Consider the following 842,248-nt stretch of genomic DNA (forward strand, 5'->3'; position numbering starts at 1 on the left):
TCGTTGATGAGCCGCACGGCGAGCGCGAACTCCGCATGGAAGCGGAACGAGCCGCAGATGCTCAGCTCCTTCGACACCACCATGTTCTGCGGAATGCTCACATCGCCGCCCAGGCCGAGCTGCACGACCACGCCGCGCGGGCGCATCACCTCCAGCCCGTCGCGCAATGCACGCTCGTTGCCGGAGCATTCGAGCATCACGTCGAAGGTGCCCTTGTCGGCCGAATGGCGCGCGACCCAGCCCTTGTCCTGCGCGGCGTTGATCGTCCGGTCGGCGCCCATGGCGCGTGCAATGGCTAGCGGCTCATCGACCACGTCGGTGGCGGTGATCTCCGCCGCGCCGTGCGCGCGCGCCGCCGCGATCGCCAGCACGCCGATGGGCCCGCAGCCCGACACCAGCACGCGCTTGCCCAGCAGCGGCCCGGCACGCGATACGCCGTGCAGACCGACCGAGAACGGCTCGGCCAGCGCCGCCAGCCGCAGCGGCACGTGGTCGGCCACCTTCACGCATTGCGTGGCCTCGCACAGCAGCATGTTGCGAAAGGCGCCCTGCACGTGCGGCATGCGCATGGCGCTGCCGTAGAAGCGCATGTCCAAACACTGGTTGGGCAGGCCTTCGAGGCAGAACTTGCAGGCGCCGCAAGGCCGGCTGGGGTTGACCGCCACCTTGTCTCCGATGCGCACGCTCTCGACGCCCGGCGCCACCGCGACCACGGTGCCGGCGACTTCATGGCCCAGCACCATCGGCTCCTTGATGCGCACGGTACCGAAGCCGCCGTTGTGAAAGTAGTGCAGGTCGGAGCCGCAGATGCCGCCCATGCCGACCTTCACCAGCACCTGGCCGGGGCCGATCTCGCCGGCGTCCTGTTCGTCCAGGCGCAGGTCGTCGGGCGCGTGGATCACGAGGCACATGCAACGCAAACGCATGGTGTGTCTTTCTCTTTTTTCCGGCGATCAGGCCACGGGGGTGATGAGAGGCTGGCCCGCGAAGTGGGCCGCCAGGTTGCGGCGCACCAGCTCGCCCATGGCACGGCGCGTCTGCTCGGTGCCGCTGCCATGGTGCGGGGTCAGCACCACGTTGTCGAGCGCCGCAAAGCGCGCGTCGATGTGTGGCTCGTTGAGGAACACGTCGAGCGCCGCGCCGGCGATGCTGCGCGATTCCAGCGCCTGCAGCAGCGCGCCTTCGTCGATCGTGCTGCCGCGCGACACGTTCACGAGCCAGCCCTTGGGGCCGAGCGCCTGCAGCACTTGCGCATCGACGATGCCGCGCGTGGCATCGCCGCCGGGCAACACGACGATGAGCACGTCGCACCAGTCGGCCAGCGCGACCAGGCTGCCGAAGTGGCGATGCGGGCTGTCGGGCTTCGGCGTGCGGCTGAAGTAACCCACCTCCGCATCGAACCCCGAGAACCGCCGCGCGATGGTGCCGCCGATGCGGCCGAAGCCGGCGATGCCGATGCGCTGGCCGAAGACGCGCGTCGTGAGCGGCATGCCGCCGTGGGCCCATGCACCGCTGCGCACGAATGCATCGCCCGCCGGAATGCGCCGCTGCAGCGCGAGCGTGAGCCCGACGGCGAGGTCGGCGACGTCGCCATTGAGCACGTCGGGCGTGTTGCTCACGCGAATGCCGCGTGCGCGGCAGGCGGCCAGGTCGATGCCGTCCGTGCCCACGCCGTAGCAGGCGATCAGCTCCAGCTTGGGCAAGGCTGCGATGAGTTCGGCATCGGCCCCCAGATCGCCGCGTGTGGCGATGGCGCGGATGCCCGGCCCGTGCGCGGCAATGAAGGCCTGCCGGTCCGGCGCCTCCCAGAGGCGATGCAGCGTGTAGGCCGCCTGCATCGGTGCCATGTCCCATTCCGGATAAGCGCCGGGCATCAGCACGTGCGGGGATGTGGCGGTAGCGGTCAAGCGTTTCTCCTGCTGGCGGTGTTTTGGATTGGGATGGATACCGGTAACTTTAAGTGGGCCGACCCAAGGCTGGCAACGCAGGTTTCACTGGTTGACGCTCTCGAAAGATACCGGTAACGTATTCTCGCTGTCATGCACCGGGCACGCCGCGCGCGCCTTCCCCAGGAGTCCTTCTTGAAACTGTTCGATCTTTCCGGGCGCACCGCCCTCGTCACCGGCTCCAGCAAGGGCATCGGCTTCGCGCTGGCGCAGGCGCTCGGCGCGGCCGGCGCGCGCGTGGTGCTCAATGCCCGCGATGCCGCCTCGCTCGCTGCGGCCCGCGATGCATTGCGCGCCCAGGGTGTCGCGGCCGAGGCCATGGCCTTCGACGTCACCGACGCCGCCGCGGTCGAGGCCGGCGTGGCCGCCATCGAAGCCGACATCGGCGCCATCGACATCCTCGTCAACAACGCCGGCATGCAGCACCGGGGCTCGTTCGCGGAGTTCCCCATCGATGCCTGGCACAAGATCACCACCACCAACATCGACAGCGTGTTCCTCGTGGGCCGCTTCGTGGCGCAACGCATGATCGAGCGCAAGCGCGGCAAGATCATCAACGTGTGCTCGGTGCAAAGCGAGCTGGGCCGCCCCGGCATCGCGCCCTACGCCGCCACCAAGGGCGCGGTGAAGATGCTCACCAAGGGCATGGCCATCGACCTGGGCAAATACGGCATCCAGGTCAACGGCCTCGGGCCGGGCTACTTCAAGACCGAACTGACACAGGCGCTGGTGGCCGACGAGGCCTTCACCTCGTGGCTCTCGGGCCGCACGCCGGCCGGCCGCTGGGGCGATGTGGAAGAGCTGGGCGGCGCGGCCATCTTCCTGGCCTCGGACGCATCGAGCTTCGTCAACGGCCACATCCTGTACGTGGACGGCGGCATCACCGCGAGCCTGTAGCGCCTACAGCACGTCCTTCAGCTTGGCCCGCAGCCGGCTGATCGCCTGGCTGTGCAACTGGCACACGCGCGACTGGCTCACTTCGAGCACCGCGCCGATCTCGCGCAGGTTCAGCTCTTCCTCGTAGTAGAGCTTCAGCAGCAGCTGGTCGCGGTCGGGCAGCGCCCCGATGGCGTCCACGAGCTGATGGCGAAAACCGCTCTCCAGCAGTTGCTCCAGCGGGTCGTCGCTGCTGCGGCGGTCCTTGCGCGTGTCCTGCGCATGCGTGTCGAGGAAGGGGTTGTCGGGCTCACCCTTGGCGAAGTCTTCGACATACAGGAGCTGGCAGCCCTGGATCTCCTGCAGCATCGACTGGTAGGCCTCCAGGTCGATCTTCAGTTCCTTGGCAATCTCGCCTTCGGTGGGCGAGCGACCGAGCCGGTGGCCCAGCGCCTGTATCGCTTTCTCGATGCCGCGCGCCGACTGGCGCAGGCCGCGCGAGCCCCAGTCGTTGGCGCGCAGTTCGTCGAGCATGGCGCCGCGGATACGCTGGCTGACGAAGGTCTCGAACTGGGCGCCGCGGTTGTCCTGGTAGCGGCTCGATGCGTCCAACAGGCCCAGCATGCCGGCCTGGATCAGGTCGTCCAGCTCCACGCTGGCGGGCAGCTTGGCCATCATCTGCAGCGCGATGCGGCGCACCAGCGGCTGGTGCTGCGCCAGCAGGTGGGATTTCTCGATGGTTCCCTGTGCGGTGTACACGGCCGTCCTTTTCCGGTTTCGTCCAGATGCGGCGGGGTCAGGCAGCGACCGCGTGCGACGGCTGCAGCGGTTGCTGCAGTTGCGGTGACGACGAAGACGGTGCGCGCACGCCCACCTCGCGCCATGGCCAGCGCCCCATGTCGTCGGCGACGCGGCGGAAATCGACGGCGGCCGCGCTGGCAGGAAAGGCCTCGACGGCGGTCTGCCGCAGCCGCCACGCATCGGCCAGCCGCGGATCGGACCTCACCAAGCCGGCCGGCTGCAGCGACAGCGCGAGATAACGGCTGCCCGCGTTGGCCAGGTTGCTCATGACCTTCTGCGCTGCATCGACATCGGTCACGCCATTGACCAGAAAGCGCATCTGCTGGAGCCCATGCGCGTAATGCAGGCGCTTGATGCCGGCATAGGCCGAGGTGATGCACGCGGGATGCGGCTGCAACACCAGCAGCAGTTCGTCGGCGCCTTGCGCGAGCGCCGACAACCGGCCTTCGCCATCGAAGGCCGCATCGACGATGACCACGCCGCTGGGCCACATCGAACGCGGATCGGTCGCGTCGTGCGCCACGCCGGGTGGCGCGGGCAGCACGTGCACGCCCGAACCGGCGCGCGCGGCCGCCCTTTCGATGCCCAGGCGTGCGCCGGCCAGGTTGCCCAACGGATCGATGGCCCAGCCGTCGCAGGCCGATCGCTCTTTCGGGCAATGCTCGTCCAGCAGCAGCACGTTCTTGCCCTGCTGCACCAGCGCCGCGCCCAGGTTCATGGCGGTCGTGGTCGCGCCCGCACCGGGGCCCATGCCCGCCACGGCGACGACACGCGTCGGCGTCTGCGCGAGCAGGCGCCGCAGCCCGTCTGCCTGATCCGTGACCCGCTTGCTCATGCGATGCCCCTCAACCCATCTGCACCAGTGCGCGCGGCGCCTGCGTGGGCGCGGTCGACTCGGTGCCCAGTGCTTCGAGCAGCAGGAAGAACTTGCCGACACCCGCGTACAGCGCGCTGCCGGTCATCGGCCGGCCGGCACGCACGGCGCGCCCCGTCAACTGGCCCAGCAGCATGCGGGTGCGCTCGGCCCAGTCGCCTTCGGCCTGCAGCAAGCGCCACACGGTGGTGCTCATCTGGCCGGCAATCAACAGCCGCTTCATCATGTTCGGGTCGCCCAGCTCGCCCATGCCGCCGACCAGTTGCACGCCGTCGCGCATCAGGCGCAGGCAGGGCTCGGCGTCGTTGGCCCAGCCTTGCCATTGCGCGAGCTGCTGCGGGCCGACCTCGGCACCGACGTTGGACAGCGCATAGCCCTGCGACAGCACCTTGCGGCTGCGCGCATCGATCACCTTCGTCGCCACGCAGCGCAGCGTGGGCAGCGCCTCGCGGTCGATGCCTGCGGCCATGGCGGCGGCACCGGGGCGCGGCACCACGTCGGCATGCGCTTCGCACTGCAGCGCGGGCTTGCCGCGGAAGCGCACGGGGCGCGCTTCGCCGAACTCAAAGCCGATGCGTGCCAGCGTGCAGGCCGCGCCGGTGCGCGCGTCGATCACTGCCGTCGAGCCCGGCGCGCGCGCCAGCCAGTGCTGGCCCGAGGCCTGCCACTGCATCACCACGTCGAGGCCGGGCAGCTTGCCCAGCACATGCACGAGCGCCTTGCCGAAGTCCTGCTGGCGCAGCCACTGCACCTGCCGCATGCCGGGCCTGCGCGAAGCATCGGCCGCACCGCGCGCGGCGGTAGACAGCCACTGGTTCGGCGCCGCCAGCGGCAGGCCGCTGCGGTCCGACAGCAGCAGGCTGCCATGGCATTCATAAGCGTCGCCGCTTTCGCTGGAGCGCAGGCCGACCTGCCCGCACAGCGCGAGCACATGGGTCTCGCAGCCGGCGGCGACTTCGCTGCGCGCATGTTCCGACAGATCCTGCAGCACCGCCTTTTGGCCGACCGCATCGTCGCCCGCCTGGCGCCAGAGCCCGCGTGCGCGCTCGAAGCCGATCTGCGCACCGGCCAGCGCACTCGCGGCGGTGGCCAGCTCCTGCGCGTCGTGCGCCATCGCGCGGATCAGGTTCTGGTACTTCAGGCGCAGCCGGTCGGCCTCGCCCTGTGCCTGCACCACCTGCGCCGACGGGCCCGCACCCGCGGGCTCGTCGTTCAGATCGGTCTCGGCAGGCACGAACAACGGGCTGTGCTGGCGCGGCTGGAACACGCTGTCCACCAGTTGCGCGCGGTCGGCCTTCATCAGGTTCTCGGGCACTTTCTGGCCGCTGGAGATGTAGTGCACCGGCAGGCGATGGCGGATCACGGTGTCGATCAACGCACCGGGGTGCGTGGCCTCATCGACCTTGGTGAAGATGCAGCCCGTCAGGTCGTTGCCGTTGCGATAGGCGTGCACCACTTCGTTGAGCGTGTCGCCGTGGCTGGTCGCGTTGAGCAGCAGCAGCCGCTTGACCGGCCGGTGGCTGTTGCCGAGCATGGCGATCTGCTCCGACACGGCGCGGTCGCGCTGGCTCATGCCGACGGTGTCGATCAGCACCATGTGCTTGTCGCGCAGGTCCTGCAGCACCAGGTGCAGGTCGGCCGCGTCCTTCACGGCGTACACCGGCACGTTGAGAATTTCGCCGTAGATGCGCAGCTGCTCGTAGGCGCCGATCCGGTAGCTGTCGGTGGTCACCAGCGCGAGCTTGTCGGCGCCGAAGCGCATCACGCAGCGCGCGGCCAGCTTGGCCGTGGTGGTGGTCTTGCCCACGCCCGTGGGGCCCATCAGCGCGTACACGCCGCCTTGCGCGAACAGCGCGTCTTCGTCTTCATGCACCGGCACCGCGCGGATGAGTTCGGAGCGCACGAAGGCCATGCCTTCGGCGTAGCTCCGGCCGGTGGGCAGCTTCTCGAGCATGGCCTTCGACAGGCGCGCGCTGAAGCCTGCACCGAGCAAGGTGCGCAGCAGACGGCCGCGCACCGGGTCGCGGCGCTGCTTGTCGCTCCAGACCACGCTGGCAAGCTGTTCCTCGATCATTCCGCGCATCGAATGGAGTTCGCTGAGCACCGCTGCTTCCGCCGGTGCAGCCGCAGACGCGATCGCGGCGAGCGGCATCGGTGCCGGCGCGGCAACCGGTGCCACCGGCACGACGGGCTCCACCTGGATCGCGGGCGCGGCGTTCTCCAGCGCCTCCTGCACATCGCCCTCGGCCATGGCGACGATCTCGACGCCCTCGGCCGTGGCACGGTGGGTGAGCACGATGGCTTCGGCGCCGAGCGTCTCGCGCACCAGTCGCAGGGCTTCTCGGCCGGTGGCCGCGACGAATTTGCGTGCGGTGGTGCGCACGTCGCGTGTTTCAGCTTGGGAATTCAAACGCGTCCTCCAATGGCGGCGGTGATCTTGATGGTCCGGGAGTCAGGGATCTCGGCATGCGAGAGCACCTTGAGCTGCGGCAGGCTGCGCCGCAGGAAACGGGACAACAGCACGCGCAGCGAGTGCTGCACGACCAGCACGGGCGCCAGGCCCATCTGCTCCTGCCGCACGATGGCGGCCTGCGCCTGCTGCAGCAGGTTGTCGGCAATGCCGGGCTCGATGCCGCTGCTGTTGGTCAGCGCCTGCTGCAGCACGCCGTCGAGCGAGCCGTCCAGGCCGATCACCTGCATCTCGATGTCGCCCGGGAACAGCTGCTGCGTGATGGCGCGACCCAAGGCCAGGCGCGTGAGCGTGGTCAGCTCGGTCGGGTCCTTGATGGTCGGCGCGTGCTCGGCCATCACGTCGAGGATGGTGCGCATGTCGCGGATCGGCACCTCTTCGTCGAGCAGGTTCTGCAGCACCTTGTGCAGCGTGCTGAGCGACAGCACCTTGGGCACCAGGTCTTCGGTGAGCTTGGGTGCGGTCTTGCCGATCTGGTCGAGCAGCTGCTGCACTTCCTGGCGGCCCAGCAGCTCGGCGGCGTGGGTCTGGATCAGGTGGTTCAGGTGCGTGGCCATCACGGTGCAGGCATCGACCACCGTGTAGCCGTACACCTGCGCTTGCTGCCGCTGGCTGGCGTCGATCCACGTCGCGGCAAGGCCGAAGGCCGGGTCGCGCGTGGGCGTGCCGGGCAAGGTGCCGGTGACCTGCCCCGGGTTGATCGCCATCCACTGGTTGGGGAAGGCCTCGCCCCGGCCGATCTCCACGTCCTTCAGGCTGATGATGTACGTGTTGGGCTTGATCTCCAGGTTGTCGCGGATGTGCACCACGGGCACCAGGAAGCCGATCTCCTGCGCGATCTTCTTGCGGATGCTCTTGATGCGGCCCAGCAGTTCGCCCTGCTGCGACTGGTCCACCAGCGGGATCAGGCGGTAGCCGACCTGCATGCCGAGCGGGTCGACCATGGCCACGTCGTCCCACGTGGCCTCGGCCATCTCCGCCGTGGGCGCAAGGTTCGCGGCCTCGGCTGCAGCGGCCTGTTGTGCGGCGGCTTCGCGCGGCTTGCGCAGCAGCAGGCGCCGGCCCATCCACGCCAACCCGCCCGCGATCAGCAGGAAGGCCAGGTTCGGCATGCCCGGGATCATGCCCAGCAGGCCGACGATGCCGGCCGTGAGAAACAGCACCTGCGGGTTCGAGAAGAGCTGGCCCGTGAGTTGGCTGCCCACGTCTTCGTCGGTGGTCACGCGCGAGACGATCACGCCGGCGGCGGTCGAGATCACCAGCGCCGGAATCTGCGCCACCAGGCCGTCGCCGATGGCCAGCAGCGTGTACGTGCGGCCGGCGGTCGAGAAGTCGAGGCCGTGCTGGACCATGCCCACTACCAGCCCGCCGATGATATTGATCACCATGATGAGCAGGCCCGCGATGGCGTCGCCGCGCACGAACTTGCTGGCACCGTCCATGGAGCCGTAGAAGTCGGCCTCTTGCGCGACTTCGGTGCGGCGCTTGCGGGCCACGTCCTCGCCGATCAGGCCGGCGTTCAGGTCGGCGTCGATGGCCATCTGCTTGCCGGGCATCGCGTCGAGCATGAAGCGCGCCCCCACCTCGGCGATGCGCCCCGCGCCCTTGGTGATCACCATGAAGTTGATGAGCACGAGGATGATGAACACCATCACGCCCACCGCGAAGTTGCCGCCCACCAGGAAGTGGCCGAAGGCCTCGATCACCTTGCCCGCCGCATCGGGCCCGGTGTGGCCGTGCATCAGCACCACGCGCGTGGAAGCCACGTTCAGCGACAGGCGCAGCAGCGTCGAGAACAGCAGCACCGCCGGGAAGGCCGCGAAGTCCAGCGCCTTCATCGTGTACATGCTCACCAGCAGCACCATCACCGACATGGCGATGTTGAAGGTGAACAGCAGGTCCAGCAGGAATGGCGGCAGCGGCAGCACCATCATGCTCAGGATCATGATGATGAGGATCGGCCCCGCGAGCCCCTTGAACTGCGATCCGGAGAACATCCGCGTCGGCAGGCGCAGCAGTTGAGTCATCGCGTTCATTCAATAGCCTTCATGCGCCGCGCTGCGGAGCAAACTGTCTTGGGGCGGCCCGGCACTGCGTTCATGCGGCATCCACGGCGTACTGGAGTTCTGCGGGCACCGGCAGATCGGTCGGCGTGCGCGGCGCGTCGCCGCCCTCGCTCTTCCAGCGCTTGAGCTGGTAGACCCAGGCCAGCACCTCGGCCACGGCCGTGTAGAGGCCCGCCGGAATTTCATCGCCCAGCTTCGTGTGCTTGTAGAGCGCGCGCGTGAGCGACGGCGCTTCCAGAATGGCGACCTTGTTTTCTTTCGCCAGCTCGCGGATGCGCGCGGCAACAAGCTCGGTGCCCTTGGCCACCACGCGCGGCGCGCGCATGTCGCTGTCCAGGTAGCTGAGTGCCACCGCGAAGTGCGTCGGGTTGGTGAGCACGATGTCGGCCTTGGGCACCTGGGACATCATCCGGCGCCGTGCCATCTGTTGCTGCTGCCGGCGGATCTGCGCCTTGATGTGCGGATCGCCTTCGCTTTCCTTGTGCTCCTGGCGCACGTCTTCGCGCGACATGCGCAGCTTCCGGTAGTAGCTCCACAGCTGAAACGGCACGTCGATGAGCGCGACCAGCAGCAGCGTGGCCGCGATCAACGCGCAGTGCTTGGCCACCAGCACGATCGCGTGCGGCAGCGCGTAGTGCGCGGGCTGCGCCATCAACGCCATCACGGCCTCGATGTCGTCCACGATGACCCACCACGCCACGCCGCCAATGAGCGCCGACTTGGCCAGCGCCTTGAACAGCTCGGCCAGCGACTGCGCGGAAAACATGCGGCCGATGCCGGCCAGCGGATTGAGCTTGCCGAAGTTCGGCGCGACCGCCTTGGTCGAGAACATCCAGCCGCCCAGCATCAGGGGCGCGGCCACCGCCGCCACCACCATCATCGCGAACAGCGGGCCGATGGCCATGAGCGCCTGGAACGCCATGAGCCCGCTCTGGGCCAGCATGTGCGAAGGGTCGAAGGCGCTGGCGCGGTCGAAGTGCAGGCCGCGGCGCAGCGCGCCGTTCATGCTCGCGCTGAGCGACTCCGCCGCGAACCACAGCCCGGCGCTGGCGATGCCCAGCATGACGAAGGTGGTGAGCTCGCGCGAACGGGCCACGTTGCCTTCCTCGCGCGCCTTCTCCAGGCGCCGCTCGGAGGCGGGTTCCGTTTTCTCGAGATCGCTTTCCTCAGCCATTCATGCTCCGAACCAGCACTGGCGAAGTACGCCTTGCTCAAGACCAAATTATTGAATCCGGTCGTTCGGAACAATCCGTCGATCAGGGCCGGTATCGCCCTGCAATTCGGACAATCAACAGGGCCGCGCAGGCCTAGAAACCCAGGCTCTCCAGCAGGTCGTCGACCTGCGCCTGGTCGGTCACGGCGTCGGGGTTGCCGGGCTTGATCTGCGGGCCGTTCTGCAGGCTGTGCACGGCCTCCTGGCGCTTCTCGGGTGGCGAGTTGTCGATCAGCACCTGCAGCAGTTGCGTCTCGACGTCGTTGACCACTTCCATCATCTTCTTGATGACCTGGCCGGTCAGGTCCTGGAAGTCTTGCGCCATCAAAATTTCCATCAGCTGCGAGTTGATGGCGCTCGCGCGCTGCGGCACTTCGTTGAGGTAGCCGCGCGTGTCCAGCACCAGCTCGCGCGCGTGGTCGAGCTCGATGGGGTTCTCGAACCATTCGTCCCAGCGCTGGCTCAGCCCCTTGGCATCGGTCGCCAGGGCTTCCTGCAGCGGCTGCGCCACGTCGATGGCATTGAGCGCGCGGTGCGCGGCGCGCTCGGTGGTGGCAGCCACGTAGCTCAGGCGGTCGCGTGCGTCCGGAATGGCTTGCGCGGCCTTGGCCACCTGCTTGTCGAGGCCCAGCTCGCGCAGGCCTTCGCGCAACTGGCGCGTGAGCTGGCCGATGCGGCCCAGCAGTTGTTCGGCGGTGTCTGTCGGGTCCGCGCTCCCCGCTGCATCGTGGCTCATGTCAGCTGGCTTCCTTGGCGAGCTTCTCGAAGATCTTGGTGATCTTCTCTTCGAGCGTGGCGGCGGTGAAGGGCTTCACCACGTAGCCGTTGGCGCCGGCCTGCGCGGCCGCGACGATGTTCTCTTTCTTGGCTTCGGCCGTGACCATCAGCACCGGCAGCTTCTTGAGCTCCGGGTCGGCGCGGATGGTCTGCAGCATGGTCAGGCCGTCCATGTTCGGCATGTTCCAGTCGGACACCACGAAGCCGAAGTTGCCGCCGCGCAGCTTCTCGATGCCCGCGGCGCCGTCCTCGGCCTCGTCGACGTTGAGGAACTCCAGCTCCTTCAACAGGTTGCGCACGATGCGGCGCATGGTCGGGAAGTCGTCCACAACCAGGATTTTGATGCTCTTGTCGATCACGATATTTCCAACTCCAACAGGTCGTTTTTCAAACTCGGTTCGTGCGTTCGCCGAACGTACGAAGGTGCGCCAGAACCCGGCGACTGACTTCACTCAACGGGGACACGTCGTCCACCGCGCCCAGCGCGATGGCCTCGCGCGGCATGCCGAACACCACGCAGCTGGCCTCGTCCTGCGCCAGCGTGTGGGCACCGGCGCGCTTCATGCGCAGCAGGCCCTCGGCACCGTCCTTGCCCATGCCGGTCAGGATGATCCCGATGGCGTTCTTGCCGGCATGCTTGGCGGCCGAATCGAAGAGCACGTCGATCGAGGGCCGGTGCCGGTTGACGGGCGGCTCCTGGTCCAGGTGCGCCACGTAGTTGGCGCCGCTGCGGTCCAGCGACAGGTGAAAGCCGCCGGGCGCGATGTAGGCATGGCCGGGCAGCACGCGCTCGCCGTGCACGGCCTCTTTCACGTTGATGCGGCACAGGCCGTCCAGCCGCTGCGCGAAGGAGCGCGTGAAGCCCGCGGGCATGTGCTGCGCAATCAGCACCGCGGGCGAGTCGGGCGGCAGCGGCTGCAGCACTTCGCGGATGGCCTCGGTGCCGCCGGTCGATGCGCCGATGATGATGAGCTTCTCGGTACTCAGCAGCGGGCTGCGCAGCAATGACTCCTGCGGCACGTCGGCGCTGGCGCGGGCCGTTGCGGCATGGCGGCTGGGCAGCAGGCGCGCGCTGGCGGCCGTGCGGATCTTGCCGGCGATCAGCTCGGTGTAGTTGAGCAGGCCGTCGCGCACGCCCAGGCGCGGCTTGGTCACGAAGTCGATGGCGCCCAGCTCGAGCGCGCGCAGCGCGATCTCCGAGCCGCGCTCGGTCAGCGAAGACACCATGACCACGGGCATCGGCCGCAGGCGCATCAGCTTCTCGAGAAACTCCAGCCCGTCCATGCGCGGCATTTCGACGTCCAGCGTCAGCACGTCGGGGTTCGTGACCTTGATGAGGTCGCGCGCCACCAGCGGATCGGCGGCGGTGCCGACCACGGTCATGTCGGCCTGGCTGTTGATGATCTCGGTCATCACGCTGCGGATCAGTGCCGAATCGTCGACACACAGCACCTTGATTTTTTTGACGCTCACCGGCTTCCTTTGTTTCCTGCCGCCGGCACCGTGCGGGCCGTGGCGGCATTGCCTGTTGTTGTTCTTTCCATGTCGCCTGGCACGCGCTGGCCCGACAGCCTGCGCAGCAGCTCGCCTTCTTCGCGCTGGATCAGCTGCACCTCGGTCTGCGCGCGCAGCTTGCGCACGATGGCCTTGCCGGTGGCCGGCAGGAAGCACACGCGGCGCGCATGCGGGCCGCGCAGGTCTTGCGCGGCCACCTCGATGCGCTCGGCGTTCAGGTAGCGCAGCACGAAGTCGGCATTGCGGTCGCCGATGTTCAGCGTGGTCATGTTGGCCAGCACCGCGCCGCCGCCGAACACCTTGGCGCGCAGCCGGTCGCGCCGCGCGCCCGCGCGCACCAGCTCGCGGATCAGCACGTCCATGGCGTAGGTGCCGTAGCGCATCGACTCGGCCGGGTCGCGCGTGCCGGGCTCGCTGTCGTCGGGCAGCATGAAGTGGTTCATGCCGGCCACGCCGGCGTCGGCATCGTGCAGGCAGGCGGCCACGCACGAGCCGAGCACGGTGCTCAGCACGGTGTCGTTCGCGGTCACGTAGTACTCCGACGGCAAAAGCTTGACGGCCATGAGGCCGACGTCGCGGTCGAAGTAGTGGTGGCTGGCCACCGAGCCGGGTGCCGCTGCGCTCATGGCACACCCGGGGCGCGCGTGCGCGAGAGCTCGTACACCGTCTGGCCGAGCGACCTGAAGGCCTGGTTGACCAGCGAGGCGTTCTCGGAGTGCCCCGCGAACAGCAGGCCGTTCGGCTTGAGCAGCGGCGCAAAGCGGTCGAGCACCTTCTTTTGCGTCGGCTTGTCGAAATAGATCATCACGTTGCGGCAGAAGATCGCGTCGACGGGCTCCTTCACCGGCCACGAGGTGTCGAGCAGGTTGAGCCGCGAGAACTTGACGAGCGCGGCCACCTCGGGCCGCACGCGCACCTTGCCGGCGTTGGCGCCCGTGCCCTTGTTGAAGAAGCGCCGCAGCCGCTCGGGCGACAGGCGTGCCACCTGCTCGGTGGTGAACACGCCGGTCGAGGCCTTGGCCAGCACGGCGGTGTCGATGTCTGTGGCGATCACGCGGGCCGAACCCGCGCGCTCGCCGAGCGCTTCCATCAACGTGATGGCGATCGAATAGGGCTCCTCCCCCGTCGAGGCGGCCGCGCACCACACGGTGACCGGCTGCGGCATCTTGCGCACGTGCGCGGCCAACGCCGGAAAGTGATGCGCCTCGCGAAAGAACGAGGTCAGGTTGGTGGTGAGCGAGTTGATGAACAACTGCCACTCTGCCCCATCGTGGCTGGCTTCGAGCAGGTCCAGATAGGTGGAGAACTCCGGGAGCTGAAGCTCGCGCAGGCGACGCGAGAGCCGGCTGTACACCATCTGCCGCTTCTGCTCGCCCAGGGCGATGCCGGCGCGGCGATGGATGAGGGTCCGGATTCTGGAGAAGTCGTTGTCGGTAAAAAGGAACTCGGTAGTCACAGCCAGCCTGGAAGCATGACTTTCAATGTACATAGCGGGCGCCGTTTCCAATGGGCCGATCAGACGCGCAAAAGCCCTGCACTTCCGGTGCCACCGGGCGGCCCAGCGCGTTGTTCATGCAGGCGGGCCCGCCGCGGCCGGCCCCGCGTCCAGCGACCACACGAGAGCCGCGAGCTGCGCCGCATTGACCTGCGACGCACTGAGGAACAGCGCCTCCGACAGGCGCGCCGCGCGGCCGTCGTCCAACTCGCAGCTTTCGGCCAACGCCACGAAAGGGCCATAGAGGCCGCTGCGCGACAGGATGGCCTGCTGCACCGCCTCGGTGAGCTGCACCCTGCGCAGCACGCCTTCCATCGACACGCCCAGCAACTGGTCGAGCAGCGAGAACATGCCCGCCACGAACAGGTTGTCGGCCTCGCTGGCCGGCAGCATGCCCTGCCCGATCAGCTCGACGAAGCGGCCACGCAGGATGGCTTTCTTCATCATGAAGGGCGAGCTGGCCTTGTTGCTGGTGGCCAGCAGCAGCGACAGCCAGCGGTACAGCGGTGAGTAGCCGAGCATGGCCACCGCATGCCGCAGCGAATGGATCTCCACCGCCATGCCGACCGAAGGCGAATTGATGTAGCGCAGCAGGCGGTAGGTGAGCGCGGCGTCGTGCTTGAGGGCGCTTTCGATGGCGCGCACGTCTTCGTTGCGCTGGATCATCTGCATCAGCTTGACGATCAGCAGCGACTCGGGCTGCAGCGCTTCCTCGGCCTCCTTCACCGGCGGATTGCGAAAGGCGCCGTCGACGAAGACATGCACGCGGCGCGCGGCGCAGGCGTCGAACTCCTGCCAGGTGTCCACGCGCGGCGCGATCAGCTCGATGGCCGGCTGGCCCGACTGGCCCGGTTGTGCCTCTTTCTGCAGCCGCTCCACCAGCGCCACATCGCCCACGTTCACCTCGACGTGCGTGACGATGGCGCGCAGCTCGGCGTCGTCCGGCAGCGCGGGCGCGCCGCACAGCATGAAGCCGAAGCCCTGCTCGCGCAGGAACAGCAGGATGGAGCGCATGTCCGCGTCCATCAGGTCGTCGGCGCCCATGCACAGCACCACATTCTGCGGCGGCAGCGATTGCAATTCGCTCTGAAACAGCGCATCGACCGTCACGTCGACGAACAGCATCTGCGGCCCGAGCAGCCATCCGGTGCCTTCGGGGTTCAGGTGCAGGGCCAGCGTGTCCATGAGCGCCTTGACGCCCGCGCCCGCATGCGCGCCCGGCGCCTCGCCCGCCGCGCGCCATGCCATCCGGTAGCCGGTGACGCGGCGCTGCCCGTCGAGCAGCATCGCGTAGGCCACGTGGCCATTGGCGCCGGCATCGGCCGGAGGACGCGAGGCGGCCTCGCCGGTGCCCGCGCCATCGGCGGGCGATGCGTCCCCGGACCCGGAGCGTCGGAAGAAATCGAACCTCATGCGGCGGTCTCCGTCGGCGTGCTCACAGGGCGACGGTGTCCGTTCTCCGGGCGGCACCCGCCAGGGCGGCCGCGCTGGCGGCCTGCGCGCGCTGGATGCGCGGCATCGCGCCCACGTCGATGATGAAGGCCACGCTGCCGTCGCCCAGGATGGTCGCGGCCGAGATGCCCGGCACCTTGCGGTAGTTGGTCTCCAGGTTCTTCACCACCACCTGGTGCTGTCCGAGCAGTTCGTCGACCAGCAGCGCGAAGCGGCTGTCGTCGGCCTGCACGATCACCAGGATGCCCTGCGTGGGGTGCGTCTGCGCACCGGCCACGTCGAACACGCGGTGCAGCTCGATGAGTGGCAGGTACTCGCCGCGCACGCGGATCACATGGCCGTCGGCGGTGATCGAATGCAGGTGCTCCGGCAGCGGCTGCAGCGACTCGATGACATAGCTCAGCGGCAGGATGTAGGCCTCGTCGCCCACCTTGACCGACATGCCGTTCAGGATGGCCAGCGTGAGCGGCAGCACGATGCGCGTGGTGGTGCCCTGCCCGCCGCGCGAATGGATCTCGACATGGCCGCCCATCTCCTGGATGTTGCGCTTGACCACGTCCATGCCGACGCCGCGGCCCGAGATGTCGGTGATCTGCTCGGCGGTGGAGAAGCCGGGCGCGAAGATCAGTTGCCACACCTCTTCGTCGGGCATGGTCTCGCTGACCGGCAGGCCTTGCTGCATGGCCTTGGCGAGGATGCGCTCGCGGTTCAGGCCCGCGCCGTCGTCGCTGACCTCGATCACGATGTTGCCGCCGTGGTGCTGCGCCGACAGCAGCAGCTGGCCGGTGGCGTCCTTGCCCTTGGCCAGGCGCACTTCGGGCGTCTCGATGCCGTGGTCGAGGCTGTTGCGCACCAGGTGCGTGAGCGGGTCGACGATGCGCTCGATCAGGCCCTTGTCGAGCTCGGTCTCCTTGCCGTAGGTGTCCAGGCGCACCTGCTTGCCCAGCTTGGCGCTCACGTCGCGGATCACGCGCGGGAAGCGGCTGAACACGTAGTCCATCGGCATCATGCGGATCGACATCACCGATTCCTGCAGATCGCGCGCATTGCGCTCCAGGTGGCCCAGGCCGCTCAGGAAGCGCTCGTAGGCCACCGGGTCGAGCATGGTCGCGGCCTGCGTGAGCATCGACTGGGTGATGACGAGTTCGCCCACGAGGTTGATGAGCTGGTCGACCTTCTCGACGTCGACGCGGATGGAGCTGGACTCCTTGGCACCGGGCGCTGCTGCTGCGGCCACCGGTGCGGCCACAGCGGCTGCTTGCACGGGGGCGGCTGCGACGATCGGCTTGGCGGGCTCCTCGACAACCACCTCGGGTACGGGCGCCGCCGCGGGCACTTCGGCCGCGTCTGCGCCGGCAGCTTCGCGCGTGATGTCGATCTGCGATTCGTCGATGACGAAGCAGCACACGGCGACGATGTCGTCAGGGTCGCAGGTGGTTTCGAGCATCACCGTGAACTGGTCGTTGCTGCGCGTGCGCGACAGCACCTTGCCCAGGTTGGCCAGCTCGCCGGCGAGCAGATCGCATTCGCTCTCGGACAGCCGCGCAAAGCGGATGCGCAGCACGCCGTCGCCACCGGCTGCCGCTGGCGCTTCGGCCACGACCGGTGCCGCCACGGGTGCGGGCGCCGGGGCAGGCGCTGGCGCAACTGCTGCTGCGGCGGCCGCACCGTCCACACCGCTTTCCAGCGCGAGTTGCTGAAGCACGCCACAGATGTGCGCGACCATTTCAGGGTCCGGCTCCTTGCCGGCCTGGTAGGCGGTGAGTTGTTCTTGCAAGGCGTCCTTCGTTTCCAGAAAGGCATCGATCATCGAACCGTTCAGGCGCAGCTGCCCGTGGCGGGCCCTGTCCAGAAGCGTTTCGAGCACGTGCGTGGTGTTGGTCAAGGCGGTGAAACCGAACGTCGCCGCGCCACCCTTGATGGAGTGCGCCGCGCGAAAGATGGCGTTGAGCTGCTCGCTGTCCGGTGCCTCGACGTCGAGGTCCAGCAGCAGCTGCTCCATCTCCGCGAGAAGCTCGATGGCTTCGACGAAGAAGGCCTGGGTGAATTGACTGAGGTCCATCTGGTTGCTCCGGGGCCTGCGCGCTGTGGCCGGCCGCTTGGTTTGTCGTTGTTATTCCGTCGCGGTGGTCGCCTTGGGCGGCACCGGCTTCGCGGCTTCGGCGGTGGTGGCGGTGACAGCGGCGCGAGCACCGGCGTTGGCAGCCGGCTGCAGCCCGCCGACGCGCGTGACGTCGCCGTCGTTGCTGTTCTCGCGCTCGATGCGCTCCTGCGTGCGATGGTTCAGCAGGATGATGCTGATGCGGCGGTTGATGGGGTTGCGCGGATCGGCGCGGTCCAAGTGCATGCTGTCGGCCAAGCCGATCACGCGCAGCACCTTGTCTTCGGTCATGCCGCCGATCACCAGCTCGCGCCGCGAGGCATTGGCCCGGTCGGCCGACAGCTCCCAGTTGCCGTAGGAACGGTCGTTGGTATAGACGATGGCGTCGGTGTGGCCCGACAGCGTGATCTTGTTCGGCAGCCCGTTGAGTGCGGGCGCCAGCTCGCGCAGGATGGCGCGCATGTGCGGCACCACGCGCGCGCTGGCCAACTCGAACATCGGGCGGTTCTCGCTGTCCACGATCTGCAGGCGCAGGCCCTCGGTGGTGATGTCGATCAAGATCTGCGAGCGGAACTGCTGGAACACCGGGCTCTTCTCGATCAGCTCGTCCAGCTTCTTCTTCATCTCGGCCAGGCGGCTGGCGTCGGCCTCGTCTTCGCTCGCGGTCTCGGTGTGCTTGACCTCGCCTTCGACATGCATCACGTCGGCGCCGCCGCCGGGGATCATGCTGGTGCTGAGGCTGCTTCTTTCGCCGCCGGCCATCGCCACGCGCAGCGGCATGCGGAAGTGCTCGGCGATGCCCTCGCGCTGCTTGGGGCTCGAAATCGACAGCAGCCACATGACGAGGAAGAACGCCATCATGGCCGTCATGAAGTCGGCATAGGCGATCTTCCAGCCGCCGCCGTGATGCGCGCCGCCGCCCGCCTTGTGGACGTGCTTGATGATGATCCGGGGCTTCGCTTCGCTCATGGCCGCTGGTCTTCGCATCTGCGCATCAGCGCGCCTTGACTTCCCGGACGTGGTCGTCCAGCTCGGTGAACGACGGGCGCTCGGTCGAGAACAGCACCTTGCGGCCGAACTCCACGGCCAGCTGCGGCGCGTAGCCATTCAGGCTGGCCAGCAGCGTGACCTTGGCGCACTGGTAGATCTTCATGCCCTCCTCGACCTTCTGCTCGATCAGCGAGGCCAGCGGCGACACGAAGCCATAGGCCAGCAGCACGCCCAGGAAGGTGCCGACCATGGCGTGCGCGATCAGCGCACCCATCTCGGAAGGCGGCAGGTTGGCCGAGGCCAGCGCATGCACCACGCCCATCACGGCCGCGACGATGCCCAGCGCGGGCAGCGCATCGCCCACGCGCGAGAGGCTGTGGCCGGGCACGGCGGCCTCGTGGCGGATGGTCTCGATCTCGTGGTCCATCAGGGCCTCGATCTCGTGCGCGTCGGTGTTGCCGCTGATGACCAGGCGCAGGTAGTCGCACAGGAAGACGGTGATGCCCTCGTGCGCCATGATGTTCGGGTAGCGCTGGAAGATCTCGCTCTGGGCCGGGTCCTCGACGTCGGACTCCAGCTTCATCATGCCTTCCTTGCGGGCCTTGGCGAGCAGCTCGTACAGCAGCGCCAGCAGGTCCATGTAGAGCTGGCGGTTGTGCTTGGAAGAGCGCAGCAGCAGCGGCAGCTCCTTGATGGTCGCCTTGATGGTCTTGCCGTTGTTGCCCGCGATGAACGCACCGAGCGCGGAGCCGCCGATCATGAGCAACTCCACCGGCTGGAACAGGACGCCGAAGTGCCCGCCCATGAGGCCGTAGCCACCAAAGACCGCACCGATCACCACGAGATATCCAACCAGAACCAGCACGCGCTTCCCCTATGCCCTGAGGCTTCAAATCAAAAACCCCGCACCGGGTGGCGGGGCGCTTACCTAGACAGCAGCGCCGCCGATGTCCAGCACCGGAGCCACGGCAATCAAGCCGCCCCGGCGCACTTCCACGACCTTGGGCTTGCGCGCCTTGCCCGCGCGCGAGGGCGGACGACACAGCACGCACACATAACCGTTCTTGTTGTCGTGCGCGTGGGCCACGAAGTGGCCGCCGCACCGGCTGCAGGTGCTCAGCTGCAGCATGTCGCTGTCGAAGAACCGCACCATGGTTTCGGCGCGCGTGAAGTCGAGCACGACCTCGCCGCCCTGCGACTCGACCTGCTCCGAATAGAGGCGGTAGGCCTTGATGAGCGCGGGCAACTCGCTCTCGTCGGCTTCATCGAGCATGAAGCGGTAGATGTTGTAGAACATCGACGAGTGGATGTTGGCCAGCCACGTCATGTACCAGTCGGTGGAAAACGGCAACAGGCCCTTGGGCGGAGAGACGCCCTTGAGTTCCTTGTACAGGCGGATCAGGCGTTCGCGGCTCAGCTTGACCGCGGCCTCCAGAAACTGTAGGCGGGCACCCAGCCCGATCAGTTCGACGGCAAGCTGGACTTGCCGGACTTCGCCCAAAACGCTTTTGCGTGTCATGCGGCCGCCGCACCTGCTTCGCGTATCTGCGACTGGCCCTGCGCCTGGCGCGCCGTCATCAGGATCGACATGTGCGCCTGCTGCAGCGCGGGCTCCTTGCCCTCGCCGACCACCGCGAACATCGGGCGATCGTCCAGCCGGAAGCTGCACAACAGAAAGTTGGAAGCGGCCAGCTTCACGATCTGGCTGAGCGACATGTTCGCCAGCAGATCGGCGAGCTCACGCCCCACGCCGAGCCGGAACATGGCCTCGGCCCGGTCCTGTTTCACCAGCTTCTGGGCAAGCAGCATATAGGCCAGATTAATCTCGCCGATTTCCCTCGAAATCACGCCGCTTGCGTTGACATTGCAATTTTCCATGCTCATTTCCATTTCCGATTCCATGTCCACTCCGCGTTTCAATCAATCGTGTATACATTATATACACAAAGTTTTACACTTTGAAGACTTTGTCATGCTATCGGCAAAAAAAACGTAGGATGAATCCGACACTGAGAATGCTTCTCTCCTATGAGAGCGCCATCCGAAGCCCGATACGAACGGGTCCTGTCCGCGAAATTAGTTGTTACAGATAACCTTCTCGGACGAGGAATTTATTCATCGCCAAATTTGAATTGATAAAGACTATTAACCCTTTTTACAACTCGATCAATGCGAATTGATTCAGCCCTCCGATGATTCATTACTTCGAATAGAACCACAGGTTATTTAATACGCCGGCTGGCCCGTGTCGAACGCCGGCGAGATCCCGGCCTTTTCTTCCAGCCCATAGATCCACGCCATCACTTCGGCGACCGCCCGGTAGAGCTGCGGCGGGATCTGCCGGTCCAGGTCCACCTGCATCAACAGCTTCACGAGGTCGGCGGACGCGTGCACATAAAGCCCGTTCTCGCGCGCCTCGCGCATGATCGATTCGGCGACCACGCCGTAGCCCTTGGCCACGACCACGGGTGCCTTGGTCTTGTCCGCATACGAAAGCGCCACGGCGCTGTGCCGGTTGTCGAGGGCATCGCGTGTGTCAGGTGCGTCGTTCATGCGTGCGCCTTCGCGGTGACCTGCACCTGCTGCAACTGAAGGCCGGCCGCTTCGAAGCGCTGTGCCAGTTGCCGGGCATCGCCGCGCATGCGGGCCATGGTGCTTGCCTCGCTCGCCGACAGATGCGCCTGCACGGTCGGGCCGCTGAGGTTCAGGCGCAGGTCGACTTCACCCAGCCGCGGCAGCACGAGCGACACCGTGGTCGACCAGCGGCGCTGGCTTTCTTCGTTGATGTCCGCATCGGGCTTCGCCTGTTGCTGCTGCTGTTCTTCTTCGACCGACCACGTCATCGGCACATCGGGCCAGGCATGGCCGCTCCAGCGGAAGGCCGCGCTGGCCAGCAGGTCGAGTTGCTGGTGCACGAGCGTGACGGCTTGAGGATGAATCACCTCGCCTCGCGTCGCCTGCGCGGTGGCGGCGTTGTCGGCGACACGGGTGGCCTCGCCCGCCTTGTGGGCCGGCATCGCATCGACCATGTGGGTCATCGACGTGGTTTCGGGTTGGCGATAGGCCGCTTGCACGCGCGCCGCGTCGGGTGAAGAAACCTGCTCGGCTTTCGGCGCAACGCTTGCGGATGCCGATGCGGCATTGCCCTGCACTGATGCATCGCTCGGCACACCGCGCGGCGCGCTCGCATTCGCCGCACGCGCCGCCGGACTCGCATCGGCATCGGACGATGACGATGCCAGCGATTGCTGCTGCACAGCGCCAGCCTGCAACGCATCCATCAACACACCCGAACCGAGCGCCTGCGCCATCGCCTGCGGCACCGCCCCCGCAACCTGCAGCAGCGCAACAGGCACCGCCCAGCGCGCCTGCGGCTCGCGCGCCATCTGCGCCATGCTGCGCGTCCCCGCCGCGAACTCCGCGAGGTGCGACTCGTAGAAGAGTCCACTGTCCGCCACCGTCTGCGCGAGCGCGCCCGCCAGCACCGGCGCGCTCGCGGGTTGCCGCGAAGGCCACAGCGGTGCCGTGCCACGCACCGGCCCCGGCTCCGCCTGCAGATCGGCCAGCACCGCACCGATCACCCGGGCCGCCACCGACAACTGCGTCGCCACCGAAGGCGGTGCACCCGCACCGCCTTGCGCCGCGCCGGCACCGCCGGACACCGCACCCGGTATCTGCCGGTCGAGCGCCGCGTTGGACGGCAGCCGCACGTCGTTGGCGATCCTGCCGATGCCGGCCGCCGCACCGGGCGCGCCGATGGTGGCCTCGGGCTTGATGCCCAGCACGTCGAGCCGCGGCGTGAGCCTTGCGGCCAGCAGCGCATCGATCAGTCCGGCAAGTCCACTCATGGTCGCGGCATCCGGTGGGTCGGTCAGTGCGTCGGCCCGTAGGCCTTGCCCAGGTTCTTCTGCTGGCTCAGGTGTCCCATCCGGCTCAGGAGGTCGTCAAGCTGCGGCTTGATCAGCCCCGACACCTCGGCCTGCTCCGTGCGGATGCGGTCGAGCAGGTGCAGCACCGTCTCGACCTGCGCGGCATCGAGCGTCTCCGTCGGCTCGATGACCCGCAACCTGTCGACGATGGCCGAGCACCGGGACTCGAGCCCCGGGAGCTGACCCCATTCTTTCGCGTGCGCCAGCACCAGCATCAGCGAGACGCTGGAGGCAAGCTCCTCGTAGCAATGAACGACCTCACTCCGGACTGTCATTTTTTCCTGTCTTCAATAGCGGCCGCGCGTCAGCCGCGAACCCGGCCGTCGATCTCCCGCCATGCGGAAGCAATGTTCTCGAGCAACGCATCGGCCTCGTCCAGCGCCTGCACGTCGTTGTGCAGGTTGGCGCGAAACAGCCGCTGGACGATGTAGTCGTACAGCGCCGACAGGTTGCCCACGAGTTCGGCACCGGCATCGCCGGCCGCCGTGGCGTCGAGCGCGGCCTTCAGGCCACTGTCCACGATGCCGATCGCCTTCGAGATCGCGTTGCCCTTGGCCTCGATCTCGCCGGCCGCCATGTGATGCCGCGCCATGCCGATGGCGGTCTTCGCGCCATCGAACAGCATGACGATGAGCTGGTGCGGCGATGCGCTCATCACGCTGGTCTCGACGCCGACGCGTGCATACGCGCCGGCACCGGTGCGAAGGTTGTGAGGTGTGTACATCGACGGCTCCGGTCCCCTGGCTTACTTGCCCTTGTTCGACGTCAGCGCGTTGAACTGCGTCGTGAGGTAGCTCAGCGTGTTGTTCATGCCGCTGATCACCACGTCCAGCTGGTTGAACTGCTTGCGGTAGCGCTCGACGGTGGAATCCACGTGCTCCTTCATCGCGGTGTACTGGCTGTCGAGCTGCTTGAGCGTGGTCGTCACGCCGTCCGACGCCGTCTTGAGCGCGCCGCCGATCGACGTGAGGTCGGTGATCACCGCCGTCAGCTGCTTGCCATAGCCGGCCTTGCTGTCGATCCCGGTCGCAAAGAGCCGCGTAACGCCGTCCAGGTTGGTGTTGATCGCCGCATCGAGCTTCTTCTGGTCGATCGACAGCGTGCCGTCTTTCTGCAGCGACACGCCGATCTCCGTCAGCACCTTCAGCTGCTTCGGGCCGGTGTCCTGCGGCGACACGATGGTCTGGCGCACGCGGCTGAGCAGGTTGCGCAGGGTCGAGTCGCCGGTCAGCGGCGAGGCGGTGTTGGTGTCCTTGTTGTAGGCCGTCAGCGCGCCCGCGGTGCTCTGCAGGGTGTTGTAGGCCTTCACGAAATCGCTGATGGCCGTGCTCACGTTCGCGGTGTCCGGCAGCGCCGTCACGACGCTGTCGCCGCGCTTGAGCAAGTTGAGGGTCGTGCCCTGGATGGCTTCCTTGACGGTGTTGCTCGCGCTGGTCACGGCAATGCCGTTGACGGTGAGCTTGGCGTCTTGCCCCGCCACGGTCTGGCGCAGGTTCTGCGTGCCGGCCGGGTCGTTGCCCAGCAGGTTCTGCAGCGCCGCGTCGCCGGTCACCGAGACGCGCATGGTCGACTGCTCGCCGGACTGCGCCGAGACCAGCACCAGCCGGTTGGGCGTGCCGCTGCCGTCGTTCACGATGCTGGCCTTCACGCCGGCCTTCGAGTTGTTGATCGCGTCGCGGATGCCTTCGAGCGTGTTGTTGCCCGCGCCGATGGAAATGGGCACCGCCGTGCGCGTGGTGTCCTGCGTGAAGGTCGCGCCGGTGTAGGTGCCGGTCGCGGGGTCCAGCGTGCCGCCGGTGATGGCGCCGAAGTCGATGCTGATGGTGCCCACGCCGATGGGGGTGTCCGCCTTGGCCAGGCCGCCCGAGACCAGCGACTGCGCTTGCGCGAGCTTGTCGACGTTGATGTTGTAGGTGCCGGCCGAGGCCTTGTCGGTGCTGCTCGCGGTCAGCACGTCGGTGGGCGTGGCCGTGGTCTTCACGCCGGCGAAGAAGGCCGGGTCGCTCAGCTTCTTGGCGGCGGCCTGCAGGCCGTTGAGCGCACTCTGGATCTGGCCGTAGCCCGACAGCTTGCTCGTGAAGCTGGTCTGGCGTTGCTGCAGCAGTGCCAGCGGCTGGCTTTCCACCGACTGGAGCTTGGTGAGCAAGGTGTTCAGGTCGAGATTGGCGCCGACACCCAGGCTGCTGATCGTTGGCATGTTGGTTTCCTGTTCAATTCAAAAAATTCGGTTCTTCAACAAAGAAGCGCTTCAGGCCCCGTGGCTCACCAGGAGCCCCGACGTCTGGCCGAAGACCTTCGCGATGCGGACCACTTCCTCGGACGGGATCTGCCGGATCACTTCGCCGCTGGCCCGGTCGACCACTTTCACCACGAGCTTGTCGGTGTCCTTGTCGATCTCGAAGCGCAGGCCGACCGCACGGCTTTGCAGCGATGCGTTGACTTCCTTCACCGCGTTCTCGACCTGCGTCGGCGTGGCTTCCTCCACCGCATCGGCCGGCGCATTCGCGCTGATCGACGCACGCATCGCGGCTGTCGCCTGGCCGGAGAACATCTCCGTCCACCAAGGGCCGTCCGCCGCCGGTGCCACCGGAATCGCCATGGTCCAACTCCTCTGTTGTTGTTCGCTGTCCGCTGTGGCCTGGCGCATCGGCGACAAGCCACAAGGGACAGCGCAGGCACTCCCAGGCCTCACCCGGGCGCCTGCGCACCAACCAGCCCTTCCCCGAGGGAAGGGCCTGGCGCTTCAGCGACTGCTGCCGCGAATTACTTCAGCAGCGACAGCACGCCTTGCGTGGTCTGGTTGGCCTGGGCCAGCACCGAGGTACCGGCTTGTTGCAGGATCTGCGCGCGGGTCATGTTCGACACTTCCGTTGCATAGTCGGCGTCTTCGATGCGCGAGCGCGAAGCCGACAGGTTGGTCACCGCGGTGCCCAGGTTGGCGATCACCGAGTCGAAACGGTTCTGCACCGCACCCAGCGAGCTGCGCAGGTTGTCGACCACCTTGAGGGCGGCGTCGATGGTGGCCAGGGGGCTGGCGGTGGAACCGACTTGCAGGCTGTTGACCGACAGCTTCGAGGTGTCGACCGTGAAGGCGGCGGTGGTGGCCAGCGTCGTGGTGTCGGCCGATGCCGGGTCCAGCGCCACGTAGCGGTACATCGTGGTGCCGTCGACGGCGCCGGTGAAGCCCTGGTTGATCAGCGACGAGGTTTCGCCGGCGCCCACGGGCTTGATCGCGACTTCGGCGAACAGGTTGCCGTTCTTGTCGGCAACGGCGTTGCCCGTCAGCTTGGCGCCACCGGCGGCCAGGCCGAGCTTGCTCGACAGGTCGTCGGTCGTCTTTTCCTTGACGGTCGTCAGCGTGACGGCGGTCGTGGCACCGTAGGCGGCCTTCAGCTGGGCAGCCGTGGGCGCGTCGCCGGCACCCGAAGCCACCGTGCCGTTGAAGGCCAGGGAAGCCGTAGCGGTCGGGCCAGCGAGGTTGAAGCCTTGCATGCCGAGCGTCTTGGAGCTGATTTCCTTCAGGTTGATCTGGATGGTTTCGCCGTCGTTCGCGCCGACTTGCACCGTCAGGGGCTTGGCCGTGGAGGACAGGACCTTCACGCCGTTGAAATCGGTCTGTGCCGAGGTACGGTCGATTTCAGCGAGGCGCAGGCCGATTTCGTCCTGGATCGACTTCAGGTCCGAAGGCGAGTTCGACGTGTTGCCGGCTTGCACGGCCAGTTCGCGGATGCGCTGCAGGTTGTTGTTGACTTCGGTCAACGCGCCTTCAGTGGTTTGCGCGAGCGAGATGCCGTCGTTGGCGTTGCGCGAAGCTTGCGTCAGGCCCTTGATGTTGGCGGTGAAGCGGTTGGCGATGGCCTGGCCGGCGGCATCGTCCTTGGCGCTGTTGATGCGCAGGCCCGACGACAGGCGCTGGATCGCCGTGTTCAGCGACGACTGCGACTTCGAGAGGTTGTTCTGCGTGAGCAGCGAAAGAGAATTGGTGTTAATGACTGATGCCATTTTCGACTCCTGGTTTACGAAGGTTGTGGTAACCGGCACAAGGCCGTAACGCTGGACCCGCTCCTTGTCAGACTCAAGCCATCGTTGGTTTGGTTATCGGCCGGCGTCTTCAAACATTTAGGGCGGCGTACAAAAAAGTTCCACGTACCGCCGCCCGCACCACAACCCGCACCCCATCAAGCCTGCAGGTTCATCACTTCCTGATAGGCGCCCACCAGCCGGTTGCGCACCTGCAACCCGGTCTGGAAAGCCACGTTGGCCTTCTGCAGATCCACCATCACGTCGTTCAGCGCGACGCCGGGCTTGCCCAGCTCGAACGACTCGGCCTGCGCATAGGCCTGCTGCTGCGCGCCGCTGATGTTGGCAAGCGAGCGCTTGAGCTCGGCCGCGAAGCCACCCGCCTCGACGGGCGAGCCGGACGCGGGTGCGATGCCGGTGGTGAGCGCAGTGGCGCGCATCTGCTGCAGGACCGATTCGATGGCGTTGATCGACATGAAGATTTCTTTTTCCGTGTGAACACTTCGCGTGACTTGACATGGAGGACCCGGGTCCAGGCCCTCCGGCTTGCGTGCAGCGTAACAAGGGAAGACCCCGATTCAAGCGCTCAACTGAGGGCAAAAACCCCGGCTGTTCGACCGATCGAATTCCAGGGCGACTGTTGACAATCGTTCGCGAAACGAACAGGCCGCGGACGACATCACCGGCCCCCGGAATGAACTCTCAACACCGAATCTCCTCCCCCACCATGGCGCTGGACGACTGCGGCCCGAAGGCCGCGACGAAGGTGCGCCCATGAGCACTGCAGCGCCCGCGGGCAGCCTGCCGGCGGCCAACGGCCTCCCCCCGATCCTGGACCGCATGCGCGCCCAGCCGAAGCTGCCGATGATCGTCGGCGCAGCGGCCGTGGTGGCCGCGGCGGCCGCGTTCCTGCTGTGGAGCCGCGCGCCCGACTACAAGGTGCTCTACACCAACGTGTCGGACCGCGACGGCGGCGCGATCATCGCGTCGCTGCAGCAGATGAACGTGCCCTACAAGTTCGCCGAAGGCGGCGGCGCGATCCTGATCGCGGGCGACAAGGTGGCCGAAACGCGCCTGAAGCTCGCGGCCCAGGGCCTGCCCAAGGCCGGCGGCGTCGGCTTCGAACTGATGGACAACCAGAAGTTCGGCACCAGCCAGTTCGCCGAGCAGATCAACTACCAGCGCGGGCTCGAAGGCGAGCTGGCGCGCTCCATCGAATCCATCGGCACCATCGAGTCGGCGCGCGTGCACCTGGCGCTGCCCAAGCCCTCGCTGTTCGTGCGCGACCAGAAGAAGCCCTCGGCTTCGGTGGTGCTGAGCCTGATGCGCGGGCGCAGCATCGACGAAGGCCAGGTCAGCGCCATCGTGCACATGGTCTCCAGCAGCGTGCCCGACCTGGACGCCAAGAACGTCACCGTGGTCGACCAGCGCGGCAACCTGCTGTCGTCGGCGCGCGGCACCAACCAGGGGCTGGACGTGAGCCAGCTCAAGTATGCGCAGGAGATCGAGCAGGGCTACATCCGCCGCATCGAGGCCATCCTGCAGCCCATCGTCGGCACGGCCAATGTGCGCGCGCAGGTCGCGGCCGACATCGACTTCACGGTGGTCGAGCACACCGACGAGAAGTACAAGCCCAACCAGGACCCGACGCAGTCGGCCATCCGCAGCCAGCAGACCAGCGAGTCGGCGCAGCACAACGGCGGGCCGCCCGGCGGCGTGCCGGGCGCGCTGTCGAACCAGCCGCCCGTGAACCCGAGCGCGCCCATCGTCGGCCCGCGCGCGCCCAACGCGCCGGGCACGCCGCCCGCGGGAACGCCGGGCGCACCGGGAGCACCAGGCGTGCCGGGTGCCACCACCACCGCCACGTCGGGCGCGGCCTCGGGCCCGAGCAACACGCGCAAGGACGTCACCACCAACTACGAGCTGGACCGCACCATCCGCCACGTGCAGCAAGCCGCAGGCGGCGTGAAGCGCCTGTCGGTGGCCGTGGTTGTGAACAACCGCGACGTGGCCGATGCCGCGGGCAAGGTCACCAGCCGCGCGCTGACGCCGGCCGAGCTGGAGCAGATCCGCAACCTCGCGAAGGAGGCGATGGGCTTCAGCCAGGAGCGCGGTGACTCGCTCAACGTGGTCAACAGCGCCTTCGCCCGCGACGCCGAGAGCGGCCCCGCGCCCGAAGTCCCGTTCTGGCGCGACCGCGAGAACATCGAGATAGGCAAGACCCTCGGGCAGTACCTGCTGCTTGGCCTGCTGGCGCTCTTCGCCTGGCTCGCCGTGGTGCGGCCGCTGATGCGCCGCCACCTGGCCAGCGCACCGCCGCCGGTCGCCGCTCCCGCGTTCGATCCGGTCGCCGAGCCGGGCCCGGCGGGCCCATCGCCCGCCGAGAGCCTGCGCGAACGCGAAGCCAACCGCCAGAAGGCCGACATGGACTACGCCCACCAGGTGGCGGACAAAGACCCGAAGCTGGTCGCCACCCTGATCCAGCACTGGATGAACACCGATGAGTAGCGAACTGGGAACCCGCAAGGGCGCGATCTTGCTGATGGCGCTGGGCGAAGACCGCGCCGCCGCCGCGCTGCATCAGCTGCCCACCTCCGAGGTGCAGGCGCTGGGCCTGGCCATGTCCAAGCTCAGCTCGGTCTCCAAGGACGAGCTGGCCGCCGTGCTGGCCGAGTTCCGGCAAGAGACCGAGCAGCTCTCGGCCCTGCACCTGGGCTCGACCAGCTACATCCGCGCCGTGCTGAAGAAGGCACTGGGCGACGACCGCGCCAGCAACCTGCTCGAAGACATCCTGCAGCCCGACGAGCCGCACGGCGGCATCGAGCGGCTCAATGAACTCGAGGCCGGCGAAGTGGCCGAGCTGATCCGCGACGAGCATCCTCAGATCCTTGCGACGCTGCTAGTGCACCTGGACCGCATGAAGGCATCGGAAGTGCTCGAGAAGCTGCCCGCGCGCCTGCGCCACGACGTGATCATGCGCGTGGCCACCTTCGGCGGCGTGCAGCCCTCGGCGCTGAACGAGCTGACCGACGTGCTCACCGAAATGCTCGCGGGCCAGGGCCTGCGCCGCAGCCGCCTGGGCGGCGTGCGCACCGCGGCCGAGATCGTCAACCTGATGAGCACGGCGGTGGAAGAAGAAGCCATTGCCCACGTGCGCGAACAGGACGAGGCGCTGGCCCAGCGCATCGTCGACGAGATGTTCGTGTTCGAGAACCTGCTCGGCCTGGAAGACCGCAGCATCCAGCGCCTGCTCAAGGACATCGAGAGCGACTCGCTCATCATCGCGCTCAAGGGCGCGCCGATGGAGCTGCGCGACAAGTTCCTCAACAACATGTCGCAGCGCGCGGCCGAGACCCTGCGCGAAGACATGGAGCTGCGCGGACCGGTGCGCGTGTCGCAGGTCGAGACCGAACAGAAGGCCATCCTGCAGGTGGCACGCCGCCTTGCCGAGGCCGGCGAAATCGTGATTGCGGCGCCTGGCACCGATGACTTCGTCTGACCCCAACGCCTTCGGCGGATCGCGCGAACGCCTCGCGGCCATCCATGCGGCGGCCAGCCAGGCCGCACCCGGAAAGTCCGGCAAGGCCGGCAAGCCCGCGCTCTCGGCCTGGGAGCGCTGGGAGATGGGCACGCTCGACGACAAGGCCGCGGCATCCACACTTCATGCGTCGCGCAAGGCCGCCGAGCGCAACAGCACACCGGCGGCACCGCCCGCACCGAAGGTCGATCTGGCCGACCTCGCCCGCATCCGCAAGGAAGCCCGCACCAACGGCGAAGCCGAGGGCCGCATCGCGGGCCTGGCCGAAGGCCGCAAGGTCGGCCACACCGAAGGCCTGGCCACCGGCCTTGCGGCCGCCAGCGTGCATGCCGAACGCCTGCGCGCGCTGGCCCAGTCGCTGCCCGATGCCTTGCGCCGCGCCGAAGGCGAACTGGCCGAGGCCGTGCTCGCGCTTGCGCTCGACGTGGCGCGCCAAGTGGTGCATCGCACCCTGCAGGCCGAACCCGAATGGGTGCTGCCGCTGGCGCGCGACATGCTCAACACCGAGCCCGCGCTGCGCGGCGAACCGCGCCTGCTGCTGCACCCCGACGACGTGGCGCTGGTGAAGAACAGCCTGGGCAACGAGATCGAGGCCGCCGGCTGGCAGGTGCGCTCCGACGACAGCATCGAGCGCGGCGGCTGCCGCGTACAGTCCGCCACCGGCGAACTCGACGGCAGCCTGCAGACCCGCTGGAAGCGCGTGAGCGCGGCCCTGCGCGGCGACGCCGACGGCGAGGCCGAAGCGCCCTGACCCCGATGCAGACCGCCGCCACCAACCCCCATCTGCAATCCGTGCTGGCCGCGCTCGACAAGGCGCGTGGCAACGTCGGCCGCTGCGCGACCACCACCGCCTCGGGCCGTCTCACGCGCGCCGTCGGCCTGGTGCTCGAAGCTGTGGGCCTGCAACTGCCCGTGGGCAGCGACTGCCTGATCGAGTTGCCGCCCGGCCATCCGCAACGCCATGCCGAGGCCGAGGTTGTGGGCTTCGCCGGCGACCGCCTCTTCCTCATGTCGCAGACCGAAGTGGCGGGCCTGCTGCCCGGCGCGCGCGTGTTCGCGCGGCCCGGCCTGCTGGAGCCCGGCGCGACCGGCGACGCGCACACCAAGCGCCTGCCGGTGGGCGAAGGCATGCTCGGCCGCGTGGTCGATGCGGCCGGCCGTCCGCTCGACGGGCTCGGCCCGCTCGACGTCTCGCGCAAGGTGCCGCTGGCTTCGCCGCCGATCAACCCGCTGTCGCGCGCAGCCATCGACTCGGTGCTCGACGTCGGCGTGCGCGCCATCAACGCGATGCTCACCGTCGGCCGTGGCCAGCGCATGGGCCTGTTCGCCGGCTCCGGCGTGGGCAAGAGCGTGTTGCTGGGCATGATGGCGCGCTACACCAGCGCCGAAGTGATCGTGGTCGGCCTGATCGGCGAACGCGGCCGCGAGGTGAAGGACTTCATCGAGAACACGCTGGGCGAAGAAGGCCTGGCCCGCGCCGTGGTGGTGGCTGCACCCGCCGACAACTCGCCGCTGCTGCGCCTGCAGGGCGCGGCCTATGCAACCTGCCTGGCCGAGTACTTCCGCGACCAGGGCCGCGACGTACTGCTCATCATGGATTCGCTCACCCGCTACGCGATGGCGCAGCGCGAGATCGCATTGGCCGTGGGCGAACCGCCCGCCACCAAGGGCTATCCGCCTTCGGTGTTCGCGCGCCTGCCGGCGCTGGTCGAACGCGCCGGCAACGGCGCGCGCGACGCGCAGGGCCGGGGCGGCTCGATCACCGCCTTCTACACGGTGCTGTCGGAAGGCGACGACCAGCAGGACCCGATTGCCGACGCGGCGCGCGCCATCCTGGACGGCCACGTGGTGCTGTCGCGCACGCTGGCCGAGGCGGGGCACTACCCCGCCATCGACATCGAGGCCTCGATCAGCCGCGCCATGACCGCGCTGATTTCGCCCGGGCAGTTCGACACCGTGCGCCGCTTCAAGCAGATGCTGTCGCGCTACCAGCGCAACCGCGACCTGATCAGCGTGGGCGCCTATGCGCCCGGCCACGACCTGCAGCTGGACCAGGCCATTGCGATGTATCCGCGCATCGAGGCCTTCCTGCAGCAGTCGATGCACGAGCGCACCGACTACACGGAGTCCATCGCCCACCTGGACAGCCTGTTCGAGCCCGAGCCACCACGGATGCAGATGAAGCAAGGACGCACATGAGCAGCAAGCTACCCCTGGACATGCTGATCGACCTGGCGCAGAACCAGACCGACGACGCCGCGCGCCGCCTGGGCGCGCTGCAGAGCGCGCACCTGAGCGCGCAACAGAAGCTCGACCTGCTGCTGCAGTACCGCCAGGACTATCACGACCAGCTCGATGCGCTGATGCGCGGCGGCCTGCCTTCTTCGCAGTGGCGCAACTACCGCAACTTTCTCGGCACGCTGGACGGCGCCATCGAGCAGCAGCGCGCCATCGCCACCCAGACCGAGAACCGGCTCGACCGTGGCCGCACCGACTGGCAGCAGGAAAAGCGCCGCCTCAATTCATTCGACACCCTTGCCGAGCGCGTGCGGCTGCAGGCGCTGATGGTCGAGGCCAAGCGCGAGCAGCGCGACAGCGACGAGCGCGCCGCCCGCAAGTTCTTCGACCGGGCCTCCCACCCGACCCTCTGAATTCCCAGGAATCGACATGCCTCCCATGATCACGCCTTCCGTCATTCCCAACGCCGCGGGCCAGCCGGTCGCGCAAGGCGGCACGCGCGGCCGCAGCACCGACGAGGCACAGGGCCGCAGCTTCGGCGCCGCGCTCGACCGCTCGCGCAACGGCAACGCCGCGAAAGCGCAGGACGAGAGCACCGATGTCTCCGTTGTCGACCGCAAGCCGCTGCGCAAGGCGGAGCCCGCCGAGGACACGAAAGACGCGCTGCCCACCGACCCGAACCTCGCCTTTCTCGCGCCCGCGAACACGCCGCTGCACGCGCTGACGCTCGCGGGTCGCACAGCCGCGCAGGACGGCCGCGCTGCCGATGCATCCGACGTGCCGCTCGCCGCCGGTGTGGCGACGACGGACATCCCCGTGGATGCCGCCGCGCCCGACGCGGCATCGAAGACCCCGCCCGGCACGGTGCTGACGGGCGCCGACACCGAGGCCACGCCCAAGGCCGCGTTCGCGGGCAAGGACGCCGTGGAGAAGACGGCCGCCCCAGTCGCACAGAACACCCCGGCCGATGCCAGTGCCGCGGCACCCGCGCCGCCCGCCTCGCTGCAGGACATCGTTCGCGCCGCCGTGGCCGCGCAGACGATGACCGTCGGCGGCGGCAAGCCGTCGTCCGCGCCTGCCGGGCCCAACGTCGGCACAGCCGCGGCAGGCCGCACCGGCGCATCGCGCGCCGCCGTGAGCACGACCACCGCCGAGCAACTGGCAGCCGCAGCCCAACCCAAGGCGGCCGAAGAAGCGAAGGCCGTGGCCGCATCCACCGCCGCCGTGCCGACTGCCGCCACCGGCGAGCAGCGCGCGGATACCGCCGTTGCCACCGCGCCCATTGCGGTCCCGCAGCCCGCCACCGTCGCCGCGTCGAGCGAGCGCGCGGCCGATGCATCCGCCACGCGCGGCCCGCTGCACACCATCGCGCCCGAAGTCGGCAGCGAGAAGTGGGCGCCGGCCCTGGGCCAGCAGCTCGCGCGCATGAGCATCAGCGGCCAGCACACGGCCGAGCTGAACCTCAACCCGGCCGGCCTCGGCCCGCTGAAGGTCACGCTGTCGATGGGCGAGAACCAGGCGCAGGCCATGTTCGTGTCGGCCCACGAAAGCGTGCGCAAGGCCATCGAGGCCGCGCTGCCGCAGCTGCGCACCAACCTGTCGGAGCAAGGCATCACACTGGGCCAGGCCTCGGTCGGTGCGGAAACCCGCCAGCCCTTCGGGCAGGACGCCGCGTTCGCGCAGCAGCAGCATCAACAGCAGCAGAACGCCGCGCGGCAGCAGCAAGGCCCCGCCTACCCCGGCAGCGGCCGTGCCGCCGCCAGCACGCAGGCCGTGCCGGTTGTTGCCACGCGCGCCAGTGTTGCCGGCAACGCGAGCCCCGGCGTCGACACCTTCGCCTGAGGCCTTCGCCCCCATCGCCTCCCGCCCTCGACGGCGCCGTTCGCGGCGCCCGGCAATGAACGGATATGACACGCCTTTGTGCGCTTGTTCGGCCGTTCGTTCGGGGGGGACTTCGCAAAGAATAGATCGGACACGTCAACCCGCTTCACCATGGCTTCTTCTTCTCCAGTCGCAACCGCCGCCGCCCCTCTTTCGGCCGCGTCGCCGGCCCCACGCCGCTCCTCGAAGCTGCTGATCGCCCTCGTGATCGTCGTCGGCATCGCCGCTGCCGGCGCGGCCGCGTATGTCTTCATTCCGCGCCTGACGGGCGGCGCCCCGGCCACCACCGAAGCGGCCAAGGCCCCTACGCCCGAGAAGCCGATCTTCGTGATGCTGGACCCGCTGACCGTCAACCTCCAGTCCGAAGGCCGCTCGCGCTTTCTGCAGATCGGCATGGCGCTGAAGGTGCGCGACGAGCAGACCAAGGCGCACATCGTCGAGTTCATGCCCGAGCTGCGCAGCCGCCTGCTCGTGCTGCTGTCGAACCGCCCGCCCGAGTCGCTGGTCACGCCGGAAGACAAGGCCAGGCTGGCCGAGGAAATCCGCAAGGCCCTGAACGCGCCGCTGGCCGCCGAGATGCCCGAGCTGGGCATTGCGAGCGTCTCCTTCAACACCTTCGTCGTGCAGTGACATCCCTCTCCAGACAAGCGACCCATGGCGTATGAACAGGTGCTTTCCCAGGACGAGGTCGATGCGCTGCTGCAAGGCGTCACCGGCGGCGATCTCGACCAGGCGGCCTCGCCGCCGCCACCGCCACCCGATGGCCTGCCGGCCTACGACCTCGGCGCACCCGACCGGGTGGTGCGCAACCGCATGCACACGCTGGAGGTCATCAACGACCGCTTTGCGCGTGGCCTGCGCAGCTCGCTGCTGAACTTCATGCGCCGCAGCCCCGACATCTCGGTGGGGCCGGTGCAGATCCAGCAGTTCGGCGAGTTCGTGCGGCACCTTCCGGTGCCCGCGAACATCAACATGATCCACATGAAGCCGCTGCGCGGCACCGCCCTCTTCGTGTTCGACCCGAAGCTGGTGTTTCTGGTGGTGGACAACCTCTTCGGCAGCGACGGCCGCTACCACGTGCGCGTGGAAGGCCGCGACTTCACGCGCACCGAGCAGCGCATCATCAAGCGCCTGCTCGACCTGTCGCTGCAGTGCTATGGCGATGCCTGGCAGCCGGTGTTTCCGCTCGACTTCGACTACGTGCGCGCCGAGATGCACGGCAAGCTCGCGAACATCGTGGCGCCCAACGAGGTGGTGATCAACACCACGCTGCAGATCGAGTTCGGCCCCATCGGCGGCTTTCTGCACGTGTGCCTGCCCTACTCGATGATCGAGCCGATCCGCGACCTGTTGTCGAACCCGATCCAGGACGAGGTCGAGGTCGACAAGCGCTGGGTCACGCAGATGTCGCGCCAGATGCAGGCGGCCGACGTCGAGCTCACCGCCGATTTCGTGACCATGCCCTCGACGCTCGGCGAAGTGATGAAGCTGCAGGTCGGCGACGTGATCCCCATCGAACTGCCGACGACGGTCGTTGCCAAGGTCGGCGGCGTGCCGGTGATGGAGTGCGGCTACGGCACCTCCAACGAGCGCTACGCCCTGCGCGTGCAACACATGATCTCCCACCAAGACAGCGATTTGAAGAACGACCATGACTGACAACACCCCTGCCGCCAGCGACGCGGACGACTGGGCCAGCGCGCTGGCCGAGCAGACGGCGGCCAGCGCACCGGCGCCGACACCCGCGCCCGAACCCGCCGTGGCCCCGGCCACCGCGCAGGTCTTCCAGCAGATCCAGGACACGCCGGTCGCGCCCGCTGGCAGCCCCGCGCCCGTGGACATCGCCCGCGTGCTCGACGTGCCCGTGCAGCTCACGGCCGAGATCGGCCGCACGCGCATCACCATCAAGAACCTGCTGCAGCTGTCGCAGGGCTCGGTGGTGGAGCTCGACGGCCTGGCCGGCCAGCCGCTGGACGTGCTGATCAACGGCTACCTGATCGCGCAGGGCGAGGTGGTGGTGGTGAACGAGAAGTACGGCATCCGCCTGACCGACATCGTCACGCCCTCCGAGCGCATGCAGAAGCTCGCGCGCTCATGAGCCTGGCGCGCCGCCACCTGTCTCGGGCCGCATCCCTTGTTGCGCGGGGGGCGGCGCTGCTGGCCTTTGCCACGCAAGCGGTCCACGCGGCGCTGCCCACGGTGCCGACGCCGGTGCACGAGGCCGCGCCGGTCGCGACCGGTGGCTCGGGCCTGCTGCAAGTCGGCTTCGGCATGGCGGCGGTGCTGGGCCTGATCTTTCTGTGCGCCTGGCTGGCGCGGCGCTTCGGTCTTCAGCGTCTGGGCAATGGCCAGGTGGTGAAGGTGGTGTCGAGCGCGATGGTCGGCCAGCGCGAGCGCGTGGTCGTGGTGGAAGTGGGCGACCAATGGCTGGTGCTCGGCGTCACCAGCAGCCAGGTCAACACGCTGCACACCCTGCCGGCGCAGGCCCATCTCACGACAGCTACCTCGAACGCCACGCAGGCTGCCCCGCGCAGCCCCGTCGAACTCTTTGCCCAGAAGCTGCGCGAATCCCTCTCGGGCAAGGCGCGTACCGCCCCATGACGCACCCCGCCTTGCGCCGCGGCCTGCGCGCCGCGCTGTTGCTGCTCGCCGCCACGCTGCCCGCCGCCGCCTGGACCCAGGGCCTGCCCGGCATCACCAGCACGCCCGGCCCCGGCGGCAGCCAGACATGGTCGCTGAGCGTGCAGACCATGGTGCTGCTGACCTCGCTCACCTTCCTGCCCGCGCTGCTGCTGTCGATGACCAGCTTCACGCGTATCCTGATCGTGCTGGGCCTGCTGCGCACCGCCATCGGCACGCAGACTTCGCCACCCAACCAGATCCTGGTCGGGCTTTCGCTGTTCCTCACCTTCTTCGTGATGTCGCCGGTGTTCGACAAGGCCTACACCGACGCCTACGTTCCCTTCTCCGAGAACAAGCTCAGTGCCGACAAGGCGCTGGAGCGCGGCATCGCGCCCTTCAAGACCTTCATGCTCAAGCAGACCCGCGAGACCGACCTGGCCCTGTTCGCCCGGCTCGCCAAGGTGCCCGACATGCAGGGCCCGGAAGACGTGCCGCTGCGCATCTTGCTGCCGTCCTTCGTCATCAGCGAGCTGAAGACGGCCTTCCAGATCGGCTTCACCATCTTCATTCCCTTTCTCATCATCGACCTCGTGGTGGCGAGCGTGCTGATGTCGATGGGCATGATGATGGTGCCGCCCGCATCCATCGCCCTGCCCTTCAAGCTGATGCTCTTCGTGCTGGCCGACGGCTGGCAATTGCTCATCGGCGCGCTGACGCAGAGCTTCTACCTCTAGGTACGCAGACATGACACCCGAATCCGTCATGACCATGGGCCACCGGGCCATGGAAATCTCGCTGCTGCTGGGCGCGCCGCTGCTGCTGGTGGCGCTGGTCATCGGCCTGATCGTCAGCATCTTCCAGGCCGCCACGCAGATCAACGAGGCCACGCTGTCCTTCATTCCCAAGCTGCTCGCGGTGTTCGCGACGCTGGTGATCGCCGGGCCGTGGATGCTCGACCGCATGCTCGACTACATGCGCGCACTGTTCTCGAGCATCCCGCAGATGCTGGCGTGACGCCTTCGATTTTCTCCGTCACCTCGGGCCAGCTCGAAGGCTGGATGGTGGCCTTCCTCTGGCCTTTTGTTCGCATGCTGGCGCTGGTGAGCACCGCGCCGATCTTTGCCGAGTCGTGGGTGCCGCGGCCGGTGAAAGTGGCGATCGCGGCCATGCTCACGCTCGTGATCTCGCCCACGCTGGGCGCGTTCCCGGCGGTGCCGGTGGTGTCGGCCGGCGGCTTGTGGATCATCGTGCAGCAGGTGCTGATCGGCGTGGCCATGGGCTTCACCATGCGGCTGGTGTTCACGGCCGTGCTGGCCGCGGGCGAATACATCGGCCTGCAGATGGGCTTGTCGTTTGCGTCCTTCTTCGATCCGATGAGCCACGGCAGCACCATGGTGGTGTCGCGGCTGCTGAACATGCTGGCCATGCTGATCTTTCTGGCGCTCGACGGACACCTGCTGATGGTGAACGCATTGGCCGAGAGCTTTCACACCTTGCCCATCGCCGATGCGCCGTGGGTGGCTGGTGGCTGGATGTTCCTGGTGCTGGCGGCCGGCGACATCTTCGCCAGCGGGCTGCTGCTGTCGCTGCCGCTCGTGACCGCACTGCTGACCCTCAACCTCGCCATGGGCATCCTGAACCGCGCCTCGCCGCAGTTCAGCATCTTCGCGGTGGGTTTTCCGCTGACGCTGCTGGCGGGAATCGTGATGCTGCAGTTGCTGATGCCGAACCTCGGTGCGTTTCTCGAGCCGAGGTTTGCGGAGTCGTTGGGGAACATGCTGCGGGTTACGCAGGGGTTGCGGCCGTAGAGGCTGGTTGCGTCAGCGCTCCTACCGCTATCGCGGCTTGAGACAAGCGCTTTCGTTTTTTGTCTCCGTGCAGTCCATCACGTCGCTGGTGCCGCAATGGTTGCCCGATTCTTTCCCCTGGTTTTTGCCCCCGTGAGCTTCCCATAATCCGCCGCTCAGCCCTTGGCTCCGAGGGCGGATTCAGGGAGAACACATGTCCGCACGCAGTGCTGCGCCCTCGCGCACGCTCGAGATCAGCAGCACCGCCATTCCATCGATTCTTGGGCGACCCGCGCTGGAGCCGGTGCGGCTGTCGGGACATGAAGGTGTCAACAGCTTGTTTGAATACGAGCTGCTGCTCAAGACTCCCGATGCCTTGAACCTCGGCGCCAGCGGGGCCGCCGACTTTGATCTCGACAGCTTCATCGGTCGCGAGATCACCTGCAACATCCAGCTCGACGGTGCAGGCGAATTCACTTCGGGCGCCACGGGTGCCTCGGCCGATCACGTCGGCGCGGGCGTGCGTCAGATCAGTGCGTTGATCACTGATGCCGCCATGTGGGGCGAGGAAGGCCGCCACATCCAGTACAGGCTCACACTTCGCCCCTGGCTGCACCTGGCCACGCTCACCACCGACTGCAAGATCTTCCAGAACAAGACCGTTGTCGAAGTGTTGGACGAATTGCTGGGCGGCTACGACTTCGGTGTCGACAAACGCCTGATCGAGACCTACCCGAAGCGCGATTATTCCGTCCAGTACAACGAGAGCGACTTCGCGTTCTTCAGCCGCCTGTGCCAGGAATGGGGCATCAGCTTCTTCTTCGAGCACAGCGAAGGCAAACATCGCCTCGTGCTCATTGACAACATGGGCGCCTACAAGAAGAACGACAGTGCGGCGTATCAGGAGGTCGAGTACCACGCACCAGGCTGGAAGGTTGACGCGGAGTACGTGCACAGCTTCGTGCCGCACAACCATCTGACCAGTGGCGCCCGTGACACGAGGGGGCATCAGCTGTTCGTCGGGGGGAGGAGCTTGCTCGGCTGCCACGATGCCCTATTCCACCGATGGCGGCAGGACATGGAAAAGAGTTTGGTCCCCTGGCACCACCTATGACTTGATGGTCAGCGGATCGACGGCTTATCAGTCGCACTACCGTCCCGCGTATGGAATTACCAGCACTGACGAACTCGATCTGGTCCTTCCTAAGCCGGTGAGCGGCGACTGGAAGTCGGCTCCTAATTTCGCATTCAAACCTCGTATTCCTCCCGCAGACACCAAGGTGCTATGTAAAGCCAACGACAGCGGGAGCCGCAAATGAGCCAAGACAAAGACCTGAGCTCGCTAACCCCCGTGAAGCCCGATCCCGGGACATATCAATGGGTCAAGGGCAAAGTCACCGGCATTGACGAGAAGCAGGAGGATCGTACCCACACCGTCGGCGTCCCGCCGCCGCCGAATGGTTGCGCGAGTGGTCGCTGCATGTGCGCGATGTCAGCCAGGACAGTCATTTTCCCAACGGAGTGGTGGCGCGCGGCCCGCACGGCTTTGGTGGCCTGCACGCCGAGGCTTACGACGGCGGTGCGAACTGCCGTCGTCGCCCCCTGGCATCGCACCGCGATGCCCCACACCCACACTCAGTTCAAGTAATTGAACAACGAAATATTGTTCAACTTGGCAAACGTCATCTGCGTCGCCTGCAGCGACGACTGGCGCTGATAGAACTCCGAGATCGCGCTGTACGGGTCCAGGTCTTCGATGCTCGACAGGTAGCTTTCTTCCTGCAGCTTGCGCGCGGCGCCGCCGGTGTCGAGCGCGTCGAGTTCGGTCTGGCGCGAGCCCACCGACGACAGCACGGTCAGCACGTTGTCGTGCGCGTTCGTGATCTTCACGTTGGCGGTGCTCAATGCGTTCTGCAATTGCGCCTGCGCGGCCGCGCCGCCGCCGGCCAGCGGCGTGCGCAGCGCGCTCACCAGTTGGCCGATGGCTGCGAAGATGTCGGTGCCGGCGTTCTGCGCGGTCGACACGTCGAAGCTGTCGCCGTTGGCGGGCGCGCCGCTGATCTTCACCTGCACGCCACCGAAAGAAATGGGCGTGTCCGGCGAGAAGGTGCCGCTGGCGGCCACCACCGGGGGCGTGTCCTTGGTGGTCACGGTGTAGTTGCCGCCGGCAAAGCTGATGGTGAAGTCCTTGCCGTAGTTCGGTGCCGTGGCGTTGGTGATGCCGACCGGGCCGAAGACGCCGCTGCCGGTGTTACCCGCTGCGCTCGTGGTCACATAACCCGCGCCGCCCTGCACCGACTGAAAAACGGAGCGGCCGTCGTCCGAGGTCGACATCTGCCGCGCCACGTCGATCTGCATGAGCCGCTGGCCCTGGTCGCCTACGTACTGCACGCCGCCGCCGGGGGCGGCCACGAAGGGCGCGCTGCCGCTCTTGAAACCGGCGAACAGGTACTGCCCGTTGCCGTCGTCGGAGTTGGCCACGCCCACGAGCTGGTCGAGGCCGCTCTGGATGGTGGTGGCGAGCGAGTCGCGGTCGGCGTCCGACAGCGTGCCGCCGCCGGCCTGCACCGTCAGCGTCTTGATGTTCTGCAGGATCGCGGTCACCGAGTTGAGCGCGTTCTCTTCGGTCGACAGCGCGAGCCCGGCGCGTTGGCGGCCGGTGGCGTACTGCGCGATCTCGGAGAGCGTCTGGCTCACACCGAGCGCGCGGGCCGCGCCGACCGGGTCGTCGCCGGCCGTGAGGAACTTGGAGTTGGTCGCCAGCTGCTGCTGGACCTTGAACAGCTTCTGCTGCTGCAGGCCCATGGCGTTGACGTTCTGCTCGTAGAAGGATTGGGTGCTGATGCGCATCGCGGTTCCTGGAGTCTGTGCGTGAATGGGGTCAGCCGCGGATGCCCAGGATCGTGTCGAACATGGTCGACGCGGTCTGGATCACGCGTGCATTGGCCTGGTACATCTGCTGGAACATCAGCAGGTTGGCGGTTTCCTCGTCCTGGACGACGCCCGAGATGCCTTGCTGGCTGGCCTTGATCTGGCCGGTCACGCTGTCTTGCGTGGTGCTGGCGACCTTGACCGCCATGGCCCGGTTGCCGACCTCGCTCACCAGCTGCGAGTAGGCACCGTTGAAGGTCGCGGTGCCGTTGCCCATGGTGGTCTTGCGCTGCAGCGCGCCCAGCAGCAAGGCATTGCTGCCATCGGACACGCCCGAGGTGTTCTTGTTGATGGTGAAGGTGTCGCCCTGCGCGGGCGTGCCGGTCATGCTGACGGTGATGCCGCCGAAGCTCATCTTGGCGCCGGCGGTGTACGGCACGGGCGTGCCAGCCGGGTAGCTGGTGCTGGTGCCGTTGGCCAGCGTGACCGTGACCGCCGAGGTGACCGGAAAGCCCGACAGCGTGCCGGTGCCGGCATCGAAGCTCAGCGTGACCGGTCCCGCCAGCGGCGAAGCCGGGTAGGACGCATCGACGGTGGCCGCGCCCAACGCGCCATTGCCCTTGTTGCCGGCGACGTTGCCGGTGGTGATCGGCGATGCGGCGGCCACCTTGGCCGGATCGCGCACCAGCACGTCGAGGTCGCGTGCGCCGGTGCGCGTGGGCTGCACCAGGAAAGAGTCGCCGGCCTGTGCCGTGCCGCTAGCGGCCGTAAGGCTCACGCCGTCGAAGGTGATCGGGAAAGAAGTGAAAGAGCCCATCGACGTCTTGTCGGAAAGCCGCGTGACCGAGTAGGTGAGCGTGCCCGCCACATCGGTCACGCTGACGTTGTAGTCGCTGGTCGTGAGCTTCGACGCGTCGGACAGCGTGGCGCCCAGCGTGAGGTTGCCCGCGTTGCCGGCGTTGGACATCACGCCCGGCACGGCCTGCGTGAAGAAGTTCGTGCCGAGTGCGCCGTTCAGGTCCACGCCCAGCTTGTGCTGCGCATTGACCGCATCGGCCACCGACATCGCAAGGCGGCCGATCGCGTTCTGCGTGGGAATGAGCGTCTCTTTGCGGAAGGCCATCAGGCCGCCGAGCACGCCGCCCGTGATGCTGCTGTCATCGAGTTCGCTGGTGTTGCCGGCAAAGCCCGAGAGCGCGACCACCTTGCGGGTCGGGTCGGCCGCCGACGGCACCGCGGCCATCTTGGCGGCGTAGTCGCCCACCACCAGCGACTGGCCGGTGGCGATGAACACGTTGTACTTGCCGTTGTCCTGCTGCAGCACCTTCACGTCCACCACCTGGCTGAGCTGGCTCACGAGCAGGTCGCGCTGGTCGAGCAGGTCGTTGGGCGGCTGGCCACCGGCCATGGCGCTGATCTGGCTGATCTGCTGGTTGAGGCTCGCGATCTTGGTCGCGTAGGTGTTGATCTGGTCGACGCTGCCGGTGATCTGCTCGTTGACCGAGGTGTTCAGGTCCGACAGGTACTGGTCGGTCGCGCGGAACTTGCTGGCCAGCGCCTGCGCGGAGCTGATCATCTGCTGGCGCGCCGCCGGGTCGGCCGGCGTGTTGGCCACGCCCTGCATGCTGGTGAAGAAGCTCTGCATCAGCGGCGCAATGCCGGACGTCTTGTCGGCCAGCAGCGTGTCGATGCGGTTGATCTGCGTGCCGTTGGTGGCGAGCGCCGCCGAAGCCGACTGCGCGGACGAGAGCTGCGCGGTCAGGTAGCGGTCGTAGCTGCGCGACACGGTCAGCACATTGGCACCCGAGCCGATGAAGCCCGAGCCGCTCGAAATACCGCCGGCCGAGGCGATCTCGGCCACCTGGCGGCTGTAGCCCACCGTGTACGCATTGGCTGTGTTGTGGGCGGTAGTCATCAGCGCGGTGCGGGCGACGCCGAGGCCGCTCAGACCTGTGTAGAACATGCTGGACATAGGGCTTTACCTGTCAATGGGGTGTTGGGTCTGGCATCGCGAGCGATGCCTCTGGGTGTTTATCGGCAGCGCGCGCCAAAACTTGAGGGTCGGGGCTGGGTATGCCGTCCTTCTGGTTCAGAACTCCGTCCAGTCGCCTTTGGCGTCGCTGGCCATGGCGAGTTGAGGGGCCGCCGTGCCGGTGCCGGGCTCGCGCCGGGCGGGCAGTGCCTTGGCGCGCGGCTTCGGTGTTGGCTTGGCAGGCTTGGGGATCGGCGTGATGCGGGTGAAGCCAGGGCGCGTGGTGGCGACTGCGTTGGCGTCGAGCTTGAAGACGCTGACGGCTTGTACGAGGCTGCCGGCTTGCTCTTGCAGTGATTGGGCCGCTGCCGAGGCTTCTTCTACAAGCGCGGCGTTCTGCTGCGTGACCTGGTCCATCTGCGTGATGGCCTGGTTGATCTGCTCGATGCCCGAGGTCTGCTCTTGGCTCGCCGCAGTGATCTCTCCCATGATGTCCGTCACGCGCTTGACGCTGCCCACGATCTCTTCCATCGTGCGGCCGGCTTCTGCGACCTGCTTGCTTCCTTCTTCGACCTTTTCGACCGAGTCGCCGATGAGCGTCTTGATTTCCTTGGCTGCAGCGGCCGAGCGCTGCGCGAGGCTACGAACCTCGGAGGCGACCACCGCAAAGCCACGGCCTTGCTCACCTGCGCGTGCCGCTTCCACGGCAGCGTTCAGCGCAAGGATGTTGGTCTGGAAGGCGATGCCGTCAATGACACCAATGATGTCTACGATCTTTTTGGACGACGCATTGATCGACCCCATCGTGTCCACCACCTGAGACACGACGCTGCCACCCTTCACAGCCACCTCGGAAGCAGAAACCGCCAGCTGATTCGCCTGCCGCGCATTGTCCGCGTTCTGCTTCACCGTAGAGGTCAACTCTTCCATCGAAGCCGCCGTCTGCTCCAGCGAACTCGCCTGCTGCTCGGTGCGCGAAGACAAGTCCTGATTCCCCGCCGCGATCTGCCCCGAAGCCGTCGCAATGGTGTCGCTCGAATCCTTGATCCCGCCCACGACCGAGGTCAGCGTCGCCTGCATCTGCTTGATGGAGTGCAGCAGGCTGCCGTCGTGCGCGGCATCGGCCTCGACCGCGATCGACAGGTCGCCGTTGGCGATGCGCCCGACCACGTCGGCGGCGTACTTCGGCTCGCCGCCCAGCTGACGGCCCAGTTGGCGCGCGACCAGCACGCCCAGCCCCACGCTGACCGCAATGCCGGCCAGCGCCATCACCAGCATCATCAGCCGCGAGGTCTTGTAGGTGGCGTCCGCCTGCTCGGCACGCACGCGCGCAAGCTCCTTGCTGTGTCCGACCATGCCCTTGAGCACGTCTTCCAGGGCGCGCGATTCCTGCAGCATCCGCGTGCTGTCCTCGCCCACCTGGTTTGCGAACTGCGAGCTGTCCAGCGGCTGCTTGTTGACCAGCGCCAGGAAGTCGTTCATGTGCGCCTTCAGCGGCCCCACCAGGCTTTCGAACCGGCCGTAAAGCTTGGTGCCCTCCGGGCTCTCGTCAAAGAAAGACTTGGCCTCGGCGGCACGCGACGACAGGCTTTCGAGCGACGCCTTGAGTTCGTCCGCCCCGGCCTTGCGATCGCCGAGCGTGCCCGCCGACAGCAGCGTCACCTGGGCGCGGCTCGCGTACAGCAGGTGGATGTTGGCTTCCTGCACGGCTTGCAGGGCACGCAGCTCGTTCGCGTAGAGCTGCTCGGTTGATGCGCTGATGCGCCCCATGTGAAAGATGCCGAGCGCACTGACCGCCGCACCGATCGCCGCGACCACGAGAAAGCTCAGGAGCAACCGGGCGGTCACTCGAAGATTCTGGAACCACTGCATTGTCTTTTCCCCTTTATGGCGCCAATGCGGTGAATGGCGATGGTGCGTAGCGCGGGTGCGCCACGTCGATGGCGTGGCTGCTGCTGTCCAGACGGAACACGCTGACCACTTGCGACAGGCTTCCTGCCCGCTCTTGCAGCGATTGCGCTGCGGCCGAGGCTTCCTCTACAAGCGCTGCGTTCTGCTGCGTGACCTGGTCCATCTGCGTGATGGCCTGGTTGATCTGCTCGATGCCCGAGGTCTGCTCTTGGCTCGCCGCAGTGATCTCTCCCATGATGTCCGTCACGCGCTTGACGCTGCCCACGATCTCTTCCATCGTGCGACCAGCTTCTGCGACCTGCTTGCTGCCTTCTTCGACCTTTTCGACCGAATCACCGATCAGCGTCTTGATCTCTTTCGCTGCGGCTGCCGAGCGTTGCGCGAGGCTACGAACCTCGGAGGCAACGACTGCAAAGCCACGGCCCTGCTCGCCTGCGCGTGCAGCTTCGACGGCGGCGTTCAGCGCCAGGATGTTCGTCTGGAAGGCGATGCCGTCAATGACACCAATGATGTCCACGATCTTCTTGGACGACGCATTGATCGACCCCATCGTGTCCACCACCTGAGACACGACACTGCCGCCCTTCACAGCCACTTCAGAAGCCGACACAGCCAGTTGATTGGCCTGTCGCGCGTTGTCCGCGTTCTGCTTGACCGTCGAGGTCAGCTCTTCCATCGAAGCGGCGGTCTGCTCCAGCGAACTCGCCTGCTCTTCCGTGCGCGAAGACAGATCCTGATTCCCCGAAGCAATCTGGCTCGACGCTGTCGCGATCGTGTCCGTGCCCATGCGCACCTCGCCCACCACCTTGGCCAGGCTCGCGTTCATGTCTTTCAGCGCCTGCATCAGCTGCCCCGCCTCGTCGCGGCTGTCCACGCGGATGCTCGCGCTCAGGTCGCCGGCGGCCACCGTCTCGGCGGCGGCCACGGCACGCCCCAGCGGGCGCACGATGCCCACGCTCAAACGCCACGCGAACAACGCCCCCACCAGCAGCGCGATGCCGGACAGCACCATCAGCATGGTTCGGCCGCTCGACTGGTCGGCCGCGATGCCTTGCGCCACGGCGTCGATCCGGTCGCGCTGGTGCGCCGCAAGGCTGGCCACGGCGTTCTCGTAAACGGTCAGGCCCGCCGCGAACTTGGTGTCGGCCAACTCGCTGGCCTCCGCGCCCTTGTCCTCGGACTTGAGCTTGTTGATCTTCTCGATGATCTCCAGCACGATCGCACGCGCATCGGCCACGTCGGCGTACAGCTTCTTTTCTTCCGGCGAGGTCAGCATCTCTTCGAGCTTCTTCTGCACCGGATTGATCTTGGCCGAGCTCTCGGCGCGAGCGTTCGCGAAATAGGTCACCACGGCCGGGTCGGTCGCCTTGACCATGGCGAACGAGCGCACGATCGTCGGGCCCAGCAGGTTCGACCACTGGTTGGCCAGCCGCTCCTTGACCAGCGCGTGCTTCATCATTTCGTCGGTGGCGTGGCCCACGTTCGCCAGGCGCAGCATGCCGATGCCGGCAATGACCGCCATCAACAGCAGCATGGCCGCAAAGCCGAACCCCAGGCGCGTGCCGATTTTCAGATTCTTCAAACTCATTTGTCTTTTTCTTTCAGAACTGGAACGAATCTCGCCGCGCAACACGGCGTTGTCGGTTCGTTATCGGCATCGGCGCGCCGGTGTTGAGCCCTCGCTTCTCAAAATTCGGTCCAGTCTCCCTTCGCATCGCCGGCTATGGCGAGTTGGGGTGCCGCCGCCGACGCAGCGGCCCGGCGTGCGGGCAGCGCCTTGGCGGGTGGCCTCGGTGCTGGCTTGGCAACCTTCGGAATCGGCGTCAGGTGGGTGAATCCGGGGCGCGCGGCCCTGGACTGGGTGCTGAGCTTGAAGATGCTGACGGCTTGTACGAGGCTGCCGGCTTGCTCTTGCAGTGATTGGGCCGCTGCCGAGGCTTCTTCTACAAGCGCGGCGTTCTGCTGCGTGACCTGGTCCATCTGCGTGATGGCCTGGTTGATCTGCTCGATGCCCGAGGTCTGCTCCTGGCTCGCTGCGGTGATCTCGCCCATGATGTCCGTCACGCGCTTGACGCTGCCCACGATCTCTTCCATCGTGCGGCCCGCTTCTGCTACTTGCTTGCTGCCCTCTTCGACCTTCTCGACCGAATCACCGATCAGGGTTTTTATCTCTTTCGCTGCAGCTGCGGAGCGTTGCGCAAGGCTTCGCACTTCGGATGCAACGACTGCAAAGCCACGACCTTGCTCGCCAGCGCGAGCAGCTTCAACAGCGGCATTCAGCGCCAGGATGTTGGTCTGAAACGCGATTCCATCGATCACGCCGATGATGTCCACGATCTTCTTGGACGACGCATTGATCGACCCCATCGTGTCCACCACCTGCGACACGACGCTGCCACCCTTCACAGCCACCTCGGAAGCCGACACAGCCAGCTGATTCGCCTGCCGAGCGTTGTCCGCGTTCTGCTTCACCGTCGAAGTCAGCTCTTCCATCGAAGCAGCCGTCTGCTCCAACGAACTCGCCTGCTCTTCCGTGCGCGAAGACAGATCCTGATTCCCCGAAGCAATCTGGCTCGACGCCGTCGCGATCGTGTCCGTGCCCGTTCGCACTTCACCGACGATCTTCACGAGGCTGTCGTTCATGCCCTTCAGAGCGTCCAGCAGCAAACCGGTCTCGTCCGTCGTCCGCGCCTCGATGTGGCTGGTCAGGTCGCCCGCCGCCACCGATTGCGCCACCTTCACCGCTTCCGCCAGTGGCCGCGCCACGATGCGGGCGATCCACAGCGCCAGCACCAGGCCCAGCGCCACGCTGCCCAGCAGCAGGCCCAGCACCCACAGCCTGGCTTCTTCGTACACCGTATCGGCCGTCTGGCCCGCGCTGAGCGCGCCCGCCAGGTTCACCTGCGTCAGCTTGTCCAGCGCTTCGCCCATCTCACGGCTCAGCTGCTGCGACTTGCCACGGATCAGGCCGCTCACCTGGTCGGTGTCCTGCGTGTGGGAGATGGCGATGATCTTGTTGTGTTCGAGCGCGTACTGCGCCAGCAGCTTTTCGAACACCGGGTAGGTCGCACGCTCCTCGGGCTCCGAGATGAGCGCCTCGTACTCGGTGCGCTTCTTCTGCAGTGCCTTCCACGACTCGTCCATCGACTTCTCGTAGGTCGCCATCTCGGTGAACGAACCCGACAGGGCGTGCGCCATCTCCTGCGAGCGATAGCTCGCCACCATGCCCTTCAATTCGAGCAACGAGCGCGTGGCCGGCAACCAGTTGGTCGAAAGGTCCGTGGACATCTGGTGAACCTTGCCGAGCTGCATCACCGAGATCACGCCGACACAGGCCGTCAACACAAGGACGGCAATGAACGACACAAGCAGCTTGGTCGCGATTTTGAGGTTGTAGAAAGTTTTAATGATTTTTCCTTTGGGCCGTGGGGCCCGATTCAATTCATTGCCGCGGGACGCGGTCGCCCGGCCGGGCCGGTCGGCGGCGCTCGCGGCGGTGCTTGTTCCTAGAACGCACGCCAGTCGCCGCTGTCGGCGCCGGCCGCAGCCAGTTGGGGCAGCGATGGTGCTGCCGGTTTTGCACGCACGGCGGGCAACGCCCTGGCGTGGGTGCGGGGCACGGCATGGCCATCCGTGTCGAGCTTGAAGATGCTGACGGCTTGCACGAGGCTGCCGGCTTGCTCCTGCAACGACTGAGCCGCTGCTGAAGCCTCTTCAACCAACGCTGCGTTCTGCTGCGTGACTTGGTCCATCTGCGTGATGGCCTGGTTGATCTGCTCGATGCCCGAAGTCTGCTCTCGGCTCGCAGCGGTGATCTCTCCCATGATGTCTGTCACCCGCTTGACGCTGCCCACGATCTCTTCCATCGTGCGGCCGGCTTCTGCGACCTGCTTGCTGCCCTCTTCGACTTTCTCTACAGAGTCGCCGATGAGGGTCTTGATTTCCTTGGCGGCTGCGGCCGAGCGTTGTGCAAGGCTTCGCACTTCGGAAGCAACGACCGCAAAGCCTCGGCCCTGCTCACCCGCGCGAGCAGCTTCAACAGCTGCATTCAGCGCCAGGATGTTCGTCTGGAAAGCAATGCCGTCAATGACACCAATGATGTCCACGATCTTCTTGGATGACGCATTGATCGAGCCCATCGTGTCCACAACTTGAGACACAACACTGCCGCCCTTCACAGCCACCTCGGAAGCCGACACCGCCAGCTGATTCGCTTGCCGCGCGTTGTCCGCGTTCTGCTTCACCGTCGAAGTCAGCTCTTCCATCGAAGCGGCGGTTTGCTCCAGCGAACTCGCCTGCTCTTCCGTACGCGAAGACAGATCCTGATTCCCCGAAGCAATCTGCCCCGAAGCCGTCGCAATCGTCTCCGTACCCGAACGCACCTCGCCCACCACGCGGGCCAGATTCGTGTTCATGTCCTTCAGCGCCTGCATCAGCTGCCCCGCCTCGTCGCGGCTGCCGACTTCGATGTTCGCGCTCAGGTCGCCACCCGCCACCGTCTGCGCAACCTCGACAGCCTTCGTCAGCGGCCGCACGATGCTGCGCGAAATGAAGAACGCGAAGACCGCGCCGCTGACCACCGTCAGCAACGCCAGCAGCATCTGCAGGTTGAAGCTGCGCGCGTTCGCCGCGTCGATGGCAACGCCCATGTCGTCGATGGCCTTGCGCTCCATCTGCAGCAGGTCGAGCACCCGGCCTTCATAGGCCTTCGCGGCCGGCTGGAACGACTCCTTGAACGCGCGCGTGGTGTCCACCGCGCTGCCGCTCGCCCTGGCCTTGCCCACCTCGTCCTTGGCGGCCTGGTACTTGGCGCGCAGCGCGACGATGGACTTGAACAGCGCCTTCTCTTCCTCGGTCACCAGCAGCTTCTCGACCTTCGCCATGGTCTCGCTGCCCTTCTTCACGCTGTCGGAGATGACGTCCGCGAACACCACCGGCAGCGTCTCGTCGGTGGTGCGGGCGATCATCGAGGTGCGCGCGATCGCCGAGTAGGTCAGCACGTACCAGTCGGAGATCAGCCGCTCCTTGGCCAGCGGGCTTTGCATCATCACCCGGGTGGCTTCCGCGTTGCTGCGCGCCGAAACCAGTGCGATCGCGGTCGACACCACGGTCAGGCCCAGGACGACGGCGAAGGCCACGGCCAGACGTGTCCCGATGCGGAGATTGGAAAAGAAGGTCATGGTGCAGGCGTTGAAGGTTGAAGGCGGTGATGCAGCCCCGGCCTTGCGGCCATGGCGCGGCGATCAGGCGGTGGCTGCGGCCTCGACAAGGCCCATTTCTTCGCTGGACATCAGCCGGTCGATGTCCACCAGGATCAGCATCCGCTCGTCCAGCGTGCCCAGCCCGATCAGGTAGTCCGTGTCCAGCACCGAACCCATCTCCGGCGCCGGCTTGATCTGCTCTGCCGTCAGCGTGATCACGTCCGACACGCTGTCCACCACCATCCCCACCACCCGACCCCCGATGTTCAGCACGATCACCACCGTGAACTGGTCATACGTCGGGTCGCCCAGCTCGAACTTGATGCGCATGTCGATGATCGGAACGATGATCCCGCGCAGGTTCACCACACCCTTGATGTACTCCGGTGCGTTCGCGATCCGCGTCACCGCGTCGTAGCCGCGCAGCTCCTGCACCTTCTGGATGTCGATCCCGTATTCCTCTTCCCCCAGCTTGAAGGTCACCACCTCCAGCCGCGGGCCGTTGGCGGCCGGGGACGGCGCCGAGGCGGCTTGTTTCAATGGGTCTTTTGCCTTCGTCGTCAGCATCTCGTGTCCTCCGGTTTAAAACTCGTTGCGACCGCCGGCGCCATCGCCGGCCTCGGTCCTGAAAACCCGCACGGCCCTGACCAGGCCGTCGGCTTGTTCCTGCAGCGTCTGCGCCGTGGCGAAAGCCTCTTCCACCAGCGCGGCGTTCTGCTGCGTCACCTGGTCCATCTGCGCGATGGCCTGGTTGATCTGCTCGATGCCCGAGGTCTGCTCCTGGCTCGCGGTCGTGATCTCGCCCATGATGTCGGTCACCCGCTTGACGCTGCCCACGATCTCTTCCATGGTCCGGCCGGCCTGCGCGACCTGCTTGCTGCCCGCAGCGACCTTCTCGACCGAATCGCCGATCAGCGTCTTGATTTCCTTGGCGGCCGATGCGGAGCGCTGCGCGAGGCTGCGCACCTCCGACGCGACCACGGCAAAGCCCTTGCCCTGCTCGCCCGCACGGGCTGCTTCCACAGCGGCATTCAGCGCGAGGATGTTGGTCTGGAACGCGATGCCGTCGATCACGCCGATGATGTCGACGATCTTTTTCGAGGACGCGTCGATCGAGCCCATCGTGTCCACCACCTGCGACACGACGTTGCCGCCCTTCACCGCCACCTCGGAGGCCGACACGGCCAGCTGGTTGGCCTGCCGCGCGTTGTCGGCGTTCTGCTTGACCGTCGAGGTCAGCTCTTCCATCGACGCGGCCGTCTGCTCCAGCGAGCTGGCCTGCTGCTCGGTGCGCGACGAAAGATCCTGGTTGCCCGAGGCGATCTGGCTCGACGCCGACATCACGCCGGCCACGTTGGTGCCGACGTCCGCCACGATCGCGAAGAGGTTCGCGCTCATCTGGTTCAGCGCGCGCAGCAGCCCCGTGATCTCGTCGCCGGGCCGGATCTCGAAGCGCGCAAGGTCGCCGCCCGCGATGGCCCGCGCCACGTCCAGTGCCTCGTCCAGCGGACGGAAGACCGTGCGGCCGAGGAACTGCCCCAGCCCCACCCATGCCAGCGCGGCGGCCACGCCGCCCACGGCGACGACACCGGGCAGCCAGCTGTGCGCACCCGAGGCAGCGGCCAGCTTCGACGCTTCCATCCAGCCCACGGCACCGAAGCCCAGCGACAGCAACGCAGCCAACACCGTCGCGCCGAAGACCCGGCGCCGCACCGGAACGCGCCGCAGTTGCGCCAGCGGATTCATCCAGCCACGCTGCGCCACCTCGCCCTGCACGATCTCGATGCCCTTCGCATCGCCTTCGCGGATGCGGCGATACAGCGCGTCCGCCGCCGCCACGTCGGCGCGCGCGGGCCGGCTGCGCACCGACATGTAGCCCTGCACGCGGCCGTTGCGGTTGATGGGCGTCACGTTCGCGAGCACCCAGTAGAAGTCGCCGTTCTTGCGCCGGTTCTTGATCAACCCGGTCCAGGGCAGGCCCTGCCCCAGCGTTTGCCAGAGATCGGCAAAGGCCTCGGGCGGCACGTCCGGGTGGCGCACGATGTTGTGCGCCTTGCCCATGAGCTCGCCGACGGCGTAGCCGCTGGCCTCGATGAAGGCCGGGTTGACGTAGGTGATGCGGCCCTTGAGGTCGGTACGCGACACCAGGGCCGCGTCCTGCGAAAGCTCGTATTCGATGTCGGTGATGGGCAGATTGACGCGCATGGTCGTTCGCCGTCTTCAGGCCAATGCCAGCTGGTTCGCGCCGCCGAGGCGGAACACGCCGACGACTTGCGAGAGGCTGCCGGCTTGCTCTTGCAGCGATTGCGCCGCTGCCGAGGCTTCTTCTACAAGCGCTGCGTTCTGCTGCGTGACCTGGTCCATCTGCGTGATGGCCTGGTTGATCTGCTCGATGCCCGAGGTCTGTTCCTGGCTCGCTGCGGTGATCTCGCCCATGATGTCTGTCACGCGCTTGACGCTGCCCACGATCTCTTCCATCGTGCGGCCGGCTTCCGCAACTTGCTTGCTTCCTTCTTCGACCTTTTCGACCGAATCGCCGATGAGCGTCTTGATTTCTTTCGCAGCTGCGGCCGAGCGTTGCGCGAGGCTTCGCACTTCGGAAGCAACGACTGCAAAGCCACGGCCCTGCTCGCCAGCGCGTGCGGCTTCCACGGCCGCGTTCAGCGCGAGGATGTTGGTCTGGAATGCGATGCCATCGATCACGCCGATGATGTCCACGATCTTCTTGGAGGACGCATTGATCGACCCCATCGTGTCCACCACCTGAGACACGACACTGCCACCCTTCACAGCCACCTCAGACGCCGACACAGCCAGCTGATTCGCCTGCCGCGCGTTGTCTGCGTTCTGCTTGACCGTCGAGGTCAGCTCCTCCATCGAAGCCGCTGTCTGCTCCAACGAACTCGCCTGCTGCTCGGTACGCGAAGACAGGTCCTGATTCCCCGAAGCAATCTGGCTCGATGCCGTCGCAATCGTGTCCGTGCCCATGCGCACCTCGCCCACCACCTTGGCCAGGCTCGCGTTCATGTCCTTCAGCGCCTGCATCAACTGCCCTGCCTCGTCGCGGCTGTCCACGCGGATGCTCGCGCTCAGGTCGCCAGAGGCCACCGTCTCGGCCACTTCCAGCGCATGGCCCAGCGGGCGCACGATGCCCAGCGTCAGGCGCCATGCGAACAGCGCACCCACCACCAACGCGATGGCGGACAGCGCGATCAGCGTGGTCCGGCCTTCCGTGTGGTCCACCGCGATACCCTTGGCCGCGGCGTCGATCTTCTCTCGCTGATGGTTCGCCAGCGCCTCCACCGCACCGGCGTACACGCCCAGCGCGGCCGTGAACTTGGTGTCGACCAGCACGTTGGCTTCGTCGAGCTTCTTCTCGTCCTTCAGCTTGTTGAGCATGCCCACGGTTTCGAGCACGGTCGCCCGTGCAGCGGCCACGGCGGCATAGAGCGCCTTTTCTTCCGGCGTGCTCAGCATCGCCTCGAGCTTTTTCTGCGCGGGCGTGATGCGCGCCGAGCCCGCCGCCTGGAGCTTGGCGAAGTAGGCCGCGATCTCCGGATCGGTGGTCTTGACCATCGCGAAATTGGCCACCGTGTTCGACCGCAGCAGGCTGAGCCATTCGGTCGCCAGGCGTTCCTTGACCAGCGCGCCTTCGACCATCTCGTCGGTGGCATTGCCCACGTTGGTCAGGCGCAGCACGCCGGTGCCCGCGATGAAAGCCATCAGCAACAGCATCACCGCGAAACCGAGTCCCAGGCGCGTGCCGATTTTCAGATCCTTCAAACTCATTGCTCTCTTCCTTCAATAACGGGGACGGTGTCCGCGGCGCGCGGCGGGCCACCGGCATGAAATGGATTCATGACGGGCCGCTCTGGCAACGCCGTCTCCCTGTTATCGGCAGCAGGTCGCCAGACTTGAGTCCTTTCTTCTCAAAATTCGGTCCAGTCGCCCTTGGCGTCGCTGACCATCGCGAGTTGAGGGGTTGCCGTGCCGGTGCCGGGCTCGCGCCGGGCGGGCAACGCCTTGGCGCGGGGCTTCGCTGCTGGCTTGGCGGGCTTGGGGATCGGTGTGATGCGGGTGAAGCCCGGGCGTTTGGTGGCGACTGCGTTGGCGTCGAGCTTGAAGACGCTGACGGCTTGCACGAGGCTGCCGGCTTGTTCTTGCAATGACTGGGCCGCTGCCGAGGCTTCTTCGACCAGTGCCGCGTTCTGCTGCGTGACCTGGTCCATCTGCGTGATGGCCTGGTTGATCTGCTCGATGCCTGAGGTCTGCTCTTGGCTCGCTGCGGTGATCTCGCCCATGATGTCGGTCACGCGCTTGACGCTGCCAACGATCTCTTCCATCGTGCGGCCAGCTTCTGCGACCTGCTTGCTGCCCTCTTCGACCTTCTCGACCGAATCACCGATCAGCGTCTTGATCTCTTTCGCTGCGGCTGCGGAGCGTTGAGCAAGGCTGCGAACTTCGGAAGCAACGACCGCAAAGCCACGGCCCTGCTCGCCTGCGCGTGCAGCTTCCACAGCCGCATTCAGCGCCAGAATGTTCGTCTGGAACGCGATGCCATCAATGACACCAATGATGTCCACGATCTTCTTGGATGAAGCATTGATCGACCCCATCGTGTCCACCACCTGCGACACGACGCTGCCACCCTTCACAGCCACTTCAGAAGCCGACACCGCCAGTTGATTCGCCTGCCGAGCGTTGTCCGCGTTTTGTTTGACCGTCGAGGTCAGCTCTTCCATCGAAGCCGCGGTTTGCTCCAGCGAGCTGGCCTGCTCTTCCGTCCGCGAGGACAGATCCTGATTCCCCGAAGCAATCTGCCCCGAAGCCGTCGCAATGGTGTCCGTCCCCGAACGCACCTCCCGCACGATCTTCACCAGGCTCTCGTTCATCGCCTTCAGCGCCGACATCAGCCGGCCCGTTTCGTCCTTCGACTGCACGTCGATGCGCGAGCTGATGTCGCCGGCCGCCACCTTCTCGGCCACCTGCACCGCCTCGCCGATCGGCCGCGTGATCGATCGCGTGATGAACCACGCGATCGCCGCGCCCACCAGCATCGCGATGCCGCCCAGCACGAGCATCAGGTTGCGCGCCCACGCGTAGCCCGCAATGGCCTGCGCATTGGCCTGGTTCGACAGCTCGGTCTCGTGGGCGATCATGTCGTTGAGCACATCCACCAGCACCTGAACGGCCGGCTGGAACTTCGTGACGAAGATCTGTGTCGCCTCCTCGTTCATGTTCTTCAGCCCGAGTTCGGTCAGCTGGGTGTTCAACGGCAGGAGCACCGCCACCCGCTCGTCGACCTTGGCGAGCAACGCCTTGCCCGCCGGCGTGACCAGCAGCTTGGCCAGCGTCGCGCGGCCCACCGAGAAGCGGTCGCGCGCGGCGGCGATCTTCTTGACCTCCTCGTTCATGGCGGCGTCTTCGGTCAACAGAATCAGGTTGCTGTCGAAGATGGCGATGTCGCGGATCGCGTCCACCATCGTGTTGACCGCGCCCACCTTGACGTTGTTGCCGGTCACGATGCCGTTCAGCCGCGCCTGGATGTCGGCCATCGAGCTGAGGCCGAGGCCGACCACGGAGGCCAGCAGCAGGAGCACGGCCGCAAAGCCCATGCCGAGACGGGTGCCAATCTTGAGATTGAGAAGGGAGTTCATGGCGCTTTCAGGAATCTTTGGCGTTGACATGTTGAAAGACCCGGTCCAACCGCTGGGCGACTTTCGCCGCGTCGTGGGTGGACCGGCTGATCGACCGCGTGACGAACCACGCGATGGCGATGCCGGCGAGCAATGCGGCCCCCGCCAGGGCCATCACCGCCTGGCGCGCCCAGGCGCAGCCGGCACCGGCATGAAAGCCGAGGCCGAGCACGGCCGCCAGCAACAGCAGCGAAGCAATGAAACCCGTGGCCAGGCGACGAGCGATCTTGGGGTTGAGACGAGCACGCAGCACGGGTTCGTCAGGCCGCCTGGGCTTCGTCGGCATCGAGCTTGAAGGTGCTGACCGCCTGCACGAGGCTGTCGGCCTGCTCCTGCAACGATTGCGCCGCGGCCGAAGCCTCTTCGACCAGTGCCGCGTTCTGCTGCGTGACCTGGTCCATCTGCGTGATGGCCTGGTTGATCTGCTCGATGCCCGAGGTCTGCTCCTGGCTCGCTGCGGTGATCTCGCCCATGATGTCCGTCACGCGCTTGACGCTGCCGACGATCTCTTCCATCGTGCGGCCCGCTTCGGCCACCTGCCTGCTTCCTTCCTCGACCTTTTCCACCGAATCGCCGATGAGGGTCTTGATCTCCTTGGCGGCGGCCGCCGAGCGTTGCGCGAGGTTGCGCACCTCCGAAGCCACCACCGCGAAGCCCTTGCCCTGCTCCCCTGCGCGCGCCGCCTCGACGGCCGCGTTCAACGCCAGGATGTTGGTCTGGAACGCGATGCCGTCGATCACGCCGATGATGTCGACGATCTTTCGCGACGAATCGTTGATCGACCCCATAGTGCCCACCACCTGCGACACCACGCTGCCGCCCCTGACCGCCACGGCCGACGCCGACACGGCCAGCTGGTTGGCCTGCCGCGCGTTGTCGGCGTTCTGCTTGACCGTCGAAGTCAACTCTTCCATCGACGCTGCCGTCTCCTCCAGCGAACTGGCCTGCTGCTCGGTGCGCGACGACAGGTCCTGGTTGCCCGCCGCGATCTGCCTGGACGCCACAGCGATCGAGTCGGTGGATGTCTTGATGCGGGTCACGAGGTCGGTGAGCGTGTCTTCCATCTCGCCCATGCCGCGCAGCAGCCGGCCGAAGTCGCCGCCGCGCCCGGTCTCGAACTCCTGGCTCAGGTCGCCGGCCGCCACGGTCTCGGCGATCAGCAGCGCCTCGGCAATCGGCTGGGCGATGCTGCGCGTCAGCAGCCAGGCCATCACCGAACCCAGCGCGACCGCGAACACGGCGAGCGCGATCAGGTAGACGCGGCCCGAGCGGTACTGGGCGTCGATGGCGGCCGCGGTCCGGTCGATGTCCTGCTGTTGGTAGGCCGCCATGGCGCGGATGCTCGCGTCGTAGCGGTCGAGCGCCGGCAGCAGTTGGGTGTCGGTGAGCTTCGCGGCCTCGTCCCGATGGCCTTCCGCCTTGAGCTTGAGGACCTGGCTGCGCAGCTCGACGTAGTCGCCGCGCTTTTTCTTGATGTCGGCGCTCAGCGCCAGTTCGTCCGGCGAGCTCAGCATCTCTTCGAGTTTTTTCTGCGTCTCGGAGATCACGGCGCTGGTGCTGGCGATGTTCTTCTGCAGGTAGGCCTGCACCTCGGCGTCGTCGCTCTTGAGCAATGAGAAGGTGCGCACGCTGTTGGTGCTGGTGCCCAGTTGCCAGGCCGATGCCAGGCGCTCCTTCGCCAACGCGTGGCCGGCCATCTCCTGCGTGGCGTCGCCCACGGCGCGCAAGCGCAGCACGCCGATGCCCGCCGTGACCACCAGCAGCGCCAGCACCAGCGCAAAGCCGGCGCCCAGGCGCATTCCGATCGTCCAATTCTTCATCTGGGTGTCTCCTCTCGAACCGCTGTCGTTGTTATGTGGTTTCGAGTGTTCAGGCCGCGATCTTCTCGATGAGCCCCATCTCGTCGCTGGACATCAGCCGGTCGATGTCCACCAGGATCAGCATCCGCTCGTCCAGCGTGCCCAGCCCGATCAGGTAGTCGGTGTCCAGCACCGAACCCATCTCCGGTGCCGGCTTGATCTGCTCGGCCGTCAGCGTGATCACGTCCGACACGCTGTCCACCACCATCCCCACCACGCGCCCCCCGATGTTCAGCACGATCACCACCGTGAACTGGTCGTACGTCGGGTCGCCCAGCTCGAACTTGATGCGCATGTCGATGATCGGAACGATGATCCCGCGCAGGTTCACCACACCCTTGATGTACTCCGGTGCGTTCGCGATCCGCGTCACCGCGTCGTAGCCGCGCAGCTCTTGCACCTTCTGGATGTCGATCCCGTATTCCTCTTCCCCCAGCTTGAAGGTCACCACCTCCAGCCGCGGGCCGTTGGCGGCGCTGCCTTGCAATGCAGGCTGCTGCGTTTGCTGTCTCTGGATGCCAGTGATCTCTGCCATGGTTTTCCTTTGCGTGGTGTGTCCCGCCGCGCGCATTCATGCGCGCGTGCGAACGAACGAACGAACGAACAATCGAACCGTGAGCCGCGCGCGGCTCAGCCGAACTTCTGCATGATGCGAACCAGCTTCTCGCCGTACCGCGGATCGGTGGCGTAGCCCGCGCGCTGCAGGCCATGCGCCGCCTCGTTCGCATCGTCGGTCGCCAGCACGTTCGCGTAGCGCGGGTTGCGGGTGATGAAGCGCGCGTAGTCGGTGAAGGCCTCGTCGTACGAGGCATAGGCCCTGAACCTGGCGCGCACCTTCTGCGGCTCGCCGTCGACGTACTCGGTGGTGGTGGTCTCGACCGTCGGGCCCTTCCAGCTGCGGTCGGCCTTGATCCCGAAGAGGTTGAAGCTCTGCGTGCCGTCGTCGGCGCGAATCTCGCGCTTGCCCCAGCCCGACTCGAGCGCGGCCTGCGCCAGGATCAGCGGCGCGGGCACGCCGCTCGCGGCGCTGGCCACCTGCGCCGATGCACCCATGCGGCCCACGAACTCATCGACCTGGCCCTGCAGCGATGCATTCGCGGCCGGCGCGCGGCGGTCGTTGTTGATCTGGTAGACGCCCAGGTCTGCAGCGGTCGACACGCGGCCGCTCGGCGCCGAGCCGAGGGGAATGCCCGCGCGCGGCCCGTACGGCAAGCCGCCGCGCGGTTCGAGCGACATGGGTTTGGTGCCGATCTCGGCGTCCGCCTCGGCATCGGGCGGGCCCGATGGCATGGTGCGGCGCAGCTGCGCGAGCATCGCCTCGGCCAGCCCCACGCCGCGCCCCGACAGGTTCTGCGTGAGCTGCTGGTCGAACATCGACAGATAGACCTTCCGGTCCTGGCTGTCGAGCAGGCCGCTCGAAGGCGTGGCCTCGCGCATGCTCTTGAGCACCATGTTCATGAACAGGGCCTCGAACTGGCGCGAGACCTGCTGCAGGCCTTCTTCGGGCGAGGTGCGCACGGTGCGCCGCAGGGCATCGACGCCCTGCACGTCCAGTGCGAAGCGCTGGTCGAGCGCGCCGCTGCGGCTGGCCGCATCCGCGCCGGCCCACGCGCTGTTGGAAGAGATCGTCATGGCGGCGGCCTCAGATGATCTCGAGCTCGGCGCTCAGCGCGCCGGCCGACTTCATGGCCTGCAGGATCGACACGAGGTCTTGCGGGTTCGCGCCCAGGCTGTTCAGGCCCTTGACCACATCGGAGAGCGACGCACCGCCGCGCACCATCTGGATGGCGCCGCCGCCCTGGTTGACCGAGATCTGCGAGGTCTGCGCCACCACCGTGCTGCCACCCGAGAGCGCACCCGGCTGGCTGATCACCGGCTCGGTGTTGATGACCACCGACAGGTTGCCGTGCGCCACGGCGCAGTCTTTCACGCGCACCGCCTGGTTCATGACGACCGAGCCCGTGCGCGCATTGACCACCACGCGCGCGCCGGCCTGCGTCGGCGTGATCTCCAGGTCTTGCAGCCGTGCGAGAAAGCCCACGCGCTGTTGCGGCTCGGGTGCCTGCACGCGGATCACGCGGGCGTCCATCGCCTCGGCCGTGCCGGGGCCGAACTGCCGGTTGATGGCGTCCATGGCGCGCTGCGCGGTGCCGAAATCGGAGCGGTTGAGCTCGATGGTGAACGAGCCTTCGGCCCCCACCGGGGCCTCGACCGTGCGCTCCACCAGCGCGCCGGCGGGAATGCGCCCCGAGCTGAGCTGGTTGACCTGCACCTTGCTGCCATTGGCCGCGGCACCCGCGCCGCCCACCACCATGTTGCCCTGCGCCACCGCGTAGGTCGCGCCATCGACGCCCTTCAGCGGCGTCATCAGCAACGTGCCGCCGCGCAGGCTCTTGGCATTGCCCATCGACGACACCGTGACGTCGATGTTCTGCCCCGGCCGCGCGAACGAAGGCAGCGTGGCCGTCACCATGACGGCCGCCACGTTCTTCAGCTGCATGTTCACGCCCTGCGGAATCGTGATGCCCAGCTGCTGCAGCATGTTGTTCAGGCTCTGCGTGGTGAAGGGCGTCTGCATGGTCTGGTCGCCCGTGCCGTCCAGGCCGACCATCAGGCCGTAGCCGATCAGCGGGTTGTCGCGCACGCCCTGGATGTTCGCCAGCTCCTTGAGCCGCTCCGCATGCACAGGCGTGAAGAACGCAGCGGCGCAAACAAGGGCCACGGCGATGCGCAAGCGAGCCGAAGAATTCGTGGAATGCCGCGGAACCGGCTGGGCCGGGCCGCAGGCATCGCCCCCTGCAAGGGGGTGGGAGTAGCGACACGAAGTGCGCGAAGCCTGGGGGTAAGTCATATTCAGAATGGCATCACGTTCAGGAAGAAGCGCTGCATCCAGCCCATGTTCTGCGCCTCGTCGATGTAGCCCTTGGCCGAGTACTCGATGCGCGCATCGGCCACCAGCGTCGAAGGCACGGTGTTGTTGCCCGACACGGTGCGCGGGTTCACCACGCCCGAGAAGCGGATGAACTCGGTGCCCTGGTTGATGCCCATCTGCTTCTCGCCGCTCACCAGCAGGTTGCCGTTGCCCATCACGTCGGTCACCGTGACAGTGATCACGCCGTTGAAGGTGTTGTTGGCATTGGCGCCGCCCTTGGCGTTGAGCGTGTTGGTGCCCGACAGCTTGGTGTCCTGCCCGTCGAGCAGGCCGCCCAGCAGCTTCGGAATGCCCGCGAACACGCCGGTGGTGCCACCGCTGCGGCTGGCATTGGCGCCGGAATTCTTGGTCGCGTTGACCTTCTCGCTGATGACGATGGTGAGGATGTCGCCCACGTTGCGCGGACGGCGGTCCTCGAACAGCGCATTGGCGCCGGGCCCGTCCTGGAAGATCGCGCCGGGTGCGCGCCGCACCTGGTTGGCGGCATAGGAATCGGCGCGCGCCGTCATCGGCTGGTGCACCAGCGGCTCGCGCGGCACCTGCGCGCAGCCGGCGGCCAGCACGGTGGCAAGCCCCATCAGCAGCGCCCTCAAGAAGGCACCGCGGCGATGAAGAAGACGCGCACCCTGCATCACAGCTGGGCCAGGCGCTGCAGCATCTGGTCGGAGGTCTGCACGGCCTTGCTGTTGATTTCGTACGAGCGCTGGGTCGCGATCATGTTGACCAGCTCTTCCACCACGTTGACGTTCGATGCTTCGACGTAGCCCTGGCTCAGCACGCCGGCGCCGTCGACGCCGGGGTTCACCTGGTTGGGCGCACCGGAGGCATCGGTCTCGGCGTAGAGGTTCTCGCCCTTGCTCTGCAGGCCTGTCGGGTTGACGAAGGTCGCGAGCTGCAGCTGGCCGATCTGCACGGTGTTGGTACCGCCGGCCTGCACGACCGACACGATGCCGTCGCGGCCCACGGTGATGCTGGTGGCGTTCGGCGGAATGGTGATGGCCGGCTGCACCGGGAAGCCGCTGGCCGTGACCAGCTGGCCGTCGCGGTCGGTCTGGAACGAACCATCGCGCGTGTACGAGGTGGTGCCGTCGGGCATCAGCACCTGGAAGAAGCCGCTGCCGTTGATGGCCACGTCGGTGGGCTTGTCGGTCTTGGTGAGGTTGCCTTGCGAGTGGATGCGCTCGGTCGCGACCACGTGCACGCCGGTGCCCACCTGCAGGCCCGACGGCAGGCGGGTCTGGTCGGAGCTCTGGCCGCCGACCTGCCGCAGGTTCTGGTAGACCAGGTCTTCGAACACGGCACGGCTGCGCTTGAAGCCGGTGGTGCCGACGTTGGCCAGGTTGTTGGAGACCACGTCGAGCTGCGTCTGCTGCGCGTCGAGGCCGGTCTTGGCGATGTAGAGGGAGCGAATCATTTCTTTGAGAGTCCTGCGGGTGTGTTGCGGCGTATGCCGGGACGTGTCGTGCCGGGTGGGCCGCGGCTCAGCCGTACGCCAGCAGCTTGTTGGCCGCCTGCGCATTGATGTCGGCGGTCTGCAGCGACTTCATCTGCATCTCGAAGCTGCGTGCGTTGGCGATCATGGCCACCATGGCCTCGACCGGATTGACGTTGCTGCCCTCGACCACGCCGGTGACCAGCGTGACGGCCTCGTCGGCCTCGGCGGGCGGCAGGCCTTCGCGCATGCGGAACAGGCCGTCGTCGCCGCGCACCAGGTCGGTGGTCGGCGGGTTGACCAGCTTGAGGCGGCCGACTTCGGCAATGCCGGTGAGCGTGGTCGATGCCGCATCGCGCGAACCCACCAGCCCGTTGGTGGCAATGGTCACGGTGGAGCCGGGCGGCACGGTCAGCGCGCCGTTGTCGCCCACCACCTGGCGTCCGCCCATGGTGGTGAGCTGGCCGTCGGCGCCGATCTGCAGGTTGCCGACGCGGGTGTAGGCCTCGCCGCCATCGGCGGTCTGCACCACCAGCCAGCCCTCGCCGCTCACGGCGACGTCGAGCGCGCGGCCGGTCTCGGTGAGCGGGCCGTGCGTGAAGTCGGCGCCGGGCGTGGTGGCGGCCACGAAGGCGCGCGTGGGCGCCTCCTGGCCCGCCACGGGCACTGCGCGGAAGTTGGCGATCTGCGCGCGGAAGCCCGGCGTCGAGACGTTCGCCATGTTGTTGGCGACCGAGGCCTGCTGTTCCATGGCCTGCTTGGCGCCGCTCATGGCGACATACAACATTCGATCCACTGGGTGCTCCTGATCTGTTCAGTCGTGCAGAGAGAGAAAGGCCGCGTCAGCGGATGTTCATCAGCGTCTGCATGACCTGGTCCTGCGTCTTCACGGTCTGCGCATTGGCCTGGTAGTTGCGCTGCGCGACGATCAGGTTGACCAGTTCGGAGGTCAGGTCGACGTTGGACGACTCCAGCGCGCCGGAAGCCAGCGAGCCCATCTTGGTGCCCTCGCCCGGCGTGCCGGTGAGCGCGTTGCCCGAGGCCAGCGTCTCGGCCCACACGTTGTTGCCCTTGGGCTCCAGGCCGTTGGGGTTGGCGAAGGAGGACAGCACGATCTGCCCCATCAGCTTGGTCTGTTCGTTGGAGAACTTGCCGGTGATGGTGCCGTCGGGGTTGATCGAGAACGAGGTCAGCTCGCCTGACTTGTAGCCGTCCTGGCTCAGCTTGGTCATGCCGTTGGTGGCGCCGAACTGGGTGGTGCCCGTCAGGTCGACCTTGGCGCTCAGCGCTGCCGAGCCGTTGCCGAAGTTGATCGGGCCGATGTTCAGCGAGCCGCCCGCCGGCGCGGTCATCACGCCCTTGGTGTCGAAGGTCATGCCGGTGAGCAAAGGCGCGCCGGCGTTGAGCGGTGCGCCGTCGGAGGTGCCGTACACGTTCCAGGTATTGGCGGCGGTCTTCACGAAGTAGACGGCCACGTCGTGCGGATTGCCCAGCGAGTCGTAGACCGGGCCGATGGCGTTCGAGTAGTTGAAGGTGGCGGAGTCGCCGGCCGCAAAAGGCGTCTTGGTGGGCACCGTGCTGCGCGCATCGAGATTGAACACGGCGTTGACGTTGCCGGTCGGGTTGGGCGTCATCGACGCGGTCTGGATCTGGATCGGCGACGGCGTGCCGCCGTTGATGCCGCCGCTGGCGTTGACGCCATAGCCCGTCAGGCGCAGGCCCGAGGCGTTGACGATGTAGCCGTCCTTGTCGCGCGTGAACTGGCCGTTGCGCGAGTACATGACTTCGCCGCTGGGGCTGCTCAGGCGATAGAAGCCGTCGCCGTTCAGGATGGCCACGTCCAGGGGGCGGCTGCTCGACTGCGTCACGCCCTGCGTGAAGTTCTGCGTCACGCCCGACACCGAGGCGCCCAGGCCGACGCGCGAGCCGGCGTACACGTCCTGGAAGGTCGCGGCGGCGGACTTGAAGCCCACCGTGCCGGAGTTGGCGATGTTGTTGCCGATGACGTCGAGGTTTGCCGCGGCCACGCCGAGACCGCTGATGCCCTGGGAAAAACTCATGATGGATCCTTACTTCAATGCGTTCGATGCGATGGATAAAAGACCTGCCGCGCGACGGCTGCAAAGGCCACTTGCGCGCAGGACATCTCGGAGACTCAGAGGAACAGGCGCACGTCGGCCAGGCCGATGCTGGCGCCCGAGGCCAGCTCGAGCGTGACGCCCGTGGCGCCCTGCTTGACGGCCGCCACTTGCGAGAAAGTCAGTGCGGTGGACTTGACGGCCACGCCGCCGTTGCTGGCTTCGACGGTGAAGCGGTAGGCACCCACGGGCACCACGGCGCCGGTGTCGTCCTTGCCGTCCCAGGTGACGGCGTTGACGCCTTCCTTCATGGAGCCGGCGTCGATGGTGCGCACCACCTTGCCGGTGGCATCGACGATCTTGATCTGGACGTCCGCGGCCGTGCCGGGCAGCTGCACCGCAAAGGCCTGCGTGGCCGTGTCCTTGCCGTCTTCGGGCTTCTTGGTGGTGAGCACGTCGCCGGGCGACAGCACGTTGTAGCCAATCAGCGATGCGGCCTGCAGCACCTGGTTGGAACCGGTCTGGTTCACCAGGCCTGCCAGCGTGGTGTTGAGCTTCTCGATGCCGCTCACGGTGCTCATCTGCGCCAGCTGCGAGGTCAGCTCGGCGTTCTGCATCGGGTTGAGCGGGTCCTGGTTGTTCAGCTGCGTGACCAGCAGCTTGAGAAAGCGCTGCTCGCTGTCCGCGTTCGAGACGTTGTTGCTGTTGTTCGTCGCGGTCGTGGCGTTCTGCCCGCTGATGGAAGAGGTGTCGGAGATGGCCATGGCGTGTTGCTGTGTGTCTGGAGATGGGTTTACTGGCCGATGGTCAGCGTCTTGACCATCAGCGTCTTGGCCGTGTTGAGCACTTCGACGTTGGCCTGGTAGCTGCGCGAGGCCGAGATCATGTTGGTCATCTCCTCGACCACGTTGACGTTGGGCATGGCCACATAGCCTTCGGCATTCGCGTGCGGGCTCTTGGGGTCGAACACCAGCCTGGCGGGCGACGGGTCTTCGATGACGCCGGCCACCCTCACGCCACCGATGTCGCGGTTGCCCGACGACGCCACCTCGAACACCACCTGCTTGGCGCGATAGGGCATGCCGTCGGGGCCGGCCACGCTCTCGGCGTTGGCCAGGTTGCTCGCGGTCACGTTCATGCGCTGCGATTGCGCGGTCATGGCGGAGCCCGCCACGTTGAAGATGTTCATGGAATTGCTGGTGATGGGCATGCGTGCTCCGTGCTGTCGCGTGTGGCGCGGCGGGCCGCTATTGCTGCACCGCCGACAGCAACGACTTGATCTTGGCGTTGATGATGGTGAGGTTGGACTCGTAGCGCAGCGCGTTGTCGGCGAAGGCGATGCGCTCGACATCCATCTCGACGGTGTTGCCGTCGATGCTCGACTGGTGGGGCGTGCGGTACAGCAGGTCCTTGTCGGACGCGGCCTGCGCCTGGCCGGCCAGGTGGCGCGACGAGGTGGTGGCCAGCGACACCGACTGCGACGCGCGCCCGACGGCCTCGTTCAGCCGGCTGCTGAAGTCGAAGTCGCGCGCCTTGTAGTTGGGCGTGTCGGCATGGGCGATATTGGCCGCGAGCACCTCCTGGCGTTCTGCCCGGAGGTTGAGGGCTTCGCGGTTGAAGCGAAGCGCCGCATCCAGCTTGTCGATCATCTGTTTTCCATCTCTTGAGGCGTCGCCAATGCGCGGGGCGCGGCGACCGATGGAAAGCAAGTCTATGCATGCGGCGCGTTTGCAATCGCCCGAACAAAGGGGGTTTTCGCCTGCTGCTCGCACCTTCGATTGCAGGCCGAATTTCTAGAATTCCGTAGCGCCGGACTGTGTCTTTTTCTTCTGGCGCAGCGCATTTTTCGCCCCTCCTTTCTCTCATCCGATGAACCACTTCCTGCCCTGGACCCGACTGCCGCGCACCGTGTGGATCGCGCTCGTCGCGGCCATGGGACCGGCATGCGCGTTCGCGGCGGCGCCGGCTGCCGACGCAGCTGGAGCGGCCGGAACGGCCATCGAGAAGTACCTGCAAGTGCAGAGCGCGGGTTTGCCGGGCAAGGTCACGATCAGCCTCGAAGGACGCGGAACGGCGGTGCTGCCCGAGTGCGAGGCGCCCGAGGTTTTCCTGCCGCCGGGCGTCACGCCGTGGGGTCGGATCTCGGTGGGCGTGCGCTGCCAGACGGAGCGGCCGTGGACGCGCTTCGTGCAGGCGCGCGTGTCGGTCGAAGGCAGCTACTTCGTGGCCACGCATGCGATCGACACCGGCCGGCCGCTGGGCGCCGGCGACGTCACCGAACGCACCGGCGACCTGACGCGGCTGCCGCGCTCGGTGATCACCAGCGCCGCCGAGCTGGTGGGCGTGGTGAGCGCCAACCGCATCGCGCCGGGCGCGCCGATCCGCAAGGAGCTGGTGCGCGGCGTCACCGTCATCCAGCAGGGCCAGGCCGTGAAGGTGGTGGCCCAGGGGCAGGGTTTCGTCATCAGCACCGAGGGCAAGGCCCTGAGCGGCGCAAAGGTCGGCGCCGTGGTGCAGGCCAAGACGCTGGACGGGCGGCTGATCAGTGGCGTGGCCGACGAAGAGGGACAGATCCAGCTGACGCAATAGGCCATCGCCCGCCCCTTTCGGAAGCTTCGTGCACGCAATTCCTAAAGTTCTTGCCCGCGCTGCCGATATACGGGTCAGCCCCTGAGGAATCACCTTGAAAATCGATCCACCCGCCCCCTCGGCCCCGCCCCTTCACCGAACACCGGCGACCGGCCCGGCCCCATCGCCGGCCGCCGCCGAGGCCGTCGAGCGCCCGAAGGGGGCGGCATCGGCCTCCGCGCACGTGCATTCGCTGCCCACCGCCGTGGGCCGCAGCGACTTCGACGCGGCGCGCGTGGCGGCGATCCGCGAGGACATCCGCGCCGGGCGCTACGAGATCCGCCCCGAGCGCATCGCCGACGGCCTGCTGGCCAGCGTGCGCGACCTGCTCGATCCGAAGGGTGGCGCATGAGTGCAGCGCCGGGCCGCCCCCCAGCCAGCCCGCACCGCGGTGCGGGGCACGAAGGGACTCCCATGAATTCACTGCTGGCCCATCTGCGCACGGAAGCGTCCTGCATCGCGGAATTTCTCGCCGTGCTGGACCGGGAAGCCAAGGCGATGTCGGGCGGGGCCTTCAACGACCTGGCCGCCATTGCCGGCCAGAAGACCCATCTGCTGGACCGCATGGCCGAGCTCGACCAGCAGCGCGAAGCCCTGCAGGTGGCCCTGGGCTTCGAGCCAGGCCGTGCCGGCGCGGATGCCGCGGCGGCCGCCGGGGGCCCGGCCGTGCAGAAGGCCTGGGCCGACCTGCTGGTGGTGGCCGTGGAGGCACGCAGCCACAACATGCGCAACGGCTCGATGGTCTATGCGCACCTCGATTTCACGCAGCAGGCGCTGCACTTCCTGCAGGCCAGCGCACAACTCTTCTACGGGCCCGACGGCGTTCGCAAGACGCAGGTGGGCTCGGGCACCCGCCTCGCCGCGGGCTGATTGCCCGGCTTCACGTTGCCAGCGGGTTCACCGCATTTTTTCCCTCAGCCCATGGACATGGTCACTCCACACAGCGACAGCGCGACAGGCGACGGCAAGCGCGGGCAGCCCGCGTTGCCGACACACCTGACGTGCCTGACGCGGTGCGGTGTGCTGACCGTTCTTTCGCTCGCCGCGGCGGGCCTTCAGGCCAGCGCCTTCGCAAACGAACTGGCGCCGGGCCTGCTGCCGAACGATGCGATCAACGTCGGCCAGCTGAACCAGGTGCGTGCCAACGTCAACGACGTGACGCGGATCGCCTACTCCGGCACGGCGATGGCCGTGGCCTTGTCGGCCGCTTACGTGCCCACGCTCTACCCCGGCGAGAAAACCATCGGCCTGGGTGTCGGCACCTACAAGAGCCACACCGCGACCAGCCTCGGCTTCAAGGCGCTGTCGGAAGACGGCCGGATGGCCTGGGGCATGGCCGTGGCCACCACCGGCAGCGACTGGGGCCTCAATGCCGGCATCGGCTGGAAGCTGCCGCGCGCCGGCGACCGCTGACCCGTTCGTTCCTGTGCCTTCGTTCCACAACCACCAACGCATGGATGCCATCGACATGAAGAACCCTCTTGCGAAGCCAGTGCCCCTGAACGACGTGGCCATGCCGGGCGGGTTCCGGCCATGAGCGGCGCCCAGGGCTCGCGCCAGATCGCGCTGGTCGGTTGCGACGAGGCCCAGCAGGTCACATGGGGCAACAGGCTGCGCCTGATGGGCTGCGAGCCGGCCTCGTTCGACACCAGCGCGGACTTTCTGCTGGCCGTGACCGGTGGCAGCCAGTTCGGCCTGCTGCTGATCATGCTCAAGGACGAAGGCGAGTGGCCGATCCTCACGGCCATGTGCAAGGCGCTGCGCATTCCGATCTGCCTCGTGGCCAATGCGTCGCAACGGGACCTGCTGATCGCGGTGCTCTCGGCGGCGGGCAATGAATCGCCGGGGGCGCACATCGATTTCGCGGTGCTGCCCATCGACGACTTCGAACTGGAATTGCGCGTGCGCGAGTCGCTGCGGCGCAACGAGACGCTGCTGCACCCGCAGGCCGTGAGCGCGGTCTTCGGCGATTACCAGTTCCTGGGAAGCCGGCGCGTGGTGATCCACAAGGGCGCCGAGATCCGGCTCAAGCCGCGCGAATTCGAACTCGCGCTGCTGCTGTTCCGCAATGCCGGACGGCTGCTCGAGCGCGACTGGCTGCTGGCCTCCCTGTGGGTGGACGCCCGGATCGAAAGAAAGAGCCGCGTGCTCGACTGCTGCGTGGCCAACATCCGCCGCAAGCTGTCGCTGCACAAGGAGAGCGAGTTCGTGCTGCACTCGGTGTACGGGCGGGGCTACGAGCTGCGCCATCTGGCGACGACGTCGCTGGGCGACGACGATGCGCACACGCATCACGCACACCACGGCCACGACCTCATGAATGGCCACCCTCGCACGGCGAATGCGTCCGGCTTTCCGGACACGTCGAACGAACCCGTGTGGCTTGGGGAGATGGCGCAGGCCCGCGCCTGAAGTGCCTGCGGCGGCTGCGCGGCCGGGCCATGGGCTCGGCCGCGAAGTATTCGTGACGACCTCCGGCTTCGAGGAACCACTCTTGTGAGCGGGTGCCGAAGCGACCTCTACCAGCGCCAGAAGACCGTCCACTCGAGTATCGCCAGGCAACCTTAAGCCGGGCTGAAGAACATGCACGGGCGGCGATCAGGCCTTGCCGCCGCGCCCCATTCCCATCGCGATGCCGCCGAGGATGAGCGCCAGCGCCGCCAGCAAGGCCGCGCTGAGCGGCTCGTGCAGCGCCACGGATGAACAGACGATGCCGATCACCGGCACGCCCAGGAGGCCAAGCGATGTCGTGGTTGCCGGCAGCATGCGGTTGACCGTGGTCATCGCCCACGAGGCCAGCGCGATGCCGAACAGGCCCCCGTAGAGCAGTTGCGACACCAGTGCCGGATTCCATTCAATGTGCGGAACGCCTTCGATCGCCACGGCCATCGGCAGCAGCAGGCAACTGGCCAGCAGCGCATGCCAGAACACCAGCTCGAAAGGCGGCGTCACCCACTTGTGCGCGCGCACGTAGAGGATGCTGCCGGCCCAGCAGAACGCCGCCAGCAGCACCGCCGCATTTCCCATCACCGCGCGCTGGTCATGCCAGTCGAAGGTCTGCGGATTGAAGATCAGCAACAGCCCCGCGAGACCCAGGCCCGCACCGAGCAGACGCCGGCGCGTGGGCGCTTCGCCCAGCAGCAGCCACGCACCCGGCACGACCCACAGCGGCGTCGTGTAGGCCAGCACCACCGAGCGGCCGGCCGACACGTGTGCCAGGCCCACGCTGCACAGCACCGAGAACGCCGTCATGTGCAGCCCGCCGACGCTCAGGATGACCGGGATGTCTCCGCGGCGCGGCAGCACCAGCCGCCGCGTCAGCAGGCACAGCACGAGAACGGCCAGGGCGCCCACGCCCGTTCGCAGCGCGACGGTCCAGATCGGCGGCAGGTACGCGAGCGTGGCCTTGCCGACCGGCCAGTTGATGCCCCAGACGATCGCGACGGTGCCCAGCAGCCAGATCGCGAGGCGCGAAGGCTTCGTCGATGCGCCGACGGCGGGCTCGGGCGCGCGGACTGCGGTGTCGTGTGCGGAGGGCGTGGCGGATGTGGTCATGCGATGGCGGAATCGAAGGGGCCGGACACCGCGACCTTAGACACCCCGTGGCATCATGCATAGACCCACCCAAGCCCTGATTGATGGAGCCACCATGGACTACGGCGCCCTGCTCGCCGCGTTCGCACGCGAAGGCCCGCAAGGCCCTGCCACCCGACAACATCGGCTGTACGCCTGCCTTCGGTGGGCGATCCTTGGCGGCAGGATCGCCGAAGGCGCGCGGCTTCCGTCCACGCGGACTTTGGCCGATGAACTCGGCATGGCCCGCAACTCCGTGCTCTACGCCTACGAGCATCTGACCGCGGAAGGCTTCCTGGCGGGCTCTCGCCACGGCACCCTCGTCGCGCACCTTGGGCTGACACACGGCAAGGCCACCACCGCGCACGCAGCAATGCCTCCGCCCACATCCAGGCTGGCGCGCCGTGCGATCGCGCTGCAGGGCGAACAGGACGACGCGAACCGTCCGTTGCCCTTGTGGCCGGGCACGCCCGCGCTGGACGAGTTTCCGCTGACTGCCTGGCGGCGCTGCATGGAACGGGCCTGGCGCCAGACCGATGCGCGGCAGCTGAACTACGCGCCCGTCCAAGGCCATCTGCCGCTGCGGGAGGCGATCGCGCAATACCTGCGCGTGTCACGCGGCGTGCGCTGCGCGGCAGAGCAGGTCTTCATTACCGATGGCTCCCAGGGCGGTTTGGAACTGTGCGCCCGCGCGCTGGCCGATGCAGGCGACACGGCCTGGATCGAGAACCCCGGCTACCCCGGTGCGCGCGCCGCATTCCAGGCGGCCGACCTGCGGCTGGTTCCCATCGCCGTCGACAGCGAAGGCCTGGCACCGCGTGCGGAAGACTGGCGCGCAACGCCTCCGCGACTGATCTACATCACCCCTTCGCACCAGTACCCGCTGGGCGCCATGATGAGCCTCGAACGACGGCTGGCGCTGATCCGGCAGGCGCGCGAAACCGGCGCATGGCTGATCGAAGACGATTACGACAGCGAATTCCGCAGCGATGGCGTTCCGCTGTCTGCCGTGCAGGGGCTGGACGCGCACGCGCCGGTGGTCTACGTCGGCACCTTCAGCAAGACGCTGTTTCCCGCACTTCGCCTGGGCTTCACGGTCGTGCCCGCTGCGGTGGCGCCCGCGTTGCTGGGCGCGATCGCCGCCGCCGGGATGCGCGGCCGGCTCGCCGAACAGGCCGCGCTGGCGGACTTCATCGAAAGCGGCCAGTTCATGCTGCACCTGCGCCGCATGCGGCAACTCTATGCCCGGCGCCGCGAGGCCTTGCAGGCGGCGCTGGCGCGGCACCTTCAGGGGGTCGTCACCGTGTCCGGCGGTGCGGGCGGCATGCACCTGTCGGTGCGGCTCGAAGCACCAGTGACGGACGTGGCCGTCAGCCGTGCGGCGCGGGCGCAAGGGCTGGGTCTGCGGCCGCTGAGCCCGTTCTGCCTTCCAGGCACGGGTGGGGCGCTCTACAACGGCTTTGTGCTTGGCTATGCGGGGATGCCGGTCGACCAGGCGGATGAACTTGTGCGGCACATGGGCAGGGTCATTGCGCAGGTGTCGAGAGACGTCACGGCCGGTCGGCCTTGAAATGCCCGCGCCGCCCCGAAGCCGTCGGGGGATTCGGCGCAAACAAGCAAAAAAATAGCCCCTTGCGGGGCCATTCTTGGAGGAGAGGGAGGGATTCGAACCCTCGGTACTATCGCTAGTACGCCTGATTTCGAGTCAGGTACATTCGACCACTCTGCCACCTCTCCGGTGCTGTCGAGCCTCTGATTATAGCGGATGAAATTCCGCTTTTTGAAGCTCCGGGGCTCAACCGCGCAAAACTTCGACGCCGCCGATGTACGGCCGCAACGCTGCGGGCACGTTGATCGAGCCGTCTTCGTTCTGGTGGTTTTCCAGCACGGCGACCAGCGTACGCCCCACCGCCAGGCCAGAACCATTGAGGGTGTGCACCAGTTCGTTCTTGCCCTGCGCGTTCTTGAAACGGGCCTGCAGGCGGCGCGCCTGGAAGGCCTCGCAGTTCGATACCGAGCTGATCTCGCGGTAAGTGTTCTGCGCCGGCAGCCAGACTTCGAGGTCATAGGTCTTGGTCGAACCGAAGCCCATGTCGCCAGTGCACAGCAGCACCACGCGATACGGCAGCTCCAGCGCCTGCAGCACGGCCTCGGCGTGGCCAGTCATCTGCTCGAGCGCGTCGTAGCTCTTCTCGGGGTGAACGATCTGCACCATCTCGACCTTGTCGAACTGGTGCTGGCGAATCATGCCGCGCGTGTCGCGGCCCGCGCTGCCGGCTTCGGAGCGGAAGCACGGCGTGTGGGCCGTGAGCCTGATCGGCAGTTGCGACTCGGCCACCACCTCGTCGCGCACGAAGTTGGTCAGCGGCACTTCGCTGGTCGGAATGAGGTACAGCGCCGAATGATCGGGCGCGGGTTCGCCATCTTGGCCGCCCTTTTTCGCAGCGAACAGGTCGCCCTCGAACTTGGGCAACTGGCCGGTGCCGCTGAGCGTGGCGGCATTGACGATGTAAGGCACGTAGCACTCGGCATAACCGTGCTTTTCCGTCTGGATGTCGAGCATGAACTGCGCGAGCGCGCGGTGCAGGCGGGCGATCGGCCCCTTCATCACGGTGAAGCGCGAGCCCGCGAGCTTGGCGCCCATCTCGAAGTCAAGGCCCAGCGGCGCGCCGAGGTCCACATGGTCTTTCGCAGCGAAGGCCAACGGCTTGGCGTCGGCACCTGCGCCGCCTTGCGGCGCCCAGCGGCGCATTTCGACATTGCCGGTTTCGTCTTCGCCGAGCGGCACGCTGGCGTGCGGCAGATTGGGCACCGCGAGCAGCAACGCGTGCAGTTCGGGCTGGATTTCTTCGAGGCGCTTGGACTGCGACTCCTGCTCGGCCTTGAGCGCGTTGACCTCGGCCATCAGCGCATCGACCGATTCGCCCTTGGCCTTGAGCGGGCCGATCTGCTTGTTCAGCGTGTTGCGGCGCGCCTGGATTTCTTCGGTGCGGGTTTGCAGCGTCTTGCGCTCGGCTTCGAGCGCGCTGAACGCCGACACGTCGAGGTAAGGCTGGTTCTTCTTGCGTTTTTCGAGGCCGGCCACAGCGGAGGCCAGGTCTTTGCGGAGCAGGGTGATGTCGAGCATCGGCCGATTTTAGGTGGGCGCCGAACCAACCGCGCCCCACCCTGCCCGCGCGATCAGGCGACGGTGGCCGGATCGACGTTCGCGCCGCAGACGATCAGGCACACCTTTTCGCCTTCGCGCGGCACATAGGCGCCGGTCTGCAGCGCCGCCAGCGGCAGCGCGGCGGCGGGCTCGACGGCGAGCTTCATCTCTTTCCACATCCACTGTTGCGCGGCGCGGATCGATTCGTCGGACAGCAGCAGCGCGTCTTGCACCTGCTGCTGCGTGATCTCCCAGGCGATGGCGCCGATGCGGCGCGCGCCGAGCGAGTCGGCAGCAATGCCACCCACGTCGACGTCGACCGGCTCGCCGGCCTCGCGGGCGCGGAACAAGGTGGGCGCCTTCTCGGGTTCGAGCGCGACCACGCGGGCGCGCTTCTCGAACCAGCCGGCCAGGCCGCCGATCAGGCCGCCACCGCCGACGCTCACCAGCACCAAATCGGGCAAGCCGCCCTGCGTTTCGATTTCGTGGCCCAGCGTGCCCGCGCCGGCCACCACTTCGGGCTGGTCGTAGGCGTGGGTCAGCAAGGCGCCGCTTTCCTTCTGGCGCGTCAGGCAGGCGGCCAGTGCGTCGGGGTACAGCTCGCCGACCACGACCACTTCGGCGCCCAGCGCGCGCAGGCGCGCACGCTTGGCTTCGGGCGACACGCCGGGCAAAAACACCTGGCAGCGCACGCCCAGCGCCTTGGCGGCGGCGGCGGTGGCAATGCCGGCATTGCCGCCCGAGGCCACGACCACGCCGCTTTCGGGGATGTCGTTGGCCAGCAGCCGGTTCATCATGCCGCGCGCCTTGAAGCTGCCGCTGACCTGCATGTGCTCGAGCTTGAGCCAGACCTCGACGCCCGGCACCGTGATGCCGAATGCGGCGGCCGGCAGCTTCCAGAGCGGCGTTTCACGCAAAAAATTGCCGGCACGCTCGCGCAGCCTGCGGGAGGCGCTATCTATTTCAGAGCGCCAGTTGGTTGTATTCATGGTGTTCAAGAGATGTGCCCTGGAGGCGGAATGTCGTCGAGCTTGAGGCCCTTGGGAAGCGGGAACTTAATGGTTTCCTCGATGCCGTCCATCTTGCGGACCGACACCGCGCCGAGCGCACGCACGCGGTCGATCACCTCGCGCACCAGCACCTCGGGCGCCGAAGCGCCGGCCGTGAGGCCGATGCGCGCCTTGCCCTCGAACCACTCGGGCTTGAGTTCGTCGGCCGAATCGACCATGTAGCTTTCGGTGCCCAGGCGCTGGGCCAACTCGCGCAGCCGGTTGCTGTTGGAGCTGGTGGGGCTGCCCACCACGATCACGAGGTCGACCTGCGGGCTCATGATCTTCACCGCGTCCTGGCGGTTCTGCGTGGCGTAGCAGATGTCCTGCTGCTTGGGCTCCCGCACGTTCGGAAAGCGCGTGCGCACGGCGGCGGCGATCTCGGCCGCATCGTCCACGCTGAGCGTGGTCTGCGTGACCACCGCGAGCTTGTCGGTCTGCAACGGCGACACCGTCGCCACGTCGGCCACGTCTTCCACCAGGTGGATGCCGCTGGACAGCTGGCCCATCGTGCCCTCGACCTCGGGGTGCCCCTTGTGGCCGATCATGATGAACTCGTAGCCCTCTTTCGCGAGCTTGGCCACCTCGACGTGCACCTTGGTCACCAGCGGGCAGGTGGCGTCGAAGATCTCGAAGCCGCGATCGCGCGCCTCCTGCTCCACCGCCTTGCTCACGCCATGTGCGCTGAACACCAGCGTGGCGCCGGGCGGCACGTCGGACAGTTCCTCGATGAAGATCGCGCCCTTGGCCTTGAGCTCGTTCACCACGTAGGTGTTGTGCACGATCTCGTGGCGCACGTAGATCGGCGCGCCGAACTTGGCGATGGCGCGCTCGACGATCTCGATGGCGCGGTCGACCCCGGCGCAGAAGCCGCGCGGCTCGGCCAGGAGGACTTCCGAGATGTCGGGGCTCATAGGACTCCGATCAGCTTCACTTCGAAGGTGACGGGCTGGCCGGCCAGCGGATGGTTGAAGTCGAAGCGCACCGCCGTGTCGTTCGATTCGATCACCGCGCCCGCATAGCTGCCCGTGCCGTCGGGCGTGGGGAACTGCACGACGTCGCCGGTGGCGTACTGCTCGTCGGGGTCGCCCATCTGCGCGAGCAGCTTCTTGGCCACCCATTGCTGCATATCGGGATTGCGCTCGCCGAAAGCCTCGCCGACGGGCAGCTCGAAGGTGGCGTGCGTGCCCTCTTCCAGACCCAGCAGGCGCTGCTCCATGGCAGGCGAAAGCTCGCCGGTGCCAAGCGACAGGGTCGCGGGCTTGTCGGCGAAAGTGTTGATGATGTCGCCCGCCGGACCGGCGAGCCGGTAGTGCAGGGTCAGGAAGGAGCCGGAAGTCACAACATGGGACATGGAGGCATCAGAGGTGGGCAAAGACAAGGTGGGTGTCCCGATAAACTGGGCCTCATTTTAAGGATCGGGGCTTCGACCCGCGTCCACCAAGGTTTCAGCAGGGTTTCATGGCATTCAAGGATCTCCCAATCGACGCCCGCCCGCGCGAAAAGCTCATCGCGCGGGGCGCCACCGCGCTGGCCGACGCCGAGCTGCTGGCACTGCTGCTGCGCACCGGCGTGGCAGGCAAGAACGTGCTGCAGCTCGCACAGCACCTGCTCGAACGCTTCGGCGGTCTTTCGGGGCTGCTGCATACCCGTGCAGACGACCTCAAGACCATCAAGGGCATGGGCGGCGACGCCAAGCGCTCCCAACTGATCGCGGTGCTCGAACTGGCACGCCGCGCCATGGGCGAAAAGCTCCGGCAGCGCACGGTGTTCGACTCGCCCGAGGCGGTCAAGCAATACCTGCAGCTGCACATCGGCTCGCGTCCGCACGAGGTGTTCGCGGTAGTGTTCCTCGACGTGCAGCACCGCCTGATCGCGCTCGAAGAAATGTTCCGCGGCACGCTCACGCAGACCAGCGTCTACCCGCGCGAGGTGGTCACGCGCGCCCTGCACCACCAGGCCGCGGCCGTGGTGCTCTCGCACAACCATCCGAGTGGCAGCATCGAGCCTTCGCGCGCCGACGAATCGCTCACGCAGACGCTGCGGGCCGCGCTGGGGCTGGTCGATGTCCGCGTGCTCGATCACATCATCGTGGGCCCGGGCCAGAGCTTCTCGATGGCGGAAAGGGGGCTGCTCTGATGGCTTCGCGTGCGCCCTCATTGAAGAATCTCGCCGACCTCAAGCAGGTGCAGCGCGTGCTGGCCGAAACCCGCGAGCGCGAAGCGGCGGAGGCGACGGCAAAGGCGGCGGCCGAACGCAAGCGCGCCGCCGAGAAAGACCTGTTCACCCGTGCCATCGGCGCCACCGAGCCGCTGCGACGCAAGGCCGCCGTGCCGCTCTCGCCCGAGCCGCCCGCGCCGATCCCGGTGCAGCACCAGCTCGACGAGCAGCGCGTGCTGCGCGAGTCGCTGTCGGACGAATTCGACGTGACCACGTTGCTCGACGTCGACGACGCCATGAGCTTTCGCCGCCCCGGCATCGGCACCGACATCACCGCGCGTTTGCGCAAGGGCGACTGGTCAATCCAGGCGCAGGTCGACCTGCACGGCATGCGCAGCGACGAGGCGCGCGAAGCCCTCGGCGGCTTCATCCGCACGTCTCACAAGCAGGGGTTGCGCTGCGTGCGCGTGGTGCACGGCAAGGGCCTGGGCTCGCCCGGCAAGCAGCCGGTGCTCAAGACCAAGACGCAACGCTGGCTGATCCAGAAGAACGAGGTGATTGCGTTCGTGCAGGCCAAGCCGGCGGAAGGCGGCGCGGGAGCCCTCGTGGTGCTTCTGGCGCCCGTGCGTCGCTGAGTCTTGCTCCTTCCCCCTTTGGGGGAAGGTTGGGATGGGGGCAGGCCTTCGAACAGGCGCCGCGCATGCGGCAAGGCCGACGTGCCCCCCACCCCCGCCCTCCCCCGAAGGGGAGGGAGTCAAGCGGGTTACTTGCTCAGGTCGAGCTTGTAGACCGAGCGGCCCTTGCCGCTGCCGTCATCGGCGGTCAGCACCGAGATGTTGTTCAGCCCGGCATCCGTCGCCGCGCTCAACTGCCCCTGCCCCGACGTGAACACCACGTTGCCCGCCGTCGTCACCTGCGTGAAGCGCCAGCTGCGTGCCGCGCCGTTGGTCGCGCGCGTGATGGTCTTCTTGGCCTTGATGTATTCGATCAACACATCACGGTTCGCATCGGGCGAGGCATAGATCGTCGCGCGTCCGTCCAGCGCGGGAATGAAGCTCGCACCGCTCGTCGCACGGTAGTTGTTCGTCGCGATGACGAACTCCTTCGCCGGGTCGATGGCCGCGCCCTTGTACATCAGGTTCTTGATGCGGCTTCCCACGTCCTGCGTCACGTCGATCTCGTACTGCACGTCCGGCGTGGTGAACATGTCGAAGTTGTAGCCCGGGAAGGTGCTGATGAGCTGCTGGTCTGCCGTCGCGGACGTGCTGATCTTGTTGAAGCGCTTGGCTGCCGCTTCGAGCCAGCCCTTGATCTCGGCGCCCGTGACCTTCACCGCATACACCGTGTTCGGGTACAGGTACAGGTCGGCCGCGTTGAAGATCGCCAGGTTGCCCACGGCCACGTCGGTGTAGTCGCGTCCGCCTTCATAGCCCGACTTGAAGGGCGCGCTCACCGACAGCACCGGCAGGCTCGCGTACTGCGGCAGGTTGGCCTGGATGTAGGCCGCCACGTAGTCGGCCTGTGCCTGGTTCACGATCTGGATCGCGCCCGGGTCGCCCACGTCCGCGAAGTAGGTGTTCATGCGGAAGTCGGTGCTGCCGATCGGCGTCTTCACGTAGGTGATCGCAGCCTGGTGCTGGGTTTCGATCAGCGGTGCGACGCTCGGGTCGGCATCGACGTAGATCGCCTTGCCGGCGCTGTCCTTGCCGGTCTGCGTGGAACGCAGCTCGACGTTGGTCTTGGTCTTGTCCACGCTCCAGGCCTTGCCGTCGTACACGAGGTCGAGCCGGATCAGGCCGAGCGCCTTGCCCCACGAGCTGGCCATCACGGCCGGCACGCCGTTGACGGTGCCGGCCTTGTTGTCCACGCCGGCCTGCTTGTAGCCCGGGTTGGTGCCGCGATCGGGGAAGGTGCCGTGCTGGTGGCCCATCATCAGCGCGTCGATGCCCGGCACCTTCGACAGGTAGAGGCCGGGGCTTTCCATCGTCGGCGAATAGGGCGAGGCATCGAGGCCGCCGTGCTGCAGCGCCACCACGATGTCCGCGCCCTTGGCGCGCAGTTCGGGGATGTACTTGTTGGCCGCTTCCACCGCGCCCTGGGTGCTCACCTTGCCTTCGAGGAAGCGCTTGTCCCAGTTCAGGATGCCGGGCGTGGTGAAGCCGATCACGCCGACCTTGATCGGCACCGTCACGGCCTTGCCGTCGGGGTCGGTCGCGGTGAACTGCTTGGTGACGATGGTGTAGGGCGCAATCAGCGGCTTGCCGCTCTTGATGCTCTGCACGTTGGCCAGCACCATCGGGAAGGTCGGGCCGGCGCACTTCTTGGAGCCATCGACGCCGTCGACGTCGAGGCCGCCGCCCAGCACCTGGTTGAGGAAGTCCAGCCCGTAGTTGAACTCGTGGTTGCCCAGCGTGCCGGCGTCGAAGCCCGAGGCGTTCATGACCTTGTAGATCGACAGCGGCTGCGTGCAGGGAATGCGGCTCACCAGCGCTTCGTAGTCGGCCAGCGCCGTGCCCTGGATGGTGTCGCCGTTGTCCAGCAGCACCGTGTTCGGAAACTCCTTGCGCGCCGCGTTGATCAGCGTGGCGGTGCGCTCGTAGCCGTACGACTTGTCTTCAGCGAGCTTGAAGTAGTCATAGCTGCGCACGTTGAAGTGCAGGTCGGTGGTCTCCAGCAATGCGACCGTCGTGCGCGTGCCTGCGGCCACCGGTGCTGGCGCGGGCGGCGCCGGGGGGTTCGGTGCCGGTGCGACCGGCGGAAAGATCGGGCCGCTGCTGCCCCCGCCACCACAGGCGGTGAGCGCGGCGGCCAGGATTGCGACACAGGCGGACATGGGGGCTAGGCGCCAAGGCGACGCGGCCACTGCTTTCTTCATCGAGGGATCTCCCTGCAAATTTGAGGAAGACGAAGTCTCTGAAAGCCGAGTGACAGGATGGTGAACTGGTCCTGACCTGAGGCGTGCCTACGACAGATGGTTCTTCAGGGGTATTGACGCATCGGCAATGGCCACCGGGTCGGGGCTGCGGCCGGCTTCGAGCAGCTTGCGGCTCATCATGTGGTCGACCGGCGCATTCACGGATTCGACACACACGAGCTGCCCGTCGACGTAATGGAACAGCGAGAACGCATCGGGCTTGGGCCCCGGACGGCGCACGCTGGTCAGGCCCGGCGTGCCTTCGGCAGGCATCAGCCCGACCATCTGCAGGCGCATGCTGCCCTGGTCGGACCAGAACCACGCGACGGCATCGTGCGTGCGCGCCGCGCCGGTGAGCGTGGCCACGGCCGTGCGTGCCTGGTCGTTGGCGTTTTGCACCGATTCGAGCCGCAGCGCACGGCCCGCGCGGCGATCGGGGAAGCGCGTGCAATCGCCCACCGCGAGCACGTCGGCCGCGCTGGTCTGCATGTGGCCGTCGACCACGATGCCGTCGGCGCATTCGAGGCCGGCCGCCTGCGCCAGCGCCGTCTCGGGCACCGCGCCGATGCCCAGCAGCAGCAGGTCCACCGGCTGCTTCGCGCCGTTGACCTGGATCGATGCGAGCCGGTCGCCTTCCACCTCGAACGCACCGGTCTGCGCGCCCAGCACGATGTCGATGCCGGCCGCGCGGTGCGTGGCGAGCACGTGCGCCGAGAGTTCGGGCGACACGGCACGGCCCAGCAGGCGCGGCGCGCTTTCGATCACCTGCACCGACTTGCCGAGCGCCTTGGCGGTGGCCGCCACTTCGAGCCCGATGAAGCCGCCGCCGAGCACCGTGACCCGTTCAGCCGAAGCGAGCCGCGTGCGCAGGCGATGCGCCTCGTCGGCGGCGCGCAGGCTGGCGACGTTCTCCAGCCCCGGCTTCAGCTCGGGCATCTGCCGTGCGCGCGTGCCGGTGGCCAGCACCAGCCGCTCCCAGGGCAGCACAGCGCCGGAACGCAGCGTGACGGTGCGGGCCTCGCGGTCGATGGCCACGGCCGCGTCGCCCAGGTGCAGCGTGATGCCGGCTTCGCGGTACCAGTCGGCGGCCTTGTGCGGTTGCGTCGCTTCCTCGGCGCTCTTCAGGAACGCCTTGGACAGCGGCGGCCGGTGGTAAGGCTCGCAAGCCTCCTCGCAGACCAGGTGCACGCGCGCGCCCTGCCCGGCTTCGGCAAGCCCCGCGCAAAGCTGGGCAGCGGCGTGGCCGCCGCCGATGATGACGATGGAACTCATGGAGAACAGTCTTTCGAAGTCGTTGTCTGGTTGTGCCTGCTTATTCGCCGCGATTGCGCATCCAGTCGGCCGTCTGGAAGAACGAGCCGCGCAGGCGCTCGCGCAATGCATCGGGCACTTCGGTCTCGCCCATGGCCTGGTCCATGCAGGCCAGCCATTGGTCGCGCTCCTTGATGCCGATGGTGTGGCCGCCGATGGCCTGCGGCATGTGGCGCGCACGCAGCATCGGATGGCCGAAGCGGTCGGTGTAATGCTGCGGGCCGCCGAGCCAGCCGCACAGGAACCAGAACAGCCGCTGGCGTGCGTTGTCGAGGCTGGTGCCGTGTACCGCGCGCAGTTGCGCGTAGGCCGGCTCGAGGTCCATCAGGTCGTAGAAGCGCTCGACCAGTGCCTCTACCTTGGGTTCGCCGCCGATCCACTCGAAAGGGGTTCCGGCGGGCGGTTTTTCTTGAATCTGCATGGCAGGGAGTATCCCAGCGCAGGCTTGCTAGACCTGGATGAGGCCTGGAATGCCCACGTCGGGGTTCACGTCGGCCTCGTAGTCCACGCCCTCGACGGCAAAGCCGAAGAGCCGCAAAAACTCGGTCTTGTAGCCGGCAAAGTCCGTCAGCTCGTACAGGTTCTCGTTGGTCACCTGGCCCCAGAGTTCCTGCACGCGGGCCTGCACCTGCGGCGCCAGTTCCTTGTAGTCCGCGCGCAGGCGGCCTTCGTCGTCGATGTGCGGTGCGGTGCCGTACAGGCTTTCGGCATAGAGCCCGTGCACCTGCTCGATGCAGCCTTCGTGCGTGCCCTCTGCCTTCATCACCTTGAACAGCAGCGACAGGTACAGCGGCATCATCGGGATGGCCGAGCTGGCCTGCGTGACCACCGCCTTCAGCACCGACACACGCGCGTCGCCGCCCTTCGCGGCCAGCGTCTGGCGAAGGCCGAGCACCTTCTGGTCGAGGTCTTTCTTGGCGGCGCCGATGGAGCCGTTCCAGTAGATGTCGTGCGTGATCTGCTCGCCCAGGTAGGTGAAGGCCGTGGTCTTGGCGCCATCGGCCAGCACGCCGGCCTGCTGCAGCGCGTCGATCCACATCTGCCAGTCTTCACCGCCCATCACGGCCACGGTGTTGTCGATCTCTTCCTGCGTGGCGGGCTGCAGCACCGAGTCTTTGACGACCTCGTTGTCGGTGTCCAGGCCGCGCAGGTTGACGGCTTTGCCGATGGGCTTGAGCGTCGAGTTGAAGACCTGCCCGGTCTTCGGATGCGTGCGCCGTGGCGCAGCCAGGCTGTAGACGACAAGATCAACCTGCCCGAGGTCGGCCCGGATCGTGTCGATGGTCTGCTGCTTCACCGCATCGGAAAAACCATCACCGTTGATGCTCTTCGCGTAGCGCCCTTCGGCCGTGGCCGCCTTATGGAAGGCGGCCGTGTTGTACCAGCCGGGCGATGCAGGCTTGGTCTCGCTGCCGGCACGCTCGAAGAACACGCCCAGCGTGTCGGCACCGCAGCCGAAGGCCGAGGTGATGCGCGCGGCCAGGCCGTAGCCGGTCGATGCGCCGATCACCAGCACGCGCTTCGGCCCGCCCGCGATGGGGCCCTGGGCCTTGACGTAGTCGATCTGTTGCTTGACGTTGGCTTCGCAACCCGTGGGGTGGGTCGTAATGCAGATGAAGCCGCGCACGCGCGGTTTGATGATCATGAAGAGCTCGCTAGATAAGACGCGGAACAGCAGCCGCGGGGAACGGCCGGAGCGCGTTTTGCGCCGCGAATTTAACCTAGGCCAGCAACGGCGCCTTCAGCAGCCACACAGGCAAAATGCCTGCGGCGCGGCTGCCAAGCGCGCGGACCACATCATTTCCTGAATCAGCCTGCAAAGGGGAGACGCAGCCATGGGGAGCTATTCGGAGCTGTATTTCTCGGATGCCACAACCAAGCCTGGGCAAGGAGAGCTTTCCGAAAGCTCTCCATACCTGCTGTCCAGAGACCATCTGCCCCTCCTCTGGCTCGCCCTCTATCGACGCGAGCACATCACCGAAGTGCCCGAGCCGAATGAGCCCGACAGCCTGTGGCCCTATCTGGTAGCGCCCCGGACGCAGGCCTTGGCAATACTTGCCGCGAGGCGCGAACTGTTGACTTCGCGCTTTCCCTCCATGAAGCCACTGTGGCTGGACCAGTTCACAACGATGCTCGAGCAGACCCCGTTTGCATTCGTTCATCTCGACACGATGGATATCGGCGCGATGCTCTACGCCGCGCCACAGTGGAGGCAAGTGCTTGAGGCACTGCTCGGCATATTCGAAACCGATGTATTCCAGGCCGAAGCGGGCTGGCAGCAGTTCCACGATGGCTACAGCGGCGCCTACGAAGGAGAGCGCGCTACAAAGCCGTGGACCTATTGCGGCGGCGGTGGCGCGGGATCACCCATGCCATGGGACCCACCTGAGTGAGCCGTGCGCCGCTCATAGCCGCACATGCATGTCGATATATGAATTGACCATTTAATGGTCTGAAGTTTTATTGATATGGTCTCGCCCTGCTTTCCATGAAGGAGAAGAACATGCGCTTGAACCTCATTGCCGCGGCAATCGCCGCCTCCACCCTGCTGCTCGGCACCGTCGCCCACGCCGACCAACTGGCCGACATCAAGAAGAAGGGCGAACTCGTGGTCGGCGTGCTCGGCACCGACGAGCCCGCCACCTTCATCGACCCGAAGACGCGCCAGATCGTCGGCTACGAAGTCGACCTGGCCAATGCCATCGCCAAGAAGATCGGCGTGAAGCCGGTGCTCAAGCAGATCGCCGTGGCCGCGCGCATTCCCGAGCTGCAGCAGGGCCACGTCGACCTGGTGGCCGCCGGCCTCACGCACAACAAGGAGCGCGAGGCGCAGATCGACTTTTCTCTCACCACCTTCGTGACCGGCCAGAAGGCCATCGTGAAGAAGGACAGCGGCATCACCGAAGTGCCGCAGCTCGGCGGCAAGAAGGTGCTGACCATCCGCGGCGGCACGCAAGAGCCGAACATCCGCAAGGCCGTGCCCACCGCCGAGGTCGTGACCTTCGACACGAGCCAGCAGGCCTTCCAGGCGCTGCAGCAGGGCAAGGGCGTGGGCTATGTGGACGACGAGGCCGCGCTGCTGCGCAGCTACGCCAAGCTCGGCCCGCAGAAGGCGCAGTACGTGGTGCTCAAGCAGAACCTGAGCACCGAGTCGCTGGCCATCGGCATCAAGAAGGGCGAAGCCGGCCTGAAGGCCGTGGTGGACGACACGCTGCGCGAACTCGAGAAGTCGGGCGAAGCGCAGAAGATCTTCATCAAGTGGTACGGCCCGGACACGGCCTCCGGCTTCCAGACGCGCGACTTCAAGCTCGAGACCGACAAGATCGACTGACGACCTCCCGGTATTTCTCCTTCCCCTTCCGGGGGAAGGCCGGGATGGGGACAAGCGGCCTGTGCACATGTCGCAGGCTGCGGCGCATTGATCGCCGCTGTGCCCCCACCCCCACCCTCCCCCAACGGGGGAGGGAGAAGATTCCCTCGCGACGGTGATACTGTCGCCCCCCATGCCCCTGTTCGACTATTCCTTGCTGCTGACCGGCAAGTACCACGACATGCTGGTCGCGGGCTTGCTGCTTTCGCTGCAACTGCTCGCCGCCGCGCTGGTGCTCGCGCTGCCCATCGCGCTGGTGGTGGCGCTGCTGCGGCTTTCGCCCTTCGCGCCGTTGCGCTGGCTCGGCTTTGCGTATGTCGAATCGATCCGCAACATCCCGTTGCTCGCGCACATGCTGTTCTGGTATTTCGGCGCGCCCGAGCTGCTGCCGGAGGGCATCAAGCGGTGGCTCTATGCCGGCCATATCGAGGCCTTCAGCGCGGTGATCGCGCTTGCGCTCTACACCGCCGCGTTCATGGCGGAAGACATCCGCAGCGGCATCCGCGCGATTCCCACGGTGCAGTTCGAGGCCGGGCGCGCGATGGGCTTCAGCTACCTGGCCACCATGCGCCGCGTGGTGCTGCCGCAGGCGCTGCGCGTGACCATTCCGCCGCTGATCTCGCAGACGCTGAGCCTGTGGAAAAACACCTCCATCGCCACCGTGATCGGCGTGGCCGAGCTGATGTACCAGGCGGGCCAGGTGGAGAGCGCGACCTTCCGCAGCTTCGAGTCCTTCGCGTTCGCGAGCGCGGCGTACCTCACGGTGTCGCTGGTTATCACCGGGCTGGCGACCTGGTATCAGCACCGCTTCCCGGTGCGGACCATCTGACGGAACAGCCGGCATGCTGCAGATCATCAACGACTACTGGGTCTACTTCCTCATCGGGCAGTACCCGAACGGGCCGCTCGGCGGCCTCGTGCTCACGCTGCTGCTGGCCTCGTGCGGGCTGATCCTGGCGCTGCCCCTGGGCATCGCGCTCGGCCTGGCGCGCGTGAGCCCGTGGCGCTGGCTGCGCTGGCCGGTGACGGGTTTCGTGTTCGTGGTGCGCGGCCTGCCGCTGCTGATGGTGATCTTCTGGGCCTACTTCTTCCTGCCCAGCGTGACCGGCATCAAGACCGACCAGTTCACCACCATGCTGATCGCGCTCGTGGTGTTCGACGCCGCCTACCTGGCCGAGATCGTGCGCGCCGGCATCCAGGGCCTGCCGCGCGGCCAGATGGAAAGCGCCCGCGCACTGGGCCTGAGCTATGGCCGCGCGATGCGCCTCGTGGTGCTGCCGCAGGCGCTGCGCAGCATGCTGCCTTCGCTGGTGAACCAGTTCGTCTCGACCATCAAGGAGACCTCGCTGGGCTACATCATCGGGTTGGCCGAGGTGTCGTTCATCGCGACGCAGATCAACACGCAGGTGTTCACCAAGCCGGCGCAGATCTACCTGATCCTGGGCCTGACCTACTTCATCCTGTGCTTCGGCCTGTCACGCTTCGCCTACTGGCTGGAGCGCCGGCTCGCGCGCCGCGGCCTCTCGGCCGCCGCTTCTACCGCCAAGGTGCCCGCATGATCGAACTCGAAAAAGTCAACAAGTGGTACGGCAGCTACCACGCCCTAGTCGACGTGACCGAGACCATCCACAAGGGCGAGGTGGTGGTCGTGTGCGGGCCGTCGGGCTCGGGCAAGTCGACATTGATCCGCACCTTCAACCGGCTGGAGCCGATCCAGTCGGGCCGCATCCTGCTCGAGGGCAAGGACATCCACGCGCCGGGTACTGATGTGAATGCCTTCCGCTCGCGCATCGGCTTCGTGTTCCAGCAGTTCAACTTGTTCCCGCACCTCACGGTGCTGCAGAACTGCACGATGGCGCCGATGCAATTGCGTGGCCTGTCGCGCAAGGAAGCCGAAGACCGTGCGATGGCGTTGCTGCAGCGCGTGGGCCTGTCGAACAAGGCTGACGCCTGGCCGAGCGAGCTGTCGGGCGGCCAGCAGCAGCGCGTGGCCATCGCGCGTGCGCTCGCGATGCAACCGCCGCTGATGCTGTTCGACGAACCCACCAGTGCGCTCGACCCCGAGATGGTCGGCGAGGTGCTGCTGGTGATGCGCGACCTCACGCGCGACGGCATGACCATGGTGTGCGTCACGCACGAGATGGGCTTTGCGCGCGAGGTGGCCGACCGCGTGCTCTTCATGGACGAAGGCAAGGTGCTGGAGCGCGCCACGCCCGACGATTTCTTCAACCGCCCGCAGCATCCCCGCGCGCAGCAGTTCCTTTCGGACATCCGCTCGCCGTTCGCGCACGGCGCATGACATGCTTTCCACGACGACCATGACCACCACTTCTTCCGACCTCCTCTCGCTGCCCGTGATCGACGTCGCCCCGCTCGTGGCCGGGACAGCGGCACGCGATGGCGTGGCCGCGCAGATCGGCGCGGCCTGCCGGGCACACGGCTTCTTCTATGTCACGGGCCATGGCGTCGACGCGGCGCTGGTGCAGCGGCTCGAAGACCTGAGCCACCAGTTCTTCGACCTGCCCGAAGAAACCAAGATGCAGTGGCGCATGGCGCTGGGCGGCCGTGCATGGCGCGGCTTCTTCCCGCTCGGCGGCGAGCTGACCTCGGGCCGGCCCGACTGGAAGGAAGGCCTGTACCTCGGCACCGAGCTGCCCGCCTCGCACCCGCTGGTGCAGGCAAAGACGCCGGTGCACGGGCCCAACCTGTTCCCCGACGTGCCGGATTTTCGCGAGACCATCCTTGGCTACATGGCGGCCGTCACGCAGCTCGGCCACCGGCTGATGGAAGGCATCGCGCTCAGCCTCGGGCTGCCGGCAACGTACTTCGCCGAGCGCTACACGGCCGATCCGCTGATCCTGTTCCGCCTCTTCAACTACCCCTCGCAGCCCGTGCCCGAAGGGCTCGATGTGCAATGGGGCGTGGGCGAGCACACCGACTACGGCCTGCTCACCATCCTTCACCAGGACAACGTGGGCGGCCTTGCCGTGCACACGCCGGGCGGCTGGATCGACGCGCCGCCGATTGCTGGCTCGTTCATCTGCAACATCGGCGACATGCTCGACCGCATGACCGGCGGGCTCTACAAGTCGACGCCGCACCGCGTCAAGCGCAACACCTCGGGCCGCGACCGGCTGTCGTTCCCGCTGTTCTTCGATCCGAATTTCGAGGCGCGCGTGCAGCGAATCGATGGACTTGCAGGCGCCGAGGCACTGGACGACAGCGCCGAGCGCTGGGACCGCGCCAACGTGCACGCCTTCAGTGGCCGCTATGGCGACTACCTGCTCGCGAAGGTGTCGAAGGTGTTCCCGCAGTTGCGCGACGAAGTGCTCTGAGCGGCCCCGCTCAGACCGGAGCGAAGGTCGACGCGGCGCGCATTTCCGGCGCCTCGTCGAGCGTGGGCAGCAGGGCCAGCAGCGCCTTCACGAGCGGCGACTCGTCCGTCTTGCGCCAGACCACCAGCGTGTCGACGGAAGTCTTCTCGCCCTTGAGCGGGCGGAACACCACGCCCTCGCGGTGCAATGCCTTCACGCAGGCCGGCACCAGGGCCACGCCCACGCCGCCCGACACCAGGCTGACGATGGTGTTCATCTGCCGCGCCGGAAACATGAGCGGGCTGAAGCCGCGCCGCATGCAGGTGGTGACGATGGCATCGAACATCTGCGGCCCGATGTGGCGCTCGAAGCCCAGGAAGCGCTCGCCGGAGAAGTTCTCCAGCGCCACGTTGCCGGGTCGCGCCAGCGGATGCGCCTCGGGCAGCGCGAGGATCAGCACGTCTTTCTGCACCAGCCGCGAGCCCAGCGTGGCGGGCATTTCCGCGGGTTGGAGCACCAGCCCCACGTCGAGGCGGCCGGATTCGACGTCCGCCACGATCTGCTCGGTGATGCCCTCGCGCAGCGCGACGGTGGCCTTGGGGTGATGCTCGGTGAACTGCCGCAAGGTGGGCGGCAGGAAGGTGTAGGCCGGCAGGCTGATGAAGCCGACGGCAATCGACCCCATGACGCCGGCGGCCGCGTCCTGGGCGCGCCGGCGCAGGGTTTCCAGCCCGCCCAGCACCGCGCGCGCGTCGCGCAGCGCCTCTTCGCCGGCCTGGGTGATGGCGATGCGGCGCGAGGTGCGCTCGAACAGCACCACGCCCAGCTCGTCTTCCATCTCCTTGATCGCCAGGCTCACCGGCGGCTGCGACAGGTTCAGCCGCTCGGCGGCGCGGCCGAAGTGCAGTTCCTCGGCCACGGCCACCAGGCAGCGCAGATGACGCAACTCCATCGATCTGAATCCTGTATTGATCTATATGAATTGTAGATTTGTTGCTATGGATTTCCACTCCTAGACTTTGTCCCGCTGCGTCGGCGTTACCCCTGTCGGCGCGCAAGGAGACAACGTGACGATTCAGAAAACGACGGGCCTGCCACGAGCACGCACCGTGGTTCACCCTGGCCCGTACGGGCCCGTGCGGATCAACCACATGCACGCCGACAAGGGCCGGCACTTTCGCCTTTCGCTGCCTGCGGGAGACACGCTGCACGACAGCCTCGTGCGGGCACTGGCCGCCGAGAACGTGGCCAGTGCGTCGATGACGCTGCTGGGCGGCGAACTCGACCGGCTGAGCTTCTGCATGGCGCTGCCCGACCCCACCGGCCGCGTGCTCGCCACCTACGGCGCCCCCGAGCAGTTGCGCCATGCGCGGCTGATCTTCGGCAACGCCACCTTGGGCCGCTCCGCCGGCGGCGCCGCTATCGTCCATTGCCACGGCGCATTCAGCGAAGCGCAGGGCCGGGTGCGCGGCGGCCACATCCTGACGGAGCGCACTGTGGTCGGGCCTGCGCCCGTGACCGTGGTGGTCACCGCGCTGGACAGCTTCGACCTGCGCGTGGCCTACGACGAAGAAACACGCATGCCCCTGATGCGGCCCGAAGCAAGGGCCGCCCATGTCTGATGTCCGCCTGATCGAACGCGGCCGCATGGGCCGCGTGGCCTACGCACGCATCGGCCCCAATGAAGACCTGATGCAGAGCGTCGAAAAGCTCTGCGTGGCCGAGGGCTTCGGCAACGCCTTCGTGCGCGGCGCGCTGGGCAGCCTGATCGACGCCTGCCTGGAGCGGCCCGACGGCTCCTGCCAGGTGATCCGCGGCCCCGCCGTGGAGGTCGTCAGCCTGGCCGGCGAGGTGCGGCGCCAGCCCGACGGCACGCTGCGCGCGGCGCTGACCGGCGTGGTGGCCGACACCCGGGGCCGTGTCTACGGCGGGCCCTTCGTGGCCGGCGCCAACACCGTGTGCGTCACCTTCGAGATCACGCTCGAGGAGTGGCTTCCTTCCGACGATTCCTGAACCCGCAACACCGAAGACATCCATGACAGATCTTTCCTCCTCTCGCGTCGCAGTCGTCACCGGCGGCGCACGCGGCATTGGCCTGGCCATCGGGCAATGGTTCCTCGCACACGGCCATCGGGTCGCGCTGCTGGACAACGACCACGCCACGCTCGACCTCACCGTGAGCAAGCTCGCGCAACCCGAACGCGTGCTCGGCGTGCACTGCGACGTGTCGGACCCATCGCAGGTCGAGGCCGCCGCCAAGGCCGTGATCGACCGCTTCGCCCGCGTGGACGCGCTCGTCAACAACGCCGGCGTGGCGGTGTTCAAGCGCGTTGCCGAAACCACCTTCGCCGATTGGCGCACGGTGCTGGGCACCAACCTGGACGGCGCCTTCCTGTGCACCCAAGCCTTCGGCGCGCTGATGGTCAAGGCCGGCAGCGGCGCGGTGGTGAACGTGGCGTCGATTTCCGGGCTGCGGGCCAGCACGCTGCGCGTGGCCTACGGCACCAGCAAGGCGGCGCTGATCCACCTGACGAAGCAGTACGCGGTCGAACTCGGCAATGCGGGCGTGCGCGTGAACGTGATCGCGCCCGGTCCGGTCGACACCGAGATGGCCAAGCTGGTCCACAGCGTGGCCATCCGCTCCGACTACTACGACGCCATTCCGCTGGGCCGCTACGGCAGCGTGGAGGAAATGGCCAACACGGTGGGCTTTCTGTGCAGCGACGAAGCCAGCTTCATCAACGGCCAGGTGCTGGCGGTGGACGGCGGCTTCGATGCCGCAGGCGTGGGCCTGCCGACGCTGCGCCGCGGCGCACCTGCGGCACCTGCCGACCACGCATGAGGAGCGGCCAATCATGCGCAACGACACCTTCATCACAGGCTGGGGCCACACGCCCTTCGGCAAGCTCGACGCGGCCGACAGCGAGCAGCTGATCCGCGACGCGGTCGAGCCCGCGCTGGCGACGGCGGGGCTGGAAGCCGGCGACATCGACGGCATCTTCGTGGGCCACTTCAACAGCGGCTTCGTACCGCAGGACTTCAGCGCCTCGCTGGTGGCGCTGGCAGTGCCGGGGCTGCGCCATGTGCCTGCGGTGCGACTGGAAAACGCCTGCGCCACGGGCTCGGCCGCGATCTGGGCCGCACTGGACGCGGTGGCCAGCGGCCGCGTGCGGCATGCGCTGGTGGTGGGCTTCGAAATCATGAACGCGGTGCCCGGCCCGGTCATCGCGCAGACGCTGCTGCGCTGCTCCTACGTGAAGGAAGAAGGCGCCACGCCCTCGGGCTTCGCGGGTGTGTTCGGCAACATCGCCGGCGGTTATTTCGAACGCTTCGGCGACCAGAGCGACGCGCTGGCCGCCATCGCGGCCAAGAACCACGCCAACGGCACGCACAACCCCTATGCGCACATGCGCCGCGACCTGGGCTTCGACTTCTGCCGCAACCCCTCCGACAAGAACCCGTTCGTCGCCGGGCCGCTGAAGCGCTCGGACTGCTCGCTGGTCTCCGACGGCGCGGCGGCGCTGGTCATCTCGGCCGCACCGCTGGCATCGGCGAAGGTGCCCGTGGTGCGCTGGCGCTCGCGCACGCAGGTCAACGACTACCTGCCGCTGTCGCGGCGCGACCCCACGCGCTTCGAGGGTGCGGCGCTCGCGTGGCACCGGGGCCTCGAAGCCGCGCGCCTCACGCTGGACGACCTGGGCTTCGTGGAAACGCACGACTGCTTCACCATCGCCGAACTGCTGGAATACGAGGCGATGGGGCTGGCGCCGCACGGCCAGGGCGCGCGCGCGATCCTCGACGGCGTCACGCGCAAGGACGGCAGGCTGCCGGTGAACCCCTCGGGGGGCCTCAAGTCGCGCGGCCATCCGATCGGCGCGACGGGCGTCTCGCAGCACGTGATGGCCGCCATGCAACTCACCGGGCTGGCCGGCGACATGCAGGTGGGCACGGGCAAGCCGGGCGCGGTCTTCAACATGGGTGGGGCGGCCGTCGCCAACTACCTCAGCGTGCTGGAGGCGGCGTGAGCCAGGCCCATGCGGCGAACCTGTCGGTGCTGCTGTCGCAGACGGCGGCATTGTTTGCGCAGCGCCCCGGCCTGATCCTCGAAGAGCGCAGCTGGACCTGGCGCGAGATCGACGAGCGCGTCGACGCACTGGCGCAGGCGCTGCACGCACTGGGCATGCGGCCGGGCCACAAGCTGCTGGTGCAGTCGCGCAACAACCTCGCGCTGTTCGAAAGCTGCTGGGCCGCGTTCCGGCTGGGTGTGGTCTGGGTGCCGGTCAATTTCCGGCTCACGCCGCCCGAGGTGGCCTACCTGGGCAGCGCCAGCGAAGCGACGGTGATGCTGGCCGAAGACTGCTTCGCGGCCCATGTGGATGCGGTGCGTGGCGCCAGCGCGCACCTTGCGCAGGTCGTCACCATCGGCACGCCGCGACAGGGTGAGCACGGCTACGAGCCGCTGCTGGCCGCGCATGCCGGCGCGCCCAAGGCCGTGGCCGATGTCCAGGCCGATACGCCGGCCTGGTACTTCTACACCTCGGGCACCACCGGCAAGCCCAAGGCGGCCGTGCTCACGCACGGGCAGCTCGCCTTCGTGGTCACCAACCACCTGGCCGACCTGATTCCCGGCACCACGGAGAAAGACTGCTCCATCGCCGTGGCGCCGCTGTCGCACGGCGCGGGCATCCATGCGCTGCTGAACGTGGCGCGCGGCGCGGCCACGGTGCTGCCGCCGTCGGACCGGCTGGAGCCGCGCACCTTCTGGGCGCTGGTCGAGCGGCACCGCGTGAGCAACGTGTTCACCGTGCCGACCATCGTCAAGATGCTGGTGGAAGACGCCTCGGTCGACGAGTTCGACCACCGCTCGCTGCGCTACCTGATCTACGCCGGCGCGCCGATGTACCGCGCCGACCAGAAGCGCGCGCTGCAGAAGCTCGGGCCGGTGCTGGTGCAGTACTTCGGCCTGGGCGAGGTGACCGGCTGCATCACCGTGCTGCCGCCGTCGATGCACTCGCCCGACGATGCAGACGCCAACGCGCACGTCGGTTCGTGCGGCCGGCCGCGCACCGGCATGGAAGTGGCCATCCTCGATGCGCGAATGCAGCGCCTGCCCGCCGGCGAAGTGGGCGAGATCTGCTGCCGGGGCCCGGCCGTGTTCGCGGGCTACTTCAACAACCCCGAGGCCACCGCCAAGGCGTTGCGCGGCGGCTGGTTCCACACCGGCGACCTGGGGCGCATGGACGCACAGGGGCTGCTCTACATCACCGGCCGCGAGTCGGACATGTACATCTCGGGCGGCTCCAACGTCTATCCGCGCGAGGTGGAAGAGATCCTGCTGACCCACCCCGCGGTGCGCGAGGCGGCCGTGCTGGGCGTGCCCGACGCCAAGTGGGGCGAGGTGGGCGTGGCCGTGCTGGTGTGCGGGCACGAGGCGCCGACGCCCGAGGACATCCTGGCCCACCTCGACGGGCGCTGCGCCAGGTACCGCTGGCCGCGGCACGTCTTTTTCTGGGATTCGCTGCCGAAGTCAGGCTACGGCAAGGTCACGAAGAACGAAATACGACGGCTCCTCGCGGAGCGCGGAGAGATCGGGGAGGTCGCCACGCACTGAACCAAGCCCTCCTTTTCCCCCGGACGATCGAATTCAACACAACTACGACATAGAGACAAAGAATGAACATCAACCGCCGTACCGTCCTGCGCACCGCAGCCGCCGCTTCCACCCTCGCGCTCCCGTTGCGCCAGGCCTTGGCCCAGAAGAACGCGTTCAACTACAAGTACGCCAACAACCTGCCCGTCTCGCACCCGATGAACCTGCGGGCCAAGGAGATGGCCGACGCGATCCGCGCCGAGACCCACGGCCAAGTCGACATCCAGATTTTTCCGAACAACCAGCTGGGCTCCGACACCGACGTGCTGAGCCAGCTGCGCTCGGGTGGGGTGGAGTTCTTCACGCTGTCGGGGCTGATTCTGTCGACGCTGGTGCCCTCGGCTTCCATCAGCGGCGTGGGCTTCGCGTTTCCCGACTACGCCAGCGTGTGGAAGGCGATGGACGGCGACCTGGGCAGCCACATCCGCACGCAGATCGCCAAGGCCAACATCGTGGCCATGGACAAGATCTGGGACAACGGCTTTCGGCAGATCACCTCGTCGAGCAAGCCGATCGCGTCGCCGGCCGACCTGAAGGGCTTCAAGATCCGCGTGCCTGTGTCGCCGCTGTGGACGTCGATGTTCAAGGCGCTGGAGGCGGCCCCCACGTCGATCAACTTCGCCGAGGTTTATTCGGCGCTGCAGACCAAGATCGTCGACGGGCAGGAGAACCCGTTGGCCATCATCTCCACCGCCAAGCTGTACGAGGTGCAGAAATATTGCTCCATGAGCAACCACATGTGGGACGGCTTCTGGTTCCTGGCCAACCGCCGCGCCTGGGACAAGATGCCGGCCGACCTGCAGACCATCGTGGCCAAGCACATCAACGCCGCCGGCATGCGGGAGCGCACCGACGTGGCCGAGCTCAATGCCAACCTGCAAAAGGAATTGAGCGCCAAGGGCATGCAGATCAACCAGCCCGACCCCACCGCCTTCCGCGACCAGCTTCGCAAGGCCGGCTTCTACGCCGAGTGGAAGTCGAAATACGGCGATGAAGCCTGGGCACTCCTGGAGCGCAGCACGGGCAAGCTGGCATGAGCGCGCCGCGCCCGGCGGCGCGGCCGCCTGAGCCCCCGACGGGCGGCGCGAGCGGCAACACCCCACCCGTGGGCCCGCACGGCCACGGCGATGCGGCCAACGAGGCGAACCCGGCGTCCTTCACCTCGCGCACGGAGCACGTGCTCGGGGCGCTGGTGGACGGCCTGGCCGCCGCGCTGGTGCTGGCCGACGTGGTCGTGCTGCTGGCCGGCGTGGTCGCCCGCTTCGTGCTGCACCAACCGCTGATCTGGTCGGACGAGCTGGCCTCCATGCTCTTCATCTGGCTGGCGATGCTGGGCGCCGTGGTCGCCCTGCGGCGCGGCGAGCACATGCGCATGACCGCGATGGTGTCCAAGCTGCCGCCGCAGCGCCGCCGGCTGGCGGAGGCCATTGCGCTGTACGCCGCGCTGGCCTTCCTGGCGATGGTGGCGTGGCCGGCCTGGGAATACGCATCGGACGAACGCTTCATCACCACCCCGGCGCTCGACATCTCCAACGCCTGGCGCGCCGCGGCGCTGCCCGTGGGCGTGGTGCTGATGGGCATGTTCGCGGTGCTGCGGCTGTTTCGCGACTTCGACTGGAAGACCTCGACCAAGGCCTTTGCCGTGGTCGCCACGCTGATCGTCGCCTTCACGCTGGGCCGCGCGGTGTTCGAAGACCTGGGCCGACTGAACCTGCTGGTCTTCTTCGTGGGCGTGGTGCTGGTCTGCGTGCTCTGCGGCATTCCGATCGCATTCGCGTTTGGCCTGGGCACCTTCGGCTACCTGGCGCTGACCACCGACACCGCGCTGCCCGTGATCATCGGGCGCATGGACGAGGGCATGTCGCACCTCATCCTGCTGGCGGTGCCGCTGTTCGTGTTTCTCGGGCTGCTGATCGAGATGACGGGCATGGCGAAGGCGATGGTCGCGTTCCTGGCCAGCCTGCTGGGGCATGTGAAGGGCGGCCTGTCTTATGTGCTGGTCGGCGCGATGTACCTGGTGTCGGGCATCTCGGGCTCGAAGGCGGCGGACATGGCCGCCATTGCGCCTGCGCTGTTTCCGGAGATGAAGAAGCGCGGCGCCGACGAAGGCGAACTGGTGGCGTTGCTCGCGGCCACCGGTGCGCAGACGGAAACCGTGCCGCCGAGCCTGGTGCTCATCACCATCGGCTCGGTCACGGGCGTGTCGATCGCGGCGCTGTTCACCGGCGGGCTGCTGCCGGCGGTGATCCTGGGGCTGATGCTGTGCGTGGTGGTGTTCATGCGCAACCGCCATGAGGACCTCAGCCAGGTCGCGCGGCCGCCGTGGAAACAGGTGATGCGGCTGGCCCTGGTGGCGCTGCCGGCGCTGGCGCTGCCCTTCGTCATCCGCGCGGCCGTGGTCGAGGGCGTGGCCACGGCGACGGAGGTGTCGACCATCGGCATCGTCTACGCGGTGGTGGCGGGGCTGGTGGTGTACCGGCAGTTCGACTGGCGGCGGCTGGGGCCGATGCTGGTGGCCACCGCGTCGCTCTCGGGCGCCATTCTGCTGATCATCGGCACCGCCACGGCCATGGCCTGGGGGCTGACGCAATCGGGCTTCTCGCGCTGGCTGGCCGAAGCCATGGCCAGCCTGCCGGGCGGCGCGCCGATGTTCCTGGCGGTGTCGCTGGTCACCTTCGTGGTGCTGGGTTCAGTGCTCGAGGGCATACCTGCCATCGTGCTGTTCGGACCGCTGCTGTTTCCCATCGCGCGCCAGTTGGGCATCCACGAGGTGCACTACGCGATGGTGGTGGTGCTGTCGATGGGGCTGGGCCTGTTCGCGCCGCCGCTGGGCGTGGGCTACTACGCGGCCTGCGCCATCGGGCGGGTACGGCCGGACGCGGGCATCCGGCCCATCGTCGGCTACATGCTGGCGTTGCTGGTCGGCACCATCGCGGTGGCGGCCATTCCGTGGCTGTCGATCGGGTTCCTCTGATTCGAAGCCCGGCCGGGATTGCTCAGGCGAGCTTCCCGGTCGGTGCCGGCGGGAACCAATGCGGCAGGTGCGGCACCGCGTCGTGCAGCGACTCGAGCACATGGAACGCCTGGCCGGTGATCGCCTCGGGCGGATGCTTGAGGTCGGGCACCACCACGACCCGCAGGCCCGCCGCGAGCGCCGACTTGGCGCCGTTCTCGCTGTCCTCGAAGGCGATGCAGTCGGCCGGGGCCACGCCCAGCCGCTCGGCCGCGAGCAGATAGAGCGCTGGGTCGGGCTTGGCGCGCGCCACTTCGTCGCCGCCCGCGAAGGCCGAGAAATGGTGCAGCAGGCCCAGGCTGCCGAGGCAGGCTTCGATCTGCTTTCGCGTGGACGACGAGGCCACGGCGCAGCGGATGCCGCGCTCGCGCAGGGCGCTCAGGAATTCGGCCGCGCCGGGCTTGATCGGAAAAAGCGGCGAGCCGTCCGCGCGCTCGAGCTGCAGATACCGGCGCACATGCTCGATGGCGTGGCGGTAGGCCTCGGGGCCGCCCAGCAGCGACGCGAGGATCTGCTCGGACTCCACGGTGGAGAGCCCCACGACCTGCAGGTACTGGCTGTGCGAAAGCTCGATGTCGAGCGTGCGGGCCGCCTCGATCCAGGCGGCCATGATGGGGCGCTCCGAATCGATGAGCAGCCCGTCCATGTCGAAGATGGCGGCGGCAAACATCGGCGAATCCTAAGCCAGTGCGCCAACCGTTGCGCCAGAAATGGGAAAGGGGCCCGCAGGCCCCTTTTCGGAAAGAACGGCGAAGAGCGCCGGTCCGCCGGTCAGTCGCGCGCCAGCGCCCGGTTCAGGCCCAGCGCGGCCAGGGTGGCAACGGCACCCGACAGCAGGTAGACGCTGACGTAGGCCAGGCCGAAGTGGGCCGACAGGCCCAGGGCGACCAGCGGTGCGAACGCCGCGCCGATCAGCCAGGCCACGTCGGCCGTCAGCGCTGCACCAACGTAGCGGTACTTGGGCGCGAAGTTCGAGGTCACGGCGCCGGCCGCCTGGCCGTACGACAGGCCCAGGATCACGAAGCCCACCAGGATGAAGATGTCCTGGCCCACGCGGCCACCGTCGAGCAGCGTGGGGGCAAAGCCGCTGAACGCCGCGATCACGGCGGCCAGGCCGCCCAGCGTGAAGCGGCGGCCGATGCGGTCGGCCAGCAGACCCGAGGCCACGATGCCGGCGGCGCCAAGCACCGCGCCGACCATCTGCACCACCAGGAATTCGGTGACCGACTGGTCCGAGTACAGCGTGATCCACGACAGCGGGAACACGGTGATCAGGTGGAACAGCGCGTAGCTGGCCAGCGCGGCGAACGCGCCGATCAGGATGTTGGTGCCCTGCGAGCCGACCAGTTCGGTCACGCTCGTGGGTTCCAGTTCGCGCTCTTCGAGCAGGCGCGAGTATTCGTCGGTGGCCACGAGGCGCAGGCGGGCGAACAGCGCCACCACGTTGATCGCGAAGGCCACGTAGAAGCTGTAGCGCCAGCCCCAGTCGAGGAAGTCTTCGCTCGGCAGGCTCGAGTACAGGTAGGCGAACAGTGCGCTGGCAATGAAGAAGCCGATGGGCGCGCCCAACTGACCCAGCATGGCGTACCAGCCGCGGCGGTTGGCCGGCGCGTTCAGCGCCAGCAGCGACGGCAGGCCGTCCCACGAACCGCCCAGCGCCAAGCCCTGGCCGAAGCGGAACACCGACAGCAGCACGATGGCCGTGAAGCCAAGGCTGGCGTAGCCCGGCAGGAAGGCGATGCCGGCGGTGGACGTGCCGAGCACGAAAAGCGCCAGGGTCAGCTTGGCTTCTCGCCCGAAACGTCGCTGGATGGCCATCGAGATGACAGTTCCGAACGGACGCGCGATGAAGGCGAACGAGAAAATCAGGAAAGAGTAGAGAACACCTTCAAGATGTTGCTCGAACGGGAAGAAAACCGCAGGAAACACCAGCACCGAGGCGATGCCGTAGACGAAAAAGTCAAAATATTCGGATGCGCGGCCGATGACCACGCCGACCGCGATTTCGCCGGGGGCGATGTGCGAGTGGTCGTCACCCTGCCGGGCGCCGATTTCGGGCGAGTTCGGCAGCGGCTGGGCGCCTTGCGGACTGATGCTGGACGTCGTCATTGCTTCTGTAATTCGGGTGTCACCTCGGGAAGTGACACATAGGATCATGGACAGCCTATAGGGTCTCACCGAAACACATTTACCGCCATAGGACAAAACGTCCAATAGGCGAAACCCGTCTTCGAGCGTAGATTGTGGGGTCTTTTTGCGTCGCCCCCGCACCTCTTTTCCCCCGGCATGCACATCCTCAAGAACCTTCGCCGATCGCTCCTGCTGCTCCCCGCCATCCTCCTGGCGGGCTGTAACACGGTGCTGATGAACCCTTCCGGCGACATCGCCAATCAGCAAGGACGCCTGATCGTCGTCTCGACCGTGCTGATGCTGATCATCATCATCCCGGTGATCGCGCTGACCATCTTCTTCGCCTGGCGCTACCGCCAGTCGAACAAGGAAGCGACCTACAGCCCCGACTGGGACCACTCGACCCAGCTCGAACTGGCGATCTGGGCGGCGCCGCTGCTGATCATCATTGCGTTGGGCGCGATCACCTGGATCAGCACCCACGTGCTCGACCCCTACCAGCCGCTGCGTCGCCTCGACGCGCAGCGCCCGATTCCCGCGGACACCAAGCCGCTGGTGGTCGAAGTGGTGGCGCTCGACTGGAAGTGGCTCTTCATCTACCCCGAGCAGGGCATCGCCACGGTGAACGAGCTGGCCGCCCCGGTGGACCGCCCGATCAGCTTCAAGATCACGGCCTCCTCGGTCATGAACTCCTTCTTCATCCCCGCGCTGGCCGGCCAGATCTACGCCATGCCGGGCATGGAGACCAAGCTGCACGCGGTCATCAACAAGCCGGGCGAGTTCGAAGGCTTCTCCGCCAACTACAGCGGCGCCGGCTTCTCGGGCATGCGCTTCAAGTTCCACGGCCTGAGCGACGGCGACTTCGACCAGTGGGTCCAGAAGGTCAAGGCCGGCAAGGACGGCGAACTCACCCGCGACCTCTACAAGAAGCTCGAAGCGCCGAGCGAACGCGAGCCCGTGCGCCACTACGCCGCCGTGGACCCCGCCCTGTACGACGCCATCCTGAACCTGTGCGTGGACCGCAACAAGATGTGCATGAAGGAAATGATGGCCATCGACGCCGACGGCGGCATGGGCAAGCCCGGCGCATTCAACGTTGCCACCAAGCAGGCCTGGCTGACCGATTCCCTCGACACGCCCAAGCGCAAGTACGTCACCGCGATGTGCACCACCGAAGAATAAGATGTTGCAGAACCTAGACCTGACGAAGCTCGTCTTCGGCCGCCTCACCTGGGAGGCGATTCCCTACCACGAGCCGATCCTGCTCGCGACCTTTGCGGGCGTGATCCTGGGCGGCATCGCCGTCCTCGGCGCCATCACCTACTTCAAGCTGTGGGGCATGCTGTGGCGCGACTGGATCACCAGCATCGACCACAAGAAGATCGGCATCATGTACATCATCCTGGGCCTGGTGATGCTGCTGCGCGGCTTCGCCGACGCCCTGATGATGCGGGCCCAGCAGGCCTTCGCCTTCGGCGACAACGCGGGCTTTCTGCCGCCGCACCACTACGACCAGATCTTCACCGCCCACGGCGTGATCATGATCTTCTTCGTGGCGATGCCGCTGGTCACGGGCCTCATGAACTTCGTGGTGCCGTTGCAGATCGGCGCACGCGACGTGGCCTTCCCGTTCCTGAACAACTTCAGCTTCTGGATGACCACCTTCGGCGCCGGCCTCGTGATGGCGTCGCTGTTCGTCGGCGAATTCGCCAAGACCGGCTGGCTGGCCTACCCGCCGCTGTCGGGCATTCTCTACAGCCCCGACGTGGGGGTCGACTACTACATATGGTCATTGCAGATAGCGGGGGTAGGTACCTTGCTCTCTGGCGTGAACCTGCTGGCGACCATCGTGAAGATGCGCGCCCCGGGCATGACCATGATGAAGATGCCCGTCTTCACCTGGACCGCCCTGTGCACCAACGTGCTGATCGTCGCTGCCTTCCCGGTGCTGACCGCCGTGCTGGCCCTGCTGTCGCTCGACCGCTACGCAGGCACCAACTTCTTCACGAACGACATGGGCGGCAACGCCATGATGTACGTGAACCTGATCTGGATCTGGGGCCACCCCGAGGTGTACATCCTGATCCTGCCGGCCTTCGGCATCTTCTCGGAAGTGGTCTCCACCTTCTCCGGCAAGCGCCTCTTCGGCTACGCCTCGATGGTGTACGCCACGGTCGTGATCACCATCCTGTCGTACCTCGTCTGGCTGCACCACTTCTTCACCATGGGCTCCGGCGCCAGCGTGAACTCGTTCTTCGGCATCACGACGATGATCATCTCGATCCCGACAGGGGCGAAGATCTTCAACTGGCTCTTCACCATGTACCGCGGCCGCATCCGTTTCGAGCTGCCCATGATGTGGACCATCGGCTTCATGATCACCTTCGTGATCGGCGGCATGACCGGCGTGCTGCTGGCCGTTCCCCCGGCCGACTTCGTGCTGCACAACAGCCTGTTCCTGATCGCCCACTTCCACAACGTGATCATCGGCGGCGTGCTGTTCGGCATGCTGGCAGGCATCACCTACTGGTTCCCGAAGGCCTTCGGCTACAAGCTCGATCCGTTCTGGGGCAAGTGCTCGTTCTGGTTCTGGATCGTCGGCTTCTGGTTCGCCTTCATGCCGCTGTACATCCTGGGCCTGATGGGCGTGACCCGCCGCATGAGCCACTTCCAGGACATGTCGCTGCAGATCTGGTTCCAGGTCGCCGCCTTCGGCGCCGTGCTGATCGCGCTGGGCATCGCCTCGTTCATCATCCAGCTGGTGGTGAGCTTCATCCGCCGCGAATCGCTGCGCGACACCACGGGCGACCCGTGGAACGGCCGCACGCTCGAGTGGTCGACCTCGTCGCCCCCGCCTGCCTACAACTTCGCGTTCACGCCGCGCGTGCATGACAACGACGCATGGTCCGACATGAAGGCCCGCGGCTACCAGCGTCCGCTGGACGGCTTCAGCCCCATCCACATGCCCAAGAACACGGCGGCCGGCTTCATCATCGCGGCGCTGGCTGCGGGTTGCGGCTTCGCCCTGATCTGGCAGATGTGGCTCGTGGCAGGCCTCGGCTTCGCGGCCATGCTCGCCGCCGTGATCATCCATACCTTCAATTACAAGCGCGACTATCACATCCCCACGGAAGAAGTCGTTAGCACCGAAGACGCGCGCACGCGCCTCCTGGCTGCCCATGTCTAATACCACCGCTCTTTCCGCCGGCACCGCCGGCCACACCGGGAACGCTCCGGCGTTCGAGGTCTTCAACGTCCGCAACGAAGACCACCACCCCGAAAACGGCACGCTGCTCGGGTTCTGGCTCTACCTGATGAGCGACTGCCTCATCTTCGCCTGCCTGTTCGCGGTGTACGGCGTGCTGGGCCGCAGCTACGCGGCCGGCCCCTCGGGCGCCGACCTGTTCGACCTGCCGCTGGTGGCGATCAACACCTCGCTGCTGCTGCTGTCGTCCATCACCTACGGCTTTGCCGTGCTCGAGATGCAGAAGCGCCGCATGCGCACCATGCTCGTGTGGCTGGCCATCACCGGCCTGCTGGGCGCGGGCTTCATCGGCCTGGAGCTGTACGAGTTCGCGCACCTGATCCATGAAGGCGCGGGCCCGCAACGCAGCGCCTTCCTGTCGTCGTTCTTCGCGCTGGTGGGCACCCACGGCCTGCACGTGACCTTCGGCATCGTCTGGCTCATCGTGCTGATGATCCAGCTGCCCAAGCATGGCTTCACCGCTGCCAACCGCCGCCGCCTGATGTGCCTGTCGATGTTCTGGCACTTTCTGGACGTGGTCTGGATCGGCGTCTTCACCTTCGTGTACCTGATGGGATCGCTGCAATGAGCGCGCACACCGAAACCGCCGGCCACGGCGCCCACGGCCATGACGACCACGACGATGGTCCCGTGAGCCACAGCACCTTCAAGGGCTACATGACCGGCTTCGTGCTGGCCGTGATCCTCACCGCCCTTCCGTTCTGGCTCGTGATGGGCAAGGTCTTCGACAAGCCCAACACCACCGCCCTCGTCATCCTGGCCTTCGCCGTGGTGCAGATCGTGGTGCACATGGTGTACTTCCTGCACATGGACGCCAAGTCCGAAGGCGGCTGGAACATGCTGGCGCTGATCTTCACGCTCGTGCTCGTGGTCATCACGCTGGCCGGTTCGCTGTGGGTCATGTACCACATGAACACCAACATGATGCCGGTGATGATGCACGACATGAAGAACATGCCTTGACGCCCTCGCCGCCAGACCGCACCCACAGCCCACTCCCCCCCACAGCCACAGGCCGCCGGCGCTCCGCGGCCGGGCTGGTGGCACTGGCGGTCTTCGCGGCGGCGGCCTTTGCCGGGTTCTTCGCACTCGGCACCTGGCAGGTCGAGCGCAGGGCCTGGAAGCTCGATCTCATTGCCCGCGTCGACCAGCGGGTGCATGCCCCGGCCGCCACGGCCCCCGGGCGGGACAGCTGGCCGCAGATCAATGCGGCCGACGACGAATACCGGCAACTGCGCATCGCCGGCACCTTCCTCAACGACAAAGAGACCCTGGTCCAGGCCAGCACCCGGCTCGGTGCCGGCTTCTGGGTGCTGACGCCGCTGCAGGCCGACGACGGCACCGTCGTGCTGGTCAACCGCGGCTTCGTGCCGCCCGAGGCGCGCGACCGCACAGCCCGCACCGCGCCCGAACCGAAGGGCGAGACCACCGTCACCGGCCTGCTGCGCATCACCGAACCCAAGGGCGGCTTCCTGCGCAAGAACGACCCGACGGCCGACCGCTGGTTCTCGCGCGATGTGCAGGCGATTGCCTCGGCACGCGGCCTGCGCGACGTGGCGCCCTACTTCATCGACGCCGCGGCTGCCCCTTCACCTTCATCGAACAACGGCGATGCCGCCCCCGCCTGGCCCGCCGGCGGGCTGACGGTCATCGCCTTCCCCAACAGCCACCTCGTCTACGCCCTGACCTGGTACGGGCTGGCGCTGATGGTGCTGGGCGCGAGTTGGTTCGTGTGGCGCGACGAGCGGCGCCGGCGGGGCCCGAACGGCGGCAATGGCGGCAGCGACGAAAATGCAGCCCATGCCGACGCCAGCCGCCCCACCCAAGATGCCCGCCGCGACTGAGGCCGTCGCGATCGCGGGGGAACTGCACGCGCCCCGCGCCGGGGTCGCGAGCCTGGACAACGCCACCGGCCACAAGAACATGCAGCAGCTGATCCAGCTGCGCTGGTTCGCGGTGGTCGGGCAGGTCGTCACCATCCTGGTCGTGCACTACGGCTTCGGCATCCGCCTGCCGCTGGACCACATGCTGCAGGTGCTGACCTGCCTGGCGCTCTTCAACGTGGTGAGCCTGCTGCGCTCGCGCACCCACCGCCGCGTGACCAATGGCGAGCTGTTCCTCGCGCTGCTGGTCGACGTGGCCATGCTCACGGCCCAGCTCTACCTGAGCGGCGGCGCCACCAACCCCTTCGTGTTTCTCTACCTGCTGCAGGTGATCCTGGGCGCGGTGCTGCTGAAGGCCTGGTCGACCTGGACCATCGTGGTGGTCACCAGCTTCTGCTTTGCGCTGCTGGCGCTGTTCTCGCGCCCGCTCGCGCTGCCGCTGGACCACGACCGCGGCCTCTGGAGCCCCTATATCCAGGGCATGCTGATCTGCTTTGCGCTCAATGCGGCGCTGCTGGTCATCTTCATCACCCGCATCAGCGGCAACCTGCGCGCGCGCGACGCACGGCTGGCCGACCTGCGCCAGCGCGCCTCCGAAGAAGAACACATCGTGCGCATGGGCCTGCTGGCCTCGGGCGCTGCACATGAACTGGGCACGCCGCTCGCCACGCTGGCAGTGATCCTGGGCGACTGGCGCCGGCTGCCGCACTTCAGCTCCGACCCCGAGTTGCTGACCGAGGTGGCCGAGATGGAACTGCAGATCCAGCGCTGCAAGAGCATCGTGAGCGGCATCCTGCTGTCGGCCGGCGAAGCGCGCGGCGAGTCGTCCGAAGAAACCACGGTCAGCACCTTCCTGGACGACCTCGTCGAAGAATGGCGCACCACGCGCCCGGTCGAAGACTTCGACTACGAGAACCGCTTCGGCCACGACCTGCCCATGGTGTCCGACTCGGCGCTCAAGCAGATGATCTGCAACGTGCTGGACAATGCCCTGGAGGCTTCGCCGCACTGGCTGCGCCTCGAAGCGGCACATGACGGCGACGCGCTGACCATCACCGTGAGCGACGCCGGCCCCGGCTTCCTGCCGGGCATCCTCAAGGAATTCGGCAAGCCCTACCAGTCGAGCAAGGGCCGCCCCGGTGGCGGGCTCGGCCTGTTCCTGGTCGTCAATGTGGCGCGCACCGTGGGTGGCCGCGTGGCCGCGGGCAACCGGCCCGAAGGCGGCGCCATCGTGAAGATCACGCTGCCACTGGCGGCCATCGTGCTTGAAGAGGAAGAGGACGAAGAAGAGGAAGAAGACGGGGACGTGGAAAGCGAGACCATCGAAGTGGAAGGCCATGACCGAAACCGAAGCTGAGCGCCAGTTGCTGATCGTCGAGGACGACGACGCCTTCGCGCGCACGCTCGGCCGCTCCTTCGAGCGCCGGGGCTACACGGTCACGCATGCGAGCAACCTCGAAGAGGTCGAGACGCTGCTCGAAACCCGTTCCCCAGGCTATGCCGTGGTCGACCTCAAGCTCAACGGCGAGGCCTCGGGCCTGGCCTGCGTGCAGATGCTGCACCGTCACAACCCCAAGACGCTGATCGTGGTGCTGACCGGCTTCGCCAGCATCGCCACCGCCGTCGAGGCCATCAAGCTCGGCGCCTGCCACTACCTGGCCAAGCCCTCGAACACCGACGACATCGAGGCCGCCTTCGGCCGCGCCATCGGCACCACCGAGGTCGAGCTGACCAACCGCTCGACCTCGATCAAGACGCTCGAATGGGAGCGCATCCACGAGACGCTGGCCGAGACCGGCTTCAACATTTCCGAAACCGCGCGCAGGCTCGGCATGCACCGGCGCACGCTGGCGCGCAAGCTGGGCAAGCAGCAGGTCAAGTAAGCAGGCTTGTTTATCGGCAGCAATGACCCGCAAGTCCTTGATCGCAGGCTGGTCAAGCACGCAGAACGCGTGGCACGGTTCTGGCAAGCTTGTCGCCGCAATCCATTTTTCATGAGGTTCCTCTCCTGATGACTGCACCTTCACAGACGCACCCTTCGCCCCGCGCGCCCGTCCTGGCGGCCCGCGACCAGACGGCGATGGAAGAACTCTTCAATGCACTGAGCCACGGGCTGGGCCTGCTGCTCGCCATTGCCTCGCTGCCCATCCTGGTCTACAGCGCTTCGCAAAAAGGCCAGGCCGCGGGCATCGTCGGCGCCTGCCTGTTCGCGGGCACGGCCATCGTGCTGTACCTGATCTCCACGCTGTACCACGCGCTGCCCATGGGCCGCGCCAAGGCCTGGTTCAACCGGCTCGATCACGCGGCCATCTACCTGTTCATCGCGGGCAGCTACATGCCCTTCCTGTTCGGTGTGCTGCGCGGGCCGCTGGGCTGGACCCTGTTCGGCGCGATCTGCGCCGCGGCCGTGCTGGGCGTGAGCGCCAAGCTGTTCAACCGTCTGCAGCATCCGCTGTGGTCGACCGGGCTCTATGTGGCGATGGGCTGGATGGCACTGATGGCGGCGGTGCCGCTGTACGAGCGCATGTCGGCGTCGGGCCTGGGCTGGCTCGTGGCCGGCGGCCTGTTCTACACGGCCGGCGCAGTCGTCTTCCTGTTCGACAACAAGGTGCGCTATGCGCACTCGGTGTGGCACCTTTTCGTGCTGGCCGGCAGCACCTGCCACTTCTTCGCCGTGCTCTGGCACGCGCACGGCTGATCGTCTTCTCTTTCTCAGTAGTGCGGCGGCAGCTCGTCACGCGGGTTGCTGGCCGGGCCGTCCTGTGACGCGTTCTGGCTCTGCTCCCTGAGCTGCGTGACCTGCAGGATCAGCCGGTCGATCTGCTGCTGTTGGCGGTAGATCGTCATGTTCAGCTGGTCCAGCAGGTCTTCGGCGTAGCTCGACTTGATTTCGAGCTCGGTCACGCGCTGTGCGAGTTCGTTCGGTTGGTTTTCCATGCCGCTATTGGACAGGAAGACCGTTCGCAGTTTTGTGATGCCTCGGTTATGACGCCCCGCTCAGCGCCTGACCTTGGCCTCGAGCAGGTCGCCCATGCCGATGGGCTTTGACAGCATCGAGGCGCTGGCCACGCACCGCACCGCCAACTGCATCTCGAGCGGCACGGGCAGAGGCCGCCCTCAGCCGGTCGAGGACTCCATCGCCACGAGCCCGATCTCGGGTTCGGTCGCCCCGCGCAGAAACGCGAACACCACCAGCGCCGTCAACACCGTCACCCCCGCCAGCACGCACAGCAGCGTGCCGAACGCCGCGCCATACGCGTGCAGCAGCGCCGCGCGGTCCAGGCCCGGCAGCAAGACCAGCGCCTGCGACAGGTCACCCGTCGTCACGCGTTGCGCCGCCTGCGCGGCCGCTGCCGACGACCCCAGGTGCAGCGTCACCAATGCCGTCAGCCCGGCCCCCACCAGCGCCAGCGCGATTCCCTCGCCCGCCACCCGCACGGTGTTGAAGATGCCCGAGGCCATGCCCGCACGCTCGCGCGGCACCACGCTCACCGCGAGGCCATCCATCAGCCCCCAAGGCAGCCCGATGCCCGCGCCGATCAGCAACAGCGCCCACACGATGTCGTGCAGCGGCGTGCCCGGCGCACAGCGGCTGAGCCAGAACAGCCCCACCGCGCACACCAGCAGGCCCACCGCCGAGATCGCACCCGCCGAGTAGCGATGCGCGAGCCATGCCGCCAGCGTCGGCACCACGAGGATCGGCCCCGACAGCGCGAACATGAAGCTGCCCGCCTCCAGCGCGCTGCGCCCTTCGAGCCCGATGAAGCGAATCGGCAGCAGCACCAGCAGCACGACGAAGCCATAGGCCGGCGCCGCCGCCAGCAGCTGCACGCCGACGAAGCGCGGAAAGCGGAACAGCGACAGGTCGAGCATCGGGTGCGCCACGCGCCGCTCGATGGCGATGAAGGCCGCGCCCATCAGCAACGCGCCCGCCAATGCGCCGATCACCCACGGGCTGCCCCAGCCGCTGTCGGGCGCCTGCAGCACGCCCAGCGTGAGCAGGCTCAACGCGGCGGTGAAGCTGAGCGTGCCCGGCATGTCGAGCCCCATCGCATCCGGGTTGCGCGACTCGCGCATGCTCATCGAGGCCATGCACAGCGCGACAAGGCTGACCCCGCCGGGGCTGAGCATCACCGCCTGCCATCCGAAGGACTCGGCGAGCCAGCCCGAAAGAATCGAGCCGCACGACAGGCCCACACCGAACGAGGTGCCGATCAGGCTGAAGGCCCGCGTGCGGGCCGCGCCGTCGAACACCTGCGCGAGCGCCGCGGTACCGGCCGCGAAGGCCGCCGCCGAGCCCAGCCCCTGCAGCGCGCGTGCGAGGTCGAACGCAACGATGCCCGGTGCGAGCGTCAACAGCGAACTGCTCAACGCGACCACGGCCAAGCCCAGCAGGAAGATGCGCTTGCGCCCGTACGCATCGGCCAGTGCGCCGGCCGCCATCAGCGTGGCGCCGAAGCTCAGCATGAAAGCGTTGGTCACCCAGTTGAGCTGCACCGGGCTACCGCCCAGTGCATCGCGGATCGCGGGCAGCACCACCGCAGGCCCCGTGAAGCTCAGCGGCATGCCCAGCGCCGCGAGGCAGACGGCGGCCAGCAGCCAGTTCTTGTGGGTGGAAGACGAAGACATCGCAGGAAGGCTTTCACGCAGAGGGGAGAAACAGGTCGGCCACAGCGGCCGGGCGTGAAGAGAAGATAGAAAGGATTCAATGGAATGAAAATGGCGCCATTGATCCTCACACCCCCAACCCAAGGTTGCTAATCAGGCCTTCCATGGACAGCTTCAGCGGACTCGAATCCTTCGTGCGGGCGGCCGACCTGCTCAGCTTTGCCAAGGCCGGCCGGCTGCTGGGCATTTCGGCATCGGCGGTCGGCAAGAACGTGGCGCGGCTCGAACAGCAGCTCGGCCTGCGGCTCTTCAACCGCACCACGCGGCATGTGCGCCTGACCCAGGAAGGCGCGATGTTCCACGAGCGCTGCCGCCGCATCCTCGACGAGTTGGACGATGCGCGCGCGATGATGCAAGACGCCGTCGCGGCGCCGCGTGGCCGCTTGCGCGTGAGCCTTCCGACCATCGGCTACCGCTTTCTGCTGCCGATGCTGCCGGCCTTCAAGGCACGCTACCCCGAGATCGAACTCGACCTCGACTTCAACGACCGGCTGGTCGACGTGATCGCCGAGGGTGTGGACGTGGCGATCCGCAGCGGTGAACTGGTCGACTCGCAGCTCGTGGCGCGCCGGCTCGGTCCGTTCAGCTTCGTGCTCGTGGCCTCGCCCGGCTACCTCGCGCGCCACGGCGTGCCGCAGGTGCCGGCCGATCTCGCGCAGCACAGCTGCCTGCGCTACAAGTTCGTGACCGGCGGAAAGATCGAAGACTGGGACTTGCCGGGGTTGCCCGCGCAGCTGCCGCCCGGCCTGATCTGCAACAACATGGAAGCCATGCTCGGCGCGGCCGTGGCCGGCCTCGGCGTGGCCTACATGCCGGACTTTCTGGCGCGCGATTCGCTCTGTCGCGGCGAGCTGCAACGCGTGCTGGCCACGCACCTCGTGCGCAACGGGCAGTTCTCGGCACTGTGGCCTTCGAGCCGCCAGCTGTCGCCGAAGGTCAGGGCCTTCGTGGACTTTGCGAGCGAGCACATGTTCAACGACGCGGGTGCGGCACCGACCGGCGCCGCATGAGTCCGGTGGATCGCTGACCTTGCCTTTATGCGGGCTGCGTGAGTTCGCTGTCCGCCTGCTCGCTCATGGCGCTGGCTGGTGCCTCGGTAGGCGTGGTGCTTTCCGCGACCACCACTGGCTTCACGGGTTCCGGTTGTGCAGCGACCACGGCTTCGGCAGCCGCAACGACTGGCATGGCCACGGCAACAGGTGTCGCCTCGGCGGCAGGCTTTGCGGTCTCCACAACTACGGGCTTCGCAGGCTCCTGCTTCGCGGGCAGCGGCGCAGCAGCAACAGGCGCTGAAACAGGAGCGACGACCGGTGCCGTCTCGGCAACAGCCACCGCCTCAACGGGCTTCACCACCTCAACGGGCTTCACTGCTTCAACAGGCTTCGCCGCCTTGGCAGGCTTCACCCCCTCCCCAGCAACAGCCTTTGCAGGCGCAGCCTTCGCCACCTCCGCCTTCGCAGCCACCGCTTTCACAGGCTCCGGCTTCACCGGCTCGCCCGCGATCCGGCTCAAAGCCAGCGCGGCCTTCAGCGGGAACAGCGTGCGCTCGTCGCCTTCCGCCGTGTTGCTCACCGTGGTGCCGCGCGCCTCGTCGAGGCTCGCCGTGCGCACCGCGTCGACCCGGTGCGTCGGCACCATGAACGGCGAGTGCGTGGTGTAGATGATCTGGTTGCCGAAGTCCTTCTCGAAATGCGCCAGCAGGTCGGCCTGCGAATGCGGGTGCAGGTGCAGGCCCGGTTCGTCCAGCAGCAGGATGGCGTCTTCGGCCTCGCCGCCCTTCGTGTCCGCAAAGAAGGCGATGTAGAACGAGAAGAACCACTGGAAGCCGCGGCTGCGTTCGTCCAGATTCACTTCCACCTCGTAGCTACCGTTCGGGTCCGAGACCATCGTGTCCAGGTGCTGCCCGTCGAGGTTGAAGCGGACCTTGAGCGGGCGGTCCTTCCAGAGCCGGCGGATCTCGGCCGTGACCACCGAGCCAGCACGGTTGGCAAGCTGGTTGCGCGTGGCCTGGTCGTTCTTTTCCTGCAGGTCCTGCAGTTGCTGCGGGTCGAGCCCCGCCACCTTGCACAGCTTCTCGAAGCTCTGCTGGCCGGGCGTCGTCTGCCCCCAGCTCTTGCGTGCGAGGTAGTCGGCCAGGTTCTGGCGGCCGGGCAGCGCCGGGTATTCGTCGACGTAGATGAAGCGTGGCAGCTTCTCGATGACCCAGGCCCGCGCCTGGTCGAGGGCCGGCTTGTCGTTGGCGATGGACAGCGACAGCTCCTCGAGCTCGACCAGCATCTGCTCCTGCTTGTCGCTGAGCTCGGCATCCACGGAGGCCAGGGCCTTGCGCAGGGCCTGCGTGGCCTTCACCGCGCCGGCCGACCACTTGATGAAGTCGGGGCTGGCGATCATGGCGGCGTCGAAGGCGTCGGCCTCCTGTTCGAGCATCGCCTTGGCTTCTTCGCCGACCTTCTCGGCGGCGGCCTTGATGGCCGGCACGATCTTGCGGACCTTGCCCTTGATGTCGCTCACGTCGATGGACAGCTCGGCCAGCCCTTCGAAGCCGGCCCAGCGCGCCGTGCCGTAGCCCCGGCTCGCGGTGACGTGGCTCACGCCCGTGGCGCGCGGAAAGATGGCGGCCAGCGCGGCCCGTTCGCCGTCGTCCAGTGCCCAGCGCGTGTGCACGACGGGCGTGTCGCCGGTGCACTCTTCCAGGCGCCGGTGCCTCGGAAAGTCCTTGATCGGGCTGAGGGGTGCCAGGCCCTCTGTCGGGTTCAGGCTGTGAAGCGCGCGCAGCAGGTTCGATTTGCCGCTGTCATTTCTACCGAGGATCGCTGTGATCTGTGATGAATCGATGGAGCCGCTGTCGTTGATCGAGCGAAAGTTGGTGATCTGGAATGACGCCAAGCGCATGTAAAGGGGTTCTCTTCGAATGAATGCAGGGTCGGGGAATGTATTGCATTCCCCACCCCTTCCCCGCCCGCGCCGGAAGAAAAATTTATTATTTATTCGGCCGCGCGGCGCAGCGTGTCGACCACCGGCCGGCGCAGCACGTCGCGCAGGCCCCACCAGCCCGCGCCCAGCGCCAGCACCGCGCCGGCGATCGCACCCGCCACCGGCACGATCGGCGAGGCGGTCCAGGTGAACTCGAACACGTAGCGCGCCAGCGCCCAGCCGATCACCGAGGCCACGATGCTCGCGAGAAAGCCCGCGAGCAGGCCGACGCCCGCCAGCTCGGCGCGCTGCACCTGTCGAAGCAGGCTGGCGCGCGCCCCCACCGCGCGCATCACGGCGAACTCGCGCGCCCGTTCCTCGCGCGTGGCCGTCACCGCGGCGAACAGCACCACCAGCCCCGCCGCGAGCGTGAAGCCGAACAGAAACTCGACCGCGCGGATCACCTGGTCGAGCACGCGCTGCACCTGGTTGATGGTCGCGCTCATGTCCACGTTGGTCACGTTCGGGTAGCTGCGCACCAATGCGTTGTCGAAGCCGCGCGTCTCGGGCGCGCGGAAGGCGCCCATGTAGGTCACGGGCACATCGGGCAGCGCGGCCACGGTGTACATGACGAAGAAATTGGCATGCAGCGAGCCCCAGTCGACCTTGCGCAGCGAGGTGATGCGCGCGTCGTTCTGCATGCCGCCGATGTCGAAGCGCAGGCTGTCGCCGAGCTTCAGGCCCAATGTTTCGGCCAGGCCCTCTTCCACGCTCACCTCGCCTGCCGCGCCGGGCGTCCACTTGCCGGCGGTGATGCTGTTGTGCTCGGGCGCCTGCACGGCGTTGCTGAGGTTGAACTCGCGGTCGACCAGCCGCTTGGCGCGGTCTTCCGCGTAATCGTCGGGCGTGACGGGCTTGTCGTTGATGGCGACCAGCCGGCCGCGGATCATCGGGTACCAGTCGAACTTGCCCACGCCCGCATCGCGCAGCGACTTCTGGAACGCATCGCTCTGGTCGGGCATCACGTTGATGACGAAGCGGTTCGGCGCATCGGGCGGCGTGGCCTTGCGCCAGCTCGCGACGAGGTCGGTGCGCAGCAGCACGAGCAGCACCAGCGCGAGCAGGCCGACCGCCAGCGCGCTGACCTGCACCACCGCGTAAGCCGGCCGCGCCGAAATCTGCCGCGTGGCCAGCACCAGCCAGCGCGGCGCCGTGGTCTCGTTGACGCTGCGGCGCAGCACCTTCACCGCGAGCCAGCTCAGCAATGCGAACACAGCCACCGCACCCGCGAAGCCGCCGACCGCGATCAGGCCCAGCTTGATGTCGCTGCTGGCCGCCATGAGCAGGGCCGCGAAACCCGCCACGCCGATGCCGAGCACCGCGAGCGACGCTGGCTTGAGCCCGCCCACGTCGCGCCGGATCACGCGCAGCGGTGGCACGCGGGCCAGTTGCAGCACCGGCGGCAGGCCGAAGGCGAACAGTAGCGTCAGGCCCATGCCGAGGCCGAAGGCCACGGGCCACAACGTGGCGGCCGGCAGCGCGGTTTCGACCAGCCCGGCCAGCAGCAGCACGAAGATGTAGTGCACCGCGAAACCGATGGCCACGCCCAGCGCGCTGGCCACGAGGCCGATCACCGCGAACTCGAAGGCATAGGCCATCGCGATGGTGCGCTGGCTCTGGCCGAGCACGCGCAGCATCGCGCAGTCGTCGAGATGGCTGGCCGCGAAGCCGCGCGCGGCCAGTGCCACGGCCACGGCCGACAGCAGCGCCGCGAGCAGCGCGACGAGGCTCAAAAATTTCTCGGCACGGTCCAGCGTCTGGCGCATCTCGGGCCGGCCGCCTTCGAAGGAATCGAGCCGCACGCCGCGCAGGTCGCCCTTCTTGATGGCGGCATCGGACCAGTCGGTGAAGCGCTTCACCGCGGCATCGTCGCCCGCCACCGCGAAACGATAACCCACGCGGCTGGCCGGTTGCACGAGCGCGGTGCGCGCCACGTCGGCCTGGTTGAGCATCACGCGCGGCGAGAAGCTCATGAAGCCGGCCCCACGGTCCGGTTCGAGCGTGATCACGCGGCCGACGCGCAGGCTGGTGTCGCCCAGCAGCAGCGGGTCGCCGACCTTGAGCCCGAGCGAATCGAGCAGCGAGGCATCGACCCACACCTCGCCCGCCGGCGGGATCTCGCGCGTGACGGTGCCCGGCCCGTCGATGGTGGTCGAGGTCTGCAGGCTGCCGCGCAAGGGGTAGCCCGTGGTCACGGCCTTCAACGCCACCAGCTTGCTGGCGCCGCCCTGCGCGTCTTCGGCACGCGCCATGGTCGGAAAGCCGTAGGTGCCAGTCCCTTCGAGGCCCAGCGACTTCGCCTGCGCCACGAAGGATTCGGGCGTCGGGTTGTCGCTGACGATCACCGCGTCGCCACCCAGCAGTTGCCGCGCGTCGCGCTGCAGGCCGCCCTGCAACCGGTCGGCGAAGAAGCCGACCGCCGTGAGCGCGGCCACGGCCAGCAACACGGCGACGATCAACAGGCGCAGCTCGCCGGCGCGCAGATCGCGCCAGAGCGTGCGCCAACCCAGGCGGAGGGAGGCATTCATGGCGCGAACGATAGCCGACGGGCCCGGCCACCGACCGGTTCGAGGGTTATTGCGCCCCCATGGCCCTTGATCGCGGCCGGATGCTGTCGCATGATGCGACAAACGCCTCCTCTTTGTCGCAAACCGGGCACGTCCGGCCAGCGCCAAGCGGTGCAAGAAAAACAGCCCGTAGTCAGACCGTCCTTCCCCAAGGAGTCTCGATGCCACGATGTCAGCGCTTGCAAGCCATGGGCCTTTTGCCGGGCCCCGGGCACGCTGTCGAGCGCCTGCTGCGATGCCAGGCCGCCGCCCACGCCGGCGACGAATGCATCAGCCACCGGCACGGCGCTCCACCAGGGGCCGCCGGCCCGCTTCGCTGATTCACGATTTCCACGCCAAGAAGAAGACCCCGATGAAACAACCCACTTCAGCCGTGCAGGAGGTGATGTCATGGACATAAGCCGCCGCCAATTCTTCCGCGTCAGCAGCGCCGGGCTGGTCGGCTCCAGCATCGTCGCGCTCGGCTTCTCGCCGACCGCCGCGCTGGCCGAGGCCCGCAACTTCAAGCTCGCGCGCACCACCGAGACCCGCAACACCTGCCCGTACTGCTCGGTGGGCTGCGGGCTCATCATGTACAGCCTGGGCGACAAGGCCAAGAACGTGGTGTCCGACATCCTCCACATCGAGGGCGATGCCGACCACCCCGTGAACCGCGGCACGCTGTGCCCCAAGGGCGCGGGCCTGCTCGACTTCGTGCACAGCCCCAACCGCTTGAAGTACCCCGAGGTGCGCGAGGCCGGCAGCACCGAGTGGAAGCGCATCGGCTGGGACGACGCGCTCGACCGCATCGCCAAGCTGCTCAAGGCCGACCGCGACGCCAACTTCCAGACCACCAACGCCGACGGCAAGACCGTCAACCGCTGGACCAGTTCGGGCATGCTCTGCGCCTCGGCCTCGTCCAACGAAACCGGATACATCACGCACAAGGCATTCCGCTCGACCGGAATGCTGGTGTTCGACAACCAGGCACGCGTTTGACACGGACCTACGGTGGCCAGTCTGGCCCCGACGTTCGGACGCGGTGCGATGACCAACCACTGGCAGGACATCCAGAACGCGGATGTCGTGCTGATCATGGGCGGCAATGCCGCGGAGGCGCATCCGTGCGGCTTCAAGTGGGTCATCGAGGCCAAGAAGCAGAACAAGGCGCGCCTTGTCGTGGTCGATCCGCGCTTCACGCGCTCGGCCGCCATGGCCGACTACTACGCACCGATACGCGCGGGCTCCGACATCGCGTTTCTTGCCGGGGTGCTCAACTACCTGCTGAGCAACGACAAGATCCAGACCGAGTACGTGCGCAACTACACCAACGCGCCGTTCATCGTCGGGCCTGACTACAAGTTCGAGGACGGCCTGTTCAGCGGCTACAACGCCGACAAGCGCAGCTACGACCCCAAGTCGTGGAACTACGCGCTCGACGAGCAGGGCATGGCCAAGGTCGACATGACCATGCAAGACCCGCAGTGCGTGCTGCAGGTCATGAAGCGCCATTACGCGCGCTACACGCCCGAGATGGTGAGCCGCATCACCGGCACGCCGCAGGACAAGTTCCTGAAGGTGTGCGAGTACATCGCGAGCACCAGCACCAGCGGCCGCACGATGACGGTGATGTATGCGCTCGGCTGGACGCAGCACAGCCAGGGCTCGCAGATGATCCGCACCGGCGCCATCATGCAGCTGCTGCTGGGCAACATCGGCGTGGCGGGCGGCGGCATGAATGCGCTGCGCGGCCACAGCAACATCCAGGGCCTGACCGACCTGGGGCTGCTGTCGAACTCGCTGCCCGGCTACATGTCGCTCGCGCGGGACAGCGAGCAGAACCTGCCCGACTACTACAAGACCCGTGCGCTGAAGGCGCTGCGTCCCAACCAGATGAGCTACTGGCAGAACTACCCGAAGTTCTTCGTCAGCATGCAGAAGTCGTGGTGGGGCGACGCGGCCACGGCCGACAACGAATGGGCCTTTCACTACCTGCCCAAGATCGACAAGCTCTACGACGTGCTGCAGGCCTTCGAGCTGATGAACCAGGGCAAGCTCAACGGCTACATCTGCCAGGGCTTCAACCCGGTGGGCTCGTTCCCCGACAAGAAGAAGATCGTCGACGGGCTCTCAAAGCTCAAGTTCCTCGTCACCATCGACCCGCTGATCACCGAGACCAGCGAGTTCTGGCGCAACTTCGGCGAGTTCAACGACGTCAAGACAACCGACATCCAGACCACGGTGTTCCGCCTGCCCTCGACCTGCTTCGCGGAGGAAGACGGCTCGCTCACCAACTCCAGCCGCTGGCTGCAGTGGCACTGGAAGGGCGCGGAGCCTCCAGGCGAAGCCAAGGGCGACATCGAGATCGTGGCGGGCATCTTCAACCGCATCCGCCAGGCCTACATGAAGGACGGCGGCGCCTTCCCCGACCCGATCGTCAAGCTGACCTGGCCCTACAAGATTCCGCACTCGCCTTCGGCGCAAGAGCTGGCGATGGAATACAACGGCCGCGCCATCACCGACCTGCTCGATCCGAAGGACCCGAGCAAGCCGCCGCTGGCCAAGGCCGGCGAACAGCTCTCGGGCTTCGGCCTGCTGCGCGACGATGGCTCGACCGCTTCCGGCTGCTGGATCTACAGCGGCGCATGGACGCAGGCCGGCAACCAGATGGCGCGGCGCGACAACGCCGACCCGTACGGCATCGGCATGGTGCAGAACTGGGCGTGGGCCTGGCCGGCGAACCGGCGCATTCTCTACAACGGCGCCTCGACCGATCCGGCCACCGGCAAGCCGTGGATTGCCAAGCGCCGGCTGGTCGCGTGGGACGGCACCAAGTGGGCCGGCTCCGACGTGCCCGACATCCGGCCCGATGCGAACCCGATGGAAGCCGAGGCGGTGCGCCCGTTCATCATGACGGCCGAAGGCGTGGCGCGGCTCTTCGCGCCCACCGGCATGGCCGAAGGCCCGCTGCCCGAGCACTACGAGCCCTTCGAGTCGCCGCTGGTCAACAACCTGATGCACCCGAACAACCAGAAGGCGCGCGCCAACCCCGCGGCACGCATCTTCAAGGGCGACCTCGAGCGCCTCGGTGTGCCAAAGGACTTTCCGTACGTGGCGACCAGCTACCGCCTGACCGAGCACTTCCACTACTGGACCAAGAACGTGCGCACCTCGGCCATCATCCAGCCGCAGCAGTTCGTCGAGATCGGCGAAGAGCTGGCGAAGGAGAAAGGCATCGCCAACGGCGACACGGTGAAGGTGTCGAGCAAGCGCGGCTACATCAAGGCCGTGGCGCTGGTCACCAAGCGCATCGTCGGGCTGCAGGTCGATGGCCGCACGGTGCACACGGTGGGGCTGCCGAACCACTGGGGCTTCGTCGGCATCGCGAAGCCGGGGTACCTGGTGAACACGCTGACGCCTTTTGTCGGCGATGCGAACACGCAGACGCCGGAGTACAAGTCGTTCACGGTGAATATCGAGAAGGCATGAGATGAATCAAGCTTTCAACGCCCTCGATGCCTTTGACTTTCTCCCTCCCCTTCCGGGGGAGGGCCGGGGTGGGGGCACAGCGGCCTCCACAACAACGCGGCGCCTCATCGAAGGCCTGCCCCCATCCCAACCTCCCCCCGGAAGGGGAAGGGGCAAGACAGACAACCGGAGCCGCTGATGTCCTCCCTCCAAACCCTCGACATCGCCGCTCGCTCGGCCACGACCACGCCGTCGCCCGAGATCCGCAGCCGCCCGCAAGTGCAGCAGGTGGCCAAGCTGATCGACGTGTCGACCTGCATCGGCTGCAAGGCCTGCCAGGTCGCGTGCATGCAGTGGAACGACCTGCGCGACGAGGTCGGCACCACGCACGGCACCTACGACAACCCGAACGACCTCACGCCTTCGTCATGGACGGTGATGAAGTTCTCCGAAGTCGAACCCGAAGCCGGCAAGCTCGAATGGCTGATCCGCAAGGACGGCTGCATGCATTGCGACGACCCCGGCTGCCTGAAGTCGTGCCCCTCGCCGGGCGCGATCATCAAGTACGCCAACGGCATCGTCGACTTCATCAGCGAGCATTGCGTGGGCTGCGGCAACTGCGTCACCGGCTGCCCCTTCGACGTGCCGCGCATCAGCAAGGCCGACAACAAGGCCTACAAGTGCTCGCTGTGCTCCGACCGCGTGGGCGTGGGCCTGGAGCCCGCTTGCGTCAAGGCCTGCCCCACCGGCGCATTGCACTTCGGCACCAAGGAAGACATGCACGAGTACGCCTCGGAACGCATCGTCGACCTGAAGGACCGGGGCTTTGCCAACGCCGGCGTGTACGACCCGGCCGGCGTCGGCGGCACGCACGTCATGTACGTGCTGCAGCATGCCGACCGCCCCGGCCTGTACGCCAACCTGCCCAAAGACCCGCACATCAGCCCGCTGGTGTCGCTGTGGAAGGGCGTGGCCAAGCCGCTCGCCATGGTCGCGATGATCGGCGCGGTGGTCGGCAGCTTCTTCCACTACATGAAGGTCGGTCCGATCGAGCCGAAGGACGACCACCCCGATGCCGACCTCGACGGCAAGCCGGACGACGTGGTGGTGATCGAAGTGCCGCCCACCACGGCATCCAGGCCCGCCGAACCCGTGCGCGAAGAACCCCGCGCCTGAGGAGACCGCGATGACACGCTACTACCTTCGCCGCTACCGCGATGCCACGCGCATGAACCACTGGTTCGTTGCGATCATGTTCTTCGCGGCCGCCCTCTCGGGCCTGGCCTTCTTCCACCCCAGCCTGTTCTTCCTGAGCACGCTGTTCGGCGGCGGGCCGTGGACGCGCATCCTGCATCCCTTCATGGGCCTCCTGATGGTGCTGGGCTTCGTGTTTCTGTTCTTCACGATGTGGCGCGAGAACATCCTGGACAAGGTCGACCGCGAGTGGATCGCCAACGCGCCGAAGATGCTCAAGGGCGACAAGTCGAGCATGCCGCCGGTGGGCAAGTACAACGCCGGCCAGAAGCTCGTGTTCTGGGCCTTCGGCATCAGCCTGCTGCTGTTGCTGGTGACGGGCTTCATGTTCTGGAGCCCGTGGTTCGTCGGCTTCTTCCCGATCCTCGTGCGGCGCATCGCGGTGGTCGTGCATTCGGTCTCTGCGGTGGTGCTGATCCTGTCGGTCATCACGCACATCTATGCCGCGATCTGGGTCAAGGGCACGCTGCGCGCGATGACGCGCGGCACCGTCACCGAGGGCTGGGCCAAGCTGAACCATCCCCTTTGGCATCGCAAAATGACGCGCGGTGAGTGATACTGCGCCGATGACGAGTTCCACCGGCACCCCACCGCCGATCCGGACCACGCGCGTTCTCGATCCCGAGCAGATCGCGATGCAGGCCGGGCGGCAGATGCCGTTCCTGCGCTTGCCGGTTCGGTCTCTCGTGTTCTCCGACCGGCAGTTGCGCCTGCGCCAGCTCGCAGCTTCGCACCCGATGCGCGAGTACCTGATCTTCATTGCGGACCTTGCGCAAGCGCAGCATCAGTTGCTGCAGGACTACCCGAAGGTCGCCCTGCCCGCATCCGATGCGCTCGAAGCTGCAGCCAAGGCACTCAAGCCGCCGATGCCCGCCTTCGGCTGGTCGCGCGATGCCATGTGGCGCCAGGAGCTTCGGCGCCTGCTGGGCCTCTTTCGCGTGCGCCTGCCCGAAGGCCCGGCGCGCGACACGCTCGACCGCGTGGTCGCCGCCGACGATGCATGGCTCGACCAGCAGGCCGACCTGCTCTCGCGCCGCATCATGTTCGGGCTCGACCTTGCTGCGGCCCCGCTGATCGCCGCCGGCCTGCAGGCCTACTGGACGCAGCTCGTGCTGCAGGTGGCCGAGCGCGATGGCGAGAACATCTTCGGCCGCACCGACCCCGGCAATGAATGCCCCTGCTGCGGCAGCGTGCCGACCGTGAGCATCACGCGCATCGGCGCCGACGAGGCGGGTTTTCGCTACCTGCATTGCTCGCTGTGCAGCACCGAGTGGCACTACGTGCGCATCAAGTGCACGCACTGCGAAAGCACCAAGGGCATTCACTTCGAATCGCTGTCGCCGCAACCGGGCATCGAACTGCCAGCGACCGGCGCGCGCGAAGGCGCGGTCAAGGCCGAGTGCTGCGACAGCTGCGGCCACTACCTGAAACAGATCGCGATGGAGAAAGACCCCGAGGTCGAGCCCGTGGCCGACGACCTCGCCAGCGTCACGCTCGACCTGCTGGTGTCCGAAGCCGGCCACCAGCGCAGCGGCCACAACCTGATGCTGCTGTTCGGCGACCCCGAAGAAATTCAAGACGACGGCGGGGGCGGCTGATGGCAGCGCCCGAAGAGTCCGTGGTCCACGGCTCGACGGCAAGGCCCCAGGATCTGCCTTCTGTCGATCAACTGCTGCGCGCCGATGCGCCGCGCGCCCTGCTGGCCGCGCATGGCCACACCCTTGTTGTCGGCGAGGCGCGTGCGCTGCTCGAAGGGCTCCGTGCTCGTGCCGTCGCGGGCAAGCTACCCACCGCTGAAGTACAGGCCGAAGCGTTGGCCGATGCACTCGCCGCCCGCGTGCAAGGCCGCCTCGCACCGCGCATGCGCGCCGTGCTGAACCTCACCGGCACCGTCATCCACACCAACCTCGGCCGCGCGCTGCTGGCCGATGCGGCGCTGCAGCGACTGCTGGCGGTGATGACCTCACCCAACAACCTCGAGTACGACCTGGCCACCGGCAGCCGTGGCGACCGCGACTCGCTGGTCGAAGAGCTGCTGTGCAGCATCACCGGCGCCGAAGCTGCGACGGTGGTCAACAACAACGCGGCGGCCGTGCTGCTGACCATCGCGGCATTGGCACGCGAGCGTGAAGTCATCGTCTCGCGCGGCGAGCTGGTCGAGATCGGCGGCGCCTTCCGCATGCCCGACGTGATGGCCAGCGCGGGCGCGCGCATGGTCGAGGTCGGCACCACCAACCGCACGCATCCGCAGGACTACGAACGCGCCATCAATGAACGCACCGCGCTCGTGATGAAGGTGCACACCAGCAACTACGCCGTGCAGGGCTTCACCGCCGCCGTCGACGAGGCCACGCTCGCCGGCATCGCGCATGCGCGCGGCGTGCCGCTGGCGACCGACCTGGGCAGCGGCTCGCTGGTTGATCTGGCCCACTACGGCCTGCCGCGCGAACCGCTGCCGCAGGAGATGCTCGCGGCCGGCTGCGACATCGTCACCTTCTCGGGCGACAAGCTGCTGGGCGGCCCGCAGGCCGGGCTCATTGTCGGCAGCAAGGAAGCCGTGGGCCGCATCCGCAAGTTTCCGATGAAGCGCGCGCTGCGCATGAGCAAGCTGCCGTTGGCTGCGCTCGAAGCGACGCTGTCGCTTTATCTGCGGCCCGAACGGCTCGCGAAAGACCTGCCGACACTGCGTCTGCTGACGCGGCCCGCCGACGCGATCCGCGAGATGGCCGAAGCACTTCAACCCGCTGTGCAAGCGGCCGTAGTGCCCCGCTTCACCGTCGAGGTGGTATCGCTGCTGGGCCAGATCGGCTCGGGCTCGCTGCCGGTGGAACGCCTGCCCTCAGCGGGCCTTGCGCTCTCACCGGCCGGCACCTCGAAGAAAGGCACCGGTACAGCGCTCGATGCGCTCGCCACCGCCTTGCGCAGCCTGCCACTGCCGGTGATCGGCCGCATCGCGGAAGACCGCCTTCTGCTCGACCTGCGCTGCCTGGAGGACAGCACCGCCTTCGTCACGCAGTTGCCCTTGCTGAAGGAGCATCTGTCGTGACGACTCCCCGCATTCCTCCCTCCCCTCCCGGGGGAGGGTCGGGGTGGGGGCACGACGGCCCTCAGACAATCGCGGCGCCTCATCGAAGACCTGCCCCCATCCCAACCTTCCCCCAAAGGGGGAAGGAGCGAGACAGCACGCCGCCATGATCATCGGCACCGCAGGCCACATCGACCACGGCAAGACCTCGCTGGTGCGCGCGCTCACCGGCGTCGACACCGACAGGTTGCCCGAAGAGAAGCGGCGCGGCATTTCCATCGAACTCGGCTACGCGTACCTGCATGCACCCGATGGCGTGTCGCTCGGCTTTGTCGATGTGCCGGGGCACGAGCGCCTGCTGCACACCATGCTGGCCGGCGCCACCGGCATCGACCACGCCTTGCTGGTGGTGGCGGCCGACGATGGCGTGATGCCGCAGACGCGCGAGCACCTGGCCGTGGTCGCGCTGCTGGGTGTGCGCGCGGCCACGGTGGCCGTCACCAAGATCGATCGCATCGACGCGGCCACGCGCGCGGCGCGGCTCGACGAGGTGCGCGCGGAAATCAACGCTTTGCTCGCACCCACGCCGCTGGCCAACGCGCCGGTGCTCGCGGTGTCCGCCACCACGGGTGAAGGCATCGATGCGCTGCGCGCGCGGCTGCTCGATGTTGCGCGCGAAGAAAGCGCGCGAGAAGACGACCTCGCCTTCCGCCTCGCGGTGGACCGCGCCTTCACTCTGGCGGGCGTCGGCACCGTCGTGACCGGCACGGTCTTCAGCGGCACCGTGCGCATCGGCGACGAACTGCAGCTCGCGCCCGGCAAGCGCACGGTGCGGGTGCGCGGCATCCATGCGCAAAACAGGCAGGCCGACGCGGCGCATGCGGGGCAGCGCTGCGCGCTCGCGCTGGCCGGCGTGACGAAGGACGAAGTGCACCGCGGCGACTGGGTCTGCACCCCGGCCATCGCGCTGGCGACGGCACGCATCGACGTGCTGCTCACACTGTGGCCCGACGAAGCCCGCCCCCTGCGCTCAGGCGCCACAGTGCACGCGCACCTGGGGGCTAGCGACGTGATGGCCTCGGTGGCCCTGCTCGACCGCGATGCGCTCGCGCCCGGCGAAACCGCACTGGCCCAGCTGGTCTTGCGCGACGAGGTCGGCGCATGGCACGGCGACCACGGCGTGCTGCGCGATGCCTCGGCCACGCGCACCGTGGCCGGCGTGCGCGTCCTCGATCCCTTTGCGCCCGTGCGCTATCGGCGCACGCCCGAGCGGCTGCGCACGCTGGCGGCCTGGGCCATCGACGACCGGCCCGCGCGCGTGGCGGCGCTGCTGCACAACGCGCCGCTCGGCATAGACACGGCGCGGCTGGCCCGCGCGCTGTCGCTGGCGAACGAAGACGCACTGGCGCTGCCCGACGATGCGGTGCGCATCGCGCAGACGGCCATCGCGCGGCAGCACCTCGATGCCTTGCAGGCGCAGATCGTCGAGCGGCTGGCCGACTTCCACCGCGCGGCGCCCGACGAGGTCGGCCCCGATGCGCGCCGGCTCAAGCGGCTGGCCGCGCCGCGCACCGACGATGCGTTGTGGCGCCATGCACTCGATGCGCTGGCCACCGGTGGCGCACTGGTGCGCAGCGGCACGTGGCTGCACCTGCCGGACCACGCGGCACGTTTGAACGAAGCCGAGCAGAAGCTCGTGCAGAAGCTGCTGCCCAAGCTGGCCGATGGCGGCTTCGATCCGCCGTGGGTGCGCGACCTCGCCAAGGACTGTGCGGCGAGCGAGCCGATGGTGCGGCAGACCCTGGCGAGCCTCGCGCGGCAAGGCGAGGCCTTCCAGGTGGTGAAGGACTTGTACTATCCGCTGGCGACCATCGAGCAGTTGGCGGGCCTTGTCCGCGATTGCATCGCGGGGCCTGAAGGCCTGCAGGCCGCGAGCTTTCGGGATGCGACCGGGTTGGGGCGCAAGCGCGCGATCCAGTTGCTGGAATTCTTTGACCGTGTGGGCTACACGCGGCGCGTGAAAGACACACACCTGCTGCGGCCCGATACGTCGTTGTTCGGAGCGAGCCCGTGACCGGGCCGCATGGGAGGGGATCGTCCCTGGTGGGGCGGCTGGGCTTCAAACCCAGTGGGTGGCGCCAGTCGTCGCCGGGAAGGTTCGACTCCTTCCCCCTTCCGCCGTTGCGCGGGCATTCGCCTGCTGCGCGATTCGATCTCGCGCCTGCGATGCTCGACGTACCCATGTACGTCTGCGCTTCTCGGCGCAAGCTCGAACCGCTCGCGACGGCGACTGCCCACCCAACGCGCTGGCGTAGGACGGTCCGTGACTCAGGGCACGACGCGCAATGCGGACTTGCCGGCCTCGACGCGACCGATGGCAGCCGCTTGCGCAAAGCCTTCCTTGCGGAAAATCTCCAGCACCGCGTCGACAGCCTCGGGTGCGCAACTCACGAGCAAACCTCCCGAGGTCTGCGGATCACTCAGCAGGTTCTGCGCAGTAGCAGGCAGGCCTTCGGCCAGTTCGACATCAGCCCCATAGCCCACCCAGTTGCGCCCCGATGCCCCAGTGACAAAGCCTTCCGCAGCCATCGCTTCCACGTTGTCGAGCAACGGCACCTTCGACCACTCGACCACCGCCGTCAGCTTGGCCCCACGCGCCAGCTCCAGCGTGTGGCCGGCCAGGCCAAAGCCGGTCACGTCGGTCAGCGCATGCACGCCATCAAGCGCCGACAGCGCGATGCCCGGCGTATTGAGCTTGGTCGTGTTCTCGATCAGTTGCCGGTAGCCTGCTTCGGACAACTGCTCCTTCTTGAGCGCCGCCGACAGCACGCCCACGCCCAGCGGCTTGCCCAGCACCAGCACGTCGCCGGCTTTCGCATCGGCATTGCGGCGCACGCGCTCGGGGTGCACGAGGCCCATTGCGACGAGGCCGTAGATGGGCTCGACCGAATCGATGGTGTGGCCGCCCGCGATCGGAATGCCGGCCGCGCGGCACACGTCCTGCCCGCCGCGCACGATCTCGGCGATCACTTCCACCGGCAGCTGGTTGATCGGCATGGCGACCAGCGCCAGCGCCATGATCGGACGGCCACCCATGGCGTACACGTCGCTGATGGCGTTGGTGGCCGCGATGCGCCCGAACTCGTAGGGGTCGTCCACGATGGGCATGAAGAAGTCGGTGGTGGCGATCAGCGCCTGCGCGTCGTTGAGCCTGTAGACTGCCGCGTCGTCGGCGGTCTCGATGCCCACCATGAGTTCAGGCGGGATCATTCCCCCCGCATGGTTCTTCAGGATCTGTGACAGCACGCCGGGTGCGATCTTGCAGCCACAGCCACCACCGTGCGAGAAGCTGGTAAGCCGCAGCGGCGCCAGCGGATTCAGGAGCTTGGAAGATGCGGCATCGGTCATGGCGGCGGCTCGGTCGAATGAAACAAGCCGCGATTATCGAAGCCCCGCCCATCCCCTGCCGACGAACCGGCCACAACCCTTTTTCACCACAGCCAGAGGCACCCTCATGAAGACGCTTCCCCGCTTGGCGCTTGCGCTGACCTTTTCCTCCCTCACGGCCTTCGGCGCCTTTGCCCAGGGCGTGCTGCGCGTCTCGGCCATTCCCGACGAGGCACCCACCGAACTGCAGCGCAAGTTCACGCCGCTGGGCGACTACCTGAAGAAGGAAACCGGCATGGACGTGCAGTTCACGCCCGTGACCGACTACGCCGCCGTGGTCGAAGGCCTGGCCACCAACAAGATCGACCTGGCGTGGCTGGGCGGCTTCACCTTCGTGCAGGCGCGCATCCGCACCCACGGCGGCGCGGTGCCGATCGTGCAGCGCGCGGAAGACGAGGTGTTCACCAGCAAGTTCATCGTGCCGATCGACAGCACCGCCAAGACGCTGGCCGACCTGAAGGGCAAGACCTTCGCGTTCGGTGCGCCGTCTTCCACGTCGGGCAGCCTGATGCCGCGCTACTTTTTGCTGCAGGCGGGCATCAACCCCGAGAAGGACTTCAAGACCGTCGCATTCTCGGGCGCGCACGACGCCACGGTGGCCTTCGTGGCCGCATCGCGCGCCGAAGCGGGTGTGCTCAATGCGTCGGTGTGGGACAAGCTGGTCGAGTCGAAGAACCCCAACGCCGCCAAGGTGCGCGTGCTCGCGACCACGCCGACCTACTACGACTACAACTGGACGGTGCGCCCCGGCATGGACCCGGCGCTGCAGAAGAAGCTGACGGATGCGTTCCTGAAGCTCGACCCGGCCAACCCGGCGCACAAGGAAATCATGGCGCTGCAGCGGGCGAGCAAGTTCATTCCGACGAAGTCGTCGAACTATGACGGGATCGAGACGGCGGGGAAGTCGGCGGGTTTGATCAAGTGATCTGCGGGGAAGCGGGGGCACCCTCACCCCAACCCTCTCCCGCACGCGGGAGAGGGAGTAAATCGGGACCCGGCTGTTGGCTCCCTCTCCCGCTTGCGGGAGAGGGCTGGGGTGAGGGAACAGCGCGAGAAAGGCCCACCGCGTGAGCTTCTCCCTCGCCGCCATCGGTGTCGTCCACCCCAACGGCCATCGCGCGCTGGCCGGCGTGACGCTGTCCGCGCGCGACGGCGAGCGCATCGCCGTCATCGGCCCCTCGGGCGCCGGCAAGACCACGCTGCTGCGTGTGCTCGGCGCCGCGCTGCGCCCCGGTGAAGGCCAAGTCCAGGCACTGGGCGAAAACCCCTGGCAATTGCCTGCCGGCGCATTGAAGAAACTGCGCGCACGCATCGGCACCGTGCATCAGGCGCCCCCGATCGCACCGCGCCTGCGGGTGGTCACTGCCGTGCTGGCCGGGCGCCTGGGCGAGTGGTCGGCGGCACGCGCGCTGGGCTCGCTCTTCTATCCCTCCGACATCGCCGGCGCGCACGAGGTGCTGTCGCGGCTCGCTTTGGAAGACCGCCTGTTCGACCGCTGCGACCGCCTCTCCGGCGGCCAGCTGCAGCGCGTGGGCATCGCGCGTGCGCTGTACCAGCGCCCCGCCCTGCTGCTGGCCGACGAGCCCGTGTCCGCGCTCGACCCGACGCTGGCCGACGCGGCCATCGGCCAACTGGTCGCGCAGAGCGAATCGACCGGCGCCACGCTGGTGGCGTCGCTGCATGCAGTGGACCTCGCGCTGCGCTGGTTTCCGCGCATCGTCGGCATGCGCAACGGACAGGTGATGTTCGACCTGCCCGCCACGCAGGTCACGGCCGCGATGCTCGACACGCTCTATGCCAGCGAAGGCGGCGTGACCACGCAAGGGCCTGTGCCGCTCGGCACCGCTGCAACGGAGCCGGCATTCCAGCGACCGGACTGCCCGTGAGCAACGCCGCATCGCCACAAGTGCCCACGCGCTCCGACCTTGCGCTGCGCGATCCGCGGGCATGGCCCCGGCTGGCCGGCTGGGCCGCCGCGCTCGTCATCGCGTGGCCGATGCTGGCGCTGTCGGAATTCAAGCCATGGGCGCTGTTCGGCAGCGGCAACCTCGCCGTCATCGGCGGCTTTCTCGCGGGCTTCTTTCCGCCCGAAGGCTCGCCCGACTTCCTCGCATTGCTCGCCAAGGCCACGCTCGAAACGCTGGCCATGGCCACGGCGGGCACCGCGCTCGCGCTGCTGATCGGCGCACCGCTGGGCTTCGTGACGACGCGTGCGCTGTCGATCTCGCGCATTGGCCCGGGGCCGGGCCGTGTGCAGGCCGCAGTGGTGCGGCAGGCCGCGCGCTGGCTGCTGATGGTGCTGCGCGCCATTCCCGAGATCGTGTGGGCGCTGCTCTTCGTGCGCGCGCTCGGCCTTGGCCCGGCGGCCGGCGTGCTGGCGCTGGCCATCACCTACGGCGGCATGCTGGGCAAGGTTTACGCCGAGATCCTTGAATCGACCGACACGCGCCCCGCACGCGCGCTGCTCGAAGGCGGCAGCGGCCGGCTGGCGGCGCTGTGCTACGGCCTGCTGCCGCACACAGCGCAGGAGCTGGCCTCGTACACCGTGTACCGCTGGGAATGCGCGGTGCGCGCCTCGGTGGTGATGGGTTTCGTCGGCGCGGGCGGGCTGGGGCAGCTGATGGACCAGTCGATGAAGATGCTCAATGGCGGCGAGGCCAGCAGCATCCTGCTGGTGTTCCTGGCGCTCGTGCTGCTGGCCGACGTGCTGAGCAACGCACTGCGAAGGCTGCTCGCATGAGCATGAACCTGCCGCCGCGTCCGCGCCCCTGCCTGCGCTGCTGGTTCGCCGTGGGGCTGATCGCGGCGGCGGTGATCGCGAGCTTCGTCTACCTCGGCATCGACTACAGCGCGCTGGGGTCGGCCGAGTCGCTGCGGCTGATGGGCAAGTTCATCGCCGAGTTCTTCCCACCCGACATGTCGCCCGACTTCCTCGCGAAGGTGGGCAACGGTGCGTTGCAGACGCTGGCCGTGTCGGCACTCGGGACCGTGCTCGCGGCGCTGGCAGGCGCGGTGCTCGCGCTGCCCGCCTCCGGCCGCGCGGGTGGGCTGCCGCGCCATGTGGCGCGCTTCATCCTCAACTTTTTGCGCAGCGTTCCCGAGCTGGTCTGGGCCGCGCTGATGGTGCTGGCCGCCGGCATCGGCCCGTTCGCCGGTGCGCTGGCGCTGGCGCTGCACACCACGGGCGTGCTGGGGCGGCTGTTCGCCGAAGCGCTGGAGAACGCGCCACGCGAGCCCGAACATGCCCTGATGCTGGCAGGCGCCGGCCCGGTCACGGCCTTCAGCTACGCCAGCCTGCCGATCGTGCTGCCGCAATGGGTGGCCTACACGCTCTACCGCTGGGAAATGAACATCCGCATGGCGGCCGTGCTGGGCTTCGTGGGCGGCGGCGGGCTGGGCCAGTTGCTGTACTTCCACCTGTCGATCTTCCAGCAGCAGCAGGCGATGACGGTGCTGATCGCGATGTTCGTGCTGGTGACGTTGGTGGACTTTGCGAGCGCTCGCTTGCGCCGCGGCCTGGGGCCTGCCTACGCCTGAGGCCCAAAGGCGACAATCGGGGCATGAGGTTCCTGCCATGAGTCATCGCCAGCCCGTGCGGGTCGGCGACCGCCACGCCTTCGACACGCTGATCGACGCCCGCTCGCCGGCCGAGTTCGCGCTCGACCACATTCCCGGCGCCATCAACTGCCCGGTGCTCGACGACGAGGAACGCCGCATCGTCGGCACGGTCTACGTGCAGACCGGTGCCTTCGAGGCACGGCGCATCGGCGGCGCAATGGTGGCCGCCAACATCGCCAGGCATCTGCGCGACACGCTGGCCGACCGGCCCGAGAACTGGAAGCCGCTGGTCTACTGCTGGCGCGGCGGCATGCGCAGCGGCTCGATGGTGACGTGGCTGCGCCTCGTCGGCTGGGACGCGCAGCAGCTCGCAGGCGGCTACAAGAGCTTTCGCCGCCACGTCATTTCGCAGATCGACACGCTGACCCCGCAGCTCGACCTGCGCGTGGTCTGCGGTGCCACCGGCAGCGCCAAGACGCGTGTGCTGCACGCACTGGCCGAACGTGGTGCACAGGTGCTCGACCTGGAAGACTTCGCCAGCCACAAGGGCTCGCTGCTCGGTTCGCTGCCGGGCGTGCCGCAGCCGTCGCAGAAGCACTTCGAGACGCGCATTGCCGCCGTGCTCGAAGCCATCGACCTGAAGCGCCCGCTGTATGTCGAGGGCGAGAGCGTTCGCATCGGGCGGCTGTCGCTGCCCTTGTCGCTGGTGGCGCGCATGCGTGCGGCGCCGTGCATCGAGGTGCACGCCACGCCCGAGGCACGGCTGGCCTACCTGCTGCGCGACTACGCCTACCTGGGCGACGACCGCGAGGCGCTCGCCGACAAGATGGGCGTGCTCAAGGAAATGCAGGGCAAGGAAACGGTCACGCGCTGGCAGCAATGGGCCCGCGAAGCCGACCTGCCCCATCTGTTCGGCGAGCTGATGGCGCTGCACTACGACCCGCACTACGAGAAGTCGCAGGAGCTGCACTTCAAGGCCTGGGCCCAACGCCGGAGCGTGTCGGCGACCGACCTGTCGGATCAGGGCATCGAGGCGGTGGCCGATGCGGTGCTGGCGCTCGACGGGCGCGAGAGCCCGTCGGCATAGAGCACGCCGCGCGGCGCGCGGCACAGCCCCCAGAAGCGCAGGCCGCTCAGCTCGGCCATGCGCACGCCCATCGAGGTCGGCGCGGAGATGGTCGCCATCGCCGCGATGCCCAGGCGCGCGCACTTGCGCACGAGCTCATGGCTGCCGCGGCTGGACATCAGCACGAAGCCCGGCTCCGCCAGGCGCCCCGCCTGCGCGAGCTTGCCGAGCAGCTTGTCGAGCGCGTTGTGGCGGCCCACGTCTTCCATCAGGTCGGTGAGTTCGCCGTCCACCGTGGCCCATGCGGCTGCGTGGATCGCGCCGGCTTCGGCGTTGAGGGTCTGGCGCGGCGGCATGGCGGCGAAGGCGCGCAGCACGGTGGGCAGGTCGATGCGTTCGATCCAGTCGCGTGGCGGCACGCGCTGCGGCGAAAGGTCCAGCCCCGCGAAGCTCTCGACGCCGCACACGCCGCACCCGGTGCGGCCCGCGAGGCTGCGGCGGCGGTCTTTCAGGCGCTCGAAGCTGCGCGTGGAAACCTCGAGCTGCACTTCGATGCCCGGCATGCCTTCGGGCAGGCCCGCGTCGAGGGCGTCGACCGTGCGCACGTCGATGCCGCGGCAATCGGCGGCGGTGTCGAGGATGCCTTCGCTCAATGCAAAGCCGAGCGCGAAGGCGTCGAGGTCTTGCGGCGTGGCCATCATCACCGCGTGCGAGACGCCGTTGAAGACCAGCGCCACCGGCACCTCGGCCGCCAGCGTGTCGTCGCGAACCACGCCTTCGGGCGCAATGCCGCGCTCGCCGAACACATGCACGGCGTGCCGCGAAAGCGGCGGCAGGGTGTCGTCGGATTCAGGGGTGTCTTGCATGGCCTCGGCCATTCTCCGCTCAGCCGGGGTTTTCGTCAGCCGGCAAGGCTTCGATCCACGCGCGCCCGGCGTCGGTGAGGTGCGCGACCCAGCGGTCGTCGAGCTGCACCACGCGCACCCAGCCGGGGCCGCGCACGCCGCCGATGGCGGCATCGCCCATCAGCGTGAGCTGGCGCATGACCACGCTGGCGCCCTGCCCGAGCCGCTTGCCCAGGCGCGGCAGCGACATGCCGCCATCGCCCGGCGCCTCGGCGAGCGCGCGCAGGATGGCGATGGAAAAGGAATCGGCGTCGAAGGCGCCTGCGGTCATGCCGCGACGGCGTCGATGTCCACCAGCGCAGGCGCCGGTGCGACATGCAGCGACAGCACCACCGGAATGGACTTCGAAGTCGGCGTGCCCGCGTTCTCGGCCACCGACGACAGCGGCACCAGCGGATTGGTCTCGGGGTAGTAGGCCGCGAGATTGCCGCGCGGGATGTCGTACGCCACGAGCTTGAACCGGTCGGCGCGCCGCTCCTGCCCATCGCTCCACACGGTCTGGATATCGACCCAATCGCCGTCCTTCATGCCCAGCGCGCGGATGTCTTCCTTGTGGATGAACACCACGCGGCGCTGGCCGAACACGCCGCGGTAGCGGTCGTCCATGCCGTAGATGGTGGTGTTGTACTGGTCGTGCGAGCGTGTAGTCAGCAGCGTGAAGACGATGGTGTCGCCCTTCTTCGCAAAGCGCGCGCGGGCCCGGTGCGAGGGCGTGTCCAGCGGCACGGCGTGCGTGAAGAACACGGCCTTCTTCGACGCGGTGGCCCACACCCGTTCGCTCGCGGTGTTGCGCAGGCGAAAGCCGCCGGGGTGCGCCACGCGGGCGTTGAAGTCCTTGAAGTCGTCGAACACCGCTTCGATCTTGTCGCGGATGCGCGCGTAGTCTTCGACGAGCCACAGCCACGGCGTCTTGCTGCGCGCACCGATGGTGGCGGCCGCGAGCCGCGCCACGATGGCGGGCTCGGACAGCAGGTGCTCCGATGCCGGCGGGTTGATGCCCATCGAGATGTGGACCATGCTCATCGAGTCTTCCACCGTCACGCCCTGCGGGCCGTTGGCCTGCATGTCGATCTCGGTGCGGCCCAGGCAGGGCAGGATCAGCGCCTCGCGCCCATGCACGATGTGGCTGCGATTGAGCTTGGTGGTCACGTGCACCGTCAGGTCGCACTGCTGCAGGCCCTTCCAGGTCTGGTAGGTGTCGGGCGTGGCGGCCGCGAAGTTGCCGCCGAGCGCGAAGAACACCTTGCCCTTGCCGTCGAGCATCAGCTGGATGGCCTCGACCGTGTCCACGCCGTTCTGGCGCGGCGGCTCGAAGCCGAACACCTGCTGCAGCCGGTCGAGCAGCGCCACCGGCGGCTTTTCCCAGATGCCCATGGTGCGGTCGCCCTGCACGTTGCTGTGGCCGCGCACCGGGCAGGCACCCGCGCCTTCGCGCCCCATGTGGCCGCACAGCATGAGCCAGTTGAGGATCATCTGGATGGTCGCCACCGAATGCTGGTGCTGCGTGATGCCCATGCCCCAGCAGGCGATGACCTTCTTGGCGCCAAGGTACACATCGGCCGCGGCGCGGATCTGCGCTTGCGCAAGGCCCGACTCCCGCACCAGCACGTCCCACGATTCGGCGCGCAGGTCGTCGGCCAGCGTCTCGAAGCCGGTGGTGTGCGTGGCGATGAAGGCGTGGTCGAGCACCGAGGCTTCGCCGCGCGCCACGGCCGCGTCTTCGCGCTCGATGACGTGCTTCATCATCCCCTTGACCGCCGCAAAGTCGCCGCCCACGCGCAGCTGGAAGTAGTGCGTGCTGATCGGCGTGGAACCCATCGTCGCCATCTCCAGCTTGTCCTGCGGATCGGCAAAGCGCTCCAGGCCGCGCTCGCGCAGCGGGTTGAAGCTCACGATGCGCGCGCCGCGCTTGGACGCCGCACGCAGCTCGCCCAGCATGCGCGGATGGTTGGTGCCCGGGTTCTGGCCGAAGATGAAGATCGCATCGGCCTTCTCGAAGTCGTCGAGCGTGACCGTGCCCTTGCCCACGCCGATCTGCGGGCGCATGCCGCTGCCGCTGGGCTCGTGGCACATGTTCGAGCAGTCGGGGAAGTTGTTGGTGCCGTACTCGCGCACGAAGAGCTGGTACAGAAAGGCGGCCTCGTTGCTCGCCCGGCCCGAGGTGTAGAACATGGCCTGGTTCGCATCGGGCAGTGCGTTCAGGTGGCGCGCGACGAGCGCGAAGGCGTCGTCCCATCCGATGGGCACGTACTTGTCGCTGACCGCGTCGTAGACCATCGGGTGCGTGAGCCGGCCCTGGTCTTCGAGCCAGAAGTCGCTTTGCGCGGCCAGCTCGGCCACGGTGTGTTTCGCGAACAACTCCGGGCCGGCGCGGCGCGCGGTGGCCTCGGCGGCCACGGCCTTCACGCCGTTCTCGCAGAACTCGAAGGTCGATGCGTGGTTGCGGTCGGGCCACGCGCAGCCGGGGCAGTCGAAGCCGTCGGGCTGGTTGGCCGAGAGCAGCGTTTTCGCGCCCTTGATGGGAATGTCCTGCCGCAGCAGCGCATTCGTCACGCTGCGCAATGCGCCCCAGCCGCCGGCGGGGCCCTTGTAAAACTCGATCTTCTGCTCGCTCATGGCGGCAGTGTTGGCCTGCGGGGGGCCGGGCGTCAAATTGAATCGGGATATGCGGTGATTCAATTCGGAAATGAACCGCGCCCACCACCCGATGGACCTTCGTCGCTCAGTGGTAGTCGTCTTCCCGTTGATGCCTGACAGCGGCCACGACGATCGAATCGTTCGCCTCTATTTCGAACAACGCGACGTAGCCGCTGCCGCCGAACGGAATCACGAGCTCACGGATGAACGGGCTGTCGCCTGCCTTGCGACAGGTGAACGGAGAAAAGCCGAGTGTGGCGATGCCGTGTTCGATCGCATCGAGGGCTCGCGAGGCCAGTTCCAGATCTCCGCCTATTGCGAGTTCCCTCTCGAGGACGAAGTCGTACAGCCGCTCCAGGTCTTCCGCCGCCTGTTGGGTGAACCGGACGGTGTAGCTCACCGGCGCGCTGCGTTTGCGTTCTGCCGCTTCTTCGCCGATTCGAGTTTGCTCTTGAGACGATGCATCACTTCGCCTGCATCGACATACTCGCCACTGCGGCGCGCATCGGCCAGCGACGCCATGCCGCGTGCCACAAATTCGGCTTGGCTTTTTCGCTGCAGAACGCAGGCGCGTACCGCGGCCTCGACGAATTGAGACAAGGATTCGCCCTCGCCGAGCACCTGTTCGACTTCATCCCGAAACTCGGGCTCGACGCGCACGGAGGGGATGGTGGCGGTTTTCATCGCCAAATTGTATCGCTTATGCGATACAAAATTGCCCGTCAGCCGCGCGCGTCCTGCATCAGCAACCCGCGCAGCTTGCTGCGCAGCGGCGTGTCTTCGACCTCCGGCACACCGGCAATGTCCCGCAGGGCGAAGTCGCGGCTTTGTGCGTTGTGCAGGTCGATCTCGCGCACCACCTGGCCGTCCTTGTAGACGAAGGCCACGTCGGCCAAGGCGAGCACGTCCTCGATGTCGTGCGTGATCATCAACACCGGAATGCCCCACTGCTTGCGCACCTGCGCCAGCTCGTTGCGCAGTTCGCTGCGCAGCATGGGGTTCAGGGCGGCAAAGGGTTCGTCGAGCAGCAGCACTTGCGGCTCGCAGGCCAGCGCGCGCGCCAGGGCCACGCGCTGCTGCTGCCCGCCCGACAGCTTTTGCGGCCGGCTGTCGGCCAGCGCGGCAAGGCCGAAGCTTTCGAGCAAGGCTTGTACGCGTTCGGCGTCCTTGGCCGGCAGGCTGCGGCGGTGCCACGCGGTCAGCCCGAAGGCCACGTTCTCGCGCACCGTGAGATGCGGAAACAGCGCGTAGTTCTGGAACAGGTAGCCGATGCGGCGCGCTGGCGCGGGCACGTCGATGCGCCGGGCCGAGTCGTACAGCGTGCGGCCATCCAGCCGCACGTGGCCGGCCGAAGGATGCAGCAGGCCGGCAATGGCCTGCAGGGTCAGCGACTTGCCCGCGCCCGAGGGACCGTAGAGCGCGGCAAACGGAACGTCGGTCTGAAAGCGCACGGCCAGGTCGAAGCGCCGGGCTCCGTCCTTCACCGTCAGTTTCAGATCGACGTCGATCATGGCTTGCCGAAGCCGTAGCGCGTGAGCACTTCCTGCGCGGCAGGCGTCGAGAGGAAGGCGATGAAGTCGCCGGCCAGCGCCTTCTGCTTGCTCTCGGCCACCACGGCGATGGGGTAGGTCACGGGCGTGTGGCCGGTGGGGGTGAAGGCGATCTTGACCTTGTCGCCGGCCACGGCCGCGTCGGTGCGGTAGACGAAGCCAGCCTCGACCTCGCCACGGCTCACGTAGTCGAGCACCTGGCGCACGCTGTCGGCCTGCACGAATTTGGGCTCGAGCACGGTCCAGAGGTTGGCGCCGTCGAGCACCTGCTTGGTGTAGCGGCCGACCGGCACGGTGGCGGTCTTGCCGACGGCGATCTTCTTCACGCCGGCGCCGGTCAGGTCTTGCAGGGTCTTCACGCCGACGGCGTCTTTGGTGGGCTCGATGAGCACGAGGCTGTTGGTCACGAAGTCCTTGCGCGTGGCGGCGTCGATCGCCTTCTGCTCGACGCCGCGGTTCATGGTCTCCTGGTCGGCGCTGGCGAACACGTCGACGGGCGCGCCCTGCCCGATCTGCTGCAGCAGCACGCCCGAGGCGGCGAAGTTGAAGCGCACCGTGGCGCCCGACTTGGCGGCCTCGAACTTCGGCCCGATCTCCTTGAACGCGTCGGTCAGGCTGGCGGCGGCCGACACGGTGATCTGCTGCGCGGCGGCGGCCAGCGGCAGTGCAAGGGCAACGACGAGGGACAAGAGACGGAACGGACGCATGGCAACTCCTTATAAGAATGAATGATGAAGCACGAAATCAGCGAAGCGAGAAGAAGCGGTTCGACAGCACCAGCACGGTGATCGACAGCACCGAGGTCACGATCACCAGCAGCAGCGCGAGGTCGTCATGCCCGGCCTGCACCGCGTCGTAGATGGCCATCGAGAGCGTCTGGGTCTGCTTGGGGATCGAGCCGGCCACCATCAGCGAGGCACCGAACTCGCCCATGGCCCGCGCAAAGGCCAGCAGCGTGCCGGCCAGGATCCCCGGCCACGCCAGTGGCAGCGTGACGCGCAGGAACACCGAGAACGGCGATTGGCGCAGCGTGCTGGCCGCCGCTTCGAGCGAACGGTCGACGCCCGCGAAAGCCGCGCTGGCCGACTTGAGAACCAGCGGCAGCGCCACCACGGCCGAGGCCACCACCGCGCCGTGCCAGCTGAAGATGATGGTGTAGTCGAGGTGCTCGCGCAGCCACGCGCCCAGCGGGCTGCGCCGGCCGGCCGCCACCAGGATGGCGTAGCCGATCACCGTGGGCGGCAGCACCAGCGGCAGCATGAAGATGGCCTCCAGCACGCTGTGCCCGAAGAAGCGCTTGCGCGCGAACACCCAGCCGAGCGCCACGCCCACGACCAGCGCCAGCAGGGTCGCGACGGCGGCGACCTTGAGCGACAGGGCCAGCGGAAACCAGTCCGTCGAGGCGATGAGCGATTGCGTCGTGTTCATGAAAATACGGCGGGATTGTTACACGGTGAGCCCTAAGGTTCTCACGGGGATGCGCAAACCGATGAGTCTTCATATACTGAGGGATACAGCGTTCGCCAACCCCATGCGCCCCTTAGCCCACGACACCGTTGTCCGCTCGATCTCCGGCAGGCCGGAGCTTCGCCACGCGACGCAGGTGCAGGAGTGGCGCATCGAGCAAGCCATGGATGCCAACGGCTTCGTTCTTTCCATCACCGGCCCCGGCGGCGAAAGCCAGTCTTTCTTCGTCGCACAGGCCGACGCCAACGACATCGGGGAAGTCCTGCGCCGCCGGGCGGTGTGGGTCGACCACAGGGAGCAGTGACGCGCATGTGGCGGCACATGACGGGTGCGGAACGCATCCTTGAAGTCCTGCTGACGCGGCGCTCGGTGTCGCCGCGGCGGCTGCAGCAGCCCGGGCCGCATCCCGACGAACTCGACGCCATCCTCCAGGCCGGCCTGCGCGCGCCCGACCATGGCGGCCTGCATCCGTGGCGCGTGATCGAGTTCCGTCCGCAGAACCGCGAGGCGCTGGCATGGTGCTTCGAGCAGGAAAAACTGCGACGCGACCCGCTCGCCAGCCCCACCGACCTGAAGCGGGCGCGCGAGCACGCCACGCGACCGCCCCTGCTGCTGGGCTTCGTGGTGTCGCCGCGCGAGCGCAGCAAGGTGCCGGCGCGCGAGCAGTGGCTGAGCGCCGGCGCGGCGCTGGGCAACATCCTGAGCGCGGCGCACCAGCTGGGCTACGGCGCCATCGTGCTGAGCGGCGAGCGCTGCTACGACGAGACGCTGGCGCGGCAGGTGGGCGTGCTGCCCGGCGAATACCTGGCGGGGTTCATCAGCGTCGGCACCATCCGGGAGGCCCCGCCGCAGGCGCGCGAAACGCTGTCGCAAAGCGTGTGGTCGTGCTGGCAGGGCGAGGCGCTGCCCACCTCATCGGCCGACCCGGTCGATTCGGCCGATCAACCCATCCTGTCGTCGGAACGGATGCCCGGCAACTGATCGAGCCGGGCGCCGAACCAGCCCACGCGTTCGGTCTCGCGCACGTCGAAGCGCGGCACGTAGGGCTTGATGTCGAGCACGGGCGTGCCGTCCATCATGTCGTTGCCGCTGAAATGCAGCGTTGTGCCGGCCACCGCCGTGAGCTTCACGATCGACAGGCCCAGCCGGTTGGGCCGCGCGGGCGCCCGCGTGGCAAAGACGCCGTGCGATGCGTTGTCCAGGAAGGGCACCACCTCCAGTCGCTCGTGCGCGCACTGGTGCAAATGGGTGATGAGGATCAGGTAGTCGAAGCCCTCGATGTCGCGCAGGCCCGGCGCGAACTCGGCGAACACTTCGAGCCGGCCCGTTTCTTCGGGCGCGCCCGCCGTCTGGATCGGCATGCCGGTGGCTTCGGTGAAGCGGCTGCGCACGATGCCGACCGGGCGGCACACGACGCTGGCGGTTGCCTCGCCGTTCATGGCGCCAGCAGCCGCGTGAGCGCACGGATGTCGGCCGCCGTGGCGAGCCGCGCCGCGTTCTCGATCGCGCGGTAGTGCTTGACGATGTCTTCGCCCACCGGCGTGAGCGCTGTGCCGCCGCCGCGCGAGCCGCCTGCCGCCGTGTTCACCGCGGGCGAAGCCAGCGACTGGTTCATCTCATCGATCAGCATCCAGGCCCGCCGGTACGACATGCCCAGCAGCCGGGCCGCCGCGGAAATCGAACCGGTCTCGGCCACGGCTTCGAGCACGGCGATCTTGCCGGGGCCGATGGCGATGGTGTCGTCCCGATAGACGCGCAGGCGGAACTGGACTTTGGATTTCATGGTGGCGCGAAGCGTAAACCAATGCGGGACGCCATTGTCCGCCCGCAACCGGCCGCGAGCGTCATGCAAGAATGAATACGACGCACCCGCTCCGGGGAAACGAGGAGTCCATGTGAAAGACCGAAGCCATTTCCTGCCCTCGCGCTGGCTGTGCCGCGCCGCTGCAACCTCCGTGATGCTGGCTGTGCTTGCTGGCTGTGCGGGCACCGCTCCGATGGCCACCGCGACGGCCCCAGCGGCAACCGCCGCTACCGCCAACGAAGGCAGCTCGCCACGCTTCACGGTGTCGGGCGCCGTCGCCAAGCGCGCCACCTTCGACATCGCGGCACTCCAGGCCCTGCCCGCCACCACGCAGACGGTCAGCAGCAACAGCTACACCGGCGTGAGCCTCTGGACCTTGCTGAACGACAGCACGGTCGGCCTCAAGCCGGACACCGGCGTGCGCAACCCCTTGCTCTCGATGTACGTGGTGCTGGTCGGCAGCGACGGCTACCGCGCGGTGGTTTCGCTCGCCGAGATCGCACCCGAATCCGGCAACCGCACGGCATTGGTCGCCTACAGCCTGAACGGCGCACCGCTGGGCCGCAACGGCATGGCCCGGCTGGTGATGGCCGGCGACGTGAAGCCGGGCCGGTCGGTGGCAAGGCTGGCCGCGATCGAAGTGTTCGCGGCCCAACCCTCATCCAGCCGCTAGCCGGGCGCCTGGGCTTCGTCCAGGGTGCCGCTGTGTTGTCGCACCTGGGCCTGCCATTCGGGCGTCTGCAGAAAGGCCAGCGCGGCGCCGAGCGCGCGTGAGGGCCGCACGCCAGCCTGCGTCATGAAGCCGATCGGTGTGCGCACTTCGGGCGCCACCAGCGGCAGTGCTTCGAGTTCGCGGTGGCTGCGCACGGCCGCCACCATGCCGCCCGGCAGCACGCTGCTGACGGTGCCCGCGCTCACGGCCAGCGCCAGCGTGAGCACCGAATTGGTTTCGATGGCTGGCGCCACCGGCACGCCAGCCTCGCGCAAGGCCTGGTCGACGATGGCGCGGTTGTGCATGTCGGGCGTGAGCAGGCACAGCGGCAGCTTGCCCGCTTCCGCCCAGGCGATGGGCTTGCCGATACGCAGCCGGTCGGCCGAGGCCTTCTTCGCGCGACGCAGCAGAAAGTAATGCTCGATGCTCTGCGGCCATGCCGTGAGCTTGATGCCCGGCAGGTGCATGCGCTCGGTGTAGCCAAGCGCGAGGTCAACGGAGAGGCTTTCGAGCCCCGTCTCCAGCTCCTGCGAACTCATCGACAGCACGGCCGGCACGATGCCCGGGTGCCGCTGCTGCAGCATCGCGGCGAAGCGCGACAGCATGGGAATGGCCGTGGGCACGGCCGCCATGCGCAAGCGCCCGTGCGGGTCGTTTGCTTCGCTGTGCAGCTCCTGCAGCAGGACCTCGTTGTCGCGCAGCATGCGCTGCGCCGTGGCCAGCACGCGCTCGCCTTCGTGCGTGAGGCCGACGTAGACCCGTGCCCGCCTGACGATCACCACGCCGAACTCCGCCTCGAGCGCGCGCAGCGCGTTCGACAAGGCCGGCTGTGTGATGTGGCAGGCCTGCGCCGCACGGCCGAAGTGCTTGTGCTCGTTCAGCGCCACCAGGTAGCGCATCGAGGCGAGCAGGTTCATGGGCCGGGGCTCAGGTGTTCTTGCTGATCGAGATGGTCGGGAACTTGGACGAGAAGTCCTTGGCCTTCTCGGCAATGCCCACGGCCACGCGGCGGGCTACGTCCTTGTAGAGAGCGGCCACCTCGCCGTCGGGGTCGGACACCACCGTGGGCGCGCCGCTGTCGGCCTGCAGGCGGATCTTGATGTCCAGCGGCAGCGCGCCGAGGTATTCCATCTGGTATTCGGCCGCCATCTTCTTGCCTCCGTCGGCGCCGAAGATGTGCTCGGCATGGCCGCAGTTCGAGCAGATGTGCACCGCCATGTTCTCGACGATGCCCAGGATCGGCACGCCGACCTTCTCGAACATCTTGATGCCCTTCTTGGCGTCGAGCAGCGCGATGTCCTGCGGCGTGGTGACGATCACCGCGCCCGTCATCGGCACGCGCTGGCTCAGCGTGAGCTGGATGTCGCCGGTGCCCGGCGGCATGTCGACGATGAGGTAGTCGAGGTCTTTCCAGTTGGTCTGGCGCAGCAGCTGCTCCAGCGCCTGCGTGGCCATGGGGCCGCGCCAGATCATGGCCTGGTCCTGGTCGACCAGGAAACCGATCGACATGACCTGCACGCCATGGCGCTCCATCGGCTCCATGGTCTTGCCATCGGCGCTGTCGGGGCGGCCTTCGATGCCCATCATCATGGGCTGGCTCGGGCCGTAGATGTCGGCATCGAGCAGGCCCACGGTGGCACCCTCGGCCGCCAGCGCGAGCGCCAGGTTGGCGGCCGTGGTGCTCTTGCCCACGCCGCCCTTGCCCGAGGCCACCGCGATGATGTTCTTGACGTTGGGCATCAGCTGCACGCCGCGCTGCACCGCGTGGCTGATGACCTTGGTGACGATGTTGACCGACACGTTCTCCACGCCCGGCACCGCCTTGGCGGCCGCCACCAGCGACTTGCGGATGGCCGCGTGCTGGCTCTTGGCCGGGTAGCCGAGTTCGAGGTCGAACGAGACATCGCCCTCGGCGACCTGCAGGTTTTTGAGCGACCGGCTCGCCACGAATTCTTTGCCGGTGTTAGGGTCTGCGACGGCCTTGAGCGCGTCCATGAGCCCTTCTGGGGTGAGTGCCATTGATCTAACTCCTGAATGGCCGGTAGTCTAGGGCCTGTTCGCCCTACGCAAGGGGTCGCGTTACTTCGCAAAGGGGCTGGCTGCAAGGCGCCCGGGCGCAGCAAGGCTGAAGCCTTGCAAGCGCGGGCAACGCCGCAGACGGCCCCTTTGCGAAGTAACCCGGAGGGAAGCTCTCCACAGCCCGCCCCTCGGCGTTGCGCTCCTTGTGCGTGCGAAAGCACGCACGGCGTCACGCGCCTTGATGGGCGGGCTGTGGAGAGCTTCGCGACCCCTTGCGTAGGGTGAACAGACCCTAGCGCGCTCTCCAGGCGCGCACCGGGCGGCCTTTCAATAACCAAGAACAACCGACACATGCCAGAGACAAGCCCCGTCACCGGCCTCCTGCTCACCGGAGGCGGCGCGCGGGCCGCCTACCAGGTCGGCGTGCTCGAAGCCATCGCCGAGATTCGGCGTGCCGCCGGGCCCGCCGCCGGCACCAGCAACCCCTTTCCCGTCATCACCGGCACCTCGGCCGGCGCCATCAACGCGGCAGCACTGGCCTGCGGGGCGGACAACTTCGACCACGTGGTGGCGCACATCGCCGAGGTGTGGAGCCAGTTCCGGGCCGAGCAGGTGTACCGGGCCGATTCGCTGTCGGTGCTCGGCAGCGGCGCGCGCTGGCGCATGCTGCTGGGGCTCGGGCGCTTTGCCGCCAACTGGATGCGCATCAAGCCGAAGTCGCTGCTCGACAACACGCCTTTGGCCGAACTGCTGCAGCGCATGGTGCTGCTGGACCGCCTGCCGCAGCTCATGCAGCAGGGCCATGTGAAGGCGCTGGCCGTGACGGCATCGAGCTACAGCTCGGGCGAGCACGTCACCTTCTTCGAGGCGGCCGTGCCGATGGAACCCTGGGTGCGTTCGCAGCGGCTGTCGGTGCGCGACCGCATCACGCATGACCACCTGCTGGCGTCTTCCGCCATTCCCTTCGTGTTTCCGGCGACGGCGCTGCCGATGCAAAGTCACACCGAGTACTTCGGCGACGGCTCGATGCGGCAGTCCGCGCCCATCGCGGCGGCGATCCACCTGGGCGCAGAGCGCATCCTCGTGATCGGCGCAGGCCGCATGCACGAGCCGCGCGAAACGCCCGCGCCCAACACGCACAGCGGCTATCCGACGATGGCGCAGATCGCGGGCCATGCACTGTCGAGCATCTTTCTCGATGCGCTGGCGGTCGACATCGAGCGCCTGCACCGCGTCAACCACACGCTGGGCCTCATTCCGGAAGAAGCGCGCGAGGCCAGCGGGCTGCGCCCGGTCGACCTGCTGGTGATCTCGCCCTCGGAGCGCCTGGACGTGATCGCGGCGCGCCATGTCGATGCCCTGCCCGGCGCGGTGCGCCACCTGCTGGGCGGCTCGAAGGTCGCGGCCGACGTGAAGGGCGGCGCGCTCGCCAGCTACCTGCTGTTCGAGTCGAGCTACACCTGCGAGCTGATGGCGCTCGGGCGTTCGGATGCGATGGCGCAGCGCGACGAGGTGCTGCGCTTCTTCGGATGGAACCCGGTGTAAGGCGGCCTTCAGCCCGCTGAACCCGCCTGCCCGTTCGTGCGCGCCGTGCCAAGACGCAGGCGCACGATTTCCGCGAAGTAGCGCGCGCCCGTCGCGAGCACCGCGTCGTTGAAGTCGTAGCTGCCGTTGTGCAGCGGCGTGCCGCCGGGCTCGCCTTCGGCCCCGTTGCCCAGGAACACGAAGGCGCCCGGTACGACCTTCAGGAACGCGCCGAAGTCTTCCGACGCCATCATCGGCATCACGTTCGCATCGACGTTCTGCGCGCCCACGATGGCCGTCGCGGCGGCCACCGCGGTCGGCACGCATTCGGCCCAGTTCACGGTGGGCTCGAACTCGTGGGTGTAGCTGAACTCGCATTCGGCGCCATGCATGCGGCAGATGCCTTCGCTGATCTCGCGCATGCGCGTGGCCAGCATCTTCTGCACCTCGGGGTCGTAGCTGCGCGTGTCGCCCTTGATGACGACATTCGACGGAATCGCGTTGCGGATGCCGTCGGTGATGAACTCCGTGCACGAAACCACCGCCTGCGCGCCAGGGTCGAGCGTGCGCGACACGATGGTCTGCAGCGCCAGCACGACCTGCGCGCCGATGACGATGGGGTCGATGCCCATGTGCGGCCGCGCGGCATGCGTGCCCCGGCCCTTGATGTGGATGACGAAGTTGTCCTCGCTCGCCATCAGGCCGCCCACGCGCGTGGCGATCGTGCCCGCGCGCAGGCCGGGCATGTTGTGCAGGCCGTAGATTTCGTCAACGGGGAAGCGCTCGAACAGGCCGTCGTCCATCATCGCCCTGGCGCCGCGGCCGTGCTCTTCGGCGGGCTGAAAGATGAAGCGAACGGTCCCGTCGAAATCCTTGCGCTCGCGCAGCAGTTGCGCCGCGCCGAGGATGATCGTCATGTGGCCATCGTGGCCGCAGGCGTGCATCTTGCCCGGCGTGCCCGAGGCGTAGGCGCGGCCCGCGGCCACCTCGGTGATGTTCAGCGCGTCCATCTCGGCGCGCAGGCCGATCACGCCCTTGCCCTGGCCGACCTTGAGGTTCGCCACCAGCCCGGTACCGCCGATGCCCGTGTGCACTTCGAGCCCCAGCGCCTTCAGCACAGCGATCACGAAGGCCGAGGTCTTCACCTCCTCGAAGCCGGTCTCGGGCATGGCATGCAGTTGTCGCCGCCAGCCGGTGAGCTGGCCTCGCAAGGGTTCGTCAAGGAGTGTCATGGCGCCATGCTATTGACAATGCAGTGGTACGGGCGCGCAAAATCGGCCTCCGCAACGCAACGTTTTTGCGTGTGCCCACCCTCTTCCGACCGCCGGCCCGCATGTCGCGCCGGCAACGCCGAAAGCGCCACCGCGATGTACCCCAAGAACCGCCTCGACGCGCTCACCGACGGCATCTTCGCCGTGGGCATGACGATCCTCGTGCTGGACCTGCGCATTCCCGACGACGCGGCGGTGGGCGCTGACGAGATGTCGCTGCTGCGTGCCCTCTGGGCGCTGAGCCCGAAGTTCCTGCCGTACCTGCTGAGCTTCTATGTGCTGGGTGCGAGCTGGCTGTCGCTCATCAAGGCCCGCTCGCGCGGCGAAACGGTGGGCCACGGCTATGCCAAGTGGAGCCTCGTCTACCTGTTGCTGGTGACGCTGATTCCGTTCTCGACGGTGCTGATGGGGCGCTTTACCTCGCACATCGCGGCGACGGTGATCTATGCCGCCAACATCGGCGCGGTCGCGTTGACCGCGTTCCTGCTCATGTCGCTGCTGCCCGACCCGGTGCGCGATGCGCACTGGCTGGAACGGCGCGTGTCGCTGCTGGTGCTGCTCGCGTCCTGCCTGCTCACGATGGCGTTGAGCTTCGTGATCCCGGGACGGGCGCTGTGGGCCTTCGCGCTCAATTTCGCGTCGGGACTGGTGGTACGGGTCTACCGGCGCTTCGCACCTGCGGGCTGAGCGCCCGCCCGGTTCAACGGCCTTGCGACGAAGAAAGGCCGGCGCCCGCCGGTATCAGCATCGAACGCAGCAGCAACGCAACCCCGCAGACGATGGGCGCCAGCGCCAACAGCCGGCCGGGCTCGAACGCCAGCCCCGCGGCCGTGCCGACCGCGCAGCCGATCTTGATCCAGGCCGGCACCGCGTCCCACCCACGGCGATGCATGAAGGCGAACCCGGTCAGCGCGGCCCAGCCGAACAGTCCGCCGAACACCGAGAAGACCCAGCTCAGCAGGTAATAGACCGTGTCCATGTCCCGGAACGCGAGCGCCGTGCCCAGGCCGAGCCACGTGTTGCGGTAGCCGTCGAACAGGAAGAACCCGGTGGCCGACGCGGCCCACCAGAACAGGGCATAGAGGCTCGCGATGCCGGCCAATGCGGCCAGCCCCGCGAGCAGGCGCCGGGAGATGTCGTCGAAGGGCATGTGGTCGCGCCACGCCGCGATGTGTCCGTTGTCCATGGCCAGTGCTCCATTGATGGTGTCTGCAATGGGGTCCGACCTTAGGGACGGCGTGTGCGGTCAGCGTGAAGCCTGTGTGAAGTGCCACGCGCCGATGTTCATGTCTGTTGCTCGAGCGCCTGCTGGATCGCTGCTTCGACCGGGCTGAGCGCGGACGCCGCACGGCCCGGGTCGAACGACCCCGTGGGGAGCAGCGGCGGCTGCGCCATGAAGCGGGGCCGCGTGCCGCGATGCGGCTGGGCCGAATGCACGAGAAACGGGTGGCAGAGATAGACCGTGCCAGTGAGCCCCGTCGCCAACACCTCGGGCCGCCCGGCCGATTCGGCAAAACCGTTGCGCGCCAGCGTCCCGAGCGACAGGCCCTCCTCGCCGGCGGGCGCGAGCATTCGCGCAATGTCGAAGTGAGAGCCGACGCGGATGCGCGTCGGCGCGTCGTCGTCACCCACATCCGAGAACAGGAACAGCATCAGCAGCGCCCGGCCTTTTGAATGGATGTTGGCCCTCCATGCCATGAAGTCGGGGTTCTCCAGCCCGAAGCTCACGTCGATGTGCCAGCCGGCGTCGCCCGGGTCTTCGGCCGAGGGAAAGCGCACGGGGAAAGTCCCCATGCCGCGGCACGGCTGCCACCGCCCTGCCCCCACGAGCAGGTCGAAGGCCCGGTGCAGCAGCGGCGTGTTGGCGGCGGCGACAAAGGGCGGCTGCGGATACATGCCCAGGCGCACGACCGGCTTTGTCCATGTCGACGGTTCGTGCGGGTCGCAGCCGGTGTCGCGCCAGAGGATCGCCCGGGCCTGATCGGCCAGTTCCCGAGGGAACGCGTTGTCGATGCGCAGGAAGCCGTCGCGGATGAAGGCATCCGCATGCGCTTCATTCAGAACCACGTTGCCAGACATCGCTTATGCAAGGAACCTGAAGCGCAGCATTTCAGCCCGCTTCGGAAATCCCCAGCTCCGAACACACGCGCCCCAGCAAGGCCTTCAGCGATGCCACTTCGGTTTCGAGCCGCGCCACGTTGGCTTTGAGCGCCGCCATCTCGCCGAGCGACACGTCATGCGCCGCATATCCCGCATAGGGTGCATCGGACGACGCACCCGTGGGCCCTGCAACCTCTTCCGCCGGCGCACCGCTGAGCAGGTGCGCCCAGCGGCTCTCGCGCGCGCCGGGCAGGCGGGCCAGCTTCACCGCCAGCGCACCAGCCGGGCGCTCCGCCAGTTCGTTCAGGAAGCCTTCGACCGACGAGATGTCGGCGAAGTTGTGCATGCGGTCGCAGGCAATGCGCAGCTCGCCGGCCGTCTGCGGGCCGCGCAGCATCAGCACGGTGAGCAGGATGACCGACTGCGACGGGATGCGCAGCACACGGTCAATGTTGTGTTCGTAGCGGAACGCGCGGCCGCCGCTGGTCTCGGCGACAAGGCTGTAGCCCTTCAGGCTGTCGATGGCGGCCTGCACCTGCGACTCGGTGAGTTCGAGCACGGGGTTGCGGCTGGTCTTCTGGTTGCAGCCCGACACCAGCGAATTGAGCGTGAGCGGGTAGCTGTCGGGCACGGTGCGCTGCTTTTCCGCCAGCACGCCGAGGACACGGGTTTCGAGAAGGGACAGGATGGGCAGCGGGGTGGACATGGCTCGACGACGATCGAAATTGAAAACGCTAAAAGTGCAGAAGAAGGCCTGACGGATTCAGGGCGACACCACGGCCAGTATCGGCCCGAGCTCGCGCACGAAATCGCTGCGATGCAACGCGGGCGAATGCAGGGCCGAGACGGTGCCGTCCAGGTACAGGGCATCGCGGCAATGGAGCACATCGCGAAAGTAGAGCGCGAACTCGTAAAAGTTCACCGGCGTCTCGCTGATGACGAAGACCGCGGTATGCCCCAGGATGCCCACGCCATTGCGAATCTTGCGCGAATCCGACTTCGGGATGAGCGCCGGATGCAGCACGCCGTGGCGCAGCAGCAGCGGGCCCGATTGCGTGGCCAGCCGCACGCCCCTGGCCATCGCCGGGTACTCCGACGACTCGACCACGCGCGGCCCTGCATCCGAGACGAAGAACACGCCGTTGGGCTTGAGGAAGAAATTGCCGGTGCCGCTGTCCAGGTTGAGCGGCGCCTCTTCGCGGCCATCGCGCACCAGCAGGCCGACGGGCGAAAAGTCGGCGTGGTACATGCCGGCGTTCATGGCAAAGCCGAGCTGCCGGTGCTGTGCCTTCAGCCAGGCGTCGAGCCGGTCGAAGCGCTTGAACGCGACGCCGGCCTCGTCGTTCAGGAACAGCTCGAGCTTCTCGGTGCGAAGGTCGACCTTCACCACCGTGTAGCGCGGGTCCGCCGCGGCAGACGAGAGGCTCGCGAAGAGAACGGCCAGCGCGAGCAGCAGCTTTCTCATGAAGCGTGTGCGAGCCCCGCGCCTCTTCGTCTCTTCGTATCAGCCGCCGTTGATGCGGCTGACCAGCGCCTTGGTGAATGCCGCCGTGCCCGCCGTGCCGCCCAGGTCGCCGGTGCGGACCTTGTCGATGTTCAGCGTTTCGTCGATGGCCGTGCGCAGGCGCGTGGCCAGCTCGGGCAGCTTGACGTGATCGAGCATGAGCGCGGCGGCCAGCAGCAGCGCGGTCGGGTTGGCGATGCCCTTGCCGGCGATGTCGGGCGCCGAGCCGTGCACGGCCTCGAAGATCGCCGCGTCGGTGCCGATGTTGGCGCCGGGCGCCATGCCCAGGCCACCGACCAGGCCTGCCACGAGGTCGGACAGGATGTCGCCGAACAGGTTAGTGGTGACCAGCATGTCGAACTGCCAGGGGTTGAGCACCAGCTTCATCGCGCAGGCGTCGATGATGACCGTGTCGAGCTCGAACTTGCCCTTGTACTTCTTCTCGTAGAGGTCGAGGCCGGTCTCCAGGAAGATGCCCGTGAGCGCCTTCATGATGTTCGCCTTGTGCACGATCGTGACCTTCTTGCGGCCCGTGGCCACGGCCGTCTCGAAGGCGTATTCGAGCAGGCGACGGCTGCCCTGGCGGGTGTTGATGCCGGTGGCCATGGCCACGGCGTGCGGGTCGCCGTCGATGGGCACGTAGTGCTCGTGGCCGATGTAGAGGCCTTCGAGGTTTTCGCGCACGACCACGAGGTCGATCTTGTCGAAGCGGCCGCCCGGAATGATGGTGCGCGCGGGGCGCAGGTTGGCGTACAGCTGGAACTCTTCGCGCAGGCGCACGTTCGACGAGCGGTAGCCGCCGCCCGAAGGCGTTTCCAGCGGGCCCTTCAGGGCCAGGCGGGTGCGGCGGATGCTGTCGAGCGTGGCGGCGGGCAGCGGATCACCCGCAGCGACCACGCCGCCAAGGCCGGCGATCTGCCGGTCCCACTCGAAGGGCGCCTTCAGCGCGTCGAGCGCGGCCAGGGTGGCGTCGACGATTTCAGGGCCGATGCCATCGCCTGGAATCAGGGTTGCGGGAATGGGGGTGGTCATGGAAGGGCGCCCTTGTCGTCAGATGGAGGAGGTGTCGCGGCCGGTCCGGCGCGAAGGCTGGAGAATAACGCCGGCCTCTGACGCTCAGCAGATGCCGCGACCACGCCAAAGGGTCATTCCTGCGCCAGCCAGGCCAGGGCTTCTTCGCGCGAAGAGAAGAAGCGGCAAAAGCGCCCGCGCCGGGCTTCCCGCAGGTATTCGTCGAAGCGCTCGCCGTGGTCTGCATCGGGCGGCAGCACGACGGCGGTCTGCAGCCTATAGGTCTGCAGCTTTTCGAGAAACTCGCCTGCGAAGCGCGTGCGCAGCACGAAGAAGGCCGGCGGCAGCACGGCGGCATCGAGCAGCAGCCGGTCGGTGTCGTGTTCTATCGCGGCGCTCACGAGGTCCGTGGCCTCGCGCACATCCTGCAGCGGCGAGGTCCATTCGACGACGGTGACGGGTCCGAGTTGGAGAAGTGAATGGTTCATGGTGCGATGTTGCCGGCCCGCGTCCCTTGCGCGTCTTGTTGTTCCTGGTCGAGTAGCGCCGCGCGGCCCACGACATGCCCCGGCACCAGCAGCGCGCCGGGCGCGATGACCGCATTGGCGCCGACGCGCACGCCGTCGCCCATCAGCGCGCCGAATTTCTCGCAGCCCGTGGGCTGCAGCGTGCCGCCCTCGCCGCTTCGCACCTGAATGATCTTGTCGGCCCGTTCGTTGCGGTGGTTGCAGACGATGCTGCCGGCTTCGAGATTGACGCCGGCGCCCAGCACCGAATCGCCCACGAAATTGAAATGCGCGAGTGCCGTGCCCGCGAACACGAAGGACGACTTCAGCTCCACACCCGGCCCGATGCTGCAGTTTGCATCGACCCAGTTGCCGCCACGCAGGTAGGCGCCCGAGGCCACGAAACAGCCGGCACCGAGGATCAACGGCCCCTTGAGCACGGCGCCGGGCTCGATGCGGGCGCTGCGGTGGATGGCGATGTCGCCTTCGATGGCGTACTCATCGGCGGGCAGTGCGGCCAGCAGTTCGCGCACGATCGCACCCGCCTGCGCGGGCAGTTCCCAGGGGAGGCAATGCCCCCAGCGCGCCAGCGGCGACGCGGCGAATCCGGCGATGTAGTCAGAAAGCTCGATGGCATGGGGCAGTGAGGACATGGGGGCTGATGCTGCCACCAAACCCACGGACGAACGCGGCCACCTAAAATGCCCGGTTCTCCCGTCCGTCACTCCCGAAAGCGCCCTCCCCGATGTCCGCCCCGCGCAAGCTCTTCGTTACCACCGCCCTGCCGTATGCCAACGGCAAGTTCCATATCGGCCACATGATGGAATACATCCAGGCCGACATCTGGGTGCGGAACCAGCGAATGAATGGCGCCGACGTCAACTTCGTGTGCGCCGACGACGCGCACGGCGCGGCCATCACCATCGCGGCCGACAAGGCCGGCGTGACGCCGCAGGCCTTCGTGGCCGAGATCGCGGCAGGCCGCAAGCCGTATCTGGACGGCTACTACATCTCGTTCGACAACTGGCACTCGACCGACGCGCCAGAAAACCACCAGCTCGCGCAGGACATCTACCGCGACCTGCGTGCCAACGGGCTCATCAGCACCAAGAGCGTCGAGCAGTTCTACGACCCTGAAAAGGGCATGTTCCTGGCCGACCGCTTCATCAAGGGCGAGTGCCCCAACTGCCACTCGAAGGACCAGTACGGCGACAACTGCGAGGTGTGCGGCGCCGTGTACGCGCCCACCGAGCTGATCAACCCCTACTCGGCCCTCTCGGGCGCCAAGCCCGAACTGCGCAGCTCGGAGCACTTCTTCTTCAAGCTCTCTGACCCGCGCTGCGAGGCCTACCTGAAGGAATGGACCGCCGCGCCCGGCCACGTTCAATCGGAAGTACAGAACAAGATCCGCGAATGGCTCTACAAGGACGACGAAGGCAAGGGCGGCCTGGGCGACTGGGACATCAGCCGCGACGCGCCCTACTTCGGCATCGAGATCCCCGACGCACCGGGCAAGTACTTCTACGTGTGGCTCGACGCGCCCGTGGGCTACCTCGCCTCGCTGAAGAACCTGCTGGACAAGCGCTGCATCGAACTGGGCGGCGACGGCATCTCGTACACCGAGTACATGGCCGACCCCGACCTGGAGCAGGTGCACTTCATCGGCAAGGACATCATCACCTTCCACACGCTCTTCTGGCCCGCGATGCTGCACTTCAGTGGCCGCAAGGCGCCCGATGCGGTGTACGTGCACGGCCACCTGACGGTGAGCGGCGAGAAGATGAGCAAGAGCCGCGGCACCGGCATCGACCCGCTCAAGTACCTGTCGATCGGCCTCGACCCTGAATGGCTGCGCTACTACATCGCCGCCAAGCTCAACGGCCGCAACGAAGACATCGACTTCAACCCCGAGGACTTCGTCGCGCGCGTCAACAGCGACCTCGTGGGCAAGTACATCAACATCGCCAGCCGCGCGGCGGGCTTCATCGGCAAGCGCTTCGGCGGCCAGCTGGGCGAAGTGTCGGCCGACGGCGATGCGCTGCTGTTCGCGCTGCGCGACGCATCGTCGCAACTGCATTCGCTGTACGACGGCCGCGACTACGCCCGCGCATTGCGCGAGGTGATGGCGCTGGCCGACAAGGTGAACGAATACGTCGACCAGAACAAGCCCTGGGAGCTGGCCAAGAAGGAAGGCGCCGAGGCGCGCCTGCACGACGTGTGCACCGTGTGCATCGAGGCCTTCCGCCTGCTCACGCTGTACCTGAAGCCGGTGCTGCCGGCGCTGGCGGTGAACGTCGAGGCCTTCCTGAAGATTTCGCCCCTGGCCTGGGCCGACGCCGCGCAGTCGCTGCCGGCCGGCCATGCCATCGGCGAGTACAAGCACCTGATGCAGCGCGCCGACCCCAAGCAGGTCGACAAGCTGTTCGACGCGCCCGAACCGGTGGCGGCCGCCGCTGCCGTGGAAGCCGCGACGGATGCGCTGCCGGGCGGCGAAGCCATCGCGCCCACCATCACCATCGACGACTTCACGAAGATCGACCTGCGCATCGCGAAGATCGTGGCCTGCGAGAAGGTCGAAGGCTCGACCAAGCTGCTGCGCCTGACGCTCGATGCCGGCGAAGGCAAGACCCGCAACGTGTTCAGCGGCATCGCCTCGGCCTACCAGCCCGAGCAGCTCGTGGGCAAGCTCACGGTGCTGGTCGCCAACCTCGCGCCACGCAAGATGAAGTTCGGCGTCAGCGAAGGCATGGTGCTGGCCGCAAGCCATGGCGACGAAAAAGCCAACCCGGGCATCCACGTGCTCGAACCGTGGCCGGGCGCAACGCCGGGCATGCGGGTTCGCTGAGCATCACGCCATGCAACGCCGCTCGCTCCTGTCGATGGCCGCGATCCTGTCGCTCGCGGCGGCCATGCTTGGCGGCTGCGCGGTGGTGACCGTCGCGACCACCGCCGTGGACGTGGGCGCCGGCGCGGTCGGGCTGGCGGCCGATGCGGCCATCGGCACCGCGCGCATCACCGGCAAGGCCGTGGGCGCAGCGGCCGATGCGGTGATTCCCGACAGCCACTGAGCACAGGCCTGCCGGCCGGCACGCCGTCGGTCAGTCGCTCATTCGCCGAGGTCCAGTCCCAACCGGGCGACGTGCGGCGGCGTGTGCAGCGCCTTCTCCTTGCGCACGAACGCGGACCGCAACACGCGGTGCGGCTCGCTCGCGTCGAAGAAATTGCGGCGCATGTGCGCCAGTTCTTCATCGCGGTACTGCTGCAGCGGCTTCACCGATTCGTCCTGCGCGCGTGCCGCCTTCTTTTTTTCGATGCGCGCGGCCAGGTTGGGCGAGGCGGCCAGTTGCGCGGCCAGCCGGGCGACTTCATCACCCAGCTCTTCCGGCGCGACCTGCAGCACGCGTTCGGCCATGCCGAGTTCGACGGCGCGCTTCGCGCTCACGGGCAGGGCCGACTGGGTGAGGCGCTGCGCCTCGCTTTCGCCCACGCGGCGTGGCAGCGTGTAGGTCCAGTATTCGGAGCCGTGCAGGCCCATCAGCGTGTAGTGCGGGTTGAGCACCGCGCCATCGCGGCACCAGACCTCGTCGGCCGCCAGCGCAAGCATCACGCCACCCGCCGCGGCATTGCCGCCGAGCGCCGCCACGGTGAGCCGGTCGGTGGTGGTGAGCACCGCCTCGACCAGGTCGTTCATGGCGTGGATGTTGGCCCACGACTCCTCGGCCGGATCGTCGGCCGCCTCGATCACGTTCAGGTGGATGCCGTTGGAAAAGAAATCGCGCACACCGCCCAGCACCAGCACCGAGGTCGGCCTTGTCTTCGCGAAGCGGTAGGCCTCCAGCAGGCGCCGGCATTGCACGGTGCTCATCGCGCCGCCGGGAAAAGAGAAGTTCAACACGCCGACGGCGCCGTTCTCGCTGTAGCGGATGTCGGTCCAGGTGCGCCGGCCGGCGGGCAACTGCAGGGGCACCGGCACTTCGGGCACCTCGAAGGGCAGCAGGTCGCCGAGCGCTTCGACGGCCGACAGCTTGTAGCTGGGCAGTGCCGAGCCGGGCTCGCGCCACGGGCGCAGTTGGGGAATCCACACCGCGCCGTCGACGGTGGCACGGCAGATGGCGCCGGCGCGGCAGGCGATCAGTTCACCGGGCGCGCCGCGCAATTCGTCTTCGAGGTGGCCGCCGTGCAGGTACCACTTCTCGCCCAGCAGCTCGTCGAGCACGCCGGGTTGCGAATCGGCCGCGCGCAACTGGCGCAGCACCGACTTGGTCGATTGCGTGGCCCAGTCGATGCGGCGCTCGGCCTGTTTCAGGAAGGGGCGCCAGCCGGCGGCGAGGTCGGCCGCCTTCTGCCGCTTGGGCTTGTACTTGCCGGAGGCGAAGCGCTCGACGGCAAGCAGCACGGCGTCGATGGCGGCATCGGCCACTTCGCCACGGTAGAGATCGCTCTTGCCCGCCATCGGCGGCACCTTCAGCGGCGACCAGGCCCAGACGTCGCCCGCGTCCATCTCGGCGACGGCTTCAAGCACCGTCACGCCCCAGCTCTCGACGCCGCCCTGCAGCGTCCAGTCGAGCGAGGAAGGGCCCCGGTCGCCCGGCGGGCCGGGATGCACGATCAGGCAGGTGTGGGCAGTCCAGATGTCCTCGGGGATGGCGGTGGTCAGCATCGGCGCCACGATGAGCCGGGGCGAATGCCGGCGCACCGCTTCGCGCAAGGCATCGTCGTTGCCCAGGGCCAGTTCCACGCCGACCGTGTGGCCGCGGTCCTGGAGTTCGGCCAGCACCCGTTGCGTCAGGCTGTTGAACGCGCTTGCGACAAGCAGGATGTGCATCGGGACGCCCTCGGTAATGTTGGTGTCTAAATGTCAATTAATGTGAAAAATGTATCTGTATCCACCCTTTCGGATAAGTCGGGCGAAAGTTCACATGAAGGGTTCCTGAGAGAGGCGCCGAGGTGCTCGGGCCACAATGGCCGCCCATGCAGTCGCCGCTGAACATCACCCGCTTTCGCCCACGGCTGATGAACGCGCTCGCGGGTTACAACCGCGAACGCTTTTTCAAGGACCTGGGGGCGGGCGCCACGGTCGGCATCGTGGCGCTGCCGCTGGCGATGGCCTTTGCCATCGCGTCGGGGCTCAAGCCCGAGGCCGGCATCTGGACGGCGATCATCGCGGGCTTCCTGATCTCGCTGCTGGGCGGCTCGGCGGTACAGATCGGCGGGCCGGCCGGCGCCTTCATCGTGATCGTCTACGGCATCGTCGAGCGCTATGGTGTGGCGAACCTGCTGATCTCGACCGCCTGCGCGGGCGTGCTGCTGTTCGCATCGGGGCTGTTCGGGCTGGGGCGGCTGGTGCGCTTCGTGCCGCTGTCGATCGTGGTGGGTTTCACCAACGGCATCGCGGTGCTGATCCTGCTGTCGCAGCTCAAGGACCTGCTGGGGCTGTCGGTGGCGAAGATGCCGGCCGACGTGTTCTCGCAGCTGCACGCCATGGCGCTGCAGATCGGCACCTTCAACCCGTATGCCTTCGCACTCGGCGTGGCCTGCGTAGCCGGGTTGATGCTATGGCGGCGGCTGCCTCGCATGAAAGCCCCGTTTTTGCGGGCGCGCGTGGTGCAGATGGGCATGCGCGTGCCGGGCCCGATCGTCGCGCTGGTCACGCTCACGCTGGTGTCGTACGGTTTCGCGCTGCCGGTGGAAACCATCGGCACGCGCTTCGGCGGCATTCCCGAAGGCGCGCCGGCCTTTGCGCTGCCCGATTTTTCCTGGGAGACGGTCAAGCAGCTCGTGACGCCGACGCTGACCCTCGCGCTGCTCGGCGCCATCGAGTCGCTGCTGTGCGCGCGCGTGTCGGACCAGATCAGCGGCCAGCCGCGCCACGACCCGAACCAGGAGCTGATGGCACAGGGCATCGCGAACATCGTCACACCCTTCTTCGGCGGCATGCCGGCCACCGGCACCATCGCGCGCACCGTGACCAACATCCGCTCGGGCGGCAACTCGCCGATCGCGGGCATCGTGCATGCGCTCACGCTGCTGGTCGTGGTGTTGCTGGCGGCGCCGCTCGCGCGCCACGTGCCGCTGGCGGTGCTGGCCGGCATCCTGGTGTTCGTGGGGCTGAACATGGGCGAGTGGCGCGAGCTCACGCCGGGGCATCTGCGCCACTTCAGCCGGCACTACCGGCTGCTGATGCTGGGCACTTTCTTCCTGACCGTGGTGTTCGACCTGACGGTGGCGGTGCAGGCGGGCATCGTGCTGGCATGCGTGCTGTTCATCCGGCGCATGAGCGGCCTCTTCAGCGTCGAGCTGGTGACGCTGCAGCCGCCGGTGCTGACCTACCGCATCTACGGCGCGCTGTTCTTCGGTGCGGCCGCCAAGCTCGACGAGGCGGTGAATGCAGCCGAGCGCGCACCACGCGGCATGACGGTGGTGCTGGACGCCACGCACCTCATCTACCTCGACGCCACCGGCATCGACGCGCTGCGGCAGTTGCACCGGGCGGTGCTGGCACGCGACGGGCTGCTGCGCATCGAGTCGCTGCAGCCACAGCCGCGCGAGGTGATCGAGCGCTCGGGCTTTGCCGAGGAGCTGACCTCGGGCCGGCCGGCAACGACTCCCTAGGCGGGGCTCGTCAGGCCTGCGCGGCCTCGCCGCACACGAGCCGCGCCATCTGCACCTTGCTCGTGACGCCGAGCTTGGCGTACACCTGCCGCAGGTGGTGACGCACCGTCGCCGGGGAACTGTCGAGCCTGCGGGCCACCATCTTGTAGCTGTGGCCCTCGCCGAACAGGCGGGCCACCTCGGCCTCGCGACGGCTCAGCACCGCCAGGGCCGATACGCCGGGCGCCGGCGCCTCCCGCAGCCGCAGCGCCTGCGCCGAAACCAGGTGAGGCATCAGCAACTCCAGCAGCGCGTGTTCGCGCGCGCCGAAGCTCGCGGCTTCGCGGCCGTACAGCGACAGGTGCGTCCACCACGGCGAATCGGGCGCATGCAGCATCACGCTGAGCACCCGGTCGAGGCGATGGTCCGAAGCGAAGGCGCGCAGCGCCCCCATCGGCGGCAGCTCGTGCGACGCCATCGCCATGCCATGGCCCGGTCGTGCCATCACCGCGGCCACCATCGGATCGAGGTGGCGTACACGGCACCAGTCGGCCACGAAATCCGGCGCCAGCCCGCGGGTGTGGCCGTCTCGCGGCTCGAGCCGTCCGGCGGCGAACACCGAGCGGCCGAACCAGGCGGCGTCGAACGCAATGTGGCCGGCCAGCCAGTCCAGCAACCCGCCGGCGGCCGATGCCTCGGGCGCGGCGGCCCGTGGATACAGATCGAGCAGCAACGCGCCGAGCTGTGCGGCCGGAATGCACGACTCCGAAGAAGAACTGCTGTGCGCCATGCGGCGCGATCTTAGGGGCCGCCCGCTCGCGAGGATTGCGGAGATTCCCGCATCGTTCATCTGAACGACTGCCGTTGCCGGACACCCCACCCTACGCTGCACGGCGTTCCCACATCACACACGAACAGGACACCGTTGCCATGAACCTCGCCGACTACAGCCGCCTCGACGCCACCGGGCTGGCCGAATGCATCCGCCGCAAGGACATCAGCGCCGCCGAAGCGCAGCAGTGCGCGCGCCAGGCGGCGACCGCGCTCAACCCGCGCATCAACGCCATGGCCGAGCTTTTCGACGCCCCTCTGTCGCACGACGCACAGGGTCCGCTGGGCGGCGTGCCCTTCCTCATCAAGGACCTGGTGCTGCAGGCCGAGGGCGTGCGCTGCCAGGCCGGCAGCCGGCTGTTCGGCGACGGGCTGCCGGCTGCCGCAGACAGCGCGTTGATGGCGCGCTTTCGCCGCGCCGGCCTGGCCACGCTGGGGCGCACCTGGACCCCGGAACTCGGCTTCAACGCCACCACCGAGAGCGCCCTCGGCGGCGCGACGCGCAACCCGTGGAACCTGGCGTACAGCGCGGGCGGCTCCAGCGGGGGCTCGGCCGCGGCGGTTGCCGCCGGCATCGTGCCCATGGCGCACGCCAACGACGGCGGCGGTTCGATCCGCGTGCCCGCCGCTGCCTGTGGCCTGATCGGGCTGAAGTCCAGCCGCGGCCGCATCAGTGCCGGCCCGGGCTACGGCCAGCCACTGATGGGCCTGGGCATGGAGGGCGTGGTCTGCCGCACCGTGCGCGACGCCGCCGCCGCGCTCGACCTCATGCACGGCCCCGAGCTGGGCGATCCGTTCCTGACGGCCGCGCCCGCGCAGCCCTACGCACAGGCCATCCGGTCGGCACCGCGCCGGCTGCGCATCGCGGTGAGCACGCAGTTCCCGGGCACGCAGCCGGCGGCGCAACCCTGCGTCGACGCGGTGGAGGCGACGGCGCGCACGCTCGCCGGTCTCGGGCATGTCGTGGAATGGGCGACGCCGTCGTATGCGCACGAGGCCTTCTTCTCGGCCACGCGCACCTTCTGGTCTTCGTTGCTGGCGGCCGGCGTGGCGGGCGTGGCGCAGGCGCTGCAGATGCCGCTGGAGAAGGCGCTGGGCCAGGTGCAGGCCTGCACCCGCGCCACCGCCGAGCACGGGCTGCGCCTGAGCGCGCTCGACCTGGAACTGGCGCTCGCGCAGATGAATGCGGTCTCGCGCGAAGTGGCGCCCTTCTTCGCGCAGTACGACGTCCTGCTCACGCCGACGATGCGCACCCCACCCGTGGCGCTGGGCTACCTCGACCAGGACGACCCCGCGCGCGATGCACAGGGTTACTTCGACCACCTGTTCGACTACGCGACCTTCACGCCGCTGGCCAACCTCACCGGCCAGCCGGCGATCTCGCTGCCCCTGGGGATGGCCGGCGACCTGCCGATCGGCGTGCAATGCATGGCGCCCATGGGCGACGAGGCCACGCTGCTGCAGCTCGCCGCGCAGCTCGAGCAGGCCATGCCCTGGGCCGCGCGGCGCCCGGCGCTGCACGCGGCGGCGCTGTAGGCACCGCGCTCAGGGCGCTTCGGTGCCCCGGTCGGGCGACGACCCGCTGCGCAGCACGTGCTGGTCGTCGTTCAGCGTGGCGGTGAACACCATCGGCGAATTCGGCGGCTGCACCCAGCGCCATTCCCATTCGGTCTCGCGCTTGAGCGCGTAAGGCGTGACCTTCGCCGGCTTGCCGAGCAGCTTGCGCAGGCTTTCCATCGGCATGCCGGGCTGCACCTTGGCGAAGTTCTCGGGCGTAAGCACCTGGCGCAGCGCGGCCATCTTGCCGTCGGCGCCGATGGTGATCATGTAGTTCTTCTGGCCCTGGGGCTGGCGGTTGTACTCGAAGATGCGGCCGCTGTTCGGGGCGTCCCAGACGTTCTCGGGTTCGCCGAACCGGGCACGCACATCGGCCTCGGTCGACACGCCTTCCTCCAGCTCGCTGATGTTCTGGCGGTCGCAGCCCGCGAGGCCGATCGCCCCCGCCAAAAGCCCCATTGCCATGCCGATCTGCCACAGTCGCCGTTGCCTCATGCCGTCCCCGGTAAAATTCGCGCCATAAAGGTCCAGTCTATGTCCATCTTCCGCCGCCCCCACTACTCTTCCGAGATCACCAATTTCATCGAGGAGATGAAAGAAAAGAAGCCGACGCTGGAAGCCGAACAGCGCGCCGGCCGCGCCCTGCTGTGGGACAAGCACCTCGACCGCAGCCTGCTCGAGGAATACAGCGAAGCCCGCGTGCCGCAGCAGCCGTACGTCTACCAGACCCAAGCCAAGTAATCCGGCAATGCCGAATCGGCATCTGACGCCCGCCCGCATTGCGCAAGTCGCTATTTAAATGATAGCGACCGCCCGATGATCGGAGACGAGGACAACGGCGCATTGGTGGTCGACATGCCCGATGTGGTCGACCAGGTCGCGCTCGCGAGGCTCTATGGCGAGCCGCTGTTCGCGATGCCGAAGGACCTGTACATCCCGCCCGAGGCGTTGCAGGTGTTCCTGGAGGCCTTCGAAGGCCCGCTGGACTTGCTGCTCTACCTGATCCGCAAGCAGAACTTCAACATCCTCGACATCCCGATGGCGGGGCTCACGCGCCAGTACCTGAGCTACGTCGACGAGATCCGCCAGACGAACCTCGAACTGGCGGCCGAGTACCTGCTGATGGCCGCGATGCTGATCGAGATCAAGTCGCGCATGCTGCTGCCGCCCAAGAAGGTGGCCGACGGCGAAGAAGCCGAAGACCCGCGCGCCGAACTCGTTCGCCGCCTGCTCGAATACGAGCAGACCAAGCTGCAGGCCGCCGCCATCAGCGCCATGCCGACCTACGGCCGCGACTTCTGGAAGGGGCAGGTCTACATCGAGCAGTCGCTCAAGCCGCGCTTTCCCGACGTGAACGTGATCGAGCTGCGCGACGCCTGGGCCGACATCATGAAGCGCGCCAAGCTCGTGCAGCACCACAAGATCTCGCGCGAAGAGCTCAACGTGCGCGAGCACATGAGCATCGTGCTGCGCCACCTTCAGGGGCAGCGCTTCGTGGAGTTCGAGAAGCTGTTCGACGTGTCGCGCGGCGCGCCGGTGCTGATCGTCACCTTCATCGCGATGCTCGAATTGGCCAAGGAAACGCTGATCGACATCACGCAGGCGGAAGCCTTCGCGCCGATCTACGTGCGGCTGGCGTACTCGCCGGCCTGACCACCCCCATTCAGAGAATTCCGCCGTGCACGACTTCGACGTCCTCATCGTCGGCAGCGGCCTCGCCGGCCTCTCCGCCGCGCTGCACCTGGCCCCCACGCACCGCGTGGCGGTGCTGACCAAGCGCGCGCTGAACGACGGCTCCAGCGCCTGGGCGCAGGGCGGCATTGCCGCGGTGCTGGCGGCGGGCGACAGCTTCGACGCCCACGTCGAAGACACGCTGGTGGCCGGTGCGGGCCTGTGCGATCCCGAGGCCACGCGCTTCGTGGTCGAGCATGCGCCCGAAGCCATCGGCTGGCTGCGCGAGCTGGGCGTGCCGTTTTCCGAAGAAGGCGGCGATCTGCACCTGACGCGCGAAGGCGGCCACAGCCAGCGCCGCATCGTGCACGTGACCGACGCCACCGGCGCGGCCGTGCAGCAGGTGCTGATCGAGCGCGTGCGCCGCACGCCGAACATCACGCTCTTCGAGCACCACACGCTGGTCGACCTGGTCACCGGCACCAAGCTCGGCCTTCATGACCCGGCCTGCCTGGGCCTCTACGCGCTGGACGATGCCACCGACGAGGTGCAGGCCTTCCGCGCACCGCACACCATCCTGGCAACGGGCGGCGCGGGCAAGGTGTACCTGTACACCACCAACCCCGACACGGCCACTGGCGACGGCATTGCCGCGGCATGGCGCGCGGGCTGCCGGGTGTCGAACATGGAGTTCATCCAGTTCCACCCGACCTGCCTGTACCACCCGCATGCCAAGTCCTTCCTGATCAGCGAAGCGGTGCGCGGTGAAGGCGGCCTGTTGAAGCTCCCCGATGGGACCCGCTTCATGCCGAAGCACGACGAGCGCGCCGAACTCGCGCCGCGCGACGTGGTGGCGCGCGCCATCGACTTCGAGATGAAGAAGCACGGCCTCGATTGCGTGTACCTCGACATCTCGCACCAGCCCGCCGCGTTCCTGAAAGAGCACTTTCCCAACATCCTGGCGCGCTGCGCCGAGCTGGGCATCGACATCACGCGCGAGCCGATTCCCGTGGTGCCTGCCGCGCACTACACCTGCGGCGGCGTGCTCAGCGACCTCGCCGGCCGCACCGACGTGCCGGGCCTCTACGCCATCGGCGAAACCGCCTGTACCGGCCTGCACGGCGCCAACCGGCTGGCCAGCAATTCGCTGGTCGAGTGCATGGTGTTCGCGCGCGCAGCCGCAACGGCCATTGCCGAAGCGCCCGCACATCGCACCGTCACGCTGCCCGCATGGGACGACAGCCGCGTCACCGATGCCGACGAGTCCGTCGTCATCTCGCACAACTGGGACGAGCTGCGCCGCTTCATGTGGGACTACGTCGGCATCGTGCGCACCAACAAGCGGCTGGAGCGCGCGAGCCATCGCATTGCGCTGCTGCAGGCCGAGATCCAGGAGTTCTATGCGAACTTCCACGTCACGCGCGACCTGCTGGAGTTGCGCAACCTCGTGCAGGTGGCCGAGCTGATCGTGCGCTCGGCCCAGGCACGCCACGAAAGCCGCGGGCTGCATTTCAGCCGCGACTACCCTTCGCTCGCCGAGCCCACCGCACCGACCGTCCTGGTGCCTCCGGCCGGCTGACGACCCACCCGCTTTCATCTTCTGTCACTCAAGGATGCCCGGCCACCGACGCCCGCAGGGAGAAACCCAACCATGTCGACCACCACCCCAACCCCATCGGCCCAGACCGCCTCGCCCTACGGCACCCTGCCGCCGGCCTCGGCGCCCGCCTCGCGCAAGCCCGTGAGCCTGCCGCGCCTGGCCGACATGCATGCGCGCGGCGAGAAGATCGCGATGCTGACCGCCTACGACGCCACCTTCGCGGCCATGGCCGACGCGGCGGGCATCGACTGCCTGCTGGTCGGCGATTCGCTCGGCATGGTCTGCCAGGGCCTGCACAGCACCGTGGGCGTGAGCCTGGACACCATGCGCTATCACACCGACAGCGTCTCGCGTGGCCTGCGCCGCGTGCAAGGCACGGCCTGGCTGATTGCCGACCTGCCCTTCGGCAGCTACCAGGAATCGCGCGAGCAGGCGCTGCGCAGCGCCACGGTGCTGATGCAGGCCGGCGCCCACATGGTCAAGCTCGAAGGCGGCGGCTGGACCACCGAGACGGTTCGCTTCCTGGTCGAGCGCGGCATCCCGGTGTGCGCCCACCTGGGCCTGACACCGCAGACGGTGCATGCGCTGGGCGGCTACCGCGTGCAGGGCAAGGGCGATGAAGCCGCCGCCCTGCTCAAGCAGCAGGCCCATGCGCTGCAGGATGCGGGCGCGACGATGCTGGTGCTCGAGATGGTGCCCGCCGCGCTGGCCGCCGAACTCACGACCGAGCTGACGCACTGCGCCACCATCGGCATCGGTGCCGGCAAGGCCACCGCCGGCCAGGTGCTGGTGTTGCACGACATGCTGGGCATCAACCTCGGCCGCATGCCGAAGTTCGTGCGCAACTTCATGGCCGATTCCTCGAGCATCGCGCAGGCCCTGGCGGCCTATGTGCATGCGGTGAAGGACGGCAGCTTTCCCGACGATCAACTCCACGCCTGGTAAGGACTGTTCATGTACATCGCACACACCATCGCCGACCTGCGCAACCACCTGGCGGCCTTCAAGCGCCCGGCCTTCGTGCCGACCATGGGCAACCTGCACGACGGCCACCTGGCGCTCGTGAAGCAGGCCAAGCCGCTGGGCGACGTGACGGTGGCGAGCATCTTCGTCAACCGCCTGCAGTTTTTGCCGCACGAAGACTTCGACACCTACCCGCGCACCTGGAACAGCGACTGCGAGAAGCTGCGCGCCGCAGGCTGCGACGTGCTGTTCGCGCCCGACGAGAAAGCGCTCTACCCCGAGCCGCAGACCTGCAAGGTGCACCCCGATCCGGCGCTGGCCGACATCCTCGAAGGCCACTTCCGGCCCGGCTTCTTCACCGGCGTGTGCACGGTGGTGATGAAGCTCTTTCAGTGCGTGCAGCCGCGCGTGGCCGTGTTCGGCAAGAAGGACTACCAGCAGCTGATGATGATTCGCCATATGGTGCGGCAGTTCGCGCTGCCCATTGAGATCGTCGGCGGCGAGACCTTCCGCGCCGCCGACGGGCTGGCACTGTCGTCGCGCAACGGCTACCTGAGCGAAGCCGAGCGCGCCGAAGCCGTGCAGCTGTCGCAAGCGCTCAAGGCGATGGCTGCGGCCGTACACGCCGGCGAACGCGATTTGGCCGCGATCGAAGCGCGGGCAATGCAGGCGCTCTCGCAGCGCGGCTGGCAACCGGACTATCTTGTGCTGCGGCGCCGCTCGGACCTGCAGGCCCCGTCTGCCGGCGAACCACTGGTGGCACTGGCCGCGGCACGGCTGGGCACCACGCGGCTGATCGACAACCTGGAGATCGAGGCCTTCGCAACGCCATGAGCTACAGCGTCAAGGAAATCTTCTACACCCTGCAAGGCGAAGGCGGCCAGGCCGGCATGCCGGCCGTGTTCTGCCGCTTTGCGGGCTGCAACCTCTGGAGCGGCCGCGAGGAAGACCGCGCCAGTGCCGTCTGCCGTTTCTGCGACACCGACTTCGTGGGCACCGACGGCACGCTGGGCGGCAAGTTCAAGACCGCCGACCTGCTCGCCGACACCATCGCCGCGCAATGGCCGGCCGGCGACGCCGATCACCGGCTGGTGGTGCTGACGGGCGGCGAGCCGCTGCTGCAGGTCGATGCGGCACTGGTCGATGCGCTGCATGCACGGCGCTTTCGAATCGCGGTCGAGAGCAACGGCACGGTGGTCGCGCCCGAGGGCATCGACTGGCTGTGCATCAGCCCCAAGGCCGGTGCGCCGTGGGTGCAGCAGCGTGGACAGGAGCTGAAACTGGTATGGCCGCAGACCGAATTCGACCTCGACACGATGGCGCGCACCGGCGAGTTCACGCACCGCTTTTTGCAACCGATGGACGGGCCCGACCGGGTCGCGAACACCGAGCTGTGCATTGCCGAATGCATGCGCCAGCCGGCATGGCGGCTCAGCGTGCAGACGCACAAGATCACCGGCATCCGCTGAGTGACGGTTTTTATTTTCGAGTTTCTTTTTTGACGATGCGCTTCACCATCAGCCAACGCTTTTTCTTCGACGCCGCTCACACGCTGAAGCGCGAGATCGAAGTCGAAGGCAGCCGCCGTATCCACGGCCATACGTACCACGCCGAAGTCTGGCTCGCGGGCGAGCGCGATCCGGTGACGGGGATGGTGATCGACCTGGGGTTGCTGCGTCGGCGGCTGGAGGATGTGCGCGAGCAGCTTGACCATCACCTGCTGGACGATGTGGCGGGGTTGCATCCGCCGACGTTGGAGAACCTTTGCGTGTTCATTGCGGGTGCGCTGCCGGATTTGCGGGCTTCGCTGGCGCGGGTGAAGGTCTGGCGTGAGGCGCTGGGCGATTCCTGCACCGTGGACTTCTAGGTTTTTCTTTCTCCCTCCCCTTCCGGGGGAGGGCTGGGGTGGGGGTAAGCGGCGTATCCATCGAGCGCTCTGCCTGCCCCCATCCCAACCTTCCCCCAAAGGGGGAAGGAGCAAGACAACAGGCTCTCAGGCAGCGCCGATGCCGGCGACGAGGCTGCCGGGCGCCTGCCCGTTCTTCAACCCTGCCGTGAACGCCAGCATCCGATCGATCGGCACCCGCGCCCGCAGCCCCAGCGCCGGGTCGACGTGAATCTCGCCCGCGCCCGTCTCCAGCGCATTCGCCAGTTCCACCAGTCCGTTCATCGCCATCCACGGGCAATGCGCGCAGCTCTTGCAGGTGCCGCCATTGCCGGCGGTGGGCGCTTCGATGAAAGTCTTGCCCGGGTTCAGCGTGCGCAGCTTGTGCAGCATCCCGGTGTCGGTAGCCACAATGAATTCGGTCGCGTCCATGCGCTGCGCCGCGTTCAGGATGGCCGAGGTCGAGCCGACCGCGTCCGCCAGCGCAATCACGTCGGATGGCGATTCGGGATGCACCAGCACCTTCGCCTTCGGGTGCTCCTTCATGAGCAACTCGAGTTCGAGTGCCTTGAACTCGTCATGCACGATGCAGGCGCCGTTCCAGCTGACCATGTCGGCGCCGGTCTGGCGCTGGATGTAGTCGCCCAGGTGGCGGTCAGGGCCCCAGAGGATCTTCTGGCCCGCCGCATGCAGCGCGTTCACCACGTCGAGCGCGCAGCTTGAGGTAACCAGCCAGTCGGCGCGCGCCTTCACGGCCGCACTGGTGTTGGCGTAGACGACCACGGTGCGGTCAGGGTGCTGGTCGCAGAAGGCGCTGAACTGCTCGACGGGGCAGCCCAGGTCGAGCGAGCAATTCGCGTCCAGGTCGGGCATCAGCACGCGCTTTTCGGGCGAAAGGATCTTCGAGGTCTCGCCCATGAAGCGCACGCCCGACACCACCAGCGTCTGCGCGGCATGGTCGCGGCCGAAGCGCGCCATTTCAAGCGAATCACTCACGATGCCGCCGGTTTCCTCGGCCAGGTCCTGCAGGTCGGGATGCACGTAGAAGTGCGACACCATCACCGCATTGCGCTCGCGCAGCAGGCGGCGAATGCGCGCCTTGAGCGCAACGCGTTCGTCCGGCGACGGCTCGGGCGGCACGCGCGCCCAGGCATGGCGCGTGTCGCAGGCCGCGCCCTGCAGCGCCGTGGGCTGCTCGTAGTCGACATCGATGACGAGAGAGGACGCCATGCGGGGGTCAGCCTTCCTGGAAGCGCATCGAGAAATCGATGGCTTTCACATCCTTGGTCAACGCGCCGACCGAGATGCGATCAACGCCGGTCTCGGCCAGGGCGCGCAGGCCGTCGAGTGTCACGCCGCCCGAAATCTCGAGCACGGCCTTGCGGTCATGGCCCGCTTCGTCGTTGATGCGAACCGCCTCGCGCAGCGTAGGCAGGTCCATGTTGTCGAGCAGCACCATGCGCGCGCCGGCTTCCAGCGCCTCTTGCAACTGGGCAAGCGTTTCGACCTCGACCTCGACGAAGGCCGCGCGTTCGGCCACTGGCGCCACCGCGCGCAGGGCTGCGGCCACGCCGCCGGCTGCGGCGATGTGGTTCTCTTTGATGAGCACCGCGTCGTAAAGGCCGATGCGGTGGTTCAGGCCGCCGCCGGTACGCACCGCGTACTTCTGCGCCAGGCGCAGGCCCGGCAGGGTCTTGCGGGTGTCGACGATGCGGGCCCGGGTGCCCTTGACGGCATCGGCATACACGGCGGTCTTGGTAGCGACAGCGCTCAGTAACTGCAGGAAGTTGAGCGAGGTGCGCTCGGCCGTCAGCAGCGCGCGAGCAGCGCCTTCGATCTCCAGCACGGTCTGGTCGGCGGCGCAGCGCTCGCCTTCGCCGCACAGCCAGGTGATGCGGGCCTGCGGATCGAGCTGCCGCAACGTGGCCTCGACCCAGGGTGCGCCGCACAGCACGGCGGATTCGCGCGCCAGCACGCGGGCGCGGGCACGGCGGTCGGGGGCTACCAGCGAGGCGGTGAGGTCGCCATCGGCGACGTCTTCCTGCAATGCACGCGTGGCATCGGCCAGGGCCAGCGTGGCCACGGCCGACGCAGAAAAATCAAAGCGAGGGCTCATGGCTCTTGTTTGTCTTCAACAGTCTTGTCAGGGGGAATGGCGGGGGTTCGCCGCGGCTGCGCCGGGCTGAACCGATTCGGGCACCGGGTCGCGCCCGGTCAGTGCGGCCACGGCGTCCTTCGGGCTCACGCGGCCGTCCAGCAGCGCCACCACGCCTTCGGCAATGGGCATTTCGATGCCCAGGCCGCGAGCGCGTTGCACCACGGTGCGCGCGCAGTAAACGCCTTCGGCCACGTGGCCGAGCGAATCGACGGCCTGCGCCAGCGTGCGGCCCTGGGCCAGCAGCAGCCCGACCTTGCGGTTGCGCGACAGGTCGCCGGTGGAGGTGAGCACGAGGTCGCCGAGGCCCGAGAGGCCCATGAAGGTCTCGGCCCGCGCACCGAGCGCAAGGCCGAAGCGCGTCATTTCGGCCAAGCCGCGCGTGATGAGCGCCGCGCGGGCGTTGAGCCCCAGCGCAAGGCCGTCGCACAGGCCGGTGGCAATGGCGAACACGTTCTTGACCGCGCCGCCGACCTCGACGCCCACGATGTCGTCGTTGGCGTAGACGCGCAGCGCCGGGCCGTGGAAGGCGTCGACCAGCGCGTCGCGCACCGCCGCATGCGGGCTGGCGGCCACCAGCGCGGTCGGACGCCCTTCGGCGACCTCTTGCGCAAAGCTGGGGCCGCTGAGAACGCCCGCTCTTAAATCAGGAGCAACCTGCGCCCATATTTCGTGGGCGAGCAGGCCGAAGGATGTGGGGGATGTGTCGAGCGCGGGCTCGACGCCCTTGCACAGCCACGCCACCGGCGCGGTCGTGCCGCGCAGTGCGATGAGCTGTTCGCGCAGGGCGGCCATGGGCGTGGCCACGATGACGAGGTCGGCGCCGGCCTGCGCCTGACGGATGTCGCCTGCACGAACGGCGAGCGAGGCCGGCAGAGCCAGCCCCGGCAGGTAGCGGGTGTTTTCGCGCGCCTTCGAAATGACGTCGGCCTGGGCCGCATCGCGCGCCCAGAGCGTGACCTCGTGGCGAGCCGCCGCATTGACGGCGACTGCCGTGCCCCAGGCACCGGCGCCATGAACGCAGATCTTCATCGGCGTTGGCGGCGTTGTGCCCGGTTTACTGAGCCAGGGTCGGCGAGGCTTGGCCGGCGGCCTGTGCCTGCTGCTGCTCGTACATCGCCTGGAAGTTGATTTCGGCGAGGTGTACGGGCGGGAAGCCGCCGCGCTGGATCACGTCGGCGACGTTGCCGCGCAGGTACGGGTAGACGATCTGCGGGCAGGCGATGCCCAGGATCGCGCCCATCTGTTCTTCGGGCAGGTTGCGGATTTCAAAGATGCCGGCTTGCTTGGCTTCGACCAGGAACACGGTCTTCTCGCCGATCTTGGTCTGCACGGTGGCCGACACGGTGATCTCGAAGATGCCGTCGGTCACGGGCTGGGCGTCCACGCCGAGCTGGATGTCGACGGTGGGTTGTTCCTGCTCCAGCAGGATCGCGGGCGAATTGGGTTGTTCGAGCGACAGGTCCTTGAGGTAGACGCGCTGGATCTGGAAAACGGGATCTTGGGCTTGCTGGTCGGCCATGGCTGAACTTTCGAGGATCAAAACAATGCCCGCCGGGGAGAGGTTCCCGCAGCGGGCTGCAGATGAATGAGCAAACGATTATCGCCCCACGATGAGGCTCATTCGTGAAACACCGCGGAACCGGCTTTGCCGGGCCGCTGGTGTTGCCCCCGGCGAGGGGGTTGGAGGAGCGACACGAAGTGCGCGGAGCCTGGGGGAGAGCCTATTCATGCGCCCTGAAGAAGGGGCACCAGACCGCCACGGCCGTCGAGCGCCATCAGGTCGTCGCAGCCACCCACGTGGGTGTCGCCGATGAAGATCTGCGGCACCGTGCGGCGCTGGGTGATCTCCATCATGGTGCTGCGGGCCTGAGGGTCGGTGTCGATGCGGATCTCTTCGATCTGCTCGACGCCCTTGGACTTGAGGATTTGCTTCGCACGCGTGCAGTAGGGGCAAACGGCGGTGGTGTACATCTTGACTGCTTGCATACGCTGTATCTCGGGGAGGTTTCAGGCCTTTTCAACGGGCAGGTTAGCCTCTTTCCAGGCCTTCAGCCCGCCGGCCACGGCTTGGGCCTGCTCGTAACCCAGCTTCTTGGCCATGGCCACGCCGCGCTGGGCGCGGGCGCCGGTGGCGCAGACCAGCAGCAGCGGCACGGTCTTGTTCTTGACCGTGGCGGCCAGCTTTTCTTCGAGCTGGTTCAGGGGGACGTTCTTCGCGCCGATCATGTGGCCGGTGGCGAATTCTTCCGGTTCGCGCACGTCGACCAGCACGGCGCGCTCGCGGTTGATGAGCTGCACGGCGCCCTGGGCCGTGAGCGTTCCGCCGCCCGCTCCCCGCACCAGCGGCCACGCCAGCATGGCACCCGAGCTGAGCGCGATCAGGATCAGCATCCAGTTCGCGGTGACGAATTCGATCAATTTCACGGGGGTTCCTTGAATGGCAAACCGGGGATTTTAGAATGCGAGGTTTCGCAAGCGCAGCCAAAGGCCTCCCACATGCACAAACTGGTATTGATCCGTCACGGCGAATCGACCTGGAATCTCGAAAACCGCTTCACCGGATGGACGGACGTCGACCTGACCGAGACCGGCGTGGCCCAGGCCAAGCAGGCCGGCCGGCTGCTCAAGGCCGAGGGGTACGACTTCGACGTCGCCTACACCAGCGTGCTCAAGCGCGCCACCCGCACCCTGTGGCACACGCTCGACGAGCTCGACCGCACCTGGCTGCCGGTGGTGCACTCCTGGCGCCTGAACGAGCGCCACTACGGCGGCCTGCAGGGCCTGAACAAGGCCGAAACCGCCAAGAAGTACGGCGACGAGCAGGTGCTGGTCTGGCGCCGCAGCTACGGCACCCCGCCGCCGCCGCTGGAAGCCGACGATCCGCGCAGCGAGCGCGGCGACGTGCGCTACGCCAAGCTGTCGCCCGAGCAGATTCCGCTCACCGAATGCCTGAAGGACACGGTGGCGCGTGTGCTGCCGTTCTGGAACGAATCGATGGCGCCGGCCATCCGCACCGGGCGCCGCCTGGTGGTGGCGGCCCACGGCAATTCGATCCGGGCGCTGGTGAAATACCTGGACGGCATCTCGGACGACGCCATCGTCGGCCTGAACATCCCGAACGGCATCCCGCTGGTCTACGAGCTCGACGACGACCTCAAACCCCTGCGGCACTACTACCTCGGCGACGCCGCCGCAGCCGAACAGGCCGCCGCCGCGGTGGCCTCGCAAGGCAAAGGCTGAAGAAAACCCCGCGTGCCGCTTCCCCCGTGGAACCCCGGCAAACAATTTGCTTCCAAGCTGTGTATATTGGTTCGACAGCCGCCGACAAGGACAATCACTCATGATGGGCCAGAAACTGAAGATCACCGGCTGGGTCGCCGCCGGCGCCGTAGCAGGCGTCTTGACCACCGTCTCGTTGCAGACGGTCGCACGCGGTTCGCTTGCGCCGCTTCCCCTCGAAGAATTGCAGCAGCTCGCTGCCGTCTTCGGCATGGTCAAGAGCGACTACGTCGAACCGGTCGACGAGAAGAAGCTCATTTCCGATGCAATTTCCGGCATGGTCGCCGGGCTCGACCCGCATTCCCAGTACTTCGACAAGAAGTCCTTCAAGGAATTCCGGGAAGGCACCACGGGCCGATTCGTCGGCGTGGGCATCGAGATTTCGCAGGAAGACGGCCTCATCAAGGTCGTCTCGCCCATCGAAGGCTCCCCGGCCTTCCGCGCCGGCCTCAAGCCCAATGACCTGATCACCAAGATCGACGACACCGCCGTGCGCGGCCTGTCGCTGAACGAGGCGGTCAAGCGCATGCGCGGCGAAGCCAACACCAAGGTGCTGCTGACCATCTTCCGCAAGGACGAGAGCCGCACCTTCCCGGTCACGATCACGCGCGAGGAAATCCGCACGCAATCGGTCCGCGGCAAGATCATGGAACCCGGCTACGGCTGGATCCGCCTGTCGCAATTCCAGGAACGCACCGTCGACGACTTCGTCAAGAAGATCGACGAGATGTACAAGGAAGACCCGAACCTCAAGGGCCTGGTGCTCGACCTGCGCAACGACCCGGGCGGCCTGCTCGACGCGGCCGTGGCCGTGTCCTCGGCCTTCCTGCCCGAGAACGTCACGGTGGTGACCACCGACGGCCAGCTTGCCGAGAGCAAGTCGGTCTACAAGGCGGCCCCCGAGTACTACCAGCGCCGCTCCGGCAGCGACCCGCTGCGCAGCCTGCCTGCGGCCCTGAAGACCGTGCCGCTGGTGGTGCTGGTGAACGAAGGCTCGGCCTCCGCCAGCGAAATCGTGGCCGGCGCGCTGCAGGACCACAAGCGCGCGACCATCATGGGCAGCCAGACCTTCGGCAAGGGCTCGGTGCAGACCGTGCGCCCGCTCGGACCGGACACCGGCCTGAAGATCACCACGGCGCGCTACTACACGCCGAGCGGCACCTCGATCCAGGCCAAGGGCATCGTGCCCAACGTGCTGGTCGACGAAAGCGCCGAAGGCAGCCCGTTCGCAGCCCTGCGCATGCGCGAGGCCGACCTCGAAAAGCACCTGGCCAGCGGCCAGGGCCCCGAGACCAAGGACCCGGAACGCGAAAAAGCCCGCGACGAGGCACGCAAGCGCCTCGAAGAAGAAGCCAAGAAGCCGCCGCAAGACCGCAAGGTGCCCGAGTTCGGCACCGACAAGGACTTCCCGCTGGTGCAGGCGCTCAACCGCCTGAAGGGCCAGCCGGTGCTGGTCAGCAAGACGCAGGTGATCGTCGACAACAAGGAAGAGAAGAAGGAAAACTGAAGCCGGTGACCGGACCGCACGCACAGTGCGGTTCGCGCCGTCGACGGTTTCGCTTCCTCATTCGCGAGAACCGAAGCGCGCATGGACGATCGTGACCTGCTGCGCTACTCGCGCCACATCCTGCTTGAAGAGTTCGGCATCGACGGGCAGGCGCGCGTCAGCGCCGGGCGCGCCCTGGTGATCGGCGCAGGCGGGCTGGGCTCTCCGGTCGCGCTTTACCTTGCCGCCGCCGGTGTCGGCCACATCACCCTGGTGGACGACGACGACGTCGACCTCACCAATCTGCAGCGGCAGGTGGCCCACACCAATGCCCGCGTCGGCAGTCCCAAGGTCGAATCGGCCGCACAGGCCATGCGCGACATCAACCCCGACATCGCCATCGAAACGCACGCCCTGCGTGCCGATGAGGCGCTGCTGTCGCGCCTCGTGGCGGAGGCCGACGTGGTGGTCGACTGCTGCGACAACTTCGCCACCCGCCATGCCGTCAACCGCGCCTGCGTGGCGCATGCCAAGCCGCTGGTGGCGGGCGCGGCGATCCGCTTCGACGGCCAGTTGAGCGTATACGACACGCGCGATGCGGCCTCCCCCTGCTACGCCTGCCTGTTCCCGCCCGACGCGGCCTTTGAAGAAACGCGCTGCGCGGTGCTCGGTGTGTTCGGCCCCGTGGTCGGCACCATCGGCACGCTGCAGGCCAGCGAAGCGCTCAAGCTGCTCGCCGGCATCGGCCCGTCGCTGGCGGGCAAGCTGCTGATGTTCGATGGCCGCAGCACGGCGTTCGACACGCTGCGCGTGGCGCGCGACCCGCACTGCAGCGTCTGCGCGCAGCGCCCCGGCGCCGCCTGATCTTTTCGACCCTGGCGGCGCGGGCCGGCATCAGGGCTGCCGGGCGCCCTTCGCCCTCGCGGCGCCATTGGCCGCGGCCCCGGCCGTCGGCCGGTTCGCTCCCGCCAGCACGCCCTTGCAATCCGAATCTTCGCCAGGCCCGGTCTCGATGGTCGCGGCCAGCGCCAGCAGCGGATTGATGGCGCCGAGCGCCAGCGCGGCAAGGCCCCGCCCCGCCAGCGGCGCGATCTCGAGGCCGCCCTTCGGGTCACCGAAGGTGCCGCTGACGACCAGCGGCGTGCGGATCGAAAGAATGCTCTTGCTCTTGGGCTCCGGGTGGACCACGAAATCGAGCGTCTCCTTGGCCAGGTTGGCCTGCCCGCTGGCGGTGAACACGGCATTGGTCGTGTCCACCACGAGCGTGCGCCCGGTCATCAGCCCCTTGTTGACGTCGAAGGCGATGGCCGCGCAGCGCAGCTCGACATTGCGGTCGCCACGCAGCAAGAACTTGATGATGTCGCCCCCCACGAGCGTCGCGAACACGGGCAGCAGGTTGCCGAACTGCCCGCGCCCCGACAGCACCGCCACGTCGCCCGACACACCGCCGAGCCAGTTGGCCACCGAGCTGCCCGGCCCCGAGAGGTTGAGTCGGCCGTCGAGCCGGCCCACGCTGTTGCCCGTGGTTTCCAGCTTGGGGAACAGGCGGGCCAGCTGCATGCCGCGCAGATCGAGCGAGGCGCGGATGTCGGCCGGATTCTTCGCCGCATCGATGCGGATGGCCCCCACCAGCTTGCCGCCGCCCACGCCCAGGTCGAGCGGGTCGAGTGCGAGCACGCCGTCGTTCAGCTTCACCTGCACGCTGCCGCTGTCCAGCGGCATCTCGCGCACGTTGCGGATGCGCTCGGCCGTGTACTTCACGTCGGCGTTCATGGCGCGCAGGCGCTCGAAATCGAGCGGCGCCGTGGGCAACACCTTGCCGCCCGCCGGGCGCTTGACCTGCGTGATCGTCGGCGGGGGCGCCACGCCCTCCACCGCGTTGGCCGTGCGTGCCGTGGGCGGCAGACCAACGAGCGGCCCGAGGTCGTCCATGTCCATCACCTTCGAGCGCAGGTCGCCCGCCAGGTGCGGCAGGCTGCCGGCCTGGTCGAAGCGCATGTCGCCGGCAATGTCGGACAGGCCCAGCTTGCCCTTGAGGCCGGCCACCGACCACAGCTTGCCGCGCTTGCTCAGGTCACCGCTCAGCGCATAGGGCGAGGTCTGCGGCAGCGCAATGCCGAGCAGCGGGAACAGCGCGCCCAGTGTCTGCCCCTTGAGCTCGAACCTGGCGTCGATGCCATCGAGCCCCGCCAGCTTGGCGACGGTGCCGCTGGCCTTGAGCTGCGTCTGCCCGGCCGCGGCGTTGATCTCCACCGGAAAGGGCGGCGCGCCGGCGGCGTTGATCTGCAGCACGTTGCCCGTGCGGCCGTTGGCCGTCAGCGGCTGGCCCTTGTAGCGGCCCTTGATGCGGTAGCTGAGCGGCAACGCGCCACGGCTGGAGTCGTAGCTCAGGTCGGCATGCAGGTCGACGCCCAGGTGCTTGGCCAGGAAGTCGATCGCCCCGGTGTCGACCTGGATGAGCCCGATGCTGGGCACGGTGCCCGAGTCGGAGGTGTCCTTGCCGAGCGCCCAGGTGCGGCGCCCGTCCTGCTCCATCTGCAGCCCGACCGTGGGCGAGAAAAGCGCCAGCCGCGGAATGTCGATCTTGCGGGCGACCAGCGGCCAGATGCGGATGTCGAACTCCGCGCGATCGGCCTTCACGAGGTAGGGGTCGCGCGCCCACTCGGGGTTGGCGAACGCCAGGCCGTCGAGCTTGACGGTGGCCGTGCGCCAGCCCAGGTCGACATCGAGCCGCCGCGTGATCTCGAACTTGCGCCCCGTCTTCTCGCTCACGTAGCGGTTGACCGGTTCGCGCAGCGCATCCCACGGAAAGAAGACCAGCGCGACCAGCAAGGCGGCGAGCAGCAGCACGAGCGACACCAGCAGCTTCAGCCAGATCGGCCACGGCCGGGTGCGAAGAATGTGCGTTGCCATGTTCAAGTGAATACCTCAATGGTTGCGGGTGCCGGGTCGGCGATGGGCCTCACGAACCGTGCGGCATCGCCTACGGATGCGCCCCCGCCGGCGCGCGTCGGAACGCGCCTACAACACTCGGCCCACGAACCCTTCATGATGCGCGACGGGAAAGCCTCAATGTCCACGTGCAGGCATTCCCTCAGCGGGGCGCTTCGGATGCACCTGCCAACGTCAGAGGAAGCGTGGTTCGGCATGGATTCCAGATTGCAGACATACGTCGTCGAAGACAACCTCACGATCCGCGAAAACCTCATTGGCACGCTGGAAGAGCTCACCTGTACCACGGTCGTCGGCTTCGCCGAAACCGAAGACCACGCGCGCGAATGGCTGCTCGGCCACGGCGCCGAATGGGACCTGGCGATCGTCGATCTCTTCCTCAAGCAGGGCAGCGGCCTGGGTGTCCTGCAGGCCTGCCAGGCGCGCGGGCCGGACCAGAAGGTGGTGGTGCTCAGCAACTATGCGACGCCCGACATCCGGCGGCGTTGCGCCGAGTTCGGTGTCGATGCGGTGTTCGACAAATCGAACGAGATCGATGCGCTGGTCGAGTTCTGCCTGGCACAGGCCAAGGCATTGCGCGCTTCGCCCGAGGCGGGATGAAGAAGCCGCACCGGGCCTCTTCTCCACCCTTATGCAACGGTCAGTCGATCAGCTTGTTCTTCAGCGCGTAGTACGTCAGGTCGCTGTTGGACGAGAGATTCATCTTTTCCATCAGGCGCGTGCGGTACGTGCTCACCGTCTTCACCGACAGCGACAGCGTCTTGGCGATGTCGCCCGCCGTCTCGCCCTTGGCCAGCTTCAGGAACACTTGGAACTCGCGCTCCGACAGCTGCTCGTGCGGTGCCGCGTCGTCCTTGCGGTCGAGTTGGCGCGCCAGCAGTTCGGCCACGGCGGGCGTGATGTAGCGGCGGCCCAGCGAGATGGTGCGGATGGCGTTGACGATCTCGATCGGATCGCACTCCTTGTTCAGGTAGCCGCTCGCGCCCTGACGGATCAGGTTCATCGCGTAGTGCTCTTCCGGATAGCCGCTCAGGATCAGGATGCCGACATCCGGCGCCTTGGCGCGGATCATGGCCAGCGCGTCGATTCCGCTCTGCCCCGGCATCGAAAGGTCCATGACCAGCACATCCAGCTCCGTGGTGCGCACCAGTTCGATGGCCTCGCGGCCGCTGGCTGCCTCACCCGCCACGCGCAGGTCCACGTGCTCGGAGAAGAACTGCCGGAGGCCCGATCGCACGATGGCGTGGTCGTCCACAATTCCAATTTTGATCATCTGTTACTTTCGTCGTTGTGTTGCGCGCATGCTCGCCGCAACATGCCGGTCCCTGATTGTTATCAATTATTCACGAACTTGCGTCGCAAGCGGATTTGAAAGTTTCATGCACTGGTTAGCCCCTCCAAGAATGGCCGTGAGCCTCCTGCTCGCGGCGCTGGCTGCGCTGGCCCTCGTCGGCATCAACGAGGCCGGCTACCGGCAGTCGAGCCGTGCCCTGGCCGACATCAACGAGGCCCAGCTGGTACGCGGCACGCTCAACCAGATCCTGCAGAACATGCTCGACGCCGAAACCGGCCAGCGCGGCTACCTGCTGACCGGCGAAGCCAGCTACCGGCAACCCTACGACACGGCGGTCAAGCAGGTCGACGGCCAGCTCACGAACCTGCGCCAGCTGTATGCCGACCGGCCGGCCGAACTCGCCCAGCTGGCCGAGCTGTCGAAGCACGTGCTGCGCAAGATCGCCGAGATGGACATGAGCGTGCGGCTGCGCCAGGACGGCAAGGAAGACGCCTGGAAGTTCGTCATCACCACCGACGTCGGCCGCGAAGAGATGGACGCCATCCGCGCCACGGCGGGCGAGCTGGTCAAGATCAGCAACGAGACCCTGCACCAGAGCCAGGTGCAGGTGCTCAAGTCGCTGCAGCTGGCCCGCATCGGCACGGCCATCGTGGCGCTGGCCGCGCTGCTCGCCTTCTTTCTCTATCTGCGCCAGACCCACGCGCTGCGCTCCATCGGCGAGCGGCAGCAGGAGGCCCTGCAACGCGAGCGCAATGCCCTCGAAGACGAAGTGCGCGAGCGCACCGCCTCGCTGGCCGAACTGGCCACCCACCTGCAGGACGTGCGCGAAACCGAGCGCGGCTACCTGGCGCGCGAACTGCACGACGAGCTGGGCTCGCTGCTGACCGCGGCCAAGCTCGACGTGGCGCGCCTCAAGTCGCGGCTGGCGGATTCGCCCGACGCCATCCAGCGCCTGCAGCATCTGACCGAGCTGCTCAACAGCGGCATCGCGCTCAAGCGCCGCATCATCGAAGACCTGCGGCCCTCCTCGCTGTCGAACCTCGGGCTGGTCGCGTCGCTGGAAATCCTGGGCCGCGAGTTCGCCGAGCGCTCGGGCCTGGAGATCGAGATGGCGCTGGAACCGGTGACCATGGACGAGTCGCGCCAGCTCACGATCTACCGCATGGTGCAGGAAAGCCTGACCAACATCGGCAAATACGCCGAGGCCAGCGAAGCCACCATAGTGATGAAGAACTACGAGAACCACGTGATCGTGGAAGTGGCGGACAACGGCAAGGGCTTCGACGCCCAGCGCATGCGGCCCTCGACGCACGGCCTGGCAGGCATGCGCCACCGGGTGGAAGCGGCCAGGGGCAAGCTCACCGTCACGTCGACGCCGGGCCGTGGCACGCGACTGAGCGCGATGCTGCCCGTCGTCAAGCCAAGCGCCTGAAGGCCCGCGCGCGCCTCGCACGGGGCCACGCGAAGTGACTCGGCCATCTCCTACGCACCGCGTCCCCGGCCGCTGACAGGTCCCGCACGGGGCGCCAATTAAGGTTGCACCAAGCCATCCGCTTCCTCGTTCCAAGGGGGCGGATCGCCGTTCATCAAAACAACGAGGGCATCCTCGAAGGAGTTCCGCAATGTTGCATTACGCAGTGGTGTTTCTGGTCATCGCGCTGATCGCCGCGCTGTTCGGCTTCGGCGGCATTGCCGCCAGCGCGGTCGGTATCGCCAAGATCCTTTTCGTGATCTTCGCCGTCCTTGCCATCGCCAGCTTCCTGGCCGGCTTGCTACGACGCAAGTAGCGTAGTTACGATCCACAGGCTCCCGCATTTCATCTTCCCGAAAAGGACTTTCACATGAACACGACCAAGACCCCCTCGCAGCTTGCTGATGACGCGCGCCAGACCGCCAACGACGCCGTCGAATCGACCCGCGCCTATGCACAGAACGCGGTGAATGCGGCGGGCGAAAAGGTCCGCGACCTGCGCCGCGACACCGAGCCGGCGGTCGAGCAGCTGGCAGCCCGCGTGCAGCAGGCCGTGCAGCGCGGCCTGGACGCCGCATCGACCACCAGCGCCCGCGCGCAGCGCCGCATCGAGAAGGCCGCCGACGTGACCGGCCGCTACATCTCCGACCAGCCGGTGCGCTCGGTGCTGATCGCCGCCGCTGCTGGCGCCGCCATCACCGCACTCATCGTGCTGGCCAGCCGCCGCGGCCGGGACGACTACTGATCCGCTGACAGCCCGTTCCACCGTTCCCCCGCACCATGCTTCATCCGATCTTCTCCACGGTGCTCGGGCATCCGGAACTCGTCGCTGAACACGTCGCCAACTACGCCGCCCTCGTCAAGCAGGAAACCGCCCAGGCGGGGCGCGGCCTTGCCGCCCGCCTTGTCGCGGGCGTGCTGGCAGCGGCGAGCGCCATGCTGGCGCTCGGGCTGATCGGCGTGGCGGTGCTGCTCGGCGTGCTGCATGGCAGCTTTCACTGGGTGCTGGTCATCGTGCCGGGCGTCGCCGTGCTGATCGCGGCCGCCTGCACCTGGTACGCGACGCGCCCCAACCCGGGCCACGATTTCGAAGACCTGCGCGCGCAGCTCGACGCCGACCTGCAGGCCCTTCGCAACGCCGGAGCCCACCATGGCCGGTACTGAGCGTTCTCCCCTGCCCCCGCAGCAGCGCCTGGCCATTTCGCGCCGTGCGCTGGTGCGGCAATTGAATGGCGGCGAAGACGAGGCCTACCGCCCGGTGCGCGAGGCCGACGACGATCTGGAATATGCGCACCACGACGACAGCCCGGCAGCAGCGGCCTACGACGAAGCGCCTGCGCAGCGCCGTGGCAGCAACGTCTGGAGCTCGGTCGCGCGCGGCGTGGTCCAGCGCTGGTGGCGCCGCCACCCCGCGCACGCGGCGGGCCAATTGGCCCGCCCCCTGCTCGAGCACTACGCGCGCACGGAGCCGGTCAAGCTGATGGCGGTCGCGGCGGCCACCGGGGCGGTGCTGGTGCTCACCAGGCCATGGCGGCTGCTGTCCGTCACGGCGGTGCTGGCTGCGGTGCTGAAAACATCCGACGTGGCCGATGTCGTCAACACGTTGATGCAGAAGACCGCCAACCCGCCACGCAAAGACCCGCCCTGACGGCGCCCCCGATCCGTCGAGACGCCCAGCAAAAAGCCCGGTCGATGACCGGGCTTTTTGCTGTCTACAGCGAGGACGGGGCGATCAGCTCTTCACATCGAGCTGGTTGTCCACCGAGGTCACGCCCTGCACGCCCTTGGCGATCTCTTCGGCGCGCGCCTTGGCGGCGGCCGATGGTGCGGGGCCCTTCAGGCTCACGGCGCCGCCCTTGGTGTCGACGTCGATCTTGAGTGCGCTCAGGTCCGGGTCCTTTGCCAGGCCCGCGGTCACGGAGGCGGTGATGGCGGCATCGTCGACCGTGGCGCTCACGGCCGCGCCCGCGTTCCTGGCGGCTTCCTTTGCGTTGGCCATGCCTTCCTTCACATCGGCGGTGACGCCGGAGGTATCGGCCTTGGCCTTGGCGTCCTTGAGCGCCTGCTCCGTCTTGGCGGCGGCGGTGTCGGCGGCCTGCTCGGTCTTGGCGACCGCGCTGTCGAGCTTTTCACCGGCGGTGCGGTTGTCCGACTTGTCGCAGGCAGCCAGCGTCAGCGCGGCGCCGGCCACGAGCACGGCGAGCCATGCGCGCGAATGCGGCATGGCGATGTAGGGGTTTGATTTGTTCACAGGGTCCTCCGTCGCTCACGAAATACGGGAAATGGAAAAGAGGCCGCGCGCACCGGGCGCGCGACCCCGTTCGGTCAGAGGTCAGAGCTTGTCGGCGCCCGACTTGATCGCGTCCTTGGCCTTTTCCTTGACGTCGCCGTAGGTCTTCTGCACCTTGCCGGCCGCCTGGTCCGCCAGGCCCTCGCCTTCGAGCTTTTCATTGCCGACGACCTTGCCGGCGACTTCCTTCAGCTTGCCCTTGGCCTCTTCGACGCGGCCTGCCACTTGGTCCTTGTTCATCTCGATTCCTTCCTGCTTGGGGGGGGTAAAACACGTGGGCCGGTATGACCCACTGCTTTCAATCTAGGTGCAGGCCGGTTGCCGCGAATGCCGCCGGAAGCCCGAAGCGGTGTAGGACAAGAAGGCTCAAGCCGTGACGATCCATCCTTCAAGCGGATCGAAGCCGGCGGGCAGACCATGACCGGGCCCGGGGCTTTCGGCGCGCTGGAAGCCCCAGGCGGCCTGCACGAGGCACAGCACGGCATCGATGTCGTCGCCTCGCGCGTCGGCCAGCAGCTCGGCGCGCTGGCTTGCGGTAACGCCGAGCCGCAGGCCGAGACGGGTGGTGCCGGCCTCGAGGGCCGCCAGCAGATCGCTGCGTGCCACGAGGCGCTCCGGCGTCTGCCTGGCAAAGTCGTCGCTCTTGTAGCTGCGCCGCCCGATCAATTCGCGCGCCAGCAGGCCCGGATAGGCTTCCAGAGCCACGCGGCGACGAGCGTGATGGCCGCGACGACCGTCATCGTGCAGGCCCGGAATGCGCGCACCGGCCGCCAGCAGGCGCGGCACGCCGGCATGGAGCATGTAGGCCACCGGCGGGTTGACCCACTTCATCGACGGACTGGAGCCGGCGGGCAGGTCGGTCGCACGGTGCGCAAACTTGCCGCCGACCGGGCGCGCAGCGCAGAACGCGGCGAAGGTGTCGCGAATCTCGGCGCGACTCAGGCTGGCGTAGTGGGTGATCAGCGCATGCCACGTCGTAGGCCAGCGCAGGTACTCGACCAGCTCGCGCGGCAGGCCGAACGGAAAGTCGAAGCCACCGACCCAATCGGGCGTGGCCCGCAGCCATTCGCCCCATGCGTCGAGCGTTGCAAAACGCTGGAGGCCCGTCAGCACGACACGGTGCGGGTCGGCCAGATCGCCGGTCGCCACCACGATGGGCTTGCGCGCCGTGGGCGCGCTCGAAAAGTCGCACCCGAAAAGCATGGCCTCAGCCCAGCGCGAGCGCCACCACGCCCGCGGCGATGAACAGCGCACCCAACAGGCGCAGCAGCCGGTCGCCCTCGCGCAGCAGATGGCCGCCGATCAGCGCGGCGAACAGCATCGACACCTCGCGCGCCGGCGCCACGTGCGAGATCGGCGCCTGTTGCACCGCATAGAGCACAAGCACATAAGACACGGGGCTGATCGCCGCCACCAGCAGCGCGTACTTCCATTGCTCGCGCCACATGCGCGCGGTGGTCGCGCGGTCTTGCAACGCCGCAGGCAACAGCAGCACGAGCCGCACGAAGTTGCCCATGTAGTCGAGCAGGATCGGCGACATCGCCAGGAACTTCACCGCGTAGCTGTCTGCCACCGTGTAGGCCGCGATGAAGGCACCGGTCAGCACGCCATAGCGAATGCCCTTCTGCACCCGCTCGCGCTGGGCCGGGTCATGGTTCTTGTGAAACAGGCGCGGGCCACCGGCCACAAGGAACACGCCGAGCACCACGCCAAAGATGCCTGCCACCCCGACGAGGCTGATCTTCTCGCCCAGGAACAGGATCGCGACCAGCGACGACAGTAGCGGCCCCGAACCCCGTGCCAGCGGGTAGACCACGGTGAGGTCGGACTTGCGGTAGCCGCGCAGCAGGACCACGTAGTAGAAGACGTGCAGCACGCCGCTCAGCGTGATGAAGCCCCACTCTTTCAGGCCCCAGGTCGGCACGACGCTCCAGCCCAGCGCGATGCCCACCGGCGCCCACACGACAGCCATGAACACGCCGCTCTGGAACGCGAAGCGTGCATCGCCATTCGCCTTCTTGGCGGCGATGTTCCAGCTGGCATGAATGACCCCGGCAAGCAGGATCAGCGCAAAGGCGGAAAGCGGCACCCCGACGAAAACAGGACTAGTGGCGGCCGACGATCGCGGCGGTGGCCATCAGCTCTTCGAGCAGCGCCAGCGAAACCTTGCCGGAGACCTTGTAGGGGTCCAGCTCAGGCTTCTCGGAATACTTCAGCAACGTCGAGGCGTTGAGCTTCGAGAGGTTGACCTGCCCCATCGTCCAGCCGCCAAAACGGCGCTCGGAGATTTCTTCGTAGTGCAGCAGCACCACGTCTTTATGGCGCGCATCGCGCTGGATGTGGCCGTAGAGATCGCTGATGGCGTCGCGCCCGCCTTCGATGGCCTGCAGGAAGGTGCCGGCACCGTAGCAGAGGATGCCGGTGATGCCGCAGGCCGGGTTGTGCGTGCGCGATTTCGTGAGGATCGCCTCGATGGCCGCGGGGCTGGTGTCGACGGCGCGGCTGGCGTAGAGAAGTCGGACCAGCATGGCTTTAGCTCTTTCTTGGCAGGAGAGACAGGAATTCGCGACGCAGGCTCGGGTCTTTGAGGAACACGCCGCGCATGACGGAGTTGATCATCTTGCTGTCCATTTCCTTCACGCCCCGCCAGGCCATGCAGAAATGCTCGGCTTCCATGACGAGCGCAAGGCCGTCGGGCTGGGTCTTTTCCTGGATCAGGTCGGCCAGCTGCACCACGGCCTCTTCCTGGATCTGCGGACGGCCCATCACCCATTCGGCCAGGCGCGCGTACTTCGACAGGCCGATCACGTTGGTGTGCTCGTTGGGCATCACGCCGATCCAGAGCTTGCCGATGATCGGGCAGAAGTGGTGCGAGCAGGCGCTGCGCACGGTGATCGGGCCGACGATCATCAGCTCGTTCAGGTGCTCGGCATTGGGGAATTCAGTAAGCGAGGGCGGTGCCACGTAGCGGCCGCGAAACACCTCGTTCAGGTACATCTTGGCGACGCGGCGGGCGGTGTTGCCGGTGTTGTGGTCGTTCTCGACGTCGATGACGAGGCTGTCGAGCACGCCCTTCATCTTGACCTCGACCTCGTCGAGCAGCGCCTCCAGCTCGCCGGGCTCGATGAACTCGGCGATGTTGTCGTTGGCATTGAAGCGCTTGTGCGCCGCATTCAGGCGCTCGCGGATCTTCACGGAGACGGGCGTGCCCTCGTCATCGTTTTTTCGATCGGGGAGCGGTTCGACGTCGGTTTTCCTCAGCATCCGCGCATCGTATCAGTGATCTTTTTTGCCCGTCCGCCCAAGGGAACACCGCGGAACCGGCTTCGCCGGGCCGCAGGTGTTGCCCCCGGTAGGGGGTTGGAGAAGCGACACGCAGTGCGCGAAGCCTGGGGGCGAGCTTAGACCAGGGAGAAATCCGCCACCAGCGGCAGGTGGTCAGACATGCGGGCCCAGATCGGGCCGCGCGGCACCGCACAGGCCAGCGGCTCCAGCTTGCGCCCGTAGACGAAGTCGAGCTGCGCCACCGGCAGGCGCGAGGGGTAGGTGAGCGTGCGCGGGCCGCGCAGGTCGCTGGTGTCGCGCAGGCCCATGGCGTTCATGGCGTAGCGCATGCGCGCGCCCCAGTCGTTGAAATCGCCCGCCACCACCACGGCCTCGTCGGGCGGCACCTCACGGTCGATGAACTCGCGCAGGCGGGCGATCTGCCGCACGCGGCTGCCCTTGATGAGGCCCAGGTGCACCACGATGGCATGCACCGGCAGCCCCTCGACCTCGATCACCGCATGCAGCAGCCCGCGCTGCTCGAAACGATGGTCTGAAATGTCCTGGTGGCTCGTGCGGATCACCGGCCAGCGCGTGAGCAGCGCATTGCCATGCTCCCCGTGGCGGGTGACGGCATTGGTCTCGTAGACGGCGGTGTAGCCCTCGGGCGCCAGGAAATCGGCCTGCGGCAACTCGGGCCAGCGCGCGAAACGGGCGGCGGCCTGGCGGTTCATCTTGCGCACTTCCTGCAGGCAGACGATGTCGGCGTCGAGCTGCTCGATGGCGTGGCCGAGGTTATGGATTTCGAGCCGCCGCGCGGGCCCGATGCCTTGCACACCCTTGTGGATGTTGTAGGTCGCGACCCGGAGGTTGTGTGCTGCCGGCTGGTTCATCGCGCAAATTCTGGCAGCAACAGAATGGCTTCGGCGTTCGACGGGGAAAAGCAGGCGTCGGCCGCTTCGCGGTACGGCAGCCACTGCCAGTCGGTGTGCTCGCGCGGATCGAGCGTGGGCTCGAGCCGTTCAGGCACGCACAGGCCGAACAGGTGCTCGGTGTTGTGCGTGACGCCCGGCGCGTAGCGGACACGCCAGCGCGGGTAGATCTCGTAGATGTTGCTCAGCTGCCAGTCGACCAGTTGCGACGCGAGCGCACTGCCCTCGCCGCACTGGATGCCGGTTTCTTCAGCCACCTCGCGCGCCGCCGTGAGCGCGAAGGGTTCGTCGGCGGTGTCCCTGCTGCCGGTGACCGACTGCCAGAACCCGGCGGCGTCGGCGCGCCGGATCAGCAGCACGTCGAGCGCCGGCGTGTGGATTACGACAAGCACCGACTCCGGGATCTTCCAGGGCCGGGCGCCTGTCGTCATGACGGCATCAGGCGGCAGCTTGAGGCGTGTTGCGCAGCTTGATGTGCAGTTCGCGCAGCTGCTTCTCGTCGACCGGGCTCGGCGCCTGCGTCAGCAGGTCTTGCGCGCGCTGGGTCTTGGGGAAGGCGATCACGTCGCGGATCGACTCGGCGCCGGTCATGAGCATGACGAGGCGGTCCAGGCCGATGGCGATGCCGCCGTGCGGCGGTGCACCGTACTGCAGCGCGTCCAGCAAAAAGCCGAACTTGAGCTGTGCGTCTTCGGCGCTGATCTTCAGCGCGCGGAACACCTTGCTCTGCACTTCCTCGCGGTGGATACGCACCGAGCCGCCACCCATCTCGATGCCGTTGAGCACCATGTCGTAGGCCTTGGCGATGCACTTCTCGGGCGCGGTGTCCATGAGGTCTTCATGGCCGTCCTTCGGTGCGGTGAACGGGTGGTGCACGGCGCTCCAGCGCTGGCCTTCCTCGTCGAACTCGAACATCGGGAAGTCGACCACCCACAGCGGCGCCCAGCGGTCGTCGAACAGGCCGCTCTTCTTGCCGAAGGGGCTGTGGCCGATCTTGATGCGCAGCGCGCCGATGGCGTCGTTGACGATCTTTTCCTTGTCGGCGCCGAAGAACAGGATGTCGCCGTTGCGGGCACCCGTGCGGGCGATGATCTCGGCCAACGTGTTGTCGTCCAGGTTCTTGACGATCGGGCTTTGCAGGCCTTCGCGGCCGGCAGCGGCGTCGTTGACCTTGATGTAGGCCAGGCCCTTGGCACCGTAGATCTTGACGAACTCTTGATAAGCGTCGATTTCGCCGCGCGACAGGCCGCCTTCGGCACCGCCGCCAGGCACGCGCAGCGCCACGACGCGGCCGCCGACCATGGTGGCGGCGTTCGAGAACACCTTGAACTCGACGCGCTTCATCAGCTCGGTCAGTTCGGTGAATTCAAGCTTCACGCGCAGGTCGGGCTTGTCGGAGCCGTACTTGAACATGGCGTCGCCGTACGTCATCGTCGGGAACACCGGTAGGTCGATGCCCGCGGCGTTACGGAAGACGTTGCGGATCATGCCTTCGAACATCTCGCGGATTTCTTCTTCGGCGAGGAACGAGGTCTCGATGTCGATCTGCGTGAATTCAGGCTGGCGGTCGGCGCGCAAGTCTTCGTCGCGGAAGCACTTCACGATCTGGTAGTAGCGGTCGTAGCCGGCCACCATCAGCAGCTGCTTGAAGAGCTGGGGCGACTGCGGCAGCGCGAAGAAGCTGCCGTCGTGCACGCGGCTGGGCACGAGGTAGTCGCGCGCGCCTTCGGGCGTGGACTTGCCCAGCATCGGCGTCTCGATGTCGATGAAACCATTGGCATCGAGGAACTTGCGCGTCTCCATCGTCACCTTGTAGCGCAGCATCATGTTGCGCTGCATGGCCGGGCGGCGCAGATCGAGCACGCGGTGCGTGAGGCGGGTGGTTTCCGACAGGTTGTCGTCGTCCAGTAGGAACGGGGGTGTGACCGAGGGGTTCAGCACCTTCAGTTCGTGGCACAGCACTTCGATCTTGCCGCTCTTGAGGCTGTCGTTGGTCGTGCCTTCGGGGCGCGCGCGCACCAGGCCCGTGATCTGCACGCAGAACTCGTTGCGCAGGTTTTCGGCCACGCCGAAGGTGGAGGCGCGATCGGGGTCGCACACCACCTGCACATAACCTTCGCGGTCACGCACGTCGATGAAGATCACGCCGCCGTGGTCGCGGCGACGGTTGACCCAGCCGCAGAGGGTAACGGTCTGGCCCAACAGGGCTTCGGTCACAAGACCGCAATAGTGAGTACGCATGGCCATAGGGATCAATTCCGGCGCCGTTCGGGCGCGTTCGTTTTTATGAGTTGGATGGCTTGGTTGCCACCGTGGTGGGGCCGCCCGGAACGACCACCCCCATCGAGACGATGTACTTGAGCGCTTCGTCCACGCTCATCTTCAGTTCGATGCAGTCGCTGCGCTTGAGCATCACGAAGTAGCCGCCCGTGGGATTGGGCGTGGTCGGCACGTAGACACTGAGGAACTCTTCGCCACCGAGGTGTTCCGCGACTTCATTGCCGGGCGCGCCGGTCACGAAGGCGATGGTCCAGACGTTTTCGCGTGGCCATTGGATCAGCACCGCGGTGCGGAAGGCATTGCCGTTCTCGGAGAACAGCGTGTCCGACACCTGCTTGACGCTGGAGTAGATCGAGCGCACGACGGGAATGCGCCGCACCACCGCATCGCCCCAGCCGAGCAGGCGCTTGCCGACGAAATTGCTGGCGGTGGCGCCCACCACCAGCAGGATGGCCAGCGTGAGCAGCACGCCCAGGCCGCGCACCCGGTGGTCGCTGAGCCAGACCTGCCACTGCTCGGGCAGCAGCCACAGCGTCTGGTCGAGCGTACCGATGATCCAGTTCAGCACGCCGAGCGTGATGACCAGCGGCACGATGACCAGCAAGCCGGACAGCAACCATTTGCGCAGGGCGAGCATGGCGGTCGATCAGTCGCCGCTCTTGGCGGCAGCGGCCGGCGCGGGAGCCGGTGCCGCGGGCGCCGGAGCGGGGCTCGGCGCGGCGGCGGAAGAAGAAGAGGAAGACTCGGCGGACTTGGCGCCGTCGCTCGCAACGGGTGCCGTGGCGGTCTCGGCCTTCTTGCCGCCGCCTTCACGGAAGTCGGTCACGTACCAGCCCGAGCCCTTGAGCTGGAAGCCGGCGGCCGTGACCTGTTTTTCGAACGCGCTCGCGCCACACGCCGGACACACCGTCAGGGGCGCATCGGACATCTTTTGCAAGGCGTCTTTGGCAAAGCCGCAGGCGCTGCACTTGTAGGCGTAGATGGGCATGGAGATTGGGATCAAAAAAGCGGCGCAGCTGCCGCTCGCAAAGCCCTCGATTATAGGCGCGAGAGGCCCTAGCCTGCGCCCAGAGCCGCCTGCCCCTCCCTGTACCGGCGCCGCTCCCGCGCGGCGATCAGGTAGCTGGAGGCCACCACGAAGATCGCCGCCAGCACGATCACCACCGTGGCCAGGGCATTGACCGTCGGGTCGAGCCCCAGCCGGGCGCGCGAGAAGATGACGAGCGGCAGGGTGGTCGAACCGGGCCCCGACAGGAAGGCCGACATCACCACGTCGTCGAGCGAAAGCGTGAAGCTCAGCAGCCAGGCCGCCAGCAAAGACTCCGCGATCATCGGCAGCGTCACCAAAAAGAACACCTGCAGCGGACGGGCGCCCAGGTCTTGCGCCGCCTCTTCGTACTGCGGGTTGAGGTCGCGCAGGCGGGCGCCGATCACCACCGTGGCATAGGCCATGCCGACCAGCATGTGCCCGAGCCAGATGGTTGTGAGCCCTCGCTCCGGGAAGCCGAACACGCGCTGGGCCGACACCAGCATCAGCAGCAGCGACAGCCCGACGATGACTTCGGGCATCACCAATGGCGCGTTGACCATGCCTGCAAAGGCCGTGCGCCCCCGGAACCGGGGAAAGCGCTCCAGCGCGAAGGCGGCCAGGGTTCCCAGCAGGACGGCGCCTGTGGCGGTGCCCGCCGCGATGCGCAGCGACACGAACAGGCCCTCGCGGATCTCGTCGTCGCCGACCAGCTTGTGGTACCAGCGCAGGCTGAAACCGGCCCAGACGTTGGGCACCGGCGAATCGGTGAAGCTGAAGACGATCAGCGCGACGATCGGCAGGTAAAGGAACGCAAAGCCCAGCAACAGCCAGATCCGGCTGGTCCAGCGGGCGGCAGGCGTGGCGATCATGCGGCCTCCCCTTTCGACCTGGCCTTGGCTTTTGCCTGGCTGCTGTTGAGCAGCGCCAGCGGCACGATGATGAGCAGCACCATCACCACGGCCACGCTGGAGGCCATCGGCCAGTCGTTGTTGGAGAAGAACTCGTCCCACAGCACGCGGCCGATCATCAGCGTCTGCGGGCCGCCCAGCAGTTCGGGAATGACGTACTCGCCCACGCAGGGAATGAAGACCAGCATGGCGCCCGCGACGATGCCGCTGCGCGACAGCGGCACGGTGACGCGCCAGAAGGCCTGCCAGGCCGTCGCGCCGAGATCCTGCGCCGCCTCGAGCAGCCGCAGGTCCATCTTGGAAAGCGTGGCGTACAGCGGCAACACCATGAACGGCAGGTAGGTGTAGACCATGCCCAGCACCAGCGAGAACGGGCTGTACATGAACTGCCCGGCCGAGGGAATGAGGCCCAGCGGCAGCAGCACCCGGTCGACATGCAGGTACGCCAGCGCCTGCCCGACCCAGCCGGTCTGCGCATCGAGCAAGCCCTTCCAGGCGTAGACGCGCAGCAGGAAGCTGGTCCAGAACGGCAGCATCACGCCCATCAGCAGCAGCGGTTGCAGGCTCGCCCTGGCGCGGGCCATGAAGTAGGCAAACGGGTAGCCGATGCACAGGCAGATCAGCGTCGTGACCGCCGCGTAGATCAGCGAGTAGCCGTAGGTCGCGAAGTACAGGTCGTCCTGGAACAGCGTGATGTAGTTCTGCAGCTTCAGCGTGAGCGTCAGCTGCTGGTCGGCCCAGCCGATCAGGTCGCTGATCTTCGCGCCGTCCATCTCCGAGAAGCTGATGCGCAGGACGATCAGGAAAGGCAGCAGGAAGAAGACCAGCAGCCACAGGTAGGGCACGCCGATCACGAGCTGCCGGCCCTGCAGGCGACGGGGCCGGTTCTGGCCGGCGGTGGCGGAAGCCACGGGCGCCCCCTTGCTCACTGCGTCAGCACGACCTGCGAGGTCGGCAGCCAATGGGCCCAGACGGCATCGCCCTGCTCGGGCAAGCCGTCGCGGTGGCGGGTCTCGTTCTCGACGTTGACCTTCAGCACGCCACCGCTTGCCAGCCGCAGGTGGTAGACGGTGTAGAGGCCGAAATAGGACGAGGCCTCGACGGTGCCCCGCACCTTGTTGTGCGTGCCCTCGGGTTCATCGGGACTCAGGTGGATCTTCTCGGGCCGCACCGCCACCGTGACGGTCTGCCCTTCGTAGCCGGTGATCCCATGGCCGACGCGGTGCAGCACGTCAGCGCACTGGATGTCGACGTGGTCTGCCTCGTCCGCCACCACGCTGCCCTCCATGAGGTTGACGTTGCCGATGAAGTCGGCAACGAAGCGCGTGGCCGGGGTTTCGTACACGTCGGCCGGCGCACCGACCTGCAGGAAGCGGCCTTCGCTCATGACCGCGATGCGCGAGGCCATGGTCATGGCCTCTTCCTGGTCGTGCGTGACCATCACGCAGGTCACGCCGACCTGCCGGATGATGTTGACCAGCTCGATCTGCGTGGCTTCGCGCAGCTTCTTGTCGAGCGCACCCAGCGGCTCGTCGAGCAGCAGCAGCTTGGGTCGCTTGGCCAGGCTGCGCGCCAGCGCCACGCGCTGCTGCTGCCCGCCCGAGAGCTGGTGCGGCTTGCGCTTGGCGAAAGTGGTGAGCTGCACCAGGCGCAGCATCTCGTCGACGCGGGCGGCGATCTCGGCCTTGGGCAGCTTGTCGCGGCGCAGGCCGAAGGCGATGTTGTCCCAGACCGTGAGATGCGGAAACAGCGCGTACGACTGGAACATCATGTTCACCGGCCGCTTGTACGGCGGCAGGCCCGCGAGGTCGTTGCCGTCGAGCACCACGCGCCCCGACGAAGGCAGCTCGAAGCCCGCCAGCATGCGCAGCAAGGTGCTCTTGCCGCAGCCCGACGAACCGAGCAAGGCGAAGATCTCGCCGCGCGCCACGTCCAGGCTGACTTCGTTGACGGCGCGAAAGTCACCGAAATCCTTGGTGACGGCCTCGATGCGCAGGAAGGCGCCTGCCTCGTTGGGAACACTCATAGCGACTCTGTCGGTGCGGTCAGCGATTGGCCTTGAAGTTGGTGAAGGTGCGCGTGATCAGCCGCAGCGTGGCCTGGTCGGGCGTGTCCGGCGAAATCATTCCGGCGAGCGCGGCCTCGGGCGGGAACACCGCCTTGTCCTTGGCCAGCGCCGGGTTGACGAACTTCATCGCCGCCTTGTTGGGGTTGGCATAGAACACCTTGTTGGTGAGCGATGCATGCACCTCGGGCCGCAGGATGTAGTTGATCCACTTGTAGGCGTTCTCCGGGTGCTTGGCATCCTTGGGAATGGCCATGGTGTCGAAGAACAGAAGGCCGCCGCTCTTGGGCACCAGTGCCTCGAGGTTCTGCGGATTCTTCGCCTTGGCCGACTTGTCCTTGGCAATCATGATGTCGCCCGACCAGCCGATCACCGCGCAGAGCTGGCCCTTGGCCATCTGGTCGATGTAGTCGGAGCCCGAGCCGGAAAAGCGCGTCACGCTGGGCCGCACGGCCTTGAGCATGTCGCCCGCGGCCTTGTAGTCGGCCGGGTCCTTGCTGCGCGGGTCCTTGCCGATGTACTTCAGCGCGATCGGCAGGATCTCGGAAGCCGTATCGAGGAAAGAGATGCCGCAGCCCTTGAGCTTGGAGGCGTACTCGGGCTTGAAGACCAGGTCCCAGGCGTTGTCGGGCATGGGCATGCTGCCCAGCGCGGCCTTGACCTTGTCGGCGTTGATGCCCACCGTGGTGTAGCCCCAGAGCCAGTCGACGATGTAGTCGTTGCCCGGGTCCATCTTGGCCAACTGGGCCTGGATCGCCGGATCGAGGTTGGCGAGGTTCGGGATCTTCGACTTGTCCAGCTTCTGCAGCAGGCCGGCCTGGATCTGCATCTTGGCGAAGTGCGAGCCGGGCACGACGATGTCGTAGCCGCTCATGCCCGCGACCAGCTTGGCGTGCAGCGCCTCGTTGCTGTCGAACAGGTCGTAGCGGACCTTGATGCCCGTTTCTTTCTCGAAGTTCGCGACGGTGTCGGCGGCGATGTAGTCGCCCCAGTTGTAGATGTTGAGGACCTTCTCTTCCTCGGCACGGACAGCGGTCGTGCCCAGCACGGCGGCGGCAACGGCAAGCGCACCGAGAACCCGGCCGGGACGCAGCGACATCGATTTCATGGGACTTATCCTCCGGAAAAAATGGGGCGCAAGGGGTTGGCTGGCAGTCAGAAGAGGCGCACGCGCACCAGCAACTGCATGGCGAGCAACCCCAATACAAAACCTATGCCACCGTAGACGATGGCCTGCAGCAGCCGGTTGGTGCGTTTTTGCTCGGCCAGCAGTTCGAGCAATTCGCGGCGGTTGTCCGCGGGGCGATTTTCAAGGAAATCGTGCAACAGGCGCGGCAATTGCGGCAGCAGCTTGGCGTAGCGCGGCGCCTCGGCCTTGAGCTGCTGGAACAGCTTCTTGGGACCGATCTGGTCGACCATCCACTTCTCGAGGAAGGGCTTGGCCGTGGCCCAGAGATCGAGCTCGGGGTCGATGTTGCGGCCCAGGCCCTCGATGTTGAGCAGGGTCTTCTGCAGCAACACCAGCTGCGGCTGGATCTCGACGTGGAAACGGCGCGAGGTCTGGAAGAGGCGCATCAGCACCATGCCGAGCGAAATTTCCTTCAGCGGCCGGTCGAAGTACGGCTCGCAGACGGTGCGGATCGCGGCCTCCAGCTCGTCGATGCGCGTGCCCACGGGCACCCAGCCGCTTTCGAGGTGCAGCTCTGCCACGCGCTTGTAGTCGCGCCGGAAGAAGGCCACGAAGTTCTGCGCGAGGTACTCCTTGTCCGACTCGGTCAGCGTGCCGATGATGCCGAAGTCCAGCGAGATGTAGCGCCCGAAGGTCTCGGGCTCCAGGCTCACCTGGATGTTGCCGGGGTGCATGTCGGCGTGGAAGAAGCCGTCGCGGAACACCTGCGTGAAGAAGATCGTGACGCCGTCGCGCGCCAGCTTGGGAATGTCGACGCCGGCGGCACGCAGGCGGTCCATCTGCGCGATGGGCACGCCGTTCATGCGCTCCATCACGATGACTTCGGGGTGGCAGAAGTCCCAGAACATCTCGGGAATGAGCACCAGGTCGAGCGACGCCATGTTTCGGCGCAGTTGCGCCGCGTTGGCCGCCTCGCGCACGAGGTCGAGTTCGTCGTGCAGGTACTTGTCGAACTCGCCGACCACCTCGCGCGGCTTCAGGCGCTTGCCGTCGGCCGACAGGTTCTCGAGCCAGCCGGCCATCATGGCCATCAGTGCCAGGTCTTTCTCGATCACGCCGCGCATGTTGGGCCGCAGCACCTTGACCGCGACGTCGCGCAACTCGCCCTGGTTGGTGCGGATGGTGGCGAAGTGCACCTGCGCAATCGATGCGCTGGCAATCGGGGTTTCGTCGAACTGCACGAAGACGTCGCCCACCGGACGGCGGAATGCACGTTCGATGGTCGCAATGGCCACCGACGACGGGAACGGCGGCACGCGGTCCTGCAGGAAGGCAAGCTCGTCGGCGATGTCGGGCGGCAGCAGGTCGCGCCGGGTCGACAGCACCTGGCCGAACTTCACGAAGATGGGGCCGAGCCGTTCGAGGGCTTCGCGCAGCCGCTGGCCGCGTGGTGCATCGAGGTTGCGCCCGAACGAGACGACGCGCGTGACCACGCGCAGCCAGGGCTTCTGGAAGCTCGAGAGCACCAGCTCGTCGAGGCCGTAGCGCAGCGCGACCCAGACGATGAACAGGCCGCGGTAGAAGCGCCTCATTCGGCGTTGCCCGCCGAACCGCCGGCGCGCGCCGTACGGTCGCCGACAAACTGCCGCAGCGCGCCCACGACGCGCCGCACGCCGTTGCCGATGGTGTGCGCGGGCACATCGCCGATCAGGCGCGCAAGGTCGTCCTCGACATCCCAGCGCACGTGATCGACCAGCCAGTTGACCTCGGCGGCCAATTGCACGTCGCCGACGATCTGCACGGAAGGCTTGTCGCCGCGCAGCGTGGCGCGGGCCAGGTCGAAGGGGGATTCGTCGGTCACGGTCAGGGTGAGTTCGGGGACCGAACCTTCAGGGGCCAGGTCGAGCAGGCCGGCTGGCGTGGCCACCAGCTCCATCGTCACGAAGCGCCACTGAAAGCGAACCACCCGCCCCTGCTGGCGCAGCAGCCGCTGCTGGGCCTCGGGCTCCTGCTGCAGCACGTGGTTCAGGAACAGGACCGCGCGGTGCTGGATCTCGTGGACCGCCCAGCCCGGAGGCTGGAGACGTTCGCCGATGCGATTGAAAAGGTCGCCGAGAAAAGAAAAAGGGGACGATGGTGTAGCCATGGTCCCCATTATCCCGTCACTGTCGCGGCCCTGTGACGGCCGCGCTTCAGCTTTTTGTTTACTGCAGAGCCTGCACGCCGGCCACCAGCCAGCCGCTGTTGCCGCTGGTCGGCTTGGTCATGTTCCAGACTTCGCGGAACGGACCCGGGCCTGCCGAGGCGTCTTCGCGGATCATGCCGGAGAACTCCACGCTGGCCATGTACGCATCGGGCAGCTCTTCGATGCCGAGCAGCTTGGCGTCGAGCATCACGACTTCGGTCTTGTTCGAGGCACCACCCGTGTGGCTGGCGCGATCGGCCAGTTGCGTGCGGATCTCGTCGACCATGCTGTCGGTCATCATCGAACGCAGCGTCGACACATCGGCGCGGTCCCATGCATCTTGCAGCGTCACGAAGTTGCGCTTGGCGGCGCCGAGGAAGCCTTCCACGTCGAAGCCGGCGGGCGTGCCCCAGGCTTGCGAGCCTGCCAGAGCCGAACCGATCATGCTGCCACCGGCCGCAGCGCCTGCCGCGGAGAGGCTGCTGCCATGACGATCCGCATCCGTTGCGGGCGTGCTGTCGAAGGCCGTGGCATTGCGTTCCCACGGACGGGCCGATGCGTCGTTGCCCACGTTGGCCGGGCTGTACTGCACGGGTGCGGTGGCGTTGCTCGGGCTGCCGCCTGCGCCCTGGAACGCGAAGCCGCCCTGGCGATTGGCGCCCGAAGCTTGCTGCGAGCGTGCCTTGATCATGCGCCACACCACCACACCGGCCAACACGAGCAGGCCGATCAGCAGGATGTTGCCGAAGCCGGCGCCGAGGCCGAGCGAATGCGCGAGCCATGCGAGGCCCAGGCCTGCGGCGAGGCCGCCGAGCATGGCACCCCATGGGCGCTTCGGTGCGGCAGCCGCGGCCGGCGTTGCGGGCTTGGCTGCTGCGGCATTGGTGGCGTTCTGTTGCGCGGGTGCGCCGGGCGCTGCCGGCGGCGTGGCCTGGCGTTGCGTCACGTTGGACGACTGGCGCCCCATGGACTTGCCACCGCCCATGCGAGCGGCTTCAGCCTGGACACTGCCCAGCACCATTGCAGCCGCCAAAAACAAAGTACCCAAACTCTTCATGTCGTCTCCTCTTGAGCGAAAGATTCGCCTCATCAACACTTGATTCCAACATGGAGGGCAGCCACGCCACCCGTCATGTTGTGATAGTCCACATGTCCGAAACCGCCCTCTTTCATGAGGGTCTTGAGCTCCTCTTGCGCGGGATGCATCCGGATCGATTCGGCGAGATAGCGGTAGCTCGCATCGTCACCGGCCACGAGCTTGCCAAGGCGCGGCAGCACGTTGAAGGAGTACCAGTCGTAGGCCTTGGCCAGCGGCTTCGCGACCTTCGAGAACTCGAGCACCAGCAACTTGCCGCGCGGCTTGAGCACGCGGTTCATTTCCTTGAGCGCGATGTCCTTGTGCGTCATGTTGCGCAGGCCGAAGGCCACCGTGACCACGTCGAAGTGGTTGTCGGGAAAGGGCAGCTTCTCGGCGTCGCAGACCATGGTGGGCAGCGACACGCCGGCGTCGAGCAGACGGTCGCGGCCGGTGCGCAGCATGGCTTCGTTGATGTCGGTGTGAACCACCTCGCCGGTGGCGCCGACCTTCTTGGCGAAGGCCATGGCCAGGTCGCCGGTGCCGCCCGCGATGTCGAGCACGCGCGAGCCTTCGCCCACGTTCGCCACCATCACGGTGTAGGCCTTCCAGGCGCGATGCAGGCCGACCGACATCAGGTCGTTCATGACGTCGTAGCGCGAGGCTACCGAGTCGAAGACGCCGCGAACGCGTTTCGCCTTCTCGCTTTCGTCGACCTTCTCGAAGCCGAAGTGTGTGGTGCTCATGCAACCGATGTTAGGCCGGAAGCACGCACATCAAGCTGACGACCCCGCACGCACGGCGGACATTTGTTGCTTTTTTATTCAAACACGGGCGTGCCGAAACGCGCGCCCTTCCTGCCTGTAGGGCTATCTTTTCAATAGCACGGCGACCCGAAGGCGGACCTCAGTGGCTGCTGCAGGCGTGGCCGCTCTTGTCGATCATCGGCGTGTCGCGATCGACACCCGCCGCGGCAAGGCGCCGCTCGTATTCGGCCCACAACTCGGCCTGCTTCGCACCGAGTTCGTAGAGCAGGTCCCACGAGTAGATGCCGGTGTTGTGCCCATCGCTGAAGGTCGGCTGCACCGCGTAGTTGCCGACCGGCTCCAGGTTGGCCAGCTCGACTTCGCGCTTGCCGGTCTGCAGGATCTCCTGCCCCGGGCCATGGCCCTGCACTTCGGCGGACGGCGAATAGATGCGCATCAGCTCGAAGGGAATGCGGAAGGTCGCGCCATCGGAAAAACCGACTTCGAGCACGCGCGACTGGCCGTGCACGGTGATCGATTGCGGCGTCGGTGCGCCCGGTTTCAAACCTGCCATCAGAAGCTCCTCGTGACCAGACGCTCGATCATCGCAGCCTCGATGGCCGGCAGGCGCGCGGCCACCTGCGCCTGCTGCGCCGCATTCACTTCGCGCTGCACCGGCGCCCAGATCGAGCCGGGGAAATGGCTGTCGTCCGCAAAGCGCGCGATCACGTGCCAGTGCAGGTGCGGCACCATGTTGCCGAGCGCGGCCAGGTTGATCTTGGCGGGCTTCAGGTGCTCGCGCAGGCATTGCTCGACCACCGTCACGGCCTCCATGCACAGCACGCGGTCGGACGCTTCGAGATCGGAAAACTCCGCCGCATGCGAGCGCCAGACCACGCGATAGAACGCCGGGAACCCGGCCTCTTCCGCATGGATGACGCGCAGCTTCGCGCCCTCGAACACGACACGGCCACCCGCGCCTTCGCACAAGGGGCAGCCCTGCACCTTCATACCAGCACCCGTTCGATGCCACCCTGATTGGCAGCGGCCACGTATTGCGGCATCCAGTCGTTGCCGAGAATCTTGTTGGCCATCTCGACCACGATGTAGTCGGCTTCGAGCAGGCCGTTGTTCAGGTCGTTGCCGTAGCGCGAGAGGCCTTGCAGGCAGCTCGGGCAGCTGGTGAGGATCTTCACGTTGTCGGTCGCGCCGACGTTGCCGCTCTCGCGCAATGCGGCCTCGCCCTTCTTCAACTCTTCTTCCTTGCGGAAGCGGATCTGCGTCGAGATGTCCGGCCGCGACACACCGAGCGTGCCCGATTCGCCGCAGCAGCGGTCGTTCTTGAGCACGTTGTCGCCGACCAGTGCCTTCACCGTCTTCATCGGGTCCTGCTGCTTCATCGGCGAATGGCAGGGGTCGTGGTACAGGTAGCCACCACCGCCCGCGTCGGCCAGCGTGATGCCCTTTTCGAGCAGGTACTCGTGGATGTCGATGATCCGGCAGCCCGGGAAGATCTTGTCGAACTGGTAGCCCTGCAGCTGGTCGTAGCAGGTGCCGCAGCTCACCACCACGGTCTTGATGTCGAGGTAGTTGAGCGTGTTCGCGACGCGGTGGAAGAGCACACGGTTGTCCGTGATCATCTTCTCGGCCTTGTCGAACTGGCCGCTGCCGCGCTGCGGATAGCCGCAGCACAGATACCCCGGCGGCAGCACCGTCTGCACGCCCGCATGCCAGAGCATCGCCTGCGTGGCCAAGCCCACTTGCGAGAACAGCCGCTCCGATCCGCACCCCGGGAAGTAGAAGACCGCCTCGGTTTCGGACGTGGTCGACTTCGGGTTGCGGATGATCGGCACGTAGTCGGCATCCTCGATGTCGAGCAGCGCGCGTGCCGTCTTCTTCGGCAGGTTGCCCGGCATCTTCTTGTTGATGAAGTGGATCACCTGCTCCTTGATCGGCGCAGGCCCCAGCGTGGCCGGCGGCGCGCCGGTCTGCTTCTTCGCAAGGCCGCGCAGCAGGTCGTTGGCCAGGCGCTGCGCCTTGAAGCCGACACCCACCATGCCCGCGCGCACCGTCTTGATGGTCTGCGGGTTGGTCGCGTTGAGGAAGAACATCGCGGCCGCGTTGCCGGGACGGAAGCTCTTCTGCCCCATTTTGCGCAACAGGTTGCGCATGTTCATCGACACGTCGCCGAAGTCGATCTTCACCGGGCACGGCGTCAGGCACTTGTGGCACACGGTGCAGTGGTCGGCCACATCCTCGAACTCTTCCCAGTGCTTGATGCTGATGCCGCGCCGCGTCTGCTCTTCGTAGAGGAAGGCCTCCACCAGCAGCGAGGTCGCAAGGATCTTGTTGCGCGGGCTGTACAGCAGGTTGGCGCGCGGCACGTGCGTGGCGCACACCGGCTTGCACTTGCCGCAGCGCAGGCAGTCCTTCACGCTGTCGGCAATGGCGCCGATGTCGCTCTGCTGCATGATCAGCGACTCGTGCCCCATGAGGCCGAAGCTCGGCGTGTAGGCGTTGGTCAGGTCGGCATGCAGCGCGACGGCTTCGCCCGCGGGCGCACGCAGCAGCTTGCCCTTGTTGAAGCGGCCTTCGGGGTCGACCCGCTTCTTGTAGTCGGTGAAGGGCTTCAGTTCTTCATCGCTCAGGAACTCGAGCTTGGTGATGCCGATGCCATGCTCGCCCGAGATCACGCCGTCGAGGCTGCGCGCCAGCGCCATGATGCGCACCACCGCGGCATGCGCGGTCTGCAGCATGTCGTAGTTGTCGCTGTTCACGGGAATGTTGGTGTGCACGTTGCCGTCGCCCGCGTGCATGTGCAGCGCGACCCACACGCGGCCCTTGAGCACGCGCTTGTGGATGGCCGTGCACTCGGCCAGGATCGGCGCGAACTCGGCACCCGGAAAGATGTCCTGCAGCGGCTGGCGCAACTGCGCCTTCCAGCTGGCGCGCAGGCTGTGGTCCTGCAGCTGCGGGAACAGCGCATCGACGTTCTGCAGCCAGCCGGCCCACAGCGCGCGCGTCTCCTGCACCAGCGCCACGGCCTGTGCCACGCGGTCTTCGAGCAGCTCGGCCGCCGGGATCTCGTGCGCGTCGTCGGTCTTGCCCAGCGGCAGGTTGCCGCGCGTGAGGAAGGTTTCGAGCTCGTCGGTCAGCGCGAGCTTGTTCTGCAGCGACAGCTCGATGTTGATGCGCTCGATGCCGTCGCTGTACTCGGCCATGCGCGGCAGCGGGATCACCACGTCTTCATTGATCTTGAAGGCGTTGGTGTGCTTGCTGATGGCCGCCGTGCGCTTGCGGTCGAGCCAGAATTTCTTGCGCGCCTCGGGGCTGATGGCGATGAAGCCCTCGCCGCTGCGCGAGTTGGCGATACGCACCACTTCCGAGGTGACACGGGCCACCGCATCGGCGTCGTCGCCCGCGATGTCGCCGAACAGCACCATCTTCGGCAGGCCGCCGTGCTTCTTCGACTTGGTGGCGTAGCCCACGGCCTTCAGATAGCGGTCGTCCAGGTGTTCGAGGCCAGCCAGCAGCACGCCCGAACGCTTCTGCTCGGCGAACATGAAGTCCTTGATCTCGACGATGCTGGGCACCGCGTCCTTCGCGTTGCCGAAGAACTCGAGGCACACCGTGCGCGTGTGGGCGGGCATGCGGTGCACGACCCAGCGGCAGCTGGTGATGAGGCCGTCGCAGCCTTCTTTCTGGATGCCCGGCAGGCCCGAGAGGAACTTGTCGGTCACGTCCTTGCCGAGGCCTTCCTTGCGGAAGGTCTTGCCGGGGATGTCGAGGTGCTCGGTGCGCAGCTTCGTCTTGCCATCAGCCGCGTAGTACTGCAGCTCGAACACGGCGCGCTCGGCGTCGTGGATCTTGCCGAGGTTGTGGCCGATGCGGGTCACTTCGAGCCACTCGGCCTGCGGCGTGACCATGCGCCACGAGGCGAGGTTGTCGAGCGCGGTGCCCCACAGCACGGCCTTCTTGCCGCCGGCGTTCATCGCCACGTTGCCGCCGACGCACGAGGCCTCAGCCGAGGTCGGATCGACCGCGAACACGAAGCCCGCGCGCTCGGCCGCATCGGCCACGCGCTGCGTGACCACGCCGGCTTCGGTCCAGATGGTCGGCACGGGCTGCTCGAGGCCGGGTAGCGGAACGTGCTCGACCTCCGTCATCGCCTCGAGCTTCTCGGTGTTGATGACGACACTGTTCCAGGTGAGCGGAATCGCGCCGCCGGTGTAGCCGGTGCCGCCGCCGCGCGGAATGATGGTCAGGCCGAGTTCGATGCAGCCCTTCACCAGCAGCGCCATCTCGGTCTCGGTGTCGGGGCACAGCACGACGAAGGGGTACTCGACGCGCCAGTCGGTCGCGTCGGTCACATGAGACACGCGCGAGAGGCCGTCGAACTTGATGTTGTCCTTGGCCGTGAGCCGGCGCAGCACGCGCGTGGCCTTGCGGCGCAGGGCGGCGACGTCGCGGAACATGGTGTCGAAGGTGGACACCGCGTTGCCCACGAGGTGCGTCAGCTCGCCCACGAGCTGGTCGCGCGGCAGGTCGCTGTCGGGGGTGCGGCGCTTCTGGACTTCGGTCAGGCGATGCTTGAGCGCATCGACCAGTTGGCCCCGGCGGCGCGGGTTGTCGAGCAGGTCGTCGACAAGATAGGGGTTGCGCTGCACGACCCAGATGTCGCCCAGCACCTCGTAGAGCATGCGCGCCGATCGGCCGGTGCGGCGCTCGGCACGCAGTGTCTGCAGCAGGTCCCAGCCGCGTTCGCCCAGCAGGCGAATCACGATCTCTCGATCGGAGAAGCTGGTGTAGTTGTACGGGATCTCGCGCAGTCGGACAGGCTCTGCGGCCTGTGCCAACAGCGTGTTCAACGCGGTCGGAGCATTCATCGGGTGGGGCCCTTGGCCAGGCGCTGCGCGCCCATGTAGCCGGGGGGGTGGATTTTAGGGCAGGGCTTGGGGGCTTTGCCTGTGGGCTTGTGGTTGCCCTTGTGCTATGGCGACCGCGCGGAGCGGATGCCGGGCGCGTGTCGTGGCTTTGATGCCGGCGCCTTTACCCCAACTCTCTCCCGGAGGGCGAGGGAGTCATATGGAGGCCGGCGCCCATCGCCAAGCCCCGCGAAAAAACCCGGAACCTTAGAACAGCACGCGGCTGCGGATCGTCCCGTTCACCTTCGCCAGCTTCTCCAGCGCCAGGTCCGACGAGGCCGCGTCGATGTCCATCACCACATAGCCGACCTTCTCGTTGGTCTGCAGGAACTGCGAGGAGATGTTGATGTTGTTGTCCGAAAAGATCTTGTTGATCTCGGACAGCACGCCCGGCACGTTCCGGTGGATGTGCAGCAGCCGGTGCTTGCCGGGGTGCGCGGGCAGCGCCACCTCGGGGAAATTGACCGACGAAGTCGAGGTTCCGTTGTCGCTGTACTTGACCAGCTTCTCGGCCACTTCCAACCCGATGTTGGCCTGCGCCTCCATCGTCGAGCCACCGATGTGCGGGGTCAGGATCACGTTGTCCAGCCCTCGCAGCGGCGACTGGAACTCGTCCTTGTTGCTGCGCGGCTCCACCGGGAACACGTCGATGGCGGCGCCCAGCAGCTTCTTTTCTTTCAATGCGCCAGCCAGCGCCTCGATCTCGACCACGGTGCCGCGCGAGGCATTGATGAGGATCGCGCCCGGCTTCATGGCGGCGAACTCGGCCTCGCCGATCATCCATTGCGTGGCCTGCGTCTCGGGCACGTGCAGCGTCACGATGTCGCTCTGCGCCAGCAGCTGGTGCAGCTCACGCACCTGGCGCGCGTTGCCCAGCGGCAGCTTGGTGACCACGTCGAAGAAGGCGACGTGCATGCCCAGCGCTTCGGCCAGCACCGACAGCTGCGCGCCGATCGAGCCGTAGCCCACGATGCCCAGCGTCTTGCCGCGAATTTCGAAGGCGTTCTCGGCCGACTTGAGCCAGCCGCCGCGATGCGCCACCGCGCTCTTCTCGGGCACGCCGCGCAGCAGCAGGATGGCTTCGGCCAGCACCAGTTCGGCCACCGAACGGGTGTTGGAGAAAGGTGCGTTGAACACCGCCACGCCATGCTCGCGGGCAGCTTCGAGGTCGACCTGGTTCGTGCCGATGCAGAAGCATCCGGCCGCCACCAGCTTGTGCGCGGCCGCGAAGACTTCGGCCGTCAGCTGGGTCCGCGAACGGATGCCCACGAAATGCACGTCGGCGATCTTGGCCTTGAGTTCGGCGTCGGGCAGGGCACCCGGCAGCGACTCGATGTTGGTGTAGCCGGCGGCGCGCAGCACCTCCACGGCCGAAGGGTGGATGCCCTCGAGCAAAAGGAACTTGATCCTGCTTTTGTCGAGGGAGGTTTTGCTGCTCATGAGGTACTCAAGGAAGCCCCGGCCATGGCGACAAGCTAGGCCAAAAAAGGGAGGGCGATGCTAGCATGGTGCAGCGCACCATGAGGGTGCCCCGACCGATGGCGCCACGCCGTCCAAGGGGGTTTACCCGGGTTTCATGCGCTGTGGACTCCGTGAGACAAAGCCGCAAAACCGTCACGTATGTAACCTAACATCATCGGTTTACTTTTTCTCTACAGGAGTCCTATGCGCTTCAAGACGCTTGCCATCGCTTCCGCGCTGGCCACCCTGCTGGCCGCGCCAGCCCTTGCCCAGGCCCAGACCGAAATTCAGTGGTGGCATTCGATGGACGGCGCACTGAACGACTGGGTCAACGACCTCGCCAAGCAGTTCAACGAGAGCCAGAAGGAATACAAGGTCGTGCCGACCTTCAAGGGCGAATACGACCAGTCGATGGCCGCCGGCATCGCCGCCTTCCGCTCTGGCAATGCGCCCGACATCCTGCAGGTCTTCGAAGTGGGCACGGCCACCATGATGTATTCCAAGGGCGCCATCAAGCCCGTGGCCGAAGTCATGAAGGAAGGCGGCCAGAAGTTCGACCCCAAGGCGTACATCCCCGCTGTGGCCGGCTACTACACGGCCCCCAACGGCCAGATGCTGTCGTTCCCGTTCAACAGCTCGACGACGGTTTTCTACTACAACAAGGACGCCTTCAAGGCCGCCGGCCTGGACCCCGAAAAGGCTCCCGCCACCTGGCCTGAAGTCGTGGCCGCCGCCGCCAAGCTCAAGGCCGCCGGCAACCAGTGCCCGTTCACCACCTCGTGGATGAGCTGGGCCCAGCTCGAGAGCTTCTCGACCTGGCACAACACCTCGTACGCCACCAAGGGCAACGGCTTCGGCGGCCTCGACGCGCGCCTGGAGTTCAACTCGCCGCTGCACGTTCGCCACTTCGAGAACCTGGCCAACATGTCCAAGCAAGGCCTCTTCGTCTACAAGGGCCGCGCCAGCAAGCCGATCACCTCGTTCACCTCGGGTGAATGCGCGATGTTCATCGGCTCGTCGGGCAGCTACGCCAGCGTGAAGCGCGACGCCAAGTTCAAGTTCGCCGAATCGGCGCTGCCCTACTACCCGGACGTGCAGGGCGCACCGCAGAACACCATCGTCGGTGGTGCCAGCCTGTGGGTGATGTCGGGCAAGCCGGCCGCCAACTACAAGGGCGTGGCCGCGTTCTTCACCTTCCTGTCGAGCCCCAAGGTCCAGTCCGAAAGCCACATGCGCACCGGCTACCTGCCGATCACGACCGCGGCCTATGAGCTGACCCAGCAGTCGGGCTTCTACAAGGAGAACCCGGGTACCGACGTGGCCGTGAACCAGATGATCAAGAAGACGACCGACAAGTCGCGTGGCGTGCGCCTGGGCAACATGCCCCAGATCCGCGCCATCGAGGACGAAGAAACCGAACTGATCTGGACCGGCAAGAAGACCCCGAAAGAAGCCCTGGACAGCGCTGTCAAGCGCGGAAACGAACTTTTGGTGAAATTCCAGGCCGCAAACAAGTAAGCTCTGCACCCGGCGAATCGGCGCGAACGAATGTTCGTTTCGGTTCGTTTTATCCTCTACAAGCCAGCCTGCTCCCCCGTGCAGTGCTGGCTGTTTGCTTATTAGTGTGTCTGTGACCTGAGCTGCTCCTCATGGAAAAACGCGTTCTCTTTCGCTCGAATTGGTTGCCCTGGGCCTTGCTCGCCCCGCAGCTGATCGTCGTCGCCGTCTTCTTCTTCTGGCCCGCCGGCCAGGCGCTGGTGCAGTCGCTGCAGCAGCAGGATGCCTTCGGCAACTCGGTCACCTGGGTCGGCTTCGACAACTTCGTGGCGCTGTGGAACGACAGCACCTACATGGCCTCGGTCCAGACCACGCTGGTCTTCTCGACGCTGGTCACGGTGCTGGGCCTGGGCATTGCGCTGGTGCTGGCCGTCTTCGCCGACCGCGTGGTGCGCGGCTCGCGCTTCTATCGCAGCGTGCTGATCCTGCCGTATGCGGTGGCGCCGGTGGTCACCGGCCTCCTGTGGTCGTTCATGTTCTCGTCGTCGGTCGGCATCGTCACCTACTGGCTCAGGAAAATGGGCTTCAGCTGGAACCACCTGCTCAACGGCAACGACGCCATGGCGCTGGTCGTGATGGCGGCGGTGTGGAAGCAGATCTCCTACAACTTCCTGTTCTTCCTCGCGGGCCTGCAGTCGATCCCGAAGTCGCTGATCGAGGCCGCCGCCATCGACGGCGCGCGCCCGATGCGCCGCTTCTGGACCATCCAGTTCCCGCTGCTCACGCCCACCACCTTCTTCCTGCTGGTGATCAACATGGTGTACGCCTTCTTCGACACCTTCGCGATCATCGACGCCACCACGCAGGGCGGCCCCGGCAAGGACACCGCGACGCTGGTCTACCGTGTGTACTTCGACGGCTTCCGCGGCATGGACTTCGGCGGCGCGGCCGCGCAGTCGGTGGTGCTGATGGTCATCGTTATCGGACTGACCGTGCTGCAGTTCCGCTACGTCGAGAAAAAGGTGCAGTACTGATGGCCACCCCGATGCAACAACGCCACGCCTGCGTTTCTCTTCGCGCCACGGAGGCCCGCCATGGTTGAGCGCCGCCCTTCCCTCGGCATCCTCGCGCACGCGATCATGATCTTCGGCGTGCTGCTGGTGGTCTTCCCGATCTACCTGGCCTTCGTCGCCTCGACGCACACGCCGCAGGAAATCATGCAGGTGCCGATGCCCATCGTGCCCGGCAACTACTTCTGGGAAACCTACAAGACGGCCCTGGTCGGCGGCAGCGGCGCCAGCGCCAACGTGTCGGTGGCCCGCATGATCTGGGTCAGCTCGGTCATCACCTTCGTCATCACCTTCGGCAAGATCAGCATCTCGCTGCTGTCGGCCTTCGCGGTGGTGTACTTCCGCTTCCCGCTGCGCAGCCTGTGCTTCTGGCTGATCTTCATCACGCTGATGCTGCCGGTCGAAGTGCGCATCGGCCCGACCTACCAGGTGGTGGCCAGCCTGGGCATGATCAACACCTTTGCCGGGCTCTCGGTGCCGCTGATCGCCTCGGCCACGGCCACCTTCCTGTTCCGCCAGTTCTTCCTGACAGTGCCCGACGAGCTGGTCGAAGCCGCGCGCGTCGACGGCGCGGGCGCCATGCGCTTCTTCAAGGACATCCTGCTGCCGCTGTCGAAGACCAGCATCGCGGCGCTGTTCGTGATCCAGTTCATCTACGGATGGAACCAGTACCTCTGGCCGCTGATCGCCGCGACCAGCGAGAACATGTACCCGATCGTGGTCGGCATCAAGGCCATGATCGGCAACGGCGAATCGCCGACCGACTGGAACGTGGTGATGGCCACCGCCGTGCTGGCCATGCTGCCGCCCGCCGTGGTGGTGGTCCTCATGCAGAAATGGTTCGTCAAGGGCCTGGTCGATACCGACAAATAAAACGCTGAACCAAAAATGGCTGCTCTCTCTCTACGCAACGTCATCAAGCGCTACGGCCACGGGCCCAAAGCCAACCAGGTCATCCACGGCGTGAGCGCCGAGATCGCCGACCATGAATTCATCGTGATCGTCGGGCCCTCGGGCTGCGGCAAGTCGACACTGCTGCGCATGGTCGCCGGCCTCGAGGAAATCTCGGCCGGCGAGATCGCCATCGGCAACCGCGTGGTGAACAACCTCGAGCCCTCCGAGCGCGACATCGCGATGGTGTTCCAGAACTACGCGCTCTATCCGCACATGACGGTGTTCGACAACATGGCCTATGGCCTGAAGATCCTCAAGGTGCCGGTGCCCGAGATCAAGGCGCGCGTCGACAAGGCCGCGAAGATCCTCGAACTCGGCCACCTGCTGGCACGCAAGCCGCGCGAACTGTCCGGCGGCCAGCGCCAGCGCGTGGCCATGGGCCGCGCGATCGTGCGCCAGCCGCAGGTCTTTCTGTTCGACGAACCGCTGTCGAACCTCGACGCCAAGCTGCGCGCGCAGACCCGCCTCGAAATCCAGAAGCTGCACCGCGAGCTGGGCATCACCTCGCTGTTCGTCACGCACGACCAGGTCGAGGCCATGACGCTGGCGCAACGCATCATCGTGATGAACGGCGGCGTGATGGACCAGTTCGCGACGCCGGAAGAGGTCTACAACCGCCCCGCCACCACCTTCGTGGCCAGCTTCATCGGCTCGCCGCCGATGAATCTGCTGAAACACGCGCCGGGTGTGCGCCCGGGCCAGATCCTGGGCATTCGCCCCGAGCACATGAGCCTCGACGAAAACGGCTGGACGGTGCAGGTCGAGCAGGTCGAGCTGCTGGGCGCCGAGCGCCTGGTTTACGGCCGCATCGGCGACGAGCAGATCATCATGCGCACCGACGAAGGCGACCATCCACCGGTGGCCGGCGACACGGTGAAGATCGCCGCGCGCGAAGACAAGCTGCACTGGTTCGACGCCGGTTCCGGCAAGCGCGCCGACTGAGCGATGACAGCGCTGAAACCCTGGCCCTACCCCCGCTGGGTCGCGCATCGCGGCGCCGGCAAGCTCGCGCCTGAAAACACGCTCGCTGCTTTCAAGCTCGGCGCCTCGCACGGCTACCGCATGTTCGAGTGCGATGCCAAGCTCAGCGCCGACGGCGTGCCCTTTTTGATGCACGACGCCACGCTCGACCGCACCACCAGCGGCCGCGGCATCGGCGGCGCGCAGCCCTGGAGCGCGCTGTCGCAGCTCGATGCGGGCGGCTGGCATTCGCGCAGCTTCGCGGGTGAACCGCTGCCCACGCTGGAGAACGTCGCGCGCTTCTGCCGGGCCAACGGATACCTGCTCAACATCGAGATCAAGCCGACGCCGGGCACCGAGCGCGAGACCGGCGAAGTGGTGGCGCGGGAAGCCGCGCGCCTGTGGCAGGGCGCGGCCATTCCCCCGCTGCTCACGTCCTTCCAGGTCGAGTCGCTGAAAGGCGCGCTCGCCGCGCAGCCCGAACTGCCGCGTGGCCTGCTGTTCGACACCTTGCGCGGCAACTGGCTCCAGACCGCACAAGACCTCGGCTGCGTGGCTGTCGTCTGCAACCACGCGCTGTGGGATGCGGCCGTGGTCGCGCAGGTGCATGGCGCCGGCATGCGCGCGCTGAGCTACACCGTCAACGACGAATGGGCCGCGCACCGCCTGATCGACCTGGGCACCGACGGCATCATCACCGACAGGGTGGACCTGTTCAGTCCGGCCGGCTGACACCGCATTTCTTACCAACCCTTACGACATGGCGGCTTCTATGATGCGGCCATGAGTTGGACCCTACGCCTCGCGACTTTCTGCCTCGCCGCCCTTCTGACGTGCGGCGGCGCGATGGCGCAACCGGACAGCAGCAACAACAGCGGCACCACGACGGCCGCGCCGGCCCCCACCGTGGCCGAGTTGCGCGCGCAGTTCACCAAGCTCACGGCCTCTGCCGAAACCGATGAAGACGCGCGCAAGCTGCTCGCGCAGATCAACGACATCGGGGTGCAGGCCGACAAGTTCGTCACCGCGCGCACCGGCGAGCTGGCCGACCTGAACGCGCGGCTCGGCGAACTCGGCAACCCACCCGCCGCGGGCGCCACCGAAGACCCCGACATCACACGGCAGCGCGCGCGCCTGACCAAGGAACGCAATGCGCTCGACGCCGACATCCGCCTGGCGCGCCTGTTGTCCGTCGACGTGCGGCAGCGCGGCACCGATCTGGTCAGCCAGCGCCGGGCGCTGTTCGAAGCGCAGCTCACCGAGCGGGCGGCCTCGCCGCTCACGGGCGAGTTCTGGAGCGACCTGAAGGAGGCCTGGCCCGACGATCTCGAGCGCCTGAAAGCCATGGCCTCCGCGGTCAACGACGGCCTGCTGACGGCCACCCAGCCCGAAACACGGCTGCAGGTGATCGCCGCCCTGATCGCCGCGCTGCTGCTCGCGGTGCTCGGCAACTGGGCTGCCGAACATGCGCTCACCCGCCTCGCCGCGCGCTTTCTGCCGGCGGGGCGCCTGCGCCGCTCGGTGCTGGTGATCAGCATCGTGGCGAGCCACGTGCTGCTGGTCGCCGTGGCCGCGCACGGCTTCGTCCAGGTGCTGAAGGAATACGCCACCTGGGAGCCGCAGGCGCGCAGGGTGCTGCAGTCGACGGCACAGGCGATGGTGTTCATGGCCTTCGTGATCGGGTTGGGGCGCGGGCTGCTGGCCACGCGCCGGCCTTCGTGGCGCTTGCCGCCGATTCCCGATGCGATGGCCACGCGCCTGGCCGCCCTGCCCTGGCTGGTCGCGCTGGTGGCGGCGCTGGCGTGGACACCGGCCGAGGTCAATGCGCTGATCGACGCCAGCTTTGCGGCAGTGGTCGCCACGCACGTGCTCACGGCGCTGATGCTCACGGCCCTTGTTGCCTCGGTGCTCTACCTGGTGAAGCCGCTGCGCGCCGATGCACAGGAAGCCGGACTGCCCGAGCGGCCGATGTGGGTCGGCCTGCTGGTGGCGCTGATCGGCGCACTGATGATCGCGATCTGGGTGCTGGTGGCGCTCGGCTACGTGGCGCTGGCGAGCTTCCTGGCCTCGCAGCTCACCTGGAGCGGCATCGTGGCCGCAGCCTTCTACGTGCTGTTCAAGTTCGCGGACGACGTGTTCATGGCCACCGTGTCGTCGCGCAGCGCCTTCGGCCAGCGGCTGCAGAAGAGCTTCAACCTCGCGCCGCAGACGCTGGACCAGGCCGCCACGGTGCTTTCCGCGCTGAGCCGGGTCGCGCTGTTCTTCTACATGCTGATCGCGCTGGCCGCGCCGCTGGGCACAGGCCCCGGCGAGGTGTTCCAGCGCAGCGGCAAGTTCGGCACCGGCGTGAAGGTGGGCGAGTTCCAGCTGGTGCCGGGCGCGATCCTCAGCGCGGTCGGGGTGGCGGTGATCGGCTTCATCGTGCTGCGTGTTTTCAAGCGCTGGCTCGAGCGCAGCTACTTGCCCAACACGCAGCTCGAACCGGGCATGCAGAGCTCGATCACCACGCTGCTGGGCTACGTGGGCGGCATCCTGGTGATCGCGTTCACGCTGTCGGCGCTGGGCATCGGCATCGAGCGCATTGCGTGGGTGGCGAGTGCGCTGTCGGTGGGTATCGGCTTCGGCTTGCAGGCCATCGTGCAGAACTTCATCTCGGGGCTGATCCTGCTGGCCGAGCAGCCGGTGAAGGTGGGCGACTGGGTGGTGCTGGGCACGGCCGAAGGCGACGTGCGGCGCATCAACGTTCGCGCCACCGAGATCCAGTTGGGCGACCGCTCGACGCTGATCGTGCCGAACTCGGAGTTCATCACCAAGACCGTGCGCAACATGACGCTGGCCAATGCCGAAGGCCGCGTGCTGATCCGCCTGCCCATGCCGCTGACCACCGACGCGCAGCGCGTGCGCGAGCTGATCCTTGCGGCCTGCCGCTCGCACGAAGGCGTGCTCGAAACGCCCGCGCCGTCGCTCACGCTCGAGGGCATCGAGAACGGGCTGCTGATCTTCCAGGCGATCGCCTACGTGGCGAGCCCCCGCCTGGCGGGCGGCGTGCGCAGCGACCTGCTGTTCGTGATCCTCGATGAGCTCCAGAAGGCCTCGCTGCCGATGGCGACGCCGACCACCTTCATGATGGCGCCCTCGCCCGCCGGGCCGGCCGCAGCCGCGCCGGGGCCCGCCACTTCCAGCTCGCCGATCCCCGGCATGCCGACCTGAGCCCTACGCCAACGGCAGGGCCGTGGTGAACTTGATCTCGTTGAGGCACACGCTGGAGCGCACCGCCGACACGCCGGGCATGTGCATCAGCGTGTGCATCAGGAACTGCGAGAGCGACTCCAGGTCTTGCGCGACGACCTTGAGCACGTAGTCGAAGTCGCCCGTCACCGAGTAGCACTCCAGGATCTGCTTCAGGTCGGCGATCAGGTCCTGGAACTTGGGCAACTCGTCGACATGGCCGCGGGCCATGGTCACGTGAATGAAGGCGATCACGCCCAGCCCCACGTGGCGCGCGTTCAGCCGCGCCGCGTAGCCGCTGATGAGGCCCAGCTCTTCCAGCCGCCGGTGCCGCCGCAGGCACTGCGCGGGCGAGAGATTGGCCACTTCCGACAGCTCCAGGTTCGATGCGCGGCCATGCGCCTGCAGGTGCTCGAGAATCTTCCGGTCGATTCTGTCGAGTTCAATCTCATGCAATTTCATCTCTCACCATCTCCAATCGATGAAATTGTATTTCTCAAAGCGGGGTAAGCCCGAGGGGTTCATGCACCTTAATTGTGCAAAGTACGATCTAGACTCCGAAGCTGCCGGAATTGCATGCCGCGATTCCAGGCCGCTGAATTCCTGGCCCCGGCCTGCGCCGGCAGCCTCATCAGACGCATCCACCCCCATCCGGAGACCTCTCTCGTGAAAAACGCTTTGCTTCGCACACCCTTCAGCGCAGTGGCCCTGGCCCTCGGCATCCTGGCTGCCGCGCCGTCCTTCGCGGCCGACACCAAGTCGGTGGCCGTGACGGCCATCGTCGAACACCCGGCACTCGACGCCGTGCGCGACGGCGTGAAGGCCGAACTCAAGGCCGCCGGCTATGAAGAGGGCAAGAACCTCAAGTTCAGCTACCAGAGCGCCCAAGGCAACGTGGGCACCGCCGCCCAGATCGCCCGCAAGTACATCGGCGACGCGCCCGACGTGATCGTCGCCATCGCCACGCCGTCGGCACAGGCCGTGGTGGCCGCCACCAAGACCATTCCGGTCGTGTACTCGGCCATCACCGACCCGGTCGCCGCCAAGCTGGTGAAGAACTGGGACGCCACCGGCACCAACGTGACGGGCGTGTCGGACCTGTCGCCGCTCGAAAAGCACATCGGCCTGATCAAGCAGGTGGTGCCGAACGCCAAGCGCATCGGCGTGATCTACAGCCCCGGCGAAGCCAACTCGGTGGCCATCGTCGCCGCGCTGAAGAAGGCCGCCGCCGACGCCGGCATGACCGTGGTCGAAGCCGCCGCCGCTCGCACCGTGGACGTGCCGACCGCCGCGCAGAGCCTGGTGGGCAAGGCCGACGTGATCTACACGCCGACCGACAACAACGTGGTCTCGGCCTTCGAGGGCATCGTGAAGGTGGCGCAACAGGCCAAGCTGCCCGTGGTGGCCGCCGACACCGCCACCGTCGAGCGCGGCGCCGTGGCCGCCCTGGGCCTGAACTACAGCGACATCGGCCGCCAGACCGGCAAGATCGTGGTGCGCATCCTCAAGGGCGAGAAGCCCGGCACGATCGCCTCGCAGACCAGCACCAACTTCGAGCTGGTGGTGAACCCCGACGCAGCCAAGCTGCAGGGCGTGACGCTGTCCGACGCGCTGCTGAAGACGGCAAAGGTCGTGAGCACCAAGTAAGCCCTCTACAGGCCGGCCGCCCTCTTTTCAACGAGGGCGGTGCGCCTGTTCCTGCCTCGCCGGAAGCCCCCACATGTCCCTCATTGCATCGCTGGGCGCCATCGAGATCGGTCTGATATTCGGACTGGTCGCGTTGGGCGTCTTCATGTCGTTTCGCATCATCAATTTTCCCGACCTCACGGTGGACGGCAGCTTTCCTCTGGGCGCCGCCGTGGCCGCGACGCTGATCGTCGCCGGCTGGAACCCGGTCGCCGCGACCGCCGTGGCCTGCGTGGCCGGTGCCGTCTCGGGCTGGGTCACCGCCTGGCTCAACGTCAAGCTCAAGATCATGCAGTTGCTCGCGAGCATCCTGGTGATGATCGCGCTGTACTCCATCAACCTGCGCGTGATGGGCAAGCCCAACGTGGCGCTCATCACCGAACCCACCGTGTTCAGCATGGTCAGCTTCGGCGGCATGCCCGAGCAATGGGCCAAACCGTTGTTGCTGCTGCTGATCGTGATCGCGGCCAAGATCCTCGTCGACATGTTCTTCGCCTCCGAGGCTGGCCTCGCGATGCGCGCCACCGGCGGCAACGCCCGCATGGCGCGGGCCCAGGGCATTTCGACCGACTTCCACACGATGGCGGGCCTGGCCCTGTCGAACGCGCTGGTGGCGCTGGCCGGCGCGCTGTTCGCGCAGAGCCAGGGCACGGCTGACATCTCGATGGGCGTGGGCACGATCGTGATCGGCCTGGCCGCGGTGATCATCGGCGAGACGCTGCTGCCCGCGCGCAGCATGGTCATCACCACGCTGGCCTGCGTGCTGGGCGCGCTGCTGTACCGCTTCTTCATTGCGATGGCACTCAATACCGACTTCATGGGCCTGCAGGCGCAAGACCTGAACCTGGTCACCGCCGTGCTGGTGGCGTTCGCGCTGCTGGTGCCCGCCTACAAGCGCAAGCTGGGCGCCCTCTTCAAGGGGAAGAACTGATGTTGCGCGCCCAACAACTCGAGATGACTTTCAACCCGGGCACGCCGATCGAGAACCGCGTGCTGCGCGGCCTCAGCCTGGAGATTCCCACCGGCCAGTTCGTCACCGTGATCGGCTCGAACGGCGCGGGCAAGTCGACCTTTTTGAATGCGGTGAGCGGCGACCTGATCGTCGACAAGGGCAACATCGAGATCGACGGCAAGGACGTGACCCGCATGAACGCGTGGCAGCGCTCGGGCATGGTGGCCCGCGTGTTCCAGGACCCGATGGCCGGCACCTGCGAGGCGCTGACCATCGAGGAGAACATGGCGCTGGCGTGGAAGCGCGGCGAGCGGCGCGGCTTCGGCTTTTCACTCAACCGCAACCTGCGCGAGCTGTTCCGCGAGAAGCTGTCGATCCTGAAGCTGGGGCTCGAAAACCGGCTGGCCGATCGCATCGGCCTGCTGTCGGGCGGGCAGCGACAGGCGGTGAGCCTCTTGATGGCATCGCTCAAGCCGTCGCGCATCCTGCTGCTCGACGAGCACACGGCCGCGCTCGACCCGAAGACGGCAGCCTTCGTGCTGGAGCTGACCGCGAAGATCGTCGAAGGCAGCCAGCTGACCGCGATGATGGTCACGCACAGCATGCGGCAGGCGCTGGACTACGGTTCGCGCACGGTGATGCTGCACGAGGGCCAGGTGATCCTCGACGTGGCCGGACCACAGCGCGCGGGCCTGGACGTGCCCGACCTGCTGCGCATGTTCGAGCAGACGCGCGGCGAAAAGCTCGACGACGACAAGCTGCTGCTGGCCTGATGGCACCGGCACCAGACGCGGCACGGGTGCGCGCGATGCGCGCCGACGACCTCGACGCCGTGCTTGCGATCCAGCTCGCCTGCTACGGCGCGGGCTTCGTGGAAGACGGCGTGCTGATCGCACGGCGGCTCGCGACTGCGCCTCACACGGGCTGGGTCGCCGAGCACGGGGGCGGCGTGCGGGCCTATCTGGCGGGCTACCCCTCCGTGATCGGCAAGCTCACGCCGCTGCACGGCGAGTTCGAGGTCGCGCCGGATGCCGACTCGCTGTACCTGCACGATCTGGCGGTGCACCCCGAGGCTTCGGGGCTGGGCCTGGGGCCAGGGCTGGTGCGCCACGCCTGGGCCCATGCCACGCAGGCAGGCTGGCTGCATTCGACGCTGGTGTCCGTGCAGGCCTCGGTGGGTTTCTGGGAACGACAGGGCTATGTGGCGACGCAGCCTGCGGGCACCGACCAGCAGGCCCGCCTCGCGACCTACCCCGGCGCCTCGGTCTACATGGCCCGGCGGCTGGACTGACCGGGTTTCAGCGGCGCCAGCCGCGCATCGCCAGCCATTGGACGGTGCCGCAAACCACCACCAGCGCCGCATAGGTCGCCATCATCCCGTCGCGACCGAACACAACCAGACCGATCAGCAACACCCCCACGCCGGCCGCGAAGGTCAGCGCCCACTGCACCCACCAGCGCGGAACGCCGGCGCGCCGCCCGCCCAGATACCGGCCGGTAAAGGCCAACACAAGGGCGATGAAGGCCGCAGGTGCGACGAAATTGAGGAGGTGGTTGAGGAGGTCCAGCAGGTCCATCGGGTGGGCCGCACGCGGGCGTCAGGTCATGCTGCGAAGGTTATGGCTGTCATAGGGAATGCCATTTGTCCCCCGGCAACCCTGGAGCGGCTGCTGATTTTATAATCACGGCCATGTCAGTCTGGGCCCTTGGCTTGAACCACACGACCGCGCCGCTCGATCTGCGCGGTCGTTTTGCGTTCGCGCTCGATCAGATCGCCCCCACGCTGCAGAGCCTGCGCAGTTCCTTCGCCACCGGCCGCCACCCCCAGGTCGAGGCCGCGATCATCTCCACCTGCAACCGCACCGAGATCTACTGCGCCTCCGAGCACATCGCGCTCGACCACACCTTCGGCTGGCTGGCCCAGAGCGGCGGCGTGGCCCCTGCCCTGCTGCGCTCGCATGCCTACACGCTGCACGACGACGAAGCCGCCCGCCATGCGTTTCGCGTGGCCAGCGGGCTCGACTCGATGGTGCTCGGCGAAGCCCAGATCCTCGGCCAGATGAAAGACGCGGTGCGCGCGGCCGAAACCGCCGGCGCGCTGGGCACCACGCTCAACCAGTTGTTTCAGCGCTCGTTCGCGGTTGCCAAGGAAGTCCGTACCGCCACCGAGATCGGCGCGCATTCGATCAGCATGGCCGCCGCGGCGGTCCGGCTGGCCGGCCAACTCTTCGAAGACCTGCACAAGACGCGCGTGCTGTTCGTCGGCGCGGGCGAAATGATCGACCTGGCCGCGACGCACTTTGCCGCCAAGGACCCGAAGTCCATCGCCATTGCCAATCGCACGCTCGAACGCGGCGAGAAGCTGGCCTCGCGCTTCGGCGGCGAGGCGATGCGCCTGGCCGACCTGCCGGCGCGGCTCGCCGAATTCGACATCGTCGTGAGCTGCACCGCGAGCACGCTGCCGATCATCGGCCTGGGTGCCGTCGAGCGCGCGCTCAAGGCGCGCAAGCATCGCCCGATGTTCATGGTCGACCTGGCCGTGCCGCGCGACATCGAACCCGAAGTGAAGGCGCTGGAAGACGTCTACCTCTACACCGTCGACGACCTCGCGCAGGTGGTGCAACAGGGCCAAGCCAACCGGCAAGCTGCCGTGGCGCAGGCCGAGGTCATCATCGATGCCGGCGTGCAAAGCTTCATGCACTGGCTGGGCCAACGCGGCACGGTGCCGCTGATCCAGCAGCTCAATGCGCAGGCCGATGAATGGCGCGCCGCCGAAATGGCGCGTGCGCGCAAGCTGCTCGCCAAGGGCGAATCGGTCGAGGCGGTGCTCGAAGCCATGTCGCGCGGGCTCACGCAGAAGATGATGCACGGCGCCATGGCCGAGCTGCATTCGGGCGACGCCACCTCGCGCGAGCAGACGGCGCAAACCATCTCGCGCCTGTTCCTGCGCAAAGAGCGTTAGCGACGCTCGTCAGCAGCCCGGCCTGGCCCTGTGCCGTGCGCCGCGGCCTTCATGCGCCCTGCCTTCGTCGCACCGTTGCGGCACTCCTTCCCCATTTTTTCGAGCCCCTTTCGCTGTGAAATCCTTTCTGCGCCACCAACTCGAACGCTACGCCCAGCGCCTGGGCGAACTCGACTTCCTGCTTTCGCGCGAAGACATCATGAGCGACATGGCGCAGTACCGCACCATCTCGCGCGAGCATGCCGAAGTCACGCAGATCGCCGGCCGCTATGAGCGCTACAGGCAGCGCGAGGCCGACATCGCCGGTGCGAAGGACATGCTCGACGACCCCGACATGGCCGAGATGGCGCGCGAAGAAATCGCCGGCGCCGAAGCCGAACTGGTCCAGCTCGAAGAAGAGCTGCAGCGCCTGCTGCTGCCCAAGGACCCCGACGACACGCGCAACGCCTTTCTCGAAATCCGCGCCGGCACGGGCGGCGACGAATCCGCCCTGTTCGCGGGCGATCTGCTGCGCATGTACACGCGCTACTGCGAGCGCGCCGGCTGGCGCTGCGAGGTCGTGAGCGAAAGCGAGAGCGAGCTCGGCGGCTACAAGGAAGTGGTGATCCGCATCGTCGGCGACGAGGTGTTCGGCCACCTGCGCTTCGAGTCGGGCGGCCACCGCGTGCAGCGCGTGCCGGCCACCGAGACGCAGGGCCGCATCCACACGAGCGCCTGCACGGTCGCCGTGCTGGCCGAGCCCGACGAAGCCGTGGCGGTGCAGATCAACCCGGCCGACCTGCGCATCGACACCTACCGCGCGAGCGGCGCCGGCGGCCAGCACATCAACAAGACCGACTCGGCCGTGCGCATCACGCACATCCCGACCGGCATCGTGGCCGAGTGCCAGGACGACCGCAGCCAGCACCGCAACAAGGCCAAGGCGCTGCAGGTGCTGTCGGCGCGCATCCAGGAAAAAGACCGCAGCGAGCGTGCTGCCAAGGATGCGGCGATGCGCAAGGGCCTGATCGGCAGCGGCGACCGCTCGGACCGCATCCGCACCTACAACTTTCCGCAGGGCCGGCTCACCGACCACCGGATCAACCTCACGCTCTACAAGCTGCTGGCCATCATGGAAGGCGACCTCGGCGACGTGCTCGACGCCCTGCGCGCCGCGCGCGAGGCCGAGCAGCTGGCCGAGCTGGAATCGAGCTTGCCGGCGTGATGACGGCCATCGCCACGCCGTCTACCGTGACGCAGGCGCTGGGCGCGGCGGTCGCGCTGGGCATCGACCGGCTCGATGCGCAGTTGCTGCTGCTGCATGCGCTCGGCCGCGCGCCGCACGACCGGGCCTGGCTGCTGGCCCATGACACCGATGTGCTGCCAGAGGCGGCGTGGCCCGCCCTCTCGGCGCAGCTGTCGCGCAGGCTGGCTGGCGAACCGGTCGCCTACCTGCTGGGCGAGAAGGAGTTTCATGGCCTCAGCCTGCAGGTGGACGCACGCGTGCTGGTGCCGCGACCAGACACCGAGACGCTGGTCGAATGGGCCTTGCAGTGCCTGGAAGGCCATGCAGCCCCGCACGCGCTCGACCTCGGCACGGGCAGCGGCGCGATCGCGCTGGCTCTACAACACGCTCGCCCCGATGCGCAGGTCGATGCGGTCGATGCCAGCGCCGATGCGCTCGCGGTCGCCGAGGCCAATGCGCGGCGCCTGGGCCTGCCGGTGCGCTTTGCCCATGCCCACTGGCTCGACGGCGCCGCAGATGGCTACACGGTCATCGCCAGCAATCCGCCGTACATCGCCGCAAATGACCCGCATCTGCCCGCGCTGCGCCACGAGCCCTCTTCGGCGCTGGTTGCCGGCGCCGACGGGCTCGACGACATCCGCCAGATCGTCCGCACAGCCCCCGATCACCTCGCGCCAGGCGGCTGGCTGCTGCTCGAGCACGGCCATGACCAGGCCGTGACCGTGCGCCAGTTGCTCGCCGAACGCGGTTTCACCGAAGTCCAAAGCCGGGAAGACCTGGCCGGCATCCAGCGCTGCTCCGGCGGAATCTGGCGCACGGTGAAATAATCCCCCCAGCCCACTTTTCAGGAGTCCCCATGTCCGACGCCCAACAACGCATCGACGATCTCGTCAAAACCAACGACCTCGTGCTCTTCATGAAGGGCAATGCGAGCTTTCCGATGTGCGGCTTCTCGGGCCGCGCCATCCAGATCCTCAAGGCGGTCGGCGTCGACACCAGGACGCTCAAGACCGTCAACGTGCTCGAAGACGACGGCATCCGTCAGGGCATCAAGGAATACAGCAACTGGCCCACGATCCCGCAGCTCTACGTGAAGGGCGAATTCGTCGGCGGCTCGGACATCATGATGGAGATGTACGAGTCGGGCGAGCTGCAGCAGGTGCTCAACGGCAACCCCGCCTGATTTCAAGGCAAGCGCAATGAGCCACGATCACGCAGATCACGGCCATTCGCATGACGGCGAAGCCGGCCCCGCCTGGAAGCACGATGGCGTGCGCGTGATCGCAGCCAATCAGCTCGACGCCAACACCGCACAGACGCCCGGCATGAACCGGGCCGCGGCCATCAACTTCGCCCGCGTGGGTGCGCAGAAGCTCTGGGCCGGCACGGTGACCATCCATGCCGACGCCAAGACCGGCGCCCATCACCACGGGCATCTTGAATCGGTGATCTACGTCGTGCGCGGCCGGGCCCGCATGCGATGGGGCGACAAGCTCGAGTTCACGGCCGAGGCCGGCCCGGGCGACTTCATCTACGTGCCGCCCTTCGTGCCGCACCAGGAAATCAACGCCAGCGCGACCGAGACGCTCGAATGCGTGCTGTGCCGCAGCGACGGCGAAGCGGTGGCGGTGAACCTCGACATCGAGCCCGTGGAGAAACCCGAATCGGTGCTCTGGGTCGACCCGACCCACCCCCACGGCGGCGTCTGACCGTTTTGCCGGGGCCGAGTCATGGCACCATGGCACTCTTCACAGTGCCACCATGACCCTTACCCAAAGCCTGCTCATCATCGTTCTGCTGATTGCGATGAGCGCGTTCTTTTCCCTCGCCGAAATCACGCTGGCCGCCTCGCGCCGCCTGCGCCTGCGCCAGATGGCCGACGAAGGCGACCCGCGCGCGGAGAAAGTGCTGCGCGTGCAGGAGCAGCCCGGCCACTACTTCACCGTGGTGCAGATCGGGCTCAATGCGGTGGCGATTCTTGGCGGTGTCGTGGGCGAAGGCTCGCTGAGCCCGTACTTCGCGATGTTCTTCGAGCGGTGGCTGAGCGTCGAGGCTTCGGCCAACATCGCCTTTCTTTGCTCCTTCGTGATCGTCATCGCGGTGTTCCTGGTGTTCGCCGACCTGTTCCCCAAGCGGCTCGGCATGAGCAACCCTGAACAGCTGGCGGTGCGGCTGGTCGGGCCGATGCAGTTGCTGATCACCACCTTCAAGCCGCTGGTGTGGTTCTTCACGCGCTGCACCGACCTGCTCTTCAAGGCGCTCGGCATGCCGATGGCGCGCGACGACAAGATCACCTCGGCCGACATCCTGGCCATGACCGAGGCCGGCGCACGGGCCGGCGTGCTCGCGGTGCGCGAGCAGCAGGTGATCGCCAACGTGTTCGAGCTCGAGACACGGCTGGTGAGCAGCGTGATGACCGCGCGCGACAGCATCGCGTGGTTCCTGCACGACGACCCGGAATCGGTGCTGCGCGCGCGCATCGTGGCAGAGCCTTTTTCGGCCTATCCGGTGTGCGACGGCGACATCGATCATGTGCTGGGCTACGTGGACGCCAAGGACATGTTCCAGCGCGTGCTGAGCGGCCAGCCACTGGCCTTCGACCAGGGCCTGACGCTGCACAAGGCGCTGGTGATTCCCGACCGGCTCTCGCTCACCGAAGTGCTGGAGCAGTTCCGGCAGGCGCACGAAGACTTCGCGATCATCGTCAACGAATACAGCCTCGTGGTGGGCGTGATCACGCTCAACGACGTGATGAGCACGGTGATGGGCGACCTGGTGTCGACACCCGACGAAGAGCAGATCGTGAAGCGCGACGAGAACTCGTGGCTGATCGACGGCATCACGCCCATCCAGGACGTGCAGCGCGCGCTCCACATCGACGAACTGCCGCACGCCGAGGAGTACGAAACGCTGGCCGGCTTCCTGATGGTGATGCTGCGCCGCGTGCCCAAGCGCACGGACAGCGTGGCCTGGGGCGGCTATACCTTCGAAGTGATGGACGTGGACAGCTACCGCATCGACCAGGTCATGGTGACCAGGACTTGACTCGCCCGCAGGTTGCGCCGCTTCGCCCCGCCTTTAGCGAGGGTCCGGCGCAGCCGGTTACCCGGTATTCCTGACACTCAGATTCAAGCTGCCGAACGATCCTTGTCGCGCTCGCGTTCGCGCGCCTTGTCGTCGTAGGCCCAGAGCCGCTGGTTCGAGAACACGGCGTTCGGGTACGGCGACTTGCCACGGCTGCCGTTGTAGCGGCCCAGCGTCATGTACAGGTCGCCGTTCTCGCGATCGAGGTAGTGGCGCAGGATCACGCAGCCGAAACGCAGGTTGGTCTGCATGTGGAACAGCTTGCCCGGATCGCTGTCGCCAATCACACGCGTCCAGAACGGCATGACCTGCATGTAGCCGCGCGCGCCGGCGCTCGACACCGCGAACTTGCGGAAGTTGCTCTCGACCTGCACCAGCCCCAGCACCAGGCTCACGTCGAGCCCCGAGCGCTTGGCTTCGTACCAGGCGGTCTGCAGGAACTCGATGCGCGAGGGCGCGTCGGCGATCTTCTTCTTGAGACGTTCGCTCATCTCGCCGAGCCAGCGCAAGTAGGCCAGGCGGGCTTCGGTGTTCGCGAACTGCGGCACCGGTGGCGCCTTGTTGTGAATGGCCGAACTGAGCGCGGTACGCACCGAGTCGATCAGCGGCTCCTCGATCTGGGCGCCGGCAAAGGCGATGCGCGGCACCGAAACCAGCGAGAGAGCACCGGCAACTGCGGCGCCGGTGATGCACCGCCGGCGGCTGATGCCATCGCCCTGCGCGGCCGTCACCGCGAGATCGTCGGGACGGCCCGGCAGGCTCATGCGGCGAGTTTGCCGGCGATGAAGTCGGCGATGCCGGCCGCGGGCACCTTGGTTGCGGCGGTGTCGCGGCGATGCTGGTATTCGAGCTGGCCTTCCTTGAGGCCACGGTCGGAGATCACCACGCGGTGGGGCACGCCGATCAGTTCCCAGTCGGCAAACATCGCGCCGGGGCGTTCGCCGCGGTCGTCGAGCAGCACGTCGACGCCCTTGGCGAGCAGTTCTTCGTAGAGCGCTTCGGCCGCCACCTTGACTTCGGGGCTGCGGTCCATGCCGATCGGGCAGACCACCACGGTGAACGGGGCCAGCGCGTCGGGCCAGATGATGCCGCGCTCGTCGTGATTCTGCTCGATGGCCGCAGCGGGCAGGCGCGTGATGCCGATGCCGTAGCAACCCATCTCGAGGAACTGCGGCTTGCCACCTTCGTCGAGGTAGGTGGCGTTCATGTCCTTGCTGTACTTCGTGCCGAGCACGAAGACGTGGCCGACTTCGATGCCGCGCTCGATGGCCAGCAGGCCCTTGCCGTCGGGCGAGGCGTCGCCAGCGACCACGTTGCGGATGTCAGCCACCAGGTCGGGCTCGGGCAGGTCGCGGCCCCAGTTGACGCCGGTCATGTGGAAGTCGACTTCGTTGGCGCCGGTGATCCAGTCGGCCAGCACAGCGGCTTCGCGGTCGGCCACGAGCTTGACCGGCTTCTTGAGGTTCAGCGGGCCCAGGTAGCCGGGCTTGCAGCCGAAGTGGTCTTCGATCTCAGCCAGGGTCGCAAAGCGGAAGCCCTGGTTCAGGCCCGGGAGCTTGCTGACCTTGATCTCGTTCATGTCGTGGTCGCCGCGCAGCAGCAGCAGCCAGACCTGCGAGCCCTTCGGGTTGCCAGCGTCATCGACGATGTCGGTGGCCAGCACCAGCGACTTGATGGTGGTCGACAGCGGCACGCCGAGCAGTTCGGCCACGTCGGCGCAGGTGCTCTTGCCGGGGGTCGGCGTCTTCTCGAGCGCGTTGGCGGGTGCGGGGCGCGGACCGGCCGGGGCGAGCGCCTCGGCCTTTTCCATGTTGGCGGCGTAGTTGCTGTCGGGGCAGTAGACGATGGCGTCTTCGCCGGTGGCGGCGATCACCTGGAACTCTTCGCTCAGGTCACCGCCGATGGCGCCGCTGTCGGCCGCCACAGCGCGGTAGCGCAGGCCGAAGCGGTCGAAGATGTTGCGGTAGGCCTGTGCCATGACCTGGTAGCTGGCCTTGGCCGCATCCAGGTCGCGGTCGAAGCTGTAGGCGTCCTTCATGATGAATTCGCGCCCGCGCATCAGGCCGAAGCGCGGACGGCGCTCGTCGCGGAACTTGGTCTGGATCTGGTAGAAATTCTTCGGCAGCTGCTTGTAGCTGCGGATTTCCTGGCGGGCGATGTCGGTCACCACCTCTTCGCTGGTGGGCTGGATCACGAAGTCGCGGTCATGCCGGTCCTTGATGCGCAGCAGCTCGGGGCCCATCTTGTCGAAGCGGCCGGTCTCTTGCCAGAACTCGGCTGGCTGCACCACAGGCATCGTCATTTCGACGGCGCCCGCCCGGTTCATCTCTTCGCGCACGATCGCCTCGACCTTGCGGATCACGCGCAAACCCATGGGCATGTACGTGTAGATGCCCGTGCCGAGCTTCTTGATCATGCCGGCCCGCATCATCAGCCGGTGGCTTGCCACCTCGGCATCGGCGGGCGCTTCCTTGAGGGTGGAGACAAAAAATCGGGAAGCTTTCATCGGGATCGCGGTGATGGAAACGGAATGGAAGTGGGGGACTGCTCCCCCGGAGAGACCCTGAGAGCCTGCATCGCAGCTTGCCGAGGGCAACCCGGCATGCATAATCGACTCAGTTCAAAAATTGGGGTTTGATTATGCTCGACCGGGACGGCTTCAGGCCCAACGTCGGCATCATCCTGCTCAACCAGAGAAACCAGGTTTTCTGGGGCAAACGCATACGCACGCATTCCTGGCAGTTTCCGCAAGGCGGCATAGACCGTGGCGAAAGTCCCGAGCAAGCCATGTTCCGGGAACTGCATGAGGAAGTGGGGCTCCATCCGGAGCATGTGCGCATCGTGGCCCGTACCCGCGACTGGTTGCGCTACGAGGTGCCGGATCGGTTCATCCGCCGTGACGCACGGGGCCACTACAAGGGCCAGAAACAAATCTGGTATTTGCTGCAACTCGTCGGCCACGATTGGGATCTCAACCTGCGTGCCACCGACCATCCCGAATTCGACGCTTGGCGCTGGCACGACTACTGGGTGCCGCTCGACGTTGTCGTCGAGTTCAAGCGCGGCGTCTACGAGATGGCGCTGACCGAGCTTGCTCGCTACCTGCCACGGCAGGATTTCCGCAATCGCTTCCTGCGCAGCAATGTGCGCGCTCGAGAGTTCGAGCGCCATCCTGCCGCGCCAGGCCATGAACCCAATTTCGAGCTGCCCCCGGGTGCAAGCTTCGACCCGGACCCCAATGCCAAACTCGCGAACGACGCTCCTCCCCCGCCCAACGGCTCCCACCATGCGCCGCGTTGAACGCGCGCTGATCCTTGTTGGCCTGTGCGCGCTCGTTGCCGCGTGCAGCTCGAAGGGCTACAACACCGACAACCCCGACTGGGCCCAGGGCGGCATGCCCTTGCCGCCGAAGGTCACGAGCGCGGATGGCGAATGGAAGGAAAGCGAGGCCCCGCCTCCACCGAAGTTCGATGTGAAGCGCCTCGAGCCGATCGCGATGCCGCCGTACATGACCCTGAAGTTCGGCGTCGATCCAGGCACCATCACGATCACCGACGACGGGATCGCACGTTATGTGGTCGTGGCCAGCAGCACGCACAACACGGGTGGCGCGCTCACGGCCTACTACGAGGCCGTGCGCTGCTCGACCGCCGAGATGAAGAGCTATGCGCGCTTCACCGATGGCGCCTGGACGGAAACGCAGAAGCCTGAATGGAAGAGTTTCAGGGACCTGAACTCGAGCTACGCCCGGCAGCTCGCGATCCAGGGCCTGTGCCGCGGCGACGCACCCCGCGCTTCGGTGAAGGACATTGTCCAGAACCTCCGCGATCCCGCTCGCAAGCTGCAGTGATCTCGCTGGCAGGGGCGGGCAACGCCCCTTGCCTTCTTTCGCCCGCCGATCAGCTGGGCATCAGCACCATGTTGTCCCGGTGCACCATCTCCGGCTCTGCCGCGTAACCGAGCAGCCGTTCGAACTCGGCAGAAGGCTTGCGGCACAGCAGCCGCGCCTCCACACTCGAATAGTTGGCCAGGCCACGGGCCAGCTCGATGCCATCGGCATCCCGAACCGCGATCACGTCGCCGCGAGAGAACTCGCCCGACACGCCGGTCATGCCGATCGGCAACAAGCTCTTGCCTTCAGCGCGCACCTTGGCCGCAGCCCCTGCATCGACGACGACCGAGCCCCGCAGCTGCAGGTGATCGGCCATCCAGCGCTTGCGCGCCTGGTGCTTGGCCGTTTGCGCGACGAGCAAGGTCCCGATGGATTCGCCACGGACCAGCCGCAGCAGGGCGTCGGATTCGCGCCCCCACGCAATCACGGTCGATGCGCCCGATCCGGCCGCACGCTTGGCCGCAAGGATCTTGGTGATCATGCCGCCACGGCCGATGCTGGAGCCAGCGCCACCCGCCATCGCTTCGAGTGCCGGGTCGCCGGCGGCGGCTTCGTGCACGAATTTCGCGTCCGGGTCCTTGCGTGGATCGGCGGTGTAAAGGCCCTTTTGGTCCGTCAGAATGACCAGCGCGTCGGCCTCGACGAGGTTGGCCACGAGCGCGCCGAGCGTGTCGTTGTCACCGAACTTGATCTCGTCGTTGACGACCGTGTCGTTCTCGTTGATGACCGGCACCACGCCCAGGCGGAGCAGCGTGACGAGCGTCGAACGTGCATTGAGGTAGCGCTCGCGGTCGGCAAGGTCGGCGTGGGTCAGCAGCACCTGGGCGCTGCCGATCTGGTTCTCGCGCAGCTTGGTCTCGTACATCTGGGCCAGGCCCATCTGCCCGACGGCCGCCGCGGCCTGGAGTTCATGGATCTCGTGCGGTCGGGTACGCCAGCCCAGGCGCTTCATGCCTTCGGCAATCGCCCCGCTCGACACCATCACGACCTCGCGCCCGTCACGCACCAACTCCGCCAACTGTCGGCACCACTCGCCGATGGCGCTTTCATCCAGACCGCGCCCCTCGTTGGTCACGAGGCTGGAACCCACCTTGACGACGATACGGCGGGCATCCCGCAAGGCAGTGGATCCGGAGTTCGAGGTCATTTTCGGCAGTAACGGGCGTGGATGGGGCGCGATGGGCTGTGTGTGAATCGAGTGGCACCGGGTTCGATGCCACGCTGCCGTCAGGACGGGTCTGGTGGCAACTCGACGAAGCGCGGATCGATCTCGACCGGCACCTGTTCGGCCACCTGCTGGGCCTTGACCTGCTGATAGACCGCCTGCACCAGATGCTCGCAGCCTTCGCGCGTGAGTGCCGATATCTCGAACACCGGCCCCTTGAAGCGCAGACGCTTCACGAAGTCCTTGACGCGGGCCGCACGCTCGTCGGCGGGCACCATGTCCAGCTTGTTGAGCACGAGCCAGCGCGGCTTTTCGTAAAGGGCGGCGTCGTATTTCTTCAGCTCGCCCACGATGGCCTTGGCCTGTGCGACCGGATCGATCGTGTCGTCGAACGGCGCCATGTCGACGACGTGCAGCAGCAGCCGCGTGCGCTGCAGATGGCGCAGGAAGAGATGGCCCAGGCCAGCGCCTTCAGAGGCCCCTTCGATCAAGCCAGGCAGGTCGGCCACCACGAAGCTCTGCTCCGGACCGACGCGTACGACACCGAGATTCGGATGCAGCGTGGTGAAAGGATAGTCCGCGATGCGCGGGCGGGCGTTCGAGATCGCGCTGATCAGCGTCGACTTGCCGGCATTCGGCATGCCGAGCAAGCCGACATCGGCCAGCACCTTGAGCTCGAGCTTGAGGCTCTTTTTCTCGCCAGGCCAACCCGGCGTCTTCTGACGCGGGGCTCGGTTGATGGCGCTCTTGAAACGCATGTTGCCAAAGCCGCCGTCACCACCCTTGGCGATGGTGACGACTTCGCCTTCCGTCAGCAGCTCGTACAGCACCTCGCCCGTTTCGGCATCGGAGACGATCGTGCCGACCGGCATCCTGAGCGTGATGTCGTCGCCGGCGGCGCCGAACATGTCGGAACCCATGCCGTGCTCGCCGCGCTTGGCCTCGTGGCGGCGCGAGTAGCGGAAGTCGACCAGCGTGTTGAGGTTCGAGTCGGCCACCGCATAGACGTGGCCGCCCCGGCCACCATCGCCGCCGTTGGGGCCGCCAAACTCCTTGTACTTCTCATGACGGAACGACACGCAGCCGTTGCCGCCATCGCCGGCGGCGATGTCGATGAAGGCTTCGTCGACGAACTTCATGGGATGTCCAGTTTACAAATGAAGAAGCCCCGGCAAAGCGGGGCCTCGGGCAGATCGAAGTGACTCGGGCTTACGCCGCGGGGGTCACGTTGACCGTGTGCTTGTTGAGTGCACCCTTGGTAGCGAACGACACATGGCCGTCGACCAGGGCAAACAGCGTGTGGTCCTTGCCCACGCCGACGTTGACGCCGGGGTGGAACTGGGTGCCGCGCTGGCGCACGATGATCGAGCCTGCGCTGATCAGTTCACCGCCGAAAGCCTTCACGCCGAGCATCTTGGGCTTGGAATCGCGCCCGTTTCGCGTTGAGCCGCCGCCTTTTTTCTGTGCCATGGAATGTACTCCTTAGCCGGCGATCGCGCCGATTTGCAGTTCGGTGAACTGCTGGCGATGGCCTTGACGTTTCTGATAGTGCTTGCGACGGCGCATCTTGAAGATGCGAACCTTGTCGTGCTTGCCGTGCGACAGCACCGTGACTGTCACCGTTGCGCCGGACACCAGGGGCGTGCCGACCTTGATTTCAGCGCCGTTTCCGACGGCCAGAACCTGGTCGATCACGATTTCCTGGCCTACGTCCGCAGCAATCTGTTCTACTTTAATTTTTTCGCCGGAAGCAACGCGATACTGCTTGCCGCCGGTTTTTATGACCGCGTACATGTAAACCTCTTAGAAATGAGTCTCCGCAGCGAATTCCGCAGAGCCCAAGATTATAGCGCGGTTTGCGTCTACCGGCCACCTTGGCCCCTCCCACCAGCGACAACCGAAGGCTGCTCCCTATAATTTGCGCCTTCCGACCCTTGGGTCATTCTCATTCCCAGCAGCGCTCTGCGCCTTCGCTTTGCCAGTTCCCGCCGCCGACACCTCCCCCACCGCCACCGTGCTGGACCTGATTGCCGGCGACATGGTCGAAGTCGACCGTGTGATTGCCCGCCGCCTCGACACGGGCGTGCCGCTGGTCAGCCAGGTTTCCAAATACATCATCTCCGCCGGCGGCAAGCGCCTGCGGCCGGCTCTCTTGCTGCTGATGTCCGGCGCATTGGGCTACACGGGTGAGCAGCGTTTCAATCTGGCTGCCGTCGTCGAATTCATCCACACGGCCACCCTGCTGCACGACGACGTGGTCGATGAGTCGACACTGCGGCGCGGCCGGGCAACGGCCAACGAATCGTTCGGCAACCCGGCCAGCGTGCTGGTCGGCGACTTTCTGTATTCGCGCGCATTCCAGATGATGTTGGATGCAAACAACATGCGCGTCATGCAGATCCTGGCCGAGGCGACCAACGTGATCGCGGAAGGCGAGGTCCTCCAGCTGATGAACATGCACGACGCCTCACTCGACGAGGCTGCATACCTGCGCGTCATTCGCTCGAAAACCGCCAAGCTCTTCGAGGCCAGCACGCGGCTCGCCGCCGTGCTCGCAGGCGCCACGCCCGAGACCGAAGAAGCATGCGCCACCTACGGCCAGGCGCTTGGCACGGCATTCCAGGTGATCGACGATGTGCTCGATTACGCAGGCGACGCCCACGAAACAGGAAAAAACGTGGGCGATGACCTGCGTGAAGGCAAGACCACGCTGCCGCTCATCTTTGCAATGCAACGAGGCACATCAGCGCAAAGCGCGCTGGTACGCGCAGCCATAGAGGCCGGCGACACCGCGCAGCTGGGCAAAGTCGTTGAAATTGTTCGCGAAACCGGCGCACTGGACGCATCCCGGGCCGCCGCCGCCGCAGAAGCGCAACGCGCAATTCATGCACTTAGTGGCTTCGCAACCAATTCTCACGCTTCCGGTTTGCTACAATTGGCGGCTCAGTTGCTTGAGCGACGTGCCTGAACACCTCTTTTGAGTTGGCATCTAGGACGATTTCTTTTTTTCTTGCAACCATCGGGGTGTAGCTTAGCCTGGTAGAGCGCTACGTTCGGGACGTAGAGGCCGGAGGTTCGAATCCTCTCACCCCGACCAGCTTTTGGCTGGAACAAATAAATGCCCATGCCTGTTGCTGCGTAGCGATTTACAGCACAGGGGTGTTCAGCGATGATCGTGAAGCATTTTTTCACATCTCTTGCATTCGCTGAATGGCCGCTGCCGAACTTCCTGTTAAAGAACCTACGCAGATCGCCCTACCGGGGCTTGCGCGCGCCCTGGTTTCGGCCGGCAAGCTTCCCGCAAAGATCGCCGAGGACATCTACCAGAAGTCGCTGAGCGGCCGCACCAGTTTCATCGCGGAACTGACTGGCACCGGCGCCGTATCGGCCGCCGACCTTGCCCACACGCTCTCCAGTGCCTTCGGTGCACCACTGCTCGACCTGGACGCCATCGATCACCAGCGCCTGCCCAAGGACCTGCTCGATCCGAAGCTGTGTCACGCGTACCGCATCGTCGTCCTCAGCAAACGCAACAACCGCCTGATCGTTGCAACGGCCGACCCGTCCGACCAGCAGGCGGCGGAGAAGATCAAGTTCGCCTCGCAGATGGGCGTGGACTGGGTCATCGCGGAGTACGACAAGCTCTCCCGGATGATCGAAGCCGCCGCCGTCAGCGCAGCGGAGACGATCAACAGCATCGTCGGCAGCGAGTTCGAGTTCGACGACGTATCCGCCGACACCTCGGGTGACGCCAACGAGCAGGCCATCGCCGAGGTCGAGGATGCGCCAGTCGTTCGCTTCCTCCACAAGATGCTGCTCGATGCCGTCGGCATGCGCGCTTCGGACATTCATTTCGAGCCCTACGAGCACCACTACCGCGTGCGCTTTCGCGTCGACGGCGAATTGCGCGAGATCGCCAGTCCGCCGACGGTCATCAAGGACAAGCTGGCGTCGCGGATCAAGGTCATTTCCCGCCTAGATATCTCCGAGAAGCGCGTGCCGCAAGACGGCCGCATGAAGCTCAAGATCGGGCCCGATCGAGTGATCGACTTTCGCGTGAGCACCCTGCCCACGCTGTTCGGCGAGAAGATCGTCGTTCGTATTCTTGACCCCAGCAGCGCCCGTCTGGGCATCGATGCCCTGGGCTACGACGCGGACGAGAAGGAGCGCCTGCTCCATGCCATCGGCCGTCCCTACGGCATGGTGCTGGTGACCGGTCCCACCGGTTCGGGCAAGACGGTGTCGCTGTACACCTGCCTGAACCTGCTGAACCAACCGGGCGTCAACATTGCGACGGCGGAAGACCCGTCCGAAATCAACTTGCCCGGCGTCAACCAGGTCAATGTCAACGAGCGCGCGGGCCTGACCTTCGCGACCGCGTTGCGCGCCTTCCTGCGGCAGGATCCGGACATCATCATGGTCGGCGAAATCCGCGACCTCGAAACTGCCGACATCTCGATCAAGGCTGCGCAAACCGGCCACCTGGTGCTGTCGACGCTGCACACGAACGACGCGCCGACGACGCTCACGCGGATGCGCAACATGGGCATCGCGCCCTTCAACATTGCGTCCAGCGTGATCCTGATCACCGCGCAGCGCCTGGCACGCCGCCTGTGCACCGTCTGCCGCGTGCCCGCCGACGTTCCGCGCGAGGCGCTGCTCGACGCAGGCTTCAGGGAAGAAGACCTGGACGGCACCTGGAAGCCCTACAAGCCCGTTGGCTGCTCGGCGTGCAGCGGCGGCTACAAGGGCCGGGTCGGCATCTACCAGGTGATGCCGATCTCCGAGGCGATCCAGGAAATCATCCTGCGCGATGGCAGCGCGCTCGACATCGCACAACAGTCCGAGGCCGAGGGGGTGCGCTCGCTGCGCCAGTCGGGCCTTCGAAAAGTCATGCAGGGCCTCACTTCGCTCGAAGAAGTGGTGGCGTGCACCAACGAATAACGAACACTGCACATCGGAGATCGAATGGCAACAGTGGCATCTTCCCGCTCCCAGGTCACCCACAAGGAATTTGTCTTCGAATGGGAAGGCAAGGACCGCAACGGCAAGCTGGTGCGCGGCGAACTCCGGGCCGCCGGCGAAAACCAGGTACAGGCTGCATTGCGCCGCCAGGGCGTGCTCGCATCCAAGATCAAGAAGCGCCGCATGCGCTCGGGCAAGGCGATCAAGCCGAAGGACATCGCGATCTTCACGCGCCAGCTCGCCACCATGATGAAGGCCGGCGTGCCCCTGATGCAGTCCTTCGACATCGTCGGGCGCGGCAATGCCAACGCCAGCGTGTCCAAGCTCCTGAACGACATCCGCAGCGACGTGGAAACCGGTACTTCCCTCTCGGCTGCGTTCCGCAAGTTTCCGAAGTACTTCGACAACCTCTACTGCAACCTGGTGGAGGCGGGTGAAGCGGCCGGTATCCTCGAAGAACTGCTCGACCGCCTGGCCACCTACATGGAGAAAACCGAGGCGATCAAGTCCAAGATCAAATCAGCGCTGATGTACCCGACTTCGGTGGTTGTCGTGGCCTTCGTGGTGGTGGCGATCATCATGATCTTCGTGATCCCGGCCTTCAAGCAGGTGTTCACCTCGTTCGGTGCCGACCTGCCCGCACCGACATTGTTCGTGATGGCGATGAGCGAATTCTTCGTCTCTTACTGGTGGCTGATCTTCGGCGGCATCGGAGGCGGCATCTACTTCTTCCTGCAGGCGTGGAAGCGCAACGAGCGCGTGCAAAGGACCATGGATCGCTTGCTGCTCCGCATCCCCATCTTCGGCACCCTGATCGACAAATCCTGCGTGGCCCGCTGGACTCGTACGCTGGCCACCATGTTCGCAGCCGGCGTACCGCTGGTCGAGGCCCTGGACTCCGTGGGCGGCGCTTCGGGCAACACCGTCTACGGCGACGCGACCGCCAAGATCCAGCAGGAAGTGTCGACCGGTACCAGCCTCACCGCGGCCATGACCAACGCGAACCTGTTCCCGTCCATGGTGATCCAGATGACCTCCATTGGCGAAGAGTCCGGCTCCATCGACCACATGCTCGGCAAGGCAGCCGACTTCTACGAGTCCGAGGTGGACGACATGGTGGCAGGCCTCTCGAGCCTGATGGAACCCATCATCATCGTGTTCCTCGGCACGATCATCGGTGGCATCGTGGTGTCGATGTACCTGCCCATCTTCAAGCTCGGCCAGGTCGTTTGATGCTGGTTTCGAGGGAATTCGACACCGCTTTCGCCGGTGTGCTTGGACTATTGATCGGCAGCTTCCTGAACGTGGTGATCTACCGTGTGCCGGTGATGATGTACCGGACCTGGCTGGCCGATGCCGTCGACAACCTCAGGCCCTTGAAGGATGTCCCTTCCCTCTGGTCGCTGGTCTTCGGCCCGAAGGCTGCGCCCCCCGAGGGACTGGAAGCCGCGGCCGACAAGGCCGCGGTGGCAATCGATGGCCTGTCCCCCTTCGATCTCACGCGCCCCGCGTCGCGTTGTGGCGCCTGCGGCCACAAGATCCGCTGGTACCAGAACATCCCCGTGCTGAGTTACCTGCTGCTGCGCGGCCGCTGTGCGGCCTGCAAGACGCCGATCAGCCTGCGCTATCCGCTGGTCGAAGTGGTCACGGGTGCCCTCTTCGCGCTTTGCGCCTACCGTTTCGGCCTCACGCCCACCGGCGTGCTGTGGGCGGCTTTCGGTGCACTGTTGATCTGCCAGTTCCTGATCGATTTCGATACCCAGTTCCTGCCCGATTCACTCAACTACCCCCTGCTCTGGCTCGGCCTCATCGGCGCGGCCATGGGCTGGACGGGCGTCTCGCTGAGTTCGGCCGTCTGGGGTGCGGTCTTCGGCTACCTGAGCCTCTGGCTTGTGTACCATGGCTTTCGCCTCGTCACTGGCAAGGAAGGCATGGGCTATGGAGACTTCAAGTTGCTCGCCGCACTGGGCGCATGGCTCGGCGCCGACTACCTCATTGCGATCATCCTCGTCTCTTCGCTGGTGGGCGCCGTGATCGGCCTGACGCTGCGCTTTGCCGGCAAGCTCGCCCACAAAGACATCCCCATCGCATTCGGCCCCTTCCTGGCCGGCGCGGGCCTCGTGTGCCTGGTGGCCGGCCCCGAACTCGTGAGGCAGTGGATTCCGTTCGCGTTCCCGCTCGGCGCGCTGATCCATTGACACAAGGCATGGTCCGGCGCATCGGCCTGACGGGCGGCATCGGCAGCGGCAAGAGCACCGTGGCCGCGCTGCTGGTCGCCCAGGGCGCCGTACTGGTCGACACCGATGCCATTGCGCGCGCCATTGCACAGCCGGGTGGCGCAGCCATGCCGGCCATCGAGGCCGCCTTTGGCCGCAGCGTCATCGCACCCGATGGCGGGCTGGACCGGGCCGGCATGCGCCAGATCGTGTTCACCGATGCAAGCGCCAAGGTCCGTCTCGAATCCATCCTGCACCCCCTGATCGGCGCCGAAACCCAGCGGCAGGCCGCAGCGGCCGGCGAAGACGCCGTCGTGGTGTTCGACGTGCCGCTCCTGGTCGAATCCGGACGCTGGCGCGCCATCGTGGAACGGGTGCTGGTGGTCGACGCCACAGAAGAAACACAGCTGAAACGTGTTGTTGCACGCTCGGCCTGGACGCCCGAAGCGGTCCGGGCAGTCATTGCCCAGCAGGCCCCGCGCAAGGCGCGGCGGGCGGCGGCCGACGCCGTCATCTTCAATGAGTCGCTCACGCTGGCGGAACTAGAAATCGAAGTGCAGGGTCTCTGGAAGCAGTGGCCAGTGGCCACCACGCGATAATCCAAGACCGCCGCCCTCGCGGCGGCACAACGACTACGACAAAAAGGCACTCGCTGAAGTGTCCTCCCCGAGATGCTGTTCAACTCGTATCCCTTTATTTTTGTCTACTTCCCGCTGGTCCTGATCGGGTTCTTTCTGATCGGCAAGCGCAACGCCCGGGCCGCCGCTGGCTTCCTTGCCCTGGCCTCGCTCTTCTTCTATGGCTGGTGGAGCGTCAAGGCCCTGCCCCTGCTGCTGGGCTCCATCTGCGTCAACTACTGGTTCGGGCTGCGGCTGTCGCCCGCGCCCGGCCGCGACGACCGCAAGCGCAAGACCCTGCTGGTGATCGCGCTGGCGATCAACCTGGGCGTGCTGGCGATCTTCAAGTACGCCAACTTCTTCGTCGCGAACGTGAACGACGGCCTTGCCGCGGCTGGCCTCTCGCAGATCCCGATGCTGCACATCGTGCTGCCGATCGGCATCTCGTTCTATACCTTCACGCAGATCGCCTTCCTGGTCGATTGCTGGCAGGGCAAGGTGCATGAACGCAGCTTCATCCACTACGTCCTGTTCGTGACCTACTTCCCGCATCTGATCGCAGGCCCCGTGCTGCATCACGCGCAAATGATGCCGCAGTTCGCCAATCCGGCGACCTACCGCATCAGCCCCGACAAGCTGGCGCTGGGCCTTGCGATCTTCACCTTCGGCCTTGCCAAGAAGCTGCTCATCGCAGACCCGATGGGGCAATACGCCGACCTGATGTTCAATGGCGTGCACCAGGGACTGGAGCCCACGCTCTACACCGCATGGTTCGGAGCGCTGGCCTACACGCTGCAGATCTATTTCGACTTCTCGGGCTACTCCGACATGGCCGTGGGCCTTTCCATGTGCCTGGGCGTGCAGCTGCCACTGAATTTCCGCTCGCCCTACAAGTCGACGAACATCATCGAGTTCTGGCGCCGCTGGCACATCTCGCTGTCGACCTTCCTGCGCGACTACCTCTACGTGCCGCTGGGCGGCAACCGCAAGGGCCCGGCCCGCCGCTACCTGAACCTCTTCCTCACGATGCTGCTGGGCGGTCTGTGGCACGGTGCCGCCTGGACCTTCGTGATCTGGGGCGCCCTGCACGGCATCTTCCTGATGATCAACCATCTCTGGAACGCCAAGATCAGGCCCCATGCGACGCCCGGCCGCCTGGGCCGCTTCCTGGGCTGGCTGCTCACCTTCCTGTGCGTCATCATTGCCTGGATCGTCTTCCGCGCCGAAAGCATGCAGGCCGCCATCGCGATCTACAAGGGCATGCTCGGCATGCACGGCGCGCCGGTCTCGGTGTTCCATGAAATGGGTGCCATCCCTTTCCGCAAGCCCAAGTTCTTCCAGACCATGCTGATCGCACTGATCATCTGCCTGGCGTTCCCGCCCACGATCACGCTCGAACGCTGGGTGCCGCGCGTGCAGATGCTCGCCGGCCGCGCACGCCTGGCCTGGCTCTCGACCGCCCTGATGGCGCTCTTCACGGTGGTCTTGCTGGGCTTCTGCATCTCGCGACTCGGCAGCTACAGCCCGTTCCTCTATTTCCAGTTCTGAGATGGCTCGCATCACGACACCAGCCAAAGTCTGGCTGCTGACTTTCCTGGCGGGCTTCATCGTCATCTCGGCGATGCTCGCCGTCACCCTGGCAACGCCCATTCCCTACGGCGACCTGTCGCGCATCGGGCGCCTGTCCGACCAGCAGTTCGGCTGGCTCGCGCCACCGCCCAAAGTCGACCCCGAGCTGCTGCGCGGCACCCCCATCGACCAGGCCGACATCGTCGTGATCGGCGACAGCTTCTCCATGACCTACCGGTGGCAGTCCGCGCTGGTCAAGGCCGGCTACCGCGTCTCGACCACCTACTGGCTCCAGTTCGGCGAGGCCCTGTGCGGCGACGTGGACGACTGGCTGGCCAAGGCCGGCTTTCGCGGCAAGCTGGTCATCGTCGAAAGCGTCGAGCGGCTGCTCAACGAGCGGCTGCGCACAAGTGCCCAATGTCCGAACATGGTGAGGCCCTACGAAGCGAAGCTGGTGCCCTTCTCGTCTCCGTTCGAAGAAGTGCCGGGCTTCGCCCTCAATTGGAACGCCCAGCTCACCTCGGGCCTGATCACCTACCGCAACACCCAGCGCGCCATGAAGACGCCGGGCGACACCGTCTTCAACGTCGAGACCATGGCGCGCCCGGTTCAAGACGGCTGCAAGTTCTTCAGCAACCGCCTGTGCGACAAGGCCCTGTTCCTGTCGGAAGACATCCGCAATGGCGAACTCACCCCGGCGAACGTGGAGGCCATGAAGACCTTCACAGCGGCCCGCCGCACGCCGCTGCTGTGGATGGTGATTCCCAACAAGACCACCGTCTACATCGATCACGACCACTCGAAGGACTTCGTCACTGCGTTCCGGGGTTCCAACCTCGGCCCGGACCTGTTCGGCTGGGCCGAGACGCGGCATGCGCTGACTCGCGACTTCTTTTTTCCGAACGATACTCACCTCTCGATGCACGGACAGCTCGAGCTGGGCGAGTTGATGCTGAACGAAGTCCGCAAGAAACTGCCCGAACCGCCCTCGCGTCACCCGTGAGCTCATTCGATTCGACGACAGGAACCCGCCCGTGATCCTCTACGAATACCCCTTCAACGAGCGCATCCGGACCTACCTGAGGCTGGAGCACCTGTTTCGCCGCCTCGGCGAGCTGGTGCCCTCGGAATCGCCGCTCTCCCACCACTACGCCCTGATCACGATCTTCGAGATCATGGACGTTGCCGCGCGCGCCGACCTCAAGGCCGACGTGCTGCGCGACCTGGACAAGCACAAGAACGTCTTCAACAGCTACCGGGGCAATCCGGCCATCGCCGAAGCCGTGCTCGACCAGGTCGTCGGCCAGCTGGAACGCAATTTCACCGCGCTCAACAGCGTGACCGGCAAGGCCGGCCAGGCCCTGACCGAGAACGAGTGGCTCATGAGCGTCCGCAGCCGCGCCGGCATTCCGGGCGGCACCTGCGAGTTCGACCTGCCCGCCTACTACGCCTGGCAGCATCACAGCGCCCCGAGCCGCCGCGCGGACCTCGAGCGCTGGTCCAACACGCTGTCGCCGCTGGCCTCGTCGATCTACCTGCTGCTGAAACTGCTGCGCGATGCCGACGTGCCCTACAAGGTGATCGCCACCCACGGCCAGTTCCAGCAGAACCTGCCGCAGGGTCGCAGCTTTCAGTTGCTGCGCCTGCGCATCGACCCCAAGCTCGGGCTGGTTCCCGAAATCAGCGGCAACCGCCTGATGGTGTCGGTGCGGCTTATGCGGCATGAGGCCGACGACCGGCTGCACCAGAGCACGGAAGACGCGCCCTTCGAGCTGACCCTTTGCGCGTGAGCGCCGCGCCGGGCCGCCCCAAGCCGGCTCGAACCGCGGTGCACGGCACGGAGCCTATCCAATGAGCAAGTTGAACGACAAAGGCGAGCGGATCGTTCGTTGCCCCGCGTGCGGCGGCGACAGCATCTACGCGCCCAGCAACCCCTACCGCCCCTTCTGCAGCCCGCGTTGCAAGGGCATCGACCTCGGTGCCTGGGCGAACGAAGAGTTCCGAATGCCGGCCGAGACGCCGCCCGACGACGAGCCTTTCGGCGATCCCAAGATCCAGTAGCAACGGCCACCGGCCCTGCGACTTTCCTGCTGCGGCGTCCCTCTATCGGCCGGCCGGCGACGGCCCGCCGTGGCCATCGCCCAGGAACAGCTTGTCCACGTAGCTTGCGTTCTGCCGCGTGTAGTACGGGCGCAGATGCTCCTTGTCCTTGTAGATCGGGTTGCCGTCGGGCATGGCCCGCAGGCATTCGCCGGCCTTGCAGAGCTGCGCGATCACGTCGACAGGCTCGGCACCGCTGGCCTCGGCGATCCGCAGTAGCCGCTCGTTGAGTTGCGCCTCCGCTGGCGGCAACGCAGCAGTCGGCGTGCTTCGCGAGGCGGTCATCGTGCCAAGACGGCTGCCCTCGATCAGCCGCAGCGGCTCGAAGGCCGGGCCGCTCGGGTTGTCCAGCAACAGGTACACCTTCTTCTTGCGATGGACCAGATCCGTCAGCAGCGCCTGGAGCGCATCGAGCGAGCGCCCGATGCCCGGCCCTCCGTTGTTCACTGGATACGACGACACGCCATCGCGGAACTCAAAGTCCAACGGGAAATTCCCGGTGAAGTAGCAGTTCCAGCAAGCCCCGACCACGACCGTGTCGAACCGCGGATCGCGCGCCAGTTCGAGCATCCGGTTGCGCTGCCTTTCGCAGTCGGGATTGCCCTCGGCGATCAAGCCGGGAATGGGCGGACACGCCCCGTAGGTCGAGAAAACCGCCGTCGCCATGCGCTCGGGCGAAGTGCGCGCCAGTTCCGCCGCGCGCGGCCCGTACTGCTGCGTGTGGCTGTCGCCGATCAGCAGCACCTGCCCGCGCCCGTTGCCCACGCGATTCACGAAACGCGAGCCCAGCTTCTCGCGGGGAACGTCGTCGTAGTAGCCGCCGTCGACCGTGGCATCGGACACCATGCGGAGCATCTCGCCGCCGTTGCGTGGTGACATGCCACCGAAAGCGAGCAGGCCCACGACCGCGACGACGACACCAGCCCCCAGCAACGCGCGCAGCATGCCCACGCCCGTTTTTGCACGCGTGTAGCGCTCGACAAACCGATAGGTGCCCCAGGCCAGCACCACGCTGGCGACCACCGCAGCCACGCGCACGCCCGCCGACGGCGTGCCCTGCTCGACGATGCGCGCATACACCAGCAACGGCCAGTGCCACAGGTACAGCGGATAGCTGATGAGGCCGATCCACACCATCACCCGGTTCGACAACACATAGCGATTGAGCAACCCGTTCGGCCCCGCCGCAATGCAGCTCACCGCGCCCAGCGTCGGCAGCAGCGCCCACCAGCCGGGGAACGCCTTGTACGCACGGATCGACACCAGCCCGTACACGATCAGCCCCACGCCGAGCACCGACTGCGCATGGCTGCGCCATGCGGAAGGCGCCGCCGGCTTCAGCCGCATGCAGGCCAGGATGCCGCCCACCATCAGTTCCCAGAAGCGCGAGCCCGGCGAATAGAAAGCGGCCTCGCGGTACGGATGCACCATCAGCACATTGGCAACGAACGACACCGCCGCCAGCACCCAGAGCATCCGCACGATCGGCCAGCGCATGCGCCACGCGAACCCGAGCAGCAGCGGCCAGAAAATATAGAACTGCTCCTCGATGCCGAGCGACCACAGGTGCAGCAGCGGCTTGGTCTCGGCAATCGTGTCGAAGTAGCCCGACTCGCCCCAGAAGATGAAGTTGGCCACGAAGGCCATGCCGCCCGCGGCCTGCTTGCCGAGCTCCGAGAACTCCCTGGGCAGCAGCACATACCAGCCCAGCGCCAGCGCAGTGGCCAGCACCAGCGTCAGCGCCGGAAAGATCCGCCGGATGCGCCGCGCATAGAAGTCGCTGTAGCTGAAATCGCTCGCAGCGTGGCTCTGCATGATGATCGTCGTGATCAGGAAGCCCGAGATCACGAAGAAGATGTCGACCCCGATGAACCCGCCGGGCAACGCATCGGGAAACGCGTGATAGGCCAGGACCGATGCCACGGCCACGGCGCGCAGGCCATCGATGTCGGGACGGTACTTGGGGTGCATCGGTGCGTTGTTCAGGCGTGCGGCAACCGCTTATCGCGGCCCGGCGCGCTCGCCGGCGCCAAGGAAGATCGGGTCGAGATAGTTCGCGGAGTGGCGGGTGTAGGTCGCCCGCAGGTGATTGTCGTCCGCGTAGACGGGGGTCTTGTCGGGCATGGCCCGCAGGCACTGGCCGTCCTGGCACAGGTGAGACGTTGCATCGACGATCTCGACGCCGCTCGATGCGGCGATGCGCCGAAGCTGCAGGTCGAGGCTGGCCTGGTCGGGCGGCAGCGCAGCGGTCCGCACGTCGGTCACGGCCGGTTTGCCCAACCGGCTCCCTTCGATCAGGCTGTCGGGCGCGAACTGCGTGCCCGTCGGATTGTCCAGCAGCAGGTAGACCTTCTTGCCGCGCCCTGCCAGCCCCTTCAGAACGGCTTCGAGCGCATCCAGCGAACGCGGGATGCCGGGGCCGCCGTTGTTCAGCGGGTAGGCCACGCCGCCGGTTCGAAACTCGTAGGTCACGGGCAGGTTGCCGGTGAAGTAGCAGTTCCAGCAGCCACCGATCACGACCGCGTCGAACTTCGGATCGAGAGCGTGCTGGAGAACCTTGTCGAGCCCTTCACCGCATTCGGGGATGCCTCGGCCAAGCACGCCGCGAATGGGCGGGCAGGCAAAAAAGGTGGCGAAGTCGACTGTCGCCATCTGCCCCGGTGAAGACCTGGCCAGCTCCGCGGCACGCGGTGCGTACTGCATGACATGGCTGTCGCCGATCAGCAGCACCTTGCGGGCGCCCTCGCCAAAGCGCCGGATCGGGAACCCGTCCAGGTTGACCAGCTTGAAGCCCTCGTAGTAGTCGCGGTCCGATCCGGCATCGACCACCTTCTGCAGCAGTGCGCTGTCGTTGCGCGCGGGCGCGCCGGCCAGGACGACCAAACCTGCCATCAACACCACGATGCCGCTTTGCCAGAGCACGCGCAGCGTGCCTGTGTCCGAGCGCACCCGCACGAAGCGCTCCACATACCGGTAGGTCAGCCACGCCAGCGCAATGCTTGCCACCACCATCGCCGCACGCACGCCAAGCGGCGGCTCTGCGCCTTCGACGATGCGCGCGAACGCCAGCAGCGGCCAGTGCCACAGATAGAGCGGGTAGCTGATGAGGCCCAGCCACACCATTGCGCGGTTCGACAGGACGTATTTGTTCAGCACCCCGAGCGGCCCGGCCGCGATGCAGCTCGCCGCGCCAAGCACGGGCAGCAGCGCCCACCAGCCCGGAAACGCCTTGTCGCTGCGGACCGCCACGAGCCCCAGCACGATCAGCCCCACGCCCAGCACCGACTGCGCATGGCTGCGCCACGGCTTCGGCGCCGACGCGGGGGCCAGCCGCATGCCGGCCAGGATCGCACCCGCCATCAGCTCCCAGAAGCGCGAAGCCGGCGAGTAGAAAGCAGCCGTGCGAAACGGGTGGATCGTCAGCACGTTGACGAGAAACGACAGCGCCGCCAGCGCCCACAGCACCCGCACGATCGGCCAGCGCCTGCGCCACGCGATGCCCAGCAGCAGTGGCCAGAAAATGTAGAACTGCTCCTCGATGCCCAGCGACCACAGGTGCAGCAGCGGCTTGACCTCGGACGCCGTGTCGAAGTAACCCGCCTCGCTCCAGAAGACGAAATTGGCCACGAAAGAGGCACCGCCCGCGACCTGCTTTCCGAGCTCCGCAAACTCCCGGCTCAGCAGCACGTACCAGCCGAAGGCCAGCGTTGCGGCCAGCACCAGCATCAACGCCGGAAAGATCCGCCGGATGCGTCGCGCATAGAACTCGCGGTAGCTGAAATCGGCCGCGGCGTGGCTCTGCAGAATGATCGTCGTGATCAGGAAGCCCGAGATCACGAAGAAGATGTCGACGCCGATGAAGCCGCCCGGCAGCAGCCCCGGGAAGGCGTGGTAGACCACCACCGACGCGACGGCGACCGCACGCAGGCCGTCGATGTCAGCGCGGTACTTGGGATGCATGTATCTGTTGTCTGCGGGCCCGCGGCTTCTTACCGCGAACCGCTACGCGAGCGTCGAAACGGCCTGCGCCGCGGACGCGGGCAGACCGCGCTCCTGGACCAGCCACTCCAGCACCGGCAGGGCGCCGGGCAGCACGGGCGCGACGTCGAGCGGCAGGTGCTGCCACGCCATCGCCTGGCCTTCGCGCATCTCGAACTCGCCGGTCCAGGCCGTGACCTTGCACCAGTGCAGGCGCACCAGCGCGTGCGGGTAGTCGTGCTCCGTGACCTTCCAGACCTCGGCGTCTTCGATGGTGATGCCGAGTTCTTCCTGCAGCTCGCGCCGCAAGGCCTGCTCGACCGTCTCGCCCGCTTCGATCTTGCCGCCGGGAAACTCCCAGTAGCCCGCGTAGGCCTTGCCTTCGGGCCGGGTCGAGAGCAGCAGCGCGTCGTCGGCCAGGCGGATCAGCACGCCGACCGCGACCTCGGTGTGCTTGCGGCCTTGCGCTTCCTGCGGCTCGCTCACGCGGTGGCCCGCCCTGCGTAGTCGCGTGCGAACTGGTAGGCCACGCGGCCGCTGCGCGAGCCGCGCTCGAGTGCCCAGACCAGCGCCTCGGGCCGCGCCGCCGCGATGGCGGCCGCATCGACGCCGAACGACGAGAGCCACTGGCCCACGATCGTCAGGTATTCGTTCTGGCTGAAGGGATAGAAGCTCACCCAGAGGCCGAAGCGCTCCGACAGCGAGATCTTTTCCTCGATCACCTCACCCGGGTGCACTTCGCCATCGTCGGTGTGCTTGTACGTGAGGTTGTCCTTCATGTACTCGGGCAGCAGGTGGCGCCGGTTGCTGGTCGCGTAGATCAGCACGTTGGGCGTCGATGCGGCAATCGATCCGTCGAGGATCGACTTGAGCGCCTTGTAGCCCGGCTCGCCCTCGTCGAAGCTCAGGTCGTCGCTGAAGACGATGAACTTCTCGGGGCGCTGCGAGACCACTTCGACGATGTCCGGCAGGTCGGTCAGCTCGGCCTTGTCGACTTCGATCAGGCGCAGGCCCTGCGGCGCATAAGCCTGCAGGCAAGCGCGGATCAACGATGACTTGCCCGTGCCGCGTGCACCCGTCAGCAGCACGTTGTTGGCCGGCTTGCCTTCGACGAACTGGCGCGTGTTGCGCTCGATCTTTTCCTTCTGGACGTCGATTTCCTTGAGCGAATCGAGCGCCATCACGGCCACGTGCTTCACGGGCTCCAGCACGCCGTGGCCCGAGTTGCGGCGGCGGTAACGCCACGCGATGGATGCGTTCCAGTCGGCCGGCGCCACCAGGGGCTGCGGCAGGATCGATTCGATGCGGGTAATGAGCTGTTCGGCGCGCTCGATCAGCTTCTGGAACTGCTCGTTCATGACCTGTAATCGGCGTTGATGGTCACGTAGTCGTGGCTCAGGTCGCAGGTCCACACCGTTTCGCTGGCCTTGCCGCGGCCCAGGCCGATGCGCACCGTGATTTCGCTCTGCTTCATCACGCGCTGGCCGTCTTCCTCGCGGTACGACGGGTTGCGCCCACCCTTGACGGCCACATGAACGTCGTCGAGGAACAGGTCGATGCCGGTCTGGTCGAGGTCGGCGATGCCGGCATAGCCGACGGCCGCCAGGATGCGTCCCAGGTTCGGGTCGCTGGCGAAGAACGCGGTCTTGACCAGCGGCGAATGCGCCACGGCATAAGCCACCTGCTTGCACTCGGCCGCATCGCGGCCGCCTTCGACCTGGATGGTGATGAACTTGGTCGCGCCTTCGCCATCACGCACGATGGCTTGCGCCAGTTGACGGGCCACGTTCTGCATGGCCGCCACGAGCGCCTGGCCGTCGGCCGAGTCGAGCGAGGTGATGGTGGCGTGCGCCGCCTTCTGCGTCGCGATGACCACGAACGAATCGTTGGTCGAGGTGTCGCCGTCGATGGTCACACGGTTGAACGAGGCATCGGCCAGCAGCTTGACCAGCGGCTGGATCAGCGACGGATCGATCTTCGCGTCGGTCGCCATGAAGCCGAGCATGGTCGCCATGTTCGGGCGGATCATGCCGGCGCCCTTGCTGATGCCGGTGATGGTGACGGTGGCACCGCCGACCTTCGCCTGCTGGCTGAACGCCTTCGGGATCGTGTCGGTGGTCATGATGCCTTCGGCGGCACGGGCCCAATGATTTTCCGAGGCGTCGGCCAGCGCGGCCGGCAGGCCGGCTTCGATGCGATCGACAGGTAGCGGCTCCATGATCACGCCAGTCGAGAACGGCAGGATCTGCTCGGGCGCGATCTCCAGCTTGCGCGCCAGTGCGATGCAGGTGGAACGCGTGCGCATCAGCCCGTCTTCGCCCGTGCCGGCATTCGCATTGCCGGTGTTGATGACCATCGCGCGAATGCCGAAGTTGGCCGCCAGATGGTCGCGGCACACCTGCACCGGTGCCGCGCAGAAACGGTTCTGCGTGAACACGCCGCCGACCGCCGAGCCTTCATCGATCAGCACGACCGTCAGGTCCTTGCGATTGGCCTTGCGCACGCCCGCTTCGGCCACGCCGATGCGGACGCCGGGCACCGCGAACAAGGCGGCGGGATCGGGGGCGGACAGGTTCACGGGCATGGAATTTCTCTCAATGAAAGGTTCTGGACTTCAGCTCAACTTGCCGTGGCATTGCTTGTACTTCTTGCCGCTGCCGCAGGGGCAGGGGTCGTTGCGGCCCACGCGCGCGAAGGCCAGGGCCTCGGCACTCAGCGCGCCCGCACCGGCGCCCGCGAGGCGACGCTGGCTTTCTTCGTCGACACGCACTTCGACCTCGCCCGTTTCGGTGGGCGCCGTGTAGGTGATGTTGGCGACGTTCTCGCCGCGGCTCTCGAGGGCTTCGGCGGCTTCTTCGAGCTGCTCGCCCGACTGCACGCGCACCGTCATGAGCTGGCGCGTGACTTCGTTCTTGACCGAGTCGAGCAACTGGCCGAACAGCTCGAAGGCTTCGCGCTTGTATTCCTGCTTGGGCTGCTTCTGCGCATAGCCGCGCAGGTGGATGCCCTGGCGCAGGTAGTCGAGCGAGGCCAGGTGTTCGCGCCAGTGCGTGTCGATGCTCTGCAGCAGGACCATGCGCTCGAACTGCGTGAAGTTTTCCTGGCCGATCAGCGCCAGCTTGGCGTCGAAGGTCTCGTTGGCGGCCTTGACCACCTTCTCGAGCACGTCCTCGTCGGAGATGGCGTCGGAGGCCTCGACCTCCTTCTTGAGCGGCATGTCCAGGCCCCACTCGGCAAAGAGGCTCTTCTCGAGGCCGTTCAGGTCCCACTGCTCTTCGACCGATTCGGCCGGCACGTACTGGCGCACCAGGTCCATGAAGCAGCCTTCGCGCAGCGCCGCGATCTGCGCCGTGAGGTCGGCCGCGTCGAGGATGTCGTTGCGCTGCTGGTAGATCACCTTGCGCTGGTCGTTCGACACGTCGTCGTATTCGAGCAGCTGCTTGCGGATGTCGAAGTTGCGCGCCTCGACCTTCCGCTGCGCGCTCTCGATGCTGCGCGTGACGATGCCGGCTTCGATGGCCTCGCCATCGGGCATCTTCAGGCGGTCCATGATCGCCTTCACGCGGTCGCCGGCGAAGATGCGCATCAGCGGATCGTCCAGGCTCAGGTAGAAGCGCGAGGAGCCCGGGTCGCCCTGGCGGCCCGAACGGCCGCGCAGCTGGTTGTCGATGCGGCGCGATTCGTGGCGTTCGGTGGCGATGATGCGCAGGCCGCCGAGCGACTTGACGAATTCATGGTCCTTGGTCCACTCGGCGCGGATGCGCGCGATCTCGGCCTCTTTGGCCGCGGCGTCGAGCGATTCGTCGGCTTCGATCGCCTCCATCACCTTCTCGATGTTGCCGCCCAGCACGATGTCGGTACCGCGACCGGCCATGTTGGTCGCGATGGTGATCATCTTGGTCCGGCCGGCCTGCGCCACGATATCGGCTTCGCGTGCGTGCTGCTTGGCGTTGAGCACCTGGTGCGGCAGGCCCGCCTGCGTCAGCAGGCCGTCGATGATTTCGGAGTTCTCGATGGACGAAGTGCCCACCAGCACCGGCTGGCCGCGCTCGTAGCACTCGCGGATGTCTTGAATGGCCGCTTCGTACTTCTCGCGCGTCGTCTTGTAGACGCGGTCGAGCTGGTCTTCGCGCTTGCTGATGCGGTTCGGCGGAATGATCGTGGTCTCGAGACCGTAGATTTCCTGGAATTCGTAGGCCTCGGTGTCGGCCGTGCCGGTCATGCCGGCCAGCTTGGCGTAAAGGCGGAAGTAGTTCTGGAAGGTGATCGAGGCCAGCGTCTGGTTCTCGGCCTGAATTTCCACGCCTTCCTTGGCTTCCACGGCCTGGTGCAGGCCATCGCTCCAGCGACGGCCACTCATCAGGCGGCCGGTGAATTCGTCGACGATCACCACTTCGCCCTGCTGCACCACGTAGTGCTGGTCGCGGTGGTACAGGTGGCGGGCACGCAGCGCTGCATTCAGGTGATGCATCAGCGTGATGTTGGCCGGGTCGTAGAGCGAGGCGCCTTCGGGCAGCAGCTTGAACTCGCCCAGGATGCGCTCGGCGTTCTCGTGGCCGTCTTCGGTCAGAAACACCTGGTGCGTCTTCTCGTCGACCGTGAAGTCGCCGGGCACCGTGACGCCTTCGCCCGTGCGCGGGTCGGCTTCGCCTTCCTGCTTGGTCAGCAGCGGCACCACCTTGTTGATGGCCAGGTAGAGGTCGGTGTGGTCTTCGGCCTGGCCGCTGATGATCAGCGGCGTGCGGGCCTCGTCGATCAGGATCGAGTCCACTTCGTCGACGATGGCGAAGTTCAGGCCGCGCTGAACCCGGTCGCCGGGCTCGTAGACCATGTTGTCGCGCAGGTAGTCGAAGCCGTATTCGTTGTTCGTGCCGTAGGTGATGTCGCTGCCGTAGGCTTCCTGCTTTTCTTCGCGCGGCATCTGCGGCAGGTTGATGCCCACCGACAGGCCCAGGAAGTTGTACAGCCGGCCCATCCAGCGGGCATCGCGGCTGGCGAGGTAGTCGTTCACCGTGACCACGTGCACGCCCTTGCCGGACAGCGCATTCAGGTACACCGGCAGCGTGGCGGTCAGCGTCTTGCCTTCGCCGGTGCGCATTTCGGAGATCTTGCCGTTGTGCAGCGCCATGCCGCCGAGCATCTGTACGTCGAAATGACGCATCTTCATGACGCGCTTGGAACCCTCGCGCACCGTTGCAAAGGCTTCCGGCAACAGGGCGTCGAGCGATTCGCCCTTGGCCACGCGGTCCTTGAACTCCTGCGTCTTGGCGCGCAGTGCGTCGTCGCTGAGCTTCTCGAACTCGGGTTCGAGCGCATTGATGCGTTCCACCGTCTTGCGATACTGCTTGAGCAGCCGATCGTTGCGACTGCCGAAAATCTGGGTCAGGAAGTTGGTTGCCATGGGTGGAGATGGGCGGGCACCTGACGCGACAGGCACTTCGACCGGATTCCCTAAGATATGGTGAAAGCAGTTGGGCGCGCCACCTTTGAAATCAAGTTTTGAAATCAAATCCGCAGGCGAGCGGCCCATTTTTCCGGCGCGAACGCCGGCAAACCGGGCATTTTAGCTGTCTTGTTTCTAACCCCTGGATTACCCATGTATCGCCGCACGCCCCCGCCCATCTCGCTGCAGCAAGCTGCCGAAGGCTCGCCCACCCTGGGAAGCCTGATGGCGCGCGCACGCGATGCCTCGGACCGGCTGAAGGCGGTGGAAGGACTGATTCCGCCCGCCATGCGTGCCGCCATCCAGGCCGGACCGGCCGAGGGCGACGTCTGGTGCCTGCTGGTCAAGGGCAGCGCCGCGGCCGCCAAGCTGCGCCAGCTCACGCCGATGCTGGTGACGCGGCTCAAGAACAAGGGCTGGGACGTGTCGACCATCCGGATCAAGGTGCACACGGGGCGTTGAGGCCTGCGGCATCGGCCGCCAGAAATTGATGATTCGTCTGAAGATGGATAATATTTCCAGATGACATCTCTCACGGCACCCGCCGACGCCCAACTCCTGATGCTCGACAAGCACCAGGTCGACACCCTCCTTTCCCCCGACGACGTGCTCCAGGCCGTGCGCGAGGCTTTCGTGCTGCACAGCGAGCGCGAGGGCCGCGTCTTCCCGGTGGTGCGAGAGCCGCTGTCCACCGGCGGCGTGTTCGGCATCAAGTCGGGCGACGTGCAGGCGCAGGGGCTGCTCGGCTTCAAGGCCGCCGGCTTCTGGCCCGCCAACCGGCAGCGCGGTGGCGAGCCGCACCAGGCGACGATCCTGCTGATCGACCCCGCCACCGGCCGGCCGCTGTGCGTGATCGATGGCAACACGGTCACCACCGTGCGCACCGGTGCGGCGGGCGGGCTCGGCCTTCAGCAGCTCGCGCGGCCGGACAGCACGCGGCTGTGCATCTTCGGCACCGGCGTGCAGGCGCGCATCCAGCTCGACTTCGTGCTGCGCCTGCTCCCATCGCTGCGCGAGGTTCTTTATGTCGGCACGAGCGGCCAGCGCAACGCCGCCTTCGAGGCCCACTTCGCGCAGCGCTGCCACATCGCGCCCGCCAGCGACCGCAACGCGGCCGTCGCGCAAAGCGACATCGTGATCACCGCCACCCCGGGCGGCGGCGCACTGTTCGACCTGCAGGCCGTGCAACCGGGCACGCACCTGAACTGCGTCGGCGCCGACACCCGGGGCAAGCGCGAGCTGCCCGAAGGCCTGCTGCCACGCGTTCGCCTTGTCGTCGATGACCGCCCCCAGGCGCAGCAGATCGGCGAGACCCAATGGGCGCCCGACACGCCGTCCATCGAACTGGGCGACCTGCTGACCGGCAAGACGCCCTTCGAGCGCGCGCCTGCCGACATCACCGTGTTCGACATGACCGGCCTCGCGCTGCAGGACTTGACCGTCGCGCGCCTGCTGCACGAGCGCGCCGCCGCCACCGGCACGGGCACCCGCATCGCGTGGCCCTGGTAGGGCCCGAGCCGTTCAGGCGGGCGTGCCGCCGAACAGCTCGGTCATGAACTGCGTCGACTTCAGCCCGGTGCCCGTCAGCAACGCCACCGTGGTTTCGCTCGACCGGATATCGCCGCGCTGCGCCAGCACCTCGATGGCGGCCGCCGCGGTGGCGGAGGTCGGTTCGGCATAGAGGCCGGTGGCCGCCAGCCTGCGCACGGCGGCTGCGATCTGTTCTTCGGTCAGTGCCACCGTCCGGCCGTTCGTCTCGCGCAGCGCCTGAAGTATTTCCCGCAGGCGCACGGGCCGCTTGATGGCCGTGCCTTCGGCGATCGTCGGCTTCACAGCCCGCTCCACCAGCGCGTCGACGCCCGCGATGAAGCTGGCATCGATCGGCGAGCAGTTCAGCGGCTGCGCCACGAAGATGCGCGGCAGCTTCGCGATCTGCCCCGCCGCCAGCAGCTCGTTGAAGCCGATGTGGCAGCCCAGCACATTGCTGCCCGCGCCCGCCGGAATGACCACGTTGTCGGGCGCGGCGAAGCCCAGGTCTTCCCACAGTTCGTACGCCAGCGTCTTCGTGCCCTGCAGGAAGAACGGATGCCAGTTGTGGCTGGCGTAGAAGATCGATTCCGACTGGCGCACCGCCTCGTATTCCGACTCCTCGCGCGGCCCCGGCACCAATTGCACCTCGGCACCGAACGCGCGGATCTGCGCCACCTTGGGCGCCGGCGTGTAGCTGGGCGCAAGCACCTTGACCCGCATGCCGGCCGCCGCGCCGGCTGCAGCGATGGCGGCACCGCCGTTGCCCGAGCTGTCTTCCAGCACCGCATCGACGCCGATCTGGCGCAAGAAAGACATCATCACGGCCGCGCCGCGGTCCTTGAAGCTGCAGGTCGGGTTGAACCATTCGAGCTTGAAGTAAGGCGACAACTCGCCCCAGCGCTTCTGCACGAGCGGCGTGCAGCCCTCGCCCAGGCTCGACGGCCGCTCGATCACCACCGGCAGCGCCGCCCGGTAGCGCCACACCGAGCGCTCGCGCGTGTCGATGTCGTCCCGCGTGATGCCGGGCAGCGGCGTCACCATCATCGGGTTGCCGTCGTCCGAGCGCCAGCGGCGTTCAGAGAGTTCGTGATGCCGGCTGGTGAGCGGGTCGACATAGCGTGCGCGTTCTTTCGTGGTCATTCGCGGCTCCATGGAATTTGGACAATACGTCCGATATTGTACGTTTTGTACAAATTGGATGCTTCGTCCAGAGCTGGATACATTCCGGGCATGAAAAAGAAGTCGAACAAGCAGCTGCTGGAAATGCTCGGCCACGTGGCCGAAGGCCTGGGCGAAACCTTCGCGCCGTTCTGCGAAGTCGTGGTGCACGATCTGAGCAATCCGAAGAACGCGATCTACGCGATCGAGAACAGCCTGAGCGGACGCGAGGTGGGCCAGTCGGTGACCGAGCTCGGGCTGGCGCGCATCCGCGACCCCGAATTCCCGGCGGTGATCGCGAACTACGCCAACACCTTTCCCGACGGGCGCAAGGTCAAGAGCACCTCCATCGGCATCAAGGACGAGAACGGCGAGTACGTGGCCGCGCTGTGCCTCAACGTCGACCTGACGCTGTTCCAGAGCTTCCAGGGGGCGATCTCGCAGTTCACGCGCATCGACGACAAGGAAGTGCACGAGCACCTCGATGCGGGCGGCAACCCCTCGGACCGCATCCATGCGCGCATCGACGAATTCGCGGCTGCGCGCGCGACCACGCCGCGCTCGCTCAAGCCCGTCGACCGCAAGCAGTTGGTGCAGGAGCTGAAGAAGGCCGGCCTGCTGGAAGTGCGGCGCGGCGCCGAGATTGCCGCGGCGCACATGGGCGTGTCGCGCGCCACGGTCTACAGCGACGCCAAGTAGACGTCCGCGCCTCTGCGCCTCTTCTTGCGGCGGCGCCCGCTACTGGGGCTGCAGCCCGATCTCGTGCGCGGCCTTCTGCCAGCGCTCGGCCTCCGAGCGCAGGAAGGCGCGCAGTTCGCCCGGCGTCGAGCCCTTCATCTGCACGCCCAGCACCGACAGGCGCTCCTTCACCTGCGGATGGTCCAGCGCGGCGATGGCCTCGCGGCGCAGCTTCTCGATCACGTCGAGCGGCGTGGTGGCCGGCGCGACCATGGCCCACCACTGGTCGATCTCCAGTCCCTTGAGCCCGTTCTCGGCGAGCGCGGGCACGTTCTGCAGGCCGGGAATGTTCGTCACGCGCTGCGTGCTCGTCACCAGCAGCGGCCGGATGCGGTTGGCGCCCAGCAGGCTCGAGCCGCTGGCCAGCGTCGCGAAGTGCCCCGCCACCGTGCCCGCCGCCACATCGGTGAGTGCCGGCGCCGAGCCCCGGTACGGGACCATGTTGAAGCGGATCTTCGTGCGGCTCGCCAGCAGCTCGGCCGCGAGGTGGCTCACGGTGCCTGCGCCGCTGTGGGCGATGGCGGGCGGCGCCGACTTCGTGGCGGCGGTCTTGATGAAGGTCTTGAAGTCCTTGCTGTCGTCGTCCATGCCCGCGAAGAACACCAGCGGCGAAGTGCCGATCATGGTCACCGGCGTGAAGTCGCGCAGCAAGTCGTAGGGCAGCTTGGCGGTCACGGCCGGCGCAATCGCGTGCGGCAGTTCGACGATGGCGATGGTGTAGCCATCGGGCGCGGCCTTGGCGGCGGCGTCGGTGCCGATCATGCCGGCGGCGCCGGGCCGGTTGTCCACGATCACCGGGCTGCCGATGGTCTGGCTCATGCGTTGCGCCATTGCCCGCGCAATCGCGTCGGTGCTGCCGCCCGCGGCCCAGGGCACGACGAGCTTGATGGGCCGGTCGGGGTAGGCCGCCCATGCGGTTCCGGTTGCAGTGAGCAGGGCTGTAGAGCCGGCGGCCAGAAAGGCCCGGCGATGCATCGTCGGCATGGAAGATTCCTGGAGGTTTAAACGGGGCGGTCGGGCCAGCTCGGATCGCTCGACGCATTGGCGGTCAGCATCAGCACCACGTGCGCATCGGCCGCGATGGCGCTGCTGTCGCGCAGCTGCTGCAGCGCGGCCAGCCCGGCCGCCGCGCACAGTTCGGCACTGACGCCTGCACCGGCAAGCACCTGCCGGGCCGCGCGGGCTTCGTCGTCGCCCACGACCACCGCACCGCCGCCCGTGGCGGTGGCGGCCTGCCATTGCAGGTACGTCACGGTGGCACCTGCCGTCGAAAACTGCGCCGTGTGGCCCGGGTAGCTGCCATTGAGCGCGCCGCCCGCCAGCACGCGCGACAGGCGCGCGAAGGGCTCCACCAGCCAGAGCCTGGGCAGGCGCGCGATGCGCCCCGCGGCCAGCAGGTCGCGAAAGCCCGCATAGATGCCCCAGGCGAGGTCGCCGCGCGCGGTCGGGATCACGATGTGGTCCGGCAGCCCGCCGTCGTTCAGGCATTCAAGTGCGATGGGCTTGTAGCCCTCGATCGCGAGTGGCGCACTGCCCAGCGCGGGCAGGCGGTAGTTGGTCAGCGCGAAATAGCCGGGGTACTGCGAGCGCTCGCGCACGAAGGCCCAGCGGCCTGCGTTGTCGGCGAAGACATAGCGCCGAGCGCCGAGCGCATCGAGCTGCCGCGCATAGGTGGCGGGCATGCCTTCATAGGTGGCCACCTCGCAACCCAGGCCAGCGGCCCACGCGTAGTGCGCCGCCGACACCGCCGCGTTGCCCGACGAGGCGAGCACCAGCGTGTGGGCATCGAAGTCCAGCGCCTGCGCCACGCCCACGGCGGTCATGCGGTCCTTGTGGGAGCCGGTGGGGTTGCACGATTCGTCCTTCAGGCCCAGGCGCGCCACGCCGAAGCGCTGCGCCAGCGCGGGCATGTCCTGCAGCGGTGTGTGGCCCTCCCCGAGCGTGAAGCCGGGCCCGTAGGGCATCGGCATCGCATCGGGGGCATCGGGCAGATAGCTGGCGCGCAGCGCAACATGAAAGCCCGCGCGCTTGCAGGCCGGGCAGCCGTCGTGCGTCAGCGTGATCGGATAGAGCGCATCGCATCGCAGGCACTGCAGGCCGCGCAGATGCGGGTTGCGCGGGGGCTTCGGCGTTCGGTCGCGGACGATGGCCATGTGATTGCCAGAAGAAGAATGAGCCAAAGAATCCGCGGGCGGCGCGGTGAACTTGAAGTCCAGGACTGGCGATGTCATCACAAGGTCATGCGTTGAAAGTTGTTGCCTAAATCTTATGCATTCGGAAATAAAATTACGCAGCCCCAGATACTCAACCGATAAATAAGCTTATCGATGCGGTTCACAGAAATCGAGACTTTCCGCGCCCTCATGCGCGGCAGTTCCACCCGCAAGGCCGCGGCGTTGCTGCATGTGACGCAACCCGCCATCAGCCAGTCGCTCAAGCGCCTCGAAGCGCAGGCCGGCATGCTGCTGTTCCAGCGCACCGGCGGGCGGCTGGTGCCTACGCCCGAGGCGCGCGCGCTGTGGATCGAGGTCGAGCGCGTGTTCATCGGCATGGACGCCATCGAGCACCGCGTGCGCAGCCTGCGCGACTTCGGCGTCAGCCAGCTGGAGCTGAGCTGCTTTCCGGCCTATGGCCTGGGCTTCATGCCGCGCGCACTGGCAAGGCTCAAGGCGCACCGCGGCGCGAGCCCCTGGCCGCAGGTGTCGCTGCAGGTGCTCAGCTCGAAAGACGTGCGCGACCGCGTGGCCATGGGCATTTCAGACTTCGGGCTGATGGCCGACGAGCTGTCGCTCGAAGGCATCGACCACTCGACCTTCTCGCGCTTTCCGGGGGTGGTCGTCATGCCCGAGGGCCATGCGCTGGCGCGCTTCAAGACCATCAAGCCGGAGCAGCTGGCAGAAGCGCCCTTTCTTTCGCTCAACCCCGAAGACCCTTCGCACCAGCGGCTGGAGGCCGCGCTCGCCCCGTACGGCGTGGCGTTGCGCGTGCTGGTGCAGACGCCCTACGCGGCCAGCGTGTGCGAGATGGCGTTGCGCGGGCTCGGTGTGGGCCTGGTCAACCCCATCACCGCACTCGACTACGCCGAGCGTGGGCTCGTGGTGCGCCGCTTCTCGATCGACGTGTCCTTCACCTGCCTGCTGGCCCTGCCGGCGGGCAAGGTGCTGTCGGCCACGGCGCGCGACTTCATCTCGCTCATGCGGCAGCAGCTGGCCGAGGACGAGAAGCGGATACAGCGCTACCTGCGCTGAAGGCCCCACCGCCCTTCGCTGTTTTCACTTCCACGTGAATTCGTGATTCAGCCCGATCACGAAGCCCCGCACGCCCCGTGGCCCGCTGTGCGATGCGCTGACATCCACGCTGATCAGCGGCGTGATGCTGAAGCGGCCGCCGATGCGCGAAGTCCACACGCCCGCCGCCTTGCTGCGTTCCGCGATCAGCGACACGGTGTCGTTCCACGCCCACTCGACGGCGACGCCCCCGCGCGGCGTGCGCACGCCGGTGCCCAGCGCCCAGTCGGCACCGACGTTGGCATGCACCTGCAGGCTGCTGGTCGGGCGCCATGTCAGCGGCACGACGAACTGCCCGCCCATGCGGCCGCCGCGCCGCAGGTCGGACACGGTGCTCATCGACACGGCCGCGCTGAAGGGCGCGTCCGCCGCCTGCCCCAGGAAATTCCATTTGATCTGCGGGCCGCCGGTGACCGTGTGAACACCCTCGACCGAGAGCCGGTCGAAGTTCAGGCCCAGCTCGACCGGCCCGACCCGGCAGGCCGGCCCGATGTGAAAACCCGTGACCGGCTCGGTGCCCGTGCGGCCCCACCAGGTTTCGTACTGGCACTGGCCGGGGTCGAGCGTGCCGGCATCGTCGACGTCGAAATGCCCCGCCGCCTGCGCACCCAGGCTGGCGAGCGAGCAGGAAGCGGCAAGCATCCAGCCGAGGCATGGCGGTCGGGTTGTTGTTCTGTGCCTGCTCTTCATCTCGTGCGTCCCAAAGGCCCTCGAACCATTCTAGGGATGCGGAAAGTCGGCGCCGTGACGCCGCGCCGGCACTGAAAAGCGAGCGAAGCGGGCTCAGATCTCGAACTGGGGCTGCAGCTCGCGGATGCGCTTGATGGCCACGCCCGCCGCCGCCGTGCGCGTCTCGACACCCAGCTTCACGTACACCCGCTCCAGGTGCTTCTTGGCGGTGGCCGGGCTGCTGCCCAGGATCTCGCCGATGTCCTTGTTGGTCTTGCCCTTGACCACCCAGTACAGCACCTCGGCCTCGCGCGCCGTGAGCTTCAGGCTCAGGCTCATGGCCTCGATCACGCCGGTGTCGGACACCTCGCGCATGATGATCATCCACTCGTCGCCGTCGTCGTCGCTGCTGGTCTGCTGGTGCAGCCGCAAGGTGAGGCTGCTGGCGCCCTGCGCGATCGACAGTGCAGGCGGCTCGATGCCGCGCTGCCGCGCATCGGGTGTGTGGCTGCGCAACCAGTCGAGCACGGCCGGCGGCGTTTCGGGTGCGCGCGTTTCGCAGTAGCGCTGCAGCAGGTCGCGCGCCAGCGCCGTCTGCCAGATCAGCCGCCCCTCGGGCAGCCGCACGGTGATGCTCGCGTAGCCGAAGGCGTCGAGCGCGTTGCGGGCCTGGCCGGCCTGCTGCGCGTCTTGCCGCGCACGGCGCGCGCCCTGCAGGTGCACGTTCATGCGCGCCAGCACTTCCTTCGGCTTGATGGGCTTGGTGACGTAGTCAACGCCGCCTGCCTCCAGCGCGGCCACGAGGTGCTCGGTCTCGGTCAGGCCGGTCATGAACACGATGGGAATGTGCGCCGTCGCGGCATCGGCCTTGAGCCGGCGCGCGACCTCGAAGCCGTCGATGCCCGGCATCATCGCGTCGAGCAGCACGATGTCGAGGCGGGCCTGCGCGGCGCGCTGCAGCGCCTGTTCGCCGCTGGTGGCAATGAGCACGGTGTAGCCCGATTCGTCGAGCGCGTCGTGCAGCACCGCGAGGTTGTCGGGCACGTCGTCGACGATCAGCACGAGGTCGCTGTTGGCGCCCTGCTCACGCAACGTTCGGGCAAGCGGCGATGTTTCCATGGTCGGGGGTGTCGTGGGGTTCATGGCGCGCTCACGGCTTCGGCGAGCGCGCGGCTCATGGCTTCGAACTGGAACTGGCGGGCCAGCACGCGCTGGGCTTCGGTCCACGCCACGCACTCGGGTTGCGCGGCGTCGATGTCGTCGAGCTGGTTCATGATGCCGCGGAAGTAGCCGAGGCTCACCGCCTCTTCGAGCGCGCGCAGCCGGGGCAGCGAAGGCGCCCGCATGGCACGCGGCGCCACGACAGCAGGTGCGGGCTTGGCGGCGGCCTCGGTCCATTGAAGGCCCAGCCGGCGTTCGAGCCAGTCGAGCAGCTCGCTGTGGCGCACCGGCTTGACGAAGAAGTCTTCGGGCACGATGCCCACGTCGTTGTCGAGCCCCTTGTCGAAGGCGTTGGCCGAGACGATGGCCACCGCGGCATCGCCCAGCCCCAGCTTGCGTGCGCGGCGGATGGTTTCCCAGCCATCGATGCCCGGCATGGCGAGGTCGACGAACATCGCGTCGGGCCGGTAGCCGGCGGCGATGAGGTCGAGCGCATCGTGCCCGCTGGCCGCGCTGCGCAGCTCGAAGCCCAGCGGCGCGAGCACATGGCCGAGCAGGTCGCGATCGGCCTCTTCGTTGTCGACCACCAGTAGACGTCGGCGCACGCCTTCGTAGCCGCGTCGCGCGCGCTGCACCGGCGCAGGCCGGTTGGCGGCGACGGCGATGTCATGCACGCGCGGCAGGAACAGGCGCACGCAGAAGAGCGAGCCCACGCCCGGCGTGCTGCGTACCTTCATCTCGCCGCCCATCAGGTCGGTCAGCATCTTGGCGATGGTGAGCCCGAGCCCCGCGCCCGGCGCCGCCGATGCGCCGGGCGCCCCCGCCGCATTGCCGCGCGCGAAGGGCTCGAAGATGCGCTCGATGTCTTCCGCCGGCATGCCAGGGCCGGTGTCTTCGATCTCCACCGAGGCGAACTCGCGCGCATAGGCCAGCCGCAGCGTGACCTGCCCCGCCGCCGTGAACTTGATCGCGTTGCCCAGCAGGTTGATGAGGATCTGGCACACGCGCTTTTCGTCGGCGCGCACCACCTCGGGCAACGGCCCCGCGGCCTCGAAGCGGAACTGCAGGCCTTTTTCGGCCGCCTGCAGCTCGAACATGTCGGCCAGCTCGCGCAGCGTGTCGGCAAAGCGCATCGGCTGCGCGTGCAGCGTGAGCTTGCCAGCCTCGATGTGCGCAATGGCTAGCGTGCCTTCGATGAGCGACAGCAGATGCTCGCCGCCGCGCTTGATGACGGCCACCGCCTGCTGGCGATGCGGCGGCACGGAATGGTCTTCGCCCATCAGTTGCGCATAGCCCAGGATGCTGTTGAGCGGCGTGCGCAGCTCGTGGCTGATGGCGCTGATGTAGCGGCTCTTGGCCTGGTTGGCCTGGTCGGCGGCTTGCTTGGCCTGCTCCGCCGCGAGCTTGGCGTGTTCCGCGATCTCGCGGGCTTCGTCGGCGGTCTGCTTGGCCGCCTGCAGCGCGCGGTCGGTCTCGCGGTGCAGCTCGATCTCGCGCACCAGCAGGTGGGTCTGGCGGTTCGATTCTTCCTGCGCCACCTTGCGGCTCTGGTGCGCCAGCACCAGCCACCAGGCCACGATGCCCGCGATGACCAGCAGCGCCATGTAGGCCTTCATGAAACCCGAGCGCAGCGACGACTGCTGCACGTTCGCCCAGGCTTCGGACGCGCCCGTCTGCGACGCGAGCGTCAGCGCGCTTTCGGCCAGCGCGCGCAGCTCCTGCTGGTAGAGCACGCCGAACACCACGGCCAGCAGTGGCACGATGACCAGCATCAGCAGCAGGAAGTGCCCGAGCCCGGTGTCGAGGTAGCGCCAGCTGCGGCGCGGCAGCAGCCAGCGCAGCACGGCCGACCATTGTGCCGACAGGCTCGCGTGCGGCTTGCACAGGTCGCCGCAGCGCGCATCGAGCGTGCAGCACAGCGAGCAGATCGCGCCCTGGTAGGCCGGGCAATGCGCCATGTCGGGCCCTTCGTACTCGCGCTCGCAGATCACGCAGTGCTGCACTTTGAGGCGCCGATAGCTGCCTTCTTCGCTGTCCCTGTCGTCACTGCCGACGCCCTCATCGCGCTCGACCCGCGCCCACCGTACCGCGCGCGAGCCGGCGGCCGGCGCGAACAGCACGGCACCGCTCGGCCCCGACGAGGTGCGCGCCAGGTAGTACTTGCCACCGGTCGCCCACGCCAGCAGCGGCGACGCCACCAGCGCCGTGCCGAGCGCGATCAGCGCCGAGAAAGACTGCGCCAGCGGCCCGAATACGCCCAGGTGCGCGGTGATCGACAGCACCGAGGCCAGCGCCATCGCGCCCACGCCCACCGGGTTGATGTCCCACAGGTGCGCGCGCTTGAACTCGATGCCCGGCGGCGACAGCCCCAGCGGCTTGTTGATGACCAGATCGGCCACCACGGCCATCATCCAGGCGATGGCGATGTTGGCGAACAGGCCGAGCACGTCGCCCAGCGCCTCGAACACGTTCATCTCCATCAGCATGAAGGCGATCAGCGCGTTGAACACCACCCACACCACGCGCCCCGGATGGCTGTGCGCCACGCGCGAGAAGAAATTGCTCCAGGCCAGCGAGCCCGCGTAGGCATTCGTCACGTTGATCTTCAGCTGCGAGATCACCACGAACAGCGCGGTGGCCGCCACCGCCCAGCCGTAGTTCGGGAACACGTACTCGTAGGCCGCCAGGTACATCTGGTTCGGGTCGACCGCGCGCTCGGCCGGCACCATGTGCGAGATCGCCAGGTAAGCCAGCAGCGCGCCACCCAGCATCTTGAACACGCCCAGCACCACCCACCCCGGCCCGCCGGCCAGCACACCGGCCCACCAGCGACGCGCCGTGGCGGCCGTGCGCGCGGGCATGAAACGCAGGTAGTCGGCCTGCTCGCCCATCTGGGTGATCAGCGCGATGCCGACCGTCAGGGCGGCGCCAAACAGGTGCAGATCGAACCCCTTCGTGCCCGGCTTGACCCCGTTGTAGTGCGCGATGCCCGCAAATGCACCAGGATCGCGCACCAACACATAGATGAAAGGCACCACCAGCATCAGCAACCACAGCGGCTGCGTCCACAACTGCAACCGGCTGATGACCGACACCCCGTGCGTGACCAGCGGAATCACCACCAGCGCGCACACCAGATAGCCCCAGACCGGCGGAATGCCCAGCGCCAGCTCCAGCGCATAGGCCATCACCGCGGCTTCGAGCGCGAAGAAGATGAAGGTGAAGCTCGCGTAGATCAGCGAGGTGAGCGTCGAGCCGATGTAGCCGAAGCCGGCGCCGCGCGTGAGCAGGTCCATGTCGACGCCGTAGCGCGCCGCGTACACGCTGATCGGCAGCCCCGCCAGGAAGATAATGAGCCCCGTCGCGAGGATCGCCCAGAAGGCGTTCGCAAAGCCGTACTGCACCAGCAGCGTGGCGCCCACCGCCTCCAGCACGAGGAACGAAGCCGCCCCGAAAGCCGTGTTGGCCACCCGCCATTCGGACCATTTGCGAAAGCGCTGCGGCGTGTAGCGCAGGGCATAGTCTTCGAGCGTTTCGCTGGCGACCCAGCTGTTGTAGTCGCGGCGCACCTTGACGATGCGCTGGGGCGCGTCGTCGGGGGTGGCGGAGGTGTCAGCGGGATTCACACCGTTTCGGTGCATCTTTCGTGCCATCCGTACGACTTTTGGCGAACAGGGCACGACTGTTGCAAAGAAGCCTGCTTGCCCATAATGCCCGTCTCCCTCCGCCACCCGATGCCGATCCCATGGAACTGACCCCGCGCGAAAAAGACAAGCTGCTGATCTTCACCGCGGCGCTGCTGGCGGAACGCCGCAAGGCGCGCGGCCTGAAGCTCAACTACCCCGAAGCCATCGCCCTGATTTCCGCCGCCGTGATGGAAGGCGCCCGCGACGGCAAGAGCGTCGCCGAACTCATGAGCGACGGGCGCTCGGTGTTGACCCGCGCCGACGTGATGGACGGCATCGCCGAGATGATCCCGGACATCCAGATCGAAGCCACCTTTCCCGACGGGACCAAGCTGGTCACCGTCCACCAGCCCATCGTCTGACACGCCAGAACAATCAAGAGAGACCTCCCATGCGCCACACCGCTGCTTCCAAGACCCTTGCACTGCTTGCCATGCTGCTGCCGCTCGCGGCCAGCGCCCACACCGGCGTCGATGGCGGCCTGCACCACGGCTTCACCACCGGCTTCCTGCATCCACTGACCGGCGCCGATCACCTCGCGGCCATGGTCGCGGTCGGTCTCTGGAGCGCACTGGCCGCGCGCCGCGCGTGGCCCGATCTTCTGTGGGCACCGCTGGCCTTCGCCGGCATGCTGCTCGCGGGCGCGCTGATGGGCCTGGCCGGCGTGCAGCTGCCAGCCGTCGAGCCGATGATCGCGGCCTCGCTGCTGGTGCTGGGCCTGCTGGTGGCCACGCGCATTCATCTGCCGGCCGTCGTCGCGATGGCGATCGTCGGCGTGTTCGCGGTGTTCCACGGCGTGGCACACGGCCACGAACTTGCGAGCGAGGAAGGCGCTGGCCTCACGCTGGCCGGCATGGTCTGCGCCACCGTGCTGCTGCACGCCGCGGGCATCGCCATCGGCTGGGCGCTGCGCCATGCCAACGCATGGCTGCCGCGCATTGCCGGTGCCGCCGTGGTCGGCCTGGGCGCCACGCTGCTGGCACAGGCCATCTGAGGCGGCCATGACGCCCGGCGAACTCTTCACCGACGACGGCGAGCACATGCTCAACCCCGGCCGCCGCACCCTCACGCTGGTGGTGCAGAACACCGCCGACCGGCCGATCCAGGTCGGCTCGCACTATCACTTCGCCGAGACCAACGGTGCCCTCGGCTTCGACCGCGAGGCCGCGCGCGGCATGCGGCTGAACATCGCATCGGGCGCCGCCGTGCGCTTCGAGCCGGGCCAGCAGCGCACGGTCGAGCTGGTCGATTTTTCAGGCGATCGCATCGTGTACGGCTTTCGCGGCCTCGTTCAAGGAAAGCTCTAAAGCATGGCCACCATCGGGCGACGCGCCTACGCAGAAATCTTCGGCCCCACGGTGGGCGACCGCATCCGTCTTGCGGACACCGAACTGCTGATCGAAGTGGAGGCCGACTACACGCTGCGCGCAGGCGGCTACGGCGAAGAAGTGAAGTTCGGCGGCGGCAAGACCATCCGCGACGGCATGGCGCAGTCGCAGCAAACGCGTGCGCAAGGCGCCGTCGACACGGTGCTGACCAACGCACTCATCCTCGATCACTGGGGCATCGTCAAGGCCGACATCGGCCTGAAGGACGGCCGCATCGCCGCCATCGGCAAGGCCGGCAACCCCGATGTGCAACCGGGCGTGGACATCGTCATCGGCCCCGGCACCGAGATCATCAGCTGCGAAGGCAACATCGTCACCGCGGGCGGCATCGACAGCCACATCCACTTCATCTGCCCGCAGCAGATCGAAGAGGCGTTGTCGTCCGGCGTCACCACCATGCTCGGCGGCGGCACCGGCCCCGCCACCGGCACCTTCGCGACCACATCGACGCCTGGCCCCTGGCACATCGAGCGCATGCTGCAGGCGGCCGATGCGTTTCCGATGAACCTGGGTTTTCTCGGCAAGGGCAACGCCAGCCTGCCGCACGCGCTGCACGAGCAGATCGAGGCCGGCGTCATCGGCCTGAAGCTGCACGAAGACTGGGGCACCACGCCCGCGGCCATCAGCAACTGCCTGGACGTGGCGGACGCCACCGACACGCAGGTGGCCATTCACAGCGACACGCTCAACGAATCGGGCTTCGTCGAGAACACCATCGCCGCCGTGGGCGGCCGCTCGATCTGTGCGTTCCACACCGAAGGCGCGGGTGGCGGCCATGCGCCCGACATCCTGCGCGTGGTGGGCGAGGCGAACTTCCTGCCCTCTTCCACCAACCCCACGATGCCCTACACCGTGAACACGCTCGACGAGCACGTCGACATGCTCATGGTGTGCCACCACCTGGACGCCGGCATCGCCGAAGACCTGGCCTTTGCCGAGTCGCGCATCCGCAAGGAAACCATCGCCGCCGAAGACGTGCTGCACGACCTGGGCGCGATCAGCATGTTCAGCTCCGATAGCCAGGCCATGGGCCGCGTGGGCGAGGTCATCATCCGCACCTGGCAGACCGCGCACAAGATGAAGCTGCAGCGCGGCAAGCTGCCGGAAGACAACGAGCGCAACGACAACTTCCGCGCCAAGCGCTTCGTCGCCAAGTACACGATCAACCCCGCCATCGCGCACGGCATCGCACATGAAGTAGGCTCGCTCGAAGTCGGCAAGTGGGCCGACATCGTGATCTGGAAGCCGGCCTTCTTCGGCGTGAAGCCCTTCACCATCCTCAAGGGCGGCACCATCGCGATGGCCGCGATGGGCGACCCGAACGCGTCGATCCCGACGCCGCAGCCGGTGCACTTCCGCCCGATGTTCGGTGCCTACGGCGGCTCGCTCGCCAGGAGCTCGCTGACCTTCGTCTCGCAGGCCGGGCTGGCGTCGGGCATCAAGGAGCGCTACGGTTTAGCCAAGCACCTCAGCGCGGTAAAGAACATCCGCAACGTGCGCAAGAAAGACCTGATCTACAACGGCTACACGCCGAAGATGGAGATCGATGCGCAGACCTATGCGGTGCGTGCCGACGGGCATTTGCTGACCTGCGAGCCGGCGAAGCTGCTGCCGATGGCGCAGCGCTACTTCCTGTTCTGAAGAAAGCCGCGCCGGCCACAGCAGCGATTCACACCGCGGGATGCCGGCGATGCCAGTCGGTCGCCCGCTGGAACGCCCAGCCCGCGCGCACCAGCAGGTCTTCGCCGAAGTGCGGGGCCACGAACTGGAAGGCCACCGGCACGCCGGCCTCGGTGGCGCCGCCCGGCAAGGTGAGCGTGGGGCTGCCCGTGAGATCGAATGGGCAGGTGTAGCGCAGCATGCCGGCCAGCAGCTCCGGGTCTACGCCGAGCTGGCCGGCGCGCTCGAGTGTCGGCGCCGCGAAGGGAATGGCCGGAATCAGCAGCAGGTCGACCTGCTCGAAAAACGCGCGCACGCGACCGCTGAAATCGGCGCGGCGCAGCAGCAGCTTCTGGTAGTCGGTGGCGCTTTGCGACAGGCCGAGGTCGATCAGCCCCGACAAGCCCGGGCCGTACTCGGCACGCCGCGCCGGGTACGTGGCCTCGTGGGCCACAGCCGTCTCGACAGCGCACAGCGGCGACCAGTCGAGCACCGCCTGCGTCGTGTCGGGAAACACCACCTCGCGCACCGAGGCGCCCAGCGATTCGACCGTGCGGATCGCAGCCGCCAGCGTGGCGCGCGTCGGTGCGTCCACACGGTCCAGCGTCCAGCCGGGGTCGATGCCGACGCGCAGGCCGGCCAGGCCGCGCGTCATCGTCGCGAGGTAGTCGGGCACCGGCTGCGTGCTGGCCGTCGGGTCGCGCGGATCGGCGCCGGCGATGGCTGCCAGCATCGCGCCCGCGTCAGCCGCGCTGCGCGTCATCGGGCCGATGTGGTCGAGCGAGGCCGCCAGCTCGAAGGCACCGTGCCGGCTCACCCGCCCCCACGTCGGCTTGAGGCCGGTGATGCCATTGGCCGCCGATGGAAAGCGGATCGACCCGCCGGTGTCGGTGCCCAGCGCGCCGAAGCACAGGCCCGCCGCGGTGGCCACGCCCGAGCCACTGGACGACACGCCGGGCCAGAGCGCGGCATCCCACGGGTTGACCGGCGACGCGATCTGCGGATGGTGATCGGCAAAGGCGCCTTCGGTCTGCTGCAGCTTGCCAAGGATTACCGCGCCGGCCTCGCGCAGGCGGCGAACCACGGTCGCGTCTTCCGTCGGGCGGAAGGACTGATGGATCGTCGTGCCATGCGCGCTCGGCACGCCTTCGGTCCAGAGCAGGTCTTTCACGGCCAGCGGCACGCCGTGCAGCGGACCGCGCGCGCGGCCGGCCGCGATCTCGGTGTCGGCGCGGCGCGCATCGTCGAGCGCCTGCGCGTCCATGCGCGTCGCGTAGCTGTGCAGCCGGCCGTCGACGGCCTCGATGCGCGCGAGCATCGCGCGCGTGACTTCCTCCGACGATCGCTCGCGCGACTGGATCTGCCGGCCGACGTCCAGCAGTTCGAGATGATGCAATTCCTTGTCCGCCATGACTGACTCCCGGGGCGCAATGCACCCGCATGCGTTGGGTTGAGAAAAAAAGGCCGAATCACGGTGGCGGAAAGAAGCCGCCACCCCGGGCGAACCTTATCCACGCAGGTCGATCCACGCTGGTCTCTCCCGGACATGCACCTGTGCTGGGGCGGACAGCCCCCGCCGGTCAGCGCGCTTTCAGGAGCGTGTGCGGCGCGCAGCCATAGGCCTTGCGGAAGACCCGGCTGAAATGCGACAGGTCGGAAAACCCGTGCTGGAACGCAACGTCGGTCACGCTGCGCGCGCGCCCGCCTGCCAGCACATCGCGGCTGGCCGCAAGGCGCGCCTGCCAGACCGCGCCCATGGCCGTCTCGCCGTGTCGCGCAAACGCCCGGGTCACGGTGCGAGCCGAGACACGGTGCGCCTGCGCCAAACCTTCGAGCGAGAGCGCCGGGTCGTCCAGGTTGCGCTCGATGTAGGCCTTCATGCGCGCATGCAGGCCAAGCTCGGCGCCGGCATTGCCGGTGGCGTCCTGCTGGAGTTCGAGCGTCACGGCCAGCAGGTCGATGAGAGCGCCGCCGAAGCGCTCGGCCGCAGCGGCGCGTGGGTACGCAAACGCCGGGTTCGCTGTTTCCCGCAGCATCGCATGCAGCGGCGTCGCACCGGGATGGTCCGCAGCAATGACGCGCGCGGTGAAGTCCTCGGCCTTCGCGAAGCGCTGCAACAGCAGCCGGCGCGGCATGCGCGCCAGGTAGACCGAGCGCGCGTCCATCGTGCATTCGAACGGCCGGCCGGCGTCGTAGAGCAGCATGTCGCCACTGCGCAGCCGCCCCTGCCGCCCGCCTTGCTCGAAGGCGCCTTCACCCGCCTGGACGAACGCCAGCCACAAGTCGTCCAGCGGATGCCGGCGCAGGTGGTGCGCGTCGCGCGACCAATAGTGCAGCGGCGCCGACATGCGGTTGACGCTGACCGCGCCCACATCGCACACGTCGAGCCGCCCTTCGAACGGTCCGGGCGTCATCGCGCGGCTGGCCGCGGGAATGCAGTGGCGGCACACGACGTCGTGCCAGTAGTCGAAACGCAGCGCGGTGGCGACGTCGGTCGTCAGGTAGGCCAGGCTGTTCATGGCGCAGATGCTGGGGCGGATGGAGCGTGGAGGCAAGCCCTCGGCGGGGCCCGGTACTTGCTACGGAGAAAGAAGCTTTGGCGCATCGCGCCTATCGTCCATTCCCACGTTGTCCCTCGACCGCGCCGCGCGGCCCGTATCAGCAAAAGTTATATTGCGCGCACTCATCTGGAGTTGCAACCCGCCATGCTCACCGCCAACAAACTCATGCCCCAGGGCCGCGGCCTTGCGCCCGTTCTGCTCAAGCGCGCCGCCACGATCGAACTCGACTGGGACGTCCGCCAGAAAAGCCGCTTCGACGCCACCGACTCGCAGGGCCGGCAGATCGGCATCTTCCTGCCGCGCGGCACGGCGGTGCGTGGCGGCGACGTGCTGGTGGCCGAAGACGGCTCGCTGATCCGCGTCATCGCGGCACCGCAGCCGGTGCTTCGCATCACGCATTGCACGGCCCACGGCACGCCCTTCGACCTGACGCGCGCGGCCTATCACCTGGGCAACCGGCATGTGCCGATCGAGCTGAAGCCCGACCACCTGAAGATCGAACCCGACCATGTGCTGGCCGACATGCTGCGCTCGATGCACCTGATCGTGGTGGCGGTCGAGGAGGCCTTCGAGCCCGAAGGCGGCGCCTATGGATCGCATGAGCATTCGCATGGTGGTGGCGGCCACAGCCATGACCACTCGCACGACCATGGCCACGCGCATGCCAGCAGCAAGGGACCGAAGCCGCTCGTGCTTGCACCGGAGCTGCTCGACGCGCATGAGCATTCGCATGGTCATGACCACGATCACGACCACCACGGGCACTCTCACTGAGCACTGAGATGAGGCCTTGCCTTTCGGTTCGCCGCGTTGTGCCTGGATGGGGTCGTTCGGGGCTCGACCACGCCGACGGGGTACCTTGCTCCGCGAATGTCCCCCGGCCTGCGGCCTCCTCCTTTATTTCGCTGCGCAAGGCACCCCGCCAGCGTGATCGTTGGGCAGTGCAGTTGTTGATCGGCCAGCGCAACGACAGCGCCTCTTGTGCGCAGGGCACCGGGTGCTCCCCGCAGCGAAATAAAGGAGGAGGCGGAGCCGGGGGACATTCGCGGAGGGGAGTACCCGGTGTCCTGTGCACTCGCCCCGAACAAGAGCACCCCGCCACACAACGCATGGCAAAGAGCTGACATGGCCGACCCAGCCAACGCACACAGCGCCAGCAGCCTGCTTCAACTCATCTGGCTCGCCTCCCCCGCCCTGCCCGTCGGCGGCTTCTCGTACTCCGAAGGCGTAGAGGCCGCAGTCGAATGGGCCGGCATCGATTCGGAAGCCAAGGCCACCGAATGGCTGACCGACCAACTGCACCTGAGCTTCGCGCGCGGCGACCTCGCCCTGGTGGCGCAGGCCATCGCCGCCTGGCGCGCCAGCGACATAGCGCGCGTCCGCGCACTCAACGAATGGGTGATGGTCACGCGCGAGTCTGCCGAGTTCTTCCTGCAGACCGAACAGATGGGCCGCTCCTTCGTCGAGTGGCTCAAGCTGCACCATGCCGACACGGCCGAGGTCTTCGCGAACCTGCCCGCGACCTATCCCGTGGCCTTCGCCTTCGCCGTCAGCCGCACCGGCGCGACGGTGCACGATGGCTGCCTGGCCTTTGCCTTCGGCTGGGCCGAGAACATGATCGCAGCCGCCGTCAAAGCCGTGCCGCTCGGCCAGAGCGCGGGCCAGCGCATCCTCGGCCAACTGGCGCACGACATCCCCGCCGCCGTGACGCGCGCCATGAACCTCGGCGACGACGAACGCCAGGCCTTCGCGCCCCTGCTGGCCGTGTTGTCGGCCCGCCATGAAACACAATATTCCCGCCTCTTCCGAAGCTGAACCGGACACTTCTCCATGACCTCCGCACTGCACCACATCCCCCGCCGTACCAAGAGGCTTCCTCCCCTTCGCGTGGGTATCGGCGGCCCGGTCGGCTCGGGCAAGACCACGCTGCTCGAAATGCTCTGCAAGGCGATGCGCGACAAGTACGACCTGGTCGCGATCACCAACGACATCTACACCAAGGAAGACCAGCGCCTGCTGACCGTGGCCGGCGCATTGCCCGCCGAACGCATCATGGGCGTGGAAACCGGCGGCTGCCCGCACACCGCGATCCGCGAAGACGCCTCGATCAACCTCGAGGCCATCGACCGCATGCTCGAAGACTTTCCCGATGCCGACGTCGTGTTCGTCGAGTCGGGTGGCGACAACCTCGCGGCCACCTTCAGCCCCGAGCTGTCGGACCTCACGATCTACGTGATCGACGTGGCCGCCGGCGAGAAGATTCCGCGCAAGGGCGGCCCCGGCATCACCAAGAGCGACCTGTTCGTCATCAACAAGACCGACCTCGCACCCTACGTGGGCGCCAACCTCGACGTGATGGAACAGGACACGCAGCGCATGCGGCGCCAGCGCCCCTATGTGATGACGAACCTCAAGACGCACACGGGCGTGGCCGAGGTGGTGGCGTTCATCGAGCAGCGGGGCATGCTCACCGCTGGCTGAGGCCGGGGCTTCAGCAGGCGCAGAAACAGGCGCTCAGAGCTCGCTGCCGTCCCGCAGCTGCCGCGCCTTGTAGACCAGCCGAACGCTCGCGTGGCGCGGGTCGCTGACCTGCTGCACGTAGACATCGGTGTCGTTGCTGACCCAGGCCGCATAGGCGCTGCCCGGATCGCGTGACGCCAGTTCGTTGCCGAACACGCCGCGCCCCCATTGCACGATCGCCGCGAAGGCTGCGGCGCCGCTGTCGGGCAACGCCTGCGCGGTCGCCACGTACTCCACGCGCCGCAGCTCGGAAGCCGCAAAGAAGAAGGTCGGCTCGAACACCAGCCCGGCCATCGTGACCGGCGCCGCGCGCCAGCTGCCGAGCAGGCCACCGGACAGGCGCTGCGGCCGTTGCACGTGTTCCGCCGCGGGCAACACGGCCCGCAGCTCATCGGCCGTCATGCCCAGGCGCACGCCCGGTGGCAGGGCCTGCGCATGCAATGCACCAGCGGCAAGAACGGCGACGCTGGCGGCAAGCGCCCGCGGAAGGGTCAGGAAGGCTATGAATCGCACGTGAGGCATCGGGAGATAGGCAGCGGCACCGTGGGACCGCGAGTATGACGCGGAGTTCCACGATGCCGCCACCACCCCGTGCCGGCCCACCAGAGCGTTCAGAGCACCCGGCGCGCTCAGTGCGCCTGCATCTGCCCGAAGCGGCCGCTGCCGAAGTCCTTCATGGCCTGCACGATCTCGTCGCGCGTGTTCATCACGAACGGCCCGTGCCCGACGATGGGCTCGTCGATCGGCTCGCCGCTCAGCAGCAGCACCACGGCGTCGTTGTTCGCCTCCAGCGTCAGCGCATCGCCGGCGCGGTCGAGCAGCACCATCTGCGCATCGCGCGCCACTTCGTCGCCGTTCACCATCACCGTGCCGCGCAGCACGACGATGGCGGCCACGCGGCCTTCGGGCACGGGCAGCGTCACGCTTGCGCCCTGGTTCAGGCGCACGTCCCACACGTCGATGGGCGTGAAGGTGTGGGCCGGCCCCTTGTGGCCGAGGTAGTCGCCTGCGATCACGCGCACGCGGCCTGCGCCGTCGCCCAGTTCCACCGATGGAATCTGCGCATCGGTGATGCCCTGGTAACCCGGTGCGGCCATCTTGTCCTTGGCGGGCAGGTTGACCCAGAGCTGCACCATCTCCAGCTCGCCACCGTCGCGGGTGAAGGCGTCGGAATGGAACTCTTCATGCAGGATGCCCGCGCCCGCGGTCATCCATTGCACGTCGCCGGGGCCGATGGTGCCGCCCTGCCCGGTCGAGTCGCGGTGCGACACCTCGCCCTTGTAGACGATGGTCACGGTCTCGAAGCCACGGTGCGGGTGCTGGCCCACGCCGCGCGGCTGCACGGTCGGCTCGAACTTCGCCGGGCCGGCGTAGTCGAGCAGCAAAAACGGGCTGGTATGGCGGCCCAGCGTGTCGTAGCTGAACAGCGAGCGCACGGGAAACCCGTCGCCCACCCAATGCGGGCGCGGTGCGCTGTAGGTGCCGAGGATCTTCTTCATGGGGTGCTCCTTCTGTGGGCCCTCCCGATGCGGGAAGGCCATGTACAGAGGATGCGGCCGCAACGATGCTTTGAGTAGATGCCAAAATTCGCCCTCATCGTTCCATCTGGCGAACGATCAAGGGCAACGGAGGCACCGGCAAATCATGCGCGACCTGAACGATCTCTACTTCTACGCCCAGGTCGTCGACCACGGCGGCTTCGCCCCGGCCGGCCGGGCGCTGGGCGTGCCCAAGTCCAGCCTGAGCCGGCGCATCGCGCTGCTCGAAGAACGGCTGGGCGTGCGGCTGATCCAGCGCTCCACGCGCCGCTTCATCGTCACCGACATCGGGCGGCAGTACTACGAGCACTGCGTCGCGATGCTGGTCGAGGCCGATGCGGCGCAGGAGGCCATCGACCGCATCCACGCCGACCCGCAAGGGCTGGTGCGGCTGGCCTGCCCGTCGGCGCTGGTGTACTACCAAGTCGGCGAGATGATCGCGAAGTTCATGACCGAGTGCCCGCGCGTGCAGGTGCACATGGACAGCACCAACCGCCGCGTCGACGTGATCCGCGAAGGCTTCGACCTTGCGTTGCGCGTGCGCTTTCCGCCGCTCGAAGACACCGACCTCGTGATGAAGGTGCTGGGCCAGAGCGCCCAGCGTCTGGTGGCCCACCCCCGCCTGCTCGAAGGCCTGGCGGCACCCGCCGGCCCGGCGGACCTGGGCACCTTGCCCAGCCTCGACCTGGGCCCTTCGCAGCCACAGCACACCTGGAGCCTCGAAGGCCCCGACGGCGCCACCGCCGAGGTGCGCCACCAGCCCCGGCTGGTGACCGACGACATGGTCGCCTTGCGCTTTGCTGCCCTGCAGGGCGTGGGTGTCGCCAAGCTGCCGACCATGATGGTCCATGAAGACCTGAAGGCCGGCCGCCTCGTCGACGTGCTGCCGCGATGGGCGCCGCGCGCCGGCATCGTCCACGCGGTGTTTCCGTCGCGCCGCGGGCTGCTGCCCTCGGTGCGCAAGCTGGTGGACTTTCTTGCGGGTGAGTTCGAGGCGCTGGAGGCCGATCAAGCCCCCGCGCCCTGAATCAGATCAACCCGCTCACTCTTCGACGAACGCCTCTTCCCGCTTGGCCTTCACCGAAGGCAGCAGCACGACGATCAGCAGCAGCGCAGCAGCCGCCAGCAGGCCCGCCGACAGCGGCCGCGTGACGAACACGCTCCAGTCGCCACGCGACAGCAGCAGTGCGCGCCGCAGGTTCTCTTCCATCATCGGCCCGAGGATGAAGCCCAGCAGCAGCGGCGCAGGCTCGCACTTGAGCTTCAGGAAGGCATAGCCCACGATGCCGAAGATCGCGACCATCCACACGTCGAAGGTGTTGTTGTTCTCCGAATAGACACCCACCGCGCAGAACAGCACGATCGACGGAAACAGCCACTTGTAGGGAATGGTCAGCAGCTTGATCCAGATGCCGATCATCGGCAGGTTCAGCACGATCAGCATCAGGTTGCCGATCCACATCGAGGCGATCAGGCCCCAGAACAGTTCGGGGTTGCTGGTCATCACCTGCGGGCCCGGCTGGATGTTGTGGATGGTCATGGCACCCACCATCAGCGCCATCACCGCGTTGGGCGGAATGCCCAGCGTCAACAGCGGAATGAAGGAGGTCTGCGCACCGGCGTTGTTGGCCGACTCGGGGCCCGCCACGCCGCGGATGTTGCCCTTGCCGAAAGGCACTTCGCCTTGCTTGAGCTTGATCTTCTTCTCGATCGTGTAGGCCGCGAAGGCCGACAGCAGCGCGCCACCGCCCGGCAGGATGCCCAGCGCCGAACCCAGCGCCGTGCCGCGCAGCACGGCCGGCGTCATGTCCTTGAAGTCCTGCTTGGTGGGCCACAGGCCCTTCACCTTGGCGGTGAACACTTCGCGCTCGTGCTCCGGCACCGCGAGGTTGGCAATGATTTCGCCGTAGCCGAACACACCCATCGCGATGGCGATGAAGCCGATGCCGTCGGTGAGCTCAGGAATGTCGAAGCTGTAGCGCGCCACGCCCGAGTTCACGTCGGTGCCCACGAGGCCCAGCGCAAGACCCAGAAGAATCATCGTGATGGCCTTCAGCAGCGAGCCCGAGGCCAGCACCACCGCGCCGATCAGGCCCAGGATCATCAGCGAGAAATATTCGGCCGGGCCGAACTTGAAGGCCAGCTCGGTCAGCGGCGGCGCGAACGCGGCCAGGATCAGCGTGCCCACGCAACCCGCGAAGAACGAGCCCAGGCCCGCTGCGGCGAGCGCCGGCCCGGCCCTTCCCTTGCGCGCCATCTGGTAGCCGTCGATCACGGTCACCACCGACGACGACTCGCCCGGCAGGTTGACCAGAATCGCGGTGGTGGAGCCGCCGTATTGCGCGCCGTAGTAGATGCCGGCCAGCATGATGAGCGCGGCCACCGGCGGCAGTGCGTACGTCGCGGGCAGCAGCATCGCGATGGTCGCGACCGGACCGATGCCCGGCAGCACGCCGATCAGCGTGCCAAGCAGACAGCCCACGAAGGCATAGACAAGGTTCTGCGCGGTGAAGGCCACGCCGAAGCCGATCGAGAGATTGGTAATCAGGTCCATTTTTCTTGTCGTGTTCTTGTTGTTCTGCGCGGATCAGCCGGCGATGAAGGTGGGCCACACCTGGAACTGCAGCTTGAGCGCGACCACGAAGGCCAGGTAGCTGCCCAGCGCCAGGATGCTCGCGAGCACGGTCACGCCCTTCCAGCCGAAGTTGTCGCCCGCCAGGCTCGCGATGAAGGTCAGCGCATAGATCGCGACGATCAGCCCCATCGACGGCAGGCCGATGCTGGGCAGGCCGCCGAGCAGCACGCCGAACATCAGGTTCGCGCCGATGATGAACACCAGCGGCTTCCACGCGATGCGGCCGATGGGCTCGCCGTCTTCGGTCTCCACCGTCAATGCCTTGAGCGTGATCATCACGCCCATGAGCGCAATGAGGATGCCCACGATCAGCGGGAAGTAACCGGGGCCCATGCGGGCGCCGCTGCCGACGTTGTAAGTCGTGGCACCCCATGCGAAGGCCACGCCGAAGGCGCTGAAAAGGACGCCCGAGCAGAAATCTCTCTGACTCTTGATTCTCACCGTTGATGTCTCCTGGAACTCGGCACAAGACGTGCGCAGCCGATCCTAGGAATTCAGGTGCCCGGTGTGTATGAACAGAACATTGCCGTTTGGCAATGTGGGAAGCGCAGAAGGACTTCTCAGCCAGTTCATCGATGCGTCCAGCGACCATAGATTGGCAATTGAATACTGCACGGCACTTGCCCGAGGAATCGATTTCGGAGTGGCGCCACATAATGTTTCGAGTCATGTTGCTCGCGCCTACCAGCCGGCCGCAGTAAATGACTACCGAATACAGCAGCTAAGACACTATCTTGGGGGAAAAAAGCATGGGACTCGTTGATCGACTGAAGGCCAAACACTCAACCCGCCTCGATGAACTCATCGAAGCAGGAAAAACCATCCCGATGGAGCAACAGTCGCGACAAACTAGCTACAACAGCATTTCGGGTCGGGGAACTTCTCAACAGTACCAAACCGCAAACTGGCCCTCATTCGTGGAATGGCGGACATCGTGTATCGCAGTCCTAGATCAAATCGTTCCCGAACAGAGCTTGCTTCGCAAGACGGTGTCTGAATTAACTTCTTTGGCAAACAGCCCATCAAAAGTCCAATTTCTGATCGGTTTCCTGAGGTCAGTTAGAACTGAGCTGAATTCAGGTTCTTTCGACGAACTGGCCCTGCAGATTGAAGCGGAGATTCTTTCCGACTATCTCACTCAGGCATCTGAACTTCTGGCCGGCTCAAAAACAGAGCCAAACCATATTGCCGCGGCGGTTGTATGCGGTGCAGCTTTGGAGCGAACCCTCCGATCAATTTGCGCCGCGCAAATACCAGAGGAGCCCACGACTACAGACAAGGGGGCGCCGATCGGCATGAACGGAATGATCGAGGCGCTAAAGAAGCGCAAGGTCTTCAATGAGCTTGGTGCCAAGGAACTGCGATCGTGGGCCGCACTTCGTAACCTTGCAGCTCACGGCGACTTCGAAGCATTCAACCGCCAGCAGGTAGAGGCGATGGCGTCTGGTATCAGCCGCTTTGTGACGCAGCACGCGCATTGACCAATCGAAGTCAAAGTATCGAAACCAAAGCTCCTGCTCGAACGGTGAGATTCAGAGTGTTGGCGCCGGAGTTTGTTGGAAAGCACTCCTTTTCTGCCAGACCGCCCCCCTCGCCAAATTTCAAAAAACCATTTGTTTTGAGCCCGAAGAAAAGTCACACGGAATCAGGAAGCGCTGCTCAAACGAAGTTCTCGCCTAAGTTGTCAGTCAACTTGGGTTGCAAGGAAACATTCCGCCGTCAGTCGCCCGCCGGCAGGTCGATGCATACGCGCAGGCCCGGCGCCGCGTCGTGCAGCTGCAGCCGCCCACCGTGCAACGCCACCACGGCCTGCACGCTGGCCAGCCCCAGCCCGTGCCCCGGCGTGCTGCGGTCCAACCTGTGGAAGCGCACGCCGATACGCTCGAACTCGGCCGCCGGAATGCCCGGCCCGTTGTCCTGCACGAAGAGCTGCGCGCGGCCGTCCACCGTGTGCGTGCCGATGCGCACCGTGGCACCGGTGCCCGCGTACTTGAGCGCGTTGTCGAGCAGGTTGGCCGCCGCGCCCGCGAGCAGGTCGCGGTCGCCCAGCGCCACCGCGATGTCGACCGGCTCGCGCAGCAGCGTGATGCCCTGCACCTCGGCCACTGCCTCGTACAGCTCGGCCACGTCGTCGGCAATCACATGCAGTGCCACCGGCGCGAACTGCTGGCGCCGCGCACCGGCCTCGACCTCGGCGATCTGCAGCAGCTTCTCGAACACCACCGCCAGTTCGTCGAGTTCGCGGATCGCGGTGGCCACGGCCTGGCGCTGCACGTCGTTGGCACCCAGCTCCTGCTCGACCGCGCGCAGCCGCACCAGCACGCGCGTGAGCGGCGTGCGCAGGTTGTGCGCGATGGTGTTAGACACATGGCGCACGCCGTCCATCAGCGACTGGATGCGGTCCAGCATCGCGTTGATGTCGTTCTCGAGCAGCGCGAACTCGTCTTCCTGGCCCGACGGCGCCACCCGCTCCTGCAGCTCGCCCGCCGCGATGCGCGCGGCCGTGCGCCGCACCGCGCCCACGCTGCGTTCGAGCTCTTGCCTGAAGACGAAGGTGCCGCCGATCAGCAGCAGCACCGCCACGATGCCCGCCGCCGCGCTTGCGCTCGCCACCAGCGATTCGATGGACTCCTGGTCGCGCAGGTCGTGTCCCACCACCAGCAGGGCGCCATCGGGCAGGTGCCGCATCACGAGGTAGCCGATGGCGCTCTGGCCCGAGCGCACCACGCGCCGGTGCACGCCGTCGCCCGCATCGGGCGCCAGCGACGGCGTCTGGTCGAGGTTGCCCGCGAGCTTGCGGCCTTCGCGGTCGGTGAGCAGGTAGATCTCGTTGTCGGAGTTGCGCCCATCTGACAGCGCAAAGCCGATCTCGCCCGCCACGCCGTCCAGGCCGCGCGCGTCGTAGCGCACCATCAGCTGCTGCACGCTGGCCGACACCTGCCGCACCATGCGCTGCTGCAGCACGCCGACGGTCTGCATGTAGACGATGGCCAGCGCGGCGAGCATCGTGATCGCCACGAGCAGGCCGTAATAGAACGCGAGCCGGAACCCGACCGAGCGCCACAGCTGGCGCAAGGTCTTGATCATGGCGGCGCTTCCCGGGTGTCGGGCGCATCGCCATTGCCATCGCCATCGCCATGACCCAGCGCCAGCCGGTAGCCCACGCCGCGCAGGGTGTGGATCAGCGTCGGCGCGCCACCGGCATCGAGCTTGCGGCGCAGGCGGCTCACCTGCACGTCGATCACGTTGGTCTGCGGGTCGAACTGGTAGTCCCACACGGCTTCGAGCAGCATGGTGCGCGTGACCACCTGCCCCGGATGCATCATCAGATAGGCCAGCAGGCGGAACTCGCGCGGCTGCAACGCAATGGGCCGGCCGGCCCGCTCCACATGTCGCCGCGCCAGGTCGAGCGTGAGGTCGGCCAGCTGCAGCATGCGGATCTCGGGCCCCGTGCGCGAGCGCCGCACCAGCGCTTCGGCCCGCGCCGCCAGCTCGGAAAAGGCGAAGGGCTTGGCCAGGTAGTCGTCGCCACCGGCCTTGAGCCCGCGCACGCGTTCGTCGAGCGCGCTCAATGCGCTGAGCACCAGCACCGGCGTTTTCTTTCCGAGGGCGCGCATCGTCGACAGGATCGACAGACCATCGACCTCGTTGGGCAGCATGCGGTCGAGGATCACCAGGTCCCACGACTCGCCCGTCGCGCGCGCCAGCGCGTCGGCACCGTCACGGCTTATGACGGCCACGTGGCCGAGCGAACGGAAACCGTCGGCAATGTAGCGGGCGTTGTCGGCGTCGTCCTCCACGATGAGGCAGCGCCACATGGCGGTCGGCCCGATCACCTCGGCGCGACCGACGCGGCGCCTTCGTGCGGCGCGGCAAGGCGGTTCGTGGAAAGAGAAAGATCGGGGAGTGGCTGCGTTCTGGTGCTCATGGCGATGGAGTCGGTCGGCCGGCCCTTCGCTCGCAGGCCGCCGCCGGAGGCCATCCTAGCCGCGATTCAACCAGAGAAAGCGCCGCTGCTTCATTACCGTTTGTCCATGTTCGCCGGCCCGGAGGGGCGGAACTCCAGCGCACCCGAAGGCCCGCGCTCGCAGGTGCCGGTGAGTGCATCCGCGCGCGGACCCGGCAGCGCGGGGCGCGCGCCCTCGGCTTGCCCGTCGCACATGTCCCATGCGGGCATCGGTGGCGGTGGCGGCCGGCCTGCACCGAAGAAGGGCCCTGGTGGCCCTTCCCCGCGAAAACCGGGCGGTGGCCCATAAGGCATGGGCGGCGGCAGCACGATGCAGCCCGTCAGGCTGGTGGCGGCGAGCACGGCCGCAAGGTGTCGGATTCTGTCGATCATTTTTTGAAATCTCCTCACGCCTTGCACGGCCACGCGCAGCCGGCGGAGCAGGTGCCCCGCCGACCGCACCGGCCGCGCAATGCGCCCCGTCGGTCAGAAGGCGTGGCGGATGCCGAAGTCGTAGCCCGTCGACGAACGCGGCAGGCCCGTGTAGCCCACGCCGGTGCTGCCATAGCCCGTGGTGCTGGCAGCGGTCAGGTCGCCGGTGTAGGCCGCGTCGTTGCGGTTGTTCACGCGCGCGACGGTGGCATAGAGCGCCGTGCGCTTCGAAAGGTTGTGCACATACCCCAGCGCGAACTTGTTGACGCGCGGGCTCTCGCCGGTGATGCCGAGGGCGCCTTCGTGGTAGCGCACCGTGGAGTACGACGCGCGGATCAGGCCCGCGCCCACCGGCACGCTGGCGCCCAGCAGGTAGCCCTTGTAGCTGTCGTGGCTGTTGCCCACCGCGGCGATGTCGAACTTGTTCTGCACGTTCGAGATTTCGCCGAACAGCTTGACGGGCCCGAAGTCATACGACGCACCGAGGTTGATGGTCTGCACCTTCTGCGTGAGCGATGTGGTGTCGACCGCCACGTTCTGACCCACGGCCAATGCCACGTCGAGCGGCCCGTTCGCGTAGCCGAAGCGCCCGCCGATGTAGCGGCCGGCATTGCTGCTGGTGGCCGCCGTGAGGTCGGTGCCGCTGGTGCGCACGTTCTCGTTGAAGCTGTACTGCACCTGCCCGTAGAAGCCACCGAGATTGGCCGGCAGGAAGTAGCCGACCATGTTGCTGGCACGCGCGTAGTTGGTGTTGCCGATGCCGCTGCTGGCGCCCACCGTGCTGATGACGTTGGTGCCCGACCCGTTGGTGCCGAAGGGGTCGAAGACGGTGTCGTTCCAGAAGGTCGAGGTGTAGTCGCGACCCAGCCGCACTTCACCGAAGCCACCGGAGAGGCTGACCGTCGAGCGGCGATTGAAACTCGAGATGCCGTTGGCACCGTCGTCGTTGCTGATCGGCGCTTCGAGCCAGAAGCTCGCGGCCAGCCCGCCGCCCAGGTCTTCGGTGCCACGGAAGCCGATGCGGCTGGAGTTGTAGCCCGAGTTGGCCAGGCTCCATTGGCTCTGCTTGCTGGTGGCGCCCGTGAGGGGGTCGCGCGAAGTGGCGGATTGATAGCTCACACCCGCATCGACGACACCGAACAAGGTAACGGACGATTGGGCAGAGGCCAGGCCGGTAACGGCCAGCGCGGCGAGTGCCGTGAGGGATTTCTTCATTCAGGTTTCTCCGGTTTGAGCAGCTCTTCATCGAGCAGCTGGAACGGATGGTCTCGTTCAAATTTGGAGGAATCTGGTGGGCAGGCCGTACTGTTGTTTTTGCGCCGACCCGCTTTGGTTACCGCAGGTTTCGGGCAGCAGCATCAACGCCACGACAAGCGCCCAAACAAACACCTCGAACAAAAATGCAAAGACACCCCACATCCCAAAAGTCTCCCAAAAGCCAAGCAATGCTCGGCCCCTCGAAGGAGCCCAACATGACCATTGCATTGCAAAGCACCATCGCCGCGTCCCTGGGTGTGCAGCAGCTCGCCAGCGCATTCAGCCCCGCCTTCTCTCATCTGCGCATTCTTCGCAACCTCGTCATTCCCATGCCCGAAGGTTGCGCGGTACGAACCGCCAGGATCGACGCCGTGCTCGTCTGCGAAACCGGCATCTACCTGTTCGAGATCAAGGCCTGGCGCAACGCCTTCGTCTACCGCAAGAAATCCGACCAGGCCCCGCCGCGCTGGTTTCTTCGCCTCAACGGCTGCAGCAGCGCACGCGAAGTGAAAGACCCTGCCTGGCAAGGCGGCCGCAAGACCACGCAACTGCGCAGCCTGCTGCCCGAAGACCTTCGCCTGCAGTACTTCGTGCTGCTGCCCTGCGAAGGCGTCGAACTCGAAGGCGTGATGCCCGCGGCCGTCATCACCCAGCAAGACCTGCCCTACATCGCACGGCTGGTGCGCAACAACGGCCGCACCGCGCGCACCTACCCCTTGCTCGATGCCGATGCCATCGACCGCACGGTGCAGCGCCTGCTCGACATCCAGGGCAACCTGTCGGTCGCGCATCACATGCAGAACTGCCGCGAAAGAAGCCTGCTCGCCGCCACCGGATGGAACAGCGCAACCGCCATCGGATTGCAATAAACAGAAACACCCCGCGAGAGGCGGGCATGGGCAAGGTCCCAAATTTCTCCGACATTGGCAGGGACCATGCGGCGATGAATCTTCCCAAGTCCCTTGCGACCCTCGCCGCGCTGCTCGCCTCTCTCGCTGCGCTTCCTGCCTGGGCCACCGATCCGTTCACCGTCAAGGACATCCGGCTCGAAGGCCTGCAGCGCGTCGAGCCCGGCACCGTCTTCGCGACCCTCGGCATCAAGGCCGGCGACACCTACAGCGACGAGCGCGGCAGCGCTGCCATTCGCGCGCTCTTCGGGCTGGGCCTCTTCAAGGACGTGCGCATCGACGTCAACGGCAACGTGGTCGTCGTGATCGTGGAAGAGCGCCCCTCCATCGCCGACGTCGACTTCGTCGGCACCAAGGAGTTCGACAAGGCCGCGCTCCAGAAGGCCCTGCGCGAGGTCGGCCTGGCCGAAGGCCAGCCCTACGACAAGGCCCTGGCCGATCGCGCCGAGCAGGAACTCAAGCAGCAGTACATCGGCCGCAGCCTCTACAACGCCCAGGTCATCACCACCGTCACGCCGGTCGAGCGCAACCACGTCAACCTCACGTTCACCGTGACCGAAGGCGAAGCGGCACGCATCAAGGAAGTGCACGTGGTCGGCAACAAGGACTTCAGCGAAAGCACGCTGCTCGACCTGTTCGACCAGGACAGCGGCACCTGGCTTGCCTGGTACACCAAATCGAACCAGTACGCGCGCAGCAAGCTCAACGCCGACCTGGAGACGCTGCGCTCGTACTACCTCACGCGCGGTTATCTCGAGTTCCGCATCGACTCCACGCAGGTCGCCATCTCGCCGGACCGGCAGGCGATCACGCTCACCATCAACATCACCGAAGGCCAGAAGTTCGCGATGGCCGGCGTCAGGCTCGCGGGCAACTACCTGGGCCGCGAGGACGAGTTCAAGTCGCTCGTCACCATCCGCCCCGGTGCGCCCTACAACGGCGAAGACGTCACCGCCACCACCAAGGCCTTCACCGACTACTTCGGCACCTTCGGCTATGCGTTCGCGCGCGTGCAGGCCGAGCCCGAGATCGACCGCGCCAACAACCGCGTCGTGATGGTGCTGAAGGCAGAGCCCTCGCGGCGCGTCTACGTGCGGCGGCTCAACATCGGCGGCAACTCGAAGACGCGCGACGAAGTCATCCGCCGCGAGTTCCGCCAGTACGAAGGCGCCTGGTACGACGGCAACAAGATCAAGCTCTCGCGCGACCGCGTCGACCGACTGGGCTTCTTCACCGACGTGAACGTCGAGACCACCGAGGTCGCCGGCTCGCCCGACCAGGTCGACCTGTCGATCAACGTGACCGAAAAACCCACGGGCTCGCTGCAACTGGGCGCGGGCTATTCGTCGACCGACAAGATCTCGCTGACCTTCGGCATCACGCAGGAGAACGTGTTCGGCAGCGGCAACTACCTTGGCGTGCAGGTCAACACCAGCTCGTACAACCGCACGGTCTCGCTCACCGCCACCGACCCGTACTTCACGAAGGACGGCATCTCGCGCACGCTGAACCTCTTTCACACCACCACCCGCCCCTACTACGAAGCCGACGGCAACTACAAGCTCGCAAGCGACGGCGGCTCGGTGCGCTTCGGGTTGCCGGTGGGCGAGCTGGACACGGTCTATCTGGGCATCGGCGTCGAGCGCTATGCCTTCACGCCGGGCAGCAACGGCACCTACACGCTGGTCAATGGCTCCTACGTCTACACCGCGACGCCGCAGGCCTACCTCAACTACTTCCAGTGCACGGGCACCGCGCCGAGCGTGGTGTGCGCGAGCGACACCAAGCTGGCCATTCCCGCAACCGTCGGCTGGTCGCGCGACGACCGCGACAGCGCGCTGGTGCCCACGCGCGGCCGCCTGCAAAGCGCCAACCTCGAACTGGGCGTGGGCAGCGAGCTGCGCTACCTGAAGACCACCTACCAGTACCAGCAGTACTTTCCGCTGTCCAAGCAGTACACGCTGGCCGTCAATGGCCAGCTCGGCTATGCCAAGGGACTGGGCGGCACCACGTTCCCGATCTTCAAGAATTTCTATGCCGGCGGGCTCGGCTCGATCCGTGGCTTCGAGCAGAACTCGCTCGGGCCGACCGACTCCGTCACCGCCGGCGCGCTCGGCGGCACGCGCAAGGCGATCTTCAACATGGAGTTCAGCACGCCCTTTCCGGGCGCGGGCAACGACCGTTCGCTGCGGCTGTACACCTTCCTCGATGCGGGCAACGTGTTTGCCGACCGCACCACGGGCATGACCGATGCGCAATGGAAGGCGCAGAACCGCCTGCGCGCATCGACGGGCATCGGCATCAGCTGGATCTCGCCGCTGGGCCCGCTGCGGCTGGCCTATGCGGTGCCGCTGATGTACCAGAAGGCCGACACGGCCAACGGCATCGCGGCCGACCGCATCCAGCGCTTCCAGTTCCAGATCGGAACCTCTTTCTGACCGGCGCCGAAGGAGACACCACCGCATGAGCCGCATCCTTCTGGTCGAGAACGGGCACGACAGCAGCGCCCGGTTGCTGCTGCCTCCGCTGCGCGACGCGGGCCACGAGTTCGAGCAGATCGAGGACGGCGCGGCGGCGCTCGACCGCATCCTCAGCGCGCCGCCCGCGCTCACGCTGCTCGACGTGGCACTGCCGCGCATCGACGGCCTGCGCGTGCTGGAGAAGGTGCGCTCGCACAGCGACCATCCGATCATCATGCTGACGGCACGCACGCGCGAGGCCGACCGGCTGCGCGGCTTCGACATGGGCGCCGACGACTACGTGTGCAAGCCCTTCTCGCCCCGCGAGGTGGTGGCCCGCGTCAACACCGTGCTGCGCCGCCGCGCGCAGCGCCCGTATGCGGCAAAGCCTTCGGCCGCGGTGAGCTTCACCGATCCGCGTGCCAGCCTGGAAGGCCATGCGCTGGACCTCACGCGCCGCGAGCTGCTGTTGCTGCGCGCGCTGTCGCGCGACCCCGGCCGCGTGTTCACGCGCTCGAACCTGCTCGAGGCCGCATTCCCTGAAGCGCTCGACGTGAACGAGCGCGCGGTCGACGGGCACATCAAGAACCTGCGCAAGAAGATGGCCTGCGTCGTGCCCTCGCACGACTGGATTCGCTCGATCTACGGCGTGGGCTTCAGCTTTGCCGAACGGCCAGCCTGAGCCGCCGGGCCGGTCTGGTACCGGCAGGCCGTCGACCCTGCAACCGGCGCATCGGGGGTGGCGGGCACCGCCGGGCTGAACAGGTCGCCGGCCGCCGTGCGCCCGCTGTCCGCCGGCGCCCCTCGCGCACCCGGGCCGTTGCCCATGATCGGCGCCAGCGTCGACAGGTTCGACCGCCGTGCCTGCGTATGCACGCGCTCGGGGCATTCATCGCGCCCGGCAATGAAGGCGCTGATCGCCAGGCCGCCGAAGGCCAGGTAGCCCGCCAGGCGCTGCATCAGCGCGGCGATGCCGCCGCCGAGGCCGTCTTGAAACTGCATCGTGATCCGCACGATGCTTCAGCCCGCTGCCGCCGCCGTGCCGGGCGGCCGCGATGGTTCGTTGTGTGTCATGAGGTTTTCTTCCCGACCGGCGCGGGGCCGGGCACGGCCGGCCGCGTGGCGCGGGCCTCGGCCCAGCGCACCAGCAACACCCACGCATGGGCCACCAGCCAGAAGCGCAGCGCGAGCGACAGCAGCAACCACAGCGGCAGGTCCATGTCCGGGTTCATGGGCTGCATCCTGCGTCTTGAATCGGGAGAAATATGGGAGAACACTTCTCCCAGATTCCTCCTCATTTCGACCCGAAGATCGGCCGCTTGCCTATGACGACCGCCCGCCCGAAACGCATGTCGCAGAATGCGGCCATGCCTGCCCCGAGCCCATGCCGCGTCTGACCCTTTCCCGCAAGATCTTCCTGGCGCTGGCCGCCTTGCTGATCGTGCTGCTGCTCAGCTTCGCCGGCCTCTCGATCCTTGCGCTGCAGCGTGGGCTGGGCTCCTACGTGGCCGAGATCGAGATCCGCCGCATGGACTGGCTCGCGCAGCTGGTGCTCAAGCACTACGTTGCCAACGGCGACTGGAAGAGCCTGCGCGACAACGACGACACCTGGCACCGCCTGCAGATGGGCCGGCTGGCGGCCGCGACCGACGGGCCCGGTGGCGCCGACGAGCGGCGGCTGCCGCCCTGGTACAGGTACCGCGCGCTGCGCGAAGCCCAGGCGCAGGAACAGCAAGGCCAGCCGCCGGGCACATCCGACAGCGGGCCGCCGATTCCGCCGCCTTCATCGCCGTCGTCGTCACCCCCTTCGTCGCCGCAACTCGACCTGCTGCCCCGCCGGCTGCCGGCGATGCCGCCGCCGTGGTTCTTTCCCGATCCGCGCGAGATGGCCGATTCGATCTTCCAACGGCTGGCCGTGCTCGACGCGCAGGGCGTGCGCGTGGTCGGTGCGAGCGTCGACCTGGAGAACGCGGCGCGCCTGCCGATCCGCCGCGGCCGCTCGGTCATCGGCTATCTCGCGCTCACGCCCATGCAGGGCCTCGAAAGCGAGGCCGACCGTGCCTTCCTCGCGCGGCAGTCGGGCGTGATCGTGCTGACCGGGCTGTGCGGCCTGGCCTTCGCGCTGGTGCTTTCATGGCTGCTGGCACGCCGCTGGTTCAAGCCCATCGACGAACTCACGCAGGCCGCGCAAGAGGTGGCACGCGGGCGGCTTTCCACGCGCGTCGCGGTGCACGGCTCCGACGAACTCGCACTGCTCGGCAAGACCTTCAACGACATGGCGCAGCGCCTGGACACCGTCGAGGCCTCGCGCCGCGCGTGGCTGGCCGATGCGGCGCACGAGCTGCGCACACCGCTGGCCGCCATGCGCGCCGAGATCGAGGCGCTGCAGGACGGCGTGCGCAGCTTCGACGAGCGCACCGCGCTGCGGCTGCACCGGCAGGTGATCCGGCTGGGCCAGCTGGTGGACGACCTGCGCAGCAGCATGCGCGAACCGCAAAGCGACCTGCTGACCACCACGGTGTTTCCGCTGTCGCTGTTGAAAGAGGCGCTGGACCACACGCGCGACCGCTTCGCCAAGCGCGAGATCGCGGTGGACCGGCACGCCATCGACTTGATCGCGGCGTCGGCGCAGCCGGTGGTCGAAGGCGATGCGCACCGGCTGCACCAGGTGTTCATGAACCTGCTCGAGAACACGCTGGCCTACACCGACCCGGGCGGCGAGCTGCGCATCGGCGTCACGGTCGAAGGCGCATGGAGCGGCAACCGCCTCACGCTGGTGTTCGACGACAGCGCGCCGGGACTGCCCGAGCATGAACTGCCACGGCTGTTCGACCGCCTGTTCAGGGGCGAGACCTCGCGCAGCCGCGAGTTCGGCGGCTCCGGGCTCGGCCTCTCGATCTGCCGCGCGACCATCGAGGCGCACGGCGGCACCATCGACGCATCGGCCTCGCCGCTCGGCGGGCTGCGCCTGACACTCACACTTCCACTGGCGGCATCGTCATGACACGCATCGTCATCGTCGAAGACGAGATCGACATCGCCTCGGTGGTGCAGGACTACCTGCGCCATGCGGGCTACGAAACGGAGCACTTCGCCGACGGACGAAGCGCGCTCGACAGCATCGTGGCGTCGCCGCCCGACCTGACGCTGCTCGACATCATGCTGCCGCGCCTGGACGGCATCGAGGTGCTGCGCCGCGCGCGCGAACACACGGCGCACCCGATCATCATGCTCACCGCGCGCATCGAGGAGGTCGACCGCCTGCTCGGCCTCGAGCTGGGCGCCGACGACTACGTGTGCAAGCCCTTCTCGCCGCGCGAGCTGGTGGCGCGCGTGCGTGCGGTGTTGCGGCGCACCGCGCCGGGCCCGGCGGCAGGTGCATCGGGCGATGCGCCGGGGCTGGTGCTCGACGACGTGCACTGGCGCGCCTCGCTCGAGGGCACGCCGCTGAACCTCACGCGGCGCGAGTTCGGGCTGCTGCAGGTGCTGTCGCGGCACCCGGGCCGCATCTTCTCGCGGGCCCGCCTGCTCGAGCTGGCCTACGACGACACGGTGGACGTGACCGAGCGCGCCATCGACAGCCACGTGAAGAACCTGCGCCGCAAGCTCGGCGCGGTGACGCCTGGGCACGACTGGATACGGTCGGTGTATGGCGTGGGCTTCGCGTGGGAGGCGCCTGCCTGAACCCCTCCCGCGCCGCTGCTTTTACTGCCAGCCGAAGCGCCGGATGTAGTAGCGCTTCATGAGCGTCGTCAGCACCGCATAGCCCAGCAGGATGGCCACCAGCCACGGGAAGTAGCCCAGCGGCAGCGCCTGCAGCTTGAAGTAGCCGGCCAGCGGCCCCATCGGCAGGAAGATGCCGGCCGCCATGATGAGCAGCGTCATGGCCGTGAGCGGCCACGCCGCGCGGCTTCCGATGAAGGGCAGCTTGGGCGTGCGGATCATGTGCACGATCAGCGTCTGCGTCAGCAGCCCCACCACGAACCAGCCCGACTGGAACAGCGCCTGCTGCCCTTCGCTGTTCGCGCCGAACACATGCCACATGAGCACGAAGGTCGTGATGTCGAACACCGAGCTGATCGGCCCGAAGAAGACCATGAAGCGGCCGATGTCGCCGGGGTTCCAGGTCAGCGGCTTCTTCACCAGTTCCTCGTCGACGTTGTCGAAGGGAATGGCGATCTGCGAGATGTCGTACAGCAGGTTCTGCACCAGCAGCTGCAGCGGCAGCATCGGCAAAAAGGGCAGGAACGCGCTGGCCACCAGCACCGAGAACACGTTGCCGAAGTTGGAGCTGGCCGTCATGCGGATGTACTTCAGCATGTTGCTGAAGGTCTTGCGCCCTTCGATCACGCCGGCTTCCAGCACCATCAGGCTCTTTTCGAGCAGGATGATGTCGGCCGCCTCCTTGGCGATGTCGACCGCGCTGTCGACCGAGATGCCGATGTCGGCCGCGCGCAGCGCCGGCGCGTCGTTGATGCCGTCGCCCATGAAGCCGACCACGTGGCCGTTGTCACGCATGGCGCGCACCAGCCGCTCCTTGTTCAGCGGCGACAGCTTGGCGAAGACGTTGTTGACCTCCACCGCGTGCGCCAGCGCCTTGTCGCTCATGCGGTCGATGTGCTGGCCCAGCAGGATGCCTTCGACCTTCAGGCCGACCTGCTGGCAGACCTTGCCGGTCACCAGTTCGTTGTCGCCGGTCAGCACCTTCACCGTCACGCCGTGCTCGGCCAGGGCCTTGAGCGCGGGCGCGGTCGATTCCTTCGGCGGATCGAGAAAGGCCACGTAGCCGACCAGCGTGAGGTCGGCCTCGTCGGCCACCGAGTACGCGGCCGCGCGCGACGGCGTTTCCTTCATGGCCACGGCCACCACGCGCAGGCCCTCGTGGTTCAGCTCGCGGGTGATCTGGCGCACGCGCTCCAGCATCGCTTCGTCCAGCGGCACGTCGCGGCCGTTGTCGTGCACGCGCGTGCACACGCTGAGCATTTCCTCGACCGCGCCCTTGCAGATCAGCTCGTGGTGGTCTTCGCGCTCCGACACCACCACCGACATGCGCCGGCGCTGGAAGTCGAAGGGAATCTCGTCGACCTTGCCGTAGTCCTGCCCCAGCTTGAGTTCGGACTGCAGCTCCACGTGCTCCAGCACCGCGCGATCGAGCAGGTTCTTCAGGCCCGTCTGGTAGTAGCTGTTGAGGTAGGCGAACTTGAGCACCTCGGTGGACTCGTTGCCGAACACATCGGTGTGGCGCTCCAGGAAGATCTTGTCTTGCGTGAGCGTGCCGGTCTTGTCGGTGCACAGCACGTCCATGGCGCCGAAGTTCTGGATCGCGTCCAGCCGCTTGACGATCACCTTCTTGCGCGACAGCAGCACGGCGCCCTTGGCCAGCGTCGAGGTCACGATCATCGGCAGCATCTCGGGCGTGAGGCCCACGGCCACCGACAGCGCGAAAAGAAAGGCCTCGGTCCAGTCGCCCTTGGTGAAGCCGTTGACCAGCAGCACGATGGGCACCATCACCAGCGCGAAGCGGATCAGCAGCCAGCTCACGCTGTTGACGCCGGCCTGGAACGCGGTGGGCGTGCGGTCGGTGGCGGTGACGCGTGTGGCCAGCGTGCCGAAGTAGGTCCGGTTGCCGGTGGCGATCACCAGCGCAATGGCCGAGCCCGACACCACGTTGGTGCCCATGAACACGATGTTGGCCTGCTCCAGCGGGCTGTGCGCGCCGCTTTGCCGCTCGACGAACTTTTCCACCGGCAGCGATTCGCCGGTCATGGCCGACTGGCTGACGAACAGGTCCTTGGCAGCGAGGATGCGGCAGTCGGCCGGGATCATGTCGCCGGCCGACAGCACGATGTGGTCGCCGGGCACCAGGTCCTTGATGGGCAGCTCGACGCGGCTGGGCGCATGGCGCGCGAGCGGCCGGGCCTCGAAGTAGCGCTCGGCGACTTCGGCCGCCTCGGTGCGCAGGTCGCGCCGGATCACGGTGGCCGTGTTGCTGACCAGTGCCTTGAGGTTTTCGGCCGCGCGGTTGGAGCGGCCTTCCTGCACGAAGCGGATCAGCGTCGACAGCAGCACCATGGTGCCGATGACGACGGTGGCCTTGGTGTCTTCGGTGACGTAGGACACGACGGCGAGCAGCGTCAGCAGCAGGTTGAACGGGTTCTTGTAGCAGTGCCACAGGTGCATCCACCAGGGCAGCGGCTTTTCGTGCGCCACCTCGTTGGTGCCGACGGTTTCCAGCCGGCGCTGGGCCTCGGCGTCGCTCAGGCCGTCTTCGTGGGAGTCGAGCCGCACCAGCAGCGAGGGCACGTCGTCGTCCGCCGCACGGAACAGGTCGCGCGCCAGGCGGTCGGAGATCGGCTGCGAGGCGCCGCGGCCGCCGGCCACGGTTTCCAGCATCTCTCCCCGGCCGAAAAGCCGCGAGGTCCGGCGGCTGTTGAGGAAGGCGACGAACCAGGTCTGAAGAAAATTCATCCGAGCGCTCCAGCAAAGGAATGGTTGGGCCTGTCGGGCAAGGAACTCGCGGGCCGGGGATTGCTGCCTGCATCGACTGCCGCATCATCCCCCCAGAATGTGGCAGGCGGATTGTGCGTTGCCGCGCCGCCCAGGGTTTCCAGGCGCAGCAGCACCACGGGCAGCGCCTGCAGATGCAGGGCCAGGCACTGCACCAGCCGGGTCGCACCGCCGAGTTGCCCCTGGAACTCGCCGCTGAGCGCCCACTTCACGGGCGGCATGCCCAGCGGCTGCTCCTGCGCGCGGCGCCAGTACAGGCGCGCGTCGAAGAAGCTGCAGCGCAGCGCCTCGCGCGCGGCGTCCAGCGCGTCGGCATGGACGATCAGCGTCAGGCGGTGATGGAGCCAGCGGGCTCCGCGTCCGGAATCGAATTCGGCCATGGCGAAATTCCTTTCTCTTGGTCTTCGGGACTCAGAGCGCGGGATGCAGCCCGACGCTCAGTTGAAGCTGCACGGTGGCAGCGGCCAGGTCGGCCCGCGCCTGCAGGTACGCGAGGTACGCGTCGTCGGCCGAACGCTGCGCCGCCAGGAACTCCAGCAGCGAGGCCTGCCCGTTGCGGTACGACAGGCGAATGCCCGCAAGCACCTTGTCGGAGTCCGCGAGCACGGACTCGCGGTAGCGCCGCAGGTTCTCGCGCGCGGCAACAAACTGGGTGTAGCTGGTGCGCACATCGGCATCGGTCTTCAGCTCGGCGGCGCGCAGGCCCAGCATCGCCTGCGTGACGGCCGACTCGGCCTGGATCACCTCGCCCTTCTGCAGGCGCGAGAACGGGAGCGGCATCGACACTTCCACCGCCAGCGTGCGCGAGACCGGCGAGCCGGGTGTCTCCTTGCCCTCGCCGTCGAAGGTGCTGCGGCCCATGGGCGTGCGGCCGGCCGTGAGCTTCACGGTGGGGCCGACATAGCGGTTGGCCTGCACGAGCTCGGCATTCGCGCGTGCGCTGTCGAGGGTCGCGCGGGCGATCAGCACCTCGTCGCGCGCATCGAGCGCCTGGCGGATCAGGGCGTCGACGTCGTCGCCCGGCGCGTACGCTGCAAAGTCGCAGTTCAACCCGAGCGGCCCGAACAGTTCGCCGAAGCGCTGCCCCAGCGGCACCGACAGGTTCAGCAGCGCGGCCTGCGCATCGGCACGCCCCTTGACCACGCCGGCCTGGAACTGGTCGCGCTCGGTGCGCGATTGGAGCAGCTCCAGCCCGCCCGCATCGCCCGCCTTGCGGCGCACTTCGTTGGCACGCACGACGTCGGACAGCGACTTGAGCGACGACTCCTGCCGCACCAGCGCCTCGCGCGTGCGGCAGGCTTCCGCGAAGGCGGTGGCCGAATCGCTGTAGAGCTGGTGCTTGAAGCCTTCGACGTTGGCTTCGGTCAGCTTGACGTTGCTCTTTGCGGCCTTGATGCGCTTGTCGCGCTTGCCGCCGGTCTCGATCTCCCATTCGAGGGCGACCGTGCGGCTGACCGGCGGCTTCAGCGCGACGGTTCGGCTGAACTCCTTCGGGCCGTAGCCGAGGGTGAGCTTCGGGTCGGGCATGACGCCCGCGATCGACACGCCGGCCTCGGCGGCGGTGATCGACTCGCGCTGCGATGCGAGGTCGAGGCTGTGCTTTTCGACGGCGGCGAGGTAGCTCGCGAAATCGACTGCCGTGGTACCGGCGGCCACGGCCGAAGCCGGTGCCGCGCCTTGCGCGCAGGCGATGCCCGTGCACAGCGACAGCAGCGCCATGCCGACGCCGTGCCAATGGATGTTCTTGTTCTTCATGCGTGCTCCAGGAGGCCCGCGTCCGGCGCGGCCGTTTCGGCTTCGGCGCGCCGTCTGGCGGCGACCTCGGCCCGTGTTTCGACAAGGTGGTAGAGCGCCGGCAGAAGCACCAGCGTCAACAGGGTGGCGGTGACGAGGCCGCCCACGACGACGGTGGCCAGCGGCCGCTGCACGTCGCTGCCCAGCCCCATCGCCAGCATCGCGGGCGTGAGGCCGAAGGCGGCCACGGTGGCGGTCACGAGCACGGGGCGGATGCGGCTGCGCGCGCCCTCGATCACGGCCTCGCGCAACGGCAGGCCGTCTTCGCGCCGCAGCCGGTTGATCTGCGAGATCATCAGCACGCCGTTGAGCACGGCCACGCCGAACAGCGCGATGAAGCCGACCGCGCTCGACACGTTCAGCGTCATGCCGCGCAGGTGCAGCGCCGCGAGGCCGCCGAGTATGGCGAGCGGCACCACCAGCAGCACCATCGCCGGCTGGCGCAGGTTGCCGAACTCGGCGAACAGCAGCAGGAACATGATGGCCAGCGTCATCGGCAGGATCACCATGAGCCGGGCCTGCGCGCGTTCGAGGTTCTCGAACTGGCCGCCCCAGGCGACCTGGTAGCGCAGGTGGTCGTAGTGCACGTCGCGCTCGATGGCCGACTGCGCCTCGGCCAGGAAGCTCGACAGGTCGCGGTTGCGCGCATTGAGCTTCACCGTGAGGTGCCGGCGCGACGCTTCGCGCGTGATGGTGGTCTCGCCCGACACGGTGCGAACCTTCGCCACCTGTCCGAGCGGCACCTTCGCGCCGCCGGGTGCCGTGAGCATCAGGCCGGCGATGGCGCCCGGGTCGTTGCGGGTGGCTTCTGGAAAGCGCACCGTCATGCCGTAGTTCTTCTCGCCCACGTAGACCTGCCCGATGGCCGTGCCGCCCATGCCGGTAGAGATCAGGTCGCTCACGTCGGCCACGTTGATGCCGTAGCGCGCGGCGGCCGCGCGGTCGATGTCGATCTTCAGGTTGGGCAGCGGCGGCTCCTGGTCGATGGCCACGTCGACGGCGCCGGGTACTTTTTCGAGCACGCCCACCACATCGCCCGCGATGCGGCGCATCTCGTCCAGGCTGTCGCCGTAGATCTTCACCACCAGGTCGCTGTGCGCGCCCGAGAGTTTGTCCTGCACGCCGTCGATCATGGGTTGCATGAAGCCGACCGAGAAGCCGGGCAGCTGCTTGTAGCGCTCCGCCAGCTTGGCGATCAGCTCCTGCTTGCTCCGGCCCGACTTCCATGTGTCGTACGGATGCAGGCCGACGCTGGCCTCGATGTGCGAGACGGTCCATGGGTCGGTGCCGTCGTCGTTGCGGCCGGTCTGCGTCACGATGTACGAGACCTCCGAAAACTCGCGCGTGGCGCGGCGCAACTCGTTCGCAAGGCCCGTTGCCTTCTCGAGCGTGATGCCCGGCGGCATCGTCACCTGCAGCCAGAGCGAGCCTTCGTCCAGGTAGGGAAGAAAGTCGCGGCCGATGGTGCTGCCCAGGCCGAGCACACCCAGCAGTGCCACTGCGCAGCTCACCACCACCCAGCGCCCCTTGCCCAGCGCACGCGACAGGAAGGCCTCGTAGCGCACCGTCAGCCATTCCATCGGCCGGTTGTGGAAGATGCGGCGCGGCTTGCGGAACGCGAGGTACGCCAGCCCCGGAATGAGCGTGAGCGCCACCAGCAGCGCGCCGACCAGTGCCGAGCCCACCGCGAAGGCCATCGGCGAGAACAGCTTGTATTCGATGCGCTGGAAGGCGAACAGCGGCAGGTAGGCCGCGATGATGACCAGCATGCCGAAGAAGATCGGCCGCGCCACCTGCACCGTGGCGGCGATGGCGTCGGCAGGGGTCAATGGCTTGTCTTGCGCCTGCTCGCGCCGCCGCAGGATGCCTTCGACAAGCACCACCGCGCCGTCGACCAATATGCCGAAGTCGATCGCGCCCAGCGACAGCAGGTTGGCCGGCACGTTCAGGTGCCGCATGAAGATGAAGGCGATCAGCATCGACAGCGGAATGGTCAGCGCCACGATGGCCGCCGCGCGCGGGCTGCCGAGCGACAGCAGCAGCACCAGCGTGACCAGCACGATGCCCTCGATCAGCGTCTTGCCGACCGTGTGCGTGGTGGCGTCGATGAGCGAGGCGCGGTCGAGGTAGGGCACGACCTTCACGTCCTTGGGCAGCAGGTTGTCGTTCAGGTCCTGCACGGCGGCGTGCACGCTCTGGATGACCTGAGAAGCCTGCGCGTCTTTCAGCAGCAGCGTGATGCCGGAGATGGTGTCGGGGTTGTCGTTCTTGCCGAGAATGCCGCGCCGCTCGACGTTGCCGTAGCTGAGCGTGCCCAGGTCCTTCACCAGCACCGGCGTGCCCGACTTGGCCGTGACCACCACGTTGCCCATGTCCTGCAACGAGCCGATGAGCCCCGAGCCGCGCACCACGTAGGCCTGCTCGCCACGGTTCATGAGGCTGCCGCCGGCGCTGCCGTTGTTGGCGTTGATGGCGTCCTTGATCTGCTGCAACGTGACGCCGTACTGCACCAGCTTCGCCGGATCGAGCGCGAGCATGAACTGCGTGGTCAGCCCGCCGAAGTTGGCCACGTCGATCACGCCGCTGACTTTCTTCAGGCGCGGGATGACGGTCCAGAACTGCAGCTCCGACAGCTCGCGCAGGTCGCGCGTCTTCGACTCCAGCGTGTAGCGGTAGATCTCGCCGATGGGCGAGGTGTAGGCGTCGAGCCCCGGCGTGGCGCCGTAGGGCAGCGTCACGCGGGCGATGCGCTCCTGCAGGCGCTGGCGCGACCAGTAGCCGTCCACGCCGTCCTTGAACACCACGACGATCAGCGACAGGCCGAAGGTGCTCTTGGAGCGCAGCACGTGCAGGCCCGGCGTGCTGAGCAGTTCGCGCTCCAGCGGCACGGTGATCTGCTGCTCGACCTCTTCGGCCGCAAGGCCCGGCACCTGGGTGACGACCTGCGAGGTGACGTCGGCGATGTCGGGATAGGCCTCGATGGGCAACTGCTTCCAGCAGGTCCAGCCGTAGAGCGCGACGAAGGCGAACACGATCCACGCGATGCCGCGCCGGCGAAAGCACAGGGTGACGAGGCGCTCAATCATTGAGGAGCACCCCTTCCTTCACGGCGATGCGCTCGCCGGCCTTGAGCCCCGAAAGAATCTCGACGCGGTCGCCGATGACCGGCCCCACCGTCACGTTGCGCGCCTCGTAGGTGAAGGCGCCCTTCTCCACGAAGACCTTGGTGTAGAGGCCGCTCTGCACCAGCGCGGACGCAGGCACGACCACCGCGGGATGCGCCTCGCCCGAGAACACCACCTTGGCGAACATGCCGGGGCGAAAGCGGCCGTGGCGGTTGTCGATGGCCACGCGGACCTTCACCGTGCGCGTGTCGGTGTCGAGCACCTCGCCGATGTACTTGACGGTGCCGTCGAAGGCTTGGTCGGGGTAGGCGTTCAGGTCGATGCGCGCCTTCTGGCCGACGCGCAGCGCGGCGATGTCTTTCTCGGACACGTTGGCGGTGAGGAACACGGTCGACAGATCGGCCACGGTCATGATCGGCGCGTTGATGTCGTTCCAGTAGCCGCCCTGCGCGCCGGTCATCTCGATCACGCGGCCGCTGATGGGCGAGCGCAGCACGTATTCGCGGTGCGAGCCCGCACCCGCCGAAGCACCGAGCTGTGCCAGGCGGTTCTTCGCGACCTGCGCATCGCTGGTGGCGGCGCCGTAGGCGAGTTCGGCCGCTTCGTAATCTTTGCGGGCGGTGATCTCGGCTTCGAACAGCAGCTTCTGGCGCTCGAAGTCGCGGCGCGACTGGCGCAGCGCGGCCTCGGCCTTGGTGGCATCGCCGAAGGCGTTGCTCAGGTCGGCCGAGTCGAGCGTGAAGAGCGCATCGCCGGCCTTGACCGAGTCGCCCAGCGCGCGTTGCAGCTTGACGATGCGGCCCGCCACCGGCGAAGTGACCTTGACGAGTTTTTCGGGTGCGGCCTCGATGCTGCCGGGCGCGCCGATCGGCCGCTCCACCGAGCGCGATTCCGCCGCGGCCACCTGGATCGATGCGCGCAGCGGGGAGTTTTCGGGCACGGCGACGAGTGCGCCGTCGTGCACCACGGCGCGCGCGGCCGGCACCGGCTGCGCCACGGCGGACGACGTGAACATCTTGCCCACGTCGCAGCCGGCCAGCACGATGCTGGCGGCCACTGCGACGAGGGTGGCGATGAAGGTTCTTTTTCTCATGGTTCTTCTCCTGGGGATCGAGAGATCCGGATCTGTTGTTGTGGGATGGACCGCAGTCACAGCCGCGCCCCTCGCAGCGGCAGGCAGAAAGCCAGCAGGCGCGCGAAGAAGCCCATCGACAGACGGGCATCGAACGCGCGGCCGCCGACCTGCGCGCAGCGGCGGCGGGCCGCGCGGGTCAGGTGGCGGAAGACTTCGTTGCGCTGCGGCGCAGGCAAGGTCGAGAGCGCGTCGGCGATGACGCGGCCCGAGCAGGGCGAGAGGGTGGCGGCGAAAGCGGCGGCGCCGTGGCTGTACAGCAGAGCCTGCAAGGCCTGGGGCCGGCGCTGCGCGAGCGCGGCATGCAGCGCGCGGCGCAAGGTCTCACGGCGATGAGCGAGAGCGAACATGGCGGGGACTCCTGCGGCATCGGCGCGCAGGAGTCCTCACGCCTGTGTTCAGGCGAGTCGAGGCCTCCGGGGCAATGCCGGATGCGGGTTCAATGAAGGGGGCGAAGGATGGGCAGGCGCGCGCAAGCGCCAACTAGGGTCTGGGTCCACGGTCTTCTCCTCGGCCCTTTCGGGCTGGTTGATGCAACGAAGCTCCGCTGCATGGACGCACGCGCACAGACCGCCCGGTGGGAGGCCGAAAGATCGCGAACGCGATCGGGCCACCCCGGGCGGAGGATCAATGAATTGGGCGTGAGGAGATGGGCGCGAAGCCTGGGCTCCGAAGGGAGCCGGGGCATCGGCAAGGGCTGCGGTCGGCTCGGCGACCTCAACCCGGAGAGCGGGTGTTCAGGAGGCCGGGCAGGCAACAGCGGCCATCAAGGCACGCTTTGCATCACTGCTACTACAACTGGCACTGTCCACGCGCGGCGCTCCAAAAAACAAGATGCGCGGATTATTGCGATGCAGCAATGCGAGCGTCAACAAAAATTCACACTACGTGCGATTTATCCGACGCCGGTCCTGCTGGCTCGTGACGACCGCTGAAGTGGCGGGCCGCGCAAGACCCAGCGCCCCCTCGAGCATGCGGATGATGGTCTCGCGCGCGAGGTCGAAATCGGCCGGCTCCAGCGCCTTCTTGCCCAGCAGCATGCGCATCTGCCATGCGAAGTCGGCATAGGTCTGCGTCATGGCCCACAGCGTGAACAGCAGGTGCGCCACGGGCAGCGGCGCCACGTCGCCATTCGCCATCCAGCGGTTCAGCACGGCGGCCTCGGCGCGGAAGGCGGGCACGAGCTTGGCCTCGATGTCGTCGGCGCATTGCGGCGCCTGCGAAATGATCTCCTGCGCGAACAGGCGCGAGCCTGAGGGGTGGTCGTAGGAGAACTGCAGCTTCTGCGTGACGTAGCGCTCCAGCGCGGCATGCGGATCGAGGTCGGCATCCGCGAGGCTGTTGAGATTGGAGAGCCATGAATCGAGCACGTCGTTGAAGACGCGGCTGTACAAGGCCTTCTTCGAGGGGAAGTAGTACAGCAGGCTCTGCTTGGAGATGCCCGCATCGGCCGCGATGTCGTCGACCGAAACGCCGCCGTAGCCGTGCAGCGCGAAGCGTTCCTGCGCCACAGCGAGGATGGCGCTCTCGATGTTCTGGCGGCGGGCCTGCCGCTTCACGGCCGGTGGGCGTGCGGTGGTGCTCATGGGTTCTTCATCCGTGCAAGGAAACGCACGAGCCGTTCGTCGCCGCAATGCGCGACGTTGAAGCGATACCACGCGAAGGGCTGCGGCGTGCTGCCGAAATCCGCAGCGGCCGCGAGCGGCAGGCCCTGCTTGCGCGCCTCCTGCAGCACCGCATCGCTGGTGGGTCGCGGCTCGCTGCCGGGCGGCCAGCCGGCGCAGAGAAAGGGACCGCCGTCGGGCACGTACAGCGCCTGCAGGCCCGCGCCGGTGAGCAGCGACAAGGTACGCTCGCCAGCGATCTTCAGCGCCGTGTTGAGCTTCTGCAGGAAGCGCGGATAGCTGGCATCGGCCAGCACCTCGCAGGCCACGCGCTCTTCGAACTCGCTCGGCCCGAGCGTGGTGTGCAGGCAGCGCAGCGCAGGGTCGTCGACCCAGCGCTGCGGCAGCAGCACATGCGCGAGCCGCAGCTTGGCCGACAGCGTGGTCGACACGCCACCGACCTGCGCCACGCGCTGCAGGCCGTCCATCGCCGCGAGGCTGGGTGCCTGCAGCGGCGAGAGTCCGCGCCAGGTGTCGAGTTCGATCACGCGCAGGTCGTGGTGCTCGGCGGCTTGCAGCGCCTGGTGCGCGCCCTGCGGGCTCATGCAGATGCCCAGCGGATTGGAGACGGCCGTCGAGAGCAACAGCAGGCGCTGCCCGCTCGCTGCAGGCAACTGTGCAGCGAGGCCGTCGAGCGTGCCGATGTCCAGGCAGCCGCCGCGCCGTGGCACTTCGAGCATGCGTCGGCCCAGCGTGTGGATCAGGCGACGCAACTGGCGCGGCGCGGGCGATTCGACCAGCACCGCATCGCCGGGCCCGGTCCATGCCTGCAGCAGGCACATCACGGCGCCGAGGCTGCCTGCGGCGGTCATCACCTGCAGCGGGCCCATCGCGGGCAACTCGGCGCGATGGCGCGTGGCGATCAGTTCGCGCAGCCGTGGCAGGCCGAAGCTGGGGCGCGTGCCGCTGTCCCAGTCGGGCGCGGCGCGGGCCACGCGGCGCATGGCTTCGCGAACGAGGTCGTCGCCGCGGTACTCAGCGGGTGGTGGCCTGTCTTCGCCTGTCGTCTGTTCGGCCACGGGCTGCATCGTTGAACCGCTGTCATCGAGCGTCGAACGTGACGGCCGATGCAGCACGTAGTAGCCACTGCCCGGCCGCGAGGCCAGCACGGAGCGTGCGCGCAAGGCGCTGTACGACTCGGTGACCGTGAAGGTGCTGATGCCCAGCTTGCCGGCCAGCGCGCGCACCGAAGGCATCTTGGTGCCGGGTGCGAGGCGCCCGTCGATGACGCGCAACTCGACGCCCACCACCAGCCGTTGCGCCAGCCCGAGGCCGGGGCCGGCGTCGTCCATCTCGCCCATCAGGCCCTGCATCCATCCGGCACCGGCCTGCGCCGGTGAAAGCAGCGCCGGGGCGTTGCGTGAACTCTGCATCGCTGTGTCTCCTTCGAAACCCGTGTGGCCGGTCGAGACAGGGTTTGCCCTTGGGAACTGTGCTGGACAGTGCACCAAACAGCACGGTCCGCCGCGGCAAACACTTTCTCGCATGCCGCTTCAACTGTGTATGGGCGGCACCCCTCGTTTGCTGAATCATCGCGACATTCGACCACTTGGTCAAACTTCATGAGGGCTAGCTCCCTCGTGTCGAAACAGATCCCCACCACGATCCTGGAGCCTGAACGCCCATGAGCAGCACGATGAATCCCGTCGCTCCCACCGCACACCTTGCATCGGATGTGCGCGCGGGCCGCCTCAACCCCGAGCAGTACGCAAAGAACTTCTGCGACGCCCATCCGCCGCTGAACGTGGTGCAGGCCAACATCGAGGCCGAACGTTGCTACTACTGCTTCGATGCGCCCTGCCAGACGGCCTGCCCCACGGGCATCGACATCCCGACCTTCATCCGCCGCATCGCCGACGGCAACCTGCGCGGCGCGGCACGCACCATCCTCGAAGAGAACCCGCTGGGCGGCATGTGCGCCCGCGTGTGCCCGACCGAGGTGCTGTGCGAGCAGGCCTGCGTGCGCAACAGCAACGAGAGCAAGCCGGTCGAGATCGGCCTGCTGCAGCGCCACGCGACCGATGCCTTCTTCGATGCGCCCGGCGCACCGCTTTTCGTGCGCGGGGCCGACACCGGCAAGCGCGTGGCCATCGTCGGCGCCGGTCCGGCCGGCCTGGCCTGCGCGCACCGCCTCGCGGTGCTGGGCCACCAGGTGACGCTGTTCGACGCGCGCCCCAAGCTCGGCGGCCTGAACGAATACGGACTGGCCAGCTACAAGACGGTGAACGACTTCGCGCAACGCGAGATCGAGTGGCTGCTGTCGGTCGGCGGCATCGAGGTGCGCAACAACCAGGCGCTGGGCCGCGATCTGCACCTGGATGCGCTCGCCGCCGAATACGACGCGGTGTTCCTCGGCCTGGGCCTGGCCGGCGTGAACACGCTGGGCCTAGGCGAGCAGACCGGCGTGCGCGACGCGGTGGACTTCATCGCCGAGCTGCGCCAGGCCGCATCGCCGGCCGACGTGGCCATCGGTCGGCACGTGGTGGTGATCGGCGGCGGCATGACCGCCGTGGACGCGGCCGTGCAGTCGCGCAAGCTCGGCGCGGAAGACGTGAGCATCGTCTACCGGCGCGGCACCGAAGGCATGGGCGCATCGCCCGACGAACAGAGCTGGGCCAAGGACAACGGCGTGCGCATCATCCATTGGGCCGCGCCGAAGGCCTTGCGTGCCAAGGGCGGCGTGCTGCGCGGCATCGACTTCGCGCGCACCGCGCTGGTCGACGGCAAGCTGGTCGAGACCGGCGAAGGCCTTGCGCTGCAGGCCGACATGGTGCTGTGCGCCATCGGCCAGAGCTTTGTCGCGACCGCGCTGGAAGACAGCGGCGTGCAACTGCAGGGCGGCCGCATCAGCACCGATGCGGAATGCCGCAGCTCGCGCCCGAAGGTCTGGGCCGGCGGCGACGCGCGCTTCGGCGGGCGCGACCTCACGGTCGAGGCGGTGGAAGACGGCAAGCAGGCCGCGCTGTCCATCGACCGCCACCTGCGCGCCGCGTGACGCGGCTGCACCGACCTTCCCTTTCTCTCATTCCATCCGTGCGCGCCTTGCCGCGACAGGAGCAATTCACATGGCAGACCTGAGCATCGACTTCGTGGGCATCCGCAGCCCCAACCCCTTCTGGCTGGCTTCCGCACCGCCGACCGACAAGGAGATCAACGTGGTCCGCGCCTTCGAAGCCGGCTGGGGCGGCGTGGTCTGGAAGACCGTGGGCGAAGACCCGAACGTGGTCAACGTGCACGGCCCGCGCTATGCCGTGTCGTACGCGGCCGACCGCCGCGTGACGGGCTTCAACAACATCGAGCTGATCTCCGACCGCCCGCTGCGCACCAACCTGGAAGAGATGACGCGCGTCAAGCGCAACTGGCCCGACCGCGCGCTGGTGGCCTCGGTGATGGTGCCGTGCACCGAGGCATCGTGGAAGAACATCCTGCCGATGGTCGAAGACACCGGCTGCGACGGCCTGGAGCTGAACTTCGGCTGCCCGCACGGCATGAGCGAGCGCGGCATGGGCGCAGCCGTGGGCCAGGTGCCCGAGTACATCCAGATGGTGGCCGAGTGGTGCAAGCACTACTCGAAGCTGCCGGTGATCGTGAAGCTCACGCCCAACGTGGCCGACATCCGCCCCGCCGCGCGCGCGGCCAAGAAGGGCGGCGCCGATGCGGTGAGCCTCATCAACACCATCAATTCGATCATGGGCGTGGACCTGGACGCGATGGCGATGTTTCCGCACACCGACGGCAAGGGCTCGCACGGCGGCTACTGCGGCCCCGGCGCCAAGCCGATCGCGCTGCACATGGTGGCCGAGATCGCGCGCGACCCGCAAACCGCGGGCCTGCCGATCTCTGGCATCGGCGGCGTCTCGACCTGGCGCGATGCGGCCGAGTTCATCGCACTGGGCAGCGGCTCGGTGCAGGTGTGCACGGCCGCCATGGTCTACGGCTTCAAGATCGTGCAGGACCTGTGCGATGGCCTCTCGAACTTCATGGACCAGAAGGGCTACGCCAACCTCGAGCAGATGCGCGGCCGCGCGGTCGGCAGCATCACCGACTGGCAGCAGCTCAACCTGAACCACGTCGACAAGGCGGTGATCCACCAGGACCTGTGCATCCAGTGCGGCCGCTGCCACGTGGTGTGCGAAGACACCTCGCACCAGGCCATCAGCGCAACGAAGGACGGCATGCGCTTCTTCGAGGTGAAGGAAGAAGAGTGCGTCGGCTGCAACCTGTGCGTGTCGATCTGCCCGGTGCCCGGCGCGCTGTCGATGCGCACGCTGAAGGCCGGCGAGGTGGACGCGCGCACCGGCCGCCCGGTGGTCGGCCAGTACGCCAACTGGACCACGCACCCGAACAACCCGATGCGCGCCGAAACCCACGCCTGAGCCGATCGGATGAACGAATGAGTGAATGAATGAGTGAAGAAGCCCGGCGCAGACCGGGCGGCGGCAGGAGGGGAACGACAACACAGTCAAGAAAACAGCCCACACGCAGGAGACATCCCACATGACGACCCCATCGCAGAGCGGCGCACCCGCCGCAAACCTCTGGAACGAGGACCTGGCGCCCACCACACTGGCGCAGCGAACGTGGCGCTGGTACCACTTCGCCGCGCTGTGGGTGGGCATGGTGATGTGCATCCCCGCCTACACGTTGTCGGCCAGCCTGATCGAAGGCGGCATGTCGTGGGGGCAGGCGGTGCTGACCGTGTTCCTGGGCAACGCCATCGTGCTGGTGCCGATGCTGCTCATCGGGCACGCGGGCGCGAAGTACGGCATTCCGTACGCGGTGATGGCGCGCGCCTCGTTCGGCACGCGCGGGGCGCGGCTGCCGGCGCTGCTGCGCGCGGTCGTGGCCTGCGGCTGGTACGGCATCCAGACCTGGTTCGGCGGCGAGATGATCTACACGCTGGTCGGCGTTCTCATGGGCCAGCCGTTGGGTGGCGACAAGCTGCCGGTGCTCGGCATCAACGGCGCGCAGCTGGTGTGCTTCCTGATCTTCTGGGCCATCCAGCTTTACTTCGTGGTGCACGGCATCGAATCGATCCGCCGGCTCGAGACCTACACCGCGCCGCTCAAGATCATCGTGTGCATCGCCCTGCTCTACTGGGCCGTGCAGCGCGCGGGCGGCCTCGGCCCGATCTTCGACCAGCCTTCGCAGTTCGAGCCGGGCGGCAAGAAGGCCGGCATGTTCTGGGCGGTGTTCTGGCCCTCGCTCACGGCCATGGTGGGCTTCTGGGCCACGCTGGCGCTGAACATTCCCGACTTCACGCGCTTTTCGCGCTCGCAGCGCGACCAGGTGGTGGGCCAGGTAATCGGCCTGCCCGCACCGATGGGCTTGCTCGCGATGATGGCGGTGATGGTCACCTCGGCCACCGTGGTGATCTACGGCAAGGCGCTGTGGGACCCGGTGGACCTGGCCAGCCGCATGACCGGCGCGGCCGTGCTGATCGCGCTCATCATCCTGTTGATCGACACGGTGAGCGTGAACCTTGCGGCCAACCTGGTCGGCCCGGCGTATGACTTCTCTGCCCTCAACCCCGAGAAGATTTCGTACCGCAAGGGCGGCTACATCACCGCCGGCATCGCCATCGTGATGATGCCGTGGAAGGTGCTCGAGACCACGCAGGGCTACATCTTCACCTGGCTCATCGGCTACTCGGCGCTGCTCGGCCCGGTGGCCGGCATTCTGATTGCCGACTACTACCTCGTGCGCCGCAAGGAGCTGGACGTCGACGCGCTCTACCGCGGCAGCGGCCAGTACAGCTACAGCAACGGCTGGAACATGGCGGCGGTCATCGCCTTCATCGTCGGCGTGCTGCCCAACATTCCGGGCTTTCTGAATGCGGCCTTTCCGTCGGCCGTGCCGTCGATGCCCGACTTCTTCAAGACGATCTACACCTACGCGTGGTTCGTCGGCGTGGTGCTGTCGGCCATCGTGTACCTGGGCCTGATGAAGGCACGGGCGCCGCAATTGCAGGGCCTGTCCGCGCCCCTGAAGAACCCCACCTGAAACACACACAGAAGGAACTCACGCCATGACCGTACTCATTCGCGGTGGCACGGTGGTCAACGCCGATGCCGAGCACCGTGCCGACGTGCTCTGCCAGGGGGACAAGATCCTCCATGTCGGCACCGACCTGCAGGTGCCGGGTGGCGCCGAGGTGATCGATGCCGGCGGCGCCTACGTCATGCCCGGCGGCATCGATCCGCACACCCACATGCAGCTGCCCTTCATGGGCACGGTCGCGGCCGACGACTTCTTCAGCGGCACGGCGGCGGGCCTGGCCGGCGGCACCACCAGCATCATCGACTTCGTGATTCCCGATCCGCAGCAGTCGCTGATGGACGCCTTTCGCATGTGGCGCGGCTGGGCCGAAAAATCCGCCGGCGACTACAGCTTTCACGTGGCCGTGACCTGGTGGAACGACAGCGTGCATGCCGACATGGGCACGCTGGTGCACGAGCATGGCGTGAACAGCTTCAAGCACTTCATGGCCTACAAGAACGCGATCATGGCCGACGACGAGATCCTGGTGAAGAGCTTCCAGCGCTCGCTCGAACTCGGCGCCATGCCCACGGTGCATGCGGAAAACGGCGAGCTGGTCGCGATGCTGCAGCAGCAACTGCTGGCGCAGGGCATTCGCGGACCCGAGGGCCATCCGCTGTCGCGACCGCCGATGGTCGAGGCCGAGGCGGCCAACCGCGCCATTGCCATCGCCGATGTGCTGGGCGTGCCGATCTACGTCGTGCACGTGTCGTGCGGCGAGGCACTCGAAGCCATCACCCGCGCCCGCGCGCGCGGCCAGCGCGTGTACGGCGAAGTGCTGGCCGGCCACCTCGTGGTCGACGAGAGCGCCTACCGCGACCCCGACTTCGCACGCGCCGCCGCCCACGTGATGAGCCCGCCCTTCCGCTCGCGCGAGAACCAGGCCATGCTGTGGCGCGGCCTGCAGGGCGGCAACCTGCACACCACGGCCACCGACCACTGCACCTTCTGCGCCGAGCAGAAAGCCGCCGGCCGCAACGACTTCACGAAGATTCCCAACGGCTGCGGCGGCGTCGAAGAACGCATGGCGGTGCTGTGGGATGCCGGTGTCAACGCGGGCCGCTTCACACCCTCGGAGTTCGTGCGCGTCACCTCGACCAACGCGGCGCAGCTTTTCAACCTGTACCCGCGCAAGGGCGTCATTCAGGCCGGTGCCGATGCCGACATCGTGGTGTGGGACCCGAAGGCCACCAAGACGCTGTCGGTAAAGACGCAGCACTCCAAGAGCGACTTCAACATCTTCGAAGGCCGCGAAGTCATGGGCGTGCCCAAGCACACCGTGAGCGCTGGCCGCTGGGTCTATCGCAACGGCGACCTGCGCGCCGAGCCGGGCACCGGCCGCTACCTCAAGCGCCCGCCCTTCGCGCCGATGTTCACCGCGCTGGAGCGCTTCAAGCAGCAGCACGCGCCCACGGCCGTGGCGCGCTGAATTCTCAAGGAGTCATACATGAATGCAGTAGTGGACAAACAGGTGCTGACGATCAACGGCGAGCGCCTGTGGAACTCGCTGATGGAGCTGGCACGCATCGGCGGCACGGCCAAGGGCGGCGTCAAGCGGCTGGCGCTGACCGACCTCGACAAGCAGGGCCGCGACCTCGTGGTGTCGTGGGGCAAGGAGGCCGGCCTGAGCATCACGGTCGACAAGATCGGCAACGTCTTCATGCGCCGCGAAGGCACCAACCCCGCGCTGCCGCCCATCGTGTCGGGCAGCCACATCGACACCCAGCCGACCGGCGGCAAGTTCGACGGCAACTACGGCGTGCTGTCGGCGCTGGAAGTGGTGCGCACGCTGAACGACCAGGGCATTCGCACCGAGGCGCCCATCGAAGTCGCGTTCTGGACGAACGAAGAGGGCTCGCGCTTCGTGCCGGTGATGATGGGCTCGGGCGTGTTCTGCGGCGCCTTCAGCCTCGAACACGCCTACGCCGCGAAAGACACCGAAGGCAAGACGGTGCGCGAAGAGCTGGAGCGCATCGGCTACGTCGGTGCGCAGACGCCGGGGGACCACCCCATCGGCGCCTACTTCGAGGCCCACATCGAACAGGGTCCGGTGCTGGAAGACGCGGGCAAGGTGATCGGCGTGGTGCCTGCCGTTCTCGGCCTCTCGTGGTACGACTGCGTGGTGACCGGCATGGAAGCGCATGCGGGCCCGACGCCGATGCACCTGCGTCGCGATGCGCTGCAGGTGGCGACGCGGATCATGCAGGAGGTGGTGGCCATTGCGCTGCGCTACCAGCCCTACGGGCGCGGCACGGTCGGCATGGTGCAGGTGCACCCGAACAGCCGCAACGTGATTCCGGGGCAGGTGAAGTTCTCGGTCGACCTGCGCAACGTGAACGACGAACTGCTCGACCGCATGCACGCCGAGATCCTCGCCTTCGTCGAGCGCACCGGCCGCGAGACCGGGCTGGGCGTGACGATCGAGCGCGTGTCGTACATCCCGCCCTGCCCCTTCCACCCCGACTGCGTGGACGCCGTGCGCCGCGCGACCGAAAAGCTCGGCTACTCGGCCATGGACGTGGTCTCGGGCGCGGGGCACGACGCGATCTATGCGGCGCGGCTCGCACCGGCCGGCATGATTTTCGTGCCGTGCAAGGACGGCATCAGCCACAACGAGATCGAGGACGCGCAGCCCGACCACCTGACGGCGGGCTGCAACGTGCTCTTGCACGCGATGCTCGAACGCGCGAAGCGCGTCGACTGAAGCCGTCGCGGCGTTTACTGGTACGCCGCCAGCTCCTGCCTGGCGATCGCGTTGCGATGCACCTCGTCGGGGCCGTCGGCCACGCGCAGGTGGCGCTCGTAGGCGTAGAAGTGCGTGAGCAGCGTGTCCTGGCTCAGGCCCATCGCGCCGAAGGCCTGCATCGCCCAGTCGATCACCTTCACGCAGTTGTTGGGAGTGAGCACCTTGATCATCGCGATCTCTTTCGCGGCGACCTTGTTGCCCACCGTGTCCATGCGGTAGGCGGCGTTGAGCACCATCCAGCGCGACTGTTCGATCAGCATGCGCGACTCGGCAATGCGCTCGCGCCACACGCCCTGCTCCGACAGCAGCTTGTGGAAGGCGGTGCGCGACACCAGCCGCTCGCACATCATCTCCAGCGCGGCTTCGGCCATGCCGATGGCGCGCATGCAGTGGTGGATGCGGCCGGGGCCGAGGCGGCCCTGCGCGATCTCGAAGCCGCGGCCTTCGCCGAGCAGGATGTTCTCGACCGGCACGCGCACGTTGTCGAACACGATCTCGGGGTGGCCGAAGGGCGGGTCGTACATGCCGAGCAATTGCATGTCGCGCACGATGCTCACGCCGGGCGTGTTCTTGGGCACCAGCACCATCGACTGCTGCCTGTGGCGGTCGGCGTTGTCGGGGTCGGTCTTGCCCATCAGCACGAAGATTTCGCAGCGCTCGTTCATGGCGCCGGTGATGTACCACTTGCGGCCGTTGATGACGTACTCGTCGCCTTCGCGGCGGATGCTGCAGCGGATGTTGGTGGCGTCGCTCGAAGCCACCTCGGGCTCGGTCATCGCGAACGACGAGCGGATCTCGCCCGCCAGCAACGGCGTGAGCCAGCGCTCCTGCTGGGCCTTGGTGCCGTAGCGCGCCAGCACTTCCATGTTGCCGGTGTCGGGGGCGGAGCAGTTGAAGATCTCGGCGCACCAGTAGCGCCGGCCCATGATCTCGCACAGCGGCGCGTACTCGACGTTGGTCAGGCCCGGCCCGTGTTCCGACTCGGGCAGGAACAGGTTCCACAGCCCACGCTCGCGCGCCTTGGCCTTCAGGCCGGCCATCATCGGCAGCTCGGCGTAGGGGCGGCCGGCGCGCGCGTTGGCGGCCAGCTCTTCTTCGCGGCGCTTCTCGTTCGGGTAGACGTACTCGTCCATGAACTTCAACAACTCGTCGCGCAGCGCGATCACCTTGGGTGTGAATTCGAAATGCATCAGGCGTCCTTCAACAACAAAGTGCGTTGAAGTTAAGGCGCGCGGGCGGATTTGGACGGTCCTTCGCGCGACAGGCACCCGGTGCGGCTGTCACCTTCGCAGCAGCGCTCCGACGGCCAGGCGGCGCGAGAATGCCTTCCCATGAACACAACAACACCGGAGACCCCGCAGAAACCCGCAGCGCCGCGCCCCGTGCGCGCCGCGGCCACGCTCATCGTGCTGCGCGACGAAGGCCGCGGGCTCGAAGTGCTGATGCTGCGCCGGGCCGAAAAGGCCAACGACCAGAACAGCGGCGCGAGCGTGTTTCCCGGCGGCGTGATCGATGCGCACGACCGCAGCCTGCACGCGCAATGCAGCGGGCTGGACGACGACGCCGCGAGCGCGCGCCTTGCCGTGCCCGAAGGCGGCCTCGATTACTACGCGGCCGCGATCCGCGAATGCTTCGAAGAAGCCGGCCTGCTGTTCGCCACCGATCCATCAGGCGCGCTGGTGAAGCTCGACGGCCTGCCGTCCGACCGGCTCGCGGCCATGCGCGATGCGGCCGTGCAGGGCACCGATGCGCTGCTCGCGCTGTGCGCGGAACACGGCTGGCGACTCGCGGTCGACCGGCTGACCTACTTCACCCACTGGCTCACGCCGCCCGGCATGCCGCGCCGCTTCGACACCCGCTTCTTTCTTGCGCTGATGCCGGCGGGGCAGAGCGTGCGGCCTGATGGCAGCGAGACCGTCGAGCACATGTGGCTGAAGCCCGCCGAGGCGGTGGACCCGGCGCGCGGCCTCAAGCTGATGAACGTGACGCGTCGCATCCTGGAGCAGCTTGCGCAGTTCGTGAGCGCGAACGAGGTCATCGCGCATGCGCGCGGCCTGCGGCACATCCCCCGCGTCATGCCGCGGCTGGCGAACGGGCCCAAAGGTCGGCGGCCGGTGAACATGGAAGAGCCGGCATACGACGAGGTCGGCCTCGTCGATCCGGACGGTGAAGGCCACGGCCGGTATGCGCATGAAGCCGGGCTTGTCATGCGGCTGTCCACTCGAGTCGTGCGGGTCACCGCCAGTGACGCCAGCGACGACGGTGCACAAGGCAAGCTCGCCCACAGCTATTTCGTCGGCACTTCGAACGGCGATTGCGCACTGATCGACCCGTTGCCCCTGACACCAGCACACCTCGCGGCGCTCGTCGCGGCGGCACCGGGGCGGGTACGCCACATCCTGTCGACGCAGGCCCTGACGGCGGAATCCACGCACGCGCTCGCAAGCCTGCGGGCGACCTGGCCCGATGCCTCCATCGACCCACCCGCACCGGGCGAGAAACTCGCGCTCGGAGAAGCCACGCTGCAAGCCTGCGCAGGCATGGACGGCGCGAGTTCACGCCAGTTCCTGCTGATCGAAGACCAGACGCTGTTCATCGGCCTTTCGCCCGCGAACACGGCCGACAGCGCCGGGCAGCTCCAGTGGATCGCGCCCCGCCACGGCTTCATGCGCCGCCCGATCGCGACATAGCCACAACGCCACGAAACCGTGGCATGCATCGTGCAAGATCGCACCATGCTTCCCCCGTCCTCCGACGCGCTGCGCCAGCGGCTGCGGTCTTTTGCCTCTCGCGCGCAGCCGCTGCGCATCCTGCTCACGCTCGGCAGCCTGATGGCCGCGTGCGGCTACACCGGCCACCCCGATGCGGTGATCCCGCTGTTCCTTGGCGCCATCGCCAGCGCGCTTGCCGAAACCGACGACAGCTGGCGCGGCCGGCTTCGCGCGCAACTGGTCACGCTGGCCTGCTTCGCGGCGATGGCGTTCGCGGTCGAGGCGCTGTTCGGCCTGCCGCTGCTGTTCATCACCGGGCTCGCGCTCGCGGCCTTCAGCCTCACGATGCTGGGCGCGGTGGAGGCGCGCTACAAGGCGATTGCCTATGCCACGCTGATCCTGGGGATGTACGCCACGCTCGGCATCCAGAACATGACGTCCTCGCACGGCACTGCGGCCGTTCGCGGCCGCGAGCCGCTGTTGCTGCTGGCGGGCGCGGCGTGGTACGGCGTGTTCTCGGTGCTCTGGTGCGCGGCCTTTCCGGCGCAGCCGGTGCAGGCGCGGCTGGTCACGCTGTTCGGTGTGCTGGGCAACTTCGTGCGCTTCAAGGCGTCGCTGTTCGAGCCGCTGCGCGGCATCGACATCGAGCGCAAGCGGCTGTCGCTCGCGCAGCTCAACGCGGAGGTGGTGACCGAGCTGAACGCCGCCAAGGAAAGCATCTTCCGCCGCATCGGCGCACGGGCGCCGACGGGCCGCATCTCGCGCTACCGCGGCCTGTACCTCATCGCGCAGGACGTGCACGAACGCGCCAGCTCTTCGCACGACGACTACAACGCGCTGGCCGACGCCTTCTTCCACAGCGACCTGCTGTACCGCTGCCAGCGCGTGCTCGACCTGCAGGGCATCGCCTGCCAGCGCCTTGCGGTGTCGATCGAGCGGCGCGAACCCTTCGAGGTGGGCACCGAGACCGTCCAGGCGCTGGCCGACCTGCGCAGCGCCATCGCGCATGAACGCGCACGCGCGTCCACGCCCGAGCGGCTGGTGCTGCTGGCTTCGGTCGAGGCGCTCGCGCGCAACCTTGCGCAACTCGACGGGCAGCTCACGGGCGCAAGCCAGCCGTCGGCGCGCGCCGGCCGGACCGAGATGGGTCTGTTCGACCGCTCGCCGCGTTCATGGCGCGATGCGGTCGAACGCGTGCGGCGGCAACTCACGCCGCGCTCGCCGCTGTTTCGGCATGCGTTGCGGCTGTCGATCGCGCTGATCGCGGGCTATGGCGTGATGCACCTGATCCATCCGGCGCAGGGCTACTGGATCCTGCTGACCACGCTGTTCGTGTGCCAGCAGACCTACGGCGACACCATCTCGCGCATGGGCCAGCGCATTGCGGGCACGGCGCTGGGCGTGGTGGCGGGCTGGGCGCTGCTGCAGCTGTTTCCACAACCGCTGGTGCAGTCGGTGATCGCGGTGGTGGCGGGCGTGCTGTTCTTCGCGACACGCACCACGCGCTACCTGCTGGCAACGGCCTCGATGACGCTGCTGGTGCTGATGTGCTTCAACCAGGTCGGCGACAGTGGCGTGCTGCTGGTGCCGCGGCTGGTCGACACCGCCATCGGCAGCGCGATCGCCGGGCTTGCCGTGCTGCTGGTGCTGCCGCACTGGCAGGCGCGCCGCATCAACGAACTGGCGGCGGCCGCCTTGCGTGGGCATGCGGGCTACCTGCGGCAGATCGTCGCGCAGTACCGCACGGGCGCACGCGATCACCTCGATTACCGGCTGGCGCGCCGCAACGACCACAACGCCGATGCGGCCCTGTCGACCGCCGTGTCCGACATGTTCCGCGAGCCCGGCTATGTGCGGCCGCGCGCGGGCGTGGCGCTGCGCTTTCTGATCCGCTCGCACACGTTGTTGAGTTATCTGTCGGCACTGGGCGCACACCGCGCAGCGCTGCCCGATTCGGCGCAGATGGCGGTGCTGCGCACTGCGGCGGAAGGCGCGATCGCGGCGCTCGACGCGCTGGCGGCCGGACTCGAGAGCGGCTCGGTCGATGGCCCGCGCGACACCGCCTCGGAATCGGCGGCGCGCGCCGCGTTGGCAGAAGCGACGGCCGCCAGCGGCGAGGCCGATCCGCAGGCGCGCACCTTTCATACGGAGCTGGGTTTGATCTGGCTACAGATCGATGCGCTGCGCGGCCATGCGCGCGAATGGCTGCAGCCGGAAGGCACCGAGCCTCCGACGACCACAGCCGCGTAGCAAGCCAGCGAGCCTTCAGGCTTCAGGCGCGTTGCGAATCCAGCTGCTCGCTGTTCTTCACGACCTCCTGCGCCTTCACATCGCTCTCGATCAGCAACTGGTACGGCGGGAACACCGCGCTGTAGGCCTCGGCCCATTGCAGCGCGTCTTCGCGGTTCCAGGTCTTCTGGATCTCGGAGCAGACGGCCGCGGTATCGGCATGGCGGCGTCGTCGGCGTCGATCACAGGCCTGGCGCCGTTGAAGTTGGCGATGTTGTCGGAGGTGGCCATGAAAGGTTCTCCTGGAAGTTGGGGTGAATGCCCGGCAGGCAGAGGGCGCCGATGCATGTCCAGAAGGCTAAAAGCGAGGCCAAAACTCCGGTAGTCGGCCAAATTTTTCATGAGCGTCTCATCTGATGGACGATGAAGAACACCTGAACATCCGTGCGCCCCGGTCGGAGAAAGCGCCGTCTTTGCGGCCGGGTGGGCCGGCGGCAGGTAAAATTACCCCTTCATGTCCCGCTGGTTTGCCGCTACTGTCCTTGCCATCATGTTGTCCTGCTACGGCTTTGCCGTGCTTGCCCACAACCTGATCGGTGCCGGCCATACGTACGGCAACCACCCAACCGTCTCGCAGGCCAGCCAGGTCGAGCAGACGGTGGTCACCAGCGTTTCGCTCGCCGATGCCACCACGGTCGGCGATGCCGATTCGGCATCGGACGATGCCACCAACCTCGACGAAGCAGGCTCCGAACACGCCGAGCTGGTCGATGCCCGCAACGACGTGCGCCTGCCGCAGCGTCTGTCGGAACAGCTGCCGAAACTCGGCCTGACCACCACGATCTCGCCGTTCCTCGAACGGCCCAAGCGGCCTCCTCGCGCCGCTTCCTTCGTCGCCTAGGCCTCACGGCCCTGCGCGACCGGGAGCCCTGCGCGGGCTCCTGCCCCTCCGATACGGCCTGCCGGCCTTCCGGCACACCCGCATCGCAACGACACATCTTCCCTTCCGGCCGTTCGCCCGCTGCACGTGCCATTTCGTCCAGTCCGGCATCGGTCCACCTCCCTTCAAGGAAATCAGGAAATCACAATGAACAACAGCCCAACCACTTACCACCCCGGCTTCGACGCGCCGATCGCCTCGGTGCAGGAACGCAACCGCGTCCTGCGCAACACCTACTGGCTGCTCGCGCTGTCGATGGTGCCCACGGTGCTCGGCGCCTGGATCGGCGTCTCCACCGGCTTCTCGCGCGCCATGTCGCCCGGCATCGGCCTGATGGTCTTCCTCGGCGGCGCCTTCGGCTTCATGTACGCCATCGAGAAGACCAAGGAATCGGCCGCCGGCGTGCCGGTGCTGCTGGCCTTCACCTTCTTCATGGGCCTGATGCTGTCGCGCCTGGTCGGCACCGTGCTCGGCCTGGCCAACGGCGCCAGCCTCGTGATGACGGCGTTCGCCGGCACCGGCGCGATCTTCCTGGGCATGGCCTCGCTGTCGTCGGTCATCAAGCGCGACCTGTCGGCCATGGGCAAGTGGCTCTTCATCGGCGCCATCCTGCTGCTGGTGGCGGGCATCGCCAACTTCTTCATCAAGTCGAGCGCACTGATGATGACGCTGTCGGTCGCGGCCATCGGCATCTTCTCGGCCTTCATCCTGCACGACCTCAAGCGCGTGAAGGACGGCCTGGAAACCAACTACATCTCGGCCACGCTGGGCGTGTACCTCAGCATCTACAACGTCTTCCAGTCGCTGCTGGCCCTGTTGGGCATCGCCGGCGGCCGCGACGAGTAATCCACCGCAAAGGAGAACTGACATGCGCCTCACCACCAAGGGCCGCTTCGCGGTCACCGCGATGATCGACATCGCCCTGCACGGCCGCTCGGGCCCGGTCACGCTGGCGTCGATCAGCATGCGCCAGCGGGTTTCGCTCTCGTACCTGGAACTGCTGTTCGGCAAGCTGCGCCGCAACGAGCTGGTCGAATCGACCCGGGGTCCGGGCGGCGGCTATTCGCTCAGCCGCAAGGCAGCCGACATCTCGGTGGCCGACATCGTCCTCTCGATCGAGGAACACGATGCCGAGTCCACCCGCCGACGCGGCAACGGCGCGCCTGGCGACGCCGGCCGCTGCGAGATCGACGAGCTCTGGGCCACCGTGAATCTTCGCGCGGTCGAGTTCCTCAAGTCGATCTCGCTGCAGAGCCTGGTCGACGAGCAGAAGGCCAAGGGCGTGCAGCCCGCGGCACGGCAGGACGCCCGGCGCACGCCGGTCGGCCAGCCGGCCGCGCGCAAGCCCTTCGTCGTCGATGCGCCCAACTCGGTGTTCGCACTGGGCCGACGCCACCAGCAAAGCGCCAGTTAGGTCCGCCGCCCCCGCCGTCTGAAGACGGCAACCGCAGCGAGCCACAGACCGACCGCTTTTCGCGGCCCATGCAGCCAGCTCCCGCCACGGATCGACGTGGCGGCGGGCTGGCATCTGCATGGGCCTTTTTTCGTTGGCGACGGGATGTTCTCCCGCCGCACCAAGGCCGCTGCTTCTCCCTGTCGCGGTCTTGGGATTCCTTCATGTTGCATCGCAACACCAAAGGCACAATGCACCGTTAAGGTGCAGACGCGCAACGCCGGGCATTCCCCCGCGCGCGCGACACCGCGATTCCAGATGGCCATGACCACCTTCAAGCTCCTGCTTCCCTTCTCCCTGCTCGCGCTCGCCGCATGCGGCGCCAAGCAGCCACCCGCCACCGATGCCGCGCCTCCCGAAGTCGGCATCGTGTCGCTGCACGCCGGCGACGTGGCCGTGCACACCGAACTCTCCGGCCGCACCGCCGCCTACCGCGTCTCCGAGGTCCGGCCGCAGGTCAACGGCATCGTGCGCAAGCGCCTGTTCGAAGAAGGCAGCATGGTCCGCGCGGGCCAGGTGCTGTACGAGATCGAGCCCGGCCCCTTCGAGGCCGCCCACGAGCAGGCGCAAGCCACGCTGGCCACGACGCAGGCCACCATCGCCAGCCTGCGCGGCAAGGCCGAACGCTTCGGCGAACTGGTCAAGGCCAATGCCGTGAGCAGGCAGGAGCACGAAGAGGCACAGGCCGCGCTCGTGCAAGCCCAAGCCAGCGTGAAGGCCGCGCAGGCGGCGGTGAAGGCTGCGCGCATCAACCTCGAATTCACGCGCATCACCGCGCCCATCGCGGGACGCATCGGCCGCTCGGGCGTGACCGAGGGCGCGCTCGTGGCGCCGGGCCAGGCGATGGCGCTGGCCACGATCCAGCGGCTCGACCCGATCTACGTCGACGTGGTGCAGTCGAGCCTGGAGCTGACGAAACTCAAGCGCCGATTCATCTCGGGCGACATGGCACCGGCCAGCACCCAGGTCCGCCTGCGCATGGAAGACGGCCTGCCCTACCCGCATGCCGGCACGCTGAAGTTTTCCGAAGTGGGCGTCGATGCGGCGACTGGCTCGGTCACGCTGCGCGCCGAGTTCCCGAACCCGCAAGGCCTGCTGCTGCCCGGCATGTACGTGCGCGCGCAGGTCGAGTCGGGCGTGGAGCGGCAGGCGATCCTCGCGCCGCAGCGCGGCGTGGCCCGCAATGAAAAGGGCGAGCCCACCGCGCTGGTGGTCGGTGCCGGCGACAAGGTCGAGCTGCGTCCGATCGAAGTGCGCAGCACCGAAGGCGAGCACTGGGTCGTGACCAAGGGCCTGCGCGAAGGCGACCGCCTCGTGGTCGAGGGCCTGCAGCGCGCGCACCCCGGCGAAAAGGTGAAGCCGGTGCCGGTGTCTGCCAACGCAGCCGCGGCCGCTTCTGGCGCCGCCGAGTAAGAAGAATCCAAGAATCCAGTGATCGCCAATTTCTTCATCCAGCGGCCCGTCTTCGCCTGGGTCATCGCCATCCTCATCATGCTGGCCGGCGGCGTGGCCATTCGCACGCTGCCGGTGTCGCAGCACCCGGACATCGCGCCGCCGACCGTGGTCGTCTACGCCAACTACCCCGGCGCCTCGGCGCAGGCGCTCGAAAGCAGCGTCACGCAGGTCATCGAGCAGCAGCTGAAGGGCATCGACGGCCTGATGTACTTCAAGTCGACGAGCAGTTCGGCCGGCTACGCCGAGATCAGCGTCACCTTCCGCCAGGGCATCGACCCCGACACCGCGCAGGTGCAGGTGCAGAACAAGGTCAGCCAGGCCACCAGCCGGCTGCCGCAGGCGGTGCAGCAACAGGGCGTGACGGTCGCGAAGTCGCAGAACAACTTCCTGCTCATCGTCGCGCTCTACGACGAGACCGACCGGCGCACCGACACCGACATCTCCGACTGGATGGCCAGCAACCTGCGCGACCCGATCAGCCGGGTCGACGGCGTGGGCTCGGTGCAGGCCTTCGGTGCCGCCTACGCCATGCGCATCTGGCTCGACCCGCACCGGCTGGCCAGCTACCAGCTGATGCCGTCCGACGTCACCGCCGCCATCACCGCGCAGAACACGCAGGTGTCGGTGGGCGAGATCGGCGCGCGGCCTTCAGCGCCGACGCAGCACCTGAACGCCACCGTCACCGCGCTCTCGCGCCTGCAGACGCCCGCGCAGTTCCGCGACATCGTGCTCAAGACGCAGGCCGACGGCGCCGTGGTGCGCCTGGGCGACGTCGCGCGCGTCGAGATCGGCAGCGAGTCGTATGCGGAAACCACGCGCCTGAACGGCCACCCAGCCTCGGGCTCGGCCATCATGCTGGCGCCCGGCGCCAACGCGCTGACCACCGCCAACGCGGTGAAGGCGCGCATCGCCGAGCTCGAACCGTCGCTGCCCCCGGGCCTGCGCGTGGCCTATGCCGAAGACAGCACGCGCTTCGTCAAGATCTCGATCAAGTCGGTCATCAAGACGCTGCTGGAAGCCATCGCGCTGGTGGTGGTCGTGATGTTCCTGTTCCTGCAGAACTGGCGCGCCACGGTGATCCCGGCCATCACCGTGCCGGTGGTGCTGCTGGGCACCTTCGGCGTGCTCGCGGCCTTCGGCTATTCGATCAACGTGCTGACGCTGTTCGGCATGGTGCTGGCCATCGGCCTGCTGGTGGACGACGCCATCGTGGTGGTGGAAAACGTCGAGCGCGTCATGCACGAAGAAGGACTCGACGCCAAGGCCGCCACCATCAAGTCGATGAAGGAAATCACCGGCGCGCTGGTGGGCATCGCGGTGGTGGTGTCGGCGGTGTTCCTGCCGATGACCTTCTTCGGCGGCTCGGTGGGCGTGATCTACCGGCAGTTCTCGGTGACCATCATCGCGTCGATGGCGCTGTCGGTGGTGGTGGCCATCGTGCTGATCCCGGCGCTGTGCGCGCGCTTCCTGAAGGCCGGCGTGCCGCCGCGCACGCGCGGCTTTCTGGGCGCGTTCAATCGCCGCTTCGATGCCGCGCAGGGCCGTTATGTGAGCGTACTCGGCCGCATCCTGCGCAAGCCGCTGCGCTTCACGGCCGTGTATGTCGCCATCGTGGCCGGCATGGGCCTGCTGTACGTCAGCCTGCCCGGCGGCTTCCTGCCGGAAGAAGACCAGGGCAGCGTGATGGTGCAGCTCACGCTGCCGGCCGGCGCCACCTCGGGCCGCACGGACGAAGTGAACCGCGCCGTCGAAAAGCACTTCCTCGAAACCGAGAAGGACACCACCGACACCATCTTCACGCTCACCGGCTGGAGCTACGGCGGCTCGGGGCAGAACATGGGCATGGCCTTCGTCTCGCTGAAGGACTGGTCGGAGCGCCCCGGCGCCGACAAACGCGCGCACGCCATCGCGGAACGCGCCGGCGTGGCGCTGGCCAAGCAGCAGCGCGATGCCGAGGTCTACGGCATGGTGCCGCCGCCCATCGAAGGGCTGGGCCAATCCAACGGCTTCGAGTTCTGGCTGCAGGACACCTCGGGCATGGGCGCCGATCGGCTGGTGCAGGCGCGCGAACAGTTGGTGCGCGAAGCCGACAAGGACAAGCGCCTGCAATCCGTGCGTGCCAACAGCGTGGCCGGCACGCCGCAGCTGCAGATCGACATCGACCAGCTGAAGGCATCGGCCCTGCGGCTGTCGCTCGAAGACGTGAACACCACGCTGAGCATTGCCTGGGGCGGCAGCTACGTCAACGACTTCATCGACCGCGGCCGCGTCAAGCGCGTGTACGTGCAGGCCGATGCGCCCTACCGCTCGGCACCGGACGACATCCGCCAATGGTTCGTGCGCGGCAGCACCGGTGCGATGACGCCGTTCTCGGCCTTCGCGACCACGCGCTGGTCGCAGGGCGCCTCGCAGCTGGAGCGCTACAACGGCCTGCCCGCGGTGCAGATCCAGGGCGCGGCTTCGCAGGGCACCAGCTCGGGCACGGCCATGGCCGCGGTCGAGACCATCGCGAAGAAGCAGAGCGGCACGGGCCAGGCCTGGAGCGGCCTGTCTTACCAGGAACGGCTGTCCGGCGGGCAGGCACCGCTGCTGTTCGCGCTGTCGATCCTCGTGGTGTTCCTGTGCCTGGCCGCGCTGTACGAGAGCTGGTCGGTGCCGTTCTCGGTGATGCTGGTCATTCCGCTGGGCGTGCTCGGCGCGGTGATCGCGGCGGCATTGCGCGGCTTGTCGAACGACATCTACTTCCAGGTCGGCCTGCTCGCGACCATCGGCCTGTCGGCCAAGAACGCGATCCTCATCATCGAGTTCGCCGAAGCGGCGCTGCGGCGCGGCGTGCCGCTGCTCGAAGCGGTGGCCGAAGGCGCGCGCCTGCGGTTGCGGCCGATCCTGATGACCTCGCTGGCCTTCCTGGCGGGCGTGATCCCGCTGGCCGTCGCCACCGGCGCGGGCTCGGGCAGCCAGACGGCCATCGGCACCGGCGTATTCGGCGGCGTGCTCGCGGCGACGGCGCTGGGCATCTTCTTCGTGCCGCTGTTCTACCTGCTGGTGAAGCGCCTGGCCGCGAGGGTGATGGGGCGCGAGGCAAGCGAAGAGCAAGCCGCCTGACACTCACCACGGCCATCGGGCCTGGTGCGTGTCTGTCGGTCGCGGCCCGCGCTCAACCCTTCTGCGGCGCGGCCCGCCTTCGCGACAGGCCGGGCAAGGTCCATCCGAAGGTCATGCCGGCCGCCGCGATCAGGATGGCCGCCGCGCCGACGATCTGGGCCGGCGTCAGGCGCTGGCCAAAGACCACGTAGTCGATACCGATCGCCACCAGCGGATAGATGAACGACAGCGCACCGGCCACCGTGGTGGGCAGCTTCTGGATCGCGCCGTACAGCAGGATGAACACCAGCCCCGTGTAGATCACGCCCATGGTGAGGTGGATGCCCCACGTTCCCGCATCGGTCGGCAGCGCCTTCAGGTTGGCGAAGGGCGCGAGCATGACGATGCCCACGCAGAACTGGATCAGCGCGATCAGGTGCGGCGCCATGCCGTCGAGCTTCTTCGCGACGATGGCAGCCACCGCGTAGCAGAAGGCCGCGCCCAATGCCATCAGCACGCCGATGACGTAAGCCCCGTCGTCGGCGCCGCCACCCTGCTTGGCCTGCGCCACCAGCACGAGGCCGGCGAACGCGATGCAGAGCCAGCCGATCTTCGTGGCGGTGAGCCGCTCCGACAGCATCAGCGCGCCGAGCGCGACCAGCATGAAGGGCTGCGTGTTGTAGACCGCCGTGGCAATCGAGATGGACGCGTGCGTGAAAGACGCGAAGATCAGCAGCCAGTTGACGACCAGTGCCACGCCGCCCAGCGCCGCCAGGGCGAAGGTCCGGGGCGTGAGGCCCCGGCGCAGCACGCCCAAGGCGGCGCATGCGATCCACAGCGTGGCCGCACCGAACACGCAGCGCCAGAAAAGCAGGTCGACCAGCGGCTGCGCGGCCCGCACGACGAACCATCCGATGGTTCCGGAGATCACCATGGCCGCGCTCATTTCGAGCGCGCCGCGAAGCTTCATCTGCATGAGAACCCGATGTGTGAAGGGAACACCGAGCGTGCCACCTTTTGCGGCAAATGGACATGCTTTTAGAAAGGCGAAACCGCCCGATTGCCATGGAAAATCAGGCACACCGACGAATCAACCGAGACTCAAGCCATGCTGGACGCGATCGATCAGGACATCTTGAAGGCGCTCGGCGCCAACGCCCGCATGTCGCTCAAGGAACTCGCGCTGCAGGTGGGCCTGTCTTCGCCCAGCGTCGCGGAGCGGCTGCGGCGCCTTGAAGAACGCGATGTGATCCGCGGCTATACCGTGCAGATCAACCCCCGGGCCCTCGGCTACCAGTTCCAGGCCATCGTGCGCATCCGGCCCTTGCCGGGCCAACTGCAGGCGGTGCAGAAGCTGATCGAGAACACGCCGGAGTTCTGCGAGTGCGACAAGGTCACGGGCGAAGACTGTTTTGTGGCGCGGCTGTACCTGCAATCGCTCGAACAGCTCGACCGGATTCTTGACCGCATCGCCAGCAAGGCCGAGACGAACACCTCGATCGTGAAGGCGCAGACCATCATGCAGCGGCTGCCTCCGCTGGGAACCCTTCAGGCCTAGGGCCAGAGCTGCCGCAATATCTCCGGCAGCATCCCGCCCACGAAGTCTTTCGTGCACTCCGTGCCGGCCAGCTCGCCGAACTTCTCGTCCAGCGCGAGATGCGCAAAGCCATGCACCGATGACCATGCCGCCAGCAGCGTGGCCTGCGTCGCGCGGTTCAGCGGCTTCTTGTGGCCCCAGCCGGTGTAGTCGCGCACCGCCAGCTCAAGTTCGCCGAGGGCCGCGTCGCCGGCCACCTTGAGCCTTTCGTCCTGCACCAGCCGGTCTTTGCGGAACATCAGGTGAAAGCGCCCGGGGTAGGTCAACGCGAAATGCACATAGCCCATGCCCTGGCCGCGCAGCCTTGCGGCCGGGTCGCTGCCGCCCGTGGCGGTGCCCTCGCGCAGGCAGCGCGTGAGTTCCTCGAACCCCAGGATGGACACCTCGGTCAGCAGGCCTGCCGCACTGCCGAAGTGATGCAGCGGCGCGGCCGGCGACACGCCCGCGCGGCGCGCCACCTCGCGCAGCGTGAAGCCTTCGACACCGCGTTCGGCCAGCAGGACTTCGGTAGCCGCGATCAGCGCCGCGCGCAGGTCGCCGTGGTGATAGGGCGCCGGAGCGCTCGCCGTTTTTCGTGCCGTCATGACTGCTGGTTTTCGGGGGTCTGCATCGGTAGAACTTTACACCGTTCAAATTCTTCTGGATTTTTCATCTAAACACCGTCAAGATATCGCCAGTTTCATCCGACCCGATCTTCTTTTCCGCACGCGAGGCCACCATGTTCGATTCACTTTTCAGCGCGGGCAGCACTGTCGCCCTCCCCGCCTGGGCCGCCCTTGGCGCCGCGCCCTGGCTCGGTCGCGCCAAGCCCGCCATCTGGGCGCTGACCGGCATCGTCATTCCCGTGGGACTGGGGCTGGCGTACTGGTGGCTCATGGCCACCTACTGGTCTTCCGCGCCGGGTGGCGGCTACGGCTCGCTGTCGGCGGTGCATGCGCTGTTCCAGCAACCGGCACTGCTCACGGCGGGGTGGTTCCACTACCTTGCCTTCGATCTGTTCGTGGGCACCTGGATCGCGCGCGAAGGCGAGCGCGCGGGCATCGCGCCGCTTCTTCTCCTTCCCTGCTTCGTGCTGACCTTCCTGTTCGGCCCGGTGGGCCTGCTGGCCTTCCTGGCGCTGCGGGTGGCGCCCTGGTGTGCGTGGCTGGCGCGCGAGCTGCACCGACGACAGCCGCAGCTGGCCTGGTTCGGCGGCATCCTGCTGGCGGCGATGGTGCCCGCGCTGCTGGCGGCGTGGCTCGATCCGCGCACGCTCCCCGGCGTGGGCACGGGCGTGTGGGTCAAGCCGCTGAAGTTCATGGCGTCGGTGAGCCTCTATGCGCTGACGACGGCATGGCTGCTCGGCGACCTGCCGCGCATGCATCGCGGATCGCGCACCGAACGCGCGATTGTTGCGATCGTGATCGCGACGGGCCTCTTCGAGGTCGCCTACATCACGCTGCAGGGTGCGCTGGGGCAGGCCTCGCACTTCAACGAAGACTCGACCTTCCACGCCGTCATGTTCACCCTGATGGGCATTGGTGCGCTGTCGCTCACCGCCACGGCATTGCCGCTCGCACGGCTGGTGGCGCGGCACGGCGATACGCTCGCACCGGCCTACAGGCTGGCGGTCGTGCTGGGCCTGGTGCTGACCTTCGTGGGCGGTGCCGGTGGTGGCATTGCCATCAGCCTGCACCACGGCTCAACCATCGGCGCGATCGCTGGCGGCGCCGTGCTGCCTCTGGTGGGATGGTCGGCCACCGGCGGCGATCTGCGCGTGGCGCACTTCCTTGGCGTGCACGCGCAGCAGATACTGCCGCTGGCCGGCGCGCTGATCGCCATGCTGCGCCTGCCGTTCGGCCGCGTCGCCGTGTGGCTGGCGGCGGGCGGCTACGTCGCGTTGATCCTTCTTGCGTTCAGGCTCGCCTACGCAGGCGTGCCGCTCATGTCGTTCGGGGCGTGACGCCGACGGCGCGCACGCCCCGGCACATCATCAGAACTTCCAGTCGAGGCTGGCGCGGACCGACTGGTCTTTCATCTTCGAGGCGAACTGCCCGCTGTAGGCCACGCGAAGCGTCGCACGCGGCGCCACGCGCAGGTCGAGTTCGAGCTCGGCCAGCGTCGCATTCCTGGCCACCGGCACGCCGGTCACCGTGAATGCAGCGCTGCCCAGCAGCGCCGACGTCATCTGCGGCGTGAGGTCGCCGAAGCCGCGCCGCCAGCCCAGCGAAGCCCGGGCCGTGGCACTCATCCCGCCGAGATCGAAGTCCATCGACGTCCGCGCACCGAGCGTGCTGAAGGTCACGTTGGTGTTGGCGCCCTGACCGTACAGCGCCGCGAGGCCACCCCGCTCGCGCAGCTTGCTGCTCGACAGGTTCACATGCGCGAGATTGGCGAAGGGCTCGACATCCACGCTGCCCGCCTTCAGCTTGTAGGCCAGCTCTCCGAATGCCTGCGCCGTGCGCGCATGGGAGCTGCCCTGCAGGCTGTCGGCAAAGCCCGGGAACGCCACCGACCGGCGGGTCGACAGCTCGTTCCACGTAAGGGCCAATCCGCCACGCACGGCCAGCGGCCCCTGCTCGGTGCCGCCATAGACGCCCAGGTGGTAGTTGTCGCTCGACCCCGAGGCCTGCCGGTCCTGCACATCGAAGCTGGTGTGGCTCACGCCGGCCACGACACCGATGCGTCCTTCGTCGAACAACGGGCCGTCGACACCGCCCATGAAGCCGCTCGCGGAGCGCGAGAGCCTGCCGGTATTGCCGTCGCCGCCCGCATGCCCCCAGGAGCCGAAGGCCTGGCCCCACACGCCATAGCGGCCGGGCACGCTCGCCAGCGTCTGCGCATCCTTGCCACGTGCCTGCGACGCGTCGCCATTGGCCTCGGACGCGAACCGCAGGCGGCGCAGCACGGCTTCGCGCACGAAGCGGCTGTCTTCGATCAATGCAGTCTTGGCCGAGGCATGCAGCTCGCCCCCGAGCTGGTCGAAGGCCGCGCGCGCCTGCGCGCCGGTCTGCAGGTTCAGCACTGCCAGCTTGAGGCTGCTGGCGTCAGGCAGGGTGTCCGCCCCCATCGCGGCGGCGGCCTGGTTGCGCGTGCCGGCTGCCGCGGCGAACGGCGCCACCTGGGCGATGTCCAGGTAGGCACCGGCGGTGTCGTAGCTCAGCTTCGGGCCGACGAACAACGAGATGGGCGCCACATCGCCCGACAGGCCGGCGTAGGTACCGACGATGCCGCCTGTGGCCGTCAGCAGGTTGTAGCGCTGGCCGAAGACGAAGGGCGCGTCGCTGGTGCGCACGATCTGCACCGTGCCGCCTTGCAGGATGGCCTTGCCACCCACCACGATGCGGTCGCTCGCACCGCCGGGCGCCACTTCGGCCTGATAGAACGATCCGGCCGCCTGCAGGAAGTCGCCGCGCACCGTCAGCGTGCCGATGGAGTTGCCCGGTGCCACGGTGCCGCCCGCGGCGATGGTGGCTGTGCCCACCGAGCCCGTGCCGCGCAATGTGCCGCCGGCGTTGACGGTGGCATCGCCCGCGGTGCCGTTCACCGTGAGCAGGCCCGTGTTGTTGACGACCGATGCCGAGACGATGGAGGCGGCCTTGTCGATCACCAGTTCGCCGCCATTGACGCGCGTCTCGCCCGTGTAGGTGTTGTTGCCCTGCAGGGTGAGCTGGCCGGCGCCGCTCTTGGTGAGGCCTGCTTCGTAGGCGGTGGGGTCGGCCAGCTTCTTCGTGAGGTAGGCCACGCGGTCGGCCGCGACCTTGTAGGCGAACTTGGTCTGATCGTCCGCCGTGGCTGCCGGCGCCGGAGTCTTGCCCGCCTGCCATGCATCGACCTCGGCCTGCTCCTCCACCCTTCTCTGGACGATGGCCTCCTGGGAAATGTCGTTGCTCCAGACGTCCTTCTGCCCGCCCGGCAGGTTGTAGTCGAAGCGGCCGAGAAATTGGGCCGGACCGTTCATGGCCTTCTGCAGATCCACGAGGCCCCAGCCGACGACAGCATTGGGCACCTTGCTGCTGCTGATCTTCAGCGGCGTGATGTCGCCGAACACCACGGGGTCGCCCTTGATGATCGGCTTGCTCGTGTCCACCTCCATGTTCTGGGACGTGGTGAACAGCACTGTCAGCGCCTGTTCGTTCGTCATGAAGGGGTAGCGCTCCATGATCAGCGCCAGCGCCGCCGACGCATGCGGTGCCGCAGCCGACGTTCCGTTGAAACTCGCGTAGGTGGGGTTCGGCTTGGTCGCACTCCCGGAGTAGCTGGTGGACGACGTTCCCGTGGGCGCAGCCACGCACCAGTACTTTGCGATACCGCACTTGTTGTAGACCTGCCCCTGCTGCCTGGCGTAGCCGGTGGTCGTCATCCAGTTGCCTTCCAGCTCGGGGTGGAAGTACGGCAGCGAGCCGCGCAGGCTGGCGTTGTCGTAGCCGGTGTTGCCAGCACTGAAGTTGTTGACGACACCGTTCCTCGATACCTTCATCGCCGCGTCCAGCCAGGTGCCCTGGCCGTTGTTGGCGATGCGATATTTCTCGTGCAGCCAGTAGGCGCCGATGATGTTGTTCAGGGTGCTGTAGTCCTCGCGATTCGGGCCCCTTGTGGGCTGCGAGCCCCAGCTGTTGCTGATGATGCGCACGCCCTTGGCCGCCAGCGCGTCGTAGGCGGCAGAGAAGTACTTGGCATCGGACTTCGGAAAGCTGGGATCGGACACGCCGAACAGAAACCCGTCCGTGGCGTTCGTGTTGGCCTCGTAGACAGTCGCATTGAACGCGACGCCGTGCATGTCCTTCCCATCGCGCGCGGCGCCGATGGTGCCGCTGACCATCGTGCCGTGGTTGTTGTTCTTCGCATTCAGCACACCCGAGATCCCGTCGCTCGTGACCGGAATGAAGCGGCTGGACGGCAGCCCCGGATGCTTGTCGTAGTAACCCGAATCGAGAACGCCGATGGTGATGTTCTTGCCCGTGTACCCGGCCGCGTAGGCGTACTGCGCCTTCATCGCGGCCAGCCCCCATTCCGCATTGAACTCGCCGGTGCGCCAGCTTTCGGGGTCCCCGATCTTTCCTGGGTCCTGGTAGCTGGCCGGCTGCGCGTTCGCACACGAGATCGACAGCAGCATCAGGCACGAACAAAAGACATTTCTGCGAAACGGAGGCACCTTCATTTCTTGTTCCCTGTTGGAGTTGGAGGCCGACGAAAAACCGCCCGTCGGATGGCGGAACAAAATGAAACGGCGGTTCGCCACGGATGGCCGCCCGCCATTTCGCGCGCGTCCACTCAGAGGACGAGGCGCGTCTTGAACATCAGGGTGATGCGCATCGCGGGGCAGGTGCGCGAGACGCCGCGGGCCACGTGAAACACGAAGCCGGGAAAGATCAGCAGCCGGTTCGGCTTCGGATAGATGGCGGCCAGGATGTCGCTCTTGTCCTTGTTGAAGATCAGGGTCTCGCCGCCCCAATCCGGGTCCCACTGCGCGTGCGGGTAATAGACGGCGGTGCAGGCGCCCCGTTCCAGGGAGTCGGTGTGCGTGGCGCCGTCGCAGCCGTAAGGCAGCCCGTTGGCGTAGCAGCGCTCCAGTGCATGGCCCGCGAGGCTCGATCGCTTCAGCCGCTGCCAGAGCGCATCGGCCGGGGGTGCGTTGCGCGCCAGCTCGGCCTCGACATCGGGCGACGCGCTGGCCTCGGCCGCGTCGAGGCTTCCTGCGAAGTGCCTGTGCCAGAAGCCCTGGACGGCATCGCCGTCGTGCGAGCGCCAGCCGTGCGACCAGTTGCCCGAAGAAAGAAAGGTGTGAAGGTTTCGCTGTTCCTCGAGGGGCAACAGGTCGTCGACCACGACGATGTCTTGCCAGGGCCTCGCGCCCTCGCTGGTTGCTTCTTTCACGAACCCTCCCTGCTCTTCTCGTTTTTTGAAGTGCGCGGGATCGACGGATCGGATGCGGCACGCGCCCCACCAAAGGCAGCGATGCCGAGCGAACCGGCTGTTTCCGGAAACCCACGCGGTACGGTTTGAAGCAACGGCTGTGCCAACCCATGGGCACGCGGCCTGTGGATGTCGGGCGCACGACGGAACACTTTCGTCTGCCATCGCCCGCGCCACGTCGTCCTCCGGGCCGACGGTGTATACCTTTGCCGTATCTATTGCAACATTGTTGCATAAGATCGGGTAGAAGCGTCTTGGTGGAATCCCGGGCCGCACCCGTCCATGCGCCTAGGCCGACTGGCCAGTTGCCCTTCTTCTGGAGCGAACCTACAGTGGCCTTCCGGCCCCTTCATCGGCATGCACGTGCCACTGATACGGAGGTTCCCAGCGATGCAGTCTCTCGTTTCCTGCTACGCCTGCGTCGGCGCCTGGGGCGTGGGGTTGGTCGCTCTGCCGCTGCTGTGGCCGGCGAGGCTGAATGCGGAGTCCCGGATGCGCGCCCGGATCTTTGCGCTCGGCGCCCCGGCGGACCCGCCGGGCACCGTGTTCAGCGACGACGACGGCAACGACGCGCAGCCCGCCGCAAGGCACGAGCCCGCGCGATGTCGACCCGAAGCGGCCTGACTTCCGCTTCGCACGCCGCGCGCCTCGTGCATGCGGTTCGTCAGGCCGTCGCCCTATCGCGCCATTGGCTCAGAACTTGCCCAGCACGTTGAGGAACCACCCCTTGCTGCGATAGCTCATGTCGGTGAGGTTGTCGGAGTAGTCGGTGAAGTTGTAGCCCACGCCCACCTTCAGGTTCTCGTTGACGTGGTAGTACGCGGCCGTGACCCAGCCGTTCTTGCGGTCCTTCAGTTCCTTCGCGCGCAGCGAGCGCCATTCGAGCATCCAGTCCCAGTTGCGCACCAGCTTCCAGTCGACGCGCAGCACGGTCAGCTGCGCCGAGCTCTTGAACCACGGCGCCGAGCTGTCGCGGCTGGCGCGCAGCTCGCCGAGCCGCCAGGCGTACTTGCCGCCGATGGTCCAGCGCGGGTCGATGTCGTAGGTGGCGTCGATGGCAAAGACGTGGCTGCGCTGCTGGTAGTCGATGCCGGTGGTCGACACGGTGGTGCCCAGGTTCGCATCGAGCCCGCCGCCCGACACCACCTGGCCCGGCGACGACAGGTCGTACAGGTACGTGTACTTGAAGAGCAGGTTCAGCCGGTCGTCCAGCGCGGGGCGCAGCGCGTAGCCGAGCATGGCTTCGGTGTACTTGGCCGCGGCCAGGTTGCCGGTGGTGCTGTCGCTGTCGGCCCAGTTGAGCTTGCCGATCCAGCGCGCGTCGTCGTCCACCTTCCAGGTGAAGGAGTTCTTCAGCAGCCAGCTGGTGCGCGACTCGGCCGAGGTGCGGTCCCTGCGGTATTCGAGGCCGCCGCTGTACTTCAGGCGCTCGCTCGAATAGCCCGTCGTGAAGGCGATGGCCTGGCGGCGGGTGGCGCCGAGCGTTTCGGCGCCGACCCAGCCGTTCTCGAAGTTGACGCCGAAGGTCCAGCGCGTGTCGGGCGCGTACTGCACGCCGTAGGCATGCGTGAGGCCCGGCTGCGCACCGGTGGCGTGGCGATGCTCGGTGAACATCGTCAGGCCGTCGCCCACGCGCGAGCGCACGCCGGTCACGAGGCTGCCGCCACGGCCGATGAGGTTCTCGTCGGTGCGGCCGGTGTCGGCCACGTAGGTCATGTAGACGCTGGAGCGGTCGTCGTACTGGTAGTCGACGCCGGCCTTGCCCGCGAGCCCGCCGTCGCCGGTCGAAAGCTCGCCGCGCAGCGCCAGCTTGTCGGTGAAGCGGTAGCGCCCGCCCAGGCCGATGCGGTCGTTGTCCAGCCGCGTGCCGGTGCGCCGCAATGTCTTCTGCGCGAAGCCGTAGACGCTCCAGCGGTCGTTGCCGGTGTATTCGAGCTGCACGGCCGCGTCGGCGCGCTCGCCCGACACGGCCTGCGTGCTGGGCAGCGAAGGGCTGGTGATGAGCGCGTCGCCGGTCTTGTCGTCGTAGCGCAGGCCCAGGCCCAGCTTCCATTCGGGCGACAGGGCCAGGCCGTACTGCGCGTCGATCACGCTGCTGTTGTAGCCGTTGCGTTCGTCGCGCCGGTCGACCTTCAGGCGCAGCTCACCGTTCTCGCCCTTCTCTCCGAAGGGCACGGTGCCCGACAGCCCGACCTGCCGCGTGGCGTTGCTCGCGTACTGGCCCGGCGCCGAGAAGCCGGCATCGCGCGACTGCGCATAGGCGCTGATGCGTCCGCCGCCCCGGATGTCGAAGTCGGCCAGGTCGGCCTGCCCCTCCAGCCGCCACGCGTTGGCGTTGCCGGTGGGGCCGTTGCCCAGGCGGGTGTTGCCGGTGCCCACGGCGCCGTTGCGCCCGCTGAAGTTGAAGCCGCCGTCGAGCGAGTCGAGCTGGCCGGTGCCCGGCCCCTTGCTGCGCGCGAACTCGCCCTTGACGTAGGTGGTCTCGGTCTTGCGCACCGTGACGTCGACGCCGGCCAGCCGCTGGTCGGCGCCGATCTGGTCCTGGCGCGAGGCGGTCACGCCCACGCCCACGTGGTCGTTGGCCCACCACGACACGCGCCCGCCCACGGCAAGCGTGCTCAGCGAGGTGGTCAGCGGCGTGTATTCGTAGTCCACCACCAGGTAGGTCGGCATGCCGGTGAAGCCGCCGGCGCGCACCAGCGAGCCGTCGTCCGACAGGCTGGGCAGTGGTGCCGACAACAGCACGCGGCCCTGCAGGTAGTCGATCTCGTAGTCCGAACTCGGCACGAGCTGCGTGCGCTTGAGCACGAAGCCGGAGTCCTTGTCGCGGATCTCCAGCGTCACGCGCTCGGCACCGCGCGTGATGTCCTGGTTACGCAGGTAGTAGAGCGAACCGCCGGTGCCGCGGAACTCTTCGCGCGCGGCCAGCGTGCCGGGCTCGGCCGCATAGGCATCGACCTTCAGGCGCGCCTCGCCGAACGACGTCGACTCCTCGCCCAGGTAGCGGCCATAGAAGCCGTACAGGCCGCGGCTCACGCGGGTCAGCTCGGTGTCGCCGAAGTTGAGCTTGAAGTTGCCCCACATGGCCTGCGAGCGGCCGTCGTCCACGCGCAGGTAGAAGCGGCCCTGCGTGGGCGCGTCCTCGATGGTGGTGGAGTCGTCGCCGAAGGTGCTCCACGAATCCTCGGGGTCGAAGCGGCGGAACAGCGAGGTCGGGTCCTTGCGGTCGAGGTTGCGGAACAGCTCCTTGAGCGGCCGCTCCTCGGTGTCGACGCTGGCCGTGAGCGTCCAGCGGTCGTTGAGCTGGCCCTTGGCATAGCCCGCGATGCGGCCTTCGCTCCAGCCGCCACCACCATAGCGGTTCTTGTCGTTGGTCATGATCGCGGCCGGGCCGCTCACGCTGTTGGTGCCCACGGTCAGGTCGGCCTGGCCCACGAAGAACCAGTCGCTCTTCGGTAGGTCGAAGTCGCGGCGGTAGGCACGCGTGGCGCCCTGCGCATCGGTGACGGCGATCTCGCCGGTCTGCACGCGGCGCGGCACCAGTTGCTGGAACACGAAGCGCCCGCTTTCGTCCACCGGCACGGCGAAGCCGAGCGCGCGCACCGTCTCGCCGGGGCGGATGGCGGCACCGCTCGCGGTGACCGTGCCCGCGCTCAACGGAATGTTGGCGATGGCGATGTTGTTCTGGCCGTAGGCGCGCAGCAGCTCGCGCGCCACGTCGGGCGTGGTCGCGTCGGGCACGTGGCGCTCGGCCACCGACAGCGAGAGGTCGTCGGTTTCGTCGAAGCGGCCCTGCCGGTCGTACACGCGCACGCGGTAGAACAGCTTGCCGGCCGCACCGGCGGCCAGCCGGTCGCGCAGCCCCTCGGGCACCTGCCATTCGCCGCGCAGCGCGGCATCGAGCGGCACGGTGGCCAGCAGGCGGCGCTGCATCACGTCGTTGGCGGTGAAGATGCGCAGCTCGGCCTTGCTGGTGAACAGCAGGTAGTTGCTGTAGCCGGCAAAGCGCACGGTGTCGCCGGCCACCACGGTGGTGGGCCATGCGGTCGCGCTCAGGCGGCGCGGCTGCGAGAGGTTGTCGTACTGCAGGCGAAGCTGGTTGCGTTCGAGCTGCACGTCGACACAGCGCTGGCGATCGGCGCTGGTGGCACCCTCTCCCGCTGCGGTGGACGGGCCCTTGCCGTCGGCCGTGAGCAACTGGCCATCGACGCTCAGGCGCAGCGGCGCGTCGTCGGTGCCGATGGCCGTGAAGGTGCGGCACACGCCCGGGTCGGCCGCCGGTGCGGGCGCGGCCACCGCCACGGGCGCATCGCGCCAGTACACGCGCACTTCGACGCGCCGGTTGGCCGCCCAGTTGGCCGGGTCGGTGGCCGGCGTGGCCACGGGCACGTCGGGGCCGCGCGAGGTGGCGGCGGCTGCGCCATCGGGCAGGCCGAGGCGCTGCGTGAGGTAGCGCCCGACCTGCTGCGCGCGGGCCTGGCCCAGCGCGCGGTTGTCGGCGAAGCGTTCGCGCGAACGGGCGCTCAGGGCCTGTGTGTCGGTGTGGCCGACGATCTCGAAGCGCAGGCCGTCGCGGCCCTTGACCTGATCAGCGATGCGGTCGAGTTGCGCGCGATCGGCCGGGGCAAGGCCGTCCGCGCCGGACTCGAAGTGCGGCGTGCCGGTGTCGCTGCGTTCGATGGGCGATGTGGTCGCCGCAACGGGCGCGGCAGCGGGCGCTGCGGGTTCGCGCGCGTCGCCGAGCACGAAGGTGGCCTTGGGCAATTCGCGCTCGCTGCTGCGCGGCAGGTGGCGCGTGCCGTCGATGTCCACGGCACGCGGATCGGCGGCGGCGTGGTCGACCATACGGCCGCGCACGGCGCTCTCTTGCGCCAGGGCGAGCCCCATGCTCATGCAGGCGGCGGTGACGGCGCCCGCGAGGGCCACGCGCTTAGGAAGCTGTCTTCTTCTCATGTCGGCTCGCTGGAACGTGTTCGATGTGGAGGGGCGGTTCATGGCGTTCGTGTGGCCTCGCGTCATGGCTTTGCCGCCTCCGCGGTGGCGGGCGTCAGCTCGACCTCGACGTCCAGGTTGAAGAGCGGCTCTTCCTTGCGCTGCGCGCGCTGCTCGCCCAACTGCTTCCAGCGCGCGAGCACGGCGGCCTTCACCGCATCGACGCGCTGGCGGCCCAGGGCTTCGGCCTCGCCGGGCGCGGCCTTGTAGGCCAGGCGCAGCACCGAGGTCTTCTCGGCCAGCACGTTCACCGTGCGGTCGAGTTCGGGCACGAAGCCGGCGCGCAGCTCGGCGCTGCCGTCGTCGAAGGCCGTGCCCTGCAGCGCGAGCCGCACGACGCGGTGCACCGTGGCGCCGAAGTTGATCTTCAGCACCTTGCCGCGCGTGGCGCGCTCGGCGGCCGGGTTCTCGCTGGTGGTGCGGAAACCCGAAGGCAGCGTGCGTTCGTCCAGCTTCAGCACCAGGTTGCTGCCGGTGCCTTCCTTCGGAATGGCGGCGCAGGCGATGTGGTAGCGGCCTTGCGCATCGGTCGTCGCCAGCACGCCGTTGACGGTGGCGATGCGCACGTTGGCAATGCCGGGCTCGCCCTCGTCCTGGTAGCCGTTGGCGTTCTTGTCGTCGTAGACCTTGCCGATCACGTCGGTGCAGTCGAACAGCGCATCGGGCACCACGCGCACAGTGGCGGTGGCCAGGTTCGACAGCACGCGGCCGCCCACGCCCTGCGTGGCGATGACCTGGTTGACGAACTCGCCCTCGCCCACGCCGACCCCCACGCCCGCGACCATCAGGTATTCGCGCGTTTCGTTGGGCGCGAAGTTCTGGCCCGGCACGATGAGCTGGCGCCCGTTGACCTGCGGCACCACCGGCAGCGCGACGCCGCCCGGCAGGATGCGCACGCTCATCGAGCCCTGGATGTAGCGGAAGCCCGGTGGCAGCGTGTCGACCACGGCCACGCCCGGCACGGGGTTGCCGCGCGTGTTGCGCGCCGTGATGCGGTAGGGCAGCAGCTCGCCCTTCTTCACGGTGAGCTTCGAGGTGGTCTTGCGCAGCTCGATGAGCGTGGCGTCCGACGGGTCGAGCGGAATGTTGTTGGCCACCACGTGCTGGCCGCCGCCGGCCGGCCGCAGGAACAGCAGGTAGTAGCCGGCGCCTGGCACCAGCGCCGCGCCGGGGCTCACCACGCAGGGGTTGGTCTGCGCGGGCACGGGTCCGTTGGCGGGTGCCGAGCACGACTGCGTGCCGAGCGCGCCCACGGCGGCCGGGTAGATCGACGACGGCAGGTAGTTGCCCGGCGGCGTGATCGCCAGCTTGTACTCGCCGGCCGGTGCGCCCGGCAGCACGAAGAAGTCGTAGTAGCCACCGGGGCCGGTGGTGTAGCTGTCGCGGCCGTCGAACAGGTGCTGCGCCGGATCGAAGCCGGGCGGGCCCACCAGCCGCACCACCGCGCCGGGCACGGGCGTGCCGCTCACGCTGTCGTACACCACGCCACCCGGGTCGTACGGCAAGTCCTGCTTCTGCACGTTGGCGCCGGGGTTCACGCGCACCTTGATGGTGAAGCGCGGGTCGCTCGCAGGCGGCGTCGGGTACGGGCCGTTGGCGCCGTTCTGCGCCGCGTCGGTCGGCCACACGCCACCGACCACGCGGCCGTCGGGCGAGCGGAAGCGCACGCGGTATTCACCGGGCGTGAGGTCGCCGAAGCGGTAGCCGCCATCGGCGCCGGTGGTCACGCTGTAGAGCACCGTGGCTGCGGTTTCGGCGCAGGCGTTGCCGCCGTCGCCGCAGCGCATCAGCTCGACCGTCCAGCCTTCGCCGCCGCCCTCGCCGCTGTCGCGGTTGCGGTTGTGGTTCTGGTCGAACCACACGTTGCCGGTGAGCGAGGCGGGCTGGTTGCTGTGCTCGGTGAAATCGTAGCCGGTGCCGTTGGCGTTCAGCGAGTTGAAGCTCACGTGGATCTGGTTCGGCCCCTGCGCGGTGCCGCCCAGCGTGCCCGGCACGGCGATGCCTTCGTCGTAGCCCGCGGGCTGCGTCTCGGTGAGGGTGTAGCCGCCGGGGCCGGGCAACGGCAGGCCGGGCAGCTCGTAGCGGCCATCGGCGCCGGTGACGGCCGTGCGCGTGACCGGTTGGCCCGCGGCATCGGTGCCGGTCAGCGTGATGGTCACGCCGGCGATCGGCAAGTCCTGCGGCTCGCGGGTGCCGTTGCGGTTGGCGTCGTTGTAGACGGTGCCCGCCAGCGATGCGCCGCGCTCGCCGAAGTTGTAGTTGTCGCCATTGCCGCCGCGGTAGGCGATGGCGCTGATGACGTCGTTGCCCAGCGTGCCGCTGGGCACGCCGTCGAGCGTGCCGACCGCGTCGAGGCCATCGGCATAGGTCACGGGCTGCGTCTCGCGCACGGTGTAGCCCGCCGCGTCGGCCGGCAGCAGGCCGGTGAAGGCGTAGCGGCCGTTGGCGTCGGTGACCACCGTGGCATTGACCGGCAGGCCACCCGAGGTGCGGCCGGTGAGCGTGAGCGTGACGCCGGGAATGCCCGGCTCGCCCGCCTGGCGGATGCCGTCGTTGTTGGTGTCGACGTAGACCCAGCCGCCGATCTGGCCGCCGCGCTCGCCGAAGTTGTAGTCGATGCCCGCGTCTTCCGACACCAGCGCGAGCCCGCCGAAACGGTCGTTCACGTTGCCGGGGTTGGCGGTGCCGCGCGGCGCGCCGCCCACGGTGCCGAGCGACTCGGGGCCATCGGCCATGCCGGCGGGTTGCGTCTCGTCGATCTGGTAGATGCCGGGCGTCAGCGCGTCGACCAGGTAGCGGCCGTCGGCGGCGGTCTGCACGGTGCGGTCGACCGCGTTGCCCAGGAAGTCGGTGCCGGTCACGCGGATGGTGGTGCCGCCGATGCCGGGCTCGCCGCTGTCGCGCACGCCGTTGGGCGGTGCCACGTCGGCATACACGTAGCCCGAAAGGCTGACGGGCTTCACGGCCGAGAAGTTGTTGCCGGCCGAGCCCGCGCCGGCGGCGCCGAGCACGATGTTCTGGATGGCGTTGGCGTTCGAGCCGTTGGGGCCGTTGGTCACGCCGCTGCCGCCGGTGGGCACGGAGCCCGCGGCGCTGCCCGCGCCGCTGACGTTGCCGGCATGCGTGATGCCGGGCAGGTAGCCCTGCGGCCGCGTCTCGGTCACGGTGTAGTTGCCGGGCGCGAGGTTCGGAAAGCTGTAGTCGCCGTTGCCGTCGGTGGTGGTGGTGCGCGAGACGGACTGGCCGTTCACGTCCGTGCCCGTGAGCGTGATGGTCACGCCCGCGATGCCCGGTTCGGTGGCGGGTGCGCCTTGCACGCCGTTGCCGTCGCGGTCGTAGTACACGCGGCCCGAGATGCCGCCAGGCAGCAGCTCGCCGAAGTAATAGTCGCCCTGCGTCAGCGGCACGTTGCTGCCGCCGGCCACGGTCACGCCGGTGATGACGTTGCCGCCGCCCTGCGGCGTGCCGGGGTGGCCGTTGGCGTTGGCCTTGCCCGGTGCGTAGTTGACCGGCTGCGTCTCGGTGATGGTGTAGCCACCCGCTCCCGAAGGCGGCACGTTGCGGAACTCGTAGCTGCCCGCGGCGCCCGAGGGCACGGCCAGGATGCTGACCGCATTGCCCGCGGCGTCGGTGCCCGTCAGGCGCAGCTCCATATTCGGGATGCCGGTGTCGCCGGCCTGCGGAATGCCGTCGTTGTTGGCGTCCACGAACACACGGACCGAAACGCGGGTGAGCAGTTCGCCGAAGTCGTAGCCGGTGCCATTGACGTTCGAGCGCAAGGCGATGGCGCTCACGACATCGTTGGCCACGGTGCCGCCGGCGGTGCCGGCCGCGTCGCTGCCATCGGCGAAGCCCGCGGGCTGCGTTTCGGTCAGCGTGTAGTTGCCGGGCGTGAGGTTGTTGAAGGCGTAGTTGCCGGTGCCTGCCGCCGTCGTGGTGGTCAGCGACACCGGGTTGCCGTACATGTCGGTGCCCGTGAGCGTGACGGTCACGCCGGCAATGCCGGGGTCGCCCGCGCTGGAAGCGCCGTTGTAGTCGGCGTCCTGGTAGACGCGGCCGGCCAGGCTCGATGCGCGCACCTCGCCGAAGTTGTTGGCCGTGGAGGTGCCGCCCGTGCCGAGCACGATGTTGTTGATGATGTTGGCGTTGGAACCATTCGGCCCGTTCGACGCGCCCGCCGGCACGGTGCCGGGCGTGCTGCCGGTACCGGTGACGGTGCCCGCCTTCGTGATGCCGGGCAGATAGGCCGCGGGCTGGTCTTCGGCCACGCTGTAGGTGCCCGCTGGCACCGTGAAGCTCCAGTTGCCGTTGGCGTCGGTGGTGGTCGTGAGGGCGATGGCGTTGCCCCCGCTGTCGGTGCCGCTCAGGCGGAGGGTCACGCCGGCGATGCCGGGCTCGCCACCGTCGATCAGGCCGTTGCCGTTCAGGTCTTCGTACACGCGGCCCGAGAGCGCGCTGTTCTGCACAGTCACGCTGCCATCGCTGAAGTTGTTGCCGCCGTTCGGATCGGTGCCGCCATTGGTGTCGCCCGAGCCGGTGGTGACGATGTGCGCGCGGTTGGTCAGCACGGTGCCGTTGGCCGGCGGCGTGCCGCTGAAGCGCACGGGAATGCGCACGGTGGCCGTGCCGTTGGCCGGCATCGAGGTGATGGCGCAGCTCACTGCGGTGCCACCGGCCACGCCGGTACAGGTGGGCGCGACGGGCGTGAAGCTGCCGCCCGTGACGGTGAACACCGGCGTGCCGGCCAGCACCAGCGATGCGGGCAGCGTGTCGGTGAAGCTGGTGGTCTCGGCGCTGTCGGGGCCGTTGTTGCGCAGTTGCACGAGCCAGTCGAAGGGCACGGCCGACGACGCGGTGGTCACTGGCGTGGCGGTGTTGGCCATAACGGCGGTCTTGGAGACCACCTGCACGTCGGCCTTGAAGCGGAAGGTGGTGTTCTCGGCCACCGCGTTGTTGCCCTGCACGGGGTCGAAGGCATTGCGCGCGGCGTCGAAGAAGTCGACCCTGGCGTTGTTCTGGAAGGTGCCGCGCGACACGCCGCGCAGCACCACGCGGAACTGCAGCGTGTTGGGCTCGCCGGTGGAGGTGGCGCCCGAACCGCCGAGCGTCGGGATGGTGAACACGATCTGGCCGCCGGCCGAGCCGATGGCCGCGCCGTTGGCCAGCGCGAAGGTGGTGCCGCTCGGAGAGGTCACCGACACCAGCGTGGGCGGCGCCTCGCCGTTCGGGCCGGGCAGCGGCAGCAGGTCGACCATGCGCACGTCTTCCGCCGTCGAGGCGCTGTTGTTCGACACCGTGATGGTGTAGCCCACGTCGTCGCCCACGTTCACCGGGTCGACGTCATCGCGCTTGGTGACCACCAGGTCGTACGACGGCGCGGTGATCGTCGCCGGGACGGCGGCGTTGTTGTTGGCGATGTTGGTCTCGGGCGTTGCCGTGCTGATCTGCACGGCGTTGGTCACCGTGACGCCGTTCAACACGTACAGCGGACGCGCACGCACCGTCACCGTCTGCTGCACGTTGGGGTCGAGCGAGGTCCAAGCGCACTCGAGCCTGTTGTTGGTGGTGCCGGTGCCCGTGGGCTGCGTGGTGCTCGGCTGCGTGGTGCAACTGCCGCCGCCCGAGGCGGTGGCCGAGATGAACATCAGGTTGGCCGGTAGCGTGTCGACCACGTGCACGTCGTAGGCGCGGCCGAGGCTGCCCTCCGTGAGGCTCAGGTTGCGCGCCGTGAGCGTGTAGACGAGCAGCTGTCCCACCGGCACCGAGGTCTGGCTGACCGACTTGGTGACCGTCACGTCGCTGCGCGCGAAGAGGTAGGCCGTGGCGTTGCCGTCGTTGTTGGCCAGGTTCGGATCGGCCGGCGTGGTCGCCAGCGCATTGGCCGTGTTGTTGATCTGGAAACCGTGATCGGCGGCCGAGGCGCCGTCGCCATAGTGCTTGGCGACGACCTGGATGACCGGGCACAGCGGCAAGGCGCTCGCAGGGTCGGTGCTGGCGCGGCAGACCGGCAGGGTCGACAGCGTGCAGTTGGAGAGCGAGGCGCTGCCGAAGCCGCCGCCGTTGGCCGGCAGCGCGCAGGTGCCGGCGAAGGTGCCGCCGTTGGCCGTCTGCGAGACGCTGCCGGCGCCGATCACCTGCGCGAAGGTGTCGGTGACGACCACGTTCTGCGCCTCGGAGGGGCCGGCGTTGACCACCTCGATCTGCCACGTGATGTTCTGGCCCGCGATCTGGCGGTTGCCGGCGCTGTCGCCGATGCCCACCACGCGCTTGAGCACCTTCACGTCGGCGGCGGTGGAGTTGTCGTTCACGCCGGTGCCCAGGCTCGCGCAGTCGTTGTTGGTATTGGCGTCGGGGTCGGCACCGAGCGTGGGTGCCGCGGCGGGCAGCGCCACGTTCACGCACATCTTGTTGACGATCTGGCCACCGCCCGGGGGCAGTGCCGGAATGGTGGCGTTCACGATGATGTAGCCGCCGTTGCGCGCGCCGTTGGCGCCCGACGTGTCCACGCCGATGTCGGCCGTGAGCGTGCGCGTGCAGGTCACCGTGGCGGGGCCGGGCACCGGGGTGGCGGGCGTCGGGACCACGGTGGCGCCGCCCTTGGTCACCGTGCAGGTGTAGCCGTCGCGCTGCGTGACGCTGTTGATCTGCACGCCGGACGGCAGGTCGTCCACCAGCTGGATCGTGCTGCCCGTCAGCAGGCGCGTGCCGCCAAGGTTGGTGCTGCCGACCTCGTAGTCGAAGGCCTGGCCCAGCGGCACGTTGTTCTGCGGCCAGCTGCGGCGCTTGTCGGCGCGGAAGTCGGTGGCCGAGACCGCCACGTCGGCCGGCACGCTGCCGGTGGCCGAGCTGGCGACGGGGCCGGTCGCACTCACGGTGGCCTCGTTCACGACGCCGGTGCCAGCCGTCATGGCGATGACCGGGATCACGATGTTGCCGAGCGCCACGTTGGCGCCGTTGTTGCCGCCGATGTTGCTGCGCGTGCAGCTCACCGTCTGGCCGCTGACGGAGCAGGTCCAGCCGGCGGACGCATTGATCGGCAACTGGATCGCGAAGTTGGCGGGGATGGTGTCGCTCAGCGTCACGCCGGTGGGCGGGCTGCCGCTGAAACTCGGCCTCAACCGGAAGTCGAAGCGCTGGCCCACCAGCAGCTGGCCGCCGTTGTGGCTCTTCGCGAGCGCGAGCACGTAGCCGGCCGTCACGGTGGTGTTGGCGGTGATGGTGTTGTTGGTGGAAACGCCGTCGCCGATCGCACCCCTCGGCGCCACGGCCGGCTGGTGTGTGATGGTCGAGCCCGCGCCCGCGGTGACCGTGCCGTTGATGCTGAAGGTGCGCGTGTTGCCGCCCGCGGTGGCCGGCATGGCCGGCACGGTGCAGGTCAGCAGGCTGCCGCCGATCGCGCAGCCCGAGGGCAGGCCCGTGCCCGAGACTGTCAAACCCGTGGGAATGGGGTAGGTCAGCGTCGATCCCGTGCTGGTGTCGGGGCCGTTGTTGGTGAGCGTGAAGACGATCGGTACCGTCGCGCCGCTCGCCGCGTTGACCGGGGCGTTGATGGTCACCGCGACGTCGGCACCCTGGTTCACGGTGATGGTCTTGGTTTCGCTCGCGCCGCCGTCGCTGGGCGTGGCGGTCACGCTCAGCGTGCCCTGCGTGCGCGTGCGCAGCAGCACCTCGAAGGCGCGCAGCTGGTTGGCCGCGAGCGTGATGCCCGAGCAGGTCAGCGTGCCGGGGCCGGCGCTGCCCACCGGCACGTCGGCCGTGCAGCTGCCCACCGGCACCGCGCCGGTGCCCATGTAGATCGCGTTCGCGGGAATCGTGTAGGTGAACGACATGCCCGGCGCGCCGATCGGCAGGCTGTCGGTTTCGGCGACGGTCACGGTGCTGGTCACCGTGCCGCCGGCGGGCAGGATGTCCGGTGCGTGGACCAGGCTGGAGATCTGCGGCGCCGCATGCGCCGCCACCGCGAACAGCAGCCCCGCCAGCGACATCGCCGCCCGTGCCAGTGAGAAGGTGCGACGTTGTGCGTGCGCGCCCGACAAGCTTTTTGTATTCCTGAACATCCCCGTCCCTCGTGATGCGTCGACCGGCCGGATGCGTTCCAAAACACCGCTGCGTGCGGGGTGGCCGTCCGGAGAAAGGGGGGATTCTTGAAAGGGGGTGCCTGCCCGGTTTTTGCGCGCCGGTGCGAAGCTTTTGCCCCAGCTGACACTTATTTACTATTGCAAACAAATGTGAACTTAGTCACATCGGGTTTCCGCGGAACACCCCTACGCTCGGCCGCATGTCCTACTGGTCGTCCACTCCCACCAAGCGCGCGCACATCCTGCTCATCGACGACAACATCGATGAGTTACAGGTGCTGCTGGGAACGTTGCGCGGCGCGGATCACCGGATCAGCTTCGCGTTCGATGCGATGCAGGGCTACCGCCGCGCCACGGCGCTGCTGCCCGACCTGATCCTGCTCGACGTGCGCATGGGCGCCATCGACGGCTACGCCACCTGCCGGCTGCTCAAGGCCGACCGAGCGACGGCGCGCATCCCGGTGATCTTCGTGACCGCCTCCGGCTCGGTCGAAGAGCGGCTGACGGGCCTGCGCGAAGGCGCGGTCGACTACATCCTCAAGCCCTACGAAGCCACCGAGGTGCTGGCGCGCGTGGCGATTCACCTGAGCCTGGCCGATAGCAAGCGAACAATCGACACGACCGACGAGACCGAGGTGGTCTACGTCGATGCCGAGGGTGCCGACGCCGGCAGTGCCGGCCGCGACAAGGCCGACCGCGTGATCGCGCAGGCGGCCGAGCGCGTGCTGCTGTCGAACCTGTCGCGCGCGCCGTCGCTGGCCGAGATCGCGGTGCGCGTGGGCACGCATGAAAAGCGGCTGTCGCGCGCGTTCCGCGAACGCACCGGCCAGAGCGTCTTCGAGTTCCTGCGCGAAGCCCGGCTGCAGCAGGCGCAGCGCCTGCTGCTGTCGTCCGCACTGAGCATCGACGAAGTGGCGCTCGAGGTCGGCTTCTCGGGCGCCGCCAATTTCTCGACCGCCTTCCGCGAGCGCTTCGACGCCACGCCCGCCGCTTTCCGCAACGCGCGCTTTCGCGTCGCGGAGACCGACGCGGCACCCCGCGCCTGAACGCCGCGATGGCCGCGCGACATTGGGTCGCGGCGCTGCTGTGCGCCGCCTGCGGGTGGTGCCTGCTGCCAGCCGCCCAGGCGGCCGCCCTTCGCCTGGGCACCATGCAGACCCTGCCGGCCATGCTCGACAACGACGTCGAATGGCTCGAAGACCCGACGACCCGGCTGACGCGCGAATCGGTCGATGCACTCGCAGGCGACGGCCCCGGCGGCTTCCTGCCCGGCACGCCCGCGCGCATGCGGCCCGGCTTCTCGAACTCGGCTTTCTGGCTGCGCTTCACGTTGGCCAATGACAGCCGCGCGGTCCGGGCGATGCGCTTCGTGATGGATGCCACCTGGCTGCAGCGCGTCGACTTCCACGTGCTGCGGCAAGGGCCGGGCGCAGACGACGGGCAGCCGCAAACCTGGACTCATACGGCAGCCGGCCTGGCCGTGCCGCAGGACGCCCCATCCGACCGCGTGCCCACGCTCGACCTCGACCTGCAGCCCGGCGAAAGCGCGCGCGTGCTGGTGCGCGTGCAAAGCCTCAACAGCGTCAAGCTCAGCCCCTGGCTGCACACGGCCGACAGCTGGCGCGAATCCGAAAGCCGCCATGCGCTGCTCGACGGCCTGCTGATCGGCGGGCTGCTGGTGCTCGCGGTGTATTCGCTCGCGTTGTGGTGCCAGACCCGCACCTTCCCGATGGCGGCACAGAGCCTGGGCTTCACGCTGGTCGCACTCTACGAAGGCACCTACCGCGGCCACACTCATCTGGCGCTGTGGCCCCACAGCCCCGAGTGGAGCTACCGCGCGGCGGGCGTGCTGGCCGGCTGCTGCGTGCTGACCATGGCGGTGTACCTGTACGCCCTCGCACGGCGCGGCCCCGTACGCCCGCCCGGCCTGCGCGTGCTGGTCCTGCTGACCGGCGTGCAATGCGTGGTGGTGTTCGGCACATCGTTCGGCACCTATGCCCCGTTCGCACGGATCGGCGTGCTGAACGCGCTGCTGCTGGTGTTCGCGCTCGGCGTGAGCAGCTTTCTCTACATGCGGCGCGCGGGGCCCGGCGGCAAGCTGGCTTTTCCGGTGATGGCCGTCGTCGCCTTCGGCACCTGCCTGCGGCTGGCCGAACTGTCACTGCCAGCCAGTGCGCTGCCGGGCCTCGATGCCTACGCGCTCGGCTTTCCGGGCCTGCTGGTCGGGCTGGTGGCACTCGCCTCTTGGACCCATCGTCTCTCGCACCAGCGCAGCGACGCGCAACGCACGCTGATGCACTGGCAGACGCACGAGCAGCAGCGCCTGCACGAAGAAGTGACGCGCAAGACGCATGCGCTGAATGCCGCGCTTGAACAGGCCGAGCACCACGCGCGCGAGCAGAGCCGGCTCATGGCCTACATCGGCCACGACCTGCGCGCGCCGCTCGCCACCATCGTCGGCCATGCGCGGATGCTGCGCAGCGAAGCCGGCTCGAAGCCCGAGCAGCTGCAGGCCATCGAGCGCAGCGCCGGCTACCAGCTCTCGCTGATCGACGACCTGCTCGAATACGCCAAGGGCGAGCTGCTGCCCTTCAGCTTCGAGCCCCGGCCGGTGCGGCTGCCGGCACTGATCGAAGACATCGCGCAATACGCCGCCGCGCTCGCGCAGCGCCAGGACAACCGCTTCGTGCTCGAACGCCCCGGCACGCTGCCGCCGGTGGTGGCCCTCGACAGCAAGCGCTTTCAGCAGTTGCTGCTGAACCTGCTGTCGAACGCCGCCAAGTTCACGCGCAATGGGCAGATGGGCCTGCGCGTGGAGGCCCACGCCACGACGTCATCGTCGCCACCATTGCAATGGCGGCTGGACGTCGAGGTCTGGGACAGCGGCGTCGGCATCGACCCCGAGAACCAGCAGCGCGTGTTCCAGGCCTTCGAGCGGGCCGGCGCCAAGGCCGACGGCCACGGGCTCGGCCTGGCCATCGCGCGGCGCATCGTCACGCGGATGGGAGGCGAGTTGCAGCTCGACAGCCAGCGCCACCTGGGCACGCGCCTGCGCTTCTCAGTGGTGGTCGACGCGGCCCCCGAGACCGCGGTGCCCACCGCCTCCAGGTCCGCGCCGCTGCCGGCCCTGACCCCATTGGCAACGGCGGGCTCGCGGCGGCGCACGCGCCCCATCGCCGGCATCGCGCCGCTGCCCGATGCGATGCGCGCCGAACTCGAAACGCTCGCGCGCGAAGGCCGCTGGACCGACCTGCACGAGTGGGCCGACCGGATTGCACACGACGCGCACCATGCGGCGCTGGTCGCTGCCGTGCGGCAGGCGCTCGATGCGCTGGACTTCGAGCACATCCGCCACCTGGCACGCGCCACGCCCAGCGGGCCGCCCGGCTGAGCGCCAGCGCGCTGATCAGGCGCCTGCGTCGGGTGCCGCAACACCGCTGCGAAACTGCCGTGGCGTGACGCCGAGCTGCTGCCGGAAGCGGCGGCTGAAATAGTCGGCATCGGTGAAGCCGCATTGCCGCGCGATGTCGACGATGCGCGCGTTCGATGTCAGCAGCAATTCTTTCGCGCGGTCGAGCCGGCGCTCGGTGACCAGCTCGGTGAAGGTGCGGTCGGTCTGCTTCTTCAGCAGATGGGCCAGGTAGTTAGGCGACAGCATCGCCGCCGCGGCCGCGTCGTTGAGCGACATCTCTTCGCTCAGGTGCTCGCGCACATAACGCATCACGCGCTGCAGTGCATCGCGCCGCGAGCTGCGTCCGCTGCTGTGGCGTTGTGCCTGCTCGATCAGTTGCGCCTCGTGCCGCTGGCATGCGAACGCGATCAGCTGCAGCAGGATGCCGCGGATCGCGCCCGCTGCCGCGAAACCGCGTGTGCGGTTCAGCGCGGAGAGTTCGTCGAGCCAGCCCAGGATGCGCGCGAAGTCGGCCTCATCGAAGCCGAAGTCGACGTACTCCTGGAACAGGAACGGTGCCAGCTCGGGCACGCGCGCCACCGGCACTTCTTCCAGGTCGAGCGGCGCGACCGCCAGCTCCGGCCACAGAAAGCCCTGGTCGAAGTTCACGATGGCATAGCGCGCGCCCTCGGGGTGCGGCACCACGTGCACGCGGTACGGCAGCACGAAGCTCAGGTGCCCTGCCCGGAACGGCCGCACCGCGCCACCGATGAGCTGCTGCGCGCCGCCCTCGATGCTCACCTGGATCTGGAAATACTCGTGGCGGTGCGGACTCGCGAGCACGTCGCGCGCGCCTTCGAAGCGGATGTCGAAGTCGAGATGGTTCGCACGCTCCTGCATGCCGTAGAGGCGGGAGCTGGAAGAACGGGCCGAGGGCATCGCGCGATGGTAAGGCCGGCCCCCGGCGTGGTGGTTGCGTCCTGTTTTTGCGTAGATGCGTGCGGCCTTGCGGATGTGCAGCGTTCCAGAATCGACGGGCGATGCCGCTCACGGCCACGCCTTCGAGAAACCCAAGGAGCACAAAGATCATGTCCAGTTCACGTCGCGGCCTGCTGGCCGGTTCGGCCGCCATGGCCACGGGCGCCATCGCCGGTTGCGCATTGCCCGCCGGCGCCGCGCGCACATCACCATCGACGCCCTTCGACGTCGCCGCCTCGACCATCCCCATCGTCGGCAGCGAGCAGGTGTACCCGGTGCGCCGCATCTATTGCATCGGCCGCAACTACGCCGCGCATGCGCGCGAGATGGGCTCGGACCCGACCCGCGAGCCGCCCTTCTTCTTCCAGAAGCCGGCCGATGCCATCCAGGTCGTGACACCCGGCGTGGTCGCCGACCACCCCTACCCCTCGCTCACCAAGAACTACCACTACGAAGTGGAGCTGGTGGTGGCACTGGCCAAGGGCGGGCGCGACATCGCCACGGCCGATGCACTCGACCACGTGTACGGCTACTCGCTCGGCCTGGACATGACGCGCCGCGACCTGCAGCGCGAAATGGGCGACCAGAAGAAGCCCTGGGAAATCGGCAAGAGCTTCGACCACGCCGCACCCGTCGGCCCGATCCATCCCGTCGCGAAGGTCGGCCACTTCACCGATGGCGCGATCTGGCTCAAGGTGAACGGACAGATCAAGCAGAGCGCAACGCTCAAGTACATGATCTGGTCGGTCGCCGAACAGATCAGCCGCCTGTCGCAGGCCTTCGAGCTGATGCCCGGCGACATCATCTATTCGGGCACGCCGGAGAACGTCGGCCCGGTGGTGCGCGGCGACCTGATCGAGATTCACATCGATGGGTTGCCGGAGCTGTCTGTGCGGATTGTCTGAAGCGGCGCATCGCCTTCCGGCCTTTCTTCTTGCGTGCGGTGTGGTGGCCGGGTGAATGACGCCCGGCCCACTGATCTCTTTTGCATCGTGCATCGGCTGCGATGCGGCCAGTGGCCAAGGTCTACAGTCGGCCTGTAGAAGCCTTTCGCCCGACGTCAACGCCGCAGACACGCATGGAGATCGACGATGCAATCACAGGACATCCGCGCAGCCATCGACCGCCATTGGGCCGCATCCGCTGCAGGCGATCAGGTCGCCGAGCACGAGATCTATCACGACGATGCGGTGTGCGCGTACCCGCAGTCGGGCGAGGTCATCCACGGCCGGCACAACCTGCAGGCGCTTCGCAGTCATCACCCGGGCAAGCCCTCCGGGTTCGCGATCCGGCGGATCGTGGGAGAAGGCTCGCTCTGGGTCACCGAGTACGTCATCGACTACCAGGGCAAGAGCGCCTTCACCGTGAGCATCATGGAGTTTCGGGACGGCAAGGTCGCGCGCGAGACCCAGTACTTTGCAGACCCTTTCGACGCCCCCGCCTGGCGCTCGCAATGGGTCGAGCTGACCTCGGGTTGAGGCCTGCGCGCTACGCGCGAGGCAGTCGCCTCTTCAGCATGCGGATCGTTGCGCACTGACGAACCACCATGATGAAAAGAACCAGCGTCACGATCGGCCAGATCACGCAGAAGACGTAGACGTTGATCTCGTTGTAGGTGATGCCCAGAACCTTGGCCCAGTGCACCAGGAATTGGACGCACCAGTCAAAGACCTGGTCGACGGGCGTTTGTTTTGTCATGCGTTTTTCTTGATTGAAAGATGCCGCGAGCCGCGCGGATTCTGCCGGACGCCATGAAGGTTCAGCCACGCGCTCGTTCATGAATCGATCGACGTTGCGTGGCCGACTGTAGCCGCGCGCGCGGCCATTCAACGCCTTCTCTTCGATCTGTTTGCCGACCTTTTCGATCGCGCCGATGCACGTCGATGCACGTCGTTGGCCTCGTGACTTTCGGCACTGGTGAGCCCCATTCAAGGCTCCTACATTCCCGCAGCGGCCTCGACATCCTTCGACACAACCGACCAAAGGGAATCATGACAACATCGAAGATCAAGCGCTTCCAGCAACTCTCCATCATCGCGGCTGCCGCGACACTCGCTGCCTGCGGCGGCGGTGGCGACGGCGGCGGCGGTGCAGGCCTTCTGCCCATCACCGCCACGACGCCGACGGCACCACCTGCACCGCCGCCTCCGCCACCCGCACCACCTGCTCCTGCACCAGCACCCGCAACTGCAGACTCATCGGCCTGCACCAACGCGGCCGATTACGACGAAGGCACTCAGCTGACGTACGACCTGCAGATGACGACGCCCAACCAGCCGACGACCTCGACGCACAACAGCGTCACGACGGGCAAGCGCCAACCGTTCGCGGGCGCCACGCCGGTGACCTTCGAACAGACGCTCTTCGACGCGAACAACACGCCGTTTACCACGCTGCCCTACTACCGCGACCTCGTCGGCGGCAACGTGATTCGCTATGGCGACACGACCGGCAGCGGCAGCACGCAGGTGGACAGCGTCTTCACGCCACCACCCTCGACCCCCGTCGCGATGCAGCCGGGCCAGACCGTGAACGTCGCTTACCGCGCGGACGCCGTGAGCGGCAACGCAACGATCAAGGTGAACGTCACCGAAGCCCTGACCTACCAGGCCCAGGAGACGCTGGCGACGCCGGTCGGCACCTTCAACACCTGCCGGTTCTTGCTCGTCACGACCACGGGCACGAACAATGCGCCCGGCGTCACGGTCACCGTCACGTCGTGGATCGCAGCCGAGGGGCCGTATCGCGGCCAGCGCCTGAAGTCCTTCGTCGCTCCCACCGACAAGGTGCCTGAAAGCACGAGCGTGGTAACCCAGATGACCTACACACCGAAGTAGGCCGCATGCGCAGGGTCATGCCGATGAAAGTTTGCTTGCGGCCTTCGACCGGCCGCGGGTTAAATTGCCGAAGCCACATCTGGATGACCCTGCAACTTCTGCCCGGCCCGCGTTGAACAATCCCGCCATCGACACATCCAGCAGCCAGCGCGTGCTGCGCGAGCACCTGGCCTCGGTCTATGCATCGCGCAAGGTCGGTGTCTGGGCCCATCTCGGCTTCACGTTCCTGGGTGGGGCGCTCGGCTACTTTCACCTGAAGCTGCCCACCGTGCTGCCGCTGGTGGCCATGCTCGTCTGCGTGGACCTGTACGTGCTGTCGACGCCGCGCTGGCACCCCGGCGTGCCGGTGGCCGACAGCCCCCGCTGGGCGCGCCGGCACATGCTGCAGATGATCCTGACCGGCGTGGCCACCGCACCCGTGCCCTGGTTCTTCATCTCCACGCACGACCCCGAGGTAACGGCGCTGATGGCCATCCTCATCATGGTTGGCTCGGGGCTGGCCATGCAGGCGCTCTGGCCCATGAAGGCTTCGCTGTTCGGCTACGGCATTCCGATGATGGGCGGCCTGATCGGCGCGCTGATCTGGCACAGCGATGGCGTGAATCTTTTTCTGGCCGCCATCGGCATCGCCTACCTGGTGCTGGCGCTGCGCCGGGGCGTCCGGCAGAACAAGCAGCTGACCGATGCGCTGGTGCTGCGCTTCGAGAACGAATCGCTGGTCTCGCGCCTGGGAGAACAGATCGCCGCGACCGAACGCGCGAGCGAAGAAAAGACCCGTTTCCTTGCCACCGCCAGCCACGACCTGCGCCAACCGCTGCACGCCATCGCGCTCTTTGGCGCCGCGCTGCAGAACGAACTGCACGACCGCCCCGAGCGCAAGAACGCCGAGCGGCTCATGCGCGCGGTCAATGCGCTGGGCAATTCGCTGGACACCATGCTCGACGTCTCGCGCCTCGATGCGGGCGTGATCACGCCCGACGTGCGGCTCATTCCGCTCGATGCGCTGCTGGTGTCGCTCAACCACGTCTTCCTGGCGCGCGCCGAGCAGGCCGGGCTACAGCTGCGCGTGCAGGCCAGCGGCGTGTGGGTGCGCAGCGACCCGCAGCTGCTGCAGCGCATGCTTTCGAACCTTGTCGACAACGCGCTCAAGTACACGGTGCGCGGCGGCGTGATCGTCAGGGTGCGCACGCGTGGCGAGAACGTGTGGATCGAAGTGCGCGACACCGGCATCGGCATCGCACCCGAGCAACTGGGCCGCATCTTCGAGGAGTTCTATCAGATCGGAAACTCTGGCCGCGACCGTTCGCGCGGCCTCGGCATCGGCCTGTCGATCGTGCAGCGGCTGTCGCGCCTTCTCGATCATCCGGTGCAGGTGCAATCGCGCGTCGATCGCGGCACGCGTTTTCGCGTGCAGCTGCCATCGGCCAGCGCCCCGGCCGACATGCCGTTCAACTGGCGCCCGGGCACGAACACCTGGCGCGAACATCAGCGCCCCGCCCCGATGCCGACCCCGGCTGTCTCGCCGGCCCTGCCGCGTCGCGTGCTGCTCATCGACGATGAGGCCGAGATCCGCCAGGGCATGAGCGAGCTGCTGCGCTCGTACGCCATCGACGTCGAGGCCGTGGCCGACGAGGCCACAGCGGCCACCGCGCTGTCGCAGGCCGACGTCGACGGCCGCCCGTTCGAGCTGCTGCTGTGCGACTACCGCCTGGCCGACGGCGGCAGCGGTCTCGATGCCGGCCTGCGCCTGCGCTGGCGCGGCGGAAGGCGGATTCCGCTGCTGCTGATCACCGGCGAAACGGCGCCTGATCGCCTTCAGCGCGTGCGGGAGTCTGGCGTGCCGGTGCTTTTCAAGCCTGTGGATACGGAGAAGCTGCTGCAAGTCATTGGGATGACGCTGGGGGCGGCGGTGGCTGGTGTGTCGTGAGTTGCGAGGGACGGCTTTGTTGTCCGGCTTGTGGCTTCGCTCTGGTTTCGTGCGGTGTGCGCTCGCAGCCTGAATGCCGGTGGCTCATTTGGCTGCAGGGAGTTAAGGTCTGTCTGCGTCGCGGCTTTTCGCGCAAACCGTTTCGCCGCGAAAAATGACAACGGGTTATTTCAGTCGGCCACAAGCAGTCATACGATTTCAACGCTCAAGATCTATCAAGCATGCTGACAGACATCCTGATTGCCTCGACTGGCGATGCACCCGAAATACTTTCTGCCACTCCAGGTAGCTGGCCTCGCTTGCAGTTCAACTCTTTGGACAACATGGCGCTAGCCGGACTTTGGTCCGCTCTCGGCGGAGCTAGCCATGCGGATTTCGAGGGTGAGAAGTACCTCCTTGCGTACACGCAGGAGCGATGGGTCTTTGAAATTCCGCAGGATTTCGTGCGTAGGCTCTCTGCGGTGCAGCCCGGCGCCGCCGCGGAAGTCGCAATGTCCTGGGCCAAGCACGAGGAGCTGGTGCACATGGGCGCCGACGGCCCTGGCGTTGAGCCGGTCGTGGAGGCGATGAGCGGATTTGCTCGGCAGGCGATTGACCAGGGCAAGAGCCTCCTCCTGTTTATGTGCCTCTAGCGGCAAGCCTGCTCACGGCCAGAAGCGGCCCCTCATCCCGGCCTTTCAACAAGAGGGCATTCGCGATCTTCACTCTCATCCGATTGCATCTAACGGAATCCACCTCATGAAGTCACATCGCCTAGAACTCTTCGCGGACTACCACCAGTTTTATCTTCAGGACGAGACCGCGGAAGGAAACCTGTCGGACGCTTGGGATGAGGCGGCAACGCGTCGCATGCTTGCGGTCTCGGCGGGTGTGGTCGGCATCGGAACCGCCCGCAACACGAATGTGCCGGTGACGCTCGAGTTTCTTGAGTCCGAGCCGCCTGGCGACTTCGCCAACTTCGACCATGTTGTTGAAGGCTCACTGGTGGTTGCGACTGGCCCTCTCGTGGTCGCAGGCTGCACCGATTATTTTCCCGATGCCCTCCGTTTCGACGTGGAGCCGGGCGCGTTCAGGGTCAGGCTATCGGCCTCTGGCTTGGATTCACTGTCGGCGGATGGGCTGGACGGCGAAGACCATTACCTCGTGCAGCTCTGGCCAGGACATCCCATTGAACCTACTGTGTTGAAGCAGCGTTCCGTCTGACCTGGCGAGCCCGCCGATGTGGCAGAGTTCGGCCAGGAACGGACATACACGGTTCAGCGTCGACTGTCTTCTCGTGTTCGGCACGGGCATGTTCTTCGCCATCAAGTGGCACTATGAGCAAGGGAAGAAGGGGAAGGAGAAGCAGAGCGCGGTGCTACGCACGAGCGGCAAGGTGGCCGCAGTCTTCGTGCTGTCGCTCCTGGGCCTCTCGCTGCTCGCCTTCGGCCTTGGCAGAATGCTCGATCTGGACTTGGGCTTCCCATGATGGCAAAGAATGGTTGGCCGATAGTCCAATTCTCAACAGCGGACATTCGCTCAAACGGACCTCCAACGGCTTGACGGCCGCTCAGCTGAAACGTTAAGGCAGTCATGACCAGTAAGCACTCCATCCCACTCGGTCTCCAGATCGCATTCGGTTTCGGCGCTTTCATGGCATTGGCGGCAGCTATCGCATACGGCGTCAGTTTTCTGCCATCACCTGAGCAACGTTGTATCGAGCACTGCGCCACACAGGGGAAGAACGGATCGATGGTCAGCATCTACCGCTGGGAGCAAACGGCCGGCATGCGCGGTAAAGGGCCGATGGAATGCAGGTGCTCGTAGTTCTCTCGATCAAAGTGAAATCGGCTTCATGCCGGCTGTCGTTCGACTACAGCTGGCCAGAACCGGACCTTCACTCAGGCTGCTCGATGCTATGAGGCGCGCCATTGAGGGGCCTGTGCCGCTAGTTTTTCCAAACCGCCCCCACTGGTAAGTCTGGCCATATCGGCTCGAGGCGATGGGGTCAGTAGGGCCGGGTCCGTATCAACCGGCTACAAACCCAAACAGCTTCAGGGAGACTGCGATGCTTTCGGGCTTTGCGTGGCCGCCCACCGCCTCGGTCAGCGAAACCTTTTCCTCGGCCCGCAGTGGAGAGTCTGCATGCAACAGCAGGCTTTCGGGGTTGGCGAATTTTCGGAACCAAGGCTCACCCTGCTCTCTTAAAAAGCGCTCCAGATCGTCGACGCAGCGCTCGTAGGTGCTGCCCGTTTCGGCATTGAAGCGCAGGTGATAGCGTCCTTCACGCAGCTTGTCAGAATCGCTGAAGGGGCCGTTCAGCGCTGCAGCAGCAAATGTGTCGTTGAGCACGCGAATGCCGAAGTGGACTTGGATTTCGACTGTCGCACCGATGGCTGGATACGAACTACCCGAACGTTGAAAGTGAACGAAGTCCACCGTGTGTGAATGGCGGCGCGTCCAGAACATCTTCTTGGTTCTAGCAAATCCCAAGCCCTGCGCGGATACGGAAAATGCCTTGCAGGCCTTCTCAAGGCCAATGCGAATTAGGGGAGTGAGGGATGCCATTTCGGAATGGTACCGATCGAATGGCTAGACCGACCAAACCCTGGAGCTGGAAACCATCTCCCGCGCCTCACAAGAGCAGTCGGTGCGGGCGCCGACAAGATTGAGTGGGCGAACCAGGCTTCTGAAACGCGACCGCACTGGTTAGGTCTTCGACAACAATCGGGCCAACGCCGGACCTTCGTCGCAGGCTCACAACGATGTCATCGGAAGCGTGTGCGAACTGGCCATGCGGCAGTCAAGAAGCGGCCACAAGCAGCCACTCGGCGGGCTCATCGAATATGAAAATCGAAGATTGCTACATCGAGTTCCGGCGCCGCCTCAAGGCTTCTGGCAAGAAGGTAACCGGCCTGATGCCTGGCACCAACGCAGGTTGGCGCAGGAGCAGAGACGATGCAGCCGAAAAATCACTTCACATGAATTCTGGGCGAGAACTTTACCGTCGGCGAGCTCGTGCCTCGCACGTCGGCATGCCAGCCAAATACCGCGCCGTCGTGTCGAGGTCCGTCTCTGAAAGGGTCGTGCCGTCAGTCGCATCGTATCCGGGCTATCGACCGAAAACTTCCAATCACCGCATGGCCAGGTCCAGACCCATCCAATTGCAAACTTCGAAGGTGAGGAAGAGCACGAGGAACGCAGAAGCGACGAACGCCGCGCCCACCTTGACGGATGTCAGTACCACTGCAACTGTCTTTTGATTCTTGTCCTTCTGTCCCCGTTCGTAATGCCACTTGACGGCTAAATACATGCCCACGCTGAGCACGAGGATCTTGAAAATAACAAAAGAGATAGGGATTGAATTCATGATTGAAAGGACATTGGGTGACAGACGGCGAAGTGCCCGAGTGCGGCGAGTAGCTCAATAGACCGATGAAGAAACGGTCAATCAATCAATCTAACGAAACGGTAGCGGTCAGCTAAATGAGCGTCCGCAAGACGCGTCGAAAGGCGGAGCAGTCTGCCTGCACCACAGAAGCACTCTCATCGTGCTGTCGAGTGTTCATCTTCCAGACTGATACGTACAGAACCAGATCGGCTGAAAATTTTCGTATCAGATGCAAGGAGGTCGGTAGTCGCGCCGGGGCAGGCCGACGTCTGATATGACAATCTCGGGAGCGGTCCAGAACGACCGTATCAGAAAGAGATGCCCGTGAACCGCTACGAGAAGCTTGCCGACAACATCGCTCAGCGTATCCGCGCGGGTAGCCTGAAGGCGAACGATCGCCTTCCCTCCGTGCGCGAACTGAAGTCGCAAATGGGCATCAGCGCGTCCACCGTGTTCTCTGCTTACTACCTGCTGGAGGCGCAAGGGCTTGTCGAAGCGCGGCAGCGGTCGGGATACTTCGTTCGAGCGGGCGCGGAAATGCCGACCAACGAACTCGCCGCCAGCGAGCCTGTCCTCCGGTCCATGTCGGTCGACGTCTCGTCGCTTGTCTTTCAGGTCCTTGCGCAGGCTCGCGAGCGCGATATGGTCCCGCTCGGCTCGGCCTTTCCGTCGCCAGAGCTGTTTCCCTTCGAACAACTTGCCGCCGGCCTGACGCGAGCGCTCAAGCGGATGGATCCTTGGCAGACCGTCGAAGATTTGTCACCAGGAAACGCCCTATTACGCCATCAGATCTCCCTCCGCTACGGCAGCGTCGGGATGGATGTTCCAGCGTCTGAACTGGTCATCACCAGCGGGGCGATGGAAGCCCTCAATCTTGCACTCGAATCGGTGACGCAGCCAGGCGACGTCGTGGCGATCGAAACGCCAACCTTTTATGGTGCGTTGCAGGCACTGGAGCGGCGCGGTCTTCGCGCGGTCGAGGTTGAGACCCACCCGCGTACAGGCGTAGATCTCAGCTCTCTTGCTCGCGTGCTCGACCAGCATCCGGTGAAGGCCTGCTGGTTCATGCCGACCTTCCAGAATCCGATGGGCTGCACCATGAGCGACGCAGCCAAAGAGCAACTGGTCAGCATGCTCGCCGCCCGCGCCATACCGCTGATCGAAGACGACGTGTACGGCGAGCTCGCGCATGGGGCTCGGAGACCGCCACCAGCCAAGGCCTGGGACCGGGCTGGCGGGGTGCTGCACTGCAGTTCTTTCTCGAAATCCCTGGCACCCGGATATCGCATCGGTTGGGTAGCGGGCGGTCGCTTTGCAGCCACTTTGAGTCGGAACAAGTTGATGAGCTCGCTGGCGACGGCACTCCCCTCGCAACTGGCGTTGCAGGAGTACCTCCAACACAAGAGTTTCGATCGCCACCTGCGCGCCCTGCGGCATTCGCTCAGCCGCCAGCAGGCTGCATGCTTGCGACTCATCGATCGATACTTTCCGACTGGAACGCGGGTCACGCGTCCCGAGGGTGGCTATTTCCTGTGGCTCGCGCTGCCAGAAGGTGTCGACTCGCTCGCACTGCACCAGGACGCTCTTCGGCTCGGCATAGGCGTAGCGCCGGGCCATTTGTTTTCAGCCGACCGCCGATACACCCGGCACCTGCGCATCAACTACGGGCATCTCGGCGACCCGCGCCTGGAAGGGGCTATCAGGAATCTTGGAGATCTCGCCAACGCGCAGCTTAAATCTACAACTGGAAAATCGAGGCAATCTTCGAGGAACGTTCGTCGAGACCCTAGTTAGTGTCAATGCAGATCGAGGTCCGCCGCCTTCGACTGACTCTCAACGTCATGCGCGCCGCCTCTGTTCAGTCGTCGACGCTTCACCGCAAGATGGCACAAAGGCCTAAAGCGGTAGCCCCGACTTCTTGGCGACATGATTGAGGGCGTCGTGGACGACTGCGCTTTAACGTTGCCGAGTGGCCAGTTGAGAATTCCTTGACTCATCGAGACTCGTCCACCTTCGCTGGCAGCGACTGTTTTTTTCAGACTTTGACGGCCTCCTCAGGGCCCATTTCAGCCATCCAGTCTTCCCCATAACCGCTATTTAAGAAACTCGAGCCAATCGAAATGTCTGGCCGGAGCGCTGCATTGAACCCCACCCCCAAGCCACCATCACCGCTGATGCGCGCCTTGCTGTACTGCTTTGCCGTGCTGTGCCTTGTCCTGGGCCTGATCGGCGTCGTGCTGCCGGGCATGCCGACGACGGTATTCATCCTGCTGGCTGCATGGGCAGCTGCGCGCAGCTCGCCGCGCCTGCACGGCTGGCTGCTCGGGCACCGGCTGTTCGGCCCGCTGCTGCACAACTGGCAGAACGGCCGCACCGTGAGCCGCCGTGCCAAGTGGAGCGCGACGATCACCATGGCTGCCTGCGCCGTGATCGTGTCGCTGACCGCGCACAGGTGGTGGCTGGCCGCGCTGGCCATCGGTTGCATGGCCATCGTGCTGGCGTGGCTGTGGTCGCGCCCGGTGCCGCAGTAGTTGCGACGACGCGCAGCGGCTGATGCAATCGCTGCAGAATCGACCTTCTCCCCCACCAAAGAGACCCAGGCCATGCGCTTCTTCCATCTGCCCGCGATGCGCGGCGGCCTGTTGGCCCTGCTGGCGGCCGTGCTGTTCGGCATCAGCACACCGCTGGTCCAGCTGGCGGGCGCCGGGCTGGGCGCCTTCACCACCGCCGCCCTGCTCTATGCCGGCGCCGCGCTCATGGGCGCATGGCTGCGGCAACCGGTCGAACGCGAAGCGGCCCTGCGCCGTGCCGATCTGAAGCGGCTGTCGTGGATGGCGCTCTTCGGCGCGGTGGTCGGCCCCGTGGGCCTTGCCTGGGGCCTGCAGCACACCAGCGGCACCAGCGCATCGCTCATGCTCGCCCTTGAGGCCCTGTGCACCGCCGTGCTGGCCCGCATGCTCTATCGCGAGGTGATGGACCGCCGCGTCTGGACCGCGATGCTGCTGTTGCTCGCGGGCGGCATGGTGCTGGTGGTCGATCGCGGCCTGAACGGCGGCGCGCAGCTGCTGGGCCTGCTCGCCGTGCTGGCGGCCACGCTCGCCTGGGGCATCGACAACACCTTGTCGCGCGCGCTGGCCGAACGCGATCCGGGCCAGGTGGTGCTGGGCAAGTCGCTGCTCGGCGTGGGCGCCACGGTGCTGCTCGCGGTCGCTGCCGGCGAGCCCCGGCCTGAATGGTCCGCCGCACTGGCGTTGCTCGCCATCGGTGCCAGCGGCTACGGTCTGAGCCTGCGGCTGTACCTGTTGGCGCAACGGGCGTTCGGCGCGGCGCGCACCGGCTCGGTGTTCGCGTTCGCGCCCTTCATCGGCGCACTGGTCGCCATTGCGCTGGGCGACCGGAGCCTGAGCTGGGGCATGGCCACCGGCGGCGTGCTGATGCTCGCGGGGGTCGCCCTGCATCTGGCGGAATCGCACGGCCATGCGCACGACCACGAATGGCTCGACCACGAACACGCGCACCGGCATGACGATGGCCACCACGACCATGTGCACGAGCCGATGCCGGTGGGCGAGCACAGCCATCCGCACCAGCACACGCCCCTGCGCCACACGCATCCGCACGTGCCGGACGTGCACCACGCGCATCCGCATTGAAGCTTCAAGGGACAACAGCAAGGTCCGCCGTCGCTTCGACGTTCTTCTGGACAGGCAAGCGCCTTCAGCGCATCGGTACGGCGCCGCAGAAAACCGGGCCGATCCAGCCCTGTCGAACCCCGGCCCTCAGTGCCCGCCGAACGACGCAACGCTGCGAACGCCCTTGGAAATGCGCCACAACGAGACGCACCAGCCGTCGCAGTCTTCCTCGACGAGGATGGCGGGCAGGTCGCCACCATCAAGGTCGAAGTACCCCGTGGGCTTGGCCGGAAGCATTCCCCGGTACGCATACGCCCCGTCCTCCTTCACGAAGACATAGTGGCGTTGCGCGTAGTACTGGCCAGGTTCATCCCGCACCTCATTGCCCGGCACGACGAGAGTGGTGCGCCCTTCGTCCGAGGCAGACACCGCCGTGGCCGCGGCCAGCTTCAACTGCTTCGCGGGCAGGCGCGGGCGTGGCTTGTTCGCATCGATCAGGGCTTTCAGCGCCGCCTGCTCGTCAGGCGTGACTGCCCGCGTGTTCCAGCGCGTGGTCCGCGTGGGCTTCAATGAAAACATGCCGAACCGTTGCGCGCCTGACTTGGGTGCCGGCCCCCTCACGATGACTTCGGCCGCCTTCCATGCGTCCGGACTGTCGGCCTCATGCGGCTGCGCCTCGCAGGTGAACCGCGCGTTCTGCCCGAAGCTGTAGACAGGGAGCCCGCTGCCGCAATGCGCGGTCAACGCGCGGGAGTCCGCTTGCCTGGCGAAATTGACGACCACCGGCTCATCGCTGTCCTTGGACGAGAACCATGCAAAGAACAGGTCCGGACGGGTGCTCGTGCTCTCCATCGCCCCTCCGGCCATGGACGATGCGGACGCAAGACAAAGTGCCGCGCAAACGGCGTAGCGAACAAGGGGCTTCATCGCGGTGCTCTCCAGGATTCGCGCCCGACTGTAGCCGGACACGGCACCGTCGCGATGACAGATCAGAGCTTCCTGTCCTTCGCCACCGGCACGCTCTTCGGCGATGCCATTCCAGGCGGCGCGATGAGCACCATCGCGCCGTCCTGCCCGCGTCGGATGTGCAGGCGGGTGCCGTCGAGCAGGCGGTCCAGCGCGGCATCGGGGGCGATCTTTCCCTGGACGCCCCGCGTCGACAGGTCCTTGACGTCTTCCACCTTGTAGATGAGCTGCACGCCCGACTGCGCGATGTAGGCGTCGAGCGCGGGCTTCAGCTCGCCGCCGGGCACGTCGAACTCCCGGATGGTGGCGAACGACAGGCCCGCCGTCAGCACGCACGCCGCCGCAACGGCCATGCGCCGGCCCGTTCCGGCCTGGAGGATGGGGCTCTGCCTCCCGATTCGATTCATGTAGGTGTGTTTCCAGCGAGATGAGATGGTTTTTCTTGTTACCCCCATGAGACGAGTGCGGGCGCGCTTTCCGGTAACGGGCGCGCCCCAATTGGGTGCCACCTAGAATTTCGTGGTGCTCCTCACCGTGCGTTACCGGAAATCTTCGGGCCGTTCGTCTCAGTGTCTGTCGCCAATCCCGGCGACGAGCCGTCCGCCCATCCGGCCATTCCCAGGAGCGCTTTTTTGGTTCTCAGTGACTTGGACAACTGGTTTGTCAGGGAAGTGCTGCCCATGGAGGCGGCGCTCACGCGGTTCCTTCGCCGCAACTGGCGCGACGAAGCCGAAATACCCGACCTGCGCCAGGACGTCTACATGCGCATCTATGAGTCCGCGGCCAAGGCCGTGCCCGATCTGGTCAAACCCTTCGTGTTTGCCATTGCACGCAACCTGCTGATCGACCGCGCGCGGCGGGCGCAGATCGTGTCGATCGAAATCATTGCCGACCTCGACGCGCTCGATTTCTCGGCCGACGAACTCACGCCCGAGCGCCATGCCGCCGGCCGCGGCGAACTGCGGCTGCTGCAGACGGCGCTCGATGCCCTGCCGTCCAAGTGCCGGCGCGTCATCGAGATGCGCAAGATCGAAGGCCTGTCGCAGCGCGAGGTCGCCACGCAGCTCGGCATCACCGAAGACACGGTCGAGCGGCAGGTGTCCCGTGGCGTGCGGGCGCTGGCCGATGCGCTGCTGTCCGACGGCGTGCAGCTGGCCACCAAGGCCTTCGGCCGGGCGCAGAACGAAAAGAGGCTTTCGACATGACTGAAGCCGAACGCATCGAATCCGCGGCGGCCGACTGGCTGGCGCGCCGCGACAGCGGCACATGGACCGACGCCGACCAGCAGAAGCTGGACGCCTGGATCGCCGAGTCGATCGCGCACCGCGTGGCATGGCTGCGGCTGGCCAGCGTGTGGCAGCGCAGCGACCGGCTGAGCGTCTTGCGGGCGCCGCCGTTCCTGGCGGGCGCATCGACGAATACGTCGAACACACCAGATACGCCGCCGCCTGCGCCCATCCGCATCCCCCTGCCCGATCCCGCATCCACCACCGAGCCACGCACGGCACCGCCGCAACGCCTGTCGCGCTTTTCCACGCAGCGCATCGCGGCCGGCCTGCTGGTCGCTGCCGCCGCCTGCAGCTGGCTGGGCTGGCGCTACACGCAGGACTGGCAGAGCGAGCACTACGCCACCGCCGTGGGCGCGCGCCAGTCGGTGGCGCTGCCCGACGGCTCCGTGCTCACGCTGAACACCGCCACGCACGTGCGTGCGGTGGTGAACGGCAGCGGGCGCAAGGTCTGGCTCGAAGACGGCGAGGCCTACTTCGACATCGCACACGACAAGGCCCATCCCTTCGTCGTGATCGCGGGCGACCGCCGCATCACCGTGCTGGGCACGCGCTTCCTGGTTCGCCGCCAGGGCGAGCAGGTGAACGTGACGGTGGAAGAAGGACGCGTGCAGATCGCCTCGGCACAGGCCGCCAAAGAGGTCGCGCCAACGATCATCACGCGCAACCAGGCCGCGGTTGCCAGCCCGAACAGCGTGCTGGTGATGTCGAAGGCGCCCAAGCAGATCGACGACGAACTGAGCTGGCGCCAAGGCCGGCTCGTGTTCGACCAGACGACGCTGGGCGACGCGGCCGCGCAGTTCAACCGCTACAACACACGCAAGCTGGTGATCGCCGATCCGGCCGTCGCGCACATTCGCATCGGCGGCAGCTTCGAGGCCAACAACATGAGCGGCTTCGTGGCCTTGCTCAAGCAGGGCTTCGGCCTCGCGGTGCAGGACGGTGGCAACGAAATACGAATTTCAAACTAGCTTATTACCGGAATGTGACCGGGCATTCGTCTCAGTGGATACCAAAACAAATACCACTCTGGAGACACCCATGAATCGAATCGCGCAAGGCCTGGGCCAGCCCGCCAGGAAGAAGAAACAGAAGAACAAACGCACGCCGGTGACGATCCCCGTGGCCATTCGCCACTGGGTCATCGGCGGCACGTGGGCACTGATGAGCGGACTGCCGGTGCTGGTGCATGCACAGGCGCAAGTGCAGGCACAGCAGGTGTTCGACGTCAGCGGCGGCGACCTGAAGACCGCGCTCGACGCCTACATCGCGCAGGGCGGCGTGCAGCTGCTCTACAAGGTCGACGACGTGAAGGGCATGGTCACGCGCGGCGTGAAGGGCGCGCTGTCGCCGCAGGAAGCGCTGTCGCGCATTCTCGAAGGCACGCCGCTGCTCACGCGCCGCGGCGACGACGGCGCGATCGTGGTCTATGCCGCCGCGGCCGCTGCTGCCGCCGCAAAGCCTTCGGCCGATGAGCCGCAGTCGCTCGACAGCGTCACCGTCACGGCCACGCGCCGCCGCGAGCCGGTGCGCGAAATCCCAATGCAGGTCAACGTGATGAAGGCCGAGACGCTGGAACGCGCCGGCGCCAAGAACCTGGCCGACTACGTGGCCGAGCAGCCGGGCGTGAGCCTCACGAGCAGCGGCAGCGTAGGCGGCATCCTCACCATGCGCGGGCTGACCACCGGCCCGGTGCAGGGCATCGCGACCGTCGGCGTGTATGTCGACGACGTGGCCACGGGGCAAAGCTCGTCGGGCGCGCTCGCCGGCTTCACGCCGCTGGACATGGGCATGCTCGACCTGAACCACATCGAGGTGCTGCGCGGCCCGCAGGGCACGCTGTACGGCGCCGGCGCCATGAGCGGCGTGCTCAAGTACGTGACCAACCAGCCCGACACGATGGAGTTCGCGGGCTCGGTGAAATTCGGCACCACGTGGACGCAGGGCGGCGGCCAGGGCTACTCGACCAACGCGGTGCTCAACGTGCCGATCAAGGAAGACGTGGCCGCCGTGCGCATCGCGGCCTTCACCGACCAGGTCGGCGGCAGCTACAACGCCATCGGCCCGGCCTGGGGCCGCAACATCGATCGCGGCCACACCGATGGCGGCCGCGTCTCGCTGCTGCTCACGCCCACGAAGGAACTCACGGTGCGCCTGACGGGCACCGTGCAGGACGTGAAACGCAAGGGCCTGGGCTTCGAGGACATCGACAAGCGGACCCTGCGCCCCTGGTCGCTCGACCGCACGCGCCAGCTGTCGTCCAGCGAGCCTTATGAAAACAAGACGCAGCTGTTCGGCCTGGACGTGGAGTACGACTTCGGCTGGGCCCGCCTGAACTCGATCACCTCCGCGCAGGACGTGAAGATCACCAACTCCGTCGACCTCACGGCCCTGTACGGGCCGGTGGTGACCGCGATGCGCCTGCCGGTGCTCTCGGTGCCGCTGGCCAGCACCGTGGAGCAGCATCGCATCAGCCAGGAGTTCCGGCTGACCTCGCGCTCGGGCACCACCATCGAGTGGCTGGCCGGCGTGTACCTGAACCGCGAACGCGGCAGCAACGACGGCACGGTCGGTGCGAACCTGGGCGGCGGGCTGGGCAACAAGAGCTTTCTGACGTCGACACAGTTCTCGCGCTACCGCGAAGAGGCCATCTACGGCGACGTCACCTGGAACGTGACGCCCGCGCTGTCGTTCACCGGCGGCGTGCGGCTGGCGCGCAACAACCAGCGCTACGGCAGCAAGCAGTCCGGCTCGCTGATCGGCCCGGTCGATTCCGTCGCCAGCGGCACCTCGTCGGAAAGCCCCACCACCTACCTGGCCGCGGCCAAGTACACGCTGTCGGACACCAGCAACGTGTACTTCCGCGCGGCGAGCGGCTACCGCCCCGGCGGCCCGAACGTGCTGAAGGCCGACACCGACCGCAACATCGTGCAGCCGATGTTCAAGTCCGACTCGCTGTGGAGCTACGAGCTCGGCTACAAGGCCGACCTGCTCGACCGCAAGCTGTCGCTGGAAGCCGCGCTCTATGACATCGAATGGCGCGACGTGCAGCAGCCCACGCGCAGCGGCGGCTTCGTGTTCGTCACCAACGCCGGGGGCGCACGCATCAAGGGCGGCGAACTCACGCTCAACTGGAAGCCCAGCAAGGAGTGGCGCTTCACCGCCAACGCCGCGCTCATCGACGCGCGCCTGACCGAAGACGCCAAGGGCCTGGACGCCAGGGCCGGCACCCGCCTGCCCCAGACGCCGCGCTTCGCGACCACGCTGGGCGTGATGCGCAACTTCAGCGTCGCCGATCACCCGGCGTACTTCGGCGTCAGCGCGCGCTACACCGGCAAGCGCGACGCGGGCTACCCCGGCAGCGCGGTCATCCCGAGCATCAAGATGCCGGCCTACACGATGGTCGACCTGCAGGCGGGCATCGACTTCCAGCGCTTCAGCCTCGCGGCCTATGTGCGCAACCTGGCCAACAAGCGCGGCATCGTGTCGATCGACACCGGGCTGGTGGCGAACCCGAACCTGGTGCAGGCGGCGCTGGCGCCCTCGCGCACCGTCGGCCTGACCGTCAACGTTCCTTTCTGAGATGTCGAGCGTCAATCCGCTGGCGGCCGCGTTGCCGCCGGATGCGGCGAGCCCCGCCGCACAGGAAACGGCACGCAAGGCCCCGTCCAGCGCGTGGTATGCGCTGGCGGTTCTGGTCATCGCGACGGTGCTGGGCTCGATCGACAAGGTCATCCTCACGCTGCTGACGGAGCCGATGCGCATCACGCTGTCGCTCTCCGACACGCAGCTGGGGCTGCTGCAGGGCGCGGGCATCGTGCTGTTCACCGGCATCGCCACGCTGCCGCTGGGCTGGCTCAGCGACCGCTACGACCGGCGCGTGGTGCTGGCGGCCTGCGTGGTGCTGTGGAGCGCCGCCACCGCCATGCGCGGCACCGCCATGGACTACGGCGTGCTGTTCATCGCCTCCATCGGCCTGGGCGTGGGCGAAGCGGGCCTCGGCCCCATCACCAACAGCATGATTCCCGACCTGTTCCCACGTACGCAGCGGGTGCTGGCCAACGCGGTGTTCGCGCTGTCGGCCATCTTCGGCAGCGCGCTCGGCGCACTGCTGGGCGGCACTGTCGTGCACCTGACCGACGACCTGCGGCACTGGCTGCCCGCGTCGATGCAGCACCTGGAGCCGTGGCGGTTGACCTTCTTCGTGATGGCGTCGGCGGGCCTGCCGGTGGCGCTGCTGGTGCTGTCGATTCGCCGCACGCGGCGCGGGGGCGCGCAGCCCGTTGCCCCAACGACTTCCACGACGCACGATGCCGCGCCTGCAGCATCTGTTGTGGATCAAGCCAACGCGGCCGATGCCGACGACGCGGCCAGCACCATCAGCTTTCGCGACCATCTGCGCCAGCACTGGCGCACCTTCGCGGGCCTCGTGGTCGGCGCGGGCCTGGCAAGCATCGGCATGAGCTCGATCGGCACCTGGCTGCCGATCATGGCGGCGCGCCAATACGGCGTCACGCCGGCCCAGATGGGGCAAGGCATGGGGATCGCCTTTCTCTGCGGCACGGTGATCGGCGGCCTGCTGGGCGTGGTGGCGATGCGCTACGTGCAACCCCGCATGGGGCCGGCCGCCGCGCTGCGCATCATCATGCTGGGCAACCTCACGGCCGCGCTGCTGTCGTCGCTGCTGCTGTTCACGCGCTCGGCGACCGATGCGTTCACCTTGCTGGCGCTGCTGGTCATTCCGCTCATCAGCGGCGCGGTGCTGCTGCCCAACGTGCTGCAGGACGCGGCACCGCCGCACCTGCGCGCCCGCACCATCGCACTGCTCTCCGTGGGCGGCCTGCCGTTCGCCGTGCTGGGCCCGCTGGTGGTCGGCATGTTGTCGGACGCACTCAAGTCGGTGCCCAACGGGCTGGCGATGGCCATCGTCGCCACGACGCTGATCGGCGGCCTCATGGGCGCCATGGTGCTGCGCGCCACCGAAGGCCCGTTCGTGCGCCTGATGCGCGCGGCAAGGCCCACCTGACCGCCCCTCTCTCTCGTTTCTTCCTCGCTCTTCCCTCCCCTTCGTTGTCCTTCCATGTCACAACAACCTTCGTCGTCCTTACCTGACTCCCCCTCTTCGCCCGCTGCCGCGGAAGCGGCCGCGCTGGCCGCCATCGATGCACTGGTGACGCCCCTCAACCGCAGCGACGCACCCGGCATGGTGATCGGCATCGCGCGCCATGGCCGCCTGCTGTACCGGCGCGCCGTCGGCATGGCCAGCCTGGAGATGGGCGTGGCCAACACGCCGACCACGCGCATGCGCATCGCCTCCACCAGCAAGCACTTCACCGCGATGGCCGTGCTGCTGCTGGCCGAAGACGGCCTGCTCGACGTCGACGACGCAGTGCAGAAGCACCTGCCCGAGATGCCGCAACTGAGCGCCAACGGCCCCACGCTGCGCCACCTGCTGACCCACACGAGCGGCTGGCGCGGCCACGACGAGCTGTGGGCCATCGCGCACGGCCTCACCTTCACCCGGCCGGGCCCGGGGCTGCCTTCGATGGCGCGCCAGAGCGAACTGAACTTCGAGCCCGGCACGCAGATGGTCTACAGCAACGGCGGCTACTTCCTGCTGGCGAAGATCGTCGAGCGCGTGAGCGGCCAGAGCTTCAACGACTTCCTGAAGGCGCGCCTCTTCGGTCCGCTGGGCATGCCCGATACCGCATCGGTGGTGTCCGACCTCGACGTGGTCCCCGGCCTGGCCGGCCAGTACCTGCCCGCGCCCGGCGGTGGATGGCAACGCGGCGTGTACCCGTGCGAGCTCGACGGCGGCGGCTCGCTGGTGTCGACGGTGGACGACATGCTGCGCTGGCAGGCGCACATGCGCAGCAGCGAGAAGATCGTGGGCAGCGCAAGAAGCTGGGCCCTGCTGAGCGAGCCCACCACGCTGTCTTCGGGCTCGAAGGTGACCTACGGCTTCGGGCTGGCGCGCCACCCCTACCGCGGGGTCGAGATCGTGCATCACGCGGGCGCGGTGCTCGGTGCCCAGTCGCAAATGCTCAGCGTGCCGGCCCACGGGCTGGACATCATCGTCATGGTGAACGGCGCGCCGGTGGCCCCGTCGCCGCTGGCCCTCAAGGTGGTCGAGCTGCTGCTGGGCGACGCGCTCGAGCCGCATGAAGTGCGGCCCCTGGCCAGTGCCTTCCCCACGCTGATCGGCCAGCGCTACCACGCGCCGTCCACCGGCAGCCTGATCGGTTTCGCCGACGTCGGCGGCAAGCTGGGCATGTCGTGGCAGGCCGGTGCGCCGAAGCCGATGCACCAGGGCGAAGGCAAGCTGTGGCTGGGCCTGCAGGACCTGCCGGTGAACGACCTCGTGCTCGACGCCGGCGACATCGACCCGCAGCGCGCGCCCGACACGCTGGTGCTGCACGAAGGCGGCCAGCCGCGCCGCTTCGAGCGCATGGGCGAGACCGTGCCCGATGTCGCCACGCTGGCCGAACAGCTGTGCGGCGACTACACCAGCGCCGACCTCGACGCCACCGCGCAGATGGCGCTGGTCGACGGCAGGTTGCTGCTCACGGTGCAGGGCCGCCACGGCCAGCACGCCTGCGCGCTGACGCCCGTGTCGGCCGACGTGATGACGCTCACCTCGACCGATCCGGTGCTCAGCCAGATGGGCAACTCGCTCCTCAACGTCGAACGCAAGGCGGGCCGGGTCGTCGGACTCCGGCTCGACACCCTGCGCACCCGAAACATCCACCTCGTCCGTCAGGAGCCACGCGCATGAAGTTCTTCACCACACTCCTTGCCACCGAAACCAACACCTTCGTCTCCGCCCCCACGGGGCAGGGCAGCTTCGAGGAATACGGCATCTTCCACGGCGACTCCAGCACGCGCGACGCATCCGGCTATGGCATGTTCGCGGTGGAGCTGCGCAAGCAGCTGGCCGCCGAAGGCCACGAGATGATCGAGAGCCTGCTGGCCTTCGCGCAACCGCTGGGCCGCACCGTGCGCCCGGTGTACGAAAGCCTGCGCGACGAGATCCTGGCCGACCTGCGCGACGCCGGCCCGGTGGACGGCGTGATCCTGGTGCTGCACGGCGCCATGGTGGCCGACGGCTACGACGACTGCGAAGGCGACCTGATCTCTCGCGTGCGCGCCATCGTCGGCCCGAAGGTGCCTGTCGGCGTGTCGCTCGACCTGCACTGCCACTTCACGCAGCAGATGCTGAGCGAGTCTGACGTGATCATTTGCTACAAGGAATATCCGCACACCGACGCGCTGGACCGCCTGCGCGAACTGGCCCGCATCGTGATGGACACCGCGCAGGGCCGCGTGCAGCCGGTGACGGCCGTGCACGACTGCCGCATGGTGGGCAAGTGGCACACCACGCGCGAACCGATGGCCAGCTTCGTGCGCCGCATGGAAGCCTGCGAGAAGCTGCCGGGCGTGCTCTCGGTGTCGCTGGGCCATGGCTTCCCGTGGGCCGACGTGCCCGAGTCGGGCGCCAAGCTCTGGGTGGTGACCGACAACGACCCCGCGCTGGCCGCGCAGCTCGCCGATGAATTGGGCCGCGCGTTCTGGGACCTGCGCCACCAGACCGGCGTGCCCTCGCTCTCGATCGACGAGACGCTGGAGCGGGCCATGGCCACGCCGGGCGGCCCGGTGGTCATCGCCGACACGGCCGACAACGCTGGCGGCGGCGCCACCAGCGACAGCACCTTCGTGCTGCGCGCGATCGTCGAGCGCGGCATCGCCGATGTGGCCTTCGGCGGCGTCTGGGACCTGGGCGCGGTGCAGCTGTGCCGCGACGCGGGCGTCGGCGCCAGCTTCGAGCTGCGGCTGGGCGGCAAGTGCGGCCCGGCCTCGGGCGACCCGATCGACCTGCACGTGACCGTGAAGGCCGTGCGCGAAGCGCATTCGCAGCGCGGCCTCGTGGCCGGCAACCACACGCCCATGGGCCCCTGCGTGTGGGTGCAGGCGGCGAACGGCGTGGACATCGTGCTCATCAGCAAGCGCAACCAGGTGATCGGCAGCGACCTCTTCACGGGGCTGGGCATCGACCTGTCGGCCAAGAAGCTGGTCGTGGTGAAGTCGGCGCAGCACTTCCATGCGGAATTCGGCCCCATTGCCAAGTCGGTGCTGTACGTGTCGACGCCGGCCGCGCTGAGCACCGACTTCGCCAACCTGCCCTACCGCGTGCGCGACCTGGACTACTGGCCGCGCGTGGAAGAACCGAAGCGTGCCGGGCGTTCGTTGCCGTCGTCGCCTTCATCGCCTTCATCGTCTTCATCGCCATCGTCGGCAGACGGGCGCGGCATGCCCGCGCCCGGCGAGCTCTACACCGTCGACGGCCGCAAGATGCACCTGCAGCGCAGCGGCCCCGTGCCGGCCAGCGCGCAGCAGCCCACGCTGGTGATCGAAGCCGGTGGCGGCTGCGCTTCGCCGATCTACGCGCGCCTGCAGCAGATGCTGTCGGCCAGGTACCCGGTCATCAGCTACGACCGCGCCGGCATGGGCTGGAGCGAGGCCGACGACGCGCCCTTCGACGGAAAGCGCAACGCGCAGCAACTGCATGCGCTGCTGGCCGCGGCCGAGGTCACCGGCCCGATCGTGCTGATCGGCCATTCACTCGGCGGCCTGCTCAACCGCATCTACACCGGCCTGTACCCCGAGCAGGTGGTCGGCGCCGTCATGCTCGACGCCAGCCACTGGGACCAGTTCGAGGTATTCAAGGGCCTGCCGCCCGAACACCTGGCGACCGAGCGCAACAAGCGCGCCGAGTTCCAGGCCGGTGGCCCGCCGCCGCCGGAGTTCGCGCCGGTACAGGCCCTCTTTGCCGACATGCCGCATGTGCTGCGGCAGATGGCCGCCAACTACACGCCGCAATCCATCGACACGATGGCCAGGGAGGTCGTGGCCCTGCCGCATGTCGCCCGGCAGGCCGGCGCGTCGCCCGACCTGGGCGCTCGTCCGCTCGCGGTGCTGTCGGCCACGGTCATGCAGAAGTTGCCGCCCGGTGCCGAGGAAGGTGCCGAAGTGCAGCGGCGCTGGCCCGAGTACCAGCAGGCCTATGCGGCGCTGTCGACGCGAAGCCACCTGTGCCCTGTCGAAGGTGCCGAGCACATGACGCTGGTGCTGCTGCCGCCCTTCGTGAACCGCATCGCCGCGGAAGTCGACTGGATCATGTCGGAGCTCGGATGCGCCCGATGACGCCGCTTGCACACACGGCGCTGGCCGAGCTGACCACGCCCGCGCTGCTGCTCGACCGCACCGTGCTGGAGCGCAACTGCGACGCGATGGCGCAGCGCGCCGCGCGGCACGGCGTGGCGCTGCGCCCGCACCTGAAGACGTCCAAGTCGGCCGAGGTGGCACGCGTGGCCACGCGCGGGCACAGCGGCGCGATCACGGTGTCCACCGTGGCCGAGGCCGACTACTTCGCGCGCTACGGCTTTCTCGACCTGACCTACGCGGTGGGCATCAGCGCGAGCAAGGTCGATGCGCTGCACCGCGTCCAGCGCCTGCACGGTGCCCGCGTGAACCTGCTCGCGGACTGCGTCGAGGCGGTGCGTGCCGTGGCCGCGCGTGCGCGCGCGCTGGGCGCAAGCTTCGGCCTGCTGATCGAGATCGACACCGGCGGTGGCCGTGGCGGCGTCGCGCCCGACGACGAAGAGGCGCTGCGCGCCATCGCGGCCGAAGTGCAGCGCAGCGGATCGCTGACGCTGGCCGGCGTGCTCACCCATGCCGGCCACAGCTACCACGCCGATGGACTGGAGTCGATCCGCGCCATCGCCGAAGCCGAGCGTGCCGGTGCGGTGCGCGCGGCCGAGTGCCTGCGCGCAGCCGGCTTCACGGTGGACGTTGTGAGCGTGGGCGCCACGCCCACGGCGGTGTGTGCCGAGCGGCTCGACGGCGTCACCGAGATGCGCCCCGGCGTCTACACCTTCTTCGACCTCGACCAGGCCGCGCGCGGCATCTGCGGCATCGAGGACATCGCGCTGTCGGTGCTGGCCACCGTGATCGGCCACAACCCGCGCTCGCGCCGCGTGCTCATCGATGCGGGTGCGCTCGCGCTGTCGAAAGATGAATCGGCCGCCGAGTTTCGCGACGGGCTGGGCTTCGGGCTGGTCTGCCGCGTGGACGGCACGGCACCGCTGCCCGGATTGCGCGTGGCCGAGTTGCACCAGGAGCACGGCCTCGTTGCCTCCGGAGGCGACGGCCACGGCGACAGCGACGACGACCTGCGGGCCATGTTCGAGGCACTGCCCATCGGCAGCCGCGTGCGCATCCTGCCGCACCACGCCTGCATGACCGCGGCCCCCTACGACCGCTACCACGTGGTGCAGGGCACCGATGCGAGCGTGCACGCCGTCTGGGGCAAGGCCCTCGGCTGGCGCCCGGCCTGACCGGGCGCATGAACCACAGCGCCCTTTGCTTTTTTTGGAGACATACATGATGAAGACCTTTTTCGCGAAGCTGATGGCCGCGGCCGCTCCGCTCGTTCTGGCGCTTTCCCTCACCGCCGCACCGAACGCCGCCAACGCCCAGGCCACGCCCGAAGCCGCGCCCGCCGTTGCACCCACCGCCGCACCGGCAACGGACCCGTCGGCCGGCAGCGCCGCAGCACCGGCTTCCACAACACCGGCCGCTGTGCCTGCAGCCGCAGCCACCACCAAGGTCGACAACCCCTACGGCATCGGCGCGCTCTGGGCGCAGAGCGACCTGGTGGCCAAGGCCGTGCTGGCCATCCTGGCGATCATGTCGATGGGCAGCTGGTACGTGATCGTCACCAAGCTGCTCGAACAGATGCGCATGGGCCGGCAGGCGAAGGAGGTGGACAACGAGTTCTGGAACGAGCGCACCGTGCAGGACGGCACCGCCAAGCTCGCCGAGGGCAGCCCCTTCCGCTTCATCGCCGATGCGGGCGTGCATGCCACGCGCAAGCACGACGGCCTGCGCGGCAAGGTCGACTTCGCCGACTTCGTGGACCTGTGCATCCACCGCGCCACCGAGCGCGTGCAGCGGCGTTTGAGCAACGGCATGTCGCTGCTTGCCACGGTGGGTTCCACCGCGCCTTTCGTCGGCCTGTTCGGCACCGTCTGGGGCATCTACCACGCGCTCACCGCCATCGGCATCGCCGGCCAGGCATCGATCGACAAGGTGGCCGGCCCGGTGGGCGAATCGCTCATCATGACCGCCATCGGCCTGGCCGTGGCCGTTCCCGCGGTGCTGGGCTACAACTGGCTCCTGCGCCGCAACATCACCGTGATGGACGATGTGCGCGAGTTCAGCGGCGAGCTGCACTCGGTGATCCTGGCCGGCAGCGCCGCGGCCTGAGCCGCCGCGCCGCCGCACGGAACCGGGCCACATCATGGCGATGAACATTCCATCCGCCGGAGGCGACGAGGAGCAGGTCATTGCCGCCATCAACACGACACCGCTGGTGGACGTGATGCTGGTGCTGCTGATCATCTTCCTCATCACCATTCCGGTGGTCAATTATTCGGTTCCGGTGGAGGTCCCGAAGGAGCGCAACGAGGTGCGCGAAAGCAAGCCCGACACCGTCGTGCTGTCGGTCGATGCCTCGGGCCGGACCTACTGGTTCGACACCCCCGTGCGCGACACGAACGCGCTGGCCGACAAGCTCAAGAAGGTGGCGGCGATGAACCCGCAGCCCGAGGTGCACATCCGCGGGGACTGGCACTCCGACTACGAGCCGGTGGGAAAGATCATCTATGCGTGCCAGTCGGCCGGCATCGTCAAGGTCGGCTTCATCACCGAGCCGCCCGCGCGCAACTGAGAAGACACAGCCATGCCTAGAGAAAAACAGGGGCGTCGCCGAAGTGCGCCGTCCGACGAGCCGATGATGGACATCAACACCACGCCGCTGATCGACGTGATGCTGGTGCTGCTGATCATGCTCATCATCACCATCCCGATCCAGCTGCATGCGGTCAACCTGAACATGCCCACGGGCAACCCGCCGCCGAACGACATCAAGCCCGAGGTGCTGCGCATCGACATCGACGAACGCAGCACCGTGCTGTGGAACGGCGAGGCCATTGCCGACCTGCCCGAAGTCGAGCGGCGCTTCGAGCAGATCGCAACGCAGGCGGTGCAGCCTGAGGTGCACCTGCGCCCCGACAGGCGCGCCAGGTACAGCATCGTGGCCGGCGTGATGGCCTCGGCGCAGCGCTCGGGCCTGACCAAGCTGGGCATCGTGGGTTCGGAGCAGTTCATCCCATGAGCCGCGCCAACGACTTCGACCCCAAGTCCCGCTTCGGCCCGGTCGGCATCGGCGTGATGATCCTGTTCCACGTGCTGGTCGGCTATGCGCTCGTGTCGGGCCTTGCCCGCAAGACGATCGAGATGATCAAGAAGCCGATGGACGCGACGATCATCGCGGAGATCAAGCCGCCCCCGCCGCCTCCACCGCCGCCGCCCCCACCCAAGAAGATCGTCAAGCTGGAAACGCCGAAGGCGCCGCCGCCACCGCGGCCCGCCTACGTGCCGCCGCCGGCAGTGACACCGCCCGCGACCGCCGCGCCAACGATCACCGCGGTGCAGAGCGTGGAGCCGGTGGCACCGCCGCCGGCCGCACCGCCTGCCCCGCCCGCGCCACCGGCACCGCCGAAGGCGACCTCTTCGGACATCGCGGTGGCCTGCCCCAAGCAGGTCAAGCCCGAGATGCCGCGCAAGGCGCTGGACGAAGGCACCAGCGGCGTGGTCAAGGCCGAGGTGCGCATCAAGGGCAGCCACGTGACGGAGGTGCGCTTCCTGTCGGGGCCGCGCGTGTACTACGGTGCCGTGCGCTCGGCCATGATGCGCTACGAGTGCCAGACCACGGGCGACGCGGAGATCCTGGCCACGCAGGAGTTCGTCTTCAAGATCGAATAGGCAAGCCGCGCGCGGCCGCTCACTTGTCGACCGCGATGCGGGCCGTCTTGATGAGGCGGCCCCACTTCTCGCGTTCGGCCTGCATGAAGTCGCCGAAGCGCTGCGCGCTTCCACCGCCGTCTTCGGCGCCGAACTGGTCCAGCCGGGCGATCACGTCCGGCATGGCCAGCACGGTGTTCACGTCCTTGTTCATGCGGGCGACCATCGCCTGCGGCATCTTCGCCGGGCCGACCAGCCCGAACCAGATGCTGGCCTCGTAGCCTTCGTACCCCGACTCCGCGAGCGTCGGCACGGCGGGAAAATTCCTGGAGCGCTTGGCGCGTGTCTGCGCGATGGCCGTCATCTTGCCGCCGCCCAGGTATTGCGTGGCGGTGGTCATGCCTTCGAAGCTGTACTGCACGTGCCCGCCGAGCATGTCGCTCACCAGCGGCGCCGAGCCCTTGTACGGCACGTGCAGCACGTCGATGTTGGCGCGCGCCTTGAAAAGCTCCAGCGCCAGGTGCTGCGCCGACCCGTTGCCGGCCGAGCCGAAGATGACTTCTCCGGGCCGGCTGCGGCACAGCTCGACCAGCCCCTTGAGCGTCTTGATCGGCTGGTTGCTCGCGCAGATGAGCATCTGCGGCGTGGCGCCGACCAGCGCGATGGGCGTGAAGTCGCGCTCGGCGGAATAGCCCAGCCCCGGCTGCAGGCCGGGCGCGATGCCGTGGCTGTTGATGTGCGCCATCAGCAAGGTGCTGCCATCGGGTTCGGCGCGCGCCACCTGCTCGGCCGCGATGATCCCGGCCGCGCCCGCCCTGTTCTCGACGACGACCGGAATGCCCCACATCACGCCCAGCTTCTGCGCCAGCAGCCGGGCCAACACGTCGGTGCCGCCGCCCGCCGGGAACCCGACGACCAGCCGCGTCACGCTCTTGGGCATGGTCTGGGCGAACACGCCCGTTGCGGCCAGGGTGGCCGCGACGGCGCCCCCGGCAAATAGCCTGCGTTTCATTGTCTTTGTCTCCTGTTTTTTCTTCGGTATCAGGCGGCCAGTGCCGAGGCATTCGGCATGTGGAAGCCGCAGGCATCGAGGCCGGCCGCCAGCGCGGCGCGCTGCGCGGGTTCGATCTCGACCAGCGGTGGCCGCACCGCCGCCCAGCCGTTGTCGCCAGTCTGCCGCGCGATGGTCGCCTTCATGGCCGCGATCATCGGCAGCGCCTGGAAGACGGCGCGCGTTTCGTTGAGGGCTTTCTGCCTGTCGTCGGCATCCGCATCGCGCCAGTGCTTGTAGAGATGAACGATGGGCGCGGGATTCACATTGCCGGTGGCCGTGATGCAGCCCGCGCCACCGCCGCGCAGCGTGGGCAGCAAGACCGTCTCGGTGCCGGCGAACACGTCGAAGCCCTCGGGCTGGAATTCGCGCAGCAGGGCGGCCGTGTTGTTCCAGTCGCCCGAGCTGTCCTTGATGCCGGCCACCGCGCGCGGATAGGCCTTGAGCAGCCGCTCGATCAGCGCCAGGCTGATGCCGACCAGCGAGACCGGAGGGATGTGATACAGGTAGAGGCGCAGCCGCTCGTCGGCCACCGCATCGATCACCCGCGCGAAGCTGCGGAAGAGCCCTTCGTCGGAAATGCCCTTGTAGAAGAACGGCGGCAGCATGAGCACGCCGGCGCAGCCCGCGGCCACCGCATGCCGCGTGAGTTCGATGGTGTCGCCGAGCGCGCAGGCGCCGGTGCCGGGCATCAGGCGATCGGGCGGAATGCCGTGCGCCAGCAGCGCATCGAGCAGGCCGCGCTTTTCCTGGAGGGTCAGCGAGTTGGCCTCGGAGTTGGTGCCGAACACCGACAGGCCCACGCCCTGATCGAGCAGCCAGCGGCAATGCCTGACGAAGCGCGGCACCGACGGGGAAAGGTCGGCATCGAAGGGCGTGAGCACCGGCGACAGCACGCCGCGCAGCTTGGGTGCGCTCATTGCACGACGCCCCAGCGGCCGTACTGCTGCACGGCCTTCTCGTCGAAGCCGAAGCCCAGCCCCGGGGTCTGGTGCAGGATCACGCGGCCGTTCTTGTGCGCGAGCTGGCGATCGACGAGGCGGCGGAAGTTCAGCACCTGGTCGTCCCAGAAGAACTCCACGTAGCGCGCGTTGGGCGTGGCGGCAACCAGCGGCGCGTGCACGTCGTGGAACCAGTGCGGGCACATCACCACGCCGTAGCTCGCCGCCGTCGCGGCAATGCGCTTCCATTCGGAGATGCCGCCGCACACGAGCGCATCGGTCTGCAGGATCGATGCGGCGCCCTTGTCGAGCAGCTCCTTGTGGTACCAGCGGCCATAGCCGATCTCCGCCGTGGCCACGGGGATGCGCGTCAGCCGGGCCAGCTTCGCGTGGCTCTCGATGTCGTCGGGGCCGAAGGGCTCTTCGATGAAGTAGGGGTCGTAGGCCTCGAAGCGGCGGATGTACTGCATGGCCTGGGTGGTGTCGACCCAGCCGTTGTTGCAGTCCATCATCAGCTCGACGTCGGGGCCGACGGCATCGCGCGCGGCCTTCAGCCGTGCTTCTTCTTCCTTGGGCGAGAGGCGGCCGGTCTTCATCTTCACGGCCTTGAAGCCCTTGTCGACGTAGCTGGCCATTTCGTGGCCGAGCATCGCGGGCGTCTTGCCGTCGAGGTAGTAGCCGCCGCTGGCATAGGCGGGCACCGATTCGAGTTCGACCGCGCCCAGGTACTTGTGCAGCGGCAACCCCTGCGTGCGTGCGTTCAGGTCCCAGAGCGCCGTGTCGAGCGCGCTGATGGCACGCATGACCGTGCCCGAACGGCCCTGCAGCAGCGACTCCTGGTACATGGCCGACCACAGCCCTTCGACGGCATGGGAGTCCTTGCCGATCAGCACGGGGGCGAGCAGTTGCTCGACCGCCGCGGCAAACAGGCTGCCGCCGGCGCTGCCCACGTAGCAGAAGCCGATGCCTTCCACGCCGTCGTCGGAGCGGACCTTGACGAGCCCGTAGTGGCGCGTACTGACGGTGCGGTTGGAAAACGAAGTGACGCGGTCGAGCGGAACGGCGGCGGCACAGAAATGAATGGATTGAATCTTCGGCAATGCGGTCTCCTGTTGATGTTGCAGGAGATTCTGGGAGGCATCAAAGCAAAGAAAAATGGTTGTTCCATATCTTCTGAAGAAGTAAATTATTTCTTCCCGTGCGGGCACGATCGGCCCGCGCACCCGGCATCTACCGCACCCCGCACACCATGGACTCACGATTCCTGCAGAGCTTCGTCTCGGTCGTCGAACTCGGATCGATCGCCGAGGCGGCGCGCCATCTCGACATGACGCCCGCCACCATCGCGCAGCGCGTGCGGGCGCTGGAGGCGGACATCGGCAGCCAGCTCATCGTGCGCTCGGGGCGCACCGTGCGGCCCACGGTGTCGGGCACACGCATCCTCGCGCGGGCGCGCAACGTGCTGCGGGAGCTGAGGGACCTGCAGTCCGCGGCCTCGGACACGGAACTGCCGGCGGGGCCCTTGCGGCTCGGCGCCATTCCGACGGGGCTCATGGGCATCATCCCGCTCATCCTGAAAGACTGGGTCCGGCGGCATCCCCACATCGGGATCTACATCGAACCCGGCTCGACCACCGCGCTGTACGGCCGCGTCATGGCGGGCGAGCTCGATGCGGCGATCCTCGTGCACCCGACCTTCGAGCTGCCCAAGACGAGCAACTGGCACACCCTGCGCCGTGAACCGCTGGTCTTGTTGACGCCCGCGCGCATGAAGGTCGCGTCGGTGCCGGCCACGATCGCGCGCGAGCCGTTCATCCGCTACGACCGGCAGGTGGTCGGCGGCAAGATGGCCGACGACTACCTGCGGCAGCTCGGCATACGCCCCAACGTGCGCGTCGAGCTCGATGGCATCGAGTACATCGCCAAGCTGGTGGCCGAGGGGCTGGGGGTGTCGGTGCTGCCCGACTGGGCGGTGGTCGGCCCGCCCAACCGCGCGCTCAAAAAGTGGGCCTTGCCCGCGCCCTGCCCTGCGAGAACGGTGGGCGTGCTTTGGCAGCGTTCGACTGTCAGAGCGCCGCTGGTCGAAGCCCTCGTGCAGATTGCGCAGACGCATTTTCCGCAGGCGGCAGGCTGAACAACGCGGGCGCGCCTGCACCCGCGCCTTCTTCGCTCAGAGCGACCCTACGGCCCTTTCGGCCTCGACCTTGCGCTCGAGCGGCAACCAGAGCGTGAAGCGCGTTCCGCCGCTGTCGGATTCCCAGTTCACGGTGCCGCCGATGGCCTGCGCGCGCTGTTGCTGGTTGCGCATCCCGCGGCCGCTCCGGCGCAGCGCCTCGTCGACCGCGAAGCCGGCGCCGTTGTCTTCGATCACCACGCACACGCCCTGCCCCACCGTCGCGGTGCTGAAGCCGATGGTGGTGGCCCGCGTGTGGCGCAGCACGTTGGCCACGCACTCCTGCATGATGCGCAGGATGTGCAGCGCACTGCCCGGGTCGAGCCAGGGCAACGCGGGCACGGGCTGCACCTCCCAGCGCAATGCGACACCGGCGCTCTCGATGCGCGGCGCGAGGCGAAAGCGCAAGGTCGCCAGCAACAGCAGCAGGTCGGCGTCCACGCTTTCCATGGAATCGATCGCCAGCTTCAGGTCGTCCATACAGCCCTTGAGCACGCCGGAGATCTCGGCGTCGTTCATGGCGCCGCGCTCCACCGAACGGATGGCGCCGATCAGCGACGAACCCAGCCCGTCGTGCATGTCCTGCATGAGGCGCCTGCGCTCGGCGTTGAGCATCTGCTGGTTCTCGATCACGCGCAGCCGCCGGTAGCTTTGCTCCAGTTCGGCCTCGCGCTCCTGCAGCCGCTGCGCCAGGCCCGTGTTCAGCCGACCCACCTCGGCGAACGCGCCCGTGTAGCGCTGGAACATGATGTACGAGAAGACGAAGAACAGGCCGATGATCGCGTAGGGCGAGGTGTACACGCTCTCGGGGCTGACGAGGTTGTTCTGCAGCAGCCCGTCGTAGGACGTGAACCCGACCGCGAAAACGGTCCACCCCGCCACCAGCCGCCCTTCGGGCAATTGCGCGCGCAAGGCCTTGCGCAGGTTCACCGAGAAGATCAGCACCGCGACGGGCAGCACCGCCAGGTTGAGCAAGGGCGTGAGCAGGTAGAGGCTGACCGACACATGCGGCAGCGTGCCCACGCTGCAGGCCAGCGCCAGCCCGACCGACGTGCGTGTGAGCCACGGCGAGGGCTGCTGGTGCAGGCGCTGCAGGAACAGGTGAATGAGGATGATGAGCCACAGCAGCGAGGCCACGGTCATCCACTCGAACCACTCGTCGGACATAGGCAGGTAGCTGCCGCCCGCGTAGTAGTGAAGCATCCGCAGGAAGGCCAGCGCCGAGATGGCGGCGAACAGCAGGTAGAGCGATTCGCGCCGCTTGCCCAGCCACACCGCGAACGCGAAGGCGCCCACCGCCAGGAAGGCGGCGCTGCCCATGAACGGCAACTGCACCTGCAACAACTGGCGCGCCTGGTAGCGCCAGCTCAGCGAATCCTGGTCGCCCACCCACACGGTCGAGAACCCGCTCCCGCTGCTGCGCAGGCGGTTGACGCGGATCAGCACGGACGACGGCGACAACGCATCGGCCGTCGCGTTCAGCGGCAGCAGCAACGGATGGTTGTAGCCGTTGTGCACCGGGCTGCCGATCGACTGATAGAGCAACACGCCGTCGCCATACACCGCGATGTGGCCGAGGGTCTTCCAGCGCGGCAGGTACAGAAGGCGCGGCCGCTGCGATGGCGGCAGGCCCGCCAGGTCGAGGCGGTACCAGTCGGAGACCGTTCGCACGCCGCCCGCTTCGGTGGGGACCAGTTCGCGCGGGGCGGTGTACGGAAGGGCGACGACTTTCCAACCGTCCTTCGGCAACCCGGCGTCTTCGATGCGCCGCGGCGGGGACGAATAGCCGATGCCGGGAACGGACAGCAGTTCGGCCTGGGTGAAGTGAACGACGATGTCGTGTTGCGGCGGCGCCTTCGCGGCCGGTGGCTCACTGGCGTAGGCGCAAGGCACCACGACGGCCAGCCACGACAGCCACAGCAACCGTGCGAGCCAGTGGCCCACCAGCCACCCGCGTTGGCCGTCGTCGGGTTTCATGAAACGCTGATGTCCTGGAAGCCGAACTTGGCCAATTGCCGCGGATGCACCGCACGAATGCCCGCTTCGTGTGAAGTACCGCGCCCATGAGGCCGGCGATCTCGTCGACCGTGTTGCCTCATCGGAAGTCGCTCAACGCCCCGCGCTGGTGGCGAAACCGGTCGCCGCCGCGACGGTATTCCGCAATTCGGGAGCGCCGTCCGCCTGCGCAGTGCGAAGGGTGTGGCGGTCAAGGGCAACGGCGGGCGCGTTCATCAGGCCGCGATTATGTCCTTGGCCTACTGTTCCGGCCAACCGGGCGGAACACGGCAGGTCAGGCAGCACGCCCGACGACGACCGGCGCGTGCTCCGCCATCAGCGCGACGACCCAGTCGATGAACACGCGCAGCTTGGCACTGACATGCCGGTTCGGCGAAAACGCCAGGTACAGCGGCATCGGGTCGAGCCGCCATGCCTCGAACACGGGCACCAGCTCGCCGCGCGCCACGTGCGCCCTGGCCATGTAGTCCGGCAGCCAGAGAATGCCCAGCCCCGCCACGCCGGCTGCAAGGTAGGCATTGCCGTCGTCGACCGAGAACACGTGGCGGCCCTGCACCTCGATGCGCTCGCCCTCGCGGTGCATGGCATACGGAAAGGCCTTGCCGGTGCGCGACCACAGGAAGCCGACGATGCGGTGGTGCGTGTCTTCCAGCTCGCGCGGGTGCGAGGGCGTTCCGGCACGTTCGAGATAACCCGGCGCCGCATAGACCCCGAGCTGCAGGTCGCCCACGCGGCGCGCCATCAGCGAGGGGTCGGTGAGTTCGCCGCCGCGCACCACGCAATCGACGTTCTCGCCGATCACGTCCACCATGCGATCGCTCACGCCCATGTCGATCTGGATGTCGGGGTAGCGCGCATGGAAGGCCGGCAATGCCGGCACCAGGATCAGGCGCGCAAGCGGGCTGGGCACGTCCACGCGCAGCCGGCCCCTGGGCAGCGCCGCGGCGCTCGACAGGCTGGTCTCGGCATCGTCCATGTCGGCCAGCAGGCGCACCACGCGCTCGTAATAAGCCGCGCCGTCGGCGGTGACGTTCACCTTCCGCGTGGTGCGGTTGAGCAGCTTGACGCGCAGCCGCGCCTCGAGCTGCTGCACCAGCTGCGTCACGCTGGTCTTGCTCATGTGCAGCGTCTCAGCCGCGCGGGTGAAGCTGCCGGCCTCCACCACGCGGGCAAACGCCTGCATCGCATCGAAACGGTCCATCTCCTAAGGGCTCCTGCGGGTGCGACGATTGTTTGGGTTCTGCAAACAGTGATTGTTGGCTTTGCCCGTTTATCCGGCAGGCGGGGCTCCCTAAAGTCCCTTCGTCGTGATCAGCGGGCCGGCTTCGGCCCCGTCAACCCAGAAAGCAATCCATGGCCAGACGTGATGTCGTTTTTCCACCCGGGCGCCAGGCGCTCTATGAAAAGAACCGCTACTCGCCGGCGGTCCGCGCCAACGGCTTCCTGTTCGTTTCGGGGCAGGTCGGCAGCCGCGAAGACGGCTCGCCCGAGCCCGAGCTCGAAGCCCAGGTGCGGCGCGCGTTCGAGAACCTGAACGCGGTCCTGAAGGCGGCCGGCTGCACCTTCGACGACGTGGTCGACGTGACCGTCTTCATCGTCGACCCGGAAACGAACTTCGAGAAGATCTGGAAGCTGGTGCCGGCGTATTGGGGCGACGCGCCGCACCCCACGCTGACCGGCATCGGCGTGACGTGGCTCTATGGCTTCCAGTTCGAGATCAAGGTGATCGCGAAGCTCCCCGAGGCCTGAACGCCTCAGGCATCGCTTCAGGCACCGCTTCAGCCGCCCGCCGCGGGCATCAGGGTGTTCGACGGCAGCGTCTCGTCCAGCAGCTTGCGCGCCGTCTCGATGCCCGCCACCGGCAGCAGCTTCGCGTCGAGCAGGCCGACCTGCACCAGCACGCTGGCCTGGTCCCAGTAGATGTGCTCGTGATAGAGCTTGTCGCCACGGAACTTGATGACCGCCAGCAAGGGAATCTCCACGCGCTTGCCGGTGGGCGGCACGCCCGGCAGCATCCACGGGATCTCGGTGGTGTGCGTGAAGCAAAAGAGCATTTCGTCGACCACCTGCGACGCACCCACCGTGCGCGAGATCGGGATCAGCGAGGTGTCGGGCGGGTTGCTGTTGACGAAGTGGTGCGTGTAGAAATGGTGCAGGTCCTTGTAGCCCACGCCGCCGGTCATGGTGGGGATGTGGTTGACGTAGGGCTCGGCCACCATGGTGGCCATGGTGTCGTCGACATTGCGCGTGCCGAACTCGTACTCGCAGTGCTTGTCCCACAGCGCGGCCAGGTCGTAGTGCGGCCCGATGGCCGACTTGAGCGAGGCGATGCTGCGCTCGTGCGCCGTCAGCGCCGAGGCCCGGTGGAAGTGCTCGCCGCCCACCCGCGCGAACGCGTGATCGACGCCGGGGTACACATGCACCTGCACGTTCTTGCGGCCGCGCAGCGTCTGCACGATGCGCTCGCGCGCCTCGGGCGGGCAGAAGCCGTCGAGCTCCGCCACATGCAGGGTGAGCGGGCAGCGGATGCCATCGGCCTCGTCCAGCGCCGCGTCGATGCCCACGCCGTAGTAGCCGACGGCAACGTCGGCATCGGTGCGGCAGGCCGCCAGGTAGGCCAGCTTGCCGCCCAGGCAGAAGCCGAGCACGCCCACCTTGGCGTCCTGCACTTCGGGCCGCTGGCGCAGCGCGGTGATGGCCGCCTGCATGTCGGCCATGCCACGGGCTTCGTCGAAGCCCTTGTAGAACGCGAACGCGCGCTGCCAGTCGTCCGGCGAATAGCCCAGCTCGACATCGGGCTGCTGGCGCCAGAACAAATCGGGCACAAGCACGACGTAGCCCTCTTCGGCGTAGTAGTCGGCCACCTCGCGCATCGTCGCGTTCACGCCGAAGATCTCCTGCGCGAGCACCAGGCCGGGGCCACTGCCCGAGCGCGGCACGGCGAGGTATCCGCTGAAGCTGCCGCTGCCATCGGTGGCCTGGATGCGGATGCGTTGCGCGGAGGCAGCGCGAGAGATCGAATTTTTTTCTTGCATGTGGGCTTCTCCATTCCAAGGTTTGTGGGGTGCGGGCCGCGCGCTCACTGCGTGCATTCCGGGTGGCGTGTGGTCACCTGGTAGTAGCCCGAATGAAAGACCAGCGGCTCGCCATCGAAGCGGTCGTAGCGCTCGACCTCGCCGATGAAGATGAGGTGGTCGCCGCCGTCGTACTGCCTCACGTTGCGACAGACGAAGCGCGCAATGACACCGTCCAGCAGCGGCACGCCGGCCGTGCCTTCGCAGCAGTCCACGCCGGCGAACTTGTCGGCCTGCGGCGTGGAGAACTGTCGCGACAGGTGATGCTGGTGCGCCGCCAGCACGTTGATCGCGAAATGGCTCGCGCCGGTGAAGTCGGCCACGCTCGGCGCCTGCCGGGCCAGGCTCCACAGCACCAGCGGCGGATCGAGCGAGACCGACGAGAACGAATTGGCGGTCATGCCCACGCGGCGGCCGTCGATGGCGCGGGTGGTGATGACAGTCACGCCGGTGGTGAACTGTCCGAGCGCCTTGCGGAAATCGCGCCGGTCGAAACGGTCGACCACGGCTTCGCGCGCTCGGGCCTCCAGAAAGCGATCTGTCTCCACCGGATCGAACCACCACGGCGCAAAGGCACGCGGATCGTCGAAGCCGTTGACGATGGTGCTGGCAACGGCGGGCATGTGGGTCGCGCTCTGCAACAGCTTCTGCAGGTGCGGCTTCGGCGGTGCGAGCAGGCTGTGGGTCCAGTCGGTGGCCCAGCGGGCGTAGCCTTCCCAGTAGCGGTCGAAGGTCTGCTGCATCCATTCGGCGTCGAACGGCGTGTCGCCGCGTTCGAGGATTCGCTTCAGGTAGATGTCGGCGCTCTTGGCCGCGTTGTTGGAGCCCTGCCCGGTGATCGGGTCGTTGAGCACCACCGCGTCGGCCAGGCCCAGCACCTGGCGCCCCGAAGGCAAGGTGGCCACCGGCTTGCGCACCGTCGGTGTGAAGCGGCCCGCGAGGACGCCGTTGTCGTCGGTCAGCTCGATGTGCCTGCAGCGCTCGGCCTCCCAGGGCAGGAAGGTCTCGAGAATCTGCTTGCTGCGCGCCAGGTGTTCCTGCGGTGTCTTCACGTCCGCCCAGCAGTCCATCGGACCACCGGGCACGCCCTCGAACACCATGATCTCGCATGGTCCGCTTGTCGTCAGCGCCGGGAAGACGAAGTACTCGCCCACGCCGGGAATCAGGTTGAAGCACACCGCGGCGAACGGCTCGCGCGACGTCATCCCCTTCACGTAGGTCAGCGCCAATGCGCGCTGGGGTTGCTCGAAGGGCGAGCGCTCCGGGTCGCGCTCGAACAGTTGCGAGATCTCGCCCTTGCCGCTCGCAACGACCACGAGGTCGTGTTCCGCAGCGCAGGCCTCCAGCGCATCGAGCCCCACGTCCTGCAACACCAACCGGCCGCCGCGCTTCTCGAACTCGGCCATCCATGCGGGGATCTTGAGCCGCTGGTCGACCGACCGCGCGGGCCCGTCGAGCCTGGCGCTCCATTCGATGGCCTTGCCGCCTTCCGGGTTGCGCACCGTCATGCCGATGCCCTCTACGCGGGGGCACGCGTCCGCCCACGCATCCAGCCCCAGTTCGCGTTCGGTCTGCAGCGCGGTCTCGAACATGCACTGGCTGGACATCACCGGCCCTTCGAAGATCTCCGATGCCGTGCGGTTCGAGTAAACCGTCACCTCGTGCCCCGCGCCCAGCAGGCCCAGCGCGAGTTGCATGCCGGACTGTCCGGCGCCGACGATGGCCACGCGTCGCTTCATGCGTTCGCTCCGGCTACGCGGCGGCGGCAGCGCAGGTGTCGATGTAGCGGTCCGCCTCGACGGGGTCGGCAAACCACGGGAAGAAGGTGCGCGGATCGTCGAACCCGTTGGCGAAGGCACTGGCCAGTGGCGGCACCGCGCCTGCGGTACCCAGCAACTTGAGCACGTGGGGTGGCGGCGGTGCAAGCAGCATGTTGGTCCACTGCGTGACCCATTGCGCGTAGCCGTACCAGTAGCGGTCGAAGGTCTGCTGCATCCACGCCGCATCGGCCGCGCCGTCGCCGCGCGCAAGAATGCTCTGGAGGTAGGTGTCTGCGCACTTGGCTGCGTTGTTGGAGCCCTGGCCAGTGATCGGGTCGTTGAGCACCACCACGTCGGCCAGGCCCAGCACCTTGCGCCCCGAAGGCAGCGTTGCCACCGGCTTGCGCACGGTCGGTGCGAAGCGGCCCGCGAGGATGCCGTTGTCGTCGGTCAGCTCGATGTCTTTGCAGCGCTCGGCCTCCCACGGTGTGAAGGTGTCGAGAATCCACTTGCTGCGCGCCAGGTGCTCCTGCGGTGTCTTCACATCGGCCCAGCAGTCCATCGGGCCGCCGGGCACGCCTTCGAACACCATGATCTCGCAAGGCCCCGTCGTCGTCAGCGCAGGGAACACGAAGTACTCGCCCACGCCAGGAATCAGGTTGAAGCACACGGCGGAGTGCGGCTTGCGCGGCGTCATGCCCTTCACGTAGGTCAACGCCAGTGCGCGCTGCGGCTTGTCGTAGGTGGACTTGTGCGCATCGCGCTCGAAGAGCTTCGAGATCTCGCCCTTGCCACTGGCGACCAGCGTGAGGTCGTGGCTCTTCGTGCAGGCTTCCAGCTCGTCGATGCCCGCGTCTTTGAAGATGAGTTCGCCGCCCTTCTTCTGGAACTCGTCCATCCACGCCGGAACCTTCACGCGCTGATCGACCGACTGTGCGCTCGAGTTCAGCCGCCCGATCCAGTCGATGGCCTTGGCCCCTTTCTGCTCGGGGTGCGGCACGGCCAGCCCGATCCCGTCCACCGTGGGGCAATCGCTCGCCCAGTGGTCCAGCCCGAGGTCGCGCTCGATCTGCAGCGAGGTGTGGAACATGCACTGGCTCGACATGACCTTGCCGTGGCGGATGTCGTCGCCGGTGCGGTTGCTGAACATGGTGACCTCGTAGCCTGCGGCCAGCAGGCCCAGGCCCAGTTGCAGGCCCGACTGGCCCGCGCCGACGATGGCGATTCGCTTCATTGCTTGCTCCTTGCTTGTGATGCTCCGGGCCGGAGCTAGTCCATCAACTTGGGAATGGCGGGCACGGCCTGCTCGGGGCCCATGGCGGAATAGCCGCCGTCGACCGCGTAGTCGGCACCGGTCACGAAGCTCGCGTGGTCGGAGCACAGGAACAGCACCACCTGCGCCACTTCGTCCGGATCGCCGACGCGCCCGAGCAGGTGGAAAGGCGCTGCCACGCGATCGGTCTTGGCGCGGTCGCCGCCCGAGAGCTGGTTCATCACCGCCGACCACGTCCAGCCCGGCGACACGCTGTTCACGCGGATGCGGTCCGGTGCCAGGTCCATCGCCATGTTGCGGGTGAGCTGCGCCATCGCGGCCTTGCTCACCGGATAGAGCCAACGCCCCGTCTGCGCCACGCGCGACGAGATGCTCGTGAAATTGACCACCGCCCCGCCGCCGGCCGCGACCATGTGCGGATGCGCGGCCTGCAGCATCGCCACCGCGCTCGCGACGTTCACGTTGAACGAGGTGAGCCAGTCGGCGCGCGGCGACTTGAAGCCGTCGTCCACATACGAGCACGCGAGGTTGACGAGAAAGTGCACGCCGCCGTGTCGCGCGGCCGCCTCCGCCACGCAGGCTTTCACCTGCGCGTCGTCGGTGATGTCGGTGCGAACGAAGCGCGCGCCGGCGCCGAGCGAATCGGCCAGCGCCTGGCCGTTGGCGGCGTCGATGTCTGCCACCACGACCTTCACCCCGGCCCCGTGCAGCGCGCGCACCACGCCGGCGCCTATCAGTGTGGCGCCGCCGGTGACGATGGCGCTCTTGCCTTCGAGTCCCTTGAACATGACGTTTGCTCTCCTGTGCTGATCGAACGGGCCGGAATGGCCTGTGCCGTGGAGCGAACGTTATGAGGCGGCGGGCCGCGGGCGAATCCCGCAAACGCAGGGCCTGTCCCTGGCGCGCAGGTTTTTGCATTCTTTGCGTGAGGGCCGGCCCGAATTGTGGGCAGGGACGGTTTTTGCTACGGTGACCCCGCCCCATGGAAACCGCCACGACTCCCCTGCTGCCGCTGCAGCGCTACCGGCTTTTCGAGAGCCACGACATGGACGAGGCCCGCGAAAGCGTGGCGCGCGTTTTCTGTCCGCACGGCCTGGTCATGCTGCGGCCGCGCACCGAACTCGATGCCTGTCACCACAGCGCGCGGCTGCACCGGAACGTGAGCCTCAACTACGTGCAGTACGGCCCCGGCGTGCAGATCGACCCCGGCTACCTGCAGGACTTCTATTTGCTGCAGATCCCGTTGCGCGGCGGGGCCGACATCCGCTGCGGTGCCCAGCATGTCGACGCGACGCCGCGCCTGGCCTCGCTGCCCTCGCCCACCGAACCGCTGTCGATGCGCTGGGCCGACGACAGCCCGCACCTGATCGTGCGGCTGGCCCGCCCGGCACTTCTCTCGCGGCTCGAAGCGCTGCTGCAGGCGCCTGTCAACCAGCCGCTGGTGTTCAACCTCGGCGTGCCGCTCGACAACCCCGCGCTGTCGCCGCTGGTTCACTTCATCGATTACCTGCGGCTCACGCTCGATGCCGGCAACGCGCTGCAGGCAGGCGGCCCGCTGGCCGAGCATGCCGAGGAGTACCTGATGTCGTGCCTGCTGATGTCGGCGGGGCACAACCACTCACGGGCGCTGGCGGGCGACACGCGGCGCAACCTGCTGCCGCGCGTGGTCCGCAGGGCGCAGGAGTACATGGCCGCCCATGCCGACCAGCCCTTGTCGCTGGCCGACATTTGCGGCGAGGTCGGCTGCAGTGCGCGCGCCCTGCAGCTGGCGTTTCGCCAGCATGCGGGACAGGGGCCGATGGAGTTCCTGCGCGAGCTGCGGCTCGACAGGGTGCGGGCCGAGCTCCAGGCTTCGCCCGGCGCAGGAGTGCGCGAGGTGGCGCAGAAGTACGGCTTTCTTCACCTGGGGCACTTCGCGGCGCAGTACCGCGTTCGCTTCGGCGAGCGGCCGTCGGAGACGACGGCCCGGCGCGTTTGAGCCTTTCTTCAGGCCGGGCGCCGATCTTCAAAGCCTGTCGTCGCAAAGCCCTTGGTTGAGGGCATCGCCTGTCGACGCGGCGTTGTGCAGTTGCACCTCGATGAGCTGGTAGCCCTGCCCGTACACGGCCCGCAGCAGGAACCCGTTCTCGCCGTTCAGCTCGAGCCGCTTGCGCACGTTCGAGGCACAGGCATCCAGCGCCCGCTTGCCTTCGCGCTGGGCCGGCATTCGCCACAGCTCCCGCCACAGCCGATCTCGTCCCATCACATGGCCGAGATTGCGAAAGAGCTGCAACGCAAAGCCGAACTGGCGCGGTTGCAGCCTGATCTCCTGCCCCTTGAACTGCACGCTGCGACTGCTCTCGTAGAAGTGGTAGTCGCCCCATACCTCGGCGCTGTCGGGCCAGTCGATGGCGGGGGCCGCGCTGGTGCGCTGAATCAGCGCACGGACCAGCCAGTCCAGTTCCGCATCCGCCATCCGCGACACATCGGCGCCCAGCGTGCCGCTGGACTCGAAGCCTCCGCCCGTCGATGCAAGAGGCCCCCACTGCCCACCGGAGACCACCACGAGAACGGGCATGCCGAGGATCAGACAGGCTGCGGGCAGGCCGCCGAGCGATGCGTCTTCTTGCGGGACCGACAGCAGCAATCCGAACCGGCGCCCGCGACTCAGCGTCAGGATCAGCTCGCTCGCGCTGGCGAACACGGCGCATTCATGCCCCAGTTGCTGGAGCCTTGCACGAAGGGCCGTCCGCCGAGGCTCCTCGTTGTCGAGAAGCGCCAGGGACAGCGCATCTCTCGAAGGGGTCGTCATGATCGCTTTCGGAATGAAACGCGGCGCCGAGGCCGCAATGGCAGGAATGGATTGCATCGTTGTCGCGGGGGTGAAACCTGAAGGACGACCAACCTTCGCGGGACGGCAATTGAAAGAGAAGCGAATCGTTACCGAGACGGGAAATCCATGGGAGCCGATTGCGAGATTTCGTGAACATTCACTGGTGCGGCACACACATTTCGTGAAATTCTTGTGGCGGTGTTCACACTTCTGCGGCGGTCTTGCGGCGCAGCATCCCTGCGGCGCCGAGCTCCGTCAGCCGCGCGGCAGCGAAATCCAGAAGGTGCAGCCAAGCCCCGGGGCGGCGTGCCCGTCGATCGTCCCGCCATGGCGGGCCACCACGGTGCGGACGAACTCCAGGCCGAGGCCATGGGAGCGGCCACCGGGTTCGCCGGATGATCGACCGACCGAGGTCTCGTGCGGTGCCGAAAGCAAACGCTGAAGAAAGGGCTCGCTCATTCCCTCGCCCTGGTCGACCACGGCAATCGCCACCTCATGTGCGTCGGCCCCCATGCACAACTCGACGGTGCCCCGGTCGGGGCTGTGCCGTATGGCGTTGTTGAGCAGGTTGATGATGGCGCGCGCCAGCAGGGCCGCATCGACGTTCAGCTCGATCTCTTCGTCGTTCTCGCCGACCCGCAGCACCAGCGTCACATCCTTGCGCGTGGCGTAGGCCAGCACCTGGTCGTGCACATCGAGCAGCAGCGCGCCCATGTGCGTGGGCGCGAACCGGTAGTTGCCCGTCCAGGCATGCGAGACGTCGAGGAAGTCTTCCGCCAGCTCCAGCGTGCGCATCGCCTCGCGCTGGATGGCGGATGAAAGCGGCGAAAGGCTCTCGCCCGTGTTGATCTTTTCGAGTTCGATCAGCGCCAGGATGTTGGCCTGCGGGTTGCGCAGATCGTGCGACAGGAAGCGGTGCCATTGCTCGCGCTGCTGCTGTGCGCGGCGTTCGGACGTCAGGTCCGTCAGCGCGACAAGATAGCCCGAGGGCGCCCGGCTCGCGGGCGGCGTCACCGAAGCCACGAGCAACTGCACATGGCGATGGTTCTTCGTCATGTACTCCGCATGGATCTGCCCGATCCATGCCGGCGGGGTTCCGCTGAATTGCGCGAGCGCGCGCGACTGCGGCTGCATCGGCCGCAGCAGCTCGGGCAGAAACTGCTGCGTCGGCACCGGGCGGGCCGGGTCGCCCTGCTCCAGCGGTGCGGCGTCCGGCAGCAGTTGGCGGGCGGCGCTGTTGCTGCCGACGATGCGGCCCTGCACGTCGCACAGCAGAACGCCGACCGGCATGGACTGGATGGTGGCATCGGCGAGCACCTGCATTCCGACCATGCGCGAGATCGCGAGGTCCAGCGCCCTTTTGGAAGGCGCTGCGTGCCGCGGCTGTTGCAACGGGGCGAGGGGAAGCTCGAAGGCCCCCGACGGCAGCGCCCTCAGGTGCTCGGCCCGCTGCTGCAGGTAGCGCAACTGGCTGCGCTGGCGCCGCCAGCTCCAGGCCAGGTAGAGCGCCAGCAGCCCCACCACCGGCGTGGCCGGCGCAAGCCACCAGTGCAACGCATAGAGCGATGCCATGCTGACCAGAATCCACCCGACCGCGACAGCCGAGACCACGGCAAGGCCTGCACCCTCCCGCCGCCAGAGGAGCCACGCGGCAAGCCACATGGGCAGCCCGATCCAGAGGTAGGTGCCCGCCCACCACTCGGGCGTCTTGACGGCGCGGTGGTGCATCAGCTGGTCGATGGCATTGGCATGGACTTCCACGCCGGCCAGCGACTCGGGGCGGCCCGCCAGTGGCGCCACGACCCGGTCTCCGAGGCCTGCCGTGGTGCTGCCCACGAGAACGATCTTGTCGCGCAGAAAAACATCCGGCACTTCGTCGCGCAGCACGTGGACATACGGAACCGTGCGATAGCTGCCTTGCGGGCCGGCGAAGGGAATGCGCAGGCGGCCCGTATAGCTCCAGCCCGTGGCGTCGGAGAGGGGCGGCGCCTGCGGTGGCGCGCGCCCCGCCATCAGCAGGCCGATGTAGGGCTCGATATCTCCGGGCGGGCCCAGGCCCATGAAGAGGCTGCGCGCCACCCCGTCCGCATCGAGGATCAGTTCGACATGCCCCACGCCCTTGGCACGCTCCCTGAGAAGCGGGAGTGGGGAAAGGAATTCGTCTTGCGCGATGTCCGCTTGCGGCGCACGGTTGGCCTGCAGCGGCAGGTAGACCGGCAGGCGGGTCATGGCCTGTGCGAGGCGGCGGTCCTGCGAAGGGTCCGCGCTGGGCTCCATCAGGAGCAGGTCGAGCATCACGGAGCGTGCGCCCGCGACGGCAAGCCGGTCGAGCAGCCTGGCGTGCGTTTCGCGCGGCCACGGCCACTTGCCCAGTTCCGCCAGGCTGTACTCGTCGATGGCCACGATGAGGATGTCGGAGGACGCAGGTTGGGCAACCAGCGGAAGTGCGTGGTCGTAGGCCAGCATGTCAAGCTGCGCCAGACCGGGCCGATGCGCAAGCCATGCCAGCACCGCAGGAAACAGGAGCAACGCAACGAGTGCCGGTGCCAGGATTCGCAGTCGCATGAAACCCCGGCGCAAGATCATCGGGCGGGCACGTCGATGCTGCCGCTGGCAATAGGTTGCCCGTAGTGCTCGCCATCCTGTGCTTCGCTCACGCGCCAGTAGTAGAGCCCGCTCACGGCGAACGGGCCGACGATCGTGCTGCTGGCCTGCATCCCCTTCCGGTCGATCACCAGGACGGCGAAGCCGGGATCGCGCGAAAGCTCGAGCCGGTAGTGCCGCGCCGAAGAGCCGGCCCATTGCAGCTCGACGCGGCCATCGTCCTTCCAGACCGACGTGCCACCGGGCCGCGGCATGTAGAACAGCAGGCTCCCAGGCATGCCTTCCAGGCGCGTGTCGTCCACGGCGGCCACCTGCAGGTGATAGAAGCCGGGATCGAGTTCCCTCGGGAGCGCCAGCGAAGTGCCCGCGCTGGCGCCTTCCGCGAGCGGCGCAAGAAACATGTCGTCCTGCGCGATGCGCCACCGGTAGCCTTGCGCGCCGGGAACCTGCGTGATCTCGACGCTGGGCGACGCCGCGGACGGCGTGCGGCTCGCGAACTGCGGGGCGGCCAGCAAGGCACGGACCGTGGGGTGAATAACACCGTCTTCAAGGACGGCCCCCTGGCCGGCCTCGATCGACAGCTCGGACGCGCTGCCCGCCTGGCTTGCGGCAACGCGGCCTTCGAGCACCTCGCTCACCACCCGCTCGTCTTCCACGCTCACACGAAAGCGCGTACCCCGCACGCTGAGCACCACCGAGCGCGAGCGGACCTTGAACTCCTGGTCGGCGTGCTGCTTGCGGACCTGCGATTCGATACCGCCATCGAGCAGCCTGAAGCCGATGTGGCGGCGGTCGACGACCTGAAGCTCGACCGTGCTGTTGGATGGAATCACCGAACGGCTGCCGTCGGGCAATCCCAACGTCAGGAACGAACCCGCCGCGGTCGACAGCGTGTCGCCGGCCTTCACGGCGCCGCCCTGCACCACGGGCACATCGGGCTCGCCGGGCCGGCGTAGCCACACCTGCCCCATCACCGCCAGTGCCATGGCTTCGTCTTCGCCCAGGGCCCGGCCGTCCGCGAAGTACAGCACCGTGCCGGGCTGCAGCCGCCTGGGTTCCCCCACGCCGTTGCGCCGCTGTATTTCGGGCCATCGGCCCGGCTGCTGATAGTGCTCGCCCGAGATGCCCCACAAGGTGTCGCCGGGGCGAACGACATGCGACGGCTGGGCTGCAAGATACCCCGAGGGCGCAAGCAGCCCCGATGCCACCGCGAAGAAGGCCCAGCAGAGGCTGAACTTCGTCTTCTTCACTGGCCGTCTTCCTCTGCCCAGCCCAACTGATAACCCTGCCCGTAGACCGTTCGCAAGGCCATGCCGCGCCGCGCATCGAGAAAGAGCTTCTTGCGCAGCCGGTAGATGTGGCTGTCGAGCGTGCGCGAAGGGGCCTCGTCGGTCTCGTAGCCCGCCGTTTCGAGCAGGTGGCCCCGCGAGACCGTCTGGCCCAGGCGGCTGAACAGGAGAAGGATCAGGCTGAACTCCCGGCTCGTCAGCGTGTAGCGCTCGGGTTCGGCTTCGGGCGACTCGCGGTAGGACACGAGGTGGCCGACCGGGTCGAGTGTCCAGCGGCCGATGTTCAGGGGGCCGCCGTCCGGCGACTGCGGCTTGCTGCGCTTCAGGAGCCGGAGCACGCGGGCCCGAAGCTCGACGGGGCGGAATGGCTTGGTGATGTAGTCGTCGGCACCGGAGTTCAGTGCCTCGGCGACGTCTTCCTCGGAGCCCTTGGAACTGATCATCAGCACCGGCACGGAGCTGCCCTTCCAGAGGCGCAGCCAACGCAGCAGTTCGAGGCCGTCCATGCTCGGGATCGACCAGTCAAGGATCACCAGGTCGAAGGACTCGCGCCGCAACACGCTCTGCAGCGCCATGCCATCGAAGAACGCCTCGCACTGCACCGATCCGTCGCGCCGCAACTGCTCCTCCAGCGTCCGGACCAGCAGGGTCTGTTGGGAAAGTTCGTCTTCGACGATCGCGATGCGCATTGACTGCCTTGCTGTCTCGAAAACGCTGGATTCTGGTGGAAGGCAAGCCCAGGAATCTGACGAATTTACCTTTGCCAATACATATGAAGTATTAGGAAAACGTTCACATTCTGACGCAAAAAAACACGCGCTTTCTCGCGAAATCTCGCAATCGACTAGGTGGACTCGACGGCAGCACGAATCATCCGCTCCCTTCGATGCCCCGGGTCCGAGTCGCTGCAACGCGCGGATGACCAGAGGGCCGCCGACTGGCAAAAGCATCGACCGCCGCAAACCGGTCGATCCGCTCCAACTGGATCTTCGTTATGAACAAAATCTACCGCTCCATCTGGAGCGAATCCCTTGGCGCGTGGGTAGCCGCCGCCGAAACGACCCGCGCACGCGGTGGGCGCGGCGCGGTGCGCGCGACGATCGTGGCCGTGGCCACCTTGCTGGGTGGGGCCAATGCGGCCTGGGCCAGCCTGAGCATCAACGACGGGTCGCTGTGCATGTCCCAGAGCGGGCCGGGCCAGACATGGACCTGCCATGTGCCCAACGGCAAGGGCGGCTTTGCCGTGATCACGGGCCTGCCCGACGTCGGAAACGGCTCGTCGCCGGACTGGACCGCCGTCGCGAGTGCCGCTGCAGCCAACCTCGGGACCGGTGCACTCCTGCTCGGCAACACGACCACGGTCGCGACCGGCACCAACAGCATCGCCGTCGGCAATGGCGCCAAGGCAACGATCGACAACGCGATCGCGATGGGCACCAGCGCCAACGCCAGCGGTGCCGGGTCTGTCGCGATAGGCTACAGGGCGAACACGGACCAGGCCAATGGCATCGCGATCGGCACGGGTGCCGTCGCGACCGGCGTGTCCGGTTCGGCGCAGGGAACGGGTGGCAACCCCATGGCGATCGGTGTGAACGCCAAAGCCAATGGATATGAAGCCACGGCGTTGGGCTACAAAGCCAATGCGACGGGCTACGCCACGACGGCCATCGGCGTGACCGCGACGGCAACGAGCTTCAACGCGCTGGCGCTCGGCAATTTCACTTTTGCCTCGGGCTACAACAGCGCCGCGCTCGGTTCCAACGCGACCGCGTCGAACACGAACGCGACGGCGGTAGGCAACGGATCGACCGCGAGCGGGGTCAATGCAACAGCGCTTGGCAGTGGCGCGATCTTCACGACGCAAGGTCCCATTGCAAGTGGAGACAACGCCGTGGCGATTGCCACCGGCGCCAAGGCCGCCGGCAACTCCGCAATCGCCATCGGCACGAGCGCGCAGGCCACCGGCGCGCAGTCGATCAGCATCGGCATGGGCAACGTCGTGAGCGGCGCGCGCTCGGGGGCCATCGGCGATCCGACCTACATCACGGGCGACGACAGCTACGCCATCGGCAACAACAACAGCATCAGTGCGGCCAAGGCCTTCGTGCTAGGCAACAACGTGTCGATCGCCACGGGTGTGGACGGCGCCGTGGCGCTGGGCGACAGCAGTGGCGTGACGCAGGCCGGCGGCGTGGCGCTGGGCAACCGGTCGCAGGCAACGACGGCCGCTGGTGTCGTGGGCTACGACCCGAGCACGGGCACCGCGGCGGCCGCCGGCACGGCCATCGCCAACACCACGAGCACGCTGGCCGCGGTGAGCGTGGGCGGCAACGGGCAGTACCGGCAGATCACCAACGTGGCGGCCGGCTACACGGACAGCGATGCGGTCAACGTGAGCCAGCTGAAGGCCGTGAGCGCCGCGGCGGCTGCGGGCGCGGTGCATTACTACAGCGTCAATTCGACCGACCAGAGCGTCGGCAGCAACTACGCCAACGACGGCGCCACGGGTGCGGGTGCCCTCGCCGCGGGCTACGGCGCACGCGCAGCCGGGCAGGGCGCCGCGGCCGTCGGCCCCAGTGCGAACGCCGCGGGCCAGGGTTCGCTGGCGGCTGGCGACGGCGCCGCGGCAGGCGACGCGGGCTCGGTGGCGCTCGGCTTGCGCGCGACCGCCAAGGGCGCCTTCACGACGGCGATCGGTGTCGATGCCGGCAATGGCTCCACCGTCAGCAGCGGCGTCCTGATCGGCGATGGCGCCGGTACCAATTCGTCGGGCGACCACAACTCCTACGTCGGTTCGGGTGCAGGCACGCAGGCTTCGGGCAGCAACAACAGCGCCTTCGGCGCGGTGGCTGGCTCCGTGGTCAAGGGCAACGGCAACACGGCCTTCGGCTTCGCGGCCGGCGAATTCGTCACCGGCGATTCCAACATTGCGTTCGGCAATGCGGCGGCATGGCTGGTGACGGGCAACCAGAACACGGGCATCGGAAGCTATGCCGGCTTTGCTACCAGCGGCAACGACAACTACGCCTCCGGCAGCTACGCCGGCATCGGCACCAGCGGCAACAACAACGTCGCGATCGGAACGTCGGCTGGCACGGGCTACTCGGTCGATCCGGCCACGGGGAATTTCCTCGACCGCAACGGCGCCGTCGCCACCGCCCTGCCCTCGATCGCCCTCAACGACACCGTGGCGATCGGCAACAAGGCCATCGTCGATGCGGACCGGACGGTGGTGATCGGCGCCAACGCGCAGGCGACGCTGGCCAACAACGTGGTGCTGGGCAACGGCAGTGTCGACAAGGCTGCCGTGCAAGTGAGCAGCGCCACGGTTCCGGGGGTGATCGCCACGCTCAACCCTGATGGCACCGTCACCTACAGCGCCGGGCCTGCCATTACCTATGGCCCCTTCGCCGGTACTGCCACAGGCGTGGTCAGCGTGGGTGCTAAGAATGCCGAGCGTCAGATCGTCAACGTAGCGCCCGGCGCCATCACCGCCGATAGCACAGATGCCGTCAATGGCAGCCAGTTGTACCAGGTGGCGAGCACCGTCAACACTTTGGGCGGCAGCATCACCACCATCGTCAACAACGCGCAAACGCACTACTACAGCGTGAACGACGGCGGTTCGCAGCAGGCCAACTACAACAACGCAGGCGCCAGCGGGGCCAACAGCGTGGCCTCGGGCCCCGGCGCTTCGACCAGCACGGCGGCGACCAACTCCGTCGCGGTGGGCGCCAATGCGAGCACGACCGCAGCCAACTCGGTGGCCGTGGGCTCGGGCGCAACCGCCAGCACCAACAACAGCGTGGCCCTGGGCAACGGCTCGACCACCACTGCCGCCACGCCAACGGCCAGCACCACGATCCAGGGCCAGACCTACAACTTCGCCGGTGCCAATCCCACCGGCGTGGTGAGCGTCGGCGCACCGGGCGCCGAGCGGCAGATCCAGAACGTCGCGGCCGGCCAGCTCAGCGCCACCAGTACCGATGCAGTCAACGGCAGCCAGCTGTACGCGACCAACCAGGCGATCAACAACATCCAGGTCGGCGGCGCGGGCATCAAGTACTTCCACGCCAACTCGCAGGCCGCGGACTCGCAGGCCAGCGGCGCGAACAGCGTGGCGATCGGGCCGCAGTCGATCGCGCTGGGCACCAACAGCTTCGCGGGCGGCAATGGCGCGCAGGCCAACGGTGCGGGCAGCATCGCGCTGGGCACGAACGCCATCGCCACGAGCGGCAACGGCGTGGCGCTGGGCAACGGCGCCTCGGCCGACCGCGCGGGCATGAACGGGCAGCAGGAGATGTTCTCCAGCGTCTCGGTGCTGTCCACGCAGGGCGCGGTGTCGGTGGGGTCCGCCGGCAACGAGCGGCAGATCACCAACGTCGCCGGCGGCACGCAGGCCACCGACGCGGTGAACGTGCGCCAGCTGCAGGCGGTGCAGCAGAGCACGGTGCGCTACGACACCAACCCCGATGGCAGCGTCAACTACAACAGCGTGACGATGGGCAACGGTGGCTCGAGCGGGCCAGTGGCGGTGCACAACGTGGCGTCGGGCGTTGCGCCCACCGACGCGGTGAACGTGCAGCAGCTGCAAGGCAGCGTGGCGAACAGCGCCGCGTACACGGATGCGCGGGTCAACCAGATGGGCCAGTCGATCGACGAGATCGGCAAGAAGGCGTTCGCGGGGGTCGCCGCAGCGATGGCGATGGAGAGTGCGCCCTACGTCCCCGGCAAGGTGACCTACGCGGCCGGGATGGGCTACTACGAGCGGCAAAGCGCGGTGGGCGTTTCGCTGCGCAAGACCGCCGACAACGGCCGCTGGAGCATCACCGGCGGCGCATCGGCTTCCACGCGCGGAACTGTCGGTTTCCGCGTCGGCATCGGTGGTGTTTGGGACTGAGCCAGTCCGGCACCGACTGACCGATCGATCGAACCATCCATTCATGACCAGACCCATGCCAAAGAAAAACACTCTCCTTGCAGCCGTTGCAGTATTGCTCTGCGTCGGCGCCTTCCCAGCCGCCTTCGCGAATGACGATATCCACTTTCCGGCGCTGCAGAGCTCGTACCTGAAAACCGGCGATTTCATCGGACCCGATCACGTGCGGCGTGTCAGGCCGGGGCTGAACAAGGACCAGGTCCGGCTGGAGCTGGGCAACCCTCATTTCAGCGAAGGGGTCTTCGGCGTGTCGGAGTGGGACTATGCGTTCAACTTCTACTCGGGCAAGGGCGACGCCTACGTGACCTGCCAGCTGAAGGTGAAGTTCAAGTCTGTCGAGGGCGAATACCGCGTGGACAGCACGCACTGGAAAGACCCCGATTGCGCGCTCTTTGTACAGCCGCCGGAGGTCGTTCCCGTGCGCAACGTGCCTACCTTGCTGCCACCCCAGAAGGTGACGCTGAATGCAGACGGGCTATTTCGCTTCGACGGCTCGGGGCCGGCCGACCTTTTGCCCGAAGGCAAGGAACGCATCGTGCGGATGGCCGCCGACATCCAGGCGAACTTCAAGGTGCTGCACTACGTGACCGTCACCGGGCACACGGACCGCCTGGGCATGGATGCGTACAACCTCGCGTTGTCCCAGGCCAGGGCGAACACCGTCCGGGACCTGTTCGTGCAGGCCGGCATCGACCGCGCCAAGGTGCGTGCATCGGGCATGGGCAAGCGCCAGCCCCTGGTCAGCGACTGCGAAGGGACGCGCGCCACGCCGGAGCTCGTGAAATGCCTGCAGCCCAATCGACGCGTCGAGATCGAGGTGGTCGGTGGCACCTGACACCGCCTGGCCGCGCGTGAAGTCGCTCCGCTTCGACGCCCACGCCGGCGAGGCTGGCACGCCGCCTTGCGCAATGCCCGAAGCGGGCACATTTCTGTACCTCTTCAAGATCCCGATCCTGCTGGACGAAACCCGGCATCGGTACGTTCCGGTCATCGGGGTGTTTCGCCGCATGCCGCCCGACCGGCTCGACCAATGGGTGATGCGCCCGGATGGCCGGCCGCGCACCGATCACGAACTGGCGAGCGAAGTTCTCGTCGCGCTGCATCGACCGCTCGGGACCGCGGGCAAAGCAGCGCCAGGGCAATTCAACGTGAGCAAGCTCATCGAATTCGACCGCGCCGCGGCGATCGTCGTCGCAACGTTTCTGGCGGAGCTTCCTCGCGAAGCAACGCGCGACGAAGGCGTCGAACTGGCGCGCGTGGCGTAGGGCATCTTCAGTGCTGCAAGAAATCTCTCACGAGAGACTTTCTTGCGAGCCGGTCCACGAGCTGCTTGCCAGCGGGCCTTTGTGCAGGCGCCCGCTCTTCACCGCGCCGCTTTTTTCCCGTCGCCGCGCGGATCCTGAAAATCGTTGATGCACCGGTCGTGGCTCTCCCCGGTTTGCTGGCGGCAGGTTTCCAACTGCGCACTCCGCGCCGTGAAGGCAGCGAGCACGCAGGCGCGCGCGGCGGGCGACGGAGTGCCACCGACCGCTCCCAGGGGGCAGGTGCGGCTGACGAATTTCAGCCAGTTGTTCTGACTGGCGACGAGGCCCGACCTGGCACTTCCGCCCTTCTCCAGTCCCTTGAGTGCCGAGGTATAGCGCTCGGCAAGCACCAGGTCTGCACGCCCCACTTCCGGGTCGGCGCAGATGGTCTTTTCGAGGGGTGTCCTGGCCTTCGCGCAATCGAAGCTCGCCTGGCCGGACGGGGCTTCGACACGCTCCTGCTTGGCGGCGAACCGGGTGGCGACATCGGCCTGGCAGATCGCGGTGGCCGAGATGTACATGGTGCCGTCCCGATGCGCGTAGCGATCGGCGCAGAGCTTCATCTGACGGTCGTAGGCACGCCGGTCTGGCGGCGTCAACTTGCCGAGAAACTCCTGTTCGCACTTGCTCACGACGGTGGCGCCGAACGTCGTGTCCATGCTGGAGCCCCAGGCGCATTGGCGCAGCATCGCCATGGCCGCCTTGCAGGTTGGCGTGCTGGCCAGCGCCGCATCGAGGGCATCGGGCCCCTTCGGGCCAGGTCCTGCGCAGGAGTTTTCGTCAGCGAATGCCTGCGTCGACGCCAGAATTGACAAGGCCGACAGGATGAGAGCGCATGTAAGACGACGCATGGAGCCTCCGCCAAAAAGAGAAAATTCTATGGCTGTCGCCACAGGAATGGCCTCGGCACACATCGGTTCTTCGCACATTGAGTTGGCGACCCATGCCACCCCCTTGCGCAACCGCCAGCGTGAAGCGGTTGTGCATGCCACCTCCGGTTTCGCAGGCATCGGCCCCGATCCATGCTCACTGCCAAGGTCTGTTCTTTCGGCTCAGCCGTGCGCAGAGCCCAGTTCGCGCGCGTAGTCCGCCGGGGTCTTGCCGACCAGCTTGCGAAAGTCACTGATGAAATGCGCTTGGTCGAAGTAGCCCAGCTCCTGCGCGAGCGCCACCCAGGACACGGGCTGACCCGCCTGCACGCGGGCAATCGCCTCATGCATGCGGTAGCGGTTGATGACCCACTTCGGACCGATGCCGACGTACTCGTTGAACAGCCGCTGCAATGCGCGCAGGCTCATCCCGAAACGCTCGGCGAGTTCGCCGGCGCCTTTGAGCTCACGGTCGTCCACGATGCTGTCGACGATGCGTCCGGCCAGCAGCGCGTTCGGATCGACGGCCGGCAGGCGAGCGAGCAGAAAGTGCGACACCTGTTCAATCACGCCGGTGTCTTCGCTCGTTTCGCCGCTGCTGTCGACGATGTCGTTCAGCTCGTGCGCGTCAGTCCCCCATAGCGCCTCCATCGGCAGCGAAGAATCTTTCAGCCCCGAGACGGCACTGCCCAGGAAAGGGCGGAACGCCCCCGGCCGAAACTTGATGCCGAAGGCCGAAGAGCGGCCTTCGAGCACGCGCGTCCATCGCCGGGTGTGGATGCCGAACGCCTGTGCCGAGCCGCGCTCTATGACGATGTGCACGTTCGGGTGAGGCAGCGTTTCCTGCATTTGCGGCGGCAGCCCTTCGAGGTTCCACCGCACGCGCCAGAAATGCTCGACCCAGTCTTCGAGAGCAGGTGGCGGAGCATCGCGGTAATGCGCGAATTCGCCGGCCGCCAGCGTGTGCAGAACTCCGCGCGCCTCGCGGGCAACCGGTCGTCGTGTTTTTCCAATCGCCGTCATGCGTCTTGCTGCTTCAATGCACTCCCACCTTGAACGATCACGTCACTCCACGATGCCAAAGATGATTCCTCATTCCGCCAACGGTCCATTCGACGTCCAGATTGCGCCGCAGCCATTGAGCAGCGTGGCTGGCGAAAGCGGCCTCCTGCGCATGTCGATCGACAAGCGCTTCCACGGCGCGCTGGACGCGACGAGCACGGGCGAGATGCTAGCTTTTCGCAGCGCGACCGACGGCTCGGCCGGCTACGTCGCGATGGAAACGGTGCGCGGCACGCTCGACGGCCGGCGCGGCAGCTTCGTGCTGCAGCACAGCTCGACAAGAACACGCGGCGAGGCGGCGCAGTCCATCACGGTGGTTCCGGATTCAGGCACCGAAGCACTGACCGGCCTGGCGGGCCGGATGACCATCGACATCGCCGCGGATGGCGCGCACACCTACCGGTTCGAATTCACGCTGCCAGACGGCACCGATTGACGCAGGAAGGCATCGCGAAACAGGACGGCGGGTATCGTTTCACAGAACTCCCGCACAGACTTCACTGCGACTTCACCTGCGTCGTGGACACTGCCTCTCGACAGCGGTTCGGCGCTGGTAGAGGCCAGGGGGAAGACTGTGAAGGGACCGCCTCGATGCCGACCACTGTCGCCTTTTTCATGGCCTGCAGCGCCGTCTTCGTGCTGATGGCCTCGCTGCTGTAGCGTGATGCCGATGCGGCGGCGCTAACCAACGCTCTCTCTCGACGTTCGTCCGCCTTTTGCGCGACGCCTATTGAAGGCGACCCCAATGAAGAAAGCAGCCGGCGACGGATTCAACAGGTCGAGGCAACAGATTCGCCGAACATTTCGGTAAGCCTCAGCGCGAATCCAATCACGGCACCCTTTCCTGCTCGTTCAGCGGCCGGCAAACCTCCAGCACCATCCCACGCAGCCACCGATGCGCAGGGTCCCGATCAAGACGCGGGTGCCACATCTGCGACACGGTGATCTGCTCCGTAGGCATGGGCAGCGGAAACGAGCGCAGCGTGCCTCGCGCCCTCAGGTGTTCGAAGTACGACGACGGTATCAGTGCCACCAGATCGGTCGCAGCCGCTATCGACAAGGCGGTGTTGAAGCTGGGCACGACGACCGCGGCATTGCGCACCAGGCCCATGGCCGCGAGCGCATCGTCCACCGGCCCTTCAGTCCTGCCATGGCGCGAGGTAATCACGTGGTCGCAGGCAGCGTAGCGCTCGGCGGTGATCTCGGGCTCGGCGAGCAGAGGATGATCCTGGTGCACGACCGCGATGAATCGGTCGCGAAAGAGCGCCTGAAGGCGCACCTCCGGGCCCGACTCGCCGAGCACGCCGACATCCAGATCGAGCAATCCCTCGCGCAGCGGGCGAACGTCCTTGTCGGGCTTGGGCGCGAACCGCAGGCGAACGCCGGGCGCTTCGCGTGCGACGCGAGCCACCAACCGAGGCGCAAGGGCCTCGATGAAGCCGTCGTTGGCCCGTATGGTGAACAGGTGGCGGAGCGCGCGAGGGTCCATGCTCGCGCCGGCGGGCTGGAGCACCGCACTGGACTCCTGCACCAGCCCCCTGACGCGGTCGCGCAGTGCCAGCGCATGCGGCGTGAGCACCATGGCGCGGCCCGCGCGCACGAGGAGTTGGTCCCCGGTCGATTCCCGCAACCGCGCGAGCGCCCGGCTCATCGCTGATTCGCTCAGGCCCAGGCGCTCGGCAGCCTTTGCGACGCTGCCCTCGGAAAGAAGTGCGTTCAACGCGAACAGCAGGTTCAGGTCGGCTTCTGTTGGCATGCCCGAACCTAGCACGGCCGCGCGGATTTCGACAGGCGCCGCACGCAGGGACAAGTTGCGCGCCGCGCGCTGTGCAAGCCGTATGCGCAGTCCTAAGCTGACCTGGCGCGATACAGCGTGCCTCCTCCAGTCGTCCCATCATGTTGTCACCAACGCTTCAACCGAACCCTTCTTCTCTCATTGCGCGCGCTGTCGAACCCCAAGCGGTGAACGACGCAAACGCAGTGCAAGAAACCGATGGCCTGCCCTTGCCGCGACGCTACGCAGCCGTCGCCGCGATTTTGGGCGCGGGCGTGCTGGTGGTGCTCGATGGCGCCATCGCCAACATCGCGCTGCCAAGCATTGCCCAGCAGTTGCAAGCGACACCCGCCGATGCCGTCTGGATCATCACCGCCTACCAGTTGGCCGTGGTCATGTTCCTGTTGCCGGCCTCTGCTGTCGGAGAGAGGTTCGGGTACAGGCGCGTTTTCGCAGGTGGCGTTGCGCTGTTCACTGCCGCGTCGGTGTTATGCGCGTTGGCCCCATCGCTGCCATGGCTCGTGGCCGCGAGGTGCCTTCAGGGCCTGGGCAGTGCGGCCGTGATGCCCCTCGGGCTCGCACTCTTGCGCTTCACCTATCCGCGCCGATTGCTGGCGCGCTCGATCGCCTGGAATGCACTCGCCGTCGCGGCCGCATCCGCATCGGGCCCCACCCTTGGCGCTTTCATACTCTCCGCGGCGAGTTGGCCGTGGCTCTTTGCGGTGAACCTGCCAATCGGCCTCCTTGTGCTCGCCGCCTGCGCGGGGTTGCCGAGCCCACCGCGCTCGGCGCGGCCTATCGACGTGTGGAGCATCGCGCTCAACGCGGTCATGTTCGCCGCCTTCGTGCTCGGGAGTGACCGGCTGATGGTGCATCCGTTGCACGGCGGCGCGTTGCTCACCATGTCGGCCGTTTGCATGGTCCTCTTGGTGCGGCGCGAGATGCCGAAGGCGGCGCCGTTGATCCCGCTCGACCTGCTGCGCGTGCATTCCTTTCGGGTCTCGGTCATCGCCTCCGTGTGCTGCTTCACCGGCCAGATGGCCAGCCTTGTGGCACTGCCGTTCTACATCCAGCACGAACTCGGCCAGAGCGCGGTGACCGCCGGCCTGTTGATGACCCCGTGGCCGCTGGCGGTGATGCTGGCTGCACCGCTCTCGGCACGCCTGGCCCAACGCGTGCCTAGCGCCTGGCTGTGCGCAGCCGGAAGCGCGTGTTTCGCGAGTGGCCTGGCCCTGTGTGCCCTGTGGCCGCTGCACGGCAACGCGACCTTGCCGATCGCGCTGTTCACCGGCCTCGCCGGCCTGGGCTTCGGCTTCTTTCAGACGCCGAACAACCAGAACATGCTGCTTTCCGCACCCAAGGAACGCAGCGGCGCGGCCGGTGGCGCGCAAGGCACCGCCCGACTCACTGGGTTGACGCTGGGCAGCCTGTTGATGAGTTTGATATTCGGGCTGCTGCCGTCGCACAGCGCTGTGCACTGGGGGCTGGCAATGGCGGCTTTGGCCGTGTTGGCGGGGAGTGTGGTGAGTTTGCTTAGAAGCCCGGTGAGGGTTACTCGCGCTGCGTGATCGAAGATACGTGAGGGGTGGTGATGTGCAACTGAAGCCCTAAGGACGACTCCAGCCTCCAGCCCGGAAACCCGTATGAGTACTGGGCCGCTGGCGGAGAGTGTGAGATTCGAACTCACGGACGCTTTCACGTCGGCAGTTTTCAAGACTGCTGGTTTAAACCACTCACCCAACTCTCCGGAGCCGTCGATTCTAAGCCGCCGGCAAAACCTCAATCCTCATCGGGCAGGAAGAGCGTCTGCAGGTCACTCAGAAAATCCAGCCCGCGCTCGGTGGGCCAGACGCGGAACAGGTCTCGCGCCACGAGCCCCTTGCGCTCGGCTTCTTCCAGGCCACGCTGGATCGATGTCATCGCCAGCCCGGTGCGCTCGCTGAACTGCGGCAGCGTAAAGCCCGCCTTCAGCCGCAGCGCATTGAGCATGAACTCGAACGGCAGGTCGGCCAACGCAACTTCGTCGCTCTGCGACACCGCTGCACCCGCGCGCGCGTTCTCCATGTACAGGCGCGGCTCGCGATAGCGCACCTGCCGCACGATGCGGTGCGCAAAGCTCAGCTTGCTGTGTGCGCCGGCGCCAATGCCCAGGTAGTCGCCGAACTGCCAGTAGTTGAGGTTGTGTGCGCAACCGTGGCCCTCGCGCGCATAGGCCGACACCTCGTAGCGCGACATGCCGTTGGCGCCAGTGCGCTCGGTGATGCGGTCGAGCATCGCGTAGGCGATGTCGTCTTCAGGCAGCGTCGGCGGAAACTTCGCGAACCAGGTGTTGGGCTCGATGGTGAGGTGATAGACCGAGATGTGCGGCGGCGCGAGCGCCAGCGCCTGCGAAAGGTCGGCGTCGAGGTCTTCGAGCGTCTGCCCCGGCAAGGCGTACATCAGGTCGAGGTTGAAGGTGTCGAAGGTGCTGGCAGCTTCTTCCAGGGCCGCGATGGCCTGCGCGCGATCGTGCACGCGGCCCAGGGCTTTCAGGTGCTCGTCGTTGAAGCTCTGCACGCCCACCGACAGGCGCGTGACGCCTGCGGCGCGGTACGCGCGGAAGCGGTTGCGCTCGAAGGTGCCGGGGTTGGCCTCGAGCGTGATCTCGCAGTCGGGCGCGAGCTTGAGCCGCGCGCGTACGTCGCCCAGCAGGCGGTCGATGGCTTGCGGCGAGAACAGGCTGGGCGTGCCGCCGCCGATGAAGATGGTGTGGACGGTGCGGCCCCAGATGAGCGGCAACGCGGCATCGAGATCGGCCACCAGCGCATCGAGGTACGCCGCCTCGGGAATGCCATCGACTTCGGCGGCGCTGGCAGCGCGCCACTCGTGCGAGTTGAAGTCGCAATACGGGCACTTGCGCAGGCACCACGGCAGGTGGATGTAGAGCGACAGCGGAGGCAGCGCCGACAGTTGCAGCGGGCCAGGCCGCATCCAGTGCAGCACGTCGTTGGCCTGCGGCGCGCCCGTGGACTGCGCCGGCTGGATCGGGAAGACAGTGGCCATTACAGCCAGCGCTCGCGCATCAACGCCAGCATCGCCTGCGCGGCACGGCCGCGATGGCTGTTGGCGTTTTTCACCTCGGGCGGCAGCTGGGCAAAGGTCTTGCCAAAGGCCGGCAGGTACATCACGGGGTCGAAGCCGAAGCCGTTGTCGCCGACCGGCGCTCGCGCGATCTCGCCGACCACGCGGCCGACGGCGATGAGCGGCTCGGGGTCGTCGTGGCTGCGCAGCGCGACCAGCGTGCTCACGAGTGCGGCGCGGCGGTTGACGACGCCGTCGAGCTGTTCGAGCAGCGCCTTGACGTTGTTGGCATCGCCCTTGGCATAGCCGAACTGCGTGGCATAGAACGCAGTGTCTACACCCGGCAGGCCGCCGAAGGCATCGACGCACAGGCCGGCGTCGTCGGCCATCGCCGGCAGGCCGGTGGCCGCGCTGGCATGGCGCGCCTTGGTCAGCGCGTTCTCTACAAAGGTACGGAAAGGTTCTTCAGCCTCGCCCACGCCCAGCGCCGATTGCGGCACCAGCGTGACGGCCAGCTCCGCAAACAGTTGCTGGAGTTCGGCGAGCTTGCCCGCATTGTTGGAAGCCAGAACCAGTTTCATAAGTCAAAGTGGCTGTGACGCACATCGGGCGTGCGTCAGTAGCTATTAATTCGAGAGCAATGCCTGCTGCTGCAGGGTCACGAGCTCGCCAATGCCCTTTTCGGCCAGGCCGAGCAGGATGTTCATTTCATCGCGCGTGAAGGCGACGCCTTCGGCGGTGCCCTGCACTTCGACGAAGTGACCGGCACCGGTCATGACGACGTTCATGTCGGTGTCGCAGGCCGAGTCCTCGGTGTATTCGAGATCGAGCAGCGGCGTGCCTTCGACGATGCCCACCGAGATGGCAGCCACATGGCCCTTGATGGGCGATGCCTTGAGGGTGCCGGCGGCAATCAGCTTGTTGACGGCGTCCTGCGCGGCGACGAAGGCGCCGGTGATGGCCGCCGTGCGGGTGCCGCCGTCGGCCTGCAGCACGTCGCAGTCGAGGTGGATGGTGCGTTCGCCCAGGGCCGCCAGGTCGAACACGGCGCGCATCGAACGGCCGATGAGGCGCTGGATTTCTTGCGTGCGGCCAGTCTGCTTGCCCTTGGCCGCCTCACGGCTGCTGCGGGTGTGGGTGGCGCGCGGCAGCATGCCGTATTCGGCCGTTACCCAGCCTTCGCCGCTGCCCTTCTTGTGCGGTGGCACCTTCTCTTCGACCGAAGCGGTGCACAGCACGCGGGTCTGGCCGAACTCGATCAACACCGAGCCTTCGGCGTGGATGGTGAAACCGCGGGTGATGCGCACGGGGCGCAACTGGTCGGCGGCACGGCCGCCGCTTCGGGTGAAAGCAGTCATTTTTTGGAAACTGGAAAGAAAAGAAAGAACGAAAGGCGCGCTCAGGTCTTGCGCGCGGCTGAACGGCGAATGGCTTCGTTGATCTCGGCGATGGAACGCTCGATGGCGTCTTCATCGAGATCGTCGATCTCGCTGTCCGAGGGCATGCCGGCCTGGATGGTCGAGGCGAACACGCCGTCGGTGATGGTTTCGGTGGAAATGCCGTGGTCTTCGCCTGCGCTGTCGGGCATTTCCCATTCGAGCGCGATCAGCGTCACGTTGTCGCTGTGGGCGCCGCCCTTGCGCAGCGCCATTTCGGCGAGGTCGGGAGCAGCGTCTGACACGGGCTTGCCCGAGGAGAGCGTGTGCACGATCAGCGCATCGTCGAGCACGCCCCAGACGCCGTCGGAGCACAGCATGATGCGGTCGCCGCGCTGCAATTGCAGCGGCGCCGAAACATCGAACAGCGGCGTGGTCGGCGAGCCGAGGCAGGTCAGCAGCAGGTTGCGATTGACCGGCGCATCGGAGCCGTGCGGCTTGGGGCGCTCGGCGTGCGAGTGGTCGCGCGTGCGGGTCAGCAGGCGACCGTCGCGCACCACGTAAAGGCGCGAATCGCCGCAGTGCATCCACGTGGCGGTCGTGCCCTGGAGCACGGCAGCAACGACGGTGGTGCGCGGCGTGTCGAGCATGGCCTTGTGGCTGGCGTAACGCATGATCTGCTGGTGCGCGGCCATGGCCGATTCAGCCAGGAAGGCCTTCACGTCCTTCACGGTCGGGCGGGCTTCGCGCTGGTAGAGCGCGGCGATGGTTTGCAGGGCCAGCTGGGCCGCGACTTCGCCTTCCGGGTGGCCGCCCATGCCGTCGGCCAGCACGAACAGTCCCGACTCCCGCGTGTAGCAATAGCCCATGCGGTCTTCGTTCTTGAGACGGCCGCCCTTGCGGCTGACCTGGAAGACGGAAAATTTCATGTCGTCGTCATGCGGGGCGGGTTGTGGGCGCGGCAGCCTTGGGCAGGCTCTTCTTGTCGAAGGACCGGATGTTGTCGATCGACAGGCGCACCTTCTCGCCGACCGTGAGCTTGGTGTAGCGGCGTTCGCCTTCGCGGCTCAGTTCCTTTTGCAGCGCAAAGACCGATTGCGGGCGCGACAGCGGGTCGAGCGACATGCACCACTCGACCACTTCGATCAGGTTGTCGGAGTACACGCCGCGCAGGCGCGAGAGCGAGAGGCTCAGGCGATCTTTCTCGATGCGGCGCGGGGCATCGTTGGGCGGATAGCCCTGCATGCAGGCGTAGATGCAGGCGCCGATGGCGTAGATGTCGGTCCAGGGGCCCATCGACGAATCGCGGCGGTACATCTCGGGGGCCGCGAAGCCGGGGGTGTACATCGGGCGGATGAAGATGCCTTCTTTGCTGAGCACTTCGCGCGCGGCGCCGAAGTCGATCAGCACGGCACGGTCGTCGTCGGTGACGAAGATGTTGGCCGGCTTGATGTCCAGGTGCAGCATCTTGTACTGGTGGACGATGCGCAGGCCGCGCAGGATTTCGTCGAACAGCGAACGGATGGTCGATTCGCGGAACACCTTCTGCCGCTTCAGGTCGCGCGCCGTGACCACGAAATCCTGCAGGGTCGCGCCCTCCAGGTAGTTCATGACCATGTAGACGGTTTCGTTCTCGCGAAAGAAATTGAGCACGCTGACGACCGAGGCGTGCGAGATCTGTGCGAGCGAGCGGCCTTCCTCGAAGAAGCTCTTGAGCCCCAGCCGGTAGAGGGAAAGCTTCTCGGGCGGGACCTGCGGATTCAGTTCGCCGGGCCCACGGGTGGCCAGCGAAGAAGGAAGATATTCCTTGATGGCGACCTGCTGTCCACTGGGGTCGATGGCGAGGTAGACCACACCAAAACCGCCCGCGGAAAGCCGGCGAACAACGCGGTAACCGCCAATGACCGTATCGGGCAACAGGGGCGAAGGCTTGACCTTTGACATAATCCGGGAGTTTCGCCCGAAGGCGATGGTGCGGCAAGCGAACGCCGTGCCGACGCCTCGGTGCATGCAAGCAAAACCACAGTGAGGCGCAATGCCAGTTTACAGCATGACCGGCTACGCCAGCGGCCAGAACGGGTCCGCAGGCAGCCACTCCGAAGCCGAAGCGCGGCCTGCCGCCGGAGGCCGACTCGGGGTCGAAATCCGCTCGGTCAACAGCCGCTTCCTCGACCTGACTTTCAAGTTGCCGGAGGAACTGCGCCAGCATGAAACCGCGCTGCGCGAGTTGCTCACGGGCAAGCTCAAACGCGGCAAGGTCGAAGTGCGCGCCGCCATCGAGAACACCGCCCAGGCGGGTGTGGTCGAGCCCTCCGTCAAGCTGCTCCAGCGCCTCAACGGCGTGCAGGACAGTATCAAGGCTTGGCTGCCCGGCGCCCGCGACCTGAGCGTGGCCGACGTGCTGCGCCTGGCTGGCGGCGACAGTGCCGCCCGCGGCGATTGGGGCGCTGACCTGATCGACGTCGCCGGCAAGGCGCTCGAAGGCCTGATGTCGGCCCGCCAGCGCGAAGGCGCCCGGCTGGCCAAGATGCTCGAAGCCCACCTGGGCCAGTTGCGCACCCTGGTGCAGCAGGCCGGGCCGCTGGTGCCACAGCTGGTCGAACAGCAGCGCACGCGCTTCCTGGAACGCTGGCAGGAGGCCATGGGCCTGACTTCCGGTACGGGCGGCACGCTGCCCGAGGCGGCGCAAGACCGTGCGCTGACCGAAGCCACCGCCTTCGCGATCCGCATCGACGTGGCCGAGGAGTTGACCCGCCTGAATTCGCACCTCGACGAGATCGAACGGCTGCTCAAGAAGGGCGGCGAGATCGGCAAGCGCCTCGATTTCCTGATCCAGGAGCTGCACCGCGAAGCCAACACCCTGGGCTCCAAGTCGGCAGCCCTGGAACTCACGCGCATCGGCGTGGACATGAAGGTCTTGATCGAGCAGATGCGCGAACAGGTCCAGAACATCGAATGACGAGCGAAAGAATGGATTACCCCGGCAATATCTTCGTGGTCGCCGCGCCCAGCGGCGCGGGCAAGTCGAGCCTGGTCAAGGCGCTCATGGAGCTCGACTCGGCCGTTCAGCCCTCGGTTTCCCACACCACGCGGTCACCCCGCGGGCAGGAAAAGCACGGTCGCGAGTACTTTTTCGCCTCTCCCACCGAGTTCGACGCAATGATCGCGGCGGACGGTTTCGTGGAATGGGCGCATGTGCACGGCCACCGCTACGGAACCTCCAAAAAGGCCATCGAGGAACGGATTGCCCAGGGGGCGGACGTGATCCTCGAGATCGACTTCCAGGGCGCGCTGCAGATCCGCAAGACCTTCGCCAACGCGGTCATGATCTTCATCCTGCCGCCAAGCTGGGAAGAATTGCGCTCCCGGCTCGAACGGCGCGGCGAAGACAGTGCTTCGGTGATCGAACTGCGCCTCAAAAACGCCGCGGAAGAGATGGCCAGGGCCGGGGAATTCGACTTCGTTATAATCAACGAGTTATTTGAGCGCGCGCTTTTCGATCTCAAGGCGATCGTCCACGCTCAGCGGCTTCGGTACTCCGCACAGCGCCGTGCACGTGCCGACACTTTCGCCGCACTGAACATCCCCTGATTTCCCGCTCACCGACCGAAAGATTCTCATCATGGCCCGCATCACCGTCGAAGATTGTCTGCTTCAGATCCCGAACCGCTTCCAGCTCGTTCTGGCCGCCACGTACCGTGCGCGCATGCTGAGCCAAGGCCACGCGCCCAAGATCGAAAGCAAGAACAAGCCCGCCGTGACCGCCCTGCGCGAAATCGCCGAAGGCAAGATCGGCATCGAAATGCTCAAGAAGGTGCCGGGCTGATCTGACGCAGCCCTGCAACGAAAAGGCACCGCAAAGCGGTGCTTTTTTTATGCTTGGACGCGTCCATGGAACGGTCACGCTAAAGTGGTAGCCATGAGCGCGGTCGCCAAACATCAGTCCCATGCCCCCTCGGGCACGCCGAAGCCAAGTCCGGCGGCGCTGAACGCGGCTGCCGCAAGCTTTGCCGCCTTGACGGCGCGCCTCGACTACCTGAGCCCCGAAGACACCGAGCTGGTCCGCCGCGCCTACCGCTTTGCCGACGAAGCCCACCTGGGCCAGTTGCGCAACAGTGGCGAGCCCTACATCACGCACCCCATCGCCGTGGCGGCGCAATGCGCCGAATGGAAGCTCGATGCACAGGCGCTGATGGCCGCCCTGCTCCACGACGCAATCGAAGACTGCGGCGTCACCAAACCCGAGCTGATCGAACGCTTTGGCGCCCCGGTCGCCGAACTGGTCGACGGGCTCACCAAGCTCGACAAGCTGCAGTTCAACACCCGAGAAGAAAACCAGGCCGAATCCTTCCGCAAGATGCTGCTGGCCATGGCGCGCGACGTGCGCGTCATTCTGGTCAAACTGGCCGATCGCACGCACAACATGCGCACGCTGGCCGACGCGCCACGTGAAAAATGGGCCCGTATCTCCCGCGAAACGCTCGAGATCTATGCGCCCATCGCGCATCGACTCGGGTTGAATCAAACGTACCGCGAGCTGCAGGAGCTGTCGTTCCGGCATCTCAAGCCGTGGCGTTACGCCACCCTCTCCAAGGCCGTGGCCAAGGCGCGCGGGCGACGCCGCGACCTAATCCAGAAGGTGCAGAAAGAGGTCGAAACCGCCTTTTCTGCCGCCGGCATGACGCTGCGGATCGCAGGGCGTGAGAAAACGCTCTATTCCATCTACCGCAAGATGGAAGAAAAGCACCTGAGCTTTGCCCAGGTGACCGACATCTACGGTTTTCGCCTGATCGTGCCGAACGTGATCGCCTGCTACACCGGGCTTGGCATCCTTCACCAGATGTACAAGCCGCTGCCAGGCAAGTTCAAGGACCACATCGCGATCGCCAAGCTCAACGGCTACCAGTCGCTGCACACCACGCTGGTCGGCCCCGCCGGCGTGAGCGTCGAGTTCCAGCTGCGGACCGAGGCAATGCACGTGGTCGCCGAATCCGGCGTGGCGGCGCACTGGCTCTACAAGGCCGCCGAGCCGAACGCGGCAAGCAACGACAGGCTGGGCACCAAGTGGCTGCAGTCGCTGCTCGATATCCAGGACGAGACACGCGACGCCGCCGAGTTCTGGGACCACGTCAAGGTCGACCTGTTTCCCGACGCGGTGTACGTCTTCACGCCCAAGAGCCAGATCATGGCGCTGCCGCGCGGCGCCACGGTGGTCGACTTCGCCTATGCGATCCACAGCAACATCGGCGATCACACCTCGGCCGCGCGCATCAATGGCGACCAGGTTCCGTTGCGCACCGAGCTGAAGAACGGCGACGTGGTCGAAGTGATCACGGCGCCGGTGTCGACGCCCAATCCTGCCTGGCTCGGGTTCGTTCGCACCGGCCGCGCGCGCTCCAAGATCCGTCATTACCTGAAGACCCTGGCCCATGCGGAATCCGAAGGCCTGGGCGAAAAACTGCTGGCTCAGGCGCTGCGCGCCGAAGGCCTCGGCAAGCTGCCGGAGGAAGACGAAGAGCACCAGGCACTGTGGGAAAAGCTGCTGCGCTTCACCGGCAACCGCACCCGCTCCGAATTGCTGACCGACATCGGCCTGGGCAAGCGCATCGCGAGCATCGTGGCCAAGCGGCTGATGGCGCTGCTTTCCGAACTGGGTGAACGGCCCGATGCGCTGCTGCTGAGCCGCGAACGCTTCATCTCGCACGAGACCGTGTCGCAAGGCGCGGTCACGCTCGATGGCAGCGAGAACTCGTCGGTCCGCTTTGCACTGTGCTGCCGCCCCATTCCGGGCGACCAGATCGTCGGCTACCTCGGACACGGCGAAGGCCTGGTGGTGCACACCGAAGATTGCGGCGTGGGCCAGCGCCTGCGAAACAAGGACAGCGAGCGCTTCTTCGCCGTCGAGTGGGCGGACGAGCCCACGCGTGCCTTCGAAACCGGTGTGGTGATCACCGTGCGCAACGACAAGGGCGTGCTGGCACGGGTTGCTGCCACGCTGGCCGATGCGGAAGCCGACATCACGCATGTCGAGATGGCGGACGAGACCCCGCAGGATTCGACCGACCTGCGCTTCGTGATCGCCGTGCGCGACCGTGCGCATCTCGATGCCGTGCTGCGGGCCGCGCGGCGAACCACGTCGGTGCTGACCGCCGCAAGGACCGTTCCCGCCCCTTGAGATGGCAGGGCCGCGGCGCGCTCGCTGCTAGGCGGCGGCCGGACGCGGCGCCGGATAGCTCACCGAAAGAATCTCGACTTCGTGCGCCCCGCCCGGGGTCACCAGCTTGACCACATCACCTTCGCGCGACTTGAGCAGTGCCCGGGCGATGGGCGAAATCCAGCTGACCTGCGACTTGGCGCTCTGCGCCTCGTCGATGCCAAGGATCGTGACGCTTCGCTCGTCGCCACTTTCATCGATGTAGCGAACGGTGGCGCCGAAGAAAACCTGGTCGCGGCCGTGATGCACCGAGGGATCCGTGACCTCGGCAATCTCGAGCCGCTTGGTGAGAAATCGGATGCGCCGGTCGATTTCTCGCAGGCGTTTCTTGCCGTAGAGGTAGTCGCCGTTTTCAGAGCGGTCCCCGTTCTTGGCCGCCCAGTGAACCGCCTCGACCACTTTCGGGCGTTCTTCATCCATCAACTGCAGCAATTCGTCGCGCAGTCGCGCGTAACCGTCTGGCGTGATGTAGTTCTTGCTGCCTGCGGGCAACGCGGGCACGGCACCGCCGGAGCCGTCGTCGTCATCTCCGTCGGTGTCGGTTTCCTTGGTGAATGCCTTGCTCAACGCAGAACCCTCCTCCAAATGAAAAAAGCCCGCAACTTTCGTTGCGGGCTTTCCTTGTAGTGGTGCGGCTGGCAGGAATTGAACCCACGACCCCTTGGTTCGTAGCCAAGTACTCTATCCAACTGAGCTACAGCCGCACAGCTTGCAATTATAGCCTGTTTTTTCTACCCTTTCGGATTTGCGTGATCCGGGGCGAAAAAGCGCCTTGGCAGCAGACTCCGCTGCCGCAGCGCCACGTGCCTCGCGCAACACGCCCGATTTCCCTGTATCGGCACCGCATTCAAGCCGTGCGCCACACAAGATCCGAGCGTACTGATCGGTAGCGAGGAGGCACATGGAGCCGCCATGAAAGTCAACGCGTTCGATGAAAGATTGGAACACCGCCACATCCTGCCTTACGACCCCGCGTACGCCCGCGTGTTCGCGCAAGTGCAGCGGTACGTTCACGAAAATCTCGAGAGCGTGGAGCTCGTTCACATCGGGAGCACCGCCATTCATGGGCTGCGGGGCAAGCCCATGGTTGACATTGCCGCCATCACGGGCGAACAGAACCTGCGCGCAACGCAAACGGAATTCGAGAGACTTGGATTTCACCGACGTGCCGTCTGGGTCGACAGGGATGAGAAGCCCTATGTCTGCGGCTGCGTTCAACACAACGGACGCAACTACAACATCAATATCCACATCTGCCATCACGGCGATCCGGTCCACAAGGACTCGCTGGCGTTCATGGACATCCTCCAGCGACGCCCAGACCTGCGCAGGAGGTACGAGGAAGCCAAGGACCGCGCGCACATGATCGACCCGGTCAATCCGGAGGTCTACAACCGGGAAAAAGAGGCCGTGATCAAGGAGATACACGCGCAGATTGGACTGAGCTGACGGAGCGAAAGCGCAGGGGCCGCCCCACAGGGCAGACCGTCGCCTCGTGCATACGAGCACCTCGAAGTCGACGATGGCTGTGGCCCTCGAGCCCCCGGCCCGACGCCCGCAAGATGCCAAAAGGCGAGCCCAAAAGAAAAAGGACCAGAAGGCATCAACCTTCTGGTCCATTCGAGAGTGGTGCGGCTGGCAGGAATTGAACCCACGACCCCTTGGTTCGTAGCCAAGTACTCTATCCAACTGAGCTACAGCCGCGAAGCCTTCGATTATAGCCTGCTTGTCAGCGTGAATCTGCCATCACCCCGAGAACTCCGATTGACCCTGCCGTATTCGGCCCGACCAACTGCGTCAATCCCGATCGATTGATGCCCAAGCTGCAGCGCAGCAAAAAGCCCACTACCAATCTTGGTAGCGGGCTTTCTCTATAGGGACATGGTAGGCCGTGATGGGCTTGAACCATCGACCAACGGATTATGAGTCCGCTGCTCTAACCAACTGAGCTAACGGCCCACGCGGGCACGATTCTATTCGTGCCGCACCACCCGCTCGCTTACTTGCGATGGCTCAGCGCATTGCCGATCAGCCGCGATGTGATGTCGACGATCTGAATCATGCGCTCGTAAGGCATCCGCGTCGGCCCGATCACCCCGAGGGTGCCGACCACCTGCCCATCGACCTCGTAGTTGGCACTGACGATGGAAAGTTCTTCGAACGGCACCACCTGGCTCTCGCCACCAATGAAGATGCGCACGCCTTCGGCCTTGCTCGACACATCGAGCAGGCGCATGAGCTGCGCCTTCTGCTCGAAGAGCTCGAAAGCACGGCGCAACTGCCCCATGTCGCTGGAAAAATCGCTCACCGAGAGCAGGTTGCGCTCGCCGGAAATCACGACGTCGTCTTCCTGCGCCTCCGTCAAAACCTCGGAACTGACCTGCACCGCCGCCTGCATGAGCGCAGCGATCTCGCCGCGCAGCTTCTCGACCTCGGACTGCAGCCGGTCGCGCACCTGCTCGATGGTCAGGCCCGCATAGTGGGCATTGATGTAGTTCGAAGCCTCGACGAGCTGTGACTGCGAATAGTCGGCCTCCGGGAAGATCACCCGGTTCTGCACGTCGCCGTCAGGCGAGACGATGATCACCAGCAGCCGGTTTTCCGACAACCGCAAAAATTCGATCTGCTTGAACACCGATGCGCGCCGCGGCGCCATCACCACACCCACGAACTGCGAGAGGTTCGACAGCAGATGCGCCGCATTGGCAATCACCTTCTGCGGCTGGTCGGGCGCCAGGCTCGGCGCGCTCATCTGCTCGCGCTCCGCGGTCAGCATGGTGTCGACAAAAAGGCGGTAGCCGCGATGCGTCGGGATGCGGCCCGCCGAGGTGTGCGGGCTGGCGATCAGCCCCAGCGCCTCGAGGTCCGACATGACGTTGCGGATGGTCGCCGGCGACAGGTCCAGCCCCGACGAACGCGACAACGTGCGCGATCCGACGGGCTGCCCGTCGGCGATGTAGCGCTCGACGAGCGTCTTGAGCAGCAACTTGGCACGGTCGTCCAGCATTGCAAGATTTTAGTGTTGTAATTTGTGAGATATGACCTCTCGCTTCCGTCACGTCGCCCTGATCGGCAAATACCAGGCTTCCGGCGCCCGCGCGCAGGCGGATGCGCGCGACGGCGTGATGGAGAGCATCGGCGCCTTCCTCGAATCGCAGGGTTGCAAGGTATTCGTCGAGCGCTCGACCTGCGAGGAAGAAGCCGATGACGGCGCCCCGGCCCATCCCCGCTACGAAGCCCTGTCGGTCGAGGAAATCGGCCAGCGCTGCGACCTCGGCCTGGTGGTCGGCGGCGACGGCACCATGCTCGGCATCGGCCGGCAGCTCGCCAGCTACGGCATCCCGCTGATCGGCATCAACCGCGGCCGGCTCGGCTTCATCACCGACATTCCGCTCGACAACTACCAGGCCACGCTGATCCCGATGCTGGCCGGCGAGTACGAGGAAGACCATCGCAGCCTGATGCACGCCCAGGTCATGCGCGATGGCGTCTCGGTGTTCGACGCCCTCGCCATGAATGACGTGGTGGTCAATCGCGGCGCCACCTCCGGCATGGTCGAGCTGCGCGTTTCGGTGGGCCGCCACTTCGTGGCCAACCAGCGCGCCGACGGCCTGATCATCGCCACACCCACGGGCTCGACCGCTTATGCGCTGTCCGCCGGCGGGCCCTTGCTTCATCCGGCGGTGCCCGGCTGGGTGCTGGTGCCGATCGCGCCGCACACGCTGTCGAACCGCCCGGTGCTGCTGCCCGACGCCGACGAGATCGTGATCGAGCTGGTGGGCGGGCGCGACGCCAGCGCCAATTTCGACATGCAATCGCTGGCTTCGCTCGTGATCGGCGACCGCGTGGTGGTGCGCCGCTCCGATTTCCGCGTGCGCTTCCTGCATCCGCGCGGCTGGAGCTATTTCGACACGCTGCGCAAGAAACTTCATTGGAACGAAGGGGGCTCCTGACATGGCGCTGCGACGCATCGCACTGCGCGACTTCGTGATCGTGCGATCACTCGAACTCGACCTGTCCACCGGCTTCACGGTATTGACCGGTGAAACCGGTGCCGGCAAATCCATCCTGATCGACGCGCTGCAGCTGGCGCTCGGCAACCGCGCCGACGCAGGCGCGGTGCGCGAAGGGGCCGAACGGCTCGACGTGAGCGCCGAATTCGACGCCGACCCTGCCCTTGCCGCCTGGCTCGACGAAGGCGGCTTCGAAGCCGGCGACGCCCTGCTGCTGCGCCGCACGGTCGACCTGCAGGGCCGCAGCCGCGGCTGGATCAATGGCAGCCCCGCCACTGCCACCCAACTGCGCGAGCTGGGCGACAGACTGCTCGACATTCACGGCCAACACGCCTGGCAGAGCCTGACGCGGCCCGAGGCCGTGCGCGGCCTGCTCGACGCCTACGCGGGTGTGCGCACCGATGCGCTCGATGCCGCCTGGCAAGCCTGGCGACAAGCGCTATCCGCCCTGGAGCACACACGCTCGGCACAAGACTCTCTGCAGCGCGAACGCGAGCGGCTTCAATGGCAGATCGCCGAAGTCGCAAAGCTCGCGCCAGGCGTCGACGAGTGGGAAGAGCTGTCGACCAACCATTCGCGCATCTCGAACGCGCAAGCGCTCATCGACGCAGCGCAGGGTGCCAGCCAGGCGCTGGAAGACGACGACAACGGCGCGCTGTCTGCGCTCTCACGCGCGGCCACGCTGCTGCAGAACTGCGAACACATCGAACCCGAATTTCGAACACTGGGCGAGGTGCTCGCCTCTTGCGTGGCGCAGGCCTCGGACGCGGCCCATTCGCTGCATGGCTACCTGCGCAACGCCGAAGCCGACCCACAAAGCCTGGCCGAACTGGACGAGCGCATGGGCCTGTGGATGTCGCTTGCGCGCCGCTACAAGCGCACGCCCGCCGATCTGCCGGCGCTGCTGGCTGGCTGGCAGGCCGAGCTACAGGCCCTCGACGCGCAGAGTGACCTCGAAGGCCTGGAGCGCGCCGAGCAGAACGCGCAGCAGGCCTACATGAAAGAAGCCAAGGCGCTCGGCAAGGCCCGCAAGCAAGCCGCCCCGCGTCTCGGCCAGGCCGTCACGGACGCGATGCAGGGCCTTGGCATGCAGGGCGGGCGCTTCGAGGTCGAGCTGCAGCCGCTGGCACAGCCCGGCCGCGCCGGCCTGGAAGACGTGGCCTTCCTCGTGGCCGGCCACACCGGCAGCACGCCGCGCGCCATCGGCAAGGTGGCATCGGGCGGCGAGCTTTCGCGCATCGCACTGGCCATCGCGGTGACGACCAGCCAGCTCGGCGCCGCGCAGACACTGATCTTCGACGAGGTCGATGCCGGCGTCGGCGGGGCCGTGGCCGAAACCGTGGGCAGCCTGATGAAGCAACTGGGCCGCGACCGGCAAGTGCTTGCCGTGACCCACCTGCCCCAGGTGGCCGCCTGCGCCGACCATCACCTCGTGGTGGCCAAGCGCCAGACGGCTGCAGCCGGCAAGGACGGCCCGCGCACCGAAAGCGGCGTCTCGCGGCTCGACAACGACAACCGCGCCAAGGAAATCGCCCGCATGCTGGGCGGCGAAAAGGTCTCGCAGACCTCGCTCGCACACGCCCGCGAAATGCTGGGCCACAAGACATCGGCGACCGCGCCATGAACCTCGACCTCGTGCTCATCACCGGCATGTCCGGCTCCGGCAAATCGGTGGCCCTGCATGCGCTGGAAGACGCGGGCTACTACTGCGTCGACAACCTGCCGCCCGAGCTGTTGACCTCGTTCATCGCGCTGCAGCACGAGCAGCAGGCCACGCGCGTGGCCATCGCGATGGACGTGCGCAGCGGCGTGTCGCTGCCGATCGTTCCGCAACAACTCGAGGCGCTGCGGCGCGATGGCGTCTCGCTGCGCTCGCTGTTCCTCGACGCGACCACCGACGCCCTGCTGCGCCGCTATTCGGAAACCCGCCGCCGCCACCCGCTCTCGCGCCAGGAAGGCCGCACCGACGTGCCCGAGCAGCACCGCGTGCTCATCCAGGCCATCGAGCTCGAACGCGAGCTGCTGGCCGATCTGCGCGACGGTGCCGACGTGATCGACACCAGCCTGATTCGGCCGGCGCAGTTGCAGAGCTACATCAAGGCCCTGATCTCGGCACCGCAAAGCGCGCTGACGCTGGTGTTCGAGTCATTCGCCTTCAAGCGCGGCGTGCCGCTCGACGCGGACTACGTGTTCGACGTGCGCATGCTGCCCAACCCGCACTACGTACCGGCACTGCGCCCGCTCACGGGCCGCGACGAGCCGGTGATCGAGTGGCTGCGCGAGCACGACGACGTGGCGCGCATGTACGACGACATCGAGCAGTTCCTGTCGCACTGGCTCGACGCGCTGGCGCGCGACCATCGCAGCTATGTCACGGTGGCCATCGGCTGCACTGGCGGGCAGCACCGGTCGGTGTTCCTGGTCGAGCAACTGGCGCGTTTGTTTGGCGCACGCTGGGGCGCGCTCAAGCGCCACCGCGAACTCGACGCGAGCTGATCGATCAGTCCGCGCCGTTTTCCAGCAGCTTGCGCACCGGTGCAGGCAAGCCCAACCGGCCCCATTCCTCGGCATCGACCCAACGCGCCGCCTCGCCTTGCGGCTGGTGGCCCTGGAGTTGCACGGGATGCAGGTGCAAGTCCTTGTGGGTCAGCACATGCACGAAGGGCGGCAGGTCGTGCGCGCCATGCTGCGCCGAGGGCGGCAGCGCAGCGAGCAAGTCTTCGCGGCTGTCGAACACCGGCGGGCAATACAGGCCAGCCCAGATGCCCTTCGCCGGCCGCTTCTCGAGCCACACACGCTCCGCTTCATCGCGCGCCAGCAGCACCCAGAGCGACTGGGCACTGCGCTTGAGCTTGCGGGTCTTGACGGGATAGCGCTCCGGCGCGCCTTCGCGCAGAGCCACGCAGGTCTTGTTGACCGGGCAGATCATGCAGCTCGGCTTGCGCGGCAGGCAGACCGTGGCGCCCAGATCCATGAGGCCCTGGGTGTAGTGCGCGATCGCCTCGCGCTGTTCGGCAGGCGGAAGCAGTTGCGTCGCCAGGTCCCACAGCGCACGCTCCTGCGCCGACGAAGACATGTCGCCGCCGAAGCCGAGCACGCGCGTCAGCACGCGCTTCACGTTGCCGTCGAGGATCGCGACCCGCTCGCCGAAGCAGAAGGCGGCAATGGCCGCGGCGGTCGAACGGCCAATGCCGGGCAGAGTCACCAGCTCGACGGCGGTGCGCGGAAACTCGCCGCCGAATCGTTCGACGACGTCCTGCGCGCAGCGATGCATGTTGCGCGCACGGCTGTAGTAGCCCAGGCCACTCCAGAGGCCGAACACCTCGTCTTCCGTGCCTGCAGCCAGCGCCTTCACGTCCGGAAAGCGGTCGAGAAAGCGCGCGAAATAACCGAGCACTGTCGAGACCTGCGTCTGCTGCAGCATCACTTCCGAAAGCCACACCCGGTACGGGTCGCGGGTGTTCTGCCAAGGCAGCTCACTGCGTCCGTGGCTGCGCTGCCAGCTCACGATCTGGGCAGCGAAGCCGGGTGGCAACGTCGAAGAAGTGGCAACCGCCGCGGGGGCGGAACGCTCAGGCCGCACGCAACTCGCCGACAGCGGCCGCCGCGCCCTGCTGCGGCTTTCCATGCTGCGAGATCAGCGACGTGAAATCGCGCAGGCGCAGATGAAGCTCGGCCAGGTTGCTTTCCTGTGCGGCAAGTTCGATCAGCCGTTCGTCCAGATTGCCTGCCGCACTCTGGATGCGCTCGATGGCTTCGATGCGCTTGCTGAAGTTGCGGCGGCGCTCCTTGAGCTGCGCATCGATCTGCGCGCTCGCGCCCTTGCTCCAGCGCTCGACCTCGGTCATGGCGGCTTCATTGACCAGCCGCAGCCGGCTGGCCAGCGCACGCACCAGCTTGTCGCAGAAGTCGGCCTGCGCGAGCTTCAGCAGGTTGCCCACGCCCAGGTAATGGATGTGGCTGCGCTCGATCTGGCTGAGCTCCTGCTCGAAGCCCGTGAGGTCGGGCTCGGCCGGCGCCTGCAGGGTGAAGCCCTGCTCGGCGTTGAGCTGGCGGAAGGTGGCGTGCAGCATCGACTGAATCTCAGCCGTGGTCGCCTGCACTTCGCGCAGGTTGTTGCGCAGCGAATCGAAGGTCTCCGAATACACCTTGCGGACATTGAACTTGACGCCGGGGCGCTTGAGCGCGGTCGACAGGCGCACCATGTCGGCCTTGAGCGCGGTGCGGCCCAGCACCGCGTACACCTCGCGCAGCAGCTTGCCCTGCACCGAACGCAGCGCCAGGATGCGGGTGTTGCTGCCCTCGAACTCGGCATGCTCCTGATCGATGCGCGCACGCATGTGGCGGATCACCGAAACGTTCTTGCCACGCAGCCCCTGCAGTTCGAGCGCCTGCTCGGACAGGTCGCGCTGGCGCACCTTGAGGATGCGTTCGGCTTCGATGCGCAACGCAGTCATGCCGGCATCGACAGCGAGCCGCAGCATGGTTTCACGCTTGCCGAGCACGCCTTCGCCCAGCAGGGCCTCGAGCGCCGGCAGCCGGCTGGCTTCGAGCAGCGGACCGTCGCGCTGGATCTTGGCCTGCAACCCCTTTTGCGCGGAAACCGGCAGCACCTGCGCGAGCGGCACTTCGAGCAGGCGGGCCGCGCCGTCGCGCTGGCGCTCGATCTGCTGTTCGATCTGCGCAGGCGTGCTCAGCGTGTCCCACATGGTGTCGATCTTGTTGAGCACCACGAAGCGCGTGTTGTTGCCTTCGTCCTCGGTGATGAGGTGCTCGCGCCAGATCGACAGATCGGAGCGCGTCACGCCGGTTTCGGCGCCGAGGATGAAGACGACGGCGTGCGCCTGCGGGATCAGGCTCACCGTGAGTTCGGGCTCGGCACCGATCGCGTTCAAGCCCGGTGTGTCGAGAATCACCAGCCCCTGCTCCAGCAGCGGATGCGGCATGTTCAGCACGGCGTGGCGCCAACGCGGAATTTCGACACGGCCCTGGGCGTTCTGCACCGGGTTGTCGTCGGGCGTGTCGTCGTTCCAGAAGCCCAGCGTGCGCGCTTCTTCCTTGTCGACCCACAGCACCTCGGCCACCTTGCCCATGGCCTGCGCCAGTTGTTCGGCGTTGCCGACGTCGATGGCGATTTCGGTCCAGCGCGTGGGCTTCTCGCGCCAATGGGCCAGCGAATGCGGCTCCAGGCGCGTCTCGATGGGCAACAGGCGCAGCTTGGGCGCGAGCGCGGCGTCGTAGCCAAGCTCGGTCGGGCACATCGTGGTCCGCCCCGCGCTCGCGGGCATGATGCGCCGCCCATAGCCGGCAAAGAAGATCGCGTTGATCAGCTCCGACTTGCCGCGCGAGAACTCGGCCACGAACGCAACCATGACCTTGCTGGTGCGGATCTGCGTCTCGAGCCCGCGCAATCGCTCGGCCACGGACTGGTCGAGCAGCTCGTTCTCGGTCAGCCAGCGGGACAGCCACTGCAGCCGGTGCGCGAAATTGCTTCGCCAGGCACCGTGCTGATCGAGTTGTTGATTGAAAGAGCGGCTCAAGGGGAATATGTAAAAAACTACTTACAAATATAGCATCGCAAGTCGTGGAGCAACCGTTTGCGGGGCATTCAGTCGGAGGCGCCCGAAGCTACTTTTGACAATTGGGGCAGTAGTAGGTGGAGCGCTGCCCCTGGCGCAGCTGCCGGATCGGCGTTGCACAAACCCGACAGGGCTCTCCGGCCCGGCCGTAAACGGTTGCTTCCAGTTGGAAATAACCGTTCTGCCCGTCCACATTGGAAAAGTCGCGCAGGGTGCTGCCGCCCTTCTCCACCGCCCGGGCCAGTATTTCGCGCACCGCCGCATGGAGCTTCGCGGCCCGCGGCCGGCTGATGCGCGCGGCCGAAAGTGTCGGCCGTATGCCGGCCATGAACAGCGCCTCGGAGGCATAGATGTTGCCCACGCCCACCACCACGTCGCCGGCCAGCAGCACCTGCTTGATGGCCGTCTTGCGCTTCTTGAGCCCGGCATGGAACGCATCGAGGTCGAAGGCATCGCCCAGCGGCTCCATGCCGAGCCCCCCGAGCAACTTGATGGCCCAGGGAGCGGTTTCGTCCTCCACGTAGACCACGGCGCCGAAGCGGCGCGGATCGTTCAGGCGCAAGGTGCCACGGTCGGTGACCAGATCGAAATGATCGTGTGCGCCCGGTGGCGGCAGCGCGGCATCGAAGCGCAGGCTGCCCGACATGCCCAGGTGCAGCAGCAGGATGCCGCGATCCAGGTCGATCAGCAGGTACTTGCCGCGACGTCGCACTTCGCGCACCTGCCGTCCGACCAACGTTTCGGGCAACACCATCAACGCCCAGCGCAACGGTTTGCCAATGCGCACGGCATCGATGCGCGCGCCGGCAATGCGGTCGGCAATGCCGCGCCGGGTGACTTCGACTTCGGGTAATTCGGGCATGAAAAGTAAAGCTCTGCCGATCTGCAGCGTTGACGAAGCCCCACGCGGCGCTCGTTCAAATGGCTGGATTATTATGACCAGATGAATCTATCGCTCCGCCGACACCGCCTTGCGGCGGCCGCGTCTCTTGCTCTTCTGGCCTGCGCAACTCATGCGCAATCTGCTTCGGATCCCGCCGCCTCGGGCAGCCCTGCGCCCGTCATCGAGCGCCCTGCGCCGACGAAGCCGGCGGTGCGGGCCAAGGCGACGGCCGCCAAGCAGGCCGCCGACCCCACGCCTCAACAATCGGCGCTGACGGCCGACCTGTTCTACGAAATCCTGATGGGCGAGATGACGGCCCGCTCGGGCGATCCGGGTTCCGGTTATGCCCTGGTGCTCGACGCCGCTCGGCGGCTGCGCGACGGCAAGCTGTTCCAGCGCGCCGTCGAGATCGCGCTGCAATCGCGCTCCGGCGATGCAGCGCTCGCCGCGGCCCGCGCCTGGCAAGAAACGCTGCCCAGCTCGCGCGAGGCACGCCGCATCGAACTGCAGATCCTGATCGCACTGAACCGCATCAGCGAGACGGTCGAGCCCCTGCGCGCCGAAGTGGCGGCCACCTCGCAGATCGAACGCCCATTGCTGATGGCCGTGATCGCGCGCAACTACTCGCGCGCCTCGGACAAGAAGCTGGCAGCCTCGGTGGTCGAACAAGCCTTGGTCGATGAGCTCAAGAGCCCCACCGCCGGTGGGCTCGCGTGGGCCACCGTCGGCCGGCTACGCCTCAACGCGGGCGATGTTTCCGGCGCGCTGGACGCCGCGCGCAAGGGCCAGGACATCGACCCGAGTTCCGATGCGCCGGCCACGCTGGCGCTCGAAATGATCGACCCCGGCCAGCCGCTCGCCGAGCCGATCGTGACGCGCTACCTCAACAACAACGCCAAGGCCTCGCCCGACCTGCGCATCGCCTATGCCCGCGTGCTGGTCGAAAACCGGCGTTTCAACGAAGCCACCACGCAGCTCCAGGCCGTGACCACATCGCGGCCCGAGCTGGCCGAGCCGTGGCTGCTGCTCGGCAGCCTGCAGATGCAGGCCAAGCAGGACGCGGCAGCCGAGACGTCGATCAAGCGCTTCGTCGAACTGTCGGGAACCCCGGGCAAGGACGGGCTCGATGCCTCCGACCGCAAGCGCACCGTCTCGCAGGCCTACCTTGCCCTCGCCCAATTGGCCGAGCGGCGCAAGGACTTCGCCGCCGCCGAGCGCTGGCTGGCGCGTGTCGACGGCCCCGATGAAGTGGTGGCCGCGCAGAGCCGCCGTGCGGGCCTGCTGGCGCGCCAGGGCAAGCTGGCGCAGGCGCGGGAAGTCATTCGCAACCTGCCCGAGCGCTCGCCTGACGACAAGAAGCAGAAGTTCCTCGCCGAAGTGCAGTTGCTGCGCGACGCAAAGCAGTACCAGGCCGCCTACGACATGCTGGCCCGAGCTTCGGCGGCCGAACCGGATGACGGCGATCTGGTCTACGACCAGGCCATGATCGCGGAGAAGCTCAATCGCCTGGACGACATGGAGCGGCTGCTGCGCCGACTGATCCAGCTCAAGCCAGACAACCAGAACGCGTACAACGCGCTGGGCTATTCGTTCGCCGATCGCAAGATCCGGCTCGACGAGGCACGCACGCTGATCCAGAAGGCGGTGCAGCTTGCGCCCGAAGATCCGTTCATTGCCGACAGCCTGGGCTGGGTCGAGTTCCGGCTCGGCAACACGGCGGAGGCCATCCGCATCCTCGAGGCCGCCTACAAGACGCGCCCCGATCCGGAGATCGGCGCGCATTTCGGTGAAGTCCTGTGGAGCACCGGCCAGAAAGACCGCGCGGTCACGATCTGGAAGGAAGCCCTGCTGAGCGACGCCGAGAACGAGACCCTGCAGGAAACGCTCAAGCGCTTGCGGGTCAAGCCATGACTCTCGCTGACGGGGCGCTGAACGGCCGTCGTGCCGCGCTGTCTCTCGGGGGCGCAGCCCTGCTCTGGATGACGGGCTGCGCCCAGTTGTCGGGCGGCTCGTCGGCCCCGAGGACATCGGACAGCTGGAGCGGCCGCATGTCGCTGCGCATCGAGAGCGAACCGGTGCAGACCTTCGCCGCGCTGTTCGAGCTGCGCGGCTCGCCCGAGACGGGCGACCTCACCCTCACGACACCCATCGGCAGCACGCTTGCGCAACTGCATTGGGCACCGGGCGAAGCCCTGCTCAAGGACGGCAGCAACACGCGGCGTTTCGACTCCGTCGATGCCCTGATCGAAGCGGCCACCGGCGCGGTCATTCCGGTCGGTGCGCTGTTCGGTTGGCTGGAAGGCCGCAACGAGCCCGTGCCTGGCTGGAAACCCGACCTGGCGCAACTGGGCAACGGGCGCCTGCAGGCCGTGCGTGAATCGCCGAGCCCCAGGGCCGACCTGCGCATCGTGTTCGAGCGGTCATGAAGGCGATCTACGACCTTCCCGCACCGGCCAAGCTCAACCTCTTCCTGCACATCACCGGCCGGCGGGATGACGGCTACCACCTGCTGCAATCGGTCTTCATGCTGATCGACTGGTGCGACACGCTGCATGTCGAGCTTCGTCGCGATGGCCAGCTGAGCCGCGAAGACCTCACGACCGAATTGCCCGCCGACGACCTGATCCTGCGCGCCGCGCGTGCGCTGCAAGCGTTCGCCGCACCCGGCCAGGGTGCGCACATTTCGGTCGCCAAGCATGTGCCGGCGCAGGCAGGCATGGGCGGAGGCTCTTCCGATGCCGCCACCTGCCTGCTGGCGCTGAACCGCCTGTGGGGCCTGAACCTGCCGCTCGCGCGTCTGGCCCACATCGGGTTGAAGCTGGGGGCCGACGTGCCCTTCTTCCTCGCGGGCCGAAATGCGTGGGTCGAAGGCATCGGAGAGGACATCCGTCCGGTTACACTCCCTCCCGCGCACTTCGCGGTGGTCAAACCACCCGAAGGACTCGATACCCGATTAATTTTTTCTGCGCCCGATCTTGAACGTGCAACTCCTGTTGCTATAATCTCGGGCTTTGCTGCAGATAGCGAACAGCTTGAAGCTCCAAACTTGGGAAACCAGGTTTTCGACTTCGGCCACAACGATCTACAGCCGGTTGCTCAGCGGCTTTGCCCCGCGGTCACCGACGCCATCGAATGGCTCGGCGCCCAAGGATTGAAGGCCCGGATGACCGGCTCCGGAAGTTCGGTGTTCGCAAAGATGCCGCAAGCGCCGCAGGACGCGGAACTGCTCGAAGCCCCCGAGGGCTGGCAGGTTCGTCAATGCAGCAATTTGGCTGTTCATCCTCTCTGGGGGTGGGCAACCTGAAGATAATCGGATCGGTTTTCGATTCGATGCGACATATATCGGTTGGTGGTGAAAACCATCGACCCGTGTAGGGGAGTCGCCAAGCTGGTTAAGGCACTGGATTTTGATTCCAGCATGCAAAGGTTCGAATCCTTTCTCCCCTGCCAAATCTTCAAGAACTGCGGCCCAACGGCCGCAGTCTTCTTTTGCAGCCCACCCGCTGCAATAATCGGCGGCTCACCGGCCGCCACGCATCAGAAACCTTTTGGCGGCTTCCTAAGCCAATTCGCACTGCCGGGACGCGCTCATGCAGGCTAATCACCCTGATTTCATGGTTTTCACCGGTAACGCCAATCCTGGCCTTGCCGCAGAAATCGCGCACAACCTCGGCACCTCGCTGGGCGCCGCACGCGTCGGTCGCTTCTCCGATGGCGAAGTCACCGTCGAGATCAACCAGAACGTCCGGGCGCGCGACGTGTTCGTGGTGCAGTCGACCTGCGCACCGACCAACGAAAACCTGATGGAACTGCTGATCATGGTCGACGCGCTCAAGCGCGCTTCGGCCGAACGGATCAGCGCCGTGATTCCCTACTTCGGCTATGCCCGCCAAGACCGCCGCCCGCGTTCGAGCCGCGTGCCGATTTCGGCCAAGGTCGTGGCCAACCTGCTGGAAACCGTCGGCGTCGAGCGCGTGCTCACGATGGACCTGCACGCCGACCAGATCCAGGGTTTCTTCGACATCCCGGTCGACAACATCTATGCGTCCCCGGTGCTGCTGGGCGACCTGCGGGCCAAGAACTACGAAGACCTGATCGTGGTCTCGCCCGACGTCGGCGGCGTGGTTCGTGCCCGTGCGCTGGCCAAGCAACTGAACTGCGACCTCGCCATCATCGACAAGCGCCGTCCGAAGGCCAACGTCAGCGAAGTCATGAACGTGATCGGCGAGATCGACGGCCGCAACTGCGTGATCATGGACGACATGATCGATACGGCCGGCACGCTGGTCAAAGCGGCCGAAGTGCTGAAAGAGCGCGGCGCCAAGAGCGTCTACGCCTACTGCACGCACCCGATCTTCTCGGGCCCGGCCATCGAGCGCATCACGCAGGGCTCGGCCCTCGATGAAGTGGTCGTGACCAACACCATTCCTCTTTCCGATGCGGCCCTCGCCTGCGGAAAGATCCGCCAGCTCTCCGTGGCACCGCTGATCGCCGAAACGATCCAGCGCATTGCCAAGGGCGAGTCGGTGATGAGTTTGTTCTCGGACCAGGACAACCTGTTCTGATCTGAGCAAAAAGCGGGCTCCTCTCCCTTTCCAGGACAGGAGCCCTTGTTGAACCGGAGTCGCACTGGTCGCGGTGGACTCTTACAGGAGCTAGTTATGAAATTCGTCGCTTTTGAGCGCGCAAAGCAGGGCACGGGTGCGAGCCGCCGTCTCCGCGTTTCGGGCAAGACCCCCGGCATCGTCTACGGTGGCGACACCCAGCCGCAACTGATCGAGATCGATCACAACGCGCTGTGGCACGCCCTCAAGAAGGAAGCCTTCCATTCGACCGTGCTCGAAATGGAACTCGGCGGCAACGTCAGCAAGGTGCTGCTGCGCGACGTGCAGTACCACCCGTTCCGCCAGCTGGTGCAACACATCGACTTCCAGCGCGTCGATGCCAAGACCCGCCTGACCATGAAGGTGCCCGTGCACTTCAAGGGTGAAGAAGAATCCGAAGCCGTCAAGATCGACCTGAACCTGGTCAACCACGTGACGACCGAACTCGAACTGAACTGCCTGCCGAGCGATCTGCCCGAGTTCATCGAAGTCGACCTGTCGGGCCTGAAGAAGAACGGCACCGTCACGCTGAAGGACATCAAGCTGCCCAAGGGCGTGAAGTGGGTCAGCCACGGCAAGGTCAACCCGGTGCTGGCTTCGGCCGTGTCGCCGGCGGCTGAAGAAGTCGACGCTCCCGCTGAAGGCGCTGCCGATGCAGCCGCCGCAGCAGCGCCGGCCGGCAAGGGTGGCAAGGCTGCGCCTGCAGCCAAGACCCCCGCTGCCAAGACGCCTGCCAAGAAGTAATCTCTTCTTCGCAAGCGCGCGAAAGCGCCAAAAGGCCCGCCTCGTGCGGGCCTTTTGCTTTTTCGGGGCGGGATAATCCCGGCCATGATCAAGCTGTTCGTCGGCCTCGGAAACCCGGGCCCTGAGTACGAAGCCACGCGGCACAACGCGGGCTTCTGGTGGATCGACGCCCTTGCGCGCGACTGGAAACTCAACCTCGTGCCCGAGCGCGGCTACCACGGCCTCGCGGCGCGCGCCAACATCGGCGGCCAGAGCATCTGGCTGCTGGAGCCGCAGACCTTCATGAACCTGTCGGGCAAGTCGGTGGCCGCGCTCGCGCGCTTCTTCAAGATCGCACCCGAAGAAATCCTTGTGGTGCACGACGAACTCGACGTGGTGCCCGGCCAGGTCAAGCTCAAGTTCGGCGGCAGCCATGCGGGCCACAACGGCCTGCGCGACATCCACGCGCAACTCGGCACCGGCGACTACTGGCGGCTGCGCCTGGGCATCGGCCACCCCGGCGTGAAGTCGGAGGTCGTCAACTGGGTGCTCAAGAAGCCGCTGAAAGAACAACGTGAACTGATCGAGGACGCCATCGTCCGCACGCTGCACGCCACGCCGGCGCTCGTGGCTGGCGAGATGGAAAAAGCAACCTTGCTGATTCACACGAGCAAACCGCCGCGGCCCAAACCGCCGCGACGGGAGCCCGGCGAAGGGGGCACGCCTGCCGCCACCTAGCCGGCCACGGGAGTGCAGGGAGGGAGAGAAATAAAAATGAGGAAGAGAAGAACAAGAGCAGGAAAGGCCTGGGTCGCTATATTTTCAATAGCGTCCTGCCTCTGTTCCCTGGGCGTTTCCGCCCAGACATGGCGATGCGGCAACGCCTACTCCGATCGCCCCTGCGAAGGCGGCAAGACGGTGAAGGTGGAAGACAACCGCAGCGACCAGGACCGCCGGTCCGCCGACGCCGGCACGCGCAGTGCCCGAACCCAGGCCGACCAGCTGGAGCGCAACCGGTTGTCCCAGGAGAAGGCAGCACACGACCGCGATCAACAAGCCGCGCGGGAAGCCAGAAGCGCGGCCATGGCCGACAGGCGACTGGCATTGGTCGAGCAGAAATCCCGGGAGCGCGCGAGCAAGGCGGCCAGCGAGCCGCGCAAGTCCAGCCTGAGCTTCACCGGCGCGCCGGGTGCCAAGGCGGCCGGCGATGCGCCGGCGCACAAGAAAAAGAAGCGGAAGTCCGCCGGCTCAGACGCCGGCTGAAGCCGCCGTCACCTTGATCGCCGTGAGGCGCTGGTACTTCTGCATCAGCGTCTCGCGGCTTTCCACGTGCTCGGGGTTCAGGGGAATGCACGCCACCGGGCAGATCTGCACGCACTGCGGCTCGTCGAAGTGACCCACGCACTCGGTGCACTTGTGCGGATCGATTTCATAGAAATCGGCGCCCATGTAGATCGCATCGTTCGGGCACTCGGGCTCGCAGACATCGCAGTTGATGCATTCGTCGGTGATCATGAGGGCCATCCCCCGATTATCGACGCGTCGGGCGCCGGGCCTCTTCGGGCCGTCCGGAGCCCCCGACCGCGTCAGGGCGGCATGCCGGTTAGTGACAAAGGTCTCATAAGCGGCACGCTTGTTGCGGGAGTCAGTTATGCTGCGCCCCGCCCCATGAGTCTGTTTTTATTCAAGCGCCTCGCCACGTTGATCGGCACGCTGATCGGCGCCTCCGTCATCGTTTTCCTGGTCCTGGAGATCCTGCCCGGCAACGCCGCGCAGATGCTCATGGGCCCGGACGCATCGCCTGAAGCCGTTGCGGCACTGGCGACCAAGCTCGGCCTCGACCAACCCGCGTGGACCCGCTACTGGCACTGGATCGGCGGCCTGCTCACCGGCAACCTGGGCGACAGCTACGCCTACAGCTCGCCCGTGCTCGACCTGATCCTCGAACGCCTGGCGCTGACCGTGCCGCTCGCGCTGCTGGCCATGACGCTCACCATCGTGATCGCCCTGCTGGTGGGCGTGACCGCCGCCGCACGCCACAACAAGCTCGGCGACGTCGGCCTGATGGGGCTGGCGCAGGTCGGTGTCGCCATTCCCAATTTCTGGTTCGCGATTCTTCTGATCCTCGTGTTCTCGGTGCAGCTGCAGTGGTTCTCCGCTGGTGGCTTCGAGGGCTGGGGTGAAGGCTTCTTCGCGGGCATCAAGTCGCTGCTGCTGCCAGCCCTGTCGCTGGCCGTGGTGCAGGCGGCGATTCTTGCGCGCATCACACGCTCAGCCGTGCTCGAAGTGATGCGCGAAGACTTCGTGCGCACCGCACGCGCCAAAGGTGTATCGCAGCGCGCCGTGCTGTGGACGCACGTGCTGCGCAACGCGATGATCCCGGTCATCACGGTGATGGGCATGCAGTTCTCCGAGCTGCTGGCCGGCACCATCGTGGTGGAGAACGTGTTCTACCTGCCGGGCCTGGGCCGGCTGATCTTCCAGGCCATCAGCAACCGCGACCTGATCGTGGTGCGCAACTGCGTGATGCTGCTCGCGGCACTGGTGGTCATCGTGAACTTCGTGGTCGACGTGCTGTATGCCGTGATCGATCCGCGCATCAAGGCCAGCGACATATGAGCGCCATCACAGCCCCGAGCGCTGCCGCGCTCAAGGTCCCCGGTTTCTGGCGCCGTGCGCTGCAGCACCGCAGCTTCGTCATCGGCGGCGTGCTCACGCTGCTCCTGTTGCTTGCAGCAGCCGTCTCGCTGGTCTGGACACCGTGGTCACCCTACGAGATGGACATGGCCAACAAGCTCAAGCCGCCGACCGGCGCGCACTGGCTGGGCACCGACACCTATGGGCGCGACGTCGCCTCGCTGCTGCTCGTGGGCGCGCGTGCATCGATTCTCGTCGGCGTGATCGCGGTCGGCATCGGCCTCGTCGTCGGCACAGCACTGGGCCTGCTGGCGGCCGCAAAGCGCGGCTGGGTTGAAGAAGCCATCATGCGGCTCACCGACTTCTCGCTGGCCTTCCCCGCCATCCTCTCGGCGATCATGCTCACGGCGGTGTTCGGCGCCGGCATCGTCAACGCCATCATCGCCATCGGCATCTACAACATCCCAACCTTTGCGCGCATCACGCGCGCCTCGGCCAATGCCATCTGGTCGCGCGAGTACGTGGCTGCGTCGCGCGCCTGCGGCAAGGGCCCGTTCGCGATCACGATGCAGCACGTGCTGCCCAACATCTCGGCGGTGCTGATCGTGCAGATCACGATCCGCTTCGCCATCGCCATCCTGGCCGAGGCCGCCCTCTCCTATCTGGGCCTGGGCACGCAGCCGCCGCAACCCTCGTGGGGCCGCATGCTCAGCGAGGCGCAGACCATGATGTTCCAGGCGCCCTTGCTCGCCGTGTTCCCCGGCATGGCCATCGCAATGGCCGTGCTGGGCCTGAACCTGCTGGGCGATGGCTTGCGCGACCTGCTCGACCCTCGCCTCGCCCGCGCCCGCTGAGCGCCATGCCTCTTCTCGAAGTCAACAACCTCCATATCGGCCTGCAGACGCAGCGTGGCCCGGCGCAGGCCGTGCGCGGCGTTTCGTTCTCGCTGGAGCGCGGCGAAACGCTGGGCATCGTCGGCGAATCGGGCTGCGGCAAGTCGATCACCGTGATGTCGCTGATGGGCTTGCTGCCCTCCACCGCCGACGTCACCGGCAGCATCAGGTTCGACGGCACCGAGCTTGTGGGCCGCGATGAAAAATCCATGTGCCAGATCCGCGGCAACCGCATCGGCATGATCTTCCAGGAGCCGATGACGGCACTGAATCCGGTGCACACCATCGCGCGCCAGGTCGGTGAGCCACTGCGGCTGCATCGCGGCCTGTCCAAGGCGGAAGCACGCAAGGAAGTGCTCGCGCTGCTCGACCGCGTGGGCATTCCCGATGCAGCTTCGCGCCTGGACGCGTACCCGCACCAGTTCTCGGGCGGCCAGCGCCAGCGCATCGGCATCGCGATGGCGCTCGCCTGCGGCCCCGACCTGCTGATCGCCGACGAGCCGACCACCGCGCTCGACGTCACGATCCAGAAGCAGATCCTCGAACTCATCCAGAGCCTCGTCGCGGAGCGCGGCATGGCGCTGATCCTGATCTCGCACGACCTCGGCGTGATCGCGCAGACCGTCTCGAAGATGCTCGTGATGTACGGCGGCAGCGTGGTCGAGAGCGGCCCGACCGAGGCCGTGTTCGCGCGTCGCGCCCATCCCTACACCCAAGGCCTGTTCGCCGCGCGCCCCGCCATCGGCGCACCGCGCGGCCTGCGCCTGGCCACCATCAAGGGAAGCGTGCCCGAGCTGGTCGACCTGCCGCCGGGCTGCCCCTTCGCGGGCCGCTGCAGCTACACCATCGACGCCTGCCAGACCACGCGGCCGCCGGCCACGATGCTGCCACAGGACCATGCGGTGCGCTGCATCCGCCTCGAAGAAATCGCGGCCAAAGGCCTTGCCCTCGCACCATGAGCGAATCCATTTCTTCTTCCACGCCGCTGCTGGCCGTGACCGACCTCGTTCGGCACTACGCGATGCCGCGTGAAAAGCTCTTCGGCCCACCGCCGACCGTGAAGGCGCTCAACGGCGTGAGCTTCGATGTGCAGGCCGGCAAGAGCGTCGGCATCGTCGGCGAATCAGGCTCCGGCAAATCGACCATCGCACGCCTCGTGATGGCACTGGACACACCGACCTCGGGCACCGTCTCGCTCGAAGGCCGCAACCTGCATGCGCTGTCGAAGGCCGAGCTGCGCACCGCGCGGCGCGACTTCCAGATGGTGTTTCAAGACCCGTACGGTTCGCTCGACCCGCGCCAGACCGTGGCACGCATCGTGGCCGAGCCGCTCGAAGCACTGGCCGAAACCAGCCGCGCGGTTCAACGCGAACGCGCAGCAGAAGCACTCGCTGCTGTCGGCCTTCGCACCACCGACATGGACAAGTACCCGCACGAGTTCTCCGGCGGCCAGCGCCAGCGCATTGCCATCGCACGCGCCCTCATCACGCGGCCCAAACTCATCGTGGCTGACGAACCCGTGAGCGCGCTCGACGTGTCGGTGCAAGCCCAGGTGCTCAACCTCATGCAGGACCTGCAGCAGCAGTTCGGCATCAGCTACCTGCTCATCAGCCACGACCTCGCGGTGGTCAACCACCTGTGCGACGACGTGTGCGTGGTGTGGCAAGGCAAGATCGTCGAGCAGGGCCCGCCCGGCGAGTTGTTCCGGCACGCGCAGCACCCCTACACGCGCACGCTGCTCGATGCGGTGCCGCGCACGCCCACGGGCGGCACCTTGCTCGCGGCATGAACGCGGCCTGAATCGCGGCATGAAGCCGGCCTGACACCGGGGCGTCGCCCGCCTCGCCTAGGATGAGTGGGTCATAAGCATCTGGTTGCGCAAAGCCCCCCGCCTCGCGGATGATGCTTGCCCCTTGTTTGGAGGACACCGCTTCATCATGCTCAAACGACGCACCCTGCTTGCCACCGCCGCCGCCCTGACACCGCTCGTGCTGCCCACCCTGGCGCTGGCACAAAGAAAAAAAGACGCGCTGGTGCTCGGGCTCACGCTGGAGCCCACGGGCCTCGACCCCACGGCCAAGGCTGGCGCCGAGATTTCCGAAGTGGTGCTCTACAACGTCTTCGAGACACTCACCAAGATCAACTCCGACGGCAACGTCACGCCGCTGCTGGCCGAGAGCTGGGAAGTCTCGCCCGACCTCAAGACCTATACCTTCAAGCTCAAGCGCGGCGTGAAGTTCCAGAACGGCGAGCCCTTCAGCGCCAGCACCGTCAAGTTCTCGTTCGATCGCGCGGCCGCAGCCGACAGCACCAACAAGGACAAGCGCACCTTCACCAACATCGCGACACAGGTGATCGACGAGCACACGGTGGTGCTGATCAGCAAGGAGATCGAGCCCGACCTGCTGTTCCTGCTCGGTCAGTCTTCCGCCATCCTGGTCGACCCCAAGACGGTCGAGACCAACGCCACCAAGCCGATCGGCACCGGCCCCTACCGGCTCGACAGCTGGTCCAAGGGCTCGGGCATCGTGCTTGCCAAGTGGGACGGTTTTCGCAACGCCGAAGCCGTGCAGATCCGCAAGGCCAGCTTCCGCTTCATCTCGGAGCCGGCCGCGCAGACCACCGCGCTGCTGTCCGGCGACATCGACCTGTTTCCGCATGCCTCGGTCTCGCGCAGCCTTGCGCAGTTCCAGAACGACAAGCGCTTCCAGGTGGTGTTCAATGCCTCGCGCGGCAAGGCCATCCTTGCGATCAACAACAAGCGCAAGCCGCTCGACGACGTGCGCGTGCGCCGCGCCATCTCCGCGGCCATCGACCGCAAGGCCGTGATCGAAGCCGCCATGGACGGCCGTGGCGTGGCCATCGGCAGCCACTACGTGCCGGGTGCGCCGGGCTACATCGACACCACTGGCATCAACCCCTACAACGTCGAGAAGGCGAAGCAGTTGCTGGCCGAAGCCGGCGTGAAGACCCCGCTCGAACTCGAGCTCGTGCTGCCGCCTCCGCCCTACGCGCGGCAAGGCGGTGAACTCATCGCCGCGCAACTGGCCAAGGTGGGCATCGTCGCGAAGATCCAGAACGTCGAATGGGCGCAATGGATGAGCGGCACCTATGGCAACAAGAACTACGACCTCTCGCTGATCCTGCATGTCGAGCCCTTCGACCTCGTGAACTACACCAAGCCCGAGTACTACTGGGGCTACCAGTCGGCGAAGTTCAACGACGCGTTCAACAAGGCACGCAACAGCGCGCGCAGCGCGGACCGCCTGCGCTACCTCGGCGATGCGCAGCGCATCCTGGCCGAGGACGCGGCCAACGTCTTCCTGTTCCAGCCGCAGTTCATCACGGTGGCGGCGCGCAACCTGCGCGGCCTCTGGAAGGACGCACCGATCTTCGTGAACGACATCGCCGCGTTGTCCTGGGCCTGACAGGGCTCCGAGCAGGGCCAGATCGGACCGCGCCCTACGGGAACGTCCCGAGGAAAAACCGCCTTCGCGAGCGCACGCCGGCATGCCTGCTGCGAGAGAATGACCGGCTGCGCACGTGGCATCTTTCGTGCTGCGTGTCCGTTCTTTCGCGGTGTCGCGCCTCCCTTCGGGGCATGGCGCACGCCGAAGCAGTCATTCGACCCTGGCTTGTTTTTCCGGAGATCACACGTATGTTGAACCGCCGCACCCTCCTTACCACCGCTGGCGCCACCGTCGCGCTGGCCACCCCGCTCGCCGGCATGGCGCAGGGCAGGAAGGACGCCATCGTGATCGGCATGGCGCTCGAACCGCCGGGGCTCGACCCGACCACGGGTGCAGCGGCCGCGATCGCCGAGGTCGTGCAGTACAACATCCTGGAGACGCTCACCAAGATCAACGCCGACGGCAACGTCACGCCGCTGCTGGCCGAGAGTTGGGAAGTCTCGCCCGACCTCAAGACCTACACCTTCAAGCTCAAGCGCGGCGTGAAGTTCCAGAACGGCGAGCCCTTCAATGCGGCGGCCGTCAAGTTCTCGTTCGACCGCGCCGGCGGCGAGAAGAGCACCAACAAGGACAAGCGCACCTTCGCCAACCTCGCGACGCAGGTGATCGACGACTACACCGTCGTCATCATCAACAAGGAGATCGACCCCGACCTGCCCTTCGTGCTGGGCCAGGCCACGGCCGTGATCGTCGAGCCGAAGAGCGCCGAGACCAACGCCAACAAGCCGGTCGGCACCGGCCCCTACAAGCTCGACAGCTGGGCCAAGGGCTCGTCGCTCACGCTGAGCAAGTGGGATGGCTTCCGCAGCCCCGCCACCGCGAAGATCAACAAGGTCACCTTCCGCTTCATCTCCGACACGGCCGCGCAGGCCGCCGCGCTGATGGCGGGCGACGTGGACGTGTTCACGCGCATCGGCACGCGCGTGGTGCCGCAGTTCAAGATGAACCCGCAGTTCCAGGTGATCCTGGCGGGCTCGCGCGCCAAGACCATCCTGTCGATCAACAACCGCAAGAAGCCGCTGGACGACGTGCGCGTGCGCCGCGCGATCCTTGCGGCCATCGACCGCAAGGCCGTGATCGAAGGCGCGGCCGACGGCTTCGGCGTGCCCATCGGCAGCCACTACGTGCCGGGCGCGGCGGGCTATGTCGACACCACCGGCATCAACCCCTTCGACGTCGAGAAGGCCAAGAAGCTGCTCGCCGAAGCCGGCGTGAAGACACCGCTCGAACTCACGATGACGCTGCCGCCGCCACCTTACGCACGCCAGGGCGGTGAAGTGATCGTGGCCGAGCTTGCCAAGATCGGCATCGTCGTGAAGGTGCAGAACGTCGAATGGGCGCAGTGGCTCAGCGGCACCTACGGCAACAAGGACTATGACCTGTCGATCGTGTCGCACGTCGAACCCTTCGACCTCGGCAACTACGCCAAGTCGGACTACTACTGGGGCTACCAGTCGAAGGCCTTCAACACGCTGTTCGACAAGATCAAGACCACGGGCAACGCCGCCGAGCGCAACAAGCTGCTGGGCGACGCACAGAAAATGCTGGCCACCGACGCGGCCAACGGCTTCCTGTACCAGCCGCAGTTCCCGACCATCGCGAAGAAGAACGTCAAGGGCCTCTGGAAAGAGAACCCGATCTTCGTGAACGATCTGTCGGCGCTGTCCTGGGGATGAACGCCGCAGTGTCCGATGCACATCTGCTGAGCGACCTGTCCGCGCAGGAACTCGCCGCCGCCTACCGCGAAAAGAAGCTCTCGCCGGTCGAGGTCGCGCAGGCCGTGATCGCGCAGATCGAACGCTGGGAGCCGCACCTGCAGGCCACGTGGCTCTTCCGGCCCGAGGCAGCGCTCGCGCAGGCACGCGCGTCGGAAGCACGCTGGCAGCGCGGCGATGCGCTCGGCCCGCTCGACGGCGTGCCGACCACCATCAAGGAAAACATCGCCACGCGCGGCGACCCGCTGCCCGCGGGCACGGCCGCCGTCGACCTGAAGCCCGCCGCGGCCGATGCACCGCCGGCCGCGCGCCTGAAGGAAGCCGGCGCGGTGATCGTGAGCAAGACCACCATGCCCGACTACGGCATGTTGTCGTCGGGCCTGTCGAGCTTTCACACGCTGGCGCGCAACCCGTGGGACCTGAGCCGAACACCGGGCGGCTCCAGCGCGGGTGCCGGTGCGGCAGCTGCCGCAGGCTACGGTCCGCTGCACCTGGGCACCGACATCGGCGGCTCGTTGCGGCTGCCTGCCAGCTGGTGCGGCATCTTCACGCTCAAGCCGAGCCTGGGCCGCATTCCGATCGATCCACCGTACATGGGCCGCGCGGCGGGTCCGATGACGCGAAGCGTCGGCGATGCCGCGCTGATGATGCAGGCGCTGGCCAAGCCCGATGCGCGGGACAGCATGAGCCTGCCGGTGCAGGACATCGACTGGGCCGGCTTCGACGTATCGCCCGATCACCTGCGCGGCCTGCGCATCGGGCTGCTGCTCGACGCGGGTTGCGGCCTGGCAGTCGAGCCCGAGATACAGACGGCCGTCGAACACGCGGCGCGCCTGTTCGAAAAAGCCGGCGCCATCGTCGAGACGATGCAGCCCTTCATGTCGCAGGCCATGCTCGACGGCATGGACCACCTGTGGCGCATGCGCTCGCTGGTCGACATGAAGGCCCTGCGCCCCGACCAGCGCGCGAAGGTGCTGCCCTACATCCGCGAGTGGGCCGAGAGCGCGGCCGAGTTCAGCGGCGAGCACGTGTTCCGTGGGTTCAGCCAGTTCCACGCCACGCGCGTGGCAGCCGTCCAGGCATGCGCACGCTTCGACTACGTGATCTCGCCGGTGTCGCCCAACATGCCCGCCGCGGCAGAGGCGCCTTCGCCGACCAACGACCCGCTGCGGCCACTGGAGCACATCGGCTTCACGGTGCCCTTCAACATGTCGGAGCAGCCCGCGTCTTCGGTCAACTGCGGCTACTCGGCCGGTGGGCTGCCCATCGGCCTGCAGATCGCGGGGCAGCGCTTCGACGATCTCGGCGTGCTGCGCGTGTCGCGTGCGTTCGAGCAGATCCGGGAAGTGCAACGCCCCTGGCCGCAAGTGCCCGGGCGCTGAAAGAACACCGGGCCCTCGGGCGCGGCGGCCTCACACCAGGTGCGAGGCCAGCAGCTCCCGGGCCCGCGTGACGAATGCGGTCTCTCCTCGCCGCGCCGGCAGAAACTGGAAGGCCACACGCGGCAACGCGGGCAGCCCGTGCGGTGGCGTCAACCTCGCCACCCCCTCGGAAATGGCGGATTCGTTGAGGCACGCCACCCCCAAGCCCGCAGCCAGCGCCGACTGCAACCCCGCCACGCCAGAGGCCACATGCGCCAGCACATAGGGCACATGCCGCCGCCGCAACAGCGCCACGGTGAACTGGTGCAGCGAACAGGTGTCGGGCAGCACCAGCAACCGCACAGGCTCGCCGCGCGTCGGCCGCACGCCGGTCGCTGCCAGCCACACCAGCGATTCACGACGGATCACGGCGGCACGCGCCTGCGCCGGGGAAGCGCCGGCGATGTCCATCGCCAGCCCGACGTCGAAATCTCCTCGCGCATACGCCGCCCGCAGTTCGTCGCTCTTCAGGATGCTCACGTGCAGCCGGACCTGCGGATAGCTTTCTCCGAGGCGGCCTAGCAGCCGCGTGAGATCGCCGGGACGGAAGTAGTCGGTCACCGCGAGCCGCAGTTCGCCCTGCAGCGTCTCGCCATGCAGATCGCGGAATGCCTCGTCGCTGAGCGCGAGGATGCGCCGCGCATACGCCAGCAGCCGCGTGCCCGCCTCCGTCGGTGCGACGCCCGCCTTGCTGCGCGTGAGCAGCGACTGCCCCGCCCGCTCTTCGAGCTTGCGGATCTGCTCGCTGACCGACGACTGCGACAGGAACACGCGCGGCGCGGCCGCCGTGAGGCTGCCCGCGTCGACGACGGCGGCCAGGGTGCGAAGCTGCTCCAGGTCGAATCCTTGCATTGCCTATCCATCCGCTTATCCGATGGATTCGATCATATCTTCCCGCTTTTCCGATGGCGCTGGAATTCTCACAATCACCCCATCGTTCATTCATTTCCTCACTGCCACCGAAGGAGTTCACCATGCCTCACATCGTCATCCACCTTTCCGGCGAACCCGATGCCGACCTCACCCGCAAGGCCGTCAACGCGGTCGGAGAACTCACCCAGAGCGTGCTCGGAAAGCAGCTGCCGGTGATCGCCACCACGGTGCAGTACATCGCCGCCGACGCCTGGTTCATCGGCGGCCAGTCGCTGGCCTCGCTCGGCAAGTCGGCCTTTCACCTGGACATCAGCATCACCGACGAAACCAACACCAAGGCCGAGAAGGCGCGTTACCTGCGCGAAGTGCATGCGGCCATGGCGAAGCTGCGGCCGAACCTGCACGAGGTGTCGTACATCCACGTGATCGACGCGCGCGGCGCGGCCTACGGCTACGGCGGCAAGACGCAGGAGTACCGCCACCAGCAAGCCGGGGTTTGAAGCATCGCCGGGGGCATGGCACCATGCGCCATGCCCTCCGGAAACCCCACGAACATCGCTGTGCCAGCCGCCGACAGCCTCGGCAATCCACTCACCCTCGACGACATCTCCAGCCTGCCGCTGGTCGACGACTTCGTCATGGGATTCATCTCGACCGAGGCGCGGGCCGTCAACCTGCTGGCGGTGGCGCAAGCCGATGCCAGCCCGATCGTGCAGGCCTACTGCGCCACGCTGCACCTGTTCGCCGAGTCGCGCGAAGCCGTCGCCAACGCACGGCCGTTTCTCGACAAGGCCAGGGCCGGCGCCGCGCGCGCCACACCGCGCGAGCAGCGCTACATCGCGGCCATCGAGGCCTGGGCCGATGGCGACATCGCACGTGCGATCGCGCTGCATGCCGAGCAGGCCCGCGAGCATCCGCGCGACCTGGTGTCGGTCAAGCTCGGCCAGTACCACTGCTTCAACACCGGCGACTGTCCGGGCATGCTGCGGCTGGCGCTGGCCGTGCTGCCCTCGGCGGCCGACGTGCCCTACGTGCACGGCATGACGGCCTTCGGCTACGAGCAATGCCACCTGATGCGCGAGGCCGAAGCCAGCGCCCGCCGCGCGATCTCGATGTGCCGCAAGGAACCGTGGGCACACCACGCATTGGCGCACGTGATGCTCACCGAGGGCCGGCTCGCCGAAGGGCTGGCGTTCATGCAAAGCGTGAGCGACACCTGGACCGGGCTCAACTCCTTCATGGTCACGCACAACTGGTGGCACGTGGCGCTGTTCCTCATCGACCTGGGCCGCGATGCCGAGGCGCTCGCGGTGTACGACGAACACGCCTGGGGCGTGGTGAAGGACTATTCGCAGGACCAGATCGGCGCGGTGTCGCTGCTCGCGCGCCTGGAGCTGGCGGGCATCGACGTGGGCACGCGCTGGAACGACGTGGCGGGCTACCTGCTGCAGCGCCAGGCCGACCACGTGCTGCCTTTTCTCGATCTGCAATACCTCTACGGACTCGCACGCGCCGGTCGGCCCGAGGCCGGCACGCTGCTGCGCAACATCGAAGCCTTCGCACCCGGCGCACCGCCGTCGACGCGGGCGGCATGGCAACGCGTCTGCGTGCCTGCGGCGCATGGGCTCGTGGCGCACGCGCGTGGCGACTTCGCGGGGGCCATCGAAGGCCTGGGCGTGGCCTTGCCGCGTCTGATCGAGATCGGCGGCAGCCACGCGCAACGCGATCTGTTCGAGCAGCTGTACCTCGATGCGCTGGTGCGCATCGGCACCGAATCGACGCTCGCTGCGGCGCAGGGCATCCTGCAGCAGCAGGTCAACGGCCAGCCCGAGTCGCTGCGCCTGCGCCGGCAGGCGGGTGCGGTCTATGCGCGGCTGGGGCTCGGCCAGCTTCCTCGAGGCTGAGGAAGCACGCCGCTCACTTGTTCTTCAGGTGCCGCGTCTGGTCGTAGGTCGGCTGGGGCGGCAGGTCGGCCAGGTGCCGGGTGTCGGCCCAGTCGACGATCTCGATCACTTCCGGCTTGGCCGGGTCGGCGATGCGGATGCGGTTGAAGCCCGCATTGGGAATGTCGCTCCGGCGCGGCCCGCTCAGGCTCAGCCCCTTGGCGGTGCGCCACACCATGTCGAGCACGCCGCCGTGGGTGACCACGATCAGGTGCTGCCCCGTGTGCGCGGTGGCGATGCCACCCAGCGCCGCGATGATGCGCGCATGGAACTCGCGCGGCGTCTCGCCTTCGGGCATGGCGTGGTCTTCGCGGAACTCCAGCCACTCTTCCCAGGCGCGCGGATGCAGGCTCTGGATTTCGTCGGAGCGCATGCCCTCGACAACACCGAAGAACTGCTCGCGCAGCGCCGCCGAGGTCACCACCGGCAGCGACAGCTGCAGCGCGGCGGGCGCTGCGGTCTGCTGCGCGCGCATCAGGTCGCTGCTGATGAGGTGCTGTACTGCGGTCTCGCCGGCGAGCCGCAAGCCGATGCGGCGTGCCTGCTCGTGGCCGATGTCGTTGAGCGGTACATCGGCATGGCCCTGGAAGCGCAGCTCGCGGTTCCAGGCGGTCTCGCCGTGGCGGATGAGGATGATGTCGGTGGTGGTGTCGGGTTTGGGCGTTGGCATTGCCGCCCATTTTCCACCCTGCACATGACGCTCAGGCGGTGGCACTCACGCTTTGTTGCATGGCCACCACCGCATCGACCGGCAGCAGGCCCACGCCCAGGCGCACCGGCGAAGGCGTGAGCAGCGCCAGCACCCACGAAATGATGAAGCCGCCGACGATGGCGCAGACCACGACCACGGCCGTGTACGCAATGGCCTTGTCGGGCGGGCACTTCATCAGCACCGGCAGCCCGGTGTAGAGCAGGTAGACGCCATACAGCGCCACCAGCGCACCGATGATCGCCAGCGAAGGCAGCAGGCTGAAGACACCGCCGACGAAGGCCGCGGTGCTCGCGTAGGCCGAAAGCTTGAGCGCGCCGATCTGGCTCTTGGTGCCATCGAAGGTCGGCGCCATCGCATCGATGATCAGCGCGAGCACGAACACCATCACCAGCGACAGCACATAGCCCACGACCATGTTCGCGAGCCCCGCGCCGAGCGGCACGCGAAAGCTCACGCCGAAGGCGCCGATGCCGATCAGCGACAGGCCGATGAAGCCCGCCACCGCCGGGATCAGCGCAAGGATCATCACGTAGTTCTTGTAGAGCGAGGCGGCGTCGGCCGGCTCGGCATCGATCTCGGGCCAGGTGGCCTTGGGCTTGAGCAGGATCGCCTGCACGCGTTCAACCAGGTTCATGTTCTTGTCCTCGACATGGATCGCAAAGGCTCGCGCGACAGGCCGCGCAGCGCCCGAAAGTATGTCGATGGCGACCCGCGCTGGCTGCTGGTCATGAAGCCTATGCCGTTACGCCGATGGCCACGATCGCGCAGAATCCGTCTCCATGCCAAATCTTGTCCTGCTGCCCGGCCTCGCCTGCGACGAGCGCCTCTGGGAAGCCCAGCTCCCCGCCCTTCCCTCCGTCTTCCAGCCCCGCGTGAGCAACGCCCAGACGCGCAACGACAGCATCGAAGGCATGGCCGCCGCCGTGCTGCGCGAGCACGACGGCCCGCTGGTGCTGTGCGGCGCGTCGATGGGCGGCATGGTCGCGATGGAAGCGGCCCGGCAGGCGCCCGAACGCATCGCCGGCCTGGCACTGCTGGGCACCAGCGCGCGGCCCGAGACGCCCGACATGTTCACGCTGCGCGAGGGCGCCATCGAATACTTCGAGCGCGGCGAACTGCGCGACGTGATCGAGCCGAACGTGTACTTCGCCTTTCACCCCACGCAGGCGGCCGACCCGGTGCTCGTGCAGCGCTACCTGGACATCGTGCTCGGTGCCGGCGCGGCCCAGCTCATCAGCCAGAACCGCGCGGTGATGCGGCGGCCCGACGCGCGCCTGCACCTGCCCTCGCTGCGCGCGCCGGTGCTGCTGATGTGCGGCGACGACGACCGCCTGGCCCCGCCCGAATGCACGCGCGAGATGGCCGCGCTGCTGCCGCAGGCCGAGGTCGTGTGGGTGCCGCAATGCGGCCACATGCTGACGATGGAAAAGCCCGACCTCGTCAACGCGGCGCTGAACGGCTGGCTGGCGAAGCAGTTCCCTTCTTCGGTCGCCTGATACGGCTCATCAGTGCAGCTGGCCGCCGGTCTCGGCGATGTCCTGCCTGACCTTGAGCGCGGTGGTCACCGCGATCCGCAGCGCCTGCACCATGGTGTCGAGCGACATGCTCGGCGCGCCCGGGAAGCGGGCCGCCTGATCGGGCAGGTAGGGAATGTGGATGAAGCCGCCCCGCAACCCCGCCACCGGGTGCGTGGCGATGCGATGCATCAGGCCGTAGAAGATGTGGTTGCACACGAAGGTGCCCGCGGTGTTCGACACCGAGGCCGGCACGCCGGCGGCGCGCAGGTCGCGCACGATGGCCTTGATGGGCAGCGTCGAAAAATACGCAGCGGGCGCGCCCGGCACCACGGGCACGTCGATCGGCTGGCGACCCACGTTGTCGGCCACGCGCCCGTCGTCGATGTTGATGGCGATGCGCTCGACCCCGACCTCCGCGCGGCCACCGGCCTGGCCGATGCACAACACGAGACGCGGCTTCAGTTCGTCCATGGCGCGCAGCAGCGTGTCGATGGCATCGCCGAACACACAGGGCACCTGCCGCGCGTGCACGATGGCGCGGCCGACCTTCCAGCCATCGAGCGCGCGAACCGCCTCCCATGACGGATTGACCACCTCCTGCTCGAATGGGTCAAAACCGGTGAGCAGGACGCGTACGGGTGGAGAAGAAGACGACGACTTGGGCTGGGTCATGGGCAACCTTCGGCGGGATGTGCCGAAGGTACCGCAATGAGGCCCGCGGCGGCAGCCCCTACTGCCCCTACTTCTTGGGCGCTAGGTCGAGCGGGCTGGCCGGCAGGTCGGTGCGCACGGGCTCGGGTTTCTGCTCGATCTTGCAGTCCTGATCCTTGAACGGTCCGGCCTGCTTGATCCAGTCGGGGCTGATCTCGTTCTGCGAACACGCGACCTTGCCGCTGTCCTTGTTCTTGAACAGGTAGAAGCCACCGCTGGGCTGGGCCATGGCTGCGCCGCACAGCGTGATGCCGAGGGCGAATGCGAGGAATCGGAATTTCATGGTCATGCTCCTCGGGGATTACAGCGAGCCCGCTGCCAGGGTGTTGGCCAATGCGACCACAAGGTTGCGGGCCTGCGCCACGATGGCGTCACGGCGGCCTTCGAAGGTCGCGTCGGTGATCTTGCCGTCGCTGCCGGTACCAAATTTTGTCATGATGGGTGTATGAATGTGCCCGGCCGGGATCTGTAGTTTGAAGGTGTCTCGCAGCAGGGTGTTGCGGTAAGCGCTCGCGTTGGACAGGTAGTTCCCGCCGCCGCCAGTGTTCGCGCAGTTCTTGTCGTAAGGCCCGATGGCACCCTTGATGCAATCCCGGGGTGTCCACGTGTCGCGGCGCACGACAGTCCACCCGGTCGTCGGCTTGAGCGGGTCGTCCCAGTTGACGACACCCGCGCCCGTCTTCGCATCGATCATCTGCTGGAAGGGCAGCGTCGAGCCGGTGAACTGCGGCGGCGACTCCCTGACCCAGGGCCGGGACGCATAACCCAGCCAACGCTCCGGCGGATGGATGTCGCAATCCAGCGAGGCGGGATATCCGCCCGCATCGGAACACGCTGGCCAGACGTTGTCGTTGCCCGGGATGCTCGCGAGGTGGTAGCGGCCGTTGAAGTGCTCCAGGTCGAATTCACCGCCGCCCTGGCTCATGCTGACGGAGGCATCGACGCGCTTGGTACCGGACTTGAACCACGGCCCCAGCGTGTCTTCCTGCATGCCCTGAATGAAGGGCCCATAGTTCACGGGAAGGATGAAGGTGTGGATGACGGCCGTGGTGCCGTCGGCAAGCGCCACGGTATTGCCGTCCAGCGACAGAATGGTCGCACCCGATGGGTTGCCGATCCGGATGTTGGGATCGGTACTGCCCGGCTGGCCCAGCGTGAACGGATCGAAGCCACTCACCAGGATGCGCTTGTACTTCGGCCCTTCAGGAAAGTCGATCGCGTACTGGCCCCGCGAAGCGCGCTCGAACTCGTTCTGCAGTGCCGCGCGCTGGTCGTCCGTCAATGGAAAGTCGGGCTTCCACTGGCGCAGCGCCAGCGTCATGGTGAGGCGCGCCCAGTACAGCATGCGATCGTCGCTCTTCGGCAGCGTGCCTTGCACGGTACGGCCCTGCACGCGGTCCAATGCGGCCTGCCAGAGCTTCTGGCCTTCGGCATGAAGCAGCGTCACGGTGTCGTCGTAGGTGGAAGCGCCCGCGAGACCGTTGCTGCACAGCTTGTTGGCGAAGTCGGGGCCGAACTTGTCGAAGCCGCTGGCCTGCAGCAGTTGCTGCGAGAAGCTCAGCGCGTCGCTGCTCGACAGCTTGTTGGGCAAACGTTGCTCTTCGTAAGACGCGGCCACCGTCGTGTCCATCGCGCACTTGGCCTGGATCGCGGGAGGCGCAGGCGGTGCTGGTGGCGCTGGAGGTGCCGGCGGTGCAGGCGGGTTCACGGCAGGCGGTGGCGCAGGCGGCGGTGGCGGCGTCGCCCCCCCTGCCGCTGCAGCGGCTGCCGCATTCGCCGCCGCAATGGCCGCGAGCGCGGCCGCGTCGTTCCCGTTCCCGCCTCCCCCTCCGCAGCTCGCAAGGACCAGCGCGCCAACGCCGAGTGCGACCGCTGTTTTCAGCCGCCTGGCAATGATCGTACGTTTCATCTTTTCCATTCCCTCTGATGGATCGTGTGAAGGCCGTGCAGCGTCCCTGGCACGACTTCTGCAGGCGTCGAAGCCAATCGACGTCTGCAGAAACCGGCTTCGCAAGGGGGCGGGTTGCACCTCTGTGTCTGTGTGACGGCTTTATGAAAACATGTCGCCTCGGGTGCTGTCGAACGAGTTTTTGTTGATGAGCCGATAACAAAAATTCGCCAGACGCCTGAACGCAGGGAGAACTTCACCAGTGAACACACGATTCCTCGAGACGCTCGTCATGCTCGATCGGCTCAAGAGCTTTCGCGAGACGGCACAGATGCTGTGCACCACCCAGGCGGCCGTGTCCAAGCGCATCGAAGCGCTGGAAGAAGAGTTGGGCGTGCAGCTTGTCGACCGCACGCAGCGCGCGCTCAAGCTCACGATCATCGGAGAGCAGGTGGTGTGCCAGGCCGAGCAAATGCTCGCGTTGGAGAAGCAGCTGAAACTGTCCGTCCACCCCGACGCGCCGCCTTCGGGCCGGGTGCGCATCGGCGTGATCGAAACGGTGGTGCACACCTGGCTCACGCCGCTGATCCACACACTGAGCGAGCGGCTGCCGGCCATCGAGCCCGACATCACGGTCGACACCGCCTACAACCTGCGCGAGCAGTTCAGGCACCGCAAGTTCGACATGCTGATCCAGAACGACGACATCGCGGACGTGGCCTGCAACGAAGGCGCGACCGTCACGCCGCTGTGCCGCTTTCCGATGCTGTGGATCGCACGCCCCGCGGTGCTGCCGAAGGCACGGACCCTGCGGCTCGAAGACCTGGAGCGGGTGCCGGTGCTCACCTTTTCCCGCACCTCGGGGCCGCGCGCGCATGTCAGGGCGCTGTTCGCGGGCCGCGCCACGGAGCCGCGCGTGTGCAGCTTTCCGTCTGTGCAGTCGATCATCCAGCTCACGAAAGGCGGCTTCGGCGTGGCGGCGATTCCGCCGATCTTCGTGCGCGAGGAGCTGGCCGAGGGCTATCTCGAAATCCGCGAAGGGCCTGCGCTGCCACCGATGGTGATCACGGTGGCCCATGCGCGCGACACGGCGCCTGCCGTGCATGCGGTCGCCAAGCTCACGCGGGCCATCGTGGCCGACTACTGCGCCGAAGCGGGAGAAGAATGGGTCAGTGCGCTGTCGCCCGCGCCGCTGTCATGAGCGAACGCATGAGCGGCGCCGACGGCACAACCGTTCAGGCGCGAACCGCGATGCCCTCGGCCTGCAGCCGCTCGCGGATGCGGCGCGCAAAGGCCAGCGCATGAGCACCATCGCCATGCAGGCACACGGTCTGCGCATTGACGGCCACGGTGCTGCCATCGATGGCGGTTACGCGGTGGTCGCGCACGAGTGAAATCGTCTGCGCGATCGATTGCTCTTCGCTCTCGATGAGCGCACCGGGCTGGCTGCGCGGCACCAGGCTGCCGTCGGGCATGTAGCCGCGGTCGGCGAACACTTCCTCGACGGGCGTGAGACCGGCGCGGCGCGCGGCGTCGATCATGTGGCTGCCGGCCAGGCCGAAGAACTTGAGCGAGGGGTCGAAGCGACGCACCGCCTCGCACAGCGCATCGGCGAGTTCGGGCTCTTTCACCGCCTGGTTGTAGAGCTGGCCATGCGCCTTCACGTGCGAGAGCGTGCCGCCCTCGGCCTTGACGATCGCGGCCAGCGCGCCGACCTGGTAGAGCACGTTGGCCACGATCTCTTCGGGTGGCAGGTGCATGGTGCTGCGGCCGAAGTTCTCGCGGTCCGGAAAGCTCGGATGCGCGCCGATGGCCACGCCGTGCTGAATGGCCCAGCGCACGCATTGCTGCATGGTTCTGGCGTCGCCCGCGTGCCAGCCGCAGGCGATGTTGGCGGAGCTCACGAGGCCGAGCAATGCTTCGTCGCTGCCGGCGCCTTCGCCGAGGTCGGCGTTGAGGTCGATGTGCATGGGGAGGTTCCTTCTTCTGCGGCGGGGATCGGCGTTGCGCCGGCCCTCGCGCCGTCTGCTCGCACAGTCTATGCCGCGACCGGCCAGCCTGCAGTCGCCAGCCCCTGCGCCACCTGCCGCAGGTAGCGCTGCTGGTCGGCCCATGCGGCCAGCGATTGCGCCATGTCGACCTGCACCAGCCGCAGCTTGCCGTTGAGCGGCGCCTGCGCCAGCTTCCAGAGATCGGCGCGGATCACCACGCCGATGCGCGGATAGCCGCCGGTGGTCTGCGCATCGCCCATCAGGATGATCGGCAGGCCCGAGGGCGGCACCTGGATCGTGCCGGGGATCACGCCCGACGAGAGCATGTCGCCCCCGCGCCTGCGCTTGAGTTCTGCACCGGCAAGGCGGCTGCCCATGCGGTTGCTTTGCGGTGTGATGCGCCAGCGTTCGCCCCAGAGCAGCTCGCGCGCGGCGAGCGTGAACTGTTCGAACTCGGGGCCGGGCAGCACGCGCAGGGTGATGGCCGCGTCGTCTTCTTCGGGGCCCCAGTCGGGTCCGCGCAGGCCCAAAGGTCGGCGGGTGCGCTGCGCTTCGTCGAGCCGCGACGGGCCCAGCGCGAGCCGGTCGCCCTTGCGCAGCGCACGGCCTTGATGGCCGCCGAAGCTGGCTTTCAGGTCGGTGCTGCGCGAGCCGAGGATCGGGGGCACGTCGATGCCGCCCGCCACCGCGAGCCAGCTGCGAAGGCCGGCTTTCTTGCGGCCCGCCGCATTGGCGCCGCCGAGCTTGAGCGTCTGCCCAGCAGCCACGGACACGCTCCAGCAGGGCCAGAGCGGCACGCCGTCGAGCGTGGCGCTGAAGTCGTCACCGGTCAGCGCGATGCGCGTGTCGGCCTCGAAGCGCAGTTCGCAGCCGCCCATCGTGAGTTCGAGGCCGGCCGCGCCGTCCGCGTTGCCCACGAGCCGGTTGGCCAATGTGAGGGAGAGCACGTCGAGCGCGCCGCCTGGGCAGATGCCGAGCTGCCGGTGACCGTGCCGCCCCAGGTCTTGCACCGACGCGAGCACGCCGGGTTTCTGGATGACGATCATGTCTCTACGCTCTCGACGACGAAGCGCACCCGGTCGCCGGGCCGCAGCAGGGTGGGCGATTCAGCCGTCGGGTCGAACAGCGCCAGCGGCGTGCGGCCGATCAGCTGCCATCCGCCCGGCGACACCAGCGGGTAGATGCCGGTCTGCTCGCCGCCGATGCCGACCGAGCTTGCGGGCACGGCCGTGCGCGGTTCTGCGCGGCGCGGCGTGGCAAGTTCGGGCGCCAGGCCACCCATGAAGGCAAAGCCGGGCAGGAAGCCCAGCAGGTAGACCACGTACTCGCCCGCGCTGTGGCGTCGCACGACTTCTTCTGCCGTGAGGCCGGTGTGGGCCGCGACGTCGGCCAGGTCGGGGCCGTACTCGCCGCCGTAGGCCACGGGAATTTCGATTCGCCGGCCTTCCACCGCACCCTCGCCAAGTTTCGGCCAGGCATCGAGCACCTGTGCCGTGAGCGTGTCGAGATCGATCGCGGTCGGGTCGAAGGTCAGCGTGAGGTTGTTCATGCCCGGCAGCACTTCGCCGACACCCGGCCAGCGTTGCACCTGCGTGGCCAGGGCCCAGATCTTCTGCTGTTGCGCCAGCGTGGCGGGCGCGGGCAGCTCGCACAACAGCGCTGCATCGCCCAGAAGATGCAGTCGGGGCGGGGGCGAGCCGCTCATCGCGGCTTATTCACGGCCGAGGCTGCGGACCTTGGCCGCGAGCTGCTGCTCCACGTTCGGCGAGACGAACTTGTGGACCTCGCCGCCAAGCATCGCGATCTCGCGCACGAAGGTGCTGGAGATGAACTGGTACTTGTCGCTGGGCGTGAGAAACACGGTCTCGACATCGGGCATCAGCGAGCGGTTCATGCCCGCGAGCTGGAACTCGTAGTCGAAGTCGGTCACGGCGCGCAGGCCGCGCACCATGGCCTTGCCGCCGCGCGCCACGACGAAGTCGCGCAGCAGGCCGGAAAAGCTCTCGACCGTGACCTGGTCGCTGTACGGCTTGACCGCCTCGCGTGCCATGTCCATGCGTTCGGACAGCGTGAAGAGCGCCTTCTTGTGGTGGCCCGCCGCGACGGCGACGATCACCTTGGAGAAAAGCTGGGTTGCGCGCCGCACCACGTCCTCGTGACCGAGGGTGATGGGGTCGAATGTGCCGGGATAAACCGCGATCACGTTGCTGGCCATGGTTGCTTCTTCCTCATGCAGCCGATGCGGCTTGTTCGGCGGATTATGCAGTCACGTCCACTGCAAGCCGCAGCAGGTGGGCATGCACGGCGCCGGCCTTCAGGTAGCGGAAACCGACGAGGCCCAAAGGCGCGAGTTCTTCGTCGGTCCAGCGGCCGGGCGCTTCCAGGTACACGGCGCCACCGGCACGCAATGCGCGCACGGCTGCGCGCAGGGCCGGTTCATAGAGCGCGGTGCTCTCGAAGGGCGGGTCGAGAAAAACCGCATGCAGGCTGCCGGCCGTGACGCGCTCGAGCGCCGTCACGCCATTGCCGCGCTCGACGCGCACGGCCTCGGCCGACAGCTTGGTCTTTGCGGCCTGCAGTTGCGCGACCAGTGCGGCGTCCTGCTCGCAGAGCACCACGCTGACGGCGCCGCGCGACGCGGCTTCCAGCCCGAGCGCGCCGGTGCCCGCGAAGGCGTCGAGGCAATGCCAGCCCGGCAGTTCGCCGCCACCCGCGCCGGCCAGGCTCGCCAGCCAGTTGAACAGGGTTTCGCGCACGCGGTCGGGCGTGGGGCGCAGGCCGGGCTTGTCGGCCACCGCGAGGCGGGTGCGCTTCCATTGGCCCCCGATGATGCGCACCTCGCTGGGCGGCTTCGACGGCCGCCGGACGGGCGAGGGACGGGAGGGAACTGCGGCTTTCTTCTGGGGCATGCGGCGAGCTTAACGCCGCCGTGCGCCGGCCTTCAAAGCCCCGTGAAGGCGCGCCGGGCCAGCATGGCGGCCAGCACGAGCATGGTGCCGCCGATCAGCGCGTCGAGCATCTGCCAGGCCCGCGGACGGGCGAACACCGGGGCCAGCAGCCGCGCGCCATAGCCCAGCGCGGTGAACCACAGCGCACTCGCCAGCGACGCACCCGCCACGAACCAGACCTTGAGCGAGCCCGCGTATTGCGCCCCCGCGCTGCCCACCAGCAGCACCGTGTCGAGGTAGACGTGCGGATTCAGCAGCGTGAAACCGGCGGCCTGCGCCACGACGGCCGCGCGCGAAAGCGATGTGCCCTGCGCCGTCGCCTGCAACGCGCCGGGCTGGCGCGAGCGCCACAGCGCCTTCAGGCCGTAGGCGCACAGGAACGCGGCACCGAACCCCGCGAGCACCGTGGCGAGCATCGGGCGGCCCTTGAGCGCCTGCGCCATGCCGGCCACGCCGGCGCCGATCAGCACGGCGTCGCTGGCCGCGCAGAACAGCACCACGGCGCTGACATGCTCGCGCCGCAACCCCTGGCGCAGCACATAGGCGTTCTGGGCGCCAATGGCGACGATGAGCACCAGGCTCATGAAGAGTCCGTTGAGGAAGGCGGCGGAGACGATTTCGGCAGGCATGGCGCGAGCTTGCCGCCTGCATCCGATTCAATCAAACTAAACTTTCTAACTTCAATTCAGTTTTGCTTCATTTCATGCTCGACTACGCCGCCCTCAATGCCCTGGCCGCCGTGGTGCGCGAAGGCAGCTTCGAGCGCGCAGCCCGCGCGCTGCACGTCACGCCCTCGGCGGTGTCGCAGCGCGTGAAGGCGCTCGAAGAACGCACCGGCGGCGCGCTGCTGGTGCGCGGCCAGCCCTGCGTCGCGACCGAGGCGGGGCTGCAGCTATGCCGGCACGTCGAGCGCGTGGGCATGCTGGAACACGAACTGCACGAGGCCTTGCCCGCCCTCGGCATGGGGGGCGGCGAGGCGGGCGAACGCGTCACGGTGCGGGTGGCGGTCAATGCCGACAGCCTCGCGACGTGGTTCATCGCCGCCGCAGCAGCCTTTGCGTCGCAGGAAGAAGGCGCCCTGCTCGACCTCACCGTCGACGACCAGGACCACACGGCCGAGCGGCTGCGCAGCGGCGCAGTGCTGGCCGCCGTGACCGCGCTGGCCCAGCCGGTGGCCGGCTGCAACAGCGAGGCATTGGGCACGACGCACTACGTGGCGGCCGCGAGCCCCGGCTTCGTGCGGCGGTATTTCAAGAAAGGCGTGGGCGCCCGCACGCTGGCGAACGCGCCCAGCCTCGTGTTCGACCGCAAGGACCGCCTGCAGACGCGCTGGGTGCGCCGCATCTGCCATCGCAATGTCGAGACGCCCCGGCACTGGGTGCCCTCGTCGACGGCGTTCGTCGACGCGGCGTGCGCGGGCATGGGCTGGGGCATGCATCCGGCCAGCATGGTGGCCGATGCGATACGGGAAGGAAGGCTGGTGGAGCTGGTGCCCGGCTCGACGCTGCCGGTGCCGCTCTACTGGCAGCAGGCGCGCGCGGCGCCGCAGTTGCTCAAGAAGCTGGGGGCGGCGGTGCGTGCCGCCGCCACCAGCGGGCCGCACGCACTGGCCTGACGGCCATTCGTGCGCTTACACGGCGTGAAGAAACCGTAGCGAGCGCCCCGAGCTTGCACCGAGGACCGGAGCCGTACTCCGTACGGTGAGGACCGCAGGTGCGAGATCGGGGCGCACAGCAGGTCTATTCATGCCTTGTTACTTGCCGCCCACCACCACCGTCACCATGCGCGCAGGCTGCAGCTTGCGCTCGAAGGCGGCCTTGACTTCAGCCGCCGTGACCGCGTTCATGCGCGCGGTCCAGGTGTCAAGGTAGTCCAGCGGCAGGTCGTGCCAGGCGATGTTGGCGACATTGCCGATCAGCTTGCGGTTGCTGTCGAGCAGCAGCGGGAAGCCGCCGATCAGGTTGTCCTTCGCGGCCTTCAGCTCGCTGGCGGTCGGGCCTTCGGCGACGAACTTCGCCAGCACCTCGCGCGACACCTTGATCGCCTGCTCGGCCTGGTCGGGCCGGGTCTGGAAGCCGATGCGGAACGCGCCCGCATCGAGCCCCGGCGCAAAGCCGCTGTAGATGCTGTAGGTCAGGCCACGCTTCTCGCGCACTTCGTTGGTCAGGCGCGAGACGAAACCGCCGCCGCCGAGCACGTAGTTGCCGAGCGTCAGCGCGAAGTGGTCCGGGTCCTTGCGCGGGTAGCCGGGCTGGCCAATGAAGACGTGGGCCTGCGCCGAATCGAACGGAATGCGCTCGTCCTTCGGTGCCGTCAGCTCGGCCACCGGCGCGATCGTCGGCAGCGCCGGGCAGCTCTCGGCGCTGGGCAGGCGCGACAGCAGCGCGGTGGCCATGGTCTCGGCCTCGGCGCGCGTGACCGCGCCCACGATGCTGAGCTTGGCGCGGCACGGCAGCATCAGCTGCTGGTAGCGCTGGCGCATGGTGGCCGTGTCGATGCGCGCGAGCGTGGCCTCGGTGACTTCCTGGCCATAGGGGTGCACGCCATACACCGCTTGGCCGAACGCGCGGCCCGCGACGGTCGCGGGCTTGGTGTTGGCTTCCTTGATGGCGGCGTTGATGCGCTCGCGCTCGCGCTGCCACACGTCGTCGGGAAAGGCCGGCTCGCCGATCTCGCGCGAGGCCAGCGCCACCGCCTTGTTCAGCAGTGCCGGGTCGGACAGCGTGCGCAGCGAATAGCTGGTGCGGTCGGTGCCGGCGCTCACGTCGAAGCTGGCGCCCAGATCGGCCCAGGCTTCGCCCAGGGCGTTCTGGTCGAGCGCGGGCTCGCCGTTCTTGCCGGCGCGCACGCCCTTCTCGACCATGGCTGCCGTGGTGCTGGCCAGGCCCGCCTGCGGCGCGGGGTCGCGGCGGCTGCCGGCGTCGAAGTCGACCTGCACGTCGACGATCGGCAGCGCGTTGGTCGACACCAGGTAGATCTTGGCGCCGTTGGCCAGCGTCCAGTGCTGGATGGGCAGCGCGGCCTGCGCGCTGGTCATGCCGACGATGGCCGTCACGCCCGTGAACAGGGCGCACTGCGCTATCTTTTTAAGAGTTTTCATGAGATCGGGACCTTTCAGCGCAGCTCGCCTGCGGGCGCCGCGAAGCCACGGCCCCGCTTGGGTTCGGGTGGCAGGGGACGCAGCGTGGCGACCGTGAGCTGGTCGTCGCCGAAATACTTGGCGGCCACGGCCTGCACCTGGGCAGCCGTGACGGATTGCAGCCGGGCGACGATGCGCTCGCTGGCGTCGAGCGGCAGGCCCTGGATCCAGTTGCTGCCGAGTTCGCGCGCCTGCGCCATCACCGAATCGCGCTTGTAGGTTTCGCTCGCCACCCACTGGGTCTTGACGCGGGCCAGTTCGGCTTCGCCCACGCCGTCCTTGGCGACACGCGCCACCTGGGCGCGCAGCGCGGCTTCGACCGCTTCGGCGGTCTTGCCGGCGGCAGGCACGCCTTCGAGCATGAAAAGCTGCGGCCCGCGGCCGATGAAGCCCGAATAGGCACCGGCCGAGTCGGCGACGCGGTCGGGGCCCTGGGTGAGCGCGCGGTCCAGGCGCGCACCGGCGTAGCCGTCGAGCACGGCGGACAGCACCACCAGCGCCCAGGCGTCGCTGTTGGTGTCGTCGATGTTCGCGAGCTGCGGCACGCGGTAGGCCAGCGACACATAGGCCTGCTCGGCCGGCGCCTTGAACTCGATGCGGCGGATGCCGCGCTGCGCGGGCTCGATGCGTGGCTTGCGCGTGGGCACCGCGCGCGAGGGAATATGGCCGTAGTACTTCTCGGCCATCGCACGCACCTGGGCCACGTCGACGTCGCCGGCCACCACCAGCACGGCGTTGGCGGGCACGTACCAGCGCTTGAAGAACTCGCGTGCATCGTCGGGCGTCATGGCGTCCAGGTCGCTCATCCAGCCGACCACCGGGCGGTGATAGGGCGAGGCGGTGAAGACGGCGGCGTTCTGCTGCTCGCCGAGCAGCGCGCGCGGCTGGTCTTCGGTGCGCAGGCGGCGTTCTTCCTTGACCACCTCGATCTCGCGCTTGAACTCGTCGTCGGGCCACTGGTTGTTGGCGAAGCGGTCCGATTCGAGCTTCATCACCGCCTCGAGGCTGCCGACCGGGATCTGCTGGTAGTAGCCGGTGTAGTCGCGCGTGGTGAAGGCGTTTTCCTGGCCACCGAGCTGCGCCACGCGGCGCGAGAACTCGCCGGGCTTGATGTCCTTGGTGCCCTTGAACATCATGTGTTCGAGCGCATGTGCCACGCCGGAGGTGCCGTCGACCTCGTCCATGGAACCGACGCGGACCCAGACCATCTGCACCGCGGTCGGCGCGCGCCGGTCGGGCTGGACGATCAGCGTCATGCCGTTCGCAAGGGTGAATTGCTGAGGGCCCGGCGCGGCCGCCGTGGCGGCGGATGATGCGGCGGGAGCCGGTGTGGTCTGGGCCTGCGCAGGCATGGCCCAGGACGCCGAAAGCGCCACTGCCAGCACCGCACCAGACGCAGCACTGCGTGGCGAGAGGTGTTTCATAGAATGGGTCGGATTGTAAAAAGCTCCTGATGTTCAGTTTCTTCAAGAAAAAACCGCCTGCCGAAACCCCGGTCGCGCCGGCGCCCCCACCGCCAGCTGCACCTGCCGCCGAGCCCGCGCCTGCGCGCTCGGTGTTCTCGCCTTCGAGCTGGTTCGGCACGAAGCCGGCGGCTGAAGCAGCGCCGTCGCCCGCGCCCACGCCTGCCCCGGCACCTGTCGAGCCCGCATCGCCGCCTCCGGTGGTGGCTGCGCCGCCGACACCCGCGCCTGTCGCCGCACCGACACCTACTCCGGCGCCTGCCCCCACCTTCGTTCAGCCCCCTCCTCCCGCACCGGCCCCGGTGCCCGCACCTGCGCCGGCGCCCGTTCCGGCCCCCGTTGCCGTCCAGGCGCCTGCCGCCCCCGAGCGCAAGAGCTGGCTCGACAAGCTCAAGACCGGCCTGCGCAAGACCGGCACCGGCATCCAGGCCGTCTTCGTCAACGCGCAGATCGACGACGCGCTGTACGAAGAACTCGAATCGGCCCTGCTGATGGCCGACACCGGCGTCAAGGCCACCGAGTACCTGCTCGACGACCTGAAGGTTCGCGTCAAGCGCCAGATGGCCACCGATGCCGCACAGGTCAAGCTGCTGCTGGCCGATGCCGTCGCCGACCTGCTCAGGCCGCTCGAAAAGCCGCTCGTCATCGGCGAGTTCACGCCGACCGTGATCATGGTGGCCGGCGTCAACGGTGCGGGCAAGACCACCTCCATCGGCAAGCTCACCAAGCACCTGGCCACCGAAGGCGCTTCGGTGCTGCTGGCCGCGGCCGACACCTTCCGGGCGGCGGCGCGCGAGCAGCTGCTGGTCTGGGCCGACCGCAACACGGTCGAGATCGTGAGCAACGAAGGCGGCGACCCTTCCGCCGTGAGCTTCGACGCGGTGAACGCCGGCAAGGCGCGCGGCAAGGACGTGGTGCTGGTCGACACCGCCGGCCGCCTGCCCACGCAGCTGCACCTGATGGACGAGCTGAAGAAGATCAAGCGCGTCGTCACCAAGGCCGACGCCACCGCACCGCACGAAGTGCTGCTGGTGATCGACGGCAACACCGGGCAGAACGCGCTCGCGCAGGTCAAGGCCTTCGACGAGACGCTGGGCCTCACGGGCCTGATCGTGACCAAGCTCGACGGCACGGCCAAGGGCGGCGTGCTGTGCGCCATCGCGCGCGAGCGGCCGATCCCGGTGTACTTCATCGGCGTGGGCGAAAAACTCGAAGACCTCGAGACCTTCAACGCACGCGAATTCGCGCAAGCCCTGCTCGGATAAGAAAAGAAAATGGCCCCTGCTTGCGCCGGGGCCGTTCCTTGCTTTTTTATCGCTCCCTGTTCCCAGGCGTCACAGGTGTCGGGCGCCTGAAACCTGATGAACCCGTCAGGGGCCGAATGGCCCCGTGGGCATGCACAGTGCCGGACCCGTGCAGTTGACCGGCTTGTAGTAGTAGATCTTCGAGACGCCACCCGTGCCGAGCTGCCCGACGAAGCCATAGCCGTTGGCACCCTGGGCATTGGCCTGTTGAAGAAGGTCCGCGATGGCGGCCTCTGGTACCTGCGTCTGGTAGCTGAAGGTGGACGACTGCGAGGCGTCCCGGGCATAGATGTTCCCGTAGCTGTACGGCCCACGGAAGCGGAAGCCGCGGCCGCCCTTTTCGTCGAGCTGGGCCAGGAACCCGGCCTCGTCGCTGGCGGCATCCGCCACTTCGTAGGTGAAGGTCGAATTGCCGAGCGAACTCTTCTCGAAGATGGCCTGCAACGCCGTGCCGAAGGAGTAGGCAGGCGCGACGTTGTAGAAGCCTTCCGACCCCTGCGCATTGCCGCGCGCGATGTAGCCGGCCCGATCGGCTGCAGCCGCTTCGAGCCTGTAGGTAAACGTGGCCGAGGTGTCGCTGTCCTTGCGGTACATGAAGAGGTTGCTGCCGCCGGCGCTCATCGTGCCGACCCAGCGGAATCCCCTGGCGCCGGCTGCGTTGGCGTCGTTCAGGAACGTGTTCGCATCGGTGGGTGCCGGCGTCAGTTCGTAGACATAGGTCGCATCGCCGGGCTTCACGTAGACGTTGGCGCTTCCCGGTGGCTGGTTGTTCGACAGCGGCGCCAGAAAGCGGAAGCCGCGCGCGCCCTCGGCGTTGAGGTCCGCGAGGAAGCCCGCGCGATCGCCGGCTGGCGGCAGCTGCTCGTACATGAACGTGCTGGTGGCCGGCGCTGGAGCAGGCGCGGGTGCCGGCGGTGCGGGTGGTGGTGGCGGCGGGGGTGCAGGCGGAGGCGGCGGCGGCGCCACGGCGATGGGCGGGATGAATCCACTGCTGCCACCACCGCCACCACAAGCCGCCAGAGCCATGGTCGCCGCCACTGCGGCAGCCACGGCTGCGAGTTTGAACTTCATCGAGAGAAACCTCCGGGTCGTTTTGTTTGAGGACAACGCGGGCGAAGGTAAGGCGCGGGAAAGATGCTCGCCAGTGTCGAAAGTCACGACACCTGCCGACTGCATCGAAGATGGGTGCGCAGTGAATACCAATGCCTTCAGGCATCGGCTGCGCAATGGCTAGCGGGCGCCGGCCACCTCGGCCATGGCCTGCAGCAGCACATCGGCAACGACCGGCTTGAAGAGCACCGGCACCTTCGATTCGCGCACTCGCTGAAGGCGTTCGGGCGCGGTTTCGCCGGTGATCAGCAGCAAGGGCGTGGTGGTGCCCTGCCACTGGCTGAGGCGCAGGCCCGTATCGAGGCCATCGGCGCCGTCGGCCAGCCGGTAGTCGCACACCAGCAGGTCGAAGGGGCGCCCTTCGCTGCCCGCCTGCCGCAGGGCCGCGACGGCAGCGGCTTCGTCGGCCACGGCGTGCGCGTCGATGGCATGCGAACGCAGCAGGCCAGTCATGGCCTCGCGGATTTCCAGTTCGTCGTCGAGCAGCAGCACGCGGCCCGGCAGTGCGGGGCGGCGACGCCATGGCGTGTCGGCGGCCGCCTGCGAAAGCGATCCGGCCAGCCTGCGGGCCTGCACGTCGACAGCCGGCAGCACGACGCGAAAGTGCGTGCCCCGCCCCGGCCGCGAATGCATCTGCACCGGATGCCCGAGCAGGCGCGACAGCCGCTGCACGATCGACAGGCCAATGCCCAGGCCCCTCGAACGGTCGCGGCCCGGATTGTCGATCTGATAGAACTCCTCGAAGATCCGGCTCGACTGTTCGGGCGCGATGCCGATGCCGCTGTCGCGCACCTCGATCCACACCGCGTCGCCGCGGTCGCGCGCAGTCACCGTCACGCCGCCGCGCGCGGTGTACTTGAGCGCGTTGTCCATCAGGTTCGACAGCATGCGGTGCAGCAGTTGCGGGTCGCTGCGCACCCACAGGCCGCTGGCGCGCACGCGCAGCTGCAGCTGCTTCTGTTCGGCGCGGGCCGCGAAGGTGTGGTTGAGCGGCAGGAAGAGCGCGTCGAGTTGCACGGGCTGTGGCACCGGCGTGATCACGCCGGCGTCCAGGCGCGACACATCGAGCATGGTGTCGAGCGACGCCCCCAGCGCATTCACCGCGCGCATCAGGCGCTCGGCGTTGCGGCTCTCGGGGCGGTCGCGCAGCTCGTTCTCGAGCGCGGCACCGAACAGCGCGATGGCATGCAGCGGTTGGCGCAGGTCGTGGCTGGCGGTGCCGAGAAAGCGCGTCTTTTCTTCGCTCGCGCGTTCGGTGGCGGCGATCTGTTCGCCGAGGCGCGCGGCAAGCGCCTCGTTCTCGAAGCGCAGCAGGAGCGATTCGGTCAACAGCCTGTGCTGGCCGACGCCCGCGTGCAGGGTCAGCAACAGGTAGGCCGCGCTGGCAACCGCCAGAAAGAGATGCAGGCCGTCGCCCTGCCAGGCCAGCGCGGTGATCATGCCCAGCGACATGGGCATCGTGTAGCCGAACAGCGCCGCCTTCAGCGGCCACAGCGACTGCGCCGCCCGCGCGCAGCTGCCCACGATGACGGCCATCAGCAGCGAGGTCATGGGCAGGTTGTCGTGCGGCACGATGAGCCACGGCACCACGGCCGAGACCATGCTGACCAGCGTGACCATGCGCGAGATCTTCCGGGCCCAGTACGCGCTTTCGCGCGCGGGCCTGGAAGGGTTCCAGCGCGGCGTGAAGAACACGTAGATGTCGGCCATCAGCAGGCCCGCCATCCAGAACAGCAGGCTCGGCTCTTTCAGCTGCGAATAGATGATGGAACCGAACACCACCACGAAAGCCATGTGGGTCAGCGTCGAGATGCCGTAGGTGCTGTAGACCGAGGCAACGTGCTCGCGCAGCACCCGCTGGCCGAGCACGGCGTCGGCGGACGGATCGTTCGGCGCCACGACCGGTCCGCTCAATGCAGGGTGCTGATCAACTGGGCGCGCGAGCGCATGCCGAACAGCAGCAGGATGGTCGAGACATGGTTCTTCACGGTGCCTTCGCTCAGGTTGGCAAGCTGGGCGATTTCCTTGTTGGCCTTGCCTTCGAGCACCCACTGCAGCACCTGCATCTGGCGCGGCGTGAGTTCCTGCCAGGCGCTGGCGTGGGCGAATTCCGCATAGCCGCTGAGCGACTTGGGCAGCGCCGGCGGCAGTTCCGCCGTGTCGGGATCGAGCAGGCCGCAGGCGCGGATGAAGCTCACCACCTCCTTCAGATCGGCCGACTTGGGAAGGAACGCGGCGGCCCCGAGCGCGAGCACGCCCTGCGCCAGCGTGCTGCTGCCGGTGCCCGAAAGCACCACGATGCGCGCCGCCGGAAAGCGCCGGCGGAACTCGGCCACGCCGCTCAGGCCGTGCGTGTCGGGCAGCGCCAGGTCGAGCAGCACGAGGCCGATGCTGGCCTGGTGGGTTTCGTACAGGGCCAGCGCGTCGGCGACGTTGCCGGCCTCGAAGACCTCGATCCGGGCACCGGAGGACGTGGCCTGCGCCTGGACCAACGCGCAGACGCCAAGACGCAGCAGGTCGTGGTCGTCGACGACGAGGATCGCGTTCGCCGCGCGGGTGGGCGTGCCGCTCCCGGCAGCGGGAGGGACGGGCGTGGGGGAAGAGTCGTAGGGAGCCACGCGTTTGATCTTAGCGGCGCGACGGACGGGCGACAGTGCCCTAAGTCACGACGGTACAGCGGTGGTACCGCCCTTTGGCGCTCTCGGGCGGCGCTTGCCACGGCGCCCCGCAATGGGCACCATCGCCACCGTCACATGCATCGCGCCGCATCGAACGGCGAACCGGAGACCTGTCATGACGCACACCGCCGCCGCCCCGCTGGCTTCGAGCGACCGCAAGGTCGACCGCCTGCTCGCCCACTACGAGGAGAGCCACCGCAACCCGAGCAACGAGCTGATCCACTTCATCGCCATCCCGGCGATCATGCTGAGCATCGTCGGCCTGCTGTTCGCGATCCACCCGTGGGTGGCCTACGTTTTCGTGGCGGCCAGCCTCGTTTATTACGCGCTGCTGCGCGCGCCGGCGTTCCTCGTGACCATGCTGGTGCTGACTGCGCTGGCCCTGGTGGTAGTGCATGCGATGGGCGGGCTGGTGCTTCCCGTGTCGGCGGCCATCTTCGTGGTGGCGTGGATCTTCCAGTTCATCGGGCACAAGCTCGAAGGCAAGAAGCCATCGTTCTTCGAGGACCTCCAGTACCTCTGGGTCGGCCCGCTCTTCGTGCTGTCGAAGCTGTTCCTGAAGCTTGGCATTCGCTGGTAGCTTGCGCCGGTCGGCCGGGCCGAAACGCGCAATTCGCTCGGTCATGGGGAACGCATTGGTCACCCGATGGCGCTCGACGGTGCCGGCAAGCTGGGCCAGATGCGTCTGCGATACGCGACAAATATGTGACTCAATGCAAAATTGAGCACTGCCTGCCGCCCGCCGGCAACTGAAGCGGTCGAGCGGGGTCGTAGGGAAAAGGCGGCCAAGCGCCTCCCAAGCCTGAGGCTATCGCCGCGATAGAAACTCAAGGGAACCCTTGGTTTAGCACTCCCTCTAACCGAGTGCTAATATGGCCAACACTAAGGAGTTTCCCCTGATGACAACGCTGTCTGGAGTCTCTGCCAACCAGCTGGCCGTCGCCAATCCATGGTCGATGGTCCCCCCGCTGGGTAACCTGGATGCCTACATTTCGGCCGCCAACCGCCTGCCGCTGCTCACGCTCGAAGAAGAGCAGGGCTTCGCACGCAAGTTGCGCGACCAGAACGACCTCGACGCCGCCGGCGCGCTGATCCTGTCGCACCTGCGCCTCGTGGTCTCCATTTCCCGCCAGTACCTGGGCTACGGGCTGCCGCACGGCGACCTGATCCAGGAAGGCAACGTGGGCCTCATGAAGGCCGTGAAGCGTTTCGACCCCGACCAGGGCGTGCGGCTGGTGAGCTATGCCATGCACTGGATCAAGGCCGAGATCCACGAGTACATCCTGAAGAACTGGCGCATGGTCAAGGTCGCGACGACCAAGGCCCAGCGCAAGCTGTTCTTCAACCTGCGGTCCATGAAGCAGGGTTTCAAGGCCGACTCGGCCGCGGCCGACAACGGCACGCACCGCGAGACGCTGAGCCCCGACGAGGTGTCGCAGATGGCGACCCGGCTCAACGTCAAGCCTGAAGAAGTGCTCGAGATGGAAACCCGCCTGTCGGGCGGCGACGTGCTGCTCGATCCGGGTCCGTCGGACGACGGCGACGAAGGCTTCGGCCCGATCGCCTACCTGGCCGACGCCACGCAGGAGCCGACCGCCCTGCTCGAATCGCAGCAGCGCGATCGCCTGTCGAGCGACGGCATCGCCACCGCGCTCGAAGCGCTGGACGACCGCAGCCGCCGCATCGTGGAAGAGCGCTGGCTCAAGGTCAACGACGACGGTTCGGGCGGCATGACGCTGCACGACCTGGCCGCCGTGTACGGCGTGAGCGCCGAGCGCATTCGCCAGATCGAAGTCGCTGCCATGAAGAAGATGAAGAAGGCGCTTGCCGACTACGCATGAGCGGCGTTTTTCGCCCTCTTCCCGAACGAGCCCGGCCGCAAGCCGGGCTTTTTCATTTGGAGAGCGTGCGCAGGGCCCGCTTGGCGATGTAGCGGGTCTCGGCCGTGTCCGATTCCGCGACCCAACGCGCGCACAGCCTGTCGACCCATTCGCCCTGGGTCTTGCTGGCGTCGTTGAGCCAGTTCGCGACCGAGTTCTGCACGTAGCGGCTCGGGTCGGCGCGCAGCGGCTCGATCAGCGGCAAAGCACGCCAAGGCTCCATCTTGAGCGCCTCGATCTGCGCGCACCACACGCCGCGCGGCCGCGTGAGTTCGCTGGCGAAGCGGCGGATGTTCGGGTCGGCATCGAAGACCCATGGCTGCAGCAGCGCCAGCGCCTCGTCCAGCGAGGCGATGACCGCATCGCGCACCGCCATCCAGGCGATTTCGCGCACGCCGAAGTGCGGGTCGGCGGCAAAGCGGCGCACCGCCTCCAGTTGCGCCGGCAACGAGAGGCCCGAGAGCGTGACCCACTGCGCAGCCCAGCAGCGCGCGACATCGCTCGCATGCGTGGCCAGCCTGTGGGCAACGGCGTCACGCTCGGCGTGCAGGGCCGTCAGGTCATAGAGCGCGCGTGCGATGTGGCTGTGCCGCTGCATCGGCTTGAAGGCACCGAGCATGGCCAGCGTGTCGACCAGCCGCTCGCTCGCCGCGTCGAGGCCGATGTGCCCCGCCACGCTGCGCGCGAGCTGCGGCAGCTCCAGCGCCAAAAATTCGTTGAGGTTGACGGTTTCGAGCAGGCCGTCGTTGAGCGCACGCAGCACCTCGGGCGGAATGAGCGCGATGCGAAAGGCGCCCTTGCGCCCTTTCAGATGATCGACCGAACCGGCCACGGCCACTGCGGCGTCCATGTGCAACGGGCCTCTCAGGACGCGAGCAATGCCTTCACGTCCGCCACCATGGTCGGCACGCCCGCGCCATAGCGCGCATACAGCCGCAGCCTGCCCTGCGTGTCGTAGACGTAGCTGGCGGCCGAGTGGTCCATCGAGTAGCTGGTCGGCGTCTTGCCGTCGACCTTCTTGTAATAGACCTTGAAATCCTTCGCGACTGCGGCGAGTTCTTCGGGCGTGGGAATGAGCGCCACGAAGCTCGGGTCGAACGCGCCCATGTAGGCCTTCAGCACCTCGGGCGTGTCGCGCGCCGGATCGACGGTGAGAAACAGCACCTGCAGCTTGTCGCCGTCCTTGCCGAGCTGCTGCTTGACCTGCGCCATCTCGGTCATCGTGGTCGGGCACACGTCGGGGCATTGCGCGTAGCCGAAGAACAGCACGACCACCTTGCCCTTGAAGTCGGCCAGGGTGCGGACCTTGCCGTCGGCGTCCTTCAGCGAGAAGCCCTTGGCGTAGTCGGCCCCGGTGATGTCGACGGCATTGAAGTTCTGCTTGGTCTCGCCACAGGCCGAGAGCCCCACGCCCACAGCCGCCACGCCCACGCTGGCGGCAATCAGTTTGAGAGCGTTTCGCTTGTTCATGGGAGCAGTATTCAATTCAGTGGAGGTAATGGTCGACGAGCAGCGCGAGGAACAGCACGCTCAGGTGAATCAGCGAAAACCGGAAGGTCTTGCGCGCCAGCGTGTCGGAGTAGTTGCGCCAGAGCGCGAAGGCATAGCCGGTGAAGCCCACGCTGACGACGACGGCAACCGCAAGGTACAGCCAGCCGCTCATGCCGTAGATGAAGGGCATGAGGCAGGCCGCGAACAAAATGAAGGTGTACAGCAGCACCTGCAGCCGCGTGAACTCGTTGCCGTGCGTGACGGGCAACATCGGCAGGCCGGCCTTGCGGTAGTCCTCGACGCGGTAGAGCGCCAGTGCCCAGAAGTGCGGCGGCGTCCACAGGAAGATGATGAGAAACAGGATCAGCGCCTCGGGGCCGACATCGCCCGTCATCGCGGCCCAGCCCAGCACCGGCGGCATCGCGCCAGAAGCACCGCCGATCACGATGTTCTGCGGCGTCAGCGGCTTGAGGATCACCGTGTAGATGACCGCGTAGCCGACGAAGGTGGCGAACGTGAGCCACATGGTGAGCGGATTGACCGTGAACCACAGCAGCGCCGAGCCGACCGCACACAGCAGCGCCGAGAACAGCAGCGCCTGCATGTCGCTGAGCTGGCCGCGCGCCGTGGGGCGCCAGGCGGTGCGCTTCATCTTCGCGTCGATGCCCTTTTCGACCAGGCAGTTGAACGCCGCTGCCGCACCCGCCACCAGCCAGATGCCGATACAGGCCAGCACGCCGCGCTGCACATCGGCCCACGAAGGCAGCCCGGGGACGGCCAGCACCATGCCGATCAGCGCGCAGAACACGATCAGCTGCACCACGCGCGGCTTGGTCAGCGCGTAGAACTGGCGCAGCACGTTCACGGTGCTGGTGTGCTGAACGGGGATCGGGGTGCTCACGCGGTGGCTTTCTTCGGGTTGGGGGTCGCGCGTGCATTGTCGTCGGCACGCAGGGCCACGGTGGATGCCGCTTCGCGGCGGCTTTCGCACAGCGCCCAGGTCAGCACCACGGCGAGCGCCGCGGCGCCGCCGGTGTGCAGCACGGCGGCGGCCAGCGGCCAACCGAGCAGCACGTTGCCCAGGCCCGTGGCGAGTTGCAGGAGAGCAAGCCCGGCAAGCCAGCGCGCCTGCGGGCGCAATGGCTCGATGCGGCGCATGCGCCACGCCAGCACGCCGAGCGCCACGAACACTGCATAGGCCATCAGCCGGTGCGCATAGTGGATGGCCGTGAGCGCGGAAAAGTCGAGCGGCTGGCCGTCGCCAGTCACGCCCAGGTGGCGCCAGATCTCGAAGCCCTGCGCGAAATTCATCGGCGGCCACCAGCTGTTCTGGCAAGTCGGGAATTGCGTGCAAGCGAGCACCGCATAGTTGGTGCTGACCCAGCCGCCGAGGGCGATCTGCAGCACGAGCAGGACGGTGGTTGCGATCAGTCCGTTGCGCAGCGCGGGCGACACAGCCGTGGGCAGCCGCTGCATCGCGCTCTGCTTGTAGCGCACCGCCTGGATGCACAGCAGCGCCAACAGCACGATGGCGCCCATCAAATGCGTGGTGACGATGGCCGGGAACAGTTTCCAGGTGACGGTCAGCGCGCCGAATGCGCCCTGCAGACTCACGCCCACAAGCGTCGCCGTCGGCCACCAGGGGTTCAACACGGCTTGTGCGATGGAAGGTGGAGGCTGCGGTGCGTTTCCGGCCTTGGGCCCGATCGAAGGCCACCAGCGCACCAGCCACGTGGCCACGGCCAGCACAAGGATCAAGACGCCAACACCCGTTGCCAGGTAGCGATGAACCATCTCGACCCACGCCTTGCCGTGCGTGACCGGACCGGTCGGCTGGGCGCTCTGCGCCATCGCGATCTCGTGCCGCGCTCCGTGCGGGCTGGCGTTGCCATAGCAGCCGGGCCAGTCGGGGCAGCCAAGACCGGAATCGGTGAGCCGGGTGAAGGCGCCGAACAGCGTGAGGTCGAACGTAAGGAACAGCGTGAGCACGGTCAGTGCGTGCAGCCGGCGCGCCGGGCCTGCACCCGCGTTGCGCCGCCAGACCCACAGCAACGGGCCAAGCGCGATCAGCACGCCCGCGGCCATGAGCCACGCGATCGGCGTGAGGTCGTAGAGCGAGCTCGTCGTGTCCATGCGGTACTGCTTGTCTGCCTGTCTATCGATCTATCTGTCTGTCTGTCGGCCTGTCAGCGGTCCGGCTTGTCCCACGAGGCCGACGCGCGCAGCAGGCGGTCGATGTCGCGCTTGGCGCGGCTCGCGCCCGCGGCGTCCATGCGGGCCGGGAAACGCATCATCCAGTTGCCCATCGGGTCGATCACGAAGAGGTGCTCGGCAAGGCTGTGGCCGGACGCCGGTGCCAGCCACTTGGCCAGCTGCTCGGCCGGCACGCGCAGCACGGTCGCGCCATGCAGGCCGTTGTTCAGGCGCTCGGGCACGGGCGCGGCGTCGCTCACGAGCCAGACGCGGTCCATGCGGTCTTTTTCGCGGCCCAGGCTTTCGCGCAACTGCCGCTGCAGGTACAGCTGCTGCTCGCACAGCGCATCGCAGGCCGCATCGGCCACCGCGACCAGAAGCCACTGGCCCTTGAGCGTGGCGATGTCGACCGGCGCCCCGTTGCGATCGGTGGCGATCAGCTTCGGCAGTTCGCGCTGCGGGTCGATCAGCTCGCCGTACACGCTGCGGCCTTCGGGCCGGATCACGTAGTAGGTGAAGTACGAGGCGATGACAGGTGCCGCGCACATCAGCATCACGGCGACCATCTTCCAGCGCCCGCTCACCGTGCGGCGCCCCTCCGCACCGTCGAGCGCCTGGCTGGGCGACGGCATCGAATGCACCGTCAGGCCCAGCGGCTCGTCAGAAGCGGCCATCGCGTGCGCGGCGCCTTGAACGGCGGAAGGGGGTGATGAATTGGAACCAGACATAGAGGATGACGACGAGGGCCGAGAGGCCGAACCACTGGAATGCATAACCGTAGTGCCTCTCCAAGCCCAGCGCCGGGGCCGGCCAGTCGCGCTGCAGGCCCTCGGAGGCCGGCCCGGTCTGCTGCAGCGACACATCGGTTCGCAGCGGCAGCTTGGTCTCGGCGCGGAAGGCCTCCAGGTCGAGATTTTGCCGGATGGACGAAGCCCCTTCGGCGGCTGGTGCCGAGGCTGCCCCGGCGGGTGCCGACGCAGCAGCGGCCGGAGCTGATGCCGATGCCGGCGTTCCCAGTTCGAGCAGATGGCTCGGCGGCGGCTCAATCAGGCCGGTGACCTCGACAATGCCCGCCGGCGTCTCGACCTCGCCCAGCTTCGTGCGGTCGACGAAATTGCGCTGCACCCAGCCGCGCTGCACCATCACCGCCTGTTCGCTGCCTTCGAGGGCGAACGGCGTCAGCACATAGAAGCCGGGCACGCCGTGCATCTGGCGGTTGTCCAGGTAGACGGTCTGCGTCGGCAGCCACAGGCCGCGCAGGCGCACCGGTCGGTGCAGCGCGTCGGAAGCCTTTTCGAGCGCGAGGAATTCGGCCTGGGCCAGCGCAGGCTTCTGCTTCTGGGCGTCGATGTCGGCCTGCAGCGCTTCTTTTTGCGCGGCGCGCGACAGCTGCCAGCGGCCGAGCGAAACAGTAGCGGCCAGCGTCAGCACGGCCGCGATGGTGATGAGCCAGAAACGGCCAGGGCGGCGGCGTTCTTCGGGGTACAGGGGTTCGGGAGTCACTGGAGAGAAAGGGGCGTGCGGCCGATAATGCGGGTCATGAAATATTTCGTCGCCCTCGTGTTCGTGGGCATCTTCGCGAGCCTCGCTTTTGCACTGTTCTTCATGCTGAAGGACGGTCGCAACGGGCGCGCCAAGAGCGGCGGCATGGCGCGCGCGCTCACCGTTCGGATCGGCCTCTCGGTGTTTTTGTTCCTCTGCATGCTGCTCGCCTGGAAACTCGGCTACATCCAGCCCACCGGGCTCCCGCTCGGCAAGTAGGTGGTGCTCGTTCCAGGAGAACCATGAAAAAGGCGCCTTGCGGCGCCTTTTTTGTGGAATGCCGAGAGGTTCGTCGCTCAAAGCCAATAGACCAGCATATAGAGGCCGAGCCAGACCACGTCCACGAAGTGCCAGTACCAGGCCGCGCCCTCGAAGCCGAAGTGGCGCTCGGGCGTGAAGTGGCCCTTCTGCAGCCGCAGCGTGATGAACAGCAGCATCAGCATGCCGATGAACACGTGCAGGCCGTGGAAGCCGGTCAGCATGAAGAAGGTCGAACCGTAGGTGCCCGAGCTGAGCTTGAGGTTCAGTTCGGTGTACAGGTGGTGGTATTCATAACCCTGCACGCCCAGGAAGAGGATACCCAGCAGCACGGTGAGCCACATGAAGCGGATCGTCTGTGCACGATGGCCCGCACGCAATGCGTGGTGGGCAATGGTGAGCGTCACGCCCGAGCTGAGCAGCAGCGCGGTGTTGATCGTGGGCAGCCAGAACGGGCCGACAGTCTGGAAGGGCTCGACGATGCCGGCCGGCGAACCGGTAGCGCCGGCGGCCACGCTGGGCCACACGGCCTTGAAGTCGGGCCAGAGGATCGCGTTGTCCAGGCTGCCGAGCGTCGGCAGCGCGTGGGTGCGGGCCCACCACAGCGCCGTGAAGAAGGCGCCGAAGAACATCACTTCCGAGAAGATGAACCAGCTCATGCTCCAACGGAACGAGAGGTCGACCTTGTGGCCGTACTGCCCGCCTTCGCTTTCGCCGATGGCTGCGCGGAACCACACGAAGAGCGTGCCGAGCCAGATCACCATGCCGGCCAGCAGGGACCACGAGCCCCATGCGTGCCCGTTGATCCATTGCGCGGCGCCGAGGATGACGAAGAACAGGCCGGTCGCGGCCATGACCGGATAGGCCGATGGTCCGGGCACGAAGTAGTAGGGCGTGGTGCCGTGGGTGGTTGAACTCATATCAGCTCCTGGCTTTCTTTCTTCTCTCGATTCAATGGATTCTGGTTGTCGTGGGCATCTTCGTCATCAGGCCGCCACCACATAGCGCACCAGCAGCACCAGCCCGACCACGAAGACGATCACGGCCGCGAATGCCACCGCAATGATGTGCAGCGGATTCAGCTTGCCCAGGTCTTCCTGGTAGGCGCTGTTCTTGCGAACGCCGAAGAACGACCAACCCACCGCCTTCACGGTGTCCCACAGCGAAGCCTTCGGCTTGCGCGAAAGATCGGCCGTCACGAGCGCGGCTCATTCGCTGCATTCGAAACAGCCGCCACCGGCGCCGGCGGCGTCTTGCCGCCCACCTCGAAGAAGGTGTACGACAGGGTGATGGTCTTCACGTCCTTGGAAATCTTGGGGTCGATCACGAACGCGACCGGCCACTGCTTCTTCTCGCCCGGATCGAGCGTGTACTGGTTGAAGCAGAAGCACTCGAGCTTGTTGAAGTACGGCGCGGCCTGCTGCGGTGCGTAGCTCGGAATGGCCTGCGCGGCCATGCGGCGGTTCTGCACGTTCTGGAACTCGTACATCACCGTGTTGAGCTGGCCCGGATGCACTTCGATGGTCCGCTCCGCGGGCTTGAAGTCCCAGAGGCCGCCGCGCACGTTCGAGTCGAACTCGACCGTGATGGTGCGGCTCATGTCGACCTGCGTGTTGTCGGGCAGGCGCACGTTCTTGCCGCCGCTGGCGCCGCCGGGCACCTCGAGCTCGGAGAGCGCGAGGATGTTGATGCCCGTCATCTCGCAGATGGCGCGGTACATCGGCACCAGCGCATAACCGAAGGCGAACATGCCGCAGGCCACGACGGCCAGCTTGCCGACCATGCGGACATTGGCGCGCCGGATGCGTTGACCGAGACTCATGCTGCTGCTCCCGTTCGGTTGCCGGCGGTCAGCGACCGCCGAAGAAGGCCATGCGGACGATGAAACCGATGAAGAAGATCACCGCGATGGAGGCCAGCGTGAGCCCCATGCGCCGATTGTTCTTTCTTTGCTCAGGCGTGGTCATCGTTGTCGTGCGGTCGCGTGGCTTGTTGCTGGCTGCCGATCGATCAACCGATCACCTTGGTGGCGGTGATGTCGAGCTTGGGCGGGTTCTCGAAGGTATGGAACGGTGCGGGCGAAGGCACTTCCCATTCGAGGCCTTCGGCGCCTTCCCATGGCTTTTGTGGAGCCTTCTCGCCCTTGCCGCGCATGGTCGGCAGCACGACGAACAGGAAGAAGTAGACCTGCGCGAAACCGAAGAAGAAGGCACCGACCGACGCCACGGCGTTGAAGTCGGCAAACTGCATCGGGTAGTCGGCATAGCGTCGCGGCATGCCGGCCAGGCCCAGGAAGTGCATCGGGAAGAAGGTGACGTTGAACGAGATCAGCGACCACCAGAAGTGCACCTTGCCGCGCGTTTCGTTGTACATCACGCCGGTCCACTTGGGCACCCAGTAGTAGAAGCCCGAGAACATGGCGAACAGCGAGCCGGCCACCAGCACGTAGTGGAAGTGAGCCACCACGTAATAGGTGTCCTGTAGTTGCGTGTCGATGGGCGCGACCGCGAGGATCAGGCCGGTGAAGCCGCCCATCGTGAACACGAAGATGAAGCCGACCGCGAACAGCATGGGCGTCTCGAAGGTCATCGAGCCCTGCCACATGGTGGCGATCCAGTTGAAGATCTTCACGGCCGTGGGCACCGCGATCAGCATGGTCGCGTACATGAAGAACAGCTGGCCGGTGAGCGGCATGCCGGTCGTGAACATGTGGTGCGCCCACACGATGAACGACAGGATGGCAATCGACGAGGTGGCGTACACCATCGAGGCATAGCCGAAGAGCTTCTTGCGGGCAAAGGCCGGCACCACCTGGCTGATGATGCCGAAGGCCGGCAAGATCATGATGTACACCTCGGGGTGGCCGAAGAACCAGAAGATGTGCTGGTACATCACTGGGTCGCCGCCGCCGGCGGGGTTGAAGAAGCTGGTGCCGAAGTGGCGGTCGGTCAGCGTCATCGTGATGGCGCCTGCGAGCACGGGCATCACGGCGATCAGCAGGTAGGCGGTGATGAGCCAGGTCCAGCAGAACATCGGCATCTTCATCAGCGTCATGCCGGGGGCGCGCATGTTGAGGATGGTCACGATGATGTTGATCGAGCCCATGATCGACGAAGCGCCCATGATGTGCATCGCGAAGATGCCGGCGTCCATCGAGGGGCCCATCTGCAGCGTGAGCGGCGCGTAGAGCGTCCAGCCCGCGGCGGGTGCGCCACCGGGCATGAAGAACGAACCGACCAGCATCAGCGCCGCGGGAATCAGCAGCCAGAAGCTGAAGTTGTTCATGCGCGCGAACGCCATGTCGGAGGCGCCCACCTGCAGCGGGATCATCCAGTTCGCGAAGCCCACGAAGGCCGGCATGATGGCGCCGAACACCATGATCAGGCCGTGCATGGTGGTGAACTGGTTGAAGAGCTCCGGGTTCACCAGTTGCAGGCCGGGCTGGAACAGCTCGGCGCGGATCAGCAGGGCCAGGATGCCGCCCACCATCAGCATCGTGAAGCTGAACAGCAGGTAGAGCGTGCCGATGTCCTTGTGGTTGGTCGCGAACACCCAGCGGCGCCAGCCGGTGGGCGCGTGGTGATCGTGATGCTCGTCGTGTGCGTGGTCGCCGGGGACTGCGTGACCGTGGGGGTCGAGGACTGCACTCATTTCGTTGTTCCTTGCAATTTCTTCTTCGCGGGGCGCTGCCGGATCACTTGCCGCGCAGGGCCAGCACTTCGGCCGGCTGCACCAGCTGGCCCGTCTTGTTCGACCAGCTGTTCTTGGTGTAGGTGGCCACTGCCGCGAGATCGGTGTCGCTCAGTTGTTTCCAGGAGGGCATCGCGCCGTTGTTCTGGCCGTTGAGCAGCACATGCAGCTGCACCGAGTGGTCGGCGTCGAGCACCTTCGGATCGCCGTCGAGCGCCTTGATCGGGCCCGCGCCCTTGCCGTTGGCCTGATGGCAGGCGGCGCAGTTGGCGGCGTAGACCTTCTCGCCGCGAACCAGCATGTCGGGCAGCGTCCAGACCTTGGTCGGGTCGTCGAGCTTGGCGGCGGCGATCTTGCGCTGGTCAGCCACCCAGGCGGTGTAGTCGGCGGCCGAGACCACCTTCACCTGGATCGGCATGAAGGCGTGTTCCTTGCCGCACAGTTCCTGGCACTGGCCGTAGTAGGTGCCGATGGTCTCGGCACGGAACCAGGTGTCGCGCACGAAGCCGGGAATCGCGTCTTGCTTGAGGCCCAGCTGCGGCACGGCGAACGCGTGGATCACGTCGTTGGCGGTGGTGATGATGCGGATCTTCTTGTTGACCGGCACGACCAGCGGGTAGTCGACCTTGAGCAGGTAGTCGTCGGGCATCGCGCCCTTGGCGCCGGCATCGGACATGGCGCGCTGCGAGCTGTCGAGCGTGGAAATGAAGGCCAGGCCCTCGCCTTCGCCGTTCAGGTAGTCGTAGCCCCACTTCCACTGGTAGCCCGTGGTCTTGATCGTGAGGTCTGCGTTGGTGGTGTCCTTCTGGGCCACCAGCACCTTGGTGGCGGGCAGCGCCATGACGATCACGATGAGGAAGGGCACGATGGTCCAGATGACCTCGACCACCACCGACTCATGGAAGTTGGCCGCCTTGTGGCCGACCGACTTGCGGTGCTTCCAGATCGAATAGAACATGACCGCGAACACGGCGACGAAGATGACCGTGCACAGAATCATCATGATCGTGTGGAGCAGATGCTGCTCCTGCGCGATCTTGGTCACACCGACCGGAAGATTCAACTGGCGCACCGAAGGGCCGCCGGGCAGATCGTTGACTGCGTGCGCCGCGCTGCTGAAAGCCGCGCCGGCCGCCAGCAACAGATTCGCCGGCCTGTACTTATTGCGCCAAATGCTCTTCATCGTGTTCACGTTTCTTCAATTTTTTCGACAAACCCAACCGTGCAGCACTGCGCGAGCCCCCTCAGGCGCCACGCAACGCCATGCGAATCTCGCGGGCCAACGCGGCACGCAACTCCGGGCGTACATAGCGCCCCACCCTGACTGATCGACCCTGTCCCGAGACCTCGATCAGCGAGCGATCGCCGGTCTGCGGTTCGATCCGCACCTGGTGCGGAAGAAATTCAGTGCGTTCGTAGTGCCCTCCGTTCTCGAGCTCCACGACGAGTCGTCCACCCTGCAACGCGATCTTTTCGCCGTCGGTCGCGTGCCGTGCGTAGACCATGAACGCAAACCCGACCGCGGCCAGTTCGAGCCAGGCAAATGGCAGCACCAGCGGCGCACCGTGCAGCCAGAACAGGGTGCCGATGCCGAGCGATACCACGCACAGCGAGGCGTAGAGCCAGCCCAGCTGGCTCGGCGTCACCGAGCAGTTCCGCTTCAGGAACCAGTGGATGCTCTGGCCTGAAACGGTGGCAAATCGAAACACGGAATTCGACACGGGCGAGTTCAGCAAATCGGTGCGTCGATGGCTGCCAAAACCTCTCGTACAAGCCTCGTACAAACAGGATCCGACACCCCTCGATCGCGGGACAATACCCGCGAGTTTCACGCAACGGCGGATTGTAGCGGGTAGATACCTGCGCCCGAGTGCCCTGTGGGACGCCTACGGGTCACTACTAGTAGGCAAGAAACAGCCTGTGCGTCAGGCGTTTTTGCCGCACAAATCAACAGACGATCACGCGCCCGGACGGCCTCGTTGCAGCATCGATCGCATCTCGCGCAACGACACCGCGCTCTCTGCCGACAGCGACACGCGCGGCGTGGGCTTGAAGGCATGGCCGTAGATGACCTCGAAGGTCAGCGCGATGTGGCCGTCGTTGCCCTCGGCGGGCGCCAGTTCAGGCAGCGCCTTCTTCAGCGACTGGTGCCAGGCCTTGCCACGCAGCGCACCGAAACGCGCCGGATGCAGGTTGCGCCCCAGCGTGCGCAGCTCGGCCAACGCCGCCTCGGGCGTGGCCCAGGTCAGCACGATGCGCTCCATGTCCATCACCGGCTCGGCAAAGCCGGCGTGCACCAGCATGTCGCCCCAGTCGTGCATGTCGGTGTACTCGTGGCCGGCGGCGGGCCAGCCCAGCCGGGCATGCAGCGCGCGCAGCTCGCGGACCGTGTCGGGCCCGAGGCAGGAGAACATCAGAAAACCGTCGGTTGCGACCAGCTGGTGCCACTGCGAGATCAGCGCCTCCGGGTCGGCCGCCATGTGCAGCGACATGTTGGCCCAGAGCAGATCAACGCCGTCTTCCGGCGGCGCATCGAAGCGCGCCTTGCCGCCTTGCCAGCGGCGCGCGCTCCACCAGGGCGCGGCCAGCGCTTCGCTGGTCGCGGTGGCCAGCGCCGGCTCGGGCTCGATCACGAAAGAGGCGGCATCGCGATAGCGCTTGGCGACCAGTTCATGCGCCTCGAGCCCGCCACGCAACGGCGCCCAGTCGGCCCAGGTGCGGGGCTGGGCCTTGATCCATTGCAGCCGGTCTTCCATCCGGCGGCCGATTTCCTCGTGCAGCCAGGGCGAGCCCTCGGCGGGCGCCAGCCGACGCCAGCGCGCAGCCGCCGTGGGGTCGATGGTCGGCGGTCTTCTTGCGGGGTCGGTGGCCATGGGGCCGTGAGTATATTGAGCCCATGCTCAGCCACCGAACCCTGAGGCCTTTCACCTCGCTGCTCGCCCGGCTGCCCAGCCAGTGCGAGGTCTGCCACGCCTGGCCCTCGCAGCCCGTCTGCGATGCCTGCGTCGCGCGCTTCGCCCCGCCGGTGGCACGTTGCGGCGCCTGCGCCCTGCCGGTGCCCGAGGGCGTGGCCCGATGCGGCGAATGCCTGCGCCACCCGCCGCCACTGGACGCCTGCCTGGCCGCCTGCACCTATGCGTGGCCCTGGCCCGACTGCATCGCCCGCTTCAAGTTCAACGGCGACGCGGGCTGGGCCGGACCGCTCGCCACGCTGCTGCGCAGCGCGCCCTGGGTGGAGCCCGCGCTGGAGCAGTGCGACATCGTCCTGCCGATGCCGCTGGCCCCCGGCCGGCTGCGCGAGCGCGGCTTCAACCAGGCCCACGAGCTGGCGCGGCGCCTGTCGCCCGCCAAGACCGATGCGACCCTGCTGCTGCGCACGCGCGAGACGCCGGCCCAGAGCGGCCTGGCGCGCGCCGAGCGCCTGCGCAACCTGCGCGGCGCCTTTGCCGTGGAGCCCCTGCGCGCGGACAAGGTACGCGGCCGCCGCATCGTGCTGGTCGACGACGTGATGACCAGCGGCGCCTCGCTCTTCTCGGCCGCCGAAGCCCTGCGGCTGGCCGGTGCGGCCCACATCACGGCCATCGCGCTGGCCCGCACCGACCCGCCGCACTGACAGGCCGCGGATCATCACAGCCTCGGCCCACCGACAATCGGCGCATGTTCCATATCGTCCTGGTCCACCCCGAAATTCCGCCGAACACCGGCAACGTGATCCGGCTGGCCGCCAACACCGGTTGCACCCTGCACCTGGTCGAACCGCTCGGCTTTTCGATGGACGACCGCCTGCTGCGCCGCGCCGGGCTCGACTATCACGAATACGCCGAGGTCAAGCGCCACGTCGACTGGCAGGCACTACTCGACGCCGAAGCACCGCCCGCCGACCGCATGTTCGCCCTCACCACGCGGGGCACGCGCGCCGTGCACGATGTGCGCTTCCAGCCCGGCGACTGGTTGGTCTTCGGCTCGGAGACCAGCGGCCTGCCTCCGGCGGTACGCGATGGCTTCGCCGAACCGCAGCGCCTGCGGCTGCCGATGCGCGAGGGCCAGCGCAGCCTGAATCTCTCGAACGCCGTGGCGGTGACGGTGTTCGAAGCCTGGCGCCAGAACGGCTTCGGCTGACACAAAGAAACAAAGAAGCCGCCCCTTGCGGCGACCGGGGCACATCCGATCGACAAGGCACGCCGTATGGAAGACATGCAGGCACGCGATGCGATCAGCGCATCGGGTCCGGCATCCGGCCTCTCAACGCTTCAGCCCAAGGAGTTCCACATGAACGCCAAGTCGATTGCCCTCGCAACCTTCGCCACCCTCGCCCTCAGCACGGGCGCCCAGGCCTTCCAGGGTGAACAGAATCCGTTGCCGCCCGCACCCTTCCAGTCGACGCTCTCGCGCGCCCAGGTGCAGGCCGATGCGCGCCAACCGCTGCAGATCAGCAATGGCGGCACCGGCGTGGCCCGCGCGACCGCAGGCAATGTCGATCGCGCCGCCGTGCGCACCGGGGCGCTCGGCATCACGCGTGCCGGCGCAGCCACCTACGGCGACGTGACCGACCGCCGGATGTAGGAACGTTCGGGGAAAGCGCCCGCCGCCTCAGGGGTAGCGCCGCGCCACCGACTCGGCCACGCAGGCCGGCTTGGTGGCACCTTCGAGCTCGATGGTGGTTTCCCAGGTCATCTGGAAGCCATTGTCGGCAATCGGCTCCGAACTCAGCAGCTTCATGCGCGCCCGCAGCCGCTTGCCCACCGGCACCGGCGACATGAAGCGCACCCGGTTCATGCCGTAGTTCACGCCCATGCGCGACTCGACCACCTCGATGGCGGCCTCGAAGAAGCGCGGCAGCAGCGACAGCGTCAGAAAGCCATGGGCGATCGGTGCGCCGAAGGGGCCGGCCTTGGCCCGCTCGACATCGACATGGATCCACTGGTGGTCGCCCGTCGCCTCGGCGAACTGGTTGACCTGCTCCTGCGTGATGGTGATCCAGTCGCTCACGGCGACTTCCTGGCCGACGCAGGCGGAGAGATCCTGAAGGGTCTGGAATGTCTTTTTTGTCATGCGGGGCATTCTGGTGCCAAGGGTGTCCGGCCGGCTGTCGGACTTGCGACAACCGGGGTCAGGGAAAACGGCAAGCTTGCGGGCGCCGCCGGGCCGCCCCAAGACGACCGCGCCTCCCCCACGGGGGGTGGCGAATTACACGCAGCGAAGCGGAGTGAAAAGCCGGGGGGCCTCAGTTCTCGAGCCAGTCGCAGATCGGCTGCCACTGCTCCAGGTCGCGCTGGACGCGGCCCGGCGCGATGTCGAACAGCGTGAGCCCGCGCGCCGCCAGTTGCACGTAGTTCTGGGTGTCGCGCAGCTCGCCCAGCACCGGCACGCCGAGTCCGGCGATGAACTCGTTCAGCCGGTCGGCCGCCAGGGTGCGCGCATTCACGCGCATGCCCACGAGGCCGATCTTCGTTTTCTCGGCCTTGCGCTGCTCCAGCAGGCGGTCGAGAAAATCGCGCGTGGCGTAGATGTCGAAGATGCTCGGCTGCAGCGGCACGATCACCCGGTCGGCCAGCGCCAGCACTTCCTTGAAGCGCCAGCCATGCAGGCCGGCCGGCGTGTCGAGCACCGCGTGCGTGGTGCCGCGCGGCGGGCGCACCACGGTGCTTTCGCCCGTCGCCTCCCAAGTGGAAATGGGCCGCGCCATCGGCGGGCGCAGGCCCAGCCAGAGCCGCGAAGACTGCTGGCGATCCACGTCGCCCAGCATCACGGCATGGCCGCGGCTTGCAAAGTAACCCGCGATGTTCGTCGCGATCGTCGACTTGCCAACGCCACCCTTGGGGTTGGCGACCAGAACCACCGGCATGGGGATCTCCTCCAGAGCTGGGACTGCCGGCATGTTAGCCGCCCCGGGTTTTGCGCACTTTTCGCCGCTTTCTCCTCCCGCGTCGGCAACCCTGCAAAGACGGCGGCACGGTGTGGTGCAAAGGGGCTGCGACCGCCTCCAGACTACGTTATGTTCGCGGCATGACGACAACAATATCCATGGGAAACCCCGCCGGCGACGCCGGCGGCATCTACGTGCTGGCGGCCCATCCGCACTGGCGCGATTCACGCGTCAACCGGCGAATGCTGGCTGCCGCACGCGGCGTGCCGGGGGTCGATGTCAACGACCTCTACGGCAGCTACCCCGACTTCGCCATCGACATCGAGGCCGAGCAGGCCCGGCTCGCGCGGGCCAGCCTGGTCGTGCTGCTGCACCCGATCCAGTGGTATTCGATGCCGGCGCTGCAGAAGCTCTGGCTCGACGACGTGCTCGCCTACGGCTGGGCCTACGGCCCCGGCGGCACCGCCTTGCAGGGCAAGGACTTCTGGCTGGTCGCCACCACCGGCAGCCCCGAGCCCAGCTATCACCCGCAGAGCTATCACCGCTACTTCTTCGACGCCTTCCTGCCGCCCTACGAACAGACCGCCGCGCTGTGCGGCATGCGCTTCCTGCCGCCGCTGGTCTTCTACGGCGCGCGCAGCGCCAGCGAAGCCGACGTGCAGGCGCATGTCGAGGTGTTCGCGCAGCGGCTCGGCAGCTACCCCGCGTGGCCCGAACTGGATGAGCTCGAAGCCTGCATCGCCTGCCCCGTGCCCGAAGCCGACCGCCCCGCCGACACCGACGACATCGGCAAGGTGGTGGCCGGCGCCTTCCATTCCGCGATGAGCCAGGGCCTGGCCTCGGTCATCGCCGCCAACGAGGCGAAGAACCCCAAGGAAGGCACGGCCTGAGCATGGAACACGCACCCGCCTGGCTGATCAACAGCCTGATCTACCTGAGCGCCGCCGTGCTGGTGGTGCCGCTTTCCAAGGCCCTGGGCCTGGGCTCGATCATCGGCTACCTCGTGGCCGGCATCGCCATCGGCCCCTGGGGACTGGGCCTGGTGTCCAGCGTCGAAGACGTGCTGCATTTCGCCGAGTTCGGCGTGGTGCTGATGCTGTTCCTCGTCGGCCTCGAACTCGAACCCAAGCGCCTGTGGAACCTGCGCCGGCCCATCTTCGGCTGGGGCGCCGCGCAGGTGCTCAGTTGCGCCGTCGTGCTCTTTGCCATCGGCTGGGCACTGGGCGCCGAATGGCGCGTGGCGCTGGTGGCCTCGCTCGGCCTGGCGCTGTCGTCCACCGCCATCGCGCTGCAGGTGTTCGGCGAACGCAACCTGCTCAAGACGCCCAGCGGGCAGGCCGGCTTTTCGATCCTGCTGTTCCAGGACGTGGCGGCCATTCCCATTCTTGCGCTGCTGCCGCTGCTGGCTGGTGCCACGGCCGCCGAGCAATCGATCAGCGGGCTCGACCGCGCATTCGAGGCGCTGAAGATCGTCGGCGTGATCGCCGGCATCATCCTCGGCGGCCGCCTGCTGCTGCGGCCGATCCTGCGCTGGATCGCGCGCAGCGACACGCCTGAGATCTTCACCGCCGCGGCGCTGCTGCTGGTGGTGGCCATCGCGGCGTTGATGCAGCTGGTGGGCCTGTCGATGGCGCTCGGAGCCTTCCTTGCCGGCGTGCTGCTGGCGGAAAGCGAATACCGGCGCGAACTCGAAACCGACATCGAACCCTTCAAGGGGCTGCTGCTCGGCCTGTTCTTCATCGCGGTGGGCATGTCGATCAACTTCGGCGTGCTGATCGCGAGCCCCTGGCTGATGGCCGCGCTGGTGGTCGGCTTCATGGTCATCAAGCTGGTCGTGATCTATGCGCTCGCCAAGGCGATGGGCCTGGCCTACCAGGAGCGGCCGGTGTTCACGCTGCTGCTGGCGCAGGGCGGCGAATTCGCGTTCGTGGTGTTCCAGGCCGCCGGGCCCGACGTGCTGCCGCCCGAAGTCACCTCGCTGCTGATCGGCGCGGTCGCGCTGTCGATGCTGCTGTCGCCGCTGCTGCTGGTGCTGCTCGACAAGTTCGTACTGCCGCGCTACAGCCGCAACCAGGGCCCGCAGCTCGAAGAAATCTCGGAGCAGCAAGACGCCAAGGTGCTGATCTGCGGCTTCGGCCGCTACGGCCAGATCGTCGGTCGCATGCTGATGTCGCAAGGCCTGCGCGTGACGGTGCTCGACCATGACGCCGACACCGTCGAAGGCCTGCGCCAGTTCGGCTTTCGCGTGTTCTACGGCGACGCGACGCGGCTCGACCTGCTGCGCACCGCCGGTGCCGGTTCGGCCAAAGCCATCGTGGTGGCGGTGGATGACATCGAGCAGTCGCTGGAGATCGTCGACTTGGTGAAGGAAAACTTTCCGAAGGCCCGCATCATCGCGCGTGCACGCAACGTGACCCACCTGTTCCAGTTGCGCGACCGGGGCGTAACGGACGTCGAGCGCGAGGTGTTCGAGTCGTCGCTGCGCAGCGCGCGCTCGACGCTCGAAGCGCTGGGCTGGCCCGCGCACGAGGCGCGCGAATCGAGCATGCGTTTTCGCCGCCGGAACATCAAGCTGAGCGACGAGATCTATCCGCACTACAAGGACCGCGCAAAACTGATCGCGGCCAACAAGGCGGGCCGCCAGCAGTTCGAGGAACAGATGGCACGCGAGCGCGAAGAGCGACAGCGGCGCTCGGGCCGCGACTGGGACCGGCTGGAGGAAGAGGAAGAAGCCCGGGCCGAGCAGGCCCCCTGAAGCGCCTGCGCCGCCTTCGTGGCGCCGCGCGCTGGGAGTTCGCGGACAAGACCTCTAGATCGTCTGCTTGCCAGTGCTGGCCGCCATCCCTGCACGCGGCAGGCGGACCCGGATCTCCGTGCCGCCACCGGCGCGTGCCGCGGCAGTCGCGTGCCCGCCATGCGCCTTGCAGATCGCATGGACGACCGACAAGCCAAGCCCCGTTCCGCCTGCGTGCCGCGAGCGGGATTTTTCGCCGCGCCAGAAGCGCTCGAAGAAACGCGAGAGGTCTTTGTCATCGGGCAGGATGCTCGCGCCTCGGTCCCTCACGATCAGTTCGACGCTCAGGTCTCCCGCCTCGAAGTCGACCTCCACGATGCCTCCGTCGCTTGCATGGCGCACCACGTTGTCGATGAGCGCCGACAGGACCTGACCGAGCCGGCTCCTGTCCCCGCGCAGCGTCTGCACCGAATCGACGTGATTGACGGCCTGCAAGCCGCACTTGCGCAGGGCGGGGCCGGCCCACGAGATCCGTTCATCGACGAACTCGCGCACGGCGAACTCGGTGATCTCCAGCTGAAGCCTGTCGCCCTGCGCGAGCGACAGGACCTGCAGGTCGCCGATGATGTGCTGGATCTGCACGAGCTGGTCCAGCACCGTAGCGATCTGCGCCTCTTCCAATGGAAATACCTGGTCCATGATGCCCTGCAACCGCCCCATCGCCGCGGTCAGGGGTGTCCGAAGCTCATGCGCGATGGCAGCGCTTGAATCGTGCAGCTCCCTGTCGTACGACTCCAGCTGCTGAGCCATCTTGTTGAAATGGGTGGCAAGACGTTGAAGCTCGGCCGGAGCGCTCTTTGGAACGGGTGCACGGGTCGAAAACTGCCCGACCGAAACCGACTCGGCGGCCACGACCACATGGGAGAGCGGCTGCGCGATGCGACGCGCCAGGATAAGAGCAAACACCACCACGAACGGGATGATGGCCAGGCTCAACAGCGCCTGGACGAGCAGATCCTCGGTATCGGTGGGGGAAACGAAGAGATCGGAATACTGTGTGTAGATTTCGTGGAGTCGCTTCGTATTCTCTTTCGGCGCATCTTCAAGCCGCCCCAACTCTGCCGCGATCTCCGGGGGCAACTGGGAGTTGATTCTGTCCGACCAGATTTCGTAGCGAATCCACATCCCGACCTGCACGGCGGCCGTCGCGGCGACGGCCAGGGCGACCATGCGCAAAGTGAGCCACGCCCACAGCGATCTTCTCGACGGCATGGCTAGGCGCTGCTCAGGCGATAGCCGACACCTCGGACCGCCAGGGGAATGCCGGTGACCCCCCGCTCCTCCAGCTTGCGGCGCAGGTTATGCACATGCGTATCGACAACACGCTCGAGCGCATCGCTCTCGGGCAGGGATGCCTGCAGCAGTTCGAACCGGCTGAAGGCCTTGCGTGGGTTTTGCATCATGACCGACAGAAGCTTGAACTCGGTGATCGTCAGATCGAGCGGAGTTGCGTCGCCCGCTGCTTGCACAGTCACGGCGTCGAGATCGAGTTCGAGCGCGCCCCAGGACAGCCGGGCCGGCGGCGCGAGAGGAGGCGTCCGGGTACGTCGCAGGACAACCCGCACGCGCGCAACGACTTCCTTCGGATTGAAGGGCTTGACCACGTAGTCGTCCGCGCCATAGCGAAGCGCGCCAAGCTTTTCGGCTTCCTCATTGACGGCCGTGACCATGATGACCGGGACATCGCCCGCGCGCCGGATGGCGGCAAGCACGTCGCTGCCGCTCAGCCGCGGCAGCATGTAGTCCAGGAGCACCAAGGCCGGTTGCCACTGCCTGAACACACGCAACGCCTCTTCTCCATCGAGGCAATGCGCCGTCTGGTAGCCCTCGTGCCGCAAATAGGCGGAGAGCACATCGGCGATCTGAGGATCGTCTTCGACAATCAGGATGCGTTCGTCGGTCATAGAACTGTCATGTGCGGAACCGACACATCGACGCCCCGGCGCTCGCGCCGCCAGAACATCGCCAAAGCCCCGCGTGTGCCACTGCGCTCGCGCGGCGCGCAAGCCATATCCGTCGCACCCGCGGAATCTTAACGCGCCAGAATTTTCCGCGAGTAAGGCAAGACACACGGCAGCACATGCGGCTTGACTCAATCTTGATGAAAGTTGCAGAGCTTCTGAACATGAGCGCGCGAGCATCGGGTCTCTGACCATCTTTCCCCAGCAGTCCAACCGGACCCGGGCATCTTCGAATGTTGTTCCCGCCAGCAAACACCGCTTCAGATCCCACAGCCATCCAGCCCTTCGCTGTTTCGCCTCGCTCCCTGTCGCACATCGAGCGCTTCTTCTTGCTGCCTTTTCTTGGCGCTGCGCGGCTGCGCTGCAGGTCCCACACCATCCTTCTACTCACGACCCTCGGGGTCCTTGCCATATGGCTCTTTTATTGGTTCGGCCCCTGAATCACGCGCACCGGGACTTCATGCGCGCGGATCAACCTACAACCGAGTCACAACCATGCAGAAGCAACACTTTCTTCGCCGTCCATTCCCAGGCATGCGCCGCCTCGCAACCGTCCTCTCGATGGTGATCCTCACCGCCTGTGGTGGTGGCGGCGGTTCGGATTCGGGCGCACTCCCGCCACCACGTCCCATCTCCGCGCCTTCCATGAATGACGCACCACAGACCGCCGTCACATTCACCGCAACCGACGCCGATCTCCCCAATCCCGAGCGCGGCTTCTACCGCTGGAGCTGGACCGACCTGGACACGGTCACCCGCGACGACGCGGACGACGCCTACAAGAACGGGTACCGCCTGCTGTACTCCAAGCTGAACCTGTCGGCCTACCGCAATGCAGAGCTGCCCCCGACTCTGCTTGCCCAAGTGGAGACCGCCCTTGGCAACTCACGCGCCGCCGGGATGAAACTGGTCGTGCGCGTCGTCTACAACTATCCGAAAACGGAAGTCGACTACCGCAACGCACAGGACGCGCCGCTGTCCCGCGTGCTTGCCCACATCGAGCAGCTCAAGCCGGTACTGCAACGCAATGCCGACGTCATCGCGTTCATGCAGGCCGGCTTCATCGGCGCCTGGGGCGAGTGGCATACCTCTTCCAACAACCTGACCGAAGCGGCCCCTCGCAACAAGATCCGCGATGCCTTGCTCGCGGCGCTGCCGACGAGCCGCTTCATCCAGCTGCGCTATCCCTCGTACGTCATGGAAGGCACGCCGCAGCTGCCGACATGGAGTGCCGCGCACACAGGCACGCAGCGCATCGGCGTGCACAACGACTGCTTCCTCGCGAGCAAGACCGATGTCGGCACCTACGACGAAGACGCCACGATCGCGGCGAAGCAACGCGACTACGTTGACCGTCTAGGGAACTTCGCTCCTTTCGGTGGCGAGACCTGCAAACCGGATGACGAGGTGAACGCCGAGCTTCGCACCCAATGCGCCGACATTCTTGGCGAGGGCGCAAGGTACAAACTGACTTACCTCAACGACGAGTACTTTCGCACCAAGTTCCATGACAAGTGGGAGGAAAACGGCTGCATGGCCGAGGTGCGCCGCAGGATGGGTTACCGGCTGGTGCTGTCGAAGGCCTCCCACGCCAGCGCTGTCGTGCGTGGCCAGACGCTGAGCGTCCAGCTTTCACTGCGCAACGGGGGCTGGGCGCGTATCTTCAATCCGCGTGGGGTGCAGTTGGTGCTCAAGCATGCCGTGACCAGCGACGTCCGCCGGCTGGACGCGACCGGCGCCGATCCGCGCACGTGGGTGCCTGGCACCAGCGATCAGGCCGCGACACTCACCGCCACGCTGCCGGCCGATCTCCCAACTGGCAGCTATCAGCTGTGGCTCGCGCTGCCCGATGCCGACGCGCGCCTGGCCGCCGATGCCCGCTTCGCAATCCGCTGGGCCAATGCGGACAACACGGCAGCCGGCCAGCGTTGGGACGCACAACTTGGCGCGTTTGCCCTTGGCTCAAGCGTCGAGGTGAAGTGACTCGCGACAAAGCCGCTGGCCAGGTGGGTCCGCAGCTTTGACGGCTTGGCAGCAGCCGCCAATGGGTCGGCGAGCAGGGCGTGCTGCTGGCCGTCACCTCCCGGCGCCATTCGCCCGCCAACAAGAAGCCGTCAGCCTCCTGAAGCCGCCGCGTCGAGCTTCAGCAGCCGCACCGCGTTGCCCTTCAGGATGCCGGGCATCACCTCGGGCTTGAAGCCCGCCGCCTCGAAGTCCTTCATCCAGCGGTCGGGCGTGATCAGCGGGTAGTCGCTGCCGAACAGCACGCGGTCTTTCAGCAGCGTGTTGGCGTACTGCACCAGCTGCTTGGGAAAGTACTTGGGGCTCCAGCCCGACAGGTCGATCCACACGTTGGGCTTGTGCGTGGCCACGCTCAGTGCCTCGTCCTGCCACGGAAAGCTGGGGTGGGCCATGACGATCTGCATGTCGGGGAAGTCGATGGCCACGTCGTCCAGGTGCATCGGGTTGCTGTATTCGAGCCGCAGGCCGCCACCGCAGCGCATGCCCGAGCCGATGCCGCTGTGGCCGGTGTGGAAGATCGCCGGCAGCTTGTACTCGGCAATCACCTCGTAGAGCGGCCAGGCCATCTTGTCGTACGGGTGGAAGGCCTGCACCGTCGGGTGGAACTTGAAGCCCTTCACGCCGTGCGACTCGATGAGCCGCCGCGCCTCGCGCGCGCCCATCTTTCCCTTGTGCGGATCGATGCTGGCGAAGGCAATCATCATGTCGCTGTTCTGCTGCGCGGCCTCGGCGATCTCTTCGTTGGGGATGCGGCGGCGGCCCATGTTCGATTCGGCATCGACCATGAACATCACCAGGCCGATCTTTCTCTCGCGGTAGTAAGCCACGCTCTCGGCGATGGTCGGGCGGCCGCTCGACCCGAAGTACTTGTCGGCGGCGCGGTCGTATTCCTCGCCGTAGTTGTCGAACGGGTTCCAGCAGCTCACTTCGGCGTGGGTGTGGATGTCGATGGCGATCAGGTTCTGGTGGTCCATGTCGTTGTCTCCGGTACGGGTAAGTCCCTAGGATTCTGGAGGCTCAAGCGCCTTGAATTGATTATTTCTCATAACCATAATCCAACGCAACCCCGAACATCACCATGACCCATCCAGACCTGCACCTCGACATCCGCGACGAAGTCGCCATCGTTCGCCTGACGCGCGGCGCCAAGCGCAACGCGCTGTCGGACGGCCTCATCCTCGCGCTGCGCGACACCTTCGAGCAACTGCCGTCCACCGTGCGCGCCGCCGTGATCGACGGCGAAGGCCCGCACTTCTGCGCCGGCCTCGACCTGAGCGAGCTGAAAGAACGCGACGCCGGCCAGGGCCTGCAGCACTCGCGCATGTGGCATGCGGCGCTCGACCTGATCCAGCACGGCCCGGTGCCGGTGATCGCGGCGCTGCACGGCGCGGTGGTCGGCGGCGGGCTCGAGCTGGCCAGCGCCTGCCACATCCGCGTGGCCGACCGGAGCACCTTCTACGCACTGCCCGAAGGCTCGCGCGGCATCTTCGTGGGTGGCGGCGGCTCGGTGCGCATCCCCAAGCTGATCGGCGTGGCGCGCATGACCGACATGATGATGACCGGCCGCGTCTACAACGCGGAAGACGGCGAGCGCGCCAACTTCGCGCAGTACCTCGTCGACGAAGGCACGGCCTTCGACAAGGCCTTCGAACTCGCCAAGCGCGTGGCCACCAACGCACCGCTGACCAACTACGCGCTGATGCACGCGCTGCCGCGCATTGCCGAACAGTCGGCCGACCACGGCTTCTTCACCGAGGCGTTGATCTCCGGCATCGTGCAGGCCGCACCCGAAGCCAAGGCACGCGTGCGCGACTTCCTCGAAGGCCGGGGCGCCAAGGTGAGCAAGGAATGACCGCCATCCGATACCGCCCGCTGGCCTTCGGCGTCACCCGCGCGATCCTGCGCGACGGCGCGCCAGGCACGCAGTACCTGCAAGCCGAGACGCAACTCGGGGCCTACCGCGAGCGCATGACCGACCGGCTCCAGCACTGGGCCGAAGCCACGCCCGAGCGCACCTTCATCGCACGCCGCGAACGGCTGGCCGACGGCAGCACCGGCGACTGGCTGCGCGTGAGCTACGCGCAGGCGCTGCAAGAGGCGCGCGGTATCGGACAGGCGCTGCTCGAGCGCGGCCTGAACGCGGAACGACCGGTCGCGATCCTCAGCGAGAACGGCATCGAGCACGCATTGCTCGCCCTGGGCTGCCTCTACGCCGGCGTGCCCTACTGCCCGGTGTCGCCGCCCTACTCGCTCGTGAGCCAGGACTTCGAGAAGCTGCGCCACGTCTTCGACACGCTGACACCTGGCCTCGTGTTCGCCGCCGACGCCGCGCGCTACGGCCGCGCCATCCAGGCGACCGTGCCGGCCGGCATCGAAGTCGTGCTGGCCGAAGGCACGCTCGAAGGCCGCGCGACCACCGCGTTCAACGCCTTCGCCGCCACGCCGGCCACGCCCGCCATCGACGCCGCGATGCGCGCGACCGGGCCCGACACCATCACCAAGTTTCTCTTCACCTCGGGCTCGACCAAGATGCCCAAGGCGGTGATCAACACGCACCGCATGTGGTGCGCCAACCAGCAGCAGCTGCGCCAGTCGATTCCCGCGCTGGGCGACGAACCGCCGGTGCTGGTCGACTGGCTGCCCTGGAACCACACCTTCGGCGGCAACCACAACGTGGGCATCGTGCTGGACAACGGCGGCACGCTCTACATCGACGACGGCAAGCCCACGCCCGCCGGCATGGCCGAGACGCTGCGCAACCTGCGCGAGATCGCGCCCACCATCTACTTCAACGTGCCCACCGGCTTCGAGGCCATCGCGCAGGCGATGGAAACCGATGCGGTGCTGCGCCGCAACCTGCTGTCGCGCGTGAAGATGTTCTTCTACTCGGGCGCCGCACTGTCGCAGCCCGTGTGGGACAGCCTGCACAAGACGCAGGAGGCCGAAGTCGGCGAGCGCATCGTCATGGGCACGGGCCTGGGCATGACCGAGTCGGGCCCCTTCGCGCTGTATGTGACCGGCCCCGAGGTGAAGTCGGGCGACGTGGGCCTGCCCGCGCCCGGCATCGAGCTCAAGCTGATCGAGGTCGACGGCAAGACCGAGGTGCGCTACCGCGGCCCCAACATCACGCCCGGCTACTGGCGCGCGACCGAAGCCACGGCCGAGGCCTTCGACGACGAAGGCTTCTTCTCGACCGGCGATGCGGTGAAGTGGATCGACGAGGGCAACATCCATCGCGGCCTGCGTTTCGACGGCCGCATCGCCGAAGACTTCAAACTTGCGACCGGCACCTTCGTGAGCGTGGGCCCGCTGCGCGCGAAGATCATCGCGGCCGGCGCGCCCTATGTGCAGGACGCGGTGCTGACCGGCATCAACCTGAAGGAAGTCGGCGCGCTGATCTTTCCGACGCAGAAGGTGCGGCAGCTTGCCGGGCTCGATGCAAATGCAACGATGCAGCAGGTGCTCGAAAGCGCACCCGTGCAGGCGCACTTCCAGCAGGTGGCCAACGCGCTGGCCGCGGCCGGCACCGGCAGCGCCAACCGCATCGCGCGGCTTCACCTGATGGCCGAGCCGCCTTCCATCGACAAGGGCGAGGTGACCGACAAGGGCTCCATCAACCAGCGCGCCGTGCTCAAGCACCGCGCGGCACTGGCCGATGCGATGCACGCCGGCACCCTGCCCTTCACCCTCACGCCCCGCTAACCCCATCCAGGAGACACAAGAATGAAGATCGAAGGACAAGCCGCACTCGTCACCGGCGGCGCATCGGGCCTCGGCGAAGCCACCGCGCGCGAACTCGCGCGCCTGGGCGCCAAGGTTGCGGTGCTCGACCGCAATGCCGCACTGGCGGAGAAGGTGGCAGCGGAGATCGGCGGCGTTGCATGCGTCTGCGACATCACCGACACCGACAGCGTGAACGCCGCGCTCGACAAGGCCGCCGCCGCACACGGCCCCGCGCGCATCCTGATGAACGTGGCCGGCATCGGCAGCGCCAAGCGCATCGTCGGCAAGGACGGCAACCCGGCACCGCTCGAAGACTTCGTGCGCGTGGTCAACATCAACCTGATCGGCGGCTACAACATGGCGCGCCTGTTCGCGGCCCGCTGCGCGAAGCTCGAAGCGCTCGACAACGGCGAGAAGGGTGTGATGCTCTTCACCGCCTCGGTCGCGGCCTTCGACGGCCAGGTCGGCCAGCAGGCCTACAGCGCCTCGAAGGGCGGCCTCGTCGGCATGACGCTGCCGATGGCGCGCGACCTCGCACAGCACGCCATCCGCGTGTGCACCGTGGCGCCGGGCCTGTTCGCCACGCCGCTGCTGCTGGAGCTGCCCGAGGCGGTGCAGCACTCGCTGGCCGCATCGATTCCCTTCCCGCCGCGCCTGGGCAAGCCTTCGGAATTCGCCGAGCTGGCCTGCCACATCGTCACCAACGGCCACCTCAACGGCGAGGTGATCCGCCTCGACGGCGCCCTGCGCATGGCGCCGCGCTGAGCTTTCGTCAGTCCGCCCGTCCGCTTCGCTTCACTACCTACACATCAGGAGACACCGATGACCTTCAAGAAGACCACCCTCGCCGCCGTGCTGGCGCTCATGGCCATGGGCATGGCCCACGCCGACATCACCGTGGGCGTGGTGCAGCCGCTCACCGGCCCGGCCTCGGGGCTGGGCATTCCGGTGAAGAACGGCATCGCGATCTGGCCCAAGACCATCGCGGGTGAAACACTGAAGGTCGTCGTGCTCGACGATGCCACCGACCCGACCACCGGCGTGAAGGACGCGCAGCGCCTGGTCACCGAAGACAAGGTCGACGTGATCGTCGGCTCCAGCGCCACGCCGGTCGCCATCCCGATGGCCGACGTGACCGCCGAGTCGGGCACGCCGCAGTTGTCGACCGCACCGGCCGGCCTGCCGCCGGGCAAGGACAAGTGGTTCTTCCGTCTGCCGCAGTCGAACGACGTGATGGCCTACGCGGTGGTCGCGCACATGAAGAAGCAGAACGTGAAGACGGTCGGCTTCCTCGGCTACACCGATGCCTACGGCGAGCTGTGGCTCAAGGCACTGACCGCCGAGGCCGCCAAGAACGGCATCAAGATCGTGGCCACCGAACGCTTCGCGCGCGCCGACACCAGCGTGACCGGCCAGGTGCTCAAGCTCACGTCGGCCAACCCCGACGCGATCCTGATCGTGGCCTCGGGCAGCGGCGCGGGCATGCCGCAAAAGGCCGTGATGGAGCGCGGCTACAAAGGCAAGGTCTACCAGACGCATGCCGCCGCCACGCAAGACCTGATGCGCACCGCCGGCAAGGACGCCGAGGGCACCTTCGTCGTGTCGGGCCCCGCCACCGTGGCCGAGCAACTGCCCGACAGCCATCCATCGAAGGCGGCGGCCGTGGCCTTCGTGCAGGGCTATGAAAAGGCCTACGGCCCCGGCTCGCGCAACCAGTTCGCCGGCCACGCGGCCGACGCGCTCACGGTGCTCGAGAAGGCCGTGCCGGTCGCGCTCAAGAAAGCCAAGCCGGGCACACCCGAGTTCCGCGCCGCGCTGCGCGACGCGCTCGAAGGCATGGGCCGCACAGTGCTCGCGCACGGCGTGCTGAACTGGACCGCGCAAGACCACTGGGGCTACACGACCGAGACGGGCGTGATGCTCAAGGTGGTCAACGGCGCCTTCAAGGTCGAGCAGTAATCCCCACGCCCCACCACCACAAGCCCCGCGCCGCGAACCCACGCCATGGATCTTTCAATCGCCAGCATCCTCACGCTGGACGGACTCACCAATGGCGCGATCTATGCCCTGCTGGGCATGGGCATCGTGCTCGTCTTCACGGTGACCCGCGTCATCTTCATTCCGCAGGGCGAATTCGTGGCGTACGGCGCGCTGACGCTGGCGATCTTCCAGACCGGCAAGACGCCGGGCACGGTGTGGCTGCTGCTGATATTGGCCAGCGTTGCCGCGCTGATGGACCTGGTCACGGTCTGGCGCCATCGCGGCAGCGCGGCGGCGGGGTTGATGGCGGCGCTGCGCACCTTCGCGGCGCCCGCCGTGATCTGCGCAGTGTCGGCCTGGGCCGGGCCGCGCAACCTGCCGCTGGGCGTGCAGGCGCTGCTGACCGTATTCATCGTCACGGCCTTCGGGCCGCTGGTGTACCGGGTGGCATATCAATCGCTGGCCGGTGCCAGTTCGCTGGTGCTGCTGATCGTCTCGGTCGGCGTGCACTTCGCGATGACCGGGCTGGGCCTGCTGTTCTTCGGCGCGGAAGGCTTTCGCAATCCGCCGTTCTGGGACGAGCGCATGGCGCTGGGGCCGCTCAACGTGAGCGGGCAGGCGCTGATCATCTTCGCGATGTCGGCGGCGCTGATCGTGCTGCTGTGGCTGTTCTTCGAGCGCAGCCTGTACGGCAAGGCGCTGCGCGCCACGGCGGTGAACCGATTGGGCGCGCGGCTCATGGGCATCTCGACACAGGCGGCCGGGCAGCTCACCTTTGCAATGACCGCGCTCATCGGTGCGCTGTCGGGCCTGCTGATCGGGCCGACGACCACGATCTTTTACGACTCGGGTTTTCTCATCGGCCTGAAGGGCTTCGTCGCTGGTGTGATCGGCGGGCTTGCGAGCTATCCGGGTGCGCTGCTGGGCGCACTGGCCGTGGGTGTGATCGAGGCCTTCGGTTCGTTCTGGGCCAGCTCGTTCAAGGAAGTGATCGTGTTCACCATCATCTTGCCGGTGCTGCTTTGGCGTTCGCTGCGCAGCGGTCATTCGGACGAGGAGCACTGACATGGAAGCCCTTCTCAACCCCGTCGTTCCCGCCCCTGACAAGAGCGCGCTGCGCACCTGGGGCCCGCTCGCGCTGATCCTGCTGCTGGTCGCGCTGCCGCTTCTTCCGCTGCCCGACTTCTGGATCATCCAGCTCAACTACATCGGCATCTACACGCTGCCGGTGCTGGGCCTCGTGCTGCTCACCGGCGTGGGCGGCCTCACCTCCTTCGGGCAGGCGGCCTTCGTGGGCATCGGTGCCTACACCACGGCCTACCTGACGGTGAACACCGGCCTGTCGCCGTGGGTCACGCTGTTCATCGGACTCGCGCTCACCGGCATCAGCGCGGCGATCATCGGCGCGATCACGCTGCGCATGTCGGGCCACTACCTGCCGCTGGCCACCATCGCGTGGGCGCTGTCGCTGTACTACCTGATGGGCAATCTCGATGCGCTGGGCAAGTACGACGGCATCCTGGGCGTGAAGGGCCTGTCGCTGTTCGGCTTCGAGTTCGGCCAGCAGCGCTTGTTCTACGGCGTGGTCTGGGCCTTTGCGATCCTCGCGGCCTTCGCGGTGATCCGCCTGCTCGACTCGCGCAGCGGCCGCGCCATCCGCTCGCTGGCAGGCGGCTCGCAGATGGCCGAGGCCATGGGCGTGAACACGCTGCGCTTCAAGGTCGGCATCTTCGTGCTGGCCGCCCTGCTGGCGTCGGTCTCGGGCTGGCTGTTCGCGCACTTCCAGCGCACGGTGAACCCCTCGCCCTTCGGGCTGAAGATGGGCATCGAGTACCTCTTCATGGCGGTGCTCGGCGGCGCGGCCCATGTGTGGGGCGCGATCGCCGGCGCGGGCGTGGTCAAGCTGCTCGAAGACCAGTTGCAGGTGCTGCTGCCCAAGCTCATCGGCACCAGCGGCAGCTACGAGCTGATCGTGTTCGGCATCATGATCGTGCTGGTGCTCAAGTACCTGCCCGAGGGCCTGTGGGCCTTCATCGACCGGCGCCTGCCGCGTCCACGCCGCAGCGTCGACTGGCAAGGCGCGAAAGACCTGCCCGCACGCGCCAAGCCGGCCGCCGGCGAAGTGGTGCTCGACGTACAGGCCATCCGCAAGACCTTCGGCGGGCTGGTGGCGGTGAACGACATCAGCTTCCAGACACGCGCTGGCCAGATCGTCGGCCTGATCGGGCCGAACGGCGCGGGCAAGTCGACCACCTTCAACCTCGTGACCGGCGTGCTCGGCCTGTCGGGCGGCACGGTACGGTTTCGCGGCGAAGCCATCGGCGGACTGGGCGCGCGGCAGATCGCGCAGCGCGGCGTGTCGCGCACCTTCCAGCACGTGAAGATGGTGGCCGACATGACGGTGCTGGAGAACGTGGCACTGGGCGCGCACCTGCGCGGCCACAAGGGCGCCATCGCCGCGATGCTGCGCATCGACCGCACCGAAGAACGTGCGCTGTTCCGCGAAGCCGAGCGCCAGTTGCAGCGCGTGGGCATGGGCGATTACCTGCACGAGTTGGCGGGCAACCTCGCGATGGGCCAGCAGCGCCTGCTTGAAATTGCACGCGCGCTGTGCGCCGACCCGGCCCTGCTGCTGCTCGACGAACCTGCTGCAGGCCTGCGCCACAAGGAGAAGGAAGCGCTGGGCCAGGTGCTGCGGCAACTGCGCGGCGAAGGCATGAGCATCCTGCTGGTCGAGCACGACATGGGGTTGGTGATGGACATCTGCGACCACATCGTGGTGATGGAGTTCGGCACGCACCTGATGGAGGGCACGCCCGCCGAGGTGCAGAACAGCGACAAGGTGCGTGCCGCGTACCTGGGCACGGAGCATTGAGAAGACGATGACGAACGACAACACGCCATTGCTCCGCATCCGCGACCTGCATGCCGGCTACGGCCGCGCCGAAGTGCTGCATGGCATCGACCTGAAGGCCGACCAGGGCAGCGTCGTCACCGTGATCGGCCCGAACGGTGCGGGCAAGTCCACGCTGCTCAATGCGCTGATGGGTGTGCTGCCCGCCAAGGGCGTCATCGAGTTCAAGGGCCAACCCATCTCGGCGATGACGCTCGAAGAGCGCGTGATGCTCGGCATTGCGCTGGTGCCCGAGAAGCGCGAGCTGTTCGCCACCATGCCGGTCGAAGACAACCTCGTGCTCGGCGCGTTCCGCCAGGTGCGGCTGCGCAACAAGCAATGGCGCGACCGCATCGACGAGGTCTACACGCTGTTCCCGCGCCTGAAGGAGCGCCGCGCGCAACTGGCCGGCACGCTGTCGGGCGGCGAGCGGCAGATGCTCGCGGTGGGTCGCGCGCTGATGTCGCGCCCCACGCTGCTGATGCTCGACGAGCCCAGCCTCGGCCTCGCGCCGCTGGTGGTGCAGGAGATTTTCCGCACCGTCGATGCACTGCGCGCCACCGGCGTGACCATCCTGCTGGTGGAGCAGAACGCGCGCGCCGCGCTCGAAGTGGCGGACCACGGCTATGTGCTCGAGATGGGCAGCGTGAGCCTCGAGGGCGAGGCGAAAAAGCTGGCCGTCGATTCGCGCGTGATCGACACCTACCTGGGCGCGGCACGCAAGGCGGCCTGAAGCAAGAAGCCGCGGCATCCGCGGCAAGGAGACGACATGACCCGACAGCGCCACCTTCACCTCGGCCTGTGCGCGACCGCGCTCGGCGTTGCCGCATTGCTTGCAGCGTGCGCCAGTCGTACTCCTGCACCGCATGCACCCCTTGCCGCCGCGCGCCCTGGCACGCTGCAAAGCTGCACCAACCTCGCCGCGCGTGCCGCGTTGCCGGGCACCATCTACACCTCCGTCACCGATGTGCCTGCCGGCACCGTCACGGTCGGTGGGGTGGCAATGGCCGCGCCGGCGCATTGCCTCGTGCAGGGCCGCATGAACGAACGCACGAGCCCCGTCGACAACCAGCGCTACGCCATCGGCTTCGAGATGCGCCTGCCCGTCGCATGGAACGGCCGCTTCTTCTACCAGGCCAACGGCGGGCTCGACGGCGTGGTGGTGCCGGCGCTGGGCGGCATCGGTGGTGGCGGTCCGCGCAGCAGCGCGTTGCAGATGGGCTTCGCCGTCATTAGCGCCGATGTGGGCCATGCGGGTTTGATGGGTCCGCGCTTCGGGCTCGATCCGCAGGCGCGGCTCGACTATGGCTACAACGCGGTCGCACAGCTCACGCCGATGGCGAAGAACCTGATCGCCAAGGCCTACGGCCGCGAACCGGACCGCTCGTACTTCGGCGGCTGCTCGAATGGCGGACGGCATGCGATGGTGGCGGCGGTGCGCTCGGCGGGACAGTACGACGGCATCCTCGCGGGCGACCCCGGCTTCAATCTGCCGAAGGCAGCGGTGGCGCAGCTCTACGGCGCGCAGCAATACGCGGCCGTCGCCAGTGCGAAGACGCCTGCCGGCCAACCCGACCTGCAGAGCGCCTTCACGCCGGCCGAGCTGAAGCTCGTGGCCGACAAGGTGCTGGCGAAGTGCGATGCGCTCGACGGCCTGGCCGACGGCATCGTGTCGGACGTCAACGCCTGCAGGGCGCGCTTCGACATCCAGGCCGCCGTGCCGACATGCAGCGCCAGCACGCGCAACGGCAGCTGCCTCAGCGCACCGCAGAAGAATGCGCTCGACAAGGTCTTCAAGGGCGCACGCAACAGCGCAGGCCAGCCGATCTACAGCAGCTTTCCGTTCGACGCGGGCATCAGCGGCAGCAACTGGCGCGAGTGGAAGTTCGCGAGCCCACCGACGCGCGATGCGGGGGCCGTGGCCTTCATCTTCAGCACGCCGCCGCTGGCCAACCGGCCGCAGGGCCTGCCCTTCGCGCTGGGCTTCGACATGGACCGCGACGCACCGCGCATCGCGGCGACCGATGGCGTGTTCCGCGAATCGGCGCTGTCCTTCATGACGCCGCCCGATGCCGCGAACCTGAGCGCGTTGCGCGAGCGTGGCGGCCGGATGATCGTGTACCACGGCACCAGCGATCCGGTGTTCTCTTCGGACGACACGGCCGCCTGGTACGAGCGCGTGCAAGCGGCGAATGGCGGCGATGCCTCTTCGTTCGCACGCTACTTCCCGGTGCCCGGCATGAACCACTGCGCGGGTGGCCCGGCCACCGACCAGTTCGACATGCTGGGCGCGCTGGTCGACTGGGTCGAGCAGGGAAAGGCGCCCGCGTCCATCACCGCTTCCGCGCGCGGCGCGGGCTCGCCGGTGCTCAACACCGAAGTGCCGGCCAACTGGTCGCCGCAGCGCACACGGCCGTTGTGCCCGTATCCACAAGTCGCCACCTACACAGGCGGTGACACCGAGCGCGCCAGCAGCTTCGCCTGCAAGAGCCCCGCACCCTAGATTTTTCAAGAGCCCCGATGGACTACAAGCCCCGCCCCGAAGACGTCCGCTTTCTGCTGAACGCCGTGCTCGATGCGCCAGCGCGCCTCGGTGCGCTCGCGCCCTTTGCCGAGGTCGACGAAGCCCTGCAGTCTCAGGTGCTCGAAGAGGCCGCGCGCTTCGTCGGCGAGGTCGTGGCGCCGATCAACCGCGAGGGCGATGAAACCGGCTGCCGCTTCGCCGATGGTGAGGTGGTCTCGCCACCAGGCTTTCGCGCGGCCTACCAGGCCTTTGTCGATGGCGGCTGGCCGGCGCTTTCGGCTGCCACCGAAGATGGCGGACAGGGCCTGCCCGCCGTGCTCGAAGCGGTGCTCTATGAATGGCTCGCCGCGGCCAACCATGGCCTCACGATGGCGCCGGGCCTGCTGCATGGCGCGTACGCCTGTCTCAAGCACCACGGCAGCGAGGAACTGAAGCAGCGCTATCTGCAGAAGATCGCGACCGGCGAATGGCTGGCCACCATGTGCCTGACGGAAGCGCACGCGGGCAGCGACCTGGGGCAGGTGCGCACGCGCGCCGTGCCACAGGCCGATGGCAGCCTGCTCGTGAGCGGCAGCAAGATTTTCATTTCGGGCGGCGAGCACGACCTGACGCCGAACATCGTGCACCTCGTGCTGTGCCGGCTGCCGGATGCGCCGGCCGGGCCCAAGGGCCTGTCGCTGGTGCTCGTGCCCAAGCTGCTGCCCGACGGCACGCGCAATGCGGTGCACTGCGAACGCATCGAGGAAAAGATGGGCCTGCATGGCAGCCCGACCTGCACGATGCGCTTCGACGAAGCCACCGGCTGGCTGGTCGGCGAACCGGGCCGGGGCCTGGCCGCGATGTTCGTGATGATGAATTCGGCGCGCCTGCATGTGGCACTGCAGGGCATCGGCCTGCTCGATGCCGCCTGGCAGAAGGCCGACGCCTATGCGGCCGAGCGCCGCCAGATGCGCGCGCCCGGCCCCGTGCCCGCGAGCCGGGGCGGCGAGCCCGCCGACCTGATCGCCGAGCATCCGGCGATCCGCCGCATCCTCGACACGCAGCGCGCCTGGATCGATGGTGCGCGCACCCTCGCCTACCGCAGCGCGCTGATGCTCGACATTGCCGCGCACGACGCCGACCCCAAGGCCCGCGAGCGCGCGCAGCGCTGGTGTTCACTGGTCACGCCGGTGCTGAAGGCGGCGTGCACGCAGCAGGCCTTTCAGGGCGCGAGCGAATGCCTGCAGGTGTTCGGCGGCCACGGCTACGTGCGCGAATGGGGCATCGAGCAGGTGGTGCGCGATGCGCGCGTGACCATGATCTACGAGGGCACCAACGAGATCCAGGCCATCGACCTGCTGGTGCGCAAGGTGCTGCCCGATGGCGGCGCCGCCATGTCGGCGGTGCTGCTCGAGTTGCGCGACACGCTCGATGCGTCGCGCGAGGCCGACGCCGACGTGCAGCGACGGCTGGCGCAGTTGCGCTACCTGGGCACCACCGTCGCGATGGCCGCGCATGCCAACCCCGTGCTGCCGCACGAGGTGGCCGACGACTACCTGCGCGTGGTGGCGCTCACGATGCTGGCCTGGGCGTGGGCGCGCATCGAGGCGGCGGATGAGGCGGTCGCCTCAAGCGACCCGGGCCGCATCGCGCGCGTCCGGGCGGCGGCCGCCTTCCGGCGCTGGGTGCTGCCCGAATTCGAGATGCGGCTCGGCATCGTCAAGCGGGCCTGCGAGACGGTGGCGCTCGTGCACTCGGCGGGGACAACGGCAGCGAAGGCCGCGGATGTCGCGCAGTAGGCATACGCCAGCCGCGCGGGCGGTTACGCTCTTGCCATGCGCCCTTCACCGAAACCCGTCCCCGCGAAAGGCGAGCTGACCGCGGCGCCGCAAGGCAAGTCCGACCGGCTCGACGCGCGCATGCTCGAAACCCTGGTCGGCTACAACGCCCGCCGTGCATGGCTGGTCGTCAGCGACCTTTTTGCGGAGCGCATGGCGCCCTACGGGCTCAAGCAGATCGATTTTTCGGTGCTGTCACTGCTGGCGCACAACCCGGGCGCGACGTCGCGGCAGCTGTGCAACACGCTCGACATATTGCCGCCGAACCTCGTGAGCCTGGTGGCCACGCTGGACAGCCGGGGCTTGATCGAGCGCAGGCCGCATCCGCATGACGGCCGCGCCGTGGGACTGCACCTGACGGCGGCCGGCGAGACGCTGGTGCGCGAGGCCGAGCAGGCCGTGGTGCAGCTCGAAGCCGATGCCAGTGCCAAGCTCACGGCACGCGAGCGCGAAGCGCTCATCAGGCTGCTGCAGAAGATCTACCTGTAGCTCAACCGCTCAGAGGCCGCGCTCGACCATGTCGATCAGGCGCTGGCCGAGCGAATGGACGGCGGCGGCATCGGTGCCGCGCAAGGGCCCGTCGATGACCAGCAGCGCCAGGCCGTGCACGGCCGACCACGCGAAGTATTCGGCGTCGGGGCGGCGTGCCGGATCGAGCACGCCCGCCTCCACCAGCCGGTCGATGGCAGCGCTGAGCAACTGGAAGGAATCGAGCCCGCTGGCACCGGCCCTTGCCGGACCCAACTCGCCGTTGCCCTCGTCGGAAATCACGAACGCAGTGCGGAACAGGCCGGGCTCGGCCTGCGCGAACCGCAGGTAGGCGGTGCCGATGGCACGCACCTGCGCCCGCGCGAAGTCGGCAGGCGGCTGGTCGCAGGGCAGCACGGCCAGTTCTTTTTCCATCGCGCTGGCCGCCGCCGACAGGGCCGCTTCGCGCACCGCCAGCAGCAGCTCCTGCCGGCTGCCGAAGTGGCGGTAGGCCGCATTCGGCACCACGCCCACGCGCCGCGTGGCCTCGCGCAACACCACCGCATCGGGGCCGCCATCGCGGGCCAACTCGATGCCCGCGTCCAGCAGCGCGCGGCGCAGATCGCCATGGCGATAGGTGCTGCGGGCGGCGGGCAGGCCGGCGGGGACGTTGTTGAGCTTCATTGCTTCTCCATGTGGACACTGTCCATTATCTCTGCTATTCTTTGTGGACGGTGTACACAAACTAATCCAATCGTTTGCGGCCTGAGACACCGGAGGCCCACCCCCACACCTTTTCGCCAAAGGAACTGTCATGAAAGTCCAGTCTTACCTCTCGTTCGAGGGCCGTTGCGACGAAGCCCTCGGCTTCTACAAGAAGGCGCTCGGCGCCGAAGTTCTCCAGCTGCTGCGCTACAGCGAAGCGCCGGCACCCGCGCCTTCGGACAACGCCGACGCCAGCTGCGGCGGCGCCATGCCCGCCGGCGACAAGGTGATGCACTCGGTCGTGCGCATCGGCGAAACCGAACTGATGGCCTCCGACGGCCGCTGCTCGGGCCAGGCCGAATTCAAGGGCGTCATGCTGGCGCTCACCGCCAACAGCGATGCCGACGCGCACAAGTGGTTCGACGCGCTGGCCGACGGCGGCCAGGTGATGCAGCCGCTGATCCCGACCTTCTTCACCTCCAGCTTCGGCATGCTCACCGACCGCTTCGGCGTGGGCTGGCTGCTGGTCGTCAAGCAGCCGGGCTGACCGGCATTTCTTCTTCTCCACCACTCACACCGGGACTCAGGAACACCCCATGCTCAAGACCATTGCCCTTGTCGTCGTCGCCGCCATCGCCGCGCTGCTGATCTTCGCGGCCACGCGCCCCGACACCTTCCGGGTGGAACGCACCGCGCGCATCCAGGCACCGGCCGAGAAGATCTTTCCGCTCATCGACGACTTTCACCGCTGGGGCACATGGTCGCCCTACGAAAAGCTCGATCCCGAGATGAAGCGCACCTTCGGCGGCAGCGCCAGCGGCAAGGGCGCCACCTATGCCTGGGACAGCAAGGGCAAGGCGGGCGCGGGCCGCATGGAAATCGTCGAGTCCTCGCCTTCTTCCAAGATCGCGATCAACCTCGACTTCACGAGCCCCATGGAAGGCCACAACCTGGCGGAGTTCACGCTGCAGCCGCAAGGCGATGCCACCATGGTCACCTGGTCGATGCAGGGCAAGAGCCCCTACGTCGCCAAGCTGATGGGCATCTTCTTCAACATGGACCAGATGATCGGCAAGGATTTCGAGGCCGGCCTTGCCAACCTCAAGACAGCGACAGAAAAGTAAACCGGCCCATTCGACGCGCATCCATTCACCCACACCGGCTCACCTCACCACACCTCGAAGGAAACCTCACCATGTCTCCCATTCACGCTTACCTCACGTTCGACGGCAACGCTGCAGAGGCCATGCGCTTCTACGAGAAAACACTCGGCGGCAAGATGCAGATGATGATGACCATGGGCGAAGCGCCCGGTGCCGAGCAGTTCCCGCCCGGCGCGGCGAATCGCATCATGCATGCGGCGCTGACCTACGGCGACGGCATGCTGATGGCCTCCGACAGCATGCCCGGCATGCCCTATGAAGGCATGAAGGGCTTCGGCGTTGCGCTGACCATCGAGTCCGTTGCCGACGCACAGCGCGTGTTCAACGCCTTCGCCGACGGCGGCCACGTCACCATGCCCTTTGCCAAGACCTTCTGGGTCGAGGCCTTCGGCATGGTCACCGACCGCTTCGGCACCCCCTGGCTGATCAACGGCGGCAAGCCGATGCTCTGACCCTTCCCTTCCTTTTTTTCCGCGTTTCCTGGAGATCACCTCCCATGACCGACACACTCGACAGCCGCAAGCGCTGGCTCGCATTGATGGTTCTGTGCCTTGGCGTCCTGATGATCGTGCTCGACACCACCATCGTGAACGTCGCACTGCCTTCGATCCGCACCGACCTGGGCTTCACCGAAACCTCGCTGGTCTGGGTGGTGAACGCCTACATGCTGACCTTCGGCGGCTTCCTGCTGCTGGGCGGGCGGCTCGGTGACCTCTATGGCCACCGCAAGCTCTTCCTGATCGGCCTCGTTCTCTTCACGCTCGCCTCGCTGACCTGCGGCATCGCCAACTCGCAGGTGCTGCTGGTCGCCGCGCGTGCGGTGCAGGGGCTGGGCGGCGCGGTGGTCTCCGCCGTGTCGCTCTCGCTGATCATGAATCTCTTCACCGAACCGGCCGAGCGCGCCAAGGCCATGGGCGTCTACGGCTTCGTCTGCGCGGGCGGCGGCAGCATCGGCGTGCTGCTCGGCGGCCTGCTCACCAGTTCGTTGAGCTGGCACTGGATCTTTCTGGTGAACCTGCCCATCGGCATTGCCGTGTACGCGTTGTGCGTGGCGCTGCTGCCCAATGCGCGCGGCCAGGCGCACGGCGAAAAGCTCGACGTGGCCGGCGCGGTCACCGTCACGCTGTCGCTCATGCTCGCGGTGTATGGCGTGGTCAATGGCAACGAGGCCGGCTGGGGCTCCACGCAAACGGTGGGCCTGCTCGGTGCCGCCGTGGTGCTGCTGGCCGTGTTCATCACCATCGAGGCGCGCGTGCAGCATCCGCTGATGCCGCTGGGCCTGTTCCGCCTGCGCAGCGTGTCGGTGGCGAACGTGGTGGGCGTGCTGTGGGCGGCGGCGATGTTCGCGTGGTTCTTCATCTCGGCGCTGTACATGCAGCTGGTGCTGAACTACACGCCGATGCAGATCGGGCTGGCCTTCCTGCCGGCCAACGTGATCATGGCGGTGTTCTCGCTGGGCCTGTCGGCCAAACTGGTGATGCGCTTCGGCATCCGCAAGCCGCTCGCGGCCGGGCTGTGGCTCGCGGCCATCGGCCTGGCGCTGTTTGCGCGTGCACCGGTCAACGGCAACTTCGTGGTCGACGTGCTGCCCGGCATGATGCTGCTGGGCCTGGGCGCCGGCATGGCCTTCAACCCGGTGCTGCTGGCGGCCATGAGCGAGGTCAGCCCGGCCGATTCGGGCCTGGCCTCGGGCGTGGTCAACACCGCCTTCATGATGGGCGGCGCACTGGGCCTGGCCGTGCTGGCCAGCGCCGCGGCGGCACGCACCAGCGCGATGGACGCGGCCGGCGCGCAGATGCCGCTGGCGCTCACCGGTGGCTACAACCTTGCGTTTCTTGTCGGCGCCGTGTTCGCGGCGGCGGCGGGTCTGATCGGGGTCTTGCTGCTTCGCACCGCTTCGCCGGCGCAAATGCAGAACAACGAAGAAACGGCAACCCCAGGCACGGCAGGCGGAACGGCGTCGTCTTGAACACGACGCCATGCAAGCGCCCGTCTTTTTTCTTCAACGCTTCTATTCCTTGTTCAGGAGAACATCCATGGCTCGTTATGTGGACGGATTCATCGTTGCCATTCCCACCAAAAACGTCGAGGCCTATCGCAAGCTTGCGCGCAAGGCCGGCAAGGTCTGGATGGAGTACGGCGCACTCGAATACGTGGAGTGCATTGCCGACGACGTGAAGCCCGGCAAGCTCACGTCGTTCCCGCAGAGCGTGAAGCAGAAGGCCGACGAAACGGTGGCCTTCTCGTGGATCACCTACAAGTCGCGCAAGCACCGCGACACGGTGAATGCCAAGGTCATGGCCGACCCGCGCATCGCCTCGATGGACCCGAAGACCATGCCCTTCGATGCCAAGCGCATGATCTTCGGCGGCTTCAAATCCATCGTCGAACTCTGAGCTTGCGCAACACCGGCCTCAAGCTCAGGCGACGAACCCGTCGTAGACGAGCTTGAGGCCCGTGAGCAGCATGCCCAGGTACACGAAGCGGTAGAACCACGTCGCGTCGATGCGGCGTGCGATGCGAGTGCCGACCCACACGCCGAACGGCGCGATCGGCATCAGCACCAGCGAAGTGGCCAGCGTGCGAAAGTCGAGCAGGCCGAGCCACGCATAGGGAATCCACTTGCTGAGATTCACCACGAAGAAAAAGTAGGCCATCGTCGCGGTGAACACCACCGGCGTGAGCCGAAGCGGAATCACGTAGGCATTGATCGGCGGCCCACCCGCATGGGCGATGAAGCTGGTGAAACCCGACACCGTCGTCAGCACCGCACCCACGCCGCGCGAAGGCAACGGGTCATCGGGCTTGGGCGGGAACAGCAGGCGCTGCGCAAGAAACAGCAGCGTGAACACCCCGACGATGCCCGCCACCGTGTGCGGCGAGAGCATGCGGAACAGCAGCGTGCCGATCACCGTGCCCAGCAGCCCGAACGGAATCAGGAACTTCAGCAGCGTGCTGTCGAAGTCGCGCCGGAATGCGGCCAGGCCCAGCAGGTCCATCAGCAGCAACAGCGGCATGAGGATCGCGGCGGCCTGCGGCACGGTGACCGCCAGCGCCATCATCGGCACCGCGAGCGAACCGAAGCCGGCGCCGAAGCCGCTCTTGCTGATGCCGAGCAGCAGCACGGCGGGAATGGCGACCGCATAGAAATGCGGATCGGTGATGAGGGGAAAGACCATGGGAGTGAAGAGCGCAGAAAAAAGCCCGCCGTGGCGGCAGGCTTGGCGAGCGTAGCAGGACAGGCGCGATCTTGCTGGCGAGATGGGCCGTCGTTCAGGCCAGCGCCCACGCCCGGCGGTGCGCGCGTTTTCAGCGCACCGGTTGGTCAGCGCAAATCGGCAGCGTGCCCAGGTGCCTCCGGGTTGAGCACGAAGTCGAAATCGAGCCGCCAGCGGCCGTTGTCCTGCAGCTTCCACGGCGCCACCAGCGACTGGCGCACCGCGAACACCGCGTCGGAGTCGAGCCACTGGTCGCCCTCGCGAAACACGTGGGTGATGAGCCGCTCGTAGCCCGGCGCCTCGATCTTGAAGTGCAGGTGCGCCGGCCGCCACGGATGGCGTTCGGTCGCGCGCAGCAGGTCGCCCACCGGCCCGTCGACCGGGATCGGGTAGGCCTCGGCCAGCACGCTGCGAAAGTGCAGCGAACCATCGGCATCGGTGCGCAGGCGGCCACGGTTCTCGGCATGGTCCAGCCCCTCGTGCTGCACGTCGTAGTGCCCGCCCTCGTCGGCCTGCCACACGTCGACCACCGCACCGGGCACGGGCTCGCCACCGAGGCCGCGCACCGTCGCATGCACGTCGCAGGGGGCACCGCTGGCACCGTTGGCCACGTCGGCGCCGTTTTCGTATTCGGGTGCGCCCTCGAAATAGAACGGGCCGAACACGGTGGCCTCGGTGCAGCCGGCCGGCTTGTCGTTGTTCATCGCGATGGTGAGCATCGACAGGCCCAGCACGTCCGACAGCAGGATGAACTCCTGGCGCTTGTCGTCGCACTTCTGGCCGGTGGCCGTCAGGAACTGGATGCCCTGGAACCATTCGGCCTCGGTGAGCTTCACCTCGCGCGCGAAGGCGTGCAGGTGCTGCACCAGGCTCGTCAGGATCTCGTGCAGGCGCGGATCGGGCGTGTCGGCAAGGCGTGCGAGCACGGCCTGCGTGATGTTGTCCTGGTTGAGGTTGCGCATCGTGGTGTCTCCGGTTGTCTCGTCGATACGGCGCACTGTAGGCCGCACCTCGTTGCACTGAAAGCACCAGGGGCGCAAATGATTTTTCCGGCCAGCGGAACGGTCGCGGATGGGCGTGTCTGCAAAGAGGGGCCAAGGCACGAAAGGTTGTCGTGCCGCGAGGTCGCGCCCCGGTCGACTCAACTGCTCTGCCGCACCATCAGCTCGAAGCCCAGGTCCACCGTGCGCTCGGCCACCGCTTCCGCGCGCATCAGCGCCAGCAGCATGGTGGCCGCGCGCTCGCCGATCGCCTGGCGCGGCGTGCGCACCGTGGTCAGCGGCGGCAGCATCTGGTCGCTGCCGCCGAGGTCGTTGAAGCCGGCGATCGCCACGCGCTCCGGCACCGGCACGCCGCCACGCAGCGCGGCGAGCAACGCCCCCTGGGCAAGGTCGTCGTTGCAATAGAAGATGGCGTCCACGTCGGGATGGCGCGCGAGCAGGTCTTCGAACTGCCGGCCGCCCAACGCGATGGAGGTCGGCCCCGGCACGAGCAGCTCGAGCGCCGGATCGTGGCAGCCGGCCGCGCGCAGCGCCTCGCGATAGCCCTCCAGCCGCAGCATCACGCGCGGATCGAGCTGGCCCGCGGCATAGGCGATGCGCCGGCGGCCGCGCTGCAGCAGGTGCTGCACGATGGCGCGGCCCGCGTCCTGCTGCGAGAACCCCACGCTGTGGATGCCGGGCGCGGTCGAGGTTTCCATCAGGTACACGCAGGGCGCATCGCTGCGCTCGAGCATCCGCAAGGCCGCGGCGCTGCGGTCGAAGCCGGTGAGCAGCACGCCCGCCGGCCGCTGCGAGAGGTAGCTGCGCAGCAGCGCTTCTTCTTGCGCCGGATCGTAGTGGGTCACGCCGATGAGCGACTGGAAGCCGTGCGGCGCCAGCGCGTCCTGCACCGCCTCGAGCAATTCCACGAAGAGCTGGTTGGTCAGCGACGGGATCAGCACCGCCACGTGCGAGCTGCGGGCCGAAGCCAGCGCGCGCGCCGCCACGTTGGGCACGTAGCCGAGCTGGTCGACCGCCGCCTGCACGCGGGCCTGCAGGTCGGGCGACACATTGCGCGCGCCGCGCAGGGCGCGCGACACCGTGATCGGGCTGACGCCTGACACGCGGGCCACGTCATCGAGCGTAACGTGGCTGGAGGAACGGGAGCGAGGGCGCTCGGGGGCGTCGGCCATGGGCGATGAGGTCTAAGGGTTAGTACCAAGATTGGATCGGACAGCGCTGTCCTAGGATAGCGCTGTCCAGCCCTCTGGCCGATTCGGAAAAACCCGAGCGCGCCAAAGAGCTGGTTTTTTTGGATTGTGCGGGATAGCGCTATCCCATTCATCAATCACCAGCCGCCTTCGCAGCGCCTGGATTCAGGAGACACACATGTTCGGAATGAGCAAAGAGGTTTTTCTGCTCGTCGACGCCCTGGTGGCGATCCTCGGGCTGATCCTTCTGATCACGCGCTGGCGCGTGCACCCCTTCATCGCGCTGACGCTGGCCGCGGGCTTCCTGGGCCTCACCTCGGGCATGCCGGTGGAGCTGGTGATGAAGTCCTTCCAGGACGGCTTCGGCGGCGTGCTGGGCTTCGTAGGCATCGTGCTCGGCCTGGGCACCATGCTCGGCAAGATGATGGCCGAGTCGGGCGGCGCCGACCGCATCGCGCGCACGCTGATCGACGCCTTCGGCAAGGAGCGCGTGCACTGGGCCATGATGTTCGCGGCCTTCCTGGTCGGTATTCCGCTGTTCTTCGAGATCGGCTTCGTGCTGCTCATTCCGCTGGTGTTCATCGTGGCGCGGCGCACCGGCGTGTCGCTGATCCGCATCGGCATTCCGCTGCTGGCGGGCCTGTCGGTGGTGCACGGCCTCGTGCCGCCGCACCCGGGGCCGCTGCTGGCCATCGGCGTGTTCGGTGCCGACATCGGCAAGACCATCTTCTACGGCCTCATCGTCGGCCTGCCCACCGCGATGATCGCGGGTCCGATCTTCGGCAAGTTCATCTCGAAGTACGTGCCGGGCGAGGCCTCGCCCGAACTGCTGGAGCAACTGGCGCGCGAACCCGAGGCGCGCGAGCTGCCGGGCTTCGGCATCACGCTCGTCACGGTGCTGCTGCCGGTGGCGCTGATGCTCTTGAAGACCTTCGCCGACGTGGCGCTCGACGACAAGAACATCGTGCGCCAGTGGATGGACTTCATCGGCCATCCGATCACCGCGCTGCTGGCGGCGCTGCTGCTGTCGCTCTACACCTTCGGCATCGCGCGCGGCTTCAGCAACAAGCAGATCATGAAGTTCGTCGACGACAGCCTGGCTCCCACCGCGGCCATCGTGCTGATCATCGGCGCGGGCGGCGGCTTCAAGCAGATGCTGGTGGCCAGCGGCGTGGGCAACGCGATCGGGCAGATGGCGCTGCATGCGCAGGTCTCGCCGATCCTGCTGGCTTGGCTGGTGGCGGGGGTGATCCGCATCGCCACGGGTTCTGCCACGGTCGCCACCATCACCGGCGCGGGCATCGTCGCGCCGCTCGCCACCATGGTGCCGGGCGTGAACCGCGAGCTGCTGGTGCTGGCCACCGGTGCCGGGTCGCTGATCCTCTCGCACGTGAACGACGCGGGCTTCTGGCTGGTCAAGCAATACTTCAACATGACGGTGGCCGAGACCTTCAAGACCTGGACGGTGATGGAAACGCTGATCTCGGTCGTGGCCATCGTGCTCATCATGCTGCTGAGCATGGTCGTCTGAAGGTGACCGCATGAACAAGATCGCATAAGCGAAGGAGACCGAAGCCATGGGCCGCATCGTCATCGGGGTCGATATCGGAACCACCAGCACCAAGGCGGTGGCTTTCACGCCGGCCGGGCGCGTGCTGGCGCACGACACCGTCGAATACCCGCTGCTGCAGCCCGAGGCCGGCGCCGCCGAGCAAGACCCGGAGCTGATCTTCCAGGCGGTGCTCACCACCATCGCCGGCTGCGTGAAGCAAAGCAAGGCAGCGCCTGCCGACGCGCTCGCCGTGTCGTTCAGCGCGGCGATGCACAGCCTGATCCTGATCGACGCCGCGGGCAAGCCGCTCACGCGCAGCATCACCTGGGCCGACCACCGCGCGTCGGCGTGGGCCGAGCGCATCCGCGACGAATGGGACGGCGATGCGATCTACCGCCGCACCGGCACGCCGATCCATCCGATGTCGCCGCTGGCCAAGCTCGTGTGGCTGCGCCACGAGCGCGCCGAACTCTTCGCCAGCGCGGCACGCTTCGTCGGCATCAAGGAATACGTGTTCTTCCGGCTCTTCGGCCAGTGGCAGGTCGACCATTCGATCGCCTCGGCCACGGGGCTCTTCAACATCGAGCGGCTCGACTGGGACGAAGGCGCGCTCGCGCTCGCCGGCGTGCGCGCCGAGCAACTGCCGCGCCCGGTGCCGACCACCTGGCACATCGAAGGCCTGCCGAGCGACGTCGCCGCGCAGCTGGGCCTTGCAACCGACACGCCCTTCGTGATCGGCGCCAACGACGGCGTGCTCTCCAACCTCGGCGTGAACGCGGTGGCGCCAGGCGAAGTGGCCGTGACCATCGGCACCAGCGGCGCGATGCGCACCGTGGTCGACCACCCGATGACCGACCCCGAAGGCCGCACCTTCTGCTACGCACTCGCCGAACGGCGTTGGGTCGTGGGCGGGCCGGTGAACAACGGCGGCATCATCCTGCGCTGGGTGCGCGACGAGTTCGCCTCGGCCGAGGCCGAGACCGCCAAGCGCCTGGGCATCGACACCTATGAGGTGCTCACGCGCATCGCCGAGCGCGTGTCGGCCGGCTCCGAGGGGCTGGTGTTCCACCCCTTCCTCACCGGCGAACGCGCGCCCTACTGGAACGCCGACCTGCGCGGCTCCTTCTTCGGGCTGGGCATCCACCACCGCAAGGAGCACATGATCCGCGCGGTGCTCGAGGGCGTGATCTTCAACCTGTACAGCATCCTGCCGGCGGTCGAGTCGATCGCGGGGCGCAGCGCACACATCAAGGCCACCGGCGGCTTCGCGCGCTCGGGCATGTGGCGCCAGATGATGGCCGACGTGTTCGACCGCGAGGTGGTCGTGCCCGAGAGCTTCGAGAGCTCCTGCCTCGGCGCCGCGGTGCTCGGGCTCTATGCGCTGGGCCATGTCGATTCGCTCGACGTGGTCGCACGCATGGTCGGCGCCACGCACCGCCACACGCCCAACGCCAAGAACGCCGCGCTCTACCGGCAACTGCTGCCGGTGTACCTCTCGCTGCCGCGAAAGCTCAGTGAGGAATACCGGCTGCTCGCCGCGTTCCAGCAGCAGACGGCGGTGCCGCAACCGCCCCGCCAAAGCTGATGCCCTCCCCTTCCTTCGACTGATTGAAGTTGATGCCCGCTGGAGAACTGGTCTTGCTGAACACGATGCCGCTGGCCTCCATGCCCATCTCCAGCCCGCATGCGAAGGCTGCATTGCGCACGCCGCGCGGTCCGCACGGCATCGACCCGACCGCATGGCGCGGCGGCCCCATGCCTGCCGCGACCGTCCAGGCCGACGCGCTCGATTCCAGCGCCACAGTCCACTGCGAAGCGGCCGCCGTGTTCTCGGCCCGCAGGCACGATCCCGCGAGTTGCCTGCACGACCATGAGCTGCATCTGATCGGCGCCATGCCCGCGCGCCTGAGACTGGGCAGCGGCGCGGACGAAGAAACGTACAGCTTCGCGCCCGGCACCGTCGTTCTTCTAGGCCCCCGGTTGCCCCGCAGCCTTGCCTTCGAGCACCGCGTGCCGCCCATCATCGGCACCCCGGACGGCCTCGTGCTGCGCTTCAGCGACGAACCGCTGCGCCGCGGCATGGCGCTCTTTCCGGAACTCGGCGATGTCGGGCCGCTGCTGGCTCGCGCACGGCAAGGTGTGCAGTTCGTCGGGCTGGGTGCGGACACGCGCGCACGGCTGCGACGCATCGAGACGCTGAACGGCCTCGCGCGCTTCGCCGAATTCACCGCGCTGCTGAACGAGCTTGCGCAATGGACCGACTATCACCTGCTCGCTGGTGCCGTCCTTGCCGATGAAACCTTCGACGAAAGCGGTCGTGCGCTGCGCATCCACAAGGCCTTGGACCACATCCGCGACAACTACGCTGACGAACTCTCGCTCGCCGAAGTCGGCGCGATCATCGGCATGCGCGAGAACGCCTTTTCACGCTGCTTTCGCCGCACCACCGGCCAGACCTTCACCGACTTCGTGATCGGCCTGCGCGTGGCAAAGGCCTGCCGCCTGCTGGCGTCGACGCGTCAGCAGGTGAGCAGCATCTGCTACGAGGTGGGGTTCAACAACATCTCGAATTTCAACCGGCATTTTCGAAGGATCAAGGGGATGACGCCGGGGGAGTTTCGGGCGGGGTGCTTGCGGGGTGTTGGGTGAGGGAGCGCGAACCGCACGAACGCATGCGTGGCCGATGCGCTCGCCGAACGCCGCACGCTGGCTGAGCAGCTTGATGCGGGGGAAGGACGGACGAGGCGCCGTCCTTCTTGCGCGGGCTCGCTGTGCTGCGCGCGCCCCTTGAATTCCCCCTGCGCCGCTATTGCAGCCAGGATGGAGTCCGAGGAGAGTTTCAGAAGCTCGCGTTGAGGTTGAAACCCAACGTGACCTTCGCCGTGCGATAGCCCTCGGGCTTGCGGATGGGCGCTCCGACAAAGAAGTCGTAGCTCAACTTGGACCACAGGCCCCGCACACCGATGACAGCACCCGCCAGGCTTCGCCCCAGAAGATCGACGGTGGAGCGACCGCCCACGCGGCCGTAGTCCATGCCCACATATAGCTCTGCGCCGCTCTGGCCCATCGCCCAGCCGATGTCGTTGCGCAGCAGCCAGCCACGCTCACCCAACAGGCTCGTTTCGCCATCGAAGCCACGCACCGTATAGCGCCCGCCGATGGCAAAGCGGTCTTGCGGTGTCAGCGGCGTGCGGTTCCACTGCGCCCGGATCAGGCCCGAGTAGCGCAGCTTCTGCTCACCGAGCTTGAATGGCGTATTCAAACTGATGTCGGCGGTGTAGAGCTTCAGGCGCGAGGTACCGCCGAGCGGCTCGCGGAGGTCCGCGCGGTTGCGGAAAGCGATCTGCTCCGGCGCTTCCCTGGCGCCGAATGCGCCGGTACCGCGCTTATAGGCCAGCGTGCCTTCGAGCGTGGCCTCGCCGATGAACTCCTTGTGGTTCAGGCTCAGTTCCCAGCCGCCGACCACCCGGCGCTGCACATCGAGTTCTTGGTCCTCGACAAAGCTGCGTGACTCGCGGCGCCAGCCCTTGATCGCCGCCGTGGTCTTGCGGCTTTGGTCGCGGTAGAGCAGGCGCGAGAGCTTGATCTCGGCGTTGTTGCTCTTGCCTGCGTAGACGTAACCCTGGTTCAGGCCGGCCACGCTCTGGCGGTACCGGCTGTTGGAAGCAGTGAAGCCCAGGAGCCAGTAGCCATAGGGCAGCGAGTAGTGGACGGTCTGGCCTTCGGTGCCCTTGCCCGGGTCGCCGAACAGATGACCGCTGATGCTGTGGTTGGCGCTGATGTAAAGCAGGTCGTTCAGGCCGAAGGGGTTGTCCAGCGAAACGGTGGCGCCGGATTGGTAGCGGCCCGTGGCCTCGGTGCCGCTGTCGTCCAGGCTCAGGTTGACGCGCCACTTCTTGGATTGGACGTACTTGACGACAAGGTCGCTGTCGCCGGGCTTGGCGTTTGCGGCTGTCGAGGGTTCGATCTGGATGTCGGCTTCGGCGGTGGGGGAACGCTTGAGGTTTTCCAGGCCTTGCTCGATGTCGCGCAGGTTCAGCAGGTCGCCGGGGCGTGCGGGAATGGCTGTGGCAAGCAAGGCTGAGCTGCCGAGCAAGGTCGACGAGGAGTCTGCGGTCGTGCGGATGGCTGCGATGCGGCCTGGCACGAGGGACAGCGTCAAGGTGCCGGTCGACAGATCCTGCGGTGCGGCGAGAACGCGGGTCGTGACGTAACCGCGAGCGATGGCGGCTTGCTGGGCACGGGCGAGGACTACGTTGACCCCGGCGGTGCCGAGGCATCGGCCGATGGGGGAATCGTTGCCATCGGGGCCGGAGAGATCGGCGACGGCCCATTGGAAGGACTCGGACTGTTCGCCGACCAGCAGCACCCGGTCGATGCGAAAGCACGGCGACTCGGCCCCGGGGATGCGCTGGTTTGGCGCAGGAGGCGCAGCCTGTAGACGCTGATCAATAGTGCGCTCGTTCTGCTCGCGCAGTGCTCGCTCACGCTCTTGCTGGCGTTGCTGTTCAACGAAGGGTTGCGGTGTCGTTGGAGACTGCTGCGCTGAGGCGAACAACGGCAAGCAAGCGATAGCGCCAGCGAGACTGCAGGGTTGAAGCCGAATCACAAACAGGCCAAGGCGCCAACGACTACTGATGCCCGTCAACATCTGCCTTTTTTATCGGAGCACCAAAATTCCCTTGATCTCTTCTGGTGAGAGAGATCAAATAGGTTTTGATTTTTTCAATACTCTCTCTTTTCTTCTCAGGCAACGATTGAGAAAGATCAATCAATACGCTCCATTCATTTTCTCCAAAATTATCAATGCTTTCAGATGGGGGCTTATTCACCTCATTGCAGGCATTTAAAGCAGCGAGGCCAATTGAAAGAAAAGCAACAGCCATCGCATGGCTTGCCACTGTTTCCGGCTCATATAGAGTGGATCTAAAAGGTAAATTTATCTCACCGTCAATGTATTGGCAGATTTGATAGGGATCAACCTCATACCCTTCCACCCATTTCCAAGATAATTCTATACCTCGCATTGACAACGCATAATCTTCGTCGGATAAATTGGCGCCATCGAGAAAAAGCTCAGCGATTGAGAGGCCAAGAGCCGTACTTCCTCTTAGAGAGAGATTATAATTCATGATTAAATTTTCTTGCGGTTACGGGGATACAAGGCGACCGTTAATTACCGTTATTGTTTTATTCGGAATCCCTGCGGTTTCAAAAACAAATTTCACATTTGGAACCAATTGGCTTAACTGCTGGACGACACCTTGCATGCCATTTGGAGATGGATTTCTTAAATTCAGCATGCATTGATTGCAAACACCAAATTCAGACGCATTCATATAAAATCTGGCAACACCTGAAGCCGTATTAAAAACACCATTGCTATCTGCTGTGTAGCCTGCATCCTTCAATGATTGAATGTACTGATTTCCAAATTCTTCTTCGGCGTGCCGTATAAAGGCCGCATACTGCGGTTTACTATAGTCGTATGGGGCTTTAATTGGACCCGGCGTCGGGTCTACACCCAGATTCCTTCGAGCAATTGTAGAGCCCGCTTCAAATATTTGGTCCGTCATTCCTGGAACGTCTGTTATTCCAACGCCAACAGTTCTGATTCCACCTGCTTGATCAACCAGAGAATTCAGCGCCGTGGTCAGATCAGTGTTTAATACTCTTTGAGTCGTAACTGGGTTGCCGGGAATAAGATTGCGCGGCGGAACGATGACGGTGCCGCTTGGTCCTGGCAAGCGAGGGGCGCTCGTGCCGGTGCTGTTTCCAAGCGAACCTGCGCTGCCATTCAGCACAAGCTCGCCGGTGACAGGGTCGATATCGCCAATGACCGCTCCCTTGCCCCCAGAGCCTCGGCTGAACCCCGGTGGAAGGTCATCCCCAGTTGAATTTGAAGCCCCGCCCGGACGAGTCGCGGTCGTGCCACTGCCCCCGAACGAACCAGTCACTGCACCAGCCAGATGCAGGCCAGCACCTGCGATGTCAGCAGGAGTTACCGAGCCCATGATCTGGGCCATCTCTGGCGACATGCCGCGGTCGATCATGTCCTGGATGCGCTTGGCTGCCGGCACTGAAACGGCTCGTCCGTTTGCCGTGATCGAGTCGTTGGAGTTCGTCCGCGCAAGCGACTGTGTGAACGTGATGCAGGTGGGCTCTCCCTGGCACAGATCGGCGGTCTGCTTCTGCGTGAAGCCGGTACCGGTCCACGCCTCCTTGGCAACCGTCGCACACACCATCCCGGTGACGCAGTTCTCCGCATCGGCCGTTTGCTGGCGGTCCACCACCTGCCATTTGGCGGTCGCAGCCCGGACACAGTCCGTGTCCCCCGGCGCACAGGCCGCCAGCGCCTTCTTGAAGGCATCCTCCTGCGGATGACTCAGGTAGTTGTTCTCGGCTGCGTTTCCGCCCGCCTGGGCGCCGATGGTGGCGCCACTGCCATCGGGGCTACCAACCACGGCTCCCGCGATACCACCCATCAGATTGGCAATGGCGATGGTCTGGCTCGCCAGGCTTTGATCGTTGTTCGGATTGAACGCACCCGCCACAAGGTGACCGACCACCGCTCCCAGGGCCCCCGCGCTGCACCCGTCGCCGCCGCTGCCTCCAGAAACACCCGCTCTGGCCGCGCCCGCGACACAACCCGCAATCGCATGAGCAACATTGGCTGCAAACGCATTGAGCGTCGGACTGTCGCTCAAGGACGGCGTCAACGCTCCGATCTGGCCAGCTGCAAGGGCGGCACCCGTGTTGATGAAGCCGGTCTTGATCGCCGCTTCCAGGCTGTCACTCAGACTTCCGCCATAAATGGCGTTATTCACCACCGCGCCAGCCACCGCCTGGCTCACGTAGCGGCCCAACAACTGCGTGGGAGATGACCCAGCCGCAATGCTCGCGTTTGCCACGCCTTCCGGCAGGAGGGTGCCGACACCTTGAATGGCACCAGCCGTCAGCATGCCCGACAGGATGCTCTTGACCGACGCACTCGATCCCAGCTCCTTGAGCACCTTGCCGATGTTGCCGTCGTTTTCCACCAAGGACACGCTGGCCGTGCTGATTATGGACACCAGACCGGCCTCCATCACGGTGCCCATGGACCCGATGCCCAGTGAGTTCGCCAAAACCTGCCCCAGGCTGCTGGTGGCCGCGCCCGTACCGGCCACGGCTGTCCCAGTGGTCCCCGAGGTCGCCGTCAACCCGGTCCCTCCGGTGGCGACTGTCACGACCAGGGCGACGATCACCTTGGACGCCGGCCCCAACGTCACATAGGTGTTGTCCCACTGCTCGTGGACCTCTTTCACGCGCTGCCAATCGACCTTGCCGGCAAGGCTGGGATCGTTCTGCAACTGGCCGATCCAGGCCATGCCAGGCTGCTGCGCCAATGCACCGGTGGTGTCGAGCCCGCCGAGCTGCGCATTGATGCTGCCAGCGCTCAGGTTGACGTTTTTCGCATTGAGCTGGTTGTAGCGCGTGACGTCATTCTTCTGCCCCGAGTCTCCACCCGTCACGAACCAAGCATCGTTGTCGATGCCGCTCTGGCTCACGCTCACGTTGTCCTTGGCGGTAAGCAGGTTCAACTGCCCCGGCGTGGTCACGTTCAGCGTGTTCGCATTGACCTCGGTCGCCTGGCTGTTGATGTCTCTCTTGGCCTGGATGTTGACGGTGCCGCCGCTGAGCTGGGTGCCGCTGGACACGGTTGCGCTCGCATCCCGTTTGGCATTGCGGCTGCTGCCGTCTTCGTTCTTGTTGTTCACCGACAGTTCGTTCTGGCTGGCCAGCAGGTTGATGTCGCCACCCGCCTCCAGCGTGAGCGTGCCGCGAGTCGGCACGGAAGGCCCGGCGATGTTCGAGTTGTCGTGGTTCAGGCGCTGCTTGCCGTCATCGCCCACGGCTACGACGCTACTGGTCCCGCTGAGTCGGGGGTCTACGGGCTGGGTGGCGTTGTTGATGGTCTGCTGCGTCTTCGCATCCGCACCGGCCGCAAGCACGCCGCCCTCGATGGTCAGGTCGCGGCCCGAGCGCAGCGTGACGTCACCTGCCCCCATCACCACGCTGGCCTGGGCGTTGCCCATCTGGATCTGGTTCTTGACGTAGTACGGGCTCTTGTCGTCACCCAACTGGTTGTCGAACGCTGTCTGCTGGCTGCCCGAGACGATAGTGAGATCGCGCTTGGCCTCCAGCGCAACATTGCCTTGACTGCTGGCGATGTGCACGGCCTGAGCATTCAGATCACGGCCGGCCTGCATCTGGATGTCGCCCACAGCGACGATCTGTGAGCCGACTTGCTGCTGGCGAGACTCGTTGCGGCTGTAGCCGGCGACCTGCGCGCTCTCGCTGCTGGCCGTGGTCACGGTGCCCAGCAAGATGTCGCGGCCTGCCTGCAAGGTGGTGCTGGCCTGCTCGCCCGTGCCCTGGTTGGAGACGATGGCGCCTCCAAGCACGAGGTCGCGGCCCGCATTGATCGAGAGCGTGGCGCCGGGCTGGCCTCCATTACCGACGTAGACACCGGCCACGCGGTCGAGCACGGTGTCGCTACGGCCGCTTTCAGCGTTGGTGCTGGTGCGCGTAGTGCTGGTAATGGTGATGTCGCGCTTGGCCTGCAGATCGACAGCACTTTGCCCATCGATCATGCCGCCGATGTTCATCAGATCGGTGTTGGCCTTGGCGGTGACGCTGTCGCCGCTGATACGCCCGCCCAGATTGGCGATGTTGTCGGCACTCAGGCTCACAGCCTGGCGCCCGGCAATGGCTCCATTGATATTGAGCAGGTCACCGCTGATGTTCAGGTCAATGCTCTTGCCCGCAAGCAGAGCACCCGAGCCATCGATGTCGCCGGGGCGCGCACGCACGTAGACCTGGGGCACGAGTACCTGCTGCGTGCTGCCATCGGGCAGCGTGACGGTCTGCTTGACCAGCCAGACGATGTCGCTGGTCAGCTGCGCCATCTGGGCGTCCGTCAGGGCAACGCCGACTGTCAGGTTGTACTTCTGGGCGAAGATCGCGCCCGAGTTCATCAGCGCCGTGTACTGGGACTGATCATCCCCGTAACCATCGAGATAGCGTGCGCCGGTGAGCTGGGCCACCTGCTCACGAATCAGTTGCTGCTCGTAGAAGCCATCGCCCAGGCGCTTGAGCGTGTTGTTGGGGTCCTGCCCCAGGTTGTTTAGGAGGTAGTCGCTGCTGAGCCAGACGCGGTATTGCGCAAAGGCCGGGTCGGTGGCGATCAGGTAGCGACTGCCCGCATCGGGCTGCGTGCGAAACAGGCTCGCACTGGGCACGCCGAGGTTCGGTGTGGTGGTGCGCACCACGGTGGGAGTGGCTCCACTGGCAGTACCTGTACCGCTCGCGCCATTGGCGGTGCCAGCGGCATTGGCCTGGATGCCCGTGGCGCTTCCTGAGCCGGCCACAGCGAGGGGCACTTGCACGATGGGCGAGACGCGCGTATTGGCGTTGAGAGCGCCGCTGCCTTGGGCGACTGCACCAGAATTGCCACCGGCGTTCAGGCCCCCGATGGATGTGCCGTTGGCGCCCACCGCCGTGTTGCCCTGCTGCACGCCTGCGGCCAGCACCACGGTGGTGTTGATGGTCTGGTTGTAGGGCGTGACCACCGGCGCGGCGTTGTCACCCGCGCCAACCATCGTGCCAGTAGTGCCGACCTGCTTCAACTGGGCGTCAGCGGTCAGCCCCTGGTTGACGATGGTGCCACCGTGCACGTTGAGCGCACCACCGGCGATGATCTGGCTCATGTCGTTCAGGCCGCTCGCGACATTGAGGTTCATCGCGCCGCCCGAGAGGATCTTGCCTGGCGCGGAGCTTTGCAACACGGGAGTGCTGCTGGTCTCGGTGTAGTCCCAGTAGGTGTAGGCGTTGGTCAGCCCTCCGGGGCCGGGCAAGTACTGGATATTCATCGACGGCGGCTTGCCGACGATGGCGGCCATGAACTTCGAGGTCTGGGCATCCAGGGCCTCGTGCGCGGCGATGAAGCTGGGCAGGGCGTCGTACTCGGCCTGGGTGAGCGGGTGATCGAACTTGACGGTCCCGTTTGCCAGGAAGTGGCTTTCCATGTTGCCCACCGTGACCTGGTCCTGTGTGAGCCCATGCAGATAGGCGGGCAGTTCGACGGGAGGAGGCGTCACGCCGAACGCGGCCCAGATGGGATCTGTGGCGGGATACCAATAACCCGGGCTGCTCTCGGGGCCGCACTGCCGGCCCTGGCCGCTGCCCGAACAGGTGGCCAGCGGGTTGATGCGATCCGCGCTGTGCCGCGGCGGGTTCAGGTAGTAGGGGCCGAACTTGTCGATGGGGTACCCGGTCAACTGCGGGATGATGACGTTGCGGTACGCCGTCTTGCCGAACTCGCTGCCCGAGACGGCCTTGAAGGTGGGCCATACCAGGGGGTTTTGGCCCGAGGAACCCCAATCCTTCAGGCTGCAAAGAGCCAGCCCAGCGCAGGGGTTGTCGAGTACGGCCAAGTACACCTGCGAGGCGTCGTAGCGTTGCAGCGGGGATTCCTGCAGGGCGAACTGCACGACATGCTTGCTGGCGCCGCTGTCCACCATCGTGTAGGTCACGCCACCGTTGGTGTTCGCCAAGGTGTTCGTGTTGATGTTCACCTGGCCCTGAGCCTGGATGGTCGCGGCGTGGTTGTTAATAGCGCTTGCTCGACCGCTGGCTTGGCTGTTCGCGTCCAAGGTACCGCCGATGTTCACATCGCCCAGACTCAGGATCAGGGCGCCATCGCTGTTGTTCAGGGTGCCGACGCCCAGGTCCAGACGTTGACGTGCGGCGATAGTGCCGGCCGAGGTGGAGCCATTGACGGTCTCCGAGACGTTGTTGAGGGTGCCGGCCTGAATTGAGAGCTGGTCGCCGTAGATGCGGCCGGTGCCGATGTTGGTGACGGCGCTGTTGCCCATAACGAGCGTTGTGGTTCCGTCGATGAGGCCGCGGTTGGTCAGCGTGTCGTGGGCAATCGCGGTGGTGGTCCCCAGCGAGGTGATCTGGCCGGTGGCGGCGATGTCCAGGTTGTTGGCTTCCACCCAGGTCGACTTACCAGAGGTGATCTTGCCGGCGTTAGAGATGTTTCCGTTGCTGGTCAGGGTCAGGTTGCCGATGGCCGCCAGGGCGCCGTCCTGAGCGACAGTGATGTCTTTGCTGGCGTTGATGGTGAGATCGGCGCCCGACTGGATCTTGCCGCCCAGGGTGCCCTGATCCAGGCGCAGTTCGACGCCCTTGTTGGCAACCAGCGTACCGCCGGTGTTCAGGAGATTGAGCGTCCTGGGGGCCGCCGCAGTGGTTGCCGCTGCCGCATTGGGATCAACAATGCGCAGCGTCCCCATGGCCGAGACAAATCCGTTGGTGTTGTCCGCCGTACCACCGCTCGTGATGGTGACATCCTGGTCGCTTCGAATGGAGCCCTTGTTGTTGTTCAGGCCGCCGACATTGAGCGCGACATTCTTGCCCTCGATGCCTTGATCCTGGGCTTGGGTGTTTGCGTTAGTGACCGAGGCGGCATTCAGGGTGGTCGTGCCAAGCGAACGGATCAGGGCGCCGGTGTTGTCGATGGTGCCGCCGCCCGTCGCGATGGTGAGATCGCCCACGGCCTGGGTTTGGCCACCGCCGCTGTTGTCATAGTTGGCGCCGTTGGTATTGAGGGTGACCGTGGATTGGCCGAGAACAACGCCTTTGCCCGTATTCGTGAATGCCTGCGTGCTCGCATTCAGCGCGTTTTTGGCGCCGATGTAGCCGCTCCCATTGTTCACCGCGCCTGCGGTGAGCGTCAGGGTGTCCGCACTGGTGATGCCGCCCAAGCCCGTCGCGAAGCCGGCTGCGTTCGAGTTGATGAGTGCCTGGCCGTGGGTGTCGATGGTCATCGCACCACCGCTCTGAATCAGGCCCGCGTCATTGGACAATGCGCCGGTTTGCAGGTTGGCGGTGGTTGTTGCAGCCAACACGCCGGTGTTGTTCACGAGCTGCTGGCCGTTGGTGTTCACCGACAGGGCCGTGCCCGAGACGGTGCCGCCAGTGTTTGTCAGGCCGCCATTGATCAGCGTGGTATTGCCGCCCGCCGTTATCAAGCCCTTGGCATTGATGGTTGTGCCGGAGGTCATGATGGCAAGGTTCGCCTTCACAGAGGCAACCGTGCCTTGGGTGTTGTCCAGACTTGCGGCCGTGAGCGTGGTACTGCCATTGGCGGCGATGGAGCCGCTCGCGTTGGTGGCGGCGCCGGCGACGGTCACCGCAAGGTCGCCGACGGCCGTGATGCTGCCTGCATCGTTCGTGAGGGCCCCGGCCTTCACGACTGCATTGCCGCCAGCGGTGATTGCGCCCTTGGCGCTGTTATCCAGGGCTGCCGTTGTGGTCACCGACAGGTCGGCCTTGTTAGCCGTGCGCAGCACGCCGTTCTTGTTCGCCAGGCTGCCTGCGGCGACAGTGATGGCGCCGTTGCTGACGATTCCACCACCCTTGTTCTCAAGCGTTCCCCCAACGGTGAGGGTGGTGGCCTGGGCGCCAGTCTGAAGAATCTGGCCGCCGTTGTTGCTCAGGGACGCGGCGGCAATGGTGATCTGCTCGGCGTTGGTGACGCCGCCGTCCTGGACGAAGCCGCCTGACATCGCGACGTTGAGTACACCATTGCCGATAATCCGGCCGTTAGCACCGCTGTAGCTACCACCCGCAATGCTCAACGTGCCCGCCCCGGCATGCTCAACCTTGCCCACCGCATTCGTGATCGCATTCGCCCGAAGCGTCAGGTCTTGCCCATTGCTGGCAATGCGTCCGCCGTCGTTGTTCAAGGTGCCAGAAGTGGCAATGGTGGTCACGCCAGTGCCGGTCTGCACGATCTCGCCGCCATTCGTGTTGGCGATATTCGAAGCGCTCAGCTTCAGTTGCCCGGCATTGAGCTGACCGGCATCGTTCACCAAAGTCTGGCCCGGCTGGGCGTTGGCCGTGACGCTCAATGTGCCGGGCGTCACGACCGTGGCCTTGCTGCCGGTGACCACGTTGCCCTGGGTCGCGGTGATCGCGATGTTGGCCGCGCTGGTCTGGCCGGCCGAAAGATCGACGCTCGCGCCTTGCAACGTGGCGTTGCCGGCTGCGAGGTTCGCCCCGTTGGCAGTCAGCGCGCCGGAAGCCGTGACGCGCAGATCGCCCACGCCGCCGAGCTTGCCGTCGCCCTGCACGCCAGCACCGAGCACGCCGGTCTTGCTGCCTTGCAGGCTGCCTGTCGTGATCGTCGTGTTTCGGCCAGCAGTGATGCTGCTGCTGTTGGCGAGCGCACCGGAGACGTTGAGCGTCGTATCGTTGGCGCCGCGAATGGCGCCGCTGTTGCTCAGCGAGCCGGCCTGGACATTCAGGTCCGCGGCCGCACCGATGCTGCCGCCGCTGCCATTGACCAATGTGCCGTTCGTCGCAACCTGCACGCCGGCCTGTGCCGACTGGATGCTGCCCTTGCCGTTGTCCAGCGATGCGGCCGTGAGCGCGACATTGTTGTTGGCGATCAGGGTGCCCGACGTGTTGTTCACGGCCCCTGCAACGCCTGCAGTCAACGCACCCGTGGCCGAGATCACGCCGCGCGTGTTGTCGGTCTTGCCGCCGACGGTGAGGTTCGCATCGGTGGCGCTGGTCAGCGTGCCGTCGACATTGATCAGGTCGCCACTGGTGACGATGTTCAGGTTGCCTGCATTCAGCTTGCCGCCGCTGTTGTCCAGTTGGCCCACGTTGGCGCTGAAGCTGTTGCTGGCGCTCAAGGTCCCGCCCGCGTTGCTGAAGCCCGGACCCGAGACGGCCATGTTGGCCACCGACAGCGTGCCGCCTGCGTTGTTGACCTGCGGCGTATTCAGCGTGATGGGGCCGCCTGCGTAGATGCGTCCACCGTCGTTGGAGAGGGTGCCGCCCGCGGTGATGACGCCGGGCGCGGGTGGCGTGTACGTGGCGGGCGTGGATGTGCCGCTCGTACTGGCGCTGCTGCCGTTCGTGGCAGATGGCGTCGTCGCGCCGCCACCGCTGGTTGGCGTCGTGCCTCCCGGGTTCGTCGCACCATTGCTGCCGCCAGTGCCCGAGCTGCCTGCCGCGGTACTCGCAGGTTCGGCGCCGATCACGCCGCCTTGGGTATTGCTCAAGACCGGCGCGGTGATGGTCAGGCCGGCCGTGCTGGTCTGGCGGATCGTGCCGCCGCGGTTGTCGATGTCTCCGGGCGTGGTCAGTTCAACGCGCTGGCCCTCCAGGGTGCCGATGTTCTCGAGACGACCGGCGGCCGTGACCACAAGCCCGCCGACACCGGCGCCGATGTTGCCGGCGTTGCGCACGCCCAGGCCGGCCTCCGTGCCGATCAGGTTGATCTTGTTCGCGTACATGCCGCCCAACGCGGCGACGTCGAGCGCAAAGGTCGGCGCGGCACCGGTGCCCGATGTGGGCGTGATCTGGCCGTGGTCGGCGCTGATCTGGTTCGCACCGGTCACCACCTTGAGTTCACTCGCCCAGATGCCGGCATTGGCCTGCACGGCCCGCGCCAGGATGGCCGCGTAATCGGTCGTGCGAGCATCGAGGCCCGCGCCGTCGATGGTGACGGTGCCGCCGCGCACCAGGAAGCTGTCGAGCCCCCCGATCGCATTGAACTGCGGCGTGCCCGTGGTCAGCGTGGCGCGCGAGGCATTGATGAAGCCGCCGCCGTCCACGCTGATGCCGGCCGGATTTGCGATGATCACTTCCGCGCGCTGGCCGCCCACCTCGATGTAGCCGCGAAGCTGGCTCGGCGAGCCGCCATTGACCTCGTTCAGGATGATCCGGGCCGGGCCCGTGGCCAGGAACGGATTGCCCTGCACATACCCGCCCAGTTGCGTCTGGACGTTCGCGCGGCTGTTGTTGAGGATCGCTCCGTTGGGCGCGACGTTGAACTGGTTGTAGACGTTGCGCGAGACACCCGCCGCGCTCGGCGTCGCGATGTTGATCAGCGGCACACCGTTGGGCGCCACCAGCACGGTGGGACGCAGGCCGGGCGATACGTTGGGCGCTCCGACGATCTGCGCATGCACCGATGCCGGCGTCAGCATTCCGGCCAGTACCGCCCCCGCCAGCATGGGCGCCAGCGCCGCGGCGCCGGCCAGCAGCGCACCACCCACCGCCGTCGTCGTCGCCCTGTTCGCCCCTTTGCCCGTGCTCGTGGCCGTTTCCTGAACCACCATGCGCATGCCTCTGGCGGCATTGAAGACGATGCGATGCAAATGGCGATTCATGCCCTGAACTCCCTGAGAATTTTTTTACTACGTGCGACGGTTCTGTATCAAAACGCGTCGGGGTCAAGATTGTCAGGGAACGTGGCGTCTGAATTAAGGGGTGCCTGATGTCAGCCTGCGCACAAGGTCACAAATATGCGGCAGCGGCAAAAGTTATTAACTCCTTCAGTAATGCTTTGGTACTATAGTTCGATCAGCCTCAAGTCCCGCGATCGAAGCTTGCCCTGCCCGAGAAAGAGCATCGGGTCATCGAGGCATCGACTCTCGACGGGCTCATGCGCAAACGCATCGCCAACGACCCGCCCCATAAAATCAAGCGCCCGCGAACGTCGGGGTGCGGCGGTTCACCCCAACGTCGGCACGACAGAAGAAAAGCCCCAGAGACATCACCATGGACCGCTGGACCGAAATCGCACTGCTGGTGCAGATCGCCGATGCCGGCAGCCTGAGCCGTGCGGCCGAGGCGTTGGGGCTGTCGAACGCGGCCGCGAGCCGCCACCTGAGCGCGCTTGAAGCCCGACTGGGCGCGCGGCTGGTCGAGCGCAACACGCGCCGCCTGTACCTGACCGACACCGGCCGCGAGTTCTGCGGCCGCGCGCGCACCATCCTGGCCGACCTGTCCGTTGCCGAATCGACGGTGAACGCGACCGCGCTCAACCCCACGGGCACGCTGCGCATCACGGCGTCGCTGTCGTTCTCGATCCACCACATCGCGCCGCTGCTGCGCGAGTACACGCAGCGCTACCCGGGCGTGACGGTGCACGTGGAGGCGGCCAACCGCTACTTCGACCTGATCGACAACAACATCGACGTGGCGATCCGCACGCGCGAGTTCGAGCCCGATTCGAACGTGACGATCCGCCGGCTGGGCGAGACGCGGCGCATTCTCGCGGCCTCGCCGCGCTACTTTGCGCAGCACGGCTTTCCGAAGACGCCGGACGAACTCAGGCAGCACAAGCTGCTGATCTATACCCACGCCAACAACCCGAACGAGCTGCGCTTCAGCCGCAAGGGCGAGACCCACACGGTGTCGGTCAGCGGCCTGCTCGAATCGAACGACGGCCAGGTGCTGCGCGCCGCCGCGCTCGACGGCATGGGCATCCTGGTGCAGCCCACCTACATCGTCTACGAGGACATCGTGGCCGGCCGCCTCGTGCCCACGCTGGACGACTGGGACCTGCCGCACCTGACGATCAACCTGGCCTACCCGAGCCGCAAGCACCTGTCGGCCAAGGTGCGCAGCTTCATCGACTTCATGGCGGCGCATTTCCAGAAGATGGACTACGAGCGCAAGTGGACCGGCCACTTCGGCACGCACTGACCGACTGACGACCGACCGGGCCTTTCGCTAAAAAAGGTGCGTAAACGCACATCCCGGATTTCGGCGGCTCCGCACACTGGAACCGCAACCGCTGCATTTCGCGGCGGCCCAGCGTTGTCAATCAAGTTTCCAAGGATCCGCCATGAACACCCAGGCCGTAGCCGCCAACACCGCGCGTGCGCCGATCGCATCGCCGCTGTCCACCCTCTCCCCGGCCAACACCGATGACGCGGGCAAGCTGCTGCTTCGCGTGAGCGTCGGCTTCCTGGTGCTGCTGCACGGTGTCTTCAAGCTGTCGGCGGGCGTGGGCTTCATCGGCGGCATGCTGGCCAAGGCGGGGCTACCGAGCGGGCTGGCCTACCTGGTGTTCGTCGGTGAAATCATCGCCCCGCTGCTGATGATGGCGGGCCTGTTCACCCGCGCGGCCGCCGGCGTGGTGGTCATCAACATGATCGTGGCCCTGGGCCTCGTGCACATGGCCGACCTGTTTGCGCTGACCAAGCAAGGCGGCTGGGCGCTCGAACTGCAGGGCCTGTACCTGTTCGGCGCGTTGACGGTGGTGCTGCTCGGCGCCGGCCGCTTCAGCATCGGCGGGCGCAACGGCCGCTGGAACTGATCCCGGCCTTCCGGCTCAGCCGGCGTCGCCCCGCACCTGCGAGACCATCTGCTCCAGGCGGGCGACGTCGGCCACCAGCAGGGCCTTGCCGTCCTTGCGCAGCACGCCGCTGCGCACCAGCACATTCAGCTCGCGCGTGACCTGCTCGCGGTTGGTGCTGATCTGGCTGGCCAGGGCCGCATGCTTGGGCGCCGGCTCCAGCCGGGCCTGGTTGCCTTCGCCGCCGGCGGTGCGCGCCAGCCGCAGCAGTTCGGCATGCAGCCGGTTCTGCACGCCCAGGGTGCTGAGGTCGATCACGCGCTCGGAGAGCTGTCGCACCAGCGATGCCAGGCGCTGCATCACGCGCTCGGCCACCAGCGGTTCGTCGCGCAGCAGCGCCATGAAGGCGGGCCGGTCGAGGCTGGCGACCACGCTGGATTCAAGCGTGACCACGTCGGCGGAGCGCGGGCCGCCGTCGATGGCGGCGATGTCGCCGAAATGCTCGCCAGCTTCGGAATCGCGGAAGGTGACCTGCCGGCCGTTGGCCGAATAGGTCGTCACCCGCACGCGGCCCGAGACCAGCAGGAACACCTCGCCCTGCTGCTCGGCGCGCAGCAGCAGCGGCTTGCCGGCTTCCACGCTGTGCCACAGGCATTGCCGGGCCAGCAGGTCGAGGCGCTGGTCGGAGAGGCCTTCGAGCAGCGCGATCTGGCGCAGCGCGAGGCTGGAGCGAGGAGAGTCAGGAGGTGGGGCCATGCCGGTCGGTAGGGGGCGCGCGCATTATGCTCGGGTGCCGTTTCGAACCCGTTCATGGACAGACGTTCCCCCCTTCCGCCTTCTTTTCCGCTGAGAGCGCCGACACGGCGCAACCTGCGCTGGGCGAGCGGGCTGGTGCTCATGGCCTATGTGACGGCCCACCTGCTGAACCATTCGCTCGGCATCTATTCCTTTGCCGCGGCCGAAACCGTGCTGCGGGGCGTGCAGATGTTCTGGCACAGCCTGCCGGGCACCCTGCTGTTGTACGGCGCGGCCGCCACGCACCTCGCCCTGGCCGTAATCGCGCTGTGGGAACGCCGCACCCTGCGCATGCCACCGCTCGAAGGCCTGCGCGTGCTGCTGGGCTTCGCGCTGCCGCTGCTGCTGGCCAAGCACCTGACGGCCATGCGCGGCGCCTACCTGGCCTACGGCATCGACGGCTCGTATGTGCGCGTCGTCTGGGGCCTGTGGGACTGGCCGGGCGCCACCGCGCAATTGGGGATGATGCTCGCGGCCTGGACGCATGGCTGCCTGGGCCTGCACTTCGCGCTGCGCGCACAGCCGGCCTACCGGCGCTTTTCTTATGTGCTGCTGGCCGTGGCGGTGCTGCTGCCGGTGACGGCCGCGATGGGCTTCGTTTCCATGGGCCGCGAGTTCCAGTGGACCGGCGTGCCGCAGGTGGCCGTGCCGACAGCCGCCCAAAGCAAGGCGCTCGGCACAGTGGAAGACGGCATCAAGTGGTTCTACGGGCTGGCGCTTTTCACCCTGCTGGCGGCCCGATGGGGCCGGAACTGGTTTGCGCGCCTGTCGCGCCAGCCCTCGGTGGCCCTGCGCTACCCGGACCGCACGGTGCACGTGCCGCTCGGCTGGAGCGTGCTCGAAGCGAGCCGCTCGCATGGCATCGACCATGTGTCGATCTGCGGCGGACGGGCGCGCTGCTCGACCTGCCGCGTGCGCGTGGTCGGCCCCGCGGATCACATCGGCATGCCGGGCCGCGACGAGCAGCGCACGCTCGAACGCGTGCGCGCACCGGACGACGTGCGGCTGGCCTGCCAGCTGCGCCCGCGCGGTGACATCGAGGTCACGCCGCTGTTCGCGCCGCTGCCCAACGAAGGCCGGCCCGCACCGGTCGGCAGCTTCGGGCGCGAGCGCGACGTGGCGATTTTGTTCGTCGACCTGCGCCGCTGGTCGGGCCTGTCGGAGCGGCAGTGGCCCTTCGACCTGGCCTATGTGCTCGACCGCTACTTCGCGACCGTCGGCGCGGCCGTGCGCGAGAGCGGCGGCGTGCCGAACCAGTTCATCGGCGACAGCGTGATGGCGATCTTCGGACTGGAAACCGACCTCCCCACCGCATGCAAGCAGGCATTGCACGCCACCACGCTCATCGCCCGGCGCATGGACGCATGGAGCGAAGGCTTCGAGGCCCAGTTCGGCCAGCGGCTGGACTTCGGCATGGGCCTGCATGCAGGCCGCGCGGCAGTGGGCGAAGTGGGCTACATGGAGACCACGACCTTCACCGCCATCGGCGAAGTGGTCAACACCGCGAGCCGCCTGCAGGACCATTCGAAGACGGCCGCGTCGCGCCTTGTGGTCTCGCTGTTCGCGGCCGAACAGGCGGGCATGGCGGACACGATGGGCCGGGCCGAAACGCTCACCGTGCGCGGACGTTCCGAGCCCCTGCAAGTGCTGTATCCGCAGCCTGCGACCCTTCCCGCGTAATCGACGAAAGCGGTGCGCAAACGCACATCGCCGATCGCGCTGCGGTTTCACACTGCATGCGTGGCAACGACGAATGTCCGCCGCCCACACCGTCATTCGAAGGGACTTTCATCATGAACACCAAGCAACTCATCGCCCTGTCCGCAGCCGCATTCGCCATGCTGGGCGCAGCAGGTGCCGCACACGCCGAGACCTACGAAGGCGTGCAATCGATCACCTCGCAGGCCAGTCGCGCCGACGTGCGCGCCCAGGCCGTGGCGGCCACACGCAGCGACAACCCTTATGCAGAGGGCGCCAACGCCGGCCCGGCCCCGACCCTCGTTTCGTCCACCAGCCGCGCCGCTGTCCGCGCCGAAGCCGTGGCCGCCGCGCACAGCGACAACCCTTACGCCGAAGCCGCTTCGTCGGGCGTCGCGCCCGTGGTGGCCAGCACCATCGACCGTGCCACGGTGCGTGCCGCCGCCCGCGCTGCCGCCCGTGGCGACGCACTGCCGCTGTAATCGGTTCGCGGCGCCCAGCCCGCTTCGGCGGGTCCGCACACCGGAGCCGGCCCTTGCGAAAGCGGGGCCGGCTTTTTCATGCGTTGCCGGGGAATAGCCTTCGCCCGTCGGCCGGGCGCCAGGAAGCAGCGGCTCAGGGCCGCACACCCTCCCAGGCGTTTTGCAGCAAGGCACGGATCGCATCGCGCGCCAGCGGACGCGGATTGGGGTACTGGTTCGTGAGCGCATGCGCGCAGGCCAGGTCGAGGTCCGACTCTTTCATGCCGATGTCGCGCAGCGCGACCGGTGCGCCGTTGTCGCGCGCCAGGTCGAACACCGCCTGCGCCGCGTTGCCCGCGCCCAGCGCCTTCGCGATGCGTGCCATCGCCTCGGGCGCGGCGACCGCGTTGTAGGCCAGCGCGTACGGCAGCACGATGGTGTGGGTCTCGGCATGCGGCAGGTTGAAGCTGCCGCCCAGCGTGTGGCACAGCTTGTGGTGCAGCGCCATGCCGACATTGCCGAGCACGGTGCCGCAGAGCCAGGCGCCATAGAGCGCGTCACTGCGCGCGCCCGGGTCCTTGGCCGATGCGCGGATCGCCGGCAGGGCGCGGCCCAGCGCGGCAATGCCCTCTTGCGCCATCAGGTCCATGATCGGATTCGCATCGGTGGCATAGAGCCCTTCGGCTGCATGCGCGATGGCGTTGATGCCGCTGGTCACGCTCATGCCCACGGGCAGGCTGGCCGACAGCTCGGGGTCGTAGATCACGGTGCGCGGCAGCACCCTGAAGTCTTTGCCGGTCTTCTTCATGCCGGCTTCGGTGATGCCGTAGATCGGCGTCATCTCGGAGCCCGCGTAGGTGGTGGGAATCGCAAGGATCGGCAGGCCCGAGTCGAGCGCGATGGCCTTGCCCAGCCCGGTGGTCGAACCACCACCGATGGCCACGGCGCAATCGGCGCCCAGGCGTTGCGCCACCTCACGCGCTTCGCGTGCGGTCTCGATCGGCACGTGCATCACGGCCCGGTCGAACACACCGGCCGCGTGCGCGCCCAGCATGTCGGCGATGCGTTCGGCCTGCGGGCGCTGCTCGGGCGTGGACAGCACCAGCGCGCGCTTTGCGCCCAGTGCATCGATCTCGCGCGCCAGGTGCTGTAGCGAACCCGCACCGAAAACCACCCGCTGGGGCACGCTGCTGTAGACGAAGGGTTGGACGGACATCGCTTGATCTTTCCTCAGGGACTCGCAGCCAGGGAACGCCTGCGCCGCAGGATACGACGGGCGCGAGTGTCCCAGCGGCCCGCCGGCCGTTCAACAACACCAGCGGAAAGGAGTTTTCCGCTGTCAGGCCGGAGCGACCCGCACCGTCGAGGCCTGGCGGCTTTCGGCGATCGTGAAGCGCACCGGTAGAAAGCGCTCGATCACCGCGCAGTTGGTGCGCGTGTGCTCCGTCACTTCGCTGCAGGTGAAGGCACCGGCCTTCTTGCCCTGCCACGCCGCGAGCGCCAGCAGCAACGCGAGCTGGTCGGCCAGATGCGGGCCGACGGCGGCCTCGCTCTTCTGGAACTCCCGCACCTCCTTCACCAGGCCGTGCGCCACCTGCTCGGCGCTGAGCGACTTCTCGCCGAAGGCCGTGAAGACCTCGGTGACGTGCTCATACGCCAGCGTGGCAAGCAGCGCATTGCCCGGGCCTTCGTTCTGGCGCACCGCCCCCAAGCGAAGCTGCTCGCCCGACCAACCCATCGCCCCACCGAGCGTTTCGAGTTCGCGCGTCGGCACGTGGCGCGGCAGGCCCGGTGCCAGGCACTCCGCATAGGCCGACTGCTGCGCGCCCCGCGCCATCAGGTCGAAGGCCTGCAGCGCGCCCACCGCCGGCACGATGGTCGCTTCAACCTCGCCACCGCCAGCCGGGTAGAAGCCGCATCGGCGCAGCGACAGTTGCAGGTCGGCGCCCAGCCGGCGCACGAGCGGCACAAACGCCCGCTCCAGGAAATGGAAAGGCGGCGCCATCGGGTTGTGCGTGCCGCCGCTCAGATGCACGCGGCTCTGCGCACCGGCCAGCAGCAGCGGCGGCAGCACCGTCTGCAGCACCAGCATGCAGCTGCCCGCGCCGGCAATCGCGAAGCGGTAGTCGCCCGAGCGCACCGGCCCCGGCGCGAAGCGCAGCGACTGCGAGCCCAGCTCGGCGCCGTCGACCTGCGCACCGCTGATCTCCGTGGCCGCCTTCACGCACGCCAGGTGCTGGCGCATCAGGCCCGGCTTGGCCCTACCCGCGCGAATCTTCTCGATGGACAGGGGCTGGCCCGTGACCACCGACAGCGCAAGGCTCGTACGCAGGATCTGGCCGCCGCCCTCGCCTTGCGAGCCGTCGAGTTCGATCATGCGCGGCCTCCTTCCTGGGCGTGCGATGCCGCCGCGTCGAAGCGCAGCACCGTCTCGCAAAGAAACGCATCGAGCCCCGCGCCTTCGGCTTGCGGCAGCGGCGTGATCGGCTCGGCCGCGTTGGCCGCCAGCTCGGCTTCGATGAATGCGTGGATGCCGGGCCAGCGCGGGCTGGTCGCGGCCTCACCGGCGCGCATCTTCACTTCGAGCAGCGCGTTGATCTCTTCGATGAGCGCGGCGTCGCGCACGGCGTCGAGCGTGTGCTGCGCCAGGCTGGCGAAGCGCATCGGCGGCACGCCGGGCTGCGTGCGGATCCAGCGCGCGGCCAGCAGCGGACGCAGCACGTAGAGGTACTTCTTGTAGCGCACCTCGTCGGCCTGCAGGTGCTCGCGGAAGTTCTTCTTTGCCATCGAGGTGTAGTGATGCCAAGCGCGCGCGTTGGAGAACACCGCCTCCGACAGCGCACGAAAACGCGGCATGGCCAGTGCGTCGTCGCGGTACACGATGGGCGAACGCAGCCATTCGAGCAGCGTCGGGTTCGACTCGCGCATCAGGCCGAGTGCCTTGCGCAGGTCCCAGCCGTTGACGTCAAGGTCGCCACTGATCGGCAGTTCGATCACGTCGCGGCGCGGCGCGACCGTGAGGTACCACGGCAGGCGGTTCACGTAGACGAAGCGCACGTCGTAGTCGCTGTCGGGCGAGGCAAAGCCCCAGCCGCGGCTGCCGGATTCGCAGGCGAACAGCACGGTCACGTCGTGCGTTGCTTCGATGTCGCGCAGGGCCTCCATGATCTGCGCGCGCATGACGGGCTCGATGGGATGGGCGGAGCGCAGGAGTTCCTGGGTGCTCATGAAAATCTCTTCTTCCTCATTGTTTTTCTACTGCCTGATCTTCTTCCATGCGATCAGGCGCGGGTGACGGTCACATGGCCTGCACTGTCGAGCTCGAACACGTCGAGGTCATTGGCCAGGAAGGCGTTGCCGCGGTAGTGAGCCTGGGTCTCGGCCATCAGTTGCGTCATGCCTTCTTCGTTCTGGTGGCGCGCGCTGAAGTGCGTCAACACAAGGTTGGGTATTTCCACGGACTGCGCGAACTCGGCCAGCAAGCGCGCCGAGCTGTGCATCGGGCCGGGGCCGACCCTGTCGAGCACATCCTGCGTGTAGGTGGCTTCGTGCACCAGCAACTGCGCACCCTGGCAGGCGTCGCGCAGCAGCGCGGGCTCGGCGTTGTCACCGCCCATCACCGCACTCGCCGTGTCGATCTGCGTTTCCGCGAAATCGGCACTGCGCAGCACCGCGCCGTTGAAGGGCACGTCTTCGCCGGTCTGCAGTGCGCGCCATGCCGGTCCGGGCGGCAGGCCCGTGGCCTTGAGTGCATCGGTCTTGAGCCGCGTGCGCCGGGTTTGCACCTGCACGCGATAGGCATGGCTGGGCACGCGATGGCGAAGCACGTGGCGCTCGATGCGCAGGCCCGGTGCCTCGTACACCAGCGGCTGCGTTTCGACATCCACGTGCTCGACCTCGTAGGGCAGGTGCAAGTCGGTCAACTGGCGCGTGGCCTGGAACCATTCCCACACCGGCAACGGCGCGACCAGCTTCAGCGGCTTCGTGCGCTTGCCCATGCCGGCGCTCGCGAGCAGGCCCGGCAAGCCATAGCAATGGTCGCCGTGGACATGCGTGATGCAGACGGCGGCCATGTCGTGCAGCGACAGCGGCGTCTGCAGCAGGCGGTGCTGCGTGCCTTCGCCGCAGTCGATCAGGAACCAGTCGGCGCCGAGCACCGTCTGCACGGCGAGACCGGAGACGTTGCGCTGGCGCGTGGGGGTGCCTGAAGAGGTTCCCAGAAAAGTCAGTTTCATCATCACTTCGATCACTCCCTGCGGATCAACGCGCACATCGCGGCATCGGCGGCGACGCGCTCCCAGCACCAGTATCGACGCCCACCCGCCGGGCGCGCCGCCACCATCGCCTTGAGCCTCTCGACCTGTTCAGCGTCACCCCAACGGGCCATCGTCTGGATCGCGACCACGCGCAGGCTCCACCATTTGCTTTGCAGCGCCGCTTCGACTTCGGCCACGGCCTTCTCGTTCGGCCTGGCTTGACCCAGCGCCCGAAGACGGTTCGTTTGCTCACCCAGAAGGTTCGCGCCCGGCCCGGTCGACCGCAACCGCTCCCGACGCACCCGACGGCATGCCAGGCAACGCACGGCACTGCTATCGATATGCCCGTGAGCAACCTCATACCACCACTTCTGCTGCTTCGCGGTCCACACTTCCTGGGCGCCGCAATCGCGGCACACGAAGGGCCGTGCGACATAGAAAACGGGCAGCGGCCCGTAGGTGTTGTGGTAGCGCAGGAGCACCGCCCGATCGGCCCGCTCCTGGTCCGGCAGATACGCCACGACCCTCGGCAACCGGGCGTCCGGCTCGAACGAACGTGTAGCCAGCGCCGCGGCGCGCTGGCGACGATGTGCCTTGATCTCGGCACGGCGTTGCTTGTTGCTCTTCATTTTTTTCAACCTTCGCAATGCGTTGCTACGAAGGCGGGCCGGATCTTCCGATGGCCTTCTATAGCTATAGCTCTTCCACTGTCACGACACCTTCGCCCGCAGCGAGTTGAACGATGCTGCCCAACACCTGTCGTGCAAAGCCGCTGTTCGCAAGCAGGCAGACCACAAAGCCATCGGCATCGATGCTGACCGAGGCCTGCGCCCATTCCGAAGACGTCGATGGCGGCGCCGGATAGAAATCCGCACGCTCGCCCTCGACGTTCAGATGGCCGCCGATGCCGGCCTTCCTGCAGATGCCTTGCGCGACATCGCGCGACGGCAAGGCGACCTTGACGCGGTACTCGATACCCATCGCGTCAACCCTTCACGCAGACGACCTGCTTGAGCGTGTAGACCACTTCCACCAGGTCCTTCTGCGCATCCATCACCGCGTCGATGTCCTTGTAGGCCATCGGGATCTCGTCGATCACGTCGGCGTCTTTTCGGCATTCGACGCCTTCGGTCGCCGCAATCTGGTCGGCGATGGTGAAGAGCTTCTTCGCCTTGGTACGGCTCATCTTTCGACCGGCGCCGTGGCTGCAGCTCATGAAGCTCTCGGGGTTGCCCTTTCCGCGCACGATGTAGCTCTTGGCGCCCATGCTGCCGGGGATGATCCCCAGCTCGCCGGCTTTGGCGCTCACCGCGCCCTTGCGGGTCACGAGCACGTCTTCGCCGAAGTGCGTCTCGCGGCTCACGTAGTTGTGGTGGCAGTTCACCGCTTCCACATGCGCCTCGAAAGGCTTGGTGATGACCTTGCGCGCGGCCGCGACCACGCGCTGCATCATCACTTCGCGGTTGGCACGCGCGAACTTCTGGGCCCAGCCCACCGCGCGCACGTAGTCGCCGAAGTACTTGGCGCCTTCCTCGAAGTACGCCAGGTCCTGATCGGGCAGGTTGCGCTGGTGCAGCTCGGCGTCTTTCTTCGCGAGTTCGATGAAGTGCGTACCGATGGCATTGCCCACGCCACGCGAACCCGAGTGCAGCATGAACCACACGGCGCCCGCTTCGTCGAGGCACACCTCGATGAAGTGGTTGCCCGTACCCAGCGTTCCCAGGTGCTTGTGGTTGTTCGTGTTCTTCAGGCGCGGGTAGTCCTCGCAGATCGCATCGAATTCATCCACCAGCGCAGACCAGGCCACGTCGGTTTCGTTCGGCGGCGTTTCCCACGAACCCTTGTCGCGGCCCATGCGCTTGGGGTTGCTTCCGTGCGGCACGGCCTTCTCGATCGCGGAACGCAGCGGGCCCAGGTTATCGGGCAGGTCGCGCGCGTTGAGCGTGGTCTTGCACGCCATCATTCCGCAGCCGATGTCCACGCCCACCGCAGCGGGAATGATCGCCTTGAAGGTCGGGATCACCGAGCCCACGGTCGCACCGATGCCGTAGTGCACGTCGGGCATGGCCGCGATGTGCTTGAACACGATGGGCAGGCGCGCGGCGTTCTCGAGCTGCTTCTGCGCTTCGTCTTCGACGGGCACGCCGTTCGTCCACATCTTCACGGGGACGCCGTTGGCCACTTCATGGAGCTTGTAGTTCGTCATTTTTCTTTCCTTCTCTCTGTCTCTCTGTTCAATCTCTGCTTACTTGCAAGAGGCCCAGGAGGCCCAGGGCCACTTCTTGAATGCCGCGATGAGTCCCTCGTACGTGCGGAGCGGAAAATCGTGCTCCACCCAAAGCTCGCGGTACTTCGCAAGCCCCACGTCCGCATAGATGCGCTCCAGGATCGCGTGGATGTTGCGCACCAGGTCCACGCGCCGGATGGTGCCGTGGTCCAGAACCTCGAAGTCGTCCATCGCGGTGATGCCCCAGCTTGCCCAATCGCGATAGCGGCGCAGCTCGAAAGCCAGGTCTTCCTTGTCGCCCGTCACAACGAGGTGGACTTCTCCGGGCTCGTCCATGAAGACCGCCGAGGCTTGCTGTGCACCCTTCACCAGATCGAGCCCCATGCGCGCCAGGTCGCCCAGCGAATCGTGCAGGTACGACACGGCAAAGTCCATCGGACCGGCATCGGCGCGAAAGCTCAGCGTGGCCCAGCCGGTACCGCTCAGTACGTAGGCGATCCGTTCGTGGGGGCGATCTTCTTCCAACATATCTTCTTTCTTCCGTTCAACGACAACAACGTTCGTTCATTGATTGATTGATTCATTCATTCGCAGATGGTGGACACGGCGGGATTCGAACCCGCATCAATACGGCGACCATGGTTCTTGAGTCCGATGGCCCAGTCGACGATTGGAAACGCGCGCCAGTGACAGACCCGTCATCGGAGCCAGCACCTGCATCCTCAACCTTGCTCGTCAACCGACTTTCCCGCCGTACCTGGTCTTACCCAGGCTGCCGGCAATTTCAAACATTTTTGGCAGTGGCGCTCCCTTCTGTGCCTGCGTGCCCTTGTCTCTTTCACTCAGGACTCAAGAACCGTTCGGCCGAAGCGTCACCAGTCCGTTGAGCACCTGGTCCAGACCGCCGACCACCGAGATCTTGTCGATCCGCTCAGCCACGCGCTCCAGCGTTTCCAGTTCCTTCATCCGCAATGCGACGGGGTTTCCCTCCATCACCTTGGCGGTGTTCAGCAGCGAGCGCGTGGCCGCGGTTTCCTCACGGCGACGGATCACGTTGGCCTGGGCCGACTTCTCGGCCTCGACCACCTGCGCGAGGATGGTCTTCATCTCGCCCGGCAGGATGATGTCCTTCACACCCACGCTCTCCAGTGCAATGCCCGAACCTTCCAGACGCTCGCGCACCTGCGCCAGCACCGTCTGGTCGATCGCCGCCTTGTTCTCCAGCAACGCGTCCAGCGTCTGCTCACCCACGGCCGCACGCAGCCCAAATTGCAGTTCGCGATACACATGCTCCGCCGGCTTCGGCATCTGCGCCATGGCCTGCCGCACATCAAGGAAGCGCCACACCGCCGACAAGTTCAGCCGCAGCCCCACCTTGTCGCGGGTCAGGATTTCCTGGCCGCTCACCTCGGCGATCTGCGCGCGCAGATCCACGCTGGTCACCGCCACCTGGCGGTTGAAGCGCCAGAAACCATGGTTCCCCGGCGGCAGCATCGCCTGCATCTGACCCTCGAGCATCAGCACGCCGGCATGAAATTCGGGCACCTGCACCAGCAGCACGCCGTCAAGTCCCTGCACCGCACGCGGACGCAGGGCCACGCTCTGCAGCTTCGCCAGCAGTTCGGCCGGCAGGCGCGCGTCGGCCGACACATCGATCACGTCGATGCGCTGCTCGCGCAGCCCACGCCAGTACAGCTTGCGCGTGGCGGGCGGCAGGATCTGCACCAGCACGCCGTCTTCATGGCGCAGGCCAACCTGCGTCTCGCCGAGCGACACCTGCACGAACTCGCGCTCGACCAGTTCGGGCTCGCGTGCCAGGAAGTAGTCGACCAGTTCGTGTTCGAACACTGGATCGGCAAGCGAGAAACGCTCCAGCTGCACGGTATCGAAGCCCGTGAACACGCGGTGCTTTCCCGGGCCAAGCAGTTGCTCGAAGTCGCCGTTGCGCAGCAGCAGCGCGCGTTCGTTCTTCTTGATGTTGATTTGTTGGAAGCCCAGCATTTTTGTTCTCTCCTCGTTGTGCGGTTTCGCTGTTCGTTTCGTTCGTTCGGTCAGTCAACAGACATTCATTCGTCATTCAATCCAGGCCCACAAAGGGCAGGCGGCGGACACTGCGGGAGTCAAGGCCTGTCGTGCAGCGGTCGCGCGGCTCGGGGAGTGCCTCCTGTCGTTGCATGTGCAACGTCCCCACTTCCCACGCCGTCGATGGCTGCACGCAGTTCCTTGCCACACACACGGTGCGCAAGCCGCCTGCGCTTGGCACGGTGTCGCGCGCTGCAGGGCCTCTTTGCCCTGCCCCACACGCTCCGGTGTGCCGGGGCGGGGAGCTTTCGCTCCATCAGATGGCGGTGCAAGCACCGCCGGGGTTTTTCGCGGGAATCGAACCCGCAACGCCGCGTGGTTAGCACGGTGCTCAACCTTGAGCGGAACTGAATCAAGTTCAGTTGCCCGACAGTTCAACAGCGACACACCGCGAACCCAAGACAGGATCTGATCTGCGGCGCCGGGCCGCTTTCATGCGGCACCTGTGAGCGGATGAACTGCATCCGGACGGGTTATCCATTGCAGCAGGCGTGCCAGCTCGCGCGGATGCATGCCAGAAAGCAGCTCGGATTAACCCAAGTCATTGATGTGCATTGGAAATTTCTTTTCCCAGCCATCTTTCGCTCTTGCTTCCATCTGCTAGCATTTCTTGAATTTTTATAAATTGAGCTAGTTTTATATCCATGAAACCCATCGTCGTCATCGGCTTCCTCGGCACCCAGCTCGATGCTGGCCAGGGCGCTGGCCGCTGGAACAAGTGGCGCCCCACGGTCTCGCTGGCCCAGCACGAGGACATGGTCGTCTCGCGCATGGAGCTGCTCTACACCTGGCGGCACAAGGCGCTGGCCGAAGTGGTCAAGGCCGACATCGTTTCCGTCTCGCCCGAGACCACCGTCAATCTCGTGCCGCTCGACCTTGCCGACCCGTGGGATTTCGGCGAGGTCTACACGCGCCTGTACGACTGGGCGCGTGCCTACACCTTCGACACCGAGCACGAGCAGTACTGGACGCACATCACCACCGGCACGCACGTCGCGCAGATCTGCATGTTCCTGTTGTCCGAATCGCGCGTGGTGCCCGGCGTGCTGGCGCAGACCTCGCCGCCCAAGCGGCAGCGCGAAGGCGAGGCCGGCAAGTGCACGCTGATCGACCTCGACCTGTCACGCTACGACGTGATCGCGCGGCGTTTCGGCGCCGAGCAGCGCGACGCGGTCGCTTTTCTCAAGAGCGGCATCGCCACGCGCAACGCGCGCTTCAACGCACTCATCGACGAGATCGAACGCGTGGCCGTGCGCTCGCGCGCGCCGATCCTGCTGGTCGGGCCGACGGGCGCGGGCAAGTCGTTCCTGGCGCGGCGCATGTTCGAGCTGAAGCAGGCGCGGCACCAGATGACGGGGCCGTTCGTCGAGGTGAACTGCGCCACGCTGCGCGGCGACGGCGCCGCGTCCACGCTGTTCGGGCACAAGAAAGGCTCTTTCACCGGTGCGGCGAGCGACCGGCCCGGGCTGCTGCGCACCGCACACCAGGGCGCGTTGTTCCTCGACGAGATCGGCGAACTGGGTCTCGACGAGCAGGCCATGCTGCTCAAGGCCATCGAAGAAAAGCGCTTCTTCCCCGTGGGGGCGGACAAGGAAGTGGAGAGCGACTTCCAGCTCATCGCCGGCACCAACCGCGATCTGCGCAGCGATGTGGCGCAAGGCCGCTTTCGCGAAGACCTGTTCGCGCGCATCAACCTCTGGACGTACGACCTGCCCGGCCTTGCGCAGCGGCCCGAAGACATCGAGCCCAACATCGACCACCTGCTGGCCATTCACGCCACCGAGAACCACCGCGTTGTGCGCTTCAACGCCGAGGCGCGCGCGGCCTACCTGCGCTTTGCGCAAAGCAGCGAAGCGGTCTGGAGCGGCAACTTCCGCGACCTCTCGGCCAGCGTGACGCGGCTGGCCACGTTGGCGGATGGCGGGCGCATTCCGGTGGCGCTGGTCGATGCGGAAATCGCGCGGCTGCGGTGGCTGTGGAAGCACGCGGGGCCGGTGGTGGCCGCGAGTCATGGCGACATCATCGACCTCGACGCATTGCTCGGCGACGAGCGCGCGGCTGCGCTCGATCTGTTCGACAGGTTGCAGCTCGAAGCCGTGGTGCGCGTCTGCCGGCAGTCGCGCAGCCTGTCGGATGCGGGCCGGCAACTCTTCCAGGCCTCGCGTGCGCAGCGCAGCGTGGTGAACGATGCGGACCGCCTTCGCAAGTACCTGGCGAAGTTCGGCGTCGAGTGGAGCCGCATCGCCGACGCCTGAGCTATCCTCCGCGCCGATGGCCATCTCCGCATTCGCAGTCAAGGTCCCGGCAGCCGAAGCGCTCGTGGGAGACCTGCGCCGCAGGTACGACGCCACCGTGGCGCTCGGCGTGCCGGCACACATCACCGTGCTCGTTCCATTCATGGACCCGGCGCTGATCACACCGGACGTGCTGGCGCTCGCACAGCGTGTGCTGGACCGCACGACTTCGTTCACGTTCTCATTGAGCGAGGTCGGGCGCTTTCCGGAAACGGCCTACCTCGCGCCGGAACCAGCCGAGCCATTCGTCGCGATGACCTTGGCGATGGCAGATGCCTTCCCCGGCTTCCCACCTTACGAAGGTGCGTTCGAAGGCGTGATCCCGCATTTGTCCGTGGCGCATGGCAACGCGCTCGATGCGGACGCGGCGGCCATCGAATTGCAGGCACGGCTTCTTGCGTCGGGCCCTGTGCATGCGACGTGCACAGAGGTCACACTGATCGAAAACTCTTCCGGTCGCTGGCAAGACCTGCATGTCTTCCAGCTTCCTCCTGCAGGAGCCCGAGCGATGCGCAACGTTCTCTTCATCTGCAGCCGCAACCAGTGGCGCAGCCCGACGGCCGAGCAACTCTGGCGCCGGCATCCGCTGATCTCGGCCCGCTCGGCCGGCACCAGCCCGAATGCGCGGCACCGCGTGTCCATCGACGACATCGAATGGGCCGATCTCATCCTCGTGATGGAAGAAAAGCACAAGTCGCGGCTGGTGGCCGAGTTCAAACGGACACTGGAACACAAGCCGATCCACGTGCTCGACATACCCGACGAATACAAATACATGGACCCGGCGCTGATCGAGGAACTCGAACGCTCGGTGCCATCGATTCTTGGAATCGACTGACAACATCAACAACACATGACAGAAACCTACATCAGCACAGACGTCGAATCCGACGGCCCCATCCCTGGGCCGCATTCGATGCTGAGCTTCGGCTCGGCCGCCTACACGGCGGACAAGCAACTCCTTTCCACGTTCAGCGCCAACCTGCACACCTTGCCCGGCGCCGAAGCCGACCCCAGAACCGCCGCATGGTGGAAGACGCAACCCGAGGCATGGGCCGCGTGCCGCTCGGACCTGCAGGACCCGGCGCACGCCATGAAGAACTACGTGAGCTGGCTCAAGGGCCTGCCCGGCCGGCCGGTGTTCGTGGCCTACCCTGCGGGCTTCGACTTCATGTTCGTCTACTGGTACCTCATCCGCTTCGCGGGCGAGAGCCCATTCAGCCACTCGGCGCTCGACATGAAGACGTTCGCGATGGCGATGCTGAAGATCGGCTACCGCGACAGCACCAAGCGCGCGATGCCGCGGCGCTGGTTCGACAAGCTGCCGCACACGCACGTGGCGCTCGACGACGCCATCGAGCAAGGTGCGCTCTTTTGCAACATGCTCGCGGAAAACCACGCGGCGAAGGCACAGCAGCCATGAGCATCGGCCACATCGTTCGCCGCTGGTGCAGGCTCGCGCTGTGCGCGGTGCCGTTCATGCTGGCCGGCTGTGTGCAGTCGATGTTCTATTACCCCGACAGCGTGCGCTACGAAACGCCCGATGTGCTGGGCCTGCGCTACGAGCCCGTGCAGTTCAACAGCGCCGACGGCACCCGCCTGAGCGGCTGGTTTCTTCCGGCGGCGGATCGCAAGAACCCGAAGGAGGCCAAGGGCACGGTGGTTCACTTCCACGGCAATGCGCAGAACATGAGCACGCACTGGCGCTTCGTGGCCTGGCTGCCGAAGCAGGACTACAACGTCTTCGTTTTCGACTACCGCGGCTACGGTGAATCGGCGGGCAAGCCAGAGCCCAAGGGCGTGTTCGAAGATTCCAATGCCGCGCTGAACTACGTGCGCTCGCGCAGCGACGTCGACCCCGAGCGGCTGTTCGTCTTCGGGCAAAGCCTGGGCGGCACCAACGCGATCGCGGTGGTGGGCTCGGGCAACCGCGCGGGCGTGAAGGCCGTGGCCATCGAGTCGACCTTCTATTCGTATTCGGCGATTGCCAACGACAAGCTGTCGGGCGCGGGCCTGCTGGTCAGCGACACCTACGCGGCGTCGAAGTTCGTCGCGGCGATCTCGCCGATTCCGCTGCTGCTGATCCACGGCACGGCGGACCATGTGATTCCATCCACGCATTCGCAACGCCTGCTGGCCGATGCGCGCGAGCCCAAGCGCCTGATCGAAGTACCGGGCGCCGGCCACCTCGAGCCGATGACGGCGCTGAGGTTCGGCCACACCTACCGGCAGGCACTGACCGATTTCTTCGAGGCCTCGATGCAACCGGCCTCGCAACAATGACGGCGACGACGCTGATGAAGCACTTCGATGAAGCCGCGACCCGCGCACCGCTGGACTTCGAACGGCTGGTGCCCGCATTGCGCGAGGCCTTCGCAGCCGAGGCACAGGTGCCGCCGCGCCACGTGCACAGCATCGAGACGACGGGCGCCGACCCGGGCGGCAAGGGCACCGTGCTCATCATGCCGGCGTGGAGCGACGCGGGCTTTCTCGGCATCAAGACCATCAACATCTTTCCCGGCAACAGCGCGCGCGGCCTGCCTGGGCTGCATGCGACCTATGTGCTGTACGACGCGCGCACCGGTGTGCCGCTGGCGATGATGGATGGCAACGAGATCACCGCGCGCCGTACGGCGGCCGCATCGGCGCTCGGCGCCTCTTTTCTTGCGCGCAAGGATGCGCGCCGCCTGCTGGTGCTGGGCACCGGCCGCATCGCGCGCATGCTGCCCGCCGCACATGCGAGCGTGCGGCCCATCGACGAGGTGTGGGTGTGGAACCACCGCACCGAAGGCGCCGAGGCGCTGGCCGCGCAATGGCGCGCCGAAGGCTGGAATGCGCGGGCTGCCCCGGATCTCGAAGCAGCTGTGCGCGAGCACGCCGACATCGTGAGCTGCGCCACGCTGGCCACCGCGCCCCTGGTGCGCGGCGAATGGCTCGCGCCGGGCTCGCACCTCGACCTGATCGGCAGCTTCACGCCCGCGATGCGCGAGGCCGATGCGCAGTGCTTCGTTGGCGCACGCACCTATGTCGACACGAACGAGGCCCTGCAGAAATCGGGCGACCTGCTCGACGCGATGGCTGCCGGCACCCTGCACGCGCAAGACGTTCAGGGCACGCTGGCCGAACTGTGCCGCGGCGAACGCGCGGGCCGCGCGGACGATGAAGAGCGCACCGTGTTCAAGGCGGTGGGCAGCGCGCTCGAAGACCTGACGGCCGCCACGCTGGTGTGGAAAAGCGCGGACCCGACCTGAGCGTGGCCAGTGCCGCCCGTGCACCTCTTGAGGGTTAGTCCCAATCGTTGTTTCACCTAGGCAGCCCGATTTACGGACCATGCACAGGGGAAACTCGACGCATGGCGCCCGCCACCGAAGAGCGGCCCTGGTTTGTTCATGGCACGGAACTTGAAAGCCACGAACCAGGAACCGACTTCAGGCGAGAGACGCATACGTCATACGGCGGATAGCGCTGCTCCCCCGACTGCCAGTAACCTGCAAACGCGATGAATACCGAGGGCCAGCCGCATGCTCACCATCCTTCAAAAAGCCAGCATCCTCAGCAAGGTGGGATTCGACGTACCGGCCCGCCCGGACGACGATCTCTCGACCAATGCCGTCATCGGCTCTTCCGTGAAACCCGAGGGCATTTCCCAGAAGGCGCATGACTGGGCCAAGGCCATCGAGACCCTGTACGTGGCCTACGTCGCGACCCGCGCCGCCAAGAGCCTGCGAGACGCCGAGGAAGTACGACAAACCGCCATGCTGCAACGGCTTTCGTCCCAGGCCTACGCCGCCTGAGCCCTTCTTTGCTGTGGCCGCCCTTCGGCAGCGAGTGGGCGCGGCGCTAGCGGCTCGCGCTCACCAGCAGCATCATCGGCCGCTCGCGCTCTTCGGCCAGCGACGGCACCGCCGCAACCTGCGCGTCGGTCGGGCCCCACTCCTGCACGTGATCGATGTGAAAGCCCGCGCGCACCAGCGTGTTCAGCAAGGTGCCCATGGTGCGGTGCTGCTTGATGACGCCTTCGGCCAGCCAGTTCGTGGTGCGTGGCCCTTCCATCTGGTAGCTGTCGAGCGGCCATGACTTGCGCCCCTGGGCGTCGGTGTGCCAGCCCGGGTTGCGGGGTGCCATGAAGATCGGGTGCTCGATCGAAAACACCAGCCGGCTTCCGGGCACCAGCGCGGCATGCACCGTGTCCAGCAATGTGCCGAGGTCTTCGATGTAGTGAAAGGCGAGCGAGCTGTAGGCGAAGTCGATCGACTGCGGTGGCAGCGCCAACGCATCGAGATCCGCACGCACATAGGAAATGGCGCTGTCCGCGCCGAAGGCCTGGGCCTTTTCGAGCATGCGTTGCGACACATCGAGCCCGAGCACCGAGGCCGCCCCTTGCGTGCGCGCCCATCGGCAGAACCAGCCAAGGCCACAGCCCAGGTCGGCCACCCGCAGGCCTTGCAGGCGCGGCACCAGCGCACGCAGCGCGGGCCATTCGGGCGCGCCGTCGAGCCCATGCACGGAGCGCGGCAGTTGCTGGTAGCCCTCGAAGAAAGCGGGCGTGTCGTAGATGTTCTGGGCCATGGGGAGTCCTTGCTGTGCAGCAGCTCCATTATTTCCCTGGCCCGGGCGACGACGCGCCCTTCTCAGCACCGGAAGAGCGGCCTGCGCAGCCGCTCACGCCCCGGTGTTGATTTGCTTGCTTACTTGCCTTGGGCGGCGGTCAGCGCCGGGTTCTGCATGGTCGAGATCACCTTGCTGTTCACGCGCGAGCCGCTGGTCACGTTCTGGTCGGGTGCGGCGGCGGTGGCCACGGCTTCCTGGTAGACCTGTGCCGGATCGCGGCTGGACGTGAACGGATCGGCACCGCGCGAGCCGCGCGTCACGTTCTGGTTGGGGGCGTGCGCCGTCTCGACGGCCTGCTTGTAGACGGCTTCCGGATCGGCCGTGGAGGTGAACGGATCGGCACCGCGCGAGCCGCGGGTGACGTTCTGGTTCGGTGCGTGGGCAGCGGCAACGGCTTCGGCCTGGACGGCTTCGCGGGTGCGGCCGACGGACTGCTGGGCCTGGGCGGAAGCGACGGCCAGAACGGCGAATGCGGCGGCGAGGGCGAGCTTGGAGGTCTTCATGTTCGTGTCTTTGAGAGTTGTCTGGAGGGTTCGTCCGAGGATGCGGGAAAACCCTTAGCGAGGTTAGTGACCGCAAAAGGCAGTTCTGTGACGGCCCTCAGCGGCACTGGGCTGCCGCTGCATGTATCAACGCCCCGCATCCGCTTCTGTTAGGGCGACCACGCGCCCGTCTCTCCCGTCTCTCAAAGGTCCGCGCGCGCGATTCCGGGGCTCAGGCCTTGGCCGCGGCCGGGGTCACGCGAAACGAGATCCCGAACCGGTTGAAGGCATTCATCAGGCCGATGGCATAGGTGAGATCGGCAAGCTCCTTGTCGCCGAACTCTGCGGTGGCAGCCGCGTAGTCCGCATCGGGAACGCCCGTTTCCGCCACACGGGTGACGGTTTCGGCCCAGGCGAGCGCGGCGCGTTCGCGGCGGCTGAAGAGTTCGCCGGCCTCGCGCCACACGGGCACCAGCACGAGCTTATCCACCGCGAGGCCGGCCTTGAGCAGATCGCGCGAATGCATGTCGATGCAATAGGCGCAGCCATTGATCTGCGAAACCCGCAGGTACACGAGATCGACCAGCTGCTTGGGAAGGCCGCTTTTCTGGAGGGCGACGTACACCCCGCCGAAAGCCTTGTAGACCTCGGGAGACGCCTGGGTGTAGTCGATGCGATGGCTCATGAAAAATCCTTTTTCTACGTGGAGCGTGCCGATTGGAAAGGACCTCATCGTGCAGGATCCTCGTCCCATGCAGAAGAGCCAAGATCGTTGTTTTGCTCTGGGCCATGTTCTTTCCGCACCGGTTCTCGCCGCCACGCTCGTCCTCGACAGCCCACAGTCACAGCCGGCTGCTACCCACTGCATGCCCGCGCTTCGAATAATGCAAACACGGTCGGCGCATGCCTCGACGCACTCCCAATCGCGCACGAACCGGCTTTCAACTTCACTCCGAAGGAGACAAACGAAATGGCTCGCAAGATCCTGATGCTCTGCGGCGACTATGGCGAAGACTACGAAACCATGGTGCCCTTTCAAACCCTGCTCGCCGTGGGCCACACGGTGCACGCCGTGGCACCCGACAAGAAGGCCGGCGACTGGGTGCACACCGCCATCCACGACTTCGAAGGCGCGCAGACCTACAGCGAGAAACCGGGCCACCGCTTCACGCTGAACGCCAACTTCGCCGACGTGCGCCCCGAGGCGTATGACGCGCTCGTCATTCCCGGCGGACGTGCACCCGAGTACCTGCGCATGCACAGCCGCATGGTCGAGATCACACGGCACTTTCTCTCGGCCGACAAGCCCGTGGCGGCCGTCTGCCACGGCGCGCAACTGCTCGCGGCCACGGGGCTGCTCAAGGGCCGCAAGGTCTCTGCATATCCGGCCTGCCAGGTCGAGGTCGAGCTGGCGGGTGCCGAGTACATGGGCATTCCGGTCGACCAGGCCGTGACCGATCGCAACCTCGTCACCGCGCCGGCATGGCCCGCGCATCCGGCGTGGCTCGCGCAGTTCCTGGTGGTGCTGGGCACGCGCATCGCGCACTGACCGAGCCCCACGGCTCGACGGGCGGCGCTACAGTGCGTGCGTCGCCCATCTCACCCCGAAAGAAGGAGGCCGCCCATGTGCGAAGTCTTCATCAGTGCCGACCCGCAAAGCTACGACGCGCGCACGCGCTCGGTGCGGTTGCACGGCGTCGTGACCAGCATCCGGCTCGAGAACCTGTTCTGGCAGGTGCTGGAAGAGATCGCGCAGCGCGACGGCATGGTCGTGGTGCAGCTCATCGAGCGGCTCTACGACGAGCTGGTCGCGGCACGCGGCGAGGTCGGCAACTTCGCGTCGTTTCTTCGGGTGTGCGCCTTGCGCTACGAGGCGATGGTGGCGCAGGGGCGGATTCCGGCCGATACGTCGGTGGCGATCCGCTCGCTGGATGCGAAGGCGGTGCTGCACGAACTCCCCGAAGGCTGGGGACGGTCGCAGCAGCAATTGCCGTCCACCAAGAACAGCGTGCGCCCGTTCCGCACCGCGGCGCAGCGGCAGGCGTGAAGAAGGCCTGAGGGCCGATCCGGCTCGACGGCCTCGCGCCCTGCCGCCGCCGATCGCGCTCAGTCCAGCGAAACGTTCGCCTTGCGGATCACGTCGGTGAACCGCGTCGTCTCGCTCGCCACGAACTGGTCGAACTGCGGCCGAGTGGTCGGGAACGGCTCATACCCGAAGCTCTTGAACTTCTCCAGCACGTCGGGTTCGGCCAGGCCCTTCTCGATGTCGCGCTTGATCTTCTCGGTGACCGATGCGGGCAGGCCCTTCGGCACGGCGATGGCGTTCCAGCCGATCACCTCGAAGCCCTTGGGGCCACCCGATTCGCCGACGGTCGGCACGTCGGGGAATGCGGCCACGCGCTGCGGTGCCGCGGCCGCCAGAAAGCGCAACTTGTTCGCGCGCTGCAGCGGGCCGGCCGTGGCGCTGGTACCCAGTGCAAAGGCCAGCTCGCCGGTTGCGACCGAGGTGTAGAGCTGCGTGGTTTCCTTGTAGACGATGTGCTCCATCTGCGTGCCGGTGGCCGACTCGAAAAGCTCCGAGCCCAGGTGCACCGGGTTGCCGACCGACCATGAGCCGTAGTCGAGCTTGCCGGGGTTGGCCTTGGCGTCGGCGATCAGGTCGCCGATGGTCTTGTACTTGCTGTTCGTGGCAACGGTGAAGAAGAAGTAGGTCTTGAAGAGCGGCAGCAGCGCGTCGAAGTCCTTGCCGGTGTCGTAGGGCAGCTTCTTGAACAGCGCGGGGTAGGCGGCCAGGTGCACGTTGTCGAGCACGATGATGTCGTGGCCGTCTTTCGCACCGCGCTTGAAGGCGTCGATGGCGATGAAGCCGTTGCCGCCCGGACGGTTCTCGACCACCACGGGCTGGCCCCAGGCGCGCGAGAGCTTGTCGGCCACGAGGCGAGCCACGCCATCAGGGCCGCCACCCACCGGGAACGGCGTGATGATGCGCACCGGCTTGGTAGGAAAGGCTTGTTGCGCCGATGCGGTGGCAGGCACCAGCGCGGCGGCGGCAAGCGCCAGCGCGGCCAGGCCGACACCGCGGCGCGTTGTCTTGGTCTTCTTCATTCTCTGATCCTCTTCTTTCGATCCTCTTGTTTGAAAAAAAGCCATCGGGCCGCTGTATGCGCGGCTTCCGATGGCTTGTTTGCTGGCTTCTTTTTGTTGTCGTGTGTGGGTGCTGCGGCGTCAGACGCGTTCGAGAATCACCGCGATGCCTTGGCCCACGCCGATGCACATGGTGCACAGCGCGTAGCGGCCGCCGCCCTTGTGCAGCTGGTTGACGGCCGTGGTGGCCAGTCGGGCACCGCTGGCGCCGAGCGGGTGGCCCAGCGCGATGGCGCCGCCGTTGATGTTCACGCGCGCGTCGTCGTCCTTCAGGCCCAGCAGGCGCAGCACGGCAAGGCCTTGCGCCGCGAAGGCTTCGTTGAGTTCGATGACGTCGATCTGGTCGATGGTGAGGCCCGTGAGCGCCAGCACCTTCTGCGTGGCGGGCGCGGGGCCGATGCCCATGATGCGCGGCGCAACGCCGGCGGTGGCCATGCCGACCACGCGGGCGCGCGGCGTGAGGCCATGCTTGGCGGCGCTGGCTTCGTCGGCCAGCAGCAGCGCGCAAGCGCCGTCGTTCACGCCGCTGGCATTGCCGGCCGTCACGGTGCCGTCGGGGCGCACCACGCCCTTGAGCTTGGCCAGCGACTCCATGCTCGTCTCGCGCGGATGCTCGTCCTTGTTGACGATGATCGCGTCACCCTTCTTCTGCGGCACGCTCACGGGCACGATCTCGGCGTCGAAGAAGCCCGACTTCTGCGAGGCCACTGCGCGCAGCTGCGAATTCAGCGCCATCAGGTCTTGCGCTTCGCGCTCGATCTTGTAGTCGGTGGCGACGTTCTCGGCCGTTTCGGGCATGGAGTCGACGCCGTACTGCGCCTTCATGAGCTTGTTGACGAAGCGCCAGCCGATGGTGGTGTCGTACACCGCGTTGTTGCGGCTGAAGGCGCTCTCGGCCTTGGGCATGACGAAGGGTGCGCGGCTCATGCTTTCGACACCGCCGGCGATCATCAGGCCCGCTTCACCAGCGCGAATCGCGCGTGCCGCCGTGCCGACCGCGTCGAGGCCCGAACCGCACAGGCGGTTGATGGTGGCGCCGCCGAGTTCGATCGGCAGGCCCGCCAGCAGCGCCGACATGCGCGCGACGTTGCGGTTGTCTTCGCCAGCCTGGTTGGCGCAGCCGTAGAGCACGTCGCTCACGGCCTGCCAGTCGACGTTCTTGTTGCGTTCCATCAGCGCGCGCAGGGGCACGGCGCCGAGGTCGTCGGTGCGCACGCTGCTGAGCGAACCGCCGTAGCGGCCGAAGGGAGTGCGAACGGCGTCGCAGATGAAGGCTTGCTTGGTCATGGTGTGTCTCTTCTTGGTGGCTTGGATGGAGTCAATCAGGCGGCGATGGGCAGGCCGACGAGCTTTTCGAGTTCTTCGCGGGTCAGGCCCTCGACGAGGTCGACCAGCTTCAGGCCCTGCGGCGTGCATTCGAGCGTGGCGAGGTCGGAGTACACGCGCTTGACGCAGCCGATGCCGGTCAGCGGATAGGTGCATTCCTGCACCAGCTTGCTGGCGCCCTGCTTGGTGAGCAGGTCCATCATCACCCAGGTCTGCTTGGCGCCGATGGCCAGGTCCATTGCACCGCCGACGGCGGGAATGGCGTCTTTCTCGCCGGTGTGCCAGTTGGCAAGGTCGCCGGTGGCCGACACCTGGAAGGCGCCGAGCACGCAGATGTCGAGGTGGCCGCCGCGCATCATCGCGAAGCTGTCGGCGTGGTGGAAGAACGCGCCGCCCGGCAGCAGCGTGACGGGCTGCTTGCCGGCGTTGATGAGGTCGTAGTCTTCTTCGCCGGCCTCGGGCGCGGGGCCCATGCCGAGAATGCCGTTCTCGCTTTGCAGGATGACCTCGCGGCCCTGCGGCAGGTGGTTGGCCACCAGCGTGGGCTGGCCGATGCCGAGGTTGACGACGGCGCCGTCGAAGATGTCCTGCGCCACGCGGGCGGCGAGCTGGTCCTTGGTGCGACGTGTGTACGTGGTGGTCATGGTCATGCTGCCTTCTTGAAGCCACCCGCTTGCGTGGCGACACGTTCGATGCGCACCACCTGGTGCACGAAGATGCCCGGGGTCACGATGGTCTCGGGGTCGAGGGTGCCGAGTTCGGCGATGTCGTGCACGGTGGCGACGGTCTTCTTCGCGGCCATGGCCATCACCGGGCCGAAGTTGCGCGCGGCCTTGCGGTAGACCAGGTTGCCCCAGCGGTCGCCACGCTCGGCCTTGATGAGCGCCACGTCGCCGTGGATGGGGTACTCGAGCACGTACTGCTTGCCGTCGATCTCGCGGGTTTCGCGGTTGCCTGCGAGCTGCGTGCCGTAGCCGGTGGGGCAGAAGAAGGCACCGATGCCGGCGCCCGCCGCGCGGATGCGCTCGGCCAGGTTGCCCTGGGGCACGAGTTCGAGTTCGATCTTGCCGCTGCGATAGAGCCCGTCGAACACCTGGCTGTCGGCCTGGCGCGGAAAGCTGCAGATGATCTTGCGCACGCGGCCGGCCTTGAGCAGCGCCGCAAGCCCGGTCTCGCCGTTGCCCGCGTTGTTGTTGACGACGGTGAGGTCTTTGGCGCCCTGCTCGACGAGGCCGTCGATGAGTTCGCCGGGAATGCCGGCGGTGCCGAAACCGCCGATGAGAACCGTGGCGCCGTCTTGGATGCCTGCGAGGGCATCGGCGACCGAGCGCGCGATCTTGTTGATCATGAAGCTTGTCTCCGGAAGTGAAGAAAGAAACCGAACTGTCGAGCCACCCGATTGCCTGTGGCACGCGTGAGCAAACGGTCTGTCTGTCCGAGCCATCGGGTCGATTCTGCGAATCGCCAAATTGTTCGTCTAAAGAACATTTGTTCGTATAATGAATTTTAAAGAGGATCGCTCACCATGGCAACCCAGACGACATCACCCGACACACCCGCCCCCGGCGACAGCTACGTGCAGTCCTTTGCACGGGGGTTGCAGGTGATCCGTTCGTTCAGCGCGAGCGCACCGCGCCAAACGCTGAGCGAAGTGGCGGCCGGCAGCGGGCTCACGCGGGCGGGCGCGCGGCGCATCCTGCTCACGCTGCAGACGCTGGGCTATGTGGTGACCGACGGCAAGCTCTTCACGCTCACGCCGCGCATCCTCGACCTGGGCTTTGCCTACCTGTCGTCGATGCCCATCTGGAACCGCGCCGAGCCGGTGATGGAAGCGCTGGTGCAGCAGGTGCAGGAGTCGTGCTCGGCGGCCGTGCTCGACGCGACCGACATCGTCTACGTGCTGCGCGTGCCGACGCATAAGATCATGCGCATCAGCCTGGGCGTGGGCTCGCGCCTGCCCGCTTACTGCACCTCGCTCGGGCGACTGCTGCTGGCCGACCTGGAAGACGACGAAGTGCGCGCGCGGCTCGAAGCCTCGAACATCGAGGCGCTGACCAAGCACACGGTGACCGACATCGATGCGTTGATGGCCAAGGTGGCCCAGGCGCGCAAGCAGCAGTGGTGCCTGGTGAACCAGGAACTCGAAGAAGGGCTGATCTCGGTGGCCGCGCCGATCATCAATGGCCAGGGGCGCATGGTGGCCGCGCTCAACATCAGCGGGCAGGCCAATCGCACGAATGCGAAGGTGATGCAGGAGACGATGCTGCCGGCGCTGATCGATGCAGCCAGGCAGGTGTCGCGGCTGCTTTAAACCATCCCGTCAGGCCTCCGAGTGAATGCCCTTCATGATGATCACGCCACCCAGGCGCGTCGTGTCGGCGCGCATGCGCCTGGCGAGCGCGTCGGGCGATCCCGGTTGTGCCTGCCAGCCGGTCTTCAGCAAGGCCTCGGCCACTTCCGGTGAACTGATCACCTCGACCAGCGCGCCATTGAGCCGTGCCACCGCGGCCGGCTTCATGCTCGCGGGCGCGGCCAATGCGGTCCATATCTCGAGGTCGGCACCGCGCACGTCGGCGTCGCGGATGGTGGCCAGTTCGCCGGCCAGTGGGCTGCGCTCGGGCGAGGTCACGCCGATGGCCTTGAGCTTGCCCGACTTGAGGTGCGGCAGCGCCAGGCCCGGCGGCAGCAGCGCGAGCTGGATCTCACCCGCCAGGAGGCCCGCGATCACCTGCGGGTTGCCGGTGTAGGGCTTGTGCTGCGCGGTGATGGCCGCGCGGCTCTTGATGAGCTCCATGCCCAGGTGACCCACCGTGCCCACGCCCGGCGTGCCGTACCTGGCACCGCTGCCGAGGTTGCGCACCCACAGCAGCAGGTCGGCCGCGCTCTTGCCTTCGGCGTTGCCCGCCACCGCGAGCACCAGCGGCGCGGTGCCGATGAGGCCGACCGGCGCGAAGTCTTTCTCGGGGTCGAAGGGAATGGCGGGGTTGAGCAGCTTGGCAATCGTGAGGTTGCCGTTGATCAGCGCGCCGATGGTGTGATCGTCGGTGGCCTTGGCAACCTGGTCGGCCACGAGGTTGCCGCTGGCACCGGGCTTGTTCTCGACCGTCACCGGCTGACGCAGGATCTTCGAGAGCGGCTCGGCGATGGCGCGGGCCGCAAGGTCGGGCGATGCCCCGGCGGGAAAGCCCACCAGGATGCGAACGGGCTTGGTCGGCCATGCGGCGTCGCCACCGGTGCGCTGCGCCCATGAGGCCTTTGCAAACAGCGAAGCGGCAACGGCTGCCGCGCCGCCTTCGAGCAAGCGGCGTTTGGTGATCGTCAAGATGACTCCAGGGAGGATGAAGAACTAGGGAAATCGCTTACCCATAGCTTACACAACGTTACAGGAGGGCGCTGTATCAGGCAAGCCCGAAGGGCCACCGCGCAAGGGCTTTGGCATGCGCCGCGAAGGCACATCGATCCCGATGCCGCCACCCGTTCCCAAGGGAAAACGTGCGCCGACGGGCGCGGTTTCTACCTCGAGGACCGCACGAAGATCGCGTGTGGCTCAACCCCGTGAAGAAGCCGCAGCCCCGGCCGCTGCGTGCAACAGCTTGCGCTGCGTGGGAAACAGCGACCAGCCCCAGCGCTGCTGCGCATAACCCCACAGCCCCTGCTTGAAGAACAGCGTGACCAGGATCGCGAGCAGCCCGAGACCCAGCAGGTACCACGTGCCGTAGTCGCTCAGGAACTTGTTGAGCGCCCAGAAGATGAGCGCGCCCACCAGCGGCCCTTCGATGCGCCCGATGCCACCGATCACCACCATGAAGATCGCGAAGGCGGTCCAGTTGACGCTGAAGGCCGCATCGGGGCTGATGCGCAGATTGCCCACGAAGTACAACGCCCCCGCCAGCCCCGCACCGAAGGCCGCGACCACGTACACCGCGAGCTTCATGCGCGCCACCGGAATGCCCTGCGACTCGGCCGCCACTTCGTTGTCGCGAATGGCCAGCAGCGCCAGGCCGCGCTTGCTGCGAAGGAACAGGTACACCAGCGCGATCGCCGCGACCACGCAGGCCAGCGCCATCCAATAGGTGGTGCTTTCGCGCGTGGCCTTCTCGATGCCGCGCAGTGCCGTCAGCGTGGTGCCCGAGCCGCCACCGACCGCCGACACATTCGCGAAGCTCAGGCGGAACACCTCGGCGATGACCCAGGTGCCGATGGCGAAGTAGCCGCCCGACAGGCGGAACGCAACGAAGGACACCGGGATCGCAACGAGCCCCGCGGCCAACGCGCCCAGCGGTATCGCCACGAAGGGGTTGATGCCCGCGAAGTTGCCCAGCATCAGCATCACGTAGCCACCGAAGCCGAAGAAGGCCTGCTGCCCGATGCTCACCATGCCGCCGTAGCCGGCGAGCAGGTTCCACATCATCGCGAAGATGAAGTAGCAGGCAATCTCGACGAACTCGCGCATCCAGCTCGACTCACCCCAGAACGGCAGGCTCGCCGCGAGCAGCACGAGGGCGATGGCAATCACGAGTGCGGTGCGGCTCGCGGCGGTTGCGCGCTCGACGGCAAAGGCTTGTTCGGAAGGCATGGTTCTGTTCATCCGCGTGTCTTGGGAAAAAGCCCCTGCGGCCGCAGCACCAGCACGACCAGGAACACGATGTGCCCGGCCCAGATGCCCCAGCCCGGGTCGAGCCGAAAGCCGATCTGCTGCGTGATTCCCAGGATCATCGCGCCGGCCAGCGTGCCCCAGAAGGAGCCCATGCCGCCGATGATCACGGCCTCGAAGGCGAAGAGCAGCAGCAATGGCCCATCCGATGGCGACACCGTCGTGCGCATGCCTTGCAGCGCGCCCGCGATGGCGATGAGCACGAAGGCAATGGCGGTTGCGAAGGCATAGACCTTCTTCGCGTTCAGCCCCATCAGCTCGGCGATCTCGCGGTCGTCCGACACGGCGCGAAACGAGCGACCCAGCGCCGTGCGCGCGAACAGCCATTGCAGCGCGCCGGTCGCCGCAACCGCCAGGGCCAGCACGACCAGCGGCAGCACGCCGAGTGACAGCGAATCGCCGAGCGCCACGCCCTGCGTGTTGAGCCCCCCGGTTTCGATGGAACGCGGATCGGCCGAGAACAGTTCGAGCAACAGGTTCTGGATGACGATCGACAGGCCGAAGGTGACGACCAGCGAAGGCAGCGGGTCTTTGCCCAGCGTGCCGTTGAGCACGTAGCGTTGCAGCGCATAGCCGAAGGCGAAGGCCACGGGCAGCACCGCGAGCGCGATCACCGCCACCAGCCAGGGCGCGGCATCGCCACCCGACATCGACACACCCGCAATGACCGCGAACGCGCCGAGGATGATGAAGTCGCCCTGCGCCGTGTTGGTGAGCCGCATCACGCCGAACATCAGCGACTGGCCCAGCGCGAACAGCGTGTAGAGGCCGCCGAGCAGCACGCCTTGAACGATCGTCTCAAGCATGGCCCGCCTCCATGCCGAAGTAAGCCTGCGAGATCTGCTCGCGCGTGAGATCGCACGACCTTCCTTCGAGCGACACGCGGCCTTCCTGCAGGCAGTAGATACGCTGCGACACCTGGCGCGCCATCGTCACGTCTTGCTCGACGATGACGACGGTCATGCCCTCGCCGGTGATGGTGGGCATGGCGGCATAGATCTCGCGGATGACGATGGGCGCCAGGCCCAGCGAGAGTTCGTCGCACAGCAGCAGCTCGGGGTTGCTCATGAGCGCACGGCCCAGCGCCACCATCTGCTGCTGGCCGCCCGAGAGCGAAGTGCCGGGCTGCTGGCGCTTCTCGGCAAGGATGGGGAACAGCGCGTACAGGCGCGGCAGGTTCCACGGGCCCTTGCGACCGGCGGTGGCGCCCATCAGCAGGTTCTCTTCGACGCTGAGGCTGGGGAAGAGGCGCCGGCCTTCGGGGACCATGGCGAGGCCACGCCGCACGATCTCGCCGGGTGGCAGCCCGCCGATGGCCTCGCCCTTGAAATGGATCGCTTCGCGCGGAGCGCGGACGAGGCCGGTGAGGCTCTTGAGGAATGTCGATTTGCCTGCGCCGTTGGCGCCGATGATGGCGACGAGTTCGCCTTGGGTGAGGGAGAAGTCGACGCCGAAGAGGGCCTGGGCGTCGCCATAGAAGGCCTTCAGTGCGTGGGTGGTCAGCAGAGCGGTCATGGTCTTTGCTCCCTCCCCTTCCGGGGGAGGGCTGGGGTGGGGGCAAGCGGCGTCCGATAGAGCACCCCGACGAAACCAGCGCCGTCGTGCCCCCATCCCAACCTTCCCCCAAAGGGGGAAGGAGCAATGCGAAGACATGGCGCGCTCATGCTTCCATCCCCATATACACCCGCCGCACCTCCGCATCACTCATCACCACCCGCGGCTCGCCTTCCGCCAGCTTCTGCCCAAAGTTGATGACGAACAACCGGTCCGCCAGCGACAGCAGCGCATGCACCACATGCTCAATCCAGATCATCGTCACGCCGCGCGCCTTGATGCGCTTGAGTTCTCCCACCAGCACTGCGGCCTCGGGCTCCGTCAATCCGCCGGCGATCTCATCGAGCAGCAGCAGTTGCGGCTTTGTCGCCAACGCACGCGCCAGTTCGAGCCGCTTGCGGTCGAGCAGCGTGAGCCCTCCGGCCGGCTTGTTGGCATGCGGCATCAGGCCCGTCTGCGCCAGCACTTCGTGCGCGGTCTGCCACGCCTCACGCTCGGTCTGCTGGCCGCCGAAGCAGGCAGCGGTCACGAGGTTCTCGAACACGCTCATGTTGCCGAAGGGCTGTGGCACCTGGTAGCTGCGGCCGATGCCCGCATGGCAGCGCTGGTGCGGGCGCAGCCGCGTCACGTCGCGGCCCGCGTATTCGACGCGCCCCGCATCCACGCGCACATCGCCTGAGATGAGGTTGAACAGCGTGGTCTTCCCCGCGCCGTTGGGCCCGAGGATGCCCAGCGTCTCGCCCTCGGCCACCGACAGCGTGATGTCGTCGGTGACCTTGAGCGCGCCGTAGGACTTGCTCACGGCATGCAGTGCCAGCAGCGCCATGTCAGAGCAGCCGCAGCGTGCCGCCAGTCGGAATGCTCTTGGTCGCCTCGTTGTTCACGATAGTCAGCTCGACCTTGTATTTCTTGCCCTTGCCCCACTGCCCCAGCACCAGCGGCGTCTTGCTGACGTTCTTGAACGGCCCCTGCCCGCCCCACTTCACGGGGCCGACCACCGAGTTGATCGAGGTCGAAGCGACAGCGTCGCGCACGTCACCCGCCTTCAGCGACTTGGAGCGCGACAGCGCATTCGCCGCCACTTCGAACAGCGCATGCGCAAAGCCGATGGGCTGCGTCCACTGCTTCTTCGCACCGGCTTCGTAAGCATCGGCCAGTGCCTTCGCGCTCTGCTGCGTGAGGCTCGACGTGAACGGATGCGAGGGGCTCCACCACACCTCGGTCGACAGGCCATCGCCCAGGTCGCCCAGCGCCTCGATCGCACCGGGGAACAGCAGCGCCTTGCCCAGCGTGATGACCTTCGGCTTGAAGCCTTGTTGCCGCGCCTGCGTGAGGAAGGTCTTGGCATCGGGCGGAATCACCACGCCGGTGACGATCTCGACGCCCGCGCTCTTGAAGGCCGCGATCTGCGCGCTGAAGTCCTGCGTGCCGTTCTGAAAGCGGCCGGGGTCGGTGAGCGTGAAGCCCATCTGCGCGAGCGGCTTGGGAAAGCCCAGCTCCTTGTCGCCCCATGCGTTGCCGTCGCCGTCGTTCGGGAACAGCCCGCCGACCTTCTTGTTGGTGGCGACCGTCTTCCAGCCGTTGGTGAAATTGGCGATGACGTCCTCGAGGCCCCAGAACAGGTGGTACGTCCAGTTGAAGCCTTTCGCCGGATCGCCCTTGCGGCCGAAGAACCACGGCTGCCACGGCACCACGCTGGAGACGCAGGGCACCTCGTTGAGTTCGCACGCATCGCTCACCGGGTTGGCGGTTTCGGGTGTACCGGCCGTGAGCACCAGCGCGACCTTGTCCTTCAGGATCAGGTCGTTCGCCACCTCGCCCGCGCGGTTGGGGTTCGACTGGCTGTCCTTCAGCACGATCTGCACCGCGTACTTCTTGCCGCCGACGCTGATGCCGTCCTTGAACGCGGTCTTCATCTGCTCGATGACCCATTTGTCCGCCTCGCCGAAGGGCGCGAGCGGACCGGTCTGCGGCGAGACATAACCGATCTTGAGCGTGTCGGCCGCGAACACCAGCGGTGCCGCGCCCGAGGCCACGAGTGCGGCCGTGGCCTGCGTGAACTGTCTGCGATTGAATGTCATGGTTGTCTCCGTCTTTTATGTTTGCTTTGCCGCAGTGGCCGAGGTCAGCGCGCGAAGTGCGGCGGTATCTGCGCGTCGACGTTCACCCACACACTTTTGACCTGCGTGTATTCGCGCATCGCGTCGAAGCCCATCTCGCGGCCATAGCCGCTCTGGCCCACGCCACCGAAGGGCGAGCCGGGGTTCACGCGCTTGTAGCTGTTGATCCAGACCATGCCGGCGTGCAGGTCGCGCGCCACCTTGTGGGCGCGCTGCAGGTTGTTGGTCCACAGGCCGCTGCCCAGGCCGTAGTCGGTGCCGTTGGCGATCTGCATCGCCTCTTCGTCGTTCTTGAACGTGAGCACGGTGACGAAGGGGCCGAACACTTCTTCCTGCGCAACACGGTCCTTGTAGGACTTCGCGCGCATCACGGTCGGCTCGACATAGCAACCCTTGGCCAGGTCGCCGCCGGGCGACTTGCCACCCGCGAGCAGTTCACCGCCCTCGCCTTGTGCCACATCGACATAGCTCAGCACACGCTCGCGATGCTGCGCGCTGGTGAGCGGGCCCATCTCGGTGTTCTCGTCGAGCGGGTTGCCCAGGCGAATCGATTGCGCCAACGGAATGAACTGCTCGAGGAACGCATCGGCGATCTTCTCGTGGAGCATCAGCCGCGAACCCGCAATGCAGGCCTGCCCCTGGTTGTGGAAGATGGCCCATGCACTGCCGTTGACGGCGGCCTGCAGGTTCGCGTCTTCGAACACGATGTTCGGCCCCTTGCCGCCGAGTTCGAGCTGCACCTTCTTCAGGTTGCCCGCGCTGGCCTGCACGATGCGCCGGCCCGTGGCAGTGCTGCCGGTGAAGGCGATCTTCGCGATCTCCGGATGCTCGGCGATGTACTGGCCCGCCACGCTGCCCAGGCCCGGCAGCATGTTGACCACGCCGGGCGGCAAGCCCGCCTCGGCCATCAGCTCGGCGATGCGCAGCGACGACAGCGGTGTGATCTCGGCCGGCTTCATCACGATGCAATTGCCGGCCGCGAGCGCGGGCGCCATCTTCCAGCTCGTGAACATCAGCGGGAAGTTCCACGGCACGACCTGCCCGACGATGCCGACGGGCTCGCGCAGCGTGTAGTTGAGAAATCCTTCTTCGACCGGAATGGTCTCGCCCTGGAACTTGTCAGCCATGCCGCCGAAGTAGCGAAAGCACGCGGCGGTGCGCGGCACGTCGAGCCGGCGCGAATCGCGGATAGGGTGGCCGGTGTCGAGCGATTCGAGGCGCGCGAGTTCTTCGCCGTTGGCTTCGATCAGGTCGGCGAGCTTGAGCAGGATGCGGCCGCGGTCGGCGGCGGCCATGCGGCTCCACTTCGGGAACGCGCGCTTGGCGGCGGCCACGGCCTTGTCGACGTCGGCCTGGCCAGCGAGTGCGACATTGACGATGGGCGTGTTGTCGTGCGGGTTCAGCGTGGCGAGGGTCTCGCCGGATTCGGCGTCGACGAAGCGGCCGTCGATGAAGAGTTGGTGGCGGATGGACAGTGACATGGTCGTTCCTCTCCCTTCCCCGTTGGGGAGGGTTGCGGTGGGGGCTTCTTCAAGGAGGGCGCGGGCTTGGAGAGCCCCCACCCCTGCCCTCCCCCCAGAGGGGGAGGGAGCAATGCATCAGAACTGCACGGGAATCTCGGGCGACTCGCCCTTCTGGATCTCGTAGACCAGGCTCGGCGAGCCGTTCTCCCACACCAGCAGCATCGAACGCTTGGGGCTGAAGCCCTGGTGCCGGCAGTAGGCAGGCATGGCGGCCATGTCGCCCGCCTTCATGATCACGCGGGCCATGGGCCTGCCGGTGTTCTTGTCGCCGCAGTCCCAGTGGATCTCGTCGGTCATCTGGAAGAACCATTCGACACGATCGTTGCCGTGGATGATCGGCAGGATGTGCTCTTCGGTCGTCGGGCACATGTAGCTGTGCTTCACCACCGAGGTGAAGCTCGGGTTCCACGTCACCTGCGAACGGCTCAGGAAGCCGAAGAGATTGAAGGCGTGCACATCGTTCTCGAAGCCGGGCTCGGGGTGCAGCTCGGGCTGGCCCTGCGGCACGTCGGCGAAGGCGCGGTTGACGGGTGCACCGCGTTCGTCACTGCGCAGGTCGAGGTCGCCCTTCAGGCCCACGCAGCGCTTGGCGAGTTCGCGCGCCCTCGTGATCTTGGCGGTGTTGTTGCCCTTCTTTCGGCCGTAGGGCGAGCCGGTTTCCTGCGGCGCGGCGAAGGGGTCGAAGGCCTCGTTGGTCCAGTCGTCGAGCATGGCCTCGAAGGTGGCGCGGATCTGCGCGGTCGGGAAGTTCTCGAGCAGGTCGATGCCGGCATCTTTCATCGTGCCGTTGAAGCTGCCGGCGTAGAGGTCGACCGACTCGTAGTGGTTGACGGTGCCGAACACGTCGTCGAAGTTGACCCAGCCGTAGAAGAAGCCCCAAGCCACGTCGCGCATCAGCGCACGCAGGTAGCTGCCGGCGTCCATGGTGTGGCTCATGGGGCGGCCGTCGCGGGTCTTCCAGCCGATGTGCACGAAGTATTCGTCGCGGCGGAAGCTGAAGCTGCCGAGCGAGAAATTCTTGTAGCCGAGCGTGGCGTCGGGCTGCGACGCGATCACCTTGGCGAGTTCTGCGGGTGCGTTCATGGTGTGTGGCTCCTGGGTGTTCGATGCAGTCGGTGCAATCAATGGGACTGACAGATGTCGGCCCACTTTTCGACGGACAGGTCGCCCTTGCAGCTCTGCAGGACGATCACGCCCGGTTCGCCGGCGCTGCGGAACTGGTAGGCGGTGTTCTTGGGCAGCAGGCCCTGGTGGCCGCGCGAGAGCTTCATCCAGCCCATCTTCTTGCCCTGGGGTTCGCCCTTGACGAGCACGGCGCCGTTCTTCTCCTTGTCGGCCACGGTCTGCGCGGCGTCGAGCTGCACGAGGTGCACTTCGACATCGCCGTCCATCACCAGCGCGAACTCGTCGTGCGCGCAGGTGTACCAGGGCGAGGTGCCTTCGGCGCGCAGCGTCTCCAGCACGTAGATCTGGTTCTGGCCGAACACCACCTTCTCGTAGGGTTGGCTGATGCTCGCGATTTCGAAGCAGTTGGAAAACGCGTAATGGCGAACGTCGTCGTCGATCGGCTCGACGTGGCCCTTCTCGAAGTGCTTGAGGGAACCGAAGCGGGTCTGGTAGGCGGTCGAAGTGGTGGCTGTCATGGCTTGTCTCCTTGGATGAGCGAACTCTAGGAGTCAACCGCCACGCGCGGTAGGGACCAGATTGGAAGAGGATTATTCGGAGACTCCGAACAATCGCAGGGGTTTACCCCGGTTCGGGCGCTACCCGCTCGAACGGCTGAATTCGATGAGTTCCGCAGGGATCATTCCGCGCTCGATCAGCGTGGCGTCCCAGGGCGGCACGCGGGTAAAGCGCGTGGCGATGTGCTCGATGAACAGGCGCAGCTTGAGCGCGTTGCGCGAGGTGCCCGCATACACCGCGCTCAGCGAGAACGACGACAGCTGGTGCTCGGCCAGCACCACGCGCAGGTCGCCGCGCGCAATGGCATCGCCCGCCACCAGCGTGGGCAGGCAGACGATGCCTGCGTGCTCCAGCGCGTACTCGCGCAGCAGGTGCACGCTGTTGGTCAGCAGCGCGGCAGACAGGTAGATGGTGGTCTGCTCGCCGTTGTGATGAAAGGTCCAGCGGTCGCGCGTGGGGTAGCCCGAGTACAGGCCGAGCTTGTGGCGGTGCAGGTCGCGCGGCGCGGCGGGCGTGCCGTGCGCCTCCAGGTAGGCCGGCGTGGCGCACAGCAGCCGCCGCACCGGGAAGAGCGGACGCGACACGAGCTCTTGCGACGCGGCGGGAAAGATCTGCAGCGCGCAATCGACACCGGCCTTGACCGGATCGGCCACAGCGTCGCTCACGATCAGTTCGAGGTGGATGTCGGGGTAGGTAGTCTGGAACTCGCGCAGCAGCGAGGCGAAGCGGCCCAGCACCATGCCCGTCAGCGCGTGCACGCGCAAGGTGCCGGAGGGCGTGCCGCGCGCGTCGCGCATTTGGTCGACGATGCTGTCGGCGCGCACGACCAGCTCGGTGCAGTCGCGCAGGAAGGCCTGGCCCATGTCGCTGAGCCGCACCACGCGCGTGCTGCGGTGGAACAGCGGCGCGCCAAGAAACTCCTCGAGCTGCTTGACGCGCGTGGTGACCACCGAATTGGCCACGCGCAACTGGCGCGCGGCCTCCGCGAAGCTCTGGGTCTGCGCGACACGAACGAAAGTTTCAATGCTCTGGAGGCGGTCCACGGCGGCACTGTACTGCGCAGGCCGGTTTTGCGCGCCCCACCGGCACGGGCCCCACGCCCGATGCGGGAAAGCCCGGAGCCCTTGCGTTGCGGGCAAGACGAAAGACCGTCATCCCTGTATCGGGGGGTTACCAGCCCCACTTACAATCCCTGCCGCATCACCCACCCCCACACGAGGTCTTGTCCGCAATGCCCAAGAGCCACCAGCCGCGCACCCGTTTCAGCTTCTCCCCTACCGTGCGTGCCCTGTTCCTGGCCGCTGCGGCCTGTGGCGTGGCGCTTCCCGCACTGGCCGCCATCGAGCATGAAGAGGTCGACAAGCTCATGCAGGCCGGCAAGCTCGACGAGGCCATGACCAAGGCCGATGCCTTCCTCAAGGACAAACCGCGCGACCCGCAGATGCGCTTTCTCAAAGGCGTGATCCAGCTCGACACCGGCAAGCGCGCCGAGGCCATTGCCGCCTTCACGCAGCTGACGCAAGACTCCCCCGAGCTGCCCGAGCCCTACAACAACCTGGCCGTGATCTACGCGGGCCAGAACCAGTTCGACAAGGCACGCAGCGCGCTCGAAAGCGCGATCCGCACCAACCCCAGCTATGCCACCGCCCAGGAAAACCTCGGCGACGTGTATGCACGGCTGGCCAGCCAGGCCTACAGCAAGGCCCTGCAGCTCGACCAGAACAACACCGCCGTGCAGCCCAAGCTGGCGGTGATCCGCACGCTCTTCACGCCGACGCCACCGGGCGGCAAGCCGACGGTGGTCGCGGCGGCATCGCCCGCACCGGCTCCTGCCGCCAAGGCACCGGCGCCCGCGCCTGTCGCCGCGCCGGCCCCTGCACCTGCCGCACCGGCGAAGGTTGCGGCGGCACCCGCGCCCGTGGCTGCGCCGGCCAAGACTCCCGAGGCAGCGCCTGCGCCAGCCCCGGCACCCGCACCGGCAGCAGCCTCCGCGTCCAACGCCGAGGTCGAATCGGCCGTGCGCGCCTGGGCTTCGGCATGGGCCAGCCAGGACATGGACCGCTACCTCGCGGCCTACGGCAGCGACTTCACCCCCGCCGGCGGCCAGGGCCGCAAGGCCTGGGAAGAAGACCGCCGCGCCCGCATCGTCGGCAAGTCGCGCATCAGCGTGAACATCGAGAACCTCGTCATCAAGGTCGATGGCGCGTCCGCGACCGCCAAGTTCCGGCAGATCTATCGCGCCGACAACCTCAACGTCTCGAGCCGGAAAACGCTGGAAATGCAGCGCGCCGGCAATCAGTGGCACATTCGCAAGGAAAGCGTCGGCGGCTAGTGGCAGACATCGTCCGGCACGGCCGGCTTCAGAATCCTCCGTTCCGTTTGCGCAGCGGGAACCTGCTCGCAGCGCTGATGACCGCATCGGCACTGATGCTCGCGGCACCCGGTGCCGCGCTGGCATCGAACAACAAGCCGGGCAGCACCAAGAGCAGCAACGCCAAGGCCGCAAGCGGCAACAGCAGCCGTTCTGCCGCGCATGGCGCCGGCACCCGCGTGTCCGCCCGGGAAGCCCGGGAAGCCAAGGGCGGCAAGGTGCAGGCCAAGGGCAAGAAAGCCTCCGTCGCGGAAAGCAGAAAAGCCGCCGCCTCGGAAGCCCGGACCGCCTCGGCCGCCAAGCCTGCACGCCGGTCCGCGCCTGCGGCCGCCTCCATCCAGGAAGCCAGCAACGCCGAAGCCCGGCTGATCGCGGTCTACGAGATGTTCGGCCGCGGACAGGCCCGCCCTGCGCTGGCCAAGGCACGCGACCTCGTGCGCGACTACCCGAACTTCCAGCTCGCACAGCTCGTCTACGGCGACCTGCTCGCGGCGCAGGTGCCTCCGTCGAATGCACTGCCCGACACTGCCAGCATCGCGAAGATGCGCGGCAACCCGGCCATGGCCGACCTGCATGAGGAATCGCGCCGCCGCCTGCAGGCCCTGCGCGAAAGACCGCCCGCGGGCACCGTGCCCTCGCAGTTCCTGACGCTCTCGACCCGCAGCCGCTACGCCATTGCCGTCGATGCCTCGCGCTCGCGCCTGTACCTGTTCGAGAACTCCGACAAGGGCCTGAAGCTTGCGGCCGACTACTACATCTCGGTCGGCAAGTCGGGCACCGACAAGGCCACCGAGGGCGACGCCCGCACCCCGCTGGGCGTGTACTACATCACCAGCAGCCTCGACCCGAAATCGCTCAAGGACTTCTACGGCGCCGGCGCCCTGCCCATCAACTACCCCAACCCGTACGACGTGCGGCGCGGCAAGACCGGTGGCGGCATCTGGCTGCACGGCACCCCGCCCCAGCAGTTCGCGCGGGCCCCGCTGGCAAGCGACGGCTGCGTGGTCATGGCCAACCCCGACCTGAAGCAGCTTTTGCGAAAAGTGCAAATTGGCGCCACCCCGGTGGTCACCGCGCGCAGCCTGCAATGGATTTCGCCGCCGCAGGCTGAAAAAGAGGCTCAATCATTTACCAGCGCAATTACGGCCTGGAAAGATGCAAGGGCCAGCGGCAATGAAGCGCAATTGAAGAAATTCTATTTGCCGGACTTCCAGCGCAACAATAAAAAGACCACCGAGGGAATTTCCGCCCTCCACGACGAGGTGGAATACGCCCAGGGCAAGCGTGTCCAGTTCAAGGACATGTCGTACCTGCACTGGCGTGACGGCGACGACACCATGGTCGCCACCTTCGGCGAAGTGTTCGAAGGCGAGAAGAGCGGGCGCACCCGGCGCCAATACTGGCTGCGCCAAGGCAGCGAGTGGAAGCTCTTCCACGAAGAAATCCTGGGCTGAGGCCCTGTCGGCGGCGGGGTCACCCCCACAACTCGTGACTTTTTGCTCACGCGTTTAGGCTATTTTCAGTGTTACATCTGCCCCTTTGGGGCCCCGTGCTACGTAACGCGTAACGCCTTTGTTCCCGTAACACCCCCGTTCCGCGCGTTCCCGGCGCCGTAACGTCCCATCCCCTCTTCATGGGAGGCGGCATGGCGTTCACAGAGGGAAAAATAGGTTTCCAAAATGTTAACGAGCCCGCCGACCTCTATCCGGCCAGGCTGACGGGAAGCTGGCCGCCATCCTGCTTTACACCTTTCGGCTAGCACACCTAGGGCTGAAGTCTTGCGGGTTTCTCTTGTTGATACACGGAGTTACGCTGTATAACATCCACCTCGCCAGCTTTTGTTAACACTTCCTGAAAGGGTAAATCATGCTCAGCTCAATTACTCGTTTTCTGCGCGACGAAGAAGGCGCAACCGCAATTGAATATGGAATTATTGCGGGCCTGATGGCGACGATTCTTATCGCCGTATTCGGTACAGGCACCGGAAGCGGTCTTGGTCAAATTCTGAATGGAATTTTTGTCGCCATCGGAAACAAGGTCACCCCTGCAGCCGGCGGCTGAAATCGAAATTCGATGCCTCACTTGTGGCTGATATGGCTGCTATTTGTCACGGTCTATGACATCCGGCAACGCCGCGTTCCCAACTGGTTGGTGCTTGTGGGCGCGGCGTTTGCCATTGGTGTTCTCGCCATGAACGCGCAGCCCTTTGGCGTCAAGTGGACGGAGGCATTGATGGGCTCCGCATTGGGCTTTGGGTTTCTTCTGCTCTTCTACGTCGTCGGCCTCATGGGTGCCGGAGACGTGAAGTTTGCGGGTGCACTCGGCCTCTGGGTCGGCTGGCATCCGTTGCTGCCCATCTGGGCAATGGCAAGCCTGCTCGCTCTGGTTCACGGCGCACTCTGGCTCTTTCTGCATCGCTGGCCCTGGTTTCCACAGCTCGCGTTGCTGCTGTCGGGCAAGCCCCGCGGCGATGACACCACGGGATTGCACAAGCGAGCCCGCCCCATTCCCTACGCGGCCTATCTCGCACTGGCCGCAGCGGTTTGGATGGTTTGGGGGCGACAGAGTTAGGCCTCGCGCCACTCGTCGCCGCAGGCCACCTCTCAATCATCGATCGCCTGCCCCACTTTCCTCATCCGCCGCTCATGATCCACCTTACAAAAATCATTGCAGCCATCCTGGTGCTCCTGGCCATTGCTTTGGGCGGCTACGCATGGGTTCTCAGCAGGCAACCCGTTCCGCCGCCCCCTGTCGCGTCGACGCCAGCGGCAGGCAACCCTTCCAAGACACAAGCACCAACCTTTGCCGTTGTCGTGACGGCAAAACCAGTGCTTGCCGGACATCCGATAACCATCGACGCGTTGCGTGTGGAGCAATTGCCGATCAACCCTTCAGGGGCTTTCAAGGACACCGCGCCGCTGGTCGGTCGAGTCCCGGTCTTCGATCTGGGTGAAGGCACTCCACTGCTCGAAGGCCAACTCGCCTCGGGCTTGGCAATGCGCGTCGAAGAGGGTGAACGCGCCGTTGCGGTCAAGGCCGACGAAATCATGGGCGTTGGCAACAAGGTCCAGCCGGGCGACTTTGTCGACGTATTCGTGATCCTCAAGTCTGACGGCAAGGATGTCGACAGGAGCCAAGCGCGCCTTCTGCTGCCCCGCAAGCGCGTGCTCGCATTCGGCAACGCCTCGGTCGATGGCCTGCCCTCCAAGTCTGTGGACGGCAATGGCAACCCCGCAGCCCAGCAACAGCAGCGCAACGATGCTCCTCGTACCGCCGTGCTTGCCGTGCCGGTCGCGGACATCAATCGCCTGTCGCTCGGTGAATCCGCAGGTCGGCTGCTGCTGGCCCTGCGCAACCCGCTCGACACGACGTTGCCGGATCCCACACTGCTGGCCGCGTTGCCTGCGGCACTGCAGCCCCCGCCATCCAAGCGCGGAGAGCAGCCACGTCCCCCGCTGGAAGGCCTCGACAGCGCACAAGGCGGTCTCACCACGATCGACTTGGTCACAGGCGGTACTGCAGCTGGCCGTCGCTTGGCAGCTGAGAACCGTGCCAACCCTGTCCCAACGACGCGCTCGTCCGGTAATGGCGTGCGATCAGGATTTGAAGTCGAAATGATCCGTGGCGACAAGAGCGAAACCCTTCGCTACTGAGCGCTCGATCTCCCAGTCATGACTGTCTCCGTCCAAGAAAGAAAATCCATGCCGGATCAGCCTTGCGCCTCCATAACGACAGCGCCTCCAGCCCCCGCCCATTCGAGGATGCGCCTGCTGCCTCCCTTCGTGCTGGCAATGGGCCTCATGACGTTTGGCGCATGGCCGGCTGCGTCCCTCGCGGCTGGCGCGGCGCAACAGTTGCAGGCCCCCTTCGTGGTAGCCGCAGGAACCCAGCGCGAGTTGCTGATCGAGAAGGGCGTAGATCGCATCGCTATCGCTGATGAGGCAGTGGCCGGCGTAACGATCACGCGCAAGGCGTCGGGTTCGCCCGCAGCCCGGCTCATCGTGACGGGCAAGTCGCCTGGTCGCACGACGATGATGATCTGGGAGAAAGGACAGACGGCAGCCACCACCTACACGGTAGCCGTGCAACGCCGGACGGCCACTGTATCCGGCAACATGGACAGCCTGCCTGCCTACCAAGATGCGCGGGACGCCGCACTCTCGTCACAAGCCGACAAGGCGCCAGTGAGTGATTCCGCTATCGTGAACGTGCGCAGTCACACGGTTCAGGTCGCCGTGAAAGTCGTCGAATTCAACCGAAGTGTGCTCAAGCAAGCAGGCCTGAACATCTTCAGCACGCGCGCCAACTCCAGTGGCTTCAGCTTTGGCGTCTTCTCGCCCACGACGATCAAGACCGCCACCTTTGCCTCGAACGGCTCCATCGCCGTTGATGCCAACCAGCCGCTGGCAGAGGCCTTCGGCCTCCTTTTGAACTTCGGCAAGGCGGGTATCGGTCTGAACGTTGGCTTTCTCGAAGGCAACGGGATGGCCCGCGTGCTCGCGGAGCCCACACTGGTGGCCATGTCAGGGCAGAGCGCAAGCTTCCTCTCGGGGGGTGAACTGCCCGTGCCGGTACCGCAAGGCCTGGGATCAACCGCAATCGACTACAAACCTTTTGGTATCGGCCTTACGGTAACGCCTACGGTGCTCTCCAACGAACGCATCGTTCTCAAAGTTGCGCCAGAGGCAAGCGATCTGGACTACACGAACTCGCTGAGCCTTTCCGGCGTCGCCGTGCCCGCCATCACCACCCGCCGAGCCGACACCACGGTCGAACTCGGCGACGGTGAAAGCTTCATCATCGGCGGCCTCGTGAGCCGCACCACGACCTCGAATGCCGACAAGGTTCCTCTGCTCGGCGACCTGCCGATCCTCGGCACCTTCTTCAAGCAGAGCAAGTACCAGATGAACGAGAAGGAGCTTGTGATCATCGTCACACCGCATCTGGTGAAGCCAATCGCCCGTGACACCGATCTCTCACCCTATCTACCCGGTGGTGCCGAACAACGCGATGGCGCGGTGTGGCGCTCGATCTTCTTGGGTGGTGCAGCCAACACAGCGCTCCCTGGATTCTCGCGCTGATGAACAAGACAGAGCGGACGGCCGGAACCATGAACGCTCCTCGCGACAGCATCCCCGAAATGGGCGCCGAGACTTATCTTTTCGCGTCGACCAACGGCGGCCATATCACCTGGCTGACCGATGCACTCGGCCGCCTCGGTTCGGTCGTGGTGCTCGCACCGACCACCCAATCGATCGACGAGCGCATCGCGTTGCTGGGCCCGGTGGCCATATTCGTCGACTTCTCGCCCGACCAGAGCGTTGCGGCGGCTCAGCTTCACCAGCGCCTCAAGCGTGACTGGCCCACGTTGCCGGTACTGGCCACCGGCGTCTCCGCCGAACCGGCAGCGATGCTCGCCGCATTGCGCGCAGGCGTCGATGATTTCATCGACATGGCGGCACCTCCCAGCGATGCGGTAAGCACATTGCGAACCTTGCTAGAGCGGCGCAGCACGTTGCAAGGTGGCACACGCGGCAGCACGCTCGCGCTGCTTGGTGCGCGCGGCGGATTGGGCGTGACCACACTGGCCACCAGCCTCGCGCTCACGCTCAACGACCAACTGACGCAAGCCCCCGCGCGACCGCCCGCCCGAGCCTCTCGGCACGGCGTTGCGCTGCTCGATCTGGGTCTTCCGGCACGGGATGGCCTTCTCTATCTCGATACACAAAGCGGCTTCAGCTTCGTCGATGGTGTGCGCAATTTGCGTCGACTCGACCAGACGCTGCTGCACACAGCACTTGCACATCACACCAGCGGTGTCGCGATCCTTCCCCTGCCAGCCAGCTTGGCGCAGGTGCGCGAAATCTCGCACGCCGACTCGGTAGCGCTCATCAAGCGACTCGCCGATTTCTTCGACTTCCAGATCGCCGACCTGGGAGGCTTCTCGACGGTCGACTTCATCGCGCAAACGGTGCGCGAAGCACAGCGCACCTGGGTGGTATGTGACCAAAGCATCGGTGCCATCGTCTCGACAGCGAACCTGCTCAAAGAGTTGCGCACCCGCAGCGTGGAGACCGAGCGCTTTGCGCTTGTCGTCAACAAATTCGACAGCCACGTCGGACTCTCCGCCAAGGACATCGCCGAGCGCCTGGAGCTACCGCTGCATCACGTCCTTCCCGCGCGCAGCGCCCCCCTGCTTGCCGCGGCGAGCCGTGGCGAGATGCTGGTGCGCACCGCCCGCAACGACCCCTACTCCCAAGCGGTCACGGGGCTGGCACGCACCCTCCATCAGGAATACATGTCCGCCTCGGGCCAACCGCCAGCGAAGGATCCGCGCTGGGTTGCACTCATGTCGCAAGTCACAGGGCTCTGGAAGAGTTCAAACGAGGGTTGAGCCAATGTCCACCGATATCGAATTTGCCGACGACGACCAGGCATTCATCAACTCGCAGCAGTTCCAGGACATCAAGAGCTGGACGCACGATCATCTGCTCAGCCGCATCGAAGAACTCGGTGCGGAGTTCGGCCGCTGGTCGCGCGCGTCCATCCAGCAGTTCGTCGAACTCGAAGTCGACAGCTTCGTGCGCCTTCGCCGCGTGCCGATCAACGACCGTGAGATGCAGCTCATCGCCGATGCGCTGACCAAGGAGCTTGCGGGCTTCGGGCCGCTCGAAGATCTGCTCAACGACCCGGCCGTCGAAGACATCCTGATCAACGGCCACACGAACGTGTACGTGTCGCGCAACGGCATCCTGGAGCGCGAGACCCTGCGCTTCGCCGACACCGAGCACGTGATGCGCATCGTGCGGCGCATCCTCGCGCCGCTGGGTCGCCGGCTCGACGAAGCCAATCCGATGGTCGATGCGCGCCTGCCCGATGGCGGCCGCATCAATGTCATCATCGAACCGCTGGCCATCGACGGCCTCTCGGTGTCGATCCGAAAGTTTCGCAAGGAGCCGCTCACGCCGGCCGACCTGGTCAAGCTCGGCACTTTCGACGCGGGCATGGCTCAGCTGCTCGAGATCGCCGTGCGCGCGCGCTGCAACATCCTGGTCAGCGGCGGTACGAGCTCGGGCAAGACATCGCTGCTCAACGCGCTCGCCAGCTTCATTCCGCATGCCGAGCGCGTGATCACCATCGAGGACACCGCCGAACTGTCGCTCGGCCACACACACGTGGTGCGGCTGGAAAGCCGGCCCGGCGGCTTCGACGGCCAGGGGGTGGTGTCGATCCGCGACCTGCTGCGCAACAGCCTGCGCATGCGGCCCGACCGCATCATCGTCGGCGAAGTGCGCGGTGCCGAGGTCATCGAGATGATGCAGGCCATGAACACGGGCCATGAAGGCTCCATGGGCACCATCCACGCAAGCTCGCCGCGCGAGTGCCTGTATCGCCTTGAGATGCTGGCGGGCTTCGCGGGCTACCAGGGCAGCGAGACCAGCCTGCGCCGGCAGATCGCCAACGCGATCGACTTCATCGTGCAGATCGGCCGCCTGTCGGGCGGACAGCGGCGCATTCTCTCCCTGAGCGAAGTCACGGGCGTCAACGACAACGTGGTCGCCATGCAGGAGCTGTACCGCTACGAGCCCGTGGTGGCGCCGGACGGCGAGGAACGCGATCGCTGGGTGTCGCTCGGCATTGCGCCGCACTCGCCGAAGATCACGCGCTTCCGTCAGACTCTTGCACGCCCTGCGGGAGATCGCCGTGGCTGAAGGCTTGCTCGTCGTCGGCTGTATCGCCTTGCTGCTGGCCGCGGCGGGACTGATGCTGTGGCAATGGGCGACTGCGCGTCAGATACGGCACGCCACGGGTCTGCACCTGCAGCAGCAGATACATGCGAGCTTCACCCCCGAAACGCCAGCACTCTCGCCGATGCGCGATGCATCGACGCCTGGCGCGGGCGGCGCCACACCGCTGTCCGACCCCTGGACCGATGCAGCCGCAGCCGAATCCGCCAACGCACCTCGCAAAAGCCGCATCGAAGCACTCATCCCGGCCTGGCTCGAAGGCGCGGTAGGGGTCCCGATGGTCGCCCTTGGCATCGCTGCCATCGTCCTGCTGACGGCGCTGGCCGCATCGCTCGGCGGGTGGCCTGCTGCGGCCGGTTCGCTGCTGCTGCTGCTTTTGCTCGCTTCGTTCGCAGTGTGGTTTCGCCTGCAGAAGTTTCGCCGCCAGTTGGTGAGCCAACTCCCCGCCTTCATCGATGCGATGGTGCGTCTGATCACTATCGGAAACTCCACGCAGGCGGCGTTCCAGCTGGCGATTCCATCGTCGCGCGCCCCCTTGCGCGGCTACCTCGACCGTGCCGGCGGCCTCGTACGTGCCGGTGTGGACTTGGACCGTGCGTTGCACCAGATGGCTTCGCGTGTGCACATCGAAGAGATGTTCCTGCTGGCGTCGATCCTTGGCCTGGGCGTGCGTTACGGAGGACGAGCGGATCTTCTGCTCGAGCGTGTGGGCAACTTCATGCGCGATCGCGAGCAGGCCGAGCACGAACTCGTGGCGCTCTCCGCAGAAACTCGTCTGTCCGCCTGGATCCTGGGTTTGCTGCCGGTCGGCGTGGGGGCCGTGATCATCACGCTGAATCCAGCTTACTTTCTGCGAATGTGGCATGACAGCACAGGCCAATACTTGGTGTTCGGTGCCGTGGGCCTGCAGATCCTGGGGGCCTTCCTTCTCTATCGGCTGGCGAGGTTCGCATGACAACTCTCGCGCCCTCCCAACTCACGACCCTCAGCCTCGTTCTGCTGGCGCTGGGACTTCTGGTAGCAGCCGGACTGCTCATCGGCAGCGAATTGCGGCGCGCGCGCCGAGGCGAGGTTCTTGGCCGCGCGATCCGCCGCGGACTAGAAACACCCGCGATCCCCGCGAACGAAGAGCCCTTGCCGTCGGATGCGCAGGCACGCACCGAAGTCGAGCTGCCTTTCCACTGGCTGAACACCCGCCTTGGACGCATGCTCGTGGCCGACGAGGACCGCCGACTGATTGACCAGTGCGGTTTTTCTTCGCGGCGCGCTCAACTGATTTTCCTGGTCGTTCGCATCCTGATGGCGGTGCTGGTTCCGGTGCTCGTCTACATCGTTTGGGACGGCGACCATCCCAATCGCCAGGTCATCCCTGTGCTGACCGCTGCATTCGTGATTGGCTTCATGGCGCCCAAGTGGCTGCTCGGCCGGCAAGCGGCCGCGCGGCGGGACCGCGTCGGCCACGAGCTGCCACTGTTCATCGACCTGCTGCGACTGCTTCAAGGCGTGGGGCTCAGCCTCGACCAGAGCCTGCAGATCATGGCGACCGATTTCTCCCACGTGCTGCGCGTGCTCGGATACGAACTCACTCTGGCCAACCGGCAATACAGCCAAGGGCGCACTCGCGAACACTCGCTGCAACGCCTCGGCACCTTGCACAACAACGACAACCTGGCTGGGCTTGTCTCCCTGCTCGTGCAAGTCGATCGGCACGGTGGCGCCGTGCAGGAACCGCTTCGCCAGTTCAGCGATCGCCTGCGCGAGCACAGGCGCGCCGAGATGAAGGAGCGCATCGGGAAGATCACCGTGAAGATGACCGGCGTGATGGTCGTCACCCTGTTGCCCGCGCTGGTGATCGTCACGGCCGGTCCTGGCTTCCTCGCTGTCGTTCGCTCACTGGGAGCTCTTAGCAAATGACTGAATACACCTCCCCTATGCCCCGACTCCTGCTCGGCGGTATCGCGCTCGTCGTTGCCCTCGCGACTGCAGGCTGCGCCGGCCTCAAGGATGCCTATCCCGCGGCTGCAGAAGCGCAGCAGCGCCAGGCCGCCGAAGAGAGCGCGAGCATGAAGGCCGGCGCCAACATCGACACGCAGGCCACCTACCTCCAGTTGGTTGCTCAGATGCAGCAAGAGGGTCTGTGGTTCGCATCCCTCGCACACATCGACGCTCTGGAGCAGCGCTGGGGCGTTTCACCCGAATCGACACGCACCCGCGCTGAAGCATTGCGTCATGCGGGCCAGCCATTGCAGAGCGAGGCGGCATACCGGCGCCTGCTCGACACACCGCTTGCAGCAGCGGGTTATCGCGGGCTCGGACTGCTGGCTGGTGCTCGCGGCGACTACCCGGAAGCCGTGCGCAAATTGAAGGAGGCCCAGCAACGCAACCCGACCGATGCGCTGCTCCTGAGCGACCTGGGCTACGCCAGCCTGCGTGCCGGGCTGATCACCGAAGCCCGCCTGCCCTTGATGCAGGCGCTGCAACTCAAGCCTGACAACCTGCAGGCGCAAGCCAACCTCGCGATGTACCTTGAGGTCACCCAGCAACGCGAGGAAGCAACGGCGCTGATGGACGCGAAGAAGATCCCGGCGGCCACTCGCGTCGCCATCCAGGAAGCAGCGCGTCAAATTGCCGTGTCGGCCCCCGCAGCCCAGCCCGCCACTGACGGTGTGCTTGTCGTTGGCGACGTCTCGGCACCGCTCGCACTCAAGGCCTCGCGCTCCACCACCATGCCGCCTTCCGGCCAGATATCAAGAGGTACCCCATGAAGCACAGTCCATCCAGCTGCCGCATCGCGCGGTTCGCAAAGCCCTCCACATTGCTGTCGCTTCAAGCCATCGGTCTCGCCATCGCATGCCTGATGGCTTCGCACGCAGCCCGGGCACAAGGGGCGGCTATGCAACCTTCGCCCAGTGCAGCAACAGTACCCACGGCCGAGAAGGCGCTCCCGGCGCACTCCGCACCGGATGCGAACGCTGCGGCACCTTCGGGAGGCGCAGCGATGGAAGAACCTGAATACGCGCCGCCGCTCCAAGTGGGCGATGCCACGCAAGACCTCCTCACCTGGCAGCGCTCAGGCGTGATCGCATCGCAGACGCCTCGGCCGATTCCCGGTGCCATTGCCTATCGGAGTTACGAGCGCTACCTGAAAAGCTTCGAGTTCCCGATTCCCGAGCATCTCAACTCGTCGGTGAAGTCCTCGTCGAGCAAGTAGCAGAAACGACCGGCACCCGCGCACCTCGCGATCCAGGTTCACCATGAAAAACCTTCGCCACAACGCTTCGGCCCGCCGTCAACGCGGATCGTATGCGGTCGAGTTTTCCATCGTGTTCATCTTCTCGTTCACGATGCTCTACGCGCTGATCTGCTACGGCATCATGTTCGCGCTGAGATTCGGCCTTCAGAACGCAGCGGAAGACGGCGCGCGAGCGGCTCTGCGCTATCAGACAAGCTGGGCAGATCGCAAGAGCACCGCCGAGGCGGTTGCAAGGGCACAACTCCCCGACCTCACACTGCCTGTGACGCCGGACGTCAGCGCACAACGCTGCCAGGTTCTTCCGGGCGGCGCGAACAACTGCACCACGCCAACGTGCGGCACGAGCTGGGACTACCGGTGCCAGGTCGTTGTGACGGTCACGGCCACGGGCATCCGGACGGCACTCCCTCCCCTGCCGCTTTTTGCGGTACCCGATACGTTGGTCGGCCAGGCCAGCATGATGCTCGACGGGAAGTCGCCATGAAGACCATTGCCCACCCGTCGCGTGCATCGATGCCCCATCACGCGAATCGGCAGCGCGGCATCGCTGCGATCGAGTTCTCGTTTGTTTTCATGGCGCTCTTCTTCGTCGTCTATGGCATCGCGACCTTCGGTGCCGTTTTCTATACACAGCAGGTGGTGTCGCGCGCGGCTGAAGACGGAGCGCGCGCCGTACCAATGATGCTGGCTCCGCCGCTGACCGCCGACGACCCCCGAATCAAGGCCACGGTTTACGACTCCTTGACAGCCGCGCTGGTCGTTCCGTCCTCGGAGTCCAACAAGTACAACTGGATCGCTGCGAACACGACGGTAACCGTTGCACTCAGTGGCAGCGCACCCAGCGCAACGGCCGTAGTGACGGTGACCTATCCGTACAGCGCGAACCGCCTGCTCCCCACATTGCCCGTACTCGATACCAGCCGCTGGATGCCGGACATGCTGCAAAGCCGTGCGACGGCTGCGATCCCGTCCTAGAGGAGCGACGACATGATCCAGACACATGGTCCAGCGCTTCGCCCATCCGGTGCCCGGCGCACTCGTGCGCGCCGCTCGAAGCTGCGTGGCTCCGTGGTCCTCAATGCCGTCATTGCGCTGTCCCTCGTTCTGATTGTCCTGATCGGCACCGAACTGGGCTACCTCTTCTACATGAAGCGCGAATTGCAGAAGGCTGCCGATCTGTCCGCGCTCGCAGGCACGCAGATTCTCCAACCGACAAACTGTGCTGCTGCGCAAGCCGCAGCCTCGGCGAGTGCGGCTCAAAACCTTCCGTTCATGGCCTCGCAATACGTACTGACGGCGACCTGTGGCGTATGGGATCCGACGGTGGCCGCTCTCAAACCCACCTATTTCAGCAGCACGGGATCCGGAAAGATCAATGCGCTCTACGTACGGATCGTGGGCACGCCCTCGCTGATCTTTCCTTCCCTCCCAGGAAACTCCGCGCGCACCGTCGTCGTCGAAGCCTACGCCGCCAAGGATGCCGCCGTGGCTGCGTTCAGCGTGGGATCGAAACTCATCGACATCAATTCCAATGCGCCTCTCATTTCCGTTCTGAAGCTTGTCGGGGCCGACATCTCCGGCACCTGCGTCGGTTGCTACACGGGATTGGCGGGCGTCAAGATCACCCCTGGCGGGCTGCTCAGCCAGCTCGGCATTCCCATCACCACCGATCTGACTGTCGCGGGCCTCAACGCTTTGTTGGCAGCCAAGAAGGTGACGCTCGGCCAGTTGCTCGACGCCATCGCAACGGTGGCCGGCCAGTCGGGGCTTCTCGCGGTCAATGCGAATCTCATCAACTCACTCGTCAGTGCGGGCATCAATGTGGACACGCTGCTCGTGCAACTGGGGACCGACGCGACAAGCGGTGTTCGTGGCCTGTTTGCCCAGATCACGGCACCGACGAGTGGTTCCGCCCTTGACGTGAAGCTCGATGCACTCAACGTGCTGACAACGGCCGTCGGCATCGGAACGAACAACCACGCAGTCGAACTCGCCACGGGCATCAATCTGCTGGGACTTTCATTGTCGGTTCAATCCCGTGTCATCGAACCGCCGTCCATCGGCATCGGCGGCGTGGGCACCACGGCCTACAACTCCCAGGTCCGGGTCTACATCGTTCTCATGACCAAGCCAGGCGAACTGCTCGGCGACCTGCTTGGTGCTCTGGGCACCCAGATCAATCTTCCGATCTCCATCGACGTGGTCAACGCGTTGGGAACACTCAATGCCCTGAACTGCGATACGACGCCGCCACAGGCAACGATCCATGTGGAGGCGCCTATCTTGAGCGCCTGCATCGGCAGGATCGACCCGCTCGCGCTTTGGTCGAAGACGGATGTTTGTTCCACGGATCTGACCGGGATGACCCTCGTCCAACTCCTCGGCATCAACCTGCTGCAAGGAAAGGCCTATATCCCCGCCCTTCAGAACCCGAGCGACGTGACGCTCAAGGTTGGCGAGACCCAGACGACGGGCGCCAATTCGCTGCCCATCGGCGATACCGTTTCCACATTGCTGAATCAACTGCTCACCCTGCTCCTGGGTGGCAACGGCACGGGAGGTGCCACGCCAGCGGATCGGGCCTCGAACGCCACCATCGCCGCGAGCATGGCGGACTACTACCTCAGCAAGACCAATCAGGTCTCCACGCTCAGAAGCATGATGGAAGCCAACAACCTGACATGGAGCCGGCCGGTGTTGCTGGGGCTGCTGTCGACGACGATGCCCCAGGAGTGGGAAGCCGAGGTGAACACGGCCAAACTCCTTGGAGGTTGCGGGGGCAGCCTCAGTGGTACGTGCGCCCGGAATTTTCTGATTCAGTCGCTGCAATCCCCCAACCAGGATGGCCTTGTCACCGGGCTCCTCAAGGGTCTCATCAGCCTGGTGACCGGCTTGCTGGGTCTGAATCCCAACGCGGGCGGCACACCGCTGTTGTCGGCCTTGCTCGGCCCGCTGATTCAGCTTCTTCAACCCATCCTCAATACCGTCGGCGGACTGATTTCCAACCTGCTGAGCAATACGCTGGGGTTGGAACTCGGCCGCACCGATGTCTTCCTGCAGTCCGTGAGTTGCCAGAATGCCAAGTTGGTGTACTGACGTCGCTTCTCGCCGGACCCGTTCAAGTTTCCAGCCTCCTCGATGAATCCCGCCTCCAACTTCGACGAACTCGACCTCTTTGTCTGGGAAGGCAAAGCCGACATCCTCGACCGCATCGCGCGGTGCATGGCGAGCTTCGACGTGGAAGTGATCCGGGCCGATGGCCTGCCGCCTCCGCAGTCGGACCGCGGTGCTGTGCTGCGTCCTTCCGTCGCGATCATCAGCGTCACCGTCATCGACAGTGGCGGCCTGGCACACGCCACCGAGCTGCTGCAGGGCATGCCGGTGATCTGGGTTGCCGCGGGTTCGCGCGAGCGCGATTCGCGCACGTATCCGCCCGAGTACCTGCACGTGCTGCCCTACGACTTCACCTGCGCAGAGTTGCGCACGATGGTCGCGAAGCTGGTGCGGCAGCTGCGTGCGCGCGATGTGGCGCCGCAGGCGCCCGATGTGCTGGTGGCGCATTCGGAAGCGATGAAGGCGCTGCTGGCCGAGGTGGGCGCATTCGCCGACTGCAACCACAGCGTGCTGGTGCGCGGCGAGACGGGTGTCGGCAAGGAGCGCATCGCGCAGCAGCTGCACCTGGGGCACCAGACGTACGGCAAAGGCGCCTTCGTGGCGGTGAACTGCGGTGCGATTCCCGACGGATTGTTCGAGTCGCTGTTCTTCGGCCACACCAAGGGTTCGTTCACGGGCGCGGTGCATGCGCATCGCGGCTACTTCGAGCAGGCCACGGGCGGCACGCTGTTCCTCGACGAAATCGGCGACCTGCCGCGCTACCAGCAGGTGAAGCTGCTGCGGGTGCTCGAAGACAACACGGTCACGCGGCTGGGCGCAACGTCGCCGGTGCGGGTCGACTTCCGCCTGGTGGCGGCGACCAACCGCAACCTGCGCGAGATGGTGGCAAGCGGCGAGTTTCGCGCCGACCTGTTCTACCGGCTCGCGGTGATCGAGCTGCACGTGCCCAGTCTCGAAGAACGTGGCGAGGTCGACAAGATCGCGATCTTCAAGGCGCTGTTGAGCAATGTGCTGGGCGACGAGCTGGAAGCACTCGGCGAAACGCCGCACTGGCTGAGCGATGCGGTGGCCGAAACCTATTTCCCCGGCAACGTGCGGCAGTTGCGCAACCTCGCGGAGCGCGTGGGCGTGATCGCGCGGCAGTTGCACGGCTGGGACCAGAACCTGATCCAGCGCGCGATCGCGCTCACGCGCGGCACGCCGGCGCCGGCGATGTCGGCCGACCGCAATGGCGGAAACGGCGGAGGCGTGGCGCTCGACAGCAATGGCGACCGCAAGGGCTGGAACAGCAGCGAGCGCAACCGAATCATCGCGGCGCTGGAGATCAACGACTGGAAGCGCCAGGACACGGCGCAGCACCTGGGCATCAGCCGCAAGGTGCTGTGGGAAAAGATGCGCAAGTACCAGATCCTCGATGGCGAGCCCGGCATTCCAGAAGATGCCTGAATAAGGCTCGCCCCCAGGCTTCGCGCACTTCGTGTCGCTGCTCCTCCCCCCCACCGGGGGCAACACCTGAGGCCCGGCGAAGCCGGTTCCTCGGTGTTTCCCGAACTCACGGGGCTTTGCTTCGCTCGCCCCTCTTTTTCTTCTTCAGGGAGTTGAGAGTCGGGGGGCTTTGCGCAGCGATGGGTTGGCGCCTGCCGCACCTGCAGTGCGCTCCACGACCGGTTCGCTCGCGCAAGCTGTATTGCTCGAAATGCACAGCGCGCCGAGCAAGCCGTCTTCAGTCAGCACGGGGCGGCCGGGTGCGCCGAAGAGGCTGTCGATCCACGTGTTGGGCATGGTGGGGTCGATGCGCAGTTCGCCTGTGGTGCGCGCAAGGCGCAGTTCGGAAATGCGCAGGTCGAACACGCCGTCGATGTAGTCGAACAGCAGCGTGTAGTAGTCGAGCTGTGCATCGAGCACCTTGGGCAAGGTCTCGCGGCCGAACTCCATCAGGCGGCGGCGGCCGCGGAAGGCCTGGCCGGAGGTGCTGACGGCTTCCATCAGTTGCTTTTCGCGCTCGCGTCCCGAGACGGTGCGGGCCCATGACGCGGAGGTGAGCTCGAACAGGTTGAGCCGCACGCCTTCGAGCTTGGCTTCCTGGTTGGCGACTTCGGCGAGCGCCGACTTCAGGCGCAGTTGCCGGTCGAAGCCGTTGCCGAAGTTCCAGTTGAGTTCCAGGCCCGCGCGTGTCGGGTTCTGCGTCACGTCGTTCGGGTCCTTGGTCTTGACGACGACGGCATCGATCGTCGGGTAGAGGCTCGCGTCCTGCTGGTCGGCCAGCGCCTTGGCGCGGTCGATGCGCCCCTGGGCTTCGGCGATCTCGGTGCTTCGCGCCTCGGCACGGCGCAGCGCCTCTTCCTGCGAGCCGATGCGCCATTGCAGCGGCGCGGCAAGCACGGGCAGCGAATCGGTGTTGGGCGAGAACTTGAAGTAGTTGCGAAACTTGGCAAGCGCTTCGTCGCGCTGGGCTTCGAAGTCGGATTCGCGCGCGGCCACCAGAGCCCGGCGCGACGCCGCCATGTTGAGGTCGTTGTCGCCGGTGACGCCGAGCGCCACGCGGCGGGCCTCGGCCTTCGAGAGTTCGGCCACCACTTCGGTGGCCCGGTGCGCGATCTGCTTCTTGAGGTCGAAGCGCTGCACCTGCAGGTAGGCGGTGAGCGCGTCCAGCACCACCTTCTGCGAGGTGGTGACGACGGCCTCATCGTCGGCCAGGTTGGCCGCCTCGGCGGCGCGTTGCGCGGCGCTCATCGCACCGCCGTCGAGCAGGCTCATGCGCACCTGGGCGCTGAGCACCGTGTAGTTCTGCGTCTTGGCCTTGGCCACGCCGCTGTTGTAGCTGCCGGACGATGTGCTGAAGTTCAGGCGTGGATAGCGCGCCTGCTTGGCGGCATCCACGCCGTAGCTGCTGGTGTTGGCGGCGGCCTGGGCCGTCTGCACCTCGGGGTACTCCTGCGACAGCGCGATCAGGGCCTGCTTGACCTGCTGCGTGTAGTTCGCGGCACCGAGCGACGGCGCGGAAAGCCGGCGTGCAAGCAACAACCCCGGGATCGCTTCCTGCCCCTCGGGTTGCGGCGCCTCCTGCGCAAGGGCCACCGGCGGCAGCGTGAAGCTCACGCACAGCGCTGCGCAGACAACACCGGGGCCCATGCGGCGCCGGCCAGCCGAAGTTCTGTCCATCATGGTTCGCGGAAGGCTTCGCGCCGCAGCTTGAGCACAGGTCGGAGGATGTACCAGATGAACGGGTCGGTGCCGACACGCAGGTCCACTTCGGACTCCATGCCGGCGGTGATGCGGTTCTCGTCGCGCCCCACGTGCGACTGCGACATGCTGATGAGCAGCCGGTAGTACGGCGCGCCGTTGGAGATGGCCGGATCGCGGTCGGCATCGGCCGCGACCAGCTTCACCTTGCCGTCGACGGCGCCGTAGCGCAGGTAGTCGTACGCGGTGATCTTCACGCGCGCGGTCTGTCCCACTTCGATGAAGCCGCGGTCGTTGGGGTTGAGCCGCGCCTCGACCATGATCTCGTCCTGGTCGGGCACGATTTCCATGATGGCTTCGCCGGGCTTCACGACCCAGCCGGGACTGGAGTTGCGTAGGCCCTTCACGATGCCTTCCGATGGCGCCTTGACCACCGTGCGCGAGCGCTGCGTGCGGGCGCGCGCGAGGTCTTCGCTCAGGCTCGCGAACTGGCGCTCGACGGTGGCCAGCTCGTCCGATGCGCGGCGGCGAAAGCTTCCTTCGGCCTGGGCCATCTTGGCCTGCGCCTCGGTGATGGCGGCATCGGCGGAGATCACGCCCTGGCGCGCCACCGCGAGTTCGCTGCGCACGCTTTCGGCCTGCCGGCGCTTTTCGAGCACCTCGACCTGCCCGACCAGTTTCTCACTGAGCAATTGCTCGGAAATCTCGAGCTCTTTCTGCATCAGCTCGAGCCGATCGCTCAGGCCTTTGACCTTGGCCTGCTGCTCCAGCTTCTTGCTGCGCGCCTGCTCCAGGCCCGACACGGCGCCGGCCATCACGCCGCGCTGTTCGAGCGCGCGCGCCTGGTAGGCGCCGGTCTCGCCCTCGAACACGCCTTCATCGATGTCGGCCGCAAAGGATTCGCGCTTGAGCGGCTGGCCACGGCTCTCGGCCATGAGCCGCACGCGGGTGGCCTGCGTGGCCGCATAGCGGGCCGTCAGTTCTTCGAGGTTGAGGCCGCTGCCGCCCAGGTCGATCTCGACGAGCGACTGGCCCTGCTTGACCTTGTCGCCTTCCTTCACCAGCACGGCGCTGACGATGCCGCCTTCCAGATGCTGGATGGACTTCACGCGGTCGGAGGGGATCACGCGGCCGGGTGCCACGACGACGGTTTCCATCGGAAAGCCCAGGCCGATCAGTGCCAGCACCGCGACGGCACCGCCGATGATCCACTGTCGCCGTCGCCCTTCCGGCGAAGTCTGTGCGGCCCGCCTGTCGTTCTCGTCCTGCAATACCTGCGGCAGATCAGATTTCAAGATGGGCTCTCCCCCAGGCTTCGCGCACTTCGTGTCGCTTCTCCAACCCCCTCACCGGGGGCAACGCCAGCGGCCCGGCAAAGCCGGTTCCGCGACGTTCCTCGACTTGACACCTTCGATTGCGTGATTCGTGAATAGCTCATCAGTTCGGTTCTTAGGCCATGGAGCGGGAGGCCTCGGCCCCCGCGCCGTTGTCTTCCGCGTTGCCGACGGCCACCAGCGGCGTCCTGACGCCGAACAGCTTCGGCACCATCACCGCGGCGGTGCCCTGCTCGACGTTGCCCTGCCCGGTCACGTGGTAGACCACGCTGGCCGCCGAGACGATGCGCAGCGAATGCGTGACCACCACCACGGTGCGCACCTTGGCGACCGCGAGCATGGTGGCGAGCAGGTTGCGCTCGCTCTGGAAATCGAGGTCGTTGCTGGGCTCGTCGAGCACCAGCACCGAGGGCTTGCGCAGGAAGCTCATGGCCAGCGCGAGCTTGCGTCGCTCGCCCACCGAGAAACCCGTGCCGCCTTCGCCGACCACGGTGCGGTAGCCATCGGGCAGGCGCGAGATGAAGTCGTGCGCGCCCGAGAGCCTGCAGGCCGCGACGATCTGCTCGTCGCTCTGGCCCGGGGCGCCGCGCCGCATCACGTCGACCAGCGCACCGCCGAACCAGTAGACCTCTTGCGACAGGTAGCTGATCCAGCGCGAGAGTTCCTCGCGGCCGAATTGCGAGAGGTCGTATTCGCCGATGTTGACGGTGCCGCGCGTGGGCGTGTACAGGCCCGAGATGAGCTTGACCAGCGTGGACTTGCCCGCGCCGTTGCGCCCGACGATCACATGCAGGCCGCCGGGGCCGATGTCGAGGTCGACGTTTTCCAGCACCGGCTTCTGCGCGGATTCGGTGAAGCTGAAGCTCACGTCCTTCAGCGTGACGCGGCCCAGCGGCTGCGGCAGCGTCATGCCAGTGGACGGCTTTTCGACCGGTTCGCGCAGCACGGTTTCGAGCCGCTTGGCCGCTTCCTTCGCGGTGGCCAGCGAGCGCCAGTTCGACACCAGCCCGGCCACCGGCTGCAGCGCCTTCAGCGCGAGCATGTTCGAGGCGACGAGGCCGCCCACCGTCATCCATTGCTCCATCACCGAGATGGCGCCGACGGTGACGACGATGACCGAGAACACGGTGAGCAGCACCGTGGTGCCGTCGCGCGCGGTTTCGATCTGGCCGTTCTTGGTGAAGCTTTCGGTGAGCCAGGCGTTGTAGGTCTGGCGCCACATCTCGATGGTGGGGCCGTCGTTGGCCTGCGTCTTCAGCGTCTCGCGCGCATGGCAGATCTCGGAGGTGATGCGGTCCAGCCCGCGGCCGCGCTGCACTTCCTCCACGCGCCCCGCGCGCACTTCATCGGCCCACCACCATGCAAGAAAAGACATGATCGCGAGAAAGAGCGCCACCACCGGCAGCACGGGCAACGCGACGATGCCGATGACCACGAGCGCGAAGACCGCCATCGGCAGATCGAAGACCGATTGCGCGAGCCCGCCGGTGACGGTGCCGCGCACCGAACCCACGTCGCGAAAGTACAGCTGCCACGACGACGCGGGCCGCGCTTCGAGCGCGCGCAGCGGGCGCGCCAGCATCGAGTTGAGCAAGGCCCCCGACACACCGTGGTCGATGATCGCGCCCGCATTGCGCAAGAGGCGCGAGCGCCGCGTGCGCAGCCAGAACTCGATGCAGAGAAAGAAGAAGATGCCGCTTACGAGTGCGGCGAGCGTCGATGTGCCGCTGCGCGACAGCACGCGGTCATACACCTGCAGCAGAAAGATGGAAGGCAGCAGCCCGAACAGGCTGATGGGCAGCGAGCGCCACGCCGCACCCTTGACCAGCGGATAGGCCTCGCGGAAGGCTTCATGCATCGCCCCCGCAAAAGGACTGGCACCCGGCTCGTCTGTCGTGTCGGCAACCAACTGACTGGGCAAGAGGAACTTGATCATGGAGAAAAGCCGATCCGTCGTGCAATGACGCCTGTGTCATTATCAACTGTTACCCGGCTGTTACAAGGCAAAAATTCACTCTCCGTGCAGGTCAGCACGGAAGCATTCGCCTCTTCATCGGATCGGCTTGCGCGTCATGAATCGAAGCCCCCGTGCCGGACCGCGTGGCCGTTCCTTCGACCATGCAGCCGACCGGTTTTCCCACGGTCATTTCCTTTGCCTCTTGGGGCAAACCCTGTGCGAGTACCAATGCGATGTTGGCGCACAGCAGCATGCACAGCACCCACGCGCACAGCAGCTGAAGCCAGCCCAGCCACCAGCGTCGTTGCGGCGGCGGTGCCTCGCGTTCGAAGGGCGAGTGCAGGAGGGCGTTCCATCTCATGGTCATGGCAGTGCTTTCAAAACCCGGGCCAGCCGGGACAGGCCGACGCCCGCCGAGCTTTTTGCCAGCACCCAGTCACCTGGTTGCAGCAATCCGCCCAGCGCGGTCGACAGGTCCGACACATCGACGAACCAATGCGAGCGAACCTTTGTACGAATGCGCGCATGCAAGGCGCGCATCAGCGGACCGCACAACAGCACGCGGTCCGGTTGAGAGGCCAGCAGCTCCGCCTCGAGATCGAGGTGGTGCCGCTGGGCGGCGGGCCCCAGTTCCTGCATATCGCCAAGAATGGCGACGCGCCGCGCGGGTTCGCAGGGGGCCTGTGACAGCAATTCGAGCGCCGCCCGCATCGAGCTGGGGTTGGCGTCATAGGTTTCATCGATCAGCTTGAAGCTTCCGCCGCCGATGTGAATCGTGTGCAGCGCACCGCGGCCGCCTGGCGGCTCGAAGTGCGCGAAGGGTTCGACCGCCGCGGCCAGCGGCAGGCGCAACGCCTGCAGCGCCGCGAGCGCGGCGATGGCGCTCGCGCCCATGTGGCGGCCCGGTGCATTCAGGCGCAGCTGGAAGGGCTCGCCCGCCACCATCGCCTGCACCTCGCCGTGGTCGAAGGCGAGCAGGCGCACGTCGGCGTCCTTGTGCTCGCCGCAGGTCACGATCTGCAGTTGCTGCGCCATCGCGGCTTCGGCGAAGGTCGCGAACTCGGGCATGTCGCGGTTCAGCACCACGCTGTCGCCGGGTGCCATGCCCTGGAACATGCGGCTGTCGAGTCGCGCGGCGGCTTCCGAAGGGCCACGGTGTTTCTGCGATGCGGCCGAGAGCCCCGTCACCACCACCAGCGAAGGCCGCACGAGCTGCGCCGAGGCCGGCATGTGCGAGCTGCCCATCTCCATCACCCAGTAAGCCGCATGGCGCGGCATGCAGGTCATGTTCCAGGCGATGCCCGAAGGCAGGCTGATGTTGCCTTCGGGCTGGCCGACCTCGCCCCACACGGTCAGCGCCCCGGCCAGCATCGCGGCCACGGTGCTGCTGCCCGCGCCGCTGCCGAGCACGCCGCACACGCGGCCCGTGAACTCGGTGCGCGCATGGTCGCCCAGTTGCAGCACGGCCTGCAGCACGTTCTGCACCTTGAGCACGGGCACGCGCTTGTCCAGGTGCGGCTTGGGGTCGGTGCACAGCACGGCGGCGGCTGGCTGCAGCACGCCCTTGAGCGTGACGGCCGCGAGCGGCGTCTTCGACGGCCGCGTCTGGTGATCGAACACGACGCGGCCCTTGCGCATGAAAGAGCGCTGCGTCACGCCGCTGGCGCGCCAGCCGTCTTCGGGCTTGACGACCCATTCGCCGCCGGTCACGCGGGCCATTTCGCTCGCGGTCCACGCGGGGCCATCGTCCCTTGGCGCGGTGCCGCCCGAGCCGCCACCGGCAGCGGACAGGGCACGGCGTTCCAGCAGGTAGCGGTGGTACGCGGCAAAGCCCGACACGTACTGCTCGACGTCGTCGATGCGCACGCGGAACGAGTGATGCCGGATGAAGAACGAACCGACGACGGTCGAAGGCCGCCGGAAGTACATCGCCATCTCGGGCCAGAAGAAGCCGTTGAGCAGGTAGTGCGCGCGGTAGTCGAGCGCGCGATAGAACTTCTCGGTGTCCAGCTCGTCGAGCAGGTGCCGCATCGCGGGCATGCCTTCGAGCCGCTGCAGCATCTGCTGCGCGGCCAGCATGAGTTCGAGCAGCGTCGGAAAGGTGGTCTTGCGGTCGAGCACGAAGTCCAGATAGCCCGCCACGTTCTGCAGCCCGAAGCGAAAGTACTTCTCTTGCGGGCTCCAATGCGTGAGCTCGTTCACGCAGCAGCTCAGCCAGTGGTCGTGTGCCTGCCAGTGCTGGCTGGCGATGAAGTGGTCGAAGGCTTTCTCGACCACGGCCAGCCACTGCGGATCGCGCGTCAGGCCATACAGGCGCATGAGGCCGTAGGCCGCTTCGCCGTCGTAATAGATGATGCGCGAGGCCTGCTTGAGCGTGAGGTCGGTCGCATGCAGCACGTGGTTGAAGCGGCCGCTGGCCGGGTCTTGCAGCGACACGATGCCCAGCGCGAGCTTCTCCAGCAGCGGCAGCCAGCGGCGCGTGTCCATCAGCTCGCAGTACTTCACCAGCGCGAGCACGCAGGCCGCGTTGCCGCCGAGCTTGATCTCGCCGCCCGTGTCGACCAGGAACGCGACCTCGCGCCCGTCGGGCAGCGTGTAGTCGCGGATCAGCCAGGTGGTGAGGTGGTCGAGCGCGCGGTCGATGGCCGAGCGCAGGGTTTCGTCGCGCGTGAGCTCCCACGCTTCGAGCATGGCGTAGACCGCGCTCGCATGGCGCATCGCGTCGTAGGTCGGAATGCGGCGATCGAAGCACGGGAAGTAGCCGTAGACGAAGAGCCCGTCGGCCTGCACCTGCCGCGCCAGATACGACGAGCCGCTGCGCACCAGCTCCAGCACCGACTGCGGGTTCAGCGCCGGCATCTGCCGGCGGCCCGCATCGAGCCCCGTGCCGACGAGCTTGTGCACCACGCCGTCAGGCTGGCAGAACACGCCCACCATGGCCAGCAGGTACACCGGCTGGTCGGTCGGCATGTCCAGCGATGGCGTGCGTTCGAAGCGGGCCTGCGCGTAGACCTCGAAGTTGCGCTGGTTCACCACCGAATGCGCGATGGTCGAGTCGCCGCACAGCATCGCGTTGGCGTTCAGCTCCTGCTCGGTGAAGGCGATCTCGAAGTCCTGGTCGAAGGCCAGGCCGAGGCGGAAGTAGTTGCGCTTGACGGCCGTGAGCTGGGTCTTGAACTGCACCCAGTCCATCGGGCTCGCGCCCTCGACCCAGTCGATGCGCAGCCACGGCGAGACGATGCCGCGCTCGCGCACCCAGCGCTCGACGATGCCGGCGCCTTCGCGCCATGCCGTCTCGAAGTCGGCGGCCCGCGCATGCACGACGTGCGCGCGCTGCGAACCATCGCTGACCGAGAAGAACAGCGTGAAGGCCGGATAGGGGGCAGGCAACGCCGCGCACACCGACACCAGGCGTTCGTGGCAGGCGTGGAGTTGGTCTGGGAAGGACATCATTCGGCCCCGATCGAATGCGGGAGACCGGTCGCGTCCGTCATCAGCTTTCGCCTCGATGTGAACGTTGACCGGAGACTGCCGTCGAAGTCATCGCGGTGATCCGGCTTCAGCGGTAGCTGAATTCGGCTCGGCGATTGAGCTGATAGCCCTCCTCTGTGGTTTCGAGAGACGCGGGCTTCTCCGTGCCCCAGCTGATGGCTTCGATGCGTTCGGCCGGCACGCCCAGTTGCGTGAGCGCGCGTTGCACGGCGTCGGCGCGGCGCTGGCCCAGTGCCAGGTTGTATTCGCGGCCGCCGCGCTGGTCGGTGTTGCCTTCGATCACGACCCGGCTCGACGGCCGGTTGCGCATGAAGCTCGCATGGGCCTCGACGATGTTGCGGTCACCGGGCCGGATGTTGTATTTGTCGAAGTCGAAGTAGACGATCTTCGACACGCCCGCCGGGCCGTTCTGCACCGGCGGCGGCGGTGGCGGTTCCACCTTCGCCACGGCGCTCGCGCCCTTGTTCGAGTAGTAGTAGGTCGCATCGTCGCGGCCGGTCTTGGGTGGGACGCAGGCCGCAAGGCTTGCGCTGAGCGCGACGAGGGCGAGTATCCGGAAATTCTTTTTCATATCGATCCTTTCGAGGGACAGGCCGGTGATGGCCTGTCCCTGGTGCTGCAGCAGCTCCCTCACCCTCTCCTTGCGTTGTTCTTGTTCAACCCAGCAGGCCGTGCAGGATGTTCGTCACGGGAGACAGCGCGGTACCGGCGGGCGAGTGCTCGACCAGGCTGGTGATCGGGGTCAGCACGTCGTTCACCAGCGGGGTGACCGCATGCTCGACACCGTTCACCACGCTGCTGACCGCATCGGTCACCGGTGCCGTGGCGTGGCCCGCGCCGGCCAGGATGTCGGTCACCGGCGCCGTGGCGCTCGATGCCGCGCTGGTCACGGTGGAGACCACCGGGGCCACCGCGCTCGTCGCGTGGCTCACCACGTCGGTCACCGGCTGCAGGATGTTGGCGGCCGGGCCGCTGCCACCCAGCAGGCCGCCGAGCAGGCCACCCACCAGACCGTCGTTGCCGAGCAGACCGCCGACCAGGCCGTGATCGCCCAGCACGCCGTTGAGGATGCCGCCAGCGGTGCCACCCGTGGTGCCGCCAGTCACGCCGCCAAGCAGGCCGCCCACGAGGCCGTCGCTGCCGAGGAGGCCGCCGACCAGGCCGTGGTCACCCAGCACGCCGTCGAGGATGCCGCCGGTGGTACCACCCGTGGTACCGCCAGTCACGCCGCCGAGCAGGCCACCAACGAGGCCATCGCTGCCGAGCAGGCCGCCGACCAGACCATGGTCGCCGAGCACGCCATTGAGGATGCCGCCGGCGGTACCGCCTGTGGTGCCACCGGTCACGCCGCCGAGCAAGCCGCCGACGAGACCATCGCTGCCGAGCAAGCCACCGACCAGACCGTGATCGCCCAGCACGCCGTCGAGCAGACCACCCGTGGTGCCGCCGGTCACGCCGCCGAGCAGGCCACCCACGAGGCCATCGCTACCAAGCAGGCCGCCGACCAGACCATGGTCGCCCAGCACGCCGTCGAGGATGCCGCCGGTGGTGCCGCCAGTCACGCCGCCGAGCAAGCCACCCACGAGGCCGTCGCTGCCGAGCAGGCCGCCGACCAGACCGTGGTCGCCCAGCACGCCGTCGAGGATGCCGCCGGTGGTGCCGCCAGTCACGCCGCCGAGCAGACCGCCAACCAGGCCGTGCTCACCGAGCACGCCATCCAGCAGGCCACCAGTGGTGCCACCAGTCACGCCGCCGAGCAAGCCGCCAACCAGACCGTGCTCGCCGAGCACGCCATCCAGCAGGCCACCAGTGGTGCCACCAGTCACACCGCCGAGCAAGCCGCCAACCAGACCGTGCTCGCCGAGTACGCCATCCAGCAGGCCGCCAGTGGTGCCGCCGGTCACGCCGCCAAGCAAGCCGCCAACGAGGCCGTGTTCGCCGAGCACGCCATCCAGCAGACCGCCAGTGGTGCCGCCAGTCACGCCGCCAAGCAAGCCACCCACGAGGCCGTCGCTACCAAGCAGGCCGCCAACCAGGCCATGGTCACCCAGCACGCCGTCGAGCAGACCACCGGTGGTGCCACCCGTCACGCCGCCGAGCAGACCGCCAACCAGGCCGTGCTCACCGAGCACGCCATCGAGCAGGCCGCCGGTGGTGCCACCGGTCACACCGCCGAGCACGCCACCAAGCAGACCATGCTCGCCCAGCACACCGTCGAGCAGGCCACCCGTGGTGCCACCAGTCACGCCGCCGAGCAAGCCACCCACGAGGCCGTCGCTACCGAGCAGGCCGCCGACCAGACCGTGATCGCCCAGCACGCCATCGAGCAGGCCACCCGTGGTGCCACCAGTCACGCCGCCAAGCAAACCACCCACGAGGCCGTCGCTGCCGAGCAGGCCACCGACCAGGCCGTGATCGCCCAGCACGCCGTCGAGCAGGCCGCCAGAGGTACCGCCACCCAGCACACCGCCGAGCGCGCCACCCAGCAGGCCGCCGTTCAACACGTGCGCCACGCCGTCGGTGAGGAAGTCGACTTGCGTGTCGACTGCGTTCAGCAGGGCGTGCGTCGTGCCGGTGCCGAGCAGTTGATCGGTCAGCGGGCTCAGCAGGCCGCTCACGCCGTCCGTCACGTTCTTCACCACGCTGTCGACCGGGTCGAGGATGTTGGGGCTGTTCGGCGTGAAGGTGGTGCCGAGGATCGGGCCCAGCAGGCCGTCGACCGTGTGGGTCACGCTGTCGGTAAGGCCGACCACCGGGGTCAGCACGTTGCCCAGGCCGAGGCCTCCGAGCACACCGTGGTTCAGGCCGTTGGCCACGCCGCTGACGATGCTGTCGACCGGGTCGAGCAGCGCCGTGCCGGGTGCGCCCGTGCCCCCGCCGCCGATGCCGCCCAGCACACCGCCGAGCACGCCACCCAGGAGGCCGTCGTTGCCCAGGAGGCCGCCGACCAGGCCATGGTCGCCCAGCAGGCCGCCCACGACGCCGTTCGGTCCGAGCAGGCCGCCGCCGATGCCGGTCACGCCGCCCAGCAGGCCGTCGCTGCCCAGGAGGCCGCCGACGAGGCCATGGTCGCCGAGCAGGCCACCCACCAGGCCGTCGCTGCCGAGCAGGCCGCCGACCAGACCGTGGTCACCCAGCAGGCCACCGACCAGGCCATCGTTGCCCAGCAGACCACCCACCAGACCGTCGTTGCCCAGCACACCGCCGAGCAGGCCGTCGCCACCCAGCAGGCCGCCGACGATGCCGTTGTCGCCCAGCAGACCGCCAAGCAGGCCGTCGTTGCTGACCAGGCCGCCCAGCAGGCCGTGGTCACCCAGCAGGCCGCCAACCAGGCCGTCGTTGCCGAGCAGGCCACCCAGCGTGCCGCCCACCAGGCCGCCGACCAGACCGTGATCGCCGAGCAGGCCGCCCAGCGGGCTGTCGGTGATCAGGCCTGAGACCACGCCGTGCTCGCCGAGCAGGCTGTCGACCAGGCCACCGTGGCCCAGCAGTCCGTCGGTGAGGCCGCCGACGCCGAGCAGGTCCGACAGGCCGCCGTTGAAGCCGAGCAGACCACCGACCACGCCGTCGTCGCCAAGCAGGCCACCGAGGGCGCTGCCTTCGCCGAGCAGGCCACCGAGCAGGCCGTGTTCACCCAGGAGGCCGCCGGTCAGGCCGCCCACCGCGCCATTGCTGCCGAGCAGGCCACCGATCAGGCCGTCATGGCCGAGCACGTTGCCCAGCAGGCCGCCGACCGCGCCGTCTTCGCCCAGCAGGCCACCCACGAGGCCATCGCTGCCGAGCAGGCCGCCGACCAGACCGTGGTCGCTCAGCAGGCCGCTCACAAGGCTGTTCGGGCCGAGCACGGTGCCCAGCACGTTGCCGACCACGCCGTGGGTGCCCAGGAGCTGGTCGGTGACGCCACCGAGGCCGAGCGCACCGGTCACGCCGCTCAGGATGCCGTGGTCGCCGATCAGGTTCTGCAGGCCGTTGTGCACCGCGTCGGTCAGGTAGTCGACCTGGCCCACCACCGTGCCGAGGATCGCGTTGGTGGCGCCGGCGCCCAACAGGCCGTCGAGCGCGGGGCTCAGCGAGCCGCCCAGCAGGTGGGCCACCTGGCCGACGGTGTTGTCGACCGGATCGAACTCGTTCGGGTTGTTCGGCGTGAAGGTGGCGCCGAGCAGCGGGGCCAGCACGTTGTCGACCACGCCGGTGACACCGTCGACCACATGGGTGACCGGGGTGAGCGCGGTACCGAGTCCGAGTGCGCCGCTCAGGCCATCGACCACGTGATGGACGAGGCTGTCGCCCGGATCGAGGAGGTGGTCGCCATCCGCGTCGGAGTCCGCATCGGCGTCTGCGTCAGAGTCGGCATCAGCATCGGCGTCTGCGTCTGAATCGGCGTCGGCGTCGGCATCGGCATCGGCATCGGCATCGGCATCGGCATCTGCATCTGCATCTGCATCTGCATCTGCATCTGCATCTGCATCTGCATCTGCATCGGCATCTGCGTCCGCATCGGCATCAGCGTCCGCATCCGCGTCAGCGTCGGCATCTGCATCTGCATCTGCATCCGCATCAGCATCAGCGTCGGCGTCGGCGTCGGCGTCGGCGTCGGCGTCCGCATCAGCATCAGCATCAGCATCAGCATCTCCATCAGCATCCGCGTCCGCATCGGCGTCAGCATCGGCATCCGCATCGGAGCCATTGGGGTTGGTCGGTGTCGTGGGGTTACCCGAGGACACGAGGAGGGGAATGCCGGTATCGCCGCCACCGCCACCACCGCTGAGCGCCGCGCCCAGTGCCGCGGCACCCAGCGCGCCCAGTGCGAATTCACCCAGGCCGATGCCGCTGCCGGCTGCGAGCTTCTTGGTCACGGCCAAGGCGGCTGCGTCGGCATCGCTGTCGGGCGGGGTCACTTGCAGGTCGCCCGAGGCGACATCCACATTCACTTGTTCGAGGCCGCCCGGCAGCTTGGTCGAGCCGATGGTCGCATCGGTGCCGCCGGTGAAGACGCCGGCCAGCGGCGCCTTGTTGGTGGCCGAGCCGGGGAAGAGCACGTTGGCGTGGCCGTCCTGCGGAACGATCACGCGGTCACCGGCAACCAGCGTCTGATTGCCATCGACGGGAATGCGGACACCGTCGCGCATCACCGCGACGCCGGGCGTCGCATTCGATAATGTGCCGATGCTGGCGGGGCCAGCTGCGGCAGCGGGTGCCGCCGAACTCATCGCGGCGGGAGCGCCGAGCGGAGTGACGGTGGCCTGGGCGATGACCACTGGAGCAGCGCCGGCGGCGGCAAGTCCTTCGGTCGAATTGGTCGATGCTTGTTGAGCGGTCATGGCAGCCTCTGTGACAAAAGATGCCTCTACAGGGGCAACTTGCGTGCCGCTTTTTCCGCGCTCCGTGCCAGATGGGTTGCAGGCCGTGCAACCTGTTGATTCGTATGAATATTTTTCTCAAAATCGACTTACCGACGGCGTGTAGAAACAGCTCGTAAGAAGGTCATTTCGCGATTCGTTACGTTACGAGGTAACGCGATGTACCCGGAACGCCGGGCACATCCAGCCACTCAAGAAGCGGCCTTTTCTCCTCATCTTTCCCACCTCTTTTTCTGTCCTCTATCTATATATGTTCAATCCCTCCCAGGAAGACGTGCGCCGCTTCTTCTGCGACGTGTACGCCAAGCACCGGCAGGGCCTGCCGATGGAAGCGCTCGAAACCATTGCCGCCGGCTGGATCGACGAACATCCCGAATACCACGAGGACCTGGCCGATGCGGATGCTGCGGTCGCGCGGGTCTATGACGGATCGAACGGCCGCGAGAACCCGTTCCTGCATCTGTCGATGCACCTGTCGATCAGCGAGCAATGCTCGATCGACCAGCCGCGCGGCATCCGCCAGGCGGTCGAATTGCTGGCCGCGCGCCGCGGCTCGCTGCTGCATGCGCATCACGAGGCGATGGATTGCCTGGGCCAGATGATGTGGGAGAGCCAGCGCGCGGGCCGCCCGCCGGACGGCGAAGGCTATGTGGCCTGCGTGCAGCGCCGGGCAACCAAAGACTAAGGGCTGCGCCGGGCTTTTCTTTTTGGCGGCAGCGCGCCCTGCTGCTTCGCGGCTTCGCGCAACAGCGCGGCCATGGCGCCGCGCAGCGCCGACGGCTCGGCATCGCTGCGCTGCAGCAGGCCGACCGGCTCTTCGGTGCCGGCCGTGTCGATGCGCAGCCGCACCAGCCGGCCGTCCGACAGCTCGCCGCGCGCGGCACCGAGCGGCGTGATCCACACCGCATCGGACACCGCCACCAACGCGCGCGCCACGGCCACGTCGAGTGTCTGCAGCGCGTTGGTCGGCAACACGAGGCCGCGCGCCGACAGAAAGCTTTCGGTGTTGTGGCGCGGAATCGTGCCCTCGCCGTACACCACGAGCGGGTAGGCCAGCACCGCCTGCACCGTCGCCGCCTTCAGCGCGGCCAGCGCGAGCGGGTGGCCGGCACGCACGGCAAACACCAGCGGCTCGGTGTGCAGCAACTCGAAGCTCAGGCCGCCCATCAGGCGCGGATCGCTCATGCGGCCCACCACGAGGTCGAGCTCGCCGGCGCGCAGCTCGTCGAGCAGCACGGCGTTGGCGGCGCTCTTGACCGTGATCTGCACGGACGGCCAGCCGTCGCGCAGCCGCGCCAGTGCCGCCGGCAGCAGGGCCGGCGCGACGCTCGGCAGCGCCCCGATGCGCAGGCGCTCGACGCGCTCACCCGACGCCGGCGCCACCGCCTGCGCGCTGGCATCGAGCGCCTCGAGCACGCGCAGCGCGTGCGTGAGCAACTGCTCGCCGGCGGGTGTCAGCCCCTGTACGCCACGGCGGCCGGCCTTGCTGCGTTCGACCAGGCGCGTGCCCACGATCGACTCCAGCTCCGAGAGCGTCTTCGACACCGCGGGCTGGCTCAACGCCAGCCGCCCGGCCGCGCGCGCCAGGTGGCGCTCCTGCGCCACGGCGACGAGGCAGCGCAGATGGCGCAACTGCACGTTGCGCAAGAAATCCTGGCGAAGTTCGGTAGGGTTTTTCAATGCCTGCTGGTTATTGAAACTGGATCAATCTTCAATTTACATCATCGAATGGCACTTCTAAAGTCTGGGCTTCCGGATTCGTCCCACGACAGGAGACAACGCACATGTTGACCAAGACCAAGGCCCCGCAGGGCCCGCACGCCACCCTCACCCCGCGCGACTGGGAAGCCCACCCCAGCTACGTCTACCCGGGCTACAAGTCCACCGCCAAGCGCGGCCCGCTGAAGCCGCTGATTCCGCTGAAGGCCTCGCTGGGCGAGCTGCAGCAGCCGGTGTACGGCCACGACAGCATCGGCGAGTTCGACCACGACCTCACGCGCAACGCGCGCAAGAACGGCGAGCCGCTGGGCGAACGCATGATCCTTACCGGCCAGGTGCTCGACGAGCACCGCCGCCCGGTGGCCAACACGCTGGTCGAGCTGTGGCAGGCCAACGCCTCGGGCCGCTACGTGCACAAGGTCGACCAGCACGACGCGCCGCTCGACCCCAACTTCCTCGGCGCGGGCCGCTGCCTGACCGACAGCGAAGGCCGCTACCGCTTCCTCACGATCAAGCCGGGCGCCTACCCCTGGGGCAACCACCCGAACGCATGGCGTCCGCAGCACATCCACCTGTCGCTGTTCGGCCAGAGCTTTGCCAGCCGCCTCGTCACGCAGATGTACTTCCCCGGCGACCCGCTGCTGCAGTACGACCCGATGGTCACCGGCACGCCCGAGCGCTATCGCAACCGGCTGGTTGCCGACTTCAGCCTCGACATCACCGAAGAAGGCTACGCACTGGGCTACCAGTTCGACATGGTGCTGCGCGGCGCCGATGAAACGCCGTTCGAGAACCGCTGAACCGAAGGAGACACACACCATGTTGATGAGCGCACAGGAAGCCGACTTCGGCCAGACCCCTTCCCAGACCGTGGGCCCCTACTTCGCCTATGGCCTCACCGCCACGCAGTACGGCTACGACTTCAACCAGCCCTTCGATGCCGTCGTGGCGCTGGACAACGCCACCGGTGAACGCATCCGCCTCGAAGGCCGCGTGATCGACGGCGACGGCAACCCGATCAACGACGCACTGGTCGAGATCAGCCAACCCGATGGCGAAGGCCGCTATCCGCAAACGCCCGACGAGGCACGCGCCATGGGCTTCCGGGCCTTCGGCCGCGTCGGCACCGGCACCGCCGAGGGCAACCGCTTCGTGTTCCACACCGTGAAGCCCGGCGCCGAAGCACCCGGCGAGGCACCGCACATCAACGTGATCGTGTTGATGCGCGGCATGCTGCTGCATGCGTTCACGCGCGTGTACTTCAGCGACGAGGCCGAGGCCAACGCGAAGGATGCGGTGCTCGGCAGCGTGCCCGCGGACCGCCGCCACACGCTGATCGCAGAGCGCGTGGAACACGGCGGCGCGGTGACCTACCGCTTCGACATCCGCATGCAAGGTGCGGACGAGACGGCCTTCTTCGACATCTGACCGCCATGTAGAGCGGCCCGATCGCCGGACTCTTTTTTCTTTCTCTTTCCGCGAAGCGCGGCAGCCAGGGGCTGCCGCGCTTTTTCTTCATCGCGCCACTCAAAAAACCATTCCTACATCGGAGCAACGCATGCAACAGACAACCGGCTCGCTGGATGTCCAGGCCTTCCTGGACCGGCACCCCTTCTCGGCTTTCCAGTGGCGCATCTTCGCGCTGACATTTCTCGTGGTGCTGCTGGACGGGTTCGACACCTCGGCCATCGGCTACATCGCGCCGTCGCTGGCCGGCGAATGGGGCGCCAGCAAGATGGCGCTCGCGCCGGTGCTGAGCGCGGCGCTGTTCGGCCTTGCGTTCGGCGCGCTGGCGGCCGGTCCGCTGGCCGACCGGCTGGGCCGCAAGCGCGTGCTGGTGGGTGCGGTGCTGGTGTTCGGCCTGGGCTGCCTGGCCTCGGCGTTCTCGGGCAGCCTGTCGGAGCTGGTGGGCCTGCGCTTCGTGACCGGCCTTGGCCTGGGCGCGGCCATGCCCAATGCGGTGACGCTGACCAGCGAGTACTGCCCCGAGCATCGCCGCGCGACCATCACCAACACCATGTTCTGCGGTTTCCCGCTGGGCGCGGCCTGCGGCGGCTTCCTGGCGGCATGGATGATCCCGCACCTGGGCTGGCGCAGCGTGCTGGTGCTGGGCGGCGTCGCCCCGCTGGTGCTGGTGGCGCTCATGCTGTGGCTGCTGCCCGAGTCGGTGCGCTACATGGTCGCGAAGAAATTCAGCCCCGAGCGCATCCGCGCGGTGCTGGTCCGCATCGCCGACGGCGCGTCGCGGGCCACCACGTTCACCATGAGCGAGAAGAACCCGCAAGGCCCCGCGCCAGAGGCCACCAGTGGCATCGGCGTGGTGCTGTCGCCCGCGTACATCGTGGGCTCGGTGATGCTGTGGATCGCCTACTTCATGGGGCTGGTGATCTTCTACGCCATGATCAACTGGATGCCGATCCTGTTCCGCGAGGCCAACGTGCCACCGCAGACGGCCACGGTCATCTCGGCCCTGTTCTCGCTGGGCGGCGTGGGCGCCATCGCCTTCGGCTGGCTCATGGACCGCTACAACGCCAACAAGATCATCGCGACCGGTTATGCGCTGACCGCCGTCACCGTGTACTTCATCGGCCAGTCGCTGGGCAACGTGGGCGCGCTGGTGGTCACGGTGTTCCTGGGTGGAACGCTGATGAACACGGCCCAGTCGTCGATGCCCGCGCTGGCCGCGGCCTTCTACCCGACCCAGGGGCGCGCGACCGGCATCGCCTGGATGCTCGGCCTGGGCCGCTTCGGCGGCATCGCGGGCTCTTACCTCGTTGCCGAACTGGCGACGCGGCATCTGGGCTTCGGCCAGATCTTCGCGGTGCTGGCGGTGCCGGCGCTCATTGCGGCGGTGGCGCTGGTGGTCAAGCAGATGGTGCATCCGCACAGCGGACAGGCCGTGGTCCGCGGTGGAGTGACGGGCCACTGAGGCCGACCAGTCAGTCGGTCGGTCGATCGGTTGCGCCAAAGAAAAAGCCCGCATGCGCGGGCTTTTTTTCTAAGGGTATGCAGGGCTTGCTTTATTCAGCGCCGTGGTGAATACGGGACTCCGGCACCGTCTTCAGTTCGCCGGGCAGCGAGCTGATGTAGGTGGCGAGCGTCTTCAGTTCTGCGTTGGTGAACTTCTTCGGCTCGACCTGCTGGCCCATCACCGCGTTCGAGCGGCCCAGGTGCGGGTTGTTCTTGACGCGGTACGACTTGAGCGCGACGAAGAGGTAGTCGGCATGCTGGCCGGCCAGCTTGGGCACGGTGCCGTCGTTCGGCGTGTTGAAATTGGCGCCGTGGCACTTGGTGCAGCTGTTGTCCTTGTCCTTCGTGACCAGGGCCAGGATGTTGTCGGGCGTGGCCTGGGCGAGGGCGGCCGGCGGTGCGTCGCCTTCCTTCAGGCCGAGCTGGCTGTAGTAGGCGGCGAGATCGGCGATGTCCTGCTCGGTGAGCGTGTCGGCGATGGCGCGCATGGTGGGGTGCTTGCGGTCACCGCCCTTGTAGGCCGTGAGGGCCGACGTGATGTACGCCGCGCTCTGCCCCGCGATCTTGGGCACCTTGTGGATCTCTGGGAAGCTGGCCTGGTAGCCGATGATGCCGTGGCAGCCCACGCACATCGCAACCTTCTTGGCGCCGTCCTGGGCCTTGCCAGTGACTTGCTGGGCCTGTGCCGAGAGCGTCACGCAAGCGACAGCAAGGGCAAACATCGTGGTCAACAACTTGTTCATTTTGCGCGCACAATCTCGTGGAGAGTACAGTTTTTCGAATCAACATTCGATTATATGCAGGGGTCTTCCAGATCCCTGTGCAGGCCAACCCTGAGGCTGCACAACGCGTGTCGAGTGTGTTCTTTTCTCCACCCCCAGCCTCCGTCTCATTCATGAAATTCCAGGGCTCAGACAACTACGTCGCCACACAGGACCTGATGCTCGCGGTCAATGCCGCGATCACCCTCAAGCGCCCGCTGCTCGTCAAGGGCGAGCCCGGCACCGGCAAGACCATGCTGGCCGAGGAAGTGGCGCAATCGCTCGGGCTGCCGCTGCTGCAGTGGCACATCAAGTCGACCACCAAGGCGCAGCAGGGCCTGTATGAATACGACGCCGTGAGCCGCCTGCGCGACTCGCAGCTCAAGGACCTGGACGGCGGCGAGCGCGTCAGCGACATCAACAACTACATCGTCAAGGGCGTGCTCTGGCAGGCCTTCACGGCCGACCAGCCGGTGGCGCTGCTGATCGACGAGATCGACAAGGCCGACATCGAATTCCCGAACGACCTGCTGCGCGAAATCGACCGCATGGAGTTCTACTGCTACGAGACGCGCGAGCTCATCCGCGCCAAGCACCGGCCGGTGGTGTTCATCACCTCCAACAATGAGAAGGAACTGCCCGACGCATTCCTTCGCCGCTGCTTCTTCCACTACATCAAGTTCCCCGATGCCGAGACGATGAAGCACATCGTCGCCGTGCACTTCCCCGGCCTCAAGCAGGAGCTGCTCACGGCCGCGATGAAGACCTTCTACGACGTGCGCAATCTGCCGGGCCTGAAGAAGAAGCCCTCGACCTCCGAGCTGCTCGACTGGCTCAAGCTGCTGGTGGCCGAAGACATTCCGCTCGAAGCGCTGCAGAGCAAGGACGACAAGGTCGCCGTGCCGCCGCTGGTGGGCGCGCTCCTGAAGAACGAACAAGACGTGACGCTCTTTGAGAAGCTCGTCTTCATGCAACGCAACAACCGCTGAGCCCATGAGCCGGCAACCCCACTCCACCAAGCAGCTCATGAAGCTGGGCATTGCCCAGGCCGTCCTGTTCGTGGTGGGCGCGATGCTCGGCCGCGGGCTCGGGCTGCTGCTGGGCCTCGACGCGTTCGGCGGCAGCGAATACGGCAAGCGCGAGATCTTCGGCATCGCGCTGGTCGGCCTGGGTGGTGGCGCCGGAGCACAGGCGGCGCGCGCCTGGTACGTGCACAAGTACGGCGACCCGCGCGGCTGAAGCCCGCACCACAAGCTCGAAGAGAGTCGGAGAAAAAATGGCGTTCGTCGAACCCGTCACGCTGAAGGCCCGCGACATCGCGCTGGTGCCGCTGTCGCTCGACCATGAAGAAGGCCTGCGCGCCGCGGCCGCCGATGGCGAGCTGTGGAAGCTGCGCGTCACCTCGGTGCCCGAGCCCGAGAACACCCGCGCCTACATCGAGACTGCGCAGAAGACCGCCGACCGCTTCGCCTTCGCCGTCACCAACGCAGCCACGGGCACCGTGCTCGGCAGCACCAGCTTCCACGACATCCTGCCGGCCGTGAAGCGCGTGGAGATCGGCTACACGTGGTACGCCGCGCACTGCCATCGCACGCACGTCAACACCACCTGCAAGCTGCTGATGCTCAGCCACGCCTTCGACACGCTCGGCTGCAACGTGGTGGGCTGGCGCACCGACAACTTCAACTTCACCTCGCAGCGCGCCATCGAGCGCCTGGGCGCCAAGAAAGACGGCGTGATCCGCGGGAACGTCATGCGCCGCGACGGCACCATCCGCGACACCGTCATGTACAGCCTGCGCGCGGGCGAATGGCCCGAAGTGAAGGCACAGCTGCTGTACCTGCTCGACAAGCCGCGCGGCTGACGCAAACACAAGGAGCGCAACGCATGCTCATCGACTTCTTCTACACCCTGCGTTCGGCCAAGCTGCCGGTGTCGGTCAAGGAATACCTCACGCTGCTCGAAGCCCTGCAGGCCGACGTGGTGGGCCCCAACTCCGACGGCGCCTACGGCATCGACGACTTCTACTACCTCTCGCGCACCGCGCTGGTGAAGGACGAGAAGCACTACGACAAGTTCGACCGTGCCTTCGCCGCCTACTTCAAGGGCGTCGAGATGCTCACCGACTTCACGAAAGAAGTGCCGCTCGACTGGCTCAAGAAGACGCTCGAGCGCGAATTCACCGCCGAAGAAAAAGCCAAGATCGAGAAGATGGGCTGGGACGAGCTCATGGAAACGCTCAAGAAGCGCTTCGAGGAGCAGAAGGAACGCCACGAGGGCGGCAGCAAGTGGATCGGCACCGGCGGCACCTCGCCGTTCGGCAACGGCGGCTACAACCCGCAGGGCATCCGCATCGGCGGCGCGGGCAAGAACAAGAGCGCCGTGAAGGTGTGGGACCAGCGCGCCTACAAGGACTACGACGACACCCAGGAGCTGGGCACGCGCAACATCAAGGTCGCGCTGCGCCGGCTGCGCAAGTTCGCGCGCGAAGGCCACGACGAAGAGCTGGACCTGGACGACACCATCCACTCGACCGCGGCCAACGCCGGCTACCTCGACATCAAGATGCGGCCCGAGCGCCACAACAACGTCAAGGTGCTGCTGCTGATGGACGTGGGCGGCACGATGGACGAGCACATCCAGCGCGTCGAAGAACTGTTCTCGGCCGTGAAGACCGAATTCAAGCACCTGGAGTTCTTCTACTTCCACAATTGCGTGTACGACTTCATGTGGAAGAACAACAAGCGCCGCTTCTCCGAGAAGTTCGCGACCTGGGACATCCTGCGCAAGTACAACAAGGACTACAAGCTCATCTTCGTCGGCGACGCGACCATGAGCCCCTACGAGATCCTGCAGCCCGGTGGCAGCGTCGAGTACAACAACGAAGAGGCCGGCGCCGAGTGGATCCAGCGGCTCACGCACACCTTCCCCAAGTTCGCGTGGATCAACCCCGAGCCCCAGGGCGTGTGGCAATACCGCCAGAGCATCGCGGTGATGCAGCAGCTGATGTCCAACCGCATGTACCCCCTGACCTTGCGGGGTCTTGAAGAAGCGATGCGCATGCTGTCCAAGTAGGACGGGGGCGAAGCCGGCGATGCGGCCCGGGCCTTCAGGAAGCGGCCGGGCTTGCTGTCAGAATCCGCCCATGGTCAGGGTGGTTTCCGTTTTTGCGCCGGCGTGGTTGCCGGCTTTGCTTTTTTCAGGCGTCCTGCTTTTGCAAGGCTGCAGCTTGCTGCCGAAAAAAGACGACACCGAAGGCAAGCCCGTGGCCGGACTCGTGCGTGCCGGCGATGCCGACAGCACTGCCAAGGATGGCAAGGGCAACAAAGACGGCAAGGACGACGACAAGGCCAAGGCCGAGCGCCGCGATGCCTTCACCGTCGACGTGCGCGGCCCGCAGGACGTGCGCGACTACCTCGCGCTGCATCTCGAAATCCAGCGCTACCGCGAACTCGACGACCTGGGTGCCACCGAGATCTCGCGCCTCATGGTGGCCGCCGAGGCCAACGCCCGCGAGCTGCTCGGCACCCTCGGCTACTTCACGCCCACGCTGACGCTCGAACTCAACGAGACGCCCGACAGCACCAAGGCCCCGCGCGAGATCGTCATCACGGTCTCGCCCGGCGAGATCACCAAGGTGAGCAACGTGCAGATCAGCTACGCCGGCGCCATTGCCGACGATGCCGCCGCCGAGTCCCAGCGCGACTCGATCCGCACCGGCTGGGCGTTGCGCGCCGGACAGCCCTTCACCCAGCAGGCCTGGGACGAGGCCAAGACCACCGCGCTGCGCAGCCTGACGGCCAAGCGCTTCCCCACGGGCAACATCGAGATCAGCCGCGCCGAGGTCGATGCCGACCGCCATGAAGCCCGCCTGAACGTCACCTACCAGTCGGGGCCCGCCTACAAGTTCGGCCCGCTGGTGCTGCGCGGCCTGCAGCGCTACGACCCCGACGGCGCGCGCCGCATCGCCCGCCTGCCCACCGGCGCCGACTACGACCAGCAGAAGCTGCTCGACGCGCAGCAGCGGCTGGCCAGCAGCGGCTACTACGACTCGGTGTTCCTCACGCTCGACACCGAAAGCGGCAACCCGCAGTTCGCGCCCGTCATCGCGCAGCTGCGCGAGGCGCCACTACAGAAGGTGGTGCTGGGCGCCGGCTTCACCACCGACAACGGCCCGCGCCTGTCGATCGACCACATCCACAACCAGATCCCGTGGCTCGGCTGGCGCGCCGTCTCGCGGCTGTCGGTCGACCGCGACATCAAGTCGCTCGGCACCGAGTGGAACGCGATCCCCAACGACGACGGCTGGCGCTGGTTCGCCGGCAGCGAGATCAAGCGCGAGGAATCGGGCAGCTACATCGTCGACAGCGGCCGGCTGCGCGGCGGGCGCAACAAGTCGAGCGACCACATCGACCGCAGCTACTTCCTGCAATACGACTACGCCCAGAACCGCGGCACCAACGCGCCGCCCTCGGCCTCGGCCGTGACCGCCAACTGGGGCTGGACCGGGCGCTATTTCGACAGCAACTCGGCGCCCTCGCGCGGCTACGGCCTGGCACTGGAACTGGCCGCGGGCTACACGCTGACCGGCCAGCGCACGCCTTTCACGCGCACTTACGTGCGCTGGCTCGGCGTGCTGCCGCTGGGCTCGGCCGACGACAAGGAAACGCGCGCCCGCCGCAGCCGCCTGCAACTGCGCGCCGAGGCCGGCGCCGTGTCGGCGAAAGACAGTGCGCAGATCCCTTCGACACTGATGTTCCTGACCGGCGGCGACACCACGGTGCGCGGCTACAGCTACAAGCAGATCGGCACCGTGCGCTCGGACGGCCAGACCGTCGCCGGCCGCTACCTGGGCGTGCTCAGTGCCGAATGGCAGCGCCCCTTCGTCTACAAGGACAAGCTCACCGATTGGGAGAGCGTCGTGTTCGTCGATGCCGGCGCCGTGGCCGACAAGCCCGGCGATCTCAAGCCCAAGGTGGGCGTGGGCGTCGGCGCGCGATGGCGCAGCCCGGTCGGGCCGGTGCAGGCCGACCTGGCCTACGGCGTGGACTCGAAGAAGTTCCGCCTGCACCTGCGCCTCGGCTTCACCTTCTGACCCGGCGCCTTTGCGATGACGACCGAATCCGATCCTTCCGCCACGCCGCCCGTCGCCAGGCGCTCGCGCACGCGCCGGGTGCTGCGCGGGCTGGCCTGGACAGTGCTCGGCCTGTTCGTGGCGGTGCTGTTGCTGGCGGCAGGCGCGTGGTGGTGGCTGGGCTCGAACCAGTCGCTGGCCTTCGCACTGGCACAGGCGGCGCAACGGCTGCCTGCCGGCCAGTCACTCGAAAGCCGCGACGTGACCGGCTCGCTGCGCACCGGCGGGCACATCGGCTGGCTCAAGTACCAGAGCGAGAGCATCGCCGTCGAAGTCGACGACGCCACCATCGGCTGGCAGCTCGCGCCGCTCTTCAAGCGCAAGCTGCAACTGGGCGAGGTGCATGCGAAGCAGGTGCTGATCGAACGCCGCGGCCCGCCGAGCGACAAGCCCACGGAGCCGCTCGAGCAGATCACGCTGCCCGTCGAGGTGGAACTGCCCTTTCGCATCGACACGCTGCGCTGGGCCGGCCCGCCCGCGCTGCAGGCCACCAACCTTGCGGGCAGCTACAGCTACAAGGCCGCCGAGCACGCGCTCGAAGTCAAGGGCGTGGACATTGCCGACGGCCACTACAGCGCGCGCGTCAAGCTCCAGGGCCCCGCGCCGATGGCGATCGATGCCGCGCTCGATGGCCGCGTGAAGGCGCCGCTGGCCGAAGACCAGAGCATCGAGGTGCTGGCCGACGCCACGGTCAAGGGCACGCTGTCCGGCAAGGCCGCGCGCCTGCAGGTTGCGGCCGAGCTCAAGCCCGCCGAAGAAAACGCCGAAGCACCGATGGAAGCCAGGCTGCAGGCGCAGATCGCGCCCTGGCTGCCGCAGCCGGTGATCGACGCCAAGGCCGACCTGCGCAACGTCGATGCCTCCAGCCTGTGGCCCGGCGCGCCGGAAACGCGGCTGACCGGCACCGTCGCGCTCGAGCCCGATGCCGACACCGGCCCGGCCGCGTGGAAGGCATCGGCCGACATCCGCAACGCCGTGTCCGGCCCGTGGGACCAGGAGAAGCTGCCGGTCGAACAGGTGCAGGCGCGCGTCGGTTTCGACGGCACGAACTGGACCATTCCCGAAGCCACCGTGCGCGCCGGCGGCGGCCGCATCGATGCCGCAGGCAGCTGGAGCCCGGCGCCCGCGCCCTGGAAGGCACAGGCCACGGTGCGCGGCGTGCGGCCCGCCGCGCTGTACAGCGAACTCTCGGGCGCGCCCGTCAGCGGCCAGCTCAAGGCGGAACAGCGCGAAGACACCATCACCTTCGACGCCGCCCTGCGCGCCGAAGGCGGCGGTGCCGGCAGCAAGGCGTTGCCGGGCTTCGCGCTCGACCGTGCGCTGGCCCAGGGCCAGTGGAAAGACCAGGTGCTCGACCTGCGCACACTGCGCATCGAAGCCCAGCGCGCCAGCCTCGACGGCAAGCTGCAGGTGCGCGTGGCCGAGCAGGCCGGCAGCGGCAAGCTGAACCTCACGCTGCCGGGTGGCGGCGCGCAGCTCGAAGGCCGCATCGCGCCGACCACGGGCGGCGGCGAGATCAAGGCCAGCATCGACGATGCCGACACCCTGCAGCGCTGGGTGCAAGGCCTGCCGGGGCTTTCAGGCGTGTTCGCCAACGCCAGTGCCAAGGGCTCCGCGAAGCTCGATGCCAGTTGGCAAGGCGGCTGGCAGACCATCCAGCGCCGGCTGCAGAACGCGAACGCACCGGCGCAGCGCGGCATCACCGAACCTACGCTCAAGGCCGCGCTCGGCGTGCCCCGCCTCGAACTGCACCTGCCGGCCACGGCGTCCGGCGGCACCGCCACCACGGTGCAACTGCGCGAGCTGCGCGCCGACCTCGCGGGCAGCCTGGCGCAAGCCGCGCTCACGTTGCAGGGCGAGGCCACCACCGGCACGCAGAAGTTCACCATCGACACGCGCGCCAGCGGCGGCATCGCCGGCAATGACCAATGGCGCGCGGCGCTGGCCAGCCTGCGCCTGCAGGCGCAAGACAGTGCCCGCCCCGGCAATCCGTGGGTGGTCGAGCTGAGCCGCGAAGTCACCGCCACCATCCGCACCGGCAGCGGCTCGAACGCGGGCCGCCTCGACGTCGAAGCCTCCGCCGCGGCCGCCACGCTGCGCGGCCCGATACCGGGCACCGTGCGCATCGATTGGCAGCCGCTGCGCTTCAGCCAGAGCGGCACGGCACCCAACCGCGTGTTCCGCCTGCAGTCCAAGGGCCAGATGCAAGGCCTGCCGATGGCCTGGGCCGGCGCGCTGGGCGCCAGCTCGACACTGAGCGACCTGGGCATCAGCGGCGACCTGATGTTCGATGGCGACTGGGACATCGATGCCGGCGACACGCTGCGCGCCAAGGCAAGGCTCGCACGCCAGAGCGGCGACATCCGCGTGCAGGCCGGCGAGGCCGCGCTGGTCACCCGCATCACGAGCACCGGCACGGGCACCGCGAGCGAACGCACGATGAATTCCGCCACGGCCCCCAACGGCGCCGAGGCTCCCAGCACCCCGGCGGGCCTACGCAAGGCCGAGCTGCAGCTCGACGCGCAAGGCGACGCGGTGCACGCCACCCTCGCCTGGGACAGCGAACGCGCCGGCCAGATCAATGCCGACATCAACACCCGCGTGCAGCAGCGCGCCGGTGGCTGGCAATGGGCCGCCGATGCGCCATTGGGCGGCACCATCAAGGCCACGCTGCCGAACCTCGGCGTGTGGTCGATGCTCGCGCCGCCGGGCTGGCGCATCGCCGGCACGCTCGACGCCAGCGCCGCGCTCTCTGGCAGCCGCACCGCGCCGCGCTGGAACGGCACCCTCGGCGCCGACAAGCTCGCGCTGCGCGCACCCGTCGAAGGCCTCGACCTGCGCGACGGCCGCCTGCGCGCCACGCTGACCGGCGAACGCGTCGAGATCACCGAGTTCACCCTCAAGGGCGGCGCCGGCAGTTCGGCGCGCATCGGCGGCCAGAGCGGCAACCGCAGCACCGCGGCCAGCGAGGCCCGCACCGACGGCGGCTCGCTCTCGGCCAGCGGCGAGCTGAGCTGGGGCCCCACGAGCGGCGCCGCATCGGGCATTCGCATGGCCCTGCAAGGCCAGTTGCGCGCATTGCGCGTGCTGGTGCGCACCGACCGGCAGGTCACGCTCTCGGGCGACCTGCAGGCCAAGCTCGACAGCGGCCAGTTCACCGTGCGCGGCAGGCTCAAGACCGACCGCGCCGTCATCATCCTGCCCGACGAGACCGCGCCCAGCCTGGGCAGCGACGTGGTCGTGCGCTCGGCCGCCAAGGACCGCGAAGCCGCGGAAGAGGCCAAGCGCGAGTCCGCCCGCGCCGATGCCCAGGCTGCCAAGCCGCAGACCGCCAAGCCCCCGGACATCGTCGTCAACTTCGACCTGGGCGACGACTTCGCGGTGCAGGGCCGCGGCATCACCACGCGGCTCGAAGGCGACCTGGAGATCCGCAGCACCAAGCTGAATGCGCCGCCGCGCATCACCGGCGAAGTCAAGACCGTGAAGGGCCAGTACCGCGCCTACGGCCAGCAGCTCGACGTGGAAACCGGCGTGGCCCGCTTCAATGGCCCTTACGACAACCCGGCGCTCGACATCCTCGCGATCCGGCCGAACATCTCGCAGCGCGCCGGCGTGCAGATCAGCGGCAGCGCGCAGTCACCGCGCGTCAAGCTGTATTCAGAGCCCGCGCTGTCCGACGCCGAAACGCTGTCCTGGGTGATCCTGGGCCGCGCCTCGGCCACCAGCGGCGGCGAGTCGGCCCTGCTGCAGCAGGCCGCGCTGTCGCTGTTGGGCAAGATCGGCGGCAGCGGCTCCGGCGGCAGCCTCGCCAGCCGCTTCGGCCTGGACGAACTCGGCTTCAAGGGCCCCGGCAGCGGCGGCGACCTGCGCGAGTCGGCCGTGACCCTGGGCAAGCGGCTGTCGAAGGACTTCTACGTCACCTACGAACGCAGCCTGGGCGGCACCTTCGGCACCATCTTCATCTTCTACGACCTGACGACGAAGCTCACGCTGCGCGGGCAGGCGGGGCAAACCAGCGGGCTGGACCTGATCTACACGGTGAAGTACGACTGACAGAACCGAACTGGTAAAGTCTCGCCCTGCCTTCGGTCCTCGTAGTTCAATGGATAGAACGGGGTCCTCCTAAGACTCAGATACAGGTTCGATTCCTGTCGAGGGCACCAACAACCCACGATGACACTCCCCGCACAAGGCAAGTTCGCCTTCGCCAACCAGTTGCGCGGCTTGGCCGTTCTCCTCGTCGTCATCGCCCACTACTCCGGTACCTACTGGGGTGCGCGTGAACTTGTTTCGATGTTCATCTTCGCGCCGCCTGCCGAAGGTCCTGCGTCGATCGTGGGGCAGTACATCATGCCGCCCACCGTCAACTATGGCGCGTTCGGTGTCGCCATCTTCTTCCTGATCAGCGGGTTCGTGATCCCGTTCTCGCTCGAGAAGCTGGGTGCGAGGCGCTTTCTTGTCGCGCGCCTGCTGCGGATCTATCCGACATACTGGGTCGCCAGCGCTGCCGTGCTGTTCGTTGTGTGGCTCTCCAGCAAATACTGGGGGCAGGCATTCCACATCGAAACAGGCCGGCTGATCGCGAACATGCTGCTGGTCCATATCGAGACGGGCCAGATGACGACGGACCTTGTCAACTGGACGCTCGCGATCGAGGTCAAGTTCTACCTCGTCGCCATGCTGCTGTGGCCCTTGATCCGGCGCCGGCCAGTGCTGGTCATCATCGGCTTCGCGTTGCTCATGCTGGTGTACTTCCGGTGCGTCCCGAAGGCCTGGAACGTCGTGCCCATGGGCACGCTGCAGGTGGCCCTCACCTCGACCAACACCCAACTGCTGTTTCTTCCGTTCCTGTTCATCGGCACCCTCTTTCATCTCGAGCTGACGAAGAAGATCTCACCGAAGGTGCTCGCAGGCTCGGCCATCGTGGTGTTGCTCATCTTCCTGGCGATGTGGAAAAGAACGCCCTGGTACGCCCAAGCCGCCAGCTCGGCGATGAATTACAGCTACGCACTCGCGCTATTCAGTCTCTGCTATGTGCTCCGTAGCCGGTTTCGGGCGAATCGTGTGCTGGATTTTTTCGCCGACGTCAGCTACCCCCTGTACATCGTGCACTCGCTCATCGGCTATACGGCCATCCGATTCCTGATGGCGAATGGCATGAGCTTCGTGCCTGCGGCGCTGCTCGCATTCAGCGCGGCCGTTGCGGTCGCCTATCTGATCCATCGGACGGTGGAATTACCGACCGCAGCACTGGGCAAGCGATTGGGGCGACGCCACATCGCGTCAATACTCCCGGCCGCGACCGAAGACGTGAAGGTCGGTGCGTGAACGGAACATCGCCAGCGCATCGAAGCGACCGCCGTCGAGCCGGGCTCCATGCCCGACTCCAAACAGTCAATGAGCGGTAACAAGGCCCCGGTCTAATCCAGCGCGGGAACCCTCCCCTGCCCTCATCGTCCCGCGCCGATCCCGGCACGGGCACCTGCCCGTGACCACCGACCTGCGCGCTCCCCGACCCCACACCACCAACGTTCTTGGCCGACGCCTCCTGGCCACCTTCAGCGTCGTGCTGCTGCTGACCCTTGCGGGTTCGGGCATCGGCATCTGGTCGCTTGCGAAGGTGAACGAGGCCACGCACGAAGCCATCCAGCAGCACGGCGTGTCGGAGCGCCTGGTGGTGGACGCCTACCGCCACCAGGCCATCAATGCCGAGCGCTACAAGGCGATGGCGTTGAGCTCCGAGCCTGAGGTTGGCGAGATCCTGGCCGCCGACATCCAGGCGACTGAAAGCCGGTACGGCGAGTTGCTGCAGCAGGTGTCGGAGCGACTTCACACAGCATCCGACCGCGCATTGTTGGCGCAAACACAGGCCACCGGCGAAGACTTCAAGAAGGCCGTGAAAGAGCTGATCGCCGCGCGCGACTCGGGCCTGACGGAGCGCATCCGCAACGTCTACGCGCAGCGCTTTCAGCCCGGCGCCGCCGCGTTGCTGGAGTCCCTCGGCAAGCTCGCACAATCGCAACGCGAGGCCATCGATGCGGCCGGTGTTCGCATCGAAGACCTGAGCGCATCGGCCCGGCTGGCGCTGGTGCTGTTCAGTGCAACGGCGCTGCTGCTGGGCATCGTGCTGGCGCAGTGGCTGGTGCGCAGCATCAGCCGGCCGATCCGCGTGGCGGGCGAAACAGCCGGCCGCGTGGCCAGCCTCGACCTGCGCCAGGACATCGAAGGCCATGCGCGCGATGAAGCCGGCCAGATGCTGCTGGCGTTGGGTGCGATGCAGGGCGCGCTGCGCGAACTGGTGCTGCGCGTGCGGGAGTCGGTGCAGAGCGTGCACATGGCGGCCGGAGAAATCGCCCATGGCAATTCGGACCTGTCGACGCGCACCGAGAACGCCGCGTCCAGCCTGCAGCAGACGGCTGCGGCGCTCGAGCAGGTGATGCGCAACGTGCAGCAGTCGAGCGAGGCCGCGGGCAAGGCCGAGCAGATGGCCGGTGCCGCCGCCACCGTGGCGGCACAAGGCGGCGAGGTCGTGTCGCAGGTGGTCGGCACCATGCAGGACATTCATCGCGCCTCGCACAAGATGGCCGACATCATCGGCGTGATCGACGGCATCGCCTTCCAGACGAACATCCTCGCGCTCAATGCCGCCGTCGAAGCGGCGCGCGCTGGCGAGTCGGGCCGGGGCTTCGCGGTGGTGGCGGCGGAAGTGCGGCAGCTCGCCACGCGATCGGCCGCGGCCGCGCGCGAGATCAAGGGCCTGATCGAAAACTCGGTGCACCGCATCGAGGCTGGCACGACGCTGGCCGACAGCGCGGGGCAAACCATGGGCCGCATCATGGATTCGATCCGTCAGGTGGCCGACACCGTGAGCGCGATCACCGCCGCAACGCATGCGCAGACGCAAGACATCGGGCAGATCAACACCGCCGTCTCGCATCTCGACCGCATGACGCAGCAAAACTCTGCGTTGGTGGAAGAGTCGGCCGCGGCATCGGAAGGCCTGCGCGACCAGGCACGTCATCTCGATGCGCTCATCAGCCAGTTCGTGCTGCCAGGCGACGGCAAAGCGGCGCCACAGGACGCGGAGTGGACGCCGGCCCGGCCGGTGCAGCTGGCAGCGGCGCCGAAAGACCGCCTGCTGCCGGCTTGAGCGCGGCCCGTCGTTCGCCCGTCGTTCGGTTCGCCTCAGCGAATCAGGTCCATCGGCACGACTTCCGATGAGACCTTGGCCTCGGTTGCAGTCAGCAACTGGCCGTTCAATTCCTTCCAGCACATGATGCGGGTCATGCCCGATCCCGCCGGGCCCGGGGCCTGGATCGACACCGCCTTCCATCCCTTGCATGCACCGCCCACGGTGGTGGGCCGGTCGAGAAACACGTAGTCGGTGCCGGCGTCGATGTGCAGCACGCCGACCACGCCGGGCGGCAACGGCTTGCGCGCCTGCGCGAGTGCCGTGCACGCGACGGTGGCCATGACGATGCCCACGAAGAAGATGCGCGCCATGCCTGCTGCTCCGGTGTTGCCGAGGGCCGATCTTACTTTTGCGCTTGCGGCCACGAGTACCGCCACAGCGGCGTCGCGCGACGGCAGCGTCAATCGCGCAAACGGACTACACGCCACGCGCCTTTCTACCCAGTTTCGGTGATGGTCCGAAGACATCGAAGCCGCTTCAATCGGCGCCTCACGGCCGCCATCGGCGCGCCGCTTTGGAACTGTCTTCAGAAGAATCACGAGGAGATCGATCATGGACCGGAGAAGGTTTGCGCTCAGCGCGGTAGGCATCGCGGTGTTGAGCGGGTGCGGTGGTGGCGGGGGCGGTGGTGGGTTCGCCTTTCCACCGGTCGGCGTGCCGCCGGCACCCGCCCCGGGCGAGCCTCCTGCGCCGATGCCACCGGCGCCGCAACCACCGGTCCCGCCCGTACCGCCGGCACCGCCCGCCCCCAATCCACCGGCACCGCCTGCCAGCCCCGAGCTTGCAACGCCGACCTTGCTGCCTGCATCGACGATCCTTGCGCAGAGCATCGTCAACCACGACAACGACCTCTACCCCAGCGTCGGCCCCGGCCAGGCGAACTTCTGGGACCTGACGCCCGACTTTTCCATCGGAAACGGGTGGAACGACCAGTTCGCGGGTTCGGGTGTGGGCATAGGTTCGGGCGCGCTTGCATTGAGCGTGAAAGTGGGCAACCGCTCGAAAGGCTTCGACAGCGATCAGACCTTCAAGGATCTGACGCCGCTGGGCCCCGAGATGACGGCAGCCGACGGCATGAAAGTCGTGTCGACCACGACCGACCCGCAGTTCCAGTCGAACGGCGTTGCCGCGTTCCTGCATCCGGTGCCCGATGCGCGGCTGCAGCAGACCCTGGACCTGAGGAAGGCCGTCGGCCGCGTGAACCTCGGATGGAGCGGCAAGCCTGGCGTGTTGCGCGGCAACTTCAATGACGAGCCGGCCTTCATGCAGGTGGTACTGCGCGACACCAGCGACAGACTGCTCAAGACGCTCTACAAGACCGACAGCAGCGGCCCGTCGGGCACGTGGGGGTTCGCGTGGCTCACGGCCTATGTCGGCCAGGTGGTCGTGCTGTCGTTCGAGCAGTGCAATCGCGGCCAGGGCACGTCGATCGAGATGGTGTCGGTGGACGACAGCGCGCCCCGCTCCCAGAGCTTCATCGTCAACGGCGACTTCAGCGCCGGCCTGTCGGGCTGGACCGTGTCGCAGACACGGGGCGTCCAGAACATCCGCTCCGCCACCAGGACGCTGAACGACCTCGACGTGCAGCGCACCTTCTACGCGCAACCCAACCAGTCGTGGGGACGCATGACCGACACCTTCCACAACCCCACGGCATCGTCCATCACGGCGAAGGTGACCTACACCAGCATCCTCGGCTCCTACGGCGCGGGCGTGATCTACGCACCGGTGGGCGCACCGCAGAAGGCGCTGACGGTGTGGGACGGCCTGGGCAAGGGCCGCGACGCGGGCTTCGTCTTCGGCGCGGCGGACCACGTGGACTACGCATCCACCTCGGCGCTCAACGCATCGGACGGCAGCAACATCGTGACGATGCACTTCGACATCACGGTGCCGGACGGCGGCACGGTCACGCTGGTGAATTTCCTGATCCTCACGGGCACGAACACCTGGATCGGTGCCACGAGCACTGCTGCGCGCGCCACAGAGGTGGACACGCAGGCCGCAGCGATCGCCGCGAACTTCCGCTCCGACGTGCTGTACCAGCGCGGCCTGACACAGCTGCAGATCGACACCTTGAAGAACTTCTGAGCGCGACGCGATGCGGGTGCGCCCAGGGCACTCACACCACCCGATGCTCCTCAACCACGAAGGCCGTGATCTCCGCCAGGAAGGTGAGCGCATGCGCCATCGTCACCTGCCCTTGCGGCGATGCGAACGCGGCGTTCAGCGTGTCGGTGTTCTCGAACCACAGCTCGACGATGCCGTCGATCGGCAGCTCGGGGTAGCCGCAGGGCGTGCCCTTCACGAACTCGCGCGCGGTCACCACGTTCTGGCGGTAGGCGCTCACGCCGGGCATGCGGCGCACGTGGTCGGCGTGCACTCGCCATTCGCGGCGAAAGTCTTCTTCGGACTGCGCGGCTGGCCGGCGCAGCAGCGAGATGCGCTTGAGCAGGCCCTCGGGCTTCGGCGGCAACGCGATGACTTCGGTCTGCGCGACGGTCACGATGTGCAGCCCGCCAAGAAAGTGCCGTTCATCCGCGCGGATCGCCGAAGCGAGATCGCCGTGCATGAAGGCCTCGTTCGCCCGCTTCGCTTCATCGAAGCGCAGCTGCGAAAAACCGTCGAAGTCCCAAGGCCCGCGCGCAAAGTCGATGCCGCGTTGCAGCCGGTCGACCACGAGGTTCTGCCGATAGGCGCGCAACGCGGGCAGCTGCGCCACCAGTGGGCCGTGCTTGTCGCGCCAGTGGGTGCGGAAGGCTTCGTCGGTCCAATCGGGCTTCTTGCGGATCAGGCCCATGCGCAGGGTGGCGGTGATGTTCGTCGACGGTTCGGTCATTGCGTGCTTGTCTCCTGGTTGTCGGATGCCGCCGCCGCTTCGGCGCGCGCACGCGCCAGGCCCGGTGCGCGCTTGGCGAGCCACACGCCGTGGCGCACGGGCCAGCGTTCGTAGCCTGGGTCGGCGCCCAGCGTGGCGGCCGCGTGATGCGGCCAGTAGGGGTCGAACAGCGCCTCGCGGCCGAGCGCGATCAGGTCGGCTTCACCGGCGGCGAGCACCGCCTCGGCCTGCTGCGCATCGACGATCATGCCGACCGCCTGCGTCACGACTTGCGCATCGCGCCGGATGCGCTCGGAGAACGGCACCTGGAAGCCCAGGCCGCGCGGCACGGGCAAGGCGCGTGTCTCTTCGGTCAAACCGCCCGACGAGCAATCGATCACGTCGACACCGCAGCGCTTCAATTCGCGCGCCAGGACCACCGAGTCGTCGAGGTTCCAGCCATCGAGCGTGCCGTCGACCGCCGAGAGCCGGCAGAACAGCGGCTTGCCTGCGGGCCACACCGCGCGCACGCGCTGCGCGATCTCCAGCGCGAGCCACATGCGGTTCTCGCGGCTGCCGCCGAGCGCATCGCCGCGATGGTTGGCGTTGGGCGACAGAAAACTCGCCACCAGGTAGCCATGGCCGAAGTGCAGCTCGACCACATCGAAGCCGGCCTTGTCGGCCCGCACCGTCGCATCGACAAAATGCTTCACGACCGAGGCGACGCCGTTCGCATCGAGCGCACGCGGCGCCGACCAACCGGGGCCCGCCGCGAGCGCACTCGGGCCGAGGCGCTCCCATGGCTCTTCGTCGGCGGCCATGCGTTCGGCACTCAATGCCGCGCCGCCTTCCCACAGCGGCTCACTGCCGGCCTTGCGCCCCGCATGCGCGAGTTGCACGCCGATGGCGCTGCCTTGCGCGTGCACGAAGTCGACCACCGCTTTCAGCGGCGCGATCTGGCTGTCTTTCCACAGGCCGAGGTCGGCGGTGCCGATCCGGCCACGCGGATCGACCGCCGTGCTTTCGGTCAGGATCAGGCCCGCACCGCCGAGCGCGAACTTGCCCAGGTGCACCAGGTGCCAGGGCGTGGCATGGCCGCGGTCGGCCGCGTGCTGGCACATCGGCGAGATGACGACGCGGTTGGCCAGCGTGAGGTCGCGCAGCTTCAATGGCTGGAACAGCAAGGGAGAAGAATCGGACATGGACAACAGCAAAGAAACGGCGCTCAGAGCGCGCGAGGTGGCGGCACCACCGCGACGGCGGGCCGCGTGCCGAGATACGTTCCGCCCATCACCGCGGCAAAGCCGGCCAGGTGCCACCAGGTGAGCACCTCGCCGAGCAGCAGCGCCGCGAACGCGACGCCGAACACCGGCACCCAATAAAGAAAGACGGCCGTGCGCGCCATGCCGATGATCGAGATGGCGCGGTTCCAGATCAGGTTGCCGGCCGCGGTGGCCGCCACGCCGGAGAACAGCACCAGCATCCAAGGCCACACGCCCGGGAACAGTTGGGCGGTGCCCAACCGCGACGGACCGAGCACGGTGTGCACGACCAGCATGCCGGTGCCGATCATGTAGATGACCCAGCTGATCGACAGCGGATCGATCTGCCGCGCGAGGCGCTGCACGCCCGCGCCGCCGACCGCGAAACTCACCACGGCCAGCGCGAGCATCAGGTCGCCGATGCCGGCGCTCGACAGCCCCGCGCCGGGGTGGCTCAACACCACCGCAGCCACGCCGGCAAAGCCCAGCGCCACGCCGAGCATGCGTCGTGGCGTGAAGCGCTCGCTGAACACCAGCGCGGCCGTCAGCGCCGACACCAGCGGGCTCAGCGCCATGATGAGCGCGCCATTGGTGGCGGTGGAGCGCAGCAGCCCCTGCGCGAACAGGATCTGGTTCGCATAGACCATGAGGAACGCGCAGCCCGTCATGCCCGCAAGCTGCCTGGCGCCCAGCACGGGCAGCCCGCCGCGCCGCCACAGCACGATGGCCGTGAGCGCCACGCAGGCCATCACCATGCGCAGTGCCGCGAGCGGCAACGACTCGAAGGACGTGGTGAGCGCCTTCACGGCGGACACGTTCACGCCCCACAACAGCATGGCCAGCAGCATCCAGCCTTGCACCGATGCGGGCGTGGCGCCCGTGGGGCGCGCCGGGGCGGTCACATCAGCCTTCGAGGGCGTTCCACATTTCGATGTCGCGCTCCGCCGTCCAGATGCGCGGGTGCACGTATCCGGTGGCCTCGTCGTAGGCGCGGGTCACGTCGAAGGGCATGCAGTGGTCGAAGATCACCCAGTGGCCATAGGTCGGGCGCAGCGCGGCCACGGTTTCCTTGTAGATGACGTTGAGCGACTTGCCCAGCGCCACGCCGTTGTTGACCAGCGTGTACACGTCGGAGATGAAGGCGCGCGTGGAGGCGATGGCCTTGCGCACGTCGGCCGCGTTCTCCAGCGCGGCGCCACGGCCGGGCACCAGCTTCTCGAAGCCGAAGCCCGCCAGGCGGTCGAGCGTGGTGGGCCAGTCGCGGAAGTAGCAGTCGCCCGCATAGGCGGTGCTCTGGTACTCGACGAGGTCGCCGGCAAAGCAGATCTTCTGGTCTTCGAGGTAGGCGATGGTGTCGCCCTTGGTGTGGCCGCGGCCCACTTGCGCGATCTTCACTTCGAGCTTCTTGCCCAGCCACACGCTCATGGTGCCGTCGAAGGTCATGGTGGGCCAGGTGAGGCCCGCCGGCACCGACTCGACGTTGCGGAACAGGCGCGGAAAGCGGCCGATCTCGCTGGCCTTGTCCTGCTCGCCGCGCTCGACGATCAGGTCGTAGGTGTCGCGGCTGGCAATGATCTGCTCGGCACCTTCCTTGAAGTACGCCGACGCGCCCAGCACGCGCACCGCGTGGTAGTGGCTCAGCAGCACGTACTTGATGGGCAGCGGCGTGACTTCGCGGATGCGGCGGATCACGTCCTGCGCCATCGCGGGCGTGGCCTGCGTGTCGACCACCATCACGGCTTCGTCGCCGATGAAGATGCCGGTGTTCGGGTCGCCTTCGGCGGTGTAGGCGTAGGCGTTCTCCGAGAGGCGGGTGAACGAGACCTTCTTTTCTTCGAGGTCGGCCTGGCTGGCGAAGACTTTGGTGGGTGCGGTCATGAGGATTCCTTCGTCTGTTTCAGTGATGAATGAATGGAAGTGAAGAGGCTGGCGCGCTCAGTGCGAGCCGAGGTACGCCGACTTCACCTTGGGGTTGTCGAGCAGCTCGCGGCCGGAGCCTTCGAGCGTGATGCAGCCGGTTTCCAGCACATAGGCGCGGTCGGCCACGCCCAGCGCCTGCTTGGCCATCTGCTCGACCAGCAGGATCGTCAGGCCCGAGCTGCGCAGCTGGCGGATGGCGTCGAAGATGTCCTTGATGATGAGCGGCGCCAGGCCCAGCGAAGGCTCGTCGAGCAGCAGCAGGCGCGGCTCGCTCATCAGCGCGCGCGCAATGGCCAGCATCTGCTGCTCGCCGCCCGAGAGCGTGCCCGAGGGCTGGTCCTGCCGCTCCTTGAGGCGCGGGAAGCGCGCGAACTCGCGTGCCAGGGCGGCCTCGATGAAGGCCTTGTCGTTGCGCCGCGAGTAGGCGCCCAGCAGCAGGTTCTCGCGCACCGTCTGGTCGGGGAACACGCCGCGGCCTTCGGGCGACAACGCCACACCCAGGCCCACGCGCTTGTGCGCGGGCACGTGCGTGCAGTCGTTGCCGTCGATCAGCACGCGGCCCTCGGCCACGGGCTCCAGCCCGACGATGCTCTTCAGCAGCGTGCTCTTGCCCGCGCCGTTGGCACCGATGATGGTGACCACCTCGCCCGCGTGCACTTCCAGGCTCACGCTCTTGACGGCCTCGATGGCGCCGTACGAGACCTTCACCGATTCGATTTTCAACATGATGGGTCCGGTCTTTCTGCTCAGGCGGGCATGGCCGTGGCCAGTGCCTCTTCTTCTTCGTCGTCGACGCCCAGGTAGGCCTCGACCACGCGCGGATTGGCCTGCACCTCGGCGGGCTTGCCCTCGGCGATCTTGATGCCGTAGTCGAGCACGATCACGTGGTCCGAGATCGACATCACCAGGTCCATGTGGTGCTCCACCATGAGGATCGACACGCCGCACTTGCCGATGCGCAGCAGCAGCTCGCCGAGTTCGGCCGTCTCCTGCGGGTTGAGGCCGGCGGCGGGTTCGTCGAGCAGCAGCAGTTGCGGCTCGGTGGCCAGCGCGCGCGCCAGCTCCACGCGGCGCTGCAGGCCGTAAGGCAGGCTGCCCGCGGGCCAGTGCGCGAAGTGGCCCAGGTCCACCAGGTCGAGCAGCTGCAATGCGCGGTCGCGCGTCGCCTGCTCCTGCTTGCCGGCAGAGGGCCATGCGACCAGCGACGACAGGAAGCCGTTGCTCATGCGGCTGTGCCGGCCCAGCATCACGTTGTCGAGCACCGAGAGGTCCGCGAACAGCCGCAGGTTCTGGAAGGTGCGGCCCATGCCCAGGCAGCAGATGGTGTGCGCCGGCTGGCCCACGATGTTCTGGCCCAGGAAGCGGATCGATCCGGCATCGGGCTCGATCACGCCGGTGAGCATGTTGATCATGGTGCTCTTGCCCGCGCCGTTCGGCCCGATCAGCGCATGGATGTGGCCGCGCTGCAGGCGGAACGACACGTCCTGCGCGGGCTTCACGCCGCCATACGACTTGGTGACGCCCTGCACCACCAGCAGTTCGCCTTCGCCGCCGGGGCCGATCTGCCCGGGCACGCCGCTGTCGCCCGTGCCTTCGCCGCGATGGCGCGGCTTCATGAACCACTTGTTGAACAGGCCCACCACGCCGCCCGGCATGACGTACAGCGCGAACAGCAGCAAAAAGCCGTACAGGAAGTGCTGCGCCGAGGGCCAGCGCGCCAGCAGCGCGTCGGTCAGCGTGAGCAGCACCGCGCCCACCAGCGGGCCGTACATCGAGCCCGCGCCACCGAACAGCACCAGCAGCAGGATGAAGATCGACAGGTGGAAGGTGATGAAGTCGGAGTTGATGTACTGGTTCTGCTGCGCGACCAGCGCCCCCGCGATCCCGCAGGTGACGGCCGCGACCACGAAGGCCATGACCTTGGCGCGGTACACGCGCACGCCCACGGAAGACGACGCGATCTCGTCCGCCTGCAGCGACAGCAGCGCGCGGCCGAAACGCCCGTTCAACAGGTTGCGCAGCAGCAGGTGCAATGCGGCGCACAGCACGATGCCGAGAATGACCCACTGCGTGGTGTCCAGCGGCGCGCCCTTCCAGGTGAGAGGGCGAATGCCGTAGATGCCTTGCGCGCCGCCGAACACGTCGGTCCATTCGCCCACGAGCTTCTCGACCACGATGCCGAAGGCCAGCGTGACCATCGCCAGGTAAGGCCCCTTCACGCGCAGCGACGGCAGCGCGATGAGCACGCCGCACAGGCCCGAGATGACGGCGGCCAGCGCGAGCGCGAGCCACGGGTCCATGTCGGTGCGCGAGGTCAGCAGCGCGACGCCATAGGCACCGGCCGCGAACAGCCCGGCCTGCCCGAGCGATTTCTGCCCCGCGTAGCCGACCAGCACATTCATGCCGGCCGCGCACAGGTAATAGACGCACATCATGAAGGCGATGCGCAGGTAGTAGTCGTTGCCGAGCATCGAGACGATGCCGATCAGGACGGCAGCCGCCAGCACCACGCCGGCGGGATGGGCGAAGCGCTTCATACCTTCTCCACCGTCTTGCGGCCGAACAGGCCGGTGGGCCGGAAGGCCAGCACCAGGATCACGAGCGCGAACACCGCCACCTCGCGCCACTGCGCCTGCCAGAGATTGACCATCGACTCCAGCACGCCAAGCAGGAAGCCGCCGATCACGCAGCCGCGCGGATTGCTCAGGCCACCGATCATCGCACCCGAAAAACCCTTGAGCCCCACGGTCAGCCCCATGAACAGCGAGGCCTGTGCGATGGGCGCGAGCAAAAAGCCCGAGAGCCCGGCCAGCGCCGAACTGACGACGAAGGCGCCGATCATCATGGCGTTGGTGTTGATGCCCATGAGGCTGGCCACGTTGCCGTTCTGCGCCACCGCGCGCATCGCCTTGCCGACCATGGTGCGATTCATCACGCGGTCGAAGCCGAACATCACGACCACGGCCACGCCCAGCGTCAGCAGTTCCTGCGGGCGCACGCCCACGCCGAACATGCGGATCACGGTGTCGCCCACGGGCGCGGGCACCACCACCGGCTTCGGGCCCCAGATGGCCAGGCCCACGCTCTGCAGGATCACGCCGAAGCCCAGCGTGCTCATCACCCAGGCCATGCCGGGACGGCCCGCGAACGGACGCACGCCCAGCACATAGAGCAGCCAGCCCAGCAGCCCCATCACGCCGAGCGCGGCCACGAGCGCGAAGAGCTGCGCGCCCGCGCCGGGGATGGCGTCGCCGAAGGTCGTGGAATCGAAAGGCTTGCCCAGCACCAGGAACAGCGCGCTCATGCCGATGAAGGCACCGGCCGAGACGAACTCGCCGTGCGAGAAGTTCAGCGTCTTGGTGGTGGTGAACGTGATGCTGAATCCGAGTGCCACCAGCGCATAGGCGCCGCCGACGGCGAGCCCGCTGATGAGCGCCTGCAGGAGGGCTTCAACCATGGTGTGTATCTCCGTTGCGGGACGGGGCGGGGCCGCGCGAAGGCAGACCCGCCCTGTCTCCTTTTTCTTTTCTTACTGCTTGAAGTCGGCCGGCTTGAGCGTGCCGATCAGCGCGTCGCTGTAGGGCAGCAGCTTGCCGTCCTTCCAGCGGATCCAGACCAGGTCCTTGGCGGTCAGGGCTTCATGGTTGGTCTTGCTGAAGGGCTTGTCGTAGGTCTTCAGCACGCCCTGCACCGGCGTCTTCAGGTCTTCGAGCGCGGCACGCACGGCGGCGCCGTCGGTGCTGTTGGCCTGCTTCATGGCCTGCGCCAGCAGCTGCATCGAGTCATAGCCATGCAGCGCGAACGAGAACGAGCCCGGTGCCTTCAGCTTGGTGCCGATGCGGTCGAACAGTTTTTGCTGCGCGGGCGTGCGGGTTTCGCTCACGGTGCGCATGAAGATCGGCTTCTCGGCCAGCGCCTTGCCGGCCGCGTCGTAGAAGGTGATGTTGTCGGCGGCCCACGAGGTGAGCGTCAGCGGGAAGTAGTTGATCTTCTCCATGCTGCGCACCAGCTGCGCGATGGGCGTGCCCTGTGCCCACACCACCACGGTGTCGACGTTCGCGGCCTTCATCTTGCTGAGCTGCGAGGTCATGTCGGTGTCGCCGACGCCGAAGCGCTCGGTGGCCGCGATCTTGATGTCCTGCAGCTTGGCGATTTCTTCCATGTCCTTCAGGCCGCCCTGGCCGTAGCCGGTGGTCTCGGCCATCAGGCCCACGACCTTGGAGCCGGCGGTGTTTTTCTTCACGTAGGCCATGAGCGCGGCCACCTGCTCGCGGTCAACCATCGAGACGCGGAACATGTAGTTGTCGGCGCCGGGGCTCATCGGCTTGGTGATGTCGGTGCCCGAGCCCACGTTGCCCAGCACGGGGATCTTCTTCTGGTTGGCGATGTGCTTCCACGCCATCGCGTTGCCCGAGTTGGTGGGGCCGAACACCGCGACCACCTTCTCGTTGTCGATCAGGTCGCTCATGTTCTGGATCGACTTGGGCGGTGCCGACACGTCGTCGCGCGTGACCAGCGCGAGCTTCTTGCCGAGCACGCCGCCGGCGGCGTTGATGTCGGCAATGGCCGCTTCCATGCCGAGCACCGCGGCCTGGCCGCTCTGCGCCGAGGGCGAGGCCGAGAGGTCGCCGTTGTAGCCGAGCTTGATGTCCTGCGCCGATGCGGTGGCGGCGAAGGCCGCGAACGCGGCGGTCGCGAGCAAGGTCTTGTACAGACGGATGGTTTTCATTTTTGTCTCCTGATGGATGTGACGGACGAGGAAGCGGAAAGGAAAAGCGGAAGCGGGAACGGCTCAGACCGCGAGGAAGCCGCCGTCCACCGGCAGCGTGATGCCGGTGACGTAGCGCGACATGTCGCTGGCCAGGAAGATCACCGGGCCCACGAGGTCTTCCGTCTGGCCGACGCGGCCCATGGGGATGCGCGTCATGAACGATTCGAGGCGGCCCGGGTTGTCGCGCGTGGCGGCGGTCATCGGCGTTTCGATCACGCCCGGTGCGAGCGCATTCACGCGCACGCCGGCCGGTGCCAGCTCCTGCGCCAGCGACTGCGTGAGCATCTTGATGGCGCCCTTGGAAGGCGAGTAGCCCAGGCTCGCCCCCTGCCCCGCATACGCGGCGATCGAGGCGATGTTGATGATCGAGCCCTTGGTCTGCTTGATCGCGGGAATGAAGGCCAGCGTGGTGTTGAAGGTGCCGTGCACGTTCACGTCGATGGTCTTCTTCCAGTTGGCCGCTGCGTGCGGGCTGGCGGTGGTCTCGCGAATGATGATGCCGGCGTTGTTGACCAGCAGGTCGATCGTGCCGACCTCTTCGCCGACCTTCGCGGCCAGCGCGTTGCAGGCCTCGGGCGAGGTGACGTCGAGCACGAAGGACCACGCCTGCCCGCCTGCGTCGCGCACCAGCTGCGCGGTCTCGCGCACGGTGGCGTCGTTCATGTCGGTCACGACCACGCGGGCACCGGCTTGCGCCAGGCCGAGTGCGAGCGCGCGGCCGTTGCCCTGGCCCGCGCCGGTGATGAAGGCCAGGCGGCCTTCGAGCAGGCGCGGGGCGACGTTGGAGGGAAAGGCCATCGGTGTCTCCTTCTTCTATGGACGGAATGCGGATGCGTTGACTGGAAAGAAAAGCTCAGGCCTTGCGGCTCACGGGCACGGCTTCGCGCTGCTCGACCTTCAGCGGCACGGCCGCGGTGGCCTCGGCCTGCGCGAGCTGCAGGCCCGCCACGTAGCCGAAAGTCAGTGCCGGGCCGAGCGTGATGCCCGCGCCGGGGTAGTTGCCGCCCATCACGCTGGCGGCGTCGTTGCCGACCGCGTAGAGGCCCTTGATGGGCTGGCGGTTGGCGTCGAGCACGCGGGTCTTCTCGTCGGTGACGAGGCCGGCGAAGGTGCCGATGTCGCCGATCACCAGCCGGATGGCGTAGTACGGGCCGTTTTCCAGCGGCGCGACGCAGGGGTTGGGCGTGACGTTGGCGTCGCCCTGGTAGCGGTTGTAGGCCTTGCTGCCCTTGCCGAAGGCGGGGTCGTCGCCGGTGCGCGCGCCCTTGTTGAACTCCTGCACGGTGGCTTCGAGCGTGGCCGGTGCAATGCCGATTTCTTTCGCCAGCTCGCCGATGCTTGCGCCGCGCTTGAGGTAGCCGCTCTTCAGGTGGCGGCCGATGGGCAGCGGCGACGGTGCGACGCAGCCCAGGCCGTAGTTGCGAAGTGCCTTGTGGTCGCACAGCAGCCAGGCCGAGACCTCGGGCTCGCCTTCGCAGGCCTTGACCATCGCCTGCACGAAGTCGTGGTACGAGTTGCCTTCGTTGGCAAAGCGCTTGCCCTTGGGGGTGACCGCGATCACGCCGGGCTTGGCGCGGTCGATGAAGTGGGGCATCACGCCCTTGGTGCCGTCGGGGCGCGTGGTGACCGATGCGGGCACCCAGGCCGCCGCATGCGGAATGGTGCCGTCGACGCGGCCACCCACGGCTTCGGCCAGGCGCAGGCCGTCGCCGGTGTTGGTGGAAGGCGATGGCGAGTAGTGCTCCTTGCCGGTGGGCGCGTGCGGAAACAGCTGCTTGCGGCGCTCCACATCAAAAGGAAAACCGCCGCAGGCCAGCACCACGCCACGCTTGGCGACGACGCGCACGCTCTTGCCTTCGTGCTGCACCACCGCGCCCGAGACGCCGTCGTACTCGACCACGAGCTTCTTCACGGGCGACGACAGCCACACGGGGATGTCCAGGTCCATCGCGGCCTTGGCGAGGCGGCCGGCCAGCGCATTGCCGTTGGTCAGCGTCATGCCGCGCCCGTGGCCGAGCACGTCGAGGAAGTGGCGGGTCAGCCGCTTGGTCACGTACCAGAACGAGGTCGGCGACTTGAAGGCCCGCATGAAGTGTTTGATCTCGGGGCCCGAGCCCAACATCATCCCGAACACGGTGAGCTCGGGCAGCGGCGGCGCCAGCAGCTTCACGCGCTTGCCGAGTTCGCGGCCATCGAACGGCCGCGTGACCATCGAGCGGCCGCCCTGCTGGCCGCCGGGCGCTTCGGCGTGGTAGTCGGGAAACACCGCCGGCATGTCGAACTGCACGCAGGTCTTGCGCGTGAAGAAATCGATGGCCTTGGGGCCCATGTCCAGGAAGGCACCGACGCGCGCCGCGTCGAAGTGCGTGGTGGTCTCGTGCTGCATGTAGGCGAGCGCGGCGCCTTCGGGTTCGTGGATGCCCTGCTCCGTGGCCAGGCGCGTGCCCGGAATCCACAGCCAGCCGCCCGAGCGCGCGGTGGTGCCGCCAAAACGCGGCTCCTTGTCGACCACCAGCACCTTCAACCCCTGCGAAGCCGCCGTGATGGCGGTGGACATGCCCGAGGCGCCGCTGCCGACGACCAGCACATCGCATTCAAAAGTGTTCTGTTCCATCTCTGCCTGTCTTGCCTCTGTGTGTACGACTTAAGTTGCGGCGGAGTTTAGGCAGCGACATTGATATGGTCAAGTCGTTTAGTTACTATCAGATGATCAATCATCGTCGATTGATCATGACAATATCAGTGGAAACCCTGATGGCTATACTCGCCCCCACTCTCAACCCCCACGCCGGGCGCCCCATGGAAAAGCCAAGACGTGGCATTCAGTCAGTCGAAATCGGAACGCAGCTGCTGGTCGCGCTCGGCCGGCATGTCGCGCCCATGGCGCTGCGCGATCTCGGCAAGTCGGCGGGCGTTCCTGTCGGCAAGGCGCACCCTTACCTCGTCAGTTTTCTGAAAGTCGGCTTCGTCGTGCAAGACAGCGCGGGCCGCTACGAGCTGGGCCCGCTGGCCCTGCAACTGGGCCTGGCCAAGCTGCAGCGGTTGGACCCGATCAAGGAAGCCTCGCCGCTGATCGAGGCGCTCGCGTCCGAGACCGAGCAGAGCATCGCGGTGGCCGTGTGGGGCAACTTCGGGCCCACCGTCGTGCGGCTCGAAGAGCCCATCCACCCGCTGCACGTGAACCTGCGCACCGGCACCGTGATGTCGCTGGCCTACACGGCCACGGGCCGGCTGTTCGCGGCCTACCTGCCGCCCAAGGTGGTCGAGAAGATGATGCTGGAAGACCTGGCGCGCACGCGCCCGGCGGACGGCCGCGGCGCCACGGCCGAGCTCTCGCGGGCGCAGATCGAGGCCCTGCTGGTCGAGACGCGGCTGCATGGCATGTCGCGCACGCTGGGCCAGCCGATCCCGGGCATCGACGCCTTCTGTGCGCCGGTGTTCGACTCGACCAACAACCTGGTGCTGGGCATCACGGCGATGGGCCCCGAGGCCACCTTCGACCGCGACTGGGAAGGCCGCGTGGCGGTGCCGCTGAGGGCCTGCGCGCTGGAGATCTCGCGCCGCCTGGGCTTCGTGCCCGCGGACGAGCAGGCCTGAAGCGCCGGGGGTGTAGGCACGCGCTCACGCGCGTGACTAGCTTTCTCCCGCAAGTGCCGCGCGGGGGCGCCGGCACTGTAGAGGCCTATTTACCTCCCGGAGACCCCGCTCATGAAAAGCATCATCCTTTGGCTCTGCGGCGTGCCGCTCATCGTGATCATCGGTCTGAAGGTCTTCGGCATTCTCTGAACGCGAACGCCACGAACCCGGCTTCCCCCTGCGGCGCGTCCACGCCGTTCAGCGCCCCTTGCACGGGCGCTCTTTTTTTGGGCGGCTCAGTAGGTCTCGCGGCGCAACTGCTGCACGTCTTCGTGCAGCGACTGCGCCCAGGCGCGGCGCTCGCGGCCGTGCGAATCCTGCGGCTCGCCGAAGCGCACGATGGCCAGCAGCGGCGGCGCGCGCAGCGTGTTCCAGAGCGACGCCACGAGGTTGTCGTCGTCGATGTAGCGCGGGGCCTGGCTGGTCTCGCCGGTGGCTGCATCGGCAAAGCGCAGGGCCACGGGCAGCACCGGCGCACCCGACGATATGGCCGCCTGCAGCAGGTTGGCATGGAACGGCAGCAGCCCGCGCCCGTCGCTCGTGGTGCCCTCAGGAAACACGCCGATCAGGTCGCCGTTGCGCAGCGCCTCGGTCATGTGGTGCACCACGCGCAGCGCGTCGCGGCGGCGTTCGCGCTCGATGTAGAGCGAGCCTGCGCCGGTCGACAGCCGGCCGATCAGCGGCCAGTGCTTCACGCCCGACTTCGACACGAAGCGCACGTGGCGCGCCGCGTGGATGGTGGTGATGTCGAGCCACGAGAGGTGGTTGCTGATCAGCAGCACCGGCCCTTCGGCGGGCGGCGAGCCCTGCACCCTGAGCGTGATGCCCATGATCTCGAGCATGCGCCTGGACCAGGCCTGCACGCGCGCATTGCGCTCGGCCTGCGACAGGCTCGGAAAGGTGAAGCGGATCGTCCACCAGCCGACCAGCGCATGCCCCACCGCATGCAGCAGGCGCCAGCAGGCCTTCAGAGAATGGAGCATCTGGACGGGGGTCCTCTTTTTCTTTGTCCTGTTGCCGCAGCGTGTCAGCCGTGCACGACGCGGCCGGCCACCAGCGTGTGGCGCGCGCGGCCCACGAGCGGGTAGCCCGAGAACGGCGTGTGCTTGCCCTGGCTCCGGAGCGCATCGGGCTTCACCTGCCATTCGAGCGACGGCTCGAAGATGCACAGGTCGGCCACGCCGCCTTCAATGAGGCGGCCGATGCCGGTGCCCGCATCGGCGGCGGCCAGCAGGCGCGCCGGCGCTGAGGTGACGACTTCGATGGCGCGCGCCATGCCCGCGCCGCTGCGCTCGCCCCACTGCAGCGCGAGCGGCAGCAGCAGTTCGAGCCCGGTGGCGCCCGGCTCGGCTTCCGCGAAGGGCAGCGTCTTGGCGTCGGCCTCGACCGGCGTGTGGTCGGACACCAGCGCGTCGATGGTGCCGTCGGCCAGCGCGGCCGACAGCGCCTCGCGGTCGCCCTGCTGGCGCAGCGGCGGGTTCAGGCGCGCGCGGCTGTCGAAATAGCCGATGTCGACATCGGCCAGGTGCAGCGAGTTGATGCTGACGTCGCACGTGAGCGGCAGGCCCTGCGCCTTGGCTTCGCGCACCAGCGCCACGCCGCGTGCACTGGAGATGCGGCACAGGTGCACGCGCGCGCCGGTGCTCTTCATCAGTTCGACGATGGTGAAGATGGCGATCGTCTCGGCCGACACGGGCACGCCCGCAAGGCCGAGCCGCGTGGCGAGCGGGCCGCTGGCCGCGACGCCCTTGCCGAGGTCGCGGTCTTGCGGACGCAGCCACACGGTGTAGCCGAAGGTGCTGGCGTACAGCAGCGCGCGTTGCAGCACCTGTGTGTCGGCCAGCGGCACGTCGGCCTGGCTGAAGCCGATGCAGCCGGCCTCGGTGAGTTCGGCCATCTCGGTCAGCACGCCGCCGGCCAGGTTGCGCGTGAGCGCGCCGAGCGGGAACAGGCGCGCGCACTGCAGCTTCTCGGCGCGGAACTTGAGCATCTCGACCAGGCCGGGCTCGTCGAGCACCGGATCGGTGTCGGGCGGGCACACGAGGCTGGTGACGCCACCGGCAATGGCCGCGGCCATTTCGCTTTCGAGCATGCCTTCGTGTTCGTAGCCCGGTTCGCGCAGGCGCGCGGCCAGGTCGACGAGGCCCGGCGCGACGATGCAATCCGTCGCGTCGATGGTGCGGTCGGGCTTGAAGCCGGCGGGCGTGTTGCCGATGGCGACGATCTTGCCGTCGGCCAGTGCGACGTCGGCCTTTTTGTCGGTGCCCGATGCGGGGTCGATGACGCGGCCGTGGGTGATAAGGATGTTCATGCGTCTGCTCTTCCGATGGCAGTCAGGGCCTTTTCGGGAAACACCATGGAACCGGCTTCGCCGGGCCATTGGTGTTGCCCCCGGTAGGGGGTTGGCGAAGCGACACGAAGTGCGCGAAGACTGGGGGCGAGCAACATGTCTATGCTTCGTTGCCCGCGACGATGCTCATGACGGCCATACGCACGGCGATGCCGAAAGTGACCTGCGGAAGGATCACGCTCTGCCTTCCGTCGACCACGGCGGAGTCGATCTCCACGCCGCGATTGATCGGCCCCGGGTGCATCACGATGGCATCGGGCTTGGCCAGCTGCAGCTTCTCGGGCGTGAGGCCGTAGGTCTTGAAGAACTCCTGCGACGAGGGCAGCAGCGCACCGCTCATGCGCTCGTTCTGCAGCCGCAACATGATGATGACGTCGCAGTCCTTGATGCCTTCTTCGAGCGTGTGGCACACGCGCACGCCCATGCCGGCCATGTCGCTGGGCACGAGCGTCTTCGGGCCGACCACGCGCACTTCGGCGCAGCCGAGCGTGGTCAGCGCATGGATGTCGGAGCGCGCCACGCGCGAATGCAGCACGTCGCCGACGATGGCGACCGTGAGGTTCGCGAAGTCTTTCTTGTAGTGGCGGATCGTGTACATGTCGAGCAGCCCCTGCGTCGGGTGCGCATGACGGCCGTCACCGGCGTTCACCACATGCACATGCGGCGCGACGTGCTGCGCGATCAGGTACGGCGCACCCGACTCGCTGTGGCGCACCACGAAAAGGTCGGCGGCCATCGCGCTCAGGTTGGCGATGGTGTCGAGCAGCGACTCGCCCTTGGTGGCCGAAGAACGCGCGATGTCGAGGTTGATGACGTCGGCCGACAGGCGCTTGGCTGCGATCTCGAAGGTGGTGCGGGTGCGCGTGCTGTTCTCGAAGAACAGGTTGAACACGCTCTTGCCGCGCAGCAGCGGCACCTTCTTGACCTCGCGGTCGCTCACGCTCGTGAAGTTGGCGGCGGTATCGAGGATGTGCGTGAGGATGGCCTTGGGCAGGCCCTCGATCGACAACAGGTGGATCAGCTCGCCGTTCTTGTTGAGCTGGGGGTTTCGCTTGTAGAGCATCAGCAGGCCTCCCGCCGGGCCGCCCCAAGGGAAGGCCGCGCCCCCTCGGGGGGCAACGAATACACGAAGTGATGAGTGTGGGGGCTCACAAGTTCTCCTCCACCTTGAGGCTGAACGCGCCGTCGGCGGCGCGTGCAAGGGCCAGCAACTGCGTGTCGGGCAGCGTGAGCGTGGTGGCCGCGAAGTCGGCCGCGACCGGCAGCTCGCGCCCGCCGCGATCGACCAGCACGGCAAGCCGCACGCAGGCCGGGCGCCCGAAGTCGAACAGCTCGTTGAGCACTGCGCGGATGGTGCGGCCGGTGTAGAGCACGTCGTCGAGCAGCAGCACGTCGGTGTCGTTGACGTCGAAGGGCAGCGCGGTCTGCGCGCTGGCCGACAGGCCACGGCGCGCAAAGTCGTCGCGGTGCATGGCCGACGAAATGATGCCGGGCGTACCGGGCAGGCCCAGGTCTTTCTGCAGCCGCTCCACCAGCCAGGCACCGCCGGAGGTGATGCCGACCAACCGGGTCTCGGGGCGCATCAGCGTCTTCACGCCGGCCAGCAGCTTCGTGTAGAGCGCTTCGGCGTCGGGGATGGCATTCACTGGACTCACGAAAGGCTCCTCAGGAATTGCTCCAGGATGATGCAGGCCGACGCGGCATCGGCGTCGCGCGCGCCCGACGACAGGGCCTCGGTGGTGCTGTAGCGCTCATCGACCTCGAACACCTGGAGGTTGAAACGCCCGCGCAACTGGCGCGCGAACTTCTGCGCGCGGCGGGTGTTCTCGTGCGGGGCGCCATCGGGGTGGTACGGCACGCCGATCACCAGCGCGTCGGGCTGCCATTCCTTGATGCGCGCCTCGACCTGCGCGAAGCGGGCATCGCCCTCGGCCTTGATGGTGGGCTGCGGGGTGGCGGTGGCCAGCAGGCGGTTGCCGCTGGCGACGCCGGTGCGCTTCAGACCGAAGTCGAAGGCCAGGAAGGTCTGGAAATGGGCAGGAACGACGACGGGAGCAGAGGAAGACGGAGCACTGTCGGACATCGTCGGTTCAATCACAGGGGGCCGCCGCGCCCGGCCGCCCGAAGCGGCCGGCCCGCCCCCGGCAGGGGGTTGGCGAAGCGACACGAAGTGCGCGAAGACTGGGGGCGAGCCAAGGTCATCAAGCGTGTCCTGCTTCGGGAGACAGCTTCCAGGCTTCGAGCCCCAGCAGCATCAGCGCCTTGTCGTAGCGCTGCTCGACCGGGGTGTCGAAGATCACGGCCGGGTCGGCGCCGACGGTGAGCCAGCTGTTCTCGGCCAGTTCGGACTCGAGCTGGCCCTCGCCCCAGGCCGAATAGCCCAGCGAGACCAGCACCTTGCGCGGACCGGCACCGGTGGCCAGGGCCTCCAGCACGTCTTTCGAGGTGGTCATTTCGAGCCCGCCGGGGATGGTCATGGTCGAGGCGTAGACCGATTCCTCGGGCTTCTCGGCATGGGTGAAGACCGGCTCGTGCAGCACGAAGCCGCGCTCGGTCTGAACCGGGCCGCCCTGGAAAACGGGGGCCTCGCCCAGTTCGGGGCGGGCCAGGTGCAGCTCGATCTTCTCGAAAAGCACCTTGAGGTTGATGTCGCTGGGTTTGTTGATCACCAGGCCGAGCGCACCGCGCTCGCTGTGTTCGCAGAGGTACACGACGCTGCGGTTGAAAGTTTTGTCTTCCATCCCGGGCATCGCTATCAAAAAGTGATGCGTGAGGTTCATCGGGGCAGAATCGGCGGCCATATGCCCCCGATTTTACTGGCCGTCGACAAGACCTATCCCAAAGGGCTCATGTGGTTCCGCCGCGACCTTCGCGTGGACGACAACGCGGCCCTCTACCGGGCGCTGAGGGCCTGCCGGCAGGTGGTCTGCGTTTTCGTGTTCGACAAGGCCATCCTGGACACGCTGCCCACCGTCGACCGGCGGGTGGAATTCATCCGCGAATCGCTGGTCGAGCTCGAAGCCGAGCTGCGCGCGCTGGGCGGCGGCCTGATCGTGCGGCATGCCACGGCGGTCCAGGAGATTCCCTCGCTGGCACGCGAGCTGGACGTGCAGGCCGTCTTTGCCAACCGCGACGACGAGCCCGATGCGCTGGCGCGCGACGCGAAGGTTTTCGGCGCGCTGGCCAATGCGGGCGTCACCTTCCACACCTACAAGGACTCGACCGTCTTCGACCGCGACGAGGTCATGACCCAGGCCGGCCAGCCCTACACGGTGTTCACGCCCTACAAGCGGGCCTGGCTGGCGAAGGTCGACGCCTTCTTCCTCAAGTCGTACCCGGTGCGCGGCCATGCCGACGCGCTGGCGCCACTGCCCGAGGCCTTGCGGGCGCCGGTGCCGTCGCTGGCGGACATCGGCTTTGCCAAAAGCAACCTCGGGGCGCTGGAAATCCCCACCGGCACGCGCGGCGCCGGCGCGCTGTTCGAGGACTTCTTCGAGCGCATCGACCGCTACGACGCCGCGCGCAACTTCCCGGCCGTGCGCGGCCCCAGCTACATGGGCGTGCACCTGCGCTTCGGTACGGTGTCGATCCGGCAGATGGCCGGCGTGGCACACCAGCTGTCGCTGCAGGGCAATGCCGGCGCCTCGACCTGGCTGAGCGAGCTGATCTGGCGCGACTTCTACTTCCAGATCCTGGCGCACTTCCCGCACGTGCACGCCAACGGCGAGTCGAAGAGCTTTCGGCCCGAGTACGACAAGATCCAGTGGCACCACGGCAAGCACGCCGACCAGCTCTTCAGTGCCTGGTGCGAGGGCCGCACGGGCTACCCGCTGGTCGATGCCGCCATGCTGCAGATCAACCAGAGCGGCTACATGCACAACCGCCTGCGCATGGTGGTGGCCAGCTTTCTCTGCAAGGACCTGGGCCTGGACTGGCGGCGTGGCGAGCGCTACTTCGCGCTGCACCTGAACGACTTCGAGCTGGCCTCCAACAACGGTGGCTGGCAATGGGCCAGCTCCAGCGGCTGCGACGCGCAGCCCTACTTCCGCATCTTCAACCCGGTGACGCAAAGCGAGCGCTTCGACCCCGAGGGCAAGTTCATCCGCCGCTACCTGCCGCAACTGGCGGGGCTGTCCAACGCGGCGATCCATGCGCCGTGGACCGCCTCGCCGGTCGAGCTGGAGGCTGCGGGCATCAAGCTCGGCGAGACCTACCCGCTGCCGGTGGTGGACCATGCCGAGGCGCGCGAGAAAACGCTGCAGCGCTACGGCGTGGCGCGGGCCAAGGCAGTGGCGCAAAAATAAAAAAGGGCCCGAAGGCCCTTTTTGTTTTTCTTTCAACGCACGCCTGCCGAACTTCAGGCCGCTGCCGCCAAAGCCGGCTCGCTCGTGTACGCACGCACCAGGCGCAGCAGTTCCTCTTCCGAGTACGGCTTGCCCAGGTAGTGGTTCACGCCCAGCGTGCGCGCGTAGTCGCGGTGCTTCTCGGCGATGCGCGAGGTGATCATGATGATCGGCAGCTCGGCCAGCGCGGCGTCGGCGCGGATGTTGCGCGCCAGGTCGAAGCCGTCCATGCGCGGCATTTCGATGTCCGACAGCACCAAGGCCGGGCGCTCCTGCTGCAGGCGTTCGAGCGCCTGCAGGCCGTCGGCCGCAAGCGACACGCGATAGCCTTCGCGCTGCAGCAGGCGCTGCGTGACGCGGCGCACGGTGATGGAGTCGTCGACCACCAGCACCAGCGGCACTTGCGGTGCGACCGGGGCCAGCACCGGCAACGGTTCCTGCGGCGCGCCATGGTCGGCCACGGCAGCGGCGGCATGCGCCGACACCGCCAGCGCGGCAGCCTGGCGCTCGCGCGCCTGTTCGCCATGCACCGAGGCCAGCGCCACCGGGTTGTAGATCAGCGCCACCGCGCCCGAGGCCAGCACCGAGATGCCGGCCAGGCCGGGCAGCCGCGCCAGTTGCGGGCCGAGGTTCTTCACCACGACTTCCTGGTTGCCCAGCACTTCGTCCACGTGCAGCGCAACGCGCTGTGCCGCGCTTCGCACGATCACGATGGTGTTGTTCTTTGCCGTCGCGTGTTCGCTGCGGGTCGAGGCCTGCAGCAGCGCACCGGCCCAGTAGAACGGCACCTGCTCGCTGCCGAAGGGATGGCTGCTGTGCAGGTAGGCCGCTTCGAGGTCGGTCCCGCTCACGCGCTGCACCAGTTCCACCAGGTTCGACGGCACGCCGATCGACACCTCGCCCGCGCGCAGCATCACCACGTGCGTCACGGCGGTGGTCAGCGGCAGCACCAGCTTGAAGGTCGTGCCCTGGCCGGACGCGCTGTGCGTTTCGATGCGGCCGCCGAGCGCCGCGATCTGCGCGCGCACCACGTCCATGCCGATGCCGCGGCCGGCCAGCTCGGAGACCTGCCCGGCCGTCGAGAAGCCGGGCTTGAAGATCAGCTCGGTGGCTTCGTCGGCAGACAGTTGCTGGTCGTGTCCGAGCAGGCCGAGTGCGCGGGCGCGCTCGGCGATGCGCTTGTGGTCGAGACCGGCGCCGTCGTCGCGGAAGCTCACCGAGACGTCGTTGCCTTCGTGGTGCAGGTCGATGACGATCAGGCCGCTGGCGTCCTTGCCGGCCTTCTCGCGCACGGCCGAGTCTTCGATGCCGTGCGCCACGCAATTGCGCAGCAGATGCTCGAAGGCGGGCGTCATGCGGTCCAGCACGCCACGGTCCATTTCGATGGAGCCGCCGACGATGTCCAGGCGCACCTGCTTGCCGGTGTCCTTCGATGCCTGGCGCACCACGCGGTAGAGGCGGTCGGAGATGCCTTCGAACTCCACCATGCGCGTGCGCAGCAGGCCGCGCTGCAGTTCGCGCGTCTGGCGTGCCTGCACGCTCAGGTCGTCTTCCGTGGCCTGCACCGTCTTTTGCAGCGTGCGCTGCACGGTGGCCACGTCGTTGACCGACTCGGCCATCATGCGCGTCAGTTCCTGCACGCGGGTGAAGCGGTCGAACTCGAGCGGGTCGAAGCTTTGCTGCGAGTCCTTGGCTTGCGCCAGTCGCGACTGCATCTGGCTTTCGGCCTGCACCTCGATGTCGCGCAGTTGCTGGCGCAGGCGGTCCAGGTTGCCCGTGAGGTCGGAGAGCGAGCCGCGCAGCTGGCCCAGTTCGGCTTCGAGCCGCGAGCGCGTGATGATGACCTCGCCGGTCTGCGCGACCAGGCGGTCGAGCAGTTGGGTGCGGATGCGCACCGCCTGGCCCGATGCGGCGCGCAGGGGCGGGAGCAACGCAGGCGCCGGGCGCGGTTGCAGCATGGCCGTAGACGGCTCGTCGGCTTCGGACAAGTCTTCGTCGCTGGTCACCGGGGCGGCCTTGGCGTCGTTCGCCGGCACGCCGGCATCCGGTGCCGTGACCTGCAGCAGCGAAGCGGCGACCGGTGCGGAAGCCGTGGCGGCCGCGACCAGTTGGGCCATCTCGACCTGCGTGGCGTCGTCCGCGGCGCGCAAGGCGTCGAAGGTGGCTTGCAGCGTGTCCAGGCGCGTGAGCAGCTTCTCGATGTCGGAGCGCTCGGCGCCCTGGGAGCCCAGGACTTCGATCTCGGACTCCATGCGGTGCGCGCGCTCGCCCAGGCGCATGGCGCCGGCCAGCCGTGCGCTGCCCTTGAGCGTGTGCAGCGTGCGCAGCACCGAGGCGCGCGGCGCGCTGTCGTCGGGGTGGTGCGCCCACTGGCGCAGTGCCTCGCCCAGTTGCGGCAGCAGTTCGGCGGCCTCTTCCTCGAAGATCGGGAACAGGTCGACGTCGACCGCATCGGCCAGGTCGATGGCGTCTTCGGAATCGTCCAGCGCCACGTCGGCCAGGTTGTTGCCGACCACGACCTGTTGCAACGGCCGCACGGCTTCGGCGCGCATGGCCACTTCGGTGGGCATCGGCGCCGCGGCGATGTCGCGCAGCGCCTGCAGCGTGCCTTCGGCGGGGTCGCGCAGGAAGCCGACGGCGAACTGGTGCAGCAGGCGACGCAGTTCGTCGGCCGCGGCCACCAGCACCATGCCCTGCTCGCGCGAGCCGCTGCCCTGCATCTGCAGATGCTGCAGTGCCGCTTCGAGCAGGCGGGCCATGCCCGACAGGCTGTGGAAGCCGACGGTGGCCGAGCTGCCGGCCAGCGAATGGGCCAGCGCGATGGTGGAATCGGGCAGGCGTTCGTGCGATTCGAGCGCCCACTCGCCAACGTCGGTCGCCAGTTGGCGGGACCATTCGTCGGCTTCGTTGAGGTAGACGTTGTAGAGCGCGATGCCGATGCGCAGCGGGCCGATCACCTTGACCTGGTCTTCGGCGCTGGCCGCGGCGGCGGCTTCTTCGGCTGCTGCCGCTACGGCTGCGGCTTCCGCGTGCTGTGCCACCGTTTCCGGGGCTTCTTCGGCGGCGACCGGCGCGGCAGGAGTGACCAGAGCGGCGAGCAGCTCGGCATGTGCATGGACTGGCGCCTCATGCACTTCGACCGGTGCAGCCGCCTCGGCGACAGCCGGCACGGGTTCTTGCACGGCCGCCGGTTCCGGCTCGGACGCCAGCTGCAGTTCAGGCACCGGTTCGGCGACCAGCTCTTCATGCGGCGGCTGTGCAGCTTCAATGACTTCGGGCTCGCCAGCCTCGACGGGCAGCGGCTCGGGCACCCATTCCAGATCGGGCAGGCCGGTCGCGGTCGGCACCGAGGCTTCGATGGCGGGCTCGGGTTCCGGAATGGATTCGGGCTCCGGCTGGGCAACGACAGGCTCTGCACGCGCAGCCGTCTTCGGGGGCGCCAGGAAGTCGAACTCGTCACCGCTGGGCAGCGCCTGCAAGGCACCGGGCTCGGTGACCTGCTTGGCCTCGAAGTCGATGAAGTCGGTCGATGCGAAATCGTCGTCGGTCTCGGGTGCGGCCTGCTTCTCGGGCTCCTGCCATGCCAGCGTTTCGATGGCGGCTGCGGGTGCGGCGGCCACCGGGGTGGGCGCTTCGAGGAACGAGAGGTCGGGCAGGTCCGGCAGTTCCGACGGCGGCACTGGCGCGGCGACGGGTGCGGGCACTTCGGCAGCGATGTGGCGCGCGGCGACCGCCAGGGCCTCCGGGTCGGCCAGGCGCACCGGCGCGGGCACGGGCTCGCCGGCCAGCAGTGCATGGGCCACGCGGCTGAACGGCGCGGCGTGCCACGAGTGCGGCTCGCCCGAAGCGATGGCCTCGACCCACTGGCCGAATTCGCGCAGCGTTCTTTCGGTGCCGGACAGCAGTTCGGGCGTGGCGTTGCGCTGGTCGGCCAGCCATGTGTTGAGCACCTGTTCGAGCGACCAGGCCGCATCGCCGAAGTCAGTCAGGCCGACCATGCGCGAGCTGCCCTTGAGCGTGTGGAACGCGCGGCGCAGGATGGTGAGTTCTTCGGTGTCGTCGGGATGGCTGCCGAGCTCGGTGATGGCGGCCAGGCCGTTGTGCACCACTTCGCGGGCTTCGTCCAGGAAGATGTTCTGCAGGTCGTCTTCTTCGAGCTCGGTCACCTCGGTGTCGGGCAGCGCGCCCGGGCCGGTGATCTTCGAGGTCCAGCTTTCGGTCTTGCGGCTGAACTCCTCGATCGGCGACAGCTTGGCCTTGCGGTTGGGCGTGGCGAGCGCGGCGAGCTTCGAGGCGATCTGCGCATCGACTTCCTCGATGCTGAGCACGACCTCGGCCGCCGGCGCCGGGCTCGGCGTGGCGCCATCGGCGGCGCCGCTGTCGGCAGCCTGGCGGCCCATGAGCGGCTTCAGTTCGCCGGCTTCGGCGTCGAACACGAACAGGCGCTTGGCCAGCGCGGGCTGGTAGCCCAGCATGTCGATCAGGAAGCCGAGCGCGCCCAGGTTGTTGCCCAGCGCGTCGAAGCCGGCCATTTCCTCGGCGGGCGAGGTGCTGACCAGCATGGCCTCGACGTCGTCGCGCATGCGCTGCACGGTGTGCGCGGCCTGGTCGAGCCCGAGCACGGAAAACACGCCGCGCATCTGCATCAGTTGCGTCGGCACGGTGCGCAGCAGGCCCTTTTCGGCGGGGCGGCGGAAGTACTGGTCGAGCGACTTTTCAAGTTCGCTCAGGTGGCTGCGCAGCTCGTCGACCACGGTGCCCATGGTCTGGCGATCGCTCACGCGGCGATACAGGTCTTCCATCCACGGCTCGAGCGGCTCGGAATGGCCGCCCGCGCGCACGCGTTCGATGCGGCCGGCCAGCTGCAGGGTGCGGGCGGTGAGCTGCGGATCGCTCGGGTCGAGGTCTTCGAGCGCGGCTTCGAGGTACAGCACCGAGGTGGCGACTTCCATCGCGAGCTCGGTGTCGGGCGCGTGGCCGGAGCGCACGGACGCTTCGACCGCATGGGTCAGCGCCTGCACCATCGGCAGGCTCGGCGGATGCAGCTTCTGCAGCGACTCGCCCAGCTGCGCGAAGGTGTCGGCCACCTGGCGCGTGCGGGTGATGTCGCCGCCCGAGAGCGCCGACCACATTTCCTTGGCGGTCTCGATGCGCTTGCGCGCCTGCGCGAGCACCAGCGGATCGAAGCGGCCGAACTGCTCGACGGTGTAGTCGATGTACGGCTCGCCGGCGATGCCCCAGGCGCTGCGCACCGTGCGCAGCGTGGCGGCGTCGTCTTGCGCGGTGGGCACGGCCTGTGCGCAGAAGAACAGCAGGTCTTGCCCGAGCCGGTCGGACACCACGCTGTCGCCGCGCGCCAGCGTGGCGTACTGCAGCAGCACGCGCGTGGCGGCGCGCTTGACGTAGGCGTCGGCCGGAATGCGGTTCAGCGCGAGGGCTTCGAAGAAGCCCGCGGCCAGGGTCCAGAAGCTGGCCACGCGGGGCAGCAGCGCACCGCGTCCGAGCCCCAGGCACAGCGCATGCAGCCGCCGTGCGGCCTGCGCGTCGCCGCTCTTGATCAGTTGCAGCACTTCGCGGTCGAGCCGCGAACGCACGGCCGGGTCGTAGGCCACGGCCGCCTGCGTGAGGGCCGGCTTGATCTCGACCCAGCGCCAGGTGGTGCTCCAGAGGTCGGCTGGGTGCACGCGCTCGTTGCCGACCAGTTCCAGCACGTCGCGGTACTGCGGAAACAGCGCCACCGACGACACGGGCTTGCCGGCCAGCAGGGCGTTGAGGAAATCGGTGACGGCGAAGCCGGCACGCTCGATCTTGTGGACCGCGCTGTCGGTGCAGCGCTGCGGATCGGCAATGAAGCCCTGCACCGCGAATTCGATGGCACCGAGCACCAACGCCGGCGAGGTATGCCCCACCATCTGCAGCGCACCGACGGCCTGGTGCAGTTGCTGGCGGGCCATCTGCAGCGGGCCGCTTTCGGGCTCCGCCGCCGAGCCCACGTCGCGCACGAAGCGCCGCAACGACTTGCCCACACCGTCGAGGGATTTCTGGATTTCTCCCAGCACCCAGGCCAGCGGCCCGAGGTCTTCGGTGGCCGGCACATTGCCGGCGAGGGGGGCCGTGGCAGGGGTTTGAATCGACACGTTGGTTGCTCGCCGTTCTTATCTTTTGTCAGGCAATCTTGAATCGGGCGACCGAGCGGCGCAGTTCTTCGGCCATCTGCGACAGCTCGCGCACCTGCTGGGCGGTGGTGCGCGTACCTTCTCCGGTCTGCTCCGTCACCGCAAAAATGTGCTGGATGTTCGCGGCCACCACGTTGGCCGAATCGGCTTCGCGGGAGGCGGACTGCGAAATCTGCTCGATGAGGTCAGCGAGTCGGCGCGACACGCGGTCAATCTCGGTCAGCGCGGTACCTGCGTTGTCGGACAGCTTGGCCCCTTCGACCACACCCTGCGTGGAACGCTCCATGGCGCCCACCGCGTCTTGCGTGTCGGTCTGAATGGCCTTCACCAGCGCCGAGATCTGGCGCGTGGCGTCTGCGGAGCGTTCAGCAAGGCGCTGCACTTCTTCCGCCACCACCGAGAAGCCGCGGCCGGCTTCACCGGCGGATGCTGCCTGAATGGCGGCGTTAAGAGCCAGCACGTTCGTCTGTTCGGTAATGTCCGAGATCAGCTCGGTGATTTCGCCAATCTCTTGCGACGATTCGCCCAGGCGCTTGATCCGCTTGGAGGTTTCCTGGATCTGGTCGCGGATGGAGTTCATACCGCCGATGGCGTTCTGCACGGCCTGCAGACCCGACGATGCGGCTTGCAGCGATTGGCGCGCCACCGTGGCGGACTCTTGCGCTTGCGAGGACACACCGTTGATTCGCTCGGCCATGGTCAGCACCGACTGGCCGGTTTCGCGAATTTCGCGCAGCTGTTCGGTCGAAGCGGCGAGCAGTTCGGTCGAGGTGCTTTCCACCTGCGACGTCGTCTGCGCCACGCGCGTTGCCGTGTTCTGCACGTTGCCCACCAGCAGTCGCAGTTCTTCCACCGTGTAGTTCACCGAGTCGGCGATGGCGCCGGTGATGTCTTCGGTCACGGTGGCTTCTTGCGTCAGGTCGCCTTCGGCCACTGTCTGCAGTTCGTTCATCAGCCGAAGAATGGCGGCCTGGTTGGCGTTGTTGATGCGGCCCGCTTCTTCGGAAGACTGCTCGGCAGCCAGACGTTCGCGTTCGGCGTTGGCGGCGCGTTCGCGGCCTTCGCGCACCTGCACGAAACCGATGGCGCCGGCCAGTGCCAGGGCAGCCAGCGACAGCACGAACAGCAGCACGATGGTGCCGGCGCCCAGGCCGGTACGTGCCGAGAGCTTGTCTTGCAGGTCGCCCAGCGACTTACGCAGCGGCTCGCTGTCGGTCAGGATGGAAGCCTGCGCTTCGCGCGCGGCCACCAGACCTTGCAGGTTGCCCAGAATGGCGGAAGCCTGCGTGCGCATCTGCTCGTAGGTCTTCAGGATGGCTTCGAGCTGCTGGCGGGTCTGCGGGTCTTTCGAGCCCGGGAAGCGCTGCTGCGCATTGCCGTCGAGCAGGCCGCGGGTGGTTTCCTGGAAGGTGTTCAAGTCCTTGCCGAGCAGGAACACGGCGTCGGGGTTCACACCCTCGACCGTGAAGAACTCGTTGGTCGACTTGCCGATACGCTGCGTCAGCATCACGAGCTGGCCGGCGGCCGAGATTTCAGGCAGCGTGGCGTTCTGCTGCATCTTCAGCGACGCGACGGTTTCCGTCATTTCGAGCAGCGTGGACGACTGCTGGTTGATGTCGCGCAAGGCGGCACCCACCTGGGTCAGGATCTGGCGCTGGGCCAGCACGGCCTTGGCGCTGGCGTCGGCGCGTGCGACCAGAGGATTGATCTTGTTCATCTCCTCGTCGTACTGGTTGCCCACGCGTTCGAGGCGCAAGGCATCGTCGCCGTTGGTCAGGCCCGACACGCGGCGCGAGAGGTCGTCGGCGCTGTCCTTCACTTCGACGAACGCCGAAGCGCTGCCGACGAGGGCCTGCGAGATCGACTTGGCCAGACGCTGCGACTGCATCAGCGACTGGCCGGTGGCCGCCACCTGCTGCGCGAGGCGTTCCGCGCGAAGAATGGCGGAGCCGGCCACCAGCAACAGCAACAACACCACGACGGCCAGCATGATCGCCAAGATGCGCTGCTGCCGCGCGGGGTTCGCGCCGATGCGGCCGCCCCCGGCGTCTTGAGGCGCGGCGTCGGGCGCCATGGCGCCCGGCTCGTTGGCGGCATCGCCACCGCCGGGCAGGGCGGCATCGCCGAAGCCGGTGTCGAGCGACGTGGCGGCGGAAGCGCTGGCGCCCTTCTTGGCCAGCCGCACGGTTTTTTCGTCCGGAACCTGAACCGTATCGACATCGTCGAGCGATATCGAACCGGAGCCGTCGACGCGGGCCTTGTCGTTCCCGTTGCTCACGGGCAGTAATTTCTTGAACTTGTCGGCGATCGAGCTCACGGTCGGTCCTTCAGGTGGTTGCCGGTACGGCGTGCCGGGGCACTACGCACCAATACTCAAAAACTGGGGTTGCTGCGAAAGCGCCTGCAGGTTGACTTCCTGCCAGCGCTCCCCTGCCGCGTCGGTGTACAGATGCCCGTGCCAGGCAGGTGCTTCTGCGCCCGGAGCCTCGGACGCCGTGAAGGCCTCCGCGCCCCGCAACCCCGCCAGTCGATCGACCAGCAATGCGCAGTTGACTTCGAGCAGCTCGTTGAAGGCAACGAGCCGCGACTGGATGCGCGCCGCCTCGGTGGCGGCCGCTGCGCCGCCCGAAGCACCTGCGGCACCCGCGGCGAACGCCGACAGCTGCACCACGCCATAGAGGCCGCCGCGCAGGTTGGCAACGCCGAGGAACCAGGGCTCCGTGTAGGGCACGGGCTGTGGCGGCGTCCAGGGAAAGATTTCGCCGGCATGCCCCAGCGGAAAGAGGTACTTGCCCTCGCCCGCCTCGACCGCCAGCCACGTCGCGGCCACGCCGGTCGTGCGAGCAGCCTGCAGGCGGCTCGCCAGCCGGGACTGGAAGGCTCTCAGAGCATCGCGATTCGCCATGGACTCGGCAGGCTCTCGCTCAGGCCAGCGCGCTGATCTTGGACATCAGGTCCGCGGCGTTGACCGGCTTGACGATGTAGTCGCGCGCACCCTGGCGCATGCCCCAGACGCGATCGGTTTCCTGGTTCTTGCTGGTGCACAGGATGATCGGGATCGCCGCGTACTTCGGGTCGCGGGCGATGGCGCGCGTGAGCTGAAAGCCGTTCTGGCCGGGCATGACGACGTCCATGAGGATCAGGTCGGGATGCTCTTCCTCGAGGCGGCGCATCGCGTCGTCGGCGTTTTCGGCGGTCTTGACGGCAAAGCCGTTTTTCTGGAGGAGGTCGGTCAAGAACACCAATTCAGTCTTGGAGTCGTCGACGACGAGGATTTTTCGAATAGGCATTACTGCACTTCCTGTTGAACGATGCCAAACTGCTCCACGGCCTGAAGCAGTTGGTCTTTGGTGAAAGGCTTGGTCAGGTAGTCTTGGGAGCCGACCATGCGGCCGCGCGCCTTGTCGAATACACCGTCTTTCGACGACAGCATGACGACCGGAACGTTGGAAAAATGGGCATTGCGCTTGATGATGGCGCAGGTCTGATAGCCGTCGAGACGCGGCATCAGGATGTCGCAGAAAATCAGATGCGGCTTATGGTCGTTAACCTTGGAGAGCGCGTCGAAGCCGTCTTCCGCCAGAAGAACCTCGTGCCCACCCTGCTTCAGAAAAATCTCGGCACTGCGCCGGATGGTGTTGCTGTCGTCGATGACGAGCACCTTGTAACCTGATCCATTCGGGCCCATTGCAAACGCTCCTGCTCATGAGACTTGGAAGCCCGCCGCGCCGAACACCGACGCAGACCGCGTAGCTCTATCTATGCCATGCTTTCAGATTTCAACCATTTCGAAGTCTTCCTTGCGCGCACCGCACTCAGGACAGGTCCAGTTCATCGGCACATCGGCCCAGGCCGTGCCTGCCGCGATGCCGTCTTCCGGTACACCAACCGCTTCGTCATAGATCCACCCACAAATCAGGCACATCCAAGTTTTCGTATTCATCGGAGCTTAAAGTCCTTGTTCATTAAATGCAACGAGTGTATCTATGCGTATCTCACTGGCCGACCGTAAACGTCGCGCCTATGCCACCATCCAAGGGATTCCGCCCGGCGTATGACCATCTACTTACTTCCAGCAGGTAACGCTCGCAAACCGGGCGATCTTAACGACCCCTCGCCAGACGACGAGGAGGTGGCCGAGCGCGACCTGAATCCCCCCTGCGTGCTGGTGTTCAATGCCAGCGACCCGAGCGGGGCCGGGGGCCTGGGTGCCGACGCCCTGGCCATGGCGTCGGTGGGCGCACACGTCCTGCCCGTGGTCACGGGGGCCTATGCCCGCGACACCGCCGAGGTGTTCGATCATTTCGCCTTCGACGAGGAGGCCATCGCCGAGCAGGCGCGCTCCATCCTGGAAGACGTCGAAGTCCAGTTGATCAAGGTGGGCTTTGTCGGCACCCCCGAAGCCCTGAGCACCATCGCCGAGACCGCCTCCGACTACCCCGAGGTGCCGCTGGTGGCCTACATGCCCAACCTGTCGTGGTGGGACGAAAACCTGATCGAGGGCTACCTCGACGCCTTCCGCGAACTGGTCTTGCCCCAGACGACGGTGTTGGTTGGCAACCACAGCACCCTGTGGCGCTGGCTGCTTCCCGACTGGAGCGGCGAGCGCCCGCCCGGCGCGCGCGACATCGCCAAGGCCGCCGGCGAGTTCGGCGTGCCCTACACGCTGGTGACCGGCATGGTGCTGCCCGACCAGTTCATCGACAACGTGCTGGCCTCGCCGCAGTCGGTGCTCACCAGCGAGAAGTACGAGCGGCTCGAAGCCGTGTTCGCCGGTGCCGGCGACACCCTGTCGGCCGCCCTGGCCGCGCTGCTCGCGAGCGGCACCGACCTCGTGGCCGCGACCACCGAAGCCCTGGCCTACATGGACCGTTGCCTCGATGCGGGCTTTCGCCCCGGCATGGGCCACGTGCTGCCCGACCGCCTGTTCTGGGCCGAGCCCGAGGACGACGAAGACGATGAAGACCCGGACGCCGCGCCCGACTTCGCCCTCCCCCCACACGACACCCGACACTGATGACTGATCGCAACGACATTCTTTTCGAGCGCGCCCGCGCCGTGATTCCCGGTGGCGTGAACTCGCCCGTGCGCGCCTTCAAGGCCGTCGGCGGCACGCCCCGCTTCATCCAGCGCGCGCAGGGCGCCTACTTCTGGGACGCCAACGACAAGCGCTACATCGACTACATCGGCTCCTGGGGGCCGATGATCCTGGGCCACGGCCACCCTGCCGTGGTCGAGGCGGTGCAGAAGGCCGTGCTCGAAGGCTTCTCGTACGGCGCGCCCACCGAGCGCGAGATCGAACTGGCCGAGGCCATCCTCGCGCTCGTGCCATCGATGGAAATGGTGCGGCTCGTGAGCTCCGGCACCGAAGCCGCCATGAGCGCACTGCGCCTGGCGCGCGGCGCCACCGGCCGCAAGAGCATCATCAAGTTCGAGGGTTGCTACCACGGCCACGCCGACGCGCTGCTGGTGAAGGCCGGCTCGGGCCTGGCCACCTTCGGCAACCCGACCTCGGCCGGCGTGCCGCCCGAAGTCGTGCAGCACACCATCGTGCTGGAGTACAACAACCTGCAGCAACTCGACGAAGCCTTCGCGCTGCATGGCAACGACATCGCCTGCCTGATGATCGAAGCCATCGCCGGCAACATGAACTTCGTGCGCGCCACGCCCGAATTCGCGAAGCGCTGCCGCGAGCTGTGCACGAAGCACGGCGCGCTGCTGATCTTCGACGAGGTGATGACCGGCTTTCGCGTCGGCCTGCATGGGGCGCAAGGCGTGCTGGGCATCAAGCCCGACCTCACGGTGCTCGGCAAGGTCATCGGCGGCGGCATGCCGCTGGCGGCATTCGGCGGCCCGCGCGCCATCATGGAACAGCTCGCGCCGCTCGGTCCGGTCTATCAGGCCGGCACGCTCTCGGGCAATCCGGTGGCCACCGCCTGCGGACTTGCCACGTTGAAGGAAATTGCCAAGCCCGGTTTCTACGAAGCACTGGGCAAGAAGACCCGCTCGCTGGTCGAGGGCCTGAAGGCCGCCGCGGCGGCGGAAGGACAGCCCTTCAACGCCGACAGCGAAGGCGGCATGTTCGGCTTCTTCCTCATGAAAGACCTGCCGCAAAACTATGCCACCGTGATGACAACCGACAACGCAAAATTCAATGCGTTGTTCCATGGTTTGCTTGATCGCGGCGTGTATATTGCCCCCGCGCTTTACGAAGCAGGCTTCGTGAGCGCCGCCCACAGCGACGAAGACATCGCTGCCACCATCGAAGCTGCAAGACAGATCTTCAGAACGCCTTAGCCCACCATGAATCCCCTGCGCATGCTGCCGGTGTCGAGTGCTCTCCTTGCTCTTCTCTTACCCGGCCTGGCAGTTGCGCAGTCCTTCGACCCGAAGAACATCTGGGTCAATCCGGGCTTCTATTCGGCGCACTTCGACAGCGGCAAGGGCCTGGAAAACGTCAACCCGGGGCTGGGCTTCGAGTACCCGCTGAGCGACACCTACCGCATCACGGCCGGCACCTTCCACAACAGCGACCGCCGGCAATCAAAGTACGTCGGCTTGTATGTGCTGCCCTTCGAGTTCTACGGCGTGAAGTTCGGCGCGGTGGTGGGCGGCTTCGACGGCTACCCGAACTACCGCAACGGCAACTGGTTCCCCGCCATCATTCCGACGGCGGCCATCGAAGGCAAGAACTGGGGCCTGAACATCGCGTACGTGCCGACGATCAAGAACCGCCTCTACGGCGCCCTCACCTTCCAGGTGAAGTACCGGTTCGGCGACCACGAGTAGGCAGGCAGGCAGCGCCAGGAACACCGCGGAACCGGCTTTGCCGGGCCGCTGGTGTTGCCCCCTGGCAGAGGGAAGGAGCCGCGCGACACGAAGTGCGCGAAGCCCCCGGGGCGATCTCAGTGCCGGAAGTGGCGCACGCCCGACAGCACCATCACCACGCCGCGCTCGTCGGCGGCATCGATCACTTCCTGATCGCGCATCGAGCCACCCGGCTGGATGACGCAACTCGCGCCCGCATCGACCACCACATCAAGGCCGTCGCGGAACGGGAAGAAGGCGTCGCTCGCCACCGCGGTGTTCTTCAGCGACAGGCCGGCGTGCTCTGCCTTGATGCTGGCAATGCGCGCCGAATCGAGGCGGCTCATCTGGCCCGCGCCCACGCCCATCGTCATGCCGTCGGCACAGAACACGATGGCGTTGCTCTTCACGTACTTCGCGACCTTCCATGCGAACAGCAGGTCTTGCAGCTGTTGCGGCGTGGGTTGCTTCTTGCTGACCACCTTGAGGTCGCTGGCCGCGAGCTCGTGATTGTCGGCGGTCTGGATCAGCAGGCCCGAGCCGACGCGCTTGACGTCCATCGCATTGCGGCCGTTGTCCCAGTCGGTCGTACCGCCCTTGGGCAGTGCGATCTCGAGCACGCGCACGTTGAGCTTGGCCTTGGTGGCCTGGAACACTTCGAGCGCCTCGGGCGTGTAGCCCGGTGCCATCAGCACTTCGACGAACTGCTTGGCGATCTCTTGCGCGGTCGCGCCGTCGACCGGGCGGTTGAAGGCGATGATGCCGCCGAAGGCAGAGGTCGGGTCGGTCTTGAAGGCCTTGCCGTAGGCTTCGGCCGCATCCTTGCCGATGGCCACGCCGCAGGGGTTGGCGTGCTTGACGATCACGCAGGCCGGCACATCGAAGCTCTTCACGCATTCCCACGCCGCATCGGCATCGGCGATGTTGTTGTAGCTCAGCTCCTTGCCCTGCAGCTGCTTGGCCGACACCAGCGAACCGGGCGCCGGATGCAGGTCGCGGTAGAACGCGGCCTGCTGGTGCGGGTTCTCGCCGTAGCGCAGGTCCTGCACCTTCACGAAGCGGCCGTTGCTTTGCGCGGGGAACAGCGAGCGCTTGGGCGCGGGCTGGCCGATGCTGGCGTCGAAGTCGATGGCCGAGAGGTAGTCGCTGATGGCGCCGTCGTAGTCGGCGATGCGGTTGAACGCGGCCACCGAGAACGCGAACTTGGTCTTGTCGCTGAGCTTGCCGTCTGCCTTCAGCTCGGCGAGCGCCACGGCGTATTGCGAGGCGTCGGTCAGCACACCCACGTCTTTCCAGTTCTTGGCCGCGCTGCGCACCATGGCCGGGCCGCCGATGTCGATGTTCTCGATCGCGTCTTCGAGCGTGCAGCCGGGCTTGGCCACGGTGGCTTCGAACGGATAGAGATTGACGATCAGCAGGTCGATGGTGTCGATGCCATGTTCCTTGATGGCCGCCACGTGCGCGGGCAGGTCGCGGCGCGCGAGCAGGCCGCCGTGGATCTTCGGGTGCAGCGTCTTCACGCGGCCATCGAGCATTTCAGGAAAGCCGGTGTGGTCGGCGACCTCGGTCACGGGCAGGCCGGCGTCGGCCAGCAGCTTGGCGGTGCCGCCGGTGGACAGCAGCTTGATGCCCAGCGCATGCAGCGCCTGGGCGAATTCAAGGATGCCGGTTTTGTCGGAGACGGAGATGAGTGCAGTCTGGGCCATGGGGTATGCCGTGGAGTTATTTCAAAAGTTTGTGCTCGACCAGCTTCTTGCGAAGGGTGTTGCGATTCAGGCCCAACCATTGCGCGGCTTTGGATTGGTTGCCCTCCGCGCGCGTCATGACGACGTCGAGCAGGGGTTTCTCGACCACGCGCACGAGCATCTCGTACATGCCGTCGGGTTCGGTGCCGCGCAGATCGCGAAAGTAGCTGTCAAGACTGGTGCGCACGCAGTCCTCGATGTGTTTCTTGCTCATTGCTTCTTCTCTTTTTTTCAACCGACGGCGCAGGCCGTCTCCTCTTCACCTGGCAACGCCTCTTCGTCCACCAGGTGCTGCACGGGCATGCGATCCATGCGGTCCGCCAGCCCGTCGAAATAGTCGCCGACCGCGCGCAGTTGCTCGGCACAGTCCTCGATGAGATTCATGCGTGCGCGGAACGCCTCGCCGTCGGGCAGCGTACGCACATACCAGCCGATGTGCTTGCGCGCGGTGCGCACGCCGCTGTAGTCGCCGTACAGCGCATAGTGCTCCACCAGATGGTCGAGCAGCAAGCGGCGCACTTCCGCCACCAGCGGCGGCGCGCGGTGCTCGCCGGTTTCCAGGAAGTGGGCGATCTCGCGAAAGATCCAGGGCCGGCCTTGCGCGGCGCGGCCGACCATCACCGCGTCGGCGCCGGTGGCCGCGAGCACGTCGCGTGCCTTCTCGGGCGAGCGGATGTCGCCGTTGGCCACCACCGGCACGCGCACGGCGGCCTTGACGGCGGCAATGGTGTCGTACTCGGCGAAGCCCTTGTAGCCTTGCTCGCGCGTGCGGCCGTGCACGGTGAGCATCTGCACGCCGGCCGATTCGAAATCGCGCGCAAGCTTCACTGCGTTGCGGTGTTCTTCGCTCCAGCCGGTGCGCATCTTGAGCGTGACCGGCACGTTGTACGGCTGCGCGGCGTCGACCACGGCCTGCACGATTTCAAGCGCCAGCGGCTCGTCGCGCATCAGCGCCGAACCGGCCCACTTGTTGCAGACCTTCTTCGCCGGGCAGCCCATGTTGATGTCGATGATCTGCGCGCCACGCTCGATGTTGTAGACCGTGGCCTCGGCCATCATGGCCGCGTCGGTGCCGGCGATCTGCACCGCGATGGGGCCAGGCTCGCCGTCGTGGTTGGCGCGGCGCGAGGTCTTGAGCGTGCCCCACAGTTCCTTGCGCGAGGTGACCATCTCGCTGACCGCATAACCCGCGCCGAGTGCACGGCACAGCATGCGGAAGGGCCGGTCCGTCACGCCGGCCATGGGCGCGACGAACAGGCGGTTTTCCAGCGTGTGAGTGCCGATCTGCAGGGTCATTTGGAAGGGAGCTGTGCGAGTTCGGCTGCTGAAAAATGAGGCACGATTGTAGCCACGTGGCATTTCAGCGACTGAAACGATTTGCGCCTTCGGCACAGGCGTAAACACCGTTGCTTCGCGGGGACTTCTCCCACGTGGCCGCGACGTGAGCGCTGCCTATACTCCGCCGACCTTATGGAAGCTTGGCTCAATTCCCTCATGGCGCTGCTGGCGCTGCCGCAGTACGGTCTCTCGACCCTGTTCGTCGCCGCATTCGTCTCCGCGACATTGGTGCCGGTGGGCTCCGAACCCATTCTGTTCGGCCTGCTCAAGCTCAACCCCGACCTGTTCTGGCAAGCCATCGTGGTGGCGACCGTGGGCAACACGCTGGGGGGTGCGGTCGACTGGTGGATGGGCTACGCCGCCCACAAGGTGGCCGACAAGTACGCGCACTCGAAACACCATGTGCGCGTGCTCGGCTGGCTCGAACGCCTGGGGCCGAAGGCCTGCCTGCTGAGCTGGCTGCCCATCGTGGGCGATCCGCTGTGCGCGGTGGCGGGCTGGCTCAAGCTGCCGTTCTGGCCCTGCGTGGCCTACATGGCGATCGGAAAATTCCTGCGCTACGTGACCATGACGGTCGGGTTGCTGTACATCTTTCCGTCTTGAGATGAGACACGCGCCGAAGCGTCAGCTCAACAGGCCGTAAGGGCCGCCGCGTTCCAGCGCGCGCTTGTAGGCAGGACGCGCGTGGATGCGCTCCAGGTACGCCATCAGCTTCGGCCGCTTCGAATCGAGCCCGCCGCGCGCCTGCGAAGCCTCGACCGGAAAGCTCATCTGGATGTCCGCGCCGGTGAATGCATCGCCCGCAAACCACTCGCTCTTGCCAAGCTCCGCTTCCATGAAGTTCAGATGGCTCGCGATGTTCGGGAGGATGAACGCCGACTTGGCCTTCGCCGCGATCGCCTTGGCCACCGGCTTCGCGAAGAACGGCATCTTGCTCGTTTCGATACGGTCGAACACCAGCTTCAGCAGCAGCGGCGACATGGCCGTGCCTTCGGCGAAGTGCAGCCAGTAGCGGTAGCGGATCGCCTCCGGCGTGCCGGCCGCGGGCGCCAGGCGGCCATTGCCGTAGCGCTCGATCAGCGTCTCGACGATCGCGCCCGATTCCGCGAGCGTGATGCCGTCATCTGTCGTAACCACCGGTGACTTGCCCAGTGGATGCACGGCCCGCAGCGAAGCGGGTGCCAACATGGTCTGCGGATCGCGTTGGTAGTGAACGATCTCGTAGGGCAACTCGAGTTCTTCAAGCAGCCAGAGCACGCGCTGCGAGCGCGAGTTGTTCAGATGGTGGACGGTGAGCATGGGTGGCGGGCCTTGTGGAGAAATCGAAGCGCGCGCAGTCTAACAACAGGCCCACGGGGCTTTGACACCCAGTGACACAGCGCCCCCGCCTACGGGGAACCCGCGCACCTGCTTCCTACACTCACGCGAATGAAAAAATCCATCCGGCACTGGAAGCCCCTGGCAGCCGGCCTCTGGCTCGGCGCCCTCGCCTGTCATGCGTGGGCGCTCTCGCCCGAGGATGTTTTTCGCAAGGCGTCGCCCGCGGTCTGGACCGTCAAGGGCGACCAGGGCACCGACAAGACCAGCATCGGCAGTGCGGTGGCCGTGACGCCTGCCGCACTGGTCACGGCCTGCCATGTGGTGAACGAGGCGGTGTCGGCCACCGTGACCCAGGGCCAGACGACCATCAAGATCAAGAGCGTCCTGCGCGACCCCGATCCATCGCGCGACCTGTGCGTGCTGTTGACCGAGACACCGCTGCAATTGCCGGCCGTGCAGATCGCACCGGCCGAAGGCCTGCGCGTCGGCCAGCGCGTGTTCGCCATCGGCAGCCCGCACGGGCTCGAGCTCACGTTGACCGAAGGCCTCATCTCCGCCTTGCGGCCGCGGGCGCAGGGCCAGTTGCCGATCATCCAGACCTCCGCGCCGGTGTCTTCGGGTTCGAGCGGCGGCGGGCTCTTCGATGAAGAAGGCCGGCTGGTCGGCGTCACCGACAGCGTGGCGCCCGGCGGCGCGAACCTCGGCTTTGCCTATCCGGCGCAGTGGGTGATGGAACTGCCGCCGCGCGTGATCGTGGAAATGGCGAAGTGGCACGACCTGCTGAAGAACGTCGGCGTAGTGCTCGATGCCAACGGAGAGCCCACGCCTTCGGGCCATGCCGACCTGGCCGATGAAGCCGGCCTGCCCGCCGTTGGTGCAGACCCCGCGCAGATACGCATCGCGTATCGCCAGTTCCTGCTGCAGGCACGGCCGCGCGCGTTCCTGATCACCAGCGACAACAAGTTCGGCACCGCCACCAACTCCGCTGCGTTGACCGAGCAACTCAAGGGCTGCGCGGAACGCAAGGTGGTGTGTGCCGCCTATGCGGTGGACAACACGGTGGTGTGGGGCAAGCAGCAGGCGGCCAAGTAGCCGCGCTGCGAATCAACTCAGGAGCTGAACAGGAAGTTCATCACGTCGCCATCCTTCACGACGTATTCCTTGCCTTCCGAACGCATCTTCCCCGCGTCCTTCGCGCCCTGCTCGCCCTTGAACGCGATGTAGTCCTCAAAGGCGATGGTCTGGGCGCGGATGTAGCCCTTCTCGAAATCGCCGTGGATCACGCCGGCCGCTTGCGGGCCGGTGTCGCCGATGTGGATGGTCCAGGCGCGCACTTCCTTCACGCCGGCGGTGAAATACGTCTGCAGGCCCAGCAGCTTGAATGCCGCGCGGATCAGGCGGTTCAGGCCCGGCTCTTCCTGGCCGATCTCGGCCAGGAACATCTTCTTGTCTTCTTCGTCCATCTCGGCCAGGTCGGCTTCGATCTTGGCGCAGATGGCGACCACGGGCGCGCCCTGCTTGGCGGCGTACTCGCGCAGGCGGTCGAGGTAGGGGTTGTTTTCAAAACCGTCCTCGGCCACGTTGCCGACGAACATCGCGGGCTTGGCGGTGATGAGCGTGAACGACTTGACCAGCGGCAGCTCTTCCTTCGTGAACTCGAGCGCGCGCACCGGCGTGTTTTCGTTCAGCGCGGCCTGGCAGCGCTCGAGCAGGCCGACCAGCTTTTGCGCGTCCTTGTCGCCCGAGCGGGCCACCTTGGTGTGGCGGTGCAGCGCCTTCTCGACCGTGGCGAGGTCGGCCAGGCAAAGCTCGGTCTGGATCACTTCGATGTCGGAGATCGGGTCGACCTTGCCGGCCACGTGGATCACGTTCTCGTCGTCGAAGCAGCGCACCACGTTGACGGTGGCGTCGGTCTCGCGGATGTGGGCCAGGAACTTGTTGCCCAGGCCTTCACCGGTGCTGGCACCGGCCACGAGACCGGCGATGTCGACGAACTCGACGATGGCGGGCACCACGCGCTCGGGGTTGACGATCTCGCTCAGTTGCGCGAGCCGTGGGTCGGGCACTTCCACCACGCCCACGTTGGGCTCGATGGTGCAGAACGGATAGTTTTCCGCCGCGATGCCGGCCTTGGTCAACGCATTGAAAAGGGTGGATTTACCGACGTTGGGCAGGCCGACGATGCCGCATTGCAAACTCATGGGGGGTCCTCTTGGGTAACCGGCGATTTTAGGCGGAGCTGGCTCTCCCCCAGGCTTCGCGCACTTCGTGTCGCTTCGCCAACCCCCTTCCGGGGGCGGGGCGGCCGCTTCGGGCGGCCGTGCGCGGCGCCCCCTCGCGAAGGCAAACGGCTCAGGGTTAGCCCCGATTAGCAAACGTTTGCGCAAACGTTTCCGGTGGTTAACATCGGAGCCCCGGCCAGAGACCGGCGTACCGCTCAACCACCTCAGGAGACACACACCATGAAGTTCACCCGCCGTACCCTGCAAAGCGCTGCCGCACTGACGCTGCTGGGCGCCATCGCCGCATCGCCCGCCTTCGCCCAGGACAAGCCGAAGGTCGCGCTGGTCATGAAGTCGCTGGCCAACGAATTCTTCCGCACCATGGAAGATGGCGCCAAGGCGCATCAGAAGGCCAACGCCTCGCAATACACGCTGGTGGCCAACGGCATCAAGGACGAGACCGACACCTCCGCTCAGATCAAGATGGTCGAGCAGATGATGGCGCAGAAGATCAACGCGCTGGTCATCGCCCCCGCCGATTCGAAGGCGCTGGTGCCGGTGGTCAAGGCGGCCATCGACAAGGGCATCCTCGTCGTCAACATCGACAACCAGTTCGACGCCGCCGCGCTCAAGGAAAAGGGCATCCAGGTGCCCTTCGTCGGCCCCGACAACCGTGCCGGCGCCAAGCTGGTGGGCGATGCGCTCGCCAAGGAGCTGAAGGCTGGCGACAAGGTCGGCATCATCGAAGGCGTGTCGACCACCTTCAATGCGCAGCAGCGCACGCTGGGCTATCAAGACGCGATGAAGGCCGCCGGCGTGACGGTGGTGGGCGTGCAGTCGGGCCAGTGGGAAATCGACAAGGGCAACACCGTGGCCGCCGGCATGCTGCGCGAGCACCCCGACCTCAAGGCGCTGCTGGCCGGCAACGACAGCATGGCACTGGGCGCGGTCGCCGCGGTCAAGGCCGCCGGCAAGACCGGCAAGGTGCTGGTGGTGGGCTACGACAACATCGGCGCCATCAAGCCGATGCTGGCCGATGGCCGCGTGCTCGCCACGGCCGACCAGTTCGCGGCCAAGCAGGCCGTGTTCGGCATCGAGACCGCGCTGAAGGCCATCGCCGACAAGAAGAAGCAATCGGAGATGCCCGCCGAAGTGAAGACCGACGTGGTGCTGGTCACCAAGTCGTCGAAGTAAGTCCCAAAGAGAGAGAAACGAGCAGACGTTGACAGCCACCGCCACCATTTCCCCCAAAGCCGCTGCGCCCGTGCTCTCGCTGAGCGCCATGGGCAAGGACTACGCGGCGCCGGTGCTGGACGACGTCTCGCTCGTGCTCAACGCCGGTGAAGTGCTTGCGCTCACGGGCGAGAACGGCGCCGGCAAGAGCACGCTGTCGAAGATCGTCTGCGGCCTGGTGCAACCCACGCGCGGCCAGATGCTGCTCGAAGGCAAGCCTTTCCACCCTGGCTCGCGCCGCGACGCCGAGCGCCAGGGCGTGCGCATGGTCATGCAGGAGCTGGGGCTGGTCACCACGTTGTCGGTGGCCGAGAACCTGCTGCTCGACCGCCTGCCCAACAAGACGGGCTGGATACGCAAGGCCAGGCTGCACGAGCTGGCCGCGCGCCAGCTCGCCAAGATCGGCATGGAAAACATCGACCCGGCCACGCCCGTGGCGCGGCTGGGCATCGGCCAGCAGCAAATGGTCGAGATCGCGCGCAACCTGCAGGACGACACGCGCGTGCTGATGCTCGACGAGCCCACCGCCATGCTCACGCCGCGCGAGACCTCGCACCTGTTCGAGCAGATCGAACTGCTGAAGGCGCGCGGCGTGGCCATCGTCTATGTGTCGCACCGCCTCGAGGAGCTGCAGCGCATCGCCGACCGCGTGGCGGTGCTGCGCGACGGCAAGCTGGTCGACGTGCGCGCGATGGCCGGCGTGCGCGAATCCGAGCTGGTGCAGCGGATGGTGGGCCGCGCGGTGCACGAGCACGAAGGCCGCGACCGCCGCGTCGCCGGGCCGGTGCTGCTGAGCGCGCGCGGCCTGGGCCGGGCACAGGTGGTGCGCGATGTCGACATCGACCTGCGCGCCGGCGAGGTCATGGGCCTGGCCGGGCTGGTCGGCTCGGGCCGGACCGAACTGGTGCGGCTGCTGTTCGGTGCTGATCGCGCCGATCGCGGTGAAATTTCCCTCTATGACGCAGTGAGCGGCGCACAACCGACACAGCGCGTGCGCAAGGGCTGGCGCTCGCCGATGCAGGCCATCCGCGCCGGCATCGGGCTGGTCACCGAAGACCGCAAGTCGCAAGGCCTCTTACTGACCCAGTCGATCCGCGTCAACGCGACGCTGAGCGACCTGGGCGCGATCTCGCATGCCGGCTGGCTGCTGCGCGCCAAGGAGCGCGGCATCGCGCAACGGCTGGTGGAACTGCTGCGCATCCGCTCGCGCAGCATCGAGCAGCCGGTCGCCACCCTGAGCGGTGGCAACCAGCAGAAGGTGGTGTTCGCACGCTGGCTGCACCGCGAATGCAAGGTGCTGCTGCTCGACGAGCCCACGCGCGGCGTGGACGTCGGTGCGCGCGCCGACCTGTACGCCGAACTCGACCGCATGACCGACGCCGGCAAGGCGCTCTTGATGGTGTCGAGCGACCTGCGCGAGCTGATGGCCATGTGCGACCGCATCGGCGTCATGAGCGCCGGCCGGCTGGTGGCGGTGTTCGAGCGCGGCGAATGGAGCGAACAATCGCTGCTGGCCGCCGCTTTCAGCGACGCGACAGGGCATGCCGCAGCGCCCACTACAACTGCCCCGCCAACCTCGCCACGCCCGGCCTCCACCGCCCCCGATTCGACCCCGGCCACCGCAGACACACCATGACCGCACCCGCTTCGACATCCACCGCGCCGTCCGCACTCAAGGGCCAGCTGGGCACCTACCTCGGCCTGACCGTCGTACTGGTCGGCATGATCGCGCTCTTCGGCTCGATGAGCGAATACTTCCTGACGCGCGAGACCTTCGTCTCGATCGCCAATGAAATCCCCGCGCTGGCCGTGATGGCGGTCGGCATGACCTTCGTGCTGATCATCGCGGGCATCGACCTGTCGGTCGGCTCCGTGCTCGCGCTCAGCGCAGCCGTGACAGCGGCCGCGATTCTCGAATGGAAGCTCTCGGTGCCGCTGGCCGCCGCCCTCGGCCTGGCCACCGGCCTGGTATGCGGCACGGTGACGGGCGCGGTGTCGGTCGCATGGCGGCTGCCGAGCTTCATCGTCTCGCTGGGCATGCTCGAAGCGGTACGCGGCGGCGCCTACCTTGTCACCGACTCGCGCACGCAGTACGTGGGCGATGCCATCTCGGGCCTGGCCGCGCCGTGGATCGGTGGCATCTCGGCCGCCTTCGTGCTGGCCGTGGTGCTGGTGGTCGTGGGGCAGATGGTGCTCACGCGCACGGTGTTCGGCCGGCATGTGGTGGGCATCGGCACCAATGAGGAAGCCATGCGCCTTGCGGGCGTGGACCCGCGCCCCATCCGCATCATCGTGTTCGCCGTCACCGGCCTGCTGGCGGGCCTTGCGGGGCTGATGCAGTCGGCACGGCTGGAAGCGGCCGACCCGAATGCCGGCGTCGGCATCGAGCTGCAGGTGATCGCGGCCGTGGTCATCGGCGGCACCAGCCTCATGGGCGGGCGCGGCTCTGTGGTCAACACCTTCTTCGGCGTGCTCATCATCGCGGTGCTCGAAGCCGGACTGGCGCAGGTGGGCGCGAGCGAGCCGAGCAAGCGCATCATCACCGGCGCCGTGATCGTGGTGGCCGTCATCATCGACACCCTGCGCCAGCGCCGGGCCGACCGTCGCCTGGCCTGACACCCCACCGCATCAGGAACGGACAAGCACCATGGCCACCATCAAGGACGTCGCACTCAAGGCGGACGTTTCCGTCACCACCGTGTCGCACGTAGTCAACGACACGCGCCACGTGAGCGCCAAGGTGCGCGAGCGCGTGGAGCTTGCCATCCGCGAGCTGGGCTACGTGCCCAACGCGATGGCGCGCAGCCTGAAGAGCAACACCACGTCGACGCTGGGCATGCTGATCCCGAACAGCTCCAACCCCTACTTCGCCGAGATCGTGCGCATCGTGGAAGACCGCTGCTTCGGCGCCGGCTACACGCTGGTGCTGTGCAACACCGACGACGAACCGCATCGCCAGAGCGTGTACCTGCAGGTGCTGGCCGAGCGCCGCATCGACGGGTTGATCGTGGTGTCGACCGGTGCCGGCACCGACCACAGCGACTCGCTGGCCAAGCAGCTGCACGGCCTGCGCGTGCCGACCGTGCTGGTCGACCGCGAGATCGCCGACCCGGCCTGCGACCTGGTGGAAACCGCGCACATGCAGGGCGGCCTGCTCGCGGTGCGGCACCTGCTGTCGCTGGGCCACAAGCGCATCGCCTGCATCGGCGGACCGGTGGGCGTGATGCCGAGCGAACAACGCATCGAGGGCTGGCGCATGGCGCTGGCCGAAACCGGCGCGACACCCGATATCGCGAACGCCGACGCGTTGCTGTGGCGCGGCGGCTTCACCAGCCAGGGCGGCTACGAGGCCATGCACGCCATTCTGCGCACCGAAGAAAAGCCGTCGGCCGTGTTCGTCTGCAACGACCTGATGGCCATCGGCGCACTGCGCGCCGCGCATGAAAGCGGCGTGCACGTGCCCGACGAGCTGTCCATCGTCGGCTTCGACGACATCGAACTGTCGGCCTACACCAGCCCACCACTGACCACCGTGGCACAGCCCAAGGAGCGCATCGGCGCGCTGGCGGTCGACATGCTGCTGGAGCGCGTGGGCGGCAAGCGCCGCGATGCGCGCAAGGTGGTGCTGCAGCCCGAGCTGCGCGTGCGTGCCTCGACAGCACGGCACGCCAGTTTTCGCGAAGCGGCCGCGCCCGCTTCTTCTGCGGCGCCCTCGGCCGCCACGCCTTCAACGGAAAACCGAAAGTCCCGCACCCCGTGAGTCCGCAGTCTTCTTCCAGCCGCAGCAGCAACGCCACCACGGGCAGCCAGCCACCACGCATCGTGGTGCTGGGCAGCCTCAACATGGACCTGGTGCTGCGCGTGCCGCACGCACCGGCCGCGGGTGAAACCCTGCTGGGCCATTCGATCGCCAACATCCCCGGCGGCAAGGGCGCCAACCAGGCCGTGAGCTGCGCGCGCGAAGGCGGGCAGGTGCAAATGATCGGCTGCGTCGGCGACGACGCGCACGGTACGGCGCTGCGCGATGCACTCGAGCGTGACGGCATCGACACCGCCGCGCTGCGCACCGTGGCCGGCGAACCCACCGGCACGGCGCTGGTCCTGGTCGAGGACAGCGGGCAGAACCGCATCGTGATGATTCCCGGCGCCAATGCGAAGGTCGAGATCGACGAGACCGCGCTGCGCCAGCAGGTGCAGGGCGCGGCCTTCCTCGTGATGCAGTTCGAGACGCCGATGGATCAGACGGCGCGCGCCATCGCCGTGGCGCATGGCGCGGGCTGCAAGGTGCTGCTCAACCCGTCGCCGGTGCAGGCCATTGCCGAGCCGCTGTGGCCGCAGATCGACACGCTGGTGGTGAACGAGATCGAGGCTCAGACGCTGTGCGGCCAGTCGGCCGACAGTCCGCAGGAAGCGGCCGTCGCCGGCCAGGCGCTGCGCGCCAAGGGCATCGCGCGCGTGGTCGTCACGCTCGGTGCGCGCGGCGCGGTGGCGGTCGATGCCGACGGTGCGCGCCACCATCCCGCGCCGAAGGTGCAGGCGGTCGACACCACCGCCGCCGGCGACACCTTCCTCGGCGCGCTGGCCGTGGCGCTGGGCGAAGGCCAGTCCTTCGACGAGGCCGTGCGCCTGGGCATCCGCGCCGCCGCGCTGTGCATCCAGCAGCCCGGCGCTCAACCCTCCATTCCGCAGCGCGACGCCGTGCTGCGCAGCCCCATGCCACCCGACTGGATCACGCTGTGAAACGCTCCCCGCTGCTGCACGCCGAACTCTCCCAGGTGATCGCCGCCATGGGCCATGGCGACATGCTCGTGATCGGCGACGCGGGCCTGCCGATCCCCGATGGGCCACGGCGCATCGACCTGGCGCTCATGCGCGGCGTGCCGCTGGTCACCGACGTGCTGAAGGCCGTGCTGTCCGAGATGCAGGTGGAAGGCATCGTGGTCGCGAACGAGGCGCTGGGCGATGCGAAGAAGCTGCCGGACTGGTATCCGCAGTCGCTCGGCATCGCGCCGCAGACCGTGTCGCATGAAGAGTTCAAGCGCCGCACGGCCAAGGCGCGTGCCATCGTACGCACGGGCGAATGCACGCCCTACGCCAACATCATCCTGGTCGCCGGCGTGAGTTTCTGAGGCCGGGGCGCGGCAGGCGCCTTCCTTCTTCCTTATTCGAACCGGTAGTTCGCGCCTACGGCCTGCCCCACCTTGAGCATGTGCTCGACGCCCTGGATGACGATGCAGTTCATGCCGAAAGTGATGCCGCCATCGACACGCGCATCCGCGCGGTAGGTGCGCAGCGTGTCGCCGACCTCGGGGCTGCTCAGGGCCGTGGCCGGGTCGATGTCGGGGATCGGGCAGCGCGTGCAGGGCTTGACGGGGCGCAGCTCGGCCTCGCCTTCGCCGGTGGTGACGTGCAGCGCGTCGACCCGGTCTTCGTCGTGCGACTCGATGCCGGCCAGCACGATGTTGGGCCGGAAGCGCTCGATGCCCACGGCGCCATGGCCTTGCGCCGCGAGCCGCTCGTTCAGTTCGGCCAGCGAGCCTTCGCTGGCCACCAGCACCGGATAGCCGTCGGCGAACTGGTTCTGCGCCTCGACGCCATCGGTCCACTTCATGCTCGACAGGCGCTTTTGCTCCGGGTCGAAGCGCACGAGGCGCAGGGTCTGCGGCTTGCCCGGCTCGGAGAGAAAGTCGCTGAACCACTGGGCGGCGATGTCGCCCATGTCGTAGGCCGCCACGTCGTCGTTCCATACGCGCACGCGCACCGGCTTTTCGACGCGGTCGAAGGCCAGGTGCAGCGCCAGCATGCCGGGTGCGCGCAGCACCACTTCCATGTGCTTCATCTGCGGCCGGATCAGCGCCATGCGCGGCAACTGGCGTTGCGTGACGAACTCGCCCTGGGCGTCGACCACCATCCAGGCACGGTCGAACTCGAGGCCGGTCTCGGTCAGCAGCATTTCGGGCAGCTCGACACCGGCACATGACTTGACCGGGTAGATGAACAGGCGCGCGATGGTGGCTTCGAGGTCGAAAGCGGGCTGGGACACGGTGGGGGTTCCTTGGAAATCGGGTGCGATTGTCCCGCATCGGCCCTGAAACCTCCGTGGTCAGCCCCACGGGCGGATACCGCGGGACCGGCTTTGCCGGGCCGCCGGCATTACCCCCTCGAAGGGAGTGGCGAAGCGACACGACGTGCCCGAAGCCTGGGGCGGTCATGTTCTTACAATTGAGAAATGGCCCTCCCCCCAGAAGTTTGCATTCGCGGCGCCGGCATCGTCGGCCGCACGCTGGCCCTGCTGCTCGCGCGCGAGCGTGTGCGCGTCGCGCTGGTGGTGCCGCCGGCCGCGCAGGGCAAGGAAGACATCCGCGCCTATGCGCTCAACGCCGCCTCGCGCACGCTGCTCGAATCGCTGCGCGCCTGGCCCGATGCGGCCCATGCCACGCCGGTGCGCGAGATGCTCGTGCATGGCGACGAGGGCGGCCGCGTGCAGTTCAGCGCCGCGCGCCAGAAGGTCGATGCGCTCGCCTGGATCGTCGACGTGCCCGCGCTCGAACAGCAGTTGGCCGACGCGGTGCGCTTCCAGCCGCTGATCGAGGTCGTGGCCGAGCCCGTGCCCGCGCCGCTGACGGTCGTGTGCGAAGGCAAGGCCAGCGCCACCCGCGCAGCGCTCGGCGTGAGCTACGAGGTCACGCGCTATCCGCAGCATGCGGTGGCGGCCCGCCTCGACGCCGATCAATCGCATGACGGCATCGCTCGCCAGTGGTTCAACGACAAGGGTGAAGTGCTCGCGCTGCTGCCGCTCGGCGGCACGCACGGCAAATCGCTCGCGCTGGTGTGGTCGGTCGATCAGTTGCGCGCGCCCGCCCTGTTGGCGCAAGGCAATGACGAATTCAACGCCGCCGTGAGCGAGGCCAGCCATGGCGCCCTCGGCGCGCTGCGGCTCACGAGCGAGCGCGCGGCCTGGCCGCTGCAACGCGCGATTGCCGACCGCTGGACCGGCGCGATGCCGGGGCAACCGACGCGCTCGTGGGCGCTTGCGGGCGACGCCGCCCACACGGTGCACCCGCTCGCTGGCCAGGGCCTGAACCTCGGCCTGGCCGATGCGGCCGAGCTGGCCGACGTGATCCGCAACCGCGACTACTGGCGCAGCGTGGGCGACGCCCGCCTGCTGCGTCGCTACGAACGCGCCCGCCGCGCCGACGTACTGCAGATGAGCCTTGCGACCGACGGGTTGCAGCAACTTTTCTCGCACAACGTGGGTCCACTCCCTGCATTGCGCAACTGGGGCATGCGCGGTTTCGACCGCACGCGCCTCATCAAGCACTGGATCGCCACCCAGGCCATGGGCCTGAAGGCATGACGCCCAACCCTTCAACGGATCTCCCGATGACACTCGTACGCAACCTTCTTCTTGCCGCCTGCACGCTGGGCGCGGTCGTGACCGCCACCGCCGGCGAAGCCGAGATCCGCAAGAACCTGCCCGCGCGCATTCCGCAGTTCCCGGCCATCGACGAAGTCTCGAAGTCGCCGCTGCCGGGCCTCTACGAGGTGCGCGTGAACGGCTCGCAGATCTTCTATACCGACGAACAGGGCAACTACCTGTTGCAGGGCAACCTGATCGACGTGAAGACCCGCAGGAACCTGACCGAAGAACGCGTGGACAAGCTCACCGCGGTTGCCTTCGACCAGTTGCCGCTGAAGGACTCGATCAAGATCGTGCGCGGCAACGGCAAGCGCAAGCTGGCCGTGTTCGAAGACCCGAACTGCGGCTACTGCAAGCGCTTCGAGAAAGACATGAAGACGGTCGACAACGTCACCGTCTACCTGTTCCTCTACCCGGTGCTCGGCCCCGATTCGACCGTCAAGTCGCGTGACATCTGGTGCAGCAAGGACAAGGGCAAGGCCTGGGGCGACTGGATGGAAACCAGCGCCAAGCCGGCCACCGCGCCCAGCAGCTGCGACGTGACCGCGCTGCAACGCAACGTCGAGTTCGGCCGCAAGTACAACATCACCGGCACGCCCACGCTGATCTTCAGCGACGGCACGCGCACGCCGGGTGCCATTCCCGCGGAGCAGGTCGAGAAGCAACTCGCCGCGTCGTCCAGCTGATGGCGACGAAAGCCATCTCGCGGCGCGCGGCCGTTGCAGCGCCTGTGGCAGGCGTGCGCTATCGCGTCGAATGCGCGGACCTGCATGCGCACCTCTTCGCCGTCACGCTGACCATCGACGCGCCCGCCGCGCAGCAACGCCTGACGCTGCCGGTGTGGATTCCGGGCAGCTACCTGGTGCGCGAGTTCGCCAAGAACCTGCAGGGCCTGCGCGCCACGCAGGGCCGCCGCAAGACGGTGCTGACGCAGCTCGACAAGTGCAGCTGGCTGGTCGAATGCACGCCAGACCAGCCGCTGGTGCTGCAGTACCAGGTCTGCGCGTACGACAACTCGGTGCGCACCGCATGGCTCGATGCCGAGCGCGGCTTCTTCAACGGCACGAGCGTGTGCCTGCGGGTCGAAGGCCAGACCGATGCGCCGCACGCGATCGACATCGTTGCACCGACGCTGTCCGAAAAAGAAGAAGGTGCGCGCTGGTCGTGCGCCACCGCCCTCGTCCCCTCGAAGATCGACAAGCACGGCTTCGGCAGCTATCAGGCTTCGGGCTACGACGAGCTGGCCGACAGCCCGGTCGAGATAGGCGCCTTCTGGAGCGCCGAGTTCGAAGCCTGCGGCGTGCCGCACCGCTTCGTGATCGCGGGCGCCGCGGCTTCGTTCGACGGCGAGCGGCTGATCGCCGACACCAAGGCCATCTGCGAGGCCGAGATGCGCTTCTGGCACGGCGACAAGGTCGGCAAGCGCGGTGGGCCGAAGCCGCCGATCGACCGCTACGTCTTCATGCTCAATGCGGTCGATGACGGCTACGGCGGGCTCGAGCACCGCCATTCCACGGCGCTGATCTGCAACCGCCGCGACCTGCCGCAGCGCGGCGAAAAGAAGAAGCAGCCCGAGGGCTACACCACGCTGCAGGGCCTGATCAGCCACGAGTACTTCCACACCTGGAACGTCAAGCGCATGCGGCCGGCGGAGTTCGCCCACTACGACTACAGCCGCGAGAACTACACGCAGCTGCTGTGGTTCTTCGAGGGCTTCACCAGCTACTACGACGACCTGTTGCTGCGCCGCGCCGGCCGCATCGACGACGCGGCCTACCTGCGCCTGCTGAACAAGACCATCAACCAGGTCATGCAGACGCCGGGCCGCCTCGTGCAGCCGGTGGCCGATGCGAGCTTCGATGCCTGGGTCAAGTACTACCGCCAGGACGAGCAGACGCCCAACAGCACGGTGAGCTACTACACCAAGGGCGCGCTGGTGGCGCTGTGCTTCGACCTCACGCTGCGCCACGAAGGCAAGGGCACGCTCGACGACGTGATGCGCCACCTGTGGGCGCACAGCGGCGGCGGGCCGATCAGCGAAGCCGATGTGGCCGCGGCGCTCGAGGCCGTGAGCGGCCGTTCGTATGCGGCGGAACTCGCGCGCTGGGTGCACTCGACCGAAGAGCTGCCGCTGGCGCAATTGCTGCGCGCGCACGGCGTGGCCACGCTGGAAGACCCTTCGCAACAGGCACAGGCGCTCGGCCTGCGCGTGGCCGAAGCCAATGGCAGCGTGCAGGTGAAGGTGGTGCTGCGCGGCGGCGCGGCCGAGAAGGCGGGCTTTTCCGCGAATGACGAATGGATCGGCATCGAGCTGCCCGCCTCTGGCAAGAAAGGCCAGCAGCGCGCGGTGCAGGCCTGGCGCATCACCAAGCTCGACGACCTGGCGCTGTATCTGGGCGATGCGACGAAGTGCACGGCCATCGTGGCGCGCGATCGCAAGCTGATCAGGCTGCCGCTGGTGTTGCCGACGGGCGTGACCACGTGGCGGCTGTTCTCGCACGATGCCGCGAAGGTGGCGGGCTGGCTGGCCGGCTAGGTTTGCTCCTGCGGCTTCGCGCACTTCCGATGGCAATACCTGCGGTCCGGCAACGCCGGGCCTGCGGTGTTCCGCGCAGAAGCTAACTCAGCTCGCGGCTTCTGTCGTCGCAGCCGGGCTTCGCACGAACATCATCGGCTGCGGCTCGCCCACGAGCACACACGGTTTGCCGGTGCGGCGGCAGTGGTCCTGCACGCGCCAGTAGGCGCCGTGGCTCACGCAGCCGGTCTGGCAGATCACGAGGTCGGCGGCACGCAGGCCGGCTTCGAGTGCGGGGTCGTCGGCGTCGTCACCGCCGTCATGGTGCAGATAGCGGCCACCCGCGATCTCGACCAGTTGCCGCGCGAGCGACGGCGCCTCTTCTTCGCGGCCGATGCAGAGCACGGCTTTCTCTCGAAGGTCGGCCGGCACCTCTTGCGCCGGCGGCATGACATGGCAGCGGCTGCCCGGCGACAGCAACGCATGCAGCCGCTTCGGCAACGGACCACCTGCTGCGGCGCGGGCCGCAAGCTCTTCACGCACGATGGCAATCGCCGAGTCGCGCGCCACCAGCGCGCCGCGCAGGCGCACGATCTGCGCCTCGAGCCTTTCGACGAGCGCGGCCTGCTCGACCAGCAGGCGCGAGCAGCGCTCCTGCACGCGGGCATAGGCCCGCAGCAACACGGCATGTTCTTGCATCGGGAACTCCATGGCGGGCATTCTAGTTGAGAATAATTCTCAAATGAGGCGCATTTTGCGGACGCTCAGTGGGCGACGGACTTCGAGAAAACGTTCACCACCACCACGCCCGCAATGATCAGCCCGAGGCCCGCGATCGCCGGCCCGTCGAGCTTTTGGCCGAACCACAACCAGCTGACCAGCGAAATCAGCACGATGCCCACACCCGACCAGATCGCATACGCGATGCCGGTCGGAATGGTCCGCAGGGTCAGCGACAGGAAGAAGAAGGCGATCACATAGCCGACCACCGACGCCGCGGTGGGCCAGAGTCTGGTGAAGCCGTCGGAGCCTTTGAGGAAGCTGGTGGCGATCACCTCGGCAACGATGGCGACGAACAGGTAGGCGTAGTTGGAGGTCATTGGCGCCCACTCTATGGAAACTCGCCGCCCCATGCCACCCGCGCGGCCGGAGTCCCTGCATCGGCCCCGGTCCGTCGCCCGCAAATTTGACGGCATGGAAGGCCTGTGCGCAAAGCCTGCGGCCCGTGGCCATGCTGGGTATAGTGAAGCGCGTTTTTTCCCCTTCCCCGGAGACACCATGAGCTACGAAAACATCGAAGTGCGGACCGAAGCAGGCAAGGTCGGCATCATCACCCTCAACCGCCCGAAGGCGCTCAATGCGTTGAACGACGCGCTGATGACCGAACTGGGCCAGGCCCTCAAGGCCTTCGACGCCGACGAGGCCATCGGCTGCATCATCCTCACGGGCAGCGAGCGCGCGTTTGCCGCGGGCGCCGACATCGCCGCGATGGCCAAGTACAGCTTCATCGACACCTACAAGGGCGACTACATCACGCGCAACTGGGAAACCATCCGCTCGATCCGCAAGCCGGTGATCGCGGCTGTGAGCGGCTTCGCGCTGGGCGGTGGCTGCGAGCTGGCGATGATGTGCGACTTCATCATCGCGGCCGACAACGCGAAGTTCGGCCAGCCCGAAATCAAGATCGGCGTGATCCCCGGCGCCGGCGGCACGCAGCGCCTGCCGCGCGCGGTGGGCAAGAGCAAGGCCATGGACATGGCGCTCACCGCCCGCATGATGGACGCCGCCGAAGCCGAGCGCGCGGGCCTCGTGAGCCGCGTGGTGCCCTTTGAAAAACTGGCCGACGAAGCACTCGGCGCCGCGCTGATCATCGCGGGCTATTCACAGATCGCGGTGATGGCGGCCAAGGAATCGGTCAACCGCGCCTTCGAGAGCGGCCTGAGCGACGGCGTGATGTTCGAGCGCCGGCTGTTCCACGCGCTGTTCGCCACGGTCGACCAGAAGGAAGGCATGGACGCCTTCCTCAACAAACGCCAGCCGGATTTCAAGAACGCCTGATCGCGGGCGGCAACGCGATGTGATGCGATGCGCGGCGGCCGCTCTCGGCCGTCAGCGCGTCAACTGGGAACGCAACGCGGCGAGCGCCTGGGCCGGCGGTGTTCCGACTGTTGCAGTGCCGCCGGGCTGCGGCGTCCAGCGCACTTGATCGCCGGCGATCTCCAACACGGCGATGAGCGCATCGCCTCGATGGAGCGTCAAGCGCATGTCGATGGGCACGGTCAACGGTTCATCGGGGGACACGGCCGAACGGGCCACGGTGTTCACGAGCGCGGCCAGTCCTTCGATGTCACCCCGCGTGTGACGCACAGCGGGGCCTGAACGCACGAAGTCGAATGAAGTCCACTGGTCAAGCGCCGCGAAGGATGGGCTGGCCGACGGTTTTGCAAGCTTGGATGCGGCGCGCTGCGCACCCTGGCGCAATGCGCCGGAAGCTTCCGCATCTGCGCGGCCGCCGGCCGACGATGCATTGCCGTCCTGCGTTTCCCTGCGCGCCGTGATTGCCGGAGGCGCGGCCGCTGGCGATGGCAATGGGCTCCTTTGGAGTTCGAAGGTTGGCGGTGGAGCGACGGATGCTGCTGGAGCTGCTGGAGCTGCTGGAGCTGCTGGAGCTGCTGCACCGTACGCACGGCGGCGCTCGCTGTCGACATCCCTTTCGAGCCGCTCGTCGCGCATCGGGGTTGATTGCTCGGCAGCGCTCAAGGGAGACGGCGCAGCCGCAGCCGCAGCCGCAGCCGCAGCCGCGGCAGGTGCAGGTGCAGGTGCAGGTGCAGGTGCAGGTGCAGGTGCAGCTTGCATCGGCTCGGCGGCCGCTGCTTGAGTCTCGACCGACTTCTTGTCACTCTCGGATGCGGCGCGGGGCGCCTGCTTGGCGTACGACTGCGCTGCGCCCGCCCCACGGACTGCATCCGCCGCGTTGGCATTGGCCGCCTCTTTCGAGCGCGCGTTGCCGCGCTGCGCCTCGTCGCGTGGAGGCGTCGCCGGTGCTGCCGCCGCTGACTGCGTGGCGAGTGAAGGTGGCGCCGGTTCGGGTGCTGTGGCTGTCGCGGCCTGATCGAGTTGCGGCGCAGCCTCGGCAGGTGGTTGTTGAATCTGTGCCTGAGCAGGCGCCGGCGCGCCTGCTACCCGCGCTTCGCCATCAAGCTGCGCATCCGGAATCGGTTCGCGATGCCACAGCACGGTCACGAAAGTGGCAACGAGCACGGTCGCAAAAGCGGCATTCCACGGCATGCGCGAACGCGGCTCACCGCCGCCCAGCAGGCGACGCCACCATGGCGAAGCGCTCGCACTGTTGGCGGCAGCAGAGCCTGCTGTCGACACGGACGCCGCGGCAAGGTTGTGAGCCATCTTCCGGATGGCCTCGCGCGTGCGAGGGTCGGGCGTTGCCTCGCTGTCGGGCGCGTGGTCGAGCGCGCGGCGCAGCGCGGGGTCGCGCAGATCGTCGTCGCCGTTGAAGCCGGTGGTGGTCTCGCTGCCGCTCATGCCCGCTGCTCCAGCACAGACAGATAGCGCTCCATGCAACCGCGCAGCTTCTGCAGGCCATAGCGAAGACGACTCTTCACCGTTTCGAAACCGATCTCCAGGCTCGTCGCCAGCGCTTCGACGGTCAGGCCGTCTTCGTGATGCAGCAAGAAGGCCGCGCGCTGTTCAGCCGGCAGTTCGTCAAGGCAGGTCAGCAGGCGGCGGCCAGCGGCGCGCCAGAACGCCAGTTCCTCTGCCGAAGGGTGCGCGGCGGCATCCACCGCGCCATGAACGCCTCGGTCGAGCGCGGGCAGCGCGTCGCTGTCGTCGTCCGCGTGCGCATCGAGCGCCACTTCGCGCCCGCTCACGCGCAGCCGGTCCATCGCGAGGTTGTGGGCGATGGTGAACGCCCAGGTGCGCCAGGTCGCACCCTGCGGAGAAAAGCTCTCGCGCGCCGAGATGATCCGCACCCAAGTGTCCTGGAACACCTCGTCAGCCTGCGCCACGAGCCGCGCACCCAGCAAGCGCTTGACGAAGCGGAACAGCCCGCCCTCATGGCGCGCATAGAGCACGTCGAACGCAGCAGCATCCCCGTGCGCGTAGGCCAGCATCAACTGGTCATCGGGCATGGCATCTCGCTCGGGGGCGTTCTTGGCGGAGGGGTCGCGGGGAAGCGCGGACATCGAAGGATTTTCACCTCAGCTTGTACGGGCGACCGGGGGCATCGGGGTTGATGCCAGCAAAAAATGGCGCGGCGCGCAGCCGGTGCACGGTGTTGCCGCTGCGTGGCCCGGATGCCGCAAGCACGGGGCCGGCGGAAAAATTGGGCCGATTTTTTGCGGGTAGTTGAACCATGCCCGCAGCCTGGGCTATAATTTTGGGCTCGGTGCAAAACTGCCCCGAACGGCTCTTTAGCTCAGTCGGTTAGAGCGATGGAATCATAATCCACAGGTCCGCGGTTCGAATCCGTGAAGAGCCACCAAGAATCAAAAAGCCTTGCAGGTCAACGACTTGCAAGGCTTTTTTCATTGCTGCGTGGCGCTGCGGGTCTGACCTCTTCATGAATTTCCACGCGCTCGCCTGCTCATGTCTGCCGTCGCATGCCCCCATGAAACTGGCTGAGGCCTGGCGGCTGCGCATCGCAGGAACCACGGCCGCGTAGAGTTTTTCGAACAGAGTGCGGCAACGCTCTGCGCTTGAACATTGCTGCGAGATGGTCAACGGGGCTCTGCCTCCGCGCACAGAAAAGCGGACTCGATTCAAAGCCGTGCTTGCGCACTGCCCTGTGCATGCGGTGCAAGCGCATTGAGTTCGTAGCCGCGCCTGTAGATCGACCTCAAGAGAAAGCCGCCGTCGGGTCCCAGCTCGAGTTTCCTGCGGACATTGGAAACACAGACGTCGAGCTTTCTGGATTTCGGGGCATTGGGCGCGTCACCCCACAACACCGCATAGAGCCTCTCCCGCGTCACCATGAAATTCATGTGCTTGAAGAGTTCAACCGCGAGCTCGAATTCCAGCGGCTTCAGCGACACCCTCCGCTCGTTGAACCACGCAATTCGCCTTCTTGTTTCAAAGCGATAGGGGCCCCATGTCAGTTCATCGCCTGTCACCTGGCCTGCCGGTTTTCGCTGCATCAGCAATTGCAGGCGCCATTCCATTTCACGGTCGCCGCAAGACAACGGCACCACGTCGACGCTGCCGGAGCCCAGGAGCAACCTGCCGATATCGGAGAGCGCTGCAAGGTTTTCGTCGAGCGAGACAAGCAGCAAAGGAGCGCGAGACACGTTCAAGACGGTTTCGAGTTGCGAGAGAAGTGCATCGTCCTGCAATGCAACCATCACACAGCCAAACTGCCGGCCCGCTCGCAGCGCAGCGAGCAGGTCTTTCGGCGAATCGAAAGCCAGAGAGGCATGACCCAAGGCATCGAGCCGCTGGCGCAGACCATTGCGCCGGGCCGCATCGCCATCGACCAGTGCCATGAGAAACGGCTCTTCTTGTTTGGCGTACTGCGACTGCGCGGACTGATGCAGCGCATTCACTGAAGCGGCTCCACCAACTTGCGCATAGCTCTGCGGCCTGGGCGCAAGGCGGGGCGGGGGCGCAGAGGGGTTCACGCCTGCATTGGGCCGTGCGGAAAATCCGGCCCCTTCATCGCCGTCCCGTTTTTCCAGAGTCACGGTAATTTCGGATGCCTTCACCCACGTGTCGCGCGAGTCATCTCCGGTATTGCGATGGAACATTTCATTTACTTCAAGAAAGGTGCACGCGCTTTGAGGTGCGGCGCGCAACGGGCAAAGGTTCGGAAAGAAATCTCTCCATTCCCCACGAGGTCGATCAACTGCTTGAGCGTTGGTTTACGCAATGCTTTTTTTGCGTTGACCGATGGAAAATGAATGTACTTTTCCACTCTCGAAAGCATTTTTTGAAATGTCGAAAAAGCGACTTTTTTCGGAGAGGAACCCTCTTTAAATGTGAACGAATTTTGAATTGACACGCTTCAATGCAGCGAGCCTCAACATGAGGCTCGCTGCGCAGATGCGGTTACGGTTTCGCCGTTGGCTCGGCGCTCAGTGCGTCACCACTCATAGCCCACTCCGACGCCAATATTCAACCTCTGGCCCGCATAGGCGCCGTTGACCTTGTAGATCCACTTCCCGTCTTCGGAGCGTGCCGAATAGCCGAAGGCAACCGCCGCGTAGCCCGCGTAGTTCCCGGTCCCGATGGAGACCAGGCTCTTTCCAGGTGTCATCGCCTGCGGCAGGCTGCTCATTGCCGTGGCCATCGCAATGCCCGAATAGGCGATGCGCGCGACATCGGCCACCTGGCTTCGAACCTGGTTGAGCTGCCCGACATTGACCGCGTCGGTCGGCAAGATGCCCGGTGCCACATTGCCGATGCGCGTACCGCCCGGCGCCTGGCCATTGCCCAGCGTGATCTGGCTGTAGTCGATCGACCCATCCGGGTTCGTCGCGTACTGCACGCTGCTGGCCGCCGATGCATTCGATGCGGCTCTCAATTGCGCCACGTTGGTCGCGTCGCTGTCGGCCGAACCCGCTGCCACGCCCGTGATCTGGCGGAGTTGGCCATTGGAGGCGTCGCCCACCGACACTGCGGCTTGCGTGCTGGTGGTTGCCTTGATGGCAGCCTCCTGCTGCGCGCTGGCGCCAACAGGCACGTAGCCGGCCACGCCCGCAGCCCTGGAAGCCACCGAGCCAGAGCCCAGTGCAACACCGCCGCTTTGCTGGACCACCGCACCGAAGCCGATGGCCGTGCCCCTGGACACGTTCTGCGCTTGGCTCAGCACTGTGCCGCCAGCGTCGGCGTTGTTGCCCAGCGCCACACCACCGTCACCGGCGCGGGAGTTTTCGCCAATGGCCTGCGAGCCGGCGGCAAGAGCACCCGTGCCGATCGCGATAGCGTTGACCCCTGTGGCCTGTGCACCGAAACCGATCGCCACCGCGCCGTTGGCCGTGGCCTTCGCGCCGTCGCCGGCAGCAAAGGAGTGGTCGCCGCTAGCCACCGATTGCGGTCCGATCGCCACCGAATGCTGACCGCTGGCCACGGAATCATCGGCCGTCGAGCTGGCGTGGAAGTACTTCGCGCCCTTGGTGTTGATGTCGTTGACCGCCGTGCTCAGGCTGCTGACGTTGCTGGTGGCCGTGCTCAGGCCGGTGGACAGGCTACCGATGCTGCTCGTCGCGGTGCTCAGTCCGGTCGAGGTTGATGTCGACAGGCTGCTGATCCCGGTGGATGCCGAGGTCGACAGGCTTTGGATGCCGCTGGTCGCGGTGCTCAGACCCGTCGAAGTTGAAGTCGACAGGCTTTGAATGCTGCTGGTCGCAGTGCTCAAGCCCGTCGAGGTCGACGTCGACAGACTGCTGATCCCAGTAGAAGCCGAGGTCGACAGGCTTTGGATGCTGCTGGTCGCCGTACTCAAGCCCGTCGAAGTTGACATCGACAGGCTGCTGATCCCGGTAGACGTCGAAGTCGACAAACTTCCGATGCTGCTTGTCGCCGTGCTCAGCCCCGTCGATGTTGAAGTCGACAGACTGCTGATCCCAGTGGAAGTCGAGGTCGACAGGCTTTGGATGCTGCTGGTCGCCGTGCTCAGACCCGTCGAAGTTGAAGTCGACAGGCTGCTGATCCCAGTGGAGGCCGAGGTCGACAGGCTTTGCATACTGCTGGTTGCCGTGCTCAGACCTGTCGACGTTGAAGTCGACAGACTACTGATTCCAGTAGAAGCCGAGGTCGACAGGCTTTGGATGCTGCTCGTCGCCGTGCTCAATCCCGTCGACGTTGACGTCGACAGGCTGCTGATTCCGGTGGACGTTGAAGTTGACAGGCTTTGGATGCTGCTCGTCGCGGTGCTCAGGTGTCGCAAGCCAGCCTCGCGATGATGCTGCAGGCCAATCGGCAAGCGGTGAACAAGGAACTCAAGGCGTTGGCGGCCTCTGGTGTACTTGGCCTTGAGTACAACGCCATGACGGTGCTCGATGCGAAAGCATTGGGGCTTATTGCAGCCTCGCCGCAGTGAGATTTGCGGCGAGCGTGGCCGGAGCCGGCATCACGCTCGACTGCAAGAAGTAGCAGTCATCGCATCGGTGGTGCGCCAGCCGCCTGGTGGCCGATAATCCGCGCCGATGCCCTCCTCCGCCCTCTTCCCACGATTCAAGCCCGTCGCACGCACGGGCATGCGTCGTCCGGGCGTGGGCCTTGTCCGCTGGGTGCTGCTGTGGTTTGTGCTCTCCATCGGCGTGGCCGTGGCTTCGCCGGTCGTGCATCCACAGACCGTGGAACTCGTCTGTGCGAGCGCCGGCTCGGTCAAGGCGATCGTGCACACCGACGATGGCGTGCAGGAGCTGGGCGCCGGCCACATGGACTGCCCGCTGTGCGTGCTGTCGGGCGCACCGCCCGCCGTGCCACCGGCGCTGTCTCTCCCCGTGCTCGTTCCGCTGGCGCATGCGGGCCGGCCGATGCCGTCCGCGCACGTCGCCAAGGCCACCGCCGCACCGATGCCGGCGCGCGGGCCTCCTGCGGTCTCCTGACTCTTCTTTCGCACGTCCGCACGCAACGCAGTACGCCTGCCGCTTCGGCAGGGATCGCGTCGCGCCGCGTCCCGCAATGAGCCAATGCCCGCACAGGGCATCGGAGAGACAGAGAGTTTTTTCATGAACCAGACCAACCATCCGCCGCCCGCATCGTGTGCGGCATCGCCATGGGCGCACGCGCCCTTGCGTCGCCGCGCCCTGTTGCTGGCCGGCGGCAACCTCGCGGCGCTGTCGCTCGCGGGTTGCGACAAGGCGCTGCCCGCCAGCTTCAACGGCGTCGACATCACCGGCGCCAACTACGCGCAGGACTTTCGCCTGACCGACCCCGACGGCCACGAGCGCACGCTGGCCGACTACAAGGGCAAGGCCGTGATGATGTTCTTCGGCTTCACGCAGTGCCCCGACGTCTGCCCCACTGCACTGGTGCGCGCCGCGGAAATCCGCAGGCTGCTGGGCACCGATGGCGAACGCCTGCAGGTGATCTTCGTCACCGTCGATCCGGAGCGCGATTCGCCCGTGGTGCTCAAGGCCTACACGCAGGCCTTCGACCCGAGCTTCATCGGCCTCTATGGCGACCTGCAGAAGACCAGCGAGACCGCGAAAGACTTCAAGGTCTTCTACAAGAAAGTGCCCACCGGCTCCTCCTACACGATGGACCACTCGGCCTTCAGCTACGTATTCGATCCGAAGGGAAAGATCCGGCTGGTGCTTCGCCACGAACAGAGCGCCGAAGAGTGCGCGCAAGACCTGCGGCAGATCCTCAAGACATCCGCCTGAGCTTCAACAACCCCGACACGCATACACATTCAAGGAGATCTTTTCATGACACCCATTGCACGCATCCTCGCCCTCTCGGCCGCCTCGTTCCTCGTGGTCACCGCCCACGCGCAAGTCACCGTCAAGGAGGCCTGGGTCCGCGCCACCGTGCCGCAGCAGAAGGCCACCGGCGCCTTCATGCAGCTCAGCGCCGCGAAAGACACGAAGCTGGTCTCGGCCAGCTCGCCCGTCACGCCGGTCGTCGAAGTCCACGAGATGGCGATGCAGGACAACGTGATGCGCATGCGGCAGATCCCGGCCCTCGACCTGCCCGCCGGCAAGACGGTCGAACTCAAGCCCGGCGGCTACCACGTGATGCTGCTCGACCTCAAGCAGCAGGTGAAAGAAGGCGACACCGTGCCACTCACGCTGGTGTTCGAGGACAAGGACGGCAAGCGTGAATCGATCGAGGTGAAGGCACCGGTGCGGGCGTTGAATGCGTCGGCGCAGCCTGGCGGTGCTGCGGCGCATGGTGGTCACAAGCACTGATCGCCAGGACCGGGCGCGACGACTGGCCGCGCGACAAGAAAAGATCAAGGGATGGAAGAGGCGCGCCAAGGCGCCCCATCCATTCCCTATCACGCTTTCCTGAATACTTTCGCGCGAGGCAAGGCACTTTTTTCCCCAGCCAGGTGCCCTGCTTAATCAACAGGCAACGTGGTGGGAACCCCCGTCAATCCTCGCTCTGCCGCTTTGCCTCCCCCGGGAACCCACAGAGTTGTCCACAGAAAAATCGAACAAGTCATCAAACTGACTTCGCCGCGACATATCCCTTGAACTGTTCGCGCAGCTTGGTCTTGAGCAGCTTGCCGGTGGCTGTATGCGGCAGGCTGTCGACGAAAGCCACGTCGTCGGGCAGCCACCACTTCACGACACGTTCCGAAAGGAAAGTGAGCAGTTCCTCGCCGGTGACCTGCGCACCGGGGCGCTTCACCACGATCAGCAGCGGGCGCTCTTGCCACTTCGGGTGGGCGATGCCGATCACCGCCGCCTCGGCCACGGCCGGGTGCGCGCTCGCGGCGTTCTCCAGGTCGATGGACGAAATCCATTCGCCGCCCGACTTGATGACGTCCTTGGCGCGGTCGACCAGCTGCACATAGCCGTCTTCGTCGATGTTGGCGACGTCGCCCGTCGGAAAGAAGCCCTCGGCGTCGAGCACCGGGCCGCCTTCGCTCTTGAAGTAACCGCTCGCGATCCACGGACCGCGCACGTGCAGGTGGCCGAAGGCTTTTCCGTCGTGCGGCAAACGCCGGCCGTCTTCGCCGACGATCTTCAGTTCCACACCCCACACGCCGCGGCCCTGCCGCATCTTCACGCGCATCTGCTCTTCTTTCGGCATCGCGTAGTGCTTGGGCAGCAGGTTGCCGATCACGCCGATGGGGCTGGTCTCGGTCATGCCCCAGCCCTGCACGAAGTCGGCGCCGAAGTCGCGCTCGAAGCGTTCGATCATGGTGCGCGGCGTGGCGGCACCGCCGACACCGATGCGCTTGAGGCCAAGGGCACGCGTGTCGATCTCGGGGTGCGCATCGAAGTACTGGAACAGCATCAACCAGATGGTCGGCACGGCCTGCGAGAAGCCGACCTTTTCATCGCGCATCAGCTCATACAGGCTCTGGCCGTCCATGTGCGGGCCGGGCATCACGAGCTTCATGCCGGTCATGGCGGCCGCGTAGGGCATGCCCCAGGCGTTGGCATGGAACATGGGCACGGCGAGCAGCAAGGTCATCTGCGAGTTGACGCCGAAGGTGTCGGGTGCGCATTCCATCAGCGAATGCAGCACGGTGGAGCGGTGCGAATACAGCACGCCCTTGGGGTTGCCGGTGGTGCCCGAGGTGTAGCAAAGCGACGAGGCGGTGCGCTCGTCGAACTCGGGCCAGGTGTAGTCCTCGCTCTGCGCGCCGATCAGTTCGTCGTAGCACAGCAGGTTGGGCACGTCGATGGCGGGCATGTGCGCGCGGTCGGTCATGGCGATGAAGGCGCGCACCGACTTCAGGCCGGGCGCGAGCTTCTCGACCAGCGGCGCGAAGTTGGCGTCGAAGAACAGCACCTTGTCTTCGGCGTGGTTGACGATGTAGTCGATCTGCTCCGGAAAGAGCCGCGGGTTCACCGTGTGCAGCACGGCGCCCGCGCCCGAAACGCCGAAGTACAGCGCCAGGTGGCGGTAGGTGTTCCACGCCAGCGTGCCGACGCGGTCGCCGGGTTCGATGCCAAGCGCCGTCATCGCGTTGGCCACCTGCTTGGAGCGGCGCTGCAGCTCCGCGTAGTTGGTGCGGTGCACCGGCCCCTCCACGGTGCGCCCGACGATCTCCGCGTGCGGATGGAAGGTGGCGGCGTGGTCGATCAGCGACGAGATCAGCAGCGGGCGGTCTTGCATCAATCCGAGCATGTGTATGTCTCCTGTGCGCGAGGAATGGTAGGCAGCCGCCACCCCGCGCCCCATCGTCGGAACGGACGATTGAGGGCACCCGAGGGTTGCCCCTAACATGGCTGCGCCATGCCGGACGAGCCCTCTGCTCCGGGGCATCACCAGGATCTTTTTTTCATGAACGTTCAGGACGCCGTGGCCACCCGCCGCTCGGTGCGCGATTTTCTAGACACGCCGGTGCCGGGCGACGTCATCCGCCGCGTGGTCGCACAAGCCTTGCGCGCGCCTTCCGGCGGCAACCTGCAGCCCTGGCACCTGCACGTGGTGGGCGGCGAGCGGCTGGCCGAGCTCAAGGCGATCATGCGCAGCCGCGTGCAGGAAGCGCCGGCCGGCGAAGGCAGCGAATACGACATCTACCCGCGCGAACTGGTCGCGCCCTACCGCGACCGCCGCTTCGCCGTCGGCGAGGCCATGTACGCGCGCCTGGGCATTCCGCGCGAAGACAAGGCCGCGCGCCGCGCATGGTTTGCGCGCAACTACCAGTTCTTCGGTGCGCCGCTCGCGCTGTTCTGCAGCGTCGACCGCCGCATGGGGCCGCCGCAGTGGTCCGACCTGGGAATGATGTTGCAGAACGTCATGCTGCTGCTGCGCGCCGAAGGCCTCGACAGCTGCCCGCAGGAATGCTGGGCAATCTACCCGCAGACCATCGGGCAGTTCATCTCGCTGCCGCCCGAGCGCATGCTGTTCACCGGCATGGCCATCGGCTATGCCGACCGCAGCAGGCCGCTGGATGCGCTGGTGACCGAGCGCGCGCCGCTGGCTGAAGTGGCGGAGTTCGTCGGCATCTGAACGAAGCGGCGCGCCAAAGAGAAAGAAAGAAGGAAGGAACGGAACCTGCTTGGCGATGAGGAAACCACGAGGCCTCGCCCCATGCTCATCGCGCAGATTTCCGATCCCCATGTCCGGCCCGCCGGGCAGCTCTACCAGGGTGTTGTCGACTCGAACCGCATGTTCGACGAGGCCATCGACCACCTGCACAAGCTCGACCGCCGGCCCGACCTCGTGTTGCTGACAGGCGACCTCGTCGATGAAGGCCGGCCGGAGGAATACGCCGAAGTGCGTACCCGGCTCGCGAGGCTGGAGATGCCATGTCTCGTCATCCCCGGCAACCACGACCACCGCGAAAACTTCCGCACCGCCTTCGCGGACCACGCCTACCTGCCGCGCACCGGCGCGCTGCACTATTGCATCGACGACCATCCGGTGCGCATCGTCGCGCTCGACGTCTGCATACCGGGCCTGCATCACGGCGGCGTCGATGCGGAAGGCCTCGCATGGCTGCAGCGCACGCTGGAGGCCGACCGCCAGAAGCCCACGCTGCTGATGCTGCATCACCCGCCGTTCATGAGCGGCATTCCGTACATGGATGCGTACCGCTGCATGGACACTGCGCCGCTCGAAGCCATCGTTCGCGCATTCGACAACATCGAGCGCGTGCTGTGCGGGCATGTGCACCGCACGATGTTCAGGCGCTGGGCAGGCACCGTGGTGTGTGCGTGTCCGAGCAGCACGACAGAGATCGCGCTGCGTCTGGCCGTCGACGCGGCGCCGGCCTCGTACCTGGGCCGGCCGGGTTGCATGCTGCATCTGTGGGACGAGGGGCATGGCATGGTGAGCCATGTGAGTCACATCGGGGCGATGGAGGGGCCGTACCCGTTTGCGTGAAGCTGGCCGTTGCGATATGGATAGGCAGAGTGCGACCGGAAAATCACTGCGGGGCACATGAAAAAGCACGGCCTTCCGGCAACCGCATTCCGTCGGGCGCAGTGAACCGCAAAACGCGCGATGCCCGTCACACCGATTGCCCCCGCCCCGCATCCCCGCTAACCTCTCCCCCATGCGCACCCCGCCCCTCTTGTTCGTCCTCTCCATCCTCGCGATGGCGTCAGGCGCGCATGCGGACGTGGTTCGCTGCACCGACGCCAACGGCGCCGTCTCGTACACCGACGGTGCCTGTCCGGCGGGCAACCGGCAGTCGCGGCAGGTGCCGATCCTCGAATCGCCACCACCGGCGCCGCGCGCGCCATCCGAGGAGTGGCGCCGGCCGGACTACACGCCGCCATCGCCGCTGGCACAAACCACCCCTTCGGGCCCGGCCATCATCCCGCGCAACCCCGATGCCCGCCCCACGCAGGAACCCGCGCAAGACCCCGGTGTCGTCATCCTGAGCCCAGACCCGTACTACGACGGCTGGCGTCCCCCGCGGCGGCGGCCGCCACCGCATGCGCACGACCCCGGGCCGCCGCCGGGCCAGCGGCCCTGCAACCTCGCGGGCATCAAGCGCAACAACTGCTGAACAGGCAGGCGGGTAGCGCAAGCAAACCAGCGAACGAACGAATGAGCGAGAGCCTTCCGTGGGTCGTCTACTGCGACGGCAGCGCCATGCCGAACCCGGGCCGCATGGGCATCGGTGCGGTCATCACCGCGCCTGACGGCAGCCGCCGCACGCTGTCGCAGGCCACGCACACCACGGGCTGCAACAACGAAGCCGAATTGCGGGCGCTCACGCTGGCCCTGCAGGAACTGCGCGCCCGAGGCGCCACGGCGGTGCTGGCATACAGCGACAACAGCATCCTGGTCGAACAGCTCGGCGCGGCGCAGGCCCGGCCGATCGCACGCATGGCCGCGCTGTTCGACGATGCCCGCGCGCTGCTCGATTCCTTCGACCATGCCAGCATCCGCTGGATTCCGCGCCATCGCAACGGCGAGGCCGACGCGCTGGCGCGTGCCGCGCTGGGCTTTGCGCCCAAGCCGGCCGCCAAGGCCGCGAAAAAGAAGAAACAGCGATGACGCGGCGGGGCGGCCAAGGCGCCCGGCCGCCAGGTCCTATCATCGGGCGCCATGACAGAAGCCACTCCCCTCCCACCCCTTCCCGACCACCTGTCCTCCGACGCGCGCAGCCCGTTCCACGTCGCGGCCGTCTTCGAGCACGACATCGGCATCCGGTTCAACGGCAAGGAACGCCTCGACGTCGAGGAATACTGCATCAGCGAAGGCTGGATCAAAGTCCCCGCGGGCAAGACCGTGGACCGCAAGGGCTACCCGTTGCTGCTCAAGCTGAAGGGCAAGGTCGAAGCGTTCTACCGATAGACAGAGACAGCCTTCGCGGCAACGCAGTGGCCGTTCAGCGCCACTGCAGCAGCAGCGTCCAGGGCTGGCGGCTCATGTGCCGGTCGATACAGCTGGCCGCGCCGCTCACCGCGCACCCTTCGGGCAGGTAGCTCGGGTCCAGCAGGTTCGTGCCGCGCGCAAAGTCAAGGCGGCGCAGGGTGACCGACTGGGCCACGTTGCCGCCCACGGTATCGAAGCCCGTGGCGTCGACGGCCACGACCACATCGCAGTGCATCGGCAGCGCGTCGCCGCCGGTGGGCCGGGTGGCCAGCACCTCGCCGATCTTCTCGAAAGTGTCGAGCCCGGCACCATCGCCCCGCGCCTGGCAGACCAGGTCGCCCACGCGCGGCGGCGTACGCATCAGGTCGCAGGCGCGCATTGCCGAGCGTGTGGGCTGTCCCAACGATTCGGCCACGCCGGCCTGCCACGCGGCACCGGCGTAATCGACATGCGCTTCCGAGAAAACGAACTCCTCGTCGCTGAGCCCGGCGCGGCGCGCAAGCCAGCTGATGAACGCGGCGGACCAGGGCGAGTCGATCACCGCCACCCGGTTCACCGCAACTTCGGCGGCGTGCAAGCCAGTGGCATCGAGCCCCTGGTCGGGTCCGGTGCCAAGGTTCTGCATGGAAGCGGCGGCCGACTGGCTCAACGCCTGCGTCAGCAGCCTCCGGTCCGCCGGGCGCGCACCGCCGAACCGCACGATCGACGGCAGCCTGCTGTCCTGCGGATCGATGGCCCGCCAGTAGCCGAGAACGCGCTGCCAGGGTGGCATCGCATTCGCCGTGCGGCGCGTGTCTTCGGCCTCGTAGTCGCCCACCTCGGTCAGGCGCCCTTCGGCATCCATGGTCTGGCCGCCGAAGGCCTGGTGCTCCAGCAACGCCGCGTCGGCCATGGCCAGCGCTCGCGGCGGCGACGGCACCTGCACGGCGGTGTCGAGGCAGCCCGACATGGCGGATGCGGGGTCGGCAAAGGCCAGCACGAGCGCAAGAACGCCCGCGGCCGGCAACGAAGAAAAAGAAAGATCGATGGACGACGGCATGTGGCCGCGAGCATAGCCCGCGCCACGCGCCCGTTCAGAGCCGCTCGACGATGGTCACGTTGGCCATGCCGCCGCCTTCGCACATGGTCTGCAGGCCGTAGCGCTTGCCGCGCTGGCCGAGCGCGTGGACCAGCGTGGTCATCAGCTTGGTGCCCGAGGCGCCCAGCGGATGGCCCAGCGCGATCGCGCCGCCGTTCACGTTCAGCCGCGCCGGGTCGGCGCCCAGCGTCCGCAGCCAGGCCAGCGGCACCGGCGCGAAGGCTTCGTTGACTTCGTACAGGTCGATGTCGTCGATCTTCATGCCGGCCTTCTGCAGCGCGCGCTGCGTGGCGGGGATGGGGGCCTCCAGCATGATGACCGGGTCGTGCCCCATCACGCTCATGTGGTGGATGCGCGCCAGCGGCTTCACGCCCAGCGTCTTCAGGCCGCGCTCGTTGACCACCATCAGGCCGCTCGCGCCGTCGCAGATCTGGCTGGCCGTGGCCGCCGTGCAGCGCCCGCCTTCGGCGATCAGCTTGACGGCGGCGATGCTCTCCAGCGTGGCGTCGTAGCGGATGCCTTCATCGGTGGTGTGCATCTCGCCCGGCTCGGTGCCATCGGCCATGCGCACCGACACCGGCACGACCTCGCGCTCGAAGCGCCCGGCCTTGGTGGCCTCGATGGCAAGGCGATGGCTGTGCAGCGCATAGGCGTCGAGTTCCGCCTTCTCGATGCCGTAGTTCTTCGCGATCATCTCGGCGCCGGTGAACTGGCTGAACTGGATGTCGGGGTAGCGCTTCTGCATGAGCGGGCTCACGTAGAAGCCCAGGCCGTTCTTCAGCGGCAAGGTGGTGGGCAGGCCCATCGGCACGCGGGTCATGCTTTCGACGCCGGCGGCGATCACGATGTCCATGCTGCCCGACATCACGGCCTGCGCCGCAAAGTGCAGCGCCTGCTGCGACGAGCCGCATTGCCGGTCGACCGAGGTGGCCGGCACCGACTCGGGCAGGCGCGAGGCCAGCACCGCATTGCGCGCGATGTTGGACGCCTGCTCGCCGGCCTGGCCGACGCAGCCCATGATGACGTCTTCGATCAGCGCGGGGTCGGCGTCGGTGCGTTCCACCAGGGCATTGAGCACCTGCGCGGCGAGGTCGGCCGGGTGCCATCCGGCAAGGCGGCCGTTGCGGCGGCCGCCGGCGGTGCGCGCGGCGGCGACGATATAGGCTTCGGGCATGGGTTTTCTCCGTGGACTTCAAGGGGTTCGGAGAATTGTTGGCGCCGCGCCAATGCACAGCGTCGTCGGAACGGACGATTTTGGGGAGCGCCTCGCCCGAGGGGAAGGCGCTCCCGATGCGTCAGCGGGCAATGCCGATGATCGGCAGCGACAGCTGGCTCATCCGGGGCTGCAGTCCTTTGGCACCGTCCCTGCGCGCGATGGCACCGGAAACGGCCTCTTTCACGATGGCGGCAGTCGACACGGCGTCACCCGCGGCGGCACTTGCCGGACTGGCGATCTTTGGGTTCGCCTTGTTCTTTTCCGCGGAGACCACCGCGGCATCGGCCAGGCTCTTCGCCTCGTCGGCCAAGCCCTTGGCCTTCTCCAGATCGCCCCCCTTCAACACCTCGTTGATTGCCTGCTGCAATTTCTGCGTGACCACCGAGGTCTGCCCCGCAACCTCGGTTGCGCCCGCCGCTTTCGCTGCGTCGCTCTTGGCTTCCGTCGCCTTGATCGCGGCGTTGGCAGAGCTGGTCAGCTCCTGCGGCGGCGGCGTGTTCACCGGAGGCGTTGCGCCATTCAGTACCGCTCTCCATCGCTCTCCCACCTTGGAGCTCTTCAATCCCAGGGGAAGGAATATGTTGGAAAGGCTCGCGATCTGGACCTTGTTCAGTTCCGTGCCGCTTGCGAGCTTCAGGCTTCCATCCACCGGCTTCAGGACACGCGCGTAGAGCACGAGTGCATCGCTCTCTGAAATGGGCTCGCCCAACGCGCGCGACAGTTGCGCGAGCACACCCATGACTTCCAGGTCGGCCCCGTTGTTGGGCACGATTTCCGCCACGACCTGGGCCTTGCTGATGGCGTCGTTGACGAGCGCGCGGATCTTGGCCGGCCGGCAGATCGACTGATAGCCCAGCAGGATGTGCACGGCATTCGTATGGTTGAGCGCCGCGCCCTGCAGACTCTTGTCGACCTCGTTCATGAAGAGTTCTTGCGACGAATGAACGAGCTTGATGATCGAGGTTCCCGCATCGGCGAAGAGATAGGCCGTCGAGTACGCATCCATGCTCGCGCCCGCGAAGCTGAAGGCCGACGCCACGCCCGCAATCTCCTTGGCGGAACTGCCGGTGACGCCCATCAATGCCGACGACAGTCCGCCGACAAGGTTGGTCTGCTGGCGCAGGTTGCCCGCCGCCTGGGTGCTCTGGCCAATGGCGTCCAGGTATTCCTCGCAGCGAAGCTCGATCAGGACGCGCCCCGCATTGAGCAAGGCCTGGGCGTTCTGCGGGCTTGCAGTGGTGGCGTCGGCGCTGGCCTTGTACCGGACGTAGAAGTCGTCCACGGCACGCGCGAGAACCGTCTTGTCTTCCATCGAGACCTGCGCAAAGGTCGGCTCGGGCACGGGTGCCTTCAGCGACGAGCATCCTCCCAACGCCGCAGCCACGAAGACGGCCGGCACGCAGCGCGCCCATACGGAACCCCCACCGTTTCTTGTTCTCATGGCATTCCTTGATGCGATCCCCCGATCGCTGGGCGATCGTAGTAACAGCCAGGAAGCCGAAGCATCCCATATTCAAGGGACGCCGTCTGTCGTTTCGCGGGCTATGCGCGCCCGCGCACGGCACTCGCTTATCTCGGCGCCATGCGGATCGCGCCGTCGAGCCGCACGCTCTCGCCGTTGAAATAGCCGTTCGTGATCATCAGCTCGGCCAGCGTCGCGTACTCCGCCGGGTTGCCCAGCCGCTTGGGGAAGGGCACCGACGCGGCCAGCGCCGCCTTCACGTTGTCAGGCGCGCCCTGCAGCAGCGGCGTGTCGAAGATGCCCGGCAGGATGGTGTTGACGCGGATGCCCTCGCCCATCAGGTCGCGCGCAATCGGCAGCGTCATGCCGACGATGCCGGCCTTCGACGCGGTGTAGGCGGCCTGGCCCATCTGCCCGTCCTGCGCCGCCACCGAGGCGGTGTTGACGATGGCGCCGCGCTCGCCGTCCTGCAGCATGTCGAGCGTGAGCATGCCGGCCGCCGACTTGGCGATGCAGCGGAAGGTGCCGACCAGGTTGATCTGGATGATGCGGTCGAAGTTGGCGAGCGGAAAGTGCTTGATCTCGCCCGTGGCCTTGTCGCGGCTCGCGGTCTTCACCGCGTTGCCGGTGCCGGCGCAGTTGACCAGCACGCGCTCTTGTCCGTGCGCGGCGCGGGCCTTGGCGAAGGCCGCGTCGACCTGCTCTTCGGAGGTCACGTCGACCTTGCAGAACACGCCGCCGAGTTCCTTGGCCAGCGCTTCGCCCTGCTCCGCGTTGAGGTCGAACAGCGCGACCTTCACGCCGTGGCTGGCCAGGCGGCGCGCGGTGGCGGCGCCCAGGCCCGAAGCGCCGCCCGTGACGACGGCGGCAATGCTGGAATCGAGTTGCATCAGGGGTCCTTGCGGGGTGGGGTTGGCAGTGAAGCGATCGTTTGTCGCCAGCCAGTTTAGGAAGCAGAATCGGCGGCGGCATCGTCGGAAACGACGGAAATCCGGGTCGCTTCGGCCCCTGCGCCGCCCCTGTTCTTTTCCGTTCGCGATGTCGCCTTCCACCGCCAGGATTCTCGAAACCAAGCTCAACCCGCCGGCCTCCACCGCCACGCAGGTTCCGCGCACCGCGATCCGCGAAGAGATCGCCGCGGCGGCCACCGTCAAGCTGGTGCTGGTGCGCGCGCCGGCCGGCTTCGGCAAGACCACGGCGATGGCGCAGATCCGCGAGCGCATGGAGGCGCAGGGCATCGCCACCGCATGGCTCACGCTCGACCGCGCCGACAACGACGTCTCGCGCTTCCTGAACTGCCTGGCCGAAGCCGCGCTGCGCCTGGGCGTGGAAGAGCCGCACCCCAACGGCCCCTTCGACGCGGTGGCGGCGCTGGCCGCGCACGACGCGCCGTTCACCCTCTTTCTGGACGACTTCGAGGTCGTGCAAGAGCCGGCGGTGCTGGGCCTCGTGCGCGAGATCGTCGAGCACCTGCCGCGCCGTGGCCAGATCGTGATCGGCTCGCGCGGCCTGCCCGACCTGGGCATGGGGCGGCTGCGTGCGCGCGGGCAGCTCATCGAGATCGACACCGACCGCCTGCGCTTCAGCCTGGAAGAAACCAGCGCCTTCTTCGGCCTGCGCACGGCCCCGGCCATGCAGGCGCTGCCCGCCGACATGCTGTCGCAGCTGCACCGCAAGACCGAAGGCTGGGTGGCCGCCATCTGGCTCGCGTCGATGGCGCTGGAGCGGCACGGCACCGAGACCGGTTTTGTCGAGCGCTTCTCGGGCTCCGACCGCGCGGTGGCCGAGTACCTGGCCGAAGACGTGCTCGCGCACCAGCCGAAAGAGATCCGCGACTTTCTGCTGCGCACCAGCATCCTGCGCCAGCTCGATGCCTCGGTGTGCCAGGCGCTGAACCCGCGCATGGACTGCGCCGCCATCCTCGAGCAGCTCGCGGCGTCCAACCTTTTTCTCACGCCCGTGGGTGGCGATGGCGACGCCCTTGCGTGGCGCTATCACAGCCTGTTCGCCGACTTCCTGCGCGCGCAACTGGCGCGCGAGCAACCCGGCGAGATCGAGCGGCTGCACCTTGCGGCCTCGGGCTGGTACGAATCGCACGACCGCCCGGTGCCCGCCATCGACCATGCCATCGAAGGCGGCGACCATCCGTATGCGCTGACCCTGCTCGACAGCTATGCGGCGCAGTTCCTCGAGCAGGGCCGCATGCGCATGCTCGCGCGCTGGTTCTCGGCCATTCCCGAACACCAGCTGCGCGAACACCCGTTCCTGCAGCCCATCGCGCTGTGGGCCACCTGCTTCACGCACGGCCCGTGGGACGCGATGCGCATGCTCGAACAATCGGGCTGCCTCGACAGCCCCATTCCCGAAGTGCGGGCAAGCGCGCACACGCTCGTGCCGCTGCTGCTGGCCATGCAGGACCGACACGACGAGGCCTACGACATCGGCCGCCAGAGCCTGGCGCGCCTGCCCACCGGCCTGGCCTTTGCCGACAGCGTGCTGCTCAATGCCATGGCCCATATCCTGGCCGTGCGCGGCGACCAGCACGAGGCACGGCGCATGCTCGAAGCCGCGCGCGAGCAAGGCAACAGCACCTTCAACCGCATGTACACCGAGTCGCTGGCCGGCCTGTTCGACCTGCAGGAAGGCCGGCTGCGGCAGGCCACCGCGCGCCTGCGCATGGCGGTCGATTCGACCCATGCCGTGTCGTACAACCACAGCCACGGCAACGCCTGGGCCGGCGTGCTGTATGCGGGCGCCGTGTACGAGACCCACCAGCTCGTGCAGGCCGAGCACCTGCTGAACGTGTACCTGCCGCTGGCGCGCGACGTGGGCCTGCCCGACCACATGATCCTGAGCCACGTGATGCGCTCGCGCATCGCGTTCCATGTCGGCGACATCGACGCGGCCTTCCAGGCGCTGACCGAGCTCGAATACCTGGGCCACCACCGGCAGTTGCCGCGCGTGGTGGCCAGCGCCAAGCTGGAGCGCTCGCGCGTGCTGCTGCTGCAGGGCAACGGCCCCGCCTCGCGCGACGAACTGCTGCGCGCCGACGACCCCGCGCTGTGGCAGCGCGAACGCCGCCAGCGCCTGCCCGCGCACGACCTCGACTACCTGGCGCTGGCCACCGCGCGCTGGGACATCGCGTTCGGCGACCCGCGCGCGGCGCTGGCCGTGCTCGACGCCGAGATCCACGCCGCGCGCGCCTCGGCGCACAACCGCCGCGCGCTCAAGCTCAAGGTGCTGCGCGCGATGGCGCTGCAGCGCGCCGGCGACATGGCCGCCGCCATCGAAGAAATCGGCGAGGTGCTGCAGACGGCGAGCCAGGAAGGATTCGTGCGGCTGATCCTGGACGAGGGCTCGGCCGTGGGCACGCTGATCCACCGCTACGCCATCGCGATGCAGGAAGCGCCCGCGTCGCGCGGCGGCCCCAACACCGACCCGATCCTGGCGGACTACCTGCAGCGCCTGCTGCAACTCATCGGCCCGCTGCCCGCGCCGGCCGACGCCGAGACACCGGCCGGCGACGCCATGAAGGAGCCGCTCACGCGCAAGGAGATCCGCGTGCTGCAGCTGCTGGCCGAGGGGTACTCGAACAACGCGATGGCCGAAAAGCTGTTCGTGTCCGACAGCACGGTGCGCACGCACCTGCGCAACATCAACATGAAGCTGGACGCGAAGAGCCGGACGCAGGCCGTGGCGATCGCGCGAAAGCTGGGCGTGATCCGGTGATGGTTACACAGAGAAATCCGTGAACCCAAAACAGTTTAATTTTTATACGAACAAAGGAAGCATTAAAAATGCCAATTGACCTAAGTCGCCTGGGCGCACAATCGTTTGAACGACTAATTCGCGCACTTTGCTATAGTCAATTCGGTCCAGCCGGATTGGTTTATTCATCCGGCGCGGACGGTGCGCGAGATTTTTGTTTCGACGGAGAAATCAACGGATACCCATGGACTGGGTATCTAGTTGTGCAGGCAAAATTCAAAGAAAAACTGCAATCCCCTGCACAAGATTTGGCATGGCTTAAAAAAAGCATCACAAATGAAAAGAAAAAGTATGCTGCCAGAGGAATTCGGCGTCCTACTTACTACATCATTGCAACCAACGTCGCGCTATCTGGCGCAGATGGAATTAAAAAAGCAAAAGGCGAAACCAAGGGCGGATACACAAAAATTTCAGAGCATCTTTCCTCATGGAAATCCGATTTAGGTGTCAAAGAAATTGATATTTGGCCCGCAAATAAATTAGAAGATTTACTGGAATCCCATGAAGCTGTTCGCCGTAGTTTCTCAGCATGGCTGACTCCCGGGGATGTGATCTCTAGCCTAATGGAGAAATTATATTTCGAGAAAACTGACTTTCTGGATGGCATTCGCAAAGCGTTACGAAACTGCCTTCGCAGGGATCAATTTGCCCGACTAAAAGATGCCGGAGATGTATCTGATCCTCAAATTAGGGCCAGTCAAGTTTTTGTTGATCTACCCTTAAGCAGTTCCGATCTTGATGATTTCCTCAACGGAGGTCCGAAGCGGGTTGTGTCTGAGTTAATAGAACGCGCCCGCGAAAAGTTAGACCCGGAATCTCTAAATACAACTCCAGACAAAAACAGCTCCGCCTCCGAAAGGAAAATAAAAAACAAAATTGTAATTTTAGGCGGGCCAGGACAGGGCAAATCCACAGCAAGTGTTTTTTCGGTTCAGGTACTTAGAGCAAGCATAATTTCCGATTGGGCAGCCATTCAATCTGATATACAGATGCGTGGCTTGGCAAAAGAGATTTTGGGGCGCGCAGAGAATCAAAAAATATCAACTTCCCCTCCTCGAAGATTTCCCGTTTTTGTTTCTCTCCCGCGTTTTGCCGACGCAATAAGTTTTGCGCGAGGCTCCAACAGTTCAATTCCTTCTTTACTCGGCCAAATTGCCAGTGATCTTTCATTGGAAAGTGATGAGAAAATTGAAAAAGGAGATCTCCGACAATGGCTCAAAAATTACCCTTGGATGGTCATGCTCGATGGGCTCGATGAGGTTCCACCATCGGGAGAGCGTGCGGCCATTCTTGAAGCCATATCAGTGTTTGAGGGGGAAATAATTTCGCTTTCCGCAGACCTGATGCTTGTCGTAACAACCAGGCCGCAAGGTTACAACGATGATTTGTCTTCTGACGTATGGGACCATTGGGCTCTCGCTGATCTGACCCCAAGCGACGCAGTCGCTTATGGTGAAGCTTTAGGATCGGCTCGATATCCCGATGACCCACATCGCAGAAATGAAATATTGCGAGCACTTCAGGACGCAACAAAAAAATCAGCGATATCTCGATTGATGACGAGCCCGCTGCAGGTAACAATCATGCACATGATTGTTGATACTGGCGGCAGCATTCCAAACGCACGCTGGACCTTATTCAGCGAGTATTTTGAAATACTCAAAAAGAGAGAAAAGGCGAAAGGAGGAGAAAATCAAAAAATTCTCGAAAGAAATTGGAGCATTCTTGGTCCAATCCATCAGCGTGCTGGGTTGGTCTTGCAAACAGATAGCGAATTGGCGGGCGCCGCTCATTCTTATTTAACAAAAGAGCGGTTCACCGCCCTTATTCAAGAGTATTTATCTGAAGAAGGTCATAGCCAGTCGGAAATTTCGGAAAGAAGCGCCGAACTTGTTGAAGTAGCTCTACATCGGCTCGTTTTATTAGCAGCAAGAGACGAAGGGCAGATAACTTTTGATGTCAGGTCACTTCAAGAATTTATGGCGGCAGGTGCATTGACGGCAGGGCCAGATTCAGTTGTGACGAAGCGCCTATCGCATATTGCGGCCATTTCTCATTGGAGGCATGTGTTTCTAATTGCCGCGAGTAGGTGTTTTTCCGACGACGTGTTACATCATCTGCGGCAGACAATAGTTTCAATTCCTCGGCAAATAGAAATAGATGGAGCAAATAAGCTCGCTAGGTCCGGAGGGAGACTAGCACTTGATTTGTTTATTGACGGCATCGGAGCAGATCATCCGATTTCTCGAAGAATGCTGGCGGCTCATGCACTCGATTTGCTTTCCAATGGAGCCCCTGTTTTTGATAGGCGATTTATTTCATTGGCCGAGACAGGCACTCATGAGATTATTATTTCCACGATAAAATCTCAAATCGCAACATCCACCTTGCCCTCATCAACAGCAGCGTGGGGATTATTACTATCCTTGGCGAGCTCCAATCCGGCGGTCTACTCTGACCCCGTAAAAGAATTATTTCCATCTGATAGCGAGACGATATTAAAATTATTGGATGTGCTACCCATTCCTTTTCCGGAGAGCATTTCAAGAAATTTTCTAATTAAGGCAATAGCCGAATCAGACCCCACTAAAAAAGGATTCGGGATTGCGTCATTTGCAACCAGATTGCATGATTTTCTCAATGAAGAAAATTCAGGAAAACTCTCCGACGCTGCAAGAAGGGAATACAAGCAATTGAGCACACTCATTTCCCCCTGGAGAAATGACGTAAAACAAGATGAATATCTCTTCAAATTTCAAGAAAAAAACACCGAGCTGAAATTTGTAGCGCGCTCATCAAATCTCTACGCTGGGTGGCTCGCAAATGCCAGTGACATTCCTGTGCTGGGGAAGAGTTGGGCTCCAGTAAGTTGGGCCGCACGTTTTGCGCACCAGCCGAGTGCTGCAACATTGGCCTCAAGCTTAAGAGAGGTTTTCCACGGTTTTGGGTTGGAGAACACAAAAAAAATTCTTGGAATTATTCCTTGGCCGCTATCTGCATTTATAGCCTCGATTGAGGATGATGATGATTTACCTAATTTCGCCGCCGACGTAGAAGTTGGTCTATATGGCGACTCTTCGGACTGGATCAATGCAAGTGAGCGCTGGGCCACTCAAGGGGTGTCTGATGCAGATATAGCTTACAGCACCAAGTCCTCGCCATTTGACCCTCAGATATCGGTAATCGGCGCACCAATTTTTGGATTTGGATTGAGGATTTCTCATTCAGATAGCGATGACGCACGGATCGTTCATCGACTAATGGAAATTACTGTCGCGGCCGAACCCAAGCCAATTCAACATCGAATGGCGCACATTGTCGCATTCTCCACAGTTGGATTCCAACCCCTTGGCCTTAGACCAACCAACGATCTTTTGCTCCTTTTAACTCTTATAAAAGAAAATTCAACCAATATTTTTTCCAACTTTTTACTTGGCATGCACGCCTCCACGTGGGAAAGTGAGCAACATTCTGCTTTATTAGGAGAGATCTCGACGCAAGTGTATTCATTTCCATACAGAGCGCTGCACACCGATCCGAAATCGATAATCAAATCATTCATAGAAAGACCTAAAAATAGAGGGTTAATAATTCCTATTGCATTGAGTTTAGTTTTTTCAGAAATAGATTTTCGAAGTCTGCGAGATGAAATTCCTATGGAGATTTTCACATCCGCACCCGGGGACTGCGAAAAAATTGTGGGGGCCATTTTGGCCACCCGCATGTACTTCAAGCTGGAGTGCGACGATTTACTAAAAGAGATTGCATCCAAGAAAATTGGAACCGACTTCGCAATTGAATTTTTGGCACAACTCTTTAAGGGCGAGAATTACTCGTCAAACCTTTGCTCCTGCATTTTTAGTCTTCTAGAAAATGCCCAACACCCGTTCACCAAAAATCAGCTTGCGCTATATACCATTTTGGGGAAAACGTTGGATGCTCGGCTTTCGGATCTATGCAACCCTTTAATTTGGCGTGAAGAGCTTGATCTTCCAAAGGGAACATTCGCAATACTTCAGACCAAGCAGTAACCAATTTAATTAACCTCTTAAGGTTTGAATTAAAAAAGTTGGTGATTCTCTTTGGCCTGAAATACGGCGACGCATTGGTTCACGTGAAATTGAGCACAACTACGGATTCCGGTGATACCGCCCTCCCCGCGCAATCCCTAGCATCCCCTTCAGAAAGCCCAGCCCGCTTCTGCCGCAGCCGCCTTCCGGCGTGACAAGGGCAGGGTTCGGCCGTGAACCCGGACATCGCTCCGGGCAGTTGTCCACGTCGAGAGCGCAGCAAGGCCCGAAGCCACCATGCCCAGAGGAATCCCCAACCCGGCCGCCATGTACGGCATCTCTCCGCGCGCCTGGGGTTTCGAGGTGTCGATCGTGCGCAACGGCACGCGCTACTACAAGCAGTTCGGGCGGGCCAGTTACGGCAGCGTCGAGCAGGCGCTGCTCCAGGCGCAGGACTGGCGCGACGAGGTGGTGCGCAGCGTGCCGCCACTGCCGCGCCGCACGCAGGCCGAAAAGCTCCGCGCCAACAACACGACCGGCGTGTCGGGCGTCTTCTGCCAGGTCAGCGCCGGCGGCAAGGTCCGGGCATGGGTGGCCAAGACCTACCTCGGGCAAGACGAAATACTTCGCACCGACTTTCCCGTCGGCGCGATGGGCCAGGCGGCGCAGACGCTGGCCATCGAGGAACGGGCACGGCAGCTGGAGCGCATGGCGGGCCTGTCCAGGCTGCACCCGGCCGAGGAGGCGATCCGCACCGGCCCCGCGGTGCACTCCGCCGAGCCGCGCTTGCCCAAGCGCTCGAAGTCGGAAATCAGGCGCTGCACCAACTCCAGCGGCGTGAGCGGGGTGCATTTCAAGTCGCCCAACATCGGGCACCCCGGCTACTGGCTCGCCATCACCTACACGGCGGGCAAGGGCAGCGTGAGCAAGGCGTTCTCGATCAAGGAACACGGTGCCGACGGGGCCAAGCGCCTGGCCATCGAGGAGCGCGAACGGCAGCTCGAACAGAAGCTGAACGCCACCGGCGTTGCCACGCCTTCGCCCCGGCAAGAGACCCACCGGCGGCGCACGGGCACCTTGAAAGCAAGGCAGACCCCGTGAAGCTTCCGGGCCGCGCAGCCACCCCCTTGTGCACGGGCAGCCGCGCGGACCTTCGCCACATTTCCGGTTTGTTCCGCACGGGACATCGCGCCGCCGAACTGTCATCCCGCTTCAGCCAAAATACCGGCGAAACACGCGCGCCCATGAGCGCCACGCGGTCCGGGGAGCTCATGAGAAGCAGCAAGGTTGAAAAGTTCAACGCGTCGAGAATGCCTAAAGGAATTCCCAATCCGGCCGCCATGTATGGCATTTACCCCAGGTCCTGGGGCTTCGAGGTTTCACTGGTTCGCAATGGTGTTCGTCACCACAAGTTGTTCGGCAAGGCCAGCTACGGCAGCCTCGAACAGGCACTGCTCCATGCGCAGGACTGGCGCGATTTCATCGTCAGGAGCGTGCCGCCGGTCGCGCGGCGCGCACGGGCCGAAAAGCCCAGGATCAACAACACCACCGGCATGCCAGGCGTTTTTCATCACCTGGCGCCCAACGGCAAGGTGCGCGGCTGGATGGCCAAGACCTACATCGCGCCCGGCGAGATTCTTCGCACCGACTTCCCAGTCGATGGCCTGGGCGACGCGGCGTACGCGCTGGCCGTCAGGGAACGCGAGCGGCAGCTCAAGCACATGACCGGGCTGGCGCGGCCGCACCCGGCCGAGGAAGCGATCCGCATGGGGCTGTCGGCGCACGCGCACGGCCCGCGCGCGCCCAAGCGCTCCAAGTCCGAGATCACCCGGCGCAACAACACCAGCGGCGTGAGCGGCGTTCATTTCAAGACGCCGCACGCGGCACATCCGGGCTACTGGCTGGCCATCACGTACACGGCGGGCAAGGGCACCGTGAGCAAGGCGTTCGCGGTGAAGGTGCACGGCCCCGAGACGGCCAAGGGCCTGGCGATCGCCGAGCGCGCCAGGCAGCTCGCGGAAAAGATGGGCGGCGAGGCATCACCCGCCGCCATCGCCGGCCAGCAGCAGCAACATCAACAGCAACCCACACCTCGACAAGAGAAAAAGCGCGGCCGCATAGCCTTTGGCGCAACACAGGACAACTGATGGATCGACACGAACCCGGCTTCGCAGGCAACGCAGCGAAGCCCGACAGCCCACGCGCACCCGCCACGGCTGCCACCCGACAACCCGCGATCCGCCCATGAAACTCAAGCAACTCCACCACCTGCTGCGGGTCGCTTCGCATCTTCTGGACCAGGCGGCGGCAGATGTCCGCACGGCGGACCTGCCACCGGTTTCGGACAACATCGAAGGCATCGGCCGCGCGCTGATCGAGCTGATCGAAGTGCAGCGGCGCATCTACGCCCTGCAGCCCGAGCTGCAGCCGAAATCGCTGGCCGCGTCGCCGAGGGAAGAAGACGCCAACCGGCTCTTCACCCAGTTCACCATCGAGGCGCTGGAGCTGGAAGACGCCGGCAACACGGCGGCGGCGCGCGAGAAGTACTCGACCTTCATCGGCCTCTCGCCTTCGTACCCGCACCGCGAGATCGCGCGGGCGGAGCTGCGCCGGTTGTCCTGAACGGGCCGACGACGGGCGCGGCCTGCGTCGCGCCTTCGTTACCGCTGCTTCACAGCGCCCGCGAGATCACCTCTTTCATGATCTCGTTCGTGCCGCCGTAGATGCGCTGCACGCGCGCGTCGGCGTACATGCGCGCGACCATGTATTCGTTCATGAAGCCGTAGCCGCCGAAGAGCTGCAGGCATTCGTCGATCACGCGGCCCTGCGTCTCGGAGCCCCAGAGCTTGGCCATCGATGCCGTGGCGGTGTCGAGCGTGCCGGCCACCAGGTCTTCGACGCAGCGGTCGATGAAGGCGCGGCCCACCTTGATCTGCGTGGCGATCTCGGCCAGCTTGAACTTGGTGTTCTGGAACTCGGCGATCGACTTGCCGAAGGCCTTGCGGTTGCGCACGTAATCGAGCGTGGCCTGGTAGGCGCCTTCCATGGCCGCGAGCGCGCTCACGCCGATGATGGTGCGCTCGTACGGCAGGTCGCTCATGAGCTGGAAGAAGCCCTGCCCTTCCTGCCCGCCCAGCAGCGCATCGGCCGGCACGCGCACGTCGTCGAAGAAAAGCTCGGAGGTGTCCTGCGCCTTCATGCCGATCTTGTCGAGCACGCGGCCCACGCGAAAGCCCTTGCAGCCCTCGGTCTCGACGATGAGGATGGACGTGCCCTTGGCGCCCTGCGCCGGGTCCGTCTTGGCCACCACCAGCACCACGCCGGCCAGGAAGCCGTTGGTGATGAAGGTCTTCGAGCCGTTGATGAGGTAGCCGCCGTCGGGTGTTTTTTCGGCGCGCGTGCGCACGCCCTGCAGGTCGGAGCCGGCGCCGGGCTCGGTCATGGCGATGGCGCCGACCATTTCGCCGCGCGCCATGCGTGGCAGGTAGTGGCGCTTCTGCGCCTCGGTGCCGTGGTTCAGGAAGTAGTGCGCCACGATGGCGTGCACCGACGTCGCCATGCCGCTGAGGGCGCGGCGCGACATCTCTTCGTAGACCACGGCCTCGTGGCGGAAGTCGCCGCCGGCGCCGCCGTACTCTTCGGGAATGTCGGCGCACAGCAGGCCGAGTGCGCCGGCCTTGCGCCAGACCTCGTGGCCCACATGGCCGCGCTTGCGTGCCTCTTCGTCGTGCGGCAGCACTTCGGTTTCGACGAAGCGCGCCACGTTGTCGCGGTACAGATCCAGGTCTTCGTCACTCCAGGAGCGGCGGAAGTCGATGGGCATGGTGATTTCCTTGGGTTGTGTTCTTGTTCCGGTGCATCGGCACGTCAGCCGACGCGGCGAGCCTTGCCGGCCCAGAAGGGTTCGCGCAATTGAAATTTCTGCAGCTTGCCGGCCGCCGACAGCGGCAGCGCATCGCGAAACTCCACGCTGCGCGGGCATTTGTAGCTGGCGATCTGGTCGCGGCAGTGCGCGATGACGGCCTCGGCATCGAGCGCCATGCCTTCGCGCCGCACGATCACCGCATGCACGCGCTCGCCCCACTTGTCGTCGGGCACGCCGATCACGGCGGACATCAGCACCTGCGGCAGCTGGGCGATGGCGTTCTCGACCTCGGCCGAATACACGTTCTCGCCGCCGCTCACGATCATGTCCTTCATGCGGTCGACCACGAAGACGTAGCCTTCTTCGTCCATGTAGCCGCCGTCTCCGGTGTGCATCCAGCCGCCGCGCAATGCGGCTTCGGTTTCCTTCGGCTTGTTCCAGTAGCCCTTCATGACCATCGGCCCGCGCGCGACGATCTCGCCGACCTGGCCGAAGGGCAGCTCGTTGTCTTCGCCATCGACGATGCGGACTTCGGCGATGGTGATGGGCGTGCCGGCCGAGCGCAGCAACCGCTCGCGGTTCGGGCCGGGCTGGTGGCAGTACGGCGGCAGCGCGGTGACGACGGGCGACAGCTCCGTCATGCCGTAGACCTGCGCGAACGCGGTACCCGGAAAGGCGCGCATGGCCTGGTCGAGCAGCGCTGCGTCGATGGGCGCCGCGCCATACGAGAGCAGCCGCAGCGCCGACAGGTCGAACTCCGCGAAGCGCGGATGCTCGATCACGCGCTTGATCATGGTCGGCACCAAAAACATTTCGGTGACGCGCGCCGACTGCAGCGTCTGCAGCACCGCCAGCTCGTCGAACATCGGCACCACGTGCACGGGCACCAGACGCAGCAGGCTCTGCAGCGCGATGCCGCAACCGGCCACATGAAACATGGGCGCGGCAACGATGGCCACCGCGTCCTGCGTGTCGCGCGGCAATGCGGCCACCGTGCCCAGCGCGTTGATGCACAGGCTGCCGTGCGAGAGCATCACGCCCTTGGGCTGGCCGGTGGTACCGCCGGTGTACATCACGGCCGCCAGCTCGTCGCTGCTGTGCGGTGCGTCGTCGATGGGCACGGCATCGGCCAGCAGCGCCTCGTAGCCGACCATGCCTTCGGGCACGGCGCCATCGCCGCAATAGACCACGGTGCGCAGCGAGGCGGAGAGCCTGCGCAGCTCGCCGGCCATCGGCGCGAAGACGTCGTCCACCAGCAGGATGCGGGTGTCGCAGTCGTCCAGCGAGTAGGCGACCTCTTTCGGGTTCCAGCGGATGTTGACGGGGTTGATGACGCCGCCGCCCCACCAGGTGCCGAAGAAGTATTCGACGAAGCGGTGCGAGTTGAGGCTCATCATGCCGACGCGGTCGCCCGGCTGCATGCCGAGCTGCTTGAGCACGGCACCGAGCCGCGCCACGCGGTCGGCGAACTCGCCATAGCTCAGCCGCTGCTTGCCGCAGACCACGGCGGTGGCCTTGCCCTTTTCGCGGCGGCCCTTGTGCACGGGTTGGGTGAGGAACATGGGGTTTGCCTCCGCTCTTCTCGTTCGTTCAGCTTGTTCGTTCAGGCAGCGCCCAGGGGCGCGATGGCGTCGGCCGCCACGCCCCAGCGGCGCAGCAGGGCCGGGCCGTCGTCGTGCGCGCGCGCTGGCGGCACCACCGGCGCGGTGCGACTGAAGCGCGGCGCGGGCGCGGGCTGCACCACGCCGCCCACGTTCGCGAAGGTGCCGCGTGCCACGTTGTGCGGGTGCTCGGGCGCTTCGTCCCAGTCGAGCACAGGCGCGAAGCAGGCGTCGCTGCCTTCGAGCAGCACGCACCATTCGTCGCGCGTGCGGGTTCGGAACACGTCGGCCATGCGCAGCTTGAGCAGCGGCCAGCGCGCGGCGTCCATCTGCGCGTCGAAGGCCGGGTCGTCGGCGATGCCGCAGCGCTCGCGCATGAGCGCGTAGAACTGCGGCTCGATGGCGCCCACGGCCACGTACTTGCCGTCGGCGCAGGCGTAGGTGTCGTAGAAGTGCGCGCCGCCGTCGAGCATGTTCTCGCCGCGCTGGTTGCTCCACTGGCCGGCCGACTTGAAGCCGTACATCATCGAAGACAGCAGCGCCGCGCCGTCGGTCATGGCGGCATCGACCACCTGGCCCTGCCCCGAGCCCTTGGCCTCGTGCAGCGCGGCCAGGATGCCGAAGGCCAGCAGCATCGCGCCGCCGCCGAAGTCGCCCACGTAGTTGAGCGGCGGCACGGGCGGCTCGCCGGAGCGGCCGATGGCATGCAGCGCGCCGCTGATGGCGATGTAGTTGATGTCGTGGCCCGCCGCATGTGACAGCGGCCCGTGCTGGCCCCAGCCGGTCATGCGGCCGTACACGAGGCGTGGGTTGCGCGCATGGCACTCGGCGGGGCCCAGGCCCAGCCGCTCCATGACGCCGGGGCGAAAGCCTTCGATGAGCACGTCGGCCTTGGCGATGGCGTCGAGCATCGATTGCGCCGCGCCCTCCGCGCGCAGGTCGACCTGCAGCGTGCTGCGCCCGCGCGCGAGGATGTCGTGCGGCGCGGTGCGCGTGCCGGGGCGCTCGATGCGGATCACCTCCGCACCCATGTCGGCGAACAGCATCGCGCAGAACGGCCCGGGGCCGATGCCCGCCATCTCGATCACCCGAAGTCCCTGCAATGGGCCTGCCATGGTTTGTCTCCTGTTGCGTGGAGCCATCTTGGCGCGGGGGCGGGGGCGCTGCATCGTCGAAAGCGACGAATGCGGCGCGCGGGTTGTGGCTACCGCGCGTCGTTCGTGTCGTTCGTGTCGTTCGCGGCGCGAAGCCGCGCCACGCGGCGCAGGTGCCACGAAGCCGGGCCGAACTGGCCTTCGATGAGGGTGGCGCGGCGCACGTAGTGGCCGACCGCCAGCTCCTCGGTCATGCCCATGCCGCCGTGCAGTTGCACCGCGCCCTGGCCCACGGCCTTGCATGCCTTGGCAACGGCCACCTTGGCGGACGACACGGCGCGGGCGCGCTCGTGTGCCGCCGCGGTGTCGATGGTTTCGCCCACGCTCGCGGTGAGCGCGGCCGCCTGCTCCAGTGCCATGTGCATGTCGGCAATGCGGTGCTGCAGCACCTGGAAGCTGGAGATCGGCACACCGAACTGCTTGCGCTGGCGCACATAGTCGAGCGTGTCGCGCATCAGGCGACGCATGGCACCGATGGATTCGGCGCAGATGGCGAGCGTGGCTTCGTCGAGCGCCTGCTCGATCTGCGGCAGCGCTGCGCCTTCGATGCCGAGCAAGGCATCGGCGGGCAAGCGCACGTTGTCGAAGGCGATGTCCGCGGCACGGCCGCCGTCGCGTGTCGGGTAGGCGCGCAGGCGCAGGCCTGGCGTGTCCTTCGGCATAACGACCAGCGAGAGGCCGTCCGCATCGCGGGGGCCGCCTTTGCTGCGCGCCGTGACGATCAGGTGGCTGGCCCACGGCGCGGCCTGCACGACCGCCTTCTGGCCATCGAGCCGGAAGCCATCGCCTTCGCGCGCGAGGCGCGCCTGCACGTCGGCGCGGTCGTAGCGGCTTTGCGGCTCGCCGTGCGCAAAGGCCAGCACGGCCTGCCCCGCGACGACGCGTGCGAGCAATGCATCGGCTTGCGCGCCGGGGTGGCGCTGCAGCAGGCCCGCGCCGATCACCATCGTCGACAGGTACGGCTCGGCCGCGAGTGCACCGCCCAGCGTTTCCATCAACGCGAGGTGCGCGGCCACGCCGAAACCCATGCCGCCGTGCGATTCGGGCAAGGCCGCGCCCAGCAGGTCCAGCTCGCGCGCAAGGCCTTGCCAGAACGGCGGCGGTGCATCGCCGGCGCGGGCCAGCGCGTGCAGGCGCTGCTCGAAGCCGTGGTGGTTGTCGAGGTAGCGCGCGAGGCTGTCGCGCAGCATCGCGAGGGTGTCGTCCTGTTCGGTGCTTGTTGTGTTCATGGCGATGGCCTCAGCGGGCGAGCAGGTGGGCGGCGACGATGTTGCGCTGCACCTCGTTGGAGCCTGCATAGATGGAGGCGGCGCGGTCGTTGAGGTAGGCCGACATCGAGAACACGGCCTCTTCGGGAATCGGCAGCTCGCCTTGCAGTCCGTCGTCCAGCGGCAGGTTGGCGGCGGCGTAGTGGCCGGCGATTTCGACGCCGAGTTCGGTCAGCCGCTGGCGCAGCTCGGAGCCGAGCACCTTGCCCATCGACGGGCGGATGCCGTGCGGCTCGCCGCGTGCCTGCGCGCGCAGCGACTGCAGCTCGGTCGCTTCGAGGGCGTCGATGGCGCAGTCCATCTCGGCCAGGCGCAGGGCCATGTCATCGACCTCGTCACCGTCGCGGCCGGAAGTCGCGAACGCCGCATCGGCCGCCGAGCCCAACCGACGCAGCCGTGCACGCAGCATGGGCGCCCACGCACCGCCGCGCTCGTGCTGCAGCAGGTACTTGGCGATGGTCCAGCCCTGGTTCTCTTCGCCGATGAGCCCTTCGGCGGAGACGCGCACGTCGTCGAAGAACACCTGGTTGAGTTCGTGGTCGCCCGAGATGCTGATGATCGGCCGGATGGTGATGCCCGGCGCGGGAATGTCGAAGCACAGGAAGCTGATGCCCTGCTGCGGCTTGCCGCCCGAGGTGGTGCGCACCAGGCAGAACATGCGGTTGGCGTACTGCGCGTGCGTGGTCCAGATCTTGGTGCCGTTGATGACGTAGTGGTCGCCATCGCGCACGGCCTTGCATTGCAGCGAGGCGAGGTCGGAGCCCGATTGCGGCTCCGAGTAGCCCTGGCACCAGTAGTCCTCGCCCGAGCGGATGCCGGGCAGCCACGCGCGCTTTTGCGCCTCGGTGCCGAAGGCGATGATGACCGGCGCGACCATGCCGGGGCCCATGGGCGCGCGCGGCGGTGCGTCGGCTGCCGCCAGCTCGCTGGCGAACAGGTAGTGCTGCATCGGCGTCCAGCCGGTACCGCCGTGTTCGACGGGCCAGTGCGGCACGCTCCAGCCGCGCTTGGCCAGGATGCGGTGCCAGCGGTTGCCGAACTCGTAGTCGGTGAAGATGCCGGAGCATCGGCGGCCCGCCGCGCGCAGCTCGGGCGTCAGTTCGCGCGCGAGAAAGTCGCGCACCTCGTCTCGGAATGCGGTCTCCGCCGCGCTGAGGGTCCAGGCCATGGTGTCGTCCCGTTGGAATGCACCGGACAGTGTGCGCCCGGAACCCGCGCGCGGCATCGTCGGATCGGACGAAGAAGCGACGGCTCAGGTGCCGGACTGGGCCTCGCTGCGGAGCAGCACGGCCGTCTCTTGCAGCCATTCGACAGGATCGACGCTGTGATACGGCCACTCCGCCGGCTCGATGCGGTCGAGGAAGCGCTGGTAGATCACCGCCTGCCGGGCTGCGGCAACCGGCGCGAGCAGGGCCGCAGCGCGCTCGGGGTCGCTGCCCGGAACGGCCTGGCGCCACTGCTGCACCCAGTGCGCGCGGACGGTGCCGAGGGCATCGCCCGCCACGCGGCTCAGAAAGGCCGGCTGGTCGAGCAACGGATGCCCGACACCGCTGTCGCCCCAGTCGAGCAAGGTGATCGCCTGCGGCGTACCGCGCACATTGCCGGGGTGAAAGTCGCCGTGCACCAGCGTGTCGCCGATACCGCAGGTGGCGACCTCGGCGAAGCGGCGGGACAGGTCGCCCAGAAAATCGGCAAGCACCGAACGGTCCTGCGCAGAGAGCGCACTCGCCGTGCGATCGACCACCGAAGTGATCGCCTCCGTGAGCGCGGGAGCCCGCCAGTCTGGCAGCCCGAGCGCGAGCAGTTCATTGCCCCGCCCCAGCCACGCATGCTGCAGGCCGACCAGCAGCGTCACCATGTCCAGCAGCACGGGCAACCCGGCTTCGTGCAGGTCTTCCCCCGGGATTTCGGCCAGGAGAATGCGGCCGCCCTCGTGCCCGAGCAAGCGCGGCACAGGCTGGTCCGCCAGCCGTGCCAGCAGCCGCCCTTCGTGCGCGAAGAAAGGCGGCACGACCTTCAGCCACACCTGCTGGCCCTCGACCGGAATGCGCCAGAGGCTGGAGAGATTCCAGGTGCGGATCTGGACCGGCGCCGCCACGGGATGCATGCCGTGCCCGGCCAGCACCTTCAACGCCCAGGCCAGATCGGCGGCCGGGCCACCGGGCCGTGCGTAGGGGTGCCGCAGCGGTTGTTCGTCGAGCGTTCCGTGCCACGGCTCGGCGGGCACCGGCTGCGCGACTTCGGCGAGGTAGGTCACCGGCCCGCCATGGGGCCGCTCGCCCTGCGCCGCCAGCAGCCGCAGGATCGTGACTTCGATGCCGTGCCGTTCGCGAACCGCGCTGACGACCGGCTCGGCCTCTTGCCACCAAGGGGTCGAGACGGTGACCGGCGGCAGGCTGCCGACCACGGCGCCGTCGGGCGTCACGAGGACGAGCCGCGCCGTTCGAGGCTTCGGCGTGGGAAGGGGGACAACGGATGTCATGCAAGGCCTTGTGGGGGAAGGCCTGGCGCCAAACAACGTATCGATCTGCGCGGCCTCGGCAGATTATGGGCAGCCTCCGAAGAGGCCGTGGTGGGGCCTTGCCTTGTCAGGCCGCGACGGCTTCGCGCGGTGCCGGCACCTTCGACGGCACCGGCATGTGCTGCGCCCAGTCGATGATCTCCAGCGTGCCGTCCGCATGCTCGGCCAGCGCGGTGAGGCTCTCGACCCAGTCGCCGTCGTTGCAGTAGAGGATGCCGTCGATGTCGCGCATCTCGGCGTGGTGGATGTGGCCGCAGACCACGCCCTGCGCGCCGCGCTTGCGGGCCTCGCGCGCCACGGCGTTCTCGAAGTCGCCCACGTAGCTCACGGCACGCTTGACCTTGCCCTTGAGGTACTTCGACAGCGACCAGTACGGCAGCCCCATGCGCGCGCGCAGCGAGTTGAGGTGGCGGTTGAGCTTGAGCGTGAATTCGTAGAGCGAGTCGCCCACATAGGCGAGCCACTTGGCGCACTGGATCACGCCGTCGAACAGGTCGCCGTGAATGATCCACAGCTTGCGGCCGTCGGCCGTCTCGTGGATCCATTCTTCGGCCACGTCGATGCCGCCGAAGTTGTGGTGCAGGTACTTGCGCGCGAACTCGTCGTGGTTGCCGGGGATGAAGATCACGCGCGTGCCCTTGCGCGCCTTGCGCAGCAGCTTCTGGATCACGTCGTTGTGCGCCTGCGGCCAGTACCAGTGGCGCTTGAGCTGCCAGCCGTCAATGATGTCGCCGACCAGGAACAGCGTCTCGCACTCGGTGTGCTTGAGGAAGTCGAGCAGCGCGCGGGCCTGGCAGCCGGGCGTGCCCAGGTGCAGGTCGGAGATCCACAGCGTGCGAAAGTGCAGCGGCGGGCGTACGCGGTCTTCGTCCTCCGGGTCGGGGGCCCGGGTCGCGGTGTCGCGCCATGCGCGAAGGAAAGCGTCGTCGCGTTGCATGGACGGGTAGGCTCCCACTGCCACGTGACCGGACGATGGCGCCCCCGTGACATCCCGGTGACGTGTGGCCCGGCGGCAACGCCACAATCGCGCGATGCGCCCTGGCCAGATCATCGTTTTCGCGACCCCCGTTTTCTTCCTCCTGATCGCGATCGAGTTCGCGGTCGGCCGCGTGCGTGCACGCCGTGGCACGGGGCACGACACCTACCGCCTGGCCGACGCGGTCAACAGCATCGGGCTGGGCATGCTGAGCCAGATCAGTGCGGTGCTCACCGGCCTCTTGCGCATCGGCATCTACACCGCCGTGTACTCGGCGGTGGCGCTGTTCCCCGACAGCGATTTCTGGACCACGTGGTACGGCTGGCTGCTGGCGCTGGTGTTCTACGACTTCTGCTACTACTGGCTGCACCGCATGGGCCACGAGTCGGCCGTGCTGTGGGCGGCGCACGTGGTGCATCACCAGAGCCAGCACTACAACCTGTCGACCGCGCTGCGGCAGACATCGAGCGGCGCATTGCTCGGCTGGATCTTCTATCTGCCGATGGCGGTGGCGGGCGTGCCGCCGGTGGTGTTCGCCATCGTGTCGCTCATCGACCTGCTCTACCAGTTCTGGGTGCACACCGAGCAGGTCGGCAAGCTCGGCTGGTTCGACCGCTGGTTCTGCTCCCCGTCGAACCACCGCGTGCACCACGCCGTGAATGACAACTACCTGGACCGCAACTACGGCGGCATCCTGATCGTGTGGGACCGCATGTTCGGCACCTTCCGCGAGGAAGACGAACGCTGCGTCTACGGCACGCGCGGCGAGCTGCGCAGCTGGGACCCGTTGTGGGCCAACGCCGAGGTGTACTGGGCACTGGCCAAGGACTCATGGCATGCGAAGAGCTGGGCCGACAAGCTGCGCGTGTGGCTCAAGCCGCCGGGCTGGCGGCCGGCCGACGTGGCCGCGCGCTTTCCCAAGCCGGCCTTCGACATCACCCAGGTGACGCGCTACGAACCGCCGGTGAGCCGCGGCGTGAAATGGTTTGCCGGCCTGCAGTTCCTGCTGTTGCTGGTGGGCGTGGCGGTCTTCCTCTGGTTTTCCGACGAGATGCCGTTGCAGCAGTCGGCCGTCTGGCTGGCCGCGTTGACGGCGAGCCTGTGGGCCATCGGCGGCGTGCTGCAGGGGCGCCTGTCGGTCACCGAGGTACTGCTGGTGGAAGCAGCCGCCTTCGCCACCGCCAGCGCGGCGCTGGACATCGCGTGGCTGCACTACATCTTCAAGCCGCTGGCGCTGTCGATCGCCATCTTCTTCGCGGCGCGCCGGGCGCTGAAGGCTGGCGGGGTGGGTCGCTTCGATGCGCTGCTGCTGGCGGGGCTGGTCGGCTCTCTGGCGGGCGACGTGCTGCTGATGGGGCCGGCCAGCCTGTTCGTGCCCGGCCTCGTGGGCTTTCTGCTCGCGCACCTGGCGTACATCGCGCTCTTTCGCATCGGCGTCGGCATGTTCCCGCGCCGCGGCGTGCTGGCGGCGACGCTGCTGATCGGCGCGGCGATGTATGCGTTTCTCTGGCACGGCGGATTGCCGCCGGCCTTGCGCATCCCGGTCGGCGTCTATGTGATGGTGATCGCCTGCATGGCCGCGCAGGCCATCGGCCGGGCCGCGGTGCTGCACGACACCGATCCGTCGGCGCGATGGGTGGCGGTGGGCGCGTGCTTCTTCATGCTGAGCGATTCGCTGCTGGCGACGAACCGGTTCGTGATGCCGCTGCCGCTGGCGTCGCTGTGGGTGCTGGCGACGTATTACGTGGCGCAGGTGTTGATCGTGCGGCACGCAAGGCCTGTGGCCTGACTTGTGTTTTTCTCCCTCCCCCGTTGGGGGAGGGCTGGGGTGGGGGCAAGCGGCGCATCCACTTGGCGCTCTGCCTGCCCCCATCCCAACCTTCCCCCGGAAGGGGAAGGGGCAAGACCTTAAACCCAGTCCGCGCAGCGGACTTTCCAGTCTCAGGCTCCGAAAAGGTCCTGCCCGTCCGCGCGGCCGGAAGGCGGGGCCACGCCGAGGTGGCGGTAAGCCGCCAGCGTCGCGATGCGCCCGCGTGGCGTGCGTTGCAGATAACCCTGCTGGATGAGGTAAGGCTCGATCACGTCCTCGATGGTGTCGCGCTCTTCGCCGATGCTGGCGGCCACGTTGTCCAGCCCGACCGGGCCGCCGTCGAAACGGTGGATCACGGCTTCGAGCAGCTTGCGGTCCATCAGGTCGAAGCCCTGCGGGTCGACGTCGAGCATGGCCAGCGCCTTGTGCGCGATGTCTTCGGTGATGCGGCCGTTGCCCTTCACCTCGGCGTAGTCGCGCACGCGGCGCAGCAGGCGGTTGGCAATGCGGGGCGTGCCGCGCGAGCGGCGGGCGATCTCGAAGCCGCCAGCCGCATCGGTCTCGACCTTGAGCAGCCCCGCGCTGCGGGTCACGATCAGCGCCAGTTCTTCGGGCGTGTAGAACTCCAGCCGCGCGACGATGCCGAAGCGGTCGCGCAGCGGGTTGGTCAGCATGCCGGCGCGGGTGGTGGCGCCCACCAGCGTGAAGGGCTGCAGGTCGAGCTTGATGCTGCGCGCCGCGGGGCCCTCGCCGATCATGATGTCGATCTGGTAGTCCTCCAGCGCGGGGTACAAAATTTCTTCGACGACCGGGCTCAGGCGATGGATCTCGTCGATGAAGAGCACGTCGTTGGGCTCGAGGTTGGTCAAGAGCGCCGCCAGGTCCTTGGGCTTCTCGAGCACGGGGCCCGAGGTCTGGCGCAGGTTGACGCCCAGCTCGGCCGCGATGATGTGCGACAACGTGGTCTTGCCCAGGCCGGGCGGGCCGAACAGCAGCACGTGGTCGAGCGCTTCCTTGCGCTTGCGCGCGGCGCCGATGAAGATTTCGAGCTGCTCGCGCACCTTGGCCTGGCCGACGTATTCGTCGAGCAGCTTGGGGCGCAAGGCCCGCTCGATGGCCTCTTCGTTGGGCGAAGCGGGGGCTGCGGACACCACGCGTTGGGGGGCGGGTGCGAAATCGTCGGTCTGGATCGTCATGGGCGGGGTTCTTCGGCTGCGAGTTTAGTGCCGAGCGCCGCGCCGGGCCGCCCCAAGCAAGCGAGCGGCCCCCTCGGGGGGCAGCGAGGACACGAAGTGCCGAGCGTGGGGGCCATTCTTCACTGGCAGAATGCTTCGGCCATATAACTAACGAGGGGAAGCCAGCACGTGTCGATCTACGAACTGAAGCCGCGTTTCCAGGCCCTGCTGCGGCCGCTGGTGGTCCGCCTGCATTCGATGGGTGTCACCGCCAACCAGGTCACGCTGGCGGCATGCGTCGTATCGGTCGTGCTCGGGCTCTGGCTCTTCTTCGCGGCACCCTCGCTGGCGGCCTTCGGGCTCATCCCCGCATGGATGTTCCTGCGCATGGCCTTCAACGCCATCGACGGCATGCTGGCGCGCGAGCACAACCAGCAAAGCAGGCTGGGCGCCTTCCTCAACGAACTGACCGACGTGGTCTCCGATGCCGCGCTCTACCTGCCCTTCGCACTGGTGCTGCCGTTCAGCCCGTTCTGGGTCGGCACGGTGATCGTGCTGGCCGGGCTGAGCGAATTCGCCGGCGCGCTGGGCCCCACGGTGGGCGCCTCGCGCCGCTACGACGGCCCGCTGGGCAAGAGCGACCGGGCCTTCGTGTTCGGCGCGCTCGGCCTCTACGTGGCGCTGGGCTGGCCGCTGCCGGGCTGGACGGCATGGCTCATGCCGCTGGTCGCCGCGCTCGTGGCCTGGACCACCGTCAACCGCATCCGCCGCGCGCTGGCCGAAGCCGAAGCCGCCGCCGCCAGACCGGCCGGCCGCAACTGAACAACAAAACAAGACAAGACAAGAAAGACTCACAGGGACTCAATGACTGCAACGACCCCACGCGTTCCGAACGAACTTCATTTCCAGACGCACGACGGCGAATCGCTGTTCTACCGCCACTGGCCTGCCACGGGCGCCACGCGGCGCGGCGCCATCGTGCTGTTCCATCGCGGCCACGAGCACGGTGCGCGCATGGCGCACCTGGTCGACGAACTCGACCTGCCCGACTTCGACTTCTTCGCCTGGGACGCGCGCGGCCACGGCCGCTCGCCCGGCCAGCGCGGCTACAGCCCGAGCTTCGGCACCTCGGTGCGCGACGTGCAGACCTTCGTGCAGCACATCGGCAGCGCGCACGGCGTGCCCGAGCAGGACATCCACGTCGTCGCGCAGAGCGTGGGCGCGGTGCTGATCGCCACCTGGGCACACGACTACGCGCCCAAGGTGCGCGGCCTCACGCTGGCCTCGCCGGCCTTCAAGGTCAAGCTCTACGTGCCGTTCGCGCGGCCCGGCCTGGCGCTGATGCACAAGCTGCGCGGCCTGTTCTTCGTCAACAGCTACGTGAAGGCGAAGTTCCTCACGCACGACCCCGCGCGCATCGCCAGCTACGAAAGCGACCCGCTGATCTCGCGACCCATCGCGGTCAACATCCTGCTGGGCCTGTACGAGGCGGCCGACCGCGTGGTGGCCGATGCCAACGCGATCACGCTGCCGGTGCAGCTGCTCATCTCGGGCGCCGACTGGGTGGTGCACCACAAGCCGCAGCACCAGTTCTTCGAGCGGCTGGGCAGCGCGGTCAAGACCAAGATCGAACTGCCGGGCTTCTTCCACGACACGCTGGGCGAAAAAGACCGTGCGCCCGCCGTGGCACAGATCCGCGAATTCATCCTGCAGCGCTTCGACGAACCGGCCGAGCCGGTCGACCGCCGCGAGGCGCACCTGGGCGGCGAGACGGCCGACGAATCGCGCGCGCTGGCCGAACCGCTCGCGCCGCTGTCGCCGCGCGGCCTCTACTGGGCCATGACGCGCAGCGGCCTGCGCATCGGTGGCGCGCTGTCGAGCGGCATCGCGCTCGGCCACGCGACCGGCTTCGACTCGGGCAGCACGCTCGACTACGTCTACCGCAACCACCCCGAAGGCAAAGGCGCGCTGGGCCGTTCCATCGACAACACCTACCTGAACTCCATCGGCTGGCGCGGCATCCGCCAGCGCAAGATCCACGTCGAGGAGCTGTTGCGCATCGCGATGGAGCAGCTGGCCGAAATGCACCGAGAGGTGCGCGTGATGGACATCGCGGCCGGCCATGGCCGCTACGTGCTCGACGCGGTGCAGGCAAGCCCCGTGAAGGCGGCGTCGATCCTGCTGCGCGACTACAGCGACATCAACGTGCGCGACGGCCGCGCGCTCATCGCCGAGAAGGGCCTGGAAGACGTCGCGCAGTTCGTGCAGGCCGATGCCTTCGATCGCATGAGCCTTGCGAGCGTCACGCCGCGCCCCACGCTGGCCGTGGTGTCGGGCCTGTACGAGCTGTTCCCCGACAACGAGATGGTCAAGCGCTCGCTCGCGGGCGTGGGCGACGCGGTGGAAGACCGCGGCTACCTCGTCTATACCGGCCAGCCATGGCATCCGCAGCTCGAGATGATCGCGCGCGCGCTCACCAGCCACCGCCAGGGCGAGGCCTGGGTGATGCGCCGCCGCACGCAGGTCGAGATGGATCAACTGGTGGAAGAAGCGGGCTTCCGCAAGATCGACCAGCGGGTCGATGAGTGGGGCATCTTCACGGTTTCGCTGGCGGTGCGTACCGGCAGATGAGCGCCGCGCCGGGCCGCTCCAAGCAAGCTCGCGCCGCAGTGCGCAGCACGGAGGCTTTCCGATGACCGCCTGGCTGGCACAGCGTCCGTGGAAGCGCGCAGCCGCATGGCTGGTGTTCCTCGGGCCGCTGTTCTATGCGACCTACGGCTTTGCCAACTGGTGGGCCAACACGCGCGCGAACGTGCCGTCGATGGCCTTCGACTGGGAGCGGCACGTGCCGTTCTGGCCCTGGACGATCTTTCCGTACTGGACGATCAACGTCTTCTACGCGCTGTCGCTGTTCCTGGCGCGCAGCAAGCACACGCTGGACCGGCATGCGCTGCGGCTCGTCACCGCGACGCTGATCGCCTGCACCTGCTTCATCGTCTGGCCGCTGCACTTCAGCTTCGGGCAGCCGCCGGTCGAGGGCGCGCCGGCCTTTCTGTTCAACGCGCTGCGCGGCTTCGACCAGCCCTTCAACCAGGCGCCGTCGCTGCACATCGCGCTGGCGGTGATCCTGTGGGACTGGTACCGGCAGTTCCTGCGCGCGCCGCGCCTGCTCTGGGCGCGCGTGGTGCTGCATGTGTGGGCCTTCGCGATCTGCGCGTCGGTGCTCACGACGTGGCAGCACCACTTCATCGACATTCCGACCGGCGCGCTGCTCGGGCTGGTGTGCGTGTGGCTGTGGCCGCTGGAGCGCGTGGTGTCGATGCCGCGTGCGTGGCGGGTCACGCGTGACGCGCAACGCTGGAAGCTCGCGGGCTTCTATGCCGTGGGTGCGGTGATCTTTCTTGCCGCCGCGCTGTCTGGCGGCGGTGCGTGGCTGTGGCTCGCATGGCCCGCGGCATCGCTTGCCTTCGTGGCGCTCAACTACATCGGCCTGGGCGCGCGCGGCTTCCAGATGAACGGACGGGGCCGCATGGGCTGGGCCGCGCGCTGGCTGTTCGCGCCCTACCGGCTGGGCGCGGCGCTCAATGCGTGGCTCTGGACGCGCAAGCTGCCGGTCTCGGTCGAGGTGGTGCCGGGCCTGCGCCTGGGCCGCCGGCCGACCCGCGCCGAATGGCTGGCCGCTGGCCAGCCCCGGCTGATGAGCCTGTGCGCCGAGCTGCAGGTGCCGGCCGGCGTACCGCATGCGCGCTGCGTGCCCCTGCTCGATCTGGTGGTGCCGCCCACGGTGCGACTGCAGCGCGCGGCGGCGGTCATCGAAGGCCAGCGCCGGAACGCGGACGGTGCGACAGTGTGGGTCTGCTGCGCGCTCGGCTTCTCGCGCAGCGCCGCGGCGGTGATCGCCTGGCTCGGCCGCTACGGGCCGGCCGCCGGCCCCGCCGAGGCCGAAGACACGGTGCGCCACGCACGGCCGCAGATCGTGCTGCGGGGCGCGTGGCGGGTGTCGCTGGAGCCGTTCAAGCCTTTGCCGGAGGTACCGCCCCATGACCGATGACACCGAACGCACCACCTGCGCCGCGCTGGCGGGCCTGCTGCGCGCCACCGCGCTGCTGGCCCTCTGGGGCTTCGCGCTCACCTGCATCTCGGCGCTGGTGCTCGCGCTGACGATGCGCTCGCTCTCGACCACGGCCACCATGGGCTTCGGCGCGGTCGTGATCCTCGGCGCGCTGGAGCGCTACTTTGCGTTCCGGCTGCGCTTCGACGAGGCGCTGTTCGACGGCCTCGCGCGCAACACCGTCGCCTCGCTCGACGCACTCGACAAGGCGCTCTCGGCCCTCGGGCTGCGCGAGCCGCCACCGTCGCCACACGCCGCGCGCCCGCTGGACGACCGCGTGCGCGGCACGCGGCAGCTCATGCAGCGCCACGCCATCGTGATCGCCTGCCAGAGCGCGATGTTCCTCCTTGCCTTGATGACACAGGACCTCTCTTGAACGAAGAAGACAACAACAAAAAGAACGACGCCGCGCCCGAGACGGCACCCGAGAAGGCGCCCGACAAAGCGGCCGGCAAGGCGCCCGAAAGCACCGTGCTGCGGCGCGGCCTGGCCATCGTCGCGGGCAAGCTGATCATCGGCGCGGCCGGCCTGCTGACCGGCGTGCGCGCGATCTGGTCGGGCACCACGCCCAAGGCCGAGCAGACGCTGTACTTCGCCAACCACACGAGCCACGGCGACTTCGTGCTGCTCTGGGCCACGCTGCCACCCGACCTGCGCGCGCTCACGCGGCCCGTGGCCGGGCAGGACTACTGGGAGGCCTCGAAGCTGCGCAACTTCATCGGCAAGGACGTGTTCAATGCGCTGATGATCCGGCGCGACGGCTCGGGCCAGGGCGGCAACCCGGTCGACCAGATGAAGGAGGCGCTGGAAGGCGGCGACTCGCTCATCATGTTCCCCGAGGGCACGCGCAACACGGGCGACGACATCCTGCTGCCGCTGAAAAGCGGGCTCTTCCACCTGGCACGCGCCTGCCCCAACGTGCGGCTGGTGCCGGTGTGGATCGAGAATCTCAAGCGCGTGCTGCCCAAGGGCACGCTGGTGCCGATTCCGCTGGCCTGCACGGTGCGCTTCGGCACACCGATCGTGCTGGCCGAAGGCGAAGACAAGGTGTCTTTCCTGGCGCGCGCGCGCCAGGCCATGCTCGACCTGCGGCCCGAATACGACCGGGTGGAACAGAACGGCAACAACGCAGGAGCCGCATCGTGATCGAGCTTTCTCCCTTCGCCTGGACCACGTTCAAGCTCTTCGGCGGCGTCTTCGGCGTGCTGGTGCTGGCCTCGGCCATCGGCGCGCTGCTCAAGTGGCGCGTGGCGCACGGCCAGCCGCATTCGGTGATCGACAACCTCAACTCGCGCGTCAATGCGTGGTGGGTGATGGTGGCGGTGATCGGCCTGGCCTTCGCGTTCGGCAAGGGCGGCGTGATCGTGCTGTTCTACCTGATCTCGTTCTATGCGCTGCGCGAGTTCATCAGCCTGGCCTACACGCGGCGCGGCGACCACGGCGCGATCGCGCTGGCGTTCTTCGTGGCGCTGCCGGGCCAGTACTTCCTGATCTGGATCGACTGGTACGGGCTCTATTCGATCTACATCCCGGTCTACGCCTTCCTGCTCCTGCCCATCCTGGCGGCGCTGGGCGGCGACACGCAGCGCTTTCTGGAGCGCACCACCAAGATCCAGTGGGGCCTGATGGTGTGCGTGTTCTGCATCAGCCACGTACCCGCGCTGCTCACGCTGCAGATTCCGGGCTTCGAGGGCCGCAACCTGCTGCTGATCGCCTTCCTCGTGATCGTGGTGCAGGGCAGCGACGTGCTGCAGTACGTGTGGGGCAAGCTGTTCGGCAAGCGCAAGGTCGCGCCCGAGCTGTCGCCGTCCAAGACTTGGGAAGGCCTGATCGGCGGCGTGGCGAGCGCCACCGCGCTGGGCGCCGCGCTCTACTGGGCCACGCCGTTCAACCCGTGGCAGGCCGCGCTGATGGCGCTCACGATCTGCCTTATGGGCTTCTTCGGCGGGCTGGTCATGTCGGCCATCAAGCGCGACCGTGGCGTGAAGGACTGGGGTTCGATGATCGAAGGCCACGGCGGCATGCTCGACCGGCTCGACTCGGTGATCTTCGCGGCGCCGATCTACTTCCACGCGCTGCGCTACTGGTGGGTGCCATGAGCACGACGGGCACGAAGAGCACAAAGAGCACGACACCCGCCAAGGCGGTGAAGGCCGCAGCAGCGGCCGCGCCCGAGCGGGTGGTGCACGACACGCCGGTCGACTGCCCCACGGTGGCCGGCTGGGAGCGCTGGCTCAAGCGCCACCACGCGACCGCCGCCGGCGTGTGGCTGCGCATGGCGAAGAAGGGCAGCGGCTTTCCGACGGTGGCTTATGCCGAGGTGCTCGAAGTCGCGCTGTGCCACGGCTGGATCGACGGCCAGCGCAAGAGCGACGACGCGCATTACTTTCTACAGCGCTTCACGCCGCGCACCAAGCGCAGCATCTGGTCGCAGATCAACCGCGCCAAGGCGCTCAAGCTCATCGAAGAAGGCCGCATGCAACCGGCCGGCCTGGCCGAGGTGGAACGCGCCAAGGCCGACGGGCGCTGGGAGGCAGCCTACGAGGCATCGAGCACCGCCACCGTGCCGCCCGACCTGCAGGCGGCGCTGGACGCCAACAAGAAGGCCGCCGCCTTCTTCGCCAAGCTGGATGCGCGCAACCGCTTCGCGATCCTGTTCAGGACACAGGGCGCGAAGAAGCCCGAGACGCGGGCCCGCCGTATCGCGCAGTTCGTCGAGATGCTCGCCAAGGGCGAAAAGATCCACCCCTGAGTTCGCTCAGGTGCCCGCGGCAATGCGCGCAAGCCGCTCGGCATCCACGATCCGGATGCGCTTGTAGCTCATGTCGATCGCGCCCTCTTCCACCAGCCGGCCCAGCTCCTTGTTGATGGTCTGACGCGACAGCCCGAGCATCGCCGCCAGGTCGTTCTGCGAGAGGCGCACGAGCGGGGCCGCATCGCCATCTCCCTGTCCGCTGTAGAAGTGGATCAGGCTCATCAGCGTCGCGGCCACGCGCCCGCGGATGGAATTCAGCATCTGGTTCTGCAGCAGCACGATGCTCAGCCGCTGGCGCTGCAGGCCCAGCTTGGCCACGTCGCGCCAGAGGATGGGCTCGGCATCGAGCACCGCGATCACGGCATCGCAAGGCAGGTGGACGATCACCGAGTCTTCGTGCGCGTGGTAGTCGTAGGCCAGCGGCACGTCGTCGAGCAGGCGCACCAGCGGCGCCACCTGCCCGGGGCCGAGCAGGGCGTTGACGTACTTGCGCCCATGGGTGCTCATGCTGCTGATCTCCAGGCAACCCGACACCACCACCAGCAGCTCGCGCCGGTGGCGGTCGTGCGCCAGCACCTGCGTGCGCCGGCTGTAGCGCTCCAGGCGCGCCGACTTCATCAGGTCGGCGCGGCGCGCATCGGGCCAGCGCGAGAACAGCTCGTTCCAGCGCAGCGCACGCTCCAGCAACGCCGCGTTTTCTTCGGCGTCTCTGGCGATGGATGAGGGGGGCTTGGTCGATCGGGCCAGCGGGTTCTCCCTGCCGTGATGTTCACGAATCTGTCAAAGCGTTGACAGATTCGGGGCGCTGTCGTTTCTATCGTAAGCACCGGGCATCGACAAGCACACAAGCGGCACCGGCATGCATCCGCATGCGGCAAGCCACACCGGAGACAACACCACATGAAGAAGACAAGCACCGCCGGCCTTGCGCTGGCGGCCTCCTCGCTCGCACTGGCGCAGAGCAGCGTGACGGTCTACGGCACCGTCGATCTCTACATGGCACAGGCCAAGTCGGGGAACGCCTCGTCGGTGCGGCTCGAAGACGGCGGCCAGACGGCGTCGCGCATCGGCTTTCGCGGCGCCGAAGACCTCGGCGGCGGGCTGGGCGTGCACTTCACGCTCGAAGGCGGCTTTGCGCCCGACACAGGCGCCGGCACGCTGCCCGGGCCGGCCATTTCGTTCAGCCGCCAATCCTTCGTGGGTTTGTCGGCGCCGTGGGGGCAGATCGACGCGGGCCGCATGTACACGCCGATGTTCTACGCGCTGTTCAAGGCCGACCCGTACGGCATCAACTCGGTGTTCTCGCCGATCAACCTGGTGGCCGCCACCGACGCGCAGCCGGGGCTCACGCCCTTCGCAGCGCGCGCCAGCAACATGGTGCGCTACCGCACGCCGGCCAGCAGCGACTTCTTCGCGGACATCGCCTACGCACCCGGCGAATCGAGCGCGCCGAGCCACCAGAGCGGCAACTTCTACGGCGGCAGCGTGGGCTGGGCGAGCAAGCCCTACTACATCGCCTATGCGTTCCAGCGCGCGCGTTCCGGCTCGGCCGCTGCGCCCGTGGCCTCGCCGGCCACCACCACCTACCAGTCTTTGAGCGGCGCGTACGAGCTGCCGGCCATCGGGCTGCAGCTGTATGCCAACTATGTGCGCAACACCTCGAGCCTGCCCGGCGTCGGCGCGGCCAAGCTGGCGAGCCTGGGCACCACCTACAACGTGACGCCTTCGTCGAACCTGATGTTCGAGGCCATGCAGCGCAAGGTGGCCGGCACCGACCGCTCGCAGCTGGCCTGGACGCTGGGCTACGACTACTACCTGAGCAAGCGCACGGTGCTCTATGCGCGCTGGCTGCGCCTGCTCAACCGGCATGGCGCCTCGGCCTCGCTCGCGACCATCGCGGTCGCACCCAACAGCGGCAACGGCGTGCGCGTGCTTGCCGCCGGCATCCGCCACAACTTCTGAAACGCCCTCTTCGACCCGCTCCATGGACTTCTTCACTTCCCAGGCCGAATCGCTGTCGGCCCTGTTCGCACCGCGCGCCATCGCAGTGGTCGGCGCCTCGTCCAACCCGCAGAAGATCGGCGGCATTCCGGTCGACTACCAGCGCCGCTTCGGCTTCGACGGCGCGCTCTACCCGGTCAACCCCAATGCCGACCGCATCCAGGACATGCAGGCGTGGCCCAGCCTGCGCGCCATCGGCCAGCCGGTGGACCTGGCCATCCTCGCCGTGCCCGCCGCGCTGGTCGACGGCGCGCTCGACGACGCCATCGCCGCGAAGGTGAAAGGCGTGGTGCTGTTCTCGTCGGGCTTTGCCGAGATCGGCGCCGAAGGCACGGCCGCGCAGGCACGGCTCGGCGACAAGGCCCGCGCGGCCGGCGTGCGGCTCATCGGGCCCAACTGCCTGGGCTTCATGAACATCGCGCGCAACGTCTACGCGACCTTCTCGCCCGCGCCCGGCGTGGGCCGCGTGGCGGCGGGGCGCATCGGGCTGGTGAGCCAGTCGGGCGCGTTCGGCGCGTATGCGTACTCGATGGCGCGGGCGCGCGGCGTCGGCCTGTCGTTGTGGGCCACCACCGGCAACGAGGCCGACGTGCAGTTCGCCGATTGCCTGGCGTGGCTCGCGCAAGACCCGGCCACCGACGTGATCATGGGCTACATGGAAGGCTGCCGCGACGGCCCCCGGCTGCGCGCGGCACTGGCGCTCGCGCAGGCGAATGGCAAGCCGGTGGTGATGGTCAAGGTCGGCAGCACGGCGCTGGGGGCGCAGGCCGCCGCCTCGCACACCGCCGCACTGGCGGGCGACGACGCGGTGTACGACGCGGTGTTCCGTCAGTACGGCGTGCTGCGCGCGCGCAATCTCACCGAGTTCTTCGACCTGGCGCACAGCGCGGCCGTGGCGGGCCGCCCGCGCGACCGCTCGATCGGCCTGTTCACGCTGTCGGGCGGCGTGGGCGCGCTGATGGCCGACGAGGCCTCGGCGCAAGGGCTCGACGTGCAGCCGCTGAGCGATGCCGCGCAGGACACGCTGCGCAGCTGGGTGCCCTTCGCGGCGCCGCGCAACCCGGTCGACATCACCGGGCAGGTCACCAACGACATGAGCCTGCTGGAGCGCAGCGCCCGCGTGATGCTCGACGACCGCGGCTTCGCATCGTGGATGGGTTTCCTGGCGGCGGCGGGCGCATCGGATGCCTTCTGGCCCGTGCTGCGCGGGCTTGTGAGTTCGCTGCGCGAGGCCTACCCCGACACGCTGCTCGCGATCAGCACGCTGCTGGCGCCGGAACGCCGTGCCGAACTGGAGGCGATGCGCTGCCTGGTGTTCGCCGACCCGTCGGACGGCATCCGCACGATTGCCGCGCTGGCAGGGCTGAAGACAGGCGCGGCGCCTTCGTCGGCTTCGGCACCTCCATCGAATCCGCTCAAGCTCGCACCCGGCACGATGTCCGAACCCGACGCACTGGCGCTGCTTGCCGAAGCCGGCGTGCCCGTGGTCGCCCACCGCGTGGTGCACAGCGCCGACGAGGCCGCAGCGGCCGCCGAAGCCATCGGCGATGCGGTGGTGGTGAAGATCGTCAGCGCGGACATCCCGCACAAGTCGGACGTCGGTGGCGTGGCGCTCGGCCTGCGCGGCGCGGCGCAGGCACGCGCGGCCTTCGAGCGCACACGCGATCATGCCCTCACCGCGCGGCCCGATGCGCGGCTCGACGGTGCGCTGGTGGCGCGCATGCTGAGCGGCGGCGTCGAATGCATCGCAGGCGTGCACCGCGACCCGGTGTTCGGCCCGGTGCTGATGTTCGGCCTGGGCGGCATCCATGTCGAGACGCTGCGCGACGTGTCGCTGCGCGCACTGCCGATCACGCGCGACGACGCACTGGCCATGGTGCGCGGGCTGCGCGCCTTCGCGATCCTCGATGGCGCGCGCGGCCGTGCGCCAGTCGACCTCGAATCGATTGCCGATGCGCTGTGCGCGCTGGCCGACTTCGCGCTGCGCGCCGGCGACTCGCTCGACAGCGCCGAGATCAACCCGCTGATCGCGCGGCCACTGGCCGACGGCGGCTGCGTGGCGGTCGATGCGCTGGTCGTCGGGCGCGGCACATGAACGAACAACCACCGGAGACAGATCGCATGACGACATCGAAGAAGCAACGCTCGACGGCCGCCACACTTGTGCGCATGCTCGGCATCGGCGCCGCGATGGCCCTTGCCGCGGGCAGCGCCCTGGCGGAGAGCGCCTTTCCGTCGAAGCCGCTGCGCATCATCGTGCAGTACCAGGCGGGCGGCTCCACCGACATCCTTGCGCGCATCGTGGCCGAGGGGTTGTCGAAGCGGCTGGGCCAGCCGGTGGTGGTCGAGAACCGCAGCGGCGCGGGCGGGATCATCGGCACCGACTACGTCGCCAAGAGCGCGCCCGACGGCTACACGCTGCTGCTGACGGTGCCCGGCCCGGTCACCGCGAACATGGTGCTCTACAGCAAGCTGCCGTACGACCCGCGCACCGACCTGCGCATGGTCTCGGACATCGCCACCACGCGCACCGTGCTGGCGGTGCACCCTTCGGTGCCGGCCAAGGACTTCAAGAGCCTGATCGCCACGGTGAAGGCCGCGCCCGGCAAGTACACGATGGGCTCGTGGGGGCCGGGCACGCAGCCGCACCAGATCCAGGTCTACATGGACAAGACCTACGGCCTGCAGACGCTGCACGTGCCCTACAAGGGCGAGAGCCCGATGGCGGTGGACCTGATCGGCGGCGTCATCAACATGACCGTGGGCTCGATCACCACGCTGCAGCCGTACATCGCGGCCGGCAAGCTGCGCGCGCTGGCAGTCGTCGGCCCGCGCCGCGCCAAGGCGCTGCCCGACGTGCCGACCTTCGCCGAGCAGGGCTACGCCGACGAGGTCTATGCGCTCACCGGACCGACCTCGCTGATGGCGCCGGCGAAGACGCCCGACGCGGTGGTCGAACGGCTCGGGCGCGAGGTGAGCGCGGTGATCCGCCAGCCCGAGGTCAGCCGGCGCATCGAGGAACTGGGCGCCGAGCCGGCCGGCAACCTGCCGGCCGAGGCCACCGCTGCCTACAAGGCCTTTCTTCCCGTGACGCTGCGACTCACGCAGGCCACCGGCGTGAAGCTCGACTGAGCGCCATCCCTCCGCATTCCCATGAACTCCAGCAAAGAGACCTTCGACATGAACGCTCCCGAACCCCAACTCGCCGTCGCCCTTGCGCGCAAGGCACTCGCCCGCTCGATCGGTCTGGCCGCCTTCGTCTACGGCTACCCGCTCACCGAGACCTACCGCACCTGCGCGATGCAGACCGCGCTGCAAGGCGAGCGCCGCGCCGGCGCCTCGCACGGCTCGGACGTGCGCGCACCGCTGAACACGCTGCACCACGCGCCGCGCCCTTCCACCGACGAAGACCGCGACGTGGTGACGCCGGCCAACGACCTGCTCTACACCATCGCTTGGGTTCACCTGGCCCACGGGCCGATGCTGCTGACGGTGCCCGCGTCGGCGCGCCATCCGGGGCGTTACTTCGTGCTGCCGCTGTACGACGCCTACACCGAGAACTTCGAAAACCTGGGGCCGCGCAACTGCAACCCCGAGGGCGAGACGGTGGTGCTCGTCGGCCCCGGCGGCACGGTGCCGGAATCGCTCGCCGGCCACCGCGTGGTGCGCTGCCCGACCGACCTCGTCTGGCTCATCGGCCGCATCCTGGTCGGGGATGAGAGCGACTGGCCGGCCGCGCGCGCGCTGCAGTCAGAGATCAAGCTGGCGCCCGCGCCCGGCACGGTGCTGCAGGGCCGTCCGGCCGCCGTCGAGCACTGGGCCGGCCCGCCCGTGGACGCCATGGCCGCCGCCTTCGAGCACGACGAACCGGCCGCGCAGGTGGCGCCGCGTTTCTTCACCAACATGTGCCAGGCAATGGCCGAGGCGCCGGGCCGGGTGGAAGACCGCGCGCTGGTGGCGTGGTTCGGCCAGGTCGGCCTGCGGCCGGACGCCGCGTTCTCATGGAACACGTTGGACGAACCCGCGCGCGAAGGCCTGAGCGAAGGTTTTGCCGAAGGCGTGCAACTGGTCGGCGCCGCGGGCCGCAACCGCCGCCCCAAGCCCTGGTCGATGACGCCTTCCACCGGACGCTATGGCCACGAGTTCCTCGGCCGCGCCCGCACCGCCTACCTGGGCCTGGGCGCGCTGGCCACCAGCGAGGCGGTGTACGCCGCGGCGCACCACGACGCGAAGCAGGAACCGCTGGACGGCCAGCGCAGCTATGCGATGCGCTTCGAGGCCGGCGACCTGCCGCCGGCGGATGCCTTCTGGTCGGTGACGCTTTACGACGCCGACCGTTTTCTCTACCCCAACGAGATCAGACGCCATGCCATCGGCGACCGCACGCCGGGCCTGAAGCATGGCGCGGACGGCAGCCTGGAGATCCACCTGAGCCACGCGCGCCCGAGCGACACCGCCAACTGGCTGCCCGCGCCGGCCGGCCGCTTCTACCTGATCCTGCGCATGTACTACCCGCGCGAAGGCGTGCAGAGCTGGCGCGTTCCTGCGCTGCAGGCACAACAGGGCTGAGCCATGCAAGCGAACACCGATACCAGCCCCCTGCACACGCTGGCCGAAGAAGCCGTCGTCTATGCCTTTCCGCTCTACGAGATGAGCCGCATGCGCGCGGCCACCTCGCCGCAGCGCACCGACACCGCCGGCGAAGCGCCCAAGCCCCAGCGCTGGTGCAACGTGTTCACGCATGCGCGGCAGTTGCTGGGCGCGGGCAAGAGCCGCGTGGTGACGCCGAACAACGACACGCTCTACACCAACGCATGGCTCGACCTGGGCGATGGCCCGCTCGTGATCGACGTGCCCGACACGGCCGGGCGCTACTACGTGCTGGGCCTGCTCGACTTCTACACGAACCCCTTCGCGCACATCGGCCAGCGGCTCACGGGCACGGGCGCGCGCTCGTTCCTCGTCACGCCGCCGGGTTGGCGCGGCGAACTGCCGACTGCATTCAGCGAGCCCGGCGCGCACATCGAGGCGCCCACGCGCTGGCTGTGGATCATCGGCCGCATCCTGGTCGACGGGCAGCAGGACGTGCCTGTGGTCAATGCGCTGCAGGATGGTTTTCTTGTTCGCACGCTCGGCGACTGGCAGGCCGGCAAGGCGTCAAAGCCGAAGCCCTTCGACCCGGCCTGCGATCCGAAGGCGCCGTTGACCGCCGAGCACTTCGCGACGCAGGTGAACCGCGCACTGCGCGAGAACCCGCCGCCCGCGCGCGATGCCGGCTTGCTCGCCCGCTTCGCCACACTCGGTCTCGGGCCCGATGCCGGCGCGCTCGACGAAGCACAGCGCGCCGTGCTGCAAGACGCACTCGATGCCGTGCTGCCACGGCTACGCAACGCGCAGTCCGGCGCCACGTCTTCGACCGGCTGGGTGCAGATGCCGCTGGTCGAAGGCAGCTTCGGCGATGACCACATGGCGCGCGCGCTGGTGGCGCTCAAGTACATCGGCATGCTCGAAAGCCGCGAGGCGACCTATCCGCTGGCATGGCACGACGCCTCGGGCTGCAAGCTGCACGGAAGCGGACGCTACACGCTTCGGTTCGCGCCCGGTGCGATGCCGCCGGTCGAAGCCTTCTGGTCGCTCACGATGTACGACAGCCGCGACTACATGCTGGTCGACAACCCCATCGACCGCTACGCCATCGGCGACCGCACGCCCGCGCTGCGCCGCGACGCCGACGGCGGGCTCACGCTGCACATCCAGCATGCGCGGCCCGATGGCGAAGCCGCGCGGGCGAACTGGCTGCCCGCGCCCGAAGGCGATTTCTACCTGTGCCTTCGCGCCTATGTGCCGCGCGCCGAAATGCTGGACGGACGCTATGCGCTGCCGGCGCTGGTCCGCACCGGGGAGGCCGCATGAGCACGAACACCGTGGAACAAGAAAAGCCTTTTCTCATCGTCGGCACGGGCACCGAGACGGTGGCACCGGGCCTGCACATCCTGCGCGGACAGGGGCAGTCGTTCGTGGCCGAGACCGACCTCGGCCTCGTGGTGATCGACGCCGGCCCCGGCGGCCCGGTGACGCAGGGAATGATCGACGCGGTGCACCAGCTCAGCAATGCGCCACTGCATGCGCTGTGCTACAGCCACGGGCACGTGGGCTACAACTCGGGCGTGCCGATGTGGCTGGCGCATGCCGCGCAGCGGGGCGATGCGCCGCCGCGCGTCATCGCGCACCGCAACGTGCCGCGGCGCTATGCGCGCTATCGCGAGACCCAGGCGCTGCAGCACCGCATGGCCGAGATCCAGTTCAACCGGCCGGCGGGCTTCTTCGACCACCGGCTCGCCATGCACGCGCCGACCGAGACCTTCGACGACCGCCTGCAGATCGGCCACGGCGAGCGCAGCGTCGAGCTGCGCTGGGCGCCCTCGGAAACCGATGACGCCATCGCGCTGTGGAGCCCGTCGCAGCGCGTGCTCTACGGCGGCGCGGCGCTGATCGATTCGATTCCCAACATCGGCACGCCCTTTCGCACCATGCGCGACACGGTGCGCTGGGCCGACACGCTCGATGCGCTGGCGGCGCTCGGCGCCCGCAAGGCGGTGCGCGAGTTCGGCGCCACGCTCGAAGGCGAAGAGCAGGTGCGGCACGTGCTCACGCACACCGCCCGCGCGCTGCGCTGGCTACGCGCCGAAGTCGTGCGGCTGATGAACGAAGGGCTCAACGAGCGCGGCATCCTGGCGCGCATCCGCTTTCCCGATGAACTGTTCGGCGTCGAGTGGATGAAGCCCACCTACGGCGACCCCGGCTACATCGTGCGCGACATCTACCGCTCGGAGAACGGCTGGTGGGACCGCAACCCGACATCGTTGCACCCCGAGGCACCCGAAGCCATCGGCCGGGCCGTGGCCGACGCCATCACCGACAAGCGCGGCGTGATCGCGCATGCACTCGCCTTGGCACAAGGCGGCAACTGGCAGCTTGCACTCCACGTGATCGACCTGCTGGCCACCGCCGAAGGCGATGCGCCCGAGATCGTGGAGGCGCGCTCGCTCAAGGCCGAATGGCTGCGCGAGCGCGCACGGCAGGTGCCCAGTTACGTGTCGCGCAACCTGTACCGCGTCGGCGCGGACATGATCGAACAGGGAACGCAGGCGCGCTTCGGCATTCACTGACGCTCATCCCAGGAGACAAGAAAACATGACAACCACATTCCTCCGACTCCGTCTGCGCACGCTGGCCTGCGTCGCGCTCACCGCATGGATGGCGACAGCCGGCCACGCGCAGGGCGCCGATGCCTACCCCGACAAGCCGGTGACGCTGGTCGTTCCCACGTCGGCAGCCGGTGGCACCGACACCATCGCGCGACTGATCGCGGACGCGCTCGGCAAGACGATGAAGCAGACCTTCATCATCGACAACCGGCCCGGTGCCAACGGCATCCTGGGCACCGACCTCGTGGCGCGCGGCGCACCCGACGGCTACCGGCTGCTGTTCACCTACGCCGCGGCAATGGTGGTGAACCCCAGCCTCTACAAGAAGCTGCCCTACGACCCGCTGAAAGACTTCGCGCCGGTGGCGCAGATCGGGCGCGGCGGCAACCTGCTTCTGGTGCGCCAGGACCTGCCCGTGAAAACGCTCAAGGAATTCGTCGCCTACGCCAAGGCGCGGCCCGACAAGCTCAGCTACTGCTCGTGGGGCAACGGCTCCGGCGGCCACCTGGCGATGGAAAGCCTCAAGAAGCAGGCCGGGCTGGCGTTGATGCATGTGCCCTACAAGGGCAGCGGCCCTTGCGTGCAGGACCTGATGGGCGGCCAGGTCGACGCGGCCTTTGCCGACATGTCGTCCACGGTGGAGCTGGTGCGCGCCGGGCGCCTGAAGGCGCTGGCCAACAGCGGCCCCTCGCGCATTCCGATGCTGCCCGACGTGCCGACGATGACCGAGGCCGGCTACCCCTTCACGAACTACTCGTGGTACGGCCTCCTGGCCCCCGCGAAGACGCCGCCGGCCATCGTGAAGAAGCTCAACGTGGCGGTGAACCAGGTGCTGAAAGACCCGGCCGTGGTGCAGCGCCTGCGCGAGCTGAACTTCACCGACCTGCCGCAGAACACGCCCGAGCAGTTCGCTGCGACGATGCAAAAGGATCTGCACGACTGGAGCGTGCTGATCAAGGAGATCGGGCTGACGCTCGAATAGGCGAATAGGCGATTAGGCGAACAGGCGGCTGGACCGCGAGCCCGGGCCGCGCGCCGGGCTCGCGCAGGCTTATTTGGCCAGCGCCTTCAGCGCGAGCTTGATGCCTTCGCTCACCGTCGCTTCCTTCGGCAGCGCCTTGAGGGCGAGCGCGGCTTCCTTGTCGCTGTAGCCCAGCGCGATCAGTGCCTGCAGGATGTCGGTCTGCGCATCGGAGGTCGCGTGCGCGGGCATTCCGATGTCGGCGCCCAGCTTGCCCTTGAGCTCCAGCAGCAGCCGCTCGGCGGTCTTCTTGCCGATGCCGGGAATCTTCACCAGACGGCCCAACTCCTGCGTGGTGATCGCCTGCGCCAGCTCGCCCACGCTCATGCCCGAGAGCAGGCCGAGCGCGGTGCGCGGGCCCACGCCGGTGATCTTGATGAGCTGGCGGAAAGCCCCGCGCTCCTCGGCGGTGCCGAAGCCGTAGAGAATCTGCGCGTCCTCGCGCACGACGAAGTGCGTGAGCAGCGACACCTTCGCGCCGACGTTCGGCAGGTTGTAGAACGTGCTCATCGGCACATCGACCTCGTAACCGACGCCATTGCAGTCCACCACCACCTGCGGTGGATTGCGTTCGGCCAGCGTGCCGGTGAGTTTGCCTATCATGGGTGCCCTTTTTCTTTGAAATGTCCGGCGTGATTCTGCGACACACCTTTACCCCACTGAACAATTCGCGCCTCGGTCACCTGTGCGGCCCTCTGGACGCGCATCTGCGCCGCATCGAGGAAGCCCTGGGGGTGAAGATCGCGCACCGCCACGAGCAGTTCAAGGTCGACGGCCCGAAGGCCAGCGCGCAACGCGCCATGGACGTGCTGCAGGCGCTCTACGAGATCGCCCAGCGCACGATCGATCCGGCCGTGGTGCAGCTCACGCTGGCCGGCGACGGCTCGATGATCGACGGGGACGACGACGCGGCCATGCTCGTCACCCGCCGCACCGACCTGCGCGCGCGCACGCCCACGCAGGCGCTGTACCTGGACAACATCGCCAAGCACGACATCACCTTCGGCATCGGCCCGGCCGGTACCGGCAAGACCTACCTGGCGGTGGCCTGCGCGGTCGATGCGCTGGAGCGTGCGGCGGTGCAGCGCATCGTGCTCACGCGGCCGGCCGTGGAAGCGGGCGAGCGGCTCGGCTTTCTGCCGGGCGACCTGACGCAGAAGGTCGACCCGTACCTGCGTCCGCTGTATGACGCGCTGTACGACCTGATGGGCTACGAGAAGGTGCAGAAGGCCTTCGAGCGCAACGCGCTCGAGATCGCGCCGCTGGCCTTCATGCGCGGGCGCACGCTGAACAACGCGTTCGTGATCCTGGACGAAGCGCAGAACACGACGGTCGAGCAGATGAAGATGTTCCTCACGCGCATCGGCTTCGGCGCCAAGGCCGTGGTGACGGGCGACGTGAGCCAGATCGACCTGCCCAAGCAGCAACTGAGCGGCCTGATCGATGCGGAGCGCGTGCTCAAGCGCGTGAGCGGCATCGCCACAACGCACTTCACGAGCGCGGACGTGGTGCGGCACCCGCTGGTGGCCAAGATCGTGGACGCCTACGACGGGCAGCGCAAGCGCACGGGAGCGCACTGAGATGACGCTTCCTGCCCTGTCCCTGTCGTTGCAGTTCGGCCGCTTCAAGGGCGTCGAGCGGCACCGCGCCGCATTGCCGCGCCACAGCGTGACGCGCTGGATTCGCCATGCGCTCGACATCGATGGCGAGATCACCGTGCGCATCGTCGATGCCGACGAAGGCCAGCGCCTGAACCGCGAGTTTCGCGGCAAGGACTACGCCACCAACGTGCTGACCTTCGACTATGCGAACAACCCGCTGGTGATGGCCGACCTGGTGCTGTGCGCGCCGGTGGTCGCACGCGAAGCAAAAGAAAACCGCAAGACGCTGGCCGATCACTACGCGCACCTGCTGGTGCACGGCACGCTGCACGCGCAGGGCTGGGACCACGAGACGAGCGAAGCCGACGCCGACGAAATGGAAGCGTACGAGATCGAGATTCTTGCGGGCCTGGGCATTCGCAATCCCTACGGCAAGTGATGACGGTGGCGGCCGGCGCGCATGGCGATCCCTGGTTGGCGCGGTGGCTGCCCCTGCTGACGGAGCGGGCAGGCGAAGACCCGGTGCTCGAGCTGGGCTGCGCGGCGGGCCGCGACACCGCCACGCTGGTCGATGCGGGGCTGCATGTCGTGGCGATCGAGTTGTCGCCGGACGCGGTGGCGCAGGCGCGTGTGCGGGTGCCGGCCGGTGCGCAGTTTCACTGCCAGGATTTTCGCGATCCCTTTCCGCTGCCGGCCGACGCTAATGTGGGTGTGGTGCTGGCCAGCCTGTCGCTGCATTACTTCGCGTGGGACGCGACGCTGGAACTGGTGCGGCGCATCCATCGCGTGCTGCGCCCAAACGGCGTACTGCTGTGCCGCCTGAATTCGGTCAACGACCTGCACTACGGAGGGCGTGGCCCGTCGTCGGTGACGGGCCGCGATGAAGACTGCTTCTACCTGTTCGACGGCTTCCCCAAGCGCTTCTTCGACCGCGCGGCGGTGGAGCGGCTCTTTGCCGATGGCTGGCACATGCGTCATCTCGAGGAAGTGACGATCGACCGCTACGAGCACCCGAAGGTGGCGTGGGAAGCGGTGCTGGAGCCCCGGCCTCTGCCCTACTGAGCGGTCTGGGCGCTCATCTGCAGCGGGATCGTGACCGGTCCGTCGTTGAGCAGGTGCACCTGCATGTCGCCGCCGAACTCGCCGGTCGCCACCACCGGATGCGCGGCGCGCGCCAGCGCCACGAAGTGGTCGTAGAGCCTGCGGCCTTCGTCGGGTGCCGCGGCCTGGGTGAAGCTGGGGCGGTTGCCGCCGCTCACGTCGGCAGCCAGCGTGAACTGGCTCACGACCAGGAGGCCGCCGCCGATGTCCTGCACGCTGCGGTTCATCTTGCCGGCGTCGTCGGAAAAGATGCGCAGCTTGAGGATCTTCGCGAGCATGCGGTCGGCCAGCGCATCGGTGTCGCCGCGCTCGGCGCACAGCAGCACGAGCAGGCCGGCGTCGATGGCGCCGACGGTGCGGCCCGCGATGTCGACACGGGCGTGGGCCACGCGCTGGAGCACGGCTTTCATGGGTGATGTTCCTCGAGTTGGGTGGCGCGCGCTTCCATGGTCAGCGGCAGCAGCTGGATGGTCACGCGCAGGCCGGGCACGGCGTCCATGAGGGCCTGCTCCAGTTCGTCGCGCATGTTCGCGGCGCGCTGCAGGGTCCAGTCGCCGGGCACGTGCATGTGCAGGTCGGCAAAGCGGCGCTGGGCGGCGCCGCGCGTCACCATGTCGTCGAAGCGCAGCCGGTCGCCCTCGGGCTGGCGCGCGGCGAATGCGTCGAGCGTGGCGCGCACGGTGGCGATCGTCTCGGGGTCGAGGGCTTCGTCCATCAACCCTTGCGACGAACGCCACACCAGCTTGAAGCCCTCGCGCACGATGTTGAGCGCAACGCCGATGGCGAGCACCGGGTCGAGCCAGAGCCAGCCGCTGAGCTGCACGCCGATGATGCCGACCACGACGGCGGCCGAGGTCCAGACGTCGGTCATCAGGTGGCGGCCGTCGGCCTCCAGCGCGATCGAGCGGTGCGTGCGCGCCGCGCGGAAGAGCACGAAGGCCAGCGCCGCATTGAAGCCCGAGCTGATGACCGACAGCGCCAGGCCCCAGCCCAGTTGCTCAAGAGGCTGCGGCGACAGCAGCCGCTGGACGGAAACCCAGAGGATCGCGATGGCGGCACCCACGATCAGGATGCCTTCGAAGCCCGAGGAGAAATATTCGGCCTTGTGGTGGCCGTAGGGGTGGTCGTCGTCGGCCGGGCGCTCGGCGATGGTCACCATAGCCAGCGCGAACATGGCGCTGGCGAGGTTGACGAAGGACTCCATCGCGTCCGAGATCAGACCCATGGAATTCGTCATGTAGCCGGCCAGTCCCTTGAGCACGATGGTGATCAAGGCCACGGCGACCGACACACGAAGCAGCGTTTTAGGGGTCAACGTCATGCAAATTTGGTCGAAATATCGGTAAAAGGACACACGAAAAGCGGTAAAAGGCCGCAGGAATCGACTGAATTATCGACCGCGTGTCGATATGTAACGCCTTCGCATTAACATTTGAAACTTTCGCGAAAATATTTCAATTGCAGAGAGCCAGACGATGAAAAACCTCTTGATCGCCCTGGGCGGTCTTGCCATTGTGGGCTCGGCCGCACTGGTTCACGCGCAGACACCGCCACCCGCACCCGTTGCGCCCGCGGCGCCTGCGGTCGCAGCGCCTGCCGCCGTGCCTGCTGTTGCCGCACCCGCCGCCGCGCCTGCTGCCGCTGCCGATCTCCACGCGGGCTTCGTGAAGTCCGTGCGCGGCAATGTGCAGTTGCTCGGCGCGACCGGTACCGCCCGTCCGGCCAAACCGGGCGATGCGCTCGGTGCGGTGGACCGGGTCGTGACCGGCCCCGACTCCTCCGCCGCCGTGGTGCTGCGCGACGACACGACCCTGGTGGTCGGGCCCTCGTCGCGGCTGGACCTGAAGGAATTCCATTTCGACGGCACCACGCACGAGGGCGGCATGCTGGTCTCGCTGCTGCGCGGTTCGATGCGGATGATCACCGGCCTGATCGGCAAGACGAATCCTAATGCGGTGCGGGTCGAGACACAGACCGCCACCATCGGCATTCGCGGCACCGACTTCATCGTGCAGGCGGACGGCCAGCCATGAAGATGACCGCTGCACCGCGCTACGCCTCCTTCCTGGCCACGGCCCTGGTGGCCCTGCTGCTCGCAGCCTGCTCGACGCCGGGCACGCGCGTGGTGCTGCTGCCCCAGGCCGACGGCAAACCCTCCGCCGTGGTGGTGCGTGCCAAGGATGGGGAAGAGGTTCTTTCGCAGCCCTACCAGCGCGCCACGGCAGCGGTGGGCGCCAAGGGCGCGCCGGTGGTCGACCAGGCCGACGCAGCCAAGGTGCAGGCAGAAAACAAGCCGCTGTTCGACATGCGCCCGCCTCTGCCGCAGCGTTACACGGTGTACTTCGAGCTGGGCGGCACCACGCTCACGCCCGCTTCGCAGCAGATCATGACCGAGGCACTGGCCGCGGCGCTGTCGCGCAGCGGCGGCGACATCGTGGTGACGGGCCACACCGACACCAAGGGCACCGTCGAGCAGAACGACGAGCTCTCACGCCGCCGGGCGCAGGAAGTGGCTCAACTGTTCGTGGAGCGCCAGTTCCCGGCGAACCGCATCGAGGCGGTGGGTCGCGGCGAGCGCGAACTGGCGGTGCCCACGGCCGACGACGTGGACGAGCCGCGCAACCGGCGCGTCACCATCGAAGTGCGCTGATGGCCGACCCCGACAAAGGGGCCTTCATCCATCGTCAGCTCAGGGTCACGCGCGCGAACTTGCGCTTGCCGACCTGCACCACGTAGCTGCCCGCGGGCAGCTTCAGCCCCTTGTCGCTGACGACCGCCGAGTCGATCCGCACACCGCCACCGTCGATCAGGCGGTTGCCTTCCCCGGCCGAAGCCGCCAGGTTCGCCTGCTTGAGCAGTTGCCCGATGCCCATCGGGGCGCCAGACAGCGATACCTCGGGGATCTCGTCCGGCACGCCGCCCTTGCTGCGGTTGATGAAGTCCTGCTCGGCCGTCTCGGCGGCCGCCGCGCTGTGGAAGCGCGTGGTGATCTCCTTGGCCAGCGCAACCTTCGCGTCCTTGGGGTTGCGGCCGCCCGCGATTTCGGCCTTCAGCGCCGCGATCTGTTCCAGCGACTGGAAGCTCAGCAGCGTGTACCAGCGCCACATCAGGTCGTCGGAAATCGACAGCACCTTGGCAAACATGGTGTTGGCGTCTTCGCTGATGCCGATGTAGTTGTTCTTGCTCTTGGACATCTTCTCGACGCCATCGAGCCCTTCCAGCAGCGGCATAGTGAGGATGCACTGCGGCTCTTGCCCGTATTCCTGCTGGAGATGCCGGCCGACGAGCAGGTTGAACTTCTGGTCGGTGCCGCCCAGCTCGAGGTCGCTCTTGAGCGCGACCGAGTCGTAGCCCTGCATCAGCGGGTAGAGGAATTCGTGCACCGAGATCGACTGGCCGGCCTTGAAGCGCTTGTTGAAGTCGTCGCGCTCCATCATCCGGGCGACCGTGTACTTGGCCGCGAGCTGGATCATGCCGCGTGCGCCCAGCGGGTCGCTCCATTCGGAGTTGTAGCGAATCTCGGTCTTCTCGGGGTCCAGCACGAGGCTGGCCTGCTTGTAGTAAGTCTGGGCGTTGGCCTCGATCTGCTCGCGGGTGAGCGGCGGCCGGGTGTTATTGCGCCCCGAGGGGTCGCCGATGGTGCTGGTGAAGTCGCCGATCAGGAAGATCACCCGGTGGCCCAGGTCCTGGAGCTGGCGCATCTTGTTCAGCACCACGGTGTGGCCGATGTGGATGTCCGGAGCGGTCGGATCGAGCCCGAGCTTGATGCGCAGGGGGGTTCCGGTGGCCTCGGAGCGCTGGAGCTTGCGCACCCACTCATCCTGGGGGAGAAGCTCGTCAGCCCCACGGAGGGATATTTCGAGCGCGCGTCCTACACTATTTGAGAGGGCCATGGATGTAACAGATTCGGCCTTTACAGGCTTTTTTAGCTGACTTTTGGGGTGCCGAAGCTATACTCGGCCCGACTTTTCAAGCGCCGAATTCTAAGCGGCGCTTTTTCCGCACCGTCTGCTGCCGCCCTGAACGTACTGGGCCTTGCAGCACGGATTTGCAGAACCTGAGCTGGAATTCAAAGTTTGATCAACGGCATTCTTGCCGCCGAGGAGCTTCTCGCTTCTCGCGTGGCCTATACGTTCCGGACCTACCCCAAGCAGATCACCGCGGTCATCGCGGCGGCCCTGCTGAGCGCCGGCACCCTCGCGGTGGCCTCGCTCGGTCCTGACGCTTCCGACCTTCCCGTTCACCAGATCCTCGAAGCGACGGCCCCCGTATCTTTCGCGGACCAGACCGCGTCGCTCGAAAACTTCAGCTTCACGCTGTTTCGCACCGACGTCACGCGCTCCAGCGACACGGCCGAGGCCCTGCTGAAGCGCCTGGGCATTTCCGACCCCGCGGCCACCGCATTTGTGCGCAGCAGCCCCGAAGCCCGCAATGCGCTGTTCGCGCGCGCCGGCCGCACCGTGACGGCCGAAGCCACGCAGGAAAACCAGCTCCAGAAGCTCAGCGCCCGCTGGATTCCCGACGGCGACGGCGGCTTCAAGCGCTTCGTCATCGAGCGCACGCCGACCGGCTTTGCCGGCGTCACCGAGCGCGACGTGCTGACACCGGGCACGCGCCTGGCCAGCGGCACCATCCGCACCTCGCTGTTCGCGGCCACCGACGATTCGCGCATTCCCGATGCGGTGGCGAGCCAGCTGGCCGACATCTTCGCGGGCGACGTCGACGTGCGCGCGCTGCGCAAGGGCGACCGCTTTGCGGTGGTCTACGAAACCCTCGAGGCCGATGGGCAGGCGCTGCGCAGCGGTCGCGTGCTGTCGGCCGAGTTCGAGAACAACGGCAAGGTGCACCAGGCCGTCTGGTTCCAGCCCCCGGGCGCCAACCAGAAGGGCAGCTACTACCGCCCGAACGGCGACAGCCTGCGCAAGGCCTACCTGGCCACGCCGGTCGAGTTCTCGCGCGTGTCGAGCGGCTTCGCGATGCGCATGCACCCGATCCTGAACAGCTGGCGCCAGCACAACGGCATCGACTACGCGGCGCCCACGGGCACCTCGGTGCGCACCGTGGGCGACGGCACGGTCGATTTCGCGGGCACGCAGAACGGCTACGGCAACATCATCATCATCAACCACCGCAACAACCAGCAGACGGCGTATGCGCACCTGAGCCGCATCGACGTCAAGGCCGGCCAGAGCGTGACACAGGGCCAGGCCATCGGCGCGGTGGGCTCGACGGGCTGGGCCACCGGCCCGCACCTGCACTTCGAATTCCGCGTGGGCGGCGTCTATCAAGACCCGGCCTCCATCGCGCAAGAAGGCGGCGCGCCGATCACCGCGGCGCTGCGCCCGGCCTTCGAGCGGATCGCCATTGGCGCCCGCACCGAGCTGGCGGCTGCGTTCTCGGTCATCCAGGCCAGCGCGGACTGAACCTCGCCGCCGCGCGGCTTTCCCAGTCTTCCCCAGAAACATCATGGCCGCCGAGCTTTTCATCGGCCTGATGTCGGGCACATCGCTCGACGGCGTCGATGGCGTGCTGGCCGATTTTTCCAACGGCCGCATCGCGGTGCAGGCTTACGCCACGGCGCAGTTTCCCGTGTCGCTGCGGGCCGAACTGCTGGCACTGAACACGCCGGGCGACAACGAACTGCATCGCGCGGCGCTGGCCGGCAACGGCCTGGCCCGGGCTTATGCCGGCGTGGTGCATCAGCTCCTGGCGGACAGCGGCACGCCCCCCGACGCCGTCACGGCCATCGGCGCCCACGGGCAGACGGTACGGCACCGGCCGATCGAATTCGACGAGGTCGGCTACACGCTGCAGATCAACAACCCCTCGCTGCTGGCGGAACTGACGGGCATCGACGTGGTCGGCGACTTCCGCAGCCGCGACCTGGCCGCCGGCGGCCAGGGCGCACCGCTGGTGCCGGCCTTTCACCGCGCCCTGTTTGCGCGCGCCGATGAAACCGTCGCGGTGCTGAACATCGGCGGCATCTCCAACCTGAGCCTGCTGCCGGCCACCAACGCACCGGACGGCGCCATCGTGCGCGGCTTCGACTGCGGCCCCGGCAACGCGCTGATGGACCACTGGTGCCAGACCTACCTCGGCCAGCCCTTCGACCGCGGCGGCCAATGGGCGGCCAGCGGGCAGGTGCTGCCCGATCTGCTCGCGCGGCTGCTGGCCGATCCCTACTTCAGCAAGGCGCCGCCCAAGAGCACGGGGCGCGACCTGTTCAATCCGACCTGGCTGGCCGCGCAGCTCGGCACCGCGACGATGGCGCCGGCCGACGTACAGGCCACGCTGACCGAACTGACCGCTCACGCTTGCGCGGCGGACGTGCATTGCTACGGAAAAGATAGCAAATTGCTGATCGTCTGCGGTGGTGGTGCGCTGAACGACCATCTGCTCGAACGCCTGCGCGCACTGCTGCCCGGCGTTGAAGTGGCCGCCTCGAACGATCACGGCCTGCCGCCCCAGCAGGTCGAAGCAGCCGCCTTCGCCTGGCTGGCCCGCGCCACCGTGCGGCGCGAGCCCGGCAACCTGGCGAGCGTGACCGGCGCGCACGGCGCCCGGGTGCTGGGCGCAATCTACCCGGCCTGAACGCCTGCTGGCTGCGGCCTCAGCCCTGGCCGGAAACCTCCGGCTGCGCCGGATGCGCGGCGCGCACTTCACCCGGCAGATGCCAGAAGATCATCGCGGAAGCGATCGTGATGAGCCCCATACTCGCAAAAGTGGCCTGAAAGGCGTCCAGCGTGTGCGCCGCGGTTTCGGTGCCGAAAATGCCGTTGTAGCCTGCCAGCACGGCGCCAGCCGCCGCCACGCCCAGGCTCATCGCCAGCATCTGCACCATCGACAGCAGGCTGTTGCCGCTGCTCGCCATGCTGCCATCCAGGTCCTTCAGGGTGATGGTGTTCATGGCGGTGAACTGCAGCGAATTGACCGCACCGAAGGCCAGCAGCTGCAGCACATGCAGGGCCATCGGCTGGCCCGGCGCCGTCAGGCCGAAGCTGGCCATCGTGAGCCCCACCAGCACGGTATTGACCACCAGCACCTTGCGGTAGCCGTGGCGCGTGATCAGCGGCGTGGCAAAGCGCTTCATGGCCATGCCGGCCAGCGCGATCGGCAGCATCATCAGCCCGGCGCGCACCGGCGAGTAGCCCATCGACACCTGCAGCAGCAGCGGCACCAGAAAGGGCATGCAACTGCTGCCCAGGCGCGAGAACAGGTTGCCGATCAACCCGATGCTGAGCGTCGGCACGCCGAAGAGGGACGGCGCAAACAATGGCTCGGGCGTGCGCGCCGCGCGCAGCCAGTAAGCCACCACGCTCGCGAAGCCGAAGATCAGCACGACCATCACGCCGCCCTGCCGCAAGCCCAACTCGGAAACGCCATCGAGCGCGAGCGAAATTGCCACCATGCCGAAGGCCAGCATCGCGTAGCCAACGCTGTCGAAGCGCTTCTGCACGACGCCGCGCAGGTCGGGCATGTACTTGAGCGTGGCGATGCAGCCCGCCAGCCCCACCGGCACGTTGATCAGGAAGATCCAGTGCCAGGAGGCGTACTGGACCAGCCAGCCGCCCAGCGTAGGCCCCAGCAAGGGGCCTATGAGCCCCGGGATGGCCACGAAACTCATCGCCTGAAGGAATTCCCCGCGCGGCACCGTGCGCAGCAGCGACAGTCGCCCCACGGGCAGCAACAGCGCCCCGCCGAGCCCCTGCACCACGCGCGCCGCCACCAGCTGGCCCAGGCTGTGCGACAGCGCACAAAGCACCGAGCCGAGCGCGAACAGCACGATGGCCGAGAAGAAGATGCGCCGCGTGCCGAAGCGGTCGGCGATCCAGCCCGAGGCGGGGATCAGCATCGCCATCGTGAGCGCATAGGACACCACCACCGACTGCATGCGCAGCGGGCTTTCGCCGAGGCTCGCGGCCATGGCCGGCAGCGCCGTGTTGATGATCGTGGCGTCGAGCGTCTGCATGAAGAAGCCGACGGCCACGAGCCACAGCAGGCTCTTGCGGGCGGGATCGACGGGAGCGGCTGCCTCGGAGGTCATGAGGAAAGAAGAGAAGAAGTGAAAAGACGACGGGCAGCAAAAAGCCGCCCGGAGGCGGCTTCTTGAGGAGGCTGGATCAGCGGCATCCAGGCATCAGGCCGAGAAGCTCGATCCGCAGCCGCAGGTGCTGGTGGCGTTCGGGTTCTTGATCACGAACTGGGCGCCTTGCAGGTCTTCCTTGTAGTCGATCTCGGCGCCGACCAGGTACTGGTAGCTCATGGCATCGATCAGCAGCGACACGCCATTCTTGGTCATGGTGGTGTCGTCTTCGTTGGTGATCTCGTCGAAGGTGAAGCCGTACTGGAAGCCGGAGCAGCCGCCACCCTGCACGAACACGCGCAGCTTCAGGTCGGGATTGCCTTCTTCGGCGATCAGGTCGGCCACCTTGGCTGCCGCGCTGTCGGTAAAGACAATCGGCTCGGGCATCTGGGTCTGGATGTTTTCGGCTACGGCGCTCATGGGATGGTTACTCCTGGGGGGCCGGACATGCGGCCAATGGAACGAATGCTACTGCAATGCCGCATTTCCGGCAGGCGGGCTGCGGCGTGCACCCCGATGCAAGTGGGGTCGGATGCCTCGCGCACCAGGTGCTGGCAACGAAAAAGCCGCCCGAAGGCGGCTTTTGTGTTCGCAAGGAACAGGATCAGCGCTTGCTGAACTGCTTGCGACGACGGGCGGAGTGCAGACCGACCTTCTTACGTTCGACTTCACGCGCATCGCGCGTCACGAAGCCGGCTTGGCTCAGCACGGGCTTGAGCGCTGCGTCGTAGTCGATCAGGGCACGGGTGATGCCGTGGCGCGTGGCGCCGGCTTGACCCGATTCGCCGCCACCGTTCACGTTGACCATCACGTCGAAAGCTTCGAGGTTGTTGGTCAGCACGAGGGGCTGCTTGGCAATCATGATCGAGGTTTCGCGGCCGAAGAACTCTTGGATGTCCTTGCCGTTGACCGTGATCTTGCCGGTGCCTTTTTTCAGAAACACGCGGGCGACGCTCGATTTGCGACGGCCGGTGCCATTGTTCCATTCACCAATCATTCTCAAGGCTCCTTACAGTTCCAGCACTTTGGGCTGTTGGGCGGTATGCGGGTGCTCGGCACCACCGTACACCTTGAGTTTCTTGATCATCGCGTAACCAAGCGGGCCCTTGGGCAGCATGCCCTTGACAGCCTTTTCCAGGGCGCGGCCCGGGTGCTTGTTCTGCATGTCGCGGAAGTTGGTCGCCGTGATACCGCCGGGATAGCCCGAATGACGGTAGTACACCTTGTCGATCGACTTGGCGCCGGTGACGCGCAGTTGCGCGGCGTTGATGATGACGATGAAGTCACCGGTATCGACGTGAGGCGTGTAAATGGCCTTGTGTTTGCCGCGCAAACGGAGAGCAACTTCGCTGGCTACTCGTCCGAGGACCTTGTCGGTCGCGTCAATCACAAACCACTCGTGCGTCACGTCAGCGGGCTTGGCGCTGAACGTTTTGGTCATGAGTTTTTCTCTTTGAAGAGGGTTTGTCGGGCCCTTTTCCACGGTCGGCGTTCCTCTGATGGGAATCTCTTAGGTGGGTTTTGCATGCCCGCAGAACGGGTAAATGCTCTTCGCCGCGGGGCCACAAAAACGCTGCGAAGCCCGCGATTATATAAAGAATGGCCTTGTGCTGGCAAATTTGCATATGCACGGCCCAACACCGTTACCATCCTCCCCCTATGTTCAGTTACCGCCACGCCTTCCATGCCGGCAACCATGCCGACGTGCTCAAGCACACGGTGCTGATTGCCACGCTCGACCATCTGCTTGAAAAAGAGGCAGCGCTGACCGTCGTCGACACCCACGCGGGTGCCGGCCTGTACCGGCTCGACGGCGACTACGCCGGCACGAGCGGCGAAGCGGCCGACGGCATCCTGCGCCTGCTTTCCGGCAAGAAAGAGCCCGCCACGCCTGCTCCCGCAGCGAAATCCGCTACCAAAAAAGTAGCGCCAGAGGCCGAAGCACCGCTGGCCGACGCGATTGCGCGCTACCTCAGCGTGATCCACGACTTCAACCCCAAGGGCGGCGCACGCATCTACCCGGGCTCGCCATTCATCGTGCAGCATCTGCTGCGCGACCACGACAAGCTCAAGCTGTTCGAGCTGCACCCGACCGACGCGCGCACGCTCGACGCCAACATCGCCCAGCTCGAAGCCGGCCGCCAGATCGCCGTGTTGCGCGACGACGGCTTCGGCAGCGCCACCAAGTTTTTGCCGCCGCCCTCGCGCCGCGCGCTGGTGCTGATAGACCCGAGCTACGAGATCAAGAGCGACTACGCCCGCGTGCTCGACTTCGCGGCCGAGGCGCTCAAGCGCTTTGCCACCGGCACCTACGCCGTCTGGTATCCGATCATTCCGCGCCCCGAGGCGCACGACCTGCCACGGCGCCTGAAGACGATGGCGACCAAGGCCGGCAAGCCGTGGCTGCACGCCACGCTGACGGTCAAGTCCAGCAAGATCACCACCGACGCCTCGGGCGAGACACACCGGCCGGGCCTGCCGGCCAGCGGCATGTTTCTGATCAATCCGCCGTACACGCTGAAGCCGCTGCTTGCGGCCGCGCTGCCGCAACTGGCGGAGCGCCTGGCGCAAGACCGGCACGCCACCTTCTCGCTCGATTCGGGCGGCTGAAGCCGGCTTCTTTTCTTTCTTCTCAGCGCCGACGGCGAGGCGGCACGGCCACCTTGCGTCGCGCAGGCACCGGTGCCTTGGCGCGTTCAGCCACCGCGGCGGGAGCCTGTGCATCGCCAGGCTCCACCGGCAGGCCGCCGCAACGCATGCCCTCCCGGTCGACGACGGTCAGTGCGACCTGCTTGATGCCAAGCCCCGTCAGGCCGATACGGTCTGCGGCCGCGCGGCTCAGGTCGATCACGCGGCCCAGCGCGTAAGGGCCGCGGTCGTTGATGCGCACCAGCACTTCGCTGCCGTTCACGAGGCTGCGCACGCACACGCGCGTGTTGAAAGGCAGGGTCTTGTGCGCCGCCGTCATGGCGGTCATGTCGAAGCGCTCGCCGCTGGCGGTCTTGCGCTGGTGAAACTGGATGCCGTACCACGAAGCACCGCCGCGCTCGAAGATGTCGCGCGGGCCGTCGTCGCCCGGCACGCCATCGTCGGGCGTCAGTTCACCGGTGCCCGATACGGCCAGGTCGTAGCGCACCGAAGGCACATCGGAGCGCGCCGGCACGCCCGGCGGCACGGCGAGTGCGCGTGCCAGGGGCTTCAATTGCCCATCGGCCGTCGCCTCGGTGGCCGGCGGCATGGCGCAGCCCGCGAGAACGCAGGTCGCAGCGACGAAGGCCACCCGAAGCCCCGTGCGCAGCGCCCCCGCCGCTCCGGCCGCGCGCCCCTTCAATCGAGGCGCTCCAGCAAAGCCAGCGTCGCCGCCGACTGGTTCATCGTGTAGAAGTGCAGCGCCGGTGCGCCACCGTCGCGCAGGCGCGCGCACAGGTCGGTGACCACGTCGAGGCCGAAGGACTTGATCGATGCCGTGTCGTCGCCGAAGGCCTGCAGCCGCAGTCGAATCCAGCGCGGAATCTCGGCGCCGCAGGCGTCCGAAAAACGCATCAGCTGCGTCGAACTGGTGATCGGCATGATGCCCGGCACGATCGGCGTGTCGAGCCCCAGCTTGCGCACGTCGTCGACGAAGCGGAAGTAGGCCTCGGGGCTGAAAAAGTACTGCGTGATGGCCGAGTCGGCCCCCGCCTTCACCTTCGCGGCGAAGGCCTGCAGATCGGCCTCGGGCGAGCGCGCCTGCGGATGGATCTCGGGGTAGCAGGCCACCTCGATGTGGAAGTCGCGGCCGGTCTCTTCGCGGATGAAGGCCACGAGGTCGCTCGCATAGAGAAACTCGCCCCCCATGCCGTAGCCGCTCGGCAGGTCGCCGCGTAATGCCACCAGGCGCTTGACGCCCATGGCCTTCAGCTCGGCGAGCTGCTCGCGCACCGTGGCGCGCGTGGCACCGATGCACGAGAAGTGGCTCGCGGCGTCGACGCCTTCGGACAGAATCTCCTGCACCGCGCCAAAAGTGCCCTGGTGCGTGGAGCCGCCTGCGCCGTAGGTGACCGAGCAGAACTGCGGCTTGCGCACATACAGCTGCTGGCGCGCGGCGCGCAGCTTGACCGCGCCTTCGGGCGTCTTGGTCGGGAAGAATTCGAAGCTCAGCGGAAGGCGCACCTGCGTCTCCTTAAGAGCCGTTCGCAGAATCCGCGCGAACGGCGTGAATGAAAAACTCGCGGTTGCCGTCGCCGCCGGCGATCGGGCTGTCGAACCACTGCAGCACGCGCAGGTCGAGCGCCTCGCAGGCGTCGCGCAGCCGCTTTTCGACCACCGCATACATCGACTCGTCGCGCACGATACCGCCTTTGCCGACCTGGCCGGGCTGCAGTTCGAACTGCGGCTTGACCAGCAGGAGCAGGCGGCCGTCATCGGCCAGGAACTCGACCACGGCCGGCAGCACCAGCGTGAGCGAGATGAACGACAGGTCGCCGACGATCAGGTCGAAGCGCGATTCGCCCTCTTCTTCCAGATCGTCCGACGAGAGAGCCCGCGCATTGACGCCTTCGATGGCGACCACGCGTTCGTCCTCGCGCAACTTCGCATGCAGTTGCCCGTGGCCGACATCGACCCCCACGACCTTCGTCGCACCGCGCTGCAGCAGGCAATCGGTGAAGCCGCCGGTCGATTGGCCCACGTCGAAGCACAGCTTGCCGGCGGGATCGATCCCGCTGGCCTGCAGTGCCCCTTCGAGCTTCAGGCCGCCGCGCGACACATAGCGCGCCTCGGCCGCATCGACCAGTTCCAGCTCGGCGGACTCGGGCACGTCGTCCTTGTTCTTGACGACCGAGCGCCACGCGTCGCTCGTGCCCGCATCGCGCCACCGCATACCGCCGGCAATGAGCCGCACGGCCTGCGAACGCGACGCGGCAAGGCCGCGCTCCACCAACAATTGATCAGCGCGCATGCAGCCGATCAGTAGCGGTACGTGTCCGGCTTGTAGGGGCCGTTCTTGCTCACGCCGATGTAGGCGGCTTGTGCGTCGGTCAGCTCGGTCAGCATGGCGCCGACCTTCTTCAGGTGCAGGCGCGCGACCTTTTCGTCCAGGTGCTTGGGCAGCACGTAGACCTTGCCGGCTTGATAAGCGTCGGGCTTGGTGAACAGCTCGATCTGGGCGATGGTCTGGTTCGCGAACGACGACGACATCACGAAGCTCGGGTGGCCCGTGCCGCAGCCCAGGTTCACGAGGCGACCCTTGGCCAGCAGGATGATCTTCTTGCCGTCCGGGAAGGTGATGTGATCAACCTGCGGCTTGATTTCTTCCCACTCGTACTTCTCGATCGACGCGACGTCGATCTCGTTGTCGAAGTGGCCGATGTTGCAGACGATGGCCTGGTCCTTCATCTTGGCCATCGTGTCGTGCGTGATGACGTCCTTGTTGCCGGTGGTCGTCACGAAGATGTCGGCCTTGTCGGCGGCGTATTCCATCGTCACGACCTTGTAGCCTTCCATCGCGGCCTGCAGGGCGTTGATCGGGTCGATCTCGGTGACCCACACCTGGGCCGACAGTGCGCGCAGTGCCTGTGCCGAGCCCTTGCCCACGTCGCCGTAGCCGGCCACGCAAGCCACCTTGCCGGCGATCATCACGTCGGTCGCGCGCTTGATGCCGTCGACCAGCGATTCACGGCAGCCGTACAGGTTGTCGAACTTGCTCTTGGTGACCGAGTCGTTCACGTTGATGGCGCGGAACAGCAGCGTGCCCTTGGCGCTCATCTCGTTCAGGCGGTGCACGCCGGTGGTGGTTTCTTCGGTCACGCCGATGATCTCGGCGGACTTGCGGGTGTACCAGGTGCTGTCGACAGCCAGCTTGGCCTTGATCGCTGCGTACAGGATGCGTTCTTCTTCGCTGGTCGGGTTGGCCAGCACGCTCTGGTCCTTCTCGGCGCGTTGGCCCAGGTGCATCAGCAGCGTGGCGTCGCCGCCGTCGTCCAGGATCATGTTCGGGCCTTCGCCCTTCGAGCCCTTGGGGCCGAAGTCGAAGATGCTGTGGGTGTAGCCCCAGTAGTCTTCGAGCGACTCGCCCTTGATCGCGAACACCGGCGTGCCCGAGGCGGCGATGGCCGCGGCGGCGTGGTCCTGCGTCGAGAAGATGTTGCACGAGGCCCAGCGCACGGTGGCGCCCAGGGCTTGCAGCGTCTCGATCAGCACGGCCGTCTGAATGGTCATGTGCAGCGAGCCCGTGATGCGCGCGCCCTTCAGCGGCTGCGCCTTCGAGAACTCTTCGCGGATGGCCATCAGGCCGGGCATTTCGGTTTCCGCAATGCGGATTTCCTTGCGGCCCCAGGCGGCAAGGGACAGGTCGGCGATCGCCTGGTCGGCGGTCGAAACGGGGGTCGGCTTGAGAACAGCGCTCATGAGAACTCCAAAACTGGTTTGAAAGATGCCACTGCGTACGGGGAAAAGACTCACCGCGAGAACAGCGGGTGAGCGTGGTTGCGATGTGGTCCGAGCCTCACGCCTGATGGCGCTGCAACGCTCCTCGGAACGGCGGATTGTAGACGGGGTGCAAGGCTGAGCCAATCCGGGGGATTTGGGCCGGCATTTGTCAGCCTCAGCGTTGAAGACACCTCTTTTTACGATTTCCCCCGGTTCGGTTCAGGAGCCAGCCGGCTCGCTGCCGAGCCCATCAGACGACAAGAAGAGGGCTCAACATGAGGATGACGAGATATCTCGCGGGTTGTGGACTGGCCGCCTTGCTGGCGGCCTGCGGAGGCGGTGGTGGCGGCGCAGCGGGTGGCGGGCTGCCGCTGGCCAGCGGCGCCGTCCAGCCGGAAGCCAAGGTCGCGGTTGCAGCCGCGACCACCAAGACACTGGACAGCGCCGATGCGCGCAGCGGCACGTACCGCGTGTATGCGGCCAACGGCACGCAGCAGACGCTGTCGGTCGACTTCGACGCCGGCAGCTACACGATGACCGACAACCTCGGCGCGGCGGAATCGGGCACTTTCAGCGAGGACTTCACCGAACCGGGCACTTACGTCTTTGCCAGCAGCCGCGTTGCGGCGGTGGTGAACACGGCGCGCTTCCGCGTGGCGGCGAATGCCATCGTCGGGGCGTTCCCGTTCCAGACGGCGTATTCGAGCCCCGCCACGTACGCGGTGCAGCCTTTCGCGGCCGCGCGCGATTTCGTGACCACCGCATCGCAACTGGACGGCACCTACAACCGGTTCGCCGCCACGCGCAGCCCCGGTGGGCCGGATTCGCAGATGCTCGCAATGCGCATTTCGGGCAGCGGCACGCTGCTGGAGTTCTGCTTCGACAGCGTGATCTACAAGATCGACCTCTGCCCCGCCGCCTCGAAGCGAACGTACACGGTCGCGGCCGGAGCCGACGACGCCTGGGTCGCGACGAACACAGCCAACGCGAACGAAACCGCGAGCTTCCGCATGGCGCGCATCGGCGGACAGAACGTCTACCTGAGCGCGGGCCTCAGCACCACGCCAGCGGTGCAATACCTGCGGATCGCCTTGCCCGATTCCTCGAACTGGCCTGCCACCCGGGGTGTCGGCGCGTCGACCGAAGGCAGTTGGGGCAGCAATGCCATCGACACCGCAAACTCCGTGCGCACGGCCACCAGCCTCGATGGCACCTACGGCAGCCTGACGCTTCCGGTCAGCGGCACCTTCCCGTCGCAGCCCGATGGCATCCGCCTCCTCAATGCCAACGGAACGCGCAAGTACTACGCGATGCAGAACGGCCTGCTGTCCGTGGTGGTCGGCACGCGCAACCCGAACACGCAGGGCTACATCCAGATCAACCTGATCGACACCGGCACCGCACCCGATGCGCGCAACGGCCGCTACAAGGTCTACGCCGGCAACGGCTCGCGGCAGACGCTGGCGCTGAACATGGACAGCCTGCGCTACGAAATGACCGACGACACCGGCGCCACCGCATCCGGCAGCTTCACGGCCGACAGCACCGAAGCCGGCAGCTTCGTCTTCGACAGCAGCCGCATCACCAGCCCGGTGAACACGGCACGCTTTCGCCTCGCGACGGACACGGTGGTCGGCGCATTTCCGTTCGCGGTCGCGCAGGTCACGCCGGCCAGCTACGCGGTGCGTCCGTTCGTCGCCTCGCGTGCATTGGTCAAGGCACAGGCCGATCTCGACGGTGTCTACAACCGTCTGGGCATCAACCTGACGGCCACGGCTGCCGATTCGTCGATCACGCAGATCCAGGTCGCCAACGGCGGCACCGCGCTCTATCTGTGCAACGACAACGTGATCTACCGCATCGACAACTGCCCTGCGGCGTCCGTGCGGACGTACACCGTATCGGCCGGCCCGACCGCTGACACCTGGCACATCGTGAACGTGGCCAATCCCTCCGACAACGGCAACTTCGGCATCGCGCGCATCGGCGGCGACAACGTCTATCTCTCGGCCGGCATCGTGCCTTCGACGCCCACCACCTCGGTGTTCCGCATCGGCCTGCCCGAGCGCACGAACTGGCCCACCATCGTCGCGCGCGGCGGGGCGACCAACGGCAGTTGGGGCAGCACGGCCATCGACGCCACCAGCTACGCGCGCACCCAAGCGCTCCCCGATGGCACCACGGCCACGCTCAATGCGACGCTGGGCTCGATGGGCGCCATCGGCCCGCTCAACCTGCGCGCGGCAACGTTCAGCGGCCCCGCTTACCACTTCGCCAGCCAGAGCAGCAAGCTCTTCGCGATGGTCGGTTCACGCAACCCGGCCACCGCGGGCGCGCTCGAGATCGGCTTGATCGACTGACCGACCGACGCGCCGAGCCCTTCGCGGAAAGGGCCGCAGGCTGCATGCCGCATCGCGCGGCATGCAGCCTTTTTTCTTCCTCATTCAGGGCTAAGTCTGCGGCCTGCACGTTTCGCGAGCGGGACGTACATTGGCCTCCCCCATCGCCCGAAAGCCACCATGCTGCCTTTTCCGCCCCATGCATCCAGAGCCCTGCTCGCCACCGCCCTCGGCCTGAGCGCCGCCATCCTGCCGCTTGCCGCATCGGCCCAAAACGCTGAAACCGTCCGCATCCGCGGCACCCTCGTGCGCGTCGATGCCAGCACGCTCGTCGTGCAGGACCGTGGCGGCGAAGTCGTCTCGCTGGCACGCCCGGCTGACATGGCGGTGTCGGAGGTCTACCGCATCAAGCTGTCCGACATCAAGCGCGGCAGCTTCATCGGCACCGCCGCCATGCCGCAGGCCGATGGCACGCAGAAGGCGCTCGAAGTGGTGGTGTTCCCCGAGGCCGCGCGCGGCACCGGCGAAGGCCATCGCCCATGGGACCTGCTGCCGCAGAGCACCATGACCAACGCCACCGTGGCCGACCTTGCCGCCGCGCCGAAATCGGTGCGCGGCGGACAGCAACTGCGGCTGACCTACAAGGGCGGCGAGAAGACCGTGATCGTGCCGCCCGACGTGCCGGTGGTCACCTTCCGCCCCGGCACCGAGGCCCTGCTGGTGCCCGGCGCCAAGGTGCTGGTGAACGCACAGGAAAAGAACGGCACGCCCACGGCACTGCGCGTGACGGCCGGCCGCAACGGCTTCGCGCCGCCGATGTGATCGGCCATCCAAGGGAAATCCCGCAGGCATTTTTTTCGCTGCGGTGAGCTTGGCCGTGCCGGTGCGGCGTATCGTGGCGAGGGACTTTTGCCGTCCGGCTGGTCCTTGCCATCCACCCGTTCACCCCGCACAGGAGATACCGCACCATGGCCACTGCCAAGAAAGCCGCCGCCAAGAAGACCACTGCCAGCAGCAGTGGCAGCAGCAAGGCGGCAGCCCCCAGCGCCGCCGACATGCTCAACCCGCTGAAGAACCTCAAGGGCATGACCGACCGCCTGCAGGAACTCAACCTGACCGGTGGCGCGGGCAAGCTGCTCGAAAGCGGCCGCAAGGACCTGCAGGCACTGATGCAGGCCAACGAGAAGTCCTACCAAGGCCTGCAGACCGTGGTGCAGCGGCAGACGGAAATGATCAAGAGCGCCATCACCGAATGGCAGGCGGCAGCCAAGGAAATGCCCGGCAAGGACGCCAAGGCCAACCTCGCCAAGCTCGACGAACTGGGCCGCCAGTCGTTCCAGCGCGCCATCGACGACATCAAGGAACTGGCCAACCTCGCCGCCAAGTCGCAGGCCGATGCCTTCGACGTGGTGCGCCAGCGCATCCAATCCAACGTGGACGAAGTGACCAAGCTGCTGCAGCGCAAATAAGCAAGCAAGCCGGCAGCGCCATGACCGCCGTTCCGCACAACATCGAACATCGCACGCCCGTCAACGGCGTTTCGCTCGCGTGGGACAGCTTCGGCGACCCTGGCGCGCCACCGCTGGTCCTCATCATGGGCCTCGGTGCTCAGATGGTTGCGTGGGACGACGCGTTCTGCGCCCGCCTTGCGCAGGCGGGCGGGCACCGGGTGATCCGCTTCGACAACCGCGACATCGGCCACTCGACGCACCTCTCGCACCTCGGCGTGCCCGACATCCAGGCGCTGATGCTGCAGGCCGTGGCGGGCAAGCCGCTGCAGGCGCCCTACACGCTGCGCGACATGGCCAACGACTGCGTCGGCCTGCTCGACGCGCTGAAGATCGAGCGCGCGCACATCGTCGGCGCCTCGATGGGCGGTGCCATCGGGCAGGAGCTGGCGATCCATCATCCGCAGCGGATGCATTCGTTCACCAGCATCATGTCGACCACCGGCAGCCCGGGCCTGCCGCCGCCCACACCCGAGGCGATGGCGGTGCTGTTCACGCCCTCGCCCACCACCTTCGAGGCCTACCTGCCGCACTACGCCAAGGTGTGGCGCGTGCTGCGCGGCCCCGACGCCTTTCCGCTCGACGAGGCACGCGATGCCGAGCGCGCGCAGCTCACCTTCCTGCGCGGGCTCAACCCGGCCGGCGTGGCGCGCCAGCTGGCGGCGATCTTCGCGTCGGGCAACCGCAAGCCGGCGCTGCGCGACGTGCGCGTGCCCACGCTGGTGATCCACGGCGACGCCGACCCGCTGGTGCCGGTGGAATGCGGCGTCGACGTGGCCGACGCCATTTCCGGCGCGCGGCTGCTGCGCATTCCGCGCATGGGCCACGCGCTGCCGATCTCGATGTGGCCACAGATCATCGACGCCATCGCCGCGCACACGGCGCAGCGCCGCGATCACTGACGACGGGGCTTCCAGCCATGACCCAGTTCTCGTCCCTCGACCCCATGGCCATCTGGCGCGAGCTCACGGCCCAGTGGGAGAAAAACACCAACGAGTTCGCCAACGAAACCATGGCCTCGGACCCGTTCCGGCAGGGCATGCATGGCGGCATGAACGCCTCGCTGACGGCGCAAAAGACGCTGGGCGAGCTGATGGCGCGCTACCTCACGCTGCTGAACCTGCCGACGCGCGCCGACATCCAGGCGCTGGGCGAGCAGTTGCAGCGCATCGACGATCACCTGGCGGACATCCGCCGCGCGATGGAAGGCGGCCGCAGCCCGGCAGCCAGTGCAACGGCCACCGCGCCGCCCATCAAGCCGCGCCGCACGAAACAGCCGCCGGCCGCGCCACAACCCACCGCGGCGGCGAAAGCGCCAGCCCGGAAGCGCCCCGCCGGAAAGCGCACGCGATGAGTTCCCTCGCCGATCTCGCCCTGCCCGACATCGGCGCAGAAATCGAGCGTGCGATCCAGCGCAACATCAAGGGCCTCGACTTCCTCACTTCCACCGCACCGGCCGTCGGCCAGACGCCGAAAGATGAAATCCATCGCCGCGGCACCCTGAGCCTGTACCACTACCGCCCGCTGGTCGACGAGATCTACCGCGTGCCCGTGCTGATGGTGATGGCCACCACCAACCGCGCCTACATCTTCGACCTCGCGCCGGGCCAGAGCATGGTCGAGTACCTGCTTCTCAAGGGCTACGACGTCTACGTGATGGACTGGAATGCGCCACGCCCCGACGAGAAGCGCCTGCGCATCGAAGACTACGTGCTCGACTTCATTCCCGATTCCATCCGCCGCGTGCAGGAAGACTCGGGCGAGGAAGACGTGACCATCGCCGGCTATTGCATGGGCGGCGTGCTCTCGACCCTCTATGCGGCGCTGCACCCCGGCGGCCCGATGAAGAACCTTGCGCTCTTCACCACGCCCATCGACTTCAGCCGCATGAAGCTCTTTCATGCATGGTCCGACCGGCGTTATTTCGACGTCGACCGGCTGATCGACACCGTGGGCAACGTGCCGCCCGAGATGCTGTTCGCCTCCTTCGACATGCTGCGCCCCGCGGGCCGCAGCGCGGGCGTGGTGCAGCTCTGGGACAACATGGCCAACGACGAGTTCGTGAAGTCGTACCGCATGTTCGACCGCTGGGGCAACGAGATGCTGCCGCTGGCCGGCGAGTACTTCCGCCAGACCGTGAAAGAGCTGATGTGGGACAACAAGCTCTACAAGAACGAACTGGTACTGGGCGGCCGCAAGGTGCTGCTGAAGAACATCAAGGTGCCCGTGCTGCATGCGCTCGCGCAGCACGACCACATCGTGCCGTACGAGGCCGGCCAGCCGCTCATTGCCAACATCGGCTCGACCGACAAGGAAGAGGTGGTGCTCAAGGGCGGCCACGTCAGCCTGGCCGCGGGCACCAACGCCGTGCGCCGGCTGTGGCCCAAACTCGACGAATGGCTTGGAGTGCGATCGACATGACCATCACCGCCGTTTCCGACACTTTCTCGCGCACCTATCCGCGCAGCGTGGTGACCAGTGAAGGCAACATCGTCCTGCGCCTGATGGCCGCCGACGACGCGCCCGCCGTGCTGGCCTTTGCACAGGCCCTGCCCGCGCACGACCTGCTCTTTCTGCCGCGCGACATCACGCAGCCCAAGGTGATGAACGCCTGGGTGCGCGCCATCGAGCGCGGCGACATCGACAGCCTGCTGGCCGTGCGCGGCGATGCGGTGCTCGCCTGTGCGGCGGTGATCCGCGATCCGCACTCGTGGTCCAGCCACGTGGCCGAGCTGCGCGTGCTGGCCGCGCCCGAGTTGCGCGGCAGCGGCATGGGCCACCGGCTCGCGCGGGAAGTCTGCGCGCTGGCCATCGAACGCGGCGCCGAAAAACTCGTCGCGCGCATGACCGTCGACCAACGCAGCGCCATCGCCGTCTTCCAGGCCCTGGGCTTTCGCCCCGAGGCGCTGTTGAGCAAGCACGTGAAAGACCGGCAGGGCGTGACGCACGACCTCGTGGTGCTGAGCCACGACGTGGCCCGGTTCGAGGCGCAGATGCGGGCGTACGGGATGACGGAGGCTTTCTAGAGGATCGACAAAGACAAATGCGCGGTTTTTTGTTGCCAAAAGCGTTCAGAAATTAGCGTCTAAAGCTACGATCCATCGGTGCCCGGAGGGGGCGCGAGATCGGTGCGCATTGCACCGGTGAGAGCGGATCGGAGAAAAAGCAATGAAGACGACATTTGCCGTGCTGTGGAGCACGGTTGTTCTGTGCCTCGGCCTGACGGCGTGCGGCGGGAGTGGAGGAAGTGGCGGCGGGAACGGCATCGCCGCGCCAATGGCCGCCGATGCCAGCGGGCTTGCCCTTCCAGATTCGCCGGCGCTTCGGGCACCGGGCGGCGAAGAGGCGCCGTCTCTGACGGCCCAGGCGGCAACGAGCCCAGCCCTGGACGCACAAGCCATCACCGCGCGCCTGAACGCCGAGGATGCGCGCAACGGCCTGTATTACGTCTATGCCGCGAACGGCACCAACGGCACACGACAAAAGCTGCGCATCAACTTCGACACCAAGAGCTACACGCTGACCGACAACCTGGGCGAAGCGACGTCCGGGATCTTCGGCGAAGACCCGGGCGAGCCGGGCACCTATCTCTTCGCGAGCAGCCGCATCACCGGCGCGGTGAACACGGCGCGCTTTCGCATTGCCGCCGATGCCATCGTCGGCGCGTTCCCATTCGAGAAGCCGTGGTCGAACCCGGTCAGCTACCAGATCACCTCCTTCATCGCGGCACGCGCCTTCGTCACCGACCCCGCGCAGCTCGACGGTGAATACAACCGCCTGGGCATCAGCCTCAACAGCGACGGCAGCGCCGACTCGCAGATCGTCCCGATGCTCATCTCGGGCAAGGGCACGCGTTTGATGATGTGCTTCGATAGCGCGATCAACCAGCCAGAAGCTTGTCCGCTCGAATCGCGGCGCGTCTACACGATCACGCCAGGAGCCGATTTCGTCTGGACCGGCACCAACGTCAACGCGCCCACCGACGTGCTGGGGTTCCGAATGGCACGCATCGGCGGGCAGAACGTGGCGCTCCTTGGAGGCAGCAGTCCCACGGCCCCCGACGTGCGGCCCTTCCGCATCGCACTGCGCGACCTGACCACGTGGCCCACGGCGCGCTACGTCGGCAGTTCCTCGGACGGCCGCTGGGGCACAAACCTCCTTGGGCCCACTAGTACTTCGCGCACCAGCTTCGATGCGACGGGAACCTCCACCACCCTTGCCCTGCCGGTGAACGACGTCGACCCCAGGATGCCCCAAGGCATACGGCTGATCAACGGCAGCGGCGTGGACAAGTATTTCGCGACCCAGAACGGCACGCTGGCAGTGATCGTCGGCGCACGCAATCCTGGCACGCAGGGCTATATCCAGATCGGCCTGTTCAAGGACAACGGCGGTGTCGACCCGCGAAGCGGCAGCTACGAGGCTTACTCCGCACAACGCGATCCGGTGAAGCTGACGCTCGATTTCGATGCCGGCACCTACCAGATGAACGAAGCCTTCCAACAAACCAGCAGCGGCACGTTCAGTGCCGACCCCTCCGATCCCGGCACCTATGTCTTTGCCAGCCCGCGCATCGCGGGAGTCGTGAACACGGCGAGGTTTCGGGTAACCGACGACGCGATCGTCGGTGCGTTCCCGTTCTATGTGAGCGCGCTCGCCACGCCGCAACACCAGGTCCAGCCCTTCGTCGCGGCGCGCAACCTGGTCACGAGCCAAGCCGATCTGCCGGGCAGCTATGACCTCATCGTGGCCGGCACGCCTGCAGCCCTCGCACCCCGCTATCTGTCGTCCAACATTGCACGGGTGGTCATCGGGCCGGACGGCGCTCTGACGAAGATCTGCAGGTTGACCCCGGTCACGACCTGCGCCGAGGAAGCATCGCCGGGCGCCTTCGTGGTGTCCACCATATCGAACCAGTGGTACCTGTTCTCGGGAGGCGGCTCGGCGCTCTTCACCTTCGTCGTGGCAAACGTGGGGAGCCGCAAGATCATGCTGGCATTCGGCCGGCAGTCTTACGGGAGCGACGACAAACTCGGCTCCTACCTGCTCCTGGGGCCACGCCAACCCACCACCGGCTCCGCCACGTGGCTCAGCGGCGCAGTGCACAGCTACTCGAGCGCGGGCGAACTGGGCGCACTGGTTACCGGCCCATCGAGCTATGCGGGCCCCTACCAGCGAGCCGATGGCACGACGGTACCGTTCGCACTGACGCTCAGCCCCGTGACGAACAACGGGCAGGTCATGACCGGTACCGATGCCAGTGGCACGCCGTTCCTCGCGATCAACGACGGCCGCTTCGTGTTCGCAATGCCATCAAACGGCGATGCGAGCCAGTTGCACATCGGCCTGATGAACTGACTCGAGGGATCGACGCAATCGACCCCGGCGGGGGCGGCCGGAGATGCGTCCTTCTAAAATCGGGTGATTCCCCCGCAGATTGCCCACCTTGTCTTTTGTCTCAGAAACCCGCCGCCGTCGCACCTTCGCGATCATTTCCCACCCTGACGCCGGCAAGACCACGCTGACCGAAAAGCTGCTGCTTTTCTCCGGCGCGATCCAGATCGCCGGCTCGGTCAAGGCGCGCAAGGCTTCGCGCCATGCCACGTCCGACTGGATGGAAATCGAAAAGCAGCGCGGCATCTCGGTGGCCTCGTCGGTCATGCAGATGCTGTACCGCGACCACGTCATCAACCTGCTCGACACGCCCGGCCACAAGGACTTCTCGGAAGACACCTACCGCGTGCTCACCGCCGTCGACTCGGCCCTGATGGTGATCGATGCCGCGAACGGCGTGGAAGCGCAGACGCGGCGCCTCATCGAGGTCTGCCGCCAGCGCGACACGCCCATCATCACCTTCGTCAACAAGATGGACCGCGAAGTGCGCGAACCGCTGGACATCCTGGACGAGGTCGAGCGCGAGCTCGGCATGCCCTGCGTGCCCATGACCTGGCCCGTGGGCCAGGGCAAGACTTTCCGCGGGATCATGAACCTGCGTACGCAGACGATGACGGTGTTCGAGTCGGGCAGCGAGCGGCTGCCGCAAGACTTCGAGACCATTCCGCTGTCGGACCGTGAAACGCTGGTCAAGCGCTTCGGCGCCGACTTCGAGACCGCCATGGACAGCATGGAACTCGCCACCGGCGCATCGCCCACCTGGGACCGCGAAGCCTTCCTCGCCGGCAAGCAGACGCCGGTGTTCTTCGGCTCGGGCGTGAACAACTTCGGCGTGATGGAAGTGCTCGACGCGCTGGTCGACCTGGCGCCCTCGCCGCAGTCGCGCACCAGCACCACGCTGGTCAACCGCCAGCCGGTGGTCAAGGAGATCCAGCCCGAGGACAAGGACTTCGCGGGCGTGGTCTTCAAGGTGCAGGCCAACATGGACGCCAACCACCGCGACCGCATCGCCTTCGTGCGCATGGCCTCGGGCAAGTACACGCCGGGCATGAAGCTGAAGGTGCAGCGCACGTCGAAAGAGCTGCGCCCCACCAGCGTCGTGACCTTCATGAGCCAGCGCCGCGAGGCGGTCGAAGAGGCCTATGCGGGCGACATCGTGGGCTTTACCACCCACGGCGGCGTGCAGCTGGGCGACACCATCACCGATGGCGCGAGCCTGCAGTTCACCGGGCTGCCATTCTTCGCACCCGAGCTGTTCATGACGGTGATTTTGAAGAACCCTCTGCGCACCAAGCAGCTTCAGCAGGGCCTGGCCCAGCTGGGCGAAGAAGGTGCGATCCAGGTGTTCCGCCCCGAAGTCGGCGGGCCGATGCTGCTGGGCGCGGTCGGCCAGCTGCAGTTCGAAGTGGTGCAGCACCGCCTGAAGGCCGAGTACGACGCCGACGTGCGGCTCGAAGGCTGCCAGTACACGGGCGCGCGCTGGATCACGGCCGACACACCGGCCGAGCTGCGCGAGTTCGTCAACGCGTATCCGGTGCGCATGGCCAAGGATGCGGCCGACACGCTGGCCTTCTTGTGCACCTCGCCGTACGACGTGCGGCTGGCGCAGGAGCGGTTCCCGAAGATCCATTTCCATCCGCTGCGGGAGCACGCGGGGCTGGCACTGCAGAGCGCCGGCTGAGCAGGTGTCGGGCGGGCGGCGCACCAGACTGTGAATTCGCATAGTCCCCACGCAGAGTAGGCCTTCCCGGTTACGATTGGCGACATAAAACATCGCAGTCTCGCAAGGCTGCGACAGATCGTCGATTTACACGCGGGGGGAGACTGATGTTCGCTGTCGGTTGGTCGAAGTCGCTGTCGAGTGCAGCGCTTGTGTGTCTGGTTCTTTCGGGCTGCGGCGGTGGCGGCGGTGGAGGGAGTTCAATCGGTTCGGGAGGCGCCTCATCCGGGGCACTCGGCCTTGGCAAATCAGCCGGATCCGATGTGATGCTCCAGGCAGCCGGCGACGAGCCGGCGCCTTCGTTCTCGGCGCAGATCGGCGACAACGCCGGCCCGAACCTGTCGGGTGCCCAAGCCCGGCTCGACGCCCCGGACCCACGAAACGGCAGCTACGCGGTCTATGCGGCCAACGGGACGCAACTGGCTCTGTCCATCGACATGAACGCGAAGCGCTACACGATGACCGACCCCGCAGGGGAATCGGTATCGGGCGCCTTTACCGAAGATTTCACCGAACCCGGCACCTACGTCTTCGACATCGCGCGCGTTCCCGCCGCCGTGAACCTGGCGCGCTTCCGCATCACGGCCGATGCCGTGGTCGGTCAGTTCCCGTTTGCGAACGCCTATTCGAACCCCGCAACCTACGCGGTGCAGCCCTTTGTCGCAGCACGCGCCTTCGTGACGGCCGGCGCAGCGGTGGACGGCGTCTACAACCGCCTGGGCATCAGCCACAACCGCGACGGCAGCGTCGACTCCCAGGCCGTGCCGATTCGCATCTCCGGCACCGGCACGTTGCTCGACATGTGCTTTGACAACACAATCTACACGATCGATGCCTGCCCCACGGGTTCGAAGCGTTCCTACTCGCTGGCCATCGACGCCAACTCGAAGTGGACCGGCACCAACGTCACCAACCCTGACGACAAGATCGGCTTCCGTGTGGCCCTCATCAACGGCCAGAACATCTACCTCTCGGCTGGCTCCAGCACGCTCGATCCCGACACCCAGGTCTTCCGCCTGGCCGTGCCGGAGTCGTCCAGCTGGCCGGCCGTCACGACGCGCGGCGGCTCCACGATGGGCACCTGGGGAAGAACGACCCTGGACACCACCACCTACGTGCGCGCGGCCTCGTACGCGGAAGACAACTACAAGACCCTGAGCCTGCCCGTGACCCCGCTGGCATCGGGGCCAGAAGGCATCCGGGTGGTGACCAACGACACCGAGAAGTACCACATCGTGCAGGGCGCAGGGCTGGCGATCGTGGCCGGCTTCCGCACCATCGCAAGCACCGTGGGCTACATCGCCTTCGGGCTGGTCGACAGCGGTTCGCCGGGCGACCAGCGTAACGGCCGCTACAAGGTCTTCGCCACCAATGGCACGCAGCAGACGCTGCGGATCAACCTGGACACGAAGCGCTACGAAATGACCGACAACACGGGCGCGACCGTGGCCGGGGCAATTGCGGACGACAGCGCGGAAACCGGCACATATATCTTCGCAACGGGCCGGGTCACCAACAACCCGTACAACACGGCACGCTTCCGGGTCTCCGGCGATGCGGTCGTCGGTGGGTTCCCGTTCGTCGCAGCATTCGCGGGTCCGGGGATCTACGCAGTGAAGCCTTTCATTGCAGCCCGGAGCTTCGTCACCCGCGCGGCGGATCTGGATGGCACCTATAACCAGTTGGCCGTGACGCAAAGCGCCGCGGGCACGGACTCATCCATCACGACGCTCAAGCTCCAGGGTGCAGGCACGGGCATGGTCCTGTGCAACAGCAATGTGATCTTGGCCATCGATGCGTGCCCGGCCGGGTCCCAGGTCGCGTACTCCGTCGGCTGGGACGCTGCCAATGCGCGCTGGCTGGCGATCCGGCTCGACAACCCGGACCCGAACCAGGGCCAGGTCTTCCATATGGCGCGTATCGGTGGCCAGAACATCCAGTTGCGCGGTGCGTTCGGCGCCAGTCAGGCCAGCACGATCTTTCGTATCGGGCTGCCCGAGTCGGCATCGTGGCCTTCGGTCACGGCGCATGGCCACTCCACCGACGGTGCATGGGGTTCCTCCGTGCTGAATGCCAACCTGAACGAGCGCACGAGCACCAACGTGAACGGCGGCGTCGGGACACTGAGCCTCCCCGTGAGCATGATTGGCGGCCCAACGGCACTGCGCAGCGTGAACGGCTTCGGGACCAACAAGTACTTCGAAGCCAGGTCGTCCGGCCTCAGTGTGCTGATTGGCGCGCGCACCAACGTCAATACCCAGGGTTACATGCAGCTCAACCTGGTGGATTGAAGAAGGTCGGAAAAAGGACTCAGCTGCCCGTCGACGCATAGCGCCGCAGCCCCAGCCGCCACACACCGAAGGCGGCCGCCAGAAACACGAAGCCCGCGAGCGGCGACACCATGCCCACCCACCCCGGCGCGCCGAGCGGATCGGTCTTGCCGAGGATGGCCAGCGCCGGGTAATAGGCGACGCAGGCCAACGGCACGGCAAAGGTCAGCACGCGGCGGAACCAGTTCGCGTACAGCGCCAGCGGGTACTGCGCCGCCTGCACGCCGCCATAAGTCAGCACGTTGGCAATCTCCAGGCTCTCGACGGTCCAGAACGCGAGCGTGCCCTGCAGTACCAGGATGCCGAGGAACAGCGCGATGCCGCCGGCCAGCGCGAACAGCGCCACCGCCACCGTGGCGGGCGTCCACGCGATGTGCGCCTGGTACGTGGCGAACACCAGCACGCCCACGCCCTGCAGCAGCCGGCCCATGCGGCTGATGCGGAAGTCGTGCCCCATCAATTGCAGCGCGAGCGGCCGCGGGCGCAGCAGCAGGCGGTCGAAGGCGCCGGTGCGCAGGAACTCGGTGCCGAGCACGTCGAAGCCGCGCCCCAATGCATCGGCGATGGCGAACATGCAGTTCACCAGTCCATAGAAAAGCGCCACCTCGCCGATGCCCCAGCCCTGCACCTCGCCGAAGCGGTGGAACAGCGCCCAGACGGCGACCACCTCGATGCCGGAGCCCAGGAACTGGCCGAGGGTCAGCAGCAGCGCGGACGCGGGATAGCGCGCCTGGCCGCCGACGGAAGCGCCGACGAGCCGAAAGAAAATAGGCAACGCGCCCATGTCAGCGGCTCCGCCTTGCGGGGTGTTGCGAGCCCCGCCCCGCTCGACAAGCACATGGAGCAGAAAGAGAAATGCGGGCGTCCACCCTAGCCTCCCTGGATCTGAAGACTGCGCATCGTGCGGCCCATCGTGAAACGGCCCAGCGTGACCAGCACGGCGATCCAGAAGCACTGCAGCCCCAGTCCGCCCACCGCATGCCAGCCGCTCAGCTGCCCGAAGTACAGGCGCGCCGGAATGTCCATCAGCCCGGCCAACGGCTGGATCAACAGCGCGGTCTGCCAGCCATCCGGCAGCAGCGCGAGCGGCAGCAGGTTGCCCGAGAACACGATGACCACGGGCGTCGCCACCGCACTGATGCCGCGCTCGTTCAGCGCAGCGGTGGCGGCCACGTTGAGCAGCATCACCATCGCCGTCGAGAGCAGCAGCGCCAGCACCATCGAGAGCAGGAAGGCGACGCCGGCCCCCGCGCTCGCCGGCAGCTGCCAGGCCCAGTCGCCCAGGCCCATCAGCGGCAGCGCCATCGCGGCGAAGGCGGCCATGAGCGCCACGCGCGGCAGCAACCGCGCGGCGATCCAGCCGGCACTGCGCGCGAACCACAGCGCGTAGGCGTCCACGGGTCGCAGGCGGTCATAAGCGACCGCGCCGGTGCGCACGGCCTGACCCACTTCGGGATCGCCGAGCCATGGCAGCAGCACCAGCAGGCCTTGCGCGAGCCAGGTGTAGGTGATGGCCTGCGCAAGCGACATCTGCGAACCGGCGCCCGCGATGGCGGTCCCGCCATAGAACGCGGCGAACACCATCACCTTGATGCCGCCCCACCAGCATTGCGTGGCAAAGCCCGCGAGGGCGGCCGTGCGGTACTGCAGCATCTGCAGGAAGCGCGAGGCAAAGGCCGCGATGTAGGGGCGCGCCACGTCGCGCGAGTGGCTCATTGCACCGCCCCCATGCTTCGCGCCTGCGCCGCGCTCATGCCTCGGCCGCTCCGTGCATGGCGTAGAAACGCGCGATCACGGCCTCGATGGCCATGCCTTCAAGGCGCAGGTCTTCCACCGGATGCTCGGCCGCAATGCGCGCGATCAGGGCCGGTGCCGTGGTCACGGCGGGGTCGAAGTCAAGCACCAATGTCTGGCCGTCTCGCGATTGCACGGTGGCCCCCGGCACCTGCGTGGGCAGCGTGGCGCCTTGCGCAAAATCGACCACCAGCCGGCGCTCGGCCATCACCTGCGCGCGCAGCGCCTCGACGGGGCTGTCGGCCAGCACGCGGCCATGGCCAATGACGATCACGCGCCGCGCGAGCGCCTCGATGTCGTGCATGTCGTGCGTGGTCAGCAGCACGGTGGTGCCGCGCTCGCGGTTGGCGCGCCGCACGAAGTCGCGCACCGCCAGCTTCGACGGCGCATCGAGGCCGATGGTCGGCTCGTCGAGAAAAAGAATGTCGGGCTCGTGCAGCAGCGCAGCCGCGATTTCCGCGCGCATGCGCTGGCCCAGCGACAGTTGCCGCACCGGCTGGTCGAGCACGCGCTCCAGGTTCAGCAGCGCGACCAGTTCGTCGCGCGTGCGGCGGTAGCGCTGCGGGTCGACGCGGTAGATGTCGCGCAGCAGGTCGAAGCCGTCGCCCACGGGCAGGTCCCACCACAGTTGCGTGCGCTGGCCGAACACCACGCCGATGCGCCCGACGTGCCGCTCGCGATCCTTGAAGGGGTCGTGGCCGTCGATCTCCACGCGGCCGCCATCGGGCCGCAGGATGCCCGAAAGGATCTTGATGGTGGTGGACTTGCCCGCGCCGTTCGGCCCGATAAGGCCCAGCAGTTCGCCGCGCTCGAGCGAGAAAGACACGCCCGACAGCGCCTCCACCGTGCGATGGCGGCGCTGCACGAGCCCGCGCAGCGCGCCCATCACGCCGGGGTCGCGCTCGGAGATGCGGTAGGTCTTGCGGAGTTGGTCGACGAGGATGTGAGGCATGGCGTGCGCCGCGCCGGCCTTCTTGAATGAATGTGGAATGCGCGGCGGGGGCGGGATGCTACACGAAACGACAAAAGCCGCCCGGTACGATCACGGCCCCTTCAGAGATTCCTTGCCATGCCCGCGTCGTCCTCCCTGCCTTCCTCGCCGAACCACCTGCTGCCGCTGACCCGATGGGCCGCGCCGGCACGCAGCGCGCTCATTGGCGTGTTCACCGACATCGACGACACGCTGACCACCGACGGCGCGATCACGCCCGATGCGCTGCAGGCGCTGGCCGATCTGAAAACGGCGGGCTTGGCCGTGGTGGCCATCACGGGCAGGCCGGTCGGCTGGAGCCTGCCGTTCGTGAACACCTGGCCGGTCGATGCCATCGTGGCCGAAAACGGCGCGGTTGCGCTGCTGCCCACAGCCGGCGGACAGGTCGAGAAGCGCTACCAGCAAGACGCCGCCACCCGCGCCACCCACTTCGCGCGCATGCAGGCCGTGCTGGCGCGCATCGAGCGCGAGGTTCCCGGTGCCGCGCGCGCCACCGACTCGCCCGGCCGCGAAACCGACATCGCCATCGACCACAGCGAGTTCGTGCAGTTGAGCGAAGAAACCATCGCGCAGGTCGTGGCGCTGATGCGCAGCGAAGGCATGCACGCCACGGTGAGCAGCATCCACATCAACGGCTGGTACGGCGACAACGACAAGCTCGAAGGCGCGCGCTGGATCGTGCGCGAGCTCTGGGGTCGCACGCTCGACGACGAGATGGACCGCTGGGCCTACGTGGGCGATTCCACCAATGACCAGCTGATGTTTCGCAGCTTCGCCAGCAGCATCGGCGTGGCGAACGTCGCGCGCTTCGTGCCGCACCTGGAACACCTGCCGCGCTACGTGACGGCGGGCGAGCGTGGCGCGGGCTTTGCCGAAGTGGCGCGCGCGATCCTCTCGGCCCGCCTTACCCGTTGACCGGCAGGCGATTGCGCCGCAGCACGGCCCACTGGCCCCACGCACCCACGACGGCAATCACGATCAGCACGGCCGCATAGCCTTCCACCGTTGCCAGCAGGCCGAGCGGCTTGACGAGGAAGCCCGCCAGCATCGCCGGCAGGCTGAACGCGAGATAGCTCACCACGAAGATCGCCGCGAACAGCTCGCCGCGCTCATGCGATTGCGCCAGGGGCGCGAGCGTCTGCACCAGCGCCGAGAACGCACCGCCGAAGCCGACGCCCGCCACCGCGGTGCCGACGAAGAACAGCGCGAGCGAACGCGTGGCCAGCGACACCAGCAGCAGCGCAATGCCCAGCGCGATGCTCGCCATGCCGACGATGGCCGGCCGGGGCGCCGCAAGGCGGCCGAGCAGCGTGGGGGCGATCGCGCCCACGCCCGAGAGCACCGCCACGGTAAGGCCGTTGACCACGCCGTTGTCGATGTCGAACACGTGCAGCATCAGCGAAGGCGCGAGCGACAGAAACAGCCCGCCCAGCGCCCACACCACCACGAACACCGGCAACCCGCGCGCGAACTCGGCGCGCGCCTTCACGGGAATCGACACCCGCGGCACCAGCGAAGCCAGCGCGCCGGCACGCGGCGTGACCGTCTCGGGCATCCACGACACCACCACTGCGCCGGCCGCGAACACGGCCACCAGCGCGCCGAACACCAGCACCACCGGCAGGCCCGTGAACTTGACGGCCATGCCCGTCAGCAAGGCGCCGACCGCGAGCCCGGCCAGCGGCGAGACGCTGGTGATCAGCGCGCCCAACCGCTTGCGCGAGGCCGGCGCAGCCTCGACCACGGCCGCGCTCAACGCGCCGCTCGCCACGCCCGTGGCAATGCCCTGCACGACGCGCGCAACGATCAGCCCGCCGATGTCGTGCGCCCACAGGAAGAGCCCCATCGCCACCGCCTGCAGCACCAGCGCAGCCAGCACCACGGGCCGCCGGCCGATGTGGTCCGACAGCGAGCCCGCCACCAGCAACGAGATCAGCAGCGCAATCGCGTAGACCGCAAAGGCCACCGTGAGCATCGACGACGAAAAGCCCCAGGCATGCTGGAACACCACGAACAACGGCGACGGCGCGGCGGCCGCGAAGAAGAACGCGAAGAGCACCGCGGCCAGCAACGGAAAGGCCACGCCGGCCGGCAGGCGCCGGGGCTTGGCGCGGGCGGCGACCGCAGCGGTGACAACAGCCAGTTCGGGGCAATTGGATGGCATGGCAGATCCTTAACGCAACTTTTTTAGCTTTTGCGATTCTAGACCTGCATCCCTTCTAAAGCAAATATCTTTGCGTTAAAGTCCAAACATGAACGACGTTGCCCTTCCCAACAAGCGCCCTGGCGGCCGCAGTGCACAGGTTCAGACGCTGGTGCGCACCGCCCTCGAAGAGCTGGTGGCCGAACAGGGGCGCGAGCGCGTCACCGTGCCGGCCGTGGCCGAGCGCGCGGGTGTGAGCGCGTCCAGCATCTACCGTCGTTGGGGCGATCTGGCGGGGCTGCTGGCCGAAACGGCCACGCACAAGCTGGACCCGAACCGGCCGCTGCCCGACACCGGCGCACTGCGCAAAGACCTCGAGACCTGGGCACGAGAACTCATCGTGCACCTCTCGCACCCGTGCAACACCTCGCTGCTGAAAGCCGCGGCCGCACTGGCCAACGGCGGCTCGGACACCGACTGTTTGCGCAACCGCCGCAAGGAAGCGCTCGCACTGGTCGAACAGGCGCGTGCTCGCGGAGAACGCGCGCCAGCGCCTGAGCAGGTGATCGACCACCTGATCGCGCCCATCGTTTTTCGTCTGGTGTTCGGCGGCGATCCGGTGAAGCCGGCGCTGGCGAGGCGGCTGGTGGACGAACTGTTCGCGATCAGTTCGTCTTGACTTCCTTCGCCAGCCCGAGCGTCTCGATCACGGCCTTCTCGCGCACCACCGTGTCCTGCGCGAACTTGGTGTACGTCGCCGAGCTCATGTAGTTCGGCAGCATGTCGTAGCGGCCCAGCGAGGCCACGTAGCTCGGCTCTTCCATCGCCTGCTTGAAGGCGTCGTGCAGCTTCTTCACCACCTCGGGCGGCGTGCCCTTGGGGGCGCCGATGCCGAAGGGCGAGTTCTGCACCACGTCGTAACCCAGCTCCTTCAGCGTGGGCGCATCGGGGAACTTGGCCAGGCGCTTGTCGCCCCAGGTGTTCAGCACGCGCAGCTTGCCCGCCTCGACCTGCGGCGCGAAGCCGGTGCTGTCGGCCGCTGCCATCAGCTGGCCGCTGACCAACGCGAGCATCAGGTCGGCGCTGCCCTTGTAGGGCACGTGCTGCAGCTCGATGCCGGCCTTCTGCGCCACGATCTCGGTCGTCAGGTGCGGGCTGGTCAGCGTGCCGGTCGAGCCGTAGGTGAGCTTGCCGGGGTTGGCCTTGGCATAGGCAACGAAGTCGGCCCAGGTCTTGAACGGGCTGTTGGCCGGCACCACGATGCCGAAGGCGTAGCCCGTCACGTTCAGCACGTAGGTGATGTCCTTGAGCGGGTCCCAGTTGATCTTGGTGGTGTAGCCCAGGCGGAACACGCCGAGCGGGATCTGCGCGACGGTGTAGCCGTCGGGCTGCGAGGTCTGCAGCGCCTGCGCGGGCAGCGTGCCGCCGGCACCGGGCTTGTTGTCGATGATGACGGGCTGGCCGAGGATCTTGCTCGCGTTGTCGGACAGCTGGCGCATCGTGATGTCGGTCGGGCCGCCTGCCGGGAAGGCAATGACCAGCTTGATGGGCTTGGCGGGAAAGCCCTGCGCAAGTGCCGCCAGTGAAGAAGCGAAGCCGCACGCGGCGAGCGTGGCGGCACGAAGGAATGATGAGCGGCGGAGCATGGCTGACTGGATCCTGACTTTGGAAAGCGCCGATTGGGCCCCGCCCGGTGGGCGAAGGCAATCGGGGCTCCCCTGATTTCCTGGGGAAATCAGGGCCATTCGGGCCGCCGGCGGCGCGCTTGCGTCAGCACGAACCGTGGCTATGCCTGCTCGAACCCCTGGAGCACGTTGACCGCGTTGATGCCGACCTCTTCCACCGCGTAGCCGCCCTCGAACACGAACACCGTCGGCAGGCCGGCGCGCGCCAGGTCTTCGCCCATGCGCAGGTAGTCGTCGCTCTTGAGCTTGAAGCCGGAGATCGGGTCGCCCTCGAAGGTGTCGACGCCGAGCGAGACCACGAGCGCGCCCGCCTTCACCTCTGCGATGCGATCGAGCGCGGTCTTCAGCGCGACGCGCCAGACCGTGAAATCGGTGCCGCGCGGCAGCGGCAGGTTGTGGTTGAAGCCTTCGCCCGTTCCGGCACCGCGCTCGTCGGCATGGCCGAGGTAGTACGGGTAGTCGGTCAGCGGATCGCCGTGCAGGCTGGCGAAGTGCACATCGCTGCGGTCGTAGAAGATGGCCTGCGTGCCGTTGCCGTGGTGGTAGTCCACGTCGAGCACGGCCACACGCGCCACGCCCGCATCGCGCAGCGCCTGCGCCGCGACGGCCGCGTTGTTGACGAAGCAGTAGCCGCCGAAAAAGTCGGCCCCCGCATGGTGGCCCGGCGGCCGCGTGAGCGCGAAGGCCGCGCGTTCGCCACCGATGACGCGTTGCGCCGCCGTCCACGCACAGGCCGCACCGTGGCGCGCGGCCGCCCAGCTGCCGGCCATCAACGGCGTGCCCGCATCGAACGAGAACAGCCCCAGGCGCGCCGGAAAGCTCTTCGGCAACACGTCGCTGCGCATGCCGCGCGTGGGCCAGTACGAGGGCAAGGCATCGCGCGACACGTTGGCCGGATCGAGCGCCACCCATTCCTCCCAGGCGTGCGCGACGAAGTCGAGGTAGCGCGGCGCATGCACCTTGGCGAGCAATGCGTCATCGAAGGCATCGGGCGCCTGCAGCACGCCGAGCTTGCGGCGCTCCAGCTCCTGCCTCACGTGGTCGACGCGCGCGGGCACCTCGAAGCACGGCACGAGTTCGCCGCGGAACATTTCGACTTTGCCCTGATGAAGCGAATGCCGGTCGTTGTAGATGGTGAGCATGAAGAAGAAAGGCGTGATCGACGATGCCGCAGATCATGCCGCACGCCGCAGCACCGCCCGGCGCCGGCCCGAGGCCGTGAGGCCGAACAGGTCCTTCGGGTCGTCCAGCTCGGGCACCAGCGCGATCTGCTGGCCGATGCCACGTTCGCTGGCAATGCGCTGGATGTAGCGCAGCGCGGTGTAGTCCTCGAGCGCGAAGCCGACCGAGTCGAACAGCGTGACCTGCCCCGCGCTCTCGCGGCCCGGCACTTCGCCGAGCAGCACGCGCCACAGCTCGTGCACCGGGAAGTCGGCGGGCAGCTGCTGGATCTCGCCTTCGACGCGGGTCTGCGGCTCGTACTCGACGAACACACGCGCCCGGCGCAGCACGTCGGGATGCAGCTCGGTCTTGTCCGGCGAGTCGCCGCCCACGGCATTGATGTGCATGCCGGGCTCGATCATGTCGGGCGTGAGCACGGTCGCGCGGCCCTGGTAGGCGGTGATGGTGGTGACGATGTCGGCCCCGCGCACCGCCTCGGCCACGGAGCGCGCACGCACGATCTCCAGTGGCGTGCAGGCCGACAGGTGGCGCACCAGCTTGTCGGTGGCGTGCGGGTCGGAGTCGAACACGCGCACTTCCTCGATGCCCAGCAGCGCATGGAAGGCCAGCGCCTGGAACTCGCTTTGCGAGCCGTTGCCGATCAGCGCCAGGCTGCGCGAATCGGGCCGGGCCAGCGCCTGCGCCGCCATGGCCGAGGTGGCGGCGGTGCGCAAGGCGGTGGTGAGCGTGAGCTCCGACAGCAGCACGGGGTAGCCGGTATCGACCTCGGCCAGCACGCCGAAGGCCATGACGGTCGGCAGCCCGACCTGGGTGTTGTGCGGGTGCCCATTGACGTACTTGAAGGCGTAGGCGCCATCGTCGGCCACCGGCATCAGCTCGATCACGCCCAGGTGCGAATGGCTGGCCACGCGCGCCTTCTTGTCGAACTCTCGCCAGCGCATGAAGTCGTCGCGCAATGCGTCGGCCAGGGCTTCCAGGAATTGGGGAACGCCGGTCTCGTCCACCAGGCGGACCAGGCTGTGAACATCGATGAAGCGGGTCATGGCATGGCTCCTTGCGTAGCCCCGACGCGGCGCTTCATCCCATCGCATGTTCACTCCACCATGGCTGATTCAGGATGCGCCTGCGCCAAGGGTTGGAGCCATTGTGCGCCGGTTTCCACAACCTTGGCGAGCCCCTCGAAAGGCCTATGCGTTCAGGTGAAAAGGCGCGTTGGCGAAGAGCTGCACGCCATGCAGCAGCGCGTCTTCGTCGAAGTCGAAATGCGGATGGTGATGCGGATGCACGATGCCCTTGGCACTGCTGCGCGCGCCCACGAAGACATAGGCGCCCGGCGCATGCTTGAGGAAGGCGCTGAAGTCTTCGCTGTTCGGCAACGGCTTGATCGCGTGGAGCGCCGCCGTGGCAACGCCCTGCCGCACCACCTCGCGCATGCGCCCGGCCACCGCCGCATCGTTGACCACCGGGCTGTAGCCGCGGATGTATTCGAGCGTGCACTGCGCGCCGTGCGCCGCCGCCACGCCGTTGGCGATGCGCTCGACCAGCGCGGGCACCTGTTCGCGCACCTGTTCGCTGAAGCAGCGCACCGAGCCCCAGAGCTCGACCGCATCGGGAATCACGTTGAAGGCGCTGCCACCGTCGAACCGCGTGACCGAGAGAATCAGCGCCTCGTGGGGATCGGTGTTGCGCGAGACGATCGACTGCAGGTTGCCGACGATCTGCGCGCCGATCATGATCGGATCGATGCAGCGGTCGGGGTTGGCCGCATGGCCACCACGGCCGCGCAGGCGCAGCACGAAGCGGTCGGAGCTGGCCAGCGCCGGGCCGTCGAGCACGGCGATGTGGCCGGTGTCGAGCGTCGACATCACATGGGCCGAGATGATCTGGTCGACGCCCTGCATCACGCCCGCATTCACCATTTCCTGGGCACCGCCGGGGTGCTGTTCTTCAGCGTGCTGGAAGAAGAAGCGAACCTCGCCCGGCACCTGCGCGCGCAGGCCGGCCAGCAGGCGGGCGGCGCCCAGCAGCATCGCCGCGTGGCCATCGTGGCCGCAGGCGTGCATGACGTTGGCATTGCGCGAGGCGTAGTCGCAGCTTTTCTGGTCCTGCAGCGGCAGCGCGTCGATGTCAGCGCGCATGGCCAGCGTGCGCCCTGCCCGGCCGCCGGCCAGGCGCGCCACGAGGCTTGTCGATGTGGGGCGCGTGACCTCGAGCCCTTCGATGGCCGCGAGTTCGCGTTCGAGGAAATCGGCGGTGTCCACCTCCTTGAACGACAGCTCCGGATGCCGGTGCAGGTGGCGCCGCCACGCGACGACCTCGGCGTGCTGGCGCTGCGATTGCGCGTCGATGATTTCGGCGACGCCGGCGTGGGACATATCGGTTTCTTGGGTTGCGGTCATGGCGGTACTCATTCGGGGCTGATGCCGGCGGCTTGCACGATGCGGCGGTTGCGCGCCAGCCCGCTTTCGATCTGCGCACGGAATGCCTCGGGCGAGCTGCCGACGGCCTCCACGCCCAGCTCCTTCATGCGCGCCAGCAGCGCCGGGTCGCGCAGCGCCGCCACAGCCGCGTCGTGCAGCTTCTTCTGGATGGCGGGCGGCGTCTTCGCGGGTGCCACGAGGCCGAACCACGTCATGGCGAGTTCGTTGAGGTCGGGCTGGCCCAGCTCCTTGAGCGTAGGCACCGAAGGCAATGCATCCAGCCGCCGCTGGGCACCGACTGCGAAGGGCAGCAGCTTGCCGCTTTTGATGTACGAGGCCGACGAGGGGTACTGGTCGCTGGAGACCTGCGTCTCGCCCGCGAGCGCCGCCGTCAGCGCGGGCCCCATGCCGCGGTAGGGAATGTGGCGCAGCTTGAACTTGAGGTCGGTGTTCATCGCCTCGATCAGCAGGTGGCTGATCGAACCCGGGCCCGACGAGCCCATGTTGTAGTTGTCGGGCTTGGCACGCACCTCGGCCACGACCTGTTGGAAGCTGCGCCCCGGAAACGACGGATGCACCATGAACACGGCCGGCACGGTGGCCAGCACGGTGATCGGCGCCAGGTCCTTGAGCGGGTCGACGCGGTTCGCCTTGAGCATGACCGGGTTCACCGTCAGCGTGCTCACGGTGCCGATGCCGATGGTGTAGCCGTCGGCGTCGGCCCGGCTCACGGCTTCGGAGCCGATCATGCCGCCGCCACCAGCCCGGTTGTCCACGATCACCGGCTGCCCCAGCGTGGCCTGCATCCTGTCGGCCACGAGGCGGGCCACCAGGTCGGTGGAGCCACCTGGCGCGAACGGAACGACCAGCTTGATGGGGCGCTGCGGATAGCTGTCCTGCGCGAAGACCGGCGCACCGGCCGAGAACGCGAGAAGCCCCAGGAGGGATGAAAAGGCCGCAAGCCGACGTCGCGAAAACTGCATGGCGTTTCTCTGTGGGAGCGAAAAGTGGGTCGGATTATGTTGACGGCATCGATAGGCATCCAATAGATTCATTGCCCAACCCATAAGCAGAACCAATACCCTCGATGCCCACGGTCACGCCCGCTTCGTCCGTTCTTTACGCCCGCCTGCTCGCCAAGGGACGGCTGCGCCATCTGCAGTTGCTGGTATCGATCGCCGACTCGGGTGGCGTCCGGCGCGCGGCCGAGCAGATCGGCATGAGCCAGCCGGCGGCAACGCAGGCGCTCGGCGACATCGAGGAACTGCTCGGCACGCCGCTCTTCGAGCGCCATGTGCGCGGCATGCGGCTCACGTCCGCCGGCCGCGCGGTGGTTCCCATGGCCCGCAATACGTTGAGCGCACTGCGCGCCTCCGCCGACACCGTGCACGCGCTGCAGGCGGGCGCAAGCGGCGTGCTGCGCGTGGGCGCGATTCCCGCCGCGGCGTCGGGCCTACTGTGCCGCATGCTGCCCGCGTTCGGCGCGCGCCATCCGGACCTGCGCATCGAAGTGCTGGAGGCGCCCGGCGAGCAGTTGCAGGCGGACGTGATGTCGGGCCGCGTCGACCTGGCGCTGTGCCGGCGTCCCGCTGAAACGCCCGTGGCCCCCTTCGCGTTCGCGCCGCTCGCACCCGACGTGCCGTGGATCGTCGCGGGCCGGCGCCATCCGCTGGTGCGCGAGCCGCGGCCCACGCTCGACGACCTGCGCGCCGCGCGCTGGACGCTGCCGGTTCAGGGACTGGGCGTGCGCGATGTGTTCGATGCGCTGTTCGCTCCCGGCGCGCCGGCACCCGCGCTGCATCCGATCTCGACCACCTCGCTGCCGCTGGTGCTGGAGATCCTGCGCCGCGAGCGCGTGCTGTCGCTGATACCGCGCAGCCTGATCGAGCCCTTCGTGCAGTGGGGGCTGATCGCGCGCGTTGCCTTCGAGCTGCACAGTGAGTTCGAGGGCATCGGCGTGCTGCAGGGCCCGCAGAGCGACAGCCCCGCAGTAACGGCCTGCCTCGAAGCCTTGCGCGAGGCGGTTCAGGCGCCCGTCGCCTGAACCGCGTGCCCGGCCTTCAGGGCCGGCTGCAGGTCAGCGCGCGAGCACCGGCGCCAGTGCCACGCCGGTGTGCGTGCCCAGTCGCACCACTTCTTCGGGCGGTGCCGCCGCCACGATGCGCCCGCCGGCGTTGCCGCCTTCGGGACCGAGGTCGATGATCCAGTCGGCCTCGGCGATCACGTCGAGGTCGTGCTCGATCACGACCACGCTGTGGCCGCCGTTCACCAGCCGGTGCAGTACGTGGATCAGCTTTTCGACGTCGGCCATGTGCAGGCCCACGGTCGGCTCGTCGAGCACGTAGAGCGTGTGCGGCGCCTTCTGGCCACGGCGCGTGATGTCGTCGCGCACCTTGCTCAGTTCGGTCACTAGCTTGATGCGCTGCGCTTCGCCGCCCGAGAGCGTGGGCGAGGGCTGGCCGAGCGTGAGGTAGCCCAGCCCCACGTCCTTCAGCAGCTGCAGCGGATGGCTGATGTTGGGCATGCTCGCGAAGAACTCGACGGCTTCGTCGACTTCCATCTTCAGCACGTCGCCGATGCTCTTGCCGCGCCAGCTCACGGCCAGCGTCTCGGGGTTGAAGCGCGCACCGTGGCAGACCTCGCAGGGCACCTTCACGTCGGGCAGGAAGCTCATCTCGATGGTGCGAACGCCGGCGCCCTCGCAACCCGGGCAACGGCCTTCGCCGGTGTTGAAGCTGAAGCGCGCCGGGCCGTAGCCGCGCGCCTTGGCTTCGAGCGTGTCGGCGAACAGCTTGCGGATGGTGTCCCAGAAGCCGATGTAGGTCGCGGGGCAACTGCGCGGCGTCTTGCCGATGGGGGTCTGGTCGACTTCGAGCACGCGGTCGATGACCTCGTAGCCATCGACGCCGCTGCAGCCGGCCCAGGCCGGGCGCTTGCCGGCGGCATCGGCATCGCGGCCGGCCTTGGTCATGCGCTGCACGACGATGCCCTGCACGTTGGCCAGCAGCACGTCGCGCGCGAGCGTGGACTTGCCCGAGCCGCTGACGCCGGTGACCACCACGAGGCGGTGCAGCGGGAGCGTGGCGGTGATGTCCTGCAGGTTGTGCAGGTCGGCGCCGTGCACGGTGAGCCATGCGTTGGCGTTTGCCTCCTGACTTGCTCCCTCCCCCGCTGGGGGAGGGTTGGGGTGGGGGCTTGCGGCGCTCGCACGTCCGGCAGCCTTCTTGGAAGCCGTCGCGCCCCCTCCCCGGCCCTCCAGAGAAACCAGACGCCGCGTCTGCAACGGATGCCTGATCGCATCGCGCAGATACCGCCCCGTCTGCGAATCGCCCGCCTTCTCGATGTCCGCCACCGAGCCTTCGGCCACCAGCCGCCCGCCGCGCTTGCCCGCGCTCGGACCGATGTCGATGATGTGATCGGCGCGGCGAATCGTGTCTTCATCGTGCTCCACGACCACCAGCGTGTTGCCCTTGTCGCCGAGCTTGTGCAGCGCGTTCAGCAGGATCTGGTTGTCGCGCGCATGCAGGCCGATGGTCGGCTCGTCGAGCACGTAGCACACGCCCTGCAGGTTGCTGCCGAGCTGCGCCGCCAGGCGGATGCGCTGGGCCTCGCCGCCGCTCAACGTGGGCGCGCCACGGTCGAGCGTGAGGTAGCCCAGGCCCACCTCTTCGAGGAATTCGAGGCGGCTCTTGATCTCGGGCACCAGGTCGCGCGCGATCTCCGCTTCGCGGCCCTTGAGGTCCAGCCCCTCGAACCACTGCCGCACCTCGGTCACGCTCATGCGCGCCAGTTCGGTGATGCCGATGCCGCCGCTGCCGTCCGCCGGCGAAGCACCGAAGCTCACCGCGCGTGCCGTGGCATTGAGCCGCGTGCCTTCGCAGGTCGGGCACACCACGTCGGCCAGGTCTTCGACCTCGGGCTCGGCAAAGGTCTGCTCGCGGCCCTTGTTGTCGTCGTCGCGGATGGAGTCGTCGAAGACCTTGCGCTGGTCCTTGCTGAGCTTGACGCCGGTGCCCACGCAGTCGGGGCACCAGCCGTGCTTGCTGTTGTAGCTGAACAGGCGCGGGTCGAGCTCGGCATAGCTGGTGCTGCACACCGGGCAGGCGCGCAGCGTCGAGAACACCTGCACGCGGCCGATGCCTGCGGCCGACACGCCGGCCATCATCGCGGCGCGCAGGCCGTCGAGATCGCTCAGCACATGCACCACGCCCTTGCCGTGTTCGAGCGCCCGGGTCAGCGCCTCGCGCAGCTCGTTCTCTTTAGAGGGCAGCACGTCAAGGCTGGCCACCGGCAGCTCGATGCTGTGTTCCTTGAAGCGGTCGATGCGCGGGAAGCCCGTGGTCGGCAGGAAGTCGCCATCGACGCGCAGGTGGGTGAAGCCGCGCGGCCGTGCCCAGTCGGCCAGCTCGGTGTACACGCCCTTGCGGTTGCTCACCAGCGGCGCGAGCAGGCCGATGTGCTGGCCCTTGAAGTTGCGCATGAGTTGCGCCGCGATGCTGTCGGGCGTCTGCGGCTGCACGGCCGCGCCATCGTGAATGCAATGCTGGATGCCCAGCTTCACATACAGCAGGCGCAGGAAGTGCCACACCTCGGTGGTGGTGCCCACCGTGCTCTTGCGGCCGCCGCGCGACAAACGCTGCTCGATGGCCACGGTCGGCGGAATGCCGTAGACCGCGTCGACCTCGGGCCGCCCCGCCGGCTGCACGATGCTGCGCGCATAGGCGTTGAGCGATTCGAGGTATCGGCGCTGGCCTTCATTGAAAAGAATGTCGAAGGCCAGCGTCGACTTGCCCGAGCCGCTCACGCCCGTGACCACGCTGAACTTGCCGCGTGGAATGTCGACGCTGAGGTTCTTCAGGTTGTGCTCGCGTGCATTCACGATCTCGATCGCGGTGCCGCCGGGCGCGGTCTTGGCGTTGGCCACGTAGCGCCGTGCCGCGCGCTCGGCCACCTTGTAGGCCTCGGGGCCGATGGCGAGTTCGTAGTCGGCCAGCGCGGCGCCGGTGAGCGACGCGCGGTTCTCGCGCAGTTGCTCGGGCGTGCCCTCGGCCACCACCAGGCCACCGCCCTCGCCGCCTTCGGGGCCGAGGTCGATGCACCAGTCGCTGGCGCGGATCACGTCGAGGTTGTGCTCGATCACCACCAGCGAATGGCCGGCGTCGAGCAGCTTGCGCAGCGCGCGCATCAGGCGCGCGATGTCGTCGAAGTGCAGGCCGGTGGTCGGCTCGTCGAACAGGAACAGCGTGCCCTTGCGCGCCACCGACTGCTTGCTCGCGGTCGCGCCCTTGGCCGCTTCGGCAAGAAAGCCCGCGAGCTTCAGGCGCTGCGCCTCGCCGCCCGAGAGCGTGGGCACGGGCTGGCCGAGCTTGACGTAGTCCAGGCCCACATCGGAGATGGGTTGCAGCACGCGTAGCACGTCGCGGTCGGCCTCGAACACGGCGGCCGCTTCGGCCACGGTGAGGTCGAGCACGTCGGCCACGTTGTAGCTCTTGCCCTTGCGCTCCACGGGCACTTCGAGGATCTCGGGGCGGTAGCGCTTGCCGTCGCAGTCGGGGCAGCGCAGGTACACGTCGGACAGGAACTGCATCTCGACGTGCTCGAAGCCCGAGCCGCCGCAGGTCGGGCAGCGCCCGTCGCCGGAGTTGAAGCTGAACTTGCTCGCGGTGTAGCCGCGCTGGCGCGACAGTGCGGCGGTGGCGAAGATTTCGCGGATGGCATCCCATGCGCCCACGTAGCTCGCGGGGTTGGAGCGCGCGGTCTTGCCGATGGGCGACTGGTCGACAAAGACCACGTCGCCCAGGTGATCGGCGCCGAGCAGGCGGTCGTGCGCGCCCGGCGTTTCGGTGGCCTTGCCGAAGTGGCGCATGAGCGCGGGCGCCAGCACGTCCTGAATGAGCGTGGACTTGCCCGAGCCGCTCACGCCGGTCACGCACACGAGGCGCGCGAGCGGAAACTCGACGGTGATGTTCCGCAGGTTGTGCTCGCGCACGCCTTCCAGGATGAGCCGGTGCGTGTTCTCGCTCACCAGCCGCTTGAAGCCCATGCCGATCTTCTTGCGCCCGCCCAGGTACTGGCCGGTGAGCGTGTCGGCATCGCGCAGCAGGTCGGTGGTGCCGTCGAACACGATCTGCCCGCCGCGAATGCCGGGGCCGGGGCCCATGTCGATCACGCGGTCGGCCGCGAGCATGACGGCCGGGTCGTGCTCGACCACCACCAGCGTGTTGCCCGCATCGCGCAGGCGCAGCATGGCCTCGGTGATGCGGTTCATGTCGCGCGGGTGCAGGCCGATGCTGGGCTCGTCGAGCACGAAGAGCGTGTTGACGAGCGAGGTGCCCAGCGCGGTCGTGAGGTTGATGCGCTGCACTTCGCCGCCACTCAGCGTGCGGCTCTGGCGGTCGAGCGTGAGGTAGCCGATGCCGACGTCGTGCAGGTAGCGCAGCCGGGTGGTGATTTCTTCGAACAGCAGCTTGAGCGCCTGCGCCTCCCCTTGTCTTGCTCCTTCCCCCTCTGGGGGAAGGTGGGGATGGGGGCTCGCGGCCTCGGCAGAAGCAGCCGGGCTTGCAAGCGCCGCCTGCCCCCACCCCAGCCCTCCCCCAGCGGGGGAGGGAGCCATGCCCTGGCCCATGCGATCGAAGAACTTTCGCAGCCGCTCGATCGGCAACAGCATCAGGTCGTGCAGGCACAAGCCCGGCAGCGCTTCAAGCTGCGCGCGCGTCCACTTCACCCCTGTCGGCATGAAGCGCTTCTCGGGCGGCAGCACCGCATCCGCGTCTTCCTTGCTGCCGATGCGCCAGATCAGGCTGTCGAGCTTCAGGCGCGCGCCGCTGCAGGTCGGGCACTGCGTGTAGCTGCGGTACTTCGACAAGAGCACGCGGATGTGCATCTTGTAGGCCTTGCTCTCCAAGTAGGCGAAGAAGCGGCGCACGCCGTACCACTGCTTGTTCCAGTTGCCTTCCTTGTAGTTGGGCGTGCCCTCGATCACCCAGTGCTTCTGCTCCTCGGTGAGCTTGTTCCAGGGCGTGTCGCGCGGAACGCCAGCCGCTTCGGCGTGGCGCATCAGGTCGTCCTGCGCTTCTTTCCATGCGGGCGTCTGGATGGTCTTGATCGCGCCGGCGCGCAGCGTGAGCTTGTCGTTCGGGATCACGAGGCCCAGGTCGACGCCGATCACGCGGCCGAAGCCGCGGCAGGTGTCGCAGGCGCCGACGGCCGAGTTGAACGAGAACATCGACGGGATCGGGTCGGTGTAGCGGATATCGCTCTCTGGGCAATGCAGCCCGGTCGAGAACTTCCACACATCCGGCGGCGTCGCCTCGTCGGCCGCAAGTGCGTGCACCGTGACGCGCCCGCTGCCGCGCTTGAGCGCCACCTCGATGGCCTCGACCACGCGGGCCCGCTCGCCGCTCGACGCGCGGAAGCGGTCGGCCACCACGTCGAGCACCTTGCGCGGCCCGGTGGGCGTGGCCACCTCGCGCTCGGACTGCACGCGCGTGAAGCCGCTGGCCGACAGCCATTGCGTGACTTCGTCGGCCGTGGTGCTGGCCGGCAGCTCGACCGGGAAGGTGACCACCAGCCGCGGATCGCCCGCTGCGGCCGCGCGCTCGACGATCTGTGCATAGATGCTGTCGGGTGAATCGTGGCGCACCGGCAGCGCGGTCTCGCGGTCGAACAGGTTGGCCGCGCGTGCAAAGAGCAGCTTCAGGTGGTCGTTCAGCTCGGTCATCGTGCCGACCGTGGAGCGCGAGGAGCGCACCGGGTTGGTCTGGTCGATGGCGATGGCGGGCGGCACGCCTTCGACCTTGTCGACGGCCGGCTTGTCCATGCGGTCCAGGAACTGGCGCGCATAGGCGGAGAAGGTCTCCACATAGCGCCGCTGGCCTTCGGCATAGAGGGTGTCGAACACGAGACTCGACTTGCCCGAGCCGCTGGGCCCGGTCACCACGGTCATCTCGCCGGTGCGGATGTCGAGGTCGAGGTTCTGGAGGTTGTGCTGGCGCGCGCCGCGAATCCGGATGGAGCCCTGTGTCATGAATGCCTTGGGGGGTGGGGCAAACATTCTAGGGAGTGGTCGGTGACGTCTTCGTGCACTCCGTCACATGGTCGGTGGCTGCGCAGGGGTTTGTCTGTATGGCATTTTTGACACTTTCAGAAACAAATACGACGTTTGTTTGCACACGTTTCCACCGCCGCCTGCGGCCCTTCCAGAAAGGTTTCCATGACGAAGACGCGCACGCTTTGCGCCGCCGCCCTGCTGGCCTTGACGGCCATGGGCGCATCGGCCCAGCTCCTGATCGGCCAGACCGCCGGCATGACCGGTTCGGTGGCCGCGAGCGTGAACGAAACCATCGGCGGCGCGCAGTTGGTGATCGACGCGGCCAATGCCCAGGGCGGCATCCACGGCGAGAAGATCGAGGTGATCCGCATGGACGACGGCTTCGACGTCAAGCGCGCCAGCGAGAACGCCCGCACGCTGATCGAGGACAAGAAGGTGCTCGCGCTCTTCATGAGCCGGGGCACGCCGCATTCGCAGGCCATCATTCCGTGGCTCGACAAGTACGACGTGGCGCTCATCGGCCCGTCGACCGGTGCGATGGTGCTGCACAAGCCGTTGCAAAAGCATGTGTTCAACGTGCGCGCCACCTACCAGCGCGAGGCCGAGAAGGCGGTGCAGCACCTGCTGACCATCGGCCTCACGCGCATCGCCGTGGTCTACGTGACCGACTCGTTCGGGCAGGACGCGCTCGAAGGCGCAATGACCGGCTTCACCAAGGGCAAGGCCAAGCCCATCGCCACGGTGCCGGCCGACCGCGACAAGCCCGACTACAAGACCATCGTGCCGGCCATCAAGGAAGCCAACGCACAGGCCGTGCTGTGGATCGGCTCGGGCGTGGCGGTGGTCGACGGCATCAAGGCGCTGCGCGCCTCGGGCTCGGCGGCGCAGGTGGTCACGCTGTCGAACAACGCGTCGTCGGGCTTCATCAAGCAGCTGGGCGATGCGAGCAAGGGCGTGATCGTGACGCAGGTGTTCCCGAGCGAACGCTCGCTCGGCCAGCCGATGGTGAAGGAGGCGCTCACCCTTGCGCAGGCCAAGGGCCAGAAGGAGCTGTCGCCGGCCGCGCTCGAAGGCTTCGCCTCGGCCAAAGTGCTGGTCGAGGCGCTGCGCCGCGCGGGCCCCAAGCCCACGCGCGCCAAGGTGGTGGCCGCGCTCGAAAGCATCCGGGGCTATGACCTGGGCGGCGGGCTGGAGGTGAGCTATTCGCCCACGGACCACAGCGGGATCGACTTCGCGGACCTGGCCATCATCAGCGACGGGCGCTTCAAGCGCTGAGTTCGGCTCCGCCTCCGCACACTGCACACGGCCCGCCGGTCACTCGGCGGGCCGTTGCTTTTGGGGCATCGAATCCGGGCGCTGGAAACAATGGTTTGACAGGGTTTTCGCGAGCTAGTGAATGTCACTTCCAGCAACACATTACACACCTGCTGACAGAGGCCCTCGCCTCTCGGAAAGGCTTTGCTCGATGAAGAAGACGTTCACGTCCTGCGCCGTTGCGCTTCTCCTGGCGGCGGTGGTTCCAGGCGCATCGGCCCAGATCCTGATCGGCCAGTCGGCCGACCTGTCGGGCCCGGTGGCGGCCAGCGTGAAGGAGACGATCATGGGCTCGCAGCTGGTCATCGACCAGGTGAACGCCCAGGGCGGCATCCACGGCGAGCAGATCGAGATGATCCGCATGGACGACGGGCTCGACGCCAAGCGCTCGCTCGAAAACTCGCGCGTGCTCATCGAAGACAAGAAGGTTGTCGCGCTGCTGCTGAACCGGGGCACGCCCAACACGCTCGCCATCATTCCGCTGCTCGACAAGTACGGCGTGGCGCTGGTCGGCCCGTCGACCGGCGCGATGGCGCTGCACAAGCCGCTGCAGAAGAACATCTTCAACGTGCGCTCGACCTACCAGCGCGAAGCCGAGAAGGCCGTGCAGCACCTGCAGACCACCGGCATCCAGCGCATTGCCGTGGTGCAGGCCGACGACTCCTTCGGCAAGGACGCGATGGAAGGCGCCAACAAGGGCTTCGAGAAGGCGAACCTGAAGCCCGCCGTGGTGGCGCTGGCCGACCGCAACAAGCCCGACTACAGCGCGATCATTCCGCAGCTGACCAAGGCCAACGCGCAGGCGGTGCTGTGGATCGGCTCGGGCACCGCGGTGACCGAAGGCATCAAGGCGCTGCGGGCCACGGGCTCGGCGGCGCAGATCATCACGCTGTCGAACAACGCGGCCTCGGGCTTCATCAAGGAACTGGGCTCGGCCAGCGCGGGCGTGATCATCACGCAGGTGCTGCCCTACGAGCGCTCGTTCGGCCATCCGCTCATCAAGGAGGCGCTGGCGCTCGCCAAAGCCAAGGGCCAGAACGACCTGTCGCCCGCACTGCTGGAAGGCTTCGTCGCCACCAAGGTGCTGGTGGAGGCGCTGCGCCGCACGGGCCCCAAGCCCACGCGCGCGAAGCTGATCGCCACGCTCAACAACTTCCAGTACGACGTGGGCGGCGGGCTCGACGTGAGCTATTCGCCGACCGATCACACGGGCATCGACTACGTCGACCTCTCCATCGTGAGCGACGGCCGCTTCAAAAGGTAGCTCGCCCCCAGGCTACGCGCACTTCGTGTCGCTTCTCCACCCCCCTACCGGGGGCAACACCTGCGGCCCGGCAAAGCCGGTTCCGCGGTGTTCGCGCATGAAACTCCAGGCTTACTTCGGCGCCGCTGCCGGCGCGGGCTCGTGCGTGGTGGTGTCGCCGCCGTGCTTCTCGCCCGACATGTCGACCTTGTCACCGGCCTTCGAGATCACGAACAAGGCGATGGCGGCAAAGATGACGAAGCCGACTGCAATCTTCCACATGGGGGTTGTCTCCTGGGTTGCTGATGATGCTGATGCGTTCAAGAAAAAGGCCTCATGCCATGTGCGGCATGAAGCCTCTTTGTCGAACGGAGGGCTTTATGAGCCCTCCTCCCGGTCGGCCGGAGATCAGTCGTTGGCGTAGATGTCCACGTCCTTCGTCTCGCGGATGAACAGCGTGCCCACCACCAGCGTGATGGCCGCAATGATGATCGGGTACCAGAGGCCGTTGTACATGTTGCCGGTCGAGGCCACGATGGCGAAGGCGGTGGTCGGCAGCAGGCCACCGAACCAGCCGTTGCCGATGTGGTACGGCAGGCTCATCGAGGTGTAGCGGATGCGCGTGGGGAACAGCTCGACCAGCATCGCGGCAATCGGGCCGTAGACCATCGTCACCAGCAGCACCAGCCAGAACAGCAGCAGCACCGTCATGACCTTGTTCATCTTCGCGGGGTCGGCCTTCGACGGATAGCCCGCGACCTTCAGGTCTTCGGCCACGCCCTTCTTGAAGGCGGCGATTTCCTTGGCGGAGTTCTCGTCGAACTTGAGGTTGACGACGTTGCCGATGGGTGCCTCAACGCTCTTGTCGCCGATCTTCACGACCGCCTTCGAGCCCGGCGCGCCGGCCACGTTTTCATAGCTCACCGAGTTCTGCACGAGGTAGCGCTTGGCGATGTCGCACGAGCTCTTGAAGTCGATCTCGCGGGCCACCGGGTTGCCCTGGAACGAGCAGGTCGCCGGGTCGGCCGTGACCGTGACGCCGGCCGTGGCCTGCGCGCGCGCCAGGTCGGGGTTGGCGGCTTCGGTCAGCATCTTGAAGACCGGGAAGTAGGTGACCACCGCCAGCAGGCAGCCGGCCATGATGATCGGCTTGCGGCCGATCTTGTCGGACAGCGTGCCGAACACCACGAAGAAGGGCGTGCCCAGCAGCAGCGCCGCGGCAATCATCAGGTTGGCCGTGGTCGCATCGACCTTCAGCTGCGCGGTAAGGAAGAACAGCGCGTAGAACTGGCCCGAGTACCAGACCACCGCCTGGCCCGCCGTGAGGCCGACCAGCGCAAGAATGACGATCTTCAGGTTCTTCCACTCGCCGAAGGATTCGGACAGCGGCGCCTTCGAGGTCTTGCCCTCGGCCTTCATCTTCTGGAAGGCCGGCGACTCCGACAGCGTCAGGCGAATCCACACCGAGATGCCCAGCAGCAGGATCGACACCAGGAACGGCACGCGCCAGCCCCAGTCGTTGAACACCGCTTCGCCCAGGCCTTCGCGCACGCCCAGGATCACCAGCAGGCTCAGGAACAGGCCGAGCGTGGCCGTCGTCTGGATCCACGAGGTGTACGCACCGCGCTTGCCGTGCGGCGAGTGCTCGGCCACGTAGGTGGCGGCACCGCCGTACTCGCCGCCGAGCGCCAGGCCCTGCAGCATGCGCAGCGCGATCAGGATCACCGGCGCCGCGACGCCGATCGTCGCGTAGCTGGGCAGCAGGCCGACGATGAAGGTCGACAGGCCCATGATCAGGATCGTCACCAGGAAGGTGTACTTGCGCCCGATCATGTCGCCCAGCCGGCCGAACACGATGGCGCCGAACGGACGAACCAGGAAGCCCGCCGCAAAGGCCAGCAACGCGAAGATGAAGGCTGCGCCCGCATCCAGGCCACTGAAGAACTGCTTGGCGATGATCGCGGCCAGCGAGCCGTAGAGGTAGAAGTCGTACCACTCGAACACGGTGCCGAGCGAGGAGGCGAAGATGACCTTCTTCTCCTCCGAGGACATGGGCCGGGGGGCCGGATGCGGCACTCCCCTCGAATCTAGTGTGGCTGCCATTGGTCGTCTCCTGGTTGTATGCGTTCATGCGGTTCCCCGATTCCGGAGACCGTGACGCATTCTTGGAGCCGCGACTGACCCGAGCCTTTCGCGAAACTGAATCGGCGCTTACGGATTAGGGTGAAACCCGTGCGGCGCGTTTCAGCCTGTAAGAAATCGGGCTGTTCCCGGGGCTTGCCCGGGTTTCTACTCAGCCCTGTTTGCTGCTGCGCAGCACGGACGGACGCTGGTCCGCGGCCGTCCATTGCGGGCCGTCGAACCACGCATCGCCGGCGAGGTAGGCACGCAGCATCGCGAGGCCATCGAAGCCCCAGAAGAGGCGGCCGTCGACCACATAGGTCGGCGTGCCGAACACGCCGAGCGCCAGTGCTTCATCGGTGTTGCGCTTGAGCAGCGCCTTGCTCTCGTCGCTGCCTGCGTCGCGCTTCGGGTTCAGTTGCGCGGCCAGCGCGGCAAGCCGCGTGGCATCGCCGGCCTCTTCGCCGCCGCGCCACACGTTGCGCAGGATGGTCTCGGCCACAAGGCGGCTGATGCGGCCGTCGTCGCTGGTCGACACCGCAAGGCGCAGGTGCGGCAGCGGGTTGTAAGGGTGCGTGGCCGGCATCTCGATGGGAATGCCGTGGGCCTGGCCCAGCCACAGCACGTGGCGGTAGGTCCAGCTGCGCTTCGAAGGAATCTCCGCCGGGCCGAGCTGGCCGTGCTGCTTGAGCAGTGCGCCGAGCAGCACCGGCTTGTAGGCCACGCTGTAGCTCAGCCCTTCGAGCGCCTCGGGCAGATGCTCGAACGCGAGGTGCGCGTAAGGCGAGATGAAGTCGAGATAGAAATCGATGTGCTTCATGCGTGGGTGTCTCCGGATTCTTCGGGGATGCGCCAGATGCCGGCCCGGGCCCGCAACTCTATCGCGCGCCACACGTGGCGCCGCGCATCGTCGTCCATCTTGCTCCAGCCCGCGATCTCGGGGATGGTGCGCAGGCACCCTTCGCAGAAGCCGCTCAGGCGGTCCATGCGGCAGACCGAAGAGCAAGGCGAAGGCACGTCTTCGGGCAGGTCGCGCATGGCCACCGCGCGATCGGCCAGCGTCTCGGCTTCCGCGAAGTTCACACCACGTCCGCCACCGGCGCGCCGGTGAGCGTTTCAAGGTCTTGCGGCTTCAGCTGGAACACCGCGTGCGGATGGCCTGCGGCCGCCCAGATTTCTTCGAAGCGGAACAGCTCTCGGTCGATCAGCACCACGGGCTTGGTCACGTGCCCGACAGGCGACACGCCGCCGATGGTGAAGCCGGTGCGCGCCTTCACGAAGTCGGCATCGGCGCGGCCGGTCTTGCCGACCAGCGCATCGACTTTTTTCTCATCCACGCGCTTGTCGCCCGAGGTGATGACCAGCACCGCCACCTCGTCGCTCTTGCGGCGGAAGATGATGCTCTTGGCGATCTGCCCGACGGAAATGCCGAGCGCATCGGCCGCCTGCTGCGCGGTGCGGCAGGCGTCGTCGAGCATGCGTGGCGAATGGGGATGGCCGGCGTCCTGCAGCACGCGGGAGACGCGTTGGACGCCTTCGGGGAGGGAGTGGAGTTCAGAGCCGCACATGGGTTGTGAATCTATCAGCGCGCGCCGCCGCCGTCAGGCGCTGCGCTTGAACATGAACAGGAACGCGCCCATCGCCATCAGCACGCCGCCGAAGACGCGGTTCTGCGCGCGCCGGGCGCGCACGCTGCGCAGCATGCCCTGCAGCCGCGCGGCCAGCCAGGCGTAGCCGTGCATCACGGTGACGTCGACCATCACCGTCGTGGCCAGCAGCACCAGCAGTTGCAGCCACAGCGGGCGCGTGGGCTGGATGAACTGCGGCAGCACGGCCGCCATGAAGACGATGCCCTTCGGGTTGGTCACGTTGGTCAGGAAGCCGCGCAGCACGCGCTGCGGCGCCGTGAGGTCGGGCTCGCGTGCCGATTCGGCCGCATCGCCATCTGCTGCTGCCACGGCCGCGACCGGTGCGCGCCATTGGCGCCAGCCCAGCCACAGCAGGTAGCACGCGCCGACCACCTTGATGACCGTGAACGCAGTGGCCGAAGCGGTAAGCACCGCGCCCACGCCAAGCCCCGCCACCAGCAGGATCACCGCCAGCCCCAGTTGCAGGCCGACGATGGTTGCGGTGGTGCGCCGCACGCCGTAGCTGAGCCCATGGCTCATGCTGAGCACCGCGCCCGAACCGGGCGACACCGCGATGACGCAACTGGCCACCAGAAACGCAAGCCAGACATGCAGGTCCACGAAAACTCCTGTGCGTGTGTGTTGTTGCGGGCTCAGCCGGCCCGCTTGGTGCGGATGGCCTTCGACGCGCGCGAGTTCGGCTCGCGGCCCAGCGCTTCGCTGATGTACACGCCCGCGTCGATCAGCTTGTCGAGATCGATGCCGGTCGCGATGCCCATGCCGTGCAGCATGTAGACCACGTCTTCGGTCGCCACGTTGCCCGTCGCGCCCTTCGCATAGGGGCAGCCGCCGAGGCCGGCCGATGACGACTGGAAGTTCCACACGCCCAGCTCGAGCGCCGCCAGCGTGTTGACCAGCGCCTGCCCATAGGTGTCGTGAAAGTGGCCCGAAATGGCGTCGACATCGAAGTGCGCCAGCGTGGCCTCCATCGCCGCCTGCACCTTGCGCGGCGTGCCCACGCCGATGGTGTCGGCCACGTCCACGCGCTGCACGCCGATGCCCTTCATCAGCTGTGCGAGGTAGCCGACCTTGGCCGGCGCGATCTCGCCTTCATAGGGGCAACCCACCGTGCACGACATCGCGCCGCGCACGCGGATGCCCTTCTCGAGCGCCGCGGCCACCACGGGCGCGAAGCGTTCGATGCTCTCGGCGATGGAACAGTTGATGTTCTTCTGGCTGAAGGCTTCGCTCGCGGCGCCGAACACCACAATCTCGTCGGGCCACTCTTCGCGCGGCGCGGCGATGGCGGCCTCGAAGCCCTTCATGTTGGGCGTGAGCACCGAGTAGCGCACGCCGGGCTTGCGCACGATGCCATGCATCACCTCGGCGTTGTCGGCCATCTGCGGCACCCACTTGGGCGAGACGAAGCTGGTGACCTCGATCTCCATGAGCCCGGCGTCCTGCAGGCGGTGCACGAGGCCGATCTTGATGTCGGCGGAAACGGGCTGCTTTTCGTTCTGCAGGCCGTCGCGCGGGCCGACGTCGACAAGCTTGACTTGGGTGGGGAGTTTCATGGGATGTCTCTTGTGTCGCGGGAGGATGAGAAACCGCCGCCCATTGTCCGACACATGGAAATGCCCTGCTTGGTACACAACTCACGGAAGGTAGTAATGCGCGCCTGTGTGGTTGCAAATGGTGCCAGCCGCGCGCCGGCGGGTGCGCAGCGGCTGCGGCAAAGGATCAGTACGACTTCGGCAACCCCAGCGCCTTCTCGGCGATGAAGTTCAGGATCATCTGCGGGCTGACCGGTGCGATGCGCGGGATGTAGCTCTCGCGCAGCAGGCGTTCGACGTGGTATTCCTTCGCGTAGCCCATGCCGCCGAGCGTGAGGATCGCGTTCTGGCAGGCGTCGTGCGCCGCCTCGGCCGCGAGGTACTTGGCGGCGTTGGCCTCGATGCCGCAGGGCTCGCCCGCGTCGTACAGCGTGGCCGCCTTGAAGACCATCAGGTCGGCCGCTTCGAGGTTGGCCCAGGCACGCGCCAGCGGATGCGCCACGCCCTGGTTCTGGCCGATGGGCCGGCCGAACACGATGCGCTCTTGCGCGTACTGCGAGGCGATGCGCAACGCGGCGCGGCCGATGCCGATGGCCTCGGCGGCGATCAGGATGCGCTCGGGGTTGAGGCCGTGCAGGATGTATTCGAAGCCGCGCCCTTCCTCGCCGATGCGGTCTTCTTCCGGCACTTCGAGGCCGTCGATGAAGAGCATGTTCGAGTCGACCGCCGCACGCCCGAGCTTGTGGATCTCGCGCACCTCGACCTTGCTGCGGTCCAGCGGCGTGTAGAACAGCGTGAGGCCCTGCGTGGGCTTCTTCACCTGGTCGAGCGGCGTGGTGCGCGTGAGGATCAGCATGCGGTCGGCCACCTGCGCGGTCGATATCCAGATCTTGCGGCCGTGCAGCAGGTAGCCGCCATGCGGCTGGCGCACCGCCTGCGTCTTGAGGCTGGTGGTGTCCAGGCCCGCATCGGGCTCGGTCACGGCGAAGCAGGCCTTCTCGGTGCCGGCGATCAACGGCGGCAGGAAGCGCTGGCGTTGTTCTTCGGTGCCGAACACCACCACCGGGTTGAGTCCGAAGATGTTCATGTGCACCGACGACGCACCCGACATGCCCGCGCCCGATGCGCTGATGGCGCGCATCATCAGCGCCGCCTCGGTGATGCCGAGCCCCGCGCCGCCTTGTGCCTCGGGCATCGCGATGCCGAGCCAGCCGCTTGCGGCCACGGCGCGGTGGAACTCGTGCGGGAACACGGCGCGGTCGTCGTGGTCGCGCCAGTAGTCGGCGGGGAAGTCTTCGCACAGCCGTTCGATGGCCGCGACCAGCGAGCGCTGGTCTTCGTCGAGGGAGAAATTCATTCGCTGTTGTCCTTGGGTGGGTTCGGCTGCGCGGTGATGCCGCGCGCAAGCATCCGGTCGATGGCTTCGTTCGCATAGCCCGCTTCGCGCAGCAACTCGACGCTCTGCTCGCCGATGCGCGGCGTGGGGCGTCGGATGGCGGCGGGCGTGGCGCTGTAGCGGCCGACCGGCGCGAGGGTGCGGATGCGGCCTTCGGTCGGGTGATCGAACTCGGGGTAGAAATCGACGGCGCGCAGGTGCGGATCGTCGAGCAGGCTTTCGGTGGTGTGCAGGCGCGCGACCGGAATGTCGGCGGCTTCCAGCGCGGCCATCCAGTCATCGCTGCTGCGCGTGGCCATCACTTCGGCGACGAAGGCATAGACCGCGGCGATGTTGGCGGCGCGCGCCGTGTGCGTGCCGAACATCGGCGAGCTGCGCAGCTCGGGCCGGCCTATCACGTCGAAGAAGGCCTGCCAGTGCTTGTCGTTGTAGATGAGCACGCCCAGGTAGCCGTCGGCCGTGGCGTAGGGCTTGCGGTGTTCCGCCAGCAGGCGCGCATAGCCGGTGGGGCCGAGCGGTGGCTCGAAGCTGTGGCCGCCGAGGTGGTCGCCCATCACGAACTGCGAGAGCGCCTCGAACATCGGCACCTCGACCGACTGGCCCTGCCCGGTGCGCTGCGCGTGCAGCACGGCCGCCAGCAACGCGATGGCCGCCTGCAGCCCCACGGCGCGGTCGGCCAGCGTGACGGGCGCATAACGAGGCGCACCGCCGCTTTGCTGCGCGAACAGCGAGGCGACGCCGGCAGCCCCCTGGATCAGGTCGTCGTACGCGGGCTTGCCGGCGTAGGGGCCTTCTTCGCCGTAGCCGAACGCACCGAGGTAGACGATCTTCGGGTTCACCGCGGCCACGGCCTCGTAGCCGAGCCCGAGCCGCGCCATCGCCTGCGGGCGCGTGTTGTAGATGAGCGCATCGCAACCGGCTGCGAGCCGCAGGCAGGCCTCGAGGCCCTCGGGCTGCTTGAGGTCGAGCACGATCGAGCGCTTGTTGCGGTTCAGGTGCATCGCCATCGCACCCATGCCGGGGTGGCGCATCGGCCCGACCGCGCGCAGGTTGTCGCCGGCGGGCGGCTCGACCTTGACGATGTCGGCACCGAGATCGCCCAGTGTCTGCGTGGCGTAGGGGCCCATCACCACGGCGGTGAGGTCGAGGATGCGGATGCCTTGAAGAGGTCCGGATGTATTCATGTCTTGGTCTTCGCTCCTTCCCCCTCTGGGGGAAGGTTGGGATGGGGGCAGGCAGAGCGCGCAATGGGTACGCCGCTTGCCCCCACCCCTGCCCTCCCCCAGCGGGGGAGGGAGAAATTCAAATGCGAATTCAGCAACGCGCTCATTCGGGTTGAATGCCCGCCGCCTGGATCAGCTTCTTCCACTTCGCCAGCTCCGACACCGTGAACGCCCCCAGCTCTTCCGGCGTGCTGCCGAACGCATCGAAGCCCAGCTTTGCCACGCGCTCGCGAAACGCCGCGCCGTTCGCCATGCCCGACAGCGCCTTGTTGAGCTTCAGCACGATGTCGCGCGGCGTGCCGGCTGGCGCGAACACGCCGTTCCACGACGTGATGTCGAAGCCCTTCAGCTCCGGCGTGTCTGCCAGCGGCGGCAGTTCGGGAAAGAGCTTGGTGCGCTCCTGCGTGGTGACGGCAATCGCGCGCATCTTGCCGGCCTTCACCGTGGCCAGCCCGGCCGCCAGGTCGACCACCATCATCGACACCTGCCCGCCGATCAGGTCGGCAATCGCGGGTGGCGTGCTCTTGTAGGGCACATGCAGCATCGGCACGCCGCTCATGCGCGAGAGCGTGGCGCCGCACACGATGCCGGTGCTGTTGCCGCTCGCATAGGTCAGCTTGCCGGGATGCGCGCGGCCCCAGGCCAGCAGCTCGGCCACGCTCTTCACGGGCAGGTCGTTGTTGACCACCAGCATGAACGGCAGGTTGCCCATGCGGCTGACGGGCGCGAAGTCTTTCACCGGGTCGTAGGGCAGCGACTTCATCAAACTCGGGTTGGCCGAGTGCGTGGTGTTGGTCGTCATGAAGAGCGTGTAGCCGTCGGGCGGCGCCTTGGCCACCGCCTCCGCGCCGATCACGCCGTTGGCGCCCGCCTTGTTGTCGACGATCACCGAGCCCTTCAGCGCCTCGCCCAGCATCTGCCCGGTGATGCGCGCCACCGCGTCGGTGCCGCTGCCGGCCGCGAAGGGCACGACGATGCGGATCGGTTGCTTGGGGTAGCCACTGTCCTGCGCAAAGGCCCAGGGCGCCGCACTGACGAGGCCCGTGGCGGCACCGATGGAAATGAAACGGCGGCGGCTTGCCACCGCGACCGATGGCTCGGCCGCGTTCTTCGTTGTCTGCATGGTTTTGTCTCCGGGGGTTGTTGTCGTCGTTCAGGGCCGGATCACGCGCTCCGGCGATTCCTCGTACGGCGGGTTGTAGATCACCAGCACGCGCACCGGCTCGTCGCTCACCACCGTGAAGGTGTGCATCGCGTCAGCCGGAAAAAAGCAGCTGTCGCCAGGGTGCAGCTCCTGCCGCTGCCCGCCCACTTCGGCGACGGCGCGGCCTTCGAGCATGTAGCAGACCTGCTCGATGCCCGGGTGCGCATGCGGCAGCGCGCCCTTGCCCTTCTGGATGTGGCCCACCAGCACTTCGAGCTGCTTCGCGCCCACGGTCTCGGGGCCGATCAGGCGCTTGTTCAGCGTGCCGGTGTGGTTGGCCGGGTGGTAGCCGGCGATGTCGGCTTCTCGAACGAAGTAGCGGGGCGTTGTGGCGGTGGTGGTCATCGGGGGTTCTCTGTCTTGGGTTCGATCGCGAGGCAGGCGGAGCGCAGCATCGCGGCAATGTCTTCGATGCGCGCTTCCATGCGGTAGCGCGGGCCGGCGACCGAGATCGCATAGGCCTCGCCGCCGATGCGCAGCGGCCATGCCAGGCCGATCAGGTCGGGAATGCTTTCGCCGAGGTTGCCGTACCAGCCGCGCGCGGCACCGCGCTGCAGCTCGGCCTCGATGGCGTCGGCGGTGGTGAGCGTGGCGTCGGTCAGCGGCGCGAGCGTCATGTCATCGAGCAGCTTGCGGCGCGCATCGGGTGCGAGGGTGGACAGCAGCGCGCGGCCCAGCGAGTTGGCATAGGCCGGGCGGGTTTCGCCGGACTCTGCGGAATAGCGGATGGCCTGCGGTGCGTTCAACACCTCCAGGTAGACCACTTGGCCTGCGTCGCGGAATTTGCCGAACACCACGGTCTCGCGCGCCGCATCGCGCAGTTCTTCGAGCGTGGCCTTGACGCGGTCGAGCACCGGGTCGTGCGCGGCGATGACCTGCGCCATCGCGAGCAGCCTGCCGGTCGGGTAGTAGCCCTGGCGGCGGCCGGTTTCGTACATGTAGCCCTGCTCTTCGAGCGTACGGATGAGGCCGAGGCAACTCGACACGGGCATGTCGAGCAGGCGCGCCATTTCAGACAGCGCCAGGGGCTGCTTCTCCTTGGCGAAGAGTTCGACGATCTCGATAACGCGAAACGCTGTTTTCACAACCATGAATTTATTTTCATGTTTGTGAAAAACAAAAGCTTCAGGGTTTGCCCTGCCTTTTGGTTTTTAGGTGCGGCTCAGTCGCTCAGGGCGCGTGCGAATGACACCGGGTGCTCCCCTCCGCGAATGTCCCCCGCTTCGCTCCTCCTTTATTTCGCTGCGGGGAGCACCCGGTGCCATTCGCACGAGGGCACGCTGTGGGAGTGCCGCCGATCAACCAGTGCTCTGATAACGCTCACGCCGGCGGCGTGCTCCCCGCAGCGAAATAAAGGAGGAGGGGCGCAGCCCCGGGGGACATTCGCGGAGGGGAGCACGCCGTCGGCGTGAGCGCCGCCCTGAACAGCAACGCCCCCTCGCAAAGCAAACATCAAGCAACCACCCCAACGGCGGCCAGTAACGCAATACGCGTCAGTACCCGCGCACCGGATCGACCACGCCGCTCACAGGCAGCCCCTGCTCCATCGCGCGGATCTTCCCGGCGATCTGCGTGATGGATTCCTCGCGCAGCGTGCGCGCCGAACCGTGCGGCGTCACCGTAATCTTCGGATGCCGCCAGAAGGCATGCTCGGCCGGCAGCGGCTCGACCTGGAACACGTCGAGCGTCGCGCCCGCGAGTTCACCTGCGTCCAGCATCGGAATCAGTTCCTCTTCCACCAGATGACCACCACGCGCGATGCTGATGAGGTAGCCCTCGGGCTTGAGTTTGCCCAGCGTCTTGCGGTTCAGGATGCCGCGCGTTGCTTCGGTCAGCGGCAGCAGGTTGACCAGCACGCGCGTGGACGACAGGAACTCATCGAACTGCGCCTCGCCGCTGAACACCTGAACGCCGTCGATCGCCTTGGCCGACCGGCTCCAGCCCAACACCGGAAACTCGAACTGCGCCACCGCCTTGGCCACGCGCTCGCCGAGCACGCCCAGGCCCATGATGCCGACCGGAAAATCGCGCCGCAGCTTCGGCTTGCGGTAGCTCCAGCGGCCTTCGCGCGCATCGGCCTCGTAGGCGTCGAACTCGCGGAAATGGCGGATCAGCGTGTGGCAGACGTACTCGGCCATCTGCACCGACATGCCGGCATCGTCGAGCCGCACGATGCGCGTGTGCGCCGGCACCTTCAGCTTGAGCAGCGCATCGACGCCCGCGCCGATGTTGAAGAGGCCGCGCAGCTTCGGCTGCTCGTCGAGAAACTGCTGCGGCGGCGCCCAGACCACGCCATGGTCGGCCTGGGCCGCGCCGGGCTTCCAGGCTTCGATGACGGCATCGGGGAGTTCGGCCTGCAGGCCTTCGATCCAGGGGTCTGGGCGGTTGTCGGTGAGGTAGACGGAAATTCGCATGGCCCGAATCTTAGGGGGCGCCGGCTTGTTGCGCCGCGAGCCATCTCCTATGCTCGAACGCCAGCCATCATCCAACCCCGTACCCCAGGAGACCGACAACCATGATCAAGTTCAGCGTGATGTACCCCTACGCTGCCGACGCCCGCTTCGACCACGACTACTACCGCGACAAGCACATGCCGCTGATCAAGGCGCTCATGGGCGACGCCTGCCTCTCGTACACCATCGACAAGGGCCTCGGCGGCGGCGCGCCGGGCACCCCACCCGCCTACATCGCCATGTGCCACGTGTTCAGCGAATCCCTCGAAGCCTTCCAGAAGGCGTTCGGGCCGCACAGGGAGGAGATCAGGGCCGACGTGAAGAACTACACCGACATCGTGCCGGTGGTGCAGATCAGTGACGTGATGGTGGGCTGACGCCAGGTCAGAGCGGCGGCCGCACTTGCCGCACCCACCGCTGAACGGAAGGCCGCTGCCACTGCCGGCCCGCATACGACGCCAGCCTTGGCGGCACGGCATCCCCGTTCAGCACCAACCTGTTGAGCATCAGCGCCAGGTCCACGTCGGCGATGGACCATGCGCCGAACAGGTTCTCCGCATCGGCGGGGAGCAGGGCTTCCGCAAAGCCGAAGAGCGTCTTCGCCGATGCTTGCGCGGCTGCGGACAGCGGCGCGCTCGAAGGCCGGTAGAACACCACCTCGGTCGCACGCTCCTGCCGGATCGGCATCAGGTCGCTGCGAAGCCAGGCCTGTAGCTGGCGCGCCCTTGCCCTGCTTCGCGGCTCCGACGGATACAGGGCCGTGCCCGGAAAGACTTCATCGATGTACTCGGCGATCGCGGACGACTCCGACAGCGCGAAGTCGCCATGCAGCAACGTCGGCACGCGCTGCGTCAGCGACAGGTCTGAAAAGCCGGCCGCCCGGTGTTCGAGCGCCCCGAGATCGACGGTCGCCATCTCGAACGGCAACCCCTTTTCATGCAGCGCCACGAACACCGACATGGCATAGGGGCTCGCGAACTGGGCATCCACATAAAGGCGAAGCGGGTCCATCAAGACAATCTCCTGCAAGGCAATGACGGACCCGGTTGCGATCCTCAGGCGATCTTAGAACGGCGGCGGCGCCACAGCACCCGCACCAGCCAGCCGAACGGCAGCACCACCAGCAACAGCCACGGCAACACCGCCGCCAGAAAGGTGATGAGCGCGCCCACGCTCTCGGCCAGCACCGAACCCGCCTGGCGCAGCGCACGCATCATCGGGTTGTAGCTCTGGCCGCCCTGCACCAGCACGCGGGTGGTCGTGAACTGGATCTGGATGTGCTGCTTGCTGGTCTGCTGCTCGAGCACCTTGCGCTGCGTGGCGCTGCTGTCCAGTTCGGCCTGCGTGTCGGCCAGCGTGCGCTGTATTTCGAGAAGGTCGGACATGTCGCGCTTGGTCGTCTTGTCGCGCAGCATCAGGCGCAGGCTGTCGCGAAACTCGGTGCGGTTCTTGATGCGCGCCTCGACGTCGATCACCTCCGAGGTCTTGTCTTCGCTGGTGGTGTTCTGCGACACCACCTTGGCCACGCCGGCCAGGCCGTTGAGCAGCTTGTCGACGTCGGCCGGCTCCACGCGCATTTCGAGCATGGCCTTGCCGACCTGCTGCGGGGTCTCGCGCAAGAGGGACGACGACAGCAGCTCGCACTTCAGCGTGTCGCACAGGTCGCGCACCTTGCCCCATGCGTCGGGCAACTGCTCGGACGGCACCTCGACGTTCAGCTCCTGCCGGACGGCAAGGTAGCGCTGGAATGGCGTCTGCTGCGCCTGGTCGGCACTCGCAGCCACTGGTGCGGGTGCGCGCGCGGATTCGGCCTGCGGCGACGCGGCTCGCGCACGGCTCTCCTTCATCGCCATGCCGCCGCCGTAGTTCGCGGTCGCCTGCATGGGGGCCGGCGGCTGAGGCGCCTCGGAGGATGACCCGGCATCCCTCTTCTGGCCGCAGCCGGCCATGGAGAGCGCGGCCGCCAGGGCCAGCAGGACGATGCCCGTGCGGTGACGGGCGAATCGGGACGAAACGAGAGGCTTGCGATGCGGCATGAAAATCCCTTTGAAAGAATGACTACCGCAGCTGATACGGGCCAGGACCCGCAACGGGGTTAAGCCGTTGCCGCGGCCATTCGCAACAATTCGTCGCCTTCGGCCACCTGCTCGCCAGGGGCGAACATGAGTTCTTCCACGGTGCCGTCTGCGGGCGCTGCGATGGTGTGCTCCATTTTCATCGCCTCCATCACCGCCAGCGGCTGGCCGCGGCTGACCTTGTCGCCGGCCTTGACCGCAAAGGACACGACCTTGCCCGGCATCGGCGCCGTGAGCCGCCCGCCTTCGGCATGCGTGTCGCCCGCGTGGGCGAGGCGGTCGATGGCGGTGATCTTCGTCGCGCCCTTCGATGCGAACACATGGGCCGTGGCGCCGTCCAGGTGCACATCGAGCGTCTGGCGGTTGCCCGTGAACTCGACCTCGAACTCGCCCGAGGGGGACTGGCCGATGACCAGCGGGCCTTCCGCGCCGCCGGCTTCGAGCCAGAGGCTGCCGTCGCGCTTGTAGGTCAGCAGGGCGATCTGCTCGGCGCCGCGAAACTCGAAGTCGAAACGGCGCAGGTACTCGCCGAGCGAACGCCAGCCGTCGCGGCGCGCAAAGGGGTCGGGCATCTTCGCGGGCCACTCGGTGATCAGCGTGCGCGTGATGGCGGCGGCCGCCGCCAGCGGCAGGCCCAGCGTTTCGCGGTCGAACAGCACGGCACGCTCGCGCTCGATGAGGGCGGTGTCGAGGTTGGCCTTCGAGAACGACGCCGTCGCGAGAATGCCGCGCAGGAACTGCACGTTGGTCGACACGCCCACGATCTGCACCTGCGCCAGCGCGGCGTCGAGACGGGCCAGCGCTTCTTCGCGCGTGCTGCCGTGCACGATCAGCTTGGCGATCATCGAGTCGTAGAAGGGCGATATCTCGCCGCCCTCGCGCACGCCGTCGTCGATGCGCACGCGGCTGCGCTGGAAGGCCGTCGCCTGCGGCTTGCGGTACACGCGCAACGTGCCGGTGGCGGGCAGGAAGTTGTTGTCGGGGTTCTCGGCGCAGATGCGCGCCTCGATGGCGTGGCCGTGGATCTTCAGGTCGGCCTGCTTGGCGGGCAGCGGCTCGCCCGATGCCACGCGCAGTTGCCATTCGACGAGATCGAGGCCGGTGATGGCTTCGGTCACCGGGTGTTCCACCTGCAGGCGCGTGTTCATCTCCATGAAGAAGAAGTTCATCTCGCCGCCTTCGCGCTGCTCGACGATGAACTCGACCGTGCCCGCGCCCACGTAGTTCACGGCGCGTGCCGCGGCCACGGCGGCATCGCCCATCTGCTTGCGCATCGCCTCGGTCATGCCGGGCGCAGGCGCTTCTTCGAGCACCTTCTGATGGCGCCGCTGCACCGAGCAGTCGCGCTCGAACAGGTAGACGTAGTTGCCTTGCGTGTCGCCGAACACCTGGATCTCGATGTGGCGCGGGCGTTGCACATACTTCTCGATCAGCACCGCGTCGTCGCCGAAGCTGTTGATGGCTTCCCGCTTGCACGAGGCGAGCGCGGCAGCAAAGTCTTCGGCCTTGTCGACCGCGCGCATGCCCTTGCCGCCACCGCCGGCGCTGGCCTTGATGAGCACCGGATAGCCGATGCGGTCGGCCTCGCGCTGCAGCAGCGCCGGGTCCTGGTCGTGGCCGTGGTAGCCGGGCACCAGCGGCACGCCGGCCTTTTCCATCAGCTGCTTCGACTCGGCCTTCAGGCCCATGGCCTTGATGGCCGAAGGCGGCGGGCCGATGAAGACAAGGCCCGCCTGCGCGCAGGCCTGGGCGAACTCTTCGTTCTCGCTCAGGAAGCCGTAGCCCGGGTGCACCGCTTCCGCGCCCGTGGCCTTGGCGGCTTCGAGGATCTTTTCCCAGCGCAGGTAGCTGTCCTTGGGCGCGCTGCCACCGATGTGCACCGACTCGTCGCAGGCGCGCACGTGGTTGGCATGCGCGTCGGCATCGGAATACACGGCGACGGTGCGAATCGCCATGCGACGGGCAGTCGCGGCCACTCGGCAGGCGATCTCGCCACGGTTTGCAATCAGGATCTTCTTAAACATTCGGAGTGTCTCCCGGAGGATTCTTTTTCAGTTGAAACGCGGGCACCACGCCCGGATCGGGTCGGCCGCTGAAGATGCGGGCCACGCGGCCGAACAGCGCCTTGAGGAAACGCCAGCTCTTGCGGATGAGCCACACGCTCGCCACAAGCACCAGCACGAACAGCACGAGAAAGACGAAGGGGTGCGCCACCGCGAGCCACAGCCCCGCGGGCACCATCGTGTCTTCGACCAGCGAAGCGCCCACGTTGGAGAAAGGCTCGGGCGAGGTGTTGATGGCCGCGCGCGTGGTGGCCTTGGCCGCATGCGCCGTGGCCGCGAAGCCGCCGCCCACCAGCGCCGCCACGATGGCCATCACGCCATGGTCGGCACCGAACACGCTGGCCGCCAGCGCGGCGCCGGCCGGGATGCGGATGGCCGTGTGCACCACGTCCCACAGCGAATCGAGGCCGGGGATCTTGTCGGCAAAGAACTCGATGAACACCATGAAGCCGCTCGCCGCGATCACCACCGGATGCGCCAGCAACTGCAACCCGCTGGGCAGCGGCACCCAGCCGAAGTAGCCGACGATGCCGGTCAGCAGCACGACCAGGTAAAGGCGCACGCCGCTGGCCCAGCCGATGGCGGCGGCCAGTGCGATGAGCTGGGGCATGTCGAGGCTGGTGTTCATGAGTGATGAGCCCTCAGGAAATCTCGAGCGTTCCGGCTTCCATGGAAGCCACGAGGTCCGCGAGCCAGGCCTGCACCGAGGCGTGCTCGACCGGGCGGTCTTCGTCGGCTTTCCAGAAGGCGATCAACTGGCCCGGCTGCCCGCCGCCCTCTGCATCGACATCGACGCACAGGTAGCTGCCGCCGCCGTTCGACAGGAACGGCACCCAGCCGCGCCGCCAGGTGGCGGGGTCTTCGAAGTCGAAGCCGATCATGCCGTCGAGCATCTCCTTGGTGTCGGCGATGTCTTCGAGCGACGAGAACATGCGGTTGTCCTGGAAGCTGTCGAAGCTGTTGTTCGGCTGGCCGTTGCGCCAGCGGTAGAGCGCACGGAAAGCTTCGGGCAGCTTCAGCGAGAACTTTGCCTCGAAGGCGTCGAGCTGGGCATCGCTCACGCCCGGCTGAAGCGCAGCGTGATACCCGGCGCGGTTCGCGGCCAGCCAGGCATCCATGCGTTCGATCAGCGGGCGGTGCGGCATCTCAGGCCTTGCCCGTGGCGTCGTTCAGCCACGATGGCTTGCGCTTCTGCAGGAAGGCCTGCACGCCCTCGCGGCCCTCTTCGCTCGAACGGATGTCGGCGATGCCTTCGACGGTCTTGGCGATCAGCGCGCCGTCGATCTCGCGGCCGGCCACGTCGGCGATCAGTTGCTTGCAGGTGCGCACGGCGGCCGGGCTGGCACCGGTCAGCGCCTTCAGCAGTTCGCCGACCTTGGCATCGAGCGCATCGGCCGCCACCACTTCATGCACGAAGCCGATGCGGTGCGCCTCGGTGGCGGTGAAGCGCTCCGCGGTGAGGAAGTAGCGCTGCGAGGCCCGCGTGCCCATCGCGCGCAGCACATACGGGCTGATGGTCGCGGGCACAAGGCCGATCTTGACTTCGCTCAGGCAGTACCAGGCGGTGTCGACGCTCACCGCCATGTCGCATGCGGCCACGAGGCCCATGCCACCGGCGTACACATCGCCCTGCACGCGCGCGATGGTCGGCTTGGGGCACTCGGCGATGACGCGCAGCATCTCGGCCAGCTTGCCCGCGTCGGCGATGTTCTCGTCGCGCGTGTAGTCGGCCATGCGGCGCATCCAGTTGAGGTTGGCGCCCGCGCAGAAGGCCGGGCCGTTGGCGCCGAGCACGATGGCCTTGACCTGCGGCGCGGCGCCGGCTTCGGTGAAGGCGCGTGTCAGCTCGGCGATGACGATGTCGTCGAAGGCGTTGCGTGCGTCGGGCTGGTCGAGCCAGATGCGGGCAACGGCGCCTTCGATCGTCAGTTGCAGCGTGGTGTAGGGGTCGCTCATGTGTGTTGTCTTGTCGTCATTGAAGGCGCTGTGGCAGTCCCAGCTTCGCGATGAACTCATCGACCATCGGCACCCAGATCGCCGCGTTGTCGCGCCCTTCGAAGAAGCCGTGGCCGTCGTTGCCATAGGGCGGCACGCCCTCGAAGCGCACGTCCACGCCCTTGGCCTTGTAGGCCGCCAGCAATCGGCCGGCCAATGCGGGGCCGAAGAAATGGTCGTTCTCCGAATAGACCCACAGCATCGGCACCTTCGTGGTCGAGGCATAGCGGCCGAAGGCATCGACGAGGCTGGCTTCGTTGCACACGTCGTCGGGTCCGCGCGAGCCGCGTCCGCCCGCGAAATTGATGGTGCCGATCACGCCGGCCGGGTTCAGGCTCGACAGCGCCAGCACGCCGAAGCCGCCGGCCGACTTGCCCAGCAGCACGATGTGCTGCGCGTCGGCATAAGGCAGCGCGCGGGCGTAGTCGAGCGCGGCGCCGATGTCCTTGGCGCTTTCGAGGCCAGCCTGCACGTAGTCGGGCTTGCTGCAGCTGAAGTAGTTCTCGGCCCACGGCCCGTCGGACTTGCCGTAGCCGCGGCGCAGCGGGTTGATGACCAGGAAGCCATGACGCGCGAACAGCTCGGCCTGCCGCGCATAGCGGTCCTGCATCTTCGCGAAGTCGGAAGGCGAACGCGGCGTGCCGTGGTTGATCACCAGCACCGGAAACGGCCCGTCGCCCTCGGGCTTGTATTCGGTGGCCGCGAGCTTCACGTGCGATTCGCCGAAGAAGCCCTTGACCGCCATCGGAATCTCGATGTCGCGGCGCGCCACGCCCTGGGCCTGCGCGCCGAGCGCGCAGCACAGCAGTGCGGCGGCAATGAACGTGAGCTTGCGCAACGTCATGAAGGACTCCTTCGATGCGTCCTACATCCGGAAGATGCCGAACTTCGGCTCGGGCACCGGCGCATTGCGCGCGGCCGCAAGGCCCAGCGCCAGCACGCGGCGCGTGTCGGCCGGATCGATGATGCCGTCATCCCACAGCCGGGCGGTGGCGTAGTAGGGGTGGCCCTGGTCTTCGTACTGCTGGCGGATGGGGGCCTTGAAGGCTTCTTCCTCTTCCTTGCTCCAGCTGCCGCCCTTCAGTTCGATGCCGTCGCGCTTGACGGTGGCCAGCACGCTCGCGGCCTGCTCGCCGCCCATGACGCTGATGCGCGCGTTGGGCCACATCCAGAGAAAGCGCGGGCTGTACGCGCGGCCGCACATGCCGTAGTTGCCGGCGCCGAAGCTGCCGCCGATGATGATGGTGAACTTGGGCACGTTGGCGGTGGCCACGGCCGTCACCATCTTGGCGCCGTGGCGCGCGATGCCTTCGTTCTCGTACTTGCGGCCCACCATGAAACCGGTGATGTTCTGCAGGAACACCAGCGGGATCTTGCGGTGGCAGCACAGCTCGATGAAGTGCGCGCCCTTCTGCGCCGATTCGCTGAACAGGATGCCGTTGTTGGCGATGATGCCCACCGGCATGCCTTCGATCTCGGCGAAGCCGCAAACCAGCGTGGCGCCGAAGCGGGCCTTGAACTCGTGGAATTCGCTGCCGTCGACGATGCGCGCAATGATCTCGCGCACGTCGAAGGGCTTGCGCGTGTCGGTGGGGATCACGCCGTACAACTCTTCGCGCGGGAACTCGGGCGCGCGCGCCGTCGAGGCCGCGGCGGGCTCGTTCGATGCCGCCTTGGCATTGAGGTTCGCCACCGCCGTGCGCGCGAGCGCCAGTGCGTGCAGGTCGTTCTGCGCCAGGTGATCGACCACGCCCGACAGGCGCGTGTGCACGTCGCCACCGCCCAGGTCTTCGGCCGTCACCACTTCGCCGGTGGCCGCCTTCACGAGCGGCGGGCCGCCCAGGAAGATGGTGCCCTGGTTCTTCACGATGATCGACTCGTCGCTCATCGCCGGCACATACGCACCGCCCGCCGTGCACGAGCCCATGACCACCGCGATCTGCGGAATGCCCTGGGCGCTCATGTTGGCCTGGTTGTAGAAGATGCGGCCGAAGTGGTCGCGGTCGGGGAACACCTCGTCCTGGTTCGGCAGGTTGGCGCCGCCCGAGTCCACGAGGTAGATACAGGGCAGGCGGTTCTGCTCGGCAATCTCTTGCGCGCGCAGGTGCTTCTTGACGGTCAGCGGGTAGTAGGTGCCGCCCTTCACCGTCGCGTCGTTGCAGACGATCATGCAGTCGACACCGTTCACGCGGCCGATGCCGGTGATGATGCCGGCGCCCGGTGCGGACTCCACACCCTTGCCGTCGAGGTACATCGCATGCGCGGCCAGCGGCGCGATCTCGAGGAACGGCGTGCCCGGGTCGAGCAGCTCGGCCACGCGGTCGCGCGGCAGCAACTTGCCGCGCGCGGTGTGCTTGGCACGCGCGGCCTCGCCGCCGCCCTGCTCCACTTTCGCGAACTGCTTGTGCAGGTCGTCGACCAGTGCACGCATGGCTGCCGCATTGGCCTGAAAGTCTGCAGAACGCGCATTCAGTTTGGTTTCGATTTTGCTCATGCTGTCTTTTCTTGCTTGAGGCCGAGTTGCTCGGTCATGGCATCGCGGATCTTGAATTTCTGGATCTTGCCGGTCACCGTCATCGGGAATTCGGTGACGAACTGGATGTACTTCGGCACCTTGTAGTGCGCGATCTGGCCCTTGCAGAAGTCGCGGATCTCGGTGTCGGTCGCGCTCTGGCCGGGCTTGACGATGATCCAGGCGCACAGCTCTTCGCCGTACTTCTTGTCGGGCAGGCCGACCACCTGCACGTCCTGCACCTTCGGGTGGCGGTACAGGAATTCTTCGATCTCGCGCGGGTAGATGTTCTCGCCGCCGCGGATCACCAGGTCCTTGATGCGGCCCACGATGTTGACGTAGCCCTCGGCGTCCATGGTGGCCAGGTCGCCGGTGTGCATCCAGTGCTCGGTGTCGATGGCTTCGCGCGTGCGCGGCTCGTCGTCCCAGTAGCCGTGCATCACCGAATAACCGCGCGTGCAGAGTTCGCCCGACTGGCCGGGCGGCATGATCGCGCCGGTCTCGGGGTCGATGATCTTCACCTCCAGGTGCGGCTGCACGGTGCCCACGGTCGACACGCGGCGGTCCAGCGGCGTGTCGGTGCTGCTCTGGCAGCTCACCGGGCTGGTCTCGGTCATGCCGTAGGCGATCGTGATCTCGCTCAGGTGCATTTCGCTGACCACGCGCTTCATCACTTCGATGGGACACGGCGAGCCGGCCATGATGCCGGTGCGCAAGGTCGAGAGGTCGAATTCCTTGAAGCGTGGATGGTCGAGCTCGGCAATGAACATCGTGGGCACGCCATGCAGGCCCGTGCATTTTTCGGCCTGCACCGTTTCAAGCACGGTGAGCGGATCGAACCCGTCGTTCGGGTACACGATGGCCGAGCCGTGCGTGAGGCACGCCAGGTTGCCCAGCACCATGCCGAAGCAGTGGTACAGCGGCACCGGAATGCACAGCTTGTCGATGGGCGACAGCTTCATGCATTCGCCGATGAAGAAGCCGTTGTTCAGGATGTTGCGGTGCGTGAGCGTCGCGCCCTTGGGAAAGCCCGTGGTGCCGCTGGTGAACTGGATGTTGATGGGGTCGGTGGCCTTCAGCGTCTTCTGGATCTGTGCGATGCGCGCGTCGCCCGCATCGCCGCTCGCGAGCAGTTGGCTGAAGCGCTGCATGCCCGGTTCCTGCACATCCGCGGCTGCCTTGCCGTCGATCCAGAAGGTGTGCTGCAGCAGCGGCAGGCGCTTGGGGCCCAGCTCGCGCAGCATGCCCAGGTAGTCACTGGTCTTGAACTGCGCCATCGTCACCAGCGCCTTGCAGCCGACCTTGTTGAGCGCGTACTCCAGCTCGGAGGTGCGATAGGCCGGGTTGATGTTGACGAGGATCAGGCCGACCTTGGCGGTGGCGATCTGCATCAGCACCCACGGCACGTTGTTGTGCGACCAGATGCCGACGCGGTCGCCGGGCACGAGGCCGAGGTTCAGCAGCGCGCTGGCGAGCTTGTTGGATTCGGCCTGCAGTTCGCGGTAGGTGAAGCGCTGGCCTTCGTGGCGGCTGATGAGCGCTTCGCGCTCGGGTTGCCTGGCAACCATGTCGTCGAAGAAGTCGCCGATGGGTTGCTCGATGAGGGGGACGTCGGTGGCGCCCTTGCCGTAGCTCTCGGTCAGTGCAGCAGTCATGCTCATGTTCCTTGTCTCCTTGTCTTGCTCCTTCCCCTTTCGGGGGAAGGTTGGGATGGGGGCAAGCGGCGTCTGTCTGGTGCAATGCCTCATCGAACGCCGCGAGCCCCCACCCCTGCCCTCCCCCAGCGGGGGAGGGAGAAAAACAGCTTAGGCCGTTTCAGCGAAAAGCTCGCGACCGATCAGCATGCGCCGGATCTCGCTCGTGCCCGCGCCGATCTCGTACAGCTTGGCGTCGCGCCACAGCCGCTCGACCGGAAACTCCTTCGTGTAGCCCACGCCGCCCAGCGCCTGGATCGCCTCGCCGGCCATCCACGTCGCCTTCTCGGCCGAATACAGAATGGCGCCGGCCGCGTCCTTGCGGAAAGTGCGCGCATGGTCGTTGCGGTCGCAGGCCTTGCCCACGGCGTACACGTAGGCGCGCGTGGCCTGCCACGTCGAATACATGTCCGCCAGCTTGCCCTGCATGAGCTGGAACTCGCCGATGCTCTGGCCGAACTGCTTGCGCTCGTGGATGAAGGGCAGCACCGCGTCCATGCACGCGGCCATGATGCCCAGCGGGCCACCCGAGAGCACCGCGCGTTCGTAGTCGAGGCCGCTCATCAGCACCTTGGCGCCCATGCCTTCGCCGCCAAGCACGTTCTCTTCGGGCACTTCGCAGTTGTCGAAGAACAGCGGGAAGGTGTTGGAGCCGCGCATGCCGAGCTTGTCGAGCTTGGTGCCAGCCGAAAAGCCCTTGAAGTTCTTCTCGACGATGAAGGCGGTCATGCCGCGCGCGCCCATCTCGGGTTCGGTCTTGGCGTAGATGACCAGCGTGTCGGCGTCGCCGCCGTTGGTGATCCACATCTTGCTGCCGTTGAGCACGTAGTAGCCGTTCTTCTTCTCGGCCTTGAGCTTCATGCTCACCACGTCGGAGCCGGCGTTGGGCTCGCTCATGGCCAGCGCGCCGACGTGTTCGCCGCTCACCAGCTTGGGCAGGTACTTCTTCTTTTGCGCATCGCTGCCGTTGCGATGGATCTGGTTCACGCACAGGTTGGAGTGCGCGCCGTACGACAGGCCCACCGAGGCCGAAGCGCGCGAGACTTCTTCCATGGCCACGATGTGCGCCAGGTAACCCAGCTCGGTGCCGCCGAACTCTTCCTTCACCGTCATGCCGTGCAGGCCGAGTTCGCCCAGCTTCTGCCAGAGGTCGTGCGGGAACAGGTTGTCGCGATCGATGTCGGCCGCGCGGGGGGCGATCTCGTTCGCGGCGAAGTCCTGGATCGCGCTGCGCAGCGAGTCGATGGTGTCGCCCAGGTCGAAGTTCAGGCCGGGATCGTGCATGGGGGTTGTCTCCTCTGAAGGGGTCGGCGCGCAGTGCTACCCGCGCTGGATGGCGCTAGAAAGATCGCAGCTTACGCCTCGTGGCGCCGCAATTGGCGCCACAATGGTTGCAAATTGCGCCACACCTGAATCACCCAGCCATGTCTTCCCCGTCGTTCCTGCGGCCTGCCCGCGCCGTCACGCCGATGGCCTTCGTGCGAGCCATTGTGCAGGGCTATGCGCGCTACGGGATCGATCCGGCGCAGGCCCTGCAGGCGGCACAGATCGCGCCGCGCGAGCTGGCCCGGCCGGGCGCGCGGGTCACGGCCGCGCAGTTCGAGGCGCTGTCGGAACACGCCATGCAGGAGCTGGACGACGAAGCGCTCGGCTGGTTCTCGCGGCGGCTGCCCTGGGGCAGCTACGGCATGCTGTGCCGCGCCTCGCTGACCTCGCCCGACCTGGGCGTGGCCATCAAGCGCTGGTGCCGCCACCACCGCCTGCTGACCGAGGACATCGGCCTGGCGCTCGAAGTGGCGGGCGGCGTGGCCACCCTGCGCATCACCGAGAACCGCGCGCTGGACGACGCCTTCCGCGAGTTTTGCCTGGTGACCAGCCTGCGCTTCATGCACGGCTACATGTGCTGGGCCATCGACTCGCGCATCTCGCTGCGCCACGCGACCTTTCCGTTCGCAACGCCGCTGCACAGCGACGCCTATGCGCCGATGTTCACGCCCGAGGTGCGCTTCGACGCGCCGCAGGCCAGCATCAGCTTCGACGAGCGCTACCTCGCCCTGCCGCTGCAGCGCGACGAACGCGCGTTGCGCACCATGCTCAAGCGCGCGCTGCCGCTGACCATCCTGCAGTACCGGCGCGACCGCCTGCTGGGGCAGCGCGTGCGCGAGCTGCTGCGATCGCGCGCGAGCGAAGCGACCACGGCCGAGGCGCTGGCGGGGCTGCTCAACGTGTCGGGCCGCACGCTGCACCGGCAGCTGCACGAGGAAGGCACTTCGCTGCAGACGCTGAAGAACGAAGTGCGCCACGAGCTGGCGGTGGAACAGCTGCGGCGCACCACCCGGCCGATCAAGCAGGTAGCGCTGGCGGTGGGGTTTCGCAACGAGAAGAGTTTTTCGCGCGCGTTCCTGCAGTGGACGGGGCACGCGCCGCGCGACTTCCGGCAGCAGGGGCTGTAGCGCGCGGATGTGACTGAATGCGGCGGGATGCGGTTTCAGGCCTGCTGCTCGGCCGCCACCGCCTGCGCCACCAGCCGCCGGAACTGGATCAGCGCCGAGTCCATCGCCAGCGGCAGCATCGGCGCGCCGGGGTCGCGTTCGATGTTGCGCGCCTGCGCGGTGATCATGTCGCGGTCTTCATTGAAGGCAACGATCAGGCTGTCGTAGATGGTGCGCGTGAGCCGCTCGCCGCCAAGATCGGGACGGTGCGACTGCTGGAAGAAGTAGTGCGTGGTGGTCTCGGTTTCGGGCGTCAGCGTCTGGCAGCTGTGAAGCTCGACCGCGCGGCGCATGTCGCCCTCGGCATCGCCCACCGGGCGGCCACCCGACTGCATGAGCAAGGTGCCCGGCAACACGAAGTCGTAGATGAACCAGCGGTCGAAGCGCGGGTTGTCGCCGAAGTCGCGCGCACCGGCCCAATGGGCGGGCGGGGGCACATTGCCGACCTTGCGCGTCACGCGCAGGCCGCGCTCGATCTTCTCGATGACGGGCCGCGCCTGTGCGATGGCGGTGGAGCCGCCGAGCGTCTTCTCGTGCACATAGCTCAGGTGGGAGAAGTCGAGCAGGTTGTCGCAGATCAGCAGGTAGGGCGTGTCGTAGTGCAGATAGCCCGGAATGTTCAGCCATTGCGGGTCGTCGCAGGAGTGGTTGTCGGGCAGCAGCGCCGTGTCGGCCCGCGCCGGCTCGCCCATCCACACGAACACCCAGCGGTTGCGCACGACGACCGGGTAGCTGCGCACGCGCGCCTTGGCCGGCACGGTGTCCATGCCCGGCGCCTCGACGCAGACGCCCTGTGCGTCGAACTTGAGGCCGTGGTAGCCGCAGCGCACGCAGTCGCCTTCGCGCCGGCCCTTGGACAGCGGCGCGAGCCTGTGGCAGCACCGGTCTTCGAGCGCCACGATCCCGCCGCCGGAAGGGCGAAACAGCAACAGCGGCTCGCCGATCACCGTGCGGTTGAACAGGCCCTCGGCGGGAATCTCGTGGTCCCAGGCGACCACATACCAGCAGTTGCGGATGAACATGACGCGTTCGTCTCCATCGGTTCTCGGATGCCGATGGTGCGGCCATGGCGTCGCTATGCCTGTCCCCCGTGGAGGGGACAAGGGGCCGCGTACCCGTATCCGTACCGGGTCAGCCGGCCAGGCGCACCAGCGCCGCGCGGTCGTGGATGGCGAGCTTCGCGTAGGCACGCTTGCGCAGCGTGTGGACGCTTGACGGTGCAATGCCGAGATCGGCCGCGATGCCGTCCGCGGTGATGCCGCAGGCGATGCGCGCGCAGACGTCGCGCTCACGGCCGCTCAGCGGCGCGGCATCGAGCCGGGCCCGCGCCAGCGCGATGCGCGTGTCCATGTCCAGGCCGCCCGCCCCGGTGTCCAGCGCATGGCGGTGCACCTGCCGCAGCAGCGGCGCCACGGCGAGCACGCGTTCGATCTCCTGCGGGCCGAAGCGCCCCATCGACTCGCTGCGGTAGAGGTTGATCGAGAACGCGCTCCCGCGCGGCATGGGCGTGTAGAGCAGCGCGAGCCGGTCGCTCAGGTGTTCGCGCTGGTAGATCTGGTGGCGCCAGCCGGGGTCGGGGATGTCGTCCGCGTGGAGCTGCAGCGCCATCAGCTCATTGTTGTCGCCGGGCACGGTGCCCATGTGCGCGGCGATGTGCGTAGCGTCGTCGAAGCTGTAGAAGTGGCGCCGGTACTGCGCAAAGCAGTCGTGCGTGACGTTGCGCACGCCACGGCCGTAGGCATGGCCCTCGAGCTGCATCGGCGCCTCGGGCGCGTGGCGCACCAGCGAGATGTACGCCACCGGCAGCAGCGCATTGAGGAAGTGCAGCATGGCGCGCGCCGGCGCCAGGTCGCGCGGCACATCGAGCAGCAGCGACACCGCCTGCAGATCGAGCACCTGCTGGCTGGCGACGGCGGGAACGCGCCACATGGCTTGCATGCGGAAATTGTCCTCCCGCGGAAGGCCGCGCGCAGCGCGGACAGCTCGGGATTAACCCGGGCCGGGCCTCAGGCCTTCGCCTCGGCTGTCGCCATCTCACGCAGTTGCGAGACCTGCCACGCAAACTCTTCCGCGAACGCATCGGGGTCGGCCAGAGCATAGGCGCCATACGCATAGACCGTGGCGTATGCGGCGTACTCGGCCGCCTCGAGCGCGTGCCCCGTCACCGCATGGAACACGGCATAGGTCGCGGACACGGCCGCATGCGCCGACGCATCGATGGAGCCCGAGCCCGGGTGGCTGCGCGCGACGGTTGCCATGCGTTCCTGCACACGCGCGAGCGTCTGTGCATCGCACCGGCCTTCGAGGAAGGCCCCGAGGGTGTCCAGTGCATCGACGGCTTCCGGTGCTTCCAGCAGGTGCCGCACGCGCTGCACGCACGCAAAGCCGAAACGCAGGCGCAACGACATCTGGCGCTCCGACTGGAGATCGACCTCCGCCGCGAGCCGCTGCAGCGCGGTGTTCATGACCCTGCGATGCTCCGCATGTGGCCCAGCACGTCGGGGTTGACCACGTTGATCGGGTGCCCGTCGGCGAAGGCCGTGATCTGGTCGAAGACATCGGAGAACTGCAGGTCGTATTCCTCCCGCGTCACGTAGCCGATGTGGGGCGTGCACACCACGTTGGGCATGGAGATCAACGGATCGGCCGGATCGGTGAGGGGTTCGGTTTCGTAGACGTCCACCGCGGCCATTCCGGGGCGCCCCGCCTGCAGGGCCTGGACCAGTGCACCGGGCTCGATCAGCCCCGCACGGCTGGTGTTCACAAGGATCGCGCCGGGCTTCATGAGCGCGAGGTCTTCTCGGCGCACGATGCCTCGCGTGGCGGGCACCAGCCGCATGTGCAGCGAGATGGCATCGCATTCGCGGAAGAAGGTGTCGCGGTCCGGTGCCGGCTGGCGCCCGTCGGCCAGGGCGCGCTGCAGTGAATCCGGCCGCGCCCACACCAGCACCTTCATGCCGAAGGCTTCGCCATAGCCCGCGACGGTGGCACCGATGCGCCCGTAGCCGTAGATGCCCAGCGTCTTGCCACGCAGCGTGGAGCCCACGCCGGTCTGCCAATTGCCCCGCTGCAGCGACGCCATCTGCTGGGGAAGCTGCCGGGCAGCGGACAGCAGCAGGGCCCACGTCAACTCTGCCGCCGCATACGACGGGGTGCCCGGATGCTGGTCCGACGACACCACGATGCCGAGCCGCGTGCAGGCGTCGATGTCGATGTGCGGGTACACGCTGCGCTGGCTGATCAGCCGCAGCCGGGGCAGGCGCTCCAGCAACGGGGCCCTGAGCGCGGTGCGCTCGCGGATCAGCACCACCGCGTCGGCATCGGCCAGCCTGCGCGCGAGCACGTCGAGGTCATCGACGTGGTCGTTCCAGACCGTGACCTTGTGGCCGTCCAGCTTGCGGAAGCAAGGCAGGGTGCGCAGGGTGTCGAAGTAGTCGTCCAGTACCGCGATGTTCATCATGAACGCGGATTCTGGACGCGTCGGGCGCCCGCGAGAAATGAATTTATCTGAGCAATTGCTTCCAGATTTTCATGAAAGCAGCCGCTGCGATGGGCAGTGCGTCAGGCCGGCTGCGCGATCGACGCGAGCGCGTCGGCGATGGACTGGCTGTCTTCAGGCCGCACCAGCTTCGCAACCTGCTGGCCATCGCGCATGAACACCAGCGTGGGCCACAGCCGCACATTGAACGAACGGCCCAGCGGGCGCCCGCTGCCGTCTTCGACCTTGATGCGCGGGATGTCCGGGTACTTGGCAAAGGCCTCGGCAATGTTCGGCTGCGCCGCCTTGCAGATGCCGCACCAGTTGGTGCCGAACTCCACGACGGCGGGGCCCTTGAGGGCATCGATCTCGCTGCGGTCGGGTTGCTCGGTCTTGTATTCGGACGTCATGGGGCGGGCTCCTGGTTCGGGTCTGTCGTCGGCGCGGCCGTCGGTCGCGCCATTGCACCAGAAACTCAGGCCGCTTGCAGGCGGTAGCCCGAAAGCAGCGCCGGCAATTCGGCCATGTCGCTGAAGACCTGCACCGCGCCCGCGGCCAGCAGCGGCCCGGGGCCGCTGTGGCCGGAATCGCCGGTGCTGTAGCCGAACACCGTGGCACCCGCGGCCACGCCGGCCATGGCGCCGGTCACCGTGTCTTCGACGATGGCGCAACGGCGCGGGTCCACGCCGAGGGCTTCGGCGGCGGCCAGGTACACATCGGGGTGCGGCTTGGAGCGGGGCATTTCGTGGCCGCTGAAGATACGACCCTGGAAGCAGTCGAGCAGACCGATCTTGGCCAGTTGCAGCTCGACCTTGTGGCGGTCGGCGCCCGATGCGCAGGCAATGCGGCCCTTGAGCTTCGCGTGGATCTCGCGGATGGCGGCGGGCGCGTGGGGAATGGCGACGAGGTCGCGCTCCAGGGCTTCGTTGCGGCGCGCGCGGAACGTCTTGAGCCACTCGGGCGTGATGGCGAAACCGGTCTTCGATTCGATGAGCGCGGCCTCGTCCTTCACGGCCTTGCCGGTGAAGGTGCTCATCGACTCTTCGGTGGTGATGTGCCAGCCCAGCTCGCCCAGCATCTCGGCCAGGACGCGGTTGGTGATGGGTTCGGAATCGACGAGGACGCCGTCGCAGTCGAACAGGACTGCGGCGAAAGGAAATGGGGTCATTGCACGGAGAGGGTTCGAAGGAGTCGCCCATGGTAGCAATGACCCCGGGGCGGGGCTTCGGAGGGGCCGGACACGAACCCGGCCCCTGGAAGAGAGCCGCTCAGGAAACCGAACGGATCGGGATGTACATCTCGCCGCCGCCGGCCATGAATTCCTTCGACTTTTCTTCCATGCCTGCCGCCACGGCCGCGGCCTCGGCCACGCCCTTCTGGGCCGCGTACTCGCGCACTTCCTGCGTGATCTTCATGGAGCAGAACTTGGGGCCGCACATCGAACAGAAGTGCGCCACCTTGCTCGAATCCTTGGGCAGGGTCTCGTCGTGGAATTCACGCGCGGTGTCGGGGTCGAGGCCCAGGTTGAACTGGTCCTGCCAGCGGAACTCGAAGCGCGCCTTGCTCAAGGCGTCGTCGCGCGAGCGCGCACCCGGGTGCCCCTTGGCCACGTCGGCCGCGTGCGCGGCGATCTTGTAGGCAATGATCCCCTGCTTCACGTCGTCGCGATCGGGCAGGCCCAGGTGTTCCTTGGGCGTCACGTAGCACAGCATCGCGGTGCCGGCCCAGCCGATCATCGCGGCGCCGATGGCGCTGGAGATGTGGTCGTAGCCCGGCGCGATGTCGATGGTCAGCGGCCCGAGCGTGTAGAACGGCGCCTCGTGGCAGTGCTTGATCTGCTCGTCCATGTTGGCCTGGATCATGTGCATCGGCACGTGGCCCGGGCCTTCGATCATGGTCTGCACGTCGTGCTTCCACGCGATCTGGGTCAGCTCGCCCAGCGTGCGCAGCTCGGCGAACTGCGCCTCGTCGTTCGCATCCGCACCCGAGCCGGGGCGCAGGCCGTCGCCGAGCGAGAAGCTCACGTCGTACGCCTTCATGATGTCGCAGATGTCTTCGAAGCGTTCGTAGAGAAAGCTCTCCTTGTGGTGCGCGATGCACCACTTGGCCATGATCGAGCCGCCGCGCGAGACGATGCCCGTCATGCGATCGGCCGTCAGGTGAATGAACGGCAGGCGCACGCCGGCGTGGATGGTGAAGTAGTCGATGCCCTGCTCGGCCTGCTCGATCAGCGTGTCGCGGAAGATTTCCCAGGTCAGGTCTTCGGCCACGCCGCCCACCTTTTCGAGCGCCTGGTAGATCGGCACGGTGCCGATGGGCACGGGCGAGTTGCGCACGATCCAGTCGCGCGTGGTGTGGATGTTCTTGCCGGTCGACAGGTCCATCACGTTGTCGGCGCCCCAGCGGATCGCCCACACGAGTTTTTCGACCTCTTCCTCGATGCTGGAAGTAACGGCCGAGTTACCGATGTTGGCGTTGATCTTCACCTTGAAGTTGCGGCCGATGGCCATCGGCTCGACTTCGGGGTGGTTGATGTTGGCCGGAATGATCGCGCGGCCCCGTGCCACTTCGTCGCGCACGAACTCGGGCGTGATGATGCGCGGAATGCTGGCGCCCATCGGGTTGCCGGCCACGCGCCTGGCGCGCTCCTCGTTGGCCAGGTACTCGGCCATCCACTCGCGCTTGCCGTTTTCGCGCAGCGCCACGTATTCCATCTCGGGCGTGACGATGCCGCGGCGCGCGTAGTGCATCTGCGTGACGTTGGCGCCCGACTTGGCGCGGCGCGGCGTGCGCTGGAGGGCGGCGGCACCGGCGCGCAGTTCGGCCAGGCGCTGGGCGTCGTGGTCGTGGGCGTGCTTCAGGCCTTCGTCCAGCGCCTGGTGCGAGCGGCCTTCGTAACTTTCGGTGTCATTGCGCTCGAGCACCCAGGCGCCGCGCACGTCGGGCAGCCCGCGGCGCACGTCGATGTCGACCTTGGCGTCGGTGTAGGGGCCCGAGGTGTCGTAGAGCGACACCGTTTCGCCGTTGGTGAGCAGCACGTCGCGCACCGGCACGTTCAGGTCGGGCCGGCTGCCCGGGATCAGGCACTTGTGGGACGCAGGAAAGGGCTCGCGCGTGAGCGAGAGCAAAGAGGTGAACTTGTCGGGGGCATTCATCGGGGCACTCCTTGTTGAGGGAAAGGGTGCTCCGCAATCGCTCGGTGGGCCTTCGGGCCGTCACGGAAGGTGGGTGACGGACGGACCGAAGTCAGGGAGTGCAGCTCTTCTTACGCCGGTATGACCCGGATCAAGTTCGCGGGTCGGCAGCTTTGCCATCTCAGCACACCACATGTGTGCACCCCGGAGCGAGGCCGATTGTGCGAGCCTCGGGCCGGTGCGTCAACCCAGGGGCTGCTGCAGGTCGCCTTCGAGGTAGTACCAGCGCTCGTCTTCGCGCACAAAGCGGCTGCGCTCGTGCAGGCGCGTGGCGGCGCCGGTGGCCGCGCTGCGCTGGCGCGCGACGAACTCGACCTCGGCATGGTCGGCGTCGAGCACGGAGCGCGAACGGATGTCGAGCCCCAGCCATTTGACGCCCGGCTCGAACTCGATCGAGGCCGGCCGTTTCGACGCATGCCAGGTGGCGAGCAGGTATTCGGCCCGCTCCAGCACGAAGGCCGAATAGCGCGAACGCATCAGCGATTCGGCGTCGGGGGCGGGTGTGTTCTCGAAGTCGTCGAGATAGCGGCCACAGCACAGGGCGTAGCCGATGGGCTTGTCGCGGCGGTCGGTGCGGCCGCAGGGGCAAGGTCCGGTGGTGGGATCGATGGCGCTCATGAAGACCGCTATTGGAACACCTCGCGGCCAAGGCGCCGATGGGGCAAGCCCGAAGCTATGTCCGGCGGCTGCCGGCAATGGCTTCCTGCAGGGCCTGCGCCTGCGCCGGCTTGTAGATCAGCGCGTAGCCGGCGCGCTCGACTTCGGCCCGCGTCGCGTGGGCGGTTTCGCCGGTGAGGATGACCACGCTGCGCACCTTGCCGACCGCCTGCAGGGCCTGCGCGGCGGCCAGCCCCGAGAGGCCGCTGCCCAGCCGCAGGTCGCTCAGCATGAGGTCGAACACGCCGCCGTGCTGCAGGGCTTCGCGCGGATTTGCGGCCAGCGCCACTTCGTGGCCCCAGCCGCACAGCAGCGAGCGCATCGCTTCGCGCACGGGCTGCTCGTCGTCGAGCACGAGGATGCGCACGGGGGGCAGCGGCACGTCTGCCGCGGGCTCGGCGGGCACGTCGCTTGCGGCATCCGGTTCCTCGGGCGGTGCGGGCGCTTCTTCGAGCACCAGCGAGAAGGTGCTGCCACGGCCCGGCGCGGTGCGCACCTCGATGCGCGAGCCCATGACCTGCGCCATGCTCGCCACCAGCGACAGGCCCAGCCCGAGGCCCCGGCTGCGGTCGCGCCCCGGGTTGTCGACCTGGAAGAACTCCTCGAACACCTGCTCCTGGTGCTGTGCCTCGATGCCCACGCCCGAGTCGCGCACCTCGATACGCCAGGCCGGCACGCCATTGCGCGGCCGCTGCAGCCGCCGTGCGAAGACGAAGACCGTGCCCGCCGGCGTGTACTTGATGGCGTTGTCGATCAGGTTGCCCAGCACGCGCGCGAGCATGCGCGCATCGGCCCGCACCACGGCCTCGGTGGGGCGCACGCGCAGCGCCAGCCCCTTGGCGTCTGCCAGAGCCCCGAAACGCCCTTGCAGCGACTCGAAGACCGAGTCCAGGTACAGGGGCTCCAGCCGCACCGGCGCGACGCCGCCGTCGAGCTGCGCGATGTCGAGCAGCGCGTCGATGGAGCCGCGCAGTGCATCGACGCTGTCGCGCATGAAGCGCAGGTTGTCGGCGCTGGGTGCGGTGCGGGTGTTGAGAGCGTCGACGAAGATCGCCAATGCATGCATGGGCTGGCGCAGGTCGTGATTGGCCGCCGCGAAGATGCGCGCGCGCTGCGCCGCCAGCTGCGCGACATGGTCGAGCTGGCGCGCGAGCGCATCGGCCAGCCGCGCCTTTTCAAAGCCCGCCTCGATGGCGCCCACGATCAGCCGGTTCTGCTTGCGCGCGTAGTAGAGCGCCGCGAACATCTGCGAGACCACCAGGCAGCCCATGATGAGCTGCACGCTGCCCGGCTCGACCACCAGCCGCAGCGCCATGCCCATGAACATCGGCACGCTGAAGCACACGGCCGCCAGCCACCACTGCGCCAGCGCCGCGATGACGACACTCGAAACACCGCTGATGAAGAAGTACATCAACAGGATCAGCGCGAGGTTGTCGTGCGGAAAGAAGAGCCACGGCGCCAGTGCCCAGATCAACCCCGGCACCAGCATGCGCAGCTCCAGCCGCCGGCGCGTCTGCACGGCCGTGGCGACGTCGATGCTGGCCGGGTCCACGCGGCGCAGGTGGCGGTGCCGGTGCCACTGCGAGGTGTGCACCAGCACGCCCCACACGATCGTGCCCGGGTTGCCGGTGAGTACGAGAAAAGTAATCCAGAAGATGGCGGCGACGGTGGCGGCCATCAGCGGCGTGTCGAAGGTATCGACCACGAAGGCCCGCGCAAGGCTCTGGTCGACCAGCGGATTGGCATTCGGTGACTCGACCCAGTAGTCGCGTATGCGCCGCAGCACCAACCCCGGGAAGGGCTTGCGGACGGGGCTGGAAGGAGATGGGCGCATGAGCAGCAGAAGCCGGCCCGTGATTTTGCGCGTATTGCGCCGCGCCGCGATACCTCCCCGGACATCCACCATTGGCGCGGCGCTTGCTAAACGTTAGCCTTACTTCGGCCCACGACGAGGGCGAGAGAGAGCGAGGCGGCGATGTACCTGACAGGCCCTGAACAGCACGCGCTGCGCGGCGTTTTCACGCTGCTGGCGCAAGACCGCAACGAACGCGAGATCCGCGAGCGCCTGGGCTGGGCGCTGCTCGATCTGCTGCACGCCGACCAGTTCGCCTCTTTCGTGTGGGACGCGGACAGCGGCAGCTTCGGCGCGCGCGTGGCGCTCAACATGGACCCGGCCAACCTCGACCGCTATGCGCAGTGGCACCAGCACCACGACCCGATCACCTTCGTGCTGCAGTCGCACCGCCGCGCCACGCGCGTGACCGACGTGATGCCGCAGCGCGCGCTGATGCGCACCCCGTTCTTCACCGACTTCCTCTCGCGCGACGGGCTGCACTGGGGCATGAACCTGCATGCCTTCGAGGGCGACCGCGCGCTGGGCGACCTCCGCATCTGGCGCCGCAAAGGACGCGGCGATTTCGGCGATCACGAGAAGGCGCTGCTCGACCTGATCGAGCCGGCCTTCGCGGGCGCACTCCAGCGTGCGCAGCGCGTGGCGGCGCTTGCATCGCCTGCCCCGCGTGCAGGCAACGACGAAACCGCCTGGGCCTTGCTGAGCGCGCGCGAGCAGGAGGTGGCCCGCTGCGTGCGCGAAGGACTCACTGACAAGGAGATCGCGCGGCGCATGGCGGTGGGCGTGCCCACCGTGCGCACCTACCTGCGGCGCATCTTCGACAAGCTCGGCATCGAGCGCCGTTCGGCGCTGGCGGGCTGGGGCATGCCGGCGCGCTGACCGGGCATCACTTCGGTGCCGGCAGGCGGCCGAGCACGCCTTCGACCGCAAGGCCCACGGCCAGCAACCGGCGGTCGCTCCCCGCGGGTCCGTCCAGCTCCAGCCCCACGGGCAGGCCGCTGGTCGCGCCCAGGCCCGAGGGCAACTGCACGCCCGGAATGCCGGCGTTGCTGCCGGGGTCGGTGTTCTGGATCAGCGCGCCGAAGTTCTCGGGGCTGCTGGCGTCAGGCCCGGCCGCCAGCGCCACGCGCGGTACCGTGGGGAACACCAGCGCGTCGAGCCTGTTCTTCGTGAAGGTGTCGCGGTAGAGCTTCTGCAAGGCGGGCCGGGCGACGCGCATCGCGTGCTCGTAGACCGGCTTCGCATCGACCACGCCATTTGGCGCGGGCAGCTTGCGCGGGATCACGAAGGTGTCGAAGGTGCCCTTGACGTCGGGGCTGGCGATGCCGGCCGCCAGCTGCGCGATGTCGATGCCGGTGCGGTACTTCGCAAGGTAGGCGGCCATGTCGTCGTTCGCCTCGTAGAGCGCAAGCGGAAAGCCGATGGCGCTGTTCAGTTCCATCAGCTTCGGCATTTCCACATCCACCAGCGTGACGCCCGCCGCGCGCAGCTTCGCGAGCGCGGCGTCGGTCGCGGCGCGCGTGTCCGCGTCGAGGTTCGCGTAGAAGGCCGGCACCACGCCGAGCCGCACGCGCTTCAGGTTGGCGGATTTGAGCGGCGTGCCACCGGCGATCACGCGGTCGAGCAGCGCCACGTCGGCCATCGACTGCGCCATCGGCCCCGCCGTGTCGCGCGTGTGCGAGATCGGTGCGATGCCTTGCTGCGGGTAGCGGCCCATGCTGGGCCGCAGCGACGCGCAGCCATTGAAGGCACAGGGGATGCGCACCGAGCCGCCCGTGTCCGTGCCGAGCGCCGCCGGCGCCATGCGCGCGCCGAGCGCCGAACCGTTGCCCGACGACGATCCGCCCGCGATGCGGCTCGCGTCGTAGGCGTTGCGCACGCCGACCTCGGGCCCCGTCTGGAACGCGGGGTTGTAGCCTGTGACGCCAAAGGCCAGCTCGTGCATGTTCGTCTTGCCGAGGATGACGGCGCCGGCCGCGCGCAGCTTCGCGACCACCGGCGCATCGGCCGCGGGCACGAAGCCCTTGAGCGCGGGCGTGCCGGCCGTGGCGGGCAGGCCCTGCACCTGGATGTTGTCCTTGATGGCCACCGGCAGCCCCGCCAGGGGCTTGCAGGCTCCGCCGCGCTTGCGCTGCGCATCGGCCGCGCGCGCCGCCTTCAGCGCGCCCGCTTCATCGAGCGTGACGAAGGCATTGAGGTTCGCCTTGGCCTTGGCTTGCGCGAGGTAGGCCACCACCAGTTGCTCGCTCGTCACCGTGCCGGCGCAAAGCTGCTGCACGGCCTTGCTCGCGGTCAGCGTGGCGATGTCCGGTGCGGCGGGTTGCGCTTGCGCGGATGCGCCGACGCACAGCAAGGCCACGGCGAATGAAACGGGTTTGGAAATGGACATGGCGAAGACCTCCGACAAAGAGATCGCCATGCTGCGCCGCGGGCGCGGTCCTGTCTGTCATCGAAACCGATGACATGGCAGAGCTATGCGCTCAGGGGCGCTTCAGTTCCGGGTAGATCGTCATCAGTTGCATGGCCACGCCGTTGGTCCAGCCGAAGCCATCCTGCAAGACGTACTCGCCGCCGCCGGCCTCGCCGCTGTTGTCGATCACGTTGTATTTCTCGACCAGCTTGCCGCTGCTACCGTAGACCTGTTGCACCTTGCCCATCCAGCGCGTCGCAATGTCGCGCGCAAGCGCATGCTGCCCATAGCGCCGGAGGCCATCGACCGCGATCCATTGCAACGGCGCCCAGCCGTTGGGCGCATCCCATTGCTGATCGGTGGCGACGGGCGTGGTCACCACGCCATAGGGCTTCAGCAGTTGCCTGCCCGTCCAGTCGGCCACGCGCGCTGCCTGCGCCGGCTCCGCGATGCCGACGAACAGCGGGTACAGCGTGGCAGCGCCAGGGCGGCCGGTCGGCTGCCGCTTGATCCATTGATAGTCCACGTAATGGCCACCGGCTTCATTCCACAGGTACTTCTGCACCGCCGCGCGGCGACGTTCGGCGCGTTGCGTGAAGTCGCTGCTGCAGGCCGCGTCCTGCACGCGCTCGCAGCCCAGGCGGATCGCGCTTTCCAATCCGTACAGCAGGCTGTTCAGGTCCACGGGCACGATGGCGGTGGTCTGGATGGTGGCGAGCGTCTTGCCGTCGGCGAACCAGCGGCTGCTGAAGTCCCACCCGCTCTCTGCCGCCGCGCGCAGGTCGCGATAGACCTCGGCGGCGGGCCGACTGCTCTTCTTCGCCAGCGCCACGTCTTCCGCATACGACTCGTCGCGCGGCACGGCGCGGTCATCGTAGTAACGGTTCAGCACGCTGCCATCGGCCAGCGCCACCACGCGGCGGTGCGCGGTGCCGGGCTTGAGCTTGTCCGCGCCTTCCATCCAGAACGCGTACTCGCGCCGCAGCTGCGGCAGGTAGCGTGCATAGGCGGCGGCTTCGTCCTGAGTGGACAGCAGGCCCACCATCTTGAAATAGAACGGCGGCTGCGAGCGGCTCAGGTAGTAGCTGCGATTGCCGTTCGGGATGTGGCCATAGCGATCGATCAGGCTCGCGAAGTTGCCGACCATGTCGCGCAGCGAATCAGGCTTGCCGTTCTGCAGCAGGCCCAGCATGGTGAAGTACGAGTCCCAGTAGTACACCTCGCGAAAACGCCCGCCCGGCACCACGTAGGGGCCGGGCAGCGGCAGCAGCGAGGAGCCCGCGCCCGGCTTCTGCGGTTGCTGCGTCAGGTGCGGCCAGAGGCTTGCGATGTGCTGCGCGAGCGACTGCGAACGGTCGCTGACGTAGGTGTCGGCGTTGTCCCGTGGCAGCTCGAAGTGCCGCTGCACGAAGCCGGAGAGATCGAAACCGGGGCGGTCTTTCTCGCGCCTGTACTGCGCAGCAATGGTGGCGGGCGGAGTCCTGGGTACGGCGTCGACGAAGGTCTTGCCGTCCTTGAACACCTGCCCCAGTTGGACTGCGGCGAACAGCTCCGGGTACAGATCGGAAGGCGGTGCCGGGTAGGCGACTGCGGATCTGGTGGCAACGAGCACTTCCGCATGCACAGGCGCGTTGAACGCACCGAACAGCACGCCGGCCGCCACTGCGGCAGCCCCAACCATCGGAAATCTCGAGCGACGGTGCAGCGTCGCCGTCGTGGATGCCTGGGCCATGTCGGTCTCCCCTTGATCGGTTCGCGGAGACTCTACACGGCCGATGGCATCCGGCCTCCTGCGTCACCCTGCCGTGCGGCGGGGCTTCAGGACGTCAGGCCAGGGCGCGTTGGATCAGCAGCTTCTGGATGTCCGACGTGCCTTCGTAGATCTGGCACACGCGCACATCGCGGTAGATGCGCTCCAACGGAAAGTCGTTCACGTAGCCGTAGCCGCCCAGCGTCTGGATGGCGGCGCTGCACACGCGCTCGGCCATCTCGCTCGCGAAGAGCTTGGCCATGGCTGCTTCCTTCAGGCAGGGCCTGCCGGCATCGCGCAGGCTCGCTGCGTGCCAGATCAACTGGCGTGCGGCTTCGAGCTGCGTCGCGCATTCGGCCAGGCGAAAGCCCACGGCCTGCTGGTCGAAGATCGCGCCGCCGAAAGCCTGCCGCTCCTTGGCATAGGCCAGCGCCACGTCGAAGGCGCTGCGCGCCATGCCGACGCTCTGCGCCGCGATGCCGATGCGGCCACCCTCGAGCGCGCCGAGCGCGATCTTGTAGCCCTCGCCTTCGGCGCCGATAAGGTTTTCCACCGGAATGCGGCAGCCGTCGAAGTTGATCTGCGCGGTGTCGCTGCTGTGCTGGCCCAGCTTGTCTTCGAGGCGCGCCACGTGGTAGCCCGCTGCATCGGTCGGCACGATGAACGCGCTCATGCCACGCTTGCCCGCGCCCTTGTCGGTGACCGCGATGACGATGGCCACCTGCCCGTTCTTGCCACTGGTGATGAACTGCTTCACGCCGTCGATCACGTAGGCATCGCCATCCTTGCGAGCCGTGGTGCGCAGGCTCGAGGCATCGCTGCCGGCCTGCGGCTCGGTGAGGCAGAAAGCGCCGAGCATCTGGCCCTGCGCCAGCGGCTCGAGCCACTTCTTTTTCTGCTGCGCATTGCCGTAGCGCATGAGGATGGCGTTGACCGGGCAGTTGGTCACGCTGATCGCGGTGCTGGTGCCGCCGTCGCCGGCCGCGATTTCTTCGAGCACCAGCGCCAGCGTGAGGTAGTCCAGGCCCGCACCGCCATGCTCTTCGGGCACGCAGATGCCGTAGGCACCCAGCGCCGCGAGGCCCTGGTGGGCCTCCTTCGGAAAGCTGTGCTCGCGGTCCCACTTCGGGGCGTTGGGCCACAGTTCGGCTTGCGAGAAATCGCGCACCGCGTCGCGGATGGCTTCCTGGTCGGCGCTGAGCAGCATGGCGTGTCTCCTGTCTTTTCTTCTTGTGCGGGCTTACTTGCCGGAGCCCAGGTCCATGATCAGGCGTGCAGCCATGTACAGGCGACGCGGGATGGCGCTGATGTCCACGTACTCGGCCTTGTCGCTGTGGTAGCCGAAGCCCGGCAGGCCGAGGCTTTCGATCACGGGCTTGCCCGAGAGCGCCGCATAGGCCGCGTCGGTGCCGCCGCCGGTGCGTTCTTCCACGCCGAGGTTGCCGCCCGCTTCCTTGTAGTAGCCCACGGCCTTGTCGACCAGCTTCTTGCCGCCTTCGCCGGCATTGAAGGCCGGACGGCCGCGCGTGACGATCACCTTGACGTCGGCTTCGGGCAGCTTCTTTTGCTGCGCGCGTTCTTCCAGCGTCTTCATGGCGGCGTCGAAGTCTTCGTTGCGTGCGTAGCGCACGTCGGCATTCAGCGTGGCGCTGGCGGGGATGATGTTCGACACATTGCCGGCCTTGGCGATGGTCCAGTTGAAGCGCAGGTTCTTCGACTTGTCGTCGATGTTCATGGTGCGCAACACGAGGTCGGAGGCCTCGACCAGCGCGTTCACGCCCAGCTCGGGCGCGGCGCCCGCATGCGAGGCCTTGCCGGTGATGTTGACCTGCACGTAGGCGATGCCCGAGGTGCCGAGCGAGAGCTTTTCGTCGCCGGCGCTGGTGGGCTCGAACGAGAGCACGTAGTCGGCCAGCTTGGCTTCTTCCTGGATCAGGTCGCGCGAGCCGAAGGAGCCCTTCTCCTCGTCGGTGTTGAACAGCACGGTGATGGTGCCGTAGTCGCGCACGCCGTAGTCCTTGAGCAGCTTGAGCGTGTGCAGGATGACGGCGTTGCCGCCCTTGTCGTCGGCGATGCCGGGGCCGTAGGCCTTGTCGCCCTCGACGCGGAACGGCGCCTTGGCCAGGATGCCCTTCAGGTACACGGTGTCCATGTGCGAGAGCAGCAGCAGGTTCTTGCCGCCGCGGCCCTTGATCTTGCCCACGATGTTGTCGCCCACCACGATGCCGGCCGACTTGCTGCGCGTGACGGTGAAGCCCAGGTTCTTGAGCTCGCCTTCGAGGTAGTTGCCGGCGGCGGCAATGCCTTCGGCGTCACCGGTGCCGGTTTCGATGTTGACGAGCTTCTCGAGCGTCTTGATCACCGCGGGCTGCTCGTCGGTGGCGGCCTGGAACAGCACGTTGTCGCGCTTCTGGGCCCAGCTGGCGGCGGGTGCCAGGAAGGCGGTGGCCAGCAAGGCGGCAAGGGCGGTACGGTGGATGGATGGGCGCATGAAATCTCCTGCTCTACGCATTTATTGGAATTGGATGTCTGGATGAAAAAGCCGGCAGGCGCCCTTGCGTGGGCGCCTCCAGCCCTGCTCTTATAGCAATTCGAGTGCCACGGCGGTGCCTTCGCCGCCGCCGATGCACAGCGTGGCCACGCCGCGCTTCTTGCCGCGCGCCTTCAGCGCATGAATGAGCGTGACCATGATGCGCGCGCCGCTCGCACCGATCGGATGGCCCAGCGCGCAGGCGCCGCCGTTCACGTTGACGATGTCGTGCGACACGTCGAGTTCGTGCATGAGCGCCATCGGCACCACGGCGAAGGCTTCGTTCACCTCCCACAGGTCGACGTCTTTCACGGTCCAGCCGGTCTTCTTGAACAGCTTGGCGACGGCGCCGACGGGCGCGGTGGAGAACCACTCGGGCTGCTGCGCGTGCGTGGCATGGCCGACGATGCGGGCGATGGGCTTGGCGCCGATCTTCTTGGCGTACGACTCGGTCATCATGACCAGCGCGGCCGCGCCGTCGTTGATCGACGAGCTCGATGCGGCGGTGATGGTGCCGTTTTCTTTCTTGAACGCGGGCTTGAGCGTCGGGATCTTGTCGAGCTTGACCTTGCCCGGGCCTTCGTCGACCGAGATCACGGTGTCGCCGCTGCGGCCCTTCACGGTGACGGGCACGATCTCTTCCTTGAACGCACCGGATTCAGTCGCGGCCTTGGCGCGCTGCACGCTGGCGATGGCAAAGGCGTCTTGTTGCTCGCGGGTGAAGTTGTACTTGGCGGCGCAGTCTTCGCCGAAGGTGCCCATCGAGCGGCCCGGCTGGTAGGCGTCTTCGAGGCCGTCGAGCATCATGTGGTCATAGATCTTGTCGTGGCCCATGCGATAGCCGCCACGGCCCTTGAGCATGAGGTAAGGCGCGTTGGTCATGCTTTCCATGCCGCCCGCCACGATCACGTCGTGCGTGCCGGCCAGCAGCAGGTCGTGCGCGAGCATCGCGGCCTTCATGGCCGAGCCGCACATCTTGCTGAGCGTGACCGCGCCCGCGCTGTCGGGCAGGCCGCCCTTGTAGGCCGCCTGGCGTGCCGGTGCCTGGCCCTGGCCGGCCATCAGGCAGTTGCCGAACAGCACTTCGCCCACGCTCTCGGGCGCGATGCCCGCGCGCTCCACGGCGGCCTTGATGGCGGCACCGCCCAGGTCATGCGCGGAGAGGGAAGAAAAGTCGCCCTGGAAGCCCCCCATGGGGGTGCGGGCGGCGCCGACGATGACGATGGATTCGGACATGGGAGGTCTCCTTCTGGAATGTGAAAGCAAAAAGCGTTGACGTTGAAGCAGTGAGCTGCGGCGCGTGCCACGGCCAGTGTCAGAAATGCGTCGCGTGCCCCTCGTGCTGGAAGCGCTGCGATTCTTCGTACGGGAACACATCGAGCATCTGGCCGGCCTGGATGCGTTCCTTGTGGTGCTGCCAGAAGGCAGCGTCGAGCAGGTCGGCGTGGTGCGCCATGAAGGCTTCGCGCACGTCGCTGTTGCCCAGCAGGAAGGGCTCGAAGGTCTCGGGAAACACGTCCTTCGGGCCGACCGAATACCAGACCTCGCCGCTCATCTCGTCTTCTTCGTTGCGCGGCGTGGGCACCTTGCGGAACTTGCAGTCGGTGACGTATTCGATCTCGTCGTAGTCATAGAACACGACCTTGCCGCCGCGCGTGACGCCGAAGTTCTTCCACAGCATGTCGCCCGGAAAGATGTTGGCGGCCACCATGTCCTTGATGGCGTTGCCGTATTCGATGACCGCATGCTCGAGCTGGTCTTTCGCGCGCCTGGCCTGGGCCGGGCTCTCGGGGTGGGCCAGCGTGTCGAAGGCTTCCTGAAGGTAGATGTTGAGCGGGATCATGCGGCGCTCGATGTAGACGTGCTTGACCACCAGCTCCATCTCCCCGTTGCCGTCGCGGTCGCCGATCTCGAGCTGGCTGGGCGCGAACTTGCGGATCTCCTCGATCAGCTCGGGCTCGAAGCGGTCGAGCGGAAAACCCACGTCGCTGTACTCCAGCGTGTCGGCCATGCGGCCCACGCGGTCGTGCTGCTTCACGAGCATGTACTTGCCCTTGATCTGCTCGCGCGTGGTGTCCTTCTGCGGCGGATAGAAGTCCTTGATGACCTTGAACACGAACGGGAACGACGGCAGGTCGAACACCAGCATGACCATGCCCTTGATACCGGGCGCGATGCGAAAGCGGTCGCTCGAGTAGTTCAGGTGCGACAGAAAGTCGCGGTAGAAAAGCGTCTTGCCCTGCTTGGCCAGGCCCAGCGCGTTGTAGATCTCGGCGCGCGGCTTGCGCGGCATGAGCGAGCGCAGGAACTGCACGCAGGCCGAGGGCACTTCCATGTCGACCATGAAGTAGGCGCGCGCAAAGCTGAACAGCATCTGCAGGTCGTCTTCGCCGAACAGCGCCGCGTCGATGTAGAACTTGCCGCGGCTGTCGTGCAGGATCGGCAGCGAGAACGGAATCTCGGTGAAGCCGTTCAGGATGCGGCCGACCACGTACGCACCCTTGTTGCGAAAGAACAGGCCCGAGAGCACCTGCAGCTGGAAGTTGGCGCGCAGCTTGACCTGGTGGAAGCGGTTCAGGATGACGTGCGCCACGCGCTCGGCATCGCGCCGCTTGTTGGCATAGCTGCCCTGCAGCGCGAAGTCGTCGAGCATCTGCTCGATGGTGTCGGCCAGCGTGTCGTGCGCGGGATAGTACGGGCGGTAGGTGGGCGCGCCGCGCGGCTCGATGTACTCGGTGCTGATGGCCGGCCGAACGAAGATGAAGTCGTTCTGGAAGTACGCGCGGTGCAGGATCTTGGTGGTGACCGAGTTGAAAAAACTCTCGGCCAGCTCGGGCTGGTGGTGGTCCACCAGCAAGCCGATGAAGTGCAGCTTGACCTGGTGCCACACCTCCATCGGCTGGTCGCCGGCCCTGAACTCTTTTTCGAGCCGGGCCACGGCCTCGTTCACGCGCAGGTCGTAGAACTCGATGCGCTCGCGCTGCGCGCGCTGCTGGCCATGCCAGTCGGCGGTCTCGAAACGGTGCTTGGCGCGCGCCGATTCGGCGCGAAACAACCGGTAGTGCCGGTTGAATCCGTCGATCATCGCCTTGGCGATGTCGTAGGCCAGCGGCGAATCGAGACGCTGCGGGAACATGGACTCAACCGGTCTTGTCTTCGCTGCCTTCGGTTCCGTCGGCCCCGGCCAGTGCGCTGGGCGACAGGCCCTGCGGCTTGCTCCACTTGTAGCGGATGCGCTGCACCGCGGCCTTGTAGATGGCGTCGAGTGGCTTGTCGCCATCGACGCTCAAGCCCAGGTCTTGCAGCAGGCCGTCGTGCACGCCGAAGGTCCAGCCGTGGATGCGGACCTTCTGGCCACGCGCCCAGCCATCGACCATGACGGTGCTGACGGCCACGTTGACCACCTGCTCGGCCACGTTGAGCTCGCACAGGGCATCGGCGCGCACGTCTTCGGGCAGGGTTTCGAGCATGACGGCGTGGCGGTCGCGCACGTCCTGGATGTGGCGGATCCAGTTGTCGGCCAGGCCGATGCGCTTGCCGCTGAGGGCCGCCTTGACGCCGGCACAGCCGTAGTGGCCGACCACCATGATGTGCTCGACCTTCAGGTGTTCGACCGCGAACTGGATCGCCGAGAGCGCATTCAGGTCGGAATGGACCACGATGTTGGCGACGTTGCGGTGAACGAACACCTCGCCTGGTTCCAGGCCGGTGATCTGGTTGGCGGGCACGCGGCTGTCGGAACAGCCGATCCACATGTAGCGTGGCGTCTGCTGCTCCACCAGGCCGGTGAAGAAGCCGGGCCTGTCGCGTTCCATTTGTGCTGACCAGGCACGGTTGTGGGCAAAGAGGTCGTCGAGGTTGTCGGACATAGGAACCTATTGTCGGTGAGTCATGTTTCCGGCCGAGATTTCAGGCCGCCCTGGCCGCCTTCTGCGCGCGTGCCAGCGTGGCCCGGCCCTTCTTTTCGTGAGCACGCACTTCCGCGATATTGGCCTGCAGCTCTGCCAGTTGGGCTTCGAGCTGCGCCCGGTGCGCGCCCAGCACGCCCAGGAACTTCTGCAGCTGCGGCACCGTATCTTGCGGGCTGTCGTACATGTCGAGGATGTCCTTGGCCTCCGTCAGGCTCAGGCCGAGGCGCTTGGCACGCAGCGTGAGCGTGAGCCGGGCCCGGTCGCGCGCGCTGTAGATGCGCTGCAGGCCGGCCCGCTCGGGCGTGAGCAGGCCCATGTCCTCGTAGAAGCGGATGGCCCGCGTCGTGAGGTCGAACTCCTTCGCGAGCTGGCTGATGGTGAAGGTTTGCGCGGGCATGGAGGCGGTGCGTTTCGAAAGCGCCAGGAGGGACGTTACGAGGGCGACAGCAGCTTCTTGCCGCGCTCCCTACAATGATGCCATCCACACATGACGTTTACGTAAACGTCAATCTTACATGAACCTCCTCGAACGCGAACTCCACTACCCGATGGGCGACACCCTGCCCGAGCCCGGCACCGCACTGGAGGTGGCACCCGGCGTACGCTGGATCCGCATGCGGCTGCCCTTTGCACTGGACCACATCAACCTCTGGCTGCTGCGCGACACCCTCGACGGCGTCGAGGGCTGGACGGTGGTCGACTGCTGCATCGCCCGCGACGAAGCGCGCGCGCAGTGGGAACAGGTGTTCGAGACGCAACTGCAGGGCATGCCGATCCTGCGCGTGATCGTCACCCACATGCACCCCGACCACATCGGCCTGGCCGACTGGCTCTGCTCGCGTTGGAACGCGCCGCTGTGGATCAGCTCGACCGACTACCACGTGGCGCGCGTGCTGACCACCGCCGGCGACAGCGCGGCGGGCGGCGAGCACGCCGCGAAGTTCTTCGCCTCGCATGGCCTGACCGACCCCGAGGCCGTCGCCAAGATCCGTGCGCGCACCAACTACTACGCGGGCATGGTGCCTTCGGTGCCCGACAACTTCACGCGCATGCTCGATGGCGACACCGTCATGATCGGCGGCCACGCCTGGCGCTGCATCAGCGGCTACGGCCACGCGCCGGAGCACATCTCGCTGTACTGCGACGAACTGAAGCTGCTGCTGGGCGGCGACATGATGCTGCCGCGCATCTCCACCAACGTGAGCGTGCATGCGGGCGAGCCCGAGGCCAATTCGCTGCGGCTCTTTCTCGACAGCATCGACAAGTTCAAGGCGCTGCCGGCCGACACGCTCGGCCTGCCCTCGCACGGCAAGCCGTTCATCGGCATCCACCGCCGCGTCGACCAGTTGCAGGAGCACCACCGCGACCGGTTGGCCGAACTGCTCGAAGCCTGCACCGCGCGCCCGCTGACCGCCGCCGAAGGCCTGCCGATCCTGTTCAAGCGCGAACTCGACCTGCACCAGATGACCTTCGCCATGGGCGAGACGGTGGCTCACCTGCATCTGCTGTGGTTCTCGGGCCAGGTCAAGCGCGAGCTGGGAAAAGACGGCATCTACCGCTTCGGGGCCCAAAGCACCACGGCCTAGGGTGAGGCCCTGGCGATTTAGACTCGCCGGATGGACGACACGCTGGCTCAGCTGCGCGCGGGCCGGCTGGCAGGCGCAAAACGAATCGATCTCTCGTGCGGGCTCACCGAGTTCCCGCGCGAGCTTTTCGACCTTTCCGATTCACTCGAAACACTGAACCTCTCGGGCAATGCGCTGAGCGCGCTGCCCGACGACCTGGGCCGGCTGCACCGGCTGCGCGTGCTGTTCTGCTCGGACAACCGCTTCACCGAGCTGCCCGCCTCCATCGGCCAGTGCCGCGAACTCGACATCGTCGGCTTCAAGGCCAACCGCATCCGCAGCGTGCCGGCCGAAGCACTGCCGGCTTCGCTGCGCTGGCTAATCCTCACCGACAACCAGATCGAGGAATTGCCCGACACGCTCGGCCAGTGCACGCAAATGCAGAAGCTGATGCTGGCGGGCAACCGCCTGCGCGCACTGCCGCCATCGGTGGCCGCCTGCCGGCAGCTCGAACTGCTGCGCATTTCGGCCAACCGATTCGAGGCGCTGCCCGAGTGGCTGCTCTCGCTGCCGCGCCTGTCGTGGCTCGCTGCCGCGGGCAATCCCTTCGACACGCAGGCGGAAGACGCGGCGATCACCGCGCAGTCGGTGCCGCATGTCGACTGGCGCGAACTGACGCTCGGCAAGAAGCTCGGCGAAGGCGCCTCGGGCGTGATCCATCAGGCGACGCTGGGTGCAGCGCAACAGCCGGTGGCGGTCAAGCTGTTCAAGGGCGCGGTCACCAGCGACGGATGGCCGCACAGCGAAATGGCCGCCTGCATCGCGGCCGGCGAGCACCCTACGCTGATTGCGGCGCAGAGCCGCATCGACGGGCACCCCGATGGCACGGAAGGCCTGGTGATGGCGCTGGTGGACCCATCGTTCATCACGCTCGCGGGGCCGCCGAGCCTGGCGTCGTGCACGCGCGATGTCTATGCAGGCGATGCGCTCTGGTCTTCGGTTGTGGCTCTGCGCATCGCGCGCGACATCGCCTCGGCCATGCAGCACCTGCATGCGCAAGGCATCCTCCACGGCGACCTGTACGCGCACAACATCCTGTGGCACGCACAAGGTGGCGGCCGGCTCGGCGACTTCGGCGCAGCCTGGATGACCCGTTCGCTCGATGCCGAACAGGCTCTGGCATTGCAACGACTGGAAATGCGCGCCTTCGGCTGCCTGCTCGAAGAGCTGCTCGAACGCTGCAGCGATGCGCCACCGCAAGCCGTGGTGGCGTTGAAAGACCGCTGCATGCACCCCGACGTGGCAACGCGCCCCTCGTTCGCTGAAGCCTTGTCGGTGCTGCAACAAGAACGCGCGCAATGACGAACCGCCGGCTGCCGCTGCCCACGCGCGACGGCGTCGGCCCGAGCTGCGTAGGCTTGCCACACGGCCCCTGGCCCACCATCGCCGAATTCCTGATCGAGCGCTTTCCCGCCATCACGCGCGAGGCCTGGCTCGAACGCATCGCGGCCGGCGACGTGATCGACGAACACCATGTGCCGGTGACCACCGAACGCCGCTATCAATCGCCGCTGCGGGTTTACTACTACCGCACGCTCGATGGCGAGGTGACCATTCCGTTCGAAGAGCAGGTGCTGTTCCAGGACGACCAGCTCGTGGTCGCGGACAAGCCCCCTTTCCTGCCCGTCACGCCGACCGGCAAGTACCTGCAGCAAAGCCTGCTGGTGCGGCTCAAGCGCAAGCTGAAGATCGACGACCTCGTGCCGCTGCACCGCATCGACCGCAGCACCTCGGGGCTGGTGCTGTTCTCGGTGCGTCCCGAAACGCGCGGCGCCTACCAGGCGATGTTTCCCGAGCGCCGCATCGCCAAGCACTACGAGGCGGTGGTGCCGTGGCATGACGGCGTGTCGTCGGTGCCCGAGGTCTACCGCAGCCGGCTGGTCGACGACGAACACTTCATGCGCGTGAAAGAGGAACCGGGCGAGCCCAACTCCGAGACCCGCATCGTGCTGCAAGAGGCGCGCAACGGCCAGGCGCTGCTGAAGCTCTCGCCAGTCACGGGCCGCAAGCACCAGCTGCGCGTGCACTGCATGGCGCTGGGCATGCCGATCGTGAACGACCCGATCTACCCCACGCTGTTGCCCGAGAACACCGACGACTTCGACAAGCCCCTGCAGCTGCTGGCCAAGTCGGTGGCCTTTCTCGACCCGGTCACCGGCGACCTGCGCAGTTTCACGAGCCCCCGCAGCCTGTCGCTGGCACCAAGGTGACGCGGCGCGGACGCGCCGCGCACTAAGCTCGTTTCCTGAAACCCCTCTTTCTCATTCAGGAGACACCTGCACCATGGACACCACCCAACTCTTCTCGCTGAAGGGCCGCAGCGCCTTGATCACCGGCGGCTCGCGCGGCATCGGCCGCATGATCGCCGAAGGCTTCCTGGCGCAGGGCGCGCGCGTGTACATCTCGGCGCGTAAGGCCGCCGCCTGCGATCAGACCGCGAAGGAGCTGTCGGCCTTCGGCCACTGCGTGTCGCTGCCAGCCGACGTGTCGACGGTGGAAGGCGCGCAGGCGCTGGTCGATGCCTACGCCAAGCATGAAGGCTCGCTCGACATCCTCGTCAACAACGCCGGTGCCGCCTGGGGCGCCCCGTACGAGGAGTTTCCGGAAAGCGGCTGGGACAAGGTGGTCGACTTGAACCTGAAGACGCCCTTCTTCCTCACGAAGGCGCTGACGCCGATGCTCAAGAAGGCCGCGACCGATCATCTGGCCAAGGTCATCAACATCGCGTCGATCGATGGCATCTCGATCAATCCGCAGGAAACGTACTCCTACGCGGCCAGCAAGGCCGGTCTGATCCAGCTCACACGGCGCATGGCGCTGCGCCTTGCGCAAGACCGCATCGTGGTGAGCGCGATCGCACCCGGTGCGTTTGCCTCGGACATGAACAAGGTGGCGCGCGACCACGCGGACGAGGTCAAGGAACGCATTCCGGCCGGGCGCATCGGCGTGCCGGAAGACATGGCCGGTGCCGCCATCTACCTGGCATCGCGCGCCGGCGACTACGTGATGGGCTCGACGCTGGTGGTTGACGGCGGCGTCACGCACGCCCGCTGAGGCTTTCTTTTTTCTTCTACGACCAGCGAGGGACGGCTTCGTCCTTCAGCTTCTGCCGCAGGACGTCGTAGTCGGGCACCACGCTCTCGACCGTTTCCCAGAAGCGGTGCGAGTGGTCCATCACCCGCAGGTGGGCCAGTTCGTGCGCGACCACGTAGTCGATCACCGGCAACCCGAAATGGATCAACCGCCAGTTGAGGCGGATCGAGCCGTCGGCGCTCGCGCTGCCCCATCGCGTTGCCGCGTTCGACAGCGACAGCTTCTGCCAGCTCACCCCGAGCCGGGGCGCGAAGTGATCGAGCCGTTCGATGAACAGGCGCCGCGCCTGCCGCATGAGCCAGGCCTGCGCCGCATCGCGGATCTGCGAGGGCTCGGCGTTCTGCGCCACCGCCAGCCGCAGCGTGCGGGGGCCGTCGCCCTCGGCCGCGTCGAGCGTGCCGCCGACGCTCGCAAAGCCGTGCTTCGGGTCGAGCTGGATCACCACCGGCTCGCCCATGAAGGGAAACTCGGCACCGTCTTTCCAGTCGATGCGCGTGGCCTCGACGCGCGCATGGCGTTGCTGTGTCTCGGTGAGCTTGCGCAGGATCCAGTCGGCCTTCTCGCGGATCGCGGCGTCGACATCGCGCAGCGCCACCCAGCGCGGCGCGCGCACCGACAGGCCTTCGGCGCCCACTAGGAAGCCGATGGTCTTGCGCTTGCCGCGCTTGAATTCATACGCCACGCGCGCCGAGCCCAGCACCACTTCGCGCGTGGCCTGCGGGTGCACGAGGTTCGCAAGGGTCAGCGTGTCCGACAGCGGAACCGCGGGCGGTGCGTCCCGGTCTTCCTGCGTCAGGGGTGCCGGTGGGGCCACGGCAACGGGCGGCAGCGCCGGCGGCTTGGGCTTCTTCGCCCGCTTGGGCGGCGCGGGCGGCTGCGGCGCGAACTCGCTCCCCAGCCCCTCGAACAGGTCCATCGTGAACTGCAGCAGCCCCCGCATGTCGGATGCCTTGTTCAGCGTGCGTCCGATGGCGACGACGGCAGGGGTTGCGGCTGCTGCGGGCTGTCGACGTAGGCCTCGGGGTCGAGGCGACGCATCTCGGCCTCGATCCAGGCTTCGACCTCGCGCATCAGCTCATCGGGCTTGCGGCCCACGCTCGGGATCGCCGGGCCGATGGACACATCGACCACGCCCGGACGCTTGATGAAGGCCTTGCGCGGCCAGACCTTGGCCGAGGTGACGGCAATCGGGATCACCGGCACGCCCGTCTCGCAGGCCAGCCGCGTGCCGCCGCTCTTGTAGGTGCCCTTCTGGCCGCGCGGAATGCGCGTGCCTTCGGGGAACATGATGATCCAGATGCCCTGCGCCAGCAGCTTGCGGCCCTGGTTGACCACCTTGTTGAAGGCTTGCGCGCGCTGGCTGCGGTCGATGTGGATCATGTCCAGCCGCGCCATCGCCCAGCCGAAGAACGGCACGTAGATCAGTTCTTTCTTGAACACGTAGGCCAGAGGGTGCGGCATCAGCGTGGGCATGAGGAAGGTTTCGAGCGTGGACTGGTGCTTGACCAGCAGCACCGCGCCCGCGAGCTTGTCGGTCGGCAGGTTCTCCATGCCGCTCACGCGCGTCTTGATGCCCAGCAGCACCCGTGCGCCGCCGATGGCCCATCCGAGCCACCGCGCCGCCATCCAGTAGAGCGGAATGCCGCGCTTCCAGAGCGAGCTGACGCACATGATGATGCCCCAGGGCACGACGGTGACGAGCATCCACAGGGCGTGGAGAACGGAACGGAAAAACGCCATCAGACAGCTACCTGCAGTGCAGCCTGTGCTTCGCGCACAAGCAGAAAGTCGACAAAGGCGGCGAGGCTCTCGTGAACCATCGTGTTCGCCGGATATTCGGGCGGCAGCGGATCGACGCCGATGCAGGCCGCGCCCATGCCCGTGAGCAGCAGGTGCGGCTCGCAGCCGGCGGCGGCGCCGGCTTGCAGGTCGCGCAGGCTGTCGCCAGCCGTTGGCACGCCCTTCAGGTCGATGCCGTAGCGGTCGCCGATCTGCAGGAACAGGCCCGGCTTCGGCTTGCGGCACTCGCAGTCTTCGTCGGGGCTGTGCGGGCAATAGAACACCGCATCGACCTTGCCGCCCACCGCCGCAAGCATCTTGTGCATCTTGGCGTGCATGGCATTGAGCGAAGCCATGTCGAACAGGCCGCGCCCCAGGCCCGACTGGTTGGACGCGATCACCACGTGCCAGCCCGCATGGTTGAGCCGCGCCACCGCCTCCAGCGCGCCGGGCAACGGCGTCCACTCGATGTCGCTCTTGACGAAATCTTCGCGGTGCACGTTGATCGTGCCGTTGCGGTCGAGGATGACGAGTTTCATGGCGGTGCCACCCATGGTGAGGTTGCCTGGAAGATCGGACTCAGACGGCCAGCCGCTCGAGCTGCGCCACGCGGTTCATCGCAGCGTGCAGCGACATCAGCAGGCCCAGGCGGTTCAGGCGCAGGTCGGCCTGCTCGGCGTTGACCATCACGCCGTCGAAGAAGGCATCGACCGGCTCGCGCAGCGCGGCCAGCGTCTGCAGCGAGGCGGTGTAGTCGCCGGCGTCGAACTGCGCATTGGCGGCGGGCACGACCTGCGCCATGGCCGCGTACAGCGCCTTCTCGGCGGGCTCCTGCAGCAGCAGCTCGCTCACGTGCGCGTCGGCCTCGGGCGCCTTCTTGAGGATGTTGCCGATGCGCTTGTTGGCGGCCGCCAGCGCAGGCGCCTCAGGCAGCGCAGCGAAAGAGCGGACGGCCAAGAGTCTCTGGTCAATTTCGCCAAGTCGGCTCGGCCGCAACGCCAAAACTGCATCAACCTGCTGCGTACTGAAAATCGAACCACGATAACTACTGGCAATACGCTCGTAGAAAAAGTCGAGCAGCTCTGCCAAGGGATCCGAAATGCGCTCCCCGAAAACCGGAATAGCCAGCTTCAGCAGGACGTCCAGTGAGGGCGCTGGAAAAAGAGGGGACTCTTCATCAGCCAAGATACGAATCACGCCGAGGGCGTGGCGGCGCAACGCAAACGGATCTTTATCGCCGGTTGGCAAGTTACCAATGCCAAACATACCGACCAAGGTTTCGAGCTTGTCGGCCAAGGCTACAACTGCACCTACCTCATTGCGAGGCAAGTCGTCTCCGGAGAATCGCGGCTTGTAGTGGTCCTCGATTGCATTGGCCACCAAGATATCAAGCCCATCATGCAGCGCGTAGTAGCGCCCCATGGTGCCCTGCAGCTCGGGAAACTCTCCGACCATGTCTGTTACGAGGTCGGCCTTGGCGAGTTGGGCGGCTTGTGTTGCCAGCGCGGCGAGCGTGGTATCACCGATCTTTTCGGCAATGCCGCGCGCAATGTGCATCACGCGCTGCACGCGCTCGCCCTGCGTGCCGAGCTTGTTGTGATAGACCACCTTGCCCAGCGACTCGACGCGCGAGGCCAGCGACTTCTTGCGGTCCTGGTCGAAGAAGAACTTGGCATCGGCCAGGCGCGGGCGCACCACGCGCTCGTTGCCGCCGATCACCGCGCTCGCATCGACGGGGCTGATGTTGCTGACCACCAGGAACTGGTTCGTGAGCTTGTTCGACGCGTCGAGCAGCGGAAAGTACTTCTGGTTGGCCTTCATCGTGAGGATCAGGCATTCCTGCGGCACTTCGAGGAATTCGCGCTCGAAGCTGCAGACCAGCACGTTGGGGCGTTCGACCAGCGCGGTCACTTCGTCGAGCAGCGCGTCGTCGTGGATAGGCACCGAGCCACCGCCGACCTTCACCGCGGCCGCCGCCAGCTGGCGTGCGATTTCGGCGCGGCGCGCCTCGAAGCTCGCGATGACCGCGCCGTCGTCCTGCAGTTGCAGCGCATAGCCGTTGGCATCGCGCAGCACCACTGGATCGACCGCCGCCTCGAAGCGGTGGCCGTGCGTTTCGCGGCCGGCCTGGAGGCCCAGTGCCTCGACGGGCACGACGGCATCGCCATGCAGCGCGACAAGGCCGTGCGCGGGGCGCACGAAGCTCACGCTGGTCCAGCCGGGCAGCTCGCTGCCTTCTTCGAGCTGGTAGGTCATGACCTTGGGAATCGGCAGCTTGGCAATGGCTTCGGCCAGCGCCTTCTGCAGGCCTTCGGCCAGCGTGGCGCCCTTGGCGGTGCTTTCGTAGAACAGCGCTTCGGCCTTGCCGTCCATCGCGCGTTTGAGGCCAGGCACGGCCGAGGCGTCGGCGCCGAGCGCGCCCAGGCGCTTGAGCAGCGCCGGCGTGGGCTGGCCCGATGCATCGAGGCCCACGGCCACGGGCATGAGCTTTTGCGACACGGCCTTGTCGGCGGCGCGCTCGGCCACGTGCGTGAGGTGCGCGGCCAGGCGGCGCGGCGAGGCGTAGGCGGTCAGCACCGCACCCGCTTCGGCAAGCCCCTGCGCCACCAGCTGGTCGCGCAGCACGCCGGCAAAGGCGTCACCGAGCTTCTTCAACGCCTTGGGCGGCAATTCCTCGACAAACAGTTCGACAAGAAGGCTGGCAGACGACATGGCTCAGAGGGATAGGACGAAAACTGCGCCGCAAGCGGCGCCGGTCACGGGCGCGCAGCAATGCGGCACCGTGGAAGGGAAAGAGAAAGAGAAACGGTTCATGCGGCGACGGCGCCGTCGCGCCGCTCCACGCTGCGGCGCGCCACGAGCGCAAGCACCGCGACCACCAACAGCGGCGCCCAGACGGTGAACATCTCGTTGAGCAGCACCTGCGCGCCACGCGGCGAGAAGAAACGCTTGAGCGCGATCGGCGACACCTCGATGGGCCGCCACGGGCTGAAGTAGCGCACGTCGCTGAACGGCCAGAAAAAGGCGATGCCGATGCCGCCGTTGGTCAGCATGTCCAGCAGCGGATGCGACACGGTGCAGAGCGCGATCCACGCCCAGCCCGTCGCGCGGCGCATGCCCCAGCGCGGCGCGAGCCACCAGCCGATGAGGCCGAACACCAGCGCAAACAACAAGGTGTGCGTAAAGCCGCGGTGGCCGCCCATGCCGCCATAGGCGATGCCGAGCTTGAAGGCGAGGCCGTCGAAGTCCGGCACGATGGCCGCGAGCATGCCCACGAGCAACGCCGCCACCGGCACGCGCCGCTTGCCCAGCGCAATGGCTGCGCAGACGGGGACGGCGACGTGGGTGAAGATCGTTGGCATGGCGGGTTGATGGGCAGCGGGGTCAGGCGGCCTTTTTCGGCGGCATCTGCGCGACCCATTCGCGCGGTGCCATCGGGAAGCCGAGGCGCTCGCGGCTGTCGTAGTAGCTCTGCGCCACGCTGCGCGCCAGGTTGCGGATGCGGCCGATGTAGGCCGCGCGTTCGGTCACGCTGATCGCGCCGCGCGCGTCGAGCAGGTTGAAGCTGTGCGCGGCTTTCAGCACCTGCTCGTAGGCCGGCAGCGCGAGCTGCTCGGTCATGAGGTGCTTGGCCTGCTTCTCGTGCGCGGCGAAGGCGGTGAAAAGGAACTCGGCGTCGCTGTGCTCGAAGTTGTAAGCCGACTGCTCGACCTCGTTCTGCTTGAACACGTCGCCATAGGTGAGCTTGTTGCCGCCATGGCCTTCGGTCCACACCAGGTCGTACATGTTCTCCACGCCCTGCAGGTACATGGCCAGCCGCTCGAGGCCGTAGGTGATCTCGCCGGTGATGGGCTTGCAGTCGAGGCCGCCGACCTGCTGGAAGTAGGTGAACTGCGTCACTTCCATGCCATTGAGCCAGACCTCCCAGCCCAGGCCCCAGGCGCCGAGCGTGGGGTTCTCCCAGTCGTCTTCGACGAAGCGGATGTCGTTCTTCTTCAGGTCGAAGCCCAGTGCTTCGAGGCTGCCGAGGTACAGCTCGAGGATGTTCGACGGTGCCGGCTTCAGCACCACCTGGTACTGGTAGTAGTGCTGGCCGCGGTTCGGGTTCTCGCCGTAGCGGCCGTCCTTGGGGCGGCGGCTGGGCTGCACGTAGGCGGCCTTCCAGGGTTCCGGGCCGAGGGCGCGCAGGAAGGTGGCGGTGTGCGAGGTGCCCGCGCCCACTTCCATGTCGTACGGTTGCAGCAGCGCACAGCCTTGGTCGGCCCAGTACGACTGCAGTTTGAGAATGATTTGTTGGAAGGTCAGCATGGCTCTGCGTGAAGGCGGCCGCCCGGTGGGAGAACCCCGCGGCGCAACGAACCGGCTATTTTACGAGGCAGCGGGCGGTCGGGAGCGGGCGGCTATGCTCGATCTCCCCCTTTTGGAACCGACGCCATACATCGTGATTCGCCTGTCCTCGCCGTCCGCGCCCTCTGACCATGCCCGTTGATCACACCGCATTGACCGCCCTGGGCGAGCGCATCGGCGCCCAGGCCTGGCCCGGCTTCCTGGTGTTGCTGGCCGTGCTGACCGCCGGTACCGGCCTCGCGGCCTGGGGCTTCGAGCACCTTCGGCGCCGGCATGCGGCGCAGCCCGAGCCGGGTGCGCGCCTGCTGTTTGGCGGGCTGGCCGTCGGCCTTGTCGCGGTACTCGCCCTGGCGCATGCGTTCGCCGAGGTGGCCGAAGGGCTGGGCAACGGCCGGCCGATGGGGCTGCTGGACGAGTCGATCAGCAACGCGGTCGGCGCTCACACGCCGGTGGCCGTGCGGGACATGTTCATGTGGCTCACCCACCTGGGCGACCCGTGGTTCATGGGGTCGCTCTGCGTGCTGGTGGCGGCCTTGCTGTGGCTGCGCGGGCATCGCGGCTTTGCCGCCGGATGGCTGGCGGCCAGTGTCGGCAACGCGGTGCTGAACCACGTGCTCAAGCACATCTTCGAGCGTGCACGGCCGATTCACGAGGAAGGCTTCGCGCTGGTCTCGGGCTTCAGCTTTCCGAGCGGCCACAGCTCCGGCTCGATGGTCCTCTACGGCATGCTGGGCTACCTGGGGCTGCGCATGCTGACGCCGCGCTGGCGCGTGGCGTCGGTGATGGCGGCCACGGCCGTGGTCATCACCGTGGCCTGCAGCCGCATCTTCGTGCGGGCGCACTTCCCGACCGACGTGCTTGCGGGGCTGTGCTCGGGCGGGGCGTGGCTGGCGATCTGCATCGCGAGCATCGAGTACGCGCGGCACCATCGCCGAACGCGATAGTCAGGCGCTCGCCCAGCAAAAAGGCCGCGAAGGCTGATGCCCTCGCGGCCCTGTTCAGGTCGCTGAAATCGCCTGTGGCGGATCAGTATTCCCAGAAGATGCGCTGCAGTTCCTTCGTGTTGCTGGTCTTCGTCAGCGCGACCATCGCCAGGATGCGTGCCTTCTGCGGGCGCAGGTCGTGTGCCACCACCCAGTCGTACTTGTCGTCGGGCTGCTCGGCATTGCGGATCACGAAGCCGTCGGGCACGCGCGAGCTGCGAATGACGATCACGCCATCGGCGCGCGCCTTCTGCAGGTTCGGCACGATGCGGTCGGCCACCGAGCCATTGCCCGTGCCGCCATGGATCAGCGCCTTGGCGCCGCTCTTGGCGATCGCGTCGATGGCGATGGACGACACGCCTTCGTAGCCCATGGCGATCTCGACCGGCGGCAGCGCGGTGATGCTGTCGATGTCGAACTCAGAGTTCATGGTGTGGCGCTTGACCGGCGCGCGGAACCAGTAGTTCTTGCCCTCGACGACCATGCCCAGCGGGCCCCACTGGCTGGAGAACGCGTTGGTCTTGATGTTGACGTTCTTGCTCACGTCGCGGCCGCTGTCGATGTTGTCGTTCATCGTCACCAGCACGCCCTTGCCCATCGCGTCCTTGCTGCCCGCCACGTTCACGGCGTCATACAGGTTGAGCGCGCCGTCGGCCGACAGCGCCGTGCCCGGACGCATCGAGCCGACCACCACGATCGGCTTGTTGGTGTGCACGGTGAGCGTGAGGAAGTAGGCGGTTTCTTCCAGCGTGTCGGTGCCGTGCGTGATGACGATGCCGTCCACGTCCGACTGCTTGGACAGCGCCGAGACGCGCTTGGCCAGCGTCAGCAGGTTGTCGTTGGTGAGGCTTTCGGATGCGACCTGGAACACCTGCTCGCCGCGCACGTTGGCAACCTTGGAAAGCTCGGGCAGGCCGGCAATCAGCTTCTCGACACCGACCTTGGCAGCCGCGTAGGTCGCGCTGTTGACGGCCGAGGCGCCAGCGCCGGCGATGGTGCCGCCGGTGGCAAGAATCACCACATTGGGCAGCGCCTGCTGCGCCTGCGCCAGGGCGCTGGCCGCGAGCAGTGCGGCACCGGCCGCGAAGGCACGGAAACGGGGAGAAAGGTACATGAAAGGCTCCTTGGTTTGAGGATAATTTTTCGAGGCGGCGAGGAAGATACATGAACCGTGCCCGCATGCACGGCATCGCCATGCGGGCAAGGCATGCGGTCATGCGCCGGGGTGAACCGGCCTGCAGACGGGCCGCATCGAAGGCCGATTCACCTAGGGATTACCATCAACCGGGCGCACCCGCCCACCGCCATGAACGTCGATCCCGCCACCCTCACCCCCTCGACAGCCCAGGAAATGCCCGCCCCCGATGGCCCGCTGTCGCGCGCGCGCCCGGGACGCGAACGCATCATGGCCGCGATCCGCACCGCGGCGGTGACCGAGTTCAGCCTGCACGGCCTGAAGGGCACCTCGACCCAGGCCATCGCGGCACGTGCGGGGCTGACCAAGCCCCAGCTTCATTACTACATCGCGGGCAAGGAAGAGCTGTACGAAGAGCTGCTGATGCAGGTGCTGCACGACTGGAAGGTGGTGTTCTCGTTCGAGGACGCCAGCGATCCGGCCACGGTGCTCGGCGACTACATCCGCAAGAAGCTGGACCACGCCTTCGACAACCCCGAGATCTCGCGCATCTTCACGCGCGAGGTGCTCGACGGCGGCCGCAACCTCGACCGCTACTGGCCCAACGCCAGGGCGTGGACGCAGAAGAAGGTGGACGTCATCAACGGCTGGATCGCACGCGGCCTGATGCGCCCGCTCGACGCGCGCATCCTGCTGATGCACATCTGGGCCATGACCCAGAGCTATGCCGACTACGCGATCCAGACGCGCGTGATGCTCGGCCTGCCGCGCGATGCGCCGATCGAGCGCGAACCCATCGCGCGCGAGCTGGTGGCGTTCGTGCTGAACGGGTGCGGGATCAAGGCCTGATCGGTCGGTCTTTCTTTCTTGCGAAGGACAACGGCGGCTACAGCCCGTGAACCATCCACACCTGGTCGGGCGATGTCCGCAGGCGCAGCGTGGTCTCGCCGATCCGGTCGAACCGGTATTCGCGCCCGCCGAAGACGACCGACCGCATGTTGGTCCACACCCGGTAGTCATAGCCCTCGCTGGTCGGCGTGACCTGCAGCACGCGAAACACGGGCGGCACGATCACCGTGATGCGCAACTGGCTGGTCGCGGAGCTGGCGCCGTGCATGGACTCGGCAACGCACAGCATCGGCGCCAGGCACAGCGCGACCGCCAAGCCCCGCAAACCGCGACGGTGCGCGCCGCGGCCCGGTTGAAGCCAAGTTCCCGTCATAAGGCCCGATCCGTAAGAACATGAGGTTCAGGCGCGGCATGGGCGCCCGATCTCCGGATATCGGCAGTAAAGACGAAAGGTGTAGGGGGCGGGGCTGGCCCCTCAGTAAGTCACCGTCACCCGCGTCGCGTTGCTGCCATCGCCGACCGGGGCGGCCGCGGCCTGCGGCGAAGCGCCGTTCGGGGTTGCCGCCATTGCACCGATCGCGCCGTGCCATGTGGCGTCGAGGCTGTCTCGGCCATCGGCATCGGTGCCGGCCACAAAGAAAGTGGTTTCTCCGACCTTGTCGAACCGGTACTCCCGCCCCTTGATGGTCACCGAGGCCATGTTGGTCCAGACGCGGTAAGCATGCCCGCCTTTCGCGGGCGTGATCTCGAGCACCTTGAAGGTCGGAAGAACGGTGATCGTCAGGTTGAAGCGGCCCGTGGCGCTGTTCGTGTCGCGCATCGGCTCCGCGGAACTGAGCTGCAGGGGCAACGGCAGCAAAAGCAGCAGCACGCCGACGGCCGCCAGCGGCGGTGCCGTTCGCGGTGATCGCAGCGCAGTCGCCTTTGCAGAGCGCCTGTTTCCGGCCATGGGAACTCCTCTCGTCGCAACCTGGGTGGAGGCATCGGATCGATGCCCAACCAGGTCTATCGGCAGAGTCGCGGAAAAATAAAGGCTTTCCAGGCGCGATTCTTCGCGCATTCCATGCAATTTGCCAGCACGCGCTCCGTGCCAGTGCCACCCCGGGCGCGGCTCAGTAGGTCACGCTGACCGTCACGATGTCCTGGTAGCTGTCTGGCCGCACGTTGACGCTGGTGCCGAGAACACGGCCGTACAAGGTCAGCGGCTGGACCTGGCCGGTGCCCGAGCCCGCGACGGTGTTGCTTCCCGTGACGCTGCCCCAGGCGCTCGTGCGGGCGGCGTTGCGGTAGAGCTGGTAGGCCACCGTGTCGGTGTTGCCGGGCACGCTTCCCGTTGGCGTCATCGTCCCTGCGCCGGTGGTCAGGTTGTTGGATGGCATGAGGGCGACCGTGTAGGAGGTCGGCGTCGTGCAGGTGACGTAGATCGTGCTGCTCTGGTCGATGTTGCCCCCACCCGGCAGGCCCGAGACGGAGCCGAAGTTCAGCGGATCGGCCGTGACCAGGCAGCTCTTGGCGATGGTCGCGCTGACAAGAAAGGGGAACTGGTCCGCCACCGCCGTGCCGCATGTGGTCGGCGCGCCGCCCGTGCTCGACGTGAGCGTGATCGACGTGTGGATTCCGGCGAAGTTGTCCTGGTACGAACCCGGAGGCACGGTGGTCTGCAGGGCAATCAACTCCCCGCGCATCGTGGTACTGCCCGAAATGGTGGTAGACCGGGCAGGAATGCTGATGTTGATGGTGTACGGGTTCGGCACCGCCGCGTTGCCGTTCGAGCCCCAGATCGTGCTGCTTGTCCCCTGGTAGAGCTGGAACTTCAACATGTCGCCCGCGCCGCTCTTCATGACGCGCGGATTGAAGTTCGTGAGACCTTCGTTGCCATCGCCGATGTTGAAGCAGACCCTGGCGTACTCGGTGGTGTTGGTGTTGCCGCTCTTGGTGCAGGTGTAGGTCAACGTGGCGGTGGTAGGCGCCGGCGTGCCGCCGGCGACCAGGTCGACCGAACCGAAAGCCACGTTCGTCATCGACGCGGTGCAATTGATCGACGCGTGCGCGCTACCGGCCGACAGCAGCCACAGCAGCGTGCAGAACAAGGGCAGGCGCAGGGCCCGCAGCGTACGGGTCAGAAGACTCGTGGCATCTCTCATGGCGTCTTGGCCTCCCTGGTGCAGCGCAGCGGCCCGATCTGCGGGATTGCCGCACCGTCCTTGCGATAGTCGAAGCGGGTCCGGCAGGCGCCCCCGGGCGTCTGCACGTCGAGCGTGTTGTGGGCCTGGAGCGATTCGAGGTACACCGCACCGTCGAAGCCGACCAAGGCCGGCTCACCGTCCTGCCCGTTCGCGCGCACACGGCTGCCCAGCGGCAGGGGCTTGCCCGCCTCGTCCACCAGCAGCAGCGCGGCCGCGCTGACCGGTGTGATGCCGAATCGCACCAACGTGCCGGAGCGGTCGCTCGGCGTGGCGACTGTCTTCACGCGTTCGATCTTCACGTCGGCGGGCAACTGCATCGGATCGATGGACAGCTGGTTGCTCTGGTAGGACCGCAGCGGCGCCACCAGCAGCATGCCCTTGTCATTCGTGGTGCCGATGTCCCGGTTCTCCAGCCTCACGGGCACGCCGGCAATCCCGTCGGTGGAAACCACCGCGAAGGCGTCGTCGATGCGACGCGCCACGAAAGGCTGGCCGCCCATGAATGCGATCGAGCCGGTGGCGCCGGCGTAGGCGTAGCGGCTGTCGCCGAGCACGCTGATGCCGGCCATGGTGCGGCCGTAGCGGCCCAGGTAGTCGATTTCGGCCTGTCCACCGTTCTGGCCGCCGCCCTGGCGCAGGCCGGCACGCCAGCCGATGCCGCCGTCGCCCGGCATGGAGCTCTGCGCATCGGCGGTGTAGACGGTCTGGCCCCGCTCGCGCTGGATGCCGGCACTGGCTGTGATGTTGCCGTCCAGCGCCCAGGTAAAGCCTACGAAAAGGCCGCGCTCGCGGCGGTTGTCCAGGTTCTGGTTGAGGCTCACGTTCATCGAGGCGCTGCTTCCGATCGCCCTGAACCAGTAGACGCTGGCCATGCGCGTCGCCTCCTGTGCCGGATAGCGCAGGTAGAGATAGCTGAGGCCGAAACTGCCGAAGTCCTTCGTGGTGTAGCCGATCGATGCCCGGCCGGAGCCGCGTGGCGGCGGGCTGCCGTAGAGAGATGCGACATCGCGGTAGTCCCCGCGCGTGCGCGTGCCCTCGACCGCGAAATTGAACTGGTTGTCTCGCCAGCTGTAGCCCAGGTTGAGCAGCGAGCCTCGCCCCCCGCTGTGGCTGCTGTGCGCCACGGCGCCCGCCAGCACGCCGCTTTGCCCGAGCAGCCACGCGCCGCCGACGCCGCCGTTCACCAGACCCTTCGTGGTCTCGCCGTGCGCCTCCAGCGTGAAGCTGTTGCTCACGCCGTAGCGCCAGGTGCCGGTGACGGCGGGATCGCTGCCGTAGTCGTTCGAGCGCAGGCCGTAGTTCTTGCGCACCACGCCGAGATCGACGGACCAGTCGGACAGCCCCTCCTGCAGCAACCGCTGCGTGTCGTACAGAGAGAAATCGAGCGTCGTGGCGCGGCCGAAGGCATCGGTGAGCACCACCTGGGCATTGCCAGCACCGTTGATGCTCGGAACCGTGTTGAGCTGGAAGGGGCCCGCCGGAACCTGGCCGGTGTATTGGCGAAGGCCGTTGATGTAGAGCTCCACCTGAGAGGGCAGCGTGGCCGACCCCAGGAACGCCGGCAACGGCGTGGTGGTGCGATAGGGCTGCAACGAGAAATTGCGCGAAAGCTGGATGCCGCCGATGCGGGTGGAGCGCGACCACGGCAGCGATGCGGTGGTGGTATCGCCCACGCGAAGCGTCAGCATGTCGTCGGGGTACGACTGGCTCCAGGTGGTGTCGAGCCGGACCGACTCGTGCTGCCAGCTTTCGTTGTCGACGCGGGATGCGCGCGACATCATCGTGCTGCTGAACACGCTGTTTCCGCTGAACGCGCGCACTTCGGCGAGCGCATTGAGGCTGGAGCTGTTGCCCCGGCCCTGCGTGCCATAGAGGTCGTAGTTGAGCAGCAGGCCCGGCGAAGCGCTGGCCTTCGGGGAGACGACCGTCGATGTGTTGACCACTGTCGTGGGCAGGCGCAGCACATCGGCAGAGGCATTGATCGTGAGGCTCTGCTTTGCGGCGTCGTACGCGACCTGCACGCCGGGAAGACTCTTGAGCCTCACGGGATCGGACACGCCCTCCGGCAGGATGAAACCCAGTTGCCGCAGCGTGGTGGCACTGGCCCAGAGCTCCTGGCCGCGCAGGCCGAAATGCACCAGTCCCTGGGGGTTGCCGTTGAGGCTCAGCTCCAGATAGAGGTCGCTGCCGGCCGGGCCGGTAAGGTCGCCTTCCGCGGCGGATGCGACCAGCCACGAACTCGAGCCGGCTGCGGTACCCTTGGCCTGAGCGGCAAAAGGCATCAGACCCGAAAGAAGCAGCAGTGGCAGGAGACGCTCAGCGGACGCGTTGAAGTGGCGGAATTTTTTCCTGCGTCGCGTTGCCATTGATCTTCGTTTCCAGGACGCCGCCGCCGGCAAAGGCTTCCGCGGGTGTCTTCAAGGGCCAACGCATGTTTGCGCCCGGCAGGACGTAGCCCATCAGGCCGCCGTGCACTGCGGTGCGCCGGCCTGCGGCATCGACAAAATCCAGATCGGCAAGCTGGGCGTGCATGCCGCCGCTGTTGGCGACTTCGAGCACCGCCTGGCCGCCCTCGCGGCGCAGCGACCATGCGAGCTGGGGCACAGCGGACTGAGCGCCCGCCGCAGCGATGAAGATGGGCACCGAATACCGCAGCACGAGCTGCAGGCCCTTCTTTTCCTTCACCTCGACCGGCAGCTCATCGATGATGACCCGATACGAGTTCTCGACCGCGCCGGCGGGAATGCCGGTGCGGATGACGCGGATCAGCTGTCGCTCGGACGGGGCCAGCTGCACCATCGGCGGACTCACGAGGAGTTCGCGCGAGGGCAACAGATTTTCAGCACCGTTCTCCTGCGACCAACGATAGACCCGCACCTGAGCGTGCACCACGCTGTCACCGGTGTTGCTGAGCCAGAGACCATCGGCGTTTTGCGTGGCCTGCAGCGTCAGCGTGACCGGAGAAACCTGCAGCCCGCTCGCCGAAGCGACCGCGTGCGCCAGGGCGAACGCGAGGGCGAAGGTGTAGCGAAGCAAGCGGTGCACGGGCAATCCAGGCAATCGATCAGTAGTTGACCTGGACGGTCACGGTGTCAAGGTAGGCGCCAGGCGTCACGTTGACGCTCGCGACCGTGGCCCACACGGGGATCGACTGGGCCAAACCGGTGCCGGTGCCGCTCACGCCGTTGCCGACCGAGATAGACGTGGCGGTGCTGCCCCAGATCGAACCGGTGGCGCTCACCGAGCGCAGTTGGTAAGGGATGGTGTCAGTGCCCGTCGAGGGGCTCATCACGCCGGCGCCGGTGGTGCTGTTGTTCGAGGGCAGCAGGCCGATGTTGTAGGGCGTCGACTTGGAGCAGGTCACGTTGATGTTGCTGCTGGCACTCAGGTTGGTGGCGGAGGAATCGACCGTATTGAAGTTGATGTTGGAGCCCGCGCCCGCCGTCACCGAGCAAGCCTTGGCAACGGTGATCAGAACCTGGAACGTGGCAGTGGCCGGGCTCGTGGCCGCCAAGACTGCGCTGGTGGTGATTGCAAGGACGGCGGCAACGATAAGGGAAGGTTTTTTCATGAGGAATGCCTACAGATGTAAATAAAACGTGGCTCTCGGCGAATTGGACGGGTTACAGGAAGTTGTTTTGAGGTCCAAAGTTCGCAATTTGGAATTGTGGATTTTAGTTAACAATTGATCTTCCGTGTGTGTGGATGTTACGAAATGGCCTCGATCGGCCCGCTTGACGTTGCGAATTAACGAGTTTTCGTGACTTTTGTTGCAAAACAGCTTCGAGAAAAGTAAGCACACGGGCGCTGTCGCGCGCCTAAACATCGCCCAGCCCCAAACCAGTGCGTCGCCACTGGCACGTCGCTTGCATAACCTGACCACTTGCTCTGATTAAGCGGTCAAACACACCATGCGCGTGCTCGTCGTCTACTGCCATCCGGTCGAAACCAGCTTCCATGCCGCCCTGCACCAGGAGGTGCTGAAGAACCTGCGCGCCGCGGGGCACGAGGTGGACGACTGCGACCTCTACGCCGAGGGCTTCAACCCGGTGCTGTCGCGCGAGGAGCGGCTGGGCTACCACGAGGTGCCGGCCAATCAGCTGCCGCTGAAACCTTACGTGGAGCGGCTGCAGTGGGCCGAAGGCATCGTGTTCTGCTTTCCGACGTGGTGCTTCGGCCTCCCGGCGATGCTCAAGGGCTACTTCGACCGGCTCTTCATGCCGGGCGTGGCCTTCGACATCAGCGACCCGGCGAATGTGAAGCCGATGCTCACGCACATCCAGCGCATCAGCGCCGTGGTCACCTATGGCCGGCCGCGCTGGATGGCCTGGTACATGGGCGATCCGCCGCGCAAGATCGTTACGCGCTACATGAAGCGCCTCACCGGCCAGCGCGCCCGGGTGGACTACCACGCCCACTACCACATGAACGTGGCGACCGAGCCCCAGCTCAAGCGCTTCATGGCGCGGGTCGGGCAAGCAATGGCGCGCTTCGCATGAGCGCCGCGCCGGGCCACCCCAGGCCAGCTCGCGCCGCGGTGCGCAGCACGAAGGCACGCCAATGAGCACGCCTGCGTTGCTCGACAACGCGCGTTTGCCGCGCTGGCTGTTGCCGAGCGACTGGCCACAACGCGATGGCGTGCCGGTGTTGGCATGCATCGCCGTCGAAGCCGGCCGCGTGGCATCGGTGCGCCCTGCATCCGATCACGCCGAACGCCCCACCGCTGGTTGGGACCTGGCCGGCACACTGGTGCTGCCCGGCTTCGTCGATGCGCACACGCACCTCGACAAGGCCTTCACGCTGCCGCGCATGAAGCAGGTGCAGCCCGGCCTGCTCGGCGCCATCGACGCGATGCTGAACGACCGCGTGCACTGGAGCCCCGCCGACGTGCACGAGCGCGCGTCGCGCGGCCTGCAGTGGGCCTGGGAATGCGGCACCACGCACGTGCGCACACACGTCGACTGGTGGGAGCCCGACGCGGTGCCGCTGGCCTGGCCGGTGATGGCCGAGCTGGCGCAGGAATGGGCCGGCAAGGTGAAGCTGGAGCAGGTCAGCCTGATCAAGCTGCCGCTGTTCGAAGACGCGACGCAGGCGATGCGCCTCGCGAAGCAGGTGAAGGCCACGGGGCCGCATGCGCTGCTCGGCGGCTTCGTGCACTCCACCAACTGGAGCGAGAACGCACTGCGCAACCTGCTGCTGTCGGCGCAGGCCTGCGACCTCGATATCGACCTGCACGTCGATGAGGAACTCAACGCCTCGGCGGTCGGCCTGCAAACCACGGCCCGCCTCCTGCGCGAGATCGGCTACGAAGGCCGCGTGGTCTGCGGCCACCTCTGCGCGCTCGCGGCGCAGCCTGAGGCACAGGCCTTCGCCACGCTCGATGCGATGGCGCGCGCGCCGATCACCGTGGTGTCGCTGCCTGCCACCAACCTGCTGCTGCAGGACGCCGTCACCGGCCGCACGCCGCGCCTGCGCGGCATCACGCTGGTGAAGGAAGCGCGCGAGCGCGGCATTCCGCTGCTGTTCGCAAGCGACAACGTGCAAGACCCCTTCTGCCGGCTCGGCAGTTTCGATCCGGTCGAGGCACTGGGCACGGCCGCGCTGGTGGCGCAGCTCGACGAACCCTTCGACAACTGGTCAGAGGCGCTGTGCCGCGGCGACTGGCTGCGGCGCGCCCCGGCCCCCGCCACTCCGTCACTGGTCGGCAGCCCTGCCGACCTCGTGCTCTTCACCGAGGCCGACCGCCACGGCTGGCCTTCGCGCACCGCCACCCGCGTGGTGCTGCGCGAAGGCCGCGTCACACGCGGCGCCGTGCCTGCGGCCTGGCTGCGGCGCACCGAAGACGTGCCCTCTCTTTCGTGATCCACGCAACGCACCACCACCGACAACCGACAAGGACGCCCATGCTCCACGGCTACATCCCGCCCCACCGCTTCCTCCCCTACCTGAGCTGGACAGAAATCGCCGCGCTGCCCGACCGCGAGAACACGGTCATCGTGCTGCCCTGCGGCGCCATCGAACAGCACGGGCCGCACCTGCCCTGCTCGGTCGACAGCGTGATCGCCTCGGGCGTGATGGGCAAGGCGCTCGAGAAACTGCCGCCCGAGGTGCGCGCCTTCGCGCTGCCGACCATCACCTATGGCAAGTCGGAAGAGCACCTGCACTTCCCCGGCACGATGACGCTCACCGGCACCACGCTGCTGTCGACCGTGACCGAGATCGGCGAGTCGGTCTATCGCGCTGGCTTTCGCAAGCTGCTGTTCGCCAACGGCCACGGCGGACAGCCGCAGGTGCTGGAGATGGCCGCGCGCGAACTGCGGCTGCGGCATGGCGACTTCGTGGTGGTGCCGCATGGCGTGTCGCGCCTGCCGAACGCGTCGAGCAAGCAGATCGGCGAACAGGAAAAGCGCCTGTCGATGCACGCCGGTCATTCCGAAACGGCACTGATGCTGGCACTCGCGCCCGACACGGTGCACATGGAGCGCGCGGCGGCCAACTTTCCGCCGCCCTTCCCGATCAAGCTTTTGTCAGCCGATGGCCGCCCCGCCTGTGCATGGACCGCGCGCGATTTCGGCCCGAGTGGCGTGATCGGCGACCCCACCAGCGCCACGCGCGAACAAGGCGACGAGATCCTCGACACGCTGTCCGACAGCTGGGTGCAGGCGCTGACCGAGTTGCATGCGCTGCGCTGGGTCGTGCGCGAGGAAGCCACCTGGGAGCGCGGGCACCAGCAGGGCTTCATCCAGCCTTCGTTCGTGCCCGCTTGAAGAGGGTTCGGCCCGCTCCTTGCATCGAATCGCTCACCCCTTTCCTTTTTCAATCCAGCCCTTCGAGAGGTCCACCCCATGCGCTCTTTCGCCCTGTCCATGGCCGGCGCCGCCGCCATTGCCTTCCTCACCGCCGCCGCGCCCGCGCAGGCCGAGGACAAGTTCACCTACATGACCAACTGGTACGCGCAGGCCGAACACGGCGGCTTCTACCAGGCCGTGGCGCAAGGCATCTACAAGAAGTACGGCTTGGACGTGACCATCAAGATGGGCGGCCCGCAGGTCAACATCACGCAGATGATGGCCGCTGGCCAGGCCGACTGCATCATGGGTTCGAGCGACATCCAGATGATGCAGGTGCGCGAAGGCGGCGTGCCGGTGGTCAACGTGGCGGCCTTCTTCCAGAAAGACCCGCAGGTGCTGATCGCGCACGACGACGTGAAGAAGTTCGAGGACCTGAAGGGCAAGACGCTGCTGATCGGCGCGCAGGCCAACCGTGGCTACTGGCCGTGGCTCAAGGCCAAGTTCGGCTTCACCGACGAGCAGACGCGGCCCTACACCTTCAACATCCAGCCCTTCGTGGCGGACAAGAACACCGCGCAGCAGGGCTACCTGACCTCGGAGCCCTACGCCATCCAGAAGGCCGGCGTGAAGAGCACGGTGCTGATGTTCAGCGACCACGGCTTCCCGGCCTATGCGACCACGGTGTCGTGCATGGAGAAGACGCTCAAGGACCGCAGCAAGCAGGTGGCCGCCTTCGTGAAGGCATCGGCCGAAGGCTGGAAGAGCTACCTGGCCGACCCTGCGCCCGCCAATGCGCTGATCAAGAAAGACAACCCCAACATGACCGACGACCAGTTGGCCTACAGCGTGGCCAAGCTCAAGGAGATGGGCATGGTCACCGGCGGCGACGCGGCCAAGTTGGGCATCGGCGTGATGACCGACGCGCGCTCGAAGGCGAGCTACGACTTCCTTGTGGGCGCGAAGCTGCTCGACCCGTCGAAGGTGGAACTGGCGAAGACCTACACGACCGAGTTCGTGAAAGACGCCAAGGTCTTGCCCTGACCCTCTCCAGCCCTGAAACCAGGCGGCCGCGCGTTGCAGCCGCTCTCGAAAGGCATCACGCATGAATCGCATCGAACCCCACACCCTGGCCCCACCGCCCGAGCTTGCGCCTTCGGTACCCGCCGTCGAAGTGCTCTCGGCCGAGAAAACTTATCCCAACGGCACGCAGGCGCTTTTGCCGGTGGACCTGTCGATTGCCGAAGGCGAGTTCGTCACGCTGCTGGGCCCGTCGGGCTGCGGCAAGAGCACGCTGCTCAAGATGGTGGCCGGCATGCTGGAGCCGAGCGACGGCCGGTTGCTGGTGTGGCGCAAGCCCGTGGCGCAGTTGCACGACTGCCCGCACAAGCTGTCCTTCGTTTTCCAGTCGCCCACGCTGATGCCCTGGGCCAGCGTGCAGACCAACGTGCGGCTGCCGCTCGACCTGGCCGGCGTGCCGCGCAAGGAGGCCGACGCGCGGGTGACGGAATCGCTCGCACTGGTCGGCCTTGAAAAGTTTGCGGGCGCGCTGCCGCGTGCGCTGTCGGGCGGCATGCAGATGCGCGTGTCGATCGCGCGCGGGCTCGTCACGCAGCCCGACCTGCTGCTGATGGACGAACCCTTCGGCGCACTCGACGAGATCACTCGCCACAAGCTCGATGCCGATCTGCTGGAGCTGTGGCGCAAGAAGAAGCTCACGGTGATCTTCGTGACGCACTCGATCCACGAGGCGGTGTTCCTGTCGAGCCGCGTGGTGATGATGGCCGCGCGGCCCGGCCGCGTGGTCGAGCAGTTCCACATCGACGAGCCCTATCCGCGCAGTGCCGACTTCATGGTGACACCCGAGTTCGCCCGCCATGCCAAACGGCTGCAAGACAGCCTGCTGCGCGCCAGCAGCCACGCCGACGAGGAGGCCACGCGATGAAACGCACGCCCCTGCTCAACCAGCCGCGCGTGCAGCGCGTGCTGTACCCGGTGCTGATCGGCGTGGTGCTGGTCGCGCTGTGGCAATGGCTGGTGGTGGCGATGGAGCTGCCGCCTTACCTGGTGCCCTCGCCCTTCCTGATGATGCAGACGCTGGTGACCGACTGGGCGCCGCTGGGCAGCGCGCTGCTGGTCACGCTCAAGATCACGGTGCTGTCGTTTGCGCTCGCCACGGTGGCGGGCGTGCTGATCTCGTTCCTGTTTGTGCAGAGCAAGCGCATCGAGACCGCGCTCTTTCCGTATGCGGTGCTGCTGCAGGTGACGCCCATCGTGGCGGTGGCACCGCTCATCATCATCTGGGTGAAGAACCCGGTGGCCGCGATGACGGTGTGCGCCGCACTGGTGGCGCTGTTCCCGATCATCAGCAACACCACGCTGGGCCTGCGCAGCATCGACCCCGACCTGCAGAGCTACTTCAAGCTCAACCGCGCGACACGCTGGCAGCAGCTGGTGCGGCTTCGCATTCCAAGCGCGCTGCCTTACTTCTTCGGCGGGCTGCGCATCTCCAGCGGCCTTGCGCTGATCGGCGCGGTGGTGGCGGAGTTCGTCGCGGGCACGGGCGGCTCGGGCGCAGGGCTGGCCTACCAGATCCTGCAGGCAGGCTTCCAGCTGAACATTCCGCGCATGTTCGCCGCACTGCTGCTGATTTCATTGACCGGTGTCGCGCTCTTCGTGCTGATGGCGTGGCTGACCAAGGTGGCGCTCGGCTCGTGGCATGCGAGCGAACTTTCCCAGGATTGAACTTGACCATGAACGCTCCCGTTTCTTCCATCGAGCAGTTGCTGCTCGAATTGCCCGACCTCGACTGGATCACCGACGAGGGCCGCGTGACGCGGCTGTCGCAAGACTTCTCGTGGTTCAGCCCCGTGCTCAACCGCCAGTTGAAGGACAAGCGCGCCGACGTGGTCGTGCGCCCGCGCACCGAGGACGAGATCCGCGCGGTAGTCGGCGCCTGCGCGCGCCGCAACCTGCCAATCACGATCCGTGGCAGCGGCACCGGCAACTACGGCCAGACCACGCCGCTGGCCGGCGGCGTGGTGCTCGACATGACGGGCTACAACGCCTTCCTGTGGGTGCAGCCCGGCGTGGCGCGCGCGCAGGCCGGCATCCGCCTGGGCGAACTCGAAAAGCAGACAAAGCCGACGGGGCAGGAAATGCGCTGCGTGCCCTCCACCTACCGCAGCGCCACGCTAGGCGGCCTGTTCGGCGGTGGCTTCGGCGGCGTGGGCTCGATCAACTACGGGCCACTCGGCGCGCCGGGCAATGTGCTCGGCATTCGCGCGATGACCATCGAGGCCGAGCCCCAGGTGGTCGAGCTGCGCGGCACGGAGGCCATGCGCATGCATCACCTGTGGGGCACCAACGGCCTCGTGCTGGAGCTGGAGATCGCATTGGCGCCCGCGCACCCGTGGCTAGAGACGCTGGTGACCTTCGACAACTTCACCGATGCGCTTCACTTCGCGGACAAGCTCGCGAACGCGCCGGGCATCGTGAAGCGAGAGATCTCGTTCTTTGCCGCGCCCATCGCGGACCACCTCGCGCAACTGGCCGCGCACCTGCCCAAGGGCTGCCACACGGTGCTGTCGCTGGTGGCCGAATCGTGCGAGCCGGCGCTGCTGCAGCTGGTCGAGGCGCATGGCGGCACGGTGGGCTACCGCAAGACGGCGGCCGAAGTGCAGAAGAGCAACCGCACGCTGATGGAGTTCACCTGGAACCACACGACGCTGCATGCGCTGAAGATCGACCCTTCGCTGACCTACCTGCAGAGCGGCTTCATCCCCGGCAAGCATGTGGAGCAGATCATCGAGATGGAACAGCTGCTCGGTGGCGAGGTGATGATGCACATCGAGTTCATCCGCAACGTGGCGGGCCTGATGACCTGCAGCGGGCTTCAGCTGGTGCGCTTCAGCACGGAAGAGCGGCTCGCCGAGATCATCGACATCCACCGCGCGCACCAGGTGCACATCAACAACCCGCACGTGAACATCGTCGAAGACGGCAAGGCCGGTGGGCCGCTGCCGCCGGAGGTCATCGAGGTGAAGAAGCGATTCGATCCGCTGGGGCTGCTGAACCCGGGCAAGTTGCGCGACTGGCCCGTGAAGGCCGAGCCGGCAACCGCCTGACAACAACTACGGAGCGCGGCTTCAGCGCTGGCGGCGGCGCAGCAGGAATGCAGCCGCCACGATGGCGAGCGCCAGTATCCACAGCGGCCACAGGCCGAACGGTGCCACCCAGCGCGCATAAGGCGTGAGGCCGCGACGGCCTTCGACGCTCGCTTCGAGCACGCCGCGCGTGAGGCGCGGCAGTTCGTGCGTCACGCGGCCTTCGGCATCGATGACGACGGTCGCGCCGGTGTTGGTGGAGCGCACCATCGGCCGGGCGAATTCGAGCGCGCGCATGCGCGAGATGGACAGGTGCTCGTCGATGGCGACCGAATCGCCGAACCACGCGATGTTGCTCACGTTGAGCAGGACGGTCGGCGCCGTCGCCTCGTCGCGGAAGTTCGCGCCGATCTCGTCGCCGAACAAGTCTTCGTAGCAGATGTTCGGCGCGATACGCTGGCCCTGCCAGAGGAAGGGCGCCTGCGCGAGGCCGCCGCGTTCGAAGTCGCCGAGCGGGATGTTCATCATCTGGATGAACCAGCGAAAGCCCGTGGGGATGAATTCACCGAAGGGCACAAGATGGTGCTTGCTGTACTGGTAGACCCGCGATGCGCCGGGCTGGAAGCCGAGCACCGAGTTGCTGTACGTGCCCTGGTTTCCCATCGGCAGGCCGACGATGGCCGCCTGCGTGCCCTGGCTGTAGCGCGCCTGGATCGCTTCGAGGTAACCCGCCGGCAACTGCTGCGGCAGCAGGGGCAGCGCGGTTTCGGGCGTCACCACGAGCGAGGCCTTGGCATCGCGCAACTGCTCGCCATACCAACGCAACGCGGTTTCGATGCCACCACCGGGCACGAACTTCTCGTCCTGCGGAATGTTGCCTTGCAGCAGCGCGATCTGCAGGTTGCCGGTCGATCCCTTGGCGCCTTGCACGTCGGTACGAAGTGGCGCGACAAGCTGCGGCGCGCCGAACACCAGCGCGATCAGAACCGCTGCCAGTGCGATCTCGCCGGTACGAACGGGTCGGTGCAATGCGACCAGCGCAATGACCAGCGCGGCGGCGGCGCCGATGCCATAGACGCCGACCCACGGCGCGAGCGCAGCCAGCGGACCTTCGACATGCGCGTAGCCACCGGCGCCCCACGGGAAGCCGGTGAACCAGCTGCCGCGCACGAGTTCGGCCAGCGTCCAGAGTGCCGCGAAGACCAGCGCACCCGTCACCCTGCCCTTCGGGCCGCGCACGACGAACCACGCACTGGCGGCCGCGTAGTACAGCCCGAGCGCCGCGGCCAGCGCCAGCACGGCGATGGCGGCCAGCGGCGCAGGCAGCCCGCCGTAGGTGTGCATCGAGATGAAGAGCCACCAGAAGCTGCCGGTGAGCCAGGCGGTCGAGAAGAGCCAGCCATGCAGCCCGGCGCGGCGCCAGCCCGCGCCTTGGGCGCGCAGGCTGTCGAGCAGCCAGACGAGTGCACCGAGCGACAGCAACTGGAGCCACCACAAGGGCTTGCCGCTCACAGGCGACGCCATGGAAACCGCCTGCGCCAGGCCGGCGATGCCGAAGCCCAGCAGGCGAAGCAGATGGGTGGAAGAGAAAGGCGAAACGCGTTGCGTCGCCGCAGCGGGCAGCGGCATCAATCGGCCGCGTCGCCGCCGCGGGCCGGCGACACCTTGAACCAGCGCACCGCGCCGCCCTTGGTGTGCAGCACCACGAAGTCGAAGCCGCCCATCGCATGGTGCTCGCCGCGCTTGGGCACGTGGCCCATCTCGTGGGCGATCAGGCCGCCGATGGTGTCGAAGTCTTCGCTCAGTTGCTCTTCGTCGAAGACGATGCCGAAGGCCTCGGCCACGCGCTCGATGGGCGTGTCGCCCGAGACGCGGTAGGTGTGGTCGGCCAGGCCGAAGATATCGCCTTCATCTTCGGCAATGTCGAACTCGTCTTCGATCTCGCCGACGATCTGCTCGAGCACGTCCTCGATGGTGATGAGGCCGGCCACGCGGCCGAACTCGTCGATGACGATGGCCAGATGGTTGCGGTTGCCGCGGAACTCGCGCAGCAGGTCGTTCAGGCCCTTGCTCTCGGGCACGAAGGTCGCGGGCCGCAGCAGCGCACGGATGTTCAGGCCCGGCGCGCGCTGCAGCTTGAGCAGGTCCTTCGCGAGCAGGATGCCGATGATGTTTTCTTTTTCGCCCTCGTACACCGGAAAGCGCGAGTGCGCGGTGTCGATGATGAGGTGAAGCAACGCATCGAACGGCGCGTCGATGTTGATGACGTCCATGCGCGGCGCCGCGACCATCACGTCGCCGGCCGTCATGTCGGCCATGCGCAGCACGCCTTCGAGCATCACGCGCGACTCGGCGCCGATCACCTCGTTGTCCTCGGCATCCGCCAGGGTTTCGATCAGCTCGTCGCGCGAGTCAGGACCGGGGTGAATGAATTCGGCGAGCTTCTGGAGAAAGCCGCGCTTGTCTTCCCGTTCTACGGGTGCGCGTTCAGGGTGAGGGTCGGCCACTGCGGGAGGGCGGAGTTGAGGAAGGGCAAGGATACCGGATTGCGTGTGACAGGCTCCACCACGGCTTTTCCAGGGGAAAGAACACCGGCGGCCACCGCCGGGCCGCCCCAAGGCGAGGCGAGCCGCGCCTCCCCCTCGGAGGGTGGCGCACTACACGCAGCGAAGCGAAAAGCCGGAGGGCCAGCGGTCAGGAGGCGGATTTTTTCCGGGCGTCGCGCATGCCGCTGCGCACTTCCTGCAAGCTCGCCAGGAAGGCCCAGAACTGCTTGGCGCGGCTCTTGAGCGCGAAGTCGACCGCAGCGTAGTGCTCCAGCGCGATCTCGCTCATGCGGCTGTCGAAGGTGGCGCTGGGCAATTCGAGGTGCGCTTCGGCTTCGGAGCCGCTGCGCACCACGGTGGCGCCGGCATTGCGGGCGATCTTCAGCATGGCGGCGTTTTCGCTCAGCGCATGGATGAAGAGCATGCCCACGCCTTCGTTGCGGGCGACGACCACGGCGCGCTCGAACAGGCGGGCACCGTAGCCGCGGCCACGGGCATGCGCCGAGACCGAAACGCCGAATTCGGCGCAGTCGCTGTGCTGGTCGCTGGGCGCAAAGGCCAGGTGCGCCATCGCGATCAGGTCGAGGCGGCGGTTGTAGATGCCGAACAGTTCGTCGCGGTCGAAATCGAGGCCGTCGACGTAGCGCTGGATCTGCTCGTCGGCCGCCGCATAGCCGAAGCGCAGGTAGCGGTCGTGCGGGGTCAGCGCCAGCAGGTGGGCGGCGATGCGGTCGCGTTCACGGGGGCCGATCGAGCGGATCGGCACCATGACGGGCTGGGGCGCAGGCGTAGCGCGTGGTTGGGTCTCAACCATCGGCGCTTTCAGGAAAGAGCCAAGGCCGAGAGACGCCTTGAGGAGGGTCTTGGCGGTAAGCATGGCTCAAATGTAAGGGTTTTCCCTTAATCAACAACCCAGCAGGGACACTTCCAAGACACATTCGTGACCCATTACCAGAGCCCGTGGCGCCCGCGCAACCCGTTTGTGGCTAAACGGGAACAGCTGTTGTGGCTTTGACACGGTCCAGCACGAAGCTGGTCTTGCAGTCTTCCACGCTGGGGTGCTTGAGCAGGGTGTCCATGATGAAGCGGCTGTAGTGGGCCATGTCGGCCACCACGACGCGCAGCAGGTAGTCCATGTCGCCGGTGAGCGCGGCGCATTCGACCACCTCGGGCCAGGTCTGCACGCTGGCGCGGAACAGGTCCATCGGGTTGCGCTTGTGGCTTTCGGTGTGCTTTTCGAGCCGCACATTGAGATAGGCGGTCAGCCCCAGGCCGATGGCTTCGGGCTGGACCAGGGCGACGTAGCGGTCGATCACCCGGCTTTCTTCGAGCCGCTTGACCCGCCGCAGCACGGCACTGGGCGACAGGCTGACCTGTTCGGCGAGCTGGTCGTAGGTGGCGCGTCCATCTGCTTGCAGCGTGCGCAGAATGAGCCTATCAATCTTGTCCAGTGCTTCCATTCCTCTATTTTTGCAGTTTTACTGCGCAAGAGCCACCGCCAGCGCCCAGAAACGCTGAAAACCTGAGAGCCATCCACCCTACATTGCAGCACCGGCCGATTTCGCGCCCTATTCATTGAAATTCCCCACCCTTTCCGGAGACTGCACATGAGCCACGCCGACGCCCCCGCCTTCACGCCCTGGGAGAACCCCATGGGCACCGATGGCTTCGAATTCATCGAATACGCGGCACCGGACCCGGTCGCCATGGGCAAGGTGTTCGAGCGCATGGGCTTCAAGGCCGTGGCCAAGCACCGCCACAAGAACGTGCTGCTGTACCGCCAGGGCACCATCAACTTCATCCTGAATGCCGAGCCCGACTCCTTCGCGCAGAAATTCGCGCGCGAGCACGGCCCGAGCGTGTGCGCCATCGCCTTCCGCGTGCAAGACGCCAAGCAGGCCTACGAGCGCGCCACGTCGCTCGGCGCCTGGGGCTTTGCCGACAAGGCCGGCCCCGGCGAGCTGAACATTCCCGCCATCAAGGGCATCGGTGACAGCCTGATCTACCTGGTGGACCGCTGGCCCGGCAAGAACGGGGCAAAGCCCGGCGACATCGGCAACATCGGTTTCTACGACGTCGACTTCGAGGCCTTGCCCGGCGTCGCACCGGAGCAGGCGCTGTCGCCGTTCGGCAATGGCCTGACCTACATCGACCACCTGACGCACAACGTGTACCGCGGCCGCATGAACGTGTGGGCCGGCTTCTACGAGAAGCTCTTCAACTTCCGCGAGATCAAGTACTTCGACATCGAAGGCCAGGTGACAGGCGTGAAGAGCAAGGCCATGACCAGCCCCTGCGGCAAGATCCGCATCCCGATCAACGAAGAGGGCAAGGAGCAGGCCGGCCAGATCCAGGAGTACCTGGACATGTACAAGGGCGAAGGCATCCAGCACATCGCCATGGGCTCGGACGACCTGTACAAGACGGTCGACGCGCTGCGCACCAACGGCGTGACGCTGCTCGACACCATCGACACGTATTACGAACTGGTGGACAAGCGCATTCCGGAGCACGGCGAGAGCGTTGCCGAATTGCAGAAGCGCAAGATCCTGATCGACGGCAAGAAGGACGCTCTTCTGCTGCAGATCTTCAGCGAGAACCAGCTCGGCCCGATCTTCTTCGAGTTCATCCAGCGCAAGGGCGACGACGGCTTCGGCAACGGCAACTTCAAGGCGCTGTTCGAGAGCATCGAGCTCGACCAGATGCGCCGTGGCGTGTTGAGCGCCGCAAAATAAGGGCTTCTTCACTGCCCCAGGAGCCCGGCATGCGCAGCACGTCTTCGATCGGACTGACTTTCATCGCGGCGGCTGCCGCCGTTCTTTCAGGTTGCGCCATGGCCCCTGCGGCAACGCCGGTGGCCGGTTCGCACCTGGACACGGTGCAGAAGGCCGCGGTGCTGCGCATCTGCACGCCGGGCGACTACAAGCCCTTCAGCTTCCAGAAGGCCGACGCGTCCTTCGAGGGCATCGACGTCGACCTCATGACCGGCTTCAGCGCCAGCCTTGGCGCCAAGCCCGAGTGGATCAAGACCACCTGGGCCAACCTGCTGCCCGACCTTGCCGCCGGCAAGTGCGACATCGCGGTGGGTGGCGTGTCGGTCACCACCGACCGGCAAAAGCGCGCCTTCTTCAGCGCACCCTACATGGTCAACGGCAAGACGCCCATTGCGCGCTGCGCCGACGTGGCCAAGTACCAAAGCGTGGCCGCCATCGACAAGCCTTCGACCCGCGTGATCTTCAATCCGGGCGGCAGCAACGAGCGCTTTGCACGCACCAATTTCAAACAGGCCAAGCTCACGCTGCACGGCGAGAACGTGACGATCTTCGACGAGATCCTTGCCAATCGCGCCGACGTGTTCGTGACCGAGGCGGCCGAGGCCATCACGCAGCAGAAGCTCAAGCCGGGCCTGTGCGCGATCAACCCCGACAAGCCACTGCAATACGGCGAAATGGCCTGGATGCTGCCGCGCGACGACGTGGCCTTCAAGTCGTATGTCGACCAATGGCTGCACCTGCAGCGAGCCGGCGGCGACTTCCAGCGCGTGATGGACCGCTGGCTCAAATAACCCGAGAAATTCCCCATGGACACCCCTGTCGCCGCTGTTGTCACCCCCGCCGTCTACGGCGCCTCGGACCGCCCGCCCCGTGGCGATTACTCGCGCGGCGGCACGGTGCTGGCCGACTACACCTGTCCGCAGGACTGGGCCAGCTACACGGCGGCCGACCACGACACCTACAAGCGGCTCTACGAACGCCAAGCCGCGCAGCTGCCAGGGCTGGCCTGCGACGCCTTCATCAGGGCGCTGCCGTCACTGGGCGTGAAGGACCGCATCCCGCGCTTCGACGAGATCAACGACCGGCTGCACCGTGCAACGGGCTGGGAGATCGTTGCGGTGCCGGGGCTGATTCCGGAACTGCCCTTCTTCACGCTGCTGGCGAATCGCAAGTTTCCGGTGACGGACTGGATCCGCAAGCCGGAAGAGTTCGACTACATCGTCGAGCCGGATGTGTTCCACGACCTGTTCGGCCATGTGCCGATGCTGTTCGACCCGACCTTCGCCGACTATGTGCAGCGCTATGGCGCCGGCGGCATCAAGGCGCACGAGCTGGGTGCCGGCGAGAAGCTGTCGCGGCTGTACTGGTACACGGTCGAGTTCGGCCTGATTCGCCAGCCGGACGGCCTGCGCGCCTATGGCGCCGGCATCCTGAGCTCGGTGGGCGAGCTGAAGCATGCCGTGCTCAGCGACGAACCGCGCCGGCTGCCGCTGGACCTGCTGCGCGCCATGCGCACGCGCTACAAGATCGACACCTACCAGAGCAACTACTTCGTGATCGACAGCTTTGCGCAGCTCTTCGATCTCACGGCGCCCGATTTCACCCCGCTGTACGAGTCGCTGAAGATCGCGAACGACATCGAGGCGGGGGTGTTGCTGCCGGGCGAGACCGGCAAGGCCTGAGCCTTTTCGCTTCGATGGATCGCGCCGCGCGGCTATCGCCCGCGCGACAGCGCATGCCGGCCCCCTAGGACAAGCCCGCTGGCGGCGGAGGCACTCTGCCTCCCACAATCCGCGCCAAAGGAGCTTGCATGCAGACATCCGCGCGACAGAACTATCCGGCCGGCGTACCGCACGAGATTCATCCCGAGCAGTACCGGTCCCTGCCTCACATGTTCGAGGAGGCCTTCGGCCGCTACAAGGACCGGCCCTTCTCGGTATGCATGGAACGCTGGATGTCTTACGGCGAGCTCGACACGCTGTCGAAAGCCCTGGGCGCTTGGCTGCAGTCGCTCGGGCTTGAGCCCGGTGCGCGCGTGGCGATCATGCTGCCGAACATTCCGCAGTTCGCGGTCACCATGTGCGGCGTGCTGCGCGCGGGCTACACTTGCGTCAACGTCAACCCGCTCTACACGGCGCGCGAGTTGGAGCATCAGCTCAAGGACTCGGGCGCAACGGCCATCGTCATCCTCGAAAACTTCGCGGCGACGCTGGAGCAGGTCATCGAGCGCACGCCCGTGAAGCACGTGGTCATGACTTCGATGGGCGACCTGCTGGGTGGCTTGTACGGTGCCTGGATCACGCTGGCCGTGCGCCACCTGGCCAAGATCGTGCCGGCCTACAAGCTGCCATTGAGCGATGGCCGCACGGTCACGCCGTTCACCCAGGCCATTGCCCAAGGACGCGGGCGCACGCTGGGGCCCGACCGGAGCACGCTCGATTCGATCGCATTCCTGCAGTACACAGGCGGTACGACGGGCCTGTCGAAAGGGGCGGTGCTAACCCATCGCAACATCGTGGCTGCGACGCTGCAGGCCGAAGCCTGGTTCACACCGGCACTGGCGCGCGCTGGCGATCTGGCGAAAGTCAACAGCATCGCTGCGCTGCCGCTGTATCACATCTTCGCGCTCACGCTTTGCCTGCTGGTGATCCGCCAGGGCTCGCACATGACGCTGATCCCGAACCCGCGGGACTTCAACAAGTTCATTGCGGTGCTGAAGAAGCGGCCCTTCCACATGCTGCCGGCAGTGAACACGCTCTTCAATGCGCTGCTGATGCATCCGGACTTCAAGTCGATCGACTTCTCCACGCTCTTCGTCTCGCAGGCGGGTGGCATGGCCGCGTCGGAAGGCACGGCGCGCAGATGGTTCGAGGCCACAGGCTGCCCGATGATCGAAGGCTGGGGCATGAGCGAGACCTGCGCGATCGGCACCAACAACCCGGTGTCGAACACCGAGTTCACCGGCACCATCGGCCTGCCATTGCCGAGCATTGAGATCGCGATCAAGGACGATGAAGGCAATTCGCTGCCGATCGGCGAACGTGGAGAGCTTTGCATCAAGGGCCCCAATGTGATGACGGGCTACTACAACCAGCCGGCCGAGACCGCGGCCGCGTTCACGCCCGACGGATTCATGCGAACCGGCGACATCGCGGTCATGCAGGAGGACGGCTACAGCCGCATCGTCGACCGCAAGAAAGACATGATTCTTGTGAGCGGCTTCAATGTGTTCCCGAACGAGTTGGAAAACGTGATCTCGTTGTGCCCCGGGGTTGTCGAATGCGCAGCCATCGGCGTTGCGGATGAAAAGCAGGGCGAAGCCATCAAGGTTTTCGTGGTCCGAAAAGACCCGGCGCTGACGGAAGAAGCGGTGCTCCAATACTGCCATGCGCAACTCACGGGTTACAAGCGACCGAAGCACATTGAATTCAGAGAATCGCTGCCGAAGACCAATGTCGGGAAGATCCTTCGACGCGAACTTCGCTCCAGCGCGAGCGCCTGAATGAGCCACGCATCGGCGAGCGCCGGGCTGCCGGCGAGTGTCGTCGTGTTCGAGCGCGGGTGGCTGTCGTCCAACAATGTCCTGTTTGTCGGCGACGGCGAGACGGCGATGGTCGATACCGGTTATGTCACGCATGCGGACCAGACATTGGCGTTGGCTGAAGCGGTGCTGGGTGTGCGGCCGCTCGACCGCATTTTGAATACGCATCTGCACAGTGACCACTGCGGCGGCAATGCCGCGCTGCAAGCACGTTACCCAGCCGTTCAAACGGATATTCCGCCTGGCGAAGCGGGTTTGGTGGCGCGCTGGGACGAGCAGGGGCTGAGTTTTCTTGTGACAGGTCAGACTTGTCCGCGGTTTCAGTTCACCGGACTGCTGCGGCCTGGGGCGGAGCTCATCCTCGGCGGCGCACCGTGGCAGGTGCATGCGGCACCTGGCCACGATCCTCACTCGATCATCTTGTTCGATGCGGCGTCACGGACACTGATTTCCGCGGATGCGCTGTGGGAGAACGGCTTCGGGATCACGTTTCCCGAATTGGCTGGAGAGCCCGGGTTCGATGATGTGGCAGCGACGCTCGATCTGATTGAAGCCCTGAAGCCGCTGCGGGTGATTCCGGGGCACGGCGCTGTTTTTGATGATGTCGACAAGGTGCTGACTACCGCTCGGCGTCGCCTGGATGGCCTGCAACGCGATCCGGTGAAGCATGCGCGTCACGCCATCAAGGTGCTGATGAAGTTCAAGCTGCTGGAGGTGCAGTCGATCACAGCCGAGGACTGGGCTTTCTGGCTGCGAAGCACGCCATATCTCAGCGCGATTTGCTCGCGCTTCTTTGGCGATGTCGAATTGGATCAATTGACCGACGACACCCTCGGTGAGCTTATTGCTGTGAAGGCTGCCGAGTTGAACTCAGGGATTATTCGAAATCTCTGATTCGACGAGTCTTTGCCCTCGCTCCACTTGCATAGTGCCGACAACAGGCTGAAGGGCGCGTCTTCTTTTCTCGCCCGCTCCGTGCCTGCTATTCAAGCGTTGCTCTGGCTGTATTGATTTAGCTTTTTGTTCTTTATCT

765 protein-coding genes, 10 tRNA genes, 4 pseudogenes and 2 riboswitches (1 of these 781 cut by a window edge) are annotated in these 842,248 nt (G+C 67.0%); of the genes and pseudogenes, 366 read left to right on the forward strand and 413 right to left on the reverse strand.

Annotated features, from left to right (window positions below):
- Both ACGLHS_RS08275 and ACGLHS_RS08280 read right to left on the reverse strand, forming a co-directional pair.
- Positions 1-926, reverse strand: partial view of an L-idonate 5-dehydrogenase gene (locus ACGLHS_RS08275; RefSeq protein ID WP_394478665.1) — the 5' portion only. It extends 142 nt beyond the left edge of the window; 926 of the gene's 1,068 nt are visible here — the first part of the coding sequence; it begins with the start codon at positions 924-926; its stop codon lies beyond the left edge, outside the window.
- Between the two features lie 27 nt (positions 927-953).
- A complete protein-coding gene (locus ACGLHS_RS08280; RefSeq protein WP_394478667.1) occupies positions 954-1,907 on the reverse strand; it encodes a 2-hydroxyacid dehydrogenase in 954 nt (317 codons plus the stop codon).
- Between the two features lie 174 nt (positions 1,908-2,081).
- On the opposite strand from ACGLHS_RS08280, the gene ACGLHS_RS08285 reads away from it, so the two are divergent.
- Entirely contained in the window at positions 2,082-2,843 is a 762-nt protein-coding gene (locus ACGLHS_RS08285) for an SDR family oxidoreductase (protein WP_394478669.1), read from the forward strand.
- Positions 2,844-2,846: 3 nt separating this feature from the next.
- On the opposite strand, the gene ACGLHS_RS08290 is transcribed toward ACGLHS_RS08285, so the two are convergent.
- The 24 genes from ACGLHS_RS08290 to fliE all read right to left on the reverse strand — a co-directional run bounded on the left by ACGLHS_RS08290 (position 2,847) and on the right by fliE (position 27,001).
- Complete coding sequence (locus ACGLHS_RS08290; RefSeq protein WP_093238311.1) at positions 2,847-3,581, reverse strand: RNA polymerase sigma factor FliA; 735 nt, start codon at positions 3,579-3,581, stop codon at positions 2,847-2,849.
- A gap of 37 nt (positions 3,582-3,618) precedes the next feature.
- Positions 3,619-4,458, reverse strand: a complete 840-nt coding sequence (locus ACGLHS_RS08295; protein ID WP_394478672.1) for a flagellar biosynthesis protein FlhG — start codon at positions 4,456-4,458, stop codon at positions 3,619-3,621.
- A 10-nt stretch (positions 4,459-4,468) separates the two neighbouring features.
- The gene (gene flhF, locus ACGLHS_RS08300) at positions 4,469-6,907 is read right to left on the reverse strand and encodes a flagellar biosynthesis protein FlhF (protein ID WP_394478674.1); all 2,439 of its coding nucleotides are present in this window, start codon (positions 6,905-6,907) and stop codon (positions 4,469-4,471) included.
- A complete protein-coding gene (gene flhA, locus ACGLHS_RS08305; protein WP_093238309.1) occupies positions 6,904-9,003 on the reverse strand; it encodes a flagellar biosynthesis protein FlhA in 2,100 nt (699 codons plus the stop codon). The genes flhF and flhA overlap by 4 nt, the downstream gene beginning before the upstream one ends.
- A 61-nt stretch (positions 9,004-9,064) precedes the next feature.
- Entirely contained in the window at positions 9,065-10,207 is a 1,143-nt protein-coding gene (gene flhB / locus ACGLHS_RS08310) for a flagellar biosynthesis protein FlhB (RefSeq protein WP_394478677.1), read from the reverse strand.
- A gap of 133 nt (positions 10,208-10,340) precedes the next feature.
- Complete coding sequence (cheZ, locus tag ACGLHS_RS08315) at positions 10,341-10,982, reverse strand: protein phosphatase CheZ (RefSeq protein ID WP_394478679.1); 642 nt, start codon at positions 10,980-10,982, stop codon at positions 10,341-10,343.
- A gap of 1 nt (position 10,983) precedes the next feature.
- A complete protein-coding gene (cheY, locus tag ACGLHS_RS08320; RefSeq protein ID WP_176801079.1) occupies positions 10,984-11,379 on the reverse strand; it encodes a chemotaxis response regulator CheY in 396 nt (131 codons plus the stop codon).
- A gap of 31 nt (positions 11,380-11,410) precedes the next feature.
- The gene (locus ACGLHS_RS08325; protein WP_394478682.1) at positions 11,411-12,496 is read right to left on the reverse strand and encodes a chemotaxis response regulator protein-glutamate methylesterase; all 1,086 of its coding nucleotides are present in this window, start codon (positions 12,494-12,496) and stop codon (positions 11,411-11,413) included.
- The gene (cheD, locus tag ACGLHS_RS08330; protein WP_394478684.1) at positions 12,493-13,164 is read right to left on the reverse strand and encodes a chemoreceptor glutamine deamidase CheD; all 672 of its coding nucleotides are present in this window, start codon (positions 13,162-13,164) and stop codon (positions 12,493-12,495) included. Before cheD ends, ACGLHS_RS08325 begins: the two co-directional genes overlap by 4 nt.
- On the reverse strand, positions 13,161-14,027 hold the full coding sequence (locus tag ACGLHS_RS08335; protein ID WP_394478686.1) for a CheR family methyltransferase: 867 nt from the start codon (positions 14,025-14,027) through the stop codon (positions 13,161-13,163). Before ACGLHS_RS08335 ends, cheD begins: the two co-directional genes overlap by 4 nt.
- Positions 14,028-14,108: 81 nt before the next feature.
- Positions 14,109-15,446: an EAL and HDOD domain-containing protein gene (locus ACGLHS_RS08340; RefSeq protein WP_394478688.1), complete on the reverse strand. Its 1,338-nt coding sequence runs from the start codon at positions 15,444-15,446 to the stop codon at positions 14,109-14,111.
- Between the two features lie 22 nt (positions 15,447-15,468).
- A complete protein-coding gene (gene cheA, locus ACGLHS_RS08345; protein WP_394478690.1) occupies positions 15,469-17,547 on the reverse strand; it encodes a chemotaxis protein CheA in 2,079 nt (692 codons plus the stop codon).
- A 51-nt stretch (positions 17,548-17,598) separates the two neighbouring features.
- Positions 17,599-18,555, reverse strand: coding sequence for a flagellar motor protein MotB (gene motB, locus ACGLHS_RS08350; RefSeq protein WP_093238299.1), 957 nt, complete (start codon positions 18,553-18,555; stop codon positions 17,599-17,601).
- A gap of 25 nt (positions 18,556-18,580) precedes the next feature.
- A complete protein-coding gene (motA, locus tag ACGLHS_RS08355) occupies positions 18,581-19,441 on the reverse strand; it encodes a flagellar motor stator protein MotA (protein WP_093238298.1) in 861 nt (286 codons plus the stop codon).
- A 63-nt stretch (positions 19,442-19,504) separates the two neighbouring features.
- Positions 19,505-20,095, reverse strand: a complete 591-nt coding sequence (gene flhC, locus ACGLHS_RS08360; protein ID WP_093238296.1) for a flagellar transcriptional regulator FlhC — start codon at positions 20,093-20,095, stop codon at positions 19,505-19,507.
- Positions 20,092-20,478, reverse strand: a complete 387-nt coding sequence (gene flhD, locus ACGLHS_RS08365) for a flagellar transcriptional regulator FlhD (RefSeq protein ID WP_256327221.1) — start codon at positions 20,476-20,478, stop codon at positions 20,092-20,094. Before flhD ends, flhC begins: the two co-directional genes overlap by 4 nt.
- Before the next feature lie 324 nt (positions 20,479-20,802).
- Positions 20,803-21,129 carry an EscU/YscU/HrcU family type III secretion system export apparatus switch protein gene (locus ACGLHS_RS08370; RefSeq protein WP_394478695.1) on the reverse strand — a complete coding sequence of 109 codons (327 nt, stop codon included), beginning with the start codon at positions 21,127-21,129 and terminating at the stop codon, positions 20,803-20,805.
- A complete protein-coding gene (locus tag ACGLHS_RS08375; RefSeq protein ID WP_394478698.1) occupies positions 21,126-22,424 on the reverse strand; it encodes a flagellar hook-length control protein FliK in 1,299 nt (432 codons plus the stop codon). Before ACGLHS_RS08375 ends, ACGLHS_RS08370 begins: the two co-directional genes overlap by 4 nt.
- Before the next feature lie 23 nt (positions 22,425-22,447).
- Complete coding sequence (locus ACGLHS_RS08380) at positions 22,448-22,780, reverse strand: flagellar protein FliT (RefSeq protein ID WP_093238292.1); 333 nt, start codon at positions 22,778-22,780, stop codon at positions 22,448-22,450.
- Positions 22,781-22,809: 29 nt separating this feature from the next.
- Positions 22,810-23,229 carry a flagellar export chaperone FliS gene (gene fliS / locus ACGLHS_RS08385; RefSeq protein WP_093238290.1) on the reverse strand — a complete coding sequence of 140 codons (420 nt, stop codon included), beginning with the start codon at positions 23,227-23,229 and terminating at the stop codon, positions 22,810-22,812.
- Positions 23,230-23,250: 21 nt separating this feature from the next.
- Positions 23,251-24,702, reverse strand: a complete 1,452-nt coding sequence (gene fliD, locus ACGLHS_RS08390; RefSeq protein WP_093238288.1) for a flagellar filament capping protein FliD — start codon at positions 24,700-24,702, stop codon at positions 23,251-23,253.
- A 51-nt stretch (positions 24,703-24,753) separates the two neighbouring features.
- On the reverse strand, positions 24,754-25,104 hold the full coding sequence (locus ACGLHS_RS08395) for a flagellar protein FlaG (RefSeq protein WP_176801050.1): 351 nt from the start codon (positions 25,102-25,104) through the stop codon (positions 24,754-24,756).
- A gap of 164 nt (positions 25,105-25,268) precedes the next feature.
- Entirely contained in the window at positions 25,269-26,507 is a 1,239-nt protein-coding gene (locus ACGLHS_RS08400) for a FliC/FljB family flagellin (protein ID WP_093238286.1), read from the reverse strand.
- 176 nt (positions 26,508-26,683) lie between these two features.
- Positions 26,684-27,001, reverse strand: a complete 318-nt coding sequence (gene fliE, locus ACGLHS_RS08405; protein WP_093238285.1) for a flagellar hook-basal body complex protein FliE — start codon at positions 26,999-27,001, stop codon at positions 26,684-26,686.
- 298 nt (positions 27,002-27,299) lie between these two features.
- Here fliE and fliF point away from each other — a divergent pair, with 298 nt between their 5' ends.
- The 14 genes from fliF (at position 27,300) to ACGLHS_RS08475 (ending at position 39,705) form a co-directional block, all read left to right on the forward strand.
- Positions 27,300-29,033, forward strand: a complete 1,734-nt coding sequence (gene fliF, locus ACGLHS_RS08410; protein ID WP_394478704.1) for a flagellar basal-body MS-ring/collar protein FliF — start codon at positions 27,300-27,302, stop codon at positions 29,031-29,033.
- Positions 29,026-30,024, forward strand: a complete 999-nt coding sequence (fliG, locus tag ACGLHS_RS08415) for a flagellar motor switch protein FliG (protein ID WP_093238282.1) — start codon at positions 29,026-29,028, stop codon at positions 30,022-30,024. Before fliF ends, fliG begins: the two co-directional genes overlap by 8 nt.
- The gene (gene fliH / locus ACGLHS_RS08420) at positions 30,011-30,814 is read left to right on the forward strand and encodes a flagellar assembly protein FliH (protein WP_394478707.1); all 804 of its coding nucleotides are present in this window, start codon (positions 30,011-30,013) and stop codon (positions 30,812-30,814) included. The genes fliG and fliH overlap by 14 nt, the downstream gene beginning before the upstream one ends.
- A 5-nt stretch (positions 30,815-30,819) precedes the next feature.
- Entirely contained in the window at positions 30,820-32,262 is a 1,443-nt protein-coding gene (gene fliI / locus ACGLHS_RS08425; protein WP_394478710.1) for a flagellar protein export ATPase FliI, read from the forward strand.
- Positions 32,259-32,714, forward strand: coding sequence for a flagellar export protein FliJ (gene fliJ, locus ACGLHS_RS08430; protein WP_093238278.1), 456 nt, complete (start codon positions 32,259-32,261; stop codon positions 32,712-32,714). Before fliI ends, fliJ begins: the two co-directional genes overlap by 4 nt.
- 16 nt (positions 32,715-32,730) lie before the next feature.
- Positions 32,731-34,143, forward strand: coding sequence for a flagellar hook-length control protein FliK (locus ACGLHS_RS08435; RefSeq protein WP_394478713.1), 1,413 nt, complete (start codon positions 32,731-32,733; stop codon positions 34,141-34,143).
- A gap of 150 nt (positions 34,144-34,293) precedes the next feature.
- Positions 34,294-34,812 carry a flagellar basal body-associated protein FliL gene (gene fliL / locus ACGLHS_RS08440; RefSeq protein ID WP_394478715.1) on the forward strand — a complete coding sequence of 173 codons (519 nt, stop codon included), beginning with the start codon at positions 34,294-34,296 and terminating at the stop codon, positions 34,810-34,812.
- Between the two features lie 24 nt (positions 34,813-34,836).
- Entirely contained in the window at positions 34,837-35,841 is a 1,005-nt protein-coding gene (gene fliM / locus ACGLHS_RS08445) for a flagellar motor switch protein FliM (protein WP_093238274.1), read from the forward strand.
- A complete protein-coding gene (gene fliN, locus ACGLHS_RS08450; RefSeq protein WP_093238272.1) occupies positions 35,834-36,280 on the forward strand; it encodes a flagellar motor switch protein FliN in 447 nt (148 codons plus the stop codon). The genes fliM and fliN overlap by 8 nt, the downstream gene beginning before the upstream one ends.
- Complete coding sequence (fliO, locus tag ACGLHS_RS08455) at positions 36,277-36,783, forward strand: flagellar biosynthetic protein FliO (protein ID WP_394478719.1); 507 nt, start codon at positions 36,277-36,279, stop codon at positions 36,781-36,783. Before fliN ends, fliO begins: the two co-directional genes overlap by 4 nt.
- The gene (gene fliP, locus ACGLHS_RS08460) at positions 36,780-37,538 is read left to right on the forward strand and encodes a flagellar type III secretion system pore protein FliP (RefSeq protein WP_394478721.1); all 759 of its coding nucleotides are present in this window, start codon (positions 36,780-36,782) and stop codon (positions 37,536-37,538) included. Before fliO ends, fliP begins: the two co-directional genes overlap by 4 nt.
- A 10-nt stretch (positions 37,539-37,548) precedes the next feature.
- Entirely contained in the window at positions 37,549-37,818 is a 270-nt protein-coding gene (gene fliQ, locus ACGLHS_RS08465; protein ID WP_093238268.1) for a flagellar biosynthesis protein FliQ, read from the forward strand.
- 8 nt (positions 37,819-37,826) lie between these two features.
- Positions 37,827-38,612 carry a flagellar biosynthetic protein FliR gene (gene fliR, locus ACGLHS_RS08470; RefSeq protein ID WP_394479871.1) on the forward strand — a complete coding sequence of 262 codons (786 nt, stop codon included), beginning with the start codon at positions 37,827-37,829 and terminating at the stop codon, positions 38,610-38,612.
- A 193-nt stretch (positions 38,613-38,805) separates the two neighbouring features.
- Positions 38,806-39,705: a type VI secretion system Vgr family protein gene (locus ACGLHS_RS08475; protein WP_394478724.1), complete on the forward strand. Its 900-nt coding sequence runs from the start codon at positions 38,806-38,808 to the stop codon at positions 39,703-39,705.
- Between the two features lie 521 nt (positions 39,706-40,226).
- On the opposite strand, the gene flgL is transcribed toward ACGLHS_RS08475, so the two are convergent.
- The 22 genes from flgL to flgB all read right to left on the reverse strand — a co-directional run bounded on the left by flgL (position 40,227) and on the right by flgB (position 66,192).
- Positions 40,227-41,441 (reverse strand): flagellar hook-associated protein FlgL, encoded by a 1,215-nt coding sequence (gene flgL / locus ACGLHS_RS08480; RefSeq protein WP_394478726.1) that lies wholly within the window; start codon positions 41,439-41,441, stop codon positions 40,227-40,229.
- Positions 41,442-41,472: 31 nt separating this feature from the next.
- Positions 41,473-43,434: a flagellar hook-associated protein FlgK gene (gene flgK / locus ACGLHS_RS08485; protein WP_394478728.1), complete on the reverse strand. Its 1,962-nt coding sequence runs from the start codon at positions 43,432-43,434 to the stop codon at positions 41,473-41,475.
- A gap of 117 nt (positions 43,435-43,551) precedes the next feature.
- Positions 43,552-45,306, reverse strand: a complete 1,755-nt coding sequence (locus tag ACGLHS_RS08490; protein WP_394478731.1) for a methyl-accepting chemotaxis protein — start codon at positions 45,304-45,306, stop codon at positions 43,552-43,554.
- 13 nt (positions 45,307-45,319) lie between these two features.
- Positions 45,320-46,933: a methyl-accepting chemotaxis protein gene (locus ACGLHS_RS08495; protein ID WP_394478733.1), complete on the reverse strand. Its 1,614-nt coding sequence runs from the start codon at positions 46,931-46,933 to the stop codon at positions 45,320-45,322.
- A 98-nt stretch (positions 46,934-47,031) separates the two neighbouring features.
- Positions 47,032-48,753 carry a methyl-accepting chemotaxis protein gene (locus tag ACGLHS_RS08500; protein WP_394479873.1) on the reverse strand — a complete coding sequence of 574 codons (1,722 nt, stop codon included), beginning with the start codon at positions 48,751-48,753 and terminating at the stop codon, positions 47,032-47,034.
- A 98-nt stretch (positions 48,754-48,851) separates the two neighbouring features.
- A complete protein-coding gene (locus tag ACGLHS_RS08505) occupies positions 48,852-50,525 on the reverse strand; it encodes a methyl-accepting chemotaxis protein (protein WP_394478735.1) in 1,674 nt (557 codons plus the stop codon).
- A 63-nt stretch (positions 50,526-50,588) separates the two neighbouring features.
- On the reverse strand, positions 50,589-51,113 hold the full coding sequence (locus tag ACGLHS_RS08510; RefSeq protein ID WP_176801048.1) for a chemotaxis protein CheW: 525 nt from the start codon (positions 51,111-51,113) through the stop codon (positions 50,589-50,591).
- 15 nt (positions 51,114-51,128) lie between these two features.
- Positions 51,129-52,751 carry a methyl-accepting chemotaxis protein gene (locus tag ACGLHS_RS08515; protein WP_394478738.1) on the reverse strand — a complete coding sequence of 541 codons (1,623 nt, stop codon included), beginning with the start codon at positions 52,749-52,751 and terminating at the stop codon, positions 51,129-51,131.
- 15 nt (positions 52,752-52,766) lie between these two features.
- Positions 52,767-54,335, reverse strand: a complete 1,569-nt coding sequence (locus ACGLHS_RS08520; RefSeq protein ID WP_394478740.1) for a methyl-accepting chemotaxis protein — start codon at positions 54,333-54,335, stop codon at positions 52,767-52,769.
- Between the two features lie 140 nt (positions 54,336-54,475).
- Positions 54,476-56,203 (reverse strand): methyl-accepting chemotaxis protein, encoded by a 1,728-nt coding sequence (locus ACGLHS_RS08525; RefSeq protein WP_394478742.1) that lies wholly within the window; start codon positions 56,201-56,203, stop codon positions 54,476-54,478.
- A 7-nt stretch (positions 56,204-56,210) separates the two neighbouring features.
- Complete coding sequence (locus ACGLHS_RS08530) at positions 56,211-56,528, reverse strand: hypothetical protein (RefSeq protein WP_394478744.1); 318 nt, start codon at positions 56,526-56,528, stop codon at positions 56,211-56,213.
- Positions 56,503-58,062, reverse strand: a complete 1,560-nt coding sequence (locus ACGLHS_RS08535; protein ID WP_394478746.1) for a methyl-accepting chemotaxis protein — start codon at positions 58,060-58,062, stop codon at positions 56,503-56,505. The genes ACGLHS_RS08530 and ACGLHS_RS08535 overlap by 26 nt, the downstream gene beginning before the upstream one ends.
- 49 nt (positions 58,063-58,111) lie before the next feature.
- On the reverse strand, positions 58,112-58,636 hold the full coding sequence (locus ACGLHS_RS08540; protein WP_256327219.1) for a chemotaxis protein CheW: 525 nt from the start codon (positions 58,634-58,636) through the stop codon (positions 58,112-58,114).
- 95 nt (positions 58,637-58,731) lie between these two features.
- Complete coding sequence (gene flgJ / locus ACGLHS_RS08545) at positions 58,732-59,733, reverse strand: flagellar assembly peptidoglycan hydrolase FlgJ (protein ID WP_093238248.1); 1,002 nt, start codon at positions 59,731-59,733, stop codon at positions 58,732-58,734.
- Between the two features lie 10 nt (positions 59,734-59,743).
- Positions 59,744-60,835, reverse strand: coding sequence for a flagellar basal body P-ring protein FlgI (locus tag ACGLHS_RS08550; protein WP_093238246.1), 1,092 nt, complete (start codon positions 60,833-60,835; stop codon positions 59,744-59,746).
- Positions 60,836-60,954: 119 nt separating this feature from the next.
- A complete protein-coding gene (locus tag ACGLHS_RS08555; protein WP_371126590.1) occupies positions 60,955-61,665 on the reverse strand; it encodes a flagellar basal body L-ring protein FlgH in 711 nt (236 codons plus the stop codon).
- Complete coding sequence (gene flgG, locus ACGLHS_RS08560; protein ID WP_093238243.1) at positions 61,665-62,447, reverse strand: flagellar basal-body rod protein FlgG; 783 nt, start codon at positions 62,445-62,447, stop codon at positions 61,665-61,667. The genes ACGLHS_RS08555 and flgG overlap by 1 nt, the downstream gene beginning before the upstream one ends.
- Before the next feature lie 67 nt (positions 62,448-62,514).
- Entirely contained in the window at positions 62,515-63,261 is a 747-nt protein-coding gene (locus ACGLHS_RS08565; protein WP_394478751.1) for a flagellar basal body rod protein FlgF, read from the reverse strand.
- 46 nt (positions 63,262-63,307) lie between these two features.
- On the reverse strand, positions 63,308-64,525 hold the full coding sequence (gene flgE, locus ACGLHS_RS08570) for a flagellar hook protein FlgE (protein WP_093238240.1): 1,218 nt from the start codon (positions 64,523-64,525) through the stop codon (positions 63,308-63,310).
- Between the two features lie 95 nt (positions 64,526-64,620).
- Complete coding sequence (locus tag ACGLHS_RS08575; RefSeq protein WP_394478754.1) at positions 64,621-65,307, reverse strand: flagellar hook assembly protein FlgD; 687 nt, start codon at positions 65,305-65,307, stop codon at positions 64,621-64,623.
- 29 nt (positions 65,308-65,336) lie between these two features.
- On the reverse strand, positions 65,337-65,753 hold the full coding sequence (gene flgC / locus ACGLHS_RS08580; RefSeq protein WP_394478756.1) for a flagellar basal body rod protein FlgC: 417 nt from the start codon (positions 65,751-65,753) through the stop codon (positions 65,337-65,339).
- 37 nt (positions 65,754-65,790) lie between these two features.
- The gene (flgB, locus tag ACGLHS_RS08585) at positions 65,791-66,192 is read right to left on the reverse strand and encodes a flagellar basal body rod protein FlgB (RefSeq protein WP_394478758.1); all 402 of its coding nucleotides are present in this window, start codon (positions 66,190-66,192) and stop codon (positions 65,791-65,793) included.
- Positions 66,193-66,412: 220 nt separating this feature from the next.
- Here flgB and flgA point away from each other — a divergent pair, with 220 nt between their 5' ends.
- The 5 genes from flgA to ACGLHS_RS08610 all read left to right on the forward strand — a co-directional run bounded on the left by flgA (position 66,413) and on the right by ACGLHS_RS08610 (position 69,583).
- Positions 66,413-67,132, forward strand: coding sequence for a flagellar basal body P-ring formation chaperone FlgA (gene flgA, locus ACGLHS_RS08590; protein ID WP_394478760.1), 720 nt, complete (start codon positions 66,413-66,415; stop codon positions 67,130-67,132).
- A gap of 94 nt (positions 67,133-67,226) precedes the next feature.
- Positions 67,227-67,523 carry a flagellar biosynthesis anti-sigma factor FlgM gene (gene flgM / locus ACGLHS_RS08595; RefSeq protein WP_394478762.1) on the forward strand — a complete coding sequence of 99 codons (297 nt, stop codon included), beginning with the start codon at positions 67,227-67,229 and terminating at the stop codon, positions 67,521-67,523.
- A 62-nt stretch (positions 67,524-67,585) separates the two neighbouring features.
- The gene (locus ACGLHS_RS08600; RefSeq protein WP_176801047.1) at positions 67,586-68,041 is read left to right on the forward strand and encodes a flagella synthesis protein FlgN; all 456 of its coding nucleotides are present in this window, start codon (positions 67,586-67,588) and stop codon (positions 68,039-68,041) included.
- Between the two features lie 51 nt (positions 68,042-68,092).
- The gene (locus tag ACGLHS_RS08605; RefSeq protein WP_394478765.1) at positions 68,093-68,584 is read left to right on the forward strand and encodes a YadA-like family protein; all 492 of its coding nucleotides are present in this window, start codon (positions 68,093-68,095) and stop codon (positions 68,582-68,584) included.
- A gap of 120 nt (positions 68,585-68,704) precedes the next feature.
- Positions 68,705-69,583 (forward strand): winged-helix domain-containing protein, encoded by an 879-nt coding sequence (locus ACGLHS_RS08610; RefSeq protein WP_394478767.1) that lies wholly within the window; start codon positions 68,705-68,707, stop codon positions 69,581-69,583.
- A 186-nt stretch (positions 69,584-69,769) separates the two neighbouring features.
- On the opposite strand, the gene ACGLHS_RS08615 is transcribed toward ACGLHS_RS08610, so the two are convergent.
- Positions 69,770-70,726, reverse strand: coding sequence for a DMT family transporter (locus ACGLHS_RS08615; RefSeq protein ID WP_394478769.1), 957 nt, complete (start codon positions 70,724-70,726; stop codon positions 69,770-69,772).
- Between the two features lie 94 nt (positions 70,727-70,820).
- On the opposite strand from ACGLHS_RS08615, the gene ACGLHS_RS08620 reads away from it, so the two are divergent.
- Positions 70,821-72,314: a PLP-dependent aminotransferase family protein gene (locus ACGLHS_RS08620; protein WP_394478771.1), complete on the forward strand. Its 1,494-nt coding sequence runs from the start codon at positions 70,821-70,823 to the stop codon at positions 72,312-72,314.
- 77 nt (positions 72,315-72,391) lie between these two features.
- On the opposite strand, the gene ACGLHS_RS08625 is transcribed toward ACGLHS_RS08620, so the two are convergent.
- The 5 genes from ACGLHS_RS08625 to ACGLHS_RS08645 form a co-directional block, all read right to left on the reverse strand.
- Positions 72,392-72,481: transfer RNA gene (locus ACGLHS_RS08625), tRNA-Ser, on the reverse strand.
- 58 nt (positions 72,482-72,539) lie between these two features.
- On the reverse strand, positions 72,540-73,871 hold the full coding sequence (gene serS, locus ACGLHS_RS08630; RefSeq protein WP_394478773.1) for a serine--tRNA ligase: 1,332 nt from the start codon (positions 73,869-73,871) through the stop codon (positions 72,540-72,542).
- A 53-nt stretch (positions 73,872-73,924) separates the two neighbouring features.
- Entirely contained in the window at positions 73,925-74,890 is a 966-nt protein-coding gene (locus tag ACGLHS_RS08635; RefSeq protein ID WP_394478775.1) for a threonine/serine dehydratase, read from the reverse strand.
- Entirely contained in the window at positions 74,887-75,855 is a 969-nt protein-coding gene (ispH, locus tag ACGLHS_RS08640; protein WP_394478777.1) for a 4-hydroxy-3-methylbut-2-enyl diphosphate reductase, read from the reverse strand. Before ispH ends, ACGLHS_RS08635 begins: the two co-directional genes overlap by 4 nt.
- The gene (locus ACGLHS_RS08645; protein ID WP_394478780.1) at positions 75,852-76,295 is read right to left on the reverse strand and encodes a peptidylprolyl isomerase; all 444 of its coding nucleotides are present in this window, start codon (positions 76,293-76,295) and stop codon (positions 75,852-75,854) included. The genes ispH and ACGLHS_RS08645 overlap by 4 nt, the downstream gene beginning before the upstream one ends.
- A gap of 107 nt (positions 76,296-76,402) precedes the next feature.
- Between ACGLHS_RS08645 and radC the strand changes: the two genes are divergently transcribed.
- Both radC and ACGLHS_RS08655 read left to right on the forward strand, forming a co-directional pair.
- A complete protein-coding gene (gene radC, locus ACGLHS_RS08650) occupies positions 76,403-77,080 on the forward strand; it encodes a DNA repair protein RadC (RefSeq protein WP_394478782.1) in 678 nt (225 codons plus the stop codon).
- Entirely contained in the window at positions 77,080-77,736 is a 657-nt protein-coding gene (locus tag ACGLHS_RS08655) for a Smr/MutS family protein (protein WP_394478784.1), read from the forward strand. The genes radC and ACGLHS_RS08655 overlap by 1 nt, the downstream gene beginning before the upstream one ends.
- 128 nt (positions 77,737-77,864) lie before the next feature.
- Here the strand turns inward: ACGLHS_RS08655 and ACGLHS_RS08660 are convergent, their stop codons facing one another.
- The 4 genes from ACGLHS_RS08660 to fabV form a co-directional block, all read right to left on the reverse strand.
- Positions 77,865-79,934, reverse strand: coding sequence for a bifunctional 2',3'-cyclic-nucleotide 2'-phosphodiesterase/3'-nucleotidase (locus ACGLHS_RS08660; protein ID WP_394478786.1), 2,070 nt, complete (start codon positions 79,932-79,934; stop codon positions 77,865-77,867).
- 129 nt (positions 79,935-80,063) lie between these two features.
- On the reverse strand, positions 80,064-81,287 hold the full coding sequence (locus ACGLHS_RS08665; RefSeq protein WP_394478788.1) for an NAD(P)/FAD-dependent oxidoreductase: 1,224 nt from the start codon (positions 81,285-81,287) through the stop codon (positions 80,064-80,066).
- Between the two features lie 40 nt (positions 81,288-81,327).
- Positions 81,328-81,747 carry a group II truncated hemoglobin gene (locus ACGLHS_RS08670; protein ID WP_093238216.1) on the reverse strand — a complete coding sequence of 140 codons (420 nt, stop codon included), beginning with the start codon at positions 81,745-81,747 and terminating at the stop codon, positions 81,328-81,330.
- A gap of 27 nt (positions 81,748-81,774) precedes the next feature.
- Positions 81,775-82,971 (reverse strand): enoyl-ACP reductase FabV, encoded by a 1,197-nt coding sequence (gene fabV / locus ACGLHS_RS08675; RefSeq protein WP_394478791.1) that lies wholly within the window; start codon positions 82,969-82,971, stop codon positions 81,775-81,777.
- A gap of 190 nt (positions 82,972-83,161) precedes the next feature.
- Between fabV and ACGLHS_RS08680 the strand changes: the two genes are divergently transcribed.
- From ACGLHS_RS08680 to ACGLHS_RS08705, 6 genes are all read left to right on the forward strand, one after another.
- A complete protein-coding gene (locus ACGLHS_RS08680; RefSeq protein WP_394478793.1) occupies positions 83,162-83,719 on the forward strand; it encodes a hypothetical protein in 558 nt (185 codons plus the stop codon).
- 110 nt (positions 83,720-83,829) lie between these two features.
- On the forward strand, positions 83,830-84,657 hold the full coding sequence (locus ACGLHS_RS08685) for an ABC transporter substrate-binding protein (protein ID WP_394478795.1): 828 nt from the start codon (positions 83,830-83,832) through the stop codon (positions 84,655-84,657).
- 172 nt (positions 84,658-84,829) lie between these two features.
- Entirely contained in the window at positions 84,830-85,525 is a 696-nt protein-coding gene (locus tag ACGLHS_RS08690; RefSeq protein WP_394478797.1) for an amino acid ABC transporter permease, read from the forward strand.
- Between the two features lie 13 nt (positions 85,526-85,538).
- Positions 85,539-86,255, forward strand: a complete 717-nt coding sequence (locus tag ACGLHS_RS08695; RefSeq protein WP_394478799.1) for an amino acid ABC transporter permease — start codon at positions 85,539-85,541, stop codon at positions 86,253-86,255.
- Complete coding sequence (locus ACGLHS_RS08700) at positions 86,252-86,995, forward strand: amino acid ABC transporter ATP-binding protein (protein WP_093238209.1); 744 nt, start codon at positions 86,252-86,254, stop codon at positions 86,993-86,995. Before ACGLHS_RS08695 ends, ACGLHS_RS08700 begins: the two co-directional genes overlap by 4 nt.
- Before the next feature lies 1 nt (position 86,996).
- Positions 86,997-88,031 (forward strand): isopenicillin N synthase family dioxygenase, encoded by a 1,035-nt coding sequence (locus ACGLHS_RS08705; RefSeq protein ID WP_394478801.1) that lies wholly within the window; start codon positions 86,997-86,999, stop codon positions 88,029-88,031.
- Between the two features lie 10 nt (positions 88,032-88,041).
- Here the strand turns inward: ACGLHS_RS08705 and ACGLHS_RS08710 are convergent, their stop codons facing one another.
- Positions 88,042-88,962 (reverse strand): LysR substrate-binding domain-containing protein, encoded by a 921-nt coding sequence (locus ACGLHS_RS08710; RefSeq protein WP_394478803.1) that lies wholly within the window; start codon positions 88,960-88,962, stop codon positions 88,042-88,044.
- Positions 88,963-89,077: 115 nt separating this feature from the next.
- Between ACGLHS_RS08710 and ACGLHS_RS08715 the strand changes: the two genes are divergently transcribed.
- The 7 genes from ACGLHS_RS08715 (at position 89,078) to ACGLHS_RS08745 (ending at position 96,634) form a co-directional block, all read left to right on the forward strand.
- Entirely contained in the window at positions 89,078-89,632 is a 555-nt protein-coding gene (locus ACGLHS_RS08715) for a PCC domain-containing protein (RefSeq protein WP_394478805.1), read from the forward strand.
- The gene (locus ACGLHS_RS08720) at positions 89,625-90,023 is read left to right on the forward strand and encodes a PPC domain-containing DNA-binding protein (protein WP_394478807.1); all 399 of its coding nucleotides are present in this window, start codon (positions 89,625-89,627) and stop codon (positions 90,021-90,023) included. Before ACGLHS_RS08715 ends, ACGLHS_RS08720 begins: the two co-directional genes overlap by 8 nt.
- 22 nt (positions 90,024-90,045) lie before the next feature.
- Positions 90,046-90,852 carry an SDR family NAD(P)-dependent oxidoreductase gene (locus ACGLHS_RS08725; protein WP_394478809.1) on the forward strand — a complete coding sequence of 269 codons (807 nt, stop codon included), beginning with the start codon at positions 90,046-90,048 and terminating at the stop codon, positions 90,850-90,852.
- 13 nt (positions 90,853-90,865) lie between these two features.
- Positions 90,866-92,035, forward strand: coding sequence for an acetyl-CoA acetyltransferase (locus tag ACGLHS_RS08730; protein ID WP_394478811.1), 1,170 nt, complete (start codon positions 90,866-90,868; stop codon positions 92,033-92,035).
- Positions 92,032-93,621 (forward strand): acyl-CoA synthetase, encoded by a 1,590-nt coding sequence (locus ACGLHS_RS08735; RefSeq protein ID WP_394478813.1) that lies wholly within the window; start codon positions 92,032-92,034, stop codon positions 93,619-93,621. The genes ACGLHS_RS08730 and ACGLHS_RS08735 overlap by 4 nt, the downstream gene beginning before the upstream one ends.
- 62 nt (positions 93,622-93,683) lie before the next feature.
- Entirely contained in the window at positions 93,684-94,697 is a 1,014-nt protein-coding gene (locus ACGLHS_RS08740; RefSeq protein ID WP_394478815.1) for a TRAP transporter substrate-binding protein, read from the forward strand.
- Entirely contained in the window at positions 94,694-96,634 is a 1,941-nt protein-coding gene (locus ACGLHS_RS08745; protein WP_394478817.1) for a TRAP transporter large permease subunit, read from the forward strand. The genes ACGLHS_RS08740 and ACGLHS_RS08745 overlap by 4 nt, the downstream gene beginning before the upstream one ends.
- 22 nt (positions 96,635-96,656) lie before the next feature.
- Here ACGLHS_RS08745 and ACGLHS_RS08750 read toward each other — a convergent pair whose 3' ends face one another.
- Positions 96,657-97,343: an HAD family hydrolase gene (locus tag ACGLHS_RS08750; protein ID WP_394478819.1), complete on the reverse strand. Its 687-nt coding sequence runs from the start codon at positions 97,341-97,343 to the stop codon at positions 96,657-96,659.
- Between the two features lie 101 nt (positions 97,344-97,444).
- Positions 97,445-98,782, reverse strand: coding sequence for an MFS transporter (locus ACGLHS_RS08755; protein WP_093238195.1), 1,338 nt, complete (start codon positions 98,780-98,782; stop codon positions 97,445-97,447).
- 177 nt (positions 98,783-98,959) lie between these two features.
- Here ACGLHS_RS08755 and cyoA point away from each other — a divergent pair, with 177 nt between their 5' ends.
- The 8 genes from cyoA (at position 98,960) to ACGLHS_RS08795 (ending at position 106,649) form a co-directional block, all read left to right on the forward strand.
- Positions 98,960-99,985, forward strand: coding sequence for a ubiquinol oxidase subunit II (gene cyoA, locus ACGLHS_RS08760; RefSeq protein ID WP_093238193.1), 1,026 nt, complete (start codon positions 98,960-98,962; stop codon positions 99,983-99,985).
- A 1-nt stretch (position 99,986) separates the two neighbouring features.
- Complete coding sequence (cyoB, locus tag ACGLHS_RS08765; protein ID WP_093238192.1) at positions 99,987-101,990, forward strand: cytochrome o ubiquinol oxidase subunit I; 2,004 nt, start codon at positions 99,987-99,989, stop codon at positions 101,988-101,990.
- On the forward strand, positions 101,983-102,636 hold the full coding sequence (gene cyoC / locus ACGLHS_RS08770; RefSeq protein ID WP_093238190.1) for a cytochrome o ubiquinol oxidase subunit III: 654 nt from the start codon (positions 101,983-101,985) through the stop codon (positions 102,634-102,636). Before cyoB ends, cyoC begins: the two co-directional genes overlap by 8 nt.
- The gene (cyoD, locus tag ACGLHS_RS08775) at positions 102,633-103,031 is read left to right on the forward strand and encodes a cytochrome o ubiquinol oxidase subunit IV (protein ID WP_093238189.1); all 399 of its coding nucleotides are present in this window, start codon (positions 102,633-102,635) and stop codon (positions 103,029-103,031) included. The genes cyoC and cyoD overlap by 4 nt, the downstream gene beginning before the upstream one ends.
- The gene (locus ACGLHS_RS08780) at positions 103,028-103,912 is read left to right on the forward strand and encodes an SURF1 family protein (protein ID WP_394478823.1); all 885 of its coding nucleotides are present in this window, start codon (positions 103,028-103,030) and stop codon (positions 103,910-103,912) included. Before cyoD ends, ACGLHS_RS08780 begins: the two co-directional genes overlap by 4 nt.
- Positions 103,896-105,308, forward strand: coding sequence for an ATP-binding protein (locus ACGLHS_RS08785; RefSeq protein ID WP_093238186.1), 1,413 nt, complete (start codon positions 103,896-103,898; stop codon positions 105,306-105,308). The genes ACGLHS_RS08780 and ACGLHS_RS08785 overlap by 17 nt, the downstream gene beginning before the upstream one ends.
- Positions 105,289-105,834: a response regulator transcription factor gene (locus tag ACGLHS_RS08790; RefSeq protein ID WP_093238184.1), complete on the forward strand. Its 546-nt coding sequence runs from the start codon at positions 105,289-105,291 to the stop codon at positions 105,832-105,834. The genes ACGLHS_RS08785 and ACGLHS_RS08790 overlap by 20 nt, the downstream gene beginning before the upstream one ends.
- Positions 105,835-105,962: 128 nt before the next feature.
- On the forward strand, positions 105,963-106,649 hold the full coding sequence (locus tag ACGLHS_RS08795) for a hemolysin III family protein (RefSeq protein ID WP_093238183.1): 687 nt from the start codon (positions 105,963-105,965) through the stop codon (positions 106,647-106,649).
- Between the two features lie 14 nt (positions 106,650-106,663).
- Here ACGLHS_RS08795 and ACGLHS_RS08800 read toward each other — a convergent pair whose 3' ends face one another.
- Together ACGLHS_RS08800 and ACGLHS_RS08805 are read right to left on the reverse strand one after the other, a co-directional pair.
- Entirely contained in the window at positions 106,664-106,888 is a 225-nt protein-coding gene (locus ACGLHS_RS08800; protein WP_093238181.1) for a SlyX family protein, read from the reverse strand.
- A gap of 180 nt (positions 106,889-107,068) precedes the next feature.
- A complete protein-coding gene (locus ACGLHS_RS08805; protein WP_394478826.1) occupies positions 107,069-108,580 on the reverse strand; it encodes an MFS transporter in 1,512 nt (503 codons plus the stop codon).
- A 143-nt stretch (positions 108,581-108,723) separates the two neighbouring features.
- Between ACGLHS_RS08805 and ACGLHS_RS08810 the strand changes: the two genes are divergently transcribed.
- Entirely contained in the window at positions 108,724-109,629 is a 906-nt protein-coding gene (locus tag ACGLHS_RS08810) for a LysR family transcriptional regulator (RefSeq protein ID WP_394478828.1), read from the forward strand.
- Positions 109,630-109,654: 25 nt separating this feature from the next.
- Here ACGLHS_RS08810 and ACGLHS_RS08815 read toward each other — a convergent pair whose 3' ends face one another.
- Together ACGLHS_RS08815 and ACGLHS_RS08820 are read right to left on the reverse strand one after the other, a co-directional pair.
- On the reverse strand, positions 109,655-111,511 hold the full coding sequence (locus ACGLHS_RS08815) for an AAA family ATPase (RefSeq protein ID WP_394478830.1): 1,857 nt from the start codon (positions 111,509-111,511) through the stop codon (positions 109,655-109,657).
- A gap of 92 nt (positions 111,512-111,603) precedes the next feature.
- Positions 111,604-114,120, reverse strand: coding sequence for an ABC transporter permease (locus ACGLHS_RS08820; RefSeq protein ID WP_394478832.1), 2,517 nt, complete (start codon positions 114,118-114,120; stop codon positions 111,604-111,606).
- Positions 114,121-114,549: 429 nt separating this feature from the next.
- Between ACGLHS_RS08820 and fdnG the strand changes: the two genes are divergently transcribed.
- The 7 genes from fdnG (at position 114,550) to ACGLHS_RS08855 (ending at position 124,063) form a co-directional block, all read left to right on the forward strand.
- Positions 114,550-117,627, forward strand: coding sequence for a formate dehydrogenase-N subunit alpha (gene fdnG, locus ACGLHS_RS08825; RefSeq protein WP_394478834.1), 3,078 nt, complete (start codon positions 114,550-114,552; stop codon positions 117,625-117,627).
- Positions 117,628-117,804: 177 nt separating this feature from the next.
- Positions 117,805-118,782 carry a formate dehydrogenase subunit beta gene (gene fdxH / locus ACGLHS_RS08830; RefSeq protein ID WP_394478836.1) on the forward strand — a complete coding sequence of 326 codons (978 nt, stop codon included), beginning with the start codon at positions 117,805-117,807 and terminating at the stop codon, positions 118,780-118,782.
- Between the two features lie 10 nt (positions 118,783-118,792).
- Positions 118,793-119,416, forward strand: a complete 624-nt coding sequence (locus ACGLHS_RS08835; protein WP_394478838.1) for a formate dehydrogenase subunit gamma — start codon at positions 118,793-118,795, stop codon at positions 119,414-119,416.
- Positions 119,417-119,426: 10 nt separating this feature from the next.
- A complete protein-coding gene (fdhE, locus tag ACGLHS_RS08840) occupies positions 119,427-120,458 on the forward strand; it encodes a formate dehydrogenase accessory protein FdhE (protein ID WP_394478840.1) in 1,032 nt (343 codons plus the stop codon).
- Positions 120,458-121,906: an L-seryl-tRNA(Sec) selenium transferase gene (selA, locus tag ACGLHS_RS08845; RefSeq protein ID WP_394478842.1), complete on the forward strand. Its 1,449-nt coding sequence runs from the start codon at positions 120,458-120,460 to the stop codon at positions 121,904-121,906. The genes fdhE and selA overlap by 1 nt, the downstream gene beginning before the upstream one ends.
- 145 nt (positions 121,907-122,051) lie before the next feature.
- Positions 122,052-123,959, forward strand: a complete 1,908-nt coding sequence (selB, locus tag ACGLHS_RS08850) for a selenocysteine-specific translation elongation factor (RefSeq protein ID WP_394478844.1) — start codon at positions 122,052-122,054, stop codon at positions 123,957-123,959.
- An 11-nt stretch (positions 123,960-123,970) separates the two neighbouring features.
- A tRNA-Sec gene (locus tag ACGLHS_RS08855) sits at positions 123,971-124,063 on the forward strand.
- Positions 124,064-124,213: 150 nt separating this feature from the next.
- Here ACGLHS_RS08855 and selD read toward each other — a convergent pair.
- A complete protein-coding gene (gene selD / locus ACGLHS_RS08860; RefSeq protein WP_394478846.1) occupies positions 124,214-125,293 on the reverse strand; it encodes a selenide, water dikinase SelD in 1,080 nt (359 codons plus the stop codon).
- A gap of 106 nt (positions 125,294-125,399) precedes the next feature.
- Here selD and ACGLHS_RS08865 point away from each other — a divergent pair, with 106 nt between their 5' ends.
- From ACGLHS_RS08865 to mnmH, 5 genes are all read left to right on the forward strand, one after another.
- Complete coding sequence (locus ACGLHS_RS08865; protein WP_394478848.1) at positions 125,400-126,257, forward strand: putative selenate ABC transporter substrate-binding protein; 858 nt, start codon at positions 125,400-125,402, stop codon at positions 126,255-126,257.
- Positions 126,258-126,399: 142 nt separating this feature from the next.
- Entirely contained in the window at positions 126,400-127,218 is an 819-nt protein-coding gene (locus ACGLHS_RS08870; protein WP_394478850.1) for a phosphonate ABC transporter ATP-binding protein, read from the forward strand.
- Entirely contained in the window at positions 127,215-128,072 is an 858-nt protein-coding gene (locus ACGLHS_RS08875; RefSeq protein WP_394478852.1) for a PhnE/PtxC family ABC transporter permease, read from the forward strand. Before ACGLHS_RS08870 ends, ACGLHS_RS08875 begins: the two co-directional genes overlap by 4 nt.
- Positions 128,069-128,869, forward strand: a complete 801-nt coding sequence (gene phnE, locus ACGLHS_RS08880) for a phosphonate ABC transporter, permease protein PhnE (protein WP_394478854.1) — start codon at positions 128,069-128,071, stop codon at positions 128,867-128,869. Before ACGLHS_RS08875 ends, phnE begins: the two co-directional genes overlap by 4 nt.
- Positions 128,870-128,906: 37 nt before the next feature.
- Entirely contained in the window at positions 128,907-129,977 is a 1,071-nt protein-coding gene (mnmH, locus tag ACGLHS_RS08885; protein ID WP_394478856.1) for a tRNA 2-selenouridine(34) synthase MnmH, read from the forward strand.
- Here the strand turns inward: mnmH and fdhD are convergent.
- The 8 genes from fdhD to modB all read right to left on the reverse strand — a co-directional run bounded on the left by fdhD (position 129,911) and on the right by modB (position 136,476).
- Entirely contained in the window at positions 129,911-130,822 is a 912-nt protein-coding gene (gene fdhD / locus ACGLHS_RS08890) for a formate dehydrogenase accessory sulfurtransferase FdhD (RefSeq protein WP_394478858.1), read from the reverse strand. The genes mnmH and fdhD overlap by 67 nt on opposite strands.
- A gap of 19 nt (positions 130,823-130,841) precedes the next feature.
- Positions 130,842-131,132 (reverse strand): hypothetical protein, encoded by a 291-nt coding sequence (locus ACGLHS_RS08895; RefSeq protein ID WP_093238157.1) that lies wholly within the window; start codon positions 131,130-131,132, stop codon positions 130,842-130,844.
- Positions 131,129-133,477: an FdhF/YdeP family oxidoreductase gene (locus ACGLHS_RS08900; protein ID WP_394478860.1), complete on the reverse strand. Its 2,349-nt coding sequence runs from the start codon at positions 133,475-133,477 to the stop codon at positions 131,129-131,131. Before ACGLHS_RS08900 ends, ACGLHS_RS08895 begins: the two co-directional genes overlap by 4 nt.
- 106 nt (positions 133,478-133,583) lie before the next feature.
- Complete coding sequence (locus ACGLHS_RS08905) at positions 133,584-133,898, reverse strand: type II toxin-antitoxin system RelE/ParE family toxin (RefSeq protein ID WP_394478862.1); 315 nt, start codon at positions 133,896-133,898, stop codon at positions 133,584-133,586.
- Positions 133,895-134,182 carry a YlcI/YnfO family protein gene (locus ACGLHS_RS08910; RefSeq protein ID WP_093238152.1) on the reverse strand — a complete coding sequence of 96 codons (288 nt, stop codon included), beginning with the start codon at positions 134,180-134,182 and terminating at the stop codon, positions 133,895-133,897. The genes ACGLHS_RS08905 and ACGLHS_RS08910 overlap by 4 nt, the downstream gene beginning before the upstream one ends.
- Before the next feature lie 38 nt (positions 134,183-134,220).
- On the reverse strand, positions 134,221-135,009 hold the full coding sequence (locus ACGLHS_RS08915) for an ABC transporter ATP-binding protein (RefSeq protein ID WP_394478865.1): 789 nt from the start codon (positions 135,007-135,009) through the stop codon (positions 134,221-134,223).
- Positions 135,006-135,755 (reverse strand): molybdate ABC transporter substrate-binding protein, encoded by a 750-nt coding sequence (gene modA / locus ACGLHS_RS08920; protein ID WP_093238149.1) that lies wholly within the window; start codon positions 135,753-135,755, stop codon positions 135,006-135,008. Before modA ends, ACGLHS_RS08915 begins: the two co-directional genes overlap by 4 nt.
- A gap of 37 nt (positions 135,756-135,792) precedes the next feature.
- Positions 135,793-136,476, reverse strand: a complete 684-nt coding sequence (gene modB / locus ACGLHS_RS08925; RefSeq protein ID WP_093238148.1) for a molybdate ABC transporter permease subunit — start codon at positions 136,474-136,476, stop codon at positions 135,793-135,795.
- Positions 136,477-136,579: 103 nt separating this feature from the next.
- On the opposite strand from modB, the gene ACGLHS_RS08930 reads away from it, so the two are divergent.
- Together ACGLHS_RS08930 and ACGLHS_RS08935 are read left to right on the forward strand one after the other, a co-directional pair.
- Entirely contained in the window at positions 136,580-136,819 is a 240-nt protein-coding gene (locus ACGLHS_RS08930) for a hypothetical protein (RefSeq protein ID WP_093239378.1), read from the forward strand.
- 5 nt (positions 136,820-136,824) lie between these two features.
- Positions 136,825-137,496: a nitroreductase gene (locus ACGLHS_RS08935; protein WP_394479875.1), complete on the forward strand. Its 672-nt coding sequence runs from the start codon at positions 136,825-136,827 to the stop codon at positions 137,494-137,496.
- Here ACGLHS_RS08935 and tsaA read toward each other — a convergent pair.
- Both tsaA and ACGLHS_RS08945 read right to left on the reverse strand, forming a co-directional pair.
- Entirely contained in the window at positions 137,457-137,954 is a 498-nt protein-coding gene (gene tsaA, locus ACGLHS_RS08940; protein ID WP_394478868.1) for a tRNA (N6-threonylcarbamoyladenosine(37)-N6)-methyltransferase TrmO, read from the reverse strand. The two genes, ACGLHS_RS08935 and tsaA, sit on opposite strands and share 40 nt — an antisense overlap.
- Entirely contained in the window at positions 137,951-138,298 is a 348-nt protein-coding gene (locus tag ACGLHS_RS08945) for a winged helix-turn-helix domain-containing protein (protein ID WP_093238143.1), read from the reverse strand. The genes tsaA and ACGLHS_RS08945 overlap by 4 nt, the downstream gene beginning before the upstream one ends.
- A gap of 112 nt (positions 138,299-138,410) precedes the next feature.
- On the opposite strand from ACGLHS_RS08945, the gene ACGLHS_RS08950 reads away from it, so the two are divergent.
- Positions 138,411-138,992, forward strand: coding sequence for a hypothetical protein (locus ACGLHS_RS08950; protein ID WP_394478870.1), 582 nt, complete (start codon positions 138,411-138,413; stop codon positions 138,990-138,992).
- Here the strand turns inward: ACGLHS_RS08950 and ACGLHS_RS08955 are convergent.
- Together ACGLHS_RS08955 and apbC are read right to left on the reverse strand one after the other, a co-directional pair.
- Entirely contained in the window at positions 138,989-139,948 is a 960-nt protein-coding gene (locus ACGLHS_RS08955) for a LysR substrate-binding domain-containing protein (protein ID WP_394478872.1), read from the reverse strand. The two genes, ACGLHS_RS08950 and ACGLHS_RS08955, sit on opposite strands and share 4 nt — an antisense overlap.
- A 10-nt stretch (positions 139,949-139,958) precedes the next feature.
- Positions 139,959-141,050, reverse strand: coding sequence for an iron-sulfur cluster carrier protein ApbC (apbC, locus tag ACGLHS_RS08960; RefSeq protein WP_394478874.1), 1,092 nt, complete (start codon positions 141,048-141,050; stop codon positions 139,959-139,961).
- A 351-nt stretch (positions 141,051-141,401) separates the two neighbouring features.
- On the opposite strand from apbC, the gene ACGLHS_RS08965 reads away from it, so the two are divergent.
- A complete protein-coding gene (locus tag ACGLHS_RS08965; RefSeq protein WP_394478876.1) occupies positions 141,402-142,595 on the forward strand; it encodes a patatin-like phospholipase family protein in 1,194 nt (397 codons plus the stop codon).
- A gap of 8 nt (positions 142,596-142,603) precedes the next feature.
- Here the strand turns inward: ACGLHS_RS08965 and ACGLHS_RS08970 are convergent, their stop codons facing one another.
- Positions 142,604-143,806 (reverse strand): M20 aminoacylase family protein, encoded by a 1,203-nt coding sequence (locus ACGLHS_RS08970; protein WP_394478878.1) that lies wholly within the window; start codon positions 143,804-143,806, stop codon positions 142,604-142,606.
- 135 nt (positions 143,807-143,941) lie between these two features.
- On the opposite strand from ACGLHS_RS08970, the gene ACGLHS_RS08975 reads away from it, so the two are divergent.
- Positions 143,942-144,532, forward strand: a complete 591-nt coding sequence (locus tag ACGLHS_RS08975; protein ID WP_176801044.1) for a TMEM175 family protein — start codon at positions 143,942-143,944, stop codon at positions 144,530-144,532.
- Positions 144,533-144,545: 13 nt separating this feature from the next.
- Here ACGLHS_RS08975 and ACGLHS_RS08980 read toward each other — a convergent pair whose 3' ends face one another.
- The 7 genes from ACGLHS_RS08980 to ACGLHS_RS09010 form a co-directional block, all read right to left on the reverse strand.
- Entirely contained in the window at positions 144,546-145,031 is a 486-nt protein-coding gene (locus ACGLHS_RS08980) for a hypothetical protein (RefSeq protein ID WP_394478880.1), read from the reverse strand.
- Between the two features lie 98 nt (positions 145,032-145,129).
- The gene (locus tag ACGLHS_RS08985; protein ID WP_394478882.1) at positions 145,130-145,912 is read right to left on the reverse strand and encodes a phytanoyl-CoA dioxygenase; all 783 of its coding nucleotides are present in this window, start codon (positions 145,910-145,912) and stop codon (positions 145,130-145,132) included.
- Between the two features lie 43 nt (positions 145,913-145,955).
- Positions 145,956-146,651 carry a YceH family protein gene (locus ACGLHS_RS08990; RefSeq protein ID WP_394478884.1) on the reverse strand — a complete coding sequence of 232 codons (696 nt, stop codon included), beginning with the start codon at positions 146,649-146,651 and terminating at the stop codon, positions 145,956-145,958.
- Positions 146,652-146,708: 57 nt separating this feature from the next.
- Positions 146,709-147,410: a phosphodiester glycosidase family protein gene (locus ACGLHS_RS08995; RefSeq protein WP_394478886.1), complete on the reverse strand. Its 702-nt coding sequence runs from the start codon at positions 147,408-147,410 to the stop codon at positions 146,709-146,711.
- Positions 147,411-147,449: 39 nt separating this feature from the next.
- A complete protein-coding gene (locus tag ACGLHS_RS09000; RefSeq protein WP_093238128.1) occupies positions 147,450-148,481 on the reverse strand; it encodes an isocitrate/isopropylmalate dehydrogenase family protein in 1,032 nt (343 codons plus the stop codon).
- A gap of 113 nt (positions 148,482-148,594) precedes the next feature.
- Positions 148,595-148,948, reverse strand: coding sequence for a DUF4180 domain-containing protein (locus ACGLHS_RS09005; protein WP_093238127.1), 354 nt, complete (start codon positions 148,946-148,948; stop codon positions 148,595-148,597).
- Entirely contained in the window at positions 148,945-149,619 is a 675-nt protein-coding gene (locus ACGLHS_RS09010; RefSeq protein ID WP_394478889.1) for an LpxA family transferase, read from the reverse strand. The genes ACGLHS_RS09005 and ACGLHS_RS09010 overlap by 4 nt, the downstream gene beginning before the upstream one ends.
- Before the next feature lie 92 nt (positions 149,620-149,711).
- On the opposite strand from ACGLHS_RS09010, the gene metG reads away from it, so the two are divergent.
- Positions 149,712-151,811 (forward strand): methionine--tRNA ligase, encoded by a 2,100-nt coding sequence (metG, locus tag ACGLHS_RS09015; protein ID WP_394478891.1) that lies wholly within the window; start codon positions 149,712-149,714, stop codon positions 151,809-151,811.
- Between the two features lie 10 nt (positions 151,812-151,821).
- On the forward strand, positions 151,822-152,034 hold the full coding sequence (locus ACGLHS_RS09020; RefSeq protein WP_394478893.1) for a hypothetical protein: 213 nt from the start codon (positions 151,822-151,824) through the stop codon (positions 152,032-152,034).
- Positions 152,035-152,072: 38 nt separating this feature from the next.
- On the opposite strand, the gene ACGLHS_RS09025 is transcribed toward ACGLHS_RS09020, so the two are convergent.
- Positions 152,073-153,791 carry an enoyl-CoA hydratase-related protein gene (locus ACGLHS_RS09025; protein WP_394478895.1) on the reverse strand — a complete coding sequence of 573 codons (1,719 nt, stop codon included), beginning with the start codon at positions 153,789-153,791 and terminating at the stop codon, positions 152,073-152,075.
- 146 nt (positions 153,792-153,937) lie between these two features.
- Here ACGLHS_RS09025 and ACGLHS_RS09030 point away from each other — a divergent pair, with 146 nt between their 5' ends.
- Positions 153,938-155,578 carry a SulP family inorganic anion transporter gene (locus ACGLHS_RS09030; RefSeq protein WP_394478897.1) on the forward strand — a complete coding sequence of 547 codons (1,641 nt, stop codon included), beginning with the start codon at positions 153,938-153,940 and terminating at the stop codon, positions 155,576-155,578.
- A 10-nt stretch (positions 155,579-155,588) separates the two neighbouring features.
- On the opposite strand, the gene ACGLHS_RS09035 is transcribed toward ACGLHS_RS09030, so the two are convergent.
- Positions 155,589-156,347: a LuxR C-terminal-related transcriptional regulator gene (locus ACGLHS_RS09035; RefSeq protein ID WP_394478899.1), complete on the reverse strand. Its 759-nt coding sequence runs from the start codon at positions 156,345-156,347 to the stop codon at positions 155,589-155,591.
- Positions 156,348-156,487: 140 nt separating this feature from the next.
- Between ACGLHS_RS09035 and ACGLHS_RS09040 the strand changes: the two genes are divergently transcribed.
- Entirely contained in the window at positions 156,488-157,924 is a 1,437-nt protein-coding gene (locus tag ACGLHS_RS09040) for an amidase (RefSeq protein WP_394478901.1), read from the forward strand.
- Positions 157,925-157,933: 9 nt separating this feature from the next.
- Here ACGLHS_RS09040 and ACGLHS_RS09045 read toward each other — a convergent pair whose 3' ends face one another.
- On the reverse strand, positions 157,934-158,410 hold the full coding sequence (locus tag ACGLHS_RS09045) for an outer membrane protein assembly factor BamE (protein WP_394479877.1): 477 nt from the start codon (positions 158,408-158,410) through the stop codon (positions 157,934-157,936).
- A gap of 69 nt (positions 158,411-158,479) precedes the next feature.
- Between ACGLHS_RS09045 and ACGLHS_RS09050 the strand changes: the two genes are divergently transcribed.
- The 7 genes from ACGLHS_RS09050 (at position 158,480) to ACGLHS_RS09080 (ending at position 164,046) form a co-directional block, all read left to right on the forward strand.
- A complete protein-coding gene (locus ACGLHS_RS09050; protein ID WP_093238117.1) occupies positions 158,480-158,686 on the forward strand; it encodes a DUF3460 family protein in 207 nt (68 codons plus the stop codon).
- Between the two features lie 75 nt (positions 158,687-158,761).
- Positions 158,762-159,598 (forward strand): ScpA family protein, encoded by an 837-nt coding sequence (locus ACGLHS_RS09055; RefSeq protein ID WP_093238116.1) that lies wholly within the window; start codon positions 158,762-158,764, stop codon positions 159,596-159,598.
- A gap of 25 nt (positions 159,599-159,623) precedes the next feature.
- Positions 159,624-161,195 carry an L-aspartate oxidase gene (nadB, locus tag ACGLHS_RS09060; RefSeq protein WP_394478904.1) on the forward strand — a complete coding sequence of 524 codons (1,572 nt, stop codon included), beginning with the start codon at positions 159,624-159,626 and terminating at the stop codon, positions 161,193-161,195.
- A gap of 72 nt (positions 161,196-161,267) precedes the next feature.
- Positions 161,268-162,161, forward strand: a complete 894-nt coding sequence (panB, locus tag ACGLHS_RS09065; protein ID WP_394478906.1) for a 3-methyl-2-oxobutanoate hydroxymethyltransferase — start codon at positions 161,268-161,270, stop codon at positions 162,159-162,161.
- 9 nt (positions 162,162-162,170) lie between these two features.
- Positions 162,171-163,013, forward strand: a complete 843-nt coding sequence (panC, locus tag ACGLHS_RS09070) for a pantoate--beta-alanine ligase (protein ID WP_394478908.1) — start codon at positions 162,171-162,173, stop codon at positions 163,011-163,013.
- Positions 163,010-163,648 (forward strand): 7-carboxy-7-deazaguanine synthase, encoded by a 639-nt coding sequence (gene queE, locus ACGLHS_RS09075; protein WP_394478910.1) that lies wholly within the window; start codon positions 163,010-163,012, stop codon positions 163,646-163,648. The genes panC and queE overlap by 4 nt, the downstream gene beginning before the upstream one ends.
- Positions 163,649-163,683: 35 nt before the next feature.
- Positions 163,684-164,046, forward strand: a complete 363-nt coding sequence (locus ACGLHS_RS09080) for a 6-carboxytetrahydropterin synthase (RefSeq protein WP_394478912.1) — start codon at positions 163,684-163,686, stop codon at positions 164,044-164,046.
- Between the two features lie 126 nt (positions 164,047-164,172).
- On the opposite strand, the gene nadA is transcribed toward ACGLHS_RS09080, so the two are convergent.
- The 6 genes from nadA to ACGLHS_RS09110 all read right to left on the reverse strand — a co-directional run bounded on the left by nadA (position 164,173) and on the right by ACGLHS_RS09110 (position 168,613).
- Positions 164,173-165,294: a quinolinate synthase NadA gene (nadA, locus tag ACGLHS_RS09085; protein WP_394478914.1), complete on the reverse strand. Its 1,122-nt coding sequence runs from the start codon at positions 165,292-165,294 to the stop codon at positions 164,173-164,175.
- A 7-nt stretch (positions 165,295-165,301) separates the two neighbouring features.
- Positions 165,302-166,180: a carboxylating nicotinate-nucleotide diphosphorylase gene (nadC, locus tag ACGLHS_RS09090; protein ID WP_394478916.1), complete on the reverse strand. Its 879-nt coding sequence runs from the start codon at positions 166,178-166,180 to the stop codon at positions 165,302-165,304.
- 27 nt (positions 166,181-166,207) lie between these two features.
- Entirely contained in the window at positions 166,208-167,251 is a 1,044-nt protein-coding gene (locus ACGLHS_RS09095; RefSeq protein ID WP_394478918.1) for an NAD(P)H-dependent glycerol-3-phosphate dehydrogenase, read from the reverse strand.
- A 25-nt stretch (positions 167,252-167,276) separates the two neighbouring features.
- Positions 167,277-167,741: a protein-export chaperone SecB gene (secB, locus tag ACGLHS_RS09100; RefSeq protein WP_093238102.1), complete on the reverse strand. Its 465-nt coding sequence runs from the start codon at positions 167,739-167,741 to the stop codon at positions 167,277-167,279.
- 206 nt (positions 167,742-167,947) lie between these two features.
- Positions 167,948-168,208 (reverse strand): glutaredoxin 3, encoded by a 261-nt coding sequence (gene grxC / locus ACGLHS_RS09105; RefSeq protein WP_394478920.1) that lies wholly within the window; start codon positions 168,206-168,208, stop codon positions 167,948-167,950.
- 21 nt (positions 168,209-168,229) lie between these two features.
- On the reverse strand, positions 168,230-168,613 hold the full coding sequence (locus tag ACGLHS_RS09110) for a rhodanese-like domain-containing protein (RefSeq protein WP_394479879.1): 384 nt from the start codon (positions 168,611-168,613) through the stop codon (positions 168,230-168,232).
- Between the two features lie 105 nt (positions 168,614-168,718).
- On the opposite strand from ACGLHS_RS09110, the gene gpmA reads away from it, so the two are divergent.
- From gpmA to ACGLHS_RS09125, 3 genes are all read left to right on the forward strand, one after another.
- The gene (gpmA, locus tag ACGLHS_RS09115; RefSeq protein ID WP_093238098.1) at positions 168,719-169,462 is read left to right on the forward strand and encodes a 2,3-diphosphoglycerate-dependent phosphoglycerate mutase; all 744 of its coding nucleotides are present in this window, start codon (positions 168,719-168,721) and stop codon (positions 169,460-169,462) included.
- Between the two features lie 103 nt (positions 169,463-169,565).
- The gene (locus ACGLHS_RS09120; protein ID WP_093239371.1) at positions 169,566-171,008 is read left to right on the forward strand and encodes a S41 family peptidase; all 1,443 of its coding nucleotides are present in this window, start codon (positions 169,566-169,568) and stop codon (positions 171,006-171,008) included.
- 81 nt (positions 171,009-171,089) lie between these two features.
- The gene (locus ACGLHS_RS09125; protein WP_394478923.1) at positions 171,090-171,851 is read left to right on the forward strand and encodes a HesA/MoeB/ThiF family protein; all 762 of its coding nucleotides are present in this window, start codon (positions 171,090-171,092) and stop codon (positions 171,849-171,851) included.
- Positions 171,852-171,881: 30 nt separating this feature from the next.
- Here the strand turns inward: ACGLHS_RS09125 and ACGLHS_RS09130 are convergent, their stop codons facing one another.
- The gene (locus ACGLHS_RS09130; RefSeq protein WP_394478925.1) at positions 171,882-173,900 is read right to left on the reverse strand and encodes an AsmA family protein; all 2,019 of its coding nucleotides are present in this window, start codon (positions 173,898-173,900) and stop codon (positions 171,882-171,884) included.
- A 234-nt stretch (positions 173,901-174,134) separates the two neighbouring features.
- Between ACGLHS_RS09130 and ACGLHS_RS09135 the strand changes: the two genes are divergently transcribed.
- Positions 174,135-174,539: a response regulator gene (locus ACGLHS_RS09135; protein ID WP_093238095.1), complete on the forward strand. Its 405-nt coding sequence runs from the start codon at positions 174,135-174,137 to the stop codon at positions 174,537-174,539.
- Positions 174,540-174,579: 40 nt separating this feature from the next.
- Here ACGLHS_RS09135 and ACGLHS_RS09140 read toward each other — a convergent pair whose 3' ends face one another.
- On the reverse strand, positions 174,580-175,212 hold the full coding sequence (locus ACGLHS_RS09140; protein WP_007837167.1) for a response regulator transcription factor: 633 nt from the start codon (positions 175,210-175,212) through the stop codon (positions 174,580-174,582).
- Positions 175,213-175,342: 130 nt separating this feature from the next.
- Here ACGLHS_RS09140 and ACGLHS_RS09145 point away from each other — a divergent pair, with 130 nt between their 5' ends.
- The 5 genes from ACGLHS_RS09145 to ACGLHS_RS09165 all read left to right on the forward strand — a co-directional run bounded on the left by ACGLHS_RS09145 (position 175,343) and on the right by ACGLHS_RS09165 (position 178,352).
- Positions 175,343-176,665, forward strand: coding sequence for a CHASE3 domain-containing protein (locus ACGLHS_RS09145; RefSeq protein ID WP_093238093.1), 1,323 nt, complete (start codon positions 175,343-175,345; stop codon positions 176,663-176,665).
- 190 nt (positions 176,666-176,855) lie between these two features.
- On the forward strand, positions 176,856-177,020 hold the full coding sequence (locus tag ACGLHS_RS09150) for a DUF1328 domain-containing protein (protein ID WP_013543146.1): 165 nt from the start codon (positions 176,856-176,858) through the stop codon (positions 177,018-177,020).
- 54 nt (positions 177,021-177,074) lie between these two features.
- Positions 177,075-177,449 (forward strand): hypothetical protein, encoded by a 375-nt coding sequence (locus ACGLHS_RS09155; protein ID WP_093238092.1) that lies wholly within the window; start codon positions 177,075-177,077, stop codon positions 177,447-177,449.
- Between the two features lie 35 nt (positions 177,450-177,484).
- Complete coding sequence (locus ACGLHS_RS09160) at positions 177,485-177,868, forward strand: hypothetical protein (RefSeq protein WP_394478930.1); 384 nt, start codon at positions 177,485-177,487, stop codon at positions 177,866-177,868.
- Positions 177,855-178,352, forward strand: coding sequence for a hypothetical protein (locus ACGLHS_RS09165; RefSeq protein ID WP_394478932.1), 498 nt, complete (start codon positions 177,855-177,857; stop codon positions 178,350-178,352). Before ACGLHS_RS09160 ends, ACGLHS_RS09165 begins: the two co-directional genes overlap by 14 nt.
- A gap of 84 nt (positions 178,353-178,436) precedes the next feature.
- Here the strand turns inward: ACGLHS_RS09165 and ACGLHS_RS09170 are convergent, their stop codons facing one another.
- The 23 genes from ACGLHS_RS09170 to serA form a co-directional block, all read right to left on the reverse strand.
- Positions 178,437-178,928 (reverse strand): BON domain-containing protein, encoded by a 492-nt coding sequence (locus ACGLHS_RS09170; RefSeq protein ID WP_394479881.1) that lies wholly within the window; start codon positions 178,926-178,928, stop codon positions 178,437-178,439.
- A 108-nt stretch (positions 178,929-179,036) separates the two neighbouring features.
- The gene (locus ACGLHS_RS09175) at positions 179,037-179,234 is read right to left on the reverse strand and encodes a CsbD family protein (protein WP_394478934.1); all 198 of its coding nucleotides are present in this window, start codon (positions 179,232-179,234) and stop codon (positions 179,037-179,039) included.
- 126 nt (positions 179,235-179,360) lie between these two features.
- Entirely contained in the window at positions 179,361-180,197 is an 837-nt protein-coding gene (locus ACGLHS_RS09180) for a DUF429 domain-containing protein (RefSeq protein WP_394478936.1), read from the reverse strand.
- 4 nt (positions 180,198-180,201) lie between these two features.
- Complete coding sequence (locus ACGLHS_RS09185; RefSeq protein WP_394478938.1) at positions 180,202-181,083, reverse strand: EamA family transporter; 882 nt, start codon at positions 181,081-181,083, stop codon at positions 180,202-180,204.
- Positions 181,084-181,099: 16 nt separating this feature from the next.
- Positions 181,100-181,522: a BLUF domain-containing protein gene (locus ACGLHS_RS09190; RefSeq protein WP_042579580.1), complete on the reverse strand. Its 423-nt coding sequence runs from the start codon at positions 181,520-181,522 to the stop codon at positions 181,100-181,102.
- A 4-nt stretch (positions 181,523-181,526) separates the two neighbouring features.
- Complete coding sequence (folE, locus tag ACGLHS_RS09195) at positions 181,527-182,258, reverse strand: GTP cyclohydrolase I (RefSeq protein WP_093238083.1); 732 nt, start codon at positions 182,256-182,258, stop codon at positions 181,527-181,529.
- A gap of 137 nt (positions 182,259-182,395) precedes the next feature.
- Positions 182,396-183,151 carry an endonuclease/exonuclease/phosphatase family protein gene (locus ACGLHS_RS09200; protein ID WP_093238081.1) on the reverse strand — a complete coding sequence of 252 codons (756 nt, stop codon included), beginning with the start codon at positions 183,149-183,151 and terminating at the stop codon, positions 182,396-182,398.
- Complete coding sequence (nudB, locus tag ACGLHS_RS09205) at positions 183,148-183,621, reverse strand: dihydroneopterin triphosphate diphosphatase (RefSeq protein WP_394478945.1); 474 nt, start codon at positions 183,619-183,621, stop codon at positions 183,148-183,150. Before nudB ends, ACGLHS_RS09200 begins: the two co-directional genes overlap by 4 nt.
- Positions 183,622-183,628: 7 nt before the next feature.
- Positions 183,629-185,437, reverse strand: a complete 1,809-nt coding sequence (aspS, locus tag ACGLHS_RS09210) for an aspartate--tRNA ligase (protein ID WP_093238078.1) — start codon at positions 185,435-185,437, stop codon at positions 183,629-183,631.
- Between the two features lie 37 nt (positions 185,438-185,474).
- Positions 185,475-186,107: a DUF502 domain-containing protein gene (locus ACGLHS_RS09215; RefSeq protein ID WP_093238077.1), complete on the reverse strand. Its 633-nt coding sequence runs from the start codon at positions 186,105-186,107 to the stop codon at positions 185,475-185,477.
- A 9-nt stretch (positions 186,108-186,116) separates the two neighbouring features.
- On the reverse strand, positions 186,117-186,458 hold the full coding sequence (locus ACGLHS_RS09220) for an FmdB family zinc ribbon protein (protein WP_394478949.1): 342 nt from the start codon (positions 186,456-186,458) through the stop codon (positions 186,117-186,119).
- A gap of 68 nt (positions 186,459-186,526) precedes the next feature.
- Positions 186,527-187,369 carry an ABC transporter permease gene (locus ACGLHS_RS09225; RefSeq protein ID WP_093238074.1) on the reverse strand — a complete coding sequence of 281 codons (843 nt, stop codon included), beginning with the start codon at positions 187,367-187,369 and terminating at the stop codon, positions 186,527-186,529.
- The gene (locus ACGLHS_RS09230) at positions 187,366-188,319 is read right to left on the reverse strand and encodes an ABC transporter permease (RefSeq protein ID WP_394478952.1); all 954 of its coding nucleotides are present in this window, start codon (positions 188,317-188,319) and stop codon (positions 187,366-187,368) included. The genes ACGLHS_RS09225 and ACGLHS_RS09230 overlap by 4 nt, the downstream gene beginning before the upstream one ends.
- Before the next feature lie 14 nt (positions 188,320-188,333).
- Positions 188,334-189,434: an ABC transporter ATP-binding protein gene (locus ACGLHS_RS09235; RefSeq protein WP_394478954.1), complete on the reverse strand. Its 1,101-nt coding sequence runs from the start codon at positions 189,432-189,434 to the stop codon at positions 188,334-188,336.
- Between the two features lie 19 nt (positions 189,435-189,453).
- Positions 189,454-190,581 carry a polyamine ABC transporter substrate-binding protein gene (locus ACGLHS_RS09240; RefSeq protein ID WP_394478956.1) on the reverse strand — a complete coding sequence of 376 codons (1,128 nt, stop codon included), beginning with the start codon at positions 190,579-190,581 and terminating at the stop codon, positions 189,454-189,456.
- Between the two features lie 47 nt (positions 190,582-190,628).
- Positions 190,629-192,194, reverse strand: a complete 1,566-nt coding sequence (ubiB, locus tag ACGLHS_RS09245; RefSeq protein ID WP_394478965.1) for a ubiquinone biosynthesis regulatory protein kinase UbiB — start codon at positions 192,192-192,194, stop codon at positions 190,629-190,631.
- Positions 192,191-192,748: an SCP2 domain-containing protein gene (locus ACGLHS_RS09250; protein ID WP_394478967.1), complete on the reverse strand. Its 558-nt coding sequence runs from the start codon at positions 192,746-192,748 to the stop codon at positions 192,191-192,193. The genes ubiB and ACGLHS_RS09250 overlap by 4 nt, the downstream gene beginning before the upstream one ends.
- A 58-nt stretch (positions 192,749-192,806) precedes the next feature.
- On the reverse strand, positions 192,807-193,844 hold the full coding sequence (locus ACGLHS_RS09255) for a Tim44 domain-containing protein (protein ID WP_093238067.1): 1,038 nt from the start codon (positions 193,842-193,844) through the stop codon (positions 192,807-192,809).
- Between the two features lie 32 nt (positions 193,845-193,876).
- A complete protein-coding gene (ubiE, locus tag ACGLHS_RS09260) occupies positions 193,877-194,608 on the reverse strand; it encodes a bifunctional demethylmenaquinone methyltransferase/2-methoxy-6-polyprenyl-1,4-benzoquinol methylase UbiE (RefSeq protein ID WP_394478970.1) in 732 nt (243 codons plus the stop codon).
- A gap of 160 nt (positions 194,609-194,768) precedes the next feature.
- Positions 194,769-195,182 carry a gamma-butyrobetaine hydroxylase-like domain-containing protein gene (locus ACGLHS_RS09265; protein ID WP_093238064.1) on the reverse strand — a complete coding sequence of 138 codons (414 nt, stop codon included), beginning with the start codon at positions 195,180-195,182 and terminating at the stop codon, positions 194,769-194,771.
- The gene (locus tag ACGLHS_RS09270) at positions 195,182-195,619 is read right to left on the reverse strand and encodes an HIT family protein (protein WP_394478973.1); all 438 of its coding nucleotides are present in this window, start codon (positions 195,617-195,619) and stop codon (positions 195,182-195,184) included. Before ACGLHS_RS09270 ends, ACGLHS_RS09265 begins: the two co-directional genes overlap by 1 nt.
- Positions 195,616-199,494, reverse strand: a complete 3,879-nt coding sequence (locus tag ACGLHS_RS09275) for a DUF3683 domain-containing protein (protein ID WP_394478975.1) — start codon at positions 199,492-199,494, stop codon at positions 195,616-195,618. The genes ACGLHS_RS09270 and ACGLHS_RS09275 overlap by 4 nt, the downstream gene beginning before the upstream one ends.
- A gap of 246 nt (positions 199,495-199,740) precedes the next feature.
- Complete coding sequence (gene serA / locus ACGLHS_RS09280; RefSeq protein WP_394478978.1) at positions 199,741-200,973, reverse strand: phosphoglycerate dehydrogenase; 1,233 nt, start codon at positions 200,971-200,973, stop codon at positions 199,741-199,743.
- A 225-nt stretch (positions 200,974-201,198) separates the two neighbouring features.
- Between serA and ugpB the strand changes: the two genes are divergently transcribed.
- The 6 genes from ugpB (at position 201,199) to ACGLHS_RS09310 (ending at position 208,685) form a co-directional block, all read left to right on the forward strand.
- On the forward strand, positions 201,199-202,512 hold the full coding sequence (gene ugpB / locus ACGLHS_RS09285) for a sn-glycerol-3-phosphate ABC transporter substrate-binding protein UgpB (RefSeq protein WP_093238058.1): 1,314 nt from the start codon (positions 201,199-201,201) through the stop codon (positions 202,510-202,512).
- A 131-nt stretch (positions 202,513-202,643) separates the two neighbouring features.
- Positions 202,644-203,525, forward strand: coding sequence for a sn-glycerol-3-phosphate ABC transporter permease UgpA (gene ugpA, locus ACGLHS_RS09290; protein WP_093238056.1), 882 nt, complete (start codon positions 202,644-202,646; stop codon positions 203,523-203,525).
- 60 nt (positions 203,526-203,585) lie between these two features.
- Positions 203,586-204,434: a sn-glycerol-3-phosphate ABC transporter permease UgpE gene (gene ugpE, locus ACGLHS_RS09295; protein WP_093238055.1), complete on the forward strand. Its 849-nt coding sequence runs from the start codon at positions 203,586-203,588 to the stop codon at positions 204,432-204,434.
- Positions 204,435-204,449: 15 nt separating this feature from the next.
- A complete protein-coding gene (gene ugpC, locus ACGLHS_RS09300) occupies positions 204,450-205,457 on the forward strand; it encodes a sn-glycerol-3-phosphate ABC transporter ATP-binding protein UgpC (RefSeq protein ID WP_093238053.1) in 1,008 nt (335 codons plus the stop codon).
- A 3-nt stretch (positions 205,458-205,460) separates the two neighbouring features.
- Positions 205,461-206,207 (forward strand): glycerophosphodiester phosphodiesterase, encoded by a 747-nt coding sequence (ugpQ, locus tag ACGLHS_RS09305; RefSeq protein ID WP_394478983.1) that lies wholly within the window; start codon positions 205,461-205,463, stop codon positions 206,205-206,207.
- A 51-nt stretch (positions 206,208-206,258) separates the two neighbouring features.
- Positions 206,259-208,685, forward strand: a complete 2,427-nt coding sequence (locus ACGLHS_RS09310; RefSeq protein WP_394478985.1) for a DUF3772 domain-containing protein — start codon at positions 206,259-206,261, stop codon at positions 208,683-208,685.
- 3 nt (positions 208,686-208,688) lie between these two features.
- On the opposite strand, the gene ACGLHS_RS09315 is transcribed toward ACGLHS_RS09310, so the two are convergent.
- Entirely contained in the window at positions 208,689-209,159 is a 471-nt protein-coding gene (locus tag ACGLHS_RS09315) for an Lrp/AsnC family transcriptional regulator (protein ID WP_176801075.1), read from the reverse strand.
- Between the two features lie 210 nt (positions 209,160-209,369).
- Here ACGLHS_RS09315 and ACGLHS_RS09320 point away from each other — a divergent pair, with 210 nt between their 5' ends.
- The 4 genes from ACGLHS_RS09320 (at position 209,370) to ACGLHS_RS09335 (ending at position 212,632) form a co-directional block, all read left to right on the forward strand.
- Positions 209,370-210,350 (forward strand): ABC transporter substrate-binding protein, encoded by a 981-nt coding sequence (locus ACGLHS_RS09320; RefSeq protein ID WP_093238047.1) that lies wholly within the window; start codon positions 209,370-209,372, stop codon positions 210,348-210,350.
- Positions 210,351-210,423: 73 nt separating this feature from the next.
- Positions 210,424-211,320, forward strand: a complete 897-nt coding sequence (locus tag ACGLHS_RS09325; RefSeq protein ID WP_093238046.1) for an ABC transporter permease — start codon at positions 210,424-210,426, stop codon at positions 211,318-211,320.
- A complete protein-coding gene (locus ACGLHS_RS09330; RefSeq protein WP_093238044.1) occupies positions 211,320-212,114 on the forward strand; it encodes an ABC transporter ATP-binding protein in 795 nt (264 codons plus the stop codon). The genes ACGLHS_RS09325 and ACGLHS_RS09330 overlap by 1 nt, the downstream gene beginning before the upstream one ends.
- Positions 212,114-212,632 carry a GNAT family N-acetyltransferase gene (locus ACGLHS_RS09335; RefSeq protein WP_394478989.1) on the forward strand — a complete coding sequence of 173 codons (519 nt, stop codon included), beginning with the start codon at positions 212,114-212,116 and terminating at the stop codon, positions 212,630-212,632. Before ACGLHS_RS09330 ends, ACGLHS_RS09335 begins: the two co-directional genes overlap by 1 nt.
- Positions 212,633-212,639: 7 nt before the next feature.
- On the opposite strand, the gene ACGLHS_RS09340 is transcribed toward ACGLHS_RS09335, so the two are convergent.
- Positions 212,640-212,918: a hypothetical protein gene (locus ACGLHS_RS09340; RefSeq protein WP_394478991.1), complete on the reverse strand. Its 279-nt coding sequence runs from the start codon at positions 212,916-212,918 to the stop codon at positions 212,640-212,642.
- Between the two features lie 113 nt (positions 212,919-213,031).
- On the opposite strand from ACGLHS_RS09340, the gene hemA reads away from it, so the two are divergent.
- The 6 genes from hemA to ACGLHS_RS09370 all read left to right on the forward strand — a co-directional run bounded on the left by hemA (position 213,032) and on the right by ACGLHS_RS09370 (position 218,573).
- Positions 213,032-214,303 (forward strand): glutamyl-tRNA reductase, encoded by a 1,272-nt coding sequence (hemA, locus tag ACGLHS_RS09345; RefSeq protein WP_394478994.1) that lies wholly within the window; start codon positions 213,032-213,034, stop codon positions 214,301-214,303.
- A 115-nt stretch (positions 214,304-214,418) separates the two neighbouring features.
- A complete protein-coding gene (gene prfA / locus ACGLHS_RS09350) occupies positions 214,419-215,507 on the forward strand; it encodes a peptide chain release factor 1 (protein ID WP_394478996.1) in 1,089 nt (362 codons plus the stop codon).
- Positions 215,507-216,355 (forward strand): peptide chain release factor N(5)-glutamine methyltransferase, encoded by an 849-nt coding sequence (gene prmC / locus ACGLHS_RS09355; protein WP_394478998.1) that lies wholly within the window; start codon positions 215,507-215,509, stop codon positions 216,353-216,355. Before prfA ends, prmC begins: the two co-directional genes overlap by 1 nt.
- A gap of 29 nt (positions 216,356-216,384) precedes the next feature.
- On the forward strand, positions 216,385-216,711 hold the full coding sequence (gene grxD / locus ACGLHS_RS09360) for a Grx4 family monothiol glutaredoxin (protein ID WP_093238035.1): 327 nt from the start codon (positions 216,385-216,387) through the stop codon (positions 216,709-216,711).
- 16 nt (positions 216,712-216,727) lie between these two features.
- Positions 216,728-217,237: a cupin domain-containing protein gene (locus ACGLHS_RS09365; protein ID WP_093238034.1), complete on the forward strand. Its 510-nt coding sequence runs from the start codon at positions 216,728-216,730 to the stop codon at positions 217,235-217,237.
- A gap of 52 nt (positions 217,238-217,289) precedes the next feature.
- Positions 217,290-218,573, forward strand: a complete 1,284-nt coding sequence (locus ACGLHS_RS09370; protein ID WP_093238032.1) for a hemolysin family protein — start codon at positions 217,290-217,292, stop codon at positions 218,571-218,573.
- Positions 218,574-218,656: 83 nt separating this feature from the next.
- Here ACGLHS_RS09370 and ACGLHS_RS09375 read toward each other — a convergent pair whose 3' ends face one another.
- Both ACGLHS_RS09375 and ACGLHS_RS09380 read right to left on the reverse strand, forming a co-directional pair.
- Positions 218,657-219,376, reverse strand: a complete 720-nt coding sequence (locus ACGLHS_RS09375) for a lytic transglycosylase domain-containing protein (protein ID WP_093238031.1) — start codon at positions 219,374-219,376, stop codon at positions 218,657-218,659.
- Positions 219,373-221,118, reverse strand: a complete 1,746-nt coding sequence (locus ACGLHS_RS09380) for a proline--tRNA ligase (RefSeq protein WP_394479003.1) — start codon at positions 221,116-221,118, stop codon at positions 219,373-219,375. Before ACGLHS_RS09380 ends, ACGLHS_RS09375 begins: the two co-directional genes overlap by 4 nt.
- A gap of 134 nt (positions 221,119-221,252) precedes the next feature.
- On the opposite strand from ACGLHS_RS09380, the gene ACGLHS_RS09385 reads away from it, so the two are divergent.
- The gene (locus tag ACGLHS_RS09385) at positions 221,253-221,912 is read left to right on the forward strand and encodes an RNA pyrophosphohydrolase (RefSeq protein ID WP_093238028.1); all 660 of its coding nucleotides are present in this window, start codon (positions 221,253-221,255) and stop codon (positions 221,910-221,912) included.
- Positions 221,899-222,462: a CNP1-like family protein gene (locus ACGLHS_RS09390; RefSeq protein WP_256327208.1), complete on the forward strand. Its 564-nt coding sequence runs from the start codon at positions 221,899-221,901 to the stop codon at positions 222,460-222,462. The genes ACGLHS_RS09385 and ACGLHS_RS09390 overlap by 14 nt, the downstream gene beginning before the upstream one ends.
- A gap of 49 nt (positions 222,463-222,511) precedes the next feature.
- Here the strand turns inward: ACGLHS_RS09390 and proB are convergent, their stop codons facing one another.
- The 4 genes from proB to rplU form a co-directional block, all read right to left on the reverse strand.
- Complete coding sequence (proB, locus tag ACGLHS_RS09395; RefSeq protein WP_394479006.1) at positions 222,512-223,651, reverse strand: glutamate 5-kinase; 1,140 nt, start codon at positions 223,649-223,651, stop codon at positions 222,512-222,514.
- Positions 223,652-223,731: 80 nt separating this feature from the next.
- Entirely contained in the window at positions 223,732-224,808 is a 1,077-nt protein-coding gene (cgtA, locus tag ACGLHS_RS09400; protein WP_394479009.1) for an Obg family GTPase CgtA, read from the reverse strand.
- Between the two features lie 70 nt (positions 224,809-224,878).
- Positions 224,879-225,139, reverse strand: coding sequence for a 50S ribosomal protein L27 (gene rpmA / locus ACGLHS_RS09405; RefSeq protein ID WP_019656544.1), 261 nt, complete (start codon positions 225,137-225,139; stop codon positions 224,879-224,881).
- Between the two features lie 12 nt (positions 225,140-225,151).
- On the reverse strand, positions 225,152-225,463 hold the full coding sequence (gene rplU / locus ACGLHS_RS09410) for a 50S ribosomal protein L21 (protein ID WP_057592097.1): 312 nt from the start codon (positions 225,461-225,463) through the stop codon (positions 225,152-225,154).
- Positions 225,464-225,644: 181 nt separating this feature from the next.
- On the opposite strand from rplU, the gene ACGLHS_RS09415 reads away from it, so the two are divergent.
- From ACGLHS_RS09415 to ACGLHS_RS09460, 10 genes are all read left to right on the forward strand, one after another.
- The gene (locus ACGLHS_RS09415) at positions 225,645-226,637 is read left to right on the forward strand and encodes a polyprenyl synthetase family protein (RefSeq protein WP_394479013.1); all 993 of its coding nucleotides are present in this window, start codon (positions 225,645-225,647) and stop codon (positions 226,635-226,637) included.
- A 52-nt stretch (positions 226,638-226,689) separates the two neighbouring features.
- Positions 226,690-226,766: transfer RNA gene (locus ACGLHS_RS09420), tRNA-Pro, on the forward strand.
- 113 nt (positions 226,767-226,879) lie between these two features.
- A complete protein-coding gene (gene pilB / locus ACGLHS_RS09425; protein ID WP_394479015.1) occupies positions 226,880-228,613 on the forward strand; it encodes a type IV-A pilus assembly ATPase PilB in 1,734 nt (577 codons plus the stop codon).
- A 24-nt stretch (positions 228,614-228,637) separates the two neighbouring features.
- Complete coding sequence (locus tag ACGLHS_RS09430; protein WP_394479017.1) at positions 228,638-229,867, forward strand: type II secretion system F family protein; 1,230 nt, start codon at positions 228,638-228,640, stop codon at positions 229,865-229,867.
- Positions 229,867-230,832 carry a prepilin peptidase gene (locus ACGLHS_RS09435; RefSeq protein WP_394479019.1) on the forward strand — a complete coding sequence of 322 codons (966 nt, stop codon included), beginning with the start codon at positions 229,867-229,869 and terminating at the stop codon, positions 230,830-230,832. The genes ACGLHS_RS09430 and ACGLHS_RS09435 overlap by 1 nt, the downstream gene beginning before the upstream one ends.
- Positions 230,833-230,840: 8 nt before the next feature.
- On the forward strand, positions 230,841-231,449 hold the full coding sequence (gene coaE / locus ACGLHS_RS09440) for a dephospho-CoA kinase (RefSeq protein WP_394479021.1): 609 nt from the start codon (positions 230,841-230,843) through the stop codon (positions 231,447-231,449).
- Positions 231,450-231,521: 72 nt separating this feature from the next.
- Positions 231,522-233,015, forward strand: coding sequence for an MBOAT family protein (locus ACGLHS_RS09445; RefSeq protein WP_093238016.1), 1,494 nt, complete (start codon positions 231,522-231,524; stop codon positions 233,013-233,015).
- Between the two features lies 1 nt (position 233,016).
- Entirely contained in the window at positions 233,017-234,039 is a 1,023-nt protein-coding gene (locus ACGLHS_RS09450) for a hypothetical protein (RefSeq protein ID WP_394479024.1), read from the forward strand.
- A gap of 31 nt (positions 234,040-234,070) precedes the next feature.
- Positions 234,071-234,826, forward strand: a complete 756-nt coding sequence (gene zapD / locus ACGLHS_RS09455; protein ID WP_093238014.1) for a cell division protein ZapD — start codon at positions 234,071-234,073, stop codon at positions 234,824-234,826.
- 61 nt (positions 234,827-234,887) lie between these two features.
- Positions 234,888-235,097 carry a DNA gyrase inhibitor YacG gene (locus ACGLHS_RS09460; protein ID WP_093238012.1) on the forward strand — a complete coding sequence of 70 codons (210 nt, stop codon included), beginning with the start codon at positions 234,888-234,890 and terminating at the stop codon, positions 235,095-235,097.
- 42 nt (positions 235,098-235,139) lie between these two features.
- Here ACGLHS_RS09460 and ACGLHS_RS09465 read toward each other — a convergent pair whose 3' ends face one another.
- From ACGLHS_RS09465 to secA, 6 genes are read right to left on the reverse strand one after another with little or no spacing between them, the layout of a single operon-like run.
- The gene (locus ACGLHS_RS09465; RefSeq protein ID WP_394479027.1) at positions 235,140-237,107 is read right to left on the reverse strand and encodes an acyltransferase family protein; all 1,968 of its coding nucleotides are present in this window, start codon (positions 237,105-237,107) and stop codon (positions 235,140-235,142) included.
- Positions 237,108-237,137: 30 nt separating this feature from the next.
- Positions 237,138-239,096, reverse strand: a complete 1,959-nt coding sequence (locus ACGLHS_RS09470; protein ID WP_394479029.1) for an acyltransferase family protein — start codon at positions 239,094-239,096, stop codon at positions 237,138-237,140.
- Positions 239,097-239,138: 42 nt separating this feature from the next.
- Positions 239,139-239,600: a (deoxy)nucleoside triphosphate pyrophosphohydrolase gene (locus ACGLHS_RS09475; RefSeq protein ID WP_394479031.1), complete on the reverse strand. Its 462-nt coding sequence runs from the start codon at positions 239,598-239,600 to the stop codon at positions 239,139-239,141.
- Positions 239,597-240,472: an ATP-binding protein gene (locus ACGLHS_RS09480; RefSeq protein ID WP_394479033.1), complete on the reverse strand. Its 876-nt coding sequence runs from the start codon at positions 240,470-240,472 to the stop codon at positions 239,597-239,599. Before ACGLHS_RS09480 ends, ACGLHS_RS09475 begins: the two co-directional genes overlap by 4 nt.
- Positions 240,469-241,698: a bifunctional glutamate N-acetyltransferase/amino-acid acetyltransferase ArgJ gene (argJ, locus tag ACGLHS_RS09485; RefSeq protein ID WP_394479035.1), complete on the reverse strand. Its 1,230-nt coding sequence runs from the start codon at positions 241,696-241,698 to the stop codon at positions 240,469-240,471. Before argJ ends, ACGLHS_RS09480 begins: the two co-directional genes overlap by 4 nt.
- Positions 241,699-241,728: 30 nt before the next feature.
- On the reverse strand, positions 241,729-244,515 hold the full coding sequence (gene secA / locus ACGLHS_RS09490; protein ID WP_394479037.1) for a preprotein translocase subunit SecA: 2,787 nt from the start codon (positions 244,513-244,515) through the stop codon (positions 241,729-241,731).
- Positions 244,516-244,710: 195 nt separating this feature from the next.
- Between secA and ACGLHS_RS09495 the strand changes: the two genes are divergently transcribed.
- Together ACGLHS_RS09495 and ACGLHS_RS09500 are read left to right on the forward strand one after the other, a co-directional pair.
- Positions 244,711-245,019, forward strand: a complete 309-nt coding sequence (locus ACGLHS_RS09495; protein ID WP_394479039.1) for a hypothetical protein — start codon at positions 244,711-244,713, stop codon at positions 245,017-245,019.
- 60 nt (positions 245,020-245,079) lie between these two features.
- Positions 245,080-246,066 carry an ornithine cyclodeaminase family protein gene (locus ACGLHS_RS09500; protein ID WP_394479041.1) on the forward strand — a complete coding sequence of 329 codons (987 nt, stop codon included), beginning with the start codon at positions 245,080-245,082 and terminating at the stop codon, positions 246,064-246,066.
- A 12-nt stretch (positions 246,067-246,078) separates the two neighbouring features.
- Here the strand turns inward: ACGLHS_RS09500 and ACGLHS_RS09505 are convergent, their stop codons facing one another.
- Complete coding sequence (locus ACGLHS_RS09505) at positions 246,079-247,227, reverse strand: pyridoxal-phosphate dependent enzyme (RefSeq protein ID WP_394479043.1); 1,149 nt, start codon at positions 247,225-247,227, stop codon at positions 246,079-246,081.
- Positions 247,228-247,317: 90 nt separating this feature from the next.
- Between ACGLHS_RS09505 and ACGLHS_RS09510 the strand changes: the two genes are divergently transcribed.
- Positions 247,318-247,944 (forward strand): transcriptional regulator, encoded by a 627-nt coding sequence (locus tag ACGLHS_RS09510; protein ID WP_093237998.1) that lies wholly within the window; start codon positions 247,318-247,320, stop codon positions 247,942-247,944.
- Positions 247,945-247,983: 39 nt separating this feature from the next.
- Here ACGLHS_RS09510 and ACGLHS_RS09515 read toward each other — a convergent pair whose 3' ends face one another.
- Both ACGLHS_RS09515 and ACGLHS_RS09520 read right to left on the reverse strand, forming a co-directional pair.
- Positions 247,984-248,967: a Bug family tripartite tricarboxylate transporter substrate binding protein gene (locus ACGLHS_RS09515; RefSeq protein ID WP_394479046.1), complete on the reverse strand. Its 984-nt coding sequence runs from the start codon at positions 248,965-248,967 to the stop codon at positions 247,984-247,986.
- Positions 248,968-248,984: 17 nt separating this feature from the next.
- Entirely contained in the window at positions 248,985-250,214 is a 1,230-nt protein-coding gene (locus ACGLHS_RS09520) for a pyridoxal-phosphate dependent enzyme (protein ID WP_394479048.1), read from the reverse strand.
- Between the two features lie 96 nt (positions 250,215-250,310).
- Here ACGLHS_RS09520 and ACGLHS_RS09525 point away from each other — a divergent pair, with 96 nt between their 5' ends.
- Positions 250,311-251,231, forward strand: a complete 921-nt coding sequence (locus tag ACGLHS_RS09525; RefSeq protein ID WP_093237993.1) for a LysR substrate-binding domain-containing protein — start codon at positions 250,311-250,313, stop codon at positions 251,229-251,231.
- Between the two features lie 24 nt (positions 251,232-251,255).
- On the opposite strand, the gene ACGLHS_RS09530 is transcribed toward ACGLHS_RS09525, so the two are convergent.
- From ACGLHS_RS09530 to ACGLHS_RS09540, 3 genes are all read right to left on the reverse strand, one after another.
- On the reverse strand, positions 251,256-251,912 hold the full coding sequence (locus ACGLHS_RS09530) for a hypothetical protein (RefSeq protein ID WP_394479051.1): 657 nt from the start codon (positions 251,910-251,912) through the stop codon (positions 251,256-251,258).
- Positions 251,913-252,053: 141 nt separating this feature from the next.
- Entirely contained in the window at positions 252,054-253,058 is a 1,005-nt protein-coding gene (locus ACGLHS_RS09535; protein WP_394479884.1) for a response regulator transcription factor, read from the reverse strand.
- A gap of 20 nt (positions 253,059-253,078) precedes the next feature.
- A complete protein-coding gene (locus ACGLHS_RS09540; protein ID WP_394479053.1) occupies positions 253,079-256,741 on the reverse strand; it encodes an ATP-binding protein in 3,663 nt (1,220 codons plus the stop codon).
- A 104-nt stretch (positions 256,742-256,845) separates the two neighbouring features.
- Here ACGLHS_RS09540 and ACGLHS_RS09545 point away from each other — a divergent pair, with 104 nt between their 5' ends.
- Genes ACGLHS_RS09545 through ureC form a run of 4 tightly spaced genes read left to right on the forward strand, consistent with a single transcriptional unit; the run spans position 256,846 to position 259,815 of the window.
- Entirely contained in the window at positions 256,846-257,148 is a 303-nt protein-coding gene (locus ACGLHS_RS09545; protein ID WP_056512745.1) for an urease subunit gamma, read from the forward strand.
- Positions 257,149-257,177: 29 nt separating this feature from the next.
- Positions 257,178-257,780: a HupE/UreJ family protein gene (locus ACGLHS_RS09550; protein WP_394479056.1), complete on the forward strand. Its 603-nt coding sequence runs from the start codon at positions 257,178-257,180 to the stop codon at positions 257,778-257,780.
- Between the two features lie 7 nt (positions 257,781-257,787).
- The gene (locus ACGLHS_RS09555; RefSeq protein ID WP_394479058.1) at positions 257,788-258,093 is read left to right on the forward strand and encodes an urease subunit beta; all 306 of its coding nucleotides are present in this window, start codon (positions 257,788-257,790) and stop codon (positions 258,091-258,093) included.
- 3 nt (positions 258,094-258,096) lie between these two features.
- Complete coding sequence (gene ureC, locus ACGLHS_RS09560; RefSeq protein ID WP_394479061.1) at positions 258,097-259,815, forward strand: urease subunit alpha; 1,719 nt, start codon at positions 258,097-258,099, stop codon at positions 259,813-259,815.
- A 28-nt stretch (positions 259,816-259,843) separates the two neighbouring features.
- Here ureC and ACGLHS_RS09565 read toward each other — a convergent pair whose 3' ends face one another.
- Positions 259,844-261,244 (reverse strand): amidase, encoded by a 1,401-nt coding sequence (locus ACGLHS_RS09565; protein ID WP_394479063.1) that lies wholly within the window; start codon positions 261,242-261,244, stop codon positions 259,844-259,846.
- Positions 261,245-261,413: 169 nt separating this feature from the next.
- Complete coding sequence (locus ACGLHS_RS09570) at positions 261,414-262,352, reverse strand: helix-turn-helix domain-containing protein (protein ID WP_394479065.1); 939 nt, start codon at positions 262,350-262,352, stop codon at positions 261,414-261,416.
- Between the two features lie 186 nt (positions 262,353-262,538).
- Between ACGLHS_RS09570 and ureE the strand changes: the two genes are divergently transcribed.
- The 3 genes from ureE to ureG all read left to right on the forward strand — a co-directional run bounded on the left by ureE (position 262,539) and on the right by ureG (position 264,875).
- The gene (gene ureE, locus ACGLHS_RS09575; RefSeq protein ID WP_394479067.1) at positions 262,539-263,168 is read left to right on the forward strand and encodes an urease accessory protein UreE; all 630 of its coding nucleotides are present in this window, start codon (positions 262,539-262,541) and stop codon (positions 263,166-263,168) included.
- Positions 263,169-263,519: 351 nt separating this feature from the next.
- Entirely contained in the window at positions 263,520-264,209 is a 690-nt protein-coding gene (locus ACGLHS_RS09580) for an urease accessory protein UreF (protein WP_394479069.1), read from the forward strand.
- Positions 264,210-264,224: 15 nt separating this feature from the next.
- Positions 264,225-264,875, forward strand: a complete 651-nt coding sequence (gene ureG, locus ACGLHS_RS09585) for an urease accessory protein UreG (protein WP_093237977.1) — start codon at positions 264,225-264,227, stop codon at positions 264,873-264,875.
- A gap of 33 nt (positions 264,876-264,908) precedes the next feature.
- Here the strand turns inward: ureG and ACGLHS_RS09590 are convergent, their stop codons facing one another.
- Together ACGLHS_RS09590 and ACGLHS_RS09595 are read right to left on the reverse strand one after the other, a co-directional pair.
- Complete coding sequence (locus ACGLHS_RS09590; protein WP_394479072.1) at positions 264,909-265,436, reverse strand: hypothetical protein; 528 nt, start codon at positions 265,434-265,436, stop codon at positions 264,909-264,911.
- A gap of 107 nt (positions 265,437-265,543) precedes the next feature.
- Complete coding sequence (locus ACGLHS_RS09595) at positions 265,544-266,413, reverse strand: pirin family protein (protein WP_394479074.1); 870 nt, start codon at positions 266,411-266,413, stop codon at positions 265,544-265,546.
- Between the two features lie 145 nt (positions 266,414-266,558).
- Here ACGLHS_RS09595 and ACGLHS_RS09600 point away from each other — a divergent pair, with 145 nt between their 5' ends.
- The gene (locus ACGLHS_RS09600; protein ID WP_394479076.1) at positions 266,559-267,479 is read left to right on the forward strand and encodes a LysR family transcriptional regulator; all 921 of its coding nucleotides are present in this window, start codon (positions 266,559-266,561) and stop codon (positions 267,477-267,479) included.
- 15 nt (positions 267,480-267,494) lie between these two features.
- Here the strand turns inward: ACGLHS_RS09600 and ACGLHS_RS09605 are convergent, their stop codons facing one another.
- Both ACGLHS_RS09605 and ACGLHS_RS09610 read right to left on the reverse strand, forming a co-directional pair.
- On the reverse strand, positions 267,495-269,006 hold the full coding sequence (locus ACGLHS_RS09605) for a tripartite tricarboxylate transporter permease (protein ID WP_093237971.1): 1,512 nt from the start codon (positions 269,004-269,006) through the stop codon (positions 267,495-267,497).
- A gap of 33 nt (positions 269,007-269,039) precedes the next feature.
- The gene (locus tag ACGLHS_RS09610) at positions 269,040-269,528 is read right to left on the reverse strand and encodes a tripartite tricarboxylate transporter TctB family protein (protein WP_093237969.1); all 489 of its coding nucleotides are present in this window, start codon (positions 269,526-269,528) and stop codon (positions 269,040-269,042) included.
- 308 nt (positions 269,529-269,836) lie between these two features.
- Here ACGLHS_RS09610 and ACGLHS_RS09615 point away from each other — a divergent pair, with 308 nt between their 5' ends.
- Complete coding sequence (locus tag ACGLHS_RS09615; protein WP_394479080.1) at positions 269,837-270,568, forward strand: hypothetical protein; 732 nt, start codon at positions 269,837-269,839, stop codon at positions 270,566-270,568.
- Between the two features lie 238 nt (positions 270,569-270,806).
- Here the strand turns inward: ACGLHS_RS09615 and ACGLHS_RS09620 are convergent, their stop codons facing one another.
- From ACGLHS_RS09620 to ACGLHS_RS09635, 4 genes are all read right to left on the reverse strand, one after another.
- Positions 270,807-272,174, reverse strand: a complete 1,368-nt coding sequence (locus tag ACGLHS_RS09620) for a sensor histidine kinase (RefSeq protein ID WP_394479082.1) — start codon at positions 272,172-272,174, stop codon at positions 270,807-270,809.
- Positions 272,171-272,905 carry a response regulator transcription factor gene (locus ACGLHS_RS09625; protein WP_394479084.1) on the reverse strand — a complete coding sequence of 245 codons (735 nt, stop codon included), beginning with the start codon at positions 272,903-272,905 and terminating at the stop codon, positions 272,171-272,173. The genes ACGLHS_RS09620 and ACGLHS_RS09625 overlap by 4 nt, the downstream gene beginning before the upstream one ends.
- 203 nt (positions 272,906-273,108) lie before the next feature.
- On the reverse strand, positions 273,109-273,426 hold the full coding sequence (locus ACGLHS_RS09630) for a hypothetical protein (protein ID WP_394479086.1): 318 nt from the start codon (positions 273,424-273,426) through the stop codon (positions 273,109-273,111).
- A 93-nt stretch (positions 273,427-273,519) separates the two neighbouring features.
- A complete protein-coding gene (locus ACGLHS_RS09635; RefSeq protein WP_394479088.1) occupies positions 273,520-274,680 on the reverse strand; it encodes a porin in 1,161 nt (386 codons plus the stop codon).
- Between the two features lie 257 nt (positions 274,681-274,937).
- Here ACGLHS_RS09635 and ACGLHS_RS09640 point away from each other — a divergent pair, with 257 nt between their 5' ends.
- The 3 genes from ACGLHS_RS09640 (at position 274,938) to ACGLHS_RS09650 (ending at position 278,771) form a co-directional block, all read left to right on the forward strand.
- A complete protein-coding gene (locus tag ACGLHS_RS09640) occupies positions 274,938-275,591 on the forward strand; it encodes a nuclease-related domain-containing protein (RefSeq protein ID WP_394479090.1) in 654 nt (217 codons plus the stop codon).
- 74 nt (positions 275,592-275,665) lie between these two features.
- The gene (bamA, locus tag ACGLHS_RS09645) at positions 275,666-278,068 is read left to right on the forward strand and encodes an outer membrane protein assembly factor BamA (protein ID WP_394479092.1); all 2,403 of its coding nucleotides are present in this window, start codon (positions 275,666-275,668) and stop codon (positions 278,066-278,068) included.
- A gap of 25 nt (positions 278,069-278,093) precedes the next feature.
- Positions 278,094-278,771 (forward strand): response regulator, encoded by a 678-nt coding sequence (locus ACGLHS_RS09650; protein WP_394479094.1) that lies wholly within the window; start codon positions 278,094-278,096, stop codon positions 278,769-278,771.
- Here the strand turns inward: ACGLHS_RS09650 and ACGLHS_RS09655 are convergent.
- Together ACGLHS_RS09655 and ACGLHS_RS09660 are read right to left on the reverse strand one after the other, a co-directional pair.
- On the reverse strand, positions 278,732-279,091 hold the full coding sequence (locus tag ACGLHS_RS09655; protein WP_394479096.1) for a hypothetical protein: 360 nt from the start codon (positions 279,089-279,091) through the stop codon (positions 278,732-278,734). The genes ACGLHS_RS09650 and ACGLHS_RS09655 overlap by 40 nt on opposite strands.
- A gap of 68 nt (positions 279,092-279,159) precedes the next feature.
- A complete protein-coding gene (locus ACGLHS_RS09660; protein ID WP_256327204.1) occupies positions 279,160-279,321 on the reverse strand; it encodes a hypothetical protein in 162 nt (53 codons plus the stop codon).
- Between the two features lie 152 nt (positions 279,322-279,473).
- Here ACGLHS_RS09660 and ACGLHS_RS09665 point away from each other — a divergent pair, with 152 nt between their 5' ends.
- A complete protein-coding gene (locus tag ACGLHS_RS09665) occupies positions 279,474-281,093 on the forward strand; it encodes an ATP-binding protein (RefSeq protein WP_394479099.1) in 1,620 nt (539 codons plus the stop codon).
- Positions 281,090-281,773, forward strand: a complete 684-nt coding sequence (locus ACGLHS_RS09670; RefSeq protein WP_394479101.1) for a response regulator — start codon at positions 281,090-281,092, stop codon at positions 281,771-281,773. The genes ACGLHS_RS09665 and ACGLHS_RS09670 overlap by 4 nt, the downstream gene beginning before the upstream one ends.
- Before the next feature lie 21 nt (positions 281,774-281,794).
- On the opposite strand, the gene mgtA is transcribed toward ACGLHS_RS09670, so the two are convergent.
- From mgtA to ACGLHS_RS09710, 8 genes are all read right to left on the reverse strand, one after another.
- A complete protein-coding gene (mgtA, locus tag ACGLHS_RS09675) occupies positions 281,795-284,557 on the reverse strand; it encodes a magnesium-translocating P-type ATPase (protein WP_093237960.1) in 2,763 nt (920 codons plus the stop codon).
- Complete coding sequence (locus ACGLHS_RS09680; RefSeq protein WP_093237958.1) at positions 284,554-284,976, reverse strand: hypothetical protein; 423 nt, start codon at positions 284,974-284,976, stop codon at positions 284,554-284,556. Before ACGLHS_RS09680 ends, mgtA begins: the two co-directional genes overlap by 4 nt.
- Positions 284,977-285,007: 31 nt before the next feature.
- Positions 285,008-286,351, reverse strand: a complete 1,344-nt coding sequence (locus tag ACGLHS_RS09685) for a TolC family protein (protein WP_394479104.1) — start codon at positions 286,349-286,351, stop codon at positions 285,008-285,010.
- Entirely contained in the window at positions 286,348-289,476 is a 3,129-nt protein-coding gene (locus tag ACGLHS_RS09690) for an efflux RND transporter permease subunit (RefSeq protein ID WP_394479106.1), read from the reverse strand. Before ACGLHS_RS09690 ends, ACGLHS_RS09685 begins: the two co-directional genes overlap by 4 nt.
- Complete coding sequence (locus ACGLHS_RS09695; protein ID WP_394479108.1) at positions 289,469-290,608, reverse strand: efflux RND transporter periplasmic adaptor subunit; 1,140 nt, start codon at positions 290,606-290,608, stop codon at positions 289,469-289,471. Before ACGLHS_RS09695 ends, ACGLHS_RS09690 begins: the two co-directional genes overlap by 8 nt.
- 56 nt (positions 290,609-290,664) lie before the next feature.
- Positions 290,665-290,997, reverse strand: coding sequence for a hypothetical protein (locus tag ACGLHS_RS09700; protein WP_394479110.1), 333 nt, complete (start codon positions 290,995-290,997; stop codon positions 290,665-290,667).
- 534 nt (positions 290,998-291,531) lie between these two features.
- The gene (locus ACGLHS_RS09705; protein ID WP_176801042.1) at positions 291,532-292,233 is read right to left on the reverse strand and encodes a TetR family transcriptional regulator C-terminal domain-containing protein; all 702 of its coding nucleotides are present in this window, start codon (positions 292,231-292,233) and stop codon (positions 291,532-291,534) included.
- Positions 292,230-293,684: a PLP-dependent aminotransferase family protein gene (locus ACGLHS_RS09710; protein ID WP_394479113.1), complete on the reverse strand. Its 1,455-nt coding sequence runs from the start codon at positions 293,682-293,684 to the stop codon at positions 292,230-292,232. The genes ACGLHS_RS09705 and ACGLHS_RS09710 overlap by 4 nt, the downstream gene beginning before the upstream one ends.
- Before the next feature lie 263 nt (positions 293,685-293,947).
- Between ACGLHS_RS09710 and ACGLHS_RS09715 the strand changes: the two genes are divergently transcribed.
- From ACGLHS_RS09715 to ACGLHS_RS09735, 5 genes are all read left to right on the forward strand, one after another.
- Positions 293,948-295,306, forward strand: coding sequence for an NAD(P)-dependent oxidoreductase (locus ACGLHS_RS09715; RefSeq protein WP_394479115.1), 1,359 nt, complete (start codon positions 293,948-293,950; stop codon positions 295,304-295,306).
- 70 nt (positions 295,307-295,376) lie between these two features.
- Positions 295,377-296,687, forward strand: a complete 1,311-nt coding sequence (gene preA, locus ACGLHS_RS09720) for an NAD-dependent dihydropyrimidine dehydrogenase subunit PreA (RefSeq protein WP_093237949.1) — start codon at positions 295,377-295,379, stop codon at positions 296,685-296,687.
- Between the two features lie 121 nt (positions 296,688-296,808).
- The gene (locus ACGLHS_RS09725) at positions 296,809-298,314 is read left to right on the forward strand and encodes an NCS1 family nucleobase:cation symporter-1 (RefSeq protein WP_394479117.1); all 1,506 of its coding nucleotides are present in this window, start codon (positions 296,809-296,811) and stop codon (positions 298,312-298,314) included.
- Between the two features lie 25 nt (positions 298,315-298,339).
- Entirely contained in the window at positions 298,340-299,779 is a 1,440-nt protein-coding gene (gene hydA / locus ACGLHS_RS09730; RefSeq protein WP_394479119.1) for a dihydropyrimidinase, read from the forward strand.
- A gap of 18 nt (positions 299,780-299,797) precedes the next feature.
- On the forward strand, positions 299,798-301,054 hold the full coding sequence (locus ACGLHS_RS09735) for a Zn-dependent hydrolase (RefSeq protein WP_394479121.1): 1,257 nt from the start codon (positions 299,798-299,800) through the stop codon (positions 301,052-301,054).
- 14 nt (positions 301,055-301,068) lie between these two features.
- On the opposite strand, the gene ACGLHS_RS09740 is transcribed toward ACGLHS_RS09735, so the two are convergent.
- Complete coding sequence (locus tag ACGLHS_RS09740) at positions 301,069-302,286, reverse strand: acyl-CoA dehydrogenase family protein (protein WP_394479123.1); 1,218 nt, start codon at positions 302,284-302,286, stop codon at positions 301,069-301,071.
- A 141-nt stretch (positions 302,287-302,427) separates the two neighbouring features.
- On the opposite strand from ACGLHS_RS09740, the gene ACGLHS_RS09745 reads away from it, so the two are divergent.
- Both ACGLHS_RS09745 and yccS read left to right on the forward strand, forming a co-directional pair.
- On the forward strand, positions 302,428-303,786 hold the full coding sequence (locus ACGLHS_RS09745) for an NUDIX domain-containing protein (RefSeq protein ID WP_394479125.1): 1,359 nt from the start codon (positions 302,428-302,430) through the stop codon (positions 303,784-303,786).
- Between the two features lie 45 nt (positions 303,787-303,831).
- Positions 303,832-306,057 carry a YccS family putative transporter gene (gene yccS / locus ACGLHS_RS09750; protein ID WP_394479127.1) on the forward strand — a complete coding sequence of 742 codons (2,226 nt, stop codon included), beginning with the start codon at positions 303,832-303,834 and terminating at the stop codon, positions 306,055-306,057.
- 22 nt (positions 306,058-306,079) lie between these two features.
- Here the strand turns inward: yccS and ACGLHS_RS09755 are convergent.
- Positions 306,080-306,253, reverse strand: a pseudogene (locus ACGLHS_RS09755) (hydrolase); the annotation flags it as partial.
- A 297-nt stretch (positions 306,254-306,550) separates the two neighbouring features.
- Here ACGLHS_RS09755 and ACGLHS_RS09760 point away from each other — a divergent pair.
- The 5 genes from ACGLHS_RS09760 to ACGLHS_RS09780 all read left to right on the forward strand — a co-directional run bounded on the left by ACGLHS_RS09760 (position 306,551) and on the right by ACGLHS_RS09780 (position 312,989).
- Positions 306,551-306,937 (forward strand): hypothetical protein, encoded by a 387-nt coding sequence (locus ACGLHS_RS09760; RefSeq protein ID WP_394479129.1) that lies wholly within the window; start codon positions 306,551-306,553, stop codon positions 306,935-306,937.
- 186 nt (positions 306,938-307,123) lie between these two features.
- Positions 307,124-307,822, forward strand: coding sequence for a Bax inhibitor-1/YccA family protein (locus tag ACGLHS_RS09765; protein ID WP_093237940.1), 699 nt, complete (start codon positions 307,124-307,126; stop codon positions 307,820-307,822).
- 22 nt (positions 307,823-307,844) lie between these two features.
- Positions 307,845-308,390: an Rrf2 family transcriptional regulator gene (locus ACGLHS_RS09770; RefSeq protein ID WP_093237939.1), complete on the forward strand. Its 546-nt coding sequence runs from the start codon at positions 307,845-307,847 to the stop codon at positions 308,388-308,390.
- A gap of 303 nt (positions 308,391-308,693) precedes the next feature.
- On the forward strand, positions 308,694-309,842 hold the full coding sequence (locus ACGLHS_RS09775; protein WP_394479132.1) for an efflux RND transporter periplasmic adaptor subunit: 1,149 nt from the start codon (positions 308,694-308,696) through the stop codon (positions 309,840-309,842).
- An 18-nt stretch (positions 309,843-309,860) separates the two neighbouring features.
- Positions 309,861-312,989 carry an efflux RND transporter permease subunit gene (locus ACGLHS_RS09780; protein ID WP_394479134.1) on the forward strand — a complete coding sequence of 1,043 codons (3,129 nt, stop codon included), beginning with the start codon at positions 309,861-309,863 and terminating at the stop codon, positions 312,987-312,989.
- Positions 312,990-313,041: 52 nt separating this feature from the next.
- On the opposite strand, the gene ACGLHS_RS09785 is transcribed toward ACGLHS_RS09780, so the two are convergent.
- Positions 313,042-313,944, reverse strand: a complete 903-nt coding sequence (locus tag ACGLHS_RS09785; protein WP_394479136.1) for a DMT family transporter — start codon at positions 313,942-313,944, stop codon at positions 313,042-313,044.
- 132 nt (positions 313,945-314,076) lie between these two features.
- Here ACGLHS_RS09785 and ACGLHS_RS09790 point away from each other — a divergent pair, with 132 nt between their 5' ends.
- Positions 314,077-314,526 carry an Lrp/AsnC family transcriptional regulator gene (locus ACGLHS_RS09790; RefSeq protein WP_394479138.1) on the forward strand — a complete coding sequence of 150 codons (450 nt, stop codon included), beginning with the start codon at positions 314,077-314,079 and terminating at the stop codon, positions 314,524-314,526.
- On the opposite strand, the gene ACGLHS_RS09795 is transcribed toward ACGLHS_RS09790, so the two are convergent.
- Complete coding sequence (locus ACGLHS_RS09795; RefSeq protein WP_093237933.1) at positions 314,523-315,149, reverse strand: TetR/AcrR family transcriptional regulator; 627 nt, start codon at positions 315,147-315,149, stop codon at positions 314,523-314,525. The genes ACGLHS_RS09790 and ACGLHS_RS09795 overlap by 4 nt on opposite strands.
- Positions 315,150-315,283: 134 nt before the next feature.
- Here ACGLHS_RS09795 and ACGLHS_RS09800 point away from each other — a divergent pair, with 134 nt between their 5' ends.
- Positions 315,284-316,507: an ABA4-like family protein gene (locus ACGLHS_RS09800; RefSeq protein ID WP_394479140.1), complete on the forward strand. Its 1,224-nt coding sequence runs from the start codon at positions 315,284-315,286 to the stop codon at positions 316,505-316,507.
- A gap of 30 nt (positions 316,508-316,537) precedes the next feature.
- On the opposite strand, the gene ACGLHS_RS09805 is transcribed toward ACGLHS_RS09800, so the two are convergent.
- On the reverse strand, positions 316,538-319,660 hold the full coding sequence (locus tag ACGLHS_RS09805) for an autotransporter domain-containing protein (RefSeq protein WP_394479886.1): 3,123 nt from the start codon (positions 319,658-319,660) through the stop codon (positions 316,538-316,540).
- 158 nt (positions 319,661-319,818) lie between these two features.
- Positions 319,819-320,421: a 2OG-Fe(II) oxygenase gene (locus tag ACGLHS_RS09810; protein ID WP_394479142.1), complete on the reverse strand. Its 603-nt coding sequence runs from the start codon at positions 320,419-320,421 to the stop codon at positions 319,819-319,821.
- Positions 320,422-320,850: 429 nt separating this feature from the next.
- Between ACGLHS_RS09810 and ACGLHS_RS09815 the strand changes: the two genes are divergently transcribed.
- Positions 320,851-321,084 (forward strand): hypothetical protein, encoded by a 234-nt coding sequence (locus ACGLHS_RS09815; protein ID WP_394479144.1) that lies wholly within the window; start codon positions 320,851-320,853, stop codon positions 321,082-321,084.
- A gap of 69 nt (positions 321,085-321,153) precedes the next feature.
- Here ACGLHS_RS09815 and ACGLHS_RS09820 read toward each other — a convergent pair whose 3' ends face one another.
- Together ACGLHS_RS09820 and ACGLHS_RS09825 are read right to left on the reverse strand one after the other, a co-directional pair.
- Complete coding sequence (locus tag ACGLHS_RS09820; RefSeq protein WP_394479146.1) at positions 321,154-325,413, reverse strand: OmpA family protein; 4,260 nt, start codon at positions 325,411-325,413, stop codon at positions 321,154-321,156.
- 62 nt (positions 325,414-325,475) lie between these two features.
- The gene (locus ACGLHS_RS09825) at positions 325,476-333,488 is read right to left on the reverse strand and encodes an SdrD B-like domain-containing protein (RefSeq protein ID WP_394479148.1); all 8,013 of its coding nucleotides are present in this window, start codon (positions 333,486-333,488) and stop codon (positions 325,476-325,478) included.
- A gap of 242 nt (positions 333,489-333,730) precedes the next feature.
- Here ACGLHS_RS09825 and ACGLHS_RS09830 point away from each other — a divergent pair, with 242 nt between their 5' ends.
- Together ACGLHS_RS09830 and ACGLHS_RS09835 are read left to right on the forward strand one after the other, a co-directional pair.
- A complete protein-coding gene (locus tag ACGLHS_RS09830) occupies positions 333,731-334,576 on the forward strand; it encodes a helix-turn-helix domain-containing protein (RefSeq protein WP_394479150.1) in 846 nt (281 codons plus the stop codon).
- Between the two features lie 8 nt (positions 334,577-334,584).
- Positions 334,585-336,921 (forward strand): ATP-binding protein, encoded by a 2,337-nt coding sequence (locus ACGLHS_RS09835; protein WP_394479152.1) that lies wholly within the window; start codon positions 334,585-334,587, stop codon positions 336,919-336,921.
- A 15-nt stretch (positions 336,922-336,936) separates the two neighbouring features.
- Here ACGLHS_RS09835 and ACGLHS_RS09840 read toward each other — a convergent pair whose 3' ends face one another.
- Positions 336,937-337,821, reverse strand: a complete 885-nt coding sequence (locus tag ACGLHS_RS09840) for an AraC family transcriptional regulator (protein ID WP_394479888.1) — start codon at positions 337,819-337,821, stop codon at positions 336,937-336,939.
- A gap of 188 nt (positions 337,822-338,009) precedes the next feature.
- On the opposite strand from ACGLHS_RS09840, the gene ACGLHS_RS09845 reads away from it, so the two are divergent.
- Both ACGLHS_RS09845 and ACGLHS_RS09850 read left to right on the forward strand, forming a co-directional pair.
- Positions 338,010-338,804, forward strand: a complete 795-nt coding sequence (locus ACGLHS_RS09845) for a fumarylacetoacetate hydrolase family protein (RefSeq protein WP_394479154.1) — start codon at positions 338,010-338,012, stop codon at positions 338,802-338,804.
- Positions 338,805-338,990: 186 nt separating this feature from the next.
- Positions 338,991-339,377, forward strand: a complete 387-nt coding sequence (locus tag ACGLHS_RS09850; protein WP_394479156.1) for a nuclear transport factor 2 family protein — start codon at positions 338,991-338,993, stop codon at positions 339,375-339,377.
- Positions 339,378-339,387: 10 nt separating this feature from the next.
- Here ACGLHS_RS09850 and ACGLHS_RS09855 read toward each other — a convergent pair whose 3' ends face one another.
- On the reverse strand, positions 339,388-339,831 hold the full coding sequence (locus ACGLHS_RS09855; RefSeq protein ID WP_394479158.1) for a hypothetical protein: 444 nt from the start codon (positions 339,829-339,831) through the stop codon (positions 339,388-339,390).
- 59 nt (positions 339,832-339,890) lie between these two features.
- On the opposite strand from ACGLHS_RS09855, the gene ACGLHS_RS09860 reads away from it, so the two are divergent.
- The 5 genes from ACGLHS_RS09860 (at position 339,891) to ACGLHS_RS09880 (ending at position 344,131) form a co-directional block, all read left to right on the forward strand.
- Positions 339,891-340,736: a hypothetical protein gene (locus ACGLHS_RS09860; protein WP_394479160.1), complete on the forward strand. Its 846-nt coding sequence runs from the start codon at positions 339,891-339,893 to the stop codon at positions 340,734-340,736.
- A gap of 112 nt (positions 340,737-340,848) precedes the next feature.
- Positions 340,849-342,663 (forward strand): hybrid sensor histidine kinase/response regulator, encoded by a 1,815-nt coding sequence (locus ACGLHS_RS09865; protein ID WP_394479162.1) that lies wholly within the window; start codon positions 340,849-340,851, stop codon positions 342,661-342,663.
- Positions 342,664-342,884: 221 nt separating this feature from the next.
- On the forward strand, positions 342,885-343,295 hold the full coding sequence (locus ACGLHS_RS09870) for a hypothetical protein (RefSeq protein WP_394479164.1): 411 nt from the start codon (positions 342,885-342,887) through the stop codon (positions 343,293-343,295).
- A gap of 106 nt (positions 343,296-343,401) precedes the next feature.
- Positions 343,402-343,866, forward strand: coding sequence for a hypothetical protein (locus ACGLHS_RS09875; RefSeq protein ID WP_394479166.1), 465 nt, complete (start codon positions 343,402-343,404; stop codon positions 343,864-343,866).
- Positions 343,867-343,882: 16 nt separating this feature from the next.
- On the forward strand, positions 343,883-344,131 hold the full coding sequence (locus ACGLHS_RS09880) for a hypothetical protein (protein WP_394479168.1): 249 nt from the start codon (positions 343,883-343,885) through the stop codon (positions 344,129-344,131).
- A 539-nt stretch (positions 344,132-344,670) separates the two neighbouring features.
- Here ACGLHS_RS09880 and ACGLHS_RS09885 read toward each other — a convergent pair.
- Both ACGLHS_RS09885 and ACGLHS_RS09890 read right to left on the reverse strand, forming a co-directional pair.
- Positions 344,671-345,210, reverse strand: a complete 540-nt coding sequence (locus ACGLHS_RS09885; RefSeq protein ID WP_394479170.1) for a hypothetical protein — start codon at positions 345,208-345,210, stop codon at positions 344,671-344,673.
- A 565-nt stretch (positions 345,211-345,775) separates the two neighbouring features.
- Complete coding sequence (locus ACGLHS_RS09890; RefSeq protein ID WP_093237906.1) at positions 345,776-346,012, reverse strand: hypothetical protein; 237 nt, start codon at positions 346,010-346,012, stop codon at positions 345,776-345,778.
- A gap of 345 nt (positions 346,013-346,357) precedes the next feature.
- Here ACGLHS_RS09890 and ACGLHS_RS09895 point away from each other — a divergent pair, with 345 nt between their 5' ends.
- The 3 genes from ACGLHS_RS09895 to ACGLHS_RS09905 all read left to right on the forward strand — a co-directional run bounded on the left by ACGLHS_RS09895 (position 346,358) and on the right by ACGLHS_RS09905 (position 349,686).
- Positions 346,358-347,827, forward strand: a complete 1,470-nt coding sequence (locus tag ACGLHS_RS09895) for a PLP-dependent aminotransferase family protein (protein WP_394479172.1) — start codon at positions 346,358-346,360, stop codon at positions 347,825-347,827.
- Positions 347,828-348,174: 347 nt separating this feature from the next.
- The gene (locus ACGLHS_RS09900) at positions 348,175-348,564 is read left to right on the forward strand and encodes a YbaN family protein (protein WP_394479174.1); all 390 of its coding nucleotides are present in this window, start codon (positions 348,175-348,177) and stop codon (positions 348,562-348,564) included.
- Between the two features lie 72 nt (positions 348,565-348,636).
- The gene (locus ACGLHS_RS09905; protein ID WP_394479176.1) at positions 348,637-349,686 is read left to right on the forward strand and encodes a DMT family transporter; all 1,050 of its coding nucleotides are present in this window, start codon (positions 348,637-348,639) and stop codon (positions 349,684-349,686) included.
- A 126-nt stretch (positions 349,687-349,812) separates the two neighbouring features.
- On the opposite strand, the gene ACGLHS_RS09910 is transcribed toward ACGLHS_RS09905, so the two are convergent.
- Complete coding sequence (locus ACGLHS_RS09910; protein ID WP_394479178.1) at positions 349,813-350,592, reverse strand: hypothetical protein; 780 nt, start codon at positions 350,590-350,592, stop codon at positions 349,813-349,815.
- A 62-nt stretch (positions 350,593-350,654) separates the two neighbouring features.
- A complete protein-coding gene (locus ACGLHS_RS09915; RefSeq protein WP_394479180.1) occupies positions 350,655-351,038 on the reverse strand; it encodes an STN domain-containing protein in 384 nt (127 codons plus the stop codon).
- A 240-nt stretch (positions 351,039-351,278) separates the two neighbouring features.
- On the opposite strand from ACGLHS_RS09915, the gene ACGLHS_RS09920 reads away from it, so the two are divergent.
- The 12 genes and pseudogenes from ACGLHS_RS09920 (at position 351,279) to ACGLHS_RS09975 (ending at position 364,802) form a co-directional block, all read left to right on the forward strand.
- Complete coding sequence (locus ACGLHS_RS09920) at positions 351,279-351,836, forward strand: RNA polymerase sigma factor (protein WP_256327198.1); 558 nt, start codon at positions 351,279-351,281, stop codon at positions 351,834-351,836.
- Positions 351,833-352,888, forward strand: a complete 1,056-nt coding sequence (locus ACGLHS_RS09925) for a FecR domain-containing protein (protein ID WP_394479182.1) — start codon at positions 351,833-351,835, stop codon at positions 352,886-352,888. The genes ACGLHS_RS09920 and ACGLHS_RS09925 overlap by 4 nt, the downstream gene beginning before the upstream one ends.
- 70 nt (positions 352,889-352,958) lie before the next feature.
- Positions 352,959-355,499 carry a TonB-dependent receptor domain-containing protein gene (locus ACGLHS_RS09930; protein WP_394479184.1) on the forward strand — a complete coding sequence of 847 codons (2,541 nt, stop codon included), beginning with the start codon at positions 352,959-352,961 and terminating at the stop codon, positions 355,497-355,499.
- 1 nt (position 355,500) lies between these two features.
- Positions 355,501-356,943, forward strand: coding sequence for an MFS transporter (locus ACGLHS_RS09935; RefSeq protein WP_394479186.1), 1,443 nt, complete (start codon positions 355,501-355,503; stop codon positions 356,941-356,943).
- A 54-nt stretch (positions 356,944-356,997) separates the two neighbouring features.
- Positions 356,998-358,692, forward strand: a complete 1,695-nt coding sequence (locus ACGLHS_RS09940; RefSeq protein ID WP_394479188.1) for a serine hydrolase domain-containing protein — start codon at positions 356,998-357,000, stop codon at positions 358,690-358,692.
- Positions 358,689-360,128 (forward strand): annotated as a pseudogene (locus tag ACGLHS_RS09945) (M81 family metallopeptidase); the annotation flags it as partial. The gene ACGLHS_RS09940 and the pseudogene ACGLHS_RS09945, both read left to right, overlap by 4 nt.
- Before the next feature lie 195 nt (positions 360,129-360,323).
- A pseudogene (locus ACGLHS_RS09950) lies at positions 360,324-361,118 on the forward strand (alpha/beta fold hydrolase); the annotation flags it as partial.
- Positions 361,115-362,311: an alanine racemase gene (locus ACGLHS_RS09955; protein WP_394479190.1), complete on the forward strand. Its 1,197-nt coding sequence runs from the start codon at positions 361,115-361,117 to the stop codon at positions 362,309-362,311. The pseudogene ACGLHS_RS09950 and the gene ACGLHS_RS09955, both read left to right, overlap by 4 nt.
- A gap of 46 nt (positions 362,312-362,357) precedes the next feature.
- Positions 362,358-363,242, forward strand: coding sequence for a MotA/TolQ/ExbB proton channel family protein (locus tag ACGLHS_RS09960; protein WP_394479192.1), 885 nt, complete (start codon positions 362,358-362,360; stop codon positions 363,240-363,242).
- Between the two features lie 34 nt (positions 363,243-363,276).
- Positions 363,277-363,705 (forward strand): biopolymer transporter ExbD, encoded by a 429-nt coding sequence (locus ACGLHS_RS09965; RefSeq protein ID WP_093237892.1) that lies wholly within the window; start codon positions 363,277-363,279, stop codon positions 363,703-363,705.
- A gap of 12 nt (positions 363,706-363,717) precedes the next feature.
- Entirely contained in the window at positions 363,718-364,152 is a 435-nt protein-coding gene (locus tag ACGLHS_RS09970; RefSeq protein WP_394479195.1) for an ExbD/TolR family protein, read from the forward strand.
- A complete protein-coding gene (locus ACGLHS_RS09975; protein ID WP_093237889.1) occupies positions 364,149-364,802 on the forward strand; it encodes an energy transducer TonB in 654 nt (217 codons plus the stop codon). The genes ACGLHS_RS09970 and ACGLHS_RS09975 overlap by 4 nt, the downstream gene beginning before the upstream one ends.
- A gap of 19 nt (positions 364,803-364,821) precedes the next feature.
- On the opposite strand, the gene ACGLHS_RS09980 is transcribed toward ACGLHS_RS09975, so the two are convergent.
- From ACGLHS_RS09980 to ACGLHS_RS09990, 3 genes are read right to left on the reverse strand one after another with little or no spacing between them, the layout of a single operon-like run.
- A complete protein-coding gene (locus ACGLHS_RS09980) occupies positions 364,822-365,793 on the reverse strand; it encodes a Bug family tripartite tricarboxylate transporter substrate binding protein (protein ID WP_394479197.1) in 972 nt (323 codons plus the stop codon).
- Positions 365,794-365,822: 29 nt separating this feature from the next.
- The gene (locus ACGLHS_RS09985; protein ID WP_394479199.1) at positions 365,823-366,752 is read right to left on the reverse strand and encodes a dihydrodipicolinate synthase family protein; all 930 of its coding nucleotides are present in this window, start codon (positions 366,750-366,752) and stop codon (positions 365,823-365,825) included.
- Positions 366,749-367,873, reverse strand: a complete 1,125-nt coding sequence (locus tag ACGLHS_RS09990) for a mandelate racemase/muconate lactonizing enzyme family protein (protein ID WP_394479201.1) — start codon at positions 367,871-367,873, stop codon at positions 366,749-366,751. The genes ACGLHS_RS09985 and ACGLHS_RS09990 overlap by 4 nt, the downstream gene beginning before the upstream one ends.
- Before the next feature lie 149 nt (positions 367,874-368,022).
- On the opposite strand from ACGLHS_RS09990, the gene ACGLHS_RS09995 reads away from it, so the two are divergent.
- The gene (locus tag ACGLHS_RS09995; protein ID WP_394479203.1) at positions 368,023-368,907 is read left to right on the forward strand and encodes a LysR family transcriptional regulator; all 885 of its coding nucleotides are present in this window, start codon (positions 368,023-368,025) and stop codon (positions 368,905-368,907) included.
- A 36-nt stretch (positions 368,908-368,943) separates the two neighbouring features.
- Here the strand turns inward: ACGLHS_RS09995 and ACGLHS_RS10000 are convergent, their stop codons facing one another.
- Complete coding sequence (locus ACGLHS_RS10000) at positions 368,944-370,923, reverse strand: sensor histidine kinase (RefSeq protein WP_394479205.1); 1,980 nt, start codon at positions 370,921-370,923, stop codon at positions 368,944-368,946.
- A gap of 313 nt (positions 370,924-371,236) precedes the next feature.
- Entirely contained in the window at positions 371,237-372,163 is a 927-nt protein-coding gene (locus ACGLHS_RS10005) for a LysR substrate-binding domain-containing protein (RefSeq protein WP_394479207.1), read from the reverse strand.
- Between the two features lie 152 nt (positions 372,164-372,315).
- Here ACGLHS_RS10005 and ACGLHS_RS10010 point away from each other — a divergent pair, with 152 nt between their 5' ends.
- Positions 372,316-372,711, forward strand: a complete 396-nt coding sequence (locus tag ACGLHS_RS10010; RefSeq protein WP_394479209.1) for a RidA family protein — start codon at positions 372,316-372,318, stop codon at positions 372,709-372,711.
- A gap of 29 nt (positions 372,712-372,740) precedes the next feature.
- Here the strand turns inward: ACGLHS_RS10010 and ACGLHS_RS10015 are convergent, their stop codons facing one another.
- From ACGLHS_RS10015 to ACGLHS_RS10035, 5 genes and pseudogenes are all read right to left on the reverse strand, one after another.
- Complete coding sequence (locus tag ACGLHS_RS10015; RefSeq protein ID WP_394479211.1) at positions 372,741-373,997, reverse strand: dienelactone hydrolase family protein; 1,257 nt, start codon at positions 373,995-373,997, stop codon at positions 372,741-372,743.
- 44 nt (positions 373,998-374,041) lie between these two features.
- Complete coding sequence (locus ACGLHS_RS10020) at positions 374,042-374,566, reverse strand: flavin reductase family protein (RefSeq protein WP_394479890.1); 525 nt, start codon at positions 374,564-374,566, stop codon at positions 374,042-374,044.
- A pseudogene (locus ACGLHS_RS10025) lies at positions 374,543-375,775 on the reverse strand (styrene monooxygenase/indole monooxygenase family protein); the annotation flags it as partial. The gene ACGLHS_RS10020 and the pseudogene ACGLHS_RS10025, both read right to left, overlap by 24 nt.
- Before the next feature lie 13 nt (positions 375,776-375,788).
- Positions 375,789-377,030, reverse strand: a complete 1,242-nt coding sequence (locus ACGLHS_RS10030; RefSeq protein ID WP_394479213.1) for a styrene monooxygenase/indole monooxygenase family protein — start codon at positions 377,028-377,030, stop codon at positions 375,789-375,791.
- Between the two features lie 35 nt (positions 377,031-377,065).
- Positions 377,066-377,857 (reverse strand): SDR family oxidoreductase, encoded by a 792-nt coding sequence (locus ACGLHS_RS10035; RefSeq protein ID WP_394479215.1) that lies wholly within the window; start codon positions 377,855-377,857, stop codon positions 377,066-377,068.
- A 194-nt stretch (positions 377,858-378,051) separates the two neighbouring features.
- On the opposite strand from ACGLHS_RS10035, the gene ACGLHS_RS10040 reads away from it, so the two are divergent.
- On the forward strand, positions 378,052-379,047 hold the full coding sequence (locus ACGLHS_RS10040) for an AraC family transcriptional regulator (protein WP_394479217.1): 996 nt from the start codon (positions 378,052-378,054) through the stop codon (positions 379,045-379,047).
- A 27-nt stretch (positions 379,048-379,074) separates the two neighbouring features.
- Here the strand turns inward: ACGLHS_RS10040 and ACGLHS_RS10045 are convergent, their stop codons facing one another.
- From ACGLHS_RS10045 to ACGLHS_RS10060, 4 genes are all read right to left on the reverse strand, one after another.
- Entirely contained in the window at positions 379,075-379,917 is an 843-nt protein-coding gene (locus ACGLHS_RS10045) for a winged helix-turn-helix domain-containing protein (RefSeq protein ID WP_394479219.1), read from the reverse strand.
- 219 nt (positions 379,918-380,136) lie between these two features.
- Positions 380,137-382,446, reverse strand: a complete 2,310-nt coding sequence (locus tag ACGLHS_RS10050) for a CHASE2 domain-containing protein (RefSeq protein WP_394479221.1) — start codon at positions 382,444-382,446, stop codon at positions 380,137-380,139.
- Between the two features lie 17 nt (positions 382,447-382,463).
- Entirely contained in the window at positions 382,464-383,735 is a 1,272-nt protein-coding gene (locus tag ACGLHS_RS10055) for a FecR domain-containing protein (RefSeq protein ID WP_394479223.1), read from the reverse strand.
- Positions 383,732-384,463, reverse strand: a complete 732-nt coding sequence (locus ACGLHS_RS10060; protein WP_394479225.1) for a response regulator transcription factor — start codon at positions 384,461-384,463, stop codon at positions 383,732-383,734. The genes ACGLHS_RS10055 and ACGLHS_RS10060 overlap by 4 nt, the downstream gene beginning before the upstream one ends.
- Before the next feature lie 305 nt (positions 384,464-384,768).
- Between ACGLHS_RS10060 and ACGLHS_RS10065 the strand changes: the two genes are divergently transcribed.
- From ACGLHS_RS10065 to ACGLHS_RS10075, 3 genes are read left to right on the forward strand one after another with little or no spacing between them, the layout of a single operon-like run.
- Complete coding sequence (locus tag ACGLHS_RS10065) at positions 384,769-388,674, forward strand: ESPR-type extended signal peptide-containing protein (RefSeq protein WP_394479227.1); 3,906 nt, start codon at positions 384,769-384,771, stop codon at positions 388,672-388,674.
- A 55-nt stretch (positions 388,675-388,729) separates the two neighbouring features.
- The gene (locus tag ACGLHS_RS10070) at positions 388,730-389,548 is read left to right on the forward strand and encodes an OmpA family protein (RefSeq protein ID WP_394479229.1); all 819 of its coding nucleotides are present in this window, start codon (positions 388,730-388,732) and stop codon (positions 389,546-389,548) included.
- Positions 389,538-389,978 (forward strand): hypothetical protein, encoded by a 441-nt coding sequence (locus ACGLHS_RS10075; protein WP_394479231.1) that lies wholly within the window; start codon positions 389,538-389,540, stop codon positions 389,976-389,978. Before ACGLHS_RS10070 ends, ACGLHS_RS10075 begins: the two co-directional genes overlap by 11 nt.
- Before the next feature lie 98 nt (positions 389,979-390,076).
- On the opposite strand, the gene ACGLHS_RS10080 is transcribed toward ACGLHS_RS10075, so the two are convergent.
- Together ACGLHS_RS10080 and ACGLHS_RS10085 are read right to left on the reverse strand one after the other, a co-directional pair.
- Complete coding sequence (locus ACGLHS_RS10080) at positions 390,077-390,868, reverse strand: lysozyme inhibitor LprI family protein (protein ID WP_394479233.1); 792 nt, start codon at positions 390,866-390,868, stop codon at positions 390,077-390,079.
- Positions 390,869-391,069: 201 nt separating this feature from the next.
- Complete coding sequence (locus ACGLHS_RS10085; protein WP_394479235.1) at positions 391,070-391,909, reverse strand: DUF6597 domain-containing transcriptional factor; 840 nt, start codon at positions 391,907-391,909, stop codon at positions 391,070-391,072.
- 61 nt (positions 391,910-391,970) lie between these two features.
- Here ACGLHS_RS10085 and ACGLHS_RS10090 point away from each other — a divergent pair, with 61 nt between their 5' ends.
- Positions 391,971-392,384, forward strand: coding sequence for a DUF3224 domain-containing protein (locus ACGLHS_RS10090; protein WP_394479237.1), 414 nt, complete (start codon positions 391,971-391,973; stop codon positions 392,382-392,384).
- A 393-nt stretch (positions 392,385-392,777) separates the two neighbouring features.
- Here the strand turns inward: ACGLHS_RS10090 and ACGLHS_RS10095 are convergent, their stop codons facing one another.
- A complete protein-coding gene (locus tag ACGLHS_RS10095) occupies positions 392,778-393,704 on the reverse strand; it encodes a LysR family transcriptional regulator (RefSeq protein WP_394479239.1) in 927 nt (308 codons plus the stop codon).
- A 206-nt stretch (positions 393,705-393,910) separates the two neighbouring features.
- Here ACGLHS_RS10095 and ACGLHS_RS10100 point away from each other — a divergent pair, with 206 nt between their 5' ends.
- Positions 393,911-395,290, forward strand: a complete 1,380-nt coding sequence (locus ACGLHS_RS10100) for an MFS transporter (protein ID WP_394479241.1) — start codon at positions 393,911-393,913, stop codon at positions 395,288-395,290.
- A gap of 91 nt (positions 395,291-395,381) precedes the next feature.
- Here ACGLHS_RS10100 and ACGLHS_RS10105 read toward each other — a convergent pair.
- The 6 genes from ACGLHS_RS10105 to ACGLHS_RS10130 form a co-directional block, all read right to left on the reverse strand.
- Positions 395,382-395,469: transfer RNA gene (locus tag ACGLHS_RS10105), tRNA-Ser, on the reverse strand.
- Between the two features lie 32 nt (positions 395,470-395,501).
- The gene (gene hemW, locus ACGLHS_RS10110; protein ID WP_394479243.1) at positions 395,502-396,764 is read right to left on the reverse strand and encodes a radical SAM family heme chaperone HemW; all 1,263 of its coding nucleotides are present in this window, start codon (positions 396,762-396,764) and stop codon (positions 395,502-395,504) included.
- Positions 396,764-397,363, reverse strand: a complete 600-nt coding sequence (locus tag ACGLHS_RS10115; RefSeq protein ID WP_093237779.1) for a non-canonical purine NTP pyrophosphatase — start codon at positions 397,361-397,363, stop codon at positions 396,764-396,766. Before ACGLHS_RS10115 ends, hemW begins: the two co-directional genes overlap by 1 nt.
- Before the next feature lie 45 nt (positions 397,364-397,408).
- Complete coding sequence (gene rph / locus ACGLHS_RS10120) at positions 397,409-398,140, reverse strand: ribonuclease PH (protein WP_394479246.1); 732 nt, start codon at positions 398,138-398,140, stop codon at positions 397,409-397,411.
- 41 nt (positions 398,141-398,181) lie between these two features.
- Positions 398,182-399,087: a PP2C family serine/threonine-protein phosphatase gene (locus tag ACGLHS_RS10125; RefSeq protein ID WP_093237776.1), complete on the reverse strand. Its 906-nt coding sequence runs from the start codon at positions 399,085-399,087 to the stop codon at positions 398,182-398,184.
- Between the two features lie 7 nt (positions 399,088-399,094).
- Positions 399,095-400,102, reverse strand: a complete 1,008-nt coding sequence (locus ACGLHS_RS10130) for a serine/threonine-protein kinase (protein WP_093237774.1) — start codon at positions 400,100-400,102, stop codon at positions 399,095-399,097.
- Positions 400,103-400,193: 91 nt separating this feature from the next.
- Here ACGLHS_RS10130 and ACGLHS_RS10135 point away from each other — a divergent pair, with 91 nt between their 5' ends.
- The 4 genes from ACGLHS_RS10135 to ACGLHS_RS10150 all read left to right on the forward strand — a co-directional run bounded on the left by ACGLHS_RS10135 (position 400,194) and on the right by ACGLHS_RS10150 (position 404,333).
- A complete protein-coding gene (locus ACGLHS_RS10135; RefSeq protein WP_394479249.1) occupies positions 400,194-401,117 on the forward strand; it encodes a YicC/YloC family endoribonuclease in 924 nt (307 codons plus the stop codon).
- Positions 401,118-401,128: 11 nt separating this feature from the next.
- On the forward strand, positions 401,129-401,749 hold the full coding sequence (gene gmk / locus ACGLHS_RS10140; protein ID WP_007835873.1) for a guanylate kinase: 621 nt from the start codon (positions 401,129-401,131) through the stop codon (positions 401,747-401,749).
- A gap of 31 nt (positions 401,750-401,780) precedes the next feature.
- Positions 401,781-401,984: a DNA-directed RNA polymerase subunit omega gene (gene rpoZ / locus ACGLHS_RS10145; protein ID WP_021009011.1), complete on the forward strand. Its 204-nt coding sequence runs from the start codon at positions 401,781-401,783 to the stop codon at positions 401,982-401,984.
- A 93-nt stretch (positions 401,985-402,077) separates the two neighbouring features.
- A complete protein-coding gene (locus ACGLHS_RS10150) occupies positions 402,078-404,333 on the forward strand; it encodes a bifunctional (p)ppGpp synthetase/guanosine-3',5'-bis(diphosphate) 3'-pyrophosphohydrolase (RefSeq protein WP_093237771.1) in 2,256 nt (751 codons plus the stop codon).
- Between the two features lie 27 nt (positions 404,334-404,360).
- Here ACGLHS_RS10150 and greB read toward each other — a convergent pair whose 3' ends face one another.
- Together greB and ACGLHS_RS10160 are read right to left on the reverse strand one after the other, a co-directional pair.
- Positions 404,361-404,939, reverse strand: coding sequence for a transcription elongation factor GreB (gene greB, locus ACGLHS_RS10155; protein ID WP_394479252.1), 579 nt, complete (start codon positions 404,937-404,939; stop codon positions 404,361-404,363).
- A 60-nt stretch (positions 404,940-404,999) separates the two neighbouring features.
- Positions 405,000-405,076 (reverse strand) — tRNA-Arg (locus ACGLHS_RS10160).
- A gap of 208 nt (positions 405,077-405,284) precedes the next feature.
- Between ACGLHS_RS10160 and ACGLHS_RS10165 the strand changes: the two genes are divergently transcribed.
- Positions 405,285-405,821: a GrpB family protein gene (locus ACGLHS_RS10165; protein WP_394479254.1), complete on the forward strand. Its 537-nt coding sequence runs from the start codon at positions 405,285-405,287 to the stop codon at positions 405,819-405,821.
- 178 nt (positions 405,822-405,999) lie between these two features.
- On the opposite strand, the gene ACGLHS_RS10170 is transcribed toward ACGLHS_RS10165, so the two are convergent.
- From ACGLHS_RS10170 to hrcA, 3 genes are all read right to left on the reverse strand, one after another.
- Positions 406,000-406,076 (reverse strand) — tRNA-Arg (locus ACGLHS_RS10170).
- A 178-nt stretch (positions 406,077-406,254) separates the two neighbouring features.
- Positions 406,255-406,331 (reverse strand) — tRNA-Ile (locus ACGLHS_RS10175).
- A gap of 40 nt (positions 406,332-406,371) precedes the next feature.
- Positions 406,372-407,379, reverse strand: a complete 1,008-nt coding sequence (gene hrcA, locus ACGLHS_RS10180) for a heat-inducible transcriptional repressor HrcA (protein WP_093237766.1) — start codon at positions 407,377-407,379, stop codon at positions 406,372-406,374.
- Between the two features lie 31 nt (positions 407,380-407,410).
- Between hrcA and ACGLHS_RS10185 the strand changes: the two genes are divergently transcribed.
- Genes ACGLHS_RS10185 through rapZ form a run of 3 tightly spaced genes read left to right on the forward strand, consistent with a single transcriptional unit; the run spans position 407,411 to position 410,881 of the window.
- Positions 407,411-408,325: an NAD kinase gene (locus tag ACGLHS_RS10185; RefSeq protein WP_093247310.1), complete on the forward strand. Its 915-nt coding sequence runs from the start codon at positions 407,411-407,413 to the stop codon at positions 408,323-408,325.
- 1 nt (position 408,326) lies between these two features.
- Positions 408,327-410,009 carry a DNA repair protein RecN gene (gene recN / locus ACGLHS_RS10190; protein WP_394479257.1) on the forward strand — a complete coding sequence of 561 codons (1,683 nt, stop codon included), beginning with the start codon at positions 408,327-408,329 and terminating at the stop codon, positions 410,007-410,009.
- Entirely contained in the window at positions 410,006-410,881 is an 876-nt protein-coding gene (gene rapZ, locus ACGLHS_RS10195) for an RNase adapter RapZ (protein WP_394479259.1), read from the forward strand. Before recN ends, rapZ begins: the two co-directional genes overlap by 4 nt.
- A gap of 4 nt (positions 410,882-410,885) precedes the next feature.
- On the opposite strand, the gene mutY is transcribed toward rapZ, so the two are convergent.
- The 3 genes from mutY to mutM form a co-directional block, all read right to left on the reverse strand.
- Complete coding sequence (gene mutY / locus ACGLHS_RS10200) at positions 410,886-411,920, reverse strand: A/G-specific adenine glycosylase (protein WP_394479261.1); 1,035 nt, start codon at positions 411,918-411,920, stop codon at positions 410,886-410,888.
- 37 nt (positions 411,921-411,957) lie between these two features.
- On the reverse strand, positions 411,958-413,925 hold the full coding sequence (locus ACGLHS_RS10205; RefSeq protein ID WP_394479264.1) for a dynamin family protein: 1,968 nt from the start codon (positions 413,923-413,925) through the stop codon (positions 411,958-411,960).
- A gap of 88 nt (positions 413,926-414,013) precedes the next feature.
- Entirely contained in the window at positions 414,014-414,826 is an 813-nt protein-coding gene (gene mutM / locus ACGLHS_RS10210; RefSeq protein ID WP_394479266.1) for a bifunctional DNA-formamidopyrimidine glycosylase/DNA-(apurinic or apyrimidinic site) lyase, read from the reverse strand.
- 81 nt (positions 414,827-414,907) lie between these two features.
- Here mutM and ACGLHS_RS10215 point away from each other — a divergent pair, with 81 nt between their 5' ends.
- The 8 genes from ACGLHS_RS10215 (at position 414,908) to ACGLHS_RS10250 (ending at position 421,437) form a co-directional block, all read left to right on the forward strand.
- Positions 414,908-416,758 (forward strand): tetratricopeptide repeat protein, encoded by a 1,851-nt coding sequence (locus ACGLHS_RS10215; RefSeq protein WP_394479268.1) that lies wholly within the window; start codon positions 414,908-414,910, stop codon positions 416,756-416,758.
- The gene (locus ACGLHS_RS10220) at positions 416,755-417,273 is read left to right on the forward strand and encodes a lipoprotein insertase outer membrane protein LolB (protein ID WP_394479270.1); all 519 of its coding nucleotides are present in this window, start codon (positions 416,755-416,757) and stop codon (positions 417,271-417,273) included. The genes ACGLHS_RS10215 and ACGLHS_RS10220 overlap by 4 nt, the downstream gene beginning before the upstream one ends.
- Positions 417,270-418,151: a 4-(cytidine 5'-diphospho)-2-C-methyl-D-erythritol kinase gene (ispE, locus tag ACGLHS_RS10225; RefSeq protein WP_394479272.1), complete on the forward strand. Its 882-nt coding sequence runs from the start codon at positions 417,270-417,272 to the stop codon at positions 418,149-418,151. Before ACGLHS_RS10220 ends, ispE begins: the two co-directional genes overlap by 4 nt.
- Positions 418,152-418,220: 69 nt before the next feature.
- Positions 418,221-418,297, forward strand: a tRNA-Gln gene (locus ACGLHS_RS10230).
- Between the two features lie 140 nt (positions 418,298-418,437).
- Entirely contained in the window at positions 418,438-419,412 is a 975-nt protein-coding gene (locus ACGLHS_RS10235) for a ribose-phosphate pyrophosphokinase (protein WP_093247318.1), read from the forward strand.
- A gap of 96 nt (positions 419,413-419,508) precedes the next feature.
- Positions 419,509-420,195: a 50S ribosomal protein L25/general stress protein Ctc gene (locus ACGLHS_RS10240; protein WP_093247319.1), complete on the forward strand. Its 687-nt coding sequence runs from the start codon at positions 419,509-419,511 to the stop codon at positions 420,193-420,195.
- Positions 420,196-420,279: 84 nt separating this feature from the next.
- Positions 420,280-420,912 (forward strand): aminoacyl-tRNA hydrolase, encoded by a 633-nt coding sequence (gene pth / locus ACGLHS_RS10245; RefSeq protein WP_093247320.1) that lies wholly within the window; start codon positions 420,280-420,282, stop codon positions 420,910-420,912.
- A 180-nt stretch (positions 420,913-421,092) separates the two neighbouring features.
- Complete coding sequence (locus ACGLHS_RS10250; RefSeq protein ID WP_394479276.1) at positions 421,093-421,437, forward strand: hypothetical protein; 345 nt, start codon at positions 421,093-421,095, stop codon at positions 421,435-421,437.
- Here the strand turns inward: ACGLHS_RS10250 and ACGLHS_RS10255 are convergent.
- Positions 421,423-421,698: a YfhL family 4Fe-4S dicluster ferredoxin gene (locus tag ACGLHS_RS10255; RefSeq protein ID WP_093247322.1), complete on the reverse strand. Its 276-nt coding sequence runs from the start codon at positions 421,696-421,698 to the stop codon at positions 421,423-421,425. The genes ACGLHS_RS10250 and ACGLHS_RS10255 overlap by 15 nt on opposite strands.
- 144 nt (positions 421,699-421,842) lie before the next feature.
- Between ACGLHS_RS10255 and ACGLHS_RS10260 the strand changes: the two genes are divergently transcribed.
- The 7 genes from ACGLHS_RS10260 to ACGLHS_RS10290 all read left to right on the forward strand — a co-directional run bounded on the left by ACGLHS_RS10260 (position 421,843) and on the right by ACGLHS_RS10290 (position 430,271).
- Entirely contained in the window at positions 421,843-422,793 is a 951-nt protein-coding gene (locus ACGLHS_RS10260; RefSeq protein WP_093247323.1) for an ABC transporter permease, read from the forward strand.
- Positions 422,790-423,665 carry an ABC transporter permease gene (locus tag ACGLHS_RS10265; protein WP_394479279.1) on the forward strand — a complete coding sequence of 292 codons (876 nt, stop codon included), beginning with the start codon at positions 422,790-422,792 and terminating at the stop codon, positions 423,663-423,665. Before ACGLHS_RS10260 ends, ACGLHS_RS10265 begins: the two co-directional genes overlap by 4 nt.
- A 5-nt stretch (positions 423,666-423,670) precedes the next feature.
- Entirely contained in the window at positions 423,671-424,663 is a 993-nt protein-coding gene (locus ACGLHS_RS10270; RefSeq protein ID WP_394479282.1) for an ABC transporter ATP-binding protein, read from the forward strand.
- Positions 424,660-425,493, forward strand: a complete 834-nt coding sequence (locus ACGLHS_RS10275; RefSeq protein ID WP_394479284.1) for an ATP-binding cassette domain-containing protein — start codon at positions 424,660-424,662, stop codon at positions 425,491-425,493. The genes ACGLHS_RS10270 and ACGLHS_RS10275 overlap by 4 nt, the downstream gene beginning before the upstream one ends.
- Before the next feature lie 148 nt (positions 425,494-425,641).
- Positions 425,642-427,132: an ABC transporter substrate-binding protein gene (locus ACGLHS_RS10280; RefSeq protein WP_394479286.1), complete on the forward strand. Its 1,491-nt coding sequence runs from the start codon at positions 425,642-425,644 to the stop codon at positions 427,130-427,132.
- Positions 427,133-427,362: 230 nt separating this feature from the next.
- On the forward strand, positions 427,363-428,850 hold the full coding sequence (locus tag ACGLHS_RS10285; protein ID WP_394479289.1) for an ABC transporter substrate-binding protein: 1,488 nt from the start codon (positions 427,363-427,365) through the stop codon (positions 428,848-428,850).
- Positions 428,847-430,271 (forward strand): amidase, encoded by a 1,425-nt coding sequence (locus tag ACGLHS_RS10290; protein WP_394479291.1) that lies wholly within the window; start codon positions 428,847-428,849, stop codon positions 430,269-430,271. The genes ACGLHS_RS10285 and ACGLHS_RS10290 overlap by 4 nt, the downstream gene beginning before the upstream one ends.
- Before the next feature lie 30 nt (positions 430,272-430,301).
- Here the strand turns inward: ACGLHS_RS10290 and ACGLHS_RS10295 are convergent, their stop codons facing one another.
- A complete protein-coding gene (locus tag ACGLHS_RS10295) occupies positions 430,302-431,162 on the reverse strand; it encodes a LysR family transcriptional regulator (RefSeq protein ID WP_093247331.1) in 861 nt (286 codons plus the stop codon).
- 122 nt (positions 431,163-431,284) lie between these two features.
- Here ACGLHS_RS10295 and ACGLHS_RS10300 point away from each other — a divergent pair, with 122 nt between their 5' ends.
- Positions 431,285-431,683 carry a 4-oxalocrotonate tautomerase family protein gene (locus ACGLHS_RS10300; RefSeq protein ID WP_394479294.1) on the forward strand — a complete coding sequence of 133 codons (399 nt, stop codon included), beginning with the start codon at positions 431,285-431,287 and terminating at the stop codon, positions 431,681-431,683.
- A gap of 30 nt (positions 431,684-431,713) precedes the next feature.
- Positions 431,714-433,087 (forward strand): tetratricopeptide repeat protein, encoded by a 1,374-nt coding sequence (locus tag ACGLHS_RS10305; RefSeq protein ID WP_394479296.1) that lies wholly within the window; start codon positions 431,714-431,716, stop codon positions 433,085-433,087.
- A gap of 13 nt (positions 433,088-433,100) precedes the next feature.
- Here ACGLHS_RS10305 and ACGLHS_RS10310 read toward each other — a convergent pair whose 3' ends face one another.
- On the reverse strand, positions 433,101-433,796 hold the full coding sequence (locus ACGLHS_RS10310) for a histidine phosphatase family protein (RefSeq protein ID WP_394479298.1): 696 nt from the start codon (positions 433,794-433,796) through the stop codon (positions 433,101-433,103).
- 31 nt (positions 433,797-433,827) lie between these two features.
- Positions 433,828-434,472, reverse strand: coding sequence for a Yip1 family protein (locus ACGLHS_RS10315; RefSeq protein WP_093247335.1), 645 nt, complete (start codon positions 434,470-434,472; stop codon positions 433,828-433,830).
- Between the two features lie 145 nt (positions 434,473-434,617).
- Here ACGLHS_RS10315 and ACGLHS_RS10320 point away from each other — a divergent pair, with 145 nt between their 5' ends.
- A complete protein-coding gene (locus tag ACGLHS_RS10320; RefSeq protein WP_394479301.1) occupies positions 434,618-435,334 on the forward strand; it encodes an alpha/beta fold hydrolase in 717 nt (238 codons plus the stop codon).
- A gap of 9 nt (positions 435,335-435,343) precedes the next feature.
- Here the strand turns inward: ACGLHS_RS10320 and pcp are convergent, their stop codons facing one another.
- From pcp to ACGLHS_RS10335, 3 genes are all read right to left on the reverse strand, one after another.
- Positions 435,344-436,027, reverse strand: a complete 684-nt coding sequence (gene pcp, locus ACGLHS_RS10325; RefSeq protein ID WP_394479304.1) for a pyroglutamyl-peptidase I — start codon at positions 436,025-436,027, stop codon at positions 435,344-435,346.
- Positions 436,028-436,094: 67 nt separating this feature from the next.
- Complete coding sequence (locus tag ACGLHS_RS10330) at positions 436,095-436,349, reverse strand: hypothetical protein (protein ID WP_394479306.1); 255 nt, start codon at positions 436,347-436,349, stop codon at positions 436,095-436,097.
- 18 nt (positions 436,350-436,367) lie between these two features.
- Positions 436,368-437,975: a hypothetical protein gene (locus ACGLHS_RS10335; RefSeq protein ID WP_394479308.1), complete on the reverse strand. Its 1,608-nt coding sequence runs from the start codon at positions 437,973-437,975 to the stop codon at positions 436,368-436,370.
- A 241-nt stretch (positions 437,976-438,216) separates the two neighbouring features.
- Between ACGLHS_RS10335 and ACGLHS_RS10340 the strand changes: the two genes are divergently transcribed.
- A complete protein-coding gene (locus ACGLHS_RS10340; protein ID WP_093247340.1) occupies positions 438,217-439,155 on the forward strand; it encodes a LysR family transcriptional regulator in 939 nt (312 codons plus the stop codon).
- 34 nt (positions 439,156-439,189) lie between these two features.
- On the opposite strand, the gene pxpA is transcribed toward ACGLHS_RS10340, so the two are convergent.
- The 6 genes from pxpA to ACGLHS_RS10370 form a co-directional block, all read right to left on the reverse strand.
- Positions 439,190-439,924 (reverse strand): 5-oxoprolinase subunit PxpA, encoded by a 735-nt coding sequence (gene pxpA, locus ACGLHS_RS10345; protein WP_394479311.1) that lies wholly within the window; start codon positions 439,922-439,924, stop codon positions 439,190-439,192.
- 68 nt (positions 439,925-439,992) lie between these two features.
- On the reverse strand, positions 439,993-440,991 hold the full coding sequence (locus tag ACGLHS_RS10350; protein ID WP_394479313.1) for a biotin-dependent carboxyltransferase family protein: 999 nt from the start codon (positions 440,989-440,991) through the stop codon (positions 439,993-439,995).
- A complete protein-coding gene (gene pxpB, locus ACGLHS_RS10355; protein WP_394479315.1) occupies positions 440,988-441,650 on the reverse strand; it encodes a 5-oxoprolinase subunit PxpB in 663 nt (220 codons plus the stop codon). Before pxpB ends, ACGLHS_RS10350 begins: the two co-directional genes overlap by 4 nt.
- Positions 441,651-441,656: 6 nt before the next feature.
- On the reverse strand, positions 441,657-442,160 hold the full coding sequence (gene coaD / locus ACGLHS_RS10360; protein WP_081269908.1) for a pantetheine-phosphate adenylyltransferase: 504 nt from the start codon (positions 442,158-442,160) through the stop codon (positions 441,657-441,659).
- Positions 442,161-442,203: 43 nt separating this feature from the next.
- Complete coding sequence (locus ACGLHS_RS10365) at positions 442,204-442,854, reverse strand: RsmD family RNA methyltransferase (protein ID WP_394479318.1); 651 nt, start codon at positions 442,852-442,854, stop codon at positions 442,204-442,206.
- A 32-nt stretch (positions 442,855-442,886) separates the two neighbouring features.
- Complete coding sequence (locus tag ACGLHS_RS10370; RefSeq protein ID WP_394479320.1) at positions 442,887-443,522, reverse strand: LysE/ArgO family amino acid transporter; 636 nt, start codon at positions 443,520-443,522, stop codon at positions 442,887-442,889.
- 74 nt (positions 443,523-443,596) lie between these two features.
- Here ACGLHS_RS10370 and ACGLHS_RS10375 point away from each other — a divergent pair, with 74 nt between their 5' ends.
- Complete coding sequence (locus tag ACGLHS_RS10375; protein ID WP_394479322.1) at positions 443,597-444,508, forward strand: LysR family transcriptional regulator ArgP; 912 nt, start codon at positions 443,597-443,599, stop codon at positions 444,506-444,508.
- 138 nt (positions 444,509-444,646) lie between these two features.
- Here ACGLHS_RS10375 and ACGLHS_RS10380 read toward each other — a convergent pair whose 3' ends face one another.
- Positions 444,647-445,993, reverse strand: coding sequence for a M16 family metallopeptidase (locus ACGLHS_RS10380; protein WP_394479324.1), 1,347 nt, complete (start codon positions 445,991-445,993; stop codon positions 444,647-444,649).
- 14 nt (positions 445,994-446,007) lie between these two features.
- Positions 446,008-447,456: a M16 family metallopeptidase gene (locus ACGLHS_RS10385; RefSeq protein ID WP_394479326.1), complete on the reverse strand. Its 1,449-nt coding sequence runs from the start codon at positions 447,454-447,456 to the stop codon at positions 446,008-446,010.
- A 29-nt stretch (positions 447,457-447,485) separates the two neighbouring features.
- Here ACGLHS_RS10385 and ftsY point away from each other — a divergent pair, with 29 nt between their 5' ends.
- On the forward strand, positions 447,486-448,760 hold the full coding sequence (ftsY, locus tag ACGLHS_RS10390) for a signal recognition particle-docking protein FtsY (RefSeq protein ID WP_394479328.1): 1,275 nt from the start codon (positions 447,486-447,488) through the stop codon (positions 448,758-448,760).
- A 105-nt stretch (positions 448,761-448,865) separates the two neighbouring features.
- On the opposite strand, the gene ACGLHS_RS10395 is transcribed toward ftsY, so the two are convergent.
- The 3 genes from ACGLHS_RS10395 to ACGLHS_RS10405 all read right to left on the reverse strand — a co-directional run bounded on the left by ACGLHS_RS10395 (position 448,866) and on the right by ACGLHS_RS10405 (position 452,527).
- Complete coding sequence (locus ACGLHS_RS10395) at positions 448,866-449,870, reverse strand: hypothetical protein (RefSeq protein ID WP_394479330.1); 1,005 nt, start codon at positions 449,868-449,870, stop codon at positions 448,866-448,868.
- Positions 449,871-450,029: 159 nt separating this feature from the next.
- Positions 450,030-451,823: an ATP-binding protein gene (locus ACGLHS_RS10400; protein ID WP_394479332.1), complete on the reverse strand. Its 1,794-nt coding sequence runs from the start codon at positions 451,821-451,823 to the stop codon at positions 450,030-450,032.
- Positions 451,820-452,527, reverse strand: coding sequence for a LuxR C-terminal-related transcriptional regulator (locus tag ACGLHS_RS10405; RefSeq protein WP_394479335.1), 708 nt, complete (start codon positions 452,525-452,527; stop codon positions 451,820-451,822). Before ACGLHS_RS10405 ends, ACGLHS_RS10400 begins: the two co-directional genes overlap by 4 nt.
- Before the next feature lie 175 nt (positions 452,528-452,702).
- Here ACGLHS_RS10405 and ACGLHS_RS10410 point away from each other — a divergent pair, with 175 nt between their 5' ends.
- Together ACGLHS_RS10410 and rpoH are read left to right on the forward strand one after the other, a co-directional pair.
- Complete coding sequence (locus ACGLHS_RS10410; protein WP_093247353.1) at positions 452,703-453,167, forward strand: DUF962 domain-containing protein; 465 nt, start codon at positions 452,703-452,705, stop codon at positions 453,165-453,167.
- Positions 453,168-453,486: 319 nt separating this feature from the next.
- Positions 453,487-454,428 carry an RNA polymerase sigma factor RpoH gene (gene rpoH, locus ACGLHS_RS10415; RefSeq protein WP_093247354.1) on the forward strand — a complete coding sequence of 314 codons (942 nt, stop codon included), beginning with the start codon at positions 453,487-453,489 and terminating at the stop codon, positions 454,426-454,428.
- A 52-nt stretch (positions 454,429-454,480) separates the two neighbouring features.
- On the opposite strand, the gene ACGLHS_RS10420 is transcribed toward rpoH, so the two are convergent.
- The 6 genes from ACGLHS_RS10420 to ACGLHS_RS10445 are packed head-to-tail and all read right to left on the reverse strand — an operon-like array spanning position 454,481 to position 459,654.
- Entirely contained in the window at positions 454,481-455,317 is an 837-nt protein-coding gene (locus ACGLHS_RS10420) for a DNA alkylation repair protein (protein ID WP_394479338.1), read from the reverse strand.
- 14 nt (positions 455,318-455,331) lie between these two features.
- Positions 455,332-455,937 carry an SCO family protein gene (locus tag ACGLHS_RS10425; RefSeq protein ID WP_093247356.1) on the reverse strand — a complete coding sequence of 202 codons (606 nt, stop codon included), beginning with the start codon at positions 455,935-455,937 and terminating at the stop codon, positions 455,332-455,334.
- Positions 455,938-455,953: 16 nt separating this feature from the next.
- Positions 455,954-456,859 carry a heme o synthase gene (gene cyoE, locus ACGLHS_RS10430; RefSeq protein ID WP_093247357.1) on the reverse strand — a complete coding sequence of 302 codons (906 nt, stop codon included), beginning with the start codon at positions 456,857-456,859 and terminating at the stop codon, positions 455,954-455,956.
- Positions 456,856-458,091, reverse strand: coding sequence for a heme A synthase (locus ACGLHS_RS10435; protein WP_394479342.1), 1,236 nt, complete (start codon positions 458,089-458,091; stop codon positions 456,856-456,858). The genes cyoE and ACGLHS_RS10435 overlap by 4 nt, the downstream gene beginning before the upstream one ends.
- A gap of 53 nt (positions 458,092-458,144) precedes the next feature.
- Positions 458,145-458,825 carry a hypothetical protein gene (locus tag ACGLHS_RS10440; RefSeq protein WP_394479344.1) on the reverse strand — a complete coding sequence of 227 codons (681 nt, stop codon included), beginning with the start codon at positions 458,823-458,825 and terminating at the stop codon, positions 458,145-458,147.
- Entirely contained in the window at positions 458,812-459,654 is an 843-nt protein-coding gene (locus ACGLHS_RS10445) for an SURF1 family protein (protein ID WP_394479346.1), read from the reverse strand. Before ACGLHS_RS10445 ends, ACGLHS_RS10440 begins: the two co-directional genes overlap by 14 nt.
- A 27-nt stretch (positions 459,655-459,681) precedes the next feature.
- Between ACGLHS_RS10445 and ACGLHS_RS10450 the strand changes: the two genes are divergently transcribed.
- Complete coding sequence (locus ACGLHS_RS10450) at positions 459,682-459,912, forward strand: twin transmembrane helix small protein (protein ID WP_093247361.1); 231 nt, start codon at positions 459,682-459,684, stop codon at positions 459,910-459,912.
- 77 nt (positions 459,913-459,989) lie between these two features.
- Here ACGLHS_RS10450 and ACGLHS_RS10455 read toward each other — a convergent pair whose 3' ends face one another.
- The 8 genes from ACGLHS_RS10455 to ACGLHS_RS10490 form a co-directional block, all read right to left on the reverse strand.
- Positions 459,990-460,871, reverse strand: coding sequence for a cytochrome c oxidase subunit 3 (locus tag ACGLHS_RS10455; RefSeq protein ID WP_093247362.1), 882 nt, complete (start codon positions 460,869-460,871; stop codon positions 459,990-459,992).
- 66 nt (positions 460,872-460,937) lie between these two features.
- Positions 460,938-461,150: a DUF2970 domain-containing protein gene (locus ACGLHS_RS10460; protein WP_394479350.1), complete on the reverse strand. Its 213-nt coding sequence runs from the start codon at positions 461,148-461,150 to the stop codon at positions 460,938-460,940.
- On the reverse strand, positions 461,147-461,773 hold the full coding sequence (locus ACGLHS_RS10465) for a cytochrome c oxidase assembly protein (RefSeq protein ID WP_093247364.1): 627 nt from the start codon (positions 461,771-461,773) through the stop codon (positions 461,147-461,149). Before ACGLHS_RS10465 ends, ACGLHS_RS10460 begins: the two co-directional genes overlap by 4 nt.
- Positions 461,774-461,801: 28 nt before the next feature.
- Positions 461,802-461,918 (reverse strand): cytochrome oxidase small assembly protein, encoded by a 117-nt coding sequence (locus ACGLHS_RS10470; protein WP_218121973.1) that lies wholly within the window; start codon positions 461,916-461,918, stop codon positions 461,802-461,804.
- 43 nt (positions 461,919-461,961) lie between these two features.
- Entirely contained in the window at positions 461,962-463,602 is a 1,641-nt protein-coding gene (ctaD, locus tag ACGLHS_RS10475; RefSeq protein WP_093247365.1) for a cytochrome c oxidase subunit I, read from the reverse strand.
- Positions 463,603-463,645: 43 nt separating this feature from the next.
- Positions 463,646-464,824, reverse strand: coding sequence for a cytochrome c oxidase subunit II (gene coxB, locus ACGLHS_RS10480; RefSeq protein ID WP_093247366.1), 1,179 nt, complete (start codon positions 464,822-464,824; stop codon positions 463,646-463,648).
- A 61-nt stretch (positions 464,825-464,885) separates the two neighbouring features.
- Positions 464,886-465,362, reverse strand: a complete 477-nt coding sequence (locus ACGLHS_RS10485) for a DUF2244 domain-containing protein (RefSeq protein ID WP_093247401.1) — start codon at positions 465,360-465,362, stop codon at positions 464,886-464,888.
- Positions 465,363-465,599: 237 nt separating this feature from the next.
- Complete coding sequence (locus tag ACGLHS_RS10490) at positions 465,600-466,514, reverse strand: biotin synthase (RefSeq protein ID WP_394479355.1); 915 nt, start codon at positions 466,512-466,514, stop codon at positions 465,600-465,602.
- A gap of 23 nt (positions 466,515-466,537) precedes the next feature.
- Between ACGLHS_RS10490 and ACGLHS_RS10495 the strand changes: the two genes are divergently transcribed.
- The 3 genes from ACGLHS_RS10495 to ACGLHS_RS10505 all read left to right on the forward strand — a co-directional run bounded on the left by ACGLHS_RS10495 (position 466,538) and on the right by ACGLHS_RS10505 (position 468,204).
- A complete protein-coding gene (locus tag ACGLHS_RS10495) occupies positions 466,538-467,254 on the forward strand; it encodes a ComF family protein (protein ID WP_394479356.1) in 717 nt (238 codons plus the stop codon).
- Positions 467,255-467,298: 44 nt separating this feature from the next.
- A complete protein-coding gene (trmL, locus tag ACGLHS_RS10500; RefSeq protein ID WP_394479358.1) occupies positions 467,299-467,760 on the forward strand; it encodes a tRNA (uridine(34)/cytosine(34)/5-carboxymethylaminomethyluridine(34)-2'-O)-methyltransferase TrmL in 462 nt (153 codons plus the stop codon).
- 66 nt (positions 467,761-467,826) lie between these two features.
- Entirely contained in the window at positions 467,827-468,204 is a 378-nt protein-coding gene (locus tag ACGLHS_RS10505) for a DUF4148 domain-containing protein (RefSeq protein WP_394479360.1), read from the forward strand.
- A 27-nt stretch (positions 468,205-468,231) separates the two neighbouring features.
- Here ACGLHS_RS10505 and ACGLHS_RS10510 read toward each other — a convergent pair whose 3' ends face one another.
- Together ACGLHS_RS10510 and ACGLHS_RS10515 are read right to left on the reverse strand one after the other, a co-directional pair.
- Entirely contained in the window at positions 468,232-468,702 is a 471-nt protein-coding gene (locus tag ACGLHS_RS10510; RefSeq protein ID WP_394479362.1) for a MaoC family dehydratase, read from the reverse strand.
- Positions 468,703-468,865: 163 nt separating this feature from the next.
- The gene (locus ACGLHS_RS10515; RefSeq protein ID WP_093247371.1) at positions 468,866-469,486 is read right to left on the reverse strand and encodes a ParA family protein; all 621 of its coding nucleotides are present in this window, start codon (positions 469,484-469,486) and stop codon (positions 468,866-468,868) included.
- A 161-nt stretch (positions 469,487-469,647) separates the two neighbouring features.
- Between ACGLHS_RS10515 and ACGLHS_RS10520 the strand changes: the two genes are divergently transcribed.
- Together ACGLHS_RS10520 and kefC are read left to right on the forward strand one after the other, a co-directional pair.
- Positions 469,648-470,397, forward strand: a complete 750-nt coding sequence (locus tag ACGLHS_RS10520; RefSeq protein WP_394479365.1) for an NAD(P)H-dependent oxidoreductase — start codon at positions 469,648-469,650, stop codon at positions 470,395-470,397.
- Between the two features lie 2 nt (positions 470,398-470,399).
- Positions 470,400-472,262 (forward strand): glutathione-regulated potassium-efflux system protein KefC, encoded by a 1,863-nt coding sequence (kefC, locus tag ACGLHS_RS10525; RefSeq protein ID WP_394479367.1) that lies wholly within the window; start codon positions 470,400-470,402, stop codon positions 472,260-472,262.
- 54 nt (positions 472,263-472,316) lie between these two features.
- Here kefC and ACGLHS_RS10530 read toward each other — a convergent pair whose 3' ends face one another.
- Both ACGLHS_RS10530 and ACGLHS_RS10535 read right to left on the reverse strand, forming a co-directional pair.
- A complete protein-coding gene (locus ACGLHS_RS10530; RefSeq protein WP_394479369.1) occupies positions 472,317-473,471 on the reverse strand; it encodes an ATP-binding protein in 1,155 nt (384 codons plus the stop codon).
- Between the two features lie 44 nt (positions 473,472-473,515).
- Positions 473,516-474,205, reverse strand: coding sequence for a response regulator transcription factor (locus tag ACGLHS_RS10535; RefSeq protein ID WP_394479372.1), 690 nt, complete (start codon positions 474,203-474,205; stop codon positions 473,516-473,518).
- Positions 474,206-474,757: 552 nt separating this feature from the next.
- Here ACGLHS_RS10535 and ACGLHS_RS10540 point away from each other — a divergent pair.
- The gene (locus ACGLHS_RS10540; RefSeq protein WP_394479374.1) at positions 474,758-476,245 is read left to right on the forward strand and encodes a DUF4832 domain-containing protein; all 1,488 of its coding nucleotides are present in this window, start codon (positions 474,758-474,760) and stop codon (positions 476,243-476,245) included.
- Between the two features lie 131 nt (positions 476,246-476,376).
- Here ACGLHS_RS10540 and ACGLHS_RS10545 read toward each other — a convergent pair whose 3' ends face one another.
- Positions 476,377-477,258: an amidohydrolase family protein gene (locus ACGLHS_RS10545; RefSeq protein WP_394479376.1), complete on the reverse strand. Its 882-nt coding sequence runs from the start codon at positions 477,256-477,258 to the stop codon at positions 476,377-476,379.
- 104 nt (positions 477,259-477,362) lie between these two features.
- Between ACGLHS_RS10545 and ACGLHS_RS10550 the strand changes: the two genes are divergently transcribed.
- The 10 genes from ACGLHS_RS10550 to ACGLHS_RS10595 are packed head-to-tail and all read left to right on the forward strand — an operon-like array spanning position 477,363 to position 489,710.
- The gene (locus tag ACGLHS_RS10550; RefSeq protein WP_093247379.1) at positions 477,363-478,136 is read left to right on the forward strand and encodes a crotonase/enoyl-CoA hydratase family protein; all 774 of its coding nucleotides are present in this window, start codon (positions 477,363-477,365) and stop codon (positions 478,134-478,136) included.
- Complete coding sequence (locus ACGLHS_RS10555; RefSeq protein WP_394479379.1) at positions 478,133-479,986, forward strand: feruloyl-CoA synthase; 1,854 nt, start codon at positions 478,133-478,135, stop codon at positions 479,984-479,986. Before ACGLHS_RS10550 ends, ACGLHS_RS10555 begins: the two co-directional genes overlap by 4 nt.
- Positions 479,987-480,007: 21 nt before the next feature.
- Positions 480,008-480,772 (forward strand): SDR family NAD(P)-dependent oxidoreductase, encoded by a 765-nt coding sequence (locus ACGLHS_RS10560; protein WP_093247381.1) that lies wholly within the window; start codon positions 480,008-480,010, stop codon positions 480,770-480,772.
- A 57-nt stretch (positions 480,773-480,829) separates the two neighbouring features.
- A complete protein-coding gene (locus ACGLHS_RS10565; RefSeq protein WP_093247382.1) occupies positions 480,830-481,966 on the forward strand; it encodes an ABC transporter substrate-binding protein in 1,137 nt (378 codons plus the stop codon).
- 45 nt (positions 481,967-482,011) lie between these two features.
- Positions 482,012-483,052, forward strand: a complete 1,041-nt coding sequence (locus tag ACGLHS_RS10570; RefSeq protein WP_394479382.1) for a branched-chain amino acid ABC transporter permease — start codon at positions 482,012-482,014, stop codon at positions 483,050-483,052.
- 1 nt (position 483,053) lies between these two features.
- On the forward strand, positions 483,054-484,862 hold the full coding sequence (locus ACGLHS_RS10575) for an ATP-binding cassette domain-containing protein (RefSeq protein WP_394479384.1): 1,809 nt from the start codon (positions 483,054-483,056) through the stop codon (positions 484,860-484,862).
- Between the two features lie 7 nt (positions 484,863-484,869).
- Positions 484,870-485,613 carry an ABC transporter ATP-binding protein gene (locus ACGLHS_RS10580; RefSeq protein WP_394479386.1) on the forward strand — a complete coding sequence of 248 codons (744 nt, stop codon included), beginning with the start codon at positions 484,870-484,872 and terminating at the stop codon, positions 485,611-485,613.
- 36 nt (positions 485,614-485,649) lie between these two features.
- Positions 485,650-487,383 (forward strand): tannase/feruloyl esterase family alpha/beta hydrolase, encoded by a 1,734-nt coding sequence (locus tag ACGLHS_RS10585; protein WP_394479388.1) that lies wholly within the window; start codon positions 485,650-485,652, stop codon positions 487,381-487,383.
- A 17-nt stretch (positions 487,384-487,400) separates the two neighbouring features.
- A complete protein-coding gene (locus ACGLHS_RS10590; RefSeq protein ID WP_394479391.1) occupies positions 487,401-489,182 on the forward strand; it encodes an acyl-CoA dehydrogenase family protein in 1,782 nt (593 codons plus the stop codon).
- A 36-nt stretch (positions 489,183-489,218) separates the two neighbouring features.
- Positions 489,219-489,710 (forward strand): MarR family winged helix-turn-helix transcriptional regulator, encoded by a 492-nt coding sequence (locus ACGLHS_RS10595; protein WP_394479393.1) that lies wholly within the window; start codon positions 489,219-489,221, stop codon positions 489,708-489,710.
- A gap of 9 nt (positions 489,711-489,719) precedes the next feature.
- Here the strand turns inward: ACGLHS_RS10595 and ACGLHS_RS10600 are convergent, their stop codons facing one another.
- Positions 489,720-490,373, reverse strand: coding sequence for a TetR/AcrR family transcriptional regulator (locus ACGLHS_RS10600; protein WP_093247389.1), 654 nt, complete (start codon positions 490,371-490,373; stop codon positions 489,720-489,722).
- Positions 490,374-490,503: 130 nt separating this feature from the next.
- Here ACGLHS_RS10600 and ACGLHS_RS10605 point away from each other — a divergent pair, with 130 nt between their 5' ends.
- From ACGLHS_RS10605 to ACGLHS_RS10625, 5 genes are all read left to right on the forward strand, one after another.
- Positions 490,504-490,941, forward strand: a complete 438-nt coding sequence (locus tag ACGLHS_RS10605; protein WP_093247390.1) for a VOC family protein — start codon at positions 490,504-490,506, stop codon at positions 490,939-490,941.
- A 49-nt stretch (positions 490,942-490,990) separates the two neighbouring features.
- Complete coding sequence (locus ACGLHS_RS10610) at positions 490,991-491,518, forward strand: SRPBCC family protein (RefSeq protein WP_394479396.1); 528 nt, start codon at positions 490,991-490,993, stop codon at positions 491,516-491,518.
- Between the two features lie 71 nt (positions 491,519-491,589).
- Complete coding sequence (locus tag ACGLHS_RS10615; RefSeq protein WP_093247392.1) at positions 491,590-492,009, forward strand: VOC family protein; 420 nt, start codon at positions 491,590-491,592, stop codon at positions 492,007-492,009.
- 44 nt (positions 492,010-492,053) lie between these two features.
- Positions 492,054-493,526: a DHA2 family efflux MFS transporter permease subunit gene (locus ACGLHS_RS10620; protein ID WP_394479399.1), complete on the forward strand. Its 1,473-nt coding sequence runs from the start codon at positions 492,054-492,056 to the stop codon at positions 493,524-493,526.
- 67 nt (positions 493,527-493,593) lie between these two features.
- Entirely contained in the window at positions 493,594-493,953 is a 360-nt protein-coding gene (locus ACGLHS_RS10625; protein WP_093247394.1) for a DUF1428 domain-containing protein, read from the forward strand.
- A gap of 24 nt (positions 493,954-493,977) precedes the next feature.
- On the opposite strand, the gene ACGLHS_RS10630 is transcribed toward ACGLHS_RS10625, so the two are convergent.
- The 3 genes from ACGLHS_RS10630 to ACGLHS_RS10640 form a co-directional block, all read right to left on the reverse strand.
- The gene (locus ACGLHS_RS10630; RefSeq protein ID WP_394479401.1) at positions 493,978-494,736 is read right to left on the reverse strand and encodes a sulfite exporter TauE/SafE family protein; all 759 of its coding nucleotides are present in this window, start codon (positions 494,734-494,736) and stop codon (positions 493,978-493,980) included.
- A 146-nt stretch (positions 494,737-494,882) separates the two neighbouring features.
- Entirely contained in the window at positions 494,883-495,737 is an 855-nt protein-coding gene (locus ACGLHS_RS10635; RefSeq protein WP_394479403.1) for an intradiol ring-cleavage dioxygenase, read from the reverse strand.
- A 179-nt stretch (positions 495,738-495,916) separates the two neighbouring features.
- On the reverse strand, positions 495,917-496,948 hold the full coding sequence (locus ACGLHS_RS10640; protein ID WP_394479405.1) for a LacI family DNA-binding transcriptional regulator: 1,032 nt from the start codon (positions 496,946-496,948) through the stop codon (positions 495,917-495,919).
- Between the two features lie 196 nt (positions 496,949-497,144).
- Here ACGLHS_RS10640 and ACGLHS_RS10645 point away from each other — a divergent pair, with 196 nt between their 5' ends.
- The 3 genes from ACGLHS_RS10645 (at position 497,145) to ACGLHS_RS10655 (ending at position 501,167) form a co-directional block, all read left to right on the forward strand.
- Positions 497,145-498,497 (forward strand): GntP family permease, encoded by a 1,353-nt coding sequence (locus ACGLHS_RS10645; RefSeq protein WP_093247398.1) that lies wholly within the window; start codon positions 497,145-497,147, stop codon positions 498,495-498,497.
- A 46-nt stretch (positions 498,498-498,543) separates the two neighbouring features.
- The gene (gene gntK, locus ACGLHS_RS10650) at positions 498,544-500,103 is read left to right on the forward strand and encodes a gluconokinase (RefSeq protein WP_394479407.1); all 1,560 of its coding nucleotides are present in this window, start codon (positions 498,544-498,546) and stop codon (positions 500,101-500,103) included.
- A gap of 170 nt (positions 500,104-500,273) precedes the next feature.
- Entirely contained in the window at positions 500,274-501,167 is an 894-nt protein-coding gene (locus tag ACGLHS_RS10655) for a helix-turn-helix domain-containing protein (RefSeq protein ID WP_394479409.1), read from the forward strand.
- 190 nt (positions 501,168-501,357) lie between these two features.
- Here the strand turns inward: ACGLHS_RS10655 and ACGLHS_RS10660 are convergent, their stop codons facing one another.
- The 3 genes from ACGLHS_RS10660 to ACGLHS_RS10670 form a co-directional block, all read right to left on the reverse strand.
- Positions 501,358-503,082, reverse strand: a complete 1,725-nt coding sequence (locus ACGLHS_RS10660) for a ShlB/FhaC/HecB family hemolysin secretion/activation protein (RefSeq protein WP_394479411.1) — start codon at positions 503,080-503,082, stop codon at positions 501,358-501,360.
- A 67-nt stretch (positions 503,083-503,149) separates the two neighbouring features.
- The gene (locus ACGLHS_RS10665; protein WP_394479413.1) at positions 503,150-503,650 is read right to left on the reverse strand and encodes an Imm6 family immunity protein; all 501 of its coding nucleotides are present in this window, start codon (positions 503,648-503,650) and stop codon (positions 503,150-503,152) included.
- 18 nt (positions 503,651-503,668) lie between these two features.
- A complete protein-coding gene (locus tag ACGLHS_RS10670) occupies positions 503,669-513,754 on the reverse strand; it encodes a filamentous hemagglutinin N-terminal domain-containing protein (protein WP_394479415.1) in 10,086 nt (3,361 codons plus the stop codon).
- A 391-nt stretch (positions 513,755-514,145) separates the two neighbouring features.
- Between ACGLHS_RS10670 and ACGLHS_RS10675 the strand changes: the two genes are divergently transcribed.
- Both ACGLHS_RS10675 and ACGLHS_RS10680 read left to right on the forward strand, forming a co-directional pair.
- On the forward strand, positions 514,146-515,075 hold the full coding sequence (locus tag ACGLHS_RS10675; RefSeq protein ID WP_394479417.1) for a LysR family transcriptional regulator: 930 nt from the start codon (positions 514,146-514,148) through the stop codon (positions 515,073-515,075).
- 142 nt (positions 515,076-515,217) lie between these two features.
- A complete protein-coding gene (locus tag ACGLHS_RS10680; protein WP_093246774.1) occupies positions 515,218-515,691 on the forward strand; it encodes a DoxX family protein in 474 nt (157 codons plus the stop codon).
- A 15-nt stretch (positions 515,692-515,706) separates the two neighbouring features.
- On the opposite strand, the gene ACGLHS_RS10685 is transcribed toward ACGLHS_RS10680, so the two are convergent.
- Positions 515,707-516,426, reverse strand: a complete 720-nt coding sequence (locus tag ACGLHS_RS10685; protein ID WP_394479419.1) for a Crp/Fnr family transcriptional regulator — start codon at positions 516,424-516,426, stop codon at positions 515,707-515,709.
- A gap of 54 nt (positions 516,427-516,480) precedes the next feature.
- Here ACGLHS_RS10685 and ACGLHS_RS10690 point away from each other — a divergent pair, with 54 nt between their 5' ends.
- A complete protein-coding gene (locus ACGLHS_RS10690; RefSeq protein ID WP_394479421.1) occupies positions 516,481-518,145 on the forward strand; it encodes an adenylate/guanylate cyclase domain-containing protein in 1,665 nt (554 codons plus the stop codon).
- Positions 518,146-518,258: 113 nt separating this feature from the next.
- A complete protein-coding gene (locus ACGLHS_RS10695) occupies positions 518,259-518,645 on the forward strand; it encodes a helicase SNF2 (protein WP_394479423.1) in 387 nt (128 codons plus the stop codon).
- Between the two features lie 133 nt (positions 518,646-518,778).
- Here the strand turns inward: ACGLHS_RS10695 and ACGLHS_RS10700 are convergent, their stop codons facing one another.
- From ACGLHS_RS10700 to ACGLHS_RS10740, 9 genes are all read right to left on the reverse strand, one after another.
- Positions 518,779-519,840 (reverse strand): maleylacetate reductase, encoded by a 1,062-nt coding sequence (locus ACGLHS_RS10700; RefSeq protein ID WP_394479425.1) that lies wholly within the window; start codon positions 519,838-519,840, stop codon positions 518,779-518,781.
- Positions 519,841-519,963: 123 nt separating this feature from the next.
- Positions 519,964-521,001 (reverse strand): RNA 3'-terminal phosphate cyclase, encoded by a 1,038-nt coding sequence (rtcA, locus tag ACGLHS_RS10705; protein ID WP_394479427.1) that lies wholly within the window; start codon positions 520,999-521,001, stop codon positions 519,964-519,966.
- On the reverse strand, positions 520,998-521,852 hold the full coding sequence (locus ACGLHS_RS10710; protein WP_394479429.1) for a DNA polymerase beta superfamily protein: 855 nt from the start codon (positions 521,850-521,852) through the stop codon (positions 520,998-521,000). The genes rtcA and ACGLHS_RS10710 overlap by 4 nt, the downstream gene beginning before the upstream one ends.
- A gap of 53 nt (positions 521,853-521,905) precedes the next feature.
- On the reverse strand, positions 521,906-522,859 hold the full coding sequence (locus tag ACGLHS_RS10715; protein WP_394479431.1) for a ribonuclease Z: 954 nt from the start codon (positions 522,857-522,859) through the stop codon (positions 521,906-521,908).
- Positions 522,860-522,870: 11 nt separating this feature from the next.
- Positions 522,871-523,509 (reverse strand): zinc-ribbon domain containing protein, encoded by a 639-nt coding sequence (locus tag ACGLHS_RS10720; protein ID WP_394479433.1) that lies wholly within the window; start codon positions 523,507-523,509, stop codon positions 522,871-522,873.
- Between the two features lie 64 nt (positions 523,510-523,573).
- Positions 523,574-523,861: a hypothetical protein gene (locus tag ACGLHS_RS10725; protein ID WP_394479435.1), complete on the reverse strand. Its 288-nt coding sequence runs from the start codon at positions 523,859-523,861 to the stop codon at positions 523,574-523,576.
- Positions 523,862-523,865: 4 nt separating this feature from the next.
- Positions 523,866-525,086 (reverse strand): RtcB family protein, encoded by a 1,221-nt coding sequence (locus ACGLHS_RS10730; RefSeq protein WP_093246766.1) that lies wholly within the window; start codon positions 525,084-525,086, stop codon positions 523,866-523,868.
- 39 nt (positions 525,087-525,125) lie between these two features.
- A complete protein-coding gene (locus ACGLHS_RS10735) occupies positions 525,126-525,635 on the reverse strand; it encodes a hypothetical protein (RefSeq protein WP_394479437.1) in 510 nt (169 codons plus the stop codon).
- 321 nt (positions 525,636-525,956) lie between these two features.
- On the reverse strand, positions 525,957-527,108 hold the full coding sequence (locus ACGLHS_RS10740; RefSeq protein ID WP_394479439.1) for a slipin family protein: 1,152 nt from the start codon (positions 527,106-527,108) through the stop codon (positions 525,957-525,959).
- Positions 527,109-527,833: 725 nt separating this feature from the next.
- Between ACGLHS_RS10740 and rtcR the strand changes: the two genes are divergently transcribed.
- The 6 genes from rtcR to ACGLHS_RS10770 all read left to right on the forward strand — a co-directional run bounded on the left by rtcR (position 527,834) and on the right by ACGLHS_RS10770 (position 533,277).
- Positions 527,834-529,444, forward strand: a complete 1,611-nt coding sequence (gene rtcR, locus ACGLHS_RS10745) for an RNA repair transcriptional activator RtcR (RefSeq protein WP_394479441.1) — start codon at positions 527,834-527,836, stop codon at positions 529,442-529,444.
- A gap of 16 nt (positions 529,445-529,460) precedes the next feature.
- On the forward strand, positions 529,461-530,321 hold the full coding sequence (locus tag ACGLHS_RS10750) for a 2'-5' RNA ligase family protein (protein WP_394479892.1): 861 nt from the start codon (positions 529,461-529,463) through the stop codon (positions 530,319-530,321).
- Between the two features lie 15 nt (positions 530,322-530,336).
- Positions 530,337-530,906: an exonuclease gene (locus ACGLHS_RS10755; protein ID WP_093246762.1), complete on the forward strand. Its 570-nt coding sequence runs from the start codon at positions 530,337-530,339 to the stop codon at positions 530,904-530,906.
- Positions 530,903-531,766 carry an alpha/beta hydrolase gene (locus ACGLHS_RS10760; protein ID WP_394479444.1) on the forward strand — a complete coding sequence of 288 codons (864 nt, stop codon included), beginning with the start codon at positions 530,903-530,905 and terminating at the stop codon, positions 531,764-531,766. The genes ACGLHS_RS10755 and ACGLHS_RS10760 overlap by 4 nt, the downstream gene beginning before the upstream one ends.
- Positions 531,767-531,780: 14 nt before the next feature.
- The gene (locus ACGLHS_RS10765; RefSeq protein WP_394479894.1) at positions 531,781-532,734 is read left to right on the forward strand and encodes an ornithine cyclodeaminase family protein; all 954 of its coding nucleotides are present in this window, start codon (positions 531,781-531,783) and stop codon (positions 532,732-532,734) included.
- 270 nt (positions 532,735-533,004) lie between these two features.
- The gene (locus ACGLHS_RS10770; protein WP_093246759.1) at positions 533,005-533,277 is read left to right on the forward strand and encodes a hypothetical protein; all 273 of its coding nucleotides are present in this window, start codon (positions 533,005-533,007) and stop codon (positions 533,275-533,277) included.
- Positions 533,278-533,323: 46 nt separating this feature from the next.
- Here ACGLHS_RS10770 and ACGLHS_RS10775 read toward each other — a convergent pair whose 3' ends face one another.
- From ACGLHS_RS10775 to ACGLHS_RS10785, 3 genes are all read right to left on the reverse strand, one after another.
- Positions 533,324-534,052 carry a class I SAM-dependent methyltransferase gene (locus ACGLHS_RS10775; RefSeq protein ID WP_394479446.1) on the reverse strand — a complete coding sequence of 243 codons (729 nt, stop codon included), beginning with the start codon at positions 534,050-534,052 and terminating at the stop codon, positions 533,324-533,326.
- 119 nt (positions 534,053-534,171) lie between these two features.
- A complete protein-coding gene (locus ACGLHS_RS10780) occupies positions 534,172-534,597 on the reverse strand; it encodes a hypothetical protein (RefSeq protein WP_093246757.1) in 426 nt (141 codons plus the stop codon).
- A gap of 211 nt (positions 534,598-534,808) precedes the next feature.
- Positions 534,809-535,261 carry a carboxymuconolactone decarboxylase family protein gene (locus ACGLHS_RS10785; RefSeq protein ID WP_394479449.1) on the reverse strand — a complete coding sequence of 151 codons (453 nt, stop codon included), beginning with the start codon at positions 535,259-535,261 and terminating at the stop codon, positions 534,809-534,811.
- A 285-nt stretch (positions 535,262-535,546) separates the two neighbouring features.
- Here ACGLHS_RS10785 and ACGLHS_RS10790 point away from each other — a divergent pair, with 285 nt between their 5' ends.
- Together ACGLHS_RS10790 and ACGLHS_RS10795 are read left to right on the forward strand one after the other, a co-directional pair.
- The gene (locus ACGLHS_RS10790) at positions 535,547-536,125 is read left to right on the forward strand and encodes a DJ-1/PfpI family protein (RefSeq protein ID WP_394479451.1); all 579 of its coding nucleotides are present in this window, start codon (positions 535,547-535,549) and stop codon (positions 536,123-536,125) included.
- Positions 536,126-536,200: 75 nt separating this feature from the next.
- On the forward strand, positions 536,201-536,623 hold the full coding sequence (locus tag ACGLHS_RS10795; RefSeq protein WP_394479453.1) for a ribbon-helix-helix domain-containing protein: 423 nt from the start codon (positions 536,201-536,203) through the stop codon (positions 536,621-536,623).
- 59 nt (positions 536,624-536,682) lie between these two features.
- Here ACGLHS_RS10795 and ACGLHS_RS10800 read toward each other — a convergent pair whose 3' ends face one another.
- From ACGLHS_RS10800 to ACGLHS_RS10815, 4 genes are all read right to left on the reverse strand, one after another.
- On the reverse strand, positions 536,683-537,681 hold the full coding sequence (locus ACGLHS_RS10800; protein ID WP_394479455.1) for a Bug family tripartite tricarboxylate transporter substrate binding protein: 999 nt from the start codon (positions 537,679-537,681) through the stop codon (positions 536,683-536,685).
- Positions 537,682-537,801: 120 nt separating this feature from the next.
- Positions 537,802-539,007, reverse strand: a complete 1,206-nt coding sequence (gene pcaF / locus ACGLHS_RS10805) for a 3-oxoadipyl-CoA thiolase (RefSeq protein WP_394479457.1) — start codon at positions 539,005-539,007, stop codon at positions 537,802-537,804.
- 35 nt (positions 539,008-539,042) lie between these two features.
- Positions 539,043-539,696, reverse strand: a complete 654-nt coding sequence (locus tag ACGLHS_RS10810) for a 3-oxoacid CoA-transferase subunit B (protein WP_394479459.1) — start codon at positions 539,694-539,696, stop codon at positions 539,043-539,045.
- Positions 539,693-540,394, reverse strand: coding sequence for a 3-oxoacid CoA-transferase subunit A (locus ACGLHS_RS10815; protein WP_093246749.1), 702 nt, complete (start codon positions 540,392-540,394; stop codon positions 539,693-539,695). The genes ACGLHS_RS10810 and ACGLHS_RS10815 overlap by 4 nt, the downstream gene beginning before the upstream one ends.
- Before the next feature lie 177 nt (positions 540,395-540,571).
- Here ACGLHS_RS10815 and ACGLHS_RS10820 point away from each other — a divergent pair, with 177 nt between their 5' ends.
- Positions 540,572-541,357, forward strand: coding sequence for an IclR family transcriptional regulator C-terminal domain-containing protein (locus ACGLHS_RS10820; protein WP_394479461.1), 786 nt, complete (start codon positions 540,572-540,574; stop codon positions 541,355-541,357).
- Between the two features lie 9 nt (positions 541,358-541,366).
- Here ACGLHS_RS10820 and ACGLHS_RS10825 read toward each other — a convergent pair whose 3' ends face one another.
- From ACGLHS_RS10825 to ACGLHS_RS10870, 10 genes are all read right to left on the reverse strand, one after another.
- Positions 541,367-542,368 carry a tripartite tricarboxylate transporter substrate binding protein gene (locus ACGLHS_RS10825; RefSeq protein WP_093246747.1) on the reverse strand — a complete coding sequence of 334 codons (1,002 nt, stop codon included), beginning with the start codon at positions 542,366-542,368 and terminating at the stop codon, positions 541,367-541,369.
- A 225-nt stretch (positions 542,369-542,593) separates the two neighbouring features.
- Entirely contained in the window at positions 542,594-543,622 is a 1,029-nt protein-coding gene (locus ACGLHS_RS10830; protein ID WP_394479464.1) for a branched-chain amino acid ABC transporter permease, read from the reverse strand.
- Between the two features lie 8 nt (positions 543,623-543,630).
- Positions 543,631-544,506 (reverse strand): branched-chain amino acid ABC transporter permease, encoded by an 876-nt coding sequence (locus tag ACGLHS_RS10835; protein ID WP_394479466.1) that lies wholly within the window; start codon positions 544,504-544,506, stop codon positions 543,631-543,633.
- On the reverse strand, positions 544,499-545,215 hold the full coding sequence (locus ACGLHS_RS10840) for an ABC transporter ATP-binding protein (protein WP_394479468.1): 717 nt from the start codon (positions 545,213-545,215) through the stop codon (positions 544,499-544,501). The genes ACGLHS_RS10835 and ACGLHS_RS10840 overlap by 8 nt, the downstream gene beginning before the upstream one ends.
- 145 nt (positions 545,216-545,360) lie before the next feature.
- The gene (locus tag ACGLHS_RS10845; RefSeq protein WP_394479470.1) at positions 545,361-546,080 is read right to left on the reverse strand and encodes an ABC transporter ATP-binding protein; all 720 of its coding nucleotides are present in this window, start codon (positions 546,078-546,080) and stop codon (positions 545,361-545,363) included.
- 1 nt (position 546,081) lies between these two features.
- A complete protein-coding gene (locus ACGLHS_RS10850) occupies positions 546,082-547,335 on the reverse strand; it encodes an ABC transporter substrate-binding protein (RefSeq protein WP_394479472.1) in 1,254 nt (417 codons plus the stop codon).
- 44 nt (positions 547,336-547,379) lie between these two features.
- Positions 547,380-548,843, reverse strand: coding sequence for an aldehyde dehydrogenase family protein (locus tag ACGLHS_RS10855; RefSeq protein WP_394479896.1), 1,464 nt, complete (start codon positions 548,841-548,843; stop codon positions 547,380-547,382).
- A gap of 129 nt (positions 548,844-548,972) precedes the next feature.
- Positions 548,973-549,980: a hydroxyquinol 1,2-dioxygenase gene (locus ACGLHS_RS10860; RefSeq protein ID WP_394479474.1), complete on the reverse strand. Its 1,008-nt coding sequence runs from the start codon at positions 549,978-549,980 to the stop codon at positions 548,973-548,975.
- A gap of 38 nt (positions 549,981-550,018) precedes the next feature.
- Positions 550,019-550,540 carry a hydroxyquinol 1,2-dioxygenase gene (locus ACGLHS_RS10865; protein WP_394479476.1) on the reverse strand — a complete coding sequence of 174 codons (522 nt, stop codon included), beginning with the start codon at positions 550,538-550,540 and terminating at the stop codon, positions 550,019-550,021.
- A 120-nt stretch (positions 550,541-550,660) separates the two neighbouring features.
- Entirely contained in the window at positions 550,661-551,623 is a 963-nt protein-coding gene (locus ACGLHS_RS10870) for a LysR family transcriptional regulator (RefSeq protein ID WP_093246739.1), read from the reverse strand.
- 188 nt (positions 551,624-551,811) lie between these two features.
- On the opposite strand from ACGLHS_RS10870, the gene ACGLHS_RS10875 reads away from it, so the two are divergent.
- The 16 genes from ACGLHS_RS10875 to ACGLHS_RS10950 all read left to right on the forward strand — a co-directional run bounded on the left by ACGLHS_RS10875 (position 551,812) and on the right by ACGLHS_RS10950 (position 568,512).
- Complete coding sequence (locus ACGLHS_RS10875) at positions 551,812-552,912, forward strand: tetratricopeptide repeat protein (RefSeq protein ID WP_394479478.1); 1,101 nt, start codon at positions 551,812-551,814, stop codon at positions 552,910-552,912.
- Positions 552,879-554,405 carry a murein L,D-transpeptidase family protein gene (locus ACGLHS_RS10880; RefSeq protein WP_394479480.1) on the forward strand — a complete coding sequence of 509 codons (1,527 nt, stop codon included), beginning with the start codon at positions 552,879-552,881 and terminating at the stop codon, positions 554,403-554,405. The genes ACGLHS_RS10875 and ACGLHS_RS10880 overlap by 34 nt, the downstream gene beginning before the upstream one ends.
- A 412-nt stretch (positions 554,406-554,817) precedes the next feature.
- Complete coding sequence (locus ACGLHS_RS10885) at positions 554,818-555,012, forward strand: Flp family type IVb pilin (protein ID WP_394479482.1); 195 nt, start codon at positions 554,818-554,820, stop codon at positions 555,010-555,012.
- Between the two features lie 12 nt (positions 555,013-555,024).
- Complete coding sequence (locus ACGLHS_RS10890; protein WP_394479484.1) at positions 555,025-555,522, forward strand: prepilin peptidase; 498 nt, start codon at positions 555,025-555,027, stop codon at positions 555,520-555,522.
- Positions 555,523-555,596: 74 nt separating this feature from the next.
- Positions 555,597-556,604: a Flp pilus assembly protein CpaB gene (cpaB, locus tag ACGLHS_RS10895; RefSeq protein ID WP_394479486.1), complete on the forward strand. Its 1,008-nt coding sequence runs from the start codon at positions 555,597-555,599 to the stop codon at positions 556,602-556,604.
- A gap of 108 nt (positions 556,605-556,712) precedes the next feature.
- Positions 556,713-558,032 (forward strand): type II and III secretion system protein family protein, encoded by a 1,320-nt coding sequence (locus ACGLHS_RS10900; RefSeq protein ID WP_394479488.1) that lies wholly within the window; start codon positions 556,713-556,715, stop codon positions 558,030-558,032.
- Complete coding sequence (locus ACGLHS_RS10905; protein ID WP_394479490.1) at positions 558,032-559,345, forward strand: CpaE family protein; 1,314 nt, start codon at positions 558,032-558,034, stop codon at positions 559,343-559,345. The genes ACGLHS_RS10900 and ACGLHS_RS10905 overlap by 1 nt, the downstream gene beginning before the upstream one ends.
- A gap of 4 nt (positions 559,346-559,349) precedes the next feature.
- The gene (locus tag ACGLHS_RS10910) at positions 559,350-560,663 is read left to right on the forward strand and encodes a CpaF family protein (protein ID WP_394479492.1); all 1,314 of its coding nucleotides are present in this window, start codon (positions 559,350-559,352) and stop codon (positions 560,661-560,663) included.
- On the forward strand, positions 560,656-561,654 hold the full coding sequence (locus tag ACGLHS_RS10915; RefSeq protein WP_394479494.1) for a type II secretion system F family protein: 999 nt from the start codon (positions 560,656-560,658) through the stop codon (positions 561,652-561,654). The genes ACGLHS_RS10910 and ACGLHS_RS10915 overlap by 8 nt, the downstream gene beginning before the upstream one ends.
- Positions 561,651-562,613: a type II secretion system F family protein gene (locus ACGLHS_RS10920; RefSeq protein ID WP_394479497.1), complete on the forward strand. Its 963-nt coding sequence runs from the start codon at positions 561,651-561,653 to the stop codon at positions 562,611-562,613. The genes ACGLHS_RS10915 and ACGLHS_RS10920 overlap by 4 nt, the downstream gene beginning before the upstream one ends.
- A gap of 17 nt (positions 562,614-562,630) precedes the next feature.
- Positions 562,631-563,464 carry a tetratricopeptide repeat protein gene (locus tag ACGLHS_RS10925; protein ID WP_394479499.1) on the forward strand — a complete coding sequence of 278 codons (834 nt, stop codon included), beginning with the start codon at positions 562,631-562,633 and terminating at the stop codon, positions 563,462-563,464.
- A gap of 233 nt (positions 563,465-563,697) precedes the next feature.
- Positions 563,698-563,910, forward strand: a complete 213-nt coding sequence (locus ACGLHS_RS10930; protein ID WP_394479501.1) for a DUF3613 domain-containing protein — start codon at positions 563,698-563,700, stop codon at positions 563,908-563,910.
- Between the two features lie 43 nt (positions 563,911-563,953).
- A complete protein-coding gene (locus tag ACGLHS_RS10935; protein ID WP_394479503.1) occupies positions 563,954-564,436 on the forward strand; it encodes a TadE/TadG family type IV pilus assembly protein in 483 nt (160 codons plus the stop codon).
- Entirely contained in the window at positions 564,433-564,927 is a 495-nt protein-coding gene (locus ACGLHS_RS10940) for a TadE/TadG family type IV pilus assembly protein (RefSeq protein ID WP_394479505.1), read from the forward strand. Before ACGLHS_RS10935 ends, ACGLHS_RS10940 begins: the two co-directional genes overlap by 4 nt.
- Positions 564,928-564,939: 12 nt before the next feature.
- Positions 564,940-567,048, forward strand: coding sequence for a TadG family pilus assembly protein (locus ACGLHS_RS10945; protein ID WP_394479507.1), 2,109 nt, complete (start codon positions 564,940-564,942; stop codon positions 567,046-567,048).
- A gap of 42 nt (positions 567,049-567,090) precedes the next feature.
- The gene (locus tag ACGLHS_RS10950; RefSeq protein WP_394479509.1) at positions 567,091-568,512 is read left to right on the forward strand and encodes a sigma 54-interacting transcriptional regulator; all 1,422 of its coding nucleotides are present in this window, start codon (positions 567,091-567,093) and stop codon (positions 568,510-568,512) included.
- 144 nt (positions 568,513-568,656) lie between these two features.
- Here ACGLHS_RS10950 and ACGLHS_RS10955 read toward each other — a convergent pair whose 3' ends face one another.
- From ACGLHS_RS10955 to ACGLHS_RS10985, 7 genes are all read right to left on the reverse strand, one after another.
- Positions 568,657-570,231 carry a TolC family protein gene (locus tag ACGLHS_RS10955; RefSeq protein ID WP_093246722.1) on the reverse strand — a complete coding sequence of 525 codons (1,575 nt, stop codon included), beginning with the start codon at positions 570,229-570,231 and terminating at the stop codon, positions 568,657-568,659.
- Complete coding sequence (locus ACGLHS_RS10960) at positions 570,228-571,544, reverse strand: HlyD family type I secretion periplasmic adaptor subunit (protein ID WP_093246721.1); 1,317 nt, start codon at positions 571,542-571,544, stop codon at positions 570,228-570,230. The genes ACGLHS_RS10955 and ACGLHS_RS10960 overlap by 4 nt, the downstream gene beginning before the upstream one ends.
- Positions 571,545-571,698: 154 nt before the next feature.
- Positions 571,699-573,519, reverse strand: a complete 1,821-nt coding sequence (locus ACGLHS_RS10965) for a peptidase domain-containing ABC transporter (protein WP_093246720.1) — start codon at positions 573,517-573,519, stop codon at positions 571,699-571,701.
- A gap of 91 nt (positions 573,520-573,610) precedes the next feature.
- Positions 573,611-573,901, reverse strand: a complete 291-nt coding sequence (locus ACGLHS_RS10970; RefSeq protein WP_093246795.1) for a hypothetical protein — start codon at positions 573,899-573,901, stop codon at positions 573,611-573,613.
- 2 nt (positions 573,902-573,903) lie between these two features.
- Positions 573,904-576,993, reverse strand: coding sequence for a glutamate ligase domain-containing protein (locus ACGLHS_RS10975; RefSeq protein WP_394479513.1), 3,090 nt, complete (start codon positions 576,991-576,993; stop codon positions 573,904-573,906).
- A 106-nt stretch (positions 576,994-577,099) separates the two neighbouring features.
- Entirely contained in the window at positions 577,100-577,603 is a 504-nt protein-coding gene (gene pal, locus ACGLHS_RS10980) for a peptidoglycan-associated lipoprotein Pal (RefSeq protein WP_394479515.1), read from the reverse strand.
- Between the two features lie 85 nt (positions 577,604-577,688).
- On the reverse strand, positions 577,689-582,353 hold the full coding sequence (locus ACGLHS_RS10985; RefSeq protein ID WP_394479517.1) for a hypothetical protein: 4,665 nt from the start codon (positions 582,351-582,353) through the stop codon (positions 577,689-577,691).
- Positions 582,354-582,642: 289 nt separating this feature from the next.
- On the opposite strand from ACGLHS_RS10985, the gene ACGLHS_RS10990 reads away from it, so the two are divergent.
- Positions 582,643-583,077, forward strand: coding sequence for a DUF1841 family protein (locus tag ACGLHS_RS10990; RefSeq protein ID WP_007838777.1), 435 nt, complete (start codon positions 582,643-582,645; stop codon positions 583,075-583,077).
- Here the strand turns inward: ACGLHS_RS10990 and ACGLHS_RS10995 are convergent.
- Positions 583,074-584,072 carry a LysR substrate-binding domain-containing protein gene (locus tag ACGLHS_RS10995; protein ID WP_394479520.1) on the reverse strand — a complete coding sequence of 333 codons (999 nt, stop codon included), beginning with the start codon at positions 584,070-584,072 and terminating at the stop codon, positions 583,074-583,076. The two genes, ACGLHS_RS10990 and ACGLHS_RS10995, sit on opposite strands and share 4 nt — an antisense overlap.
- Before the next feature lie 104 nt (positions 584,073-584,176).
- On the opposite strand from ACGLHS_RS10995, the gene pcaH reads away from it, so the two are divergent.
- From pcaH to ACGLHS_RS11010, 3 genes are all read left to right on the forward strand, one after another.
- Positions 584,177-584,911, forward strand: coding sequence for a protocatechuate 3,4-dioxygenase subunit beta (gene pcaH / locus ACGLHS_RS11000; RefSeq protein WP_394479522.1), 735 nt, complete (start codon positions 584,177-584,179; stop codon positions 584,909-584,911).
- A 19-nt stretch (positions 584,912-584,930) separates the two neighbouring features.
- Entirely contained in the window at positions 584,931-585,539 is a 609-nt protein-coding gene (pcaG, locus tag ACGLHS_RS11005; RefSeq protein ID WP_394479524.1) for a protocatechuate 3,4-dioxygenase subunit alpha, read from the forward strand.
- A 130-nt stretch (positions 585,540-585,669) separates the two neighbouring features.
- Positions 585,670-587,040: an MFS transporter gene (locus ACGLHS_RS11010; RefSeq protein ID WP_394479526.1), complete on the forward strand. Its 1,371-nt coding sequence runs from the start codon at positions 585,670-585,672 to the stop codon at positions 587,038-587,040.
- A 91-nt stretch (positions 587,041-587,131) separates the two neighbouring features.
- Here the strand turns inward: ACGLHS_RS11010 and ACGLHS_RS11015 are convergent, their stop codons facing one another.
- On the reverse strand, positions 587,132-587,824 hold the full coding sequence (locus ACGLHS_RS11015) for a cytochrome c (RefSeq protein WP_093246712.1): 693 nt from the start codon (positions 587,822-587,824) through the stop codon (positions 587,132-587,134).
- Positions 587,825-587,976: 152 nt separating this feature from the next.
- On the opposite strand from ACGLHS_RS11015, the gene ACGLHS_RS11020 reads away from it, so the two are divergent.
- From ACGLHS_RS11020 to ACGLHS_RS11060, 9 genes are all read left to right on the forward strand, one after another.
- A complete protein-coding gene (locus ACGLHS_RS11020) occupies positions 587,977-588,831 on the forward strand; it encodes a MoxR family ATPase (protein WP_093246711.1) in 855 nt (284 codons plus the stop codon).
- Positions 588,832-588,835: 4 nt separating this feature from the next.
- Positions 588,836-589,081, forward strand: coding sequence for a hypothetical protein (locus ACGLHS_RS11025; protein WP_093246710.1), 246 nt, complete (start codon positions 588,836-588,838; stop codon positions 589,079-589,081).
- A gap of 37 nt (positions 589,082-589,118) precedes the next feature.
- A complete protein-coding gene (locus tag ACGLHS_RS11030; RefSeq protein WP_394479529.1) occupies positions 589,119-589,706 on the forward strand; it encodes a GNAT family N-acetyltransferase in 588 nt (195 codons plus the stop codon).
- Positions 589,707-589,729: 23 nt separating this feature from the next.
- Complete coding sequence (locus ACGLHS_RS11035; protein ID WP_394479531.1) at positions 589,730-590,917, forward strand: VWA domain-containing protein; 1,188 nt, start codon at positions 589,730-589,732, stop codon at positions 590,915-590,917.
- Positions 590,918-590,987: 70 nt separating this feature from the next.
- The gene (locus ACGLHS_RS11040; RefSeq protein WP_394479533.1) at positions 590,988-592,937 is read left to right on the forward strand and encodes an autotransporter assembly complex family protein; all 1,950 of its coding nucleotides are present in this window, start codon (positions 590,988-590,990) and stop codon (positions 592,935-592,937) included.
- Between the two features lie 15 nt (positions 592,938-592,952).
- Positions 592,953-597,029 (forward strand): translocation/assembly module TamB domain-containing protein, encoded by a 4,077-nt coding sequence (locus ACGLHS_RS11045; RefSeq protein ID WP_394479535.1) that lies wholly within the window; start codon positions 592,953-592,955, stop codon positions 597,027-597,029.
- A gap of 35 nt (positions 597,030-597,064) precedes the next feature.
- A tRNA-Arg gene (locus tag ACGLHS_RS11050) sits at positions 597,065-597,139 on the forward strand.
- A gap of 10 nt (positions 597,140-597,149) precedes the next feature.
- The gene (locus ACGLHS_RS11055; RefSeq protein ID WP_394479537.1) at positions 597,150-598,304 is read left to right on the forward strand and encodes an acyltransferase family protein; all 1,155 of its coding nucleotides are present in this window, start codon (positions 597,150-597,152) and stop codon (positions 598,302-598,304) included.
- Positions 598,305-598,464: 160 nt separating this feature from the next.
- A complete protein-coding gene (locus ACGLHS_RS11060) occupies positions 598,465-600,126 on the forward strand; it encodes a methyl-accepting chemotaxis protein (RefSeq protein WP_394479539.1) in 1,662 nt (553 codons plus the stop codon).
- 35 nt (positions 600,127-600,161) lie between these two features.
- Here the strand turns inward: ACGLHS_RS11060 and ACGLHS_RS11065 are convergent, their stop codons facing one another.
- Positions 600,162-600,479 carry a hypothetical protein gene (locus tag ACGLHS_RS11065; protein WP_394479541.1) on the reverse strand — a complete coding sequence of 106 codons (318 nt, stop codon included), beginning with the start codon at positions 600,477-600,479 and terminating at the stop codon, positions 600,162-600,164.
- 241 nt (positions 600,480-600,720) lie between these two features.
- Between ACGLHS_RS11065 and ACGLHS_RS11070 the strand changes: the two genes are divergently transcribed.
- Positions 600,721-602,259, forward strand: a complete 1,539-nt coding sequence (locus ACGLHS_RS11070; protein WP_394479543.1) for a hypothetical protein — start codon at positions 600,721-600,723, stop codon at positions 602,257-602,259.
- A gap of 31 nt (positions 602,260-602,290) precedes the next feature.
- Here the strand turns inward: ACGLHS_RS11070 and ACGLHS_RS11075 are convergent, their stop codons facing one another.
- The 10 genes from ACGLHS_RS11075 to ACGLHS_RS11120 form a co-directional block, all read right to left on the reverse strand.
- On the reverse strand, positions 602,291-603,007 hold the full coding sequence (locus ACGLHS_RS11075; protein WP_394479545.1) for an EthD family reductase: 717 nt from the start codon (positions 603,005-603,007) through the stop codon (positions 602,291-602,293).
- Positions 603,004-604,188 carry an NADH:flavin oxidoreductase/NADH oxidase gene (locus ACGLHS_RS11080; RefSeq protein WP_394479547.1) on the reverse strand — a complete coding sequence of 395 codons (1,185 nt, stop codon included), beginning with the start codon at positions 604,186-604,188 and terminating at the stop codon, positions 603,004-603,006. The genes ACGLHS_RS11075 and ACGLHS_RS11080 overlap by 4 nt, the downstream gene beginning before the upstream one ends.
- 23 nt (positions 604,189-604,211) lie before the next feature.
- Positions 604,212-605,150 carry a DMT family transporter gene (locus ACGLHS_RS11085; RefSeq protein WP_394479549.1) on the reverse strand — a complete coding sequence of 313 codons (939 nt, stop codon included), beginning with the start codon at positions 605,148-605,150 and terminating at the stop codon, positions 604,212-604,214.
- Between the two features lies 1 nt (position 605,151).
- Entirely contained in the window at positions 605,152-606,126 is a 975-nt protein-coding gene (locus tag ACGLHS_RS11090; RefSeq protein ID WP_394479551.1) for an MBL fold metallo-hydrolase, read from the reverse strand.
- A gap of 57 nt (positions 606,127-606,183) precedes the next feature.
- Positions 606,184-606,894 carry an ABC transporter ATP-binding protein gene (locus ACGLHS_RS11095; RefSeq protein WP_394479553.1) on the reverse strand — a complete coding sequence of 237 codons (711 nt, stop codon included), beginning with the start codon at positions 606,892-606,894 and terminating at the stop codon, positions 606,184-606,186.
- 20 nt (positions 606,895-606,914) lie between these two features.
- Positions 606,915-608,705, reverse strand: a complete 1,791-nt coding sequence (locus ACGLHS_RS11100) for an ATP-binding cassette domain-containing protein (protein ID WP_394479555.1) — start codon at positions 608,703-608,705, stop codon at positions 606,915-606,917.
- Positions 608,702-609,625: a branched-chain amino acid ABC transporter permease gene (locus ACGLHS_RS11105; RefSeq protein ID WP_093246699.1), complete on the reverse strand. Its 924-nt coding sequence runs from the start codon at positions 609,623-609,625 to the stop codon at positions 608,702-608,704. The genes ACGLHS_RS11100 and ACGLHS_RS11105 overlap by 4 nt, the downstream gene beginning before the upstream one ends.
- A 72-nt stretch (positions 609,626-609,697) precedes the next feature.
- On the reverse strand, positions 609,698-610,897 hold the full coding sequence (locus ACGLHS_RS11110; RefSeq protein ID WP_093246698.1) for an ABC transporter substrate-binding protein: 1,200 nt from the start codon (positions 610,895-610,897) through the stop codon (positions 609,698-609,700).
- Positions 610,898-610,960: 63 nt separating this feature from the next.
- A complete protein-coding gene (locus ACGLHS_RS11115; RefSeq protein WP_394479558.1) occupies positions 610,961-611,737 on the reverse strand; it encodes an SDR family NAD(P)-dependent oxidoreductase in 777 nt (258 codons plus the stop codon).
- A gap of 55 nt (positions 611,738-611,792) precedes the next feature.
- Positions 611,793-613,553, reverse strand: coding sequence for an FAD-dependent oxidoreductase (locus ACGLHS_RS11120; RefSeq protein WP_394479561.1), 1,761 nt, complete (start codon positions 613,551-613,553; stop codon positions 611,793-611,795).
- Positions 613,554-613,738: 185 nt separating this feature from the next.
- Here ACGLHS_RS11120 and ACGLHS_RS11125 point away from each other — a divergent pair, with 185 nt between their 5' ends.
- Positions 613,739-614,536 (forward strand): IclR family transcriptional regulator, encoded by a 798-nt coding sequence (locus ACGLHS_RS11125; RefSeq protein WP_394479563.1) that lies wholly within the window; start codon positions 613,739-613,741, stop codon positions 614,534-614,536.
- Positions 614,537-614,811: 275 nt separating this feature from the next.
- Here ACGLHS_RS11125 and ACGLHS_RS11130 read toward each other — a convergent pair whose 3' ends face one another.
- The 6 genes from ACGLHS_RS11130 to ACGLHS_RS11155 form a co-directional block, all read right to left on the reverse strand.
- Positions 614,812-615,558, reverse strand: coding sequence for a lysophospholipid acyltransferase family protein (locus ACGLHS_RS11130; protein ID WP_394479565.1), 747 nt, complete (start codon positions 615,556-615,558; stop codon positions 614,812-614,814).
- A 44-nt stretch (positions 615,559-615,602) separates the two neighbouring features.
- Positions 615,603-616,886: a dihydroorotase gene (locus ACGLHS_RS11135; RefSeq protein WP_394479567.1), complete on the reverse strand. Its 1,284-nt coding sequence runs from the start codon at positions 616,884-616,886 to the stop codon at positions 615,603-615,605.
- A gap of 139 nt (positions 616,887-617,025) precedes the next feature.
- On the reverse strand, positions 617,026-617,988 hold the full coding sequence (locus tag ACGLHS_RS11140) for an aspartate carbamoyltransferase catalytic subunit (protein ID WP_394479569.1): 963 nt from the start codon (positions 617,986-617,988) through the stop codon (positions 617,026-617,028).
- An 85-nt stretch (positions 617,989-618,073) separates the two neighbouring features.
- Entirely contained in the window at positions 618,074-618,571 is a 498-nt protein-coding gene (pyrR, locus tag ACGLHS_RS11145) for a bifunctional pyr operon transcriptional regulator/uracil phosphoribosyltransferase PyrR (RefSeq protein ID WP_394479898.1), read from the reverse strand.
- A gap of 5 nt (positions 618,572-618,576) precedes the next feature.
- Positions 618,577-619,008, reverse strand: coding sequence for a Holliday junction resolvase RuvX (ruvX, locus tag ACGLHS_RS11150; RefSeq protein ID WP_093246690.1), 432 nt, complete (start codon positions 619,006-619,008; stop codon positions 618,577-618,579).
- Positions 619,009-619,126: 118 nt separating this feature from the next.
- The gene (locus tag ACGLHS_RS11155) at positions 619,127-619,726 is read right to left on the reverse strand and encodes a YqgE/AlgH family protein (protein ID WP_093246689.1); all 600 of its coding nucleotides are present in this window, start codon (positions 619,724-619,726) and stop codon (positions 619,127-619,129) included.
- Here ACGLHS_RS11155 and ACGLHS_RS11160 point away from each other — a divergent pair, their 5' ends adjacent.
- Positions 619,727-621,229, forward strand: a complete 1,503-nt coding sequence (locus ACGLHS_RS11160; RefSeq protein WP_394479573.1) for a cryptochrome/photolyase family protein — start codon at positions 619,727-619,729, stop codon at positions 621,227-621,229.
- Between the two features lie 53 nt (positions 621,230-621,282).
- Here ACGLHS_RS11160 and ACGLHS_RS11165 read toward each other — a convergent pair whose 3' ends face one another.
- The 6 genes from ACGLHS_RS11165 to ACGLHS_RS11190 form a co-directional block, all read right to left on the reverse strand.
- Positions 621,283-627,405: an Hpt domain-containing protein gene (locus ACGLHS_RS11165; protein ID WP_394479575.1), complete on the reverse strand. Its 6,123-nt coding sequence runs from the start codon at positions 627,403-627,405 to the stop codon at positions 621,283-621,285.
- Positions 627,406-627,433: 28 nt separating this feature from the next.
- Positions 627,434-629,761, reverse strand: a complete 2,328-nt coding sequence (locus ACGLHS_RS11170) for a methyl-accepting chemotaxis protein (RefSeq protein WP_093246686.1) — start codon at positions 629,759-629,761, stop codon at positions 627,434-627,436.
- A gap of 42 nt (positions 629,762-629,803) precedes the next feature.
- Positions 629,804-630,349: a chemotaxis protein CheW gene (locus ACGLHS_RS11175; RefSeq protein ID WP_093246685.1), complete on the reverse strand. Its 546-nt coding sequence runs from the start codon at positions 630,347-630,349 to the stop codon at positions 629,804-629,806.
- Between the two features lie 19 nt (positions 630,350-630,368).
- Positions 630,369-630,734 (reverse strand): PleD family two-component system response regulator, encoded by a 366-nt coding sequence (locus tag ACGLHS_RS11180; protein ID WP_093246684.1) that lies wholly within the window; start codon positions 630,732-630,734, stop codon positions 630,369-630,371.
- A complete protein-coding gene (locus ACGLHS_RS11185; RefSeq protein WP_093246683.1) occupies positions 630,734-631,132 on the reverse strand; it encodes a PleD family two-component system response regulator in 399 nt (132 codons plus the stop codon). Before ACGLHS_RS11185 ends, ACGLHS_RS11180 begins: the two co-directional genes overlap by 1 nt.
- Before the next feature lie 84 nt (positions 631,133-631,216).
- The gene (locus ACGLHS_RS11190; RefSeq protein ID WP_007838397.1) at positions 631,217-631,387 is read right to left on the reverse strand and encodes a rubredoxin; all 171 of its coding nucleotides are present in this window, start codon (positions 631,385-631,387) and stop codon (positions 631,217-631,219) included.
- Between the two features lie 111 nt (positions 631,388-631,498).
- Here ACGLHS_RS11190 and ACGLHS_RS11195 point away from each other — a divergent pair, with 111 nt between their 5' ends.
- Genes ACGLHS_RS11195 through ACGLHS_RS11205 form a run of 3 tightly spaced genes read left to right on the forward strand, consistent with a single transcriptional unit; the run spans position 631,499 to position 634,233 of the window.
- On the forward strand, positions 631,499-632,461 hold the full coding sequence (locus tag ACGLHS_RS11195) for a bifunctional hydroxymethylpyrimidine kinase/phosphomethylpyrimidine kinase (RefSeq protein ID WP_093246682.1): 963 nt from the start codon (positions 631,499-631,501) through the stop codon (positions 632,459-632,461).
- Complete coding sequence (gene hemL / locus ACGLHS_RS11200) at positions 632,461-633,741, forward strand: glutamate-1-semialdehyde 2,1-aminomutase (RefSeq protein WP_394479580.1); 1,281 nt, start codon at positions 632,461-632,463, stop codon at positions 633,739-633,741. The genes ACGLHS_RS11195 and hemL overlap by 1 nt, the downstream gene beginning before the upstream one ends.
- Before the next feature lie 6 nt (positions 633,742-633,747).
- Complete coding sequence (locus tag ACGLHS_RS11205; RefSeq protein ID WP_394479582.1) at positions 633,748-634,233, forward strand: hypothetical protein; 486 nt, start codon at positions 633,748-633,750, stop codon at positions 634,231-634,233.
- A gap of 116 nt (positions 634,234-634,349) precedes the next feature.
- Here ACGLHS_RS11205 and purH read toward each other — a convergent pair whose 3' ends face one another.
- Genes purH through dusB form a run of 3 tightly spaced genes read right to left on the reverse strand, consistent with a single transcriptional unit; the run spans position 634,350 to position 637,292 of the window.
- Positions 634,350-635,957, reverse strand: coding sequence for a bifunctional phosphoribosylaminoimidazolecarboxamide formyltransferase/IMP cyclohydrolase (gene purH, locus ACGLHS_RS11210; protein WP_394479584.1), 1,608 nt, complete (start codon positions 635,955-635,957; stop codon positions 634,350-634,352).
- A 16-nt stretch (positions 635,958-635,973) separates the two neighbouring features.
- The gene (locus ACGLHS_RS11215) at positions 635,974-636,210 is read right to left on the reverse strand and encodes a Fis family transcriptional regulator (protein WP_007838304.1); all 237 of its coding nucleotides are present in this window, start codon (positions 636,208-636,210) and stop codon (positions 635,974-635,976) included.
- 17 nt (positions 636,211-636,227) lie between these two features.
- Positions 636,228-637,292 carry a tRNA dihydrouridine synthase DusB gene (dusB, locus tag ACGLHS_RS11220; RefSeq protein ID WP_394479587.1) on the reverse strand — a complete coding sequence of 355 codons (1,065 nt, stop codon included), beginning with the start codon at positions 637,290-637,292 and terminating at the stop codon, positions 636,228-636,230.
- A 174-nt stretch (positions 637,293-637,466) separates the two neighbouring features.
- Between dusB and ACGLHS_RS11225 the strand changes: the two genes are divergently transcribed.
- Positions 637,467-637,937: a YqaA family protein gene (locus ACGLHS_RS11225; protein WP_093246677.1), complete on the forward strand. Its 471-nt coding sequence runs from the start codon at positions 637,467-637,469 to the stop codon at positions 637,935-637,937.
- A 21-nt stretch (positions 637,938-637,958) separates the two neighbouring features.
- On the opposite strand, the gene ACGLHS_RS11230 is transcribed toward ACGLHS_RS11225, so the two are convergent.
- Positions 637,959-638,633 (reverse strand): glutathione S-transferase, encoded by a 675-nt coding sequence (locus ACGLHS_RS11230; protein ID WP_093246676.1) that lies wholly within the window; start codon positions 638,631-638,633, stop codon positions 637,959-637,961.
- 129 nt (positions 638,634-638,762) lie between these two features.
- On the opposite strand from ACGLHS_RS11230, the gene ACGLHS_RS11235 reads away from it, so the two are divergent.
- The gene (locus tag ACGLHS_RS11235; protein WP_394479590.1) at positions 638,763-639,746 is read left to right on the forward strand and encodes a trypsin-like peptidase domain-containing protein; all 984 of its coding nucleotides are present in this window, start codon (positions 638,763-638,765) and stop codon (positions 639,744-639,746) included.
- A 17-nt stretch (positions 639,747-639,763) separates the two neighbouring features.
- Here the strand turns inward: ACGLHS_RS11235 and ychF are convergent, their stop codons facing one another.
- The gene (gene ychF / locus ACGLHS_RS11240; protein WP_093246674.1) at positions 639,764-640,855 is read right to left on the reverse strand and encodes a redox-regulated ATPase YchF; all 1,092 of its coding nucleotides are present in this window, start codon (positions 640,853-640,855) and stop codon (positions 639,764-639,766) included.
- A gap of 261 nt (positions 640,856-641,116) precedes the next feature.
- Between ychF and ACGLHS_RS11245 the strand changes: the two genes are divergently transcribed.
- The 6 genes from ACGLHS_RS11245 (at position 641,117) to rbsD (ending at position 647,238) form a co-directional block, all read left to right on the forward strand.
- Complete coding sequence (locus ACGLHS_RS11245) at positions 641,117-642,070, forward strand: sugar ABC transporter substrate-binding protein (protein WP_394479593.1); 954 nt, start codon at positions 641,117-641,119, stop codon at positions 642,068-642,070.
- 88 nt (positions 642,071-642,158) lie between these two features.
- Entirely contained in the window at positions 642,159-643,745 is a 1,587-nt protein-coding gene (locus tag ACGLHS_RS11250) for a sugar ABC transporter ATP-binding protein (RefSeq protein WP_394479900.1), read from the forward strand.
- Positions 643,742-644,725, forward strand: a complete 984-nt coding sequence (locus ACGLHS_RS11255; RefSeq protein ID WP_093246671.1) for an ABC transporter permease — start codon at positions 643,742-643,744, stop codon at positions 644,723-644,725. The genes ACGLHS_RS11250 and ACGLHS_RS11255 overlap by 4 nt, the downstream gene beginning before the upstream one ends.
- Positions 644,726-644,756: 31 nt before the next feature.
- Positions 644,757-645,869 carry a LacI family DNA-binding transcriptional regulator gene (locus ACGLHS_RS11260; RefSeq protein WP_394479595.1) on the forward strand — a complete coding sequence of 371 codons (1,113 nt, stop codon included), beginning with the start codon at positions 644,757-644,759 and terminating at the stop codon, positions 645,867-645,869.
- Entirely contained in the window at positions 645,866-646,849 is a 984-nt protein-coding gene (gene rbsK / locus ACGLHS_RS11265; protein WP_394479597.1) for a ribokinase, read from the forward strand. Before ACGLHS_RS11260 ends, rbsK begins: the two co-directional genes overlap by 4 nt.
- Positions 646,846-647,238 (forward strand): D-ribose pyranase, encoded by a 393-nt coding sequence (gene rbsD / locus ACGLHS_RS11270; RefSeq protein ID WP_394479599.1) that lies wholly within the window; start codon positions 646,846-646,848, stop codon positions 647,236-647,238. The genes rbsK and rbsD overlap by 4 nt, the downstream gene beginning before the upstream one ends.
- A gap of 32 nt (positions 647,239-647,270) precedes the next feature.
- Here the strand turns inward: rbsD and ACGLHS_RS11275 are convergent, their stop codons facing one another.
- Complete coding sequence (locus ACGLHS_RS11275; protein WP_093246668.1) at positions 647,271-648,152, reverse strand: MOSC domain-containing protein; 882 nt, start codon at positions 648,150-648,152, stop codon at positions 647,271-647,273.
- 186 nt (positions 648,153-648,338) lie between these two features.
- On the opposite strand from ACGLHS_RS11275, the gene ACGLHS_RS11280 reads away from it, so the two are divergent.
- Genes ACGLHS_RS11280 through ACGLHS_RS11290 form a run of 3 tightly spaced genes read left to right on the forward strand, consistent with a single transcriptional unit; the run spans position 648,339 to position 652,065 of the window.
- Entirely contained in the window at positions 648,339-649,466 is a 1,128-nt protein-coding gene (locus ACGLHS_RS11280) for an FAD-dependent monooxygenase (protein WP_394479602.1), read from the forward strand.
- 26 nt (positions 649,467-649,492) lie between these two features.
- Entirely contained in the window at positions 649,493-650,215 is a 723-nt protein-coding gene (locus tag ACGLHS_RS11285; RefSeq protein ID WP_093246666.1) for a DsbC family protein, read from the forward strand.
- Positions 650,215-652,065: a M61 family metallopeptidase gene (locus ACGLHS_RS11290; RefSeq protein ID WP_394479605.1), complete on the forward strand. Its 1,851-nt coding sequence runs from the start codon at positions 650,215-650,217 to the stop codon at positions 652,063-652,065. Before ACGLHS_RS11285 ends, ACGLHS_RS11290 begins: the two co-directional genes overlap by 1 nt.
- A gap of 87 nt (positions 652,066-652,152) precedes the next feature.
- On the opposite strand, the gene ACGLHS_RS11295 is transcribed toward ACGLHS_RS11290, so the two are convergent.
- Together ACGLHS_RS11295 and ACGLHS_RS11300 are read right to left on the reverse strand one after the other, a co-directional pair.
- Positions 652,153-652,743 carry a DUF2325 domain-containing protein gene (locus ACGLHS_RS11295; RefSeq protein WP_394479607.1) on the reverse strand — a complete coding sequence of 197 codons (591 nt, stop codon included), beginning with the start codon at positions 652,741-652,743 and terminating at the stop codon, positions 652,153-652,155.
- Between the two features lie 65 nt (positions 652,744-652,808).
- On the reverse strand, positions 652,809-653,177 hold the full coding sequence (locus tag ACGLHS_RS11300) for an SMR family transporter (RefSeq protein WP_394479902.1): 369 nt from the start codon (positions 653,175-653,177) through the stop codon (positions 652,809-652,811).
- Between the two features lie 145 nt (positions 653,178-653,322).
- On the opposite strand from ACGLHS_RS11300, the gene ACGLHS_RS11305 reads away from it, so the two are divergent.
- Positions 653,323-654,102 (forward strand): enoyl-CoA hydratase, encoded by a 780-nt coding sequence (locus ACGLHS_RS11305; RefSeq protein ID WP_394479609.1) that lies wholly within the window; start codon positions 653,323-653,325, stop codon positions 654,100-654,102.
- Between the two features lie 51 nt (positions 654,103-654,153).
- On the opposite strand, the gene ACGLHS_RS11310 is transcribed toward ACGLHS_RS11305, so the two are convergent.
- Together ACGLHS_RS11310 and ACGLHS_RS11315 are read right to left on the reverse strand one after the other, a co-directional pair.
- Positions 654,154-655,584 carry a hypothetical protein gene (locus ACGLHS_RS11310; protein ID WP_394479611.1) on the reverse strand — a complete coding sequence of 477 codons (1,431 nt, stop codon included), beginning with the start codon at positions 655,582-655,584 and terminating at the stop codon, positions 654,154-654,156.
- Positions 655,581-656,246 (reverse strand): sigma-70 family RNA polymerase sigma factor, encoded by a 666-nt coding sequence (locus ACGLHS_RS11315; RefSeq protein ID WP_394479613.1) that lies wholly within the window; start codon positions 656,244-656,246, stop codon positions 655,581-655,583. The genes ACGLHS_RS11310 and ACGLHS_RS11315 overlap by 4 nt, the downstream gene beginning before the upstream one ends.
- Positions 656,247-656,468: 222 nt before the next feature.
- On the opposite strand from ACGLHS_RS11315, the gene ACGLHS_RS11320 reads away from it, so the two are divergent.
- Positions 656,469-656,545, forward strand: a tRNA-Met gene (locus ACGLHS_RS11320).
- A gap of 277 nt (positions 656,546-656,822) precedes the next feature.
- Here the strand turns inward: ACGLHS_RS11320 and ACGLHS_RS11325 are convergent.
- Positions 656,823-657,803, reverse strand: coding sequence for a winged-helix domain-containing protein (locus ACGLHS_RS11325; RefSeq protein ID WP_394479615.1), 981 nt, complete (start codon positions 657,801-657,803; stop codon positions 656,823-656,825).
- Between the two features lie 335 nt (positions 657,804-658,138).
- Entirely contained in the window at positions 658,139-659,413 is a 1,275-nt protein-coding gene (locus ACGLHS_RS11330) for a YadA family autotransporter adhesin (protein ID WP_394479617.1), read from the reverse strand.
- On the opposite strand from ACGLHS_RS11330, the gene ACGLHS_RS11335 reads away from it, so the two are divergent.
- The 5 genes from ACGLHS_RS11335 (at position 659,391) to ACGLHS_RS11355 (ending at position 661,916) form a co-directional block, all read left to right on the forward strand.
- Positions 659,391-659,960: a hypothetical protein gene (locus ACGLHS_RS11335; protein WP_394479619.1), complete on the forward strand. Its 570-nt coding sequence runs from the start codon at positions 659,391-659,393 to the stop codon at positions 659,958-659,960. The two genes, ACGLHS_RS11330 and ACGLHS_RS11335, sit on opposite strands and share 23 nt — an antisense overlap.
- Entirely contained in the window at positions 659,957-660,097 is a 141-nt protein-coding gene (locus ACGLHS_RS11340) for a hypothetical protein (RefSeq protein ID WP_394479621.1), read from the forward strand. The genes ACGLHS_RS11335 and ACGLHS_RS11340 overlap by 4 nt, the downstream gene beginning before the upstream one ends.
- 157 nt (positions 660,098-660,254) lie before the next feature.
- Positions 660,255-660,608, forward strand: a complete 354-nt coding sequence (locus tag ACGLHS_RS11345; protein WP_394479904.1) for a DUF2946 family protein — start codon at positions 660,255-660,257, stop codon at positions 660,606-660,608.
- 123 nt (positions 660,609-660,731) lie between these two features.
- Positions 660,732-661,388: an SCO family protein gene (locus ACGLHS_RS11350; RefSeq protein ID WP_394479623.1), complete on the forward strand. Its 657-nt coding sequence runs from the start codon at positions 660,732-660,734 to the stop codon at positions 661,386-661,388.
- 45 nt (positions 661,389-661,433) lie between these two features.
- Entirely contained in the window at positions 661,434-661,916 is a 483-nt protein-coding gene (locus tag ACGLHS_RS11355; RefSeq protein ID WP_394479625.1) for a copper chaperone PCu(A)C, read from the forward strand.
- Between the two features lie 256 nt (positions 661,917-662,172).
- On the opposite strand, the gene ACGLHS_RS11360 is transcribed toward ACGLHS_RS11355, so the two are convergent.
- Positions 662,173-663,813 carry a 3-(methylthio)propionyl-CoA ligase gene (locus tag ACGLHS_RS11360; protein WP_394479627.1) on the reverse strand — a complete coding sequence of 547 codons (1,641 nt, stop codon included), beginning with the start codon at positions 663,811-663,813 and terminating at the stop codon, positions 662,173-662,175.
- A gap of 156 nt (positions 663,814-663,969) precedes the next feature.
- Here ACGLHS_RS11360 and ACGLHS_RS11365 point away from each other — a divergent pair, with 156 nt between their 5' ends.
- From ACGLHS_RS11365 to ACGLHS_RS11385, 5 genes are all read left to right on the forward strand, one after another.
- Positions 663,970-664,641 (forward strand): nitroreductase, encoded by a 672-nt coding sequence (locus ACGLHS_RS11365; protein WP_394479629.1) that lies wholly within the window; start codon positions 663,970-663,972, stop codon positions 664,639-664,641.
- Between the two features lie 81 nt (positions 664,642-664,722).
- The gene (locus ACGLHS_RS11370) at positions 664,723-665,517 is read left to right on the forward strand and encodes a phosphodiesterase (protein WP_394479631.1); all 795 of its coding nucleotides are present in this window, start codon (positions 664,723-664,725) and stop codon (positions 665,515-665,517) included.
- Between the two features lie 172 nt (positions 665,518-665,689).
- Complete coding sequence (locus ACGLHS_RS11375; protein WP_394479633.1) at positions 665,690-666,148, forward strand: DUF4124 domain-containing protein; 459 nt, start codon at positions 665,690-665,692, stop codon at positions 666,146-666,148.
- A 41-nt stretch (positions 666,149-666,189) separates the two neighbouring features.
- The gene (locus ACGLHS_RS11380) at positions 666,190-666,642 is read left to right on the forward strand and encodes a ribonuclease HI family protein (protein WP_394479635.1); all 453 of its coding nucleotides are present in this window, start codon (positions 666,190-666,192) and stop codon (positions 666,640-666,642) included.
- Positions 666,643-666,693: 51 nt separating this feature from the next.
- The gene (locus tag ACGLHS_RS11385) at positions 666,694-666,942 is read left to right on the forward strand and encodes a DUF3297 family protein (protein WP_394479637.1); all 249 of its coding nucleotides are present in this window, start codon (positions 666,694-666,696) and stop codon (positions 666,940-666,942) included.
- A gap of 34 nt (positions 666,943-666,976) precedes the next feature.
- On the opposite strand, the gene ACGLHS_RS11390 is transcribed toward ACGLHS_RS11385, so the two are convergent.
- The 4 genes from ACGLHS_RS11390 to ACGLHS_RS11405 all read right to left on the reverse strand — a co-directional run bounded on the left by ACGLHS_RS11390 (position 666,977) and on the right by ACGLHS_RS11405 (position 671,609).
- A complete protein-coding gene (locus ACGLHS_RS11390) occupies positions 666,977-668,002 on the reverse strand; it encodes a DUF2272 domain-containing protein (protein ID WP_394479639.1) in 1,026 nt (341 codons plus the stop codon).
- A gap of 34 nt (positions 668,003-668,036) precedes the next feature.
- On the reverse strand, positions 668,037-669,215 hold the full coding sequence (locus tag ACGLHS_RS11395; RefSeq protein WP_093246644.1) for an acetyl-CoA C-acetyltransferase: 1,179 nt from the start codon (positions 669,213-669,215) through the stop codon (positions 668,037-668,039).
- Between the two features lie 121 nt (positions 669,216-669,336).
- Positions 669,337-670,599 carry a hypothetical protein gene (locus ACGLHS_RS11400; RefSeq protein ID WP_394479641.1) on the reverse strand — a complete coding sequence of 421 codons (1,263 nt, stop codon included), beginning with the start codon at positions 670,597-670,599 and terminating at the stop codon, positions 669,337-669,339.
- Between the two features lie 227 nt (positions 670,600-670,826).
- On the reverse strand, positions 670,827-671,609 hold the full coding sequence (locus ACGLHS_RS11405; protein WP_093246642.1) for an SDR family NAD(P)-dependent oxidoreductase: 783 nt from the start codon (positions 671,607-671,609) through the stop codon (positions 670,827-670,829).
- Between the two features lie 148 nt (positions 671,610-671,757).
- Here ACGLHS_RS11405 and ACGLHS_RS11410 point away from each other — a divergent pair, with 148 nt between their 5' ends.
- The 5 genes from ACGLHS_RS11410 to ACGLHS_RS11430 all read left to right on the forward strand — a co-directional run bounded on the left by ACGLHS_RS11410 (position 671,758) and on the right by ACGLHS_RS11430 (position 681,119).
- Entirely contained in the window at positions 671,758-674,448 is a 2,691-nt protein-coding gene (locus tag ACGLHS_RS11410) for a LuxR C-terminal-related transcriptional regulator (protein WP_394479644.1), read from the forward strand.
- A 68-nt stretch (positions 674,449-674,516) separates the two neighbouring features.
- Positions 674,517-678,518, forward strand: a complete 4,002-nt coding sequence (locus ACGLHS_RS11415; protein WP_394479646.1) for an NACHT domain-containing protein — start codon at positions 674,517-674,519, stop codon at positions 678,516-678,518.
- A 276-nt stretch (positions 678,519-678,794) separates the two neighbouring features.
- Positions 678,795-679,598, forward strand: a complete 804-nt coding sequence (locus ACGLHS_RS11420) for an AP2 domain-containing protein (protein WP_394479648.1) — start codon at positions 678,795-678,797, stop codon at positions 679,596-679,598.
- Positions 679,595-680,644, forward strand: a complete 1,050-nt coding sequence (locus tag ACGLHS_RS11425) for an AP2 domain-containing protein (protein ID WP_394479650.1) — start codon at positions 679,595-679,597, stop codon at positions 680,642-680,644. The genes ACGLHS_RS11420 and ACGLHS_RS11425 overlap by 4 nt, the downstream gene beginning before the upstream one ends.
- Before the next feature lie 97 nt (positions 680,645-680,741).
- Positions 680,742-681,119 carry a hypothetical protein gene (locus ACGLHS_RS11430; protein ID WP_093246639.1) on the forward strand — a complete coding sequence of 126 codons (378 nt, stop codon included), beginning with the start codon at positions 680,742-680,744 and terminating at the stop codon, positions 681,117-681,119.
- Between the two features lie 49 nt (positions 681,120-681,168).
- Here the strand turns inward: ACGLHS_RS11430 and ACGLHS_RS11435 are convergent, their stop codons facing one another.
- From ACGLHS_RS11435 to ACGLHS_RS11465, 7 genes are all read right to left on the reverse strand, one after another.
- On the reverse strand, positions 681,169-682,320 hold the full coding sequence (locus ACGLHS_RS11435; RefSeq protein WP_394479652.1) for an acyl-CoA dehydrogenase family protein: 1,152 nt from the start codon (positions 682,318-682,320) through the stop codon (positions 681,169-681,171).
- Positions 682,321-682,364: 44 nt separating this feature from the next.
- A complete protein-coding gene (locus tag ACGLHS_RS11440) occupies positions 682,365-683,924 on the reverse strand; it encodes a long-chain-fatty-acid--CoA ligase (protein ID WP_394479654.1) in 1,560 nt (519 codons plus the stop codon).
- A 41-nt stretch (positions 683,925-683,965) separates the two neighbouring features.
- Positions 683,966-685,078: a CaiB/BaiF CoA transferase family protein gene (locus ACGLHS_RS11445; protein WP_394479656.1), complete on the reverse strand. Its 1,113-nt coding sequence runs from the start codon at positions 685,076-685,078 to the stop codon at positions 683,966-683,968.
- An 89-nt stretch (positions 685,079-685,167) separates the two neighbouring features.
- Positions 685,168-686,346 (reverse strand): acyl-CoA dehydrogenase family protein, encoded by a 1,179-nt coding sequence (locus ACGLHS_RS11450; protein WP_394479658.1) that lies wholly within the window; start codon positions 686,344-686,346, stop codon positions 685,168-685,170.
- Between the two features lie 10 nt (positions 686,347-686,356).
- Positions 686,357-687,553, reverse strand: coding sequence for an acyl-CoA dehydrogenase family protein (locus ACGLHS_RS11455; RefSeq protein WP_394479660.1), 1,197 nt, complete (start codon positions 687,551-687,553; stop codon positions 686,357-686,359).
- Positions 687,554-687,637: 84 nt separating this feature from the next.
- Positions 687,638-688,867: a phosphotransferase family protein gene (locus ACGLHS_RS11460; RefSeq protein WP_394479662.1), complete on the reverse strand. Its 1,230-nt coding sequence runs from the start codon at positions 688,865-688,867 to the stop codon at positions 687,638-687,640.
- Between the two features lie 106 nt (positions 688,868-688,973).
- Positions 688,974-689,843: a UDP-2,3-diacylglucosamine diphosphatase gene (locus tag ACGLHS_RS11465; RefSeq protein WP_093246633.1), complete on the reverse strand. Its 870-nt coding sequence runs from the start codon at positions 689,841-689,843 to the stop codon at positions 688,974-688,976.
- A gap of 94 nt (positions 689,844-689,937) precedes the next feature.
- On the opposite strand from ACGLHS_RS11465, the gene ACGLHS_RS11470 reads away from it, so the two are divergent.
- Entirely contained in the window at positions 689,938-691,671 is a 1,734-nt protein-coding gene (locus ACGLHS_RS11470; RefSeq protein ID WP_394479665.1) for a lysoplasmalogenase family protein, read from the forward strand.
- Between the two features lie 152 nt (positions 691,672-691,823).
- Here the strand turns inward: ACGLHS_RS11470 and ruvB are convergent, their stop codons facing one another.
- On the reverse strand, positions 691,824-692,888 hold the full coding sequence (gene ruvB / locus ACGLHS_RS11475) for a Holliday junction branch migration DNA helicase RuvB (RefSeq protein WP_394479667.1): 1,065 nt from the start codon (positions 692,886-692,888) through the stop codon (positions 691,824-691,826).
- A gap of 168 nt (positions 692,889-693,056) precedes the next feature.
- Between ruvB and ACGLHS_RS11480 the strand changes: the two genes are divergently transcribed.
- The 7 genes from ACGLHS_RS11480 to ACGLHS_RS11510 all read left to right on the forward strand — a co-directional run bounded on the left by ACGLHS_RS11480 (position 693,057) and on the right by ACGLHS_RS11510 (position 699,730).
- Positions 693,057-693,689 carry a CDP-alcohol phosphatidyltransferase family protein gene (locus ACGLHS_RS11480; RefSeq protein ID WP_394479669.1) on the forward strand — a complete coding sequence of 211 codons (633 nt, stop codon included), beginning with the start codon at positions 693,057-693,059 and terminating at the stop codon, positions 693,687-693,689.
- Positions 693,690-693,731: 42 nt separating this feature from the next.
- Complete coding sequence (locus tag ACGLHS_RS11485) at positions 693,732-695,498, forward strand: bifunctional alpha/beta hydrolase/class I SAM-dependent methyltransferase (RefSeq protein WP_394479671.1); 1,767 nt, start codon at positions 693,732-693,734, stop codon at positions 695,496-695,498.
- 61 nt (positions 695,499-695,559) lie between these two features.
- Complete coding sequence (locus ACGLHS_RS11490) at positions 695,560-696,918, forward strand: phosphatase PAP2/dual specificity phosphatase family protein (protein WP_394479673.1); 1,359 nt, start codon at positions 695,560-695,562, stop codon at positions 696,916-696,918.
- A complete protein-coding gene (locus ACGLHS_RS11495) occupies positions 696,908-697,354 on the forward strand; it encodes a hypothetical protein (RefSeq protein ID WP_093246627.1) in 447 nt (148 codons plus the stop codon). The genes ACGLHS_RS11490 and ACGLHS_RS11495 overlap by 11 nt, the downstream gene beginning before the upstream one ends.
- A gap of 95 nt (positions 697,355-697,449) precedes the next feature.
- Positions 697,450-698,124, forward strand: coding sequence for a lysophospholipid acyltransferase family protein (locus ACGLHS_RS11500; RefSeq protein ID WP_394479906.1), 675 nt, complete (start codon positions 697,450-697,452; stop codon positions 698,122-698,124).
- Positions 698,121-699,077 (forward strand): phosphatidate cytidylyltransferase, encoded by a 957-nt coding sequence (locus ACGLHS_RS11505; protein ID WP_394479675.1) that lies wholly within the window; start codon positions 698,121-698,123, stop codon positions 699,075-699,077. The genes ACGLHS_RS11500 and ACGLHS_RS11505 overlap by 4 nt, the downstream gene beginning before the upstream one ends.
- Positions 699,065-699,730: a YdeI family protein gene (locus ACGLHS_RS11510; RefSeq protein ID WP_394479677.1), complete on the forward strand. Its 666-nt coding sequence runs from the start codon at positions 699,065-699,067 to the stop codon at positions 699,728-699,730. Before ACGLHS_RS11505 ends, ACGLHS_RS11510 begins: the two co-directional genes overlap by 13 nt.
- A 6-nt stretch (positions 699,731-699,736) precedes the next feature.
- Here ACGLHS_RS11510 and ACGLHS_RS11515 read toward each other — a convergent pair whose 3' ends face one another.
- Positions 699,737-700,420: a Crp/Fnr family transcriptional regulator gene (locus ACGLHS_RS11515; protein WP_394479679.1), complete on the reverse strand. Its 684-nt coding sequence runs from the start codon at positions 700,418-700,420 to the stop codon at positions 699,737-699,739.
- Between the two features lie 213 nt (positions 700,421-700,633).
- Here ACGLHS_RS11515 and ACGLHS_RS11520 point away from each other — a divergent pair, with 213 nt between their 5' ends.
- The 7 genes from ACGLHS_RS11520 to ACGLHS_RS11550 all read left to right on the forward strand — a co-directional run bounded on the left by ACGLHS_RS11520 (position 700,634) and on the right by ACGLHS_RS11550 (position 709,924).
- On the forward strand, positions 700,634-701,695 hold the full coding sequence (locus ACGLHS_RS11520) for a porin (protein ID WP_394479681.1): 1,062 nt from the start codon (positions 700,634-700,636) through the stop codon (positions 701,693-701,695).
- Between the two features lie 22 nt (positions 701,696-701,717).
- Entirely contained in the window at positions 701,718-703,829 is a 2,112-nt protein-coding gene (locus ACGLHS_RS11525) for an acetate--CoA ligase family protein (protein WP_394479683.1), read from the forward strand.
- A gap of 74 nt (positions 703,830-703,903) precedes the next feature.
- Positions 703,904-704,866: a Bug family tripartite tricarboxylate transporter substrate binding protein gene (locus tag ACGLHS_RS11530; RefSeq protein ID WP_394479908.1), complete on the forward strand. Its 963-nt coding sequence runs from the start codon at positions 703,904-703,906 to the stop codon at positions 704,864-704,866.
- A gap of 21 nt (positions 704,867-704,887) precedes the next feature.
- A complete protein-coding gene (locus tag ACGLHS_RS11535; RefSeq protein WP_394479685.1) occupies positions 704,888-706,303 on the forward strand; it encodes a DUF1254 domain-containing protein in 1,416 nt (471 codons plus the stop codon).
- A gap of 3 nt (positions 706,304-706,306) precedes the next feature.
- Positions 706,307-707,647, forward strand: a complete 1,341-nt coding sequence (locus ACGLHS_RS11540) for a DUF1254 domain-containing protein (RefSeq protein WP_394479686.1) — start codon at positions 706,307-706,309, stop codon at positions 707,645-707,647.
- The gene (locus tag ACGLHS_RS11545; protein ID WP_394479687.1) at positions 707,644-708,903 is read left to right on the forward strand and encodes an alkyl sulfatase dimerization domain-containing protein; all 1,260 of its coding nucleotides are present in this window, start codon (positions 707,644-707,646) and stop codon (positions 708,901-708,903) included. The genes ACGLHS_RS11540 and ACGLHS_RS11545 overlap by 4 nt, the downstream gene beginning before the upstream one ends.
- 25 nt (positions 708,904-708,928) lie before the next feature.
- A complete protein-coding gene (locus ACGLHS_RS11550; protein ID WP_394479688.1) occupies positions 708,929-709,924 on the forward strand; it encodes a Bug family tripartite tricarboxylate transporter substrate binding protein in 996 nt (331 codons plus the stop codon).
- 69 nt (positions 709,925-709,993) lie between these two features.
- Here the strand turns inward: ACGLHS_RS11550 and ruvA are convergent, their stop codons facing one another.
- On the reverse strand, positions 709,994-710,566 hold the full coding sequence (ruvA, locus tag ACGLHS_RS11555) for a Holliday junction branch migration protein RuvA (protein WP_394479689.1): 573 nt from the start codon (positions 710,564-710,566) through the stop codon (positions 709,994-709,996).
- Between the two features lie 20 nt (positions 710,567-710,586).
- Between ruvA and ACGLHS_RS11560 the strand changes: the two genes are divergently transcribed.
- From ACGLHS_RS11560 to ACGLHS_RS11570, 3 genes are read left to right on the forward strand one after another with little or no spacing between them, the layout of a single operon-like run.
- The gene (locus tag ACGLHS_RS11560; RefSeq protein WP_176801247.1) at positions 710,587-711,543 is read left to right on the forward strand and encodes a PhoH family protein; all 957 of its coding nucleotides are present in this window, start codon (positions 710,587-710,589) and stop codon (positions 711,541-711,543) included.
- A gap of 1 nt (position 711,544) precedes the next feature.
- Positions 711,545-712,003, forward strand: coding sequence for an rRNA maturation RNase YbeY (ybeY, locus tag ACGLHS_RS11565; protein WP_394479690.1), 459 nt, complete (start codon positions 711,545-711,547; stop codon positions 712,001-712,003).
- Positions 712,003-712,626 (forward strand): methyltransferase domain-containing protein, encoded by a 624-nt coding sequence (locus ACGLHS_RS11570; protein ID WP_394479692.1) that lies wholly within the window; start codon positions 712,003-712,005, stop codon positions 712,624-712,626. Before ybeY ends, ACGLHS_RS11570 begins: the two co-directional genes overlap by 1 nt.
- Here ACGLHS_RS11570 and dtd read toward each other — a convergent pair.
- The gene (gene dtd / locus ACGLHS_RS11575) at positions 712,620-713,075 is read right to left on the reverse strand and encodes a D-aminoacyl-tRNA deacylase (protein ID WP_394479694.1); all 456 of its coding nucleotides are present in this window, start codon (positions 713,073-713,075) and stop codon (positions 712,620-712,622) included. The two genes, ACGLHS_RS11570 and dtd, sit on opposite strands and share 7 nt — an antisense overlap.
- Positions 713,072-713,986, reverse strand: coding sequence for a cation diffusion facilitator family transporter (locus ACGLHS_RS11580; RefSeq protein WP_093246615.1), 915 nt, complete (start codon positions 713,984-713,986; stop codon positions 713,072-713,074). The genes dtd and ACGLHS_RS11580 overlap by 4 nt, the downstream gene beginning before the upstream one ends.
- A 154-nt stretch (positions 713,987-714,140) precedes the next feature.
- On the opposite strand from ACGLHS_RS11580, the gene ACGLHS_RS11585 reads away from it, so the two are divergent.
- Positions 714,141-714,698, forward strand: coding sequence for a FecR domain-containing protein (locus ACGLHS_RS11585; RefSeq protein ID WP_394479696.1), 558 nt, complete (start codon positions 714,141-714,143; stop codon positions 714,696-714,698).
- The gene (locus ACGLHS_RS11590) at positions 714,695-715,315 is read left to right on the forward strand and encodes an OmpA family protein (RefSeq protein WP_256327488.1); all 621 of its coding nucleotides are present in this window, start codon (positions 714,695-714,697) and stop codon (positions 715,313-715,315) included. The genes ACGLHS_RS11585 and ACGLHS_RS11590 overlap by 4 nt, the downstream gene beginning before the upstream one ends.
- 34 nt (positions 715,316-715,349) lie before the next feature.
- Here the strand turns inward: ACGLHS_RS11590 and tyrS are convergent, their stop codons facing one another.
- On the reverse strand, positions 715,350-716,558 hold the full coding sequence (gene tyrS, locus ACGLHS_RS11595; protein WP_394479698.1) for a tyrosine--tRNA ligase: 1,209 nt from the start codon (positions 716,556-716,558) through the stop codon (positions 715,350-715,352).
- Between the two features lie 183 nt (positions 716,559-716,741).
- Between tyrS and ACGLHS_RS11600 the strand changes: the two genes are divergently transcribed.
- Both ACGLHS_RS11600 and ACGLHS_RS11605 read left to right on the forward strand, forming a co-directional pair.
- Positions 716,742-718,088, forward strand: a complete 1,347-nt coding sequence (locus ACGLHS_RS11600) for a peptidoglycan DD-metalloendopeptidase family protein (RefSeq protein ID WP_093246611.1) — start codon at positions 716,742-716,744, stop codon at positions 718,086-718,088.
- A gap of 43 nt (positions 718,089-718,131) precedes the next feature.
- On the forward strand, positions 718,132-719,256 hold the full coding sequence (locus ACGLHS_RS11605) for an anhydro-N-acetylmuramic acid kinase (protein WP_394479700.1): 1,125 nt from the start codon (positions 718,132-718,134) through the stop codon (positions 719,254-719,256).
- Between the two features lie 19 nt (positions 719,257-719,275).
- On the opposite strand, the gene mdtD is transcribed toward ACGLHS_RS11605, so the two are convergent.
- From mdtD to rplM, 4 genes are all read right to left on the reverse strand, one after another.
- Complete coding sequence (gene mdtD, locus ACGLHS_RS11610) at positions 719,276-720,709, reverse strand: multidrug transporter subunit MdtD (RefSeq protein WP_093246609.1); 1,434 nt, start codon at positions 720,707-720,709, stop codon at positions 719,276-719,278.
- Between the two features lie 93 nt (positions 720,710-720,802).
- Positions 720,803-721,168, reverse strand: coding sequence for an iron-sulfur cluster insertion protein ErpA (gene erpA, locus ACGLHS_RS11615; protein WP_007827949.1), 366 nt, complete (start codon positions 721,166-721,168; stop codon positions 720,803-720,805).
- A 184-nt stretch (positions 721,169-721,352) separates the two neighbouring features.
- On the reverse strand, positions 721,353-721,745 hold the full coding sequence (gene rpsI, locus ACGLHS_RS11620) for a 30S ribosomal protein S9 (RefSeq protein ID WP_093246608.1): 393 nt from the start codon (positions 721,743-721,745) through the stop codon (positions 721,353-721,355).
- Between the two features lie 12 nt (positions 721,746-721,757).
- Entirely contained in the window at positions 721,758-722,189 is a 432-nt protein-coding gene (rplM, locus tag ACGLHS_RS11625; protein ID WP_007827946.1) for a 50S ribosomal protein L13, read from the reverse strand.
- 218 nt (positions 722,190-722,407) lie between these two features.
- Here rplM and ACGLHS_RS11630 point away from each other — a divergent pair, with 218 nt between their 5' ends.
- Positions 722,408-723,358, forward strand: coding sequence for a 23S rRNA (adenine(2030)-N(6))-methyltransferase RlmJ (locus ACGLHS_RS11630; RefSeq protein ID WP_394479704.1), 951 nt, complete (start codon positions 722,408-722,410; stop codon positions 723,356-723,358).
- 22 nt (positions 723,359-723,380) lie between these two features.
- On the opposite strand, the gene ACGLHS_RS11635 is transcribed toward ACGLHS_RS11630, so the two are convergent.
- From ACGLHS_RS11635 to ahcY, 4 genes are all read right to left on the reverse strand, one after another.
- The gene (locus ACGLHS_RS11635; RefSeq protein ID WP_093246782.1) at positions 723,381-723,986 is read right to left on the reverse strand and encodes a septal ring lytic transglycosylase RlpA family protein; all 606 of its coding nucleotides are present in this window, start codon (positions 723,984-723,986) and stop codon (positions 723,381-723,383) included.
- 89 nt (positions 723,987-724,075) lie between these two features.
- Complete coding sequence (metF, locus tag ACGLHS_RS11640) at positions 724,076-724,900, reverse strand: methylenetetrahydrofolate reductase [NAD(P)H] (protein WP_394479706.1); 825 nt, start codon at positions 724,898-724,900, stop codon at positions 724,076-724,078.
- 10 nt (positions 724,901-724,910) lie between these two features.
- Positions 724,911-725,687, reverse strand: a complete 777-nt coding sequence (locus ACGLHS_RS11645; RefSeq protein ID WP_394479708.1) for a TlyA family RNA methyltransferase — start codon at positions 725,685-725,687, stop codon at positions 724,911-724,913.
- Between the two features lie 8 nt (positions 725,688-725,695).
- Positions 725,696-727,135, reverse strand: coding sequence for an adenosylhomocysteinase (gene ahcY, locus ACGLHS_RS11650; protein ID WP_093246604.1), 1,440 nt, complete (start codon positions 727,133-727,135; stop codon positions 725,696-725,698).
- A gap of 63 nt (positions 727,136-727,198) precedes the next feature.
- Positions 727,199-727,267, reverse strand: a riboswitch (S-adenosyl-L-homocysteine riboswitch).
- 164 nt (positions 727,268-727,431) lie between these two features.
- Here ahcY and ACGLHS_RS11655 point away from each other — a divergent pair.
- From ACGLHS_RS11655 to ACGLHS_RS11700, 10 genes are all read left to right on the forward strand, one after another.
- Complete coding sequence (locus tag ACGLHS_RS11655; RefSeq protein ID WP_394479710.1) at positions 727,432-729,516, forward strand: hypothetical protein; 2,085 nt, start codon at positions 727,432-727,434, stop codon at positions 729,514-729,516.
- A 159-nt stretch (positions 729,517-729,675) separates the two neighbouring features.
- On the forward strand, positions 729,676-730,317 hold the full coding sequence (locus tag ACGLHS_RS11660; protein ID WP_394479712.1) for a hypothetical protein: 642 nt from the start codon (positions 729,676-729,678) through the stop codon (positions 730,315-730,317).
- A 146-nt stretch (positions 730,318-730,463) separates the two neighbouring features.
- Positions 730,464-730,964, forward strand: coding sequence for a TIGR01841 family phasin (gene phaP / locus ACGLHS_RS11665; RefSeq protein WP_093246601.1), 501 nt, complete (start codon positions 730,464-730,466; stop codon positions 730,962-730,964).
- 20 nt (positions 730,965-730,984) lie between these two features.
- Positions 730,985-731,905 (forward strand): alpha/beta fold hydrolase, encoded by a 921-nt coding sequence (locus ACGLHS_RS11670; protein ID WP_394479714.1) that lies wholly within the window; start codon positions 730,985-730,987, stop codon positions 731,903-731,905.
- Positions 731,906-731,922: 17 nt separating this feature from the next.
- Positions 731,923-732,357: a hypothetical protein gene (locus ACGLHS_RS11675; RefSeq protein ID WP_394479716.1), complete on the forward strand. Its 435-nt coding sequence runs from the start codon at positions 731,923-731,925 to the stop codon at positions 732,355-732,357.
- Positions 732,354-733,424: an alpha/beta fold hydrolase gene (locus ACGLHS_RS11680; protein WP_394479718.1), complete on the forward strand. Its 1,071-nt coding sequence runs from the start codon at positions 732,354-732,356 to the stop codon at positions 733,422-733,424. The genes ACGLHS_RS11675 and ACGLHS_RS11680 overlap by 4 nt, the downstream gene beginning before the upstream one ends.
- On the forward strand, positions 733,421-734,029 hold the full coding sequence (locus ACGLHS_RS11685; protein WP_394479720.1) for a GNAT family N-acetyltransferase: 609 nt from the start codon (positions 733,421-733,423) through the stop codon (positions 734,027-734,029). The genes ACGLHS_RS11680 and ACGLHS_RS11685 overlap by 4 nt, the downstream gene beginning before the upstream one ends.
- Before the next feature lie 142 nt (positions 734,030-734,171).
- Complete coding sequence (locus tag ACGLHS_RS11690; RefSeq protein ID WP_394479722.1) at positions 734,172-736,361, forward strand: hypothetical protein; 2,190 nt, start codon at positions 734,172-734,174, stop codon at positions 736,359-736,361.
- A gap of 88 nt (positions 736,362-736,449) precedes the next feature.
- Complete coding sequence (locus ACGLHS_RS11695; RefSeq protein ID WP_394479724.1) at positions 736,450-738,078, forward strand: peptide chain release factor 3; 1,629 nt, start codon at positions 736,450-736,452, stop codon at positions 738,076-738,078.
- 305 nt (positions 738,079-738,383) lie between these two features.
- Entirely contained in the window at positions 738,384-740,408 is a 2,025-nt protein-coding gene (locus ACGLHS_RS11700; protein ID WP_394479726.1) for a hypothetical protein, read from the forward strand.
- A 19-nt stretch (positions 740,409-740,427) separates the two neighbouring features.
- Here the strand turns inward: ACGLHS_RS11700 and ACGLHS_RS11705 are convergent, their stop codons facing one another.
- From ACGLHS_RS11705 to ACGLHS_RS11715, 3 genes are all read right to left on the reverse strand, one after another.
- Complete coding sequence (locus tag ACGLHS_RS11705) at positions 740,428-741,231, reverse strand: ABC transporter permease (RefSeq protein WP_394479728.1); 804 nt, start codon at positions 741,229-741,231, stop codon at positions 740,428-740,430.
- 86 nt (positions 741,232-741,317) lie between these two features.
- The gene (locus ACGLHS_RS11710; protein ID WP_394479730.1) at positions 741,318-742,163 is read right to left on the reverse strand and encodes an ABC transporter permease; all 846 of its coding nucleotides are present in this window, start codon (positions 742,161-742,163) and stop codon (positions 741,318-741,320) included.
- A 34-nt stretch (positions 742,164-742,197) separates the two neighbouring features.
- Positions 742,198-743,193 carry an ATP-binding cassette domain-containing protein gene (locus ACGLHS_RS11715; RefSeq protein ID WP_394479731.1) on the reverse strand — a complete coding sequence of 332 codons (996 nt, stop codon included), beginning with the start codon at positions 743,191-743,193 and terminating at the stop codon, positions 742,198-742,200.
- Positions 743,194-743,310: 117 nt separating this feature from the next.
- Here ACGLHS_RS11715 and ACGLHS_RS11720 point away from each other — a divergent pair, with 117 nt between their 5' ends.
- Positions 743,311-744,147 (forward strand): HAD-IIB family hydrolase, encoded by an 837-nt coding sequence (locus ACGLHS_RS11720; RefSeq protein WP_394479733.1) that lies wholly within the window; start codon positions 743,311-743,313, stop codon positions 744,145-744,147.
- On the opposite strand, the gene ACGLHS_RS11725 is transcribed toward ACGLHS_RS11720, so the two are convergent.
- The gene (locus ACGLHS_RS11725) at positions 744,137-745,396 is read right to left on the reverse strand and encodes an MFS transporter (RefSeq protein ID WP_394479735.1); all 1,260 of its coding nucleotides are present in this window, start codon (positions 745,394-745,396) and stop codon (positions 744,137-744,139) included. The two genes, ACGLHS_RS11720 and ACGLHS_RS11725, sit on opposite strands and share 11 nt — an antisense overlap.
- An 88-nt stretch (positions 745,397-745,484) precedes the next feature.
- Here ACGLHS_RS11725 and ACGLHS_RS11730 point away from each other — a divergent pair, with 88 nt between their 5' ends.
- Positions 745,485-746,054: a TetR/AcrR family transcriptional regulator gene (locus ACGLHS_RS11730; protein ID WP_394479737.1), complete on the forward strand. Its 570-nt coding sequence runs from the start codon at positions 745,485-745,487 to the stop codon at positions 746,052-746,054.
- Here the strand turns inward: ACGLHS_RS11730 and ACGLHS_RS11735 are convergent.
- From ACGLHS_RS11735 to ACGLHS_RS11755, 5 genes are all read right to left on the reverse strand, one after another.
- Positions 746,041-747,021: a Bug family tripartite tricarboxylate transporter substrate binding protein gene (locus ACGLHS_RS11735; RefSeq protein ID WP_394479739.1), complete on the reverse strand. Its 981-nt coding sequence runs from the start codon at positions 747,019-747,021 to the stop codon at positions 746,041-746,043. The genes ACGLHS_RS11730 and ACGLHS_RS11735 overlap by 14 nt on opposite strands.
- A gap of 140 nt (positions 747,022-747,161) precedes the next feature.
- Complete coding sequence (locus ACGLHS_RS11740) at positions 747,162-748,202, reverse strand: histone deacetylase family protein (protein ID WP_394479741.1); 1,041 nt, start codon at positions 748,200-748,202, stop codon at positions 747,162-747,164.
- A 33-nt stretch (positions 748,203-748,235) separates the two neighbouring features.
- Entirely contained in the window at positions 748,236-749,285 is a 1,050-nt protein-coding gene (locus ACGLHS_RS11745) for an ornithine cyclodeaminase (protein WP_394479743.1), read from the reverse strand.
- A gap of 144 nt (positions 749,286-749,429) precedes the next feature.
- A complete protein-coding gene (locus ACGLHS_RS11750) occupies positions 749,430-750,641 on the reverse strand; it encodes an amidohydrolase (protein WP_394479745.1) in 1,212 nt (403 codons plus the stop codon).
- A gap of 8 nt (positions 750,642-750,649) precedes the next feature.
- The gene (locus ACGLHS_RS11755) at positions 750,650-751,645 is read right to left on the reverse strand and encodes a tripartite tricarboxylate transporter substrate binding protein (protein ID WP_093246586.1); all 996 of its coding nucleotides are present in this window, start codon (positions 751,643-751,645) and stop codon (positions 750,650-750,652) included.
- 104 nt (positions 751,646-751,749) lie between these two features.
- Here ACGLHS_RS11755 and ACGLHS_RS11760 point away from each other — a divergent pair, with 104 nt between their 5' ends.
- Entirely contained in the window at positions 751,750-752,706 is a 957-nt protein-coding gene (locus tag ACGLHS_RS11760) for a LysR family transcriptional regulator (RefSeq protein WP_394479747.1), read from the forward strand.
- Between the two features lie 33 nt (positions 752,707-752,739).
- Here the strand turns inward: ACGLHS_RS11760 and uvrA are convergent, their stop codons facing one another.
- The gene (gene uvrA, locus ACGLHS_RS11765) at positions 752,740-758,688 is read right to left on the reverse strand and encodes an excinuclease ABC subunit UvrA (protein WP_394479749.1); all 5,949 of its coding nucleotides are present in this window, start codon (positions 758,686-758,688) and stop codon (positions 752,740-752,742) included.
- Between the two features lie 186 nt (positions 758,689-758,874).
- On the opposite strand from uvrA, the gene ACGLHS_RS11770 reads away from it, so the two are divergent.
- Positions 758,875-759,987, forward strand: a complete 1,113-nt coding sequence (locus tag ACGLHS_RS11770; RefSeq protein ID WP_394479750.1) for an ABC transporter substrate-binding protein — start codon at positions 758,875-758,877, stop codon at positions 759,985-759,987.
- 190 nt (positions 759,988-760,177) lie between these two features.
- Entirely contained in the window at positions 760,178-761,290 is a 1,113-nt protein-coding gene (locus ACGLHS_RS11775; protein ID WP_093246582.1) for an ABC transporter substrate-binding protein, read from the forward strand.
- Between the two features lie 111 nt (positions 761,291-761,401).
- On the opposite strand, the gene ACGLHS_RS11780 is transcribed toward ACGLHS_RS11775, so the two are convergent.
- The 13 genes from ACGLHS_RS11780 to ACGLHS_RS11840 form a co-directional block, all read right to left on the reverse strand.
- Positions 761,402-761,551, reverse strand: a complete 150-nt coding sequence (locus ACGLHS_RS11780; RefSeq protein ID WP_176801245.1) for a hypothetical protein — start codon at positions 761,549-761,551, stop codon at positions 761,402-761,404.
- Positions 761,552-761,677: 126 nt separating this feature from the next.
- On the reverse strand, positions 761,678-763,372 hold the full coding sequence (locus ACGLHS_RS11785; RefSeq protein WP_093246581.1) for an MFS transporter: 1,695 nt from the start codon (positions 763,370-763,372) through the stop codon (positions 761,678-761,680).
- Between the two features lie 190 nt (positions 763,373-763,562).
- Positions 763,563-764,210, reverse strand: a complete 648-nt coding sequence (locus ACGLHS_RS11790; RefSeq protein ID WP_394479753.1) for a 2-hydroxychromene-2-carboxylate isomerase — start codon at positions 764,208-764,210, stop codon at positions 763,563-763,565.
- A complete protein-coding gene (locus tag ACGLHS_RS11795; protein ID WP_394479755.1) occupies positions 764,207-764,473 on the reverse strand; it encodes a DUF1289 domain-containing protein in 267 nt (88 codons plus the stop codon). Before ACGLHS_RS11795 ends, ACGLHS_RS11790 begins: the two co-directional genes overlap by 4 nt.
- Complete coding sequence (locus ACGLHS_RS11800; protein ID WP_093246578.1) at positions 764,470-764,958, reverse strand: YbaK/EbsC family protein; 489 nt, start codon at positions 764,956-764,958, stop codon at positions 764,470-764,472. Before ACGLHS_RS11800 ends, ACGLHS_RS11795 begins: the two co-directional genes overlap by 4 nt.
- Before the next feature lie 33 nt (positions 764,959-764,991).
- Positions 764,992-765,639, reverse strand: coding sequence for a homoserine/homoserine lactone efflux protein (rhtB, locus tag ACGLHS_RS11805; protein WP_394479757.1), 648 nt, complete (start codon positions 765,637-765,639; stop codon positions 764,992-764,994).
- A gap of 32 nt (positions 765,640-765,671) precedes the next feature.
- Positions 765,672-766,592, reverse strand: a complete 921-nt coding sequence (locus ACGLHS_RS11810) for a hydroxymethylglutaryl-CoA lyase (RefSeq protein ID WP_394479759.1) — start codon at positions 766,590-766,592, stop codon at positions 765,672-765,674.
- A gap of 166 nt (positions 766,593-766,758) precedes the next feature.
- Positions 766,759-767,928 (reverse strand): acyl-CoA dehydrogenase family protein, encoded by a 1,170-nt coding sequence (locus ACGLHS_RS11815; RefSeq protein WP_394479761.1) that lies wholly within the window; start codon positions 767,926-767,928, stop codon positions 766,759-766,761.
- Positions 767,925-769,151 carry a CaiB/BaiF CoA transferase family protein gene (locus ACGLHS_RS11820; RefSeq protein WP_394479763.1) on the reverse strand — a complete coding sequence of 409 codons (1,227 nt, stop codon included), beginning with the start codon at positions 769,149-769,151 and terminating at the stop codon, positions 767,925-767,927. The genes ACGLHS_RS11815 and ACGLHS_RS11820 overlap by 4 nt, the downstream gene beginning before the upstream one ends.
- 142 nt (positions 769,152-769,293) lie before the next feature.
- The gene (locus ACGLHS_RS11825) at positions 769,294-770,313 is read right to left on the reverse strand and encodes a Bug family tripartite tricarboxylate transporter substrate binding protein (RefSeq protein ID WP_394479765.1); all 1,020 of its coding nucleotides are present in this window, start codon (positions 770,311-770,313) and stop codon (positions 769,294-769,296) included.
- A gap of 30 nt (positions 770,314-770,343) precedes the next feature.
- Positions 770,344-770,739, reverse strand: coding sequence for a cupin domain-containing protein (locus tag ACGLHS_RS11830; RefSeq protein WP_394479767.1), 396 nt, complete (start codon positions 770,737-770,739; stop codon positions 770,344-770,346).
- Positions 770,736-771,485 carry an IclR family transcriptional regulator gene (locus ACGLHS_RS11835; RefSeq protein WP_394479769.1) on the reverse strand — a complete coding sequence of 250 codons (750 nt, stop codon included), beginning with the start codon at positions 771,483-771,485 and terminating at the stop codon, positions 770,736-770,738. The genes ACGLHS_RS11830 and ACGLHS_RS11835 overlap by 4 nt, the downstream gene beginning before the upstream one ends.
- Before the next feature lie 402 nt (positions 771,486-771,887).
- A complete protein-coding gene (locus ACGLHS_RS11840; protein WP_394479770.1) occupies positions 771,888-772,808 on the reverse strand; it encodes a 2-hydroxyacid dehydrogenase in 921 nt (306 codons plus the stop codon).
- Between the two features lie 101 nt (positions 772,809-772,909).
- Between ACGLHS_RS11840 and ACGLHS_RS11845 the strand changes: the two genes are divergently transcribed.
- Positions 772,910-773,224: an EthD family reductase gene (locus ACGLHS_RS11845; RefSeq protein WP_394479772.1), complete on the forward strand. Its 315-nt coding sequence runs from the start codon at positions 772,910-772,912 to the stop codon at positions 773,222-773,224.
- A gap of 7 nt (positions 773,225-773,231) precedes the next feature.
- Here the strand turns inward: ACGLHS_RS11845 and yfcF are convergent, their stop codons facing one another.
- The 10 genes from yfcF to ACGLHS_RS11895 form a co-directional block, all read right to left on the reverse strand.
- Positions 773,232-773,858 carry a glutathione transferase gene (yfcF, locus tag ACGLHS_RS11850; protein ID WP_394479774.1) on the reverse strand — a complete coding sequence of 209 codons (627 nt, stop codon included), beginning with the start codon at positions 773,856-773,858 and terminating at the stop codon, positions 773,232-773,234.
- Between the two features lie 44 nt (positions 773,859-773,902).
- Positions 773,903-774,730, reverse strand: a complete 828-nt coding sequence (locus ACGLHS_RS11855; protein WP_394479776.1) for a DUF4349 domain-containing protein — start codon at positions 774,728-774,730, stop codon at positions 773,903-773,905.
- A 212-nt stretch (positions 774,731-774,942) separates the two neighbouring features.
- The gene (locus ACGLHS_RS11860) at positions 774,943-776,946 is read right to left on the reverse strand and encodes an acetyl-CoA carboxylase biotin carboxylase subunit (RefSeq protein WP_394479778.1); all 2,004 of its coding nucleotides are present in this window, start codon (positions 776,944-776,946) and stop codon (positions 774,943-774,945) included.
- Positions 776,939-777,613: a DUF4126 domain-containing protein gene (locus ACGLHS_RS11865; RefSeq protein WP_093246565.1), complete on the reverse strand. Its 675-nt coding sequence runs from the start codon at positions 777,611-777,613 to the stop codon at positions 776,939-776,941. Before ACGLHS_RS11865 ends, ACGLHS_RS11860 begins: the two co-directional genes overlap by 8 nt.
- Positions 777,614-777,626: 13 nt before the next feature.
- Positions 777,627-778,130 (reverse strand): SMI1/KNR4 family protein, encoded by a 504-nt coding sequence (locus ACGLHS_RS11870; RefSeq protein WP_394479780.1) that lies wholly within the window; start codon positions 778,128-778,130, stop codon positions 777,627-777,629.
- A gap of 1 nt (position 778,131) precedes the next feature.
- Positions 778,132-778,941 (reverse strand): enoyl-CoA hydratase/isomerase family protein, encoded by an 810-nt coding sequence (locus ACGLHS_RS11875; RefSeq protein ID WP_394479782.1) that lies wholly within the window; start codon positions 778,939-778,941, stop codon positions 778,132-778,134.
- 16 nt (positions 778,942-778,957) lie between these two features.
- Positions 778,958-779,824 (reverse strand): alpha/beta hydrolase family protein, encoded by an 867-nt coding sequence (locus tag ACGLHS_RS11880; RefSeq protein WP_394479784.1) that lies wholly within the window; start codon positions 779,822-779,824, stop codon positions 778,958-778,960.
- A gap of 21 nt (positions 779,825-779,845) precedes the next feature.
- Positions 779,846-781,474 carry a carboxyl transferase domain-containing protein gene (locus tag ACGLHS_RS11885; protein ID WP_394479786.1) on the reverse strand — a complete coding sequence of 543 codons (1,629 nt, stop codon included), beginning with the start codon at positions 781,472-781,474 and terminating at the stop codon, positions 779,846-779,848.
- Positions 781,471-783,153 carry an AMP-binding protein gene (locus tag ACGLHS_RS11890; protein ID WP_394479788.1) on the reverse strand — a complete coding sequence of 561 codons (1,683 nt, stop codon included), beginning with the start codon at positions 783,151-783,153 and terminating at the stop codon, positions 781,471-781,473. Before ACGLHS_RS11890 ends, ACGLHS_RS11885 begins: the two co-directional genes overlap by 4 nt.
- 144 nt (positions 783,154-783,297) lie before the next feature.
- Entirely contained in the window at positions 783,298-784,470 is a 1,173-nt protein-coding gene (locus tag ACGLHS_RS11895) for an isovaleryl-CoA dehydrogenase (protein WP_093246559.1), read from the reverse strand.
- Positions 784,471-784,610: 140 nt separating this feature from the next.
- Between ACGLHS_RS11895 and ACGLHS_RS11900 the strand changes: the two genes are divergently transcribed.
- Positions 784,611-785,639, forward strand: coding sequence for an AraC family transcriptional regulator (locus ACGLHS_RS11900; RefSeq protein WP_394479790.1), 1,029 nt, complete (start codon positions 784,611-784,613; stop codon positions 785,637-785,639).
- A gap of 35 nt (positions 785,640-785,674) precedes the next feature.
- On the opposite strand, the gene ACGLHS_RS11905 is transcribed toward ACGLHS_RS11900, so the two are convergent.
- The 9 genes from ACGLHS_RS11905 to ACGLHS_RS11945 all read right to left on the reverse strand — a co-directional run bounded on the left by ACGLHS_RS11905 (position 785,675) and on the right by ACGLHS_RS11945 (position 794,844).
- Positions 785,675-786,700, reverse strand: a complete 1,026-nt coding sequence (locus ACGLHS_RS11905; protein ID WP_394479792.1) for a Rieske 2Fe-2S domain-containing protein — start codon at positions 786,698-786,700, stop codon at positions 785,675-785,677.
- A gap of 109 nt (positions 786,701-786,809) precedes the next feature.
- Positions 786,810-787,616: a LuxR C-terminal-related transcriptional regulator gene (locus ACGLHS_RS11910; protein ID WP_394479794.1), complete on the reverse strand. Its 807-nt coding sequence runs from the start codon at positions 787,614-787,616 to the stop codon at positions 786,810-786,812.
- A 68-nt stretch (positions 787,617-787,684) separates the two neighbouring features.
- Complete coding sequence (locus ACGLHS_RS11915; RefSeq protein WP_394479796.1) at positions 787,685-788,143, reverse strand: putative immunity protein; 459 nt, start codon at positions 788,141-788,143, stop codon at positions 787,685-787,687.
- Positions 788,140-789,135: a D-2-hydroxyacid dehydrogenase family protein gene (locus ACGLHS_RS11920; protein ID WP_394479910.1), complete on the reverse strand. Its 996-nt coding sequence runs from the start codon at positions 789,133-789,135 to the stop codon at positions 788,140-788,142. The genes ACGLHS_RS11915 and ACGLHS_RS11920 overlap by 4 nt, the downstream gene beginning before the upstream one ends.
- A gap of 104 nt (positions 789,136-789,239) precedes the next feature.
- Positions 789,240-789,566 carry a thioredoxin family protein gene (locus ACGLHS_RS11925; protein ID WP_093246554.1) on the reverse strand — a complete coding sequence of 109 codons (327 nt, stop codon included), beginning with the start codon at positions 789,564-789,566 and terminating at the stop codon, positions 789,240-789,242.
- Positions 789,567-789,631: 65 nt separating this feature from the next.
- The gene (locus ACGLHS_RS11930) at positions 789,632-790,324 is read right to left on the reverse strand and encodes an HAD family hydrolase (RefSeq protein ID WP_394479798.1); all 693 of its coding nucleotides are present in this window, start codon (positions 790,322-790,324) and stop codon (positions 789,632-789,634) included.
- Positions 790,325-790,424: 100 nt separating this feature from the next.
- Complete coding sequence (gene thiC / locus ACGLHS_RS11935) at positions 790,425-792,311, reverse strand: phosphomethylpyrimidine synthase ThiC (RefSeq protein ID WP_093246552.1); 1,887 nt, start codon at positions 792,309-792,311, stop codon at positions 790,425-790,427.
- A gap of 90 nt (positions 792,312-792,401) precedes the next feature.
- Positions 792,402-792,507, reverse strand: a riboswitch (TPP riboswitch).
- Positions 792,508-792,533: 26 nt separating this feature from the next.
- Positions 792,534-792,968, reverse strand: coding sequence for a YchJ family protein (locus tag ACGLHS_RS11940; RefSeq protein WP_093246551.1), 435 nt, complete (start codon positions 792,966-792,968; stop codon positions 792,534-792,536).
- 55 nt (positions 792,969-793,023) lie between these two features.
- Complete coding sequence (locus ACGLHS_RS11945) at positions 793,024-794,844, reverse strand: ATP-binding protein (RefSeq protein ID WP_394479801.1); 1,821 nt, start codon at positions 794,842-794,844, stop codon at positions 793,024-793,026.
- A 141-nt stretch (positions 794,845-794,985) separates the two neighbouring features.
- On the opposite strand from ACGLHS_RS11945, the gene ACGLHS_RS11950 reads away from it, so the two are divergent.
- The gene (locus tag ACGLHS_RS11950) at positions 794,986-795,741 is read left to right on the forward strand and encodes a response regulator transcription factor (protein WP_394479803.1); all 756 of its coding nucleotides are present in this window, start codon (positions 794,986-794,988) and stop codon (positions 795,739-795,741) included.
- A 7-nt stretch (positions 795,742-795,748) separates the two neighbouring features.
- Here ACGLHS_RS11950 and iaaH read toward each other — a convergent pair whose 3' ends face one another.
- The 8 genes from iaaH to ACGLHS_RS11990 all read right to left on the reverse strand — a co-directional run bounded on the left by iaaH (position 795,749) and on the right by ACGLHS_RS11990 (position 805,860).
- Entirely contained in the window at positions 795,749-797,251 is a 1,503-nt protein-coding gene (gene iaaH, locus ACGLHS_RS11955) for an indoleacetamide hydrolase (RefSeq protein ID WP_394479805.1), read from the reverse strand.
- Positions 797,252-797,342: 91 nt separating this feature from the next.
- Positions 797,343-799,004 (reverse strand): alpha,alpha-trehalase TreF, encoded by a 1,662-nt coding sequence (gene treF, locus ACGLHS_RS11960; RefSeq protein ID WP_394479807.1) that lies wholly within the window; start codon positions 799,002-799,004, stop codon positions 797,343-797,345.
- Between the two features lie 94 nt (positions 799,005-799,098).
- The gene (locus ACGLHS_RS11965) at positions 799,099-800,229 is read right to left on the reverse strand and encodes an acyl-CoA dehydrogenase family protein (protein WP_394479809.1); all 1,131 of its coding nucleotides are present in this window, start codon (positions 800,227-800,229) and stop codon (positions 799,099-799,101) included.
- Positions 800,230-800,262: 33 nt separating this feature from the next.
- Positions 800,263-801,513 carry a glutamate carboxypeptidase gene (locus ACGLHS_RS11970; RefSeq protein ID WP_394479811.1) on the reverse strand — a complete coding sequence of 417 codons (1,251 nt, stop codon included), beginning with the start codon at positions 801,511-801,513 and terminating at the stop codon, positions 800,263-800,265.
- A 90-nt stretch (positions 801,514-801,603) separates the two neighbouring features.
- Positions 801,604-802,788 carry an acetyl-CoA C-acyltransferase gene (locus ACGLHS_RS11975; protein ID WP_394479813.1) on the reverse strand — a complete coding sequence of 395 codons (1,185 nt, stop codon included), beginning with the start codon at positions 802,786-802,788 and terminating at the stop codon, positions 801,604-801,606.
- A gap of 79 nt (positions 802,789-802,867) precedes the next feature.
- Positions 802,868-804,688: a bifunctional isocitrate dehydrogenase kinase/phosphatase gene (gene aceK, locus ACGLHS_RS11980; protein ID WP_394479815.1), complete on the reverse strand. Its 1,821-nt coding sequence runs from the start codon at positions 804,686-804,688 to the stop codon at positions 802,868-802,870.
- Positions 804,689-804,692: 4 nt separating this feature from the next.
- On the reverse strand, positions 804,693-805,421 hold the full coding sequence (can, locus tag ACGLHS_RS11985; protein ID WP_093246543.1) for a carbonate dehydratase: 729 nt from the start codon (positions 805,419-805,421) through the stop codon (positions 804,693-804,695).
- 40 nt (positions 805,422-805,461) lie between these two features.
- Positions 805,462-805,860 carry a MerR family DNA-binding transcriptional regulator gene (locus ACGLHS_RS11990; protein WP_394479817.1) on the reverse strand — a complete coding sequence of 133 codons (399 nt, stop codon included), beginning with the start codon at positions 805,858-805,860 and terminating at the stop codon, positions 805,462-805,464.
- A gap of 118 nt (positions 805,861-805,978) precedes the next feature.
- On the opposite strand from ACGLHS_RS11990, the gene ACGLHS_RS11995 reads away from it, so the two are divergent.
- The 4 genes from ACGLHS_RS11995 (at position 805,979) to ACGLHS_RS12010 (ending at position 810,142) form a co-directional block, all read left to right on the forward strand.
- On the forward strand, positions 805,979-807,049 hold the full coding sequence (locus ACGLHS_RS11995; RefSeq protein ID WP_394479819.1) for an MBL fold metallo-hydrolase: 1,071 nt from the start codon (positions 805,979-805,981) through the stop codon (positions 807,047-807,049).
- Positions 807,050-807,079: 30 nt separating this feature from the next.
- Positions 807,080-808,390 carry a leucine-rich repeat-containing protein kinase family protein gene (locus tag ACGLHS_RS12000; RefSeq protein ID WP_394479821.1) on the forward strand — a complete coding sequence of 437 codons (1,311 nt, stop codon included), beginning with the start codon at positions 807,080-807,082 and terminating at the stop codon, positions 808,388-808,390.
- The gene (locus ACGLHS_RS12005) at positions 808,387-809,298 is read left to right on the forward strand and encodes a pseudouridine synthase (protein WP_394479823.1); all 912 of its coding nucleotides are present in this window, start codon (positions 808,387-808,389) and stop codon (positions 809,296-809,298) included. The genes ACGLHS_RS12000 and ACGLHS_RS12005 overlap by 4 nt, the downstream gene beginning before the upstream one ends.
- A 73-nt stretch (positions 809,299-809,371) precedes the next feature.
- Entirely contained in the window at positions 809,372-810,142 is a 771-nt protein-coding gene (locus ACGLHS_RS12010; protein WP_093246538.1) for an SDR family oxidoreductase, read from the forward strand.
- Between the two features lie 16 nt (positions 810,143-810,158).
- Here the strand turns inward: ACGLHS_RS12010 and ACGLHS_RS12015 are convergent, their stop codons facing one another.
- The 6 genes from ACGLHS_RS12015 to glyQ form a co-directional block, all read right to left on the reverse strand.
- Entirely contained in the window at positions 810,159-811,121 is a 963-nt protein-coding gene (locus ACGLHS_RS12015; protein ID WP_394479825.1) for a M48 family metallopeptidase, read from the reverse strand.
- 14 nt (positions 811,122-811,135) lie between these two features.
- The gene (locus ACGLHS_RS12020; protein ID WP_093246537.1) at positions 811,136-811,921 is read right to left on the reverse strand and encodes a 1-acyl-sn-glycerol-3-phosphate acyltransferase; all 786 of its coding nucleotides are present in this window, start codon (positions 811,919-811,921) and stop codon (positions 811,136-811,138) included.
- The gene (gene gmhB, locus ACGLHS_RS12025; RefSeq protein ID WP_093246536.1) at positions 811,921-812,514 is read right to left on the reverse strand and encodes a D-glycero-beta-D-manno-heptose 1,7-bisphosphate 7-phosphatase; all 594 of its coding nucleotides are present in this window, start codon (positions 812,512-812,514) and stop codon (positions 811,921-811,923) included. The genes ACGLHS_RS12020 and gmhB overlap by 1 nt, the downstream gene beginning before the upstream one ends.
- 25 nt (positions 812,515-812,539) lie before the next feature.
- Positions 812,540-814,672, reverse strand: a complete 2,133-nt coding sequence (glyS, locus tag ACGLHS_RS12030) for a glycine--tRNA ligase subunit beta (protein ID WP_394479828.1) — start codon at positions 814,670-814,672, stop codon at positions 812,540-812,542.
- 98 nt (positions 814,673-814,770) lie between these two features.
- On the reverse strand, positions 814,771-815,322 hold the full coding sequence (locus ACGLHS_RS12035; protein WP_394479830.1) for a metal-dependent hydrolase: 552 nt from the start codon (positions 815,320-815,322) through the stop codon (positions 814,771-814,773).
- A gap of 22 nt (positions 815,323-815,344) precedes the next feature.
- Positions 815,345-816,268: a glycine--tRNA ligase subunit alpha gene (gene glyQ / locus ACGLHS_RS12040; protein ID WP_394479832.1), complete on the reverse strand. Its 924-nt coding sequence runs from the start codon at positions 816,266-816,268 to the stop codon at positions 815,345-815,347.
- A gap of 170 nt (positions 816,269-816,438) precedes the next feature.
- Here glyQ and ACGLHS_RS12045 point away from each other — a divergent pair, with 170 nt between their 5' ends.
- On the forward strand, positions 816,439-817,251 hold the full coding sequence (locus ACGLHS_RS12045; RefSeq protein ID WP_394479834.1) for a phosphatase PAP2 family protein: 813 nt from the start codon (positions 816,439-816,441) through the stop codon (positions 817,249-817,251).
- A gap of 82 nt (positions 817,252-817,333) precedes the next feature.
- On the opposite strand, the gene ACGLHS_RS12050 is transcribed toward ACGLHS_RS12045, so the two are convergent.
- A complete protein-coding gene (locus tag ACGLHS_RS12050) occupies positions 817,334-818,404 on the reverse strand; it encodes an asparaginase (protein WP_394479836.1) in 1,071 nt (356 codons plus the stop codon).
- A gap of 192 nt (positions 818,405-818,596) precedes the next feature.
- Here ACGLHS_RS12050 and ACGLHS_RS12055 point away from each other — a divergent pair, with 192 nt between their 5' ends.
- A complete protein-coding gene (locus ACGLHS_RS12055) occupies positions 818,597-819,274 on the forward strand; it encodes a TetR/AcrR family transcriptional regulator (protein ID WP_176801243.1) in 678 nt (225 codons plus the stop codon).
- A 37-nt stretch (positions 819,275-819,311) separates the two neighbouring features.
- Here ACGLHS_RS12055 and ACGLHS_RS12060 read toward each other — a convergent pair whose 3' ends face one another.
- The 6 genes from ACGLHS_RS12060 to ACGLHS_RS12085 form a co-directional block, all read right to left on the reverse strand.
- The gene (locus ACGLHS_RS12060) at positions 819,312-819,647 is read right to left on the reverse strand and encodes a hypothetical protein (RefSeq protein ID WP_394479838.1); all 336 of its coding nucleotides are present in this window, start codon (positions 819,645-819,647) and stop codon (positions 819,312-819,314) included.
- A gap of 102 nt (positions 819,648-819,749) precedes the next feature.
- Entirely contained in the window at positions 819,750-820,223 is a 474-nt protein-coding gene (locus ACGLHS_RS12065; protein WP_394479840.1) for a hypothetical protein, read from the reverse strand.
- 163 nt (positions 820,224-820,386) lie between these two features.
- Positions 820,387-821,418, reverse strand: coding sequence for a spore coat U domain-containing protein (locus tag ACGLHS_RS12070; protein ID WP_394479842.1), 1,032 nt, complete (start codon positions 821,416-821,418; stop codon positions 820,387-820,389).
- Complete coding sequence (locus tag ACGLHS_RS12075; RefSeq protein WP_394479844.1) at positions 821,415-823,742, reverse strand: fimbria/pilus outer membrane usher protein; 2,328 nt, start codon at positions 823,740-823,742, stop codon at positions 821,415-821,417. The genes ACGLHS_RS12070 and ACGLHS_RS12075 overlap by 4 nt, the downstream gene beginning before the upstream one ends.
- Positions 823,743-823,776: 34 nt before the next feature.
- Complete coding sequence (locus ACGLHS_RS12080; RefSeq protein WP_394479846.1) at positions 823,777-824,505, reverse strand: molecular chaperone; 729 nt, start codon at positions 824,503-824,505, stop codon at positions 823,777-823,779.
- Positions 824,506-824,524: 19 nt separating this feature from the next.
- Complete coding sequence (locus tag ACGLHS_RS12085) at positions 824,525-825,031, reverse strand: spore coat U domain-containing protein (protein WP_394479848.1); 507 nt, start codon at positions 825,029-825,031, stop codon at positions 824,525-824,527.
- Positions 825,032-825,371: 340 nt separating this feature from the next.
- Between ACGLHS_RS12085 and ACGLHS_RS12090 the strand changes: the two genes are divergently transcribed.
- The 7 genes from ACGLHS_RS12090 to ACGLHS_RS12120 all read left to right on the forward strand — a co-directional run bounded on the left by ACGLHS_RS12090 (position 825,372) and on the right by ACGLHS_RS12120 (position 832,375).
- A complete protein-coding gene (locus ACGLHS_RS12090) occupies positions 825,372-825,959 on the forward strand; it encodes an NAD(P)H-dependent oxidoreductase (protein ID WP_187112445.1) in 588 nt (195 codons plus the stop codon).
- 61 nt (positions 825,960-826,020) lie between these two features.
- Positions 826,021-827,322 (forward strand): amidohydrolase family protein, encoded by a 1,302-nt coding sequence (locus ACGLHS_RS12095; protein ID WP_394479850.1) that lies wholly within the window; start codon positions 826,021-826,023, stop codon positions 827,320-827,322.
- Positions 827,323-827,363: 41 nt separating this feature from the next.
- Positions 827,364-828,227: a creatininase family protein gene (locus ACGLHS_RS12100; protein WP_093246522.1), complete on the forward strand. Its 864-nt coding sequence runs from the start codon at positions 827,364-827,366 to the stop codon at positions 828,225-828,227.
- Positions 828,228-828,305: 78 nt separating this feature from the next.
- Positions 828,306-829,292: an ABC transporter substrate-binding protein gene (locus ACGLHS_RS12105; protein ID WP_394479852.1), complete on the forward strand. Its 987-nt coding sequence runs from the start codon at positions 828,306-828,308 to the stop codon at positions 829,290-829,292.
- Between the two features lie 61 nt (positions 829,293-829,353).
- On the forward strand, positions 829,354-830,193 hold the full coding sequence (locus tag ACGLHS_RS12110; RefSeq protein ID WP_394479854.1) for an ABC transporter ATP-binding protein: 840 nt from the start codon (positions 829,354-829,356) through the stop codon (positions 830,191-830,193).
- Positions 830,190-830,993, forward strand: a complete 804-nt coding sequence (locus tag ACGLHS_RS12115; protein ID WP_093246519.1) for an ABC transporter permease — start codon at positions 830,190-830,192, stop codon at positions 830,991-830,993. The genes ACGLHS_RS12110 and ACGLHS_RS12115 overlap by 4 nt, the downstream gene beginning before the upstream one ends.
- A gap of 8 nt (positions 830,994-831,001) precedes the next feature.
- The gene (locus tag ACGLHS_RS12120) at positions 831,002-832,375 is read left to right on the forward strand and encodes an FAD-binding oxidoreductase (RefSeq protein WP_394479856.1); all 1,374 of its coding nucleotides are present in this window, start codon (positions 831,002-831,004) and stop codon (positions 832,373-832,375) included.
- A 21-nt stretch (positions 832,376-832,396) separates the two neighbouring features.
- On the opposite strand, the gene lnt is transcribed toward ACGLHS_RS12120, so the two are convergent.
- From lnt to ACGLHS_RS12140, 4 genes are all read right to left on the reverse strand, one after another.
- Complete coding sequence (lnt, locus tag ACGLHS_RS12125) at positions 832,397-833,983, reverse strand: apolipoprotein N-acyltransferase (RefSeq protein WP_394479858.1); 1,587 nt, start codon at positions 833,981-833,983, stop codon at positions 832,397-832,399.
- A complete protein-coding gene (locus ACGLHS_RS12130; protein WP_093246517.1) occupies positions 833,983-834,861 on the reverse strand; it encodes an HlyC/CorC family transporter in 879 nt (292 codons plus the stop codon). The genes lnt and ACGLHS_RS12130 overlap by 1 nt, the downstream gene beginning before the upstream one ends.
- 187 nt (positions 834,862-835,048) lie before the next feature.
- Positions 835,049-835,777, reverse strand: a complete 729-nt coding sequence (locus ACGLHS_RS12135; protein WP_093246516.1) for a GNAT family N-acetyltransferase — start codon at positions 835,775-835,777, stop codon at positions 835,049-835,051.
- A gap of 109 nt (positions 835,778-835,886) precedes the next feature.
- On the reverse strand, positions 835,887-836,360 hold the full coding sequence (locus tag ACGLHS_RS12140; protein ID WP_093246515.1) for an Lrp/AsnC family transcriptional regulator: 474 nt from the start codon (positions 836,358-836,360) through the stop codon (positions 835,887-835,889).
- A 147-nt stretch (positions 836,361-836,507) separates the two neighbouring features.
- On the opposite strand from ACGLHS_RS12140, the gene hppD reads away from it, so the two are divergent.
- The 5 genes from hppD (at position 836,508) to ACGLHS_RS12165 (ending at position 842,109) form a co-directional block, all read left to right on the forward strand.
- Complete coding sequence (gene hppD / locus ACGLHS_RS12145; protein ID WP_093246514.1) at positions 836,508-837,635, forward strand: 4-hydroxyphenylpyruvate dioxygenase; 1,128 nt, start codon at positions 836,508-836,510, stop codon at positions 837,633-837,635.
- Between the two features lie 29 nt (positions 837,636-837,664).
- The gene (locus ACGLHS_RS12150) at positions 837,665-838,465 is read left to right on the forward strand and encodes a transporter substrate-binding domain-containing protein (protein WP_394479861.1); all 801 of its coding nucleotides are present in this window, start codon (positions 837,665-837,667) and stop codon (positions 838,463-838,465) included.
- A 15-nt stretch (positions 838,466-838,480) separates the two neighbouring features.
- Complete coding sequence (gene phhA / locus ACGLHS_RS12155; RefSeq protein ID WP_394479863.1) at positions 838,481-839,356, forward strand: phenylalanine 4-monooxygenase; 876 nt, start codon at positions 838,481-838,483, stop codon at positions 839,354-839,356.
- Positions 839,357-839,484: 128 nt separating this feature from the next.
- A complete protein-coding gene (locus tag ACGLHS_RS12160) occupies positions 839,485-841,176 on the forward strand; it encodes an AMP-binding protein (protein ID WP_394479865.1) in 1,692 nt (563 codons plus the stop codon).
- Complete coding sequence (locus tag ACGLHS_RS12165; protein ID WP_394479867.1) at positions 841,177-842,109, forward strand: MBL fold metallo-hydrolase; 933 nt, start codon at positions 841,177-841,179, stop codon at positions 842,107-842,109.
- Positions 842,110-842,248: the final 139 nt, after the last annotated feature.

This window comes from Variovorax sp. VaC1 (genome assembly GCF_043658315.1).
Taxonomy (GTDB): Bacteria; Pseudomonadota; Gammaproteobacteria; order Burkholderiales; family Burkholderiaceae_C; genus Variovorax.

Bases quoted from the DNA above. Each gene is read 5' to 3' on its own strand.
- ACGLHS_RS11135 (WP_394479567.1), bottom strand. From the start codon at position 616,886: ATGAACATCCTTATCACCCACGGCCGCGTCATCGACCCCGCATCGGGC.
- ACGLHS_RS09535 (WP_394479884.1), bottom strand. From the start codon at position 253,058: ATGGAAACATCGCCGCTTGCCCGAACGTTGCGTGAGCAGGGCGCCAAC.
- rpmA (WP_019656544.1), bottom strand. From the start codon at position 225,139: ATGGCACAGAAAAAAGGCGGCGGCTCAACGCGAAACGGGCGCGATTCC.
- ACGLHS_RS10690 (WP_394479421.1), top strand. From the start codon at position 516,481: ATGGACAGACGTTCCCCCCTTCCGCCTTCTTTTCCGCTGAGAGCGCCG.
- purH (WP_394479584.1), bottom strand. From the start codon at position 635,957: ATGGCCCAGACTGCACTCATCTCCGTCTCCGACAAAACCGGCATCCTT.
- modA (WP_093238149.1), bottom strand. From the start codon at position 135,755: ATGCGTCCGTTCCGTCTCTTGTCCCTCGTCGTTGCCCTTGCACTGCCG.
- ACGLHS_RS11800 (WP_093246578.1), bottom strand. From the start codon at position 764,958: ATGTGCGGCTCTGAACTCCACTCCCTCCCCGAAGGCGTCCAACGCGTC.
- ACGLHS_RS10555 (WP_394479379.1), top strand. From the start codon at position 478,133: ATGACCGCCATCCGATACCGCCCGCTGGCCTTCGGCGTCACCCGCGCG.
- ACGLHS_RS08395 (WP_176801050.1), bottom strand. From the start codon at position 25,104: ATGGCGATTCCGGTGGCACCGGCGGCGGACGGCCCTTGGTGGACGGAG.
- ACGLHS_RS11890 (WP_394479788.1), bottom strand. From the start codon at position 783,153: ATGAGCATGACTGCTGCACTGACCGAGAGCTACGGCAAGGGCGCCACC.
- ACGLHS_RS11755 (WP_093246586.1), bottom strand. From the start codon at position 751,645: ATGCAGTTTTCGCGACGTCGGCTTGCGGCCTTTTCATCCCTCCTGGGG.
- ACGLHS_RS08495 (WP_394478733.1), bottom strand. From the start codon at position 46,933: ATGAGTTTGAAGAATCTGAAAATCGGCACGCGCCTGGGGTTCGGCTTT.
- coaE (WP_394479021.1), top strand. From the start codon at position 230,841: ATGGTCCGGCGCATCGGCCTGACGGGCGGCATCGGCAGCGGCAAGAGC.
- ACGLHS_RS08975 (WP_176801044.1), top strand. From the start codon at position 143,942: ATGTACCCCAAGAACCGCCTCGACGCGCTCACCGACGGCATCTTCGCC.
- serS (WP_394478773.1), bottom strand. From the start codon at position 73,871: ATGCTCGACATCACCCTGCTCCGCAAAGACCTGGCCTCCGCTGTGGCC.
- ACGLHS_RS11055 (WP_394479537.1), top strand. From the start codon at position 597,150: ATGACACTCCCCGCACAAGGCAAGTTCGCCTTCGCCAACCAGTTGCGC.
- ACGLHS_RS08600 (WP_176801047.1), top strand. From the start codon at position 67,586: ATGAATTCACTGCTGGCCCATCTGCGCACGGAAGCGTCCTGCATCGCG.
- ACGLHS_RS11570 (WP_394479692.1), top strand. From the start codon at position 712,003: ATGACGGTGGCGGCCGGCGCGCATGGCGATCCCTGGTTGGCGCGGTGG.
- selD (WP_394478846.1), bottom strand. From the start codon at position 125,293: ATGACCGATGCCGCATCTTCCAAGCTCCTGAATCCGCTGGCGCCGCTG.
- ACGLHS_RS10560 (WP_093247381.1), top strand. From the start codon at position 480,008: ATGAAGATCGAAGGACAAGCCGCACTCGTCACCGGCGGCGCATCGGGC.
- pxpA (WP_394479311.1), bottom strand. From the start codon at position 439,924: ATGCACATCGACCTCAACGCCGACCTCGGCGAAGGCGCCGGCAGCGAC.
- ACGLHS_RS11895 (WP_093246559.1), bottom strand. From the start codon at position 784,470: ATGCACGATCCCGGCCTGAACTTCGACCTGGGCGACACCATCGACTCG.
- ACGLHS_RS11900 (WP_394479790.1), top strand. From the start codon at position 784,611: ATGTCTTCCCCGTCGTTCCTGCGGCCTGCCCGCGCCGTCACGCCGATG.
- ACGLHS_RS10975 (WP_394479513.1), bottom strand. From the start codon at position 576,993: ATGATGTCCTTCCCAGACCAACTCCACGCCTGCCACGAACGCCTGGTG.
- ACGLHS_RS09505 (WP_394479043.1), bottom strand. From the start codon at position 247,227: ATGACCACGAAAGAACGCGCACGCTATGTCGACCCGCTCACCAGCCGG.
- ACGLHS_RS11045 (WP_394479535.1), top strand. From the start codon at position 592,953: ATGACGACCGAATCCGATCCTTCCGCCACGCCGCCCGTCGCCAGGCGC.
- ACGLHS_RS10380 (WP_394479324.1), bottom strand. From the start codon at position 445,993: ATGAAAACTCTTAAAAAGATAGCGCAGTGCGCCCTGTTCACGGGCGTG.
- ACGLHS_RS11945 (WP_394479801.1), bottom strand. From the start codon at position 794,844: ATGCGCCCATCTCCTTCCAGCCCCGTCCGCAAGCCCTTCCCGGGGTTG.
- mutM (WP_394479266.1), bottom strand. From the start codon at position 414,826: ATGCCCGAATTACCCGAAGTCGAAGTCACCCGGCGCGGCATTGCCGAC.
- ACGLHS_RS10540 (WP_394479374.1), top strand. From the start codon at position 474,758: ATGCAGAAGCAACACTTTCTTCGCCGTCCATTCCCAGGCATGCGCCGC.
- ACGLHS_RS08730 (WP_394478811.1), top strand. From the start codon at position 90,866: ATGCGCAACGACACCTTCATCACAGGCTGGGGCCACACGCCCTTCGGC.
- ACGLHS_RS09515 (WP_394479046.1), bottom strand. From the start codon at position 248,967: ATGCCGACGATGCATCGCCGGGCCTTTCTGGCCGCCGGCTCTACAGCC.
- ACGLHS_RS10940 (WP_394479505.1), top strand. From the start codon at position 564,433: ATGAAGACCATTGCCCACCCGTCGCGTGCATCGATGCCCCATCACGCG.
- ACGLHS_RS11485 (WP_394479671.1), top strand. From the start codon at position 693,732: ATGACTGCAACGACCCCACGCGTTCCGAACGAACTTCATTTCCAGACG.
- ACGLHS_RS10330 (WP_394479306.1), bottom strand. From the start codon at position 436,349: ATGAAATTCCGATTCCTCGCATTCGCCCTCGGCATCACGCTGTGCGGC.
- ACGLHS_RS11470 (WP_394479665.1), top strand. From the start codon at position 689,938: ATGCGCCCTGGCCAGATCATCGTTTTCGCGACCCCCGTTTTCTTCCTC.
- ACGLHS_RS10945 (WP_394479507.1), top strand. From the start codon at position 564,940: ATGATCCAGACACATGGTCCAGCGCTTCGCCCATCCGGTGCCCGGCGC.
- rapZ (WP_394479259.1), top strand. From the start codon at position 410,006: ATGAACCTCGACCTCGTGCTCATCACCGGCATGTCCGGCTCCGGCAAA.
- ACGLHS_RS11750 (WP_394479745.1), bottom strand. From the start codon at position 750,641: ATGACCGCAACCCAAGAAACCGATATGTCCCACGCCGGCGTCGCCGAA.
- ACGLHS_RS11710 (WP_394479730.1), bottom strand. From the start codon at position 742,163: ATGAGCCACTCGCGCGACGTGGCGCGCCCCTACATCGCGGCCTTTGCC.
- ACGLHS_RS10010 (WP_394479209.1), top strand. From the start codon at position 372,316: ATGGCCAGACGTGATGTCGTTTTTCCACCCGGGCGCCAGGCGCTCTAT.
- ACGLHS_RS09550 (WP_394479056.1), top strand. From the start codon at position 257,178: ATGCGCCACACCGCTGCTTCCAAGACCCTTGCACTGCTTGCCATGCTG.
- ACGLHS_RS08695 (WP_394478799.1), top strand. From the start codon at position 85,539: ATGCTGCAGATCATCAACGACTACTGGGTCTACTTCCTCATCGGGCAG.
- ACGLHS_RS11790 (WP_394479753.1), bottom strand. From the start codon at position 764,210: ATGAAGCACATCGATTTCTATCTCGACTTCATCTCGCCTTACGCGCAC.
- ACGLHS_RS09975 (WP_093237889.1), top strand. From the start codon at position 364,149: ATGAGCCGCGCCAACGACTTCGACCCCAAGTCCCGCTTCGGCCCGGTC.
- ACGLHS_RS10240 (WP_093247319.1), top strand. From the start codon at position 419,509: ATGAAATTCGTCGCTTTTGAGCGCGCAAAGCAGGGCACGGGTGCGAGC.
- fliI (WP_394478710.1), top strand. From the start codon at position 30,820: ATGCAGACCGCCGCCACCAACCCCCATCTGCAATCCGTGCTGGCCGCG.
- ureC (WP_394479061.1), top strand. From the start codon at position 258,097: ATGGCCACCATCGGGCGACGCGCCTACGCAGAAATCTTCGGCCCCACG.
- ACGLHS_RS08335 (WP_394478686.1), bottom strand. From the start codon at position 14,027: ATGTACATTGAAAGTCATGCTTCCAGGCTGGCTGTGACTACCGAGTTC.
- ACGLHS_RS09530 (WP_394479051.1), bottom strand. From the start codon at position 251,912: ATGCTTGCCGCTTCCTGCTCGCTCGCCAGCCTGGGTGCGCAGGCGGCG.
- flgE (WP_093238240.1), bottom strand. From the start codon at position 64,525: ATGAGTTTTTCCCAGGGCATCAGCGGTCTCGGCGTGGCCGCGGCAAAC.
- ACGLHS_RS10535 (WP_394479372.1), bottom strand. From the start codon at position 474,205: ATGACCGACGAACGCATCCTGATTGTCGAAGACGATCCTCAGATCGCC.
- ACGLHS_RS09135 (WP_093238095.1), top strand. From the start codon at position 174,135: ATGGATTCCAGATTGCAGACATACGTCGTCGAAGACAACCTCACGATC.
- ACGLHS_RS11660 (WP_394479712.1), top strand. From the start codon at position 729,676: ATGCTGCCTTTTCCGCCCCATGCATCCAGAGCCCTGCTCGCCACCGCC.
- rplU (WP_057592097.1), bottom strand. From the start codon at position 225,463: ATGTACGCGGTCATAAAAACCGGCGGCAAGCAGTATCGCGTTGCTTCC.
- dtd (WP_394479694.1), bottom strand. From the start codon at position 713,075: ATGAAAGCCGTGCTCCAGCGCGTGGCCCACGCCCGTGTCGACATCGCG.
- ACGLHS_RS08370 (WP_394478695.1), bottom strand. From the start codon at position 21,129: ATGAACGACGCACCTGACACACGCGATGCCCTCGACAACCGGCACAGC.
- phnE (WP_394478854.1), top strand. From the start codon at position 128,069: ATGAGCATGAACCTGCCGCCGCGTCCGCGCCCCTGCCTGCGCTGCTGG.
- ACGLHS_RS10950 (WP_394479509.1), top strand. From the start codon at position 567,091: ATGAATCCCGCCTCCAACTTCGACGAACTCGACCTCTTTGTCTGGGAA.
- cyoC (WP_093238190.1), top strand. From the start codon at position 101,983: ATGTCTAATACCACCGCTCTTTCCGCCGGCACCGCCGGCCACACCGGG.
- ACGLHS_RS08725 (WP_394478809.1), top strand. From the start codon at position 90,046: ATGACAGATCTTTCCTCCTCTCGCGTCGCAGTCGTCACCGGCGGCGCA.
- pilB (WP_394479015.1), top strand. From the start codon at position 226,880: ATGGCCGCTGCCGAACTTCCTGTTAAAGAACCTACGCAGATCGCCCTA.
- ACGLHS_RS10510 (WP_394479362.1), bottom strand. From the start codon at position 468,702: ATGCCCCGCATGACAAAAAAGACATTCCAGACCCTTCAGGATCTCTCC.
- ACGLHS_RS11300 (WP_394479902.1), bottom strand. From the start codon at position 653,177: ATGGGGCGGCGAGTTTCCATAGAGTGGGCGCCAATGACCTCCAACTAC.
- ACGLHS_RS08790 (WP_093238184.1), top strand. From the start codon at position 105,289: ATGACCGAAACCGAAGCTGAGCGCCAGTTGCTGATCGTCGAGGACGAC.
- ACGLHS_RS11385 (WP_394479637.1), top strand. From the start codon at position 666,694: ATGACAGAAGCCACTCCCCTCCCACCCCTTCCCGACCACCTGTCCTCC.
- ACGLHS_RS11810 (WP_394479759.1), bottom strand. From the start codon at position 766,592: ATGAAACTCCCCACCCAAGTCAAGCTTGTCGACGTCGGCCCGCGCGAC.
- ftsY (WP_394479328.1), top strand. From the start codon at position 447,486: ATGTTCAGTTTCTTCAAGAAAAAACCGCCTGCCGAAACCCCGGTCGCG.
- ACGLHS_RS09030 (WP_394478897.1), top strand. From the start codon at position 153,938: ATGCAGTCGCCGCTGAACATCACCCGCTTTCGCCCACGGCTGATGAAC.
- ACGLHS_RS09170 (WP_394479881.1), bottom strand. From the start codon at position 178,928: ATGCCGCATTCGCGCGCATGGCTCGCCGTGCTCGTGGCCGGCGCCGCG.
- ACGLHS_RS09270 (WP_394478973.1), bottom strand. From the start codon at position 195,619: ATGAAGGTGCAGGGCTGCCCCTTGTGCGAAGGCGCGGGTGGCCGTGTC.
- fliO (WP_394478719.1), top strand. From the start codon at position 36,277: ATGAGCCTGGCGCGCCGCCACCTGTCTCGGGCCGCATCCCTTGTTGCG.
- ureG (WP_093237977.1), top strand. From the start codon at position 264,225: ATGACCTCCGCACTGCACCACATCCCCCGCCGTACCAAGAGGCTTCCT.
- ACGLHS_RS08540 (WP_256327219.1), bottom strand. From the start codon at position 58,636: ATGGCAGAGATCACTGGCATCCAGAGACAGCAAACGCAGCAGCCTGCA.
- mnmH (WP_394478856.1), top strand. From the start codon at position 128,907: ATGAGTCATCGCCAGCCCGTGCGGGTCGGCGACCGCCACGCCTTCGAC.
- ACGLHS_RS10285 (WP_394479289.1), top strand. From the start codon at position 427,363: ATGTTGAACCGCCGCACCCTCCTTACCACCGCTGGCGCCACCGTCGCG.
- ACGLHS_RS10125 (WP_093237776.1), bottom strand. From the start codon at position 399,087: ATGAAATTTTCCGTCTTCCAGGTCAGCCGCAAGGGCGGCCGTCTCAAG.
- ACGLHS_RS08700 (WP_093238209.1), top strand. From the start codon at position 86,252: ATGATCGAACTCGAAAAAGTCAACAAGTGGTACGGCAGCTACCACGCC.
- ACGLHS_RS08555 (WP_371126590.1), bottom strand. From the start codon at position 61,665: ATGCAGGGTGCGCGTCTTCTTCATCGCCGCGGTGCCTTCTTGAGGGCG.
- ACGLHS_RS10615 (WP_093247392.1), top strand. From the start codon at position 491,590: ATGTCTCCCATTCACGCTTACCTCACGTTCGACGGCAACGCTGCAGAG.
- ACGLHS_RS10370 (WP_394479320.1), bottom strand. From the start codon at position 443,522: ATGCCTGCCGAAATCGTCTCCGCCGCCTTCCTCAACGGACTCTTCATG.
- ACGLHS_RS09840 (WP_394479888.1), bottom strand. From the start codon at position 337,821: ATGCAGGAGCGTGCGAACCATCTCGACTTCGACATCCGCTTCGAAGGC.
- ACGLHS_RS08745 (WP_394478817.1), top strand. From the start codon at position 94,694: ATGAGCGCGCCGCGCCCGGCGGCGCGGCCGCCTGAGCCCCCGACGGGC.
- ACGLHS_RS08510 (WP_176801048.1), bottom strand. From the start codon at position 51,113: ATGCTGACGACGAAGGCAAAAGACCCATTGAAACAAGCCGCCTCGGCG.
- pcp (WP_394479304.1), bottom strand. From the start codon at position 436,027: ATGACCCAGCCCAAGTCGTCGTCTTCTTCTCCACCCGTACGCGTCCTG.
- ACGLHS_RS10685 (WP_394479419.1), bottom strand. From the start codon at position 516,426: ATGGCCCCACCTCCTGACTCTCCTCGCTCCAGCCTCGCGCTGCGCCAG.
- ACGLHS_RS11350 (WP_394479623.1), top strand. From the start codon at position 660,732: ATGAACCAGACCAACCATCCGCCGCCCGCATCGTGTGCGGCATCGCCA.
- preA (WP_093237949.1), top strand. From the start codon at position 295,377: ATGGCAGACCTGAGCATCGACTTCGTGGGCATCCGCAGCCCCAACCCC.
- ACGLHS_RS10505 (WP_394479360.1), top strand. From the start codon at position 467,827: ATGGAAGACATGCAGGCACGCGATGCGATCAGCGCATCGGGTCCGGCA.
- mgtA (WP_093237960.1), bottom strand. From the start codon at position 284,557: ATGAATTTTCTTCAGACCTGGTTCGTCGCCTTCCTCAACAGCCGCCGG.
- ACGLHS_RS09915 (WP_394479180.1), bottom strand. From the start codon at position 351,038: ATGAATCGAATCGGGAGGCAGAGCCCCATCCTCCAGGCCGGAACGGGC.
- ACGLHS_RS08750 (WP_394478819.1), bottom strand. From the start codon at position 97,343: ATGTTTGCCGCCGCCATCTTCGACATGGACGGGCTGCTCATCGATTCG.
- serA (WP_394478978.1), bottom strand. From the start codon at position 200,973: ATGAGCAGCAAAACCTCCCTCGACAAAAGCAGGATCAAGTTCCTTTTG.
- ACGLHS_RS10465 (WP_093247364.1), bottom strand. From the start codon at position 461,773: ATGAGTCTCGGTCAACGCATCCGGCGCGCCAATGTCCGCATGGTCGGC.
- ACGLHS_RS10420 (WP_394479338.1), bottom strand. From the start codon at position 455,317: ATGGACGCCGCAGTGGCCGTGGCCGGTTCGGTCGATCATCTGAAAGGG.
- ACGLHS_RS09935 (WP_394479186.1), top strand. From the start codon at position 355,501: ATGTCGAGCGTCAATCCGCTGGCGGCCGCGTTGCCGCCGGATGCGGCG.
- ACGLHS_RS11125 (WP_394479563.1), top strand. From the start codon at position 613,739: ATGGAAAAGCCAAGACGTGGCATTCAGTCAGTCGAAATCGGAACGCAG.
- ahcY (WP_093246604.1), bottom strand. From the start codon at position 727,135: ATGAGCGCTGTTCTCAAGCCGACCCCCGTTTCGACCGCCGACCAGGCG.
- ACGLHS_RS10435 (WP_394479342.1), bottom strand. From the start codon at position 458,091: ATGGACACGACGAGCTCGCTCTACGACCTCACGCCGATCGCGTGGCTC.
- ACGLHS_RS12090 (WP_187112445.1), top strand. From the start codon at position 825,372: ATGCGCGTGCTCGTCGTCTACTGCCATCCGGTCGAAACCAGCTTCCAT.
- ACGLHS_RS10865 (WP_394479476.1), bottom strand. From the start codon at position 550,540: ATGACAGCCACCACTTCGACCGCCTACCAGACCCGCTTCGGTTCCCTC.
- can (WP_093246543.1), bottom strand. From the start codon at position 805,421: ATGTCCGACAACCTCGACGACCTCTTTGCCCACAACCGTGCCTGGTCA.
- fdhD (WP_394478858.1), bottom strand. From the start codon at position 130,822: ATGCAAGACACCCCTGAATCCGACGACACCCTGCCGCCGCTTTCGCGG.
- ACGLHS_RS10495 (WP_394479356.1), top strand. From the start codon at position 466,538: ATGCTCAGCCACCGAACCCTGAGGCCTTTCACCTCGCTGCTCGCCCGG.
- ACGLHS_RS11940 (WP_093246551.1), bottom strand. From the start codon at position 792,968: ATGAGCGCCATCGATCCCACCACCGGACCTTGCCCCTGCGGCCGCACC.
- ACGLHS_RS10060 (WP_394479225.1), bottom strand. From the start codon at position 384,463: ATGCGCATCGCGATCGTCGAAGACGAACTTTCCCAACAGACCCTGCTG.
- gmk (WP_007835873.1), top strand. From the start codon at position 401,129: ATGGATTACCCCGGCAATATCTTCGTGGTCGCCGCGCCCAGCGGCGCG.
- ACGLHS_RS09050 (WP_093238117.1), top strand. From the start codon at position 158,480: ATGTCCATCTTCCGCCGCCCCCACTACTCTTCCGAGATCACCAATTTC.
- mdtD (WP_093246609.1), bottom strand. From the start codon at position 720,709: ATGACCTCCGAGGCAGCCGCTCCCGTCGATCCCGCCCGCAAGAGCCTG.
- ACGLHS_RS10850 (WP_394479472.1), bottom strand. From the start codon at position 547,335: ATGACATTCAATCGCAGACAGTTCACGCAGGCCACGGCCGCACTCGTG.
- ACGLHS_RS09890 (WP_093237906.1), bottom strand. From the start codon at position 346,012: ATGAATTCAATCCCTATCTCTTTTGTTATTTTCAAGATCCTCGTGCTC.
- fdhE (WP_394478840.1), top strand. From the start codon at position 119,427: ATGACGAGTTCCACCGGCACCCCACCGCCGATCCGGACCACGCGCGTT.
- ACGLHS_RS09910 (WP_394479178.1), bottom strand. From the start codon at position 350,592: ATGAAGCCCCTTGTTCGCTACGCCGTTTGCGCGGCACTTTGTCTTGCG.
- ACGLHS_RS10305 (WP_394479296.1), top strand. From the start codon at position 431,714: ATGCCCTCCGGAAACCCCACGAACATCGCTGTGCCAGCCGCCGACAGC.
- hydA (WP_394479119.1), top strand. From the start codon at position 298,340: ATGACCGTACTCATTCGCGGTGGCACGGTGGTCAACGCCGATGCCGAG.
- ACGLHS_RS09190 (WP_042579580.1), bottom strand. From the start codon at position 181,522: ATGCTGGTCCGACTTCTCTACGCCAGCCGCGCCGTCGACACCAGCCCC.
- ACGLHS_RS12015 (WP_394479825.1), bottom strand. From the start codon at position 811,121: ATGCGGGGGCTGCTGCAGTTCACGATGGACCTGTTCGAGGGGCTGGGG.
- ACGLHS_RS09275 (WP_394478975.1), bottom strand. From the start codon at position 199,494: ATGAATGCTCCGACCGCGTTGAACACGCTGTTGGCACAGGCCGCAGAG.
- ACGLHS_RS09340 (WP_394478991.1), bottom strand. From the start codon at position 212,918: ATGGACCTGCTGGACCTCCTCAACCACCTCCTCAATTTCGTCGCACCT.
- ACGLHS_RS09620 (WP_394479082.1), bottom strand. From the start codon at position 272,174: ATGATCAAGACCTTGCGCCAGCTGTGGCGCTCGGTCGGGTTCCGGCTC.
- rph (WP_394479246.1), bottom strand. From the start codon at position 398,140: ATGACTGCTTTCACCCGAAGCGGCGGCCGTGCCGCCGACCAGTTGCGC.
- ACGLHS_RS09265 (WP_093238064.1), bottom strand. From the start codon at position 195,182: ATGGCAGGTTTGAAACCGGGCGCACCGACGCCGCAATCGATCACCGTG.
- ACGLHS_RS10905 (WP_394479490.1), top strand. From the start codon at position 558,032: ATGAACAAGACAGAGCGGACGGCCGGAACCATGAACGCTCCTCGCGAC.
- ACGLHS_RS11250 (WP_394479900.1), top strand. From the start codon at position 642,159: ATGGGCAAGGACTACGCGGCGCCGGTGCTGGACGACGTCTCGCTCGTG.
- ACGLHS_RS09715 (WP_394479115.1), top strand. From the start codon at position 293,948: ATGAATCCCGTCGCTCCCACCGCACACCTTGCATCGGATGTGCGCGCG.
- ACGLHS_RS12110 (WP_394479854.1), top strand. From the start codon at position 829,354: ATGAATCGCATCGAACCCCACACCCTGGCCCCACCGCCCGAGCTTGCG.
- ACGLHS_RS09330 (WP_093238044.1), top strand. From the start codon at position 211,320: ATGTTGCGCGCCCAACAACTCGAGATGACTTTCAACCCGGGCACGCCG.
- ACGLHS_RS08400 (WP_093238286.1), bottom strand. From the start codon at position 26,507: ATGGCATCAGTCATTAACACCAATTCTCTTTCGCTGCTCACGCAGAAC.
- ACGLHS_RS08910 (WP_093238152.1), bottom strand. From the start codon at position 134,182: ATGAAAACCGCCACCATCCCCTCCGTGCGCGTCGAGCCCGAGTTTCGG.
- ACGLHS_RS10815 (WP_093246749.1), bottom strand. From the start codon at position 540,394: ATGATCAACAAGATCGCGCGCTCGGTCGCCGATGCCCTCGCAGGCATC.
- ACGLHS_RS08515 (WP_394478738.1), bottom strand. From the start codon at position 52,751: ATGCGCGTCAATCTGCCCATCACCGACATCGAATACGAGCTTTCGCAG.
- ACGLHS_RS10910 (WP_394479492.1), top strand. From the start codon at position 559,350: ATGTCCACCGATATCGAATTTGCCGACGACGACCAGGCATTCATCAAC.
- ACGLHS_RS10255 (WP_093247322.1), bottom strand. From the start codon at position 421,698: ATGGCCCTCATGATCACCGACGAATGCATCAACTGCGATGTCTGCGAG.
- ACGLHS_RS08645 (WP_394478780.1), bottom strand. From the start codon at position 76,295: ATGTCCCATGTTGTGACTTCCGGCTCCTTCCTGACCCTGCACTACCGG.
- erpA (WP_007827949.1), bottom strand. From the start codon at position 721,168: ATGAGCGCCGTAGCCGAAAACATCCAGACCCAGATGCCCGAGCCGATT.
- ACGLHS_RS09255 (WP_093238067.1), bottom strand. From the start codon at position 193,844: ATGAAGAGTTTGGGTACTTTGTTTTTGGCGGCTGCAATGGTGCTGGGC.
- ACGLHS_RS10315 (WP_093247335.1), bottom strand. From the start codon at position 434,472: ATGAACCTGGTTGAACGCGTGCAGGCGATCCTGCTCAAGCCCAAGGCC.
- ACGLHS_RS08965 (WP_394478876.1), top strand. From the start codon at position 141,402: ATGCCAGAGACAAGCCCCGTCACCGGCCTCCTGCTCACCGGAGGCGGC.
- ACGLHS_RS09150 (WP_013543146.1), top strand. From the start codon at position 176,856: ATGTTGCATTACGCAGTGGTGTTTCTGGTCATCGCGCTGATCGCCGCG.
- ACGLHS_RS09590 (WP_394479072.1), bottom strand. From the start codon at position 265,436: ATGCCTCACGTGCGATTCATAGCCTTCCTGACCCTTCCGCGGGCGCTT.
- ugpC (WP_093238053.1), top strand. From the start codon at position 204,450: ATGGCTGCTCTCTCTCTACGCAACGTCATCAAGCGCTACGGCCACGGG.
- metG (WP_394478891.1), top strand. From the start codon at position 149,712: ATGTCCGCCCCGCGCAAGCTCTTCGTTACCACCGCCCTGCCGTATGCC.
- ACGLHS_RS09370 (WP_093238032.1), top strand. From the start codon at position 217,290: ATGACCCTTACCCAAAGCCTGCTCATCATCGTTCTGCTGATTGCGATG.
- ACGLHS_RS09025 (WP_394478895.1), bottom strand. From the start codon at position 153,791: ATGCACATCCTGCTTGTCGCAAGCGCGTTCAACAGCCTGACGCAACGG.
- ACGLHS_RS08810 (WP_394478828.1), top strand. From the start codon at position 108,724: ATGGACAGCTTCAGCGGACTCGAATCCTTCGTGCGGGCGGCCGACCTG.
- ACGLHS_RS09970 (WP_394479195.1), top strand. From the start codon at position 363,718: ATGCCTAGAGAAAAACAGGGGCGTCGCCGAAGTGCGCCGTCCGACGAG.
- ACGLHS_RS10715 (WP_394479431.1), bottom strand. From the start codon at position 522,859: ATGAAACTGACTTTTCTGGGAACCTCTTCAGGCACCCCCACGCGCCAG.
- ACGLHS_RS10335 (WP_394479308.1), bottom strand. From the start codon at position 437,975: ATGAAACGTACGATCATTGCCAGGCGGCTGAAAACAGCGGTCGCACTC.
- ACGLHS_RS11230 (WP_093246676.1), bottom strand. From the start codon at position 638,633: ATGCTCACCGTCCACCATCTGAACAACTCGCGCTCGCAGCGCGTGCTC.
- ACGLHS_RS09960 (WP_394479192.1), top strand. From the start codon at position 362,358: ATGATGAAGACCTTTTTCGCGAAGCTGATGGCCGCGGCCGCTCCGCTC.
- ACGLHS_RS11310 (WP_394479611.1), bottom strand. From the start codon at position 655,584: ATGAGCGGCAGCGAGACCACCACCGGCTTCAACGGCGACGACGATCTG.
- ACGLHS_RS09125 (WP_394478923.1), top strand. From the start codon at position 171,090: ATGGACGATCGTGACCTGCTGCGCTACTCGCGCCACATCCTGCTTGAA.
- ACGLHS_RS11830 (WP_394479767.1), bottom strand. From the start codon at position 770,739: ATGACCACCACCGCCACAACGCCCCGCTACTTCGTTCGAGAAGCCGAC.
- ACGLHS_RS11305 (WP_394479609.1), top strand. From the start codon at position 653,323: ATGAGCTACGAAAACATCGAAGTGCGGACCGAAGCAGGCAAGGTCGGC.
- ACGLHS_RS09830 (WP_394479150.1), top strand. From the start codon at position 333,731: ATGTCCTACTGGTCGTCCACTCCCACCAAGCGCGCGCACATCCTGCTC.
- ACGLHS_RS12055 (WP_176801243.1), top strand. From the start codon at position 818,597: ATGAACGTCGATCCCGCCACCCTCACCCCCTCGACAGCCCAGGAAATG.
- ACGLHS_RS08670 (WP_093238216.1), bottom strand. From the start codon at position 81,747: ATGCAGATTCAAGAAAAACCGCCCGCCGGAACCCCTTTCGAGTGGATC.
- kefC (WP_394479367.1), top strand. From the start codon at position 470,400: ATGGAACACGCACCCGCCTGGCTGATCAACAGCCTGATCTACCTGAGC.
- ruvA (WP_394479689.1), bottom strand. From the start codon at position 710,566: ATGATAGGCAAACTCACCGGCACGCTGGCCGAACGCAATCCACCGCAG.
- ACGLHS_RS08815 (WP_394478830.1), bottom strand. From the start codon at position 111,511: ATGCGCTTGGCGTCATTCCAGATCACCAACTTTCGCTCGATCAACGAC.
- ACGLHS_RS10965 (WP_093246720.1), bottom strand. From the start codon at position 573,519: ATGATCAAGTTCCTCTTGCCCAGTCAGTTGGTTGCCGACACGACAGAC.
- ACGLHS_RS08520 (WP_394478740.1), bottom strand. From the start codon at position 54,335: ATGAGTTTGAAGGATCTGAAAATCGGCACGCGCCTGGGACTCGGTTTC.
- ACGLHS_RS10770 (WP_093246759.1), top strand. From the start codon at position 533,005: ATGCTCACCATCCTTCAAAAAGCCAGCATCCTCAGCAAGGTGGGATTC.
- ACGLHS_RS09770 (WP_093237939.1), top strand. From the start codon at position 307,845: ATGCGCCTCACCACCAAGGGCCGCTTCGCGGTCACCGCGATGATCGAC.
- ACGLHS_RS11455 (WP_394479660.1), bottom strand. From the start codon at position 687,553: ATGGCCTGGACCCTCAGCGCGGCGGAGACCGCATTCCGAGACGAGGTG.
- ACGLHS_RS10810 (WP_394479459.1), bottom strand. From the start codon at position 539,696: ATGACCATGACCACCACGTACACACGTCGCACCAAGGACCAGCTCGCC.
- pcaH (WP_394479522.1), top strand. From the start codon at position 584,177: ATGTTGACCAAGACCAAGGCCCCGCAGGGCCCGCACGCCACCCTCACC.
- ACGLHS_RS09680 (WP_093237958.1), bottom strand. From the start codon at position 284,976: ATGGCCGAATTCGATTCCGGACGCGGAGCCCGCTGGCTCCATCACCGC.
- ACGLHS_RS11205 (WP_394479582.1), top strand. From the start codon at position 633,748: ATGAATCCCCTGCGCATGCTGCCGGTGTCGAGTGCTCTCCTTGCTCTT.
- ACGLHS_RS11460 (WP_394479662.1), bottom strand. From the start codon at position 688,867: ATGACATCCGTTGTCCCCCTTCCCACGCCGAAGCCTCGAACGGCGCGG.
- ACGLHS_RS09465 (WP_394479027.1), bottom strand. From the start codon at position 237,107: ATGCACCCCAAGTACCGTCCCGACATCGATGGCCTGCGCGCCGTGGCC.
- ACGLHS_RS09980 (WP_394479197.1), bottom strand. From the start codon at position 365,793: ATGAAACGCAGGCTATTTGCCGGGGGCGCCGTCGCGGCCACCCTGGCC.
- ACGLHS_RS11195 (WP_093246682.1), top strand. From the start codon at position 631,499: ATGACCATCTACTTACTTCCAGCAGGTAACGCTCGCAAACCGGGCGAT.
- ACGLHS_RS10150 (WP_093237771.1), top strand. From the start codon at position 402,078: ATGAGCGCGGTCGCCAAACATCAGTCCCATGCCCCCTCGGGCACGCCG.
- ACGLHS_RS11970 (WP_394479811.1), bottom strand. From the start codon at position 801,513: ATGCGCCCATCCATCCACCGTACCGCCCTTGCCGCCTTGCTGGCCACC.
- ACGLHS_RS11245 (WP_394479593.1), top strand. From the start codon at position 641,117: ATGAAGTTCACCCGCCGTACCCTGCAAAGCGCTGCCGCACTGACGCTG.
- ACGLHS_RS10275 (WP_394479284.1), top strand. From the start codon at position 424,660: ATGAGCGAATCCATTTCTTCTTCCACGCCGCTGCTGGCCGTGACCGAC.
- ACGLHS_RS10040 (WP_394479217.1), top strand. From the start codon at position 378,052: ATGGAAACCGCCACGACTCCCCTGCTGCCGCTGCAGCGCTACCGGCTT.
- trmL (WP_394479358.1), top strand. From the start codon at position 467,299: ATGTTCCATATCGTCCTGGTCCACCCCGAAATTCCGCCGAACACCGGC.
- ugpQ (WP_394478983.1), top strand. From the start codon at position 205,461: ATGACAGCGCTGAAACCCTGGCCCTACCCCCGCTGGGTCGCGCATCGC.
- ACGLHS_RS08955 (WP_394478872.1), bottom strand. From the start codon at position 139,948: ATGAACCTGCTCGCCTCGATGCGCTACCTGGTGGCGCTGAACGAGCAC.
- ACGLHS_RS11095 (WP_394479553.1), bottom strand. From the start codon at position 606,894: ATGTTGAAAATCGAATCGGTGAAGGTCTCGTACGGCGCCATCGAGGCC.
- ACGLHS_RS10935 (WP_394479503.1), top strand. From the start codon at position 563,954: ATGAAAAACCTTCGCCACAACGCTTCGGCCCGCCGTCAACGCGGATCG.
- recN (WP_394479257.1), top strand. From the start codon at position 408,327: ATGGCGCTGCGACGCATCGCACTGCGCGACTTCGTGATCGTGCGATCA.
- ACGLHS_RS09695 (WP_394479108.1), bottom strand. From the start codon at position 290,608: ATGAGAAAAAGAACCTTCATCGCCACCCTCGTCGCAGTGGCCGCCAGC.
- ACGLHS_RS10665 (WP_394479413.1), bottom strand. From the start codon at position 503,650: ATGAATTATAATCTCTCTCTAAGAGGAAGTACGGCTCTTGGCCTCTCA.
- ACGLHS_RS10050 (WP_394479221.1), bottom strand. From the start codon at position 382,446: ATGCGACTGCGAATCCTGGCACCGGCACTCGTTGCGTTGCTCCTGTTT.
- ACGLHS_RS10645 (WP_093247398.1), top strand. From the start codon at position 497,145: ATGTTCGGAATGAGCAAAGAGGTTTTTCTGCTCGTCGACGCCCTGGTG.
- ACGLHS_RS08795 (WP_093238183.1), top strand. From the start codon at position 105,963: ATGACTGCACCTTCACAGACGCACCCTTCGCCCCGCGCGCCCGTCCTG.
- ACGLHS_RS11785 (WP_093246581.1), bottom strand. From the start codon at position 763,372: ATGGCAGCCACACTAGATTCGAGGGGAGTGCCGCATCCGGCCCCCCGG.
- ACGLHS_RS10990 (WP_007838777.1), top strand. From the start codon at position 582,643: ATGTTCAATCCCTCCCAGGAAGACGTGCGCCGCTTCTTCTGCGACGTG.
- ACGLHS_RS11540 (WP_394479686.1), top strand. From the start codon at position 706,307: ATGCAAGCGAACACCGATACCAGCCCCCTGCACACGCTGGCCGAAGAA.
- ACGLHS_RS11030 (WP_394479529.1), top strand. From the start codon at position 589,119: ATGGCGTTCGTCGAACCCGTCACGCTGAAGGCCCGCGACATCGCGCTG.
- ACGLHS_RS12035 (WP_394479830.1), bottom strand. From the start codon at position 815,322: ATGCCAACGATCTTCACCCACGTCGCCGTCCCCGTCTGCGCAGCCATT.
- coaD (WP_081269908.1), bottom strand. From the start codon at position 442,160: ATGGCCAGCAACGTGATCGCGGTTTATCCCGGCACATTCGACCCCATC.
- ACGLHS_RS09955 (WP_394479190.1), top strand. From the start codon at position 361,115: ATGACGCCGCTTGCACACACGGCGCTGGCCGAGCTGACCACGCCCGCG.
- uvrA (WP_394479749.1), bottom strand. From the start codon at position 758,688: ATGACACAGGGCTCCATCCGGATTCGCGGCGCGCGCCAGCACAACCTC.
- ACGLHS_RS10590 (WP_394479391.1), top strand. From the start codon at position 487,401: ATGGACTACAAGCCCCGCCCCGAAGACGTCCGCTTTCTGCTGAACGCC.
- ACGLHS_RS09605 (WP_093237971.1), bottom strand. From the start codon at position 269,006: ATGGACCTGATTACCAATCTCTCGATCGGCTTCGGCGTGGCCTTCACC.
- ACGLHS_RS11190 (WP_007838397.1), bottom strand. From the start codon at position 631,387: ATGAATACGAAAACTTGGATGTGCCTGATTTGTGGGTGGATCTATGAC.
- ACGLHS_RS08990 (WP_394478884.1), bottom strand. From the start codon at position 146,651: ATGTCCACCCCGCTGCCCATCCTGTCCCTTCTCGAAACCCGTGTCCTC.
- ACGLHS_RS10595 (WP_394479393.1), top strand. From the start codon at position 489,219: ATGCGCCCTTCACCGAAACCCGTCCCCGCGAAAGGCGAGCTGACCGCG.
- ACGLHS_RS11215 (WP_007838304.1), bottom strand. From the start codon at position 636,210: ATGAGCAAGAAACACATCGAGGACTGCGTGCGCACCAGTCTTGACAGC.
- ACGLHS_RS10750 (WP_394479892.1), top strand. From the start codon at position 529,461: ATGGCCATCTCCGCATTCGCAGTCAAGGTCCCGGCAGCCGAAGCGCTC.
- flgB (WP_394478758.1), bottom strand. From the start codon at position 66,192: ATGATCGACAAGCTGGATGCGGCGCTTCGCTTCAACCGCGAAGCCCTC.
- tsaA (WP_394478868.1), bottom strand. From the start codon at position 137,954: ATGAACGGCGAGGCAACCGCCAGCGTCGTGTGCCGCCCGGTCGGCATC.
- ACGLHS_RS09995 (WP_394479203.1), top strand. From the start codon at position 368,023: ATGGACTCACGATTCCTGCAGAGCTTCGTCTCGGTCGTCGAACTCGGA.
- ACGLHS_RS12135 (WP_093246516.1), bottom strand. From the start codon at position 835,777: ATGCTTACCGCCAAGACCCTCCTCAAGGCGTCTCTCGGCCTTGGCTCT.
- ACGLHS_RS10580 (WP_394479386.1), top strand. From the start codon at position 484,870: ATGACGAACGACAACACGCCATTGCTCCGCATCCGCGACCTGCATGCC.
- ACGLHS_RS10575 (WP_394479384.1), top strand. From the start codon at position 483,054: ATGGAAGCCCTTCTCAACCCCGTCGTTCCCGCCCCTGACAAGAGCGCG.
- ACGLHS_RS11285 (WP_093246666.1), top strand. From the start codon at position 649,493: ATGACACTCGTACGCAACCTTCTTCTTGCCGCCTGCACGCTGGGCGCG.
- ACGLHS_RS10215 (WP_394479268.1), top strand. From the start codon at position 414,908: ATGAATCTATCGCTCCGCCGACACCGCCTTGCGGCGGCCGCGTCTCTT.
- ACGLHS_RS08530 (WP_394478744.1), bottom strand. From the start codon at position 56,528: ATGCCGACGAAGCCCAGGCGGCCTGACGAACCCGTGCTGCGTGCTCGT.
- ACGLHS_RS09775 (WP_394479132.1), top strand. From the start codon at position 308,694: ATGACCACCTTCAAGCTCCTGCTTCCCTTCTCCCTGCTCGCGCTCGCC.
- ACGLHS_RS10395 (WP_394479330.1), bottom strand. From the start codon at position 449,870: ATGAAGTTCAAACTCGCAGCCGTGGCTGCCGCAGTGGCGGCGACCATG.
- ACGLHS_RS10840 (WP_394479468.1), bottom strand. From the start codon at position 545,215: ATGACCGCTCTGCTGACCACCCACGCACTGAAGGCCTTCTATGGCGAC.
- ACGLHS_RS09140 (WP_007837167.1), bottom strand. From the start codon at position 175,212: ATGATCAAAATTGGAATTGTGGACGACCACGCCATCGTGCGATCGGGC.
- fliD (WP_093238288.1), bottom strand. From the start codon at position 24,702: ATGCCAACGATCAGCAGCCTGGGTGTCGGCGCCAATCTCGACCTGAAC.
- ACGLHS_RS11395 (WP_093246644.1), bottom strand. From the start codon at position 669,215: ATGCCCGAAGCCTATATCGTCGCCGCCGCGCGCACCGCCGGCGGCCGC.
- ACGLHS_RS10890 (WP_394479484.1), top strand. From the start codon at position 555,025: ATGCCTCACTTGTGGCTGATATGGCTGCTATTTGTCACGGTCTATGAC.
- ACGLHS_RS09095 (WP_394478918.1), bottom strand. From the start codon at position 167,251: ATGAAGATCTGCGTTCATGGCGCCGGTGCCTGGGGCACGGCAGTCGCC.
- ACGLHS_RS08710 (WP_394478803.1), bottom strand. From the start codon at position 88,962: ATGGAGTTGCGTCATCTGCGCTGCCTGGTGGCCGTGGCCGAGGAACTG.
- ACGLHS_RS10790 (WP_394479451.1), top strand. From the start codon at position 535,547: ATGGCTCGCAAGATCCTGATGCTCTGCGGCGACTATGGCGAAGACTAC.
- ACGLHS_RS11720 (WP_394479733.1), top strand. From the start codon at position 743,311: ATGCCCGCGTCGTCCTCCCTGCCTTCCTCGCCGAACCACCTGCTGCCG.
- ACGLHS_RS09510 (WP_093237998.1), top strand. From the start codon at position 247,318: ATGAAAAAGAAGTCGAACAAGCAGCTGCTGGAAATGCTCGGCCACGTG.
- ACGLHS_RS10290 (WP_394479291.1), top strand. From the start codon at position 428,847: ATGAACGCCGCAGTGTCCGATGCACATCTGCTGAGCGACCTGTCCGCG.
- ACGLHS_RS12065 (WP_394479840.1), bottom strand. From the start codon at position 820,223: ATGGCCGGAAACAGGCGCTCTGCAAAGGCGACTGCGCTGCGATCACCG.
- ACGLHS_RS10610 (WP_394479396.1), top strand. From the start codon at position 490,991: ATGCTCAAGACCATTGCCCTTGTCGTCGTCGCCGCCATCGCCGCGCTG.
- ACGLHS_RS11290 (WP_394479605.1), top strand. From the start codon at position 650,215: ATGGCGACGAAAGCCATCTCGCGGCGCGCGGCCGTTGCAGCGCCTGTG.
- ACGLHS_RS10000 (WP_394479205.1), bottom strand. From the start codon at position 370,923: ATGAAACCCGACGACGGCCAACGCGGGTGGCTGGTGGGCCACTGGCTC.
- ACGLHS_RS09820 (WP_394479146.1), bottom strand. From the start codon at position 325,413: ATGAGAAGAAGACAGCTTCCTAAGCGCGTGGCCCTCGCGGGCGCCGTC.
- ACGLHS_RS11375 (WP_394479633.1), top strand. From the start codon at position 665,690: ATGCGCACCCCGCCCCTCTTGTTCGTCCTCTCCATCCTCGCGATGGCG.
- ACGLHS_RS09595 (WP_394479074.1), bottom strand. From the start codon at position 266,413: ATGAAGAAGATCCTCGGCACCTACAGCGCACCGCGCCCGCATTGGGTG.
- ACGLHS_RS09835 (WP_394479152.1), top strand. From the start codon at position 334,585: ATGGCCGCGCGACATTGGGTCGCGGCGCTGCTGTGCGCCGCCTGCGGG.
- ACGLHS_RS09445 (WP_093238016.1), top strand. From the start codon at position 231,522: ATGCTGTTCAACTCGTATCCCTTTATTTTTGTCTACTTCCCGCTGGTC.
- ACGLHS_RS12075 (WP_394479844.1), bottom strand. From the start codon at position 823,742: ATGCCTTTTGCCGCTCAGGCCAAGGGTACCGCAGCCGGCTCGAGTTCG.
- ACGLHS_RS11130 (WP_394479565.1), bottom strand. From the start codon at position 615,558: ATGCTCCATTCTCTGAAGGCCTGCTGGCGCCTGCTGCATGCGGTGGGG.
- ACGLHS_RS11415 (WP_394479646.1), top strand. From the start codon at position 674,517: ATGCCAATTGACCTAAGTCGCCTGGGCGCACAATCGTTTGAACGACTA.
- ACGLHS_RS11405 (WP_093246642.1), bottom strand. From the start codon at position 671,609: ATGCAACTCGATTCCAGCATTGCCGCCGTCGTCACGGGCGGCGCTTCG.
- pal (WP_394479515.1), bottom strand. From the start codon at position 577,603: ATGAAAAAGAATTTCCGGATACTCGCCCTCGTCGCGCTCAGCGCAAGC.
- ACGLHS_RS10350 (WP_394479313.1), bottom strand. From the start codon at position 440,991: ATGATCGTCATCCAGAAACCCGGCGTGCTCGCGTCGGTGCAAGACCTG.
- ACGLHS_RS10310 (WP_394479298.1), bottom strand. From the start codon at position 433,796: ATGCCAACGCCCAAACCCGACACCACCACCGACATCATCCTCATCCGC.
- ACGLHS_RS12060 (WP_394479838.1), bottom strand. From the start codon at position 819,647: ATGACGGGAACTTGGCTTCAACCGGGCCGCGGCGCGCACCGTCGCGGT.
- ACGLHS_RS10005 (WP_394479207.1), bottom strand. From the start codon at position 372,163: ATGGACCGTTTCGATGCGATGCAGGCGTTTGCCCGCGTGGTGGAGGCC.
- ACGLHS_RS11905 (WP_394479792.1), bottom strand. From the start codon at position 786,700: ATGTTCATCCGCAACTGCTGGTATGTGGTCGCCTGGGACCACGAGATT.
- ACGLHS_RS08945 (WP_093238143.1), bottom strand. From the start codon at position 138,298: ATGAAATCCAAAGTCCAGTTCCGCCTGCGCGTCTATCGGGACGACACC.
- ACGLHS_RS08655 (WP_394478784.1), top strand. From the start codon at position 77,080: ATGGCTTCGCGTGCGCCCTCATTGAAGAATCTCGCCGACCTCAAGCAG.
- ACGLHS_RS09930 (WP_394479184.1), top strand. From the start codon at position 352,959: ATGAATCGAATCGCGCAAGGCCTGGGCCAGCCCGCCAGGAAGAAGAAA.
- ACGLHS_RS12005 (WP_394479823.1), top strand. From the start codon at position 808,387: ATGACGAACCGCCGGCTGCCGCTGCCCACGCGCGACGGCGTCGGCCCG.
- flgL (WP_394478726.1), bottom strand. From the start codon at position 41,441: ATGCGCATCAGCACCCAATCCTTCTACGAGCAGAACGTCAACGCCATG.
- ACGLHS_RS10295 (WP_093247331.1), bottom strand. From the start codon at position 431,162: ATGCAAGGATTCGACCTGGAGCAGCTTCGCACCCTGGCCGCCGTCGTC.
- gmhB (WP_093246536.1), bottom strand. From the start codon at position 812,514: ATGGGTGGCACCGCCATGAAACTCGTCATCCTCGACCGCAACGGCACG.
- ACGLHS_RS09335 (WP_394478989.1), top strand. From the start codon at position 212,114: ATGGCACCGGCACCAGACGCGGCACGGGTGCGCGCGATGCGCGCCGAC.
- pth (WP_093247320.1), top strand. From the start codon at position 420,280: ATGATCAAGCTGTTCGTCGGCCTCGGAAACCCGGGCCCTGAGTACGAA.
- yccS (WP_394479127.1), top strand. From the start codon at position 303,832: ATGCTTCCCCCGTCCTCCGACGCGCTGCGCCAGCGGCTGCGGTCTTTT.
- ACGLHS_RS10845 (WP_394479470.1), bottom strand. From the start codon at position 546,080: ATGGCGCTGCTGGCACTGCATGCCGTGAGCAAGTCCTACGGCGCGCTC.
- flhD (WP_256327221.1), bottom strand. From the start codon at position 20,478: ATGGAATCGGAAATGGAAATGAGCATGGAAAATTGCAATGTCAACGCA.
- ACGLHS_RS12020 (WP_093246537.1), bottom strand. From the start codon at position 811,921: ATGGCGTTTTTCCGTTCCGTTCTCCACGCCCTGTGGATGCTCGTCACC.
- pxpB (WP_394479315.1), bottom strand. From the start codon at position 441,650: ATGAGCGGCTCGCCCCCGCCCCGACTGCATCTTCTGGGCGATGCAGCG.
- ACGLHS_RS10490 (WP_394479355.1), bottom strand. From the start codon at position 466,514: ATGGCCACCGACCCCGCAAGAAGACCGCCGACCATCGACCCCACGGCG.
- ACGLHS_RS10455 (WP_093247362.1), bottom strand. From the start codon at position 460,871: ATGAGTTCAACCACCCACGGCACCACGCCCTACTACTTCGTGCCCGGA.
- ACGLHS_RS11820 (WP_394479763.1), bottom strand. From the start codon at position 769,151: ATGAATACATCCGGACCTCTTCAAGGCATCCGCATCCTCGACCTCACC.
- ACGLHS_RS10735 (WP_394479437.1), bottom strand. From the start codon at position 525,635: ATGTTGGAAGAAGATCGCCCCCACGAACGGATCGCCTACGTACTGAGC.
- ACGLHS_RS10550 (WP_093247379.1), top strand. From the start codon at position 477,363: ATGACCCATCCAGACCTGCACCTCGACATCCGCGACGAAGTCGCCATC.
- ispH (WP_394478777.1), bottom strand. From the start codon at position 75,855: ATGAGCCCCGACATCTCGGAAGTCCTCCTGGCCGAGCCGCGCGGCTTC.
- ACGLHS_RS11965 (WP_394479809.1), bottom strand. From the start codon at position 800,229: ATGCTGCTCAGCGCCGACCAGGAAGCCATCCGCGACGCGGTGCGCGAT.
- ACGLHS_RS10800 (WP_394479455.1), bottom strand. From the start codon at position 537,681: ATGAAGAAGACCAAGACAACGCGCCGCGGTGTCGGCCTGGCCGCGCTG.
- ACGLHS_RS11080 (WP_394479547.1), bottom strand. From the start codon at position 604,188: ATGTCCGATTCTTCTCCCTTGCTGTTCCAGCCATTGAAGCTGCGCGAC.
- ACGLHS_RS09120 (WP_093239371.1), top strand. From the start codon at position 169,566: ATGGGCCAGAAACTGAAGATCACCGGCTGGGTCGCCGCCGGCGCCGTA.
- ACGLHS_RS11560 (WP_176801247.1), top strand. From the start codon at position 710,587: ATGTCCGGCGTGATTCTGCGACACACCTTTACCCCACTGAACAATTCG.
- ACGLHS_RS09630 (WP_394479086.1), bottom strand. From the start codon at position 273,426: ATGATCGACAGAATCCGACACCTTGCGGCCGTGCTCGCCGCCACCAGC.
- ACGLHS_RS10545 (WP_394479376.1), bottom strand. From the start codon at position 477,258: ATGGACCACCAGAACCTGATCGCCATCGACATCCACACCCACGCCGAA.
- ACGLHS_RS11775 (WP_093246582.1), top strand. From the start codon at position 760,178: ATGAAGAAGACGTTCACGTCCTGCGCCGTTGCGCTTCTCCTGGCGGCG.
- bamA (WP_394479092.1), top strand. From the start codon at position 275,666: ATGAATCTTCCCAAGTCCCTTGCGACCCTCGCCGCGCTGCTCGCCTCT.
- ACGLHS_RS09580 (WP_394479069.1), top strand. From the start codon at position 263,520: ATGGCCGACCCAGCCAACGCACACAGCGCCAGCAGCCTGCTTCAACTC.
- ACGLHS_RS09525 (WP_093237993.1), top strand. From the start codon at position 250,311: ATGCGGTTCACAGAAATCGAGACTTTCCGCGCCCTCATGCGCGGCAGT.
- ACGLHS_RS09470 (WP_394479029.1), bottom strand. From the start codon at position 239,096: ATGCATCCCAAGTACCGCGCTGACATCGACGGCCTGCGTGCGGTCGCC.
- gpmA (WP_093238098.1), top strand. From the start codon at position 168,719: ATGCACAAACTGGTATTGATCCGTCACGGCGAATCGACCTGGAATCTC.
- panC (WP_394478908.1), top strand. From the start codon at position 162,171: ATGTACATCGCACACACCATCGCCGACCTGCGCAACCACCTGGCGGCC.
- ACGLHS_RS10785 (WP_394479449.1), bottom strand. From the start codon at position 535,261: ATGAGCCATCGCATCGACTACACCCAGGCGTCTCCCGAGGTCTACAAG.
- ACGLHS_RS08525 (WP_394478742.1), bottom strand. From the start codon at position 56,203: ATGAACTCCCTTCTCAATCTCAAGATTGGCACCCGTCTCGGCATGGGC.
- secA (WP_394479037.1), bottom strand. From the start codon at position 244,515: ATGGCAACCAACTTCCTGACCCAGATTTTCGGCAGTCGCAACGATCGG.
- ACGLHS_RS11355 (WP_394479625.1), top strand. From the start codon at position 661,434: ATGACACCCATTGCACGCATCCTCGCCCTCTCGGCCGCCTCGTTCCTC.
- ACGLHS_RS10620 (WP_394479399.1), top strand. From the start codon at position 492,054: ATGACCGACACACTCGACAGCCGCAAGCGCTGGCTCGCATTGATGGTT.
- ACGLHS_RS08435 (WP_394478713.1), top strand. From the start codon at position 32,731: ATGCCTCCCATGATCACGCCTTCCGTCATTCCCAACGCCGCGGGCCAG.
- ACGLHS_RS11365 (WP_394479629.1), top strand. From the start codon at position 663,970: ATGAACGTTCAGGACGCCGTGGCCACCCGCCGCTCGGTGCGCGATTTT.
- ACGLHS_RS08865 (WP_394478848.1), top strand. From the start codon at position 125,400: ATGAAGACGCTTCCCCGCTTGGCGCTTGCGCTGACCTTTTCCTCCCTC.
- ACGLHS_RS09850 (WP_394479156.1), top strand. From the start codon at position 338,991: ATGCAATCACAGGACATCCGCGCAGCCATCGACCGCCATTGGGCCGCA.
- ACGLHS_RS11345 (WP_394479904.1), top strand. From the start codon at position 660,255: ATGCGTCGTCCGGGCGTGGGCCTTGTCCGCTGGGTGCTGCTGTGGTTT.
- ACGLHS_RS09650 (WP_394479094.1), top strand. From the start codon at position 278,094: ATGAGCCGCATCCTTCTGGTCGAGAACGGGCACGACAGCAGCGCCCGG.
- ACGLHS_RS10630 (WP_394479401.1), bottom strand. From the start codon at position 494,736: ATGGTCTTTCCCCTCATCACCGATCCGCATTTCTATGCGGTCGCCATT.
- ACGLHS_RS11020 (WP_093246711.1), top strand. From the start codon at position 587,977: ATGAAATTCCAGGGCTCAGACAACTACGTCGCCACACAGGACCTGATG.
- fliM (WP_093238274.1), top strand. From the start codon at position 34,837: ATGGCGTATGAACAGGTGCTTTCCCAGGACGAGGTCGATGCGCTGCTG.
- ACGLHS_RS09430 (WP_394479017.1), top strand. From the start codon at position 228,638: ATGGCAACAGTGGCATCTTCCCGCTCCCAGGTCACCCACAAGGAATTT.
- ACGLHS_RS11295 (WP_394479607.1), bottom strand. From the start codon at position 652,743: ATGCAAGAACATGCCGTGTTGCTGCGGGCCTATGCCCGCGTGCAGGAG.
- ACGLHS_RS11975 (WP_394479813.1), bottom strand. From the start codon at position 802,788: ATGTCCGAATCCATCGTCATCGTCGGCGCCGCCCGCACCCCCATGGGG.
- ACGLHS_RS10755 (WP_093246762.1), top strand. From the start codon at position 530,337: ATGACAGAAACCTACATCAGCACAGACGTCGAATCCGACGGCCCCATC.
- nadC (WP_394478916.1), bottom strand. From the start codon at position 166,180: ATGAGCCCTCGCTTTGATTTTTCTGCGTCGGCCGTGGCCACGCTGGCC.
- fliH (WP_394478707.1), top strand. From the start codon at position 30,011: ATGACTTCGTCTGACCCCAACGCCTTCGGCGGATCGCGCGAACGCCTC.
- ACGLHS_RS11445 (WP_394479656.1), bottom strand. From the start codon at position 685,078: ATGGCAGGCCCATTGCAGGGACTTCGGGTGATCGAGATGGCGGGCATC.
- ACGLHS_RS11260 (WP_394479595.1), top strand. From the start codon at position 644,757: ATGGCCACCATCAAGGACGTCGCACTCAAGGCGGACGTTTCCGTCACC.
- ACGLHS_RS09215 (WP_093238077.1), bottom strand. From the start codon at position 186,107: ATGCTCGCCCTGCGCAAATGGTTGCTGTCCGGCTTGCTGGTCATCGTG.
- ACGLHS_RS09725 (WP_394479117.1), top strand. From the start codon at position 296,809: ATGACGACCCCATCGCAGAGCGGCGCACCCGCCGCAAACCTCTGGAAC.
- ACGLHS_RS08805 (WP_394478826.1), bottom strand. From the start codon at position 108,580: ATGTCTTCGTCTTCCACCCACAAGAACTGGCTGCTGGCCGCCGTCTGC.
- ruvX (WP_093246690.1), bottom strand. From the start codon at position 619,008: ATGTCCGACAGTGCTCCGTCTTCCTCTGCTCCCGTCGTCGTTCCTGCC.
- hemA (WP_394478994.1), top strand. From the start codon at position 213,032: ATGTCAGTCTGGGCCCTTGGCTTGAACCACACGACCGCGCCGCTCGAT.
- ACGLHS_RS10925 (WP_394479499.1), top strand. From the start codon at position 562,631: ATGCCCCGACTCCTGCTCGGCGGTATCGCGCTCGTCGTTGCCCTCGCG.
- ACGLHS_RS08900 (WP_394478860.1), bottom strand. From the start codon at position 133,477: ATGAGCGAGCAGAAGATCGAGTTTTACAAGGGCCCCGCCGGCGGCTGG.
- ACGLHS_RS10030 (WP_394479213.1), bottom strand. From the start codon at position 377,030: ATGAAGCGAATCGCCATCGTCGGCGCGGGCCAGTCGGGCCTGCAACTG.
- ACGLHS_RS10070 (WP_394479229.1), top strand. From the start codon at position 388,730: ATGCCAAAGAAAAACACTCTCCTTGCAGCCGTTGCAGTATTGCTCTGC.
- ACGLHS_RS11430 (WP_093246639.1), top strand. From the start codon at position 680,742: ATGAAACTCAAGCAACTCCACCACCTGCTGCGGGTCGCTTCGCATCTT.
- ACGLHS_RS10740 (WP_394479439.1), bottom strand. From the start codon at position 527,108: ATGCTGGGCTTCCAACAAATCAACATCAAGAAGAACGAACGCGCGCTG.
- ACGLHS_RS10760 (WP_394479444.1), top strand. From the start codon at position 530,903: ATGAGCATCGGCCACATCGTTCGCCGCTGGTGCAGGCTCGCGCTGTGC.
- ACGLHS_RS12050 (WP_394479836.1), bottom strand. From the start codon at position 818,404: ATGTACCTTTCTCCCCGTTTCCGTGCCTTCGCGGCCGGTGCCGCACTG.
- ACGLHS_RS11590 (WP_256327488.1), top strand. From the start codon at position 714,695: ATGAAGATGACCGCTGCACCGCGCTACGCCTCCTTCCTGGCCACGGCC.
- ACGLHS_RS11860 (WP_394479778.1), bottom strand. From the start codon at position 776,946: ATGTTTAAGAAGATCCTGATTGCAAACCGTGGCGAGATCGCCTGCCGA.
- ACGLHS_RS11435 (WP_394479652.1), bottom strand. From the start codon at position 682,320: ATGCCCATCGACTTCCGCCGCTCCTGGAGTGACGAAGACCTGGATCTG.
- ACGLHS_RS09495 (WP_394479039.1), top strand. From the start codon at position 244,711: ATGTATCGCCGCACGCCCCCGCCCATCTCGCTGCAGCAAGCTGCCGAA.
- ACGLHS_RS09045 (WP_394479877.1), bottom strand. From the start codon at position 158,410: ATGGCAATGGGGCTTTTGGCGGGGGCGATCGGCCTCGCGGGCTGCGAC.
- ACGLHS_RS09985 (WP_394479199.1), bottom strand. From the start codon at position 366,752: ATGAGCGCACCCAAGCTGCGCGGCGTGCTGTCGCCGGTGCTCACGCCC.
- ACGLHS_RS11780 (WP_176801245.1), bottom strand. From the start codon at position 761,551: ATGTGGAAGATTGCAGTCGGCTTCGTCATCTTTGCCGCCATCGCCTTG.
- ACGLHS_RS08895 (WP_093238157.1), bottom strand. From the start codon at position 131,132: ATGACCGCAGGCGCCTTCGACGCCGATTCCTTTTCCATCGCCATCCTG.
- ACGLHS_RS08935 (WP_394479875.1), top strand. From the start codon at position 136,825: ATGTGGCGGCACATGACGGGTGCGGAACGCATCCTTGAAGTCCTGCTG.
- ACGLHS_RS10530 (WP_394479369.1), bottom strand. From the start codon at position 473,471: ATGGTCGCCCTGGCCGTCGCCGCGACGGCCGCCGTGCAGGTCGGGATG.
- flhC (WP_093238296.1), bottom strand. From the start codon at position 20,095: ATGACACGCAAAAGCGTTTTGGGCGAAGTCCGGCAAGTCCAGCTTGCC.
- ACGLHS_RS09005 (WP_093238127.1), bottom strand. From the start codon at position 148,948: ATGAACCATTCACTTCTCCAACTCGGACCCGTCACCGTCGTCGAATGG.
- hemW (WP_394479243.1), bottom strand. From the start codon at position 396,764: ATGGCCACTGTCTTCCCGATCCAGCCGGCGCAGTCCACGGGCGCGCCG.
- ACGLHS_RS09800 (WP_394479140.1), top strand. From the start codon at position 315,284: ATGTTCGATTCACTTTTCAGCGCGGGCAGCACTGTCGCCCTCCCCGCC.
- ACGLHS_RS08800 (WP_093238181.1), bottom strand. From the start codon at position 106,888: ATGGAAAACCAACCGAACGAACTCGCACAGCGCGTGACCGAGCTCGAA.
- ACGLHS_RS10600 (WP_093247389.1), bottom strand. From the start codon at position 490,373: ATGAAGCTCAACAACGTCCCCGCCGGCCTGCCCGCCGCCCGCAGCACC.
- ACGLHS_RS11815 (WP_394479761.1), bottom strand. From the start codon at position 767,928: ATGAATTTCTCCCTCGACGAAGACCAGCGCTCGCTGGTCGCGGCCATC.
- ACGLHS_RS08690 (WP_394478797.1), top strand. From the start codon at position 84,830: ATGCCCCTGTTCGACTATTCCTTGCTGCTGACCGGCAAGTACCACGAC.
- ACGLHS_RS12120 (WP_394479856.1), top strand. From the start codon at position 831,002: ATGAACGCTCCCGTTTCTTCCATCGAGCAGTTGCTGCTCGAATTGCCC.
- ACGLHS_RS11160 (WP_394479573.1), top strand. From the start codon at position 619,727: ATGCCCCCGATTTTACTGGCCGTCGACAAGACCTATCCCAAAGGGCTC.
- grxD (WP_093238035.1), top strand. From the start codon at position 216,385: ATGTCCGACGCCCAACAACGCATCGACGATCTCGTCAAAACCAACGAC.
- ACGLHS_RS10185 (WP_093247310.1), top strand. From the start codon at position 407,411: ATGACCTCTCGCTTCCGTCACGTCGCCCTGATCGGCAAATACCAGGCT.
- ACGLHS_RS11760 (WP_394479747.1), top strand. From the start codon at position 751,750: ATGCCCACGGTCACGCCCGCTTCGTCCGTTCTTTACGCCCGCCTGCTC.
- ACGLHS_RS09665 (WP_394479099.1), top strand. From the start codon at position 279,474: ATGCCGCGTCTGACCCTTTCCCGCAAGATCTTCCTGGCGCTGGCCGCC.
- ACGLHS_RS09815 (WP_394479144.1), top strand. From the start codon at position 320,851: ATGCAGTCTCTCGTTTCCTGCTACGCCTGCGTCGGCGCCTGGGGCGTG.
- ACGLHS_RS10515 (WP_093247371.1), bottom strand. From the start codon at position 469,486: ATGCCGGTGGTTCTGGTCGCCAACCCCAAGGGTGGCGTTGGCAAGTCG.
- ACGLHS_RS10635 (WP_394479403.1), bottom strand. From the start codon at position 495,737: ATGCGCAACCTCAACCAGGACAACATCACGCAGGCCGTGCTCGCACGC.
- ACGLHS_RS09390 (WP_256327208.1), top strand. From the start codon at position 221,899: ATGCGCCGCGTTGAACGCGCGCTGATCCTTGTTGGCCTGTGCGCGCTC.
- ACGLHS_RS08740 (WP_394478815.1), top strand. From the start codon at position 93,684: ATGAACATCAACCGCCGTACCGTCCTGCGCACCGCAGCCGCCGCTTCC.
- ACGLHS_RS11090 (WP_394479551.1), bottom strand. From the start codon at position 606,126: ATGACCGCACCCACCAAAGTCTTCGCCAGCCAGGCCGACCTCGAAGAA.
- flhA (WP_093238309.1), bottom strand. From the start codon at position 9,003: ATGAACGCGATGACTCAACTGCTGCGCCTGCCGACGCGGATGTTCTCC.
- ACGLHS_RS10015 (WP_394479211.1), bottom strand. From the start codon at position 373,997: ATGCAAGAAAAAAATTCGATCTCTCGCGCTGCCTCCGCGCAACGCATC.
- cyoD (WP_093238189.1), top strand. From the start codon at position 102,633: ATGAGCGCGCACACCGAAACCGCCGGCCACGGCGCCCACGGCCATGAC.
- ACGLHS_RS11705 (WP_394479728.1), bottom strand. From the start codon at position 741,231: ATGGGCGCGTTGCCTATTTTCTTTCGGCTCGTCGGCGCTTCCGTCGGC.
- ACGLHS_RS12085 (WP_394479848.1), bottom strand. From the start codon at position 825,031: ATGAAAAAACCTTCCCTTATCGTTGCCGCCGTCCTTGCAATCACCACC.
- ACGLHS_RS10235 (WP_093247318.1), top strand. From the start codon at position 418,438: ATGCAGGCTAATCACCCTGATTTCATGGTTTTCACCGGTAACGCCAAT.
- ACGLHS_RS12115 (WP_093246519.1), top strand. From the start codon at position 830,190: ATGAAACGCACGCCCCTGCTCAACCAGCCGCGCGTGCAGCGCGTGCTG.
- cheD (WP_394478684.1), bottom strand. From the start codon at position 13,164: ATGAGCGCAGCGGCACCCGGCTCGGTGGCCAGCCACCACTACTTCGAC.
- ACGLHS_RS10885 (WP_394479482.1), top strand. From the start codon at position 554,818: ATGCTCAGCTCAATTACTCGTTTTCTGCGCGACGAAGAAGGCGCAACC.
- ACGLHS_RS11995 (WP_394479819.1), top strand. From the start codon at position 805,979: ATGAACCTCCTCGAACGCGAACTCCACTACCCGATGGGCGACACCCTG.
- modB (WP_093238148.1), bottom strand. From the start codon at position 136,476: ATGAACACGACGCAATCGCTCATCGCCTCGACGGACTGGTTTCCGCTG.
- ACGLHS_RS11155 (WP_093246689.1), bottom strand. From the start codon at position 619,726: ATGGCCGCCGATTCTGCCCCGATGAACCTCACGCATCACTTTTTGATA.
- ACGLHS_RS08970 (WP_394478878.1), bottom strand. From the start codon at position 143,806: ATGACACTCCTTGACGAACCCTTGCGAGGCCAGCTCACCGGCTGGCGG.
- ACGLHS_RS11015 (WP_093246712.1), bottom strand. From the start codon at position 587,824: ATGAACAAGTTGTTGACCACGATGTTTGCCCTTGCTGTCGCTTGCGTG.
- aspS (WP_093238078.1), bottom strand. From the start codon at position 185,437: ATGGCCATGCGTACTCACTATTGCGGTCTTGTGACCGAAGCCCTGTTG.
- ACGLHS_RS11920 (WP_394479910.1), bottom strand. From the start codon at position 789,135: ATGAACATCGCGGTACTGGACGACTACTTCGACACCCTGCGCACCCTG.
- ACGLHS_RS11525 (WP_394479683.1), top strand. From the start codon at position 701,718: ATGGACTTCTTCACTTCCCAGGCCGAATCGCTGTCGGCCCTGTTCGCA.
- ACGLHS_RS08620 (WP_394478771.1), top strand. From the start codon at position 70,821: ATGGACTACGGCGCCCTGCTCGCCGCGTTCGCACGCGAAGGCCCGCAA.
- ACGLHS_RS10270 (WP_394479282.1), top strand. From the start codon at position 423,671: ATGCCTCTTCTCGAAGTCAACAACCTCCATATCGGCCTGCAGACGCAG.
- ACGLHS_RS11040 (WP_394479533.1), top strand. From the start codon at position 590,988: ATGGTCAGGGTGGTTTCCGTTTTTGCGCCGGCGTGGTTGCCGGCTTTG.
- radC (WP_394478782.1), top strand. From the start codon at position 76,403: ATGGCATTCAAGGATCTCCCAATCGACGCCCGCCCGCGCGAAAAGCTC.
- ACGLHS_RS12140 (WP_093246515.1), bottom strand. From the start codon at position 836,360: ATGGAAGCACTGGACAAGATTGATAGGCTCATTCTGCGCACGCTGCAA.
- ACGLHS_RS10300 (WP_394479294.1), top strand. From the start codon at position 431,285: ATGCCTCACATCGTCATCCACCTTTCCGGCGAACCCGATGCCGACCTC.
- ACGLHS_RS08680 (WP_394478793.1), top strand. From the start codon at position 83,162: ATGGGGAGCTATTCGGAGCTGTATTTCTCGGATGCCACAACCAAGCCT.
- fliN (WP_093238272.1), top strand. From the start codon at position 35,834: ATGACTGACAACACCCCTGCCGCCAGCGACGCGGACGACTGGGCCAGC.
- ACGLHS_RS10765 (WP_394479894.1), top strand. From the start codon at position 531,781: ATGAAGCACTTCGATGAAGCCGCGACCCGCGCACCGCTGGACTTCGAA.
- ACGLHS_RS10775 (WP_394479446.1), bottom strand. From the start codon at position 534,052: ATGGCCCAGAACATCTACGACACGCCCGCTTTCTTCGAGGGCTACCAG.
- ACGLHS_RS08980 (WP_394478880.1), bottom strand. From the start codon at position 145,031: ATGGACAACGGACACATCGCGGCGTGGCGCGACCACATGCCCTTCGAC.
- ACGLHS_RS09520 (WP_394479048.1), bottom strand. From the start codon at position 250,214: ATGACATCGCCAGTCCTGGACTTCAAGTTCACCGCGCCGCCCGCGGAT.
- aceK (WP_394479815.1), bottom strand. From the start codon at position 804,688: ATGTTCCCGCAGCGTCTCGATTCGCCGCTGGCCTACGACATCGCCAAG.
- ACGLHS_RS10425 (WP_093247356.1), bottom strand. From the start codon at position 455,937: ATGAACAAGCGAAACGCTCTCAAACTGATTGCCGCCAGCGTGGGCGTG.
- ACGLHS_RS10115 (WP_093237779.1), bottom strand. From the start codon at position 397,363: ATGAAACTGGTTCTGGCTTCCAACAATGCGGGCAAGCTCGCCGAACTC.
- ACGLHS_RS09435 (WP_394479019.1), top strand. From the start codon at position 229,867: ATGCTGGTTTCGAGGGAATTCGACACCGCTTTCGCCGGTGTGCTTGGA.
- ACGLHS_RS09655 (WP_394479096.1), bottom strand. From the start codon at position 279,091: ATGCAGTTTCAAGACGGCCTCGGCGGCGGCATCGCCGCGCTGATGCAG.
- ACGLHS_RS11280 (WP_394479602.1), top strand. From the start codon at position 648,339: ATGGCCCTCCCCCCAGAAGTTTGCATTCGCGGCGCCGGCATCGTCGGC.
- ACGLHS_RS10780 (WP_093246757.1), bottom strand. From the start codon at position 534,597: ATGAAGACCTCCAAGCTCGCCCTCGCCGCCGCATTCGCCGTTCTGGCC.
- ACGLHS_RS09710 (WP_394479113.1), bottom strand. From the start codon at position 293,684: ATGCAGAGTTCACGCAACGCCCCGGCGCTGCTTTCACCGGCGCAGGCC.
- ACGLHS_RS10065 (WP_394479227.1), top strand. From the start codon at position 384,769: ATGAACAAAATCTACCGCTCCATCTGGAGCGAATCCCTTGGCGCGTGG.
- ACGLHS_RS08535 (WP_394478746.1), bottom strand. From the start codon at position 58,062: ATGAAGAATTGGACGATCGGAATGCGCCTGGGCGCCGGCTTTGCGCTG.
- ACGLHS_RS10570 (WP_394479382.1), top strand. From the start codon at position 482,012: ATGGATCTTTCAATCGCCAGCATCCTCACGCTGGACGGACTCACCAAT.
- cheA (WP_394478690.1), bottom strand. From the start codon at position 17,547: ATGGACCTCAGTCAATTCACCCAGGCCTTCTTCGTCGAAGCCATCGAG.
- ACGLHS_RS09155 (WP_093238092.1), top strand. From the start codon at position 177,075: ATGAACACGACCAAGACCCCCTCGCAGCTTGCTGATGACGCGCGCCAG.
- ACGLHS_RS08660 (WP_394478786.1), bottom strand. From the start codon at position 79,934: ATGTCCGCCTGTGTCGCAATCCTGGCCGCCGCGCTCACCGCCTGTGGT.
- ACGLHS_RS09385 (WP_093238028.1), top strand. From the start codon at position 221,253: ATGCTCGACCGGGACGGCTTCAGGCCCAACGTCGGCATCATCCTGCTC.
- ACGLHS_RS12160 (WP_394479865.1), top strand. From the start codon at position 839,485: ATGCAGACATCCGCGCGACAGAACTATCCGGCCGGCGTACCGCACGAG.
- ACGLHS_RS08685 (WP_394478795.1), top strand. From the start codon at position 83,830: ATGCGCTTGAACCTCATTGCCGCGGCAATCGCCGCCTCCACCCTGCTG.
- selA (WP_394478842.1), top strand. From the start codon at position 120,458: ATGGCAGCGCCCGAAGAGTCCGTGGTCCACGGCTCGACGGCAAGGCCC.
- ACGLHS_RS10450 (WP_093247361.1), top strand. From the start codon at position 459,682: ATGCGGGTCATGAAATATTTCGTCGCCCTCGTGTTCGTGGGCATCTTC.
- ACGLHS_RS09460 (WP_093238012.1), top strand. From the start codon at position 234,888: ATGAGCAAGTTGAACGACAAAGGCGAGCGGATCGTTCGTTGCCCCGCG.
- secB (WP_093238102.1), bottom strand. From the start codon at position 167,741: ATGGCCGACCAGCAAGCCCAAGATCCCGTTTTCCAGATCCAGCGCGTC.
- ACGLHS_RS11410 (WP_394479644.1), top strand. From the start codon at position 671,758: ATGTCGCCTTCCACCGCCAGGATTCTCGAAACCAAGCTCAACCCGCCG.
- ACGLHS_RS11180 (WP_093246684.1), bottom strand. From the start codon at position 630,734: ATGCCTATTCGAAAAATCCTCGTCGTCGACGACTCCAAGACTGAATTG.
- ACGLHS_RS11380 (WP_394479635.1), top strand. From the start codon at position 666,190: ATGAGCGAGAGCCTTCCGTGGGTCGTCTACTGCGACGGCAGCGCCATG.
- ACGLHS_RS11770 (WP_394479750.1), top strand. From the start codon at position 758,875: ATGACGAAGACGCGCACGCTTTGCGCCGCCGCCCTGCTGGCCTTGACG.
- ACGLHS_RS11450 (WP_394479658.1), bottom strand. From the start codon at position 686,346: ATGAACACAACAAGCACCGAACAGGACGACACCCTCGCGATGCTGCGC.
- ACGLHS_RS11010 (WP_394479526.1), top strand. From the start codon at position 585,670: ATGCAACAGACAACCGGCTCGCTGGATGTCCAGGCCTTCCTGGACCGG.
- ACGLHS_RS11420 (WP_394479648.1), top strand. From the start codon at position 678,795: ATGCCCAGAGGAATCCCCAACCCGGCCGCCATGTACGGCATCTCTCCG.
- ACGLHS_RS12010 (WP_093246538.1), top strand. From the start codon at position 809,372: ATGGACACCACCCAACTCTTCTCGCTGAAGGGCCGCAGCGCCTTGATC.
- ACGLHS_RS11645 (WP_394479708.1), bottom strand. From the start codon at position 725,687: ATGCGCGCTGATCAATTGTTGGTGGAGCGCGGCCTTGCCGCGTCGCGT.
- ACGLHS_RS11550 (WP_394479688.1), top strand. From the start codon at position 708,929: ATGACAACCACATTCCTCCGACTCCGTCTGCGCACGCTGGCCTGCGTC.
- pcaG (WP_394479524.1), top strand. From the start codon at position 584,931: ATGTTGATGAGCGCACAGGAAGCCGACTTCGGCCAGACCCCTTCCCAG.
- ACGLHS_RS09235 (WP_394478954.1), bottom strand. From the start codon at position 189,434: ATGAGTGTTCCCAACGAGGCAGGCGCCTTCCTGCGCATCGAGGCCGTC.
- ACGLHS_RS11025 (WP_093246710.1), top strand. From the start codon at position 588,836: ATGAGCCGGCAACCCCACTCCACCAAGCAGCTCATGAAGCTGGGCATT.
- ACGLHS_RS09635 (WP_394479088.1), bottom strand. From the start codon at position 274,680: ATGAAGAAATCCCTCACGGCACTCGCCGCGCTGGCCGTTACCGGCCTG.
- ACGLHS_RS11930 (WP_394479798.1), bottom strand. From the start codon at position 790,324: ATGACCCCATTTCCTTTCGCCGCAGTCCTGTTCGACTGCGACGGCGTC.
- phhA (WP_394479863.1), top strand. From the start codon at position 838,481: ATGGACACCCCTGTCGCCGCTGTTGTCACCCCCGCCGTCTACGGCGCC.
- ubiB (WP_394478965.1), bottom strand. From the start codon at position 192,194: ATGAGGCGCTTCTACCGCGGCCTGTTCATCGTCTGGGTCGCGCTGCGC.
- ACGLHS_RS12100 (WP_093246522.1), top strand. From the start codon at position 827,364: ATGCTCCACGGCTACATCCCGCCCCACCGCTTCCTCCCCTACCTGAGC.
- ACGLHS_RS09795 (WP_093237933.1), bottom strand. From the start codon at position 315,149: ATGACGGCACGAAAAACGGCGAGCGCTCCGGCGCCCTATCACCACGGC.
- ACGLHS_RS09685 (WP_394479104.1), bottom strand. From the start codon at position 286,351: ATGAAGAACAAGAACATCCATTGGCACGGCGTCGGCATGGCGCTGCTG.
- ACGLHS_RS11520 (WP_394479681.1), top strand. From the start codon at position 700,634: ATGAAGAAGACAAGCACCGCCGGCCTTGCGCTGGCGGCCTCCTCGCTC.
- ACGLHS_RS08930 (WP_093239378.1), top strand. From the start codon at position 136,580: ATGCGCCCCTTAGCCCACGACACCGTTGTCCGCTCGATCTCCGGCAGG.
- ACGLHS_RS11605 (WP_394479700.1), top strand. From the start codon at position 718,132: ATGGCCGCCGAGCTTTTCATCGGCCTGATGTCGGGCACATCGCTCGAC.
- ACGLHS_RS09110 (WP_394479879.1), bottom strand. From the start codon at position 168,613: ATGCTGATCCTGATCGCGCTCAGCTCGGGTGCCATGCTGGCGTGGCCG.
- cyoA (WP_093238193.1), top strand. From the start codon at position 98,960: ATGCACATCCTCAAGAACCTTCGCCGATCGCTCCTGCTGCTCCCCGCC.
- ACGLHS_RS11340 (WP_394479621.1), top strand. From the start codon at position 659,957: ATGATGCTGCAGGCCAATCGGCAAGCGGTGAACAAGGAACTCAAGGCG.
- ACGLHS_RS09165 (WP_394478932.1), top strand. From the start codon at position 177,855: ATGGCCGGTACTGAGCGTTCTCCCCTGCCCCCGCAGCAGCGCCTGGCC.
- ACGLHS_RS10565 (WP_093247382.1), top strand. From the start codon at position 480,830: ATGACCTTCAAGAAGACCACCCTCGCCGCCGTGCTGGCGCTCATGGCC.
- ACGLHS_RS09870 (WP_394479164.1), top strand. From the start codon at position 342,885: ATGCTGACAGACATCCTGATTGCCTCGACTGGCGATGCACCCGAAATA.
- ACGLHS_RS10795 (WP_394479453.1), top strand. From the start codon at position 536,201: ATGTGCGAAGTCTTCATCAGTGCCGACCCGCAAAGCTACGACGCGCGC.
- ACGLHS_RS10365 (WP_394479318.1), bottom strand. From the start codon at position 442,854: ATGCCCCAGAAGAAAGCCGCAGTTCCCTCCCGTCCCTCGCCCGTCCGG.
- ACGLHS_RS09310 (WP_394478985.1), top strand. From the start codon at position 206,259: ATGAGTTGGACCCTACGCCTCGCGACTTTCTGCCTCGCCGCCCTTCTG.
- rtcA (WP_394479427.1), bottom strand. From the start codon at position 521,001: ATGATCGAACTCGACGGCTCGCAAGGCGAGGGCGGCGGCCAGATCCTG.
- ACGLHS_RS11865 (WP_093246565.1), bottom strand. From the start codon at position 777,613: ATGAACACCAGCCTCGACATGCCCCAGCTCATCGCACTGGCCGCCGCC.
- ACGLHS_RS09965 (WP_093237892.1), top strand. From the start codon at position 363,277: ATGGCGATGAACATTCCATCCGCCGGAGGCGACGAGGAGCAGGTCATT.
- rpsI (WP_093246608.1), bottom strand. From the start codon at position 721,745: ATGATTGGTGAATGGAACAATGGCACCGGCCGTCGCAAATCGAGCGTC.
- ureE (WP_394479067.1), top strand. From the start codon at position 262,539: ATGCTCACCGCCAACAAACTCATGCCCCAGGGCCGCGGCCTTGCGCCC.
- ACGLHS_RS11585 (WP_394479696.1), top strand. From the start codon at position 714,141: ATGAAAAACCTCTTGATCGCCCTGGGCGGTCTTGCCATTGTGGGCTCG.
- ACGLHS_RS09220 (WP_394478949.1), bottom strand. From the start codon at position 186,458: ATGCCCATCTACGCCTACAAGTGCAGCGCCTGCGGCTTTGCCAAAGAC.
- ACGLHS_RS10470 (WP_218121973.1), bottom strand. From the start codon at position 461,918: ATGACCACGCCTGAGCAAAGAAAGAACAATCGGCGCATGGGGCTCACG.
- ACGLHS_RS10130 (WP_093237774.1), bottom strand. From the start codon at position 400,102: ATGTCAAAGGTCAAGCCTTCGCCCCTGTTGCCCGATACGGTCATTGGC.
- yfcF (WP_394479774.1), bottom strand. From the start codon at position 773,858: ATGGACCCGCTTCGCCTTTATGTGGATGCCCAGTTCGCGAGCCCCTAT.
- ACGLHS_RS09250 (WP_394478967.1), bottom strand. From the start codon at position 192,748: ATGGCTACACCATCGTCCCCTTTTTCTTTTCTCGGCGACCTTTTCAAT.
- ACGLHS_RS10970 (WP_093246795.1), bottom strand. From the start codon at position 573,901: ATGAGATGGAACGCCCTCCTGCACTCGCCCTTCGAACGCGAGGCACCG.
- fliF (WP_394478704.1), top strand. From the start codon at position 27,300: ATGAGCACTGCAGCGCCCGCGGGCAGCCTGCCGGCGGCCAACGGCCTC.
- ACGLHS_RS11100 (WP_394479555.1), bottom strand. From the start codon at position 608,705: ATGAAGCGCTTCGCCCATCCCGCCGGCGTGGTGCTGGCGGCTGCCGTC.
- ACGLHS_RS08340 (WP_394478688.1), bottom strand. From the start codon at position 15,446: ATGAGGTTCGATTTCTTCCGACGCTCCGGGTCCGGGGACGCATCGCCC.
- ACGLHS_RS11635 (WP_093246782.1), bottom strand. From the start codon at position 723,986: ATGCCGCCGGCCACCGAGGCGACGGCCGATGGGCAATTGAAGCCCCTG.
- tyrS (WP_394479698.1), bottom strand. From the start codon at position 716,558: ATGGCCCTCTCAAATAGTGTAGGACGCGCGCTCGAAATATCCCTCCGT.
- ubiE (WP_394478970.1), bottom strand. From the start codon at position 194,608: ATGAGCACCACACACTTCGGCTTCGAGAAGGTCGACGAAAGCGAGAAG.
- ACGLHS_RS09765 (WP_093237940.1), top strand. From the start codon at position 307,124: ATGAACAACAGCCCAACCACTTACCACCCCGGCTTCGACGCGCCGATC.
- ACGLHS_RS08575 (WP_394478754.1), bottom strand. From the start codon at position 65,307: ATGGCCATCTCCGACACCTCTTCCATCAGCGGGCAGAACGCCACGACC.
- ACGLHS_RS08490 (WP_394478731.1), bottom strand. From the start codon at position 45,306: ATGCAGTGGTTCCAGAATCTTCGAGTGACCGCCCGGTTGCTCCTGAGC.
- ACGLHS_RS10830 (WP_394479464.1), bottom strand. From the start codon at position 543,622: ATGCCTTCCGAACAAGCCTTTGCCGTCGAGCGCGCAACCGCCGCGAGC.
- ACGLHS_RS11840 (WP_394479770.1), bottom strand. From the start codon at position 772,808: ATGCGAATTTCCGTCTACCTCACCGACAACCGCCCAGACCCCTGGATC.
- ACGLHS_RS11870 (WP_394479780.1), bottom strand. From the start codon at position 778,130: ATGCCGCACCGCCCGCTGATCGAACGCATGGATGCCTGGCTGGCCGCG.
- ACGLHS_RS09760 (WP_394479129.1), top strand. From the start codon at position 306,551: ATGTCCCGCTGGTTTGCCGCTACTGTCCTTGCCATCATGTTGTCCTGC.
- ACGLHS_RS09055 (WP_093238116.1), top strand. From the start codon at position 158,762: ATGATCGGAGACGAGGACAACGGCGCATTGGTGGTCGACATGCCCGAT.
- ACGLHS_RS10080 (WP_394479233.1), bottom strand. From the start codon at position 390,868: ATGCGTCGTCTTACATGCGCTCTCATCCTGTCGGCCTTGTCAATTCTG.
- ACGLHS_RS12150 (WP_394479861.1), top strand. From the start codon at position 837,665: ATGCGCAGCACGTCTTCGATCGGACTGACTTTCATCGCGGCGGCTGCC.
- ACGLHS_RS11105 (WP_093246699.1), bottom strand. From the start codon at position 609,625: ATGGTTGAAGCCCTCCTGCAGGCGCTCATCAGCGGGCTCGCCGTCGGC.
- ACGLHS_RS10520 (WP_394479365.1), top strand. From the start codon at position 469,648: ATGACGACAACAATATCCATGGGAAACCCCGCCGGCGACGCCGGCGGC.
- ACGLHS_RS11715 (WP_394479731.1), bottom strand. From the start codon at position 743,193: ATGCCTCACATCCTCGTCGACCAACTCCGCAAGACCTACCGCATCTCC.
- ACGLHS_RS09690 (WP_394479106.1), bottom strand. From the start codon at position 289,476: ATGATTGAGCGCCTCGTCACCCTGTGCTTTCGCCGGCGCGGCATCGCG.
- ACGLHS_RS12045 (WP_394479834.1), top strand. From the start codon at position 816,439: ATGCCCGTTGATCACACCGCATTGACCGCCCTGGGCGAGCGCATCGGC.
- ACGLHS_RS09555 (WP_394479058.1), top strand. From the start codon at position 257,788: ATGACGCCCGGCGAACTCTTCACCGACGACGGCGAGCACATGCTCAAC.
- ACGLHS_RS11680 (WP_394479718.1), top strand. From the start codon at position 732,354: ATGAGTTCCCTCGCCGATCTCGCCCTGCCCGACATCGGCGCAGAAATC.
- ACGLHS_RS09740 (WP_394479123.1), bottom strand. From the start codon at position 302,286: ATGCATTTCGAATTCACACCCAAGGTGATCGCGCTGCGCGACGAGTTG.
- ACGLHS_RS11685 (WP_394479720.1), top strand. From the start codon at position 733,421: ATGACCATCACCGCCGTTTCCGACACTTTCTCGCGCACCTATCCGCGC.
- pcaF (WP_394479457.1), bottom strand. From the start codon at position 539,007: ATGACCAAGCAAGCCTTCATCTGCGACGCCGTTCGCACTCCCTTCGGC.
- ACGLHS_RS10085 (WP_394479235.1), bottom strand. From the start codon at position 391,909: ATGACGGCGATTGGAAAAACACGACGACCGGTTGCCCGCGAGGCGCGC.
- ACGLHS_RS10920 (WP_394479497.1), top strand. From the start codon at position 561,651: ATGACAACTCTCGCGCCCTCCCAACTCACGACCCTCAGCCTCGTTCTG.
- ACGLHS_RS11825 (WP_394479765.1), bottom strand. From the start codon at position 770,313: ATGCAGACAACGAAGAACGCGGCCGAGCCATCGGTCGCGGTGGCAAGC.
- ACGLHS_RS11950 (WP_394479803.1), top strand. From the start codon at position 794,986: ATGTACCTGACAGGCCCTGAACAGCACGCGCTGCGCGGCGTTTTCACG.
- ACGLHS_RS11120 (WP_394479561.1), bottom strand. From the start codon at position 613,553: ATGGAACAGAACACTTTTGAATGCGATGTGCTGGTCGTCGGCAGCGGC.
- ACGLHS_RS10930 (WP_394479501.1), top strand. From the start codon at position 563,698: ATGGAAGAACCTGAATACGCGCCGCCGCTCCAAGTGGGCGATGCCACG.
- ACGLHS_RS11735 (WP_394479739.1), bottom strand. From the start codon at position 747,021: ATGCTCCGCCGCTCATCATTCCTTCGTGCCGCCACGCTCGCCGCGTGC.
- ugpE (WP_093238055.1), top strand. From the start codon at position 203,586: ATGGTTGAGCGCCGCCCTTCCCTCGGCATCCTCGCGCACGCGATCATG.
- ACGLHS_RS09565 (WP_394479063.1), bottom strand. From the start codon at position 261,244: ATGGCGGACAAGGAATTGCATCATCTCGAACTGCTGGACGTCGGCCGG.
- fliE (WP_093238285.1), bottom strand. From the start codon at position 27,001: ATGTCGATCAACGCCATCGAATCGGTCCTGCAGCAGATGCGCGCCACT.
- ACGLHS_RS09705 (WP_176801042.1), bottom strand. From the start codon at position 292,233: ATGAGCACCACCGCACGCCCACCGGCCGTGAAGCGGCAGGCCCGCCGC.
- ACGLHS_RS09500 (WP_394479041.1), top strand. From the start codon at position 245,080: ATGACATCTCTCACGGCACCCGCCGACGCCCAACTCCTGATGCTCGAC.
- ACGLHS_RS09130 (WP_394478925.1), bottom strand. From the start codon at position 173,900: ATGGCAACGCACATTCTTCGCACCCGGCCGTGGCCGATCTGGCTGAAG.
- fliJ (WP_093238278.1), top strand. From the start codon at position 32,259: ATGAGCAGCAAGCTACCCCTGGACATGCTGATCGACCTGGCGCAGAAC.
- ACGLHS_RS08785 (WP_093238186.1), top strand. From the start codon at position 103,896: ATGCCCGCCGCGACTGAGGCCGTCGCGATCGCGGGGGAACTGCACGCG.
- ACGLHS_RS10680 (WP_093246774.1), top strand. From the start codon at position 515,218: ATGAACACCCAGGCCGTAGCCGCCAACACCGCGCGTGCGCCGATCGCA.
- ACGLHS_RS11910 (WP_394479794.1), bottom strand. From the start codon at position 787,616: ATGCAAGCCATGTGGCGCGTTCCCGCCGTCGCCAGCCAGCAGGTGCTC.
- hrcA (WP_093237766.1), bottom strand. From the start codon at position 407,379: ATGCTGGACGACCGTGCCAAGTTGCTGCTCAAGACGCTCGTCGAGCGC.
- ACGLHS_RS09660 (WP_256327204.1), bottom strand. From the start codon at position 279,321: ATGAACCCGGACATGGACCTGCCGCTGTGGTTGCTGCTGTCGCTCGCG.
- thiC (WP_093246552.1), bottom strand. From the start codon at position 792,311: ATGAATGCCCCCGACAAGTTCACCTCTTTGCTCTCGCTCACGCGCGAG.
- fliS (WP_093238290.1), bottom strand. From the start codon at position 23,229: ATGTACACACCTCACAACCTTCGCACCGGTGCCGGCGCGTATGCACGC.
- ACGLHS_RS09625 (WP_394479084.1), bottom strand. From the start codon at position 272,905: ATGTGGCGCTGCCTCATCGTGGAGGACGACGCCGACAACGCCCGCTAC.
- nudB (WP_394478945.1), bottom strand. From the start codon at position 183,621: ATGACGACAGGCGCCCGGCCCTGGAAGATCCCGGAGTCGGTGCTTGTC.
- ctaD (WP_093247365.1), bottom strand. From the start codon at position 463,602: ATGAGTGCAGTCCTCGACCCCCACGGTCACGCAGTCCCCGGCGACCAC.
- ACGLHS_RS09375 (WP_093238031.1), bottom strand. From the start codon at position 219,376: ATGAGCCTGCCGGGCCGTCCCGACGATCTCGCGGTGACGGCCGCGCAG.
- glyS (WP_394479828.1), bottom strand. From the start codon at position 814,672: ATGTCGTCTGCCAGCCTTCTTGTCGAACTGTTTGTCGAGGAATTGCCG.
- gntK (WP_394479407.1), top strand. From the start codon at position 498,544: ATGGGCCGCATCGTCATCGGGGTCGATATCGGAACCACCAGCACCAAG.
- ACGLHS_RS09785 (WP_394479136.1), bottom strand. From the start codon at position 313,944: ATGCAGATGAAGCTTCGCGGCGCGCTCGAAATGAGCGCGGCCATGGTG.
- ACGLHS_RS10585 (WP_394479388.1), top strand. From the start codon at position 485,650: ATGACCCGACAGCGCCACCTTCACCTCGGCCTGTGCGCGACCGCGCTC.
- ACGLHS_RS09940 (WP_394479188.1), top strand. From the start codon at position 356,998: ATGTCACAACAACCTTCGTCGTCCTTACCTGACTCCCCCTCTTCGCCC.
- ACGLHS_RS09640 (WP_394479090.1), top strand. From the start codon at position 274,938: ATGACCATTGCATTGCAAAGCACCATCGCCGCGTCCCTGGGTGTGCAG.
- ACGLHS_RS11885 (WP_394479786.1), bottom strand. From the start codon at position 781,474: ATGAGCAAAATCGAAACCAAACTGAATGCGCGTTCTGCAGACTTTCAG.
- flgK (WP_394478728.1), bottom strand. From the start codon at position 43,434: ATGTCCAGCATGTTCTACACAGGTCTGAGCGGCCTCGGCGTCGCCCGC.
- ACGLHS_RS08755 (WP_093238195.1), bottom strand. From the start codon at position 98,782: ATGACGACGTCCAGCATCAGTCCGCAAGGCGCCCAGCCGCTGCCGAAC.
- ACGLHS_RS10835 (WP_394479466.1), bottom strand. From the start codon at position 544,506: ATGCTTGAGACGATCGTTCAAGGCGTGCTGCTCGGCGGCCTCTACACG.
- argJ (WP_394479035.1), bottom strand. From the start codon at position 241,698: ATGCCCGTGAACCTGTCCGCCCCCGATCCCGCCGCCTTGTTCGCGGTG.
- fdxH (WP_394478836.1), top strand. From the start codon at position 117,805: ATGTCCTCCCTCCAAACCCTCGACATCGCCGCTCGCTCGGCCACGACC.
- ybeY (WP_394479690.1), top strand. From the start codon at position 711,545: ATGACGCTTCCTGCCCTGTCCCTGTCGTTGCAGTTCGGCCGCTTCAAG.
- iaaH (WP_394479805.1), bottom strand. From the start codon at position 797,251: ATGTCCATTTCCAAACCCGTTTCATTCGCCGTGGCCTTGCTGTGCGTC.
- ACGLHS_RS09805 (WP_394479886.1), bottom strand. From the start codon at position 319,660: ATGCTGCTGTCGATCTCGTGTGCGAACGCGCAGCCGGCCAGCTACCAG.
- cpaB (WP_394479486.1), top strand. From the start codon at position 555,597: ATGATCCACCTTACAAAAATCATTGCAGCCATCCTGGTGCTCCTGGCC.
- ACGLHS_RS11465 (WP_093246633.1), bottom strand. From the start codon at position 689,843: ATGCAACGCGACGACGCTTTCCTTCGCGCATGGCGCGACACCGCGACC.
- ACGLHS_RS10710 (WP_394479429.1), bottom strand. From the start codon at position 521,852: ATGAGCACCCAGGAACTCCTGCGCTCCGCCCATCCCATCGAGCCCGTC.
- ACGLHS_RS09450 (WP_394479024.1), top strand. From the start codon at position 233,017: ATGGCTCGCATCACGACACCAGCCAAAGTCTGGCTGCTGACTTTCCTG.
- ACGLHS_RS09035 (WP_394478899.1), bottom strand. From the start codon at position 156,347: ATGGCGCACAGCAGTTCTTCTTCGGAGTCGTGCATTCCGGCCGCACAG.
- ACGLHS_RS09380 (WP_394479003.1), bottom strand. From the start codon at position 221,118: ATGAAAGCTTCCCGATTTTTTGTCTCCACCCTCAAGGAAGCGCCCGCC.
- ACGLHS_RS11140 (WP_394479569.1), bottom strand. From the start codon at position 617,988: ATGCTCTACAAGCGAAACCCCCAGCTCAACAAGAACGGCGAGCTGATC.
- ACGLHS_RS11325 (WP_394479615.1), bottom strand. From the start codon at position 657,803: ATGTTCCATCGCAATACCGGAGATGACTCGCGCGACACGTGGGTGAAG.
- ACGLHS_RS10135 (WP_394479249.1), top strand. From the start codon at position 400,194: ATGCCAGTTTACAGCATGACCGGCTACGCCAGCGGCCAGAACGGGTCC.
- ugpB (WP_093238058.1), top strand. From the start codon at position 201,199: ATGCGCTTCAAGACGCTTGCCATCGCTTCCGCGCTGGCCACCCTGCTG.
- ACGLHS_RS10440 (WP_394479344.1), bottom strand. From the start codon at position 458,825: ATGGCCGCTTCTGACGAGCCGCTGGGCCTGACGGTGCATTCGATGCCG.
- ACGLHS_RS11225 (WP_093246677.1), top strand. From the start codon at position 637,467: ATGGAAGCTTGGCTCAATTCCCTCATGGCGCTGCTGGCGCTGCCGCAG.
- ACGLHS_RS11855 (WP_394479776.1), bottom strand. From the start codon at position 774,730: ATGCAGGCGACCGCGAACTACGGCGGCGGCATGGCGATGAAGGAGAGC.
- ACGLHS_RS11675 (WP_394479716.1), top strand. From the start codon at position 731,923: ATGACCCAGTTCTCGTCCCTCGACCCCATGGCCATCTGGCGCGAGCTC.
- rtcR (WP_394479441.1), top strand. From the start codon at position 527,834: ATGAAACCCATCGTCGTCATCGGCTTCCTCGGCACCCAGCTCGATGCT.
- ACGLHS_RS10670 (WP_394479415.1), bottom strand. From the start codon at position 513,754: ATGAATCGCCATTTGCATCGCATCGTCTTCAATGCCGCCAGAGGCATG.
- ACGLHS_RS11070 (WP_394479543.1), top strand. From the start codon at position 600,721: ATGGACCGGAGAAGGTTTGCGCTCAGCGCGGTAGGCATCGCGGTGTTG.
- ACGLHS_RS10655 (WP_394479409.1), top strand. From the start codon at position 500,274: ATGCCTGCCGCGACCGTCCAGGCCGACGCGCTCGATTCCAGCGCCACA.
- ruvB (WP_394479667.1), bottom strand. From the start codon at position 692,888: ATGACGATCCAGACCGACGATTTCGCACCCGCCCCCCAACGCGTGGTG.
- ACGLHS_RS08720 (WP_394478807.1), top strand. From the start codon at position 89,625: ATGTCTGATGTCCGCCTGATCGAACGCGGCCGCATGGGCCGCGTGGCC.
- ACGLHS_RS10260 (WP_093247323.1), top strand. From the start codon at position 421,843: ATGAGTCTGTTTTTATTCAAGCGCCTCGCCACGTTGATCGGCACGCTG.
- ACGLHS_RS12165 (WP_394479867.1), top strand. From the start codon at position 841,177: ATGAGCCACGCATCGGCGAGCGCCGGGCTGCCGGCGAGTGTCGTCGTG.
- ACGLHS_RS11725 (WP_394479735.1), bottom strand. From the start codon at position 745,396: ATGCCATCCAATTGCCCCGAACTGGCTGTTGTCACCGCTGCGGTCGCC.
- ACGLHS_RS08295 (WP_394478672.1), bottom strand. From the start codon at position 4,458: ATGAGCAAGCGGGTCACGGATCAGGCAGACGGGCTGCGGCGCCTGCTC.
- ACGLHS_RS09735 (WP_394479121.1), top strand. From the start codon at position 299,798: ATGAATGCAGTAGTGGACAAACAGGTGCTGACGATCAACGGCGAGCGC.
- ACGLHS_RS09240 (WP_394478956.1), bottom strand. From the start codon at position 190,581: ATGAAATCGATGTCGCTGCGTCCCGGCCGGGTTCTCGGTGCGCTTGCC.
- ACGLHS_RS10165 (WP_394479254.1), top strand. From the start codon at position 405,285: ATGAAAGTCAACGCGTTCGATGAAAGATTGGAACACCGCCACATCCTG.
- ACGLHS_RS08375 (WP_394478698.1), bottom strand. From the start codon at position 22,424: ATGAGTGGACTTGCCGGACTGATCGATGCGCTGCTGGCCGCAAGGCTC.
- ACGLHS_RS11740 (WP_394479741.1), bottom strand. From the start codon at position 748,202: ATGCTCACCATCTACAACGACCGGCATTCGCTTCATCAGGGCAAAGTC.
- ACGLHS_RS09000 (WP_093238128.1), bottom strand. From the start codon at position 148,481: ATGACCACCCCCATTCCCGCAACCCTGATTCCAGGCGATGGCATCGGC.
- ACGLHS_RS09745 (WP_394479125.1), top strand. From the start codon at position 302,428: ATGAACACAACAACACCGGAGACCCCGCAGAAACCCGCAGCGCCGCGC.
- ACGLHS_RS10720 (WP_394479433.1), bottom strand. From the start codon at position 523,509: ATGAAGAGCAACAAGCAACGCCGTGCCGAGATCAAGGCACATCGTCGC.
- ACGLHS_RS12095 (WP_394479850.1), top strand. From the start codon at position 826,021: ATGAGCACGCCTGCGTTGCTCGACAACGCGCGTTTGCCGCGCTGGCTG.
- ACGLHS_RS11075 (WP_394479545.1), bottom strand. From the start codon at position 603,007: ATGACCGAACCGTCGACGAACATCACCGCCACCCTGCGCATGGGCCTG.
- ACGLHS_RS09600 (WP_394479076.1), top strand. From the start codon at position 266,559: ATGCGCGACCTGAACGATCTCTACTTCTACGCCCAGGTCGTCGACCAC.
- glyQ (WP_394479832.1), bottom strand. From the start codon at position 816,268: ATGCTGACCTTCCAACAAATCATTCTCAAACTGCAGTCGTACTGGGCC.
- ACGLHS_RS11335 (WP_394479619.1), top strand. From the start codon at position 659,391: ATGCTGCTGGTCGCAGTGCTCAAGCCCGTCGAGGTCGACGTCGACAGA.
- ACGLHS_RS11700 (WP_394479726.1), top strand. From the start codon at position 738,384: ATGCTCCAGGCAGCCGGCGACGAGCCGGCGCCTTCGTTCTCGGCGCAG.
- ACGLHS_RS11915 (WP_394479796.1), bottom strand. From the start codon at position 788,143: ATGAACACCGCGCTGCAGCGGCTCGCGGCGGAGGTCGATCTCCAGTCG.
- ACGLHS_RS11185 (WP_093246683.1), bottom strand. From the start codon at position 631,132: ATGGGCCCGAATGGATCAGGTTACAAGGTGCTCGTCATCGACGACAGC.
- cheZ (WP_394478679.1), bottom strand. From the start codon at position 10,982: ATGAGCCACGATGCAGCGGGGAGCGCGGACCCGACAGACACCGCCGAA.
- selB (WP_394478844.1), top strand. From the start codon at position 122,052: ATGATCATCGGCACCGCAGGCCACATCGACCACGGCAAGACCTCGCTG.
- rpoZ (WP_021009011.1), top strand. From the start codon at position 401,781: ATGGCCCGCATCACCGTCGAAGATTGTCTGCTTCAGATCCCGAACCGC.
- ACGLHS_RS10320 (WP_394479301.1), top strand. From the start codon at position 434,618: ATGCCAAATCTTGTCCTGCTGCCCGGCCTCGCCTGCGACGAGCGCCTC.
- ACGLHS_RS08505 (WP_394478735.1), bottom strand. From the start codon at position 50,525: ATGACCTTCTTTTCCAATCTCCGCATCGGGACACGTCTGGCCGTGGCC.
- fliP (WP_394478721.1), top strand. From the start codon at position 36,780: ATGACGCACCCCGCCTTGCGCCGCGGCCTGCGCGCCGCGCTGTTGCTG.
- ACGLHS_RS11835 (WP_394479769.1), bottom strand. From the start codon at position 771,485: ATGGTTGTGAAAACAGCGTTTCGCGTTATCGAGATCGTCGAACTCTTC.
- ACGLHS_RS11530 (WP_394479908.1), top strand. From the start codon at position 703,904: ATGCTCGGCATCGGCGCCGCGATGGCCCTTGCCGCGGGCAGCGCCCTG.
- ACGLHS_RS11360 (WP_394479627.1), bottom strand. From the start codon at position 663,813: ATGCTCGGATTGATGCAAGACCGCCCGCTGCTGATCTCGTCGCTGATC.
- fliQ (WP_093238268.1), top strand. From the start codon at position 37,549: ATGACACCCGAATCCGTCATGACCATGGGCCACCGGGCCATGGAAATC.
- ACGLHS_RS12070 (WP_394479842.1), bottom strand. From the start codon at position 821,418: ATGAGAGATGCCACGAGTCTTCTGACCCGTACGCTGCGGGCCCTGCGC.
- ACGLHS_RS11035 (WP_394479531.1), top strand. From the start codon at position 589,730: ATGCTCATCGACTTCTTCTACACCCTGCGTTCGGCCAAGCTGCCGGTG.
- ACGLHS_RS10605 (WP_093247390.1), top strand. From the start codon at position 490,504: ATGAAAGTCCAGTCTTACCTCTCGTTCGAGGGCCGTTGCGACGAAGCC.
- ACGLHS_RS10265 (WP_394479279.1), top strand. From the start codon at position 422,790: ATGAGCGCCATCACAGCCCCGAGCGCTGCCGCGCTCAAGGTCCCCGGT.
- ACGLHS_RS08615 (WP_394478769.1), bottom strand. From the start codon at position 70,726: ATGACCACATCCGCCACGCCCTCCGCACACGACACCGCAGTCCGCGCG.
- ACGLHS_RS12000 (WP_394479821.1), top strand. From the start codon at position 807,080: ATGGACGACACGCTGGCTCAGCTGCGCGCGGGCCGGCTGGCAGGCGCA.
- ACGLHS_RS11440 (WP_394479654.1), bottom strand. From the start codon at position 683,924: ATGTTCCTCACCCAACCCGTGCACAAGGGCCGCCGCGAAAAGGGCAAG.
- ACGLHS_RS11925 (WP_093246554.1), bottom strand. From the start codon at position 789,566: ATGACGTCCGAATACAAGACCGAGCAACCCGACCGCAGCGAGATCGAT.
- ACGLHS_RS09365 (WP_093238034.1), top strand. From the start codon at position 216,728: ATGAGCCACGATCACGCAGATCACGGCCATTCGCATGACGGCGAAGCC.
- ychF (WP_093246674.1), bottom strand. From the start codon at position 640,855: ATGAGTTTGCAATGCGGCATCGTCGGCCTGCCCAACGTCGGTAAATCC.
- hppD (WP_093246514.1), top strand. From the start codon at position 836,508: ATGAGCCACGCCGACGCCCCCGCCTTCACGCCCTGGGAGAACCCCATG.
- ACGLHS_RS11630 (WP_394479704.1), top strand. From the start codon at position 722,408: ATGTTCAGTTACCGCCACGCCTTCCATGCCGGCAACCATGCCGACGTG.
- ugpA (WP_093238056.1), top strand. From the start codon at position 202,644: ATGGAAAAACGCGTTCTCTTTCGCTCGAATTGGTTGCCCTGGGCCTTG.
- ACGLHS_RS11110 (WP_093246698.1), bottom strand. From the start codon at position 610,897: ATGAAAACCATCCGTCTGTACAAGACCTTGCTCGCGACCGCCGCGTTC.
- ACGLHS_RS08475 (WP_394478724.1), top strand. From the start codon at position 38,806: ATGTCCGCACGCAGTGCTGCGCCCTCGCGCACGCTCGAGATCAGCAGC.
- ACGLHS_RS10875 (WP_394479478.1), top strand. From the start codon at position 551,812: ATGCCCAAGAGCCACCAGCCGCGCACCCGTTTCAGCTTCTCCCCTACC.
- ACGLHS_RS09325 (WP_093238046.1), top strand. From the start codon at position 210,424: ATGTCCCTCATTGCATCGCTGGGCGCCATCGAGATCGGTCTGATATTC.
- ACGLHS_RS11655 (WP_394479710.1), top strand. From the start codon at position 727,432: ATGAGGATGACGAGATATCTCGCGGGTTGTGGACTGGCCGCCTTGCTG.
- ACGLHS_RS10955 (WP_093246722.1), bottom strand. From the start codon at position 570,231: ATGATGGACAGAACTTCGGCTGGCCGGCGCCGCATGGGCCCCGGTGTT.
- flgJ (WP_093238248.1), bottom strand. From the start codon at position 59,733: ATGACGATCTCTTCCAACAGCGCGTGGGCCGGCGCGGATGCGGCCAGC.
- ACGLHS_RS11880 (WP_394479784.1), bottom strand. From the start codon at position 779,824: ATGACGTTGCGCAAGCTCACGTTCATTGCCGCCGCACTGCTGTGCTGC.
- ACGLHS_RS09790 (WP_394479138.1), top strand. From the start codon at position 314,077: ATGCTGGACGCGATCGATCAGGACATCTTGAAGGCGCTCGGCGCCAAC.
- ACGLHS_RS09545 (WP_056512745.1), top strand. From the start codon at position 256,846: ATGGAACTGACCCCGCGCGAAAAAGACAAGCTGCTGATCTTCACCGCG.
- ACGLHS_RS11235 (WP_394479590.1), top strand. From the start codon at position 638,763: ATGAAAAAATCCATCCGGCACTGGAAGCCCCTGGCAGCCGGCCTCTGG.
- ACGLHS_RS10220 (WP_394479270.1), top strand. From the start codon at position 416,755: ATGACTCTCGCTGACGGGGCGCTGAACGGCCGTCGTGCCGCGCTGTCT.
- panB (WP_394478906.1), top strand. From the start codon at position 161,268: ATGTCGACCACCACCCCAACCCCATCGGCCCAGACCGCCTCGCCCTAC.
- apbC (WP_394478874.1), bottom strand. From the start codon at position 141,050: ATGGCACTCACCCCAGAAGGGCTCATGGACGCGCTCAAGGCCGTCGCA.
- ACGLHS_RS11875 (WP_394479782.1), bottom strand. From the start codon at position 778,941: ATGAGCGACCCCTACACCACGCTGCAACTGACGATCGAAGGCGCCGTT.
- motB (WP_093238299.1), bottom strand. From the start codon at position 18,555: ATGAGCGAAGCGAAGCCCCGGATCATCATCAAGCACGTCCACAAGGCG.
- fliL (WP_394478715.1), top strand. From the start codon at position 34,294: ATGGCTTCTTCTTCTCCAGTCGCAACCGCCGCCGCCCCTCTTTCGGCC.
- ACGLHS_RS09180 (WP_394478936.1), bottom strand. From the start codon at position 180,197: ATGCTTTTCGGGTGCGACTTTTCGAGCGCGCCCACGGCGCGCAAGCCC.
- fliG (WP_093238282.1), top strand. From the start codon at position 29,026: ATGAGTAGCGAACTGGGAACCCGCAAGGGCGCGATCTTGCTGATGGCG.
- ACGLHS_RS10410 (WP_093247353.1), top strand. From the start codon at position 452,703: ATGACGCACACCGCCGCCGCCCCGCTGGCTTCGAGCGACCGCAAGGTC.
- ACGLHS_RS09670 (WP_394479101.1), top strand. From the start codon at position 281,090: ATGACACGCATCGTCATCGTCGAAGACGAGATCGACATCGCCTCGGTG.
- ACGLHS_RS09225 (WP_093238074.1), bottom strand. From the start codon at position 187,369: ATGATCGCCACGCCTGCCGCCCGCTGGACCAGCCGGATCTGGCTGTTG.
- lnt (WP_394479858.1), bottom strand. From the start codon at position 833,983: ATGCCGCTGCCCGCTGCGGCGACGCAACGCGTTTCGCCTTTCTCTTCC.
- fabV (WP_394478791.1), bottom strand. From the start codon at position 82,971: ATGATCATCAAACCGCGCGTGCGCGGCTTCATCTGCATTACGACCCAC.
- ACGLHS_RS10695 (WP_394479423.1), top strand. From the start codon at position 518,259: ATGAACACCAAGCAACTCATCGCCCTGTCCGCAGCCGCATTCGCCATG.
- ACGLHS_RS11545 (WP_394479687.1), top strand. From the start codon at position 707,644: ATGAGCACGAACACCGTGGAACAAGAAAAGCCTTTTCTCATCGTCGGC.
- ACGLHS_RS08835 (WP_394478838.1), top strand. From the start codon at position 118,793: ATGACACGCTACTACCTTCGCCGCTACCGCGATGCCACGCGCATGAAC.
- ACGLHS_RS08820 (WP_394478832.1), bottom strand. From the start codon at position 114,120: ATGAATGCCTCCCTCCGCCTGGGTTGGCGCACGCTCTGGCGCGATCTG.
- queE (WP_394478910.1), top strand. From the start codon at position 163,010: ATGAGCTACAGCGTCAAGGAAATCTTCTACACCCTGCAAGGCGAAGGC.
- coxB (WP_093247366.1), bottom strand. From the start codon at position 464,824: ATGAAGAGCATTTGGCGCAATAAGTACAGGCCGGCGAATCTGTTGCTG.
- ACGLHS_RS09175 (WP_394478934.1), bottom strand. From the start codon at position 179,234: ATGAACAAGGACCAAGTGGCAGGCCGCGTCGAAGAGGCCAAGGGCAAG.
- ACGLHS_RS10730 (WP_093246766.1), bottom strand. From the start codon at position 525,086: ATGACGAACTACAAGCTCCATGAAGTGGCCAACGGCGTCCCCGTGAAG.
- ACGLHS_RS09160 (WP_394478930.1), top strand. From the start codon at position 177,485: ATGCTTCATCCGATCTTCTCCACGGTGCTCGGGCATCCGGAACTCGTC.
- ACGLHS_RS11065 (WP_394479541.1), bottom strand. From the start codon at position 600,479: ATGGCGCGCATCTTCTTCGTGGGCATCGTCATGGCCACCGTCGCGTGC.
- ACGLHS_RS11690 (WP_394479722.1), top strand. From the start codon at position 734,172: ATGAAGACGACATTTGCCGTGCTGTGGAGCACGGTTGTTCTGTGCCTC.
- folE (WP_093238083.1), bottom strand. From the start codon at position 182,258: ATGCTGAGGAAAACCGACGTCGAACCGCTCCCCGATCGAAAAAACGAT.
- ACGLHS_RS09080 (WP_394478912.1), top strand. From the start codon at position 163,684: ATGCGCTTCACCATCAGCCAACGCTTTTTCTTCGACGCCGCTCACACG.
- flgG (WP_093238243.1), bottom strand. From the start codon at position 62,447: ATGATTCGCTCCCTCTACATCGCCAAGACCGGCCTCGACGCGCAGCAG.
- ACGLHS_RS09905 (WP_394479176.1), top strand. From the start codon at position 348,637: ATGCGCTTCTTCCATCTGCCCGCGATGCGCGGCGGCCTGTTGGCCCTG.
- ACGLHS_RS08995 (WP_394478886.1), bottom strand. From the start codon at position 147,410: ATGAGAAAGCTGCTGCTCGCGCTGGCCGTTCTCTTCGCGAGCCTCTCG.
- ACGLHS_RS11535 (WP_394479685.1), top strand. From the start codon at position 704,888: ATGAACTCCAGCAAAGAGACCTTCGACATGAACGCTCCCGAACCCCAA.
- ACGLHS_RS09860 (WP_394479160.1), top strand. From the start codon at position 339,891: ATGACAACATCGAAGATCAAGCGCTTCCAGCAACTCTCCATCATCGCG.
- treF (WP_394479807.1), bottom strand. From the start codon at position 799,004: ATGGCCCAGGCATCCACGACGGCGACGCTGCACCGTCGCTCGAGATTT.
- rpoH (WP_093247354.1), top strand. From the start codon at position 453,487: ATGACAACGCTGTCTGGAGTCTCTGCCAACCAGCTGGCCGTCGCCAAT.
- ACGLHS_RS11315 (WP_394479613.1), bottom strand. From the start codon at position 656,246: ATGTCCGCGCTTCCCCGCGACCCCTCCGCCAAGAACGCCCCCGAGCGA.
- ACGLHS_RS10985 (WP_394479517.1), bottom strand. From the start codon at position 582,353: ATGACCGCTCAACAAGCATCGACCAATTCGACCGAAGGACTTGCCGCC.
- ACGLHS_RS11670 (WP_394479714.1), top strand. From the start codon at position 730,985: ATGACCGCCGTTCCGCACAACATCGAACATCGCACGCCCGTCAACGGC.
- ACGLHS_RS09040 (WP_394478901.1), top strand. From the start codon at position 156,488: ATGAACCTCGCCGACTACAGCCGCCTCGACGCCACCGGGCTGGCCGAA.
- nadA (WP_394478914.1), bottom strand. From the start codon at position 165,294: ATGGCGTCCTCTCTCGTCATCGATGTCGACTACGAGCAGCCCACGGCG.
- ACGLHS_RS08915 (WP_394478865.1), bottom strand. From the start codon at position 135,009: ATGATCGACGTCGATCTGAAACTGACGGTGAAGGACGGAGCCCGGCGC.
- ACGLHS_RS09880 (WP_394479168.1), top strand. From the start codon at position 343,883: ATGTGGCAGAGTTCGGCCAGGAACGGACATACACGGTTCAGCGTCGAC.
- ACGLHS_RS09540 (WP_394479053.1), bottom strand. From the start codon at position 256,741: ATGCACCGAAACGGTGTGAATCCCGCTGACACCTCCGCCACCCCCGAC.
- ACGLHS_RS10095 (WP_394479239.1), bottom strand. From the start codon at position 393,704: ATGCCAACAGAAGCCGACCTGAACCTGCTGTTCGCGTTGAACGCACTT.
- ACGLHS_RS11255 (WP_093246671.1), top strand. From the start codon at position 643,742: ATGACCGCACCCGCTTCGACATCCACCGCGCCGTCCGCACTCAAGGGC.
- ACGLHS_RS11580 (WP_093246615.1), bottom strand. From the start codon at position 713,986: ATGACGTTGACCCCTAAAACGCTGCTTCGTGTGTCGGTCGCCGTGGCC.
- ACGLHS_RS10700 (WP_394479425.1), bottom strand. From the start codon at position 519,840: ATGTCCGTCCAACCCTTCGTCTACAGCAGCGTGCCCCAGCGGGTGGTT.
- ACGLHS_RS09925 (WP_394479182.1), top strand. From the start codon at position 351,833: ATGACTGAAGCCGAACGCATCGAATCCGCGGCGGCCGACTGGCTGGCG.
- ACGLHS_RS11495 (WP_093246627.1), top strand. From the start codon at position 696,908: ATGACCGATGACACCGAACGCACCACCTGCGCCGCGCTGGCGGGCCTG.
- ACGLHS_RS10860 (WP_394479474.1), bottom strand. From the start codon at position 549,980: ATGAACGCACCCGCAGAACTCGCCAAGGTGATCGCGTCGCAGCCCGAC.
- ACGLHS_RS09885 (WP_394479170.1), bottom strand. From the start codon at position 345,210: ATGGCATCCCTCACTCCCCTAATTCGCATTGGCCTTGAGAAGGCCTGC.
- ACGLHS_RS11490 (WP_394479673.1), top strand. From the start codon at position 695,560: ATGACCGCCTGGCTGGCACAGCGTCCGTGGAAGCGCGCAGCCGCATGG.
- ACGLHS_RS11730 (WP_394479737.1), top strand. From the start codon at position 745,485: ATGAACGACGTTGCCCTTCCCAACAAGCGCCCTGGCGGCCGCAGTGCA.
- phaP (WP_093246601.1), top strand. From the start codon at position 730,464: ATGGCCACTGCCAAGAAAGCCGCCGCCAAGAAGACCACTGCCAGCAGC.
- flgC (WP_394478756.1), bottom strand. From the start codon at position 65,753: ATGCCCATCACCAGCAATTCCATGAACATCTTCAACGTGGCGGGCTCC.
- ACGLHS_RS11990 (WP_394479817.1), bottom strand. From the start codon at position 805,860: ATGCCCGCGCAAACCTTCACCATCAGCCAGCTCGCGAAGGAGTTCGAC.
- flgA (WP_394478760.1), top strand. From the start codon at position 66,413: ATGAACCACTTCCTGCCCTGGACCCGACTGCCGCGCACCGTGTGGATC.
- flhB (WP_394478677.1), bottom strand. From the start codon at position 10,207: ATGGCTGAGGAAAGCGATCTCGAGAAAACGGAACCCGCCTCCGAGCGG.
- ACGLHS_RS12105 (WP_394479852.1), top strand. From the start codon at position 828,306: ATGCGCTCTTTCGCCCTGTCCATGGCCGGCGCCGCCGCCATTGCCTTC.
- ACGLHS_RS08610 (WP_394478767.1), top strand. From the start codon at position 68,705: ATGAGCGGCGCCCAGGGCTCGCGCCAGATCGCGCTGGTCGGTTGCGAC.
- ACGLHS_RS08380 (WP_093238292.1), bottom strand. From the start codon at position 22,780: ATGACAGTCCGGAGTGAGGTCGTTCATTGCTACGAGGAGCTTGCCTCC.
- ACGLHS_RS09845 (WP_394479154.1), top strand. From the start codon at position 338,010: ATGTCCAGTTCACGTCGCGGCCTGCTGGCCGGTTCGGCCGCCATGGCC.
- ACGLHS_RS10820 (WP_394479461.1), top strand. From the start codon at position 540,572: ATGGCAACCCAGACGACATCACCCGACACACCCGCCCCCGGCGACAGC.
- ispE (WP_394479272.1), top strand. From the start codon at position 417,270: ATGAAGGCGATCTACGACCTTCCCGCACCGGCCAAGCTCAACCTCTTC.
- cyoB (WP_093238192.1), top strand. From the start codon at position 99,987: ATGTTGCAGAACCTAGACCTGACGAAGCTCGTCTTCGGCCGCCTCACC.
- ACGLHS_RS10090 (WP_394479237.1), top strand. From the start codon at position 391,971: ATGATTCCTCATTCCGCCAACGGTCCATTCGACGTCCAGATTGCGCCG.
- ACGLHS_RS11115 (WP_394479558.1), bottom strand. From the start codon at position 611,737: ATGGCCTTTCCCTCCAACGTCGCCCCGCGCCTGCTCGAAGGCCGCCTG.
- hemL (WP_394479580.1), top strand. From the start codon at position 632,461: ATGACTGATCGCAACGACATTCTTTTCGAGCGCGCCCGCGCCGTGATT.
- ACGLHS_RS11370 (WP_394479631.1), top strand. From the start codon at position 664,723: ATGCTCATCGCGCAGATTTCCGATCCCCATGTCCGGCCCGCCGGGCAG.
- ACGLHS_RS11845 (WP_394479772.1), top strand. From the start codon at position 772,910: ATGATCAAGTTCAGCGTGATGTACCCCTACGCTGCCGACGCCCGCTTC.
- ACGLHS_RS10385 (WP_394479326.1), bottom strand. From the start codon at position 447,456: ATGAAACACCTCTCGCCACGCAGTGCTGCGTCTGGTGCGGTGCTGGCA.
- ACGLHS_RS08605 (WP_394478765.1), top strand. From the start codon at position 68,093: ATGGACATGGTCACTCCACACAGCGACAGCGCGACAGGCGACGGCAAG.
- ACGLHS_RS09010 (WP_394478889.1), bottom strand. From the start codon at position 149,619: ATGTCCTCACTGCCCCATGCCATCGAGCTTTCTGACTACATCGCCGGA.
- ACGLHS_RS11745 (WP_394479743.1), bottom strand. From the start codon at position 749,285: ATGACCCGCTTCATCGATGTTCACAGCCTGGTCCGCCTGGTGGACGAG.
- ACGLHS_RS09200 (WP_093238081.1), bottom strand. From the start codon at position 183,151: ATGAACCAGCCGGCAGCACACAACCTCCGGGTCGCGACCTACAACATC.
- ACGLHS_RS10625 (WP_093247394.1), top strand. From the start codon at position 493,594: ATGGCTCGTTATGTGGACGGATTCATCGTTGCCATTCCCACCAAAAAC.
- ACGLHS_RS08665 (WP_394478788.1), bottom strand. From the start codon at position 81,287: ATGAGTTCCATCGTCATCATCGGCGGCGGCCACGCCGCTGCCCAGCTT.
- ACGLHS_RS10045 (WP_394479219.1), bottom strand. From the start codon at position 379,917: ATGCAATCCATTCCTGCCATTGCGGCCTCGGCGCCGCGTTTCATTCCG.
- ACGLHS_RS10640 (WP_394479405.1), bottom strand. From the start codon at position 496,948: ATGGCCGACGCCCCCGAGCGCCCTCGCTCCCGTTCCTCCAGCCACGTT.
- ACGLHS_RS09020 (WP_394478893.1), top strand. From the start codon at position 151,822: ATGCAACGCCGCTCGCTCCTGTCGATGGCCGCGATCCTGTCGCTCGCG.
- ACGLHS_RS11175 (WP_093246685.1), bottom strand. From the start codon at position 630,349: ATGGCGAATCGCGATGCTCTGAGAGCCTTCCAGTCCCGGCTGGCGAGC.
- ACGLHS_RS10675 (WP_394479417.1), top strand. From the start codon at position 514,146: ATGGACCGCTGGACCGAAATCGCACTGCTGGTGCAGATCGCCGATGCC.
- ACGLHS_RS10035 (WP_394479215.1), bottom strand. From the start codon at position 377,857: ATGTTCAAGGGACTCGAAGGCAAGAGCGCCATCGTCACCGGCGGCGCC.
- ACGLHS_RS08705 (WP_394478801.1), top strand. From the start codon at position 86,997: ATGCTTTCCACGACGACCATGACCACCACTTCTTCCGACCTCCTCTCG.
- ACGLHS_RS09570 (WP_394479065.1), bottom strand. From the start codon at position 262,352: ATGAACAGCCTGGCCTACCTGACGACCGACGTCGCCACCGCGCTGCGT.
- ACGLHS_RS09615 (WP_394479080.1), top strand. From the start codon at position 269,837: ATGGGACTCGTTGATCGACTGAAGGCCAAACACTCAACCCGCCTCGAT.
- grxC (WP_394478920.1), bottom strand. From the start codon at position 168,208: ATGCAAGCAGTCAAGATGTACACCACCGCCGTTTGCCCCTACTGCACG.
- dusB (WP_394479587.1), bottom strand. From the start codon at position 637,292: ATGACCCTGCAGATCGGCACTCACACGCTGGAAAACCGCCTGTTCGTC.
- rplM (WP_007827946.1), bottom strand. From the start codon at position 722,189: ATGACCAAAACGTTCAGCGCCAAGCCCGCTGACGTGACGCACGAGTGG.
- proB (WP_394479006.1), bottom strand. From the start codon at position 223,651: ATGACCTCGAACTCCGGATCCACTGCCTTGCGGGATGCCCGCCGTATC.
- ACGLHS_RS10725 (WP_394479435.1), bottom strand. From the start codon at position 523,861: ATGGGTATCGAGTACCGCGTCAAGGTCGCCTTGCCGTCGCGCGATGTC.
- ACGLHS_RS09700 (WP_394479110.1), bottom strand. From the start codon at position 290,997: ATGTTCGCTCTCGCTCATCGCCGTGAGACCTTGCGCCGCGCGCTGCAT.
- ACGLHS_RS09145 (WP_093238093.1), top strand. From the start codon at position 175,343: ATGGCCGTGAGCCTCCTGCTCGCGGCGCTGGCTGCGCTGGCCCTCGTC.
- prmC (WP_394478998.1), top strand. From the start codon at position 215,507: ATGACGGCCATCGCCACGCCGTCTACCGTGACGCAGGCGCTGGGCGCG.
- ACGLHS_RS09480 (WP_394479033.1), bottom strand. From the start codon at position 240,472: ATGAACGAGCAGTTCCAGAAGCTGATCGAGCGCGCCGAACAGCTCATT.
- ACGLHS_RS10280 (WP_394479286.1), top strand. From the start codon at position 425,642: ATGCTCAAACGACGCACCCTGCTTGCCACCGCCGCCGCCCTGACACCG.
- ACGLHS_RS10375 (WP_394479322.1), top strand. From the start codon at position 443,597: ATGCTCGACTACGCCGCCCTCAATGCCCTGGCCGCCGTGGTGCGCGAA.
- ACGLHS_RS10900 (WP_394479488.1), top strand. From the start codon at position 556,713: ATGCGCCTGCTGCCTCCCTTCGTGCTGGCAATGGGCCTCATGACGTTT.
- ACGLHS_RS09875 (WP_394479166.1), top strand. From the start codon at position 343,402: ATGAAGTCACATCGCCTAGAACTCTTCGCGGACTACCACCAGTTTTAT.
- ACGLHS_RS11390 (WP_394479639.1), bottom strand. From the start codon at position 668,002: ATGCCGTCGTCCATCGATCTTTCTTTTTCTTCGTTGCCGGCCGCGGGC.
- cgtA (WP_394479009.1), bottom strand. From the start codon at position 224,808: ATGAAGTTCGTCGACGAAGCCTTCATCGACATCGCCGCCGGCGATGGC.